Annotated in this window: 810 protein-coding genes, 8 tRNA genes, 3 rRNA genes, 1 other RNA gene, 18 pseudogenes and 2 riboswitches; of the genes and pseudogenes, 451 read left to right on the top strand and 389 right to left on the bottom strand. The window is 64.3% G+C overall.

All coding sequences use genetic code 11. The features are described from left to right. Window positions 1-200 precede the first annotated feature (200 nt). Window positions 201-1487 carry an EAL domain-containing protein gene (locus QFZ91_RS14035; protein ID WP_429567575.1) on the top strand — a complete coding sequence of 429 codons (1287 nt, stop codon included), beginning with the start codon at window positions 201-203 and terminating at the stop codon, window positions 1485-1487. A gap of 35 nt (window positions 1488-1522) precedes the next feature. Next, window positions 1523-2218 carry a copper homeostasis protein CutC gene (locus tag QFZ91_RS14030; protein ID WP_429567574.1) on the top strand — a complete coding sequence of 232 codons (696 nt, stop codon included), beginning with the start codon at window positions 1523-1525 and terminating at the stop codon, window positions 2216-2218. A gap of 23 nt (window positions 2219-2241) precedes the next feature. On the opposite strand, the pseudogene QFZ91_RS14025 reads toward QFZ91_RS14030, so the two are convergent. Both QFZ91_RS14025 and QFZ91_RS14020 read right to left on the bottom strand, forming a co-directional pair. Then, window positions 2242-5833 (bottom strand): annotated as a pseudogene (locus tag QFZ91_RS14025) (indolepyruvate ferredoxin oxidoreductase family protein). Between the two features lie 241 nt (window positions 5834-6074). Continuing rightward, window positions 6075-7052, bottom strand: a complete 978-nt coding sequence (locus QFZ91_RS14020) for an ion channel (RefSeq protein WP_429567573.1) — start codon at window positions 7050-7052, stop codon at window positions 6075-6077. Window positions 7053-7436: 384 nt separating this feature from the next. On the opposite strand from QFZ91_RS14020, the gene QFZ91_RS14015 reads away from it, so the two are divergent. Continuing rightward, a complete protein-coding gene (locus QFZ91_RS14015) occupies window positions 7437-7898 on the top strand; it encodes a DUF3828 domain-containing protein (RefSeq protein WP_429567572.1) in 462 nt (153 codons plus the stop codon). Between the two features lie 91 nt (window positions 7899-7989). Here the strand turns inward: QFZ91_RS14015 and QFZ91_RS14010 are convergent, their stop codons facing one another. The 6 genes from QFZ91_RS14010 to QFZ91_RS13985 all read right to left on the bottom strand — a co-directional run bounded on the left by QFZ91_RS14010 (window position 7990) and on the right by QFZ91_RS13985 (window position 13283). Beyond that, the gene (locus tag QFZ91_RS14010; protein ID WP_368588395.1) at window positions 7990-8235 is read right to left on the bottom strand and encodes a hypothetical protein; all 246 of its coding nucleotides are present in this window, start codon (window positions 8233-8235) and stop codon (window positions 7990-7992) included. A gap of 77 nt (window positions 8236-8312) precedes the next feature. Beyond that, window positions 8313-8543 carry a hypothetical protein gene (locus tag QFZ91_RS14005; protein WP_176383813.1) on the bottom strand — a complete coding sequence of 77 codons (231 nt, stop codon included), beginning with the start codon at window positions 8541-8543 and terminating at the stop codon, window positions 8313-8315. A 153-nt stretch (window positions 8544-8696) separates the two neighbouring features. Next, on the bottom strand, window positions 8697-9605 hold the full coding sequence (locus QFZ91_RS14000; RefSeq protein WP_429567571.1) for a carbohydrate kinase family protein: 909 nt from the start codon (window positions 9603-9605) through the stop codon (window positions 8697-8699). Beyond that, window positions 9602-10903: an AGE family epimerase/isomerase gene (locus QFZ91_RS13995; protein WP_429567570.1), complete on the bottom strand. Its 1302-nt coding sequence runs from the start codon at window positions 10901-10903 to the stop codon at window positions 9602-9604. Before QFZ91_RS13995 ends, QFZ91_RS14000 begins: the two co-directional genes overlap by 4 nt. After that, window positions 10900-11886, bottom strand: coding sequence for a LacI family DNA-binding transcriptional regulator (locus tag QFZ91_RS13990; protein WP_429567569.1), 987 nt, complete (start codon window positions 11884-11886; stop codon window positions 10900-10902). Before QFZ91_RS13990 ends, QFZ91_RS13995 begins: the two co-directional genes overlap by 4 nt. Before the next feature lie 371 nt (window positions 11887-12257). Then, window positions 12258-13283 (bottom strand): bile acid:sodium symporter family protein, encoded by a 1026-nt coding sequence (locus QFZ91_RS13985; RefSeq protein WP_429567568.1) that lies wholly within the window; start codon window positions 13281-13283, stop codon window positions 12258-12260. A gap of 534 nt (window positions 13284-13817) precedes the next feature. Here QFZ91_RS13985 and QFZ91_RS13980 point away from each other — a divergent pair. The 4 genes from QFZ91_RS13980 (at window position 13818) to icmF (ending at window position 20589) form a co-directional block, all read left to right on the top strand. Continuing rightward, the gene (locus QFZ91_RS13980; protein ID WP_429568639.1) at window positions 13818-14354 is read left to right on the top strand and encodes a hypothetical protein; all 537 of its coding nucleotides are present in this window, start codon (window positions 13818-13820) and stop codon (window positions 14352-14354) included. Between the two features lie 555 nt (window positions 14355-14909). Then, entirely contained in the window at window positions 14910-15995 is a 1086-nt protein-coding gene (locus QFZ91_RS13975) for a porin (RefSeq protein ID WP_368718298.1), read from the top strand. 150 nt (window positions 15996-16145) lie between these two features. Then, window positions 16146-17078: a LysR family transcriptional regulator gene (locus QFZ91_RS13970; protein WP_176383805.1), complete on the top strand. Its 933-nt coding sequence runs from the start codon at window positions 16146-16148 to the stop codon at window positions 17076-17078. 118 nt (window positions 17079-17196) lie between these two features. Next, window positions 17197-20589, top strand: a complete 3393-nt coding sequence (gene icmF / locus QFZ91_RS13965) for a fused isobutyryl-CoA mutase/GTPase IcmF (RefSeq protein WP_429567567.1) — start codon at window positions 17197-17199, stop codon at window positions 20587-20589. Window positions 20590-20628: 39 nt separating this feature from the next. On the opposite strand, the gene QFZ91_RS13960 is transcribed toward icmF, so the two are convergent. Then, window positions 20629-21588, bottom strand: a complete 960-nt coding sequence (locus QFZ91_RS13960; RefSeq protein WP_429568638.1) for an NAD(P)H-dependent flavin oxidoreductase — start codon at window positions 21586-21588, stop codon at window positions 20629-20631. Between the two features lie 316 nt (window positions 21589-21904). Here QFZ91_RS13960 and QFZ91_RS13955 point away from each other — a divergent pair, with 316 nt between their 5' ends. Next, window positions 21905-22795, top strand: a complete 891-nt coding sequence (locus QFZ91_RS13955) for an alpha/beta fold hydrolase (protein ID WP_429567566.1) — start codon at window positions 21905-21907, stop codon at window positions 22793-22795. 38 nt (window positions 22796-22833) lie between these two features. Here QFZ91_RS13955 and QFZ91_RS13950 read toward each other — a convergent pair whose 3' ends face one another. Further along, window positions 22834-23304 (bottom strand): Lrp/AsnC family transcriptional regulator, encoded by a 471-nt coding sequence (locus QFZ91_RS13950; RefSeq protein ID WP_129960278.1) that lies wholly within the window; start codon window positions 23302-23304, stop codon window positions 22834-22836. A gap of 113 nt (window positions 23305-23417) precedes the next feature. Here QFZ91_RS13950 and QFZ91_RS13945 point away from each other — a divergent pair, with 113 nt between their 5' ends. Continuing rightward, on the top strand, window positions 23418-24356 hold the full coding sequence (locus tag QFZ91_RS13945) for a DMT family transporter (protein ID WP_429567565.1): 939 nt from the start codon (window positions 23418-23420) through the stop codon (window positions 24354-24356). Between the two features lie 282 nt (window positions 24357-24638). Here QFZ91_RS13945 and QFZ91_RS13940 read toward each other — a convergent pair whose 3' ends face one another. The 6 genes from QFZ91_RS13940 to QFZ91_RS13915 all read right to left on the bottom strand — a co-directional run bounded on the left by QFZ91_RS13940 (window position 24639) and on the right by QFZ91_RS13915 (window position 28815). Next, entirely contained in the window at window positions 24639-25556 is a 918-nt protein-coding gene (locus QFZ91_RS13940) for an MBL fold metallo-hydrolase (RefSeq protein ID WP_429567564.1), read from the bottom strand. After that, a complete protein-coding gene (locus tag QFZ91_RS13935; protein ID WP_429567563.1) occupies window positions 25553-26026 on the bottom strand; it encodes a MaoC family dehydratase in 474 nt (157 codons plus the stop codon). The genes QFZ91_RS13940 and QFZ91_RS13935 overlap by 4 nt, the downstream gene beginning before the upstream one ends. Then, window positions 26023-26268 carry a DUF1289 domain-containing protein gene (locus QFZ91_RS13930; RefSeq protein ID WP_368588406.1) on the bottom strand — a complete coding sequence of 82 codons (246 nt, stop codon included), beginning with the start codon at window positions 26266-26268 and terminating at the stop codon, window positions 26023-26025. The genes QFZ91_RS13935 and QFZ91_RS13930 overlap by 4 nt, the downstream gene beginning before the upstream one ends. 5 nt (window positions 26269-26273) lie before the next feature. After that, window positions 26274-26795, bottom strand: a complete 522-nt coding sequence (locus QFZ91_RS13925) for a YbaK/EbsC family protein (RefSeq protein WP_176122281.1) — start codon at window positions 26793-26795, stop codon at window positions 26274-26276. 35 nt (window positions 26796-26830) lie between these two features. Further along, complete coding sequence (locus QFZ91_RS13920; protein ID WP_368594851.1) at window positions 26831-27757, bottom strand: hydroxymethylglutaryl-CoA lyase; 927 nt, start codon at window positions 27755-27757, stop codon at window positions 26831-26833. A gap of 116 nt (window positions 27758-27873) precedes the next feature. Continuing rightward, window positions 27874-28815 (bottom strand): 2-hydroxyacid dehydrogenase, encoded by a 942-nt coding sequence (locus tag QFZ91_RS13915; protein WP_429567562.1) that lies wholly within the window; start codon window positions 28813-28815, stop codon window positions 27874-27876. Between the two features lie 316 nt (window positions 28816-29131). Between QFZ91_RS13915 and QFZ91_RS13910 the strand changes: the two genes are divergently transcribed. Beyond that, on the top strand, window positions 29132-29734 hold the full coding sequence (locus tag QFZ91_RS13910; protein WP_176368312.1) for an RBBP9/YdeN family alpha/beta hydrolase: 603 nt from the start codon (window positions 29132-29134) through the stop codon (window positions 29732-29734). Between the two features lie 102 nt (window positions 29735-29836). Next, window positions 29837-30874, top strand: a complete 1038-nt coding sequence (locus QFZ91_RS13905) for a sulfate ABC transporter substrate-binding protein (protein WP_176383793.1) — start codon at window positions 29837-29839, stop codon at window positions 30872-30874. 108 nt (window positions 30875-30982) lie between these two features. Here the strand turns inward: QFZ91_RS13905 and bioB are convergent, their stop codons facing one another. From bioB to QFZ91_RS13850, 11 genes are all read right to left on the bottom strand, one after another. Next, window positions 30983-32083, bottom strand: a complete 1101-nt coding sequence (bioB, locus tag QFZ91_RS13900; RefSeq protein WP_429567561.1) for a biotin synthase BioB — start codon at window positions 32081-32083, stop codon at window positions 30983-30985. 52 nt (window positions 32084-32135) lie between these two features. After that, the gene (gene bioD / locus QFZ91_RS13895) at window positions 32136-32876 is read right to left on the bottom strand and encodes a dethiobiotin synthase (RefSeq protein WP_429567560.1); all 741 of its coding nucleotides are present in this window, start codon (window positions 32874-32876) and stop codon (window positions 32136-32138) included. Next, a complete protein-coding gene (gene bioF, locus QFZ91_RS13890; protein ID WP_429525484.1) occupies window positions 32873-34057 on the bottom strand; it encodes an 8-amino-7-oxononanoate synthase in 1185 nt (394 codons plus the stop codon). The genes bioD and bioF overlap by 4 nt, the downstream gene beginning before the upstream one ends. Beyond that, window positions 34057-35418: an adenosylmethionine--8-amino-7-oxononanoate transaminase gene (gene bioA, locus QFZ91_RS13885; RefSeq protein WP_429567559.1), complete on the bottom strand. Its 1362-nt coding sequence runs from the start codon at window positions 35416-35418 to the stop codon at window positions 34057-34059. Before bioA ends, bioF begins: the two co-directional genes overlap by 1 nt. 449 nt (window positions 35419-35867) lie before the next feature. After that, entirely contained in the window at window positions 35868-37175 is a 1308-nt protein-coding gene (locus QFZ91_RS13880) for a dienelactone hydrolase family protein (protein WP_429567558.1), read from the bottom strand. 613 nt (window positions 37176-37788) lie between these two features. Further along, a complete protein-coding gene (locus tag QFZ91_RS13875) occupies window positions 37789-38244 on the bottom strand; it encodes a YchJ family protein (RefSeq protein WP_429567557.1) in 456 nt (151 codons plus the stop codon). A gap of 7 nt (window positions 38245-38251) precedes the next feature. Further along, window positions 38252-39382: an acyl-CoA dehydrogenase family protein gene (locus tag QFZ91_RS13870; protein WP_429567556.1), complete on the bottom strand. Its 1131-nt coding sequence runs from the start codon at window positions 39380-39382 to the stop codon at window positions 38252-38254. Between the two features lie 33 nt (window positions 39383-39415). Further along, on the bottom strand, window positions 39416-40093 hold the full coding sequence (locus QFZ91_RS13865) for an SDR family oxidoreductase (RefSeq protein ID WP_429567555.1): 678 nt from the start codon (window positions 40091-40093) through the stop codon (window positions 39416-39418). 27 nt (window positions 40094-40120) lie between these two features. Beyond that, window positions 40121-41329 carry an acetyl-CoA C-acetyltransferase gene (locus tag QFZ91_RS13860; protein WP_429567554.1) on the bottom strand — a complete coding sequence of 403 codons (1209 nt, stop codon included), beginning with the start codon at window positions 41327-41329 and terminating at the stop codon, window positions 40121-40123. A gap of 72 nt (window positions 41330-41401) precedes the next feature. Then, entirely contained in the window at window positions 41402-43219 is a 1818-nt protein-coding gene (gene aceK / locus QFZ91_RS13855) for a bifunctional isocitrate dehydrogenase kinase/phosphatase (RefSeq protein WP_429567553.1), read from the bottom strand. Window positions 43220-43258: 39 nt separating this feature from the next. Further along, the gene (locus tag QFZ91_RS13850; RefSeq protein WP_018436808.1) at window positions 43259-43663 is read right to left on the bottom strand and encodes a MerR family transcriptional regulator; all 405 of its coding nucleotides are present in this window, start codon (window positions 43661-43663) and stop codon (window positions 43259-43261) included. 158 nt (window positions 43664-43821) lie between these two features. On the opposite strand from QFZ91_RS13850, the gene QFZ91_RS13845 reads away from it, so the two are divergent. After that, entirely contained in the window at window positions 43822-44895 is a 1074-nt protein-coding gene (locus tag QFZ91_RS13845) for an MBL fold metallo-hydrolase (RefSeq protein WP_429567552.1), read from the top strand. Between the two features lie 100 nt (window positions 44896-44995). Here QFZ91_RS13845 and QFZ91_RS13840 read toward each other — a convergent pair whose 3' ends face one another. Together QFZ91_RS13840 and QFZ91_RS13835 are read right to left on the bottom strand one after the other, a co-directional pair. Next, window positions 44996-45439 (bottom strand): lysozyme inhibitor LprI family protein, encoded by a 444-nt coding sequence (locus tag QFZ91_RS13840; RefSeq protein ID WP_429567551.1) that lies wholly within the window; start codon window positions 45437-45439, stop codon window positions 44996-44998. Then, window positions 45427-46167, bottom strand: a complete 741-nt coding sequence (locus QFZ91_RS13835; protein WP_429567550.1) for a LysM peptidoglycan-binding domain-containing protein — start codon at window positions 46165-46167, stop codon at window positions 45427-45429. The genes QFZ91_RS13840 and QFZ91_RS13835 overlap by 13 nt, the downstream gene beginning before the upstream one ends. 169 nt (window positions 46168-46336) lie before the next feature. Between QFZ91_RS13835 and QFZ91_RS13830 the strand changes: the two genes are divergently transcribed. Beyond that, window positions 46337-46930 (top strand): hypothetical protein, encoded by a 594-nt coding sequence (locus QFZ91_RS13830; RefSeq protein ID WP_429567549.1) that lies wholly within the window; start codon window positions 46337-46339, stop codon window positions 46928-46930. Between the two features lie 95 nt (window positions 46931-47025). Here QFZ91_RS13830 and QFZ91_RS13825 read toward each other — a convergent pair whose 3' ends face one another. The 6 genes from QFZ91_RS13825 to argS all read right to left on the bottom strand — a co-directional run bounded on the left by QFZ91_RS13825 (window position 47026) and on the right by argS (window position 54010). Next, window positions 47026-48612, bottom strand: a complete 1587-nt coding sequence (locus QFZ91_RS13825) for an ABC transporter substrate-binding protein (protein WP_429567548.1) — start codon at window positions 48610-48612, stop codon at window positions 47026-47028. Window positions 48613-48892: 280 nt separating this feature from the next. Further along, a complete protein-coding gene (locus QFZ91_RS13820; RefSeq protein ID WP_429567547.1) occupies window positions 48893-49711 on the bottom strand; it encodes a helical backbone metal receptor in 819 nt (272 codons plus the stop codon). Window positions 49712-49714: 3 nt separating this feature from the next. Continuing rightward, entirely contained in the window at window positions 49715-50488 is a 774-nt protein-coding gene (locus QFZ91_RS13815; RefSeq protein WP_429567546.1) for an SDR family oxidoreductase, read from the bottom strand. Window positions 50489-50503: 15 nt separating this feature from the next. Continuing rightward, window positions 50504-51142, bottom strand: coding sequence for a thiol:disulfide interchange protein DsbA/DsbL (locus tag QFZ91_RS13810; protein WP_176383768.1), 639 nt, complete (start codon window positions 51140-51142; stop codon window positions 50504-50506). A 176-nt stretch (window positions 51143-51318) separates the two neighbouring features. Continuing rightward, window positions 51319-52140 carry an SPOR domain-containing protein gene (locus tag QFZ91_RS13805; protein WP_255215168.1) on the bottom strand — a complete coding sequence of 274 codons (822 nt, stop codon included), beginning with the start codon at window positions 52138-52140 and terminating at the stop codon, window positions 51319-51321. A gap of 79 nt (window positions 52141-52219) precedes the next feature. Then, entirely contained in the window at window positions 52220-54010 is a 1791-nt protein-coding gene (gene argS / locus QFZ91_RS13800; protein WP_429567545.1) for an arginine--tRNA ligase, read from the bottom strand. Between the two features lie 460 nt (window positions 54011-54470). Here argS and QFZ91_RS13795 point away from each other — a divergent pair, with 460 nt between their 5' ends. Then, a complete protein-coding gene (locus QFZ91_RS13795; protein WP_013088219.1) occupies window positions 54471-54797 on the top strand; it encodes a DUF1840 domain-containing protein in 327 nt (108 codons plus the stop codon). 132 nt (window positions 54798-54929) lie between these two features. Here the strand turns inward: QFZ91_RS13795 and QFZ91_RS13790 are convergent, their stop codons facing one another. The 7 genes and pseudogenes from QFZ91_RS13790 to QFZ91_RS13760 form a co-directional block, all read right to left on the bottom strand. Further along, window positions 54930-55127, bottom strand: a complete 198-nt coding sequence (locus QFZ91_RS13790; protein WP_176122261.1) for an acid-shock protein — start codon at window positions 55125-55127, stop codon at window positions 54930-54932. A 188-nt stretch (window positions 55128-55315) separates the two neighbouring features. Then, window positions 55316-58042 (bottom strand): annotated as a pseudogene (metH, locus tag QFZ91_RS13785) (methionine synthase); the annotation flags it as partial. A 71-nt stretch (window positions 58043-58113) separates the two neighbouring features. After that, entirely contained in the window at window positions 58114-59184 is a 1071-nt protein-coding gene (locus QFZ91_RS13780; protein WP_176122259.1) for a homocysteine S-methyltransferase family protein, read from the bottom strand. A 295-nt stretch (window positions 59185-59479) separates the two neighbouring features. Continuing rightward, the gene (locus QFZ91_RS13775) at window positions 59480-59737 is read right to left on the bottom strand and encodes a BTH_I0359 family protein (RefSeq protein WP_013088223.1); all 258 of its coding nucleotides are present in this window, start codon (window positions 59735-59737) and stop codon (window positions 59480-59482) included. Window positions 59738-59857: 120 nt separating this feature from the next. Continuing rightward, window positions 59858-60646: an alpha/beta fold hydrolase gene (locus tag QFZ91_RS13770; protein WP_429567544.1), complete on the bottom strand. Its 789-nt coding sequence runs from the start codon at window positions 60644-60646 to the stop codon at window positions 59858-59860. Window positions 60647-60797: 151 nt separating this feature from the next. After that, window positions 60798-62096: a DUF3108 domain-containing protein gene (locus QFZ91_RS13765; protein ID WP_429567543.1), complete on the bottom strand. Its 1299-nt coding sequence runs from the start codon at window positions 62094-62096 to the stop codon at window positions 60798-60800. A gap of 41 nt (window positions 62097-62137) precedes the next feature. After that, complete coding sequence (locus tag QFZ91_RS13760; RefSeq protein ID WP_429568637.1) at window positions 62138-63202, bottom strand: IclR family transcriptional regulator; 1065 nt, start codon at window positions 63200-63202, stop codon at window positions 62138-62140. Between the two features lie 21 nt (window positions 63203-63223). Between QFZ91_RS13760 and QFZ91_RS13755 the strand changes: the two genes are divergently transcribed. The 6 genes from QFZ91_RS13755 to rfaE2 all read left to right on the top strand — a co-directional run bounded on the left by QFZ91_RS13755 (window position 63224) and on the right by rfaE2 (window position 69618). Beyond that, window positions 63224-64207 (top strand): fumarylacetoacetate hydrolase family protein, encoded by a 984-nt coding sequence (locus QFZ91_RS13755; protein WP_429567542.1) that lies wholly within the window; start codon window positions 63224-63226, stop codon window positions 64205-64207. A gap of 196 nt (window positions 64208-64403) precedes the next feature. Next, a complete protein-coding gene (locus QFZ91_RS13750) occupies window positions 64404-65657 on the top strand; it encodes an ABC transporter substrate-binding protein (protein ID WP_429567541.1) in 1254 nt (417 codons plus the stop codon). 54 nt (window positions 65658-65711) lie between these two features. Beyond that, window positions 65712-66569, top strand: a complete 858-nt coding sequence (locus QFZ91_RS13745) for an enoyl-CoA hydratase/isomerase family protein (protein WP_176109693.1) — start codon at window positions 65712-65714, stop codon at window positions 66567-66569. A gap of 82 nt (window positions 66570-66651) precedes the next feature. Further along, a complete protein-coding gene (locus QFZ91_RS13740; protein WP_429567540.1) occupies window positions 66652-67482 on the top strand; it encodes a PhaM family polyhydroxyalkanoate granule multifunctional regulatory protein in 831 nt (276 codons plus the stop codon). Between the two features lie 621 nt (window positions 67483-68103). Then, window positions 68104-68982 carry a ferritin gene (locus QFZ91_RS13735; protein ID WP_013088232.1) on the top strand — a complete coding sequence of 293 codons (879 nt, stop codon included), beginning with the start codon at window positions 68104-68106 and terminating at the stop codon, window positions 68980-68982. Between the two features lie 153 nt (window positions 68983-69135). After that, window positions 69136-69618, top strand: coding sequence for a D-glycero-beta-D-manno-heptose 1-phosphate adenylyltransferase (gene rfaE2, locus QFZ91_RS13730; RefSeq protein WP_429567539.1), 483 nt, complete (start codon window positions 69136-69138; stop codon window positions 69616-69618). A 68-nt stretch (window positions 69619-69686) separates the two neighbouring features. Here rfaE2 and QFZ91_RS13725 read toward each other — a convergent pair whose 3' ends face one another. The 3 genes from QFZ91_RS13725 to QFZ91_RS13715 form a co-directional block, all read right to left on the bottom strand. Then, window positions 69687-69926, bottom strand: coding sequence for a hypothetical protein (locus QFZ91_RS13725; RefSeq protein WP_429567538.1), 240 nt, complete (start codon window positions 69924-69926; stop codon window positions 69687-69689). Between the two features lie 77 nt (window positions 69927-70003). Further along, window positions 70004-70831, bottom strand: coding sequence for a type III pantothenate kinase (locus QFZ91_RS13720; protein WP_429558662.1), 828 nt, complete (start codon window positions 70829-70831; stop codon window positions 70004-70006). After that, a complete protein-coding gene (locus tag QFZ91_RS13715) occupies window positions 70828-71766 on the bottom strand; it encodes a biotin--[acetyl-CoA-carboxylase] ligase (RefSeq protein ID WP_429567537.1) in 939 nt (312 codons plus the stop codon). The genes QFZ91_RS13720 and QFZ91_RS13715 overlap by 4 nt, the downstream gene beginning before the upstream one ends. Window positions 71767-71914: 148 nt before the next feature. Here QFZ91_RS13715 and QFZ91_RS13710 point away from each other — a divergent pair, with 148 nt between their 5' ends. The 10 genes from QFZ91_RS13710 (at window position 71915) to QFZ91_RS13665 (ending at window position 80705) form a co-directional block, all read left to right on the top strand. Then, complete coding sequence (locus tag QFZ91_RS13710) at window positions 71915-73048, top strand: MlaE family ABC transporter permease (protein ID WP_176109686.1); 1134 nt, start codon at window positions 71915-71917, stop codon at window positions 73046-73048. Then, window positions 73045-73923, top strand: coding sequence for an ABC transporter ATP-binding protein (locus tag QFZ91_RS13705; protein ID WP_176385431.1), 879 nt, complete (start codon window positions 73045-73047; stop codon window positions 73921-73923). The genes QFZ91_RS13710 and QFZ91_RS13705 overlap by 4 nt, the downstream gene beginning before the upstream one ends. A gap of 46 nt (window positions 73924-73969) precedes the next feature. Beyond that, complete coding sequence (locus QFZ91_RS13700; protein WP_429567536.1) at window positions 73970-74956, top strand: MlaD family protein; 987 nt, start codon at window positions 73970-73972, stop codon at window positions 74954-74956. 30 nt (window positions 74957-74986) lie between these two features. Further along, window positions 74987-75613 (top strand): ABC-type transport auxiliary lipoprotein family protein, encoded by a 627-nt coding sequence (locus QFZ91_RS13695; protein WP_429567535.1) that lies wholly within the window; start codon window positions 74987-74989, stop codon window positions 75611-75613. A gap of 31 nt (window positions 75614-75644) precedes the next feature. Then, window positions 75645-76802 carry a VanZ family protein gene (locus tag QFZ91_RS13690; RefSeq protein WP_429567534.1) on the top strand — a complete coding sequence of 386 codons (1158 nt, stop codon included), beginning with the start codon at window positions 75645-75647 and terminating at the stop codon, window positions 76800-76802. Between the two features lie 136 nt (window positions 76803-76938). Further along, window positions 76939-77262 carry a (2Fe-2S) ferredoxin domain-containing protein gene (locus QFZ91_RS13685; protein ID WP_176122244.1) on the top strand — a complete coding sequence of 108 codons (324 nt, stop codon included), beginning with the start codon at window positions 76939-76941 and terminating at the stop codon, window positions 77260-77262. 32 nt (window positions 77263-77294) lie between these two features. Beyond that, window positions 77295-77939, top strand: a complete 645-nt coding sequence (locus tag QFZ91_RS13680) for an alpha/beta hydrolase (RefSeq protein WP_368594817.1) — start codon at window positions 77295-77297, stop codon at window positions 77937-77939. Between the two features lie 322 nt (window positions 77940-78261). Beyond that, on the top strand, window positions 78262-79491 hold the full coding sequence (locus tag QFZ91_RS13675; RefSeq protein ID WP_176368339.1) for a D-alanyl-D-alanine carboxypeptidase family protein: 1230 nt from the start codon (window positions 78262-78264) through the stop codon (window positions 79489-79491). 13 nt (window positions 79492-79504) lie between these two features. Further along, complete coding sequence (locus QFZ91_RS13670) at window positions 79505-80464, top strand: D-amino acid aminotransferase (protein ID WP_429567533.1); 960 nt, start codon at window positions 79505-79507, stop codon at window positions 80462-80464. Beyond that, the gene (locus QFZ91_RS13665; RefSeq protein ID WP_176122240.1) at window positions 80436-80705 is read left to right on the top strand and encodes a DUF493 family protein; all 270 of its coding nucleotides are present in this window, start codon (window positions 80436-80438) and stop codon (window positions 80703-80705) included. Before QFZ91_RS13670 ends, QFZ91_RS13665 begins: the two co-directional genes overlap by 29 nt. A 21-nt stretch (window positions 80706-80726) precedes the next feature. Here the strand turns inward: QFZ91_RS13665 and QFZ91_RS13660 are convergent, their stop codons facing one another. After that, window positions 80727-81710, bottom strand: coding sequence for a transcriptional regulator GcvA (locus QFZ91_RS13660; protein ID WP_176122239.1), 984 nt, complete (start codon window positions 81708-81710; stop codon window positions 80727-80729). Between the two features lie 98 nt (window positions 81711-81808). Between QFZ91_RS13660 and QFZ91_RS13655 the strand changes: the two genes are divergently transcribed. From QFZ91_RS13655 to QFZ91_RS13625, 7 genes and pseudogenes are all read left to right on the top strand, one after another. Then, window positions 81809-82135, top strand: a complete 327-nt coding sequence (locus tag QFZ91_RS13655; RefSeq protein ID WP_176385419.1) for a DUF2917 domain-containing protein — start codon at window positions 81809-81811, stop codon at window positions 82133-82135. 118 nt (window positions 82136-82253) lie between these two features. Then, window positions 82254-82979 (top strand): lipoyl(octanoyl) transferase LipB, encoded by a 726-nt coding sequence (gene lipB, locus QFZ91_RS13650; RefSeq protein ID WP_429567532.1) that lies wholly within the window; start codon window positions 82254-82256, stop codon window positions 82977-82979. A gap of 13 nt (window positions 82980-82992) precedes the next feature. Then, window positions 82993-84000: a lipoyl synthase gene (gene lipA, locus QFZ91_RS13645; RefSeq protein WP_429525503.1), complete on the top strand. Its 1008-nt coding sequence runs from the start codon at window positions 82993-82995 to the stop codon at window positions 83998-84000. 124 nt (window positions 84001-84124) lie between these two features. Beyond that, on the top strand, window positions 84125-84877 hold the full coding sequence (ugpQ, locus tag QFZ91_RS13640) for a glycerophosphodiester phosphodiesterase (RefSeq protein ID WP_429567531.1): 753 nt from the start codon (window positions 84125-84127) through the stop codon (window positions 84875-84877). A gap of 374 nt (window positions 84878-85251) precedes the next feature. After that, window positions 85252-86536: pseudogene (locus QFZ91_RS13635) on the top strand (dicarboxylate/amino acid:cation symporter). 44 nt (window positions 86537-86580) lie between these two features. Further along, window positions 86581-88614 carry a sensor histidine kinase gene (locus QFZ91_RS13630; protein WP_429567530.1) on the top strand — a complete coding sequence of 678 codons (2034 nt, stop codon included), beginning with the start codon at window positions 86581-86583 and terminating at the stop codon, window positions 88612-88614. 31 nt (window positions 88615-88645) lie between these two features. Continuing rightward, window positions 88646-89995 carry a sigma-54-dependent transcriptional regulator gene (locus tag QFZ91_RS13625; RefSeq protein ID WP_429567529.1) on the top strand — a complete coding sequence of 450 codons (1350 nt, stop codon included), beginning with the start codon at window positions 88646-88648 and terminating at the stop codon, window positions 89993-89995. Between the two features lie 59 nt (window positions 89996-90054). Here QFZ91_RS13625 and QFZ91_RS13620 read toward each other — a convergent pair whose 3' ends face one another. Next, the gene (locus QFZ91_RS13620) at window positions 90055-90591 is read right to left on the bottom strand and encodes a TlpA disulfide reductase family protein (protein ID WP_176122234.1); all 537 of its coding nucleotides are present in this window, start codon (window positions 90589-90591) and stop codon (window positions 90055-90057) included. Window positions 90592-90796: 205 nt separating this feature from the next. Between QFZ91_RS13620 and QFZ91_RS13615 the strand changes: the two genes are divergently transcribed. Further along, window positions 90797-91480, top strand: a complete 684-nt coding sequence (locus tag QFZ91_RS13615; RefSeq protein WP_429567528.1) for a hypothetical protein — start codon at window positions 90797-90799, stop codon at window positions 91478-91480. A gap of 332 nt (window positions 91481-91812) precedes the next feature. On the opposite strand, the gene QFZ91_RS13610 is transcribed toward QFZ91_RS13615, so the two are convergent. Both QFZ91_RS13610 and QFZ91_RS13605 read right to left on the bottom strand, forming a co-directional pair. After that, window positions 91813-93420: a YifB family Mg chelatase-like AAA ATPase gene (locus QFZ91_RS13610; protein WP_429567527.1), complete on the bottom strand. Its 1608-nt coding sequence runs from the start codon at window positions 93418-93420 to the stop codon at window positions 91813-91815. A 121-nt stretch (window positions 93421-93541) separates the two neighbouring features. Then, a complete protein-coding gene (locus QFZ91_RS13605) occupies window positions 93542-93796 on the bottom strand; it encodes an accessory factor UbiK family protein (RefSeq protein WP_176109667.1) in 255 nt (84 codons plus the stop codon). A gap of 387 nt (window positions 93797-94183) precedes the next feature. Here QFZ91_RS13605 and QFZ91_RS13600 point away from each other — a divergent pair, with 387 nt between their 5' ends. The 7 genes from QFZ91_RS13600 (at window position 94184) to ptsP (QFZ91_RS13570) (ending at window position 101943) form a co-directional block, all read left to right on the top strand. Next, window positions 94184-94522: a P-II family nitrogen regulator gene (locus QFZ91_RS13600; protein WP_013088261.1), complete on the top strand. Its 339-nt coding sequence runs from the start codon at window positions 94184-94186 to the stop codon at window positions 94520-94522. A gap of 46 nt (window positions 94523-94568) precedes the next feature. After that, a complete protein-coding gene (locus tag QFZ91_RS13595; RefSeq protein WP_429567526.1) occupies window positions 94569-96080 on the top strand; it encodes an ammonium transporter in 1512 nt (503 codons plus the stop codon). Between the two features lie 248 nt (window positions 96081-96328). After that, window positions 96329-97618, top strand: coding sequence for a glutamate--cysteine ligase (gene gshA, locus QFZ91_RS13590; protein WP_018434736.1), 1290 nt, complete (start codon window positions 96329-96331; stop codon window positions 97616-97618). A 103-nt stretch (window positions 97619-97721) separates the two neighbouring features. Next, window positions 97722-98678, top strand: a complete 957-nt coding sequence (gene gshB / locus QFZ91_RS13585; protein WP_176109665.1) for a glutathione synthase — start codon at window positions 97722-97724, stop codon at window positions 98676-98678. Between the two features lie 227 nt (window positions 98679-98905). After that, window positions 98906-99424, top strand: coding sequence for a PTS sugar transporter subunit IIA (locus QFZ91_RS13580; protein ID WP_429567525.1), 519 nt, complete (start codon window positions 98906-98908; stop codon window positions 99422-99424). Window positions 99425-99548: 124 nt separating this feature from the next. Further along, window positions 99549-99818, top strand: a complete 270-nt coding sequence (locus tag QFZ91_RS13575) for an HPr family phosphocarrier protein (RefSeq protein WP_013088266.1) — start codon at window positions 99549-99551, stop codon at window positions 99816-99818. Between the two features lie 379 nt (window positions 99819-100197). Further along, window positions 100198-101943: a phosphoenolpyruvate--protein phosphotransferase gene (ptsP, locus tag QFZ91_RS13570; protein WP_176109663.1), complete on the top strand. Its 1746-nt coding sequence runs from the start codon at window positions 100198-100200 to the stop codon at window positions 101941-101943. 98 nt (window positions 101944-102041) lie between these two features. Here ptsP (QFZ91_RS13570) and QFZ91_RS13565 read toward each other — a convergent pair whose 3' ends face one another. The 3 genes from QFZ91_RS13565 to gpmA all read right to left on the bottom strand — a co-directional run bounded on the left by QFZ91_RS13565 (window position 102042) and on the right by gpmA (window position 105634). Continuing rightward, entirely contained in the window at window positions 102042-102800 is a 759-nt protein-coding gene (locus QFZ91_RS13565; protein WP_429567524.1) for a HesA/MoeB/ThiF family protein, read from the bottom strand. 246 nt (window positions 102801-103046) lie between these two features. Further along, window positions 103047-104624, bottom strand: coding sequence for a S41 family peptidase (locus tag QFZ91_RS13560; RefSeq protein ID WP_429567523.1), 1578 nt, complete (start codon window positions 104622-104624; stop codon window positions 103047-103049). A gap of 263 nt (window positions 104625-104887) precedes the next feature. After that, window positions 104888-105634, bottom strand: a complete 747-nt coding sequence (gene gpmA, locus QFZ91_RS13555; RefSeq protein ID WP_176109660.1) for a 2,3-diphosphoglycerate-dependent phosphoglycerate mutase — start codon at window positions 105632-105634, stop codon at window positions 104888-104890. A gap of 137 nt (window positions 105635-105771) precedes the next feature. Here gpmA and QFZ91_RS13550 point away from each other — a divergent pair, with 137 nt between their 5' ends. From QFZ91_RS13550 to QFZ91_RS13530, 5 genes are all read left to right on the top strand, one after another. Next, window positions 105772-106197 carry a rhodanese-like domain-containing protein gene (locus QFZ91_RS13550; protein WP_429567522.1) on the top strand — a complete coding sequence of 142 codons (426 nt, stop codon included), beginning with the start codon at window positions 105772-105774 and terminating at the stop codon, window positions 106195-106197. Continuing rightward, window positions 106194-106454 (top strand): glutaredoxin 3, encoded by a 261-nt coding sequence (gene grxC / locus QFZ91_RS13545; protein WP_062125843.1) that lies wholly within the window; start codon window positions 106194-106196, stop codon window positions 106452-106454. The genes QFZ91_RS13550 and grxC overlap by 4 nt, the downstream gene beginning before the upstream one ends. Before the next feature lie 149 nt (window positions 106455-106603). Further along, window positions 106604-107083 carry a protein-export chaperone SecB gene (secB, locus tag QFZ91_RS13540; RefSeq protein WP_176109659.1) on the top strand — a complete coding sequence of 160 codons (480 nt, stop codon included), beginning with the start codon at window positions 106604-106606 and terminating at the stop codon, window positions 107081-107083. Between the two features lie 22 nt (window positions 107084-107105). Continuing rightward, on the top strand, window positions 107106-108104 hold the full coding sequence (locus tag QFZ91_RS13535; protein ID WP_429567521.1) for an NAD(P)H-dependent glycerol-3-phosphate dehydrogenase: 999 nt from the start codon (window positions 107106-107108) through the stop codon (window positions 108102-108104). Window positions 108105-108201: 97 nt separating this feature from the next. Then, a complete protein-coding gene (locus QFZ91_RS13530; RefSeq protein ID WP_429567520.1) occupies window positions 108202-108762 on the top strand; it encodes an O-acetyl-ADP-ribose deacetylase in 561 nt (186 codons plus the stop codon). Here QFZ91_RS13530 and trmL read toward each other — a convergent pair. Beyond that, window positions 108735-109205, bottom strand: a complete 471-nt coding sequence (trmL, locus tag QFZ91_RS13525) for a tRNA (uridine(34)/cytosine(34)/5-carboxymethylaminomethyluridine(34)-2'-O)-methyltransferase TrmL (RefSeq protein ID WP_176382409.1) — start codon at window positions 109203-109205, stop codon at window positions 108735-108737. The two genes, QFZ91_RS13530 and trmL, sit on opposite strands and share 28 nt — an antisense overlap. Window positions 109206-109223: 18 nt before the next feature. Continuing rightward, on the bottom strand, window positions 109224-110009 hold the full coding sequence (locus QFZ91_RS13520) for a phosphoribosyltransferase family protein (RefSeq protein WP_429567519.1): 786 nt from the start codon (window positions 110007-110009) through the stop codon (window positions 109224-109226). 82 nt (window positions 110010-110091) lie between these two features. Here QFZ91_RS13520 and QFZ91_RS13515 point away from each other — a divergent pair, with 82 nt between their 5' ends. The 8 genes from QFZ91_RS13515 to QFZ91_RS13480 all read left to right on the top strand — a co-directional run bounded on the left by QFZ91_RS13515 (window position 110092) and on the right by QFZ91_RS13480 (window position 117462). After that, window positions 110092-111057 carry a methyltransferase domain-containing protein gene (locus tag QFZ91_RS13515; RefSeq protein ID WP_429567518.1) on the top strand — a complete coding sequence of 322 codons (966 nt, stop codon included), beginning with the start codon at window positions 110092-110094 and terminating at the stop codon, window positions 111055-111057. Window positions 111058-111452: 395 nt separating this feature from the next. Then, a complete protein-coding gene (locus tag QFZ91_RS13510; protein WP_176125092.1) occupies window positions 111453-111929 on the top strand; it encodes a DUF2244 domain-containing protein in 477 nt (158 codons plus the stop codon). A gap of 64 nt (window positions 111930-111993) precedes the next feature. Then, complete coding sequence (gene coxB / locus QFZ91_RS13505; RefSeq protein ID WP_429567517.1) at window positions 111994-113631, top strand: cytochrome c oxidase subunit II; 1638 nt, start codon at window positions 111994-111996, stop codon at window positions 113629-113631. Between the two features lie 44 nt (window positions 113632-113675). Then, entirely contained in the window at window positions 113676-115289 is a 1614-nt protein-coding gene (gene ctaD, locus QFZ91_RS13500) for a cytochrome c oxidase subunit I (RefSeq protein ID WP_176382420.1), read from the top strand. Window positions 115290-115414: 125 nt separating this feature from the next. Beyond that, complete coding sequence (locus QFZ91_RS13495) at window positions 115415-115549, top strand: cytochrome oxidase small assembly protein (protein WP_217709958.1); 135 nt, start codon at window positions 115415-115417, stop codon at window positions 115547-115549. 42 nt (window positions 115550-115591) lie between these two features. Further along, window positions 115592-116218 (top strand): cytochrome c oxidase assembly protein, encoded by a 627-nt coding sequence (locus QFZ91_RS13490; RefSeq protein WP_368715245.1) that lies wholly within the window; start codon window positions 115592-115594, stop codon window positions 116216-116218. A 51-nt stretch (window positions 116219-116269) separates the two neighbouring features. After that, on the top strand, window positions 116270-116479 hold the full coding sequence (locus QFZ91_RS13485; RefSeq protein WP_368594793.1) for a DUF2970 domain-containing protein: 210 nt from the start codon (window positions 116270-116272) through the stop codon (window positions 116477-116479). A gap of 125 nt (window positions 116480-116604) precedes the next feature. Continuing rightward, complete coding sequence (locus QFZ91_RS13480; RefSeq protein ID WP_176109649.1) at window positions 116605-117462, top strand: cytochrome c oxidase subunit 3; 858 nt, start codon at window positions 116605-116607, stop codon at window positions 117460-117462. A 191-nt stretch (window positions 117463-117653) separates the two neighbouring features. Here QFZ91_RS13480 and QFZ91_RS13475 read toward each other — a convergent pair whose 3' ends face one another. Beyond that, entirely contained in the window at window positions 117654-117863 is a 210-nt protein-coding gene (locus QFZ91_RS13475; RefSeq protein WP_008921867.1) for a twin transmembrane helix small protein, read from the bottom strand. Between QFZ91_RS13475 and QFZ91_RS13470 the strand changes: the two genes are divergently transcribed. Genes QFZ91_RS13470 through QFZ91_RS13445 form a run of 6 tightly spaced genes read left to right on the top strand, consistent with a single transcriptional unit; the run spans window position 117796 to window position 122106 of the window. Continuing rightward, window positions 117796-117978: a hypothetical protein gene (locus QFZ91_RS13470; RefSeq protein WP_429568687.1), complete on the top strand. Its 183-nt coding sequence runs from the start codon at window positions 117796-117798 to the stop codon at window positions 117976-117978. The two genes, QFZ91_RS13475 and QFZ91_RS13470, sit on opposite strands and share 68 nt — an antisense overlap. Next, entirely contained in the window at window positions 117975-118691 is a 717-nt protein-coding gene (locus tag QFZ91_RS13465) for an SURF1 family protein (RefSeq protein WP_429567516.1), read from the top strand. The genes QFZ91_RS13470 and QFZ91_RS13465 overlap by 4 nt, the downstream gene beginning before the upstream one ends. Window positions 118692-118742: 51 nt before the next feature. After that, window positions 118743-119429, top strand: coding sequence for an SCO family protein (locus QFZ91_RS13460; RefSeq protein ID WP_429567515.1), 687 nt, complete (start codon window positions 118743-118745; stop codon window positions 119427-119429). A 22-nt stretch (window positions 119430-119451) separates the two neighbouring features. Further along, entirely contained in the window at window positions 119452-120561 is a 1110-nt protein-coding gene (locus QFZ91_RS13455) for a COX15/CtaA family protein (protein ID WP_429567514.1), read from the top strand. A gap of 5 nt (window positions 120562-120566) precedes the next feature. Further along, window positions 120567-121472, top strand: coding sequence for a heme o synthase (gene cyoE / locus QFZ91_RS13450; protein ID WP_429567513.1), 906 nt, complete (start codon window positions 120567-120569; stop codon window positions 121470-121472). Window positions 121473-121476: 4 nt separating this feature from the next. Next, complete coding sequence (locus QFZ91_RS13445) at window positions 121477-122106, top strand: SCO family protein (protein ID WP_013088289.1); 630 nt, start codon at window positions 121477-121479, stop codon at window positions 122104-122106. A gap of 75 nt (window positions 122107-122181) precedes the next feature. Here QFZ91_RS13445 and QFZ91_RS13440 read toward each other — a convergent pair whose 3' ends face one another. Then, a complete protein-coding gene (locus QFZ91_RS13440; RefSeq protein ID WP_176109643.1) occupies window positions 122182-122472 on the bottom strand; it encodes a YciI family protein in 291 nt (96 codons plus the stop codon). 271 nt (window positions 122473-122743) lie between these two features. Here QFZ91_RS13440 and QFZ91_RS13435 point away from each other — a divergent pair, with 271 nt between their 5' ends. Further along, window positions 122744-123556, top strand: coding sequence for a MetQ/NlpA family ABC transporter substrate-binding protein (locus tag QFZ91_RS13435; RefSeq protein WP_429567512.1), 813 nt, complete (start codon window positions 122744-122746; stop codon window positions 123554-123556). Between the two features lie 78 nt (window positions 123557-123634). Here the strand turns inward: QFZ91_RS13435 and QFZ91_RS13430 are convergent, their stop codons facing one another. Then, entirely contained in the window at window positions 123635-124561 is a 927-nt protein-coding gene (locus QFZ91_RS13430) for a bifunctional helix-turn-helix transcriptional regulator/GNAT family N-acetyltransferase (protein WP_429567511.1), read from the bottom strand. 369 nt (window positions 124562-124930) lie between these two features. Between QFZ91_RS13430 and QFZ91_RS13425 the strand changes: the two genes are divergently transcribed. From QFZ91_RS13425 to nagE, 5 genes are all read left to right on the top strand, one after another. Next, a complete protein-coding gene (locus tag QFZ91_RS13425; protein ID WP_429567510.1) occupies window positions 124931-125665 on the top strand; it encodes a GntR family transcriptional regulator in 735 nt (244 codons plus the stop codon). A 75-nt stretch (window positions 125666-125740) separates the two neighbouring features. Continuing rightward, window positions 125741-126844, top strand: a complete 1104-nt coding sequence (gene nagA / locus QFZ91_RS13420; protein ID WP_429567509.1) for an N-acetylglucosamine-6-phosphate deacetylase — start codon at window positions 125741-125743, stop codon at window positions 126842-126844. Beyond that, window positions 126828-127844, top strand: a complete 1017-nt coding sequence (locus QFZ91_RS13415) for an SIS domain-containing protein (protein WP_429567508.1) — start codon at window positions 126828-126830, stop codon at window positions 127842-127844. Before nagA ends, QFZ91_RS13415 begins: the two co-directional genes overlap by 17 nt. 38 nt (window positions 127845-127882) lie before the next feature. After that, complete coding sequence (gene ptsP / locus QFZ91_RS13410) at window positions 127883-130450, top strand: phosphoenolpyruvate--protein phosphotransferase (protein WP_429568636.1); 2568 nt, start codon at window positions 127883-127885, stop codon at window positions 130448-130450. Window positions 130451-130581: 131 nt separating this feature from the next. After that, on the top strand, window positions 130582-132381 hold the full coding sequence (gene nagE, locus QFZ91_RS13405; RefSeq protein ID WP_429567507.1) for an N-acetylglucosamine-specific PTS transporter subunit IIBC: 1800 nt from the start codon (window positions 130582-130584) through the stop codon (window positions 132379-132381). A gap of 124 nt (window positions 132382-132505) precedes the next feature. Here the strand turns inward: nagE and cydB are convergent, their stop codons facing one another. The 4 genes from cydB to rpoH all read right to left on the bottom strand — a co-directional run bounded on the left by cydB (window position 132506) and on the right by rpoH (window position 136864). Then, window positions 132506-133642: a cytochrome d ubiquinol oxidase subunit II gene (cydB, locus tag QFZ91_RS13400; RefSeq protein ID WP_176382447.1), complete on the bottom strand. Its 1137-nt coding sequence runs from the start codon at window positions 133640-133642 to the stop codon at window positions 132506-132508. A 34-nt stretch (window positions 133643-133676) separates the two neighbouring features. Further along, on the bottom strand, window positions 133677-135269 hold the full coding sequence (locus QFZ91_RS13395) for a cytochrome ubiquinol oxidase subunit I (RefSeq protein WP_368594780.1): 1593 nt from the start codon (window positions 135267-135269) through the stop codon (window positions 133677-133679). Next, a complete protein-coding gene (cydP, locus tag QFZ91_RS13390) occupies window positions 135259-135519 on the bottom strand; it encodes a cytochrome oxidase putative small subunit CydP (RefSeq protein ID WP_429567506.1) in 261 nt (86 codons plus the stop codon). The genes QFZ91_RS13395 and cydP overlap by 11 nt, the downstream gene beginning before the upstream one ends. Window positions 135520-135928: 409 nt before the next feature. Continuing rightward, the gene (gene rpoH, locus QFZ91_RS13385; protein WP_176125074.1) at window positions 135929-136864 is read right to left on the bottom strand and encodes an RNA polymerase sigma factor RpoH; all 936 of its coding nucleotides are present in this window, start codon (window positions 136862-136864) and stop codon (window positions 135929-135931) included. Window positions 136865-137217: 353 nt separating this feature from the next. On the opposite strand from rpoH, the gene QFZ91_RS13380 reads away from it, so the two are divergent. After that, a complete protein-coding gene (locus QFZ91_RS13380) occupies window positions 137218-137781 on the top strand; it encodes an acyloxyacyl hydrolase (protein ID WP_429567505.1) in 564 nt (187 codons plus the stop codon). Between the two features lie 42 nt (window positions 137782-137823). Continuing rightward, entirely contained in the window at window positions 137824-138207 is a 384-nt protein-coding gene (locus QFZ91_RS13375) for a nuclear transport factor 2 family protein (protein WP_008921685.1), read from the top strand. A 191-nt stretch (window positions 138208-138398) separates the two neighbouring features. On the opposite strand, the pseudogene QFZ91_RS13370 reads toward QFZ91_RS13375, so the two are convergent. Then, window positions 138399-139385 (bottom strand): annotated as a pseudogene (locus QFZ91_RS13370) (2-isopropylmalate synthase); the annotation flags it as partial. Window positions 139386-139762: 377 nt separating this feature from the next. Beyond that, a complete protein-coding gene (ybiB, locus tag QFZ91_RS13365; RefSeq protein ID WP_176382458.1) occupies window positions 139763-140734 on the bottom strand; it encodes a DNA-binding protein YbiB in 972 nt (323 codons plus the stop codon). A gap of 221 nt (window positions 140735-140955) precedes the next feature. On the opposite strand from ybiB, the gene QFZ91_RS13360 reads away from it, so the two are divergent. Together QFZ91_RS13360 and maiA are read left to right on the top strand one after the other, a co-directional pair. Continuing rightward, complete coding sequence (locus QFZ91_RS13360) at window positions 140956-141654, top strand: fumarylacetoacetate hydrolase family protein (protein ID WP_429567504.1); 699 nt, start codon at window positions 140956-140958, stop codon at window positions 141652-141654. Between the two features lie 34 nt (window positions 141655-141688). Beyond that, the gene (gene maiA, locus QFZ91_RS13355; RefSeq protein ID WP_429567503.1) at window positions 141689-142333 is read left to right on the top strand and encodes a maleylacetoacetate isomerase; all 645 of its coding nucleotides are present in this window, start codon (window positions 141689-141691) and stop codon (window positions 142331-142333) included. A gap of 121 nt (window positions 142334-142454) precedes the next feature. On the opposite strand, the gene ftsY is transcribed toward maiA, so the two are convergent. Next, window positions 142455-143609, bottom strand: coding sequence for a signal recognition particle-docking protein FtsY (ftsY, locus tag QFZ91_RS13350; protein WP_429567502.1), 1155 nt, complete (start codon window positions 143607-143609; stop codon window positions 142455-142457). A 250-nt stretch (window positions 143610-143859) separates the two neighbouring features. On the opposite strand from ftsY, the gene rsmD reads away from it, so the two are divergent. Continuing rightward, on the top strand, window positions 143860-144474 hold the full coding sequence (gene rsmD, locus QFZ91_RS13345; RefSeq protein ID WP_429568635.1) for a 16S rRNA (guanine(966)-N(2))-methyltransferase RsmD: 615 nt from the start codon (window positions 143860-143862) through the stop codon (window positions 144472-144474). A 100-nt stretch (window positions 144475-144574) separates the two neighbouring features. Continuing rightward, on the top strand, window positions 144575-145084 hold the full coding sequence (coaD, locus tag QFZ91_RS13340) for a pantetheine-phosphate adenylyltransferase (RefSeq protein WP_176109624.1): 510 nt from the start codon (window positions 144575-144577) through the stop codon (window positions 145082-145084). A 57-nt stretch (window positions 145085-145141) separates the two neighbouring features. Here coaD and QFZ91_RS13335 read toward each other — a convergent pair whose 3' ends face one another. Then, a complete protein-coding gene (locus tag QFZ91_RS13335; RefSeq protein WP_429567501.1) occupies window positions 145142-145453 on the bottom strand; it encodes a winged helix-turn-helix domain-containing protein in 312 nt (103 codons plus the stop codon). A 60-nt stretch (window positions 145454-145513) separates the two neighbouring features. Between QFZ91_RS13335 and QFZ91_RS13330 the strand changes: the two genes are divergently transcribed. Beyond that, entirely contained in the window at window positions 145514-145771 is a 258-nt protein-coding gene (locus QFZ91_RS13330) for a YfhL family 4Fe-4S dicluster ferredoxin (RefSeq protein WP_176109623.1), read from the top strand. 74 nt (window positions 145772-145845) lie between these two features. On the opposite strand, the gene hisC is transcribed toward QFZ91_RS13330, so the two are convergent. The 8 genes from hisC to QFZ91_RS13290 form a co-directional block, all read right to left on the bottom strand. Beyond that, a complete protein-coding gene (hisC, locus tag QFZ91_RS13325; RefSeq protein WP_176125066.1) occupies window positions 145846-146925 on the bottom strand; it encodes a histidinol-phosphate transaminase in 1080 nt (359 codons plus the stop codon). A gap of 50 nt (window positions 146926-146975) precedes the next feature. After that, a complete protein-coding gene (gene pth, locus QFZ91_RS13320; protein WP_429567500.1) occupies window positions 146976-147581 on the bottom strand; it encodes an aminoacyl-tRNA hydrolase in 606 nt (201 codons plus the stop codon). 149 nt (window positions 147582-147730) lie between these two features. After that, window positions 147731-148348: a 50S ribosomal protein L25/general stress protein Ctc gene (locus tag QFZ91_RS13315; RefSeq protein ID WP_013088318.1), complete on the bottom strand. Its 618-nt coding sequence runs from the start codon at window positions 148346-148348 to the stop codon at window positions 147731-147733. A gap of 163 nt (window positions 148349-148511) precedes the next feature. Next, a complete protein-coding gene (locus tag QFZ91_RS13310; RefSeq protein ID WP_008921698.1) occupies window positions 148512-149468 on the bottom strand; it encodes a ribose-phosphate pyrophosphokinase in 957 nt (318 codons plus the stop codon). A 73-nt stretch (window positions 149469-149541) separates the two neighbouring features. Further along, window positions 149542-149618, bottom strand: a tRNA-Gln gene (locus QFZ91_RS13305). A gap of 52 nt (window positions 149619-149670) precedes the next feature. Further along, a complete protein-coding gene (gene ispE, locus QFZ91_RS13300) occupies window positions 149671-150552 on the bottom strand; it encodes a 4-(cytidine 5'-diphospho)-2-C-methyl-D-erythritol kinase (RefSeq protein ID WP_176382472.1) in 882 nt (293 codons plus the stop codon). Between the two features lie 87 nt (window positions 150553-150639). Then, window positions 150640-151272 (bottom strand): lipoprotein insertase outer membrane protein LolB, encoded by a 633-nt coding sequence (gene lolB, locus QFZ91_RS13295; protein ID WP_176382474.1) that lies wholly within the window; start codon window positions 151270-151272, stop codon window positions 150640-150642. Beyond that, complete coding sequence (locus tag QFZ91_RS13290; RefSeq protein ID WP_176382476.1) at window positions 151272-153113, bottom strand: tetratricopeptide repeat protein; 1842 nt, start codon at window positions 153111-153113, stop codon at window positions 151272-151274. The genes lolB and QFZ91_RS13290 overlap by 1 nt, the downstream gene beginning before the upstream one ends. An 87-nt stretch (window positions 153114-153200) precedes the next feature. On the opposite strand from QFZ91_RS13290, the gene mutM reads away from it, so the two are divergent. Then, the gene (gene mutM / locus QFZ91_RS13285) at window positions 153201-154031 is read left to right on the top strand and encodes a bifunctional DNA-formamidopyrimidine glycosylase/DNA-(apurinic or apyrimidinic site) lyase (RefSeq protein WP_176109617.1); all 831 of its coding nucleotides are present in this window, start codon (window positions 153201-153203) and stop codon (window positions 154029-154031) included. Between the two features lie 7 nt (window positions 154032-154038). Further along, window positions 154039-155172 carry an A/G-specific adenine glycosylase gene (mutY, locus tag QFZ91_RS13280; protein WP_429567499.1) on the top strand — a complete coding sequence of 378 codons (1134 nt, stop codon included), beginning with the start codon at window positions 154039-154041 and terminating at the stop codon, window positions 155170-155172. 21 nt (window positions 155173-155193) lie between these two features. Here the strand turns inward: mutY and QFZ91_RS13275 are convergent, their stop codons facing one another. The 11 genes from QFZ91_RS13275 to kdsD form a co-directional block, all read right to left on the bottom strand. Beyond that, the gene (locus QFZ91_RS13275) at window positions 155194-155829 is read right to left on the bottom strand and encodes an LON peptidase substrate-binding domain-containing protein (protein WP_013088324.1); all 636 of its coding nucleotides are present in this window, start codon (window positions 155827-155829) and stop codon (window positions 155194-155196) included. Window positions 155830-155868: 39 nt separating this feature from the next. Beyond that, window positions 155869-156762 (bottom strand): RNase adapter RapZ, encoded by an 894-nt coding sequence (gene rapZ, locus QFZ91_RS13270; protein WP_041734268.1) that lies wholly within the window; start codon window positions 156760-156762, stop codon window positions 155869-155871. Window positions 156763-156860: 98 nt separating this feature from the next. Next, entirely contained in the window at window positions 156861-157829 is a 969-nt protein-coding gene (gene hprK, locus QFZ91_RS13265; protein WP_008921706.1) for an HPr(Ser) kinase/phosphatase, read from the bottom strand. An 80-nt stretch (window positions 157830-157909) separates the two neighbouring features. Continuing rightward, the gene (locus QFZ91_RS13260) at window positions 157910-158425 is read right to left on the bottom strand and encodes a PTS sugar transporter subunit IIA (RefSeq protein WP_083421008.1); all 516 of its coding nucleotides are present in this window, start codon (window positions 158423-158425) and stop codon (window positions 157910-157912) included. Window positions 158426-158767: 342 nt separating this feature from the next. Further along, window positions 158768-159124, bottom strand: coding sequence for a ribosome hibernation-promoting factor, HPF/YfiA family (gene hpf / locus QFZ91_RS13255; protein ID WP_008921708.1), 357 nt, complete (start codon window positions 159122-159124; stop codon window positions 158768-158770). Between the two features lie 170 nt (window positions 159125-159294). Further along, entirely contained in the window at window positions 159295-160812 is a 1518-nt protein-coding gene (locus tag QFZ91_RS13250) for an RNA polymerase factor sigma-54 (RefSeq protein WP_176110653.1), read from the bottom strand. Between the two features lie 192 nt (window positions 160813-161004). Continuing rightward, on the bottom strand, window positions 161005-161781 hold the full coding sequence (lptB, locus tag QFZ91_RS13245; protein WP_176382530.1) for an LPS export ABC transporter ATP-binding protein: 777 nt from the start codon (window positions 161779-161781) through the stop codon (window positions 161005-161007). Window positions 161782-161798: 17 nt separating this feature from the next. Then, window positions 161799-162470, bottom strand: a complete 672-nt coding sequence (gene lptA / locus QFZ91_RS13240; protein WP_429567498.1) for a lipopolysaccharide transport periplasmic protein LptA — start codon at window positions 162468-162470, stop codon at window positions 161799-161801. Between the two features lie 39 nt (window positions 162471-162509). After that, window positions 162510-163097, bottom strand: a complete 588-nt coding sequence (lptC, locus tag QFZ91_RS13235; protein ID WP_368594766.1) for an LPS export ABC transporter periplasmic protein LptC — start codon at window positions 163095-163097, stop codon at window positions 162510-162512. Further along, window positions 163094-163654 carry a KdsC family phosphatase gene (locus QFZ91_RS13230; RefSeq protein ID WP_429567497.1) on the bottom strand — a complete coding sequence of 187 codons (561 nt, stop codon included), beginning with the start codon at window positions 163652-163654 and terminating at the stop codon, window positions 163094-163096. The genes lptC and QFZ91_RS13230 overlap by 4 nt, the downstream gene beginning before the upstream one ends. Then, window positions 163654-164637, bottom strand: coding sequence for an arabinose 5-phosphate isomerase KdsD (gene kdsD, locus QFZ91_RS13225; RefSeq protein WP_429567496.1), 984 nt, complete (start codon window positions 164635-164637; stop codon window positions 163654-163656). The genes QFZ91_RS13230 and kdsD overlap by 1 nt, the downstream gene beginning before the upstream one ends. Window positions 164638-164842: 205 nt before the next feature. Here kdsD and QFZ91_RS13220 point away from each other — a divergent pair, with 205 nt between their 5' ends. The 5 genes from QFZ91_RS13220 to purU all read left to right on the top strand — a co-directional run bounded on the left by QFZ91_RS13220 (window position 164843) and on the right by purU (window position 170148). Further along, window positions 164843-166840: a cation:proton antiporter gene (locus QFZ91_RS13220; protein WP_429568634.1), complete on the top strand. Its 1998-nt coding sequence runs from the start codon at window positions 164843-164845 to the stop codon at window positions 166838-166840. Window positions 166841-166921: 81 nt separating this feature from the next. Then, window positions 166922-167488, top strand: a complete 567-nt coding sequence (locus QFZ91_RS13215; protein WP_368715266.1) for an adenine phosphoribosyltransferase — start codon at window positions 166922-166924, stop codon at window positions 167486-167488. A gap of 159 nt (window positions 167489-167647) precedes the next feature. Next, window positions 167648-168262, top strand: coding sequence for a LysE family translocator (locus QFZ91_RS13210; protein WP_176109611.1), 615 nt, complete (start codon window positions 167648-167650; stop codon window positions 168260-168262). Window positions 168263-168333: 71 nt separating this feature from the next. Further along, window positions 168334-169197: an NUDIX hydrolase gene (locus QFZ91_RS13205; protein WP_429567495.1), complete on the top strand. Its 864-nt coding sequence runs from the start codon at window positions 168334-168336 to the stop codon at window positions 169195-169197. A gap of 81 nt (window positions 169198-169278) precedes the next feature. Next, complete coding sequence (purU, locus tag QFZ91_RS13200; RefSeq protein WP_176125056.1) at window positions 169279-170148, top strand: formyltetrahydrofolate deformylase; 870 nt, start codon at window positions 169279-169281, stop codon at window positions 170146-170148. A 58-nt stretch (window positions 170149-170206) separates the two neighbouring features. On the opposite strand, the pseudogene QFZ91_RS13195 reads toward purU, so the two are convergent. The 3 genes and pseudogenes from QFZ91_RS13195 to uvrA all read right to left on the bottom strand — a co-directional run bounded on the left by QFZ91_RS13195 (window position 170207) and on the right by uvrA (window position 175679). After that, a pseudogene (locus QFZ91_RS13195) lies at window positions 170207-171419 on the bottom strand (PepSY-associated TM helix domain-containing protein). Between the two features lie 265 nt (window positions 171420-171684). Then, window positions 171685-172770 carry an AI-2E family transporter gene (locus QFZ91_RS13190; protein ID WP_429567494.1) on the bottom strand — a complete coding sequence of 362 codons (1086 nt, stop codon included), beginning with the start codon at window positions 172768-172770 and terminating at the stop codon, window positions 171685-171687. A gap of 35 nt (window positions 172771-172805) precedes the next feature. After that, on the bottom strand, window positions 172806-175679 hold the full coding sequence (gene uvrA / locus QFZ91_RS13185; protein WP_176109606.1) for an excinuclease ABC subunit UvrA: 2874 nt from the start codon (window positions 175677-175679) through the stop codon (window positions 172806-172808). A gap of 309 nt (window positions 175680-175988) precedes the next feature. On the opposite strand from uvrA, the gene QFZ91_RS13180 reads away from it, so the two are divergent. Next, a complete protein-coding gene (locus QFZ91_RS13180; protein ID WP_429567493.1) occupies window positions 175989-177176 on the top strand; it encodes an MFS transporter in 1188 nt (395 codons plus the stop codon). 146 nt (window positions 177177-177322) lie between these two features. After that, on the top strand, window positions 177323-177853 hold the full coding sequence (locus QFZ91_RS13175) for a single-stranded DNA-binding protein (RefSeq protein ID WP_176382497.1): 531 nt from the start codon (window positions 177323-177325) through the stop codon (window positions 177851-177853). A 145-nt stretch (window positions 177854-177998) separates the two neighbouring features. Here the strand turns inward: QFZ91_RS13175 and QFZ91_RS13170 are convergent, their stop codons facing one another. Continuing rightward, window positions 177999-178799 (bottom strand): hypothetical protein, encoded by an 801-nt coding sequence (locus QFZ91_RS13170; RefSeq protein WP_429567492.1) that lies wholly within the window; start codon window positions 178797-178799, stop codon window positions 177999-178001. Between the two features lie 227 nt (window positions 178800-179026). Here QFZ91_RS13170 and QFZ91_RS13165 point away from each other — a divergent pair, with 227 nt between their 5' ends. Next, window positions 179027-180673: a methyl-accepting chemotaxis protein gene (locus QFZ91_RS13165; RefSeq protein WP_429567491.1), complete on the top strand. Its 1647-nt coding sequence runs from the start codon at window positions 179027-179029 to the stop codon at window positions 180671-180673. 37 nt (window positions 180674-180710) lie between these two features. Here the strand turns inward: QFZ91_RS13165 and QFZ91_RS13160 are convergent, their stop codons facing one another. From QFZ91_RS13160 to QFZ91_RS13130, 7 genes are all read right to left on the bottom strand, one after another. Next, a complete protein-coding gene (locus QFZ91_RS13160) occupies window positions 180711-181517 on the bottom strand; it encodes a c-type cytochrome (RefSeq protein ID WP_429567490.1) in 807 nt (268 codons plus the stop codon). Next, complete coding sequence (locus QFZ91_RS13155) at window positions 181514-183139, bottom strand: b(o/a)3-type cytochrome-c oxidase subunit 1 (protein WP_429567489.1); 1626 nt, start codon at window positions 183137-183139, stop codon at window positions 181514-181516. Before QFZ91_RS13155 ends, QFZ91_RS13160 begins: the two co-directional genes overlap by 4 nt. Next, window positions 183126-183698: a cytochrome C oxidase subunit II gene (locus QFZ91_RS13150; RefSeq protein ID WP_176382502.1), complete on the bottom strand. Its 573-nt coding sequence runs from the start codon at window positions 183696-183698 to the stop codon at window positions 183126-183128. The genes QFZ91_RS13155 and QFZ91_RS13150 overlap by 14 nt, the downstream gene beginning before the upstream one ends. A 2-nt stretch (window positions 183699-183700) precedes the next feature. Next, entirely contained in the window at window positions 183701-183877 is a 177-nt protein-coding gene (locus QFZ91_RS13145) for a hypothetical protein (RefSeq protein ID WP_176382503.1), read from the bottom strand. Between the two features lie 52 nt (window positions 183878-183929). Then, a complete protein-coding gene (locus QFZ91_RS13140) occupies window positions 183930-185270 on the bottom strand; it encodes a c-type cytochrome (RefSeq protein ID WP_429567488.1) in 1341 nt (446 codons plus the stop codon). After that, window positions 185267-185992 (bottom strand): c-type cytochrome, encoded by a 726-nt coding sequence (locus QFZ91_RS13135; protein ID WP_176109596.1) that lies wholly within the window; start codon window positions 185990-185992, stop codon window positions 185267-185269. Before QFZ91_RS13135 ends, QFZ91_RS13140 begins: the two co-directional genes overlap by 4 nt. Window positions 185993-186543: 551 nt before the next feature. Beyond that, the gene (locus QFZ91_RS13130) at window positions 186544-187425 is read right to left on the bottom strand and encodes a LysR family transcriptional regulator (protein WP_429567487.1); all 882 of its coding nucleotides are present in this window, start codon (window positions 187423-187425) and stop codon (window positions 186544-186546) included. Between the two features lie 94 nt (window positions 187426-187519). On the opposite strand from QFZ91_RS13130, the gene QFZ91_RS13125 reads away from it, so the two are divergent. The 5 genes from QFZ91_RS13125 (at window position 187520) to aqpZ (ending at window position 192357) form a co-directional block, all read left to right on the top strand. Next, window positions 187520-188851 carry an MFS transporter gene (locus QFZ91_RS13125; protein ID WP_429567486.1) on the top strand — a complete coding sequence of 444 codons (1332 nt, stop codon included), beginning with the start codon at window positions 187520-187522 and terminating at the stop codon, window positions 188849-188851. Window positions 188852-189116: 265 nt separating this feature from the next. Next, on the top strand, window positions 189117-189785 hold the full coding sequence (locus QFZ91_RS13120) for a response regulator (RefSeq protein ID WP_176382512.1): 669 nt from the start codon (window positions 189117-189119) through the stop codon (window positions 189783-189785). 136 nt (window positions 189786-189921) lie between these two features. After that, complete coding sequence (locus QFZ91_RS13115) at window positions 189922-190611, top strand: response regulator (RefSeq protein ID WP_429535295.1); 690 nt, start codon at window positions 189922-189924, stop codon at window positions 190609-190611. A 108-nt stretch (window positions 190612-190719) separates the two neighbouring features. Then, window positions 190720-191364: a response regulator transcription factor gene (locus tag QFZ91_RS13110; RefSeq protein WP_176109591.1), complete on the top strand. Its 645-nt coding sequence runs from the start codon at window positions 190720-190722 to the stop codon at window positions 191362-191364. 249 nt (window positions 191365-191613) lie between these two features. After that, window positions 191614-192357, top strand: a complete 744-nt coding sequence (gene aqpZ / locus QFZ91_RS13105; RefSeq protein ID WP_429567485.1) for an aquaporin Z — start codon at window positions 191614-191616, stop codon at window positions 192355-192357. Between the two features lie 40 nt (window positions 192358-192397). Here aqpZ and QFZ91_RS13100 read toward each other — a convergent pair whose 3' ends face one another. Continuing rightward, on the bottom strand, window positions 192398-192604 hold the full coding sequence (locus QFZ91_RS13100) for a hypothetical protein (protein ID WP_176382518.1): 207 nt from the start codon (window positions 192602-192604) through the stop codon (window positions 192398-192400). Here QFZ91_RS13100 and QFZ91_RS13095 point away from each other — a divergent pair. The 3 genes from QFZ91_RS13095 to QFZ91_RS13085 all read left to right on the top strand — a co-directional run bounded on the left by QFZ91_RS13095 (window position 192525) and on the right by QFZ91_RS13085 (window position 198809). Next, window positions 192525-196937 carry an ATP-binding protein gene (locus QFZ91_RS13095; protein WP_429567484.1) on the top strand — a complete coding sequence of 1471 codons (4413 nt, stop codon included), beginning with the start codon at window positions 192525-192527 and terminating at the stop codon, window positions 196935-196937. The genes QFZ91_RS13100 and QFZ91_RS13095 overlap by 80 nt on opposite strands. Before the next feature lie 337 nt (window positions 196938-197274). Beyond that, a complete protein-coding gene (locus QFZ91_RS13090; protein ID WP_429567483.1) occupies window positions 197275-197709 on the top strand; it encodes a CHRD domain-containing protein in 435 nt (144 codons plus the stop codon). Between the two features lie 131 nt (window positions 197710-197840). Next, window positions 197841-198809, top strand: a complete 969-nt coding sequence (locus QFZ91_RS13085; protein ID WP_429567482.1) for an alpha/beta hydrolase — start codon at window positions 197841-197843, stop codon at window positions 198807-198809. Here the strand turns inward: QFZ91_RS13085 and QFZ91_RS13080 are convergent. Next, a complete protein-coding gene (locus QFZ91_RS13080) occupies window positions 198776-199615 on the bottom strand; it encodes an EcsC family protein (RefSeq protein WP_429567481.1) in 840 nt (279 codons plus the stop codon). The two genes, QFZ91_RS13085 and QFZ91_RS13080, sit on opposite strands and share 34 nt — an antisense overlap. A gap of 137 nt (window positions 199616-199752) precedes the next feature. Here QFZ91_RS13080 and QFZ91_RS13075 point away from each other — a divergent pair, with 137 nt between their 5' ends. Further along, a complete protein-coding gene (locus tag QFZ91_RS13075) occupies window positions 199753-201348 on the top strand; it encodes an MDR family MFS transporter (protein ID WP_176382520.1) in 1596 nt (531 codons plus the stop codon). A gap of 30 nt (window positions 201349-201378) precedes the next feature. Next, window positions 201379-201882: a MarR family winged helix-turn-helix transcriptional regulator gene (locus tag QFZ91_RS13070; protein WP_429567480.1), complete on the top strand. Its 504-nt coding sequence runs from the start codon at window positions 201379-201381 to the stop codon at window positions 201880-201882. A 109-nt stretch (window positions 201883-201991) separates the two neighbouring features. On the opposite strand, the gene QFZ91_RS13065 is transcribed toward QFZ91_RS13070, so the two are convergent. Beyond that, window positions 201992-203269, bottom strand: coding sequence for an amino acid deaminase (locus tag QFZ91_RS13065; protein ID WP_429567479.1), 1278 nt, complete (start codon window positions 203267-203269; stop codon window positions 201992-201994). A gap of 155 nt (window positions 203270-203424) precedes the next feature. On the opposite strand from QFZ91_RS13065, the gene QFZ91_RS13060 reads away from it, so the two are divergent. The 3 genes from QFZ91_RS13060 (at window position 203425) to QFZ91_RS13050 (ending at window position 206259) form a co-directional block, all read left to right on the top strand. Beyond that, a complete protein-coding gene (locus tag QFZ91_RS13060; RefSeq protein ID WP_429567478.1) occupies window positions 203425-204315 on the top strand; it encodes a MurR/RpiR family transcriptional regulator in 891 nt (296 codons plus the stop codon). 3 nt (window positions 204316-204318) lie between these two features. Next, entirely contained in the window at window positions 204319-205800 is a 1482-nt protein-coding gene (locus tag QFZ91_RS13055) for an N-acyl-D-amino-acid deacylase family protein (RefSeq protein WP_429567477.1), read from the top strand. A gap of 72 nt (window positions 205801-205872) precedes the next feature. Next, window positions 205873-206259 (top strand): RidA family protein, encoded by a 387-nt coding sequence (locus tag QFZ91_RS13050; RefSeq protein ID WP_008923846.1) that lies wholly within the window; start codon window positions 205873-205875, stop codon window positions 206257-206259. 87 nt (window positions 206260-206346) lie between these two features. On the opposite strand, the gene queF is transcribed toward QFZ91_RS13050, so the two are convergent. Genes queF through ilvA form a run of 3 tightly spaced genes read right to left on the bottom strand, consistent with a single transcriptional unit; the run spans window position 206347 to window position 209638 of the window. Further along, window positions 206347-207171 carry an NADPH-dependent 7-cyano-7-deazaguanine reductase QueF gene (queF, locus tag QFZ91_RS13045; RefSeq protein ID WP_176382523.1) on the bottom strand — a complete coding sequence of 275 codons (825 nt, stop codon included), beginning with the start codon at window positions 207169-207171 and terminating at the stop codon, window positions 206347-206349. Further along, on the bottom strand, window positions 207168-208070 hold the full coding sequence (locus QFZ91_RS13040) for a 5'-nucleotidase (RefSeq protein WP_176125028.1): 903 nt from the start codon (window positions 208068-208070) through the stop codon (window positions 207168-207170). Before QFZ91_RS13040 ends, queF begins: the two co-directional genes overlap by 4 nt. A gap of 23 nt (window positions 208071-208093) precedes the next feature. Continuing rightward, window positions 208094-209638 (bottom strand): threonine ammonia-lyase, biosynthetic, encoded by a 1545-nt coding sequence (gene ilvA, locus QFZ91_RS13035; RefSeq protein WP_429558909.1) that lies wholly within the window; start codon window positions 209636-209638, stop codon window positions 208094-208096. Between the two features lie 523 nt (window positions 209639-210161). On the opposite strand from ilvA, the gene QFZ91_RS13030 reads away from it, so the two are divergent. From QFZ91_RS13030 to QFZ91_RS12945, 18 genes are all read left to right on the top strand, one after another. After that, window positions 210162-214268 (top strand): DUF3683 domain-containing protein, encoded by a 4107-nt coding sequence (locus QFZ91_RS13030; protein ID WP_429567476.1) that lies wholly within the window; start codon window positions 210162-210164, stop codon window positions 214266-214268. 33 nt (window positions 214269-214301) lie between these two features. Further along, a complete protein-coding gene (locus QFZ91_RS13025) occupies window positions 214302-214730 on the top strand; it encodes an HIT family protein (protein WP_013088371.1) in 429 nt (142 codons plus the stop codon). A gap of 98 nt (window positions 214731-214828) precedes the next feature. Next, window positions 214829-215242, top strand: coding sequence for a gamma-butyrobetaine hydroxylase-like domain-containing protein (locus QFZ91_RS13020; RefSeq protein ID WP_429567475.1), 414 nt, complete (start codon window positions 214829-214831; stop codon window positions 215240-215242). A 66-nt stretch (window positions 215243-215308) separates the two neighbouring features. Further along, window positions 215309-216040, top strand: a complete 732-nt coding sequence (gene ubiE, locus QFZ91_RS13015) for a bifunctional demethylmenaquinone methyltransferase/2-methoxy-6-polyprenyl-1,4-benzoquinol methylase UbiE (protein ID WP_429567474.1) — start codon at window positions 215309-215311, stop codon at window positions 216038-216040. Between the two features lie 37 nt (window positions 216041-216077). After that, a complete protein-coding gene (locus tag QFZ91_RS13010) occupies window positions 216078-217082 on the top strand; it encodes a TIM44-like domain-containing protein (RefSeq protein ID WP_429567473.1) in 1005 nt (334 codons plus the stop codon). 174 nt (window positions 217083-217256) lie between these two features. Continuing rightward, on the top strand, window positions 217257-217901 hold the full coding sequence (locus QFZ91_RS13005) for a ubiquinone biosynthesis accessory factor UbiJ (protein WP_429567472.1): 645 nt from the start codon (window positions 217257-217259) through the stop codon (window positions 217899-217901). Between the two features lie 15 nt (window positions 217902-217916). After that, a complete protein-coding gene (gene ubiB, locus QFZ91_RS13000; RefSeq protein WP_429567471.1) occupies window positions 217917-219494 on the top strand; it encodes a ubiquinone biosynthesis regulatory protein kinase UbiB in 1578 nt (525 codons plus the stop codon). Between the two features lie 96 nt (window positions 219495-219590). Next, window positions 219591-220214, top strand: a complete 624-nt coding sequence (locus QFZ91_RS12995) for a thiopurine S-methyltransferase (RefSeq protein WP_429567470.1) — start codon at window positions 219591-219593, stop codon at window positions 220212-220214. A gap of 171 nt (window positions 220215-220385) precedes the next feature. After that, window positions 220386-220718 carry an FmdB family zinc ribbon protein gene (locus QFZ91_RS12990; RefSeq protein WP_429567469.1) on the top strand — a complete coding sequence of 111 codons (333 nt, stop codon included), beginning with the start codon at window positions 220386-220388 and terminating at the stop codon, window positions 220716-220718. A gap of 75 nt (window positions 220719-220793) precedes the next feature. Next, the gene (locus tag QFZ91_RS12985; protein ID WP_176122430.1) at window positions 220794-221450 is read left to right on the top strand and encodes a DUF502 domain-containing protein; all 657 of its coding nucleotides are present in this window, start codon (window positions 220794-220796) and stop codon (window positions 221448-221450) included. 75 nt (window positions 221451-221525) lie between these two features. Next, window positions 221526-223325, top strand: coding sequence for an aspartate--tRNA ligase (gene aspS, locus QFZ91_RS12980; protein ID WP_368594731.1), 1800 nt, complete (start codon window positions 221526-221528; stop codon window positions 223323-223325). A 180-nt stretch (window positions 223326-223505) separates the two neighbouring features. Further along, window positions 223506-224021, top strand: a complete 516-nt coding sequence (nudB, locus tag QFZ91_RS12975; RefSeq protein ID WP_429567468.1) for a dihydroneopterin triphosphate diphosphatase — start codon at window positions 223506-223508, stop codon at window positions 224019-224021. After that, window positions 224018-225277 carry a cardiolipin synthase ClsB gene (gene clsB / locus QFZ91_RS12970; protein WP_429567467.1) on the top strand — a complete coding sequence of 420 codons (1260 nt, stop codon included), beginning with the start codon at window positions 224018-224020 and terminating at the stop codon, window positions 225275-225277. Before nudB ends, clsB begins: the two co-directional genes overlap by 4 nt. Before the next feature lie 213 nt (window positions 225278-225490). Next, complete coding sequence (locus QFZ91_RS12965; protein ID WP_429567466.1) at window positions 225491-226090, top strand: TetR/AcrR family transcriptional regulator; 600 nt, start codon at window positions 225491-225493, stop codon at window positions 226088-226090. A 98-nt stretch (window positions 226091-226188) separates the two neighbouring features. Next, window positions 226189-227976 carry an acyl-CoA dehydrogenase C-terminal domain-containing protein gene (locus QFZ91_RS12960; protein WP_429567465.1) on the top strand — a complete coding sequence of 596 codons (1788 nt, stop codon included), beginning with the start codon at window positions 226189-226191 and terminating at the stop codon, window positions 227974-227976. Between the two features lie 123 nt (window positions 227977-228099). Continuing rightward, a complete protein-coding gene (locus QFZ91_RS12955; protein WP_429567464.1) occupies window positions 228100-230535 on the top strand; it encodes a 3-hydroxyacyl-CoA dehydrogenase/enoyl-CoA hydratase family protein in 2436 nt (811 codons plus the stop codon). A gap of 25 nt (window positions 230536-230560) precedes the next feature. Then, window positions 230561-231760 (top strand): acetyl-CoA C-acyltransferase, encoded by a 1200-nt coding sequence (locus QFZ91_RS12950; RefSeq protein WP_368588529.1) that lies wholly within the window; start codon window positions 230561-230563, stop codon window positions 231758-231760. A gap of 117 nt (window positions 231761-231877) precedes the next feature. Beyond that, on the top strand, window positions 231878-232648 hold the full coding sequence (locus tag QFZ91_RS12945) for an enoyl-CoA hydratase (protein ID WP_429567463.1): 771 nt from the start codon (window positions 231878-231880) through the stop codon (window positions 232646-232648). Between the two features lie 68 nt (window positions 232649-232716). On the opposite strand, the gene fdhD is transcribed toward QFZ91_RS12945, so the two are convergent. Then, a complete protein-coding gene (gene fdhD / locus QFZ91_RS12940) occupies window positions 232717-233601 on the bottom strand; it encodes a formate dehydrogenase accessory sulfurtransferase FdhD (protein ID WP_429567462.1) in 885 nt (294 codons plus the stop codon). A gap of 158 nt (window positions 233602-233759) precedes the next feature. Here fdhD and QFZ91_RS12935 point away from each other — a divergent pair, with 158 nt between their 5' ends. Both QFZ91_RS12935 and QFZ91_RS12930 read left to right on the top strand, forming a co-directional pair. Then, a complete protein-coding gene (locus QFZ91_RS12935; RefSeq protein WP_013088389.1) occupies window positions 233760-234236 on the top strand; it encodes a nitrate reductase associated protein in 477 nt (158 codons plus the stop codon). A 220-nt stretch (window positions 234237-234456) separates the two neighbouring features. Beyond that, on the top strand, window positions 234457-237636 hold the full coding sequence (locus QFZ91_RS12930; RefSeq protein ID WP_429567461.1) for a sensor domain-containing protein: 3180 nt from the start codon (window positions 234457-234459) through the stop codon (window positions 237634-237636). Window positions 237637-237700: 64 nt separating this feature from the next. On the opposite strand, the gene QFZ91_RS12925 is transcribed toward QFZ91_RS12930, so the two are convergent. Both QFZ91_RS12925 and QFZ91_RS12920 read right to left on the bottom strand, forming a co-directional pair. After that, window positions 237701-238312, bottom strand: a complete 612-nt coding sequence (locus tag QFZ91_RS12925) for a glutathione S-transferase family protein (RefSeq protein WP_429567460.1) — start codon at window positions 238310-238312, stop codon at window positions 237701-237703. A 121-nt stretch (window positions 238313-238433) separates the two neighbouring features. Next, entirely contained in the window at window positions 238434-238829 is a 396-nt protein-coding gene (locus QFZ91_RS12920) for an acyl-CoA thioesterase (protein WP_176122442.1), read from the bottom strand. Between the two features lie 205 nt (window positions 238830-239034). Between QFZ91_RS12920 and QFZ91_RS12915 the strand changes: the two genes are divergently transcribed. Then, window positions 239035-240933 (top strand): ABC transporter ATP-binding protein/permease, encoded by a 1899-nt coding sequence (locus tag QFZ91_RS12915; protein WP_368594723.1) that lies wholly within the window; start codon window positions 239035-239037, stop codon window positions 240931-240933. A 3-nt stretch (window positions 240934-240936) separates the two neighbouring features. Here QFZ91_RS12915 and murU read toward each other — a convergent pair whose 3' ends face one another. Both murU and QFZ91_RS12905 read right to left on the bottom strand, forming a co-directional pair. Next, window positions 240937-241650 (bottom strand): N-acetylmuramate alpha-1-phosphate uridylyltransferase MurU, encoded by a 714-nt coding sequence (gene murU / locus QFZ91_RS12910; protein WP_429567459.1) that lies wholly within the window; start codon window positions 241648-241650, stop codon window positions 240937-240939. Window positions 241651-241653: 3 nt separating this feature from the next. Continuing rightward, complete coding sequence (locus QFZ91_RS12905) at window positions 241654-242721, bottom strand: aminoglycoside phosphotransferase family protein (protein ID WP_429567458.1); 1068 nt, start codon at window positions 242719-242721, stop codon at window positions 241654-241656. Window positions 242722-242944: 223 nt separating this feature from the next. On the opposite strand from QFZ91_RS12905, the gene QFZ91_RS12900 reads away from it, so the two are divergent. The 4 genes from QFZ91_RS12900 to rsmA all read left to right on the top strand — a co-directional run bounded on the left by QFZ91_RS12900 (window position 242945) and on the right by rsmA (window position 248722). Then, complete coding sequence (locus tag QFZ91_RS12900; RefSeq protein ID WP_429567457.1) at window positions 242945-245317, top strand: LPS-assembly protein LptD; 2373 nt, start codon at window positions 242945-242947, stop codon at window positions 245315-245317. Between the two features lie 65 nt (window positions 245318-245382). Further along, window positions 245383-246747, top strand: a complete 1365-nt coding sequence (locus QFZ91_RS12895; protein ID WP_429567456.1) for a peptidylprolyl isomerase — start codon at window positions 245383-245385, stop codon at window positions 246745-246747. A gap of 13 nt (window positions 246748-246760) precedes the next feature. After that, entirely contained in the window at window positions 246761-247771 is a 1011-nt protein-coding gene (gene pdxA, locus QFZ91_RS12890) for a 4-hydroxythreonine-4-phosphate dehydrogenase PdxA (RefSeq protein WP_368715298.1), read from the top strand. A 108-nt stretch (window positions 247772-247879) separates the two neighbouring features. Then, a complete protein-coding gene (gene rsmA, locus QFZ91_RS12885; protein ID WP_176367922.1) occupies window positions 247880-248722 on the top strand; it encodes a 16S rRNA (adenine(1518)-N(6)/adenine(1519)-N(6))-dimethyltransferase RsmA in 843 nt (280 codons plus the stop codon). 41 nt (window positions 248723-248763) lie between these two features. Here the strand turns inward: rsmA and QFZ91_RS12880 are convergent, their stop codons facing one another. Beyond that, a complete protein-coding gene (locus tag QFZ91_RS12880; protein WP_176378998.1) occupies window positions 248764-249711 on the bottom strand; it encodes a DMT family transporter in 948 nt (315 codons plus the stop codon). A gap of 186 nt (window positions 249712-249897) precedes the next feature. Next, window positions 249898-250293: a lactoylglutathione lyase gene (gene gloA / locus QFZ91_RS12875; RefSeq protein WP_176122451.1), complete on the bottom strand. Its 396-nt coding sequence runs from the start codon at window positions 250291-250293 to the stop codon at window positions 249898-249900. A 337-nt stretch (window positions 250294-250630) separates the two neighbouring features. Here gloA and QFZ91_RS12870 point away from each other — a divergent pair, with 337 nt between their 5' ends. The 5 genes from QFZ91_RS12870 to QFZ91_RS12850 are packed head-to-tail and all read left to right on the top strand — an operon-like array spanning window position 250631 to window position 254417. After that, window positions 250631-251467, top strand: coding sequence for a transporter substrate-binding domain-containing protein (locus QFZ91_RS12870; protein ID WP_176378999.1), 837 nt, complete (start codon window positions 250631-250633; stop codon window positions 251465-251467). A 37-nt stretch (window positions 251468-251504) separates the two neighbouring features. Further along, complete coding sequence (locus QFZ91_RS12865) at window positions 251505-252221, top strand: amino acid ABC transporter permease (protein ID WP_429567455.1); 717 nt, start codon at window positions 251505-251507, stop codon at window positions 252219-252221. A gap of 21 nt (window positions 252222-252242) precedes the next feature. After that, window positions 252243-252887: an amino acid ABC transporter permease gene (locus tag QFZ91_RS12860; protein WP_429567454.1), complete on the top strand. Its 645-nt coding sequence runs from the start codon at window positions 252243-252245 to the stop codon at window positions 252885-252887. After that, the gene (locus QFZ91_RS12855; RefSeq protein ID WP_309235086.1) at window positions 252884-253636 is read left to right on the top strand and encodes an amino acid ABC transporter ATP-binding protein; all 753 of its coding nucleotides are present in this window, start codon (window positions 252884-252886) and stop codon (window positions 253634-253636) included. Before QFZ91_RS12860 ends, QFZ91_RS12855 begins: the two co-directional genes overlap by 4 nt. 31 nt (window positions 253637-253667) lie before the next feature. Then, on the top strand, window positions 253668-254417 hold the full coding sequence (locus tag QFZ91_RS12850; protein ID WP_368715299.1) for an IclR family transcriptional regulator: 750 nt from the start codon (window positions 253668-253670) through the stop codon (window positions 254415-254417). Between the two features lie 9 nt (window positions 254418-254426). On the opposite strand, the gene QFZ91_RS12845 is transcribed toward QFZ91_RS12850, so the two are convergent. The 8 genes from QFZ91_RS12845 to QFZ91_RS12810 form a co-directional block, all read right to left on the bottom strand. Next, window positions 254427-255320 (bottom strand): M48 family metallopeptidase, encoded by an 894-nt coding sequence (locus QFZ91_RS12845; protein WP_176109544.1) that lies wholly within the window; start codon window positions 255318-255320, stop codon window positions 254427-254429. Between the two features lie 48 nt (window positions 255321-255368). Next, window positions 255369-256127, bottom strand: a complete 759-nt coding sequence (locus QFZ91_RS12840; protein ID WP_176109543.1) for a lysophospholipid acyltransferase family protein — start codon at window positions 256125-256127, stop codon at window positions 255369-255371. 39 nt (window positions 256128-256166) lie between these two features. After that, entirely contained in the window at window positions 256167-256721 is a 555-nt protein-coding gene (gene gmhB, locus QFZ91_RS12835; RefSeq protein ID WP_176122454.1) for a D-glycero-beta-D-manno-heptose 1,7-bisphosphate 7-phosphatase, read from the bottom strand. A gap of 10 nt (window positions 256722-256731) precedes the next feature. Further along, window positions 256732-258831, bottom strand: coding sequence for a glycine--tRNA ligase subunit beta (glyS, locus tag QFZ91_RS12830; RefSeq protein ID WP_429567453.1), 2100 nt, complete (start codon window positions 258829-258831; stop codon window positions 256732-256734). A 15-nt stretch (window positions 258832-258846) separates the two neighbouring features. Further along, on the bottom strand, window positions 258847-259854 hold the full coding sequence (gene glyQ / locus QFZ91_RS12825; protein ID WP_013088411.1) for a glycine--tRNA ligase subunit alpha: 1008 nt from the start codon (window positions 259852-259854) through the stop codon (window positions 258847-258849). A gap of 182 nt (window positions 259855-260036) precedes the next feature. Next, window positions 260037-261647, bottom strand: coding sequence for an FMN-binding glutamate synthase family protein (locus QFZ91_RS12820; protein WP_429567452.1), 1611 nt, complete (start codon window positions 261645-261647; stop codon window positions 260037-260039). 291 nt (window positions 261648-261938) lie between these two features. Continuing rightward, the gene (mnmA, locus tag QFZ91_RS12815) at window positions 261939-263201 is read right to left on the bottom strand and encodes a tRNA 2-thiouridine(34) synthase MnmA (RefSeq protein ID WP_429567451.1); all 1263 of its coding nucleotides are present in this window, start codon (window positions 263199-263201) and stop codon (window positions 261939-261941) included. 60 nt (window positions 263202-263261) lie between these two features. Then, a complete protein-coding gene (locus QFZ91_RS12810) occupies window positions 263262-263741 on the bottom strand; it encodes an NUDIX hydrolase (RefSeq protein ID WP_429567450.1) in 480 nt (159 codons plus the stop codon). A 282-nt stretch (window positions 263742-264023) separates the two neighbouring features. On the opposite strand from QFZ91_RS12810, the gene QFZ91_RS12805 reads away from it, so the two are divergent. From QFZ91_RS12805 to QFZ91_RS12795, 3 genes are read left to right on the top strand one after another with little or no spacing between them, the layout of a single operon-like run. Next, window positions 264024-265166: a Re/Si-specific NAD(P)(+) transhydrogenase subunit alpha gene (locus QFZ91_RS12805; RefSeq protein ID WP_176109537.1), complete on the top strand. Its 1143-nt coding sequence runs from the start codon at window positions 264024-264026 to the stop codon at window positions 265164-265166. A gap of 11 nt (window positions 265167-265177) precedes the next feature. Next, window positions 265178-265504, top strand: coding sequence for an NAD(P) transhydrogenase subunit alpha (locus QFZ91_RS12800; RefSeq protein WP_176379007.1), 327 nt, complete (start codon window positions 265178-265180; stop codon window positions 265502-265504). Beyond that, a complete protein-coding gene (locus QFZ91_RS12795) occupies window positions 265505-266956 on the top strand; it encodes an NAD(P)(+) transhydrogenase (Re/Si-specific) subunit beta (RefSeq protein ID WP_176122459.1) in 1452 nt (483 codons plus the stop codon). A 52-nt stretch (window positions 266957-267008) separates the two neighbouring features. On the opposite strand, the gene QFZ91_RS12790 is transcribed toward QFZ91_RS12795, so the two are convergent. The 7 genes from QFZ91_RS12790 to QFZ91_RS12760 form a co-directional block, all read right to left on the bottom strand. After that, a complete protein-coding gene (locus QFZ91_RS12790) occupies window positions 267009-267752 on the bottom strand; it encodes a helix-turn-helix transcriptional regulator (protein WP_368715305.1) in 744 nt (247 codons plus the stop codon). A gap of 38 nt (window positions 267753-267790) precedes the next feature. Then, the gene (locus tag QFZ91_RS12785; protein ID WP_018431914.1) at window positions 267791-268174 is read right to left on the bottom strand and encodes a VOC family protein; all 384 of its coding nucleotides are present in this window, start codon (window positions 268172-268174) and stop codon (window positions 267791-267793) included. Between the two features lie 222 nt (window positions 268175-268396). Further along, window positions 268397-269683, bottom strand: a complete 1287-nt coding sequence (locus QFZ91_RS12780; protein ID WP_429567449.1) for a THUMP domain-containing class I SAM-dependent RNA methyltransferase — start codon at window positions 269681-269683, stop codon at window positions 268397-268399. Window positions 269684-269871: 188 nt separating this feature from the next. Continuing rightward, window positions 269872-270624 carry a PqiC family protein gene (locus tag QFZ91_RS12775; protein ID WP_176379008.1) on the bottom strand — a complete coding sequence of 251 codons (753 nt, stop codon included), beginning with the start codon at window positions 270622-270624 and terminating at the stop codon, window positions 269872-269874. Continuing rightward, entirely contained in the window at window positions 270621-272282 is a 1662-nt protein-coding gene (locus QFZ91_RS12770; protein ID WP_429567448.1) for an intermembrane transport protein PqiB, read from the bottom strand. Before QFZ91_RS12770 ends, QFZ91_RS12775 begins: the two co-directional genes overlap by 4 nt. Beyond that, window positions 272275-272925 (bottom strand): paraquat-inducible protein A, encoded by a 651-nt coding sequence (locus QFZ91_RS12765; protein WP_176379010.1) that lies wholly within the window; start codon window positions 272923-272925, stop codon window positions 272275-272277. The genes QFZ91_RS12770 and QFZ91_RS12765 overlap by 8 nt, the downstream gene beginning before the upstream one ends. A 7-nt stretch (window positions 272926-272932) precedes the next feature. Beyond that, the gene (locus QFZ91_RS12760) at window positions 272933-273715 is read right to left on the bottom strand and encodes a paraquat-inducible protein A (protein ID WP_429567447.1); all 783 of its coding nucleotides are present in this window, start codon (window positions 273713-273715) and stop codon (window positions 272933-272935) included. A gap of 343 nt (window positions 273716-274058) precedes the next feature. Here QFZ91_RS12760 and QFZ91_RS12755 point away from each other — a divergent pair, with 343 nt between their 5' ends. From QFZ91_RS12755 to QFZ91_RS12740, 4 genes are all read left to right on the top strand, one after another. Beyond that, complete coding sequence (locus QFZ91_RS12755) at window positions 274059-274619, top strand: cytochrome b (protein ID WP_429567446.1); 561 nt, start codon at window positions 274059-274061, stop codon at window positions 274617-274619. 8 nt (window positions 274620-274627) lie between these two features. Then, window positions 274628-275191 (top strand): YceI family protein, encoded by a 564-nt coding sequence (locus tag QFZ91_RS12750; RefSeq protein WP_176379013.1) that lies wholly within the window; start codon window positions 274628-274630, stop codon window positions 275189-275191. A gap of 111 nt (window positions 275192-275302) precedes the next feature. Next, on the top strand, window positions 275303-275872 hold the full coding sequence (locus tag QFZ91_RS12745; RefSeq protein ID WP_176122469.1) for a YceI family protein: 570 nt from the start codon (window positions 275303-275305) through the stop codon (window positions 275870-275872). A 278-nt stretch (window positions 275873-276150) separates the two neighbouring features. Beyond that, a complete protein-coding gene (locus tag QFZ91_RS12740; protein ID WP_429567445.1) occupies window positions 276151-277428 on the top strand; it encodes an MFS transporter in 1278 nt (425 codons plus the stop codon). A gap of 297 nt (window positions 277429-277725) precedes the next feature. Here the strand turns inward: QFZ91_RS12740 and QFZ91_RS12735 are convergent, their stop codons facing one another. The 6 genes from QFZ91_RS12735 to queA form a co-directional block, all read right to left on the bottom strand. After that, window positions 277726-278751, bottom strand: coding sequence for an IS110 family transposase (locus tag QFZ91_RS12735; RefSeq protein WP_429567444.1), 1026 nt, complete (start codon window positions 278749-278751; stop codon window positions 277726-277728). A gap of 138 nt (window positions 278752-278889) precedes the next feature. Beyond that, entirely contained in the window at window positions 278890-279840 is a 951-nt protein-coding gene (secF, locus tag QFZ91_RS12730) for a protein translocase subunit SecF (RefSeq protein ID WP_429567443.1), read from the bottom strand. A gap of 18 nt (window positions 279841-279858) precedes the next feature. Continuing rightward, a complete protein-coding gene (gene secD / locus QFZ91_RS12725; protein ID WP_429567442.1) occupies window positions 279859-281949 on the bottom strand; it encodes a protein translocase subunit SecD in 2091 nt (696 codons plus the stop codon). A gap of 116 nt (window positions 281950-282065) precedes the next feature. Further along, on the bottom strand, window positions 282066-282395 hold the full coding sequence (yajC, locus tag QFZ91_RS12720; RefSeq protein ID WP_176109522.1) for a preprotein translocase subunit YajC: 330 nt from the start codon (window positions 282393-282395) through the stop codon (window positions 282066-282068). A 210-nt stretch (window positions 282396-282605) separates the two neighbouring features. Then, a complete protein-coding gene (gene tgt / locus QFZ91_RS12715) occupies window positions 282606-283796 on the bottom strand; it encodes a tRNA guanosine(34) transglycosylase Tgt (RefSeq protein ID WP_176379016.1) in 1191 nt (396 codons plus the stop codon). 114 nt (window positions 283797-283910) lie between these two features. Continuing rightward, the gene (queA, locus tag QFZ91_RS12710) at window positions 283911-284969 is read right to left on the bottom strand and encodes a tRNA preQ1(34) S-adenosylmethionine ribosyltransferase-isomerase QueA (protein WP_429567441.1); all 1059 of its coding nucleotides are present in this window, start codon (window positions 284967-284969) and stop codon (window positions 283911-283913) included. 189 nt (window positions 284970-285158) lie between these two features. Here queA and recG point away from each other — a divergent pair, with 189 nt between their 5' ends. From recG to ubiA, 6 genes are all read left to right on the top strand, one after another. Next, window positions 285159-287459, top strand: coding sequence for an ATP-dependent DNA helicase RecG (gene recG, locus QFZ91_RS12705; protein WP_429567440.1), 2301 nt, complete (start codon window positions 285159-285161; stop codon window positions 287457-287459). Window positions 287460-287563: 104 nt separating this feature from the next. Next, complete coding sequence (locus tag QFZ91_RS12700; RefSeq protein WP_368594694.1) at window positions 287564-288523, top strand: LysR substrate-binding domain-containing protein; 960 nt, start codon at window positions 287564-287566, stop codon at window positions 288521-288523. 410 nt (window positions 288524-288933) lie between these two features. Continuing rightward, window positions 288934-290388 (top strand): catalase, encoded by a 1455-nt coding sequence (locus tag QFZ91_RS12695; RefSeq protein WP_429567439.1) that lies wholly within the window; start codon window positions 288934-288936, stop codon window positions 290386-290388. 95 nt (window positions 290389-290483) lie between these two features. Continuing rightward, window positions 290484-290648: a hypothetical protein gene (locus tag QFZ91_RS12690; RefSeq protein WP_176109516.1), complete on the top strand. Its 165-nt coding sequence runs from the start codon at window positions 290484-290486 to the stop codon at window positions 290646-290648. A gap of 156 nt (window positions 290649-290804) precedes the next feature. Beyond that, window positions 290805-291302 (top strand): Dps family protein, encoded by a 498-nt coding sequence (locus tag QFZ91_RS12685; RefSeq protein ID WP_018431894.1) that lies wholly within the window; start codon window positions 290805-290807, stop codon window positions 291300-291302. 235 nt (window positions 291303-291537) lie between these two features. After that, on the top strand, window positions 291538-292401 hold the full coding sequence (gene ubiA / locus QFZ91_RS12680) for a 4-hydroxybenzoate octaprenyltransferase (protein WP_368715314.1): 864 nt from the start codon (window positions 291538-291540) through the stop codon (window positions 292399-292401). A gap of 132 nt (window positions 292402-292533) precedes the next feature. Here ubiA and proC read toward each other — a convergent pair whose 3' ends face one another. From proC to QFZ91_RS12650, 6 genes are all read right to left on the bottom strand, one after another. Continuing rightward, window positions 292534-293349: a pyrroline-5-carboxylate reductase gene (proC, locus tag QFZ91_RS12675; protein ID WP_429567438.1), complete on the bottom strand. Its 816-nt coding sequence runs from the start codon at window positions 293347-293349 to the stop codon at window positions 292534-292536. A 76-nt stretch (window positions 293350-293425) separates the two neighbouring features. Continuing rightward, window positions 293426-294148, bottom strand: coding sequence for a YggS family pyridoxal phosphate-dependent enzyme (locus QFZ91_RS12670; protein ID WP_176379021.1), 723 nt, complete (start codon window positions 294146-294148; stop codon window positions 293426-293428). Window positions 294149-294184: 36 nt separating this feature from the next. Next, window positions 294185-295411: a glycolate oxidase subunit GlcF gene (gene glcF, locus QFZ91_RS12665; RefSeq protein WP_429567437.1), complete on the bottom strand. Its 1227-nt coding sequence runs from the start codon at window positions 295409-295411 to the stop codon at window positions 294185-294187. A gap of 8 nt (window positions 295412-295419) precedes the next feature. Then, window positions 295420-296508 (bottom strand): glycolate oxidase subunit GlcE, encoded by a 1089-nt coding sequence (glcE, locus tag QFZ91_RS12660; RefSeq protein ID WP_368594688.1) that lies wholly within the window; start codon window positions 296506-296508, stop codon window positions 295420-295422. Between the two features lie 180 nt (window positions 296509-296688). After that, window positions 296689-298182 carry an FAD-linked oxidase C-terminal domain-containing protein gene (locus QFZ91_RS12655; protein WP_176122481.1) on the bottom strand — a complete coding sequence of 498 codons (1494 nt, stop codon included), beginning with the start codon at window positions 298180-298182 and terminating at the stop codon, window positions 296689-296691. 129 nt (window positions 298183-298311) lie between these two features. After that, window positions 298312-299730 carry an FAD-linked oxidase C-terminal domain-containing protein gene (locus QFZ91_RS12650; protein ID WP_429567436.1) on the bottom strand — a complete coding sequence of 473 codons (1419 nt, stop codon included), beginning with the start codon at window positions 299728-299730 and terminating at the stop codon, window positions 298312-298314. Between the two features lie 221 nt (window positions 299731-299951). Here QFZ91_RS12650 and QFZ91_RS12645 point away from each other — a divergent pair, with 221 nt between their 5' ends. Further along, the gene (locus tag QFZ91_RS12645; protein WP_176122483.1) at window positions 299952-300506 is read left to right on the top strand and encodes a cob(I)yrinic acid a,c-diamide adenosyltransferase; all 555 of its coding nucleotides are present in this window, start codon (window positions 299952-299954) and stop codon (window positions 300504-300506) included. Window positions 300507-300565: 59 nt separating this feature from the next. Here QFZ91_RS12645 and QFZ91_RS12640 read toward each other — a convergent pair whose 3' ends face one another. The 6 genes from QFZ91_RS12640 to QFZ91_RS12615 form a co-directional block, all read right to left on the bottom strand. Next, window positions 300566-300898, bottom strand: a complete 333-nt coding sequence (locus tag QFZ91_RS12640; protein WP_429567435.1) for a helix-turn-helix domain-containing protein — start codon at window positions 300896-300898, stop codon at window positions 300566-300568. Further along, complete coding sequence (locus QFZ91_RS12635) at window positions 300868-301239, bottom strand: type II toxin-antitoxin system RelE/ParE family toxin (RefSeq protein ID WP_429567434.1); 372 nt, start codon at window positions 301237-301239, stop codon at window positions 300868-300870. Before QFZ91_RS12635 ends, QFZ91_RS12640 begins: the two co-directional genes overlap by 31 nt. Before the next feature lie 201 nt (window positions 301240-301440). Next, a complete protein-coding gene (gene aroG / locus QFZ91_RS12630; RefSeq protein WP_176109507.1) occupies window positions 301441-302514 on the bottom strand; it encodes a 3-deoxy-7-phosphoheptulonate synthase AroG in 1074 nt (357 codons plus the stop codon). A gap of 340 nt (window positions 302515-302854) precedes the next feature. Next, window positions 302855-304321, bottom strand: a complete 1467-nt coding sequence (gene tldD, locus QFZ91_RS12625; RefSeq protein ID WP_184225997.1) for a metalloprotease TldD — start codon at window positions 304319-304321, stop codon at window positions 302855-302857. 87 nt (window positions 304322-304408) lie between these two features. After that, window positions 304409-305269, bottom strand: coding sequence for a carbon-nitrogen hydrolase family protein (locus tag QFZ91_RS12620; protein WP_176122486.1), 861 nt, complete (start codon window positions 305267-305269; stop codon window positions 304409-304411). Window positions 305270-305418: 149 nt separating this feature from the next. Further along, window positions 305419-309672: a YhdP family protein gene (locus QFZ91_RS12615; RefSeq protein WP_429567433.1), complete on the bottom strand. Its 4254-nt coding sequence runs from the start codon at window positions 309670-309672 to the stop codon at window positions 305419-305421. 261 nt (window positions 309673-309933) lie between these two features. Between QFZ91_RS12615 and glnE the strand changes: the two genes are divergently transcribed. Further along, entirely contained in the window at window positions 309934-312732 is a 2799-nt protein-coding gene (glnE, locus tag QFZ91_RS12610) for a bifunctional [glutamate--ammonia ligase]-adenylyl-L-tyrosine phosphorylase/[glutamate--ammonia-ligase] adenylyltransferase (RefSeq protein WP_429567432.1), read from the top strand. A 112-nt stretch (window positions 312733-312844) separates the two neighbouring features. On the opposite strand, the gene recN is transcribed toward glnE, so the two are convergent. Together recN and QFZ91_RS12600 are read right to left on the bottom strand one after the other, a co-directional pair. After that, on the bottom strand, window positions 312845-314512 hold the full coding sequence (gene recN / locus QFZ91_RS12605) for a DNA repair protein RecN (RefSeq protein WP_176109502.1): 1668 nt from the start codon (window positions 314510-314512) through the stop codon (window positions 312845-312847). 63 nt (window positions 314513-314575) lie between these two features. Beyond that, window positions 314576-315478 carry an NAD kinase gene (locus QFZ91_RS12600; protein WP_176122489.1) on the bottom strand — a complete coding sequence of 301 codons (903 nt, stop codon included), beginning with the start codon at window positions 315476-315478 and terminating at the stop codon, window positions 314576-314578. Between the two features lie 211 nt (window positions 315479-315689). Here QFZ91_RS12600 and hrcA point away from each other — a divergent pair, with 211 nt between their 5' ends. The 3 genes from hrcA (at window position 315690) to QFZ91_RS12585 (ending at window position 318374) form a co-directional block, all read left to right on the top strand. Then, on the top strand, window positions 315690-316709 hold the full coding sequence (hrcA, locus tag QFZ91_RS12595; RefSeq protein WP_026227992.1) for a heat-inducible transcriptional repressor HrcA: 1020 nt from the start codon (window positions 315690-315692) through the stop codon (window positions 316707-316709). 178 nt (window positions 316710-316887) lie between these two features. Continuing rightward, window positions 316888-317958, top strand: a complete 1071-nt coding sequence (hemH, locus tag QFZ91_RS12590) for a ferrochelatase (RefSeq protein ID WP_429567431.1) — start codon at window positions 316888-316890, stop codon at window positions 317956-317958. A gap of 8 nt (window positions 317959-317966) precedes the next feature. Next, window positions 317967-318374, top strand: a complete 408-nt coding sequence (locus tag QFZ91_RS12585) for an RNA-binding S4 domain-containing protein (protein ID WP_176109499.1) — start codon at window positions 317967-317969, stop codon at window positions 318372-318374. Here QFZ91_RS12585 and QFZ91_RS12580 read toward each other — a convergent pair. Continuing rightward, entirely contained in the window at window positions 318346-318507 is a 162-nt protein-coding gene (locus QFZ91_RS12580) for a hypothetical protein (protein ID WP_176109498.1), read from the bottom strand. The genes QFZ91_RS12585 and QFZ91_RS12580 overlap by 29 nt on opposite strands. Window positions 318508-318870: 363 nt before the next feature. Between QFZ91_RS12580 and grpE the strand changes: the two genes are divergently transcribed. The 4 genes from grpE (at window position 318871) to pabB (ending at window position 325059) form a co-directional block, all read left to right on the top strand. Continuing rightward, complete coding sequence (gene grpE / locus QFZ91_RS12575) at window positions 318871-319458, top strand: nucleotide exchange factor GrpE (RefSeq protein WP_176122491.1); 588 nt, start codon at window positions 318871-318873, stop codon at window positions 319456-319458. Between the two features lie 332 nt (window positions 319459-319790). After that, window positions 319791-321746, top strand: coding sequence for a molecular chaperone DnaK (gene dnaK, locus QFZ91_RS12570; protein WP_176379033.1), 1956 nt, complete (start codon window positions 319791-319793; stop codon window positions 321744-321746). Window positions 321747-322014: 268 nt separating this feature from the next. After that, window positions 322015-323154 (top strand): molecular chaperone DnaJ, encoded by a 1140-nt coding sequence (dnaJ, locus tag QFZ91_RS12565; RefSeq protein ID WP_368594679.1) that lies wholly within the window; start codon window positions 322015-322017, stop codon window positions 323152-323154. Window positions 323155-323172: 18 nt separating this feature from the next. Continuing rightward, window positions 323173-325059: an aminodeoxychorismate synthase component I gene (gene pabB / locus QFZ91_RS12560; RefSeq protein WP_429567430.1), complete on the top strand. Its 1887-nt coding sequence runs from the start codon at window positions 323173-323175 to the stop codon at window positions 325057-325059. Between the two features lie 48 nt (window positions 325060-325107). Here pabB and panB read toward each other — a convergent pair whose 3' ends face one another. The 6 genes from panB to hda are packed head-to-tail and all read right to left on the bottom strand — an operon-like array spanning window position 325108 to window position 330270. Further along, window positions 325108-325923, bottom strand: coding sequence for a 3-methyl-2-oxobutanoate hydroxymethyltransferase (gene panB, locus QFZ91_RS12555; RefSeq protein ID WP_429567429.1), 816 nt, complete (start codon window positions 325921-325923; stop codon window positions 325108-325110). A 37-nt stretch (window positions 325924-325960) separates the two neighbouring features. Then, on the bottom strand, window positions 325961-326641 hold the full coding sequence (locus QFZ91_RS12550) for a deoxynucleoside kinase (protein ID WP_429567428.1): 681 nt from the start codon (window positions 326639-326641) through the stop codon (window positions 325961-325963). Continuing rightward, window positions 326638-327180, bottom strand: coding sequence for a 2-amino-4-hydroxy-6-hydroxymethyldihydropteridine diphosphokinase (gene folK, locus QFZ91_RS12545; RefSeq protein ID WP_176379036.1), 543 nt, complete (start codon window positions 327178-327180; stop codon window positions 326638-326640). The genes QFZ91_RS12550 and folK overlap by 4 nt, the downstream gene beginning before the upstream one ends. 51 nt (window positions 327181-327231) lie before the next feature. Next, window positions 327232-328842, bottom strand: a complete 1611-nt coding sequence (pcnB, locus tag QFZ91_RS12540; protein ID WP_368715329.1) for a polynucleotide adenylyltransferase PcnB — start codon at window positions 328840-328842, stop codon at window positions 327232-327234. Next, the gene (locus QFZ91_RS12535) at window positions 328839-329525 is read right to left on the bottom strand and encodes an HAD family hydrolase (protein WP_429567427.1); all 687 of its coding nucleotides are present in this window, start codon (window positions 329523-329525) and stop codon (window positions 328839-328841) included. The genes pcnB and QFZ91_RS12535 overlap by 4 nt, the downstream gene beginning before the upstream one ends. After that, window positions 329518-330270 carry a DnaA regulatory inactivator Hda gene (hda, locus tag QFZ91_RS12530; protein ID WP_176122499.1) on the bottom strand — a complete coding sequence of 251 codons (753 nt, stop codon included), beginning with the start codon at window positions 330268-330270 and terminating at the stop codon, window positions 329518-329520. Before hda ends, QFZ91_RS12535 begins: the two co-directional genes overlap by 8 nt. Before the next feature lie 277 nt (window positions 330271-330547). Between hda and purM the strand changes: the two genes are divergently transcribed. Then, a complete protein-coding gene (gene purM, locus QFZ91_RS12525) occupies window positions 330548-331615 on the top strand; it encodes a phosphoribosylformylglycinamidine cyclo-ligase (protein WP_429436807.1) in 1068 nt (355 codons plus the stop codon). Between the two features lie 130 nt (window positions 331616-331745). On the opposite strand, the gene miaA is transcribed toward purM, so the two are convergent. Further along, window positions 331746-332729: a tRNA (adenosine(37)-N6)-dimethylallyltransferase MiaA gene (miaA, locus tag QFZ91_RS12520; RefSeq protein WP_429567426.1), complete on the bottom strand. Its 984-nt coding sequence runs from the start codon at window positions 332727-332729 to the stop codon at window positions 331746-331748. 46 nt (window positions 332730-332775) lie between these two features. After that, the gene (gene mutL / locus QFZ91_RS12515) at window positions 332776-334887 is read right to left on the bottom strand and encodes a DNA mismatch repair endonuclease MutL (RefSeq protein WP_429567425.1); all 2112 of its coding nucleotides are present in this window, start codon (window positions 334885-334887) and stop codon (window positions 332776-332778) included. Window positions 334888-335081: 194 nt separating this feature from the next. Here mutL and QFZ91_RS12510 point away from each other — a divergent pair, with 194 nt between their 5' ends. Continuing rightward, window positions 335082-335753, top strand: a complete 672-nt coding sequence (locus QFZ91_RS12510) for a VTT domain-containing protein (RefSeq protein ID WP_176122503.1) — start codon at window positions 335082-335084, stop codon at window positions 335751-335753. Window positions 335754-335875: 122 nt separating this feature from the next. Here QFZ91_RS12510 and QFZ91_RS12505 read toward each other — a convergent pair whose 3' ends face one another. Continuing rightward, window positions 335876-336694, bottom strand: a complete 819-nt coding sequence (locus QFZ91_RS12505) for a mechanosensitive ion channel family protein (RefSeq protein WP_176379042.1) — start codon at window positions 336692-336694, stop codon at window positions 335876-335878. Window positions 336695-336886: 192 nt separating this feature from the next. Next, a complete protein-coding gene (locus QFZ91_RS12500; RefSeq protein ID WP_429567424.1) occupies window positions 336887-337261 on the bottom strand; it encodes a hypothetical protein in 375 nt (124 codons plus the stop codon). 523 nt (window positions 337262-337784) lie between these two features. Here QFZ91_RS12500 and QFZ91_RS12495 point away from each other — a divergent pair. Further along, on the top strand, window positions 337785-338108 hold the full coding sequence (locus tag QFZ91_RS12495; protein WP_176109481.1) for a hypothetical protein: 324 nt from the start codon (window positions 337785-337787) through the stop codon (window positions 338106-338108). A gap of 250 nt (window positions 338109-338358) precedes the next feature. Here the strand turns inward: QFZ91_RS12495 and QFZ91_RS12490 are convergent, their stop codons facing one another. Next, on the bottom strand, window positions 338359-338931 hold the full coding sequence (locus tag QFZ91_RS12490) for a TonB-dependent receptor domain-containing protein (RefSeq protein ID WP_429568633.1): 573 nt from the start codon (window positions 338929-338931) through the stop codon (window positions 338359-338361). Between the two features lie 15 nt (window positions 338932-338946). Here QFZ91_RS12490 and QFZ91_RS12485 point away from each other — a divergent pair, with 15 nt between their 5' ends. The 3 genes from QFZ91_RS12485 (at window position 338947) to QFZ91_RS12475 (ending at window position 342902) form a co-directional block, all read left to right on the top strand. Further along, on the top strand, window positions 338947-341181 hold the full coding sequence (locus QFZ91_RS12485; RefSeq protein WP_429567423.1) for a LamG-like jellyroll fold domain-containing protein: 2235 nt from the start codon (window positions 338947-338949) through the stop codon (window positions 341179-341181). Window positions 341182-341222: 41 nt separating this feature from the next. Continuing rightward, the gene (locus QFZ91_RS12480; protein ID WP_429567422.1) at window positions 341223-342065 is read left to right on the top strand and encodes a hypothetical protein; all 843 of its coding nucleotides are present in this window, start codon (window positions 341223-341225) and stop codon (window positions 342063-342065) included. A gap of 75 nt (window positions 342066-342140) precedes the next feature. Further along, window positions 342141-342902, top strand: coding sequence for a hypothetical protein (locus QFZ91_RS12475; RefSeq protein WP_429567421.1), 762 nt, complete (start codon window positions 342141-342143; stop codon window positions 342900-342902). A 194-nt stretch (window positions 342903-343096) separates the two neighbouring features. Here the strand turns inward: QFZ91_RS12475 and QFZ91_RS12470 are convergent. The 9 genes and pseudogenes from QFZ91_RS12470 to ydfG all read right to left on the bottom strand — a co-directional run bounded on the left by QFZ91_RS12470 (window position 343097) and on the right by ydfG (window position 349882). Next, window positions 343097-343172 (bottom strand) — tRNA-Lys (locus QFZ91_RS12470). 187 nt (window positions 343173-343359) lie between these two features. After that, window positions 343360-344109 carry a tol-pal system protein YbgF gene (gene ybgF / locus QFZ91_RS12465; RefSeq protein ID WP_176122511.1) on the bottom strand — a complete coding sequence of 250 codons (750 nt, stop codon included), beginning with the start codon at window positions 344107-344109 and terminating at the stop codon, window positions 343360-343362. Window positions 344110-344129: 20 nt separating this feature from the next. Continuing rightward, window positions 344130-344636: a peptidoglycan-associated lipoprotein Pal gene (gene pal / locus QFZ91_RS12460; protein ID WP_176379049.1), complete on the bottom strand. Its 507-nt coding sequence runs from the start codon at window positions 344634-344636 to the stop codon at window positions 344130-344132. 32 nt (window positions 344637-344668) lie between these two features. Then, window positions 344669-345961 (bottom strand): Tol-Pal system beta propeller repeat protein TolB, encoded by a 1293-nt coding sequence (gene tolB, locus QFZ91_RS12455; RefSeq protein WP_176109472.1) that lies wholly within the window; start codon window positions 345959-345961, stop codon window positions 344669-344671. Between the two features lie 137 nt (window positions 345962-346098). Next, window positions 346099-347151, bottom strand: a complete 1053-nt coding sequence (gene tolA / locus QFZ91_RS12450) for a cell envelope integrity protein TolA (RefSeq protein WP_429567420.1) — start codon at window positions 347149-347151, stop codon at window positions 346099-346101. Then, window positions 347148-347594 carry a protein TolR gene (tolR, locus tag QFZ91_RS12445; protein ID WP_013088523.1) on the bottom strand — a complete coding sequence of 149 codons (447 nt, stop codon included), beginning with the start codon at window positions 347592-347594 and terminating at the stop codon, window positions 347148-347150. The genes tolA and tolR overlap by 4 nt, the downstream gene beginning before the upstream one ends. 10 nt (window positions 347595-347604) lie before the next feature. After that, entirely contained in the window at window positions 347605-348282 is a 678-nt protein-coding gene (gene tolQ / locus QFZ91_RS12440; RefSeq protein WP_176109470.1) for a protein TolQ, read from the bottom strand. A gap of 186 nt (window positions 348283-348468) precedes the next feature. Continuing rightward, window positions 348469-348933 carry a tol-pal system-associated acyl-CoA thioesterase gene (ybgC, locus tag QFZ91_RS12435; protein ID WP_429568632.1) on the bottom strand — a complete coding sequence of 155 codons (465 nt, stop codon included), beginning with the start codon at window positions 348931-348933 and terminating at the stop codon, window positions 348469-348471. A 201-nt stretch (window positions 348934-349134) separates the two neighbouring features. Further along, window positions 349135-349882, bottom strand: a pseudogene (gene ydfG, locus QFZ91_RS12430) (bifunctional NADP-dependent 3-hydroxy acid dehydrogenase/3-hydroxypropionate dehydrogenase YdfG). A gap of 247 nt (window positions 349883-350129) precedes the next feature. Further along, a riboswitch (ZMP/ZTP riboswitch) is annotated at window positions 350130-350256 on the top strand. Window positions 350257-350434: 178 nt separating this feature from the next. On the opposite strand from ydfG, the gene glyA (QFZ91_RS12425) reads away from it, so the two are divergent. The 7 genes from glyA (QFZ91_RS12425) (at window position 350435) to QFZ91_RS12395 (ending at window position 355253) form a co-directional block, all read left to right on the top strand. Next, on the top strand, window positions 350435-351682 hold the full coding sequence (gene glyA / locus QFZ91_RS12425; RefSeq protein ID WP_429567419.1) for a serine hydroxymethyltransferase: 1248 nt from the start codon (window positions 350435-350437) through the stop codon (window positions 351680-351682). A gap of 6 nt (window positions 351683-351688) precedes the next feature. Beyond that, the gene (gene nrdR / locus QFZ91_RS12420; RefSeq protein WP_008919734.1) at window positions 351689-352171 is read left to right on the top strand and encodes a transcriptional regulator NrdR; all 483 of its coding nucleotides are present in this window, start codon (window positions 351689-351691) and stop codon (window positions 352169-352171) included. A 213-nt stretch (window positions 352172-352384) separates the two neighbouring features. Next, window positions 352385-352951 (top strand): GspH/FimT family pseudopilin, encoded by a 567-nt coding sequence (locus QFZ91_RS12415; protein WP_176122517.1) that lies wholly within the window; start codon window positions 352385-352387, stop codon window positions 352949-352951. Continuing rightward, window positions 352948-353397: a type IV pilus modification PilV family protein gene (locus tag QFZ91_RS12410; RefSeq protein WP_429567418.1), complete on the top strand. Its 450-nt coding sequence runs from the start codon at window positions 352948-352950 to the stop codon at window positions 353395-353397. Before QFZ91_RS12415 ends, QFZ91_RS12410 begins: the two co-directional genes overlap by 4 nt. Continuing rightward, window positions 353394-354200, top strand: coding sequence for a PilW family protein (locus QFZ91_RS12405; protein ID WP_429567417.1), 807 nt, complete (start codon window positions 353394-353396; stop codon window positions 354198-354200). Before QFZ91_RS12410 ends, QFZ91_RS12405 begins: the two co-directional genes overlap by 4 nt. A 158-nt stretch (window positions 354201-354358) precedes the next feature. Continuing rightward, on the top strand, window positions 354359-354799 hold the full coding sequence (locus tag QFZ91_RS12400; protein WP_429568631.1) for a pilus assembly PilX family protein: 441 nt from the start codon (window positions 354359-354361) through the stop codon (window positions 354797-354799). 22 nt (window positions 354800-354821) lie between these two features. Beyond that, window positions 354822-355253, top strand: coding sequence for a type IV pilin protein (locus QFZ91_RS12395; RefSeq protein ID WP_429567416.1), 432 nt, complete (start codon window positions 354822-354824; stop codon window positions 355251-355253). Window positions 355254-355340: 87 nt separating this feature from the next. On the opposite strand, the gene QFZ91_RS12390 is transcribed toward QFZ91_RS12395, so the two are convergent. From QFZ91_RS12390 to QFZ91_RS12380, 3 genes are all read right to left on the bottom strand, one after another. Further along, window positions 355341-355856 carry a DUF3318 domain-containing protein gene (locus QFZ91_RS12390; RefSeq protein WP_176379057.1) on the bottom strand — a complete coding sequence of 172 codons (516 nt, stop codon included), beginning with the start codon at window positions 355854-355856 and terminating at the stop codon, window positions 355341-355343. 57 nt (window positions 355857-355913) lie between these two features. After that, the gene (locus QFZ91_RS12385) at window positions 355914-356303 is read right to left on the bottom strand and encodes a phage holin family protein (RefSeq protein ID WP_176122523.1); all 390 of its coding nucleotides are present in this window, start codon (window positions 356301-356303) and stop codon (window positions 355914-355916) included. Between the two features lie 133 nt (window positions 356304-356436). Continuing rightward, entirely contained in the window at window positions 356437-356739 is a 303-nt protein-coding gene (locus tag QFZ91_RS12380; protein WP_026227987.1) for a DUF883 family protein, read from the bottom strand. 344 nt (window positions 356740-357083) lie between these two features. Here QFZ91_RS12380 and QFZ91_RS12375 point away from each other — a divergent pair, with 344 nt between their 5' ends. Then, window positions 357084-357722, top strand: a complete 639-nt coding sequence (locus QFZ91_RS12375) for a peroxiredoxin (protein WP_429567415.1) — start codon at window positions 357084-357086, stop codon at window positions 357720-357722. 76 nt (window positions 357723-357798) lie between these two features. Here the strand turns inward: QFZ91_RS12375 and QFZ91_RS12370 are convergent, their stop codons facing one another. Continuing rightward, window positions 357799-358989 (bottom strand): acyl-CoA dehydrogenase, encoded by a 1191-nt coding sequence (locus QFZ91_RS12370; RefSeq protein WP_429567414.1) that lies wholly within the window; start codon window positions 358987-358989, stop codon window positions 357799-357801. A gap of 95 nt (window positions 358990-359084) precedes the next feature. Between QFZ91_RS12370 and QFZ91_RS12365 the strand changes: the two genes are divergently transcribed. After that, on the top strand, window positions 359085-359870 hold the full coding sequence (locus tag QFZ91_RS12365; protein WP_176109458.1) for an IclR family transcriptional regulator: 786 nt from the start codon (window positions 359085-359087) through the stop codon (window positions 359868-359870). Between the two features lie 50 nt (window positions 359871-359920). Here the strand turns inward: QFZ91_RS12365 and QFZ91_RS12360 are convergent, their stop codons facing one another. After that, window positions 359921-360754: an EAL domain-containing protein gene (locus QFZ91_RS12360; RefSeq protein WP_176109457.1), complete on the bottom strand. Its 834-nt coding sequence runs from the start codon at window positions 360752-360754 to the stop codon at window positions 359921-359923. A gap of 265 nt (window positions 360755-361019) precedes the next feature. On the opposite strand from QFZ91_RS12360, the gene QFZ91_RS12355 reads away from it, so the two are divergent. The 3 genes from QFZ91_RS12355 to fahA all read left to right on the top strand — a co-directional run bounded on the left by QFZ91_RS12355 (window position 361020) and on the right by fahA (window position 365079). Beyond that, window positions 361020-362375 carry an MFS transporter gene (locus QFZ91_RS12355; protein WP_429567413.1) on the top strand — a complete coding sequence of 452 codons (1356 nt, stop codon included), beginning with the start codon at window positions 361020-361022 and terminating at the stop codon, window positions 362373-362375. Between the two features lie 62 nt (window positions 362376-362437). Continuing rightward, on the top strand, window positions 362438-363784 hold the full coding sequence (gene hmgA / locus QFZ91_RS12350; protein WP_429567412.1) for a homogentisate 1,2-dioxygenase: 1347 nt from the start codon (window positions 362438-362440) through the stop codon (window positions 363782-363784). Next, a complete protein-coding gene (gene fahA / locus QFZ91_RS12345) occupies window positions 363781-365079 on the top strand; it encodes a fumarylacetoacetase (RefSeq protein ID WP_429567411.1) in 1299 nt (432 codons plus the stop codon). Before hmgA ends, fahA begins: the two co-directional genes overlap by 4 nt. A gap of 106 nt (window positions 365080-365185) precedes the next feature. On the opposite strand, the pseudogene QFZ91_RS12340 reads toward fahA, so the two are convergent. Continuing rightward, window positions 365186-366719: pseudogene (locus tag QFZ91_RS12340) on the bottom strand (PQQ-binding-like beta-propeller repeat protein). On the opposite strand from QFZ91_RS12340, the gene QFZ91_RS12335 reads away from it, so the two are divergent. Beyond that, entirely contained in the window at window positions 366679-367041 is a 363-nt protein-coding gene (locus QFZ91_RS12335; protein ID WP_429568686.1) for a hypothetical protein, read from the top strand. The pseudogene QFZ91_RS12340 and the gene QFZ91_RS12335 overlap by 41 nt on opposite strands. Window positions 367042-367093: 52 nt before the next feature. Here QFZ91_RS12335 and QFZ91_RS12330 read toward each other — a convergent pair whose 3' ends face one another. From QFZ91_RS12330 to QFZ91_RS12315, 4 genes are all read right to left on the bottom strand, one after another. After that, window positions 367094-368254, bottom strand: a complete 1161-nt coding sequence (locus tag QFZ91_RS12330; protein ID WP_429567410.1) for an MFS transporter — start codon at window positions 368252-368254, stop codon at window positions 367094-367096. Window positions 368255-368312: 58 nt separating this feature from the next. Next, the gene (locus QFZ91_RS12325; RefSeq protein WP_429567409.1) at window positions 368313-369470 is read right to left on the bottom strand and encodes an MFS transporter; all 1158 of its coding nucleotides are present in this window, start codon (window positions 369468-369470) and stop codon (window positions 368313-368315) included. Window positions 369471-369641: 171 nt separating this feature from the next. Further along, entirely contained in the window at window positions 369642-370034 is a 393-nt protein-coding gene (locus QFZ91_RS12320) for an SRPBCC family protein (RefSeq protein ID WP_429567408.1), read from the bottom strand. 34 nt (window positions 370035-370068) lie between these two features. After that, window positions 370069-370902: a crotonase/enoyl-CoA hydratase family protein gene (locus QFZ91_RS12315; RefSeq protein ID WP_429567407.1), complete on the bottom strand. Its 834-nt coding sequence runs from the start codon at window positions 370900-370902 to the stop codon at window positions 370069-370071. Between the two features lie 142 nt (window positions 370903-371044). Between QFZ91_RS12315 and QFZ91_RS12310 the strand changes: the two genes are divergently transcribed. Further along, on the top strand, window positions 371045-371623 hold the full coding sequence (locus QFZ91_RS12310; RefSeq protein WP_368594991.1) for a plasmid fertility inhibition factor family protein: 579 nt from the start codon (window positions 371045-371047) through the stop codon (window positions 371621-371623). Between the two features lie 44 nt (window positions 371624-371667). On the opposite strand, the gene QFZ91_RS12305 is transcribed toward QFZ91_RS12310, so the two are convergent. Beyond that, entirely contained in the window at window positions 371668-372663 is a 996-nt protein-coding gene (locus QFZ91_RS12305; protein ID WP_429567406.1) for a 2-hydroxyacid dehydrogenase, read from the bottom strand. A 462-nt stretch (window positions 372664-373125) separates the two neighbouring features. Here QFZ91_RS12305 and aspT (QFZ91_RS12300) point away from each other — a divergent pair, with 462 nt between their 5' ends. The 8 genes from aspT (QFZ91_RS12300) (at window position 373126) to QFZ91_RS12265 (ending at window position 385071) form a co-directional block, all read left to right on the top strand. Then, window positions 373126-374808 (top strand): aspartate-alanine antiporter, encoded by a 1683-nt coding sequence (gene aspT / locus QFZ91_RS12300; RefSeq protein WP_429567405.1) that lies wholly within the window; start codon window positions 373126-373128, stop codon window positions 374806-374808. A gap of 134 nt (window positions 374809-374942) precedes the next feature. After that, window positions 374943-376625, top strand: a complete 1683-nt coding sequence (gene aspT / locus QFZ91_RS12295; RefSeq protein WP_429567404.1) for an aspartate-alanine antiporter — start codon at window positions 374943-374945, stop codon at window positions 376623-376625. 121 nt (window positions 376626-376746) lie between these two features. Further along, complete coding sequence (locus QFZ91_RS12290) at window positions 376747-378411, top strand: bifunctional aspartate transaminase/aspartate 4-decarboxylase (protein WP_176367651.1); 1665 nt, start codon at window positions 376747-376749, stop codon at window positions 378409-378411. Window positions 378412-378568: 157 nt separating this feature from the next. Beyond that, window positions 378569-379792: a pyridoxal-phosphate-dependent aminotransferase family protein gene (locus QFZ91_RS12285; RefSeq protein ID WP_429567403.1), complete on the top strand. Its 1224-nt coding sequence runs from the start codon at window positions 378569-378571 to the stop codon at window positions 379790-379792. Window positions 379793-380508: 716 nt separating this feature from the next. Further along, a complete protein-coding gene (locus QFZ91_RS12280) occupies window positions 380509-381498 on the top strand; it encodes a carboxylate--amine ligase (RefSeq protein ID WP_429567402.1) in 990 nt (329 codons plus the stop codon). Between the two features lie 36 nt (window positions 381499-381534). Continuing rightward, a complete protein-coding gene (locus tag QFZ91_RS12275; protein ID WP_429567401.1) occupies window positions 381535-382788 on the top strand; it encodes an FAD-dependent oxidoreductase in 1254 nt (417 codons plus the stop codon). Window positions 382789-382849: 61 nt separating this feature from the next. Next, window positions 382850-383734: a polysaccharide deacetylase family protein gene (locus tag QFZ91_RS12270; RefSeq protein WP_176379075.1), complete on the top strand. Its 885-nt coding sequence runs from the start codon at window positions 382850-382852 to the stop codon at window positions 383732-383734. A gap of 92 nt (window positions 383735-383826) precedes the next feature. Beyond that, a complete protein-coding gene (locus QFZ91_RS12265) occupies window positions 383827-385071 on the top strand; it encodes a glycosyltransferase (RefSeq protein WP_429567400.1) in 1245 nt (414 codons plus the stop codon). A gap of 397 nt (window positions 385072-385468) precedes the next feature. Here the strand turns inward: QFZ91_RS12265 and QFZ91_RS12260 are convergent, their stop codons facing one another. Then, window positions 385469-385852, bottom strand: coding sequence for a hypothetical protein (locus QFZ91_RS12260; RefSeq protein ID WP_176122541.1), 384 nt, complete (start codon window positions 385850-385852; stop codon window positions 385469-385471). Window positions 385853-386073: 221 nt separating this feature from the next. On the opposite strand from QFZ91_RS12260, the gene QFZ91_RS12255 reads away from it, so the two are divergent. The 6 genes from QFZ91_RS12255 to QFZ91_RS12230 all read left to right on the top strand — a co-directional run bounded on the left by QFZ91_RS12255 (window position 386074) and on the right by QFZ91_RS12230 (window position 394929). Next, a complete protein-coding gene (locus QFZ91_RS12255; RefSeq protein WP_429567399.1) occupies window positions 386074-388293 on the top strand; it encodes a GNVR domain-containing protein in 2220 nt (739 codons plus the stop codon). 142 nt (window positions 388294-388435) lie between these two features. After that, window positions 388436-389536, top strand: a complete 1101-nt coding sequence (locus tag QFZ91_RS12250; RefSeq protein WP_429567398.1) for a glycosyltransferase — start codon at window positions 388436-388438, stop codon at window positions 389534-389536. A 4-nt stretch (window positions 389537-389540) separates the two neighbouring features. Next, window positions 389541-390746, top strand: coding sequence for a hypothetical protein (locus QFZ91_RS12245; protein ID WP_429567397.1), 1206 nt, complete (start codon window positions 389541-389543; stop codon window positions 390744-390746). 157 nt (window positions 390747-390903) lie between these two features. Beyond that, window positions 390904-391821 (top strand): glycosyltransferase family 2 protein, encoded by a 918-nt coding sequence (locus QFZ91_RS12240; RefSeq protein WP_429567396.1) that lies wholly within the window; start codon window positions 390904-390906, stop codon window positions 391819-391821. A 57-nt stretch (window positions 391822-391878) separates the two neighbouring features. Continuing rightward, the gene (locus QFZ91_RS12235) at window positions 391879-393615 is read left to right on the top strand and encodes a hypothetical protein (protein ID WP_429567395.1); all 1737 of its coding nucleotides are present in this window, start codon (window positions 391879-391881) and stop codon (window positions 393613-393615) included. Window positions 393616-393639: 24 nt separating this feature from the next. Beyond that, window positions 393640-394929, top strand: a complete 1290-nt coding sequence (locus QFZ91_RS12230; RefSeq protein WP_429567394.1) for an oligosaccharide flippase family protein — start codon at window positions 393640-393642, stop codon at window positions 394927-394929. Window positions 394930-394948: 19 nt separating this feature from the next. On the opposite strand, the gene QFZ91_RS12225 is transcribed toward QFZ91_RS12230, so the two are convergent. After that, window positions 394949-396160 carry an MFS transporter gene (locus QFZ91_RS12225; protein WP_429567393.1) on the bottom strand — a complete coding sequence of 404 codons (1212 nt, stop codon included), beginning with the start codon at window positions 396158-396160 and terminating at the stop codon, window positions 394949-394951. A 388-nt stretch (window positions 396161-396548) separates the two neighbouring features. Here QFZ91_RS12225 and xdhA point away from each other — a divergent pair, with 388 nt between their 5' ends. Genes xdhA through xdhC form a run of 3 tightly spaced genes read left to right on the top strand, consistent with a single transcriptional unit; the run spans window position 396549 to window position 401112 of the window. Beyond that, window positions 396549-398066 carry a xanthine dehydrogenase small subunit gene (gene xdhA, locus QFZ91_RS12220; protein ID WP_429567392.1) on the top strand — a complete coding sequence of 506 codons (1518 nt, stop codon included), beginning with the start codon at window positions 396549-396551 and terminating at the stop codon, window positions 398064-398066. Between the two features lie 34 nt (window positions 398067-398100). Further along, complete coding sequence (gene xdhB, locus QFZ91_RS12215; protein ID WP_429567391.1) at window positions 398101-400470, top strand: xanthine dehydrogenase molybdopterin binding subunit; 2370 nt, start codon at window positions 398101-398103, stop codon at window positions 400468-400470. Window positions 400471-400500: 30 nt separating this feature from the next. Beyond that, complete coding sequence (gene xdhC / locus QFZ91_RS12210) at window positions 400501-401112, top strand: xanthine dehydrogenase accessory protein XdhC (protein ID WP_429567390.1); 612 nt, start codon at window positions 400501-400503, stop codon at window positions 401110-401112. Between the two features lie 66 nt (window positions 401113-401178). Here xdhC and QFZ91_RS12205 read toward each other — a convergent pair whose 3' ends face one another. The 3 genes and pseudogenes from QFZ91_RS12205 to QFZ91_RS12195 all read right to left on the bottom strand — a co-directional run bounded on the left by QFZ91_RS12205 (window position 401179) and on the right by QFZ91_RS12195 (window position 404590). After that, entirely contained in the window at window positions 401179-402162 is a 984-nt protein-coding gene (locus tag QFZ91_RS12205) for a LysR substrate-binding domain-containing protein (RefSeq protein WP_429567389.1), read from the bottom strand. Between the two features lie 202 nt (window positions 402163-402364). After that, the gene (locus tag QFZ91_RS12200; RefSeq protein WP_176379091.1) at window positions 402365-403024 is read right to left on the bottom strand and encodes a 2-hydroxychromene-2-carboxylate isomerase; all 660 of its coding nucleotides are present in this window, start codon (window positions 403022-403024) and stop codon (window positions 402365-402367) included. 161 nt (window positions 403025-403185) lie between these two features. Continuing rightward, a pseudogene (locus QFZ91_RS12195) lies at window positions 403186-404590 on the bottom strand (TAXI family TRAP transporter solute-binding subunit). Between the two features lie 555 nt (window positions 404591-405145). Here QFZ91_RS12195 and QFZ91_RS12190 point away from each other — a divergent pair. Continuing rightward, window positions 405146-405484: a BON domain-containing protein gene (locus QFZ91_RS12190; protein WP_176122554.1), complete on the top strand. Its 339-nt coding sequence runs from the start codon at window positions 405146-405148 to the stop codon at window positions 405482-405484. A gap of 257 nt (window positions 405485-405741) precedes the next feature. After that, window positions 405742-405990, top strand: a complete 249-nt coding sequence (locus tag QFZ91_RS12185) for a hypothetical protein (RefSeq protein ID WP_176109425.1) — start codon at window positions 405742-405744, stop codon at window positions 405988-405990. A 45-nt stretch (window positions 405991-406035) separates the two neighbouring features. Here QFZ91_RS12185 and QFZ91_RS12180 read toward each other — a convergent pair whose 3' ends face one another. Both QFZ91_RS12180 and QFZ91_RS12175 read right to left on the bottom strand, forming a co-directional pair. Continuing rightward, window positions 406036-406824, bottom strand: a complete 789-nt coding sequence (locus QFZ91_RS12180; protein WP_429567388.1) for a sulfite exporter TauE/SafE family protein — start codon at window positions 406822-406824, stop codon at window positions 406036-406038. Window positions 406825-407079: 255 nt separating this feature from the next. Further along, entirely contained in the window at window positions 407080-407727 is a 648-nt protein-coding gene (locus tag QFZ91_RS12175) for a LysE family translocator (RefSeq protein WP_429567387.1), read from the bottom strand. 213 nt (window positions 407728-407940) lie between these two features. Here QFZ91_RS12175 and QFZ91_RS12170 point away from each other — a divergent pair, with 213 nt between their 5' ends. The 4 genes from QFZ91_RS12170 (at window position 407941) to QFZ91_RS12155 (ending at window position 412964) form a co-directional block, all read left to right on the top strand. Continuing rightward, entirely contained in the window at window positions 407941-408834 is an 894-nt protein-coding gene (locus QFZ91_RS12170; protein WP_429567386.1) for a LysR family transcriptional regulator, read from the top strand. Window positions 408835-409112: 278 nt separating this feature from the next. Then, window positions 409113-410129 (top strand): hydroxymethylglutaryl-CoA lyase, encoded by a 1017-nt coding sequence (locus QFZ91_RS12165; RefSeq protein ID WP_429567385.1) that lies wholly within the window; start codon window positions 409113-409115, stop codon window positions 410127-410129. Continuing rightward, window positions 410126-411373: a CaiB/BaiF CoA transferase family protein gene (locus QFZ91_RS12160; RefSeq protein ID WP_429567384.1), complete on the top strand. Its 1248-nt coding sequence runs from the start codon at window positions 410126-410128 to the stop codon at window positions 411371-411373. The genes QFZ91_RS12165 and QFZ91_RS12160 overlap by 4 nt, the downstream gene beginning before the upstream one ends. 85 nt (window positions 411374-411458) lie before the next feature. Beyond that, window positions 411459-412964 carry an MFS transporter gene (locus QFZ91_RS12155; RefSeq protein ID WP_429567383.1) on the top strand — a complete coding sequence of 502 codons (1506 nt, stop codon included), beginning with the start codon at window positions 411459-411461 and terminating at the stop codon, window positions 412962-412964. Here the strand turns inward: QFZ91_RS12155 and QFZ91_RS12150 are convergent, their stop codons facing one another. Then, complete coding sequence (locus QFZ91_RS12150) at window positions 412965-413114, bottom strand: hypothetical protein (RefSeq protein ID WP_176122562.1); 150 nt, start codon at window positions 413112-413114, stop codon at window positions 412965-412967. It lies immediately after the preceding gene. 880 nt (window positions 413115-413994) lie between these two features. Here QFZ91_RS12150 and QFZ91_RS12145 point away from each other — a divergent pair. The 5 genes from QFZ91_RS12145 (at window position 413995) to QFZ91_RS12125 (ending at window position 421596) form a co-directional block, all read left to right on the top strand. Beyond that, window positions 413995-414990: a GlxA family transcriptional regulator gene (locus QFZ91_RS12145; RefSeq protein WP_176379276.1), complete on the top strand. Its 996-nt coding sequence runs from the start codon at window positions 413995-413997 to the stop codon at window positions 414988-414990. Window positions 414991-415080: 90 nt separating this feature from the next. Then, window positions 415081-416682 (top strand): sugar phosphate nucleotidyltransferase, encoded by a 1602-nt coding sequence (locus QFZ91_RS12140; RefSeq protein WP_429567382.1) that lies wholly within the window; start codon window positions 415081-415083, stop codon window positions 416680-416682. 53 nt (window positions 416683-416735) lie between these two features. Continuing rightward, window positions 416736-418121, top strand: coding sequence for an undecaprenyl-phosphate glucose phosphotransferase (locus QFZ91_RS12135; RefSeq protein WP_429567381.1), 1386 nt, complete (start codon window positions 416736-416738; stop codon window positions 418119-418121). Between the two features lie 39 nt (window positions 418122-418160). After that, on the top strand, window positions 418161-419303 hold the full coding sequence (locus QFZ91_RS12130) for a polysaccharide biosynthesis/export family protein (protein WP_176379101.1): 1143 nt from the start codon (window positions 418161-418163) through the stop codon (window positions 419301-419303). A 49-nt stretch (window positions 419304-419352) separates the two neighbouring features. Continuing rightward, entirely contained in the window at window positions 419353-421596 is a 2244-nt protein-coding gene (locus tag QFZ91_RS12125; RefSeq protein ID WP_429567380.1) for a polysaccharide biosynthesis tyrosine autokinase, read from the top strand. A 103-nt stretch (window positions 421597-421699) separates the two neighbouring features. Here QFZ91_RS12125 and QFZ91_RS12120 read toward each other — a convergent pair whose 3' ends face one another. After that, window positions 421700-422128 (bottom strand): hypothetical protein, encoded by a 429-nt coding sequence (locus tag QFZ91_RS12120; protein ID WP_429567379.1) that lies wholly within the window; start codon window positions 422126-422128, stop codon window positions 421700-421702. Window position 422129: 1 nt separating this feature from the next. Between QFZ91_RS12120 and QFZ91_RS12115 the strand changes: the two genes are divergently transcribed. Next, the gene (locus QFZ91_RS12115; protein WP_429567378.1) at window positions 422130-423080 is read left to right on the top strand and encodes a hypothetical protein; all 951 of its coding nucleotides are present in this window, start codon (window positions 422130-422132) and stop codon (window positions 423078-423080) included. 346 nt (window positions 423081-423426) lie between these two features. Here QFZ91_RS12115 and QFZ91_RS12110 read toward each other — a convergent pair whose 3' ends face one another. Next, a complete protein-coding gene (locus QFZ91_RS12110) occupies window positions 423427-424044 on the bottom strand; it encodes a hypothetical protein (protein WP_429567377.1) in 618 nt (205 codons plus the stop codon). A gap of 320 nt (window positions 424045-424364) precedes the next feature. On the opposite strand from QFZ91_RS12110, the gene QFZ91_RS12105 reads away from it, so the two are divergent. The 4 genes from QFZ91_RS12105 (at window position 424365) to groL (ending at window position 427107) form a co-directional block, all read left to right on the top strand. Further along, window positions 424365-424571, top strand: a complete 207-nt coding sequence (locus QFZ91_RS12105) for a hypothetical protein (protein ID WP_429567376.1) — start codon at window positions 424365-424367, stop codon at window positions 424569-424571. Next, the gene (locus tag QFZ91_RS12100) at window positions 424565-424753 is read left to right on the top strand and encodes a hypothetical protein (RefSeq protein WP_429567375.1); all 189 of its coding nucleotides are present in this window, start codon (window positions 424565-424567) and stop codon (window positions 424751-424753) included. The genes QFZ91_RS12105 and QFZ91_RS12100 overlap by 7 nt, the downstream gene beginning before the upstream one ends. A 371-nt stretch (window positions 424754-425124) precedes the next feature. Beyond that, on the top strand, window positions 425125-425415 hold the full coding sequence (gene groES / locus QFZ91_RS12095; RefSeq protein WP_008923887.1) for a co-chaperone GroES: 291 nt from the start codon (window positions 425125-425127) through the stop codon (window positions 425413-425415). Window positions 425416-425466: 51 nt separating this feature from the next. Further along, a complete protein-coding gene (gene groL, locus QFZ91_RS12090; RefSeq protein ID WP_013088588.1) occupies window positions 425467-427107 on the top strand; it encodes a chaperonin GroEL in 1641 nt (546 codons plus the stop codon). Between the two features lie 202 nt (window positions 427108-427309). On the opposite strand, the gene cysC is transcribed toward groL, so the two are convergent. The 3 genes from cysC to QFZ91_RS12075 form a co-directional block, all read right to left on the bottom strand. After that, a complete protein-coding gene (gene cysC / locus QFZ91_RS12085; RefSeq protein WP_429567374.1) occupies window positions 427310-427948 on the bottom strand; it encodes an adenylyl-sulfate kinase in 639 nt (212 codons plus the stop codon). 26 nt (window positions 427949-427974) lie between these two features. Further along, window positions 427975-429186, bottom strand: a complete 1212-nt coding sequence (locus tag QFZ91_RS12080) for a chondroitin 4-O-sulfotransferase (RefSeq protein WP_429568630.1) — start codon at window positions 429184-429186, stop codon at window positions 427975-427977. A 171-nt stretch (window positions 429187-429357) separates the two neighbouring features. Then, window positions 429358-430221, bottom strand: coding sequence for a hydroxymethylpyrimidine/phosphomethylpyrimidine kinase (locus QFZ91_RS12075; RefSeq protein WP_176122572.1), 864 nt, complete (start codon window positions 430219-430221; stop codon window positions 429358-429360). Between the two features lie 298 nt (window positions 430222-430519). Here QFZ91_RS12075 and QFZ91_RS12070 point away from each other — a divergent pair, with 298 nt between their 5' ends. From QFZ91_RS12070 to QFZ91_RS12035, 8 genes are all read left to right on the top strand, one after another. Then, window positions 430520-430690 carry a rubredoxin gene (locus QFZ91_RS12070; RefSeq protein WP_006047743.1) on the top strand — a complete coding sequence of 57 codons (171 nt, stop codon included), beginning with the start codon at window positions 430520-430522 and terminating at the stop codon, window positions 430688-430690. Between the two features lie 295 nt (window positions 430691-430985). Next, on the top strand, window positions 430986-432392 hold the full coding sequence (locus QFZ91_RS12065; protein ID WP_429567373.1) for a hypothetical protein: 1407 nt from the start codon (window positions 430986-430988) through the stop codon (window positions 432390-432392). Window positions 432393-432700: 308 nt separating this feature from the next. Continuing rightward, window positions 432701-433279: a YqgE/AlgH family protein gene (locus tag QFZ91_RS12060; RefSeq protein ID WP_013088593.1), complete on the top strand. Its 579-nt coding sequence runs from the start codon at window positions 432701-432703 to the stop codon at window positions 433277-433279. A gap of 10 nt (window positions 433280-433289) precedes the next feature. Then, window positions 433290-433730: a Holliday junction resolvase RuvX gene (gene ruvX, locus QFZ91_RS12055; protein WP_429567372.1), complete on the top strand. Its 441-nt coding sequence runs from the start codon at window positions 433290-433292 to the stop codon at window positions 433728-433730. Further along, complete coding sequence (gene pyrR, locus QFZ91_RS12050; protein ID WP_429567371.1) at window positions 433717-434256, top strand: bifunctional pyr operon transcriptional regulator/uracil phosphoribosyltransferase PyrR; 540 nt, start codon at window positions 433717-433719, stop codon at window positions 434254-434256. Before ruvX ends, pyrR begins: the two co-directional genes overlap by 14 nt. Window positions 434257-434321: 65 nt before the next feature. Then, window positions 434322-435347, top strand: coding sequence for an aspartate carbamoyltransferase catalytic subunit (locus QFZ91_RS12045; protein WP_008920711.1), 1026 nt, complete (start codon window positions 434322-434324; stop codon window positions 435345-435347). A 60-nt stretch (window positions 435348-435407) separates the two neighbouring features. Beyond that, the gene (locus tag QFZ91_RS12040) at window positions 435408-436688 is read left to right on the top strand and encodes a dihydroorotase (protein WP_429567370.1); all 1281 of its coding nucleotides are present in this window, start codon (window positions 435408-435410) and stop codon (window positions 436686-436688) included. A gap of 38 nt (window positions 436689-436726) precedes the next feature. Next, on the top strand, window positions 436727-437584 hold the full coding sequence (locus QFZ91_RS12035; protein ID WP_176379113.1) for a lysophospholipid acyltransferase family protein: 858 nt from the start codon (window positions 436727-436729) through the stop codon (window positions 437582-437584). Window positions 437585-437620: 36 nt separating this feature from the next. Here QFZ91_RS12035 and QFZ91_RS12030 read toward each other — a convergent pair whose 3' ends face one another. After that, window positions 437621-438493: a symmetrical bis(5'-nucleosyl)-tetraphosphatase gene (locus QFZ91_RS12030; protein ID WP_429567369.1), complete on the bottom strand. Its 873-nt coding sequence runs from the start codon at window positions 438491-438493 to the stop codon at window positions 437621-437623. Window positions 438494-438664: 171 nt separating this feature from the next. Between QFZ91_RS12030 and QFZ91_RS12025 the strand changes: the two genes are divergently transcribed. The 19 genes from QFZ91_RS12025 to QFZ91_RS11935 all read left to right on the top strand — a co-directional run bounded on the left by QFZ91_RS12025 (window position 438665) and on the right by QFZ91_RS11935 (window position 460460). Beyond that, on the top strand, window positions 438665-439576 hold the full coding sequence (locus tag QFZ91_RS12025) for a GDP-mannose 4,6-dehydratase (RefSeq protein WP_429567368.1): 912 nt from the start codon (window positions 438665-438667) through the stop codon (window positions 439574-439576). A 385-nt stretch (window positions 439577-439961) separates the two neighbouring features. After that, window positions 439962-441023 carry a dTDP-glucose 4,6-dehydratase gene (gene rfbB / locus QFZ91_RS12020; protein ID WP_429567367.1) on the top strand — a complete coding sequence of 354 codons (1062 nt, stop codon included), beginning with the start codon at window positions 439962-439964 and terminating at the stop codon, window positions 441021-441023. A gap of 10 nt (window positions 441024-441033) precedes the next feature. Then, a complete protein-coding gene (gene rfbA / locus QFZ91_RS12015) occupies window positions 441034-441927 on the top strand; it encodes a glucose-1-phosphate thymidylyltransferase RfbA (protein WP_013088602.1) in 894 nt (297 codons plus the stop codon). Next, entirely contained in the window at window positions 441912-442463 is a 552-nt protein-coding gene (gene rfbC / locus QFZ91_RS12010) for a dTDP-4-dehydrorhamnose 3,5-epimerase (protein WP_429567366.1), read from the top strand. The genes rfbA and rfbC overlap by 16 nt, the downstream gene beginning before the upstream one ends. 9 nt (window positions 442464-442472) lie before the next feature. Beyond that, a complete protein-coding gene (gene rfbD / locus QFZ91_RS12005; RefSeq protein WP_429567365.1) occupies window positions 442473-443399 on the top strand; it encodes a dTDP-4-dehydrorhamnose reductase in 927 nt (308 codons plus the stop codon). Between the two features lie 267 nt (window positions 443400-443666). After that, window positions 443667-445082, top strand: coding sequence for a mannose-1-phosphate guanylyltransferase/mannose-6-phosphate isomerase (locus tag QFZ91_RS12000; protein WP_176122583.1), 1416 nt, complete (start codon window positions 443667-443669; stop codon window positions 445080-445082). Window position 445083: 1 nt separating this feature from the next. Beyond that, entirely contained in the window at window positions 445084-445902 is an 819-nt protein-coding gene (locus QFZ91_RS11995) for an ABC transporter permease (protein ID WP_176109395.1), read from the top strand. 4 nt (window positions 445903-445906) lie between these two features. After that, window positions 445907-446686, top strand: coding sequence for an ABC transporter ATP-binding protein (locus QFZ91_RS11990; RefSeq protein WP_429567364.1), 780 nt, complete (start codon window positions 445907-445909; stop codon window positions 446684-446686). 198 nt (window positions 446687-446884) lie between these two features. Continuing rightward, the gene (locus QFZ91_RS11985) at window positions 446885-448267 is read left to right on the top strand and encodes a phenylacetate--CoA ligase family protein (RefSeq protein WP_429567363.1); all 1383 of its coding nucleotides are present in this window, start codon (window positions 446885-446887) and stop codon (window positions 448265-448267) included. After that, entirely contained in the window at window positions 448264-449841 is a 1578-nt protein-coding gene (locus QFZ91_RS11980; protein WP_429567362.1) for a polysaccharide deacetylase, read from the top strand. Before QFZ91_RS11985 ends, QFZ91_RS11980 begins: the two co-directional genes overlap by 4 nt. Then, entirely contained in the window at window positions 449838-450959 is a 1122-nt protein-coding gene (gene wecB, locus QFZ91_RS11975; RefSeq protein WP_429567361.1) for a non-hydrolyzing UDP-N-acetylglucosamine 2-epimerase, read from the top strand. Before QFZ91_RS11980 ends, wecB begins: the two co-directional genes overlap by 4 nt. Further along, window positions 450952-452205, top strand: a complete 1254-nt coding sequence (locus QFZ91_RS11970) for a glycosyltransferase (protein ID WP_429567360.1) — start codon at window positions 450952-450954, stop codon at window positions 452203-452205. Before wecB ends, QFZ91_RS11970 begins: the two co-directional genes overlap by 8 nt. After that, window positions 452202-453335: a glycosyltransferase gene (locus QFZ91_RS11965; RefSeq protein WP_429567359.1), complete on the top strand. Its 1134-nt coding sequence runs from the start codon at window positions 452202-452204 to the stop codon at window positions 453333-453335. Before QFZ91_RS11970 ends, QFZ91_RS11965 begins: the two co-directional genes overlap by 4 nt. Before the next feature lie 339 nt (window positions 453336-453674). Then, entirely contained in the window at window positions 453675-455099 is a 1425-nt protein-coding gene (locus QFZ91_RS11960; protein WP_368623577.1) for a UbiA family prenyltransferase, read from the top strand. 2 nt (window positions 455100-455101) lie between these two features. Continuing rightward, window positions 455102-456418 (top strand): FAD-binding oxidoreductase, encoded by a 1317-nt coding sequence (locus QFZ91_RS11955; protein ID WP_176367689.1) that lies wholly within the window; start codon window positions 455102-455104, stop codon window positions 456416-456418. Then, window positions 456415-457155, top strand: coding sequence for an SDR family oxidoreductase (locus tag QFZ91_RS11950; protein ID WP_429567358.1), 741 nt, complete (start codon window positions 456415-456417; stop codon window positions 457153-457155). Before QFZ91_RS11955 ends, QFZ91_RS11950 begins: the two co-directional genes overlap by 4 nt. A gap of 79 nt (window positions 457156-457234) precedes the next feature. After that, entirely contained in the window at window positions 457235-457633 is a 399-nt protein-coding gene (locus QFZ91_RS11945; protein WP_429567357.1) for a GtrA family protein, read from the top strand. A 75-nt stretch (window positions 457634-457708) separates the two neighbouring features. Then, window positions 457709-459175, top strand: a complete 1467-nt coding sequence (locus QFZ91_RS11940; protein ID WP_429567356.1) for a hypothetical protein — start codon at window positions 457709-457711, stop codon at window positions 459173-459175. A gap of 97 nt (window positions 459176-459272) precedes the next feature. After that, on the top strand, window positions 459273-460460 hold the full coding sequence (locus QFZ91_RS11935) for a hypothetical protein (protein ID WP_429567355.1): 1188 nt from the start codon (window positions 459273-459275) through the stop codon (window positions 460458-460460). A 29-nt stretch (window positions 460461-460489) separates the two neighbouring features. Here the strand turns inward: QFZ91_RS11935 and QFZ91_RS11930 are convergent, their stop codons facing one another. The 3 genes from QFZ91_RS11930 to QFZ91_RS11920 form a co-directional block, all read right to left on the bottom strand. Further along, the gene (locus QFZ91_RS11930; protein ID WP_429567354.1) at window positions 460490-461653 is read right to left on the bottom strand and encodes a methyltransferase domain-containing protein; all 1164 of its coding nucleotides are present in this window, start codon (window positions 461651-461653) and stop codon (window positions 460490-460492) included. 77 nt (window positions 461654-461730) lie between these two features. Then, the gene (locus tag QFZ91_RS11925; protein WP_429567353.1) at window positions 461731-462804 is read right to left on the bottom strand and encodes a zinc-dependent alcohol dehydrogenase; all 1074 of its coding nucleotides are present in this window, start codon (window positions 462802-462804) and stop codon (window positions 461731-461733) included. 42 nt (window positions 462805-462846) lie between these two features. Continuing rightward, entirely contained in the window at window positions 462847-463803 is a 957-nt protein-coding gene (locus QFZ91_RS11920; protein WP_429567352.1) for a class I SAM-dependent methyltransferase, read from the bottom strand. Window positions 463804-464293: 490 nt separating this feature from the next. On the opposite strand from QFZ91_RS11920, the gene QFZ91_RS11915 reads away from it, so the two are divergent. The 4 genes from QFZ91_RS11915 to QFZ91_RS11900 are packed head-to-tail and all read left to right on the top strand — an operon-like array spanning window position 464294 to window position 467841. Then, window positions 464294-465283: a glycosyl transferase family 1 gene (locus QFZ91_RS11915; RefSeq protein WP_429567351.1), complete on the top strand. Its 990-nt coding sequence runs from the start codon at window positions 464294-464296 to the stop codon at window positions 465281-465283. A gap of 49 nt (window positions 465284-465332) precedes the next feature. Continuing rightward, entirely contained in the window at window positions 465333-466343 is a 1011-nt protein-coding gene (locus tag QFZ91_RS11910; RefSeq protein WP_429567350.1) for a glycosyltransferase, read from the top strand. Between the two features lie 5 nt (window positions 466344-466348). Beyond that, the gene (locus tag QFZ91_RS11905) at window positions 466349-466939 is read left to right on the top strand and encodes a histidine phosphatase family protein (protein ID WP_176379133.1); all 591 of its coding nucleotides are present in this window, start codon (window positions 466349-466351) and stop codon (window positions 466937-466939) included. Continuing rightward, entirely contained in the window at window positions 466936-467841 is a 906-nt protein-coding gene (locus QFZ91_RS11900) for a hypothetical protein (RefSeq protein ID WP_429567349.1), read from the top strand. The genes QFZ91_RS11905 and QFZ91_RS11900 overlap by 4 nt, the downstream gene beginning before the upstream one ends. Before the next feature lie 58 nt (window positions 467842-467899). Here QFZ91_RS11900 and QFZ91_RS11895 read toward each other — a convergent pair whose 3' ends face one another. From QFZ91_RS11895 to QFZ91_RS11880, 4 genes are read right to left on the bottom strand one after another with little or no spacing between them, the layout of a single operon-like run. Continuing rightward, the gene (locus QFZ91_RS11895; RefSeq protein ID WP_429567348.1) at window positions 467900-469015 is read right to left on the bottom strand and encodes a glycosyltransferase; all 1116 of its coding nucleotides are present in this window, start codon (window positions 469013-469015) and stop codon (window positions 467900-467902) included. Further along, window positions 469012-472248, bottom strand: coding sequence for a glycosyltransferase family 4 protein (locus tag QFZ91_RS11890; protein ID WP_429567347.1), 3237 nt, complete (start codon window positions 472246-472248; stop codon window positions 469012-469014). The genes QFZ91_RS11895 and QFZ91_RS11890 overlap by 4 nt, the downstream gene beginning before the upstream one ends. Next, a complete protein-coding gene (locus QFZ91_RS11885; protein WP_429567346.1) occupies window positions 472241-474436 on the bottom strand; it encodes a glycosyltransferase family 2 protein in 2196 nt (731 codons plus the stop codon). The genes QFZ91_RS11890 and QFZ91_RS11885 overlap by 8 nt, the downstream gene beginning before the upstream one ends. Next, entirely contained in the window at window positions 474433-475404 is a 972-nt protein-coding gene (locus QFZ91_RS11880; protein ID WP_429567345.1) for a glycosyltransferase, read from the bottom strand. Before QFZ91_RS11880 ends, QFZ91_RS11885 begins: the two co-directional genes overlap by 4 nt. A 635-nt stretch (window positions 475405-476039) precedes the next feature. On the opposite strand from QFZ91_RS11880, the gene QFZ91_RS11875 reads away from it, so the two are divergent. The 7 genes from QFZ91_RS11875 (at window position 476040) to QFZ91_RS11845 (ending at window position 482929) form a co-directional block, all read left to right on the top strand. Next, a complete protein-coding gene (locus QFZ91_RS11875) occupies window positions 476040-476999 on the top strand; it encodes an NAD-dependent epimerase/dehydratase family protein (RefSeq protein ID WP_429567344.1) in 960 nt (319 codons plus the stop codon). Window positions 477000-477051: 52 nt separating this feature from the next. Continuing rightward, window positions 477052-478074 carry an MraY family glycosyltransferase gene (locus QFZ91_RS11870; protein WP_429567343.1) on the top strand — a complete coding sequence of 341 codons (1023 nt, stop codon included), beginning with the start codon at window positions 477052-477054 and terminating at the stop codon, window positions 478072-478074. Window positions 478075-478085: 11 nt separating this feature from the next. Beyond that, window positions 478086-479966: a polysaccharide biosynthesis protein gene (locus QFZ91_RS11865; RefSeq protein WP_176367702.1), complete on the top strand. Its 1881-nt coding sequence runs from the start codon at window positions 478086-478088 to the stop codon at window positions 479964-479966. Between the two features lie 470 nt (window positions 479967-480436). Next, complete coding sequence (locus QFZ91_RS11860; RefSeq protein WP_429567342.1) at window positions 480437-480955, top strand: DUF2778 domain-containing protein; 519 nt, start codon at window positions 480437-480439, stop codon at window positions 480953-480955. After that, on the top strand, window positions 480936-481190 hold the full coding sequence (locus tag QFZ91_RS11855) for a hypothetical protein (RefSeq protein WP_176121100.1): 255 nt from the start codon (window positions 480936-480938) through the stop codon (window positions 481188-481190). Before QFZ91_RS11860 ends, QFZ91_RS11855 begins: the two co-directional genes overlap by 20 nt. Before the next feature lie 448 nt (window positions 481191-481638). Further along, a complete protein-coding gene (locus QFZ91_RS11850; RefSeq protein WP_429567341.1) occupies window positions 481639-481896 on the top strand; it encodes a hypothetical protein in 258 nt (85 codons plus the stop codon). Between the two features lie 583 nt (window positions 481897-482479). Continuing rightward, window positions 482480-482929: a DUF3828 domain-containing protein gene (locus QFZ91_RS11845; RefSeq protein ID WP_176379143.1), complete on the top strand. Its 450-nt coding sequence runs from the start codon at window positions 482480-482482 to the stop codon at window positions 482927-482929. An 80-nt stretch (window positions 482930-483009) separates the two neighbouring features. Here QFZ91_RS11845 and QFZ91_RS11840 read toward each other — a convergent pair whose 3' ends face one another. Further along, window positions 483010-484110, bottom strand: coding sequence for a glycosyltransferase (locus QFZ91_RS11840; RefSeq protein WP_368611310.1), 1101 nt, complete (start codon window positions 484108-484110; stop codon window positions 483010-483012). Between the two features lie 249 nt (window positions 484111-484359). Between QFZ91_RS11840 and QFZ91_RS11835 the strand changes: the two genes are divergently transcribed. Further along, window positions 484360-485925 (top strand): methyl-accepting chemotaxis protein, encoded by a 1566-nt coding sequence (locus tag QFZ91_RS11835; protein WP_429567340.1) that lies wholly within the window; start codon window positions 484360-484362, stop codon window positions 485923-485925. A gap of 104 nt (window positions 485926-486029) precedes the next feature. Next, complete coding sequence (locus QFZ91_RS11830; RefSeq protein WP_429567339.1) at window positions 486030-487583, top strand: hypothetical protein; 1554 nt, start codon at window positions 486030-486032, stop codon at window positions 487581-487583. A gap of 79 nt (window positions 487584-487662) precedes the next feature. On the opposite strand, the gene galE is transcribed toward QFZ91_RS11830, so the two are convergent. From galE to QFZ91_RS11810, 4 genes are all read right to left on the bottom strand, one after another. Beyond that, complete coding sequence (gene galE / locus QFZ91_RS11825; RefSeq protein WP_176379146.1) at window positions 487663-488685, bottom strand: UDP-glucose 4-epimerase GalE; 1023 nt, start codon at window positions 488683-488685, stop codon at window positions 487663-487665. A 13-nt stretch (window positions 488686-488698) separates the two neighbouring features. Beyond that, window positions 488699-489847, bottom strand: coding sequence for a glycosyltransferase family 4 protein (locus QFZ91_RS11820; RefSeq protein ID WP_429567338.1), 1149 nt, complete (start codon window positions 489845-489847; stop codon window positions 488699-488701). Window positions 489848-489966: 119 nt separating this feature from the next. After that, window positions 489967-490797, bottom strand: a complete 831-nt coding sequence (locus QFZ91_RS11815) for a glycosyltransferase (RefSeq protein WP_429567337.1) — start codon at window positions 490795-490797, stop codon at window positions 489967-489969. Further along, window positions 490794-492056 (bottom strand): oligosaccharide flippase family protein, encoded by a 1263-nt coding sequence (locus QFZ91_RS11810; RefSeq protein WP_429567336.1) that lies wholly within the window; start codon window positions 492054-492056, stop codon window positions 490794-490796. Before QFZ91_RS11810 ends, QFZ91_RS11815 begins: the two co-directional genes overlap by 4 nt. A 328-nt stretch (window positions 492057-492384) precedes the next feature. Here QFZ91_RS11810 and QFZ91_RS11805 point away from each other — a divergent pair, with 328 nt between their 5' ends. The 4 genes from QFZ91_RS11805 (at window position 492385) to waaA (ending at window position 497331) form a co-directional block, all read left to right on the top strand. Next, a complete protein-coding gene (locus tag QFZ91_RS11805; protein ID WP_176109359.1) occupies window positions 492385-493779 on the top strand; it encodes a phosphomannomutase/phosphoglucomutase in 1395 nt (464 codons plus the stop codon). Window positions 493780-494013: 234 nt separating this feature from the next. Next, window positions 494014-494955, top strand: a complete 942-nt coding sequence (gene waaC / locus QFZ91_RS11800; RefSeq protein WP_255208741.1) for a lipopolysaccharide heptosyltransferase I — start codon at window positions 494014-494016, stop codon at window positions 494953-494955. Between the two features lie 80 nt (window positions 494956-495035). Next, window positions 495036-495920, top strand: coding sequence for a Kdo hydroxylase family protein (locus QFZ91_RS11795; protein WP_429567335.1), 885 nt, complete (start codon window positions 495036-495038; stop codon window positions 495918-495920). 97 nt (window positions 495921-496017) lie between these two features. Next, window positions 496018-497331 carry a lipid IV(A) 3-deoxy-D-manno-octulosonic acid transferase gene (gene waaA / locus QFZ91_RS11790; protein WP_429567334.1) on the top strand — a complete coding sequence of 438 codons (1314 nt, stop codon included), beginning with the start codon at window positions 496018-496020 and terminating at the stop codon, window positions 497329-497331. A 55-nt stretch (window positions 497332-497386) separates the two neighbouring features. Here the strand turns inward: waaA and ureG are convergent, their stop codons facing one another. The 21 genes from ureG to QFZ91_RS11685 all read right to left on the bottom strand — a co-directional run bounded on the left by ureG (window position 497387) and on the right by QFZ91_RS11685 (window position 514978). Beyond that, the gene (gene ureG / locus QFZ91_RS11785) at window positions 497387-498049 is read right to left on the bottom strand and encodes an urease accessory protein UreG (protein WP_429567333.1); all 663 of its coding nucleotides are present in this window, start codon (window positions 498047-498049) and stop codon (window positions 497387-497389) included. A gap of 20 nt (window positions 498050-498069) precedes the next feature. Then, window positions 498070-498750: an urease accessory protein UreF gene (locus tag QFZ91_RS11780; RefSeq protein ID WP_429568629.1), complete on the bottom strand. Its 681-nt coding sequence runs from the start codon at window positions 498748-498750 to the stop codon at window positions 498070-498072. Further along, on the bottom strand, window positions 498737-499345 hold the full coding sequence (gene ureE, locus QFZ91_RS11775) for an urease accessory protein UreE (RefSeq protein ID WP_429567332.1): 609 nt from the start codon (window positions 499343-499345) through the stop codon (window positions 498737-498739). Before ureE ends, QFZ91_RS11780 begins: the two co-directional genes overlap by 14 nt. A gap of 2 nt (window positions 499346-499347) precedes the next feature. Further along, a complete protein-coding gene (gene ureC / locus QFZ91_RS11770) occupies window positions 499348-501054 on the bottom strand; it encodes an urease subunit alpha (RefSeq protein WP_429567331.1) in 1707 nt (568 codons plus the stop codon). 88 nt (window positions 501055-501142) lie between these two features. Beyond that, window positions 501143-501448 (bottom strand): urease subunit beta, encoded by a 306-nt coding sequence (locus tag QFZ91_RS11765; RefSeq protein ID WP_176366975.1) that lies wholly within the window; start codon window positions 501446-501448, stop codon window positions 501143-501145. Between the two features lie 25 nt (window positions 501449-501473). Then, window positions 501474-501776, bottom strand: a complete 303-nt coding sequence (ureA, locus tag QFZ91_RS11760) for an urease subunit gamma (protein WP_429567330.1) — start codon at window positions 501774-501776, stop codon at window positions 501474-501476. Between the two features lie 109 nt (window positions 501777-501885). Then, window positions 501886-502698 (bottom strand): transporter substrate-binding domain-containing protein, encoded by an 813-nt coding sequence (locus tag QFZ91_RS11755; protein WP_176121116.1) that lies wholly within the window; start codon window positions 502696-502698, stop codon window positions 501886-501888. A 215-nt stretch (window positions 502699-502913) separates the two neighbouring features. After that, window positions 502914-503783, bottom strand: coding sequence for an urease accessory protein UreD (locus tag QFZ91_RS11750; protein WP_429567329.1), 870 nt, complete (start codon window positions 503781-503783; stop codon window positions 502914-502916). Window positions 503784-503854: 71 nt separating this feature from the next. Further along, window positions 503855-504052, bottom strand: a complete 198-nt coding sequence (locus QFZ91_RS11745) for a hypothetical protein (protein ID WP_176109348.1) — start codon at window positions 504050-504052, stop codon at window positions 503855-503857. Between the two features lie 59 nt (window positions 504053-504111). Continuing rightward, a complete protein-coding gene (locus QFZ91_RS11740; RefSeq protein ID WP_429567328.1) occupies window positions 504112-504471 on the bottom strand; it encodes a hypothetical protein in 360 nt (119 codons plus the stop codon). Between the two features lie 151 nt (window positions 504472-504622). Next, window positions 504623-505315, bottom strand: coding sequence for an urea ABC transporter ATP-binding subunit UrtE (urtE, locus tag QFZ91_RS11735; RefSeq protein WP_176366978.1), 693 nt, complete (start codon window positions 505313-505315; stop codon window positions 504623-504625). 50 nt (window positions 505316-505365) lie between these two features. After that, window positions 505366-506229, bottom strand: coding sequence for an urea ABC transporter ATP-binding protein UrtD (gene urtD / locus QFZ91_RS11730; RefSeq protein ID WP_368623641.1), 864 nt, complete (start codon window positions 506227-506229; stop codon window positions 505366-505368). 10 nt (window positions 506230-506239) lie between these two features. Next, a complete protein-coding gene (gene urtC / locus QFZ91_RS11725; RefSeq protein WP_184227814.1) occupies window positions 506240-507430 on the bottom strand; it encodes an urea ABC transporter permease subunit UrtC in 1191 nt (396 codons plus the stop codon). Window position 507431: 1 nt separating this feature from the next. Beyond that, entirely contained in the window at window positions 507432-509066 is a 1635-nt protein-coding gene (gene urtB, locus QFZ91_RS11720) for an urea ABC transporter permease subunit UrtB (protein ID WP_429567327.1), read from the bottom strand. Between the two features lie 188 nt (window positions 509067-509254). Then, a complete protein-coding gene (gene urtA, locus QFZ91_RS11715) occupies window positions 509255-510553 on the bottom strand; it encodes an urea ABC transporter substrate-binding protein (RefSeq protein WP_176109344.1) in 1299 nt (432 codons plus the stop codon). A gap of 598 nt (window positions 510554-511151) precedes the next feature. Beyond that, window positions 511152-511553, bottom strand: a complete 402-nt coding sequence (locus QFZ91_RS11710) for a hypothetical protein (protein ID WP_429567326.1) — start codon at window positions 511551-511553, stop codon at window positions 511152-511154. 11 nt (window positions 511554-511564) lie between these two features. Continuing rightward, window positions 511565-512302 carry a LysM peptidoglycan-binding domain-containing protein gene (locus QFZ91_RS11705; protein ID WP_429567325.1) on the bottom strand — a complete coding sequence of 246 codons (738 nt, stop codon included), beginning with the start codon at window positions 512300-512302 and terminating at the stop codon, window positions 511565-511567. 554 nt (window positions 512303-512856) lie between these two features. Further along, entirely contained in the window at window positions 512857-513285 is a 429-nt protein-coding gene (locus QFZ91_RS11700) for an STY0301 family protein (RefSeq protein ID WP_429567324.1), read from the bottom strand. Further along, the gene (locus QFZ91_RS11695) at window positions 513279-513674 is read right to left on the bottom strand and encodes a BPSL0067 family protein (protein WP_429567323.1); all 396 of its coding nucleotides are present in this window, start codon (window positions 513672-513674) and stop codon (window positions 513279-513281) included. The genes QFZ91_RS11700 and QFZ91_RS11695 overlap by 7 nt, the downstream gene beginning before the upstream one ends. Before the next feature lie 238 nt (window positions 513675-513912). Next, window positions 513913-514236 (bottom strand): rhodanese-like domain-containing protein, encoded by a 324-nt coding sequence (locus tag QFZ91_RS11690; protein WP_018431735.1) that lies wholly within the window; start codon window positions 514234-514236, stop codon window positions 513913-513915. 88 nt (window positions 514237-514324) lie between these two features. After that, a complete protein-coding gene (locus QFZ91_RS11685; RefSeq protein ID WP_429567322.1) occupies window positions 514325-514978 on the bottom strand; it encodes a protein-L-isoaspartate O-methyltransferase family protein in 654 nt (217 codons plus the stop codon). 287 nt (window positions 514979-515265) lie between these two features. Here QFZ91_RS11685 and QFZ91_RS11680 point away from each other — a divergent pair, with 287 nt between their 5' ends. The 6 genes from QFZ91_RS11680 (at window position 515266) to QFZ91_RS11655 (ending at window position 522188) form a co-directional block, all read left to right on the top strand. Continuing rightward, the gene (locus tag QFZ91_RS11680) at window positions 515266-516354 is read left to right on the top strand and encodes a LacI family DNA-binding transcriptional regulator (RefSeq protein ID WP_429567321.1); all 1089 of its coding nucleotides are present in this window, start codon (window positions 515266-515268) and stop codon (window positions 516352-516354) included. A 3-nt stretch (window positions 516355-516357) separates the two neighbouring features. Then, the gene (locus QFZ91_RS11675; RefSeq protein ID WP_429567320.1) at window positions 516358-517845 is read left to right on the top strand and encodes a sugar ABC transporter ATP-binding protein; all 1488 of its coding nucleotides are present in this window, start codon (window positions 516358-516360) and stop codon (window positions 517843-517845) included. Beyond that, window positions 517826-518839, top strand: coding sequence for an ABC transporter permease (locus tag QFZ91_RS11670; protein ID WP_013088671.1), 1014 nt, complete (start codon window positions 517826-517828; stop codon window positions 518837-518839). Before QFZ91_RS11675 ends, QFZ91_RS11670 begins: the two co-directional genes overlap by 20 nt. A gap of 100 nt (window positions 518840-518939) precedes the next feature. Beyond that, window positions 518940-519902: a substrate-binding domain-containing protein gene (locus tag QFZ91_RS11665; RefSeq protein WP_429567319.1), complete on the top strand. Its 963-nt coding sequence runs from the start codon at window positions 518940-518942 to the stop codon at window positions 519900-519902. 68 nt (window positions 519903-519970) lie between these two features. Next, window positions 519971-521020: a sugar phosphate isomerase/epimerase family protein gene (locus QFZ91_RS11660; protein ID WP_429567318.1), complete on the top strand. Its 1050-nt coding sequence runs from the start codon at window positions 519971-519973 to the stop codon at window positions 521018-521020. A gap of 16 nt (window positions 521021-521036) precedes the next feature. Beyond that, window positions 521037-522188, top strand: a complete 1152-nt coding sequence (locus tag QFZ91_RS11655) for a Gfo/Idh/MocA family protein (protein ID WP_429567317.1) — start codon at window positions 521037-521039, stop codon at window positions 522186-522188. A gap of 39 nt (window positions 522189-522227) precedes the next feature. Here the strand turns inward: QFZ91_RS11655 and QFZ91_RS11650 are convergent, their stop codons facing one another. Beyond that, on the bottom strand, window positions 522228-522488 hold the full coding sequence (locus tag QFZ91_RS11650) for a hypothetical protein (RefSeq protein WP_176109336.1): 261 nt from the start codon (window positions 522486-522488) through the stop codon (window positions 522228-522230). A gap of 157 nt (window positions 522489-522645) precedes the next feature. Between QFZ91_RS11650 and QFZ91_RS11645 the strand changes: the two genes are divergently transcribed. Next, window positions 522646-523410 carry a hypothetical protein gene (locus QFZ91_RS11645; protein ID WP_429567316.1) on the top strand — a complete coding sequence of 255 codons (765 nt, stop codon included), beginning with the start codon at window positions 522646-522648 and terminating at the stop codon, window positions 523408-523410. Window positions 523411-523422: 12 nt separating this feature from the next. Here the strand turns inward: QFZ91_RS11645 and QFZ91_RS11640 are convergent, their stop codons facing one another. From QFZ91_RS11640 to QFZ91_RS11625, 4 genes are all read right to left on the bottom strand, one after another. Beyond that, a complete protein-coding gene (locus tag QFZ91_RS11640; protein WP_176109334.1) occupies window positions 523423-524187 on the bottom strand; it encodes a ParA family protein in 765 nt (254 codons plus the stop codon). A 97-nt stretch (window positions 524188-524284) separates the two neighbouring features. Continuing rightward, on the bottom strand, window positions 524285-524695 hold the full coding sequence (locus QFZ91_RS11635) for a DUF302 domain-containing protein (protein WP_429567315.1): 411 nt from the start codon (window positions 524693-524695) through the stop codon (window positions 524285-524287). Window positions 524696-524751: 56 nt separating this feature from the next. After that, on the bottom strand, window positions 524752-525921 hold the full coding sequence (locus tag QFZ91_RS11630) for an ABC transporter substrate-binding protein (protein WP_429567314.1): 1170 nt from the start codon (window positions 525919-525921) through the stop codon (window positions 524752-524754). Window positions 525922-525972: 51 nt separating this feature from the next. Next, window positions 525973-526914: a CysB family HTH-type transcriptional regulator gene (locus QFZ91_RS11625; protein WP_368594545.1), complete on the bottom strand. Its 942-nt coding sequence runs from the start codon at window positions 526912-526914 to the stop codon at window positions 525973-525975. A gap of 228 nt (window positions 526915-527142) precedes the next feature. Between QFZ91_RS11625 and QFZ91_RS11620 the strand changes: the two genes are divergently transcribed. The 6 genes from QFZ91_RS11620 to cobA all read left to right on the top strand — a co-directional run bounded on the left by QFZ91_RS11620 (window position 527143) and on the right by cobA (window position 533380). Further along, a complete protein-coding gene (locus tag QFZ91_RS11620; protein WP_429567313.1) occupies window positions 527143-528822 on the top strand; it encodes a nitrite/sulfite reductase in 1680 nt (559 codons plus the stop codon). Between the two features lie 22 nt (window positions 528823-528844). Further along, window positions 528845-529390 carry a DUF934 domain-containing protein gene (locus QFZ91_RS11615; protein ID WP_429567312.1) on the top strand — a complete coding sequence of 182 codons (546 nt, stop codon included), beginning with the start codon at window positions 528845-528847 and terminating at the stop codon, window positions 529388-529390. Then, complete coding sequence (locus tag QFZ91_RS11610; protein ID WP_429567311.1) at window positions 529387-530133, top strand: phosphoadenylyl-sulfate reductase; 747 nt, start codon at window positions 529387-529389, stop codon at window positions 530131-530133. Before QFZ91_RS11615 ends, QFZ91_RS11610 begins: the two co-directional genes overlap by 4 nt. Before the next feature lie 99 nt (window positions 530134-530232). Further along, on the top strand, window positions 530233-531195 hold the full coding sequence (cysD, locus tag QFZ91_RS11605) for a sulfate adenylyltransferase subunit CysD (protein WP_176366993.1): 963 nt from the start codon (window positions 530233-530235) through the stop codon (window positions 531193-531195). 24 nt (window positions 531196-531219) lie between these two features. Continuing rightward, on the top strand, window positions 531220-532536 hold the full coding sequence (locus QFZ91_RS11600; RefSeq protein WP_429567310.1) for a sulfate adenylyltransferase subunit 1: 1317 nt from the start codon (window positions 531220-531222) through the stop codon (window positions 532534-532536). Between the two features lie 88 nt (window positions 532537-532624). Beyond that, complete coding sequence (gene cobA / locus QFZ91_RS11595) at window positions 532625-533380, top strand: uroporphyrinogen-III C-methyltransferase (protein ID WP_429567309.1); 756 nt, start codon at window positions 532625-532627, stop codon at window positions 533378-533380. A gap of 59 nt (window positions 533381-533439) precedes the next feature. Here cobA and QFZ91_RS11590 read toward each other — a convergent pair whose 3' ends face one another. From QFZ91_RS11590 to lptF, 3 genes and pseudogenes are all read right to left on the bottom strand, one after another. Continuing rightward, window positions 533440-533820 (bottom strand): sirohydrochlorin chelatase, encoded by a 381-nt coding sequence (locus QFZ91_RS11590; RefSeq protein ID WP_429567308.1) that lies wholly within the window; start codon window positions 533818-533820, stop codon window positions 533440-533442. A 47-nt stretch (window positions 533821-533867) separates the two neighbouring features. Further along, a pseudogene (gene lptG / locus QFZ91_RS11585) lies at window positions 533868-535017 on the bottom strand (LPS export ABC transporter permease LptG). A 3-nt stretch (window positions 535018-535020) separates the two neighbouring features. Beyond that, window positions 535021-536118: an LPS export ABC transporter permease LptF gene (lptF, locus tag QFZ91_RS11580; protein WP_429567307.1), complete on the bottom strand. Its 1098-nt coding sequence runs from the start codon at window positions 536116-536118 to the stop codon at window positions 535021-535023. Window positions 536119-536255: 137 nt separating this feature from the next. Here lptF and QFZ91_RS11575 point away from each other — a divergent pair, with 137 nt between their 5' ends. From QFZ91_RS11575 to QFZ91_RS11565, 3 genes are all read left to right on the top strand, one after another. Further along, the gene (locus tag QFZ91_RS11575) at window positions 536256-537767 is read left to right on the top strand and encodes a leucyl aminopeptidase (RefSeq protein ID WP_429567306.1); all 1512 of its coding nucleotides are present in this window, start codon (window positions 536256-536258) and stop codon (window positions 537765-537767) included. Between the two features lie 52 nt (window positions 537768-537819). Next, window positions 537820-538236 carry a DNA polymerase III subunit chi gene (locus QFZ91_RS11570; protein WP_429567305.1) on the top strand — a complete coding sequence of 139 codons (417 nt, stop codon included), beginning with the start codon at window positions 537820-537822 and terminating at the stop codon, window positions 538234-538236. Window positions 538237-538321: 85 nt separating this feature from the next. Continuing rightward, window positions 538322-539152, top strand: a complete 831-nt coding sequence (locus tag QFZ91_RS11565) for a DUF2486 family protein (RefSeq protein ID WP_429567304.1) — start codon at window positions 538322-538324, stop codon at window positions 539150-539152. Window positions 539153-539176: 24 nt separating this feature from the next. Here QFZ91_RS11565 and QFZ91_RS11560 read toward each other — a convergent pair. Both QFZ91_RS11560 and ilvD read right to left on the bottom strand, forming a co-directional pair. Further along, window positions 539177-539516 (bottom strand): annotated as a pseudogene (locus QFZ91_RS11560) (c-type cytochrome). A gap of 147 nt (window positions 539517-539663) precedes the next feature. After that, window positions 539664-541337 carry a dihydroxy-acid dehydratase gene (gene ilvD / locus QFZ91_RS11555; protein ID WP_429567303.1) on the bottom strand — a complete coding sequence of 558 codons (1674 nt, stop codon included), beginning with the start codon at window positions 541335-541337 and terminating at the stop codon, window positions 539664-539666. Between the two features lie 157 nt (window positions 541338-541494). Between ilvD and QFZ91_RS11550 the strand changes: the two are divergent. Beyond that, window positions 541495-542482: pseudogene (locus QFZ91_RS11550) on the top strand (LysR family transcriptional regulator). 58 nt (window positions 542483-542540) lie between these two features. Further along, complete coding sequence (gene lgt / locus QFZ91_RS11545) at window positions 542541-543446, top strand: prolipoprotein diacylglyceryl transferase (protein ID WP_176109317.1); 906 nt, start codon at window positions 542541-542543, stop codon at window positions 543444-543446. A gap of 102 nt (window positions 543447-543548) precedes the next feature. Here lgt and QFZ91_RS11540 read toward each other — a convergent pair whose 3' ends face one another. The 5 genes from QFZ91_RS11540 to QFZ91_RS11520 all read right to left on the bottom strand — a co-directional run bounded on the left by QFZ91_RS11540 (window position 543549) and on the right by QFZ91_RS11520 (window position 546057). After that, on the bottom strand, window positions 543549-544274 hold the full coding sequence (locus QFZ91_RS11540; protein ID WP_429567302.1) for an SIMPL domain-containing protein: 726 nt from the start codon (window positions 544272-544274) through the stop codon (window positions 543549-543551). A 256-nt stretch (window positions 544275-544530) separates the two neighbouring features. Next, on the bottom strand, window positions 544531-544989 hold the full coding sequence (locus QFZ91_RS11535; protein WP_429567301.1) for an EVE domain-containing protein: 459 nt from the start codon (window positions 544987-544989) through the stop codon (window positions 544531-544533). 138 nt (window positions 544990-545127) lie between these two features. Beyond that, window positions 545128-545309: non-coding RNA, 6S RNA (gene ssrS, locus QFZ91_RS11530), on the bottom strand. Between the two features lie 77 nt (window positions 545310-545386). Next, window positions 545387-545701, bottom strand: a complete 315-nt coding sequence (locus QFZ91_RS11525) for a cell division protein ZapA (protein ID WP_013088698.1) — start codon at window positions 545699-545701, stop codon at window positions 545387-545389. Beyond that, a complete protein-coding gene (locus QFZ91_RS11520; protein WP_429567300.1) occupies window positions 545698-546057 on the bottom strand; it encodes an ATPase in 360 nt (119 codons plus the stop codon). Before QFZ91_RS11520 ends, QFZ91_RS11525 begins: the two co-directional genes overlap by 4 nt. 220 nt (window positions 546058-546277) lie before the next feature. Further along, window positions 546278-546541, top strand: a riboswitch (cobalamin riboswitch). A gap of 92 nt (window positions 546542-546633) precedes the next feature. Here QFZ91_RS11520 and QFZ91_RS11515 point away from each other — a divergent pair. The 6 genes from QFZ91_RS11515 to cobC all read left to right on the top strand — a co-directional run bounded on the left by QFZ91_RS11515 (window position 546634) and on the right by cobC (window position 553042). Beyond that, window positions 546634-548565 (top strand): TonB-dependent receptor domain-containing protein, encoded by a 1932-nt coding sequence (locus QFZ91_RS11515; RefSeq protein WP_429567299.1) that lies wholly within the window; start codon window positions 546634-546636, stop codon window positions 548563-548565. Window positions 548566-548604: 39 nt separating this feature from the next. After that, the gene (locus QFZ91_RS11510; protein WP_429567298.1) at window positions 548605-549669 is read left to right on the top strand and encodes a FecCD family ABC transporter permease; all 1065 of its coding nucleotides are present in this window, start codon (window positions 548605-548607) and stop codon (window positions 549667-549669) included. Continuing rightward, window positions 549666-550520 carry an ABC transporter ATP-binding protein gene (locus QFZ91_RS11505; protein WP_429568628.1) on the top strand — a complete coding sequence of 285 codons (855 nt, stop codon included), beginning with the start codon at window positions 549666-549668 and terminating at the stop codon, window positions 550518-550520. The genes QFZ91_RS11510 and QFZ91_RS11505 overlap by 4 nt, the downstream gene beginning before the upstream one ends. Window positions 550521-550555: 35 nt before the next feature. Continuing rightward, the gene (gene cobT / locus QFZ91_RS11500; RefSeq protein WP_429567297.1) at window positions 550556-551617 is read left to right on the top strand and encodes a nicotinate-nucleotide--dimethylbenzimidazole phosphoribosyltransferase; all 1062 of its coding nucleotides are present in this window, start codon (window positions 550556-550558) and stop codon (window positions 551615-551617) included. A gap of 73 nt (window positions 551618-551690) precedes the next feature. Beyond that, entirely contained in the window at window positions 551691-552467 is a 777-nt protein-coding gene (locus tag QFZ91_RS11495) for an adenosylcobinamide-GDP ribazoletransferase (protein ID WP_429567296.1), read from the top strand. Next, complete coding sequence (gene cobC / locus QFZ91_RS11490; protein ID WP_429567295.1) at window positions 552452-553042, top strand: alpha-ribazole phosphatase; 591 nt, start codon at window positions 552452-552454, stop codon at window positions 553040-553042. The genes QFZ91_RS11495 and cobC overlap by 16 nt, the downstream gene beginning before the upstream one ends. A gap of 52 nt (window positions 553043-553094) precedes the next feature. Here the strand turns inward: cobC and QFZ91_RS11485 are convergent, their stop codons facing one another. From QFZ91_RS11485 to cobU, 4 genes are read right to left on the bottom strand one after another with little or no spacing between them, the layout of a single operon-like run. Beyond that, on the bottom strand, window positions 553095-554045 hold the full coding sequence (locus QFZ91_RS11485) for a cobalamin-binding protein (RefSeq protein ID WP_429567294.1): 951 nt from the start codon (window positions 554043-554045) through the stop codon (window positions 553095-553097). Between the two features lie 54 nt (window positions 554046-554099). Then, the gene (cobD, locus tag QFZ91_RS11480; protein ID WP_429567293.1) at window positions 554100-555176 is read right to left on the bottom strand and encodes a threonine-phosphate decarboxylase CobD; all 1077 of its coding nucleotides are present in this window, start codon (window positions 555174-555176) and stop codon (window positions 554100-554102) included. A 33-nt stretch (window positions 555177-555209) separates the two neighbouring features. Beyond that, window positions 555210-556151: an adenosylcobinamide-phosphate synthase CbiB gene (cbiB, locus tag QFZ91_RS11475; protein WP_176379920.1), complete on the bottom strand. Its 942-nt coding sequence runs from the start codon at window positions 556149-556151 to the stop codon at window positions 555210-555212. Beyond that, window positions 556151-556705: a bifunctional adenosylcobinamide kinase/adenosylcobinamide-phosphate guanylyltransferase gene (gene cobU, locus QFZ91_RS11470; protein ID WP_429567292.1), complete on the bottom strand. Its 555-nt coding sequence runs from the start codon at window positions 556703-556705 to the stop codon at window positions 556151-556153. Before cobU ends, cbiB begins: the two co-directional genes overlap by 1 nt. 89 nt (window positions 556706-556794) lie before the next feature. Here cobU and QFZ91_RS11465 point away from each other — a divergent pair, with 89 nt between their 5' ends. Beyond that, window positions 556795-558321, top strand: a complete 1527-nt coding sequence (locus tag QFZ91_RS11465; RefSeq protein ID WP_429567291.1) for a cobyric acid synthase — start codon at window positions 556795-556797, stop codon at window positions 558319-558321. A gap of 57 nt (window positions 558322-558378) precedes the next feature. Here QFZ91_RS11465 and QFZ91_RS11460 read toward each other — a convergent pair whose 3' ends face one another. Beyond that, the gene (locus QFZ91_RS11460; protein ID WP_176121155.1) at window positions 558379-558798 is read right to left on the bottom strand and encodes a PaaI family thioesterase; all 420 of its coding nucleotides are present in this window, start codon (window positions 558796-558798) and stop codon (window positions 558379-558381) included. A gap of 245 nt (window positions 558799-559043) precedes the next feature. On the opposite strand from QFZ91_RS11460, the gene QFZ91_RS11455 reads away from it, so the two are divergent. Next, on the top strand, window positions 559044-559682 hold the full coding sequence (locus QFZ91_RS11455; protein ID WP_176367012.1) for a ParA family protein: 639 nt from the start codon (window positions 559044-559046) through the stop codon (window positions 559680-559682). Window positions 559683-559728: 46 nt separating this feature from the next. Here QFZ91_RS11455 and panD read toward each other — a convergent pair whose 3' ends face one another. The 4 genes from panD to QFZ91_RS11435 form a co-directional block, all read right to left on the bottom strand. Then, window positions 559729-560115: an aspartate 1-decarboxylase gene (gene panD / locus QFZ91_RS11450; RefSeq protein ID WP_018431692.1), complete on the bottom strand. Its 387-nt coding sequence runs from the start codon at window positions 560113-560115 to the stop codon at window positions 559729-559731. Window positions 560116-560175: 60 nt separating this feature from the next. Next, window positions 560176-561009 (bottom strand): pantoate--beta-alanine ligase, encoded by an 834-nt coding sequence (panC, locus tag QFZ91_RS11445; RefSeq protein WP_176367052.1) that lies wholly within the window; start codon window positions 561007-561009, stop codon window positions 560176-560178. Window positions 561010-561291: 282 nt separating this feature from the next. Further along, window positions 561292-562215, bottom strand: a complete 924-nt coding sequence (locus QFZ91_RS11440; protein WP_429484246.1) for a segregation and condensation protein A — start codon at window positions 562213-562215, stop codon at window positions 561292-561294. Window positions 562216-562235: 20 nt separating this feature from the next. Further along, window positions 562236-562421, bottom strand: a complete 186-nt coding sequence (locus QFZ91_RS11435; protein ID WP_013088716.1) for a DUF3460 family protein — start codon at window positions 562419-562421, stop codon at window positions 562236-562238. A gap of 267 nt (window positions 562422-562688) precedes the next feature. Here QFZ91_RS11435 and QFZ91_RS11430 point away from each other — a divergent pair, with 267 nt between their 5' ends. Both QFZ91_RS11430 and QFZ91_RS11425 read left to right on the top strand, forming a co-directional pair. Beyond that, window positions 562689-564536, top strand: a complete 1848-nt coding sequence (locus QFZ91_RS11430) for an autotransporter assembly complex protein TamA (protein ID WP_429567290.1) — start codon at window positions 562689-562691, stop codon at window positions 564534-564536. A gap of 44 nt (window positions 564537-564580) precedes the next feature. Next, window positions 564581-568921: a translocation/assembly module TamB domain-containing protein gene (locus QFZ91_RS11425; RefSeq protein WP_429567289.1), complete on the top strand. Its 4341-nt coding sequence runs from the start codon at window positions 564581-564583 to the stop codon at window positions 568919-568921. A gap of 97 nt (window positions 568922-569018) precedes the next feature. On the opposite strand, the gene metG is transcribed toward QFZ91_RS11425, so the two are convergent. Together metG and QFZ91_RS11415 are read right to left on the bottom strand one after the other, a co-directional pair. Next, entirely contained in the window at window positions 569019-571154 is a 2136-nt protein-coding gene (metG, locus tag QFZ91_RS11420; protein WP_429567288.1) for a methionine--tRNA ligase, read from the bottom strand. 401 nt (window positions 571155-571555) lie between these two features. After that, entirely contained in the window at window positions 571556-572209 is a 654-nt protein-coding gene (locus QFZ91_RS11415; protein ID WP_176121160.1) for an OmpA family protein, read from the bottom strand. 337 nt (window positions 572210-572546) lie between these two features. Between QFZ91_RS11415 and apbC the strand changes: the two genes are divergently transcribed. The 5 genes and pseudogenes from apbC to QFZ91_RS11390 all read left to right on the top strand — a co-directional run bounded on the left by apbC (window position 572547) and on the right by QFZ91_RS11390 (window position 578178). Further along, a complete protein-coding gene (gene apbC, locus QFZ91_RS11410) occupies window positions 572547-573635 on the top strand; it encodes an iron-sulfur cluster carrier protein ApbC (RefSeq protein WP_368718593.1) in 1089 nt (362 codons plus the stop codon). A gap of 130 nt (window positions 573636-573765) precedes the next feature. Then, the gene (locus QFZ91_RS11405; protein ID WP_176109298.1) at window positions 573766-574302 is read left to right on the top strand and encodes a superoxide dismutase family protein; all 537 of its coding nucleotides are present in this window, start codon (window positions 573766-573768) and stop codon (window positions 574300-574302) included. A 180-nt stretch (window positions 574303-574482) separates the two neighbouring features. Next, a pseudogene (dcd, locus tag QFZ91_RS11400) lies at window positions 574483-575053 on the top strand (dCTP deaminase). A 90-nt stretch (window positions 575054-575143) separates the two neighbouring features. Further along, entirely contained in the window at window positions 575144-577429 is a 2286-nt protein-coding gene (locus QFZ91_RS11395) for an arginine/lysine/ornithine decarboxylase (protein WP_176379911.1), read from the top strand. Window positions 577430-577431: 2 nt separating this feature from the next. Then, on the top strand, window positions 577432-578178 hold the full coding sequence (locus tag QFZ91_RS11390) for a lysozyme inhibitor LprI family protein (protein WP_429567287.1): 747 nt from the start codon (window positions 577432-577434) through the stop codon (window positions 578176-578178). 31 nt (window positions 578179-578209) lie between these two features. Here the strand turns inward: QFZ91_RS11390 and QFZ91_RS11385 are convergent, their stop codons facing one another. From QFZ91_RS11385 to zwf, 4 genes are all read right to left on the bottom strand, one after another. Further along, on the bottom strand, window positions 578210-579136 hold the full coding sequence (locus QFZ91_RS11385; protein ID WP_429567286.1) for a bestrophin family protein: 927 nt from the start codon (window positions 579134-579136) through the stop codon (window positions 578210-578212). A 152-nt stretch (window positions 579137-579288) separates the two neighbouring features. After that, window positions 579289-581205: a bifunctional transcriptional regulator/glucokinase gene (locus QFZ91_RS11380; protein ID WP_176121163.1), complete on the bottom strand. Its 1917-nt coding sequence runs from the start codon at window positions 581203-581205 to the stop codon at window positions 579289-579291. Further along, window positions 581183-581899 (bottom strand): 6-phosphogluconolactonase, encoded by a 717-nt coding sequence (gene pgl, locus QFZ91_RS11375; RefSeq protein ID WP_368614038.1) that lies wholly within the window; start codon window positions 581897-581899, stop codon window positions 581183-581185. Before pgl ends, QFZ91_RS11380 begins: the two co-directional genes overlap by 23 nt. 194 nt (window positions 581900-582093) lie before the next feature. Further along, window positions 582094-583557: a glucose-6-phosphate dehydrogenase gene (gene zwf, locus QFZ91_RS11370; RefSeq protein WP_368594514.1), complete on the bottom strand. Its 1464-nt coding sequence runs from the start codon at window positions 583555-583557 to the stop codon at window positions 582094-582096. Window positions 583558-584153: 596 nt separating this feature from the next. On the opposite strand from zwf, the gene QFZ91_RS11365 reads away from it, so the two are divergent. From QFZ91_RS11365 to QFZ91_RS11350, 4 genes are all read left to right on the top strand, one after another. Continuing rightward, window positions 584154-585401, top strand: coding sequence for an ABC transporter substrate-binding protein (locus QFZ91_RS11365; RefSeq protein ID WP_429567285.1), 1248 nt, complete (start codon window positions 584154-584156; stop codon window positions 585399-585401). 146 nt (window positions 585402-585547) lie between these two features. Then, window positions 585548-586486: a carbohydrate ABC transporter permease gene (locus tag QFZ91_RS11360; protein WP_429567284.1), complete on the top strand. Its 939-nt coding sequence runs from the start codon at window positions 585548-585550 to the stop codon at window positions 586484-586486. Continuing rightward, window positions 586476-587333, top strand: a complete 858-nt coding sequence (locus QFZ91_RS11355; protein ID WP_176379906.1) for a carbohydrate ABC transporter permease — start codon at window positions 586476-586478, stop codon at window positions 587331-587333. The genes QFZ91_RS11360 and QFZ91_RS11355 overlap by 11 nt, the downstream gene beginning before the upstream one ends. A 93-nt stretch (window positions 587334-587426) precedes the next feature. Further along, window positions 587427-588542 carry an ABC transporter ATP-binding protein gene (locus QFZ91_RS11350; protein WP_013088733.1) on the top strand — a complete coding sequence of 372 codons (1116 nt, stop codon included), beginning with the start codon at window positions 587427-587429 and terminating at the stop codon, window positions 588540-588542. Window positions 588543-588627: 85 nt separating this feature from the next. On the opposite strand, the gene QFZ91_RS11345 is transcribed toward QFZ91_RS11350, so the two are convergent. The 4 genes from QFZ91_RS11345 to trxB form a co-directional block, all read right to left on the bottom strand. Beyond that, on the bottom strand, window positions 588628-589548 hold the full coding sequence (locus QFZ91_RS11345; protein ID WP_429567283.1) for a LysR family transcriptional regulator: 921 nt from the start codon (window positions 589546-589548) through the stop codon (window positions 588628-588630). A gap of 130 nt (window positions 589549-589678) precedes the next feature. Beyond that, window positions 589679-590338, bottom strand: coding sequence for a glutathione S-transferase family protein (locus QFZ91_RS11340; protein ID WP_176121168.1), 660 nt, complete (start codon window positions 590336-590338; stop codon window positions 589679-589681). A 114-nt stretch (window positions 590339-590452) separates the two neighbouring features. Then, window positions 590453-591220: a Smr/MutS family protein gene (locus QFZ91_RS11335; RefSeq protein ID WP_429567282.1), complete on the bottom strand. Its 768-nt coding sequence runs from the start codon at window positions 591218-591220 to the stop codon at window positions 590453-590455. A gap of 187 nt (window positions 591221-591407) precedes the next feature. Next, complete coding sequence (gene trxB / locus QFZ91_RS11330; RefSeq protein WP_176109287.1) at window positions 591408-592409, bottom strand: thioredoxin-disulfide reductase; 1002 nt, start codon at window positions 592407-592409, stop codon at window positions 591408-591410. Between the two features lie 391 nt (window positions 592410-592800). On the opposite strand from trxB, the gene QFZ91_RS11325 reads away from it, so the two are divergent. From QFZ91_RS11325 to QFZ91_RS11310, 4 genes are all read left to right on the top strand, one after another. Next, on the top strand, window positions 592801-595110 hold the full coding sequence (locus QFZ91_RS11325; RefSeq protein WP_429567281.1) for a DNA translocase FtsK: 2310 nt from the start codon (window positions 592801-592803) through the stop codon (window positions 595108-595110). A 150-nt stretch (window positions 595111-595260) separates the two neighbouring features. After that, entirely contained in the window at window positions 595261-596004 is a 744-nt protein-coding gene (gene lolA, locus QFZ91_RS11320) for an outer membrane lipoprotein chaperone LolA (protein ID WP_429567280.1), read from the top strand. A gap of 316 nt (window positions 596005-596320) precedes the next feature. Next, the gene (locus QFZ91_RS11315; protein WP_368718586.1) at window positions 596321-596551 is read left to right on the top strand and encodes a hypothetical protein; all 231 of its coding nucleotides are present in this window, start codon (window positions 596321-596323) and stop codon (window positions 596549-596551) included. Window positions 596552-596754: 203 nt separating this feature from the next. Continuing rightward, entirely contained in the window at window positions 596755-596943 is a 189-nt protein-coding gene (locus QFZ91_RS11310) for a hypothetical protein (RefSeq protein WP_309240633.1), read from the top strand. Between the two features lie 118 nt (window positions 596944-597061). On the opposite strand, the gene cytX is transcribed toward QFZ91_RS11310, so the two are convergent. After that, window positions 597062-598378 (bottom strand): putative hydroxymethylpyrimidine transporter CytX, encoded by a 1317-nt coding sequence (gene cytX / locus QFZ91_RS11305; protein ID WP_429567279.1) that lies wholly within the window; start codon window positions 598376-598378, stop codon window positions 597062-597064. A 224-nt stretch (window positions 598379-598602) separates the two neighbouring features. Here cytX and QFZ91_RS11300 point away from each other — a divergent pair, with 224 nt between their 5' ends. From QFZ91_RS11300 to QFZ91_RS11255, 10 genes are all read left to right on the top strand, one after another. Next, window positions 598603-599916 (top strand): replication-associated recombination protein A, encoded by a 1314-nt coding sequence (locus QFZ91_RS11300; protein WP_176121176.1) that lies wholly within the window; start codon window positions 598603-598605, stop codon window positions 599914-599916. A gap of 64 nt (window positions 599917-599980) precedes the next feature. Beyond that, window positions 599981-601276, top strand: a complete 1296-nt coding sequence (gene serS / locus QFZ91_RS11295) for a serine--tRNA ligase (RefSeq protein ID WP_429567278.1) — start codon at window positions 599981-599983, stop codon at window positions 601274-601276. A 196-nt stretch (window positions 601277-601472) separates the two neighbouring features. Beyond that, window positions 601473-601563, top strand: a tRNA-Ser gene (locus tag QFZ91_RS11290). A 745-nt stretch (window positions 601564-602308) separates the two neighbouring features. Next, entirely contained in the window at window positions 602309-603904 is a 1596-nt protein-coding gene (locus tag QFZ91_RS11285; RefSeq protein ID WP_176379853.1) for a hypothetical protein, read from the top strand. A gap of 487 nt (window positions 603905-604391) precedes the next feature. Then, window positions 604392-605177, top strand: a complete 786-nt coding sequence (gene map, locus QFZ91_RS11280) for a type I methionyl aminopeptidase (RefSeq protein ID WP_176109278.1) — start codon at window positions 604392-604394, stop codon at window positions 605175-605177. A gap of 92 nt (window positions 605178-605269) precedes the next feature. Beyond that, the gene (locus QFZ91_RS11275; protein ID WP_026227959.1) at window positions 605270-605803 is read left to right on the top strand and encodes a GNAT family N-acetyltransferase; all 534 of its coding nucleotides are present in this window, start codon (window positions 605270-605272) and stop codon (window positions 605801-605803) included. 212 nt (window positions 605804-606015) lie between these two features. Beyond that, window positions 606016-606849 (top strand): septum site-determining protein MinC, encoded by an 834-nt coding sequence (minC, locus tag QFZ91_RS11270; protein WP_176121180.1) that lies wholly within the window; start codon window positions 606016-606018, stop codon window positions 606847-606849. Window positions 606850-606954: 105 nt separating this feature from the next. After that, window positions 606955-607770, top strand: a complete 816-nt coding sequence (minD, locus tag QFZ91_RS11265) for a septum site-determining protein MinD (protein ID WP_013088749.1) — start codon at window positions 606955-606957, stop codon at window positions 607768-607770. A 14-nt stretch (window positions 607771-607784) separates the two neighbouring features. Continuing rightward, entirely contained in the window at window positions 607785-608039 is a 255-nt protein-coding gene (minE, locus tag QFZ91_RS11260; RefSeq protein ID WP_008922443.1) for a cell division topological specificity factor MinE, read from the top strand. A gap of 270 nt (window positions 608040-608309) precedes the next feature. Beyond that, window positions 608310-608621 carry a YXWGXW repeat-containing protein gene (locus QFZ91_RS11255; protein WP_429567277.1) on the top strand — a complete coding sequence of 104 codons (312 nt, stop codon included), beginning with the start codon at window positions 608310-608312 and terminating at the stop codon, window positions 608619-608621. A gap of 42 nt (window positions 608622-608663) precedes the next feature. Here QFZ91_RS11255 and QFZ91_RS11250 read toward each other — a convergent pair whose 3' ends face one another. Next, the gene (locus QFZ91_RS11250; protein ID WP_429567276.1) at window positions 608664-610064 is read right to left on the bottom strand and encodes a chloride channel protein; all 1401 of its coding nucleotides are present in this window, start codon (window positions 610062-610064) and stop codon (window positions 608664-608666) included. Window positions 610065-610335: 271 nt separating this feature from the next. Here QFZ91_RS11250 and waaC (QFZ91_RS11245) point away from each other — a divergent pair, with 271 nt between their 5' ends. Continuing rightward, window positions 610336-611340 (top strand): lipopolysaccharide heptosyltransferase I, encoded by a 1005-nt coding sequence (waaC, locus tag QFZ91_RS11245; protein WP_368718580.1) that lies wholly within the window; start codon window positions 610336-610338, stop codon window positions 611338-611340. 510 nt (window positions 611341-611850) lie between these two features. Continuing rightward, window positions 611851-611982 carry a hypothetical protein gene (locus QFZ91_RS11240; RefSeq protein WP_255208797.1) on the top strand — a complete coding sequence of 44 codons (132 nt, stop codon included), beginning with the start codon at window positions 611851-611853 and terminating at the stop codon, window positions 611980-611982. Window positions 611983-612012: 30 nt separating this feature from the next. Here the strand turns inward: QFZ91_RS11240 and QFZ91_RS11235 are convergent, their stop codons facing one another. The 6 genes from QFZ91_RS11235 to ppc all read right to left on the bottom strand — a co-directional run bounded on the left by QFZ91_RS11235 (window position 612013) and on the right by ppc (window position 620715). Further along, window positions 612013-612192, bottom strand: coding sequence for a hypothetical protein (locus QFZ91_RS11235; RefSeq protein ID WP_013088754.1), 180 nt, complete (start codon window positions 612190-612192; stop codon window positions 612013-612015). Between the two features lie 219 nt (window positions 612193-612411). Continuing rightward, window positions 612412-613719 carry an MFS transporter gene (locus tag QFZ91_RS11230; RefSeq protein WP_176379847.1) on the bottom strand — a complete coding sequence of 436 codons (1308 nt, stop codon included), beginning with the start codon at window positions 613717-613719 and terminating at the stop codon, window positions 612412-612414. 368 nt (window positions 613720-614087) lie between these two features. Further along, window positions 614088-614618, bottom strand: a complete 531-nt coding sequence (locus tag QFZ91_RS11225) for an energy transducer TonB (RefSeq protein WP_176379846.1) — start codon at window positions 614616-614618, stop codon at window positions 614088-614090. A 362-nt stretch (window positions 614619-614980) separates the two neighbouring features. Then, on the bottom strand, window positions 614981-616387 hold the full coding sequence (gene argH, locus QFZ91_RS11220) for an argininosuccinate lyase (RefSeq protein ID WP_176367034.1): 1407 nt from the start codon (window positions 616385-616387) through the stop codon (window positions 614981-614983). 164 nt (window positions 616388-616551) lie between these two features. After that, entirely contained in the window at window positions 616552-617364 is an 813-nt protein-coding gene (locus QFZ91_RS11215; RefSeq protein WP_429567275.1) for a helix-turn-helix transcriptional regulator, read from the bottom strand. A 192-nt stretch (window positions 617365-617556) separates the two neighbouring features. Beyond that, window positions 617557-620715, bottom strand: coding sequence for a phosphoenolpyruvate carboxylase (gene ppc / locus QFZ91_RS11210; protein ID WP_429567274.1), 3159 nt, complete (start codon window positions 620713-620715; stop codon window positions 617557-617559). A gap of 493 nt (window positions 620716-621208) precedes the next feature. Here ppc and hemC point away from each other — a divergent pair, with 493 nt between their 5' ends. The 5 genes from hemC (at window position 621209) to QFZ91_RS11185 (ending at window position 628437) form a co-directional block, all read left to right on the top strand. Further along, window positions 621209-622207, top strand: coding sequence for a hydroxymethylbilane synthase (hemC, locus tag QFZ91_RS11205; protein ID WP_429567273.1), 999 nt, complete (start codon window positions 621209-621211; stop codon window positions 622205-622207). Then, window positions 622207-624198 carry a fused uroporphyrinogen-III synthase HemD/membrane protein HemX gene (hemDX, locus tag QFZ91_RS11200; protein ID WP_429567272.1) on the top strand — a complete coding sequence of 664 codons (1992 nt, stop codon included), beginning with the start codon at window positions 622207-622209 and terminating at the stop codon, window positions 624196-624198. The genes hemC and hemDX overlap by 1 nt, the downstream gene beginning before the upstream one ends. Window positions 624199-624200: 2 nt before the next feature. Beyond that, complete coding sequence (locus QFZ91_RS11195) at window positions 624201-625391, top strand: heme biosynthesis protein HemY (protein ID WP_429567271.1); 1191 nt, start codon at window positions 624201-624203, stop codon at window positions 625389-625391. Window positions 625392-625549: 158 nt separating this feature from the next. Further along, window positions 625550-626584, top strand: a complete 1035-nt coding sequence (locus QFZ91_RS11190) for an SDR family oxidoreductase (protein WP_429568627.1) — start codon at window positions 625550-625552, stop codon at window positions 626582-626584. Between the two features lie 113 nt (window positions 626585-626697). Then, window positions 626698-628437, top strand: a complete 1740-nt coding sequence (locus tag QFZ91_RS11185) for a SulP family inorganic anion transporter (RefSeq protein ID WP_429567270.1) — start codon at window positions 626698-626700, stop codon at window positions 628435-628437. Between the two features lie 15 nt (window positions 628438-628452). Here QFZ91_RS11185 and QFZ91_RS11180 read toward each other — a convergent pair whose 3' ends face one another. The 6 genes from QFZ91_RS11180 to QFZ91_RS11155 form a co-directional block, all read right to left on the bottom strand. Next, the gene (locus tag QFZ91_RS11180) at window positions 628453-629181 is read right to left on the bottom strand and encodes a hypothetical protein (RefSeq protein WP_429567269.1); all 729 of its coding nucleotides are present in this window, start codon (window positions 629179-629181) and stop codon (window positions 628453-628455) included. A 223-nt stretch (window positions 629182-629404) separates the two neighbouring features. Continuing rightward, window positions 629405-630019: a hypothetical protein gene (locus QFZ91_RS11175; RefSeq protein ID WP_429567268.1), complete on the bottom strand. Its 615-nt coding sequence runs from the start codon at window positions 630017-630019 to the stop codon at window positions 629405-629407. A 223-nt stretch (window positions 630020-630242) separates the two neighbouring features. Beyond that, window positions 630243-630845: a hypothetical protein gene (locus tag QFZ91_RS11170; RefSeq protein ID WP_429567267.1), complete on the bottom strand. Its 603-nt coding sequence runs from the start codon at window positions 630843-630845 to the stop codon at window positions 630243-630245. 1 nt (window position 630846) lies between these two features. After that, a complete protein-coding gene (locus QFZ91_RS11165; protein WP_429567266.1) occupies window positions 630847-631062 on the bottom strand; it encodes a hypothetical protein in 216 nt (71 codons plus the stop codon). Then, the gene (locus tag QFZ91_RS11160; RefSeq protein WP_429567265.1) at window positions 631059-631673 is read right to left on the bottom strand and encodes a hypothetical protein; all 615 of its coding nucleotides are present in this window, start codon (window positions 631671-631673) and stop codon (window positions 631059-631061) included. Before QFZ91_RS11160 ends, QFZ91_RS11165 begins: the two co-directional genes overlap by 4 nt. Before the next feature lies 1 nt (window position 631674). Next, window positions 631675-635445, bottom strand: a complete 3771-nt coding sequence (locus QFZ91_RS11155; RefSeq protein WP_429568626.1) for a type VI secretion system Vgr family protein — start codon at window positions 635443-635445, stop codon at window positions 631675-631677. Between the two features lie 349 nt (window positions 635446-635794). On the opposite strand from QFZ91_RS11155, the pseudogene QFZ91_RS11150 reads away from it, so the two are divergent. Next, window positions 635795-636181, top strand: a pseudogene (locus QFZ91_RS11150) (NADP-specific glutamate dehydrogenase); the annotation flags it as partial. Between the two features lie 107 nt (window positions 636182-636288). Here QFZ91_RS11150 and QFZ91_RS11145 read toward each other — a convergent pair. Next, a complete protein-coding gene (locus QFZ91_RS11145) occupies window positions 636289-637815 on the bottom strand; it encodes an aldehyde dehydrogenase family protein (RefSeq protein ID WP_429567264.1) in 1527 nt (508 codons plus the stop codon). A 310-nt stretch (window positions 637816-638125) separates the two neighbouring features. Between QFZ91_RS11145 and QFZ91_RS11140 the strand changes: the two genes are divergently transcribed. The 3 genes from QFZ91_RS11140 (at window position 638126) to QFZ91_RS11130 (ending at window position 641483) form a co-directional block, all read left to right on the top strand. Beyond that, window positions 638126-640168, top strand: coding sequence for a sigma-54-dependent Fis family transcriptional regulator (locus tag QFZ91_RS11140; RefSeq protein WP_429567263.1), 2043 nt, complete (start codon window positions 638126-638128; stop codon window positions 640166-640168). 182 nt (window positions 640169-640350) lie between these two features. After that, entirely contained in the window at window positions 640351-641046 is a 696-nt protein-coding gene (locus QFZ91_RS11135) for a glycine zipper 2TM domain-containing protein (protein ID WP_429567262.1), read from the top strand. A 143-nt stretch (window positions 641047-641189) separates the two neighbouring features. Continuing rightward, the gene (locus QFZ91_RS11130) at window positions 641190-641483 is read left to right on the top strand and encodes a hypothetical protein (protein ID WP_176109260.1); all 294 of its coding nucleotides are present in this window, start codon (window positions 641190-641192) and stop codon (window positions 641481-641483) included. 98 nt (window positions 641484-641581) lie between these two features. Here the strand turns inward: QFZ91_RS11130 and QFZ91_RS11125 are convergent, their stop codons facing one another. From QFZ91_RS11125 to QFZ91_RS11115, 3 genes are all read right to left on the bottom strand, one after another. Next, window positions 641582-642901: an MFS transporter gene (locus QFZ91_RS11125; protein WP_368613690.1), complete on the bottom strand. Its 1320-nt coding sequence runs from the start codon at window positions 642899-642901 to the stop codon at window positions 641582-641584. Between the two features lie 139 nt (window positions 642902-643040). Further along, complete coding sequence (locus QFZ91_RS11120; protein ID WP_176121200.1) at window positions 643041-643799, bottom strand: SDR family oxidoreductase; 759 nt, start codon at window positions 643797-643799, stop codon at window positions 643041-643043. An 82-nt stretch (window positions 643800-643881) separates the two neighbouring features. After that, window positions 643882-645321, bottom strand: a complete 1440-nt coding sequence (locus QFZ91_RS11115) for an aldehyde dehydrogenase family protein (RefSeq protein WP_429567261.1) — start codon at window positions 645319-645321, stop codon at window positions 643882-643884. 296 nt (window positions 645322-645617) lie between these two features. Between QFZ91_RS11115 and ppa the strand changes: the two genes are divergently transcribed. Together ppa and QFZ91_RS11105 are read left to right on the top strand one after the other, a co-directional pair. Beyond that, on the top strand, window positions 645618-646145 hold the full coding sequence (gene ppa, locus QFZ91_RS11110) for an inorganic diphosphatase (RefSeq protein WP_013088778.1): 528 nt from the start codon (window positions 645618-645620) through the stop codon (window positions 646143-646145). A gap of 231 nt (window positions 646146-646376) precedes the next feature. Then, window positions 646377-648473, top strand: a complete 2097-nt coding sequence (locus QFZ91_RS11105; protein WP_429567260.1) for an FUSC family protein — start codon at window positions 646377-646379, stop codon at window positions 648471-648473. A gap of 6 nt (window positions 648474-648479) precedes the next feature. Here the strand turns inward: QFZ91_RS11105 and QFZ91_RS11100 are convergent, their stop codons facing one another. Further along, window positions 648480-648797 carry a GIY-YIG nuclease family protein gene (locus QFZ91_RS11100; RefSeq protein ID WP_368718810.1) on the bottom strand — a complete coding sequence of 106 codons (318 nt, stop codon included), beginning with the start codon at window positions 648795-648797 and terminating at the stop codon, window positions 648480-648482. A 10-nt stretch (window positions 648798-648807) separates the two neighbouring features. After that, the gene (locus tag QFZ91_RS11095; RefSeq protein ID WP_176109254.1) at window positions 648808-649977 is read right to left on the bottom strand and encodes a GNAT family N-acetyltransferase; all 1170 of its coding nucleotides are present in this window, start codon (window positions 649975-649977) and stop codon (window positions 648808-648810) included. A 150-nt stretch (window positions 649978-650127) separates the two neighbouring features. On the opposite strand from QFZ91_RS11095, the gene QFZ91_RS11090 reads away from it, so the two are divergent. Together QFZ91_RS11090 and glnK are read left to right on the top strand one after the other, a co-directional pair. Beyond that, the gene (locus QFZ91_RS11090) at window positions 650128-651852 is read left to right on the top strand and encodes an NAD+ synthase (protein WP_429567259.1); all 1725 of its coding nucleotides are present in this window, start codon (window positions 650128-650130) and stop codon (window positions 651850-651852) included. Window positions 651853-651952: 100 nt separating this feature from the next. Beyond that, on the top strand, window positions 651953-652291 hold the full coding sequence (gene glnK / locus QFZ91_RS11085) for a P-II family nitrogen regulator (RefSeq protein ID WP_013088783.1): 339 nt from the start codon (window positions 651953-651955) through the stop codon (window positions 652289-652291). Window positions 652292-652475: 184 nt separating this feature from the next. On the opposite strand, the gene QFZ91_RS11080 is transcribed toward glnK, so the two are convergent. From QFZ91_RS11080 to QFZ91_RS11060, 5 genes are all read right to left on the bottom strand, one after another. Next, the gene (locus QFZ91_RS11080; RefSeq protein WP_429567258.1) at window positions 652476-653633 is read right to left on the bottom strand and encodes a porin; all 1158 of its coding nucleotides are present in this window, start codon (window positions 653631-653633) and stop codon (window positions 652476-652478) included. Between the two features lie 618 nt (window positions 653634-654251). Continuing rightward, window positions 654252-655031: an ABC transporter ATP-binding protein gene (locus tag QFZ91_RS11075; RefSeq protein WP_429567257.1), complete on the bottom strand. Its 780-nt coding sequence runs from the start codon at window positions 655029-655031 to the stop codon at window positions 654252-654254. Window positions 655032-655070: 39 nt separating this feature from the next. After that, window positions 655071-655784: an ABC transporter permease gene (locus QFZ91_RS11070; protein ID WP_176121206.1), complete on the bottom strand. Its 714-nt coding sequence runs from the start codon at window positions 655782-655784 to the stop codon at window positions 655071-655073. Beyond that, window positions 655781-656470: an ABC transporter permease gene (locus QFZ91_RS11065; RefSeq protein WP_176109249.1), complete on the bottom strand. Its 690-nt coding sequence runs from the start codon at window positions 656468-656470 to the stop codon at window positions 655781-655783. The genes QFZ91_RS11070 and QFZ91_RS11065 overlap by 4 nt, the downstream gene beginning before the upstream one ends. A 294-nt stretch (window positions 656471-656764) precedes the next feature. Next, on the bottom strand, window positions 656765-657541 hold the full coding sequence (locus tag QFZ91_RS11060; protein WP_429567256.1) for an ABC transporter substrate-binding protein: 777 nt from the start codon (window positions 657539-657541) through the stop codon (window positions 656765-656767). Between the two features lie 589 nt (window positions 657542-658130). On the opposite strand from QFZ91_RS11060, the gene QFZ91_RS11055 reads away from it, so the two are divergent. Next, window positions 658131-658841, top strand: a complete 711-nt coding sequence (locus tag QFZ91_RS11055; RefSeq protein WP_429567255.1) for a pirin family protein — start codon at window positions 658131-658133, stop codon at window positions 658839-658841. A 147-nt stretch (window positions 658842-658988) separates the two neighbouring features. Here QFZ91_RS11055 and QFZ91_RS11050 read toward each other — a convergent pair whose 3' ends face one another. After that, on the bottom strand, window positions 658989-659534 hold the full coding sequence (locus QFZ91_RS11050; RefSeq protein WP_429567254.1) for a periplasmic heavy metal sensor: 546 nt from the start codon (window positions 659532-659534) through the stop codon (window positions 658989-658991). Between the two features lie 218 nt (window positions 659535-659752). On the opposite strand from QFZ91_RS11050, the gene QFZ91_RS11045 reads away from it, so the two are divergent. Both QFZ91_RS11045 and QFZ91_RS11040 read left to right on the top strand, forming a co-directional pair. After that, window positions 659753-660478 carry a response regulator gene (locus QFZ91_RS11045; RefSeq protein ID WP_018419780.1) on the top strand — a complete coding sequence of 242 codons (726 nt, stop codon included), beginning with the start codon at window positions 659753-659755 and terminating at the stop codon, window positions 660476-660478. Next, complete coding sequence (locus QFZ91_RS11040; RefSeq protein WP_429567253.1) at window positions 660462-661778, top strand: ATP-binding protein; 1317 nt, start codon at window positions 660462-660464, stop codon at window positions 661776-661778. Before QFZ91_RS11045 ends, QFZ91_RS11040 begins: the two co-directional genes overlap by 17 nt. Before the next feature lie 60 nt (window positions 661779-661838). On the opposite strand, the gene QFZ91_RS11035 is transcribed toward QFZ91_RS11040, so the two are convergent. Further along, a complete protein-coding gene (locus QFZ91_RS11035; protein ID WP_013088792.1) occupies window positions 661839-662105 on the bottom strand; it encodes a hypothetical protein in 267 nt (88 codons plus the stop codon). A 168-nt stretch (window positions 662106-662273) separates the two neighbouring features. Beyond that, window positions 662274-663965 carry a sensor domain-containing diguanylate cyclase gene (locus tag QFZ91_RS11030; RefSeq protein WP_176379827.1) on the bottom strand — a complete coding sequence of 564 codons (1692 nt, stop codon included), beginning with the start codon at window positions 663963-663965 and terminating at the stop codon, window positions 662274-662276. Between the two features lie 776 nt (window positions 663966-664741). Between QFZ91_RS11030 and QFZ91_RS11025 the strand changes: the two genes are divergently transcribed. Together QFZ91_RS11025 and QFZ91_RS11020 are read left to right on the top strand one after the other, a co-directional pair. Continuing rightward, window positions 664742-666493: an ABC transporter permease gene (locus QFZ91_RS11025; protein WP_429567252.1), complete on the top strand. Its 1752-nt coding sequence runs from the start codon at window positions 664742-664744 to the stop codon at window positions 666491-666493. 19 nt (window positions 666494-666512) lie between these two features. Continuing rightward, the gene (locus QFZ91_RS11020; protein ID WP_429567251.1) at window positions 666513-667859 is read left to right on the top strand and encodes an AAA-associated domain-containing protein; all 1347 of its coding nucleotides are present in this window, start codon (window positions 666513-666515) and stop codon (window positions 667857-667859) included. Between the two features lie 68 nt (window positions 667860-667927). On the opposite strand, the gene QFZ91_RS11015 is transcribed toward QFZ91_RS11020, so the two are convergent. The 3 genes from QFZ91_RS11015 to QFZ91_RS11005 all read right to left on the bottom strand — a co-directional run bounded on the left by QFZ91_RS11015 (window position 667928) and on the right by QFZ91_RS11005 (window position 670344). After that, window positions 667928-668464, bottom strand: a complete 537-nt coding sequence (locus QFZ91_RS11015; protein ID WP_429567250.1) for a hypothetical protein — start codon at window positions 668462-668464, stop codon at window positions 667928-667930. Beyond that, window positions 668461-669039 carry a hypothetical protein gene (locus QFZ91_RS11010; protein WP_429567249.1) on the bottom strand — a complete coding sequence of 193 codons (579 nt, stop codon included), beginning with the start codon at window positions 669037-669039 and terminating at the stop codon, window positions 668461-668463. The genes QFZ91_RS11015 and QFZ91_RS11010 overlap by 4 nt, the downstream gene beginning before the upstream one ends. Before the next feature lie 246 nt (window positions 669040-669285). Beyond that, the gene (locus QFZ91_RS11005) at window positions 669286-670344 is read right to left on the bottom strand and encodes a sigma-54 interaction domain-containing protein (RefSeq protein WP_429567248.1); all 1059 of its coding nucleotides are present in this window, start codon (window positions 670342-670344) and stop codon (window positions 669286-669288) included. A 360-nt stretch (window positions 670345-670704) separates the two neighbouring features. On the opposite strand from QFZ91_RS11005, the gene QFZ91_RS11000 reads away from it, so the two are divergent. The 6 genes from QFZ91_RS11000 to otsA all read left to right on the top strand — a co-directional run bounded on the left by QFZ91_RS11000 (window position 670705) and on the right by otsA (window position 675513). Continuing rightward, complete coding sequence (locus QFZ91_RS11000; protein ID WP_368716769.1) at window positions 670705-671022, top strand: YqjD family protein; 318 nt, start codon at window positions 670705-670707, stop codon at window positions 671020-671022. Window positions 671023-671121: 99 nt separating this feature from the next. Next, window positions 671122-671373, top strand: coding sequence for a hypothetical protein (locus QFZ91_RS10995; protein ID WP_429568625.1), 252 nt, complete (start codon window positions 671122-671124; stop codon window positions 671371-671373). A 287-nt stretch (window positions 671374-671660) separates the two neighbouring features. After that, on the top strand, window positions 671661-673061 hold the full coding sequence (locus QFZ91_RS10990; RefSeq protein WP_368716768.1) for a sigma-54-dependent transcriptional regulator: 1401 nt from the start codon (window positions 671661-671663) through the stop codon (window positions 673059-673061). Between the two features lie 142 nt (window positions 673062-673203). Beyond that, window positions 673204-673440, top strand: coding sequence for a hypothetical protein (locus tag QFZ91_RS10985; RefSeq protein WP_429568624.1), 237 nt, complete (start codon window positions 673204-673206; stop codon window positions 673438-673440). A 200-nt stretch (window positions 673441-673640) separates the two neighbouring features. Continuing rightward, complete coding sequence (locus QFZ91_RS10980; RefSeq protein ID WP_429567247.1) at window positions 673641-673853, top strand: hypothetical protein; 213 nt, start codon at window positions 673641-673643, stop codon at window positions 673851-673853. Between the two features lie 232 nt (window positions 673854-674085). Beyond that, window positions 674086-675513, top strand: a complete 1428-nt coding sequence (gene otsA / locus QFZ91_RS10975) for an alpha,alpha-trehalose-phosphate synthase (UDP-forming) (RefSeq protein WP_176109236.1) — start codon at window positions 674086-674088, stop codon at window positions 675511-675513. Between the two features lie 165 nt (window positions 675514-675678). Here otsA and QFZ91_RS10970 read toward each other — a convergent pair whose 3' ends face one another. The 5 genes from QFZ91_RS10970 to QFZ91_RS10950 all read right to left on the bottom strand — a co-directional run bounded on the left by QFZ91_RS10970 (window position 675679) and on the right by QFZ91_RS10950 (window position 680229). Beyond that, complete coding sequence (locus QFZ91_RS10970; protein ID WP_429567246.1) at window positions 675679-677097, bottom strand: MFS transporter; 1419 nt, start codon at window positions 677095-677097, stop codon at window positions 675679-675681. Between the two features lie 117 nt (window positions 677098-677214). Continuing rightward, the gene (locus QFZ91_RS10965) at window positions 677215-677718 is read right to left on the bottom strand and encodes a YbhB/YbcL family Raf kinase inhibitor-like protein (RefSeq protein ID WP_176380738.1); all 504 of its coding nucleotides are present in this window, start codon (window positions 677716-677718) and stop codon (window positions 677215-677217) included. A gap of 240 nt (window positions 677719-677958) precedes the next feature. After that, on the bottom strand, window positions 677959-678405 hold the full coding sequence (locus QFZ91_RS10960; RefSeq protein WP_176109234.1) for a very short patch repair endonuclease: 447 nt from the start codon (window positions 678403-678405) through the stop codon (window positions 677959-677961). A 30-nt stretch (window positions 678406-678435) separates the two neighbouring features. After that, the gene (dcm, locus tag QFZ91_RS10955; protein WP_429567245.1) at window positions 678436-679740 is read right to left on the bottom strand and encodes a DNA (cytosine-5-)-methyltransferase; all 1305 of its coding nucleotides are present in this window, start codon (window positions 679738-679740) and stop codon (window positions 678436-678438) included. A gap of 162 nt (window positions 679741-679902) precedes the next feature. After that, window positions 679903-680229: a hypothetical protein gene (locus QFZ91_RS10950; RefSeq protein WP_176109232.1), complete on the bottom strand. Its 327-nt coding sequence runs from the start codon at window positions 680227-680229 to the stop codon at window positions 679903-679905. Between the two features lie 198 nt (window positions 680230-680427). Here QFZ91_RS10950 and QFZ91_RS10945 point away from each other — a divergent pair, with 198 nt between their 5' ends. From QFZ91_RS10945 to QFZ91_RS10930, 4 genes are all read left to right on the top strand, one after another. Next, on the top strand, window positions 680428-680619 hold the full coding sequence (locus QFZ91_RS10945) for a CsbD family protein (RefSeq protein WP_429567244.1): 192 nt from the start codon (window positions 680428-680430) through the stop codon (window positions 680617-680619). A gap of 229 nt (window positions 680620-680848) precedes the next feature. Further along, window positions 680849-681070: a hypothetical protein gene (locus QFZ91_RS10940; protein ID WP_176109230.1), complete on the top strand. Its 222-nt coding sequence runs from the start codon at window positions 680849-680851 to the stop codon at window positions 681068-681070. A gap of 128 nt (window positions 681071-681198) precedes the next feature. After that, a complete protein-coding gene (locus QFZ91_RS10935) occupies window positions 681199-681906 on the top strand; it encodes a glutathione binding-like protein (protein WP_429567243.1) in 708 nt (235 codons plus the stop codon). Window positions 681907-682054: 148 nt separating this feature from the next. Next, window positions 682055-682894: a hypothetical protein gene (locus QFZ91_RS10930; RefSeq protein ID WP_429567242.1), complete on the top strand. Its 840-nt coding sequence runs from the start codon at window positions 682055-682057 to the stop codon at window positions 682892-682894. 24 nt (window positions 682895-682918) lie between these two features. Here the strand turns inward: QFZ91_RS10930 and QFZ91_RS10925 are convergent, their stop codons facing one another. The 3 genes from QFZ91_RS10925 to QFZ91_RS10915 all read right to left on the bottom strand — a co-directional run bounded on the left by QFZ91_RS10925 (window position 682919) and on the right by QFZ91_RS10915 (window position 684520). Then, a complete protein-coding gene (locus tag QFZ91_RS10925) occupies window positions 682919-683857 on the bottom strand; it encodes a class I SAM-dependent methyltransferase (RefSeq protein WP_368716764.1) in 939 nt (312 codons plus the stop codon). A gap of 162 nt (window positions 683858-684019) precedes the next feature. Beyond that, window positions 684020-684094, bottom strand: a tRNA-Arg gene (locus QFZ91_RS10920). Between the two features lie 234 nt (window positions 684095-684328). Beyond that, window positions 684329-684520, bottom strand: coding sequence for a rubredoxin (locus QFZ91_RS10915; protein WP_309235059.1), 192 nt, complete (start codon window positions 684518-684520; stop codon window positions 684329-684331). Between the two features lie 309 nt (window positions 684521-684829). Between QFZ91_RS10915 and QFZ91_RS10910 the strand changes: the two genes are divergently transcribed. The 5 genes from QFZ91_RS10910 (at window position 684830) to QFZ91_RS10890 (ending at window position 692945) form a co-directional block, all read left to right on the top strand. Next, on the top strand, window positions 684830-685231 hold the full coding sequence (locus QFZ91_RS10910; RefSeq protein WP_429567241.1) for a DUF4399 domain-containing protein: 402 nt from the start codon (window positions 684830-684832) through the stop codon (window positions 685229-685231). A 182-nt stretch (window positions 685232-685413) separates the two neighbouring features. Next, window positions 685414-687348, top strand: a complete 1935-nt coding sequence (locus QFZ91_RS10905) for an ATP-binding cassette domain-containing protein (protein ID WP_429568623.1) — start codon at window positions 685414-685416, stop codon at window positions 687346-687348. 483 nt (window positions 687349-687831) lie between these two features. Further along, window positions 687832-689817, top strand: coding sequence for a DNA topoisomerase IV subunit B (locus tag QFZ91_RS10900; protein ID WP_176380745.1), 1986 nt, complete (start codon window positions 687832-687834; stop codon window positions 689815-689817). A gap of 60 nt (window positions 689818-689877) precedes the next feature. After that, entirely contained in the window at window positions 689878-692199 is a 2322-nt protein-coding gene (gene parC, locus QFZ91_RS10895) for a DNA topoisomerase IV subunit A (protein WP_429567240.1), read from the top strand. A 287-nt stretch (window positions 692200-692486) separates the two neighbouring features. Next, window positions 692487-692945, top strand: a complete 459-nt coding sequence (locus tag QFZ91_RS10890) for a CopD family protein (protein WP_429567239.1) — start codon at window positions 692487-692489, stop codon at window positions 692943-692945. A gap of 48 nt (window positions 692946-692993) precedes the next feature. Here the strand turns inward: QFZ91_RS10890 and QFZ91_RS10885 are convergent, their stop codons facing one another. From QFZ91_RS10885 to QFZ91_RS10860, 6 genes are all read right to left on the bottom strand, one after another. Next, window positions 692994-694202 carry a chromate transporter gene (locus tag QFZ91_RS10885; RefSeq protein WP_429567238.1) on the bottom strand — a complete coding sequence of 403 codons (1209 nt, stop codon included), beginning with the start codon at window positions 694200-694202 and terminating at the stop codon, window positions 692994-692996. A 37-nt stretch (window positions 694203-694239) separates the two neighbouring features. Then, window positions 694240-696603, bottom strand: coding sequence for a bifunctional diguanylate cyclase/phosphodiesterase (locus tag QFZ91_RS10880; RefSeq protein WP_429567237.1), 2364 nt, complete (start codon window positions 696601-696603; stop codon window positions 694240-694242). 418 nt (window positions 696604-697021) lie between these two features. Next, complete coding sequence (locus tag QFZ91_RS10875) at window positions 697022-697921, bottom strand: PhzF family phenazine biosynthesis protein (protein ID WP_429567236.1); 900 nt, start codon at window positions 697919-697921, stop codon at window positions 697022-697024. 196 nt (window positions 697922-698117) lie between these two features. Further along, window positions 698118-698582 carry a RidA family protein gene (locus QFZ91_RS10870; RefSeq protein ID WP_013088824.1) on the bottom strand — a complete coding sequence of 155 codons (465 nt, stop codon included), beginning with the start codon at window positions 698580-698582 and terminating at the stop codon, window positions 698118-698120. 104 nt (window positions 698583-698686) lie between these two features. Continuing rightward, window positions 698687-699883, bottom strand: a complete 1197-nt coding sequence (locus tag QFZ91_RS10865) for a PLP-dependent aminotransferase family protein (protein WP_429567235.1) — start codon at window positions 699881-699883, stop codon at window positions 698687-698689. A 128-nt stretch (window positions 699884-700011) separates the two neighbouring features. Then, window positions 700012-700716, bottom strand: coding sequence for a VOC family protein (locus QFZ91_RS10860; RefSeq protein ID WP_429567234.1), 705 nt, complete (start codon window positions 700714-700716; stop codon window positions 700012-700014). A 223-nt stretch (window positions 700717-700939) separates the two neighbouring features. Between QFZ91_RS10860 and QFZ91_RS10855 the strand changes: the two genes are divergently transcribed. The 4 genes from QFZ91_RS10855 (at window position 700940) to QFZ91_RS10840 (ending at window position 705811) form a co-directional block, all read left to right on the top strand. Then, entirely contained in the window at window positions 700940-702397 is a 1458-nt protein-coding gene (locus tag QFZ91_RS10855; RefSeq protein WP_429567233.1) for a PLP-dependent aminotransferase family protein, read from the top strand. A gap of 121 nt (window positions 702398-702518) precedes the next feature. Continuing rightward, window positions 702519-704417 carry a molecular chaperone HtpG gene (htpG, locus tag QFZ91_RS10850; protein WP_429567232.1) on the top strand — a complete coding sequence of 633 codons (1899 nt, stop codon included), beginning with the start codon at window positions 702519-702521 and terminating at the stop codon, window positions 704415-704417. Between the two features lie 201 nt (window positions 704418-704618). After that, window positions 704619-705335, top strand: coding sequence for a chorismate--pyruvate lyase family protein (locus QFZ91_RS10845; protein WP_429567231.1), 717 nt, complete (start codon window positions 704619-704621; stop codon window positions 705333-705335). Then, window positions 705335-705811, top strand: a complete 477-nt coding sequence (locus QFZ91_RS10840; RefSeq protein ID WP_429567230.1) for a DNA-deoxyinosine glycosylase — start codon at window positions 705335-705337, stop codon at window positions 705809-705811. Before QFZ91_RS10845 ends, QFZ91_RS10840 begins: the two co-directional genes overlap by 1 nt. 21 nt (window positions 705812-705832) lie before the next feature. Here QFZ91_RS10840 and QFZ91_RS10835 read toward each other — a convergent pair whose 3' ends face one another. The 4 genes from QFZ91_RS10835 to QFZ91_RS10820 form a co-directional block, all read right to left on the bottom strand. Beyond that, on the bottom strand, window positions 705833-706948 hold the full coding sequence (locus tag QFZ91_RS10835) for a succinylglutamate desuccinylase/aspartoacylase family protein (protein WP_429567229.1): 1116 nt from the start codon (window positions 706946-706948) through the stop codon (window positions 705833-705835). Between the two features lie 317 nt (window positions 706949-707265). Further along, window positions 707266-707742 (bottom strand): GNAT family N-acetyltransferase, encoded by a 477-nt coding sequence (locus QFZ91_RS10830; RefSeq protein WP_429568622.1) that lies wholly within the window; start codon window positions 707740-707742, stop codon window positions 707266-707268. Between the two features lie 8 nt (window positions 707743-707750). Then, window positions 707751-708152, bottom strand: a complete 402-nt coding sequence (locus tag QFZ91_RS10825) for a cupin domain-containing protein (RefSeq protein WP_429567228.1) — start codon at window positions 708150-708152, stop codon at window positions 707751-707753. Window positions 708153-708233: 81 nt separating this feature from the next. Further along, entirely contained in the window at window positions 708234-709061 is an 828-nt protein-coding gene (locus tag QFZ91_RS10820) for an AraC family transcriptional regulator (protein ID WP_429567227.1), read from the bottom strand. 361 nt (window positions 709062-709422) lie between these two features. Here QFZ91_RS10820 and QFZ91_RS10815 point away from each other — a divergent pair, with 361 nt between their 5' ends. Further along, on the top strand, window positions 709423-711663 hold the full coding sequence (locus QFZ91_RS10815; protein WP_429567226.1) for an NADP-dependent isocitrate dehydrogenase: 2241 nt from the start codon (window positions 709423-709425) through the stop codon (window positions 711661-711663). 97 nt (window positions 711664-711760) lie between these two features. Here the strand turns inward: QFZ91_RS10815 and QFZ91_RS10810 are convergent. The 3 genes and pseudogenes from QFZ91_RS10810 to QFZ91_RS10800 form a co-directional block, all read right to left on the bottom strand. Beyond that, window positions 711761-712448 (bottom strand): annotated as a pseudogene (locus QFZ91_RS10810) (OmpA/MotB family protein). Between the two features lie 58 nt (window positions 712449-712506). Further along, window positions 712507-713271 (bottom strand): flagellar motor protein, encoded by a 765-nt coding sequence (locus tag QFZ91_RS10805; protein ID WP_429567225.1) that lies wholly within the window; start codon window positions 713269-713271, stop codon window positions 712507-712509. A gap of 61 nt (window positions 713272-713332) precedes the next feature. Beyond that, window positions 713333-714583: a cyclic nucleotide-binding domain-containing protein gene (locus tag QFZ91_RS10800; RefSeq protein ID WP_429567224.1), complete on the bottom strand. Its 1251-nt coding sequence runs from the start codon at window positions 714581-714583 to the stop codon at window positions 713333-713335. A 389-nt stretch (window positions 714584-714972) separates the two neighbouring features. Here QFZ91_RS10800 and QFZ91_RS10795 point away from each other — a divergent pair, with 389 nt between their 5' ends. The 4 genes from QFZ91_RS10795 (at window position 714973) to QFZ91_RS10780 (ending at window position 719277) form a co-directional block, all read left to right on the top strand. Continuing rightward, complete coding sequence (locus QFZ91_RS10795; RefSeq protein ID WP_429567223.1) at window positions 714973-715908, top strand: spermidine synthase; 936 nt, start codon at window positions 714973-714975, stop codon at window positions 715906-715908. Window positions 715909-716203: 295 nt separating this feature from the next. Further along, window positions 716204-716446: a DUF3311 domain-containing protein gene (locus QFZ91_RS10790; protein WP_176109210.1), complete on the top strand. Its 243-nt coding sequence runs from the start codon at window positions 716204-716206 to the stop codon at window positions 716444-716446. Further along, on the top strand, window positions 716443-717993 hold the full coding sequence (gene mctP, locus QFZ91_RS10785; RefSeq protein ID WP_176121243.1) for a monocarboxylate uptake permease MctP: 1551 nt from the start codon (window positions 716443-716445) through the stop codon (window positions 717991-717993). Before QFZ91_RS10790 ends, mctP begins: the two co-directional genes overlap by 4 nt. Before the next feature lie 129 nt (window positions 717994-718122). Further along, the gene (locus QFZ91_RS10780; RefSeq protein WP_429567222.1) at window positions 718123-719277 is read left to right on the top strand and encodes an FUSC family protein; all 1155 of its coding nucleotides are present in this window, start codon (window positions 718123-718125) and stop codon (window positions 719275-719277) included. Window positions 719278-719280: 3 nt separating this feature from the next. Here the strand turns inward: QFZ91_RS10780 and QFZ91_RS10775 are convergent, their stop codons facing one another. The 5 genes from QFZ91_RS10775 to QFZ91_RS10755 form a co-directional block, all read right to left on the bottom strand. Further along, complete coding sequence (locus tag QFZ91_RS10775; RefSeq protein ID WP_429567221.1) at window positions 719281-719700, bottom strand: VOC family protein; 420 nt, start codon at window positions 719698-719700, stop codon at window positions 719281-719283. Between the two features lie 223 nt (window positions 719701-719923). Further along, window positions 719924-720877 carry a transaldolase gene (gene tal, locus QFZ91_RS10770; protein ID WP_429567220.1) on the bottom strand — a complete coding sequence of 318 codons (954 nt, stop codon included), beginning with the start codon at window positions 720875-720877 and terminating at the stop codon, window positions 719924-719926. A gap of 224 nt (window positions 720878-721101) precedes the next feature. After that, window positions 721102-722322 carry a benzoate/H(+) symporter BenE family transporter gene (locus tag QFZ91_RS10765; protein ID WP_429567219.1) on the bottom strand — a complete coding sequence of 407 codons (1221 nt, stop codon included), beginning with the start codon at window positions 722320-722322 and terminating at the stop codon, window positions 721102-721104. Between the two features lie 61 nt (window positions 722323-722383). Then, window positions 722384-723559 (bottom strand): vWA domain-containing protein, encoded by a 1176-nt coding sequence (locus QFZ91_RS10760; RefSeq protein ID WP_176121247.1) that lies wholly within the window; start codon window positions 723557-723559, stop codon window positions 722384-722386. A 28-nt stretch (window positions 723560-723587) separates the two neighbouring features. Next, on the bottom strand, window positions 723588-724430 hold the full coding sequence (locus QFZ91_RS10755) for an AAA family ATPase (protein WP_429567218.1): 843 nt from the start codon (window positions 724428-724430) through the stop codon (window positions 723588-723590). 316 nt (window positions 724431-724746) lie between these two features. Between QFZ91_RS10755 and QFZ91_RS10750 the strand changes: the two genes are divergently transcribed. Both QFZ91_RS10750 and QFZ91_RS10745 read left to right on the top strand, forming a co-directional pair. Then, on the top strand, window positions 724747-725115 hold the full coding sequence (locus QFZ91_RS10750) for a c-type cytochrome (protein ID WP_429567217.1): 369 nt from the start codon (window positions 724747-724749) through the stop codon (window positions 725113-725115). A gap of 46 nt (window positions 725116-725161) precedes the next feature. Then, the gene (locus QFZ91_RS10745) at window positions 725162-725542 is read left to right on the top strand and encodes a c-type cytochrome (RefSeq protein ID WP_176109202.1); all 381 of its coding nucleotides are present in this window, start codon (window positions 725162-725164) and stop codon (window positions 725540-725542) included. A 100-nt stretch (window positions 725543-725642) separates the two neighbouring features. Here QFZ91_RS10745 and QFZ91_RS10740 read toward each other — a convergent pair whose 3' ends face one another. The 3 genes from QFZ91_RS10740 to rsxB all read right to left on the bottom strand — a co-directional run bounded on the left by QFZ91_RS10740 (window position 725643) and on the right by rsxB (window position 727815). Continuing rightward, window positions 725643-726077 (bottom strand): DUF1841 family protein, encoded by a 435-nt coding sequence (locus QFZ91_RS10740; protein ID WP_176109201.1) that lies wholly within the window; start codon window positions 726075-726077, stop codon window positions 725643-725645. Window positions 726078-726224: 147 nt separating this feature from the next. Further along, complete coding sequence (gene nth, locus QFZ91_RS10735) at window positions 726225-726869, bottom strand: endonuclease III (protein WP_429567216.1); 645 nt, start codon at window positions 726867-726869, stop codon at window positions 726225-726227. A gap of 43 nt (window positions 726870-726912) precedes the next feature. Then, window positions 726913-727815 carry an electron transport complex subunit RsxB gene (gene rsxB / locus QFZ91_RS10730; RefSeq protein WP_429567215.1) on the bottom strand — a complete coding sequence of 301 codons (903 nt, stop codon included), beginning with the start codon at window positions 727813-727815 and terminating at the stop codon, window positions 726913-726915. A gap of 242 nt (window positions 727816-728057) precedes the next feature. Here rsxB and QFZ91_RS10725 point away from each other — a divergent pair, with 242 nt between their 5' ends. Beyond that, window positions 728058-728690, top strand: coding sequence for a TetR family transcriptional regulator (locus tag QFZ91_RS10725; protein WP_176109198.1), 633 nt, complete (start codon window positions 728058-728060; stop codon window positions 728688-728690). A gap of 123 nt (window positions 728691-728813) precedes the next feature. Here QFZ91_RS10725 and QFZ91_RS10720 read toward each other — a convergent pair whose 3' ends face one another. From QFZ91_RS10720 to QFZ91_RS10710, 3 genes are all read right to left on the bottom strand, one after another. Further along, the gene (locus tag QFZ91_RS10720) at window positions 728814-730091 is read right to left on the bottom strand and encodes a polyhydroxyalkanoate depolymerase (protein ID WP_176109197.1); all 1278 of its coding nucleotides are present in this window, start codon (window positions 730089-730091) and stop codon (window positions 728814-728816) included. 179 nt (window positions 730092-730270) lie between these two features. Next, window positions 730271-732160 (bottom strand): glycoside hydrolase family 15 protein, encoded by a 1890-nt coding sequence (locus QFZ91_RS10715; RefSeq protein ID WP_429567214.1) that lies wholly within the window; start codon window positions 732158-732160, stop codon window positions 730271-730273. A gap of 69 nt (window positions 732161-732229) precedes the next feature. Continuing rightward, on the bottom strand, window positions 732230-732370 hold the full coding sequence (locus tag QFZ91_RS10710; RefSeq protein WP_368716741.1) for a hypothetical protein: 141 nt from the start codon (window positions 732368-732370) through the stop codon (window positions 732230-732232). 35 nt (window positions 732371-732405) lie between these two features. Here QFZ91_RS10710 and QFZ91_RS10705 point away from each other — a divergent pair, with 35 nt between their 5' ends. Further along, on the top strand, window positions 732406-732651 hold the full coding sequence (locus QFZ91_RS10705) for a hypothetical protein (protein WP_176121351.1): 246 nt from the start codon (window positions 732406-732408) through the stop codon (window positions 732649-732651). 236 nt (window positions 732652-732887) lie between these two features. Here the strand turns inward: QFZ91_RS10705 and QFZ91_RS10700 are convergent, their stop codons facing one another. Then, complete coding sequence (locus QFZ91_RS10700) at window positions 732888-733040, bottom strand: DUF3096 domain-containing protein (RefSeq protein ID WP_013088853.1); 153 nt, start codon at window positions 733038-733040, stop codon at window positions 732888-732890. Between the two features lie 267 nt (window positions 733041-733307). On the opposite strand from QFZ91_RS10700, the gene QFZ91_RS10695 reads away from it, so the two are divergent. Next, window positions 733308-734627 (top strand): lactonase family protein, encoded by a 1320-nt coding sequence (locus tag QFZ91_RS10695; RefSeq protein WP_429567213.1) that lies wholly within the window; start codon window positions 733308-733310, stop codon window positions 734625-734627. Window positions 734628-734708: 81 nt separating this feature from the next. On the opposite strand, the gene QFZ91_RS10690 is transcribed toward QFZ91_RS10695, so the two are convergent. After that, window positions 734709-738725: a DNA translocase FtsK gene (locus tag QFZ91_RS10690; protein WP_429567212.1), complete on the bottom strand. Its 4017-nt coding sequence runs from the start codon at window positions 738723-738725 to the stop codon at window positions 734709-734711. Window positions 738726-738838: 113 nt separating this feature from the next. Then, complete coding sequence (locus QFZ91_RS10685) at window positions 738839-739375, bottom strand: META domain-containing protein (protein ID WP_176380773.1); 537 nt, start codon at window positions 739373-739375, stop codon at window positions 738839-738841. Between the two features lie 259 nt (window positions 739376-739634). Between QFZ91_RS10685 and purT the strand changes: the two genes are divergently transcribed. The 6 genes and pseudogenes from purT (at window position 739635) to QFZ91_RS10655 (ending at window position 746836) form a co-directional block, all read left to right on the top strand. Beyond that, window positions 739635-740849, top strand: coding sequence for a formate-dependent phosphoribosylglycinamide formyltransferase (purT, locus tag QFZ91_RS10680; RefSeq protein WP_429567211.1), 1215 nt, complete (start codon window positions 739635-739637; stop codon window positions 740847-740849). Between the two features lie 95 nt (window positions 740850-740944). Then, window positions 740945-741157 (top strand): DUF6726 family protein, encoded by a 213-nt coding sequence (locus QFZ91_RS10675; RefSeq protein WP_176380775.1) that lies wholly within the window; start codon window positions 740945-740947, stop codon window positions 741155-741157. Window positions 741158-741293: 136 nt separating this feature from the next. Continuing rightward, a complete protein-coding gene (locus QFZ91_RS10670) occupies window positions 741294-741674 on the top strand; it encodes an MliC family protein (protein ID WP_176380776.1) in 381 nt (126 codons plus the stop codon). Window positions 741675-741902: 228 nt separating this feature from the next. After that, window positions 741903-743556: pseudogene (locus tag QFZ91_RS10665) on the top strand (acetolactate synthase large subunit). Between the two features lie 45 nt (window positions 743557-743601). Then, window positions 743602-745038 (top strand): aldehyde dehydrogenase family protein, encoded by a 1437-nt coding sequence (locus tag QFZ91_RS10660; RefSeq protein ID WP_368598227.1) that lies wholly within the window; start codon window positions 743602-743604, stop codon window positions 745036-745038. Between the two features lie 343 nt (window positions 745039-745381). Beyond that, on the top strand, window positions 745382-746836 hold the full coding sequence (locus QFZ91_RS10655; RefSeq protein ID WP_176121260.1) for a DEAD/DEAH box helicase: 1455 nt from the start codon (window positions 745382-745384) through the stop codon (window positions 746834-746836). A 107-nt stretch (window positions 746837-746943) separates the two neighbouring features. On the opposite strand, the gene gluQRS is transcribed toward QFZ91_RS10655, so the two are convergent. Then, a complete protein-coding gene (gluQRS, locus tag QFZ91_RS10650; RefSeq protein WP_429567210.1) occupies window positions 746944-747834 on the bottom strand; it encodes a tRNA glutamyl-Q(34) synthetase GluQRS in 891 nt (296 codons plus the stop codon). A gap of 52 nt (window positions 747835-747886) precedes the next feature. After that, a complete protein-coding gene (locus QFZ91_RS10645) occupies window positions 747887-748750 on the bottom strand; it encodes a sulfurtransferase (RefSeq protein WP_176380780.1) in 864 nt (287 codons plus the stop codon). Between the two features lie 316 nt (window positions 748751-749066). On the opposite strand from QFZ91_RS10645, the gene dnaE reads away from it, so the two are divergent. Beyond that, the gene (gene dnaE, locus QFZ91_RS10640) at window positions 749067-752645 is read left to right on the top strand and encodes a DNA polymerase III subunit alpha (RefSeq protein WP_429567209.1); all 3579 of its coding nucleotides are present in this window, start codon (window positions 749067-749069) and stop codon (window positions 752643-752645) included. Between the two features lie 58 nt (window positions 752646-752703). Here dnaE and QFZ91_RS10635 read toward each other — a convergent pair whose 3' ends face one another. After that, window positions 752704-753465, bottom strand: coding sequence for a glycosyltransferase family 2 protein (locus tag QFZ91_RS10635; RefSeq protein ID WP_429567208.1), 762 nt, complete (start codon window positions 753463-753465; stop codon window positions 752704-752706). A gap of 245 nt (window positions 753466-753710) precedes the next feature. On the opposite strand from QFZ91_RS10635, the gene msbA reads away from it, so the two are divergent. Both msbA and QFZ91_RS10625 read left to right on the top strand, forming a co-directional pair. Continuing rightward, window positions 753711-755504 carry a lipid A export permease/ATP-binding protein MsbA gene (gene msbA / locus QFZ91_RS10630; protein ID WP_429567207.1) on the top strand — a complete coding sequence of 598 codons (1794 nt, stop codon included), beginning with the start codon at window positions 753711-753713 and terminating at the stop codon, window positions 755502-755504. A gap of 150 nt (window positions 755505-755654) precedes the next feature. Next, window positions 755655-756707: a glycosyltransferase family 2 protein gene (locus QFZ91_RS10625; protein WP_429567206.1), complete on the top strand. Its 1053-nt coding sequence runs from the start codon at window positions 755655-755657 to the stop codon at window positions 756705-756707. Between the two features lie 49 nt (window positions 756708-756756). Here QFZ91_RS10625 and QFZ91_RS10620 read toward each other — a convergent pair whose 3' ends face one another. After that, window positions 756757-757782: a glycosyltransferase family 2 protein gene (locus tag QFZ91_RS10620; protein ID WP_429567205.1), complete on the bottom strand. Its 1026-nt coding sequence runs from the start codon at window positions 757780-757782 to the stop codon at window positions 756757-756759. 181 nt (window positions 757783-757963) lie between these two features. Between QFZ91_RS10620 and QFZ91_RS10615 the strand changes: the two genes are divergently transcribed. Continuing rightward, window positions 757964-759058 carry a glycosyltransferase family 4 protein gene (locus QFZ91_RS10615; protein WP_429567204.1) on the top strand — a complete coding sequence of 365 codons (1095 nt, stop codon included), beginning with the start codon at window positions 757964-757966 and terminating at the stop codon, window positions 759056-759058. Window positions 759059-759103: 45 nt separating this feature from the next. On the opposite strand, the gene QFZ91_RS10610 is transcribed toward QFZ91_RS10615, so the two are convergent. Further along, entirely contained in the window at window positions 759104-760405 is a 1302-nt protein-coding gene (locus QFZ91_RS10610; RefSeq protein ID WP_429567203.1) for an O-antigen ligase family protein, read from the bottom strand. 291 nt (window positions 760406-760696) lie between these two features. Here QFZ91_RS10610 and QFZ91_RS10605 point away from each other — a divergent pair, with 291 nt between their 5' ends. After that, entirely contained in the window at window positions 760697-761542 is an 846-nt protein-coding gene (locus tag QFZ91_RS10605; RefSeq protein WP_176109175.1) for a glycosyltransferase family 2 protein, read from the top strand. A gap of 66 nt (window positions 761543-761608) precedes the next feature. Here QFZ91_RS10605 and QFZ91_RS10600 read toward each other — a convergent pair whose 3' ends face one another. Further along, window positions 761609-761938 (bottom strand): hypothetical protein, encoded by a 330-nt coding sequence (locus QFZ91_RS10600; protein WP_176380789.1) that lies wholly within the window; start codon window positions 761936-761938, stop codon window positions 761609-761611. A 198-nt stretch (window positions 761939-762136) separates the two neighbouring features. On the opposite strand from QFZ91_RS10600, the gene QFZ91_RS10595 reads away from it, so the two are divergent. After that, on the top strand, window positions 762137-763069 hold the full coding sequence (locus QFZ91_RS10595; RefSeq protein ID WP_176366918.1) for a recombination-associated protein RdgC: 933 nt from the start codon (window positions 762137-762139) through the stop codon (window positions 763067-763069). A gap of 3 nt (window positions 763070-763072) precedes the next feature. Here QFZ91_RS10595 and QFZ91_RS10590 read toward each other — a convergent pair whose 3' ends face one another. The 5 genes from QFZ91_RS10590 to QFZ91_RS10570 form a co-directional block, all read right to left on the bottom strand. Next, entirely contained in the window at window positions 763073-763930 is an 858-nt protein-coding gene (locus QFZ91_RS10590; RefSeq protein WP_429567202.1) for a FecR family protein, read from the bottom strand. 593 nt (window positions 763931-764523) lie between these two features. Further along, window positions 764524-765744, bottom strand: a complete 1221-nt coding sequence (locus QFZ91_RS10585) for an MFS transporter (protein ID WP_429567201.1) — start codon at window positions 765742-765744, stop codon at window positions 764524-764526. Between the two features lie 87 nt (window positions 765745-765831). Next, on the bottom strand, window positions 765832-766305 hold the full coding sequence (locus QFZ91_RS10580; protein WP_176109171.1) for a VOC family protein: 474 nt from the start codon (window positions 766303-766305) through the stop codon (window positions 765832-765834). Window positions 766306-766372: 67 nt separating this feature from the next. After that, on the bottom strand, window positions 766373-766858 hold the full coding sequence (locus QFZ91_RS10575) for a VOC family protein (protein WP_429567200.1): 486 nt from the start codon (window positions 766856-766858) through the stop codon (window positions 766373-766375). 149 nt (window positions 766859-767007) lie between these two features. Next, a complete protein-coding gene (locus QFZ91_RS10570) occupies window positions 767008-768570 on the bottom strand; it encodes an SH3 domain-containing protein (protein WP_429567199.1) in 1563 nt (520 codons plus the stop codon). A 158-nt stretch (window positions 768571-768728) separates the two neighbouring features. Between QFZ91_RS10570 and QFZ91_RS10565 the strand changes: the two genes are divergently transcribed. After that, window positions 768729-769154, top strand: a complete 426-nt coding sequence (locus QFZ91_RS10565; protein ID WP_368598241.1) for a TOBE domain-containing protein — start codon at window positions 768729-768731, stop codon at window positions 769152-769154. A gap of 36 nt (window positions 769155-769190) precedes the next feature. On the opposite strand, the gene QFZ91_RS10560 is transcribed toward QFZ91_RS10565, so the two are convergent. Both QFZ91_RS10560 and QFZ91_RS10555 read right to left on the bottom strand, forming a co-directional pair. Then, a complete protein-coding gene (locus QFZ91_RS10560; protein ID WP_429567198.1) occupies window positions 769191-769628 on the bottom strand; it encodes a hypothetical protein in 438 nt (145 codons plus the stop codon). Beyond that, window positions 769625-770134 (bottom strand): lysozyme, encoded by a 510-nt coding sequence (locus QFZ91_RS10555; protein WP_429567197.1) that lies wholly within the window; start codon window positions 770132-770134, stop codon window positions 769625-769627. Before QFZ91_RS10555 ends, QFZ91_RS10560 begins: the two co-directional genes overlap by 4 nt. Window positions 770135-770393: 259 nt before the next feature. Here QFZ91_RS10555 and QFZ91_RS10550 point away from each other — a divergent pair, with 259 nt between their 5' ends. Both QFZ91_RS10550 and QFZ91_RS10545 read left to right on the top strand, forming a co-directional pair. Then, on the top strand, window positions 770394-770894 hold the full coding sequence (locus QFZ91_RS10550; RefSeq protein ID WP_429567196.1) for a GAF domain-containing protein: 501 nt from the start codon (window positions 770394-770396) through the stop codon (window positions 770892-770894). A 202-nt stretch (window positions 770895-771096) separates the two neighbouring features. After that, window positions 771097-771906, top strand: coding sequence for a mechanosensitive ion channel family protein (locus QFZ91_RS10545; protein ID WP_429567195.1), 810 nt, complete (start codon window positions 771097-771099; stop codon window positions 771904-771906). An 18-nt stretch (window positions 771907-771924) separates the two neighbouring features. Here the strand turns inward: QFZ91_RS10545 and QFZ91_RS10540 are convergent, their stop codons facing one another. Then, window positions 771925-772323, bottom strand: a complete 399-nt coding sequence (locus QFZ91_RS10540) for a VOC family protein (protein ID WP_429567194.1) — start codon at window positions 772321-772323, stop codon at window positions 771925-771927. Window positions 772324-772811: 488 nt separating this feature from the next. Between QFZ91_RS10540 and QFZ91_RS10535 the strand changes: the two genes are divergently transcribed. Both QFZ91_RS10535 and QFZ91_RS10530 read left to right on the top strand, forming a co-directional pair. After that, the gene (locus tag QFZ91_RS10535; RefSeq protein WP_429567193.1) at window positions 772812-773327 is read left to right on the top strand and encodes a hypothetical protein; all 516 of its coding nucleotides are present in this window, start codon (window positions 772812-772814) and stop codon (window positions 773325-773327) included. Between the two features lie 17 nt (window positions 773328-773344). After that, window positions 773345-773782: a hypothetical protein gene (locus QFZ91_RS10530; RefSeq protein ID WP_429567192.1), complete on the top strand. Its 438-nt coding sequence runs from the start codon at window positions 773345-773347 to the stop codon at window positions 773780-773782. An 86-nt stretch (window positions 773783-773868) separates the two neighbouring features. On the opposite strand, the gene rng is transcribed toward QFZ91_RS10530, so the two are convergent. The 9 genes from rng to upp form a co-directional block, all read right to left on the bottom strand. Further along, window positions 773869-775338 (bottom strand): ribonuclease G, encoded by a 1470-nt coding sequence (gene rng, locus QFZ91_RS10525; RefSeq protein ID WP_429567191.1) that lies wholly within the window; start codon window positions 775336-775338, stop codon window positions 773869-773871. 9 nt (window positions 775339-775347) lie between these two features. Next, on the bottom strand, window positions 775348-775977 hold the full coding sequence (locus tag QFZ91_RS10520; RefSeq protein WP_429567190.1) for a Maf family protein: 630 nt from the start codon (window positions 775975-775977) through the stop codon (window positions 775348-775350). A gap of 255 nt (window positions 775978-776232) precedes the next feature. Further along, window positions 776233-776703, bottom strand: a complete 471-nt coding sequence (gene rlmH / locus QFZ91_RS10515) for a 23S rRNA (pseudouridine(1915)-N(3))-methyltransferase RlmH (protein ID WP_008919684.1) — start codon at window positions 776701-776703, stop codon at window positions 776233-776235. Window positions 776704-776739: 36 nt separating this feature from the next. Further along, complete coding sequence (gene rsfS, locus QFZ91_RS10510; RefSeq protein ID WP_429567189.1) at window positions 776740-777189, bottom strand: ribosome silencing factor; 450 nt, start codon at window positions 777187-777189, stop codon at window positions 776740-776742. A 4-nt stretch (window positions 777190-777193) separates the two neighbouring features. Then, window positions 777194-777949: a nicotinate-nucleotide adenylyltransferase gene (locus QFZ91_RS10505; RefSeq protein ID WP_429567188.1), complete on the bottom strand. Its 756-nt coding sequence runs from the start codon at window positions 777947-777949 to the stop codon at window positions 777194-777196. A 10-nt stretch (window positions 777950-777959) separates the two neighbouring features. Further along, window positions 777960-778883: an oxygen-dependent coproporphyrinogen oxidase gene (gene hemF / locus QFZ91_RS10500; RefSeq protein ID WP_429567187.1), complete on the bottom strand. Its 924-nt coding sequence runs from the start codon at window positions 778881-778883 to the stop codon at window positions 777960-777962. A gap of 256 nt (window positions 778884-779139) precedes the next feature. Further along, on the bottom strand, window positions 779140-780423 hold the full coding sequence (purD, locus tag QFZ91_RS10495; RefSeq protein ID WP_176121282.1) for a phosphoribosylamine--glycine ligase: 1284 nt from the start codon (window positions 780421-780423) through the stop codon (window positions 779140-779142). A 104-nt stretch (window positions 780424-780527) separates the two neighbouring features. After that, on the bottom strand, window positions 780528-781256 hold the full coding sequence (locus QFZ91_RS10490) for a YebC/PmpR family DNA-binding transcriptional regulator (RefSeq protein ID WP_176121283.1): 729 nt from the start codon (window positions 781254-781256) through the stop codon (window positions 780528-780530). 621 nt (window positions 781257-781877) lie between these two features. Then, window positions 781878-782528, bottom strand: coding sequence for a uracil phosphoribosyltransferase (gene upp, locus QFZ91_RS10485; RefSeq protein ID WP_013088896.1), 651 nt, complete (start codon window positions 782526-782528; stop codon window positions 781878-781880). A gap of 216 nt (window positions 782529-782744) precedes the next feature. On the opposite strand from upp, the gene QFZ91_RS10480 reads away from it, so the two are divergent. The 15 genes from QFZ91_RS10480 (at window position 782745) to QFZ91_RS10410 (ending at window position 798658) form a co-directional block, all read left to right on the top strand. Further along, window positions 782745-783524 (top strand): SDR family oxidoreductase, encoded by a 780-nt coding sequence (locus QFZ91_RS10480; protein WP_429567186.1) that lies wholly within the window; start codon window positions 782745-782747, stop codon window positions 783522-783524. 86 nt (window positions 783525-783610) lie between these two features. Then, window positions 783611-784000, top strand: a complete 390-nt coding sequence (locus tag QFZ91_RS10475) for a methylglyoxal synthase (RefSeq protein ID WP_013088898.1) — start codon at window positions 783611-783613, stop codon at window positions 783998-784000. Between the two features lie 46 nt (window positions 784001-784046). Beyond that, on the top strand, window positions 784047-785021 hold the full coding sequence (locus tag QFZ91_RS10470; RefSeq protein WP_429567185.1) for a quinone oxidoreductase family protein: 975 nt from the start codon (window positions 784047-784049) through the stop codon (window positions 785019-785021). Window positions 785022-785202: 181 nt separating this feature from the next. Next, window positions 785203-785313: a potassium ABC transporter ATPase gene (locus QFZ91_RS10465; RefSeq protein WP_129959723.1), complete on the top strand. Its 111-nt coding sequence runs from the start codon at window positions 785203-785205 to the stop codon at window positions 785311-785313. Beyond that, on the top strand, window positions 785313-785405 hold the full coding sequence (gene kdpF / locus QFZ91_RS10460; protein WP_013088901.1) for a K(+)-transporting ATPase subunit F: 93 nt from the start codon (window positions 785313-785315) through the stop codon (window positions 785403-785405). Before QFZ91_RS10465 ends, kdpF begins: the two co-directional genes overlap by 1 nt. Beyond that, window positions 785402-787207 (top strand): potassium-transporting ATPase subunit KdpA, encoded by a 1806-nt coding sequence (gene kdpA, locus QFZ91_RS10455; RefSeq protein ID WP_429567184.1) that lies wholly within the window; start codon window positions 785402-785404, stop codon window positions 787205-787207. The genes kdpF and kdpA overlap by 4 nt, the downstream gene beginning before the upstream one ends. A gap of 87 nt (window positions 787208-787294) precedes the next feature. Next, complete coding sequence (gene kdpB, locus QFZ91_RS10450; protein WP_176380806.1) at window positions 787295-789379, top strand: potassium-transporting ATPase subunit KdpB; 2085 nt, start codon at window positions 787295-787297, stop codon at window positions 789377-789379. 58 nt (window positions 789380-789437) lie between these two features. Then, a complete protein-coding gene (gene kdpC / locus QFZ91_RS10445) occupies window positions 789438-790016 on the top strand; it encodes a potassium-transporting ATPase subunit KdpC (RefSeq protein ID WP_429567183.1) in 579 nt (192 codons plus the stop codon). A gap of 151 nt (window positions 790017-790167) precedes the next feature. After that, window positions 790168-793020, top strand: a complete 2853-nt coding sequence (locus tag QFZ91_RS10440; protein ID WP_429567182.1) for a DUF4118 domain-containing protein — start codon at window positions 790168-790170, stop codon at window positions 793018-793020. Then, the gene (gene kdpE / locus QFZ91_RS10435) at window positions 793013-793711 is read left to right on the top strand and encodes a two-component system response regulator KdpE (protein ID WP_176109149.1); all 699 of its coding nucleotides are present in this window, start codon (window positions 793013-793015) and stop codon (window positions 793709-793711) included. Before QFZ91_RS10440 ends, kdpE begins: the two co-directional genes overlap by 8 nt. 102 nt (window positions 793712-793813) lie before the next feature. Next, the gene (gene sugE, locus QFZ91_RS10430; RefSeq protein WP_176135238.1) at window positions 793814-794134 is read left to right on the top strand and encodes a quaternary ammonium compound efflux SMR transporter SugE; all 321 of its coding nucleotides are present in this window, start codon (window positions 793814-793816) and stop codon (window positions 794132-794134) included. Window positions 794135-794364: 230 nt separating this feature from the next. Further along, on the top strand, window positions 794365-794976 hold the full coding sequence (locus QFZ91_RS10425) for a DUF4126 domain-containing protein (RefSeq protein ID WP_176380809.1): 612 nt from the start codon (window positions 794365-794367) through the stop codon (window positions 794974-794976). Between the two features lie 101 nt (window positions 794977-795077). Then, complete coding sequence (locus QFZ91_RS10420) at window positions 795078-797567, top strand: ABC transporter permease (RefSeq protein WP_429568621.1); 2490 nt, start codon at window positions 795078-795080, stop codon at window positions 797565-797567. Window positions 797568-797604: 37 nt separating this feature from the next. Next, window positions 797605-798018, top strand: coding sequence for a group II truncated hemoglobin (locus QFZ91_RS10415; RefSeq protein ID WP_429567181.1), 414 nt, complete (start codon window positions 797605-797607; stop codon window positions 798016-798018). Then, window positions 798011-798658, top strand: coding sequence for a DUF924 family protein (locus QFZ91_RS10410; RefSeq protein ID WP_429567180.1), 648 nt, complete (start codon window positions 798011-798013; stop codon window positions 798656-798658). The genes QFZ91_RS10415 and QFZ91_RS10410 overlap by 8 nt, the downstream gene beginning before the upstream one ends. Window positions 798659-798710: 52 nt before the next feature. Here QFZ91_RS10410 and QFZ91_RS10405 read toward each other — a convergent pair whose 3' ends face one another. The 11 genes from QFZ91_RS10405 to QFZ91_RS10355 all read right to left on the bottom strand — a co-directional run bounded on the left by QFZ91_RS10405 (window position 798711) and on the right by QFZ91_RS10355 (window position 809237). Beyond that, window positions 798711-800762, bottom strand: coding sequence for an ArnT family glycosyltransferase (locus QFZ91_RS10405; RefSeq protein ID WP_429567179.1), 2052 nt, complete (start codon window positions 800760-800762; stop codon window positions 798711-798713). Window positions 800763-801022: 260 nt separating this feature from the next. Continuing rightward, the gene (locus QFZ91_RS10400; protein WP_429567178.1) at window positions 801023-801769 is read right to left on the bottom strand and encodes an SDR family oxidoreductase; all 747 of its coding nucleotides are present in this window, start codon (window positions 801767-801769) and stop codon (window positions 801023-801025) included. A gap of 70 nt (window positions 801770-801839) precedes the next feature. Next, a complete protein-coding gene (locus QFZ91_RS10395) occupies window positions 801840-802427 on the bottom strand; it encodes a TIGR00730 family Rossman fold protein (RefSeq protein WP_429567177.1) in 588 nt (195 codons plus the stop codon). A 2-nt stretch (window positions 802428-802429) separates the two neighbouring features. Next, window positions 802430-803155, bottom strand: coding sequence for a TetR/AcrR family transcriptional regulator (locus QFZ91_RS10390; RefSeq protein ID WP_013088915.1), 726 nt, complete (start codon window positions 803153-803155; stop codon window positions 802430-802432). Between the two features lie 282 nt (window positions 803156-803437). Continuing rightward, window positions 803438-804121, bottom strand: coding sequence for a diacylglycerol kinase (locus QFZ91_RS10385; protein ID WP_429567176.1), 684 nt, complete (start codon window positions 804119-804121; stop codon window positions 803438-803440). Between the two features lie 20 nt (window positions 804122-804141). Then, complete coding sequence (locus QFZ91_RS10380) at window positions 804142-805173, bottom strand: glycosyltransferase family 4 protein (protein WP_176380857.1); 1032 nt, start codon at window positions 805171-805173, stop codon at window positions 804142-804144. 47 nt (window positions 805174-805220) lie between these two features. Further along, window positions 805221-806162 carry a UDP-2,3-diacylglucosamine diphosphatase gene (locus QFZ91_RS10375; protein ID WP_429567175.1) on the bottom strand — a complete coding sequence of 314 codons (942 nt, stop codon included), beginning with the start codon at window positions 806160-806162 and terminating at the stop codon, window positions 805221-805223. Between the two features lie 756 nt (window positions 806163-806918). Continuing rightward, the gene (locus QFZ91_RS10370) at window positions 806919-807443 is read right to left on the bottom strand and encodes an RDD family protein (protein WP_176380816.1); all 525 of its coding nucleotides are present in this window, start codon (window positions 807441-807443) and stop codon (window positions 806919-806921) included. A gap of 21 nt (window positions 807444-807464) precedes the next feature. Next, window positions 807465-808238 carry a DUF3106 domain-containing protein gene (locus QFZ91_RS10365; protein WP_429567174.1) on the bottom strand — a complete coding sequence of 258 codons (774 nt, stop codon included), beginning with the start codon at window positions 808236-808238 and terminating at the stop codon, window positions 807465-807467. 16 nt (window positions 808239-808254) lie between these two features. After that, window positions 808255-808677, bottom strand: coding sequence for a DUF3619 family protein (locus tag QFZ91_RS10360; RefSeq protein WP_429567173.1), 423 nt, complete (start codon window positions 808675-808677; stop codon window positions 808255-808257). After that, window positions 808674-809237, bottom strand: a complete 564-nt coding sequence (locus QFZ91_RS10355; RefSeq protein ID WP_008920621.1) for an RNA polymerase sigma factor — start codon at window positions 809235-809237, stop codon at window positions 808674-808676. Before QFZ91_RS10355 ends, QFZ91_RS10360 begins: the two co-directional genes overlap by 4 nt. A 356-nt stretch (window positions 809238-809593) precedes the next feature. On the opposite strand from QFZ91_RS10355, the gene QFZ91_RS10350 reads away from it, so the two are divergent. The 6 genes and pseudogenes from QFZ91_RS10350 to QFZ91_RS10325 all read left to right on the top strand — a co-directional run bounded on the left by QFZ91_RS10350 (window position 809594) and on the right by QFZ91_RS10325 (window position 816677). Then, on the top strand, window positions 809594-811357 hold the full coding sequence (locus QFZ91_RS10350) for an acetolactate synthase 3 catalytic subunit (protein WP_429567172.1): 1764 nt from the start codon (window positions 809594-809596) through the stop codon (window positions 811355-811357). 124 nt (window positions 811358-811481) lie between these two features. Beyond that, window positions 811482-811973 carry an acetolactate synthase small subunit gene (gene ilvN, locus QFZ91_RS10345; RefSeq protein WP_008920618.1) on the top strand — a complete coding sequence of 164 codons (492 nt, stop codon included), beginning with the start codon at window positions 811482-811484 and terminating at the stop codon, window positions 811971-811973. 104 nt (window positions 811974-812077) lie between these two features. Then, window positions 812078-813095, top strand: a pseudogene (ilvC, locus tag QFZ91_RS10340) (ketol-acid reductoisomerase). Window positions 813096-813228: 133 nt separating this feature from the next. Then, window positions 813229-813867, top strand: coding sequence for a phosphatidylserine decarboxylase (locus QFZ91_RS10335; RefSeq protein ID WP_115102455.1), 639 nt, complete (start codon window positions 813229-813231; stop codon window positions 813865-813867). A gap of 24 nt (window positions 813868-813891) precedes the next feature. Further along, window positions 813892-814761 carry a CDP-diacylglycerol--serine O-phosphatidyltransferase gene (pssA, locus tag QFZ91_RS10330; protein ID WP_176109134.1) on the top strand — a complete coding sequence of 290 codons (870 nt, stop codon included), beginning with the start codon at window positions 813892-813894 and terminating at the stop codon, window positions 814759-814761. A 368-nt stretch (window positions 814762-815129) separates the two neighbouring features. Further along, window positions 815130-816677 (top strand): 2-isopropylmalate synthase, encoded by a 1548-nt coding sequence (locus QFZ91_RS10325; RefSeq protein ID WP_429567171.1) that lies wholly within the window; start codon window positions 815130-815132, stop codon window positions 816675-816677. Between the two features lie 126 nt (window positions 816678-816803). Here the strand turns inward: QFZ91_RS10325 and QFZ91_RS10320 are convergent, their stop codons facing one another. The 3 genes from QFZ91_RS10320 to QFZ91_RS10310 all read right to left on the bottom strand — a co-directional run bounded on the left by QFZ91_RS10320 (window position 816804) and on the right by QFZ91_RS10310 (window position 819892). Further along, a complete protein-coding gene (locus tag QFZ91_RS10320; protein ID WP_429567170.1) occupies window positions 816804-818366 on the bottom strand; it encodes a SulP family inorganic anion transporter in 1563 nt (520 codons plus the stop codon). 109 nt (window positions 818367-818475) lie between these two features. Then, window positions 818476-819111, bottom strand: coding sequence for a carbonic anhydrase (locus QFZ91_RS10315; RefSeq protein WP_429567169.1), 636 nt, complete (start codon window positions 819109-819111; stop codon window positions 818476-818478). A 229-nt stretch (window positions 819112-819340) separates the two neighbouring features. Then, on the bottom strand, window positions 819341-819892 hold the full coding sequence (locus QFZ91_RS10310; protein ID WP_176380822.1) for a hypothetical protein: 552 nt from the start codon (window positions 819890-819892) through the stop codon (window positions 819341-819343). A gap of 188 nt (window positions 819893-820080) precedes the next feature. On the opposite strand from QFZ91_RS10310, the gene QFZ91_RS10305 reads away from it, so the two are divergent. From QFZ91_RS10305 to QFZ91_RS10160, 30 genes are all read left to right on the top strand, one after another. Further along, window positions 820081-821388, top strand: coding sequence for a branched-chain amino acid ABC transporter substrate-binding protein (locus QFZ91_RS10305; protein ID WP_429568620.1), 1308 nt, complete (start codon window positions 820081-820083; stop codon window positions 821386-821388). 194 nt (window positions 821389-821582) lie between these two features. Beyond that, window positions 821583-821855 (top strand): 30S ribosomal protein S15, encoded by a 273-nt coding sequence (rpsO, locus tag QFZ91_RS10300; RefSeq protein WP_008920609.1) that lies wholly within the window; start codon window positions 821583-821585, stop codon window positions 821853-821855. 347 nt (window positions 821856-822202) lie between these two features. After that, window positions 822203-824338, top strand: coding sequence for a polyribonucleotide nucleotidyltransferase (gene pnp / locus QFZ91_RS10295; RefSeq protein ID WP_176109129.1), 2136 nt, complete (start codon window positions 822203-822205; stop codon window positions 824336-824338). Between the two features lie 145 nt (window positions 824339-824483). After that, a complete protein-coding gene (locus QFZ91_RS10290; protein ID WP_429567168.1) occupies window positions 824484-825500 on the top strand; it encodes an NAD(P)H-quinone oxidoreductase in 1017 nt (338 codons plus the stop codon). A gap of 97 nt (window positions 825501-825597) precedes the next feature. Continuing rightward, entirely contained in the window at window positions 825598-826374 is a 777-nt protein-coding gene (gene tpiA / locus QFZ91_RS10285; RefSeq protein WP_176109127.1) for a triose-phosphate isomerase, read from the top strand. A gap of 82 nt (window positions 826375-826456) precedes the next feature. Continuing rightward, window positions 826457-826852: a preprotein translocase subunit SecG gene (secG, locus tag QFZ91_RS10280; RefSeq protein WP_429567167.1), complete on the top strand. Its 396-nt coding sequence runs from the start codon at window positions 826457-826459 to the stop codon at window positions 826850-826852. Between the two features lie 112 nt (window positions 826853-826964). Beyond that, a tRNA-Leu gene (locus QFZ91_RS10275) sits at window positions 826965-827049 on the top strand. A gap of 158 nt (window positions 827050-827207) precedes the next feature. Continuing rightward, a complete protein-coding gene (locus QFZ91_RS10270) occupies window positions 827208-827567 on the top strand; it encodes an NADH-quinone oxidoreductase subunit A (RefSeq protein WP_018420012.1) in 360 nt (119 codons plus the stop codon). Between the two features lie 62 nt (window positions 827568-827629). Further along, a complete protein-coding gene (locus QFZ91_RS10265; RefSeq protein ID WP_006052903.1) occupies window positions 827630-828109 on the top strand; it encodes a NuoB/complex I 20 kDa subunit family protein in 480 nt (159 codons plus the stop codon). A 20-nt stretch (window positions 828110-828129) separates the two neighbouring features. Further along, complete coding sequence (locus QFZ91_RS10260) at window positions 828130-828732, top strand: NADH-quinone oxidoreductase subunit C (protein WP_176109125.1); 603 nt, start codon at window positions 828130-828132, stop codon at window positions 828730-828732. A gap of 9 nt (window positions 828733-828741) precedes the next feature. Then, complete coding sequence (locus QFZ91_RS10255) at window positions 828742-829995, top strand: NADH-quinone oxidoreductase subunit D (RefSeq protein WP_176121309.1); 1254 nt, start codon at window positions 828742-828744, stop codon at window positions 829993-829995. Window positions 829996-830128: 133 nt separating this feature from the next. Beyond that, complete coding sequence (gene nuoE, locus QFZ91_RS10250; protein ID WP_013088938.1) at window positions 830129-830614, top strand: NADH-quinone oxidoreductase subunit NuoE; 486 nt, start codon at window positions 830129-830131, stop codon at window positions 830612-830614. Then, window positions 830611-831939 (top strand): NADH-quinone oxidoreductase subunit NuoF, encoded by a 1329-nt coding sequence (gene nuoF, locus QFZ91_RS10245; protein WP_184227625.1) that lies wholly within the window; start codon window positions 830611-830613, stop codon window positions 831937-831939. The genes nuoE and nuoF overlap by 4 nt, the downstream gene beginning before the upstream one ends. Before the next feature lie 128 nt (window positions 831940-832067). Beyond that, window positions 832068-834401 carry an NADH-quinone oxidoreductase subunit NuoG gene (nuoG, locus tag QFZ91_RS10240; protein ID WP_429567166.1) on the top strand — a complete coding sequence of 778 codons (2334 nt, stop codon included), beginning with the start codon at window positions 832068-832070 and terminating at the stop codon, window positions 834399-834401. Further along, window positions 834402-835466: an NADH-quinone oxidoreductase subunit NuoH gene (nuoH, locus tag QFZ91_RS10235; RefSeq protein WP_176121312.1), complete on the top strand. Its 1065-nt coding sequence runs from the start codon at window positions 834402-834404 to the stop codon at window positions 835464-835466. Window positions 835467-835481: 15 nt separating this feature from the next. Next, entirely contained in the window at window positions 835482-835970 is a 489-nt protein-coding gene (gene nuoI / locus QFZ91_RS10230) for an NADH-quinone oxidoreductase subunit NuoI (RefSeq protein WP_013088942.1), read from the top strand. Between the two features lie 192 nt (window positions 835971-836162). Further along, a complete protein-coding gene (locus QFZ91_RS10225; protein ID WP_176109120.1) occupies window positions 836163-836855 on the top strand; it encodes an NADH-quinone oxidoreductase subunit J in 693 nt (230 codons plus the stop codon). Window positions 836856-836875: 20 nt separating this feature from the next. Next, window positions 836876-837181, top strand: coding sequence for an NADH-quinone oxidoreductase subunit NuoK (gene nuoK, locus QFZ91_RS10220; protein ID WP_176109119.1), 306 nt, complete (start codon window positions 836876-836878; stop codon window positions 837179-837181). A gap of 17 nt (window positions 837182-837198) precedes the next feature. Continuing rightward, on the top strand, window positions 837199-839265 hold the full coding sequence (nuoL, locus tag QFZ91_RS10215) for an NADH-quinone oxidoreductase subunit L (protein WP_429567165.1): 2067 nt from the start codon (window positions 837199-837201) through the stop codon (window positions 839263-839265). Between the two features lie 14 nt (window positions 839266-839279). Continuing rightward, a complete protein-coding gene (locus tag QFZ91_RS10210; protein ID WP_176366885.1) occupies window positions 839280-840770 on the top strand; it encodes an NADH-quinone oxidoreductase subunit M in 1491 nt (496 codons plus the stop codon). Between the two features lie 24 nt (window positions 840771-840794). Further along, window positions 840795-842267: an NADH-quinone oxidoreductase subunit NuoN gene (nuoN, locus tag QFZ91_RS10205; protein WP_429567164.1), complete on the top strand. Its 1473-nt coding sequence runs from the start codon at window positions 840795-840797 to the stop codon at window positions 842265-842267. Then, complete coding sequence (locus tag QFZ91_RS10200) at window positions 842267-842563, top strand: DUF2818 family protein (RefSeq protein ID WP_018420024.1); 297 nt, start codon at window positions 842267-842269, stop codon at window positions 842561-842563. Before nuoN ends, QFZ91_RS10200 begins: the two co-directional genes overlap by 1 nt. A gap of 45 nt (window positions 842564-842608) precedes the next feature. Next, window positions 842609-843199, top strand: coding sequence for an NUDIX domain-containing protein (locus QFZ91_RS10195; protein WP_013088948.1), 591 nt, complete (start codon window positions 842609-842611; stop codon window positions 843197-843199). 293 nt (window positions 843200-843492) lie between these two features. Then, the gene (locus tag QFZ91_RS10190; protein WP_246392068.1) at window positions 843493-843738 is read left to right on the top strand and encodes a hypothetical protein; all 246 of its coding nucleotides are present in this window, start codon (window positions 843493-843495) and stop codon (window positions 843736-843738) included. A gap of 63 nt (window positions 843739-843801) precedes the next feature. Next, window positions 843802-844326, top strand: a complete 525-nt coding sequence (locus QFZ91_RS10185; protein ID WP_429567163.1) for a helix-turn-helix transcriptional regulator — start codon at window positions 843802-843804, stop codon at window positions 844324-844326. Between the two features lie 216 nt (window positions 844327-844542). Further along, window positions 844543-844968, top strand: coding sequence for a DUF1178 family protein (locus tag QFZ91_RS10180; RefSeq protein ID WP_429567162.1), 426 nt, complete (start codon window positions 844543-844545; stop codon window positions 844966-844968). 48 nt (window positions 844969-845016) lie between these two features. Beyond that, on the top strand, window positions 845017-846213 hold the full coding sequence (locus QFZ91_RS10175) for an acyl-CoA dehydrogenase family protein (protein ID WP_368590378.1): 1197 nt from the start codon (window positions 845017-845019) through the stop codon (window positions 846211-846213). 10 nt (window positions 846214-846223) lie between these two features. Then, window positions 846224-847351 carry an acyl-CoA dehydrogenase family protein gene (locus tag QFZ91_RS10170; RefSeq protein WP_429567161.1) on the top strand — a complete coding sequence of 376 codons (1128 nt, stop codon included), beginning with the start codon at window positions 846224-846226 and terminating at the stop codon, window positions 847349-847351. Between the two features lie 34 nt (window positions 847352-847385). Continuing rightward, on the top strand, window positions 847386-847844 hold the full coding sequence (locus QFZ91_RS10165; RefSeq protein ID WP_176380831.1) for a MaoC family dehydratase: 459 nt from the start codon (window positions 847386-847388) through the stop codon (window positions 847842-847844). Continuing rightward, window positions 847841-848314, top strand: a complete 474-nt coding sequence (locus QFZ91_RS10160; protein ID WP_429567160.1) for a MaoC family dehydratase — start codon at window positions 847841-847843, stop codon at window positions 848312-848314. The genes QFZ91_RS10165 and QFZ91_RS10160 overlap by 4 nt, the downstream gene beginning before the upstream one ends. A 99-nt stretch (window positions 848315-848413) precedes the next feature. Here QFZ91_RS10160 and QFZ91_RS10155 read toward each other — a convergent pair whose 3' ends face one another. The 6 genes from QFZ91_RS10155 to QFZ91_RS10130 form a co-directional block, all read right to left on the bottom strand. Continuing rightward, window positions 848414-849115, bottom strand: coding sequence for a glutathione binding-like protein (locus QFZ91_RS10155; RefSeq protein WP_176121323.1), 702 nt, complete (start codon window positions 849113-849115; stop codon window positions 848414-848416). 126 nt (window positions 849116-849241) lie between these two features. Beyond that, the gene (locus QFZ91_RS10150) at window positions 849242-850501 is read right to left on the bottom strand and encodes an acyl-CoA dehydrogenase family protein (RefSeq protein WP_429567159.1); all 1260 of its coding nucleotides are present in this window, start codon (window positions 850499-850501) and stop codon (window positions 849242-849244) included. Window positions 850502-850558: 57 nt separating this feature from the next. Continuing rightward, a complete protein-coding gene (locus QFZ91_RS10145) occupies window positions 850559-851665 on the bottom strand; it encodes a phosphotransferase (protein ID WP_368716705.1) in 1107 nt (368 codons plus the stop codon). Between the two features lie 20 nt (window positions 851666-851685). Further along, window positions 851686-852402: a histidine phosphatase family protein gene (locus QFZ91_RS10140; protein ID WP_176380836.1), complete on the bottom strand. Its 717-nt coding sequence runs from the start codon at window positions 852400-852402 to the stop codon at window positions 851686-851688. A gap of 21 nt (window positions 852403-852423) precedes the next feature. Next, a complete protein-coding gene (locus tag QFZ91_RS10135) occupies window positions 852424-853212 on the bottom strand; it encodes an oxepin-CoA hydrolase, alternative type (RefSeq protein ID WP_176366877.1) in 789 nt (262 codons plus the stop codon). Beyond that, window positions 853209-854765, bottom strand: a complete 1557-nt coding sequence (locus tag QFZ91_RS10130) for a 3-hydroxyacyl-CoA dehydrogenase (protein WP_429567158.1) — start codon at window positions 854763-854765, stop codon at window positions 853209-853211. Before QFZ91_RS10130 ends, QFZ91_RS10135 begins: the two co-directional genes overlap by 4 nt. Window positions 854766-854892: 127 nt before the next feature. Here QFZ91_RS10130 and QFZ91_RS10125 point away from each other — a divergent pair, with 127 nt between their 5' ends. Then, window positions 854893-855540, top strand: a complete 648-nt coding sequence (locus QFZ91_RS10125) for a glutathione S-transferase family protein (protein WP_429567157.1) — start codon at window positions 854893-854895, stop codon at window positions 855538-855540. 109 nt (window positions 855541-855649) lie between these two features. Here QFZ91_RS10125 and QFZ91_RS10120 read toward each other — a convergent pair whose 3' ends face one another. Together QFZ91_RS10120 and QFZ91_RS10115 are read right to left on the bottom strand one after the other, a co-directional pair. After that, the gene (locus QFZ91_RS10120) at window positions 855650-856822 is read right to left on the bottom strand and encodes a pyridoxal phosphate-dependent aminotransferase (protein ID WP_368716702.1); all 1173 of its coding nucleotides are present in this window, start codon (window positions 856820-856822) and stop codon (window positions 855650-855652) included. 137 nt (window positions 856823-856959) lie between these two features. Then, window positions 856960-857475 carry a putative toxin-antitoxin system toxin component, PIN family gene (locus QFZ91_RS10115; RefSeq protein WP_176380840.1) on the bottom strand — a complete coding sequence of 172 codons (516 nt, stop codon included), beginning with the start codon at window positions 857473-857475 and terminating at the stop codon, window positions 856960-856962. A 57-nt stretch (window positions 857476-857532) separates the two neighbouring features. Between QFZ91_RS10115 and yaaA the strand changes: the two genes are divergently transcribed. Both yaaA and QFZ91_RS10105 read left to right on the top strand, forming a co-directional pair. After that, the gene (yaaA, locus tag QFZ91_RS10110; protein ID WP_429567156.1) at window positions 857533-858315 is read left to right on the top strand and encodes a peroxide stress protein YaaA; all 783 of its coding nucleotides are present in this window, start codon (window positions 857533-857535) and stop codon (window positions 858313-858315) included. 51 nt (window positions 858316-858366) lie between these two features. After that, complete coding sequence (locus QFZ91_RS10105) at window positions 858367-859533, top strand: M14 family metallopeptidase (RefSeq protein WP_429567155.1); 1167 nt, start codon at window positions 858367-858369, stop codon at window positions 859531-859533. A gap of 113 nt (window positions 859534-859646) precedes the next feature. On the opposite strand, the gene QFZ91_RS10100 is transcribed toward QFZ91_RS10105, so the two are convergent. The 4 genes from QFZ91_RS10100 to QFZ91_RS10085 all read right to left on the bottom strand — a co-directional run bounded on the left by QFZ91_RS10100 (window position 859647) and on the right by QFZ91_RS10085 (window position 863545). Beyond that, window positions 859647-860261 (bottom strand): BspC domain-containing protein, encoded by a 615-nt coding sequence (locus tag QFZ91_RS10100; RefSeq protein ID WP_368613750.1) that lies wholly within the window; start codon window positions 860259-860261, stop codon window positions 859647-859649. Between the two features lie 174 nt (window positions 860262-860435). After that, window positions 860436-861110, bottom strand: coding sequence for an energy-coupling factor ABC transporter permease (locus tag QFZ91_RS10095; protein WP_176380858.1), 675 nt, complete (start codon window positions 861108-861110; stop codon window positions 860436-860438). 126 nt (window positions 861111-861236) lie between these two features. After that, entirely contained in the window at window positions 861237-862118 is an 882-nt protein-coding gene (locus QFZ91_RS10090; protein WP_429567154.1) for a LuxR C-terminal-related transcriptional regulator, read from the bottom strand. 212 nt (window positions 862119-862330) lie between these two features. Continuing rightward, window positions 862331-863545, bottom strand: a complete 1215-nt coding sequence (locus tag QFZ91_RS10085; RefSeq protein WP_429567153.1) for a DUF2863 family protein — start codon at window positions 863543-863545, stop codon at window positions 862331-862333. Between the two features lie 271 nt (window positions 863546-863816). Here QFZ91_RS10085 and QFZ91_RS10080 point away from each other — a divergent pair, with 271 nt between their 5' ends. From QFZ91_RS10080 to rrf, 6 genes are all read left to right on the top strand, one after another. Then, window positions 863817-864932: an AI-2E family transporter gene (locus QFZ91_RS10080; RefSeq protein WP_429558898.1), complete on the top strand. Its 1116-nt coding sequence runs from the start codon at window positions 863817-863819 to the stop codon at window positions 864930-864932. 479 nt (window positions 864933-865411) lie between these two features. Then, window positions 865412-866944: ribosomal RNA gene (locus QFZ91_RS10075) — 16S ribosomal RNA — on the top strand. Window positions 866945-867022: 78 nt separating this feature from the next. After that, window positions 867023-867099, top strand: a tRNA-Ile gene (locus QFZ91_RS10070). Between the two features lie 48 nt (window positions 867100-867147). Next, window positions 867148-867223: transfer RNA gene (locus tag QFZ91_RS10065), tRNA-Ala, on the top strand. Window positions 867224-867530: 307 nt separating this feature from the next. After that, window positions 867531-870412, top strand: a 23S ribosomal RNA gene (locus tag QFZ91_RS10060). Window positions 870413-870613: 201 nt separating this feature from the next. Beyond that, window positions 870614-870727, top strand: a 5S ribosomal RNA gene (gene rrf / locus QFZ91_RS10055). The 16S, 23S and 5S rRNA genes sit together here with 2 tRNA genes alongside, the layout of an rRNA operon. A 144-nt stretch (window positions 870728-870871) precedes the next feature. Here rrf and QFZ91_RS10050 read toward each other — a convergent pair. Together QFZ91_RS10050 and QFZ91_RS10045 are read right to left on the bottom strand one after the other, a co-directional pair. Then, window positions 870872-871795, bottom strand: coding sequence for a dTDP-4-dehydrorhamnose reductase family protein (locus QFZ91_RS10050; RefSeq protein WP_429567152.1), 924 nt, complete (start codon window positions 871793-871795; stop codon window positions 870872-870874). An 11-nt stretch (window positions 871796-871806) separates the two neighbouring features. Beyond that, window positions 871807-872010: a heavy-metal-associated domain-containing protein gene (locus QFZ91_RS10045; protein WP_429567151.1), complete on the bottom strand. Its 204-nt coding sequence runs from the start codon at window positions 872008-872010 to the stop codon at window positions 871807-871809. 133 nt (window positions 872011-872143) lie between these two features. On the opposite strand from QFZ91_RS10045, the gene cueR reads away from it, so the two are divergent. The 4 genes from cueR (at window position 872144) to QFZ91_RS10025 (ending at window position 874875) form a co-directional block, all read left to right on the top strand. Next, window positions 872144-872566: a Cu(I)-responsive transcriptional regulator gene (gene cueR, locus QFZ91_RS10040; protein WP_176109093.1), complete on the top strand. Its 423-nt coding sequence runs from the start codon at window positions 872144-872146 to the stop codon at window positions 872564-872566. Between the two features lie 303 nt (window positions 872567-872869). After that, on the top strand, window positions 872870-873016 hold the full coding sequence (locus tag QFZ91_RS10035; protein ID WP_013088978.1) for a DUF3563 family protein: 147 nt from the start codon (window positions 872870-872872) through the stop codon (window positions 873014-873016). Between the two features lie 246 nt (window positions 873017-873262). Continuing rightward, entirely contained in the window at window positions 873263-873613 is a 351-nt protein-coding gene (locus QFZ91_RS10030) for a hypothetical protein (RefSeq protein ID WP_429567150.1), read from the top strand. Between the two features lie 221 nt (window positions 873614-873834). After that, window positions 873835-874875: an ABC transporter substrate-binding protein gene (locus tag QFZ91_RS10025; protein WP_368593201.1), complete on the top strand. Its 1041-nt coding sequence runs from the start codon at window positions 873835-873837 to the stop codon at window positions 874873-874875. 78 nt (window positions 874876-874953) lie between these two features. Here QFZ91_RS10025 and QFZ91_RS10020 read toward each other — a convergent pair whose 3' ends face one another. Together QFZ91_RS10020 and QFZ91_RS10015 are read right to left on the bottom strand one after the other, a co-directional pair. Next, window positions 874954-875799, bottom strand: coding sequence for a 23S rRNA (adenine(2030)-N(6))-methyltransferase RlmJ (locus QFZ91_RS10020; protein WP_429567149.1), 846 nt, complete (start codon window positions 875797-875799; stop codon window positions 874954-874956). Between the two features lie 119 nt (window positions 875800-875918). Then, on the bottom strand, window positions 875919-876890 hold the full coding sequence (locus QFZ91_RS10015) for a potassium channel beta subunit family protein (RefSeq protein WP_429567148.1): 972 nt from the start codon (window positions 876888-876890) through the stop codon (window positions 875919-875921). Between the two features lie 235 nt (window positions 876891-877125). On the opposite strand from QFZ91_RS10015, the gene QFZ91_RS10010 reads away from it, so the two are divergent. Then, window positions 877126-877923 carry a 3-hydroxybutyrate dehydrogenase gene (locus QFZ91_RS10010; protein ID WP_429567147.1) on the top strand — a complete coding sequence of 266 codons (798 nt, stop codon included), beginning with the start codon at window positions 877126-877128 and terminating at the stop codon, window positions 877921-877923. Window positions 877924-877933: 10 nt separating this feature from the next. Then, window positions 877934-879166 (top strand): DUF3734 domain-containing protein, encoded by a 1233-nt coding sequence (locus QFZ91_RS10005; RefSeq protein ID WP_429567146.1) that lies wholly within the window; start codon window positions 877934-877936, stop codon window positions 879164-879166. A 162-nt stretch (window positions 879167-879328) separates the two neighbouring features. Here QFZ91_RS10005 and QFZ91_RS10000 read toward each other — a convergent pair whose 3' ends face one another. Beyond that, window positions 879329-880528 carry an amino acid aminotransferase gene (locus QFZ91_RS10000; RefSeq protein WP_429567145.1) on the bottom strand — a complete coding sequence of 400 codons (1200 nt, stop codon included), beginning with the start codon at window positions 880526-880528 and terminating at the stop codon, window positions 879329-879331. 445 nt (window positions 880529-880973) lie between these two features. Between QFZ91_RS10000 and uvrB the strand changes: the two genes are divergently transcribed. The 5 genes from uvrB (at window position 880974) to QFZ91_RS09975 (ending at window position 886753) form a co-directional block, all read left to right on the top strand. Then, window positions 880974-883067 carry an excinuclease ABC subunit UvrB gene (gene uvrB / locus QFZ91_RS09995; RefSeq protein WP_429567144.1) on the top strand — a complete coding sequence of 698 codons (2094 nt, stop codon included), beginning with the start codon at window positions 880974-880976 and terminating at the stop codon, window positions 883065-883067. A 340-nt stretch (window positions 883068-883407) separates the two neighbouring features. Next, window positions 883408-883956 (top strand): iron transporter, encoded by a 549-nt coding sequence (locus QFZ91_RS09990; RefSeq protein ID WP_429567143.1) that lies wholly within the window; start codon window positions 883408-883410, stop codon window positions 883954-883956. A 112-nt stretch (window positions 883957-884068) separates the two neighbouring features. Continuing rightward, a complete protein-coding gene (locus QFZ91_RS09985; RefSeq protein ID WP_013088988.1) occupies window positions 884069-884401 on the top strand; it encodes a cupredoxin domain-containing protein in 333 nt (110 codons plus the stop codon). A 100-nt stretch (window positions 884402-884501) separates the two neighbouring features. Then, window positions 884502-885347 (top strand): FTR1 family iron permease, encoded by an 846-nt coding sequence (locus tag QFZ91_RS09980; protein ID WP_176382350.1) that lies wholly within the window; start codon window positions 884502-884504, stop codon window positions 885345-885347. Then, a complete protein-coding gene (locus QFZ91_RS09975) occupies window positions 885344-886753 on the top strand; it encodes a 4Fe-4S binding protein (RefSeq protein ID WP_429567142.1) in 1410 nt (469 codons plus the stop codon). The genes QFZ91_RS09980 and QFZ91_RS09975 overlap by 4 nt, the downstream gene beginning before the upstream one ends. 286 nt (window positions 886754-887039) lie before the next feature. Here QFZ91_RS09975 and hemP read toward each other — a convergent pair whose 3' ends face one another. The 4 genes from hemP to QFZ91_RS09955 form a co-directional block, all read right to left on the bottom strand. Then, complete coding sequence (hemP, locus tag QFZ91_RS09970) at window positions 887040-887300, bottom strand: hemin uptake protein HemP (protein WP_429567141.1); 261 nt, start codon at window positions 887298-887300, stop codon at window positions 887040-887042. Window positions 887301-887485: 185 nt separating this feature from the next. Then, a complete protein-coding gene (locus QFZ91_RS09965; RefSeq protein WP_176109081.1) occupies window positions 887486-887971 on the bottom strand; it encodes an SRPBCC family protein in 486 nt (161 codons plus the stop codon). A gap of 86 nt (window positions 887972-888057) precedes the next feature. Continuing rightward, window positions 888058-888456, bottom strand: coding sequence for an OsmC family protein (locus tag QFZ91_RS09960; RefSeq protein ID WP_429567140.1), 399 nt, complete (start codon window positions 888454-888456; stop codon window positions 888058-888060). 147 nt (window positions 888457-888603) lie between these two features. Continuing rightward, window positions 888604-889482 carry a pirin family protein gene (locus QFZ91_RS09955; protein WP_176123512.1) on the bottom strand — a complete coding sequence of 293 codons (879 nt, stop codon included), beginning with the start codon at window positions 889480-889482 and terminating at the stop codon, window positions 888604-888606. Window positions 889483-889604: 122 nt separating this feature from the next. Here QFZ91_RS09955 and QFZ91_RS09950 point away from each other — a divergent pair, with 122 nt between their 5' ends. Beyond that, window positions 889605-890612, top strand: a complete 1008-nt coding sequence (locus QFZ91_RS09950; RefSeq protein ID WP_176123511.1) for a LysR family transcriptional regulator — start codon at window positions 889605-889607, stop codon at window positions 890610-890612. 426 nt (window positions 890613-891038) lie between these two features. On the opposite strand, the gene QFZ91_RS09945 is transcribed toward QFZ91_RS09950, so the two are convergent. The 9 genes from QFZ91_RS09945 to QFZ91_RS09905 form a co-directional block, all read right to left on the bottom strand. Next, entirely contained in the window at window positions 891039-891458 is a 420-nt protein-coding gene (locus QFZ91_RS09945) for an ExbD/TolR family protein (RefSeq protein ID WP_429567139.1), read from the bottom strand. Window positions 891459-891474: 16 nt separating this feature from the next. Next, window positions 891475-892206, bottom strand: a complete 732-nt coding sequence (locus tag QFZ91_RS09940) for a MotA/TolQ/ExbB proton channel family protein (RefSeq protein ID WP_429567138.1) — start codon at window positions 892204-892206, stop codon at window positions 891475-891477. A gap of 28 nt (window positions 892207-892234) precedes the next feature. Then, on the bottom strand, window positions 892235-892978 hold the full coding sequence (locus QFZ91_RS09935; RefSeq protein ID WP_429567137.1) for an energy transducer TonB: 744 nt from the start codon (window positions 892976-892978) through the stop codon (window positions 892235-892237). A 326-nt stretch (window positions 892979-893304) separates the two neighbouring features. Continuing rightward, window positions 893305-893562, bottom strand: a complete 258-nt coding sequence (locus QFZ91_RS09930; protein WP_429567136.1) for a (2Fe-2S)-binding protein — start codon at window positions 893560-893562, stop codon at window positions 893305-893307. A 146-nt stretch (window positions 893563-893708) separates the two neighbouring features. Next, window positions 893709-894596: a glutamate racemase gene (gene murI, locus QFZ91_RS09925; protein WP_429567135.1), complete on the bottom strand. Its 888-nt coding sequence runs from the start codon at window positions 894594-894596 to the stop codon at window positions 893709-893711. Window positions 894597-894721: 125 nt separating this feature from the next. Next, on the bottom strand, window positions 894722-895201 hold the full coding sequence (gene bfr, locus QFZ91_RS09920; protein WP_176109072.1) for a bacterioferritin: 480 nt from the start codon (window positions 895199-895201) through the stop codon (window positions 894722-894724). A 202-nt stretch (window positions 895202-895403) separates the two neighbouring features. Continuing rightward, the gene (locus QFZ91_RS09915; protein ID WP_368716611.1) at window positions 895404-896927 is read right to left on the bottom strand and encodes a fumarate hydratase; all 1524 of its coding nucleotides are present in this window, start codon (window positions 896925-896927) and stop codon (window positions 895404-895406) included. A 48-nt stretch (window positions 896928-896975) separates the two neighbouring features. Next, window positions 896976-897545, bottom strand: a complete 570-nt coding sequence (locus tag QFZ91_RS09910; protein ID WP_217709947.1) for a TIGR00645 family protein — start codon at window positions 897543-897545, stop codon at window positions 896976-896978. Window positions 897546-897752: 207 nt separating this feature from the next. Beyond that, window positions 897753-898655 (bottom strand): DMT family transporter, encoded by a 903-nt coding sequence (locus QFZ91_RS09905; protein ID WP_429567134.1) that lies wholly within the window; start codon window positions 898653-898655, stop codon window positions 897753-897755. Window positions 898656-899126: 471 nt separating this feature from the next. Between QFZ91_RS09905 and acs the strand changes: the two genes are divergently transcribed. The 13 genes and pseudogenes from acs to QFZ91_RS09840 all read left to right on the top strand — a co-directional run bounded on the left by acs (window position 899127) and on the right by QFZ91_RS09840 (window position 914503). Further along, complete coding sequence (gene acs, locus QFZ91_RS09900) at window positions 899127-901109, top strand: acetate--CoA ligase (RefSeq protein WP_429567133.1); 1983 nt, start codon at window positions 899127-899129, stop codon at window positions 901107-901109. A 157-nt stretch (window positions 901110-901266) separates the two neighbouring features. Further along, a pseudogene (locus QFZ91_RS09895) lies at window positions 901267-901697 on the top strand (DUF4212 domain-containing protein). Window positions 901698-901701: 4 nt separating this feature from the next. Then, window positions 901702-903720 (top strand): sodium:solute symporter family protein, encoded by a 2019-nt coding sequence (locus QFZ91_RS09890; RefSeq protein WP_429567132.1) that lies wholly within the window; start codon window positions 901702-901704, stop codon window positions 903718-903720. 70 nt (window positions 903721-903790) lie between these two features. After that, a tRNA-Ser gene (locus QFZ91_RS09885) sits at window positions 903791-903881 on the top strand. A gap of 561 nt (window positions 903882-904442) precedes the next feature. Further along, complete coding sequence (locus tag QFZ91_RS09880) at window positions 904443-904670, top strand: hypothetical protein (protein ID WP_176377679.1); 228 nt, start codon at window positions 904443-904445, stop codon at window positions 904668-904670. 188 nt (window positions 904671-904858) lie between these two features. Beyond that, window positions 904859-905176 (top strand): hypothetical protein, encoded by a 318-nt coding sequence (locus QFZ91_RS09875; protein WP_429567131.1) that lies wholly within the window; start codon window positions 904859-904861, stop codon window positions 905174-905176. A gap of 909 nt (window positions 905177-906085) precedes the next feature. After that, complete coding sequence (locus tag QFZ91_RS09870; RefSeq protein WP_429567130.1) at window positions 906086-907375, top strand: quaternary amine ABC transporter ATP-binding protein; 1290 nt, start codon at window positions 906086-906088, stop codon at window positions 907373-907375. Continuing rightward, entirely contained in the window at window positions 907372-908253 is an 882-nt protein-coding gene (locus QFZ91_RS09865; protein ID WP_429567129.1) for an ABC transporter permease, read from the top strand. Before QFZ91_RS09870 ends, QFZ91_RS09865 begins: the two co-directional genes overlap by 4 nt. A 139-nt stretch (window positions 908254-908392) precedes the next feature. Further along, the gene (locus QFZ91_RS09860; RefSeq protein WP_429567128.1) at window positions 908393-909274 is read left to right on the top strand and encodes a glycine betaine ABC transporter substrate-binding protein; all 882 of its coding nucleotides are present in this window, start codon (window positions 908393-908395) and stop codon (window positions 909272-909274) included. Between the two features lie 122 nt (window positions 909275-909396). Next, complete coding sequence (gene glyA, locus QFZ91_RS09855; RefSeq protein WP_429568619.1) at window positions 909397-910692, top strand: serine hydroxymethyltransferase; 1296 nt, start codon at window positions 909397-909399, stop codon at window positions 910690-910692. Window positions 910693-910766: 74 nt separating this feature from the next. After that, window positions 910767-911654: a dihydrodipicolinate synthase family protein gene (locus QFZ91_RS09850; RefSeq protein WP_429567127.1), complete on the top strand. Its 888-nt coding sequence runs from the start codon at window positions 910767-910769 to the stop codon at window positions 911652-911654. A gap of 5 nt (window positions 911655-911659) precedes the next feature. Next, a pseudogene (locus QFZ91_RS09845) lies at window positions 911660-912992 on the top strand (NAD(P)/FAD-dependent oxidoreductase). A gap of 17 nt (window positions 912993-913009) precedes the next feature. Beyond that, complete coding sequence (locus QFZ91_RS09840) at window positions 913010-914503, top strand: aldehyde dehydrogenase (protein WP_429567126.1); 1494 nt, start codon at window positions 913010-913012, stop codon at window positions 914501-914503. The last annotated feature ends 45 nt before the right edge of the window (window positions 914504-914548 follow it).

The raw sequence follows: 914548 nt of genomic DNA, 5'->3' as shown, positions 1-914548 counted from the left end.
CGCAACGGTGCGCGCCACGCCCTTGAGCGGCGCACGAACGCTGTCGCCGGTGCAATCTTTCGGGCGAATTACAGCACAATGTGCGCCAGCGTGCGCATGGAGCTTGCTTAACCGGTAACGATGACGCACATTTTGAGAGACGGTGTCGGTCTCGTTGCCGTTCGCGTTCTGACCGACCGGTTCTCGCATGAGAGGATTGCATGACGATTGCGCAACAGGACAGGGCGGCGGGCGTGCCGCACGGCTTCGAGGTCGAGGTGACCTCGGGCCTTCGACGCTATTCGGTGCAGCACGGCGAACTGACGCTGACTAGCGTGTTCCAGCCGATTTTCAGTCTGTCGCACCTGCGCGCGGTCGGCTACGAGGGCTTGCTGCGCGCACACGACGCGCTCGATCGCGCGGTGTCGCCGCTCGACGTATTCGGCGAGGCCGCGCGCCTCGGCGACGCGCTGCAGATCGACCGGCTCGCGCAGACGCTGCATCTGGAGAACTTCAAGGTGCTCGGCGCGGAGCGCGAATGGTTGTTCCTGAACGTGCATCCGGGCGTGCTGACCGACCCGTATCTCGCGGCCGCTTTGCTCGCGAATCTGCGGCGGCTCGATCTGTCGCCGCGACGTGTCGTGCTCGAAGTGCTCGAGCAGCGCGCCGAAGATCTCGATCGACTCGCCGACGCGGTGCGCGAATTCCGCGAGCGCGGCTTCCTGATCGCACTCGACGACTTCGGCGCCGGCCATTCGAACATCGAGCGGATCTGGCAGCTGAATCCCGACATCGTGAAGCTCGACCGCATCATGCTGTCGCACGCCGCGCATCGCGCCGACATGGCGACGATCCTGCCGGGGCTCGTGTCGCTGCTGCATGAAGCAGGCAAGCTCGTGCTGATCGAGGGCATCGAAACCGAGCACGAAGCGCAGATGGCGCTCGCCTGCAATGCGGACTTCGTGCAGGGGTTTTTCTTCGGCCGGCCGAGTCCGGGTATTGCCGATGCGATCCACACGGCGATTTGCATCGGCGAAGTCACCGAGCGTTATCGCGAGCAGGCCGAGGCACGCGAGCGGCGCAGCGCGATCCGGCTCGCGCCGTATCTGCGCGCGTTCGAGCGCGCCGCGGAGCGTCTCGCCGCTGGTGAGCCGCTCGATGAGGTGTGCTGGAATTTCCTCGCGCTCGATCACGCAGCGCGCTGTTTTCTGCTCGATGCGAAGGGCCGCCAGGCGGGCCGCAACGTCGTGCTGCGCGCCGATCGCGCGGCGCAGGAGACGCGCTTCCTGCCGCTCGCCGACGCGCAGGGCGCGAACTGGCTGCGTCGCCCGTACTTCAGCGTCGCGATCAATGCGCCGGAGCGCGTGCACGTGACGCGGCCGTATCTGTCGATCAACGAGGCGTTGCCGTGCGTGACCCTGTCGGTGGCGACGCGTGTCGGCAGCGAGACCTGCGTACTGTGCGGCGATATCGACTGGGTCGAGGAAGAACGCGACGCGCGCATCTGACATGATGTCGTTTTAATCGAAATCAGCTTGCGCTCATGTCCGTGCTGCTCGAAGTGATTGCCACGACCGTCGCCGATGCGCGTGCGGCCGCGCAAGCCGGTGCCGACCGTCTCGAACTCGTGACCGCGATGGGCGAGGGCGGTTTGACGCCGAGTGTGGGCTTGATCGAGGCAGTGGTAGCCGCGGTTGGCATACCCGTGAACGTGATCGTGCGGCCGCATAGCCGCTCGTTCGTCTACGACGCCGACGACTACGCGGTGATGCTTTGCGACATCCGTGCGGTGAAGGCGGCCGGCGCGAACGGCATCGTGATCGGCATGCTCGATGCCGAGCGTACGATCGACCGCGAAGGTCTCGCGCGCGCGTGCGAAGCTGCCGATGGACTCGCGATCACGTTCCATCGCGCGTTCGACGAGGCGCGCGATCTACGCGAAGCGCTCGACGTACTGCTCGGCTTCGAGGCGGTGACGAATGTGTTGACGTCGGGCGGAAAGCCGTCGGTGCTGCAGGCGCAAGCCGTGGTCAGCGAACTGGTGCGGCAGGTTGACCGCTCGCCTTGCACCGTGCTCGCCGGTGCCGGCTTGACGGTCGATGCGGTCGCGGACTTCGTCAGCAACACGCACGTCGAGGCCGTCCATTTCGGCTCCGGCGTGCGCGTGAACGGCAACGGACTCGCGCCCGTCGATCCGGCGAAGGTGATGCAGGTGAGGGCGCTGCTCGACGCGACTTGAGCCGAACAGCGCAACGAACCTACTTACTTCGCGACCACCACCGGAATGCCGCGCAACTGCCCGGCGCCTTTCATTTCCTCGAGCGACTTCTTCACCGCGACACCGGTCGCCGCATCGATGCCGAGGCGTGCGGCGAGGTCGCGCTCGCCACGCTTGACGCCCGCCAGATTGGCCAGCTTCACGTGCCCATAACCGCGCACGCGCGCGTGCAGTTCTGCGAGTTTCGCGACGTCGTCGAGATGGCTCGCGTCGAGTTTCGCCAGCGCGCGTTGCAGCGTGGTTTCGTAATCGCTCGCGAGCTCGCGCTCCATTTTGCGCTCTAGCGTGCGGCCGAACGGATCGAGCGCCGTGCCGCGCAGACCGCGCCATTTCGCGAGCAGGCCGAGCACGGGCCACATCCACTGACCATAGGTCTTCTTCGTGGGCACGGCACCGGGATGCGCGCGCGTAAGCGTCGGCGGCGCGAGGTTGAAGCGGATCGTGAAGTCCTTGCCGGCGACACCCTCGAACTGCGCTTCGAGCGCATCGCGGAACGCGGCATCCGTATGCAGACGCGCGACCTCGTACTCATCCTTCACCGCGAGCAGCCGATAGAACGTCGTCGCGACCGCGCGCGTCACACTCTCGCTCGCCGCATCGACGGCGGTTTCCGCGCGCCGTGCCGCATCGACGAGCGCGCGATAGCGCTTCACATAAGCCGCGCCACCATACGCGAGCAGACGTGCTTCGCGATGCGCGATCAGCTCGTCGAGCGTATCGACTCGCACGCTCGGCTTCGGCGCATGTCGCGACTGCCACAGCGATTCGAGCGCGGCGGGATCGGCCGCGGCCATGCGCCCGATCGAGAACGCGAGTTGATTCATCTGCACCGCGACGTTGTTCAGTTCGATCGCGCGCATCATCGCGGCGAACGACACCGGCACCAGACCGAGTTGCCATGCGAAGCCGAGCATCAGAATGTTCGCGCCGATCGTATCGCCGAGAAAACGCGTCGCGAGCGCTTGCGCGTCGCACGTCGACATGCGCTCTGCACCCGCCGCGTGACGCATCTTGTCGATCAGCGCATCGGCATGCAGCGTCGCGTCCGGGTTCTGCACGAAGCTCGCGTTCGGAATCGCATGCGTGTTGACGACGATCCGCGTGCGGCCATGCCGCACCGTCTGCAGTGCATCGGCACTCGCGCCGACCACCATGTCGCAGGCGAGCAGCACGTCGGCCTGCTGCGTGTCGATGCGCACCTGGTTCAGCCATTCGTCGCGCGCGGCAAAGCGCACGAACGACAGCACCGAGCCGCCCTTTTGCGCGAAGCCCATGAAGTCGAGCACCGACGCGCTCTTGCCTTCGAGATGCGCGGCCATGCTGATCAATGCGCCGACCGTCACGACGCCGGTACCGCCCACTCCGGTGACGAGGATGTCGTACGGCGCGGCATCGAGTGGCGTCGCGGGAATCGGCAACGCGTTGACGTGGGCAGCGAGCGCCTGCGGATCGAACGCGACGCCCGCGGCCTTTTGCAATGTGCCGCCTTCGACGGTGACGAAGCTCGGGCAAAAGCCGTTCACGCACGAGTAGTCCTTGTTGCACGACGACTGATCGATGCGGCGCTTGCGACCGAGCGCGGTTTCCACCGGTTCCACCGACAAACAGTTCGACTGCACGCCGCAATCGCCGCAGCCTTCGCAGACTTCTTCGTTGATGAAGAGCCGCTTGTTCGGATCGGGGAATTCGCCTTTCTTGCCGCCGGCGGCGTTTTTCGGCCGCGCAGGTCTGGTCGTAGATCAGCACGGTCACGCCGTCGGTGTCGCGCAACTCGCGCTGCACGGTGTCCATTTCGCTGCGATGGTGAAACGTCGTGCCCTGCGGAAACTGGCCGTGATGACCGTCGTATTTCTCGGGCTCGTCGCTGACCACGACGAAGCGCGACACGCCTTCGGCTTCGACCTGTCGCGCGATCTGCGGCACCGAGATGCTGCCGTCGACGGGTTGACCGCCCGTCATCGCGACCGCGTCGTTATAGAGGATCTTGTAGGTGATCGTCGCTTTCGCGGCGACCGCCTGGCGAATCGCGAGAATGCCCGAGTGAAAGTAGGTGCCGTCGCCGAGATTCTGGAATACGTGGCGGGTCTTCGTGAACATCGAATGCGCCGCCCAGTCGACGCCTTCGCCGCCCATCTGAATCAGTCCGGTCGTGTCGCGCTCCATCCACGACGCCATGAAATGACAGCCGATGCCGGCCTGCTGCGCGATCGAACCGTCCGGCACTTTCGTCGACGTGTTGTGCGGACAGCCGGAGCAGAAGTACGGCGTGCGCTTCACGCTGTCGGCCGCGTTCGACAGGATCTGCGGCGCGACCAGATCGACGACGCGTTCGCGGCGATCGAGCGCCGGCTTGTGCTTCGCGAGCCAGTTCGCGAACACCGGCAGAATGCGCGACGGCCGCAATTCGCCGAGCGACGACAGCAGCAACGTGCCATCTTCGGCGTGCTTGCCGATCACGACCGGCCGCGTGCCTTGCATGCGGTTGTACAGATAGTCCTTGATCTGCTGCTCGATGACGGGGCCCTTCTCTTCGATCACGAGTACTTCGGACAGGCCCGACACGAACGCGTCGAGGCGTGTCGTCTCCAGCGGAAACGACAGCCCGACCTTGTAGATGCGCACGCCGGCCGCGTCGAGATCGGCGACGGTCAGATCGAGCCGGCGCAGCGCTTCCATCAGATCGAGATGCGCCTTGCCGCACGTGACGATGCCGACGTTCGCGTGCGGGCTCGGTGCGATCCATTTGTCGATGCTGTTGATGCGCGCAAACTGGCGCACCGCGTCGAGCTTCGCGTGCAGACGCGCTTCGATCGTCAGGCTCGGCAGATCGGGCCAGCGGTTGTGCAAACCGCCGGCTGGTGCTTCGAATTCCTGCGGTGGTGTCCATTCGGTTTGCAGCGCGTCGAGATCGACGGTCGAGCCCGATTCGACGGTCTCCGAAATCGCCTTGTAGCCGACCCACGCGCCCGAGAAGCGCGACAACGCCCAGCCGTACAGGCCGAACTCGAGCATGTCCGCGATGTTCGACGGATTCACCACCGGCATATGCCACGCCATCATCGCGAAGTCGCTCTGATGGGGCATCGACGACGACACGCAGCCGTGATCGTCGCCGGCGACCACCAGCACGCCGCCGTGCGGCGACGAGCCGTACGCGTTGCCATGCTTCAGCGCATCGCCCGCGCGGTCGACGCCCGGGCCCTTGCCGTACCACATCGCGAATACGCCATCGACGGTACGCTCGGGATCGGCTTCGACGCGCTGCGTGCCGAGCACGGCGGTGCCGCCGAGTTCTTCGTTGATCGCGGGCAGAAAGCGGACATCGCTCGCGGTGAGCAGTTTTTTCGCCTTCCACAACTGCTGATCGACCATGCCGAGCGGCGAGCCGCGATAGCCGCTGATGAAGCCGGCGGTGTTCAGGCCGCGGGTTTTGTCGAGCGCGCGCTGCATCAGAGGGAGGCGCACGAGCGCCTGGGTGCCGGTCAGAAAGATCCGGCCGCGCGTCGCGGTGAGATTGTCGGAAAGCTTGTAGTCGGCGAGAGCGGGCGTGCCGTCGATGGGCAGGCGAGCGGTCATGGGGGAGTCTCCAATGTTCTGGCTCGGCGCGCGGGTGGTGGGGTCACCGATACCGCGCAGCGAAAGAGACTCTATTTTTTAGCGCTCGCGGGAGTGAATTATTGCTTCTTTAATCGGGCGTGCGCGAATGGGCGCGATGACTCGCGCGTTTCGGCCCGCTTTTGAGCCGGATTTGCCAGGCGGCGGCGCGCTTCGGGTATGCCCTGGGTATCGTGGGCGTCGAATGGGACTGTGGCTATTGCTACTGCGCGGTGTGCGCCGCGATGTCCGGTTGGAGCGGCGCCGCATCGAGCGGCACGATCTCGTCGAAGTGCGAGTAGTCGATGTGGCTCACGCCGTCTTGCTCGCTCATGATGTCGACGAACCGGTGCTGCCAGACGATCTGGTCGCAGGTCCACATGTGGCGCGCCTGCATGGTTTGCGACGTCGATTCGTCGATGCCTTCGAGCGTGAGCAGCAGCGACACGTCGCGGCCCTTCAATGATTCGGCGTTTTCGCCGAACAGCGGACTCGCTTCGTCGATGACGTGCATGAGCGTCCAGCCGAGCTTGAACACCGGGTGCTGGTCGCGTACCAGCGTGAGGTCGTAGAGCTTGCGCAGCGTAAAGCCTTCGATCGACGTCTCCAGACGCATGATGCGCAGCCGCGCGCGTGCCTCGGCGATCACGTTTTGACGCGCGTTGGCCGAGCGCACCATCAACGTCATGCGGCCGTCGATCGGCCGGATCACCGCATAGCGCGCGAACATGATCTTCGCGTGCGGCCGCGAAAAGCGCGCGAAGATCAGCCCGGTCGCCAACGCGATGCTGGACATGCCGATGAAGATTTCGAGCGTCGCGATCCAGTGCGCGTAGACGGTTTGCGGATGCATGTCGCCGTAGCCGACCGTCGCGAGCGTTTCGACGCTAAAGAAGAACGCGCCGCCGAAGCCCTTCGGAAACTGATTCGCAATCGGCGCGTCGCCGAGCATGTAGAGTATGGCGAACACGGTGTTGAGCAGCAGAAACAGCAGCGCGAGCGACACGAAGAACACCGGCCAGCGCACGCCGAGCGCGCGGTGATACAGGTCTTGCCACAACGGCGTCGGCATCCCGTGCGCGATCACCACGCGATCGTCGAGACGCATTTCGCGGCTGCCGCGCGCGTGGCGCCTCGGCGCGCTGCTGTCGGTGTCGGGGTCGCCGAGCGTGGAAAAACGGTCTGACGGTTCGCTTGCCATCACGCGCTCGTGGGGATTGATACAGGCACAGCGTAGCATGGCGCGAGACTCATGCAATTGACTAGAACGTGCCGATCAGCTTGATTTCGCTCGTAACTAGCACGGTATTGACGAAGGCTATATTTTTATTCAAAAAAGCTATCTCTATTTAAAATGTTTTCGAGATAATAAAATATCTTGGTTTGTTTTGGATTTGCTGTATGATTTCTAAATCAAAATATGATCGATATAATCTAATGTGTCGTGGAATAAAAATGCTGCTGTCGACTATTTGCAATTGAATGATTTCCGATTTCAAGCAGTGGCGTGGCTTCTATCCCGGTCCCGATTACCGGTCCGCACGACCGGATTACAAGATCTATCGCCACGATTGAGGTTGCATCCATGAGAAAATATCTGGCGATTTTTGTTGCCGGGCTGTTGCTGATTTTTAACGGCACCTCATATGCAGGAAACCCGACCCACGCCGAACAAGCAACCCCCGAGACCCGCGTAAGAGATTTCTACGCATGGTTCATTCCGCGCCTGGCCGCAGACCGCGACTATCCGATCATGGAAAAGGAGATATACAGGCACGTTGCAAAACCAACCGTCGATTTATTGCGAAAGCAATATCAGGCCAACAAATTGTCCGAAGATGCGGAGTACTTCACGAAAGTACAAGACTTCGACGAGAAAGATTGGGCCGGGCATATAGCGGTGCATCCAGTCTTCATGCTCGACAGCGTGGCGCTCGTGGCTGTTACGTTCGGCTCGAAAGACAAACAGAACAATATCGTGTTTTTGCGCCAGGAAAACGGAATCTGGAAGATCACCAAGGTCGTAGACACGCGCGACTATCGCTGACGGCTCAGCGTTACCTTGCGTGGCGACGCGCAGCGCTCAAGGCTGCCACGGCGAATTTCGACGCGGCCTCAAAAAGCGCGTCGACAACCGCTTACGGAAACACGTGCGGCTTCGGAATCCCCGCGCCATGCTCGATATCGTCGACGGCCTGCCGATGCGCGCTTTCCACCGCTTCGGCCTGCTCGGCAAAGCCCGCGTCGCCGCCAACCGTGGTCCACGGCTTGACGGCCTTCTCGCGATGACGGATTTCGTACTCCGCGTCCCAGCGCGCGCCGCTCAGCTCGAGCGGACGAACGTGAATCGAATACACGCCGTATTGGAACAGCTGTTCAGCCATGATCGCCTCCAGCCGGTCGACCCCGCAGCGGCGCGCCGATGCGCGAGCACGCGCGACGCGCTGCCCCCTGGTTCGGCCTACAGTTCGATTTCCCCGAGGATACGATGTGCGAGCGCTTTGGCTTCTTCGAGCGCTTCTCCCGGCGTCGACGACGTCGAGTCTACTTCGTAGAGCGTGGTCTCCTGATCTTCGCTGGGTTCGCCCTCGTCGCGCGCGAGGGTGACGACACCTTGAAAGGCGTCCTGTGCGACTTCCCTTATCGACGCAGTGGCCGTGTAGATCCCTTTGGTGTAGGTGACGTCCTCCATGGCCTCGCTCCTTTTCGCAAAGGTTTCGATATTTTCATCCTAGCACGGCGTGGCGGGATCGGTTCCCGCCCAGGCCGGCTTCGCGCCGCGCGACGCGCTCGACATCCGTCACGCTACGCGCGTCCCAAGGCAGCAGAATTACAGAGCCGCGATTTACAGCAGCGCGACCACCTCGTCGAGCGTCGGCGCGTGCGCGCCGGCGTGGCCGCAAGCCGCCGCGCCGGCCGCGAGCGCGAATGCGAGATGCTCGGGCCATCTGCGTTGCGGCGCGCTCATCAGGCTGAACAGCAGACCGCCGATCGACGCATCGCCCGCGCCGACCGTATCGACCACTTCGACGCGCGGCGGCTTCGCCTCGATCACCGCGGCGCCGTCGAGCAGCATCGCCGCGTCGGGGCCGCGCGTGACGAGCACGGTGGCGGCCGGATTCATCGCGCGCAATTGCGCGAGCGCGGCGGCTTCGTCGCTGGTCCTGAAGAACATGCGCAAGTCTTCGTCCGAAACCTTGATCAGATCCGCGAGCGCGGCCATCTGCCGCAATGTCGGCTCGTAACCGTGCTCCATCAGATTGCGATAGTTCGGATCGAAGCTGATCTTCACGCCGTGCGAACGCAACTCGGCGGCGAGCGCCGCGAGCGTATCGCCGAGCGGCCGACGCGCGAGGCTGATGCCGCCGAAATGCGCCCACTTCACTGCGTTCATCCAGCCGGCCGGTAGCCTGGCTGGATCGAACGCGAGATCGGCGCTGTTCTCGCCCATGAAGAAGTAGGCCGGCGGGTGCGTCTGATGCACGATCGCGAGCAGCGGCGGGTGCTCGACGCGTTGCAGGAAGCGCATGTCGAGCCCGGCGGCGACGCTCGCGTCCCACAGTTCGTCGGAGAAGTTATCGACGCCCAGCGAGCCCGCGCACGCGGTCGGCAGGCCGAGCCGCGCGACGCAGCGCGCGACGTTCCAACCCGCGCCGCCCGGACGCGACAGCCAGTGCGATGCGCCGGTGCGCACGAGATCGGTGAGGATGTCACCGGTGGACACGAAAACGGGGAGTTCGGTGGTCGCGCTCATTGTGCTTTCTCCGCTGAAACCGCTGCGGCGGGCGCGGTCGATCCAGCCGACGCGTCTTCGCCGAGCGCATGGGCGAGCACTTCGTAGCACGCGCCCATCGTGTGATAGTCGGTCTTGCCGGCCGGGCTCTTTTCGTCGCTGTACTTGCGGTTGTCGCAAGTCAGGATGCGATACCACGCGCCGTACTTGTGGTCGACGAAGTGCGTCCAGCTATAGCGCCAGATCTCGTCGTACCAGTCCCAGAAGCGCTCGTTGCCGGTGCGCTTGCCGAGCAGCGCGGCGGCCGCGAAAGTTTCGGCCTGCACCCAGAAATACTTGTCGTGATCGCACACGGTGCCGTCGGGGCCAAAGCCGTAGTAGAGGCCGCCGTGGTCTTCATCCCATGCGTGCGTCATCGCGGCGTCGAACAGTTCGATCGCGCGCGGCAGCAGCCACGGCAGCGGACGGAAGCGTTCGAGAATCAGCAGCAGCTTCGCCCATTCGGTCTGATGGCCGGGCTGAAAGCCCCATGGACGGAAGATGTCCGAGCTGTCTTCCTCGTTGTAATGCCAGTCGACCGACCAGTCCGCGTGAAAATGCTCCCACACGAGCCCTTGCGACAGCTTCGCCTGGCGCAGCGTGATGTTCGACGCGACGCGCTCGGCGCGATCGAGATACACCAGATGACCGGTCGCCTCGTGCGCGGCGAGCAGCGCCTCGGTGGTATGCATGTTCGCGTTCTGCCCGCGATACGTGCTGACGCGCCAGTCGGCCGATGCGTCGTCGGCATAGAGGCCGGCGGCGGCGTCCCAGAAGCGGTGCTCCATCAGTTCGAAGGTCGCGCCGATCATCGGTTTCGCTTCTTCGATGCCGGCCATCGCCGCGTGCGAGTACGCGAGCAGCACGAACGCGAGGCCGTAGCAGTGGCGCGTCGCGTCGAGCGTGCGCCTTCTGCCGTCGCGCCATTCGATTTCCCAGTCGTAGCCCTCGTGCTGCGAGTCCCAGTGCGCGTCGCGCAGAAAGCGCAGGCCGTGGCGCGCGTATTCGAGGTGCTTCGGGTCGCCGAATTGCCGGTACGCCATCGCGTAGTTGAACACGTAGCGGCAACTGCTGACCAGGTGGCGCGTGGTGCGGTTGTAGATCGAACCGTCGTCGCGGAAGAAGTGGTAGAAGCCGCCGCTCGGATCGAGCACGTTCGGCGCATAGAAGCGCAGCGTGTCCTCGATGTGCGCGAGCAGAAACTCGCGCTTGCGGAAGCTGGCGACCGGCGGCGCCTTCGCGACGTCGGTGGAAGGGTGATGCGGATCGGTTTTCGTCATGGCGTTTTCACCAAAGTACTGGCACGGGCAACGAGTTGAACGGGCAAGCGGACTTCGAGTTCGGCGGGCGAGTCTTCGAGCAGCAGTTCGACGCCGCGTCGGCCGAGCGCCTCCTTGTCGACTGCGATCGTCGATAGCGGCGGGGTGGCGTGGGCGGCGGCAGGAATGTCGTCGAAACCGATGATCGCGATGTCGTCGGGCACGCTGAGGCCGCGCGCGAGGCACACGCGCAGCGCGGCGAGCGCGGCGGCATCGTTGAATGCGAATACGGCGTCGGGGCGCGGGTCCGGCGCATCGAGCAGGCGCTGCATCGCGCGCGCGGCGCCGGTGTCGGGATCGAGCCCGGCGTCGATGTTCACTTCGAGCGACGGGTCGAACAGCAGCCCAGCTTCGAAGAACGCGCGCCGGTAGCCGAGCGCGCGCTCGGCGATGCTGAAGTGCGCGAGCGAGCCGCCGATGAACGCGACGCGCTTGCGCTGCTGCTCGAACAGATGGCGCATCGCAAGGGTGGCGCCGCCGGCGTTGTCGAGATTGACCGAGCGCAGGCCCGGCGACCATAGATCGATCAGCACCAGCGGGCGTTGCATCGCGACCAGCGTGGCGAGCGTTTCGGGCTCGACGAAGCCGGCGATCGCGACGGCGTCGGGCGCGTGCAGGCGCATCTGGTGAATCACGTCCTCGGTCGGCCCGGCGGTCAGCACCGACGGCACGATGCCGCGCTCGCGGCAAGCGTCTTCGACGCCGTGCAGCACGTGGGAGAAAAACGGGCTCGCGGCGAAGTTGTTGTGCTGACGATGCAGCAGGAACGTCAGGCGGCGGATGCGCGGACGCAGCTGCGCCGAATCGTAGCCGAGTTGGCGCGCCGCTTCGACGACGCGTTCGCGCGTGGCCTCGGAAAGGCCCGGCTGATTTTTGAGCGCGCGCGACACGGTGCCGATCGAAACGCTGGCCGCGCGGGCGACGTCGCGGATGGTTGTGGCCATCGAATGAAGCTGCCGCGCGTGGCGAGGCAGCACGGGTTCAGGTCGGGCGATTGTATAGTAAAACGCTGCTAAAACAGCCCGAAAAACGCCCGCGCAACACCGGTAAATACCCGTATTTAATGGAGTTGTCTGAAGTTAGATTGTTTAGTAAAAAAGACTAAACAATAGGCGAGCCGCTGTTTTCGACGCACATCCAGAATCGTCCTATGCCATCTGGCCGAGGCGACAACAAGAGCATTTGCGCGTGAAATAACGACAACGGCCAATGAAGCGCCAAAAGAAAAAGCCGCCCGAAGGCGGCTTGCTTCGCACGATCAAAACGACGCTCAGGGAGGGCGCTTATGAATGTCCGGTTCGCATTGCGAGTGTGTTCAACGGCGCGCGACGGCGGCGGCGGGTCGCCGTGCCGCCGCCTCGCTCTCGCCGCTGAGGTCGCGGGCGCCCCAGCGCTGCGCGAGCGCGGCGCAGACCATCAGCTGGATCTGGTGGAACAGCATCAGCGGCAGCACCACGGCGCCGACAGCGTGCGACGCGAAGATCACCTTGGCCATCGGCACGCCGGCGGCGAGGCTCTTCTTCGAGCCGCAGAAGATGATCGTGATCTGGTCCGCGCGGTTGAAGCCGAGCCGCTTGCTCGCGAAGACCGTCATGCCCAGCGCGAGCGCGAGAAGCACGCAGCTCACCACGACGAGGCCGCCGAGCGCAGAGAGCGGAATCGTGTGCCACAGCCCTTCGGTGACGGCCTCGCTGAACGCGCCGTACACGACGAGCAGGATCGAGCCTTGGTCGACGAACTTCAGCACGCCGCGATTTTTCTCGATCCACTTGCCGATCAGCGGGCGCAGCAGTTGGCCGGCCACGAACGGCACGAGCAGTTGCAGCACGATGTTGCCGATCGTATGCCACGGCGAAGTGCCGCCGCTCGCAGCCTGATTCGTCACGATGAGGCTGACGAGTGCTGGGGTAACGAAGATGCCGAGCAGGCTCGAGGCGGACGCGCTGCATACCGCGGCCGGCACGTTGCCCTTGGCAATGGACGTGAACGCGATCGACGACTGGACCGTCGATGGCAGCGTGCAGAGGAAGAGGACGCCGGCGTAGAGCGACGGCGTGACCAGCGGCGAAAGGACCGGTTTAAGCGCGAGGCCGAGCAGCGGAAACAGCGCGAACGTGCTCAGCAGCACCACCAGGTGAAGGCGCCAGTGCGTCGCGCCCGCAATGATCGCCTCGCGTGACAGCTTCGCGCCGTGCAGGAAGAACAGCAGGCCGACCGCGATGTTCGTCACCCAGTTGAACCCCACCGCGGCCTGCCCGTGAACGGGCAGCAGGCTGGCGAGGATCACGGTGCCGACGAGGCACAGGGTGAAGTTATCGGGAAGGAATTTCGGACGGGCCATGTCGCAATCTCAATTCAATGACGCGGTGTGAGCACGGGACGGGCCTGTCAGGGCGCGGTGCGTGCCAATGGGAAACGGCTATTGTTGTCGAAAGTCGATTGAAAACGCAAATTCATTTGCCGAATCGATTGATGAAGTTTGCGCATTGACCCGTGCGGCGCACTCGATTTCAGTATTGGCGACGTGCTCATGCGCCACAAACCGTTTAACCATCGACCTTGCAAGCGGCGTTTATTTGCAACAAACGGGGTTCGCGCGGAGTAGGCGAAAACGCCTCGAAGCAAGCCGCAAAGACGCACCCGCACAAGGCCTCCAGCGCAGAAAAACGCCGCAGTAACAGGGTGTTACATCCACCGACGAGACCTAACACTTTTTGGCTCGACACCCTCTGTCCACGCCCATAAATTACTCAGTCAAAGGCCGCAGGGATGCCTGCGCCGCGGCAGGCACGCGGCGCTTTTCTCCTCCCGCAACAGGTCCATCGCAGCTCGAACGGTGGATTTCAGGCAAGTCTTCGGGCGTGAGAGTCACAAGGTGGACGGGTTGTCGAGAACGAGGCACTGGGCGTGGGGCGCGGTCATCGCCGTGCTGTGCTCGTTCGCCTATGCGAAGGGGCAAGGTGTGCCACATGGCGGCGGTGGCGCCGTGGGCGGCGCTTATTCGCACCACCTTGGCGGGCACGCGCCGCGCATGCAGGTCCGCGGCGACGGTCATTACGCCGTCGCGGGTGGCGCGCTTGCTCCGCGCGGCTCGCGCAATGCGACGGCTTGGCGTGACGCACGCGCACAGCGCGGCAATCCGAACATCGCGGACGCCAATTTTGGTTTTGGCTTCGGCAGCTACAAGTCCGGCATGCGCCGTGTCGGCGATCCGTCCAGCTATGCCGGCGCGATCACGCCGGTCAGTGCGGAATCGCGTCCGGTACCGCATCCACCGTCCAACATGCCGATGCGCAACGGCTCGATCCGCGCCGACGTCGCCCGCTACAACGAAGAGCGCGGCGCCGCGCGTCCAATGCAACGCCCGTCCGACGATCCGCGGCAACCGGGCGGTTCACCCTATCGCAATTAGCTGAGCGCGATTCTGGTCGATTCGCGTCAAGTGGACCACGTTCGCCGCTACCTGAACGGGTGAGGCTGCCGGTTTTACACGCAACGCGACCGCATATCACCTGTCGCAAAACCCGTCCTCCAGATCCCTTCCCGCGATCCTCCGCGCGCCTTCCTCTGCGCCCGAGCTCCGAATCTGACGTTTCGACGCCACACTTTTTTGAAAACGCTCGGCATCGAAGTATCGGTCAGCGTCAAATCTTGGCATTCTGCCGCGTCGCGTCATCGGCCCTTCATTTAAGGCGTTCCCGCCGCCCTGGCGCGCGGTTCGCCGCATGCCGCATTGCATCCGGGGCGCCGGCCGCGGTCCAGCTGAAAGTCTCATATCAAGCCGATAACCGACCAAACTAATCAGACCGATATACCCGCAATAAGCAGCGATATTTTTGTTTATAAAAATGGTCCGCAAAGATGGACCCGCCCAGATTGACTCGACGATCGAACGGATAACAACAACGTTTCGCGCGAGCGCCCCCTTTCGCACAGCCACACCTTTTTGACAAAGATTGGAGAACCAATGAACACAAGCCTCAGCACCGCGCTGAAGACTACTCTCAAGGCCACTGCATGCGTCGCCGCGCTGGCGAGCGCATCGTCGGCATTCGCGCAATCGAGCGTGCAGCTCTACGGCCAGGTCGACGAATGGGTCGGTGCGCAGAAGTTTCCGGGTGGCAAGACCGCGGTAGTCGTGTCGGGCGGTGGCATGTCGACGTCCTACTGGGGCTTCAAGGGGACCGAGGATCTGGGCAACGGCTACAAGGCGATCTTCACGATCGAAGGCTTCTTCCGCGCGCAGACTGGCGAGTTCGGCCGCTTCACCGGCGACACGACGTTCTCGCGTAACGCGTACGTCGGCATCGAGTCGCCGTACGGCACGGTGACGGCCGGCCGTCTGACGACGCCGCTGTTCGTGTCGACGATCCTGTTCAACCCGTTCATCGATTCGTACGTGTTCTCGCCGATGGTCACCCACGTGTACCTCGGCCTCGGCACCTTCCCGACCTACACGACCGATCAGGGCGTGACCGGCGACTCGGGCTGGAACAACGCGGTCTCGTATGCGACGCCGAACTTCAACGGCCTGTCGGCGACGGCGATGTATGCGCTCGGCAACACGACCCAGAACGGCGCGAAGAAGTGGAGCGGCCAGGTACTGTACTTCCACGGCCCGTTCGCGGCGACCGCGGTGTACCAGTACGTGAACTTCAATAACGTGCCGGGCGACCTCGGCAGCTTCGAAACCTCGGGCGTGCCGGGTCTGCGCAGCCAGAGCGTCGCGCAGGCGGGCGTGTCGTACGACCTGAAGTTCGTCAAGCTGTACGGCCAGTACATGTACACGTACAACAACCAGCAAGTGACGAGCTGGCACGTGAACACCGGACAGGGCGGTGTCACGGTGCCGTTCGGGCCGGGCTCGGTGATGGCGTCGTACGCGTATTCGCGTAACGGCGGCGGTTCGAATCAGACGCGCCAGACGGCGGCGGTCGGCTACGACTATCCGCTGTCCAAGCGCACCGACGTCTATGCCGCGTACATGTATGACCACATCACCGGTCAGTCGAGCGGCAACACCTACGGCGCGGGGTTGCGCGCGAAGTTCTGATCCCGGCCTACGGTTTCACCGCAAAGCCCGCGTTCCGCCTGGAACGCGGGCTTTGTCGTTTTCAGCGCAGTCGAATACGGGTGTTTGCTGCCGTTGCTTTGATAAAGCCGGCAAAATGGCGTGGATTGATTCCTGAAGCGAGCGACTGAGATGGACACCCTCGTCAGCATGAAAGTGTTTCGCCACGTGGTCGAAGCAGGGAGCTTCGTCGGTGCGGCGGACAAGATGGAGATGTCCGCCGCGATGGCGAGCAAGCACGTGATGCATCTGGAGCAGCAGCTCGGCGCGCGGCTGCTGAACCGCACTACGCGCCGCGTCGCGCCGACCGAGGCGGGCCGCGAGTACTACGAGCGGCTCAGCCAGGCGCTCACCGAGCTCGACGAGGCAGGCCAGGCGGTCGGCGCGGCGAGCGTCGTGCCGCACGGGCGGCTGCGGGTGTCGTCGCTATCGGCGTTCGGCCTGAATCACGTGATGGCCGCGGTCGCGGACTATGCCGAGCAGTATCCGCAGGTCACCGTCGATATGACGCTGTCTGACCGCGTCGTCGAGCTGATCGACGAGGGTTTCGACGTCGCGATTCGCGCGTCGCCGGGCGGGCTCAAGTCGTCGTCGCTGATCGCGCGGCAGATCGCGACCGCGCATCTGGTGCTGTGCGCGTCGCCCGCCTATCTGCGCAAACATGGCACGCCGAAGCGCGTCGCCGATCTCGCGCGCCACAACTATCTGCAGTACGCGGGCGTGTCGGCACTCGAAGTCGCGACCGGCGACGCGAGCTCGCGCGTGCGCCTGTCGGGCAACCTGATCGTCAACCAGCTCGAGGCGCAGCGCGTGGTCGTGCTGCACGGCGCGGGCATCGCGATGCTGGGCACCGAGGTGATCGGCAGCGATCTCGCCGAAGGGCGGCTCGTGCCGCTGCTCGTCGACGAAGTGCCGCCGCGCGAACTGCCGATTCACGTCGTCTACACGAGCCGGCGGCATCTCTCGGCCAAGGTGCGCTCGTTCGTCGATTTTCTGGCGGCGCGGTTCGCGAACGAATCGCTGTGGCCGTCGCTTGATGAGATCAAGGCGTTGGCGGTGCGGTAGCGTTTCACGAAGCACCTAACAGACGCCGCCAATCGGCCGCCCGCCGCCCCGGCGCCGTCTTACCCCGTTTCTATATACTGATTGTCAACACCCATCAGTTAAGAGAATTGGGGGAGACATGACCGACCTGTCCACGCCGCAGCGTGCCGGCAGCCACGAGCTGCCCGCGGGCCGGCGCCTGCGCTTCGTCACCGCGGCCGCACTGTTCGACGGCCACGACGCGTCGATCAACATCATGCGGCGCATCCTGCAGGCGAGCGGCGTGGAGGTGATCCACCTGGGCCACAACCGCTCCGTCGCCGAAGTCGCGACCGCCGCGCTCAACGAGGACGCCGACGGCGTCGCCGTGTCGAGCTACCAGGGTGGTCACAACGAATATTTCCGCTATCTCGTCGAGTTGCTGCGTGCGCGCGGCGGCGAGCGCATCAAGGTGTTCGGCGGCGGCGGAGGCGTGATCGTCCCCGAGGAGATCGCCGCGCTGGAACGCGACGGCGTCGAAAAAATCTACTCGCCGCACGACGGTCAGCGGCTCGGCCTGCAAGGCATGATCGACGACATGATCGCGCGCTGCGTCGAAGGCGCGCGCGCGGCCGAGGCGGCGCGGCCGACGCCGGTGCGCGAATGGCTCGCCGAGCTGGCCGCGCGTCCATTGCCGCTTTGCGTCGAGGCGGATGCTCCACACGGCCGCACTGCCCCCGGCTCGTACCCTGACGATCCCGCCGCGCCGATCTTCCGCCGCCTCGCGCAACTGATCAGCGCGTTCGAAACGAACACTGTGGACGCCGCCGCACGCGACCAGCTATCGACGCTCGCGCAGACCACGCGGGTTCCCGTGCTCGGCATCACCGGGACCGGCGGCGCGGGCAAGTCGTCGCTGACCGACGAGCTGATCCGCCGCTTCCGGCTCGACTACGACGACACGCTGAACATCGCCGTGCTCGCGATCGATCCGTCGCGCCGCAAATCCGGCGGCGCGCTGCTCGGCGACCGCATCCGCATGAACGCGATCGGCGACTGGGGCGGCGGCGCACGGGGCGACGCCCGTGTGTACATGCGCTCGATGGCGACGCGCGAAGCGTCGACCGAACTCTCCGACTCTCTGCCCGCCGCGCTGATGCTGTGCAAGGTCGCGGGTTTCGATCTGATCGTCGTCGAGACCTCGGGGATCGGTCAGGGCGATGCGGCGATCGTGCCGTTCGTCGACGAATCGCTGTACGTGATGACGCCGGAGTTCGGCGCCGCGAGCCAGCTCGAGAAGATCGACATGCTCGACTTCGCGAGCTTCGTCGCGATCAACAAGTTCGATCGCAAGGGCGCGCAGGATGCGCTGCGCGATGTCGCCAAGCAGGTGCAGCGCAACCGCGCGGACTTCGCGACCTCGCCCGATGCGATGCCGGTGTTCGGCACGATCGCGTCGCGCTTCAATGACGACGGCGTGACCGCGCTGTACCTGCGCATCGCCGCTGCGCTGCGCAGCCACGGCCTGCGCGACGGCGGCGCGCGCCTGAGCGCTCCCGAAGGCCTGCGCTTCTCGAGCAACCTGCACGCGATCGTGCCACCCGCGCGCGTGCGCTATCTGGCCGATATCGCGCAGACGGTGCGCGGCTATCGCGAGCGGGCCAACGCGCAGGCGCAGATCGCGCGCGAGCGTTGGCAGCTCGTCGAGACGCGCCGCATGCTCGGCGAAGCGGGCAACGACGCCTCATCGCTCGACGCGCTGATCGAGCAACGCAACACCGCGCTCGGCGAGCGCGAACGCAAGCTGCTCGATGCGTGGCCGCAAACGATGGCCGCCTATACCGGCGACGAACACGTGGTGCGCATCCGCGAACGCGAAATCCGCACCGCGCTGACCGTGACGACGCTGTCCGGCTCCGAAATCCGCAAAGTGTCGCTGCCGAAATTCGTCGATCACGGCGAGATCCTGCGCTGGCTGATGCTCGACAATCTGCCCGGCCATTTCCCGTTCACCGCTGGCGTGTTTCCGTTTCGCCGCGAGAACGAGGACCCGACGCGCATGTTCGCGGGCGAGGGCGATCCGCAGCGCACCAATCGCCGCTTCAAGCTGCTGTCGGAAGGCATGCCGGCCAAGCGGTTATCCACCGCATTCGACTCGGTAACGCTGTACGGCGAGGAGCCGCACGAGCGCCCGGACATCTACGGCAAGATCGGCAATTCGGGCGTGTCGGTCGCGACCCTCGACGACATGAAGACGCTCTACGACGGCTTCGACCTGTGCTCGCCGGAAACATCGGTGTCGATGACGATCAACGGCCCCGCGCCGACGATCCTCGCGATGTTCTTCAACGTCGCGATCGACCAGCAGATTGCTTTGAAAGAGCAACAGCAAGGCCGCCCGTTGACCGAAGCCGAACTCGCCGCCACGCGCCGTGCGGCGCTCGAAAACGTGCGTGGCACCGTGCAAGCCGACATCCTGAAGGAAGACCAGGGGCAGAACACCTGCATCTTCTCGACCGAATTCAGCCTGAAGGTGATGGGCGACATCCAGGCGTATTTCGTCGAACACCGGGTGCGCAATTTCTACTCGGTGTCGATCTCCGGCTATCACATCGCCGAGGCCGGCGCGAACCCGATCTCGCAACTCGCCTACACGCTCGCGAACGGATTCACGTACGTTGAGGCATATCTCGCGCGCGGCATGTCGATCGATGACTTTGCGCCGAATCTGTCGTTCTTCTTCTCGAACGGCATGGACCCGGAGTACACGGTGCTCGGCCGCGTCGCGCGACGCATCTGGGCGATCGCGATGCGCGAGCGCTATGGCGCCAACGAGCGCAGCCAGAAGCTGAAGTATCACGTGCAGACGTCGGGCCGCAGCCTGCACGCGCAGGAGATCGATTTCAACGACATCCGCACGACGCTGCAGGCGCTGATCGCGATCTACGACAACTGCAACTCGCTGCACACCAATGCGTTCGACGAAGCGATCACGACGCCGACCGAGGAATCGGTGCGCCGCGCGGTCGCGATCCAGCTGATCATCAATCGCGAATGGGGGTTGGCGAAGAACCAGAATCCGAATCAGGGCAGCTTCGTGATCGACGAGCTGACCGATCTGGTCGAGCAAGCGGTGTTCGCCGAGTTCGAGCGGCTCACCGAGCGCGGCGGCGTGCTCGGCGCGATGGAAACCGGTTATCAGCGCGGACGGATTCAGGACGAGTCGATGCTGTACGAGCATCGCAAGCATGACGGCTCGTATCCGATCGTCGGCGTGAACACGTTCCTGAGCGCGCATCCGCATGAAGCGCCGCGTCCGCTGGTGCTGGCGCGTTCCACCGACGCGGAAAAGCAGAGTCAGCTGCGGCGGTTGCGCGATTTCCAGACGCGCCACCGCGACGCCGCGCCGGAGGCGCTCGAACGCCTGAAGCGCACGGTGATCGACGACGGCAACGTGTTCGCGGTGTTGATGGACGTGGTGCGCGTGTGTTCGCTTGGGCAGATCACGCACACGCTGTTCGAGGTGGGCGGGCAGTATCGGCGGAATATGTAGGCCGCGAGGGGCGGCCCGGCCCGCCCCCGTTCAACACCTTCAGCGCGCGATGCCGAGCCGCGCCTTCGCGTCGTCGTATTCCTTCTTCAGACGCTGCACGAGTTCGGCGACGTCCGGCACGTCGTCCATCAGGCCGACGCCCTGGCCCGCGCCCCAGATGTCCTTCCACGCCTTCGCCTTTTCGCTGCCGAAGTTCATCTTGGTCTTGTCCGATTCGGGCAGCGCGTCCGGGTCGAGCCCCGCGTTCTGGATGCTCTCGCGGATGTAGTTGCCATGCACGCCGGTGAACAGGTTCGTGTAGATGATGTCCGACGCCTTCGCGTTGATGATCGCCTGCTTGTAACTGTCAACGGCATGCGCTTCTTTGGTCGCGATGAAGCGCGTGCCCATGTACGCGAGGTCCGCGCCCATCGCCTGCGCGGCGAGAATCGAGCCGCCGTTCGCGATCGAGCCCGACAGCACGATCGGGCCGTCGAAAATGCGCCGCACCTCGCCGACCAGCGCGAACGGCGAGGTGGTGCCCGCATGACCACCCGCGCCCGACGCGACCAGAATCAGCCCGTCGACGCCAGCGTCCAGCGCCTTCTGCGCATGACGCAGATTGATCACGTCGTGCAGCACGATGCCGCCATAGCTATGCACCGCATCGACGATCTCGCGTGCCGGCGCGCGCAGGCTGGTGATGAAGATCGGCACCTTGTGCTCGACGCACACGCGCACGTCGTGTTCGAGCCGCGCATTCGACTGATGAACGATCTGATTGACCGCGATCGGGCCGATCACCGCATCCGGGTTCGCGGCCTTGTGCTCGGCGAGTTGCGCCTGGATCTGCGTGAGCCACTCGTCGAGCAACTCGGCCGGACGCGCGTTGAGGGCTGGGAACGAGCCGACGATACCGGCCTTGCACTGTGCCAACACGAGTTCGGGATAGCTGACGATGAACATCGGTGAAGCGACGACGGGCAGCGCGAGGTTTTGCAGAACGGCGGGCAGTGCCATGGTGCGAATCTCCAGATTGGGCCAACCGGTGCGGCGCGCGCCCGGCAGATAGATGAGTTTAGCGGCGGCACGCGGCTTGCGGCGTGTCGGGCGGCGAATGCGTGTGGCAATCGCACGAAACCCGCATGCCGTAGTCGCGACAAACATTTAAGAACGATCGTTCGATTATAGGCGAAGTGGACGCCCACCGCGCGTTAGGGACATCCGAAGCGGTTCGAAGGAGTATTCAGGTTCCACGTCTGCGTGGGTTATCCCACCTCGCACGGACTTGTCGGCCTTCTACAATGCACGGACCTCAAACGATCAACGAGACGTCATGGCCTTCGAAAATTTCACGCCTTTTCGTGTCGCCGTGGGCGATGTCGATATTTTCGGGGTGAAGGGCGGCGCCGGCCCGCCTCTGTTGCTGCTGCACGGCCATCCGCAATCGCATTTGATCTGGGAACGCTGCGCCGCGCCGCTCGCGCAGCACTTCACGGTGATCGCAACCGATCTGCGCGGCTATGGCGCGTCAGGCAAACCGGCGAGCGATGCGACGCACACGCCGTATTCGAAACGCGTGATGGCCGCCGACCAGGTCGCGGTGATGCGCCACTTCGGCTTCGAGCGCTTCCTCGTCTGCGCGCACGATCGCGGCGCGCGCGTCGCGCACCGGATGGCGCTCGATCACGCCGATGCGGTCGAGCGTTTGATGCTGCTCGACATCGCGCCGACGCTCGCGATGTACCGAGCCACCGACCGCACGTTCGCGACGCACTACTTCCACTGGTTCTTCCTGATCCAGCCCGAGCCGCTGCCCGAAACGTTGATCGGCGCGAATCCGGCCGCATATGTCGACGCGGTGATGGGCGGACCTCACGCTGGCCTCGCGCCGTTCGACCCCGCCGCGCTCGACGCCTATCGGGCAGCGCTCGCGCAACCGGGCGCGGTGCACGCGATGTGCGAGGACTATCGCGCGTCGGCGAGCATCGACCTCGAACATGATCGCGCGGATATCGAGCGCGGCAACAAGATCGGCTGTCCGCTGCGCGTGCTATGGGGCGACAAGGGCGTGGTCGAAAAATGCTTCGATGCGCTCGACGAATGGCGGCATGTCGCGCGCGACGTGAGCGGCCGCGCGCTATCGTGCGGACACTATCTGCCCGAGGAAGCGCCGGACGAACTGATCGCCGAGATGCTGTCGTTTTTCGAGGCCGTCGAAAAATAAGCGCCGGGCCGCTTCGCGCGGCCTTGGTGCGACTTTTGTCAGCCGAGCGGCGGCAGCCGCCGCGCGACCGGCGTCGACTTGACGATCGCGGTGCTGGTTTCCGCGCGCTCGGTCACTTTGGACAAGATCTCGTCGAGCTGCTCGATCGAATGCAGGTACAGTCGGCAGATGAAACAGTCGTCGCCGGTTACCTTGTCGCATTCGACGAACTCCGGAATGCGCCGGATCACTTCTTCGACCAGATGTAACTGGCCGGGCAGCGGCTTCACGCGCACGATCGCCTGCAGCGTGAAGCCGAGCGCGCGCGGATCGATCTGCACGGTGAAGCGCTCGATCACGCCCTGCGCTTCGAGCCGCCGCACGCGCTCGGCCGTGCTGGGCGCCGATAAGCCGACGACGCGCGCGAGTTCGCTGACCGGCTGGCGCGCGTCCTGCGCGAGCGCGGCGAGCAGTGCGCGGTCGGTGTCGTCGAGTGCGACCGGTGCGATCGATGCAAGGCGTTTGCTCATAATGGCCTTCGTTTATGAGGTGAAAAAGCGGTAACGCTTAAGTTTAGCCATGTATTCGCGCAGGTGGATTAATTACACTGCCAGTTATGCAGTCATCAATCCGGGATCGAATCATGGCTTCAAACAAGGCTTCAGCGACGAGCTCGAGCAGTTCGTCGAGCGACATCCGCCGCGGCGCGGCCGAGATGAGCATTGCGATGCTGATGTCGGGCACGATCGGCTGGCTCGTCGTGTCGTCGCAGCAAAGCCCCTTTAACGTGGTGTTTTTCCGCTGCATCTTCGGCGGCGCGACGCTCGCGCTCGTGTGCGCGGTGCTCGGCCTGTTTCGCCGCGAGCTGTTTTCGTGGAAGATGCTCGGCCTCGCGTTACTCGGCGGCGCGGCGATCGTCGTAAACTGGGTGCTGCTGTTCGCCGCGTATTCACGCGCGTCGATTTCAATGGCGACGGCCGTCTACAACACGCAGCCGTTCATGCTGGTCGGGCTCGGTGCGCTGGTGTTTCGCGAGCGTATCAGCGCGTCGACGATCGCGTGGCTCGTGGTCGCATTCGTCGGGCTCGTGTTCGTCGTGAAGGTCGAGCCGGCCGTGCTCGCGGTGCCGGGGCAATATCTGGTCGGCGTCGCCTATGCGGTCGGCGCGGCGGCGATGTACGCGGTGTCGTCGATCATCACGAAGCGGCTGAAGGGCACGCCGCCGCATCTGCTCGCGCTGATCCAGGTGTCGCTCGGCGTGCTGTTGCTAGCACCGTTCGTGCGTTTCGACGCATTGCCGGCAAGCGGTGTGCAGTGGCTCGAACTGGTCGTGCTCGGCGTCGTCCATACCGGTCTCATGTACGTGCTGCTGTACGGCGCGATTCAGAAGCTGCCGACGTCGATGACGGGCGCGTTGTCGTTCATCTATCCGGTGGTCGCGATCATCGTCGACCGGATCGCGTTCGGACAGACGCTCGCATGGATTCAGGTGCTCGGCGCCACGCTGATTCTGCTGGCAGCGGCGGGCGTGAATCTCGGCTGGCGGATCGTGCCGCAGAAAAAGCGCCTGTCGTCCACGTGATATGGATATTGCCAGGGATTCCGGAATAAAGCGCGCGCATTCGAACGCCTAACGCGGCGTGATGACAGAATATGTATGCATTTGTAAAACGCGGTGTCAATTTTCTGTAGGGAAATCACCGATGCGTTGCGAATATTCGCACGCGTATCATTGGTGGCGACGCTGATCACGTCCACACAGATGTTCCGCCGCTCGCCTTGTCGAGCGGCTTTCTTTTTGTAGGTACGGTTTTGGTTCCGGGGCCCTTTTCGACCGCACCCGCTGAACGGGCCAATCCCACGTTCAACGCCGCGCGAGAATGCGCGTGCCGTCCACTTCGAGCGGTCCACCATTTGCCGCGAGCTCCCCGATCATTCCCGTTAGCAACGCTGGCCATTCGCTGCGTGGCTTCAGCATCGACGCGGCGGCGCGCATCGTGGACGCGTCGTCGAGCATGCGCAAAAGCGTGTCCACGCTCATCTCGCGAACTTCGAGCAGCTTGAATACGATCAGCACCTTCAGCGCGTTCCTCGCGTTGCGCGCGGGATCGGCACGCAACCAGGCTACGCGCGACATCGCGCGGTCGAGCGCCGGTTCGACATGCGTGAACGGCGCGCCGTGGCCTGGGATGACCACGCGCACGTCGAGTGTCGCGATCATGTCGAGCACGGCTTGCTGCTCGGCAAAGCCGCTTTCGCCTTCGAGTTCGGGAAAGATCACTCCGAAGCCGTTTTCCCATAGCGCGTCGGCACTGATCAGCAAGCGTTCGTGCGCGCAATAAAGCATCAGCGAATGCGGATCGTGGCCCGGCGCGCCGAGCACCTGCCAGTCGAGCGCGCCGAGCCACAAGCGTGCGCCGGGTGCGAGCGTGCCGGTAAAGCCGAAGCGCTCGCAGGTTTGACCGGTCGCGCGAAAGCTGAGGCGTGTTTCGTCCCAGTCGCGTACCGCATCGGCTTCGGATGACGGGATCAGCGTGCGACACGGCCATGTGGCCTGCAACAGCGTGTTGCCGCCGCAGTGATCCGAATGCAGATGCGTGTTGACGATCAGATCGAGCGGCCGCGTGTGCAACGCATTGCGCACCAGCGCGACCGTCTGCGAAGCGTGCGTCGCATAGCCGGTATCGACGAGCGCCGCGCAGGCTTCATCGACGAGCAGCACATTGTTCGACGACAGCCAGCCGCGCTCGAACACCTGGATCGATGCGGGTAGCGCGATCATGGTGCGGCCGTTTTCAATTGCGCGTGCTCGAGCGCGTCGGGCTTCGGCATCACGAGGATCGTCGAGGTGCCCGTCAGCAGCAGTTCGCCGCGCTGATTGACCACGGTGCCTTCGAGGTAGGTCAGGTCGCCGCTCAGGCTCGGCTTCCAGTGAGCGTCGCGCACACGCCATGTGATCGTCAGCGTGTCGTGCGCCTGCACCGCCTTCTTCAGCTTGATATCGAATTCGAGGCCGAGTGGTTGCGCGTAAGTAGAAAAATGCGTGGCGAGCAGCGCCATGAAATACGCGGTGGGTTGCGTGCCCGACGCGATCAGCCCGCCAAAGCGGCTTTGCGCGGCATACGCTTCATCGTGATGCAGCGGGTTCAGATCGACGACGAGCGTTGCGAACGATCTGATCGACTCCACCGACAACGCGAGCGTCGAACTGAACGTCTCACCGAGCGTGACGACGCGCGGCGCGGCTTTCATTGCTTCTCCTTCGCCGTCGATGCCGTGCGGCCAGCAATGAACTCCGCGTGGCGCGCTTCGATCGCGTCCCATACCGCGCGCTTATCGTCGTCGTCGAACGTCGACCAGCCGGCGATTTCGTCGATCGTGCGCAGGCATCCTTCGCACCAGCCGGTCGACGCATCCATCCTGCACACATTGATGCACGGCGACGGCACGCAGACGTCGCCGGCTTTTTGTTCGTAAGGCTTACTGCTCGCCATCGTGTTCAGGCCGGCTCGCGCAACGCGACATCGACGACCGGCGCGCCCGTCAGCGCGATCAGCTCCTGCGCGGTCAGATTGAACACTGCGTGCGGATGACCAGCGGCCGCCCACAGGCTCTCCAACTCGAGCAGATCGGCATCGATCAGCGTGACCGGCTCGGTCGCATGGCCGACCGGGCACACGCCACCAATCGCATAGCCGGTTTTTTCACGCACGAACTTCGCGTCCGCGCGGCCGATCTCGCCGACCTGCGCGGCCACCTTCTTTTCGTCGACGCGATTCGCGCCGCTCGCGATCACGAGCACCGGGGCGTCGTCTTCGCGGCGCCGGAACAGGATCGACTTCGCGATCTGCGCGACCGCGCAGCCAAGTCCAGCGGCCGCTTCGGCGGAAGTCTTGCCGGTTTCCGGCAGCATCACGATTCGCCCCGCGTGACCGCGCTCGCGCAGCAGCAGCGCGACGCGGCGTGCCGAGTCGGGCAGCGCGGCGAGATCGTCGGAGTCGAAGGACGCGAGGTCGTTCATCGTTGGAAATCCTGATTCAAAAATGGATGGAGCGTTTATACGCAGGTATTCGCTTCGCTGCGCGCTTTCGCGAGCAGCGCTTTGCCGGCGCGCGACACGTTGGCCCGGCCGATCGCGTTCGAAATGAAGTCGCCAATCTCGACCACCTGGGCGAGGTCGATGCCGGTCTGGATGCCGAGGCCGTTCATCAGGTACAACACGTCTTCGGTCGCGACGTTGCCGGTCGCGCCCTTCGCGTACGGGCAACCGCCGAGCCCCGCGACCGATGCATGAAAAATCTCGATGCCTTCGAGCAGCGCAGCGTAAATGTTCGCAAGCGCCTGGCCGTAGGTGTCGTGGAAGTGTCCCGACAGATGCCCGCGCGGAAACACTTCGGTCACCGCCTCGAACACTTCCCGGGTGCGCTTCGGCGTGCCGACGCCGATCGTGTCGGCGATATCGATCTCGTCGCAGCCGAGCGCCGCGAAGCGCTTGACGACGTCGACGACCGACGCGACCGGCACCTCACCCTGATACGGACAGCCGAGCGCGCACGACACGCTGCCGCGAATCCGCAGGCCATGTTGTTTCGCCGCTGCGGCAACCGGCGCGAAGCGCTCGATGCTCTCGGCGATGCTGCAGTTGATGTTCTTCTGCGAGAACGCCTCGCTCGCCGCGCCGAAGATCACGATCTCGTCGGCGCGCGCGGCGAGCGCGCCTTCGAAGCCGCGCAGGTTCGGCGTCAGCACCGAGTAGATGGTGCCGGCGCGGCGCTCGATGCCAGCCATCACATCAGCGCCGTCGGCCATCTGCGGCACCCATTTCGGCGACACGAACGACGCCGCTTCGACGTTGCGAAAACCCGCTGCCGACAGCCGGTTGATCAGTTCGATCTTGGTCGCTGTCGGCACGAATTCCTTCTCGTTCTGCAGCCCGTCGCGCGGACCCACTTCGACGATTTTCACTTGTTGCGGTAAGGCCATGATGTGTCTCCGATCCGATGCGGTTTTACCGCAGTCCCATCCAGGATGGGTGCTGCCGCATTGCTGTAATTCAGTTCAGCCCGCGCGTCTGCGACGCGCGCGGGCGTGGGAATCACCTAGTAGCCGCGCTCCACCTGCACTGTTCCGCTCACCTGCTCACCGCGCATCATCGCGCCGATCTTGTCCGCGACCTGCGCGACGCTGTCCTCGCGCAATGTCAGCGCCGACGTATGCGGCGTGATCGTGATGCGCGGCTCGCGCCAGAACGGATGATCGGCGGGCAGCGGTTCCTCGCGGAACACGTCGAGCGTCGCGGCGGCGAGCTGGCCGCTCGCGAGCGCGGCGAGCAGATCCGTTTCGAGCAGATGCGCGCCGCGCGCGACGTTGATCAGATATGCGCCGCGCGCGAGCTTCGCGAAGACTCGCGCATTCAGCACGCTTTCCGTGTCGGGTGTATGCGGCAGCAGATTGACGAGTACCTTCGCGCCGTCGAGGAAGCTATCGAACTGCACGTCGCCGGCGAACGTCGCGATGCCGTCGATCTGCTTCGCGCTGCGGCTATAGCCGCGCACCGGCAGGCCGAACGAAGCGAGCGTTTGCGCGACCTGCGTGCCGAGCACGCCGAGACCGAGCACGCCCACCGTGAACGTTGCGCGCGGATGCGGCTCGAGCACTTTCCAGCGGCGCTCGCCCTGCAGCATCTGGTATTCGTCGAAGCGGCGCAGATAGCGCAGCACCGCATGCGTGACATACTCGGCCATCTGCGCGCCCATGCCGGTATCTTCGAGGCGAATCAGCGGCACCTCGGGCGGCAACGTGCCGGGGTGCGCGCGTTCGAGCGCGAGAATCGCATCGACGCCCGCGCCGAGATTGAAGATCGCGCGCAGCGTCGTGCGGCCGGCCAGCATCTCGCGCGGCGGACGCCAGACCACCGCGAAATCGGCTGGCGCGTTGTCGCCGGGCTGCCATTCGCGCAGCTCGGCCGCGGGCAAAGCGCGCGCGAAGTCGTGCAGCCAGGCGGCGGCTTCGGTGTGCGGGGCGTAGAAGAGTATTTTCATGCGGTACGGATTGCGGCTGCGTCGATCTGCGCATCAGCGGGGCGGACTGGCAGCGCGCCTCGGCGATGGGGCGACGCGAGCGGCATCGGGTCTCCTCCCGTTATGAAGTAGGCTTCATTCTACTTTTTCGACGCAAATCGCGCGCGTCTGCGCACGGGCGTGCGCTTCGGGATGCGTGTAGTCGCGGGCGTCGAGCCCGCGCGTACCGGCGCATTTCTTCGTTTGCCCCATAACCAAAGCACAAAATCTTGGTTCATCGACGCGCGACCGAGCGGGACAATGCTTGCCCGGATTCCCTGCGCAGCGAGGCACGCACATGCTTTCATGCACCCGATCGAGCTGGCCGCCACGGCTCGTCACCGTTCCCGGCCTGCACGGCAGCGAAGGCGCGCATTGGCAAACCTGGCTGGAGCGGCAGTTCGCGCGCTCGTTGCGCGTCGAGCAGGCCAACTGGGACGCGCCCGATCTCGCGCTATGGGCAAAGTCGTTGCGCGATCTGCTCGCGCGCGAACGCGGTCCGTTCGTGCTGGCCGCGCACAGCTTCGGCTGCCTTGCGACTGCGCATGCGTTGCAGCAGGGCGCACTCGCCAGCGACGTGGTCGGCGTGCTGTTCGTCGCGCCCGCGAGTCCGCGCAAGTTCGAATTCGCGGGACCGTTCGACGCGCGACGTCTGGGCGTGCCGTCGATCCTGATCGGCAGCGAAACCGATCCGTGGATGACGCTTGCCGACGCGCGCAATCTCGCGCAGCGTTTCGGCAGCGCGTTCGTCAATCTCGGCGATGCGGGGCATATCAACACGGCGGCGGGCTTCGGTCCTTGGCCGCGTGCGAAGTACTTCGTCGATACGCTCGTGCACTGCGCCGCGCCGCTGCGCTTTCGCGAGGAGGCGATCGATACGGTGCAGCATGCGCTCGTGTGAGCACCCCGCTGCGGCGCGCGCCAGGTAAGCAATCCGTTAGAATCCCGCGTCATGCCGCGTATGCGCGGCTACAGGTTTCGATCATCGACAGACGGGGAAACAATGAAGGGCAACACGGGGACATCACGCCGGCTCACAGCGATCGTGACGGCAGGCATCACACTAGTTGCACTCGCGTTTGGCGGCGTCACGACAGCGCGCGCGGATACGTCGCTGCTGAACGTGTCGTACGACGTGACGCGCGAGCTGTACAAGGACATCAACGCGGGCTTCATCGCGGACTACAAGCAGAAGAGCGGTGAGACGGTGTCGGTGCGGCAGTCGCACGGCGCGTCGAGCGCGCAGGCACTGTCGGTGCTGCAGGGGTTGCAGGCCGACGTGGTGACGATGAATCAACCGAACGACATCGACCTGCTCGCCGAAAAGGGCCACCTGGTCCCCGCCAACTGGCGCGCGCGTCTGCCGGACGATAGCGCACCCTACACGACGACGATGGTGTTCCTCGTGCGCAAGGGCAACCCGAAGCACATCAAGGACTGGGACGATCTCGCGAAGCCCGGCGTCCAGGCGGTGATCGCGAATCCGAAGACCTCGGGCAACGGACGTTATACGTATCTCGCCGCGTGGGGTTATCGCAAGCAGCAGGGCGGCACCGACGCGCAGGCGCTCGACTTCGTGAAGGCGATCTTCCGCAACGTGCCGGTGCTCGATACCGGCGGCCGAGGAGCGACGACGACGTTCACGCAGCGCGGTATCGGCGATGTGCTCGTCACGTTCGAGAACGAAGTATCGCTCATCGATACGGGTGTCGGTGCGGGCAGCTATGAAGCGGTGTATCCGTCGCTGAGTTTGCTCGCGGCGCCGCCGGTGTCGATCGTCGATAAGGTCGTCGACAAGCGTGGCACGCGCAAGCAAGCGCAGGCATACCTCGACTATCTGTGGTCGCCGGCCGCGCAGGAGATCATCGCGCAGCATCATCTGCGTCCGCGCGACAAGAACGTCTTCGCGAAGCATGCGGCCGAGTTCAAGCCGATCAAGACGTTCACGGTCGAGCAGATGTTCGGCAGTTGGCAGAAGGCGCAGGACACGCACTTCTCCGACGGGGGGACGTTCGATCAGATTATTGTTGATCGGAAGTGAGCTTCGGGTTTAGCGTAAAAAGTAAAAGGCTGCCTCGCAAAACGAGGCAGCCTTTTTCATTCCCGCACGCTGGGCGCATGCGAGTTACCGATGCAGCGACTCCGCGACTCAATTCGCCGCGCCGTGATCCCCATGCCCATGCGCACACCCACGCTCGCACTCACTCTGCTCGACCGGCATTTGCTGCGCAGCCTCAGCGCGAATTCCCAGACGCGCGAGGAGCTTACGGTCCGCTTCCGCCTGCGGGTTGCTCGTGGTCAGCAACTGATCGCCGTAAAAGATCGAATTTGCGCCCGCGAGGAAGCACATCGCCTGCAACGCCTCGTCCATCTGTTCGCGGCCGGCCGATAGACGCACCATCGCGCGCGGCATCGTGATGCGCGCAACCGCGATCGTGCGCACGAATTCGAACGGGTCGATCGGTTCGGTGCCGGTCAGCGGCGTGCCTTGCACCTGCACCAGATTGTTGATCGGCACCGATTCCGGATACGGCTCCATGTTCGCGAGTTGCGCGATCAGCCCCGCGCGTTCGCGGCGCGATTCACCCATGCCGACGATGCCGCCACAGCACACGTTGATGCCCGCGTCGCGCACACGCTCGAGCGTGTCGAGGCGATCCTGATAGGTGCGCGTCGAAATAATCTGGCCGTAGAACTCCGGCGACGTATCGAGGTTGTGATTGTAGTAGTCGAGGCCCGCATCACGCAGCGCTTGTGCCTGATGCGTTTCGAGCATGCCGAGCGTCACGCAGGTTTCGAGGCCCATCGCCTTCACGCCGCGGATCATGTCCTTGATCGGCTCGAGGTGGCGGTCCTTCGGATTGCGCCACGCGGCGCCCATGCAGAAGCGCGTCGCGCCGTTGTCCTTTGCGAGTTTCGCCGCGGCGAGCACTTCGTCGACCGGCATCAGCTTGTCGGCCGCGAGACCGGTGTCGTGATGCACCGACTGCGGACAGTACGCGCAATCCTCTTCGCAGCCGCCAGTCTTGATCGACAGCAGCGTCGACAGTTGCACCGCATTCGCGTCGAAATGCTCGCGATGCGTTTGCTGCGCGCGAAACAGCAGGTCGTTGAACGGCAGTTCGTACAACGCGACGATATCCGCGACGCGCCAGCGCGCGAGCGGCTTCCCTTCAGTGGCGGCGGCAGTCGGATTGCCGTTGGCGGCGCTCGTGTCGGCGCTGCCCGATGCGATGTTCAGTTGTGTCATGTGATCGATCCTCGTGTACGGATGAAATGGGGTTCGGCGCTGCTGGATAGCGCTATGTCGCGCGCAATTGGCGCAGCGTTTGCAGAAGCCGTCGAATATCGAGCTGTTCGGCCGCAAGTTCCGGCGACAGCGGGCTGATATGCGGCACGATACCGAGCAGCGGCGCGTCGTACGCTTGCGCGAGATGCGTGCGAATCGACGCGATGTTTTCGTCGGCGAAGGTCATATCCGGGTCGATGCGATTCGCGACCCAGCCCGCGAGCGTGAGACCGCGCGCGGCGATTGCTTCGGCGCTCAGCAGCGCATGGCTGATGCAGCCGAGCCGCATGCCGACCACCAGCACCACCGGCAGCTTCAGCGCGACGGCGAGATCGGCGGTGTCCTGCGTCGCGGTCAACGGCACGCGAAAGCCGCCGACACCTTCGACCACGACGACCTCGGCGAGCTTCAGCGCCTCGCGATGGCACGCGACGATGTGATCGACATCGAACGAGACGTTTTCCAGCGCCGCAGCGATGTGCGGCGCAGCCGGTTCCTTCAGCAGATACGGCGTGCGCATCGCGGGCGGCAGCAGCACGCTCGACGCGGCATCGAGTTGGTCCGCGTCTTCGTTGTGCAGCACACCGTTCACTTCGAACGCGCCCGCCGCGATCGGCTTCATCGCGGCCGCTTGCAGACCTTCGCGCACGAAGCCGCGCAATAGCGCCGACGACACGAAGGTCTTGCCGATCTCCGTGTCAGTGCCGGTGACGAACAGCGACAGTGCGCCGCCATCGTTATTCGGGTTGCTCATGCGGCGCGCGCTCCGACTTGTTGCAGCGCGGCCTCGAGCCGGTCGAGATCCGCATGCGAGTGAGCGGCCGACAGCGAGATGCGCAGGCGCGACGTGCCGGTCGGCACGGTCGGCGGACGGATCGCGGGCACCCACAGCCCTGCGCGATCGAGCGACGCGGCGATCTCGAGCGTCGCATCGTTCGCGCCGATGATCAGCGGTTGAACGGCCGTATGCGAATCGACGGGCAGCCACGGCGTCGCCTTCAGCATCGCGCGCGTGCGTTCGATCAGTTGCTGCAGATGCGCGCGGCGGGCATCGCCTTCATCGCCGCCGATGATGCGCAGGCTCGCCGACACCGCATGCGCGGCCGCCGGCACCGACGCGGTCGTGAAGATATACGGACGCGCGCGCTGCACGAGCCATTCGATCACGGTCGCGTGCGCGACCACGAAGGCGCCGGAAACGCCCGCCGCCTTGCCCAACGTGCCGATCGAGATCAGATGCGGCGAGCGCAGCGCGGCTTGCGCGATCGCGCCGCGGCCTTGCGGACCGAGCACGCCGAAGCCGTGCGCGTCGTCGACGATCAGCCACGCGCCATGCCGCTCCGCGAGTTCGAGCAAACGCGGCAGCGGCGCGATGTCGCCGTCCATGCTGAACACCGTGTCGGAGACGATCACCTTGACGTCCGCCTCCGACGCTTCGAGCATCGCGCTCAACGCATCCATGTCGCAGTGCGGATAGATCTGCACATCGGCGCGCGACAGCCGAGCACCGTCGATCAGCGATGCATGATTGAGCGCATCGGAGAATAGCGTCGTGCCGCGGCCCGCGAGCGCGGTCAGCGTCGCGAGATTCGCCATATAGCCGGTGCTGAAATACAACGCGCGGGCATCGTCGACGAAGCCGCCCGCGAATGCCGCGAGATCGTCTTCCAACTGCGCATGCGCGCGCGAATGACCGCCGAGCAGATGCGAGCCGCCGCTGCCCGCGCCATACAGCCGCGCGCCTTCGGCGATCGCCTCGATCAACTGCGGATGCGCGGCGAGGCCCAGGTAGTCGTTGCTCGCAAAGCCGATCATTTCGCGGCCGTCGACCGTCATGTGCGCGGCGCAGGGTGTGTCCGCGGTGCGGCGGCGGCGGCGCAGGCCACGTGCGTCGATTTCCTTCAGGCCTTCGGCGAGTGTGTCGAGCAGATGCATCAGCGGGCCTCCGCGAGCGTGGCGTCGAAGGTGTCGCGTGTGCGCGCGGCGAGCAGCGCGAGTTCTTCGTCGTCGAGAATGTACGGCGGCATCAGGTACACGGTGGTGCCGATCGGGCGCAACAGTAGCTCGCGTTGCAGCGCGTTTTCGAAGAAGCGGCGCGAGAACGTTTTGGCTCGCTGCGAATCGTCGAGCACCGCATCGAACGCGAAGATCGTGCCGCGCTGACGCAGATTGCGCACCTGCACGTGCTCGGCGAGCGGCGCGAGCGCGGCCTCGAGCGTCGCCGATTTGCGTGCGTTGATGGCGAGCACGTCGTCGCTCGCGAACAGATCGAGCGTTGCGAGCGCGGCGCGGCACGCGAGCGGATTGCCGGTGTACGAGTGCGAATGCAGGAAGCCGCGTGCGGTGTCGTCGTGATAGAAGGCTGCGAAGATCTCGTCGCGTGACAGCACGATCGACAGCGGCAGATAGCCGCCGCTGATGCCTTTCGACAGACACAGGAAGTCGGGCCACACGCCTGCCTGCTCGCATGCGAAGAACGTGCCGGTGCGGCCGCAGCCGACCGCGATTTCGTCGGCGATCAGATGCACGCCGTACTGGTCGCACAGCGCGCGCAATCCGGCGACGTACGACGCGTCGTGCATCGCCATGCCGGCCGCGCACTGCACGAGCGGCTCGACGATCAGCGCGGCGATGCGGTTCGCGCGCGCCTCGAACAGCGCGCGCACGTTGTGGAGCGCGCGGCGCGCGACGTCGGCGGCGGTCTCGCCCGCTTGGGCGAGCCGTGCATCGGGCGACGCGACGACGTGCGCGTGACGAATCAGCGGATCGTACGCGTCCTTGAACAGCGCGACGTCGGTCACGCCGAGCGCGCCGATCGTCTCGCCGTGGTAGCTATTGGCAAGGCAGACGAATTCCTGCTTGTCCGCGTAGCCCCGGTTGCGCCAGCTATGAAAGCTCATCTTCAGCGCGATCTCGACCGCCGACGCGCCATCCGACGCGAAGAACGCGTGGCCGAGCGTGTTGCCGGTCAACGTGTGCAGACGTTCGGCGAGATCGACGGCGGGTTCATGCGTGCAGCCGGCGAGCATTGCGTGTTCGAGCGTATCGAGCTGCTCTTTCAGCGCCGCGTTGATGCGCGGGTTCGCGTGACCGAACAGATTGACCCACCACGAACTGATCGCGTCGAGATAGCGATGACCCGCGCGATCGTATAGCCATGCGCCTTGACCGCGCGCGACGGGGATCAGCGGCAGACGTTCGTGATGCTTCATCTGCGTGCACGGATGCCATACCGCGCGAAGGCTGCGGGCGACCCAGTCTTCAGGGGCGACCCGGGGGGCTGCTGAATTTTCCAAAGAGGTACTCCGAGGTGCTTTTATGCCACGCACGCGCGAGGTCGGTCTCACGCCTTTTTTGAAAGGCGTTTCCGTTTTTTCCGCAGACCTATTCCGGTCGCGAGGAACGAGCCTTGGCGAGCGCGCGGGGTCGAGATTAGCGGTTTATTTCGCCGCGCGCATCAGCTGCGAAACGCGCGTTTTTCGCCGTGGCGTCGAGGTTTGCCGCTGTTCGACGCAGCTCGTTCGACTTCGGGCTCAAAGCTCGCCAATCGACGGAGATAGCGACGTCAAAGTAATGAGCTATTACTGGCGAGAATTTGTGGTGAAGACGTGCTTTTGCACATGCGCGCCGCACGAACGGTCTAACTGTCATGGCGCAACGGCGGCCCGAATGCAAAAAGGCCTGCTGAATCAGCAGGCCTTCGACACGTCGGAACCGAAACTCGAATCCAGATGCTATGCGTACTTCACTCCCGGCTCGCAATCGCTTTCCGGCCATTCGCATCGGCATCACCCGCATCCGCCGTCTGCGAGCTCTGATTGCCCCACACGACCGAGTTATCGACTGCATACAGCCGGCACGGATCGGAGCTCTGCTTCTGGCAATTCGCCACCGCCACCGACATCGGATCGTCGCCGCCCTCGGCCCACGACCACGCGCCCGAATCCGACACCGCGAATGCGCGGCTCGGATACTGATGCAGGAAGTTGCGATAGCCATTGCGGCCCTCGTTGTCGAGGAACGGCACCGCGTCGACGGCGTCGAGCGCGGCGAAGCCGGTTGCCTGCGGCGCGGCCGGATCGGCGACGTGATACTGCACGGCCGTCGGCATGCCGGCGCGCGCGAGGAACGCTTCGACGGCCGGCCACCATACGCGCACGCCGTCGCGGTCACCGACCAGCCGATGCGCGTCGTTCTTGTACTTGCCGAAGTCGACCATCTTCACGCTCGCGCCATGCGCGCCATACGCGGCGTACATGCCGGCGACGAGCGGCGCGTTCCACACCGAATCGTTATCGCCATAGAGCCACAGCGACGGCACCGTGGTCTTCTCGCCGTATGCGCCGAATGCGCGCGTCAGATTGCCTTGCCAGTCCTCGCAGGAGTCCTGGCGCAGGCCGCCCGAGAAATTGATCAGCGCGCGCACGCCGGGCGCCGCTTCGGTGCCGTACGCAATCGTCGCGAGACCGCCATGCGACGTGCCGGCCACCACGATGTGCGTCGCGTCGACATAAGGCTGCTTCGACATGTAATCGATCGTCGCGGCGACGTCGCCGGCCTGGCCGAGGCCATTGCGTTGGACGTCGCAGCCGTCCTGCTCGTACACGCCGTCAGAGTGGCCGAAGCCCTGGCGGTTCGGCGCGACGACCACGTAGCCCCGGCGCACGAATTCGCGCGCGAACGGCAGCGGGTCGCTGCGTTCCTGGGTGCGCGGATCGCCCGGAATCTTGCCGTGGTTGAACACGATCATCGGAAACGGGCCGGGGCCGTCCGGCTTGTAGACCGTGGTTTCGAGCGTGACAGTGCCGGCGGCGTCGACCGGCACGCGGATGATCTTTTCGTTCAGGTGAGCGGTGGGCAGATAGACGTCGTCGTCGAGCGCGAGGCGCGGCACGCGGGCGCGCGACAGCGGTCCCTGGGTGTCGCTGGTCGGTGTCGCGTTGTGTGCCGAAGGCGAAGAGTAAGCGAGCGGATCGGCGTGCGCGATCGTGGCAGCACACGTGGCCGCGGCGCAGATCGCCGCACACTTCGTCAGAACCTTGCTCAACACCATTGACGCACCTGCTTGAAAGACCTGTCCTGAACTCCGTGCTGTCCGGTGGCCAAAAACGCTGCTGACGTTCAGCTTTCATTCGCGTTTTCGACACAAACAGACTCACTCGCGTGCGTAGTGCGCAAAGCGCACGCACGCAAATCGAGATCGCACGGGATGAACCCAACGGCCGACGCGACCCCACGCGCCGAGGATGAGCGTCACTCGATGCTGCCGGAGCCCGCGCGGCGCGCTTACTATCAGCGGCCGGTCAGGCTTCCTTTGCATGTTGCGGAACTGGTGTGACCCGCTCTCGCAATGTGACGTCATGAAACTACGGACTCATCCTGGCACGACAATTTTGTTTTGTGCAATCAAGGAGAACCCGCGACGAAAAAATTGCTGCGTCTGCGAATAAGGCCTCAAAGCCTTGCCAGGCAAGGGCCGGGGACATGTGGCGGGAAGCGGCGACTAAAGGTCGTGTAAGTGCTGTGGCGCGAGGCCAACGAAGGAGCCTGCGCGCGTGGAACGAAAAAAAGCCCGAACCGAGGGTTTTTATGAATTTTGTCGAGAGCGAGAGGCAGGCATTAGAAAGCCTCGACGCGTAATGCAGCGATCACTTAATCAGCGCCTGCTACTCATTGACGTCTCCGTCTACATAACGCCAGCGACCATCATCGCCACGCAGGAAGCGGCTCAATTCATGCAGCCGATGCGCACGTCCCCCCACTTTGTAGCGGGCAATGAATTCGACGGTCGCGTGATCGGCATCGTTTTCGGCGAACGCTTTGATCTGCAGTCCGAGCCAACGAGGCGCGTCGGGTGCGGTGGGATCGACGTCGAAATCGGCGGGGCAGGTGCGGGGGTCCCACGTCGCGCGCAGGTAGTCAATTGCACCGAGCACGTACGCGCTATAACGCGAGCGCATCAGTTCGAGCGGGCGCGGCGCCGCTTCGCCGCCGTCGATATAGCGGCCGCAGCATTGTGCGAAACGCGGGGCCTTGGTCGTGGTGCCTGGGCGTGCGGCGGGCGCGGCGCCGCCGCATGGACAGTCGACAGGTCTTTGCGGTGACAACAATGGCTTATTCATTGAAATTTCAGTTGAGCGCGCGAGCGATCAGGATCTTCTGGATATCGCTCGTGCCTTCGTAAATCTGGCACACGCGCACGTCACGGTAAATCCGCTCGACCGGGAAGTCGCTCAGATAACCGTAGCCGCCGTGAACCTGCAACGCGGCCGAGCAGATGCGCTCGGCCGCTTCGGAAGCGAACAGTTTTGCCATCGCGGCTTCGGTTAGGCACGGTCGGCCCGCGTCCTTCAGCGACGCAGCGTGCCAGATCAATTGACGCGCGGCTTCGAGTTGCGTGGCCATGTCGGCCAGACGGAACTGCACCGCCTGGTGCGAGAACAGCGGCGCGCCGAAGCTCTCGCGTTCTTTTGCGTAAGTCAGCGCCGCTTCGAACGCGGCGCGCGCCATGCCGACGCTTTGCGCAGCGATGCCGATGCGCCCGCCTTCGAGCCCTGACAACGCGATCCGGTAGCCTTCGCCTTCCGCGCCAATCAGGTTCGCTGCCGGCACACGGCAGTCCTCGAACACGATCTGCGCGGTGTCTGACGAATGCTGGCCGAGCTTGTCTTCGACACGCGCGACTACGTAGCCCGGCGTGCTGGTGGGCACAATGAACGCGCTGATGCCGCGTTTGCCGGCGGTCTTGTCGGTGACGGCCATCACGATCGCGACGTCGCCGTTCTTGCCGCTCGTAATGAACTGCTTGACGCCGTTCAGCACGTACGCGTCGCCATCGCGCGTCGCGGTAGTGCGCAGCGCCGACGCATCCGAGCCCGCTTGCGGCTCGGTCAGGCAGAACGCGCCGAGCATCTCGCCGCGCGCGAGCGGCGTGAGCCAGTCGCGCTTCTGCGCGTCGTTGCCATAGGTGAGCAGAATGCTGCACACGGGGCAATTGTTCACCGAGATCGCGGTCGACGTGCCGCCATCGCCGGCCGCGATTTCTTCGAGGATCAGCGCGAGCGCGAACGCGTCCATGCCGGCGCCGCCATACGCGTCGGGCACCAGCACGCCATAGGCGCCGAGCTCGGCGAGCTGCCGGTGCACGTCGCGCGGAAAGGTGCGCTCGCGATCCCATTGCGCCGCGTACGGCGTGATCGCTTCGCGCACGAAGGTGCGCAGTGCGTCGCGCACCATCAGGTGATCCTGGTCAAGCACCATGAGTGTGTCTCCGATCCGATGCAACCCGGTTGTCTACCAGTCGAGCTGCGTACCGTCGTGCTGAACGAAGCGGCCGTGGAACGCGTCGCGCGATGCCGCCGCCTGCGCCAGCACCTCGCGCATGCCCGCGACGCTGCGCGCCGGATCGAGCGCGGCCTGCGCGCCACCCATGTCGGTGCGCACCCAGCCGGGATGCAGCGACACGCAGGTCGCGCGTTGCGCGTCGAGCGACGCGAGCTTCAGCACGGCGTTCAGTGCCGCCTTGCTGGTGCGATACAGCCAGCCCGTCGTGCCGCTCGCATCGGCGATGCTGCCCATGCTGCTCGAAATCACCGCGAGCACGCCGTCCGTTTCCTCGACGAGCGGCAGCAGGATCGGCAGCAGCTGCATCGGGCCGCGCACGTTCGTATGCATCACGTGATCGAAGTCCTCGGCGGTGATCGTCTCGATCCCTTCGGTGCGCGGACCGTACACGCCCGACACCACGATCGCGACGTCGAGCCGTTCGCCGTCGAGCTTCCAGCCGAGCGCCGCGATTTCTTCGGGCGCGGTGACGTCGAGCATGAAGGTTTCGGCGCCGAGCTCGTTGAGCGCGTCGAGCGCGGCGCCGTCGCGCGCGGTCGCGAGCACGCGCCAGCCGCTCTTTCTGTACTGCCGCACGAATTCCTGGCCGATGCCACGCGACGCACCGACGATCAACACTGTTTTCATCGTATTCCTCGAAGTTTGGTCAACGCTTCAGATCAGTTCGATACCCATCGCGGTCGCCTCGCCGCCGCCGATACACAGCGACGCGACGCCGCGCTTCAGACCGCGATTCTTCAGCGCGCCGATGAGCGTAACCAGAATGCGCGCGCCCGAGGCGCCGATCGGATGGCCTAGCGCGCATGCTCCGCCGTTCACGTTGACCTTGTCGTGCGGCAGATCGTGCTCTTTCATCGCGGCCATCGTGACGACCGCGAACGCTTCGTTGATCTCGTACAGATCGACGTCGCCGGCGCGCCAGCCGTTCTTCCCGAACAGCTTGCGGATCGCGCCGACCGGCGCGGTGGTGAACTTCGCGGGCTCCTGCGCGAACGTCGAATGACCGACGACGCGCGCGAGCGGTGTCACGCCGAGCCGCTTCGCGGTCGACTCGCGCATCATCACCAGCGCGGCCGCGCCGTCCGAGATCGATGACGAGTTCGCCGCCGTCACGGTGCCGGTCTTGCTGAACGCAGGCTTCAGCGTGGGGATCTTGTCGAGGTTGGCCTTGAACGGCTGCTCGTCGCGCGCGATCGTGACGTCGCCCTTGCGGGCCGCCACCGTAACGGGCGCGATTTCCCAGTCGAACGAGCCGTCCTCGTTCGCGCGTTTCGCGCGGTTCAGCGACTCGACCGCGAACGCGTCCTGCGCCTCGCGTGTGAAGTCGAACGACGCCGCGCATTCCTCGGCGAACGTGCCCATCAGACGGCCTTTGTCGTACGCATCTTCGAGGCCGTCGTAGAACATGTGGTCGATGACCTGGCCGTGGCCCATGCGCATGCCGCCGCGCGCTTTCGGCAACAGATACGGCGCGTTCGTCATGCTTTCCATGCCACCCGCGACGATCACGTCGAGCGAGCCCGCAGCCAGCATGTCGTGCGCGAACATCGCCGCGCGCATGCCGGAGCCGCACATCTTGTTGACCGTCGTGCAGCCTGTGGCGAGCGGCAGACCCGCGCCGAGCGCGGCCTGGCGCGCGGGCGCCTGGCCGAGGCCGGCGGGCAGCACGCAGCCCATCACCGCTTCGTCGATCTGCTCGGGCTTCAGACCCGCGCGCTCGACGGCCGCCTTGATCGCGACCGCGCCGAGTTGTGGCGCGGTCAGCGACGCGAAGTCGCCCTGAAAGCCGGCCATCGGCGTGCGCGCCGCGCTGACGATCACGATCGGATCGGCATGGATATCACTTTGAATTGCGTCACTCATGTTTGAGCTCCTTGGTCATAGCTTGGATGGCTACCGCCGCGCGCGGCCTGCTGCGAACCCTCGTGAGATTCATCAAGCCACGCGCACATTCGGCTCGTTCGCCTCTGCATCGGTTGTTTCGGCGAACCGCTCCGGATAACGCACGCAGAAGCGCACGCTCTGGTCGTATGGGAAAAAATCGGGCAACTCGCCCTTCAAGAGAAAATCCTTGTATCGCTGCCACAGTTCGGGCTCGAAGAGATCCGCGTGATGCCGCATGAACGAGCGGCGCACACGCGGATCGCCGAGCAGGAAGGTGCCGTACGTCTCCGGGAAAATATCGTGCGGACCGACCGGGTACCACGGCTCGTCCGACATTTCGTCTTCCTCGTTGCGCGGCGCCGGCACCGCGCGCACGTTGCAGTCGGTCAGGTACTCGATCTCGTCGTAGTCGTAGAACACGACACGGCCGTGGCGCGTCACGCCGAAGTTCTTGTACAGCATGTCGCCGGGGAAGATGTTCGCCTGGATCAGCTCCTTCACCGCGTTGCCGTATTCCTTGATGCCGTGCTCGATGTCGTCGTCGTTGCCGTTCTGCAGGAACAGATTGAGCGGGATCATGCGTCGCTCGATGTACATGTGGCGAATCACGAGGTTCTCGCCGTCGTATTCGATCAGCGACGGCACTTCCTTCTCGAGTTCGCGCAACAGCGTTTCGTCGAGCCGCGCTAGCGGCAGCGCGACGCTCGAATATTCGAGCGTGTCGGCCATGCGGCCGAGCCGGTCGTGACGTTTGACGAGCAGATACTTCTGCTGGATCTGCGCTCGCGTGGTTTCCTTCGGCGGCGGAAAGTTGTCCTTGATCAGCTTGAACACGTAGGGGAACGACGGCAACGTGAACACCAGCATCACGAGTCCCTTGATGCCGGGCGCGACGATGAAGCGGTCGCTCGAATGCTTGAGGTGATGCAGCAGATCGCGATAGAACAGATTCTTGCCCTGCTTCTGCAGGCCCACCGACGTATAGATCTCCGCCTTCGGCTTGGCCGGCATCACCGTGCGCAGAAACTCGACATAGGCGGACGGCACTTCCATGTCGACCAGAAAATACGAGTGCGAGAAGCTGAAGATGATCAGCAACTGCTCGCGCTTGAGCAGCACGGTGTCCAGTGCGAGCACGCCCGGTTTCACGTGACGCAGCGGCACCGCGAACGGCAGCAGCGCGTCGCCGTTGATGATGCGCCCGACGATGTACGCAGCCTTGTTGCGATAAAACAGCGACGACAGCACGTGAATCTGGAAATTCGGCGCTTCGTCGAACACGCCGAACGCTTCGCGAATCGACTGCACCACACAGGCGACGTCGCGCGTCAGATCCTCGAACGGCGGATCGAGCTGGAAGTTCGTGACGACCCGCTCCAGCGTCGGGGCGAGTCCGTCCGTACCGGGGTAATACGCGCGATAGGTCGGCTTCGCGGCCGGTTCGTCGTTCTCGATGTATTCGGTCGAAATCGCCGGGCGCACGAAAATGAAATCGTTGTTGAAGTACGAGCGGTGCAGGATCTTGCAGGAAACCGAATTAAAAAAGGTTTCCGCGCACTCGGGCTGACGGTGCGTGGTCAGAAGACCAATGTAGTGCAGCTTGATCTGCTGCCACACTTCGCTGTCGATGTTCTCCGCGTCGTACTCGTCTTCGAGCAGATGCACGCATTCCTGCACACGATCGTCGTACGACGCGATGCGGTCGCGCGCGAGCTTTTGCAGGCCGTGCCAGTCGCCGGCTTCGAACAGCGTCTTCGCATGGATCGCCGCGTCGCGAAAGATCCGGTAGTGACGGTCGAACCCTTCGAGCATCGTCTGCGCGACGTCGAAACCGATTTGCGACGATAACAGTTTGGGGAAGTGATTCATCACGCGCGCTCCGCAAACGCCGGTCAGAGTCAGGCAGCTTCAGGCAGGTTTCGCGTCGTGCCTCGTGCCATCGAGCAACGCGCGCGCCTGCGCTTCGTACTGCGCCAGATCTTCGAGCGTCGCGTCGAGATCTTCGCGCTGACGTTCGAGCACTTCGCGATGACGCGCGACCGTCGCGAGAAACGCGTGCAATTGCGGCACGGTGTCGGTCGGCGACTCGTAGACGTCGAGCAGGTCGCGAATCTCCGACAGCGTGAAGCCAAGGCGCTTGCCGCGCAGCGTGAGCTTCAGACGCGTGCGGTCGCGGCCGGAATAGACGCGCCGCAAGCCGCTCGAACCCTCGCGGCTCGGTGAGAGTAAACCCTGGTCTTCATAGAAACGAATTGCGCGTGGCGTGACGTCGAATTCGCGCGCGAGTTCGGTGATCGTGTATTGCGTATTCATCGGGACATCTCGTGGCCGCTTGGCCGGCACAAAACCGGATTGAACGATAGAATCGACGTTTACGTTATCGTCAACCTGAGCGGAACGCAACCACAACCAGGCCGACCGGCATCGCATACCTGGCCATGCCGGAGAGTCGTCGGAGGAAGACAGTCCCCATGAATGCACTCGAACACCAACTCCAATACCCGTTCAACGACACGATGCCCGACTCGGGCCGCACGATGGAAGTCGCGCCAGGCGTGCATTGGCTGCGCATGCCGTTACCGTTCGCGCTCGACCATATCAACCTGTGGCTGCTGCGCGATGAGATCGACGGTCAGCAAGGCTGGACCGTGGTCGACTGCGGCATCACGTCGGACACGATCAAGGCGAATTGGGAGAGCGTGTTCGATTCGGCGCTGGACGGGCTGCCGGTGCTGCGCGTGATCGTCACGCATTGCCATCCGGACCACATCGGCCTCGCGCACTGGGTGTGCAGCGGCGGCGAGAAAAAGCGTTGGGACGCGCGGCTGTGGATGACGCTCGGCGAATACATGCAGGCGCGCGTGATGGCGACGGGCGACGGTTCGAACGCGGGCGGCGAGGCAGCGGCGCGGCACTTCGCGCGGCATGGTTTGAACGACACCGAATCGGTCGACAAACTGCGCAATCGCACGAGCTATTACTCGAGCCTCGTACCGGCGATTCCGGGGCAATACCGGCGTTTGCGCGAAGCCGAGGACGTGAGGATCGGCGGCAGGACGTGGCGCGTGGTGACGGGTTTCGGCCACTCGCCGGAACACTGCGCGCTGCACTGTGCGGAAACCGGCACGCTGATTTCAGGCGACATGGTGCTGCCGCGCATTTCAACCAACGTGTCGGTGTTCGATATCGAGCCTGAGGGCTCGCCGCTCGAACTGTATCTGGAGTCGCTTGGCCGCTACGAGACGATGCCAGAAGATACGCTCGTGCTGCCGTCGCATGGCAAGCCGTTTCGCGGCGTGCGCACGCGCATTCAGCAACTGCGTGAGCATCACGACGCGCGGCTCGCCGAAGTGCGCGAAGCGTGCGCGGAAAGGCCGCGTAGCGCCGCCGATATCGTGCCGCTGATGTTCAAGCGCCAACTCGATATCCATCAGATCACGTTCGCGATGGGTGAGTCGCTCGCGCATTTGCATCTGCTGTGGCGGGCGGGGGAATTGAAGCGGACGCAGGATGCGGATGGGGTGATCCGGTTTGCGGCGGTGTGATCTCGGACCTTCGCCGCGGGCGGAGAAGCGCGGACGAATATGTCCGCGCTGGGCGAAGGCACTGAGCGGCGCAACGATGCTGGGTGTCCTCTCATGCGAATTACTTCAAGGGCATGTCAGATGCAGCGTTGCGTAGTTGCTCGGCCCGCCGGTTGTTGAGTTCGGAAACGCAAGCTAAACGGCTGATTTCATGCGCATTGCCGGCCGCACCACCAGTCAGCGAAGCTGCGAAGTCGCATTGAGACTCACGGTACCGAGCGAATTTTCTGTTTGATGCGGCGAGTCTTGCCCTGGCCTGGTTGACGTACTTCTCGTCTTCATCCCATCTGGCAAGGGTGCCAGCCATCTTCTCCTCGGCTCGTCTGAGGGTCTTCTTACTCGCCTCTGCTTTTTCTGCCAGACAGTCCCGCATCCCCGCTTGCGAGAACGCGCTGCATTCCTCGCGCAAGGCCCGCTCGCTTGCGACTGGGACCGCTGAGGCTGCAAGGACCATTGTTGGCAGGCAGACGGCCAGGGCAAAACAGATCAGCTTCATTGTGCACATAGGGCCGCCTTTCCTTTCCGCACCGATGACAACGCGTAATCGAGTTTTCTGGCGTAGTTTGGATCCCGACCTCCGTTATAGCGCAGTGCTATGAATGTCGTGACAATGGGGTGCCAGCCTGCAATTACTTTTTGAATTGAAGCTTTCCGGTACGTCAATACTTGTCCAGGGCGAAGAACAGCGGCCGTCGGGTTCAGCTTTCTCAACGTCTCGATCGTGGTACCTTGACCCTTCGCCATCTTGTCCAGACTATCGCCTGGCTTGACGGCGATTTCATAAACTTTCGGGTCAGCACCGGGTACGTTTCGGTACTCGAACTTTGCCATGCGCATAAGCAGATAGCCAATCCCGGCGCGGATGTTATGCGCCGCTATCGTTCTGACTGAGGACATTGTCAGCCGTCCTTTCCAGCCTGGTAGCAGAATCAGATCGCCGCCTTCTTTGCCTGATAGCAGCGATGCTAATCCGGGATCTCCAGAAACGCCGATTTGCATCGGCTTGGCGTTCCACTGAGGATCGTGTGCACCTGTTTCGACCCACAATATCGCCTTGATAATCTGCCAATCCAAGGCTACGTACCCCGAGGTGCCGCGAAGATGGAGGTTGTACTCGTTGACTACCATCTGGATTTCGCAATCCCAGGAATTCCATTTTGCATCGCTTACAGCCTTGCTAACACCATCCTGCCACCGTTCGAAACCTGTCCTCGTTGGAGCTTGCATAGCCATAACCATTTCCTCTGCAAAAGTGTGGGCGGGTACTTTGCGAGCAATTATTGGCTTCTTGCATGAGGAAATTGCATTAGGAGTCGGTATAACGGTCAAAGGCCCGAGATCACGTCGGCAAAAGGTTGCGGAGTGTCAGATGCACCCAGCGCGGACTACTATGGAAGATGGTATGACAAGACTTACCCGTTCACGTGATTGGACCAAGGCGCTTGCAGTACTTTGTCTGGCAGGGTGGTTTGGCGGATGCAGCCTCGCGGCCGGACACTACGGACAAGATTCACAGATGACTCAACCGGACACGACACTGTGGCAGACCATCGACTCCTTGGTGCAGCAAATCCCGTTCACTAAGGCAAAGGTCGAAAGCGTGCTGGCGACTCACCTTGTCGACAGAGATACCACCAAAGATCCAATTCAAAATGCCGAATTCAACTTTTACGTCGGCGGTCCGGGGAAGATGGCAGATGGTGTCGTGGTCGGCAATGTGGGTTTGCGCGTTCGCCACACTGGAGGGCGTCCTGGCTTTCTTGCACTTGGGCGGCTGAGCGGCGAATGCGTCACGCTCGCGATGGTCCGTGCGCATTACAGCAACCTCAAAGTTACCGACTCTCCGCGCGGGCATTCACTGAACGAAACCACGGCGTATTCAGCCTTTCTCCCGCGGGGAACCTTGTCCTTAGCTTTCGCTGAACGTAATCGTGATTGTCTCGAAGGCGTATCGTTCGATCCGATAATCGCCGCAGCAGACAGCGCGGTGAAGTAACGGGCGAACTGTATCGGCCGGAAACGCTGGACACAAAAAAAGCCGACCAGTGAAGGTCGGCTTTATCCTTTCCTGGTTTCAACCGCAGCGCAAAATCACTGCACCACCACCGCCCCAAAATTCTGCCGTCCAAACGGACTCACGTGATACCCGCTCACGTTCGTACGCGTGATCGCAGCAGCGGTCGGATAGCCGAGCGGAATCCACAGCGCTTCGTCATGGATGATCTGCTGCGCGGCTTCATACGCTTTCGTGCGCTTGGCGATATCGGACGTTGCTCTGCCGTCGGCGATCAGCTTGTCGAGATCCTGATCGCAGAAGCGCGCGAAGTTGATGCCCGACTTTACCGCGTTGCAACTGAAGAGCGGCGTCAGATAGTTGTCCGGATCGCCGTTGTCGCCCGCCCATCCCATGAACAGCGAGTCATGCTGGCCTTGCTTCGCCTGCTTGATCAGCTCGCCCCATTCGATCACCTTGACGTCCGCCTTCACGCCGATCTTCGCGAAGTCGGCCTGCAGCAGTTCGGCACCGGCCTTCGGATTCGGATTCAACACGCTGCCGTTCGGACGCACCCAGATGGTCGTTTGGAAGCCGTTCGGAAAACCCGCGTCGGTGAGCAATTGCTTCGCCTTCGCCGGGTCGTACGGCCAGCCCTTGATCGAGTGGTTGTAGCTCCACGTGTTCGGCGGAAACGGGTTCACGGCCGGCGTCGCGGTGTTGTCGAACACGGTCTTCAGATACGTCGTGCGGTCGAACGCCATGTTCAGCGCGGCGCGCACCTTCTGGTTGTCGAGCGGCTTCTGCTGCGTATTCAGCGCGACGAAGGCCGTCATGAACGCGGGCGTCTGCACGATCGCGAGCGACTTGTCCTTCTTCGCGTCGGCGAGATCCTGCGGCTTCGGCGACAACGCGATCTGGCATTCGCCAGCCTTCACCTTCTGCGCTCGCACGGTTGCGTCCGGCGTGATCGCGTAGATCAGACGCTCGATCTTCGGCTTCGGTCCCCAGTAGGTCGGGTTCGCGTCATAACGGATCACCGCGTCTTTCGTATAGCTCTTCAGCACGAACGGGCCGGTGCCGATCGGCTTCGCGTTCAGGTCGACCTGCTTGCCGGCCTTCAGCAACTGGTCCGCGTACTCGGCCGAATAGATCGACGCAAAGCCCATCGTCAGGATCGACACGAACGTCGCGTTCGGCTCGTTCAACTCGAACTTCACCGTGTTGTCGTCGACCTTGGTAATCGACTTGATCAGCTTCGGCAGCCCCATCGACTGCGCGTGCGGGAAGCCGCTCGCGCCCGCCACCTTGTGCCACGGATTGCTGTCGTTGAGCATGCGGTCGAAGGTGAAGATCACGTCGTCGGCATTCAGCGCGCGGGTGGGCTTGAAGTAGTCGGTGGTCTGGAACTGCACGTTCGGACGCAGGTGGAACGTGTAGGTCAGGCCGTCAGGGCTCACTTCCCATTTGTCGGCGAGCGCGGGCACGACCTTCTTCGCGGCTTCGTCGAACGACACCAGCGAGTTGAAGATCACGTCGGCCGATGCATTCGTCGTGACCAGCGAATTGAACTGCACGACGTCGAAGCCGTCGGGGCTTGACTCGGTACAGACGGTCAACGGTTTGGCGAGCGCGAGCGCGGGCGCCGTGAGCAGAATGGCGGCTGCGAGCAGATTGAAGCGCATAGGATCTCCGGTAACGAGCGCAGTCAGGCAGTGCGTCTGGTTGTGTTTATGGCGGCGATGCGTGAGCGGGCAGGAGAGCGCTCCCGGCGCGCGCGTCGCCACGATTGTGATACGTTCCCGGCGCCGCCGTAAGGTCGGGCGATCCCGGCCTGAGGCCGAGGGGCCTGCCTTCGAGGCATGGCCGGCGGCGCGCCTTCGCGAAAGCTTATCGAAGGGCCATTATGGCGACAACAATTTAATCGACATATCCATATGGGGGCGGCGTGGCTGTGTTGCCGCCTCAGGCCGCCGCGGCCTCGCGCAGCAGATAGCCGATGCCATCGATTGCGCGCACGCCGTACCACGACGTCATTTCGCCATCGATCAGTTCGATGCGCTTGCCGGTGAAACGCGGATCGCGCGCGAGCGCATCGCGATGCGCGGCCGTGAAGCGGTACGGCTCGCTCGACAGCAGCACGCGGTCGACTTGCGCGAGCCATGGCGCGGCGTCGAAGTCGAGCGTGGGGTAGCGCGTGGCGCCCGCGCTGCCGCCGTGCACGTCGGGCAACGTGTGCCAGTTCACGAGACGCAGCATTGCGGCGATGTAGGTGTCGCGCGCGACGCCCATCCACGGTTCGCGCCAGATCAGGTACAGCACGTTCTGCGCGGCGAAGGTATGAGCGGCGGCTTCGCGCAGACGCGCGACGAGCGCGCTGCTCAAGTGCCGCGCTTCTTCTTCACGTCCGAAAATTGCGCCGAGCAGCGCGTACAGCGCGAGGTTGTCGCGCGGCGTCTGCGGATGGGTGACGACGATGTGCGGCACGAACGCGCGCAGTTGCTCGACGGTGTCGCGTTCGTTTTCGTCGATATTGACGATCAGGTGGGTGGGGCGCAGCGCGCGGATCGCGTCGAGTTTGACGGCTTTCGTGCCGCCGACCTTCGGCACCGTGCGGACCTTGTCGCGCGGATGCACGCAAAAGCCGGTGCGCCCGACGATCTGCCGCTCGAGCCCGAGCGCGAACAGGGTTTCGGTGAGGCTCGGCACCAGCGACACGATGCGCGCATCGGCGCCCGCGGATTCGTGCGCGACGCCGGCTGCATCGACCGCACGGGGTTGCATGACTTACTCGGTGGCGGCGCGCGGCTTGCGCGGCGCGCGTTCGAACACGCGGTCGTAGAGCCAGCGCGGCAGCACGTGCAGCAACATCGCGGCCACGCGCATCTGCCACGGAAACACCGCGAACGACGTCTGCCGTTCGACCGCCCGTGCGACCTTCGCCGCGAAACGGTCGGCGTCCATCAGGAACGGCATGTTGTACGGATTGTGCTCGGTCATCGGCGTGCGGATATAGCCGGGCGCGATCGTGACGACACCGACGCCGAACGGCCGCATCTCGACGCGCAACGCTTCGAGATACTTTTGCGCCGCCGATTTCGACGCGCTGTACGCACCCGAGCCCGGCAAGCCGCGCACACCGGCGACGCTCGCAATGCCGACCAGAGTGCCGTGTTTCGTGTCGGCCATCGCAGCAGCGAACGGCTCGAACGTCGCGACCATGCCGAAGTAATTGATGTCCATCACCTCGCGGAAGGTGCGCAGATCGCCGTGACCGGTGAGCGCGCCGTGGCTGATGCCGGCGTTGGCGATCACGACGTCGGGCAGGCCGTGCTCGGCGATGAAGCGCGCGGCCGCATCGGCGAGCGCTTCCGCGTCGCGCACGTCGAGCGCATAGATCGAGACGGTGTTGTGGGGATGGGACTGCTGGAACGCGGCGAGCGCGTCGCCGCGGCGGGCGATGAGGCCGAGAATCGCGCCGCGCCGTGCATATTCGCCGGCGAGCGCGAGGCCGATGCCGCTCGAAGCGCCGGTAATGAAAACCTTCAGCGGAGAGGTCATACCGGCGCCTCGTGATTACATCTTTTTGGCGCGGACTTGCGAGACGAGGTAGTCGAGCACCTGGATCGTGCCCGGCAGGGTGCCGGTCGCGGCTGGGCCGGTCAAATACTTGCCCTGCACGGCGAGCGTCGGCACGCCGTCGATCTTGAACCCGTCGAGCAGTTTCTTGTCCTTCTGCAGCGCGCTTTGCGTCGAGAACGAGTTGTACGCTTCCATGTACTTCTTCGGATCGACGCCGAACTTCGCGAGGAATTTGGTCTGGTCTTCCGGCGTCAGCAGATAGTTCTTGTTGACGTGGATTTCGTTGAAGACCTTCGGCGTCAGTTCGTTCGCGAGGCCGAGCGCGTCGAGCGCGTGGAACATCTTCGAGTGCGGGATGAAGTCGTCGCGGAAGGCGACCGGCACGCGGCGGAACACGACGTCCGGGGCCTGCTTTTTGACCCATGCTTCGAGGAACGGGTTGAATTCATTGCAGTGCGGGCAGCCGTACCAGAAGAATTCGATGACTTCGATCTTGCCTGCCGGCACGTCGGTAGGTTGCGGCGAGGCCAGCACGGTGTAGTCCTTGCCGGCGACCGGCGCGGTCGGCGACGCATGCGCGCTCGCCGCGATCAGGCCCAGCGAGAGGAACAGGATGCTCAGCAGTTTTTTCATGTCGTGTAGACCCGGATAAGGCGGTGGCGCGGCGACGCCATGCGAAAGGCCCGTCACCGCTGGTGGGATTCGGTGTGGTGGCCCGCCACAATACAGGTCGAAGCGGCCATCGTGCTTGTGACTCGCGCGCCGCGCCGATAGTTCGACGCGCCGCGCGGGCCGGCATTACCGTTTATTTATTGTTTGGTGAAGCGGATTACCGCGGTATCGACACCTGCGTCCGACAGACGCTGACGGCTCGAATTCATGTCCTCGAACTTCGAGAACGGCCCGATGCGCACGCGGTAGTACGTGACGCCGCCGGCATCGCGCTGCGTGACCTTCGATTCGAAGCCCTGGAACGCGAGGCGCGCGCGCTGCTGCTCGGCATCGGCGGCGGTCTTGTACGCGCCGACCTGCAGGAAGTAGCCGGTATTCGCGTCGCCGGGTGCAGGTGCGGGTGCGGGCGCGGGCGCGGCAGCCGAGCCAGGCTTGACGTTGGCCAGGGTGGTCGCGCTCGAGCTCTTCGGCGCGGAGCCTGCCGCGGTGGCGGCCGGCGCGCTCGAGGTCTGCGGCTTCTTCGCCGGCGCAGGCGCGACGATGCCGCCGGTGCCGTTTTCCTGCGCGGGGCTCGGCGCGACCGCCGTGCCGTTGTTATTCGCGTTGCCGCCCGACGGCGGCACTTCGACGATCTGCGGTTCTTCCAGCATGCCCGACTGGGTCTGCGCGTTGGTCTGGCCCGGCGCGGTGTTCGGCGGCGCGGGTTGCGCGGCCTGCGGCACCGGCTGGCCCGGCGTCTTGCCTTGCAGCGGACGGTTCGGATCGTATTGCGCCTGGCTCGCGCCGTTGTCGGTCGGCGCCGGCGGCGCGACCTTCGACACGAACGGCGTAGGCGCACGGGTGATATACAGCGCCACCACCACCGCGATCGCCAGGCCGACGATCAGGCCCAGCACGATGCCGAGAAAAGTGCCCCCGGTTTGCTTCGATTGCTTTGTTGTGCGGCGTGGTTTTGCCATCGTACGAATCACCTGCAAAAAGAATCCAGGAACGGCCGCCGATTATAACGACGGCCGCGCGCATATTACGCTGGAGGAGTTACATCTTGACGGGAGCGGAGACGCCGATCGTCGCGAGACCGTTGGCCAGCACCTGGCGCGTGGCCGCGAGCAGCGCCACGCGAGCGTTGCGTTCGGCCGCATCGTCGACCAGCACGCGCTCGGCACGATCATTGTAGAACGAGTGAAATTCGCCGGCGAGTTCTCGCAAGTAGAACGCGACCGCGTGCGGCGCGAGTTCGTCGGCGGCGTGCTGCAGCATGTCCGGGAATTCGGCGAGTTTGTTGAGCAGCGCCATCGAGCGCGCGCTCGCGAGCGGCGCGAGATCGATGCTCGGCAGTGCGCTTTCGTCGAGGCCGTAGCGCGCGTTGCATTCGGCGATCACCGAGCAGATGCGCGCGTGCGCATACTGCACGTAGTGCACCGGATTCTCGTCGTTCTGCTTCAGCGCGAGGTCGATGTCGAACACGAACTCGGTGTCCGCCTTGCGCGAGATCAGGAAGAAGCGCACCGCGTCGCGGCCGCGGCGGATGGTTTCCTCGTCGATCAGATCGACGGCCGCTTCCGAGCCCGGCATCGCGCCGCCCGACCATTCGATCAGGTCGCGCACCGTCACGTAGCTGCCCGCGCGCTTCGAGATCTTCACCTCTTCGCCGTTGCGCATGACCGTGACCATCTTGTGCAGGATGTAGTCGGGGTAGCCCTTCGGAATGCCGATGCCGAGACCCTGCAGACCGGCGCGCACGCGCGCGATCGTGCCGTGGTGATCCGAGCCCTGCACGTTGATGACCTTCGTGAAGCCGCGCTCCCACTTCGCGACGTGATAGGCGACGTCCGGCACGAAGTACGTGTAGGTGCCGTCGGTCTTGCGCATCACGCGGTCCTTGTCGTCGCCGTCGTCGGTCGTGCGCAGCCACAGCGCGCCTTCCTGCTCGTAAGTCTTGCCCGCGGCAATCAGCGCGTCGACGGTTTTCTCCACGCGGCCTTCCGTGTACAGCGACGATTCCAGGTAGTACTGGTCGAACTTCACGCCGAACGCCTGCAAATCCATGTCCTGCTCACGACGCAGATACGTAACGGCGAAGCGGCGGATAGCCTCGAGGTCCTCGACGTCGCGCGCGCCGGTGACCGGCTCGCCGTCGCTCGCCTCGACCGTGATGCCGTTCAGATAGTCCTTGGCGATGTCGGCGATGTACTCGCCGTTGTAGGCCGACGCGGGCCAGCCTTCGTCGCCGGGGGCGAGGCCGCGTGCGCGTGCCTGGGTCGACAGCGCGAGCGTGTGGATCTGCACGCCGGCGTCGTTGTAGTAGAACTCGCGATGCACGTCCCAGCCTTGCGACTGGAGCACGTGCGCAAGCGCGTCGCCGAGCGCGGCCTGGCGGCCGTGGCCGACGTGCAGCGGGCCGGTGGGGTTGGCCGACACGAACTCGATCAGCACATGCTTGCCGGCGTCGCGACGCGAGTGGCCGTACGCGTCCTTCTCGGCGAACACGGCGGCGATCACGCCTTGCTTGGCGGCGGCCGTGAGGCGCAGGTTGATGAAGCCGGGGCCCGCCACTTCGGCAGTATCGATCAGGCCTTTGGCCTGCGGATTGACGAGCAGCGCGTCGACGATCTGTTGCGCGAGCTGGCGCGGATTGGCGCGCAGCGGCTTGGCAAGCTGCATCGCGACGTTGCACGCGACGTCGCCGTGCGCGGCGACTTTCGGGCGCTCCAGCGCGATGGCGGGCGGGACGAAAGCGGCTTCGGTCGCGCCTTGCGTGGCGGTTGCGACCTGCTTCACCGTGTCGGCGAGCAGTGTTTCGAGTGTGTGTTTATGTGCGGGCAGCATGCTTGTTGCAAGTCCAGTGAGGCAATCCGGTAAGGCGGAAGTGGCGCCGGCCGCGGCCGGGGTCGCAAGCGTGGAGCGCGGCCGCGCTTTGCGGCCGTGATGGCTGCGCCGCCGGCAGAGCGTCCCGAGGCGATGCGACGACCCGCAACGCAAGCCGCGCAACGCGGTGGACTCCGCACGGCGGCTTGCCGTTACGCAGGCTCGCGCGGTATGCGGATTGCGGCCGATGATTCGACGCCCCCGGTTGCCCGCGTGCGCGATGCTCGTCGAGCCGCGCCGTACGTGGCGCTGGGCGGCGCGCTTTTCCGTTCAGACGGATTTTAGCAGGTGCTAATATGTTCAATGAGCTGCCCGCGAGGGGTGTGGCCGCCGCGCCTTGCCGGCGCCGCGTCAGGCGCGCGCAGCTGCAGCCCTTGAGACGCTCGTGCGCTCACCCGACATAACGAAAAAGGGAACAGTCATGCTGATTACTTTCAAGTGCCACGCCTGCCCGGACGTGATGATGCTGGAGAATCTGGCGCAGTATCTGGTCGGCATTGTCGGCAAACGCCTTGGGCAGCGGGGCGTCATCACTCACGACGAACTGGGCCCGGCCATCGAAAAGCTCGAAGCGGCGATCACGTCCGATAAGCAGGAGCGCGCCGAGCACGAGGGCCATTTCCACGAGGGCGAGGACGGCCGCGATCGTCACGAGATTCCGCCCGGTCTCGCGCAGCGCGCGTATCCGTTCCTCGATATGCTGCGCGCGGCGCAGAAGGAAAACGCGGATATCGTCTGGGGGATTTGATTTCTGCTGGGTTCCGAGCGTCGCGGCCCGGACTCAGAAGGTCTTCGTAAGCGCTCTTTTGGCGCACGCAAAGAAAAGAGCCCGCTCGACGCGGGCTCTTTGCCATTAAGAAGGTTTTATCGGCCGTGCCGCTCATTGGCTCTCGGAGGCCGCCGACGCTGCCGCGCCTTTCTTCATCTTTTGCTTCTTCGCCTTTTTGACATGCGCCTCGGTGGGGGGCGAGTAGGAGCTGACCGAGCTCGATCCGCCCGGCGCGGCGGGCTGCGCGAGCGCCATGGAGGCACCCGCGGCCAGTGAAACAGCGGTCAATAACAGTGTCAGCTTCTTCATACGATTTTCTCCGTTGACGGTTGCAATCTCGGTGAGCCGGCGCGTTGTGCTCGCGCCTGACGGGATGAAAGCCGACTCAGTCTACAAAGCCGAAATTGCCGTGGCGCCAAATATTCAGTCTTTCGGACTCGATATAGTGGCGCATGCGCGGCCCGGGCCACACGGCCGGGCCACGCATCGCTTCACGCTCAAAGCAACGGCGCCAACGCGCGCTCGGCGTCCGCTTTCGAGAGCGACATCCGCTGAGCGTAGTCGTCGAGCTGATCCGTGCCGATCTTGCCGACCGAGAAATAGGTGCTGTCCGGATGCGCGAGGTAGAAGCCCGAGACGCTCGCCGCCGGCAGCATCGCCAGCGATTCGGTCACGCTCATGCCAATTTCATTCGCTTGCAGCACGTCGAACATGTCTCGCTTGACGAGATGGTCGGGGCAGGCCGGGTAGCCCGGCGCCGGGCGGATGCCGCGGTATTTTTCGGCGATCAGTTCGTCGTTGGAGAGGTTTTCGCTGCTCGCGTAGCCCCACAGGTCGCGCCGCACACGCGCGTGCATCGCTTCGGCGAACGCTTCGGCGAGCCGGTCCGCGAGCGCCTTCAGCATGATCGCGCTGTAGTCATCGAGATCCTTCTCGAACTGCTTCTCCTTCACGTCGACGCCAAGACCCGCCGTCACCGCGAACATGCCGATGTAGTCGGCGACGCCCGAGTCCTTCGGCGCGATGAAGTCGGCGAGCGACCGGTTCGGTCGCATCACCCCGTCGACCACCGGCCGCACACTCTGTTGTCGCAGATTGCGCCAGGTGAGCGCGACTTCGGTGCGCGATTCGTCCGTGTAGATTTCGATGTCGTCGTCGTTCACCGTGTTGGCCGGCAACAGCGTGATCACGCCGTTGGCCTGCAGCCAGCGGCCCTGAATCAGACGCGCGAGCATCGACTTGCCGTCGGAGAACACGCGTCGCGCCGATTCGCCGACGATCTCGTCGTTGAGGATCGCCGGATACGGGCCGGCGAGATCCCACGTCTGGAAGAACGGACCCCAGTCGATATAGTTCGCGAGCTCGTTCAGATCGAAGTTCTTGAACACGCGCCGGCCGATGAACTTCGGCTTGACCGGCTGATAGCCCGCCCAGTCGATCTTCGTCTTGTTGGCGCGCGCTTCGGCGAGCGTGACCATCGGCTGCGCTTTTCTGTTCGCGTGCTGATCGCGGATGCGGTTGTAATCGGCGTTCAGTTCGTCAATGTACTTCGCGGCGCCCTCGTCGGACAGCAGGCTCGAGGCGACCGACACCGAGCGCGATGCGTCCGGCACGTAGACCACCGGACCTTCGTATTGCGGGGCGATCTTCACCGCCGTGTGCACGCGCGAGGTGGTCGCGCCGCCGATCAGCAGCGGGATCTTCTTCACGCGGAAGTAGTCGTCGCGCTGCATTTCCGACGCGACGTAGGCCATCTCTTCGAGACTCGGCGTGATCAGGCCCGACAGCCCGACGATGTCCGCGCCCTCGACCTTCGCCTTCGCGAGGATCTCATTGCACGGGACCATCACGCCCATGTTGACCACTTCGAAGTTGTTGCACTGGAGCACGACCGACACGATGTTCTTACCGATGTCGTGCACGTCGCCCTTGACGGTCGCGATGATGATCTTGCCCTTCGCGCGCACATCGCCGCCGGCCGCCGCGAGCTGGCGCTTTTCTTCCTCGATGAAGGGGATCAGATGCGCGACCGCCTGCTTCATCACGCGCGCCGACTTCACGACCTGCGGCAGGAACATCTTGCCCTGACCGAACAGGTCGCCGACGATGTTCATGCCGTCCATCAGCGGGCCTTCGATCACATTGATCGGACGGCCGCCCTCGGCGGCGATCTTCGCGCGCACTTCCTCGGTGTCTTCGACGATGAAGGTCGTGATGCCGCTCACGAGCGCGTGCGCGAGACGCTTTTCGACCGGCTGGTTGCGCCACTCGAGGTTCTCTTCCTTCTTCGCGGCGCCGCTCTTGAACTTGTCGGCAATTTCGAGCAGACGGTCCGTACCGTCTTCACGGCGATTCAGCACGACGTCTTCGACGCGCTCGCGCAGTTCGGGATCGAGTTCGGCATAGACCCCGAGCTGACCGGCGTTGACGATGCCCATGTCCATCCCCGCCTGGATCGCGTGATAGAGGAACACGGTGTGAATTGCTTCGCGCACCGGGTCGTTGCCGCGAAACGAGAACGACACGTTCGACACGCCGCCGCTCACCTTCGCGTACGGCAGGTTTTGCTTGATCCAACGCGTCGCCTCGATGAAGTCGACCGCGTAGTTGTTGTGCTCCTCGATGCCGGTCGCGATCGCAAAGATGTTCGGATCGAAGATGATGTCTTCGGGCGGGAAGCCGACTTCGTTGACGAGTATCTCGTACGAGCGCCGGCAGATTTCCTTCTTGCGCGCGAAGGTATCGGCCTGGCCCTGTTCGTCGAAGGCCATCACAACGCTGGCCGCGCCGTAGCGGCGAATCAGCTTCGCGTGGTGAACGAATTGCTCCTTGCCTTCCTTCAGCGAGATCGAGTTGACGATCGCCTTGCCCTGCACGCATTTGAGGCCCGCCTCGATCACGTCCCACTTCGACGAGTCGATCATGATCGGCACGCGCGCGATGTCCGGCTCCGACGCGATCAGATTCATGAAGCGCACCATCGCCGCTTTCGAATCGAGCATCGCCTCGTCCATGTTGATGTCGATGACCTGCGCGCCGTTCTCGACCTGCTGGCGCGCGACGGCCAACGCCTCGTCGAACTGATTGTTCAGGATCATTCGCGCGAACGCTTTCGAGCCGGTCACGTTGGTGCGTTCGCCAACGTTGATGAAGAGCGTCCCGGACGTGACGTTGAACGGCTCGAGGCCGCTAAGGCGCATGGTGTGATCGGTCATGGCGTATGTGCGAGTCGGGTGCGTGCGTTAAGGGGCGTTCTGGGCGTGCCGGGCGTCGGGGTGAAGTGCGCGAGGCCGGCTCAGGCCGCGTCGCGATACTGGCTCGGCCACTTGCGCGGCTTCAGCTCGGCGAGCGCCTTCGCGATCGCCGCGATGTGCTCGGGCGTCGTGCCGCAGCAGCCGCCCGCGATGTTCACGAGTCCCGCTTCGGCGAATTCCTTCAGCAGGCCCGAGGTATCCGCGGGCAACTCGTCGAAGCCGGTGTCGCTCATCGGATTCGGCAGACCGGCGTTCGGATAGCACGACACGTAGGTGTCGCACAGCTTGGCGAGCTCGGCGATATAAGGGCGCATCAGCGCCGCGCCGAGCGCGCAGTTCAGGCCGAACGTGAGCGGCTTCGCGTGACGCAGCGAGTTCCAGAAGGCCTCGACGGTCTGGCCGGACAGAATGCGGCCCGAGGCATCGGTGACGGTGCCCGAGATCATGATCGGCAGACGCTCGCCGGTGTTTTCGAACAGTTCGTCGAGCGCGAACAGCGCGGCTTTCGCGTTCAGCGTGTCGAAGATCGTTTCGACGAGGAACAGGTCCGCGCCGCCGTCGAGCAGCGCTTTCGCCTGCTCGTAGTACGCGGTGCGCAGTTCGTCGAAGGTCACATTGCGCGCGCCGGGATCGTTGACGTCCGGCGAAATGCTGGCGGTTTTCGGCGTCGGGCCGATTGCGCCGGCGACGAAGCGCGGCTTGTCCGGCGTCGCGTATTTGTCGCACGCGGCGCGCGCGAGCTTCGCCGATTCGAGGTTCATCTCGACGGCGAGCGACTCCATGCCGTAGTCGGCCTGTGCGACCGTGGTCGCACCGAACGTGTTGGTCTCGATGATGTCCGCGCCCGCCGCCAGATACTGCTCGTGAATCTCGGAGATGATCTGCGGCTGGGTGATCGACAGCAGTTCGTTGTTGCCCTTGATGTCGCGCGCGTAGTCCTTGAAGCGCTCGCCGCGATAGCTGGCTTCGTCGAGCTTGTAGCGCTGGATCATCGTGCCCATCGCGCCGTCCAGGATCAGAATGCGCGAGTTCAGCAGCGCGGGCAGCGCTGCGCCGCGAGTATAGGCGGGCTCGGAACGGACTGGCGTGATGGATTGAGCAGGCTGGGTCATGGCGGACGAGGGCTTGCGCCGGCGTTGGCGGAAAGCCTGTCATTGTAGCCGCTGACGCGCGGATGCGCCCGGCGAGCGGGAGGTGGGCTTGAGGCGCGGCCGGCAAAATCGACCGATACGAATGCGCCGGGTCAGCAATTCAGAACGCGCTAACAGATGAAGCATTAAAAAATGGCCCGGCAAGCCAAAGCCTGCCGGGCCGTTTCGTTGCCGCCGACCGCAAGATGGAACCCGCTGGACAAGCCGCGCGGTACGGTCGATCGATGTCGCCTGAGCGCCAGCTAAACCCCTCCGCTCAATGCAGAACAACGGGTTGGTGCATCAAGCTGTCGAATTGACCGAGGAATTCGTCGACCTCGTCGAGCGTCGGCTCGCCTTCGATCAGCTTTTGCACATGCTCGCGAAAACGCGCCGCCATTGCACCGTCGATGTAGATTTCGCGCTGCATGTTCTTGTCAACAATCTCGTAGCCGCCCGACTTCATGGCCAGCTGACCTTCCTGCGGAGGAAACTCGACGACACAGTAGTTAGGGCTGTTATAGATCATTTGCATGGCGACACTCCTTATTTCCGTTGGGCTCCTGCCCTTTTCTGCAACATAGGTGGAGCATGGGGGATGGAATTCAAGGGGTGGGTCCGGACGACGCAAGTAAAAAAACTCCGGACCTGACGGTTAGACTCGCCGCTCCAGAAACGATTCAAGCAACGCGGCAAAACGGTGAGATTGCTCGACGGGCGTGAGATGCGCGGCATCCAGCAACTCGAAGCGGGCACCCTCGATCGCCTCCGCTATTGCCTGCGTAGCAGCAGGGGGCGTGCCCGTATCGTGACGTCCGGCCACCGTCAGCGTAGGCAGGCGGATCGCGCCGTGCTTGCCGCGCAGGTCGAAGTCGCGCAGCGCCTCACAGGCCATCGCGAAGCCTTCCGGCGGGGTGCGCGCAAATGCCTCACGGATCGGCTCGACCGCTTCGGGATGCGCGGCCTGAAAGTCGGGCGTGAGCCAACGCGCGATCGTCGACGGCAGCAGCGCCTCCATGCCGTCGCTGCGAGCGGTGTGGGCGCGCTGATTCCACAACTCGCGGTTTTCGGGCGGAGTGCCGCCGGTGCTGTCGGCGATCGTCAGCGTGTCGAGACGCGATGGATGGTCGAGCGCGAATTGCTGCGCGATCATGCCGCCGAGCGACAGGCCGACCAGGTGCGTCGTCGGCGCGCCGAGCGCATCGAGCAGTTTGGCGAGATCGTCGGCCAGCTCGCGCATGGTGAACGGCTCGCGCGCGACCGCGCTGTGGCCGTGGCCGCGCACGTCGTAGCGCAGCACTGTGTAATCGTCGCGGAAATAGCCGGCCATCTGATCCCAGATGGAAAGATCGCCGCCCAGCTGATGGATGAACGTGAGCCACGGGCCGCCGCCTTCGTTGCTCAGCACGTAGCGTGTTTCGATACCGTTGATGTTCACTTGCATGCAGACTCCTTTGAAGGAAACGCAGTGAAAAAGCGCGGTGGATCGCCCCGTTCGCGCAAACGGAGACTCCATTGACGTGCGAGTCAGTGTTGCAAAGTAAGTTTCGCCGATCTCGAGCAGTTCTGCTGGTGACACTGTGTCACGACAAGTGTCACGGTTTGATGATTGTTGGAGCGGTTGAATCGACCGCTGCGGCGGGGGCGGGCTCGGGCATTACTGCCGATGCGTCGGCCGACGCCGGCGCAGGGCTCGTGGCGGAGGGGGCGGAGGTGGCGGAGGGGGCGGAGGGCGAGGCATCCACAGCCGAGGCCCCATCGACATTTAGCTTGCCGCGCCACACCAGCTCGAACTGGGTACCGTTCGGCTCCGTCTGCAGAATGCGCGCGGGCAGCCAGCCGAGCGACGGTGCGAGCCACACGTCGATGCGGCGCTGGTCGCCATCGTGCCGCGGCAGACGTTTGAAATGACGCGTCTGCAGGTAGCCCTGCGCCGCGCGGATCGTTTCGTCGCCGATCGTCTCGATCGGCCAGTTCTCGCCGCTATCGGAATCGACGACGAAAAACTGTCGCGTGACGCCAGGCTTATAGGCGTCAGGATCGCCGCGCACGAGGCTCGCGAGCTGCATCACGACGCTGAAGCGGTCCTGCGCGCCGTCGGGCAACGGCAGCGAGGCGGGCGTGCGCGTGAAGCCAATCTTCCTGTCGCTGCGATTGAAGATCGCGATGTCTTCCGCGCGACGGCCACGCTTTTCGCTGTACTGCGCCGGCGCGAGGCCAAACGCGTCGATCCCTCCGTGGCTCGAAAACACGAACGGACCGACGAACGGCAGCGGCACCGAAACGACCATTTCGTAGCCTTGCCCATTGCTCGCCCAATGGATCGTGCCGGGTGCGTTGCGCACGCCGTTGTAGAACGTGTCGTAGTCGAGTTCGGCCGATGGCGGCACCGAAAACTTCAGGCCCTGCGACGCCTGCGGCGCGCTGGCCGCGCCAGCGGCACTCGCGGCGGCGCCGCTGGCATTGGCATTGACCGGCGCATTCGCGCTCGCGGCGGCGGGCGGCGCGCTTGCCGCGACCTCCGATGCCGGCGTAGCCGCCGGCTCGTTCGGCTTGGCCGGCTGCAATGCGCTCAACACATGCTGCTCGCGCGGCGGACGCGCCGCGGGCTTGCGTGTGGGCGCGGGTGGGTGCGGTGCCGGCGCGGCCGGCTTTGGCGCCGGTTGGCGCTCGACCCTCTCGGGCGTCAGCAGCGCGACCTGCACCGGCACATGCTCGTGATTCGCCGGATTCAGATCCACGCGATTGCGCTCGAACCATTGCGCCGCGATCCAGTGCAAGACCGCCACGACCACGAGCACCGCGATCCAGCGTCCCGCGCGCGCCCCGCGTCCTGGCCCGCTGCCCAAAGCGGGAAGGCGATCACCACGGCGGTTGGCGGAAGCAAAATCCATCGGCGCTTGAATTGGTGAGAGCTTGAAAGGACTGGCGCGTATCAACCGTTGTCGCTGCGCGGGATCGCGCTATAGCCGAGTTCGTACGACAGCTTGCGCGCGCATTCGCGCAGCGCGGTATCGATCTCGCCACCCCAGCGGATATCGAACCCGCCTTCATGGCCGAGCGCGACGAGAGCGAGTGCGAGTTCGCCGGTCGAATCGAACACCGGCATCGAAAACGCGTGGATCGTCGGCAGCAGCATGCCTTCGACTCGCGCGGCCTCGTGCTCGCGCACCTCGGCGAGCACCTTGTCGACGTCTTCGCGGGTGCGCGGCGCGCCGCTATGCGACGAACGCCGCGAGTCGGCCAGCTCGCGCTCGATCATCGCGTCGGTCTTGCCGGATGGCAGGTAGGCGGCGAACAGCAGGCCGGTCGCGGAACTCAGCAAGGGCATCACGTCGCCGAGTTTCAACGATGCCTTGGCCGGATAGCTCGACTCCATCCAGTGCACCATCGTCGGCCCCTGATTGCCCCACACGGCGATGCCGACCGTCAGATCGAGCCGGTCGCGCAACTCGGCGAGCGCGATGCGCGCGAGCTTCACACCGTCGACCCGCGCAAGCCGCGCGAGCCCCAGCTGCAAAGCGAAGCCGCCGAGTTCGTAGCGGCCGGACAGCGGGTCTTGCGCGACCACGCCGAGACGCAGAAAGCTGACCAGATAGCGATGCGCCTTCGCCGGACTCATGCCCGCGCGCTGCGCGAGATCGCGCAGCATCATTGCGCGCGGCTCGTGGGTCAGCACGTCGAGCAGCCTGAACCCGACCTCGATCGACTGGATGCCTGAGCGCAGTTTTTCTTCGCCGGGTTCACCAGCTTCGTCATCGACACCGGTTGCGTCGGTGGCATCGGCGGGGTCGGGCAGTTCGTCGGCGGACGCGGGGTCGGTGCGGGTGCGGATCGTGCCGGAGCGGGCGTTGGCGGACATGTGCAAAAGGCGCGGGCAGCGCGTTCGGTAATCGTAAAAGGCGCGTAATGGCGATTGTGGCAATGACAACGACGACGAACACGCACATCTTGGGCCGCGCCGATTCACCATCGTAGAATAGATTCCTTCCATCGTCACTAATACACGGTTCACAGCTCTATGAAACTTGCCTCGCTGAAGGACGGCACGCGCGACGGTCAACTGATCGTCGTGTCCCGCGACCTGCACACGGCGGCCATCGCCGACGCGATCGCGCCCACGCTGCAGCGCGTGCTCGACGACTGGGCCTTCTACGCGCCGCAACTGCACGACCTCTACGATGCGCTGAACCAGGGCCGCGCGCGCAACAGCTTTTCGTTCGACGCTAAAGAGTGCATGGCGCCGTTGCCGCGCGCGTTCCAGTGGGCCGACGGTTCATCGTACGTGAACCATGTCGAACTCGTGCGGCGCGCACGCGGCGCGGAAATGCCGCCCGAATTCTGGACCGACCCGCTGATGTACCAGGGCGGCAGCGACGACTTCATCGGCCCGCGCGACGACATCGTGTGCGCATCGGAACAGTACGGCATCGACTTCGAGGCCGAAGTCGCGGTCATCACCGGTGACGTGCCGATGGGCGCGACGCCCGAGCAGGCGCTGCGCGGCGTGCGGCTGGTTGCGCTCGTCAACGACGTGTCATTGCGCCACCTGATCCCCGCCGAGCTCGCGAAGGGCTTCGGCTTTTTCCAGAGCAAGCCGGCCACGTCGTTCGCGCCGGTCGCGGTGACGCCCGACGAGCTCGGCGAACACTGGCGCGAAGGCCGCGTGCATCGGCCGATGATCGTCCACTGGAACGGCAGGAAAGTCGGCCAGCCCGACGCGGGCACCGATATGGTGTTTCACTTCGGTCAGCTGATCGCCCATGCGGCGAAAACGCGCAATCTGCGGGCTGGTTCGATCGTCGGTTCGGGCACGGTGTCGAACAAGGACGCGAAGCGCGGCTACTGCTGTATCGCGGAGAAGCGCTGCCTCGAAACGATCGAGCACGGCGCGCCGCAAACGGAGTTCATGAAGTACGGCGACACCGTGAAGATCGAAATGTTCGACGACGCGGGCAAGTCGATTTTCGGTGCGATCGAGCAGAGCATCGCGCCGCTCGAATGAAGCGCGGCGCTCACGCGGCGATGCGTTGACGCGGCGAGATGTGCGAAAGGGTTTCGCCCGATGCCACCGCCCGCGCGCGCGGCTACACTGACTGGCGCGCCGGCTGGGACGGTGCGAATGTCATAAAGCGTGCAGCAACGCATCGGTAGCACATCGGCAATACATCACAACGAAAATCCCGACGTGAGGAGACAGCATGCCGCGATTGAACTTCCCCGCAGCTGGATATCGACGCGCTGATGCGTCACTCGTTCAAGCGCGCACGAGCGCGCGCGGCTCGTATCAACGCGGCCGGCGCTTCGCGCGGCGCGCCGCGACGCTGTGCGCCGCGCTCGTCTGCGCGTTGCCGCTGACATCGTTCGCGCAGGTGAAGATCGGTCTCGTGTTGTCGCTGACCGGACCGGCCGCATCGCTCGGCATTCCCGCGCGCGACACGGTCGCGCTGCTGCCGAAACAGATTGGCGGGCAAAACGTCGAGTACATCGTGCTCGACGATGCCTCGGACACGACCCAGGCCGTGCAGGACACCAAGAAGCTGATCAGCGAGAATCACGTCGACGCGATCATCGGCTCATCGATCACGCCGAATTCGCTCGCGATGATCGACGTGGTCGCCGAGGGCGAAACGCCGATGATCTCGCTCGCGTCGTCCGCGAAAATCATCGAACCGGTCGATGCGAAACGTCGCTGGGTCTTCAAGACGCCGCAGACCGACGCGATGATGGCCTCGGCGATCGCCGAGCATGCGAGCGGACACGGCGTGAAGACGATCGCGTTCATCGGCCAGGCCGACGCGCTCGGCGAGACCTTCTACGCCGAGGTCGCGAAGTTCGCGCAGCTGCATCACATCGACGTGGTCGCGAGCGAGCGCTTCAATCGCACCGATCCGAGCGTGACCGGCCAGGTGCTGAAGATTCTCGCGACTCACCCCGACGCGGTGGTGGTCGGCGCGGCCGGCACACCTGCCGCGCTGCCGCCGAAAACGCTGCGCGAGCGCGGCTACAAAGGCGTCATCTATCACAACCACGGCGTCGGCAATAACGACTTCCTGCGCGTGTGCGGAGCCGATTGCAACGGCACTTACCTGCCCGCGAGCCCGGTGCTGGTCGCCGCGCAATTGCCGGCCGATCATCCGGCCAGGCGCCTCGCGCTCGAATACATCGCGCGCTTCGAGGCGCAGCACGGCGCGGGCAGCGTGTCGGCGTTCGGTTCGTACACCTCGGACGCCGACGCATTGCTCGAGCACGCGATTCCGCTCGCGTTGAAGAGCGGTGCGCCAGGCACGCCGGCGTTTCGCCGCGCGCTGCGCGATGCGCTCGAAGGAACCCGCGGTCTCGCGGATACCAACGGCGTCGTCAACATGAGCGCGGCCGATCATCTCGGGCTCGATCAGCGCGCGCGCGTGATGGTCGAAATCACTAATGGCAAGTGGCTTTATCAGCCGCATTGAACGGGTCGCGAGGTTCCGCGCGCGACTGAACGAATCACCTACGGACTGCTCACCATGACTCAGTCATCGCAACCGAACGACGCGTACTACGCGCACTACCAGTCGCTGCGTTTGCAGCGTCATCCGCACGGCGTGCTCGAAGTCGTGATGAGCGGCGAGGGCGCGAATAAAAGCGGCCTCGCGACCGCGGACGCACGCATGCATTACGAGCTCGCGGAAATCTGGCGCGACATCGATCGCGATCCCGACACGCGCGTCGCGATCATTCGCGGCGAGGGCAAGGGCTTTTCGGCCGGCGGCGATCTGCAGCTCGTCGAGGACATGGCGAACGATTTCGAGGTGCGCACGCGGGTGTGGCGCGAAGCGCGCGACCTCGTCTACAACGTGATCAACTGCGGCAAGCCGATCGTGTCGGCGATGCACGGGCCCGCGGTCGGCGCGGGGCTCGTCGCGGGGCTGCTCGCCGATATCTCGATCGCGGCGAAGACGGCGCGCATCATCGACGGGCATACGCGTCTCGGCGTCGCCGCGGGCGATCATGCGGCGATCGTCTGGCCGCTCCTGTGCGGCATGGCGAAGGCGAAGTACTACCTGCTGCTGTGCGAGCCGGTGAGCGGTGAGGAGGCGGAGCGCATCGGGCTCGTATCGCTCGCGGTCGACGAAAGCGCGCTGCTGCCGAAAGCGTTCGAAGTCGCGCGCAAGCTCGCCGACGGGTCGCAGACCGCGATCCGCTGGACCAAGTACGCGCTGAACAACTGGCTGCGCACGGCGGGGCCGGCGTTCGATACGTCGCTCGCGCTGGAGTTCATGGGCTTCGCCGGGCCCGATGTGCGCGAGGGCTTGAGCTCGTTGCGCGAGCGGCGCGCGCCGGATTTTGGCGCAGGCCGTCCGCGTCACGACGAACCATCGTGATGTCATACCTCAAACGGTATGATCGAATCAACGCGCGCGGCATCGCGCGCTCTACCTGTCATCCAGCACCGAGGCGACAACCATGACCGACACCACTGGCTCCGCGCCGCCCTTTCCCGGCTTTCCCGGTTTTCCGCCCGCTGAAATGCTCGATCGGATGTGGAGCATGATTCGGCTGTCACCCTTCGGCGCCGCCATGACGGGCGCGCAGCCCGGTGGCGGCACGAGTCCGTCGCTGTCGATGATGTCCGACATGATGGCGCCGCTCACGAGCGTCGAGGAGCTCGACAAGCGCATCACCGACATGCGCGCGGTCGAGCAATGGCTGAAGCTCAATTTGAGCATGCTGCAGTCGGCGATCCAGGCGCTCGAAGTGCAGCGCGCGACGCTCGCGACGCTGCGCGCGTTCGGCGCGTTCGCACAGACCTCGATGTCGCAGGCGGCGGCTGCTGCAACGGGCGCGGCCGCGACTGACGCACCGAGCCCCGCGCCGGCGCCGAACTGGACGAAGCCCGCTGAGCCCGCGCCCGAAAGCGCCCCTCCAGCCGACAGAGACGACGAGGGAGCGCCCGCGGCACCCGGTTTCGATGCATCCGCGTGGTGGAATCTGCTGCAATCGCAGTTCAATCAGATCGCGCAGTTCGCGATGACGCAGCCGTCCGTCGCGGTCGCGGCGGCGGGCGGGGGCACGCAGGGCAAGCCGGAGTCGTCGAAAGCTGCGGATGCGTCGGGCGGCGATCCGTCGGGCGGCGATCCGTCGGACGGCGATCCGTCGGGCGGCGATCCGTCGGGCACCGGTGCGCAAAGCGCGAAGCCCGCCGCCAAACGGCCGGCCGCGAAGCGCGCCGCGACATCGGCCAAACGCGCGTCCGGCGAGGGCACGAGCGCAGCAACGCAGAAAAAGTCGACGTGAGCGGGCGGTGCGGGCGACACGCTCGCACCCCGTGCGACTGCGCAAGCAATCAAAAGCAGGGGCGGTCAGGTCCGCGCTTGCATCACCTCTCGCCCCCGCGAATCGGTGCCCGATGACGAGACAACCCATCGCCTACCTTTTTGCCGTATGCCAACGCCGGCGATTTCCTGCCGCGCGAATTGCCGACTTTATTGAGAGAAGTCAATGCCATAGCGCGCTCGCACCGCTTCTGTCACGGGTTTCGCCGGAGGCGCGTGCTATCATTGTGTAAGCTTGATCTGGCTTTGGGGCGTGCGCCGAAAACAACCAATCCCGCCGCTCTCTCGTCGTTCGCCGCCGGCGCTACCGGTGCAGGGCTGGACGGTGCGGTTGTCGACCCAGACTGGCTCGACCTCAGGCAAAGGGTATTCCTCACCCACGGTTGGCCGCGGCGCCTGATTCACGCTCCAGGCGCCAATACAACAGACCGGACTTCTTTGCTGCCCGATGCTTCTGGGCGGCCGGTTAACGCGTAAAATTGAATGCTTGGCCGATAAACGGCATGTCCGTTCGTCACAGGTGAAAACGGCTACACGTAGCAGCAACAGACACACACAGTATGTGCAGAACAGGGGTGGGACTATGAACACCATGCTTTATCCGGAACTTTATAAATCGCTCGAATCCGTTCGATGGGACATGGAGAAGGACATTCCCTGGGACAAATTCGATGCATCGCTGTTGACCGACGAGCAGGCCGCGACGATTAAGATGAACGCGATCACCGAATGGTCGGCGTTGCCTGCCACGGAAATGTTTCTGCGTGACAATCATCACGACAGCGATTTCTCCGCATTCATGAGCGTCTGGTTCTTCGAAGAGCAGAAACACTCGCTGGTGCTGATGGAATACCTGCGCCGCTTCAAGCCGGAACTGGTCCCGACCGAAGAGGAACTGCACGCGGTGCGCTTCGAGTTCGATCCCGCGCCGCCGCTCGAAACGCTGATGCTGCACTTCTGCGGCGAAATTCGCCTGAATCACTGGTATCGCCGCGCCGCCGAATGGCACACCGAGCCGGTCATCAAGCACATCTACGAAACCATCTCGCGCGACGAAGCGCGCCACGGCGGCGCGTATCTGCGCTACATGAAGAAGGCGATGGCGCAAACCGGCGACATCGCGCGTGCCGCGTTCGCCAAGATCGGCGTGCTGATGGCGTCGGCGCGTCGCACCGAAAAGCCGCTGCACCCCACCAACCTGCACGTGAACCAGGCGCTGTTTCCGCGCGACACGATCCAGTCGCGTCTGCCGGATCCGGAATGGCTCGAGCGCTGGCTCGACGAGCAGATCCGTTTCGACGACGGCTGGGAAAAGAAGGTCGTCGAGCGCATTCTGCACAACCTGTCGCTGCTGTTCGAACGCACGTTCACCACCGCGCAGGAACTGAACCGTTATCGCAAGGAAGTGGTCGCGCGTCTGCAAGCCGCTGAACAAAGCCCGGCGCAGCAGCAACCGGCGTAACGGCTCGGGCGGTGTCAGCACCGTTTCAAATGGCGGTCCGGCAGGCGTGAGCTTGCCGGACCGTTTTGCTTCGAGCCGCCCAGCATGTATCGTGGCGGCACCCGGCATTCCTCTTCCCGCAACTTCGCAACTCCCCAACTCTGTGACCGTGCGATGACCGCCATCTTTGAACGCAAGATTCTGACGCGCGATGCCCTGGTGAAGCTGCGTCCTGCGCTGCGCGCGCCCGTCGTGTTTACGAACGGCGTGTTCGATATTCTGCATCGCGGTCACGTCACCTATCTGGCCGACGCGAAGGCGTTGGGCGCGTGCCTGATCGTCGGTGTGAATAGCGACGCATCGGTGCGGATGCTCGGCAAAGGCGACGACCGGCCGATCAACAACGAGGCTGACCGCATGGCCTTGCTCGCGGCGCTGGAAAGCGTCGACTACGTGGTGGGCTTCGGCGAGAAAACGCCGGTCGAGCTGATTTCCGCGCTGCGCCCGGACGTGCTCGTGAAGGGCGGCGACTACGACATGGACGCGCTACCCGAATCGGCGCTCGTGCGCGGTTGGGGCGGCAAGGCGCTCGCGATCGCGTTCGAGCACGATCGCTCGACGACCGCGCTGTTGAAGAAGGTGCGCACGCAGGGTTGATGCTGCGCGTTGCCGCGCGAACGCGCGGCGCAATGCCGAGCGTCTAATCGACCGCGTCGCTCGGCCGATTACTGCGGCAACTCCGATGTCGAAATCGGTGCCTGCGGCGCGGGTCCGCCGACCACGGCCTGGTCGGCCGCATCGGCGGCGCTGACCGGGCGCACCTTCAGCCAGTTCGGATGAATCTGGCGATTCAGGTGATTCGGCTCGCGTCCGCTGGCGCTGGGCATCGGGCCGAAGACGCCACGCAGCGCGACGAAAGCCAGCACGTTGACAACAATCAGAATGGCGATCGGCCAGCGAAGCATCGTGGGTGTTTCCAATCCAGAAAGAAGTTGAGCGCGGGGTTTGAGAGGCAAACCGGCCGCACCCGCCCGGCAGGCATTCAGCCGCTTTGGCGCGCCGTATCCTCGGCGGCGATCAGCGCGAGCCCCGACAGTACCAGCGAATCGTGGCGCGTATGCGGCACTTTCAGCGCGCTCGCCACTTCGTCGGCGGCGCCTCCGCTGACCACGAGACGCACCGGCACCTGCCACTCATCCTGCAGATCCCGCCACATCCGCTCGATCAATCCGGCCTGCGCCAACGTGCAGCCCGCCGACAGCGAGCGCGGCGTATCCGTTGCGAAAAACGGACCGCGTCGTGCCGCGTCGGCTGTAGCCGCCCCGTCGAGCAGACCGCGCGCGTGCGTGGCGTCGAGCGTCGGCAGTTGTGCGGTGTGCTCACCGAGCGAGCGCATCATCAGCGTCCAGCCCGGCGCAATCAATCCGCCGATAAACGCGCCGTCCGCACGCAACGCCTCGAGCGTCGTCGCGGTGCCGAAGGTCGCGAGCAGCAGATGTTCGCCGGGAAAGGCCGCGTGCGCGCCGATCATGCCGCACCAGCGGTCGCTACCGAGCGAGTGCGGTGTCGTATAGCAATTGGTCACGCCGCATTGATGAGCGCTCGCGCGGATCGTCGCGAGCGGCAGTTGCGGCCAGTACGCTTCGACGAGCGCGGCGATGTGCGCCGCGATCTGCGTGCCCGCGACGTTGGAGAGCCACGCGCCGCAGGGCGCCGGCAAGTCGGCCCAACCAGATTGCGCGCGTGGCCCGGCAATGTCGTGATGCGCGAGCGCACCGCTCGCCAACTGCGTCCCGTCCGGCTGCACCAGCGCCCACTTGATCCGGCTATTGCCCGCGTCGATCAGCAGATAAGGCGCGCGCTGCGTCATGCGGCACCGTCGGCGAGGCGCAGCGACACGTCGCCGGTCGCGATGCTCTGGCGGCCTTCGGCCGTATCGAGCAGCAACTGGCCGCGTTCGTCGACGCCCGCCGCCACGCCGCGCGCGAGTTCTTGACCCTGCTCGAGCAGCACCACCTCGCGGCCCGCGTATGCATGCACGCCGTTCCAGCGAGCCTGGAACGATGCGAAGCCTTCGGCGCCGAAGCGCTGCAGCATCGGTTCGAGCGCGTTCAATTCGGCGGCCAGCGTATCGGTCAGATTCGCGTTCGGCAGCGCGCGCTGCAACGCGGTCGGCACGGTGCCGCGCGCCTGCGGCGATACCTCGGCGTTCAGCGCGCCGACCTTGGCCGCGAGTTCGTCGGCACCCTTCACGTTGGTGCCGATGCCGATCACGACCGCACTCGCGTCGTCGGTGCTCCACGCGGTTTCGATCAGGATGCCGGCGAGCTTGTCGCCTTCGAGCAGCACGTCGTTCGGCCACTTCAGCGCGATCTGTCCGGGACCCGCGACCGGCAGCGAGCGCAGCCCGTCGACGAGCGCGACGCCCACCGCGAGGCTCAAGCCCGCGAGCCCTTCGAGCGGGCGCGGCAATACGCACGCGACTGAAAACAGCAGCGCGTTGCCTGGCTCCGCGTACCACGGCCGGCCACGACGGCCACGCCCGGCGGTCTGCAGATACGCGACGCGCACGATCGGCCGCGGCAGCGCGTTCGCGTGTCGCTGTAGTGCTTTCATGTGGGCCATCAGATCGGCGTTGGTCGAACCGGTTTCTTCGACGATTTCGACCGGCCAGTCATGCGCATGCGCGCCGAACAGTTTGACCGCGCGCTCGCGGTCGATGCGCCAGTCGGCCGAAGCCGACGACGAGGCCGCGGCCGCGCTTGCCGCAGCGGGCGGAGAGGCGGGAGTCTTGGAGGCATTCATGCCTCGTATTGTAGCCACAGCAAACCCGCCTGGGACTCGAATGCGGACCGGCGAGGAGGCGACGCGGATCGATGCACATCCTGGCGGACCGGGCGGCCGAGCCTTCGTTACAATGGCCGCTAATCCGATAACCAGATTCACGCGATCCTTGAACTACGACACTCCGCCCGGCCTTGAAGTCGCGGCCGGCAGCCAAGGCAAGATCGTCCGTCTCTCGGGCCAGTGGACGGCGCTCGCGCTCGCGCGCGATCGCGACACCGGGCACGTGATTCCGCAACTGCGTTCGCTGACCGGCGCGCAGGGCATCGGCGGGTGGGACCTGTCGCGCGTCGACAGCATGGACCACGTCGGCGGCCAGGCGCTGTGGCGCGTATGGGGCCGCAAATTGCCGCCGGGCACCGCGCTCACGGATACGCAGCGCGACATCTTCGAGCGCATCGCGCTGCTCGACACGGTGCGCGAGAGCGCCGAGCCGGTCACGCGCTTCGATCCCTTCACGCGTCTCGGCCTTGGCATCTTCTCGTTCGTCGAGCACATGCAGGGCGGCGTCACGATGCTCGGGCGCTTCGTGCTCGATCTGCTCGCGATCCTGCGCAAACCGAAACTCACGCCGTGGACCGAAATCTCCGCGAACATCTACAACGCCGGCGCCCGCGCGCTGCCGATCACTGCGCTCGTCGCGTTCCTGATCGGCATCGTGTTGAGCTATCTGTCGGCACAGCAATTGCGCATCTTTGGCGCGAACCAGTTTATCGTCAATATTCTCGGCCTCGCGGTGATTCGGGAACTCGGCCCGGTCTTGTCGGCGATTCTGGTGGCGGGCCGCTCGGGCTCGGCGATCACCGCGCAGATCGGCGTGATGCGCGTGACCGAGGAGCTCGACGCGATGCGCGTGATGGGCATCCCGCACGGTCTGCGGCTGATCCTGCCGCGCGTGATCGCACTGTCCGTCGCGATGCCTCTTCTCGTGATGTGGACCAACGTGATCTCGTTGACAGGCGGTGCGCTCGCCGCGAAGCTCGTGCTCGGTATCGACATGAGCTTCTTCGCGCGGCAGCTGCCCGTCGTCGTGCCGATCGCGAACCTGTGGATCGGCCTTGGCAAGGGCGCGGTGTTCGGCATGCTGATCGCGCTCGCCGGCTGTCATTTCGGTTTCCGTATCAAGGCCAATTCGCAGAGTCTCGGCGAAGGCACGACGACCTCGGTGGTCACGTCGATCACCATCGTGATTCTCGCGGACGCGGTGTTCGCGATCCTCTTTCAGAACGTGGGGCTCGGATGATCGCGCCACTAACCGAAGCCGTACGCGGCCAGCCCGTACCGTCGATCGCCGAGCCTGTGATCGAGGTGATCGACATCACCAAGCGCTACGGCCGCAACATCGTGCATCAGCATCTGAGCCTCGACGTGCGGCGCGGCGAGATCGTGTCGATCGTCGGCGGCTCGGGCTCGGGCAAGACGACGCTGGTGCGGCAGATTCTCGGCCTCGAGCGGCCGTCGCGGGGCACGATCAAGCTGTTCGGCGAAGACCTCGCCACGATCTCGCCCGAGACCGCGCTGCTGATGCGCAGCCGCTCGGGCATGCTGTTCCAGCGCGGCGCGCTATTCTCGTCGCTGTCCGTGTTCGACAACGTCGCGCAACCGGTGCGCGAGCTCGGCAAGGTGCCCGAAGACCTGCTGCGCGACATCGTGATGCTGAAGCTCGAAATGGTCGGGCTGCCGTGCAAGCACGCGTCGAAGATGCCGTCGGCGCTGTCGGGCGGCATGATCAAGCGGGTTGGCATCGCGCGCGCGATCGCGCTCGAACCCGAACTGCTGTTCCTCGACGAACCGACCGCCGGCCTCGACCCGCAGGCATCCGACGAATTCGTCGAGCTTATCTCGGGGCTGCATCGCGCGCTGGGTCTGACAGTCGTGATGATCACGCACGATCTCGATACGATGGTCGCATTGTCGACGCGCGTGGCCGTGCTCGCCGATCGCAAGGTGCTCGTCAACGCGCCGGTCGAGGAGGCCGCGGGCGTCGACCATCCGTTCATCCGCGAATATTTCCTCGGCCTGCGCGGGCGCCGCGCGCTGCAGGCGCTGCCGCCGGAGCGCCGCGCGAAGCTGCCGCAGGCGGCGCTCGAGCCGGCGTCGTCCGAGTTGTCGCTGTGAGGCCGGCCGTCATCAAGCGGGCCGCTATGAATCAGGAAAACTGACCATGGAAAACAAAGCGCATGCTTTCTGGGCCGGGCTTTTCACGGTCGTGCTGACGGCGGCGATCGCGCTGGCCGCGTATCTGTTCAATGTCGACCGCACCGTGCGAGTGCCATACGACCTGATCGCGCGCACCAACGTGACCGGCCTCTTTGCGGACGCGGCGGTGCGCTTTCGCGGCCTCGACGTCGGCCGCGTACAGTCGATCAAGTTCGATCCGACCCATCCGGGGCAGATCCTGATCCGCATCATGGTCGACGAGCACGCACCGATCACGCATTCGACGTTCGGCAGCCTCGGCTTGCAGGGCGTCACCGGCATCGCGTTTATCCAGCTCGACGATACCGGGCGCGACCTGACGCCGCTGCACTCGTCGGCGCAGCAGGTCGCGCAATTGCCGATGCACCCCGGTCTGTTCGACCAGTTGCAGCAGCGCGGCGACGTGCTGCTGCGCAAGCTCGAAAAAGTCACCGACAGCGTGAACGACATGCTCTCGCCGGAAATGGTCGAACAGCTGCACGAGACGGCGGCGAGCATCGCGCAGGCGGCTTCGGGCGTCGCGACGCTGACTCGTGAGATGGCGCCGGTCGCCAGCAAGCTGCCCGGCACGATCGACCAGCTGAACCACACGCTCGCGTCGACCGACCAGATGATCACCGGCCTGAACCGTCCGGACGGACCCCTCGAGCGCAATCTGAACAAGGTCGGCACGGCCGCGCAGCAGGCGGGCGATGCGCTCACGCAGATGAACGCGTCGCTGCAGGACCTGTCCGCGCGGGTCGGCTTCGAGACGCTGCCGCGCGTCAATTCGCTGACCGAGGACGTGCGCTCGGCCGCGCAATCGATCGATCGCGCCGCCGACACCTTCAATACCAATCCGCGCAGCGTGCTGTTCGGCGCGCCGCGCGCGGCGCCGGGTCCGGGCGAGGCCGGCTTCGCGTGGCCCGCCGCCGCCACGCCCGCAGCCCCCGCAGCCCCCGCGGCCCATTAAATTCGCAGGCTAGAACAGAGGAAGATGCCCATGTCACGCTCGATTCACCGACTGTTGTCCTCGCGCGCCGCGCTCGCGGCGCTGCTCGCGTTCGGCATGCTGGCGACGGGCTGCGCGGGCACGTCCGCGGTCGTGTCGGACGTCCGCTACGACTTCGGACCGCCGCCGCAGGCCGCCGCCACGAGTCGGCTGGCGGCCGTCAAGGTGCTCGAGGTGAGCGCGCCGTCCGTGCTCGAATCGGACCGGCTGACGTATCGGCTGAGCTACGCCGATGCGCAGCAGACGGCCGCCTACGCCAACAGCCACTGGACGATGATGCCGTCGCAACTGCTGACGCAGCGCCTGCGCAACGCGCTGAGCGAGCGCGGCACCGTGCTGACGGGTGCGGACGGCGTGAGCGCGCCGGTGCTGCGGGTCGATCTGACCGAGTTCGAGCAGGTGTTCGCCAGCCCGACCGACAGCCACGGCGCGATCACCGCGCGCGCCACGCTGATGAAGGGCGGCAAGGTGCTCGCCCAGCACACCTTCGTCGCGCACGCGCCCGCCCATTCGGCGGATGCGGCCGGCGGCGCGCGGGCGCTCGCCGCGGCCAGCGACGATCTGGTCGCGCAGATCGCCGCGTGGCTCGGCTCGCAGGCGCTGGTCGCCGCGCAATGACGGGCAGGCAGCGCACGCAAAGGAGCGCCGCATGAGCGAACGCCCGTGGCTGCGCCGCCCGTCGACGCTGGCACGTCGGGCGCTGCTGCTGTACGCGGCGCTGATCGTGTACGGATCGTGGTATCCGTTCTCGGGGTGGCGCTCGCTCGGCATCGCGCCGTTCGCCTATCTGTTCGATCCGATGCCGCAGTACCTGACAGCATTCGACGTCGTCACCAACGTGCTCGGCTATATGCCGTTCGGCGCGCTGGTGGTGCTCGCGGTGTATCCGCGCTGGCGCGGCACGCCGGCCGTCGCGCTCGCGTTCGTGTTGGGCGGCCTGCTGTCGGGCACGATGGAAGCCGTGCAGACCTACCTGCCGACCCGCGTCGCCTCCAATCTCGATCTTGCGGCCAACACGCTCGGCGCGCTCGTCGGCGCGGCGATGATGTCGCCGTTGACCGGCGCGCTGCTCGATCGCGGCCGGCTCAGGCGTCTGCGGCTGCTGTGGTTCGAGCGCGGCCATGCGACGCTCGCGTGCATCGTCGCCGCGTGGCCGTTCGCGACGATGTTTCCGGCGCCGCGCCTGTTCGGCCTCGGCAACTGGCCGCGCGCGCTGTGGCTGAGCGTCGATCCGGCCACCCAGGACGCGCTGCTCGCGTGGACGCCGTCTGCATGGCAGGTCGGCACATGGCCGGCGGCGGCCGCCGCGTGGCTTGACGACGACACATGGGAAGCGTTGATCACGACGCTGAACCTGTTCGCGGCGCTTGCGCTCGCGTCGCTGCCGATGCGCCGTCATGCGCCGCGCGTGCGCCTGCTGGTCGTGTTCATCGTCGCGACCTTATGCGTGAAGGCCGGCGCGACGTTCCTGCAATCGCAATCGGGCCTCGCGTTCGACTGGGCGACGCCGGGCGCGTTGCTTGGACTCGTGTGCGGCACCGTCGCGGCGCTCGTCGCGCTGCCGCTGCGGCGGCGCGTGCGCGCGACGCTCGCCGGGGTCGCGCTGGTAATCGCACTCGTGTTCGTCAATCTGCTGCCGGTGAATCCGTATTTCGACGCGGTGCTCGCCGACTGGAGACAGGGACGCTACCTGCATTTCAACGGACTCGCGCGTTGGCTGGCGTGGATGTGGCCCTATGCGGCGCTGGTGTGGCTCGCGTTCGCGGTCGAGCGGGCGTGGCTGAAGCGGCGCGTGAAGCCGGCCTGACGTGCTTGCGCTGCGGCCGCCAGGCCCCGGCGCGTGCACAGCCCGGTCGCTATAATCGTCCGCACGACGGGCGCTTCGGCATACCGGATGCCGACTGCGCCATTGCACTTCCTTTCAGGCTCGCCTCCCGAACATCATGGATTCCTTTTATAAGCACCACGTTTTCTTCTGTCTGAATCAACGCGACCCCGGCGCCGAGCGTCCGAGCTGCGCGAACTGCAATGCGCAGGCGATGCAGGAGTACGCGAAAAAACGCGTGAAGCAACTCGGGCTCGCCGGTCCCGGGCAGGTGCGCATCAACAAGGCCGGCTGCCTCGATCGCTGCGAACTGGGCCCGGCGCTCGTCGTGTATCCCGAGGCGGTCTGGTACACCTACGTCGACGAGAGCGACATCGACGAGATCGTCGAATCGCATCTCGTGAACGGCAAGGTCGTCGAGCGTCTGAAGATCGATCAATAACGCGAACCACGAAACGATCCACAGGCATCCCGATGAACGTCAACACGAAGAAGTATCTGATCGACGGCCCGGTCGGCAAGATCGAGGTCGCGCTGGACCTGCCGGACGACGTGCGCGATAAAAGCGCCGCGCCGCGCGGCATTGCGCTCGTCGCGCATCCGCATCCGCTGTTTGGCGGCACGATGGACAACAAGGTCGCGCAGACACTCGCGCGCACGCTCGTGCAACTGAACTACGTCACGTACCGGTCGAATTTTCGCGGCGTCGGCCAGACTCAGGGCGAACACGACGCGGGCGTCGGCGAGCGTGACGATCTGTGCGCGGTGCTCGAGCACATGCGCGCCGATCCGGACTTTGGCGATCTGCCGCTCGTGCTCGCGGGCTTTTCGTTCGGCACCGTGGTGCTGTCGCACGTCGCGGCGAAGCTGCGCGACGAAGGCAAGGAAATCGAGCGCATCGTGTTCGTCGGTACCGCGGCGAGCCGCTGGGACGTCGCGCCGGTGCCCGAAGGCACGCTCGTGATTCACGGCGAAGTCGACGAGACCGTTCCGATCCAATCCGTGTTCGACTGGGCGCGGCCGCAGGAACTGCCGGTCGTCGTGATTCCGGGCGCCGAGCACTTTCTGCATCGTAAGCTTCACATCCTGAAGCGCATCATCGTCGACGCCTGGCGCTGAAACCGCGCGACACGCGTTTGCAAGGGGGACAGGTACGCGCAAACGTGTGCAAATCAACGACACACGCACGAAGTTGACCAGGTAGCGCGCGTATAATGAGCGCTCTTTTTTTGGGCACGGCGCCGCCCAGCCGGCAGAATCGCGCGCCGCGGAATCATTTCGCGGGAGGGCGCGGCCGGGTGCTTAGCGCTGTGCTCGCGAACCGATTGCGTCGCCATCAGTCCAACGGGCGCCCGCCGTTTTACGGCCAGATGCCCCGCCGACCGGCTCCCCCAACTCCGCGCGCTGTCGCGCAACGTATTTTTCTGCACCAATCGACCCTATGCGTTTCTCCTCCTCTGGCCGCACGTCTTTCCCGTCAGTCGCTTCTTTCATTCCCACTTCGCTCAACCGTGCCATCGCGGTCGGCCTCGTGCTGCCGGCCACGCTGGTCGCGAGCACCGCGTTCGCGCAGGTGCCCCCGCCGGGCGTCAACGCGCGCTCGTGGGTGCTCGTCGATGCGACCAGCAACCAGGTGCTCGCGTCCGCCAATGCCGACGAACGCGTCGAACCGGCGTCGCTGACCAAGCTGATGACCGCGTATCTGGTGTTCGAAGCGCTCGGCACCAAGAAGATCACGATGGATCAGAGCATCGAGCCGAGCGAAGCCGTGCGGCGCGTGCGCAACGACGAGTCGCGCATGTTCATCGAGGCGCTCAAGCCGGTGACCGTGCACGACCTCGTGTACGGCATGATCGTGCAGTCGGGCAACGACGCGGCGATCGCGCTCGCCGAACTGGTGGGCGGCAACGAGGCGCAGTTCGTCGACATGATGAACAAGGAAGCGCAGAAGCTCGGCATGAAGAACACGCATTTCGCCGACGTGAACGGCATGCCCGACCCGCAGCACTACACGACCGCGGGCGATCTCGCGATCCTGTCGGCGCGCCTGATCCGCGACTATCCGGACTACTACAACATCTTCTCGGTCAAGGAATTCACGTACAACAAGATCAAGCAGCCGAACCGCAACCGTCTGCTGTGGATCGACCCGAGCGTCGACGGTCTGAAGACTGGTCACACGCAAGCGGCCGGCTACTGCCTGATCGCGAGCGCGAAGCGTCCGCTGCCCGGCACGACCGACGCGTCGCGCCGTCTCGTCTCGGTGATGATGGGCGAGACCAAGGAACACGACCGCGTGCAGGACAGCCTGAAGATGCTGAACTACGGCTACACCGCCTACGACACGACGCGTCTGTACAAGGCGAACCAGGTCGTGGCCACGCCGCGCGTCTACAAGGGTTCGCAGGACAGCGTGCAGGTCGGCGTGAAGAGCGACCAGTACATCACTCTGCCGAAGGGCGCCGGCGACAAGGCGAAGCCGCAGATCGAACTGAACGATCCGCTGATCGCGCCGATCGCGAACGGCCAGCAGATCGGCACCGCCAAGCTGGTCGCCGACGGCAAGGTGCTCGCGCAGTTCCCGGTGCTCGCGCTGCAGCCGGTGCCGCAAGCCGGTGTGGTCGGCCGCGTGTGGGATTCGCTGATGCTGATGTTCAACAAGAAAAAGTAAGGGCTACGTCGCAATGACCGCTGTCTGCGAGGTTGCGCCGGACCCGATCGTTTATCTGAACGGCGAACTGGTGCCGTTGTCCGAAGCGCGCGTGCCGGTGCTCGACCGCGGCTTCATTTTCGGTGACGGCATTTACGAAGTGGCGCCGTTGTACGCGCACGCGAGCGGCCGCCGCACCGCGTTTCGTCTGAAGCAGCATCTGGCGCGGCTCGCGCGCTCGGTCGGCAAGATCGGCATCGCCAATCCGCTCGACGACGCCGGCTGGCGCGAGCTGATCGAGCGGGTGGTCGAGGCCAACGAAGCGGACGGCGGCTTGCGTGCCGATCAGGACGCGATCGCATACATTCAGGTGACGCGCGGCGTCGCGAAGCGCGCTCACGCGTTTCCGGCCGGCGTGAAGCCGACCGTGTTCATGATGGTTACCGCGCTGAGCCTGCCCGGCGCCGCGCAGCGCGCGAGCGGTGTCGCGTGCGTGAGCGCGGAGGATCGTCGCTGGCTCAATTGCGACATCAAGTCGGTGTCGCTGCTCGGCAACGTGCTGATGGCGCAATACGCGGCCGAAAACGACGCCTTCGAGACGCTGCAGTTCCGCGATGGTTTGCTGACCGAAGGGTCGTCGTCGAACGTGTGGGTCGTGAAGGATGGCGTGCTGGCCGCGCCGCCGCGCAGCAACAAGATTCTCGAAGGAATCCGCTACCGTCTCATCGAGGAGCTGACGGCCAAATGCGGCATACGCTTCGAGGCGCGCGACATCACCGAGGCCGAAGTGCGCGCGGCCGATGAAATCATCGTCAGTTCGGCGACCAAGGAAGTGCTGCCGGTCACGCGGCTCGACGGCGCGCCGGTCGGCGCGGGCCAGCCGGGCGCGGTGTTTGCGGCGCTGTATGCGGCGTATCAGCGAGCCAAGGCGGCCGAAGCCGTCGCGGCGCAAGAAGGAGTAGAGAATGAATCCCGAGAACGACTCACTGTTTGAATTTCCCTGCGATTTCCCGATCAAGATCATGGGCAAATCGCACCCCGAGTTTGCCGCGACGATCGTCGAAGTGGTGCGCGAGTTCGATACCGAGGTCGATGCGTCGCGCGTCGAGACGCGACCGTCGAGCAGCGGCACCTACACGGGGCTGACCGTCCACGTGCGCGCGACGAGCCGCGCGCATCTCGACGACATCTATCGCGCGCTGACCGGCCATCCGATGGTCAAGGTCGTGCTGTAACGCCGCACGCGGTTTTTCACCTCACGGCGCGGCGCGCAACGCGTCCGCCGTCGCCCCCTCCGCCGCAAGGCGCGCACTCGCCTCGGGCCCCGCCGCGCAGGCGAGATCGAACAGCTGCCTGAAGCGCGCCACCTCGTCGAACACCCAGTCGCGAAACGCCTTGACCCGCGCGGTCTCCAGCGTCTGCGGCAGGCAGACCAGATAGTATTGCCACGGGCTGGGCCCATCCACATCGAATAGCCGCACGAGCCTGCCTGCTGCGATTTCGTGCATCGCGAGCGAGCGGCGCGTGAGCGCAACCCCCTGGCCGTCGACGGCCGCCTGCAGCAGATTCGACGAATCCTGATACAGCACGCCGCGTTTCGGCTCCGGCCAGTCGGTGAGGCCGGCGGCGTCGAACCACGGGCGCCATAGCTCGTCGTCGGAGCGCAGCAGCGGGACCTTGGCGAGATCGGCCGGGGTTTGAGGCAGCTTGCCGCCGTTGAAGTTGGGCGAGCAGGCCGGGAAGAAAATCTCGTCGAGCAGCAGCTCGGCGTGCAGTCCCGGATATTTGCCGAAGCCGAAACGGATCGCCACGTCGACGTCGTCGCGCGCGAAGTCCGTCAGCGCGTTGGTGGTCAGCAGCTCGAGATCCCACTGCGGATTCGCCTCGATAAAGCTGCCGATGCGCGGCGTCACCCAGCGCGCCGCGAACGACGACAGCATCGATATCACGAGGCGCCGCTCGCGGTCACCGGCGCGTATCGCGCGGGTCGCATCGGCGAGTTCCATCAGCGCGGCGCGCACCTGGGTGGCGTAACGGCGGCCGGTTTCGGTGAGGCGCACGCGCTTGCCGTCACGCGCAAACAGCGACACGCCGAGCTCGGCCTCGAGCCCGCGGATCTGGTGGCTGACCGCGCCGTGCGTGACGAAGAGCTCGTCGGCGGCGCGCGAAAAGCTCTCGTGGCGGGCGGCGGCTTCGAACGCCTTGATCGCGTTCAGAGCGGGGAGTTGACGCAGGTCCATCGCAATATTTCTCACATAGAGGTGAAAATTGATCGTTTTGCCCAAGTCCTTGCTGCACCTAGGATTCTAGTCAGGAAACGATTTTTGGCGAGGGCCTCATGCGAGAAATTTCCTCTAGCATTGCATATGAAATCCGCACTGGCGACACGCTGCCGCTGAAGGTCGCGCGCAGCACGAAGCTGATCGTGCGCGGCGGCGCGGTGTGGGTTACGCGCAGCGACGACACCAAAGACTACTGGCTGCAGCCCGGCCAGACGCTGCATCTGCGCCGCGGCGAGCGGCTCTGGCTCAGCGCAGAGGGCGCCACGTTCGCAAAGGTCACGTTCTCGGTGCCGACCCGCTGCGACAAGCGTGCGCTGAACTGGTTCGCGCGCATCGGCGAGCGCTGGATGATGCGCGTGCGCGGCGGCTGGCGCACGGTTTGAGCGTGGGTGCGGCGGCTGCGCCGCGTCTTACGATGGGGCTGGCGGCGCGCCAGTCCCTCTGCGTTGCGTCCCGTCCCCTCGGGCGCGGTTTCCGAGATTTCGGTAAACTCGCGGGATCATGTGCGCCACCCCGGTTTCTCCGTCTCCTCTAGCTGCCATCGAGCCACCCAAGCTGCGCTGGCTCGGCCTCGAACCCTACCAGGTCAGTTTCGACGCGATGCGCGCGTTCACCGACGCCCGCACCGCCGACACCCCCGACGAAATCTGGCTCGTCGAACATCCGCCCGTCTTCACGCTCGGCCAGGCCGGCGATCCGGCTCACCTGCTCGCGGCCGACAGCAGCATTCCGCTCGTCAAGGTCGACCGCGGCGGGCAGATCACGTATCACGGGCCCGGCCAGGTGGTCGCGTATCTGCTGCTCGACCTGCGCCGGCGCAAGCTGATGGTGCGCGAGCTGGTCACACGGATCGAGCAGGCCGTGATCGACACCCTGGCGGCGTATAATCTCGCCGGAGAACGCAAGGCGGGCGCCCCCGGCATCTACGTGGCGCCCGGGCCCGAGGCCGGGTCGCATGCCGGCGCGAAGATCGCGGCGCTTGGCCTGAAAATCCGCAACGGTTGCAGCTATCACGGCGTGAGTCTGAACGTGAACATGGACCTGCTTCCGTTTCTCGCGATCAATCCATGCGGCTACGCGGGGCTCGAAACGGTCGACATGGCGACGCTCGGCGTCGCCGCCGGCTGGGACGACGTGGCCCGTAACCTCGCAGCAAGTCTCACCGCAAACCTCGACGGCAATCCCGCGGCCGTCGCCCAACCGCAGGCCGGTGCGCTCACCGCCTGACTGGATCGAACGAATGACTGACGTAACCGCGAATTCCGCAGCAGCCAACCCCGCGCCCGAAGGCGTGCCGGCCCCCGCCGCCTACGACGCTACCGCGAAGCAGAAAGCGCAAGCCAAGACCGCGCGCATCCCGATCAAGGTCGTCCCGATCGAAAAGCTGAAGAAGCCGGACTGGATTCGCGTGAAGGCGGCCACCGGCAACTCGCGCTTCTACGAGATCAAGCAGATCCTGCGCGAGCACAATCTTCACACGGTGTGTGAAGAGGCGAGCTGCCCGAACATCGGCGAATGCTTTGGCAAGGGAACCGCGACCTTCATGATCATGGGCGACAAGTGCACCCGCCGCTGCCCGTTCTGCGACGTCGGCCATGGCCGTCCCGATCCGCTCGACGCCGACGAACCGGCTAACCTCGCGCGCACCATCGCCGCGCTGAAGCTGAAGTACGTCGTGATTACCAGCGTCGACCGTGACGATCTGCGCGACGGCGGTGCGGCGCACTTCGTCGAATGTATCCGTCAGACGCGCGAGCTGTCGCCGGAAACGCGCATCGAGATCCTGACGCCAGACTTCCGCGGCCGCCTCGACCGCGCGCTCGGCATCCTCAACGCGGCGCCGCCCGACGTGATGAACCACAACCTCGAAACGGTGCCGCGTCTGTACAAGGAAGCGCGCCCGGGTTCGGACTACGCGCATTCGCTGAAGCTGCTGAAGGACTTCAAGGCGCTGCATCCGCACGTCGCGACCAAGTCCGGCCTGATGGTCGGTCTCGGCGAAACCGAAGAGGAAATCCTGCAGGTGATGCGCGATCTGCGCGATCACGACGTCGACATGCTGACGATCGGCCAGTATCTGCAGCCGTCGGAGCACCATCTGCCGGTGCGCGCTTACGTGCATCCGGACACCTTCAAGATGTACGAGGAAGAGGCGTACAAGATGGGCTTCACGCACGCCGCGGTGGGCGCGATGGTTCGTTCGAGCTATCACGCCGACGTGCAGGCGCATGGAGCCGGCGTAGTCTGACGCGCTGACGCCTCGCCGCTGTTGCCTCGCCGCTGTTGCGTCGCTTCACGCCCGCAAAAACGAAAAAGCCCGCCGATGTGCGGGCTTTTTTTGAACCGTTCATCTATCAGTAAGGAAACGACACGTGGCAACTGGGATCGACCGCGGGACCTCCGCGCAATGGCCTTATCCGCGGCTGATCGCGCACCGCTGCGGCGGCACGCTCGCGCCGGAAAACACGCTGGCCGGTTTCGACGCCTGCGTGCGCTACGGCTATCGCATGGTCGAATTCGACGCGAAGCTGTCCGCCGACAACGCGCCGTTCCTGCTGCACGACGACACGCTCGATCGCACGACCAACGGCCACGGGCCCGCGGCCATGCATACGTGGCAGCAACTCTCCGCTCTCGATGCCGGCGCGTGGCGCGGCGCCGAATTCGCCGGCATGCGGCTGCCGACGCTGGCCGACGCGGCCGGGCGTTGCGCGCGCGACGGCATCGCCGCGAACATCGAGATCAAGCCGTGTCCGGGCCGCGAAGTCATCACCGGCACGCTGGTCGCCGAAGGCGCGCTCGAGCTTTGGCGAGGGCGGACGCCGCCGCTCCTGTCGTCATTTTCGTTCGACGCGCTCGCCGCCGCGCGCGCTGCCGCGCCGTCGCTGCCGCGCGGCATGCTGTTCGAGCAGGTGCCGGCGGACTGGTTGAGCATCGTGCGTGAGCTCGACTGCGCATCGCTGCACGCGAGTCACCGTTATCTGAGCGAGCCGCTGGTCGCGCAGATCCGCGCGGCCGGGCTGCGCGTGCTCGCGTACACGGTGAACGATCCGGCGCGCGCGCGGGTGCTCGAAGAATGGGGCGTCGACATGATTTGCACGGATCGGATCGATCTGTTGAGCTGAAGTCGCGCTCGCGAGCTTCGCACCAACCCCTGCGGGTTTTCCCGCAACCGTGCGCGCACTGGATTCCGGATTCCCCGACGGCATTCGTCCGGATTTCCGGAATCCCGGACGGCGCGCGCCGCGCCTTGTCAAAAAACCCATAAGAATCAAGGCGCTTAGTCTGAAATTAAACTGGCATCGACTTTGCAATTTAAAACGCGTGGCCGCCACGGCCCGACATAAAAGCAAGGAGACAACGATGTCCGATTTCCCTTCCCGGTATTTCTGAATTCGTCGTCTTTGCAGCGGCCCGCAATCGGGCGCGCACGTGACGACGTTTCGTTCGCGTGTCGCGCGTCGCGGCGGGTCATTCGCTCATATCCCTCGCAGGAACCATCGTGAAGAAACCTATCCATAAAGTGCTGTACGTCCAGGTGATCGTGGCGATCATCATCGGCATCGTTCTCGGACATTTCTACCCGAATCTCGCCACCGACATGAAGCCGCTCGGCGACGGCTTCATCAAGCTGATCAAGATGGTGATCGGGCCGATCATTTTCTGCACGGTCGTGACGGGCATCGCCGGCATGGAAGACATGAAGAAGGTCGGACGCGTCGGCGGCAAGGCGCTGCTGTACTTCGAAATCGTCTCGACGTTCGCTCTGGTGCTCGGCCTCGCCGCCACGCACCTGCTGCGACCCGGCGCCGGCTTCAACGTCGACCCGGCCTCGCTCGATAGCCGCGCGGTCGCGTCGTACGCCGCGAAGGCGCACGGCCAGTCGACCGTCGACTTCTTCATGCACCTGATTCCGGACACGCTGTCGTCGGCGTTCGCGCAGGGTGAAATCCTGCAGATCCTGCTGATCGCGCTGCTGTTCGGCGCCGTGCTCGCGACGGCCGGTGAGAAGGGCAAGCCCGTCACGAACTTCATCGAAGGGCTCTCGCACATTCTGTTCGGCATGGTGCGCATCATCACGAAGCTCGCGCCGATCGGCGCGTTCGGCGCGATGGCCTTCACGATCGGCAAGTACGGCATCGGCTCCCTGCTGCCGATGCTCAAGCTGATCGGCACGTTCTATCTGACCTCGATCGTATTCGTGGTGGTCGTGCTCGGCGCAATCGCACGGATGGTGGGCTTCAACATCCTGCGTTTCGTCGCGTACATCAAGGAAGAGATGCTGATCGTGCTCGGCACGAGCTCGTCCGAAGCCGCGCTGCCGCAACTGATGCAGAAGCTCGAAAATCTCGGCTGCTCGCGCTCGGTGGTGGGCCTCGTGGTGCCGACCGGCTACTCGTTCAACCTCGACGGCACCAACATCTACATGACGATGGCGGTGCTGTTCATCGCCCAGGCGACCAACACCGACCTCTCGTGGGGCCAGCAGCTGACGCTGCTCGCGGTGACGATGCTGACCTCGAAGGGCGCGAGCGGCGTGACCGGCGCGGGCTTCATCACGCTCGCGGCGACGCTGGCCGTGGTGCCGACGATTCCACTGTCGGGCATGGTGCTGATCCTTGGCATCGACCGCTTCATGAGCGAGTGCCGCGCGCTGACGAACATCGTCGGCAACGGTGTCGCGACGGTCGTCGTATCGGCCTGGGAAAAAAGAGCTCGATCGCGCCAGGCTGAACAAGGTGCTGCGCGGCGAGGTGGCGGTCAAAGAGCCGGCCGGCGTTTGAGCCGCGCTCGCCAACCCAGTCGTGACCAGCGCGGACGCTTGAGCATGAAACCGGCGTCCGCACGTCTTTCCGAGGCGTCTGCTGTCGCTCCGGCGTCCCCGGCACCTTCGACGCCTACCTCTGGCGGCGAGCCCTTGCCGCCCTATGCCACAATGTCCGATGCTCATCTATCGGACCTTACCAACGTGACCCGCCGCCTGCTGATTCTCTTCGCGCTCGCAGCCGGGCTCCTGGCGGCATGCTGGCTCACCTACAGCCTTGCGTGGAAAAGCGGTGTCGACACGCTGCGGCGCAACGCCGCCGTGCGCGCCGAGCGCACCGCGAGCGCGCTCAGGAGCACGCTCGAGCGCTACGAATCGCTGCCTTATCTGCTCGCGGAGCATCCGATCGTGCAGGACGTGCTGATCGATCCGAACCCCGCCAACGTCCAGCGCGCGAATCTCTATCTCGAAGACCTGAACCGCCATGCGCGCGCGACGGTCACCTACATCATTTCGCTCGACGGCTACTGCGTCGCCGCCAGCAACTGGCGCGGCCCGGGCAGCTTCGTCGGCGCCGGCTATCAGTTCCGGCCGTATTTCGTCGATGCGATGAATGGCGGCGTCGGCCGCTTCTTCGGCATCGGCACGATTTCGCAGGCGCCCGGCTACTACATCTCGCAGCCGGTGCGGCGCGACGGCAAGATCGTCGGTGTGGCGGTCGTCAAGCTCGACCTCGAATGGTTTCAGGGCGTCGACGCGTCTGAGCCGCTCGTCGTCACCGACGATCATGGCGTGATCTTCCTGTCGTCGGTGCCGGCGTGGAAATACCACACGATCCGGCCGCTGCCCGGCCGAATCGCCGATTCGATCTATCAGGCGCGCCAGTACGCGCAGCAGCCGATCGAGCCGCTGCCGGTGACGGTCGAGCGCATGCTCGAAGGCAATGCGCAGATTCTGCGGATCGGCGGCGGGCGCCTCGCACCGCGCTACCTGGCGTCGCGGCACGCGATGGGCGAGCCGGACTGGCATCTGATCACGATGTCCCCAGTCGACCCCGTCGATGCCGACGCGCTCAAGGCGACCATCGTCACCGGCTTCGGCTACGTGTCGCTGGTACTGCTCGCGTTCTACTGGCGCATGCGGCGCGCGCGCGTGCGCGAAGTGATGCGCAGCCGCGCGCTGCTGCAGAAGGCGTATGCCGAACTGAATCAGCGCGTCGCCGAGCGCACCGCGGATCTGTCCGAGGCGAACCAGCAGCTACAAAAGGAAGTCGCCGAGCGCACCCGCGCCGAACAGGAGCTGCGCGCCGCGCACGACGAACTGATCCAGGCGAGTAAGCTCGCCGCGCTCGGCCAGATGGCGGCCGGCATCACGCACGAGCTGAACCAGCCGCTCGCGGCACTGCGCAGTTTCTCCGACAACACCCGCGTGCTGCTCGAACGCGGCGATCAGGCATCGGCGCGCGAGAATCTCGAAGCGATCGCGGCGCTCACCGAGCGCATGGGCAAGATCACCAATCAGCTGAAGCTGTTCGTCGGCCGCGCGCGGCCACGCAGCGCACGCGCGTCGATCGTGCGGGCGCTGCGCAACGTCGTCGCGCTGCTGCAGAAGCGTCTGCAGGGCGTCGAGCTCGAATTCGTGCTGATCGATGCCGAGGCTGACACCGTCGCGCGCTCGCCGCTGAATCTCGCCGACGATCATCCGGAGCTGATCGCGAATTGCGACGATCTGCGGCTCGAACAGGTGCTGATCAACCTGCTCGGCAACGCGCTCGACGCAACTGCCGGCATGAACCCGCCGCGTATCACGGTCGAGGTCGAGGCGGGCGCCACGAACCTGTCGATCGCGGTCGGCGACAACGGCCCCGGCATTCCCGACGACGTGTTGCCGCACCTGTTCGAACCGTTCTTCACGACGAAGGAAATGGGCCAGGGGCTCGGCCTTGGCCTCGCGATTTCGTCGTCGATCGCGCGTGATTGCGGCGGCTCGCTGGTCGCGCGCAACGCGCCGCAAGGCGGTGCATCATTCGTGTTGACACTGCGTCGCGCGCGCGTGCAGACCAGTCCTTCGCACGATCCGCTGACGGCGGGCTCCTGATTTCACACTGACGCATCACCCGGAACACGCAATGAACGACGGCCTGCAAGTGCTGTATATCGAAGACGACGAACTGGTGCGGCGCGCGAGCGTGCAGAGCCTGCAACTGGCCGGCTTCGACGTGATCGGCCATGCATCGGTCGAGGCGGCGGCGAAGCTGATCAGCGCGGACTTTTCCGGCGTGATCGTCAGCGATATCCGGCTGCCCGGCGCGAGCGGCCTCGATCTGCTCGCGCAGTGCCACGAGCGCGCGCCCGACGTGCCGGTGATTCTGGTCACCGGCCACGGCGATATCTCGATGGCCGTGCAGGCGATGCGCGATGGCGCCTACGACTTCATCGAAAAGCCGTTCGCATCCGAGCGGCTGATCGAAACCGTGCGGCGTGCAATGGAGCGCCGCAAGCTCGTGCTCGAAAACCTCGCGCTGCGCCGTGAGCTGGCCGGGCAGAACGCGGTGGCGCCGCGCATCATCGGCCGCAGTCCGGCGATCGAGCAGGTGCGGCGGCTGATCGCCAACGTCGCGCCAACCGACGCGTCCGTGCTGATCAACGGCGATACCGGCGCGGGCAAGGAGCTGATCGCACGCAGCCTGCACGAGCTGTCGCCGCGGCGCGACAAGCCGTTCATCGCGGTGAACTGCGGCGCGCTGCCCGAGCCGATGTTCGAATCGGAAATGTTCGGCTACGAGCCGGGCGCGTTCACCGGCGCGGCCAAGCGACGGATCGGCAAGCTCGAACATGCATCGGGCGGCACGCTGTTTCTCGACGAGATCGAGAGCATGCCGCTCGCGCTGCAGGTCAAGCTGCTGCGTGTGCTGCAGGATGGCGTGCTCGAGCGGCTCGGCTCGAATCAGCCGATTCGGGTCAATTGCCGCGTGGTCGCGGCGGCGAAGGGCGATATGGCCGAGCATGTCGCGGATGGCTCGTTCCGGCGCGATCTGCTGTACCGGCTCAACGTGGTGACGATCGCGCTGCCGCCATTGAGCGAGCGCCGCGAGGACATCGTGCCGCTGTTCGAGCATTTTCTGCTCGATGCGGCGGTCCGTTATCAGCGGCCGGCGCCGATCCTCACCGATCGCCAGCGTGCGAGCCTGATGCAGCGCGACTGGCCGGGCAACGTGCGCGAGCTGCGCAATGCCGCCGACCGCTTCGTACTCGGCATCGCCGACGAACCGGTGCTGTCGTTCGACGAAGACGACGGGGCCCCCCATCCGCTGAAGGAGCGTGTCGAGCAGTTCGAGCGCGCGATGATCGCCGAGGCGTTGGAACAGGCGGGCGGCGTGGTCGCGGTCGCGGCGGACCGGCTGCAGCTCGGCAAGGCGACGCTCTACGAGAAGATCAAGCGATATGGCCTTGCGGCCAAAGGGGATGGGGAGCGGTGAGGAGGAACGCGCCGGCGGCGGGAAATTGCGCCGGCGCGTTGAGGATTGCTTGACCGGGGTTAAGCCGCGCCAGCTTTCAGCGCTTTCGCGAGCAACTGGTCGAGTTCCGCGAATTGCGGCTCGCCGACGTAGCGCTTCAGGATCTTGCCGTCTTTATCGACGACGAAGGTGGTCGGCGTGAGCTGCACGTTGCCGAACTGCTTGGCGGCCGAGCCGTCGTCCATGGCGACCTTGAACGGCAGCTGACGCGTTTGCGTGTAGTTGGTCACGTACATCGGCGCGTCGTAGTTCATCGCCACCGCGACGAATTCGAGGCCCTGGCCCTTGAAGCGGTTATAGGTCTCGACCATCTGCGGCATTTCCTTCATGCAGGTGTCGCAGCTCGTTGCCCAGAAATTGACCAGATAAACCTTGCCTTTCAGGTCCGCGGTCGTGAGCTTCTGTCCCGATAGCAGCGTGAAGGTCGCATCTGGCACGCGCTGTTGACCGGCGAACGCCAGGTAACCGGCGACGGCGAGCGCAATGGCCACGGCCACCGCAATCAGATAGCGAAGCGGGTTCGTGCGCCGGGCGGCGGTCGGTGAATTGGAACTCATGGACGGAACCTCGTGAGTCGCGCGCGGCGCGGAACAATGGGTCGGTGCAATGGCGCTCGGGCCGGTGCTGAATGGCTTTTCCATTGTAGCTGCAATGGGGCGGCTGCGCCGAGGTGGCCGAAGCGTGCGGCTCGGCGCGACGGGCCGGAAGCCGATCAGCGGATAATGGCGTTTTACGCTCCGCAAGCCCGATCTCTTTCGCCCCATGCTCCAAATCGTTCTTCGCGTCTGCCGCTTGGTTGCCCGCGTTTCGTGCCGCTTTCCGTTGATCCGCCGAATTCCCGCCCGCCGTGCGGACGTCTTCCAGCCGGCGGGCCATTTCCTTCGCGCTTTCACGCGACCCGGTCATGCTCGTACCGTGCTCGGCGCGATGACGGCCGCGTTGGCGCTCGGCGTCGCGCTCAGCGCCTGCTCGCCGACCTTTGACTGGCGCACCGTGATGAATAACGACAAGGGCTATACGGTCGACTTCCCGGCCAAGCCGGGCAACGACCAGCGCGCGGTGAAGATCGACGGCACACTCATGCAGATGGCGATGCAGACTGCCGAAGCGGGCAATGCGGTCTTCGCGGTCGGCACCGTGATGCTGCCCGACGATAGGGATGCGACGCAGCGCGCCGCACTCGATTTCCTGCGCGCGGGACTGGCGCGCAACGTCGGCGCGACACCCGATGCTCACGCGGTGCAGATCCCGCTGGCCGCGGGCGGCAAGATTCCGGGGCAGGAAATGACGGTGAGCGGCGCCGCGGGCGCCAAACACGAAACGCGCACCGTGTATGCGCGGCTCGTCGCGCGCGGCCGGCACGTGTACCAGGCGGCGATCATCGCCGATCAACCGCTGCCGCAAGACCAGGTCGACCAGTTTTTTTCGTCGTTCCAACTCTACTGAACGCGGTATTTTTGGCCGAACGGACGCGCCTCAAAATGCCGAATGCAGTGAAAGTTCCTTCGCAGGTTTGCGCGCTAATTACCGGTTTACGTTGAACTTTTTGAGTTACGCGCACAACCTGTGGATAACTCTGTTGAGAAGTCGCCTTCAAAGGCCGCAAAAGCCCATCAGACGGGCCTTTCGTCAAAATCCATGAGCGCAGGGCGTTTTAAAAAAGTCAATTAAATCAACGGTTTAGAGAGATGCCTGTCTGCGCGCTTTCGACTTGTATCAAAATCTAACAGGATCGTGGCTGTGTGAATAAGTCAAGTCTTGACAGTAGTTTTTTCTCATCATAACGAGCCAAAAGCGCGGCGGTATTGGATTGCCTCGGCGATCTGCGCGGCGCTCGGCATCGCCTCGCCAGCCAGATCCGCGACGGTGCGCGCGACCTTCAACACCCGGTAGTACGCGCGCGCCGACCAGCCAAACCGCTCGCCGGCTTCGCGCAACAGTGCCTCGCCTGCTGCGTCCGGGCGGCACACATCGTCGACTTCGCGCCCGTCCAGTTCGCGGTTGGTCTTGCCTTGCCGGACCAGTTGCCGCTCGCGCGCAGCGCTCACGCGGTGTGCGATCGCCGCGCTTGCTTCGCCGGCGGTAACGGCGCGGGCCGCGAGTTCGGTGGCGGTCAGAGCTGGAATTTCCAGCTGGATGTCGATGCGGTCGAGCAGCGGTCCCGACAATTTACGCAGATAGCGCGCCGCAACTTCGGGCGTACAGCGGCAGCGCCCGCCCGGATCGCCGCGCCAGCCGCACGGGCACGGGTTCATTGCGGCGATCAGTTGGCAGGCAGCGGGGAAGTCCGCTTGCCAGGCGGCGCGCGAGATCGTGATCCGGCCGGCTTCGAGCGGCTCGCGCAGCGTTTCGAGCACCACGCGGTCGAATTCGGGAAGCTCGTCGAGAAACAGCACGCCCAGATGCGCGAGCGTGATCTCGCCAGGCTGCGGCGGATTGCGTCCGCCGACCAGCGCCGCCGCGCTCGACGAATGGTGCGGCGCGCGAAACGGCCGCTGCCGCCACTGCGACGGCTTGAAGCCGATGCGGCTCGCCGACAGCAGCGCGGCGGAAGCGAGCGCTTCGTCGTCGGTCATGGACGGCAGCAGGCCGGGCAGGCGCGCCGCGAGCATCGACTTGCCGGCGCCGGGCGGCCCGATCAGCAGCACATGATGGCCGCCGGCCGCCGCGACTTCGAGTGCGCGCCGCGCGGCGCGCTGGCCGATCACGTCAGCCATGTCCGGCGCCGGAGCGGCGGCGTGCTCGTAGAGCTCGGGTGCGGCGACTGGGCTAAGACGCGCGTCAGGCGCGCCTGCGAGGTGCGCGCATAGCGACGGCAGATCGGCGGCGCCGTACACATCGACACCGGGCACGAGCGCCGCTTCCGCCGCGCTAGCGGCCGGCAGGTAGAGCTGTGGGGTGTGGAACGCCTGCCCGGTTACCTGATCGAGGAGGGCTGGCAGCGCGGAACGCGTTTCAGATGATGCGTCGGCGTCTGCGCTCGTCAGAGCGCCCCGTGCGGTGCCGCATGCCATCGCGAACGCGCCGCGCATCGGCCGCAGCGCGCCGGTCAGCGACAGCTCGCCGGCGAACTCGCGATGGAGCAGCGATTCGGCCGGAATTTGCCCGCTCGCGGCGAGGATGCCGAGTGCGATAGGCAGATCGAAACGACCGGATTCTTTCGGCAGATCGGCGGGCGCGAGGTTGACGGTGATGCGGCGGACCGGGAAATCAAAACCGCAGTTCTGCAGCGCCGCGCGCACTCGCTCACGGCTCTCGCGCACTTCCAGGTCGGGCAGGCCGACGATCGAAAAGGACGGCAGTCCATTGGCGAGGTGAACCTCGACGGTCACTTCGGGCGCACGGCCAGCGGCCGGCGCGCGGCTGCGCACCACGGCAAGCGACATATTCCCTCCCGTCGGACAGCGCGCTCACTTCGCGCGCAAATCCCCCTAAAACGCTGATGACGTCACGGCCCGCTTGCCGGTGATGTGCGGCACGGCGCAGCGCGAAGGCTGCAACCAGTGCTTACGGCGTCTGCGTGAGCGGCAGCTTCTGTTCGAGCTCGGCGACGCGGCGCTCGAGTTCTTCCAGGCGCGCGCGCGTACGCACGAGCACTTGGGTCTGCGTATCGAATTCCTCACGCGTGACCAGATCGAGCTTCGAGAAGCCCTGCGTCAGCATTGCTTTGACGTTGCGTTCGACATCCTTGGCCGGCGAATTCTTGAACAGATCGCTGACGCGAGCCTGGAAGTCGTTAAAAACGTCGTTCGGTTGTTTCATCGTGTTCCCCTTGGTGCACAAAAAATGTGCATGTTTCATTGCGCCCGTGCCCCGTTGCGGCGAATGGGCGGTCCTGGTGCGCGCGGCTGCTTCGCTGCCGCGGCCTCGTGAGCGTGTTTGGTGCGCGCCTCGCGTTCAGAACGTTCGAACACTCTAGCAACGATCCCCCCGCCGCGCCACCGCCGGCCGCGCTGCTGGCCGTTCGGACAAGGCCGCCCGGGCGCGCTGCGCCACGCGCGCGACGCGCAGTCAGACACGATATGGCATAGGAGTTGCTGTTACTGCCGCGCGCGCACTGCCAGGACACTTTTACCGGGAGCGCAGGAGACCGCGGTCACGGGTACGCCACGGGGCAGCAACGGTTCAGCAACAACTAGCGAGGATTTTATGAAACTCATTACCGCAATCATCAAGCCGTTCAAGCTGGATGAAGCGCGCGAAGCCCTGTCGGCGATCGGCGTGTCGGGCATCACGGTGACCGAAGTCAAAGGCTTCGGACGGCAGAAGGGCCACACCGAGCTGTATCGGGGCGCTGAATACGTGGTCGATTTTCTGCCGAAGGTGAAGATCGAAGCGGCGGTATCGGACGACATCGTGGATCAGGCGATCGAGGCGCTCGAGCGCGCGGCGCGAACCGGCAAAATCGGCGACGGCAAGATCTTCGTCACGCCGATCGAGCAGGTGGTTCGGATCCGCACCGGCGAGACCGGCGCGGACGCACTGTAAAAAATCAGAGCATAGCGACACGGATCGCGACAAGAGGAAAACCAAGATGCGCAAACTCATGATGTCCCTGCTGATGGCCGGCTCGCTGCTGGCGGCCGGTGTCGGCACCGCCCTCGCGGACGACGCGTCCGCTCCCGCGGCCGCCTCCGCTCCCGATACGACGGCGAGCGCGCCCGCACCGGACGCCTCCGCCGCAGTCGCTGCCCCGGCTGCTTCGGCTCCCGCCGCCGAAGCGTCCGCCGCGCCGGCCGCAAGCGCACCGGCCGCCACCGACGCGTCGGCTGCCGCAGCCGCAGCCGCGCCGGCCGCGCCGACCGCACCGTTCTCGGTCGATTCGTCGAAGATCAACTCCGGCGACACCGCGTGGATGCTGACTTCCACCGCGCTGGTGCTGTTCATGACGATTCCGGGCCTCGCACTGTTCTACGGCGGCATGGTCCGCAAGAAGAACGTGCTCGCGACGCTGATGCAAAGCTTCGCGATCACCTGTCTGGTGACGATCGTCTGGACCGTGGTCGGCTACAGCCTCGCGTTCACGCCGGGCAACTCGTTCATCGGCGGCTTCTCGCGCGTGTTCATGACGGGCATGAACTACATCAAGGGCGACAAGGCCACGACGCTGACCGTCAGCCATCTCGCGCCGACGATCCCCGAGACGGTCTACTTCGTCTACCAGATGACTTTCGCGATCATCACGCCGGCGCTGATCACCGGTGCGTTCGCGGACCGCATGAAGTTCTCGGCGATGCTGGTGTTCATGACGCTGTGGTCGATCCTCGTCTACTCGCCGATCGCGCACATGGTGTGGGAACCGAGCGGCTGGCTGGCGACCGCGGGCATCCTCGACTTCGCGGGCGGCACGGTGGTGCACATCAACGCGGGTATCGCGGGTCTGGTCTGCTGTCTGGTGCTCGGCAAGCGCGTCGGCTACGGCAAGGAGTCGATGGCGCCGCACAACCTGACGCTGACGCTGATCGGTGGCGCGATGCTGTGGGTCGGCTGGTTCGGCTTCAACGCGGGTTCGGCGGTAGCGGCGGACGGCCGTGCCGGCTTCGCGATGTTCGCGACCCAGGTGGCGACCGCCGCGGCGGCGCTCGCATGGATGTTCGCCGAATGGGCGGCCAAGGGTAAGCCGTCGGTGCTCGGTATCGTGTCGGGCGCGGTCGCGGGTCTGGTGGCGGTGACGCCGGCATCGGGCTTCGTCGGCACGGTAGGCGCGCTGGTGATCGGCATCGTCGCGGGCGTGGTCTGCTTCTGGTCGGCCACGTGGCTCAAGCACAAGATGGGCTACGACGACTCGCTCGACGCGTTCGGCGTGCACTGTATCGGCGGGATCATCGGCGCGATCCTCACAGGCGTGTTCGCGGTCAAGGACATCAGCGGCTTCGACGGCAACGTGATCCTGCAGGCGAAGGGCGTGCTGACGACGCTGATCTACAGCGGCGTGGTGAGCTTCGTGCTGCTGAAGATCATCGACCTGGTGATCGGCATCCGCGTGACCGAAGAGCAGGAGCGTGAAGGCCTCGACGTGAGCCTGCACGGCGAGAAAGTCGAATAACGAAGAATCTGTTCCGCTGCGGGCCCGCGCTCCCGGGCCCGCCAGTCAGGAAAAAGCTGAGCGCAGCAAAATTCGCCCGCCTTCATGGCGGGCTTTTTTCTTGCTGATCGGGTTGCGAACGGCAATTTTCCGCGCCTATCATCGAGATAGGGAGAATGCATTCGGGTCTGCTTGCGAATGGAGAAACCGTCCCCAAATGGACAAAGCATTTGCTCTACAATCTTTTTTCTCCAGTCTGCGAGTGATCAATGGTTCCGCACCTAGTTACGGCGTTAAACGGCCCGCTGCTCGACCTCGAGCGGAAGATCCTCGACGCCACGCCCGCTATCGAACGCTGGTTCCGGCTTGAATGGCAGGAGCACACGCCGCCGTTCTATTGCTCCGTCGATCTGCGCAACGCGGGCTTCAAGCTCGCGCCGGTCGACACCAACCTGTTTCCCGGCGCATTCAACAATTTGCCGCAGGAAGTGCTGCCGCTCGCGGTGCAGGCCGCGATGGCGTCGATCGAAAAGATCTGCCCGGACGCGAAGAATCTCCTCGTGATTCCGGAGCGCCACACGCGCAACGCGTTCTACCTCGAAAACGTCGCCCGGCTTGCGTCGATCATGCGCCAGGCGGGCCTGAACGTACGCTTCGGCACGCTCGACGAAACCATCAACGGCCCGGTCACGATCGCGCTGTCCGACGGCCAGAAACTCGTGCTCGAACCGCTTGAGCGCTCGCAGCGGCGCTTGGGGCTGAAGAACTTCGACCCGTGCTCGATTCTGCTGAACAACGACCTGTCCGGCGGCATTCCGCCTGTGCTCGAAAATCTGCACGAGCAGTACCTGCTGCCGCCGCTGCATGCGGGCTGGGCAGTACGCCGCAAGTCGACGCATTTCTCGTGTTATGACGACGTCGCGAAGAAGTTCGCAAAGATGGTCGAGATCGATCCGTGGATGATCAATCCGTATTTCGCGCACGTCGAGGGCGTCGACTTCCAGCAGCGCACCGGCGAGGAAGCGCTGGCCGATGCGATCGACGGCGTGCTGAAGAAAATTGCGCGCAAGTATCGCGAGTACGGCATCTCCGAAAAACCGTATGTCGTGATCAAGTCGGATGCGGGCACTTACGGCATGGGCGTGATGACCGTGCACGACGCATCGGAAGTCGCCGCGCTGACGAAGCGCGAACGCACGCGCATGGCCGCGACCAAGGACGGCCTCGAAGTGCACGACGTGATCGTGCAGGAAGGCGTGTACACGTTCGAGCGCATCGGCGAGGAAGTCGCCGAGCCGGTCGTCTACATGATCGACCGCTATGTGGTGGGCGGCTTCTATCGCGTGCACGGCAGCCGCGAGCGCGACCAGAACCTGAACGCGCCGGGCATGCACTTCGTGCCGCTCGGCTTCGAGCATACGGCGCTGCCCGATGCGCACGCGAAGCCCGGCGCGGCGCCGCCGAACCGCTTCTATATGTATGGCGTCGTGGCGCGGCTTGGGTTGCTGGCCGCATCGGTCGAACTCGAAAAGACCGATCCCGAAGCGATTCAGGTCTAAGCCATCTCGCGCGGCAGGATGGCGGCATGCGTGCCGCCATCGCCGTCTTCAAAGACTATATTGACGAACAATGTCACGCCCGTCAGGGCGCACCGGGACTTTCATGGACATTCTTTTCATCGCCGATCCGCTCAGCCATTTCAAGATTTACAAAGACTCGACCTACGCGATGATGGCCGAAGCGGCGCGCCGCGGTCACACGGTGTACACCTGCGAGCCGAAGCATCTGGCGTGGACGGGCGGCGATGTCGAAGCGAACGTGCAGCGCATTGCGATCACCGGCGATACCGCCGATCTGCATCGTGACGTCTGGTTTGTCGCCGATGCCGCCGCGCCGCGCGCGCTTGCGAGCTTCGGCGCGGTTGTGATGCGCAAAGACCCGCCGTTCGACATGGAATACGTGACGTCGACGTGGCTGCTCGAACTGGCCGAGCGTGGCGGCGCGCGCGTCTTCAACAAGCCGCAGGCGATCCGCGATCATTCGGAGAAGCTCGCGATCGGCGAGTTCGCGCAGTTCGTGGCGCCGACGCTGGTCACGCGCGACCCGGCGCGTCTGCGCGCGTTCCACGAACAGCACGGCGACGTGATCCTGAAGCCGCTCGACGGCATGGGCGGCATGGGCGTGTTCCGCGTGAAGGCGGACGGTATGAACCTCGGCTCGATCGTCGAAATGCTGAGCCACGACGGCGCACGCTCGGTGATGGCGCAGAAATTCATCCCCGAGATCAAGGAGGGTGACAAGCGCATCCTGCTGATCGGCGGCGAAGCGGTGCCATACTCGCTCGCGCGCATTCCTCAGGGTAATGAGGTGCGCGGCAACCTGGCGGCCGGTGGACTGGGTGTCGCGCGCCCGCTCAGCGAGCAGGACCGCAAGATCGCCGATACGCTCGCGCCGGTGCTGGCGGCGCGCGGCTTGCTGCTGGTCGGACTCGATGCGATCGGCGACTGGCTCACCGAAGTCAACGTCACGAGCCCGACGTGTTTCCGCGAGATCATGGATCAGACTGGCTTCGACGTCGCCGCGATGTTCGTCGACGCGCTGGAGCGCGCGGTCGGCTGACGCGCCGACTCTAGCGGCCTTGATTGCCCGGCCGCACCCCCAATCTGTGTAGTAAATCGGCATCAGGCGCGCCGTCGGGATTGGCGCGAAAATGAGGCTGCTACAATGCCCGCTCGTCCGACGATGCATTTCCGCCCTCGCGACCCACGGCCGGTCCGGGGCGATGGCGAACCGGGCTCGAGTCCCGGTCCACGGTTTTGGGGCCGTTCTATCGCAGTAAGGCTGACATGGCAGGCATTCTGATCATTGCGCACGCTCCCTTCGCCACCGCGTTGCGCGATTGCATTTCCCACATCTATGGCGGTTTGCCGGCGCGTATCGGCGTGATCGATGTGTCGCCGGATTGCGATCCCGCGCAGGTCGTCGCGTTCGCGAATTCGGAAGTCGCGCGGTTGAAGGAAGAGAACGGCGCGCTCGTGCTGACCGATATGTTCGGCGCGACGCCGGCCAACATCGCGGGCCGGCTCGCCACGGAGCCGGATGTGCGCGTGCTGTGCGGCGTCAATCTGCCGATGCTGGTGCGTGCGGTCTGCTATCGCTCGACGCCGCTCGACACGCTCGTCGACAAGGCGCTCGCCGGCGCGACCAAGGGCGTGCACGCGATCGGACCGGCGACGCCGGAACCGGTCGCGGCGTCAGCCTGCCCGGCCGATTGCCTGCCGGCTGACGCGGCGCCCGCCGACTGTGTCCCCGCGTTGCCGGCCGATGCCGATCTGACGCAGAAGCCGGACGCGCCCGGCCTGTAAATCGGGCTGGTCCGCAGGCAAGCTTCGACGGATTCAAGCGGTTTCGCAACGGCGCCAAGCGCATTGCAGCCGCTTTGCAGTTTGACTTTTCACCATTTCATTCACCCGCGCTTCGGACCATCACATGCTGCAACAAGAAACGACAATTGTGAACAAGCTGGGGCTGCACGCGCGCGCGTCGGCCAAGTTGACGCAACTCGCGGGCAACTACCAGGCGGAAATCTGGATGAGCCGCAATGGCCGTCGTATCAACGCAAAGAGCATCATGGGCGTGATGATGCTGGCCGCGGGCATCGGCAGTACCGTGCTGATCGAAACGGAAGGTACCGACGAACAGGAAGCGATGGACGCGCTGTTAAAACTGATCGCCGATAAATTTGGCGAAGGTCAATAACGCCGCGCCCTTTGCGTTCGACAAACCCGAAAAAGCCGCGGCTCAGTCCGCGGTTTTTTTCGCCGCCGACATTTGAATATCAGAAGAGGCCCGCCGCTAATCGACATTAAGGCTTGTAGAAGCGGCGCGAAAGCCGCGGGGAAGAGTGCGTAAGGCGACATGCGCGTAGGGCGACACGCGTTTTCAATGTTTAAACCATATATTTTGCGCGACGCGTATAAAAGTGAAGCTTCGCGGTGTACGAGGACACCTGATTGCGATAACTCGTGCTGCGCTGCACACACCGCCGACATACTTCAAAAAGGCGCGGAATTTATAATGCCAGGTACAGTCTGAGAGCATTGCAGCGGTTTGCATCACACAACTAGAGGAGGTGCGCGTGTCATTCACGCTGCATGGAATTCCCGTCTCGCGCGGTATCGCCATCGGGCGGGCCTATCTGATCGCCCCGGCAGCACTCGACGTAGACCACTATCTGATCGAACCCGCCCAGATCGAAGGGGAGGTCGGGCGCTTTCGCGCGGCTCAGCAACGCGTGCATGAAGAACTCAACGTGCTGCGCGCCGATCTCGCCGCGGATGCCCCCAGTGAAATGGGCGCGTTCATCGACGTTCACACGATGATCCTGAACGACGTGATGCTGGTTCAGGAAACCATCGACCTGATCCGCACGCGCCGCTACAACGTCGAGTGGGCGCTGACCGAACAGCTCGAAAGACTCTCGCGCCATTTCGACGATATCGAAGACGAATACCTGCGCGAACGCAAAGCCGACATCGAACAGGTCGTCGAACGTGTGCTGAAGGCGCTCGCGGGTGCGCCGGGCATCGTCGACAACGTGCATGGCGCGTGCGATGAAATGATCGTCGTCGCGCACGACATCGCGCCGGCCGACATGATGCAGTTCAAGACGCAGACGTTCCAGGGCTTCGTCACCGATCTCGGCGGGCGCACGTCGCATACCGCGATCGTCGCGCGCAGCCTCGGCATTCCGGCCGCGGTCGGCGTGCAGCATGCGAGCGCGCTGATCCGCCAGGACGATCTGATCATCGTCGATGGCGACCACGGCATCGTGATCGTCGATCCCGCGCCCATCGTGCTCGAGGAATACTCGTATCGGCAAAGCGAGAAGGAGCTCGAGCAGCGCAAGCTGCAACGGCTCAAGTTCTCGCCGACGCAAACGCTGTGCGGCACGCGCATCGAACTGTGCGCGAACATCGAGTTGCCGGACGACGCGCGCGCGGCGATCGAATCGGGCGCGACCGGCGTGGGTCTGTTTCGCACCGAGTTCCTGTTCATGAATCACAAGGACCGGATGGCCGAAGAGGAGGAGCAGTTCAGCGCGTATCGTCGCGCGGTCGAACTGATGAACGGCTTGCCGGTCACGATCCGCACGATCGACGTCGGCGCCGACAAACCGCTCGATTCGATGGCCGGCGGCGACGGCTACGAGACCGCCGTGAATCCGGCGCTCGGCTTGCGCGCAATTCGCTGGAGCCTGTCCGAGCCGCAGATGTTTCTCACGCAGCTGCGCGCGATCCTGCGCGCGTCGGCGTTCGGCAAGGTGAAGATCCTGATCCCGATGCTCGCGCACGCGCAGGAAATCGACCAGACGCTCGATCTGATCCGCGAAGCCAAGCGCCAACTCGACGACGCGGGCATTGCTTATGATCCGAACGTGCAGGTCGGCGCGATGATCGAGATTCCGGCCGCCGCGATCGCGTTGCCGCTGTTTCTGAAGCGGCTCGATTTCCTGTCGATCGGCACCAACGATCTGATCCAGTACACGCTCGCGATCGATCGCGCGGACAACGCGGTCGCGCATCTGTACGACCCGCTGCATCCGGCGGTGCTCCATCTGATCGCGTTCACACTGCGCGAGGCGAAGCGTGCGGGCGTACCGGTGTCGGTGTGCGGTGAGATGGCGGGTGATCCGGCGTTGACGCGTCTGTTGCTCGGCATGGGCCTGACCGAGTTTTCGATGCATCCGAGCCAACTGCTCGAGGTCAAGCAGGAGGTGCTGCGCTCGCATCTGAAAACGCTCGAAAAGCCCGTGGCCGACGTGCTGGCTTCGTTCGAGCCGGAAGAGGTGCAGGCGGCGCTCAAGCGGGTCGCGCTGGTGTGAATCCGACGCGCTTCGTCTCGCCTCGTTGAACGAAAAAACGCCGCACATGCGGCGTTTTTCTGTTTCGACGTCGTTCGGACGCGCAGTGGGGAACCGCCTCAAGAGCCGTGCGCGTGGCCGCACACCGGGCAATCAGGCTGGCGTCCGATGCGCATCGTGTTCCATTCCATTCGCAGCGAATCGAGCATCGTCAGGCGGCCCACGAGCGGCGTGCCGATTGCGCCGATCACCTTCAGCGCTTCGGCAGCCTGCATCGAACCGATGATGCCGACCGTCGGCGCGAACACACCCATCGTCGAGCAGGCGACTTCCTCGAACGGCTGGTCTTCGGGAAACACGCACGCATAGCATGGCGACGCTTCGTCGCGGAAATCGAAGGTGCTGATCTGGCCGTCGAAGCGCAGCGCCGCGCCCGACACGAGCGGCACGCGATGCTTGACGCACGCGCGGTTGATCGCGTGACGCGTCGCGAAGTTGTCGGTGCAATCGAGCACGACACTCGCGTGCGGCACCTCGCGATCGAGCCATGCATCGTCGACGCGCTCGGCGACTGCCCTGACGACGACCTCGGGATTGATCTGCGCGAGCGTGTCGCGCCCGGACTCGACCTTGCTGCGTCCAACCGACGCGGTGACGTGCAGGATCTGGCGCTGCAGATTGGTCAGGTCGACGGTATCGGCATCGACGAGCGTCAGACGGCCGACGCCCGCCGCCGCGAGATACATTGCGGCCGGCGAACCGAGCCCGCCCGCGCCGACGACGATCGCGTGGGCGTCGATAAAACGCCGCTGCGCCTCGATGCCGATTTCGTCGACGAGGATATGGCGGGAGTAGCGAAGGAGTTGATCGTCATTCATGGCGGGGCGCGTGGGGTGTGTCGCTATGTCGCGGTGTCGCGCAAGGAGAGGCAGGCCGAAGGGCCGCGGCGCGCATTCGTGGCTGTTATTTTAATCGCGCGGGGAGGGTGGCTGCTGCGGCTTGCCGTTAGACGCCGCCGGTTGAGCGGCGGCCTGTGCTGAAACTGCTGCGGCGTGTCTTCGCAGACTATCGTGCTGCGAAGACACGCGCGGGTTCGCTGCTTATTGGCCAGCTTATTTGCCGGCTTACTTTCCAGCGGGAGCCGGTGCCGAAGCCGGCGCCGGTCCCGATGCGCCCGGCACCGGTTGCGTCGGCTTCACCGCGACCGGCGCGGAGGCCGACGTGCCCGGCTTGTTCTGCGCGAGACGGCGTTCCATCAGCGACTTGGATTCCTGAACCGGCTTGCCTTCGAGCTTGCCGACCGCCTGTTGCATCATGAAGTCGTCGCTCGAACCGAACTCGACCGGCTTGCGTTCGCGTTCCTTCTGGCGCTGCTCCGGCGTCTTCTTGTCGTTCTGCTCTTCGAGCTGACGCAACTGCTCCATGCGCTCCGACTCGCGCTGCTCGGCTTCCTTCTTCTCGTTGGGGTCCTGCGTGTTCGCAAGGTGATTCGAGTAGTCGACTTCGCGAGTGACGAGCGCGTCGTCCGGATCGCCGTCCGCGTATTGATCCACCGGAAGGTCGGGGCGGATGCCCTTGTTCTGGATCGAACGGCCGCTCGGCGTGTAGTAATACGCGGTGGTCAGGCGCAGCGCGGTGTCCGCCGTCATGGGGCGTACGGTTTGCACCGAACCCTTGCCGAACGTGGTCTTGCCGAGAATCAGCGCGCGGTGCTGATCCTGCAGTGCGCCGGCGACGATTTCCGAGGCCGACGCCGAGTAGGCGTTGGTCAGCACGATCATCGGCACGGTCTTGAAGATGGCCGGGACGTCTTTCAGCGGATCGCTGTCGAACGATTGCAGACGGTAGTTATCGTAGGTGTCGCGATAGATCTGCTTCGAATCCGGAATCTGGCCGTTGGTCGACACCACCACCGAATTCGGCGGCAGGAACGCGCCCGCGACGCCGACCGCGCTTTGCAGCAAGCCGCCGCCGTTGTTGCGCAGGTCGAGGATGAGGCCCTTCAGGTTCGGCTCCTGGCGCGCCAGATCCTGCAGCTTGGCCGCGAGGTCAGGCGTGGTGCGTTCCTGGAAGCTCGTGATGCGCACGTACGCGAAGCCCGGCGCAACGATCTTGCCCTTCACCGACTGCACCTTGATGATCGCGCGCGTGACGGTCAGCGGGAACGTGCGGTCGTCGGTCTTGCGGAAGATGGTCAGCGTGACCTTGGTGCCCGGCTCGCCGCGCATCTGCTTGACCGCCTGGTCGAGGGTCATGCCGCGCACGGGCTTGTCGTTGATGCGCGTGATCAGGTCGCCCGGACGGATGCCGGCGCGGAACGCGGGCGTGTCTTCGATAGGCGAAATCACCTTGATCAGGCCGTCTTCCGACGAAATTTCGATGCCGAGGCCCGCGAAGCGGCCCTTGGTCTGCTCCTGCAGCTCTTCGTAATCGGTCTTGTCGAGGTACGACGAGTGCGGGTCGAGGCTCGACACCATGCCCTTGATCGCGGAGGTGAGAAGCTTCTTGTCGTCGACCGGTTCGACGTATTCGTGCTTGATCTGCCCGAACACTTCGGCGAAGAGCCTGAGCTGGTCTAGCGGCAGTGGGGCGACTGCGGCGCTAGCGGGTTGCTGGGCCGAGGCGGAGAATTGCAGGGTGGCAAGGACACCGGTAGCAAGGCCCGCGGCAATCAGGCCGATATTTTTCAGGTTCTTTCGCATAGAGTCTATTGCGGTCGGAAGCGCGTGGCAGCGTCGATAAAGATTGGACGGACAAGTATAACTGCACACCCGCCTGCTCAGGGCGCGGTGCAGGCAATCGTGCTTCGACAGTACGGGAAGGTCCTGGTTCTTGCGAACCGGCCCGCGGCTGGCGGGCCGTGCGATACGCCGCGCGGCGCAATACAGTTTTTCCCGCCGGGCCGGTTGTCTCCGTGCGGCCCCGGGCCTTCCCGTGGCGAGGGGCCGCGGCCGGAAACGCGCGATCAGCCCGCCTTGCCTTGGCTCGCGACCGCGGCTTGCGCCTTTGCGATCGCGTCCTGGTCGCCGAGATAGTAGTGCTTGATCGGCTTCAGATCTTCGTCGAGTTCATAGACGAGCGGCACGCCGTTCGGGATGTTCAGGCCGACGATGTCGCTGTCCGAGATGTTGTCGAGGTACTTGACCAGCGCGCGGATCGAGTTGCCGTGCGCGGCGATCAGGATGCTGCGCCCAGACTTGATGGCCGGCGCAATCGACTCGTTCCACAGCGGCAGCACGCGCGCGACCGTGTCTTTCAGGCACTCGGTCAGCGGCAGTTGCTCGCGCGGCACCTTGGCGTAGCGCGGATCGGTGTACGGCGCGCGCTCGTCGGTCGGCTCGAGCGCGGGCGGCGGCGTGTCGTAGCTGCGGCGCCAGACCAGCACCTGCTCGTCGCCGAATTTGGCTGCCGTTTCGGCCTTGTTCAGACCCGACAGCGCGCCGTAGTGGCGTTCGTTCAGGCGCCATGAATGCACGACGGGCAGGTACATCAGATCCATCTTGTCCTGCACGTGCCACAGCGTGCGGATCGCGCGCTTGAGCACCGACGTATAGGCGATGTCGAACGTATAGCCCGACTCCTTGAGCAGCACGCCCGCCTGCTGCGCCTCGAGGCTGCCCTGCTCGGTGAGGTCGACGTCGATCCAGCCGGTGAAGCGGTTTTCCTTGTTCCACGTCGATTCGCCGTGGCGGATGAGAACGAGTTTGTACATAAGAGTTGCCGGTCGGTAGTGAGGAAGCGGTCTCGCGCTGTGCGGCGCCTTCGGCGGCGCATCGCCATCGCGTCAAACGGTTATTTTATAATGCTCGGGTTGACCTTTTCGATTTCTCTCTTTCCGGCGGATCTTCCGTGAAGTTTTTCACCGAATACACAAACCTTGTCCTGATCGCAATCGTCCTTATCTCTGGTGGGTTGCTGGTGTGGCCGACCATCAGTCGGCGTGGGCGTGGCGGCCTGTCGGCCGCCGAAGCCACCCAACTGATCAACCGGCGCAACGCGGCGGTCATCGATCTGCGGCCGTCCGCCGACTACGCCAAGGGGCACCTGCCCTCGGCACGGCATTTCGAATTCGCGGAGTTGCAGGCGAAAGTCGCGCAACTCGCGAAGAACAAGAGCAACCCGGTGCTGCTGGTATGCCAGACCGGCCAGCAGTCGAACAAGGCTGCGCGTATCGTGCAGGAAGCGGGATACGCGGAAGTCCATGTTCTCGAGGGCGGCGTCGACGCCTGGCAGAAAGCCGGTATGCCGGTTGTGAAACAAGGAGCAGCCAAGTGAACAAAGTGATCATGTACAGCACCCAGGTGTGCCCGTATTGCCAGATGGCCGAACGTCTTTTAAAGTCGCGCGGCGTCGAGCAGGTTGAAAAAGTACTGATCGATAAAGACCCGGCCCGTCGTGAGGAGATGATGACCCGGACCGGGCGTCGCACGGTGCCGCAGGTGTTCATCGGCGAGACGCATGTCGGCGGCTATGATGACCTTTCCGCGCTCGATCGCGCGGGCGGTCTGACGCCGCTGCTCGAAGCAGCCTGAGTTCGCGCGTTTCGCGCCGCGCGAGCGGGCGGACCACTCGATAAGCCGGCGCGTGCGCGCTCCTCGTGGAGCCGGCGTGCCGGCGCAATAATCTGGCGGCCCATGCATGCATCGGCCGCCGCCACGCATACCTATCAGGAATCACCATCATGTCCGACGAGAATAATCAGCCGTTCTTCAACATCCAGCGCATCTATCTGAAGGACATGTCGCTCGAGCAGCCGAATTCGCCGGCAATCTTCCTCGAGCAGGAAATGCCGTCGGTCGAAGTCGAAGTCGACGTGAAGGCCGAGCGCCTCGCAGAATCCGTGTTCGAAATCCTCGTGACGGGCACGGTCACGGCCAAGGTGTCGGACAAGGTCGCGTTCCTGATCGAAGCGAAACAGGCCGGCATTTTTGACATTCGCAACATTCCTGCCGAGCAGATCGATCCGCTCGTTGGCATCGCCTGCCCGACCATCCTGTTCCCGTACCTGCGGTCCAACATCGCCGACGCGATCACCCGCGCCGGCTTCCCGCCGATCCACCTCGCCGAGATCAACTTCCAGGCGCTGTACGAGCAGCGTCTCGCGCAAATGAGCGCGGCCCAGCAGGGCGACGGCGCGGCGCAAAGCGGCGTCACGCATTAAGGCGCCGCGGGCAGTGCCGGCTATGAAGGTCGCCGTTCTCGGCGCTGGCGCGTGGGGCACCGCCCTCGCCGGCCATCTGGCCGTCAGGCACGACACGGTGTTGTGGGCGCGCGAGTCCGCGCTCATCACCGAGCTTTCCACTTCGCACGAAAACGCCCGCTATCTGGCGGGCGTCGCGTTGCCGCCCGCGCTCCGCTACGAAGCGGATCTCGGCGCGGCGCTCGATCACGCGCTCGCCGACGATGCGCTGTGCGTGATCGCGACGCCGGTGGCTGGCCTACGCGGTCTGTTGCGCGCGATGCGCGATGCCGGCAAGGTGCCCGCGCATATCGTGTGGCTGTGCAAGGGTTTCGAGGCGGATTCGCAGTTGTTGCCGCATCAGGCGGTCGCGGCGGAATTGCCCGAGCATGCGAGCAACGGCGTGTTGTCCGGGCCGAGCTTCGCGCGCGAAGTCGGACAGGGACTGCCGGTTGCGTTGACGATCGCGAGTTCGTCGGCGGTGTGCCGCGAACGCACGGTCGCGGCGTTCCATCACGGTGCGATGCGCATCTATACCGGCGACGACGTCGTCGGCGTCGAAGTGGGCGGCGCGGTGAAAAACGTGCTCGCCATCGCGACGGGCATCGCCGATGGCCTCGGCCTCGGCCTCAATGCACGCGCGGCGCTGATCACCCGCGGGCTCGCCGAAATGTCGCGTCTTGGCGTCACGCTTGGTGGGCGCGCGGAAACCTTTACCGGGCTGACCGGCCTCGGCGATCTGATCCTGACCGCGACCGGCGATCTATCGCGCAACCGTACGGTGGGCTTGCAGCTCGCCACCGGCCGCACACTCGACGACATCCTCGGCGGCCTCGGTCACGTGGCCGAAGGCGTGCGCTGCGCGAAGGCGGTCCTTTCGATCGCACGCGCCCATGCAATCGAAATGCCGATCACACAAGCGGTCTGCGCGGTGCTGTTCGACGGCGTGGCGCCGCGCGATGCGGTCAGCGCGCTGCTGCGGCGCGATTCGAAGGCCGAATAAAGTCTTTTCTTTCAGCCGTTTAGCGCAAATTCGCGTTGAACGGCTGCCTCACCTGGCTGTCCACTTCTTGAGCGAGACTCAGGTCAGCGAGGTTTTCATGCCCACCTTCAATCTCAGTCACGGCACGTGCACGCTCGAAGCGCGCGTGGTCGATATCACGACGCTCGCCGTCGATGCGATCGTCAATGCCGCGAATACTTCGCTGCTCGGCGGCGGCGGTGTCGATGGTGCGATTCATCGCGCGGCCGGCAAGGAGTTGCTGCGCGAATGCGAAACGCTCGGCGGCTGCGCGACCGGCGACGCCAAGATCACCGCCGGTTATCGGCTGCCCGCGAAGCATGTGATCCATGCTGTCGGTCCAGTGTGGCGCGGCGGCGCGCACGGCGAAGCCGACCTGCTCGCATCGTGCTATCAGCGCTCGCTCGAAGTCGCGCGCGAGACTCATTGCACGAGCATTGCGTTTCCCGCGATCAGTTGCGGCATCTACCGTTTCCCCGCCGACTATGCGGTGGGCATCGCGGTCGGAACCGTGCTCGACATGTTGCCGCGCACACCCCACATGAAGCACGTGACGTTCGCGTGCTTCGACGACACGATGTTCGCACGCTACGAGGCCGAACTCGAACGCCGTCAGGCGCCGCCCTCGAAGCCGGCCTGACGCCACGCTTCGAACACCACGACCGCCACCGTGTTCGACAGATTCAGACTGCGATTGCCAGGACGCATCGGCAGACGCACGCGCTGTTCGTTCGCAAAGCGCTCGAGCACCGTATCGGGCAGACCGCGCGTTTCGGCGCCGAACACGAACCAGTCGCCCGGTCGAAAAGCGTGATCGTGAAAGCGCCCCGAGCCGCGTGTGGTGAACGCGAACATGCGCGACGGGTCGGGCGTTTCTTTCGCGATGAACGCGTCCCAATCGGCGTGCACGTTCATTTCCGCGTACTCGTGATAGTCGAGGCCGGCGCGCCGCATCTTGGTGTCGTCGAGAGGGAAGCCGAGCGGCTCGATCAGGTGCAGCCGGGCGCCGGTATTCGCGCACAGGCGAATCACGTTGCCGGTGTTGGGCGGAATTTCCGGTTCTACGAGAACGACGTTGAACATAAGGGGACCACGTAAAAGCTAGTTTTTCGGAGTGCGCAACGCGACGAAGTTCGTGACCCGTCGCGCGCCGGCCGCCTTCAGCGTATGCGCGAGCGCTTCGAGCGTCGCGCCGCTCGTCATTACGTCGTCGACGATGCCGACGTGCAGGCCGCGCACCGGGCGCGCGACGCGAAACGCGCGGCCGACGTTGTGCCGGCGCGCATCGAGATCGAGGCGCGATTGCGGCGCGGTGTTTTGCGTTCGTTCGAGCAGCGTCGCGTCGCTGCGCACGTCGAGCGCCCGGGCAAGCGGCCGCGCGATCTGCCAGGCCTGGTTGTAGCCGCGCTCGACCAGACGGCGACCGGCGAGCGGCACTGGCGCAATCACGTCGGGCCGCTCGGCCGCGTCGTGCCAGTCGTCCTGAGCAAGCCACGCGAGACGTTGCGCGAAATCGCGCGCAAGCATCAGCCGGGCGCGGAATTTCAGGCCGACCGCGAGGGTATCCAGCGGCGCGCGATAGTCGGCGAGCGCGAAGCTCGCGTCGAACGACGGCGGCTCGGCGACGCAATCGGCGCAGCGATATTGCGCCTGAGCGACCCAGCGTGACGTCGGCAACGGCGCAGCGCAAACGGTGCAGCGCAGGCGGCTCTCGTTCCAGTAGGCCGCGTCGCAACCGTCGCACAGCGTCTTATGCGACATATTGCCGCACAACGCGCACAGGTTCGGCAGCGCGACGTTCAAAGCCCGCGGCCATGCCGAATGCAGACCGCGCACAAAACGCGCGGCCTGATTTCGACACGACGAAGAAAATGACTGGAATCGCACGGGTGAGCGCCGCTGAATGCCGTTCACGCTGAATGGAGGGGAACGAACGAGTATACTTCGAGCTCACGCCAGCACGACACACATGTCTCCAACATCCGCTCAATCTCGCCGTCCGGCCTACGATTCACGGCGCCTCAGGCGTATTTTCGACCGTCGCGCCGCTACCTTCGACGAGGTTGCATTCCTGCCGCGCGAGATTGCGCAGCGCATGCGCGAGCGTCTCGATTACATCAAGGTGGCGCCCTCGAGCGTGCTCGACGCCGGATGCGGTGCGGGCGAAGACATCCCCGCATTGCGCGCGCGCTTTCCAGAGGCGCCGGTGTTCGGCGCCGATCTGTCGCATGGCATGCTGCGCCGCGCGCTGCGTCACGATGCCGACGACACCAGTTGGCGACGCTTTCTTCCCGCCTCGCTCGGCAAGGCGCTCGGCGCGCGGGGCCCGCGCTTCGCGCAAGCCGATTTCTCCGCGCTGCCATTCGCGGCCGGCGCATTCGAATTCATCTGGTCCAACCTTGCGCTGCACTGGCACTCGCGGCCCGATCTGGTCTTTCCCGAATGGCAGCGGGTGTTGAAGGTCAACGGCCTGCTGATGTTCAGTACGCTCGGCCCCGATACGCTAAAGGAATTGCGCGGTGCCTACGCCGAGACCGAGGCTGCGCACGGCGTCGCGTCGCGCAAGCATGTGATCGACTTCGTCGACATGCATGATCTCGGTGACATGCTCGTCGAGGCCGGCTTCGAGATCCCGGTGATGGACCAGGAGACGCTGACGATCACCTACAAGTCGCCCGAGTCGCTGCTCGCGGACGTGCGCCGCTGGGGCGCATACCCGTTCGAGCGCGATGCGCATGACGGCGCGCTTGCGCGTCGGTTGCACAAAGCCCTGCTCGCCGCGCTCGAAGCGCGCCGGCGCGCCGACGGCACGATCGCGCTGACCTTCGAGGTGATCTACGGACACGCATGGAAAGCCGTGCCGCGCACCACGGCCGAAGGACATGGCATCGTGCGGCTTGAGGACATCGGACGAGGTCCGGGCAAGCGTGGGTAGCAGATTGCGGTGCGGTCATCAACTGCTTGCCGACGGTGCGGTTGACGTGTTGCAAAAGCGGTAAAGAGGACATCCGTTATGCCTGGGATTTGCCCTCCGAAAGAGCCGCAAAATGCCGGGCAAAATGGCGCGAAGGCTTGTCGCGCCGGGCTTGTGGGCCGATCGGGGCTTGCTTGTCGATGCTATGGATCGCGCCTATAATGCGTCAGTTTGTCGCCCGACGTTCCCACATTTGGGGTGGCAAGCCTGAGGCGCAGGGCTGCAAAATGAAGTGATGCGGTAGGGGTTGGCGCGGTCGCGAGTGATGCTGTACACAGTGATACGAGCGGCGGCCGCGAGATGCATCCGGAAGTAAAAGAAGGCAGGCCGGACGCGACGATTCGCAGGAGGCAGCGATGGGCGCATCAGATCATCTGCTGGCGGATTCAGAACCGGTCCTCAGGGACTGGACGATGAAGCGCAACTGTTCGATATCGCCGCGGCAGTTCGTCTGTCTGTACGCGTCGCTTGCGTTGTTCTCGTTGGCAATTGCATTCATGCTGGTTCTGATCGGCGCCTGGCTGGTGTTGCCGTTCACCGGAATCGAATTGCTGGCGGTAGGTATCGCGTTTGCAATATATGCGCGTCATGCTGTCGATTACGAGCGCATCCGGTTGTTTCCGAACCGGCTCGTGATCGAGCAGGTCAGCGCCGAGCGGATTACGCAGTTCGAATTCAATCCGCGCTGGGTGCGGATAGAGCCGGGCGCAACGCCGCGCGATCAGATCAAGCTGGTCTCGCGCGGGCAGACGATCATGATCGGGCAACATCTCGCGCAAAATCGGCGCGCGCAGTTCGCAGGCGAGCTGCGTATGTGGCTGGCACGCTGTTAGATGGTGCCGGACGCGCGGCGTTCAAGGGGGCGCGACACGCTGCCAGCGGGGTCGAGGGGTTTGAATGGAAAATTTGGGTAAGGAAGCTATGAAAACAATCAAGCGAGCGCTCATGAGCGTGCTGGCGGCGAGCGGACTGCTTTTCGCCGGTGCCGCCCTGGCAGTGGGCGATGCTCCGGGCGGCCCTGCCGTCAACGCGATCAATCTCCAGCCGCCTGCATCGCGAATCGCTCAGGAGCTGTTCGACCTCCACATGTTCATGCTGCTCCTTTGCACCGTGATCTTCGTCGGTGTATTCGGTGTGATGTTCTATTCGATCTTCGCGCACCGCAAATCGAAGGGCCACCAGGCAGCCAATTTCCACGAGAGCACCACCGTCGAAATCATCTGGACGATCGTACCGTTCATCATCGTCGTGTTGATGGCGCTGCCCGCTACCAAGGCCGTCGTCGCGATGAAGGACACCTCGAACGCCGACCTCACGATCAAGGTCACCGGCTACCAGTGGAAGTGGGGCTACGACTACGTGAAGGGTCCGGGCGAGGGCATCGGCTTCCTGTCCACACTCGCCACGCCGCGCGCGCAAACCGAAGGCCGCGAGCCGATCTCCACGCTGTATCTGCAGGAGGTCGACAACCCGCTCGTGGTGCCGGTCAACAAGAAAATCCGCATCATCACCACCGCCAACGACGTGGTCCACTCCTGGTACGTGCCGGCCTTCGGCGTGAAGCAGGACGCGATCCCCGGCTTCGTGCGCGACACGTGGTTCAAGGCTAACCGCACCGGCACGTTCCGCGGCTTCTGTACCGAGCTGTGCGGCAAGGAACACGCGTTCATGCCGGTCGTCGTCGAAGTGCTGTCCGACGACGACTACGCCAGGTGGGTCGACACGGAGAAGAAGAAAATGGCCGCCGGCCAGGACGATCCGAACAAGACCTATACGATGGCCGAGCTGATGGAGCGCGGCGGCAAGGTCTACGCGGCGAACTGCGCGGTCTGTCACCAGCCGACCGGCAAGGGCGCGGGCGCATTCCCAGCGCTCGACGGCAGCAAGATCGCCAACGGTCCGATCGGTCAGCACGTGAGCCTCGTGCTGAAGGGCAAGAATGCGATGCCTTCGTGGGCGCCGACGCTGAACGACGTCGAAATCGCCTCGGTGGTTACGTACGAACGTAACTCGTGGGGCAACCACACGGGCGACATCCTGCAGCCGAAGCAGGTCACCGAAGCGCGCAACGGCAAGCTGCCGGAAGGCGGCGACCATCTGGCCGAAGCGGGTGCCGCGGCAAGCGGCGCCGCTGCGGCATCGGGTGCGGAAGCGGCTTCCGCACCGGCGGCTGCATCGGGCAATGACGCTGGCGCGGCTGCTGCGAATAGCGCAGAGGCCACGCTGCCGGCTAGCATCTACTTCGAGACCGGCAAGAGCACGCTGCCGGCCGACGCGAAAGCGGCGGTCGACGCGGCCGCGGCCTACGCGAAAGCGCATCCGGACGCGAAATTCACGCTGTCGGGCTTCACCGACGCAACCGGCTCCGCCGACGTCAACGCGAAGCTCGCGAAGAGTCGTGCCGAGGCCGTTCGCGACGCACTGAAAGCAGCCGGCATTGCCGAAGACCATATTATTTTGAAGAAGCCGGAAACGATCACCGGCGGCACCGACGCGAAGGAAGCCCGGCGCGTTCAGATCAGCCCCGCAGCCTGACGTGTTCATGGTCAGCACCGCAGAATTCGCTTTAGGAGATATTCATGTCTAGCATCGGACACGATGTAGTCGCGGGCCACGAGCACGTGCACGGCGACCATGCCCACGAAACGCCGCAAGGCTGGCGCCGTTGGCTGTTCGCCACCAACCACAAGGACATCGGTACGCTGTACCTGATCTTCTCGTTCACCATGTTCCTGTCCGGGGGCGTGATGGCGCTGATGATCCGTGCCGAACTGTTCGAGCCGGGCCTGCAGATCATGCGTCCGGAGTTCTTCAACCAGTTGACCACCATGCACGGGCTGATCATGGTGTTCGGCGCGATCATGCCGGCGTTCGTCGGCTTCGCGAACTGGATGGTGCCGTTGCAGATCGGTGCATCGGACATGGCTTTCGCGCGGATGAACAACTTCAGCTTCTGGCTGCTGCCAGTCGCGGCCGTTCTGCTGGTCGGCTCGTTCTTCTCACCGGGCGGCGCGACCGCCGCGGGCTGGACGCTGTACGCACCGCTGTCCACGCAGATGGGCCCGGGCATGGACTTCGCGATTTTCGCGGTCCACCTGATGGGTGCGTCGTCGATCATGGGCGGTATCAACATCGTCGTAACGATCCTGAACATGCGCGCACCCGGCCTCACGCTGATGAAGATGCCGATGTTCGTCTGGACGTGGCTGATCACCGCGTACCTGCTGATCGCCGTGATGCCGGTTCTCGCGGGCGCGATCACGATGGTGCTGTTCGACCGTCACTTCGGCACGTCGTTCTTCAATGCGGCAGGCGGCGGCGACCCGGTCATGTACCAGCACATCTTCTGGTTCTTCGGGCACCCCGAGGTGTACATCATGATCTTGCCGGCGTTCGGGATCGTCTCGCAGGTGATTCCGGCGTTCTCGCGCAAGCCGCTGTTCGGCTATAGCTCGATGGTGTACGCGACGGCGTCGATTGCGATTCTGTCGTTCATGGTCTGGGCGCACCACATGTTCGTGACCGGCATGCCGGTGACTGGCCAGCTGTTCTTCATGTACGCGACGATGCTGATCGCCGTGCCGACCGGCGTGAAGGTGTTCAACTGGGTCGCGACGATGTGGCGCGGCGCGCTGTCGTTCGAAACGCCGATGCTGTTCGCGGTGGGCTTCCTGATCGTGTTCACGTTCGGCGGCCTGTCGGGTCTGATGCTCGCGATGGCGCCGCTCGACATTCAGTATCACGGCACTTATTTCGTGGTCGCGCATTTCCACTACGTGCTGGTGGCGGGGTCACTGTTCGCGCTGTTCTCCGGGTGGTACTACTGGGCACCGAAGTGGACCGGCTGGATGTACAACGAAACCCGCGGCAAGATCCACTTCTGGGCGTCGATGTTCTTCTTCAACCTCGCGTTCCTGCCGATGCACTTCGTCGGTCTCGCGGGCATGCCGCGTCGCTATGCGGACTACCCGGCACAGTTCACCGACTGGAACCAGGTGATCTCGATCGGCGCATTCGGCTTCGGTCTGTCGCAGGTCTACTTCCTGTTCGCGGTGGCGCTGCCGGCGTACCGTGGTGGCGGTGAGCTCGTAGAGGCGGGCGACAAGCCGTGGGACGGCGCAACGGGCCTCGAGTGGACCGTGCCGAGCCCGGCTCCGTTCCACACGTTCGAGCATCCGCCTACCGTCGAGTAAGCCTGTCCCGGCGAAGTGCCGGGTTCCGGCGGCGCGATACATGCCGCTACCGGAATCGGGCGCTTCGCGAGGCGGCTGCAGTCGGGCGGTCTCACCAGTCAAGAACCGTATTCAGAAAGTCGAGCATGACGCGCAATCCACAGGAAAGACGTACACCGGAGCAGATTCGCGCGGGCAATAGGCGGATAGGGTTGGTGATGTTCGCGATCGCCGCGGTGTTTTTCGCGAGCGTCATCGTGAAGCAGTGCTGGTTCAGCTAACGCCGCAGTCGCAGTCCGTATGCAGGTTTGTTGAGGATTCAGATGTCGACGCAACCGCCGGCCGAGGCCGACCGCTCTTTCAACCGTTCGATGCTGATCAAGCTGTTCGTCGTCGCTTTGATGATGTTCGGTTTCGGTTTCGCGCTGGTGCCGATGTATCGCGCGATCTGCCAGATCACCGGCGTGAACAACCTCGTGCAGCGCGACGTTTCGGCGCGCGAGGCGAAGAATACGCAGGTCGACATGAGCCGCACGATTTCGATCGAATTCGATGCGAACGCGCGCGGCCTGTTGGGTTTCAAGCCGGAGCAGCGCAGTCTCGACGTGCATCCGGGCGAAGTGACGACCGTCATGTACGACGTCAGCAACGGGCAGTCGCGCACGATCCGTGCGCAGGCGATCCCGAGCTACGCGCCGAAGCAGGCGACCGAGTACTTCAGGAAGATCGAGTGTTTCTGTTTCACGCAGCAGACGTTGAACGCGAACGAGACGAAGCGGATGCCGGTGGTGTTCGTGGTCGATCCGAAGTTGCCGAAGGACGTGAAGACGATCACGCTGTCGTACACGTTTTTCGAGTTGAACACACCGGCGGCGGCAAGCGCGGATGACGCGACGCCGAAGGCAAATGCAGTGAACGACGCGACAGCCACTCCCGCGAAGCCGGCCTGAAAGCAGCTTTGACGGCGCGAGCCACGGACGAACGAAGGAAGACGAAGCGAGATGAACGATAACGGCGGCAGTCCGCGCAAGAGCAGTTTCGCTCAGTCGATGCGCGCGGTGTTCTGGTCGTTTTTCGGCGTGCGCAAGCGCCGTGATCTCGAGGCGGACGCGACGCAGCTGAACCCGCTGCATGTGATCGTGGCGGCGCTGATCGGCGCGGCGGTCCTGATCGGGGTGCTGATTCTGGTCGTGCGCCTCGTGGTCGGTTGAGGCAGTAGCAGGGCACAGCAGCACAGAAGAGCCCGCGAATTAGAGAGAAGCGGTGCGGTATCGACGCGCCGCCGAAGATACAGCCGGAGATTCCGGAACAACTGGACTGAAGTGGAGAATCAAGAATGAGCGGTCAAAACGAGAGCCCGTACTATTTCGTACCGCATCCGTCGCGGCATCCGATCAGCGCCGCTACCGGGTTGCTGGTCATGCTCGGATCGCTTGCGGCCTGGATCAATGACCACACGTGGGCGCCGCTCGGCGTGCTCATCGGTCTGCTGTGGCTGCTCTTTACGCTGTGGCACTGGTTCGGCGACGCGATCGCCGAATCGGAAGGCGGCATGTACGGCAAGAACGTCGACCGCTCGTACCGCTGGAGCATGAGCTGGTTCATCTTCTCCGAAGTGATGTTCTTCGGCGCATTCTTCGGCGCGCTGTTCTATGCTCGCGAAATCGCAATGCATCAGTTGGGCAGCCTCGACTACAAGCTGATCTGGCCGGACTTCACGGCGGTGTGGCCGAACAACGGCCCGGCCGAGCTCGTGGGCACCTACAAGTCGATGCAGCCGTGGCCGGTGCCGACCATCAACACGGCGCTGCTGCTGTCGTCGGGTGCGACGCTGACGGTGTCGCACCACGCGCTGCGCGACAACCATCGCAAGAAGGCGATCGCGTGGCTCGCGGCGACCCTCGTGCTGGGCGTGTGCTTCCTGTTCCTGCAGGGTTTCGAATACTTCCATGCATATCACGAGCTGAACCTGACGCTGGCTTCGGGCATCTACGGTTCGACGTTCTTCCTGCTGACCGGCTTCCACGGCTTTCACGTTTTCCTCGGCGGCACGATGCTCGCCGTCGTGCTGGCGCGCCTGATTCGTGGCCACTTCACGCCGGAACATCACTTCGCGTTCGAAGGCGCGGCCTGGTACTGGCACTTCGTCGACGTCGTGTGGCTCGGTCTGTACGTCGTCGTGTACTGGCTGTAATGCAGTCAGACCCGCGCGCGCCGCTCGTCGGCGCAGGCGCGGGACGTGCGCGCAACACCTGTCAGGCGGCGCGCACGAGCAGTATGCAAGGATGAATGCAGCGCCGCCCTCGACCTGTCAGGGCGGCGTTTTGTTTGGTGGCGTGAAAATTTTGCCGCCGACGCTTTGCGCCGGCGACCTATCCGCGATCGTCAGCGCCCGTACGGAATCCCGGTCGACTGAATCCAGCCCATCCAGTGTGCGAACAGGATGAACAGGAACAGCGAGATCGACAGGCCCACGCGCGTGGCGAGCGACCAGACCATCCGCTTGGTCTTGCCTTTGTCGTGCATCATGAAATACAGCGCCGACACCATGCTGGCGATGATCAGAGCAAAGGCGATGGGAACGATAATGTGCATGGAACCAACTGAAACCGGAAAGCGCAGTGGCAAGACGCTCATTATCGCACCGCGCGCGGGCGTCTGCCGCAGGTTCCCGGCGGCCCTGCACGCGATGACGGAGTACCTGCAATGAAGTTTCGCCTGATTCCCGTGCTGCTGATCCTGCTGGTCGTCGTCGTGACGGTGCGGCTCGGTTTCTGGCAGCGCGATCGTGCGCATCAGAAGGAAGCGCTCGAGGCGCGCATCACGCAGTTCGAAAACGCGCCTGCGCTGCCGGTCAGCGCGGCGCCGCTCGCCCTGAAAGACGTGGAGTTTCATCGGGTGAGAGCGCGCGGCAGTTTCGTCGCGGACAAGGTCGTGTACCTCGATAATCGTCCGTATAGCGATCAGCCCGGCTTTTACGTCGTGATGCCTTTTAAACTTGCCGACGGCGGCTACGTGCTCGTCAATCGCGGCTGGCTGCCGCGCAACCTGAGCAATCGCGAGAACATCGCGCCGTACACGACGCCGTCGGGCGAGGTCGAGATCGAAGGGATTGCGCGAGCCGACGCGTCACGCGCGTTCGAGCTCGGCGAGGGCGGATCGGCCGCGCATCACCTGATCCGGCAGAATCTCGATGTCGCCGCGTACGCGGCGGAGACCGGATTGCCGCTGCAATCGTTCGTGATCCAGCAGATCGGCGACGCGCACGACGGTCTGGTGCGCGACTGGCCCGCGCCGACCACCGGCGTCGAGCGCAACTACGGCTACATGCTGCAGTGGTGGGGCATGGCCGCCGCGGCGCTCGCGTTCGGTCTGTATGCGGCGCGCCGCGCGGGCAAAAAAGAACACGCGCCGGGCGCGTGAGGAACGCAAGGCACGGCTCGCCGTCGTCCAAACATTGAAAGAGGTTCCGTAGTGTCGACTCATACTCCCCGTTCGCCGGAAGTTGGCGAACCCGCTGGCAAAGCCGCCGGCAAACCCGCCGCGGCCAGGCCGATGCCCGGCCAACCGAACGGCCCGGGCTCGTGGCGGCGCGGCCGCTGGGTGCTGCTGCTGCTCGCGGTGATCTGTGCGGCGCCGATCGTGATCTCGTACTTCATGTACTACGTCATCAAGCCGACCGGCGGCAGCACGAACTACGGCGCACTGATCGACCCGCAACGGCCGATCCCCGACTCGCTCGTGGTCACCGGCGAGGACGGTAAGCCGCTGAAGCTCGCGTCGCTGCGCGGCCGCTGGCTGATGATCTCGGTCCACAATAGCGCGTGCGACAAAGCCTGCGTGACAAAGCTGTACTTCATGCGACAAATCCGCGCAGCGCAAGGCCCGGAACGCGAGCGCGTCATGGAGGTGTGGCTGCGCACCGATGCGGACAAGGTCGCCGATGTGATACAAAGCGCCTACCCCAACACCGACATGCTGATCGCCGATCCGGCGCAGGTTGCCGCGTGGCTGCCCGCCGACACCGGCACGCGGATCACCGACCACATCTACCTGGTCGATCCGAACGGCAATCTGATGATGCGTTTTCCGAAAGACGCGAACCCGAGCAAGATCAAAGGCGACCTGACCAAGCTGCTCAAGTGGTCGACCATCGGCTGATGCCGCAACCTGGGTAAAAGAGATGTTCGTATTGCAACTGGGCCTGATCGGCTTGTGTATCGCGTTGCTGCCGCTGAACTACGTATGGGTCAAGGCCGACGACAACAAATTCCGCAAGCTGGTCTGGCTCACCACCTTCCTGACGCTCGATCTCGTGATTTTCGGCGGCTTCACGCGCCTCACCGATTCGGGCCTCGGCTGCCCGGACTGGCCCGGCTGCTACGGCACGTCGTCGCCGTTCATCGCGCACGCGGCGATCTCCGCCGCCTATCAGGCGATGCCGAGCGGTCCCGTCAGCATGACGAAGGCGTGGATCGAAATGATCCACCGCTACTTCGCGATGGCGATCGGCGTGCTGATCATCGCGCAGACGATCATTGCGTGGACGGCGCGCATCAAGCGTCGTCCGCTGCACGTGTCACCGTGGTGGCCGACTTCGCTGCTGCTCCTGATCGTCGTGCAAGGCGCGTTCGGCGCGTGGACCGTGACGATGAAGCTGCAGCCGATCATCGTGACCACGCATCTGCTGCTCGGCCTCGCGCTGCTCGGCACCCTCGGCTGGCTCGCGGCGCGCTTGACGCCGCTGCCCGCCTACGAGCCGGAAGCCGCGCGCTGGCGCGCGGCGGCGCTCTCGGGTCTTGGACTGCTGGTACTGCAGATCGCGCTCGGCGGCTGGGTCAGCACGAACTACGCGGTGCTCGCGTGCACCGACTTCCCGACCTGCAACGGCCAATGGATTCCGCCGATGGACTTCGCGCACGGCTTTCACCTGTGGCGCGCTCTCGGCATGACCGGCGACGGCGACGTGATCACGCAGGATGCGCTGGTCGCGATTCACTGGACGCATCGCACGTTCGCATTCGCCGTGATCACCTATCTGGTGTGGTTCGCCGTGAAGATGCGCCGTTTCGAGTCGCTGCGGCGACCCGCCAACGGCGTGCTGCTGGTGGTGCTGATCCAGTTCATCACCGGCTTGTCGAACATCGTGCTGCAATGGCCGTTGCCGATCGCGGTCGCCCATAACGGCGGGGCCGCGATCCTGCTGCTACTGCTCGTTATGTTAAACTTTCGGATCGCTTATAGCCGTCCCGGCCGCGCCACGCTCCCTGCGCGCGAAGCCGCGCCAGCGTGACTCACATGGACAGCACAACACTCTCCCATTCGCCCGGCAGCCGGGTCTCCCAATATCTCGCACTGACCAAGCCGCGTGTTACGCAGCTCGCGGTGTTCTGCGCGGTCATCGGCATGTTCCTGTCGACGCCGGGCATGGTGCCGTGGACCGTCCTGATCGGCGGCACCGTCGGCATCTGGCTGTTGGCCGGTGCTGCGTTCGCGATCAATTGCCTCGTCGAGCAGCAGATCGACGCGAAAATGCGCCGCACGTCGTGGCGTCCGTCGGCGCGCGGCGAAATCACTACCCGGCAAATCCTGCTGTTCTCGGCCGTGCTCGGCGGCCTCGGCATGTGGACGCTGTACACGTTCGCCAATCCGCTGACCATGTGGCTCACGCTCGCCACGTTCGTCGGCTATGCGGTCATCTATACGCTGCTGCTGAAGCCGGCCACGCCGCAGAACATCGTGATCGGCGGCGCGTCGGGCGCGATGCCGCCGGCGCTCGGCTGGGCAGCGGTCACCGGTCACGTGCCCGGCGACGCATGGATCCTGGTGTTGATCATCTTCGTATGGACACCGCCGCATTTCTGGGCGCTCGCTCTGTATCGCCGCAAGGACTACGAAAACGCCGGCCTGCCGATGCTGCCGAACACCCACGGCGAAAAGTACACGCGCCTGCATATCCTGCTCTACACGGTCATTCTGTTCGCGGTCACCCTGATGCCGTTCATCTCCGGCATGAGCGGCGTCGTGTATCTCGCGGCGGCGGTGCTACTGGGCGCCGTGTTTCTCGCGTATGCGTGGAAGATCTACCGGGAGTATTCGGACGAGCTCGCGCGCAAAACCTTCCGTTATTCGATCGTCTATCTGTCGCTACTGTTTGCCGCGCTGCTGATCGACCACTATGCGCGCGTCGTAATCGGCGCGTAACACCATGCTCAACAACCGCTTTGCGCGCGTCGCGCGCGCCGCTGTGATCGCATGCGCGCTCGGCGCGGCGCTGGGCGGCACACTGCTGATGACCGGTTGCGGCAAGCAGCCGCCGGCTTTTACGAATCTCGACATCACCGGCAATACACAATTCGCCAGCGATTTCTCGTTGCCCGACACGTCCGGCAAGATTCGCACGCTTGCCGACTACAAAGGCAAGGTCGTCGTGCTGTTCTTCGGCTATACGCATTGCCCGGACGTCTGCCCGACGACGATGGCCGAGCTGTCACAGGCATTGCAGCAACTCGGCCCGGAAGACGCGAAGCGTGTGCAGGTGCTGTTCGTCACACTCGACCCCGAGCGCGACACCCCGCAGTTGCTCGCGCAATACGTGCCGGCGTTCAATCCGAGCTTCGTGGGCTTGCGTCCTGCCAGCGAAGAGCAACTCGCGAAGCTCGCGAAAGACTTCCGCGTCTACTACGCGAAGGTGCCGGGCAAAACGCCCGACAGCTACACGATGGACCACACGGCCGCGAGCTATGTGTTCGACACTGACGGCAAGCTGCGTCTGTTCGCGCGCGATGGTCAGGGTGCGACGCCGTGGGTGCACGACTTCAAGCTTTTGCTCGATTGACGCGTATCGCAGGCGGCTTTTTGTCGCGCCGCCGCTTACGCGTCCCCGCATCGATCTCTTCTTCGCAACTCGCGCTCAAACCGGGGTCGGCAGATTCAGCCCCGGCGCGATACGCGTTGTCTTGAACTCCGTCACCTCGTAGCGCGCGAGCTGTTGCTCGGCGAACGGATCGCTCGCGAGAATGCGATCCAGCCTGTCGCGCTCGATACGCACCGCGAGGATGATGCCGCCGTCGCGCGGCACTTTCGGCCCAGCCGCGACGAAGATGCCAGCGTCGAACTGCTTGGCGAGAAACGCGCGATGCGCGTCGAGCGCGTCGTCGATACGATCGAGCGGGGCGGTGTAGATCAGGTTGATCACATACATGGTCGTTCTCAGTGGCGGTTGAGTGGGCCGTGCCAGGCCACGGCTCCCAATTATCGGTTAGCTGCGGTTTTGCGTCGCGCTAGTCAGCACGCTCGCGCTCTGCATATCCATATGCGCTAAGGGTATTTTCCAACTTGCCGCCCGTATGAAACAATTTCGGGCTTGGCCGACGGCGCGCCAGCACGAACCGGAGCGCCGCCCATTTTCATCCGACTCCGGCATCCATCGGAGCCATCGACTCAAAAAGTCGAACCGCAACAGCGAGAAACACATGCAGCGCAGAAATATTCTCAAAGCCCTCACCGCAGTCGTCGCCGGTGCGGCGATCCTGACCAGCTTCGGCGCGCACGCCGACGACAAGGTCGTCAAGGTCGGCACGATCGGCGGCCCGGACGCGCAGATCTGGGAAATCGTCACCAAGGTTGCGAAGCGCGAAGGCTTGAACGTGAAGGTCGTCGAGTTCAACGACTACATCCAGCCGAACGCCGCTCTCGATGCCGGCGACCTCGACGCCAACAGCTTCCAGCACCAGCCGTACCTTGATAGCCAGACCAAGCAGCGCGGCTACAAGCTCGTCAACGCGGGCCTCACGTACATCTCGCCGCTAGGCGCGTACTCGAAGAAGCTGAAGTCGCTGAAGGATCTGCCGCAAGGCGCGAAGGTCGCGGTGCCGAACGATCCGTCGAACGAAAATCGCGCGCTGCTGTTGCTGCAGGCGCAAGGCCTGATCAAGCTGAAGGACGGCGCGGCCACGGGCGGCAACAATGCGACGCCGCTCGACGTCGTCGACAATCCGAAGAAGATCAAGTTCGTCGAGCTCGACGCTGCGCAACTGCCACGTTCGCTCGCCGACGTCGATGCTGCCGTCATCAACACGAACTTCGCGCTGGCCGCCGGCCTGCAGCCGACCAAGGACGCGATCGCGCTCGAAGACATCCACAGCCCGTACGCGAACCTGATTGCCGTGCGCACGAAGGACAAGGATCAGCCGTGGGTGAAGAAGCTGGTTGCCGCGTATCAGTCGGAAGACGTGCGCCAGTTCATCAAGACGCAGTTCAAGGGTTCGATGGTGCCGTCGTTCTAAGCGACGCGTTCAGCGCGATCCCACGCGCAGCCGCATGGCATCGCAAAAAGCACGCGCCGCACAGGCGCGTGCTTTTTTTTATAGCTCCAACTCCCATCTTTCGATCATCAGATCGTGGCCGAAGCGGCGCTGCGTCGCGCTGTCGGCCAGCTTGAATCCAGCGCGCTCACAAAGCCGCCGCGGCTCCGCCAATGCGCTCGCGGTGGTCAGCGTCAGCTTCGTGTAGCCCCCGCGCCGCGCGAAGCGCACACATTCGCTGATCAGCTGCGTGCCGATGCCGAGCCGCCGCACGTCCGGTTCGACCCACAGCAGGCGTATGCCCGCGACCGTCGTCGAGACCCCCACGAGGCAAACCGAGCCGACCACCAGACCTTCCTGTTCGGCGATCCAGCACTTCTCGCGCACTGGGTCGTTGCGCTGCGCGTACTCGGCGACGACGCGCGCGAGCAAGCCCTCGAACGTGTGATCCCAACCGTATTGCGCGGCGAACCACTGCGCCTGCCGATGCACGAGCCAGCCGCATTCGCCGGCGCGCGGCTGACGCAGCACCACGAGCTCATGCTTCGGCTTGTCGCCGAGCAGCCGCTCGATCAGCTTCATCGCGGCGATCAAATGCTCCTGCGATAGCGCGCTGAGTTTATCGAGCAGGCCGAGTGCTTCGTGGATGGCGGCGGCCTCGAGCGGTGCGTAGGTGGCGTGGCCGTGCTCGGTGAGCGCGATCAGCGACTGGCGCGCGTCGGTGTCGGACGGGCGGCGCGAGATCAGGTTGCGTCGCTCGAAACTGGTTAGCAAGCGGCTCAGATAGCCACTATCGAGGCCGAGCGCGCGCCCGAGCACCGATGCTGTCTGCGCACGGGCACGCGATAGCTCGTGCAGCACGCGCACTTCCGTCAGCGAGAACTCGCTTCGCGCCAGATGCTCGTGCAGGGCGCCGATGCACTGGGTATAGAAGCGATTGAAATGGCGGACGGCCTGAGCGCGCCGCAGCGCCTCGGAATCAGTCAAGGACGGCTCCCCCGAAACTTTTTTGTGGTCGGTACAGCGCACTATATCGGCACGACCCTCATTTACAAAGCCAGTCCCTCGCAGCCTGGCGCCAATTGGTATTAAACAGGTATTGATCATCGAGGGTGACTTGATACCACTAAAGCCCGGTCGCAGCTCGCTGGTATCGTCAAGTGGTCAGATTCGGGAAAGTCCTGGTCCGCGAATCCCTTTCGCAACAGCCCTTAAATTCGCATCTTAACCTTACCTGGTAAGGCTTTCCGGCCGTCCTGACCAACATGGAACCAGTCCGTTGACTGGTATTATGTTGGTTATATAATGGGCTCTCATTTTTCGAGGCCGTGCTGCTCGCGGCGTCCCTGGAGTCCCATGGAAACTCGCTGGTCCGCATTGATGCCTGACGTGCGCAACGTCACGCCGCTCTACCTGCAGCTCGCGCGCAACCTGGCGACGGCGATCCATTGCGGCGTCTGGTCGGCCGGCGAGGCTCTGCCCTCCGAGCGCACGCTGTCCGACGCGATCGGCGTATCGCGCATCACCGCGCGCAAGGCGATCGAGCTGCTGGTCGAGCAGGGACTGATCCGGCGCTCGCGCGGCGCCGGCAGCTTCATCACGCCGCGCGTCGAAGACCCGCTGTCGCGTCTCACCGGCTTCACGAAGAAGATGCAGCAGCGCGGTTTCCGCCCGGATTCGGTATGGCTCGAACGCGATGTGCGCGCTGCCAGCCGCGACGAGCTTCTGCACCTCGGCCTGTCGCCGGGGGCGGCCGTCGCGAGCCTGCGGCGGCTGCGGCGCGCGGACGGCATCGTGATGGCGGTCGAGCATTCGGCGCTGCCGGTCGCGATCGTGCCCGATCCGCTCGTGATCGGTAACTCGCTGTACAGCTATCTCGAGCAACGCGGCGCGGCTGTCGTACGCGCGTTGCAGCACTTCCGCGCGGTCAACGCGTCGAGCGAAATCGCCGCGCTGATGGACATCGAACCGCGCACCGCACTGCTGGTCATTACCCGTATCGGCTACAGCGCGGATCAGCGCGCGATCGAGCTGACCGACACCTATTGCCGCGACGACTACTACGACTTCGTCGCTGAATTGCGCACCTGAACTGCGCGGGCCGCATAGGCCGCAAGTCCGGCGAACGCACTTTTGCCGCATACGTATCACGCACCAGAGAGACCCATGCTGACCGGAAACATACTCACCACCGAAGGGTGGATCCACGGCACGCTCGAATACGAAAACGGCCGCATCACGGCGCTGTCAGGCGAGCGTGTCGATCCGTCGACGAACGACGCACCGTACATCCTGCCCGGCTTCATCGATCTGCACGTGCATGGCGGCGGCGGCGCCGACGTGATGGAAGCCGGCGACGCGATCGAAACGATCACCCGCACGCATGCGCGCTACGGCACCACGAGCCTGCTCGCAACGACGATGACCGCGCCGCGCGACGAACTGATGAACGTCGTCGCCGGGCTCGGCACCGTCACGCGGGTGCGCACGCCGGGCTGCGCGCGGGTGCTCGGCGTGCATCTGGAAGGGCCGTACATCAACCCCGGCAAGCTCGGCGCGCAGCCCGACGCGGCGGTGTCGGCGGTGATGGACGAGGTGCTCACGTATCTGTCGATCGCGCCGATCCGCGTCGTCACGCTGGCGCCCGAGATCGCCGGCCACATGGAGATCATCTCCGAGATGACGGCGCGTGGCGTGCGCGTGCAGCTCGGCCATTCGCTCGGCACCTACGACGACGCGGTCGCCGCGCTCAAGCACGGCGCGTGCGGCTTCACGCATCTGTTCAACGCGATGTCGCCGCTGCATCACCGCAACCCTGGCCTCGTCGGCGCGGCGCTCGCGCACGCCGAATACGCCGAAATCATTCCCGACCTGCTGCACGTGCATCCGGGTGCGATCCGCACCGCGCTGCGCGCGATTCCGCGCCTGTACGTGGTGACGGACAGCACGTCGGCCACCGGCATGCCCGACGGCGAGTACCGCCTCGGCAGCCAGCACGTGACCAAGTGTCTGGGTGGCGTACGGTTGGCCGACGGAACGCTCGCGGGCAGCACGCTGACGATGGATCAGGCGCTGCGCAATCTTGTCTCGATCGGCCTACCGATCGCCGATGTATCCCACCGTTTGTCGCGCTACGCCGCCGACTATCTCGGCATCGAGGACCGCGGCCGCATCGCGCGCGGTGCGTGGGCCGACGTGGTCGTCTTCGACCGCGAGCTGGCGCTTAGCGCAACCTACGTCGAAGGAGAAGAGATTGTCGAATATGCTTAAGGAAGCGCTCGCGTCCGCAGCAACGGTCGCCGAGCAGCTCAAGGACTCCTCGCGCGTCGCGACGCTCGCCGCGAAGCTCGCGCAACAGCCGCGCCACGTCGCGCTGACCGTCGCGCGCGGCAGCTCGGACCACGCCGCCAGTTACTTTGCCTCTCTGACGATGAGCCGCCTGGGCGTGCCGGTCGCGTCGCTGCCGATGTCGGTCGCGACGCTGCAGCAGGCGCCGCTGCAGGTGCGCGATCAGCTTGCGCTCGCGTTTTCGCAATCGGGCAAGAGCCCCGACCTCGTCGGCACGATGAACGCGTTGCGAGCAGCCGGCGCGCTGACGGTTGCCGCCGTCAACGCCCCCAGCTCACCGCTCGCCGACGCGTGCGAGTGGCATCTGCCGCTCGTCGCCGGTCCCGAGCTGAGCGTTGCCGCGACCAAGAGCTACATCGCGATGCTGTCGATCTCCGCGCAACTGGTTGCGCATTGGCAGAACGACGCCGAGTTGCTCGCTGGACTGAATACGCTGCCCGACGCGCTGGAACGCGCGGGCCGCCTCGACTGGTCGATGGCCGTCAACGAGTTGCGCGGCATCGAGCGGATGATCGTGATCGGCCGCGGCCTTGGCCTCGCGATCGCGCAGGAAGCCGCGCTCAAGCTGAAGGAAACTTCCGGCGTCCAGGCCGAAGCGTTTTCGAGCGCGGAAGTGCGTCATGGTCCGATGGAACTGATCGACCGCGACTATCCGCTGCTCGTGTTCGCACCGCGCGGGCCGGAGCAGGCGGGTCTGCTGCAACTCGCGCACGACATGCGCGCGCGCGGCGCGCGTGTGCTGCTCGCGGCACCCGATGACGTCGCGCAAGCTTCGCTGCCGCTCGTCGCCACCGCACACGCGGCGCTCGATCCGATCGCCGCCATCCTGTCCTTTTACGTGATGGCCGCGGATCTTGCCGCCGCGCGCGGGCGCAATCCCGACGCGCCACGCCATCTGAACAAAGTCACCGAAACTCACTGACGAGAACGACGATGCGACGTGTCGAGAAGTCCAACCTGATGAGCCATTCCGAAGATCACATTGTTTTGCTTGCACCGCTGACCGGTCCGGTGGTGCCGCTCGCGAAGGTGCCGGACCCGGTGTTTGCGGGCGGCATGTTCGGCGACGGCATCGGCGTCGATCCGCTCGAGGGGCGGCTCGTCGCGCCGTGCGACGGCGTCGTCACGCATCTCGCGCGCACCGGCCACGCGGTGACGCTCGAGAGCGCCGAAGGCGCGCAGATTCTGCTGCATATCGGTATCGACACGGTCGGACTGAACGGCAAGGGTTTTGCGCCGATGGTCGCGCAGGGCGCCAAGGTGCGCGCCGGTGACGTGCTGATCGAGTTCGATCAGGATCAGGTCGCGCTGAACGCGCCGAGCCTCGTGTCGGTGGTCGCGATCGCGAATTCGGATGCGTTCGAGATCATCGAGCGGGCGCCGGACGGTCACGTCAAGGCCGGCGCAACGCCGCTGCTGGTGCTGCGCGCGCGCGAAGGCGTCAGCCATGACGCGGCGCGCGAGGCGTGCGCCGCGCAGGTGATGGACGAAGCGCGCCGGCAGATCACGCTGACGCACGCGGGCGGTCTGCATGCGCGGCCCGCGGCGCGCGCGCGCGAAGCGGCGCGTGGCTTCGACGCGCGCGTCGAGGTGCGCTACGACGGACGCAAGGCGCCGATCGAAAGCGTGGTGGGTCTGCTGGGACTCGGTGCCGGCGAAGGCGCGAGCGTCGAGTTGCTCGGCGTCGGTCCGCACGCGCGGGCGGCGGTCGATGCGATCGCCGCTGAACTGACGCGCGAAGCGCACGGTGAGGTGGAACACAAGCCCGCGCGGCCGGCGACAGCACCGACGACCGTGGTTGCCACGCCCGCCGCGGGCGAGCCGCTCGCGCCGAATACGCTCGCGGGTGTATGCGCGGCGCCGGGCGTCGCGCTCGGCAAGCTGGTGCGCTGGGACGACGCGGACGTCGATCCGCCGGAGCAGGCGAGCGGCACGTCGGCGGCGGAGAGCCGTTTGCTCGACAAGGCGATCGCGACCGTCGACGCCGATCTCGACACGATCGTGCGCGATGCGTCGCAACGCGGGGCGGTCGGCGAGGCGGGAATCTTCGCGGTGCATCGCGTGCTGCTCGAAGATCCGACGCTGCTCGACGCCGCGCGCGATCTGATCAGCCTCGGCAAGAGCGCGGGTTTTGCGTGGCGCGAGGCGATCCGCGCGCAAATAGACATCGTGAGTAATGTGGAGGACGCACTGCTCGCCGAGCGGGCCGCCGATCTGCGCGACATCGAAAAGCGTGTGCAGCGCGCGCTCGGCTACACGAGCAGCGCCGCCCGCGCGCTGCCGGACGAGGCGGTGCTCGCGGCCGACGAATTCACGCCGTCGGATCTGTCGTCGCTCGATCGCACGCGTGTGACCGCGCTCGTGATGGCACGCGGCGGCGCGACCTCGCACGCGGCGATTCTCGCGCGTCAGGCGGGCATCCCGGCGCTGGTTGCGGTCGGCGACGCGTTGCATGCGATTCCCGATGGCACGCAGGTGGTGGTGAACGCGAGCACCGGCCGGCTCGAATTCGCGCCGACCGAACTCGACGTCGAACGCGCCCGGTGCGAACGCAGCCGCCTCGCCGACGTGCGCGATGCGAATCGCCGCACCTCGCAACAGGCAGCGGCGACCGCCGACGGCCGCGCGATCGAAGTGGCCGCCAACATCGCCACACTCGACGACGCGAACGCCGCGGTCGACAACGGCGCCGACTCGGTCGGCCTGTTGCGCACCGAGCTGCTGTTCATCCACCGCCCCGCCGCGCCGAGCGCGGACGAGCATCGCCACAGCTATCAGGCGATCGTCGATGCGTTGCGCGGCCGCAGCGCGATCATCCGCACGCTCGACGTCGGCGCGGACAAGGAAGTCGACTATCTGACGCTGCCGCCCGAGCCGAATCCCGCGCTCGGCCTGCGCGGCGTGCGCCTCGCGCAGGTGCGCCCCGATCTGCTCGACGACCAGCTGCGTGGCCTGCTCGCGGTGCGTCCGATCGGCGCCGTGCGCATCCTGCTGCCGATGGTCACCGATGCGGGCGAACTGATCCGCATCCGCAAGCGTATCGACGAACTCGCACGCGAAGCGGGCAGCACCGAGCCGGTCGAAGTGGGTGTGATGATCGAAGTGCCGTCGGCCGCATTGCTCGCCGATCAGCTCGCCCAGCACGCCGATTTTCTGTCGATCGGCACGAACGACCTGACCCAATACACGCTCGCGATGGACCGCTGTCAGCCCGATCTCGCGGCGCAGGCGGACGGCCTGCATCCGGCGGTGCTGCGGCTGATCGCGGCGACCGTCGAAGGTGCCGCGAAGCATGGCAAATGGGTCGGCGTGTGCGGCGCGCTCGCCGGCGACCCGCTCGCGATGCCGCTGCTGGTGGGCCTGGGTGTGACCGAGCTATCGGTCGATCCGGTCTCGGTGCCCGGCATCAAGGCACGCGTGCGCACGCTCGACTATCAGTTGTGCCGCCAGCGCGCTCGCGAGGCGCTCGCGCTCGACTCGGCGCAGGCGGTTCGAGCCGCAAGCCGCGCGGCGTGGCCGCTCGATTGAAAGATTAATCAAATGGAGAACTCGCACGCCGTGCGTCCGGCAGTACGGCTGCCTTCACGCGCGGCGCGATTCTCCGCATCGCTGCACTACTCACCGAAGACGTACCCCACGAGACAAAATTGGAGATACCGATGGATGCAAATCCGTTTCTGAAGATACAGCGCCTGGGACGCGCGCTGATGCTGCCGATCGCGGTGCTACCGGTCGCCGGCCTGCTGCTGCGGCTCGGCCAGCCCGACGTGTTCAACATCAAGATGATCGCCGATGCGGGCGGCGCGATCTTCGACAACCTGCCGTTGCTGTTCGCGATCGGCGTGGCGGTCGGCTTCGCCAAAGACAATAACGGCGTCGCGGGTCTGGCTGGCGCGATCGGCTATCTGGTGCAGACCGCGGTGATGAAGGACATCAACGACAAGCTCAACATGGGCGTGCTGTCGGGGATCATCGCGGGGATCGTCGCGGGGCTGCTGTACAACCGCTACAAGGACATCAAGCTGCCCGACTACCTGGCGTTCTTCGGCGGCAAACGCTTCGTGCCGATCGTGACAGGCGTGGTCTGCGTGGTGCTAGGCATCATATTCGGCCACGTGTGGGCGCCGGTGCAGAGCGCGATCGATCTGGCCGGCCACTGGCTCACGACGGCCGGCGCGCTCGGCGCCTTCGTGTTCGGTGTGCTGAACCGCTTGCTGCTCGTCACGGGCCTGCACCACATCCTGAACTCGCTGACATGGTTCGTGTTCGGCAGCTTCACGCCGGCCGGCGGCGCGGCGGTCACGGGCGACCTGCACCGCTTCTTCGCCGGCGACCCGACCGCGGGCACTTTCATGACCGGCTTCTTCCCGGTGATGATGTTCGGCCTGCCGGCCGCGTGTCTCGCGATGTTCCACGAGGTGCCGAAGGAGCGTCGCGCAGTGGCCGGCGGCCTGCTGTTCTCGATGGCGCTCACGTCGTTCCTGACCGGCGTGACCGAGCCGATCGAGTTCAGCTTCATGTTCCTTGCGCCGGTGCTGTATGCGATCCACGCGCTGCTGACGGGGCTGTCGCTTGCGATCTGCTCGGCGCTCGGCATTCACCTCGGCTTTACCTTCTCGGCGGGCTTCATCGACTATGTGCTGAACTTCGGTCTGTCGACGAAGGGCTGGTGGGCGATTCCGCTCGGTATCGTGTACTCGGTCGTGTACTACGGTCTGTTCCGCTTCTTCATCCGCAAGTTCAACATGGCGACGCCGGGCCGTGAGCCCGCCGCTGCGGAAGAGCAGGTCGAGTCGTTCGCGGCGGGTGGTTTCGTCGCGCCGGCGGCCGGTGCGGCCGTGCCGCGTGCGCAGCGTTATATCGCGGCGCTCGGCGGGGCAGCGAACCTGTCGGTCGTGGATGCATGCACGACGCGTCTGCGCCTGTCGGTCGTCGATGCGGACAAAGTCTCCGAAAGCGAACTGAAGTCGATCGGCGCGCGTGGCGTGCTCAAGCGCGGCGCGAACAACGTGCAGGTGATCATCGGACCGGAAGCGGACATCATCGCCGATGAGATGCGTACGGCGATCGCGCAGGGTCAGGGCGACGCAGTGAAGGTGGCGAGTGCTACCGTGTCGGCGCCGGCTACCGCTGCCGCGCCGGCCGCGCGAAACGCCGGGCGCGCCGACGACGCGCAAAGCGGCCCGCTCGACCCCGATCCGCTGCGCTGGCTCGCCGTGTTCGGCGGCGCGGGCAACGTGGTCTCGCTCGATGCGGTCGCGGCGACGCGTCTGCGCGTGGTCGTGCGCGATGCGGCGGCGATCGATCGTCAGCGCCTCGCGTCGCTCGATACCGCGTGGGTGTCGACCGACACGTTCCATATCGTCGTCGGCGAGGCCGCGCAGCGCTATGCGCAGAAGCTGGCCGAGCGGCTGTCGTTGCAAGGCGGTGGCGCGGGCGCGGCGCCGGTGCCCGCTTGATCGGCTGATGGCTGTCGGGCACTGTTGAGAGAAAAAGAGCGGCACCTTGTCCCATCCCAAGGTGCCGCTTTCGCGTCTACGACCAAAGCGTGCCGCCTGGCGAGTCACCCGCTTATGGTCCAGCTCAATACATCGAATGGTGGTTTTCCTTGATCGCAGCGGCGGTCACCTTGCCGCGCATCACGCGATAAACCCAGCCGGTATAGAGGAGGATGATCGGCAGGAACAGGATCACCGCGAACAGCATGATTTCGAGCGTCATCTGGCTCGACGTCGAATCCCACATGGTCAGGCTGCTGCGGCCGTCGAGTGACGAAGGCATGATGAACGGGAACATCGAGAAGCCCGCGGTCAGGATCACGCCGACGACCATCAGCGACGTCGACAGAAATGCCGTCGCCTCGAAGCGCGAGCGTGCGAGCAGCACCGCGAGCACTCCGCCGACCAAACCCGCGAGCGGCGCGATCGCAGTCCACGGATAGAGCGCGTAGTTGTTCAGCCACAAACCCGGCGCGCCGATCACGGTTTTCATCAAAGGATTGGAGACCGCGTCGAGCGGCGGCATGTCGACGATCTGATAGCCGCCGATCATCGTCGCGACGAGCGCGCCCGCGATGAGAAACAGCACCACCGCGCATAGCGCCGAGAGCCGCAGCGCCTTCGACGCGCGCTCGTGAACCTCGCCATCGGTCTTCCACTTGACGAACGCCGCGCCGTGCGCGGCCAGCATCGACACGCTGACGAGACCCGTCAGCAGCGCGAACGGATTGAGCAGGCCGAAGAAACTGCCGTGATAGGTGACGCGCAGATCGGTATCGAACGAGAACGGCACGCCTTGCAGCAGATTGCCGAACGCGATGCCGAACACCAGCGCAGGTACGAAGCCGCCGATGAAGAGACCCCAGTCCCACGCGTTGCGCCAGCGCGGATCCTCGCGCTTGCCGCGATAGTCGAAGCCGACCGGACGGAAGAACAGCGCAAACAGCACCAGCAGCATCGCGAAGTAGAAGCCCGAGAACGATGCCGCGTAGGCGAGCGGCCACGCCGCGAACATCGCGCCGCCCGCGGTCACGAACCAGACCTGGTTGCCTTCCCACGTCGCGCCGACCGTGTTCACGACGATGCGGCGCTCGGAGTCCGTCCTGGCGATGAACGGCAGCAGGATCGCCGCGCCCATGTCGAAGCCGTCGGTGAGCGCGAAGCCGATCAGCAGTACACCTATCAATACCCACCAGATCAGTCTGAGAGCTGCGTAGTCCATATGGCTTATTCCTCTGAAGCGGTGTGGCGGCGCGTCACGCGGCCGTGTTCGACAGCGGCTGAGTCACCTGCTGGTCGTTCTCGTGGTGATAGCGGCCGGTATGCAGCGACGAAGGGCCGAGCCGTGCGTACTTGAGCATCAGCATGATCTCGATGACGAACAGCCCCGTGTAGAACAGCACGAAGCCGCCGATGCTCAGATACAGATCGCGCGGCGTCAGTGTCGATGCGGCCAGGTTGGTCGGCAGAATGCCCGCGATGCTCCACGGCTGGCGGCCCATTTCGGCGACGATCCAGCCGAGCTCGGCGGCGAGCCACGGCAGCGGAATCGCGATGACCGCCCAGCGCAGGAACCAGCGACGCTTTTCGAGCAGCAGCGTGCGCTGCGCGCAGAACCAGAACGCGAGCACGAAGGTCGCGAGGAACAGCAGGCCGAGGCCGACCATCATGCGGAACGAGAAGAACAGCGGCAGCACTGGCGGAATCGTGCTTTTTGCCGCGGCCGCGATCTGGTCTGGCGTCGCATCGGTGACGTTAGGCGCGAACCGCTTGAGCAGCAGGCCGTAGCCGAGATCGTCCTTGTACTTGTCGAACGCGGCGTGCGCTTCGTCGCTCGAGTCGCCGCCTTTCAACTTTTGCAGCGCCGAGTAGGCGAGCATGCCGTTCTTGATGCGCCCCTCGTTTTCGACGATCAGGTCGCGCAGGCCGACCACGGGTTCGCTCAGCGAGCGGGTCGCGATGATGCCGAGCGCGTACGGCACGCGGATCGCGTAGTCGGTGCGCTGCTCCTTTTGATTGGGAATACCGAATACCGTGAACGGCGCCGGCGCGGGCGCGGTCTCCCATTCGGATTCGATTGCGGCGAGCTTGACCTGCTGGACTTCACCGGTGCGATAGCCGGATTCGTCGCCGAGCACGATTACGCACAGCGCCGACGCGAGGCCGAAACCGGCGGCGATCGCGAACGAGCGCAGCGCGAACTCGGTGTCGCGGCGCTTCAACAGATACCACGACGACACCCCGAGCACGAACATCGCCGCGGTCACGTAACCGGCCGACACCGTGTGCACGAACTTCACCTGTGCGACCGGGTTGAAGATCACCGAGCCGATGTTGTCGAGCTCCATGCGCATCGTCTGGTAGTTGAACGTCGCGCCGACCGGATTGTTCATCCAGCCGTTGGCGATCAGAATCCACAGCGCCGACAGGTTCGATCCGAGCGCGACACAGAACGTGACGATCAGATGCTGGACCTTTGACAATCTGTTCCAGCCGAAGAAGAACAGACCGACGAACGTCGATTCGAGGAAGAACGCCATCAGTCCTTCGACGGCGAGCGGCACGCCGAATATGTCGCCGACGTAATGGGAGTAATAGGCCCAGTTGGTGCCGAACTGAAACTCGAGCGTGAGGCCGGTCGCGACGCCCATTGCAAAGTTGATGCCGAACAGCTTGCCCCAGAACTGCGTCATGTCCTTGTAGATCTGCTTGCCGGTCATCACGTAGACCGACTCCATGATGACGAGCAACCAGGCGAGGCCGAGCGTGAGCGGCACGAACAGAAAGTGATAAAGCGCCGTGATGGCGAACTGGAACCGCGACAGTTCTACGACTTCGCTAACGGGCATGTTGATCACCTCCGGACGGATGCGGGGCGGGCACCGACAGTAGCGCCTGCGCGACCTGCTGAGGCGGCAGCATCATGTGCTCCGCCTGCGGATGATTGAAGAATGTGAACTTGAGCGCCATCAGTAGGGCGAACTTGATGGCGAGAATGATGGCGATATCGCGCGCCAGCGTTGGACCGCGCACCCACCTGCTGAACCCGGCGCGCAAGCGCGACCGGACAGTGCTGCTGCGATTGAGGGCTAGGGTCATGATCGGTCGAAAGACGACTTCACGCCGGAGAGTCCGGCCGGATCCAGACCGCCCTTGCCGTCAGGCAGTCTGGCGAATGCATGCCGATTGTAGGAGGGGAAACCTCGTGCTCTGAGGGTTAGCCATGCGGCATCACGTCGCGAAACTTGCCGCGTCTGTGCAGTATTGCTACCGGACTCGCGATACGTCAAGAAAGGCTTACCGGGCTCGACAGGCCGGCTTGGGGACAGGCCTACGCGAATGCGCTGCGGCCGGGAGACGCACGAATGGACGAAAGGAATGAAAAAGCCCCGCCGTCTTGCGAGGGCGGGGCTTGAGCGATGGTCGCTAAATAGTACGCGACCGGTTACCGTGTGTCGCTGTTACCGTCGTGGGCGGGACACAATTGACGCGCGCATGGCTTCGACGCTTACGCGTATTCGGTCAGTGCGCCGCGCATCTTCTTCATCGCGCTGGCTTCGATCTGGCGGATACGTTCGGCCGACACGCCGAACTCGTCGGCCAGCTCGTGCAACGTGGAGCCGCCCGAGCCGTCGTCGGCCACCTTCAGCCAGCGCGCTTCGATGATGCGGCGGCTGCGCGGATCGAGCGCGTCGAGCGCGCTTGCGATGCCGTCGCTTTGCAGCCGGTCGCGCTGACGCGAAGCCAGCACGGCGGTCGGCTCGCTATGCGAGTCGGCCAGATAGGCGATCGGCGCGTACGACTCTTCACCGTCTTCGACCTGACCTTCGAGCGCGATATCGCCGCCCGACAGACGCGTTTCCATCTCCGCGACCTCTTCGCGCTTCACGTTCAGTTCCTTCGCGAGACCTTCGATCTCGTCCGGCGTGAACGCGCCGAGGCCCTGCTTGTGGCTGCGCAGGTTGAAGAACAGCTTGCGCTGCGCCTTCGTGGTGGCGACCTTCACCATGCGCCAGTTGCGCAGGATGTATTCGTGGATCTCGGCCTTGATCCAGTGCATCGCGTACGACACGAGGCGCACGTTTTGCTCGGGATCGAAGCGCTTGACCGCTTTCATCAAGCCGATGTTGCCTTCCTGGATCAGGTCGGCGTGCGGCAACCCGTAACCGAGGTAGTTACGCGCGATCGACACGACGAGTCGCAGGTGCGACAGCACGAGGCGGCGCGCCGCCTCCAGATTGTCATGTTCGCGCAATTCAATGGCGAACTGGCGTTCTTCCGCCGGCGTCAGCATCGGAATCCGGTTGACCGCCTGAATATAGGCGTCGATGTTGCCCAGTTGACCGGACAGCAGCGAGGAATGCGAGAGCGCCAGTGCACCTGCCGGAGCGGCCTTAGCCGACGACGGGCTCAAAGTACTCGGAAGGGTCATTGCATGGCTCACGTGTGAAGCTCCTTTGGAATCAGACAATTGCGTACTCAGTAAACGACTCCAGCGATGGATGTTAGCACTCAGATCTGCCGAGTGCTAATACTTAGATGTCGCAGGGATATCCAAGTTCCGGAAAATCCTATTGAGCGTTGATTTCTGATAGTCATCATACGCTCTATTTGCATTGTGCGTTGAACCTGTACAAATTACCGTTCGAGGCGGCTGCAGCCTCATGATCGACTGACATCATTCTGTTCTAAAGTGAATAATTGCTGTTTGGGCGCATTATCTGGAAGATACTTGCCCCTAATTCGTGCTTGGAACAAAGGGGGCGCTCGCTTAATAGTCACCAGAATGGGGGCTGAATGAACAACAAGAATCTTGTGGTCCGTGCACTTACTCTAAAAAGTGCGTTGGCCGTTCTGCTGCTGGGTGCGGCGGGCGCGTCCCGGGCCGACCAGTTCGGCGTGCTGGTGGCCGCCGGCGTCGGTGATCGTCACGTCAAGAGGCTCGATCTCGGCGTGGTCTGGGACCCGAACCTCACCTGGTGGCAGATCGGCGACTGGCATTTCGCGCTGATCGGCGAGGCGCACGTCGCGTGGTGGCACACCAATGAAGGAAACGTTCACGACAACATCGGCGAGATCGGTGTGACGCCGGTGATCCGCTTCGCCAAGTCGTCGGGCTTGGTGCGGCCATTCATCGAGGTGGGTGCCGGTGTCGGGTTGCTGACCAGCCCGCGCATTTCTTCCGACTTCACGTTGGGCACCGCGTTCCAGTTCTCCGAGATGGCGGGCGTCGGGCTGCAGTTCGGCGCTCATCGGCAGTATGTCGCCGGCTACCGCTTCCAGCATGTTTCCAATGGCGGTATCAAAGAGCCGAATCCTGGTATAAATTTCAGCCAGCTATATTTGCAATATCACTTCTGACCGTGGCCCCTTTGCGGCTCGCGGTGTTCGAGGGGCTCTGCAATGGCGGCAAAGATGATCGAAGCGATTCGCGGGCTCGAGCGAGAGCGATTTCGCGCGATGGTCGACGGCGATGGGCAGTCGCTCGACACGCTGCTCGCTGACAACGTGAGCTACGTTCATACGAACGGCAAGCGCGAGACGAAGCGACAGTTCATCGACGGGATCACCGCAGGGCGCCGTCGTTATCGGCAAATCGAGGTGCAGTCGCAAGACGTCCTGCCGGCCGGGCGCGAGACCTACGTGGTCACGGGCCGCGCGCTGATCGAGATGGAAGCGAACAACGGCGCGCTGCTGTTCCCGATTGCCTACACCGCGATTCACACTCACGAAGACGGCCAGTGGCGGCTGATCGCATGGCAGGCGACGCGTTGCGCGCTGGAGTGAGATTTTCATCGCGCGGGCGCGCCTCGTGAGCGCGCCCGTCCCGGCAGCCGAATGCGGGGTGCGCACTCCGCCGCCGCAAGCTCAAGTCGGATTTACGCGGTTGCGCAATCCTCAGCTTTATCGCGGCTGTTTGCGCCGTATTCATCGCGCTCGGCATCCGCGTCGCGCGCCGCGCGTGAGCCGCGCATCGCCACTTCTCCCGCATACGGATGCCGCGCGGCCACTGGAAGCCGCGTGCAGCGCTCCGCCACGCGCCGGATCGTCGCGAGATCCGAGAAATCCAGACCGCTGTCGATACCCATCGCGTCGAGATTCATCGCGAGTGTGACGAGGTCGACGTTGCCGGTGCGCTCGCCATTGCCGAACAGACAGCCTTCGATGCGATCCGCGCCCGCCAGCAGCGCGAGCTGCGCCGCGGCCGTGGCGGTGCCGCGATCGTTGTGCGGATGCACCGACAGCACGATGCTGTCGCGGTAGCCGAGGTTGCGGTGCATCCATTCGATCTGGTCGGCGAATACGTTCGGCGTGGCCGCTTCAACGCTCGCCGGCAGGTTGACGATCATCTTGTGATTGCGCGTCGGCCGCCACGTTTGCGCGACCGCGTCGCATACCTCGCGCGCGAACGGCAGCTCGGTCGTGTTGAAGGTCTCGGGCGAGTACTGGAAGGTCCAGTGCGTTCCCGGCCGCGCCTGCGCATGTTCCTTGATGACGCGCGTGCCTTCGACTGCGAGCGCCTTGATCTCGTCCTTCGATTGCTGGAACACGATGCGCCGGAACGACGGGCAGATCGCGTTATACAGATGCACGATCGCGCGCGGCGCGCCTTCGAGCGCTTCGAACGTGCGTGCGATCAGCTCCGCGCGCGACGGTACGAAGACTTCGATCGTGACGTCGTCGGGAATGCGCCGCTCCTCGATCAGCTTGCGCACGAAGTCGAAATCGGTCTGCGAGGCCGACGGAAAGGCCACTTCGATTTCCCTGAAACCGATCGCGACCAGCATCTCGAAGTACTCGAGCTTTTGCGCGGCGTTCATCGGCTCGATCAGCGCCTGGTTGCCGTCGCGCAGGTCGGTGCTCATCCAGGCGGGCGCGGCGTCGATCGTGCGACTCGGCCATTTGCGGCCGGTCAGCCGCACGGCGGGAAAGGGGCGGTACTTTTCAGCGGGATTGCGCAACATGGTGAGGTGCCTCATTCGTGGTGTCGTCGGCGGAGGGTGGGACGTCGAGCGGTTGGCCGACTGTCACGCATGCACGATGCGGATGCCCGAGGCAACGTGCATTTGATCCTCTCGCTTCGCCCGCGCGGTAAACGGACGAATGCAAACGACGACAGGTTGTGGAGAACTACGACGGGGGTGAAGCGAGACTGCGGGAACGACCGGGAGGACCGCCGACGGCAACCGGAGCTGCCAGCGCGCGGCGCTACGCGTGACTTACGCCAGGCGTAGCGATAGGGGCCGCGCTAGGCGGCCGGAGATAATTCGGAGGGTGTTCGGGAGGGAACGCATGGGGCCAAATGTATGACGGCGTGCGCTGGCCTGTCAAGCCGCGACCGTCAGGCTGCCGTCTTCGCGATATCGACGATCAGCTCGACCTGCCGTTCGATCGCGCCCGGCACCGGTGCTTCGCCGCGCAGCACGGCGTCGATCCAGGCGGCCGTGGTCGCCGCGTCGCGCGCTTCGGGCAGCTCGACTTCGGGCGCATCGGGCGAAGAGCGCTCGTGCGGCAGCCGCGTCTCGCAGATGCCGTCATGCAGCCAGTCGACTTGCACCTGGCGGCGCGTATCGGCGACCGCCTCGCCTTCGGTGCCGCGCGCGAGCAGCGCACCGCCGACGGCCGCATCGGGATGCGTGATGAACAGCTGCGTGAGACTGTCGCGATACGGCGGATGCGTGTAATTCACGAGCCGCAGCCCCGCGGGCGCGAATGGCTGCAGCAGCTTCACGAGCGTATGCGTCGAGTTGCGCACGCCCATGCGCCGGCGCAGCGCGAGCAGGCGCGCGAGCTTGGGCGCGAGTACGTCGATCGACGCGAACGCGACGCGACGCTCGGCGAGACCCGCTTCGATCTGCGCGTGCGACTGCGCCTGGGCGATGCGCAGCTGCGTGAAAATTTCCGCGCTCGTCACGCGACCCGGATCTTCGGTGACGCCGTGCACGAGCACCGGCACGCCTTCGCGCGCGAGCAGCAGTGCGAGCAGCGGCACGAGGTTCGGCTGCTTGCGTGCGCCGTTGTACGACGGAATCGAAACGGGCCGAAACGCGCCGTGGGGCAGCCGCACCGGCTCGAACGACGTATGCGCGGCGGCCAGCATCGCGGCGAGTTCGTCGGCGGTTTCGCCTTTCACGCGATACGCGAGCAGCACCGCGCCGAGCTCGAGATCGTCGACGCGGCCGTCGAGCATCGCGGTGTAGAGCGCGCGGGTGTCGTCGGCGGTCAGCGCGCGGGCGCCGTTCGGACCGCGGCCGATTTCCTTGATGAAGCGGGCGCAGGGGAAGGGAGAAGTCGTATTGGTCGAGTCGGTCATCGTGCGCAAGAGGCGGTGGCGTGCCGCGCTTGGGCGTCGGCTACGGCATTCGGGAAGCTATTCGGTGTGAGTATCGCATCTATGGCGAACGGGCGAACAGCGGCGAAGCGGGCACGCGGTGACGCGCGACGGCCCGCCTGACATGCACCCGCGCCGTGCCGCGCGTTACACTCGATGTTTCTCGCCGCCTCGGCGGCGCCCATCGAAAAACGGAGAACGGGATGAGTTACGTGTTTGCACCCGCACCGCAGGTCGCGGTGCCGGTCGTGGGGTCGAGCGAGCAGTTCGCGGTGCGCCGCATCTACTGCGTGGGGCGCAACTACGAAGCGCATGCGCGCGAAATGGGCCACGACCCGGACCGCGAACCGCCGTTCTTCTTCTCGAAGCCGGCCGATGCGGTCGTCTACGTCGCGCCGGGCACCACCGGCGAATTCCCATATCCGTCGCAGACGAAGAACGTCCATTTCGAAATGGAAATGGTCGCGGCGATCGGCGAGGGCGGCAAAGACATCCCCGTCGAGCGCGCGCTCGACCACGTCTACGGCTACGCGCTCGGTCTCGACATGACCCGCCGCGACCTGCAAGCCGAAGCGAAGAAAATGGGTCGTCCGTGGGACACCGCCAAGGGCTTCGATCACTCGGCGCCGCTCGGCCCGATCCACCCGGCTTCGGCAGTTGGTCACATCGGCAAGGGCGCGATCTGGCTGTCGGTGAACGGCGAGGACAAGCAGCGCGCGAACGTGTCGCAGCTGATCTGGTCGGTGGCGGAGACGATCGCGTATCTGTCGACGCTGTTCGAACTGCAGCCCGGCGACCTGATTTTCACCGGCACGCCGGAAGGCGTCGGCGCGGTCGTGAAGGGTGACCTGATGAGGGGCGGCGTGGACGGACTCGGCGAATTCAGCGTACGCGTCGTTTGAGACGGCTTGCGGGCAGGTGGAGGAGGCAGAGAACATGAAGCTCTACAGCTATTTTCGTAGCTCGGCGTCGTATCGCGTGCGCATCGCGCTGAACGTGAAGAACCTGACGTACGACTACGTGCCCGTGCACCTGGTGCGCGAAGGCGGCGAGCAACTAAAGCCGGAGTATCGCAAGATCAACGCGGACTGCATCGTGCCGACGCTCGCCGACGGCAATCATTTGCTGCCGCAGTCGCTCGCGATCATCGAGTATCTCGAGGAGACGCATCCGGAGCCGCCGCTGCTGCCGAAGGCGCCGCTCGATCGCGGCTATGTGCGCTCGGTGGCGCTGCAGGTCGCGTGCGAGATTCATCCGCTGAACAATCTGCGCGTGCTGCGCTATCTAAAACACACGCTGCGAGTCGACGACGACGCGAAGGACGCGTGGTACCGGCACTGGATCGACGCGGGCTTCGCGACGCTGGAAGCGCGTCTTGCCGGCGATGCGCGCACCGGCAAACTGTGCTTCGGCGACACACCGACACTTGCCGACGCGTGCCTGATTCCGCAGGTTTTCAACGCACAGCGCTTCAAGGTCGACACCGCAAAGTTTCCGACGATCCAGCGCATCTACGACCACGCGATGGAACTCGATGCGTTCGCCCGCGCTGCGCCGGGCGCGCAGCCGGACGCGGAGTGATCGCGGGATCGCTTGAAGCGTTGACGGCGGCTCGAAACGAAGAAGGGCACCCCGCGGAGTGCCCTTTTCCTTTTTGCGCGCCGCGAGCGGCGAGCGCCGCGGCGGTCAAGCGATTGCGGGATCAGCCGCCCAGCAGCGCGTCCGAAAACTCCTCCGCGCTGAACGGCTGCAGATCCTCGACCCTTTCGCCGACGCCGATGAAGTACACCGGAATCGGCCGCTGCCGCGCGATCGCCGCGAGGATGCCGCCCTTCGCGGTGCCGTCGAGCTTGGTGACGATCAGGCCGGTGAGGCCGAGCGCGTCGTCGAACGCCTTGACCTGCGTGAGCGCGTTCTGGCCGGTGTTAGCGTCGATCACGAGCAGCACTTCGTGCGGCGCGCCGTCTTGCGCCTTGCCGATCACGCGCTTCACCTTGCGCAGTTCTTCCATCAAATGCAACTGCGTGGGCAGGCGGCCAGCCGTGTCGGCCATCATCACGTCGATCTTTCGCGCGCGCGCGGCGCCGACCGCGTCGAAGATCACTGCAGCCGGATCGCCGCTTTCCTGCGCGACCACGGTCACGTTGTTGCGCTGGCCCCAGACGGCAAGCTGTTCGCGCGCGGCGGCGCGGAACGTGTCGCCGGCAGCGAGCAGCACCGACTGGTGAAAGCTCTGCAGATGCTTCGCGAGCTTGCCGATGCTGGTGGTTTTGCCCGCGCCGTTGACGCCGGCGATCATCATTACGAGCGGCTGCGCGCGGCCGAGCATCAGCGATTTTTCGAGCGGCTTCAGCAACTCGACGAGCAGCGTGCGCAATGCGGTTTTGACCTGCTGCGGGTCCGTCAGGCGCTCGGTGCGCACTTTCTCGCGCAGCGATTCGAGTAGGAATTCGGTCGCCTCGACGCCGGCGTCCGACATCAGCAGCGCGGTTTCGAGTTCCTCGTACAGGTCCTCGTCGATCTTCGTGCCGACGAAGATGCCGGTCAGGTTCGAACTGGTTTTCGCGAGGCCGCTCTTCAGGCGCGTGAGCCACGAGCGTTTTTCGCCGGCGTCCTGCATGGGCGGCGGGACGATTTCCACGCTGTCGAGCGCGGCGTCTTGCGGCTCGGGCTGCGGCTCGATGATGGTCGTGACCACAGGCGGAACGGCGGCCGGCGTGGGCTCGACGGATTTGACGGGCGAAACCGGCTCGACGGCCTCGGCCTCGGGCGTCGCGCCGTCTTGCGCCGCCAGCGATTCGTCTGCGGCGGTATCGGACTCTTTCGAACCCTTGAATCGTTTGAAAAAGCTGAACATGATCTGACGTATGGGAGAGCGCGCCGATGCGCGCAGCCGGCACGGGACCGGCGAAGCGGTGGGCAGCGCCGGGATGCGAAAAGGCGGGGCGCTGGCAGCCGCACATTTTATCAGGCGTGCCGCGGTGCGTCGTATTGGCCGGCCGGGCAAGCTGGACGCGCGCCGCCCCTGTGGTAACGTGGGCGCTCCGGCCCGCGCGCACCGGCGTCGCGGGCGTATTCAACACCTAGCTGAAACTGCACGATACTGCATGCCTCGTTTAGCATCTTCACGCGCCGCTGGCGCTTCGTCCAAAGGCGGCAAGCCGCATGCCATTCGCATCATCGGCGGCGACTGGAAACGCACGCCGCTGCCCGTGCTCGATCTGGACGGCCTGCGCCCGACGCCCGACCGCGTCCGCGAAACGCTGTTCAACTGGCTCGGCCAGCGCCTGGACGGCCAGCACTGTCTCGATCTGTTCGCAGGTAGCGGCGCGCTCGGCTTCGAAGCTGCGTCGCGCGGCGCGGCGCGCGTGTTGATGGTGGAACGTCATGCGCGCGCCGCCGGCCAGTTGCGCGCGAACCAGCAGCGGCTCGATGCACGCATGATCGAAATCGCCGAGGCGGACGGCTTGCGTCTTGCGGCGAGCCTCGCCCCGGGCTCGTTCGACGTAGTGTTCCTCGATCCACCGTTCGATGCCGACTTGCTCGGCAAGGCGCTCGCGGTGGCCGTGCCGCTCGTGCGCCCCGACGGCTATCTTTATGTCGAGGCCGGCGAAGCGCTCGAACCGACCGCTCATCAGTCGCTTGCGGACTGGGAGGTCGTGCGGCAGGGCAAGGCGGGCGCAGTGCACTTTCATTTGCTGCAGCGCGAAAATAAGGAATAATGCGCGTTCCAAAAAAGGGCCGGGCGGTTTATCGTCATCCGCGCCGGTGCGAAATGCGTCGCTTGGACGTGCCCTTTTGTCTGAAAAGAGGAGAAGTCTCATGGTAGTCGCCGTGTACCCGGGCACGTTCGATCCGCTGACGCGCGGTCACGAAGACCTCGTTCGGCGCGCGTCGAGCATTTTCGACACGCTGGTGGTCGGTGTGGCCGACAGCCGTGCCAAGAAGCCGTTTTTCACTCTCCAGGAGCGCCTCGCGATTGCGCACGAGGTGCTCGGCCACTATCCGAACGTCCAGGTGATGAGCTTCAAGGGACTGCTGAAGGACTTCGTGCGGAGCAACAACGCGCGGGTGATCGTCAGGGGTCTGCGCGCGGTGTCGGACTTCGAGTACGAGTTCCAGATGGCGGGCATGAACCGCTATCTGCTTCCCGACGTCGAGACGATGTTCATGACGCCGTCCGATCAGTATCAGTTCATCTCGGGTACGATCGTGCGGGAGATCGCGCAGTTGGGCGGCGACGTCAGCAAGTTCGTGTTCCCGTCAGTCGAAAAATGGCTGAAGGAGAAGGTCGCGTCGCTGGATCCGCAGGGCGGTGCCCAAGGGACGTGAGCCTGAGTCGCGCGAATGGCCGGTTTTGACGGATCATTTAACCGACGCAGTGCAATGTCAGCTGCCCTGCGCGGCCTTGGCGAATGCCTCGGCAAGTTTGTCGAAGTGTCGGAGGGCGGCGGGCGTTAGCTCGACCTGTTTGCGGCGAGCATCTTCGGTGTTGTGGAGCAGGAGCCAGCCTTTTTCGCGCATTGACGTGATCCGGGCATGCAAGGTGGCCGGAGACCCGAGCGCACTTTGGGCCATCATGTCCCGAACCGACAGGCGTTCGTTTTTTTGCCTCATGCGAGCAACGAACTCCAGGATCTTTTCTTCGAGCGGATCGACTCTACATTCTTGTCGAGCCCGGCATAAAGCGCGGGATTGCACGACCGCGCGGGGGCGAAAAAGCTATAATGTATTGTTTTATCTAGCAAAGTTGGTGGCAGCATGGCCCTGATGATTACCGACGAGTGCATCAACTGCGACGTCTGCGAGCCTGAGTGCCCAAACGACGCGATTTCGATGGGCCCGGAAATCTATGTGATCGATCCGAAGAAGTGCACCGAGTGCGTCGGTCATTTCGACGAGCCACAGTGCATTCAGGTGTGCCCGGTCGAGTGCATTCCGCGTGACCCGAACCACGTCGAAACGCCTGAGGGTTTGATCGCGAAATATCACGCGTTGCAGGCCGCCAAAGGCACCTGACGTGCGCGGGTGAGCGCAAAAGAAAAAGGCGAAGGCCAGCGGGCCTTCGCCGTTTTTTTGCGGCGGCGTTTCCGTTATCCGACGTAAGCGCTGAAAATACCCCGCAACGCGTCGAGCAGGATGTCGCACTCGGCGTCGGTGCCGACCGAGATCCGTAGATGCTGGTCAATCCGCGGTGCATTGAAGTGCCGCACGAAAATTTCCTTTTCCCGCAGCCGCGACGCGAGCGTCGCCGCGTCGTACCCTGGATGCCGCGCGAACAGCAGATTCGCGGCCGACGGCACCACCTCGAAGCCGAGCGCGGTCAATTCCGCCGCGAGCCGTTCACGGCTCGCGATCACCTTCGCGCAGCATTCGCGAAACCACGCGTCGTCTTCGTACGCGGCGGTGGCAGCGGCTTGCGCTAGACGGTCGAGCGGGTACGAATTGAAGCTGTCCTTCACGCGATTGAGCGCATCGATCAGCGCCGCATCGCCGAACGCGAAGCCGACGCGCATGCCGGCGAGCGAACGTGACTTCGACACGGTCTGCACGACGAGCAGGTTCGGATAGCGGTCGATCAACGCAATCGCCGACTCGGCGCCGAAGTCGACATAGGCTTCGTCGATCACCACGACCGAATCGGGATGGCTGGCGACGAGGCGTTCGATTTCCGCCAGCGCCAGCGGCCGGCCGGTCGGCGCGTTCGGATTCGGAAACAGGATGGCGCCATTGGGCACCGCGTAGTCGTCGACGTTGATCGCGAAACCCCCGTCGAGCGGGACGGTGCGGTAGTCGACCTCGAACAGCTTCGCGTAGGTCGGATAGAAGCTGTACGTGATATCGGGAAACAGCAGCGGCTTGTCGTGCTTCAGCAAGGCCTGGAATGTCAGCGCGAGCACTTCGTCCGAGCCGTTGCCCGCGAATACCTGGTCGGCGCGGATGCCGTGATACGCGGCGACCGTTTCGCGCAGCTTGCGTGCGCTCGGATCGGGATAGCGGCGCAGTGCGTCGGCCGTGTCGCCGAGCTCGCGGCGGATCGCGTCGAGCACGCGCGGCGACGGCGGATACGGATTCTCATTGGTGTTCAGCTTCACCGGATGCGCCAGCGCGGGCTGCTCGCCCGGCACGTACGGCGTCAGACGGTGAACGATGTCGCTCCAGTAGCGGCTCAAGCGATTCTCCTCGCGGGGTCGATTGCGGGTTTCGAAGGATGTGGCGCGCGTCAGCTGTTATTGCGATGCAGTTGCATCATTGCGCGTTCGAGCTCGCCCTTGATGATCTGCGGCATCACCGCGAGCGCGCGCTCGATCGACGAGTCGATGACCTCTTGCTCTTCTCGCCGCGGCGGCTTCAGCACATAGTTCGCGACGTCCGGCTTCGCGCCGGCGCGCGCGCTTTCGGGGATCAGATCACGCGGATGACCGATGCCGATCCGCAGCCGCCAGTATTGCTGCGACGACAAATGCGCGCTGATGTCCTTCAGGCCATTATGCCCGCCGCTGCCGCCGCCGAGCTTCAGCTTGACGCTGCCGGGCGGCATGTCGAGCTCGTCGTGAGCGACGAGGATCTCGTCGGGAAGAATCCTGAAGAATTGCGCAAGCGCGACGACCGACTGACCAGAACGGTTCATGTAGGTCTGCGGCTCGAGCAGATGCACTTCCTCGCCATGCAACCGTGCCTTCGCGTAAAAGCCGTGAAAGCGCCGCTCGTCGCGCAGCGTCGTGCCAGCCTCGCGTGCGAGTTGATCGACCAGCCAGAAGCCGGCGTTGTGACGCGTCGCGGTGTATTCGGCGCCCGGATTGCCGAGCCCGACGATCAGCTTGATCATGATTGCGTGAGTCCACCAGGTCCGGAAGTGAAATGCACCGGACTAAAAAAAGCCGAAAAAAAACCCGCCAGGGCGAACCTCGGCGGGTCACATCGACCGTTTCATTGGAAACGGATCGAGAGGATTGCTTGCTTCGAACCGAAAGGCTCTTAAGCAGCCGGCGTTTCGCCGCCTTCAGCAGCAGCAGCGTCTTCAGCGATTGCGCCAGCCGGGATCGTTGCAGCAGCGACCACCGGGTTTTCCGCGTCGACGTGGGCGACGAGCGCCACACCTGCCGGCAGCGGGATGTCCTTCGCGTGAACCGATTGGCCAGCTTCGATCTTCGCGAGGTCGACTTCGATGAATTCCGGCAGTGCCGACGGCAGGCACTCGATTTCGATTTCGTTGATGACGTGCGAGATCACCGCGCTCGACAGCTTCACTGCCGGGTTGGTTTCCTGGTTCAGGAAGTGCAGCGGCACCTTGGTGTGCAGCTTCTTCGACGCGTCGACGCGCTGGAAGTCCACGTGCAGCACGAGCTGACGGAACGGGTGGTATTGCACGTCGCGCAGCAGAACCTGTTGCGACTTGCCTGCCACTTCCAGATCGAGGATCGACGAGTGGAAAACTTCTTTCTTCAGCGCGTGCCACAGGGCGTTGTGATCGAGTTCGATCAATTGCGTGTCAGCACCAGCGCCATAAACGATACCCGGGGTCTTGCCCGAGTTACGCAGGCGGCGGCTCGCACCCGTACCTTGCTGGGAACGCTCGAAAGCGACTACTTTCATGTTGAATCTCCAATGCACTGCCCGCGACCAGGCAGTAAAAACAGGGCCTCGAAGCCGTAATGGCTGAGGCCCGGGATCGCGGCAAGAACCTTCGTTCGTTCATGCCGATTGTGCAAAAACGCCGCGTGTCGCATCAAGCGGTACGCGGCGTCTTCGCAAATGCTTAACTTTCAGCGAACAGCGACATGACCGAATCGCCGCGGCGGATACGCGAGAACGTTTCGGCCAGCAAGCCGGCGCTCGTCAGCGAACGGATCTTCGCGCACGAACGGGCTTCTTCGCCGAGCGGGATCGTGTCCGTGACTACGAGTTCGTCGAGTGCGGAGGCGGCGATACGCTCGCCCGCGCCGCCCGACAGAACCGGGTGGGTGGCGTACGCGAATACCTGCTTCGCGCCGCGTTCCTTCAGAACTTGCGCGGCCTTGCACAGCGTGCCTGCGGTGTCGACCATGTCGTCCATGATCACGCAGGTGCGGCCTTCGACTTCACCGATGATGTTCATCACTTCGGCGACGTTCGCCTTCGGACGACGCTTGTCGATGATCGCGAGGTCGCAATTGAGTTGCTTCGCCAATGCACGGGCGCGGACCACACCGCCGACGTCCGGCGAAACAACCATCAGGTTGTCGTAGTTCTGCTTGCGCAGATCGCCGAGCAGCACGGGCGTTGCGTAGATGTTGTCGACCGGGATGTCGAAGAAGCCTTGAATCTGGTCGGCGTGCAGATCCATCGTGATGATCCGCTCGACGCCGGCGATTTCCAGCATGTTCGCCACGACCTTCGCCGAGATGGCGACACGCGCCGAACGCGGGCGACGATCCTGACGGGCATAACCGAAGTAAGGGATGGCTGCGGTGATCCGGCCAGCGGATGCGCGCTTGAGCGCATCGACCATGATCATCAGTTCCATCAGATTGTCGTTAGTCGGCGCGCACGTGGATTGCAGGACGAAGACATCCTTGCCGCGCACATTTTCCTGAATCTCGACCTGGATTTCACCGTCCGAGAAACGGCTAACCATTGCTTTGCCGAGGGGAATACCGAGGTTTTTGACGACTTCCTGTGCAAGCGCGGGATTTGCGTTGCCAGTAAAAACCATCAGGCCGTCATGGCTGCTCATCATGCACCTACTTCAGGCTGGGGCGGGAGAATGTGAATTACTGCGGCGAACTACAGCGAACTACGAGAATTTTTGGCAGGGGAGAAAGGATTCGAACCTTTGCATGCCGGAATCAAAATCCGGTGCCTTAACCAGCTTGGCGACTCCCCTACACTAACTTTGAGCTCCGCCGAACGTGGAGTTTCGTTCGACGATGCAAAACTTATGACGCGAAAGCAAAGAGTGGATGCTGATCCAAGCCCGCGGCTACTGCGCTGCTCCATTCGCCGGGCAGCTTGGCTTGCGCCGCTTCTGCTTCAGCTTTGCTACGGAACGCTGCAAAAACACTGGCACCCGATCCGGACATCCGCGCTGGTGCGATGCTCTCAAACCATCGCAACACTTGCGCTACTTCCGCGTACTTTCCTACTACAACCTGCTGCATGTCATTCCGGCCGAAGCTTTCTGGCCATTCAGTGTTGCAGCTATGTTCTGCAGGAAAGTCCGTAATTATGAGGGGCTTTGTATCTCTTGTCAACGCTTTTTCGGAAAAAATCGCTGCAGTTGGAACCTGGACCCTCGGCGTCACTACCAGAAAGTGACGCGGCGGCAATTGTACAACGTCTAATGATTCTCCGACACCCTCTGCAAACGCATTTTTTCCAAATACAAAGAAAGGCACGTCCGCGCCGAGCTTCAACGCAAGGTCCTGCAACTCCTGACGCGGCAGATCGAGCTTCCACAGGCGATTGAGCGCGAGCAGCGTCGTCGCGGCGTCGGAGCTGCCGCCGCCGAGGCCCGCGCCCATCGGCAGGCGCTTGTCGATTTCTATATCGACACCTTCGCGACAGCCCGTATGCGACTTCAGCAACGTCGCGGCCCGTACGGTCAGGTCATGCTCGGGCGGCACGTCGGCGATTTCCGTGCGGCGCGTGATGAGACCGTCATCGCGTCGCGTGAAGTGCAGCGTGTCGCCCCAGTCGAGCAACTGGAAGACCGTTTGCAGCGTGTGATAACCATCCGGCCGACGGCCGGTGATGTGCAGGAAGAGATTGAGTTTCGCTGGCGCGAGACAGTCGCGCAGCGAATCGGTTGTTTCGATCATGAGTGAAGACTACATGCGCCACGGTGGCGCCATACGGGTGGCAAGGTTACGTGAGCGGATGCCGGAACAAACAGCAGCAACGACGATTCACTGGTCGAGCACGAGCTTGATGTCGAGCGGCGGCTCCGAGCGACTCAGATTGACGCGCTTCACGCCGGTGGCCGGCGCATCGGCATAGGCGACATAGTCGATCGTCCAGCCATCCTGGGTGATCTGCTTCAGGCGCGACGGTTGCTCCGGATCCTTCTCTGTCTGCGCGCGCGAGGTCGGCGCCGGCGATGGCTGCAGCCAGTAGCGTAACCCTTCGACCGGCAGCGTGAAGCCGAGCGCGTTTTGCATCAGCGTCGACACATTATCAGCGGTGAGCGGCTGGCGGTTCGGCAACTCGAGCGTCGCCGAAGCCGGTGACGAGGTCACGATGGCCAGCGTCTGGCCTAGCGGATTGCGCAATTGCAGCGTGACAGTGTCGCCCGTTTCCTGCCACGAGAAATTGCCGTAGGCGTTGCGCTGCTGGCCGTTCTGATCGTTGTACTGGATCGCGAAGCGGCCCTGATACGAGCGGCTGGTTTGCGCGGTAACCTCGGTCGCGGCGTTCGACGTGGACGGCCCCTGCGGCTTCACCGATGCGCAGCCGGCCAACGCGACAACCGCTGCCGCCGCGCAACCAAGCGCGATGCCGCGCGGTGCCATGGAAAAAGAAATCAAACGGGAAAGACGCATCAAAGATCGTTTACCTGAAGACGTTGCAACGTTTTGACGAGAGTCTCGTTGTTGGGTTCGAGCTTGCGCGCCTCGCGGAACGCGGCGCGCGCCTGTTCCTGTTCGCCGGCCTTCCACAGCACCTCGCCGAGGTGCGCGCCGATCTCGGCGTTCGGCTGGAGGCTGTATGCCTTGCGCAGCAGCTTGATCGCATCGGCCGTGTTACCCATCCGGTACTTGACCCAGCCGACGCTGTCCATGATGAATGCATCGTTCGGTGCAAGGGCTGAGGCCTTCTCGACCAGCATGTCCGCTTCCGGCAGGCGCTGGTTGCGATCGGCGAGCGAATAGCCGAGCGCGTTATACGCCTGCGGATTGTCCGGCTGCGTCTGGATCAGCTTGCGCAACTGCGCTTCCATGACGTCGTAATGGCCGGTTTTCTCGGCGGCCATCGCGTAGTCGTAGGTGAGGTCGGGGTCGTCGGGAAAGTTCGCCGTGGCTTGCTGCAGACGCGCTTCGGCCTCCGGGTAGCGCTTCGCGTCGAACAGGACCGCTGCATCGGTGCGCGCGATCAGCGCCACGTCACGCGGATCCGAGGTCTGCAAGTTGGCGAGCAACTGGCGCGCCTCCTCGGTCTTGCCCTGCTTCGCGAGCAGTTGCGCGCGCGTGATCTGCGCGGCCAGGTATTGCTGACTCGCCGGCGAGATCTTGTTCAGCCAGTCGCTCGCGGCTGCCTCATTCTTCTGTTCGAGCGCTAGCTGCGCGAGATAGATGTAGGCCTGGCCCGCATCGGCGCCCGGCGTCTTCTCGGCCTGCTGCGCGTATTGAATCAGATAGGTCTGCGCTTCGGGGAGTTTCTTCTGCTGGATCTTGATCAGCGCGAGCGCCATCAACGGCGTCAGGTCGTTGGCGTTTGCCTTGCGCATGATCTCGAACTGCTTCTGCGCGTCGTCGAGACGGTCGCTCGCGAGATACATCTGCGCGAGCGCGAGCCGCGCGTCATGCGATTTCGGATTCTGCTGCACGTACTTTTCGAGCGACGCGATGCCTTCCTTGCGCTCCTCTGGGCCCATCTGCGACAGCACCAACGCCGCGGGCAGGTAGTCGGGCTTGATCGTGAGCGCCTGCTCGAGCGACTTGCGAGCACCCGGCGCGTCGTCGGCCAGCAACTGCTGGCGTGCGACGGCCAGTTGCGCTTCCGGCCGGTTCATGTCGTTCTTCAGAAGGTCCTGCAACACGTGCAGGCCACCGACGCGGTTCGGGCCGCGCGACAACAGCAATTGCAGCGCGAGGATTGCGCTGCCGCGATTTTCCTCAGGTACCTTCGCGAGTTCCTGCGACAGGATCGGCGACGCGTCGTCGGGCTTGCCGGACAGCACGAGCAGCGACGCGTCGAGTTGCGCGGCGCGTTCCGAACCGGGCGCGTACTGTTGCCACAATTGCGCGGCGGCGAGCGCGTCCGATGGGCTCTGCGCGGCCAGCGCGATCTCGGTGGCGCGTTGCGCCATGCGCGGGTCGTGCGTGTCGCGCGCGAGCGCGAGGTAGGTCTGATAGGCCGGTGCTGGCTGATCGCGCTGCAGCGCGATCTCGGCGGCCAGCACCTGGAAGACGATCTGGCTCGATAGAGGCACCCCGGGCAAAGACTTTTCGTCTTGAGGGGTTGACGGACCCAGCGGGTCCGGCATCGTGACCGACGTGTCGTCGGAATCTGGCGACGGGTCCTGCGCATGCGCGGGCACGGCGGCGAGCGCCCACAATGCGAGCGCACCCGCACCAAGCATCCGGCGAGCGGACACGGCGAGCGGCACGTTGGACACGCGCGCGCGGCGCTTTGAAAGCAGCTTCACGAAGGACACGTTCATGGAAATCCGTTCAATGTTTCAGTCGATTGTAACGCGCTCGCTACAATACGCGCACAACCACTCACGCAAGTAGCAGACCAATCAGCCATGCCAGAGTTGCCAGAAGTCGAGGTTACCCGACGAGGGATCGAACCGTATGTGTCCGGGCGCAAGGTTGAGCGCGTCGACGTGCGGACGGCCGCGCTGCGCTGGCCGATTCCGGCCGACCTTGCGAAAACCTTGCGTGGCCATGTGGTGCGCAAAGTCGAGCGACGCGGCAAGTATCTGCTGTTCGAAATCGACGCAGGGTGGTTCATCGTGCACCTCGGCATGACGGGCACGTTGCGCGTTTTGCGTCATGTGCCGCATCCGCCTGCCGCGGCGAAGCACGATCATGTCGACTGGATCTTCGACGACTTCATCCTGCGCTACCGTGATCCGCGCCGCTTCGGCGCGGTGCTGTGGCATCCGCGCGAGGAAGGCGACATCCTCGAGCATCCGCTGCTCGCGAGCCTTGGCGTCGAGCCTTTCTCGCCGGCGTTTTCGGGCGCGCTGATGCATCGGTTGACGCGCGGGCGCAAGGTGTCGGTGAAGCAGGCTTTGCTGGCAGGCGACATCGTGGTCGGCGTGGGCAACATCTACGCGTCGGAAAGTCTCTTTCGCGCGGGTATCCGGCCGACCACCGCGGCCGGCCGCGTGTCGCTCGTGCGTTATGAACTGCTGGCCGATGCCGTGCGCGTGACGCTCGCCGCCGCGATCGACAAGGGCGGCAGCACGCTGCGCGATTTCGTCGGCAGCAACGGCGAAAGCGGCTATTTCCAGCTCGACTACTTCGTCTATGATCGCGCGGGCCTGCCATGCCGTGTGTGTGCAACGCCAATCAAACAGATCGTGCAGGGACAACGCTCCACGTACTTCTGTCCCACTTGCCAGCGCTAGATTCTCGATGCCTTCCCGCCTGACTCCAACGATCGCCACGCGCTCCAGCGCGTCCGACACCACGCCCGCATTCACGCCGATACCCGATTTTTCCGCGCGCCTGATCGCATGGCAGCGCCAGCATGGCCGTCACGATCTGCCGTGGCAGAACACGCGTGACCCGTATCGGATCTGGCTGTCGGAAATCATGCTGCAGCAGACCCAGGTCTCGACGGTGATTCCGTACTACGCGAAATTCCTTGCGCGTTTCCCGGATGTCGCCGCGCTCGGCGCAGCGACATCCGATGACGTGATGGCACTGTGGGCCGGCCTCGGCTACTACACGCGCGCGCGCAATCTGCATCGCTGCGCGCAGGTCGTCGTCGAGCAGCATGGCGGCGCGTTTCCCGCGTCGGTTGATGAACTCGCCGAGTTGCCCGGCATTGGCCGCTCGACGGCCGCGGCGATCGCGTCGTTCGCGTTCGGTGCGCGCGCGACGATTCTCGATGGCAACGTAAAGCGCGTGCTCGCGCGCGTGTTCGGCGTCGAAGGTTTTCCGGGCGAGAAGAAAGTCGAGAACGCAATGTGGACGCTCGCGGAATCACTGTTGCCGTCGAATGCGTCGAAGGCGGATGTCAGCGCCTACACGCAGGGCTTGATGGATCTCGGCGCGACCTTGTGCGTGCGCGGCAAACCCGACTGCACGCGCTGTCCGTTCGCGCCGGACTGCGTCGCCAACGTCACCGGACGTCAGCGCGAATTGCCGACCGCGCGCCCGAAGAAAGCGGTGCCGACGCGCCGCACGTGGATGCTGGTGCTGCGCGACGGCAACGCGGTGATGCTCGAGCGGCGTCCGCCGTCGGGCATCTGGGGCGGTCTGTGGAGTCTGCCCGAAGCCGCCGACGAAGCGAAGCTCGCCGAGCGGGCACGCGCGTTCGGCAGCGACGGTGAGGTGTCGGCGCTTGCGTCGTTCTCCCACGTGTTCACGCATTTCAAGCTCGACATCGAACCGCGGCTTGCCGAACTCGATCGCGGTGTCGGTGCTCTGGCTGCGCTCAACGATGCGGACACCGCCTGGGTTGCGCTCAGCGATCTGGATTCGTTCGGCGTGCCGGCCCCGGTGCGCAAGCTGCTCGCCAGCCTGCATGGTTCGTTGATCTAGCGGAAGGACGACTTCAGGATTTCACAGCAACTGATGCTGCTGCATGTAGTGATGCACGACGTCGATGCGCGCGCCGGCATCGGTCAGTTCCATCAGCTTTTGCCGCGCGCGCAACGCGATTGGCAGCACCTCGGCGAGACGGTTGGACACCCACGACGGATCGTCGAGCCGGAAAGGCTCCGCGAACGGCAGGCTGTCCGGATCGCGTTCGCGGATCGTCGCGATGATCCGTTCGAGCACTTCCGCGCACGCGCCGAATTTGGCCAAGAGCTCGTTGCCTTCGAGCGGCAGGTCGTCGGCGAGCGGTTCGGCCATGCCGACCAGCAGGCCGCTCGCTTCGACGCGATGCGACAACAGACGAAAGCGCTTTGTGCCGCGTGCGCGAATCAGCAACATGCCGAATGCCTCGACGTCGCACTCGTCGATTTCGGCGAGACAGCCGATCGTTTCGGGCACCGAAGGTTCTTCCTCACGTGCGACTTCGGCGCCGCTTTTCAGCATGCACACGCCGAACGGTGTTTTTTCCCGCAGGCAGTCACGCGCCATGTCGAGGTAGCGCGCTTCGAAGATTTTCAGCGGCAGCAAGCCATCAGGAAATAGCACCGTATGCAGCGGAAACAGCGGCAAATCGGCGTACACAGTAGGCGTAGAGGACATGGCGCAACGCTTCGGGTTAAGGCCGCGCGATGCGGCCGGTTAAGCCACCAGCTTCGATGATTCGCCGACGTCGACCGGCGCATCACGGTGCCGCACGATCACATTCGCCGATGTCGCGAGACGCGCGGCAAGCGTCTCCGCGATGAATACCGAGCGGTGCTGGCCGCCCGTGCAACCGATTGCGACGGTCAGATAACTGCGATTGTCGTCGCGGAAATGCGGCAGCCACTTGGACAGATACTTCTCGATGTCGTCGATCATCTCGTGGACGACCGGCTGCGCATCGAGAAAATCCATCACCGGTTTATCAAGCCCGGTGAGCGGCCTCAATTCATGATCGTAGTATGGGTTCGGCAGCGTGCGTACGTCGAATACGAAATCCGCGTCGAGCGGTACGCCGCGCTTGAAACCGAACGACTCGAACATCAGCACGAGCCCCGCGTCCTCTTGCTCGATGAAGCGTTTGACCCATGCGCGCAGCACGTTCGCGCGCAGATTACTCGTGTCGATCTGATGGCCGAATTCGGCAAGTCCCGCGACCAGTTCGCGCTCGCGTTCGATCGCTTCGGCGAGCGACGTGAGCAGGCCAACGTCCGCGTCGTGCGCGGGCGAGCCGGACAACGGATGGCGGCGGCGCGTTTCGGAAAAGCGTTGAATCAGCGACTGCGTGCTCGCGCTCAGGAACAGCACGCGCACGTCGTGCGAGCGCTTGAGGTCGCGGATCATCGCGGGCATTTCGTCGAGCGACGAACCGGAGCGCGCGTCGATCGCGACCGCGAGACGGTCCTGGCCGTCGGCGGCGAGGTAGGTGGCGAGTTGCTGCAGAAAACGCGGCGGCAGATTGTCGACGCAGTAATAACCCGCGTCTTCGAGCGCGTTCAGGGCAACCGATTTGCCGGAGCCGGAGATACCGGTGATCAGGATTATGCGCATGGAGTCGTCGAAAGCGTAGATTTCATCATAGCATCTGGCCTCCATGCCGGTGCCCGCGTCCTGCCTTCTGTGGGCGCTTCATGGCGCTGTGATCGGCTTCAGATCAGCTTGCCGGGAAACTGGCTATCGGGATCCTGCATGGCGAGACGTTGCCGATCCATGAAATCGCGCAGCGTGTCGATACCGCGCAACTGCAGGATCGTATTGCGCACGGCCGCTTCGACCAGCACCGCGAGGTTGCGGCCCGCGGCCACCTGGATCGTCACCTTGCTGATCGGCAGGCCGAGCACGTCGACGGTCTGGCTTTCCAGCGGCAGTCGCTGGAATTCGCCATCGGGGCGGCGCACCAGTTGCACGATCAGCTTCAGTTTCATTTTCCGGCGCACCGCCGTTTCGCCGAAGATCGTCTTGATGTCGAGCAGACCGAGGCCGCGCACTTCCAGCAGGTTCTGCAGCAGCGGCGGGCAGCGTCCTTCGACGAAGTCGGGGCCGAGGCGCACGAAGTCGACCGCGTCGTCGGCGACGAGACCATGGCCGCGGCTGATCAGTTCGAGGCCGAGTTCGCTCTTGCCGAGACCCGAGTCGCCGGTCAGCAGCACACCCATGCCGAGGATGTCGAGAAAGACGCCGTGCAGCGTCGCGCGCGGCGCGAGAATCCGCGACATGTAAAGACGCAGACTATCGATCACCGCCGCCGCCGAGGTCGGCGTCGTGAACAGCGGCGTCGACGAGCGCGTGCAGCGCAGCACGAGCTCAGGCGGCGCCGCGACGCCGCCCGCGACGACGAGAAACGGTGGCTCGAGCGCGATCAGTTCGGCCATGTGGCGCGAGCGGTCTTCATCGGTCTGACGTTTGTAGTAGTCGATTTCCGCATCGCCGAGCACCTGGATCCGGTTCGGGTGGATCAGGTTCAGGTGGCCGACGAGGTCGGCGCTCGACGTGGCATTGGCGACCGATTCCGAAGAGAAGCCGCGCTCCCAGCCTTCATGCCCCGTGAGCCAGCTGAGCTTCAGCATGGCGGCGTTGTCGTCGAAAATGCTCTGGGCGTTGATGCTGGACGTATCCATGAGTCAGTGACTCCAGTGTTAGCCGCTTGCCGGGCCTTACCTGCGTGTGCGCGCGCGTATGTACTACCGCCGCCATTGCCTCAAGGTTGCCACTGAGTAAGCAGGCGATGCAACGATTCGCGGTCTTCTTCAGTGTGCAGCCGCTCGCGGGCGTCGCGATCGGACAGCAATTGCGCGATCTCGGAAAGAATTTCGAGGTGCTGTTGAGTGGCCTGCTCGGGGACGAGCAGGAAGATCAGCAGCGAGACCGGCTGGCCGTCCGGCGCTTCGAAGGGGATGGGTTCCGCGAGTCTGACGAATGCGGCGAGCGGTTGCTTGAGGCCCTTGATCCGCCCATGCGGAATCGCGACGCCTTCGCCGAGCCCGGTCGAGCCGAGTCGTTCTCGCGCAAAAAGATTGTCTGTGACGGTACTGCGGGCGATGCCGTTCTGGTTCTCGAAGATCAGGCCCGCTTGCTCGAACACGCGTTTCTTGCTGGTGACCGATAGTCCGATGACGACGTTCTCGAGGGGAAGAAATTTGGCTAAACGATTCATGTTGACAGGCGAAAACGTGGCCTGAGTTCTCCCCACCGGGGCGGTTGAGTGACGTTCCATTCGTTCGATGCTGGCGAAGACGGACGGTGAGAGTCGATCGGGAAAGCGTGAGATTTCGACCGGCCGTACTTCATCAGAACTGGCTTGACCCCGATGGTAACCGGAACATTATAGAACAGGGTGACAGCCGATGGTGCGGCGCGCCATCTATGCATATCCGGTTTTTCACCGCTTGCGGCGCGGAATATGTCGCGCTGCGCAAACGTCTGCGCGAATGATTGAGCCTGGCCTCGGCGAGGGCGCACCGGCGCAGAGCGCGCGCCGGGCGCTGAAACGAAAAACCGCCCAGTTGCGGGCGGCTTGACGAGTCCCAGAGAAATCAGCAATTCCCTCGAGTTTGTCCTATTGCGGCGGCACGTCCAGTTGCGGCGCCGGCTGATACTTGATCGCTTCGTGCTGATGGCCTTGCAGACGATCCTTGTGGCGTATCACCTGTCTGTCGAGCTTGTCGATCATCAGATCGATCGCAGCGTACAAATCACTGTCACAACTCTCGACGAAAATATCCTTGCCCTTCAGGTGGAGGTTGATTTCCACCTTTTGACGCTTCTCCTTTTCCTTATGGTTGTCGACCGAGAGGACCACACTGCCGTCGATGACCTGATCGAAATGTCTTAGCACCCTGTCCAGTTTGGTGATCACGTATTCGCGCAACGCAGGCGTTACTTCGAGGTGGTGTCCACTGATCTTGAGATTCATAGTGCTTCTCCAAGCTAATGGCCGCTTGGTCCGCACAATGACAAAGGTCCGGTCGATCTGACGGCTTGCCTATGTCGCCCCCCGGTGACGGACATCTGGCAGGTCGCAGCGGCCGGCCTGTCCGCCAGGTGCGGAGCGGCCGGTAAATGCCCGCTGCAAAACGCGGCGAGCTACAGAGACTTGCGCAGGTTGACTGCCGGGATTTTGAGCGCCTCACGGTATTTCGCAACGGTACGACGTGCGACCACGAAGCCCTGTTCCGCCAGCAGTTCGGCTATGCGACTGTCTGAAAGTGGCGATTTCGGGTTTTCCGCTCCTATCAGTTGTTTGATCAGCGCGCGAATGGCCGTGGAGGAGGCCGCGCCGCCGGTGTCCGTCGAAACGTGCGAGCCGAAAAAGTACTTGAATTCCAGCGTCCCGAAAGGGGTAAGCATGTATTTACCGGTTGTCACACGCGAGACAGTCGACTCGTGTAGGCCCAGCGTATCAGCTATTTCCCGCAAAACCAAGGGGCGCATGGCGATTTCGCCGTGCACAAAAAAGCTCTTCTGACGCTCGACAATTGCCTGCGCGACACGCAGGATCGTCTCGAAACGCTGCTGGATATTTTTGATCAGCCAGCGTGCTTCCTGCAGTTGCTGGCGCAACGAACCACTGCCCGGATCGCCGCGGTTATTGCGCAGAATATTGGCGTACAGGTGGTTAATCCGCAGCTTCGGCACGACCTCGGGATTCAGCTCCGCCTGCCAGCCCTGTGCCGTTTTGCGCACCATGATGTCGGGCACAACGTAGTCCGCTTCGGCCTTGCCGTAGGCGGCGCCCGGAAATGGTTCGAGCGAGCGGATCAGCACATGCGCGTCGCGCAGATCGTCGTCGCTGGCCTTCAGGTGCTTGCGCAGCCGCGTGAAATCGCGCGCGGCGAGCAACTCCAGGTAATGGCCGACAATGTCTAGCGCAAGCGTGCGCGTTGGCGATGGCTCGAGCCGCAGCAACTGCAGCTTCAGACATTCGGACGCGGACCGCGCGCCGACGCCGGGAGGGTCGAAGCTATGCAGCAGCGCAAGCGCGGCGTTCAGTTCGTCGACATCGACTTCGAGTTCTTCGGGCAGGTCGGCCAGCACTTCTTCGAGCGTGGCGGCGAGATAGCCGTCGTCGTCGAGCGATTCGATCAGGAACGTGATGAGCGCGCGGTCGCGCTGGCTCGCCTGGGTGACACGTAGTTGCGCCATCAGGTGGTCGCGCAGCGATGTGCTCGATTCGTGGATTTGCAGCGGGGGCAGGTCGTCGTCGTCGGACGCGTTGCCGGAGCGGCCGTAGTCGTCGAGGTTCCACTGTGACGTGTCGCCGCCGCCGTCGCCCGAAAGGCCGTTGTATTCATCGACACCCTGCGGTTCGCCGCTTTCGGCTCGCTCGCCGCTGCCCTCGGACGATGCCGAACCGTTTCCGGCCATCGGGTCGGCCGGCGCCGAGGAGCCCGGTGTCTGGGCGATCACGGAACCGTCGGCCGCAACCCGCAACGGGCTCGCAATCCACTCGTCTTCGTTTTCGAGGAGTGGATTCTGCGAGATCGCCATGGCGACTTCCTGCTGCAATTCGAGCGTCGACAACTGCAGCAGCCGGATGGACTGTTGCAGTTGCGGCGTCAGCGCAAGATGCTGCGATAGGCGGAGTTGGAGGCTGGCTTTCATGGCAAGTTGAGATTCATTGTAGAGAGTTTGCCACGACCGCGATACCTTGCGGCACACGCAATTTTTGGGTACGCCGAAATGGCGCACCGCCCGGCGCCAGCCTGCGCCGTCTGACAACGAATGTGCGGGTGCCGCAAAATTGGCGCCGCGGCCGGCCGCGCGCGCTCGCGTGGCCGGGGACGCCGTGTGTGCTTACATGCGGAAGTGCTCGCCCAAATAGACGCGCCGCACGCTTTCGTTTTCGATGATGTCGCTAGGCGCGCCGGCGGCCAGCACGCTGCCGTCGCTGATGATGTACGCGTGATCGCAGATACCTAGCGTTTCGCGTACGTTGTGGTCGGTAATCAGGACGCCGATATTGCGCTGCTTCAAGAACTTGACGATTTTCTGGATTTCCAGCACCGCGATCGGGTCGACGCCGGCGAACGGTTCGTCGAGCAGGATGAAGCTCGGATTGGTTGCCAGCGCGCGCGCAATTTCAACCCGACGACGCTCGCCGCCCGACAGCGACAGCGCCGGATTTTCACGCAGATGCGCGATCTGAAGCTCGTCGAGCAGCGCTTCGGTGCGCGACGTGATCGCGTCTTTGCCGAGGCGCTTGCCGTTTTCGTCATGCTGCAGTTCCAGCACCGCGCGAATATTCTGCTCGACGGTCAACTTGCGGAACACCGACGCTTCCTGCGGCAGATACGACAGGCCGAGCGAAGCGCGCTTGTGAATGGGCAGAAGGCTGATCGACTTGCCATCCAGATCGATTTCGCCGGCGTCGAGCGGCACGAGGCCGACGATCATGTAGAACGACGTGGTCTTGCCGGCACCGTTGGGGCCGAGCAGGCCGACCACTTCGCCGCTTTTCACGTCGAGCGACACGTCCTTGACGACCGTGCGCGAGCCATAGCGCTTCTTCAAATTGCGCACGGCCAGCGAACTACTGGTGCCGGCCGGCTTGCGATGGGGGAGGGGCGCGATGGTGCTGCTGATGGTGCTCACTGGTTCGGCGCTCCCTGGATCGAGTTGGACGGCGTGAGCGTGGCCGACGCGCCGGTCAGCGGCGCGGCGCCCGCATTGCGCGGCGACAGCATTGCGCGCACGCGGCCGGTGGGATTGCCCGGACCGGCGACGTCCTTGCCCGCCTTGGCGGTGTAGAAGTCGTTCTGGCCGTCGTAGGTGATCACGCTGCCGTGCACCTGGTCGAGCAGCGTCGTCATGCTCTGCAGGCGGCGCACCGTCGCGTTGGTGGTCAGCGTGGTCAGATCCTGCTTGCCGTCGTAATCGATACGGATGGCCGTACCCTCGATGTATTCATCGAGCCCTTCGCGCTTCTGGCGGAAATACGACAGATTGTTGCCGCTCGAGGTGCCGGTCGCGAACTGGTAGCCCTGCGGATCTTGCGACACTTCGACGCGATCGGCCTTGATCAGGATCGTCCCTTTGGTCGCCACCACGTGGCCGGTAAAGATGCTGACCTGCCGCAGGTCGTCGTAAGTCATGTTGTCAGCTTCGATGTTCAGCGGCTTGTCCTTGTCGGCGCGGTCCGCGTGCGCGAGCGGCGCGAAGCCGACAAGCGGCAACGCGACGACGAGCGCAGCGAGTGCGGCGCGGCACGCGGACAGCGCGCGCGAACGGCCGGTATGAAAACGGGGGAGCGATTCGTTCATGCAGTCACGCCTGGAATGGATTACCCGGTATGCGTTGGCTTAGTGGCCGGAATCGGACGCGGCGATTGCGCCTCTTACATTGCCGAACAATTGCATAAACCGGGTGACATTGTTGTATTTCATGCCGCTGGCAGTCATCACCGACATGCCGCGCTGAAGTTTAACTGGCTTTTCAGTCTCGATCACATCGTCGTTGACGAGGACCCTGAAATGCTCGGAATCAGCCTGCATCTGCGGATCGCCGCCGCCGGGCGCGCGCAGAATGCGGGCGTTCTGGTACAGATTGACGATCGACGCATCCGCGTTGACCGTGCCGGTATCGCCGGTCGCGGTGACGATCGGTTTGCCGGGCTGGAACGCGCGCATCGCCGGTTTGACGAGGTCGCTCATTTCGTCGTCCTCGTAATGGATCAGCGACTGCGCGGTCAGCCGGTACTGCGTCGCGCCAGACTGGTCGAGCTCGGACACCGAGAAGTTGTCCGCGAAGTAGTCCGGCGTGTGCTCTTTCGGGCGCACCTCGTTGTCGGTCTTGCTCGGCAACGTGGCTTGCAGCAGCCACCACGTGATGCCGGCGAGCGCCGCCATCGCGATGAGCGGGATCAGCGAAGTCAGGCGAAACTGGTTCATCCAACGAGGCCCCGTTGCTCGCCGCTGCACGCCGCCGCAAGCAGTGCTTCATATTTGTGCTGCGCGCGCAGCAGCGTATCGACCACTTCGCGTGCCGCGCCGTGGCCGCCGCGCGCCTCGCTGACCCAGTGCGCACGCGCGATCACTTCGGGATGCGAATTGGCCGGCGCAGCCGCGAAGCCGACGCGCAGCATTACCGCGAGATCGACCCAGTCGTCGCCCATGTAGCCGCATTCCTCGGCGGTGAGGCCGGTTTGCCGCAGCAGGTCGGCGAACGCCTGCGGCTTGTCCTGCACGCCCTGGTAGACGTGCGTGATGTTCAATTCTTTCGCCCGCGCCGCCACGATGCCGGACTGGCGCCCGGTGATGATGGCCGTTTCGATGCCGGCCTGGCGCAGCAGCTTCATGCCGTGACCGTCCATCGAGTTGAAGCCTTTCATCGTGTCGCCTTCCGCCGTGAACAGCAGGCCGCCGTCGGTCAGTACGCCGTCGACGTCGAAAATCATCAGCTTCACGCGGCTTGCGCGTTCGGTAGCGGTAGGGGGACCAACTGCCATCAGATCACCTTCTTCGAAAACAGGTCGTGCATGTTGAGCGCGCCGATTAGCTTGCCCGATTCGTCGACGACCAGCATCTGATTGATGCGATAGCGCTCCATCAGTTCCACCGCTTCGACCGCGAGTTGATCCGGCCCGATCGTGCGCGGGCTCGCGGTCATCACCGAACCGATCGGCAACTGGCGAAAATCGCCGTCGCGTTCGAGCACGCGGCGCAGGTCGCCATCCGTGAAGATGCCCGTCACACGGCCTTCATGGTCGACAACCGAGGTCATGCCCATGCGTTTTGCGGTCAGTTGGAAGAGGGCATCGCTGACGGTTGCCTCGGGTTTGACCTGCGGCAACTGGTCGCCGGTGCGCATGACGTCGCGCACGTAGGTGAGCAAGCGTCGGCCGAGCGCGCCGCCCGGATGCGAGCGCGCAAAGTCGTCGCGGCCGAAGCCGCGCGCGTCGAGCACCGCGACAGCGAGCGCATCGCCGAGTGCGAGCGCGGCGGTGGTGCTGGCGGTGGGCGCGAGATTCATCGGACAGGCTTCCTTCGCGACGCCGGAATTCAGATGCACGTCCGCGAGTTGCGCGAGGCTGGAGCCGGGGCGGCCCGTCATCGCGATCAGCTTCGCGCCGATCCGCTTGATGAGCGGCAGGATCGCCATCAACTCTTCGGTTTCGCCAGAATTGGACAGCGCGAGGAAGACGTCGTCGGCGGTGACCATGCCGAGGTCGCCGTGACTGGCTTCGGCCGGATGCACGAAGAACGCGGGTGTGCCGGTGCTTGCCAGCGTGGCCGCCAGCTTGCGGGCTATGTGGCCTGATTTGCCGATGCCGGAGACGACCACGCGCCCACGGCAACCCAGGATGAAATCGACCGCGCCGACAAAACTGCCGTCGATCTGGTCGCGAAGCGCGCGCACGGCGTCCGCTTCGATGTCGAGTACGTCGCGAGCAAGCGTGAGTGCCCTGTCGCCATTGATTTTCGCTATCATGCGCGGAGTATAGCAAAGGCGCCTGTTCGCCGCGCCGGGCCTGCTGTGCCGGGCCGCTGTCTTCGTCGGCCTGTCGATAGTCTCATTTGCAGCTGCTTTGCCGCTCTTTAGCAGCTTTTTGCCGGCCCCATCCATCATGTCGCACGGCGTTCTCGTGCGCGGTTCCGCTGACGAACGAGGACGCTTCACCCATGCGTTTTTGCCGATGATTTCCCCGCTCGAGATGACGCTGTTTCTGCTGCTGGCATCGGTGGCGGGCGTGGTGATCTTTCGTTTCCTGAATCTGCCGCCGATGCTCGGCTATCTGACGGTCGGCATCGTCGTCGGGCCGCATGCGTTCGGGCTGATTCCCGATTCGGCGGGTGCGCAGAACCTCGCGGAATTCGGCGTCGTGTTCCTGATGTTCTCGATCGGGCTGGAGTTTTCGCTGGCCAAGTTGCGCACGATGCGCCGGCTCGTGTTCGGACTCGGCTTGCTGCAGGTGATCGGCACGGTCGCGGTGGCGGTGTCGCTCGGCTTCGTGCTCGAGCGCTGGGTGCATATCACGTGGCAGGCGTGCGTCGCGCTGGGCGGCGCGCTGGCGATGTCGTCGACCGCGATCGTCAGCAAGATGCTGGCGGAGCGGCTCGAGATCGAAACCGAGCACGGCCGCAATATCTTCGGCGTGCTGCTGTTCCAGGATCTCGCGGTGGTGCCGCTTTTGATCATCATTTCGGCGCTCGGCGGCCGCTCGGAGAATCTGGCCAGCGCGCTCGGCATCGCGGCGATCAAGATCATCGTGGCCCTCGCGCTGCTGCTGATCGTCGGCCAGCGCTTCATGACGCGCTGGTTCAACGTGGTCGCGCGGCGCCGCTCGCAGGAGCTGTTCATCCTCAATCTGCTGCTGGTGACGCTCGGCGCCGCGTTCATCACCGACAAATTCGGGCTGTCGCTCGCGCTCGGCGCATTCATTGCCGGCATGTTGATCGCCGAGACGCCGTACCGGCATCAGGTGGAAGAGGACATCAAGCCGTTTCGCGACGTGCTGCTCGGGCTCTTCTTCGTGACTACCGGCATGCTGCTCAATCCGCGCGTGATCTGGGAGCATCCGCTCGTCGTGCTGGCGTTTTTCATCGGCCCGGTGCTGCTGAAGATGGTCATGATTACCGGCCTTGCGCGGCTTTTCGGCGCGACGCCGGGCGTCGCGATGCGCACCGGTATCGGTCTCGCGCAGGCGGGCGAGTTCGGCTTCGTGCTGCTGAACCTGATCCTCGACCGGCATCTGGTGGACGCGACGCTGTTGCAGACGATTCTCGCCGCGATGCTGCTGTCGATGCTCGCCGCGCCGTTCATGATCCAGAACGCGGACCGCGTCGTGCTGCGGCTGTCTTCGACCGAATGGATGATGCAGTCGTTGCAGATGACACGCATCGCGACCCAGAGCCTGAAGCAGAGCGGCCACGTGATCATCTGCGGCTATGGGCGCGCCGGGCAGAACCTCGCGCGCATGCTCGAGCATGAAGGGCTCTCGTATGTCGCGCTCGACCTCGATCCCGACCGTGTCGCGGCGGCCGCGGCGGCCGGTGAATCGGTCGTGTTCGGCGACGCGGGGCGGCGCGAGTCGCTGCTGGCCGCGGGCCTGCATCGCGCGGCCGCGATCGCGATCACCTACGCGAACACGCCGTCGGCACTGCGCGTGCTGCACAACATTCACGAGATGGAGCCGACGCTGCCGGTCATCGTGCGTACCGTCGACGACGCCGATCTGGAGAAACTGCTCGCCGCCGGGGCGACCGAGGTGATTCCGGAGATCGTCGAGGGCAGCCTGATGCTCGCGTCGCACACGCTCGTCGTGATGGGCGTGCCGATGCGGCGCGTGGTGCGGCGCGTCGAGGAGATGCGCGACGAACGCTACTCGCTGTTGCGCGGCTATTTCCACGGCGCCGACGACATCGACGACGACGACGGTCACGAGCAGGTGCGGCTACAATCGGTGCCGGTCGACGAGAGCTCCGACGCGGTGGGCCGTACGCTCGCCGAGGTGGGCCTGTACGAACTCGGTGTCGAAGTGACCGCGATCCGCCGGCACGGCATCCGCGGCGTCGAACCGGACCCGTCGACGAAACTGCGCGCGAGCGACATCGTGGTGCTGCGCGGTCTGCCCGAGCAACTGGCGCAGGCCGAGGAGCGGCTGTCGAAGCACCGCCGCGCCGCCGCGGCCTGAACCCGTGAACCTGGCCCGTTCTGGCCGGCGGCCCTGATTCAAGCATTTCACCGGACCTGTCGAGGTCCATCCGGAGACATCATGTCCAACGCGCTCGCGAGCGCGCCGCTCGATGCGGCCGAGTACCTCAGAAGTCACATTCGCACGGTGCCCGACTGGCCGCAGCCGGGCGTGCAGTTCCGCGACATCACGCCGCTCCTGCGCGAGCCGAAGTCGCTGCGCGTGCTGATCGACCTGTTCGTGCAGCGCTATATCGATGCGAAGCTCGATTACATCGCCGGGCTCGATGCGCGCGGCTTCATCATCGGGCCGATCGTCGCGCACGAGCTGAGCATTGGCTTCATCCCGATTCGCAAGGCGGGCAAGCTGCCGTACAAGCGGATCTCGCAATCGTACGAACTGGAATACGGCACCGCGACTGTCGAGATTCACGAGGATGCGTGCGAGCCGGGCGATCGCGTCGTGATCATCGACGACCTGATCGCGACCGGCGGCACGATGATGGCCGGCAAGCTGCTGCTCGAGCGGCTCGGCGCGGTCGTCGTGGAAGGTGCGGCGATCGTCGATTTGCCGGACCTGGGCGGTTCGAAGCTGCTGTGCGAGGGCGGTCTTGCGCTCTATACAGTGACGAGTTTCGGCGGTCACTGAACCCGGAGGCCGTTACCGCGTGCGCCGTGACGGTCGGGTTTCTCGCCGTACCAGCAGTTAAAGTCGCACAGGCTCCATTGGCCGCACAAGGCCAACCGGGTTCAACGACATGGCTCACCGCCAGGGCTCAGCAGCCGCCCAACCCAGAAGGCCACCACGATGCCCAATTTCCTGCTGTTTCTCGCCACTTCGATTGCGATCACCGTGGCGCCCGGCCCGGACAATCTGCAGGTGCTCGCGCGCGGCATCTCGCAGGGCCGCGCGGCCGGCCTCGTCGCCGCGCTCGGCTTTGCCGCCGGCATCACGTTTCATACGACGCTCGCGGCGCTCGGCGTCGCCGCGCTGCTGCGTTCGTCGCCGCTCGCGTTCGAAGCGATCAAGCTCGCCGGCGCCGCGTATCTGGTGTGGATCGGTATCAAGGCGCTGCGCAGCCAGGGGCTCGCGACCGCGCACGAGCGTGCGCCGCAGCCGCTTTCGGCTGTCTTTCGCCAGAGCGTGCTCGGCAATCTGATGAATCCGAAGGTCACGCTGTTCTTCGTCGTGTTTCTGCCGCAGTTCGTGCAGCCCGGCGGCGCGCAGAGCGTGACCGTGCAGATGCTCGAGCTCGGCGCGCTGTTCATGCTGCAGACCGTCGTGGTGTTTTCGCTGTTCGGCGTGTGCGCGGGGATCATCGGCAGCTGGCTCAGACGGCGGCCGCGTGTCGGCCTGTGGCTCGATCGCGTGGCCGGCGCGACGTTCATCGCGATCGGGATTCGCGTCGCACTGCGCGACTGACGCGCGTCACGCAACCCGGCCGCTTCCGCTTTGCCAGGTTCGCCACGACGGCGGACGTTTTGGAGTTTTCGATGACTTTGCCTTGCATCACCGCCGCGCGCCGCTTCGACGCGAACGCGCATCGGCCGTTTCTGATCGGCGCCGAACAGGTCGGCTGGATTCGCGAGCGCGACGTGCCGCTGCTCGCGCGCTGGCCCGACGTGTTCGAGATCGCGAACGACGGCGTGACGCTCTCCGCCACCTTTGATAGCGTCCATCTGCGCAGCGCGGCGCTCGCTTCCGTGATCGGCGCGCTCGCCGCCGATGGCCGCATCCCCGGCTGGCGCAACGAGACCTACGCGATCCGCAATGCGTTCGACGCGCCGCCGCTCGCGTATATCGAGCGCGCGGCATCGCGCTTCTTCGGCACGATGACGTACGCGGTGCATCTGAACGGCGTCGTAGAATATGCGGATGGCGGCGCGCCCCGTGGCGCGCCGCAATTGTGGATCGCGCGCCGCAGCGACACGAAGGCCACCGACCCCGGCATGCTCGACAATGTCGTCGCGGGCGGGATCGGCTGGGGCTTCGGTATCGCCGAAACGATCGTCAAGGAGTGCTGGGAAGAAGCGGGCATTCCAGCGGAGATCGCGGCGAGCGCGGTCGCGGGCCGCACCGCGCACGTGCTGCAATCGCTGCCGGAAGGCACGCAGGCCGAGCAGATCTTCATCTACGACCTCGCGCTGCCCGCCGACTTCGCCCCGCGCAACCAGGACGGCGAAGTGGGCGAACACCGGCTCGCGCGCGTCGACGAAGTCGCACGCTGGATCGAGGAAGGCGCGCTAACCGTCGACGCCAGCCTCGCGACGCTCGATTGCCTGCTGCGCCGCCGCTGGATCGACGAGGACGCGTGCGAGGGCATCGACGCGCTGTTCGCGCCGCCGCCGCTGGGCTAACCGAGGCTCATCGGTCGGGCCCGCCCCGCAGCCAGTACCACTGAAACAAACCACGCATTGAAGAAGGGAGTCACCGAGGTCATGTCGACCGATCACAGCTTTATCCTCAAACTGTCGTGCGCCGACCGGCCCGGCATCGTTCACGCCGTGTCGGGCTTTTTGTTCGAGCGCGGCAGCAATATTCTCGACTCCGCGCAGTTCGGCGACAGCCGCACCGGCGAGTTCTTCATGCGCGTGCATTTTCAACAGGTGGGCGGCGATCCGGGGCTCGACGCGCTGCGCGCGTCGTTCGTGGCACTCGCCGAGCAGTTCGGCATGAGCTGGGAGCTGCACGACGCGAACGTGAAGCCGCGCGTCGTGATCATGGTGTCGAAGATCGGCCACTGCCTGAACGATCTGCTGTTTCGCTACCGCACCGGTCAGCTGAATATCGACATTCCGGCGATCATCTCGAACCACAAGGAGTTCTACCAGCTCGCCGCGAGTTACGACATCCCGTTCCATCACTTCCCGCTGCTCGGCGGCACGCCCGAAGCGAAAAACGCGCAGGAAGCGCGCGTGCTCGAAGTGATCAGCGAGCATCAGGCTGACCTCGTGGTGCTCGCGCGCTACATGCAGATTCTGTCGCCGAACCTGTGCGAGGCGCTCGCCGGCCGCGCGATCAACATCCATCACTCGTTCCTGCCGAGCTTCAAGGGCGCGAAGCCGTACTACCAGGCGTTCGACCGCGGCGTGAAGCTGATCGGCGCGACGGCTCACTATGTGACGACCGATCTCGACGAAGGTCCGATCATCGAGCAGGAAGTCGAGCGTGTGGACCACAGCATGACGCCGGAACAACTGACGGCGATCGGTCGCGACGTCGAGTGCGTGACGCTCGCGCGTGCGGTGAAGTGGCACGTCGAGCATCGTGTCGTGCTGAACGGCAGCAAGACGGTGGTGTTCCGCTAAAAATTGCACCGCTAACACCGCGCCGGTCGAGGCCGGCGCGGTCCTTTCCCCGCTTGCGTTATGAACGCGCTGCCGCGCCGCCCGTGCTTTTCCCGAGATTCGCGTTTTGCGCGGAACGGCGGCGCGCGCTCAGCTTCTTCAGCCAGATCAGCAGGCCCGTGACGCTCAGCACGGCCACCGCTACGCCCACCGCGCTGATCAGAATCCGCCCGCCGAGTCCGAGAATGCGCCCCGAGTGCAGCGGATACTGCATCTGCAGGAAGATATCGCCGGCCGTGCCCTGACCGGGAATCCGCGTGGCGAGCCGCTGGCCGGTGGTGGCGTCCCAATACATCCACGGGTTGCCGAGGCCGGCGGCGCCGTGGTCGTTGCCGGCCGTGTAGAAGCCGACGCCATACGCATGCATGAATTCGACGTAGTAGAGCCCGCCCGGTGGCGCCGCGACATGCATTTCCTTGCCGGCTTGCCCGGCGAGTTCGACGATGCGCTCGCGGCTCAGCACCTGATCGCCCGGTTGCGGTGCGCGCAGGATTTCGGGTTGCTGAACGGATCGGGCGTCAATGTCGACAGTCGTGACACGATCGTCCGCACGACCTGCGACGACAGATTCATCGAAATCGACGTCAGCGCGACGATTGCCAGCAGGCCCCAGATCCATACGCCTCCGGAGCGGTGCAGATCGAACGTCAGCGCATAGCCGCCGCGTTTCAGGCGGAACGCGAACGACTTGCGCCAGGCCTTCAGGCTCGGAAACGACAGGCACAGTGCAATCACGCTATCGAACAGCCACACGATGCCGACGATCCGCCGATGTCAACGCCACCGGTGAACGGCAGTTGCAGCGTGTAGTGCAGCTTGTAGATGAACGGAATCAGGTTGAGCCGCGCGAGCGACACGGCGCCCCATTCGCGGCGTCCCTGGATCTCGCCGGTGACGGGATCAACGGCGATCTGGTTGAAGTCGAGCGGATAGGGCTGCTTCGTTGCCGGGTCGGTGCGCGGCAGCACCATCATTTGCAGCGCGTGACCTGGTTCGACCTCGAGCGGCAGATAGGTCACCCGAAGACGCGGATCGGCGGCTTCGACGCGATTCGCCAGTTCGAGGCCGGGCAGCGTCGGCCCAGCCGTGCGAGCCGGGTAGAACGACGGATTCAGCGCGGCATCCTGCGCGTGGTCCCACGCGATGATCGCACCGGTAAGTCCCGCGACGAACAGAAACAGTGCAGTCGCGACGCCGAACCAGCGGTGCAGGCGGACAAGCTGGCGTCTCATGCGCGAGCCGGGCGGAATCGTGGGCGGCGAATCGGCTGAAACGTCACGATGCGGACTGGGCGTAAATAGGAATTGCTCGCATCTTTGGGGTTGGCGCGTTCGGCCGCAAGTTTCCTGTCAGCAGCCGACGACGGTGCCGCGTCGCGGGAAGCAAAAAAAGCGGCGCCGAACTGCCGCTTTCGCTTCCGTCGCCTGCGTGGACTGCCGGGCGTGCAGGCCGATGAGCGCTAGTGAGCGCTGACTTTGAAGCCCAACCCAGCCCCGCTCACACCAACCGCAAATAAATCAGCTCACGCTTGATGTACGCATAAAAAATCGGCGCCGCAATGACCCCGGCGATACCGAACGCTGCTTCCATCACCAGCATCGCGATCAGCAGTTCCCACGCGCGCGCCTCGATTTGACCGCCGACGATCCGCGCATTCAGGAAGTACTCGAGTTTGTGAATCAGGATCAGGAACACGAGCGACATGATCGCCGCCGGAAAACTGACCGACAGCGCGACCGCGACGATGATCGTGTTCGAGATCAGATTGCCGATCACCGGCAGCAGACCCACGATGAAGGTGACGAGCACAAGCGTCTTCGACAGCGGCAGCCGGTCGTGGAAGGTCGGCAGGATCACGAGCAGGAAGATCGCCGTGAATACCGCGTTGAGCGCGGAAATCTTCACCTGCGCGAACACGATGCGGCGAAACGCTTCGGCAAGACGCGTGACGCGCGTGACAAACGCCGTGGACAGCGGCAGCCGCTGCATATGCTTCTGCGCGCCGACCGCGATGATCGCGCCGATGATCATGCCGATCAGCACGTGAGTGAACGCGCGCGCGGCGGTCGTGCCGCCTTGCTGCAGCATGTTCGCGTGCGTGTGCATCAGTTCCGCGGCCTTAGTCTTCATCTGTTCGGTGTCGACCGGCAGATAGTTCGCGACGAACTGCGGAATCCTGCCGCGCGCCTGGTCGATCAGTTGCATGGCCTGATCGAGCAGCGTCTGCACGCTGGGCACGTCGTTCTCGAAATGCGAGATGATGCCGAGCGTGAGCCCCGTCAGCGCGCCGACGATCACCGTCGACAGGAGCACCACTGCGAGCCAGCGTGCCCGCCTGCTCGACATGTGGCGCTCGATGCGCGGCGCGATCATTTGCACGAGCTGAAACACCAGCAGCCCGGCGAGCAGCGCGCCGAGCAGCTTCAGTTCGATGACCGCCCACATGCCGAACAGCATCACGACGTAGCTGCCGATCTCGACCGCCGACAGCTTCGGCAGACTCATGTCGCTGGTCAGCCTGACCGGGCGCGGGCGCAGGTCCTGCACCCGATCTTCTTCGCGCGCCTGATTACGCTTGGTCATGGCTTATCCCGTCTCCAAACCTCGATAGTGCAGCGTTATTTTGTGCTGGCGGCGCGCTTGAGCAGCGGCGCCAGATATTGTCCGGTAAAACTGGCCTTCGACTTCGCGATCTGCTCAGGCGTGCCTTGGGCGATGATCTGCCCGCCGCCGGCGCCGCCTTCGGGGCCAAGATCGATGACCCAGTCCGCGGTTTTGATTACATCGAGATTATGTTCGATGATCACGACGGTATTACCCTGGTCACGTAACCGGTGTATGACTTCCAGCAACAGCGCGATATCGTGAAAGTGCAGGCCGGTGGTCGGTTCGTCAAGAATGTATAGCGTGCGACCGGTATCGCGCTTGCTCAGTTCCAGCGATAGTTTCACACGCTGCGCCTCGCCGCCCGATAGCGTGGTCGCCGACTGCCCCAGGCGGATATAGCCTAGACCCACGTCCAGCAAGGTTTTCAGCTTGCGCGCGACGACCGGCACGGCCTTGAAGAACTCATACGCGTGCTCGACCGTCATGTCGAGCACTTCGCTGATGTTGCTGCCTTTGTACTGGATGTCGAGTGTTTCGCGGTTGTAGCGCTTGCCGTGGCACACGTCGCACGGCACGTACACATCGGGCAGGAAGTGCATTTCGACCTTCAGCACACCGTCGCCCTGGCACGATTCGCAGCGCCCGCCCTTGACGTTGAACGAGAAGCGGCCCGGATCGTAGCCGCGCTCCTTGGCGGCCGGTACACCCGCGAACAACTCGCGGATCGGCGTGAAAAGGCCTGTGTAGGTCGCCGGGTTCGAGCGCGGCGTGCGGCCGATCGGCGACTGATCGACGTTGATCACCTTGTCGAAATGTTCGAGGCCCTCGATCGACTCGTACGGCGCCGGCTCCGTGGCCGAGCCGTACAGATGATGCGCGACCGCCTGGTACAGCGTGTCGTTGATCAGCGTCGACTTGCCCGAGCCGGACACGCCGGTCACGCAAGTCAGCAATCCTACCGGCAGATCGAGTGTCACGTTGTGCAGATTGTTGCCGTGCGCCTCGACGATGCGCAGATGCCGCTCGTCGGGTTCCTTGCGCTCGTCCGGGTATTCGATCGTGCGCGCGCCCGACATGTACTGGCCCGTCAGCGACGCCGCGTTCTTCTGTATCTCTTTGGGCGTGCCCTCTGCGATCACCATGCCGCCGTGTTCGCCGGCGCCCGGGCCCATGTCGACCACGTAGTCGGCCATGCGGATCATGTCCTCGTCGTGCTCGACGACGATCACCGAGTTGCCGAGATCGCGCAGATGCTTGAGCGTCGAGATCAGGCGGTCGTTGTCGCGCTGATGCAGGCCGATCGACGGTTCATCGAGCACGTACATCACGCCGGTCAGCCCCGAGCCGATTTGCGAGGCGAGGCGAATACGCTGCGCTTCGCCGCCCGACAGCGTTTCCGCGCTGCGTTCGAGCGACAGATAATCGAGCCCGACGTTGTTCAGGAACATCAGACGCGCGACGATTTCCTTCACGACCTTGTCGGCGATCTCGCGCTTCGAGCCCTCGAGGCGCAGCGTCTGGAAGTAGCCGAGCGCATCGCGCAGCGGCCAGCCGCTGATCTCGAAGATGCCGCGCGCGTCGCTGTCGGCGCCGATGCGCACGAAGCGCGCCTCGCGGCGCAACCGCGTGCCCGCGCACGCCGGGCACGGCTGGTTGTTCTGATACTTGGCGAGCTCTTCGCGTACCGCGGACGAATCGGTTTCGCGGTAGCGCCGCTCCAGATTCGGGATGATCCCTTCGAACACGTGCTCGCGCACCGACGTGCGGCCGCGCTCGTTGATGTACGAGAACGGAATCTCCTGCTTGCCCGAACCGTACAGCAGGATCTTGCGGACTTTCTCCGGCAGGTCCTCGAACGCGGTGTCGATGTCGAAGTCGTAGAACGCCGCGAGGCTCTGCAGCATCTGGAAGTAGAACTGGTTGCGGCGGTCCCAGCCCTTCACCGCGCCCGCCGCGAGGGACAGCGACGGATGCGCGACCACCCGTTTCGGGTCGAAGAACGTGATCTGGCCGAGGCCGTCGCATTCGGGGCACGCACCCATCGGGTTGTTGAACGAGAACAGGCGCGGCTCGAGTTCCTGCAACGAATACGAGCAGATCGGGCAGGCGAACTTCGAGCTGAACAGGTGCTCCTTGTCCGTATCCATTTCGAGCGCGATCGCGCGGCCGTCGGCGAGACGCAGCGCCGTTTCGAACGATTCGGCGAGACGCTGCTTCATGTCGGGACGCACGCGCAGACGGTCGATCACGACGTCGATTGTGTGCTTGTCGTTTTTCTTCAGCTTCGGCAGCGAGTCGACTTCGTAGATTTTCGCGGTGCCTTCGTTGGCGGTGCCGCCTCCCGAGCGCACGCGAAAGCGCACGAAGCCTTGCGCCTGCATGTCCTCGAACAGATCCGTGTGCTCGCCCTTGCGATCGCTGACGACTGGCGCGAGGATCATTACGCGCGTTTCTTCAGGCAGCGCGAGCGCCGCGTCGACCATCTGAGACACGCTTTGCGCTTCGAGCGGAATCTCGTGATCGGGGCAGTAGGGCGTGCCGACGCGGGCGAACAGCAGACGCAGATAATCGTGGATTTCGGTGACGGTGCCGACCGTCGAACGCGGATTGTGGGAGGTCGCCTTCTGTTCGATCGAGATAGCCGGCGACAACCCTTCGATCAGGTCGACGTCGGGCTTTTCCATCAGTTGCAGGAACTGCCGTGCATAGGCGGACAGACTTTCGACGTAGCGCCGCTGTCCTTCCGCATACAGCGTATCGAACGCCAGCGACGATTTGCCGGAGCCCGAAAGCCCCGTGATAACGACGAGCTTGTGACGCGGTAGGTCGAGATTGACGTTCTTCAGGTTGTGGGTGCGAGCCCCACGAATACGGATTTGTTCCACGGATTTATTCCATGAACTGCGGAAAGGGAAAGAGGCCAAACCTGCTACTATAACGACTTTTCCAGACCGCCGTTACGGCGTGCTGACAGCGGGAAAGAGGCGTAGCTGGGGCCGTTTTCCGTGAGTACAAGATGCCGCGAGCGTCGGCGGGGACGGTAGGGCACGGGCTTTGCGCATTGCGATGTCTCTTCGGCGCGGACCTGCCGATATGCTAGGGCTAGCCGCCCGCCTGTTCGTCCTGCTCCACTGTGCCGGCGCTCAAGGCTGTCCCCACGGGCTCGCCGCCCGGTTCATTCAAACAACGCTTCGATGTCCAATCCGTCCGCCATCTCCACACGCATGAGCGCGCCCGAATTGCGCGCGACCGTGTCGCTTGCCGCCATCTTCGCGCTGCGCATGCTGGGTCTCTTCATGATCATGCCGGTGTTCTCGATCTACGCGAAGACCATCCCCGGTGGCGAGAACGTGCTGCTCGTCGGCATCGCGCTCGGCGCGTACGGCGTCACGCAGTCGATGCTCTACATCTTCTACGGCTGGATCTCCGACAAGGTCGGCCGCAAGCCGGTGATCGCGACGGGTCTGCTGATCTTCGCGATCGGCAGCTTCGTCGCGGCGGCCGCGCACGACATGACGTGGATCATCGTCGGCCGGGTGATTCAGGGGATGGGGGCGGTGTCGTCGGCGGTGATCGCGTTCATCGCCGATCTGACCGCGGAGGAGCATCGCACCAAGGCGATGGCGATGGTCGGCGGCAGCATCGGCGTGTCGTTCGCGGTCGCGATCGTGGGCGCGCCGATCGTGTTCCACTGGCTCGGCATGAGCGGGCTCTTCACGCTGGTCGGCGTGTTCGCGATTCTCGCGATCGGTGTGGTGGTGTGGGTCGTGCCCGATGCGCCGAAGCCGGTGCACGTGCGCGCGCCGTTCGCCGAAGTGCTGCACAACGTCGAGCTGCTGCGCTTGAATTTCGGCGTGCTCGTGCTGCACGCGACGCAAACCGCGCTGTTCCTCGTCGTGCCGCGCATTCTCGAAGCGGGCGGGCTGCCGGTCGCGTCACACTGGAAGGTGTATCTGCCGGTAATGGGGCTGTCGTTCGTGATGATGGTGCCGGCGATCATCGCCGCCGAGAAGCGCGGCAAGATGAAGATCGTACTGTTGTCGGCGATCGCCCTTATCCTGATCGGCCAGTTGTTATTGGGCGTTGCTCCGCATACGATTCTGAGTGTGGCGGCGATCCTGTTCGTGTACTTTCTCGGCTTCAATATTCTCGAAGCGTCGCAGCCTTCGCTGGTGTCGAAGCTAGCGCCCGGTACCCGCAAGGGAGCCGCGGCCGGCGTGTACAACACCACGCAGTCGATCGGTCTTGCGCTGGGCGGGATGGTCGGCGGCTGGCTGCTGAAGATGAACGGCCAGAGCGCGGTTTTCTTCGCCTGCTCCGGGCTGGTATTTTGCTGGCTTATAATCGCCGCAAAGATGAAACAGCCGCCGCGCAAGGCATAACGCAGCGTACTCGGGTCACTTCCCGAATCATCCAGAACTCACCCGGTGGCGGGCAGAGGCGCTCTTCTGGTCTCGGGCCGGCCGGCCATGAGACGTGAACCGCGTAGTGCCGCGCCGCCTGCAACAGGAATCAACAGGAGAAATTCATGGCATCCGTGAACAAGGTCATTCTGGTCGGCAACCTCGGCGCCGATCCGGAGGTCCGCTATCTTCCGAGCGGCGACGCAGTGGCGAACATCCGCCTTGCGACGACGGACCGCTACAAGGACAAAGCGTCGGGCGAGATGAAGGAAGCCACCGAGTGGCACCGCGTCGCGTTCTTCGGCCGCCTGGCGGAAATCGTGGCGGAATATCTGAAGAAGGGCTCGTCGGTGTACCTTGAAGGACGCATCCGCACGCGCAAGTGGCAAGCTCAGGACGGCACCGATCGTTACTCGACCGAGATCGTCGCGGAACAAATGCAAATGCTCGGCGGCCGAGGCGGCGCTTCGATGGGTGGCGGCGACGAAGGCGGTTATAGCCGTGGCGAGTCGTCGGAGCGTAGCGGCGGCGGTGGTGGTCGCGGCATGTCGTCGGGCGGCGGCTCGCGTGGCGGCAGTGGCGGTGGCGGCGCGAGCCGTCCGAGCGCGCCGGCTGGCGGCGGCTTCGACGAGATGGACGACGATATCCCGTTCTGATCGTTCCGGCTCAATGCCGACCCGACCAGCGTCCCGCTGATCGACACAACGAGAAAGGCCCGCTTTCTGTGAAGAAAGCGGGCCTTCTGTTTGCCGGCATTTTTTACGTTACACGCGCGCACGGAGCCTGCCTGCCCGCCGAAAGTCACCTGCTCAAATGCTCCAACGTGTGCCGCAACGGCAGACTCGAAATCACGATCGGCCCGGTGAACGGCGTATCCAGATCGACGATCACATAAACCGCCGAAGCAATCGACACCGCTCCCAGCGTGATCGTCACCAGCGCCAACGCATTGCGCGGCGCGATCAACCCGAAGCTCAGAAAAATCACGCCTAGCCAGAACGTCAGCGTCCAGAAGAACGGCTGCGAAATCGAGCTGTGCGCTTCCTCGATGATCTTCCAGCGCGCGTCGATGACGCGCCGGTACTGAATCAACGCGTCATCGAGCGCGCGTTGCTGCAACGCATCCTGCGTGCGCAGTTGTCGCAACTGCCTCCCCACCGTGGTCAGCATGTCGCCCAGACGGACGTTTTCGAGTTGCTGCGAATTGTCGGGCGAACCAAGATCGCGCGGGTAGTCGCCGCTCGGCGCGGGCTCGCGCGGCCACGTCGACGCGATCGCCGCCGCTGTGTACTGGCGCAACAGGCGCCGCGACTCGTCGGCCACGCTGCCGAGCTCGCGCAGCGTCGTGTCGAATTCGATCAGCTCGGCCGCATAGGTGCGCATATCGTTCGACGCCGTATCGAAGCTCGATTTCGCCGATGCCGTCATCAAACCCAGCACCAGCGCGGCGAACGTCACCAGCATGCCGATCACGAGCTGCACGAGCTGTACGGTCTCGTGCGCCTTGTGCTCCTCCGGCAGTAGCGGCCGCACCCCGACGCCGAGGCCGGTGGCGACCAGCAACAGCGCGAACACGAGTACGGCCGAACCGATTTCCGACATGGGCGCGCTCCGGGCGGGCTTCGAGACTTCATTGATGTAACGCAAGCGGGGCGAGCGATCAACCATAAAGTTTTCGACCGATACGCCGTTGTCCTCAATGTGCTGTTTGCTTAATTTTCAGACAAGTTGCGGACCGGGCCGAACGGCGTGGGCGCAGCCTGCGTGGCCATGCAGCTATCGTCAACGATACGGAACCATCGGCCGGGCAGCCCAAGGAGACCAGTCCGATGTTGAAAAAGCTGTCGATTCGCACCAGCCTCACTCTGATGATCGTGTTCTTCGGCATCGTGCTGCTGCTCGGCGCGGCTGCGGGATTGTTGTCGCTGCGCTCGTCGAACGCGTCGCTGCAGCAGATGTACACGGTCGACACGCCCGCCGTCGCCGACCTCGAAGGCAGCTCCGGCCAGCTGCTGCGCCTGCGTCTGGCGCTTGCGACCTACGCGTCGCTCGTCGCGCTCAACGACCAGGACGGCGCGAGCGCGGTGCTCAAGCGCTTCGATCAGTACCGCAAAGCCTCCGACGAGCGGCTTGCCCACTATTTGAGCCATGCGGGCACGGATGCCGATGAGCAGCATCTGATCGCCGACATGCAGCAAAAGCGCGACGCGTTTCTGCGCGATGGCGTCGATCCGACGCTCGCCGCGCTGAAGTCGGCCGACACCAACGCCTTCCAGCAATTGCAGGCGCATAAGCTGCCGTCGCTGTACAGCGCGTACGAGAAGGCCATGCTCGCGCTCGAGCAGTTGCAGCTCGATCATGGCGCACAGCGCTATAAGGATGCGCAGGAGCTGTTCTACGCGATCTGCACCGCGGTGACGATCGGCATTGCGCTGTCGCTGGTCGGCGGCTTGCTCGCCCGCTTCGTGCTCGTGCGCGCGATCGTCGCGCCGGTCGATGCGACGATCGCGCAGTTCCAGCGCATCGCCAACGGCGACCTGAGCGGCCGCGTCGAAGTGCTCGGCGGCAACGAAATGGGTCGTCTCGCGGCCGCGCTGCGCAAGATGCAGGAGTCGCTGATCGCGACCGTCAACGCGGTTCGTCAAGGCACCGAATCGATCGATACCGGCGTCAGCGAGATCGCAGCGGGCAACGCCGATCTGTCGCAACGTACCGAGGAGCAGGCCGCGGCGCTCGAGGAAACGGCCGCCAGCATCGAAGAGCTGACCTCGACGGTCAAGCAGACGGCCGACAACGCGAAGCAGGCGAGCACGCTCGCGCAGGGCGCCTCGACGCTGGCCGCGCAGGGCGGCGAGTTGACCGAGCAGGTGGTCGGCACGATGCACGGCATCGTCGACGATTCGCGGCGGATTGCCGATATCGTCGGTGTGATCGAGGGGATCGCGTTCCAGACCAACATCCTCGCGCTGAACGCCGCGGTCGAGGCGGCGCGCGCCGGCGAGCAGGGACGCGGCTTCGCGGTCGTCGCGAGCGAAGTGCGCTCGCTCGCCCAGCGCAGCGCGGCGGCGGCCAAGGAGATCAAGGGCTTGATCGATGCGTCGACCGCGCGTGTGGAGCAGGGCTCGCAGCTCGTCGAACGCTCGGGCACGACGATGAACGACATCGTCGGCGCGATCGCGCGCGTCAGTTCGATCATGAACGAGATCGCGGCGGCAGCGCTCGAACAGAGCACCGGCATCGATCAGGTCAATCGCGCGGTCGGTCAGATGGACGAGGTCACCCAGCAGAACGCGGCACTCGTCGAGCAGGCGGCCGCGGCGGCGAGTTCGCTGGAAGATCAGGCACGGCGCCTGTCGGCGGCAGTGGCGGTGTTCCGGACCGGCAGCGAGTCGCGCGGCGGTGTTGCGGCGCCGGGCACGAAGCGCGCGGGCGGTGTCGGCGCGCGGAGCCTGGATAGCGAGTTTGTGGCGGCGTGACGCGAGCCGTTGCGCTGCGTCACCGCGCACCTTCCCACTACTGCATGGCCGCGTAATACCTCGACACGGCGTCCATTTCCTCGGGCGTCATCTGCCGCGCGACATGGCGCATCTGCTCGTTGATGTCGTTGTGCCGAGCGCCCGAAGCGAACGCTTGCAACTGCGCGGTCAGATAGGCCGCCGACAGTCCGCCGAGCCACGGTGCCGCGCCTTTGCGGTCTAGCTGTCCATGACACGCCGCGCACGGCGCGATATTTCGTTGCGGATCGCCCTGCATCACGAGCCTGACAGCAATCGGATCGGGTCCTTCGCCGGCCCGGGTTTTCTCGGCCGCCGGAGCGAGCGGGAGCGACGCGTAGTAGGCGGCCAGATCGTGCAGATCCTGGTCGCTGCGTCCCGCGATGATCTCCTGCATCACCGCGCTTGGCCGCTGGCCGTTCTGAAAGTCGCGCAGTTCCTTGTAGATCGCGTCGGCGTACTGTCCGGCTAGCGGCGGCGCGGTGACCTGCACGGTAGCGAGCACGCCGTGGCACATCGAGCAGTGCTGATTAGCAAGCGTCGCGCCGCGGCCGATCGAATCCGCCAACGGGTGGTTCGCGCCCGAAGGCGGCAATACGACGACGTCGCTCGGCACCTGGCTCTTCTCGTTGCCGCTGTACCAGCTCGACGGCACGCCGGCGGCGCCGCAAATCCTCGCCCACAGGCTGAGGTCGCCGAATGCGCTGCTAGCCGACGGCAGCCATACGAAGCCGATCAGGATCGCGACGATCGCGATCGCAACCGTGCCGCCGACGCTCCACACGAACCACGGATTGCGCAGGGTGAACAGGCGTTCTTCATTCATCGCGGCGCTCCGACGACGACTGCCGGCACCGAAGTCTGCGGCAGTCTGAGCAACTGGACGATCGGGAAGCTGTAGTTGACGACCGTGAGCCCGATCATCAGCGCGACCCACAGGCCGAAGCCGTTGAGCGCGACCGGCACGCGCTCGACCGGGTGCGCCGCGACCGCGAAGCGGAACGCCGGCGGTTCTTCCACGGGGCCGAACTGCGATTTCGCGAGGATATAGACGAACTGCAGGCCGGACACCAGCAGGATCAGGCCGCCCACCGCCGACATGACGACCCACACGCCCTGTCCCTGCACGCCGGGCATCGCGTAGTCGTAATAGGCCATGCGGCGCGGCGCGCCGAGCAGGCCGACCCAATGCCACGGTATCGTGACCACCATCATGCCGATGAACCACAGCCACAATTGCGTACGCATCAGTTTCACCGACACGATCGCGCGGCCGGTCAGTTGCGGCCACAGTTCGTACGCGATCACGAAGTACATGATGACGATCGCGCCGCCGAAAATCAGGTGGAAGTGGCCGGTCACCCACTGCGTGTTGTGCACGGTCGAGTTCAGCTGATAGCTCATGTTGATGAGGCCGCCCGCGCCGCCGAAGCCGAGCATCACGAACGAGAACGCGACCGCCAGCATGATCGGGTTGCTCCACGGCAACGCGGTCAGCCAGCCGAGCGCGCCCTTGCCGCCGCGCAGCCGGCCGGCGATTTCCACCGACGCGCAGATCGTGAACACGGTCAGCAGCGTCGGCACCGACACCATGCCGGTGAACACCGCATGCACGAACTTGAAGCCAGCGCCGACTTGCGGATCGACGAACAGGTGATGGATGCCGATCGGCATCGCGAACACGAGGAACAGGATGAACGACACCCGCGCCATCGAGTCGCTGTAGAGCCGTCCGCCGATCGAGCGTGGCACCAGCGTGTAGAACGCGATGTAAGCCGGAAACAGCCAGAAGTAGACGATCGCGTGCAGCGTCCACGAGAACAGCACGCGGGCGAGGCCGGCGTCGATCGTATGGGCGAAGCCTAGCGCGACCGGCAGGATCTGGAACAGGATCTCGAGCGCCGCGCCGACCGCGGTCCAGGCCCACAGGTACGCGCCCGCGACGTTCGCGAACATCGCGAGCGGCACGGGCTTGCCCGGGTTCGCACGCTTCCAGATGCGCAGGTTCACGTGCATCAGCGCGACCCAGATCCACGAGCCGACCACTACGAGCACGACGCCGAGGTAGTAGAACGGACTGCCGACCATCGGCGGATAGAACGTGTAGAGCACCGAGGCGCGGCCGAGCGCGACCGGCACCATCGCCATCACCGCGCCGACGAGCAGCATGATGAGCGCGGCCCACGCCCATTTGAGGCCGACGAGGCGCTGCCCGAGCGAGAGTTCGACGATCGCGTAGCCGAAGGCCATCGCGACCAGCGTCGGCATCACGTAGGCCATCACGGTGCCGTGCGCGGTGACCGAACGGTAGTACAGCTCAGGATCACCGACCCACGGCAACAGGGGACTGCGCACCAGCATCTGCCATGCGCCGAGGCATAGCGCGATCGCGAACGTGATGAAGGCGAGCCAGAAATGCGCGAGTACGAGTCGCTTAGCGTGGAACACAGCTCAGTCTCCGTGATTGTCGTGCCTGCTCCAAGAAGGCGGCTTTGTCGATCACCTTCACGTGCGCCCACATGGTCTGATGGCCGAAGCCGCAGAACTCGTGGCACGGCATCGCGTGATCGGCGGGATGGTCGAACTGCGTGTTCAGCGTCGCGACGTAGCCGGGCACGACCATCGTGTTGATGTTGGTGTCGGTGACGAGCAGGCCGTGCACGACGTCGGCGCTGGTGGTGCGGATCGTGATCGGCGTATCGGCGGGCACCAGCAGACATTGCGGCGTGAACGAGTACTGCTGCGCGACGAAGCGCACGATCACCGAGCCGTCCGGCTGCACCGCGCTGCCGAGGTTGTCTTCGGCGAATTCGCCGGATAGCTGCAGGCGCGACGGATCGATCGTCTCGACGCGCGACGGCGGCATCATCGACCAATGCACGCCCACGAACACGATCACGGCGAGCATCAGCACGATCAGCGCGACCGCGAAGATCGCCCAGCGCCGCTCGGCGCGCAATGCGACCGCATGGCCGCTACCGGGTTGATGAGAGGAGTCGGTCGACATGGTCAGTGGATGATGCCGCGCGGCAGAAACGCGAAAAAGTAGAAGGCGAACCAGATCAGCATCACGATGACGGCGGCGACGCCGGCCAGCGCGATCGCGCCGCGCGGACCGGACGCGACGACGTGTTCGACTTCGTCGTCGGTCGGGGGAGCGGCGCTGGGGGGAGCGTTCGCTTTCATGTCGATGGTTCTCCTATGCGGCGCTTCGGTGTGGCCCTTTCGGGACGGCAACTCAATGCAGCGGTGCCTTGCGCAGCTCGTTGACCTCGCGGGCCGTCACCGGCAGCCCGTGATTGCCCCACGCGGTGCGGATGAACGTGACGACGGCGGCCGCTTCGGCGTCGTTCAGCTCCTGGCCGAACGGCGGCATGCCGAATGGCTGCGGATTGCGTTTGGTGCCCGGCGGGAAGCCGCCGTTCAGCACGATGCGGATCGGATTGACCGCCGAGTCCATTTCGATCGACTGGTTGCCCGCGAGCGGCGGGTAGTGCGGCAGCTGTCCTTCGCCGTTGTCGCCGTGGCAGATCGCGCACTTGTCCGCATAGATCTGCTTGCCGAGCGCGAACACCTTCGGGTTCGGCGTCGCGCTCGGACCGGTCTTGCGGCCGCCCTGGTCGGGCAGCGACTTCAGATAGACGGCCATCGCGCGGATGTCTTCCTCGCTCAGATGCTGCAGGCTGTGATAGGTGACCTCGGCCATCGGGCCGTAGACTGCGCCGCGATTGGAGATGCCCGCCTGCAGCAGATCGACGATGTCCTGGATGCTCCAGTCGCCGAGGCCGCCGTCCTTGTCCGAAGTGAGCGACGGCGCGTACCAGTTCTGCACCGGAATCAGCCCGCCCGCGAACTGCTCGCGCGGCGACGAACCGCCCAGCATGTTGATGCGCGTGTGGCACATCGTGCAGTGCCCGAGCCCCTCGACCAGATACGCGCCACGATTCCATTCGACCGATTTGGTCGGGTCGGTCTTGAACTCACCCTCGTGGAAATACAGCGTGCGCCAGCCGTACAGCAGATCGCGCTGATTGAACGGGAAGCGCAGCGTGTGCGGGTGATTCGGCTGACGCACCGGCTCGACGGTCTTCAGGAACGCGAAGATCGCGTTCGAGTCCTCGCGCGTGACCTTCGTGTACTGGGCGACCGGCATTGCCGGATAGATCGGCGCGCCGTCCGGCTTGCGGCCGGTGCGCATCATCTTGAAGAACGCTTCCTCGCTCCACGTGCCGATGCCGTACTGCGGGTCCGGCGTGATGTTCGGCGAGTACAGCGTGCCGAACGGCGTTTCCATCGCGAGCCCGCCGGCGAACAGCCGGCCCCGCGGCGCGGTGTGGCACGCAATGCAGTCGCCCGCGCGCGCAAGGTATTCGCCGCGTCTGACGATCTCAGGGCGAGTGTCGTAACTGGTTCCAGCCGTGGCAGTTGCTTCCGCGCCTTGGGGCGCGGCGGTCGCGGCATGCGCCGGCGTCGCGAGTGGTCCATGGACCATTAACGCGAGCGCGAAGCTGCCGGTTGCAAGGACGCTAGCCATGCTTGCCGGGCGCAGCCAACCGGACGGGCGGAGTGTCGGCTTCATTGCGGTTGGCTCCCGCAAGCGAGGGGCAGCCGCTCGGCGGATGCCGGTGCGGGCCGGGGATCGGCGGGACGCGGCTGGCGCGCGAGCCAGTTCGATACCGCGGCGATGTCGTTGTCGTTCAGCTTGAGCGCGATCGTGCGCATGCAGTCCGGCGCGAGCGCGTGGCGGGTGCCCGAGCGCCATGTGCCCATCTGTCCGGCGATATAGCTCGCGTGCAAGCCGAGCAGGCCCGGAATGCCCGGCTGCGTGCCGGTCATGCGGGCGCCGTGACAGGCGATGCACGCCGGGATGCCGCGCGCCGGGTCGCCATGCGTCACGAGCTTTTCACCGGCGGCAAGCAGCTTCGGCGACAGGGCGGCGCGCTCGGATTCGGGATAGGGCGGCTGCAGGGCCGCGAAGTACTCGCTGATCTGACGCAGGTAGTCGTCGGGCAGGAACGCGAGCAGATAACCCATCGGCGGATAGGTGCGGCCGCCGTCGCGGAACGCGATCAGCTGGTTGAACAGGTACTCGGCCGGCTTGCCGGCGATGCGCGGGAAGTAGTCGTTTTTGCGTCCCTGGCCCTGCTCGCCGTGACACGACGTGCAAGCGCGTATGCGCTGGTCCATCGATGGCGGCATCGCGCCGGACGCGTCGGTGGCCGCTAACGCCGCGCCGCTCCACAGCGCTTGAAGCGCGCACAGCACGAACAGGACCGCAGAGCCGATAGTTTTGCGATACACACCGGGCCTCGTTTTGGAACGTTCTTATCGCTCGATTTATATACCCGGCGCTGGTGTGCGGATTGACTCATGAATCCGGAAACGGCGCATCTCGGGACTAGCTGCTTTTAATCGACTTGCTATTAACTGCTATTCGGAACGGGCTTGTTCGGGAACGCGAACTACAGAAGCGCAATGATGATGCAATTGTCCGGCAAAAACTTTGATCTGCGACAATGATCTGCGCTGGATGCGCCTAGGACGGCGGCTTTCGGGCTCCAACGAGCGACGCATGAGGCGCTGAAAAGCGTGTTATATCCAGTAGCAGCGTGCAACAATTTGTTGGATGCGTCAATAGAGAATACAAAGGTAAACAGGCGTTCCGATAATGCGGACCGGCTTGGATGTACGGCTTGGCGCGGTGAATTTTGTTGCGCCTCGGCTTATCGATGTCAATGCATCAGGTTAATGTGATTAGCTGATGTCGATCCATAAATTTTGCTGTGAATTTTATTTGTGCCGGGGTCGAGTCTATTTGTGTGGTTTCACGTTTTGCGCAAACGGCCGTGGCTTCATGCGAAGAGTCGCACGAGCGCATCACGTGCATTGCCGACCAGTTCGCTTTCGCCCGGACGCCGCGGCAACAGATGAAACTCGATGGCGGGCAGCGGCGGCAAGCCGATGTTCGCGGCGCACGCGACCACGCCGCCGCCGAGCGACGACTCGTTCAGACAGGAAATCCCCAACCCCGCCTTCAAAGCGAGCTGCAGCCCCGCGACGCCCGACGCCGAATGCGACACCACGTACGCTACCTTGTGTTCGTCGAGCAGCTTGACGACGAAGCGCTGCAGCTGACAGGTTGTCGGCAGCAGCACTAGTTGATACGGTGTGGCGGGGCGGGTGGGGGCATCGGCGCAACTGGCCCATAGCAGCTTTTCGCGCCGCACGACGATGCTCGCGGCACCGGCACCGCGTGCGCGCGACCGGCCGATGACGAGCCGCGCCGACAAACCGATGTCGAACGACGCGTGATCGTCCGCGCCGCTGTCGATCACCGCGCTCGGCAGCACCGTCACGTGCAGCTTCAGCCGCGGATGCTGTTCCGAAAACGTCTTGAGGATGCGCGCGATGTCGTGCGGGCGGTAGTAATCGGTGATTGCGATGCGCAGCTCGCCGTCAAGCGAGCGGCCTTGCAGGTCGTCGAAGGCCGCTTCGCTCATCGCGATGATGCGGCGCGCATGCTCGAGCAGACGCCCGCCAGCGGGCGTCGGATTCACACCCTGGCGGCCGCGCACGAGGAGCGGCTGGCCGGCGCGCTCCTCGAGCTTTTTCAGCTGCTCGCTTACCGACGACTGTGACAGGAACACGCGCTCGGCGCCCGCCGACACTCCGCCCGATTCGGCGACGGCGACGAAGGTCCGCAACTGCGCAAGGTCGAAACCACGCTGGCTCATGATTCGGCTCTTCCGATAGCGATGATCTGAATTTCCGGCTTTTCCGATGGAATGCCCAGCCGTAGCATACCCCCGAATACATGCGGAGGGTGTGATGGAAAACGGATCTATGACAGCGTCGCGCGGCACCGGCGAGCGCGGCGCGCGGCATCGCTGGAAGGTGCTGGGCGTGGGCTTTGCCGCGAATGCGAGCTTTTCGGCGGCATTTTCGGGAATTCCGACGACGGCAGTGTTCCTGCGCTCGGACTACCACCTCGGCAACCACGGGCTCGGACTCGTGCTCGGCATGCTCGGGCTCGGCATTGCGGTCAGCGAATTGCCGTGGGGACTGCTGACCGACCGTTGGGGCGATCGTCGCGTGCTGCTGCTCGGCTTGCTGTCGACCGCGGCCGCGCTCGCCGCTCTCGCGCTGTTCGTGGCGCCGGGCGACGCGCAGGTGCCCGGCATCGTTCCGCTCGCGCTCGGGCTGCTGCTGGTCGGATTGCTGGGCGGCAGCGTCAACGGATCGAGCGGCCGAGCGGTGATGGCGTGGTTTCGCGAAGGCGAGCGCGGTCTCGCGATGAGCATCCGGCAAACCGCCGTGCCGGCGGGCGGTGGACTCGGTGCGTTGGTGCTGCCGGTGCTCGCCTCGCACTTCGGTTTTGCGAGCGCTTATGCGGTGCTGGCGTTGGCATGCGCGATCACCGCGTGGTTCGCGTGGCGCTGGCTTCACGAGCCCGCGCAGGTGACTGCGACGGCCGGCGCAGCGGCTGCCAGCGGGCGCGGCGTAGACCCTTCGAACGTCGGCGCGCCGCTGGCGATGCGTTCGCCACTGCGCGACATCGCAATCTGGCGCGTCGCGCTCGGCGCGGGCGCGCTGTGCGTGCCGCAGATTGCCGTGATCACGTTCGGCACGGTGTTCCTGCACGACTTCGGGCGTGCCGGCGTGTTCGCGATCAGCGTGACGATGGCCGCGGTGCAGACCGGCGCCGCGGTCGCGCGGGTCTGGAGCGGCGCGTGGACCGACCGGCGCGGCAACCGTCGCGCGTATATGCGGGCCTGCAGTCTGCTGACCGCCGTGCTGTTCGTGCTGCTCGCGCTCGCGACCGGGCTCGTCGGCATGCATCGCGCCGGGACGGTCGCGCTGTTCGCGCTGATGATCGTGTTCGGCGGAGTTAGCGCGTCGGCGTGGCACGGCGTCGCGTTCACCGAACTCGCGTCGCTCGCCGGTACGCGCCGAGCGGGCACCGCGCTCGCGATGGGCAACACCTGCGTGTTCCTCACGCTGTTCGTGACGCCGCTCGCGATTCCGGCGCTGCTGTCCATCGGAGCATGGCCGCTGGTATGGAGCGTGGCGAGCGCGTGCGCGTTGCTCGCGTTGCCGGTGTTTCCGCGCGCCGCGCCGACGCGTGCGATGCGCGCGACGCGTGCCTGTGATGCGGCGTGAGACACATGTGAACAGCGCGGGCTTTGCGTTTCCGAATTGGATTTGATTCGATTCGAATAACGGTGCGCATTTTGCTCGGTGGAGCTATAAATTATCCCGATCATTTAACCGGATTAGGAACGCTCCGATTGTCGTGAATTTGCGAGGGTGATGAGATGGCTTTTCCGGCACGTCGCTTGATTGACGCGGCGAAGGTCGACGCCTGACGCCTGCACAGCCACCCCCACACGCATTCCGACCAATCCGATAACGAGCGAGACTAATCGTGACAAATCTTCGAATCATTCTGGCGGACGATCATCCGTTCGTCCTGCTTGGCCTGAAATCGACGCTGGAGGCGCACGAAGGTCTGACTGTCGTCGGTCAGGCGCAGACGCCCACCGCGTTGATCGCGTTGCTGCAACACACACCGTGCGACGTGCTCGTCGTCGATCTTTCCATGCCGGAGCCCGCCGGCGAGATTGGCGACGGACTCGGCCTGATCCAGCGCATTCGTGGCGAGTGGCCGTCATTGCGCGTCGTCGTCGTGACCGGGCAGACGAATGCCGCGATGTTGCGCGTCGTCGCCGCCGATGCCGCAGTCAGCGTGGTCGGCAAAGCCGATTCGCTCGAGGAACTGCCGCGAGCCGTCTGCGACAGTGTGCGCGGCGCGCGCTGCCTGGGCCGCTCGGTGGTCGAAACGCTCGAGCGTTCGCAGCCGGACAACGGTCGGTTCGTGTCGGCCCTGCTGTTGTCGAAGCGGCAGACCGACATCGTGCGCAGGCTCGTGAGCGGCGAGTCCATCGTGCAGATCGCGGCGGCGCTCGGCTGCCATCGCCGCACGGTGAGTCGGCAAAAGCGTGAAGCGATGGCGCGATTGGGCGTGACCGACGACCCCGCGCTCTTTTCCTGTGTGCGCGCCTGCGGCTCGCTCCTCCTCGAACCGGAAAACTAGGCATCGGGCGCGCCGTCGTTCGGTTCATTTCAGAGCGCTCTGATGTTTGTCGCAAAAGAAATGCTCGACCATTGCGTGAGCGCCGGTCACACATAACAAGGTGTCGAGAAATGAAAGTATCGAGGAGCGCCAGAAGATGAACCTCATGGCTGCATCAGGCACGCCTGTTCGAACGATCATTGCGGACGATCATCCGCTGGTTCTACTGGCTATAGAAAATCTGATTGGCAACTATCCCAACCTGAAGGTGGTTGGCCGTGCGGCGGATGTCGCCGAACTGTTGATCGAAGTCGATCGCTGTCCTTGCGATCTCGTGCTGATGGATCTTTACATGCCAGGAGGGAACAACGAAAACCGGTTCGACATCGTCAGGCAGTTGAAGGCGCGCTATCCCAACGTGGCGCTCGTCATTCTGACAATGGAAACGGAAGCGGCGACGCTGCGCAAGGTGATATCGCTGGGCGTGGATGGGCTGCTGAGCAAGCGTGATCGCATCGATCTGATCCATGTGGCGCTGGTCATGGCGCTGGCGCGCGAATGTTATGTCGGTCCGGCGGTGCGCGCCATGCTGGCCGACGTAACCCTGACGCAACGTCTCGACTTCGTGCGCGCCACCCTGTCTCGCCGCGAGTTCGAGGTATTTACGCAGTACGCGTCAGGGCTCTGCGTTACTGAAATCGCCCTGCGGTTGGGACGTAGTGTGAAGACGATCAGCGCGCAGAAGTGCATGGCCATGCGCAAGCTGTCGCTGAATAGCGACGCCGAACTGTTTCGCTTCGCAGTCGAGTACGGAGTAGTGCCAGACCGGCTTGGTCAGGTCCGCTAACCGGGCGGCAACCTGCCGCGCATGGGCGCGGCGAATAGATCGGCATAACCGGGGAGACACATTTCGTGCGGTATGCCGATCGACACCATAAAAAAATCACGGAACAGAATGACAAACAAGATTCACGTCGTCGTGGCGGACGATCACGACTCCATTCGCGCGGGCGTCCGATCGCTGCTGCGCGACAAGCCGAATATCGAGATTGTCGGCGAAGCTGCCGACACCCGTGGTCTCGCGAAGCTGCTCGAAGCCTGCGCGTGCGACGTCGTCGTGTCGGACATCGGCATGCCGGGACTCGACGGAGATACCAGCGCGGTGCCGCTATTGCGTCGGCTGCTTCGGCGCACGCCGCATCCTCATGTGGTCGTGCTGACCATGATTGGGCGCGCGCATGTGTTGGCCGGGTTGCGCAATATCGGTGTGACGGGAATCGTCGACAAGCGCGACGCCGTGGACGCATTGATCGACGCGATCGAAGCCGTTGCCGCCGGAGGCACCCATCTATCGGAACAGGTTCGTGCCGCACTCGCGGCCGCGGAACCTACTTCACCCCGGCGCGGCGGTGCGATGAGCGCACGCGAGTGGGAGGTGTTTCAACTTTATGTGCGAGGCCTCGCGGTGCACGAGATCGCCACACGTCTGCGACGTAGCGACAAAACCATCAGCACGCAAAAACGCAGCGCGATGCGCAAGCTCGGACTGGAAACAGAAGCTGACCTGATCAACTACGCCACTCAGATTGGGCTGATATGAGGCGGCGCGATGGTCACATTTTCTTGCTTGCGACGGCTTTGATGTAGTCCTTATCAGACTTATCTGATTGGCATGGCTTGCGGGAGCCCCTAATAATCCTGGCCGCCGCCGGTCATTGCGCGCCTTGCGCCGCAACTGCCGCTATGGCTAGTTCGTGATCCGATTAGCAATGGATCAAGGAAATCCGGTGCAGACATCTTCGCGCGATCGTTCGGAGTCTGTGCCTCGTACTTGACGGATGGGGTAGAGATGGTTGCGCTAGGCAAGCGATTGTGGAGCGAGGGAGTGGGTACGGCATGGCTCGTGTTCGTCGGCTGCGGCAGTACGGTGTTGGACACCACGGGCATATCGCAGGCTAGTGGCGCGCTGCAGATGTCGTTGGCGTTCGGGCTTGCACTCGCTACTGGCAGCTATGCTTTCGGCAAGATCTCCGGCGCGCATTTCAATCCTGCCGTCACCATCGGTCTGACCGTCGCGCAGCGCTTTCCGGTGCGTGACCTGTTGCCCTATATCGCGGCGCAAATCGGCGGCGCGATAGTCGCCGCGGCGCTTCTCGCCTACCTCGCCAGTGGCCGGCCAGGTTTCGAACTCGCCGCGAGTGAATTCGCGGCGAACGGCTTCGGCGCTCATTCGCCCGCTGACTATCCATTGCATTCGGCGCTCGTCGTGGAAGTCGTGCTGTCGTTCGTGTTTGTCGGGACCTGCCTGGTGGTCGTCGTTCGAAAAGAGTTGGCAACGGTTGCGCCGTTGATCACCGGCTCATGTCTGATGCTCGTCTACCTGGTGTCCATTCCGGTCACCAATGGAGCGGTCAATCCCGCCCGTTCGACAGCGCAGGCAGTGTTCGTCGGCAACTGGGCGCTGGACCAGTTGTGGCTGTTCTGGGCCGCGCCGTTGGCCGGCGCAATCGCGGCTGGCGTGCTGTTTTCGTTTCTGGACGGTCGAGTTGATTCGTCCGCGGTGTCATTGGACGGACAGAGTGACGTTTCGTGAGCGGGGGACGCTACTCACCACTTCCGATCGATGCGAGTTCTCAAGGCGAGGTGACGCTGACGTTGGGGCTGCGGCGTTTGTTGCGGTGTCTGTGGCAGCGCTCGCCGCGCCACTCAATGATGCGTTGGCTGGCGTTATGTCTGTTGGCGGCTTCGCATGCGGTCTGCATGGCCGCGCCTGCCGGCGCTGCGTCAGAGTCACCCGTCATCTCCACAGTACGAGCCGATGCTTCCGCTTCGTCACCCATTGCATTTCCTTCCAAACTGACCGTGGGCATACTCGAAGGTGGCTGGCCGCCGTTCGACATCCCGCGGGGTGGTCAGCTCGCTGGCGTCAGCGGCGACCTGTTGCGCGCGCTCGTGGGGCCGAACGTCGTCATCGAGACGAAGAGCTTTCCCGACATGGCCAAACTGGTCGCCGCGGCTTGCGCCGGCGAGGTCGACCTGCTGACGAGCATAGCGCGCACGCCGCAGCGCGAGCGCTGCCTCGGCTTTACGGCTCCCTACTTCCACTCGTTCGCGTCGGCTGTCGTGCGTCGCGACGATGCCCGGCATATGAAACCCACCGACCTCGCCGGCGCGCGTATTGCGATCGAGCGCGGTTTTGCGCGTGAGCGTTTGTTGCGCGCCGGTTTTCCTCGCGCGAAGATCGTCTCGTTCTCGAGCACGCACGAAGCACTGAACGCGGTACTGCATGGCGATGCCGACGCCTATTTCGGCTTCACGCCGGTCGTGCAATACGAACTGGCGACCGACGCGTATCGCAATCTGCGCGTAGCGTTCGAGCAAGGCGGCAAAGCGCTCGACCTGCGCTTTGCGGTATCGCCCCGCCAGCTTGCCTTGCGCGATCAACTGAACCGCGCGCTCGTGTCGATGAATCCCGCCGAGGCTGCCGCGATACGCGCGCTCTGGCTGTCCGGCAACTTCAACGCGGCGCCCGCGACGGGTGCAGCACGCTTCGCGCTAACGCCGGAAGAAGAGAACTGGCTGCGTTCGCTGCCGCCGCTGCAGATCGGCTTCGACGACGACTGGGCCCCGTTCAGCTATGTTGACGCCGCCGGTCGCCCCGTCGGTCTGACCGCCGATTACCTCGAGTACCTGAGCGGCACGCTCGGTGTCGTGTTCAACCGCGCGCGCACGGCCGACTGGGCCGCCACCATCGACGCGTTCCAGCGCGGCGAGCTCGCGATGCTGTCCTCTACATCGAGTCGCGGGGCCCTTCTCGTGGGCGCCGACCATAGCCGCGTATACGAGAGCGATCCGCTCGTGATCGTCGGACGCAGCGGCGTGCCCACTCCATGCTGGTTCGACGACATCACGTCGTGCCGCGTCGTAATGTCGCCGCACGTAGCCGGTTCGGTGCCGCTCGCGTTGGGGGCGGTGCCGGTCGATCACATCGTCGTCGCGGCGAGCTTGGGCGAGGCGATGCGCATGGTCGCGAGCGGCGAGGCCGACGTACTGGTCGGCAACGCTGCCGCGATCAACGTGCAAATCCGGCAGCATTACACAGGCGCACTCAGGGTGCTCGACTCGCTCGGTGAATCCGACTCGTTATATTTTGCTGTACGCGAGGATCTGAGCCCGCTCGTCAAGCTGATCGATCGCGCGTTGCAGGCCATGCCGGCAGCCGAAAAGCAACGCATCCGGCGCAAGTGGGTGAGCCCCGCCGCGCCGGACAGCGCGATATGGAGTGTGACTGCGGTGCGGTTGCTGCCGGTGCTGATCGGCATCGGCGTCGTGCTGCTGGTCACGTTGCGCGCGTATGTGCTGCTGCAACGCGAAGTCCGGCTGCGCAAGCAGACCGAGCGCGAACTCGCACTGCAATTGAACTTCCAGGAAACGATGATGAAGACGGTGCCGTATCCGCTCATCGCGAAAGGCCTGGACGGACGGTACATCGCGATCAACGAGGCTTATGAGAAAGCGTGTGGGCTGGAGCGGAAGGACGTGCTCGGGCGTACGACGGCCGAGGTCGGCACATGGGGCGACGCAAACAGCCGCGTGCTCGACGACATGACGCGCGAGGTCCTGCGCGGCGGCGGCATCGCTAAAGTCGAACTGGAGTTCGAGGACGGTGCTGGCGAGGCGCGGCATGGGATTTTCTGGACGAGCGTCTGTGAAGGCGACGATGGGCAGCCGGCGTACGTGCTCGGCACGATGGTCGATATCACGGACATCCGGCGCGCCGAAATGCGCGCGCGCGAAACCGAACGGCGCCTGTTCGACGTCACGCGCTCGTTGCCGGCCGTCGTGTTCCAGATGCGGCGCTCGCCGGCCGGTGCCTATTCCTTCCCGTACATCGGCGGCGACGCGCGACATCTGCTCGGCGACAGCGATTCGCAGGGCGGGGCGCGAGTCGACTTCCAGCGCATATCGGAGCTGGATCGGCCGCTCGTTCTCGCCGAGCTCGAGCGTTCTGCGATCTGTACCGCTCCGGTGCATATGGAGTTCCGCGTCGAAAGCGCCGGTCAACTCAAGTGGGTGCGGGCCGAGCTGGTGCCGCGGCGCGATGCCGATGGCGGTGTCCTGTGGAGCGGCTATTGGGTCGACGCGAGCGTCGAGCGCGCGCGTTCGGAGGAACTCGCGCGAGCTCGCGATCTGGCCGAGGCGGCCTCGCGCGCGAAGGACAACTTCTTCGCGATGATGAGCCACGAAATCCGCACCCCGATGAACGGCGTGCTCGGTCTCGTCGAAGTGCTCGAACGCACGCCGCTCAGTATCGACCAGAGCGAAATGCTCGGCATGATCCACGAGTCGGCGGGCGCGCTGCTGCAGATTCTCGATGATTTGCTCGACTATTCGAAGATCGAGGCGGGTCGGCTCACGCTCGAAGCCGAGCCGATCGATCTCCGCGAGCTCGTCGATAACGCGGTGGGCCTGCTCGCCGGGCGCGCTCACGAAAAAGGGCTGAAAGTGCGCGTCGACATCGCGAGCGACGCCGCTGCGACGCTCCGTGGCGACAGCGTGCGTCTGCGCCAGATCCTGTTCAACCTGCTCGGCAATGCAATCAAGTTCACGCCGAAGGGCGAGGTGGGTGTCAGCGTAGCGGTCGTCGAAGATTACGCGGATTCGCAGACGTTGGAGCTGACCGTTCGGGACACCGGCATCGGTATCGCATCCGATGTGCAGGCGGGGCTATTCGAGCCGTTCGTGCAGGCTGAGTCGTCCACCACGCGGCGCTTCGGCGGCACGGGGCTGGGGCTGACGATCTGCCGCAAGCTGATCGACCTGATGAACGGCACGCTCACGCTGCACAGCGAACCCGGCCACGGCACGAGCATGATCGTGCGGCTGACGATGCCGATCGTCGAACAGTGCTATCCGATCAACGGTCTGCGCGGCAAACTCGGCGTAGTGGTCACGCGAGATCGACGCATCGGCCGGGCCCTCGCACACTTCGGCAAGGCGCTCGGGCTCGAACTGCGCAGCCTCTCGGCCGATGCGGCGACGCTGGGCAAAAGCGACGTGCTGAGCCGCGCGGATCTGCTGTTCGTCGCCGAGGACGTCACGTTGCCGGCACATATCGGCACGAATGCGCGCATCGTCACGCTGACCGAAAAACCGAAGCCGAGCGGTTACCGCATCCTCGACGACAAGGTGCACGTCAGCATCAATCCGATTTCGTGGCGCGGCCTCGGCGCCGCATGTGCGGCCGCGACGACGGGGCTGCCGTCGATGGCCCCGATGCCGTCGCGCGTGGTGGGCGCGCCGTTCACGACCGATGGCATCGCGCCGCCGCCTGATCGCGAACGCGCGCTCGCGAATGGGCGGCTGATTCTTGTCGCGGAAGATCATCCAGTCAATCAGGAGTTGATCCGTTATCAGCTCACCCTGCTGGGGTTCGCGTGCGACGTCACCAACGACGGCGCCGAAGCGCTCGCCGCGCTGGAATGCACGAGCTATGGCTGCCTGATCACGGACTGCCACATGCCAAACCTGTCCGGCTATGAACTGACCCGTCGCATCCGCGAAGCGGAGGCACTGCACGGCGGCGCGCAGCATCTGCCGATACTCGGCATCACGGCCAATACCGCGCCCGATGACCTGAGTCTGTGCCGCGAAGCCGGCATGGACGACAGTCTGATCAAGCCGACCCGGCTCGCCACGCTGCGCGACCACCTGAGCCGCTGGTTTGGCACTCACGCCGAGTGGCCCCCCGCGCCGGCGGAAACTTCCGATCGCGTCTCGACTGCGTCGGCCGGCGAGCGGCAGGCCACACAACCTGTCGGTGCTGAACCGTTCGTGCCCGTCGACCTCGCACGCATGACGCAGTTATGGGGAAGCGAGTCGACGGTCAGGGCGTTGCTAGATTCATTCGTCTCGTCGATGCGCGACGACATCAACGCGCTGGCGACGTTACTCGAACGCGCGGACATGGAGCGGGTGCACGAGTGGCAGCACCGGGTGATGGGGGCGGCGAGCGTGCTGCAGTATCCGCCGCTCGTACAGGCGCTCGAAGCCTATCGCCGCGTCATTGCCGCGAAGTCGCCGCAGCAGGTGCGTGACGAGGGGTATGCGCTAATTCGACAATGCGAGGCGATGCTCGATGGGATCGAACGGCAGGCCGGATTGCTCGTGTAGCGAGCGGCGCGCCGTAACCTCGCGCAAATGCACGGGCGATTCAATCGGCGGCAACCCAAATCCGGACGAAAAAAACGCGGCCGAAGCCGCGTTAAAGGTTTGGAGACGTCCTTCGATGAAGGAGTCACTTCTCGCGAGTCGAAGCATACCAGGATTGACATCGTTTATTTATTACAAAACGCGCAATTATATTTTCGATTAAATCGACTAAAGACATTTCGCACTATGTCTTTGCAGGCCATCATTCCAGTCGACTCCATATGATTTGCACTAGTATGTGGAAACTCCGCACGGCCGACACGGCGCCGCGGCGGCGCGTCAATGTCCGGAGAAGACCATGATTTCGCTGCGAAAATTTAATCTGGCCGTAGTGTTGTGGGCGCTTGCATCGAGCGCTGCATTTGCGGATACGGTTGCGCTGACGGCGAATCTCCAGCCGTCGAGCGAAGTGCCGCCGCGCGTGAGTCACGGGCACGGCATGCTGAATGCGACCTTCGACACGTCCACCCAATCGCTGCAGTGGACTGTTACTTACGAGGGCTTGAGCGGTCCGGTCACCGCCGCGCATTTCCACGGTCCCGCGCCGGTCGGCCAGAATGCGAAGGTCCAGGTGCCGATCGAGAAGAATGGGCTCGCGAGTCCGATCAAAGGCACGGCGAAGCTGACCGAGCAGCAGGTCACGGATCTGATGGCGGGGCAGTGGTACTTCAACGTTCATACTGCGCAGAATCCGACGGGCGAAATTCGCGGGCAGGTGTTGCCGGCGAACTAGGCGTGGGACTCGCGGCGGCTGGGCGCGCGTGCCGCGGCCACGATTACCGTCACGCGCCTGGAACCCGCCAAACCACGGTCCCCTGCCAACCCACGTACCCTGACGGGACTTCAACGAAGGAGCATGTCCCGATGAGCTGGCAAAGCGCGCTCGCTTGCTGGTATTTGCGCAGGCAGTTCCGGCCCGAAACTCTCAAACCGTTTATCAACGTCGAACGGGCGCGCGCGCTGACCTCGAAGCGCGTATGGTCGCCGCGCGTGCCGCGCGGCTGGCATCTGCGCGAAACGTATCGCGCAGGCGACGCGCCGCTCGTCGGCGAATGGCTGGAGCGCGTGGACGGCGGCACGGCCGGCGGCGCGGAGCCTACGGTGCTGTATTGCCACGGCGGCGGCTACTACTTCTGCTCGCCGCGCACGCACCGGTCGCTAACGTTCGCTCTCGCGACCCGCGCGGATGCGCGGCTCTTCTCCCTCGACTACCGTCTCGCGCCTGAGCATCGCTTTCCGGCCGCGCTCGACGACGCCACCGCCGCCTATCGCCAGTTGCTCGCGATGGGCATCGCACCCAGCTCGATCGTGATCGCCGGCGACTCGGCCGGCGGCGGTCTCGCGCTCGCCACGCTGGTCGCGCTGCGCGACGCGGGCGCGCCGATGCCCGCGGGCGGTCTGCTGTTCTCGCCGTGGACCGATCTGGCGACCACCGGCGCTAGCCTGCGCACCAACGACAGCGTCGATCCGATGTTCTGCGGCGCCTCGATCGAGCGCGCGGCCAAGGTCTATCTGGGCGACGCGTCGCCCACCCATCCGTACGCGTCGCCGGTCTATGCGGACCTGCACGGTCTGCCGCCGCTATTCCTGCAGGCGGGCAGCACCGAGGTGTTGCTCGACGACACGCGCCGCGTCGCCGACAACGCGCACGCGGCAGGCGTCGATTGCGAATGCGAGGTGTGGAAAAACCTGCCGCACGTGTGGCCGATGTTCGCGCCGTTCATGCCGGAGGCGAACCGAGCGCTCGATCGCGCGGCCGCCTTCGTGCGACGCGCGACGAGCCGCGCCGCGAACAGGTCTCAGGCTTCGAGCGTGACGTCGAGCGTCCGGTAGACGGCTTCGATCGTTTGCTGGCCGTATTGCCGCTCGAGCCGCCGCACGGTGAAGTGTCCGTGCGCGACCTGCTGGAAATGATCGATAAACACGGTATTGACCATCGCGCCGAGCACCGCGCCGATCGCCGGAATCGATTTGGCCGCGATCTGCTCGCTGACCTGCACCGAAAAGCGCGCGGCGATCGCGTTGATGAGCCGCAACAGAGCCGCCGAGCCGTGGGCCGTGAAGCCCTTGCTGGCCACCTCGGACGACGCCTTCGACACCGCCTGCGCGAGCGCGCCGCGCATGAAGAAGTAGCCGAGGTCGGCGTCGTCGTCCTCGCTCGAGGTGCCGCCCATGCCGAGCACGGTCAGGCATTGCAGCTGCGTGTCGACCGAGGTCAGGTCCTCGCCCTCGCTGCGCGCGATGTCGCAGATGGAGCGAAACATCAGCGTGGTCGTGACGGGCAGCTCGACCGGCAGCGCGAGCAATCCAAACGCGCCGCCGGCCGCACCGGTCGTCGCGACCGCGAACTTGTGCAGCAGGTTGTTCGGCTTGTCGGGTGCGAGCAGCCTGGCGTCGTCGCGCCGGCCGAGCGTGCGCAGCGCGATCGACAGACATTTGCGCAACGCGGCCTGCGTCGCATCGGACACTTTTTCGTTGGCGAACGCCGGAATGCGCGACAGCAGCTTTTCGATCGGCGCGCCGACGACGCTTGCGAGTTTCATTGCGAGCGCGGGGCTTTCGAGCTGATGTTTGGCGCGCCGCAGCGCGGCGAGGTCCTGCTCCGATAAGGATGGTGCTGCGAGCGAACTCGGCTGCATGAGCCTCCCTGGCATGTCATGGCGTGGATACTGCAAGTGAGTCTACCGCGTTGCAAGACGTATTCCGTCCCGCGTGGAGCGTTGCAGCATGATATGATTTCCAATCTTTTGACACGTCAACTTTTGCTGCATCAAAAATGGCTGTCCACACCGCCGCCCACCATTCGAGTGGGCAAGTTTTACCATTCCGCGAATCCCTGCTCGCCATGCTCGGCATCTCCTTCGTCACGATGCTGGTCGCGCTCGACCAGACCGTGGTCGGCACCGCGCTGCCCACCATCGTGTCCGAGCTCCGGGGCTTCGAGCTGTACGCGTGGGTCGCCACCTCGTATCTGCTGAGCTCGGTGATCACCGTGCCGATCTTCGGCCGGCTCGGCGATTACTACGGGCGCAAGCCGTTCGTGATCGCATCGATCGTCGTGTTTACCGGCGCCTCGGTGCTGTGCGGCGCGGCCAACGACATGCTGTTTCTCGTGCTCGCGCGCGGCTTGCAGGGCATTGGCGGCGGCATGCTGGTCGGCACCGCGTTCGCGTGCATTCCCGATCTGTTCCCCGATTCCGTCGTGCGGTTGCGCTGGCAGGTGCTGATGAGCTCGGCGTTCGGCATTGCCAATGCAGTCGGGCCGTCGCTCGGCGGTTTTCTGACGCAGTACTACGGCTGGCGTTCGGTGTTCTACGTGAATCTGCCGGTAGGCCTCCTGTCGCTGTTTTTCGTCTGGCGTTTCCTGCCGCATCTGCGGCACGTCGAACATGAAGGCAAGATGCGGCTCGACTGGCCCGGCGCGCTGTTGATCGCGATCGCGCTCGGCTCCCTGCAACTGTTCGTCGAGTTGCTGCCCAAGCACGGCATCACGCTGAGCGCGTTCGCACTGCTCGGGCTGAGCGTCGTGTCGGCCATCACGCTGTGGAAATGGGAAAAGCGTTGCCCCACCGCGATTCTGCCCGTCGACATGTTCCGCAACCGTAGTCTTGCCGCGCTGTTCACGCTGGCCGTGCTCGGCGGCTTCACGATGTTCTCGCTGCTGTTTTACGCACCGCTGCTGTTCCAGGGCGGCTTCGGCATGTCGCCGAAAGAGGCGGGCCTCGTGATCACGCCGCTCGTCGTGTTCATCACGATCGGCAGCATCACGAACGGGCGCGTCGTGTCGCGGATCCGGAATCCGAACCTGATGCTGTACATCGGCTTTGCGATGGTCGCGCTGTCATGCCTTGGCATCGTCGTCGCGACCCGATCGATGCAGCAATGGGTGCTGATGTCGTTCATGGTCGTCGGCGGCCTCGGGCTCGGTTTCGTGATGCCGAACCTGACGATCTTCGCGCAGCAGACCGCGGGCCGCGAACACCTCGGCATCGCGACCGCGCTGCTGCAGTCGCTGCGGATGATCGGCGGCATGATCGGCACCGCGCTGACCGGCACGCTCGTGACCCATATGTACAAGAGCGGCGTGCGCAGCGCGCTCGAAGGCGCGGGCGCGTCGCACTGGTTCGGCGATTTGGGCGATCCCCAGATCCTGATCAACCGCGATGCGCAGACTACGCTCGTCTACCAGCTGACGCACGCGGGCCACAACGGCGCGATGCTGCTCGAAAGCGCGCGCGAGTCGCTGGTCGGCGCGATTCATCTGGGTCTCGCGATGGCCGCGCTGATCGCCGTCGTGTCGGTGTGGCAAAGCCGCCGCGTGCCGCCGGTCAAGCTGCAGCGCAAGCTCGAGCCGGTGATTCACGCAGACTGATTTTTTGACTTGGTGTTGGACAGGCAGATTATGGAAGAACAGGACCGCGTCGCCGTCATGCAGCAATTTGGTCGCACGTATCGGGCATTCATGTCGGCATTCGAGACCCAGGTGGGTCATCCGCTGCCACGCTGGCGCATTCTGCTCGCGCTGCACGAGCAGGCCGGCGAGTCGTCGCAGAAGCGGCTCGTCGAGCGGCTGCGCGTCGATCCGGGCGCGCTGACGCGGCAGTTGAAGGCGCTCGAAAGCCTGGGCTGGATCGCCCGCAGCATGGATGCGCGCGATAACCGTGTGACCAACGTGCGCCTGACTGAAGCAGGTCGCGACGCGACCGAAGCGAGCCTGCCGCGTCGCCAGGCGTTCTTGCACGACACGATGGCAGGATTGCCGGATGAGGCGCTCGCGGCGTTGTCGAGCGCGCTGAAAATGCTGGAGACGCGCATCGGCGAAGTGGCGGCCAATGCGGGCGCAGCGGTCGGCGCCGCTGGAGCAGCCCAGGAAACCGCCGGCGACGAGGCGGCCCAACGCGTGTGATCTTTTCTCCGCTTGCGACGACAAAAAGGCTGTGCGCCCTTGGGCTCACAGCCTTTTTTCTATCGTCGGAAAGCCGCGCTTCAGCACGGCGCAATCCACTCCAATCCAATCAGAAAAACGTCTCGATCACTTCCTTCACGCGATACTGCGGATCGAGGACCAGCACCTGCTTCCACTTGTCGAACGTCAGGCACGGATGCGAGATGTCGAACGCGATCATGTCACCCACTTTCAGATCGGCGCCGGCGGGAATGCGCAGATACGCGTGCTGATCCATCAGACCGAAGATTTCCCAGCCTTCGCTCGCGGCGATGTCGCGCGGCGCCTCGTTGCCCGGACGATAGTGGCGCGCCGGCTCCGGCATGCCCGCGTCGAACGCGGAGTCGCGTTTGCCGAGGCCGATGATCGCGCGATCCGGCTCGGGAATCGACTGCACGTACGCCCACAATTGCAGCGCCGGCAGCAAGCCTTCGCCCATTTTCTTCGCGACCGGATTGCGCTTGAAGATGTCGGTCTGCGCCTTGCGATAGATGCCGACGTCATGCGTCAGGTAGCAGCCGGGCCGCAGCACGACCTCGACCTTGCCGGTTTGTGTCGCCTGCGCGAATTCTTCGGCGACCACGTCGTACCACGCCGATCCTGCGCCGGATAACACCGCCGGCGAACGCGCGAAACGTCCTTGCTCGACGAGCTCGCGCGTGACGGCAACCGCGCCTTGCAGGAACGCGCGCACCTCGGCTTCTTCCTTCAGCACGCCTTCGTACAGTTCGACGCCCGCGAGCTTCAGCACCTCCGGATAGCGCGCGATCGCGTCCAGCACCGCATTGCGCTGCGCTTCATCGCGCACGCCGGTGCGCCCACCCGGCACGCCGAGTTCGAGCAGCACCTGCAGCGGCTTCTTCACCGAGGTGAAGAATTCGCCGAGTTGCTCGACACCTTCGGCCGAATCGACGAGGCAGAAGAATTCGAAATCTGGATCGGTGAGCAACTCGGCGATCATCATCATGTTGTGGCGGCCGACCAGCTGATTCGCCATCAGGACGCGCGACACGCCGCCGTGATACGCCGCGCGCACCTGATGGGCGGTGGCTAGCGTGATGCCCCACGCGCCGGTTTCGAGCTGACGGCGAAACAGTTGCGGCGCCATCGTGGTCTTACCGTGTGGCGCCAGCTTGACGCCGTATTCGGCGACGAACGCCTGCATCCACTTCAGGTTGTGCTCGACGCGGTCCTCGTACAGCACGGCGGCCGGCAGGCTCACGTCCTCGGCAAGCAGGTTCCACTCGAGGCGCGCGGCGTCCTTCAGCTGGACGCTCGTGCCCGGAACCATGCCCAAGCCCTTGCTATAAGGATCAATCGTCGCGCCCTGATAGTTTGTAACTTTCATGTCTCCGTGCTCCATCGTCCGGTTAAATTGGATCAGATTTGACTTTACCATGTTACCGAAAGTACGATGTCCGGAAAAATGTTATTTAGTACCACGGGTTTCGAAGGCCGCCGGAAAGGGTCGCGAAAGCCGTGCCGCGAACCCCGCCGCCCGCCATGAACAGTAGCGCCGAACCGCTCGCTTTCGACATCGTCGCGCGCATCGCCGAATGCGCGCCGGAATTGCGCTCGGCCGAACGCAAGGTCGCCGCGCTGATCCTCGACGATCTGACCGGCGCGTCGCGCGCGAGCATCGGCGCGCTCGCGCAGCAGGCCGAGGTCAGCATCGCGACCGTCACGCGCTTCGCGAAGGCGGTTGGCTGCCGCGACGTGCGCGAGCTGAAGCTGCGGCTCGCGCAGGCGGCTGCGGTCGGTCAGCGTTTTCTCGAGCGCGACGCAACAAGTGACGCACCCGAGCCGATCGCCACGCGCGTGTTCGACGAACTGCAAACCGCGCTCGCGCACAATCATCAACTGCTGCGTCAGGCGCCGCTCGCCGAAGCGGCGGCCGCGCTGCGCAATGCGCGCATGATCTACGTGTTCGGCATGGGCGGCGGCTCGACCGCGCTCGCCGACGAAATGCGTTTCAGGATCGTGCGCCTCGGCCGCCCGGTCGCGACCTATCAGGACGGACTGTTGCAGCGCATGGTGGCGAGCACGGTGTCGCGCGACTGCGTGGTGATCGCGCTGTCCACCACGGGTCGCGTGCCCGAGATGGTCGAGAACTGCAAGATCGCGCGCAGCTACGGCGCGACCGTGGTCGCGGTGACCGCGCCCACGTCGCCACTGGCGAAGCTCGCCGACTGGCTGATCCCGATCGTCGCGTTCGAAACCGATTTCATTTACAAGCCGTCGTCTTCCCGTTACGCGATGATGATGGCGCTCGATGTGCTCGTCACCGAACTTGCCGTCAGCCAGGGCGACGAGAGCCGCGAATTGCTGCGCCGCATGAAGCACGCGCTCGACGCGCACCGCGGCGGCGGCGATCGACAACCGTTAGGAGATTGATCCATGCATTCGCATCCTGAAGCCGCCGACACGCTGATCGTCGGCGCGCAACTGTACGACGGCACGGGCACCCCACCCGTAGAGCGCGATGTGGCGATCCGCGACGGGCGCATCGCCGCGATCGGCAATCTGTCGAACTGGCTTGCTGAAGAGGTGATCGAGGCCGAGGGGCGCGCGCTCGCGCCGGGTTTCATCGATGTGCACACCCACGACGACACGCACGTGATCCGCTCGCCGCAGATGCTGCCGAAGATCACCCAGGGCGTGACGACGGTGATCGTCGGCAATTGCGGCATCAGCGCGTCGCCGGTGTCGCTGAAGGGCGATCCGCCCGATCCGATGAACCTGCTCGGCGAGCGCGATGCGTTCCAGTACCCGAGCTTCGCCGACTACGTGAGCGCGGTGAACGCCGCGCGGCCGGCGGTGAACGTCGGCGCGCTGATCGGCCACACGGCGTTGCGCAATAACCAGATGGACCGGCTCGATCGCGCGGCGACTGCCGAGGAAATCGAGCGCATGTGCGCGCAGCTCGAGGAAGCGCTCGCGCACGGCGCACTGGGCTTGAGCACGGGGCTCGCATACGGCTCGGCGTTCGCCGCGCCGACCGAGGAAGTGATGGCGCTCGCCGAGCCGCTCGCCGCGGCGGGCGCGCTCTATACGACCCACATGCGCACCGAGTTCGACGCGATTCTCGACGCGATGGACGAGGCTTACCGCGTCGGCCGGCATGCGCGCGTGCCGGTCGTGATCTCGCATCTGAAGTGCGCGGGGCCGTCGAACTGGGGACGCAGCGTCGAAGTGCTGAACTCGCTCGAAGGCGCGCGCGGCGGGCAGCCGGTCGGTTGCGACTGCTATCCGTACAACCGCAGCTCGTCGACGCTCGATCTGAAGCAGGTGACGGGCGACATCGACATCACGATCACGTGGTCCGAGCCGCATCCGGAGATGGCCGGCAAGCTGATCAGCGAAGTCGCGGCGGAGTGGGGCGTCTCGCAGCAGGAAGCGGGCAAGCGCCTGCAGCCGGCGGGCGCGGTCTATCACAACATGTCCGAAGACGACGTGCGGCGCATCCTGTCGCATCCGGCGACGATGGTCGGCTCGGACGGCCTGCCGAACGATCCGCTGCCGCATCCGCGGCTGTGGGGCGCGTTTCCGCGCGTGCTCGGCCACTATGCGCGTGATGCCGCGCTGCTGCCGCTCGAAGAGGCGGTGCGCAAAATGACGAGCCTGTCCGCGCGCCGCTTCGGTCTCGCGCAGCGCGGCGAAGTGCACATCGGCTATCACGCCGACCTGGTGCTGTTCGATCCGTCGAAAGTGCTCGACCTGGCGACTTTCGACAAGCCGCAGCAGCCCGCTGCCGGCATCGACGCGGTGTGGGTCAACGGCGTGCTGTCGTATCGCGACGGCGCGGTGACGGGCGAGAGGGCTGGCCGGTTCGTCACGCGCGGCGCACCGTCGAAGGGCGATGCGCAGGGCGCGTTCTGATTTTTATCGATTGATGGCGGCACGCGCGGCGAGGGCGCCGCGCAAGTGCCCGACTTTTTAAGGAGTGTGACGATGAAGCGATATGGCGTGGAAGGCGGAAAGGGAACGGGCGGTCAGGTGATGCCGTTTGCGCGTGCGGTCGAGGCGGACGGCTGGCTGTTCGTGTCGGGCCAGACGCCGATGGAAAACGGCGAAGTGATCAACGGCGGCATCGTCGAGCAATCGCACAAGGCGATCCAGAATGTGTTCGCGATCCTGAAGGAAGCGGGCTACGGCGCCGAGCACGTCGTGCGTTGCGGCGTGTGGCTCGACGATCCGCGCGACTTCGCGTCGTTCAACAAGGTGTTTCGCGAGTATTTTGGCGAGAATCCGCCGGCGCGCGCATGCGTGGTGTCGTCGATGGTGATCGACTGCAAGGTCGAGGTGGATTGCGTTGCTTATAAGAAGCCGGCGGCCTGAGCGCTTTGACGACTTTCATGTGACGAGGGCGCCGCAGGCTGTGATGGCCTGCGGCGCCCTCGTCGTGTTTGCCGCCGTGCTTTACCGTTACTGCCGCGCGAGCCGCATGTTGTCCGGCATCGGCAGGTTGTAGTTGGTGCGGAACGGGTTGATGTCGAGCCCGCCGCGGCGCGTGTAGCGCGCATAGACCGCGAGCTTCAGCGGTTTGCACATCTTCATGATGTCGACGAAGATCCGCTCGACGCATTGCTCGTGAAAGCCGGTGTGATTGCGGTACGAGATGATGTAGCGCAACAGGCCCGCGTGATCGATCTGCGGCCCGGCATAGTGGATCTGCACGCTGCCCCAGTCCGGCTGGCCGGTCACCGGGCAGTTCGACTTCAGCAGGTTCGAGAACAGCGTTTCCTCGACCGGCGCTTCGTCGTGCGCCGCGCTCAGGAGCGATGCGTCCGGCTGATACACGCTCGCCTCCAGTTCGAGCCGGTCGAGCGACAAGCCGTCGAATTCTTCCATTTTCAGCTTGCCGAATTCGTGCGGCGTGTGCAGATGCACCGACACCGTCGCGCCGCACGACGCGGACACGTCGCGCTTGATCGTGTCGCGCACGCTCTCGGCCGATTCGAAGGCGGTCTGCGCGAACGAGCCGAGATACAGCTTGAACGACTTAGATTCGACGATGTTCGGCGAATCGGCCGGCACGAAGAACGTCGCGACCGCGATCTGCGGTTTGCCGCGTGTATTCAGCCACGACAGCTCGTAGGCGTTCCAGATATCGGTGCCGAAAAACGGCAGTCGCGCGGTAATGCCGATCGCCTCGCGCGCATGGCTGCGCGCAATCGGAAACAGTAGCGTCGGATCGTATTGTTCGGTGTAAGTCGAGGACTTGCCGAGCGGGGATTGTTCGGGTGTCATGATGCGTTCACGATGCCACTCAGCACGTGCCCGGTCGCCGTTACGACGCGGGCCGATTCGCAGTGGCCGATCTGGTCGTCGAAGAAAAAGTCGGGCTCGAACTCGCGCAAAAATGCGCTCTTGTCGAGGCCGCCGAGGAACATCGCTTCGTCGATTTCGATGTTCCACGCCATCAGGGTGCGGATCGCACGCTCATGCGCGGGGGCCGAGCGTGCTGTTACCAGCGCCGTGCGGATGCGCATCGGCGCTGCCTCGTCCGCCAGTTTTTGCAGCCGGTGCAGCGCTTCGAGCAGCGGCTTGAGCGGACCGTCCGCTAGCGGCAGATGCTTGTTGTCGATCTCGTGACCGACGAACGCGCGCAGGCCGTCTTTCTGGAAGATGCGTTCCGCTTCGTCGGAAAACAAGACCGCGTCGCCGTCGAACGCAATGCGGATTTCGTCCGGGTACTTGCTCGCCATTTTCGCCGATTCCGGCAACACGCGTGCGGCAGGGAAGCCAGCGGCGAGCGCATCGCGCACGTCCTGCTGATTCGCCGACAGAAACAGCGACGCGTTCAGCGGCTTCAGATAACCGAACGGCGCGCGGCCGCGCGTAAACACCCCGCGCTCGATCGCGAGTCCGTGTTCGCGGCACGAATGAAACGCGCGCAGGCCGCTGATCGGATCGCTGCGCGACAGGATCACCACTTCGACGCGATGACCGACGGCGTTCAGCGCAAGCAATTTGCGGATCAGCGGAAACGCGACGCCCGGTTTCGCGGGCACGTTCAGGCGCTCGCGCTGCAACGCCTCGTAAGCCTTCAGGTCGCCGGCCTCGTAGACGCGGTTCTCTTCCTCGAAGTCGAACAGCGCGCGCGACGAAATTGCGACCACCAGTTTGTCGACAAGCGAAAGCGCCATCGGTGAGTTCCGGTCCGAAGAGATCAGGCGAGGAAGAGGCGGTAAACCGGGTTTTTCGTTTCTTCCCAGCACGGATAGCCGAGCGTTTCGATGAAGCGCTCGAACGCCGCGTGGTCGCTTTCAGGCACCTGAATGCCGACCAGAATCGAACTGTAGTCCGCGCCCTGGTTGCGATAGTGGAACAGGCTGATGTTCCAGTTCGGCGCCATCGACGACAGGAATTTCATCAGCGCGCCCGGACGCTCGGGAAACTCGAAGCGGAACAGACGTTCGTCGCGCGCGAGCGGCGAGCGGCCACCGACCATGTAGCGGATGTGCTGCTTCGACAGTTCGTCGAAGGTCAGATCGACGGTCGCGAAGCCGTGCGCCTCGAAGGCGCCGGCGATCTGCGCCGGTTCGCTGCGGTTGCGGATCTGCACGCCGACGAAGATATGCGCCGAGTTCGCGTCGGCGATCCGGTAGTTGAATTCGGTAACGCTGCGCGTGCCGACCAGTTCGCAGAAGCGCTTGAAGCTGCCGCGCTCTTCGGGGATCGTCACCGCGAAGACCGCCTCGCGGGCTTCGCCCACTTCGGCGCGTTCGGCGACGAAGCGCATGCGGTCAAAGTTCATGTTCGCGCCCGACGTGATCGCGATCAGCGTCTGGTTCTCGATGCCTTCCCGTTCGGCGTACTGCTTGGCGCCCGCCACCGCGAGCGAGCCCGCCGGTTCGAGCACGCTGCGCGTGTCCTGGAACACGTCCTTGATCGCCGCGCACAAAGCATCCGTGTTCACGAGCAGCACTTCGTCGAGATATTCGCTGCACAGGCGGAAGGTTTCCTCGCCGACGAGCTTCACCGCGGTGCCGTCCGAGAACAGGCCCACCTCGTTCAGCGTCACGCGCTCGCCCGCCTTCAGCGACGCGGCCATCGCGCACGAATCATCGGTCTGCACGCCGATCACCTTGATCTCCGGGCGCACCGATTTCACGTATGCGGCGACACCGGCGGCGAGACCGCCGCCGCCGATCGGCACGAAGATCGCGTGAATCGGCCCCTGGTGCTGGCTGAGGATTTCCATCGCCACCGTGCCCTGGCCGGCGATCACGTACGGATCATCGAACGGATGCACGAAGGTCAGGCCGCGCTCCTCCTGCAGCTTGACCGCGTGACCGTAGGCATCGCTATACGATTCGCCGAACTGCACGACCTCGACGGTCGGCCCGCCATGCGTGCGGATCGCGTCGACCTTGACCTGCGGGGTCGTCACCGGCACGACGATGATCGCCTTCACGCCCATGCGTGCGGCCGACAACGCGACGCCCTGCGCATGATTGCCGGCCGACGCGGTGATCACGCCGCGACTGAGCGCTTCGGCCGGAATATGCGCCATCTTGTTGTACGCGCCGCGCAGCTTGAACGAGAACACCGGCTGGTTGTCCTCGCGCTTCAGATAGACCGGATTGCGCAGCCGCGCCGACAGGTTCGGCGCGCGTTCGAGTTCGGTCTCGCGCGCCACGTCGTAGACGCGCGCGGTCAGGGTCTTTTTCAGGTAGTCGTGGGAAGCCATGCGGGTCGCGCGGTGCGCTATGTGAGACGGGAAAACGTCAATGATAGCGCCAACGGTGCCTGCTCTGGCCGTTCCGCGCGCGGCGGAGAAGGGTGGCACGCCGCTGGCCGGGCCGTTTCGGCACCGTGGAGCGAAGTTTGCCAAACCGTCCGGCCGGTCAATGGGGGCGCACGCGAAACGCCGCTGGATTTGCCGCCAAATCCCCCGAAGCGCCGTCACCGCCCAGGTTCCTGCCGTCAACGCGTGGCGGGATGATGCGGTAGAATTCCATTTTGGAATAAGGATCGGAAGATGCACTGGCAGCCTCGGATCGCCCATTTGATGCCTGTTCCGCGCGAATCCTGCCCCGCGGCGGAGCGGCATGCCCGCCACGCGCGATCGTGTAGCTGTCACTGAGTGCCGCGAAGCGACCGCCGTGAGTTGGCCGCCGGTCGCGTTCGCTCCCCTGGAAGCCCTAGAAGATTTCAAGCATTGCGCCCCACGCGCATTGTCGGCCGACGCCTCGTGACGAGCGCGCCAGGCCGACCTACCGAGTCGTCCAAACATGAACGCACCTCAAGTTTTCGATCCGCACGGCGCCGCCGCTGCGGTGGCCGCCGATCCCGAAGCGCGTCTGCGCGAAATTCCCTACAACTACACGTCGTTCTCCGACCGCGAAATCGTCATCCGCCTGCTCGGCAACGACGCCTGGGACGCGCTCGCCGAACTTCGCGCCGAACGCCGCACCGGCCGCTCGGCGCGCATGCTGTATGAAGTGCTCGGCGATATCTGGGTCGTGCGGCGCAATCCGTATCTGCAAGATGACCTGCTCGACAATCCGAAGCGCCGCGCGCTGCTGATCGAGGCGCTCAATCACCGCCTGGCCGAAATCGAGAAGCGCCGCCGCGCCGATCTGAGCCAACACGGCGACGAAGCCGGCGTCGATCGCGCCGCGCGCGTCGAAAAGCTGGTGCAGGCCGCGCGCCGCGCGATCGACCAATTCGCCAGCGAATTCCAGCAGACCTACGACCTGCGCCGCCGCGCCACGCGCGTGCTCGGCAAGGTCACGCAGAAGGACAACATCAAGTTCGACGGCCTGTCGCGCGTCTCGCACGTGACCGACGCGACCGACTGGCGCGTCGAATACCCATTCGTCGTGCTGACGCCGGACTCGGAAGCCGAAATCGCCGGCATGATCAAGGCCTGCTTCGAACTCGGCCTGACCGTGATTCCGCGCGGCGGCGGCACCGGCTACACGGGCGGCGCGGTGCCGCTCACGCCGTTCTCGGCCGTCATCAACACAGAAAAGCTCGAACAGCTCGGCCCGGTCGAAATGACCCAACTGCCGGGCGTCGATCGCAAGGTCGCGACGATCTTCTCGGGTGCGGGCGTCGTCACGCGCCGCGTGACCGAAGCGGCCGAGCAGGCCGGCTTCGTGTTCGCGGTCGACCCGACCTCGCTCGACGCGTCCTGCGTCGGCGGCAACGTCGCGATGAACGCGGGCGGCAAGAAGGCGGTGCTATGGGGCACGGCGCTCGACAACCTCGCGTGGTGGCGCATGGTCGACCCGGAAGGGAACTGGCTAGAAGTCACGCGTCTCGAGCACAACATGGGCAAGATCCACGACATCGAAGTCGCGCGTTTCGAGCTCAAGTGGTTCGACGGCAACTACGCGCCGGGCGAGAAACTGCTGCGCACTGAGGCGCTCGATATCAAGGGCCGCGTGTTCCGCAAGGAAGGCCTCGGCAAGGACGTCACCGATAAATTCCTCGCCGGACTGCCGGGCGTGCAGAAGGAAGGCTGCGACGGCCTCATCACGTCCGCGCGCTGGGTGCTTCACAAGATGCCCGCGCATACGCGCACCGTCTGTCTCGAGTTCTTCGGCCAGGCGCGCGAGGCGATTCCGAGCATCGTCGAAATCAAGGACTACCTGTTCGAGACGTCGCGCCAGGGCGGCGCGATTCTCGCGGGCCTCGAGCATCTCGACGAGCGCTATCTGCGCGCGGTCGGGTATGCCACCAAGAGCAAGCGCAACGCGTTTCCGAAGATGGTGCTGATCGGCGATATCGTCGGCAACGATGCGGACGCGGTCGCGCAGGCCACCTCGGAAGTCGTGCGAATGGCCAACGGCAAGAGCGGCGAAGGTTTCGTCGCGGTCAGCGCCGAGGCCCGCAAGCGCTTCTGGCTCGACCGCAGCCGCACCGCCGCGATCGCGAAGCACACCAACGCGTTCAAGATCAACGAAGACGTCGTGATTCCGCTCGACCGCATGGGCGAGTACACGGACGGCATCGAGCGTATCAACATCGAGCTGTCGCTGAAGAACAAGCTGCAACTGGTCAACGCGCTCGAAGCGTTCTTCAAGGGCGGCAAGCTGCCGCTCGGCAAGAGCGACGACGCGAACGAAATCCCGAGCGCCGAGCTGCTCGAAGACCGCGTGCAGCAGGCGCTCGATCTGCTCGCGCGGGTGCGTACGCGCTGGGAGTTCCTGCGCGACAAGCTCGATCTGTCGCTGCGCGAGGCGCAGCACTATCTGGTCGGCCTCGGCTATGAATCGCTCGCGGAGAAGTTTGCCGATCGCGTCGACGCGCAAGCGGAAGCAACCGTATTCCACCTCGCCCAAGACCGCACGATCCGCGTGTCGTGGAAGCAGGAAATCCGTGCCGAATTGCGGCAGATTTTCAATGGCGGCGAGTTCAAGCCGATCCTCGACGAAGCCCAGGCGATCCACAAGCAGGTGCTGCGCGGCCGCGTGTTCGTCGCGCTGCACATGCACGCGGGCGACGGCAACGTGCATACCAACATCCCGGTCAACTCCGACAACTACGAGATGCTGCAGGACGCGCATACGGCGGTCGCGCGCATCATGAAGCTCGCGCGTTCGCTCGACGGCGTGATCTCCGGCGAGCACGGCATCGGCATCACGAAGCTCGAGTTCCTGACCGACGATGAGATCGGCGAATTCCGCAAGTACAAGCAGCGCGTCGATCCGCATGGCCGCTTCAACGCCGGCAAGCTGCTCGAAGGCGCGGACTTGCGCAACGCGTACACGCCGAGCTTCGGTCTGATGGGCTACGAATCGCTGATCATGCAGCAGTCCGATATCGGCGCGATTTCCGAGTCGATCAAGGACTGTCTGCGCTGCGGCAAGTGCAAGCCGGTCTGCGCGACGCACGTGCCGCGCGCGAACCTGCTGTACAGCCCGCGCAACAAGATTCTCGCCACCTCCCTGCTGGTCGAGGCATTCCTGTACGAAGAGCAGACGCGCCGCGGCGTATCGATCAAGCACTGGGATGAGTTCAACGACGTCGCCGATCACTGCACCGTCTGCCATAAGTGCGTGACGCCGTGCCCGGTGAAGATCGACTTCGGCGACGTGTCGATGAACATGCGCAACCTGTTGCGCAAGATGGGCAAGAAGAAGTTCAACCCGGGCAACGCGGCGGGCATGTTCTTCCTGAACGCGACGAATCCGCAGACCATCAACCTCGCGCGCACCGCGATGATGGGCGTCGGCTACAAGGCGCAACGCCTCGGCAACGAGGTGCTGAAGAAGTTCACGAAGAAGCAGACCGCCCATCCGCCCGCCACGGTCGGCAAGCCGGTGATCACCCAGCAGGTGATCCACTTCATGAACAAGAAGATGCCGGGCAACCTGCCGAAGAAGACCGCGCGTGCTTTGCTCGATATCGAGGACAACAAGATCGTCCCGATCATCCGCAATCCGAAGACGACCACCGCCGACACCGAAGCGGTGTTCTACTTCCCGGGCTGCGGCTCCGAGCGGCTGTTCTCGCAGGTGGGCCTCGCGACCCAGGCAATGCTGTGGGAGGCGGGCGTGCAGACCGTGCTGCCGCCAGGCTACCTGTGCTGCGGCTATCCGCAGCGCGGCTCGGGCCAGTACGACAAGGCCGAGCAGATCGTCACCGACAACCGCGTGCTGTTCCACCGCGTCGCCAATACGCTGAACTACCTCGACATCAAGACGGTGGTGGTGTCTTGCGGCACGTGTTACGACCAGCTCGCCGGCTACGAATTCGAAAAGATCTTCCCGGGTTGCCGGATCATCGACATCCATGAGTACCTGCTGGAAAAAGGCATCAAGCTCGATGGCGTGAACGGCGTGCGCTACATGTACCACGACCCGTGCCATTCGCCGATCAAGACGATGGACCCGGTCAAGCTCGTCAACCAGCTGATGGGTTCGGAGCAGGACGGCTACAAGATCGAGAAGAACGACCGCTGCTGCGGCGAATCGGGCACGCTCGCGGTCACGCGTCCCGACATCTCGACCCAGGTGCGCTTCCGCAAGGAAGAAGAAATTCGCAAGGGTGCGGCGAAGTTGCGCGGGATACCGCTCGTCGCCGAAGCGGGCGCGAACGCGATCAATCCGGCCAATGCATCGGCCGGATCCGCCGGTGCGCCGAACGGTTCCGTGCTGAAGGCCGGCGACGGTCCGCAGCCGGGTAACGGCAACGCGGGTTCGACCGACGTCAAGATCCTCACGAGCTGCCCGTCGTGCCTGCAAGGGCTGTCGCGCTACAACGAAGACGCGGGTACCGAGGCGGATTACATCGTGGTCGAGATGGCACGTCACGTGCTCGGCGAAAACTGGATGGCGGACTACGTACAGCGGGCGAACAATGGCGGAATCGAGCGCGTGCTGGTTTAATGGCACGACCGACGAAATTTGCCGAGGACGACGATGGACTGCGTTTTTTGCCGTGAAGACGGCGGCGATGTGCTATGGCAGGACGACGCGTTGCGAGTCGTCCTCGCCGACGAACACGACTACCCGGGCTTTTGCCGGGTCATCTGGAACGCTCACGTAGCCGAGTTTTCGGATCTTTCCGCCGACGAGCGCGATCACGTGATGAAGGCCGTCTACGCGGTCGAGCGAGCGCAGCGGCGCGTGATGCAGCCCGCGAAGGTCAATCTCGCGAGCCTCGGCAACCAGGTGCCGCACGTGCACTGGCACGTGATTCCGCGTTTCTCGAACGACGCGCATTTTCCGCTGCCGATCTGGGCGCCGCGCCAGCGCACGGTGTCCGAAGCGATGCTGTCGTCGCGTCGCGCGCACGCCACGTTGCTGCGCGAAGCCGTGCGGCAGGAAATCGAACAGGCGCTGGGCTGAGCATCGCTGAGTCCGCCGCCGCGCACCGCCGGGCTCCGGTCGGTGCGCGGGGCGGCCGAGCCGTCGTTATCACCCCGCCGTTATCTGATGAGGCCAACATGAGCGGATTGACTCCCGAGACGCCGGTGCCGACCGGCGTGGTCGTGCATTCCAAGTCGCGCGTGCTCGAACTGCAGTACGAGAACGGCGAAACGTACCGGCTGCCGTTCGAACTGCTGCGCGTGTATTCACCGTCGGCGGAAGTGCAGGGCCACGGGCCCGGCCAGGAAACGCTGCAGACGGGCAAGCGCGACGTGACGATCACGATGATCGAAGGCGTCGGCAATTACGCGCTGCAGCCGACTTTCTCCGATGGCCACTCCACCGGTATCTATTCGTGGGACCTGCTGTACGACATGGCCGTACGTCAGGATGAACTCTGGCGCGCGTATCTCGCCAAACTGGCAGCGGCCGGCATCGATCGCGACACGCCGATGGTGCCCGCCGCTGCTGCGCACGGGCACTGTCACTGATACGATTCGCCCCCGAACGCCGCTCGAGCGGCGCAACATTCAAGAACACGCGAAAGGACGAGCGCGATGAGCAAAACCCACTTCGGCTTTCAATCGGTCGACGAACAGGACAAGGCGCAGAAAGTGGCGGGGGTGTTCCACTCGGTGGCCGCCAACTACGACCTGATGAACGACCTGATGTCGGGCGGATTGCACCGGGCGTGGAAGGTGTTCACGATCGCCCAGGCGAACGTGCGGCCGGGCTACAAGGTGCTCGACATCGCGGGTGGCACTGGCGACCTGTCGAAGGCGTTCGCCAAACAGGCGGGCGAGACGGGCGAGGTCTGGCATACCGACATCAATGAATCGATGCTGCGCGTCGGCCGCGACCGGCTGCTCGACAAGGGCATCATTACGCCGACGCTGCTTTGCGATGCCGAGAAAATCCCGTTTCCGGATAACTATTTCGACATCGTGACGGTCGCGTTCGGCTTACGCAACATGACGCATAAAGACATCGCGCTCGCCGAGATGCGCCGTGTGCTGAAACCGGCCGGGCGGCTGCTCGTGCTCGAGTTCTCGAAGGTATGGGACCCCCTGAAGAAGGTCTACGATCTGTATTCGTTCAAGGTGTTGCCGTGGCTCGGCGAGCACTTCGCCAAGGACGCGGAAAGCTACCAGTACCTGGCGGAATCGATCCGCATGCATCCTGACCAGGAAACTTTAAAAACTATGATGGAACAAGCCGGTCTCGACAATGTCAAATATTACAATTTGTCAGCTGGCGTGGTAGCGTTGCATGTGGGGACCAAATACTAGGGTCCCTAACCCATCGATTTTTAAAGGAAAGTGCGAAATGTCCGATTCGAATTTGTTATCTGCTCGTAAGGTTAAGGGGTCGCTGGCGAGAAGAATCGGACTGATCGCGATGGTCGGTCTGCTGACGGCCGGCACCCTTGCCTCTCTCGACGCCGAAGCACGCCGCATGGGCGGCGGCCGTAGCTTCGGCCGTCAATCGAACAGTCTGCAGCAGCAGCGTCAGACGCCGCCGCCGTCCCAGCCGGCGCAGAACAATCAGGCCACGCAGCAGAGCGCGCAACCGGCGGCTCCTGCAACCAAGCCCACGCCGCCCGCCGCGCCGAACCGCAATCGCTGGCTCGGGCCGATCGCCGGTCTCGCGGCCGGTCTGGGCATCGCCGCGTTGCTGTCGCATTTCGGGCTCGGCGAGGCGTTCGCCGGCATGTTCGCCAACGTGATCGTGATTGCGCTGATCGCGATGGTCGTGATCTGGCTCATCCGCCGCTTTACCGGCCGCAAGCGCGATGCGGCGCAACCGGCTTATGCGGGCACGGCGCCGTCGCTGAACACCAAAAGCACCGACTATATTCAGGAGCCGCGTTACACCGCGCCGCCGACCGGCTCGTATCTCGAACCGCAAGGCAACCCGTTGACGACGCCATCGCTCGGCGCGACGCCGTCGGTGCCGGCCGGGTTCGATTCGGAAGCGTTTCTGCGTAACGCGAAGGTGTACTTCGTGCGCCTGCAGGCCGCGTGGGACGTCGGCAACGTCGATGACATCCGCGAATTCACGACGCCGGAAATGTTCGCCGAAGTGCGCGTCGATCTCACCGCGCGCGGCACGCAGCCGAACCAGACCGACGTCGTGCAGTTGAACGCCGAGCTGCTCGGCGTCGAGGAGCGCGCGACCGAATACTTCGCGAGCGTGCGCTTCTCCGGTTTGATCCGCGAGGCGCCGGGCGCGGCGGCCGAGCCGTTCGTCGAAGTCTGGAATCTGACGAAGGCGAACCGCCCTGGCGAAGGATGGCTGCTTGCCGGCATCCAGCAGGTCGAGCAACACTGAGATGCCGAAGCATCGAGTCGCGTTTGCTTCGAAAAAGGCCGGCCACGGCACAGCAATTCCTTGCCTCGCGCATCGCTTAGGCCGTTCGGCATAGAAGGCCGCAAAGCGAACGGACGTTACAATGGGAGCCCGCGCAAGCACCTCGCTCGCGCGGGTTTTTTCTTGCCACCTTCGATGACCCTCGCCGCCAAGCCCTTCGCTGCTGCTGTCAATCATCTGCTCGCCCGCGAATCGTGGGCCCGTGAGCGCTTCGCCCCGTACGCGGGCAAGACCGCACGCCTGTCATGTCCACCGGTTGTGCTTGCACTGCTCGTGCAGCCCGACGGCTATCTCGGCACGCTCGACGAAGCCGAAGCGCATCAGTTCGACGTAACCATCTCGGTGCCGTCCGACGCACTGCCGGCCTTCCTGCAAGGTGGCCAGGCCGCAGTGATGAAGCACGTGAAGATCGAGGGCGACGCCGAGTTCGCGACCGTGATCGCGAAGCTCGCCGAGCATCTGCGCTGGGAGCCGGAGGAAGATCTCGCGAAGCTGATCGGTGATGGGCCCGCGTGGCGCATCACGTCGCTCGTGCGTTCGGTCGGCGAGCATGTGCAACGCACCGGCCGCAACCTGCTCGACACGGCAGCCGAGTATCTGCTCGACGAGAATCCGCAACTGGTGCGCCGTACCGCGCTCGCGGACTTCAACGTCGAGCTGGCGCGCGCGCGTGATTCGCTCGCGCGCGTCGAAAAGCGCATCGAGCGTCTCGAACAGAAGGTCGAAGCCCGCGGCGCGCAAGCGTCGGGCGGCGCCGCCACGTCGCGCGGCACGCGCTAGTCAACGGGCCCAGTCATGCGTTTTCTGCGTTTTCTCAAGATATTTTTTACGGTCATCCGCTTCGGCCTCGACGAAATGATGTTGAGCCGCATCAACGATCGGCGCGTGCGTCTGCTGCTACGTATCACGACGCTCGGCCGCAACTTCGATGCGCCTCCAGGTGTGCGTCTGCGGCTCGCACTCGAAAGCCTAGGGCCTATCTTCGTCAAGTTCGGCCAGGTGCTGTCGACCCGTCGCGATCTGCTGCCGGTCGATATCGCCAACGAACTCGCGAAGCTGCAGGACCAGGTGCCCCCGTTCGATTCCGCGGTCGCGATCGCGCTCGTCGAGAAGTCGCTCGGCGCGCCGGTCGACGTGCTGTTCGACGATTTCGAGCGGGTTCCGGTCGCGAGCGCGTCGATCGCGCAGGTCCACTTCGCGACGGTGAAGGCCGGCCAGCACGCGGGCAAGGCGGTCGCGGTGAAGGTGCTGCGGCCCAACATGCTGCCGGTGATCGATTCCGACCTCGCGCTGTTGCGCGACATCGCCGTGTGGGCCGAGCGTCTGTGGGCCGACGGCAAACGCCTGAAGCCGCGCGAGGTGGTCGCCGAGTTCGACAAGTATCTGCACGACGAACTCGACCTGATGCGCGAGGCTGCCAACGGTAGCCAATTGCGGCGCAACTTCCAGGGGCTCGACCTGCTGCTCGTGCCCGAGATGTACTGGGAATTCTGCACGCCCACGGTGCTCGTGATGGAGCGCATGGTCGGTGTGCCGATCAGCCAGGTCGACACATTGCGCGCGGCGGGCGTCGATATCCCGAAGCTCGCGCGCGAGGGCGTCGAGATTTTCTTCACGCAGGTGTTCCGCGACGGCTTTTTCCACGCCGACATGCACCCCGGCAACATCCAGGTGAGCCTCGATCCCGCGCACTTCGGCCGCTATATCGCGCTCGACTTCGGCATCATCGGCGCGCTGTCGGACTTCGATAAAAACTACCTCGCGCAAAACTTCCTCGCGTTCTTCAAGCGCGACTATCATCGGGTCGCGACGCTGCATCTGGAGTCGGGCTGGGTGCCGCCGACCACGCGTGTCGAGGAGCTCGAAAGCGCGATCCGCGCGGTCTGCGAACCGTACTTCGATCGCGCGCTGAAGGACATTTCGCTCGGCCAGGTGCTGATGCGCCTGTTCTCGACGTCGCGGCGCTTTAACGTCGAGATCCAGCCGCAGCTCGTGTTGCTGCAAAAGACGATGCTGAACGTGGAAGGACTCGGCCGTTCGCTCGACCCCGAACTGGATCTCTGGAAGACCGCGAAGCCTTACCTCGAACGCTGGATGAACGAGCAGATCGGCTTGCGCGGCTGGTACGAGCGTCTGAAGATCGAGGCGCCGCAGTGGAGCAAGACCTTGCCGCAGTTGCCGCGCCTCGTCCACAACGTGCTGGCCGAGCGCCATCATCCGGTGGGCGGCGCGAACGACGACGTGATCCGCCAGATCCTGCTCGAGCAGAAGCGCACCAACCGTCTGCTGCAGGGCCTGCTGCTATTCGGCGTGGCGGTCGGCGTCGGCGCGATGCTGGCGCGGGCGTTCCTGGCGCTCGCATATGGCGGTTGAGTGCGGCTGACGGCCCATTGGCCGCGCTGTGTTTCAGCGGCGGTGTAAGCCGCGGCTCGCGGTGACGGCCGCGCGCAAACCTGAACGAGGCATCCGATGAGCGATCCGACCGAACCCCCCATGCCCGATTTCGCGAACCGCGATCCCAACTCACCCGAGTTCTGGGACGAACGTTTCGAGCGCCGTTACACGCCGTGGGACCAGGCGGGCGTGCCGTCCGCGTTTCGCGCGTTCGCCGAACGGCACCGCGACGCCGCCGTGCTGATTCCAGGCTGCGGCAGTGCCCACGAAGCGGTATGGCTCGCACGTCAGGGCAACCCGGTGCGCGCGATCGACTTCTCGGCCGCCGCCGTCGCGGCGGCATGCGAGCAACTCGGCGCGCAGCACTCATCGCTGGTCGAACAGGCGGACTTTTTCAGCTATGCGCCGCCGTTCACGCCGGCATGGATCTATGAGCGCGCGTTCTTCTGCGCGCTGCCGCCGACGCGCCGCGCCGACTATGCGCAACGCATGGTCGAACTGCTGCCGTCCGGCGGGTTGCTCGCGGGGTACTTTTTTATCGGCGCGACGCCGAAGGGGCCGCCGTTCGGCATCGAACGCGATGAGCTCGACGCGCTGTTCACGCCACACTTCGAGCTTATCGAAGACGAAGCGGTCGACGACTCGATTGCCGTTTTTGCCGGACAGGAGCGCTGGCTCACCTGGCGGCGTCGCGGCTAGCGCCACGCGCCGCTCTTGAGAGGTCCGCGGGACGCCCCCATCTGGCGCGGTGGCGGGCGCGTCACGCGTCCGCTTCCCGAAATCCGGGGAACGGACATCGTTTGCGGCTATAATTCAAGGCTTTGCAAGCGTTTACAAGATTTCAGTAGGGATTTGGAGTAGGAAAGGATCATGCCGATCTACGCTTATCGTTGCGGGTCATGCGGCTTTGGGAAGGACGTGCTCCAGAAGATGAGCGACCCCCAGTTGACGCAGTGCCCCGAGTGCGGAAAAGACACCTTTAGCAAGCAACTCACCGCCGCCCGCTTCCAGTTGAAGGGCTCCGGATGGTACGTGACCGATTTTCGCGGTGGCAGCGGCGGCACGAGCGCGCCGGCCGCCTCGGAAGCGAAGTCCGAGCCGTCCGCGGCCGCTGCCCCGGCTGAACAGGCTGCCCCGGCCGCGCCCGCGGCCCCCGCCGCAGCGCCCGCCGCCGCGAGCGCGAGCGGTTCCGGCAGCGCCTAGTGGGACCGCCGCCCCGCGCGGGCGGCGTATCTACCGCGCATGGGCTTCGGCCTGCGCAGCTTTCTGGCGGTACACATGACGACGAAGAAATTCACGCTCAAATCGGTGTTTCTGACCGGCCTGCTGGTGCTGGTGCCTCTGGCTATCACACTGTGGGTGCTCGGTCTGATCATCGGCACGATGGACCAGACGCTGTTGCTGCTGCCTACCTCGTGGCAGCCGGAACGCGCGATCGGCTATCGCTTGCCGGGCCTCGGCGCGGTGCTCACGCTCGCGTTCATCTTCGTCGTCGGGCTGTTGACGCAGAACTTCATTGGGCAGAAGCTCGTGCAGTGGTGGGAACTGCTGGTTGCGCACATTCCGGTGGTCGGCCCGCTCTACACCAGCGTCAAGCAGGTGTCCGACACGCTGCTGTCGAGCAGCGGCAATGCATTCCGCAAGGCGCTGCTGATCGAGTACCCGCGCCGCGGTTCCTACACGATCGCGTTTCTGACCGGCATCCCGGGCGGCGACGTGGCCAACCATCTGAAGGAAGATTACGTCAGCGTGTACGTGCCGACCACGCCGAACCCGACGTCCGGCTTCTTCCTGATGGTGCCGAAAAGCGAAGTGATCGAGCTCGACATGACGGTCGACGCTGCGCTCAAGTACATCGTCTCGATGGGCGTCGTGGCGCCGTCCGCGCCACCGCCGGCGCCGGTGCGCCGCACCACCGTCGAGCCTCCGCTGTAATGCCGGCGCGCAACGCTTCATGCAGGATCGTCTGCGGCGCGCCGTTCAACCAATGCAAAACGAAAGACAAACATCATGTCGATGAGATCTGAATACTGCGGTCTGGTGACCGAAGAACTGCTGGGCCAATCCGTCTCGCTGTGCGGCTGGGTAAGCCGCCGCCGCGACCATGGCGGCGTCATCTTCATCGACCTGCGCGATCGCGAAGGGCTCGTTCAGGTCGTCTGCGATCCGGATCGCGCGGACATGTTCAAGATTGCCGAAGGCGTGCGCAACGAGTTCTGCGTGCAGATCAAGGGCGTCGTGCGCGGTCGTCCGGAAGGCACGACCAACGCGTCGCTGAAGAGCGGCAAGATCGAAGTGCTGTGCCACGAGCTGATCGTGCTGAACGCGTCGGTCACGCCGCCGTTCCAGCTCGACGACGACAACCTGTCGGAAACCACGCGTCTCACGCATCGCGTGCTCGACCTGCGCCGTCCGCAGATGCAGCACAACCTGCGTCTGCGCTATCGCGTCGCGATCGAAGTGCGCAAGTACCTCGACGAGCAAGGCTTCATCGACATCGAAACGCCGATGCTGACGAAGAGCACGCCGGAAGGCGCGCGCGACTACCTCGTGCCGTCGCGTACGAACCCGGGCCAGTTCTTCGCGCTGCCGCAGTCGCCGCAGCTGTTCAAGCAGTTGCTGATGGTCGCGAACTTCGACCGTTACTACCAGATCACCAAGTGCTTCCGCGACGAAGATCTGCGCGCCGACCGTCAGCCGGAATTCACGCAGATCGACTGCGAAACCTCGTTCCTGTCGGAGCAGGAAATTCGCGATCTGTTCGAGGCGATGATCCGTCACGTGTTCAAGACGACGATCGGCGTTGCGCTCGACGAGAAATTCCCGGTCATGGAATACGCGGAAGCGATGCGCCGCTTCGGTTCGGACAAGCCGGACCTGCGCGTGAAGCTCGAGTTCACCGAGCTGACCGACGCGATGCGCGACGTCGACTTCAAGGTGTTCAGCACGCCGGCCAACACGAAGGACGGCCGCGTTGCGGCGCTGCGCGTGCCGAAGGGCGGCGAGCTGTCGCGTGGCGACATCGACAGCTACACGGAATTCGTGCGCATCTACGGCGCGAAGGGCCTCGCGTGGATCAAGGTCAACGAAGCGGCGAAGGGCCGTGACGGTCTGCAAAGCCCGATCGTCAAGAACCTGCACGACGAAGCGCTGAAGGCGATCATCGAGCGCACCGGCGCGCAAGACGGCGACATCATTTTCTTCGCGGCGGATCGCGCGAAGGTCGTCAACGACAGCCTCGGCGCGTTGCGTCTGAAGATCGGTCATTCGGAGTTCGGCAAGGCCAACGGTCTCGTCGAGTCCGGCTGGAAGCCGCTGTGGGTCGTCGACTTCCCGATGTTCGAATACGACGAGGAAGACAACCGCTACGTCGCCGCGCATCATCCGTTCACGAGCCCGAAGGACGAGCACCTCGAGTACCTCGAAACGGACCCGGCGCGCTGCCTCGCGAAGGCCTACGACATGGTGCTGAACGGCTGGGAAATCGGCGGCGGCTCGGTGCGTATCTATCGTGAAGAAGTGCAGAGCAAGGTGTTCCGCGCGCTGAAGATCAACGCGGAAGAAGCGCAGGCCAAGTTCGGCTTCCTGCTCGACGCGCTGCAATACGGCGCGCCGCCGCACGGCGGTATCGCGTTCGGTCTGGACCGCATCGTCACGATGATGGCCGGCGCCGACTCGATCCGCGACGTGATCGCGTTCCCGAAGACGCAACGCGCGCAGGATCTGCTCACGCAGGCACCGAGCGAAGTCGACGAGCGCCAGCTGCGTGAGCTGCACATCCGTCTGCGTTCGCCGGAACCGAAGGCGTAAAACCGTGGCCGCTTCGCGCGGCCGCGAAAAAGCCACACGAGCGAAACGAAAAGGCGCTGAGGTGTTCTCCACCTCAGCGCCTTTTTCATTTTTTGCGTTACAGTGAAGCCACCGCTTTCCCGACCCTTTCGACCGTCATCCGACATGTACCGCGCGTCGCGTCGCGCCCAGTTTTGAGCCATGCCGAAACCGCCGAAAATTCCGCAGTCCGTCCTCGTCATCATTCATACGCCCGCGCTCGACGTGCTGCTGCTCGAACGCGCCGACCATGCCGCGTTCTGGCAGTCGGTAACGGGTTCGAAAGACCGGCTCGACGAACCGCTCGCCGACACGGCGGTGCGTGAAGTCGGCGAGGAAACCGGCATCATGATCGGCGGCGCGCTGGTGCCGCGCAGCGCGTTGTTCGACTGGCAGTACTCGATCGACTACGAGATCTACCCGGAATTTCGTTACCGCTACGAAGCGGGCGTGCTCTACAACACCGAGCACTGGTTCAGCCTGCAGGTACCCGAACGTATCGACGTGTCGCTCGCGCCGCGTGAACACACCGCCTATATGTGGCTGCCGTATCAAGAGGCCGCATCGCGCTGCTTTTCATCGTCGAATGCCGATGCGATCCTGCAGTTGCCGCGCCGCCTCGCCGCGCGCCCGATTGACCCCCAATCCGGCCAGCTGGCCGGGGAGCGTGGCCAGTGAGCGCAGGCGGTTCGGGCCGTCTCGCGCGTCTGCGGCATACGTTGCTCGGCCGTCGTTACTTTCAGCGCTACCGCTTCACCGGCAACAACCAGGTCGAGCTCCTGCGCTCCGGCGACGACTTCTTCGACGCGCTGATCGAGCGCATCGATGCTGCAGAGCACAGCGTCGCGCTCGAAACCTATATCTTCTGCGACGACGAAGCCGGCCACGCGGTCAGCGAGGCGTTGCTGCGCGCGGCCGCGCGCGGCGTCAGGGTGCGCGTCATCACCGACGGCATCGGCACCGCGCGCCTGAAAATGTTCGAGCAATGGCCGGCGGGCGGCATCGAGCATCGCATCTACAACCCGCATCTGTTCGGCCGCTTCGGCTTTTCGCGCACGCACCGCAAACTGGCGGTGATCGACGATCGGATCGCGTATTGCGGCGGCATCAATATCGTCGATGACTACGAGAACAACGGCGAGAAGCTGCCCTACCACCGCTGGGACTTCGCGGTCGAACTGCGCGGGCCGGTGGTCGCTGACGTGCGCGACGCGATCGAGGTGCAGTGGCGGCGGATTCGCCTCGGCCATCGGCCGCTCGATTCGATCAGGCCAGACGTTTCGTCGCAGGACGCCAACTCGCTCGGCAGTCTGCGCCGGCGCCGGCGGCGCCGCAACGAGGAGCTGTGGGCCGGCGGCGAGCCGTGCGTCGCGTTCGTCGCGCGCGATAACCTGATCAACCGCCGTGCGATCGAAAAGGCCTATCTGGCCGCGATCGGCCAGGCACGCCATGAAGTTCTGCTGGCGAATCCGTACTTCATGCCGGGGCGCAAGCTGCGCCGCGCGCTGGTGTTCGCGGCGCGGCGCGGCGTGGTCGTGAAGCTGATCATCGGGCGCAAGGAGTTCAAGGCGCTCGATTACGCGGTGCCGTTCCTGTACCACGCACTGCTGCGCGCGGGCGTGCAGATCGCCGAATACGAGAAGACGCTGCTGCACGGCAAGGTCGCGGTGGTCGATTCGAACTGGGGCACGGTCGGTTCGTCGAATCTCGATGCGCTCAGCCTGATGCTCAACAATGAAGCGAACGTCGTGCTCGTCAACGATCCGTCGATCGCGAAACTTCGCGATGCGATTCTCGATGCGTTCACGGACGCGCGCCGAATTGATGAAGCGCACTACGAATCGCGACCGGCGCGCTTGCGCGCGCTGAGCTGGATCGCGTACACGAGCTACCGGGTCGCGATGAAACTGCTGACGGTGGGCGGCTACGATTGACACTAATAGAACACGCGCGCACTCGTCGGCAACCGTCAATACAAGGCAAACGCCTCTAAAAAATCTGATTGATCTGATGGTCGAAAGCCGCAAAATTAGAGGCCGGTTAGAAACCGGTTTCTAATAAAGTCCTTGTTTCGGGGACGGCAAGCACTCAATAATAGTACGGCCGTTCGATTTTAGATTCGGTCACATTAGAACGGTAGAACAGCTATGCGAAAAGGCGAACAAACCCGAGCCGCGATTCTCGACGCAGCACTCGATCTGGCAGGCCGAGACGGACTGGAAGGTCTGACGATTGGCCTGCTCGCCGAGCGCATGCAGATGAGCAAGAGCGGCGTGTTCGCGCATTTTGGGTCGCGCGAGGATCTGCAGGTCGAGGTCGTGCGCGAGTATCACCGCCGTTTCGAAGACGAGGTGTTTTTCCCGAGCCTGCGCGAGCCGCGTGGTCTGCCGCGCTTGCGCGCGATGATTTCCCGCTGGTTCGAGAAGCGCATTCAGGAAGTCACGACCGGATGCATCTACATCAGTGGCGCCGTCGAATACGACGATCGCGCGGACAGCCAGGTGCGCGAGCAACTGGTGGCGAGCGTGTCGACGTGGCGTGCGGCGCTCACGCGCGCGATTTCGCAAGCGATGGAAGAAGGGCATCTGCGCGCCGATACCGACCCGCAGCTGATGCTGTTCGAACTGTATAGCGTCACGCTCGGCCTGCATCACGACGCGCGCTTCCTGCATTTGCCGGATGCGGTGCGCCTTACGTGGGCCGCGCTGGAAAAACTGATTAATTCGTATCAGAGCGAAAGCCGTTAGCTGCGTCGCCGGAACTTACCGGAAACGCGCGGCGCACAAGGTCCCTACACGGACCCGGCCAACGGCCTGGCTTTTTGTCAATCCAGGGAGAGGAAGTCATGGGACAGTACGCCGCGCCGCTGCGCGACATGCAATTCGTGTTGCACGAACTGCTCAACGTCGAAGCCGAACTTCGGCACATGCCGAAGCACGCCGATCTCGATGCCGACACGATCAACGCGGTGCTCGAGGAAGCCGGCAAGTTCTGCTCCGAAGTGCTGTTCCCGCTCAACCACAGCGGCGATCAGGAAGGCTGCACGTATGCCGGCGACGGCGTCGTGACCACGCCGAGGGGCTTCAAGGAAGCCTATCAGCAATACGTCGAAGCCGGCTGGCCGGCGCTTGGCTGCGACCCGGAATACGGCGGTCAGGGGTTGCCCGCGTTCGTCAACAACGCGCTCTATGAAATGCTGAACTCGGCGAATCAGGCGTGGACGATGTATCCGGGCCTGTCGCACGGCGCGTACGAATGCCTGCACGCGCATGGCACGCCGGAACTGCAGCAGCGCTATCTGCCGAAGCTCGTCGCAGGCGTCTGGACCGGCACGATGTGTCTGACCGAGCCGCATTGCGGCACCGACCTCGGCATTCTGCGCACCAAGGCCGAGCCGAATGGCGACGGCTCGTACTCGATCAGCGGCACGAAGATCTTCATCTCGAGCGGTGAACACGATCTGGCGGAGAACATCGTTCACCTCGTGCTCGCGCGTCTGCCGGATGCGCCGAAGGGCACCAAGGGCATATCGCTCTTCATCGTGCCGAAGTTCGTGCCGAACGAAGCGGGCGAGCCCGGCGAGCGCAATGACGTCAAGTGCGGCTCGATCGAGCACAAGATGGGCATTCACGGCAACGCGACCTGCGTGATCAATCTCGACAACGCGAAGGGCTGGATGGTCGGCGAGCCGAACAAGGGCTTGAATGCGATGTTCGTGATGATGAATGCCGCGCGTCTCGGCGTCGGCATGCAGAGCCTCGGCCTCACCGAAGTCGCCTATCAGAACTCGCTCACGTATGCGAAAGAGCGTCTGCAAATGCGTTCGCTGACCGGTCCGAAGGCGCCGGAGAAGGCCGCCGATCCGATCATCGTGCATCCGGACGTGCGCCGCATGCTGCTCACGCAAAAGGCCTACGCCGAAGCCGGCCGCGCGTTCTCGTACTGGTCGGCGCTGCAGATCGACAAGGAGCTGTCGCACGCCGACGAAGCCGAGCGCAAGGAAGCCGCCGACCTCGTCGCATTGCTCACGCCGATCCTGAAGGCGTTCTTGTCGGACAACGCGTTCGAAGGCACCAATCACGCGATGCAGATCTACGGCGGCCACGGCTTCATCGCCGAATGGGGCATGGAGCAGTACGTGCGCGACGCGCGCATCAATATGATCTACGAAGGCACCAACGGCATCCAGTCGCTAGATCTGCTCGGCCGCAAGGTACTCGGCGACATGGGCGCGAAGCTGAAGAAGTTCGGCAAGCTCGTCGCCGAGTTCGTCGAAGCCGAAGGCATCAAGCCGGAAATGCAGGAGTTCGTGAACCCGCTAGCCGACATCGGTGAAAAGGTGCAGAAGCTGACGATGGAAATCGGCATGAAGGCGATGCAGAACCCGGACGAAGTCGGCGCCGCGGCCGTGCCGTATCTGCGCACGGTCGGTCATCTGGTGTTCTCGTACTTCTGGGCGCGCATGGCACGTATCGCGCTGGACAAAGAGGCATCGGGCGATCCGTTCTACAAGGCGAAGCTCGCGACCGCGCGGTTCTACTTCGCGAAGCTCCTGCCCGAAACGGCGATGACGATCCGCCAGGCGCGGGCCGGTTCCAAGCCGATGATGGACATCGAAGAAGCGTTGTTCTAACGCTCACAGATAGAGCGAGGCGCCCGCGCGCAGCGAACCCGCGCTGCCTCGCTCCAGACCACACACCTCGCGCGAAGCATGGCTGACGCTTCGCGCCACCGCACAACTCTCCGGAGAAACGACGTGAGCAATCTGATCATTCGCAAGGTAGCCGTGCTCGGCGCCGGCGTGATGGGCGCGCAGATCGCCGCGCACCTGATCAACGCCAAGGTGCCCGTGCTGCTGTTCGATCTGCCCGCCAAGGAAGGCCCGAAAAACGGCATCGCGCTGAAGGCGATCGAGAATCTGAAGAAGCTGTCGCCGGCGCCGTTCGGCGTGAAGGACGACGCGCAATACATCCAGCCCGCGAACTACGACGACGACATCGAAAAGCTCGCCGAGTGCGACATCGTGATCGAAGCGATCGCCGAACGCATGGACTGGAAGCACGACCTGTACAAGAAGGTCGCGCCGCACATCGGTCCGAACGCGATCTTCGCGACCAATACGTCGGGGCTGTCGATTACCGCATTGTCCGAAGGTTTCTCGGACGAACTGAAGGCGCGCTTCTGCGGGGTGCACTTCTTCAATCCGCCGCGCTACATGCATCTGGCCGAACTGATCCCGACCGCGACGACGCGTCCGGAAATTCTCGATCAGCTCGAAACCTTCCTGACCAGCGTGGTCGGCAAAGGTGTCGTGCGCGCGAAGGACACGCCGAACTTCATCGCGAATCGCGTCGGCGTTTTCTCGATCCTCGCGGTTATCGCCGAAGCCGAGAAGTTCGGCCTGCGTTTCGACGAGGTGGACGACCTGACCGGCGCGCGCCTCGGCCGCGCGAAGTCGGCGACGTTCCGCACCGCCGACGTGGTCGGTCTCGACACGATGGCGCATGTGATCAAGACGATGCAGGACACACTGCCGGACGATCCGTTCTTGCCGGTCTACGAAACGCCGGCCGTGCTAGCTGAACTGGTGAAGAAAGGCGCGCTCGGCCAGAAGAGCGGTGCCGGCTTCTACCGCAAGGAAGGCAAGGCGATCAAGGTGCTCGATCCGAAGACCGGCAACTACGTCGACGGCGGCGGCAAGGCGGACGAAATCGTCGGCCGCATCCTGAAGCGTCCGGCTGCCGAACGCCTGAAGCTGTTGCGCGAAACGCAGCATCCGCAGGCGCAGTTCCTGTGGTCGATCTTCCGCGATGTCTATCACTACATCGCCGTGCATCTGGAGTCGATCGCCGACAACGCGCGCGACGTCGATCTCGCGATCCGCTGGGGCTTCGGCTGGAACGAAGGCCCGTTCGAAGGCTGGCAGACGGCCGGCTGGAAGCAGGTCGCCGAGTGGGTGCAGCAAGACATCGCGGCGGGCAAGGCGCTCGCCGACGTGCCGCTGCCGTCGTGGGTGCTCGAAGGCGCGGTCGCCGACAAGGGCGGCGTGCACACGGCCGAAGGTTCCTGGTCGCCGGCTACGCAGAGCTTCGTGCCGCGCTCGTCGCTCGACGTGTACAAGAAGCAGGTGTTCCGCGCGCCGCTCGTCGGCGAAACCGGCGCCGATCCGAAGACCTACGGCAAGACGCTGTTCGAGACCGATGCGGTGCGCGCATGGGTCGACGATCGCGCGGGCGAGGACGACGTGCTGATCGTGTCGTTCAAGAGCAAGATGAACACGATCGGACCGGCGGTGATCGAGGGTCTGACGCAGGCGATCGAACTGGCCGAGAAGGACTACAAGGGCCTCGTCGTGTGGCAGCCCACGTCGCTGAAGCTCGGCACGCCGGGCGGTCCGTTCTCGGCGGGCGCGAACCTCGAAGAAGCGATGCCCGCGTTCATGATGGGCGGCGCGAAGGGCATCGAGCCGTTCGTGAAGAGTTTCCAGCAGGGCATGCTGCGCGTGAAGTACGCGAACGTGCCGGTGATTGCGGCGATCTCGGGCATCGCGCTCGGCGGCGGCTGCGAGCTCGCGCTGCATAGCGCGAAGCGCGTCGCGCACATCGAGAGCTATCTGGGTCTCGTCGAAGTCGGCGTGGGTCTGGTGCCGGCGGGCGGCGGCCTGAAGGAAGCGGCGCTGCGCGCGGCCGAAGCGGCAAGCCAGGTCGGCGCGACCAACGATCTGCTGAAGTTCCTGCAGAAGTCGTTCGAGAACGCGGCGATGGCGAAGGTGTCGTCCTCCGCGCTCGATGCTCGCGCGATGGGCTACCTGAAGCCGTCCGACACGATCGTCTTCAACGTGTTCGAACTGCTCGACGTCGCGAAGAAGGAAGCGCGCGCGCTTGCTGCTGCGGGCTATCGTGCGCCGCTGCGCGCGACGCAAGTGCCGGTCGCGGGCCGCTCGGCGATCTCGACGATCAAGGCGTCGCTCGTCAACATGCGCGACGGCCGCTTCATCAGCGATCACGATTTCCTCATCGCGAGCCGCATCGCGGAAGCGGTGTGCGGCGGCGACCTCGAAGCGGGCAGCCTCGTCGACGAAGAATGGCTGCTGCAACTCGAGCGTCGTGCGTTCGTCGAGCTGCTCGGCACGCAGAAGACGCAGGAACGGATCATGGGCATGCTGCAGACCGGTAAGCCGGTGCGCAACTAAGCGGGCGACTGAAGGGGAACTCGAAATGGCCAAGCAATTGCAAGACGCATATATCGTCGCCGCGAGCCGCACGCCGATCGGCAAGGCGCCGCGCGGCATGTTCAGGAACACGCGCCCGGATGAACTGCTGGTACACGCGATCAAGTCGGCCGTCGCTCAGGTGCCCGGCCTCGACACCGGCGTGATCGAAGACGCGATCGTCGGCTGCGCGATTCCGGAAGCGGAGCAGGGCCTGAACGTCGCGCGGATCGGCGCGCTGCTCGCCGGTCTGCCGAACACGGTCGGCGGCGTCACGGTGAACCGCTTCTGCGCGTCGGGACTGACCGCGCTCGCGATGGCCGCGGACCGCATCCGCGTCGGCGAGGCGGACGCGATGATCGCGGGCGGCTGCGAATCGATGAGCATGGTGCCGATGATGGGCAACAAGCCGTCGCTGTCGCCGCATATCTTCGATCGCAACGAAGACGTTGGCATCGCGTACGGCATGGGTCTGACCGCGGAGAAGGTCGCCGAGCGCTGGAAGATCAGCCGCGAAGCGCAGGACGCGTTCTCGGTCGAATCGCACCGCCGCGCGATCGCCGCGCAGCAAGCCGGCGAATTCAACGACGAAATCGCCGCGTACACGATCACCGACCGCGTGCCCGATCTCGCGACCGGCGAGATCAACGTGAAAACGCGCGAGGTGAAGCTCGACGAAGGCCCCCGCGCGGACACGTCGATGGAGGGCCTGGCGAAGCTGCGCGCGGTGTTCGCGAACAAGGGCTCGGTCACGGCGGGCAACAGTTCGCAGACCTCGGACGGCGCGGGCGCGTTGATCGTCGTGTCGGAAAAGATCCTCAAGCAGTTCAACCTGACGCCGCTCGCGCGTTTCGTCAGCTTCGCGGTGCGCGGCGTGCCGCCGGAAATCATGGGCATCGGCCCGAAGGAAGCGATTCCGGCCGCGCTGAAGGCTGCCGGCCTGAAGCAGGACGACCTCGACTGGATCGAGTTGAACGAGGCGTTTGCCGCGCAGTCGCTCGCGGTGATCCAGGACCTCGGCCTCGATGCATCGAAGATCAACCCGCTCGGCGGCGCGATCGCACTGGGCCATCCGCTCGGCGCGACGGGCGCGATTCGTGCGGCGACCGTGGTGCACGGCCTGCGCCGCCGCAACTACAAGTACGGCATGGTGACGATGTGCGTCGGTACCGGCATGGGCGCGGCGGGCATCATCGAGCGTCTGTGAGCCGCTGATCTCACCGGGGATCCTTCGGTGATCCAGCGAGGACCGCGCAACGGTTCGCAGGCCACCCGGCTTGCGAACCGTTTTTACATTCAGCAGGAGCACAAGGAGATGAGCGGGATGACGACGGATATTCTGATCGAGCGCGCCGATGCGGTGCTGACCATCAGCTTCAACCGGCCCGGCAGGAAAAATGCAATCACGGCCGCGATGTATCAGACGATGGCCGACACGCTCGTAGAAGCGCAGGGCGACGCGTCGGTGCGCGCGATCCTGATTCGCGGCAGCGCGGGCATTTTCAGCGCGGGCAACGACCTCGAAGACTTCATGAAGACGCCGCAGGTCAGCGGCAACCCCCCGGTGATCCAGTTCCTGCGCGCGATCAGCGCGGCGGAGAAGCCGCTCGTGGCGGCGGTCGCGGGGCCGGCGGTGGGCGTCGGCACGACGCTGCTGCTGCATTGCGATCTGGTCTACGCGGCCGACACCGCGAGCTTTTCGCTGCCGTTCACGCAACTCGGGCTGTGCCCGGAGGCGGCGTCGAGCTTGCTGCTGCAACGCGTAGCCGGCTATCAGGCGGCGGCGGAAAAACTGCTGCTCGGCGAGGCGTTCGACGTGGCGGAAGCGCTCCGGATGGGCCTGGTGAATCGCGTGCTGCCGGCGGGCGAAGTCGACGCGTTCGCGGCGTCGCAGGCTGCGAAGCTGGCGGCGCTGCCGGCGTCGTCGCTGCGCGTGACGAAGAGCCTGATGAAACGCGCGAGCCAACAGGAAGTGCAGACGCAGATGACCGAGGAGTTCGTGCACTTCGGCAAGATGCTGCTCGCGCCCGAGGCGCGGGAGGCTTTCAAGGCGTTCTTCGAGAAGCGCAAGCCGGATTTCCGGCAGTTCGACTGACGGACGTACGGCGCAGCCGTGCTTCGGGGCGGGTTAGCCGTGAGTCGCCGCTGCGGCGCTTCAATCGCTCAAACCCGCGGCTGCCACGTGTCGTAATCGACGTAGCTGCCTTCGCGGCAGAAGCTCACGAGCCGCACGCCCGCCTCGCGCGCAATCGCAATCGCGAGCGACGACGGCGCCGAGATCGTCGCGACCATCGGCACGTCGACGCGCGCAGCCTTGCGCACCAGTTCGTAGCTCGCGCGGCTCGACAGAAACACGAAACCGTCGCGCGTATCAGTGCGATCGAGCACGAGCTGGCCGATCAGCTTGTCGAGCGCGTTGTGGCGGCCGACGTCCTCGAACGCATAACGGATCGCGCCTTGCGCATCACACCACGCGGCCGCGTGCAGGCCGCCCGTCAAACGCGTGAGCGCCTGGTGCTCGGGCAGCGCGCGCGCGGCGCGCGCTATCGCATCGGGCGCGAGCCGCTGCAAAAAGCCGGTGTCGGGTACACGCTGCGGTTTCAGATCGAGCAGATCGATGCTTTCGATGCCGCACACGCCGCAGCCGGTGCGCCCGGCGAGCGCGCGGCGCTTTTCCTTCAAACCGGCGAACGCCTGCTGCACGACCTGCAATTGCACCTCGGCATGCGGCAGTTCGCCGTGCCCGTGCAGTTCGACCTCGATGTCCTGAATATCGCTGCCGCGCTCGACGATCCCCTCGGAAATCGCGAAGCCGACCGCGAACGCTTCGAGATCGCGCGGCGTGCACATCATCACCGCGTGCGAGATGCCGTTGAACACCAGCGCGACCGGCCACTCCTGGCCGACGTGATCGGTGGCGGTTTCGGTCGACGTGCCCCGATGGCGGCGCACCTCGAGTTGCACCGCGCCGGGTTGTTCGTCGCTGTCGAGGTCGTGGGGCTGGCCGTTTGCCGCCTCGGTTGCACGTCCGTTTTCCTGTCCGTTCAAGCTGCTTCACTCCTGTGGCATGCCGCGCATCCAAGTGCCCGCCCGGCTCGCCGTATGCTTAGCGGCCGCCGCCGCGCGGGCCGCCGTCGCGCGAATAAGGTTCTAAAATACCTCAAGCGACGCCCGTACGCTGTCCGCCACCGACAAGGAGCACTGACATGGGACTCAACGAAGCACCGCTTCTGTTCGACTTCGAAGTCGCGTCTTCGGAGAATTTCACTTATATCCCGATGTCGGTGCGCTTCAATCTCGACCGGTTCGGGCTGCGCATCACGCTCGCGCAGTGGCAGCAACTGCCGCTCGAAGACCGCAAGCTGCTCGCGCGTTTCCCGGTCGAAGAAGACACGCAGATCGAACCGAATTTCGATCACGCGCTGTTCGAGATGCTGCGCACGCACGCGAACATCGAACCGGAGTGGTTCACGCCGGAGGAGTCGCCGGCCTGGCGACAAACCGACAGCGTGCCCGACGGCGTCGCGCATCAGGCGGGGCTCGCCGGACTCGCCGCGCCGAGCGTCGCGCGCTGGGCGGAGCTCGATCCATTCAAACGTTACGTGCTCGCGAAGCTGTCGCGCAAGCCCGAGGCGAACCACGATTTCGTCCCGGCGATGAAGGAATTTGGCGCGGCCGGCTAGGCGCGGCCGGCTAGGCGCGGCCGGCTAGGCGCGGCCGGCTAGGCGCGGCCGGCTCCGCAACTTCCCCAATCCTCAGATTTTTTTCACGCCGACCCTCAACCCGCTTCCGATCACTGCCGATATCCAAAGGTTGGCGCGTAAAAGATTTGCATCGATGCGGCCCGACGCACCGGTAGCGAGCGCGCTTTCCCGCCCTCGGAACGATTGACGTTCGGAACCCATGAATCCTTTTTTGTCGAAGCGACTGCTGATCAATATTGCGGTCGTGGTCGTCGCGGTCGGTGCAAACGCGTTCGTCGCGTACACGCAGATTCGCGGGCAGCGAGACGCCGATGCGCGCCTCGCGCGCTCGACCAGCGTGCGCCAGAACCTCGATGCCTATCACGCCGCGCTCGGTAAAGCGCTCGCCGCGGTGCACCGCCTGAGGGAGTCGGGCGATCCGGTCCCGCCGGACGCGGCCGCTTCGATGACGAACACACTCGCGAGCCGCGAGGATGCACTGCGCGACGAACTCGCGAGCGAACCGTCCATGTCGGCGGCGCTCGCCAGCCTGAGCGCGGCGCGGCACGCGCTGCAGCACGATCTCGAGGACACGCTGCGCAACCACGCGAGCGACTTACCCGGCGCGGCCAGCGCGACGTCGGGCGCGGCATCGACCGAAGCACCGATCTCGGCCCACGACGACGCGCGATTCGACGCATCCGTCGACTCCGCGCCGTCCGACCCGCAGCTTGCCCCCTCGCTAGAGCGTGTCGAAGCCGCGCTCGCCTCGTTGCGCAGCGACGAAAACCGTTCGTTGCAGATCGCGCTCGCGGCATCGGCGAGCGACAGCCAGCGCGCGATGTTCGTACTGCTCGTGACGATGCTCTGCGGCAGCGTGCTGCTGATGCTCACGTTCGGCGTGCGCGAGAACAGCGCGCGTGAAAAGCTGCGCAGCGCCCGCGCGCTGGCGCGCAACGACGAGCGTTTTCGCAGCCTGTTCGACGACCACAGAGTGCCGATGTACATCTTCGATCGCGATACGCTGCGCTTTCTCGCCGTCAACGCTGCCGCGATCGAGCAATACGGCTACACGGAAAGCAAGTTTCTGGGCATGACGATCCGCGCGATTCACCCTGATTCCGAAGTTGCGCGCCTCGAGAAGCATCTGGCGCGCAGCGCGGACTTGCGCCAGAGCCACACGATGGCGGGCATCTGGCGGCATCGGCGCAACGACGGCTCGATCATCAGCGTCAACGTGTCGTATCACGCGCTCAGCTTCATGGGCCGCGACGCGTCGTTCGTGCTGGCGGACGACGTGACCGATCAGATCAACGCCGAAGCCGAAGCGCTGCGCTCGAATCAGATGCTCGAAGCGGTGATCGACAACATTCCGCAGCGGATTTTCTGGAAGGATCTGAACTCGCGCTATCTGGGCTGCAACATGGCGTTCGCGCGCGACGCGGGGCTCGCGTATCCCGAGCAGGTGATCGGCAAGAGCGACACCGATTTGCCGTGGCGCGCGTTCGCCGACCTGCTGAACGAGCACGATCGCGAAGTCGCGAGCACCGGCGTGCCGAAGATGAACTTCGAGGTCGACTTCGTGATCGACGGCGTGCATCGCACGAGGGTCACGAGCAAGCTGCCGTTCACCGACGGCGACGGCCAGGTGATCGGCGTGCTCGGCTCGTACACCGACATCACCGAGCAAAAGCGCGCCGATCTCGCGCTGCGTCTGCAAAGCCGTGCGCTAGACGCGAGTGTCAACGCGATCCTGATCACCGCGCCGTCGCCGTCGGGCAATCTGATCGAATACGTGAATCCGGCGTTCATGCGTATCACCGGCTACGATCTCGATGAGGTGATCGGTCACGACTGCCGCGTGCTGCAACGCGACGACCGCGACCAGGAGGGCGTCGCATTGATTCGCGAGGCGCTCGCGGCGAATCGGGAGGTCAGCGCCGTGGTGCGCAACTATCGCAAGGACGGTGCGCTGTTCTGGAATCAGCTGTTCATCGCGCCGGTGCCGAACGCGGAAGGCGTGATCACCCATCATATCGGCGTCATCAACGACGTGACCGAGCTGATCCGCTACCAGGAGCAGCTCGAATACCAGGCCAACTACGACGGCCTCACGCGGCTGCCGAACCGCAACCTGCTGCGCGACAGGCTCGAACATGCGCTCGTCGTCGCGCAGCGGCATCACACGGGCGTGGCAGTCGTGTTCCTCGATCTCGACGGCTTCAAGAACGTCAACGACAGCCTCGGCCACAGCGTCGGTGACCGGCTGCTCAGCGTGGTCGCCGAACGGCTCGCGCGCTGCTCGCGCACCAGCGACACGGTTGCGCGCCACGGCGGCGACGAGTTCGTGATCGTGATGACCGACACCGTCGACGAGCAATCGCTGATCACGTGGATGGAGCGCGTGCGCGCGTCGATCGCCGAGCCGGTGTGGCTCGACGGCACCGAGCTGTACGTCGGCTGCAGCATGGGCGCGAGCCTGTTCCCGCAGGACGGCGAGGACGCCGAAACGCTGATGAAGAAGGCCGACGTCGCGATGTACCGCGCGAAGGACATGGGCCGCAACACGTTCCAGTTCTATCAGCCGGAGATGAACGCGAGCGCGGGCGCGCGCCTGAATCTCGAACGACGCCTGCGCCGCGCGCTGCGCGACAACGAGTTCCTGCTGCACTATCAGCCGCAGGTCGATATCGTCAGCGGCCAGATCGTCGGCATCGAGGCGCTGGTGCGCTGGCGCGATCCGGAGGCCGGCCTCGTGCCGCCGTCGTCGTTCATTCCGCTTGCCGAGGAAAGCGGGCTGATCGGGCCGCTGTCGGAGTGGGTGCTGCGCGAGGCGTGCCGCCAGAACAAGGCGTGGCAGGATCAGGGCTTGCCGCCGGCGCGCGTGTCGGTGAATCTGTCGGCGCGGGTGTTCCAGCAGCGCGACATCGCGAAGCTCGTGATGCAGGTGCTCGCCGAGACCGGGCTCGAACCGAAGTATCTCGAACTCGAGCTGACCGAAAGCACGATCATGCGCAATGCGGAAGAAGCGGTGTTGATGCTCAACGAACTGCACGCGCTCGGCATCGGTCTCGCGATCGACGACTTCGGCACCGGCTATTCGAGCCTCAGCTATCTGAAGCGCTTTCCGGTGGACCGCCTGAAGATCGACCGCTCGTTCGTGTCGGATATCGGCGTGTCGGGCGACGACGAGACGATCACGTCGGCGATCATCGCGCTCGCGCATTCGCTGAAGCTGCAGGTGATCGCCGAGGGCGTGGAAACGTCCGCGCAACTCGACTTCCTGAGGGAACGCGCGTGCGACGAGATGCAGGGCTTCTATTTCGCGAAGCCGCTATCGACGGAAGGGATCTCCGAACTGCTGCACGGCGGGTTGGTGCCGGAGCTGGAGCCGGCGTGAAGGGAGCGTGACGCGCGGCGCCCAGGGGGCGCCGCGTGTCACCGCGTGTCGCGTCAAACGCCGGTCACTCCGCTGGCGTGTTCTTGAATACCGGCAGGCTTTCCGCGAACGTGGAAAATTTCTCGAGCCGCGGATGATCTGCCTTGCTGACGGCCTCCGGCAGCATCATGTGCGTGAACTGCCACGCGACGGCGACGGCCACGTCCGCCGCGCTGAACTGCTGCTGCGTGTCCGGCAGCGGCCCTTCGCCCAACTCGCGTTCGAGTTCGGCATAGGCGGCGAGCAGTTGCGCTCGCACGCGCTCCACCCACGCTTCATGCTGCTTCTCCTGCGGTCGCAGATTGCGCTCGTAGACGATCTGCACGCTCTTTTCGCACGCGGCGAGCGCGAGACCCGTCAGACGCGCGGCGCGCAACGCCGCGTCGGCTTGCGTCGGGAACAGCGGGGTGGGGCCGGCGAGCGTCGCCAGATACTGCAGGATCACCGTCGAATCCATCACGACCGCGCCGTTGTCGGCGACGAGCGTCGGCGCCTTGACGACCGGGTTGATCTTCGCGAACTGCTCGTAGGTGCGGAATACGGAAATCGACTCGTGTTCGAAGTCGAGCGCGAGCAGCTTCATGCAGATGGCGACGCGCCGCACGTACGGCGAGTCGAGCATTCCGATCAGTTTCATCACGTATCCATTAGAAGAGCGACAATCGGGCGCCCGGCCTCGTGCGCTGATCGGCTGAAACGGCTAGCGGGTGGCGCGGCGCGTGACGCATGGAACCGCTAGCTTAAGCATCCTTGCTGGCTCAGTCCAGCGCGGGCAGCGCGCGCGGACGGCGGTCGCTGTCGGTGGCGACGTAGGTGAGGATCGCTTCCGTGACCTTGACGACTTCCTGCGACAGGCGCATCCGCTGCGCGTAGACCTCGACCGACACCGTCACCGACGTATTGCCGGTCTTCACGATATCCGCGTAAAAGCTCAGCAGGTCGCCGACGAACACCGGCTGCTTGAACAGGAACGAATTGACCGCGATCGTCGCGACCCGTCCATTCGCGCGACGGCTTGCCGGAATCGAGCCGGCGATGTCGACCTGCGCCATGATCCAGCCGCCGAACACGTCGCCGTGAATGTTCGCGTCCGACGGCTGCGGCATCACGCGCAGCGCGCAAGGCTTGGAAGGAAGTTGAAGAAGATCGGTCATCGGGACATCCTTGGGAAACGTGTTCGAGTGTATTGACGCGCACGGCCCGAACGGCTGGGCCAGCCCGGCCACAGGCCGCGGAAAGCGCCGCCAGCTGGCTTCTGCGACAATACGGGGGATCAGGAATTGTACGGGAAAGCGCCCAGCCAGGCGCGCGAGCCGCGCCGCTGCGAACTCCGGCAGTTCCACACTCTCCCCACGATTTATGCGCCGCGCTCCTTCGTCAGAACCCTCGCCGATTTCCACCGGACCCCGCAACGACTGGCAAACCATCCTGTCGCTGCTGCCATACCTTGCAACCTACAAATGGCGAGTCGGCATCGCGCTCGGCTGCCTGATCGGCGCGAAGGTCGCGAACCTCGGCGTGCCGATCGTGATGAAGCATATCGTCGACAGTCTCGCGTCGATCCGCCATCTGACCGCGCTCGGCCGCGCGCAGGACGCGCCCGGCATCGTGCTGCTCGGCGGCGTCGGCTTGCTGGTGGTCGCGTATGCAGTGGTGCGGCTGTCCACGTCGTTCTTCACCGAGCTGCGCGAAATACTGTTTTCGAAAGTGACGGAAAGCGCGGTGCGCCAGCTTGCGCTGAAAGTGTTTCGTCATCTGCACGGGCTGTCGCTGCGCTTTCATCTGGAGCGGCAGACGGGCGGCATGTCGCGCGATATCGAACGCGGCACGCGCGGCATCACGCAGCTGATTTCCTATTCGCTGTACAGCATCCTGCCGACGCTCGTCGAAGTCGGTCTCGTGCTCGGCTTTTTCGTCGTCAAATACGAGGCCTATTACGCGATCGTCACGTTCATCGCGCTCGCGGCGTACATCGCGTTCACGGTGAAGGTCACCGAGTGGCGCACGCACTTTCGCCGTACGATGAACGAGCTCGATTCGAAGGCGAATTCGCGCGCGATCGACTCGCTGCTCAACTACGAGACCGTCAAGTACTTCGGCAACGAGGAGTGGGAAGCGAGCCGTTACGACGAGAACCTGAAGCGCTATCGCGCGGCGGCGATCAAGTCGCAGCGTTCGCTGTCGGCGCTGAACTTCGGGCAACAGGCGATCATCGGCACGGGGCTCGTGTTCATCCTGTGGCGCGCGACCCAGGGCGTGATGGCCGGGCGCCTGACGCTCGGCGACCTGGTGCTGATCAACACGTTCATGCTGCAGCTGTATATCCCGCTGAATTTTCTCGGCGTGGTCTATCGTGAGCTGAAGCAAAGCCTGACCGACATGGACCGCATGTTCACGCTGCTCGGCGCGCCGCAGGAGGTGCCCGATGCGCCCAATGCGGTGGCCTTGCGGGTGAGCGGTGCGCAGGTTCGTTTCGATAACGTGAGCTTCGCGTACGAGTCTTCGCGACCGATTCTGCACGACGTGAGCTTCACGATCGCGGCCGGCACGACGACCGCGGTGGTCGGCCACAGCGGCTCGGGCAAGTCGACGCTCGCGCGGCTCCTGTTCCGCTTCTACGATCTCGACCGTGCGACGGGCGGCGCGATCCGGATCGACGGGCAGGATATTCGCGATGTCACGCAGGATTCGCTGCGCGCGTCGATCGGCATCGTGCCGCAGGACACGGTGCTGTTCAACGACTCGATCTACTACAACATCGCGTACGGGAGGCCGTCGGCGACGCGCGATGAAGTGATCGCGGCGGCGCGCGCCGCGCATATCCACGAGTTCATCGAGAGTCTGCCGAAGGGCTATGACACGCCGGTCGGCGAGCGCGGGCTCAAGCTGTCCGGCGGCGAAAAGCAGCGCGTGGCGATCGCGCGGACCATCCTGAAGAATCCGCCGATCCTGCTATTCGACGAAGCGACGTCCGCGCTCGATTCACGCTCCGAGCGCGCGATCCAGCATGAGCTCGACCTGATCGCGCGCGAACGCACGACGCTGATCATCGCGCACCGGCTTTCGACGGTCGTGCACGCGCAGCAGATCATCGTGATGGACAAGGGGCGCATCGTCGAGCGAGGCACGCACGCCGAGCTATTGCGCGCGAACGGCCTGTTCGCGCAGATGTGGGCGCTCCAGCAGCGCGCCGCGCAGACCACCGACGCGGTGGAAAGGGCGGAAGCGGTCGGGGCCGGCGAGAGCACGGCGAAGTAAAGCTCAGCGCGCGCGCAGCAGCCGATCGAGCGCTTCCAGCTGCGCCTGCGTGCCGACGTTCTCCCACACGCCTTCGTACAGCTCGCCGCTCGCGAGCCGACGCGCGATCGTCGCGCGGTAATACGGGCTCAGCGCGCGCCGTGTGCCGCGCGGCAGATCGCGGAACATGCGCGTGTCGTACAGCCCGAAACTGCCGAACGTGAGGCGCGGCTGCGTGTCGAGCGACAGCACGCCGTCGACGAGGCCAAAGTCGCCGTTCGGGTGAAACGGCGGATTCGGCACCATCACCAGATGCATGCCGGGCTCGGGCAACGCCTGCAGCGCGCAGGCGTGCGCATGCAGCGCGGCGTAGTCGTACTCGGTGTACACGTCGCCGGCCACCGCGACGAACACGTGATCTGTGCCGTCGTCGGTCAGTAGCGGCAGCGCCTGCGCGATGCCGCCCGCGGTCTCCAGCGCCTCTTGCTCGGGCGAATAGCGCAGTTCGACCTGCCAGCGCGAACCGTCGCCGAGCGCGGCTTCGAGCTGCGTGCCGAGCCACGCATGATTGATCACGATGCTACGGATGCCGGCCCGCGCGAGCCGTTCGATCTGCCACACGATCAACGGCTTGCCGCCCACTTCGAGCAAGGGCTTCGGGCACGCGTCGGTCAACGGACGCATGCGCTCGCCGCGGCCCGCGGCAAAAATCATCGCTTTCTTCACGGACATCGTCATCGGTCAGAAGGTATAGCCGATTTCTTGCGCGCGGCCTTCGAGGTCGTCGAGCAGCTTCGCGAACCCGCGCAGCGGCGCGTAACGCTCGGCCACCTTGTGCGCATAGCCGATGAAGCGCGGCAGGTCTTTCATGTAATGCGCCTTGCCGTCGCGGTAGTTGATGCGGCAGAAGAGGCCCAGCACCTTGATGTGCCGCTGCAGCCCCATCCATTCGAGCTGGCGGTAGAACTCGCCGAAATCGGCATCGACCGGCAGGCCGGCCTTTTTCGCGCGCTCCCAGTAGTACACGAAGCAGTCGAGCTCGAACTCCTCCTCCCAGCTGAGGAACGCATCGCGCAGCAGCGACACGACGTCGTACGTGATCGGCCCGTACACCGCGTCCTGGAAGTCGAGTACGCCGGGGTTCGGCTCGGCGATCATCAGATTGCGCGGCATGAAATCGCGCAGCATGAAGCTTTGCGGCTGAGCGCGCGCGCTCGCGATCAGCAGCGCGAACGTGCGATCGAGCTGCGCGCGCGTTGCGGCATCGACCTCGCGGCCAAGGTGCCGGCCTATGAACCACTCGGGCATCAGCTCCATTTCGCGATGCAGGAACGCTTCGTCGAACGGCGGCAGCACGTCTTGGCGCGAGCCGAGCTGCCAGCGGATTAGCGCGTCGAGCGCGTCGCGCATCAGCGTGCGGGCCGCGCGGGTGTCCCCCGCGGCCTGCGCGTCGGTCAGCGCGCCGAGGTAGGACGCGGTGCCGAGATCGGTGACGAGCATGAAGCCCGAGTCGAAGTCGACCTCGAGCACGCGCGGCACGTGCACGCCGGCGGCGTCGAGCAATTGCGCGATCTGCGCGAATTCGCGGCATTTTTCGGGCGGCGGCGCGTCGACGGCGATCAGCGTGGCCGCGCCGTTGCCTTGCGGCGCCTTACCGGCGAGCCGGAAATAACGGCGGAAACTGGCGTCGGACGAGGCCGGAACGATCGTGTCGAGCTCCAGCGCATGACGCGCCGCGTGGCCTTGCAGCCAGGCCTTGAGCAGGGAGAGGCGGGTGTCGGTGAAGTCTTGGGTGGAAGGCAGCGTCATGAAAAGCGGCGGCAAATTCTTGGGGACAACGTCTTGCCATATAATACCCCACGACTTTTTTGACGCGACTCACACGCCAGCTTTCGCGTGCTCCGTTTTACCGCCCGCCTTATCACTCGGCAATTGGGAATCCAGACGTGCAGCCGACTCTCACGGTCGCGGTGTGCAGGCGGTGGATCGTGACGGCGGAAGCTTGCACACGGGTCGACTCGCCAAACGATACATGCCGCCCAGACAGCTTTCCGATACCACTCCTTCCTGTGCAGTAGTGCCGCGCAAAAGGCGGCTCGTCGCGGCGCTCGTCGCCGTTCCGGGCCTGATGCCCGCGCTTGCGCACGCCCAGCTGGTGGGGGAAGCTGCGCAACCCCAAGCGGTCTACCCGCCGTGGGGCATGCAGCTCGCGCCGCAGCTCGAGGAGCATCCGCTGCAAACGGGCCAGCGGCCGGCCACCTTCGTGCTCGGCGACCACGCGAGCGGCACGATCGACCAGGACCTGGCCGCCAAGGGCTCGGCCGAAGTGCGCCACAACGCGTCCGTGATCAAGGCCGACGGCCTGCACTACGACCAGGACACGGACATGGCCGATGCGTACGGCAATGTCCACGTGATCAATACCGGCAATACCTTCATCGGGCCCGAAGCGCATCTGCGCGTCGATTCGACCGAAGGCTTCATGACCGCGCCGAAGTATCACTTCACGTTGACGGGCGGCTCGGGCAGCGCGCAGCGCGTCGACCTGCTCGACGCCGAGCGCTCGGTGTTCACGAAGGCGACTTACACGGCGTGCCAGTGCACGGACAATCCGGCCTGGTACATCAAGGGTAGCGAGTTCGATTTCGACACCGGCGCGGACGAAGGCGTCGCCTACAACAGCGTGCTGTTCTTCCAGGGCGTGCCGGTGTTCGCGTCGCCGTGGCTGTCGTTCCCGCTGTCGGGCGACCGTCGCAGCGGTCTGTTGCCGCCGACGTTCTCGCTGAGCTCGACGAACGGCTTCGAGCTGTCGGTGCCGTATTACTTCAACATCGCGCCGAACCGCGATCTGACCGTGACGCCGCGTCTGATCTCGAAGCGCGGTGTGCAATTGCAGAGCACGTTCCGCTATCTGTCGCCGACGTATTCCGGTTCGATCACCGGTGAATTCCTGCCCGACGATCGCCTGACGAAGACCAACCGCTACGCGCTGTACATCCAGCACAACCAGAATTTCGGTAACGGCTTCGGCGGCTACATCTACTACAACAAGGTCTCGGATAACACCTATCCGCAAGACCTGTCGTCGTCGGTCAACCAGTTCATGAACGGCCTCCAGCTCCTGTATCAGCAGGAAGCCGGGGTGACCTACAACAACGGGCCGTGGTCCGTGCTCGCGCGCGAGCAGCACTGGCAGACGCTGGAGGGGTCGACCGCGCCGTACGGCCGCCAGCCGCAGTTGAACGTGAAGTACGCGAAGTACAACATCGGCGGCTTCGACTTCGGCGCCGAAGCCGACTACACGAACTTCCGCATCACCACCGCGGACCTGACCGAAGGCCAGCGGGTGCTGTTCAACCCGTACGTGTCCTATTCGGTGGTGGGGCCGGGCTACTTCGTCACGCCGAAAGTGCAGTGGCACTTCGCGTCGTACAACCTGAACAACATCGGCACCGACCTTAGCGGCGTGCCGAACGCGCAGAAGAATTTCACCGAGTCGATCCCGACCTTCACGTTCGACACGGGGTTGACGTTCGAGCGCTCGGTGCGCCTGTTCGGCCAGGATTTCATCCAGACGCTGGAGCCGAGGCTGTACTACGTGTACACGCCGTACCGTAACCAGAACAACGCGCCGCTCTTCGACACCGCCGAGTCCGACTTCGGTCTCGCGGAAATCTTCACGCCGAACACGTTCGTCGGTAACGACCGGATCGCCGACGCGAACCGCCTGACCGCGGGTCTCACCACGCGCTTCATCAACCCGGCCACCGGCGACGAACGCGCGCGCTTCGTGATCGCGCAGCAGTACTATTTCCGGGATCAGCGTGTCACGCTGCAGCCCTCCCAGACGAGCACGCAGGCCACGCACTCGGACCTGATCGCGGGTGCGTCGATCAAGCTGGGCGCCGGTTTCGCTTCCGAAACGGCGTTCCAATATAATGCGGACAACAACCAGCTCACGAAGACGAGCGTCGGCTTCGGGTTCAGTCCGGAGACCGGCAAGGTCCTCAACGTGGCGTACCGCTACACCCGCGCCAACACCACGCTCGACAACCAGCCGATCAACCAGGTGCTGATTTCGGGCCAATGGCCGCTGTCGCATCGGATGTACGGTGTCGGCCGGTTCAACTACGACCTCGATGGCCACCGTATCGTCGACGGCCTCGTCGGCCTGCAATACGACGCGGATTGCTGGACGCTCGGCGCCGGCATCCAGCGCTACGCGAACGGCCTGAACTCGTCGGGACAGAATCAGTCGAGCACGCGGTTTCTGGCGCAGTTGACGTTCAAAGGCTTGTCGAGCGTCGACAATGGGCTGATGACCGCGTTCCGCACCAGTGTGGCCGGCTACACGCCGTTGCCGCCGCCGCCACCGCCGGAGTCGCGGTTCACCAACTACGAATGACGGTCGCCCGGTCATTCACGGCTTGCGAAAAGACGGGCGAAGCGCCCGACATCATTGGAGTATCTGTGGCAATCATGAAACAGCTTCGCTTGGCAATACTCGCGGCGGGTCTCGTCGCCGCGGCGTCCTTCGTTCCAGTCGCGTCGGTACAGGCGCAGGCATTGGGCGGCAATAGCGGCCAGACGGTCGACACCATCGCCGCGGTGGTCAACAACGGTGTCATCACGCAGCGCGAGCTCGACGAGCGGGTCGGTCTGATTGCGCACCGGCTGAACCAGCAGAACGCTCCGGTGCCGCCGACGGACCAGTTGCGCCAGCAGGTGCTCACGCAGATGGTGCTCGAGCGCATCCAACTGCAAAAGGCCAGGGAAGACGGCATCAACATCGACGACGCAGCCGTGCAGCGCACGCTCGAGCGTCTCGCGCAGGCGAACAACATGCCGCTCGCAATGTACCGCGCGCGCATCGAGGCGCAAGGCGTGCCCTGGGCCACCTTCTCGAACGACGCGCGCACCGAGCTGACGCTGTCGCGTCTGCGCGAGAAGGAAGTGGACAGCAAGATCACCGTGACGGACGCCGAGGTCGCGAACTACATCGCCAGCCAGCGCGGCCCGGGCGCCGGCCAGACGAGCGACCTGCACATGCAGCACATTTTCGTGAGTGCGCCGCTGAACGCGCCGGAGACCGATATCGAGGCGGCGCAGAAGAAGGCCCAGGGGCTGCTCGCCGAAGCGAAGGGCGGGGCGGATTTCGGCAAGCTCGCGAAGGCCAATTCGCAAGCGCCCGACGCGTCGCAGAACAGCGGCGATCTCGGCTTCCTCGCACCGTCGAAGCTGCCGCCCGAGTTCGTAAAGGCCGCATCGGCACTGCGTCCGGGCGAGATTAATCCGGATCTGATCCGCACCAACGACGGCTTCGAAATCGTGCGTCTGGTTGAGCGCCGTGCCGGCCAAGGCAGCAGCGCGGATGCGCCGAAGCTCGTGCAGACGCACGTGCGCCACATTCTGCTGCGCGTCGGCGACGGCCAGTCCGAACCGCAGGCACGCCAGAAGCTGATCGACATCCGCAATCAGATCGCCGCGGGCGGCGACTTCGCGAAGTTCGCGCACACCTACTCGCAGGACGGCTCGTCGTCGCAAGGCGGCGACCTCGGCTGGATCAGCCCGGGCGAGACGGTGCCCGAGTTCGAGCGCGCGATGAACGCGCTGCAGGACGGCCAGATCAGCGAGCCGGTGCGCAGCGAATACGGCTACCACCTGATTCAGGTGCTCGGCCGCCGCGATGCGGAAGGCTCGATTGCGCAGCAGATGGATCTCGCGCGTCAGGCCATCGGCCAGCGCAAGGCGGAACAGGCGTACGCCGACTGGCTGCGCGAGTTGCGCGATACTGCGTACGTCGAAGTGAAGCCGACCACGGCGAACGTGCAGTAACGGAGCCCATGCCATGACGAGCGCTGCTCAGCCCACCCACCGCCCGCTGCAGATCGCGATCACGACCGGCGAGCCCGCCGGCGTCGGTCCCGAGCTGACCGCGCAGGCGCTGGCGGGTGCGGCGGCGCACTGGCCTCACGCGCAGTTCACCGTGCTCGGCGATGCGCAATTGCTCGCTGAGCGGGCGCGCGCGGTCGGTGTCGATTGGGCCGCGCTGCTCGCGCAGGGCCCGCGCGTGCGGCTCGAACCTCACCCGCTCGGCGCGCCCGCGCAGGCAGGCAAGCTCGACGCCGCGAACGGCCGCTACGTGCTCGATCTGCTCGATGCGGCGATCGACGGTGCGGTGGCGGGCAGGTTCGACGCGATCGTCACCGCGCCGCTGCAAAAAAGCACGGTCAACGACGCCGGTGTGCCGTTCACCGGCCACACCGAATATCTGGCCGAGCGCACCCATACGCCGCGCGTCGTGATGATGCTCGCGGGCACCGGCAAGCGGCCGCTGCGCGTCGCGCTCGCGACCACGCATCTGCCGTTGAAGGACGTGTCGGCGGCCTTGACGATCGAAAGCCTCGTCGCGACGCTGCGCATCATCGATCACGACCTGCGTCATCACTTCGGTTTGCCCGCGCCGCGCATTCTCGTGACGGGGCTCAATCCGCACGCGGGCGAAAACGGCTACCTGGGCCGCGAGGAAATCGACGTGATCACGCCGGCGTTGCAGCAGGTGAACGGCGAGGGCATCGACGCGCGCGGTCCGTATCCGGCCGACACGCTGTTCCAGCCGCGTTATCTCGACGAAGCCGACTGCGTGCTCGCGATGTTCCACGACCAGGGCCTGCCGGTGCTGAAATTCGCGACGTTCGGCGAAGGGATCAACGTGACGCTCGGCCTGCCGATCATCCGCACCTCGGTCGATCACGGCACCGCGCTCGATCTGGCCGGCACCGGACGCGCCGACGCGGGCAGCCTGATGGCCGCAATCGACACGGCTGTTTCGATGGCACAGCATCGTCGCGCGGGCTGACGCACAGGTGACCTGAGCGGTTGCGGTGCGCGTGACGCGCCGCGTGGCGTCGTATTTCCACCGTGACGTCTTTCATTCTCAAGCAGTTTTCTTTCTAGCGTTTCTCCGATGTCCACCAGCAGACAGCAAGGCCGGCACCAGGGCCATCTCGCGCGCAAGCGTTTCGGTCAGAACTTTCTGGTCGACATGGGCGTGATCGATTCGATCGTCGACGTGATCCGGCCGCAGCGCGGCGAGCGCATGGTCGAGATCGGTCCGGGCCTCGGCGCGCTGACCGAACCGCTGATCGAGCGGCTCGCGACGCCCGAGTCGCCGCTGCACGCGGTCGAACTCGACCGCGATCTGATCGGCCGTCTGAAGACGAAGTTCGGCGATCTGCTCGAACTCCATTCGGGCGACGCGCTCGAGTTCGACTTCGGCTCGCTCGCGGCACCGGGCGACAAGGCGTCGCTGCGCATCGTCGGTAATCTGCCGTACAACATTTCGAGCCCGCTGCTGTTTCATCTGGCAACCTTCGCGGACCGCGTGATCGATCAGCACTTCATGCTGCAGAACGAGGTGGTCGAGCGGATGGTCGCGGAACCGGGTACGAAGGCGTTCAGTCGCCTGTCGGTGATGCTGCAATACCGCTACGTGATCGACAAGCAGCTCGACGTGCCGCCCGAGTCATTCCAGCCGCCGCCGAAGGTCGATTCGGCGATCGTGCGGATGATCCCGTACGAGCGGCACGAAATGCCGGTAGTCGATGAAAACGTGCTGGGCGAGGTGGTGACGGCGGCGTTCTCGCAGCGTCGCAAGATGCTGCGCAACACGCTTGCCGCGCTGCGCGATACCGTCGATTTCGACGCGCTCGGCTTCGATCTGCAACGCCGCGCGGAGGACGTGCCGGTCGCCGAATACGTGAGCGTGGCGCAGGCGGTGGCGGCGCGCTCGGCCGCGGCGCCGGAGTAGTCTCAACGTTTGACGACGGCGGTGCGCCGCCGTCGAGCTGCTTATCGTTTCGCCGGCGCGTTGACGAGCGCGATGCCGGTCAGCACCAGCAGCGCGGCGATCAGAAAGCGCGCGCTGAACGACTCGCCGAGCAGCAGCACGCCGAAGGTCACGCCGAACATCGGCGTCAGAAACGAAAACACCGACAGCCGCGATGCGATGTAACGCGTCAACAGCCAGAACCACAACAGATAGCTGACGAACGCGACGATCACGGCCTGATACGCGAGACTCGCGAACGCGAGCGGCGTCACGCTTTCCACGCGCACTTCACCGAGCGTGAGCGCCAGCGCGAGCAGCACCGCCGCCGACACCGTCAACTGATAGAACAGCGTCTTGCTTGCGCTCGTCTGCGCGAGCCGCGAGCCGCGCACGACCACCGTGGTCGCGGCCCATGCGATGCCGGCGAGCACGCCGAGCGCATCGCCGGCCGCGCCCACGAGCGTCGAGCCGTGGGCTACGCTTGCAGCCGCGCCGGCGTTCGGGTGCAGGAAGCCATCGGCGAACGCGAGCGCTATACCCGCGAACGCGACGCCGATGCCTAGCCACTGGATGCGCCGCATGCGTTCGCCATCGACGAACCAGTGCAGGCCGAGTGCCGTGAAACACGGCGCCGTGTACAGAAAGACCGCCATGCGCGACGCACTCGTCAGCGTCAGGCCGAAAAAGATGCAAACGAACTCGGCCGCGAACAGCACCCCTGCGAGCAGACCCGCACCGAGCGTGCCGTCGTCACGAAAGAGCGGCGTGCCGCGCGAGCGCGCCCATGCCCACACGAGCAGTGCCGCGATCGTCGAGCGCAGCCCCGCTTGAAAGACCGGCGGCACAGCCGCATTGGTGGTCTTGATCGCGACTTGCTGTAGCCCCCAGATTGCGCATAGGCCGATCATCAACAGGATCGCGAAGCTATCCGGGGCGCGGCGCGCGGGCAAGGCGGTGGTCGTGCTCATCGTGAATAGTCGGCTTTTTTTTGATAGTGCCGGCGAGAGACAGGATTGCCGGGCGAATACGCCCGGCAGCACATCCCCGGGTACAACGTGAAGCCGGGCTTTATGGTCAATCTGGCGCCTCGCCCGAATCTGGGCAGCGGGCGCATGCGTTTCGGGAAGTGTCCAGCGCGAACGGTTGAACTCGAGTCAGTCGACTCGTCCCTTCTTCTGTATCAGCTCGATTTTGTAGCCGTCCGGATCGGCGACGAAGGCGATGACCGTCGTGCCGTGTTTCATGGGTCCCGCTTCGCGCGTCACGACGCCGCCGCGTTTCTTCACCTGTTCGCACGCCGCATAGGCGTCGTCGACTTCGAGGGCGATGTGACCGTAGCCGGTTCCGAGGTCGTACTTGCTCGTGTCCCAGTTGTAGGTCAGTTCGATTGCTGCGCCTTCCGATTCGTCTTCGTAACCGACGAATGCGAGGGTGAACTTCCCGTCCGGGTAGTCGTTCTTTCGAAGCAGGCGCATGCCGAGAACTTCGGTGTAGAAACGGATCGAGGCGTCCAGATCACCGACTCGAAGCATGGTATGCAGGATTCGCATGAGTCCTCCTTTGACAGTTTGTCGATCAATGCATTGACCTGCGGGAATTGTAAATGATTGCCTGGTAGGGCGAAGCGGCGCGGGCCAGCCCGAACTGGATGCGCCTCATGGAATCCGCTCGGACCTATTCCAACAAAAAGGTATGGGCAATCAGGGTTTGTGTCCGGTTGCGCGTTCGATATTAGTGCCCAACACTCAGTATCAATCCGATTCCTCAGATAGCAGTCTGATATATCGGACAATCGATGCGTGAGCCGGCGAATATTCATGCATGCCGAAAGGCGCCGAAGCCGGTACGTCTGCCCCGGAACCCTCCTCTCCGCATAGGACCCTGCCCATGAAGCTTGCCAATCGAGGCGCCAGAGCCGCCTTTCTGTTCGCTGTTGCTGGATTGCTCGCCATCACTGGCTGCACCAAGGTGGCCACGCCGGAGCAGGGCGCGGCGGCAGCTCCGTCGACGCTTCAGGGCGTGTTGCAGCGGGGCACGCTGCGCGTCGGGGACTGCCTGACGTTCGCGCCATTCGGGTTCTACAACAAAGACGGCCAACCGGACGGCTATGACGTGGACCTCGCGAAGGAACTCGCGAAGCAGATGGGCGTGAAGCTCGAGGTCGTGAATACGACGAGCGCGAACCGGATTCCGAATCTGCAGACCAGCAAGGTGGACGTCGTGTTCTGCAACTTCACGCGCAATCTGGAGCGCGCAAAAGTGATCGAATTCACGGCCCCTTACGTGGTTGCCAGCGAAGCGCTGCTGGTCAGAAAAAACAGCGGTATTCAGTCGATCAAGGACATGGGCGGTCGCACGATCGCGACGGTCAAGGGCTCGACCAATGGCGATGAAGTGCGCTCGCTGAATATCCCGGTGAAGATCCAGGAATACGACAGCTCGCAGGCCGCGATACTTGCCGTCAAGCAGGGGCAGGCCGACGCGATGATCGAGGACAACAACTTCCTCGCGTATCAGGCCAAGCTCGATCCTGAACTTGCCGTCACGAACGAAGCGCTGGTCCCGCTCGAATACAACGCTTTCGGCGTCAAGGCCGGTGATCAGGAATGGCTCAACTATCTGAATCTGTTCCTCTTCAACGTCAATGCGTCGAAGCTCAACGCGCAGCTCTACAACAAGTGGTTCGGCACCGATCCGCGCTATCCGCTCAATCCGCAGTTTTGAAGCGCGGCAGTGAAACCCGCACGATGGGGAGCATGAGATGAGTTACGAGTGGCTGACTTTGTGGGGCTACGTGCCCGAGTTTTTGAGCGCGAGCTGGCTGACGTTGCAGGTGACCGTGCTGGCCTTCCTACTGGCGCTAGTCCTGGGGTTGTTGACCGCGCTGGCCGGCGCTTCTCCGCTCGCGCTGCTTCGGTGGATCGCCCGTGGCTACGTTGAAGTCATCCGCAATACGCCTGTCCTCCTGCAGATTTTCATCGTGTTCTTCGGTCTGCCGTCGGCGGGTATTTCGCTCGACGCATACTGGGCGGGCGTCATTGCGCTCGGCCTCAACGTCGGTGCTTACCTGTCGGAAGTGTTCCGCGCCGGCATACAGTCGGTGCCGCGCGGCCAACTCGAGGCTGCCGGCATTCTCGGCCTCGAACGCGCGCAGATCTTCGTCGAGGTCGTCTTGCCGCAGGCGACGCGCGCGGTCTATCCGGCCATCGTCAACTACCTGATCCAGTTGCTGCTCGGCACGTCGCTGCTGTCCGCCATTGCATTGCCGGAGTTGACCGGGACGGCGACCGTGATCAACTCGCGAACGCTTCTCTACCTTCAGACGTTCAGCGTGACGCTCGTCGCGTATCTCGTGCTCAGTAACGTACTGTCCTGGCTTGCGGGCCAGCTCGGCGCGCGGATCTTTCATCCTCCCCTCGCCATGCCGGCGCGCAGCGGTTTCAGGACAGGCTTTATGCGCCGGACGAAGCGGGCCTGATTCCCGGATTGGAGTTGGATCATGTCAGTCGAATTGCTGAAAACCAGTCTATCGATCCTGCTGCAGGGTCTGGTGACGACGCTGTTGCTCTCCATCGCGTCCATTGTGGGCAGCACGTTGATCGGCCTGTTCGCCGCGGTCTTGCGATGGTTCGGCCCGTGGGGCACCGACCGCATCGCCAGACTCTATACGGAGCTGTTTCGCGGCACGCCGGTGCTCATCACGCTGATGTTGATCTATTTCGGCGTGTCGTACTTCGGTTATGCGATCGACGTGTTCGCCGCCGGCGTCATTGGCTTGAGCGTCTATCAGGGCGCCTATATCGCCGAAATTTTCCGCTCAGGGATCGAAGCAGTACCCAAAGGTCAATGGGAGGTATCGCAGATCCTCGGCCTCACGCGGGCTCAGGCGTTCTCGTTCGTCGTGCTGCCTCAGACCGGAAAGATCGTGTTGCCGCCTCTCGTCGGTCAGTATCTGTCGCTCATCAAGGACACGTCGATCGTCAGCATGATCGGCATGTCCGAGTTGATGCACGGTGGCCAGGCGATCGTCGACCGGATCGGCAAGCCGGTGGAGATCTATGGACTCGTCGCACTCATTTACTTCGCCGTGTGCTTCCCGCTTTCGCAATGGGTGCGCCACCATGACCGCAGGAGATTGTCGTGAGTAACCAAAGCCAAACCAGGCCGATCATTTCACTGACGGGCGTCAGCAAAGCATTCGGTTCGACGAGAGTGTTGAACGAAATCAATCTCGAGGTCCGCTCGGGTGAAGTGCTGGTGCTGATCGGCGCGTCCGGCTCGGGCAAGAGCACGGTCCTGCGAATCATGGCGGGATTGGAGACCACCGATTCCGGCGAGGTCTGGGTCAACGAGGTGCCCTTGCATGATCCACGTCGAGCACGGGAGATTCGTGGCCACGTCGGCATGGTCTTCCAGCAGTTCAATCTGTTTCCTCACAAGACCGCGCTCGGCAATGTCACGCTCGCGCTGATCAAGGCGCGCCGCATGAGTCCGGCCGACGCGCGCAAGCGCGCGATGGAGACACTCGATCGCGTCGGGCTCGCGGACCGCGCGGAACACTATCCCAGCCAGCTTTCGGGCGGTCAGCAGCAACGCGTGGCGATTGCGCGCGCGCTCGCGGTCGAGCCCGGCATCATGTTTTTCGACGAGGCGACGTCCGCGCTCGACCCGGAGCTGGTCGGCGAGGTCACCGAGGTGATGCGCGGGCTCGCGCGCGACGGCATGACGATGGTCGTCGTCACGCATGAAATGGGCTTCGCTCGCAAGACCGCTGACCGCGTCGTCTTCATGGACAAGGGCGTCATCGCCGAGCAGGGCGATCCGGAGCAGATCTTCGTCAATCCCTCGAACGAACGCACCCGGCAGTTCCTGCATCGAGTTCTCGACCATTGACGGTCGGATCAACGCATTACGGAGTGAACGCATGGCTGTTACAGAGTCGTCTCGGGCGAGAGGCGTGGACCGCGTGATCGCGATCTTCCGGCAATTGCATATCGCCCAACGCCCGCTGACGATGCGCGAACTGATCGATGCAACCGGTGCGCCGCGTTCGAGCATTTACGAGCTGGTCGCGATTCTCACGGAAGTGGGCTGGCTCGAGACGGCCGCGGATGGCAGCGTGTTCTTTGGGCGCGAGATGCACTACTACGGGTCCGACTATGCCACGCACAACGATCTGATCAGCCGTGCGCATCAATCCATCCTGGGACTGGTGAGGAAGTACGACGAGACCACGCAGCTGTGCATGCTGGAAGGCAACAAGTACACGGTCGTGTTGTCCGAGCACAGTGCGCGGCCCTTCAACATCAGTTCGGACATCGGCGTGAGAGTGCCGATACCTTGGACCGCTACGGGACGTCTGCTGCTGGGTCACCTGAGCGCCGACGAGATTCGCGCGCTGATTCCGGCGGAAGATTTCATCCTCGACAATGGGGCGAGCATCGATTTCGACGCATTCCTGAAGGACGTGCAGGCCGCAAAAGAACGAGGCTACTGCTGCACCGAAGGACTTTCGAACGCGTTCAGGCTGTGTATGGCAGCGCCGATTCGCGATCGTGCGGGACTGCCTATTGCAGCGCTGTGTTTCATGACTGGCCGCGACACGAGCCCGGACAGGCGCGGCGTGATGCTCGACGATCTGTTGCAGTCCGCGAAAGCGCTGTCGCAGAGATAGCGCCCGGCCTCAGAGCGTCGGCAACAACTCCGGGGGATGCGACTTCAGTGTCTGCCGCGCCTCGCGGAATTCCGGAAAAATCGATTCGACCGTCTGCCAGAAGCGCGGACTGTGATTCATCTCGCGCAGATGCGCCAACTCATGGGCGACGACGTAATCGATGATGGACAGCGGAAAGTGGATGAGCCGCCAGTTCAGGCGGATCTTGCCGTCGCTCGAACAACTGCCCCAGCGCGTCGCCGCCGAAGACAGCGCATACGAGCGATAGTTGACGCCGAGCATCTGCGCGTAGATCTCGAGACGTTCGCCGAACAGCCGCTTCGCTTCGCCTTGCAGCCAGCCCTGCACGCGATCCTTGATCTGCTGCGGATCGGCTTGCAACGGCAGCGGCAATTGCAGCGCGCCGTGCTCGGCGCTGAACGCGAGCATGCCTTGCGGCGCGCCGAGCGTCACCCGCACCGGCTGACCGAGGTAGGGCACTTCGGCGCCATCTTTCCAATCGATCTTCGGCAGCGCACGCTGTTCGACGCGCGTTTGCCATTCGATCAGCTTCGTAAAAATCCAGCGCTGCTTTTCGGTGATCGCGGTTTCGATATCGGCGAGCGTGACCCAACGCGGCGCGGTGATCGTGAGGCCGGTGCTGTCGATCGCAAAGCCGATCGAGCGGCGCGCGGAACGCTTGAGCGCGTAATGCAGCGTGCGTGAACCGATGGTGAGGCTGCGCAGCTTGCTGCCATCCGGCGCGAGCGGCGCGACGGGTGGCCTGGCCGGCGCTGTGCCGGATGAACCCGGCGTGGAAGGTGAAGGGGTCGACGACGTCGACCCCGGCTCGGCGAAGAGCGGGAGATCGAGCTGCCGGTTTTCGAGCGCCGCGGCGGGCTGCGGCGTGGGAGACTTCTGCATCGGCTTCGCTTCGCGCAATACGCCCTCGGGCTTCGAGGGCGTGGCGCGTCAGATGGGAGCGGCGGCGGAGTCGTTAGCCGCCGCGCTGTAGGCAGTCGGATCGATGCGGCGCATTTCTGCTTCGATCCACTGTTCGACGCGCGTGTTCACTTCGTCGGGCGTGAGCCCCGTCGTTTCGATCGGCTTGCCAATCGACACCGTGACTATACCCGGATATTTCGTAAACGAGTTGCGCGGCCACACGCGACCCGCATTGTGCGCGATCGGTACGACCGGCGCGCCGGTCGCGATTGCGAAGCGCGCGCCGCCGGTCTTGTACTTGCCCTGCTTGCCGGTCGGCGTGCGCGTGCCTTCCGGAAACATGATGACCCATGCGCCTTCGGCCATGCGCGCCTTGCCCTGGTTCGTGACCGATTCGAACGCGTACTTGCCTTCCTTGCGGTTGATGTGAACCATCTTCAGCATGCCGAGCGCCCAGCCGAAGAACGGCACATACAACAGCTCGCGCTTGAACACGTAGCACAGCGGTCGCGGCATGATCGCCGGAAACGCGATTGTTTCCCACGCCGACTGATGCTTGGACAGCAGCACGGCCGGGCCGTTGGGCAGGTTCTCGAAGCCTTCGATGCGGTAGCGAATGCCGTTCAGGTAGCGCACCGCCCACAGCGTCAGGCGACACCAGCCGGCCGCCATCCAGTAGCGGTTTTCCGCGCGCAGGAACGGAAACGCGATGATGCACGCGGTCGCGTACGGCACCGTGACCACAACGAAATAAATCAGCAGCAGCAGGGAACGGATAAAGCGCATCGGCGTGGTCGGTGAGGGTTGGGAGCGCGCGGTGCGCGTTTATTCCTGCGCGTCGGCGAGAAAGTCGAGCGCGAACGCGCGCAGGTCGTCGTGCACGATCGTGCCTTCGGGCAGGCCGCCCGCGGCGAGGGTCTTGCGGCCCTTGCCGGTCAGCACGAGGTGGATCGGGTGACCGAGCGCCGCGCCCGCTTGCAGATCGCGCAGCGAATCGCCGACGGTCGGCGTATGCGCCGGATCGACCTCGAAACGCTCGGCGATCATCTTCAGCATGCCGGGCTTCGGCTTGCGGCATTCGCAGTGATCTTCCGCCGTATGCGGGCAGAAGAACACCGCTTCGATGCGGGCGCCGACCGCTGCCGCCATCCGGTGCATCTTCAGATGCATCGCGTTCAACGCGTCCATGTCGAACAGACCGCGGCCGATGCCCGACTGGTTCGTCGCGATCGCGACGCGATAGCCCGCCTGGTTCAGACGTGCGATCGCTTCCAGCGCGCCGGGCAGCGCAACCCATTCGTCCGGCGACTTGATGAACGCGTCGGAGTCGACGTTGATCACGCCGTCGCGGTCGAGGATCACCACTTTCTTGATCGGCATGGCGCGGTGCTCAGGCGGCGAGTCGGGAAATATCGGCGACGCAGTTCATCTGCTGATGCAGCGCGCCGAGCAGAGCCAGACGGTTCGCGCGCAACGCCGGGTCTTCCGCGTTGACCATCACGTCGTTGAAGAACGTGTCGACCGGCTCGCGCAGCGCGGCCAGTGCCGTCAGCGCACCGGTGTAGTCGCGCACGGCCAGTTGCGATTGCACGCGCGGCGTCACCTGTTCGAGCTGCTCGTTGAGCGCCTTCTCCGCTGCTTCGGTGAGCAAGCCGGCCTGCACGCCGCCGTTCGTCACGCCTTCCGACTTCTTCAGGATGTTCGAGATCCGCTTGTTGGCCGCCGCCAGCGACGCCGCTTCGGCCAGCGACGCGAATTCGCGCACCGCGTCGAGGCGCGCGACGATGTCGTCGAGCCGCGTCGGGTTCAGCGCGAGCACCGCGTCGATTTCACCGGCCGCGTAGCCGCGTTCGCGCAGCAGCCCGCGCAGGCGGTCCATGCTGAACTCATAGATCGCTTCGGTGGAATCGGCGACGTTCGGCATGCCGGCGAATTGCGCATAAGCGATACGCAGCAGATCGACGAAGTCGACGTTCAACTGCTTCTCGATCAGGATGCGCAGCACGCCGAGCGCATGACGGCGCAGCGCGAACGGGTCTTTCTCGCCGGTGGGCTGCAGGCCGATGCCCCAGATGCCGACCAGCGTTTCGAGCTTGTCGGCGAGCGCGACGACGGTGCCGGTCGCGGTGGTTGGCAACGCGTCGCCCGAGAAGCGCGGCTGGTAGTGTTCCGAGCATGCGAGCGCGACTTCTTCCGCCTCGCCATCGTGGCGCGCGTAGTACGTGCCCATCGTGCCTTGCAGCTCGGGGAATTCACCGACCATGTCGGTGATCAGGTCGGCCTTCGCGAGGCGCGCGGCGCGGGTCGCGCGCGCGACGTCGGCGCCGGTCATTGCGGCGATCGCGCCGGCCAGCCCTTCGAGCCGCTCCACGCGTTGCAGCGCCGAGCCGAGCTTGTTGTGATAAACGACGTTCGCGAGCAGCGGCACGCGATCCACGAGCGGCTTCTTCATGTCCTGCGTGAAGAAGAACTTCGCGTCGGCGAGACGCGGACGCACCACGCGCTCATTGCCTTCGACGATCTCGACCGGCGTCGCCGTCTCGATGTTCGACACGATCAGGAAGCGCGAGCGCAGCTTGCCGTTCGCATCGGTCAGCGCGAAGTATTTCTGGTTGGTCTGCATCGTCAGGATCAGGCATTCCTGCGGTACCTGCAGGAATTCGTCCTCGAAGCGGCACTCATAGACGACCGGCCATTCGACCAGCGACGTCACTTCGTCGAGCAGCGCCTCGGGCATCACGACCTTGTCTTCGCCGGCATGCGCGAGCAGTTGCGAGCGGATCGCTTCCTTGCGCCTGGCGAAGCTCGCGATTACGCGGCCCCGGTGTTCGAGCGTTTCGGCATAGGCCTGCGCGTGCTGGATCTGCACGAAGCCTTCGGACAGGAAGCGGTGGCCGAGGGTGGTGTCGTCGGCGTCGATGCCGAGCGCGCTGATCGGCACGATTTCTTCGCCATGCAGCGTGGTTAGACGATGCACCGGGCGCACGAACTGCACGCTCGACCCGTCCGGGCGCTGATACGTCATCACCTTCGGAATCGGCAGCTTGCCGAGCGTTTCGTCGAGCGCGGCTTGCAGGCCGTCGGCGAGCGTCGCGCCCGGCGCGGCGTAGCGCAGGAAGAACGCTTCGGCTTTGCCGTCCTGTGCGCGTTCGAGGTCGTTCACCGTGAAGTCGGGGAAGCCGAGCGCGGCGAGCTTCTTCGCGAGCGGCGCGGTGGGCTGGCCGTCTTTATCGAGCGCGACGGAAACCGGCAGCACTTTTTCGCGCACGTGTTTTTCCGGCGCGACCGCGCGCACGTTGTGAATCGTCACCGCGAGACGGCGCGGCGTGGCAAAGCGTTCGAACGACGGTTCGCCTTCGATCAGGTCGCGCGCCGCGAGGCGCTGCGCAATGCCTTCGGCGAAGGCGTCGCCGAGACGCGCGAGCGCCTTCGGCGGCAGTTCTTCGGTAAGCAGCTCGACGAGCAGGGTAGCGTGTTGAGATTGAGTCATTGGTTGAAGTTCTCGTCAGTCCTGGTCGATCTTGCGTTCGACTTTCAGCGGCGGCGCCCACGCGGGCATCGCGGCGTCCTGCTCGTCGGTGGTGAGGCCGGGCACGCCATGCACCGGATTGCCGAGCATCGGGAAGCCCAGCTTTTCGCGCGAGTCGTAGTAGGCCTGCGCGACCAGACGCGACAGCGCGCGAATCCTGCCGATGTAAGCCGCGCGCTCCGTGACCGAAATCGCGCCGCGCGCGTCGAGCAGGTTGAACGTGTGGCCGGCCTTCAGCACGAGTTCATAGGCGGGCAGCGCGATCTGCGCATCGATCATGCGCTTCGCTTCCGCTTCGTAGCTGTTGAAGAACGTGAACAGCAGATCGACGTTCGCGTGCTCGAAGTTGTAGGTGGACTGCTCGACCTCGTTCTGGTGATACACGTCGCCATAGGTCAGGCGGCGCAGTTCGGGGCCGTTCGGGCCTTGCTCTTCCCACTCGGTCCAGACGAGGTCGTAGACGTTCTCGACCTTCTGCAGATACATCGCGAGGCGTTCGAGACCGTAGGTGATTTCGCCGAGCACCGGCTTGCAGTCGAGACCGCCGACCTGCTGGAAGTACGTGAACTGCGTCACTTCCATGCCGTTCAGCCACACTTCCCAGCCGAGACCCCACGCGCCGAGCGTCGGATTTTCCCAGTCGTCCTCGACGAAACGCACGTCGTTCTGCTTCAGGTCGAAGCCGAGCGCTTCGAGCGAGCCGAGGTACAGGTCGAGAATGTTTTCCGGCGCGGGCTTGAGCACCACCTGGTACTGGTAGTAGTGCTGCAGACGGTTCGGGTTCTCGCCGTAGCGGCCGTCTTTCGGGCGGCGCGACGGTTGCACGTAGGCGGCGCGCCACGGCTCGGGGCCGATCGCGCGCAGAAACGTATGGACGTGGGACGTGCCCGCGCCGACTTCCATGTCGATCGGCTGGAGCAACGCGCAGCCCTGCTTGTCCCAATAGGACTGCAAGGTCAGGATGATTTGCTGAAACGTGAGCATGAAGTGCCTTTCGGGCATGGTGGGCCGTGTCGCGTGCGCCTAAGCGCGCGAGCGGGCCGTGGAGCGAAGTGCTAAACCCGAGATTTTAACGGAAAGGAAGGGGGGCGGCCCGTTTTACGAGGGCGGACGGGCCGCGATGCGGCTTTTGGGCGACAGGCGGCGTGGCGAGGGTCCGCGCGCACTCAGCAAGCCGCCAACTCCGCCTTCGGCGAGAACGAATCGCTTTGCGCGATCGGCCAGTACTTCTCGAACAGCGTATAGCGAAAGTTGCCGTTCAGCAGGTCATTCGGTTCGAGGTACTTGAGGAGCTCCGACATCAACCGCACCTCATGCGACGACACGCGCCGCACGATGTGATGCGCGCGCAGCTCCGCCGGATGCCGCAGCCCGGCGGCCTGGATGATTTCCTGCAACGCATGTAGCGTGTTGTGGTGGAAGTTGAACACGCGATCGGCCTTGTCCGGCACCACCAACGCGCGCTGGCGCACCGGGTCCTGGGTCGCGACGCCGGTCGGGCAGCGGCCGGTATGGCAGGTCTGCGCCTGGATGCAGCCGACCGCGAACATGAAGCCGCGCGCCGCGTTGACCCAGTCGGCGCCGATCGCGAGCGTCTTCGCGATATCGAACGCGGTGATCATCTTGCCGCTCGCGCCGATGCGGATGCGCTGCCGCAGGCCGATGCCGACCAGCGTGTTGTGCACGAGCAGCAGCCCTTCCTGCAACGGCACGCCGACGTGATCGGTGAATTCGAGCGGCGCCGCGCCGGTGCCGCCTTCCGCGCCATCGACGACGATGAAGTCCGGCAGGATGCCCGTTTCCAGCATCGCCTTCGCGATCCCGAAGAATTCCCACGGATGCCCGATGCACAGCTTGAAGCCGGTCGGCTTGCCGCCCGACAGCGTGCGCAGGCGCTCGACGAATTCGAGCAGTTCGCGCGGCGTCGAGAACTCGGAGTGCGTCGCCGGCGAGATGCAGTCGCGGCCCATCGGCACGCCGCGCGTCTCGGCGATTTCGGGCGTGATCTTCGCGGCCGGCAGCACGCCGCCGTGACCCGGCTTCGCGCCTTGCGACAGCTTCACTTCGATCATCTTCACCTGCGGCTCGGCGGCCTGCTTCGCGAATTTTTCGGCGTTGAAGGTGCCGTCGTCGTTACGACACCCAAAATAACCGGATGCGATTTCCCAGATGATGTCGCCGCCATGTTCGCGGTGATATTTCGACATCGAGCCTTCGCCGGTGTCGTGCGCGAAGTTGCCTTTCTTCGCGCCGAGGTTCAGCGCCATGATCGCGTTGGCCGACAGTGAGCCGAAGCTCATCGCCGATACGTTGAAGATCGACATCGAATACGGCTGCGCGCGATCGGGGCCGACGACGATGCGAAAGTCGTGACCCTGGAGCCTGGTCGGCGCGAGCGAGTGGCTGATCCATTCGTGCGCGACCGCCTTCACGTCGAGCTCGGTGCCGTACGGACGGCTATCCACATCGTTCTTCGCGCGCTGGTAGACGATGCTGCGTTGCGCGCGCGAGAACGGCTTTTCGTCGGTATCGTCTTCGACGAAATACTGGCGGATCTCCGGCCGGATGAATTCGAAAATGAAGCGCAGGTGGCCCCACAGCGGGTAGTTGCGGAGGATCGCGTGGCGCTGTTGCGTCAGGTCGAACACGCCGAGCGCGACGAGTGCGGCCGGCACGATGATCCAGAACCACGACAGGCGATGCGTCGCGGCGAGCGTGGCACATACCGCGGCGAGCGCGATTGCGCACCACATGGCCAGATAGCGTCGAGAAAACATGGGGACTCCAGTGCAGTGAAGATCATTGCGGCGGGATCGTCCGCGCGAGGGGCGCGGGCGGTACCCGCCGCGAAGGAAAACTGGCGGCTGCGGGTCACGGCGCGGCGTGGACGGTCGAAGCCCGAAGATGAGGCCTGCGAATGGAAGCCAGGCGTCGCACGCGAAGGTGAAGCGAGTGTGACCGCGCCATGCGGGGGGAACAAGATGAACGGCGAGGATGAACGGCGAAGATGAACGGCGCGAGTGTGTCGGAGTGGTGTGACCCACTGCGCGCGCGCCGTTATGCATCGCTCAACGCGCGCCGAGCAACGCCGCTTTTTGCCGCGGGGTCTGCGGCTCGTCCTGCGATGCGCGTTGCGGCTGCTTCGGCTTATGCGCCTGCTTGCGACGCTGCGCGCGAGTTTGCTTCGGCGTCTGATCCGGCGGCAGCTCGGCCGGTTGCCCGGTCATCGCGCGTTCGATGATGCCGCCGCCGAGGCACACGTCGCCGTCGTACAGCACCGCCGATTGTCCCGGCGTGACGGCCCATTGCGCGGCGTCGAAGGTCAGCTCGAACAGGCCTTCGCTCGAACCGCCTGCCGCCGCGGCGTTGAACGTGCATGCCGCATCGGCCTGCCGGTAGCGCGTCTTCGCGCCGCACGCGAAGCCGTCGGCCGGCGGCTCGCCCGCGACCCAGCTCGTGTTGCCCGCCGATAGCGTATGGCACAGCAGCCACGGATGATCGTGCCCCTGCGCGACGTACAGCGTATTGCTCGGAATATCCTTGCCCGCGGCGAACCACGGCTCGCCGCTGCCGTCCTTGCTGCCGCCGAGACCGATGCCCTTGCGCTGGCCGAACGTGTAGAACGCGAGGCCGATGTGCTCGCCGACGGTCTTGCCGTCGGTAGTCTTCATCGGCCCCGGCCTGGTCGGCAGATAGCGGTTCAGGAAGTCGCGGAACGGCCGCTCGCCGATGAAGCAGATGCCGGTCGAATCCTTCTTCTTCGCGTTCGGCAAGCCGATCTGTGCAGCGATCTCGCGCACTTTGGTCTTGGGAATTTCGCCGAGCGGGAACAGCGTCTTCGACAACTGCGCCTGGTTCAGCCGATGCAGGAAGTACGACTGGTCCTTCGTATGATCGAGCGCCTTCAGCAGCTCGAAGCGGCCGTCGCGCTCGTGGTTCTGGCGCACGCGCGCATAGTGGCCGGTCGCGATGGTTTCCGCGCCGAGCGACATCGCGTGATCGAGAAAGGCCTTGAACTTGATTTCGGCGTTGCACAGCACGTCCGGGTTCGGCGTGCGGCCGGCCGAATATTCGCGCAGGAACTCGGCGAACACACGGTCTTTATATTCGGCCGCGAAGTTGACCGCCTCGACGTCGATGCCGATCAGGTCCGCCACCGACACCACGTCGATCCAATCCTGGCGCGTCGAGCAGTATTCGCTGTCGTCGTCGTCTTCCCAGTTCTTCATGAACAGGCCGACCACGTCGTAGCCCTGTTCCTTCAGCAGCCACGCGGTAACCGACGAATCGACGCCGCCCGACATGCCTACTACGACTTTCCGCTTGCTCATAAGGTACTCACTGGGTGCTGCATGACTGCATGGATCTTTTGGGGGCCGCTCGTGACGGCCTTATCGCTTCGGCCCGACCGAATGGGTATGGACGAAGTCGAGCGGGAAACGCCGGCCGGCCAGGTAATCGTCGATGCACCGCATCACGAGCGGGGTGCGATGCCGCTCGGGGCATTCGCGCAACTCATCGGCGCTCATCCACAGCGTGCGGACGATGTCGGGATCGAGCGAACTCGCCGGGTCCGGCTCGCCGCCCGCGCCGCAATAGGTCAAACGCAGGTACGTGGTGCCCGCCCGGTCCGGCCGCTCGAAGTGGGTCATGTACATGCCGACGAGCGCCTCGGGTGCAAACGGATGGGCGGTTTCCTCGAACGTTTCGCGGACCACCGCTTCCAGCAGCGTTTCGCCCGCCTCGAGATGGCCGGCGGGCTGGTTCAGGCGCAGGCCGGCGGCGGTGTGTTCCTCGACCAGCAGGAAGCGCCCGTCACGCTCGACGATCGCCGCGACGGTCACGTGCGGCAGCCAGGTTTCCGGTTTCATGGGTGCGCATTTTACCGGTTATGCGCGCCGGCTGCCGGGCGCCGCACCGACCCCTGCCGGGCAACGGCCGGCGTAAGCTGACGGCCGGTTCGCGGCGGGTTCGCAGCACGTTCGCGACCGATTCGCAACAGTTTGGCGGTCTGCCGCGCATTCGCATCGACCCCGATTTTGGCGGCGTGACGGTTTCGGTTAAAGTGGGGCCTGCGTTAGCCGTTGCATGTGCAAGCCGGCGAGCCTCGTCGGCAGATCTGTCGTCAAACAGGAAGTCGAGGAGGAACAACGATGCACATCGGAGTGCCAGCCGAAACGCGCGCGCATGAAACCCGCGTTGCCGCGACGCCCGAAACGGTCAAGAAATACGTGGCGCAAGGCCACCGGGTCACGCTTCAAAGCGGCGCCGGTGCCGGCGCGAGCTTTCCCGATGACGCCTATACGGCAGTGGGCGCGGAAATCGTCGATGCCGCCACCGCGTTCGGCGCTGATCTCGTCCTCAAAGTCCAATCCCCCACCGATTCCGAACTACCGCTGCTCAAGCGCGGCGCGACGCTCGTCGGCATGCTCGACCCGTTCAACGCCGAGAACGCGGGCAAACTCGCCGCGGCCGGCGTCACCGCGTTCGCGCTCGAAGCCGCGCCGCGCACCACGCGCGCGCAGAGCCTCGACGTGCTGTCGTCGCAGGCGAATATCGCCGGTTACAAGGCGGTACTGCTCGCGGCGACGCTGTATCCGCGCTTCATGCCGATGCTGATGACCGCGGCCGGCACCGTGAAGGCGGCGCGCGTGCTGATTCTCGGCGCGGGCGTGGCCGGCCTGCAGGCGATCGCGACCGCGAAGCGCCTTGGCGCGGTGATCGAAGCTTCCGACGTGCGCCCGGCCGTCAAGGAGCAGATCGAATCGCTCGGCGCGAAATTTCTCGACGTGCCCTACGAAACCGACGAGGAGCGCGAGGCCGCTCAAGGCGTCGGCGGCTATGCGAGGCCGATGCCGCCGTCGTGGCTCGCGCGCCAGTCGGCTTTGGTCCACGAGCGCGCGAAGCAGGCCGACGTGGTGATCTCCACCGCGCTGATTCCGGGCCGCCCCGCGCCGACGCTGCTGTCGGTCGAAACCGTGCAGGCGATGAAACCAGGCTCGGTGCTCGTCGACCTCGCGGCCGGCCGCGGCCCCGAAATCGACGGCCGGCGCGGCGGCAATTGTCCGCTGACCGAAACGGACCAGGTGGTGGTGCGCTATGGCGTGCAGATCGTCGGCTATACGAATCTCGCCGCGATGGTGCCCGCCGACGCATCGTCGCTATACGCGCGCAACCTGCTCGACTTCCTGAAGCTGATCGTCACGAAGGAAGGCCTGCTAAACATCGATCTCGCGGACGATATCGTCGCGGCCACGCTGCTGGCCCGCGATGGCCAGGTCACACGCAAAGCATAGGGAGACCGAAGATGGAAGTCCTCAATCACACGGTGATCAACCTGATCATCTTCGTGCTGGCGATCTACGTCGGCTACCACGTGGTCTGGAACGTCACGCCCGCGCTGCATACGCCTCTGATGGCGGTGACCAACGCGATCTCGGCGATCGTGATCGTCGGCGCGATGCTCGCGGCGGGTCTCACGGTGGGCAGTGCGGGCAAGTTCTTCGGCACGATCGCGGTGGCGCTCGCGGCCGTCAACGTGTTCGGCGGCTTTCTCGTCACGCGGCGAATGCTGGAGATGTTCAAGAAAAAAGAGCCTAAGAAGCTTCCGGCTGGCGGCAAGGAGGGTGCGTAAATGAGCCTGAACGTCGTCACATTGCTGTATCTGGTCGCGTCGGTCTGCTTCATCCAGGCGCTCAAGGGGCTGTCGAATCCGAAGAGCGCGCGCGCTGGCAATACCTTCGGCATGGTCGGTATGGCGATCGCGATTCTGACCACCATCGCGCTGATCTCGCGGCAGGCCGAAGTACTCGGCTCCAATCTCGGTCTCGGGCTCGGCCTGCTGCTGTTCGGGCTCGTGATCGGCGGCGCGATCGGCGCGTTCGTCGCCGCGCGCGTCGAGATGACCAAGATGCCCGAACTGGTCGCGGCGATGCACTCGCTGATCGGTCTCGCGGCCGTGTGCATCGCGTACGGGGTCGTGTCGGAGCCGGCCGCTTTCGGGCTCGTCGATCCCGAGGTGCCGATCGAGGGCTTCCTGCCGTACGGCAACCGCATCGAGCTGTTCATCGGCACCTTCGTCGGCGCGATTACGTTTAGCGGCTCGGTGATCGCCTTCGGCAAGCTGTCGGGCAAGTACAAATTCCGGCTGTTTCAGGGTGCGCCGGTCGTCTACGGCGGCCAGCATCTGATCAACCTGATGCTCGCGCTCGCGATGCTCGGCTTCGGCGTGCTGTTCTTCCTCACGCAGTCGTGGCTGCCGTTCATCATCATGACGATCATCGCGTTCGTGCTCGGCGTGCTGATCATCATTCCGATCGGCGGCGCGGACATGCCGGTGGTGGTGTCGATGCTGAACTCGTACTCGGGCTGGGCGGCGGCGGGCATCGGCTTTTCGCTGAACAATCCGATGCTGATCATCGCCGGCTCGCTGGTCGGCTCGTCGGGTGCGATCCTGTCGTACATCATGTGCCGCGCGATGAACCGCTCGTTCTTCAACGTGATCCTCGGCGGCTTCGGCAACGAGCCGGGCGCGGCCGCGGGCGGCGCGGCGGAGCAGCGTCCGGTGAAATCGGGTTCGGCCGATGACGCGTCGTTCATGATGGGCAATGCCGAGACCGTCGTGATCGTGCCGGGCTACGGGCTCGCCGTGGCGCGCGCACAGCATGCGCTGAAGGAGCTGACCGACAAGCTGGTCGAGAAGGGCATCGAGGTGAAGTATGCGATTCACCCGGTGGCCGGCCGCATGCCGGGTCACATGAACGTGCTGCTCGCCGAAGCTGAAGTGCCGTACGACATGGTCTACGAGATGGACGATATCAACGGCGAGTTCGGCCAGGTCGACGTGGTGCTCGTGCTCGGCGCGAACGACGTGGTGAATCCGGCCGCGAAGAACGATCCGAAGTCGCCGATCGCGGGCATGCCGATCATCGAGGCGTACAAGGCGCGCACCGTGATCGTGAACAAGCGCTCGATGGCGGCGGGCTACGCCGGGCTCGACAACGACCTGTTCTACATGGACAAGACGATGATGGTGTTCGGCGACGCGAAGAAGGTGATCGAGGATATGGTGAAGGCGGTCGACTAGATCGTCTGTGGTGAGCAGCCGTCAGGATCGCGGTGCATCGCCGCGATCCTTTTCATCTGTTCGGCCTCGCGTTCACATGCCGCAGCAAATCCGCGAGCCGCCTGCCTTCCTGATCCGGATACGTCTCGAGCACGGTGAGATCGCGCATCTTCTCCAGCCCGAAGTTGCGGAAATCGCTGCGCAGCTCGCACCATGCGCCGAGCGTCCAGCGCGCGCCCCAGTACGCGAGCGCGAGCGGCCACACGCGACGCTCGGTGTCGGCGCCGTTCGCGTCGGTGTACGCGAAGCGCACCACCTGGCGCGTGTCGATCGCGCGATGCAGCGTGTCGAGCTGTGTCGAAAAGTCCCCCTTGATGTGAAACGACGGCGCGAAGATCGCGAGCCGTTCGAGCGCTGCGCGCTTGTCGGCGGGCATCGCCGATGCGATCTTGGCTAGCGCGCCGCGCGCGCCGCTCGCGAAGCCCGCGCCGCCCCACGATTCGAGCATGCGCGCGCCGGCGGCTAACGCGGCGAGTTCGTCGGCGGTGAAGGTGAGCGGCGGCAGACTCGCCGAGCGCGACAGCCGATAACCGATGCCTGCTTCGCCTTCGATCGGCACCCCCGACAATTGCAGATCGCGCACGTCGCGATAGACGGTGCGCAGCGAGATGTTCAGCCAGTCGGCCAGTTGCTGCGCGGTGGTCAGGCGCCGGCCGCGCAGCAGTTCGGCGATCTGGAACAGGCGGTCGGCGCGGCGCGTCATCGTGGGCGTCGGGTAGAGGAGGAAGGGGACGGTCCCGCGATGATAGCGCCGCATGGCGGCCTTCGGTTGGGGCGCGGTGGCTGCGGATGCGCTTAGCCGTTGGTGCGCGAATGCAGCCCGAGGCGGTTGCCTTCGGTATCGGTGAAGAACGCGATATAGCCGATGTCCTGCGGCAACTTGATTACCGGGCCGTCGGTCTTGCCGCCCGCCCGTTCGATGCGCTCGAGCGCGGCGTCGACGGTGGGCTGCGCGTTCAGGTAGACGGTGACGCCGTCGGCGGCCGGCGTCATCGACGGACTATGGACGATCGCGCCGCCGGTCGCGGGCTCCTCGTAGCTGAACACGGCAATCGGCTGGCCGCCGATCTCCTGACGGTTCAGCGGGGCGTCGAGCGCGGCTTCGTAAAAGCGCACCGCGCGATCGAAATCGACGGACGGGATTTCGAACCAGGCAACCACTTTGGGCAATGCGGACATGACACTCTCCTTCGATTGGCAGTAGGCCGTTCAAGCGCCGGATGGCGTGAGAAGGAGTGTGCGGGGGTGCTGCTGACAGCGTGGTGGCAGTAGGGTGGGGAACGGGTAGCCTGCTCTTCGGGCGCGCGCTTGCGGAGGAAGGGAAGCAGCGTGACGTGGCGCAAAAAAAACCGCGGCACGAGGTCCGCGGTTTCGATGTCGACTTGCCCGACCGACGCAGTCTCAACCCGCCTGCGTATCGCCCTGCGGGCGCTGCCGCACGCTGCCGGCGATCAGGTCGAAGCGGAACAGCCGGCATTCGAGTGCGCCATTGAAGAGCGGCGTCTTCGTCGATTCGCGCAGCCGCAGTTGCCCCGGCAGCTTGCGATCCGACGTCAGGATGAACGCGTGCCATCCGGCAAAGCGCTGCTTCAACGCATTGCCGAGCAACTGGAAAAACTCGCTGTCCGGCGCTTCTTCCTGAATGCGGCGGAAGCCGTCGTCGTCGCGATTGCCGCGGCCTTCGCGAAGCTCGCCGCGCGCATTGCGGCCGCGCACTTCGATCCGCTCGCCATACGGTGGATTCGCGACGAGGATGCCCGGCGCCGAGGCAGGCGGCGTCATGTCGCGCGCGTCGAGCTGCTTGAGCGCAATGGCCGGCAAGCCGGCGCGCTCGAAGTTCGCGCGCGCTTTTTCGAGCATGTCGCCGGAGATGTCGCTGCCGAAGATCTGCAGATCCGCGCCGCGCGAGCCGCGCGCCGCGTTCTTCGCTTCGAGCGCGGCGCCCCGCAGCGTTTGCCAGGTCCGCGTATCGAACTGGATGAGCTTTTCGAAGCCGAAGCGCCGCTGCACGCCCGGCGCGATGTCCAGCGCGACCTGCGCCGCTTCCGCGAGGAACGTGCCGCTGCCGCACATCGGATCGTAGAGCGGCGTGCCGGCCTGCCAGCCGGTCAGACGCAGAATGCCCGCCGCAAGGTTCTCGCGCAGCGGCGCCGCGCCCTTGTCGAGACGCCAGCCGCGCTTGAACAGCGGATCGCCGGACGTGTCGAGGTACAGCGTGCAGTCGGTCGCGGTCAGGAATGCGAACACGCGCACGTCGGGCATCGCGGTATCGATGCTCGGTCGCGCGCCGCTTTTTTCGCGCAGACGATCGCAGATCGCGTCCTTCACGCGCAGCGTGGTGAACTCGAGACTGCGCAGCGGCGACTTGATCGCCGTGACGTCGACGCGCAGCGTCTCGTGCGCGGAGAACCACTGCTCCCAGCGCTGCTCGAGCGCGAGCGCGTAGATATCCTGCTCGCTGCGATAGGGCCGCTGCGCGATTTTCAGCAGCACGCGGCTCGCCAGACGCGAGTGCAGATTGGCAGCCATGCCGGCGGCCCAGCCGCCGCGAAAATGCACGCCGCCCGGCACCTGGGCGCCGGCCGTGAACGGGGCGCCGTTCAGATGTTTGGCGGCAATTTCGGCGAGTTCGGCCGCGAGCGGAGCTTCGAGCCCGCGCGGGCAAGGAAGGAAGAAATCGAAGGACATTGAGGTTGCCGCAAGGCGTTGGATAAGGCGCTATTGTACGCGGTCGGGCTCGGCGGGCCGGCGCGATTGGCGCGCCGGGCCGTCGTTTGCGTCGCTTGTCGTTGCGTGATCTCGCCTCGCGGACCGCCCGACCCGGCGATGCCCACAGGCATGCGGACGCCGTTGAGCTGGTTGCGCCGCCGGGCCTGTCAGGCGCCGGCTTCCGCGGCCGTTCCCGCCGAAGGGCAGGGCGGCACGACCGGCGCCGCGGCCGCCCTGGACGAAGACGAAGTCCGGCCCGTCGTGCTCGTGGTAGTGGCGGCCGCTGCCGCCATCGCGCGCACGCCCGTCGCGATCTGCGTCGACACTTGCGCGAGCGCGCGCCGATGTCCGTCGACGAGCGCGTCGTACCCGCCTCCGACCGTCTCGCTGACCACGCTGCGACACGTCATCACCGCATTGCTGCGCACGGCCCGCACGCTCCACACCGCATCGATCAACGCATGCGAGCCGGGCCACGACTCGAAGCGCTGCACGTTCATCGCGATCCGGTAGACGGCCGCGTCATCGGGGTGCGCGGTGCCGAACGTATCGATGGTGCCGAGCTGCTGCGTCAGATTCGTCGACAGCGCGCGGCGGATCTCATCGCCGGGCAGCGAGGCCCAGCGTTCCTGTTCGAGCAGCTGCACCTGAGTCGGCCCGGTCTGCACGACCAGCTGGTTTCTCGCCACCTGCGGCGGCACGTTGACCGGCGCGACTTCGATCAGCCACGCGGGCGCGGCGCCCGTGCGCGCGGCGGCGCCCGCGCTATCCGCGCCGCCCAGCGTATAGAAACGGCTCGACGGCGACGAGCACGCCGCGATCGCGAGCGCCGCGGCCAGTGCGGCGCCATACACGACGACGCCGCGTACGGCACCGCGCACGAGCGCGCGCCGCGGACGGGGGAGCCGGGCAAACATCATGGTTTATCTCCTGATTTACCGCGCAACAACGATTCGGGATGACGCTCGAGGTAATCCGACAGCGCATTCAGCGACTGCAACGTGCGCGTCAGTTCCTGCAACGCCTGATGAACGTCGGACTGCATCGGCGAATCCTGCTGCAAGGTTGCCTGGGCCGAATTGAAAGTCTGCTTCGCGGCGCTCAGCGTATCGCGCGCCTGCGGCACGACTTCCTTGTCGAGACGCGAGAACAGCTGATCGGCGTTCTTCAGCGCGGTGTTCAGGTTCGCGCCGATCTGGTCGAACGGCACCTTGTCGAGCTTCTTCGCGATGTCGGCGACCTGCAGCTGCAATTCGTCGAGCGTGTTCGGAATGGTCGGCAGCTCGAGCGGATCCTTCGTCACGTCGACCTTGGCCGGCGCCGCTTTCGGGAAGATATCGAGCGCCACATATAGCTGGCTCGTGATCAGGTTGCCGGTGCGCAGCTGGCCGCGCAGGCCGTGCCCGACGAGCTCCTGCAGCATGTTCTCGCCAGCGAGCGTGCCCGGCTGCGGCGCGCTCTCGCGGAAGCGCTTGCCGAGTCGGTCCGGGTACAGGTTCATCGTGACCGGCATCGTGAAGCTCTGCGTTTTCGGATCGTAGTCGATGCCGATATTGGTCACCTGGCCGAGCACGATGCCGCGGAAGTCGACCGGCGCGCCGATCGACAGCCCGCGCAGCGACTGGTTGAAGTTCATCACGACGCGCAGCGGGACGCCGTCCGGTTCCCGCATCGCGTCCGCTTCGTCCGAAGCGAGGCGGAACGTCTGGTTGTTCGGCGCCTGCGGGCCCATGTTCTGGCCGGGCGGCGACTGGAACGACAGACCGCCGACGATCACCGTCGCGAGCGACTGCGTGTTCAGCTTGAAACCGCTCGAATCGAGCCGCAGATCGACGCCGCTCGCATGCCACCAGCGGGTGTTGGTGCCAACGTACTGGTCGAACGGCGCCGACACGAATACCTGCATCGTCACGCCGGTGCCGCTCTTGTCGAGCGAGAAGCCCACCACCTGGCCGACCTGCACGCGCCGGTAGAAGATCGGCGAGCCGATGTCGATCGAGCCGAGCGACTCCCCGTGCAGCGTGTACTGATGGCCTTTCTGGTCGCCGGTGATGGGCGGCGGCGTTTCGAGGCCGACGAAGTCGCTCTCGCTGTCGCTCGAGCGGCCCGCGTCGGCGCCGATATACGCGCCCGACAGCAGCGTGGTCAGACCCGACACGCCGCTCGCGCCGACGCGCGGACGCACCACCCAGAAACGCGAGTCCTTGACCGCGAACTTGCCGCCTTCCTTAGTGAGCTGCACCTGCACGAGCACGTGCGACAGATCGGGCGCCAGCGTGATGGTCTTCACTGAACCGATGGCGACGTCCTTGTACTTGACCTGGGTCTTGCCCGGCTCGAGCCCTTCCGCGCTGATGAAGCTGATCGTGATCACGGGCCCGCGCTCGGTCACCGACCTGACCACGAGCGCGATGCCGATCAGCGCGGCGATCAGCGGAATCACCCAGACGAGCGATGGCAGCCAGCGGCTGCGTGGTTCGATGTCGGGGTCGGGCAGTTGGGGTGGCAGTCCTGGTCCGTTCGAATCGTTGCGCGGCGCGTCACCTGAAGCGGGCGTCGGTTCTTGCGGGCTAGTCATGGTCGAGATCCTGAGGTGTTGGGGTACTGCTTTCCACGGGGTCCCAGATGAGGCGTGGATCGAATTGCATGGAGGCCAGCATCGTCAGGATCACGACCGAGCCGAACGCAATCGCGCCAGGCCCGGCCGTGATCACGGCCAGCGATTTGAAACGCACGAGCGCCACGGTCAGCGTGACGACGAACACGTCGAGCATCGACCAGCGGCCGATGCGCTCGACCATCCGGTACAGCGTCGCGCGTTGTTGCGGACGCCAGCGCGAGCGGCGCTGCGCGGTGATGGTCAGCAGCACGAGCACCGAGAGCTTCAGCATCGGCACCATGATGCTGGCGATGAACACGATCACCGCGAGCGGCCAGTCGCCCGAAGTCCAGAAATAGACGACGCCGCTCATGATGGTGTCGTCCTCGGAGCCGAGCAGCGATGACGTGTGCATCACCGGCAGCAGATTCGCCGGAATATACAGCAGCGCCGCGGCGATCAGCAGCGCCCACGTGCGCATCAGGCTGTCGGGGTTGCGCGAATGCAGATGCGCGCCGCAGCGGCTGCAGTGCTGCGGCGTGATCGAACGGATGCGCGGTTCGACGCGCCCGCACGCGTGACAGGACACGAGGCCCGCGCGTTTCGCGGTGACGTATTTCATCGCGGGCTTATCCTTCGCGCGGCGCCGGCGGCAAGCCGGGCGGAGGGGCGCTGCCGGCGGCACCGTCAGCGCTGCCACGGGTCGAGCCCGCGACGTGCGCGGACGGCGCCGGGGGACCGGCGAGCGAGCCGAGCGCGAGCGCCGCGCTGTCGGCCGACGTGCGCGGCAACGGCCGATCGCCGCTCGCATCGATCTCGTCGGCGACATCCCACAGCACCCGCGGATCGAACGTGACGACGACCGCGAACATCAGCGTCAGCGCGCCGAACGCGAACAGCGCCGCCTCGGGGATCACGCGCGCGAGACTGACCATCTTCACGATCGTGATCAGCACGCCGAGCATGAAAACTTCGATCATGCCCCACGGCCGCACGAACTGGATCGCGCGCAGCACGCGATTGAAATGCGGGGGCACGTAGCCGGAGCGCAGCGGCACCAGCACGTACAGCAGCGCGACGAGTTCGGTGAGCGGAAAGAGGATCGTCGAGCAGAACACCATCACGGCGACGATCTCCATGTCCTCGCCCCACAGCGCGACGAGCGCGCCGAACAGCGTAGTCTGAGAGGTGATGCCGTTGGTTTCGAGTTCGACGATCGGAAAGCCCTGCGCGATCACGAACGTGATCAGCGCGGCGAGCGTCAGTGCGCAGATCGCGTCGAGCTTGCGCGATACGCCGCGAAAAAGCGTCGCGCGGCAGCGCGGACAACGCGCGGCCACGCGCCCGACAAGCAGTGGCTTGCGGAACAGCGTATCGCATTCGTGGCACGCGATCAGATTGTCATGTTCCATGCGGTAGATGGGCTAACGACGTAGTGGCGGCGTGCAAGGCCTGCTCTTTACGAGGGAAGGGGCGGCAGTGAGCAGCAATAGTACCAAACGCGGCCTTGCGACCGACGCGAAGCGCGCGCGGCGGCTCCGGCGTGCTGCATTGCAAAATTCGGGCCCGTTCAGCCGACGGTTGCAGCCAGCTTTGCGCGCTTGGGGTAGCATGGCGCCCGTGGCATCCCCAGCGGCCTTCTCCGCGATGATGCCGGCCGCATCGGCGGCGCGCGCCGTGCCGGTGCGCGGCAGGGATCGCGGAATAGCCGGCCGCGGCGCGCCGTTAACTTCTAACAGCCTGCGTTGATCTGTCATGACACTCAATCCATCGTTCGGTAACCGGGAGTCGTACACGCGGACCGCCATCGCGTTTCACTGGCTGATCGCATTGCTGATCGTCTGCGGCTTTGCGCTCGGCTGGGTGATGACCGACATCCCGGGCTTCACGCCCACCAAGCTGCGCTATTTCTCGTGGCACAAATGGATCGGCGTGACCGTGTTCGCGCTCGCGATCGTGCGCATCCTGTGGCGCGCGACCCATGCCGGACCGCCGATGCCGCGCCGCATGCCGACCTGGCAGCGCGCCGCCGCGCATCTGACGCATCTGCTGCTGTACGCGCTGATGATCGTGATCCCGCTGTCCGGCTATCTGTATAGCTCGGCGGCGAACGTGCCGGTCGTCTACCTCGGGCTGATTCCGCTGCCGCGAATCATCGCGCCCGACCCGCACCTGAAAGAACTGCTGAAGAACCTGCATATCGCATTGAATTACACGTTGCTCGTGCTGGTCGCGCTGCACGTCGCGGCGGCGCTCAAGCATCAATGGCTCGATCGCGACGGCCTGCTGTCGCGCATGATCCCCTTCCTCAAATAAGGATAACCATGAAGGTTTCGTTTTATCGCTACATGCTGGCCGCATTCGCGGCGGCGTCGCTGAGCGCCGCGGGCGCGGCGCTCGCGCAGGTCGACGTCGCGAAGAGCTCGGTGACGGCCACCTCGAAGCAGATGAACGTGCCGGTCGAAGGCAAGTTCAACAAGTTCACCGCGCAGGTCAGCTTCGATCCGGCGAAGCCGACGGCCGGCAGCGCGCAGATCGACATCGACGTCGCCAGCTTCGATCTCGGCGACGAGAGCTACAACGAGCAGGTGCGGGGCAAGGAATGGTTCGATGCGAAGACTTTTCCGCGCGCGACGTTCGTGTCGAGCGAGATCGCGCCGGCCGGCGGCAATCAGTTCAAGGTGACCGGCAAGCTGACCATCAAGGGCAAGTCGCAGACGGTCGTAGTGCCGGCCACGGTGAGCCAGCAGGGCGCGACGCAGACCTTCGACGGCGCGCTGCCGATCAAGCGCTCGCAGTTCGACGTCGGCACCGGCGAATGGAAGGATACGTCGGTCGTCGCCGACGAGGTCGTGATCAAGTTTCATATCGTCGCCGCGCACAAGTAATGCGCGCGGCGTTCGCGATGTGCGCCGCGCCACGTGGGGCGCGGCCCTTTTCCCACCGCAGGTTGCACCGCGATTTTCAACGCAAAACAGGAGCACGAATTGAAAACGTCCATGTTGATCGCTGTTGGCGCGCTGGCTTCGTCGCTGTCGCTCGGCGCCTTCGCCGCCGATACCTATATGCTTGATCCGATGCATACGTTTCCGAGCTTCGAGGCCGACCACTTCGGCGGTCTGTCGATCTGGCGCGGCAAATTCACGAAGACCACGGGCACGGTCACGCTCGATCGCGCGGCGAAGACCGGCACTCTCGACGTGAGCGTCGATCCCGCTTCGGTGCAGACCGGCAACCCGAAACTCGACGATCACCTGAAATCCGACGAGTTCTTCGACGTCGCGAAGTATCCGACCGTGACCTACAAGGGCACCGAGATCAAGTTCGACGGCGATAAGCCGGTCGAGGTGATCGGCAATCTGACGATTCGCGGCATTACGAAGCCGGTGAATCTGAAGGTCGATTCATTCAAGTGCATGCAGCATCCGGTGCTCAAGCGCGAAGTGTGCGGCGTCGAGGCGAGCACCGAATTCAATCGCGCCGATTACGGCATGGATTTCGGCGCGAAGTACGGCTTCAGCATGCAGACGCGCCTGCATATCCAGTCGGAAGGCATCAAGCAGCAGTAAGCGCGACGGCATCTTCGCGCTGCACCGCAACACGAAAACCGCTTCGGTCGTTCTCCGACGAAGCGGTTTTTTATCGCCCGCAGCCGAACGACGCGGCCCTGCGTGGCGCGTATCGGCCCGCATCCACCCGCATCGGGCATTTGTCGCTCGCTTCACCTTTATTTTTTCAGTTAAATAGAGCGCACGCAGTCATGCCGGTGGTGCGCGTTGCCGGGATGGCCAGCGCGGACGTCACGCGTTGCTTCGAATAAATATTTCGCGCAGCACAGGAGATCTGGATGAATGCAACGACAGCAGCAAGCGTCGCGGGAAGCCGGCAGAATTCGTGGCGCGCGGTGGCGGCCGCCTCGGTCGGCAACGCGCTCGAATGGTTCGACCTCGTGGTCTACGGCTTTTTCGCCGTGACCATCTCCAAACTGTTTTTTCCAGCCGGCAACGACACCGTGTCGCTGCTGCTGACGCTCGGCACGTTCGGCGTGTCGTTTTTCATGCGGCCGCTCGGCGCGATCGTGATCGGCGCGTACTCGGACCGCGCCGGGCGCAAGGCCGCGCTCACGGTTTCCATCCTGCTGATGATGAGCGGCACGCTGATCATCGCGATTTTGCCGACCTATCAGAGCATCGGTCTCGCCGCGCCGCTGATCCTAGTGCTCGCGCGGCTGATGCAAGGTTTCTCGGCCGGCGGCGAGTTCGGCAGCGCAACCGCGTTTCTCGCCGAGCACGTGCCGGGGCGGCGCGGCTTCTACGCGAGCTGGCAGATGGCGAGCCAGGGCCTGACGACGCTGCTTGCGGCCGGCTTCGGCGCGTTGCTGACGGGCGGGTTGTCGCCGGAGCAGTTGACGTCGTGGGGCTGGCGCGTGCCGTTCTTCTTCGGTCTGCTGATCGGGCCGGTCGCGTTCTACATCCGCGCGAGGCTCGACGAGACGCCCGAATTCCTCGCCGCCGAAACGACACGGACGCCGCTGCGCGACACGTTCGCGACGCAGAAGCTGCGGCTCGTGATCGCGATGGGCGTGGTGATCCTCGGGACGGTGTCCTCCTATCTGATGCTGTTCATGCCGACTTATGGCGTGCGGCAACTGGGGCTCGCGCCGTCGGTCGCGTTCGCGGCGATCGCGGTGACGGGTCTGATCCAGATGGTGTTCTCGCCGGTGGCCGGGCATTGGTCGGATCTGCACGGACGCACGCGCATCATGCTCGGCGCGGCCGTGCTGCTGTTCGTGCTCGTCTATCCGGCGTTCGCGTTCCTGATCGCGCATCCGAGTTTCGGCACGCTGATCGTGTGGCAGATCGTGTTCGGCTTTCTCGTCAGCGGCTACTTCGGTGCGACGCCGGGCCTATTGTCGGAGATCTTCCCGGTGCAGACGCGCACGACCGGCATGTCGCTCGCGTATAACATCGCGGTGACGATTTTCGGCGGCTTCGGGCCGTTCATCATCGCGTGGCTGATCAGCGTGACCGGATCGAAGGCGGCGCCGAGCTACTACATGATGTTTGCCGCGCTGCTGAGCATCGCGGCGCTGATTGGCGCGCGGCGCAAGCTGGGGTTTCGCTAAGTTCGAGGCGGTAGCGACCGCGCACGGCGTAAACGCAATCTATGGTCAGCCTGATTTTTGCAAGCGAGGCGGTGTTGGCATAAATTGGACGTGCGCAAATCTATCCGGGGTCATGATGGGAACAGGTTCCCGCCCCATGATGAGAGCCGCGCCGGGCAAACCTACAAAAGGCCTCAGCGTCTGGCGCTGTTGTTTTTACCAGGTTGCTTGCCCGGCCGTTGAGTCGTTTGTGCCTTCACGTATCTCGCGTCGCAAAACCAGGAAGGGGTTGAGTACAACGTGATAAGCGACGCCGCGTCAGGCTGCTGTCACAGCCTGTTCGCCCTGGTAGTGCGTGCCTCTGGCGAGGACAGCCCAGGCGATCCTCGCCAATTTATTGGCCAATGCACAGGCCACCACGTTGGAATGCCGTCGGGTCAGCAGGCTGCGAACCCAGCAGCCGAGCCGGTCGGGGCGTTGCTCGATCTGCTGCATGACGGCGCGCGCGCCTTGCACCAGAAGCCGCCTCAGATTCTTGTCGCCACGCTTGCTGATCCCCAGCAGTGTCGGCTTGCCGCCGGTGCTGTATTGGCGGGGGACCAGTCCGATCGACGCCGCGAACTGGCGCGCCGAAGCGAACTGCCCGGCATCACCCAGTTCGGTCGCCAGCACGCTGGCCGTCACGGGGCCGATGCCCGGAATCTCCAGCAGACGCTGACTACGTTCGTCCTCGCGAAGTTGCTGCATCAATTCGCGCTCGACCGCGCTGACCTGCTCATCCAGATACTTGAAGTGCGCCTGCAGGCGTTCGAGCAAGGCGATCAACCGCGGCGGTAAATCATGCGCGGCCAGGATGGCGGGCAACCGCCGGATGACCGCGCTCCCCTTGGGCAGGCTTATGCCAAATTCCAGTAGGAAAGCGTGGATCTGGTTGATCGTGCCGGTGCGATCGCGTATCAGGCTCTCGCGCACACGGTGCATTGCCGAGAGGGTCTGTTGAGTCTCGTTGCGCGGACTGACGAACCGCATGCCGGGACGCGACGCCGCCTCGCAGATCGCCTGCGCATCGGCGAAATCGTTCTTGTTGCCTAGCAGGAACGGTTTGACGAACTGCGGGGAAATCAGTTTGGCCTGGTGCCCCAGTACCTCCACACGTCTTGCAACCCAGTGCGCGCCGGCGCACGCTTCCATGACTACCGTACAGCGCGGAAGATTGCCCAGCAGCGTCAGCATCTGGCTGCGCGTGAGCTTCTTGCGGAACACCATACGGCCCGATGCGGACTGTGCGTGCAGGTGGAAGCAATGCTTACCCAGATCGATTCCGATCAACGAGATGGTGTCCATGACGATCTCCCAAAAAGGAAACAGCCCGATCAGCGTAAGTCGATCGGGCTGTTTCGGGTCAGGCTGACCATCTCATTAAGGCCGATTCGACAGAACCGGCCTTTTTTATTCGCGCAATCCTCAGCGACTACGTGTGCATCAAACCTGCGCGCCAGCGTTCGGATCGTCCGGATTGTGGCTTTCTTTCTTTTCCTTGATCAGGTCTTCGCGCTTGACGCCGAGCCACATCGCGAGCGCCGCGGCGACGAATACCGACGAGTAGATACCGAACAGAATACCGACCGTCAGCGCGAGCGCGAAGTAGTGCAGCGTCGGGCCGCCGAACAGGAACATCGACAGCACCATCATCTGCGTGCAGCCGTGCGTGATGATGGTACGCGACATCGTGCTGGTGATTGCGTGGTTGATCACTTCGATCACGCTCATCTTGCGTTCGCGGCGGAAGGTTTCGCGAATCCGGTCGAAGATAACCACCGACTCGTTGACCGAATAGCCGAGCACCGCGAGCACCGCGGCCAGCACCGACAGCGAGAACTCCCACTGGAAGAACGCGAAGAAGCCGAGAATGATCACGACGTCGTGCAAGTTCGCGATCACGCCGGCGACCGCGTACTTCCATTCGAAGCGGAACGATAGATAGATGACGATACCGACCACCACGCACGCGAGCGCGAGCAGACCGTCGGTAGCGAGTTCTTTGCCGACCTGCGGACCGACGAATTCGACGCGCTGCAACTGCACCTCGGGCGTATCGGCCTTCAGCGCGCTCATCACCTGCTCGCTCTGCTGCGCGGACGTGAGGCCCGGCTTCAGCGGCAGACGGATCAGCACGTCGCGCGCGGTGCCGAAGTTCTGCACCTGCGCGTCGGCATAGCCCAGCTTGCCGAGTGTGGCACGCACCGGGTCGAGCGGCACCGCGCCCGGATACTGAACCTCGATCACCGTACCGCCGGTGAATTCCACCGACAGATGCAGCCCGCGATGCGCGAGGAAGAACACGGCGGCGAGAAAAGTGATCAGCGAGATCGCGTTGAAGATCAACGCGCGCTGCATGAACGGGATGTCTTTGCGGAAACGGAAAAATTCCATGGTCTTGTTCTCCGGGACTCAGCGGGATGAACCCGGTTTCTGCGGCGTCGAGCCATTCGACGTCGGCGTGCCCGGCGCATTGCGGCGGCGAACGGTCGGCTTCGTGCGACCCTGCGCGCCGGCTGCGGCCGGTGCCTTCGAGCTTGCCTTCGCGCTCGCCTTCGCCGTGGCGATGGCCTGCGCGGTGTCGGTCGCGGCGTCGCTGCTGCCGAGGCCGCCGGCGTAAGCAGCCGAGCCGGCGGCTGCCGCTTGCGGACGCCACACCTGGCCGATCGACAGCGACTTCAGCTTCTTCTTGCCGCCGTACCAGAAGTTGACGAGGCCGCGCGAGAAGAACACCGCCGAGAACATCGACGTCAGAATGCCGATACAGTGGACGATCGCGAAACCGCGCACCGGACCCGAGCCGAACGCGAGCAGCGCGAGGCCGGCGATCAGCGTGGTCACGTTCGAGTCGAGAATCGTCGCCCATGCGTGCGCGTAGCCGTTCTGGATGGCCAGTTGCGGCGGCGCGCCGTGGCGCAGTTCTTCACGCACGCGCTCGTTGATCAGCACGTTCGCGTCGATCGCCATACCGAGCGCGAGCGCGATAGCGGCGATACCCGGCAGCGTGAGCGTGGCCTGCAGCATCGACAGCACCGCCACCAGCAACAGCAGGTTCACGGACAGGCCGATCATCGAGATCACGCCGAACAGCATGTAGTACGCGATCATGAACACGGCGATCGCCGCGAAGCCCCACACGACCGAGTGGAAGCCCTTCTTGATGTTGTCGGCGCCGAGGCTCGGGCCGATCGTGCGTTCCTCGATGATTTCCATCGGCGCGGCGAGCGAACCGGCGCGCAGCAGCAGCGCGAGGTCGGCGGCCGCTTGCGGGGTCGGCTGGCCGGTGATCTGGAAGCGGTCGCCCAGTTCCGACTGGATGGTCGCGACCGTCAGCACTTCGCCCTTGCCGCGCTCGAACAGCACCATCGCCATCGGCTTGCCGATGTTGTCGCGCGACACCGCGCGCACCGCGCGGCCGCCGGCCGAGTCGAGACGGATGTTGACCGACGGGCGCTGATGCTCGTCGAAGCCCGCCGATGCGTCGATGATGCGGTCGCCGGTGAAGATCACCTGCTTGCGCAGCAGCACCGGTGCCTGGTTGCCTTGCGTGAAGAGTTCGTCGCCCGGCGGCACCGGGTCGTTCGGGTTCGGATGCGTGTTGACCGGGTCGGCGAGGCGCGCTTCGAGCGTCGCCGTGCGGCCGATGATGTCCTTCGCCTTCGCGGTGTCCTGCACGCCCGGCAGCTCGACCACGATGCGGTCCGCGCCCTGCTGCTGGATCACCGGCTCGGCCACGCCGAGTTCGTTCACGCGGTTATGCAGCGTCGTGATGTTCTGCTTGAGCGCAGCGTCCTGCACCGCGCGCTGCACGGCCGGCGTGAAGGTACCGACCAGCTGCACGCCGCCGTCCGCGCCGGCGTTCGGCTGCGAGGTCCACTGGAGTTCGCTGACGCCGCGGCCGAGCAGCTTGAGTGCCGCGTCCGCCGTGGCCTGATCGGCCAGATTCACCACCACCGACTGGTTCACGCGATTCACGCCCCCGTCGCGGACGTTGTTGTCGCGCAGCAGCGTGCGCACGTCCGAGGCGTCAGAATCGAGCTTCTTGTTCAGTGCGCCGGCCATGTCGACCTGCAGCAGGAAGTGCACGCCGCCGCGCAGGTCCAGACCGAGATACATCGGCAGTGCGCGCAGCGCGGTCATCCAGGTCGGCGATGCGCTTTGCAGGTTCAGTGCGACGATGTATTGCGGATCGTTCGGATCGCTATTGAGCGACTTCTGCAGCAGGTCTTTCACGCGCAGCTGCGTGTCCGTGTCCGTCAGGCGCACGCGGATGTTGGCGTTGGTCTGCGAGTTGTCGAACGTGACCGCGGTCGGCTTGATCTGATTGCCCGCGAGCGCGGCTTCGACCGACGCCAGCGTGGTGGCGTCGAGCCTGACCGTGGCCTTGCCGCTCGACACCTGCACCGCCGGCGCTTCGCCGTACAGATTGGGCAGCGTGTACACGAGGCCGATGACCAGAGCCACCAGCATCACGGCGTATTTCCAGAGGGGGTAGCGATTCATGAGTGGTCCAACGGGAAGGTTGGCTTGGATGCGATGCGTCCGGCGATGAGCGCGGGCCGTTCAGCGAAGTGCCTGAACCGCCGGCGAGGCCGCGCCGGACGCGAGGAGTGCAGGCCTTACAGCGACTTGATCGTGCCCTTCGGGAGAATTGTCGTGACCGACGCCTTCTGCACGGTGATTTCCGTGCCTTCCGAGATTTCGATGCCGACGTAGGCTTCGCCCACCTTCGTCACCTTGCCGACGATACCGCCGTTCGTCACGACTTCATCGCCCTTGGCCATCGCTGCGAGCATGTTGCGATGTTCCTTCTGACGCTTCATTTGCGGGCGAATCATGATGAAGTACAGCACGCCGAACATCAGGATCAGCGGCAGGAAGCTCATCAGGTTCGATTCGACACCACCTGCTGCAGCGCCTTGGGCGAAGGCATTGGAAATGAACGACACGTTGGTCTCTCCGTTATTGGTCAAACAAACGAACAAAAAATCAGCCGATTATTCTACCACCGGCCACACGCACGCCGGCACGGCGAATCGGCTTTGCGATCAACCGTTTAAAGGTCCGATGCGGGGCAAATTCAGCGGTCGGCGAAAGAAAATTGTAAGTTGTCCGCGTGCGGCATGGGCAGTCTTCAGTGGCATTCGCCTACCGGGCCGTCAGGATGACGGTTCGACGCCGCGCGCGCGGTCTTCGTGGAAGCGCTTGCGGAACGCGTCGAACAGCTTCGCCTCGATCGCATCGCGCATTTCCTGCATCAGTTCGAGGTAGTAGTGCAGGTTGTGGATCGTGTTCAGCTGCGCGCCGAGGATTTCGCCGACGCGATGCAGGTGGTGCAGATAGCCGCGCGTGAAGTTGCGGCAGGTGTAGCAGCCGCATTGCTCGTCGAGCGGGCGCAGCGAGTTCCGGTGCGTCGCGTTGCGGATCTTGATGTCGCCGAAGCGCGTGAACAGCCAGCCGTTGCGCGCGTTGCGCGTCGGCATCACGCAGTCGAACATATCGACGCCGGCCGCGACGCCGGCCACCAGGTCTTCCGGCGTGCCGACGCCCATCAGGTAGTGCGGCTTGTTGGCCGGCAGCTTCGGGCCGATATGGTTCAGGATCCGCATCATGTCTTCCTTCGGCTCGCCGACCGACAGACCGCCGATCGCGAGGCCGTGGAAGTTCTTCTCGGCGAGACCGGCGAGCGACTCGTCGCGCAAGTCCTCGAACATGCCGCCCTGCACGATGCCGAATAGCGCATTCGGATTGCCGAGGCGCTGGAATTCGTCGATCGAGCGCTGGGCCCAGCGCATCGACATGCGCATCGATTCGGCCGCTTCCTTGTGCGAGGTCGGGATGTTGTTGGTCGCATAGGGCGTGCACTCGTCGAACTGCATCACGATGTCCGAGTTCAGCACCTTCTGGATCTGCATCGACACTTCCGGCGACAGGAACAGCCGGTCGCCGTTGATCGGCGACGCGAACGTGACGCCGTCCTCGGTGATCTTGCGCAGATCGCCGAGCGAGAACACCTGGAAGCCGCCTGAGTCGGTCAGGATCGGCTTCTTCCACCCCATGAAGCCGTGCAGGCCGCCGTGCGCCTCGATGGTTTCGAGGCCGGGGCGCAGCCACAGATGAAACGTATTGCCGAGGATGATCTGCGCGTGCATTTCGTCGAGTTCGCGCGGCTGGACTGCCTTCACCGTGCCGTAGGTGCCTACCGGCATGAAGATCGGCGTCTCGACCACGCCGTGGTTGAGCGTGACGCGGCCGCGGCGCGCGAGGCCGTCAGTGCCGAGCAGTTCGAATTTGAGGCCATTCTCCGGACGCTCGTGGGCAGGATGCTGCGAGGGATGACCAAGGGTCATGGGGATCACTCCTGGGCTACCGGAAAACAGTCCGGCGCAATCAATGAAAACCGCCACGAAGGATCGCGGCGGCTAGGAAAACTGCCAATACGCTGAAGCAGTGCTGGAGCCGGCTCAGGCATCGCGCCGCGTCAGCAGCATCGCGTCACCGTAGCTGAAAAAGCGATAACGCTCGTCGATCGCATGACGATACGCGGCGCGAATCGTCTCGATACCGGCGAACGCCGACACCAGCATCAGCAGCGTCGACTTCGGCAAATGGAAGTTCGTGACCAGCCGGTCGACCACGCGGAAGCGGTAGCCCGGCGTGATGAAGATGTCGGTTTCCGCGCTCGCCGCGGCGAGCGGATGGCCGGCCGCTTCGGCGTCGCGCGCGGCGGCTTCGAGCGCGCGCATCGACGTGGTGCCGACCGCGATCACGCGGTTGCCGCGCGCTTTGGTCGCAGCGATCCTGTCCGCGAGCGCTTGCGGCAGGTGATACCACTCGCTGTGCATCTTGTGCTCGGCGATGTTTTCGACCCGCACCGGCTGGAATGTGCCAGCGCCGACGTGCAGCGTCAGCGTCGCGCGTTCGATGCCGAAGGCGTCGAGCCTCGCGAGCAGCGCGTCGTCGAAGTGCAGGCCGGCGGTCGGCGCGGCGACCGCGCCCGGGTTCTGCGCGAATACGGTCTGATAGCGGGTTTCGTCGGTCGCGTCGGGATCGTGCTCGATGTACGGCGGCAGCGGTAGACGGCCGTATTGTTCGATCAGCGTCAGGCAGTCGTCGGGGAAATGCAGCGTGTAGAACTGATCGACGCGCTCGCCGACGGTGACGTCGAACGCATCGGCGAGACGGATCGTCGTGCCCGCCTGCGGGCTCTTGCTCGCGCGGATCTGCGCAAGCGCGCTGCGCTCGCCGGTCAGGCGCTCGACCAGCACTTCGATCTTGCCGCCGCTCGCCTTCTGGCCGAAGAAGCGCGCCTTCAGCACTTTGGTATCGTTGAAGACCAGCAGATCGCCCGGCGCGAGGCACTCGGGCAATTCGGTAAAGCGGCGATCGATCAGGCGCGCGGCGCCGTCGGCGGCGCCCGCGGCGTCCACGTCTAGCAGACGGCTTGCGCTGCGCTCGGGCAGCGCGACTTGCGCGATCAGCTCGGGCGGCAGATCGAAATCGAAATCGGAAAGCGTAAACATGCGAACGACTGGAAGCGGATTGGTACTGATTTGGGACTGAATTGAGCCGAAGCCGGAGCCGGGCGGCTATGATGGCGGGACGCCGAAGCGGCCCGCGTGCGCGTTGAGCCGCAGCTTGCCCACGCTGGATGCGCGCAAAGCGGCACGTTTTTTTCGACAGCAGCCGATATTGTACTTGCGAAGCAGCCCATGCCTTTGTCCGACCGCCGATCGTCCGTTGCCACCCTCGAAGCGGGCGCCGAGCCGCGGCGCCGCGGTGCGCGAGCGGAGGCGAGCGAACGGGACGCGGCAGAAGCTGGCGCGCAAGGCGGCATGATCGCCGCGGGCCAGGATGCCGGGCGCGACGGCGACCCCGCGAACGGTGACAAGCCCGCCGCCAAAACCAAAGCCACGGCGAAGTCCGCCGCCAAACCCGCAGCCAAAGCCCCTGTCAAAACCGCCGACAAGCTCGCCAAACTCGGCCTCACACGCGACATCGACCTCGTGCTGCATCTGCCGATGCGCTACGAAGACGAAACCTCGCTGACGCCGATCGGTCACCTGCTGCCCGGCGGCGTCGCGCAGACCGAAGGCGTGGTGTTCGACAACGAGATCGCCTATCGCCCGCGCCGGCAACTGCTCGTGAAGCTGCGCGACGCCGATGGCGACGAGCTGGTGCTGCGCTTTCTGAATTTCTACGGCTCGCAGGTCAAGCAGATGGCGCCCGGCGCGCGCCTGCGCGTGCGTGGCGACGTGCGCGGCGGCTTCTTCGGCATGGAGATGGTGCATCCGACCGTGCGCGTCGTCGATGAAGACACGCCGCTGCCGCAGGCGCTGACGCCGGTCTATCCGAGCACCGCGGGCGTGTCGCAGGCGTATCTGCGCAAGGCGATCGACAACGCGCTCGCGCGCACGTCGCTGCCGGAGCTGCTGCCCGCGCCGGTCGCACGCGCGTTTCTCGAACCGCTCGGCGTGCCGGCGCTGATGGATGCGGTGCGCACGCTGCATCATCCGGGCGCGCAGTCGGACGAAACGGCGTTGATCGACGGCACGCATCCAGCGTGGGTGCGCATCAAGTTCGAGGAGCTGCTCGCGCAGCAGATGTCGCTCAAGCGCGCGCACGACGAGCGGCGCAACCGCGCCGCGCCGGCGATGCCGCGCCGCAAGCTCGGTGACGAATCCGCGCTGGTCGCGCGTCTGTTGAAGGCGCTGCCGTTTTCGCTGACGGCCGCGCAGCAGCGCGTCGGCGGCGAGATCGCGCTCGACCTGACGCAGCCGCATCCGATGCAGCGCCTGTTGCAGGGCGACGTCGGCAGTGGCAAGACGATCGTCGCGGCGCTCGCCGCCGCGCAGGCGATCGACGCCGGCTACCAGGCCGCGCTGATGGCGCCGACCGAAATCCTCGCCGAGCAGCACGCGCGCAAGTTGCGCGGCTGGCTCGAGCCTCTCGGCGTGAACGTCGCGTGGCTCGCGGGCAGTCTGAAGACGAAGGAGAAGCGCGCCGCGATCGAAGCGGCCGCGCTCGGCACCGCGCAGCTGGTGATCGGCACGCACGCGATCATCCAGGACGCGGTCGACTTCGCGCGCCTCGGGCTCGTGATCGTCGACGAGCAGCATCGCTTCGGCGTCGCGCAACGGCTCGCGCTGCGCGCGAAGGCGCGGGGCGCCGCCGATGGCGCGTCCGACTTCCAGCCGCATCAATTGATGATGTCCGCGACGCCGATTCCGCGCACGCTCGCGATGACCTACTACGCGGACCTCGACGTCTCCACGATCGACGAACTGCCGCCGGGCCGCACCCCGATCCTCACAAAGCTCGTGTCCGACGCGCGCCGCGAAGAGGTGATCGGCCGCGTGCGCGAGGCGGCGCTGACGGGGCGCCAGGTGTACTGGGTGTGTCCGCTGATCGAGGAAAGCGAGACGCTGCAGCTGCAAACCGCGGTCGAGACCTACGAGACGCTCGTGGCCGCGCTGCCCGAGCTGAGGGTCGGCCTCGTGCACGGGCGCCTCGCGCCCGCCGAAAAGGCCACGGTGATGGACGCGTTCTCGCGCAACGAGATCCAGCTGCTGGTCGCGACCACGGTGATCGAGGTGGGCGTCGACGTGCCGAACGCGTCGTTGATGGTGATCGAGCACGCGGAGCGCTTCGGTCTCGCGCAGCTGCATCAGCTGCGCGGACGGGTTGGGCGCGGCAGCGCCGCGTCGGTCTGCGTGCTGCTGTACACCGGACCGCTGTCGATGACCGCCCGCGCGCGCCTGCAAACGATGCGCGAAACCACCGACGGCTTCGAGATCGCCCGCCGCGACCTCGAAATCCGCGGACCCGGCGAGTTCCTCGGCGCGCGGCAGTCGGGCGCGGCGATGCTGCGTTTCGCCGACCTGCAAAACGATCAGCACCTGATCGAGCCCGCGCGCGAAGCCGCCGCGACACTGCTGGACCAGTATCCGGACGTGGTCATCCAGCATCTGGCGCGTTGGCTCGGCGCGCGCGAGCAATATCTGAAAGCCTGAGTCCGAGCCCTTCGCCACGAACGGAACGGCTAAAAGGTTGGCGAACCGACCCTATAGGTGTATAACTAGAACCTATCGAATCTATCGCACTGATTGATCCCCGAATGACGCTCACCGAATTGAAATACATCGTGGCGGTGGCCCGCGAGCGGCACTTCGGCCGGGCCGCCGAAGCGTGTTTCGTCAGCCAGCCCACGCTGTCCGTCGCCATCAAGAAGCTCGAAGACGAGCTGAACGTGCAGATTTTCGAGCGCGGCACCAGCGAGGTCAGCGTCACGCCGATCGGCGAACAGATCGTCACGCAGGCGCAACGCGTGCTCGAGCAGACGCTCGCGATCAAGGAAATCGCCAAGCAGGGCAAGGACCCGCTGGTCGGTCCTTTGCGCCTCGGCGTGATCTACACGATCGGGCCGTACCTGCTGCCCACCCTCGTCAAGCAGATGATCCAGCGCGTGCCGCAGATGCCGCTGATGCTGCAGGAAAATTACACGCTGAAGCTGATCGAACTGCTCAAGCAGGGCGAAATCGACGTCGCGATCATGGCGCTGCCATTTCCCGAAACCGGTTTGATGCTGCGTCCGCTGTACGACGAGCCATTCGTCGTCGCGCTGCCGTCCGGTCACGCGTGGGAAGGCCGCTCGAAGATCGACCCTGACGATCTGAAGCAGGAAACCATGCTGCTGCTCGGCAGCGGCCACTGCTTCCGCGATCATGTGCTCGGCGTATGCCCCGAGTTGATGCGCTTTTCGCAGAATGCGGACGGAATCCAGAAGACCTTCGAGGGTTCGTCGCTCGAAACGATTCGTCATATGGTCGCGAGTGGCGTCGGCATTACCGTGCTGCCGCGCATGTCTGTGCACGAGGTCAAGCCGCATGCGGGCGGTATCGACGCGGGCCTGCTCAGCTACGTCGCGTTCGACGAGCCGGTGCCCGATCGCCGCGTCGTGCTGGCGTGGCGCAAGAGCTTCACGCGCATGCCCGCGATCGATGCGATCTGCGAGGCAATCGCCGCCTGCGATCTGCCGGGCGTCAAGAAACTCGATCTGCCGGCTGCCGTCAACTGACGCGCCATCACCCCCAGCCGCGCCGGATCACGGCGCGGCCTGCCGCCAAAAAGGGCGCGAGCCCTATCAAATAGATTAAATTAATCAAATACGAACATTCGATAGCAATTGCTATAGTTTCCTCCATGGATCGCCCGATCCTCTTATTCGACAAGGCTCAGCCTCAGACTCCCCATTCGGGGCGTCAGACACGCCAGGAGGAAAACATCATGCAAGCAGTTTCACAGCCCATCCACGCTTTTCCCGCCCAACCGACCATGACGGCCGCCGCGCCGAGTATCCGCGCGGTCGCGATGTCGTTGCTGGTCGACCGGGTGCTGGCCGCCTGACGCGCCTACCCATGACGGCGTCCGTCCCGCACGGATGCCGCGCGATTTCCTCTGATCCAACAAAACCACGCAGGAGTGCTCATGTCCGAACGTAGGCTCACCAATGCCGCCGGCGCGCCCGTCGCCGACAACCAGAACTCGATGACCGCCGGCCCGCGCGGCCCGGTGGTGCTGCAGGATGTCTGGCTGCTCGAAAAGCTCGCGCACTTCGATCGCGAAGTGATTCCCGAGCGTCGCGTTCACGCGAAGGGTTCGGGTGCGTTCGGCACGCTGACGGTCACGCACGACATCTCGCGCTACACGAAGGCGAAGGTGTTCGCGCAGGTCGGCAAGGAAACACCGCTTTTCATGCGCTTTTCGACGGTGGCCGGCGAGCGTGGCGCGGCCGATGCCGAGCGAGACGTGCGCGGCTTCTCGATCAAGTTCTACACCGAAGAAGGCAACTGGGACGTGGTCGGCAACAACACACCGGTGTTCTTCATCCGCGATCCGCTGAAGTTTCCGGACTTCATTCATACGCAGAAGCGTGATCCGTACACGAACCTGCGTAACAACGTCGCGGCGTGGGATTTCTGGTCGCGTCATCCGGAGTCGCTGCATCAGGTGACGATTCTGATGAGCGATCGAGGGATTCCGAAGAACTACCGGCAGATGCACGGCTTCGGCTCGCACACGTACTCGTTCATCAACGCGAACGACGAGCGTTTCTGGGTCAAGTTCCACTTCAAGTCGCAGCAGGGCATCGAGAACTTCACCGACGCCGAAGCCGCGCAGGTGGTCGCCAATGACCGCGAAAGCGCGCAGCGCGATCTGGTGAACAGCATCGACGCGGGCAACTTCCCGAAGTGGCGCTTCGCGATTCAGGTGATGCCCGAAGCGGATGCGGCGAACTACCGCTTCAACCCGTTCGACATCACGAAGGTGTGGTCGCAGAAGGACTATCGGTTGATCGACGTCGGCACGATCGAGCTGAACCGCAACGCGGCGAACTATTTCGCGGACGTCGAGCAGGCGGCGTTCACGCCGGCCAACGTGATTCCGGGCATCGGCTTTTCGCCGGACCGTCTGTTGCAGGGGCGTCTGTTCTCGTACGGCGATACGCAGCGTTACCGGCTCGGCATCAATCATCACCAGATTCCGGTGAATGCGCCGCGCGTGCCGAACCCGCATTCGTTCCATCGCGACGGCGCGATGCGCACCGACGGCAATCTCGGCGGCAACGTGAATTACGAGCCGAATCGCTTCAGCGACTTCGCGCAGGACGCGAACGCATCGGAGCGACCGCTCGCAGCGGGCGCGGTCGCGCGTTACGAGCATCGCGAGGACGACGACTACTACACGCAGCCGCGCATGCTGTTCGCGCTGTTCGACGACGCGCAGCGTCAGCGTCTGTTCGGCAATATCGCGCGACATATCGACGGTGTGCCGCAGGACATCGTCGCGCGTCAGATCGAGCATTTCCGCCGCGCCGATCCGGCTTACGCGGAAGGTGTGATCGCGGCGCTCGCCGCGTTGCAGGAAGGCAGAAACCGCTAGGCGTCCAGTACGCGGCACATGGCAACGCAGTAGCACAGTAATCGACGGCGCAGCGCGTTGCTGCGGCCGTCACGAGACGAACCGGGAGTACGATCATGATTCAGATGATGATGGCAAGCATCGGCGGTTCGACCGCCATGCCGAGCATGCAGGTGCAACGGCAGGTGTTGATGCTGCGCAAGGCGATGGGCGTTGCGATCGTCGCGAGCGGCTTTGCGGTAATCGCCGCGCAGGCGTTGCAGCACGCGCTGGGCGGCTAAGCGCAGTAGCGCCGGGATGGCGGCGTAGCAAGGCCTGCGGAGCACGTCTTGAGCGAAGCTTGCGGCATTTCACGCTACACTGTCGAACAGTTTTATTCGTGTTTCCGCAGACCGTCATCTGCCGACCGGTTCGTATCACTCTTCGAAGGAGTCATCATGGCCAAGAAAGAAGCCGCAGCAGCCGTACAGCACGTCAACATCGGGATCAGCGACAAGGATCGCAAGAAGATCGCCGAAGGGTTGTCGCGTTTGCTCGCCGACACCTACACGCTGTACCTGAAGACCCACAACTTCCACTGGAACGTCACGGGTCCGATGTTCAACACGCTGCACCTGATGTTCGAAACGCAGTACAACGAACTGGCGCTCGCGGTCGACTCGATCGCCGAACGCATCCGCGCATTGGGCGTGCATGCGCCGGGCACCTACAAGGATTTCGCGAAGCTGTCGTCGATCCCCGAAGCGGACGGCGTGCCGGCCGCGGAAGACATGATCCGCCAACTGGTCGAAGGCCAGGAAGCGGTGGTGCGCACCGCGCGCGCGATCTTCCCGGCGACGGAAGCCGCCAACGACGAGCCGACCGCCGACCTGCTCACGCAACGCATGCAGACGCACGAAAAGACCGCGTGGATGCTGCGCTCGCTGCTCGCGTGATTCGACGCGGCTAAGCCGGCCGAGTCACGTTCGAATGCAGGTGCGGGCAACACCCGCGCCGTGCCAGAAACGCACAAGCCTCCCTGCAAGGGAGGCTTTGTTTTTTTGCGCCGCCGCCGCGTGATGCAGGGGCGCGAGCGCGAGGCACTTCGATACGCGGCCAGATGAATTCAGAGCCGCCGTGCGCTTCCCGTAAAATAGGCGCACCGTGTTCGCACTTCACCGAATTCGTCCCATGTTCGCCCGACTTCCCCTGTATCTGCGCCTCGTGCGCATGGACAAGCCGATCGGCAGCCTGCTGCTGCTGTGGCCGACGCTCAACGCACTGTGGATCGCTTCCGGCGGTCATCCGTCGTGGCAATTGCTGGTGATCTTCACGCTCGGCACGGTGCTGATGCGCTCAGCCGGCTGCGCGATCAACGACTACGCGGACCGCGATTTCGACCGCCACGTGAAGCGCACCGAGAACCGGCCGATCACGTCCGGCAAGATCAATGCGTGGGAGGCGGTCGTGCTGGCCACCGTGCTGTCGCTGATCGCTTTTCTGCTGATCCAGCCGCTCAATGCGTTGACCAAGGAGTTGTCGGTGGTCGCGCTGTTCGTCGCCGGCACGTATCCGTTCATGAAGCGCTTCTTCGCGATTCCGCAGGCGTATCTGGGCATCGCGTTCGGCTTCGGCATTCCGATGGCGTTCGCCGCAGTGCTGGATCACGTGCCGCTGCTCGCATGGGTGATGCTGGTCGCGAACATCTTCTGGGCCGTTGCGTACGACACCGAATACGCGATGGTGGATCGCGACGACGACATCAAGATCGGCATCCGAACGTCGGCGCTGACTTTTGGTCGCTTCGACGTGGCTGCGGTCATGATGTGTTACGCGGTGACGCTGGGGATTTACGTCGGCATCGGCCTGACGCTCGGGTTTGGTCTGCTGTACTGGCTCGGCTGGGCGGTCGCGGTGGGTTGCGCGATCTATCACTACACGCTGATCCGCAATCGCGAGCGCATGCCGTGCTTTGCCGCGTTCCGTCACAACAACTGGCTCGGCGGCGCGTTGTTCGCGGGGATTGCCGCGCATTACGCGGTGACCTCGTTTTAATTCGCGTCCGCGCTTTTCTGGCTTCAAAACGCTGGTGTTTCTACACGCCGTAGCGCGCGTGCCCTTAATTAGAAAAGGCAGGCGTGCTACGGCGTGTTAGTTTCCGCTGATTCTTTTCGACGCCGGTTCGCGTCACTGCTTGCCGAACTCGTCGCCCATCTCGCGCGCCCGTGCATCGGCGGCCAGTGCGCCCCGCACGATCGCGTCCTTGATGCCGCTCGCGTCGAACGAGGCGAGCGCTGCCGCGGTCGTGCCGCCCTTCGAGGTCACGCGCTCGCGCAGCACGCTCGGCGGTTCGTCGGAATTGGCCGCGAGTTGCGCGGCGCCTGTGAACGTCGCGACCGCGAGCGCGCGGCCCTGCGCTTCGTCCATACCGAGCTGGCGCGCTGCTTCCTGCAGCGCTTCGATGAAATAGAACACGTAGGCCGGCCCGCTGCCCGAGATCGCGGTGACCGCGTCGATCTTCGCTTCGTCGTCGAACCAGACGGTTTCGCCGACCGCGCCGAGCACCTGCGACGCGAGCACGCGGCCTGCTTCGTCGACGCTGCCGCTCGCGACGAGACCCGTCACGCCCATGCCGATCAGCGCCGGCGTATTCGGCATCACGCGCACGATGCGGCTATGGCCATTCAGCCAGCGCGACATGTCGCCGATGCGAATGCCCGCGACGATGCTGACGATCAGTTGCGACGCGCGCAGATGCGCCGCCAGCGTCTCGGCGACGCTCTTCAGGATCTGCGGCTTCACCGCGAGCACGACCGCGTCGTAGTCGGCGAGCGTGCCGTCGGCGACCGCGCCGGTGCGGATGCCGAATTGCTCCTCGTTGCGCTTGCGCGCGTCTTCGTTCGGATCGATCGCATATAGGTCAGCGGGGGCGGCGCCCCGCTTGATGAGGCCGCCGATCAACGCCGCGGCCATGTTGCCGCCGCCGATAAACGCAATTTTCATGATGGTCCGGATAGCTTCAGATGAGATGCGGTGAGGGCTTCGCGCAGCCAGGTTCGCGCAAGGCCCGTGGAAAAGCTCAGTGCGAGTAATCGCGCGCGCCGAAGATCGCGGTGCCGACGCGCACGATCGTTGCGCCTTCGAGCACGGCTGCTTCGAGATCGGCCGACATGCCCATCGACAACGTATCGAGTTCGAGCCCGTCGTTAGACAAGCGCTCGAACAGCTCGCGCAATTTGCGATGCGGCGCCCGCTGTTCTTCGAGATCGCCGCCCGGTTCCGGAATCGACATCAGTCCGCGCAGCTTCAGCTTTGGCAGTGCGGCGATCTGGTGCGCGATGGCGGCCGCCTCGTCGGGCGCAACGCCGCTCTTCGACGCCTCGCCGCTGACGTTGACCTGCAGGCAGACGTTGAGCGGCGGCAGGTTGTCGGGGCGCTGCTCCGACAGCCGCTGTGCGATCTTCAGCCGATCGACCGAATGCACCCAGTCGAAATGCTCGGCAACGGGGCGCGTCTTGTTCGATTGCAGCGGCCCGATGAAATGCCATTCGAGCGATGCGCGCAGATCGGCGAGCGTCTGGATCTTGTCGAGCGCTTCCTGCACGTAGTTCTCGCCGAATGCGCACTGACCGGCCACATGAGCGGCGCGCACGGCATCGGCGGGAAACGTCTTGGAGACTGCGAGCAGCATCACGGACTGCGCATCTCGGCCGGCCGCTTGCGCGGCGCGGGCGATGCGCTCGTGTACGTCGGCGAGACTCTGAGCGAAGTAGTCGGCGAAACGGTGAGGCAGATCGGACATGGAACGAACCGGTGTTCAGCGAAGACGATGCCCCGATTATACGGACAGCATGTGCTCGACCAATTCGATCCAGTGCGCGACCGGCGTCGACGTGCCGCTTTGCAGATGCGCGATGCAACCGACGTTCGCCGACACGATCACCTGCGGCTCCTGCGCCTGCAAACGCTCGAGCTTCTGGTCGCGCAGCGCGTACGACAGGCGCGGCTGCAGCAGCGAGTAGGTGCCGGCCGAGCCGCAGCACAGATGGCTGTCGGTGGGGAGGCGCACTTCGAGGCCGAGCGCGCTGAGCAGTTGCTCGACTTTGCCGTGGATCTGCTGGCCATGCTGCAGCGTGCAGGGCGGATGAAACGCGACCGTGTGCACCGAGCGGCGGCGCGTGATCGCGACGAGCCGTTCTTCGAACTCGGGCAGGATTTCGGAGACGTCGCGCGTCAACTCGACGATGCGGCGCGCCTTCTCCGCATACTCGGGATCGAGGCGCAGCAGGTGCGCGTATTCCTTGACCGTCGCACCGCAGCCCGACGCGTTCATTACGATCGCTTCAACGCCCTGTTCGACGTAGGGCCACCATGCGTCGATGTTCGCGCGCACGTCGTCGAGTGCTTCTTCGTTGTAGCCGAGGTGCAGGCGGATCGCGCCGCAGCAGCCGGCTTCGGGCGCGAGCAGCGTTTCGATACCGAGCGCGTCGAGCACGCGCGCGGTCGCGATGTTGACGTTCGGCATCATCGACGGTTGCACGCAGCCCGCGAGCATCAGCACCTTGCGTTCGTGTGTCGCGCTCGGCCATTCGAGCGGGCGTTGACGCGCAGGGACCTTGTCGCGCAGCTTCTTCGGCAGCAGGCCGCGCACGTGCTGGCCCAGCCGCATCGCGGGCGTGAAGATCGCGCTGTTCGGCAGCACGCTCGCGAGCAGCCGCCGCATCAGCCGCTGACTGAGCGGACGCGTGACCTTTTCTTCGGTGAGCTTGCGGCCGATTTCGACGAGCCGCCCGTATTGCACGCCGGACGGGCACGTCGTTTCGCAGTTGCGGCAGGTCAGGCAGCGGTCCAGGTGTACCTGGGTGCTGCGCGTGACCGGCGCGCCTTCGACCATCTGCTTGATCAGATAGATGCGCCCGCGCGGCCCGTCGAGCTCGTCGCCGAGCAGTTGATAGGTTGGGCAGGTGGCCGTACAGAAACCGCAATGCACGCATTTGCGCAGGATGGCGTCCGCTTCGTTGCCATCGGGGGTATTGCGAATGAAGTCCGCGAGGTTGGTTTGCATCGCGTCGCTCAGAAGTCGGGGTAGAGACGGCCGCGGTTGAAGATGCGGGCCGGGTCGAATGCATGTTTGAGGCCGCGATGGATTTTCATCAACGGCGCGGGCAGCGGTGTGAATACGCCGGCGCTGCGGTCGTAGCCGTGGCCGCTGCGGAAAATGGTTGCGTGGCCGCCGGCCTGCTTCGCGCTGATGCGCACGGTTTGCGCGTCGGTGTCGGTGATCCACCAACGCTGGCCGCCGCCCCATTCCATCAGTTGCGCGCCGGGCAGTTGCAGCGGCTCGGTGATCGACGGCAACGCGAGACGCCACAGCGCGGCCTTCGGCGGAATGCTTGCAAAGAACGAGTCGGTCTGTTCGCGCAGGCCGCCCCAGAAGCGCTCGGCTTCGACGGCATCGACGACTTCGCCGCCGAGCCCGGTGCGCGCGGCCTTGACCGCGGCCTCCGCGCCGCCCAGGCGCACCGCGAGCGTGCCGTTGCGCCATGCGCTCGCGGTGATGGGCAGCGGCCGGCCGCCCCATTCGTTGAGCTTGCGTACCGCGTCGGTGCCATTCATATCGAATTTCAGCGTGGCTTCGGCCTGCGGGCGCGGCAGCACTTTGACCGACAGCTCGAGGATCAGCCCGAGCGTGCCGAGCGAGCCCGCGAGCAGCCGCGACACGTCGTAACCCGCGACGTTCTTGACGACCTGGCCGCCGAAGTGCAGCACCTGGCCCTGGCCGTTCATCACGACGGCGCCGAGCACGAAGTCGCGCGCGGCGCCGACGGCCGGCCGGCGCGGCCCGGAAATGCCCGCGGCGATGCAGCCGCCGAAGGTGGCCTGCGGGCCGAAGTGCGGCGGCTCGAACGCCAGCATCTGGTCGTGCTCGGCGAGCGCGGTTTCGATTTCCAGCAGCGGTGTTCCCGCGCGCGCGGTGATCACAAGCTCGGCCGGATCGTACGCGATGATGCCGCGATAAGCGCGCGTGTCGAGGATCTCACCTTCCAGCGTCTGGCCATACCAGTCCTTGGTGCCGCCGCCCCGGATGCGCACCGCGCGTCCCTCGGCGCTGGCCGAGCGCACCCGTTCGGACCATACGGCGACGATGTCGTCCTCTTCCATGGTGTCCTGCTCGTTGTGTTTCGTTTGATTGTACCGGGCGGCGGCTCGCTGGCAAGCCGGAGCGCACCCGCATGACGGGCGCGGCATCGGTCTGAAGGGGCGGCGCAAATCGCCGTGCAGGCCGCGCCCGCATCGGCGCGGGCGCGGCACACGGTGGCTGTGCGATGCAGACGCCAGCCGCTAGAAGCGCGGCAGCTCGGGATGTGGCAGCAGTCCGCCGCGCACGTGCATCTTGCCGTATTCGGCACAGCGCGCCCTCGTCGGAATGCCCTTGTCGGGATTCAACAGACCGGGCGCGTCGAATGCTCGCTTGACCGCGTGAAACGTGTCGCGCTCCTCGGGCGAGAACTGCACGCACATCGAATTGATCTTCTCGATGCCGACGCCATGCTCGCCCGTCACCGTGCCGCCCAGCTCGACGCAAGCTTCGAGGATGTCGGAACCGAACAACTCGGCGCGATGCCACTCGTCCTGGTCGTTGCCGTTGAACAGGATCAGCGGATGCATATTGCCGTCGCCGGCATGGAACACGTTGATGCAGCGCAGCTGGTAGGTTTTCTCCATCTCCTCGATGCGCGCGAGCAGCGGCCCGATACTTCGGCGCGGCACGGTGCCGTCCATGCAGTAGTAGTCCGGCGAGATGCGGCCGGCGGCCGGAAACGCGTTCTTGCGCCCGGACCAGAAGCGCAGGCGCTCGGCCTCCGTGCGCGAAATCTGGATACGGGTCGCGCCGTGCTCGCGCAGCACCGCGGTCATGCGCACGATCTCGGCCGCGACTTCCTCGGGCGTGCCGTCCGATTCGCACAGCAGGATCGCCGCCGCGTCGAGGTCGTAGCCCGCGTTGACGAACTCCTCGACCGCGCGCGTGGCGGGCTTGTCCATCATCTCGAGGCCGGCCGGGATGATGCCCGCCGCAATGATGCCGGCAACGGCGTCGCCGCCTTTGACGACATCGTCGAAGCTGGCCATGATGACCTGCGCCGTTTGCGGCTTCGGGATAAGCTTGACGGTGACCTCGGTGACGATCGCGAACATGCCCTCGCTGCCGATCAGCACCGCGAGCAGATCGAGCCCCGGCGCGTCAGGCGCGAGCGAGCCGAATTCGACGATCTCGCCGTCCATCGTCACCGCGCGCACGCGCAGCACGTTGTGCACGGTGAGGCCGTACTTCAGGCAATGCACGCCGCCCGAATTCTCGGACACGTTGCCGCCAATCGTGCAGGCAATTTGCGACGACGGATCCGGCGCGTAGTAGAGGCCATACGGTGCCGCGGCTTCGGAGATCGCAAGGTTGCGCACGCCCGGCTGCACGGTCGCGATGCGCGCATACGGGTCGACCTCGACGATCTTGCGAAAGCGCGCGAGCGACACCACGACGCCGTGCCGAATCGGCATTGCGCCGCCGGACAGCCCTGTACCCGCGCCGCGCGGCACGATGGGCACATCGAGGCGATGGCAGATCTGCACGATGCGCTGCACCTGCGATTCGGTTTCCGGCAACGCGACCGCGAGCGGCAGACGCCGGTACGCGGCGAGGCCGTCGCAGTCGTACGCGACGGTATCTTCCTCGCGATACAGCAGACAGTGGGTCGGCAACACGGCCATCAGCGCCTGCACGACTTCGCGCTGACGCTGCGCGAGAACTTCGGCCGACAGTTCAGCGGGTGCGTTCATGTGAGTTGTCTCCTCGTGGCTTGCGCCGGTCCGGCTTCCAGGTTCGAGCCGGCTGTTTCGTGCAGCCTGCTTCGCGTCACTTGCGTGTTCGGGCCGGCGGCTTGTCGCGGCCGGCCTTTGCAATGTAGATCAGGCCGCCGCCCAAGCGAAAATCTTGCCCGGGTTCATCAGATTGCGCGGGTCGAGCGCGTGCTTGATGGAGCGCATCGTGTCGACCGCGACGTCGCCGTGCTCCTCGAGCAGAAAACCCATTTTGTGCAGACCGACGCCATGCTCGCCGGTGCAGGTGCCGTCCATGCGCAGCGCGCGCTGCACGATGCGATGGTTCAGGCGTTCGGCTTCTTCGAGCTCTTCGGGCTTGTCCGGATTGATCAGGATTGCGACGTGGAAATTGCCGTCGCCGACATGGCCGACGATCGGGCAGGGCAGCGGCGACGCCAACAGATCCTGCTCCGTTTCGACCACACACTCCGCCAGACGCGAGATCGGTACGCAGACGTCGGTAGTCACCGCGCGCGAGCCGGGCTTCAGTTGCAGCATCGCGAAATAGGCGTTGTGACGCGCGTTCCACAGGCGGCTGCGGTCTTCGGGCCGCGTCGCCCATTCGAAGCCTTCGCCGGCATTTTGCGCGGCGATTTCCTGCACGAGTTCGGCCTGTTCCTTGACGCCGGCCGCGGTGCCGTGAAATTCGAAGAACAAGGTGGGCGCTTCGCGCAGCGTCAGATTCGAATGGCGATTGATCGAGCGGATCGCCAGCGAATCGACGAACTCGACACGCGCGATCGGCACGCCGATCTGGATCGTCTCGATGACCGCGCGCACCGCATCGCCCATCGACGGGAACGTGCACACCGCGGCCGACACCGCCTCCGGCTGCGGATAGAGGCGCAGCGTGATTTCGGTAATCACGCCGAGCGTGCCTTCCGAGCCGACGAACAGTCGCGTGAGGTCGTACCCCGCCGACGATTTGCGCGCGCGCGAGCCGGTCTTGATCACGCGGCCATCGGCGAGCACGACCGTCAGGCCGAGCACGTTCTCGCGCATCGTGCCGTAGCGCACGGCGTTGGTACCGGACGCGCGGGTCGCCGACATGCCGCCGATGCTCGCGTCCGCGCCCGGGTCGATCGGGAAGAACAGGCCGGTGTCGCGCAGCGCTTCGTTCAGCTGCTTGCGCGAGATGCCGGGCTCGACGGTGACGGTCAGGTCTTCGGCGTTGATCGACAACACACGGTTCATCTCCGACAGATCGATCGACACGCCGCCTTGCACGGCAAGCAGATGTCCTTCGAGCGACGAACCATTGCCGTACGGAATGATCGGCACGTCGAACTGGCCGCACAGCTTGACGGCGGTTTGCACGTCTTCGCTCGTGCGCGCGAAGACGACGGCGTCAGGCAATTGCGGATCGAACGGCGATTCGTCGCGGCCGTGGTGCGCACGTACGGCTTCGGCAACGGAGACCCGATCGCCGAAGGCGGCTTTGAGCTGGTTCAGCAATTCGGCCGGAAACGGCCGGCGAAGCGGCGCCGGCGGTACGGGATGGTTCACGCATGTCTCCTGTCGAGCGGAGTTGGCGCTTCAACGCTTACTCCGGTCCGATGAAAGTTTCTTTAGATAACAGCCTGTTTGCAGCAGCCGTTTCATTTTACGCCGTTCGCCCGCCGGGCGGCGCTGCGCCGGCTTCCGCTCATATAATGGCGGCGATTTCGCGATGCGTGCAATATGGACAAACGTGGTGGCCGCATCGTCACTGAATACAGGGGAGCATCATGGGCAATCGGCTCAGCAAGATCGCCACTCGCACCGGCGACGACGGCACCACCGGTCTCGGCGACGGCCGCCGTGTGCGCAAGGACAGCGCGCGAATCGCCGCGATCGGTGATGTCGACGAACTCAATTCGAACCTCGGCGTGCTGTTGTGCGAGAACCTGCCCGAGAACGTACGCGCGGCGCTGGTCGCAATCCAGCACGATCTGTTCGATCTGGGCGGCGAGCTGTGCATTCCCGGTCACACGATGATCACCGAGCGGCATCTCGCGCAGCTCGACGGCTGGCTCGCCGACTACAACGCCACGCTGCCGCCACTGAAGGAATTCATTCTGCCGGGAGGTTCGCGCGCGGCTGCGCTTGCGCATGTGTGCCGTACCGTTTGCCGCCGAGCGGAGCGCGCGATCGTCGCGCTTGGCGAACATGAGACGCTGAACGCGGCGCCGCGTCAGTACGTGAACCGGCTGTCCGATCTGCTGTTCGTGCTGGCGCGCGTGCTCAATCGCGCGGACGGCGGCACCGACGTGCTGTGGCAGCACGATCGCGGCACGCCTTGAGCGGCGACGCCCATGCGCAAGATAGGTACTGAGCTTCGCACGAGCCGACGCTCAACCGCTCAACCGACGGCGAGCGTAACCGGCTTGCCGATGCGGCTCAGCATTTCAACGAGCGTGTCGATCGTGAACTTGGTGGTTTTCTTGTTGACGACGTCTGACACGCGCGGACGCGACACCATCAGAATTTCGGCCGCCTCGGCCTGCTTCAGATGATGCTGTTCGATCCACGTGGACAGCTCCGTCATCAATTGTTCCTTGAGCAGCCGCGTATCGTTGATCTGCTTTTGCGACGCCGCGTGAAGGCGCTTCGCTTCCTCGGCGGAAAAACCGAGTTCGAGGAACACGTTCGCGCCGGCTCGCGTTACGTGACGAATGTTGGTGTCGATCGACATGGCTGGGTGGTCCTGTAATGAGTGATGGCGCGATAGCGCGTTTCGGCAATTTTTCTGTCGCGCGGTCCGAGCTTCTGCGTTTTCTTCTGAAAGCAATGCAGCACGTACAGCGCTTCGGCATATTTGGTCACGTACATCACGCGAAAAATACCGTCCTCGTCTCTGATGCGAATTTCGCGAGTTCCCGCGCCGATAGACTCGAACGGTTTCCAGTCGTCAGGGTCGAGTCCTGACTGAATCTTGTGAAGCTGAAACCCGGCGAGACGACGCGCTTCGTTGGGAAAAGCAAGCAAATCACGGTAGCTGGAGCCTAACCAGCGAATTTCTTTTTCCTGCTCCATCGCCACCTCATGTACAAAATCTTATACGCACTCTCCAGCCCAGTCAAGTCGTGCAAGCAACCAGGCAACGAGCTATGACGATAGCGAGGCGGCCGGCTCAGTACCATTCGTCCGAATGGCCAATAAAAAACCCGGTTCGAAATCGAACCGGGTTTTCTACGGACTACCGACCAGCCCCCGCGATGGCGGCGGGGCAGGCGTTCAGTTGCCGCTGCCGCGCGCGACGCGGCGTTGCTTGACCGCTTCGGCAAGGCCTTCGAGCACGGCGACGCTTTCGTCCCAGCCGATGCATGCATCGGTAATGCTCTGGCCGTACGTGAGCTGGCAGCCTTCCTTCAGATCCTGGCGACCCGCGACGAGATGCGACTCCACCATCACGCCAACGATGCGCTCGTCACCCGCGGCGATCTGACGGCCGACGTCCGCGCACACCGGAATCTGGTTTTCGTGCTTTTTCGAGCTGTTCGCATGGCTCGCATCGATCATCAGACGCGCGGCGAGACCCGCCTTGCCGATGTCCGCGCAGGCCGCATTGACGCTGTCGGCGTCGTAGTTCGGCGTTTTGCCGCCGCGCAGAATGACGTGGCAGTCCTCATTGCCCGCGGTCGATACGATCGCCGAGTGGCCGCCCTTGGTGACCGACAGGAAGTGGTGCGGCTGCGAGGCGGCCTTGATTGCGTCGACGGCGATCTTCACGTTGCCGTCCGTGCCGTTCTTGAAGCCGACCGGGCACGACAGTCCCGAAGCCAGCTCGCGATGCACCTGCGATTCGGTCGTTCGCGCGCCGATTGCCCCCCACGAGATCAGATCCGCGATGTACTGCGGGCTGATCATGTCGAGGTACTCGGTGCCGGCGGGCAGACCGAGTTCGTTGATCCGCAACAGCAGCTCGCGCGCGGTGCGCAGACCTTCGTTGATCTTGAAGCTGTTGTCCATGTGCGGGTCGTTGATGAGACCCTTCCAGCCCACCGTCGTGCGCGGCTTTTCGAAGTACACGCGCATCACGACTTCGAGCTCGCCGGCAAAGCGCTTGCGCTGCTCGATCAGACGTCCCGCGTATTCGATGGCGGCCTTCGGATCGTGAATCGAGCACGGGCCGATCACGACGATCAGACGGTCGTCCATGCCGTGCAGAATGCGATGCATCGCGGTGCGCGATTCGTAGATCACGTTGGACACCGTCTCGTCGCAAGCAAACTCGCGGATCAGGTGAGCGGGCGGCGTGAGTTCCTTCAATTCGCGGATGCGGACATCGTCGGTATTGTGCGGGGGCATGTGGTTCTCCTGAATCGGTTCGTAGCGTGTTCGCGTAGGTCAAATAGGTATCGAAAAGCGTGAGGCGAAAAAAAACCGCCAGGCTAGCTGGCGGTTTTTCGGGAATTCTCGGTGTCCTGCGTGTACTAACACCCCTCTCGATCCGCCAGCGGTCTGAGATACCAAAAAAAATAAAAATAAAACTTGGCGGACATGGCGAAGTGAATGCGTCGCTGATCAAAAAAGGGTGAGTGACTTTATAACCCGGTACAGGCTCGGCTGACAAGCCGGGACGTCGAAAAATGCGGAAAACCCGCACGCTTCGCGTTTTGCGTGCGCGAAGCGTGCATCCACCGAGTAATCAGGCCGTACCGCCGACCGTCATCTTCTCGATGCGCAGCGTCGGCTGACCGACGCCCACCGGCACGCTCTGGCCTTCCTTGCCGCATACGCCGACGCCCGAATCGAGCTTCATGTCGTTGCCGATCATCGTGATGTACTTCAGCGATTCCGGGCCGCTGCCGATCAGCGTCGCGCCCTTGACCGGATACGTGATCTTGCCGTTCTCGATCATGTACGCCTCGGAGGCCGAGAACACGAACTTGCCGTTCGTGATGTCCACCTGACCGCCGCCGAAGTTCACCGCATACAGGCCGTTCTTCACGGACGCGAGGATTTCCTGCGGGTCCTTGTCGCCGTTGAGCATGTACGTGTTGGTCATGCGCGGCATTGGCAGCGCCGCGTACGATTCGCGCCGCGCGTTGCCGGTGACCGGCATCTTCATCAGGCGCGCGTTCAGCGTGTCCTGGATGTAACCCTTCAGGATGCCGTCCTCGATCAGCGTCGTGCACTGGGTCGGATTGCCTTCGTCGTCGATATTCAGCGAGCCGCGGCGGTTCGGCAGCGTACCGTCGTCGACCACGGTGACGCCCTTCGCGGCGACCTGCTCGCCGATGCGTCCCGCGAACGCCGACGAGCCCTTGCGGTTGAAGTCGCCCTCGAGCCCGTGACCGATCGCTTCGTGCAGCAGCACGCCGGGCCAGCCCGGGCCGAGCACGACGGTCATTGCGCCGGCCGGCGCCGGACGCGCGTCGAGATTGACGAGGGCCGCGTGCACCGCATCGTCGACATAGCGCGACAGCACTTCATCGGTGAAATAGCCGTAGTCGAAACGTCCGCCGCCACCGCCGCTGCCGATTTCGCGGCGGCCGTTCTGCTCGGCGATCACGGTGACCGACACGCGCACGAGCGGCCGGATGTCGGCCGCGAAGCCGCCGTCGCTGCGTGCGACCAGCACCACGTCGTATTCGCCGGCCAAGCCCGCCATCACCTGCTGGATGCGCGGATCGCGGCCGCGCGCCATCTGTTCGATGCGCTCGAGCAGCTTGACCTTCGCGGTGGCGTCGAGCGAATGCAGCGGGTCGGACGGCAGGTACAGATCGCGTCCGGCGATGCCGGTCAGCGACGACGCCACCTTGATCTTCTGCTTGCCGCCGCCCGCCTTGGCGATTGCGCGCGTGGCGATGGCCGCCTGGCGGATCGCTTCGGGCGACAGGTCGTCCGAGTAGGCGAACGCGGTACGGTCGCCCGACACGGCGCGCACGCCGACGCCCTGGTCGATGCTGAAGCTGCCCGATTTCACGATGCCTTCCTCGAGACTCCACGCTTCGCTGCGGGTGGTCTGGAAGTACAGGTCCGCGTAGTCGACGCGGTGCGTGAAGATTTCGGCGAGCGTGCGCGTGAGCAGCGACTCGTCGAGGCCATAGGGCGTGAGAAGGATGTCCTTGGCGGCGGCGAGATTACGGATACCGGGTTCGATGATGTTCATGCGAAGTATGTTCTGCTCGATACGAAGGGGTCGGGGAGCGCCTGCGTCGGTATATGCGTGGCAGGCGCGGCAGTTTCAATGTCGGTTTCAGGTCAGCACGCGATGACGCCATGCCGGCAGGCTCTGCCGCACTTCGTCGATGCGCGCGCGTTCGAGGTTGCCCGCGACCACGCCGGCGCCCTCGTCGCGCACCGCGACGATCTCGCCCCACGGGTCGATCAGCATGCTGTGGCCCCAGGTGCGGCGGCCGTTTTCATGTTTGCCGCCCTGCGCCGCGGCGAGCACGTAGCACTGGTTTTCGATCGCGCGGGTGCGCAGCAGCAGCTCCCAATGCGCGCGGCCGGTCGTGTAGGTAAACGCGGACGGCACCACGATCAGCGCGCAGTCGCCCAGGCGCCGGTACAGCTCGGGAAAGCGCAGATCGTAGCAGACCGACAGGCCGACCCGGCCGAATGGCGCCTCGAAGCTTTGCACCGAGGTGCCGGGCCGGATCGTGCGAGCTTCGTCGAACGATTCATCGCCTTTTTCGAAGTTGAACAGATGGATCTTGTCGTAGCGCGCGGCTTCGTTGCCGAGCGGGTCGAACACCAGCGTCGTGTTCAGCACGCGCGACGCCTCCGGCGCGTTCAGCGGCAAGGTGCCGCCGATCACCCAGAGCCGGTGCCGGCGCGCGGCGTCGGCCAGAAAGCGCTGGATCGGGCCATCCCGATGCGGCTCGCGCACGGCGAGCTTGTCGGTGTCCTTGAAGCCCATGAAACAGAAATACTCGGGGAGCAGCACGAGCTGCGCGCCGTCGGCGGCGGCTTCGGCGATCAGGCGCTCTGCGTCGGCGAGATTGCGATCGCGATCCGGCGTGCTGACCATCTGCAGCGCGGCGACCCGAAAGGGGCTGGCGACAGAGCCGGACGTTGCGGCGGATGCGGATGATGTGACGTGTGTTTCGCTCATGAGCGTGTCGAAAGACTCCCGGCGGGCGGCGGTATGAAGCGCGGGCACCGCATGGTTCTGGGCTGGCTCGGCCCCGTTGGCGCATCGAGTCGGCAGAGCGACAGGAGCGGCCGCGTGGAACGAGACAGCGGCGCCAGGGAAACCGAAGCTCAGTGCGCTTCCACGGTCGAAGCCGGAGCGTCAATCTTACCCCGTTCGCCCGTCACCCGCTGAACCTGCGGTTTGGACCACGAACCGGTGATCGCGTAGTCGCGCGCGAACACGTGCGACACCCCATGTGTGAAGGCGATATCGGCGACCAGCGCGCCGAGACCGATCAGCGGATTGATGATCGTCGCGGCGATCACCGCGGAGCCGGCGCTGACGGTCGGTATCACGTGCAGGTGCAGGTTCTGGGTTCTCTGTGCGATGTCGACCGAGCCCACCATTTCGGCGCGGGCCGGCGCGGTCACCATCCTGAAGTTGTCGGTGCGGGCGATGCCGTCATGAATCTGCGCGGTACCGGTCACGCTCGAGAACGGCAGGCCCTCGCCGAGCACGTCGCGGAAATCGAGCGTGGCGATGCGCGCGAGGCTTTGCAGGCTCAGCACGCCGAGCAGCGTTGCGACGCCTGGATCGACCTTCAGGATCTGGCCGTGGCGCAGATCGAGCGCGAGGTTGCCGTTCAGCGTCGAATAGTCGATCGTGGTCGGGCCGCCCTGCCACACGGCCTTGCCCTGGATAGCGCCGATGCCGCCCTTGAGCGTTCTCGGCAGACCGAAGCGCTCGAGCATCGCGCCAGCGTCCTTGATGTCGAGCTTGAAATCGAACACGGTGCGGCGCGGCGTGGCTTCGTCGGCCGAGATGGGCAGTTCGGTCGAGGTGCGCCAGTTCGCGGTCGCGGTGAGCGTCGCGGTAGGGTTCGTCACGTCGAGCTTGTCGAGCTGCCACACCGGCACGCCGTTCTCGTCGTAGTTGTGCGCGTCGACCTCGAGCCGGCCGACGTTGCGGTCGTGCACGATCAGCTCGTTCACGACCAGATCGATCGACGGCATGTTCAGCGCGGGCGCCGACATCGCCGGGCCGAGCAGGTCCTTGTCCGCGACCGATGGAATCACGACGCGTGCGAAGCGCGCCTGCAGTTCTCCCGGCGATTCGCGGGTCACGCCCGGCAGCCACGACACGTGGCCGGACACCTGATTCGACGCGATGTTCGCCTGCCACGTGCGGTCCATGTGCGACGCGCCGACGATCACGTTGTCCCAGTGACGCTTGAGAAGCGTCAGCGTGTCGATGTGCAGCGCGAAGCGGTTCGGCAGGAACTGCGTGAGCATCGGATTCGGCGCGGCGGCGGGGGTGGTCGCGCTGCTTGCGTTGGTTGCGCTATTGCCGCCGTTCGCGCCGCCGTTCGCGCCATTCGCGCCGGCCGCGCCCGCGCGCAACTGCGCGGCGAGCGCGCGCCAGGCATCCGCATTGAACTCCTTGATGTCCACCGCGGCGACCACGCCCTCGGACGGCAACTCGACCGCCCGGTTCACGCCGATCGCGCCGCGCACGACGGTCGGTGGCGTACGCGGCTGCGCGCTCGGCCGATAGCGCAGCAGATACGCGGCGGCGACCGGCCCCAACGTCAGGTCGGCGCGTTCGAGGCCGGCTTCGCCCGGCACCGTCGACGGATTGACCGCGAAATGCAGCGGCATCGGTGTGCCGGCCTGCTTCGCGAACGGCGCTGGAAAATCGAGCGCGAGGCCGCTCAGATCCGAGTTGGCGCTGACCTGCGGCAGGCGGCCCCTCGCGCCGGCGACGCGCAACGCATAAGGCGCGCTGCCGCTCATATGCGTTAGTACCTGCGCGGCCGCGCCAGGCGGATGCAGCTCGCGCGCGGCATCGACGGCGATGTGGCCGTTGAGCGCGAGCGCGTATGTGCCGTCTTGCCGCAGGCCGCCGTTCGCATGCACGTCGCCGCCAAGGAACTGTCCGGAGAGCCGCTCGACCTCGGCCGTTCGTTCGGTGAAGCGCACCCGGCCGTTCAGCCGCGACAGCGGCGGCGCATTGCTCACGCTCAGGCGATTGTTCAGGAAGCCTAGCGCGCCTTCGACGCCGACATGCGGCTTCGGCGTACGGGGGATCGTCAGCTTCAGCGCGAGGGACGCGGGCCCTTCCGCGCGAATCTTTTCGGTCTGATGCCGCGCCATGATGCCGAGTGAGCTGCGGTTCACATAGTCGAGCATGTCGGCGAGCGGGCCCCGGCCATTGCCCTGGATGGTGAGGTTCGAGCCTTTGGTGCCGAGATCGTCGATGCGGCCGTTCACGCCGGTCAGCGCGACGCGCTTGTAACGGCCGCGGTCGATGTCGAAGCGCAGCACGTTCTGCTTGAGCTCGAACACGCCGTCGATGCCGTCGAGCGGCGGCCAAACGTTTGGCGTGCCGTTGCGCATGTTGCGCGGCGGGAACGGCGTCGGATCGAACTTGCCGCCGGTGAACGGCGCGACGATGTGGAAGAGGCCGGCGTCGGGGTCGCGTGCGTAGGGGAACTTGGTCAGGTCGCCGTGCACTTCGATCGTGCCGCCGCGCGACACGCCAGCCTGCAGGCCGTGGTCCAGGTAAATACGCAGCTTTTCGCTGACCGCGGTCGGCAGATAGCGGGCGATACGGGTCACCTGCGCGCGCTGGAAGTCGGCTTTGAGGTCGAGCGAGCCGCGGCCGTGGCCGGGATTGCTGTAGCTCGCGGTCGCGCTTGCCTCGACGTCGGGGTTCGATACGCTGAAATCGTTGAGCTTGACCGCGAACGCGGGACGCGTGTCGCCCGGTGCCTTCTTGCCCATCGTCCACTCGGCGCGGCCGCGCAGACGCGCGAGCGTCAGACGCGGATCGTCGAACACGCCCGGCAGCGTGATCGCCACGTTGGACGTATCGAGGTTTGCGCGGCCGCCTTTTTCGTCGGCGTCGACGGTGCCCCACAGGTTCTCGATGCCGGGAATGCCGGCGCGCGGATGGCCGCGCGGCGTCAGGCCCGGCCCCGGCTCCTGGGCGGCGAAGCTGATGCCCTGCAGATCGCCCTTGAAGCGATAACGCTCGATCGGCTCCGCACCCGTCGGCCGATGGTCGCTGCCCACTTCTCCGGATTCCGGTTTGTCGCGCTCGACCTCGATCACGTAGTTCGCGACCAGCCCGCGCGGATTGATGCGCACGAGTTCGTTCAGAAAGTGCCGCGGCAACGGCAACGCGCGGCTGAATTCGGCGAGGATGCCGAGATCGACGCGATCGCCGCTGATGCTCAAAAGCTGCCCGTGCTGCTGCGATGCGGTCCGGTAGCGGCTGTCGAGGGTCCGGAAGCGCAGGATGCGCGTGAGCGGCGTGCCGTCTTCGAGCGGCGGCTGGCCGAGCTCGGCACGCAGGTCCGACAACTGCAGCCGGTACTCGCCGTCGTCTGCCTCGACGCGCCACAGAAAGTGGGCGATCGGCACGAGCAGCTTTGGCTGGGTCGGGCGCACCCGCATCGCGACGTCGTTGCCGTTCAGCTGGCCGGTCGCCTGGTTCATGCGGCCTTCGCTGAAGTCGATCCAGATTGCATTGTCGATGCGGCCGGCGAACGTCTCGATCGGGAATTCGACGTAGCGCGCGAGGGTCGGCAGATCGACCGGGCCCGTCGACATATACACCTGGCCGCTCCAGTTGATCGGCTTGCCGATCGCGGAGAGCGGCGCGTGGCGAAAGTGCGTGCGGAAGTCGAGCGGGCCTTTCAGCACGCTGCCGTCGGGCGGTGCCTGCAGCGCCATGCGGTGGTCGCGGCCGTCATTGAGGATCGCGATGCGGATATCGCGCAGCGCCAGTTCGGGCTCGTGGCGGGTCGCGTCGCGCCAGCGCAGCACGCCGCCGCGCACGACGATCGCCTGCTGACGCAACAACCAGGTGGACAGCGCGTCGTTGCCGCTGTGGCGCGTCGGTACCGGCACGCCCGCGACCGACAGCACGCCGTCGTCGCTGCGCGACACCAGCACGTCCGGCTGATCGACGATCAGGCTCGACAGCGCCGGATGAAACTCCCATAGCGAGCGCCAGGATACCGTCGCGGTGGCGTGCGGAATCGTCAGCGCGGGTTGGCCGTCGTGATCGCGGATGACGAGGTTGGTGACGTCGAGCCCAGGCTGGAAGCCGCTCCAGTGCGGCGCGAGCCGGCCGATCGTGAATTGGGTGTGCAGCTTGTCGGAGACTGCGGCTTCGATGCGCGGCCGGAACGTGTCGACTCGCGGCAGCACCACGTAGCGCAAACCCAGAAACACTCCGCCCGCGATGAAATAGAGGACGAGTGCGAGCGTGGCCAGCACGCGCAACGTCCGACGCAACACGATGTGGTCGCTTCCGCTCACATGCCGGACCTGCGATGGGGCTTGCGGGTCGGCGGATTCGTTTCGCTCGGACATGCTGCGGCGGCTGGGCGTATGGTAGTTTTGCGTGTTAACGACGAAATGTAACACACGGGAAAGCGTCGGCGGACTTCCTGCAAACCCTGTCCGAAAGCCCGTGACGGGGATTCGCGAGGCCGTTCGGCACGGGCTTCGGCATGCTTGCCGCCGCGTGCCGGTTGCACAATAGAACGATATGACAGCGACCCCGAAACGACACCCCTACATCGTCAGAATACCGCCGGACAAATTCGATCAAGCAACGAGCGAGCCAGATTTTTGATGACTGACGCAACCCTCCTGAGTTCCAGCTATTCGCACTATGCCGCGCGCGCCGCCGCGGCCCGCCCGCAACTGGTCGCGCATGTCAGCGCGCTGGCCGACGAGCCGCTGACGCGCGAGCGCATCGACGCGCGTCTCGACGCACTGTGCGCCGAGGCGGCTGGCCCCGCCGGTGCGCCGGTCAACGAAGATGCGCTGAAACGCGCGCTGCGCCAGTTGCGCACCGAAGTATTCTGCGCGGTGATGGAGCGCGACCTGGCCGGCGAAGCCGATATCGCCGAAGTCACCGGCGCGATGACCGATCTCGCGGAAACGTCGATCCAGCGCGCGCTGACGGTGCTGAGCGCCGAACTGGAAGCGCTGTATGGCGAGCCGCGCGACCAGCAGGGCGAGCGGCTCACGCTCGGCGTGGTCGGCATGGGCAAGCTCGGCGGGCGCGAGCTGAACGTGTCGTCGGATATCGATCTGATCTTCGTCTACGAGGACGATGGCGAGACGACCGGCGGCCAGCGCTCGCCGCTCGCGACCCAGGAGTTCTTCACGCGGCTCGGCAAGCGGCTGATCGGCGCGCTCGCGGAAGTCACCGCCGACGGCTACGTGTTTCGTGTCGATATGCGTCTGCGGCCGAACGGCGATTCGGGCCCGCTCGTGTGCAGCCTCGGCATGCTCGAAGAGTATTTCTACGTGCAGGGCCGCGAGTGGGAGCGCTACGCGTGGATCAAGGGCCGGCTCGTGTCCGAGGGCGCAAGCGCCGCGGCGCAGCGGCTGCAGAAGCAGCTCGATGCGATCGTCACACCGTTCGTCTATCGACGCTATCTGGATTTCGGCGTGATCAGCGCGATCCGCGCGCTGCATCTGCAGATCCGCCAGGAGGCGCAACGCCGCGCGTCGATGCGCCCCGACAAGGCCGACGACATCAAGCTCGGCCGAGGCGGCATCCGTGAAATCGAGTTTAGCGCGCAGGTGTTCCAGCTGATCCGCGGCGGCCAGGACGCCGGCTTTCGCGTGCGGCCGACGCTCGCCGTGCTGCGCCATGCGGCCACGCATGGGTTGATGGACCCGTCGGTTTGCCTGAAGCTGTCGCAGGCGTATCGCTTTCTGCGCGAGCTCGAACATCGCTTGCAATATCGCAACGACGCGCAGACTCACGCGATGCCCGTCGATGCCGAAGACCGCGCGGCGCTCGCGCGCGCGATGGGCTGCGACGACTACCCGGAATTGATGACTAAGCTCGACGCGCATCGCGAGTTCGTCGAACAGCAGTTCGACCAGATTTTCGCCGACAAGGTGGGCGGCCGCGACGGCTGCGGCGCGCCCGAGGACGGCGCGGCCGCGTGGGTGTGGAGCAGTGCGCTCGCCGACGATAGCGCCGACGACGCGCTGCGCGCGCGCCTCATCGAACTCGGTGTGGCCGAACCCGGCGAGTTGCTCGCGCGGCTGCAGGCGGTGTGGCGCTCGTCGCGCTACACGGGCCTGAACGAGCGCAGCCGGCAGCGCTTCGACATCGTCGCGCAGCGCGCGCTCGAAGCCGCGCGCACGCTGGAGCCGGCCGGCCGGCGCGGCGATACGGTCGCGCGCCTGTTCGATCTGCTCGAAGCGGTGAGCCGGCGCGGCGCGTATCTGGCGCTCTTGACCGAGTATCCGCAGGCGCTGCACCAGGTGCTGTCGGTGCTGGGCGGCTCGCGCTGGGCGGCCGGCTATCTGATCCGCCACCCGCAGCTGCTCGACGAACTGCTCGACGGCGAGGCCATCAACAGCCCGTTCGACTGGCCCGAATTCGAACGAACATTGCGTTTGCGGCTCGCCGCCGCCGACGGCGTCGAGCAGCAGATGGATCTGCTGCGCCACGCGCATCAGGCCGAGGTGTTTCGCATTCTGCTGATCGATCTCGCCGGCAAGCTGTCCGTCGAGCACGTCAGCGATCGGCTGTCCGAGCTCGCCGACGCGGTGCTCGACGTGACGATCGAAGCCGTGTGGAATCAGTTGCCCAAACGTCACCGCGACGCGCCGCGCTTCGCGGTGATCGCCTATGGCAAGCTCGGCGGCAAGGAGCTCGGCTACGCGTCGGACCTCGACCTGATCTTCCTGTATGACGATCCCGACGATGCGGCGGCCGACGTCTACGCCACCTTCACGCGGCGCCTGATCACGTGGCTGACCACCGCGACCGGCGCCGGCACCTTGTTCGACATCGATCTGCGGCTGCGGCCCAATGGCGAGTCAGGCCTGCTCGTCACCGATCTCGACGCGTTCCGCCGCTATCAGCTGCGCGAGGGCGACGCGGCGAACACCGCCTGGGTGTGGGAGCATCAAGCGCTGACGCGGGCACGCTACTGTGCGGGCGATCCGGAGATCGGCGCGAAGTTCGAGGCGATCCGCGAACAGGTGCTGACGACACCGCGCGAAGCGCCGCTGCTCGCGAAAGAGATCGTCGAGATGCGCGCGCGCGTCGAAGCGGGTCACCCGAACCAGACGCCGACTCTATTCGACCTGAAGCACGACCGCGGCGGCATGGTCGATATCGAGTTCACCGTGCAGTACTGGGTGCTGCTGCATGCGGCGCGCGATCCAGAACTGATCCGGAATACCGGCAATATCGCGCTGCTGCGTGAAGTGTCGCGTTTCGGGCTGATGAGCGAAGCGGAAGCCGAGACGGTCGGCGCTGCCTATCGGCGCTATCGCAAGCTGCAGCACACGCTGCGGCTCGACGGGATGGAGAAGGCGCGGGTCGATCCGGCGCTGGTCGCGGCCGAGCGCGAGGCGGTGCTGGCGTTGTGGAAGAGGGTGTTTGGGTAAAGGCGCTTGCGCATTTCGCGTAGCGCCAGCGCATCATGCGCGGCCGGGATCGGTGTGAGGTCCCGGCCAACCCGACTCAGGCCGTGTGCGGTGAGCTGCGCACGGCGCAATCTCAGGCGGCCAGCATTTCCTTCGCGTGCTTGCGCGTGGTCGCCGTGATTTCGAGGCCGCCGAGCATGCGCGCGACTTCCTCGATGCGGCTCGCCTTGTCGAGCGAGGTCACGCTGCTGAGCGTGCCGCCGGTGCCGTTGCTCATCTTTGCGACCTGGAAATGATGATCGCCGCGCGCCGCGACCTGCGGCAGATGGGTCACGCACAACACCTGGCGCGCCTCGCCGAGTTGATGCAATAGCCGCCCGACCACTTCGGCCACGCCGCCGCCGATGCCCGTATCCACTTCGTCGAAGATCAGCGTCGGCGTCGGGCTGGCCGCGCTCGCGATCACTGCGAGCGCGAGACTGATACGCGCGAGTTCGCCGCCCGACGCGACTTTCGCGAGCGGCCGCAGCGGCACGCCGGCGTGACCGGCCACGCGGAACTCGATCTGCTCGAGCCCATGCGCACCGCCTTCGGGCAACGGCACCAGCGCGACTTCGAAGCTGCCGCCTTTCATCGACAGTTCCTGCATGCCGGTCGTGACCGCCTCGCCGAGCGCCTTGCCTGCTTTGGCGCGTGCCTTCGACAGTTTTTTAGCCTCGGCGACGAACGCGTCCTTCGCTTGCGCCTCGGCGGCGCGCAGGCCGTCGAGGTCGGCGGCGGCGTCGAGCGCGGCCAATTGCTTGCGGCGCGCTTCGTGTTCTTCCGGCAGCGTCTCGGGCTGCAGACGGAATTTTCGCGCGGCCGAGTGCAGCGCGTCGAGGCGCTTTTCGACCTGCGCGAGCCGCTCCGGATCGAGCTCGAGCTTCTGCGCGTAGTGGCTCAGCGAATACGCGGCTTCCTGCAACTGGATCTCGGCGGGTTCGAGCGCGGCGAGCACGTCGTTCAGCGCCGGGTCGATCTCCGCGAGGTCGCGCACCTTCGACACGATCGAGCCGAGATGCGTGATCATCGCGTCGTCCGATTCGGACAGCGCGCCGAGCGCACCCTGCACGCCGTCGATCAGATTCGCGGAATGCGACAGCCGCCGATGCTCGGTGTTGACCTCTTCCCATTCGCCGGGCTGCGGCGCGAGCTTATCGAGTTCGGTGAGTTGCCACGCGAGTCGCTCGCGTTCGAGTTGCAGCTCGCGATCGCGCGTTTGCGCGTGCTCGACCGCCTGCGCCTTGTCGCGCCACGTGCGCCACGCGCGTGTCACGGCGGCGGCCAGGTCCGACAGGCCCGCGTGCGTGTCGAACAGCTCGCGCTGCGCGTCCGGGCGCATCAGCAACTGGTGCGCATGCTGGCCGTGAATATCGACGAGCATTTCGCCGACCTCGCGCAGCTGCGCGAGCGTCGCGGCCGTGCCATTGATGAACGCGCGTGAGCGACCGTTCGCGTCGACCACCCGCCGCAGCATCACGGTGCCGCCGTGCTGGCCGTCATCGGCCGCGCCGAGCGCCTGCGCGTCGAGCCATTGATCGACCTGCGCGTGCGTTTCGAACTCCGCGGTGATATCGGCGCGGCTCTCGCCGGTGCGCACGACGCTCGCCTCGGCGCGCGCGCCTAGCGCGAGCGCGAGCGCGTCAATCAAGATCGATTTGCCGGCGCCGGTTTCGCCCGAGAAAACGGTAAAGCCGCTGTCGAATTCGAGGTCGAGCGCGGCGACGATGACGAAGTCGCGTATCGAGAGGTGGCGAAGCATGGAGGTCGTCGGGTAGCTTGGATTCGGGTGGCGGCCGCGGCGGCGTGGGCTTGAAAGCGCCGCTTACGGCCTCGGGTCTTCTTCGTGCGACGGGTACTCGTGCCAGTGCAGCTTCTTGCGCAGCGTCGCGTAATAGCTGTAGCCGACCGGATGCAGCATTGGCACCGTGTGACGCGAACGGCGCACCTCGATCGTGTCGCCGAGCTCCAGCGACGTGAACGACTGCATGTCGAAATTGACGTTCACTTCGCGCCCGGAAACGATCTGGATGCTGACCTTCGAGTCGTCCGGCAGCACGATTGGCCGGTTCGACAGCGCGTGCGGCGCGATCGGCACGAGCACGAAGCCCTGCAATTGGGGATGCAGGATCGGCCCCTGCGACGACAGCGCGTACGCGGTCGAGCCGGTCGGCGTCGCGACGATCAGGCCGTCCGAGCGCTGGTTGTACATGAAGCGGCCGTCGACCGACACGCGCAGCTCCGCCATGCCCGAAAAACCGCTACGGTTGACCACCACGTCGTTGAACGCGAGCGCGTGATAGATCGACGTGCCGTCGCGCACGATGCGCGCTTCGAGCAGCACGCGCTCCTCGCGCTCGAAATTGCCGGACAGCATTTGCGGCACGATCTCGCGCATGTCGGAGATTGGAATGTCGGTGATGAAGCCGAGCCGTCCGTGGTTGATGCCGATCAAGGGCGTGCGATATGGCGCGAGCTGGCGACCGATGCCGAGCATCGTGCCGTCGCCGCCGAGCACCACGGCGACGTCGGCGCGCGCGCCGATCTCGGCGGGACGCAGCGCCGGATAGTCGGTTACGCCGATTTCGGCGGCGGTGTCGGCTTCGAACACGACTTCGAGGCCGAGCTTCGCGATGCACGCGGCGAGCGCGGTCAGCGGCTCGCCGATGCCTGGCGTATTGCTGCGCCCGACGAGCGCGACGGTCTTGAACTGGCTGGTCACTTGCATGCCGGCATTACACCATAGGTAGGGCCTGAAAAGAACCGCAGGCCAACCCGGTAGCGGGCCGGCGCACGCGGGGGCGTCTGCGCATGTCGCGATTATCGTTAGAATGGTGAAGACCCGATGACATGCGCGCCCGCTGACGGCGCCGCATTGGCCGGGAGCGGGCGCCGCGGGCGCTCGCGGCTGCGATGCCATTGAGCTAAAATTTTTCGTCATGCTAGATCCTCGCGCACAAACCCTCCTCAAAACGTTGATCGAGCGCTACATCGCCGAAGGTCAGCCGGTCGGCTCGCGCACGCTGTCACGTTACTCGGGCCTCGAGCTGAGCCCGGCCACGATCCGCAACGTGATGTCGGACCTCGAGGATCTGGGGCTCGTGATCAGTCCGCACACGTCGGCGGGGCGCATTCCAACGCCACGCGGCTACCGTCTGTTCGTCGACACAATGTTGACGGTCGAGTCCGCCGCCGACGAAGAAGCGGTGATGCGCGCGGTCAAAACCACGCTGCAGGTGGGCGAGCCGCAGAAGATCGTCGCCGCGGCGGCGAGCGTGCTGTCCAACCTGTCGCAGTTCGCCGGCGTGGTGCTCACACCGCGCCGCAGCCACGTATTCAAGCAGATCGAATTCATGCGCCTGTCCGACAAGCGCATTCTGCTGATCATCGTGACGCCCGAAGGCGACGTGCAGAACCGCATCCTCGCCACCCAGCGCGACTTTTCGCCTTCGCAGCTGGTGGAAGCCTCCAATTACATCAACGCGCACTTCGCGGGCCTCTCGTTCGACGAAGTGCGCCGCCGCCTGCGCGAGGAAATCGACGAGCTGCGCGGCGACATGACCTCGTTGATGCACGCGGCCGTCACCGCGAGCACCGACGAATCCGATACCGGCGAGACTGTGCTTATCTCCGGCGAGCGCAATCTGCTCGAAGTCGCCGATCTTTCGTCGGACATGGCGCGCCTGCGCAAGCTGTTCGATGTGTTCGACCAGAAGACCAGCCTCCTTCAGTTGCTCGACGTGTCGAGTCACGCGGCGGGTGTGCAAATTTTCATTGGCGGCGAATCGACACTGGTGCCGATCGAGGAAATGAGCGTCGTCACCGCGCCGTACGAGGTCAACGGCAAGATCGTCGGCACGCTCGGTGTGATCGGACCGACCCGCATGGCCTACAACCGCGTGATTCCGATCGTGGACATCACCGCGCGGCTGTTGTCCATGACGCTCAGCCAGCAGTAGTCATCGCGCTCCGCGGCGCCGCCGTCATCGCAGCCCGTGCCGGCCATGATGCGCGAACGGGCGGCCTCTGCCAATCGTCCGAATGGCCAGGGTCCGGCGACGCCCGGCCGAACCCGCGCCGCTATAATGAATCTCCATTGAATCGACTCGCCGCGTGAAGCGGTGACTTCTGCTGCCTATGCGCTTCGACCTCGAGCGGCCATCACAGAACGCCACATCGCATCGCGTCGCCGTATTGCTGATCAACCTCGGCACGCCCGACGCGCCGACACCGCGCGCGGTGCGCAGCTATCTCGCGCAGTTCCTGTCCGATCCTCGCGTGGTCGAAATTCCCGCGTTGCTGTGGCAGCTGATTCTGCGTCTGCTGATCCTGCCGCTTCGCGGCCGCCGTTCCGCCAGGAAGTACGCGGCGGTATGGATGCCCGAGGGCTCGCCGCTGCGCGTGCACACCGAAAAGCAGGTCGAGGGTTTGCGCCATCTGCTGCAAGTCAACGACTACACGGTGCTGGTCGACTACGCGATGCGCTACGGCACGCCCGGCATTCCGGCAATGCTGAACCAGCTGAAGCTCGCCGGCGCCGAGCGCGTGCTGCTGATGCCGATGTATCCGCAGTATTCGGCGTCGACCACCGCGACCGCGTTCGACGAAGCCTTTTCCGCGCTCAAGCGCATGCGCAACCAGCCGGAAATCCGCACGGTTCGCCAGTACGCCGATCACCCGGCGTATATCGCGGCGCTCGCCGCGCAGGTGCGTCATCACTGGCATCTGCACGGCCGCCCTGATTTCGCGGCGGGCGACAAGCTCGTGCTGAGTTTCCACGGCGTGCCCAAGCGCACGCTCGACCTCGGCGACCCGTATCACGAGCAATGCCAGCAGACCGGCGCGCTGCTGATGCAGGCGCTGGAGTTGACGCCGGTCGAATGCCGCATCACGTTCCAGTCGCGCTTTGGCAAGGCCGAATGGCTGCAGCCCTACACGGCGCCGACGTTGAAGGAACTCGGTGCGGCAGGCGTGCGGCGTGCTGACGTGTTTTGTCCGGGTTTCACCGCCGACTGCCTCGAAACGATCGAGGAAATCGGCATGGAAGTGCGCGACGAATTTCTGCAGGCGGGTGGCAAGGAGTTTCACCGGATCCCCTGTCTGAATGCGTCTCAGCCGTGGGTTGCCGCGCTCGGCGAAATCGTCGCGCAGCACCTGCAGGGCTGGCCGGTGCAGGCGGTGCCGGTGCCGCATACGACAGGACCTTGAATACGCAGATGAACTACCGCATTTCAACCGAACCGGGCGCGAAACTGCGCATCGACAAATGGCTGTGGGCCGCGCGCTTCTTCAAGACGCGTTCGCTGGCCGCGGATGCGGTCGACAAGGGGCGGGTGCGCATCGGCGGCGCGGCCGTGAAGCCGGCCAAGGACGTGCGTGTCGGCGATCTGGTCGAAATCGAGATCGAGCGCTACGTGTGGCAGGTCGAGGTGCTGGGCGTGTGCGACGTGCGCGGCCCGGCGAGCGTGGCGCAGACGCTTTACGTTGAAACCGCGCAGAGCAAGGAGAAGCGGCAGGTCGAGCAGGAACGGCGCAAGGTGTATCACGAGCCGGCCGCCGCGCTGCACGGGCGACCGACGAAACGCGACCGGCGCACTATCGACAGATTTTCGGGTGGGAACTAAAAAACTGCTCGACCGTGGCGTGTGCGCCACCGTACTCGGTGGTGTGGTCGTTAACCGCGCCGGACATGCAGATGGTCGTGGTGCCCGCGATCAGTACCAGTGCGACCACCCCGATTGCAACGGTCAGTTTCACGGTACTCCCCTCGATGGGCTGAAACGGGCTATCGGAACGACTGTCAGGTGTCGGTAAGGCTTACGTCAAATTAGGGTTAACGTGCGTTGCCGCTCCATGACTGGAGAATAGGTCAGTTGCGGGCTGCACTCAATCCCTATCTGATTGCGCCAAGTGAATGCCTGTTACGGCGCATTTCGCCTGCACGACGGTGGTGCGAAAAAACCTCGGAGCCGCTTGAAACGGCTATTTCAGGCCCCATCTGGGGTCCGGTCTGGCGGATCGGCGCGAAGACACCTGTCGCGATTTTGCAAAGCACGAATCGTACTGTGTCGGAACGGCTTTTTCCGTCTTTGCTTTTACTTTTTAACGACTTTCAGCGACATGGAAAACACGCAAGAGAACCCGACGAGCCAGAATCCCACGCCCGCCGACGAAGCCGCGCGCCAGGCCGCCGAGGCGGCTGAGGCCGCCACTCAACAGCAGGACACCGGCGCCACCACTGAATCCGCCCAGGCTGCCGCCGAGCAGGCGCTGGCCGACGCTCAGGCGAAGATCGCCGAGTTGCAGGAAGACTTCCTGCGCGCGAAGGCCGAAACCGAAAACGTGCGCCGTCGCGCTCAGGAAGACGTCGCCAAGGCGCACAAGTTTGCGATCGAGAACTTCGCCGAGCATCTGCTGCCGGTCGTCGACAGCCTCGAGGCGGCCGTCGCCCATTCGTCCGACGACCTGCAGAAGGTCCGCGAAGGCGTCGAGCTCACGCTGCGCCAGTTGAGCGGCGCGCTCGAGAAGGGCCGAGTCGTGGCCATCAACCCGGTCGGCGAGAAGTTCGACCCGCATCGCCATCAGGCCATTTCGATGGTGCCGGCCGACCAGGAACCGAACACCGTCGTCGCGGTGCTGCAAAAGGGCTTCGTGATCGCGGACCGCGTGCTGCGTCCCGCGCTCGTGACCGTCGCCGCGCCGAAGTAAGCACGTCGAAGCGCAGCCCGTGCGTCCGCGCCGGCGGCGTCTGCCTCGTCGCTTCGCATCGCCGCGCGCCGCAAAACATCCAGTCGATTCAGGCACTTCCGGCGAACCCCGCCGGGGGCGCCGTGCAAGCTGGCGGAGCGGGCTCGCAGCAAGGATTCACGAGGCCGCCCCGTGATTGAAAAAAATTAAAGACCGCATCGCGATAGAGGTCTTGAAAACGATGTGGCCGCACTTATTTTGAGTGCAGGTAGGAATTGAGAGCGGATCGTCCCGCCGCCAGATGGGCCAACCGGGCGCTTTCCGCAGCGATCAAAGTCAGGAGATTTGTAAAAATGGGCAAAATCATCGGCATCGACCTCGGCACGACCAACTCGTGCGTGGCGATCATGGAAGGCAACTCGGTCAAGGTCATCGAGAACTCGGAAGGCGCGCGCACCACGCCGTCGATCATCGCTTACATGGAAGACAGCGAGATCCTGGTCGGCGCGCCGGCCAAGCGTCAGTCGGTCACGAACCCGAAGAACACGCTGTTCGCGGTCAAGCGCCTGATCGGTCGCCGCTTCGAAGAGAAGGAAGTGCAGAAGGACATCGGCCTGATGCCCTACAAGATCATCAAGGCCGACAACGGTGACGCATGGATCGAAGTGCGCGACCAGAAGCTCGCGCCGCCGCAAATCTCGGCCGAAGTGCTGCGCAAGATGAAGAAGACCGCTGAGGACTACCTCGGCGAGACCGTCACGGAAGCCGTGATCACGGTGCCGGCGTACTTCAACGACAGCCAGCGTCAGGCGACCAAAGATGCAGGCCGCATCGCCGGTCTGGAAGTGAAGCGGATCATCAACGAACCGACCGCAGCAGCATTGGCATTCGGTCTGGACAAGGCTGAAAAGGGCGACCGCAAGATCGCCGTGTTCGACCTCGGCGGCGGCACGTTCGACATCTCGATCATCGAAATCGCAGACGTCGACGGTGAAATGCAGTTCGAAGTGCTGTCCACGAACGGCGATACGTTCCTCGGCGGTGAAGACTTCGACCAGCGCATCATCGACTACATCATCGGCGAGTTCAAGAAGGAACAGGGCGTCGATCTGTCGAAAGACGTGCTCGCGCTGCAGCGCCTGAAGGAATCGGCTGAAAAGGCCAAGATCGAGCTGTCGTCGAGCCAGCAGACCGAAATCAACCTGCCGTACATCACGGCCGACGCGTCGGGTCCGAAGCACTTGAACCTGAAAATTACGCGTGCGAAGTTGGAAGCGCTGGTTGAAGAACTGATCGAGCGCACCATCGAGCCGTGCCGCGTGGCCATCAAGGACGCAGGCGTGAAAGTCGGCGAAATCGACGACGTGATCCTGGTCGGCGGTATGACCCGTATGCCGAAGGTGCAGGAAAAGGTGAAAGAGTTCTTCGGCAAGGACCCGCGCCGTGACGTGAACCCGGACGAAGCCGTGGCCGTTGGTGCCGCGATCCAGGGCCAGGTGCTGTCGGGCGACCGCAAGGACGTGCTGCTGCTCGACGTGACCCCGCTGTCGCTCGGCATCGAAACGCTCGGCGGCGTGATGACGAAGATGATCAACAAGAACACCACGATCCCGACCAAGCACGCACAGGTCTACTCGACGGCTGACGACAATCAAAGCGCCGTGACGATCAAGGTGTTCCAGGGTGAACGCGAAATGGCAGCGGGCAACAAGCTGCTCGGCGAGTTCAACCTCGAAGGCATTCCGCCCGCACCGCGCGGCGTGCCGCAGATCGAAGTGAGCTTCGACATCGACGCGAACGGCATCCTGCACGTCGGCGCGAAAGATAAGGCGACCGGCAAGGAAAACCGCATCACGATCAAGGCGAACTCGGGTCTGTCCGAAGCCGAAATCGAGAAGATGGTGAAGGATGCGGAAGCGAACGCTGAAGAAGATCACAAGCTGCGTGAGTTGGCCGACGCCCGCAACCAGGGTGACGCACTCGTCCATAGCACGAAGAAGGCGCTGACCGAGTACGGCGACAAGCTCGAAGCGGGTGAGAAGGACAAGATCGAAGCCGCGTTGAAGGAACTCGAAGACACGCTGAAGAGCAGCTCGAGCGACAAGGCCGCGATCGAAGCGAAGATCGAAGCGGTGGCCACGGCCTCGCAGAAGATGGGCGAGAAGATGTACGCCGACATGCAGGCTGCGCAAGGTGCCGAAGCGGCAGCGGGCGCGGCGGGCGGTGCGGGTGCCGGTGCATCGGCGGGCGCGAGCCAGCAGGCCGACGACGTGGTCGACGCTGAGTTCAAGGAAGTGAAGAAGGACTAAAGCCAGGTCGGCATCCGACCGTAAAGCCGTGCACAGCGATGTGCGCGGCCCGGCTGCACGAGATCGGCGCCCTTTGGGCGCCTTGAGTGCAAGAGCGGTTTTTCGCGCCTGGCGAGCCTTTTGGGCTCTCCGGGCACGTTCGTTTTATGGAGGGCGTTGTTTTGAACCGTGTCGAGACGCGGCGCAGACAGCGGCCGGACGAGTCGTAAGACTCCACAGCATTCACAAGGAGCTACCGCGTCGCTTTGCGCGGCGGCGTTGAACCGATATGGCGAAACGGGATTACTACGAGGTTCTGGGCCTCGCAAAGAACGCGAGCGACGACGAAATCAAGAAGGCTTATCGCAAGCTCGCGATGAAGCACCACCCCGACCGCAATCCGGGCAACAAGGATGCGGAAGAGCATTTCAAGGAGGTGAAGGAAGCCTATGAAATGCTGTCGGATTCGCAAAAGCGCGCCGCGTACGATCAGTACGGTCACGCGGGCGTCGATCCGAACATGGGTGGCGCTGGTGCGCAAGGTTTCGGCGGCTTTGCCGATGCATTCGGCGACATCTTCGGCGACATCTTCGGCCAGGCGGCCGGCGCCGGCGCACGCGGAGGCGGCCGCGCGGGCCCGCAGGTGTATCGCGGCGCGGATCTGCGCTACAGCATGGAAATCACGCTCGAGCAGGCCGCACACGGCTACGACACGCAGATCCGCGTGCCGAGCTGGGTTTCGTGCGAAGTCTGTCATGGCTCGGGCGCGAAGCCGGGCACCAAGCCGGAAACCTGCCCGACCTGTAGCGGCTCGGGTTCGGTGCGCATGTCGCAGGGCTTCTTCAGCATCCAGCAGACTTGCCCGAAGTGCCACGGCAGCGGCACCTACATCCCCGACCCGTGCAATCACTGCCACGGCGCGGGCAAGGTGAAGGAAACCAAGACACTCGAAGTGAAGATCCCGGCCGGTATCGACGACGGCATGCGCATCCGCTCGGCCGGCAATGGCGAGCCGGGCATCAACGGCGGACCGTCGGGCGATCTCTACGTCGAGATTCATATCAAGCAGCACTCGGTGTTCGAGCGCGACGGCGACGATCTGCATTGCCAGATGCCGATCCCGTTCACCACCGCGGCGCTTGGCGGCGATATCGAAGTGCCGACGCTGGCCGGTCGCGCAACTTTCACCGTGCCGGAAGGCACGCAGTCGGGCAAGACGTTCCGTTTGCGCGGCAAGGGCATCAAGGGGCTGCGTTCGAGCATCGCCGGTGATCTCTACGTGCATGTGCAGGTCGAAACGCCGGTCAAGCTCACCGAAGCGCAGCGCGACCTGCTCAAGCAGTTCGAAAAGGCGCTCGTGGAAGGCGGTGCGCGGCATAGTCCGCAGAGCAAGAGCTGGTTCGATCGGGTGAAGAGCTTTTTCGATTGATCTGATTTGGCGGTCAGGATGACGGTGGACAGGCGCGGCGCGGTGTTCGCGCTGCTTGACGATTGCGGTGCAACGGCGGCGCGTCCGTCGAGCCGCTTGTACACGGGTTTCGTGCGCGAGCGGGTCTGCACCGAGGCGGCGCAGCTCGAAGCGGTGTGCGACAGCGTCGCGGCCGATACCCGCAACGGCCTGCACGCCGTCGTGCTGGCCGACTATGAATTTGGTCGTGGGCTCGTCGGTATCGACAAGCTTCGGTCCACTGAAACGCAGCGTGGCAATGCCACGCTGCGTTTTTTATTGTTCGAACGCTGTGCGAAGCTTGCGCGCGACGAGGTCGACGCGTGGCTGATGACGCGGGACAACGGTGCTCCGGAGCCGTCGGTCGCGGGTACGGCGAACGTGCGCGAGAGCGTCGATCGCGCCGAATTCGATGCGTCGATCGACGCGATTCACGCTGCGCTGCGCGCGGGCGATTCCTATCAGGTCAACTACACGTACCGCCTCGGCTTCGACGTGTTCGGTTCGCCGCTTGCGTTCTATCGGCGTTTGCGCGCGCGCCAGCCGGTGTCGTTCGGCGCGCTGATCGCGTTGCCCGACGATGCGTGGGTGCTGTCGTGTTCGCCCGAATTGTTCGTCGAGAAGCACGGCCCGACGTTGCGCGCGCGGCCGATGAAGGGCACGGCGCCGCGCTCGCAAGATCCCGCCATCGACCGCGGCAACGCCGAGTTCCTCGCCACCGATCTGAAGAACCGCGCCGAGAACGTGATGATCGTCGATCTACTGCGCAACGATCTGTCGCGGGTTGCGCGGATCGGTTCGGTCAATGTGCCGGCGCTGTTTTCGGTCGAGCCGTACGCGTCGGTGTGGCAGATGACGTCGACAGTGGAGGCGACGTTGCTCGACGGCACCTCGTTCGCGACGATCCTGCGCGCGCTCTTTCCCTGCGGTTCGATTACCGGTGCGCCGAAGCATCGCACGATGCAGCTGATCGACGAACTGGAAAGCACGCCGCGCGGACTTTATACCGGCGCGATCGGCTGGCTCGATGCGCCGGACGATGATGAGGATTGCGGCGACTTCTGCATGTCGGTCGCGATCCGCACGCTGACATTGACCGCGTCGACGGCGCAAGCGGGCGGCACGGACGGTCTGCGCGGCAGCATGGGCATCGGCGCGGGCATCGTGCTCGACAGCGTGGCCGCCGACGAGCACGAGGAGTGTCGATTGAAAGCACGTTTTGTGACCGGCGCCGAGCCCGGCTTCGAACTGTTCGAAACGATGTACGCAACGCGGGAAGACGGCGTGCGGCATGTCGAGCGGCATTTGCGTCGCTTGTCGTCGAGCGCCGCGACCCTTGGCTTCGGGTTCGACGAAGCGCGCATTCGCGAGGAGATTTCAGCGCGGTGCGCCACGCTGCCGGCGCAGACGCCGCATCGTATGCGGCTTGCGTTGAGCAAAAGCGGTGTGACGCAGATCACCGCCGCGATACTTACGCCGTTGGCCGATGCGGTCGTGGGGGTTCTGCTCGGCCCCGAAGCGCAGTTCGCGCCGACCCAGGCCGCCGATCCGCTGCTGCGCCACAAGACCACGCGCCGCGCCGACTACGACCGCGGCTGGCGCGAAGCCGAGGCGAAGGGCGCCTTCGATACGCTGTTCTTCAACGAACGGGGCGAACTGACCGAGGGCGGCAGATCGAACGTGTTCGTGAAGCTAGGGGGACGATGGTGGACTCCGCCGCTCGCGTCGGGCGTGCTGCCTGGCGTGATGCGAAGCGTATTGCTCGCCGGGGCCTCGGACCTGCAGGCGGGTGAAAAAGTGCTGACGCAGCAGGACGTGCTGAACGCTGAAGCGCTGCTCGTGTGCAACGCGCTGCGCGGCGCGATACCCGCACGGGTTGTCAGTTAGAGCACTGAAACAAACGGGAATGCCGCGCGCCCGCGCGGCAAACATACATCAGAACGTGTGCTCGGCGCCTGGGAACGTGCCGTCCTTCACCGCCCGCACATACGCCTCGACGGCCGCCTGAATGTTCGGCTGTCCCTGCATGAAATCTTTCACGAAGCGCGGCCGCTTGCCGGGGAAAATCCCGAGCATGTCGTGCAGCACGAGCACCTGACCCGAGCAGTCGAGACCCGCGCCGATGCCGATCGTCGGAACGCGCAGTTGCCTCGTGACCTCGCCCGCGAGTTGACCCGGGATCGCTTCCATCAACAGTGATTGCGCGCCGGCGGTCTGCATCGCGAGTGAATCGCGCAGTAGCTGGCTCGCGCCCGCTTCGGTCTTGCCCTGCACCTTGAAGCCGCCGAATGCATGCACCGACTGCGGCGTCAGACCCACGTGCGCGCACACCGGAATCGAGCGCTCGACCAGAAACCGCACCGTATCCGCGAGCCATTCTCCGCCTTCGAGCTTGACCATCTGCGCGCCCGCGCGCATCAGTTCGACCGAACTCCTGAACGCGTCTTCGCGCGTGCCGTACGTGCCGAACGGCAGGTCCGCCATGATCAGCGCCGACGGCCGCGCGCGCGAGACGCTCGCCGTGTGATACGCGATGTCCGCCAGCGTCACGGGCAGCGTGGTCGCCTGGCCTTGCAGCACATTGCCGAGCGAGTCGCCGATCAGCAGCACGTCGACGCCCGCGCGATCGAGCAGCGCGGCGAAGCTCGCGTCGTAGCAGGTGAGCATCGCGATCCTTTCGCCGGCGTCGCGCATTGCCTGCAGTTTCGGCACGGTGATCGCGCTCCGGCTCGCTTCCTGCAAATAAGTCATGGTCAATCCAGTGAGAAAAATGAACTAGCCGCGCCGCTCACAGCGACGTGGCTTTGACAAAGAATTCCTTGCGGCCGCGCATCGTCTCGATGCGTTCGGCGAGCAGCGCAAGGTCCGCGTCGGAGTCGAGCGGATTCAGGTGTTCGGCGTTGACCGTCAGCACGGGCGTGCGGTCGTAGTGGTAGAAGAATTCGTTGTACGCGTCGCATAGCGCGCGCAGATACGCATCGGAAATCTGCAGCTCCATCGGCACCGCGCGCTTCTGGATGCGCGCGAACAGCACCTCGGGACTCGCCTGCAGATAAACGACGAAGTCCGGCTCCGGCGCGCTGACGTGGAGCCGCGCGGCAAGCGCGCGGTACAGCTGCCACTCGTCTTCCTGCAAGGTCAGACGCGCGAAGATGTCGTTTCGCTGCGTGATGAAGTCGGCGATCAGCGGTGTTCCGCTCGCCCGCGCGGCGCCCACTTCCTGCGCCTGCTGCGCGCGTTGCAGCGCGAAGTGCAACTGCACAGGCAGCGCATAGCGCGCGGTGTCGCGATAGAAGCGTTCAAGAAACGGATTGTCCTGCGGGCGCTCGAACAGTTCGTGCATCGACCAGCGTTGCGCGAGGCGCCGCGCGAGTGAGGTCTTGCCGACGCCGATCGGCCCCTCGATCGCGATATAGCCGAACGGCGGGCGCAGCTGCGGCGCGGTGACCGTGAGCGGCGGCGAACTCATTCGCAGCGGCCCTTCTCGGCGGAATTACCGGTGAGTGCATTGAGCATCGGACACTGGCAGGGGCCCTTCACCTTCTCGATGCGCTGATCGCTGACGCTATCGAGCAGCGCGGCGGCCCGGCCATGTTGCGGAATCACGATCGCCGCGTCGATCTCGACCAGCGGCACCAGCGCAAACGCGCGCTCGACGAGGCGTGGATGCGGCACGATCAGATCGGCTTCGTCGATCGATTGATCGCCGTACAGCAGGATGTCGAGATCGAGCGTGCGCGGCGCATTGCGGAACGGCCGCTCACGGCCGAAATGATGCTCGATCTTGTGACACAGCGCGAGCAGATGCCGCACGGGGAGCGTCGTCTCCAGCTTCACGACGCAATTGAAATAGTCGTCGCCGCCCGCGTCGATCGGGGCGGTGCGATATAGGCTCGATTTGGCGAGCACGGTGATGGTGTGCTGTTGTGCGAGGCACACCACCGCGTCTTTCAGGGTCTGGCGCGCGTCCCCGAGATTCGCGCCGAGGCCAAGATAAGCAACCGTCATGGCATAACTTCCTGCAGCTATCGTTTCGACGGCTCTTCCGCGAACGCCGCGTCAGTCTTCGTGCGAGCCTTCGCGGCTCGCGTCGTTGTCCGTGCGTTCGGCGGACGAGCCGTCCTCCACCCCGTCACCTGATTTGCGGTTTCTGGCGCCACCGCGCCGCCGTCGTTTTCTGGGGCTCCGGTCCTTCCCGCCTTGCGTGAGCAATGCCTCGCGCGCGGCGGCGTCTCCTTCGATGAACTCCGTCCACCACGTACCGACCGACTCGTCGAGTTCGCCCGATGCGCAGCGCAACAGGAGGAAATCATACCCCGCTCTAAATCTTTGGTGTTCCAGCAGCTTCAGCGCGCTGCGGCCCGAGCGCTTTTCGAGGCGCAGCTGCAGACCCCAGATCTCGCGCATGTCGGCCGAGAAGCGCTTGTGGATCGCGAGCTTTTCGGTCTGCATGTCGAGCACTTCGTCCATCGCGCGATGCAGCGCGGGCACCGGATACTCGCCTTCGGCCTCGAACTTCTGCCAGCGCTGCTGCACGTCGTGCCACAACAGCGTCGCGAACAGGAAGCCCGGCGACACCGGTTTGCCGGCGAGCACGCGTGCATCTGTATTAGAGAGTGCCAGAGAAATGAATTTCTCGCCGGTCGGCTGCTCGAGCACCACGTCGAGCAGCGGCAGTAGCCCGTGATGCAGGCCTTCCTGGCGCAGCCGCTTCAGGCACGCGAGCGCGTGACCCGACAGCATCAGCTTCAGCATTTCGTCGAACAGACGCGCGGCGGGCACGTTGTTGATCAGATCGGCCATCTTCTCGATCGGCGCGCGCGTGGCGTCGTCGATGTCGAAGTCGAGCTTGGCAGCGAAGCGGACGACGCGCAGCATGCGCACCGGGTCCTCGCGATAGCGCGTGGCCGGGTCGCCGATCATGCGCAGCAGGCGCGTGCGCATGTCGGCCATGCCGTTATGGTAATCCAGCACGGTTTGCGTGGCCGGATCGTAGTACATCGCGTTGATCGTGAAGTCGCGGCGCGTGGCGTCCTCGTGCTGCTCGCCCCACACGTTGTCGCGCAGCACGCGGCCGCTCGCGTCGACCGCGTGGGTGCGGCGGTCGAGCTCGTCGCGCTTCAGACGCTTCGGCGGCGGCGCGTCGGCCGCGGGCGGATCGACCAGCGCGCGGAACGTCGAGGTCTCGATGATTTCCTGGCCGAACTGGACGTGCACGATCTGGAAGCGCCGGCCGATGATGCGCGCGCGGCGGAACAGCTTCTGCACCTGTTCGGGCGTCGCGTCGGTCGCGACGTCGAAGTCTTTCGGCTTCACGCCGAGCAGCAGGTCGCGCACCGCGCCGCCGACGATGAACGCGCGAAAGCCCGCCTGTTGCAGGCCCTCGGTCACGCGGATCGCGTTGCGCGAGATCAGCGTGGGGTCGATGCCATGCACGTCGTGCGGAATGATGACGGGGACGTCCGGTTCGCGCGGCGCTTGTGCGGCGGCAGCGGCGGTGGATTTGCGACGCGGCCGCGCGGCCGCGCCGGATACGGTCGTGCCGGAAGCGGACTTGCCGCGCGCCGGCGGCTTGTCATTGGCGTTGCCGTCGACGCTGGCGGCGGAGAGCGTGTCGTCAGCGCTCGCCGCGTCCTGGCCGAATAGCTTGCGGATGAGTTTCTTGATCACGAGGGTTGGAAGAGTTCGAGGATGCGCCAGCCTTTGGCCTGCGCATGGGCGCGCAACGTGTCGTCCGGATTGGTCGCGATGGGATCGGTGACTTTTTCGAGCAGCGGGATGTCGTTGTGCGAATCGCTATAGAAATAGCTGTGCTCGAAGTCGCTCCACGTCTTGCCGAGCGACGCGAGCCACATTTCGGTGCGCACGATCTTGCCTTCCTTGTAGCTCGGCGTGCCGGTCGGACGGCCGGTGTAGGCGCCGTGCGGATGGCCGCCGACGGTCTCCGCCTCGCACGCGATCAGCGTGTCGACGCCGAACGCCTGGGCGATGGGACGCGTGATGAATTCGTTGGTCGCAGTGACGACGCAGCACAGGTCGCCCGCTTCGCGATGCTGCTTCACGAGCTCGATCGCCACCGGCTGGATGGCCGGCGTGATGACCTCGTGCATGTACTGCGCGTGAAAGTCCGCAAGCTGCGCGCGCGTGTACTTCGCGAGCGGCGTCAGCATTGCGATCAGATAAGCGTGAATGTCGAGCTTGCCGGCCTTGTAGTCGGCGTAGAAGCGGTCGTTTTCACGGGCGAAATTTTCGGCGTCGACCATGCCTTTTTTCACCATGAAGCGGCCCCATTCGTGGTCGCTGTCGGTGGGAATGAGCGTGTGATCGAGATCGAAGAGTGCAAGGTTAGCCATGGGGGCCCATTTTACTTGAAGCCGGAAGAACGGCGTGTGAACCCGGCGCGGTGGCGGGATCGGGCGACGCCAGCATCGTGCGCAACAGCGGCAGCGTGACCGCGCGTTTCTGTTCGAGCGAGAAGCGGTCGAGCGCATCGAGCAGCGCCATCAGGCTCGGCATGTCGCGGCGAAAGTGCGTGAGCAGATAGGCCGGCACGTCGTCGGCGAGCATGATGCCGCGCTCGCGCGCCGCGCGTTTCAACACCGCGGCCTTCGCGTCGTCGGGCAGCGGCGCGAGGTGAAACACGAGACCCCAGCCGAGCCGCGTGCGCAAATCCTCGCGCACCGTCATGCCGATCGGCGCCGCGTTGCCCGCGGCGACGAGCGCGCTGGTCGGATGCGCCCGCACTTCGTTGAACAGATTGAACACGGCGATCTGCTGCGCGGCCGACAGTGCGTCGCAGTCGTCGATCGCATAGAGCGCGACGCGCGGATCGAAGCCGAAGGCGGCGAGGCTGCTTTGCGGACCGGCGAAGCGCGCGTGTCCGGGCGGCGCTTCGTGCACGAGCGCCTGCAGCAGATGCGTGCGGCCGCTGCCGGCTTCGCCCCAGATGTAGAAGGTGCGATCGGCGACCGGTCCGGAGGCGAGCGCGTCGTCGAGCTCACGCAGGCGCGTGACCAGCTCGGCGTTCGCGCCGGCGAAGAAATTGTCGAATGTCGATGGCGGCGGGGTGCCGAGATCGAGCGTCAGTTGACGAAGCACAGTAGGTTAATGCCGAAAATGAGGCTCGGGCCGCGAGTGGCCCGGACCGCGGGGCCTGGAACGTTGCCAGGCGCTCAGTTGTCGTGAAGCGTGCTCGCCGGGTCGTGAGGCCGCGGGTCGCGAAGCGCGACGGACGGAAATGCGCGGGGCGGCGGCGCCGGAACCGGGGTATCGTGTTGCAAAGGTTGTTTCCAGGATCTCGTCGGAACGCGCGAATTCCAGCCACGCGGCCAGCATCGGGTAAAATCGCATTTTACCGACCTTCTTGCTCTTCCCCATGAATCAACCGAAATCCGCCCAGCCTTCACCCGATTCGGCCCAAGGTTTGTCGTATCGCGACGCCGGCGTGGACATCGATGCGGGCGATGCCCTCGTCGACGCGATCAAGCCCTTTGCCAAGAAGACCCTGCGCGACGGCGTGCTGGGCGGCATCGGTGGATTCGGCGCGCTGTTCGAAGTGCCGAAGAAGTACAAGGAACCGGTGCTCGTGTCCGGCACCGACGGCGTCGGCACCAAGCTGCGTCTCGCGTTCCAGCTGAACAAGCACGACACGGTCGGCCAGGATCTGGTCGCGATGAGCGTCAACGACATCCTCGTGCAGGGCGCCGAGCCGCTGTTCTTCCTCGACTATTTCGCCTGCGGCAAGCTCGACGTCGGCACGGCGGCGACCGTCGTGAAGGGCATCGCGCAGGGCTGCGAGCTGTCGGGCTGCGCACTGATCGGCGGCGAAACCGCGGAAATGCCGGGCATGTATCCGGACGGCGAATACGATCTGGCCGGTTTCGCGGTCGGCGCGGTGGAAAAGAGCAAGATCATCGACGGCAGCAAGATCGCTCCGGGCGACGTGGTGCTCGGGCTCGCGTCGAGCGGCATCCATTCGAACGGCTTTTCGCTGGTGCGCAAGATCATCGAGCGCGCCAATCCCGATCTGAACGCGGACTTCGACGGCCGCCCGCTCGCCGACGCGCTGATGGCGCCGACGCGCATCTACGTGAAGCCGCTGCTCGCGTTAATGCAGCAGCTCGAGGTGAAGGGCATGGCGCACATCACCGGCGGCGGATTGGTCGAGAACATTCCGCGCGTGCTGCGCGAGGGTCTCACGGCCGAGCTAGATCATCGCGCGTGGCCGCTGCCGCCGCTGTTCTCGTGGCTGCAGAAGCACGGCGGCGTCGCCGATGCGGAAATGCACCGCGTGTTCAACTGCGGTATCGGTATGGCGGTGATCGTGTCGGCCGCGGATGCTCAGGCGGCGATCGGTCTGCTGTCCGCGGCGGGCGAGCAGGTCTGGAAGATCGGCACGGTCCGTGAAAGCGCGGCGGGTGAAGCGCAGACGGTCGTGGTCTAACGATTGACGAGGGTTCGCGTGGCGTGCCGCAACGGCGCGCCGCGCGGGCTTCAAATCCATTGCTTCACATTTCCCGCTTTGAATCCCCGCTTCAAATCCCCGCTTCAAATCCCCGCTTTAGGTCCCCGCTTTAGGTCCCTCTAATTCCCTCACTTCGATCGGCGTCTCCAACCAGCGTCTCGATCAACTCCACCACCCGCGCCGTCGCGTGCGGATCGCAGCAATCCACCACCTGTCTTTCCGGCATGCTGCGCAGCCACGTGAGCTGCCGCTTGCAGAGTTGCCGCGTCGCGAAGATGCCCTTGTCGCGCATGGTCCGATAATCGACCGCGCCATCGAGGTATTCCCACACCTGCCGATAGCCGACGCAGCGCATCGACGACATCTCTGGCAGCAGGTCGCCGCGCGCGCGCAGCTTGACCACTTCATCGACGAAACCGTGCGCGAGCATCGCATCGAAGCGCTGCTCGATGCGCACGTGCAGCAAGCCACGCTCGGACGGCTCCAGCGCGACCGGCACGAAGCGCCATGCCGACGCGGCGTCGTCCGTGCGCGCGGGCGCGGCGAGCAGCGCCGACATCGGCTGGCCGGTCAGCATGAACACTTCCAGTGCGCGCTGGATGCGCTGCGAATCGTTCGGCGCGAGACGCGCGGCAGTGGCCGGATCGAGCGCGGCGAGCCGTGCGTGAAGCGCCGGCCAACCGTCGCGGGCGGCATCGGCGTCGAGCGTCGCGCGTAGTTCGGCATCGGCGCCGGGCAGGTCGTTGAGCCCCTGCGTGAGCGCCTTGTAGTACAGCATCGTGCCGCCGACCAGCAGCGGCAGCCGACCGCGCGCATGAATTTCACCGACGAGCCGCAGCGTGTCGGCGCGAAACTGCGCAGCCGAGTACGAGTCGGCCGGATCGACGATATCGATCAGATGATGCGGCGCGACCGCGCGTTCTTCCGCAGTCGGCTTCGCGGTGCCGATGTCCATCTCGCGATAGACGAGCGCCGAGTCGACGCTGATGATTTCGACCGGCCGCCGCGCGGCGAGCGCGAGCGCCGCGGCGGTCTTGCCGGACGCGGTCGGGCCGAGCAGGCACGGGATCAGGGTAGGGCGTGACGTCGTCATGGGCAAGCGGGCGCGCGGCGCGGGCGGTGTGATCGAACGCGGCGCGTTACTGGCCACGCATGAACAGCCGATCGAGATCGGCCAGCGTCAGCTGATACCAGGTCGGACGCCCGTGGTTGCACTGGTCGGCGCGCTCGGTCGCTTCCATCTGGCGCAACAGCGCGTTCATTTCGTCGAGCGTCAGACGCCGGTTCGCGCGCACCGCGTGATGGCACGCGAGCGTGCCGAGCAGTTCGTGCTGACGCTCGGTCAGCACGCGCGAGCCGCCGAACGCGTGCAGGTCGGACAGCACCGCGCGCGCGAGCGCTTGCAGATCCGCGTCCTTTAGCAACGCGGGGACCGCACGGATCGCGAGCGTGGTCGGCGACAGCACCGCGAGGTCGAAGCCGAGCGCATCGAGCGTATCGCGTTCTTCCTCGACCGTGCCGATTTCGACCGGATCGGCCTGCATCGTCTGCGGAATCAGCAGCGGCTGCACGGCGATCGCTCGGTCGGCGAGCGCGTTCTTGAACTGCTCGTACAGGATGCGCTCGTGCGCGGCATGCATGTCGACGATCACGAGCCCGTGGCGGTTCTGCGCAAGCACGTAGATGCCGTGGATCTGGCCGAGCGCGAAGCCGAGCGGCTGATCGTCGGTGGCGTCGAATGCGGGGGCAGCCGGGCGCGACGCGAACGGTGCCGCGTCGTATGGCGACGTCGTTTCGCTCGCCGAGTCGCGCGCTTCGAACAGCGACGCGCCTTCGACCCGGCCCGCGAGCGGGTCCTTGCGGCCGAACAGCGCGTCGTAACCGGCGAGCGGTTGCGCGACCGGCAGCGTGCCTTGCGTCATGCGCGCCTGGCGCATCCACGTGTTGCCGGGCTGCGAGGCCCCGAAGCTGCCGAAGCCGCCGCCGCCAAAGCTGCCACGGCTTCCGGCGGCGAAGCCCGCGCCGCTCGAAACACCGGCGCCCGCGCCGATGCCGTCGCCTGCGCCGCTTGCGCCGCTTGCGCCGCTTGCGCCGCCCAGCGGCGTTGAACCAAACGAAGCCGGTTCACCGGCCGACGGTTCCAGGTGCGCCGCATGCCCGCCAGCCGTCGTTTCCGGCGACGCGCCCGCGTGCCGCGCGAGCGCGCGCTGCACCGCATGGAACACGAACTGGTGAATCGAGCGCGAATCGCGGAAACGCACCTCGATTTTCGACGGATGCACGTTCACGTCGACGCCCTCGGGCGGCAGATCGAGGAACAGTACGTACGACGGATAACGCTCACCGTGCAGCACGTCTTCATACGCGGCGCGCACTGCGTGCGTGAGCAGCTTGTCCCGCACGAAGCGGCCGTTGACGAAGAAATACTGTTGATCGGCGCGGCCGCGGCTTGCGGTCGGCAGACCGGCGCAGCCGTAGATTGCGAGCGGACCGGCGGATTCGTCGAGTGGCAGATGGGCGGTCGCGAACGTGTCGCCGAGAATCTTCGCGACGCGCGCGGGCGGCTCGCTCGCGTTCCAGTGTTCGATGGCCTTGCCGTTGTGCAGCACCGAGATCGCCACGTCCGGCCGCGCGAGAGCGGCGCGGCGGATCTGTTCGAGACAGTGGCCGAGTTCGGTCTGTTCGCTCTTCAGGAATTTGCGGCGCGCGGGCGTGTTGAAGTACAGCTCGCGGACTTCGATCGTCGTGCCTTGCGTGCCGGCGGCGGGACTCAGCACGCCGGTTTCCGCATCGATGCGCACCGCGTGCGGCACGTCGGCGGTGCGGCTCGTGATGCTCATCTGCGCGACCGACGCAATCGACGCCAGCGCTTCGCCGCGGAACCCGAGCGTCGCGACCGCCTCGAGCTCGGCAAGCGAGCGGATCTTGCTGGTCGCATGGCGCGTCAGTGCGAGCACGAGTTCGTTCTCGGGGATGCCGCAGCCATCGTCGGTGATCGAGATGCGTTTGACGCCGCCTTCGTCGAGCAGGATGCGCAGCGTCTGCGCGCCCGCGTCGAGCGCATTCTCGATCAGCTCCTTGACCACCGACGCCGGCCGCTCGACCACTTCGCCGGCGGCGATCTGGCTGATCAGTTGATCGGGGAGCGGCTGGATCGCGCGCAGCGGACGCGGCGCGGGCGCCGCGCGGGAGCCGTCGGAGGGTGCGGCCGCGGCCGCGGTGCCCGCAGGCGTTTCGGAGAATTCGGACATGGCGAAATTATAGCGACTCCGCGTACGTCGCCCGTGCCGCTGCCCGACCCGCGGTTTTTTAATCGACCCGAGGCACTTTCTGTATCATGTCGCGGTCAATTCGCAGCGGTCGGCCCGCCGCTTGCTGCCCCTGTTATCGGGTCGCGCGACGGCCGTTTTTCCTCTACGCAATCATCGGTTTATAAGGACATTTCTTGGATACGTTGCTCCATTTCGCCAACCTTGTCCTACATATCGACAAGTTCCTCGGGGACTTCATCCAGGTGTATGGCACCTGGGTCTACGCGGTGCTATTCGCAATCGTGTTCGCAGAAACCGGACTCGTGGTTGTGCCGTTTCTGCCGGGCGACTCGCTGCTGTTCATCGGCGGCGCGTTCTGCGCGGCCGGGCAGATGCATCTCGGCCTCCTGATCCTGCTGCTGCTGGTGGCGGCGATCGGCGGCAATACGACCAACTATCTGATCGGCCGTGCGATTGGACCGCGCGTGTTCAATACGCATATTCCGGTGCTCGAGCGCTTTCTCGATCGCGCCGCGCTGCAGAAGACTCACGATTTCTATGAGAAACACGGCGGCAAGACGATCGTGCTCGCGCGTTTCATCCCGGTCGTGCGGACCTTTGCGCCGTTCGTCGCCGGTGCGTCGTCGATGACCTGGAGCCGCTTCCAGATGTTCAACGTCGTCGGCGCGCTGTCGTGGGTGCTCCTGCTCGTGCTGCTCGGCTATTTCTTCGGCAACATTCCGTTCATCCGTCAGTATCTGAACGTGATCGTGCTGGTCGGTATCGGCGCGGCAATTGTGCCGGTCGTGCTCGCCGCGTTGTGGAAGATGCTGCGCAAGAATGGCGCGAACGCGAGTACGCGTTGACGAGCTGTAGCCGGCTGTAGTTCGGACCTTGATGATCAGAAGGCGTCGCGAATCTCGCGACGCCTTTTTTCATGCCCCGGTGCCGGCGACCCGTGCCGGCTTCGCGCGCACGTTAGGTCACATCAATCGCGCGTGATCGCGCGCGGCGCGAGCGGCGTTTCCGGCGTCGGATAGCCGGCTTCCTTGAAGGTCTGCACGATCGCGCGATTGGTGTCGAAGTAGACCTGCCAGTAGTTCTGGTTCGACGAATAAGGACGCACGCACAGCAGCGGTCCTTCCGGCGTGAAGCTCAAGACCTCGATGTCCGGCGCGGGGTTTTCGGACACGTTCGGAATCTTTGCGACGGCGGCTTTCAGACGCGCGATCGCATCGGTTGGATCGACGCCGTTGGCGATCTTCGCGGTCAGCTCGACGCGCCGGAACGGCAACACGCTGTAGTTCGAGATCGTGTCGGAAAAGATCTTGTTGTTGCCGACGATGGTCATCACGTTGTCCGGCGTGACGATCGTCGTGCCGAACAGGCCCAACTCGGTGACGGTGCCGGTGACGCCCGCGGCCGTAACGAAATCGCCGACCTTGAACGGTCGCAGCACCTGCATGAACACGCCGGCCGCGAAGTGCGCGAGCAGGCCGCCCCACGCAGTACCGATCGCGAGGCCAAGACCGGCGAGCAATGCGGCGAACGACGTTGTCTGCACACCGAAGATTTGCAGGATTGCGAGGATGAGCAGCAGGTTCAGCAACGCGCCGAGAATCGACGCGAGGTAGTGTGCGAGCGTCGGATCGACCTTGCCGTTGCGAGCGAGCACCTTGCGCAACAGGTTGGAGATCAGCCCGATGACCCAGCGGCCGACGATCCACAGCACGATGGCGCCGAGCACCTTGGTGCCGATGTCGATGCCCCGGGTCATGATGAATGCACGTGCGGTTTCGATATCCAAGATGTTCCTCGTTATAAGTTGCCATCAACGGATTGAACGACGGTGGTGCCATGACCCACAACGCGCGGTCTTCGGGAGTTATAGCCGACGGCGCCCGCATGCGCAAGGACCGTTCCTGGCCTGCTCGCGGGCGGCAATTGAGAAACGAAAAATGGCGGGGCGTATGTGAGAAGCCGCTCGAGCGCGCCGCCCCTACATGCGCAATCGCGATTCGGAATACGGTGACGTGCAGATGACAACCGCGTTGTCCTGGTCGCTTTTCACGGCTCGCCTGCGCTTCGACACGCGATGCCATGAGAACGCGATCACGATTGCGAGCGCATATGCGCCGGCACGCCGAAGAAATAGAGTCGGCCGGACGAATTGTCCATGGCGACTCTGCGCGTCGGCGAACACGACAAAAGTCAACAAGCCGTCGAGCACGCACGCGAGCAGCGCGAGCACGATGAAAATCGCCGGGCCGCTCAACGCGGCACCCGACCCGAACCGGTTATACAGTCGGCAGGCCATCGATACGATGGCGAGCAAGGCGAGGTTCGATAGCAGATCGAACAGAAAGTCGGTCATTATCGGTTCAATGAAAAAGCAATGCGCCTTGGGGTTGCGGGGTTGCCGGAACGGATGCTCACGCAAGGTTCAGACATGCTCCGCTGATTCGGCGGCGATCATTGCATATCTCTTCATCTCGATAAATAACCAGAAAAAGCGATAGCCGTCTCGCGCTTTCTTTCGAGCGTTTTTATGCGCAATCGGAACGTGAAAAGTTCTTTGCAAATTTATAGTACTGCGACGGACTCCGATTGCTGCGCGTCAGAAGCGACAAGAAATGCCGAGTTGCAGCGTCGGATACCATCGAAAAGGCGAGACTTCAAGCCATAGCCGATGCCGAGGCAGGTCATTGCGCTCGCCGGGAAAGGCCGGCGACGGTGCGTCGTCAATGAATGACGCGTTGCGTCGCAACAGTCCGCCACTGTGGTGAAAATGCCAAATCGAACTTGTTTGTATTTTGAAACGTCGCGCCGTGCGTTTATACGTGCGAGGATCAGATCATCGTATTCCTGATACGAAGATCCAGACTCACGGGGGCTCCATGAGTAGCATTCCGCTTATCTGGGCAGCGGTGCCGCATAACAGCGACGGTGTTGTCTTTCAGATCCAGCTTGGCCGCGGGCTTCAGCGTTTTCACGTGTCGCGGCGGGTGCTCGAAGACGTATTCGGGCTCGAACGAAAAGCGTCCGACGCGCGCCAACTCGAATTGTTCTATGTGCACGAGCAGCGCATCCTCGCGCGTGCCAGCGCCAAGCGTTCGCTGGCCAGTTCGGCCACTGTTTCACTGCAGGCCACCGATTTCGGTGTGTCGAACGACCGGGAGCGTTGGGAGAGGCCGAGCGGCATCGCGCACGGCCTCATGTAGGCGGGCCGGTGTTTCACACGCAGCGGCGAGGCTGCCCTCATCGAGCGCCATCGTTTTTGCGCCTTCCTGCGTTGCCATATTCTGCGCAACCGTGTAGTGGTCCGCATCGTCTTCATGCACGATCGTTAGCGTGCGGTCCGCGCCGTTCGAACTGGGCGCGAGCTTCAAGGACGGATCGGAAGCCGCAGCATCACGGCGGCCCCTATCAACACCTCGGCCACGCGACGGCCCGACGTCGCATCGACGATCATCATGCGGTGATTGGCGCAAACCGAAAACAGACGCTCGCTGGCCGGATCGATGGCAGGCTCGGCGCGAGAAAGCCCTGCGCGTACTGCGCATACGCGCTCCATTGCGGCGTGATCTGCTGATGCAGAATCAATGACGGCAGAACCTTGTCCCACGTGTGGCGGAAATCGAGCGGCTCACCGGTCTTCTGGTTCATCGGCGTATCGATGCTGCGGTGGAACGACACGTACTTGAGTCCCGGTGTAATCGTCGAACCGTTCTGCAGTTGCCAGGTGCATTGCAGATACGGCTTTAATGTCAGCATCGTGTCGTTCATCGTGAAGTTCTGCGAAATGAACGCGAAGTTCAGCGACGCATCGGCATTGGAGTTGTCGCGGGCGTTCCTGCTCGGTCCATAGGATTTTCCCGCGCCAGGTTTCAGGCAATCCCTACACGATTCCACGGTCAGCAAACAGCAGTTTGTGTCGATAACACGGAAGGATGTGTCTCTGCTGCACCAGTTCGCCGTCCACCGACGCAAACGTTTGCTAGCAGGGCACCCCCATCGGATCAGTTTTTCCAGCCACGGCCTCATAAACGGAATCGCGATATGGATCGAACCAAAACAAACAGTTTCACCTTGGCAGTGTCGCGCCGCTCCTTTTTGCACAGCCTCGGCGCGTTGGCGCTGAGCGGATGCGGCGGGGGCGGCAGCGTCGGCGAAGCGGCCGTGAGCCGCTCGGCCGTTGCGAGGGCGGCGAGCATCAACACGGCCAGCCTGGTGCTCGCACGAGCGGCAACCGGCGAGGCCGCCGTTGCGACGAGCGGCGCGTTCGTGCACCCGGGGCTCCTGCACACGCAGACCGACTTCGACCGCATGGCGCAGAAGGTCGCCGCGCAGGCGCAGCCCTGGTACGCCGGCTTTCAGGTGCTGACCGCCAACGGCCACACGCGACTGTCCTGGTCGCCCCGGCCGGCCGCGCAGATCAATCGTGGCGGCACCGGACCGCAGAACTATCCGCAGCTCTATGGCGACATCGCCGCCGCCTACGCTTGCGCGCTGTACTGGAAAGTCACTGGCGACACGGCATACGCCGACAAGGCGGTGCAGATCATGAACGCGTGGTCCTCGACGCTGCAGAGTCTCGGCGGCGACAGCAACGTCGATCTCGCCGCCGGCATCTATGGCTACGAGTTCGCGATCGTCGGCGAGATCATGCGCAGCTACCCTGGCCTCGCCGCAGCGGACCTCATGGCGTTCCAGTCGATGATGTCCAACATCTTCTATCCGATCAACATCGACTTCCTGAACCGCCACAACAACACCGACTACACGCACTACTGGGCCAACTGGGACCTGTGCAGCATGGCGTCGATCATGGCGATCGGCGTGCTCTGTGACGACCGCGCGATGTTCGACGAAGCGGTCAACTACTACCTGAGCGGGCTTGGCAACGGTGCGATCGCGCAGGCGGTCTACTACCTGCACCCGGGCTACCTCGGACAGTGGCAGGAGAGCGGGCGCGACCAGGGGCACAACAACCTCGGCATCGGGCTGTGCGGCGCCATCTGCGAGATGGCCTGGAACCAGGGCATCGATCTCTACGGCTATGACAACAACCGCTTCCTCGCCGGCGCGGAGTACGTGGCGAAGGCGAATCTCATTCAAGCCGACGGAACCTACCTCACGGTGCCGTACGAGAGCTATGCGAATGTCGACGTAGTGCAGCCCGGGTTTTCGACGGCCTCGCAAGGCAATATCCGTCCAATCTGGGCGCTCGTCTACAACCACTATGTCAATCGCAAGGGGCTGGCCGCGCCGTGGTCCGAGAAGTTCGCGCTCGCGATCCAGCCGGAAGGCGGCGGCGGCAACTACGGTACGACCAGCGGCGGCTACGACCAGCTCGGCTACGGCACGCTCGCCTACACGCGCGATCCGGTGACGCCGGCCGCCGCGCCGAGCGGCGTGACCGCCTGGCCGGCGGCCGGGCAGGTGGTGCTGTCGTGGTGGGGCGTGGCGAATGGCACGAGCTACAACGTGAAGCGCGCCGCGAATTCGGGCGGCCCGTACACGACCGTCGCGAGCGGCATCACCGACGTGCTGACCTATACCGACAGCCCGCAGGCCGGCGTGTGGTACTACGTCGTCAGCGCGACGACGGCAGCGGGCGAGAGCGCGAACTCGAACGAGGTCGCCGCGGTGACGGCCGTGCAGTTACATACCTGGCTGAGCTTCGACGAGTCGAGCGGCACAACCGCCGCCGACGCGACCGGCAACGGCCATACGGGCACGCTAGTCGGCGGCGCGTCGCGCACCGCTGGCAAGTCCGGCAACGCGGTGCTGCTCGACGGCTCGAGCGGCTACGTCAGCCTGCCCAACGACATCGTCGGGGACGTCTCGGATTTCACGATCGCGACGTGGGTGTTCCGCAATTCAAACAGCACGAAGCAATGGGAGCGCGTGTTCGATTTCGGCACGGGCACCGGCCGTTACATGATGCTCACCCCCGACAGCAGTGGTGGCACGGTGCGCTTTTCGATCACGCTCAACGGGTCTCACACCGAGCGTCAGGTCAATGGCAACGCGCCGCTGCCGAGCGGCCAATGGACCCATGTGGCCGTGACGCTCTCGGGCACGACGCTCACGCTGTACGTCAACGGCAGCCAGAGCGGCCAGACGACGGGCGTGGCGTTCGCGCCGTGGCGTCTCGGCCCGACCGCGCAGAACTGGATCGGACGCTCGCAGTTCGCTGCGGACCCGTACTTCAACGGAGCGATCGACGAGTTCCGCATCTATCGCGGCGCGTTACCGTCGGATCAGATCGCGACGCTCGCGCAGGGTTGATCGTCTGCGTGAACTTTTTCGTTAAAAGGATGACCGTTTCAATGAAAATAAAACACAAAGCCAGCCTATCCATCGCCGCTATCTTCCTGAGCGCGGGGTCCGCCGGCGCGCAATCGCTGGCGACCGGCGATAGCCGGTCGGTCGGCGAACCGACCTATCCAGGCGTCTGCCAGACGCTGTATGCGAATTTCTCCAGCTCGCAACGCTCGTCGCCTCCGACTACCGACGACACGAGCCGCCTTCAGGATGGACTGAATCAGTGTGCGGGAACCGGCCAAAGCGTGGTGCTGGCGCCATCGGGCTCCAACGATGCGTTCTACACGGGCAGCCTGACGATCAATGGCGCGGGCCTCTCGATCAGCGCGGGCGCGACGCTCATCGGCAACAGCTACGCGAGCAATGCCAACCTGCTGCAATTCTCGGGCACCAATGCCTCGCTGATGGGACCGGAAACGGTCGACGGGCGCGGCGACCTCATCTCCGGAACGCCGAGGCTGGTGCAGGCCAGCAAGATTTCGAACTTCATCGTCTACAACGTGACGCTGGCGCAGGCCGCGCATGCGAATCTCTATGTGGAAGGCGGCAACGGCTTCACCGGGTCGGGCGTGTCCACGCCAGGCGGCAGCCCGTCGCTGTCGAACATCGTCGTGAACGGCGCGTATGCGACCCAATCGCTGTCGGGCGCCTACACGAAGATCGACGGGCGCAATTCGAGCTATCTTGTCAACGCCTGGCTGGCCAACGTCAGCCTGGATGCGACCGCGCAAAACGGCGACCAGTATGCGAATGTCGGCTTGTATAACTCGAACGTCACGCCGTCCGGAACCGGCGTGACCACATCGAGCTTCACGACGACGGGAAGCGTGCCGAACTGCGCTTTCTGAAACCGCCAATCCGCTGCGCGCCCCATCCGACGGAACCCGTCAGCGGTCCGTGCGCATGGGGGAAACGGGATATCCATGCAGATTGATAGCCACATCGAACAACGCCGTTACATGCGGCACCTGTGCATCATTGCAGTCGCGGTGGTCTGCGTGACGGCGGGCGTGCTGCGGATTCTGCATGCCGATCTGGAACCTGCCGTCGCGAGTCCGACGAGCGAGGCGCGCCCGGCCGGCTCGTCTAGCTCGTCCGGCTCCGAGCCGAGCGTCGGGCGTGACGATCCCGGTCTCATCGTCGCGGAAAACCACGAGCTGATCGTGAATGCCGCGCTGCTCGACCTGATCAATTCTTTCCTGCTGCGGAAGACGGACGACGATCGGGCCGATCAGTTGCGGATCTATCTGAAAAGCGAACTGCCGTCGCCGGCGTACGGCGAAGCGGAGCGGATCGTCGAACGTTACCAGGTGTACATGAGAGCGCACGACGAGTTGCTCGCCGCTCAACATCTCGCCGGCGCGACGGATGCATCGGCGGTTGACATAGAACGCGTTGCGGTCTGGTGTCAGCAGCGCGACCGCTTGCGGCGAAGCATACTGGGCGATACCGTCGTGCAGGCGTGGTACCAGAACGATGACGCGCAACTCGATCAGGTACTTCAGGAATGGAGGCAGCGCGCCGAGGATGATCAGGCGCCGGAATTGTCCGCACAGCAGCCGAGATATCCGGTTCCTCACTGGCGCAACAAGAGCGACGAAGAGCGCCATCGCCAGTACATGCTGCGTGTACTCGATCACGCTATGACGAGCTTCGAGGAGTTGAGTCGCGACTCGAGATTTTGACGCGCGGTGCGGGTAAGCGAGTGACGCTTCCCGGCGGACGCACTTTTATGCTGCCGTGCGGGTGACAGGACTTTGCCAGCGTTTTGCAGATAGGCACGAGGATCGAAATGGATTCAACTTGCTCCGAAATGCCTACCCGGTTCAGCAAAAAGAAAAGGGCTTACATACGAATGTATGTAAGCCCTCGAATCTTTTGGTAGGCCGTACGGGATTCGAACCTGTGACCAACGGATTAAAAGTCCGCTGCTCTACCAGCTGAGCTAACGACCCAAAAGAGAAGCGAAATTATATCGGCGAACCGATGACCTGTCAACACTACGAGGCCATCAGGCCAATGTGAAAAGCCCGGGCATCACTACCCGGGCTTTCCAGCGAGAGGCGCGCGTGGCTATCACTTCGGACACTGCGCGATACTGCCGACAACTACTTCAAAACGTGATCAATCCGCCACCACGAACTACTTGATCTGCGACAGCTTGCTCTGCGCCGACTGCGCGACGTCCGAGCCGGCGTATTGCGCGACGATCTGCTCGAGCGTCTTTTTCGCCGCGGCCTTCTGGCCTTGTTCGAGCTGATTGTTCGCGATCGCGAGCAGCGCTTCCGGCGCGCGCGGATGCTGCGGGTACTTGGCCACGATACCTTGCCAGACCGCCGTCGAACCCTTGTAGTCGCGCAGTGCATACAGCGCGTTGCCGAGCCAGTATTGCGCGGTCGGCTGATAGGGGCTGGTCGGATATTTGGAGATGAAGCTGCGGAACGATGCTGCGGCGGTCTTGAAGTCTCCGCTGCGGAACTGCTGTGAAGCCGTGTTGAACGCATCGGTTTCACCCGGCTGGACCTCGCCCTGGACACCATCAACCGTCTGCTGCTGCGGCTCGAATTTCTTCAGGCGCGTGTCGAGATCGGTGTAGTAGTCCTTCTGCTGCTTTTGCAGCGTCGTGAGCTGGTTCGCCATGTCCTCGTTCTGTCCGCGCAGAGTCGCGACCTGCTGGTTCAGCTGGTCGAGACGGTTGGACTGATCGAGGATCGTGCGCTGCGCCGCCGACAGCTGGCTCGAGAGACTATCGGTCTTCGAGCGCAGATCGAGAATGGCCTGGCGGGCCTGATCGTCGTCGAACATGCCCGCATGGGCGGGCACGGCCGCGAGGGCCGTGCCTGCGACGCAGGCCGCTGCGGCAACCCGCAGCCAGGAGAAACGATGCGTCATTCGGCTTATCACCCGTTGACTTACTGTTGATACACGAGGTCGGCGCGGCGGTTCTGTGCCCACGACGCTTCGTCATGACCCGTTGCCAGCGGCTTTTCCTTGCCGAGGCTCACGGCTTCCATTTGCGAATCCGACACCCCCATCAGCGACAGCGAACGACGCACGGCTTCAGCACGCTTCTGGCCGAGCGCGAGGTTGTATTCGCTCGTACCGCGCTCGTCGGTGTTGCCCTGGATCAGCACGTGACGCTGCGGGTGACCCTTCAGATATTGCGCGTGTTGTTGCAGCAGCGCTTGATAGTCGTCCTTCACCGAGTAGCTGTCGAAGTCGAAGTAGATGCTGCGCTTTGCGAGCGGGCTGTTCGGATCGTTCAGCGGGTCGACGTTGACCGTCGCGACGTCGTTCGGATTCGGTTGAGCCGAGCCTGCGCCCTTGCCGGCGTTTTCGTCGAGCTTGACGCCAGAGTGACATGCGGCCAATGCACCGACCATCACGACGGCGAATGCGAAACGAAGTTTGGACATCATTTGATTACTCTCCTTGTGTTATTGCATCAACGTTATTGCATAAACGGGCCCCAGGATGGCTCGCGTACGCTGCCCCCCTGAACGGACAGGACCTGCCGAGTGCGACCATCGGTCGATACTGCGGCCAACACGCCACGGCCGTTCACCTGAGTGGCGTAAAGAATGTACTGACCATTCGCCGCGAAGCTCGGCGATTCGTCATGTGAGGTGTCCGTCAGGCCCGTGGCAGTTCCGCCTTGCAGGTCCTGGATGTACAGCTTGAATGCACCGCCGACGCGCGAGATGTAGGCAAGCTCCTTGCCGTCAGGACTCACACGCGGGCTGGTGTTGTAGCTGCCCGTAAACGTGACGCGTTGCGCGTTGCCCGCGCTTTCACCTTGCGCCGGCATCTTGTAGATCTGCGGAGCGCCGCCGCGGTCGCTCGTGAAATAGATCCACTGACCGTCAGGAGAGTAGGTCGGCTCGGTGTCGATCGAGCTGCCCTGCGTCAGACGACGCAGACCGCTGCCGTCCGCGTTGACCGCGAAAATCTGTGTATTGCCGGTACGCGACAGCGCGACGGCGAGCGTGCGGCCATCCGGCGACCACGCCGGCGCGCTGTTGTTGCCCTTCTGGTCCGATACGACGATGCGCCGGCCGGTGGGCAGGTCGTGGATGTAGACGATCGGCTTTTTCTTCTCGAACGACACGTACGCGACCTTGGTGCCGTCCGGCGACCAGGCCGGCGAAATGATCGGCTCGGGGCTCGACAGCGCGATATGCGCGTCCTGGCCGTCCGAATCCGAGATCTGCAGCTGGTAGCGGTTGCCCGACTTGATCACATACGACAGGCGCGTCGCGAACACGCCGCGGTTGCCCATCAGCTTGGCGTAAATGTAGTCCGCGACCTTGTGCGCGCTCATGCGCAGACCGCTCTCCGGGCTCACCAGCACGAGGCCGCCAAGGCTTTCGCCCTTGACCGTGTCGTAGAGCTTGAAGCGCACTTCGTACTGGCCGTTCGGCAGGCGGTTCACGCTGCCCGCGACGAACGCGTTGGCGCCCTTCGCCTTCCATGCGCCGAGGTCGACGGAATCGGTCTCTGACACCGGCGTCGAGCCTGCGTCGATATTCGTGAATTTGCCGCTGCGTTGCAGGTCCTGACGCACGATCGTGCTGACCTGCTGCGGGGAGTTCGCTTCATTGGCGAAATTCGCCGTTGCGATCGGAAACTGGGTGGATCCGACGCCCGTCACGAGGACGTTGAGTTGTGCGTTGGCGGCGCCGCCGACGGCGATCAGGCACGTTGCCACGAGTGTTCGCAGGCCTAGCTTGGTCATCAAACTCATGCTGTATGGGTTCCTCAAAACGGTTTTACTTAATACTCGAAGACAGCAGACAGACCGGTAAACGGCTATTTCGTTCCCGCGCAACGCCGGCCTGGTGGGGCGCGGCGTTGGATGTCAGTCGGCTGTCAGCCTGCACATCAAGCCGCCGGCCGCAGCGTGATAGTGAAGTAGTCCGGCGTCTTGCCATTCACGTCCCGCGGCATCGGATCGGAGGCTTTCACCGCCCGCAACGCGGCGGCGTCCCACGCGGCGTTGCCGCTGCTGTGGGTAATGTTTGCGCTCAGCTGATTGCCGTCTGGCGAACAGCGCACGGCGATCACGGTCTCCAGGCCTTCCGTTTCGCCACCCCAGTTCACATGCTGAAGCACCAGCCGGCGCACCTTGTCCGCGTAACCCGGCGATGCCGCCGTGCCCCCGGAGCCGCTACCCGTTCCGCTCTTGCCCAGTCCGTTGCTGCTCGAACTGCTGCCGCCGACGCCGCCAGCCAGACCCTGCATTTGCGCCAGCCGCGCGCGACGGTCCGCATCGAGCTGCTTCTTCGCTTGTGCTGCCGCTTCGGCTTGCGCCTTCGCCTTCGCCGCCTTCTCGGCCTCAGCCTTCTTTTGCGCTTCCGCCTGAGCCTGCTTTTGCTGCTGCTCCTGCTGTTCCTTCAGTTGCTGCTGCTTCTGCTGCTCGGCGAGCTGCTGCTGCTTGAGCTTCTCGGCCTGCTGCTGTTGCTGTTGTTGCTGTTGTTGCTGTTGCGCCTGCTGCTGCTTGAGCTTGGCGGCTTTCTGCGCCGCGAGTTGGGCCGCCTGTTCGGCCGCCAGTTGTTGCTGACGCTTCGCTTCCGCTTCCTGCTGCTCTTTCAGCTTCAACTGGCGCTGCTGTTCGGCCAATTGCGCGGCGCGAGCCGCTTCCTGCTGCTGACGCTTCTTTTCCTGCAACGCGATGTCAGCCTGCTCGTCGCGCACGGGCGGGGCAGGGGCGACAGGCGCGGGCGGCGGCGTGACGACGGGATGCGGGATCGCGGAATCCGGCACCTCGGTCCACAGTTCCGCCTGCTCGCCCTCGGGCGTGCTGTTTTGCCACTGGATGCCGTGATAAAGAAAGAATCCGAGCAGCGCATGCATCACCAGCGCGAACAGAAAAGCTCGCCCGGTGCCGCGTTCACGCGGTGGCTGAAGCGGATATTCGGTGTTCTTGCGGATCATTGCGATTTGACAAGCAATCCAACGCGCTTGACGCCCTGAGCCTTCAACTCGGACATCACATTCATCACGACTTCGTACTTCACTGTTTTGTCGGCGGCGATCACGACGGGCTGATCCGGGTGCGATTGTGCCCGATCGGCGATGAAACCTTTGAGGCCAGCTTTCGTCATGTCTTCCTGCTGCTGCGTGCCGGAGTCGTCCTTGTACTTGACGCTCATGTTGCCGTCCGCGCGGATGTTGACGATCACGGGCGGCGTCTGCTGCTGCGGCGCGGCGCCGCCGACGGTCGGCAGATTGACGATCGACGGTGCGACGAGCGGCGCCGTGACCATGAAGATCACGAGCAGCACGAGCATCACGTCGATGTACGGCACGACGTTGATGTCGGCCATCGCGCGACGCGAGCGCGAGCCGCGCATGCTGGAGGAGCGGGAGCCTGCCATCGGGGCCTCCTTAGTGTGCCTGACGCTGCAGGATGTTCGAGAACTCTTCGATGAAGGTTTCGAAACGGATCGCCAGACGGTCGATGTCGTGCGCGTAGCGGTTGTAGGCGACCACTGCCGGAATCGCCGCGAACAGGCCGATCGCGGTGGCGGTCAGCGCCTCGGCGATGCCCGGCGCGACGTTCGCGAGCGTGGCCTGCTGCACGTTGGCGAGGCCGCGGAACGCATTCATGATCCCCCACACCGTGCCGAACAGACCGATATACGGGCTGACCGAACCGACCGACGCGAGGAACGCGAGGTTCGCTTCGAGCACGTCCATTTCGCGCTGGAACGATGCGCGCATCGCGCGCCGGGCGCCGTCGAGGATCGCGCCGGCATCGTTCAGGCGTTTCTCTTTGCCTTTCAGGAATTCGCGCATGCCGGACTCGAAAATCCGCTCGAGCGCGCCGATCCTGTGGCGGTTGTTCGCGGCACTCTGATACAGCGCCTGCAGGTCGCCGCCCGACCAGAAATCACGCTCGAAGCGTTCAGTTTGCGCGCGCGCCCGGCGAATCGCAAACCACTTGCGGAAGATGAAAGTCCAGGAGAGTAGCGACAGCAACAGCAGCAGAGCCATGACGGCCTGGGCCAGCAGGCTCGCGTTGAGTACGAGTGAAACGATCGACAGATCTTGTGTAGTGTTCATAAAGGTTCGTTTTAACGTCCCGGGAAGGGGGCGTCCGGCTGCAAAGCCGCTCCAAGCTTGCCGTGGCAAAACGGAAGCTTCGGCGATATCGAAGCCGAACCATGCTTTGTGCAACCTGACCGGTATGAGTTCACTGGCCCCGTAACAACGAGGCTCAGGTATCGTCCGTTGACATGCCGCCGTGGTTCAGTCCGCGCTCTCGCCGACGCCCGGTCCGTGCCGCAGCGCGGCAAGAACCGGAGGCGGGATCGCGGATGGCCGCAGCGTCGCGCGGTCCACACAGCCAACCCGGACCGACCCGCTGGCAAGCAACGTGCCTTCGCGCCAGGCTTCCTGCACGAAGTCTACCGAAGCTCGGCCAAGACGCTCGATCCGGCTGATAATTTTCACGAGATCGTCGAGCCGGGCCGGAGCCCGGTAATCGACCGCGGTACTGCGCACGATGAAAATCGCGTCGTTTTCTTCCGCAAGCCGATGCTGGTCGACGCCGCACGCGCGCAGCCATTCGGTGCGAGCCCGTTCGAAAAATTTCAGGTAATTGGCGTAAAACACGATGCCGCCGGCGTCGGTATCTTCGTAATACACGCGGATGGACCACGTATAGCCGATTTCCGTGCCTGGCTGGCTGGTCGACATATTCATGCGGCGCATTCTACCGGAACGCAAACTCCGGGGTCTGTTTCGAAGTGTGAGTTGCGCGTGGCGGGTGTCGGCGGCGATGGTGGCCGGCTTTGCCGGCCGCGCCGGGACTGGGGGAGCGGGATATCGGCGCGCCGCGAGAAAAAGCCAGCACGGTGACGGGCGGCGGCGCGACCAATGAAAGGGGCGGCTGTCGCCGCCCGCCTTCAAACCTCAGCCGCGATGCACGGACAGACCCGCGAACGACTGTGCGACCGGCATCAGCTCGATCGTGTTGATGTTGACGTGAGCCGGGCGCGTGGCGATCCAGTAGATTGAATCGGCGATGTCTTCGGCCGTCAGCGGCTGCACGTTTTCGTAGACCTTGGCGGCCTTGTCGTCGTCGCCGCGATAGCGCACGTTCGAGAATTCGGTGCCGCCGCACAGACCCGGCTCGATGTCGGTCACGCGCAGCGCGGTGCCGGCGAGGTCGGCGCGCAGGTTCAGGCTGAACTGGCGCACGAACGCCTTGGTCGCGCCATAGACGTTGCCGTCCTGCGTACGGCCAGCGGCCCGCCACCGAACCAAGATTGAAGATATGTCCGCGATTGCGCTCGACCATGCCGGGCAGCAGCGCATGCGTGACCTGCACGAGGCCCGTGCAATTGGTCTCGATCATGGTGTTCCATTCGTCGAGGCTCGCCTTGTGCGCCGGCTCGGTGCCGAGGGCGAGGCCGGCGTTGTTGACGAGCACGTCGATTGCGGCGAAGTCGGCCGGCAACGAGGCCGGCACGGCTTCGACGGCGGCGCGGTCGCGCACGTCGAGCTCGTACGGCAGCAGCGCGTCGCCGAGTTCGTCGGCGAGTGCCTGGAGACGGTCCTTGCGGCGAGCAGTGGCGACGACACGATGGCCGCCCTTGACGAACGAGCGGGCGATGGCAGCGCCGAAGCCGGCCGACGCTCCTGTGACAAACACGATCATTGCAGTTCCCTGGTCGGTAAGAGACAAAGGCCCCAAGCCTACTTCCAATGCCGCGCTGCGGCAAGGATGCACGAGCCGGATCGGCGGCTGCCGCGGCGGCGCGCAGCGGGTGCGCGGCGCGGTCGGGGTGCTTTCGTCAGATGGTTGCGCAGCGGGGTCGCCAGACCGTCCGCAGGGCCCGCCAGCAGCCGCCGGAGCGCCCGCAAGTCGGTTGCCTATTCGGGCCTCTTCCAATACACTAACGCGCTCGACCCTGCGTGACTGGCGATAGAACCGAGTCGTCCGACTCAGCCGATTCAACCAATCGGGTTCAAGGTGGAACAACCCACCGTGAAGCGCAGGGTGCCGTTTTGCCGTTCGCCTGGGCAGCCGTGAACCGCGCGCATTAATCTGCGCTGTCGGTGGCTGGCCTGCCTCGCGTATGCGGCGACTCTCCACTCGCCAAGTCAGGGCAAGCCTCGCCGCCCACAGCGCTGCGTACCCCGCTGTGTACCCTCTACGCAGGATTCGGCGCACGATCCGGTCAACCTGAAAACACTCAACGGAACCCGTATGTTTGACAGAGCCCAAAGCACCATCGCCAACGTCGATCCTGAACTCTGGAAAGTCATCGAGCAGGAAAACCGCCGTCAGGAAGAGCACATCGAACTGATCGCGTCGGAAAACTACACGAGCCCGGCCGTGATGGCCGCGCAAGGCTCGCAACTCACGAACAAGTACGCCGAAGGCTATCCCGGCAAGCGCTACTACGGCGGCTGCGAGTACGTCGACGTCGCCGAGCAGCTGGCGATCGACCGCGTGAAGCAGCTGTTCGGCGCCGAAGCCGCGAACGTGCAGCCGAACTCGGGCTCGCAGGCCAACCAGGGCGTGTTCTTCGCAATGCTCAAGCCGGGCGACACGATCATGGGCATGAGCCTCGCGCACGGCGGCCACCTCACGCACGGCTCGCCGGTCAACATGTCGGGCAAGTGGTTCAACGTGGTCAGCTACGGTCTGAATGAAGCCGAAGACATCGACTACGACGCTGCTGAAAAGCTCGCCCAGGAACACAAGCCGAAGCTGATCGTGGCGGGCGCATCCGCGTTTGCGCTGCGCATCGATTTCGAACGCATGTCGAAGATCGCGAAGTCGGTCGGCGCCTACTTCATGGTCGACATGGCGCACTACGCCGGTCTCGTCGCCGCGGGCGTTTATCCGAACCCGGTGCCGCACGCCGACTTCGTTACCACCACCACGCACAAGAGCCTGCGCGGCCCGCGCGGCGGCGTGATCCTGATGAAGGCCGAGTTCGAGAAGCCGATCAACTCGGCGATTTTCCCGGGCATCCAGGGCGGTCCGCTGATGCACGTGATCGCCGCGAAGGCCGTCGCGTTCAAGGAAGCGCTGTCGCCGGAATTCAAGGCTTATCAGCAGCAGGTCGTCGAGAACGCGCGCGTGCTCGCTGAAACGCTGGTCAAGCGCGGTCTGCGCATCGTGTCGGGCCGCACGGAGAGCCACGTGATGCTGGTCGACCTGCGTGCGAAGAAGATCACCGGCAAGGCTGCGGAAGCAGCACTCGGCGCGGCGCACATCACGGTCAACAAGAACGCGATCCCGAACGATCCGGAAAAGCCGTTCGTGACCTCGGGCATCCGCCTCGGTTCGCCGGCCATGACCACGCGCGGCTTCGGCGTGAAGGAAGCCGAGCAGGTCGGCAACCTGATCGCCGACGTGCTGGACAATCCGGAAGACGCAGCGACGATCGAGCGCGTGCGCACTCAGGTCGCCGAGCTGACCCGGCGCTTCCCGGTTTACGGCTAAGCCGTCATGCATTGCCCCTTCTGCCGCCACGCCGATACGCAGGTCGTCGACTCGCGCGTATCCGAAGACGGCGCGACGATTCGCCGGCGCCGCCGCTGCCCGGCCTGCGACAAGCGTTTCACGACGTATGAGCGGGTCGAGCTGGCGTTGCCGTCGGTCGTCAAGAAGGACGGCACGCGCACGGAATTCGATCGCCGCAAGATCGTCGCGAGCATGCAACTGGCGCTGCGCAAGCGCCCGGTTGCGGTGGACGCGATCGAAGCAGCGGTCGCCCGCATCGAGTATCAGCTGCTCGGCAGCGGCGAGCGCGAGGTGCGTAGCGAGCGCCTCGGCGAACTCGTGATGAACGAGTTGCGCGCGCTCGACACGATCGCTTACGTCCGCTTCGCCTCCGTATACCGGCGCTTCGAAGACGTCTCCGAATTCGAGGACGTGATCGAGGAATTTCGCCGCGCCTCTTCCCCGCCCAAGCCTTCCCGCAAGCGCTGAGCGCGCGCGTGCCGCAGCTGAGTTGCGGTCATTCGCATCCATCGCCTCGCGCATTTCGCGCTTTTCTTCACGCATCGCTTCTCCCGCCTTCGTGATCGATCGTCACGTGCATTGTTGCGTGCGCTGACGTCTGAATGCCACCTGGCCATTCGGACGATGGTCGGCGCGCTCGCAAATCGCTAGATTGGCTGCATCCGTTCGAAACGCTCAGGGATGCAGATGAAAATCAAGGGAACTCGCCGGCCATCGCGCGCCGGTTTCACGCTCGTCGAGACGCTGGCGGTGATAGCGCTGGTGATGCTGATGGCGGTGATGGCGATGCCGTCGTTCGCCGCATGGCATATGCGAGATCAGGTCGACGCGCGCTCGAAGGCGCTGCTGTCCACCTTCGCCTACGCGCGCAGCGAGGCGCTGCGGCGCGGCGCGCGCATCACGGTGTGTCGCGTCGATGCCGCGCGCGTCTGTCTTGCGTCGGGCCAACCCTGCGCCGACGGCGTCGCCGACTGGGCCTGTGGTTGGGCCGTATTCGCCGAACGCGGCGGCAAGCCGGCGTTGTTGCGCGCGCAGCCGGCGCTCGCGGCGGTGAGCATCGCCGGCGTGCAGACGGATATGACGTTCACGCCGCCTGCAGGGCAACTGATCGGCGCGTTTCGAAGTTTCGATATCGCGCCGCGCAGCCCATCGAAGTCGATGCAGGGAAACCCGTGGCGGCGCTGCATCAGTGTCGCGGCAGGAGGTCGCGCGCGGATCTCAGAAGGCGCTTGCGGAGCGACGTCATGAGACGGCCCACATTCCACATCCGTTTGCGTGCGCAAGCGTCGGCATGTGGCGGCAGTTCGTTGATCGAGGTGATGCTGGCGGTCGCGTTGGTCGCGGTGAGCGCGCTGGGGTTGATCGCGGCTCAGGTGTGGACCGCACGTGAAGCGCACGCAATGTCGCTGCGCGAGAGCGCCACGTGGATAGCCGACTCGATCGCCGAAGCGACGCGCACGCCTTCCGTGGGCAATGCCGCACTCGATCAATCGAGCCGGTGGGCGAGTGTTCTGCTGCCGCAAGGCGACGCATCGATCGGCGAGAGCGGCGTGGTCGCGTCGGCGCGCGTGACCTGGGCGTCCGTGCGAGACCGGCCCATTACGGGCGATGGGATCGGGCCGGCGGCGGAGCCATGCGGCGACGTCGATGCACCGGCCGGATCGTCGTGTGTCGCGTTGGCGTTCGCGAAATGAAGCGGCCGCATTGCCCACGCGGTCACACGCTGGTCGAATTCCTGATCGCGATGGCGCTCGGGCTGATCGTGACCGCGGGCGCCGTGTCTCTTTACACGGCGCAGCGCAACGCGTTCGTGCAGGCGAGCAACGCGACCCGGATTCGCGAAGCCGGCTTGACCGCGCTGATGCTGATCGGCCAGCAATTGCAGATGGCCGGCTTCGTCCCTGCCGACGTCGTTGGCTATAACGCGGCGCCTGCGCTGTTCGGCTGCTCGGGCGGTCGCCCGACCGGCGCCGACGACAACCTCGCTTGCACCACGTTGAGTACCGGCTCCGATGGCGTCGCGATCCGTTACGTCGCAGACGTCGTATCGACGTGGCCATCGTCGAGCGGGCAGGTCACCGACTGTGTCGGCCAGGCCGTCAAGAGCAGTGATGCAGTCCTTGGCGATCAGGGCGCGCCGGTGGTCAATCGATACTTCGCCAACCTCAGCGGCTCGACCGGCGAGCCGGAGCTTTACTGCGTCGGCAGCGGCAATGCGGGGTCCGCGCAGCCGCTCGTCGAAGGCGTCGAGCGCGTGCGGTTGCGTTACTGGCTGGGCGGGGCGGCCAATGCTGTGAATGCGTCGGCCGTCGCGGCGGATCAATGGACGAACGTCGTCGCGGTGGATGTCTGCGTGCTGGTGCGCGGTGCGCCGCAAGGACGGCGCTCGAAGTACGTCGACTGCGATGGCGTGAGTACGCTCGGCAGCGACTTGCGGCCTCGACAGGCGTTTTCGCGCAGGGTGGCGCTGCGCAATCGCGCGGAGGTGTCGTCGTGACAAACCGTGACTCAGCAACGCAACGCTGTCGCGCCTACGACATATGCGGCGGGGCAAGTGAAAAAGGGAAACGCTTAGGTAGGCGAAGTTGTCGGGACGGTGTCCAACGCGCACATCAACGCGGTGTCGTGCTAGCTATCGTGCTGTTGATCTCGGCCATGATGCTCGCCACATCCGCGATCTGGTTCGAATCATCGCTCGCGGCCGCTCGCGCGGCGACCAATACGCGCGACTATCTGCAGGCTTTCCACGCGGCCGATTCGGCGCTGAGCTTGTGCGCGCGCAACGTGCAATCGGCACCTGGCGACGCGCCCAATGGGCCGCTCTCATCCGGCGAGCCGGCTCAATGGAGGCTTGAAGCCGCGTTCGACGCAGGCGCCATCACGCCTGTGCCGCAATGGCCGGGATCATCGCGTGCGCCGCAATGCCTGATCGAGCCTTGGCGTCTCTCGACTCGACCGAACGCGAGCGCTTATCTGCTCACCGCGCGCGGCTTCGGGCAGAGCGGCGAGTCACAGGTCTGGTTGCAGATGGAGCTGGTGACCGAGGATGGCGCGATCGAGCGTCATTGGCGGCGCGTTGCCGCGAGACCATTCTGAGGAACGCACCCACTGGACACGTATGAAAAGGCCCAACACATCCGCATTCACGCTGCTCGAACTAGTGATCGCGCTCGCGATTGCCGCCACGCTCGCCGCGTTTGCGATCCCTTCGTATCGAAGCCACATCGCGCGCACCCATCGCATCGACGCGGCGTCGGCGTTATATCGGGCGGCGCAATTCGTCGAGGCCGCGGCGAGCGATGGCGTGCCGGCCTTGCCACCGGGCATCGATCAGGCGCCGCAGTTCGGCGCGCCGGTGTATCGCGTGCGCGTGCTGCACGCCGACGATACGAACGGCGGCTATTCGATCGAAGCGGGTCCAGCGGAAGCGGGCCCGATGCGCGATGACCCGTGCGGCACGTTCACGCTGGACGCGACAGGTCAGCGAGGCAATAGAAACGACACGAGCGGCGCGACGCCCACGACCAGCGAATGCTGGAATACGGGTTAGCGGGTGAATTGAAAACCGACGCGCGCAGCCTTGCGAGCGAGACATCCGATAGTTCGCAGATCGCAGCCACTCGCCGCGGCCAGGACCTCAATAGCCGCTTCTCGTCGAATCGGCCTGCTCTGCCGCCGACTGCGCCGTAGCGGAAGCCGCCGCGGCAGCCCGCGCCGCCGCCGACTCGTTCTTCATCTGTTGCCAGATCCGGAACGCTTCCCACGCGCCGAGCGCAAGGCTGCCCCACTTGAGCGCGGGCCTCGCGCTCCTGACGACCGTCGCGCGCAGCGGTTTGGCGAGCAACAGCGAAACGACCGAACTGATGAACGGGTACTGCTTGAGCAATGCGCCGATCGTCCCCGCATTGAGCACGCTTGCCTTGGCCCCTTTGCCGACACGCACGCCGCCGAAGCCGGGGATCACGAACCTGAGCCAGCTGAAATGCGTGACGGCCTGGCGCAGTTCGAAGGTGGCCTGCGCGAGCTCGACGCGTTCGACATCCGCGCGCACGAGCAGCAATTCCTTGCGCAGCGCCCGCAGATGCGGGGCGCTCAGATCCTTCGACGGATGGCGCTTGTTACGAAAGGCTGTATCGGGACGGGATGGGCTCATGGCGTGTCGGCGGGAGTGGAGATGAGGCGATGGATCGGATGCAGACAAACTTGCCCATCAGTTGCGGCTGCGAAACGCTTCGCGATCCTTTTCGAACTCAGCGAGGGTCGCTTCGAATACCAGCGGCGCATTGCGCAAACCGCTGCGCGCCTTCAGCGCACAGGCGAGCCCAGCAATCGCGTAGACCGCGGTGATGCCGGCAAGCGCCTGCCATCGGTAGGTGTCCCAGAAGGCAATGGCGACGAGTGCGGTCAACGCGATCAACGCCATCGTGGCGAGCATCATCGCGGCAAGGCCGAGAAACAGCACGCCGAGCAGGCGGTCTTTTTCCTCGGCGAGTTCGATGCCCACCAGTTCGAGCCGCGTCTGCAGAATCGCAAACACGGAACTGAGAATACGGCGCAACGGGCTGTGTTCTGCGCGCTGCGAGTGTGTTTCGGTCGTCATGGCTGTGGGCGTTGCGCGTGAGGGCCTGGCCAGCGCGCACGCGCGCCAGCAGAAGGGGACCGGCGAGGCTCGCGCCGGTCCGCCCGTATCGCCGGTGCGCCGGACATGCCTGCTCCGGCGGACTCACCGGCCTTTACTTGCGATTGATCAGCAGACCGACCACCATGCCGATGCCGGCGGCGATACCGATGGACGCCCACGGATGTTCGTGCACGTAGTCGTCGGTAGCGCGGGCAGCCTTCTTCCCTTTTTCGACGACCACGACCTGAACGTCGGCTGCTTTTTCTTTCGCCTGCTTCAGGCGCGTCAGCGCGGTCTCGCGCAGTTCGGATGCGCGTTCGCCGGTAGCGCTCGCGGCCTGTTTCAGCAGGTCTTCAGCGTCCGCGAGGACGGTTTTGATATCCGACATCAATCTCTCCTTGTTGACTTCCGACATTGACAGCTCCCTTTGTTTCACGCTACGCGTAAATCGTAACCAAAGAAACGGTCGCTGGCGAGCCTAGTGCCGGTTCCAGGCCGCCGACGCACGATCCGTTCCCGGCAGCGCGTGGCGACACCAGGTTGAGGGGACTTTGCTCCAGACCGGTATCTGGGATTGAGTTGATCTGTCCCGCAAAGTTTCCATCAAACGGGAGAAAATTACAAAAACGCATAAAGTACTGACGCGATCTTGGTTCGCCATGTACCACCACGGCCTTATGCTTTATCGTGACGGGCCGTCGCGGGCACACGCCCGCGACCTTATCTGGATACGTTCCGAATACCTACAGGAGATGCACTATGAGTCTACGTCTTGGCGACATTGCGCCGGATTTCGAACAGGAGTCGAGCATTGGCCGTATCAGTTTTCACGACTGGCTCGGCAATAGCTGGGGGGTGCTGTTCTCGCATCCTGCCGACTTCACGCCGGTCTGCACGACCGAGCTGGGCCTGACCGCGAAGCTTGCAAGCGAGTTCGAAAAGCGCAACGTGAAGACGATCGCGTTGTCGGTAGACAGCGCGGAGTCGCACAAGGAGTGGATCAAGGACATCAACGAGACGCAGGCCGCCAACGTCGGTTTTCCGATTCTCGCGGACGGCGATCGCAAGGTCTCCCAGCTTTACGACATGATTCATCCGAACGCGAACGAAACGTTCACCGTGCGTTCGCTGTTCGTCACCGATCCGAATAAGAAGGTGCGTTTGATCATCACGTATCCGGCGAGTACCGGCCGCAATTTCGACGAAGTGCTGCGCGTGATCGATTCGCTGCAACTGACCGACAGCCACTCGGTCGCGACGCCGGGCAACTGGAAGCAGGGCGATGACGTCGTGATCGTGCCGTCGCTGAAGGACGAAGAAGTGATCAAGCAGAAATTCCCGAAGGGCTACAAGGCACTGCGTCCATACCTGCGCATGACGCCGCAGCCGAACCAGTAAGCTGCGCGGCATCAAACAGAAAAGCCGGTTCGAATGAACCGGCTTTTTTTTCACCATCGGAACGCCAGCATCGGCATCAGAAGAACGCCTGAATACCCGTCTGCGCACGGCCGAGGATCAGCGCATGAACGTCGTGGGTGCCTTCGTAGGTGTTGACGACCTCGAGGTTCACCAGATGGCGGGCGACGCCGAACTCGTCCGAAATACCGTTGCCACCGAGCATGTCGCGCGCGAGGCGGGCGATGTCGAGCGCTTTGCCGCACGAATTGCGCTTCATGATCGACGTGATCTCGGTGGCGGCCGTGCCTTCGTCCTTCATGCGGCCGAGGCGCAGCACGCCTTGCAGCCCGAGCGTGATTTCGGTCTGCATATCGGCGAGCTTCTTCTGGATCAACTGGTTCGCGGCAAGCGGCCGGCCGAACTGCTTGCGATCGAGCACGTACTGCCGCGCGATGTGCCAGCATGCTTCCGCCGCGCCGAGCGCGCCCCAGGCGATGCCGTAGCGCGCCGAGTTCAGACACGTGAACGGACCGCGCAGGCCGCTGACGCCCGGCATGATGTTCTCTTCCGGCACGAACACATCGTCGAGCACGATTTCACCGGTGATCGACGCGCGCAGCCCGATCTTGCCGTGGATCGCCGGCGCCGACAGACCCTTCCAGCCCTTCTCGAGAATAAAGCCGCGGATGTGGTCCTTGCCGTTTTCCTCGAGCTTCGCCCACACGACGAACACGTCGGCGATCGGCGAATTGGTGATCCACATCTTCGAGCCCGACAGCGAATAGCCGCCATTGACCTTCTTCGCGCGCGTGACCATGCTGCCCGGATCGGAGCCGTGGTTCGGCTCGGTCAGGCCGAAGCAGCCGATCCACTCGCCGCGCGCGAGCTTCGGCAGATATTTTTCCTTCTGCGCGTCCGAGCCGAACTCGTAAATCGGCACCATCACCAGTGACGACTGCACCGACATCATCGAGCGATAGCCGGAGTCGACACGTTCGACTTCACGCGCGATCAGCCCATACGCGACATAGTTCAGACCGGGGCCGCCGTACTGTTCGGGAATCGTCGGGCCGAGCAGGCCGAGTTCGCCCATTTCGCGAAAGATCCCGACATCGGTCTTTTCATGGCGGAACGCTTCGAGCACGCGCGGCAGCAGCTTGTCCTGCGAGTAGGCCGCGGCGGCGCCGCGCACCATGCGTTCGTCTTCGGTCAACTGCTGATCCAGCAGCAACGGATCTTCCCAGTGAAACTGCGCGGCTACGGCCATGACGTATCTCCTGATTTCACGCTCAGAACAAGCTTGACTTGAGTTCCGCCTTGCGAAACAATGTTTTGCAAAACGACGCCCGAGTGTAGCACCCTATGACGCTGCCATCCACTTTCTCCGCTCCGCTCGACGAACGCAAATTCGTCGTCGCCCTTGCCCGCGGGCTGGACCTGTTGCGCGCGTTCCGACCGGGCGACACGATGCTCGGCAATCGCGATTTCGTCGAACGCACGGGCTTGCCGAAGGCAACCGTGAACCGGCTCGCCTACACGCTGACCGTGCTCGGCTATCTGCGGCTCGACGAAAGACACGGCAAATATGCGCTCGACGCGGGCGTGCTGTCGCTCGGCTTCGCGCTGCTATCGGGCAGCGACATGCTCGAACTCGCGCGCCCGCACCTGCGCAGTCTCGCGCGCGAGGTCGGCGCGGCGGTTTCGCTCGGGTGCCGGGATGGGCTCGACATGGTGTATCTGGAGACGATTCGCAGCGAGACCGCGTTGACGCTCGGCCTCGCATCCGGCTCGAAACTGTCGATGCTGACGAGTTCGATGGGCCGTGCGTATCTCGCCGTGCAGCCGCTCGACGCGCGTACCGCGTTACTCGCGGAACTGAAAAAAGCGGCAGGCAGGGCAGGGGCGATGCTGGTCGCCGAAGCCGAACAGGAGATCGCCGCGTTCGCGACGGAGCGCTGCTGCTACTCGTTTCGCGCGTGGCATGACGACGTGAACGCGGTCGCGGTGCCGTTTCGCGAGCCGCGCGAAAACCGCTGGCTCGTGCTCAGCTGCAGCGGGCCGGCATCATCGATGGGGGAGGAGGTGTTTCGCGAGAACGTCGCGCCGCGCCTGAAGGCGCTCGCGGCGCGGCTAGGGGAGCCGGGCTGAGGGAAGGCCGGGGCGCCCGGGTCAACCGGCCCACGCCGTGTCACGCCGTGTCACGCCGCCCGGTCGTGATAATGCGCGTTGAACAATGGCCCTTGCACGAACCGCACGTCGTACTGTTGTAGCGCGGAGAACTGCGTCTCGTCCATCACGCGATTGAAAATCAGCGGTACCCGCAGCCGGCCTGCGTAGCCGACGAGCGGCTTCACGGTCGCGTCGCGCAATGCGGCCGCCGCATCCATCTTGATGAAATCGAGCCGCGCGGTTTCCGATACCGACAGGATCTGCCCCGCGTTCGACAGATTGCCCGCCACCTTGAAGCCGTAGTGCTGATAGCTGCGCGTCAGATAGCCCAGAAACGTCTTGTGCGCGACCGCCGCCGCCGGCAGCTCGATGACGATGCGCGTCGGACTCAAATTGAACGACGTCAGCACGCTCGAAAAATGCCGGCCGTGGTCGTACTTCACGCTCTTCAACAGCCTCTCGTGCACGCGTAGAAACAGCAGCCCATGCCGCTGCGGCCCGAAGAAGTTGATTGCGTGCAGCGCGCGCGACATGCGATCCAGCGCGACCAGCTGCTGATCGTCGGCGATGTTGTCGAACGGATCGAACACGTCGAACGGCGGTGCGCCGAGCCGGTGCGTGACCGCCTGGAAGCCGAGCTCGTCACCGAAGCGGTCGACCCCTTCCGCGCCGCATGACAGCGACTGCGCGAGCCCATGCACGCTGATGTCGAAGATCGGCTCGTAGGCGCTCGTGAGCTCGATGCCGTCGAAATGCGCGAGCGCGATGCCGGCGTGCGCGCCTTGTCCCATGGCCAGATGCTCGCCGAGAAACGGGTGATGAGCGGCGCGGGCGATCAGATCGGGGATGGTCGGCGAAATCATGAAGGCGAATGAAAGGCGACGATGAACGCGCACCGGGCGCGTGGCTGCGCGACGCGATGGCCGCATCTATTGATGGTAGCAGTACGCGACCTGCGCAGATTAACAAAATGCTCATAACGTTATTGGCCTAACGCTTATTGGCCGGGGCTCAGCGCGCAATCGCGAGGTTGGCACCCACGCTTCTACGGGTATACGTTATTTTCACTATTCGTAATTAGTTTTACCATTCGTAAAACATGATTCCGCCCAATTCGAGGGATGCCCAATGAGTGACCAACCCGCCGCCAATGTGATCGAAGTCGAGCGCGTGCTTGCCGAAACGCATCGCCCGATTTTTCAGGCGATGCTGCTCGCGCTGTGCGGGCTGTGTCTGCTAATCGACGGCTTCGACGCGCAGGCGATGGGCTATGTCGCGCCCAGCGTGATCGCCGAATGGCACGTCGCGAAAACCGCGCTCGGCCCCGTCTTTAGCGCGAGCCTGTTCGGCATGCTGCTGGGCGCGCTCGGCCTGTCGGTACTGGCCGACCACATCGGCCGCCGGCCGGTGCTGATCGGCGCGACGTTCTTCTTCTCGCTGTCGATGCTCGCCACGCCGTTCGTCGCGACGATTCCCGCGCTGATCACGCTGCGCTTCATCACCGGTCTCGGGCTCGGCTGCATCATGCCGAACGCGATGGCGCTGGTCGGCGAATTCTCGACGCCCGCGCATCGGGTCAAGCGCATGATGTTGGTGTCGTGCGGCTTCACGCTCGGCGCGGCGCTCGGCGGCTTCGTCAGCGCCGCGCTGATTCCGGCCTACGGCTGGCGCGCGGTGTTCTGGGTCGGCGGCGCGGTGCCGTTGCTGCTCGGGTTCGCGATGCTGACGAGGCTGCCGGAGTCGCTGCAGTTTCTGGTGCTGAAAGGGCGCAGTGCGCGCGCAGCGAGCTGGCTGGCGAAGTTCGACCCGGCCTTGCCGATCAACGCGAACACGCGCCTCGTCGTCAGCGAAAAGCGCAACGACGGCGCGCCGGTCGCGGAGCTGTTCCGCGCGGGACGCGGTCCGGTCACGCTGATCCTGTGGGCGATCAGCTTCATGAACCTGATCGTGCTGTACTTCCTGTCCAACTGGCTGCCCACCGTGATGCGCGAAGCCGGCTACACGCCGGGCACGGCGGTGATCGTCGGCACGGTGCTGCAGACGGGTGGCGTGATCGGCACGCTGCTGCTCGGCTGGTTCATCGAGCGCATGGGTTTCGTGCGCGTGCTGTTCGCGTGCTTCGCGGTTGCCACGGTCGCGGTCGGCACGATCGGCGCGGTCGCGCATCTGCTGCCGTGGCTGCTCGTCGTCGTGTTCGCGGGCGGCTTTTGCGTGGTCGGCGGACAGCCGGCGGTCAATGCGCTCGCCGGGCATTTCTATCCGACCGCGCTGCGCTCGACCGGCATCGGCTGGAGTCTCGGCATCGGCCGGATCGGTTCGGTGATCGGGCCGCTCGTCGGCGGACAGCTGATCGCGCTGAACTGGTCGAATGCCGCGCTGTTTCATGCGGCGGCGGTGCCGGTGCTGTGCTCGGCGCTGCTGGTGGTCGTGCTCGCGGGCGCAACGCGGCAACCCAGGCGCGCGTCCGAAGCGGAGCTCGCCTGAGCCTGACTGCAAAGATCACGTAGCACCCGGGAAAGAATCGAGCAACTCGCGGAGAACCTTGTATGGATACCTCGACACGTACGCCGGCCGACCAACGCCTGCGACCTGAAATCGAGCCCGGCTATCAGACCGGTTTCGCCAACGAATTCGCGACCGAGGCGTTGCCGGGCGCGCTGCCGACCGGCCGCAACTCGCCGCAGCGCGCGGCCTATGGTTTGTATGCCGAGCAGATGTCGGGCACGGCGTTTACGGCGCCACGCGGTCACAACCGTCGCTCGTGGCTGTACCGGATTCGCCCGGCGGCGATGCACAAGCCGTTCACGATGATGCCGTCGGAGCGGCTCGTCGCGAACTTCGCCGAGGTGCCGCCGACGCCGCCGAACCAGCTGCGCTGGGACCCGTTGCCGATGCCGGGCGAGCCGACCGATTTCATCGACGGCTGGGTGACGATGGCGGGCAACGGCTCGGCCGAAGCGATGAACGGTTGCGCGATCCATCTATACGCAGCCAACCGTTCGATGCACGACCGTTTCTTCTACGACGCCGACGGCGAACTGCTGATCGTGCCGCAACAAGGCCGCCTGCATATCGCGACCGAAATGGGCCGCGTCGATGTCGAACCGTTCGAGATCGCGGTGATTCCGCGCGGCGTGCGCTTCGCGGTCAGCCTGCCGGACGGCAGCGCGCGCGGCTATATCTGCGAGAACTTCGGTGCGCTGCTGCGTCTGCCGGAACTGGGGCCGATCGGCTCCAACGGTCTCGCGAATCCGCGCGATTTCCTGACGCCGCACGCCGCATACGAAGACCGCGAAGGCGCGTTCGAACTCGTCGCGAAGATGAACGGCAATCTGTGGCGCGCGGACATCGGCCATTCGCCTCTCGACGTGGTCGCGTGGCACGGCAACTACGCGCCGTACAAATACGACCTGCGCCGCTTCAACACGATCGGCTCGATCAGCTTCGATCATCCGGACCCGTCGATCTTCCTCGTGCTGCAATCGCAAAGCGACACGCCGGGCGTCGATACGATCGACTTCGTGATCTTCCCGCCGCGCTGGCTCACCGCCGAAGATACGTTCCGCCCGCCCTGGTTCCATCGCAACGTCGCGAGCGAGTTCATGGGGCTCGTGCATGGCGTCTACGACGCGAAGGCCGAGGGCTTCGTGCCCGGCGGCGCGAGCCTGCACAACTGCATGACGGGCCACGGTCCGGACGCGGACACGTTCGAGAAGGCGTCGCATATCGATACCTCGGTGCCGAAGAAGGTCGACGACACGATGGCCTTCATGTTCGAAACGCGCACGCTGATCAAGCCGACGCGCTTCGCGCTCGAAACCGCGCAACTGCAGGCGCATTACTACGAGTGCTGGCAAGGCCTCGAGAAACACTTCAATCCGGAGCAACGATGAACGCGGTGAACGATCTCCAGGCGACGCTCGATGCGTCGCGCAAGAGCTGGATCGAGTCGGCCAACGTGCCGGCGAGCGACTTCCCGATCCAGAACCTGCCGTTCGGCATTTTCAGCGAGCGTGGCAACGACGCGCGCCGCGTGGGCGTCGCGATCGGCGATCAGATCGTCGATCTCGGCGCGTTGCAGGCAGCGGGTCTGCTGAGCGTGCCGGCGCAGAACGTGTTCGCGCGCGATGCGCTGAACGATTTCATCGCGCTCGGCCGCGACGCATGGCGCAGCGTTCGACTCCAGCTGAGCCAACTGCTCGCGCGCGACACCGCGACGCTGCGCGACGATGCCGCGTTGCGCGCGAAGGTGCTGGTGAGTCAGGCCGATGCCCGTCTGCATCTGCCGGTGCAGATTCCGGGCTACACGGATTTCTATTCGTCGAAGGAACACGCGACCAATGTCGGCTCGATGTTCCGCGATCCGAAGAATGCGCTGCTGCCGAACTGGTCGGAGATGCCGATCGGCTACAACGGACGGGCGTCGTCGGTGGTCGTGAGCGGCACGCCGGTGCGTCGTCCGAATGGTCAGCTGAAGCTGCCGGATCAGGAGCGGCCGGTGTTCGGCGCGTGCCGCAAGCTCGATATCGAACTGGAGACGGGTTTCATTATCGGCGGCGGCAATGCGCTGGGCGAGCCGATCGCGTGCGAGGACGCGGAAGCGCACATCTTCGGCATGGTGCTGCTCAACGACTGGAGCGCGCGCGACATCCAGCAATGGGAATACGTGCCGCTCGGTCCGTTCAACGCGAAGACCTTCGCGACGACGATTTCGCCGTGGGTCGTCACGCTCGATGCGCTCGAACCGTTTCGCGTCGCGCAGCCGGTGCAGGAGCCCGAGCCGCTCGCGTATCTGCGGCATCGAGGAAAGCATGCGTTCGACATTCACCTCGAAGTGAGCTTGCGCGCGCCACGCGCGCGGCAAGCGAGCACGATCGCGCGGACCAACTTCAAATTCATGTACTGGACGATGGCGCAGCAACTCGCGCATCACACGGTGGCAGGCTGCAATACGCGGGTGGGCGATCTGATGGGCTCGGGGACGATCAGCGGGCCGACCGAGGATTCGTACGGCAGCCTGCTCGAACTGACGTGGAACGGCAAGAAGCCGCTGGAGTTGCAGGAGGGCGGTACGCGCACGTTCATCGAGGACGGCGATGAGTTGACGCTGGTCGGCTGGTGCCAGGGCGACGGGTATCGCGTCGGATTCGGCGCGTGTGCCGGAGAGATTCTGCCGGCGCGAGAGTGAGCGCGCGGCAGTCACGAAGAACGAGGGCCGGCAACGAATGCCGGCCCTCGTCGTTGTGCGAGACCGCGGGCGCGCCGTGTCGCAATGACCCGGCGCGTCGTCCGCTTCACCCACCCAGCAGGCCGAACACGGCCACGCCGTTCGTCGTGCCGACATACACCTTGCCGTTCGCGATCATCGGTGTGATGAACTTGTTGCCGGTGCCGAATTGATCGCGCGTGCCCATCTGGTTGCTGTTATAAAGCTCGTTGAGCGTGACCGGGTCGAACGCATGCAGTGCCGCGACGTTGCCGTTTTCGGCGGCCCATACGATGCCATTCGTCGTGCCATTCGCCGAGATGCTCGGCGTCGTGCCGGGATAGGCGAACGTCATCGCGCTTTGCGCGGTTGGGGTGATCGACAGCTTCGCATTGGTCACGGTGAATGCCTTCAGATGATCGCCGACCGAGCCGAAATACACGCGCCCGTTGAAATAGGCGGGCATGCCGAACTCGCCTCCGGCCAGCTGCGCGGGAATCTCCTGATAGATGTTGTCGGTCGTCGGGTTGAACTTGCCCATCGAATCGCGATTCAGCACGTAGATGGTGCTGTCCTTGCCCGCGCCGAGCGTCAGATGCTGCACGACGCCGTTCGCGTCGGTCAGGTCCGGCAGCACCAGTGCGCCGCCGGAGCCGAGGTCGATGTCGTCGTTGGACTCCTGCACGAGGTTCGTCATCGCGAAGTAGTCCGCGACCGACAGGCCGCCCGACGTGCCGAGCTTCAGGAACGTATTGCCGAAGTCGTTGTTGGCCGGAAAGCCGCTCGAGGTCATCGTCGTTTCGAAGGTGCCGTTCGCATCGAGCAGATAGATCGACGAGCCGTCCGACGCCGGTCCCCGCGCCACTCATCCAGATCGCGCCGCCGATGCCGTTAGGCGTCACGTTGAGCACGGTGGTCTGCTGCAACGTGTCGGCGCCGTAGCCCATGATCCAGCCGGTATAGCCGCCGTGGTCGCAGTGCGAGGTCCATGATGTGTAAAGCGTGCTGCCGAGCAATAGCAGCCCCGCGCGCTCCGCGTATAACGACGTGGTGAACGGCAGGACGCCGTTCGTATTGCCCGCGCCAGTGCCCGGGTAAGAGGCGACGGCGACTTCGGTGGGACCGTTCAGCAGTTCGGCGCCGGTCGCGAGGTCGAGCGCGTGAATGCGATGATGGTAGCCGCCGGCCGCGTCCTTCGACATCGCGACGACATAGATCGTGCCGTGCGTGCCGCGCGAACGGTCGATGACCGGTGTCGAGGTGATGCCGATCGTGTTCACGATCTGGCCGCAGCCGAGATCGTCGCTCGGAGTTTCGCCGCTGCCGAGTGTGCGCACCTGCCACAGGGTCGCGCCGGTGTCGGCATCGAATGCGTACACGGTGTCGTTCTCGGTCGCGACGTACAGCACGTTGTGCGTGCCGCCTGCGATCGCCAGCGAAGCGACGAATAGCGGCTGCGCGTCGACCTTGCCGTCGACACTAAAGAAGCCGACCTTGCCGAACTTCGCGGCCGTCACGTTGGCGGGTGTCAGCGTGGTTTCGCCGAGGTTCTGGCCGGTGCGCGCAATGTCGTTGTGATATGTGAGCACGTCCTGCACGGCTGCCGTCGATGTACCGCCCATCGACGTGCCCGAGCCGCTGCCCGAGGTGCCGGTGCCCCCGCTCGTGGTGCCACCGGTGGTGGTGCTGCTGCCGCCGCTTGCCGCGGCTGGGGTCGATGCGCCGGATGAGGCGCTGCCGCCGGCGCTCGTGCCCGTCGGGGCACTGCTGTTTCCGCCTCCGCCGCCTCCACAGTTTGTGGCGACGATCGCGGCTACCGCGATCGCCGTGCCCAACAGGCTGGCACGGAGCAACAAGCGCATCGAGACCATGGCGGACTCCCCGTTGCTTGCGGTGGCACCACAAAATATGGGCCGTGTCGAGTGCCCGCGCAACGTGGGTTGAAGATTATCACCCGGCGTTTAGATCGTAAAAGCCAGCAACTAGCGTCTAATCGTCAACTCGCCGCCCGCAGCGTGATCCGCCGACGCTCCCACCACGCCGTCACCAGAAACGCGAGCGCCGCGCACAACAGCACGCCGATCACCGCATCGTGGCCGACCGTTTTCATCAACGCGCCGGCGACGAGCGGGCCGCCGAAGCTCGCCGCGCTCCACGACGCGCCGACCAGCGAACTCGCCGACACAAGTGCGACACCGCGAAAGCGCTCGCCGCAGGCCACCAGCGACAGCGTGTAGATCGCGCCCGCGGCCGCGCCGAGCACGTACAACAGCGGCCAGCGCAGCCACGGCGAGCCGACTGCCCACGGCAGCAGCGGCAACAACGCGACGACCACGATGCCGCAGCCTATATGCACCCGTTCGCGACCGAGCCGGTCGGCGAGCCAGCCGATCGGAAACTGCATCGTCGTGTCCCCGAGCAGCAGCGCGGACGCGAACAGCACGGCCACTTCGCTCGAAATGCCATGCGACATCGCGAACAGTGGCAGCAGCGATAGCGCGATCGTGTCGAACAGAGCGAAGAAGCCGGTGCCGATCACGAGCGCGGGCATGCGCGGCAGTACGCGACGCCAGCCGCCATGCTCGGCGTGTTCTTCGCTCGATGCATGCGGTGTGGCGCGGATCGCCGCGAGCAGCGGCAGCGCGAGCAGGAAGATCGCGCCGCACAGCAGAAAGCGTCCCTGCGTGAAGCCCGCGATCTGGCTCACCAGCACCGGCCCCGACATCTGGAACAGCGTGAAGTTGGTCGCGTAGATCGCGATCACGCGGCCGCGCGACGCATCGTCGGCGAGCTGGTTGACCCATGCTTCGCCGATCGTGAACAGCAGCATCAGCGCCGCACCGCACAGCACGCGCAGCAGCGCCCATAGCCACAGGTTCGCGGTTAGCTGCATCAACGCGGTCGCGCAGGCCACCACCAGCACCGCGCCGACGATCACCTGACGGCCGCCGAAGCGCGCCGCGATCCAGCCGGCGAGCGGCACCACGGCGAGACCGCCGCCCGCCTGCGCGGCGGTCAACAGGCCGACCACGTCGGTGCCGTAACCGGCTTGAGCGAGCGCGAGGGCGGTGAGGGGAAGGGTGGCGCCGCTGCCGAGTCCGACGACGGCGACGCTCAGGATCAGCGCGAGGAAATCGCGGGTGAGGATGACTTTCATCGGCGGGGATGCTACTACGGGCGGGAACGTTGGGCACCTCGCGGCGCCTGAACCGGCATTACCCCGCCACCACAACCCGCCGCTCGATCGACACCGACCACAACGTCAGCAACAGCGCACCCAGCGCGGTCGCGACGCCGACCCACGGCAGCGTCGTCAGCGGCGCGCCAGCGCCGATCGCCATGCCGCCGAGCCACGCGCCGGTCGCGTTGCCGAGGTTGAACGCGCCCTGATTCAGCGTCGACGCAAGATTCGGCGCATGACTCGCGCGATCGACGATCAGCATCTGCAGCGGCGGCACGATAGCGAATGCGAGCACACCCCACACGAACACGGTCAGCATCGCCGGAATGCGCGCGTGCATCGTGCCCGCGAACACACACAGAATCACGACGATCGCCATCAGGAACGCGACCAGCGACGGCATCAACCGCCAGTCCGCGAGCTTGCCGCCGAGCGTGCTGCCGACCGTCAGACCGAGGCCGAACAGCAGCAGCACCAGCGTGACCGCGTGCGGCGTGAAGCCGGTCACGTCCTCGAGAATCGGCGTGATGTAGGTAAAGGTCGAAAACAGGCTCGCCGACGCAAGCACGCTGATGCCGAGCACCATCAGCACCTGCGGGTTCTTCAGCACGCTGAACTCGCGCATGAGGCTCGCCTTGTGCATCTCGATCTTCGCGGGCAGGCACACCGCGAGCGCGGCCGCCGCCAGCACGCCGATGCCGGTCACGGCCCAGAATGTGGCGCGCCAGCCGACCGCCTGGCCGAGCGCGGTGCCGAGCGGCACGCCGAGCACATTGGCGAGCGTGAGGCCGGTGAACATCAACGCGATCGCCTGCGCGCGGCGATTCGGCGCGACGAGGCCTGCCGCGACCACCGAGCCGATGCCGAAAAACGCGCCGTGACAGAACGCGGTGACGATGCGCGCGGCCATCAGCACCGCGTAACCCGGCGCGATCGCGCACAGCAGATTGCCGACGATGAACACCCCGATCAGGCTCATCAGCGCCTTCTTGCGCGGCATGTTGGCGACCGCGATCGCGACGATCGGCGCGCCGATCGTCACGCCGAGCGCATACGCGGACACCAGCATGCCTGCCGCCGGAATCGACACGGACAGATCGCGCGCGACGTCGGGCAACAGCCCCATGATGACGAATTCGGTGGTACCGATTCCAAACGCGGCAACGGCAAGTGCAAGCAGAGGCAAAGGCATGGCGATGATGGGGGGTGGCGCGTGAAGCGGCGCGAAAAACAGGCGCCGGGCGGGCGTTTCCGGAGGCGGAGACGCTGTCGCCGGATAGGGGAAAACAGTAGGGGATTCTACCTAAGTCAAATCTGCCTTGCAGGCCGTCAGGGCGGCTGTTGTTTTTATGGAAAGCGGCGCTCAGTGTCGCGCCAGGTTGCGCTGCAGCGCCGCGCAGCCCGCATCCACCAGCATTTCGACCACGGTTGCGCGCTCGTCGGGCTTGAAGTCACTGATCCAGATCACGCGGCAACGCGTGGGCGTCTCGGCGACGACCTGCAACGTCGAGTGATGATGCTCGAAGCGTCCGCCGCCCACCGAGTAGGCGAGCCGCAGGTGCGCATCGTCGACGGCGATCACGCGTTCCTCGACCACGGTGCCGTCGGCGAACGTGACCCAGCGCAGCTCGCCTTCCATGCGCGCCTCGGTCAGCACGCCCGCGAACGCGCGGGCAACGTCGGCGGGATCGCGCAGCGCGGTCCATGCATCGGGCGCGGCGGTTTCCACGGCGATTTCCCGGTAGATCGTAGCCATCGCAGTTCCTCTCTTCGTTTCAGGTAAGCATGTCTCAACGATTGGGCGGCGTCGGCTGATCCGCGTCGAACCTGTCGCCATGACGGCCCGCGCCCGACGCAAAGCGCGCCGCGCCCGCCACGCCCTCGGCGAAGACCGCCGCGTAGCCGCCCGCGCCTTCGCGCCGCAACGCCTCGGTGAGATCTTCAAGCGTGCTGTTCTCGAGCACGGAGCGGCGATCGGCGAGCAGCGCCGCCTGCGGAAACGCCGCGAGCTCCGCGGCCAGTTGCTCGGCGGCCGCGCGCGCTTGGCCCTTCGGCACCACGCGGTTGGCGAGCCCGAACGCGAGGGCCTCGCGCGCATCGACCGCACGGCCGGTCAGGATCAGATCGAGCGCGCGCGACAAACCGATCAGCCGCGGCAGCCGGATCGTGCCACCGTCGATCAGCGGAATGCCGACGCGCCGGCAGAACACGCCAAGCACCGCGTCTTCCTCGACGACGCGCAGATCGCACATCGCGGCAAGCTCGAGTCCACCCGCGACCGCATAGCCGGCGATCGCGGCGATCACCGGCTTGCTGAAGCGTGTGCGTGTCGGTCCCATCGGACCCGGGCCGCTGCCGTCGGCGTGCAGTTCGTTGCGGCGCGTGTCGTCGGTGAGTGCGCTCAGGTCGGCGCCCGCGCAAAACGTGCCGCCCGCCCCGAACAGCACGGCCGCGCGCCATGCGGGCTCGGCCTCGAAGCGGCTGAACGCGGCGCTCAATGCGTCGGCCACCTGCCGGTCGACCGCGTTGCGCCGCGCGGGCCTGTCCAGCACGATCGTCGCGACGCCGTTGACGTCATGCGATTCGATTCGCACGTGGCTATTGAAATGTTCGGTGGCTATCATCGTTATGTATACCTGAAGGGTATCTGAAGCGCCGTATTCGCCTGCTGATCAGGCGGTGTCGCCAACCGCTCATGCAGCGCAATTAATCCGGTAGGCCGTCATGTTTTCGTCACATCCGGCTCGTAGCGTGAGCGCTCTATTAATGCGCTGGCGTCCTGCCGCCAGCTTGCCGAGTGTGCCTTTGTCCCTGCCTTTGCCCAATTCATCCCCGGCCTCCGCACCGACCAGCGCCGAAACGGTCTGGATCGTGCCGTTGCGCGAGCATTCGTGGTACGACCATGTGCGTCTGAAGCGCGTCTTCGTGACCGACGGCACGCGTCACCAGGTGGTGCTCGTCGATCTGCGCAAGCTGCTCGTGTGCGCGAATCGCGACAACACCGATTACGTGCTGAAGCCGGTCGCCGAATGGCACGCGGGCAAGGTCCGCGGCATTCGCGAGTTTCTCGATCCCGACAGCGCGCGCATTCCGCAGATGCCCTACGTGACGATCTCCACGCGACGCGCGCCGGGACTGCTCGGCTGGATCGGCATCGAGCGCGAGGGGGTGGTGGCGTTTCGCAACGGCCAGCATCGCGCGCGCTATCTGGCCGAGGCGGGCGCGCGCTGGTGTCCGGTCGAAGTGCACGAGCGCGAGGCGGCATTGCTGCGTGAGCTGTGCGGCGCGGCCGATGATGCCCGCACCGAGATTCGCGCGACCCAACTGGGCGACAGCGACGTCTGACTTTCGCGGTCCCCGGCACCTCGCATAGGCCCCGGTTATCACCGCTACCCCGCCTGCACGACGTTGCGCGGCGTGCCCGCCTGCCACGCCGCGATGTTCGCGAGCGTGGTCTGCGCGATCTCGGTCATCGCCTCGCGCGTGAAGAACGCCTGGTGCGCGGTGACGATCACGTTCGGGAACATCAACAGACGCGCGAGCACGTCATCCTGCAGCGGCAGATTCGAATGATCCTCGAAGAAGATGCCGCCTTCTTCCTCGTACACATCGAGTCCGAGATGGCCTAGCTGGCCGTCCTTCAACGCGCCGATCAGGGCGTTCGCCTCGACGAGCCCGCCGCGCCCAGTGTTGATCAGCATCGCGCCGCGCTTCATCTTCGCGAGCGCGGCGCGGTTGATCAGATGATAGGTGTCGGGCAGCAGCGGGCAATGCAGACTGACGATGTCCGATTCGGCGAGCAAGGTATCGAGCGGCACGTAGCGCGCGCCGAGCGCGATCAGTTCGTCGGCGTGCGGCCCCGGGTCGTAGGCGAGCACCTGCATGCCGAAACCCGCCATGATGCGCCCGAATACCCGGCCGATGATGCCGGTGCCGATCACGCCGACCGTCTTGCCGTGCAGGTCGAAGCCGAGCAGCCCATGCAGCGAGAAGTCGCCTTCGCGCGTGCGCGCGACAGCGCGTGGCAGGCGCCGGTTCAGCGCGAGAATCAGCCCGACCGCGTGCTCAGCGACCGCATACGGCGAATAGGCCGGCACGCGGGCGACCGGCAGGCCGAGCCGCTCGGCCGCGGGGAGGTCGACGTGATTGAAGCCCGCCGAGCGCAGCGCGATCATGCGCGTGCCGCCCGCTTGAAGCCGTTCGAGCGTGGCGGCGTCGACGTTGTCGTTGACGAACGGGCAGACCACGTCGTAGCCATGCGCGAGGATCGCGGTCTCGCTGTCGAGTGGGGACTCCTGGAAATGCAGTTCATAGCCATGCGCGGCATTGGCCTCGGTGAAAGTATCGACGTCGTATTGACGACTGCTGAACAGGATCGTGCGCATATGAGGCTCCGAAGAAGCGTGCTTTAGACGTAATTTGCGAAGTCGGTTTTTCGTAAAAAATAACGTTGACAGGGCTGGCGAACTGCAATATCAAATAACCAGCATTCCGAACAAAGCATGTACAAACATGCGGCAAGAAACTGGCCAAACAGCAGATTAGCTTTTTCACGATGTTAGGCGACTTCGCGATGAAAGAGTAACTGTCGGGCGTTCGGGAAATCGTTTCACCGCCGGCATTGCCAGGCGGTGCGTTCGTCCATGCGCGCCGGTGCCCGCTGTGCGGCGCTTCCGGCATCCATTGCGTGGTTCTCCTGTCATCGCAGCGTTCTTTGAGGTGTCGTGCATCGCGCCCGTTGCCCGCGCGACGTCACCATCGCGTCACCTTTGTCAGACGGTTTGATTCGGTTTTCAAACGGTTGGTGTTCCGTTTTTCGTTAATCAACTGTAAATCGGCGAGCCAACATGATCGGTGAATTGCTGAGATCGCAACCCGAAATCGCACTATTCGCATGTCTCGCCATTGGCTATTTCATTGGCTCGTTTCATATCGGACCGATTCAGCTCGGCGGCGTGTGCGGCACGCTGATCGTCGCGCTCGTGCTCGGGCAGAGCGGTGCGCGCATCGCGCCCGACCTGAAGAACATCGCGTTCGCGCTGTTCATCTTCGCGCTCGGCTTCACCGGCGGCCCGCAGTTCTTCGCGAACATCGGGCGCGGCTGGCGCTATGGGCTGCTGTCGCTGATCGAAATCGTCTCGGTGCTGGTGCTGATCATGATCGCGGTCAGCGTGCTGCGGCTCGACGTCGGCACCGCGTCTGGACTGCTCGCGGGCGCGGCGACCGAGTCGGCGGTGATCGGCACCGCGTCCGAGGCGATCGCGAAGCTCGGTCTCGGCGACGCGGCAACCCAGCGTCTGCAGGCCAATATCGTGACCGCCTACAGCGTCAGCTACCTGTTCGGCCTGGTCACGATCGTGCTGTTTACGAGCCAGTTCGCGCCGCTGCTGTTGCGCGTCGATCTGCGCGAAGAAGCCGAGCGCGTGTGGCGCAAGCTCGGCGGCGAGGGCGCGTTCAGCGAAGGACAGAGCGCGGCCGCGCCGGCGCTCGTCGGCCGCGCGTTTCGAATCGGCACGGCCGCCGGCATCACGGTGCGCGCGCTCGAGGAGCAATACGGCTACAACCTGACCGTCGAGCAGATCGAGCGCCACGGCGCGGATCTGCCGGTCGCCATGGAGACGCGGCTCGCGGCCGGCGATGTCGTGCTCGTTGCCGGACGGCGCGCGGCGGTCGTCGCGGCGTCGGCTGGCCTCGGTGAAGAGGTGCTGGGCGCCGATTTCGGCCAGGTGTTCGCGCAACGGCTCAACGTGGTGCTGACGCGGCCCGATGTCGACGGGATGACGGTCGCGCAACTGCGCGCGCAGGCCAAGCCGGAAAACGCGCGCGGCGTTTATATCGCCGCGATCACGCGGCTCGAATCGACGATTCCCGCGCTGCCCGGCACCGATCTGCATCGCGGCGACGTGCTGACGCTGGTCGGCGCGAAGGCCGACGTCGCACGTGGCGCGAAGCGGCTCGGCTATGTATTGCCGCCGACCGAAAAGACCGACTTCGTCTATCTCGGCCTCGGTGTGCTGGTCGGTATGGCGATCGGGCGGCTCGGCGGCACGATCGGCGGCGTGACGCTCGCGCTCGGCACAGGCGGCGGCTGTCTGCTGTCGGGGCTGCTGTTCGGCTGGGTCCGCTCGCGCCATCCGCTGGTCGGCTCGCTGCCGTCGGCGGCCGCGCAGATCCTCAAGGACTTCGGACTCGCGACGTTCATCGCCGCGGTCGGGCTGTCGGCCGGTCCCGACGCGATCAAGCTCGTGCGCGAGTACGGGCTCGCGCTGCCGCTCGCCGGCGTCCTGATGGTGCTGGTGCCGGGCCTGCTGTCGCTATGGGTCGGCCATGCGCTGTTGAAGCTCGAAGCGCCGATGCTGCTCGGCGCGATCGCGGGCCAGCAGTGCAGTACGCCGGCCATCAGCGCGCTCGTCGGCGCGGCCGGCAATTCGACGCCGGTGATCGGCTACACGATCACCTATGCGCTCTCCAACATCCTGTTGCCTTTGATGGGGCCCGTGGTGGTGGGCATCGCCGGCAAGCTCGGCTAGCCGGACTTGCCGAAGCCGCATGCCGCGCGGCGTTTCGCACTTCGCGGCAAATCAGGCGCTCGCGCCGCACAGGTGCGCGCCGTACCCGTGCCGGGTATCGCCAACGAACCCGACAACTACTCAGCGAGGGCGCGATGGACTGGCTACACAACATCTTTCACAAGTCACCGGAGATGGCGCTGTTCCTGTCGCTCGCGGTCGGCTATTTCATCGGGCAGATCAACTTCGGCAAGTTCCAGCTCGGCGGCGTGGGCGGCTCGCTGCTCGCGGCGGTCGTGATCAGCCAGGCGGGCGTGACGGTCGACAACGGCGTGAAGGCGGTGATGTTCGCGGTGTTCATCTACGCGGTCGGCTACGACTCCGGGCCCGGCTTCTTCAACTCGCTGAACCGCAAGACGCTGCGCGAGATCGCGATGGCCGTGTTTCTCGCGGTGACCGCGCTGATCACGGTGGTCGTGTGCGCGAAGCTGTTCCATCTGAACAAGGGGCTCGCGGCCGGACTCGCGGGCGGCGCGCTCACGCAGTCGGCGATCATCGGCACCGCGGGCGACGCGATCGCGCGGCTCGGCCTGCCCGCCGATCAGGTCAGATCGCTGCAATCGGACGTCGCGATCGCGTACGCGGTCACCTACGTGTTCGGTTCGCTCGGCGCGATCATCGTGTGCGTGAACATCCTGCCGAAGTTCATGGGCCAGGGCTTGCGCGAAGCGTCGATCGAGGCGGAGCGCGAACTGTCGTCGGGCGCGCCGACGCGCGGACCGGGGCAGGTGGCGGCGCTGCCCGAACTGGTCGGGCGCGCATACCGGATCGACTTCAGCGCCGGCAAGAGCGTGCAGGCGGTCGAGTCGCTGCACGGCGAAGATCTGACGATCGAGCGCGTCAAGCGCGGTAACCAGCAGATCGAGCCGAAGCCCGACTTCGTGCTGCAACCCGACGACATCGTGCTCGTCGTGGGCCGCCGCGAGGCGGTCGTCGCGTTCGGTGCGAAAGGCAACGAGGTCGGCGACGCCGAGGACATCGGCGTCGTGATGCAGACGCGCGAAGGCGTGTTCACGCGCAAGGGCATGAATCACACGACGATCGCGGCCGCGCGCCAGATGATCGATCGCGACATGCGGCACGGCGTCTACGTGCAGAGCATCACGCGCGTCGGGCAGCCGCTGCCGGTGTTGCCCGAAACCGAGCTGCAGCACGGCGACGTGATCACCTTCTACGGTTCGCCGAAAGATACCAAGCGCGCGGTCGAAGCTGCCGGCTACGAGCTGCCGTACAGCAACAAGACCGATTTCATCTACATGGGCGTCGGCCTCGTGATCGGTCTGCTGATCGGGCTGGTCGTCGTCAACGTGGGCGGCGTGCCGCTCACGCTCGGCTCGGGCGGCGGTTGTCTGCTGGCGGGCCTGCTGTTCGGCTGGATGCGCGGCAAGCATCCGATGTACGGCGTGATGCCATCGGCCGCCTCGCAATTGCTGAAGGACTTCGGGCTCGCCGCGTTCGTCGCGGTGGTCGGTCTGAACTCGGGCCTGCAGGCGGTCGTCACGGTCAAGCAAAGCGGCGTGACCATCTTCCTGCTCGGCGTGTTCGTCACGCTGTTTCCGCTGCTGCTGACGATGCTGTTCGGCCGTTACGTGCTGCGCTACAACAACGCGGCGATTCTGGCCGGCGCGCTGTCCGGTTCGCGCAGCGCCAACCCGGCGTTCGGCGGCGTCCTCGATAAGGCCGAAAGCGCGGTGCCGACCGTGCCGTTCGCGATCACCTATGCGATCGCGAACGTCGCGCTGACACTGCTCGGGCCGCTGGTGGTCGGGCTCGTGTAGCGCTCACCCGTCGTTGATCGCACGGTTATCGAAAGCCGTTGCGCATCGATCCCTGTAGCCGGCCGCAACCGGGACGCCTCGCCACGCCGGCGTGTTTCACCTCTTCACTGGAGAACGCATCATGGCTAAAGAGAAGGGCGATAAGAAACGCTCGGGCGTGGACGCGGGCCTTGCCGCGCTGAGCCCGTTCGAACTGAAGGACGAACTGATCAAGGCCGCCGGCGGCGGCGCGGTCGAGCGGGCCGCCAACATCGCGATGCTCAACGCCGGCCGTGGCAATCCGAACTTTCTCGCGACGATCCCTCGCCACGGCTTCTGGCAGCTCGGCCTGTTCGCGATGCGCGAGTCCGAGCGCTCGTTCGCGTACATGCCCGAAGGCGTCGGCGGTTTTCCGCGCCGCGACGGACTCGCGGAGCGCTTCGACCTGTTCATACGCGAGAACCGCGGCGTGCCCGGCATCGACTTTCTGCGCGGCGCGGTGTCGTACGTGCGCGATCAGCTCGGGCTGTCCGGGACCGACTTTCTGTATGAGATGTGCGAGGGCATTCTCGCGTCGAACTACCCGGTGCCCGACCGCATGCTGAAGCTGTCGGAAATCATCGTCGGCCAGTATCTGCGCCGCGAGATGATCGGCAAGCATCCGTTCATCGGCGAGTTCGACATCTTCGCCGTAGAAGGCGGTACCGCGGCGATGACCTACATCTTCAACACGATGCGCGAGAACCATCTGATCAAGGCGGGCGACTCGATCGCGCTCGGCATGCCGATCTTTACGCCCTACATCGAGATCCCGGCGCTGAACGACTATCAGCTGAAAGTCGTGCATATCAATGCCGACGTCGCGCACGGCTGGCAGTACTCGAAGCAGGAGCTCGACAAGCTGCGCGATCCGAAAGTGAAGGCGTTCTTCCTCGTCAATCCGAGCAATCCGCCGTCGGTGAAGATCGACGACGCGAGCCTCGAGCACGTCGCGGACATCGTCAAGGATCGGCCCGACCTGATCCTGCTGACCGACGACGTGTACGGCACGTTCGCCGACAACTTCGTGTCGCTGTTCGCGCTCGCGCCGAAGAACACGATCCTCGTCTACTCGTACTCGAAGTATTTCGGCGCGACCGGCTGGCGTCTCGGCGCGGTGGCCACGCATCGCGACAACGTGCTCGACAAGCTGATCGGCAAACTGCCGGCCGACGTGAAGAAGGAGCTGCATCGTCGCTACGAGTCGATCACGACCGAGCCCGACAAGCTGAAGTTCATCGACCGGCTCGTGGCCGACAGCCGCACCGTCGCGCTCAATCACACGGCCGGGTTGTCGACGCCGCAGCAGGTGCAGATGGTGCTGTTCTCGCTGTTCTCCTTGATGGACACGCCCGACGCGTACAAGAACGCGCTGAAGCGCCTGATCCGCAAGCGCAAGCAGGCGCTGTACGAGGAAGTGGGCATCGCGTTCGAGGACGACGATCCGAACCAGGTCGACTACTACACGATCGTCGACATCGAATTCCTCGGTGAAAGAGCCTACGGGCGCGAGTTCGTCGACTGGCTGCTGAAGAACACCGAGCCGTCCGAGCTGCTATTCCGGCTCGCGCGCGAGGCGCGCGTGGTGCTGCTGCCGGGCCGCGGCTTCGGCACCCAGCACCCGTCGGGGCGCGTGTCGCTCGCCAATCTGAACGAGTCCGACTATCGCAAGATCGGTCGGGCGATGCGCAGGCTGATCGAGGAGTATGTCGAGCGCTACAACGCGGCGACCGGCAGCAAGCTCGACAAGAGCAAGGTGATGAAGTGACTGGCGAGGGTGTATCGGTCGCGCTTAGTGGTCCGCTACCCCAGCCAAAAAACTTGCGCAATCGCGCGGTTCGGTGAATGATCGGACGAACGGCCTCGAGCGGCGTATCTGCGGCGAGGCCGTTCGTTCCTTTGCGCTTCACATTCACACACCGATCATGCCGACTTCAACCTCTACTACCGTTGCTTCGTCCGTCCCCTGTCCGGTTGTCGAATCGCTCGACGCCATCCTTCCCGAAGAACCGCTGCTGATGATGGGCGCCGGTCCCGTGCCGATTCCCGCCGCGGTCGCGAAGGCCAATGCGATCGTGATCAACCATCTGGGCGGCACGATGGCGAAGGTGGTGAACCAGGTGAAGACGATGGCGCGCTACGTGTTCCAGACGCAGTCGAAGTGGGTGCTCGGCGTGGCAGGACCGGGATCGGGCGCGATGGAGATGGCGATCTGCAATCTCGCGTGGGAAGGCACGCGCATGCTGTGCATCAAGAACGGCTTCTTCAGCGACCGCATGAGCGAAATGGGCCGGCGCGTCGGCGCGAAGGTGACCACGCTCGAAGTCGCGGACCGCACGGTCGCGAGTCTCGATCAGGTCGCCGATGCGCTGCGCCGCGAGCGTCCCGAGGTCGTCACGGTGGTGCAGGGCGAGACTTCGAACACCGTGTGGAACTATCATCTGAAAGACATCGTCGCGCTCGCGAAGGAAGCCGGCGCCCTCGTGATCGTCGACGCCGTCTGCACGCTGAGCACGATGCCGCTCGAAATGGACAACTGGGGCATCGACGCGGTGATTACCGGCGGCCAGAAGGGCTTGTCGTCGATTCCGGGTGTGTCGCTGATCGCGTTCTCAGACGCGGCGTGGGCGCGCGTCAAAGGCCGCACGGTGCCCAACACGCACTGGTGCCTCGATGCGTCGCTGGCGGAAAACTTCTGGCACAACGCCGGCTATCACTACACAGCACCGGTGTCGGGCGTACTCGCTTTGCATGAGGCGCTGCGGCTCGTCTGCGCGGAAACGCTGGAGAAGCGCTTCGCGCGCCATCTGAAATGCTCGCTCGCGTTGCAGCAGGGCGTCACCGAGATGGGCCTGCAACTGTATGCGCCGGAGAATTGCCGGCTCAACTCGGTGATCGGCATCGAGGTGCCTGACGGCCTGAGTCCCGCCGACGTCTGCGCGCATATCTCGCGACAGCATCAGGTGGAAATCGCTGGCTCGTTCGGTTTGCCGATCGTGCGGATCGGCCAGATGGGCGAGCAGTGCCGCGAGCACAACCTGTTTCGCACCGTGCACGCGCTCGGCCGCACGATGGTCGATCTCGGCGTCAAGGTCGATCTGCCGGCGGGTGTCGCGGCGCTCGAGCGCGGATTGAGCGAAGGTAAATAAGGCATTTTGCGTCGCGCTACGAATAGCATTCGTAGCGCGTATTTTTTGTGCGATCCAGCACTTTATAGTCCCATTAGAAAGTTTTTTTCCGCCATTATCGCGTTGCAATAAATTATGCTTCGCAACATTTTTACATAACAAATGCATAATTGGCGAAACCCTTATGCAATAAGGCTGAGCGCCTTTCGAAAGGGTTTTTTTCTGTTCTTACTTTCTTTTGCTCTTTGTGCGCCGGCGCACGTATCGAGATCAGGCGGAAACGTAAAGTAGGTCACGGCGAGCGCAGCGCAATGCGCTCGCTGCGGTAAATCGCAAGACCATGATTCGACACACGGCGCGTGCCAGGACGCGCCTGCCGCGCTCATGCATGCTTTCCGCCGAAACACAGCTTTAACGCCGAAGCGCCCCCGCGAGGCGATAAAAAGGATTTCTATCCGATTCGATAGTTCGATCGCGTGGAGTCTCGAAGCATGTCTTCGAGGCCCATGCACGTACGAAGCAAGGAAATCGACACTATGGCGAGCGCATACGACTCAGGTCAATCGGCAGGGGTTATTGTTGGAGCAGAGTTGAACGGACTGGGGGTGGCGCGATCGCTCGCGCAGGCCCGCGTTCCGGTTGTCGCAGTCGATACGAGGAGCCGCGCGGCGACGTGGTGCCGACACGTTCATGCGCATCAGATAAAAAGTTTTGTTGGGAAAATATTCGTCGACGAAATGATCGAACTCGGCAAGCGGTTCGATCGTCTGCCGGTTCTGATTCTGACCGACGAAGACGCGGTGCATGCGGTGTCGGAAAATCGGCTGGCTTTGTCGCACTGGTATCGATTCCGGTTGCCCGCCGACGACACCGTCAAGATGTTGTCGAGCAAGGCGCGCTTTCACGAATTTGCACAGAGCCACGGCTTTCCGGTGCCGCGCTCGGTCGTGCTCGAAAAGCTTGCCGACATCGAACGGCTGGCCGAATTGCGCTACCCGTGCGTGCTGAAACCAGACGACAAGCGCAACGTGCTGCGTGGCGAGAAAGAACGCGCGGTGCGCGTCGACACGCTGCAGCATGCACGCGATCGCGCGATCGCGATGCTGGCGACGCCAGGCGGAATCATCGCGCAGGAGTGGATCGAAGGTCCCGACAGCAACATCCACTTCACGCTGTTCTATCGCGGCGCGGACGGCAACATGGTCAGCATGTTCACCGGCCGCAAGGTGTTGAGCTCGCCGCCGGGCATCGGCAACACCGCGATCTGCGTGGCCGCGCCCGAAGCGCGCGGGACGCTCGAACCGCTGACGCGGCGCTTCGCCGAGGCGGCCGGTTTCGACGGCATGGGCAGCATCGAGTACAAGTGGGACGACAACTACAACGAGTTCGTGATGGTCGAGCCGACGGTCGGCCGCACGGACTGGCAGGAGGAGATCGCGACGCTGTGCGGCGTCAACATTCCGCTTGCCGCGTACCGCCATGAACTCGGCCTGCCGTTGCCGGTCGAGCGCCTGAGCCGGCTACCGGTTGCGTGGCGCGCGACGTTTTCCGACCGGCCGCCGCCCGAACTGCTGAGCGAACGCACCAAAATTTTCGATGGCTATTTCCGCTGGAACGATCCGTTTCCAGCGTTGCAGCACTATGTCGTGATGAATCCGCTCCGACGCATGAAGCGCAGCTGGAAAAAAGCGATCAGGGCGCCCGAGTCGCGTCAGGCGAAAGCCTGACGCTGGCGACGAAAGCCCGTCCCCTGGAGACCAGCAATGTCTTTGACCGATACCATTATCATTGGCGCGGGGCCCTACGGGTCATCTCTTGCCGCGCATCTGAAGGCCGCCGGCGTGGATCACCAGATCCTCGGGGAACCGATGGGAGCGTGGCGAAACTACATGCCGCCCGGCATGCTGCTGCGCTCCGAAGCTTTCGCGTCGAGCATGCATGCGCCGCGCAGCGGCTTTACCGTCGAAGATTTCTGCCGCCTGAAAGGGCTGCCGTACCGGCCGCTCGGCATGGCGCTGCCGCTCGAAACCTTCGTCGAGTACGGGCTGTGGTTCCAGTCGAATCTGGTCGGCGAAATCCAGCCGGTCGACGTGCTCGCATTGCGCCGCGTCGGCGATCAGTTCCAGCTGTCGCTTAGCGACGGCCGCTCGCTCGCCGCGCGCCGGGTCGTGATCGCGCTCGGCCTGAAGGGCTTCGCGCAAACTCCGCCGGCGCTGCAGGGCTTGCCGCCGCAGTATGCGTCGCATTCGGAGCTGTACGGCAACCTCGAGTGGGCGCGCGGCAAGGACATTGCGATCGTCGGCGGCGGGCAGTCGGCGCTCGGGCTGTCCGCGCTGCTCAACGAGCTCGGCGCCCGCGCGCACGTGCTGATGCGCGAGAGCAGCGTGGTGTGGCACGAGCGGCCGCACGGCGGGCGCAACATCCTGTCGCGCATCAAGGGGCCCGACGCGGGGCTCGGGCGCGGCTGGCGGTCGCTGTTCCTGTCCGAGTTTCCCGGCGTGTTCCACATGCTCGACCCGGGACGCCGCAAGCTGATCATGGAGCACACGTATGGCGCGTCTGGCGCGTGGTGGCTGCACGATCGCGTGGTCGGCAAGGTACAGATCTCGCATCGCACCGTGGTGCGCTCCGCGGCGGTCGAAAACGACCGCGTCGTTCTGAACGTGCTGACCGACGGCAAGGAAGCACGCGTGAGCGCCGATCACGTAATCGCCGCGACCGGCTTCAAAACCGACATGCGCCAGCACGCGTTCCTGTCGAAAGATCTGGCCGACGCGATTTCGAATCAAGGCGGCATGCCCGACCTGAACTCGCACTACGAAACGCGCGTGCGCGGCCTCTATGTGATCGGACCCGCGTCCGCGCATAGCTTCGGGCCCGTGATGCGCTTCGTCTATGGAACCAAGCACGCGTCGCCGACCGTGGCGCGGCACCTTATCGGCTCGTTGAAAGCGGGCTCGCGGCAACGCGCGTGGCCCGTCGCCCATGCACCCATGCCGGAGCGCTCAGGTGAATAAGACCCAAACAACGGGCGCGTCTGTGCGCTCGCGCCTGTCCGATCGCTACCGCGGGCCCCGCATGAAGCGCTACAAGGCGCTCGTGAAGGAGATGCTCGCGGGCTTCGTGTTGATGTCAGGGCTCGCGTGGTGCACGCGCAAGCTGCTGTGGCGCGATCGCGTAGCCGTGCTGCTTTATCACGATCCCGATCCGGACACGCTCGACCGTCATCTGACTTATCTGAGCAAGCTGTGCGAGTTCGTGCCATTGACCGACGTCAGCGCGCCCGGCCGCGGCCGGCCGCGCGTGGCGATCACGCTCGACGACGGCCACGTGGGCAACGCGAAGCTATTGCCGGTGTTCATCAAGCACAAGGTGCGCCCGACGATCTTTCTGTGCAGCCGCATCGTCGGACGGCCGCGCAGTCACTGGTGGCTGCATCCGGGTTCGCTGCGCGTCGGCCATGAACGTCTGAAGCGCATGACGAACGAAGAGCGCCTCGCCGCGCTGGCGGCTCAAGGCTACCAGCAGGACGGCGACGACCGACCGACCGGCCTGTCGATCGAACAGATGCAGGCGATGCGCGAGCACGTCGACTTCCAGGCGCATACGCGCTTCCATCCGATCCTCACGCATTGCAGCGACGCTGAAAGCGAGGCCGAAATAAGCGACAGCCGCCGTGAAATCGCGGCGCTGCTGCAACAGCCGTGCGAGCACTTCGCGTATCCGAACGGCAATTACGGCGAGCGCGAAGTGGAGTTCGTGCGCGCGGCGGGCTTCAAAACGGCGCGGACTTGTGACATCGGCTGGAACGATCAGCACACCGATCCGTACCGGTTGCGCACGATCATCATCGACGATGCGGCGTCGACGCTGCGTTTCGCGGCGCAATTGAGTGGCATTGCGCTGTTTCTGCGCTATCTGCGCGAGGGGGGCGGCTGGCGCGGCAAGTTTCCGCAGTTTTGAACAGGGGGAGCGCCCGGACCAGGCGATTGGTCCGGGCAAGCCGTCCGGGTTCTTCGCGAGACGGCACGAGAGGTAGACAACAGGAGGGGAACATGCAGCGCTGCAGGGTACTGGTGATCAATGATTACGCGCACATGGGCGGCGCGGAAGTGGTCTATCAACAATCGGCCGAGCTATTGGGTACGCTGCGCGGCGTCGAGGTCGAGCGTTTCGACGATAGCCAGTTTTCCGGCCGCTCGACGATGCTGACGCGCTCCTGGAACACGACCGCCGCGCGCGCGCTCGAAAAGACGCTGCACCGTTTCCGGCCGCATCGGCTGATGGTGCACAACTACCACAACGTGCTGTCGCCTTCGATTCTCAGCGTGATCGCGCACAACCAGCGTCAGTTCGGTTACCGCGCGTATCACACCTGCCACGACTATCACCTCGTCTACTACAATCCGTCGCTGCAGTACTTCGACAAGGACAAGCGGCCGATCATTCTGCCGCTCGACGTGCTGCGCACCCGCGCGGTCCTCACGTTGCGGCCGACGCCGAAGGGCCTCGTGCACGATCTGATGACGAAGGCATGGTGGCATGCGGTACGCGCGGCCTATCAGCCCGCGCGCGTGTTCGACAGGATCTTGTGCCCGAGCCTGTTCATGCAGCAGGCGCTGCATCGCGTGGGCATCGAGAACACGGTGATCGTGCACAATCCGTCGGCGGTGCCGAGCGCGATGCCGATCGTCACGGTGCGTGGCAAGGAACGCTTCAACATCGCGTTCGTCGGACGGATCTCGCCCGAGAAAGGCCTGATGCAATTTCTGACGCTCTGCGAGGCGGCGGGCTTCGAACGCATCAATAGCATCGGCGTGTATGGCGACGGGCCGGATCGCGCGGCGATCGAAGAACGCTACGCGTCGCTGATCGCCGAGCGCAAGCTGATCCTGTTCGGCACGATGCCGCAGCAGCAGTTGTTTCCCGCGATGCGCGAGTTCGCCGATGCGGTGGTCGTGCCGTCGGTGGGCGCGGAGAACGCGCCCCTCGTCGTAGTCGAGGCGGCGATGCTCGGCCTGCCGGTGCTGATTCGCGATGGCGGCAGCATGGCGGTGACCGCGGAATCGGTCGGCAACAAGATCAAGTTCAAGTTCGATCCGGGCAGTCTGAAACAGGCGCTCGGCGAGTTGGCCGTTCATCTGGCCGATGAGCGCAGAAAGTACGACGTCGGAGAATATCTGCCCGAGCATTACGCGCGGCGTCTGGCCGAAATCATGCACATCGGCGAAAGCTCGGCGCCCAACGCGCCGTCGCGCCGGCGCGCGCGTTATGCAGATAATCCGCGTCCGGCGCCCTGAAAATAGTCGGCGCTGATTGTGGCGAACGGCGTGTATATCCACACGGTTATCGTCGCTTTAAACATGCGTTCTTTATTGCGTGATTTGTCTGAAGCAATCCTGTAGCGATCGGCTTTTGTGTGCGCTGCCGAACGTTGTAAGGACAGGCTCTCTGAATATTATGATTGCCAAGAAAGGCTTTTTATCGAGCGTTGTAGCGCGCCGACGAAACGGCCGACTCATCAAAACAAGAGCATGTGCATGTCGTGAGCGTTTGCGTGGAAAGACGGCGGACGAGACGCGGCTAATCGGGGATACATCTCTACCGGGCCCGGCAGTCAGCTCAACCCAAACAGGAATGTGGCCGCAAGCGGCCACATCGGCGATACGGGGGATCCAGACGGTGATGCGCTACAGCTCAGCGCACGCTGTAGGGATCGGAGGTCTCGGGAGACGCGTAGGTCTGGTCTGAATTCCACAAATCGCTGCCGTAGGGGTCCGCTGAGTTCTTGCCGCGGACAGGCTGTGCAACGCTTGTACGTTTCTGCTTCGGAAGGCTGTTTTTAGTTTGGGTGTACACGTTGGGCGCGACATAGCGGTTCTTTTTTGCGTACGCGAGATCCGACGGAGAGCCGTAGAGAGTCGGTGAACTGGCCGCATGAGGCGTCATCGCGTCGAGTTGCGAGTGCTTGGCGACATAACGCGGGGCATAAGCGGAAGAGGAGGCGGACACGATGCTCTGGGCGTAGCCCACCTGGGCAGTCAGTAATACCGGTAATACGGCGGCAAGAAGTTTTTTCATTTCGGTCTCCGTAAGAACGCGAGTGGTGCGATGTTAGGGAAAAGAGCCGAGCTCGCATAGGTGCTGTTACACACAAAGGTAGCCGATGTGGCGTAAATCGGCTACCCCCGTCCGATCGAGGCGGTCGGCTCGATCGGACACCGGCGTGACTGGATGCGGCGACGTGCCGGTTCGGGCGCCGGGAAGAAGTGGGAAACCGTCGGGACTTTGGGAGAACTCGCATGAACCAAAGCAGTGCACCATTCGATAGCCGGAACAACAACAGCGAACATCCGCCGGCAGGCTTTGCGAACTATCTGGATGCGCTGTATGACAACCGCAAGCTGATTGCCATCACGACGGCCATCGCGGTCGCGCTCGGCATCGGTTATTCGGTGTTCTCCGAACCCGTCTATCGTGCGGACATCCTGGTGCAGGTCGAAGAGAACGCAGGTACCTCGTCCAAGAGCGTGATCGGCGACGTGTCCGCGATGTTCGACGTGAAGACCGCGACGTCCGGCGAGGCGCAGGTGATCGGCTCGCGCATGGTGGTGGGCCGCGCGGTCGACAAGCTCAATCTCGACATCGAAGCGGCACCGCGTTACTTCCCGCTGTTCGGCCGCTGGCTCGCCCGTCATTCCGATCATCTGTCGACGCCGGGACCGCACGGCTACGTGTACGGCAACGAGCGCATCAAAGTGTCGAAATTCGATGTGCCGGAAGAGCTGTTCGATCGTCCGTTCGTGCTGAGGATGGGCGAGGGATCGAGCTACGAACTGCAATACGGCAAGCTGAAGCTCGAAGGCATGGTCGGCCAGGCGCTGAACGCGACGACCAACTACGGGCCGCTCACGCTCGTCGTCGACCGGATCGACGCGAAACCCGGTGCGACCTTCGAAGTGCGGCGCCAGTCCGCGCTGACGACGACCGAAAAGCTGCGCAAGGAATTGACGATCTCCGAAAAAGGCAAGGAGTCCGACATCCTCGGCGTGTCGCTCGAAGGCAGCGATCCGAACAAGATCAGCGCGATTCTCGGGACCATCGCGGGCGAATACGTGAGCCAGAACCTGAAGCGCAAATCCGAGGAAGCGGAGCGTTCGATCCGTTTCCTCGAAATGCAGCTCCCGGAAATGCGCCAGCAGCTTTCCGATTCGGAAACGCGCTTCAACGACTTCCGCGCGAAGCATGGCACCGTCGATCTCGGCGAGGAAGCGACCAACCTGCTGCAGCTGTCGGTTCAGGCGCAGACGCGGCTCGCGGAACTCCAGCAGAAGCGCAATGAACTGCTGTCGCGCTTCACCGACCAGCATCCGGCCGTGCAGTCGGTCAACGCGCAGTTGCGCGCGGCGCAACAGGAAGCGAAAGATCTCGCGAGCCGGACGCAGTCGCTGCCGCCGCTCGAACAGAACGTGCTGCGCCTGCAGCGCGACGTGCAGGTCGGCACCGAACTCGACACGTCGCTGCGCAATACGCTCGAACAGCTGAAGCTGATCAAGGCGGGCAAGGCCGGCAACGTGCGCATCGTCGACGGCGCCGTCGCACCCGATACACCGGTCCGGCCCAAGCCGCTGCTGATCATCATCGGCGCGATGATGATCGGCGTGTTCGTCGGCTCGGTGATCGCGCTGGTGCGTCAGCGTCTGTTCGATGCGATCGACGATCCGTACGAAGTCGAGCTGCGCACTGGGCTGCCGGTCTACGCGAGCGTGCCGTTCAGCCGTCAGGAAGAGCGCTTCGCGCATAGCCGTCGCCGTCCGGAATCGAAGGCGCTCGTGCTCGCGGGTGAAGCGGTGATCGATCCGGCGATCGAAAGTCTGCGTGGCTTTCGCACCGCGCTCGAATTCACGATGACCAAGGCGCGCAACCATATCGTGCTGATCACCGGCCCGACGCCGGGCATCGGCAAGTCGTTCGTGTCGCTGAATCTCGCCGCGGTGATCGGTGCGACCGGCAAGCGCGTGCTGCTGGTCGACGGTGACCTGCGCCGCGGCTTTCTGCATCGGCATCTCGGCGGCGATCGCGGTCCCGGCCTGTCCGATCTGATCCAGGGCGCGTACCGCCCCGAAGAGCTGATTCGCGCGACCCGTTTCCAGGGTGTCGATTTCATCGCGAGCGGCCGCCAGGTGGCGAGCCCGAGCGACGTGCTGTCGAACGCGCGGCTCGAGTCGGTGCTGCGCCAGGTCGCGACCGGCTACGACGTCGTGCTGCTCGATGGACCGCCGGTGCTGCTCGCCGCGGATGCGGTGCGGCTCGCGTGCGTGGCAGGTACGACGTTCTTCGTCGCGCGTCAGGGTGTGACGGGCATCGGCGAGCTGCGTGAGTCGGTCCGCCAGATGCAGAAGGTCGGCCTGCCGGTGCGCGGCGTGATCATGAACGGACTGAAGATGCGGCCGGGACGCTACAGCTACGGCTACGGACGCTATCGCTACGCGGCCTACATCTACAAACCGTACGACCGATAAACCCGGGCGCGTAGTTCGCGACGCTCCCGCGGTGCGGGGCGTAGCGCCCGAATGGACCGATCAGAAAACCAACACAGCAATGCGAAGGGATCTTACGGCCGCGCTTGTCGAGCGCACACCGTACAGGCAAGGGACTACTCGGATGAAACAGCTATTTGTCACGCCTTTTCTGCCTCAGAAAAACGCGCCGCAAGCTGGCCACCGGTTGTCCTACGACTACCTGATCAAACTGAGCGCGGAATCGGAGCTCGACGTGCTGATCGTGTCGCGCGTGCCGGTCGACGAAAAAGACATCGAGTTCCGCGCGAACGTGCGCAACGTCTACATCCAGTACGTGAGCCGGTTCGACCTGGTTCCGTCGTTCCTCGCGAGTCCGCTGACGTTTTCACCGCGCCTGTACTCGCGCTATAAGCCCGCGATCGGCAAGTTCCTCTGCGAGCTCGTCGACAGGCACCGTTACGACACGGTGCGGCTCGAATTCTCGCAATGCTTCACGTATGCGCAGAGTCTGCGCGAGCGTTTCCACGACGGCGTGAAGATCGTGATGTGCGCGCATGACGTGCAGATCCAGGTCATGCTGCGCATCAAGTCCATCGAAGGATGGCTGTTTACACGACAGACCTTCATGCTCGAACAGCGTCTGCTGAAGCTGGCCGACAAGGTGCTCGTGCTGTCGAGCAAGGACGCGCAGCTGATCAACGGCCTGTACCCCGGGGTCGGCACGGTGCAGGTCGTGCCGATCTCGCTGCCGGCGTTTCTGAAGGAAGTGCGGCGCTCCAAAGACACGGTCGAGAAAGGCAACATCCTGTTCTGGGGGGCGATGCAACGCCGCGAAAACGAAGAGGCGCTGCTCAATTTCATCGACACGATTTTTCTGCCGCTGCGCCGGCGCGGTCTGCAACTCAAGCTGTTCGTGGTCGGTTCCGATCCGAGCGAGCGCGTGAAGCGCCTCAATAGCGACGATATCTGCGTGACCGGCTTCGTCGAAAATCCGGGCAAGTACTTCGAGGCCGCCGCTATCGGCGTGGTGCCGCTGCTCTCGGGCGCCGGCGTCAAGCTGAAGACGCTCGAAATGCTCGCGGCGAAACTGCCGGTCGTGTCCACGCCGCTCGGCGCGGAAGGCGTCGAGCACGACGGCACCTTGCTCAACGTCTGCGAGATCGATGAGTTCCAGCACGTGATCGAGCGCATCTACCGCGGGGAACCGGTCAACGTCAACGCCTCCGTGGCGTATCAGGCGTGACGCCATGATCGCCACCATCGCCTATCTGCTGGCCGTCGTGCTGTGCGCATCGCGCGGCGTGCTCGAGTATCTGATCGGCAAGGACGCCGCCTATCTGATCCAGGTCGGCGGCATCGTCGGACTGCTCGTGTGGTACATCTCGCCGACGGCGATCGCCGCTTACTTCCGCGACCAGGGACGCCTGCCGTTCGGCTTGCTCGTGGGCATGCTGTTCTCGATCGGGCTGTCGATCGTCGCGACCCTCGCGCTCACCGATCAGCTCGGGCTGTCCTATCTGTTCGTCTTCATCTTCACGCTGTTCATCTATTTCTACGCGATCTCGAACTATCAACGGCGCTTCGTGCGTCCCCGCGTCGCCTATGTCGGGCTCGTGCTGATCGCGCTGATCGAGGCGGGCGTCGCGCTCGCGCAGCAGCAGAACGTGTTCCCTATCGATCTGCCCGGCGCGACTTACGGTTTCGACAATCTGCGCGCGCCGTCGCTGACCGGCAGCTATCTGCATTACCCGCTGTTCGTCGCGATTGCCGCGTCGCTGTGCGGCGTCGACTATCTGGTGCGCAAGAACGTGCTGTCGGGCCTCGCATGCGTGGTGCTAAGTTTCGCGATTTTCTCTGCACTGTCGCGCAGCGGCATGCTGATCGTTCTCGGCACATTCGGGCTCGCGTTCGTGCAGGGACCGATCGAGTTCATCACGAGAAACGCGAAGCTGATCGTCGCCACCGTGTTTGCGACGATGGCGATCCTGATCTTCGGCGTCGCGGTGAGCAGTCAGAACGATAGTGTCGTCAACGTCGGCACCGAACGGATGATCGGCGCGACCGACCTGCAATCGGATGGCAACGACGGCCGCACCGAAGCATGGGAAAAGGCCAAGTCGCTCGGATCGCCGGTCAACGCGATCGCCGGCACGTACTTCGGGCTCGTCACGAACTCGGCGCCAGAACCGGTGAAACAGGAGTTCGGCGTCGTCGAATCGAGCGTGCTGCAGCAGATTCTGAATATCGGCCTGATGGGCGCGATCTTCTATTACGGCGTGCTGATATCGGTGACGAAACTCGTGAGCAGCGCAAGCCGGATTGCGTTGTGTATATGGGCCGCTTTATTTCAAACGCTCTTCTATCAATCGATCGAAGTGATTCCGTTTGTCTTCATCCTGATGACATTGCCGGTGTTCGATTACGTGGACGGACCGCGTCGAAACAGCGCGTAGCGAACCGCAAGGCAGTGCATGCCAGATCGTCCGCATCGCGCGGACGAGCAGTGGGTAGTCGATAGTGCGCGCGACGAGCGCGAAGCATGGTGAACGAACTGGAAAGCCGTGTTTGGGGGTAATTCCACGAACACCTGATGCAAAGCAGGAGGTGGGGATGAACCTGAAGGGAATGATCAGTGTGGTGATCGTCAATTACAACACGCCGAAACTGGTCGGAAATTGCGTGCGCTCCGTCCTGGAACTTTCGATTGCGGATAAGGAGGACATCGTCGTAGTGGACAACGCTTCACCTGACAATTCGTTTTCCTATCTGAGGGAGACGCTTCCGACAGGAGTGAGACTCGTCAAAACGTCGATCAATCGCGGCTTCGGAGCCGGCGTCAATTTCGGCATGGTCGGTTGTCTGCGCGAACTCGTGCTCGTGCTGAACCCGGACACCTATTTCGTCGATACATCGCTCGAAAACGCGGTGCAGTTGTTCGAGACGGAGAAGGATGTCGGCCTCGTCGGTCTCGATCTGGTCTACCCGGATGGCGAGCGGCAGTTTTCCGCGCGGCGCTTCTATTCGGTGCTCGACATACTCGGCCGGCGCTCGCCGCTCGGGCGGCTCGGCGTGTTCAAGCGCCGCATCGACATCCACATGATGCGCGAAGCGTGGGCCGCGGGCACGCCGTTCGAAGCCGAGTGGGTGCTGGGCACGGGCTTTATCGTGCGGCGCGCATTGTTCGGCGAACTCGGCGGCATGGACGAGCACTTCTTCCTCTATATGGAGGATGTCGATTTTTGCGCGCGCATCTGGCAGGCGGGCTACCGCGTGCTGTGCGTGCCGGGCGCGCGGCTCACGCACGAGCATCAGCGCGCGTCCGCAGCGGGCTTCCTCAGCAAGGCGGGACGCCGGCATATGAACAGCTTGTGGCGCTTCAGCCGCAAGTATCGTGTGCCGCTGTTCAGGCCGCCAGGCGTGCAGGGCCTGATGCGCGGCGCGAAGGCGCGTGCGCTGCCGGTCCCGATGGCCGCCGTGAGCGCGCGTGCGGCGGCCGCCGAGCAGGCGCAAAGAATCACGGTCGAGTGACGCCTCGCGCCGTATCGACGTGAAAAAAGCAGGAGTAACGCAATGGGGGAGGGGTAGATGAAAACCCGGCGACAGGCGCTCAAGACGTTCCTGCTCGGCGGTCTGGCCGGGGCCAGTGCAAGCGCAGCCGATCTGGGCATCGCGCGCGCGACCGGGCACGCGCCGCGCGCGCCCGACGCGTTCGCGACCGTGGGTAACGGCGCGGCCGACGGCGCAGGCGGCATCCTGCGCGTCGCCGCGTCCGTGCCCGAGCGTGCCGCATTGGAACCGGTCGCGCCGAGCTACCTGAAGACGCTCAGCGACATCGTCGCGGGACTCGAGGTCAGCGTCGCGCGCTTCGTCGATCCGCGCAGGCTGGCGGCGATCCAGCGCGGCGCGTCCGGCTACGATGTCGGCGCCGAACTCCGGGAGGCGTTCGCAAGCGGCGCGCGCGGGCTGTATCTGCCGCGCGGCATCTGGCGTTACACGGGCGACTTGACCACCGCGAACGGTTCGAGACTGCGCGGCGACGGCGGCGGCGAATACGTGGTGATCACCGACATCGCGATGGGGGCGACCGTGCTGGAGAGACAGGACGCGGGCGGCCCGACGTCGGCGGCGCTGAAGCTCGGCGACTCGGCGTTCGTCGAGCATGTGCAGGTGCGGCCCGCGCATTACGACAAGGTCATCTACTACCTCGCCAACTATCCGGCGCACACCGGCAACACGGCGATCGGCATTCACTTCGGCACGTCGGCCGGAGCGAGTCGTTGCACGGCGATCGGTTTTTCACGGGCGGGCTACGAACTCGGCGTCACGTCGACGCTCGAGCGCTGCTATGCGTACATGTGCGAGCGCGGCTTCTACGCGACCGAGCACACCGACGGCTCGCTGATCAACTGCATCGGCATGTTCTGCCATACGGCCGGCGCGGATATCGTCGACAACTTCTGGCAGGTGATCGGCGGACGCTGGGAATGGAATGCGCGTCACGGCGTGATTCTCGGCGCGGAGTCGCTGATCGTCGGCGCGGTGTTCGATCGCAATGGCTTTGCCGGCGTCTATATGAAGAGCGGCAACTGGGGCAAAGTGGTGAACGGCAACTACTTCTCGCGCAACGGTTGCGGCGGCGACGGCAAGATCGGCCGCTGGAAGTTCTCGACGCGCGGCCATCCGTCGTACCTCGATGTGCCGCCCGGTCAGAGCTGCCACATCCAGATCGACTACCAGCAGGGCGCGACGATCGTCGGCAATCGCTACCGGCCCGGCCAGGACGATGAGAACGCCGGCTGCGACGGCCCGCAGTTCGTGTACGGCAGTTCGACCGCGCCTGGTAGCACGCCGCTCGACGGCATCACGATTCAGGGCAATTTCGGCGATCGCGCCGGCGATTCGATCGTCGGTTACGCGAAGGCGTATCCGGGCGGCGGTGCGATCGCGGGCGGCAAGGACGCGAGCCTCGTGCATGCGCTCAATCTCGGTGTCGGCTACGAACGCGGCGGCGTCGCGGCGGCACTGCACTGCGGAAACCAGACGGTGTCGCAGGAGACGACGAGCATCTCGATCAACGTGCTGCGCTCGACCTCGGGCCGCGTGGTGCTGCGTGCGGCCACACGCGGCCATGCTCTACTCGCCGAAATCCTGTTCGCAACCGACGCAAGCGACGCCAACTACAAGACCGTCGTGAGCAATCTGATCGGCAATGCGGTGAAGAGCGCGGTATTGAACGCAAATAGTGAAGACGATCGCTACAACAAGATCGATGTCGCACTAAGTGAACCTGCTTTCGTGTCGTATTCTGTTTTTTCGACTTGAGTTTCAACTGCAAACAGGACGATTGTGTCGACGAGAAACGTCATCATCGCGCTGTATTCGGTGTATGCGCTGAACTACGTGCTGCCGCTCGTTACGTTGCCGTATCTGTCGCACGTACTTGGGCCGGCCGGGTTGGGTGTGATCGGTTACGCGCAATCGATTTCGCAGATTCTTCTCGTCATCGTCGACTTCGGCTTCGGCCTGTCGAGCGCGCGCAAGGTGGCGGTGCACATTGGCAATCCTCAAGTCGTGAACCGCATCTACTGGTCGACTACGATCGGCCGCGCGATTCTCGCGTTGCTGTGCTCGCTGGTGCTGGTCGTCTGGGCGTTCGCCGCTCACATAACGCCGCAGGAGCGCGGTGCGACGCTGCTCGGCTCGCTCGTGATCTGGGGCGGCGTGCTGACGCCCGGCTGCTTCTACGAAGGCACGCAGCGCCTGCCGGTGCTCGCGGGCACGCTGCTCGCCACACGCGTGGGTCTGCTCATTCCGCTGTTCCTGTTCGTGAAGACTCGCGACGACGTGATGCTCGCGGCCGCGCTGCAATATGCGCCGACCTTCGTGTGCGGCTTGATCCTGATGGGCGCGCTGATCTGGAAGCGCGAGATCTTGCTGACCGTGCGGGTCGGTTGGGCCGACGTGATGGCCGAGGCGAAAGAGGCGTATCACATCTTTCTCGGCTCGGCGCTGACGTCCGTGTACATGTACGCGAACGTGATCATGCTGCGCATGATCAGCGGCCCTGGTGCGGTCGGCTATTACGTGGCGGCCGAGCGACTCACCAACGCGCTGCGCGCGTGCACGGCGCCGGCCATCCAGGCGTTCTTTCCGAAGATCTGCGTCGCGTACGAGCGCAACGACTTCGGCTATATCCACAAGGTCAACCGCGGCTTCATGCTCGCGTTCGCGGCGTCGGCGGTGCTGATCCTGGTCGGCTTTACGGTGCTCGGTGAATGGTTCGTCGGACGTTTTCTCGGCGAGGCGTTCGGCGAAACGTTCCGCATTTTGCGCGTCCTCGTGTTCGTGCCGGCAATCGTCGGCATGACGACGACCCAGGTCATGTTGACGGTGATCGCGTCGGGCAATCAGTCGTTGCTGAAGCGGATCTATCTCTACGGCGCGCTGTTCCATCTGGTGCAGGCGCCGATCAGCATCTACTTCTGGGGCGGCGTCGGCACCGCGTGCTCGGTGGCCGCGACCGAGCTGTTCATGCTGATCGGCGTGTACAACTTGTCGAGCCGGATCAATCACGGCCAGATCGCGGTGCGCTCGCAGACCGCGATCAAGCAGGAGATGGCCGCGGAGAGGGATTAGCCGCCGAGACGGACGGTGTTCACTGCGCGGTGGACAGGCCGGCGACCTTCGCGTTGCGCAGATACAGCACCGTCGACAGCACGACCGCCGCGGCGGCCGCGAGCGCGGCGAACAGGAACACCGAGCCGTAACCGAACTCGCCGGCGATATATCCCGCCAGCGGCCCGGTGATGCCGAGCGACAGATCGAGAAACACCGAGTACGCGGACAGTGCCGCGCCGCGGCTCGCCGGCGGCACCAGCCCGACCGCCTCGACGCCGAGCGCCGGAAATACCAGTGCGAAGCCGAAGCCAGTCAGCGCGGCGCCCGCGAGTGCGATATGCGGCTCGGGCGCGAGCCACAGCATCAACAGACCCGCGCATTCGAACGAGAACGATGCGATCGCGACGCGAAAGCCGCCGTAGGTCTTGATCGTGTTCGCGAACAGCAGGCGCGCGCCGATGAACAGCGTGCCGAACAGCGTCAGCGACAGCGCCGCGTTCGGCCAGTGCTTCGCCGCATAGAACAGCGTGATGAAGGTCGCGATCGAGCCGAAGCCGGCCGAGCCGAGCGCGAGACCCATGCCGTGCGGCAGCACGCGCGTCAACACGCTGCGATACGACATCCGCTCGCCGTGCACGACCGGCACCGGCGCGATCAGACGCGCGAGGTAATAGCCGAGCCCTGCCAGCGCGATCACCAGGATGCCGAGCGCGGTGAAGCCGATCGAGCGCGAGATCATCACGCCGAGCGGCGCACCGATTGCGAGCGCGCCGTAGGTTGCGATGCCGTTCCACGAAATGACCCGGGCGTTGTTCGACGTGCCGACCCGGCCGATCCCCCACAGGATCGCGCCGGTGCCACACAGACTCTCGCCGAAACCGAGCACGAGGCGGCTGCACACCAGCAGCGCGAGGCTCAGCACCGGCCAGGAACCGGCCAGCGCGGCGAGCAGCAGCAGCACGCCACTCGCGCCGCAGCCGAGCAGACCGATCGATACCGTGCGCTTCGGCCCGAGCGTATCGGCGGAGCGGCCCGCGAGCGGCCGAGAGGCGAGCGTCGCGAGGTACTGCACGCTGATCGCTGCGCCGGCCAGCACCGCGCTGTAGCCGAGGTCGCCGTGCACGTAGCCGGGCAGCACCGCGAGCGGAATTCCGATCGTGAGGTAGCAAAGAAAGGTGAAAAAGACGACTGGGATGATCTGCAAGGTCGTCGCAAATTCGCTGCGGGCGGGCGCGGAGTCGGTGGACATCGGGAAAACGAGACTTGAAATCGGCGAGGAGGCGTGATTGTCCCATGGAACCGATTCCTTTGCAGGGCTTGCCTAAAAAATGGGACGAACTGATGGCGGGTCGCGACTCGATAAAGGTCCGTTTTCGCGCCTTGGCCGCGTGATTTTCTGGCGAGACGGCTGGCTTGCCGCGCTAGGGTATGTCGTTTAATCCGCAAAAACAATAAAAATACGGAAAAACATCCATAGCAACATAAGCGTTGCCGCACGCAAATCCAGTTCTATATCGCGCCACGAATATGTCCCCCATGCGATTCAGGCTATGGGTTGTGTTTATTGACGGTGATAGCTTTCAAACCATCGACGCGGCGTGTCCGCGCGAACACCGAACAGACGAGAGCACCGAGACATGACCGAGCCGATTCGCTTCTATCACCGCAACGCGATCCGCGAAATCCAGGACGCGCCCGTCACCCGTACGGTGCTGCAGTATCTGCGCGAAGACGCGCATTGCACCGGCACCAAGGAAGGCTGCGCCGAAGGCGACTGCGGCGCCTGCACCGTCGTGATCGGCGAGCGCAACGCGGCGGGCGGCGTCGACTTCAAGGCGGTCAACGCCTGCATCCAGTTCGTGCCGACGCTCGACGGCCGCGCGCTCTTCACGGTCGAAGACCTGCGCCAGCCGGACGGGTCGCTCCATCCGGTGCAGCAGGCGATGGTCGATTGCCACGGCTCGCAGTGCGGCTTTTGCACGCCGGGCTTCATCATGTCGATGTGGGCGCTCTACGAGAAGCACGGCCACGAGGATGGCTGCGCGAACCGCACGGTGCCGTCGCGCGAGGCGATCGGCAATGCGCTGACCGGCAACCTATGCCGCTGCACCGGCTACCGGCCAATCGTCGATGCGGCCGAGCGCATGTTCGAGGCGCCCGCGCCGCAAGCGCCGCTCGACGTGAAGGCGCTCGCCGACACGCTCGCGACGCTCGAACGCGACGACACGTTCCACTACGAGCACGCGGGCCAGCGCTTCGCCGCGCCGCGCACGGTCGCGGCGCTCGCGCAGATCAAGGAGCGGGAACCGGCCGCGCGCATCCTCGCGGGCAGCACCGATATCGGCCTGTGGGTCACTAAGCAGATGCGCGAACTCGGCAACCTCGTCTACGTCGGGCAGATCGCCGAGCTGCAAAAGCTCGAAACCAATGACGACTGGATCGAAATCGGCGCCGGCGTCAGCGTCGAAAGAGCGTATGCCGAGATCGCGAAGCAGTACCCGGAGCTGACCGAAATGTGGCAGCGCTTCGCGTCGCTGCCGATCCGCAACGCCGGCACGCTCGGCGGCAACATCGCGAACGGCTCGCCGATCGGCGATTCGATGCCGGGGCTGATCGCGCTCGGCGCGCGCGTGATCGTGCGCGGCGGCGACATCGAACGCGAGATGCCGCTCGAAGACCTGTACCTCGCGTATCAGAAGAAGGACATGGCCGAGCACGAGTTCGTCGTCGGCCTGAAGGTGCCCGCGCGCGGCGGCGCGCGCAAGAACCTGCGCTTTCGCACCTACAAGCTGTCGAAGCGTTTCGACTCGGATATCTCGGCCGTCTGCGCGGCGTTCTCGTTCATCGCCGACGGCGACGTGATCCGCGAGCCGCGCATCGCGTTCGGCGGTATGGCCGCGACGCCGAAGCGCGCGCTCAATGCCGAAGCCGTGCTGCGCGACGCCGCTTGGCACGAGGCGACCGCACAAGCCGCAATGCTTGCGCTCGGCAACGACTATGCGCCGCTCACCGACATGCGCGCGACCAGCGACTACCGCCTCGAAGCGGCGAAGAACACGCTGTACCGCTTCTGGCTCGAAACGCGCGCGCGGGAGCCGCTGCCGAAGAGCGCGCTCGATGTGCGCGCGGTCGCGCCGGCCGGCGCGAGCGTTTGAGCGCCGCGCGTCCACGGATACGGAGAACCCAACGATGAACCAGCAAGCCGAACCGTTCCTGAAAGAGCTTCAGGATCTCGACGAGTTCACCCAGGTGCACGTGTCGCGTCCGCACGAGTCCGCGCATCTGCACGTGAGCGGCCGCGCGACCTACACCGACGACATCCCCGAAGTGGCCGGCACGCTGCACGCGGCGCTGGGGCTGTCGTCGAAGGCGCACGCGAAGATCGTGTCGATCGCATTCGACCGGGTGCGCGCGACGCCCGGCGTGGTCGCGGTCTTCACCGCCGACGACATCCCCGGCGCCAACGACGTCGGCCCGATCGTTCATGGCGACGATCCGATCCTCGCCGACGGCGTCGTGCAATACGTCGGCCAGCCGATGTTCATCGTGGTCGCCAGCTCGCACGAAGCGGCGCGGCTCGGCGCGCGACGCGCCGAGGTGGTCTACGAGGAACTGCCGGCGGTACTGACCGCGCAGCAGGCGCGCGCCGCGAACCAGTTCGTGCTGCCGCCGATGAAGCTCGCGCGCGGCGACGCCGGCACGAAGATCGCGCGCGCCGCGCATCGCGAGGCCGGCGAGATGCTGCTCGGCGGCCAGGAGCAGTTCTATCTGGAAGGGCAGATCTCGTACGCGGTGCCGAAAGATGACGATGGCATGCACGTCTACTGCTCGACCCAGCATCCGAGCGAAATGCAGCACCTCGTCGCGCACACGTTGGGCGTTGCATCACACAACGTGTTGATCGAATGCCGGCGCATGGGCGGCGGGTTCGGCGGCAAGGAATCGCAGTCGGCGCTGTTCGCCTGCTGCGCATCACTCGCCGCATGGAAGCTGCTGTGCCCGGTCAAGCTGCGCCCCGATCGCGACGACGACATGATGGTGACCGGCAAGCGCCACGATTTCCACTACACGTACGAAGTCGGTTACGACGAAGACGGCGTGATCGAAGGTGTCGCGGTCGACATGACCTCGCGCTGCGGCTTTTCCGCGGACCTGTCGGGCCCGGTGATGACGCGCGCGCTGTGTCACTTCGACAACGCGTACTGGCTGTCGGATGTATCGATCGACGGCTTCTGCGGCAAGACCAACACGCAGTCGAACACGGCGTTTCGCGGCTTCGGCGGTCCGCAAGGCGCATTCGCGATCGAGTACATCCTCGACAACGTCGCGCGCTCGTGCGGCATCGATGCGCTCGACGTGCGCCGCCGCAATATGTACGGCAAGACCGAGCGCAACGAGACGCCGTACGGCCAGGTGGTCGAAGACAACGTGATTCACGAGCTGATCGACGAACTGGAAGCGACCAGCGACTATCGCGCGCGCCGCGAGGAGATCGACGCATTCAACGCGAACAACGAGATCCTCAAGAAGGGCCTCGCGCTGACGCCGGTCAAGTTCGGCATCGCGTTCAACGTCACGCACTTCAACCAGGCCGGCGCGCTCGTCCATATCTACACCGACGGCTCGGTGCTCGTGAATCACGGCGGCACCGAAATGGGCCAGGGGCTGAACACGAAGGTCGCGCAGGTCGTCGCGCATGAACTCGGCGTCGGCTTCAAGCGCATTCGCGTGACCGCGACCGATACGAGCAAGGTCGCCAATACGTCGGCGACGGCTGCTTCGACCGGCTCCGATCTGAACGGCAAAGCCGCGCAGGACGCCGCGCGCCAGTTGCGCGAGCGGCTCGCCGCTTTCGCGGCCGAGCGCTACGGCGCGGGCAGCGTGACCGCGCGCGACGTGCGCTTCGCGCATGATCGCGTGGTGGTCGGCGAACTCGCCGTGCCGTTCGAGGAAGTGATCGCAAAGGCTTATCTCGCGCGTGTCCAGCTATGGTCCGACGGTTTCTACGCGACACCGAAGCTCTACTGGGATCAGTCGAAGCTGCAAGGCCGGCCGTTCTATTACTACTCGTACGGCGCGGCGGTGTCGGAAGTCGTGATCGACACGCTGACCGGCGAAATGCGCGTGCTGCGCGCCGATGCGCTGCACGACGTGGGCGCCTCGCTGAATCCGGCGCTCGACGTCGGCCAGGTGGAAGGCGCGTTCATTCAGGGCATGGGCTGGCTCACCACCGAGGAACTGTGGTGGAACGCGGGCGGCAAGCTGATGACGCACGCGCCGTCGACGTACAAGATCCCGACCGTCAACGACGTGCCGCCGGTCTTCAACGTGAAGCTGTTCAAGAACCGCAACGTGGAGGACAGCATCCATCGTTCGAAGGCGACCGGCGAGCCGCCGCTGCTGCTGCCGTTCTCGGTGTTCTTCGCGGTGCGCGACGCGGTGTCGGCGGTGGGCGGCCACCAGGTCAATCCGCCACTCAATGCGCCCGCGACCAGCGAGGAAATTCTCAAGGCGGTCGGAGCGGTGCGCGCCGCGACCGCGGCCGCGCGGCAGGCGTGATGGCGAATGGCGGACGAGCGGGAGCGCGATATGGAAACACGCCTGAACAATTATCTGAACGGCACCGGCGCCATCGACGATGCCGCACCGGTGCGGATCGGCCGGCGTAGCGTCGCGTCCGAACTGGCAGCGCGGCCCGCGCCGATGCATATCGTGCTGTTCGGCGCGGGGCATGTCGGCCATGCGCTCGTGCAACTGCTTGGCAGCCTGCCGTGCGTGGTCCAGTGGGTCGACGAACGCGACGAGCTGTTCCCCGACGAAACGCCGCCCAACGTGCAGGTCGAAGCGACCGACACACCCGATGCGATCGTCGACGCGGCGCCGCCCGGCGCGTGGTTTCTGGTGATGACGCACAACCATGCGCTAGATTTTTCACTGGCCGCGCGCATCATGCGACGGCGCGATTTCAGCTACTTCGGCATGATTGGCTCGAAGACGAAGCGCGTGAAGTTCGAGCGGCGTTTGCTCGAACGAGGCGTGGAGCTGGAGCGGCTCGCGGAGATGACTTGCCCGATCGGCGTCGAAGGCATCGTCGACAAGGCACCCGCGGCGATCGCGATTGCGGTGTGCGCGCAACTGCTGCGGGTGAGGACGCGGCAGGCCGCGAGCCAGATCCACGCAACCGAGCAGATCATGGCTTAGGCCACCCGGCGCAGCGGTTTGCGCGAGGGTTCGAAAGAGGACGGGCTCACGCGCCGTCCCCCTTCTTTATTTGCCGCTGGACGGTTGTTGTTGGCCCCGCTGTGGCGTCTTCACGCGCGGCGTCTTGCGCCCGACCAGCTCACTCGACACCTCGGACATCAACGTCCTCAGCCAGCCGATATCGCTCGGCCGCTCCGGCTGCGGATGCCACAACTGATAGCAGCGGATGCGCGGAAACGCGATCGGCACATCGACGACCGCGAGCGGCAGCATGCTCGCGTAGTGCATCGCGAAGCGCCGCGTGGTCGTGAAGATCAGATCGGATTGCAGAAGCGTCTGCGCGACGAGCCCGAAGTAGGGCAGCGTAGCGACGATGCGCCGGCTCGCCTTCGCGCGCGCGAAGCCGGTATCGATCGCGCCGCCGCGCGTGCCGCTGTACGGTGTCGGCGCCAGATGCGGCGCGGCCAGATAGGCGTCGCGCGTGAGCGGCTCGCGCGCGAGCGGATGGTCCGCGCGCATCATGCACACGACGGTATCGGCGAACAGGTCGCTGCGCTCGAAGCGCGGATCGGGCTTCGGCCAGTTGCCGATCACGAGATCGAGTTCGCCGGCGTCGAGCGCGGCCGAATGATCGAGCAGCGGCCCCAGCGATTCGATTTCGAGCCGCGCATGCGGCGCCGCTTCGCGAAATCGCGCGATCACGGTCGGCATGAAGAAGTCGTTCAGATAGTCGGGCGCGGCGACGCGAAAGGTGCGGCGTGAGCGGCCCGGGTCGAAATCGCCGTGCGGCGTCGCGACGAAATCGACATCGCGCAGCACGCGCTGCGCGGCCGCGAGCAGCGACTCGCCGTATTCGGTCGGCACCATGCCCGACTTGCCGCGCACCAGAATCGGATCACCGAGCGTTTCGCGCAGCTTGCGCAGTGCGGTGCTGATCGCGGGCTGGGTCTGGTTCAGCCGCATCGCGGTCTGCGTGACGCTGCGCTCGACGAGAAGCGTGCGCAGCACGCGCACGAGCCAGATATCGAGTGAGGCGGCGGTGTCGTCCATGGTCGAAGCGTGGTGACGCGGGCGCAGCCGATCGGCTCGCCGCGCGGCGAGCGCGTGGGGTGCGAAAGCTTATAACCTTAGGCCCGTTTGCGCGTCGGCGGCATAGCGGGCGCGGTATGGCCGGCATCAGCGCGGCGCGTGCCGGCGGCGCTTCGTTCGGGCGGAAGCCGCAGCCGCGGCGCGGCGCGCTGCCGCCGCCGTGTTATGGCGCCGGTGCCGGCTTGTCCGCGAGGCCCCACGGCAGCGAACTGATTCTCTTCACTTCGCGCGATTCGAGCCAGTTCGGCGTGCGCGCGCAGTACAGCACCATCGGCAACGCGTCCTCGCCCCAGAACAGCTGATCGTTCAGACGAAACGTCGGCACGCCATAGACGCCGAGGTCGATCGCATCGGCGGTATTGCGCTGCAGTTGCGCCTTCACCGCTTCGTCCTGGATCAGCTCGGGGCCGTCCGGCTTGCCGACGCGCTCGCACAGCTCGGCGAACGCTTCATCGCTCGACGGGTCGCGCCCGTCGCGCCAGATGAAGCGGAAAATCTCGCGCACGAATTGCACGTCACCGTTCGCGGCGGTCGCGAGCAGCAGCGGTTTCATCGAATCGAACGGATGGGCGGGCGGCATCTTGTACGGAATGCCGAGCTGCTCCGCGCGAAACAGCGCGTGCCGGTACATGAAGGTGCGCTTGGCGGGCACGCTGTACGCGGAGCGCTGGCCCCAGTGGCGATACAGATCGTTCAGCACGACCGGCGTGAATGCGAAGTCCATGCCGGGCCATTTGTCGTGTTGCTCGAGCAACAGGTAGGTGAACGGCGAGACGAAATCGTAAAACCACAGCGGCTGTTGGGCGTCGATGCCAACGGTCATAAAGGTCTCCCGGTTTGCCTGGGTCGGACGGAGCGGAGGGTGCGTCCGTTATCTCATCAAAATTGTAGCGATCTTACGCGGTGCGCTCCCGGCTTGCACCGGTCGATATCCCCTGGTGGAGGGCGGCGGGTGCGGGTTCAGGCGGTGTCGGCGGCGCGCGCTCAGCCTTTGACTTGATCGGCCGCCTGCTCGTCGGCTTCGTCCAGCCCGGCCGGCGTGTCGCGGCTTGCCATGAGCCGCCGTCGCACGAAGCCGATGTGCTCGCGCAGCACGTAGAACTGGTCCGCGTACGCGAGCGGCATCTTCATGCCGTTGACCGAGTCTTCGATCGTGTCGAGCCGCTCGATCAGCGACGCGCGTTCGGCCGACGAGTGTTCGCTGAGCGCGCTGCGCTCGATCGCGATCAGCGCGCCGTACCAGCGATAGATGCGCGACTTGACGCGCCATGCGTACAAGCCCGGCACGACTCGCAGCGCCGGCACCAGCAGCACGATCAGGGGCACGACGATCACCAGCAGGCGGTCCGCGAGGCTCGCGATCCAGAACGGCAGCGTCCGGTACAGGAAGCTCTTGCCCGACTTGTAGTAGCGCGCGGCGTCGTCGGACAGCGGGAAGTCGTGCGCGAGCGGCGCGGGAAATTCTCCGGCGCGCTGCATCGTCGTCGCGCCGCCGTGCACCTCGCGCGCGGCTTCGATCAGCAGATCCGACAGCGCCGGATGCAGCGAATCCCGCGCGATCAGCTCGGCGGTCGGCGCGACAATGCTGATCGAGTTCGCCGGCAGGTTCTTGCCGAGGTCGAACGCGCCCATCGGCACCTTCAGCTGCGTCAGGTACGGAAAGCGGCGGGTGTACGCGTCGGCCTGCGAGAAATCGTAGAAGCGCACGTTCTGCGTGCGGTAGAGCTTGCCCATCACGGCAGGCTGCGCCGAGTCGCCGGCGAGGAAGGTCGCGTCGATCGTGCCGTCGATCAGCGCGTCGGCGGCTGCGTCGCCCGTCAGCGGCAGCAGTTGGGTCGGGCCGCCCTGCACGATGCCGTTGGCCTTCAGCAGCGCGAGCGCGAGCTCGCGTGTGCCGCTGCCCTCGGGGCCGATCGCGAGGCGCTCGCCCTTGAAGCCGGACAGCCAGTCGACCGGCGCGCCGCGATAGAAGATCGCGAGCGGCACGTAAGCGACACTGCCGAGCGACATCAGGCTTTTGTCCTTGTCGACCGCGGCGGGCGCGATGCCGCTCTGCACGAAGCCGACATCTACGTTGGCGTTGGGGTCCAACAGTCGCTTCAGATTTTCCTGCGAGCCCTGCGAGGCCAGCACGTTCAGCGTGATGCGGTTGCGCGCGAGGATCGCCTTGTACTTCTGCGCGGCGATCCAGAATGTGCTGCCGACCGGGCCGGCGCTAATCGTCAGCGTATTCGGTGGGGCGGGCTGGATCAGCGCGCACGGCGGCCCAGATCGCGACGATCACGAGCAGCACGAGCGGGCCGAACGAGACCGCCAGGTCGCGCCACGAGATCGCGACAAAACGGGCGACAAGACGGGTAGGGCGGCTGCGGCCGGTGTCAGGCTTCATCGGATCTTCTGAAAACGGCGGTCGATCGGGCTCGAATGCGCACAGGCGGCTTGGGCGGCGCGCCAGCACGCGTCGCGCCGATGGTACCTGAGATTGGCACGGCCGCGAATCGCGTAGCCGCCCGTCGCGCCGACAAACGCGTAACAAATGGTGAGCGTCGCGGGCGCCCGCCAGCGCAACGCCCAGGCAATTTTTGCGCGACCACGGAGCGTGTCCGTATTTATCCGGCAAGCATGACGCAGCCGCTGTCGGTGCGCCACGCCGCGCGCTAAACCCTTTGCGCTTCTGTGCCGGCTAGATTAAATTGTGCATCGCTACCGCGATCCAACGTTTGCGGCGATATCCCGGCAAGACGGACAAGAACCGGGCACGTCGGCGGACTTCGCGGTTTGCCGGTTACCGATTACCGGTAATCAGCCTCTCTCGCCTCTTGCACATCGTGTCAGACGTTGATGGCCGTCGCGCACGCGCGCGTTCGCGCGATGACGGCCGCCCGTAGTCGTAACGAAGCCGCTTGTTGATGCGGTCCAATGTGAAACCAAGGAGAAGAGAGCTATGAAAACGGTCGGTTTTCTGAAAACACTGGGTGCGGTCGTGGCGATGGTGGCGGCGTGCAGCGTCTACGCCCAGAACGCTCCAGATACGGCGTCGGCGGCAGCCACCGTCAAGGCCGGCAAGGCAGCGAATCACGAACTTGGCCGTAAGGTGCGCCACGCGCTGACCAAGACCCAGGGTCTCGACGTGTCGCACATCGCCGTGCGCGCGCGTGGCGGTGCAGTGACGCTGACCGGCACGGTGCCGGACCAGGGCCAGGCCGATAAGGCCGGCGAAGCCGCCAAGGGCGTCGAGGGCGTGACGTCGGTGACCAACAAGCTGACGGCGAAGCAACAGTAAGCGGTGCGCGCGGCGCCGCAAGGCCCGCGTCGCGAGGTCTATCAATCGATTCGGAGGCTCCGGCATTTTCGCCGGAGTTTTTTTTCGCCGCCGGTTTTGGGCGCGAGACGGGCGAGGTTTGCGGGACCGCAGCAATGAGGCTTGCCGCACGCACAGGTGCTGATCGAGGCGCGGCTGTCCCTGCTTCGTGCGCTGCGGCACATTACCGATGCATCGCGCGGGGTACTGTGACGAAGAGGGAACGGGGAGCCAAGCTCATGCAAACCACGCAGTTTCGCTACATCGATCTGCCGATCGGCGATCGCGCGGCATTCGAACTGGTGTGCGCAAGACACGGTTTCGCGCCCGCGCATTTCGACATCAGCGCGAGCGCGGCACCCGGTGAGCCGGCGCACGAGCGGGTCGTCACCGTGCGGCGTGTCGACTGGTCACGGTCGTATCGCGACGGCCACGGTCAGTGGGTCCGGCAGTTCGAGGCGGATCTGACCAGCCGGTTTTTCAAATAGACAGCGGTCGCGGCGTGTGCGCTTGACGCGTCTTCAGCGGGCGGCTCACGACAACACCAGCCGCACGCCGACCAGCGTCAGCGTCGCCGCGAGCAGATTGCGCAGCAGTACTTCCGGCGCGCGCGACGCCAGATAGCTGCCGATTGCGATGCCGGGCAGCGATCCCACCAGCAGCGACAGCAGCATCGACCAGTCGATCGAGCCGAGCAGCCAATGTCCCGCGCCCGCAAGCAAGGTCAGCGGCACCGCGTGCGCGATGTCGGAGCCGACGATGCGTGTCGTCGGCAGCATCGGATACAGCAGCAGCAACACCGTCACGCCGATCGCGCCCGCGCCCACCGACGTCAGCGACACCAGCATACCGAGGATCGCGCCGGTCAGCATCGTCAGCGCGAGCGTGCGTCCCTGGCTCGGCGCGCGTAGCTTGCGCGCGCCGAGCGCCGCAAGCTGCGGACGGAACACCAGCGCGATCGCGGTAACCAGCAGCGCCGCGCCGAGCACGACCTGGATCAGCCGGCCCGCGCCCGGCGTGTCCATCCCGTAGCGATGCAGCAGGATCAGCGTGATGGTGGCCGCGGGCACGCTGCCGGCCGCGAGGCGCAGCGTGATCTGCCAGTCGACCGAGCCCTTCAGGCCGTGCACCAGCGTGCCGGTCGCCTTGGTGGCGGCCGCGTACAGCAGGTCGGTGCCGACCGCGGTGGCAGGGTGCACGTTGAATAGCAGGACGAGGATCGGCGTCATCAGCGAGCCGCCGCCGACGCCCGTCAGCCCGACCAGAAAGCCGACGAACAGGCCGGAGACGGAGTACAGCAGATCGATGTGGGGGAGTGCCATTGAACGGACAGCTGACGCAGCGCGGGTGAAGGATTGGGCGGCAAGGCCGGCGGACGCGCCGGGGCGGCTGGCGGCGGCGGTGTGCGGTGCGCTGCACGGCCGCGTCGGCCGGCGCCTGAGCGGCGAAACGCGCTATTGTCGCAAAACTGCCGCGCCCGCGTGCGGCAGCTACTCAGGGGGAGCGCGTCGCGGCTGGCAGCGGGCCGCACTCGGCGGGTACCGCGCGGGTGCGCCGCACCGCGTGGGAGGCGCCGCTCAGAGCGCGCGGCGGATTTCGACGACGCCGAACGCCGCGAGCATCAGGCCGACCACGCGATCGATCGCGTGGCGCAGCCTGCTGCCGATCGCATGACGCGCGAGCGACACCATCGTCACCAGACAGCACCACCACGCGATCGAGCCGGCGAACACGCCGCCGACCGTCGTCAGCGCGATGGCCGGCGAGAACGCGCCGCGCGGTGCGAGCGTCGTGAACAGCGCCGCGAACATGATGATGGTCTGCGGATTGGTCAGCGTCAGCAGCAGCGCGCTCGCGTACGCACGCAGCGCGCCGGCGCGGCCGATCTGCGCGAGCTTGCCATTGCCGTTGCCGTTGCCGTCGGCGCCTTCAGCGGGCGGCTTCTGCAGCAGCGCGCGCACGCCGAGATACAGCAGGAACAGGCCGGCGAGCAGATGCAGCGGGCGGTCGTACGCGAGCATGAACTGCGAAATGCCGACGAGGCCAAGCGCTGCGATCAGCCCGTAAGCCGCGTCGCCGCTCGCGATGCCGAAGCCGATCGCGAGTCCCGCGCGCGGGCCGCCGGTCAGCGTGCGGCGGATGCACAGCATGCCCATCGGGCCGACCGGCGCGGCGATCGCGAGGCCGACGCCGGCGGCGGTGACAAACAGACTGGTGGTGGACATGAGCAGGTTCTCGAGCGGTTGTTCTGGTTGGAGTGTGCGGTGCAGGCGCGGCCCGGTCGTCCGCGGGTAGCCGACACACCCGCCAGCATAGCCAGACCGCAAATCGCGGGCAAGCTCGGGCAAGGGCGAAACGCGTGGCTGGGTGACTGCTCGTCAGCGCCCGCCGTCGTCAGGGCATAATCCCCACTCCCAACTCCCAAATCCGCTTCGCCGATGTGGCAAATCGATCAGGTCACGCTGCGCTTGTTCATCGCCGTGTGCGAGGAAGGCACGATCGCGCGCGCGGCCGAGCGCGAGTTCATCGCACCGTCGGCGGTCAGCAAGCGGCTCGCCGATCTCGAAGCGCTCGTCGATGTTGCACTGCTGTCGCGCAGCCAGCGCGGCGTGCGCGCGACCGCCGCGGGCGAAGCGCTGTTGCGCCACGCGCGGCTCATCATGCGCGGCCACGAACGCTTGCAGGCCGAGCTCAGTGAATACGCGGCCGGCGCGCGCGGCCATGTGCGGGTGCTGGCGAACGTGTCGTCGATGGTGGAGTTCTTGCCCGAGGCGTTGTCCGCGTTTTTGCAGGCGAATCCGGCGATTCGGGTCGATGTCGAGGAGCGCGTCAGCGCGGACATCGTGCGCGGGCTCGAAGAGGGCGTCGCCGATCTGGGCATCTGTCGCGACACGGTGCCGCTCGGCAGTCTCGACACGCTGCCGTATCGCGCCGATCATCTGGCGCTGATCGTGCCGCGCGCGCATCCGCTCGCGGGCGAGACGCAGGTCGGCTTCGAACAGACGCTCGGATTCGATCATCTGGGGCTCGCCTCCAATGCGTCGGTCAACGCGCTGATGCAGCGCATCGCGCTGGAGAAAGGCAGCGAGTTGAACTACCGCACCTATGTCTCGACGTTCGATGCCGCCTACCGTTTCATCCAGGCGGGTCTCGCGCTCGCGATCCTGCCGCGCGAGGCATTGCCGCGCCATGCCGCCAACGAGTACGGCATCGTCGCCGTGCCATTGCGCGACGCGTGGGCCGAGCGGCGCTTCGTTATTTGCATGCGCGATCGCGCGGCGTTGACGCTGGCGGCCGCGCGCTTGCTCGAGCATCTGTTGGACGCCAGGTAAGACGGGAGGCGCACCTGGTCTCTCGCACCGGCAGTCCCTGGCAGCTCCCCCCGGCGACGCCCTTCGCCACCTCTCCAGACAAACCCCTAAGCATTTCACCCAGGCGAGCGCCAAAGCCCGCCCTATCGGCCTGAGCGGCCATCGCGAGCGGCGATGGCGGGCGTCGTCAATGCAGACTTTGCCGCGGGTCTGCGCGCGAGCACGCTGTGATCCAGTTAGCGCATCACTTCTATGCAACGGGCGTCCGAAGCCCGCGTCCACAATCAGGATTCAAACCAATGAATGACACCCGCGAGCGCGTCGTCGTGACTGAAGTCGGTCTGCGCGACGGTCTGCAAAGCATTGCCCGCATCATGTCCACCGACGACAAGCGCCGCTGGATCGACGCCGCGTATGCGGCCGGCGTGCGTCATATGGAAGTCGCGTCATTCGTGCCGGCGAAGCTGCTGCCGCAAATGGCCGACGCCGCCGCAGTAGTCGCCCACGCCCGTAGCTATGACGATCTGAGCGTCACGGCGCTCGTGCCGAACCTGAAGGGCGCGCAGCACGCGCTCGATGCCGGCGTAGAGCGCATCGTCGCGCCGATTTCGGTGAGCGTCGCGCATAGCGTCGCGAACGTGCGCAAGACGCCCGCCGAGACGATCGACGCATTCGCCGCGATGCGTGAACTGATCGATCGCGCGACTTCGGCGGGTGGGCGCCGCGTCGAGTTGATCGCCGGTTTGTCGACGGTGTTCGGCTGCACGCTGCAAGGCGCGGTGCCGTACGCGGATATCGCCGCGATCGCGCGCGCCGCGGTGCAGGCCGGCGCCGACGTGATCGCGCTCGGTGACACGACCGGCGAGGCGACGCCGCGCCAGGTCGGCAAGGTGATCGAGCTGGTGCGCGACGTCGCGGGCGACAGGCTCCGCTCGCTGCACTTCCACGACACGCGCGGCCTCGGTCTTGCCAACACGCTGGTCGCGCTGCAGCACGGGATTCGCGAATTCGATGCGTCGCTGGCCGGTCTCGGCGGCTGTCCGCACGCGCCGGGCGCGACCGGCAACGTCAATACCGAAGACCTCGTGTTCATGCTCGACAGCATGGGCTACGACACCGGCATCGACATCACGCGGCTGCTCGCCTCGCGCGCGGTGCTCGCGCAAGCGCTGCCGGGCGAGCCGCTGTATGGCTATCTCGCGCGAGCGGGATTGCCGAAGCAGTTCGCGCAGGCGCAATCGACCGCGCGCGAATCCGCTGAGCCCTCCGAATCTTTGCGTTATTCCCATTCTTTTGCTCCGCAGGTGCCGCAATGACTCCGCTTTCCTCCGCTACCTCAGCTCCGTCTTCGGCGTCTTCGCCGCAGCCCGGCACGTTGCCGCTCGCGGGCATCCGCGTGATCGAGTTGTCGCATATGGTGATGGGCCCGACCTGCGGCATGATCCTCGGCGACCTCGGCGCCGAAGTGATCAAGGTCGAGCCGCCGCGTGGCGACAGCACACGCCGGCTGCTCGGCACCGGCGCGGGATTTTTCCGCACCTTCAATCGCAACAAGAAGAGCGTCGCGCTCGATCTCGACAGCGAAGCCGGTCTCGCCGCGCTGAAGCAACTGGTCGATAGCGCCGACGTCTTCGTCGAAAACTTCAAACCCGGCCGCATGACGAGTCTCGGCCTCGATTACGCGACGCTGCGCGAGCGCAATCCGAAGCTGATCTACGTGTCGCACAAGGGCTTTCTCAGTGGTCCGTACGAACATCGTCTGGCGCTCGACGAAGTCGTGCAGATGATGGCGGGCCTCGCGTACATGACCGGGCCGGTGGGCCGTCCGCTGCGCGCGGGCAGCTCGGTCAACGACATCATGGGCGGCATGTTCGGCGCGATCGGCGTGCTGGCCGCGCTGCACGAGCGGCACGCGAGCGGCCGCGGCAAGGAGGTGCAGAGCGCGCTGTTCGAGAACTGCGTGCTGCTGAGTGCGCAGCACATGCAGCAGTTCGCGGCCACCGGCGTGGCCGCAGCGCCAATGCCCGAGCGCATCAGCGCCTGGGCCGTCTACGACGTGTTCACGCTCGCGCACGGCGAGCAGATGTTCATCGCCGCGACCGGCGACGCGCAGTGGCGCGCGCTGTGCGCGATTCTCGAGCGCGACGATCTGTTCGCCGATGCGCGCCTCGCGACCAACAACGACCGCGTGCTCGCGCGCGGCTGGCTGCTGCCGACGCTCGGCGAAAGCCTGAGCCGTTTCGACGGCGCGACGCTCGTGCCGCTGTTCGAGCGCAACCACATTCCGTTCGCGTCGATCACGAAGCCCGAAGAGCTGTTCGACGACCCGCACCTGAACGCGAGCGGCGGCCTCGTGCCGCTGACCCTCGACGACGGCAGCGAAACCGCGATGCCATTGCTGCCGATTTCGCTCGACGGTGCGCGTCTCGGGCCGCGCCAGCCGATCGCGAAGATTGGCGAGCACACCGTCGACGTGCTGCGCGAACTCGGCTTCGACGACGCGCGGATCGCGGAGCTGAGCGGTGGCGTGCAGTCGCGGAAGCCGCGCGCGGCTGCATGAGCGGCTGCACGAGCGGCTGCACGAGCACCGTGCCGCGCCGCACCCGTTGCAACGGGCAATAGACCAAAAACTCTGGAGGCTGACGATGAAATCGTCGAATCAGGCGATGTACGCCACTGCGCTCGGCGGAGCGGCCGGCGCGCTCGATGGCTCACCCACGGACGCGGGCGCCGGTGCGGCAGCGGCGGGCCGCGCCGGCGCGATCGCGCTCAATGGCGCGCGGATTTCCGCGCGGCTCGACCGGCTGCCCGCGACCCGCACGATCTGGCAGCTCGTGATGCTGCTGAGCTTCGGCATGTTCTTCGAACTGTACGACCTGATGTACTCCGGCTATATCGCGCCGGGGCTCGTGCACAGCGGCCTGCTCACCGCCACGACGCGTGGTCTGTTCGGCACGAGCGGCGTCGCGAGTTTCATCGCCGCGCTGTTCGCGGGCCTGTTCATCGGCACGGCGGCGTGCGGCTTTCTCGCCGACCGCTTCGGCCGCCGCGCAATCTTCACGTGGTCGCTGCTGTGGTATACGGCGGCCAACGTCGTGATGGCGTTCCAGCACACGGCGCTTGGCTTGAACTGCTGGCGCTTTATCGCGGGGATCGGCATCGGCGTCGAGATCGTCACGATCGGCACGTATATCTCCGAGCTCGTGCCGAAGCACATTCGCGGGCGCGCTTCGGCGTGTTCGCAGGCGGTCGGCTTCTGCGCGGTGCCGATCGTCGCGTTCCTGTCGTATCTGCTGGTGCCGCAACGGGTGTTCGGTCTCGATGGCTGGCGTGTGGTCGTGCTGATCGGCGCGATTGGCGCGATCGTCGTGTGGTGGATTCGCAGAGGTTTGCCGGAGAGCCCGCGCTGGCTCGCGCAAAAGGGCCGCCTCGAAGAAGCCGACGCGGTGATGACGCGTCTCGAAGCACGCGTCGCGCGCGAGTACCAGCGCCAATGCGGCCTGCCGTTGCCCGAGCCCGCGCTGCCCGAACCGGTGCGCGCGCGGGCGGCGTTTCGCGATCTGCTGGTGCCGCCATATCGCAAGCGCACGCTGATGCTGGTCATCTTTCACGTGTTCCAGACGATGGGCTACTACGGCTTCGCGAACTGGATTCCGACGCTGCTGATCAAGCAGGGCGTCACGGTGACGACGAGTCTGATGTACGCGAGCATCATCGCGATCGCGGCGCCGCTCGGTCCGTTGCTGGGATTGCTGATCGCCGATCGCTTCGAGCGCAAGAGCGTCATCATCTGCATGGCGGGGATCAACGTCGTGTGCGGACTCGCGTTCAGCCAGGCGCGCGAGACGGTGCTGCTCGTGAGTCTCGGCGTGTGCCTCGTGCTCGCGGGCAACATCATTTCGTACAGCTATCACGCGTATCAGGCCGAGCTGTTTCCGACCGGCATCCGGGCGCGCGCGGTCGGCTTCGTTTATTCGTGGAGCCGGATTTCGGCGATGTTCTCGGCGTTCGTGATCGCCGCCTGCCTCGGCCGCTTCGGCGTGAACGGCGTGTTCGTGTTCATCTCGGGAGCGATGGCGATCGTCATGGTCGCGATCGGTACGCTCGGGCCGAAGACGCGCGATGTCGCGCTCGAGGATATTTCGAAGTAGCTAGGAGTCCTGGCGAGTCTCGTCGTTGCTCGACAGCCGGTCCGACACGTTGCCGAGCAGCAGCGCGAGCAGCAGCACGCCGATCATGGCGAACAGGAACCCGCCGATCATCGTGGCAAGTATCAGCGTGATCCATGAAATGCCGTTCATGTGTGCGGTTCCAGCGCGTTTGTCGGGGGCATCGTAGCCCTTTCAACATCATTTCTATGTGCGCTTGCCCGCCGTAAGCCTGTCAGGCGACGCCGAACTATCGTCGCAGCGTGCCATTACGCGGCGCGTTCTGGATGGCTGTCACCTTCGTTGCGTACCGGGAAGCGGGCTTCGTTCGCTGTCCGCGACCATCCTTGCGAAGAACCTCATAGTGCCTTTCCGCAATCGGTTGGCGGAAAGGCACCCGGTCGCACCCGATGTATTCCGCCATTGGCCCGCCTATTGCAGTGACGCTAAAGCTGTCCGATATCCATGTTTCAAGTCTGAAACGTTAATCGCCATGTTTATATTCCGGCCGTCAATAAAAATGATTTAAATAATCTCTTCTGGCGCGTTGAGTGCTTGTATTGGACGGTGGAATCGGCGGTCGCGCGGCGCTTGCGCCGATGGTCAGCGGAGCTTGCCGATGAAGCCGGGCTCGCCAGGGAGCGGTGGGGTACGTTCCACTCATCGTCGCCGGATTCCAGCAAAAAATCGCTTTTAAAATACGCGCCAGTGGGTGAATAAGGCGGAGGTGCGTCGTTTTTCGAGTAGCCCGACAGTGTGCGCTGGCGTACGCATTCATTTTTCAAATTGCTTTAAGATTCACGAGTGCATATTCAACTATATGCGGATAGACGATTAATCCATTGAAAAGACGGTCGCTTCGGTATTGAGCCGAATTGCACTGGCCGATCATGTAGTCATAGCGCCAATATGTCCGCACTTTCGGACATGGCGGCAGAGCGCCGGAGGTCGTCGCTATGATGCACTGCGCGGAGTTCGCATTGCGCGTGATCGTCAAAGGTGTAGTTGATCGTTTTCTGTCGAGAGGATGACTATGACCTGCGCGAGTCTCGAGTCTGCAATGCTGCGCTGGGTGCATGCGCCGAACAAGGGCGTGCGTCGTGTCGCGATTCTGTTGTTCAACGACTGCTCGCTGCAAGGAGCAGGAGTTATCGCCGAGATGTTTCAGGCTGCCAACGAACTCTCCACTTCCGGTTCGGGCGCGTGGCTGTACGACGTATCGTTTTTGTCCGCCGACGGAGGCATGGTGAGTTCGTCGTCGGGGTTGCGCGTATGGACCGACGGACTCGATGCGCGCCATTACGTCGGCTTCGATGCGCTCTATGTGGCGGGCGGCAAGGGCGCGGCGTCCGCAGCGCGCGATGAGCGTGTGCTCGGATGGCTGCGGCGGGTGCGTCGCAACACCGCGATGATCCGCTCGATCGCCGAAGGGCGCGCGGTGCTCGACGCGGCGGCGCTGCCCGAGGACAAGGATGCGAGCGACCTGCGCCAGCCAACTATGGCCAGGAATGGTACGGGTTCGGCAGAGCAGGGTGCCGTCGAACTGAGCGACCGGCTGGAATCGATGCGCAGCGCGCTCGCGATGATCAAGCGCGATCTGGGCAACGCGACCGCACGCTCGGCGGCCGAACGGCTGCTGTCGGACTCGTGCACGAACCTCGCGCCGCTGCTCGGCGAGGACGGCGGCATGAGTCCCGGCGACAAGATTCGCGCGGCGGCGCGCTGGCTGCAGGAAAACTGCCAGCAGGCGATTTCGATTGCGGATGCCGCGCAATTCGCGGCAATGAGCGAGCGCAACTTTCTGCGCCGCTTCAAGATGGAAATGGGTATTACGCCGTCGAGTTTCCTGTTGCACGAGCGCCTCGCGGTGACGTGCAGCCTGTTGACCGAATCGGAATTGCCGGTCGACAAGATCGCCCGTCGAACCGGGATGGGCAACGGCGATCGGCTCGCGAAAGTGTTTCGCAAGCGGATGAGGATTTCGCCGACCGAGTTCAGGATTCAAAGCCGCCGCATGGCGGGCGAGTAGCACCGACGGAGCCAGCCCGGTCACCGCGCAGTGCAGGCGGGGACGGGTCCGTTGTTCGTTGTACCTTGCAGACCGATAAGGATTCCCGATATGTTGACGCAGGCAGGTGTGAGCGCCCGATCCGTCGAGCCGAACGGCGCAAGCGCCGGGGTCGCTGGCGCGCGCTGCGCGCACATCGTCCCGGTCATTCTCGCGGGTGGCTCGGGCACGCGGCTTTGGCCGGTGTCGCGCGAAAACTTTCCGAAGCAGCTGATCGACGTGGTCGGCTCCGACTCGCTGCTGCAGGCGACCGCGCGGCGGCTCGAGGGCTTCCCGGCGGGCTGGAGCGTCGACGCATCGCCGATCGTCGTGTGCGGCGAGGAGCATCGCTTCGTGATCGCCGAACAGTTGCATGAAAACGGCGTCGACGCGCGTCTGATCGTCGAGCCCGCGCGCCGCGACACGGCGCCGGCGCTGACACTCGCGGCATCGCTCGCGTGCGCCGCCGGCGACGACGCGATCCTGATCGTGATGCCGGCCGATCACGCGATCGCGGACGTGCCCGCGCTGCAGCGCGCGTTGGCGTGCGCGGCGCACCACGCGAGCGAGGGCGCGATCGCGACGCTCGGCGTGCCGCCGACGCGTCCCGACACCGGCTTCGGCTATATCCGCATCGGCGCGGCATTGGCCGCCGGCGGCCATGCGATCGACGGTTTCGTCGAGAAGCCCGCCGAGGAAATCGCGCGGCAATACCTGAGCGCGGGTACCTATTGGTGGAATAGCGGCATTTTTATCGTGCGTGCGCGCGTGTGGCTCGACACGCTCGCGTCGCTGCGGCCCGACATGCATGCGCCGTGCACGAGCGCGTTCGCGAGCGGCAAGCAGGACGGCGACGTGTTCCGGCCGTCGCACGACACGTTCCTCGATGTGCCCGCCGATTCGATCGACTACGCGGTGATGGAGCGTTTGACCGAACCACCGCCGGCAGAAGGCGACAGCGGGAGCAACGCCGACACGCAAGGCGCGGCGCAGAGCGAGACGCAAGCTCGAAACCCGGCCGCGGAGATGCCGCCCGGCGTCGTGATCCCGCTGGAAGCCGGCTGGTCCGACCTCGGCTCGTGGGACGCGGTATGGGCCGCGATGGAGAAGGACCCGAACGGCAACGCCGGGCGTGGGCGCGTGACGTTCGAAGGCGCGGTGTCCTGCTATGCGCATTCGGAAGGGCGGCTCGTCGCGTGCGTCGGCACCGCCAACGTCGTCGTGGTCGAGACCGCCGACGCGGTGCTCGTGGTGGACCGCTCGCATGTGCATGACGTCAAGGGGCTCGTGTCGCGCATCAAGGCGCAGCACGCGCCGGAGGCCGACGCGCATCGCAAGGTGCGGCGCCCGTGGGGCTTCTACGATTCGATCGATCGCGGCGAGCGCTTCCAGGTCAAGCGCATCGTCGTGACGCCCGGCGCGAAGCTGTCATTGCAACTGCATCATCATCGCGCCGAGCATTGGGTGGTCGTGCGCGGCACCGCGCTCGTCACGCGCGGCGAAGAGCAGTTCCTGCTCAGCGAAAACGAATCGACCTATATTCCGCTCGGCACGCGTCACCGGCTCGAAAACCCGGGCAGGGTGCCGCTTGAAATCATCGAAATCCAGTCGGGTACCTATCTCGGCGAAGACGACATCGTAAGGTTCGACGACAACTACGGCCGCTGCCCGTAGGCAGCCCATGCACCCCCTTTTTGCGTACAGGAAGGCGGAACGAGGTAAGGAAAATGCGCAAGTTTCAGGATCTGCTCGCGCAGATTTTCGATGTCGCTTTGGTATTGGCGGGCGCGACCGTGGCGTCACGGATTCGCTTCGACTATCTCGGCCAGTCGGGTTTCTACTGGGCGCTGGTGATGTTTTCGGCTGCGTTCGCGCTCGCGATCTTCCCCGCGTTCGGGGTATATGAATCATGGCGCGGCCGCTCGAAGCTCGGGCTCGCCGGGCAGGTGTCGCTCGCGTGGCTGATCGTGCAGGCCTGCGCGCTCGTGCTGATGTACTCACTGCATCGCATCGATATCGTGTCGCGGCTGTGGTTCTCGTACTGGACGGCGACGACGGGCGGCCTGCTGATCGCGAATCGGGTGATTACGCACGCGGTGCTCGCGCGGGCGCGCGGCGCGGGTATGAACCTGCATCAGGTCGCGATCGTCGGCAGCGGCTCGCAGTGCGATGCGATCCTGCGTCGCATCGAGTCGGCGCCGAGCGCGGGCTTTCGCGCGACCGCCGTCTACAACACGCGCCCGGACGACTCCGGCGTGACGAATCCGCGCGTGCCGGTGTTCGATCGCGTCGATCTGCTGGCCGACTACATCCGCAGCAACGACGTGCACGAGCTATGGCTGATGCTGTCGCTGTCCGAAGAGCCGCTGATCTGCGCGCTGATCGACGAGTTCCGCGACGACCTCGTGAATATCCGCTTCATGCCGGACGTGCGCAGCCATGCGCTGTTCGAAGGCAGCGGCGTGGTCGATCTGCTCGGCATGCCGGCGATCAATCTGGTCGCCTCGCCGCTGTCGGCCAACGCGATGCTGAAGAAGGAAATTTTCGACCGGCTGTTCGCGGCGACCGCGATCGTGGCCCTCGCGCCGCTGCTCGTTTGCATCGCGATCGCGGTGAAGCTCTCGTCGCGCGGACCGGTGCTGTTCAAACAGAAGCGCAAGGGCGCGGACGGCCGCGTGTTTACGATCTACAAGTTCCGCTCGATGCGCGTGCATACCGAAGCGAAGGGCACCTTGAGCCAGGCGACGCGCAACGACAAGCGCGTGACGAAAGTGGGCGCGTTTTTGCGCCGCACGAGCCTCGACGAGCTGCCGCAATTTTTCAACGTGTTGCGTGGCGACATGTCGGTCGTAGGACCGCGTCCCCATGCGCTCGAGCACGACGACCTCTATCAGAAGGTGGTCGCGGGCTATATCCATCGCTACCGGATCAAACCGGGAATCACGGGCTGGGCGCAGATCAACGGCTTCCGTGGCGAAACCGACCGCATCGAGAAGATGGAGCGTCGCGTCGAACATGACCTGTACTACCTGGGTCACTGGTCGTTCGCACTCGATATGCGGATCATCGGCGCGACGATTGTCGCCGGACTGGTGCATCGAAACGCTTATTAGAAAGTCATAACAACGCCTCGGGGCGAAGGAGTAAAGATCATGAGCTCACTTGGTTTTCGCACAGGAAGTCTTGTGGTTTTCGCTAGTGCAGCAGTATTGCTTTCCGGATGCCAGATCGTGCCGGGACAACGGATGATCACGCCGGCCGGGATTCAGGACACGGGTGGCGAATTCAGTACCGAAGCTTCGCAGCAGAAGCAGATTCCGATCACCGATATCAATCTGGAACTGCTGAGGAAGATTGGTGCCGATCAGAAGGCTTCCCAACTGCCGCCGGAGACGGCGGGGCTGTTCGGCAAGCCGGCGCCGTACAAGCTGGGCCCTGGCGACGTGCTGCAGATCGTCGTGTGGGATCACCCGGAACTCGCGGCCGCTCTTGGCCAGCCGCCGACCAATTCGCGCCCTAGCGATGCGATGCCGGGCTTCCTGATCGATGAAACCGGCGACATCCAGTTTCCGTATGCGGGCACACTGCACGTCGTGGGCAAGACCGTCTCGCAGATCCAGCGCGAATTGAATCAGCGTTTGAGCAAGGTGTACCAGAAGCCTGAGATAACGGTGCGCGTCGCGTCGTTCCGTAACGCGACGGTGTATGTCGATGGCGAAGTGCGCACGCCGGGCACGCAATCGATCAACGACGTCCCGATGTCGCTGACGAACGCGATCGGTCTGGGCGGCGGCTTCACCACGACCGCGGATCGCAGCCGCGTCGATCTGATCCGCAACGGCACGACCTATAGGCTGAACATCGACGACCTCGTCAAACGCGGCCGCAATCCGTCGGAAATCTATCTGCAGCCGGGCGATACCGTGCGCGTGAACGCGCGCGAAGACAGCGGCGTCTACGTGATGGGCGAAGTCAACAAGCCGGCCACGGTGCTGCCGCTGCGCAACGGCTCGCTGACGCTGTCACAGGCGATCTCGGACGGCGGCAGCTTCGACTCGAACACGGCCTCGGGGCAGCAACTGTTCGTGATCCGCAATTCGACCAGCGAGTCGCCGCAGATCTATCACCTCGACGCGACTTCGCCGGTGGCGATGCTGCTCGCGAACCAGTTCGAGCTGCAGCCGAAGGACATCGTGTACGTCGGCCAGGGCGGTCTCGTTCGCTTCAACCGCGTGCTGAACCTGCTGTTGCCGGCGATCAACGCGGCGGTGACGGGAGTCGTCGTGTCGAAGTAACGCAGGCGTGACGCGATATCTGAACCGGCAGGCCTTGTTGGGTGAAAACATGGCAATCAATTACGAAAATCGCTACGCCGGCGTGTATGAACCGGGGCAGTTGCATCTGTCGGACTACGTGCGCACGATCGTGCGCGGTTGGCGCACGATCCTCATCGTGACGCTGATCGCGCTCGCGCTCGGTAGCGCATACGCGTTCCTCACGCCGCCGGTCTATCGTTCGGACGTGCTGTTTCACGTTCAGGACAGGACGGCGAATGCGGCGAACGTCAATGCGAACGGCCGGGATGCGGCATCGCCGCTTCCCGGCGCGTACGATTCGAAGCCGTCGACCGCGGCGCAGATCGAGCTTTTGAAGTCGCGTCTCGTCACCGAGGAAGCGGTCCGCGCGCTGCACCTCGACATCACGGCGAAGCCGCGTTATCTGCCGGTGATCGGCAGCAGGATCGCGGGACTCGTGAACGGGCACTGGTGGTTCCGGCTGCCGTCGTTCATCAACCTGCGCGGATTCGCGTGGGGCAACGAGAGCATCGCGGTGTCGCGCTTCGACGTGTCGAAGGACCTGTATGGCGAGACCTTCACGCTGGTTGCGGGCGCCGGCAACACCTTCATGCTGCGCGATCCTCACGGCAGCGCGATTCTGTCGGGGCGCGTCGGCGAGACCGTGCAGACCGATACCGCGGTCGGGCCGATCACGCTGCACGTCGACACACTGGTCGGCGCGCCGGGCTCGCGTTTCGAACTGACGCGCGCTTCGACGCTCGGCACGGTGGAGCGTCTGGCGAAGACGATGGTCGTGCAGGAGACGGCCGAGGACTCTGGCGTGATCCGCGTGAGCCTCGAAGGCGCCGACCCGGCGCTGATCGCGGCGATCGTCAACAACGTGGCGCGCCAGTTCGTGCGCCAGGATCTGGCAAGCCGTTCGAGCGAGTCCGATCACACGCTCGCGTATCTCGAGCAGCAACTGCCCGCCGCGCGCAAGGCGCTCGACGATGCGGAAGAACGCTACGGCAAGTTCCGCAATACCCATGGCACCGTCGATCTCGGCGAAGAAAGCAAGCTGCTGCTGCAGCAGATCGTCGACAACAAGACGAAGCTGCTCGATCTGCAGCAGCAGCGCGCGGAGCTATTGCAGAAGTTCACGCCGAACCATCCGACGGTCGCCGCGCTCGATGCGCAGATCGCCGCATTGCAGGGCGCGCAGAGCACGATGAACCGCAGCGTCTCGACGATGCCCGACACCGAGCAGACCGCGTTGCGTCTGCAGCGCGACGTGCACGTGAACACCGATCTTTACACGAACCTGCTCAACAGCGTGCAGCGGCTGCGGGTGGCGCAGGCCGGGCAGGTGGGCGGCGTGCGCGTGGTGGACTTCGCCGAAACGCCCGACGATCCGGTGCGGCCGAAGCGCATGCTGGTGATTTTGATGTCGCTCGGCGGCGGCCTCGTGCTCGGCTTGCTGCTGGTGTTCCTGAAGCGCGCGATGCGCGGCGGCGTGGAGCGCCCGGACGAACTCGAGGGGATGCTCGGCGTGCCGGTATTCGCGGTGGTGCCGCGCAGCCAGACGCAATTGCGTCTGCAGGAAAAGGTGTCATTGCGCCAGCGCGGGCAGCATGTGCTCGCGCAGCAGGCGCCCGAGGATCTCGCGGTGGAGGGCGTGCGCAATCTGCGCACGTCGCTGCAGTTGTCGCTCGATCATGCGGCCAACAATGTCGTGATGATCACCGGGTCGCGGCCCGATGCGGGCAAGTCGTTTCTATCGGTGAATCTGGCGACGCTGGTCGCGTCGGCAAACAAGCGCGTGCTGATCATCGACGGTGACATGCGGCGCGGCGACGTGCATTCGCATTTCGGCGTCAGTCATCGGCCGGGACTGTCCGACGTGCTGTGCGGCGGCGATCTCAACGCGATGATCCAGCGCGACGTGCTGCCGGGCCTCGACGTGCTCGCGAAAGGCACGCTCCCCTCGCACCCGGCCGAACTGCTGATGAGCCGACGCTTCGAGGCTATGCTCGAGGTGCTGAAGCCGCAATACGACGTCGTGATCATCGATACGCCGCCGGTGCTCGCCGTGACCGATTCGACGCTGATCGGCAAATACGCGGCGACGTCGCTGCTGGTCGTGCGGCATGGGCGTCAGCCGCTGCACGAGATCATCGAAACCGCCAAACGCCTGCGTAACGGTGGTGTCGGCCTGCGCGGCGTGCTGCTCACCGATGTGCCGCAGGAAGCCGCGTTCCTCGGCTCGGGGTATCAGGGCGGCTATTACGGCTACGACAGCATCGTCGGTTGACACGGCCGCCCGCGCAGCGCGTCTTTTGGGGGGCGCCGCGCGGCAGGCGTGATTGGCGGCATGCTCGTGCCGCCATCTGGCGAGATCCCTCGCAATCCTTAGCTCAGTGGTGGCGCAGCAGATCGCGCAATGCGTGCGACTCTTCCGCCGGCGGCTCCACGGTCTGCCACGCCGACGGCGGGATGGTCTGCCACGCCGATTCGTGCGACGCGAGCGAGACGAGGCGCTGCGCGTCCTTGCTGCTCGAATCGATCCGCAACGCTTCGTTGGCGTTGTGCGACGCGCACTCCCAACGTCCGACGTTGCTACAGCCGCGCGCGAGACTCAGCAACGCGTCCCGTTGCTGCTCTAGCGTGCTGACCTGGGCGCGCATGCGGCGCGCGTCGCGATTGTCGGGCTGCGCGGTGATGGCCGCGGCGAGGCGCGCTTTGGTCGCCGACAGATTGCCTCGTTGCAGATAGCCGCGCGCGGCTTTCAGATTGCGCTCGGCGTCGGCGCGCTGTTTGTCGGCCAGCGTGAGCGGGGCGGCCAACGTGTCGGTGTTGCTGCTGTGGTTGGTGTTGATCGACGTGACCGCAGTACCGCGCGGCGTGGGCGCGGCGACGCCCGCGCCCGATTTCGTGGTTGGCGCTGCGGTGGGTGCGGTCGTGACGATGAGTGGAGACGATGGCACGACGGCCGGCGTGGTCGCAACGACTGACGGTGACGGTCGGGCCGGGACGGGTGCGGTCGCCACGGCTGGCGGTGACGAATGCGCTACGGCTGGCGGTGACGAATGCGCCACGGTTGGCGCGGACGCGACGACGGGCGGTGAGAATGGCGTGACGGTCGGCGCGGTCGCCACGACGGGCGGTGACGAGAGCGTCATGGTAGACGCGGACGCGACGACGGGCGGTGCTGCGCGAGCTACGGTCGGCGTGGTCGCCACGGCGGTCGGCGCCGAGCGCGTTACGGTTGGCGCGGTCGCCACGACGGGCGATGAGGATGGTGCGACGGTCGAGGTGGTGGCCACGACTGGCGGTGACGACCGCGCCAAGGTGGGCGCGGTCGCAACGACGGGCGACGAGGATGGCGCGACATTCGGCGTGGCCGCCACGGCCGGCGGTGACGAGCGCGCCACGGCAGGCGCGGTCGCCACGACCTGCGACGCCGATGACGCGACAGGCGCGCTCACATTCGCCGGTTGCTGCCGCGCGACGATCACGGGACGCGGCGCTTGCGCGACGATCGACGCGGGCGTCGGCGCCGCGGCAACCGACGGCGCCGCATTCCGCGCAACGCTCTGCGCGGGGACTTGCCCAGGCGTGTCCGGGTGCACTGTGCCGAAGACCGTCACTGGCGTGTCGACGCTCGCATCGTCGTCGAGAAGAACGAAGCCGATATACACGGCGCCGAGCGTCGCGAGCGCGGCCGCGGTTAGCGCAAGCGGGTGCCGCCGTCGACGTCCGCCCGGCTCGAACGTGGCCTCGTCGAGCAATTCGTAGGGACTCATCTTCGTTTGCGCGGAGCGCCGCGAGGCGCGGTCCGCGGGCAAGCTCGCGGCCGCTGGCAGCGGGTCGAGTTGCGCGCGCGATGTACTCAGCGCCCGGGATCGCGCGGTGCGCTCGCCGGGCTTGTCGTTCGTATCGAACGAATCGATCGGCAGCGCATGGCATGCGGGACACGGCGAAAAGCGGCCCGGCAGCGGCACGCCGCAGTATGCGCAGTGATGGAAAAATGGCTGGTCGGAAGTCGAGTCGCGCGGCATGGCCGTGTCGCTCCACTGGCGCCGAAGGTCGGCGCCATTAAAAAGAATGAATGCGACGACGCTCGCAGGCGGCGTCGGCCGAACTACTGGACGACGTAACCGCGCGCCTGCATGCACGCGCCGTAGGCGGCCCAATAGCGGGTCATCGGAGGCTCGGGCGCGGGCAGCGGCGGCAGCTTCACGTTCGACGCCGCGTTGGCCTGCGTCGAAGCGCCCGCTCCATCCGACGCGCCGGCTGCCGCGCTCGCGCCCGGTGTCGCCGCCGATGCGCTCGGCGGTGCGTTCGCCGTCGCGGTGGCCGGTGCCCCTGGCGCGCTAGCGCCGTTCGCGGCTTCGTTCACGGGCTTCGCCGACGCTGCGCCGCCAGGCGCCTGCGCGCCGGCGAGCGGCGCGCTCGCGGCTTCTGGCGCGCTCGCGTTCCACGGCAGCGGCGTGGCCGAGAAGGAACTGGGGGGAAGCGGGGGTTTCGACGGTACGCCGGTCGACGCACCTTTGGCCGCCGGCGGATGACGCGGCGGAATCTGCGACTCGTGGGCCATGTTGACCCCGGTCACGCGGTTCGCCTCGGCGTAGCACATCGCGTTATCGATGCTGCGCTCGTAAGGGCTCTGACTTCGGATCGGATAGGTGACTGGCCGCCACGCGAACGCGGCAGTGCTCGTCACCAATAGCGTCAGTACGGTATATGTTTTGAATGCCATCGCAGTCACTCCCGCAGCGATGTCTCGCCTTTTTGTGTTTGATTTCGTGTCGTGTTCGAGCTTGTTGTCGATGTCTGGCGCTCGTGCTTCTGTCGCGGCCTGCCGATAGGCCGTGGCGTTGCGGTGCTCGTGCCACGGCTCCCCGGAAGGGCACGTCGCAAATGCCGCTTTGACGAGCGTAGCACCGCGGCTTGGCCGCGCGATGCATCGAATAGCGCGCGAAAACGCCATCGTGCAGTGCAATCAAGACACAATCGGCGAGGCGGCGTTGAAGATCGGGACAATCCCTGGTCGCCACGAAGGATCGTCAGGAGTCGAAGATGAAGAATCCATCGTATCGCTATCGACCGCTTTGCGCTGCGCTTTGTTTGTCGATGCTGTCGCTGGCCGCGCCGCTCGCGAGCGGCGCGAGCGACGCCAACATGAGCGCAGAGACGGCGGGCGAGCGGGCGAGTTTCGCGCAGGCGTTTTGCGGCGTGTCGCCCGAGCGCATCGGCGCCTATAAGGAGCGGCTCCGAAAGTGCTGACCGGAGCGACCGATTTCGATCAGCACTGGGACGCGGGCTGGCATCGCGCCGACGACACCAATAGCCAGATGAACGCACCACGCGAGCGAGACCCGAAGGAATTCGCGGCGCGTATCAAGGTCAATTACGAACGGCTCAAGTGGATGGCTGGTAACGCGTTGCGCCCGCCTGCGCAGAAGTGAGTCGAACCATGCTCGATCGGACGGGGGTTTTCCCTGGAAATCGCAGATCCGACGGTATCGAGTACGGTGCGTGGCTGCTGTCTGTCTGCGATAGCGCCCCTTCGCCGTGCGGCGACAAGCCGTAAATCTCGTCGCAAGTATTTGTTTTTGCTCGGGTTCGCAGCTCAGACGCATGATTGCGCCGGCGCGCCGGCACCGCGACGGTCGTGCAAAACCTCGCCCGCAGCGCCGCTGCTCCCTACTTCTTGAATTTGTCACTACGCGTCCATATAATTAGCACTCGCTGCACGAGAGTGCTAACAACATCTCCGGTTGGCTCGTCCAGCCGGGTTTTCTCAGCGTTCTTCAGTCTCAATCAGAGAGGAGTATGTATGAACCTTCGTCCTTTGCATGATCGCGTGATCGTCAAGCGTCTGGATCAGGAAACCAAGACCGCGTCGGGCATCGTGATCCCCGAAGCCGCAGCGGAAAAGCCGGATCAAGGTGAAATCCTCGCAGTCGGCCCGGGCAAGCGCGACGACAAGGGCGCAGCGATCGCCCTCGACGTGAAGGTCGGCGACCGCGTCCTGTTCGGCAAGTACGCAGGCCAGACCGTCAAGGTCGACGGCAACGAACTGCTGGTGATGCGCGAAGAAGACATCATGGCCGTGGTGCAGAAGTAAGCGCAAAGTCGCTACTTCCGGTTATATCCAAAGTATTCAAGGAGTTAGAAGATGGCAGCTAAAGACGTCGTATTCGGTGATTCCGCCCGTGCCAAGATGGTCGAAGGCGTGAACATTCTCGCCAACGCCGTGAAGGTCACGCTGGGTCCGAAGGGCCGCAACGTGGTCCTCGAGCGCAGCTTCGGCGGCCCGACGGTCACCAAGGACGGTGTGTCGGTCGCAAAAGAGATCGAACTGAAAGACAAGCTCCAGAACATGGGCGCGCAAATGGTCAAGGAAGTCGCTTCCAAGACCAGCGACAACGCAGGCGACGGCACGACGACCGCTACGGTTCTCGCGCAATCGATCGTCCGCGAAGGCATGAAGTACGTCGCATCGGGCATGAACCCGATGGACCTGAAGCGCGGCATCGACAAGGCCGTTGCAGCCGCAATCGAAGAACTGCGCAAGATCAGCAAGCCGTGCACGACCAACAAGGAAATCGCCCAGGTTGGCGCGATCTCGGCGAACAGCGATTCGTCGATCGGCGAGCGCATCGCTGAAGCAATGGACAAGGTCGGCAAGGAAGGCGTGATTACCGTCGAAGACGGCAAGTCGCTGCAAGATGAGCTGGACGTCGTCGAAGGTATGCAATTCGACCGCGGCTACCTGTCGCCGTACTTCATCAACAACCCGGACAAGCAAGTTGCCGTGCTCGACAACCCGTTCGTGCTGCTGCACGACAAGAAGGTGTCGAACATCCGTGATCTGCTGCCGGTTCTTGAACAAGTCGCGAAGGCTGGCCGTCCGCTGCTGATCATCGCTGAAGACGTGGAAGGCGAAGCGCTCGCAACGCTGGTCGTCAACAACATCCGCGGCATCCTGAAGACCGTTGCTGTCAAGGCACCGGGCTTCGGCGATCGTCGTAAGGCGATGCTGGAAGACATCGCGATCCTGACCGGCGGCCAGGTCATCGCAGAAGAAACCGGCCTCACGCTCGAGAAGGCAACGCTGGCTGAACTGGGCCAGGCGAAGCGTATCGAAGTGGGCAAGGAAAACACCACGATCATCGACGGCGCTGGCGAAGCAGCGAACATCGAAGCTCGCGTCAAGCAAGTGCGCAAGCAGATCGAAGAAGCGACCTCGGACTATGACCGTGAAAAGCTGCAAGAACGCGTTGCCAAGCTGGCAGGCGGCGTTGCAGTGATCAAGGTCGGTGCTGCGACCGAAGTCGAAATGAAGGAAAAGAAGGCACGTGTCGAAGACGCACTGCACGCAACGCGCGCAGCTGTGGAAGAAGGCATCGTCGCTGGTGGCGGCGTCGCGCTGATCCGTGCGCGTACGGCGATCGCTGGCCTGAAGGGCGCAAACGCCGATCAGGACGCAGGTATCAAGATCGTTCTGCGTGCAATGGAAGAGCCGCTGCGCCAGATCGTCACCAACGGTGGCGAAGAAGCGAGCGTCGTCGTGGCAGCGGTTGCTGCTGGCAAGGGCAACTACGGCTACAACGCAGCGACCGGCGAGTACGTCGACCTGGTTGACGCAGGTGTCGTGGACCCGACGAAGGTGACGCGCACGGCGCTGCAAAACGCAGCTTCGGTTGCTGGCCTGCTGCTGACGACCGACGCAGCTGTCTGCGAACTGCCGAAGGAAGATGCTCCGATGCCTGGCGGCATGCCCGGCGGCATGGGCGGCATGGGCATGGACATGTAATTCCGCTCGGGCCTCGTGGTCCGGCCGCGTGGTTGAACTGCCGCGCGTCTGGATCACGGACGAGGCCCGCTTGGAAGATCATGTGGGGAGTGCGCCGCGAGGCGTTTCCTCAAACGAAAAAACCCGCTCAGGCGGGTTTTTTCGTTTGGAGCCGGCGCTGATGTGGCGGCCAGCAAGCGCTTCCGGACGCCCTTTGTCCGGATCAGGCGCCCGCGACGTGAGCCGTACGGTGAGCCGATCTTGCGAGACACTTTTCGTGCAGGTAGTGGAAAATCTGCGCGACGCTTTGCGCGGGGCTCAGCGTTCCGGTTTCGACGTGCAGGTCTGGATCGATCGGTGCTTCATAGGGCGCTGATACACCGGTGAACGAACTAATCTCGCCAGACCTCGCTTTCGCGTAAAGACCTTTGGGATCGCGGCTTGCGCACGTGGCGAGCGAGGCGGACACGTAGGTTTCGACGAACTTGTCGGCTCCGATGATCTCGCGCGCCATTGCGCGGTCTTCGCGTAGCGGTGAAATCAGCGCGGTAATCACGATCAAACCCGCATCGTTCATCAACTGGGCGACGTGCGCGACGCGGCGGATGTTTTCGCGCCGGTCGTCCCGCTCGAAGCCCAGGTCGCTCGCCAGACCGTGGCGGATGTTATCGCCGTCGAGCACATAGCAGGCATGACCGAGAGCGATTAGCCGCTCTTCGAGCGCGAACGCCAGTGTGGATTTACCGGCGCCGGACAGGCCGGTCAGCCATATCGTGGCGGGCGTCTGATCGAATATGCGCATGCGGTCCTGCGCCGCGATCTTGCCGGTGAAGCGTTGCACGAAGATGGGCGGCTCTTTCATGTATAAGTTCTCCTGTCTCCTTTGGCTCACTCGCAGTGCCAGCCTTGTCGCCACGTGCCAGCGTTGTGCAGGCGTTCCGTGGAATCCGCGATCGTAACGCAAAAGCCTTCTGGGATGCCGTCTGGCAGCGCAATCGAAAATCCGCTGTTCGAACTCGGATAGCCGGCGCTTGCCACATCGGGCCGCGGCTCGCCGCTGAGGCCAGTTGCGACGATCTGCGCGCCGATCCGCACTTCGAGCGGCACTTGCCGCTCTGGCCTGCTCAAGTTGACGGCCCAGCCGCGCACTACACCGTCCCCCACCGTGTCGACGAAGCCGTCGAACAGGTCGGCCGGCGGACGCCGCTGGCTTTGCGCGAACTCCAGATAAGTATCGATCGGCGTCAGATCGAAGCGGCGGATCACCTCATGCACGCGCGACAAGAATGAGCCGTCGATGCCCAGAACCGTTGCGCTATAAATGTGCGGATTCTCGAGCTGATCTATTTCTGCCTGGATCACGCGGACCAATTCGAGTGCATTCGAAAAGACGCTGCCCGATTTTTTCGCATAAGCTTCGACGATGCGATTGGCATCGCGAAACAGCTCGTAATCAAGACTATTGTCATCGATAAATTTCTGTCTTGCTGCTTCGCTCAGCAGTGCTGTGCTATTCGGTTTGCCATTAATGCGGTTCGCTTCGAAGCAGAACGGTAATTTCATTCCGGTCGAACCGCATAACCGCAGTAAGAATTCGCTCATGTCCTCGCAGAGGCCGACGGTACCGATATGTTCGCGCAAATGGATTTGCGCGACGGCGAGGGACGCTTCGTTGACCGCCGGTTCGCCGCTCAGCATCTGCACGAACAGGTTCCGGCCGCCGAGCGATTCGCTGACCCACTCGTCGAGCGATAGCACGCCTTGAAGCGCCATAGCCTCCGGCGTCGACACGCTGACCCCGCGCATGATTTGGCCGTTCTTGCCGTTCGCGGCATACCGGTAGTGAGAGATGTGGCGCGCGAGCGGATCGCGCAGGATCGTGCAGTAGTTGACTGGATGTTTCATCACCCGATGAATCCCAAACGGATGATGTCCACCGCCGACTTGCGTCTCGAGAAGCTTCGCGCGACAGTTTCGCCACCCATCCTGATCCCAAACAAAGCTAATGAATTGATCATTACCTTTGTTCAAATCAAAGCACGAAATAACGGTCGAACCGCCGCATTTCGGTGGATGGATAAAAAAGGTCGGAAAAGACATGTGGGGACATATGGCTGTCAGGGATGCGTAAAGTCTAGACAAACGTTGTCATTGACGTTGTAACGTTTAATTACGCAGGAACACGTCTGGTTACATTGGCGCGAAAGACGCACTGAATGAAAAAACCCGCCTGATAGCGGGTTTCTAGTCGATTACCGATGAATCACGAGGTCAGTGTCGCGCTTCCCCGGGCGCTGCGCCCTTGCCTTGGGCCGGCGGGGTTTCGTCGTCGTCGCTGCTGCGTGCCCAGAAGAAACGATCGGGCATGTACGCCCCCATGCCGGGCCGGAACGCATTGCGCACCGCCTGATACAGATACTCCTGGCTTTCGCGCACCGCTTCCGCGGGCTCCTGGCCGTTGGCGAGCAGCGCGGCGATCGCCGCGCCAAGCGTATCGGTCAGGCCCGTCAGCCGATGGGGCGCACGGTCCCACAAGTCCTGACGCAACTGGCCGTCCTCGCTGAAGAGCGTGTTGACGAGCCGGTGCGTGCCGGTTTCGGTCGACAGAATGTACTCGCAGCCCTGCGACAGCAGATGCGAGATCGCGGCGTCGAGGCTCGGCGCCTCCGCGTCACCGTCGGGCTGCGCAAGCGCGAGCAGCGTCGACGAGTCGGCGACCAGCAGCGTGGTTTGCGGGGCGAGCAGATCGGCGATCGCTTCGCGCAGTTCGTCGGCGGCGAGCACGTGTTCGTCGTCGAGAGTGAAGTCCGGGGCGAGGATCAGCGGGACATCGTCGTAGTCGGCAACCACTTCCGCGATCGCGCTGACCACCTCGGCGCGCGTGCACGCGCCGACCTTGAAGGCGGCGATCGGCATGTCCTCGAGCAGCATGCGCGCCTGCGTCGCGACGATGTCAGGGTCGAGGCCGGTGACTTCATCGCAGCTCGCCGAGTCGCGCACGGTATAGCCCGTGAGCACGGATACGCCGTGGCAGCCCATGCTGGCAAGTGTCATCAGGTCCGCCTGCAGGCCGGAGCCGCCGGTGGGATCGGAGAGGCCGAAGGTGAGGACGATCGGAGGCGTGTCGCTGGGCATGAAAATGGATAAGAAAAGCAGGATTTCGGCGCACAGTGCGCAATTGGCTCAATTATGCGGCCTAAACCGTTGACAGGGCGTTTTTTCGCGCGGCTTGCCCGAGGGCCCGCCCTACCGTGTCGCTGGCGCCCGCCCAACGCGTGGCAAGACGCCGCAAGCGGCGCTGGCACGGCGCGCGGGCGCCCCGCCGAAGGCCGGTCCACGTTACGGTTGCGCGTTTTCGATTGCTAGGCATGGGGGCGCCAACACGGTACCATCATGGCTCCCGTTTCCACGGACTCAACGACGCGACAAAAGAATGGAATATCAAAGCTGGATGTGCCTGATTTGCGGCTGGATTTACGACGAAGAGGCCGGCTTGCCCGACGAAGGCATTGCGCCGGGCACGCGCTGGGAAGACGTGCCCATCAACTGGACGTGTCCCGAGTGCGGAGCGCGCAAGGAAGACTTCGAAATGGTCCAAATCTGAAGCACGGCAAGCCCCGGAAGCTTCGGCCCCAAAACGGTGTCGCGAGGTTCGGTCCCGAACCTGAACCCTGAGCTTCAATCCCGAAAGTGAGCGGTGTCGCCACCGCACAATTGCTGCATTCGCTTGATGCGTCCGGCGCGCCCGGCGCCTGTCTGAGCGCGCTGGCGCGGAACATCGCCGGACGCGTCGTGTCGCAACGGTAGTCTGTCATTGTCCTGTCGCCGGTTCGCGCGGTGGCCGCTCACTCGGCACGCGGCGCGAAGCGACGGCGCCGTCAGCTTCGTGTCGCCTGCCCATGACTCTTCGATCCGCAGCACCCGTTTCCATCGATGCACTGCCGAACCCGCGCGGCGGCGCGGTCCGCCCGGCGGAACTGGCGCTCGCCGAGGCGTCGCTGGCGTTCGAGCAGCGCCACGAGAGCGGTGCCGCGCTGCTGCGTGCGTCGCATGCCTTGCGCACCGCGGGCTGGCTCAGCGCGCAGCGTTTCGCCGACGCGCTGGTGCGGCTCTCGCCGCTCGCGAGCGACGAGTCGGCCGAAGCGCAAAGCGCCCGGCCGGTGTTCGGTGCGGCGCTGCGCGACTTCCGCGCGGCGCTCGAACGTCACAATCTGCGCGAGCTCAGCTGCTCGCCGACGCTGTTCAACCATTACCGCGAGCTGTGCGCGCAACTCGTCGAACCCACGCCGGGCTCCGCCGTCGCGTTCGAAGAGCTCGCGCTGTGCGCGCGGCCGGTGCCCCCGGCGTCGCTGCACGCTCAATCGGCCGATCAGCTGGCACATCTGCGGGCGCGCTACGAGCGCGCTCTGCTGCCGGTGCTGCGCTCGCAGGCCGACACGGGTAGCGCGGTGGCGCTTGCGGTCACGAACGCCGCGCTCGACGAGCTCGACGCCGTGTTCACCGAACTCGCCGGCCCCGATCCCTACGACTTCTGGCGGCTCGCGCGCGCCTGCGCGAAGGCGCTGCGCGCGCGCGGCCACGCAATTCGCGATATCGAGGCACGGCGCTTTTACGCGCGCTGCAACCTGGCGCTCGCCGATCACGCGCGCGGCATCGAGCGCGCGCCCCGTTCGCTGGTGCGCGCGACGCTCGCGCTGCTGTGGCGCGACTACGCGCTGTTCGGCGCGGCCGCCCAGGACGCCGATCAGGTCGAGGTGCTGCACGATTACGGCTTGACCGTCGACTGGCACGTCGCCGGCACGCAGTCGTCGGAAGCGCTGTGGGAGGCGCGCGCGCTCGAGGCGCAGTCGCTGCCGCACACGCGCGATCTCGGCGTGCTGAGTGTCAACGCGAACGCGTACGAAGATTTCCTGCAGACCGCCGAAGCGTCGATCGAGGCGCTCGCCGCGCATGCCCGCGCGGCCGATCAGCCGGAGAAAGCCGACCCGAGCGAAGCACTGCAGGCGGGCGACGCCGCCTACCGGCTCGGCTCGGCCGCCTGCGCGCTCGGTCTCGGTCACGTGGCGCTGCTCGCCGATGCGCTCGGGCTCGCATGGCGGCGTCGTGCGCATGCGGCCGTCGCGACGCCGGCGGTGCGCGTACACGTGATCGTCGGCGCGCCGGCGGCCGACACGCTCGAGCAGGCCGCCGAGGCGTTGCGCGCGTCGCTGCACAAGGTCGCTGCGGGCGTTGGGCCGGCCGGCGGCAGCTTCACGCAGGCGGCGCTCACCGCGCTCACGCGCGCGATCGAGCAGGGCGGCGCGTGAAGCGCAAGCCAGGCCGAACCAAACGCGCGACGTGGCGCGCGAATTGCGTCCGCAACGCCTCGACCGACGCGCGCCGAATCCGCTGAAACCCATTTTGACGAGTCACAATCCCGCTACTTCGCGACACGCGCCGAACCTGCCGTTCTACGCGGTGTTTCGGCGCCTGATCGCGGCATGGCGCGAGTCGCGCGCGTGATAGAGTGGAACTTGATCCGGCGTCGATGACGCCGCACGTAGCGTGCAACCCAACGCGTTGCAATGCTCAAAGCAGCCCGCCATCGCGCATCGTCTTTGCTAAAATCCGAACTATGTCCAAGAGTACCGATCGCATCAATCTGACCAACCAGTTCCTGATCGCCATGCCGAACATGGCCGATCCGACGTTTTCAGGAACGGTGGTCTACCTTTGCGATCACAGTGAGCGCGGCGCGCTCGGCCTCGTGATCAACCGGCCGACCGATATCGACCTGGAAGCGCTCTTCAATCGCATCGATCTGAAGCTCGAGATCGAACCTCTTCTCCATGTTCCCGTGTATTTCGGCGGCCCGGTGCAAACCGAGCGCGGCTTCGTGCTGCACGATCCGAAAGGCGGCAGCGCGTACACGTCGTCGATGTCGGTGCCGGGCGGGCTCGAAATGACCACCTCGAAAGACGTGCTCGAGGCCGTCGCGAGCGGCAACGGTCCGGAGCGTTTCCTGCTGACGCTCGGCCACGCCGGCTGGGGCGCCGGTCAGCTCGAAGACGAAATCTCGAAGAACGGCTGGCTGACGGTCGAGGCCGATCCGAAGATCGTCTTCGACGTGCCGGCCGAAGATCGTCTCGAAGCGGCGCTCGCGCTGCTCGGCGTGTCGCTGTCGATGCTGTCGGGCGAGGCTGGGCACGCATGAGGGGCCGCGCATGAATCTGCTGGCCGGACGTGAGGCGACGCTGCTTGCGTTCGACTACGGCGTGAAACGCATCGGCGTGGCGGTCGGCAATTCGCTGACGCGCCGCGCGCGGCCGCTCGTCGTCGTGCAGAACCGTAGCAAGGAGTACCGTTTCGAAGCGCTCGGCAAGCTGATCGCCGAATGGAAGCCCGATGCACTGGTGATCGGCCTGCCGATCCACCCCGACGGCACACCGCACGAGCGCACGCAGCTCGCGAAGCGCTTCGGCAACCAGCTGAACGGCCGCTTCAATCTGCCGGTCACGTGGGTCGACGAGCGCTACTCGTCGGTCGAGGCCGAGGCGCAAATCCGCGCCGGCAACGCCCGCGCCGACATGCTCGATGCCGAAGCCGCGAGCATCATCCTCCAGCAATATCTTGACGGACTTTCCGACGATCATGAGTTCCATTGACGCCGAAGCGCTGTATCGCGCGTTGCTCGACCAGATTCGCGCGGCCTATGGCGACCAGCTCGCTGCAGCGCACGACGGCGCCCAGGCGGCGGTGCTCGCGGGTATCCATAGCGGCGGCGCATGGCTCGCCGAGCGGCTCGCGCGCGACCTGAACCTGCCGAGCTTCGGCGTGGTGAACGTCGCGCTGCATCGCGACGACTATGCGAAGAAAGGGCTGCACGCGCAGGCGAGCCCGACCTCGCTGCCGTTCGCGGTCGATGCCAGCCGCATCGTGCTGGTCGACGACGTGCTGTACACCGGCCGCACGATTCGCGCGGCGGTGAACGAGTTGTATGACTATGGCCGGCCGGCGTCGGTCGAACTCGCGGTGCTCGCCGATCGCGGCGGACGCGAGTTGCCGGTGGCGGCGCGCTTCGTCGGCGGCGTGGTCGACGTGCCGGCCGACGCGACGCTCGTGCTGGACCACGAAGACGACGGCGCGGGCGGCCAGCGGTTCTCTTTTCACACTGAAGCACGCGTCGATTGAAACTTGCGCGAGCAACGCGCCGCGTTCTCGATCACGTTGCAGTCCGTATTTGAAGCAGGTACATCATGAACACCGCCACCCAGGCTCCGCAGGATTCCTCCGCCAGCGCATCCGAGCGCTTCCGCTACGGCTTCCTGAAGGGCAACCCGCAGCTCACGAAAAACGGCGAGCTCAAACATTTGTTGTCGATCGAGGGGCTGCCGAAGGCCATCGTCAATCACATTCTCGAGACCGCCGACCAGTTCGTCAGCGTGACTGATCGCGAAGTGAAGAAGGTGCCGCTGTTGCGCGGCAAGTCGGTGTTCAACCTGTTCTTCGAGAACTCGACGCGCACCCGTACCACGTTCGAGATCGCGGCCACGCGGCTGTCGGCCGACGTGCTGAATCTGAACATCAACGCGTCGTCGACGAGCAAGGGCGAATCGCTGCTCGACACGATCAACAACCTGTCGGCGATGCACGCGGATCTGTTCGTCGTGCGTCATGCGTCGAGCGGCGCGCCGTTCCTGATCGCGCAGCATTGCGCGCCGCACGTGCACGTGATCAACGCCGGCGACGGCCGTCACGCGCACCCGACGCAGGGTCTGCTCGACATGTACACGATCCGCCACTACAAGAAAGACTTCACGAAGCTGCGCGTGGCGATCGTCGGCGACATCCTGCATTCGCGCGTCGCGCGCTCGGACATTCATGCGCTGACCACGCTCGGCGTGCCCGAAGTGCGCGCGATCGGTCCGCGCACGCTGCTGCCGGGCGGCCTCGAACAGATGGGCGTGCGCGTGTTCCACAACCTCGACGAAGGGCTGAAGGACGTCGACGTCATCATCATGCTGCGCCTGCAGAACGAACGCATGAGCGGCGCGTTGCTGCCGTCGTCGCAGGAGTACTTCAAGAGCTGGGGGCTGACGCCCGAGCGTCTCGCGCTCGCCGCCCCGGATGCGATCGTGATGCACCCCGGTCCGATGAACCGTGGCGTCGAGATCGACTCGCAGGTCGCGGACGGCCCGCAATCGGTGATCCTGAATCAGGTGACGTTCGGTATCGCGGTGCGCATGGCGGTGATGGGGATCGTCGCGGGCAATAACGATTAAGCGGCGACTCATCAGGAAGCCGAAGCACAGGCTGAACCACAGGTTTAACAAAGGCAGCGCATGAAGATTCATATTCAAGGCGGCACGCTGATCGATCCGGCAGCGGGCACCGAACAGCAGCAGGATATTTTTATCGAGGCGGGCAAGGTCGCCGCTCTCGGCCAGGCGCCGGCCGGCTTCCAGGCGGAGCGCACGCTCAACGCCCAGGGTCTGTCGATCGCGCCGGGTCTCGTCGACCTGTGCGCGCGTTTGCGCGAGCCGGGCTACGAGCACAAGGCGACGCTCGGCTCGGAAATGGCCGCGGCGCTCGCGGGCGGCGTGACGAGCCTCGTATGTCCGCCGGACACCGATCCGACGCTCGACGAACCGGGCCTCGTCGAAATGCTGAAGTTCCGCGCGCGCAATCTGAACAAGGCGCACGTGTATCCGCTCGGCGCGCTGACGGTCGGTCTGAAGGGGCAGGTCATCACCGAGATGGTCCAGCTGACCGAGGCGGGCTGCGTCGGCTTCTCGCAGGCCGATACGCCGATCGTCGATACCCAGGTGCTGATGCGCGCGCTGCAATACGCGAAGACCTATGGCTTCACCGTGTGGCTGCGTCCCGTCGATGCGTACCTCGGCAAGGGCGGCGTCGCCGCGAGCGGAGCGCTGGCGTCGCGGCTCGGTTTGTCGGGCGTGCCGGTGTCTGCCGAAACGATCGCGCTGCATACGATCTTCGAACTCGTGCGCGTGACCGGCGCGCGCGTGCATGTGTCGCATGTGTCGTCGGCGGCGGGCGTCGCGCTCGTGCGCGCGGCAAAAGCCGAAGGCCTGCCCGTGTCGTGCGACGTCACCGTGAACCACGTGCATCTGATCGACCTCGACATCGGCTATTTCGACGCGCAGTTCCGGCTCGATCCGCCGCTGCGTCAGCAGCGCGATCGCGAAGCGATCCGCGCAGGCCTCGTCGACGGCACGATCGACGCGATCTGCTCGGCGCACACGCCGGTCGACGACGACGAAAAGCTGCTGCCGTTCGCCGAAGCGACGCCCGGCGCAACCGGCCTCGAACTGTTCCTGTCGCTGACGGTCAAGTGGGCCGACGAAGCGGGCGTGCCGCTCGCGAGCGCGCTCAATCGCATCACCGCGGCGCCGGCGCAGGTGCTCGGCCTCGAAGCGGCTGGCCGCATCGCGGTCGGCGCGGTGGCCGACCTCTGCGTGTTCGACCGTCATGCTCACTGGCGCGTCGAGCCGCGCGCGCTGAAGAGCCAGGGGCACAACACGCCGTTCCTCGGCTACGAGCTGCCGGCGCAGGTGCGCGCGACCGTCGTGTCGGGTCAGCTCGCGTACGAGCAGCGCTGAGCGGCATCGACTCGGTCCAGTCAAGGAAGGCCCCGCCCATGAAGCTCGCGTTACGCAAGATCCGTCTCATCACGCATCTGCTGCACGGCATGTGGACCGTCGCGACGCGCTTTCCGAACGCGAGCGCCGAGCGGCGTCACGCGCTCAATCGCGCGTGGTCGCTGAAGATGCTGCGGCTGTGCGGCATGCGCCTTGTCGTGCATAACGATGCGGTGCGGCTCGATCGTGGCGCGCTCGTCGTCGCCAATCACATCTCGTGGATCGACATCTACGTGATCAACGCGTGGCGGCCGACGCCGTTCGTGTCGAAGGCGGAGATCCGGCAATGGCCGGTGGTCGGCTGGCTCGCGCAGCAGCTCGACACGGTGTTCATCCAGCGCGAGAAGCGCAGCGACGCGAAGCGGATCATGCACGAACTCGCCGATCGCCTCAGTGCGGGTGAACTGATGTGCGTGTTCCCCGAAGGCACCACGTCGAACGGGCTCGAGTTGCTGCCGTTTCACGCGAACATGTTTCAGGCGGCGGTGTCGGCCGGTGTGCCGGTGCAGCCGCTGTGCATCATGTACGAGGATGCGCAGGGCCGGCAGTCGACCGCACCCGCGTATATCGACGACGTGTCGTTGTCCGACTCGCTCGACATGCTGTTGCGTGGCGGTCCGCTAACCGCTCACGTCTATGTCGGCGCACCGCTCGCACCGAACGCTGACCGGCGGGTGCTCGCGGCGCAGGCTCAGAACGTGGTGGCGAACGCGTTGCGGGACATGCAGGCCGGCAACGCAGTGGCGGGGACGGTCGCGCAAGAAGGCGACGTGGTAGCTGCCGCGTCGTCGAGCGACGCCGCCGAGACGCCGCAAACGCTGATCGAGCCCGTCGATCAGCCGCGCCGCTCGGCCTGAGCGGCGGCGCTGCCGGGCAGCGTCGCCGGCTTCCGTTTAATTGCCCCCGCGCGGCACACCGCACGAATCGCAATCGACCTGCGTCAACGTACGCTCCGCAGGATTTCGCGCGAGCCGTACCGCCGACAGCTTCTGCCCCCACACGCAACCCGAGTCGAGGCCGATCAGGTTGTCACGCAGCATCAGGCCGAGCGCGGCCCAATGACCGAACACGACGGTCACGTCGGCGGTCTGGCGCGACGGCACGTCGAACCATGGCATGCAGCCGCTCGGCGTGGATGCGAGCGTGCCGCTGCTGCTGAAATCCATCACCCCATCGGCGCTGCAAAAGCGCATGCGCGTCAACGCGCTGCACGTCACGCGCAGACGCTCGATTCCCTTCAGGCCCGGCTTCCAGCGGTTCGGCTCGTTGCCGTACAGGCCGGCAAGCGTTTCTTTCCAGTTCGGCGCACGCAGCGCGCGCTGCAATTCGTCGGCGAGTTCCAGCGTCAGCGTCGTATCCCATTGCGGCAGCACGCCCGCGTGCACCATCAGCATGCCGTTGTCGAAATGCGCGAGAGGCCGGTGGCGGATCCAATCGAGCAGATCGGCGGCATCGGGCGCGGCGAGGATGTCTTCGATCGTGTCGCCTTTCTTCGACTTGCGAATCCCCGCGGACACCGACAGCAGATGCAGATCGTGATTGCCGAGCACCGGCACCGCGCGCTCGCCGAACGCGATGACGTCGCGCAATGTGTCGAGCGAGTCGGGGCCGCGGTTGATCAGATCGCCGGCGAACCACAGCGGCGTGCCGTCCGGCGGCGCGGCTTTCGCGAGCAGTTGCTGAAACGGCGCACGGCAGCCTTGCAGATCGCCGAAAGCAAGAGGAGCGAGAGGAGCGGACGTACTGGAAGCGTTGTGGGGTGTCATCGAGGAAATCGGATCGATTCGATACGCGCGGTGTTGCACGACGCGTGCCACGCTGGGCAGAGCAGCAAGCTAGCGTGACATAATAGCCCGTTTGCGGTTCGGATATCGCGCTATGGACCGCGCGCTATTCCAATACAACAACAGGATGACTCTCTCGTGAACGAAGCCAGCATGTCGTCTCCCGCCGCGAAGCAATCATTTCGCACGCTCGTCACCGGTGCGAACGGTTTTACCGGCCGCTATCTGGTCGAGAAGCTGATCGGGCGTGGGCACACCGTGATCGAAGCGGTGTCCGGCCGCGACGAGCCCGACACGCCGACACGCGTCAAGCTCGATATCACCTCACCGGAAGACTGCCGGCGCGTGCTCGACGCCGTGCGGCCCGATTACATCGTGCATCTGGCCGCGATCAGCTTCGTGGGACACAACGATCCGCTCGACTTTTATCGCGTCAACGTGATCGGCACGCTGAATCTGCTGGAAGCCTGCGCCGCGATCGGCCACGTGCCGCGCAAGCTGCTGATCGCAAGCAGCGCGAACGTGTACGGCAACGTCAGCAGCGCCGCGATCGACGAGAGCTTTGCGCTGACGCCGGTCAATCATTACGCGGCCAGCAAGGCCGCAATGGAAGCGCTGGTGCGCACATGGTTCGACCGTCTGCCGATCCTGATCGTGCGGCCGTTCAACTACACCGGCCGCGGCCAGGCGGTGAACTTCCTCGTGCCGAAGATCGTCAGCCACTTCGCACGTCGCGCGGCGTCGATCGAACTCGGCAATATCGAGATCGCGCGCGACTTCTCCGACGTGCGCTATGTGGCGAGTGCGTACGAGGCGCTGCTCGACTCCGATGTCGCCGCCGAGATCGTCAACGTCTGCACCGGCAAGCCGTATTCGTTGCGTGAGATCCTGACGACCGCGAGCGAACTCACCGGTCACGACATCGCAGTCCAGGTCAATCCCGCCTTTGTCCGGCAAACGGACGTCAAGATGCTTGCCGGATCGCCCGCCAAATTGCAGTCGCTGGTGCCGGCGGTCGAGTCGATCCCGTTCATCGATACGCTGCGCTGGATGCTCGCGGCCTGAGCGCGTTCGCGCGAGCAATCTTCTGATGGTCTGCATTCGCGGCCTTTCGCGGCGCTTTTGCCCGTTCTTCCTGTTCGTTTCCCAGTCTTTGCGTGCCGGACCGCATAGTATGTCGTGCAGATCATTACAAGCGTCAAAATGCGCGTAACCGCACCGAAAGGCTCCATTTTGCAGGCCAGCGGCAACGAATTCTGTCAAGCTGTTTCAAGTTGTTAGGGTTCTAGTTTTTGCACTGGGCAGCTTTATAATTGGGGCTTCATAAAATTGGCGTCTGAGTGTCCGCTCTCCGCGGGACGCGTCGGTCGGCCAGAGAAACAGACACCACACGGGGTGAACAGGTCGCAAGTTCTTCGCTGCCTGTCACTAACATCGACAAGGGAATTAAATGATCCTGGTAACGGGCGGTGCCGGCTTCATCGGCGCTAATTTCGTGCTCGACTGGCTGAATGCGTCGGACGAAGCGGTGCTCAACGTAGACAAACTGACCTACGCCGGCAACCTGGGCACGCTGAAGTCGCTACAGGGCAATTCCAAACACATTTTCGCGCGCGTCGACATCTGTGATCGCGCCGCGCTCGATGCGCTATTGGCGGAACACAAGCCGCGCGCCGTGCTGCATTTCGCGGCCGAGAGCCATGTGGATCGCTCGATTCACGGTCCGGCCGATTTCGTGCAGACCAACGTGGTCGGCACCTTCACGTTGCTCGAAGCGACGCGCAGCTACTGGAATACGCTGGATGAAGCGGAGCGCGCCGCGTTCCGCTTCCTGCACGTGTCGACCGACGAAGTGTTCGGCTCGCTGTCCGCAACCGATCCGCAGTTCTCCGAAACGACGCCTTATGCGCCGAATAGCCCCTATTCGGCGACCAAGGCCGGCTCGGATCACCTCGTGCGCGCCTACCATCACACGTATGGCCTGCCGGTGCTGACCACCAACTGCTCGAACAACTACGGTCCGTACCAGTTCCCCGAAAAACTCATTCCGCTGATGATCGCCAACGCGCTCGGGGGCAAGCCGCTGCCGGTGTATGGCGACGGGCAGAACGTGCGCGACTGGCTGTACGTCGGCGACCACTGCAGCGCAATCCGCGAAGTGCTCGCGCGGGGCACCCCGGGCGAGACGTACAACGTCGGCGGCTGGAACGAGAAGAAGAATCTCGAGGTCGTGCACACGCTGTGCGACCTGCTCGACCAGCAGCGTCCGAAGGCGGCGGGCTCGTATCGCGACCAGATCACCTATGTGACGGATCGTCCGGGCCACGACCGCCGTTACGCGATCGACGCCCGCAAGCTCGAGCGCGAACTCGGCTGGAAGCCGGCGGAAACGTTCGAGACGGGGCTCGCCAAAACGGTCCGGTGGTATCTCGACAACCAGCAATGGGTCGACGAAGTCGCTTCGGGCGAATACCGGAAGTGGGTCGAGACCAACTACGCGCAGCGCGCGTAAAGGCACGGCAATGGCGCGCAAAGGCATTATTCTCGCGGGCGGTTCGGGCACCCGCCTGTATCCGATCACGCATGTCGTCTCGAAGCAACTGCTGCCGGTGTACGACAAGCCGATGATCTACTACCCGCTGTCCACGCTGATGGTGGCGGGTATTCGCGACGTGCTGATCATCTCCACGCCGCAGGACACGCCGCGCTTCGAGGCGATGCTCGGCGACGGCAGCCAGTGGGGCATGAACATCCAGTACGCGGTGCAGCCGTCGCCGGATGGGCTCGCGCAGGCGTTCATCATCGGCCGCGAGTTCGTGAACAACGATCCGTCGGCGCTGATTCTCGGCGACAACATCTTCTACGGCCACGATCTCGCGAAGCAGCTCGAACGCGCGGACGATCAGACCGAAGGCGCCACCGTGTTCGCATATCACGTGCAGGACCCGGAGCGCTACGGCGTGGTCGAATTCGACAAGCAGTTCCGCGCGCTGTCGATCGAAGAAAAGCCCGCCAAGCCGCGTTCGAACTACGCGGTCACGGGTCTGTACTTCTACGACAAGCAGGTGTGCGACATCGCCGCGGACATCAAGCCGTCCGCGCGCGGCGAGCTCGAAATCACCGACGTGAACTCGCGCTACCTCGCGAACGCGGCGCTCAACGTCGAGATCATGGGCCGCGGTTATGCGTGGCTCGACACCGGCACGCACGATTCGCTGATCGAAGCCGCGACCTTCATCGCAACGCTGCAGAAGCGCCAGGGTCTGGTGGTCGCGTGTCCGGAAGAGATCGCCTACCGGCGTCAGTGGATTGACGGCGAGCAGCTGCTCGCGCTCGCCAAACCGCTCGCGAAGAATGCCTACGGGCAATACCTGCAAAACATTCTCACGGATCACGTCGCATGGCCATCCAGGTAAGCGCAACCTCACTGCCCGAAGTCAAGATCATCGAGCCGAAGGTGTTCGGCGATGCGCGCGGCTTCTTCTTCGAAAGCTTCAATGCGCTCGAATTCGCCGAGAAGGTCGAGCCGGGCGTCGAGTTCGTGCAGGACAATCACTCGCGCTCGGCGCGCGGCGTGCTGCGCGGTCTGCACTATCAGATCCAGCATGCGCAGGGCAAGCTCGTGCGCGTGGTCGAGGGCGAGGTATTCGACGTGGCCGTCGACATCCGTAAGAGTTCGCCGAACTTCGGCAAGTGGGTCGGCGTGACGCTGTCGGTCGAAAACCACCGGCAGCTGTGGGTGCCGCCCGGTTTCGCGCACGGCTTCGTCGTGCTGTCGGAGTCCGCGCAGTTCCTCTACAAGACCACGGACTACTGGTTTCCCGAGCACGAGCGCAGCATCGTATGGAACGATCCGTCGATCGGCATCGAATGGCCGATCGACTTCGAGCCGCTGCTCGCGACCAAGGATGCGGCGGGCAAGCGTCTCGCCGACGCCGAAGTCTACGCATAGGGGAAACGCATGAGCGCACACGACGCGACACGGACGATTCTCGTCACCGGCGTAAATGGCCAGGTCGGCTATGAGCTCGCGCGCACGCTGCAAGGGCTCGGCAACGTGGTCGCGGTCGACCGCTCGCGGCTCGATCTGTCGAACCTCGATCAGATTCGCGCGGTGGTGCGCGACGTGCGTCCCGCGCTGATCGTCAATCCGGCCGCTTATACCGCGGTGGACAAAGCCGAAGAAGAGCGCGATCTGGCGATGCGCATCAACGGCGAAGCACCGGGCGTACTCGCCGAGGAAGCGAAAAAGGCCGGCGCCGCGCTGATCCACTATTCGACCGACTATGTGTTCAACGGCACGAAAGAAGGCGCATACGTCGAAGACGATCCGACCGATCCGCAGAACGTCTACGGCCGCAGCAAGCTCGCGGGCGAGCAGGCGATCGCGGCGAGCGGCGTGAATCACCTGGTATTGCGCACGAGCTGGGTATACGGCACGCGCGGCAAGAACTTTCTGCTGACGATGCTGCGGCTCGGCGCCGATCGCCCCGAGCTGAAGGTGGTCGCCGACCAGATCGGCGCGCCCACCTGGTGCAACACGATCGCGACGCTGAGCGCGCATCTGTGCGCGCAAGCCTTCGCCGCCGAAGACAGCGCGAAGTGGTGGAGCGAGCGTTCGGGCATCTATCACCTGTGCGCGGGCGACGCGACGTCGTGGCACGGCTTCGCGTCGGCGATCTTCGAACTCGCGGATTTGCCGAACAAGCCGAACACGCTGCCGATTCCCGCCTCGGATTACCCGACGCCGGCCAAGCGCCCAGCCAATTCCAGAATGTCGAACGACAAGCTGGCGCGCGTGTTCGGGCTGGCCGCGCCGCATTGGCGCGACGCGCTGAAGCTGTGTTTGACGGACGGATTTCCGAAGTCGCCGGCGGCGCGGACCTAAGTCGCGGTTTCGACGCGGGGGCTTCCAAGCTCCGATGCGGCGAAGCTGCCGCGCATGCCGCTCGCGATGACGCCGTCGAGTTTCTATATCGCGATCGAAGCGATGGTTCCCTGACAATGGCGAAAGGGGGCGGCGGTAGAATGTCGCTCGACGTGAGCGCGTTCCAGGCGCGGATTTCGCGTTCTATGCGCAGTAGATTGCCAACGTGTTCCAACCGTACGCAAAACCAGTGTGGCCGCGTAAAAAATACGGTATTGAGAGGGATCTGTGAGTTTGTTACCGATCATTCTGTGCGGCGGAGCGGGATCGCGGCTTTGGCCGGTCTCGCGCGAATCGCACCCGAAGCCGTTCATCCGTCTCGCGGACGGCGAAAGCCTGCTGCAGAAAGCCTTCCTGCGGGCGGTCGCGTTGCCCGGCGTGAAGGAAGTGCTCACGGTAACCAACCGTGAGCTGTTCTTCAAGACCGAGGACGATTTCCGCGAGGTGAACCGCAAGAACATCGCGACCTCGTTCATTCTCGAACCGTTCGGCCGCAACACGGCCGCCGCGGTTGCCACGGCGGCCTTGCACACGGCGAAGGCGCATGGCGAAGACACGGTGATGCTGGTGCTCGCGGCCGATCACCTGATCGCGGATCAAACTGCGTTTGCCGCGGCGGTCGCGCGTGCGCAGACGCTTGCGCAGGCCGGCAACGTGGTGACCTTCGGCATGCATCCGGATGCGCCCGAAACCGGCTACGGCTATATCGAAGCCGATGGCGAGCGGGTCGTGCGCTTCGTCGAGAAGCCATCGCTGGAAAAGGCCCGCGAGTATCTGGCGTCGGGCAGATTCGTGTGGAACTCGGGCATGTTCTGCTTCACGGCGGGCACGATCCTGAAGGAAATGCGCGTGCATTGTCCGGACATTCTGGATGCCGCGGCCGAATGCATGGACAAGTCGCCGTCCGCCGAAGGCAAGAGCGGCGCGCAGGTGCGTCTCGAGCCGGGCTGCTTCGGCGCGGTGCCGGAGTTGTCGTTCGACTACGCGGTGATGGAGAAGTGCGAGCACGCGGCAGTCGTGTGCTGCGACCTCGGCTGGACCGACGTCGGTTCGTGGACCGCGCTGTCCGACCTGTCGCCGGCCGATGCGAGCGGCAACCGCGTCGAAGGCGAGGCGCTGCTCGTCGACGTGAAGAACTCGTATCTGCGCAGTGCCGGGCGTCTGATCGGCGCGGTCGGCGTCGACAGCCTGATCGTGATCGACACGCCGGATGCATTGCTCGTCGCGCACCGGGATCGCGCGCAGGACGTGAAACAGATTTTCGCGGAACTGAAGTCGCGCGGCCACGAGACGTACAAGGTACATCGCACCGTGCATCGGCCGTGGGGCACGTACTCGGTGCTCGAAGAGGGGCCGCGTTTCAAGATCAAGCGCATCGAGGTGAAGCCGGGCGCCAGCCTGAGCCTGCAGATGCATCATCACCGCAACGAGCATTGGGTCGTGGTAAGCGGCATGGCGAAGGTCGTCAACGGCGAGAAGGAATTCTTCGTGTCGACCAACGAGTCGACCTATATCCCGGCGGGTCACAAACATCGCCTCGAAAATCCGGGCGTCGTCGAGCTCGTGATGATCGAAGTGCAAAGCGGCGAATACCTGGGCGAAGACGATATCGTTCGCTTCGAAGACATTTACGGACGTACTTGAGATGGATATCAGTTTTACCAACGACTCCGAAGACCTGACACGTCACAACGAGCGCGACGACCTGCTGGTCGGCATGAAAGCGGTGCGGGTCTGGGGCACGCTCGGCTGGCACGACATCCGGCAGCGCTATCGCCGCTCGGTGCTCGGGCCGTTCTGGTTCACGCTCAGCACGATCATCATGGTGGTCGTGCTCGGCGCGTTGTATTCGACGCTGCTGAACCAGGAAATCTCGGACTACCTGCCGTATCTGGCGGTGGGTCTCGTCGTGTGGGCGTATCTGGCGTCGGTTGCCAACGAAGGCTGCATGGCCTTCATCGGCTCGGCCTATCTGATCAAGCAGATCAGGCTGCCGCTGACGGTCCACGTATGCCGCATCGCCTGGCGCAACTTCGTGATCCTGCTGCATAGCCTGCCGGTCGTCGTCGTGCTGCTGTTCGTGTTCGGCCACTGGCAGGGCTGGGAAATCCTGCTGGTGCCGTTTTCGCTCGTGATTCTGCTGCTGCACGGCGTGTGGCTCGGCGTCACGCTCGGCGTGCTGTGCGCGCGCTTTCGCGATATTCCGCCGATCGTCACGAACCTGATCCAGGTCGTGTTCTTCTTCACGCCGGTCATGTGGTCGCCCGAAATCCTGAAGGACCGCGCGTGGGTCGCCGAATACAACCCGCTGTATCACCTGATCGAAACGGTGCGCGCGCCGCTCACCGGCCGCCCGACCCACTGGGAGTCGTGGGCGTGGTCGATTGGTCTGTTGATCGTCGGATTCGCGTTCGCGCAGATCCTGATGAAGCGTTTCCGTAATCGCGTTCCTTACTGGCTTTGATATTGTGAGTTCCTCATCGATTGTCGCTCGTAACATCTCCGTCGAATTTCCGATTTACGAGAACTCGCATCGCTCGCTGAAAAAGGCGGTGCTCAATCTGACGACGGGTGGCCGGATCGGCCAGGACGCGGGTCGCCATGCGGTCGTGCGCGCGATCGACGACCTGAGCTTCACGTTCAGCGAAGGCGAGCGCATCGGCCTGATCGGCCACAACGGCTCGGGCAAGACGACGCTGCTGCGCACGCTGTCGGGCGTCTATGCGCCGGTGCGCGGCGAGTTGAAGGTGCAGGGCAAGATCGCGTCGCTGCTCGACGTGTCGATGGGCCTCGACCCCGACGCGACCGGCTTCGAAAACATCTATCTGCGCGGCATTCTCGACGGGCTGAAGCCCGCGCGCATCCGCAGCAAGATCGACGAGATCGCCGAGTTCAGCGAACTCGGCGACTACCTGAATCTGCCGGTGCGCACCTATTCGAGCGGGATGATGCTGCGCCTCGCGTTCGCGATCTCGACGAGCGTCGAAGCCGACATCCTGATCATGGACGAATGGCTCAGCGTCGGCGACGCCGAGTTCAGCGTGAAGGCGGCCGAGCGCCTGGAAGGCCTCGTTGGAAAGGCGGCGCTGCTGGTGGTGGCGTCGCACGATCCCTCGCTGGTCGCGCGCGTGTGCAACCGCAAGATCTCGATGGAGCACGGCAAAATGATCGCAGACGAACCCGTGCTGCCGCCGCCGGAACCGATCGACGAGCCGCTCATCAGCCACACCGTGCAGTTGCCGCACTGAGCACACGGGCGCGCGGCCGGCGCGGCGCGTTGCGCGCCGGCCCTATGCGCCCCATAGCGCGACGTGCGCCCTGCGAATGCGCCGGCGGCAGGCGAATCCGACGGCTTGGCGGCTTGCCGGCTCTTCGGCGCCAACCAGTCCCGCAGTTCAGCAACACCCTCGTGGCAGTCGCCCGAGGCGTAACAAGGTTCGAATTTGATGCGAGCTAATCACCCATTTCTGCGCTACTCCGAATCCCTGCTGGTGCGTCAGCCGTTTCGCACACTGAAGGGTTTCGCGGGCGGCTATATCGCGTATCCGATTGCGGAGAACGCCGAAAAGCGCAACGTGCGCCCGAAAATCCGCGAGCTGCGCGAGCACTATTCGCTGCCGATGCTGCATCGCCGGCGCATCGCGCTCGAACGACTCGTCGCCACGCTCGAATTCGCCGGCGCGAAGGTGCCTTACTATCGCGACCTGTTCCATGCGAAGCAGTTCGATCCCGCCAAGGTCAAAGGCGACCCGCGCTACCTGGAAGAACTGCCGTATCTGACCAAGGACATCATCCGCGAGCAGGGGACGCGTCTGTTGTCGGGGCCGCTCGAGGCGGGCAAGCACCACGCGTGCAAGACCGGCGGCTCGACCGGCCTGTCCACGACGATCTACTACGACCTGGAAGGCGCCGATTATTCGTCGGCGGTCACCAACTATTGCCGCGAGCGGATCGGCAAGCTGCGCCATCGTTCGGAGCTGCACTTCGCGTGCCGCTTCCCCGATCAGGCGGTGCCCGAGTGGCCATCGCGCGAAGACTTCAAATGCTTCGCGATGAATCGCAGCAACATCTTCTTCGACCGCATCGACGATCAAGGCCTCGAGGAAATGTGGCGCACGCTGAAGCGCCGCCGCCCGTATCTCGCGCACTCGCATCCATCGACGATGTACGCGCTCGCCTGCTACGTGCAACGCAAGTACGGCGGCGGCAACGCGTTCCAGGTGTTCGAGTCGAGCGGCGAGCTGCTCGAGCCGCATGCGCGCGAGATGATCGCGAAGGCGTTGCGCTGCCGCGTGATCGACCGTTACGGCCTCGCCGAGCTCGGTGTGATGGCCTACGAGCTCGACGGTCATGAGGGCGGCTTCCAGATCCTCGAATCGGAAGGCTGGCCGGAGAGCCGCGTTGCGCCCGACAACCCCGATGGCGCGCACGAACTCGTGTTCACCGGTTTCCGCAACCGGCTGATGCCGCTGATCCGCTACACGACCGGCGACCTCGCCCGCGTGCAGGAGACCGAGAAAGGTTTCTTCCTGACCGACGTGGTCGGCCGGATTCACGACGTCGTGCCGATCAACGGCGTCGCGCATCCCACGCACCACATCCAGGACATGCTCGATCACCGCGTCGGCGGCATCCAGGAATTCCAGATCGATCTGCGCACAACGCCGCCCACCTTGCGCATCGTGCTCGAACCGCACGCGAACGCGGAAGAGACGACCGCGAAGCTGCGCCACTTCTGGCAGGACGCATTCACGATCGCTTACGTCGGTCACGACGATTTCGTGCGGGTGGGCAGCCGCGCCAAATTCCGCCACGTGGTGAGCGCATGATCGGCGTCGCATTTCCGGATGCGCGCGCCGACGCTGGCCAATATGTGCTGGCGGCGCTGCGGCGCTCGGTCAGTGGGACCCAGGCGCAGGCGATCACCCGCAACATGCTGCACGAGATCGCGCCCGACGTCGTGGTCGCGGTCGACGCGCCCGACGCGTGGAGCGCCGACCTGATCGCCTACGTGAATGCGCGGCCGCGCAAGCTGATCGTATTCGGCCATATGCCGATCGCGCTCGCGGGCTACCTGCGCTATCGGCCCGCGGCCTTGTCAACCGAACTGGCACAAGCGAGCCGCAGTGCATCGGCGCCTTCGGGCGAGTCGCGCGAAAGCGCGGCGGCGGTGCGCTACGGCGCGCTCGCGCGGACACTCGGCGGCGCGGCCTGGCATCGCCCGTTCGAGCGCTTCGATTTCACCGACGAATGGAACAACCTCGGCTACGGCGCAATTCGCGCCGACGGTTCGATCTGGGCGCTCGCGGAAGCGCCTGAAGTCCCGGCCGAGGCAGAACTGGCCGCGGTCGTCGTGAACGGCGAGCGGCAGTTCGCGTATGCGGCGCTGTGGGATGCGGGCGCATCGGGCGTGCTGTGGTTCAACCGGCCGGTCGGCCCGTGCGATTCGTTCGAATGGCGCCTCGTCGAGCAGTTTCTGTCCGGCTACCGCTCGGATTCGCTGCCGTGTCAGCCGGTGCTGAGCGAACTGCCGTGGGGCTATGACGCGGCGATCACGTCGCGGCTCGATTGCGACGAGGACGTCGAATCGGCGCGCCCGTTGTGGCAGGCGTATCGGCGTCTCGGCGTGCCGTTCACGCTGGCCGTGCATACGCAGAACCTGCAACGCGGCGGCCAGCACGACATCCTGCGCGAACTGCTCGCCGATCGGCAACAGGGCGCGGTGCTGTCGCACACGGCGACGCATTCGCCGAACTGGGGCGGCAGCTACGACACCGCGATCGCGGAAGGTGCGCAATCGGCCGAACTGCTCGAACGCGCGACCGGTGTGCCGGTGCGCTACGCGGTGTCGCCGTTTCACCAGTCGCCGCCGTACGCGATGCGCGGCCTGATCGACGCGGGCTACGCGGGCTGCATCGGCGGCATCATCCGCAACGATCCCGAGTTCCTGACCGCGCGCGGCGGCGCCCTGGCCGGCTTGCCCGCGGGCTTCGTCGGTCATAGCCAGCAGTGCATGCTGCACGGCGATTGCATGCTGAAGGCCGGCGATCCGCTTGCGATCTTCAAGCAGGCTTTCGACACCGCATACGCGACCAACACGCTGTTCGGCTATCTCGATCATCCGTTCTCCGAGCGTTACGCGTACGGCTGGTCCGACGAGGCGGCGCGCATCGACGCGCACGAGCAGTTCATCGCCTACGTGCGCGGCAAGGCGCGACGGCCTCTGTTCCTGCACGAGGAAGCCGCGCTCGATTTCCTGCGCTTTCGCTCGCTCGCGCAGATCGTCGAACAAGACGGCGTATTCAGCGTCGTCACGCCATGCGCCGACACGACGCCGCTCGCGCTCGGCGTCGAGTTCCGGGGCGCTCATACCAAGGTCGAGGCGGGGAAAGCACTGCGATGAAAGTCATGGTGGTGATGGGCACGCGCCCCGAGGTCATCAAGCTTGCACCGCTCGTGAGAGCGCTGCGCAGCGAGTTCGACACGATCGTCTGCGCGAGCGGGCAGCACAGGGACATGGCCGCGCAGGCGCTCGAATTCTTCGGCATCGAACCCGACATCACGCTCGAAACGATGCACCCGGGGCAATCGCTGAACGCGCTCGCGTCGCGCCTGATCGCCGCGCTCGATCGCGCGCTCGACGAAGTGCGCCCCGACTGGGTGATCGTGCAGGGCGACACGACGACCGCGTTTTGCGCGGGCTTCGCGGCGTTCCACCGTGGCATCCGCGTCGGCCACGTCGAGGCGGGGCTGCGCACCGGCGATCTCACGAGTCCGTTTCCCGAGGAAGCGAATCGCAGCCTGCTCGGCCGCATCGCGACGCTGCACTTCGCGCCGACCTCGCGCGCGCGCGACAGCCTGCTTGCCGAAGGTGTCGCGGCCGCGAAGATCGTCGTGACCGGCAACACGGTCGTCGATGCGATCGGCGAAGTGCGCGCGAGCTGGAGCGTCACGCCGCCGACGAGTCCGCTGCCCGCATGGCATGGCGCGCAGCAGCAGCACGTGCTCGTGACATGCCATCGGCGCGAGAATTTCGGCGATGTGCTGCAGGACATCTGCCGCGTGCTGCGCGATCTGTGTCAGCGCTATAGCGAATACCGCTGGGTGTTCCCCGTGCATCTGAACCCGGCCGTGCGCGAGCCCGTGCATCGCGAGCTCGATGGCATTCCGAACCTCGCGCTGATCGAGCCGGTCGACTATCCGACGAGCCTTTACCTGATCAGCGGAAGCGCCGTCGTGGTCAGCGATTCGGGCGGCATCCAGGAGGAAGCGCCGACCTTCGGCGTGCCGGTCGTCGTGATGCGCAATCACACCGAGCGCCGCGAAGGCGTCGATGCCGGCTTCGCGACACTCGCGGGCCAGAGCGCGGCGAGCATCGAAATCGCGGTAATCGGCTGGCTCGAGGATCCGGCGCGGCGCGCTGCGCTGCGCGATCGCGCGAATCCGTACGGCGACGGGCTGGCGTCGCGGCGCATCGTCGACAGCCTGCGCGGCCGACCGGTCGAGGTGTTCGTTGGCTGACGGCGAGAACCCCGTGCTTCCCCCGCAAGACTGCGTGCTGTTTTCGACCGCCGACTGGGACGAGCCGTACTGGACCAACAAGCAGCACACCGCAAGTATCCTCGCCGCGCGCGGCTGGAGGATCCTGTATGTGGAAAGCGTCGGCTTCCGTTCGCCGAAAGTGGCCAGCGGCCGCGACTGGTCGCGACTGTGGCGGCGCCTGTGGCGCGGCGTGCAGTCGCTCGTGCTCGGTCCGCCGCGCCGCACCGACAACATCTGGGTGCTGTCGCCGCTGATGGTGCCGGCCGGGCATCATCTGCCGTTCGTGCGCTCGCTGAATCAGGCGATGCTGCGCTTTTCGGTGAACCGCTTCGCGAGGTCGCGTCGCTACGACAAGCCGGTCGTGTGGACCTACCACCCGTACATGCTCGATGCGATCGGGACGCTGCCGCGCGGGCCGTTGGTTTACCACTGTGTCGACGATATCGCGGCGATTCCGGGTGTCGACGTCGACGCGTTCCGCAATGCCCAACAGGATCTGCTCGGCCGCTGCGAGGCGGTGTTTACGACCGCGCAGTCGCTGAAGGACGCGTGTCTGCCGTTCAACCCGAATACGCATTTCTTCGGCAACGTCGTCGATGAAGCGCACTTCGGCACGGCGCGCGAAGACGGCCCGCTGCCCGCCGAGCTCGCCGCGATCGACGAGCCGCGGCTCGTGTATCACGGCGTACTGTCGGACTTCAAGGTCGACCTGCCGCTGTTGCTGCAGACCGCGCAAGCGCGGCCGCGGTGGCAATGGGTGATCATCGGCGAGGAGCGCGAAGGGCAGCGCAGCGACCTGCTCGCGCAGCTCAAGCGTCTGCCGAACGTGCATCTGCTCGGCTACCGGCCGTATCGCGCGCTGCCGCAGTATTTGCGCGGCATGCGGGTCGGTGTGCTGCCGACGCTGATCAACGAATACACGCACTCGATGTTTCCGATGAAGTTCTACGAATATCTGGCGGCCGGTTTGCCGGTTGTGTCGACGCCGCTCGATTTCGCGAAGGAACCGCGCGCGGGGCTCGAGGTGGGCGGCGATGCGGAAGCGTTCATCGCTGCGATCGACAAGCAGCTTGCACGCGGCAAGCTGAGCGCGGACGAAGCGCGCGCGGCGGTCGGCGAGAACACGTGGGAAGCGCGGCTGGACAAGATGCTGGCGATTACTTTCCGCTACCCGCAAGCGGGCGGCGGCAGCGCGCAGCCACACGGCGCGGAGGTGCGCACGTGAGGGTCGTTCATGTGTACCGCACCTACTTCCCGGACCCGCCCGGCGGCCTGCAGGAAGCGATCCGCCAGATTGCGCTGGCGACGCGCGAGCGCGGCGTCGAACCGCGCATCCTGACCCTGTCGCCGAGCCCGACGCCGACCGTGGTCGAGCGTCCCGAAGGGCAGGTGATCCGCGAGAAATCGTGGGCCGCGCCGGCATCGTGCGATCTCGGCGGGCCGTGCTCGGTGATCAGGTATCGCGAGATGGCCGACTGGGCCGACGTCGTGCATTTTCACTTCCCGTGGCCGTTCGCCGACGTCTTGCATCTGCTCGGACGCACGAAGAAGCCTACCGTGATGACGTACCACTCCGACATCGTGCGGCAGAAGCTGCTCGGCACTGTCTATGGGCCGCTGATGCGGCGCACGCTGCGCAGCATGTCCGCGGTGGTCGCGACGTCGCCAGCCTATGCGCAGACCAGCGAGACGCTCGCCGCGTGCGTGTCGAAGGAGCGTTTGAAGACGATTCCGCTCGGCATCATCGACTATCGCGACGAGCCGCAGCCGTTCGACGCGCAGCGCCAGCTCGAGAGCCGGCTCGGTCTGGTGCCGGGCGAGCCGTATTTTCTGGCGCTCGGCGTGTTGCGCTACTACAAGGGACTGCATACGCTCGTCGAGGCCGCCCGGCACGTGCAAGCGAAAATCGTTATTGCAGGCTCCGGGCCGGAGCGCGAGCGGCTCGCCGCGTTGGCGCGGCAGCATGGCGCGAGCAACGTCGTGTTTGCCGGCCAGGTCACGCATGAGGAAAAGGTCGCGCTGCTCAAGGGCTGTCGCGCGATGGTGCTGCCCTCGCATTTGCGCTCCGAGGCGTTCGGAATGGTGTTGGTCGAAGCAGCGATGTTCGGCAAGCCGATGGTGTGCTGCGAGGTCGGGTCCGGGACGTCGTTCGTCAACGAGGATGGCGTGACGGGCTTCGTCGTGCCGCCGGAGGCGCCGGAACCGCTGATCGCCGCGATCAACCGGCTGGCGCTGGATGAAGCACTGGCGCGCGGCATGGGGGCGGCGGCGCGGCAGCGATACGAGCGGCTATTTTCCGGGCCAGCGTTGGGAAACGCATATAAATCGCTGTACGAGCAAGTATTGTCTTCCTGAGTCGCTATTTTCTTTGCCGGTATTGCGCCGAAAAGCTTGCGAAGGTGTTTAATTCACGTTTGTTCGCGCTAATTCGGCCTATAAGCGAGATGTTGGTATTATCTGCGCCGTTGAGCCCGGCACACTGATTAATCTGCTTCGTCATAATCTCGCAGGCTCATGGTTGTTGAATCAGTCGGCAATAAATTGACAGGTAAATTTGCGGCGGGTTGTAGGGCAGGGCGCGAGATGGTAGCGTGATGCCGCTTTACGCGGTCAGGATATCGAACGCGCCAGAACCGATTTCTACGACATCACTTCGCCTTCCACACTCTTTTTTGCTTTGCGACGGTTTACTGAATGAGTAGCAAACCCCTCGTTGTCGATCTGGATGGAACTCTCATTCGCTCGGACGTCCTGATTGAATGCGGTTTTGCTTTTACCCGATCCGCTCCGCATCGGTTCTACGAGCCGCTTCTGTGGCTCCTGCGCGGGGGTAAGGCCGGGCTCAAAGCCCGCCTCGCCGAAGCGACCGATATCGACGTCACCGTCCTGCCTTACGACCCCACGGTCATCGAGTGGCTGAGGGAGGAACGGGCCGCCGGGCGCTCGCTCGTGCTGGCGACCGCTAGCCATGAACGCTACGCGAATGCGATTGCCGATCATCTTGGGCTATTCGACAAAACCTTCGCCACGCATAGCGACATCAATCTGTCCGCGCATCGCAAGCGCGACAGGCTCGTGGCCGAGTTCGGCGAGAAAGGCTTCGACTACGCGGGCAATTCGCACGACGATGTCGCAGTCTGGGCCGCGGCTGAGCGTGCCTATGTGATCAATCCGTCGAGTGGCGTGGAGCGCGCGGCCCGCAAGCAGGGCAACGTCGAGCGCGTGATCGACCAGCGCTCCGCATGGCCGGGAACGTGGGCGAAGTCGCTGCGACTGCATCAGTGGCTGAAAAATCTGCTGATTTTCGTTCCGCTGCTCGCGGCGCATCAACTGTCGGACGCCGCGCTGGTCGTGTCCGCGCTGCTCGCTTTTTTTGCCTTCGGTGTCTGTGCGTCGAGCGTCTACCTGTTGAACGATCTGCTCGATCTCGAGGACGACCGGCATCATCCGACCAAGCGCAAACGCCCGCTTGCCTCGGGCGCGTTGCCGCTGGTGTGGGGCGCGGCGCTTTTTCCCGTTCTGCTGGTGGTGGGGGGCGCGATCGCATGGTTCTGCCTGCCTCATAAATTCGCGCTGGTTTTGCTGGGATATTACGTACTCACGCTGGCCTATTCGTTGCATCTGAAGCGGCGAGTCATGATGGACGTGGTCGTGCTGGCCTTGCTTTATACGACGCGCATCATCGCCGGAAGCGCAGCGATCGATGCGCGGCTCTCGTTCTGGCTGCTCGCGTTTTCGATGTTCGTTTTTCTCAGCCTCGCGCTCGTCAAGCGGTATGCGGAACTGCACGCATTGAAGGAGCGCGGCCTCGTGAAGTCGCGCGGCCGCGGCTATGTCGCGAGCGATCTGCCGTTGATTTCGTCATTAGGCGCGGCCTCGGGCTATCTGTCCGTGCTGGTTCTCGCTCTTTATATTCAGGACGGCAATACGGCGGGCCTCTACCGGCACCCGCAGTACATCTGGGTGGCCTGTCCTCTGCTGCTTTACTGGGTGAGCCGCACGTGGATCATCGCGCATCGCGGCTCCATGCATGACGACCCGATCATATTCGCGGCAAAAGACCGCAGCAGTTGGCTCATCATGGCGCTATGCGGCGCGGTGTTCTGGATGGCGATCTAGCCATGTCCAAGGTTCAATCCTGGGGGCGCTATCCGTACGCGCCGCAAGATGCCCATCCGATCGCCTGGCGCGATACGGCCGCGGCCGTCTGGCGAAGTGTCGGCGGCGCGCAGCGCACGACCCTTGCGTTTGGCAATGGGCGCAGTTACGGCGACAGTTGCCTCGCGTCGTCAGGGCACGTGGTCCAGACGCTGCCGCTGGACCGGCTGATCCTGGCTGACTGGCAAAACGGCGTGTTGCGCGCTGAACCTGGCATGACGCTCGAGCAGATTCTCGACGTGGCGATTCCCCGTGGATGGATGTTGCCGGTGACACCGGGCACGAAGTACGCAACCTTGGGCGGCGCGATCGCCAACGACGTGCACGGCAAGAATCACCATGTGCGCGGCACGTTTGGCCGGCATGTGCGTCGCTTCTCCTTGCTGCGCAGCGACGGCGCGCAGTTCGAATGTACGCCGGACCTGCACCCTGAGTACTTCGCCGCAACGATCGGCGGCCTTGGCATGACGGGGTTGATCACGTGGGCCGAAATCCAGCTGATGCCGATCACGTCGAGCATGCTCGACGTCACCAGCATTCGCTTTGCCAACCTCGACGAGTTCTTCGCGCTGTCGGAACGGCTCGACGAACTGCATGAGTACAGCGTCGCGTGGGTGGACTGTCAGAGCCGCGATGCTGCGTTGGGCAGGGGCATTTTTATGGTCGGCGACCACGCTTGCGAAGGCGGACTCGACGTCGAACGCCGCAAGACGCGGACGGTGCCGTTCACGTCGCCGATCCCCGTTTTCAACCGCTTGACGCTGCGCGCCTTCAACGAGCTGTACTACCGGCGGCAGCGCGCGAACGCGGTTCGCTCGACCGTCAGTTACGACTCGTACTTCTATCCGCTCGACAGCCTGCTTGAATGGAATCGCATCTATGGCCGCTCGGGCTTCCAGCAGTATCAATGCGTGATGCCGGCGCCCGTTGCGCGGGACGCAACGCGGGCCATTCTCGACGCGATTGCCCGCAGCGGCACGGGGTCGATCCTTGCCGTGCTCAAGCGCTGCGGCGCCATCGAATCGCCGGGCTTGCTGTCTTTTCCGCTCGAAGGCACGTCGCTCGCGCTCGATTTTCCGCAGCGCGAGGAATCGAATCGCAAGCTCTTCGACCGGCTCGATGCGATCGTGCGCGAGAGCGGCGGCCGTCTGTATCCCGCCAAGGATGCGCATATGTCGGGCGAAGATTTTCGCGCTGCCTATCCACAGTGGGAACAGGTCGAAGCACTGCGTGATCCGGCCTTGCTGTCACGCTTTTGGGAACGAACCACTCGAGTATGAAAAACATCGTTATCGTAGGCGCCACCTCGGCGATCGCCATTGCCTGTGCACGGCAATGGGCTAAACAGGGCGCGCGCTTCTTTCTCGTCGCGCGCAACATGGAGCGCCTCCAGCAGGTTGCCGACGACCTGAAGGCGCGTGGTGCGCAAGAGGTGCTGTGCCAGCAGTTGGACATCGATCAGTTCGGTGAACATGCCGCCATGATTCAGCGCTGTTCGGCCGAGTTCGGCGCGCTCGACATCGTGCTGGTGGCGCCCGGTACGCTACCTGACCAGCAGGATTGCCAGAACGATGCCGACGTCGCGGTCCGTGAGTTCAATACCAATGCCGTGTCGATCATCGCGTTGCTGACCCGTTTCGCGACTGTGATCGAGCAGCAGCGGCGCGGCACGATCGCGGTGATTTCGTCGGTGGCCGGCGATCGCGGTCGCCAGTCGAATTATCTGTACGGCAGTGCCAAAGCCGCGCTCTCCGCGTTTTGCGAGGGTCTGCGGGCGCGCCTGTTCAAAGCGGGCGCGCATGTGGTGACGATCAAGCCTGGTTTTGTCGCTACGCCAATGACAGCGGGCCTTCCGTTGCCGGGACCGCTTGTTGCTACGGCGGACAAGGTTGCGGGCGATATCGTGCGCGCAGTGGAAAAGGGCAGGGATGTCATTTATACCCCGTGGTTCTGGTGGGGCATTATGCTGATCATTCGCTCCATTCCTGGCCGCGTGTTCAAGCGGCTGTCGTTGTGATGCATTGCGCGCGTCGCGGCGAAGCGTTGTTCGATCTTTCTGACCTGGTGTGCCTCTCGTGAACTCATCGGCAACTTCCATGAGCGCTTCGCGCCTCGTGATCTTTTACGCGATGTTCGCGGCGATTTCGATCGCCGCGAACATCGGTCTTCAGAAGCTCTCGCTGGTCACCTATTCGGGAGCGTTCAGCGTGCCGCTGTCCGTGGTCGTCGGAACGGGTGGCGGGCTGGTGGTGAAGTTCCTGCTCGATAAGCTGTGGATCTTTCGATACCAGCATCGCGATCTGTCGCACGGCATACAGAGTTTTCTGCTGTACACGGTGATGGGGCTCGCCACTACCGCGATTTTCTGGGGCTTCGAATTCGGCGCGGACGCGATCTATCACTCCGAGCCTGCCCGGTTTACGGGAGGCGTGATTGGCCTCGTGATTGGTTATGTCGTCAAATACCGGCTCGACAAGAAGTTCGTTTTTGCCTGATTGCGGCGATGTATTGATTTTTGTAGTTGCGCTACTGCCGCGCGCGCGTAATCAAAAAAATATTGACCAACGAATATGCAACGATTCAGACAGTACCTTTCGGAGAACGCGCTTCTACTGGTGGTTACCATTGCGGTGGGTGGTTATCTCTCATGGCAGACGCGCAATTATCAGCTCGATGATTCGCTGATCTATTTGCGATACTTGCGCAATCTGTTTGACGGACAAGGGCTCACCTACAACGCGGGCGATCGCTTCAACGGGCTGACCTCGCCGTTGTATTCCTACTTGCTGATCGTGGCCAACGTGGCGGCCGGAAATTTGCAGTACACGACGATCTTTTTGTCGTTCGTATTCCTGTGCGCGGCCGCGATCACCGGAGCGCATCTGCTGGCTAGCGGGAAATACGGACAGACGCTGTGTGCGCTGATCGTTGTTTCCTTCAATTACTTTTACAGCACCTTTGGGATGGAAACTTCGCTGTTTCTGTTCCTCTCCGCGCTCGCATTGATACTCTATCGCAGGGAGCAATTTTTTGGTCTGGGTGTGGTGCTGGGCCTGCTGTTCATCACGCGCAGCGAAGGTGTGTTCCTTGGCCTGGTCGTGGTCGTCGATTACCTGATCAAGAACAGAAAACTGCCGCATGTTAAGTATGTCGTTGCGCCGGTCATTTTGCTCGCGGCCAATTTCATCTTTAACTATTACTACTACGGCGCGTTTCTTCCGGCTACCGGTAATGCGAAGCTCGGACAGGGCAAGTCAGGGTACTGGGGCGAGGGACTGATTTTTCTCCACGTGCAGTACATGAAGGACGCTTTCTTCGGCGGCAATTTCCGACTGCTCGCGTTCATGCTGCCGGTCGGTCTCGTCGGCGTGCTGTCGAGTCTCGGCAAAAGGATTACGTGGCTGGTTGTTTTTTATGTCGTGCTGCTGGGTTCGTTTTATGTATTTCTGCATATTCCGAATTACCACTGGTACTACGCGCCATTCTTCTTCTTCGGCTTGCTGTTCGTTGGTGTCGGCGCATGGAAGGTGCTCAGCTTCACGTACGAGCGGTCCAGGGAGAGTACTGTTTTCCTCACGCTGTTCCTTGCGTTTTTTCTCGTCACCAGCGGATTCGTCTACCACAGCTTTGGTATCTCGAACGTGCAGCGTGGCCCGATGGACGCATACAAGAATATCGGTGAATGGATAAAAGCCAACACACCGGGTAATGCGGTCGTTGCAAGCGTCGAGATCGGAACCGTGGGCTGGTACTCCGACCGGTACATGATCGACATTCTCGGGCTGACCAATCGGTATAACGCAGACTACATTGCTCGCAAGGATCTTTACTCCTGGCTTTCGAAGTACTGCCCGGATTACATTCTCGTGCATGAGCCGCTGTGGTCCTTCGAGGCAAGCGCGAATTGCCTGCTCGCGAGCCACGCGTATGCGCCCGTGGACGCGTTCGATTTCGCTGGTTACCGCCTGCTACGGCGCAGTGACGACGCGCAGGCGCAGCAGCAGATTCAAACATGTGCAAAAGGGCCGCGGGCCTGATAAGCCGCAGTGGCACTCGTGAACGGCCGACTCGATGTTCGAGTCGGCTGTCGATTTCTGCTCATCTTTTCTTCTAAAGAAATAACGAATTGCTGTTATGCGGCGAGAGAAAACCTGCCTTTTCCCATTGCTGATGTTCTTATGCGCGTTGCTGCTCATGTGGTATCGGGCGCCACAGCGCATCGAACACGGCTTTCTATGGGCCGAAGACGCCACGATCTTTATCGCGCAAGCGCACGAACTGGGTATCCGGTCATTCGTGCAGGGCTATTCCGGCTATTGGCATTTCGTTCCGCGTCTCGTCGCGTGGCTGCAGATGAAAACGACGCCGATCGACGAGGCGCCGTACTTTTTCATGTGGGCATGTGCGTTGATTACGGCCGGTTCGAGCGCCTACATGGCTCACGCGTTTCGGATTTTCCCGCGTCCCATCGCCGGGCTGCTCGCACTCGCACCTTTGCTGGTCCCGCAGACGGGCGAGACGCTGCTGAACGTGACGAATATTCAATGGATACTCCTTCCGACGCTCATCGTTCTGCTGTGGGAAAACCTGTTCAATCCGCCGACATCCTGGTATAGCCCTCGGGCATTGGCGGCTGCCATCATTGCATTGACGGGCCCATTTGGCATCATCACGTTCGGCCCGGCCGTGCTGGCTTGTATCTATGCGTGGCGTCGAGGGAAATTTTCATCTCGTCAGACTGGATTTCTGCTCGCGTACACCGCGGGCGTAGCGGCGCAGGTTTACGCGATCGCGACCAATGCGTCGCCGCCGCTCGATTTCGGTCCGGCGCCGTATGTGTGGCGTTATGGCGCCCGGATGATCCGCGAGCTGTTTTGCGGTCTGCTGCCTTCGCCGGATAGCGCTCCGCTCATCGCTGGCTTGATCCTGGCGATAGTGTTGGTGTTCGTGGTGGCGAGCTCGCGAGCGGTTCTTGCCTGTCTGCTGCTCGCGCCGATGGCGGGCATGATCTGGTTGCTCGGCGCGGCGCGATCGACTCCGTACTCGCTACACATGGAGTGGTACGGCTTCGGCGCCCGGTACATCTATCCCGCCTTGCTGTTCTTTTTCTGGGCCGCGCTGCTGTCGATCGCAACCTCGAGCTCGAAGCTGTCAAGGGTACTGGCGGGTGGCTTTGCCGTGGTTATGCTGCTGGCCAGCGCCACGCAGTTTCGCGCGTCGGAATGGCCAATGTGGAGCATTACGGCGAACGACAACGGGCATTCGCTAAAGATCGCGCCTAACTGGGCGGTACAGATTCCTGATAGCTCGCCCAGCCATTAAGCCCTCGAGCGTTTCTCCCGTCTCGATCGTTACCTCGTTTCAACGGCGACCGCAACTGGCGTAGCCTGGGTTGCCGCGGGGGCCGGCCGCAAGGCCCGCCCTTCCCGCCACCCATGTTGCAGGTAATGCTGACCCGCGTTCACGCCCGCCGCCGCCACGTCCGTATTGACGGCGAGATATTCCTGTTCATTGAAGCTCGGGGGCAATTCCACCGCTACGTCCGGGTCCAGTTCGCTGGGCTGTCCGCTCACGCGCGGCGTGCTCTTGCCGGCGCCGGGTTCGGCGCATAGTTCCTTCAGTTTGCGGTGCGTGCGCCAGAACGGCACGGCCGGCGTTGCGTCGTTAGCCATGCGCTCCATTCGGCGCCAGCTGTCGGCGATATATCCGCGATCGCGCGAGCGCCTCATCACGACAGAAAATTCGATATCGTTGTGCAGCGTGTCGTTGAAATCTTCACAAGCGAAATCGATCAGCTCCATTTCGCAAAGCTCGGCGAACAGCTTTGCAAACGAGCGCGGCGTGAAAACCCAGCAGTGAACGTCGTGATAGGTGCCGTTCTCGAAGGCGTCGCGTGCGATATGCAGCGCGCCCTGCCATGTATGGAGCCGCTTGACCGAACGCGGGTCGATCTGTTTTTGCCATGCTTCCAGCGTCGGGATATCGGCGGCGGACAGGCAGTGATCCAGCAGCGAGTAGGGCTGCGGTATCCGGGCACGGGAGATATAGCTCGCCAGCACTTCGGGCAGCCGGCTTTCGCGGCGGAAGTAATCGAAAGTGTAGCGCCGGTCGGGCACGGCGAGCCGAACTTCTCCGGTTCGCTTGAGCACCGTGGCCAGTTCTCTTAGCCACGTCACGAGATCAGGAACATGTTCGACAACGTGAGAGGCCACCACGTAGTCGACATAGCGGCCTTTGATCGCTTCGTGCAATGTATTGCGCCCCCACACCGCGTCCACATCGACGATCTCATTGACGTTGAGATGAGGATCGTCCTTGTACTTCTCCCGCAGGTGCGGCGTGTCCGTATGGTCGACGTAGATGATTTCGCCGCCGTCGCTGCGGCGCACGAGAGGCCAGCAAAGCGGGCCTATTTCCACGCCGACGCTGTCCTTGACGTTCAGTCCTTTCAGCAAACGGCAGCGCCGCCTATCTCGAAATTCGTCGATGCTTGGAGCATTGTCTTCCTTCGCCATGTTGCCTCCTCGTATTGGACGGCACAGCTTCCAGTGATGACCGATGTTCACCGCATTGTGCGAGACCGCTTACGCCATCAGGTATGCATCTGCACCTTGATGGAGTCCGAACTCTTGTCGCTGGCCAGACGGAAGGCCTCGTCGACGTCGTCGAGGCTCAGGTCGTGCGTGATCATGGCTCGCAACGTATCGCCCTTGCGCGCCAGCAGATCGATCGCGAGCGCGAAGTCGTGCTGACCGTCCACATAGCCGTAGCAGTTCGGCAGATGAATCGTCAGTTCCTTGATGTGCGGCTTGATGATCTCGATGTTCCTGAAGCCGTGATCGAAGGCGCCGAGCACGCACACGTGGCCGAGCGGGCGCACGAACTGACAGGCGAAGTCGAAGGTGTCGGCCGTTCCGCCGACCGCTTCGATCGCATAGTGCGCACCCAATCCGCCGGTTGCCTGCTCGACCACGGCGAGCGCCTCGGCGCGATCGGCCGGCAGGATCGCGGCGGCGCCCATTGCCAGCGCCGCGCGCGCCTGAGCCGCGTGCCTCGCGACCACGTAGACTTTTTCGCTGCCGGCGTCCAGCGCCGCGGCGAGTGCCGCGAGGCCTATCGTGCCCGCGCCGATCACCACGCCGACCGAGCCGCGCGCAATCGGCATCTTGCGGCACCCGTGGATGCCAACCGCCACCGGCTCGACGATGGCGCCGAGCTGATCGTCGACGGCATCGGGCAGCGGGAACACGCCCGCTTCTTTGGTGCGCACGTATTCGGCAAAGCCGCCGCCGAACGGAAACTCGCGCGCGCGGCAGTGAATCGGCGTGCCGACTTTGCAGTACTCGCATTTGCCGCACGCGGTGCCCAACACCATGTCGGTCGTCACACGCTGGCCGACGCGCACGTTCGTCACACCGTCACCGATCTCGACTACGGTACCGCTCAGTTCGTGGCCGTTCGGAAAGCTTTGATGCACGTCGACGTTCCGGTAGGCGTGCAGATCGCTGCCGCAGATGCCGACGCTCGCCACCTTGACGATCACGGTGCCGGGTAGCAGATCGGGTACCGGGATGCGGCCGATCTTCATCGCGCGCACGCCGTCTTGCAAGCCGGCTCGCATGGACGCGCCTGCGGCGCGATGCTCGAGCGCGTTCGTCGAAGTCATCTATGAATCTCCGCAAAATGTGAAACGTTTGCGCTGCGGCGCCTAACGAGTCTTTCGAATCCAGAAGCTCGCGCCCGGATTGCGCATGAAGAGCGGCATCCGTGCGTTCATCAGATCCGCGTGGAAGTGTCCCATGAAGGTATTCATCAGGACAACTTCGAACGCGCTGTTGTACTGGAGGAAGGCGCGCAGCAGATAGGCTTCGTTCCACGCGCGGCCTTCGTAGATCCACTGTGGCGGGTATTCGAGCGGCAGGAACACATCGTGGAAGTGCACGTGCACGCCGGGCGCGAGGATCGGCAGTATCTCGAAGACGATGCGGTTCACATCGCTGCCGATCTTGCTCACGTGCGACGAGTCGACGAACAGGATGTCGTTCGCTTCGAGTTCCGCGAATACCGACAGGTCGACGTCCTGCGCGAGCGACTTGACGATCTTCGAGGTGACCTTGTCCTTCTCGGTCAGCAACGACAGCAAGCGTTCGTTGTTCGGTTCGACGAAGGTGCACTGGATCTGCCCGTCGAAGAACAGGTCGTTGGTATCGAGCGAAACGGCGGACGAGAATCCCGAGCCGATCTCGACGATGCGGCGCGGCCGCAGGTGGCGAATCATGCAGTACAGCGACGTCGCGTCGCCATACGAGAACATCACGTTCTCGAAGTAGAAGCGCAAGCCGTCTTTCTTGTGCGGCTCGAACGGCATCTGGCCATAGTACTTGTCGGCAAATGCCTCGACGAGCCGCACCTGCGCGTCTTCGTTGAACTCGATGCCGGGCAGCGTACGCGAGACGTTGCCGAACAGCCTTGCTTCGTCCTGCTTGATGTCGGGGATCGACGGGATCGGCGAATAGTAGTGGCCCGGAGGCACGTCGCCGAGATTCGAAAAGTGCGGGATGTTGACCTGAAGCGCGTCGCGATACTTGTTCCGTTCAGCGATCAGTTCAGCAATCTCGGGATGCTGCGCGGCAAGTGAATCGAGAAGTTCAGCCGATGCCGACATCTTGTTTCTCCACTTGAATGAATTTGCAAAAAGCCGTGACAGAAGCGCACATCGATAGCGCTATGCGGATTGGCTTGCGGCCAGGCATTTCAGGCTGGCCCAGTCTATCGTACCGCCAGTATTCTGCACGCCCAATACTTCCCAATGTTCCGACATAAACCAGCATTTACGGTTACTTACAAATTATTCGTCGGAGTAGTCGACAGGTGTGCACGCCTGCCGGATAGCGCGTTCAGGCTGCAATTGAGCGGGAAAAAGGTCGGGGCGGCCGCTGTTTTCGGTAAGCGATGTAATGTTACAAATGCCTGGCACAAGGGGCTTGCTGCGTCGCCGGGGCGGTCGTTTGCGCTCCGATTTGGCGTAAAATCAAGCCCCTGCCGATAACGTCCGCGCCTCGTTCGCAAGCGGCGCGAGCGCGTGAATTCCGCACCGTCCGGCGGACGGCAGCAGCGCCCAACAAACGGGACGATTCGGGACGGAGCCCCGCAATATGCATTTCAAAATTCTCCTGACTACTCACAGTACTGCGTTCATGACGAGCGGTGGTGGTGAGTCGGAACTCGTGCAGGTCGCCGAACTTCTGAATGATTCGGACGTACAGGCCGACATTTACGGCATTCGCAGCCGGCCGCTACGCTTTTATGACGCGGTGATGCATTTCTCCGTCCATGCGGACGGCGAAGCGATCGTTCGCGAAACGGTGAATCAAGGCAAGAAGCTGTTCCTGTGGCCGAACGTCTGGTGGTTGAACGCGCCCGACCCGGCGGAAATCAGCCGCATCGAGGCGTTCGTGCAGCGTGCAGAGCGGCTGCTGTTCAAGTCCGCCACTGAGCTCGCGCACTTCAATACATACATCACGGTCGATCCGGGCAAATCCGTGGTGGTGGGCTCCGGCATATCCGACCGGTTCCTGCTGCCCGCCGACAAGGACTTGCTCCCGACGGTCTGCGACGTCTCAGACTACGTGCTGTGCCTAGGCTTGATCGAGCCGATCAAGAATCAGCTCGAACTGATCCGCGCGCTGAACGAGCTCGAGATCAACGGCTTGATGGTCGGCGGCTTCAGGGACGAGGAGTACTACCGGCAGTGCGTTCGCGAAGCGCATCGCGGCATTCATTTCCTGCCGTTCATCCAGCCGTGCAGCGCGCTGTTGCGCTCCGCGATCGCGAGCGCGCTGGTGGTGGCGGAGCCGAGCTTCGATCCACCCGGGCGCTCGTGTCTCGAAGGCGCGTTCGTGAAGAAGCCGCTCGTCATGGTTGATGGGGATTGGCAGCGCGAGCACTTCGACGACAATGTCTGGTATGCGGCGTCCCCCCGCGCGCCGGACATCGTTCCCGCCCTTCAGGCTGCCCTGGCCGACCCGGCCAGGGACGAAAAGATCGAACGTAACTACCAACGCGTCTATGCACGGCACTCGTCGAGCACGGTAGCAGCAGACCTAATCAGACACCTGATCGATGCCGGCCTCACAAATTACTAAAATTCCCCGACTGCTGGTCGTACAGCGGCGCTCCATGACCGATGGGCGAATGAATTCACGCACCATCGGCGCACGCTTCGCACCTTTGCTTTCGTATATGCAGCGCCATCAACTGATCGAGTGGGAGCAAATCTCGGAAGCGGACGTTGGCGTCAGCCACCTGCATCGCTTCGACGTCGTGCTGTTCAACAAGCACGTGTCGAACCTGTCGCTGAAGATCATGCGGATGGCGAACGAACTCGGTCTTCATACGATTTACGATCTCGACGACTGGCTGCTCGATCTGCCGTCGTGGAGCGTGCTCGAAATGAACGAGGACGTGCTCTACAACGTGCTCGCGATGATTCGCGAAGCGAGCGCGGCCACGGCGTCGAACGCGCTGTTGCAGGAGCGCATGCGCAAAGTGCGGCGCTCCGACGACGTGCTGATCATCCCGAACGGGTTCGACGATCAGGCGTTCGACCTGTCGCCGGAACTGTGGACCGAAGCGCAGCCGCCCAAGATCATCTTCTCCAATCTCGACGGCATCAAGCTCGTGAGCTTTCGCAAGGAGTTTTTCGGCACCTTGCGCAGTTTTCTCGCGCGTCACGAAAACGTGACGATCGACTTTTGGGGCGATCCGTTTCCGGAGCTCAATACGATTCCTCGTATGACCCATCGCGGCAGCCGCGGCAACCTCGAATACAAGAAGGCCATTCGCGACGAAGGCTACACGTTCGCGATCGTGCCGCTCGGCGCCGAAGAGGATCCGGAGACGCTGTTTTTCAACTCGTGCAAGTCGCCGATCAAATACGCGGACTACGGCAGCCTCGGCATCCCGAGCATCTATTCCGATTGCCCGACCTACCGCGAGAACGTCAAGCATCGTGAGACCGGATACGTTGCGTCGAACACGGCCGAGAGCTGGGCACGAGCGCTGGAGGACATGCTGGGCGACGCGCAGCTTCGCCAGTCGATCCGCCGCAACGCCTACGCCGACGTATTCGACCGTTTCAGCGTGCGACGCATTTCGTCGATGTTCTTGAAGGCCTTGCCCGGCCCCAAGTCCCAAAGCAGCTAACACCTATGGATCTTCTTCTGATTCGCCACGGCCAGTCGCATGCGAACGTGGCCGGCCTGTTGAACTCGACTGAACAGGACGAGTTGACCGAACATGGCCTGCAGCAGGCCGCGAAGCTGCGCACGCTGATGGAAAGCCACGGCTTCGTGCCCGACCGGGTTTTTTCGAGCCCGTGGCGGCGTGCGTTGCAGACCACTGAAGTGCTGTTCAAGGACAGCAGCGACTGGACCGTCGACGCCCGTCTCGGCGAAACCAACGCAGGGCGCTTCGCGACCTGGAAGGCCGAGGATTTTCGTCTGGCGTTTCCCGACTGGGGCAAACATCTGTCGGACCGATACGAGGGCGGCGAGTCGCATCTCGAACTGGCTACGCGTTCGGTGAACTGGCTCGAGGAGGAGGTGCTGCGGCATGCGGAGCAGCCCGGCCTGATCGCCGCGGTGTGCCACGCGGGACCGATCTCGGTGATCTCGCAATACCTGCTGAACGTGCCGTTGTCCCGATTTCCCAACGTGCTGGTACCGAACGCATCGCTCACGCTGTTCCGGCGCAACGTGCATACCGGAAACTTTTATCTGCAGATTGCAGGGCTGTCATGAGTGCATCGATCAAGATCTTCGAGCCACTTTACGCGCCGGGGCAGGTCCTGTCCGAACCGGCTTTTCATCCGCTCGAGATGCGCGACAACGCGCACGCAGCGTGGCGCGAGTTCTATATCCTCGTCGACATGTACCGCAAGGGCATGCATCGGCAGCAGCAGATCACCGGCCTGTTTTCGCCGAAGTTCGCACTGAAGGCGCGCATCGACGGCAGCCGGTTTCTGGAGTTCGTGAAGGCCAATGCCGACGCCGACGTCTGGATGATCAATCCGTTTCCGCAGCTTGCATATTTCTCGTACTCCGCGTGGATGCAGGGCGAGCACGCGCATCCGGGACTCGTCGAACGCAGCCAGCAACTGCTCGACGCCTGCGGCATTGCGTGGAATCTGCGCGAGGCGCCCCGTCAGTCGCCGCGCACGCTGTGCTACTGCAATTTCTGGGTCGGTTCCCAGTCGTTCTGGGAAAACTACGTCGGCAAGGTGCTCGAGCCGATTGCCACGTTCCTCGAAACGCAGAGCGGCACCGAAGCCGCGCGCGGTGTGCTGGAGCCCACGATCCACTCGGACGACGCCCCGTTCCTTCCATTCGTTGCCGAGCGCCTGTTCAGCACCTATCTGTCGCTGCATCCCGAGTTGAAGGTGGCGGCCTATCCGATCGAAGGCGATCAGGTGCTGGACTATTGCGTCAGCGATTTCGAAAAAGACATCGTGCGCTACATGCAAAAGCCGATCGACGCGGCAGATCGCGCGCCGGTCTTTCCGCCCGAACAGATTGCGTTGATGGATTTGCTGTGCACGCTAGCGCAGAAGTACGTGCGCGCGCATTTCTCGTTCACGCCGCATCCGCATACGGGGCAACCGATCGACTTCGACAGGGTCGGCAAGCCATCTGTGGACGAGTGACGCGGCGCGATCGGTTCGATCGCGCCGATATGCGTTGGTCAGCGGCGGCGCTGACTCTCTATCTCTTCTCAGCGGAAACGGTCGCCGTACCCGCGCGCGCATGCGTTGACGCGGCCGCGATGCCGACACCGGCGCTGATGAAAACGTTGCGCCATACCTCGTCGCTGGCACGTTGCAGGACGCCGTCGGCGTGCTTGACGAAGGCCGTGTCGATCGGACTGCGGCCGTTGGTCTGGCCGAGGCGCTGCGTGATCACCGGTATCCAGGCGGCGAGTTCGGCATTCGCGTCGAACACGCAGTCGGGCGGGCAAATCTCCTGAGCGGCCGTACCGCCGCGCACGAATACGGGCTTGCCGTAATGCATCGCTTCGAGCACCGGCACACAGAAGCCTTCGTGGCGGCTCATCGCAAGCAGCGCGTGGGCGGATTCGTAGCACTCGAACAGATCGGCGTCGTCGAGCATGCCCTTGAAGTCGACCTGCTCGAGCACGCCGAGACGCCGCGCGTGATTGATCAGAAATTTCAGGTAATCGTAGTTCGGCGTGCTGCCGACGATGCTCAGCGTCGCGCCGAAACCACGCTGCTTCAGCAGCGACAGAATCTCGATGCCGTCCTCGATGCGTTTATGCGGCACCACACGGCCCACCATCAGCAGGTTGGGCTCAGGGCGCTTGCGGCCCTTGCGCGGCCGTTCGCGCCGGAATACGTACATGTCGGGAAAGATCGGCGGCACGACCTTGATGGCGTGCGCCGCGACGATGCCGGCCAGGCTCGCCGCCGTGCTGCGCGAATTCGCGACGACGGTGTCGGCGTGCGCGAGCTGCGGCAATTGCGCGAGTGCCTTCTCGCACAACTGCGCGGTGCGCGGTTCCAGCGCGCGCAGCAACTGCGGGTCCGTCACGCCGTGGACGTAGCAGATCTTACTGCAGTCGAGCGCGAGTATCCGTTCGAGGTACGGATCGTAGATCGAGTAACTCAGCAGGACCACATCGTCGCGAGTGACCTCTTCGAACAATGCGTCGAGCGGGCGCACTCCATTTGTTCCCTCCTCGAAACCGCTCGCATACAGCTCGGCCCTCATGCCGAGACGCTCAGCCATGCGTACGAAACCGATGCAGTGGTTACCCACCGCATCGCCTGAGAAAATGTCCGGAGCACATACCCTCAGCGTCATGTCGTCTTCGCCTCCGCAATGTCGTTCAACCGCCGCGCATACGCGCGTGCGACTGCCTCAACTGAGTAATCGCGCTCGACGCGCGCCTTCCCCGACAGTGCGATGCGCTCACGGAGTGGCGCATCGTCGATCATGCGTTTGAGCTGTTCCGCCGCGATCGATACATCCGGATCGCACCAGTACTGACCTTCGGCGAACAGGTAGTCGCCCGGGCGCAGCGGCACGAGTTCGCCGTCTACGAGAAATGCGGTGTCGGGTTCGCAGAAGTCGACATTGCCCGAGAAGTTCGTGACTACGACCGGCTGCCCCAACGCCATCGCCTCGGCAATCACGCGGCCGAAACCTTCGCTCCGGTGCAGCGAAATGTACGCGTCGCAGCAGGCCATGAAGTCGGTCGAGTCCTGGCGGCTCAGACGCTCGGACACGATGTGAATGCGGCTATCGCCCGCGGCCAGGTCGAGCACGGCGCGCCACACCGGGTCGTCGTCGCGCACGTTCATCGCCTTGATGACGAGCCCGACGCCCGGTGAGCTGTTGCCGAACGCCTGCTTGAACGCCTGCACGCCGGCGAGCGGATTCTTGCGGCTCAGCCACGAGTTGCCGTCGAACATCAGGTAGAACAGGAACTCGTTGGTCGGCAGGCCGAAGCGTTCGCGCTTCGGCTCGAGCGGCGCGGGCACTTCGACCGCCATCGGCATCTGGTAGACCGGCGTGTTGCCGAGCCGGCTGTAGACGCTCTGCACGAAGCGGCTCTGCGCCCAGATTTCGTCGACCATCTGATGCACGTTGCCGAACGCGTTCGGCCAGTGGGGCAGTTCCCACGGCCACGCGCCGATCTTGTGCGTGGGCGCGTCGATCAGCTTGCGGCCGCCTTCCAGCGCGAGCCGCACCATTTCGGGCGCCGGCAGGCAGATCAGGCTGATGTTGTACTTGAGCTCATCGCTGATCAGATGATCGACCGAGTGTTCGAGACGCGCGGGTCCCGCCATCGGCGCATTGAGCAGCGTGACCGGCGTCGACGACAGTTGCAGCACGCGCGCGGCCATGCGCGCGTCTTCGCCGAGGCCGAGCACGCCCTGCGGGAAGCCGATGATGTTGACGCCGAATTCATAGCCGACGCCTTCGACGCGCGCGTGATAACGGGCGGGCTCGGGCGCGTCGTCATCGGCTTCGTCGTCGGCGCTGTCGGCCCACCGCACCTTCAGCGAGCCGACCAGCGGATATTCGCTCGGCGCCCATTCGTTCCACCAGCGCACGAGCTGGTCGCGGCCTTCCGTGGTGTTCAGGTCGTACACGGCGCGCAGGTCCGGGCGGTCGTTCGCGATCATCGTCAGGAAGCGCGGCAGCGACGTGTTGTCGGCCGGCAGCTCGTCGTCGATTCTCGCGAGTTCTTCGGCGAGATGAGCCGGCGTCCATTTGATCGCGTAGTACTCGTCGTGGCCGTGCTGGTCCCACCACGCGATGAAGCCGAGCCGCTCGCTGAAACTGTTCAGGTTGAAGGACGCCTGCAGGTCGGGGCGCTCGTTCCAGATCAGCAGCAGAAAGCGCGGCAGCAGCGGCAGCGCGCCTTGCTCGCCGGCTTCCCCGGCGAACAGGGTGTCGGGCAACGGCGGGATCACCCAGTGAAGCGCCGGATACTGTTGCTGCCCATGTTCGATCCACCACGACAGGCACTTCAGACGCCCGGTGAAGGTGTCGAGCGAGCAGAGTTCCTGCAGATCCTGGCGCTCGTCATGCAAGAGCCGCAAAAAGCGCGGCACCGGCAGCCAGTCGGCGTGCGTGCCCCATTCGGGCTCGAACATCAGCGCGGGCGTGGCGGGCTGCACCCATTCGCCCTCGCGTGCTTCGGCGAGATCAGGCGGCGACCATTCGATCGCGTTGTACTCGCTGTGCCCGTGCTTTTCCCACCACGCAATGAAGGCGAGCCGCTCGCGGAAGCTGCTCAGGTTGAACGACGCCTGCAGGTCGGGCCGCTCGTTCCAGATCAGCGGCAGAAAGCGCGGCAGCAGCGGCAGCGCGCCTTGCTCGCCGGCTTCCATTTTGAACAGGCTCTCGGGCAACGGCGGGACGCCCCAGTTAATCGCCGGATACTGTTGCTGCCCGTGCTCGATCCACCACGACAGGCACTTCAGGCGCCCGGTGAAGCTGTCGAGCGAGCAGAGCTCCTGCAGGTCCCGGCGCTCGCTGTGCAGAAGCCGCAGGAAGCGCGGCACCGGCAGCCAGTCGGCATGCGAGCCGAATTCCGGCTCGAACATCGCGGCGGACGGCGTGGGCGGCACCCATTTGATCGCGTGGTACTGATGCTGGCCGTGTTCGATCCACCATGACAGGCAGCTGAGCCGCCCGCGGAAGGACTGCAGCGTGAAGGTCGCCTGCAGGTCCGGCCGGTCCTTGTAGATCTCGCACAGGAAGCGCGGCACGTAAGGGCCGCCGTCCGCGGGAGGCGCTTCGGGCTCGAGCATGAAGCCGCCGATCGGCGGCTGCGACCACTTGATGCGCGGATACTCGCGCTGGCCGTGGTCTTCCCACCAGCTGAGCGCGTTGAGCCGCGACGTGAAGCTGTTCAGATTGAAGGCGCTGCGCAGATCGGGCCGCTCGGTCGTGATGAGCGCGAGGAAGCGCGGAAACGGCATCGCGCTGGAGTCGGGTGCGTCGATCGGCTCCAGCAGCCCCGGCCACGCGATCGGCGGACGCCACGACACGCGCGGACAGGTGACCTGACCGTACTGCTCCCACCAGTCGAGGACGTTCAGATAGCCGGTCAGCGTGTTCAGGTTGAACGCCTGGGACAGATCGCCGCGATTGCGCACGATCGTCGTCATCAGCTTCGGCAATTGCAGGCCGGCTTCTTCGAGCACGGTGACGGGTTCGTGCAGCGTTTCGCTCAGATGCTTCGCATCGAGCACGCTCGGTTTGGTCGAACCCAGCCAGTACGTGACGGCGTCCGGATGCCGCTCGATCAGCGTGTCGTTGTCGAGCCGGCGCAGATATTCGAGGTCTTCCTGTCGCAGTACCCAGTCGAAGTCCGGATAGGTTTCGCGCGCCGACATTTCCCACCAGAAGTACAGCGTGACGCGGTCATCGAGCACTTTGGAATTGAAGCGCGCGAGATCGGCTCTGAACTTCATCAGAAAGTAGATCGCGCTCGGCAGGCAGAACAGTTCCCCCGGCGATGGATGGCGGTACTCCGCCAGCCATCCGGTCTTATTTTCTTTGGGTCCCAGATTAATCAAGATTTGCAATCCTTGAAGGCCAAGCAAAAGAAAAATCGTCGGCAGTCAGTGTCAGATTCGGTGAATAGCAGGGGTCGTTCATCAACAGATGTCCCCAGCGCTGTCTGACCAACTCGGATTCCTGATTGAAGCGGCTGATTTTTTCCGGTGTGTCTTCGGCGCCACGGGTTGCCGATTCGTGATGATAAAGCTCCGCGTAGGGCGTCCACACATTGCGGTAGCCCGCTTGCCGCACGCGCAAGCAAAAATCGATGTCGTTGTAGGCGACGTGTAACTGTTCGTCGAGGCCGCCCACTTCCTTGTAGATCGATTGGCGGATCAGCAGGCACGCGGCGGTCACCGCGCACATCGCGTTGCGCAGGCGCGCGCGCGCGAAGTAGCCGGGGTGCGTATTGGGGAAATGCTTGTGCGCATGGCTCGCGATCCCGCCGACGCCGAGCACCACGCCGCCATGCTGGATCGTGTCGTCCGGATACAGCAGCTTCGCGCCGACCGCGCCGACATTCGCCTGCAACGCGACCGACACCATTTCCTCGAGCCAGTCGGCGTTGATCACTTCGATGTCGTTGTTCATCAGACACACGAAGTCCGCGGTGCTCGCGAGCGCGACGCGGTTGTTCAGCGCCGAGTAGTTGAACGGCGAATCATCGCGTACGACCTTGATGCGCTCGTCCTGTTGCAGGCGGGCGAACAGGTCGTGCGTTTCCTGCCTGACCGAGCCGTTGTCGATGATCGTGATGCGGAAGTTCGGATAGCTCGACTTCTGCCGCACCGATTCCACGCATTGCTCGACGAGCCCGGCGGAATCGCGCGTCGGAATGATGATCTCCACCGACGGCAGCACCTCGGGCAGGTCGTACACGACCTTGTTGAACGCGTCCGTGCCAGGCGCGTGCTCGGTGTGCGCGTTGATGCCGTTGCGCGCGAGATGTTCGTCGAGCGCGCGCATCGCAGCAATGTGCGCATACGGCTTGGCTTCGTGGCCGGCCGCCGTGCTTTCGGGAATCATGCGCCAGTGGTACAGCGCGCGCGGCACGTGATACACCGTGTGATGGCCAGCGCGGTCGATCACGCGCAGCGCGAGGTCATAGTCCTGCGAGCCTTCGAAGCCGGCTCTGAAGCCGCCGACCTCCTTCATCACCGAAGTCTTGTACACGCCGAAATGCGAGATCATGTTCTGGCTCAGGAACAGATCGTAATTGAAGTCGCATTTGAAGTACGGGTCCGAGCGGACGCCGTCGATCGAGATCTTGTCTTCGTCGCTGTAGATCACCGTCGCGTCCGGATGCGCGTTGATCAGTTCGGCGACGCAGTAGAGCGCGAGTGGATGCAATTCGTCGTCGTGGTCGAGCAGGCCGACGAAGTCGCCGACGGCGAGTTCGAGCGCCGTGTTGCTCGAGTTGCTGATGTGGCCGTTGGTCGTGCGATACGCGATCTTGATGCGCGGATCTTTCGCCGCGTAGCTGTCGAGCACCTGCTTGACCTCGGGGTTCGTCGAGCAGTCGTCGGCGATACAGAATTCCCAGTTTTCGTAGACCTGGTTGACGACCGAATCGATCGCCATGCGCAGCCATTTTGTCGGCGTGTTGTAGGTCGGCATCACGATGCTGATGAGCGGCTGCAGCGCCCAGGTTTTCGAGCGCGCGCGCAGTACCGGGTAATGCGACCCGGGCGGCTCGTGCCGCTCGATCCATTCCTGATACGTGTGACCGACGGTGGGTGCCGGCGCGGGCTGCGCGCCGCCGCCCCACGACGCCATTCGGCGTGCGCGTTCGAGCAGCTCCGTCGGGCAGTCGGCGTCGGCCACCAGTTCGACCTTGAAGCCGTTGATGGAAAACAGTCCCGAGCGCGCGATCGGATCGAGGCGCAGCGGACCGACCAGCGGCGGAAACGCGACCACCTGATCCACCTTGCCGTTAGCGTCGACCACGAGGCCGATAGTCGCGTGCTCCGACATGCCCGCGCCCGCATCGAAGTAGATCATGCACGGCGAGGCCGGCATGTCTTCTTTCGCAAGCTCGAACGAAATGCGCGCGGCGCGACCCGACAGCTCCTCCCATCCCGTCAGCTCGAACTGTGGATCGCTGTTCGTCGCTTTCCACGCGAACCTGGAATCCGAGGCGGCGTCGACGTGATTCAGGGGACGAAGTTCGAAGTTCTTCATGATGTTCGTCACGGGTTTTGTCATTTCGTCAGCAAGGAATCGTAGAGGTCTTTCAGGGGCGACAGGACGGCCTGCCAGGTCAGATCTCGCGTCGGGGCCGCGGCAGCGCCGCGCGGTTGCGCGAGCGCCGCGCGGATCGAACCGGCAATGCTGTCGACGTCGAACGGATCCAGGTAGGCGACATGCTGCGCGAAATATTCTTCGGTAGAGCCAACTTTCGTCACCGCGATGCGCGCGCCCGCCGCATGCGCTTCGAGCGCGGCGAGCCCCGGCGTTTCGAGCGTGCTCGGCAGCACGAACGCTTCGCAAGCCGCGTAGGCCGAGCGCAGCAGCGGCGAATCGTGAGGCAGCGTGCCGGCGTAGACGACTTGCTCGCCACCCTCGTCGAAGCACGTCTTCGCATATTCGGGATCGCGCTGATGGCCGATCAGCACGAGCTTCAGTTCGGGGAACGATTTCATCGCGCGGATCAGCGCGAGCTGGTTCTTGCGCGGCTCGATGTTGCCGACGTTCAGGATGAAGCGTTCTTCGATGCCGTATTCACGGCGGAACGGCTCCGGCGCGACTGGCTCGTAAAAGCTCGGTTCGACGCCGTTCAGCACACTCGCAAATTTTTCGCGCGGCAGATCGAAGATGCGCGCGAGCGTATCGCACTCGATCTCGGAGTTCGCGACCACACGGTCCGCGAGAGAAAACTGATGTTGGATCTCGCCGATCGGATAAAGGTGCCTGGTTTCTTCGGTCACCCACAGGCTCGACGACACGACGAGCGGCAAGCCGAGTTGCTTGACGAAGTTGCACAGGTGCACCGAGCCACCGACGCACGAGAAGAAATGCACCACGTCGTGTTCGAGAAAACGCGGCTTCCACGGATCGAACAGCGTGACGTCGACGCCATGCGCGGGCAGATGCTTGTGATACGCAAGCAACTGGATTTCTCCGCCGCCGGGGGTGTGGAAAGCCATCGGGTAGGTGGCGAACAGCACTTTCATAGATCGGACTCTAGTCGCTCAAACAGTTCTTTTCTTCAGACCAGCACGTCGTGCCACGCCGCTGCGCGTAGCGCGCGGGATCGGCGGTGAGACCGGCAGGTTTCGGGGCATTCACGTGGATGCGCGCCGCGCGCTTGCGCGGCCTTCAGGCGTTGACTTGCCGGTGCGCGGGCCGGGGCCTGTTCGCACGGCCAGCGAGCAGGCCTGAGTGTGCTGTTGTCGAGCACGTCGGATCGATACCACGAATTCCACATGCGCGAATATGTTTGAGTTGTTACGAAGTGTACGAACGACGCGCCAGCGGGCGCAGGTCCGTTTTATTATCACGGCCCGACGCTCGTGCCGCGTGTTGGGGCTGCCGGCGTGGTCGCGGCGGCGCAGACATTCTAGCGCCCAGGTGACGCGCTGCCATCCCTGACGACTCGCAGGCCGCGACGGGTGTCGCCCGAATACAATACGTTCCCAGCCAGACTTCCTGAGAAAGCACCGCCGATGCCAGATTGTATCGTGTCTGATCCGCCTTTCCCGCCGTTTGCGGCCGTGTCGAGTCCTGACGGCGACCGTCTGTTTGCGAGGGGCGCGCGGCATGGCGTCGGCGAAGTCGAGCGCCGCGAAGTGCGTGACGGAGCGTTGCGATGAGTCTGCACATCCTCGTCACCGGAGCCAACGGTTTCGTCGGCCAGGCGGTGTCGCGCGCGCTGCTGCGGCGGGGCGATCGGGTGACCGGCGCGGTGCGCCGGCCGCAGACCGCCGCCGAGGGCGTGCGCGAATGGCTGCTCGATACCGAAGACTTCGCGGGCATCGACCAGCGCTGGCCGGTCGCGCTCACCTGCGATGCGGTGATCCATCTGGCATCGCGCGTGCACGTGATGCAGGAAACGCTGACCGAGCCGCTCGCCGCCTATCGTGCGACCAACGTCGAGGGCAGCTTGCGGGTCGCGGCCGCGGCACGGCGCGCGGGCGTGCGGCGCTTCGTGTTCGTCAGCAGCATCAAGGCGGTGGGCGAGGCGAGCAGCGGCCGGCCGATCGCCGAAACGGATCAGCCCGCGCCGTCCGATGCATATGGCATCTCGAAACTGGAAGCCGAGCGCGCGCTGTTCGACTACGGCCGCTCGGCGGGACTCGAAATCGTCGTGGTCCGCCCGCCGCTGGTCTACGGACCGGGCGTGCGCGCGAACTTCCTGCAGCTGATGAACGCGGTCGCGAAGGGCATTCCGCTGCCGCTCGGCGCGGTCAGCGCGCTGCGCAGCCTCGTGTTCGTCGATAACCTCGCGGACGCGCTCGTGCATTGCGCGACCGATCCGCGCGCGGCCGGTGAAACCTTTCACGTGACCGACGGCCGCGATCTCACCGTGCCGGAACTCGCGCGGCTGTTGGCCACCCAGCTTCACGTGCCCGCGCGGCTCGTGCCGGTGCCGGCCAGCTTGCTGCGTGTCGTGGGCCGCCTGACCGGCCGCTCGGCGCAGATCGACCGGCTGATCGGCGAGCTGCGCGTCGACAGTTCGCATATCCGCGAATGTCTTAACTGGTCTGCGCCGCATACGGTCGAGCATGGGCTGCTCGAAACCGTCGCGTGGTATCGCTCGACGCATTGACCACGTACCGAACCCGCCTCGACTCCGACCTGATCCGCTAACGCTATCGACGATGCCGCTCGCCGCACATTCCGCCTCTTCCGTCGTCTCTCTACTGCCGTGGGGCGTCGCCGCGCTGGCCGCCTGCGCGGCGATCCTGTGGACGCTGCTGCGCACCGGCCTCGCGTGGCGGCTCGCCACCGACATCCCCAACGACCGCTCGCTGCACACGCGTCCGACGCCGCGCGTCGGCGGCTGGGGCATCGTGCCGGTCGTAGTGTTGCTGATCGCGCTCGCGGCTCCGTCGCTGTGGCTGCCCGCGCTTGCCGCGGCGTTGCTCGCGGCGCTTTCGCAGATCGACGATCGCCGCGGCCTGCCCGCACGGGTGCGCTTCGGCGGCCATGCGGCGGCGGTGGCGGCGCTGATCGCCGTCTATCCAGCCGACGTGCCGTGGTGGGCGCTCGCGTGCATGGCGGTCCTACTCGTGTGGCTCGTCAATCTCTACAACTTCATGGACGGCTCGGACGGCCTCGCGGGCGGCATGGCGCTGTTCGGCTTTGGCGGCTACGCGGTGGCCGCCTCGCTGTCGGCGCATGCGGACCCGGCGCTCGCGACGGCGAGCCTGATCGTCGCGGGCGCGGCCGCGGGCTTTCTGCTGTTCAACTTTCACCCAGCGCGCATCTTTCTCGGCGACGCCGGCTCGATCCCGCTCGGCTTTCTGGCCGGCGCGCTCGGCTATTGGGGGTGGCGCGAGGGCGTGTGGCCGGTATGGTTTCCGGCGCTGTGCTTTGCGCCATTTATTGGCGATGCGTCGGTCACGCTGCTCAAGCGCCTGCTGCGCGGTGAAAAATTTTGGCAGGCGCATCGTGAACACTACTATCAAAGACTGGTGCAGTCGGGTTTGGGGCACGCATCGACCGCGTGGATTTGGTACTTGTTCATGGTGGCGGGCATAATGCTTGCTCTCTGGGCGCTACAATTCGCTCCTATGTATCAATGGCTGGTTGTCGTCGCATGGGCTGCCGTGCTGGTCATAGCAGGGCTGTGTATTGATCGCCGCTGGCGGCGCCATGTGTCCCGTTCCGGGCCAATCTGAGGTTCTGCGCAATGAAAAGCTTCAAAGCCAGATGGCTTTCGTTCAGTGCGTTTGCGTTCGACCTGTGCGCGGTGGCCATGGCCTGGATGCTGGCCTATGTGATCCGGTTCAACGGACCGGTGCCCGCGCCGTTCTGGTCGAGCGGGCTGCATGCACTCGTGTGGGTGCTGCTGATCTACGCGGTGATGTTTCGCAGCTACGGCCTCTATCGCGGCATGTGGGTGTTCGCGAGCCTGCCCGATCTCGTGCGGATCGCGAAAGCGATCGGCGTCGGCGCGCTCGTCGTCGTGATCGGCTCGGCGCTGTTGCAGCCCGCGCCGGTCGTGCCGCGCTCGGTGCTGATCGTGTCGCCGATGCTGCTGTTCCTGACCATGGGCGGCTCACGCGCGCTGTATCGCGCGGCCAAGGAGTTCTATCGCTACGGCGGGCTGGTCGGCCAGGGCAAGCCGGTGCTCGTGCTTGGCGCGGGCAATGCCGGCGCGAACCTCGTGCGCGAGCTGAAGCGCTCGGGCCAATGGCGCCTCGTCGGTCTGCTCGACGACGATCCGATCAAGCAGGGCCGTGAAATCTATGGCTATCGCGTGGTTGGCGCGATCAGCGATCTGCAGAAAATCTGCACGGAGCTGAAGGTCGAGCACGTGATCATCGCGGTGCCGTCGGCGTCGGTGGAAGCGCATCGGCGCATCGCCACGCTGTGCGTGCGCGCCGGCGTACGCGCGATGACGCTGCCCGCGCTCACGCCGCTCACGCAAGGCCAGGCATTCCTGTCGCGGGTGCGGCAGATCGATCTCGAAGACCTGCTCGGCCGCGACCCGGTGACGATCGACACCGAGCACGTCGCCGCGCTGCTGAAGAACCGCGTCGTGATGGTGACGGGCGCGGGCGGCTCGATCGGCTCGGAGCTGTGCCGGCAGATTCTGCGCTTCGGTCCGGTGCAACTGGTCGCGTTCGACATCTCCGAGTTCTCGATCTATCGCCTGAACGAAGAGCTGCGCGACAAGTATCCGGAAGTGTCGGTGGTGCCGCTCGTCGGCGACGTGAAGGATTCGCTGCTGCTCGATCAGGTGATGGCGCGCTACTGTCCGCACATCGTTTTTCATGCGGCGGCCTACAAGCACGTGCCGTTGATGGAAGAGGTCAACACGTGGCAGGCGGTGCGCAACAACGTGCTCGGCACGTACCGCGTCGCGCGCGCGGCGATCCGCCACGACGTCGCGCATTTCGTGCTGATCTCGACCGACAAGGCCGTCAACCCGACCAACGTGATGGGCGCGAGCAAGCGGCTCGCGGAGATGGCGTGCTCGGCTCTGCAGCAGCAGGGCGCGCGGCGCACGCAGTTCGAGACCGTTCGCTTCGGCAACGTGCTCGGCAGCGCGGGCAGCGTGATTCCCAAGTTCCAGGAGCAGATCGCGCGCGGCGGCCCGGTGACGGTCACGCATCCGGAAATCACGCGGTTCTTCATGACGATTCCGGAGGCGTCGCAGCTCGTGTTGCAGGCGTCGAGCATGGGGCGCGGCGGCGAGATTTTCATTCTCGACATGGGCAAGCCGGTGCGTATCGCCGATCTCGCGCACGATCTGATCCGTCTGTACGGCTTCACCGAAGAGCAGATTCGCGTCGTGTTCACGGGTTTGCGCCCCGGCGAGAAGCTTTACGAGGAACTGCTCGCCGACGACGAAACCACCACGCGCACGCCGCACCCGAAGCTGCGCATCGCGCAGGCGCGCGAGGTGCCGGACAGCCTGATCGACAACCTGCTGCCGTGGCTGATGCAGCACCGCGTGCCGGCCGACGATGAAGTGCGGCGCGATCTGCGGCGCTGGGTGCCGGAGTATCTGCCGGCGACGGCGACGACGCTGCGTAGTGTGGCGCCGGCGACGCGGGTGTCGTAGGCGGTTCGCTGTCGCGAGTCGTCGGCGTAGTCGAAGCATTGAATCTGTAACCGCGAATGCGGGTCGTTCGACCCGTTGAAATTGGCCGTTGGATGTTTATCGATAAGAGCCCCTGCAGACCTGCTGGGGCTTTTTTATTTTTTGCCCATCAGAGTAGACGACCATCGCGCACGACCGCGCTTTTCGGAGTTGTCTGAAGCGTGCGCCCGGCACATACACCTAGCATTGAACCGTCGCCGCCCAGTATGTCAGCCCACTGAGGTGGCGGCTCTGTTGGCTCTTTTATCTGTGATGCAAATGTTTTGCGCGCCCTCGAGGCGCGCTTTTTTGTCCAGGCAAAAGAGGCGGCAAATCCGGAATCGACTTGTAGGGCGCCAGTCGCACGCGTGCTTGCGGTCAAGGCTCACCAACGGGAGGAACCTATGCAGGACGCAATGACCTACGGCCAGCGCAATCAGGAGGCGTGACACATGGCCTACACCGGCAAATTTCTCGTGAATAACGAGCCACTATCACCGCTCATCATTTCTGGCATTGGAACGTTCAACGCTTATTCGGGTGACCGGCAATACCGCAATCGGGGCGGCTGCACGGCGGTGCCCAACAAGGGGCCGATTCCCGCCGGCAAATACTGGATCGTTGACCGTCCGACTGGCGGCATACGTTCCAAGGCTCGGGCGTGGTTGGCAGATGAATGGAATGCCTCCCGGGGAAAGCCGACATATCACGCTGAATGGTTCGCCCTGTATCGGGATGACGGGAGCATTGATGACTTTACATGGGTCAATGGTGTCAAGCGCGGGCATTTCCGGCTACATCCGGCAGGCGGTGACGGCGTATCACTTGGTTGTATTACACTGCCGAGCCGTACGGATTTCCTGAAAATCCGTAACTCACTGCTGCACACCATGACGACTCCTGCCGGCAATTCGGGGCTTCGCGCCTATGGAACAATCGAGGTCATCACGCATGGCAACACTTGTCCGTAGGCTGTTCAAGATTGGGCTATTCATTTCGTTGTTCCTGCTGTCGATTCGCTATGTCCCGCCAAATAATGTGTGGACAGAAAGCGAGTCGAACGCATATTGGGCGGCTTCTGATTGGCTCGGTGTTCAGGACCCTAGGGACTTCTATTTCGTGTTCTGGGTGACTATCGAACTGATCGTGGCGGCGCTGGCGTATGTGGCGATCATGAAGCTATGGCGGTGCTATCGTATGAAGTAGACGAAAGCCTTGGGCGCGGGGCTCTTTTTTGGCCCTCAGAGTTGACGACCAACGCGCGCGCGCCGGCTTTTCGGAGTTGGCTGAAGCCTTCGCCCGGCACATATATGTAGCATTGAACCGCCGCCGCCCAGTATGTCATTCCCGCTGAGGTGGCGGCTCTGTTGGCTCTTTTATCTGTGATGCAAATGTTTTGCGCGCCCCTGAGGCGCGCTTTTTTTGTCCAGGTGAAAGAGGCGGCAAAACCGGAATCGAGCTGTAGCGCGCCAGCGGCACGCGTGCTTACGGTCAAGGCTCACCAACGGGAGGAACCTATGCAGGACCCAATGACTTACGGTCAGCGCAATCAGGAGGCGTGACACATGGCCTACACCGGCAAATTTCTCGTGAATAACGATTCCCGCGCGCACTTCGGGGCTTCGCGCCTACGGAACAATTGAGGTCATCACATATGGCAATACTTGCCCGTGGGGTGTTCAAGGTCGCGCTGTTCATTGGCCTGTTCTATCTCTCCCTTCTCTATGTCCGTCCATACCCCTATGAATGGACAGAAAGCGAGTCACGCGCACGGTTTGCTGCTTCGAGCCGGCTTGGTGTCCGCGACCCCGAAGATTTGTATTACCTGGTGTGGATAACGATTGAACTGATCGCGGCGGCACTGGCGTATATGGCGATCATGAAGCTATGGCGGTGGTATCGCACGAAGTAGACGAAAGCCCGGCGACGGGCTCTCTTTTGCCCATCAGAGTTGACGACCATCACGCACGACCCGGCTTTTCGGAGATGGCTGAAGCCTGCGCTCGGCACATACACCTAGCATTGAACCATCGCCGCCCGGTATGTCCCCACGACATCGAAGATCAGTGTTGCAAAAACGGGGGTGTCCTAGCGGCATTCTTCACTCTTTAAGGGAACCGATATGACGTATAACGGGAGCTTGGCTGCAAATTTCGCGTATAGCAACGCTAAGGGACACAGCACGCAGAATTGCGCGAAATTTGTTCGGCAGGCGATTCAATGGGGCGGCGTCACCGTTGCGCCAACCAACAGCGCAAAGGACTATGGCTCACACCTTGTTCAAGCGGGGCTTTACGAGGTTTCCGGGCCTGCGCGTAAAGGTGATGTCATCGTGATACAAGCCATCAGTAGGCATCCACATGGACACATGGCGATCTTCGATGGGTCGATCTGGATATCCGACTTCAGGCAGCGGTCCCGTCCAGATGGATTTTATCCCGGTCCAGACTACCGAACCACAAGGCCCTCATACAAGATCTATCGCCACGACTGACATGCACATCAAGCGCTTTCTTTCAGTTCTCGCGCTGTTGGCCTTCGTCTTTTGGCAATCGGCGTTTTCCGCTACCACGCAAACGACGCCGGAAGGGCAAGCAAAGGCGTTTTATTCGTGGTACATCAAGTTAGGTGCAAACCTGACGTTTCCATTGCTTGACGAAGGAATCTTTGAGTACGTGGCGAAAGATACAGTCAGCAAGCTACGAGACGACTATGAACACGACAGGTTGCCCGGCGATAGTGACTACTTTCTTAAGGTGCAAGATGAAGATGAGAATGATTGGCTCGCCCACATTACAGTTCATCCTGCAGTGATGTTAGGCCATGTCGCGGTCGTGCCTGTTACGTTCGGTTCGAAGGACAAATTGAGCGTGATTGTGTTCATGCGCAATTTTGGTGGCATCTGGAAAATAACGAAGGTTGACGACATATCCGACCTTCCCTAGTCGGAGGTGAGCGACTAGTTAGAACAGCCGTGTGAGGTCGCACGGTTTTTTTATCGCGTGCATTAATGAATTTCGAGGAATTACCGCTTCCCCTTCCTCACCACCATCCACCTCGGCGACTTGAACCGCACGATGCTCACGTAAAGCCACACATAAGTCGCCGCAAATACGACAACGAAGCAGAACAGATGCAGCGTGTGCCGCCAGAACAGCGTCGCCGGCACGACCGCGATCAGGCACAGCAGCCACAGGTACGGCGACGTCAGCGAGTTGCGGCGCGTCAGCTCGCGCGCGGTGCGCGCGCCGACCGCCCAGCGCATCAGCCGCTTGTAGACCAGCATATGCAGATGCACGCCGTCCGGAATGCCCGGCGACATGCCGCGAATGAACTTCTTGCGGTAGATCGAGAAGCAGGTCTCGAAGATCGGGTACATGAAGAGCAGCACCGGATACCACGCGGATACGTCGCGATTGCGCATCACGAGCAGGATCGACAGCTCGGCGAGCATGAAGCCGATGAAGTACGCGCCGCCGTCGCCGAGAAAAATCAGCCCTGCCGGGAAGTTCCAGATGAAGAAGCCGAGCACCGCGCCCATCATCATGAACGACGCCGACAGCACGACCGGGTCGTGCACCTGGAACGCCACATACGCGAGCGACGCGAACATCATGAACGCGACCATCGACGCGAGGCCGTTGAAGCCGTCGATGATATTGATCGCGTTGGCGAGCGCCGCGACCGCGAGCACCGTGACCACGAACGAGATCGCCGCATATGACAGCAGAAAGTCGAGCGGCGGCACGCTGATGCGCGTGACCGCGATGTCGAGAAAGAACCAGGCGAGGGCGGCGGCCGCCATCGTGCAGACGAGGCGTACGAGCGGCGACACGCGCTTGGTCAGATCCTCGACGAGCCCCGAGCCGAACGCCGGCATGCCGCACGCGATCAACCCGAGAATGCTGCCCGACACGGCCGGATACGCACGATGCAATTGCACCGCGGCGGCGAGCAGCCCGAGCAGAATCCCGGTCCCGCCGATGCGCGGCACCGGACGCACATGGAATTTCTGCACGCCGGCCAGATCGGTATCGGTCGAAAATTTTTCATGCAGATGCGCATAGCGCACGATCAACAGCGTGATCAGCAGAGAGACGAGAAAGCCGAGCGCAAAACTAAGCATGAAAATGGGCCTGAGCGAAGACGCGGAATTATACAAACGAAACGCACGGCGGCCGGCGCGCGGCAGGGACGCAAAGCTTTCAGAAGGGCCAGCAGGAATATCCCAGATAGCGAGATCGAGGCGGTCCTCAGAGGCCCGTCAGCACTCGCTCCTCATGGATTCCCCCTATGCGCCGCACGCGCGCCGCAACCGTAAACCTGGATGCGACGAAGTGTCAGTCGCGCGCAACAAAGGCGTTCCGGAGACCCAATGCTAAACAACATCACAATTCGCGGCGGACTGACGCTCGTGATCAGCGTATTCGTCGCCTTCCTGCTGACAGTCATCGCTGTCGGATACGGTGCGCTGAAGCTCGCCAACGACAGCCTCGACGACACGCAGCGCAGCGAGGTCGCGCTGTCGCATCTGAAGGCGAGTTCCGAGAAGCTTCTCCAGGTGCAACTCGCGCTGGGCACCTATCAGACGTTGTTCAGTATCGGCAAGCAGACCGACGATCTGCTGCCGGCCGCGCACAAGGTGCTGGTCGAATCGAACGACGACTTCCACAACTACATGGCCGGCCCGTTCGCGAGCGACGCCGAGCGCAAGCTCGCGCACAGCGTCGGCGAAGCGCGCGCGGCGCTCGTCGACAAGGCGCTCGAACCGGAATTCAAGGCACTGACCGACTTCGACTTCAACACCTTCCGTACCATCCAGGGGGATACCGCGAACAGCCTGTACGCGTCTTACTCGAAGGCGATCGACGCGCTCGAAAAAGCGCAGATGGACAATCAGCATCAGCAGGCCGCGACCGGCGCGCGCCGCTTCCAGCTGGCGACAGTGCTGTTCGGCGCGATCGCGGTGATCGCGCTCGTGATTGCCGTGGGCGCGCGCGTCGCGTTGTCGTCGGCGCTGATCAAGCCGGTCAACGCGACGGTCAAGCACTTCGAGCGCATCGCGGCCGGTGACCTGAGCGTCGCGATCAAGGTGAAATCGCGCAACGAGATGGGTCAGCTGCTCGGCGCGCTGACGCGGATGCGCGACGGCCTCGTCGAAACGGTCAGCAAGGTGCGCGGCAGCACGAGCGCGATCACGCAGGGCGCGAACGAGATCGCGTCGGGCAATGCCGATCTGTCGGCGCGCACCGAGCAGCAGGCGGCCGCGCTGCAGGAGACCGCGGCGAGCATGGAGCAGCTGTCGGCGACCGTGAAGCAGAACGCCGACAACGCGAAGCAGGCGAACCGCCTCGCGCACGGCGCGCTCGATACGGTCACGCGCGGCGGCAAGGTGGTGTCGCGCGTGACGGAGACGATGGACGGCATCAGCGATTCATCGCGCAAGGTCACCGAGATCATCGGCATGATCGAGGGGATCGCGTTCCAGACCAACATCCTCGCACTGAACGCGGCCGTCGAAGCGGCTCGCGCGGGTGAGCAGGGCCGCGGCTTCGCGGTGGTCGCCTCGGAAGTGCGCAGCCTCGCGCAGCGCTCCGGCGCGGCGGCCAAGGAGATCAAGGAGCTGATCGGCGAGTCGGCGGCGAAGGTCGAGGAAGGTGCGTCGCTGGTGTCGGATGCGCAGAAGACGATTCAGGAAGCGATGAAGGCCGTCGAGCGTGTGACCGGCGTGATGAGCGAGATCGAGGCGTCGGCACTCGAACAGAGCGACGGCATCGAGCAGGTCAACAAGGCGGTGTCGCAGATCGACGAGGTCACCCAGCACAACGCGGCGCTCGTCGAGCAGGCGGCGGCCGCGGCGAAGTCGCTGGAGGAGCAGGCCGTCATTCTGAAGGATGCCATTGCCGTGTTCCGGCTCGAAGAGTCGGGGGCGGCAGCTTAGTTTCCGGCCGGAAGAAATGCGTGGCTGTCGATGACATAGCGCGCCGACAGCTACCTTAGAATCCTGTTTTCCATCTGGTTGGACAAAACGAAAACAGGCGTTCGATGCTCAAAGGGTTGGCAGCGTTCGTTATTTCGGCGCTCTGTGTCTGGCTGTTCATCATCGTGTTCGGTCAAACCTTTCCGTCGGCGCAATTGCACGAGGTCGGAGACTTTGCGGCGAACTCGTTGCTGATCGACGACGCAAAGCATCTGAAGCTGCTCGTCGGACATTACTCGCGCGTGGGGTTCAATCATCCTGGTCCTGCGCTTCTTTACGCGCTTGCCGCGGGCGAGATCGTATTTTTCGACCTGACGCACGCGGTCGCGGCGCCGTTTTCCGGTCAGATCCTTGCCGTTGCGCTGCTTTCCGCTTTCTGGATCGCGGCAATCGGGACGCTTTTGATCAGGATGCAGCAGGCGACGAGGGGCGCCACCGCGGCAGCCGTCGTCACCACGGCCCTATTCGTTGGTGTCACCGCTTACATCAACTACCAGGCCTTCGCGGGTCCCTGGTTCCCGCATCTCTACTACTTTGCTTTTGCGGCGTTCACGGTGTCCGTAGCCGCATTGATCATGGGACGCGCAGACGGGCTGATGCTCCTTGCCGTAAGCCTTGGATTTTTGCTGAACGGTCATGCTTCTTTTCTGGGTATGACGGCCGTCATGCTGGGGTGCGCGCTGATAGCCAATACCTGGATTTCCGTCAGATCGGGTTCCAGTGAAACCTGGGTCTTGAGCCGGCAATTCCTCGCAGGCAATGGTCGAACGATTGCCGTTGCACTGGCCATTGTGGTGCTTTTCCTCATTCCTCTCGCGATCCAGACGATCCTTCATTTTCCCGGACCGCTCGCTGAATATGCCGCTTTTAGCCATGTCCACCGAGCGAATCGTTTAGTGGACGCCGCGCGCTTCGCCGGAGTTTTCTGGAGTAACGGACTCTTCGGCATTTTGCTGGGCGCCGCGGCTTGTGCTGTGCTCGTGACGAACGACCCTGCGCGCGACAATGAAAGCCGCGTCGCGCCTGAGCGTGCATTGTCGCTGGCGCTAGCGAGCGCGACAGTCGCCTTCGTCTTTTATGCCGCTTTCGGCGTCGACGATCTTTCGCTGACCTATGTCGGAATTTTCTACTACGTCGTTCCTGCTCTGGCGCTGACGTTGCTGGTCAAGCGCTTCCTCGACAATGTCACAGCGGCGACCGTGCCCGTTGCCGTGATCGTTTGTGTGATCGTGGCGGCTTTCACGGCGATCCGGATTCATCAGCCGCCGGAAAACGTTTCCCAGTACGACGATCCGCGAATTCCGGCTGCTTACTCGACTATCCGCAATCTCGATGTGGGGAGCGGAATCGCGGTCTTCGACCTCGATGGATCCGCGGATTGGGAACGGCTGTGGCCAATTCTGGTGGGCATCGAAGCGTACGCGAAGCGTCAGGGCAGTGTGCCGTTTTGCATCGCGCAAAACTGGCAGCTCGTGTTCACTCGAGCGGCGCGCTGCACGCCTGACGAAATGCGAGGCGCCCACAGGCGTTTTCTGGTGTCGGCGGTGCCGAAGGAAGGATTGACCGGTGCGTTGAGCGTTGCCGGCTTGTATTTTTATCCGCGCGAATCCGCGCAGTAGGCGAGCAAACGGCGACGGGATCCGCGTTATGCGAATGCCGCCGTCGTTTTTTATCCCAACGCGATGGCGCCGAAGCGCTTCAAGCAAACCCCTGCGGATTCGTCGACTGCCAGCGCCAGTGGTCCGCGCACATGCGATCGATACCGAACTGCGCGCGCCAGCCGATGATCTTCTCGGCCGCGCTCGGGTCCGCGAAACACTGCGCGACGTCGCCCGGGCGGCGCGCGACGATCTCGTACGGCACCGGTCGGCCCGACGCCTTCTCGAACGAGCGCACCACGTCGAGCACGCTGTAGCCCTGGCCCGTGCCCAGATTGACGACGAAGCTCGCATCGCGCTCGACGAGCGCATCGAGCGCGGCGAGATGCCCGCGCGCGAGATCGACCACGTGGATGTAATCGCGCACGCCGGTGCCGTCGGGCGTCTCGTAGTCGCCGCCGAACACGCGCAGCTTTTCGAGCTTGCCGACCGCGACCTGCGCGACGTACGGCATCAGGTTGTTCGGAATGCCGGCCGGATCTTCGCCGATCAGGCCGCTCTCATGCGCGCCGACCGGATTGAAGTAGCGCAGCGTCGCGATGCGCCACGACGGGTCCGACACTTCCAGATCGCGCAAGATCTGCTCGGCGATCAGCTTTGACTGACCATACGGATTGGTTGCCGACAGCGGGAACGATTCGTCGATCGGCGAGCTTTTCGGCACGCCGTACACCGTGGCCGACGAACTGAACACGAACTGCTTGACGTTGCGATCGCGCATCACGCCGAGCAGCGTCAGCAGGCTGCCGACGTTGTTCGCGTAATACTCGATCGGCTTCGCGACCGATTCGCCGACCGCTTTCAGCGCCGCGAAATGGATCGCGCCGGTGATCGGATGCGCATCGAAAATGCGCTGCAGCGCGGCTGCGTCGCGCGCGTCGTTGTCATAGAAGCTCACCGCACGGCCGGTTATTTGCTCGACGCGCCGCAACGATTCGCGCTTGCTATTCACGAGGTTGTCGATCACCACGACGTCGTAGCCGCCGTTCAGCAGTTCGACGCAGGTGTGCGAGCCGATGAAACCCGCGCCGCCGGTTACCAGAATCGTGCCCTTCGTGGTCATGCTGTTGCTCCCATTAAAGTAAAACACCCGTGATTTTCTGGACCAGGTCTTTATACGTTTCGACGACCATGCGTTCGTCGAATTCGGTCGCGACTTTCTGCCGGCCGCGTTCCGCCATCGCACGCCGCTCCGCGTCGCTCATATCGAGCATGCGCGCGAGACTCGCGGCGAGGCTCTGCGCATTGCGCGCTTCGCACAACAAGCCGTTGACACCGTCGGCCACTACCTCGCGGCAGCCGGGCACGTCGGTCGCGACGATCGGCCGGCCCATCGCCGACGCTTCCATCAGCGTGCGCGGCACGCCTTCGCGATATGACGGCAGCACCACGCAATCGGCATCGGCGATGAACGGCCGCACGTCGTGCGCTTCGCCCAGATATTCGATCACGCGCTCCTGTTCCCACGCGGCGACTTCGTCGCGCGTGATCGCGCTCGGATTGTCGACGCCTACCGGCCCGAGCAACTGGAAGCGCGCTTGGGGATAGCGCGCGCGCAATTGCCGCGCGGCCTCGACGTATTCGCCGACGCCCTTGTCCCACAGCAGCCGCCCGATCAGCACGAAGCGAAACTCCGCCCGAGCGCGCAGCGGCGTGAACGCGAACTGTTCGAGATCGACGCCCTCGCCGTGCAACAGCCGCGCGCGCTCGGGATGCGCGAGCAGCTTGCCGTCGATGAACGCGGCCTGATCGTCGCGATTCAGGAACCACACTTCACGCGGAAAGCGGAATGCGAAACGATACAGCCTTTTAGCAATCTGCGCGGCGCGGCTGTGCTGTATGAACACATAGCCGAGCCCGGTGGTGACCGCCACCGACTGCACGCCAGCCAGCTTCGCCGCGATCGAGCCGTAGATGTTCGGCTTGATCGTGTAGTGAAACACCACATGCGGACGGATCGTCCTGTACTGCCGATAGAGCGCGAAGAGCGTGCGCAGATCTTCGCCCGGACTCGTGCCCTTGGACGCCATCGGCAGCTCGATGCAACGGCAGCCCATCGCGGCGAGCAGCTCGAACGTGCGGTCGCGCGGCGCAAGCACCGTCACATCGACCCCGCGCCCGATCAGTGTGCGGATCAGCCCTTGCCGATACGTATAGATTGCCCAGGCCGTGTTGCAGACGAGTGTAATGCGCAGCGCGGGCGTCGACTTGAAAGAGGGCTTCATGCGAAAAAGGGCACGGCGTTGAATGAAGTGTGGACCAGTGATACGAAAACAGCGCCGTATGCAGCGGCGCGAAGCTCAGCGAACCAGGCGGCAGCGACAGCGCTCACACGCGGCGCGCCTCAACGGCTCGCGCGCGGCGTGAGCAGCGCGCGCTTGACCCGCTGCAACGTGCGATAAGGCAGCAGCAGATGCGACAGATTCTTCGCGAGGCCCAGCCAGTCGTATGGATTGGCCACGTTGAAATAGCGCAACTGCAAACGCAGCGTCGAAGCGATCTGCCGGCGCCGCTTCGTCGCGCTGATGCCGCCTTCGTTCAGCTCATAGAAAAGGCCGAGCTCCGGCAGATTCGCGCAGTCGTAGCGTTCCATCAGACGTAAGAACAGATCGAGGTCCTCGGCCGAAGGATACGCGGCGCGGTAGTTGCCGACTGTGCGGACGGCATCGATACGCAGCATCATCGACGGATGCGCGAGGCACGAGCGGAAAAAGCGCTGGCGCCGAATTACATAGGGCTCGGCCGGCGGCGTCAGCATGAAAAGCGGCTCGCCCGCACGCGTGACGACCTGGGTCCACATGCCGAGGCCCGCCACGTTCGGATGCGCTCCCATGAACGCGCGCTGCTTCGCGAGCCGCTGGGGCACCGCGCGATCGCCCGCGTCGATGCGCGCCGCAAAACGAAAGCCCCGCTGCGCGAGCGCATCGATGCCGGTTTGCAGCGCGCGCTCGATGCCGCTGTTGCGCGCCATGCGCAGCACTTCGATCTTCAGGTTCGGCAGCGTAGGCGCGACGATCGGCGGTGTGCTGCCGTCATCGACGATCAAAACGTGCACCAGCGCACTTTCTTCAAACGACGCGAGCGTAGAATCGACGTCCGCCTGGCCGTTGTAGGCGGGCATCAGCACCGCGACGTCGTCGAGCGTGGTTTGCGCGGTGGCGGATGAATTCGTCATGGGCGCAATTTGAAACGGATGTAATAAAGATTAACCGAGGCGGCCGCCAGATAGCCGGCCGCGAGGCCGACGAGCGCGCCATACGCGCCGAGTCGCGGGATCGCCAATAGATTGACGGCGAACGCGACGGCGAGCGCGAGCAGCCACTTCGCCAGCAACACGAACTTGGCCTGATACTTGAGCACGATCAGATTGCCGATCGCCTCGATACCGGCGGGCACCGACAGCCACACGGCCCAGCGGAAGATCTCGATCGCGCCTTCGAAATCCGGCCCGAACACACGTCGGATGATGAAGCCCGCGAGCAGATCGAGCACGAACGCGCCGCCCACCATCAGCACGGCGGTCAGCGCGGTGAGCCGCCACATGTTGCGGCGCAGTTGCGCGATGCCTTGCACGCGGTAGACGAAGGCGGGCGCAATGGTTTGCGCGAGCATCAGCGCGAGCGTGATCCAGTTTTCATTCAACTGCTGGGCGGCCGAGTAGCGTCCGAGGTCGGCGAACGAAATCGCGCGCTCGAGCATCAGCCGGTCGAGCTTCAGGAACAGATACATACAGATGAGCCCGAGCCAGAATACCGTGCCCGCGCTCGCGAAGTGCTTGAAGAGCGAACGTTCGACATGCCAGCCCAGCCTGCCGCCATGCCGGCGCATGAAATAGAGCAACAGCACCGCGCCGATCGCCGCCGATTCGAGCGCCCACAGCCAGCCGAAACGCGCGGGCGCGGCCGTCGCGCGCACCAGCAGATAGACGAGACCGGCCTTGATCACAGCGGTGCTCATGCTGGTCAGCAACTGCGGCTTGCTGTAGGTCATGCTTTGCAGCCACGCGTTGATCACGCCGACGAACGGCTCGCGAAACAGCATCGTGAGCGCGAGGCCGGCGAGCATCGCGCCGACGAGCGGCTCGAAGAAATGCAGCGCAATGCCGAGCCACGTGAGCAGCAGCGCGACGGCCGAGACGGAGAAACGCAACGCGAACGCGCTGCCGAGTACGGTACCGAGTTGTTCGGGCGGCCGGTTGACGATGGTCGGTACGAGGATTTCCGCGCCGCACACCCATGTGATCGGCGACAGCACCAGCAGCAGCGTGTTCGCGTACTGCCATTTGCCGAACGTATCGGGTCCGAAGTAACGCGCGAGGATGCCGCTGATCACGATTGCCACGCCGATCTGCGTGAGCCGTTCGAGACCCAGCCAGACGATGTTCGTAAACGCGCGCGTGACGTCGGGATTGGCGAAGCGCTTGAGTGTCAGCATCCGTTGGCCGCTCGCCACTGCGCGTCGGTCAAGCCACCTCGTGCGGCCATGCATGCGGCGCTATGCGCGTTCGCCCGCCCGGCCGGCAGCCACGGCAACTTTACAAAGGGAGGGCGTCTAAGCATTAGAATGGCGTTATTCAGGCTGGTCAGAAGAACGCAATTATAAGTTGGAACCGGACCGCTTCCGGCAAGGGCGCAACGAGGCGTGATAACGCGGTTTTTTAACGCGCGTATTACGGTGGTTTTTAATGCGATTTTTTCCGCGTTTTTACCGGTTATCGTCTGTGCGCAGGTCAAAATTTTCCATTGCACGCAAGTGAGCCAACATGATCTCCAAATCGATTTTCAAGGCGTATGACATTCGTGGCGTGATTGGCAAGACGCTCGACGCGGACGCCGCGCGTTCCATCGGTCGCGCCTTCGGCAGCGAAGTGCGCGCGCAGGGCGGCGACGCGGTCGTGGTCGCGCGCGACGGGCGCCTGTCGGGCCCCGAACTGATCGGCGCGCTGTCCGACGGCCTACGTGCGGCCGGCGTCGACGTAGTGAACGTGGGTATGGTGCCCACGCCGGTCGGCTACTTCGCGGCGAGCGTACCGTTGAAGCTCGCGGGCGGCGAGCGCCGGGTCGACTCGTGCATCGTCGTGACCGGTAGCCATAATCCGCCGGACTACAACGGCTTCAAGATGGTGCTGCGCGGCGCGGCCATTTACGGCGAGCAGATCCTCGCGCTGCATCAGCGCATCGTCGACGAGAACTTCGCCGATGGTAACGGCAGCTACACCGAATACGACATCGCCGACGCGTATCTCGAGCGCATCGCGAGCGACGTGAAGCTCGCGCGTCCGATCAAGATCGTCGTCGATACCGGCAACGGCGTGGCCGGTGCGCTCGCACCGAAGCTGTTCAAAAAGCTCGGTTGCGAACTGGTCGAGCTGTTCACCGAAGTCGACGGCAACTTCCCGAATCACCACCCGGACCCGGCGCACCCGGAGAACCTCGAAGACGTGATTCGCGCGCTGAAGGAAACCGATGCGGAAATCGGCTTCGCGTTCGACGGCGACGGCGACCGCCTGGGCGTCGTCACCAAGGATGGCCAGATCATCTACCCGGACCGTCAGCTGATGCTGTTCGCCGAAGAAGTGCTATCGCGCAACAAGGGCGCGCAGATCATCTACGACGTAAAGTGCACGCGCAATCTCGCGAAGTGGGTCAAGGACAAGGGCGGCGAGCCGCTGATGTGGAAGACCGGCCACTCGCTCGTGAAGGCGAAGCTGCGCGAAACCGGCGCGCCGCTGGCCGGTGAAATGAGCGGACACGTGTTCTTCAAGGACCGCTGGTATGGTTTCGACGACGGCCTGTACACCGGCGCGCGTCTGCTCGAGATCCTCACGCGCGTCGCCGACCCGAGCAAGCTGCTGAACTCGCTGCCGAACTCGCACTCCACGCCCGAGCTGCAACTGAAGCTCGAGGAAGGCGAAAACTTCGAGCTGATCGCGCGTTTGCAGCAGAACGCCAAGTTCACCGGCGCGGACAACGTCGTGAAGATCGACGGTCTGCGCGTCGAGTATCCCGACGGATTCGGCCTCGCGCGTTCGTCGAATACGACGCCGGTCGTCGTGATGCGTTTCGAAGCCGACAACGACGCGGCGCTCAAGCGCATCCAGGACGACTTCCGCCGCGTGATTCTCGCGGAGAAGGCCGATGCGAAACTGCCGTTCTGACGGCTGATGCGGCGGCGCGCTTCGAAATTCGTCAAGACGGATCGAAGCTCGCCGCTACCGAACGCGGCGCGGGTTGCCTTACCGCGCCGCGTTTTTCATGTCTTTGATATCCGACGCGCTAGAATTGCGGTCCTTTCAACGCATCTTCGAGCCGGATAGCCGGTTTTCCCACTCTTGAGCGCGCAAAAGATACTCATCGTGAGGGTGTCGTCACTGGGCGACGTCGTTCACAACATGCCCGTAATCGCCGACATCCGGCGCCGCCATCCCGACGCGCAGATCGACTGGCTCGTCGAGGAGAGCTTCGTCGGGCTCGTGGAGCTCGTGAGCGGCGTGCGGCGCGCGATTCCAGTGTCGCTGCGGCGCTGGCGCAAGCGCATCCTGTCCGTCGACAACTGGCGCGAGATCGGCGCGTTTCGTCGCGCGCTCGCCGCCGAGCACTACGATCTGGTGATCGACTGCCAGGGGCTCATCAAGACCGCGTGGGTCGCTAGCATGGCGCGCGGACCTCTCGTTGGCCTCGGCAATCGCACCGACGGCGCCGGCTACGAATGGCCGGTGCGCTTCTTCTACGGGCGGCGCGTGCCGATCGCGCCACGCACGCACGTGGTCGAACGCACGCGGCAACTGGTGGCCGCGGCGCTGAACGATCCGCCGCCGCAACCCACCGACGACATCGACTTCGGTCTCGATACGGGCCGTGCCGCGCTCGCGCTGTCTCAAGCCAATCTGAATCTGCCGGTGCCGTACGTGGTGTTCGTGCACGCGACTTCGCGCGCCGACAAGCAGTGGCCCGACGCCGCGTGGATCGAACTCGGGCAAACGCTGGTGCGGCGCGGCGCGTCGATCGTGCTGCCGTGGGGCGGCGACGCCGAGCGCGCGACCAGCGAGCGGCTCGCGAAGGAATTCGGCGCGGCCGCGATCGTGCCGCCGAAGCTGTCGCTGCCGGCGGTGGTCGGGCTGATCGATGGCGCGGCCGCGACGGTCGGGGTCGACACAGGTCTGGTCCACATCGCGGCGGCGCTGAAGCGGCCTACGGTCGAGTTGTACAATTTCTCGACCGCGTGGCGCACCGGCGGCTACTGGTCGCCGAACGTCGTCAATCTCGGCGCGGCCGGTCAGCCGCCCACGCTGCAGCAGGTCAAGTCGGCGCTGGCCGCGTTTGGTTTGCTGTAACCCGGGCCGGCAGTCATCAGCACGGGCTGTCACCCGCCGGTGCGCTTCGCCTTGCGCACCCTCCGTTCCCAAGGGCGATCATGAACGAAACCCAGATCATCGAAGTAGCGAACGCCGACTGGCACGGCTGCAACCTGTCCGTGCCGCGCGAGACGCTGCTCGCCGGCGTCGAGCGCGGCAAGGTGCTGTACTTCCCGAACCTGCGCTTCGCGATCGACGGTGGCGAGCAGGCGTTGCTCGATCCCGCGATCGCCGATCCGAACCGCAAGAACATCAGCCTCGAACCGAACGGCGGCGCGTTGCATGGCGTGGCCGGCGATGCGGTCACTCAATCGGCGGTGCGCGCGTTGATCGCGCGTTATCAGGCGAATGCGCGCACGCTCGTCGACGGGCTCTTTCCCGAGTACAACGGCAAATTGCGCGTCGCGCCGACGAGCCTGCGGCTGCATCAGGTCGAGACGCGCGAAACCTCGTGGCGCAAGGACGACAGCCGTCTGCACGTCGACGCGTTTCCGTCGCGGCCTAACTACGGCGAGCGCATCCTGCGCGTGTTCACCAACGTGAACCCGCATGGCGTGCCGCGCGTGTGGCGCGTCGGCGAGCCGTTCGAGGACATGGCGCAGCGCTTCCTGCCGCGCATCAAGCCGCAGATGCCGGGCTCCGCGTGGCTGCTGAACCTGCTGCATGTGACGAAGTCGCCGCGCAGCGAATACGACCATCTGATGCTCAATCTGCACGACAGCATGAAGGCCGACCTCGACTATCAGAAGACGAGTCCGCAAGAGACCATGCCGTTTCCGCCGGGCAGCGTGTGGGTGTGCTTCTCCGACCAGACCTCGCACGCGGTGATGTCCGGCCAGTTCATGCTGGAGCAAACTTTCTTCCTGCCGGTGAAGGCGATGGCGCAGCCGGAATGCGCGCCGCTCGGCATTCTCGAGCGCCTGAAGGGCAGGGCGCTGGTTTGAGCGCGGCGGTCGATTCGAGGGCCGGGCAGGTGCCGGCCCGCATCGCGCGTATCAGCGCCGTGGACTTTGCGACGAAGACGAACCACGCGGAGCGCCGATGCTAAGAGCGATCTATCGCGCGCTCTGGTGGCTGATCGCGCCGCTTGCCGTGCTGCGCCTGTTGATCCGTTCGCGCAAGGAGCGCGGTTATCGCGAGCATATCGGCGAGCGCTTCGGTTATTCGCGTGGACGCTTGCCCGAAGACAACGCGCCGTTGATCTGGGTGCATGCGGTGTCGGTTGGCGAGACGCGCGCCGCCCAGCCGCTGATCGATGCGCTGATGAAGGCGCGCCCCGACGCTCGCATTCTGCTCACGCACATGACGCCGAGCGGCCGCGCGACCGGCGGCGAAATTTTCGGCGACCGCGTGTTGCGCAGCTATCTACCGTACGACATGCCGCATGCGGTACGGCGCTTCCTGCGCGCGTGGCGGCCGTCGCTCGGTCTCGTGATGGAAACCGAGGTATGGCCGACCTTGATCGACGAATGCCGGCGCGCCGACGTGCCGCTCGTGCTGACCAATGCGCGGATGTCGGCGCGTTCGTTCAAGCGCGCGGCGAAGTTCGGCGGCGCGACGAAGGACGTGTTCGGCGGCTTCGCGCGCGTGCTCGCGCAGAGCCCGTCCGATGCCGAGCGGCTGACCTCGCTCGGCGCGCGCAACGTCGCGGTGCTCGGCAACCTCAAGTTCGACATGAGCACGCCGCCCGAACTCGCGGCGCGCGGCCACGCGTGGCGCGCGGCGATCGGCACGCGGCCCGTGTGGGTCGCGGCGAGCACGCGCGAGGGCGAAGAGGCGCTGGTGCTCGACGCGTTCGCGGCGCTCGGCGTCGACGATGCGCTGCTGATTCTGGTGCCGCGTCACCCGCAACGCTTCAATGAAGTCGCGGCGCTCGTCGAGAAGGCGGGGTTGCGGCTCGAACGCCGATCGAACTGGGCACCAGATGCGAAGGTCGCGTCGGCCGCGCGCATCGCTGACGATGGCGTGCCACCGCTGCCACGCGACGTGAACGTGCTGCTCGGCGATTCGATGGGCGAGTTGGGCGCTTACTACGCGGCGTCGGATCTTGCGTTCATCGGCGGCAGTCTGCTGCCGCTCGGCGGACAGAACCTGATCGAAGCGTGCGCGGTCGGCGTGCCGGTGCTGATCGGGCCACACGTTTTCAACTTCACGCAGGCCACCGCCGATGCGGTCGCGGCCGGTGCCGCCGTGCAGGTGCAGGACCCGGCCGATCTGGCGCGCGCGCTGCGCGAGCTGTTCGGCGACAAGTCGCGGCGGCTCGCGATGGGCGGTGCGGCTGCCGCGTTTGCGGCGAGGCATCGCGGGGCGACGGCGAGGACGGTCGATGTGTTGGCGGCGTTGTTGCCGGAGTAGGGATTAGCGGCGTGGCGTGCAAAGACGACACCACGAGCATTCCCAATCCCTCCCTTCACACCTTCAACAACCCCTTCTTTTCAATAAATTTCACCACTTCGTCGAGCCCTTCGAGCGCCTTCAGATTGCACATCACGAAGGGCCGCTCGCCGCGCATCTTCTTCGCATCCGACGCCATCACATCGAGGTTTGCGCCCACCAGCGGCGCGAGATCGGTCTTGTTGATCACGAGCAGATCCGACTTCGTGATGCCGGGGCCGCCCTTGCGCGGAATCTTCTCGCCGCCCGCAACATCGATCACGTAGATCGTCAGGTCCGACAGCTCCGGGCTGAAGGTTGCCGCGAGATTGTCGCCACCCGATTCGATGAACACGATGTCCGCGTCCGGAAAACGCGTGAGCATGCGCTCGACCGCTTCGAGGTTGATCGACGCGTCCTCGCGGATCGCCGTGTGCGGGCAGCCGCCCGTCTCGACACCCATGATGCGCTCGGCCGGCAGCGCGCCCGCGACGGTCAGCAGACGCTGATCCTCTTTCGTATAGATGTCGTTCGTGATCGCGACGAGGTCGTACTGGTCGCGCATCGCCTTGCACAGCATTTCGAGCAGCGTGGTCTTGCCCGAGCCGACCGGGCCGCCGACGCCCACGCGCAGCGGCGGCAGTTTCTTCGTGCGGGTCTGGTTCGCGGTATGAGAGGCCGGATGATGATGTGCGTTCATGATGGATCGTGGAAATCGTGTTACGAGCGGAAGAGCCGCGAATACTGCGACTCGTGGCGCGCCGACAGAATGCCGAGCTGCGGTGCGAATGTGTTGAGGCCGTCACGCGAAATGGCGAGCGCACGCGCGACGGCTGCGTCGATTGGTTCGCGCAGCGCGACGATGATGCGCTGTCCCGCGAGCTGGCCGAGCGGCACCGCCTTCAACGCGGCGGCGGCCTGGTTCTCGACCCAGCTGAACGCGTAGGAGGCGAGCGCGGCATCGGTGGACGCATCGTGCGCGTAGGCGGCGAATGCGAACGCGCTCGGCAGCGCGAGCGGCGCGAGCGACGCGAGCGTTTCGCGCCTCGCCGCATCGCCCCATTCGAGCGACACGCACAACTGCCGCAGCGACCAACCCATCTGCTCGGGTTCGCGGCGCAGTTCGGCGGACTCGCGGCTCGCGAGGAATTCGGCGTTGGCGTCGGCGAGTTCCACGGCGTCGTGCGTGCGCCAGCGTTCGATCTGCTGCGCGAGGAACGGCAACTCGCCGCGCGCGAGCACGTCAGTCAGCCCGCACTCGATCCACGTGCGCGCGGAGTCGGCGTCGGTGATGAGTTGCGCTTCGATCGCCGCCTCGAGACCCTGCGAATAGCTGAACGCGCCGATCGGCAGCGCCGGCGACGCGAGATGCAGCAGCGCGGTGAGCTCAGCGATGCGCATGGTCATGCGAGTGGTGCCCATGTCCGCACGATTCGTCGTGCACGTGGTCATGGTCGTGGTCGTGCGAGTGCTCATGCCCATGATGGTCACCGAACACCTGCTGCGCGATCGCATAGTCCTCGGCGAACGTCTCGTCGTGCCCATGCTTGTGCCCGCCGCCATATGCACCGGCCTCAGGGTGGAACGGCAGCGACACCTGCTCGAGCGTCGCGCCGATGCGCTCGAGCATGTCGGCGAGCACCGGATCGTCTTCGAGCTTCAGATAATCGGCGCCCACTTCGACCGGCGTATGACGATTGCCGAGGTGATACGCGGCGCGCGTCAACGTCAACGCGTCCGAAGCGCGTACCACAAGCACGGCTTCGTCAGCAGCGACGACACGCACGAGCCCGCCATCATCGGCGACGAGCACGTCGCCATCGCGCAGCACGGTGCCGCGCGGCAACAGCAAGGCGATTTCCTCGCCGTTATCGAGCGTCGCGGCAAGACGGCTCTTGCGACGTTCATCGAACGCGAGCGTCAATGTCGGCGCTCGCTTGACGAGTACGGGCGCAATCTTCAGATGCGGCGCGAGAAGTTTGTTCAGTGTACGCATGGTCAGAACAGGAAATAGCGTTGCGCCATCGGCAGCACGGTGGCCGGATCGCAGGTCAGCAGCTGGCCGTCGGCGATCACCTGATAGGTTTCCGGATCGACGCTGATGTTCGGGCGCCACGCGTTGTGAATCATGTCGGCCTTCGTCACGCTGCGGCAGTTCTTCACCGCGACGATGCGCTTTTCCAAACCATAGCGTGCGGCGACGTTCGCATCGGCGGCGAGTTGCGACACGAAGGTCAGCGACGTGCGACCCAGCGCGCCACCGCGCGTCGCGAACATCTCGCGATAATGCACGGGCTGCGGCGTCGGAATCGATGCATTCGGATCCCCCATCTGCGCCATCGCGATCATGCCGCCCTTCAGGATCAGCGACGGCTTGATGCCGAAAAAAGCCGGCTCCCAGAACACCAGATCGGCCCACTTGCCAGGCTCGATCGAGCCGACCTCATGCGCGATGCCGTGCGTGATCGCCGGATTGATCGTGTACTTCGCGACGTAGCGCTTCGCGCGGAAATTGTCGCGACGCGCGTTGTCCTCGGGCAGCGCGCCGCGTTGCACCTTCATCTTGTGCGCGGTCTGCCACGTGCGGATGATCACTTCGCCGACGCGGCCCATCGCCTGCGAATCCGAAGATAGCATCGAAAGCGCGCCGAGATCGTGCAGGATGTCCTCGGCCGCGATCGTCTCGCGGCGAATCCGCGATTCGGCGAACGCGATGTCTTCCGCAATCGACGGATCGAGGTGATGGCACACCATCAGCATGTCGAGATGCTCGTCGAGCGTGTTGACCGTGTACGGCCGTGTCGGATTCGTCGACGACGGCAGCACGTTCGCTTCGCCGCACACCTTGATGATGTCCGGCGCGTGGCCGCCGCCCGCGCCTTCGGTGTGATAGGTGTGGATCGTGCGGCCCTTGAACGCTGCAACGGTCGTTTCGACGAAGCCCGCTTCGTTCAGCGTATCGGTGTGGATCGCGACCTGCGTGTCGGTATCGTCGGCGACGGAAAGACAGTTGTCGATCGCCGCGGGTGTCGTGCCCCAGTCCTCGTGCAGCTTCAGGCCGATCGCGCCAGCGGCGATCTGTTCGGTCAGCGGTGCCGGCTGGCTCACGTTGCCCTTGCCGAGAAAGCCGAGATTCATCGGATAACCATCGGCCGCTTGCAGCATGCGTTCGAGATGCCACGGCCCCGGCGTGCAGGTCGTCGCATTCGTGCCGGTCGCGGGGCCGGTGCCACCGCCGAGCATCGTCGTCACGCCGCTCGCGAGCGCTTCCTCGATCTGCTGCGGGCTGATGAAGTGGATGTGCGTATCGATGCCGCCCGCGGTCACGATCAGCCCTTCGCCCGCGATCACTTCGGTGGCCGCGCCAATCGCGATCGTCACGTTGGGCTGAATGTCGGGATTGCCGGCCTTGCCGATCGCCGCGATGCGGCCGTCCTTGATGCCGATGTCGGCCTTCACGATGCCCCAGTGATCGAGGATCACCGCATTCGTCACGACGGTATCCACGACCTCGGCATGCACGCGCTGCGACTGGCCCATGCCGTCGCGAATCACCTTGCCGCCGCCGAACTTGACCTCTTCGCCGTAGGTCGTGAAGTCGCGCTCGATCTCGATCAGCAGTTCGGTGTCGGCGAGGCGCACGCGGTCGCCGGTGCTGGGGCCGAACATCTCCGCGTACGCGCGGCGGCCAATGCGTAGTGTCATGGTGTGGGTCCGGAGTGAGCTACAGGCGGGCTACAAGCAACGCATGGCGGAGCAGGGCGGTCGAAACGCCAGGGGCGCGGGCAGCGCATCACAGCTTGCCCATCACCTTGCCGTTGAAGCCGTACACGACGCGCTCGCCCGCCAGCGCGACGAGCTCGACTGTGCGCTCCTGGCCGGGCTCGAAGCGCACCGCGGTACCCGCCGCGATGTTCAGCCGAAAGCCGCGCGCCGCTTCGCGATCGAATGACAGCGCGTCGTTCACTTCGTAGAAGTGGTAATGCGAGCCGATCTGCACGGGACGGTCGCCGGTATTCGACACGACCAGCGTGAGCGTCGCGCGGCCCGCGTTCAGTTCGTGCTCGCCGTCGTCGATGAGGAGTTCGCCGGGAATCATGGGGCCTGCCTTGACGAAGAGGACTTCAGGGAATCGGATGATGGACGGTGACGAGCTTGGTGCCGTCGGGGAACGTCGCTTCGACCTGGATGTCGGAGATCATTTCGGGGACCCCCTCCATCACGTCGGCGCGCGTGAGCAGCGTGGTGCCGTAGTGCATCACTTCGGCGACGCTCTTGCCGTCGCGCGCGGCTTCCATCAGCGCGGCGGTGATGAAGGCGACCGCTTCCGGATAGTTCAGCTTGAGGCCGCGCGCACGGCGCCGTTCGGCGAGCAGCGCGGCGGTGAAGATCAGCAGCTTGTCCTTCTCGCGAGGTGTCAGCTTCATCGGGTGTGGGTCTCGGCGTTGAGGTGTCGTGGCGGCGTGGTCGTCGCGCCATCAGCCGGTCAAGGTATCAAGCCCGGCTAACGGCGCGCTTACAACTGCGCTTGCAAGATTACAGGTCGGCGGGCAGCGGTGCGCCGAACCACTTCTTCGACATCGCACCGAGCGTGCCGTCCTGCTTTGCCTGCGCGATCGCGGCATCGACCTTCTGTTGCAGACGCGGCTCGTTTTTATTCATGCCGACGAAGCAGGGCGAGTTCTTGATCACGAACTTCGGCTCCGGACGGCGCGGCGGGTTCTTCGCGAGGATCGCGGCCGCGACGATGTTGCCGGCCGCGATCAGCTGCACCTGGCCGGACAGGAACGCGGCGATCGTCGCGTTGTTGTCCTCGAAGCGTTTGATCGTCGCGTTCGGCGCCATCTGCGTGAGACCGATTTCCTCGAGCGCGCCGCGCGTCGCGCCGACGGTCTTGCCTGTCAGATCGGCAGGACCGCTGACCTTGATATCGGCGGGACCGAACACGCCCTGGTAGTACGGCGCGTACGCGCTCGAGAAGTCGATCACTTTCTCGCGCTCAGGCGTTTTGCCGAGCGACGAGATCACGAGATCGACCTTGCCCGTTTGCAGATACGGAATGCGGTTCGCGCTGTTGACCGGCACCAGTTCGAGCTTCACGTTCATCGCTTTGGCGAGCAGCGCGGCCGTGTCGATGTCGTAGCCCTGCGGCTTCATGTCGGGACCGACCGAGCCGAACGGCGGATAGTCTTCGGGCACGGCGACCTTCAGCACGCCGGCCTTGGCGATGTTGTCGAGCGTGTCGGCGTGCGCGGCGCCCGCATGAAACGCGAGGTCGGCGACGATGGGCAGGGCGAGCAATGCGGCCAGCAAGGTGCGGCGCGCGGAGCGGGAGAGGGTGCGGGTCATCGGCGTGAGCGGTGGTGGTGTCGTTGGAGTCGGGTCGTCGCTGGCTTCTTCGTGTCCGGCCGCGAAGTGGCGAATCCAACGCAAACTGTGTGCCATCGCGCTGGGCTGTGGCTGGGCGGCACGCTACGCCGGTTCGCGCACATGGTTGGGGCGTGCGCGTGCGCCGCCTTGGTGCGCGAATAGGGTGATCAAGACGAAAGCGGGAAGCCGTGCGCTCAGGTCGACCAGATCCGCAACGGCACCGCCGCGACACCGTGCACGACCGGCCGCAATTGCAGCCAGCAGCGCGTGAGCGCGTGCTGCAGCGTTTCCATCGAGCGTGACACCGCGCGCACGAGCAGTACGCCGTTGGTCACGCACGAGGCTGCCGCTCGCAACGTGTCGTCGAACGGCAGTTGCGCGGTGAGCGACTCGGCGAGCGCGTCGTCGCAAGCGGCGCCTACTGCCCACAGCGTGCCGTAGGCCGGAAAGCCGGCGAGACCCTGCGGCGCGTCGCGCAGCGGATCGTCGGCGCTGAGAGTCGCGCGTTCGAACCACAGCAGCTCGCCATTCGCGCCGACGATGCGCGACACTGCGCGCAAGCTACCCGCCGACCAGCGTTCGCCGGCCGCCTGGCGTCCGAGCTGCGTCGCGTCCCAGCCGATCGCGCTCGCGCCGGCGCCGAGCGTCAGCGAAAAATCGAGTTGCGCGTTCGCGTGATCGAACACGATGTTGTTCTGCGGCAGCCAGTCGAGCTTCGCCTGTTCGCCGACCCTGAGCGCGATGCACTGCCGCGCCGCGCGGCCATTCGACTTGTACCACTTGGTTGCGCCCGGCGTCGTCAGCACCGCATGTGTGTGCGCGGCGAGCGTGATGTCGATGTCGAGCTGATCGCCACCCGCGACGCCGCCGGGCGGATGCACGATCACCGCGTGACAGATCGCCGGGCCTTCCGGATAGAGCGGCCGTTGCACGCGCAGCGGCCCATCGTGAAGCCGGTGGGCGAGCGTCGTGCGAGCGTCGCCGCCGACGAAGCCGAGCTCGAGTCGCGCGCGCCACGAGGAGTGCGTGGCGGCGAGCGAGGCGAGATTTTCGTGGAGCGACATGCGGATGAAAGGGGAACCGGCGTGCGGCGAGGATAGCACGCGGTCGCCGCGCGAGAGCCGCGCGCTAGCGACTACGACGCAGTGCCTTCAGGCGAGGCCTCGGTCACCGACAGCACCTTGATGCCCTCCCACTGCGGATGCAGCAGCCGCAGCAACGCGACGATCGCGCGCGGGGTGTTTTCCTGGACGGTCAACGAGTCGCTGCCTGTCTCGATTGCTTTCTTGCCATGTCGGCAGTACTGATACTCGACGTGAACCGTCACGGACATACTTTTCTCCCTTCTCTAACGATGTTGTGTTGCTAACCCAGGTTTTACCGCGGCAGTGTCTAGCGCACGCGGGTCGGCGCGGTGTGATCGTCCACGCCGCGTTCCGCGCGATTGATGAACCCGCAGTCGAGCAAGAGCTGACAGAAGGCTTCCGGCGAACACGACGGACCGGTCGTCTCAGCCATTCTCGCGAGGACGTCCTGGAACGACGCGAGCACGTGCCAGCTGTCGTAGTACGCGTGCAGCTGGGGCGCGAGTTCGTTGCCGAGCTTCTCCCAGCGCACCGACAGCATGCCGACCGTACCGCCGCTGTGTACCTCGAATAAACCAAAGGTGACTGCCGACACGACGTTCATCACCCTGCAATAGGAGGCTGGGTTTCTGTAAAACTCGCGTCTGACCTGCTTGTTGTCGTCCATGGTGTCCACCTCGTCGAACCGTTGCGGCGCTGCCTAGCCTGTGTAACGGTTGCGCGGCGGATAACTTGAGTGGTGAGCTTCAGTCGCGTCAGATGGGGCCGACGGCGCGGGCCGCAAGCTTTCTAATGGCTGTTGCAGATTGAAGAAACGCTTACACGGCAATCAAGCCCCGCACTCCATCGGCATCCATGTTCGCCCCTTCACCGCCCGCGATGATTTCGCCGCGACTCATCACCCAGTAACGATCGGCGATCGCTTTGGCGAAATCGTAGTACTGCTCGACGAGCAGCACCGTCATGCCCATGTCCTCGACGAGCTGCCGCAGCGTGCGGCCGATGTCCTGAATGATCGACGGCTGGATGCCCTCGGTCGGCTCGTCGAGGATCAGCAGTTGCGGCTCGCTCATCAGCGCGCGGCCGATCGCGAGCTGTTGCTGCTGACCGCCGGACAGATCGCCGCCGCGCCGGTTGCGCATGTCCTCCAGCACCGGGAACAGCTCGTAGATGCGATCGGGGATTTTCTTCGGCGACCTTCTGCTGGCGGCGCCCACCAGCAGGTTTTCCTCTACGGTCAAGCGCGGAAAAATATCGCGGCCCTGCGGCACGTAGGCGAGCCCCTGGGCGACGCGCGCATGCGTGGGTAGTTTCATCAGCGGTTCGCCGCGCCACGCGATCGCACCGCTTTTCGCGGGCACGACGCCCATCAGGCAGCGCAGCAGCGTGGTCTTGCCGACGCCGTTGCGCCCTAGCAGCACCGTCAGCTTGCGGTCGGGCACCGTGAGCTTCACATCGCGCAGAATATGGCTGCCGCCGTAGTACTGGTTCAGTCGGTCTACTTCGAGCATGGTTCAGTCATCCTGTCGGGTTGACGATGCGGTACCGCCTCGAGCTGCAATCAGCGGCCGAGATAAGACTCGATCACGGTCTCATCGCGCTTCACTTCGTCGAGCGTGCCGTGCGCGAGCACGCGGCCTTCGGCCATCACCGTCACCTTGCCCGTATCGCCCGCGAGCGCCGCGACGAACTCCATGTCGTGCTCGACGACCATCATCGAGCAGGTGCCGCGCAGGTGGTTGAGCAATTCGGCGAGCTGCATCGTTTCGTCGTCGGTCATACCGGCCGCGGGTTCGTCGAGCAGCAGCAATGCTGGGCGTTGCATGAGCAGCATGCCGATTTCGAGGCGCTGCTTCTGGCCGTGCGATAGCTCGCCGGCGAGCCTGCGGGCTTCGCTTTCCAGCCCGATCAATGCGAGCGTTTGCTCGATGCGCGCCTGAGCGTCTCGATCGAGCCGCGCGCGCAGCGACGCCCACCAGCCCTTGTCGGTTTTCATCGCGAGTTCGAGGTTTTCCCACACCGGATGCTGCTCGAACACGGTCGGCTTCTGGAACTTGCGGCCGATGCCGGCGCGCGCGATCGCCGGTTCGTTCATCCGCGTCAGATCGATCGACTGGCCGAGAAACACCTTGCCGTGATCGGGTGCGGTCTTGCCCGTGATCACGTCCATCATCGTCGTCTTGCCCGCGCCATTCGGGCCGATGATGCAGCGCAGTTCGCCCGCGTCGATCGCGAGCGATAACGCGTTGAGTGCGCGAAAGCCGTCGAAGCTGACGGTCACGTCTTCGAGGTACAGGATCGTGCCGTGCGATACGTCGATCTCGCCGGGCACGACCGTGTGCCCCATGCTCGCGACGCCGCTCAGCGAGCGTTCCGGCGGTGCTTCGGGCAAATCCAGATCGGGAACCATCGGGTTTTCGTTCATCAGCGGTTCCTCAGCGGTTTCTTTTGCGCGTCAGCAGATCGGCGAGACCCATGATGCCGTTCGGCAGCAGCAGCGGCACCAGCACGAAGATCAGGCCGAGAAAGAACAGCCAGTATTCGGGGAAGTTCGCTGTAAAGAAGCTCTTCGCGCCGTTCACCGCGAACGCGCCGATGATCGGTCCGATCAGTGTGCCGCGTCCGCCGACCGCCACCCAGATCGCCATTTCGATCGAGTTGCCCGGCGACATCTCGCCCGGATTGATGATGCCGACCTGCGGCACGTACAACGCGCCCGCGATGCCGCACAGCACCGCCGACACGGTCCACACGAACAGCTTGTACGCGAGCGGGCTGTAGCCGAGAAACATCAGCCGCGTTTCGCCGTCGCGCACCGCGGTCACGACACGGCCGAGCTTCGAGGTGACGATCGCGCGCGCGCCGATGAACGCGGCGATCAGCACCGCAAAGGTGATCAGCAGCAACACGGCGCGGGTGCCCTGATGCGTGATCGGAAAACCGCCGATGCGCTTGAAGTCGGTAAAGCCGTTATTGCCGCCAAAGCCCGTTTCGTTGCGATAGAACAGCAGCATCGCGGCGAAGGTCATCGCCTGCGTGATGATCGACAGATACACGCCCTTCACGCGCGAACGGAACGTGAAGAAGCCGAACACCCACGCGACCACGGCCGGCACCAGCACGACGAGCAGCAGCGCGTAGCTGAGATGCTGCGTGCCTTGCCAGTACCACGGCAACTGGTGCCAGTCGAGAAACACCATGAAGTCGGGCAGATCGCTGCCGTACTTGCCGTCGTGACCGATCGCGCGCATCAGGTACATACCGATCGCATAGCCGCCGAGCGCGAAGAACAACGCGTGACCCAGACTCAGGATGCCGCAGTAGCCCCACACCAGATCGAGCGCCAGCGCGGCGATCGCATAGCACATGAACTTGCCGGTCAGCGTCATCGCGTACGCGGACAGATGCAAGGCGCTCGTCTGCGGAATCACCAGCGCGGCGAACGGCACGCCGAGGCCGACCACGATGATCAACGCGATCAGCGCGAGCCACGCGCGACGCGACAGCAACGCGGGTCGCGGTGGCAGGCCGAGCGCAAAGCCGGTGTTGAACTCGCGCGCGGCGCCGGCACCCGCGCGCGACGACGCCGCGGAAGAGGGGTTCGCCGATGAAGTAGCCGATGCCATCTCATGTCTCCGCGCTGCGGCCCTTCAAGGCGAACATGCCCTGCGGACGCTTCTGGATGAACAGCACGATCAGCACGAGTACCGCGATCTTCGCGAGCACCGCGCCCCAGAACGGTTCGATCGCCTTGCTGACGAGCCCGAGGCCGAAGCCGCCGAGCACGGTGCCCGCAAGCTGGCCGACACCGCCTAGCACGACCGCCATGAAGGAGTCGATGATGTAGCTCTGGCCGAGGTCGGGCCCGACATTGCCGATCTGCGACAGCGCGCAGCCGCCGAGCCCCGCGATGCCCGCGCCGAATGCGAACGCATACGAATCGACGCGCGCGGTTTTTACGCCGACGCACGCGGCCATCCGGCGGTTCTGCGTGACCGCGCGCACGAACAGACCCAACCGAGTGCGCGTGAGCACGGCCCACGCGATCGCGACGACGATCAGCGAGAACGCGAGAATCGCGAGCCGGTTGTACGGCAGGATCAGGTTCGGCAGGACGGTGACGCCGCCGCTCATCCACGACGGATTGACGACCTGGACGTTCTGCGCGCCGAACAGCATGCGGGTCGCCTGAATCAGGATCAGGCTCACGCCGAAGGTGGTCAGCAGCGTTTCGAGCGGGCGGCCGTACAGATGCTTCAGTACGAGCCGCTCGAGCACGATGCCGACCAGCGCGGCCGCGACGAAGGAGGCCGGTATCGCGAAGAGCGGATACCAGTCGAACGCGTTGGGCGCGAAGCGCTGAACGAGGTTCTGCACGACGTAGGTCGCGTAGGCGCCGATCATCAGGAATTCGCCGTGGGCCATGTTGATCACGCCGATCAGGCCATACGTGATCGCCAGGCCGAGCGCGGCGAGCAGCAGCACGCTGCCGAGCGACAGCCCGGCGAACAGCGTGCCCGCGATCTGGCTGCGGCGCTGGATCGCGTCGAGCTCGTCGATGCCGCTTTGCGCGGCCGCGCGCACGCGTTCGTCGGTTTCGACAAACGTGCCGTCGGCTTTCTTCGCGACTAGCGGGCGCAGCAACTCGTTCATTTCGAGGTCGTGGCGCGCGGCGACCAGTTGCACGGCTTCGAGACGCTTCGAAGGGTCCGGGTCGTGCAATGCGCTCATCGCCCACAGCGTGTCGAGACGCTTCTTCAGCGCGGGATCGGTTTCTTTGGCGCGCGCGGCGTCCACCAGCGGTTTGATCGATGGATCGGGGTTTTTCAGCAGCGCATCGATGGCGGCTGCGCGTGTCGCCTGGTCGGGCGACGCGAGTTGCAGACCCGACAGCGCGCCCGCTACTTTCGAGCGCAGCAGGTTGTTCAGCGTGATGGGTTGCCCGTCGTTCGCGGCGACCGGTTGGCCGGTGACGGCATCGCGGGTGGCGTCGCCGTCCTGCAGCAGTACCTCGCCTGAGTCGGTGGCGAGCGCGCTGTCGTCGGCGAGGGCCTTCAGCACCGCGAGCGACGCGGTATCGTGCGTGGCGATTAGTTTGTCGATCGCGGCGGACTTCGCCTCGAAGTCGTCGCCGGCGAGCGGCGCGACGTCGGCCTGGGTCAGCGCGAATGCGGCGCCCGGCGCGGCGGCGAGAAGGACCGCGAGCGGCAGCAGGAGCGCCGCGCCGCGTCGTCGTACGGAAGTCGGAAATGAAAACGCCATGATGGCCTTTTGCACTGGTTGAATCGATGAGCCGCTCGGGCGCGCGAGGGTGCCGCCGCGGCTTCAGCGGGGCGTCGCCGCGCGTGCGCTGCGCGTGCCGGTACGCAGGCCGCACGGCGCGGCACGCGGCTGCTGCGGCGAGACACGCGCGGTTCGCCGCGCGCCGCGGTGCGACTCGCGCCGACACGTCACGCGACGCGCGAGCGCCGCAGGAACGCCGGAATCGAGCTGACCACATCTGGCTTGCCCGCATTGCCGGCGATGAACGGGCTCCACGGTTGCGCGCGGATCGGCCCCTTGGTACGCCACACGACGTTGAACTGGCCATCCGCGCGTACCTCGCCGATCATCACCGGCTTGTGCAGATGGTGGTTGCCGTCCATCTCCAGCGTGAAGCCCGACGGTGCCGCGAAGGTCTGCCCGACCATCGCGACGCGCACCTTGTCGACGTCGGTGCTCTTTGCTTTCTCGACCGCCTGCTTCCACATATGGATGCCGACGAAGGTCGCCTCCATCGGATCGTTGGTCACGCGCTTCGTGCCACCCGGCAGGTTGTTGTCCTTGACCCACGTGGCCCATTGCTTCTTGAACTTCTCATTGGACGGGTTGCGCACCGACATGAAGTAGTTCCAGGCCGCAAGATTGCCGACGAGCGGCTTCGTATCGATGCCGCGCAGTTCCTCTTCGCCGACCGAGAACGCGACGACCGGCACATCCGATGCCTTTAGCCCCTGGTTGCCGAGTTCCTTGTAGAACGGCACGTTCGAATCGCCGTTCACGGTCGAGATCACCGCGGTCTTGCCGCCTTGCGAGAACGTCTTGATGTTGGCGACGATGGTCTGATAGTCGCTGTGACCGAAAGGCGTATAGACCTCCTGAATGTCGGCTTCCTGCACGCCCTTCGATTTGAGGAATGCGCGCAGGATCTTGTTGGTCGTGCGCGGATACACATAGTCGGTGCCGAGCAGGAAGAAGCGCTTCGCGCCGCCGCCTTCGGCGCTCATCAGGTATTCGGTCGCGGGAATCGCCTGCTGGTTAGGAGCTGCGCCCGTATAGAACACGTTGCGCGACATTTCCTCGCCTTCGTACTGCACCGGATAGAACAGCAGGCCGTTCAGTTCCTCGAACACCGGCAGCACCGACTTGCGCGACACCGAGGTCCAGCAGCCGAATACGACCGCGCATTTGTCCTGCGTGAGAAGCTGGCGCGCCTTCTCGGCGAACAGCGGCCAGTTCGACGCCGGGTCGACGACCACCGGCTGGATCTGACGGCCCATCACACCGCCGTTCTTGTTGATGTCGGCGATCGTCATCAATGCGGTGTCTTTCAGCGACGTCTCGGAGATCGCCATCGTGCCGGACAGCGAATGCAGGATGCCCACCTTGATCGGACCGCTATCGGACTGCGCGTGCGCGAACGGCACGCGGCCCGCGAGCGCGAGCGCGCCGGACATGGAGCCGTACTTCAACAGACTGCGACGTTTCATGTGCTTTCCCCTTGTCATTGATGGTCACTGTTTATGAGCGCCGATTTCAGCCAGCCTGGCTGAGCTCGCACGGCTTGCCGCTCGTCTACTGCAAGGCACATGCCATGTGATGCTTTCGACGCAATGCGCGTGCGATGCCTGTGGTGGCGCGGTTATGGGCGCGGGGGTGGCGACTCGGTCCATCGATGGCACGGCGCGAAACTGGTGCAGTCGCGCGCGGCGCGCCTCGTTCGGGTGCGCGTCGCGCCGCGACGAAGCGTGCTTTGACGCCAGCGAAGCGTCGCTGGCGCGGGCGGAGCGTCGGCGGTGCATAGGCGCCTTGGGGACGCCGCGCTTTTGTGCATGGCGTAGGCGCTGCCTCACACCGGAGCACCAGTGATACTGAATGCTGGTCAGGGAGACCGGACATGATCGAACGCGCCGCCGTCAGCCGACCCGATAAGTCCGCTTTCTGAATGCCCTTCACCGCGAACCGTCAGTTGGAGAGCACGCCGCGGCTGCTCGCGAGCGCGAAAGGGATGTACTACACCACGCGCGACGACCGCGCTGGACTATTCAGTTCAAAAATTTGTAGAAAGGGGGGTGTCACGCAATGAGCTTAATCTGGTCCTACCATTAAACACGACAAAACTTGCCGTTCGGGTAACGGGGAATTATTCCAGTCTGGCAAATCCCTTTTTCGAAATCCTTCCAAGGACTGGTAACCACTCACATTCCAGTTGTGCCCACTTGCGTGCTCAAGTTCCACAATCTTGAATCGACACTGGCGACCTCGATTTTTCAAGTGAAAGACAATGCGTCTTTGATCATCGCTGAAATTCTTTTCCAGGATTTCGTAGCGTGTCGGCTTGCAGACGCTATACGTTGAATTCCATTGAATTGTGTTGGCTCGCACGTAGAGCGCACCGGAACACGCACGACCTGTTCCCTCAAAATCCCCTTTAAAACCGACTTCGGCGCCAATCGCTATGCTTGACATGCTGTAGAGAATGATGTACATCGCCGTCATTTTCACTGAGCACATAATGCAGCCTCCCCCTTGTGGATCAGGCTCAGCGCATAATCCAGCTTCTGGGGATATAGGGAATCGCCGGAGTTGTAGTTTTTCGCGATGCTTGATGTCGTAATAATTTTCCAGCTAACAATGACTTTCTTCAGCGAAGCCTTCTGATATTTCAGTACTTGACCGGGTCTCAATAGATGGAAGGAAGGATTGAGTTTCTGTATCACTTCAATAGTGCTTCCATTTGTCTTGGCGATCTTGGCGATGCTGTCCCCTGACAGTACCCTGGCTTCGTAAATTGTGGCGTCTGCGTCCGGGACGTTTTTGATCGCATAATTTGCCGTCCGCATCAGTAAGTAGCCAATACCAGCAGCGATATTATGATAGGGATTCGTTATTGCACTACCAAAGGTGAGGCGATTCATCCACGTTGGGGGAATAATCAAATCTCCTCCTTCATTGCCAGCTAATAGCACTCGCAATCCTGGATCGCCGGGATTACCTATTTGAATCGGATTCGATTCCCATTTCTTGCTTTCCGCACCGGTCTCCACCCAAATCATCGCCTTGATGAGCCGCCAATCCAACGGCCTGTACCTGGCAGTTCCCGACAGGTGCCGGTTGTACTGGTTCACGGTCATCTGGATTGCGCAATCGTAGAAGTTCCATTTAGCATTGCCCACAGCGCTATTGATACCCTCTTGCCATTTCTCATAGCCAGTCTTCTGTGGTGCTTGAACAGCCATATGACTCCTCCCTGGGGTTGAACTCGACATAGCGCCGGGAATCCGAAGCAATAGTGTCTAATAGACGACTCAGATACAGACAGCGACATACGTGTGTCGAACATCTATCCAAAGTCGCTGCCCGGATCGGCAGTGATCAGATAATCGCCGTGCAACAGGTTGTCCGTATATGGGCGACGGCCCAAATTTCCCTTCCTTAGTGATGGCGTGCAACAGCCGTCGCTCGGCGGGGTAGCCCCACAAGAACTGCCGGACCTTGCTCAGTGATGGGTTGAATGACGGGCCCAAAAAACAGCAAAGACCCCGCAAGGCAAAGATCTTGCGGAGTCTTTGCCAGCATTTCCGGCGCAGCACAAAAGAAAAACGGCGCAAGGACCATCAGCCCTTGCGCCGTTTCAACGCGCTGCCTTGGCAGTGAATCTCAGAAGGTCGGAACCGACGGACCGACCTGACGCGATCACACGTCGATCCCACCTTGCAGATTGAACACGTGGGCATGTCCGCGCGATTCGAGGAACATCGCGCCCTGCACGATGCGCTGCTCGTGAGCCTGACTAGTCGCAGCTAATCTTCTTGACGACTCCACCCGGGCCATAAACAAGCTGGCATTCTTTATAGGAAGCGGGTAGTTGCCTTGTAAGGACGATGCCAGTTCCCTCATATCGACACCCGAGCCAGACCGGGATACTGCTTGGTCGAAAGCGCCACCGGGCTATTCGGTCGTGGCCCGTCAAGGCTGTGTCGCTAGTAGGGACGATGCTTGCGTTCTTTCTAGGATCGTCATCGAAGAATGTTATCCCCTGCAAAAAGCGAGGTGACGTATCTAGCTGGGGAGTCCATTCTTGGGATATCTGTTGACTCAATGACTCATTGACTGAAATTGATGGCAAGCACGTCAATTCTGTTGCTGCGCAAGCCTGATTCGCGAGAGCGGCGCCAAGTGACGCGATTACCGCTACCGCAAAGAGATTAGATTTCACCATTCGATCACCGAGAAAGCATTCGCATCGTTGCTCAAGCCACCGGAATGCGGGTGCCAATATATAGTTCGCCGGCGTACCTGGTTCTGACTGTTCCACTGATCCATCACCTGAATACCACTAGCGTCCTGTCCGAGATAGATAGCAGCGTGCTTGCCCGTCCTTCCATGTTGCGGATACCGGCCTCCCACAAACGTTGCAATAGCGGTTCCGGGCGGGACCGGATCTGTTTGACCAGGCGCCACCCTCACGATTTTCATGCCCTCGCGCCACACCGCTGTATGGGGTGCGTTCAAGGTTTGCCGGATGAACTCAACGCACTCGGTATGACCTTTTGCATTGGGAAAGCGCTTTCTGCTGTAGGTCGTCGCGTTAGCCAATATGTGAAGCATATCGATTGTCTCGTCGTGCCTATAGAGCCTCGAAGGCTACGCGCGAAACTTCACCGTACATATGGGCATATTCCGAAAAGATATGGCTGAATAACGCGTCAGCAAAAACAAAGACCCCGCAAGCCAAAACCTTGGCTTGCGGGGTCTTTGCCAGCATTTCCGACGCAGCACAAAAGAAAAACGGCGCAAGGACCATCAGCCCTTGCGCCGTTTCAACGCGCTATCTTCGCGCCGAACCTCAATAAGTCGGAACCGACGGATCGACCTGACGCGACCACGCATCGATGCCACCCTGCAGATTGAACACATTGGTGTGTCCGCGCGATTCGAGGAACATCGCGACCTGCGCACTGCGCGCGCCGTGATGGCAAATGCAGACGATCTGCGCGTCGTCATCGAGTTCTTCGCTGCGCGCGGGAATCTCGCGCATCGGAATCGACACGACGCCGGCCATGGACGCGGTTTGCAGTTCCCACGGCTCGCGCACGTCGAGCAGCACGGGTGCGGGACGCGAGGTATCGGCGAGCCATTCGGCGAGTGCAGGAGCGGTCAGATTTTGCATCAGCGAGATATCCAGTTCGTGGGACGGTGGCTTACTCGCCGCCCGTCCAGATCAACAATACAACTCGAAGAGCAGCGAAAACCGCCGCTTAGAACCTGAACCGCGCCGGCTGCACTGCATTGGCGAGCGGCTCGACATAGGTTTCGAACACGTCGGAGATGCGGTATTGCTTCTCGTCGATGCGCGTGATGATTTGCGCCTTCATCACCGGCGCGCTGCCGACGAACGCCGCGAGACGGCCGCCGACCTTCAGCTGTTCGAGGATTTCCTGCGGCAGCACCGGCAGACCGCCCGACACGCAGATCACGTCATACGGCGCCGCGCCGCTCCAGCCGCGCGAAGCGTCGCCGGTCACGACTTCGACGTTCAGCACGCCGTTGGCGATCAGGTTGCTCTTTGCAAGCTCGGCCAGTTCCGGTTCGATGTCGACGCTCAGCACGTGTTGCGCGCGATGCGCGAGCAGCGCCGCCATATAACCCGAACCCGCGCCGATTTCGAGCACGCTTTCGTGCTTCTTCACCGCCAGCTCCTGCAGCACGCGCGCCTCGACGCGCGGCGCCAGCATGTGCTGGCCGGCCGGCAGCGGCACTTCGAAGTCGGCGAAAGCGAGGTCGCGGTAAGCGGCGGGGACGAAATTCTCACGTTTGACGATCGACAGCAGATTCAGCACGTCCTGGTCGAGCACTTCCCAGGGGCGGATCTGCTGTTCGATCATGTTGAAACGCGCTTGCTCGATGTTCATGGTGGATTCGGCGGTTTTGGTTTGGCGAGCGGGCGACGATTGCCGCTGACTTTTGTCCTGACCCGGCCACGGCGGATTGCCGACGGCCGCGGCCTCCGAAAGGCGTTCGCTTTGCAAGCCGCGTCAGGAGAACTGCGGGATTGTACCAAATGGCGGACTTGCGCCGGACGCTCGCGGGCAAGTGCCAGGCCGGCCCGCCCCCGTGTTAATCCCTAGCGATCCGGGCTTGCGATTCGCATCGCCATCGCCACAAAATGTAATCGATTACATTTTCGCTGCGAGGTCGTGTGTCCCGAACGCCGTCCCGATCGTCGCCGGCCGCGTCGTCCGGCGCGGGCAGTCAACCGCTACGTCAGACGCCGAGGCGCTCGCCGCGCACGGCCGATGAGCCGTCGATCGCCGGCGTGGCCGAGCAGGCGGGCGTGTCGGTCGCGACGGTGTCGCGCGTGCTGAACGGCCACGACAATGTGCGGCCCGCCACGCGCGACAAGGTACTCGCCGCGATCGACGCGAGCGGCTACCGCGTCAACGAACTCGCGCGCAATCTGCGCACCGCCGAAAGCCGCCTGCTGCTGACGATGGTGCCGGACTTCGGCAATCCGTTTTACGCCGAGATCGTGCGCGGCATCGACAGCGTCGCGCGTCAGCACGGCTACTTCATGCTGCTATGTGACACCGGCGCGGACCCGGGCCGCGAGCGCAGCTACTTCGACATGCTGCGGCGTCGCCGCGCGGACGGCGCGATCTGCCTCGATCCGGCGACGATCCAGCAGGCGCTCGGCGAGGCGTCGCAGGCGCTGCCGTGGGTCGCGTGCTGCGAGTTCGATCCGGAGATGGGCGTGCCGTACGTCGGCATCGACAACTATCGCGCGGCCGGCGACGCGGTGCGCCATCTGCTCGCGCGCGGTCACCGGCGCATCGGCCTGATCAATTCCGACGTCGACTATCTGTATGCGCGCCAGCGTCAGCAAGGCTACCTCGACGCGTTGAGCGACGCGGGCATCGCGCCCGATCCGCGCTGTCGCATGAATCTGAACAGCCTCGATTACGAGGCGGGCGCGTCGGCCGCAGCCGGGTTGATGCAGCAGTCCGATGCGCCGAGCGCGATCTTCGCGGTGTCGGACACGCTCGCGATCGGCGTGATCCACGGCTTGCGCAGCGTCGGCAAGCGCGTGCCCGACGACGTCGCGGTGGCCGGCTTCGACGACATCTCGCTCGCCGCGCAGATCGATCCGCCGCTCACGACGATCGCGCAGCCGATGCGCGAGCTCGGCGAGACCGCCGCGCGTTTGCTGCTGCAGCGTCTCGCGAATCCGCAGGCCAACGTGCCGGGCGTGCTGCTGCCGCATCGTCTGGTGATTCGTGGGAGCGCGTGAACCATGAGCCTCGCGATCCGCTTCGACGACATCCGCAAGGACTTCGGCCCGGTGCGCGTGCTGCACGGCGTGAGCTTCGAGCTGGCGCCCGGCCGCATCTACGGTCTGCTCGGCGAGAACGGCGCGGGCAAATCGACGCTGATGAAAATCCTCGCCGGTTATGAAGCGGCAACCTCGGGCAGCGTGCTGGTCGATGGTCACGCGCAGCGCTTCGCCGGTTCGCGCGACGCCGAGGCGCAGGGCATCGTGCTGATCCACCAGGAGTTCAATCTCGCCGAGCATCTGACGATCGCGCAGAACATGTACCTCGGCCACGAGAAGCGCCGCGGCTGGTTCCTCGACGATGCCGCGATGCGCAGCGACGCCGCGCGCTATCTCGCGCAGGTCGGGCTCGAGCGCGCGCCGGACACGAAAGTGCGCGAGCTGATCGTCGCGGAAAAGCAGATGGTCGAGATCGCGAAGGCGCTGTCGCGCCGCGCGCGTCTGTTGATCATGGACGAGCCGACCGCGACGTTGACGCCCGCCGAAACCGAGCGGCTCTTTGCGCTGATGCTGAAGCTGAAGGCCGATGGCGTGACGATCGTCTACATCTCGCACAAGCTCGATGAAGTGGAGCGCATCACCGACGAGGTGATCGTGATGCGCGACGGCCGCTTCGTCGCGCGCGGTCAAACCTCGGGGCTCGCGCGTCAGCAGATGGCGAACCTGATGGTCGGACGCGACGTGTCCGACATGTTCCCCGACAAGCAGACGGTGCCCGCCGACACGCCGGTCGCATTGCGTGTGAGCGGCCTGACGGTGCCCGACTGGGTCGAGGATCTGAGCTTCGACGTGCGTGCGGGCGAAGTGCTCGGCTTCGCGGGCCTCGTCGGCGCGGGCCGCACCGAGGCGTTTGAGGCAATCATCGGCTTGCGCAAACGCACCGGCGGCACGATCGAAATCGCCGGCCGGGCAGTCGATCTGAAGAACCCGCGCGATGCAATGCGCCACGGTCTCACGTATCTGAGCGAGGACCGCAAGGGCAAAGGCCTTCATGTCAACATGAGCCTGCAGGACAACGTCACGCTGATGACGCTCGAACGCTACGCGCATCCGCTGCTCGATCTGAAAGCGGGGCGCGCGGCGTTGCAGAAGGCCGTTGGCGAATTCGGCATACGCACCGGCGACCTGTCGAGCCGCGCGCGCATGCTGTCGGGCGGCAACCAGCAGAAGCTCGCGCTCGCGAAGTTCCTGCAGCCCGACCCGAACGTGATCGTGCTCGACGAACCGACGCGCGGCGTCGACGTCGGCGCGAAACGCGACATCTACTTCCTGATTCATCGTCTCGCCGCGCAGGGCCGCGCGGTGATCGTCATTTCATCCGAACTGATCGAGCTGATCGGCTTGTGCCATCGCGTCGCCGTGATGCGCGCGGGACACCTGCAAGCGACGCTGACGCTCGAGCATCTGACCGAAGAGGAGTTGATCGCTCATGCGACCGGCACCCACTGAAGCCGTGCAATCACGGCGCGCGCTGCGCGTCGCGCAGCGGCTCTACACGCTCGGGCCGCTCGCCGGGCTGATCGTGCTGTGCATCGTCGGCACGCTGCTCAACCGCGACTTCGCGACGCTCGACAACCTGATGAACGTGCTCACGCGCACGTCGTTCATCGGCATCATCGCGGTCGGCATGACCTTCGTGATCATCTCGGGCGGCATCGATTTGTCGGTCGGCTCGATGGCCGCGTTGATCGCCGGCATCATGATCTGGCTGATGAACGGGCTCGCGGCCGGTGCTACCGGTCATGCGTTGCCGCCGTTGCTGATCGTGACGATCGGCATCGTCGCGGCGTTCGTGCTCGGCGCGCTGTTCGGCTGCGCGCATGGGCTGCTGATCACCAAAGGGCGCATCGAGCCGTTCATCGTCACACTCGGCACGCTGGGGATTTTCCGCGCGGTGCTGACATGGCTCGCCGATGGCGGCGCGCTGACGCTCAACGATTCTCTCTCCAATCTGTATGGTCCCGTCTATTACGCGAGCCTGTTCGGTGTACCGGTCCCGATCTGGGTGTTCCTCGTAGTCGCGGCGGGCGGCGCGCTGATCCTCAATCGCACCGCGTTCGGCCGGCACGTGCAGGCGATCGGTTCGAACGAGCAGGTCGCGCGTTACGCGGCAATTCGCGTCGATACGGTCAAGATCGTCACGTACGTGCTGCTCGGGATCTGCGTAGGCGTGGCTACCGTGCTCTACGTGCCGCGCCTCGGCTCCGCCACGCCGACCACCGGCCTGTTGTGGGAGCTCGAAGCGATCGCGTCGGTGGTGGTCGGCGGCACCGCGCTCAAGGGCGGCGAGGGACGCGTGATCGGCACCGTGATCGGCGCGATCCTGCTGTCGGTGATCGCGAACATCCTGAACCTGACCAGCATCATCAGCGTGTATCTGAACGCGGCGGTGCAGGGCGTGGTGATTATTTTCGTCGCGTTCGTGCAGCGCGGGCGGCGGTAGACGTGCGTTTCAAGCAGGTGTAGCAAGGCAGGCGCGGTAAACCAACGGCAGGTCCGAAAAATCGGGGCGAGCGAACGCCTCTTGATTGGAGACACACACCATGAAGCAAGTCATTCGAGCGATCGGCGCCGGCGTGCTGGCGTTGGGGATACTGGGCACGGCGGGCGCGGCGCGCGCCGACGACAAGGTCACGCTGGGCGTCGCGATTCCGACGGCCGATCACGGCTTTACCGGCGGCATCGTCTGGTGGGCGAACAAGGCGAAGGAGGATCTCGAGAAGGCGCATCCCGACCTGAAAGTGATCGTGAAAACGGCGGCCAACGCGCCCGAGCAGGCGAACCAGTTGCAGGATCTGGTGACGGTCAACAAGATCAATGCGCTCGTGATCTTCCCGTATGAATCGGCGACGCTGACGCAACCGGTCGAGCAGGTGAAGCGCAAAGGCGTGTACGTGACGGTGGTCGATCGCGGTCTGACGAACACCAGTGCGCAGGATGCCTACGTGGCCGGCGATAACACCGCGTTCGGCAAGATTCCGGCCGAGTATCTGGCGAAGGCGCTCGACGGCAAGGGCAACGTCGTCGCGCTGCGCGGCATTCCGACCACGCTCGACAACGAACGCTGGACCGCCTTCACCGGCGTGCTGAAGAACTATCCGGACATCAAGATTCTCGACGCGAAGTACGCGAACTGGAATCGCGACGACGCGTTCAAGGTGATGCAGGACTACCTGACGCGCTTCAAGCACATCGACGCCGTGTGGGCCGCCGACGACGACATGGCGGTCGGCGTGCTGAAGGCGATCGATCAGGCCAAGCGCAACGACATCAAGATCGTGTTCGGCGGCGCGGGCTCGAAGGGCATGGTGAAGAACGTGATGGACGGCGCGCCGATGATCAAGGCCGACGTGTCGTACTCGCCGAAATTCATCTACGACGCGATCAAGCTGACGGCCGAAGCTCGGCTGAAGGGCGACAAGCTGCCGCCCACGACGATCATTCCGTCGGTGCTGATCACGAAGGAAAACGCCCAGCAGTTCTATTTCCCCGACTCGCCGTTCTGAGCGGCGCTCCGAGCATCGTCCAACGCGCGCGGGTGCGGCCCGCGCGCAACGTTCGAGGAACCGTAAAGATGAAAACCATCAAAGGGCCGGCGATTTTTCTCGCGCAGTTCATGGGCGACGACGTGCCGTTCGACAACCTCGCGCATCTCGCCGATTGGGCCGCGGGTCTCGGCTTCAAGGGCATCCAGGTGCCGTGCGACCCGCGCCTGATCGATCTCGAGAAAGCGGCCGCGAGCGACGCGTACTGCGACGAACTGCGCGAGACCGTCGACAACGCGGGCGTCGCGATCACCGAACTATCGACGCATCTGCAGGGCCAACTGGTCGCCGTGCATCCGGCATACGACACGCTGTTCGACGGCTTCGCCGCGCCGCACGTGCGCGGCAAGCCGGCGGCGCGCACCGAGTGGGCGATCGCGCAGATGAAGCTCGCGGCGCAGGCGTCGCGTCGCTTGGGCCTGAGCACGCATGTGTCGTTTTCGGGGGCGCTCGCGTGGCCGTATATCTACCCTTGGCCGCAGCGGCCGGCCGGTCTCGTCGAAACTGCGTTCGACGAACTCGCGCGCCGCTGGACGCCGATTCTCGATGCGTTCGACGCGGCCGGCGTCGACGTCTGCTACGAACTGCATCCGGGCGAAGACCTGCACGACGGCGTGACGTTCGAGCGCTTTCTCGCGGCGGTCAAACAGCATGCGCGCGCGAACATCCTGTACGACCCGAGCCATTTCGTGCTGCAGCAGCTCGACTATCTCGCGTTCATCGATATCTATCACGAGCGCATCAAGGCGTTTCATGTGAAGGACGCGGAGTTCCGTCCCACCGGCAAGCAGGGCGTGTACGGCGGCTATAGCGGCTGGGTCGAACGCGCGGGGCGCTTTCGTTCGCTCGGCGATGGGCAGATCGACTTCGGCGCGATCTTCTCGAAGATGGCGCAGTTCGATTTTCCGGGCTGGGCCGTGCTCGAATGGGAATGCGCGTTGAAGCATCCGCACGACGGCGCGCGCGAAGGCGCGGAGTTCATTCGTCGGCACATCATCCGCGTGGCCGAGCGTGCGTTCGATGACTTCGCGGGCAGCGGTGTCGATACCGCGCAGTTGAAGAGCGTGCTGGGCATCTGACATGGGAGCGCAAACGATGCAGCGAAGAAGGCTCAGGCTGGGCATGGTCGGCGGCGGGCAGGGCGCGTTCATCGGCGCGGTGCACCGGATCGCCGCGCGGCTCGACGATCGCTTCGAACTGGTGGCGGGCGCTTTGTCGTCCGATCCTGAGCGCGCGCGGGCGAGCGCCGTCGAAGCGGGCATCGCGCGAAGCTACGCGGACTGGCGCGAGATGGCGCGCGCCGAGGCCGCGCGCGACGACGGCATCGACGCGGTCGCGATCGTCACGCCCAATCATCTGCACGCGCCGGTCGCGACGGCATTTCTCGAAGCGGGCATCCACGTGATCTGCGACAAGCCGCTCGCGGTCTCGCTCGCCGAAGGCGAAGCGCTCGCGAAGCTCGCGCAGTCATCAAAGCGGCTGTTTGCGGTGACGCATACCTATTCGGGCTACCCGCTGGTGCGGCATGCGCGCGAACTGGTCGAACGGGGCGAGCTGGGTGAGATACGCGTCGTGCAGGTCGAGTATGCGCAGGACTGGCTCGCCGAGCCGCTCGAAACGGGCGGCGCCAACAAGCAGGCGGGCTGGCGTACCGATCCGGCCTTGGCGGGGCCGGCCGGGTGCCTCGGCGATATCGGCACGCACGCGTATCAGCTGGCCGCTTTCGTGACGGGGATGATGCCGCGCGCGCTGTCGGCCGAGCTGCACACGCTCGTGCCGGGGCGTCGTATCGACGATCACGTGCAGGCGATGCTGCGCTATGCGAACGGCGCGCGCGGCATGTTGTGGGCGAGCCAGGTGGCGAGCGGCGCGGAGAACGCGCTGCGCTTGCGCGTGTATGGCACGAAGGCGGGGCTCGCGTTCGATCAGGAGGAGCCGAACGCGTTGTGGTTCACGCCGCTAGGCGGCGCTGCCGAGCGATTGACACGCGCGCGTGTGAAAAGTGCGGTTGCCGCGCATGCGACGCGCGTGCCGGTCGGGCATCCGGAAGGCTATCTGGAAGCGTTCGCGCAGTTGTACAAAGATGCGGCGTTGCAGATCGATGCACTGAACGAAGGCCGCGCACCGCCGGCGGAAAGCCTGTTGTTGACGACGGTCGAGGATGGCGTCGACGGATTGCGGTTTATCGAGGCGGTGCTGAAAAGCAGTGCGGCGGACGGGCGGTGGGTGGAGATCGAAGGGGGGTAATGCATCGCAACGAAGCGCCAGGTCGGCGAAGCTGGAGCGTCAACCGCCCTTGCTTTTCTTGATCTGCGCTTCGAACGCGATATCGAGCTTGCTGGCCTTGCGCGGTTTCTGCGGGCCGTAGGCGTCGACGAACTTGACGAAGTCGTCGAGCGTCAGCGGGTCGGATACCTTCTGGTCGACTCCGGTCGATTTGTCCACGAGATAGAACAGGCCGCCGGACAGGCTGATCGCGGCGAAGCGCGGGTTGCCGGTGCGCGTTTTCAGGCGCTCGACGGCGTGGATGGCTCGGGTGGTGCGCATGATGGGGACTGCGGCTGCTGATTGACGAGAGCGTTACTTTAACAAGTTTGCTGACGGTGTGCGGATGGCGCCAACGGACGAAAACACGCGATGAACCTCGACCCGCTCAGCCCCGAGCTACCGCGTCTCACGCAGATGTCCGCAACGGAGGCATTGCATGCAAGCATTCGTCGATCATCCTGGCACGCTGTTCGTGGTACTGCTGGTCGCGTTCGTCGGCGCGATCACTTTTGGCGCATTGGCGCTGCGACGCGTTTTCGCATTGAAGAGCGAGGAGCGCGAAGATTTCACGATCGTGGAGACGTCGACGTTGACGTTGCTCGCGCTGCTGATCGGCTTCAATCTGTCGATGGCGGTCAATCGCTACGACCAGCGCAAGAACCTGGAGGAAAACGAAGCGAACGCGATCGGAACCGAGTACGCCCGGGCCGATGTGGTCGCGCCGCCCGTCAGCGCGCAGATCAAGGCTGAATTGACGCATTACGCGCAATTGAGACTCGCGCATTTTCAAACCCGGGACGCGCAGGAAATCGTTCGCATCGAGGCAGACACAGCGAAGTCTCAGGCCGCACTTTGGCGCCTCGCGGCACAGGTCGCGAGGGACCAGCCGACGCCTATCGGCGCCGTCGTGATGACCGGCATGAACGACGTCCTCAACTCGCAGGACTATTCCGAGGCGGCGCTGTTGAACCGGATTCCGCTGGGCGCGTGGACGCTGATGATCGTGATCGGACTATTTGCGTGCGTCGTGCAGGGTTATGGAGCGAGAGGCAGCGTGCGACGAGGCATCCTGATCATCGTGCTGCCGGTCACGGTTGCGCTCTCGCTGACGCTGATCGCGGACATCGACAGTCCGCGAGGCGGGATCATTCATATCGAGCCGCAAAACCTCGCGCGGCTGCTGAGATCGCTCGGGCAATGACGTCGCTCGGGCTTACTCGCTCAATTCGCGATGCAACGCCCGATACTCCTGCGCGAGCTTATGCCCCGGGTCGAGATGAATGACGGGCGTTGCCAACTGATGCGACTCACGGATCTTCACCGACGATGACAAGCGCGACCCCAGCACCGGCAAGCCTTCGCCGATCAGTTCGTCGACGAGCTTCTGCGGCAGGCTCGCGCGCGGCTGGAACTGGTTGATGACGATGCCTTCCACCTGCAGCGCGTCGTTGTGATCCTGCTGGATCTCCTTGACGTTTTCGAGCAGCGTGTAGAGCGCGCGACGCGAAAAGTCGTCGCAGTCGAACGGAATCAGACAACGCTCGACGGCGATCAGCGCCGAGCGCGTGTAGAAGTTCAGCGCGGGCGGCGTGTCGATGTAAATCGCGTCGTACATCGCGAGTTCGTTCAGCGCGTCGCGCAGCTTGTAGATCTTGTAGCGCGATTCGAGCTTGCCATGCAGCGTGTCGAGATCGGGATGGGCGGGCATCACGTCCAGATTCTCGAAGCGCGTCGGATGGATGTACGAGGTCGCTTCCACGGGCTTGAAGCTGAAGCCGAGCGCGGTTTCGAAGAAGCCTGCGACAGTGGGGTGGACTTCGCTCGCCTGCGGACCGAGCAGATACTGGGTCGAATTCGCCTGTGCATCGAGGTCGATCACCAGCGTGCGCAGCCCTTCGCTCGCGCTGATGGCGGCCAGGTTGCATACGATGGTCGATTTGCCCACGCCACCTTTCTGATTGAATACAACGCGCCGCATGATCTCCCCTTGAACGGAAGCGGTTACAAAGGGCCCAGCATACCTGAGTCGCGTGACGGCGAAGATTTCGATGGGTTGTTCGTGACCGTTCGACGCTTTACCGCGCGGCCGCATCCACGAGGGCGGCCACACCGCTCACCGGCTTCATCAAGTCGTCCGGCAGACCATGACGCTCGCGAAGATAGGCCGTCGAGTTGAACGACAGCCACGCACGGCCATCCGCGTCCTCCCACACGAGCACCTTCAGGGGAAGATCGAGCGCGGCGGTCGGCGCGAGTTGCATCAACGGTGTGCCGGCTTTGGGATTGCCGAAGATCAGGAGCCGGCTGAACCGCATCGTCAGTCCCGCGCGCTCAGCGTCGCCGCTGAAATCGATGCACGCGAAAACGGTCAGCCCGCGCTGCAGAATGATGGTTTGCAGACGCTCGGCCGTCGCGCTGCCCGCGTGGGCGCTTGGAACGGTGACGATGCCAGTGCTGGCGTTCTCTGCGATCGAAGCGGTGGCCATCTTGCCTCCCGTAGTTCTACCGAAAGGCGGAGCGTCATCGACGCCCCGCTGCCGGATTACTGACTCAGATAAACGAACTTGCCATTCTTGATGGTACCCATCACGCTGGCGCGCTGATCGAGACCGACGTGATCCTTCGGGCTCGTATTGACGACCCCGTTCGGCACCACCCGCTCATGCGCATGCTCGAGCTCATCGCGCAGCGCGACGCGAAACGCCGGCGTGCCCGGCTGCGCGGTCTTCAACGCGCGCGCGACGGCATCCTGCAGGCGCGGGTACACGCCGGCCGCGTCGCCCGCGAACTGCGTGACGCTGCCGGGGCCGTACTTCGCTTCGTACGCGTCGACGAACGCGAGCGCCGCCTTCTTCGACGGATGATCGGCCGGCAGCGTGCGCGCAACGACGACCGGCTGCGTCGGGAACAGCGTGCCTTCCACGTCTTTACCGCCGAGCTTGATGAACTCCGGCGTCGCGATGCCATGCGTCTGATAAATCGGCCCCTTGTAGCCGCGCTCGATCAGCGTGCGCTGCGGCAGCACCGTCGGCGTGCCCGCGCCGGCGATCAGGATCGCATCGGGCTTCGCGGCCATCAGCTTCAGGATCTGGCCGGTCACGCTCGCGTCGGTGCGGTTGTAGCGCTCGGTCGCGACCAACTGGATATGCCGCAGCGCCGCGAACTTGCTGAACTCGTTGAGCCAGCTTTCACCGTAGCCGTCCGCGAAACCGATGAAGCCGACCGTTTTCACGTTGTGATTCGACATGTAGCGCGTCATCACGTCGGCCATCGCGCTGTCGGTCTGCGCCATCTTATACGCCCAAACCTTCTTGCCTTCCTGCGGTTCGACGACGCTCGCCGAGCCGATCAGCGTGATCATCGGCGTCTGGCTGTCGGCGACCGGATCGAGCGCGGCCATCGCGGCCGGCGTGATGTTCGGGCCGACGACTACATCGACGTGGTCCTCGTTGATCAGCTTGCGAATGTTGCGCACCGCGTTGCCGGGGTCGGATGCGTCGTCGAGGAAGATGTAGTCGGCTTTCTGGCCAGCGATCGTCTGCGGCCACATCAGCATCGCGTTCTTGCTGGTGATGCCGATCACGGCGGCCGGCCCGGTGTTCGACAGATCGATGCCGACTTTCAGGTCGGCGTGCGCCGCGCCGGCGACGAGCAGCGCCGCGGCCGCGAGGCCGCGCAGGATGTTGCGTACTTTATTGTTGTGCAACTTCATCAGAAGTGTCTCCGTAGCGAGAGAGCGGTATGGAAGCGGTATGAAAGCGGTTCAAAGCTCATAGGTTTCGTGTTCGCCCTTCAGCGCCTGCTCGATCAGCTTGCGGTTCAGGCTCGGCGACAGCAGCTCGACGAGCGTGTACACGTAGCTGCGCAGATACGCGCCCTGTTTCAGCGCGACGCGCGTCACGTTGCTGCCGAACAGATGGCCGACCGGCATCGCGCGCAAATGGCGGTCGCGCTCGCCGTTGAACGCGATGTCGGCCATGATGCCGACGCCGAGGCCCAGCTCGACGTAGGTCTTGATCACGTCGGCGTCGATCGCCTCGAGCACGATGTCCGGATGCAGCCCGCGCAGGCGGAACGCCTCGTTGATCTTGGTGCGGCCGGCGAACGCGTTGTCGTACGTAATCAACGGGTACTGGGTCAGGTCGTCGAGCGACAGCAGCTTGCGCTCGAGCAGCGGATGGTCGGGCTGCACCACCGCGACGTGGTGCCACTGGAAGCAGGGCAGCGACACCAGATCCTTGTAGTTCGAGATTGCCTCGGTCGCGATCGCGAGGTCGGCCTGGTCGTGCAGCACCATTTCGGCGACCTGCGTCGGGCTGCCTTGCAGAATCGAAAGGTGGACCTTCGGGAAGCGCTTCTTGAACTCGGCGATCGCCGCCGGCAGCGAGTAGCGCGCCTGCGTGTGGGTCGCGGCGATCGTCAGGTTGCCCTGATCCTGCGCCGCGTAATCCTTGCCGACCCGCTTCAGGCTTTCCACTTCCTGCAGGATTTTTTCGATCGATTGCAATATGATGCGGCCCGGCTCGGTCAGCGAACGCACGCGCTTGCCGTGGCGGGTGAAGATTTCGACGCCGAGTTCGTCTTCCAGCTCGATGATCGCCTTCGAAACGCCTGGCTGGCTCGTAAACAGCGATTTGGCAGCTTCGGTGAGGTTGAAATTCTGGCGCACAGCCTCGCGGACGAAGCGGAATTGGTGCAGGTTCATATATAACCTCGCCGCATATAAAAAGAATTTTTTAGTCGTTTGAAATATAAGGCGAGTTTATTACGATCTGTCCATCTTTTTCAATATGGATATCTGTTTTTGTTATAAGCAAATGAGCGATGAGTCTAAACGCTTGCTTGCGACGGCTGACAAACACGGATATTCGAGCCGCGGCGGAAACCGGACCGCTGCGAGTCACGCGAAGTTTCGAATAATTGGGGCCCCCGAATGTACCAATACGATCAGTACGACCAGACCATCGTCGACGAACGGGTCGCGCAGTACGCCGATCAGGTTCGCCGCCGCTTGTCGGGCGAATTGAGCGAAGAGGAATTCCGTCCGCTGCGTCTGCAGAACGGCCTGTACTACCAGCGTCACGCGTACATGCACCGCATCGCGATCCCGTACGGCAATCTGCGCAGCGACCAGATGCGCGTGCTCGCGCAGATCGCGCGTGAACACGACCGCGGCTACGGCCATTTCTCCACGCGCTCGAACATCCAGTACAACTGGATCAAGCTCGAAGAAACGCCGGAAATCCTGCGCAAGCTCGCCGCCGTGCAGATGCACGGCATCCAGACCTCGGGCAACTGCATTCGTAACATCACCGCCGATCAATTCGCCGGCGTCGCACCCGACGAAGTCGTCGATCCGCGTCCGTGGGCCGAAATCCTGCGTCAATGGTCGACGTTCCACCCCGAATTCGCGTGGCTGCCGCGTAAGTTCAAGATTGCCGTGTCGGGTTCGAAGGAAGACCGCGCGGCTGTTCAGATCCACGACATGGGCGTGTATCTGAAGAAAAACGCGCAAGGCGAACTGGTGGTCGACATTCTGGCGGGCGGCGGCCTCGGCCGTACGCCGATTGTTGGCGCGATCATCCGCCGCGATCTGCCGTGGCAGCATCTGCTGACCTACAGCGAAGCCGTGCTGCGTGTGTACAACCGCTACGGCCGCCGCGACAACATGTACAAGGCGCGGATCAAGATCCTGGTGAAGGCGCTGTCGCCGGAGAAGTTCTCCGCGCAGGTCGAGGAAGAGTGGCAGCACCTGAAGGACGGTCCGTCGACGCTCACGCAGGCCGAAGTGGATCGCGTGTCGCAGTACTTCGCGCCGCCCGCTTACGACAAGCTGCCGGACACCGATACGTCGTTCGAAAAGCATCTGCTGGAAAACCGCGCGTTCGCGCGCTGGGTCGAGCGCAACGTGCGTCCGCACAAGGTCGCGGGCTATGCGTCGGTCACGCTGTCGCTGAAGCCGACCACGGTCGCGCCGGGCGACGCGACGGACGCGCAGATGGAAGCGGTCGCCGACTGGGCCGACGAGTACTCGTTCGGCCAGATCCGCGTGTCGCACGAGCAGAACCTGATCCTCGCCGACGTGAAGAAGCGCGACCTGTTCGCAGTGTGGGAAAAGGCCAAGGCGCAGGGTTTCGCGACGCCGAACATCGGCTTGTTGACCGACATCATCTCGTGCCCGGGCGGCGACTTCTGCTCGCTAGCGAATGCGAAGTCGATTCCGATCGCGCTCGCGATCCAGGAACGCTTCAACGATCTCGACTACGTGTACGACCTCGGCGACGTGTCGCTGAACATCTCGGGCTGCATCAACGCTTGCGGTCACCATCACGTCGGCAACATCGGCATTCTGGGCGTCGACAAGGACGGCTCCGAGTGGTACCAGGTGACGCTCGGCGGCGAGCAGGGCACGGGCGCGACCGGTGCTCACCTTGGCCGCGTGATCGGCCCGTCGTTCTCGGCCGAGGAAATGCCCGACGTGATCACGAAGGTGATCGATACGTTCGTGGACAACCGCCAGGAAGGCGAGCGTTTCATCGATACGTATACCCGCATCGGCATCACGCCGTTCAAGGAGCGCGTGTACGCCGCGCGTCAACCGGCTCACGCGTAACCGCGCAAAGGATACTGAACAGATGGCTTCTATCATCAAGAACCGCGACATCGTCAACGACGACTGGAGCGTCGTGCGTGCCGCGGAAGACGGCGCTTTGCCGGCGGTGAGCGAACTGCCGGCCGGCAAGGTCATCGTGCCGCTGGCGCTGTGGCAGGCCGAGCGTGAAGCGCTGCTCGCCGCGCGCGGCGCCGCCGAAATCGGCGTGTGGCTCGCGCCGGATAGCGAACCGGCGGACATCGCCGGCGACTTCGACAAACTCGCTGTGATCGCCGTGGACTTCCCGGTGTTCCGCGACGGCCGCGGCTACAGCATCGGCCGTCTGCTGCGCGAGCGCTACGGCTACAAGGGCGAACTGCGCGCGATTGGCGACGTGCTGCGCGACCAGGTCAGGCTGATGTTCCGCTGCGGCTTCGACGCGTTCGCGGTGCGCGCGGACAAGGACATCAACGACGCGCTGAAGGCGTTCGACGACTTCACCGTGCAGTACCAGGGCGCCGTCGATGACCCGTCGCCGCTGTTCCGCCGCCGTGCCGCACAGGCTGGCGTCGACAAGGTGCCGGCATGAACACCGCCCAATCGTTGAGCCCGGAGCTGGCAGCGAAGGTCGAGCGACTCGACGCGCTGCTCGACTCGATCGCCGCGCGTCACGCGAACGTGAAGCTCGCGAGCAGCCTCGCCGCCGAAGACATGCTGCTCACGCACGCAATCCTGTCGCGCGGCGTGAAGATCGGCATCTTCTCGCTGAACACGGGCCGTCTGCATGCGGAAACGCTCGGCATGCTGGACCGCGTGAAAGAGCGCTACGGTTACGACATCGAGCAGTTTCATCCGCAGGCGGCGGCGGTCGAGCAGTACGTGGGCGAACACGGCCTGAACGCGTTTTACGAAAGCGTCGAGCTGCGCAAGCGCTGCTGCGAGATCCGCAAGGTCGAGCCGCTCAATCGCGCGCTCGCCGACGTCAGCGCCTGGGTGACCGGGCAGCGTCGCGAGCAGTCGGTCACGCGTTCCGAGCTGCACGAGGAAGAGCACGACGGCGCGCGCAACATCGCCAAGTTCAACCCGCTCGCGGACTGGACCGAAGCCGAAGTCTGGGATTATCTAAAGGCGTTCGATGTGCCGGTCAATCCGCTGCATGCGCGCGGTTATCCGAGCATCGGCTGCGAGCCGTGTACGCGTGCGATCCGCCCCGGCGAAGACAGCCGGGCGGGGCGCTGGTGGTGGGAGTCGCGCGATACGAAGGAATGCGGCTTGCATATCACGGCGATTACCCCGATTGCGGTCGAGCGCAACGAAAGCGCGCCGGCTTGAATGCCGCGCACGAGCTTGCGGCCGACCGCCGCCGAAACCGATCTGAATACTTCCGCCCGCACGCATGCGCTTGCCGGGCGAATCAACGAAGGACCCGCTATGAGCACCACGCTCGATTCCACTGTCAACGCTCCGCTTGCCAACACGGTCAACCGGATGGATCACCTCGATTGGCTCGAAGCCGAGTCGATTCATATCCTGCGCGAACTGGTCGCCGAATGCAGCAAGCCGGCGCTGCTGTTTTCGGGCGGCAAGGATTCCGTCGTGGTGCTCGCGCTTGCACTGAAGGCGTTCGGCCTCGGCGCGAACCGCAAGACGCAGCTGCCGTTCCCGCTCGTGCATATCGACACCGGTCACAACTACGACGAAGTGATCGACTTCCGCGATCGTCGCGCGCAAGAAATCGGCGCGGAACTGGTGGTCGGTCATGTCGAAGATTCGATCAAGCGCGGCACCGTGCGTTTGCGTCGCGAAACGGATTCGCGCAATGCCGCGCAAGCGGTCACGCTGCTCGAAACGATCGAGCAATACGGCTATACCGCGATGATCGGCGGCGCGCGCCGCGACGAAGAAAAGGCCCGCGCGAAGGAGCGCATCTTCTCGTTCCGCGACGAATTCGGCCAGTGGGACCCGAAGGCGCAGCGCCCGGAACTGTGGAGCCTGTACAACGCGCGTCTGCACAACGGCGAACATATGCGCGTGTTCCCGATCTCGAACTGGACCGAGCTCGACGTGTGGCAGTACATCGCGCGTGAGCAGCTCGAACTGCCGTCGATCTACTACGCGCATCAGCGCGAAATCGTGCGCCGCAACGGCCTGCTGGTGCCGGTCACGCCGCTCACGCCGATGCGCGAAGGCGAGACGAGCGAACAGGCACTGGTGCGTTTCCGCACGGTGGGCGACATCAGCTGCACGTGCCCGGTCGAAAGCGACGCGGACGACATCGAGAAGATCATCGCCGAGACCGCCGTTACCGAGATCACGGAACGCGGGGCAACGCGGATGGACGATCAGGTCTCTGAAGCTGCGATGGAACAACGCAAGAAGCAAGGCTATTTCTAAGCACACGACGAGGGCAATGCAATCATGAGCAGTATTCATCAACCAGAAGACCTCGGCGTGCTGCGTTTCATCACCGCGGGCAGCGTCGACGATGGCAAGAGCACGCTGATCGGTCGTCTGCTGTACGACAGCAAGGCGGTATTGAGCGACCAATTGTCGGCACTGTCGCGCGCGAAGAACAAGCGCACCGTCGGCGACGAAATCGATCTGTCGCTGTTGACCGACGGCCTCGAAGCCGAGCGCGAGCAGGGCATCACGATCGACGTCGCGTATCGCTACTTCGCGACCGCCAAGCGCAAGTTCATCATCGCCGATACGCCGGGCCACGAGCAGTACACGCGCAACATGGTGACGGGCGCGTCGACCGCGCATGCGGCGATTGTCCTCGTCGACGCGACGCGCGTGACGTTCGAAAACGGCGTCGCGCAACTGCTGCCGCAAACCAAGCGTCATAGCGCGATCGTCAAGCTGCTCGGTTTGCAGCACGTGATCGTCGCGATCAACAAGATGGACCTCGTCGACTACAGCGAAGCGCGCTTCAACGAGATCCGCGACGCGTATGTCGAGCTCGCGCGCCACCTCGGTCTGCAGGACGTGCGCTTCGTGCCGGTGTCGGCGCTCAAGGGCGACAACATCGTCACCGCGAGCGAGCGCATGCCGTGGTATGCGGGCCAGCCGCTGCTCGACGTGCTCGAAGCGCTGCCGGTCGAAACCGCGAGCGGTGAGGCGCTGCGCTTCCCGGTGCAGTGGGTCGCGCGTCAGGACGGCAGCCAGGCCGACGATTTCCGTGGCTACATGGGCCGCGTCGAATCGGGCGAAGTGAAGCTCGGCGACCCGATCGTCGTGCTGCCGGCCAATCGCGAAGCGACGGTGGCCGAGATCATCGCGCCGGTGGTCGGCGGTACCGCGCAGGTGGACCGCGCGTTCGCCGGTCAGACGGTGACGATCCGTCTCGCCGAAGACGTCGACGTGTCGCGCGGCGACACCTTCGTGCTGCGCGCAGCGGCGCCGGAACCGGCGAAGAAGCTCGAAGCGGACCTGTGCTGGTTCGACGACACGCCGCTGTCGACGCAGCGCAAGTATCTGCTGAAGCAGACCACCAACACGGTATTCGCGAAGATCGGTGCGATCAAGGAAGTGCTCGACGTGCATACGCTGTCGCAGGCGACCGATCGCAAGGAACTGGCGATGAACGACATCGGTCGTGTCGCGCTGACCTTGCAGAAGCCGCTCGTATGCGATGCGTACGACGCGCATCAGGGCACGGGCGCGTTCGTGCTGATCGACGAGGCGACGAACCACACCGTCGCGGCCGGCATGATCCGGGCGTTTTCCGCCTGAGCTCAGCATAGGCCGGTAGGCGACGGAAGGGCGACGCAGGCGGCGCAACGCGCCGCCTGCGTGCGCTCCAACGAACAGGTTGAGGTCAATGGGTAAGGTTTATCTGATCGGTGCGGGACCCGGTGCCGCGGACCTGATTACGGTACGCGGCGCGCGGCTGCTCGGCGCCGCCGACGTGGTGCTGCACGACGCGCTGGTCGAGCCGGCGATGCTCGACTACGCGCCCGCGCGCGCGAAGCGCATTGCGGTCGGCAAGCGCTGCGGGCAGCTATCGACGGCCCAGCAGTTCATCAACAAGCAGATCGTCGATGCGGCTTTGGAGCACGACGTGGTCGTGCGTCTGAAGGGCGGCGATCCGATGCTGTTCGGCCGCGCCGACGAAGAGATGCGCGCGCTCGAAGCCGCGCGCATCGAGTATGAAGTGGTGCCGGGCATCACCGCCGCACTGGCGAGCGCGGCCACGCTGAAGCGTTCGCTGACGTTGCGCGGCGTGTCGCGCAGCGTCGCGCTCGCAACCTTCAGCCGCGCACCCGGTTCCGACGAGATCCGCGAGCAGGTCAACGCCGATTCGCTGGTGTTCTACATGGGCCGCGACAGCGGCGTCGAGATCGCACAGCAACTGATTGACGCCGGCAAGCCCGCGACGACGCCCGTGGCGATCGTCGAGGCGTGCAGCACGCCGCGCGAACGCATGCTGACGCTGACACTCGAAGATCTGGCGGCGGGCGAAGCGCAGCGCTGGGTCGATGCGTCGCAGCCGAGTCTGTTGATGATCGGCGAGGCGTTCGCGGCGCGGCAGACCGAGGCGAGGCGCTCGTCGAACGGGATGCTGGTCGCGGCCTGAATGTCCCCGGCAGGACCGGCCTGAAAGAGCGGCGAATCTGAACAACTAGAACGAAAAAATCAGAGCTGCCGCAAGCAATACTGCGCGAGCGCATCGAGCACCGAATCATCCTCACCGACCGCCACCGCGCAGCGAATCTCGACACCGGGATGCGCGGCGCGGCATTGCTCGACGAGCGCGGGCAAATCCGTGCGGACATGTCCGCCTTGGCCGAAGAACACCGGCACCACGGTGATCGCAGCGCAGCCTTGCGTGACGAGGTGCGCGACGGCCGCGGGCAGGTCGGGTTCCATCAGCTCCAGAAAGGCGAGCGTAACCGCCTGCGCTTCGCCCGTTGCCGCGCGCGCGGCGCGCAGCTTGTCGGCGAGTCGCTCGAACGGCTCGCGCCAGCGCGCATCGCGCGCGCCGTGGCCAAACAGAATCAGTCCGTGCATAGCCATCGCATCAGCTCCTGACGATGCCCGTCAACGCCCTCTGGCGTTGTGAGTTAGTGCCGGTCGACCCACTTCAATCCGACGAGCCCGAGCACCAGGTAGATGAGCCCCGGCGTCGCCGCAGTCAATGGCGCGGGCCACGTATTGAGCGTGCCGATGTGCGAGAACAGCGTGTTGAACAACTGGAAGCTCATGCCGAGCATGATGCCGCCGAACACCTTCATGCCGACCACGCCCGCGCGCGTATGCAGATACGCGAACGGCAGCGACAGCACCAGCATCACGAACACCGCGAACGGATACAGTACCTTTTTCCACAGCGCGATTTCATAGCGCTGCGTGTCCTGATGGTTTTCGGTCAGATGCTGGATATAGCGGAACAGATTGAACATCGACATCCGGTCCGGCGACACCAGCAGCACCGACAGAATCTGCGGGGTCAGCTCCGAGCGCAGCGAATACTCGGGCAGCGTGACCTGGTTCGCGCGATACACCGGATTGAGCGCATCGTCCGGCGTGCCGGGAACTCGGGCCACGTCGAGCAGTTGCGTGTCGGTCACGCCGGTCAGCAGCCAGTGGCCCGGCGGTTGATAACGGCCGCTCTGCGCGATGCGGATGTTCGACAGACGGAACTTCGAAATCGAACTCGTAGATGCGCACGTTGCTGATCGTCGCGTCGGGTCTCAGTTCGCCGACGTTGACGAAGCGCGTGACCTGCTCGCCGTCGGCGCGCTCGGTCAGCGTGTCCTTGACCCACACGCCCGACTGGAAGTTGCTCGACACCGACGAGCCGAGCGCCTCGAGCCGCACGCGCTCGGACAGCTGATCCGTGTAGGGGCCGACCACTTCGCCGATCAGATAGGTGACGATCACGAGCGGAATGCCGATTTTCAGCAGCGAGCGCAGCGCCCGGTTGGTGGCGAGACCGGACACGCGGAAGATCGTGTACTCGGAGTTGGCCGCCATCTGCGCGAATACGTAGATCGCGCTGATCAGCGCCGCGACCGGAATGATTTCGTAGAAGCGCGACGGCGTTTGCAGTGCGACGCGCAGCACCGCGTACTGAAACTTGTAGTTGCCGTGGCCGACCGAGTTCAGTTCGTTGATCAGGTCGAAGAAGAAGAACAGACCTGAAAATGCAAACAGGATGAAGACGAACGTGAGATAGATCTGACGCGCGAAATACCTTTCATAAATGCGCATCGGTCAGGCTCCCTGCGAACGGCTGAACATGGCGCGTGTGAACAGCGGCCGGTTGCGCACCCGCATCCAGAAGATGAACGCGACGATGCCGAGCACGATCACGTGCAGGATCACGAGCCCGATGCCGAACGACATCTTGCCCTGCTCGATCCACGCCTGCACGACGTTCAGCAGATTCGAATAGGTGAGGTAGATCAACACGGCCATCACGAGGTTGAGCGTGCGGCTGCGCCGCGGGTTCTGGTGCGCGAGCGGAATCGCGAGCAGCATCAGGTTGATCGCGATCAACGGCAGACCCGCGCGCCACGCGAATTCGGCGAGGTTCTCGTTGGTCGGATTGCGCAGCAGCGTCATTGTCGGCAAGCCGGTGGTGGTCGGTGTATTGACGACCGGCTGGCTCTGGATCTTCACGCCGTAGCGCTCGAACTCCATGATGCGGAAATCGGGGTGGCCCGGCTCGCCGTCGTAGCGGCGGCCGTTTTCCAGCACGACGAAGCGGTCGCCGTTCTTGTGCGTCTCGACGTGGCCGTTCTTCGACACCACGACGTTGACCTTGCCGCCCTCGGTGCTCGTCACGAACACGTTTTCCACGTGCCCCTGGTCGGGCGACATCTTCTCGATGAAGAACACGCGGTGCGTGGTCGGCGATTCGCGGAACTGCCCGGGAGCCAGCAGCGAGACTTCGTCGCGCTGCTGGAAGCGCGCGCGGATCAGCTTGCTCTGCTGGTTCGACCACGGCCAGCCGACGAACACGAAGAACATGATCAGGATGATGATCGGTGTGGCGAAGATACCGATCGGCTTGATGAATTGCGTGAGACTGACGCCCGAAGACAGCCACACGACCATCTCGGAGTCCTTGTACCAGCGCGTGAGCACGAACAGGATCGACACGAACAGCGTCGCGACGAGCATGATGGCCAGATAGCCGATCACGGTGAGGCCGATCAGGACCAGCACGTCGCGCGGATCGATCTCACCCGAGGCCGCGAAACCGACGATGCGGATCATCATCGTCGTCAGCACGAGCGTGAGGAGAACCATGAACACGGCGCCAGCCGTGTACGCGAGCTCGCGCTGGAGGGAGCGTTCAAAGATCATTATTGATGACGAGAGGGGGCGCTCACGGCGACGCGGGGGTTCGTTCCCGTCACGCCTCCGGTGCAGCCGCCGCGGGAAAAATAGCGGATAATTGCGGCTTTCATCCTAAGCCCAGATTTTATCCGAGGACAAGCGCGATGGACTTTAGCATAAAAGCCTGTGATTGGACCAAAGGCTCGACGAACGGTTTCCTGACCGGGAAATCCGATTGCATCGTGATCGGCGTGTTCGAGTCGCAAACGCTGTCGGGCGCCGCGCTGGAGATCGACGCGGCCACCAAGGGCCTGCTCACGCGCATCATCAAGGCGGGCGACATGGACGGCAAGGCGGGTACCACGCTGTTCCTGCACGAAGTGTCGGGCATCGGCGCGTCGCGCGTGCTGCTCGTCGGCCTCGGCAAACAGGATGCTTTCAGTCAGAAAGCCTACGGCGAGGCGGTCCGCGCTGCCTGGCGCGCGCTGCTCGGCACGAAGATCGTGCAGGTCACGTTCACGCTCGCACAACTGCCGGTGCTCGAGCGCACGGCCGACTGGTGCGTGCGCGCCGCGATCCTTGCGCTGCGCGAGCTGACCTACCGCTTCACGGAGATGAAGAGCAAGCCGGACAACACGCCGCGCGCGTTGAAGCGCGTCGTGTTCAGCGTCAACACGGGCGACGACAAGGCCGCCAAGCTCGCCGCCAAGCAGGCCGCCGCGCTTGCGAACGGCATGGACCTGACGCGCGACCTCGGCAATCTGCCGAGCAACGTCTGCACGCCGACCTACATTGCGAACACCGCGAAGAAGCTCGCGAAAGACTGGAAGCTGAAGGTCGAGGTGCTCGGCGAGAAGCAGTGTGAAGCGCTGAAGATGGGTTCGTTCCTGTCGGTCACCGCGGGCGCGGTCGAGCCGGCGCAGTTCATCGTGCTGCAGTACCAGGGCGGCGCCGCGAAGGCCGCGCCGGTCGTGCTGGTCGGCAAGGGCGTCACGTTCGACACGGGCGGCATCTCGCTGAAGCCGGGCGAGGGCATGGACGAGATGAAGTACGACATGTGCGGCGCGGGCTCGGTGCTCGGCACGCTGCGCGCGGTCGCCGAAATGGGTCTGAAGATCAACGTGGTCGGCATCATTCCGGCCGTCGAGAACATGCCGTCGGGCACGGCGACCAAGCCGGGCGACATCGTTACCAGCATGAAGGGCATCACGATCGAGGTGCTGAACACCGACGCCGAGGGCCGCCTGATTCTGTGCGACGCGCTCACCTACGCGGAGCGCTTCAAGCCGGCCGCGGTGATCGACATCGCGACGCTGACGGGCGCCTGCATCATCGCGCTCGGCCATCACAACAGCGGCCTGTTCTCGAAGGACGATGCGCTCGCGGGCGAACTGCTCGACGCGTCGCGCGAAGCGGCCGACCCGGCCTGGCGCCTGCCGCTCGACGACGAGTACCAGGATCAGCTGAAGTCGAATTTCGCCGACGTCGCGAACATCGGCGGGCGTCCGGCCGGCAGCGTGACGGCCGCTTGCTTCCTGTCGCGCTTTACGGATTCGTACCCGTGGGCGCATCTCGACATCGCCGGCACCGCGTGGAAGAGCGGCGCGGCGAAGGGTGCGACGGGTCGTCCGGTGCCGCTGCTCGCGCAGTTCCTGATCGACCGCGCCGGCCAATGACGCAGTGCGGTAAGCACGCGTACGGCGCACGGCAAGCGGGGCGGAGCGGCCGATGACGAGAATCGACTTTCACTCGAACGTCGGCGATTCGCTGCTGTACGCGTGCCGCCTCGTGCGCAAGGCGTATCAGGCGGGCCAGCCGCTCGTCGTGCTGGCCGAGCCCGTGCGCCTGCGCGCGTTCGACGAAATGCTGTGGACCTTCTCACCGCTCGACTTCGTGCCGCACTGCATGGCGGGCACGCCGCTTGCCGCCGATACGCCCGTCGTGCTGGCCACGAATCTCGACGACGTGCCGCATCATCAGGTGCTGCTGAATCTGGGCGCAACGGTGCCGGCGCAGTTCGCGCGCTTCGAAAGATTGCTCGAAGTGGTCGGTAACGCACACGAGGAACTCGCTGCAGGCCGCGAGCGCTATCGCTTCTATCGCGATCGCGGCTATGCTTTGAACAACTACAAGCAGGGCGGCTAGTTCGTTCCGCTCTCGCGTCATGGCCGCGAGGAGCGCGGCATGCGGACCGCCTGCCCTGGCTTCGACTCAAACACGGAGAGCGCACGTGTCCGATCCCAACGACAATTCGATTCCGATCCTGAACGAGGTCATCGTGCCGGGCCGCGCGCGTGAGACGCGCGAGGCGTCGGCCGATGCCGCCGCACCCGCGCCCCAGGGCGCCAAGCCCGCAGCCCCAGCCGCCGCGCAACCGGCGGCGCGCGAGCCGGGATTGCGAACCGAGCCCGCGTTCGCGCCGCCGGCCGCGAGTCCGGCCGCGAGTCCGGCCGCGCATCCGGCCGCGCATCCTGCCGCGCATCCGGCCGAACCGACGCTGGCGCCCGAGCCCGTGCTCGCGCCGCAGCCCGTGCCCACACCCGAGCAACTGAGTTCGCCCGAGCTGGTTCTCGCGCCGCAGCCGGCGCAGACCGAACTTCATCAGCCGCACGTGGCCGATCACACGCACGCGAGAAAGCAGGTCCGGCCGCATCACGGCATTCATGCGCGACATGGGCATGAGGAGCTGCATGAAGGCCTGCATGAGGACGTGGCCGAGGTGTCGCCCGGTGTGTTCGATCGTACCGAGCCCTTCATACCGCTCGAAGCCGGCGCGACCGTGCCGCCGGATCTCGACCATGAAGGCGCGCACGAAGCCGCTCCCGCTCAGCTCCCACTCGACGCCGACGCGCTCGCCGAACGTTTGCACGGACGCTTCCAGCGTTTTCTGACGGGCGACGGGCGCGGCATCATCGAGGCGCGCTGCCGCGATGCAGTGCAGCAGCACACGAGTCTGCTCGTCAGTCAGATCACGCGCGAAGTCGCGCAGACGCTCGAAGCCGAGATGACCGATTGGGTACGTGAAGCGGTGGAAGAAGAAATCGCGCGGGGCTCGCGTTGACGCCGCGGCGACGCGAGAGGTCCGTTATTTGAGTGTCAGCACCCAGGCCGCCAGCGTGGCCGCCTGATCGGGCGTCAGTTGCGTGTTCGCGGGCATCGGCATGGTTCCCCATGCGCCGGTGCTGCCATCGAGGATCTTGTGCTTCAGATAGGTCGCGGCGTCGTCGCGACCCGCATACCGGATAGCGACGTCGTGCAGCGCCGGCCCCATGAACGGGCGGTTGACCGAATGGCAACTCATGCAGTTCTTCTGCTGGGCGAGCGCGAGGCCGGCTGCTTCGCCACGGGCTGCGGGACTGGTGGGCGCTCAATGCGGCGGCGAGCGCAACAGAAGCTGCTACGGCTGCGTACGACATCGATTTCATTATGGTCTCCGCCAGTGCAGATGCCCGGCTCGTGGTGCACGCATTATAAGAGCAAAGGGGCGCACGGATTTTCGTGCGCCCCTGGCGTTTTTGCGTAGCGTGGCGGCGGGTTCGTCCAGCGGAGCGGGGCGCGCCGACCCGTAGAAATTAACCCGTCACCGCCCCCCGATTCGCCGGCAGTGCCAGCGCGAAATACTTCGCCAACACGCCGCGTGTATAACGCGGCTTCGGCGCCTGCCATGCGGCGCGGCGGCGCTGCAGTTCGGCGTCGTCGATGTTCAGTTGCAGCAGCAGCCGGTGCGCGTCGATCGTGATCGAATCGCCTTCCTGCACGAGCGCGATCGTGCCGCCGACGAACGCCTCCGGCGCGACGTGCCCGACCACCATGCCCCACGTGCCGCCCGAGAAGCGGCCGTCGGTGATGAGCCCAACCGATTCGCCGAGCCCCTTGCCGATGATCGCCGAGGTCGGCGCAAGCATTTCCGGCATGCCGGGGCCGCCCTTCGGGCCCAGATAGCGCAGCACGACGACATCGCCTGCAACTATCTTGTCGGCGAGGATCGCTTCGAGCGCGCTCTGCTCGTCGTCGAATACGCGCGCCGGACCCGTGATGACCGGGTTCTTCAGCCCGGTGATCTTGGCGACCGCGCCGTCTTCGGCGAGATTGCCCTTCAGGATCGCGAGATGGCCTTCGGCGTACAGCGCGTGGTCGATGGGGAAGATCACCTGCTGATCGCTGCGCGGTTTGCTGGGTACGTCCTTCAGCTCCTCGGCGAGCGTTCTGCCGGTGATCGTCATGCAATCGCCGTGCAGAAGCCCGGCGTCGAGCAGGATCTTCAGCACCTGCGGTATGCCGCCCGCCTTGTGCAGATCGGTGGCGACATACTGGCCCGACGGTTTCAGGTTGCAGATCACCGGCACTTTCTTGCGCATGCGCTCGAAGTCCTCGATCGTCCATTCGACCTCGGCCGCGTGCGCGATCGCCAGATAGTGCAGCACCGCGTTGGTCGAGCCGCCGGTCGCCATGATCAGGGCAACCGCGTTTTCGATCGACTGCTTCGTGATGATGTCGCGCGGCTTCAGATCCTTTTTCACCGCTTCGACGAGCACGCGCGCCGATTCGGCGGCCGAGTCGACCTTCTCCTGGTCGGGATTCGCCATCGTCGACGAATACAGCAGCGACATGCCGAGCGCCTCGAACGACGAGCTCATCGTATTGGCCGTGTACATGCCGCCGCACGAACCGGTCGACGGACACGCGTTCTTCTCGATGCCCTCGAAATCCTCCTGCGACATGCGGCCCGCCGTGAATTCGCCGACCGCCTCGAACGACGACACGATCGTCAGATCGGTGCCTTTCCAGTTGCCCGGCCGGATCGTGCCGCCATACACGTAGATGCCCGGCACGTTCATGCGCGCGAGGCCGATCATGCCGCCAGGCATGTTCTTGTCGCAGCCGCCGATCACGACGACGCCGTCCATCCATTGGCCCTGCACGCAGGTCTCGATGCAGTCGGCGATCACCTCGCGTGACACCAGCGAGTACTTCATGCCTTCGGTGCCCATCGACATGCCGTCCGAGATCGTCGGCGTGCCGAAGGTCTGCGGATTCGCGTCGGCGCGCTTGATCGCGGTGACGGCCGCGTCGGCGAGACGCTGCAGGCCGGCGTTGCACGGCGTGATCGTCGAGTGGCCGTTGGCGACGCCGATCATCGGTTTGTCGAAATCCTCCTTCTGGTACCCGAGCGCGTAGTACATCGAGCGATTCGGGGAACGCGCGATGCCTTGCGTGATGTTCTTCGAACGACGGTTGTAGGCCATGGGGAGCTCCAAGTCTGGCTGTTCTGATGGATGCGCGGCCGCGTCTGCGCACGCATCCGTTCAGTGTAGTTCCGCCAGACCGCGCAAACAGGCGGTTTTGCGTGGCCGGCGTCGCATGTATTATTCGCGGCTGTTCAGGTCGTAAAATATATTAATCATGCTGCCGACGATTCCTGATCTGCGCCAGTTGCGCTATTTCGTCACCGTCGCCGAGGAAAAGCACTTCGGGCGCGCAGCCGCGCGTTTGTCGATGACGCAGCCGCCGCTGTCGCAGGCGATCCGCGCGCTCGAAGAGACGCTCGGCGTCGAGCTGTTCGCGCGCACCAAGCGCTCGGTGGAGCTGACCGCGGTCGGCGCCGATCTGCTGCCGGAGGTGCAGCGGCTGCTCGCGGCGGCGGAAGGTTTGAAGCCGCTCGCGCAGAGCCTCGCGCGCGGCGAAGCGGGCGTGCTGTCGCTCGCGTTCGTGTCGACCGCAGATTACGGCCTGCTGCCGCTGCTGCTGCGCGATTTCGGCGCGCGGCATCCGCGCGTGCGGCTCGAGCTGACCGAAGCGACCAGCGACGTGCAGGTCGAGGAACTGGTGGCCGGGCGTATCGACGCGGGTCTGGTGATCGCGCCCGCTGCCGTCGCGGCATGCATCGCAGCTGTCGTGGCTGCCGATCGCGCGCGAGCCGCTCGTGATCGCGATGTCGACGGAGATGGCGCGAGGCTTGCAAGGCAGCGTGAACAAAACCGGCAAGGGCAAGCCAAATGAAGACCCCGCCGCCGAATGGCTCGACACGCCCGTCAGCCTGCGCGATCTCGGCGACGCGCCGCTCGTGATCTTCCCGAGACGTCTCGCGCCAGGCTTTTATGACATCATTATGGATTGCTACGGCGTCGCGGGCCTCGCGCCGCGAATCGGCCAGGAGGCGATCCAGATGCAGACCATCGTGAGTCTCGTGTCGGCCGGCATGGGCGTCGCACTGGTGCCGCAATCGTTGCATAACCTGCGGCGCACGGGCGTCGTGTACCGGCCGTTGTCCGAGTCGGTGCCCGCTATCGAAACGGGGCTCGTCTGGCGTACCGACGAGGTCAGCCCGGTGCTGGCGGGCTTCATCGACATCGTGCGCGCGCATGCGGCGAGCGTGGCCTCGCGCGTCTAGATCCCGCTTCTGATCCCTGTAAAACTGCTTTCGAACCTGAACTGCCCATAACTACACGATGCTCATTCACCCGAATTTCGACCCTGTCGCCATCCATCTGGGGCCGCTCGCCGTGCGCTGGTATGGCTTGATGTACCTCGTCGCGTTCGTCGCGGCGATCGTGGTCGCCCGGCTGCGGCTGCGGCTGCCGTACGTCGCCGCGCAAGGCTGGACCGCGAAGGACATCGACGACATGCTGTTCTTCGGCGTGCTTGGCACGATCCTCGGCGGCCGGCTCGGCTATGTGCTGTTCTACAAGGCCAGCTTCTACTTCGCGCATCCGCTCGACATCTTCAAGGTGTGGGAAGGCGGTATGTCGTTTCACGGCGGCTTTCTCGGCGTCACCATTGCGATGATGCTGTTCGCGTATCAGCGCAAGCGCTCGTGGCTGCAGGTCACCGACTTCGTCGCGCCGATGGTGCCCACGGGCCTCGCGGCGGGGCGGCTCGGCAACTTCATCAACGGCGAGCTGTGGGGGCGCGTGACCGATCCGGCCGCGCCGTGGGCGATGCTGTTCCCCGGCGCCGCGCCCGACGACGCGAGCTGGCTCGCCGCGCATCCGCAATTGGCCGCGCAATGGCATCTGAACGAAGTGTTTGCGCAATATCACATGCTGCCGCGGCATCCGTCGGAGCTGTACGAGATTGCGCTCGAAGGCGTGGCGCTGTTTTTCGTGCTGATCTTCTTCTCGCGCAAGCCGAAGCCGCTCGGCGCGATTTCCGCGATGTTCCTGATCGGCTACGGCCTCGCGCGCTTCACGGTCGAATTCGCGCGCGAGCCGGACGATTTCCTCGGCCTGCTCGCGATGGGGCTGTCAATGGGTCAATGGCTGTCGCTGCCGATGATCCTCGCGGGCATCGGCCTGATGGTGTGGGCGTATCGCCGGGGGCGGCGCGAGCCGGCGCAGGCGGTTGGCGCGAACTGAGCTGCGCCCGGCCGGCGTAGCGAACGCTGCATGAAAAAACGCCACGGCTTCGATGGATGCCGTGGCGTTTCTCTTCGATGCGCCGGCGTTCGCGCTTGTGCGTCACTTCATCTGCACCGACCCCGACACGTTGACCGTCACCGTCGAGGTGCCACCTTCGAGCGGCATCGGCGCGCTCTTCGCGTCGGCGCCCATCGCGCGTGCGCTCATCATCATCATCGGACGCGGCATCACGCCGCTGTGATTCACGTTGACCTCGCGGATCGAATAGCCGCTAAAGCCGAACGCCTGCGACGATGCCGCGGCCTGCTCGCGAAACGATTTGATCGCCTCGCCGCTGAGCCGCTGTTCGGCGGCGCGCTGCGCTTCCGGCGACAGCGAGAAACGCACGTTGCCCACCTGCATGATCGATGCCATCTGTCCGGCGAGCTTCGAAGCCGCGGCGAAGTCGCGCGATTCGAGCACGACTTCCGTGCGGCCGCGCCACGCCGAGATGCGTCCGTCACGGTCCGTCGACGGGAAGATCGAGAACGCACCCGAGCGCGCGGTTACGCCGGCGACGCCGCGCGCCTTCTGCAATGCCGCGTCGGCACGTTGGTTCAGCGTCGCCGTCAACGCCGACGGCTCGCTCGCTTCCTGCTCGTAAAACAGCGTGATTTCGACTTCGTCCTGCGGGACTTCCGCGCTCGCCTGCGCGTTCAGCGACAGCACGCCCGAGGGCTGCGGCATCATGGTTTGTGCGCGAGCGGGCGCTGGGTTCAGCGCGAGCGCCACAGGCGCGCCAAAGGCGAGCGCGAGTGCGAGAGCCCGTGCGGTTTTTGTCGTCATGGCTGGAATCCTTGTTTGACTAGGTTGTGCACGTTCGACGCGTGCGCCGCGTGATGACGCGATGGTGGCGCGCGGTTTGACGGATGCGCTGGCGAATGGATCGGGATGCCGTCGAACGGTTGGTTCGAACTCGCGCTTTCGTCGAGCGATTAGGCGCGTCTTACTGGCGCTTGGTTCCCCAATTAGTACTTCGCCGCCGCATCGGAAATGATGGCCCGGACGCGATCACGACACGCGCCGCGTCGCGCATTTGCCCTTAAACCAGCTGTTTAGTGATGAAGCGCCATTCGGCGTCGGTCACCGGTGTGATCGACAGACGGTTGCCTTTGGCGAGCACGCGCATGTCCTGCAATTCGGCATGCTCGCGCAGCGAGGCCAGCGGAATCAGCGGGATTTTCTTCTTGAACACGACGTCGACGAGCATCCAGCGCGGCGTTTCCGGCGACGATTTCGCGTCGTAGTACGGACTCTTTTTATCGAACTGCGTCGGGTCCGGATACGCGGTCGACGAGACTTCCGCGATGCCCGCGATGCCGGGCTCCGGACAGCTCGAATGATAGAAGAGCACGCCGTCGCCGACCTGCATCACGTCGCGCATGAAGTTGCGCGCCTGATAGTTGCGCACGCCGGTCCATGGCAAGGTGCGATGCGGTGCGTTGGCGAGGTCGTCGATGCTTGCTTCGTCCGGTTCGGACTTCATCAGCCAGTAGCGCATGAATCGGAGTAAGCGTGTGAGATTGAACGAGGCGCCAACAACAGGCGCGTGCGGAAAGCCCCTGAAACAGGCACTCAAACGAAAGAACGACGACCAAAGAAAAACGGCATCGAACCGAAGTCCGATGCCGTTCCAGATAAGGTCCCCGCCTTAGCCGCTAGGCCGGCATCCTGAACCGAGGGTTCAGAATTGGTCGCAGTTAGCAACACTTCGGGTACATCAGACAGAGTGACGCGCACACCCGTGCTACAAATTTCCGCAACCGTGCACATGGCATTGGTTCAAGGAATATATGACCTTGGCGAACCAGGCAGGGAAGCTAAACGATGAAGCTACAACACAAACTGTTGAACAAGTGACCGGTTCGAAACCGGCCCGCTATTGAGTCAACTACTGCTTACTGCATGCTGTACTGCTCAATCACAGTACCTAGCTGTTCGTTCATTTGCTGCATTGTACGCCGGATTTCTTCAGCAGGAAATGCTTCTCCGTGTCGCACACTGCTTTGCAGCTTAAGCAGTTCCGATGCCAGCGACAGCGCCGCCATCACCGCGATGCGATCGGTGCCGCGCACATTGCTGCCGCTGCGGATTTTCTTCATCTCGGCGTCGACGCGCGCGACCGCCTCGAGCAGCGCGCCTTCCGTTTCAGGCGAACAGGCGAGACGGTAGGGTACTTCGAGAATCGATACTTCGATCTGCTTGGTGGTCATGCGCTTTCTCCGTGTCGGCTCACGTCGCCTTCCGCTTCCTCGTGTTCGGGCTGGGCGGTCTCGAGCAGATCGAGCTGGTTATCCGGTTCGCTGCTTGCGCGTGCGCGCGGCAATTTTTCGAGAATCGCATTCAGGCGCACCTGAGCGTCGTCGATCTTGGCGGACAGCGCGTCGCGTTCCGCTTGCAGTGCATCTCGCTCGGCACGCAATTGCGCGAGTTCGGTGTGCGTGGCTTGTACTTCGGCACGCGTTTGCGCGAGCTGCTCTTCGAGCGCGATCCGCGCTTCGTTGTGGCGCTTGCTGATCGCAATCAGCTTGCCGATGTTCTGGGAGAGTGATTCGAGTTCGGTGAGCATGTGCTGCGTCCTCTAAAGACATCGCATTTTAGCGCGGAATATTACAGGTTCCGACAATTGTCTCGTTTCGAGACGTAACAGCATCGCTTCATGCAGGTTCGTTGCGAGTCGTGTCGTCGACCATAAGATCAAAGACCGGCAATCCATCGGACAATAACCTGCATTCGACAGAACGGATCGCGCTCCGGTCGGCCTTTCTTGACGCCCCGCGAAGCCGCTCCTACACTTCCCGCACTCTGGTGCCCGCGCGCGCTTTTCGGCGCGCGCAGTTAAACGGGAAGCAGGGCGCGCGCGGTGCCAAACCGGATGCGCGAACCTGCGCTGCCCCCGCAACGGTAAACGACCGCATGTGATGCGCTCATGCAGGTCGGTCCTTGTCGCACGGTTGGAAGTTCAATCTGCGAGTGTGCCACTGCGCGTCACGCGTGGGAAGGCGGGATCGATGTGTCGTAGCCCGGATACCGGCCAGAAAAGAGGGACGTCCCCCCCGAAAACGTTAAACATGGGGGGACGCCTCGTGACGCGTCGGCCTGCGGGGAAGCAGGCCGCGCATGCCATCCACAGGAATGTCATCCCATGTTGTCCCCCATCGCCCGCGCGACGCTGCTCGCGTTCGCGAGCCTGCCGCTCGTCGCGCATGCGCAAAGCGCCGAGCCTGTGCCTTCATCGTCCGCTGCGGATGCAAGCACCGCGAACGCCCCAAACCTTGCCGATGCGGCCAATCCCGCTTCCGCCGATGCATCGGGCAACGTGCTGTCGCCGATCGTCGTGACCGCACAACGCGGAGCGCAAGCGTTGCGCGACGCGATCCCGCAGACCACGCAGTTCGATCAGCAGGACATCGCCGACACGACCGCGACCGATCTGCCCGGCCTGCTGCGACTCGCGCCCGGCGCGCAAATCTCGCGCACGGGTGGCCCCGGTTCGACCACGAGCCTCTTTCTGCGCGGCGCGTCGTCGACGCAATCGCTGCTGCTGATCGACGGCGTGCGCGTCGATTCGGTGAGTCTCGGCTCCGCTCAGCTCGCACAGATTCCGCTCGACCAGGTCGATCACGTCGAAGTCGTGAACGGCAACGTGTCGGCGTTGTACGGCTCGGGCGCGATCGGCGGTGTCGTGCAGGTGTTCACGAAAGACGGCGGCGATCATCCACCGCGCTTCAATTTTTCGGTCGGCTACGGCAGCTATCACACGCAGACGCAAACGGCCGGAGTGAACGGCGCGCTCGATCAGGACGGCCGCACGACCTTCAACATCTCGCTCGCGCGCACGAAGAGCGACGGCTTTTCGTCGCTCGATCCGCTCGAGGCGCCGGGCGCGAATCCGAACGCGAACGGCAATCTGAACGAGAGCATCAGCGCGTCGCTGCGCCACAAGTTCACCGACAAGTGGGATGCGGGCATCAGCTACTTCCAGTCGAACAACAACAACAGCTACGACAATGCGTACGGCGTGCCAACCGATCTGAACAACCTCTATAGCAAGGTGCGTCAGGTATCGGTGTTTGCGAACGGCAAGCTGACCGACTGGTGGACCACCCACTTCACGCTCGCCGAGGGCGACGACCGCAGCGTATCCAACACCAATGGCATCTACAACGGCCGCTTCGATACCGACAATCGCCAGTACACGTGGCAGAACGATTTCGCGCTCGCCGCGAACCAGAAGCTGCAATTCGGCTACGAGCATCTCGACCAGACTCTCGACTCCGACACGTTCGCCGCGCCCGACCGTCACGTCGATTCGGTCTTCGCCGGCTACAGCGCACGCTTTGGCCGCAACCAGATTCAGGCCAACGTACGCCGCGACCAGTACTCCGATTTCGGCGGAGCGAACAGTTACTATCTCGGCTACGGTTTCGACATCACGTCGCTCTGGAAGGTAACCGCAAGCTATTCCGATGCATTCCGCGCGCCGAGCTTCGACGATCTGTACTATCCGATCAGCGGCAACCCGTCGATCCAACCCGAGCGCAGTCACTCGATCGAAGCCGGTTTGCAGTACGCGACCGACGCGCTCGGCGTGATGCGTCTGAACGCATTCCAGACGCGCTATACGAATCTGATCGACTATGTGCAGACGATCCCCGGCATCTATCTCGCGGAGAACGTCGGCCATGCGAAGGTGCAGGGACTCGAAGGATCGTGGAGCGGTCATGTCGGCAAGACCGACGTACGCGCGACATTGACGCTGCAAAACCCGGTCGATCTCGACAGCGGTACCGACCTCGTGCGACGCGCGCGACGCTTCGGGTCGTTCGCGGCGAATCGCAGCATCGGTGGATGGCGGGTCGGGGGCGAGTGGATCGTCAGCGGTCCGCGTCCAGACAGCACCGGCAAGCTCGGCGGTTATGGCATCGTGAATCTATCGGCGCGCTACAACATCACGAAGGCGTGGTACGTCAGCGCGCAAATCGACAATCTGTTCAACAAGGACTATGAGACGGCCTACTCGTATAACTCTCCGCGACGCGGTGCGTATGTCACGCTCGGCTGGCAGCAGCAGTGACGCGCGCGCCGGGTTGGCCGCATGCGTGAGCGCACGCGGATGAGTCGCGCGTCCGGTTCGCTGTCCGCCGCGATGGCAACGCCGCGCCCGATGAACGCGAAACGCGCGGCCGCGATCTGGCTCGGACTCGCGCTCGCCGCCGTCGCGCTGCTCGGCGCGTCGCTGGTGCTCGGCAGCGTGCCGCTCGCGCCGTCGCGCGTGCTTGCGGCGCTCGTGCCAACGCACACGTTCGGCGCCGCGGGCAGCGACGATCTCGCCGGCGAAATCGTGCGCACGTTGCGATTGCCGCGCGCGCTCGCGGGCTTCGCCTGCGGCGCGTTGCTCGCGCTCGCCGGCGCGCTGCTGCAGGTGCTGCTGCGCAATCCGCTGGCCGAGCCGTACGTGCTCGGCGTGTCGGGCGGCGCGGCCAGCTTCGCGCTGGTCGCGATGATCGCGGGCGGCGCATGGTGGATCGTCGATGCGAGCGCGTTCGCGGGTGCGTTCGTGTCGATCCTGCTGGTGCTCGGACTCGCGCGTCGCGAACTGTGGCGCGGCGAGCCGCAGGACACGTCGCCGCGTTTGCTGCTGACCGGCGCGGTGATCGCGGCCGGGTGGGGCGCGATGATTACGCTGCTGCTCAATCTCGCGCCCGATAGCCGTCTGCGCGGCATGCTGTTCTGGCTGACCGGCGACCTCAATGGCGGCGCGCTGCCGTGGACCGCGCTGATCGCGCTCGCGCTCGTGTTGCTTGCGATCGTGCCAGCCGCGCCGCGTCTGAACGTGCTGCTGCGCGGCGACGCAGCCGCGCTAGCGCTCGGCGTCGCGGTAATGCCACTGCGTTTGCGCGTGTACCTGGTCGCGTCGCTGGCGGCGGCCGCCGCGGTGACGACCGCGGGCACGATCGGCTTCGTCGGTCTCGTCGTGCCGCATATGCTGCGGCTCGCGTTCGGCAACGACCAGCGCATGCTGCTGCCGGCGGCTGCACTCGGCGGCGGTGTCGCGGTGATGGGCGCGGATCTGCTCGCGCGGACCGTGATTGCGCCCGCGCAATTGCCGGTCGGCGTGATCACGTCGCTGGTCGGCGTGCCGGTGTTCCTGTGGATGCTGCTCAAACGCCGCCGATGATGCAAGCCGAACCCAGCCCCACCTCTTCGATGCTGAGCACGCAGCGCCTGACACTGCGCGCCGGCGCGCGCACCTTGCTCGACGCGTTCACGCACACCTTCAATGCGGGCGAAGTCTGGTGTATCGCCGGGCCGAACGGCGCGGGCAAGACCACCTTGCTGTCGACGCTGGCGGGCCTGTTGCATCCGGCGGCGGGCCATGTCGAACTCGATGGCGTGCGCGTGGCCGACTGGCAGCCGCTGCCGCTCGCACGGCGCCGCGCGCTGATGCCGCAAAGCGCGGCCGATGCGTTCAATGCCAGCGTGCTCGACATCGTGCTGCTGAATCGCTTCCCGCATCTGGGCGGCTGGGGCTGGGAGCGCGATGAAGATCGCGCGGCTGCACAGGCGGCGCTCGAATCGCTCGGCCTTGCGGGCTTTGCGGCGCGCGACGTGCTGTCGCTATCGGGCGGCGAGCGTCAGCGCGTCGCGCTCGCGGCAGTGCTGTGCCAGGACGCGCCGCTGTTGCTGCTCGACGAACCGTTGTCGCATCTCGACCTGCATCACCAGATCGACTGCCTCGAAGCGCTCGTTGCATGGACGGGCAAGCCGGGACGCAGCATGCCGCGCAGTGTGCTGTTCTCCTGCCACGACCTGAACCTCGCGCGCCGCTTCGCGACGCACGCGTTGCTGCTCGACGGCGCGGGCGGCGCGTATGCGGGCCCGGTGCGCGACGTGCTGACGCCCGCGTTGACGAGCCGCGCGTTCGGCTATCCGCTGATTCTGATTCGCGATGGCGAGCACGAGGCGTTGATTCCCGCGCCGCGCGCGCGTCATGAATCGCCTGCCGGTCATGACGAACAGTCAGGCTGACTATTAATCCCCTATACCTTGTTTCGATCACACCTATGACTCGCATCCCACTCCCGGCCGGTTTGCCCGAAGTCGCGCCGCTCGATCAGACGCTGCGCGCCGAGCTGCAACGGATCATCGATACGCGCACCAAACCGCCCGGCAGCCTCGGCCGGCTCGAAACGCTCGCGCGCCAGATGGGCCTGATCCAGCGCAGTACGCGTCCCAGCGTGCAGCGTCCCGCGATGATCGTGTTCGCGGGCGATCACGGTATCGCCGCCGAAGGCGTGAGCCCGTATCCGCAAGCGGTGACCGCGCAGATGGTCGCGAACTTCATCGCGGGCGGCGCGGCGATCAATGCGCTCAGCCGCGTCGCCGGTCTCGAACTCGAAGTGGTCAACGCGGGCATCGCGACGCCGCTGCCGTCCACCGACGGAGTCGTCGACATTCCGGTCGGGCCCGGCACGCGCAACTTCGCGCACGAAGCCGCGATGACGCAGGCCGAAACGCTCGCCGCGATGCAGGCAGGCGCCGCGCGCGTGCGTCATCACGCGGCGCTCGGCTCGAACGTGATCGGCTTCGGCGAGATGGGCATCGCGAACACGTCGGCGGCCGCGTGTCTGATGAGCCGCCTGTGCGGCGTGCCGATCGACGACTGCGTCGGCCGTGGCACCGGTCTCGACAATGCCGGGCTCGCGAAGAAGCGCAACGTGCTCGCGGCGGCGCTCGCGCGTCATCCCGACGCTTGCGCGCCGCTCGACGTGCTCGCGACCTTCGGCGGCTTCGAAATCGCGATGATGACGGGCGCATTTATGGCGGCCGCCGAGGCGCGCATGACGATCCTCGTGGATGGCTTCATTGCGACGTCGGCGCTGCTGGTCGCCGATGCGCTGGCGCCCGCCGTGCGCGAGTACTGCGTGTTCGCGCATGCGTCGAACGAGGCCGGCCATCGGCGCATGCTCGATCATTTCGGCGCGCAGCCGCTGCTGTCGCTCGACATGCGGCTCGGCGAGGGCACGGGCGCGGCGCTCGCGGTGCCGCTGCTGCGCGCGGCGGCGGCTTTCTTCAACGAGATGGCCAGCTTCGATTCCGCGGGCGTCGCGGATCGCGAACCGTGACGCGCTCGAACCCACGCGTCGCGGCAACGCGAAGCTCGGCCCGCATCGCAGCGAACAGGCGCTCGACACGTCCATGAACCCGCTCGCGGAACTGCGCTATTTCTTCACGGCGCTCGGTTACTTCACGCGCGTGCCGGTGCCGCGCTGGGTCGGCTACGAGCCGCATTATCTGAATGCGGCGGCGCGCTATTTTCCGCTCGTCGGCGTGCTGGTCGGCGGCTTCAGCGCGCTCGTCTATCTTGCCGCGCTGCGCGCGTTTCCGGCGGGCGTCGCGGTGCTGCTGTCGATGGCCGCGTCGCTGCTCGTGACGGGCGCGTTCCACGAGGACGGTCTAGCCGATTGCGTCGATGCGTTCGGTGGCGCCTATATGCGCGACGATGCATTGCGCATCATGCACGACTCGCGCATCGGTGCTTTCGGTGCCATCGCGCTCGTGATCGCGTTGGCGATCAAGTGGCAAACGCTGGCCGCGTTGCCGCCGCTTTCCGCCGCAAGTCTGATGGTTGCGGCGCATGGCGCGAGCCGCGCGTGCGCGATCAGTTATCTGGCCACGCTCGACTATGTGCGCGCCGCGGGCAAAGCGAAGCCGGTCGCGCAGCGTCTGAGCGGGCTGGCACTGCTGTGCGCCGCGCTGTTCGGGCTGCCGTGGCTGCTGTGGCCGAACGGCCCCGGCGCGCCCGACTTTCGTTTCGCCGCGCTCACGTGTGTCGTGCTGTTGGCGCTGCGCTTCACGATGGGCCGTTATTTCGTCAGACGCATCGGCGGCTATACCGGTGACTGTCTCGGCTTCGCGCAGCAAATCTTCGAATTGAGCATCTATCTGGTGGGGCTTGCATGGATATCGTCCTGATTCGACATCCCGCTGTCGCGCTCGAGGCGGGGGTTTGTTACGGCCATAGTGATGTCGCGTTGGCGGAAAGCGCCGAGGTCACGTCCAATGCGTTGGCGGTCAAGCTCGCGAGCTTGCAGGTGCCGGCGCCGCGCGTGCTGATCACGAGTCCGCTCACGCGCTGCGCCGCGCTCGCGAATGAGATCGCCAACGACTTCGGCTGCGTGGTCAGCCACGATGAGCGTCTGAAGGAGATGGACTTCGGCGAATGGGAAGCGCAGCGCTGGGATACGATCGATCGCGCCCAGCTCGACGACTGGGCCGCCAATTTCGAGCATGCTCGCGCGCATGGCGGCGAGAGCGTCGCGCAATTCGTCGCGCGTGTGCGAGCGTGGTTCGATGCGTTCGCGCTGACGCGCGAGCTCTCGCCCGCGTACGTGGTCACGCACGCGGGGGTGATGCGCGCGATCGCGTCGTGGGTGCTGGAGGTGCCGCTCGCGCGTTGCCTGCAGTGGTCGCTCGATATGACCGGGATCGTCTGGTTGCGGCGTAACGACGAGACCCTGCAGTGGTCGCTGGTGCGATGGAATGCGTGACCCGCGTGGTCATGCGGAGAACTGAGCGTTTTTTGGCGCGACCCGCAGCGCGTCATGGCGCGGGTTTGTTTGCGCGCGAGCGCGCCAGTTCGAGGTCCTCGCACAGTTGCCGCGCGCCTTGCGCGATGCGTGGCGCGGGGCGATTGATCAGATCGCCGTCGATCGCGAACAGGTTGTCGTTCGCGACGGCCGCGAGACGCGGCCACGCGCGCCATGCGTCGAGTTGCGGCAGCGTCGTGTCGGGCTGCGTCGCGCCGGGCGCCGCCGTGACGATCGCCTGCGGATTCGCCGCGAGCACCGCTTCGGTCGATACGGTCGGCACGAGCGGCTGCAAGTCCGCGAACACGTTGCGGCCGCCGCATAGCGTGATCACGTCGCTGATCATGTGCTCGCCGTTGAGCGTCATCAGCGGCCGGTCCCATACCTGATAAAACACGCTGACTACGGGGCGATTCGCATACCGCGCGCGCAGGCGGCCGATGTCGTCGCGATAGGCGGCCGCCGCCGCGTCCGCGCTCGCGGAGGTGCCTAGCAGCCGGCCGAGCTTCGTCAGCGACACGGCGATATCGTCGAGACGGCGCGGCTCGCTGAAAAAGAGCGGCACGTGCAGCTCGCGCAAGCGCTCGAGCTGACGCTGCGCATTGCCATGCCGCCACACGACGATCAGATCCGGTTTCAGCGCGACGATGCGTTCGAGGTCGAGCGCCTTGTTGTCGCCGACGCGTGGCAGTTGTTTCGCTTCGGGCGGATAGTCGCTGTACGACACCGCGCCGACCATCTTCGGGCCGCCGCCCGCGGCGTACAGCAACTCGGTCACGTGCGGGGCGAGGCTGATCACGCGCTGCGCGGGCGCGGCGAGCGTGACGGTCGCGCCGCTGTCGTCGGTGACGGTGATCGCGGCGTGCGCGCTCAGCGCAGTTAGAGCGAGCGCTGCGGCGCTGAACCAAGGGATGAAGTGGCGCGGGGGCGCGGCAAAGCGAGCGGAGCGAGTGAAGCGGGTCATCGGGCGAGGGCGGATCACGAAGCGTTGAACGGCTGGAGTGCGAAGGACGGTGCGCTAACCCGAGCGCGCGGTATCGATCGAATCAACCGCCTGTTGAAGCAGTTGTTCGAAGCGGGTCCATTCGGCTTCATCGCCCGGCAGCCCGAAGCGCACGCTGGCCGATGGCACCTGGGGCGATGGCGGAAAAAGACGCGTCCACACGCCGCGCCGCGCGAGCGCTTCATGCAATGCGGCGGCGCGCGCATCGTCGGTCCATGCGAAAAGCGGCGTGCCGCGAGTCGCGAAACCGTGCGCGTGCAACAGCCCGGCAAGCCGTGCGCTTTCGCCGATCAGCCGCTCACGCATCCGCGTTTGCCACGCGGCATCGGCGAACGCGGCGCTCACCGCATGACGCGCGGGACCGCTGACCGTCCACGCGCCCAATCTGTCGCGCAACGCGGCGAGCAAGGCGGGCGCGCCCAGTACGAAGCCGGCGCGCACACCCGCGAGCCCGAAGAACTTGCCGGGCGAGCGCAACACGACGAGCCCGTCCCGCTGCGTATGCGCCGCCAGCGACGCGACGCGCGCGGCCGGCAGCGTATCGGCGAACGCCTCGTCGACCAGCAGCGTGCCGCCGCGTTCGCGCAGCTGCGCATGCCAGTGCAGCAGCCTGGCGGCATCGAGATGCGTGGCCGTCGGATTGTTGGGATTGACGATCACGACATGCGTGAGCGCGGCGGGCAGCGTGTCGCGATACACGTCGAGCGGCGCGACCTCGTGTCCGGCGCGCGCGAACGCGGGCCCGTACTCGCCGTAGGTCAGCGGCGCGATGCCGAGCGTCGCGCGCGGCAGCAGCGCGGGCAGCGCGCGAATCGCCGCCTGGCTGCCGGCCACCGGCAGCACATGCGCGGCATCGGGTGCGCCGTAGTAGCGCGCGGCCCGCTCGGCGAAGCCGTCGCCTTCGTCGGGCAAACGACGCCAGGCGTCGGCGGGCAACGGCGGCACCGGATAGCCGTGCGGATTGATGCCGGTGGACAGATCGAGCCACTGTGCGTACGGAATGCCGTAGCGCGCCGCCGCTTCGTGCAGGTTGCCGCCGTGTGCGATCGGATCGCCTGCGGCGTGCTCGCGCGCTTGTGTCCGGTCGGTCATGCGCTCATCCCATCGCTACGCGTGTCGTTTCGCTCAGCCATGAAACGGCACACTCAACAAGGCCAGCACGATCAGTACGGCCAGCCACAGAATCACCGTGCGTTCGACCAGCATCAACGCGGCGCCCACATGACGCGCCTCGGCGCGATGCCCGAAGCCCAGCGTCGGCCGATGCTCGAGCGTGCCGTGATACACGGCCGGCCCGCCGATCAGCACGTTCAGGCTGCCGGCGCCGGACGCCATCACCGGTCCCGCGTTCGGGCTGTCCCAGCGTGGCGCCTGCTCGCGCCAGCAGCGCCATGCGGTCAGCGTGTCGCCGAGCAGCGCGTAGCTGGTGGCGGTCAGCCGCGCGGGAATCCAGTTCAGCACGTCGTCGATGCGCGCGGCGGCCCAGCCGAAGCGCAGAAAGCGCGGCGTGCGATAACCCCACATCGCGTCGAGCGTATTGGCGAGGCGAAAGCCGAGCGCGCCAGGCCCGCCCGCGAGCGCGAACCAGAACAGCGCGCCGAAGATCGCGTCGTTGCCGTTTTCGAGCGCCGATTCGACCGCGGCGCGCGCGAGCGCGGCCTCGTCGGACTGACTGGTGTCGCGCGACACGATCCGCGCGGTCAGCTCCCGTGCGGTGGCGAGATCGTGCTGGCCGAGCGCCCGCGAGATCGGCGCGATGTGATCGCGCAGGCTGCGCGCGCCGAGCGCGAACCACAGCAGCGCGACATGCAGCGCGCAGGCCGCGAACAACGGCAGCACGGCGACCAGCCACCACGCGATCAGCACCGGCGGCAGCACCGCGAGCGCCCACGCGAGCAGCCCCTTGAGCCGCAGACGCCGGTCGTGATTGAAGCGCGCCTCGATGCGCGCGGCCCAGTTGCCGAAGCCGACCAGCGGATGCCGGCGGCTCGGCTCGCCGAACCAGCGATCGACGGCGACGCCCGCGACCGCGAGCGTCGCGACCAGCGGCATCGTCAGCGGCGGCATTACGAGCGGCTCGCGCTTTTCAGCGCGAGCGGCAGTCCCGCGACCATCAGCGTGGCTGCGCTGCTCAGTGCGGCGATGCGCTGATTGAGGCGGCCGAGTTCGTAGACGTAAAGGCGGGTGGCTTCGCCAAGCGGCACCACGCCGAGCCCGATCTCGTTGCTGACGACGATGATCTTGCCGCGCGCGCCGGCGAGCGCCGCCTCGAACGCGGAGGCCTGCTCGTAGTAGTGCGACAGCGGCGGCGCGGCGCCGTCGGCGGGACACAGCAGGTTGGCGAGCCACAGCGTCAGGCAATCGATCAGCAGACACTGGCCCGGCGCGTCGTGTTGCGCGAGCGCGCCCGCGAGATCGTCGTCCGCTTCGACGAGCCCCCAATGCGCGGGCCGCCGCGCGCGATGATGCGCGATGCGCGCGTTGAATTCGGCGTCGTCGGTGACGCGGGCGGTGGCGATGTAGGTGACGGGGAGGGCGCTGTCGCTGGCGAGCCGCTCGGCATGCGCGCTCTTGCCCGAGCGGGCGCCGCCGAGGACGAAGGTGAGGTCGCGGGGAGTCATGCCCTGATTGTACCGGCGCGATGGGATAATGCCGCTCGATTCCATTGCAACGCCACTATCCACCTTCCACCTGCACCGCCGTGATCCGAATGCCCATTTCCCCCGACTCCCTGCCCGTGCCTCGCGGCACGCTGATGATCCAGGGCACCACGTCCGACGCGGGCAAGAGCACGCTGGTCGCGGGACTGTGCCGCCTCGCGCGGCGCGCGGGCGCGCGGGTCGCGCCGTTCAAGCCGCAGAACATGGCGCTGAACAGCGCGGTCACCGTCGACGGCGGCGAGATCGGCCGCGCACAGGCATTGCAGGCGCTCGCCGCGGGCATCGACGCGCACACCGATCTGAACCCGGTGCTGCTGAAGCCGACCAGCGATCGCGGCGCGCAGGTGATCATTCACGGCAAGGCGCGCATCAATCTCGACGCGCGCGCGTATCACGACTACAAGCCGGTCGCGTTCGAGGCGGTGCTGGAGTCGTATGCGCGGCTGCGCGCGGCGTACGACACGATTTTCGTCGAAGGCGCGGGCAGTCCGGCCGAGATCAATCTGCGCGAGCGCGACATCGCGAACATGGGTTTCGCGGAGGCGGTCGATTGCCCGGTCGTGCTGGTCGCCGACATCGACCGCGGCGGCGTATTCGCGCACCTGACCGGCACGCTCGCCTGTCTGTCCGACAGCGAGCAAGCGCGGGTGCGCGGTTTCATCATCAACCGCTTTCGCGGCGACATCGGTTTGCTGAAGCCCGGGCTCGACTGGCTGGAAGCGAAGACCGGCAAGCCGGTGCTCGGGGTCGTGCCGTATCTGCACGGCCTGACGCTCGACGCCGAGGACATGCTGCCGCCCGAGCTGCGCGCGGCGGCGAGCGGGGACTCGCGCCGTCTGCTGCGCGTGGTCGTGCCGGTGCTGCCGCACATCAGCAATCACACCGATTTCGACGCGTTGCGCGCGCATCCGCAGGTCGATTTTCACTATGTGCGCGCGGGTACGCCGCCGCCGGCCGCCGATCTGATCATCCTGCCGGGCTCGAAGAACGTGCCGGACGACCTCGCGTTTCTGCGCGCGCAGGGCTGGGGCGACGTGCTCGCGCGGCATCTGCGCTATGGCGGCCGGGTGATCGGCATTTGCGGCGGCATGCAGATGCTGGGACGAGAGATCGCCGATCCGCACGGCGTCGAAAGCGCGCCCGGCACCTTTGCGGGCTTCGGCTGGCTCGACTATGCGACGGTGCTCACGCGCGACAAGACGCTGAAGAACGTGAGCGGGCGCCTCGCGCTGCCCGGCGCACCAGACGTCGCCGGCTACGAGATTCATATGGGCGAGACGCGCGGGCCGGCATTGGATACGCCGGCGCTGCGGCTCGACCCTGCTGGTCCGCGCGAGGGCGGCGCGGACTTCGGGCGTCCCGATGGCGCGTTGTCCGCCGACGGCCAGATTCTCGCGACCTATGTGCATGGCCTGTTCGACACGCCGGCCGCGTGCGCGGCGCTGCTCGCGTGGGCGGGCTTGAGCGACGCCGAAGCGGTGGACTATCCGGCGTTGCGCGAGGCGTCGCTGGAGCGGCTGGCCGATACGCTCGCCGAGCACGTCGATATGCGCGGGCTGTTCGCGGCGCTGGGGTGACGCTTTGCACCGACCTTTTCGATCGGATCGAAAGCCATTGCTGCGCGGGCGGGTCGCTTAGTACAACACCATCTGCGTGCAACGAAACAGTGCGATGGTCTTACCATCGGGACCAGTGACCGTCGCGTCCCAGACCTGCGTGCTGCGCCCAAGGTGCACACCCTTCGCGACCGCGCGGATCGTGCCCTGCGTGGCGGTGCCGAGGAAGTTGCTCTTCAGCTCGACCGTCGTGAAATTGCGCGAATTTTCGGGCAGATGCGCGATGCACGCGTAGCCGCAGGCGGTGTCGGCGAGGCCGATCACGGTGGCCGCGTGCAGGAAGCCGTTCGGCGCGAGCAGTTCCTCGCGCACGGTAAGTTCGGCGATCAGCGTGCCTTGGTCCACGGTCAGCACGCGCAGGCCCAGCAGGTCCGGCAGCGTGCCCTTCTGGCGCTCCTGCAGGCGTTCGACGGTGTATTCCGGGCGCAGTTTGCTCATGAGATTTCAGGTCCTTGTCGATAAAAACGGCGGTTTGCGGCGGCCGATTCGCGATGCGGGGGTTTCGGCCGCGCGGGATTTGTCGATATTATCAACGGCTGAACCGGTGGGCGTACCTGGAAGCCGAACTTCGAACGGCAGCGTTCATGGAGCCCGCCGGCGCCGGTCACAGCGGATCGGCGGGTACGGAGCAATAGCGCGGCAAACCGGCTGGCAGCGGTCCAGCCTTCTTTCCGGGAGATTTCATGTCGGTGATCGTGGTGGCGAATCCGAAGGGCGGCGTGGGCAAGAGCACGCTATCGACCAATCTGGCCGGCTATTTCGCCGCGGAGGGCGAATGGGTCGCGCTGGCCGACCTCGACAAGCAGCACTCCGCGCATGCGTGGCTCGAATTGCGGCCCTCCACGCTGCCGACCATCGAAACCTGGGAGGTCAATCCCGACACGCCGGCCAAGCCGCCGAAAGGCCTCGAGCACGCGGTCGTCGACACGCCGGCCGGCCTGCATGGCAATCGCATGAACATTGCGCTCGATCTCGCCGACAAGGTGATCGTGCCGCTCCAGCCGTCGCTGTTCGATATTCTCGCGACCCAGGAATTTCTCGAGCGGCTCGCGAAGGAAAAGGCGGTCAGGAAGGGCGCGATCGAGATCGGCGTGGTCGGCATGCGCGTCGATGCACGCACGCGCTCGGCCGAGCAGCTGCATCGCTTCGTCGAGGGATTGAAGCTGCCGGTGCTCGGCTTTCTGCGCGACACGCAGAACTACGTGCAGCTCGCGGCGCACGGCCTGACGCTGTGGGATGTCGCGAAAAGTCGCGTGGAGAAGGATCTCGAGCAGTGGCAGCCGATCGTCGAGTGGACGAACGGCGCGGGAAAGAAGGGCTGAGGCAGGGGGCTGCCCGCCATCAGTGAAGATCGAGCTGATGCCTCGCTCAGCTCCAGGCCTGCGTGGGCACGTGGTCGCGGCTGCCCTTGATCTTGTTGTTTTCATCGACGAACACGAGGTCCGGCTTCCAGCCCGCCTTCAGCTCGGCCTCGTCGACCACCGCGAACGCCGCGATGATGACCAGATCGCCGAGCTGCGCGCGGCGCGCGGCCGAGCCGTTCAGCGAAATCATGCCGCTGCCGCGCTCACCCTTGATTGCGTAGGTCGAGAAGCGCTCGCCGTTGTTGATGTTCCAGATGTCGATGCGCTCGTTTTCGACGATGTTCGCCGCTTCCAGCAGGTCTTCGTCGATCGCGCACGAGCCCTCGTAGTGGAGCTCGCAGTGCGTGACCGCGACGCGGTGAATCTTCGACTTCAGCATATTGCGTTGCATGATCAATCCAATCCTGTGTGACTGCGCAGTGTAACTGTGTTTGCGCGGGCGGGTGCGGCGTCAGATTTCGAGGTTGTCGATGAGCCGGGTCGCGCCGAGCTTCGCGGCGGCCAGCACGACGAGCGGTGCGTTGGCGTCTTGCGCGCCGGGCGCGATCAGGTTCGAGCGCTTGCGGATCGCGATGTAATCGGGATTCCAGCCGCGCGCCGCGAGCGTCGCTTTGGCCGACTCCTCGAGCTTCGCGAAGTCGCGCTCGCCCGCGAGCACCGCGTTGCGCACCCGATTGAGTTCGGCGGCCAGCATCGGCGCCTCGGCGCGCTCGGCGGCCGAAAGGTAGCGGTTGCGCGAGCTGAGCGCGAGGCCGTCGGTGTCGCGCACGGTTTCGGCGGCGACGATGTCGGTCGGCAGCGCGAATTGGTGGCACATCTGGCGCACGATCATCAGCTGCTGATAATCCTTCTTGCCGAACACCGCGACGCGCGGCTGTACGCACGACATCAGCTTCATCACCACGGTACAGACGCCGTGGAAGAAGCCGGGGCGGAATTCACCCTCGAGGATGTCGCCGAGATCGTGCGGCGGATGGACGCGATACTCCTGCGGCTCCGGATACATGTCCTTTTCGGTCGGCGCGAACAGCACGTAGACGCCTTCCTTCTGCAGCTTTTCGATGTCGGCTTCGAGCGTGCGCGGATATTTATCGAAATCCTCGTTCGGGCCGAATTGCAGGCGATTGACGAAAATGCTCGCCACGACCGGGTCGCCGTGCTGGCGCGCGAGGCGCATCAGCGACAAATGGCCCTCGTGGAGGTTGCCCATCGTCGGCACAAAGGCCGTGCGATTCTGGCCGCGCAACTGGTCGCGCAATTCATGGATCGAGCTGATGACTTTCATGATCGGACAGGGATAGGCTCGCGCGGCGCGCGATCCGGTTGGCGCGACACCTGGCGGAATCGCGGGGGTCATCGCCTCGCCGGCAAATGACGGGTTCGGAGCGCGGATTGTAGTGGATTTGGGCAGCGGGCGCACCGAATCGCGGCGGCACTTTCGAGGGGCGCGCCGCGCGCTTGCCGCGCAGTTCCCGCTGAGGCCCGCCAGGCTTCGCTGCGACGGTTCCTAACAATTTTCCCGCGGTTGCGGCCGCGATCCGGCCGCTAAGCGGCTGTCTTTCCGCACTCAGGCCGGCAGATACGCCAGTCGCACGTAAATCGGCGCGAACGGCTCCGCCTGAGTGATTTCGACGAGTGATTCACGGCACAGCTCGAGCACGGCGATGAAGTTCACCACGACCACCGGCACACCGCGGCTCGTGTCGAACAGATCGGAAAACTCGATGAAGCGCGCGTTCTGCAACTGCCGCAGGATCAGGCTCATGTGCTCGCGCACCGACAGTTCCTCGCGCGAAATCTTGTGATGCTGGACCAGCTTCGCACGCTTGATCACGTCGGCCCACGCGGCGCGCAGGTCGTCGCTGTTCACGTCTGGAAAACGCGGCGTGACGCTCTGCTCGATATAGACCTCGGCGCGCAGGAAATCGCGCCCGAGCTGCGGCAATTGGTCGATGCGTTGCGCGGCGAGCTTGATCTGCTCGTATTCGAGCAGGCGGCGCACCAGTTCGGCGCGTGGGTCTTCGGCTTCCTCGCCGGTGTCGGCCTTCTTGACCGGCAGCAGCATGCGCGACTTGATTTCGATCAGCATCGCGGCCATCAGCAGATACTCGGACGCGAGTTCGAGATTGGTCTTGCGCAGTTGCTCGACGTAGCCGAGATATTGCTCGGTGACATCCGCCATCGGGATGTCGAGCACGTTGAAGTTCTGCTTGCGGATCAGGTACAGCAGCAGGTCGAGCGGCCCCTCGAAGGTCTCGAGGAACACCTCGAGCGCGTCCGGCGGGATGTACAGGTCGTTCGGCAGCTTGAACAGCGGCTCGCCGTACAGACGCGCGAAAGCGACGCCGTCGACCGTGTCGGGCGTCGAATCGGTAGCGGGCGTGGCAAGCGCGGTGTCGGACGGTGCCGGCGCTGGGCCGCGAACCGGGCCGTGTATCGGGCCGTGAACTGGGCCGTGAAGCGGACCATGCACCTCGTCAGCGTGACTCATCGTCGGCGTGACTGGAGCGCTTAGAAGTTCTGGTAGTACGAGTAGGGCGTCTGCTGCACGCGCGAAGCTTTCTGCTCGGCGCGCTCTTCCAGATCGATCGGCTGTTTGTCCCACAGCAGTGCGCGGCCTTTGCGTTGCTCGGCCTCCAGATTGGGCTTCTGTTGCTTGAGCTGGTTCAGGAACTGGGTGATGTCCGATTGATACATGGCTCGACGTCCGTGGTGGGTAAGGTGGCGGCTCTCGGGCTGGCCGCTGCGCGGTGCCGCGAGGGGGCGCCGTCGTCAGCGATTTTACCGCATGCGCCGCGCGCGGTCGAAAATCGCCGCAAGCCGTCTATTTTCGAGATGAAGCGCGGGGCGCCGCCTGGGGCACGATAGGGGCCGATTGGGGTCGCATTGTGGTCAAATAGCATGCCTCGATCGCGCAGCGCGGCCGGGACACGAGAATTCACTCATTGAGGCCGGAGGTCCTGTTTGGCGGGAGGTACGATCGACAAGCCGCGTGTGGGGCGCGGCGCAACCGGTCAGACGCGAGGGCGCGCGCGTGAGCGCGAGGCGCTCGCGCGGTGCTGGCTGCGCGTGTCGCTCACCTTCGGCCTCCTGATGATGCTGCTCGCCGGGGGCGAGGCCTACGCAGCGAGCAAGGCGCCGAGCTACAAGGTCGAGGTGGTCGCCGAGCCGCGCGCGCTGCGCCGGCTGCTCGAACAGAACCTCGATATCTCGCGTTTCGCGAAGCGCCCCGACGTCACCGACGACCAGTTCTCGTTCCTCATCACCGCGACGCCGCAGCAGGTGCGCGATCTCGCCGCGACGCAGGGCTATTTCTCCCCGCTCGTCAGCACCGACGTGCGCACAGTCGACAACATGCGTCAGGTCACCGTGCGCGTCGAGCCGGGGCCACAGACCAAAGTCACGTCGGTCGATCTGTCGTTTCGCGGCGCGGTGCTGACCGAAGACCCGTCGCGCGAAAACGCGACGCGCTTCGCGTTCTCGCTGCACGAGGGCCAACCGTTCTCGCAGGGCGACTGGGACGACGCGAAGAACGCGTCGCTGCGCGAGCTGCAATCGCGCCGCTACCTCGCCGCGAAGATCTACCACTCCGAGGCGCTGATCGATCCGCGCACGCACACCGCGAAGCTGTCGGTGATCTACGACAGCGGGCCGACCTTCACGATGGGCCAGCTCGACGTGCAGGGCACCAGGCGCTATCCGGTACGCATCGTCCATAACGTCAATCCGATCTCGCCGGGCGACATCTACGACACGCGCACCGTCGCCGAGCTGCAGCGGCAACTGCAGAACACCCCGTACTTCGCGAGCGTGGCGATCGACCTCGACAACGACCCCAGCAAGCCGCTCGACACGCCGGTGCACGTGAAGGTGTCGGAGTTTCCGTATCACAGCTTCCGCGGCGGCGTAGGCTATTCGACCGACAACGGTCCGCTCGTGCAGGGCGGCTACACGTATCTGAACACGTTCGGCGCGGCGTGGCCGTTCACCGTCGAGGGCCGCGCCGATCAGACGCAGCAGTACGGCCAGGTCCAGCTATCGATGCCGCCGGGCCTGCACGGCTGGACCAATAGCGTGCTCGCGTCGTACACGACCACCGACGTCTCCGACACGCGCATCTACAGCATCCGCGGCGGCGTGCAGCGCTCGCGCACGTCGCAGTTCCTCGACTACAGCTATTCGCTGCTGTTCTACGACGATAAGCTCGACCAGAACGCCGCGCCGCCGACCCGCGCGCACGCGCTGGTGCCGGGGTGGTCGTGGACGCGGCGCGACACCGATGACCCGCTGTTCCCGCGCCGTGGCAACCTGATCCACGTCGAGGCGGGCTTCGCGGTCAAGGGAGTGCTCGCCGACCAGTCGTTCATCCGCGGCTACGCGCGCGGCCAGCAGTATTTCCCGATTGGCGACAACGACATCGTGCTGATCCGCGCCGAACTCGGCGGCGTCTTCACGAGCGGCAGCTCGAGCGGCATTCCGGCGTCGCTGCTGTTCCGCGCGGGCGGTTCGAACTCGGTGCGCGGCTACGGCTTCCAGAGCATCGGTAACAACGTCGCCGGCTCGGTCCTGCCGACCAAATACCTGGTGACGAGCGCGGCCGAATACCAGCACTGGTTCTCGCGCAACTGGGGCGCGGCCGTGTTCTTCGACATCGGCACCGCCACCGACACCTGGGGCGAGAAAATTTTCTATCCGGGCGCCGGCGTCGGCGCGCGCTGGCGCAGCCCGGTCGGCCCGGTCAATCTCGATGTCGCTTACGGAATCCGCGACAACCGGGTGCGGCCGTATATCACGCTCGGCATCGCGTTCTGACGTTTGACGACAACCCGCCACCTTATTTGCCATCGTATTCACGCATGACCACCGACGTCACCGACCCGCCCAACGCGCAGCCGCCCGGCGCCACGCCGCCAGGACCGCCGGACGGGCAGCAGCCGCCCGACACGCCGCCGCCGAGGCGGCGCTGGGGCCGGCTGTTGCTGAAGACGATCGCGGGCACGGTGATCATGCTGGTGCTGCTCGCCGTGCTCGCGGTCGGCCTGTTGTACGGCGCGCTGACGACCGAACGCGGCACCGCGTATGCGTGGCACGCGGCCGTGAAGCTGCTGGGCGGCCGGCTCGCCGGCACGCTCGACGGCGGCACGCTCGCGCAGGGCGTGCAACTGCGCGACGTGCGCTGGCGCAGCCTCGACGGCAACGGCACTGACATCCAGATCGACCGCGTCGCGGGCAGCTGGGCGCTCGCGCGCGAGCCGTGGCGGTTCACGATCGATTACCTGCGCGTCGGCACGATCGAGGCGCGCGTGGGCCCGTCGTCGCCGAGCAGCAACGAGCCGATGAAACTGCCGCAAGATCTGCAATTGCCGATGCAGCTGGAGATCCGCGACGTGCGGGTCGAGCGGCTGCTGCTGCACCAGGGCGCGTCGACGACGGAGCTGTCGAGCTTCGCGTTTCATGGGCGCAGCGACGGGCGTCATCACGAGGCCGCGATCGACCGGCTCGAGACGCCGTTCGGGGCGCTGACGGCAGCGGCGAAACTCGATGGCGTGCAGCCGTTTCCGCTCAGCGGCGAAGTCGGTTATGCGGGCAAGGTCAACGATGAAGCGGTGCAGGTCGCAGGTCACCTGAGCGGCACGCTCGAGCAACTGGTCGCCGAGCTCGATGCGAGCGGCATGAAGCTCGCCGGCCACGCGCGGGTCGAAGCGGCGCCGTTTGCCGTGGTGCCGTTGCAGCGCGCGACGCTGAGCTTCGATCATGTGAATCCGCAGACCTTCGCGCCCGGTGCGCCGTTGGCCGATCTGGCGGTGCGCGCGGAGTTGCAGCCGGTGGAGTCCGGCGCGGCCAGCACAGCCCACGCAGCGAGCGCGGCCAGCGCGGCCGAACCGTCCGCCGCCAGCCATCCGCACCACGTGTTCGGCGGCCATCACGCGCCGGTCGAACCGGCGGCGGGTTTCGCCGTCGCCGGCCATATCTCGATCGTCAACGCGAAACCCGGCGCAATCGACCAGAAACTGCTGCCGCTGATCGACGCGAACGCCGACGTGCGGCTCGACGCCCACACACAGAGCATCGCCAACCTGAACGTGCGGCTCGTGCGCAACGCGACGCTCACCGGTGGCGGCACGCTGAGCGGCCGGCACGGCCAGCTCGACCTGAACGTCGCGCGGCTAGACCTGAACGCGCTGCAGGCGACCGTGCGGCCGACGCAACTGTCCGGCCCGATCGGCATCCGCCTGAACGACGACATCCAGAGCCTGACGCTCGATCTCGCCGACCCCGCCGCCGCGCTGCGCGCGCAGGGCAAGATCACGTTCGACCCCGCACGCATCAGCTTCAACGACGTGCGCGTCACGTCGGGCCGCGGCCGCATCGATCTATCGGGCGCGCTGAAGCACGATGCGAACTCGACCTACAACCTGAAGGCGCAACTGACCGATTTCGATCCGCTGTCGCTGACTTCGCAGATGCCGGCGCGCACGCCCGTCACGAGTTCCGGCGCGCCCGCCGCGAGCGGCGCGCGGAGCGAGCGGCAAGCGCAGGCCGCGGCGCTCGCGGGCAGCACCGTTGGCGCGAAGAGCGCGGCGCCCGGCGATCAGGCCGCGGCCATCGCGAAGAACACCGCGCAGGCGGCGGTGCAGACCGAAGTGCTCGAGCGCAGGACGCCCGCGCCCGCGCATCGCGCAGCCGGGCGCGCGGCCCCGCGCCCGGCCACACCCGCGCGCAGGATCGAGGCGCGCGTAACCGCCACGATCACCGCGGCCGGTGTGCTCGCGCCGGTCTTCACGACGCGCGCCGAATTCACGCTCGGCCCGAGCGTCTACAACGATCTGCCGCTGACGGGGGGCGGCATGATCCAGTTGGCCGGCTCGCGAATCCTGCCGAGCCGCGCGAATCTTTCCGTAGCGGGCAATCAGGTCAATCTGCAAGGCAGCTTCGGCGCGGCCGGCGACCGGCTGCGCTTCGCCATCGACGCGCCGCAGCTCGATCGGCTCGGCTTCGGCCTCGCGGGCGCGGTCGCCGCTGACGGCGACGTGACCGGCTCGTTCGCGCATCCGAACGTGACGCTGAATTACAAGGCCGACAGCGTCGTATTCGCGAGCAACCGCGTCGGCCACGCACAAGGCCATGCCGAGTTGCGCGACGGCGCGAACGGCGCGCTCGCGTTCACGACCGACGCGCGCAATGTGAGCGCGGGCGGCGTGGACCTCGCCACGCTGACCGCTCGCCTGTCCGGCACACGCGCGAATCACACGCTCGAAGCCGCCGCGACCGGCAAGCTGCAGGACCGTCCGCTTGACCTGACGCTCGCCGCCAACGGCAAGCTGACCGACACGCGCGACGGCTCGCGCTGGGACGGCACCGTCACGCGTCTGCAGAATCGCGGTACGCCGGCGCTCAATCTCGAATCACCGCTCGCGGTCAGTGCCGGGCCGGGCCACCTGACGCTCGGCGCGACGCGCCTGACGATTGAAGGCTCGGTGCTGGCCCTGAAGTCGTTCGCGTTCGATCACGGCCGCATCCAGTCGACTGGCAGCCTGACCGATGTGTCGCTCGCGCACTTGCAGGAGCTGCGTCGCCAGATCACCGGCGAGCCGCCCGCCGTGCGCACCGACCTCGTGTTCGACGGCGACTGGGACTTCTCGCTCGGCGCGACGGCCAGCGGCCACATCGAGCTGCTCCGGCGCAGCGGCGACGTGACGGTCGAAATCGGCCGCGGGCTCGCGTCGATGGGCATTGGCGCGATTCGCGCGCGCGCCGAATTCACCGGCGGCAACCGGCTCAACGCGACGGTGCATGCGCAGGCGAGCCGCATCGGCGTGATCGATGCCGACGCGCACACGTCGCTCGTGCTGCGCGACGGCATGTTGACCGTCGATCCGCAGAGCGCGCTGTCGGGCAATGTCAACGCGAACGTGCCGTCGCTGCGCACGACGGGCGGCCTGCTCGGCCCGAGCTACCTGCTCGACGGCCGTCTCGCGCTGCAACTCGCGCTCGGCGGCACGGTCGCGAAGCCGAACGTGACCGGCTCGCTGACCGGCGACGGTCTGTCCGCGACGGTCGTGAGCCAGGGCGTGCAACTGAAGGACGGCGTCGTGCGCATCGCGCTGTCGCAGAACACGGTGGACTTCGAGCAGGTCGAGTTCCACGGCGCGAGCGGCACGCTGCGCGCGACCGGCCGCGTGCGCCTAGACAGCGCGGAGCCCGACATGACCGCGAGCATCGTCGCGGACAAGCTCGATGTGTTCGCGTCGCCGGACCGCCATCTGTCGCTGTCGGGCAGCGCGAACATCTCGAACGGCGGCGTGGAGCGCGGCCCTGTGATCGACGGCAAGTTCGTGGTCGACCGCGCGCTGTTCGATTTGCCCGAGCAGGCCGCGCCGAGCCTCGGCGACGACGTCGTAATCATCCGCCCGGACGGCACGCGCGCGGGCGGCCGGCCGCGTCCGACCGAAGGCGGTCAGCCGCCGGCGAGCCCGTTCGCGCCACGCGCGAACATCGAGATCGGCCTCGGCAACGACTTCCGCTTCCGCGGCAAGGGCGCCGATCTCGGCCTCGCCGGTACGATCACCGCGACGAGCGCGCCGAATACGCCGCTGCGCGCGGTCGGCAACGTGCGCGTCACGCCGGGTTCGACCTACACCGCATTCGGCCGCAAGCTCACGATCGAGAACGGCTTCTTCACGTTCAACGGTCCGGTCACGAATCCGGGCATCAACATCCTCGCGATGCGCCGCAACCAGCAGGTCGAGGCCGGCGTGCAGGTTACCGGCACGCTGCAGGCGCCGGTCGCGCGGCTCGTGTCGGAACCGAGCGTGCCGGACAACGAAAAGCTGTCATGGCTGCTGTTCGGCCACGGCACCGACCAGGGCAACAACCTCGGCCAGCAGAGCACGATGACGACCGCGCTCGCGCTGCTCGGCAGTGCGACGGGCGCGCGGATCGCGCAGACCGTCGGGCTCGACGAGTTTTCGATCGGCCGCAGCGATGTCGGTCTGACCGATCCGCAAGTCGTGATGGTGTCGAAGGCGATCAACGAGTGGCTCGTGATCGGCTACGAGCAGGGGCTGCAGTCGGCCAGCAATGCGATCAAGGCGACGATCAATCTGACGCGGTACTGGTCGCTGGTCGTCTACGGCGGCACGTTCTATGGCGCCGACGTGCTCTACACGCGGCGCTTCGATCGGATCGCATGGTGATGAGGGCAGCATAAAAAAACGGCACGCCTGGAAGCGTGCCGTTCTCGTCATATCTGCGTGCTGCGAGGTGGGTCGGGGCGCCCGAAAGCGCCGCGCGTTACTTCACGCGCATGCCGGGCTTCGCGCCGCTATGCGGCTCGAGCACGTAGAGGCCCGGTTCGGCCTTCTCGTCCGCGGCCGAGGCCGCCAGCACCATGCCTTCGGACATGCCGAACTTCATCTTGCGCGGCGCGAGGTTCGCGACCATCACGGTCAGCTTGCCGATCAGCTGCTCGGGCTGATACGCGGACTTGATGCCCGAGAACACGTTGCGGGTCTTCTCTTCGCCGACGTCGAGCGTCAGTTGCAACAGCTTGTCCGAGCCTTCCACCGCCTTGCAGTCGACGATCTTCGCGATACGCAGATCGACTTTCGCGAAGTCGTCGATCGAGATGATGCCGGACTCTTCTTCCTTCGCGGCGGCGGCGGCCTTGGCGTGGGCCTTCGCCTTCGCCTTCGCGTCGGCCGCCGCCGCTTCCGGCGTGGCCTGCAGCGACTCGCGATTGGCCGCGAGCAGCGCCTCGATCTGCTTCGGATCGACTCGCGTCATCAGATGCTTGTACGCGTTGATCGGGCGCGCCGAGCTGAGCGGCACGGTGGCGTCGGCCCACACGAGCGGCTCGATGCCGAGGAACGCCTCGACCGCTTCGGCGAGCTTCGGCAGCACCGGCTTCAGCGCGAGCGACAGCAGGCGGAACGCCTCGATGCTGACGCTGCAGGTCTCGTGCAGTGCGACCGCGTTGGCCGGGTCTTTCGCCTGATCCCACGGCTTCGCGGTATCCACGTACGCGTTGACCGCGTCGGCGAGCTCCATGGTTTGACGCAGCGCGCGGCTGTACTCGCGTGCCTCGTAGTGCGCGGCGATCTGCGGCAGCGCCGCGCGCAGCGTGCCGAGCAGCGGATGGTGCATCGCGCTGTCCTGCACGCGGCCGTCGAAACGCTTGATCAGGAAGCCGGCCGCGCGGCTCGCGATGTTCACGTACTTGCCGACCAGATCGCTGTTCACGCGCGCCTGGAAGTCGTCCAGATTCAGGTCGAGGTCTTCCATCGTGCTGTTCAGCTTGGCCGCGAAATAGTAGCGCAGCCATTCCGGATTCAGGCCGGTGTCGATCACGCTCTGCGCGGTGATGAAGGTGCCGCGCGACTTGGACATCTTCGCGCCGTCCACGGTCAGAAAGCCGTGCGCGAACACGTTGGTCGGCGTGCGATGGCCCGAGAATTCGAGCATCGCGGGCCAGAACAGCGTGTGGAAATAGAGGATGTCCTTGCCGATGAAGTGGTACTGCTCGGCGGTCGACCCTTGGCGGACCCACGCGTCGAAATCGAGGCCGCGCTTTTCGGCGAGGTTCTTGAAGCTCGCGTAGTAACCGACCGGTGCGTCCAGCCACACGTAGAAATATTTGCCGGGTGCGCCCGGAATCTCGAAGCCGAAGTACGGCGCGTCGCGCGAGATGTCCCAGTCGGCGAGCTTGGCTTCGCCGGCGTCGCCGAGCCATTCACGCATCTTGTTGGTGGCTTCCGGCTGCGCAAGGCCGCCGACCCACGCGCGCAGGAAGTTCTCGCAGCGCGGATCGGACAGGCGGAATAAGTAGTGCGTCGAGGTCTTGCGGATCGGCGTCGCGCCCGAGACGACCGAGTACGGATTGACGAGCTCGGTGGGCTGGTAGGTCGAGCCGCAGACTTCGCAGCTGTCGCCGTATTGGTCTTTGGCGCCGCATTTCGGGCACTCGCCCTTGATGAAGCGGTCCGGCAGGAACATTTCCTTGACCGGGTCGTACGCCTGTTCGATCTCGCGCGCGTCGATCAGCCCCGCTTCCTTCAGCGCGAGGTAGACGTTTTCGCTGAGCACGCGGTTTTCGTCGGAATCGGTCGAGTAATAGTTGTCGAACGAAATGCCGAAGCTGTCAAAGTCGCGCTTGTGCTCCAGCCACACGCGATCGATCAGCTGTTTCGGCGTCAGTCCTTCTTTTTCCGCGCGCAGCATGACCGGCGTGCCGTGCGTGTCGTCGGCGCCGACGTAGTAGACCTCGTGGCCGTGCATTCGCAGCGCCCGGACCCAGATGTCCGTCTGGATATATTCGACCAGATGGCCGATATGAATCTGCCCGTTCGCATACGGAAGGGCCGACGTGACGAGAATCTGACGGCGGCGGGACGGCGTGCCTGCTGGGAGGTCGGTGGCGGGTGCTGACATAAGGATCGGGGGTGCCTGCGGTGGGACGAAACGATGATTTTAGCAGGGCGCACGCCGCACGCGGGCCGGGACGCGGCGGGCTGGACGAGCGGAGCGGAAGGGGATCGGCGCCGCGGTGAGGGACAACCGGGGCGACGCCCGCGAGCGAGATGCAAAACCGCGCGGGCAAAAAAAACCGGGGTCGATAAACCCCGGAGCAACAACGACAAGAGGAGAATGGTGACGTGACGGCTTCGCCAGTCACGTACCGTAAAGAGAGACCGCGGATTTTCCGTAGAGTTCGAAATTTTTTTCGATTTGCGGACAAACCGGTCCGGCGGCTCGTTCCGACCGCCAGCCGGGCTCGTGTGGCCGCAACACCCGGCCGGCCCGGCGGCGCTTTCTCTCCTTTTGACCTGCCCTTATTGCGTCGCGTGCTGGGCGGTGGCCCGCAGGTAGATCTCGACGCGACGGTTCGCCGCACGACCGGCTTCGGTGTTGTTGTCGGCGATCGGCTGGTTCGGGCCCATGCCGGTGGCCGACAGGCGCTGCGGCGCGATCCCGCGTTGCGTCAGATAGCCGGTCACGCTCTGCGCGCGGTTGACCGACAGCGTCTGGTTGTATTGCAGCGAGCCGGTGTTATCCGTATGGCCGACGACCGATGCGACGACTTCCGGATTCTGCTGCAGCGTCTGCGCGAGCTGGTCGAGCACCGGCGCGAACGTCGGCTTGATCGCGTAGCTGCTGGTGTCGAAGGTGACCGAACTCGGGATGTTCAGCTTGAGCGAGCCGTCCGGCTGCTCGGTGATCTGCGTGCCGGTGCCCTTGGTCGCGCCCGACATGCGGTTGCGGATGTTGTCCCAGTTGTAGCCGGTGATGCCGCCCACCGCGGCGCCGGTGGCCGCGCCGATCGCCGCGCCCTTGCCGCCGCCGAAAATCGCGCCGAGCGCGGCGCCGGCACCGGCGCCCACGCCCGTGCCGACTGCTGTGTTGGTGCCCTGTTGGGTCGCGCAGCCTGCCACAAGTGAGCCTGCCACGGCGAATACGGCCACGCGAGTCATGATTCTTGCATTCATCTTGGTTTCCTTTCGGGTGCGAATAAACCAGCGGGTAGCGGTCAGTCTATGCAGCGAACATTCCGGCAACGCAGCGACCACTCAGAATGTTGAGGAACGATTTCTGCGCCTTGCTTCGCGCGGTCCGACAGCGAAGCAGGGTCTTCGGGCACCGCCTGCCGTCAGACACTACAATATGCCTGAACAAGCAGCGATGCGACCCTACGCGTCCCGCGTGCCCCGAAGGGTGCCCGGCACGTGAGATTTTCGCAATGCCGCATAACAATTTCTTGCAAATTCCGCCGCGTGCGCGATTCGTCCATCTCGCCACGCCGCACCTCTTCCCCACGGAGTATCAATGAGTATCGATCGGGCTTTGGTCGACGCCGCTGTCGCGGCCGTCACTGACCCCAACACGGGCGCGCCGTACGTGGCCGCGAAGAGCATCCGCAGCGTGGTTGTGGAGGGCGACGCGGTCAGCCTTCAGGTGACGCTCGGCTATCCGGCGAAAAGCCAGTTCGACGCGATCCGCCAGCAGTTCGCCGACGCGCTGCGCGCGGTGCCCGGCGTCGCGAACGTGCGCGTCGAGGTTTCGCAGCAGATCGCTGCGCACACGGTGCAGCGCGGCGTGAAGCTGCTGCCCGGTGTGAAGAACATCGTCGCGGTTGCGTCGGGCAAGGGCGGCGTCGGCAAGAGCACGACCGCCGTGAATCTCGCGCTCGCGCTGGCGAGCGAGGGCGCGTCGGTCGGCATTCTCGACGCCGACATCTACGGCCCGTCGCTGCCCACCATGCTCGGCATCGAGGGCCGCCCCGAATCGCCCGACGACAAATCGATGAACCCGATGACGGGCCACGGCGTGCAGGCCAACTCGATAGGCTTCCTGATCGAGGCGGACAACCCGATGGTATGGCGCGGCCCGATGGCGACCTCGGCGCTCGAACAGCTGCTGCGCCAGACCAACTGGCACGAACTCGACTACCTGATCGTCGACATGCCGCCCGGCACCGGCGACATCCAGCTGACGCTCGCGCAGCGCGTGCCGGTCACGGGCGCCGTAATCGTCACGACGCCGCAGGACATCGCGCTGCTCGACGCGAAGAAGGGCCTCAAGATGTTCGAAAAGGTCGGCATCCCGATCCTCGGCATCGTCGAGAACATGGGTCTGCACATCTGCTCGAACTGCGGCCACGAGGAGCACATCTTCGGCGCCGGTGGCGCCGAGCGCATGAGCAAGGAGTATGGCGTCGACGTGCTCGGCAGCCTGCCGCTCGACATCACGATCCGCGAGCAGGCCGACTCGGGCCATCCGACGGTCGCCGCGGACCCGAACGGGCGCATCGCGGAGATCTATCGCTCGATCGCGCGCAAGGTCGCGGTGCATATCGCCGAACGCGCGCGAGACATGAGCTCGAAGTTTCCGAACATCGTCGTGCAGAACACCTGAGCGGCCGTTCGGGCAAGGGATTAGGGGCGATCTCGATCCCTATTTTCACGAGCTCTCGCGGTATCATGTCGACTTCACGAGTTCGGCTCGGCGGCCGCAGGGGCGGCCGCCAGGCCGACAAGAGGATCGCATGGGAAAACGAATCGACGGGCACGCGGTACATGCGTTCATCGTTCTGACTGCCGGCTGTGTGCTGTTGAGCGGCTGTGGCGTCTTCCTGAGACCACAGGAAAAGCGCGCCGACGCGCAATTGTTGCCCACCGTGGGCAATCAGGCCCACGGCCTCGTGACCTTCATCGAGCGCTCGGACGGCGTCCAGGTCACCTACAATCTCACCGGCTTGCCGCCCAATAGCGACCACGCGCTGCAGGTGCACGAGCGCGGCGACTGCAACGCCGCCGACGGCTCCAGCGCCGGTCCGGTGTTTTCGCCGGCGGCCGAGCGGCTCAAGGCAGGCGCGCGCGTCGAGGGCGATCTCGGCAATATCCATGCGGACGCGAACGGCGTGGCCACCGGCTTCATCGTCGCGCCGGACGTGTCGCTCGACGGCATCCGCTCGGTGCTGCAGCGCGCGGTGCTGCTGCACCGCGACGCGACCGATCCCTACGCATACCCTCAGCATGGCGCTGGCACGGCCATCGCCTGCGGCGTGATTCGCCAGCAGTGAACGGCGAGCGCGCTTTCGCCGCCAGGCCACCGCTCGGTGGCGCACATGACGCCATCGGCGGCAGCGATTCCGTGATCGCGTAAAATAAGCGGCCTTCGCCGGCTGAGCGCCGCAGCGCCGCCGGCAGTTTTCATCTATCTTTTCGTCACACCTGACATTCACGTCGAGCAGCGTTCACCTATGACCATCAAATCTGACAAGTGGATCCGGCGCATGGCCGAGTCGCACAAGATGATCGAGCCGTTTGCGCCTGATCAGGTTCGCGTCTCACAAGACGGCCGGAAGATTGTCAGCTACGGCACCTCGAGCTACGGCTACGACATCCGCTGCGCCGACGAATTCAAGATCTTCACCAACATCAACTCGACGATCGTCGATCCGAAGAACTTCGACGAGAAATCTTTCGTCGATTTCAAGGGCGACGTCTGCATCATTCCGCCGAACTCGTTCGCGCTCGCGCGCACGGTCGAGTACTTCCGCATTCCGCGCAGCGTGCTGACCGTGTGCCTCGGCAAATCGACGTATGCGCGCTGCGGGATCATTGTCAACGTGACGCCGTTCGAGCCGGAATGGGAAGGGCACGTCACGCTCGAGTTCTCGAATACGACACCTTTGCCTGCGAAAATCTACGCGAACGAAGGCGTCGCCCAGGTTGCTGTTTTTCGAAAGCGACGAGATTTGTGAAACGTCGTATGCGGATCGCGGCGGCAAGTATCAAGGTCAGCACGGCGTCACGTTGCCGAAGACCTGACGTCGGCAGCGTCTGAACCCACCAGTTATTCGGGTGACCGCTGCGCTTTCTACGTAACGCAGCGGTCGTTTTCTTTTTGGAGAATCGCCCATGAAGTTCCGTTTCCCCGTCGTCATCATCGACGAAGATTTCCGCTCCGAGAACATCTCGGGTTCCGGCATCCGGGCTTTGGCCGAAGCCATCGAGAAAGAAGGCGCGGAAGTGCTCGGGTTGACGAGCTACGGCGATCTGACCTCGTTCGCGCAGCAGTCGAGCCGCGCGTCGTGCTTCATCCTCTCGATCGACGACGACGAACTGCTGCCGTACGTCGACAACGTAGTCGTCGAAGGCGAGACACCCGAGCTCGCGGCCGCGATCGTCGCGCTGCGCGCGTTCGTGACCGAAGTGCGCCGTCGCAATGCCGATATCCCGATCTTCCTGTACGGCGAGACGCGCACCTCGCGCCATCTGCCGAACGACATCCTGCGCGAACTGCACGGCTTCATCCACATGTTCGAGGACACGCCGGAGTTCGTCGCACGCCATATCATCCGCGAGGCGAAGGTGTACCTGGATTCGCTCGCGCCGCCGTTCTTCAAGGAACTGGTGCAGTACGCGGAAGAGGGTTCGTACTCGTGGCACTGCCCGGGCCACTCGGGCGGCGTCGCGTTCCTGAAGAGCCCGCTCGGCCAGATGTTCCACCAGTTCTTCGGCGAGAACATGCTGCGCGCCGACGTCTGCAACGCGGTCGACGAACTCGGCCAGCTGCTCGACCACACCGGTCCGGTCGCGGCCTCGGAGCGCAACGCCGCGCGCATCTTCAGCGCGGACCACGTGTTCTTCGTGACCAACGGCACGTCGACGTCGAACAAGATCGTCTGGCACGGCACGGTTGCGCCGGGCGACATCGTGCTGGTCGACCGCAACTGTCACAAGTCGATCCTGCACGCGATCACGATGACCGGCGCGATTCCGGTGTTCCTGACGCCGACCCGCAACAACTTCGGCATCATCGGCCCGATCCCGCGCAGTGAGTTCGAACCGGAGAACATCCGCAAGAAGATCGAGGCGAATCCGTTCGCGCGCGAAGCGCTCGCGAAGAACCCGAACCTGAAGCCGCGCATCCTGACGATCACGCAAAGCACGTACGACGGCGTGGTCTACAACGTCGAGATGATCAAGGAGATGTTGGGCGAATGGCTCGACACGCTGCACTTCGACGAAGCGTGGCTGCCGCACGCGGAATTCCACGAGTTCTATCAGGACATGCACGCGATCGGCGCGGGCCGTCCGCGCATCGGCGCGATGGTGTACGCGACGCACTCCACGCACAAGCTGCTCGCCGGCATCTCGCAGGCGTCGCAGATCGTCGTGCAGGATTCGAAGAACAGCCGCTTCGACAAGCATCGCTTCAACGAGGCGTATCTGATGCATACGTCGACGAGCCCGCAGTACGCGATCATCGCTTCGTGCGACGTCGCCGCGGCGATGATGGAAGCGCCGGGCGGCACCGCGCTCGTGGAAGAATCGATCGCCGAAGCGCTCGACTTCCGCCGCGCGATGACCAAGGTCGACACCGAATACGGCGACGACTGGTTCTTCAAGGTGTGGGGCCCGGACCAGTTCGCCGAGGAAGGCATCGGCTCACGCGAAGACTGGATGCTGCGTCCGGACGACGCGTGGCACGGCTTCGGCCCGCTCGCCGAAGGCTTCAACATGCTCGACCCGATCAAGGCGACGATCGTCACGCCGGGTCTCAACATGGACGGCGGCTTCGACGACAACGGCATTCCGGCGGCGATCGTCACGAAGTACCTGGCCGAGCACGGCATCATCGTCGAGAAGACGGGCCTGTACTCGTTTTTCATCATGTTCACGATCGGCATCACGAAGGGCCGCTGGAACTCGATGGTGACCGAGCTGCAGCAGTTCAAGGACGACTACGACACCAACCAGCCGCTGTGGCGCGTGCTGCCCGAGTTCGTCGCGCATCATCCGATGTACGAGCGTGTCGGCCTGCGCGATCTGTGCCAGCAGATCCACAGCGTGTATCGCGCGAACGACATCGCCCGTCTGACGACCGAGATGTACCTGTCGAGCATGGAGCCGGCGATGAAGCCGTCCGACGCATTCGCGAAGCTCGCGCACCGCGAGATCGACCGGGTACCGATCGACGAACTCGAAGGCCGCGTCACGTCGATCCTGTTGACGCCGTATCCGCCGGGCATCCCGCTGCTGATTCCGGGCGAGCGCTTCAACAAGACCATCGTCAACTATCTGCGTTTCGCGCGCGAGTTCAACGAGCGCTTCCCGGGCTTCCATACGGATATCCACGGGCTCGTCGGCGAAATGGTCAACGGGCGCATCGAATATTTCGTCGATTGCGTGCGCATGTGACGATGGCGTGGGTGAAGTTGCTGACGGGCCTGCCCGCTGTCGGGCCTTGGCGGCGCGGGGCCGGCGTGCTGAGCTTCGCGCTCACGGCCGGTACGCTGGTGCTCGTCGCCATCGCTAGTCCGGCGGCGCATGCCGAGGTGGCCGCCGCCGATCCGATCGATGCCGCGATGCGCACGTGTCTCGCGCGCGCCGACATGTCGACGACGATCGGGCAGGTGCAGTGCATGGACAACGCGCGCATCGGCTGGATGGCCGCGGTCGATAGCGCGTACCAGCAGTTGCTCGCGAAGGTGCCGCCCGCGCGGCGCAGGCTATGGGAAAAGAGCCAGTCGAGCTGGCTCGCGTCGCGCGATGCCGAGAAGCAGCTGCTCGCCGCGGTGTTCGCAACGACCCAGGGCTCGATGTACGTGCTTTCCGAAGCCGACATGCAACTGCAGCCGGTGCGCGACCGCGCGCTCGTGCTGCGCAGCGCGCTCGCCGATGCGAGCGGTCCGGCGCCGCGCCGACCGCGCGCGTGCAACGCCGATGCGCGTTGCGAACACGCGATGTTCGATCTGAACCGCTACTACCGTGTGCTCGAAGCGAAGATGCCGGCGAAGTCGCGGCCGACGCTGGTGCACGCGCAACGCGCGTGGAATGCGTATCTGACGGCATCGACGCCACTCGTCGACGAGCGCGGACGTATCGACATCATCGGCGCGCGCGTCGCGACGATCAAACGGCTCTCCGAAACGTCCGGCAACCACTGACGGCCGCGGAGCGGCGCGACCCGCCGCAGATTCAATCCCATTGAACACCGTCTGCGCGCGGCTGCGGCGCCGCGAGCGCCGGCTCGCCGCGCAGATCGCGCATCGCATCCTCGATGATCGCGGACATCGTGTTGAGCGCGAGGTCGTTGTCGTCGGTGCCGAACGGTTCTTCGAGCTGCGACGCGATCGCTTCGTGCGCCATGAACGTGTACGCGACGAACACCGCGAACACCGGCGTAAAAATACCGATGCTGTTGACGAGCCCGAACGGCAGCGACGCGCAGAAGAAGTACACGGTGCGGTGGATCATCACCGAATACGCGAACGGCAACGGCGTCGAAGCGATGCGCTCGCAGCCGCCGATCACGTCCGATAGTCCGTTCAGATTGCGGTCGAACGCGAGCGCCGTGATCGGATCGAGAGTGCCCGCGCGCGCCGCGCGCTGCACCCATTCGCCGAGGCACAGCATCAGCGTGGCCGGCTTGTAGCGTGATCCCATCACACGTTCGAGCAGTGCGCCGGGCAGCCGCGCGGCAAGGTCGTCGCGCGGTTCGGTCTTGCGCAACTGGTGACGCAGCGCATGCGGGAGCGCGCTAAGAATCGCCAGGAACTCGGCGGCTTCTTCTTTGGGCAACTCGCGCGACCGCAACGTCAGCGCCTGGCGCGTCAGCGAGCGCGACTCGTTGAGCAATTGTCCCCACAGCTTGCGCGCTTCCCACCAGCGGTCGTAGCTCGCGTTGTTGCGAAAGGCGAGAAACACCGCGAGCGCGATGCCGACCAGCGAGAACGGCGCGATCGAATTCAGGTTCAGGCTGACGGGCAGCAGATGATCGTGCGCGGCGAGCGCAATGATCGAGATGATAAAGATCAGGAATAGCCGCGGCAGCAACTGCGGCAGCACCGAGCCGCGCCACGCGAGCAGCATGCGGAACCAGTGGAGATGCGGGCGAATGATCATGGACGCGCGGTTCGTCTGAAGCGATAGAGCGCTTATTATCGATCGCTTTTCGTGTCCCCCGAACAGAAAAACCCGCGGCGGGCGCATCGGAGACGATGCACACGCCGCGGGTTTGTCCACCGCAAGCGAAGCGGGACAGCGCTAAGTCAGCCTCAGTCGCGCGCCGACGAAGCCGCGCCGTGACTCAGCCAGTCGAGTACGGCCGTCGCGTCGTCGTCGGCGCCTTCGCGCGCTTTCTCGACGGTCTCGGCCACTTCATCGCTCGGCACCGCGCGGCGAATCGCTACGCCGACCGCCAGAATGTCGATCATCACGAGGTGCAGGATGCGCGAGATCATCGACAGCTGTGACTCGCGAATCTCGATGTGATCGGTTTCCAGCGCGACGGTCGCGCGCTTCGCGAGCGGCGTGTTGCTCGAGGTGATCGCGATCACCTGCGCGCCGGCCTGCATTGCGACGTCGAGCACGCGCAGCAGCTCGGGCGCGCGCCCCGACTTCGACACCGCGACGATCACGTCGCCCTTGCCGAGCAGCGCGGCCGAGGCCGCCTGCATGTACAGATCCCCATACGCGATGGTCGGAATACCGAAGCGGAAGAACTTGTAGTGCGCATCCTGCGCGACGATGTTCGAGTTGCCGAGCCCGTAGAACTCGATGCGCCGCGCGCCGTTCAGCAGGTCGATCGCGCGTTCCACGTGCTCGAAGTTCAGATGCTCGCGCAACTGCAGGATCGCCGACACGGTATTGTCGAGCACCTTCGCGCCGAAGTCGGTCGCGGTGTCGCCGAGATGCACCTGGCTGTGGCTGACCGGAATCGTGCCGGTCAAACCGGTCGCGAGCTTCAGCTTGAAATCGGACAGCCCCTGGCAGCCGAGCGAGCGGCAGAAGCGGATCACGGTCGGCTGACTGACGTCGGCCTTGCGCGCGATGTCGACGATCGGATCGTTGATGATCGAACGCGGATGGTTCAGCGCGAGGTCGGCGACGCGGCGCTCGGCCGGCGTCAGCGCGTCGCGCATCTGGCGAATCCGCTCGAACACCGCCGACGAGCTGCCGCCCGCGCGGTTCGACAACTGCTCCGCGAGAATCGCCGATACGCCGAGGAACGCCGGGTATTCGGCGGTGATCACGTAGGTCGGCACGTTCTGCAGATACGCCTCGAAGCGGCCCTTCGCCTCGAAGCGCTGGCGGAACGACGAACGCGCGAACAGCTCGCCGAGACGCGGCACGACACCGCCGCCGATATAGATGCCGCCGAGCGCGCCGAGCGTCACCGCGATATTGCCGGCGAAGGTGCCGAGGATGCCGCAGAACACGTCGACCGATTCGGCCGCGAGCGGCTCGCCTTCGTGCGCGCGCTTGACCACATCGGCCGGATTGACGCTGGCCGGCACGCGTTTCTTGTCGCGGCCCGCGAGCGCGCGATAGATCACCTCGAGGCCCGGACCCGCGGCCACCCGTTCGAACGACACGTGCGACCACTTCTTGCGCGCGTAGTGCAGCACGATCTCTTCGCGTTCGTCGGCGGGCGCGAAGGTGGCGTGGCCGCCTTCGCTGCCGAGCGCGATCCAGCGGTCGTCGGCAGGAATCAGGCCCGACACGCCCATGCCGGTGCCGGGGCCGAGCAGGCCGATCACGCTGTTGGGCCGGCGCTGGCCGCCGCCCACCTGCACGCGCTGGGTGTCGGTGAGGCCGGGCAGCGCCATCGCGAGCGCGGTGAAGTCGTTGACGACGAGCAGCGTGTCGAAGCCGAGCGTGCGGCGCGTCGCTTCGATCGAAAAGGTCCAGTCGTGATTGGTCATGCTGACCTGGTCGCCGTCGACCGGGTTCGCAATCGCGATCGCCGCGTGATTGACGCGGCCGATCTTCGTGTCCTTCAGATACGTCTTGATGACGTCGGCGACGCTCGGATACTCGGCGCAAGGATAGACCTGCACCGAACCGATTTCGCCGGGGCCCGTCTCGAGCGCGAAACGCGCATTGGTACCGCCGATGTCGGCCAGCAGCCTCGGTCCATCGGCGTGCTGGGCCGCGCCCGGCACAGCTTTAGTTTGCACACCAGTAGACATCGAGTCTCACTCCCTTGTCGTTTGCCAGTTGCGAGATGGCATTTTTTTGTAGCGCAGCGGATGCGGCGTTGAGCACGTCCATCTTGCGCGGTCCTGCAATCAGCAGAAACAGATGCTTGACGTCCTTCAGCGCGGACAGCGACCAGCTCACGCGCGCGTGCGGCGCCGCCCCCGGATGCACCGCGACGAAACGCTCGGTCGTGGTGATCGCGTGATCCCATTCGGGCGCATCGGCGAAGATCGACGCGGTGTGACCGTCTTCGCCCATGCCAAGCACCGCGACGTCGGGTGCCGTGGCGAAGCGCGCGTCCGCGTTCAGCGCGGCAACGTGCGAGTGCAGATCCTGGCTGGTGTCGACGAGCGGCCAGAAGGTCGCGTGTTGCGCGGCGTTCTGCAGCAACGTGGCGCGCACGAGTTGCGCATTGCTCGCGCTATCGGTCTCCGGCACCCAGCGGTCGTCGACCAGCGTGATCGCGATGCGGGGCCAGTCGAACGTCTGCGTCGACAACGTTTGCAGAAACGGACGCGGGCTGCTGCCGCCGGACACGGCCAGCATGGCCGGGCGCGCGAGCGGGGTTGACGTCCCGGTGCCGGCCGCCTGTGCGGCAAGCGACGCATGTAACGCGTCGCCCACCGCTTTCGCCAGCGCGTCGGATTGGGCGCGCTGGTCGTCGAAAGCGTGAAGCTCGATCACTTCTCCTCCGTGCTGCATTCTTGTTGGATCTGCGGAATCAGCCTGACTGCTGTCGCGCGATGCCTGCATGGCGGGGTGGCCGGCAGACGCCTGACGCGATACCGGCGCGACTCCGTTCAGTTCGTCGGTGGTGTTGCCGGCGCCGCGCGCCGAAATGTTCATCGCGCGCGGCGCCGTCCGTCAATTCATCAAACTCAATTCTCTTCTTCGAGCCAGCAGGTGCCGTGCTGGGCGAGCATCGCGCTCGCCGCGGCCGGTCCCCACGTGCCCGCCGCGTACGGCTTGGGCGGCTTGGTCGAGGCTTTCCATTCGTTCAGGATCGGCTCGACCCAGCGCCATGCGGCTTCCTGTTCGTCGCGCCGCACGAACAGCGCGAGGCGCCCGTGAATCACGTCGAGCAGCAGCCGCTGATACGCCTCCATCTGGCCTTCGCGGAAGAACCGGTCGAACGCGAGATCGAGGTACACGCTCGCGAGGTTCATACCCTCGCCGGGCTGCTTCGCGAGACAGTACAGACGAATCGTCTCGTTCGGCTGCAGACGGATCACGAGGCGATTCGCGCCCGCGCGCAGCGCCGACGCGCCAAGCGCCGAATGCGGCACCGCGCGGAAATTCACGACGATCTCGGCGACGCGATCGGCGAGCCGCTTGCCGGTACGCAGGAAAAACGGCACGCCGGCCCAGCGCCAGTTCTCGATCTCGACCTTCAGCGCGACGAAGGTCTCGGTGGAGCTGTCCGGCTTCACGCCGTGCTCGGTCGCGTAGGCCGGCACCGTGTTGCCGCGGATCACGCCCGAATGATACTGGCCGCGCACCGCGACCTTGCCGATTTCCTGCGAATCGACCGGTTTTAGCGCGCGCAGCACGCGCAGCTTCTCGTCGCGAACCGAGTCGGAATCCATCGAGTGGGGCGGCTCCATCGCGACGATCGACAGCAGCTGCAGCAGGTGGTTCTGCACCATGTCGCGCAGCGCGCCGGTATTGTCGTAGAAATCGCCACGCGCTTCGACGCCGAGTTCCTCGGCGATCGTGATCTGGATGCTCTCGACCCACTCGCGGCGCCACAGCGGCTCGAACAGCGCATTGCCGAAGCGCAGCGCGAGCAGGTTCTGCACCGGCTCCTTGCCGAGGTAATGATCGATCCGGTAGATCTGCTCTTCCGCGAAGATTTCGCCGACCGCGTCGTTGATTGCGTTCGACGACTTCAGGTCGTAGCCGAGCGGCTTCTCGAGCACGATGCGCGCGTTGTGGTTCAGACCCACCGCGGCGAGCGCATGGCAGATCGGCACGAACAGCGACGGACCGGTTGCCAGATAGAACACGCGGATTCCGGGCATATCCTGGATCGCGTCGCGCAGTTGCGCGAAGTCATCCGGATTGCCGAGATCGATCTTCACGAACTCGATGCGCGCGAGGAAGCTCGTCCACGCGGCTTCGTCGAGGCCGTTTTTCGACACGTGCGGCTTGACGTGCCCGTCGACCCACTGCAGGTACTCGCCGCGATCCGCGATGTGCCGCGCGACCGCGACGATCTTGCCGTTGTCGGCGAGCATGCCCCCCGCGCGGTGCGCCTCGAACAGCGCGGGCAGGATCTTGCGCATCGACAGGTCGCCGGTGCCGCCGAAGAGAACGAAGGTGAAGCTTGAGTCGGTATGCATGAGTCTCCGTCGATGTCCTGAAAGGCCGCCGCGCTGATCGGACACCGCACGTGCAGCGACCTGGAAGAGCGACCGTAGTCCGATAAAATATTTTTTGACACTGAATTGTAGTTTAACTACAATCCAAATCAAGAGGTAGCGTTAATTCGAAGAAAAAAGCGTGCGCTGTGCAGACGAATTGCACGCTTTTTGCGAATCGGCGGGCGTCCCCGGCATGCTAACGGACAATGGGGCAACGCTTTCCGGTACGCGCCAGCAGGGTGCCGGCGGACCTTACGGAAAGCCGGGGAGTCGACGGGCGTGCGGGTCGTTTCCGTGGCCGACGTCAGGCTGGCGTCGGATTGTGTATCAGGTACCTCGAGTCTGCCGCGCGATGCGGGCAGGCAAAAATCAAAAGAGGAGACAGTCAGTTGCATCCCGAACCACTCACCTCTTGAGCGTCTAGCGGCCGGACATCGGTCCGCCGGCACATGCCTTGGCGCATGCGCCCGACCATGCTCGATCGCCCAGTTTTTGCCTGTTTGAACCAACCACAGCACCCTGGCGACATCAGGGGCCATTCGTTTTTTTGTTCAGGTGTCTGGAGGAGATAAGCAATGAAATTTCGCGCGATCATGGGCGCTCTGTGCGCTGCGGGTCTGATGTGTGGCGTGTCGGCCGTGCAGGCCGCCGAGTCGATCGAAGTGCTGCACTGGTGGACTTCGGGCGGCGAATCCAGGGCCGTCGGCGTCCTCAAGGACGACATGACGAAGCAGGGCTACACATGGAAGGACTTCGCGGTCGCAGGCGGCGCTGGCGCGGCTGCGATGACGGCACTGAAGACGCAGGTGATCTCGGGCAACGCGCCGAGCGCCGCGCAGATCAAGGGTCCGCTGATCCAGGACTGGGCTTCGCAGGGCGTGCTGGTGCCGATCGACTCCGTCGCGGGCGACTGGAAGAAGAACCTGCCGCCGCAAGTCGACAAGATCATGCAAGCGGACGGCCACTATGTCGGCGCGCCGTTCTCGGTGCATCGCGTGAACTGGCTGTACATCAACAAGGCAGCACTGGACAAGGCAGGCGGCAAGGTGCCGACCACGTGGCCTGAGTTCTTCGCGGTGGCCGACAAAATGAAGGCCGCGGGCATCCAGCCGATCGCGATGGGCGGCCAGCCGTGGCAAGACCTGACGCTGTGGGAAGACGTCGTGCTGTCGGAAGGCGCGGACTTCTACAAGAAGGCGCTCGTCGACCTCGACGAGAAGACCCTGACCTCGGAAAAGATGGTTCAGGTGTTCGACACGGTCCGCAAGATCCAGGGCTACTTCGACGCGGGCCGCACGGGCCGTGACTGGAACCTCGCCACGGCGATGGTCATCAACGGCAAGGCCGGCATGCAGTTCATGGGCGACTGGGCGAAGGGCGAGTTCACCAACGCCGGCAAGAAGTCGGGCACGGACTACATCTGCGCGGTGGTGCCGCAAACGGACAAGGCCTACACGTTCAACGTCGACTCGTTCGTGTTCTTCCAGCAGAAGGGCCAGAAGGCGGCGACGCCGGGCCAGCTCTCCCTCGCGAAGACGATCATGTCGCCGGACTTCCAGGAGCAGTTCAGCCTGTACAAGGGTTCGATCCCGGTGCGTCTCGGCGTGCCGATGGACAAGTTCGACGACTGCGCGAAGAAGTCGTATGCGGATGAGCAGATCGCGATCAAGGCCGGCGGTTATGTGCCGTCGCTCGCTCACGGCATGGCTCAGCCGGATGCCGCGGCAGGCGCGATCTCCGACGTCGTCACGAAGTTCATGAACTCGCAGCAAGACTCGAAGACCGCGGTTCAGGCTCTCGCGAAGGCAGCGAAGACCAAGTAAGCGCAAGTACGAAGCGTTGCGTCCGGCCGCTTGCATCCGAAGCGCCGGGCGCGCCCGGGTTTCATGGAGTCACACCCAGGCCGTCGCGGTCCGGCGCCATTCGCGCACGGGCAGCCCGGCGGTACAGTTTCAGCAGGAGTCGAGTAGTGACTGCTTCCATCAGCGGGAACGGGAAAACGGCCACCGTCGCCCGCCGCACGTCGCCCATGGCGGCCCTTGCCGATCGCTATATTCCGAAGCTGGTGCTCGCACCCAGCGTCGTGATTAGCCTCATCTTCGTGTATGGCTTTATCGCAATTACCGGCTATCTGTCGCTGTCTACTTCGCGACTGATGCCTCGTTGGGAGTTCGCGGGTCTCGACCGCTATCGCGAGCTGTTCCAGAACGACGTGTTCTGGACTTCGGCCGAGAACCTCGGCTGGTTCGGCATTCCGTTCATCAGTATCTGCATCGGTCTGGGTCTGTTGCTCGCGATCCTGCTCGATCAGCAGATCCGCAACGAAGGCGCGCTGCGCGCCGTGTTCCTGTATCCGATGGCGCTGTCGTTCATCGTGACCGGCACCGCGTGGCAATGGATTCTGTCGCCGGGCATCGGCATCGAGAAGGTGTTTCACGACTGGGGCTGGACGAGCTTCGAGTTCAACTGGCTCGGCGACCCGGACCGGGCGATCTTCTGTATCGTGATCGCGGCGGTCTGGCAATCCACCGGCTTCGTGATGGCGCTGTTCCTCGCCGGTTTGCGCGGCGTCGACAGTGAAATCTTCAAGGCCGCGCAGATGGACGGCGCGGGCCTGCCGACCATCTACCGCAAGATCGTGATTCCGAGCATGCGGCCGGTGTTCTTCTCCGTGCTGCTGATTCTTTGCCACATCACCATCAAGACGTTCGACCTGGTCGTCGCGCTGACCGCCGGCGGTCCGGGCACGTCGTCGTCGCTGCCGGCCATCTTCATGTACACGTTTTCGTTCAATCGCGGGCAGCTCGGCGTCGGCGCGGCCTCGTCGATCATGATGCTCGCCACCGTGGTGGCCGTGCTCGTGCCGCTGATGTATCTGGAATCGAGGAGCACCCGCAATGCAACCTAAGATGACGATGAGCCGTGCCGTCATTTACGCGGCCCTGCTTCTGTTCGCGCTGTACTTCCTGTTTCCGCTGTACGTGATGCTGTCGACGTCGTTCAAGGACATCGATCAGCTGCGCACCGGCAACCTGCTGACGCCGCCGACGAGCTGGACCTTCGCGCCGTGGCTCAAGGCGTGGAGCGGCGCATGCACGGGCGTGCGTTGCGACGGCATGCAGCCGTTCTTCATGAACTCCGTGCGCATGGTGATTCCGGCGGTGCTGATCTCGTCGATCATCGGCGCGTTCAACGGCTACGTGCTCACGCACTGGCGCTTCCGCGGCGCCGATCCGATCTTCACGATGCTGCTGGTCGGCTGCTTCATCCCGTTCCAGGCGATCCTGCTGCCGATGGCGCGCCTCGAAGGCATCCTCGGCCTGTCGAACACGGTGAGCGGTCTGGTGCTCGTGCACGTGATCTACGGTATCGCGTTCACCACAATGTTCTTCCGCAACTTCTACGTGAGCGTGCCGGCTGAACTCGTGAAGGCCGCGCGTATCGACGGTGCGGGTTTCTTCACGATCTTCACGAAGATTCTGCTGCCGGTGTCGCTGCCGATCTTCATGGTGTGCCTGATCTGGCAATTCACGCAGATCTGGAACGACTTCCTGTTCGGTATCGTGTTCTCCGGCGTCGATTCGATGCCGATCACCGTGGCGCTGAACAATCTCGTGAATACCTCGACCGGCGTGAAGGAATACAACGTGGACATGGCCGGCGCGATCATCGCGGCGCTGCCCACGCTGCTCGTCTACATCATCGCCGGACGTTACTTCGTGCGCGGCCTGACCGCGGGCGCGGTGAAGGGCTAAATCATCGTAGAGCGACGGCGTTGCACCGAACACGTGCCGCCGTCACCTGACAAGACGTTTTCAAGCAGTACCAGAGACAAGAGGATTCACAGCATGGCAAGCCTTTCCATCCGTGACGTGTACAAGACCTACCCGAACGGGGTGCCGGTTCTGAAGGGTGTCAACATCGACATCGAAGACGGCCAGTTCCTGATTCTGGTCGGCGGCTCGGGCTGCGGTAAGTCGACGCTGCTCAACATGATTGCCGGTCTCGAAACCGTGACCAAGGGCGAGATCCAGATCGACGGCAAGACCGTCAACAACCTGTCGCCGAAAGATCGCGACATCGCGATGGTGTTCCAGTCGTACGCGCTGTATCCGTCGATGACGGTGCGCGACAACATCTCGTTCGGCCTGAACATCCGCAAGGTGCCGAAGCAGGAACAGACGCAGATCGTCGAACGCGTGTCGAACACGCTGCAGATCAAGCATCTGCTCGACCGCAAGCCGGGCCAGCTGTCGGGCGGCCAGCGTCAGCGTGTCGCAATGGGCCGCGCACTTGCGCGCGATCCGGTGATGTTCCTGTTCGACGAGCCGCTGTCGAACCTCGACGCGAAGCTGCGTATCGAAATGCGCTCGGAAATCAAGCTGCTGCATCAGCGCCTTGGCACGACGATCGTCTACGTGACGCACGACCAGATCGAAGCGATGACGCTCGGTGACCGCATCGCGGTGATGAAGGACGGCATCGTGCAGCAGTTCGGCGCGCCGCAGGAAATCTACGACTCGCCGTCGAACCTGTTCGTCGCGGGCTTCATCGGCGCGCCGCCGATGAACTTCATCGAAGGCAAGCTGGTCGAGCAGGGCTCGGGCGTCGGCATCGAACTCGATACGGGCATCGCGCGCAAGGTGCTGGTGCTGCCGTTCGATTCGGCGAAGGTGCGCTCGCACGTCGGCAACAACGTGATTCTCGGTCTGCGTCCGGAGCGCATCACCGATGCGCGCAGCGCGCACGGCGACGACTCGAAGCTGCAGCCGGTCGAAGTGAAGGTCGACGTGATCGAGCCGACCGGTCCGGACACGCTGGTGTTCGCGCAGGTCAACGGCAAGCGCATCGTGAGCCGCGTGCACCCGGCGTCGAACCCGCAACCGGAGAAGAACGCGACGCTGCTGTTCGATACGTCGAAGGCGGTGTTGTTCGATCCCGCGAATGAAGAGCGGATTGCGTAAGCGGTCGCATACGCGCTAGAGACGTCGCTTCAGAAGAGCCCCATGCGTTCAGTTGCGCGTGGGGCTTTTGCTTTTTTTGCAGCCGTCATGCCGACTCTGGCAAACGCAAATCCGGATTGCTGCGCGCGAGCTCGCCGACCCAATCGATGAACGCGCGCAGCCGCGAACTCAGATTGCGGCGGTGCGCATACAGGATCGACAGCGGCGTGCCGGGGCTCGTGTAGTTGCCGAGAATCTCCGTGAGCGCGCCTTGCTCGATCAGCTCGGCGACCATGAAGCGCGACGGCTGGATGATGCCGTGGCCCAGCACGCCCGCGGTGATGTAGACGGAGCCGTCGTTGACGGCGAGCGTGCTGTCCATCGCGACGCGCTCGATTTCGCCGTCGACTTCGAATTCGAACGGGAAGGTCCGGCCGCTGCGCGCGGACACGTAGTTGACCGCGCGATGCTCGCCGAGCTCGGCCAGCGTGGTCGGCGTGCCGAACTTCTGCAGATACGCGGGCGACGCGCATGTGACGATGCGCGCAAGCCCGATGCGCTTCGCGACGAGGCTCGACTCTTCGGGCGTGCCCATGCGGATCACGCAATCGACGCCGTCCTGGATCAGATCGATGTTGCGATCCGCGAGACCGAGACGCACGTCGATCGCGGGGTATTGTTCGTAGAAGTCGTCGAGCGCGGGCAGCAGCAGCGAGCGCGCGAGCGTGCCGGACGTGTCGACGCGGATCGTGCCGGCCGGATTCTCACGCTTGTTCGATAGCGACGACTCGGCATCGGCGACGTCGGCGAGAATGCGCACGCAGCGCTCGTAGAACGACGCGCCGTCTTCGGTCACGCTGACCTGACGCGTCGAGCGGTTCAGGAGCCGCACGCCGACGTGTTCCTCGAGCGCCTGGATCGTGCGGCTGACCTTCGCGCGTGGCAGATCGAGCGATTCCGAGACCTTGGTGAAGCTGTTCGCTTCGACCACGCGCGTGAAGATCTCCATCGCTTCGAGACGGTCCATGGTGTGCCTTGTGGGTGGTGAGCCAAAAGAAGGGCGGGGCAGGCTTGCGATACGACAGAAAGTCTACAGCCACGAAATCAGGTTGTCTGCCGTGCCCCGTTCGCGCGAATCTGCCACCGCCGCTCGCGGCTCAATCCCGGTCTGGCGCACCCAGCGGAAATAGCGGCCGATACGGCCGCGCCTCGTCGACCGCGCGGGCGAACGACGGCCGCGCGAGCAGCCGCTGCCGGTACGCGCGCACGTGCGCGAACGCGGGGTCGATCGGATGCGTCCAGTCGGCGTAGAACAGAGACGGGGCGGCGCCGCAGTCGGCGAGGCTGAAGCTGTCGCCGGCGGCCCATTCGCGCTCGGCCATGTGGCGGTTGAGCCAGGCATAAGCGGTGTCGAGCATCGCGCGTGCATCGGCGACGCCACGCGCGTCGCGCTCGGCTTCGGGACGCAGGCTATCGAATACGACCTTTTGCTGCGGCGTCGAAATGTAGTTGTCGAAGAAGCGGTCCAACATGCGCACCTCGAGCGCGGCGCGCGGGTCGGCCGGCAACAACGCGACAGGCCCCGGATACTGCAGGCCAAGATATTCGATGATGATGGTCGCCTCGACCACCGTGCGCCCGCCGTCGACGAGCACCGGGAAGCGCTTGATCGGCCATAGCGCGGCGAATTCGGCCATGATCTGCGGATCGTCGTACGCGAGCACGCGCATCTCGAACGGCGTGCCGTTTTCGTACAACGCGGTCAAGGCCTTCTGGCAGTACGACGAGAACGGATGGGCATAGAGCTTCAGGGGCATCGCGATCACCTTTGAAGGTTGCACAGCACGAATCCACGGTGGCGACGAGAGCCACCGCGCGACGGCCAGGGTGGCCGTTTACCCCACGACGAACGACGGCCGAAAAAATCGACCTCAGACCTTCAGGTTTGTCCCATGCGGCGGCAACGACCCCGGCTGCAACAGCACGACCACCGCGCCGGCGCCGCCGTCATGCGGGCGCGCCTGACAGAACGCGATCACTTCGGCTTTCTGCACGAGCCAGGCGCGCACCTTGCCCTTAAGCACCGGCTCCTTGCCGATCGACCCCAAACCCTTGCCGTGAATCACGCGCAGGCAGCGCAGGCCGCGCTTGACCGATTCGCGGATGAATTCCGCGAGCGCCTCGCGTGCTTCCTCGCGCCGCATGCCGTGCAGGTCGATCTGCGCCTGCACGATCCAGTCGCCACGCCGCAGCTTGCGCACGACGTCGCGGCTCACGCCGGGGCGGCAATACGACAGCGTTTCGTCGGTTTCGAGGAGCACTTCGGGGTCGAACTCATCGGAAATCGCTTCGTGCAGCACCGCTTCCTGATCGAGCAGCGTCTGCACCGGCAGCGGCGGCGGGGGATTGCGCGTGAGCGTCGCACGTGGCGGAATCGCGAGCGGCGCGACTTCGCCGATCTCGCGGCGGAACAGATCGGCGTCGGCGGCTGCTTCGCGCTGCGCCGCTCGCGCCGCCGCCTGTTCGCGCTCGCGTCGCTCGGCGTCACCCTTCAACGCTTCACGCAACGCACCGAGTCCGGCGAGCCCGGACGCGCGATCGAGCTTCGGCGCAACGGCGGGCGCAGCTGTTTCAGGTGCGGGGCGCGGGGCGGCTTGCGGGCGTTTCGGCTCGTTCGGATGGGGCTGATTCTTCGGCATGTCGGCAATACAGGCGGAGAGGTCGGTGGGTGGTGCGAAGCTGAGGCGGCAAAAACGACAAAGGCCGCCGGCATTGCAGCCGCGGCCTTCGTGAGCCAATGACGGCTGCGCTGCGCGCTACCGTCATTTTACTGTCGCGACCCTTGTCGCGACATCGCGTCGCCGTATGGCGCCGCGGATCAGCGGATTACCGGTCCGCTTCCGCGCTCATCGCGTGCTCGCCGGCCATCTCGTTGATGGTCTCGAGATAGCGCTGTGCATCGAGCGCGGCCATACAGCCGGTGCCCGCGCTCGTGATCGCCTGGCGATAGATATGGTCCTGCACGTCTCCGGCGGCGAACACACCCGGCACGCTCGTCGCGGTCGCGAAACCGTTCAGGCCACCCTTGGTGATGATGTAGCCGTTCTTCATCTCGAGCTGACCTTCGAAGATGTCCGTGTTCGGCTTGTGGCCGATCGCGACGAACAGGCCCTGCAGCGCGATGTCGGTGGTCTCGCCAGTCTGCGTGTGCTTGATGCGCAGGCCGGTGACGCCGGAGGCGTCGCCGGTTACTTCTTCGAGCACATGGTTCCACTTGATCTCGACGACGCCTTCCTTCTCTTTCGCGAGCAGACGGTCGATCAGGATCGGCTCGGCGCGGAACTTGTCGCGGCGATGGATCACGGTGACCTTCTTCGCGATGCCGGCGAGATACAGCGCCTCTTCGACGGCCGTATTGCCGCCGCCGATCACGGCGACGTGCTGCTGCTTATAGAAGAAGCCGTCGCAGGTGGCGCAGGCCGACACGCCCTTGCCCATGAACGCCTCTTCCGACGGCAGGCCGAGATATTGCGCCGATGCACCCGTCGAGATGATCAGCGAGTCGCACGTGTATTCGCCCGAATCGCCGATCAGGCGAATCGGCTTCTCATCGAGCTTCGCCGTGTGAATGTGGTCGAAGATGATCTCGGTGTTGAAGCGCTCGGCGTGCTCGAGGAAGCGCGCCATCAGTTCCGGGCCTTGCACGCCGTTGGCGTCGGCGGGCCAGTTTTCGACGTCGGTCGTGGTCATCAGCTGGCCGCCTTGCGCGAGGCCGGTGACGAGTACCGGCGCGAGGTTGGCGCGCGCCGCGTAAACCGCCGCCGTGTAGCCGGCGGGGCCGGAACCGAGAATCAGAACCTTGGCGTGTTTCGTTGCAGTTGCGGGCATGATCGAATCCTTGTACGGCGCGCGGCTCGCCATTGCGTAGCCGTGCGTTTTTGAACTGAAACTGTAGATGGGTATCAGACCGGCATTATAAAGGGCGGGGCCTACGGCTGCGCCATCAAGCTTTCTGATCGCCGCGATAGCGTGGCGGCGTGGGCGCTCGGTGCGAGCACGCGGCGCGATACGACGAATTCAGCGCGCGTCGCTCATCCATTTGTGGTCAAACCGCCAAGTTACCGTCATTTACAGCATCGCGCGGGACACAGCGTTTACAATAGCCCGGATCGAAGTTTCCGGTAGCCGGGATCGGGCCCGAAGCCGCGCGCGGCGCGGCTCGGGCCGCGTTCCCGGTGGCAGTTTCAGCCTGAACCGGCTACCCCAGGCAACAGGATCAATGGCAAAAGCTCCCTATACCGCGAGCGCGCAGGCATTGCCGCACCGCATGTCGCGCCTCTTCACCGAAATCCGCTGGATTCTGCAGGTGGCCCTCGGCGTGTTCCTGCTGATGTCCCTCGTCAGCTACAGCAGGCACGACCCGAGCTGGACCCATGCCGCGCAGGTCGACCATATTTCGAACTGGGCGGGCCGCGTCGGCGCGTGGACCTCGGACATTCTGCTGCTGCTGTTCGGCCTGTCCGCCTACTGGTGGATCGTGCTGCTCGGCCGCCACATCTCCGCGAACTACAGGCGCATCACCCGCAACGAAGAGCCGCAGGACGACGCCGCGCCGCGCGGCGTCAGCTGGCTCGCGGACGCGTTCGCGTTCATGCTCGTGCTGCTGTCGTGCAACGGCCTCGAGGCGCTGCGCATGTGGTCGCTGAGAGTGCAGTTGCCGCGCGCGCCGGGCGGCGTGATCGGCGAGGCCGTCGCGCGCGGCATCTCGCATGCGCTCGGCTTCACCGGCGGCACGCTCGCGCTGCTGCTCGGTCTGGGGATCGGGTTGTCGCTGTACTTCCGGTTTTCGTGGCTGTCGGTCGCGGAGAAGGTCGGCGAATCCATCATTTCCGCGGTGACGTTCGCGAAGCTGCGCCGCGAGGCCGGGCTCGATCGCAAGCTCGGCGAAGCGGCCGCCGTGAAGCGCGAAGGCAAGGTCGAGAAGGGCCGCGTGCGCATCGAGGAGCACGAGCCCGTGGTGATCGTGCCGCCGCTCGCTACGCCGGCGAAGTCGGAGCGTGTCGAGAAGGAGCGCCAGGTGCCGCTCTTCACCGATCTGCCCGGCGACTCCACGCTGCCGCCCATCTCGTTGCTCGACCCCGCGCCCGCCGCGCAGGAAACCATTTCCGCGGACACGCTCGAATTTACGTCGCGCCTGATCGAGAAGAAGCTGAAGGACTTCGGCGTCGAAGTGAGCGTGGTCGCCGCGTATCCGGGCCCGGTCGTCACGCGCTATGAAATCGAGCCGGCCACCGGTGTGAAGGGCAGTCAGATCGTCAACCTCGCGAAGGACCTCGCGCGTTCGCTGTCGCTCGTGTCGATCCGGGTCGTCGAAACGATTCCGGGCAAGAACTACATGGCGTTGGAGCTGCCGAACCAGCGCCGTCAGACCGTGAGCCTGTCCGAAATTCTCGGCTCGACCGTGTATGCGGATGCCGCGTCGCCGCTCACGATGGGTCTCGGCAAGGACATCGGCGGCAAGCCGGTGTGCGCGGACCTCGCGAAGATGCCGCATTTGCTCGTCGCCGGCACGACCGGTTCGGGCAAGTCGGTCGGTATCAACGCGATGATCCTGTCGCTGTTGTACAAGGCGAGCGCCGAGCAGGTGCGCATGATCCTGATCGATCCGAAGATGCTCGAAATGAGCGTCTACGAAGGCATTCCCCATCTGCTGTGTCCGGTCGTCACCGACATGCGTCAGGCGGGCCACGCGCTGAACTGGGCGGTCGCCGAGATGGAGCGCCGCTACAAGCTGATGAGCAAGGTTGGCGTGCGTAACCTCGCCGGCTACAACAACAAGATCGACGAAGCCGCCAAACGCGAAGAGAAGCTGCCGAATCCGTTCAGCCTGACGCCGGACGATCCGGAACCGCTGACGCGTTTGCCGAACATCGTGATCGTCATCGACGAACTGGCCGACCTGATGATGGTCGTCGGCAAGAAGGTCGAAGAGCTGATCGCGCGAATCGCGCAGAAGGCGCGCGCGGCCGGCATCCATCTGATACTCGCGACGCAGCGTCCGTCGGTCGACGTGATCACCGGCTTGATCAAGGCCAACGTGCCGACCCGGATGGCATTCCAGGTGTCGTCGAAAATCGATTCGCGCACGATTCTCGACCAGCAGGGCGCCGAGTCGCTGCTCGGCATGGGCGACATGCTGTATCTGCCGCCGGGCACTGGTTTGCCGGTGCGTGTGCACGGCGCGTTCGTATCGGATGACGAAGTGCATCGCGTCGTCGACAAGCTCAAGGAGCAGGGCGAGCCGAACTATATCGAGGGCATTCTCGAAGGCGGCGTGAGCGGCGAGGGCGACGAAGGCTCGGCGGGAACCGCGTCCACCGAAGGCGAGTCGGACCCGTTATACGACCAGGCGGTCGACGTCGTGCTGAAGAACCGCCGCGCGTCGATTTCACTGGTGCAGCGGCACCTGCGCATCGGCTACAACCGGGCGGCGCGTCTGCTCGAACAGATGGAGAATTCGGGCGTGGTGTCGGCGATGTCGTCGAACGGCAATCGCGAGATTCTGGCGCCGGCGCGCGAAGCGGAATAGCCGCAACAAGTCATTGCGGCTATTGCGAGCGCCGCTGCGTATACCGCCCTGTGCGCTATTGCGGCTCGACGCCGGGCCAGTCCCTTTGTGTCAGCGAGGGCGGCGACCCGGCACAGCCCATCACCGAATTCATTCAACGGAGAAATACCTATGCAAGCAATCGCGCGGCAGGATGCCCGACAGCGTCGAGCGGGCCGCCTCGGCGAGCGCGTGTGCCGCGGCATGCGCAAGATCGCGCGCGCCGCCGGCAGTGTCGCGATCGGTGCGTCGCTGCTCGTCGCGTCGCACGCGTTCGCGAGCGGCACCGAGCAACTGAAGGCCTTCGTCTCGCAGGTCCATTCGGCGCGCGGCACCTTCGTGCAACAGGAAGTGCGCGCGCCGAGCAAGGCGCAGGGCGCGAGCGGCGCGCTGTCCACCGCGAACCCGGGCAAGCCGACCACCTCGAGCGGCACGTTCATGTTCGCGCGCCCCGGCAAGTTCATCTGGCAATACGAGAAGCCCTACTCGCAATTGTTGCAGGCGGACGGCGACAAGCTCTTCGTCTATGACAAGGATTTGAACCAGGTGACGGTGCGCGCGCTCGGCAACGCGCTCGGCGCGAGCCCGGCGGCGATCCTGTTCGGCAGCAACGACCTGGAGAAGAATTTCACGCTGCGCGACGCGGGCATGAAAGCCGGCATCGACTGGCTCGAACTGACGCCGAAGGCGAAGGACACGCAGTTCGAGCGCGTCGGCATCGGCTTCAAGGACGGCAATCTGGAAGCGATGGAATTGCACGACGTGTTCGGTAACGTCACGCTGCTGACGTTCTCGAACATCCAGAAAAATCCGCCACTGCCGTCCGATGCATTCAAGTTTACGGTGCCGAAGGGCGCGGATGTGATCAACGGGTGAATCGCGCGGTGCGCGCCGGCGAAGCCGCGCTTGTCGAGCGCGGCTTTTTTTATTGTGCGCGGCACGTGGCGCGTGGATTGCTCAAGATGCGCGCTCTGTGCCGCGATGAAAAATCAAATCGTCGTGCCGGCAGACGTAATGATTTAGTGCGAGACTGCAAAGACCGGCATCGCTGATCGGCTGGGTTAGCGCGTACGATCATTTCCAAGATTGGGCGCGCAGTCCCTAACAATTTTTTGCTGCAACGCAACAAAATAACGCCTAAACTGATTGAAGCAGGTTGTCGCTTCGAATGTCTGGAAAGGTGAGGCATGTCATGAGATTGTCTTCTTCACACGAGTTACGCTTGTCCCCGTCCCTCCATGTATTCGAGCAGGAGGGCGGATGGCATTGGGGAATCACGGTTCCACGGTCGGCCGGAAGTGGTTTCAAGGTCGTGGCATACAGCGAAAAAACCTTTAGCGATGAGGCCGAAGCCCATCGGGAAGGCAATCGCGCGCTTGAACGTTTTGCCGACGAGCCATCGGTTTCCCTCGAACGGCAATAACGCCCTAGATTTTTATGCATATAACGTGCACATTATTTCGATCGCCGGTGAAAACCGCAATGGTTACCTGTCGGTAGTACTTTCATATGCAACGAATTGCATATCTTTTTTGATTTCCGAAAAATCGTAGCGATAATGTCTCATTTTGAGATATCGCTCTTACTTTGACTTTCGCGGAATATGAAACCACCCACGTGCTCAGCGTGGAACTGGACGGCGTGAACTATGCCGGAACCTATCGCGTCATGACGGGCACCGTCGTTGTCCACTTCGCGAACGAGAGCAAATTCGCGTCGTACGCACCGAACCGGCCCGAGACCGTCGCCCGTTGGCTGCTCACGGACCTGTGTCGAAAGGTCGAATCGCGTCGGCGCAAAGCCGCGAAAAAATAGCCGGCGGCGCGAACAGCGGCTGGTAGTTTCAGGTCATAAAAAAGACCTGCAATTGCACTGCAGGTCTTTGTTACTTTCTGGCAGCCGCGTCTAACGCAACGCGCTCAGATCAATGCGCTCATGCATACGCAGTCTTGCGCGCCGATACGAAGACGTAGTAGCACGCCGCACCGATCGCGAGCGACGGCAGCGTCGCGCCAAGATTCGGCAGCCATTGATTGATCACCTGGTACGAGGCGATGCCGATCGCCCATGCGACGAACGCGCTCAGGTGCCAGCCGCCCGAGAAGCCGTAGCGGCCGCGCACATCGGCGAGCACCGCGGCATCGATGCGACGCTTGCGCACGATGAAGTGATCCATCAGCACGACGCCGAACAGAGGCGCGAATACCGAGCCGATCAACAGCAGGAAATTCTGGTACTTCGCCATCGGCACGAGCAGCGCGATCAGCGTGCACAGCGCGCCGAACGCGGCCGACAGCAACGGCACGCTCACGCGTGTCCAGAACGTGCCGGTCGACACCGCGGCCGAGTGGATATCGGCGAACGCATTGTCGATTTCGTCGATCAGGATCAGCAGCAGCGCAAACCCGCCGCCTGCTTGCGCGAGCGCGCCGGTCAGCAATGCATCGCCGCCGCCGGCCGCGAGGCCATAGACCGCGCCGAGCGCATAGAACCAGATGTTCGCGATGCCGTAGCCGTACAGCGTGCCGCGGAACGTCTCGCCGGCACGGCGGCCGAAGCGCGTGTAGTCGGCGATCAGCGGCAGCCACGACAGCGGCATCGCGACTACGAGGTCGACCGCGCCGCCGAACGACATCTCGCCGGTGCCGGGACGCTGCATCAGATCGGCGAGATTGTGGCGCGCGAGCAGGTTCCACGTGAGCCACGCGGCGCCCGCGAGCAGCAGCCAGATCCCCCACTTGCGCAGAAAGCGCCGCACGAAAGACAGCGGGCCGCTGATTGCGAGCAAGGTTGCGAGCAGGCCGAAGATCACGGTCCACACGAGCGGCATCGACAGGCCGAAAGCCTGCTTCGCGAGCGCATCGGCGGAATCGCGCATCACGATCACCTCGAACGAGCCCCAGCCGACCAGTTGCACCATGTTCAGCACGGCCGGCACCGACGCGCCGCGCACGCCGAGCGTCGGACGCAGCGACGACATCGCCGCGAGCCCGGTGTCCGTGCCGATCACGCCCGCGAGCGCGAGCAGCACGACGCCGATCACGCTGCCGAGCAGGATCGCGACGAGCGCATGCGGCAGCGACAGCCCAGGCACCAGCAGCGCGCCCGCCTGGGCGACGAGCAGGCCGATGCCGAGCGAGAACCACAGCGCGAACGCGTCGCCGGTACGGAACGCGCGGCGCGCGTCGGGCACCGGCGAGAGCGGCGCGTAGGTGGAGCCGGCTTGGCCGGCGACAGAATCTTGAGCCATCTGATGTGTGTTCCTCCTGGTGGTGCGGTGAAGCTCTGCTGTGAATTTATGCGCTGTCGGCGCGCCGGGTCGGCCATCGCGCGGTCGCCGTCACTGTCATAATGCAGGACGTTGCCCGCGTTGTTGCCTCTGCTTGCGGCCGTGCGCGGGCTTTGCGCTTGTCCTGCGCGGCGCCGCTCGAACGCGGCGCGTACCCGGAAAGCCGAGATTATCCCCAAAACGTCATGTTTGAAGAAACCCGTGCCAATGTTCCGCTCGCCGAACGCCTGCGGCCACGCAATATCGACGAAGTGATCGGCCAGTCGCATCTGCTCGGTCCGAACAAGCCGCTCAGGGTCGCGTTCGAATCGGGCGAGGCCCATTCGATGATCCTCTGGGGCCCGCCCGGCGTCGGCAAGACCACGCTCGCGCGGCTGATGGCCGATGCGTTCGACGCGCAGTTCATCGCGTTGTCCGCGGTGCTGTCGGGCGTGAAGGATATCCGCGAGGCGGTCGAGACCGCGCAGATCCATCGCGCGAACGGCCATCAGACGCTGGTGTTCGTCGACGAGGTGCATCGCTTCAACAAGAGCCAGCAAGACGCGTTCTTGCCGCACGTCGAGTCGGGCCTGTTCGTGTTCGTCGGTGCGACGACCGAGAATCCATCGTTCGAGGTCAACAGCGCGCTGCTGTCGCGCGCCGCGGTCTACGTGCTGAAGAGCCTGACAGACGACGAACAGCGCGAGTTGCTCGAGCGCGCGCAAAAAGAACTCGGCGGCCTCGCGTTCACCGACGAAGCGCGCGCCGCGCTGATCGGCTCCGCCGACGGCGACGGCCGCAAGCTGTTGAACAACCTCGAGATCGTCGCGCGCGCGGCCGCGCAGCAGAAGACCACCGAAATCGACGGCGCGTTATTGGGCAGCGCGCTCGCGGAAAATCTACGCCGCTTCGACAAGGGCGGCGACGCATTCTACGATCAGATCAGCGCGCTGCATAAATCGGTGCGCGGCAGCAACCCGGACGGCGCGCTGTACTGGTTCTGCCGCATGCTCGACGGCGGCGCCGACCCGCGCTATCTGGCGCGTCGCATCGTGCGTATGGCGTGGGAAGACATCGGCCTCGCGGACCCACGCGCCGCGCGCATCACGCTCGACGCCGCCGAAACCTACGAGCGTCTCGGCTCGCCCGAAGGCGAACTCGCGCTCGCGCAGGCGATCATCTATCTGGCGGTCGCGCCGAAATCGAATGCGGGATACAACGCGTACAACGAGGCGCGGCGTTTCGTCGGCAAGGACCAGTCGCGCGCGGTACCGGTGCATCTGCGCAACGCGCCGACGAAGCTGATGAAGGAACTCGGCTACGGCCACGACTATCGCTATGCGCACGACGAACCCGATGCGTACGCGGCCGGCGAGACCTATCTTCCGGACGGCATGCGCGAGCCGCATTGGTACGAGCCGACGCCGCGTGGCCTCGAAGGCAAGATCGGCGAAAAGCTCGCGCGGCTTGGCGAGCTCGATGCGCGGTGGCGCGCCGAGAACAAGCCGAAGAAGGCTTGAGGCGTTTCGCCTTGGCCGGTGCGTTAAAATCGCGGTTTCATACAACGAACATCCGTCCCATCCCATGCTCGACATCCAGTTGCTGCGCAAAGACCTCGACGGCGTCGCCAAACGCCTCGCCGACCGCGGCTATACCCTCGACGTCGCGGCCTTCACCGCGCTCGAAGCGGAACGCCGCGATACCCAGACCCGTACCGAAGAACTGCAGGCGCGCCGCAACAGCCTGTCGAAGCAGATCGGCGCGATGAAAGGGCGTGGCGAAGATACGTCGGCGGTAATGGCCGAAGTGAGCGGCATCGGCGACGAGATGAAGGCGTCGGCGGTCAAGCTCGAAGACATCCAGAAGCGTCTGTCCGATCTGCTGCTCGGCGTGCCGAATCTCGCGCACGAAAGCGTGCCGGTCGGCAACGACGAAGCCCATAACGTCGAAGTGCGCCGCTGGGGCACGCCGCGACAGTTCGACTTCGAAGTCAAGGATCACGTGGACGTCGGCACGCCGCTTGGCCTCGACTTCGAGACAGGCGCGAAGCTGTCGGGCGCGCGCTTCACGATGCTGCGCGGCCAGATTGCGCGGCTGCATCGCGCGCTCGCACAGTTCATGATCGACACGCACACGCAGCAACACGGCTATACCGAGATATACACGCCGTACATCGTGAATCCGGACATCCTGTACGGCACTGGCCAGCTGCCGAAGTTCGCGGACGATATGTTCCGCGTCGAGAAGGGCGGCGGTGAAAGCACGGTCACCCAGTATCTGATCTCGACCTCGGAAATTTCGCTGACCAACACGGTGCGTGAGAGCATCGTCGAAGCGGACGCACTGCCGATCAAGTTGACTGCGCACTCGCCGTGCTTCCGCTCGGAGGCGGGCTCGTACGGCCGCGACACGCGCGGCATGATCCGCCAGCATCAGTTCGACAAGGTCGAGATGGTGCAGGTCGTCGCTCCTGACGCATCGTACGACGCGCTCGAGCAGATGGTCGGCCATGCCGAGGCGATTCTGCAGAAGCTCGAACTGCCGTATCGCGTGATCACGCTGTGCACCGGCGACATGGGTTTCTCCGCAGCGAAAACCTATGACCTCGAAGTATGGCTGCCCGCGCAGAACACCTATCGTGAGATTTCGAGCTGCTCGAATACCGAGTCGTTCCAGGCGCGACGCATGCAGGCGCGTTTCCGAAACGCGCAGGGCAAGCCGGAGCTCGTGCATACGCTGAACGGCTCGGGTCTCGCGGTTGGCCGCACGCTCGTCGCGGTGCTAGAGAACTTCCAGAACGCCGATGGCTCGGTGACGGTGCCGGCGACACTGCGGCCTTACCTCGGCGGCGTGGAGCGGCTGGACGTGCCGGCGGCCTGAGCGTCACCGGCATGTGCGCAGGCGCGGTATCGTCGCGTGTCTGACGGTGCCGCTGCCGGCACCCCGGCCTCTCGAAAAAATTTGGAAGTTTTTTCGTCGAGGGGCTTGGAAAACTGATTCAAGCTGTTTTATAATCTTTTTCTCCCAAGCAACGGCCCGCTTGGATCCGACGAAGCAGCAGCGAGTTGGAATACCCGGAAAGGTGGCAGAGTGGTCGAATGTACCTGACTCGAAATCAGGCGTACGGTTTCCCCGTACCGTGGGTTCGAATCCCACCCTTTCCGCCAAATTCTGAAACCCCTTGATTTCACCGAGATCAAGGGGTTTTTTGTTTTGGCTTTTCGAATTGTTTTGCCAAGGCAATCCGATGTTGTTCAAGCATCATCATTTCTATTGGCGAAATCCATTGTTTCAATTTTTTGTACATGAGCTATTCGTTGCTCGTGGGTCTTTTTCATCCGATTTCCATACAAATACCTTAAGCGATACCTGCTGCGCTGTCTTCTCATTCATTTGCGGGGACATATTCGGGATATGGCCGTCGCGCGCTATAAGGGGTCGAAGTAAGAAAATTTGCGGGCGACCCGCCCCCCGATCGACTTCTTAAAGTGCGAATCTTCGCGGACCCAACACATCTCCGCAAGATCTGCCTTTTTTTACAAATAAATACGATTTTTGGCTGGGCTCGGTCATTCGTTCAGGGTACGATTTACGCCGTCAGCAGCTTTTACGGGAAGAATTTTCCTGTAAGACAAGAGTTGCGGCAGTAATCGGTAAAAGGTTCGCAAGGCAAACGTTTGCGGACTGACGCGCACCAGCATTGTCAATCTGGACCACCGCGAGGAGCCTCTTCGCGAGCATCGGTTCAATCGGACATCACAGACGTGCGTTCCACGGCACTTCAGGACAAATGTTTTTAAGGAATGCAAATTCATTTGCATCGAATCCTTATGCATTGTCCGTCCGAATCACAGCGAATTCACCTTTGGTCTTTTTATCGGGAATTTTCCCGACATTTGGAATTACTCTGCGATGATAAAACGACGTCAATTCATTGGGGGTCTCACGGCCCTGAGCGCAAGTTATCTTTTGGCCGCATGTGGTGGCGGTGGATCCGGCACCGCGGACGACAAGACTGCCGCTGCTGCCGCAGCAACCGGCGCTTCCGGTACCGCGGCTTCCAAAACGGCCGTCGCAAAGACGAGCGATCCGAACAGTGTCTCGATTCCGCCCGCCTCGTCCATCACGGACAACTCCGGCAACGTCTGGACGCTGTCCGGAGGTGTCGGTGGCTCGGTCTACTGCAACGGTTCGCCGGCAAGCAACACCTACAACGTGCAGATGGTCCTGTTTTACGCCGGCGTGATCTATCACGAGGGCACGGGTGGTCAGTTCTACCAATGGACGGGCTCGGGCTGGAAAGGTTGCATCGACCCGCGCCTCGGTGGCACCTCGGCTGATGGCACCACGATCCCCGGTTCGTCGTACATCATCGACAAATCCAACAACATCTGGACGGTGAACAACGGTGTCATTCTCTGCAATGGGGCGCCCGTAGGCAACACGTACAACGTCTCGCTGCTGTTGTGGTACGGCGGCAAGATCTGGCATTGCGGCACGGGTGGCCAGTTCTACGTGAACAACGAGACCGCCGGTCATTGGCTGCCATGTAGCGATCCGCGCACCGCGATCGCACCGGCCGCGGGCATGTTCTACGGCATGAACGGCCACTTCGACTACACCTACACGCCTCAACAGGTCGTGTCGATCCTGAAGGGCATGGGCTGCACCAGCTATCGCGTGGGCTGCACCAACACTTCGAACCAGCTGAACGCACTGATCGGGCTTGCGCAGGCTTTCCAGTCGGCGGGCATGACGTTGATCGTGCTGATCAATCAGGGCGTCTACGACTCCAATGGCAACGTGTTCGCCAACGAGAGTGCCGCTTACAACCAGGGTTACTCGGTCGCCCAAGGCATCGCGAACGCACTGAAGCCGTATGGCGTGACCATATACGAATGCGGCAACGAGTTGACGCGCACGAACGCCACCGTATTGGACTTCACCAGTGCGGGCACGAAGGCGTCGGACTTCAACAACGCGAACTGGCCGGCGATGCGCGGCGTGATGCGCGGCATGATCGACGGCGTGAAGTCGGTTCAGTCCAACGCGAAATGCGGCATCAACTTCTGCGTGAACGATGTCGGCGCAGCGGACGCGCTGTGGGAAGGTATGCAGCCCGATGGTAGCGGCGGCCACCCGACCGTGCGCTGGGATATCACCACGTGGCACAACTATGAGGTGTATGGCGACGTGTTCTCCCTCGGTGCGGACGGCGCTCAACCTGGCTTCGATCTGCCGACCTATTGCAAGGCCCGTTACGGCGTGCCGTTCCTCATCACCGAGTGGAACACCGGACCGGAACGAGACGAGACCTATCGCGGGAACTACATCACGACCAAGCTCGGCGAGTTCTATCAGAATCGCAAGACGCACAATATCCAGGGCGTCATGTATTACGTGCTCGATAGCGGCGACGAGACGTTCGGCATCATGAAAAACGGCACACCGTTGAATCCGGCGTACAGTGCGTTCCAAAGCTTCACGGCGGCGAATCCCGACAACTAAGCCGCAGATATCGACGCAAGCAAGCCTGAGCGTCGGTAAGAATCGCGCCCGACCCCTTGCCTCAGCGTATCGAGGCGAAGGGGTGGGCGCCTCATCCGACTCGAAACCCTCCATCACCTTCCTCAACGCGCCCGGCGACGACCGCGAAGCCGAGCGGACCCACCATTTAGTTCGGGAAACCGAACGATGGGCGTTGCATGGCTCGACGAAGATTCGAGCCTTTTCGCCGCAAGTCCATGTGAACCCGCAGGCCGGGCAAGCCCCACCACGCACGAACGGGGTCACTCTGATTCGGGCGCGAGCCCGAAATCGCCCCGCTAGCGCCGCCGCCTTCCGAGCATCTTTTCAGCCGGTTTGCTCGGGGTCCCTCCGCGATCCTCTGTACAATTGCCCGAAATCGCCCATCGAGCGGCGGTTGCGGGCCGCCGGGCTTTCGGGCGCGGCGGGTCATCTCGCGTTTGACCCGCGACTCACATCGACTGAATTCATGGCCATTACCTACAAGACTCCCGACGATATCGCGAAGCTGCGCATTGCAGGCCGCCTCGCGGCCGATGTGCTGGCAATGATCGGCGAGCACGTCAAGGCAGGCGTCTCGACCGACGACCTCGACGCGCTGTGCAACGACTACATCGTCCATACGCAGAAGGCGATTCCGGCCAACGTCGGCTATCTGGGCTTTCCGAAGACCGTCTGCACGTCGGTGAACCATGTCGTGTGCCACGGCATTCCGAATCGCGGCGAGATCCTGAAGGACGGCGACATCATCAACATCGATGTCGCGATCATCAAGGACGGTTATTTCGGCGACACCAGCCGCATGTACTGCGTCGGCCAGCCGAGCACGGTCGCGCGTGCGCTGATCGACACGACCTACGAGGCGATGGTGGCCGGCATCCGCGAGGTGAAACCGGGCGCGACGCTCGGCGACGTCGGCCACGCGATCCAGAAGGTTGCTCAGCGCGAGGGCTTCTCGATCGTGCGCGACTACTGCGGGCACGGCATCGGCAAGATCTATCACGAGGACCCGCAGGTGCTGCACTACGGCCAGCCGGGGCAGGGCGTTCGCCTGAAGCCGGGCATGGTCTTCACGATCGAGCCGATGATCAACGCGGGCCGCGCCGGCACGTCGGTGCAGCGCGACGGCTGGACCGTGATCACGAAGGACCGCTCGCTGTCGGCGCAATGGGAACACATGGTCGCCGTGACCGACGACGGCTATGAACTGCTGACGCCGTGGCCGGACGGCACCGGCGACTACGACGCACCGTGAGCGGCATCGCATATTCTGGTCAATAATAAATTTGACTCGCCGGCCAGTTCGGTTAAAGCTACGCGTTAGGGTTTCCAGGGGTTTTCGTCTGCATGAGTCCGTCATTGACCGTTCGCCGCATCACTGCTGATCAGGGCGCCGTTTTTCGCGAACTCCGCACCGCCTCGCTGCGGGAGGCGCCATATGCGTTCGGCGCGACGCTCGAGGATGCGTTGTCGGCCGATGCCGCCAGTTTCGACGCGACCGCGGCGAATCACGCGGTTTCGCAGTCCGTCGGCACCTTCCTGCTCTACACCGAGGGCCATCCGGCCGGCCTCGTCGAGGCGCATTTCGACGACACCGCGGCGCGCCGCGCGTTCGTCTGCGAATTGTGGGTGGCGCCGGCCGTGCGTCATCTGCGCGGCGGCGAACTGCTGGTCGACACCGCGAGCAGCTGGCTCGCGAATGCGGGCGCCACGGAAATCTACGCGTGGGTCGCCGACACTAACCGCAACGCGATGCGCTTCTACGAGGCGCTCGGCTTTGGCCCGACCGGCGAGCACCGGCGCGTCGAGCGCGCGCCCGAGCAGGTCGAAAGTCTGCTGGTGCGGCACGTGCCGACTACCTCGCAGGTGCTTCAACAGTGATCACCCGAGCGGCGCGTTGCGCGTGCCGCTCGTCTTCGCCGTCCGTTCATCACGGTCTTTTTCCCGCCAGCATTTTTCTTGCGCACCGTCGCGCGTCGATAGCATCGACGACACGCGTCGCGCCCACGCGCGCGAGCACCGATTCTCCCGGGAAAAATAGTGGCCGCGCGCACGTACGCCTGTAAAATACGCAAAATTTTTTGCCGAACGCTATGTCGCCCAAGAAATCGCCCTTTTTCGAACTGCGCAGCGGCTCTGTCGACACGCTGATGTTCGTGGTCAAAACGACCGACCTCGATGCGATGCGTGCCGAGCTGACGCGACGCTTCGAGGCGACCCCCGAATTCTTCGCTAACGACGTCGTCGCGATCGACGTACGGCGTCTCGCCGACAGCGAACGCGTGCCGCTCGCCGATATCGCGCAACTGCTCGACAGCGTGCGCATGCGTCCGGTCGGTGTGGTCGCGAATGCGGAGCAACAGTGGGCGACGGAGTCGGGATTGCCGCTGCTCGAAGCGCGCGACCGACGCGGCGCGCCGGCCAGACAGGCCGATGAGGACAGCACGGCGAGCGCGGCAAGCGCGGCGGCAGGCACCGAGGCAAGCGCCGGGACGAGCGCGGCCACCAGCACCGCATCCGCAACCGCCAGCACGGCTTCCGCCGCCGTCGAACCCACCTCCGCCGCCGAGCCGGTGCGCCTCGCCACGTCGCCGCAAACGATGGTGGTCGACAAGCCGCTGCGCTCCGGCCAGCGCATCTACGCGAAAGGCGATCTGGTGGTGCTCGGTCTCGTCAGCTATGGCGCCGAGGTGATTGCGGAAGGCAACATCCATATTTACGCGCCGCTGCGCGGCCGGGCATTGGCCGGCGTGCAGGGCAATCACGACGCGCGCATCTTCTGTACGTGTCTCGAACCGGAACTGATCTCGATCGCGGGCATCTATCGAACGACCGAGAACCCGCTGCCGGCCGACGTGCTCGGCAAGCCGGTGCAGATCTGGCTCGAAGACGAAAAACTGATGATCGAACCGCTGCGGCTCACGTAAAGCGCCGAGAAACGCGCGCTGCCCGAGCGATTTCGGCATGCGGCGTTTCAGGGCGACGCGCGCCGCGCATCAATTGACGCATTTGACGAACACAAGGTAAGGGTAATGGCAAAAATCATTGTGGTGACTTCGGGCAAGGGTGGCGTGGGCAAGACGACCACGAGCGCGAGCTTTGCGTCGGCCCTCGCGTTGCGCGGCAGCAAGACCGCCGTGATCGACTTCGACGTCGGCCTGCGCAACCTCGACCTCATCATGGGCTGCGAGCGCCGCGTCGTGTACGACCTGATCAACGTGATCCAGGGCGAAGCGAATCTGAACCAGGCGCTGATCAAAGACAAGAAGTGCGAGAACCTGTTCATCCTGCCGGCTTCGCAGACGCGCGATAAGGACGCGCTGACGATGGAAGGCGTCGAGAAGGTCATCAACGATCTGATCGCGATGGACTTCGAATACATCGTCTGCGATTCGCCGGCCGGTATCGAGTCGGGCGCGCTGCTTGCGATGCACTTCGCCGATGAAGCGCTGATCGTGACGAACCCGGAAGTGTCGTCGGTGCGCGACTCCGATCGCATTCTCGGCATCCTGTCGTCGAAGACCAAGCGTGCGATCGAAGGCAAGGAGCCGATCAAGGAGCATCTGCTGATCACCCGCTACAACCCGAAGCGCGTCAGCGAAGGCGAAATGCTGTCGCTGACCGACATCCAGGAAATTCTGCGCATCGATCTGATCGGCGTGATTCCGGAGTCGGAAGCGGTGCTGCACGCGTCGAACCAGGGTCTGCCGGCCGTGCATCTGGACGGCACCGATGTGGCCGAAGCCTATAAGGACGTCGTGTCGCGTTTCCTCGGCGAGCAGAAATCGCTTCGCTTTGTCGATTACCAGAAGCCCGGGCTGCTGCAGCGCCTCTTCGGCACCAAGTAAGGGGAGCGCACGTAATGTCGATTCTTTCGTTTTTGCTGGGCGAGAAAAAGAAGTCCGCGTCGGTAGCGAAGGAACGCCTGCAGTTGATCATCGCGCACGAGCGCGCCGGCGGCCATGCGCCCGCCGATTATCTGCCTGCGTTGCAACGCGAACTGGTGGCCGTGATCTCGAAGTACGTGAAGATTTCCGATGACGACATACGCGTGAGTCTCGAGCGTCAGGACGATCTCGAAGTGCTCGAAGTCAAGATCGAAATACCGCAGGCCTGAGCTTCCGATGGACCGCGGTCCATCTCGCATCATGTGCAGGACGTCGCATTGCATGGTGTTGGATCGACGCGATGGCGTGCGGCGTTCGGCTGTTCCTCTGGCTTCTGTCTGAAGCCGTCTCTTCGCGCCTGCACGGCGCTCCTCATTTCCCGGTCGAAATAAACCGTTGCACTTCAGCGGGTGCCGTTACAGGCGCATCGTCAGCCTCGCGTCGCCCTCGCGCATTAAACCGGTAACGCCGCATCCGGTGTTCAACCTAAGAGGGAAATCATGAACAGAAGCTTTCGCCTGCTGCTTGCCAACACCGTTCTGATCGCCGCGGGTGCCGCCGCAATGGCCTCGGCTTCGGCCGCGGAAGTCGTCATCGTCGCGCCGTCCGCGCCGCCCGTCGAACGCTTCGAAGCGGTGCCCGCGGCGCGCGCCGGCTATGTGTGGGATCACGGTCACTGGCGCTGGGATCACGGCCGCTACGTGTGGGTCGCCGGGCACTGGCAGGCCGAGCGCGTCGGCTATCACTGGATGCCCGGCCACTGGATCGAGCATGGTCCGAACTATCGCTGGGTACCGGGACACTGGGCTTGATGCGGCCGTCGATCGTGCTTGCGACGCGCCGCGCGTGGTCGTCTACTGACGCGGCGAGCCGGAAGCATCCGTCGTGATGTCGTCTGCGGCATCACCGGCGGGCGGCTCGCCGTCGACGCTTCCCGCTTCGGGCACCTCGACCTCGGGCACTTCCGGCACCGGCGCGGGCGCCGGTTGCGGCAGCGGCGCCATGTAGCGCTCGGCGAGCGACTCATAAAGCGGCGGTGCGAACAGGCGCGACACGCGGCTCGCGATCAACGCGGTGGCCATCAGCGAAATCACGAGCGCGTGACCGTCGATCATCTCCATCACGATCACGAACGACGTGATCGGCGACTGCGTGACCGCGGCCAGATAGCCGACCATCGCGAGCGCGATCAGCATCGGCAACTGCATCGAATCGAACACCATGTGCAGCAGATTGCCGAAGCCCGCGCCGATCGACAGCGACGGCGCGAAGATGCCACCCGGAATGCCGGGCAGGTACGAGCCGACCATCGCGATCATCTTCAGGAACGGATAGAACACCGACAACTGCCCGTGTCCCTCCAGCAGGCCACGCGCTTCGGTATAGCCGCTGCCGAACGTCGTGCCGCCCGCGATCACGCCGACCACGGCGATTGCGAAGCCGCACAGCGCGGCGAACACGACCGGCCGCTCGCCGTGCAACTGACGCAGCGGCGCCGGAATCCAGCGCGCGGTGTTGAGCAGCAGCCAGCCGAAAATGCCGCCCGCGATGCCCGTGACGATTGCGGTGAGCACTACCGCGACGGCGAGCAGATCGGGGAAATGCGCGCCGATTCTGATCGTGCCGAAATACGTGTAGTTGCCGTTCAGGCCCAGCGCGACTACACCCGCAACGACGATCGCGGTGATCAGCACACCGCTCGTGCGGGCCTCGAAGCTGCGCGTCAATTCCTCGATCGCGAACACAACGCCCGCGAGCGGTGTATTGAACGCCGCCGATAAACCCGCTGCCGCGCCCGCAAGCGCGAGCTGCCGTTCGATTTGCGCATTCGAGCGCGGGTAGAAGCGGCGCAGATTGAACATCAGCGCGGCGCCGACCTGCACGGTCGGTCCTTCACGGCCGATCGTCAGGCCGCCGAGAATCGCGATAAACGATACCCCGATCTTGCCGAGCAGAATTCGCAGCGAGAGCAGCCTCGCGCCGTACCCGCGCTGCTTCGTGTGCAGCGTCGCGATGACCTGCGGGATGCCGCTGCCCTCGGAGCCGCGAAAGAACTTGCGCGTGAGCCAGACCGCGAGCGCCGCGACCACGGGTGTGACCACGAGCGGTGCCCACGGATATCGCTGCCGGACATCGAGAAACGCGTCATAACCCCAGTCGATCAGACGCGCATAGAGCACCGCGACCAGACCGACGGCGATGGCACCGAGCCAGAAGATGCCGTATTGCCGCCACAGGCGTTTCGTGCGACGCATGACAGCGTGCGAACGGGAAGGGAAGGGCCGGGACATGAATTCGATTCGTGCAAAGGGCCCAGTATAAAACGTGCGGGACAGGCCAGAATGCGTGAAAGACTTTTGAAAAATGAACTACGATGGATTGTCAGGCGTATATCTTTTGTTGCGTATATCTTTTGTTGTAATTCGCCGTATTGAAAACCGGACCGGGCACAATGCCCATTTGGCAGGGGGGCGGTAATAACGTCGGCTAGAATAGTTTCCACTTCGGAAAACGAAGAGACCCTCAATGAAGCGAATCCTAATCGTCAAGGTCACTTCACTAGGCGATATCGTGCAGGCGCTGCCAGTCGTCGCCGATATCAAACGCGCATTTCCTGGTGTTCAGGTGGATTGGGCGGCGGACGAAGCATTTGCACCAGTCGTGCAGTGGAGCCAGGGCGTCGATCGCGTGCTATGCGCGCCGCTGCGCCGCTTCAAGAAGTCGCGTCGCTGGAGCGATCTGAAGGCGATCTGGGCATCGATCGGCGAACTGCGCGCGTATCACTACGACTACATCATCGATATCCACGGCGTCTACAAGAGCGCGATCATCGCCTTCCTCGCGCGCTCGTCGCGGCGCTTCGGCTATCAGTCTCAGGATCTGGGCGAGCGGGGCGCCTCGTTCGCCTATACCGGGCGTTTCGGTCCACGCCCGCAAGGCAGCGCGTGGCACGGCATGCGCATCAGCGCTAGCGAGGCGCTCGGCTACGAAGTGGAAGGCCCGCCCATCTACGACCTGCGGCTTCCTGCAGTCGTGCCGCAGCCGTTCGCGACGCAGGACGCGCCTGTCGCGGCGCTCTTTCATGCCACCTCGAAAGCCGAGAAGAAATGGCCGCTCACCCATTGGGTGGCTGTCGGGCGCGAGTTGAGCGAGCGCGGGTTTCGTGTGGTTCTGCCGTGGGGTTCGGACGGTGAGCTTGCTGAAGCCTTGCAGATTTCCGCACAGGTGCCGGGCGCGACCGTGCTGCCGCAAATGAGCGTGACCGAAGTCGCGCAGATGATCGACGCGTGCGCGCTCGTGGTCGGTACCGATACGGGCTTCGTGCACCTCGCGCATGCGCTGCAGAAGCGCACCGTGATGATCTTCGTCGCGACGTCGCCATCGCATTGCGGCGTCGAGACGCCGTATCGCTCGACCTCGATCGGTGACGGTCGCTCGGTACCGCCCATTAGCGCGGCGCTCGAAGCGATCGACTATGTACACGCGGCGGAGCCGGTCCTCGCTATGCAGCACGGATCGGCCGCCGCCTGAGTTCACGCAATCGTTTGCGCAAAAGAAAAAGAGGGGCGACACGTAGTCCACCCCTGCGGGCGGGGACTGCATCGTCGCGCCTCGAAGAACGCCCGTGTCGGGGAACAGCGGGCGGAGAGGAATCGATTACACGTCTGTTAAAACTGTCGCTTTTCGTTGGACGCCGCAGCGTCCGATGCGCGCACGACAAGGCGGCCAGCTGGTAGGTCGCGGTGCATCGAGGCTCGCGCGGCGCGCGTTGAACCGCTCGATTGCGGCGACGCTGGCGCGGCCAGCAAGGCTTCTATCGCGACAGTGCGCTCAACGGAGTATAGGCGGTGTTTTTCGCCAGGGCGGCGTGATCAGGTGATAGCGGGGCAGGCCGTTCGAACACGCCGGTCCAACGCGCCGATCCTGTAACAGCCCGGTGATCTTCCCTTACAAATCGCAACGTTCGCCGGGGCGCGCGTCGTGTCCAATCGGGTCATTCGGGGTTTGCGCTCGAATCAATCCGACTCGATGGAGAACAACATGAAACGCTTGATCCTGACTCTCGTGGCCGGCGCACTGCTGGCATCGGCGCTCGGCGGCTGCGTCATTGCGCCGGCGCCGGGCTACTACTACGGCGGCGGTGGCTACTACCATCACGGCTACTACCACTAAGCCGCGCTCGAGCTCCTCGAGCCACTGGTCTCAGGCGACCAGCATTTCGAATGCGACCACCGCGGCAATAGCCGCGGCGTTCGCGGCCAGCGCCTCGACGACGATGGATTTCCATGACGCCGGACGGAAGCGCAGCGCGAGCAGCAGCGAGCCGAGCAAGGCCAGCGCGATGATCATCACGATATCGGCATTGTGAAGATGGACGTTCATGCGAGTCTCCCTGTTTTTTATAGGGTTATGTCAGGGAGTATAGGGAAGTCAAAAAGACGCGCAAGGCGGGGGATTACCCGGGCCGCCGAGCGGAAACGTCGAAGCAATAATGCCCGTTGCATACTGGCGCAGACGCGTAAAAACTGCGCGTGAGCGGCATCGGTCGAACTTCGGCAAACGCGAATCGACGCAAGCGTGGTTGCGTCGATTCGCATTGCATCACTTCATCAGACTCGCGTCACGCGTCTCGCGCATGCAAAGGACGCCGACGAGACTCACGGCCGCCGCGACCGACACGTACGCGCCGACCCACGGCAAGCCGCCATGCGCGGCCAGCACCTGCGCGATATACGGCGCGACCGACGCACCGAGAATCCCGCCGAGGTTGTATGCGACGCCGGCACCCGTGTAGCGCACATTGGTCGGAAATAGCTCTGGCAGCAGCGCGCCCATCGGCGCGAACGTCACGCCCATCAGGAACAGCTGGATTACGAGGAACAGCAGCACCAGCAACGGCTCACCGCTGCCGAGCAGCGGCGCCATCGTGAAGCCCGACAGGATCGCCGCGATGATGCCGACGATCAGCACCGGCTTGCGCCCGAAGCGGTCGCTCGCGCGGGCCGACAGCGGCGTCGCGATCGCCATGAACACGACCGCGATGCACAGCAGGCCGAGGAACGTCTGCCGCGGAATATGCAGCGAGCCGACGCCGTACGACAGCGAGAACGTCGTCGCGTTGTAGAACAGCGTGTAGCAGACCACCATCGCGAGCGCGCCGAGCACGGTCGGCACCCAGTGCTGCGAGAACAGCGTCGCGATCGGCACGCGCACGCGTTCCTTGCGCTCGATCGCTGCTTGGAACGCGGGCGTCTCGGCGATCTTCAGCCGCACGTACAGGCCGAGCGCGACCAGCACCGAGCTGACGAGGAACGGCACGCGCCAGCCCCAGCTACGGAACTGCTCGTCGGAGAGCGACATGGCGAGCGCGAAGAACAGGCCGTTGGACGCGAGAAAGCCGATCGACGGTCCAAGCTGCGGAAACATGCCGAACCAGCCGCGTTTGCCGGCCGGCGCGTTTTCGGTGGCGAGCAGCGCGGCGCCGCCCCATTCGCCGCCGAGGCCGATACCTTGGCCGAAACGCAGCACGCACAGCAGGATCGGTGCAAGGCTGCCGATCGCGTCGTAGCCCGGCACGAAGCCGATCAGCGTGGTCGACAGGCCCATCACGAGCAGCGACGCAACCAGAGTCGACTTGCGGCCGATGCGATCGCCGAAGTGGCCGAACAGGAACGAGCCGATCGGTCGCGCGACGAACGCGATGCCGAACGTGACGAACGCGGACAGCGCTTGCGCGGTGGCCGAGCCATGCGGGAAGAACACCGGTCCGATTACGAGCGCCGCGGCGGTCGCGTAGACATAGAAATCGTAGAACTCGATCGCGGTGCCGATGAAGCTCGCGAAGATGATCCGCGCGCTACTATTTTGCCCGCTTGCGGGCTGAGCCGCGGAAATCGGCGAAGTGGACATGCAGGGGTCTCCAATTGTCGTGAGGCCGCGGCGCGCCGAGCCTTGCTTAGCAAGGCGGCGCGCGAGGTCGGCATCCTCGTTGAGGTATAGGTTTGGGCGCCGCACGCGGGTGGCGCCGCGGCACTGCAGTCGGCTCATGCGCCGCGCCGACGGGTGTGCGGGCGGCGTGAGCCATGCCGGAAGGCTCCGGCGCGGGGAATCGGAAAATTATAGCGAGCGCGCTCGTCGCGCAGCAATGGCGGCGTAAGCTTGCGCGGCAACGAGGGGTGCGTTGAGAGCTATGCGCAATGACTCGAGCAGGTCACCTGTGGCCTGCCCGATGCGGTGATGCGCGAGATGGCGCGTGTCAGCGCACCCGCCAGGCACGCTCATTCGTACGTTTCCGCTTGCGGCGAGGCGAGTTCGCGCAACTGGAACTTGCCGTTGTCGTTGAACAGCCAGTCTTCGAACAGCTCGAGCTGACCGCGGCCGTTCAGCAGCTTGCCGGGCGGTAGCGGCAGCGGCGCCGAGCGGCGCAGCGACGCGAGCGCGGTGCTTTCGGCTTCGTCGTCGCCGTTGGTGCGATACACCGACGACTGGACGATGCGTCCATCACGATCGACCGTGAACGACACCACCACCAGCGAGCGCAGCATCGGCTGAGGCCTGCCCTGGAGCACATACGACGGATTGCGCTCGACGATTCGTCGTGCGACCGCGTCGCGATATTGATCGAGCGTCGCGCTGTTGATCGCGGCGACCGGTGTGCTGACGGTTTCGTGCGGCGCGAGCGGAGTGATCGTGCAACCGGCCACAGCGACGAGACCAAGCGCGGCGAGCAACAGCCGATGCCTGGGTGCTGCGGTGAAGAAGTGGGGGGCCACACGGGGAACAGAACGGGGAGAAGTGCGTGAGAGCATCGTCGACCAACCGCGAGGAGAACCTGATTGAATGGTAGTCAAAAACCGGCGGGATTCAATTGGCGTTCGCCCGCCGAATGTCATTGCGCATGCGCCGCTGACGCGCTTCGCTTTCGGATGTAATGGTCGGAAATATGCGCGCGTTGGTCGGCGGGCGAAACCCGCCTACACTCTGATGGCCTCATGCTGAGGCATCGGTGGAAGTCTTTTCAGCCCGCTTCTCGCGGGCTTTCTTTTACCTGCGATTCGCCAATTACACGCGGCAACAAAAAAGGCGAACTCGCCAAACGGGTCCGCCTTTTCGCTCTCGGTTCAACCAGCCACGCCGCAAGCCCAGGCTCACGGCGCTGCCCAATCATCGATTACTTCAACGCCGCACGCGCTGCCTTCACCGCGGCCAGCACCTGCTCAGGCGCGGTGCCGCCCGGATGATTGCGGCTCGCCACCGAGCCCTCGAGCGTCAGATACGAGAACACGTCGTCGCCGATAAGATGCGCGACGTTCGGCAGTTCGCTGCGCATTTCGTCGAGCGTCAGGTCCGCGAGGTCGCAGCCGCGGTCGGCGCATACGCGCACCGCGAGCGCGACGGCTTCGTGCGCGTCGCGGAACGGCAGGCCGCGCTTGACCAGATAGTCGGCGAGGTCCGTCGCGGTCGAGAAGCCTTGCAGCGCGGCGTCGCGCATCGCCTGCGGCTTGACCGTGATGCCGGCGACCATTTCAGCGAAGATGCGCAGCGTGTCTGCGACCGTATCGACGGTGTCGAACAGCGGCTCCTTGTCTTCCTGGTTGTCCTTGTTGTACGCGAGCGGCTGGCCCTTCATCAGCGTGAGCAGCGCCATCAGATGACCGTTCACGCGGCCGGTCTTGCCGCGCGCGAGCTCGGGCACGTCCGGGTTCTTCTTCTGCGGCATGATCGACGAGCCGGTGCAGAAACGGTCGGCCAGATCGATGAAGCCGACGCGCGGGCTCATCCACAGCACCAGCTCTTCGGAGAAGCGCGACACGTGTGTCATCACGAGCGCGGATGCGGCCGTGAATTCGATCGCGAAGTCGCGGTCGGAAACCGCATCCAGCGAATTCGCGCAGATGCCGTCGAAGCCGAGCGTCTTCGCCACGGCGTGACGATCGATCGGATAGCTGGTGCCGGCGAGCGCAGCCGCGCCGAGCGGCAGACGGTTCACGCGCTTGCGGCAGTCGACCATGCGCTCGGCATCGCGCGAGAACATCTCGACGTAGGCGAGCAGGTGATGGCCGAACGTGACCGGCTGCGCGACCTGCAGGTGCGTGAAGCCCGGCATGATGGTCGCGGCGTTCTGCTCAGCGATGTCGAGCAACGCTATGCGAAGTTCGGTGAGCAGCCCGCCGATGCGGTCGATCTCGCCGCGCAGCCACAGGCGAATGTCGGTCGCGACCTGGTCGTTGCGCGAGCGGCCGGTATGCAGGCGCTTGCCGGCGTCGCCGATCAGCGCGGTCAGGCGCGCTTCGATGTTCAGGTGCACGTCTTCGAGATCGAGCTGCCATTCGAACTCGCCGCGCTCGATTTCACCCTTGATCTGCGCCATGCCGCGCTCGATCGCGGCGAGGTCGTCGGCGGAAATGATCTTCTGCGCGGCGAGCATCGACGCGTGCGCGAGCGACCCTTCGATGTCGACGAACGCCAGACGCTTGTCGAAGAAGACCGACGACGTATAGCGTTTGACGAGCTCCGACATCGGCTCCGAGAAGCGAGCCGACCAGGCTTCGCCTTTTTTGTGCAGTTGGGACGTCATGGTGTTGAGCGGTAAAAACGAGCGGTGAAGAGGCTGGCGACGCGAGTGCGCGAGTCGTGCAGAAGCGCCGCCGCAGCGAAGAAAGACGGAGATTTTAACACCGGGCGAGGGCGGCCAAGGCGCTGCCGCCCATCGCGGACCCATTCGCGGGCCTATTCGCGTGCCTATTCGCGCACCAGCACCACCAGCTTCAGATCTTCGCGATGCGCGGGCTTGAACGTGATCTGGTCATAAACGATGCGCCCGTCGCGCGGATGGTCGAACTCGCGCCTGCCGCCCTCGCGCCCGCCGACGTCCTGCGAGGCCCAGTAGCGCGCGAACTCGTCGCTCGCGGCTGAAAGCGAATCGATCAGCCCACGCGTGGGCGCATCGTTCAGATGGCGGATCGAGTCGGCGCGGAACTCGGCGGCGAGCCGCCGCGCGCGCGTTTCCCAATCGACGATCAACGCGCGCGCGGCAGGCTCGGTGAACGTGAAGCGCAGCAGGTTGCGGTCGTGCGCGCCGTCGAGCCAGCCGACGAACAGATCGGCCGCGCGCTCGTTCCACCCGAGCGCATTCCACTGCCGGTCGAGCACGTAGGCCGGCGTGTCGATGAGCTGCACGGTTTGCAGCAGCGTGGCGGGTGCATCGGCGGCGGCGGGATCGGGCTCGGCCGGATCGCGCTGCGCGGCTAGCTCGAACAGATATGCGCGCTCGGCGCGCGACAGCTGCAACGCGACCGCGATGCGCGCGAGCGCATCGGCGGAAGCGGACACCGGCCGGCCCTGCTCGATCCACGTGTACCAGGTCGGGCTCACGCCGCATAACTGCGCGACTTCCTCGCGCCGCAGACCGGGCGTGCGGCGGCGCGGCCCTGGCGGCAGACCGACCGCCTGCGGCGACAGCCGCTCGCGATGGGCGCGGATGAAGTCGCCGAGTGCGCGGGCCGGCGTGGCGTCGAGCGGCGGCGGATGATCGGCGGAGGACGGCGTCGTCATGCTATCGGCTGAGCGTGGAGGGGAGTAATAGAGATACCAGAATAATTGCCGAACTTGTACTGGTACATGGCGGGCTCTATTGTAGCGGCTGGATTCGCGCAACGCGTTGTTCACCATGTCGACGCGCAATGAAAAAAGCCGGGTGTGGCCTGCGTCGGCCACACCCGGCTTTTGCTTGCTTCAGCGTCGAGCTCAACCGGTATTGCGCAACCCCGCCGCGATCCCGTTGATGCACAAATGAATGCCGCGCCGCACGCGCGCATTGGTGTCGCCCGCGCGATAGCGTTTGAGCAGTTCGACCTGCAGGTGATTGAGCGGGTCGAGGTACGGGAAGCGGTTCTTGATCGAGCGCGCGAGCAGCGGATTCTCGGCGAGCCGCTCGCTCTTGCCGGTGATCTCCGACAACACCTTCGACGTGCGTTCCCACTCGGCAACGATGCGCTCGAACACGTGCTTGCGCAGCTTCTTGTCGGTCACGAGCGCCGCATAACGCGACGCGACCGCGAGGTCGGTCTTCGCGATGACCATGTCCATGTTCGACATCAGGTTCGCAAAGAACGGCCAGCTCTTGTGCATCTTCTTCAGCAGCGCGAGGCGGCGCGCGCGTTCCGCGTCCGACGGCGCGCTGTCCAGATGCTCGGTGACCGCGCTGCCGAAGCCGTACCAGCCGGTCAGCAGCAGCCGGCATTGGCCCCACGAGAAGCCCCAAGGGATCGCGCGCAGATCCTCGATCTTGCGCTGCTTGGGGTCCTGCAGCTTGCGCGACGCGGGGCGGCTGCCGATGTTCAGCTCGGCGATCTCCGCGATCGGCGTCGACTCGAAGAAATACTCCTTGAAGCCCGGGGTTTCGTAGACGAGCGCGCGATACGTGGCCATCGCCGTATCGGACAACTGCTGCATCGTTTCCTCGTACACCGGCAACTCGGCCAACGTGTGGTCGTGCGGCAGCAACGACGCTTCGAGCGTCGCGGCCACGACGGTTTCCAGATTGCGCCGGCCGATTTCCGGATTCGCGAACTTGCTCGCGATCACTTCGCCCTGCTCGGTCAATCGGATCTGACCGTCGACGGTGCCCGGCGGCTGCGACAGGATCGCCTGATAGGTCGGGCCGCCGCCGCGGCCGACGGTGCCGCCGCGTCCATGGAACAGACGCAGCGTCACGCCGCGTTCGTTGAACAGCGACAAGAGCGCCAGCTCCGCGCGATACAGCTCCCAGTTCGACGTCAGGAAGCCGCCGTCCTTGTTGCTGTCCGAGTAGCCGAGCATCACTTCCTGCTCGTTGCCCTGATGTTCGATCAGCGTGCCGATGCCCGGCAGCGCGAACAGATCGCGCATGATGTGCGGCGCATTGCGCAGATCGGGGATCGTCTCGAACAGCGGGATCACCATCAGGCCCGCGCGCGCTGGGTCGTGCTCGTCGCCTAGACGCCCACGCAACAGGCCGGTTTCCTTCTGCAGCAGCATCACCTCGACCAGATCGCTGACGGTTTCCGTATGCGAAATGATGTAGTTGCGCACCGCGCGCGCGCCGAATTTCTCGCGCGTGACGCGCGCTTCCTCGAGCACCGCGAGCTCGCTCTTCACGAGGTCGGAGTACTCGGCATAGGGCACGCGCAGCGCGCGCGGCTGCGCGAGTTCGGCGAGCAGCACGTTCAGCTTGTCCGTTTCCGACAACCCCGCGTAGTCGTCCTCGACACCGGCGCGCTTCAGCAGCTCGGCGATCACCGCTTCGTGGATGTCGGAGCTTTGCCGCAGATCGATGCTCGCGAGATGGAAGCCGAACACTTCGGCCGCGCGAGCGAGCGGTGCGAGACGCGGCGCGGCGAGCGGCGCGCCGTGATGCTCGGCGAGCGAATCGATCAGCACGTGCAAGTCGCGCACGAAGTCGGCGGCGTCGTCGTAAGGGGTCGCGCGAATCGGCGCGACGCCGCGGCCGGCGCTGCGCAGCGGCACGCTGCCTTCGCCGAGACGCACGCGCGCGCTCGCCGCGAGCCGCGTGTAGATGCCGATCAACGCGCGACGATACGGCTCGTCGGTGCGATGCGGCGAGTGGTCGGGCGAGATGGCCGCGAGCTCATTGAGCGCATCGCTCACGCCGACGAGCACATTCGACATCGACAGCTCCTCGCCGAGCTTGTGCACCTGCACCAGGTAGTGCTCGAAGATCACCGCGGCCTGACGGGTGATCGCGTTTTCGAGCGTATCGGCGGTGACGTTCGGATTGCCGTCGCGATCGCCGCCTATCCAGCTGCCCATCTGGAAGAACGGCGGCAGGCGCGCTTCGAGGCCATGCTCCTTCAGCGCCTCCTCGATGTCGGCGTACAGCGCCGGCACTTCTTCGAGGAAGGTGCTGCGGTAGTACGACAGCGCGTTCTCGATTTCGTCGGCGACCGTCAGACGCGCGTCGCGCAGCATCCGCGTTTGCCACAGCGACGTGACGCGCGCTCGCAGCATCGCTTCGTTGTGCGCGCGCTCGCGATTCGTCAGCGGCTGGTCGCGCTCGGCGAGCAGCCGCGCGATGTCGTGCTGCGCGTCGAGAATGCTCTTGCGCTGCACCTCGGTCGGGTGCGCGGTCAGCACCGGCATGATCAGCGCGTCGTCGAAAAACCGCTGCAGCACCGGCGTCGCGGCGGCACCGGCCGCGACGAGCCGCTCGAGCGCATGCGCGATCGTGCCCGGCTGCGAGGCCGAGCCCGCGAGCGCGTGAATGCGGTGACGACGGTTGCGGTGGCGGTCCTCGGCGATGTTCGCGAGATGCGAAAAATAGCTGAACGCGCGCACGACGCTGACGGTCTGCTCCGGCGTCAGCGAGCGCAGCTTCTTGTCGAGCGTCTGCGCGGCGGCGCTATCGTCCTCGCGACGGAAGCGCACCGCGTTCTGCCGGATCGTTTCGACGACGTCGAATACGGCGTCGCCTTCCTGCTCGCGCAGCACGTCGCCGAGCAGCCGGCCGAGATAGCGGATGTCCTGGAACAGCGGGTGGTCCTTATCCTCGCGCGTGCGGCCGCCGTTCTTCACGGTGGGCGCGGCGGGGGGCTCAGCTTGCGACACGGCCTCGAGCTTTTCCGTTTTAGCGGCGCGCGGGGGTGTCGCGTCTCCTTCGATCTTGATCTTGACCTTGGCCGGCTTGCTGGCGGTGGCCGAAGTCGCGGCTTTTTCGGCCTTGCCGGATTTCGTTGCTTTGGGCGCCTTGTCCTGCTTGACGGGCACAGAGGTTTGCGAGGCCTTCGAGGCCTTGGCGGCTTGCGCGGCAGCGTTGGACAGGACGTCGGGCGCCGCGGCGTCGGCCGGGCGAGCGGTGGGCGAGGCAGTGTTGCGGCGGGCGGGGCGCGCCGATCCGGAAGACGTCACGATGAGTTTCCTCGGGGAAGCCAGGGTCTGTTGATTGATGAACTGCGACTGCGAACTGCAACCAGCAAGTACAACGTGAACTGCGTACAACAGGGACTGCGCAACGGACTACAAGACAGACTGCTAATGCGACTGCAACAAAGACTTGAGACGGCGGACTGCAAACGGCGACTGCCGACCCGCTACGAAGCGAGCCGCGCGTGCCGCACCGCGTGCGACGAACCGCGCAAGCGCTGCCGATCGCGCGACGCCGACGAGGGAGAAGGGAGCCACGGGCTGCCAGCCCGCCGAGAGACTGAACGCGCGGCACGCATTGCCGCAGCGTGTTCGCCGCATTGCATCATCCCGCATGCCGCCGCGCGGCGCGAAGCCCGTCTCCTCCATCGATAGCGCTTGCGCACGGCGCCCCGCGGTGCCTTGGAACCCAAGGGCACAAATAAGGGCGCGTGCTAACATTGATTGTTATCCCATCCCGACATCAAGCAGCAAGCTAATGAACACCGAGACGTTTTCCACGCCACCCCACACGCTTGTGATTGCGTCGCGAGAGAGCCGCCTTGCCATGTGGCAAGCCGAGCACGTGCGATGTGCGCTGCACAAATTATATCCATCTTGTGACGTAAAAATCCTCGGAATGACGACACGTGGCGATCAGATTCTCGATCGCACGCTGTCGAAGGTTGGTGGTAAGGGGCTCTTCGTGAAAGAGCTGGAAGCCGCGCTCGCCGATGGCCGCGCCGATCTCGCGGTGCATTCGCTGAAAGACGTGCCGATGGAGTTGCCCGCCGGTTTCGCGCTATCCACCATCATGGAGCGCGAGGACCCGCGCGATGCGCTCGTATCCAATCAGTACGACTCGCTCGCCGCGCTGCCGGCCGGTGCCGTGGTCGGCACCTCGAGCCTGCGCCGTGAAGCGATGCTGCGCATGCGCTATCCGCATCTCGACGTGCGGCCGTTGCGCGGCAATCTCGATACCCGACTCGCCAAGCTCGATCGCGGCGACTACGCGGCGATCATTCTGGCCGCGGCAGGGCTGAAGCGTCTCGGTCTCGCCGAGCGCATCCGCGCGGTGCTCGATCCCGAGGATAGTCTGCCCGCGGCGGGCCAAGGCGCGCTCGGCATCGAGATTCGCGCCGATCGCGCGGACCTCGCCGCATGGCTCGCGCCGCTGCATCATCAGCACACGGCGGCGGCCGTCGAAGCGGAGCGGATGGTGTCGCGCGCGCTCGGCGGCAGCTGCGAGGTGCCGCTCGCCTCCTACGCAACCTGGGGCGACGGCGCGCTGCATCTGCGCGGCATCGTCGCGACGCCGGACGGCAAGCGCGTACTGAGCGCGCAGGCGTCGGCGCCGGCGCCCACCATCGAACGCGCGCTCGCGCTCGGCGAGGAAGTGGCGCAGTCGCTCGCGCAGCAAGGCGCACTCGAGATCGTCCGCGCGCTCAGCACCGCGAGCGGTCCCGCGGCTGCGCCCGGCGCGGCGGCCAGCGAGTGATGGCCGCCGGCACGCCCGGGAAGGCGCCGTTCACGGTCGTGATCACGCGGCCGGCCGGCCAGTCGAGCGAACTCGTCGAACGGCTCGAAGCAGCCGGACTCGCGTCGCTCGACTTCCCGCTGATCGATATCGCGCCCGTCATCGACGACGCGCCGTTGTGCGCCGCGCTCGCGTCGCTCGAACGCTACGCGCTGGTCGTGTTCGTGTCGCCGAACGCGGTCGATCACGCGTTCGCGCGCCATCACGATATCTGGCCGCACGCGCTGCCGGTCGGCGTGGTCGGTCCGGGCAGCGTGCATGCGCTCGCGCGCCACGGCGTCAGCGCGCCAGAGCATCGCGTGATCAGCCCCGCGGCGGGTGCCGACGACGAATCGACGAGCTTCGACTCCGAGGGCCTGTTTGCGGCGATCGAGGCGCAACTCGGCGCCGCGGGCCTCGAAGGCAAACGCGTGCTGATCGTGCGCGGCGACGGCGGCCGCGAATGGCTCAGCGAGCGCCTGCGTGAAGCTGGCGCCGAAGTCGACACGGTCGCCGCGTACCGGCGCATCGTGCCGGAGCCGTCGATCGGCGCCTGGGCGCGCGTGCACGAACTGCTCGCGGGCGCGCCGCACGCATGGCTTCTGACCAGCTCCGAAGGCGTGCGCAATCTGCAGGAACTCGCGCACGAGCATCTGACCGCCGGCGAGATCGAGCAGCTCAAACACGCGCCGCTCGTCACCCCGCATCCCCGCATCGCACAGACCGCGCGGGCATTGGGTTTTGATAGGATTACGGTGTCCGGCGCGGGCGACGAGCGCATAGTCCGCGCCCTCGTGGCCGCGGCCGCCGTGCCTCCCGTCGTCCAACCGGTACCCTCCAACCCGGCTCAACCACGCATGACTGAAACGAACGCATCCACGAACGCCTCACCTCAGCCGCCGGCAAGCACCGCCTTGCCGCCGAATCAACCCTTCACGCCGTACGAAGCGCAAAAGCGCCGCAGCACGAGCGGACCGCTGCTGTGGTTTGTCATCGTGGTGATCGCATGCGCGGTGGGCGTGGGCGGCTTCGCGATGAACCGCAAGCTGGTGCGCACCGAGCAGGAGCTCGCGCAGCGTCAGCAGGCCAACGACACACAGACCAACGAGCTGCGCATCAAGATCGACCAGGCGCTCGCCACCGCGCATCAATCGGACGCGCAGGTCGCGCAGCTCGAAGGCAAGCTCGCCGATGCGCAGGCCGCGCAGCAGGCGCTGCAACAGCAGTACGCGGATCTCGCGCGCAATCGCGACGACTGGACGCTCGCCGAAGTCGGGCAGATGCTGTCGGCGGCCAGCCAGCAGTTGCAGCTGACCGGCAATACCCAGCTCGCGCTGTTCGCATTGCAAAGCGCCGATACGCGCCTCGCGGCGTCCGATAGCCCGCAGGCGCTCGCCGTGCGCAAGGCGATCGCGCAAGACATCGACAAGCTGAAGGCCGCACCGTCCACCGATCTGACCGGCCTCGCGATCAAACTCGACAACGCGATCGATCACGTGAGCGGCCTGCCGCTCTCGGGTGAAGCACCGATTCCGCGTGCCACGCCGCACGCGGCCACGTGGGCCGACACCGCGAAGGTGGCGGCGGCCACCGGCAAGCCGCGCTGGGAAGTGTGGATCGACGAGGTCACGCACGGCATCGGCGAACAGCTGTCGAGCCTCGTGCAGGTGCGCCGTATCGATAACGCCGACGCGATGCTGGTCACGCCGGATCAAGGCTACTTCGTGCGCCAGAACCTGAAGCTGCGTCTGCTATCGGCGCGTCTCGCGCTGCTGTCGCGCAACCAGACCACGCTGAAGTCCGACCTGGAGGCGGCGCAGTCCGCGTTGACGCGCTACTTCGACACTTCGTCGAAAGACACGCAGATGGTCATCGATCTCGTCAAGCAGGTGGACGCCGGTTCGGCCGCGGTCGAGCTGCCGAACCTCGATACGAGCCTGCAGGCCGTCAATCAATACCGGAACCGGGGTTAATCATGGCGATCCGGGGACTTCTCTGGCTCGCGGCGCTGTTCGCCGTCGCGGTCTTGCTCGCGGTGGGCGGGCGCTTCGACGCGGGGCAGGTGCTGCTGATCTATCCGCCGTACCGCGTCGACATGTCGCTGAATCTGTTCATCGTCGGGCTGGTGGTGCTGTTCATCCTGCTCTACGCGCTGTTGCGCATCATCCGCAATATCTGGCGCATGCCGCAGCGCGTCGCCGCGTACCGGGCGCGCGCGCGTGTCGCGAAGGCGCACGCGGCGTTGCGCGACGCGATCGGCAACCTGTACGCGGGACGTTTCTCGCGCGCGGAAAAGGCTGCCAAGGACGCGCTCACGAATGGCGACAACAAGGGCGCGGCCGGTTTGATCGCGGCGACCGCCGCGCATCGCATGCATGAGTACGGGCGGCGCGACGAATGGCTCGCGCAGATCGACGAAGCCGAGTGGCAGGACGCGCGCCTGATGGCCACCGCCGACATGCGCGCCGACGGCCGCGACGCCGACGGCGCGCTCCATGCGCTGACCGAGATGCAATCGCAAGGGGCGCGGCGCATCCACGCGCAGCAGATCATGCTGCGCGCGCAGCAGCAATTGAAGAACTGGGGCGAAGTGCTGAAGCTCGTCAAGACGCTGGAGAAGCGCGAGGCGATCCATCCGGCGGTCGCGGTGCGGCTGCGTCAGCTGGCGGCGGAAAATTTGCTGCGCGATCGTCGTCACAACGCTGAGGCGCTGCTCGAATTGTGGCATTCGCTGTCGGCGACCGAGCGTCATTCGCCGCGCCTCGCCGATACCGCCGCCGAACTGCTGGTCGCGCTGAATCGTCCGCAGGAGGCGCGCAAGATCGTCGAGGAAGCGCTTGCGCAGAACTGGGATGCGCGCCTGTTGCGGCGCTATCCGGACACGGCCGGCGGCGATGCGTTGCCGCTGATCCAGAAGGCCGAGGCGTGGCAGAAGGATCGGCCGGAAGACGCGGACCTGATGTTCGCGCTGGGGCGTCTGTGCCTGCATCAGCAGTTGTGGGGCAAGGCGCAGTCGTTCCTCGAACGCGCGCTGAAGCTCGCCGACAACGAGACGCTGAAGATCCGTTCGCATCGCGCGCTCGCGCGTCTGCACGAGCAGCTTGGAGATACCGACAAGGCGAGCGAGCACTATCGCGAGAGTGCGTTGGCGATGAACGTGACGTGAGTTAAGCCTCTTTAGCCGCTACCGGATGGCCGCAGCCTCGTGCTGCGGCCATTTGTTTTTCCGGCGCCGCTGTCCGGCTCGAATCGGCGGGACTGCGCTTTGCTTCACACCTCACCGGATGCGCAACCTGGGAGGTGTTCAAAGTGGCCAGCGACGCTATGACGGTGCAAACCGACACCCGCAGCGGCGACGTCGAGCGCAAGGGCGTCGTCGTCATTACAGGGGCAAGTGCCGGCGTGGGGCGCGCCACCGCGTCCGAGTTCGCGCGGCAGGGCTATGACGTTGGGCTGATCGCGCGCGAGCCGCGACGGCTCGCGCGTGCCGCCGAGGAGATCGCCGCGACCTATGGCGTGCGCGCACTCGCGTTGCCCGCCGACGTCGCCGATGCAGATGCGATCGAGCGCGCCGCGCAGCGCGTGAATCGTGAGCTGGGCGGCATCGACGTGTGGGTCAACGTCGCGATGGCGACCGCGTTTGCGCCGGTGTCCGCGCTCAGTGCGCGCGATGTCGAACGCGGCACGCAGGTGACCTATCTGGGGCAGGTCAACGGCATGATGGCGGCGCTCCCCGTGATGCGCGCGCGCGGGCACGGGACGATCGTCAATGTCGGCTCGGCGCTCGGGTACCGGTCGGTGCCGTTGCAGTCGATCTATTGCGGCGCGAAGTTCGCTGTGCGCGGCTTTACCGATTCATTGCGTTCCGAGTTGCTGCACGACGGGGTCGATATCCATCTGACGATGGTCGATCTGCCTGCGGTCAATACCCCGCAATTCGACTGGGCGCTCAATCGCACGGGGCGTAGGGCGCGGCCGGTGGCGCCGGTATTTCAGCCGGAAGTGGCGGCGCGGGCGATCTACTTTGCGGCCACTCATCGGCGGCGGCAGGTGTGGGTCGGGTGGTCGACGGTCAAGGCGATCCTCGCGAACCGGATCGCGCCGACGCTGCTCGACCACTATCTCGCGCGTGCGGGTTACGACGGGCAACTGACCGATGAACCGTTGCCCGCCGATGCGCCCGCGAATCTCTACGAGCCGGTGCCCGGCCACTACACCGCGCATGGCCGCTTTGACGATGAAGCGCGCGCGTACTGCTGGGAGCTGTTTACCGATCGGCATCGCAACGCGGTGTATGGCGCGGCGGTGCTGGCGCTGGCAGGGGGCGTCGGGTGGCTGCTGAGGCGCAAGCGGCCTTGATACGCAATCGATGTGCCTCCTCCCTGTCGCCGATGAAAGGTCTGGACTATCCTACGAATGACAGGGCGCCCACAATCCGTGGCGCGGCGTCCTCGACTGCGAACATTCCAAAAATGGAAGCGGACAGGCCCGTTCCTCACAAAGAGCAGACCATTGCAAGCAGCGCGCACCGCTGGATGCGCTGGCTGCCGGGACTGACAGTGCTCAAGGCGTACCGCTTGAGCTGGCTGCCGAGCGATCTGACGGCCGGACTGGTACTGACCACGATGCTGGTGCCAGTCGGGATCGCTTACGCGGAGGCATCGGGGGTCCCCGGCGTGTTCGGCCTCTACGCGACGATCGTCCCGTTGCTGGCGTACGCGCTGTTCGGCCCGAGCCGGATTCTCGTGCTCGGCCCCGACTCCGCGCTTGCGGCTCCGATTCTGGCGGTCGTCGTGCAAGTGGCGGCGGGCGACCCGTCGCGCGCGATTGCGGCGGCCAGCATGATGGCGATCGTGTCCGGGGTGTTCTGTATCGTGATGGGCTTGCTGCGGCTGGGATTCATCACAGAATTGCTGTCTAAGCCGATTCGATACGGCTATATGAACGGCATCGCGCTCGCCGTGCTGATCAGTCAGTTACCCAAATTGTTTGCCATTTCGATCGAAGAGCGCGGGCCATTGCGGGACATCGTGAGCCTCGTGCAGGCCATCGCCGATGGCAAATCCAACTGGTACAGCTTCGCGGTGGGCGCGGGAAGCCTCGTGCTGATCCTGTTTCTCAAGCGCTTCGAGAAGTTGCCGGGCATTCTTATCGCCGTGATCGTCGCGACGTTGTGCGTGACCGCATTGCACCTCGATAGCGTCGGCGTGAGAGTGCTCGGCAAGATCCCTCAAGGCCTGCCGACCTTTGCGCTACCGTGGCTCACCGATGCCGATCTGGTGAAGATACTGCTCGGCGGCTGCGCGGTCGCGCTGATTTCGTTCGCGGATACCAGCGTACTGTCGCGGACTTTCGCGGCACGTTTTCGCAGCCGCGTCGACCCCAATCAGGAGATGGTCGGGCTCGGCGTGGCCAATCTCGCGGCGGGCCTGTTCCACGGTTTCCCGATCAGCAGCAGTTCGTCGCGCACGCCGGTCGCCGAGGCGGCGGGCGCGAAGACGCAACTGACGGGCGTCGTCGGCGCGCTGGCGGTCGCGGCGCTGCTGCTGGTCGCGCCCAACCTGATGCACTACCTGCCCAACAGCGCGCTCGCCGCGGTTGTCATCGCGGCGGCGATCGGCCTGTTCGAGATCACGGACCTGAAGCGGATTTTCCGCATCCAGCAATGGGAGTTCTGGCTGTCGATGGCCTGCTTTGCCGGCGTCGCGGTGTTCGGCGCGATTCCAGGCATCGGCTTCGCGGTGGTGATCGCGATCATCGAGTTTCTGTGGGACGGCTGGCGACCACACTACGCGGTGCTCGGTCGCGTCGAGGGTTTGCGCGGCTATCACGACCTGGAGCGTTATCCGCACGCGGAGCGAATCCCCGGACTCGTGCTGTTTCGCTGGGATGCACCGCTGTTCTTTGCGAATGCCGAGCAGTTTCAGGAGCGCCTGCTCGAAGCCGTCGCCGACTCGCCGGCACCCGTCAAGCGCGTGGTGGTGGCGGCCGAACCGGTGACGAGCGTGGACGTCACCTCGGCCGACATGCTGCGGGAGCTGACGCGCTCGCTCGACGAGCGCGGGATTGCACTGCACTTTGCGGAGATGAAAGATCCGGTTCGCGACAAGCTCAGGCGCTTCGAGTTGACCGATCTGATCGGCGATGCGCGCTTTCATCCTACGGTCAGTAGTGCGGTTGATAACTATGTCGAGACGGTTGGGGAGGGATAGTTTTCGGAGCTGAGGCTAGATCCACAGGAGAACGGGTTTGCGCCTGGCGTTTGCTTTTGAAATGGCTGTGAAAACGGTTTGGGACCGCGCCAGTTCACTCCTGTTCTTGGTCATCCCGCGACGCCCTTTGCCACCATCTGTTCGCGACGGATTCTGTTCACGGTGGCGCGGTCGCAGCGCGGAATAGTCACGATCAAGATGAACGTCCATCAGGACCGGCGTTTTGGATTCGTCGGGCGCCGGGTCCTTTGGGTCGGGGTCCCCGAAAGCAAACTCGACGTCCACCGGAAATCGGCTGGTTGGCAGGTCTGAGGCACGATAGCGATAGTGATGCAGACGAACCTGCGGCGGTACTGTTCCCATATCGTTGCCGGGCCGCCGCTCGCCATTGCCGTCGATCCAGTAACCGATATCGACCTGGAGGAGATCTTCCAGTGTCGAGCGGTTAACGTCGGTCAATAGTGGACTGAAGCGGATCGTGAAGTGCATCGCGACTTGCTTCCCTTTTGCGCGGTCGGCGGAGGGGTCGAGCGGATCGGGTATCGCAACTACGATGATTTGCGTATCCGGCAAGACCCGATTCAAGAAGGAATACTCCGTAACACCCACCACACCGCGCTCAGGCCGCGCCGCGAGAATGCGGCCGAATATCGTATGTGCGGGATCGAAGGGCTGGTCGTCCCGCAGGATCGCCATTGCCGTGGTCAATATTCTGAAGGCCATGTTGCGCTGCTCGTCGGTCACAGTGTCCCTCGTCTCAGTTTCTGGCGCTGACGGTCCTGTGGGCGTCGACGTACTGGGCTGTGCAGGTACTGAGTTTGCGAACGTGAGGATCATCAGGATTCTGCCAATCGGTCTTGACCACCTCCGCGCAAGCGTCGGCATCTTCTTCATGAAGTTGGCTCCTATAGTTAGCTTCGAATTGCGCCATCTTTTGTGCTGTTTCCGCAGACGTTCAACAGGCCACTCAAGACGGGTTCTGTCCATGGCGTCGCGGTTTCAGCGCGGAATAGTCACGATTCAGGAGAACGTCCATCAGGACCGGTGTTTTCGGTTCGTCAGGCGCCGGATTGTTTGGGTCTGGGTCGCCGAAAGCTAATTCGACATTCACCGGATACCGGCTCGTCGGCAGATTCGAAGCACGATAGCGATAGCTATGCAGCCGAATCTGTGGCGGAGCCGTGCCCATATCATTGCCGGGCCGCGGCTCGCCATTGCCGTCGACCCAGTAACCGATATCGACCTGCAGGAGATCTTCCAGTGTCGAGCGGTTAATGTCGGTCAATAGTGGACTGAAGCGGATCGTGAAGTGCGCCGCGACTTTCTTCACTTTTGTGCGGTCGGCGAAGGGGTCGAGCGGATCGGGTACCGCTAAGACAATGATTTGCGTCCGCGGGAAGGCCGGATTCACGAAGGAATACTCTGTACCGCCTCCTTTGCCGCGCAGAGGGTCAGCCGCAAGAAGTCGGCCGAATATCGTATGTGCGGGATCGAAGGGCTGGTCGTCCCGCAGGATCGCCATTGCAGTGGTCAATATCCTGAAGGCCACGTCGCGCTGGGCGTCAGTCACAGTCTGTCTCATCTCAGCTCCTGCCCCCGACAGTGCTGAGGGCGTCGGCGTACTGAGCTGGGCAGGTACCGGGATTGCGAGCGAGAGGATCACGAGGATTCTGCCAGTACGCCTGGACCACCTCCGCGCAAGCGTCGGCACCTTCTTCATGAAGTTGGCTCCTATAGCCGGTTTCGAATTGCGCCATTTTTTGTGTGGGAGCAGAAACGTTTAGCAGGTCACACCAAGACGGCCTCTAATCATGATGTCGCGGGCGCAGCGCGGAATAGTCACGATCAAGGTGCACGTCCATCAGGACCGGCGTTTTGGATTCGTCAGGCGTCGGATCGTTTGGATCTGGGTCGCCGAAAGTAAATTCGACGTCCACTGGGAACCGGCTCGTTGGCAGAGTCGAAGCGCGATAGCGATAGTGATGCAGACGAACCTGCGGCGGCACCGTGCCCATATCATTGCCCGGGCGCCGCTCGCCGTTGCCGTCGATCCAGTAGCCGATATCGACCTGGAGGAGATCTTCCAGCGTCGAGCGGCTAATGTCTCTCAATAGCGGACTGAAGCGGACTGTGAAGTGGGTCACGACTTGCGTGACTTTCGTTCGATCGGCAGAGGGGGAGGCAGGATCCGGCGCCACAAATAGAATAATTTGCGTCCGCGGGAAAGCCGGATTCACGAAGGAATACTCCGTAGCACCTACTTGACCACGCAGAGAATCAGCCGCAAGAATCTGGCCGAATATCGTGTGCGCGGGATCGAAGGGCTGGTCGTCCCGCAGGATCGCCATTGCGGTGGTCAATATCCTGAAGGCCATGTCGCGCTGGGCGTCGGTCACAGTCGGTCTCATCTCAGCTCCTGGCCCCGACGATCCTGAGGGCGTCGGCGTACTGAGCTGTGCATGTACCGGGATTGCGAACGAGAGGATCATCAGGATTGCGCCAGTAGGCCTGAACCACTTCCGCGCAGGCGTAGGCATCTTCTTCACGAAGTTGGCTCCTGTAGCCGGTTTCGAATTGCGCCATTTTTTGAGCTGTTTCAGCAGAGACATTCATCAGGTCACTCAAGAAGGGCTCTGTCCATGGTGTCGCGGTTTCAGCGCGGAATAGTCACGATTCAGGAGAACGTCCATTAGGACCGGCGTTTTGGGTTCATCAGGCGCCGGATTGTTTGGGTCTGGGTCTCCGAAAGCCAGATCTACATCCACCGGGAACCGGCTCGTCGGCAGATTCGAAGCACGATAGCGATAGCCATGCAGACGGACCTGCGGCGGCAACACTCCCATATCATTGCCGGACCGCCGGATGCCGTCCCCATCGATCCAGTAGCCGATATCGAGAGGAAAGAGGTCTTCCAGCGTCGAGCGGCTAATGTCTGTCAATAGCGGACTGAAACGGATCGTGAAGTCGGTGACGACTTGCTTGACTTTCGTGCGGTCGGCGGAGGGGTCGAGCGGATCGGGTATCGCAACTACGATGATTTGCGTCTCCGGCAAAACCGGATTCACGAAGGAATACTCCGTAACACCTACTACACCGCGCTCAGGCCGCGCCGCAAGAATTTGGCCGAATATCGTGTGCGCGGGATCGAAGGGCTGGTCGTCCCGCAGGATCGCCATTGCGGTGGTCAATATCCTGAAGGCCATGTCGCGCTGGGCGTCGGTCACAGTCGGTCTCATCTCAGCTCCTGGCCCCGACGATCCTGAGGGCGTCGGCGTACTGAGCTGTGCATGTACCGGGATTGCGAACGAGAGGATCATCAGGATTGCGCCAGTAGGCCTGAACCACTTCCGCGCAGGCGTAGGCATCTTCTTCATGAAGTTGGCTCCTGTAGCCGGTTTCGAATTGCGCCATTTTTTGTGCTGTTTCAGCAGAGACATAAAGCAGCTCACATACTTTCCTGACGGCAAGCGGGAGATCTCGTCTGACGTACTCCCAGCCCGGCTTGTCCTGCAGGTAGGAAATCAGCCAGAAGTAGTGGAAGACAAGCATCCTGTGCAGACCGATGTGAACGCGATGGTCGTCAGGTAAGGGCGTGTTGCCGGCGGATGTAAATGCGCTCTTGCGTATTGCCGATGAATACACCTTCTGAATATTCGGCAGGTCCCTATAGTCGTCTGGATAGTGCTGTAGTAGTGAAAGCATCCAGAAGTACTGCTGGCAGTGGCGAGACTCGTGATACAGCGTATCGGCAAATGCCCTGAGACGGTTATCCAGGGAGGCCGGCCGGTTCTTGTATTCGAGGATGCGCGCGATCTCATTCTCGTTGACAGCGATATGCCAGTATTTTCCGATGAACGCGGCGCTGACATCCTGTCGCAGGCCGTATTGCGTTTCCCGCTGTGGATCGACAATTACAAGCTTTGGCATGGCACCGCCATTTTCCGGGTTGACGACATCGCGTCGTGGCAATCCAAAGGGTCCAGCGCCAAGCGCCTCTTCCAATATCGGCATGACCGTGTCTTGAATCATGTCTTTCGAATCGGCAGTCAACGGCCAAGCCACCCCGCCCCAATCGATCCCCTGCAACGCAGCCTTAATCGCAGCCGCATAAGCCTTGGTCACCGGGTACTCGACACCCTTGCGCATCGACATACCGGCGGGCGTGTCACCCTCGGTCGCACCGTTGACGAAGTGATAAGACCGCAGCCCGAAGTTCATCGGATCGCACGAGACGAATTCGGGTCGTTTATCTTCCGTCGTCGCGCTCTCGTTCGGAGAGGCCACGGCCTTTCCTGCGACCGTGGCACTGCGTTTCTCGGCATTGGGTACAGCGCCAGTGAATGACTCATTCGCCGCTCTGATCACTGCGCCTCTGCTAAGCGCAATCACTTTGTCCGGCTCGCTCGCGGCAAGCAGTTCGACCGTCGCGAACGCAAGCATATTGCTGGTGACGAGGCTCGTTTCGCCAAGCGCGTTGGTCACACCCTGAATCAGCCGACCATCGTCGAGCGTGATCCGGTACGGCTGGTTCGGCAGCGCAAAGCCGGAATCGTGTTCGATCAGCACATGATGCGCCGCCAGCCTGCCGGGACTCTCTGGCGTGACAGGCAGACTGACAGGCCGTGCCGCTGGCCCCTCGGTCCGATGACCGCTCGCATGGACCCGATGCTCCCCACCCGTATAGACCTTGTACCCATCCGAATTGATGACCACCTTCGTGTTACCCGCATGCAAGACGATTTCCTTGCTGGCCATCAGATTGATCGAATCGGTTCTACTGATGATACTGACGACACGTTGCGCGATGACCTCGACGTCGTCGCTTTGCGCGTCGATCTGCACCTTGCCCGATGCGGCCTTGAGCCGGATGCCGAGATGTTGCGCAAACACCCGCACGCCGTTGAGCGCCGACGCCAGCAGCGATTTCACAGCCGCGACGCTGACGTGTCCGCCCGCGCTGAGCGCGATATGTTCGGCACTCGCCACGTGCGTGCTTTGCGCTGCCGTGAGACCGAGACCCGCCGCGCTGGCCAGCACCAGCTCGGGCTGGGTCAGTTGCGGAAAGGGAAGCTCCGCGCTTGCCCTGCCGCCGCGAATCGCGTCGTTCTGCGCCTTGATGGCCTGCGCGACTTCGCTTTGACTGGTCTGCTGTTCCTGTGCCTCGTACCGCCGCGCGAGACTCGCGAGGTTCTCGTGGCTGTCGCGCGCCTGAGTTAGGCGCGCCACGGTCTCACCGGCATCCTTTGCCGGGGTACTAGCGCCGTGACGTGCCTCGGTGGTGATCAGCATGCCTCGGTTGGCTCGCGCGACACCCCATGCGTTCGTCGCCAGTTCCCAGCCTTCACCGCGTGCCTGTTGCCGGCCTGCGTCGCGCACGACATGCGTGTTGTAGCCCAGCACGAGGCGCGACTGGGCGTGGTCGCTGGCGATCTGTGCCTGCAGTTGGCCCGGCGTGTCATCCAGTACGACGTGATTGGTCTGGCTCGCACAGCCGGGCTTGAGCTCGCTGCTAAGGATGCCCGAGAGCGCCTGGTTGTCGGGTAGCCTCCAGGGCGGCTGATTCTGGCCGTTGACCATCCGGTCCGACACGTAAGGCTTGTCCGGGTCGCCTTCGTGATAACTGACCGTGACCTCCTGACCGATGCGCGGAGGATAGATCGCACCGAAGCCATTGCCTTGCCACGGCGACGACACCCGCACCCAGCAACTGGCGCTGTCGTTCTTCGGGGCAAGCCGCTCCCACGCAAAGCGCACCTTCACGCGTGCATATCCATCGACCCATATCGGCTGATCCTCGGGGCCGACCACGATTGCCGTTTCCGCCGCGCAACGCGGCTTTTTCTTCGGACGGTTTTTGAAGAACGTATTGGCGGGTTGGAGCACGAAGTCGGTCGCGCACTGGCGCAGCGCATCGTTCGTGTCCGCGCCGGGTGACTGCGTGTTCTGCGGTGCATTACGGATATCGAGGGTCGTCGATACGACCAGGTACTCGGCGTTGACTTCCCGCAGCGGATGGTTGTCGAGCCAGAATGTTTTCCCGGTTGTCAGGCCGCGCAGATTCCCTTGACCCTTGAGCCGCAGACGATGGCCGCGCATTGCATCGACACGCACGCTCGCGAGGTGCCCGGCTTCATCGCGGAAGTCGCTCCGCTCACCTGACAGTCCCGTCGCACCCGCAAGCGGCTGCGAGTAGTCGCCCCAACCGTATTGCTCGATGTTGTCGTGGGCCTGCTCACTGTGGCTCTCGTACTCGCCCTCGAAGCGCGCGCCGGGGCGCGTGTAGTCGTAATCGATCAGGCTGACCTTGCCTGGCGTGATCTGATGCGATACCTCGAGCTTGTGAACGTGCTCCTCGTCGACGTGCCTGCTGTCGGGCGCATGGTAGCGCAGCGTGTCGTATGCGTTGTCGTGTCGCTTGTGCGAGCCGGGCGAATCGCACAGTACCAGCGTCATTCCGTCGAACAGGTAGTAGATTCCCCATTCTCTCCAGATCCGCGTGAGGAAATCGAAGTCGGATTCCCACATCTGCCGGATATAGTCCCGCTTCGGGTAGCCGTTGCGCAGGCCGGGCGCGCCGAGTTCCATCACGACCGGAAAGTGATATCGCTCCTTGAGTACCCGGTCAGTGATGTCCACCACGCTGGCGTCCTGGAAGATCCTGCTGTCGCAGTTCTTCGTGGCCAGCCACAGCCAGGGACGGACGACGAGGCGGTAATAGGCGCGCCGTTCATCGGTACCCATCTGTTTGATGCCTGTGATGAGGCCCGACATCGTGCGGCGGCCGGCGCTCGCGTGTGCCACGTCGCCGCGTACCAACCCATGACGACCGAACAATCCGTTGCCGTCGAAAGCGATCGAAATGTCGATGACCTTGCCGATCAGGCGATCAGGCACGACGAGTTCCTGTGCTTGCCACACTCCGAGCGTCGGACTTTCGATCGTCGCGACATCGAGCGTGTATCGATAAAGCTTGCCCAGGGTTTCGGCGCCGCGCAGACGGAGCGGCACCAGCAAAGGCGCATTGCCCCATGTGGGTAGTGCGTCAGAGGAAAGGCCCAGGATGTGTTCACGCGGGTGAGCAAGTTCTCGCAATTGGCACGCTCACGATGCAGTCAGAATCGCGCCGCAGCCCGTGCTATTGCCTGCGAGCCGGATCATTGGCTGGCCGTTGCCGTTCGTCATCGTCGTTCCTTGTCATGTGCGAACGACAAGTATCGGGACGGAGATGACCCGCGGCGATCGGAATTGGATGAATTTTTAGCGTGATTAGGCAATAAATTTGATTCGTCGGGCGAAGGACTCTTCATGACGATCGACATCGCAGGACAAGCGACGCGATTCCTACAATTGAATTCATTGCGCCACGCAAAACGAACTGAATGCCGAGGACGCCGCAACGCTGATCAAATACGGCGTGCTTTGCGTCGCCGAAGGCGCCAACATGCCGTCGACCAACGACGCGGCCAGGTGCTTCGAAAGCAACGACGTTCTGTACGTCCCTGGCAAGGCCAGCAACGCCGGCGGTGTCGCCACGTCGGGTCTGGAAATGAGTCAGAACGCTATGCGCATCTTCTGGCCGCGCGAAGAAGTCGATGCACGTCTGCACGACATCATGCGCAGCATTCACGAAGTCTGCCTGCGACATGGCCGTCGCGACGACGGTTCGGTCAGCTTTGTGAACGGAGCGAATATCGCCGGCTTTGTGAGGGTCGCCGACGCAATGCTGGCACAAGGCGTGATCTGAGCGACGGGTGGGATGCCAGCGCAATTGCTTGCCCCCGCGCCTACCCAACGTGTTGGGGCACGCGGGGGTAGAGCGCGCGTCGTCAGCGAACGAAGCGCGCCCTTCGCTCAGAAGAATCCAAGCGCCTCCGCCTGATAGCTGACGAGCAGACACTTCGTCTGCTGATAATTCGACAACGCCATCTTGTGCGTTTCGCGCCCGATCCCCGACTGCTTATAGCCACCGAATGCCGCGTGCGCCGGATACAGGTGATAGCAGTTGGTCCACACGCGTCCCGCCTCGATCTCGCGTCCCATCTTGTAAGCGCGCGTCCCATCGCGCGTCCATACGCCCGCGCCCAGGCCATAGTACGTGTCGTTCGCGAGTTCGATCGCTTGCTGTTCGTCCTTGAACGTCATCACCGAAGCGACCGGCCCGAAGATTTCCTCCTGGAACACGCGCATATCGTTGTTGCCGAACAGCATCGTCGGCTTCACGTAGAAGCCCTCGCCGAGACCGGCGCCGGGCGTCGCGCGCTCGCCACCGACGAGGCACCGCGCCCCTTCGTCCCGGCCGATGTCGATATACGACAGGATCTTGTCGAGCTGCTGCTGTGATGCCTGCGCGCCGATCATCGTTTCGACGTTCAGCGGATGGCCGGCCTTGATGCGTTCCACACGGGCGATCGCCTTCTCGATGAAGCGCTCGTAAATCGACTCCTGAACCAGCACGCGCGATGGGCACGTGCAAACCTCGCCCTGATTCAACGCGAACATCGCGAGACCTTCGAGCGCCTTGTCGAGGAATGCGTCGTCGCGATCGAGCACGTCGGCGAAGAAGATGTTCGGGCTCTTGCCGCCGAGTTCGACCGTCGACGGAATCAGGTTGTCCGCGGCTGCGTGCAGAATGCGCCTGCCGACCGGCGTCGAGCCGGTGAACGCGATCTTCGCGATGCGCTTGCTGGTGGCGAGCGCTTCGCCCGCTTCCCTGCCGAAGCCGTTGACGATGTTGATGACCCCGGCAGGCAATAGATCGCCGATCAGTTCGATCAGCACGAGTACCGAAGCCGGCGTCTGCTCGGCGGGTTTCATCACGATGCAGCAGCCGGCCGCGAGGGCGGGCGCGAGCTTCCATGCGGCCATCAGCAGCGGGAAATTCCACGGGATGATCTGGCCCACCACGCCAGCCGGCTCGTGAAAGTGATAAGCGACCGTGTTGTCGTCGATCTCGGAGATGCCGCCTTCCTGCGCGCGGACGCAGCCCGCGAAATAGCGGAAATGATCGACGGCGAGCGGAAGGTCCGCGGCCATGGTTTCGCGCAGCGGCTTGCCGTTATCGATTGTCTCCGCGACCGCGAGCCGCTTCAGGTTCTTTTCCATGCGCTCGGCCACCGCGAGCAGCAGGTTCGCGCGCTCCGTCACCGACGTCTTCGCCCATTTGCGGCGCGCCGCGTGCGCGGCGTCGATCGCGAGGTCGATGTCCGCGGCGCTCGAGCGAGGCACGCGGCAAAACGGCTGCCCGTTGATCGGCGACACGTTGTCGAAATAGTCGCCGCCGACCGGTGGCACCCAGTTGCCGCCGATGTAGTTTTCATAACGCTGGCGATAGGGATACTCGATGTCGATGCCAAGAGCTTTCAGGTCAAATGGATTCATCACTTGTCTCCGTTTTGTGATGGTGATCGGGTGACTGCGCGGGACCACATCAGGCAGGAACCATACCAATGCATCGACATGCGAAATTTCAGGGATTGGGCTGGGCTATAAAGCGGAAGTGTTCCGTTTCGGAACAGATGCGCGGGCAGCGGTTGTTCAGAAACGCCGCAGATTCGGCCGACGCTGATGCAGATCAACGATGCGGGCCCGCGCGGGGTCACGGCGGGCGTTGGGCGGACTGGCAAACGGAGTATTCTGTCGACACGCATCAAAGCGTCCGGCACGAGCCGGGCGCATTCAGGAGGAGACAATGCGCGAAGACGTTCATCCGGTCAGCCCGGCGGCGGCTAACCGCTCCAAAGCTTGGCCTGCCCCGGCGATCCAGAAAGCGCACGAACGCTCCGAGACGTTCGGCCTGCGCGCATCGTTCCGGCCGGATTACGACATCCTGTCCGACACGGGACTCGCGCTGAAGCGCGAGCAAAACCAGGTGCTGTGCGCGCATGCGATGCCGGTCATGGAGACGCTGCGCGAGCAGATCGTCAATACGCAAAGCATGATCGTGTTGACCAACGCCGAAGGGTTGATCCTGCATTCGATCGGCGACGACGACTTTTTGCATCGCGCGGAAAAAGTGGCGCTGCGGCCCGGCGCGAACTGGGCCGAGGATCGTCAGGGGACCAACGCGATCGGTACCTCGCTCGCCGAGGGGTGTGCGATGGTCGTTCATGGCGATCAGCACTATCTGGCGGCGAACCGCTTCCTGACCTGTTCGAGTGTGCCGATTCTCGATCCGTATGGCGATCTGATCGGCGTGCTCGACGTGACCGGCGACCACCGCAGCTATCACCAGCACACGATGGCGCTCGCGAAGATGTCGGTGCAGATGATCGAAAACCATCTGTTCTCGACTGCGTTTCGCGACGTACTGCAAGTGTCTTTTCACGGACGTCCCGAGTTTCTCGGCACGCTGATGGAAGGGATCATCGCGTTTACCGACGATGGTCGCTTTCTGTCCGCGAATCGGAGTGCGCAATTTCAGTTGGGCTTGTCGCTAGCTGCGTTGCGCGCGCATACGCTGTCGTCGCTGTTTCAGATCTCGTATTCGCAACTGATCGACCGTTTGACGCATGGCGTTGCGCCGCATCTGATGCTGAATCTGCACAACGGTGCGGTGGTTTGCGCACGTGGGCAGTTCAGGCGGGCGTCGTTTGGGCTGGAGCGCGGGGCCGTTGACGTGCAGGGTGCAGCCGCACCGCGACCGGTGTGTGCGAATGCGCGTCAACCGGCTGCGGGACTATCGCGGCTCAGCGATCTCGATACAGGTGATGCTCGTGTGTCCGCACTGATTGCGAAGGTTCGCAAGGTGCTCGGCAAGGATATTCCGATTCTGATCACCGGCGAGACCGGTACCGGCAAGGAGTTGCTCGCGCAGGCGATTCACAACGATTCGCCGCGACGTGATGGGCCGTTTATTGCGGTCAACTGCGCTTCGATTCCAGAGTCGCTGATCGAATCCGAGCTGTTCGGGTATGAAGAGGGGGCGTTTACCGGCGCGCGGCGTAAAGGGGCGATCGGCAGGCTGATGCAAGCGAATGGAGGTACGCTGTTTCTCGATGAGATTGGGGATATGCCGTATTCGTTGCAGGTGCGGTTGCTGCGTGTTTTGCAGGAGCGGATGGTGACGCCGCTTGGGGCGACGCGGTCGGTTCCTGTCGATGTCTCCGTTATTTGCGCGACACACCGCAACTTGCGCGAGATGATTGCGCAGAATCAGTTTCGTGAGGATCTCTACTATCGGATCAACGGGCTTGCGGTTCGGTTGCCGGCGTTGCGTGAGCGGAGCGATCTGGCGGTCGTCGTTCAAAAGATGCTGCAGTGGGAATCAGTGGAAAGCCGCGGGCGACAGGCGCTTAGTGTTGCGGCTGATGTGATGGCGGCGTTCGGGCGGCATGCGTGGCCGGGTAACTGCCGGCAACTGGCTAATCTGCTGCGGACTGCGGCGGCGATGGTGGAAGAGGATGGGGTGATCCGGTGGGAGCATTTGCCGGATGATTTTTTGGAGGATGTTCGTGGTGCGGGTTGTGGCGACGACGACGCAGGTCAAGGTGACTCTGCCGTATCGGCCGTCGCCGACGTTGCGAATGCGGACGCGCTTGCCACAGGCGAAGCGTCCGTACGCGACGGCGCGCGGCTGCAGGATGTCGCCGCATCAGTCGTCGCGATGACGCTGGCGCGGTATGGCGGCAACGTTTCGGCGGCGGCGCGTGCGCTTGGCGTGTCGCGGAACACCATTTACCGGAGGATGCCAGCGGCGCAGTCGCAGTCGGGACGGAGCGCGGAAAAGGATTGACGCGGAAGTTTTCGCGGGCCCAATCGATCATGGCCGGGAGACCGGCCATTGTTTTTTCTATAAGTCGATCTGGATGCCAGCGTGTCCCCGGCGAACTACAACTGCTTACATATCTCACAATCGCCGGGTCCACCGACTCGATGGCATCGGCGTTCTTGCAGGCACATACCACGGAGCCAGCAATGACTACCAACCTGCCTTCCGATTCATCCGCGCGCAGCCGCATTCATCCTCTGGTCGCCGGAGCTGCCGTTGCTGTGATTCTCGCCAGCGGCACCGGCATTGCCGCCATGACCGGTCTGCTTCCGACATCCCGAGCGCTAACACCGCCGCCGTCGCAAACTGCATCGGTTGCGGTGAAGCCGGCCAGCACGCCGCTCGACTCGGCTAAACCGTATGCGGAGCAACAAGGCACGCGGACCAACACGGTGAGCGAATCCCATGTTCATCCCCACCACAGCGGTGCGTCGTCGCCCGCGCCCAGATACGCGCATGACGATAGTTACCGTGATGTCACGCAGCCGCCATCTCGACCCGTTGCCGTCGACCCTGATGCAGGTGAAGTCGTCGCGGTCAACGCGGTCCAAACGCAGGAGCCGACCACCGGACTCGGTGCGGTAGGCGGTGCGGTGGCGGGCGGGCTGCTGGGCAATCAGGTTGGTCAAGGTCGCGGCCGTGTTCTGGCGACGATAGCGGGTGCGGTGGGCGGCGGCCTTGCCGGTAACGGCATCGAACATGCGGTACGCAAAGCTGCCACCTACCAGGTGCAAGTCAGGATGCAGGATGGCAGTTATCGAAACTTCAACTACGACAATCAGCCTGCCGTTCAGGTTGGTGAGCGGGTGCATGTCTATGGCGATTCTCTGAGTGCTTCGTAAGCACGCAGAGAACTGGAGGGCACGAGGCCTTACAAACGGTTACCAGACTGACACTTCACGTTTATTTGCCAACCAGAGCTACACATACAATCGATATCGCTAAATCGCATCAACAACCGATGCCAGCGAACAGGGAGAGAAACATGAAGCGCAGCTTCATTTTGTGGATTGCAGGCGTTTGCGCTGCGTGCGCTTCCAGCGCTGCGCTGGCTCATGTCGACCTTGGTGTTTATCTTGGCGCGCCGGGGCCGGTTTATGTCGCGCCGCCTCCGGTGGTCTACGAGGCGCCACCCGTGACGTACGTGCCTGCTCCGGCCTATGGCTACGGTTACGGCTATGGGTACCAGTACAACGACGACCGTGACAGGCACTGGCGCCATGACCATGGCTGGCACAGGGGCTGGGAGCACCGTCATCACGGGGACGATGACGACTGATCTGGCAGGCCGTTCGATGGTTGGAAGCTCGCGCCCATGGCAACAAAAAGCCCTGGCGCAGAAAGACCGCCAGGGCTTTGCTCATCTGCGAGTCTGTTTCATCTATTAACCATCCTCGCCGGCACACTAATAGCAAGCAAACCGCCGAGCACCATGAACGCCGCGAGCATATACATCCCTGAGTCATTAGCCGCGGTAACCTCTTTCAACCATCCCACAGCATAAGGACTAAGGAACCCCGCCAGGTTCCCAATGGAATTAATCATCGCGATCCCCGCGGCCGCCCCAGTCCCAGCAAGAATCGCCGTAGGCAAACTCCAGAACAACGGCAGGGTAGTGAGGATGCCCATCGTAGCCAGCGTCAATCCGGTCATAGCAAGCACGGTGTTATGCGTCCAAACGACGGAAAGCACGAGCCCCACGGCACCAAGAAACGCCGGCACCGCAATATGCCACCGCCGTTCCCTCGATCGGTCCGCACTCCGCGCAACGAACACCATCGCCACGACAGCCGCCGCAAACGGCACCGCCGACAGCAAGCCGATCAAAAACGCATCGGTAACGCCGGTCGATTTGATGATCGTCGGCAACCAGAAACTCACCCCATAAAGCCCCATCACAAACGAGAAGTAGGTGAGGCTGAACATCAACACCCGTCCGTTAGTGAGTACCTGCCGAATCGGCATATCGTGCTTGGTCGCTTCCTCGGCCGACACCTGACTCTCGAGCAACTGTTGCTCTTCCCGGGTAAGCCACCTGGCGCTCGAAATCCGATCGTCGAGCACCACGAACACGATGATCCCAACCAGCACCGAAGGTATCCCTTCGAGCAGAAACAGCCACTGCCACCCGTGCCACCCGTTCACGCCATTAAAGTTCTTCAGGATGTACCCAGACACCGGCCCGCCGATCACCCCAGACAGCGCAATCGCCGTCATAAACCAGGTCGTCATCCGCCCACGCCGATGCGCCGGATACCAGTAGGTGAGGTACAAAATAATCCCGGGAAAGAACCCCGCCTCGGCAAGCCCGAGCAAAAAGCGCATCACGTAAAACATCGTCGGCGTGGTGACGAACATCGTCAGCATCGATATCACGCCCCACGAAACCATGATCCGCGCGATCCAGACACGCGCGCCGACCTTATGCAGAATCACGTTGCTCGGCACTTCGAAGATGAAATAGCCGATAAAGAAAATCCCCGCGCCGAAGCCGTACACCGCATCGCTCAAGCCAAGATCCGTGCTCATCCCCAGCTTCGCGAAACCGACGTTCACACGGTCCAGATACGCAACGATGTAGCACAGCATCAACAGCGGCGCGAGCCGCCAGGTAACCTTGCGATAAGTCGCCTCTTCGAACGTCGAAGGCGGCGCGCCAGCGCCGGGATGGTGGAGCGGATCTGCAGGACTAGCCATGACTGTGTCTCCTCTTGTTATGGAATTGAAATGCCACCGCCGGTCGATTCTATCCGCGCCAGGCCATTTGCACGACGAATCGATATTGGGGGAAAACACTGACTGCGCACGCAGCGCGTGCGCAGCGTCAGACCCACCACTACACGCAGCGCCCGCCATCCACTTCGAGGCACACGCCGGTAATGAACTCCGCCTCATCCGAAGCCAGATACAGCGCCGCATTCGCAATATCCTGCGGCGTCGAAAACCGCCCGAGCGGTATCCCCGCGAGGAACTTCTGCCGATTCTGCGGCGTATCCTCGACCCCCATGAACTCGGACAGCAGCGCGGTCTCGCCGATTACCGGATTCACGCAGTTCACGCGAATCCGCTGCGGCCCGAGTTCGACGGCGAGCGACTTGCTGGCGACGATCACCGCGCCCTTGCTGCCGTTGTACCAGACGAGCCCCGGCCGCGGCCGCACGCCCGCCGTCGACGCGATATTGATGAAGCTGCCGCCGCCTTGCTCGCGGAAATATGGCACGAACTCCTGCACGCTCCAGTAGATGCTCTTTACGTTCACCGCATAGACGCGGTCGAACTCGGCCTCGGTCACTTCGAGCACCGGCTTGTTGCGATGCGTGGTGCCTGCGTTATTGACGACGATCTGCACGCTGCCGAAGTCTTCGAGCGCGGCTTCACGCAGCGTGCGCCAGTCGTCGCGATGCGCGACGTTGCCGGGCACCGCGATCGCTTTTCCGCCCGTAATCGCGATCTCACTCGCGACGCGTTCGGCGGCCGGCCCGTTGAGGTCGTTGACCACGACGTTCGCGCCTTCGCGCGCAAAGGTCTTCGCGATGCCTTCGCCGAAACCCGAACCGCCGCCCGTGACGATGGCCGTTTTACCTGTCAACCGCATGATGTCTCCGTTGTTTGTGATGGATAGAGCGATGCGTTGCTGCATTTAACGCGCTGGTCGCGAGCGAGCCCTGCCGGATTCGCTAGCCGTGGCGGATCGCGATCGTCTTCAGCACCGTAAAGCCATACAGCGCCTCGAAGCCTTTCTCTCGGCCATGCCCCGAATGCCTGACGCCGCCGAACGGCAACTCGACGCCGCCGCCCGCACCATAGTTGTTGATGAATACCTGGCCCGAGCGCACGCGTCGCGCGAGCCGCATCTGGCGCGCGCCATCGCGTGTCCAGATACCGGCGACGAGTCCGAACTGCGTGCCGTTCGCGAGCGCGAGCGCTTCGGCTTCGTCGCGGAACGACATCGCGGCGAGCACCGGGCCGAACACTTCGTCGCGCGCGAGGCGGTGGCTCGCGGGGACGTCGCGCAGCAAGGTCGGGGCTTGGTAGAAGCCGCTTTCAGGCGCTTCGGGAATCACTTCGCCGTGCGCGGCCATTGCGATGCCGTCGTGTTGCGCGTCCGACAGGAAATCCCATACGCGCTGCTGCTGTTTCGCGCTGATCAGCGGCCCGCAGTCGAGGTCGGCTTTCGACGGCCCGACGCGCAGTGCCTGAAAGGCGCTGCTGAGCCGATCGAGCAGCGGCTCGTAAATGGCCTGCTCGATCAGCACGCGACTGCCCGCCGAGCAGGTTTGCCCGGCGTTCTGCACGATCGCGGAAATCAGCACCGGCAGCGCGGCGTCGAGATCGGCGTCGGCAAAGACGATTTGCGGCGACTTGCCGCCGAGTTCGAGCGTGACGGGGACGTGGTTTTCGGCGGCCATCTGCGTGACGAGCTTGCCGGTTTCGGGCGAGCCCGTGAACGAGATGTGATCGATGCCCGGATGACGCGCGAGCGCGGCGCCCGCTTCGTGTCCGTAACCGGTGACGATGTTCAGCGCACCGGCCGGCAGGCCGGCTTCGGCGGCGAGCTCTGCGACACGCAGTACGGAAAGGCACGCGTCCTCGGCCGGTTTGACCACGCACGCATTGCCGGTCGCCAGTGCCGCGCCGACGCTTCGCCCGAAGATCTGCATCGGGTAATTCCACGGCACGATGTGGCCGGTCACGCCGTGCGGCTCGCGAATCGTCAGCACCGTGTAGCCGGATTGGTAGGGCAGGGTCTCGCCGTGCAGCTTGTCGGCCGCGCCGGCGTAGAACTCGAAGTAGCGGGTGAGGGCAGCGGCGTCGGCGCGCGCCTGCTTGAGCGGCTTGCCGGTGTCGCGCGCTTCGAGCTGTGCGAGGTCTTCCTGGCGCGCGGCCACCAGCAGCGACAGCCGGTACAGCACGCGGCCGCGCTCGGCGGCGGCGAGCGCGCCCCAGGCTCCGTCGAACGCGCGGCGCGCCGCGTGCACCGCGGTGTCGATATCGGCCTCGGTGCCGCGCGCGATGCGCGTGAACGGCTGGCCGTCCGATGGATCGAGTACGGCGATCGATTCGCCGCCGGAAGCGGCGCACCACTCGCCGCCGATGAAATGCCGTGCTTCTTCCATGCATGCTCCTTGATGACGTGCGGCCGGGGTGCGGCGGCGCGGGTTCGAAGGGGAGACACAAAACGGTAGAGACGCGAAGCGAGACTCGCCAGACGATTATCGCGCCGATCCGACCGCGGATGCCACCTGCCGATTGGCTATAATGGCGCATTCCGTACGGTCCGGTGCGCGGCCCCGTCGTTCGGGGCGAGAGGGCTTCAGGGCCTGGCGTTCGCGGTTCGCACGCAGTTCGCACCGCATCCGCAGCCCGCGCGCCGTTTCCGCCTTCCGGTTTCCATTCCCTTCAGAGAGCGCTCATGAGCTTCAATCACGTTCCCGCAGGCAAAGACCTTCCGCACGATTTCAACGTCATCATCGAAATCCCGGCGCAAAGCGACCCGGTGAAGTACGAAGCCGACAAGGAGCTGGGCCTGCTCGTCGTCGACCGTTTCATCGGCACCGGCATGCGCTATCCGGCCAACTACGGCTTCATTCCGCAGACGCTGTCGGGCGACGGCGATCCGGTCGATGTGCTGGTGATCACGCCGTTCCCGCTGCTGGCAGGCTCGGTCGTGCGTGCCCGCGCGCTCGGCATGCTGCAGATGACCGATGAATCGGGCGTCGACGCGAAGCTGATCGCCGTGCCGCACGACAAGATCTGCCCGATGACGGCGAACCTGAAGTCGGTCGACGATGTGCCTGCTTACCTGAAGGACCAGATCAAGCACTTCTTCGAGCAATACAAGGCGCTCGAGAAGGGCAAGTGGGTCAAGGTCGAAGGCTGGGCCGACGTCGATGCCGCCCACAAGGAAATCAGCGAAGGCGTGGCGAACTACAAGAAGTAAGCGCACCACGGTTCATCCGCTCGCTGCATGCAGTACGAAAACCGCGCCAGTCCGCAAGGACCGCGCGGTTTTTTTATGCGCTTTGCGGCGCGCATAACCTGAACGCATCGCTTCGATGAACGGAACGCATTTTTATATTTAGGTGTAAACCCTTATCATTCGCCGCACGAGCTCGCGCGCGAACTCACGGCATCCACGCGCGTTTCCATCACTTCAACGAGCACTATCCGGATGATGAACCGCAGCAAGTCCCACTCGACATCGCCGCGCTGGTCGACCCGGCTGAATTCGGTCGTCAGCGCGATCTATCGCAAGCGGCCGGTCTGGATGGTGTCGTTCGCGGCGAGCGAGGCGAATCTGTCGGAGGGCTTGAGGGCCGCGTGCGCATCGACGGCGATGCTCGCGCTCGGCAACGTGCTGCACGATCCGGTGTTCGCGTGGGCCGCAATTGGCGCGTTCTGGACCTGCCTCGCCGATGCGGCCGGCTCGAACCGCGCGCGCTTCATGTCGATGATGGGCTTCGCGCTGCTGTCGACGTTGTGCGGCGGCATCGCCGCGTTCGCCTCCGCGTCGGGCACCGCGTGGGCCGCGCTCGCGGTGCTCGCGTTCACGACGCTCGGCGCGTTCGGCCGCATCTGGGGCGCGGCCACGTCGCAGGTGACGATCCTCGCGGCGACCGCTTGCGTCGTGATGGTCGATCGGCCGATGCATGACGCGCGAGCCGGTGTCGAGTTTCTCGGCGTCTATCTGCTCGGCTGTCTGTTCGCGATCGTGCTGAGCCTGACCGTGTGGCGCATCCATCCGTTCGGCGCGAGCCGCGCGTCGCTGCGCACGGTGTATCTGCGCCTCGCCGATATCGCGTTCGATAGCGTGCGGCTCGTCGGCGGACGAGCCGCGCCGCGCGAATGGGCCACGCATGCCGCGCGCTTTCGCGCCGATGCGCGCGCGTCGCTCGAACGCTCGCGCGATGCGCTCGCGAACGTGCCTGCATCGAAAGCGGGCGGCGCGGCCGTCTATGACACGCTGCTCGGCTTGCTGACCGATGGCGAAGCGTTGTTCGCTTATCTGATCGCGGTGTCGGGCGCGGGCGAGAAAGTGCCCGACGATCCGCGCCGCACGCAACGCGCGGTGCGCCTGCTCAATGCGATCGGCGAAGTGCTGAGCGACATCGGCAGCGCGACCGGCGACGCGCGCTGGGAACGTCTGGCGGAGCCGCAGGCGCGTCTGCGGCGTTTCGCGCATCGGCTCGAAAGCGCGCTGCTCGAACCGGTGAAGCTGCAATCCGGTTTCGAGCTCGTCGATTTCGCGCCGCGTGAGGTGCATGCCGAGCCGTGGAGCGCATGCGTCGCGCGTTATACGGCGCGCGCATGGTCGACGCTGAAGGCGAACCTGTCGTGGCAGTCGGTCGGCTTGCGCCACGCTGCGCGTGTCGGCGTGACGACGACCGCGGGCTTCGTCGTGATTCGGGCGCTCGGTCTGCCGTTCGGCTATTGGGCGACGATGGCCACTCTTCTGATCCTGCAGCCGTCGATCGCCGCGACCTGGCCCCGCAGCATCGAACGCGCGGCGGGCAGTATCGTCGGCGGCGTGCTCGCGGCGGCGATCGGCTACGCGATTCATTCGCCGCTCGGCATCTCGCTTGTGGTGTTCCCGCTCGTGATGGCGACGATGGCGCTGCGCCCCGTCAGCTACAGCCTGTTCGTGCTGTTCCTGACGCCGACCTTCGTGCTCGTCGCCGACTTCGCGACGCCGGGCGCCAACGAACTGTCGTTCGCGCTGACGCGGCTCGGCAACAACGTGCTCGGCTGCGTGCTCGCGCTGCTCGCGACCTTCCTTCTGTGGCCGACGCGCGAGAAGCTCGACCTGCGCGTCTATCTCGGCGACGCGGTGCGCGCGAATCTCGCGTATCTGCGCGCGTCGCTCGAAGCGCCGCGGCACAGCGGCAAGGAGATCGAGCAATTGCGCCGCGCCGCGGGCCTCACCAGCAACAACGCGGAAGAAGCGATCGGCCGCGTGCGGCTAGAAAAGCTCGAGGACTCGATGGCCGATACGGTGACGCTGACCGTGCTGAGTCTGCTGCGGCGGATGGCCGGCACCGCGACGCAGTTGCGCCTTACCGCGAACCGTCGCGACATGCATAGCGAACTCGACGAATGGGTCGTGGCGATGAGCGCGGCGATCGAGGCCGCGTTGAACCGCACGTTACGGCCGGTGCGGCTCGAGTTGCCCGCGCGCGAGCGGTTGACGTCGCTGGAAGCGGATGTGGTGGGAGAACTCGCGCGCGTGCATCGGCTGCTGACGGAGAGGATGCGCGAGGCGAGGGGGTAGCGCGACTCAGCCGTCGGAGCTCGCGCCGTCGTCAGCGGCGTCGTTCACTGCCACCGCCGGCAACACCGACTGCAGCGTGAACACCCCGGCCGCCAGCGCCCGCTTATCGGCGGCCGTGAGCCGCTTGACCCAATACTCGGCGCTCGACGCGCTCGAGCGGTCCGCCAGCTCGAACGACGCCAGCACCCGCACCGGCTTGCGCGAGCGCGTATAACGCGCGCCCGTGCCGCTCGCGTGTTTGTCGAAGCGGGCGGCGACATCGGTCGCGATGCCGGTATAGACGCTGCCGTCCGAGCATTCGAGCAGATAGAGAAACCACGCCATAACCGCGCTTCTAGCCTTTGAACGGATTGTGTTCGCGCAGCTCGTCCACGTATGCGTGAATGCTGTTCTTTTCGTTGTCGAGGAAATGGCCGACCGCATCGGCGAACGCCGGATGCGCGAGCCAATGCGTGGAGCGCGTGACCGTCGGCAGAAAGCCGCGCGCCATCTTGTGCTCGCCCTGCGCGCCGCCCTCGAATGCGCCGAGCTTTTCTTCGATGCAGAATTCGAGCGGCTGATAGTACGCGGTTTCGAAGTGCAAGCACGGCACGTGTTCGAGCGCGCCCCAGTAGCGGCCATACAACGTGCCGCCGGTTTTGTCGTCGCGCTGATAGACGACGAGCGAGCTCGCGATCGGCTTGCCTTCATATTCGGCGATCACCAGCAGCAGATTCTCCGGCATCGACGCGCCGATCATCCGAAAGAAATCGAGGTTCAGATACGGACTCGAAAAATGCTCGCGATAGGTTTGCCGATAGCACTTGCTGAAGAAGCGCCAGTCGGCATCCTTGATGTCTTCGCCGCGGATGCGCCGCATCGTGATGCCGGCCTCGTGCACCTTGCGACGTTCGGCGCGAATGTTCTTGCGCTTCTTCTGTTCGAGCGTCGACAGGAAGTCGTCGAAGTCGCGGTAGCCGTCGTTGAGCCAGTGAAACTGCACGCCTTCGCGTTGCATCATGCCGATATCGGTGAGCGCGTCGGCTTCGCTCTGCGTCGGAAACAGCACATGCAGCGACGACACCTCGGCCTGCTCGGCGAACGCCATCAACGTGGCCGCGAGGTGGCGCAACGCGTGCTCGTTCGCCGATAGCAGGCGGTTGCCCTGCACCGGCGTGAACGGCACCGCGCATAGCAGCTTCGGGTAGTAGGGCAGGCCGTTGCGCTTGTACGCGTCGGCCCAGGCCCAGTCGAACACGTACTCGCCGTACGAGTGACCCTTCAGATAGACGGGGGCCGCCGCCGCGAGCTTGCCCGTGCGTGCGTCGGTCAGTGTGACGAATTGCGGCGCCCAACCCGTGTCGGGAACCGCGCATTGCGTCGCGTTCAGCGCGCTCAGAAACTCGTGCCGCAAAAACGGCGTGGGCTGCGGCTGCGCGGCAAGGAGGGCGTTCCACTCGGCGGCGTCCACCTCAGAGGGCGATGCCAGAATGCCCGTGCGATAATCGATACGTTGCTGGTTCAATCTGAGTGACTGTTTGCAATGACCGGCGCGGCGCGATGAAGCTGAAGCTGCCACGTCGTTCGTTGAGTTCGTTTATCCGGTTTGTTCAATTCCGTCGAGCCATCGAGCCGCGGTACCGCGAGCCGTGAAGGCTTGCCTGTCGATCCTGCCATGAAGACCCGAATCGCTCTTGCTCAAATCAATATCACCGTCGGCGACTTCGCCGGCAACGTCGCGAAGATCGTCGCCGCCGCGCGCGCCGCGCACAGGGATGGTGCGAAGCTGCTGGTCGCGCCTGAACTCGCGTTGTCGGGTTATCCGCCCGAAGACCTGCTGCTGCGCCCCGCGTTCTATACCGCGAGCGCGGCCGCGTTGGCCGATCTCGCCGCGCAGTTGAAGCCGTTCACCGGTCTGCATGTGATCGTCGGTCATCCGCTGCGCGACGGGTCGGACAACCTCGCGCACAAGCTCGTGCACAACGCGGCGAACGGCCATGTTAATGCAAACGCGCCGATCGAGCGCGGCGTGCCGCCGGTCGATACCTTCAACGCGGCGTCGCTGATCGTCGACGGCGAAGTGAAGGGCACCTATCGCAAGCAGGATCTGCCGAACACCGAGGTGTTCGACGAGAAGCGCTACTTCGCCGCGGACCCGCAGCCGTTCGTGTTCGAACTCGATGGGATCAAGTACGGCGTCGTGATCTGCGAGGACGCATGGCATGCGTCGGCCGCGCAGATGGCGAAGGCCGCGGGCGCGCAGGTGCTGCTGATTCCGAACGGCTCGCCGTATCACCTGAACAAGGAAGCGGTGCGCTTCGACATCTTGCGCGCGCGCATTCGCGAGACCGGCATTCCGATGGTCTACGTGAATATGGTCGGCGGGCAGGACGAACTCGTGTTCGACGGTGGTTCGTTCGTGCTCGACGCGCAGGGCGCACTCGTCGCGAAGCTGGCGCAGTTCGAGGAAGCCACGGCGATCGTCGAGTTCGAGGACGGCAAGCCGCTGCCGGCCGCGATCGCGCCGGAGCAGTCGATCGAAGCGCAAGTGTACGCGGCGCTCGTGATGGGCGTGCGCGACTACATCGGCAAGAACGGTTTTCCGGGCGCGCTGATCGGTTTGTCGGGCGGCGTCGATTCGGCGCTCGTGCTGGCCGTTGCGTGCGACGCGCTCGGCGCCGACAAGGTGCGCGCGGTGATGATGCCGTCGCGCTACACGGCCGACATTTCCACGACCGACGCCGCCGAGATGGCGCGCCGCGTCGGCGTGCGTTACGACGAGATCGCGATCGCGCCGATGTTCGATGCGTTTCGCGTGTCGCTCGCCGAAGAGTTCGCGGGCCGCGCCGAAGACGCGACCGAAGAGAACATTCAGGCGCGCATTCGCGGCACGCTGCTGATGGCGCTGTCGAACAAATTCGGCTCGATCGTGCTGACCACCGGCAACAAGAGCGAGATGGCGGTCGGCTACTGCACCCTGTACGGCGACATGGCCGGCGGCTTCGCGGTGATCAAGGACATCGCGAAGACGCTCGTGTACCGGCTGTGCCGCTATCGCAACGCGGCCACGACGTTTGCAAAGCGCGACGTGATTCCCGAGCGGATCCTGACGCGTGCGCCGTCCGCCGAGCTGCGCGAGAACCAGACCGACCAGGACAGCCTGCCCGAATATGAAGTACTCGACGCGATCATGCGCATGTACATGGAGGAGGACCGTTCGCTCGCGGAAATCATCGCGGCGGGCTATCGGGTCGACGATGTGAAACGGGTCACGCGCCTGATCAAGATCAACGAGTACAAGCGCCGTCAGGCGCCGATCGGCATCCGCGTCACGCATCGCGCGTTCGGCCGCGACTGGCGCTATCCGATCACGTCGCGCTACACCGAACCGGTGGAGTGAAAGACGGCACCGCGCGCGGATGCCGCAATGCATCCGGCGCGGCGTAGAATAAAAATCATCTTTTCCCTTTTCACTCTTCCCATCAAGAGACGAGGTCGCCATGAAGCGCATCACCGCAGTCATCAAACCGTTCAAACTCGACGAAGTGCGCGAGGCGCTCGCGGAAGTCGGCCTCACCGGCCTGACCGTTACCGAGGTCAAGGGGTTCGGCCGCCAGAAAGGGCATACCGAGCTGTACCGTGGTGCGGAGTACGTGGTCGACTTTCTGCCGAAAGTGAAGATCGAAGTCGTGGTCGCGGACAGCCAGTGCGATCAGGTCATCGACGCGATCATCGGCGCGGCGCGCACCGGCAAGATCGGCGACGGCAAGATCTTCGTCGCGGATGTCGAGCGCGTGATCCGCATCCGTACCGGCGAAGAGAACGAAGCGGCCGTCTAAAGCCGCGCAAGCACGCACCGGCCCGGTGCGCGCAAGAACTCAAATTCGGCCGCCGAAGAAAAAACGGTGCAATACCCTTGCGGATATTGCACCGATACGCGCCTCTCGCAGCAGCGTGAAAAAGATTCTCTTGAAGAAACCTGTGTTACACCCCGAGGTGTGACCCTCGGGGCGCACCGTTCGATTAGAACGAGTGCTGGATGCCTGCGTACACGCCGCTTTGCTGGCGGCCTTGCAGCGGGTTGTCCGTTGCAGCGGCGAAGCCCGCATTGTTCGCGTTCAGACCGAAGTTAGCATTGCGGCTGTTGCGCACCGTTGCTGCCTGCAGGTCGAGCAGCGTGCGCTTCGACAAGTTGTACGAACCGCCGACCGTGTAAATCGTCGCATTGCCCGCGCCGTTGTTGCCGTTCACGTGATAGACCGCCGCGATCAGCGCTGCAGCCGGCGTTGCCTGCCACGTCACACCGCCCCATTCGTGATCCAGGGTCGTCGGCTGACCAGGAGCAACGTTCGTGGCACCTGCCGAGCGGACTGCCTGGTAAGCGGCCTGAATCTTGAACTGGCCGAGGAACACGTTCACCAGAGCTGAGTACTCGCGCGATGCCGCGAATACGCCGTTGCTCGTGTTAGCCGTATTGATGCCGTTGTTGGCGACCGGGCCACCCCACAAACCGCCGGTCGTCGGGTTGCGAATTTCGTCGTACAGACCGCGGATCTGGAACAGCGAGGTCGTGTAGGTGACCTGCGCGCCAGCTTCGCGACCTTGCGGCGTCGTGCCGTTACCGTTCCAGCTCGTCGCGTTCGACAGCGCGTATTGACCGTAGAAGTCAAAGCCCGCGATCTTCGGCGACTGGTACGCGAAGTTGTTGCTCGACTGCGGCCAGTTGCGGCCACGCACGAGCGATGCCGACGACCAGTTGGACTGACCGAACGGGTCGAAGTCCCACACGCCGTTCGAGATGAAGAGCATGCGGCCCATCGTGAACGTACCGAACTGGTCGTTCGAAATGCCGACCGTTGCCCAGCGATTGAAGAGACCACCGCCGCCAGGACCCGCGCCCGTCATCGTGTTGAACGAGCCTTCCAACTGGAACAGAATCTTGTTGCCAGCGCCGATGTCCTCGACACCCTTCATGCCCCACAGGCTGGTGCCCCAGTCGCCGCTTTCCGCCTTGAAGCGGTTCGAGCTGGTGTTGGCCGCGCCGTTGGCGTTAGCGCCGGTCGGGACGCCCGACATGTACTCGAGACCTGCATCCAAACGGCCATACAGCGTGACGCTGCTCTGAGCGTGTGCAACAACGCCGGCCGACATCAGCGCAGCGACGAGCAAAGCTTTCTTCATCTTCTCCTCCATACCCTGTCAAAAAAAGAAACCCAGTACTGCGAGTGGTGTTCGGACGCGATCAGCGCCGAACAGAAAGCGGTACCAGGGGAGAGTGGCGGGTGGATAGGGGTGCTCCTGCCATGACATGTAGCGTCGAGCTATCTTTGCGTCATGCCGATCCCACGCCGACCGGTTCTCCTCTGTGTTTTGAAGTGAAACTACTTTTAATCAACTTTGTTTTGCTACTTTGGTTACCAATTTATCAAAAATAACTTTAACTGGGAGAAGAAATTAGTACCGTCCACAGGCGGTGTCGCCAAATTGCAATACGAATGTGCGGGCGGAACCCGGAGGCACCCCTCGGAAAATGGCGCAGAGCCTTGTCCGGCAAGGGAAGCGCAGCTCGGAAGGGGACGCATTAAGGATTGTCACTATTGACGAGTCAAAAGTGGCAGGTTAGCGCGAAAACCAGGCCGGAATAGCCCGTTTTGTGGGATTTTCGGCGTCTTTTCGTCGTTCGAATGGCCGGGGGAGGGACGCAGTAAAAATGAAAAAAGGCGCTCGTAAGCGCCTTGTAAAACTACATTGACTACATTTTCGATTGTTATTCGCATCGTAAGTCGCGGGCAATTTTTATTACTTGAGACTGCCCGACAGGAATTGCTTCAGACGCTCGCTTTTCGTGTTTTTGAACACTTCGTCTGGATGGCCTTCTTCCTCGACGCGGCCCTGGTGCAGGAACATCACATGGTTCGACACGTTGCGCGCGAAGCCCATTTCGTGTGTGACGACGATCATCGTGCGGCCTTCCTCGGCGAGCTTCTGCATCACCTTCAGCACTTCGCCGACGAGCTCCGGGTCGAGCGCCGAGGTCGGTTCGTCGAACAGCATCACATCCGGTTGCATCGCCAGCGCCCGCGCAATCGCCACGCGCTGCTGCTGGCCGCCCGACAGATGCGACGGATACTGCTTCTCGAGACGCGGCGCGAGGCCGACCTTCTCCAGATATTCGCGCGCGCGGTCCTCGGCTTCCTTGCGCTTCAGACCGAGCACATGCACCGGCGCCTCGATGATGTTCTCGAGTACGTTCATGTGGGACCACAGGTTGAAGTGCTGGAACACCATCGAAAGCTTGGTGCGCACGCGCTGCAACTGTTTCGGGTCCGACACGCGCAGCGCGCCGTCTTTGGCGGTCTGCGTGCGCACTTCCTCGCCGTCGACGAAAATGCGCCCCGCGTTCGGCTGTTCGAGAAAGTTGATGCAGCGAAGCATCGTGCTCTTGCCGGAGCCGGACGAACCGATCACGCTGATCACGTCGCCGGCATTGGCTTTCAGCGACACGCCCTTGAGGACTTCGTTGTCGCCGTACTTTTTGTGAAGCTCGTCGACGAAGAGCTTCTGCTTCTTGGAGTTCATCAGGATCCTTAACGAGCTTGCTTGTCCAGGGACGCGCAGTTACTTGCCTTGCGGCCGCAGGTAAGCGAGCCAGCGACGCTCGGCGCGGCGGAACAGCCACACGAGCGCGAAAGAAATACACAGATACAGCAGCGCGGCGATGCCGAACGCGTTGAACGACTGATACGTTGCGGAGTTCACGTCGCGCGCGATCTTCAGGATGTCCGGCACCGTGGCCGTGAACGCGACCGTGGTCGCGTGCAACATCAGGATCACTTCGTTGCTGTAGTAGGGCAGTGCGCGGCGCAGCGCCGACGGCAGAATCACGCGCCGGTACAGCGTGAACGACGACATGCCGTACGCGCGCGCCGCTTCGATCTCGCCGTAAGGCGTCGCCTTGATCGCGCCCGCGAAGATTTCGGTCGTATACGCGCAGGTGTTCAGCGTGAACGCGAGCAGCGTGCAGTGCATGCCGTCGCGGAAGAACGCGTTGGTCAGCGCGTTGTTGCGGATGATCTCGAGGCTGTAGAGACCCGTGTAGCACAGCAGCAGTTGCACATAGAGCGGCGTGCCGCGGAAGATATAGGTATAGAGCCACACGAGGCCCGCGAGCCATTTCTTCTTCGACACGCGCGCGACCGCGAGCGGCACCGACAGGCAGAAGCCGAGGCCGATCGACACGACCAGCAGCCACAACGTGATTGCGACACCGGTGAAGCGATAGCCATCGGTGAAAAGATAGTTGCGCCAATATTGCTGAATGATCTCGATCATAGATCCGCCTTTCGCACGCCGGTCGAGTAACGCTTTTCGAGGTACATCAGCACGAAGTTCGACACTGTGGTGATGACGAGATAGATCGCCCCCGCGAGCAGGGTGAAGAAGAAGAACCGCAGGGTGCCCTTGCCGGCGTCCTGCGAGGCCTTGACGACGTCGGCGAGACCGATGATCGACACCAGCGCGGTCGCCTTGACCATCACCTGCCAGTTATTGCCGATGCCCGGCAGCGCGAAGCGCATCATCTGCGGGAACATCACGCGCGAGAACACCTGCCAGCTCGTCATGCCGTAGGCCGCGCCCGCTTCGAGCTGGCCGCGCGGCACCGCGAGAAACGCGCCGCGGAACGTCTCGGTGAAGTACGCGCCGTAGATGAAGCCGAGCACCGCGACGCCGGCCACGAACGGGTCGATGTCGATCTGGTCCCAGCCCATCGCGTCGGTCAGGTTGTTAAGCCAGATCTGGATGCTATAGAACAGCAGCAGCATCAGCACGAGATCGGGCACGCCGCGCACGAGCGTCGTGTAGACGGTGCCGATGCCGTTCGACAGGCGGTTCTTCGACAATTTCGCCGCCGCGCCGAGCAGGCCGAGCACGAACGCGAGCGCGAGCGAGAACACCGCCAGCTTGACGGTTTGCCAGGTGCCGCTGAGGAGTAGCGGGCCGTAGCCTTGAAGGAACATAGGAAGTCCTCGACGATGCGTTTCTCGCGCACCGCGAAAGACGCGGCCCGCGATGCGCCGCGTCGGGGTCGAGCGCCTGGCTCGCCGTGATCCGCGGCGCACAGCGTGCCGCTGTGCAAATCATGCCGCAGAAACGTTGGGGGCTCCTGCAGCGCGCTTTTGGGACTTTCGTCTCGGATTGTTTTGAATCTACTGCCTGGTATTGCCACCTTCGGTTGTCACCTTCGGTGCCACTTGCACTGCCATCGCCACCGGCCCGAGCCGGCTTATCACTCAGTATCCTGCCTGTTTTGCTCAACGGCCAGGATAAATGTCGAAGTCGAAGTACTGCTTCTCGAGCTTTTTGAACGTGCCGTCCCGATGAACCTCGGCGAGCGCCTGATTGAACTTCGCCTTTAGCTCGGCATCGCCCTTGCGAAGACCGATCGCGGTGCCTTCGCCGATCGTCTTCGGGTCCTTCACTTCCGGACCGGCCCAACCGAAGCCGTTGCCGCGCGGTGTCTTCAGAAAGCCGGCGTCGGCCTGCACTTCGTCCTGCAGCGCGGCGTCGAGACGGCCCGATGCGAGATCCGCGTACACCTGGTCCTGATTCTGATACGGCACGACGACCACGCCCTTCGGTTCCCACCAGACCTTCGCGTACTGTTCCTGCGTCGAGCCCTGCTCGACGCCGACGCGCTTGCCTTTCAGCGATTCAGGGGTGGGCAGAAGCGGAGAACCGGTCTTCGCGATCATGCGGGCGGGCGCGTCGAACATCTTGTCGGAGAAGTCGATCTGCTCGCGGCGCTTGTCGGTGACGCTGAGCGAGGAGACGATCGCGTCGAACTTGCGAGCTTTCAGCGCCGGAATGAGGCCGTCCAGATCCTGCGCGACCCATACGCACTGCACGTTCATCTTCGCGCACAGCGCGCGGGCCAGGTCGGCATCGAACCCGACGATGTCGCCATTAGGCGCCTTCGATTCGAATGGCGGATAACTGGCGTCGACCCCGATGCGCACCGTTTTCCATTCTTTCGCCATCGCGCCGGTGGCCATGACTGCCAGAGCCACGCACAGTGCGAACTTCTTCATGTTTCTCCTGAACCAAACTGATCGTCGCGATGACTCGACCCGACGAGCGCCGGCCGAGGGCCGACGGTCGCTATTCTAGGCGGTCAAAATTGCCGTGCCGCAGGGATTGTCGCCGCGCGCTCGTCGTTCTTGCGCGGGCGGTTCGCCCGACGTGGTGCGCTGTTCCGGCGCGTTCGGTGCTTGCCGGACGTGCCTCGCGCGGGTGTGGCGCCGAGTCGGAGCCCGTCGCACACCGGTTGCGGCCGGCCCGGCGACGCTTACCGGCGCGGCCTGCACGTCCCGCTGGACGTCCACGCGGCTTGAAAAGCGCGGTATTTTACCCGAAGAGCGGCAAGCTGCCAGCGCGGGACGGCAGCGAGCGGCAAGACGCCACGCAGCGCGTTGTGCGGGCGCGACGCCGGCGCGGTTTTGCGGGCGCCGGGCAGCCGGACGCCCGCCTTTCCGCGCGGTCAGCTCGCCGACCGCGCCGTGCGTGTGATTGCATGCAGCGATGGAACGCTGCGGTGCGGTCGCGCACGATTGTTTAGTGGGCACGCAGCCCCTACATTCCTCGCATCGCTCTGATTGAGTACTTACCGGGAGACTTTCCATGATCGAGATTCGCCGCTCCGCAGAACGCGGTCACGCCAACCACGGCTGGCTCGACTCGTATCACAGCTTCTCGTTTGCCGATTACCGCGACCCCGAGCATGTGCACTTCGGACCGCTGCGCGTGATCAACGAAGACCGCATCGCCGGCGGCCAGGGTTTCGGCGCGCATGGGCATCGTGACATGGAGATCGTCACGTATGTGCTCGAGGGCGCGCTCGCGCATCGCGACAGCATGGGCAACGGCTCGACGATCCGTCCGGGCGACGTGCAGCGCATGAGTGCGGGCACCGGCGTGCAGCACAGCGAGTTCAACGCGTCGCGCGACGAACCCGCGCATCTGCTGCAGATCTGGATCATTCCGCGCCGCGCGGGCGATCAGCCCGGCTACGAGGAAAAGCGCTTCGACGCCGACAGCAAGCGCGGCCGCCTGCGCGTGATCGCGTCGCCCGACGGCCGCGACGGCTCGGTGACGATCCATGCGGACGCGTCGATCTACGCGGGACTGTTCGACGGCGCCGAACACGCAACGTTCGCGCTGCCGGCGGGGCGTCTCGCCTATCTGCACGTCGCGCGTGGCACGCTGAGCGTGAACGGCACGGTGCTCGAAGCGGGCGATGCCGCGAAGCTCAGTGATGTCGACACGGTGACGCTCGAAAAGGGCGCCGACGCGGAAGTGCTGCTGTTCGATCTCGGCCAGTTGAACGGCTGATCCGAACGGTTGATTCGCGCGGCCCGCGGACCGCGGACCGAGCCGCGAGCAGCGCCAAACGACAACGCCACGGAAAACCTCTTCCGTGGCGTTTTTTCTATTTGCGAGGCGCCCTCCCTGGCACGCCCCGCGGATGCAACGTGCCGCTTACTGATTGGCGGCCGGCGCCGACGCCGCGTCTTTGTGATGCTCCCAACGCTCGCGCATCTTCTCGTGGCGCTGTTCCATCCGCGCGAAGCGCTGCTTGATTGCCGTGCTCACCGTGGTCTTCTGCTGGTCGTTCAGGCCGTTATAGAACTTGAGCCATGCGTCGGTGGTTTGCTGACGCAGTTGCGCGTCCTTCTGCTCGATCTGCTGATGCGTCGCGGCCATCGCGTTCAGATCGAGGATCGGCTGCTGCTGCGCGGCCTTGAACTGGTCGTGAGCCTGCTCGTGGTTCGCGCGCATCGCTTCATGGTTCTGCTTCATCGTATCGAGCGCGCTTTGCCACAGCTTTTCCTGATCCGCGTTCAGCTTCAGCTGATCGTGGAGTTGGGTCAGTTCCTTCATGAAGTGGCCGTGCCAGCCGCCAGGGCCGCCGTGCGCGTGCTCGGCGGGTTGAGCGGCGGGTTGAGCAGCATAAGCGGCGCCCACGCCGATGGCGAGAGCGGTGGCAGCAACGGCGAGAACGCGCGACATCTTTTTGGTGGACATATGAGGCTCCTTGTAATGGAATAGCCGACGATGCAACCGGTCTTTGGACTGCCTGCACTCGGTAAGCCACAGCGTAGAGAACCGCGTGCGCCGCTGTGTTACGCGCCAGGACGCCGCCATTACCAGCAATTACGCGCGGCTTTCACCGTAACACCCGGTAACCCTTCAGACCGTTTGGAAAACGAAATCCCTTTCTGCCGCGCGTTAAACTTCATTTCATGGCTACTCAAATCCTGGTCGTCGACGACGACGTCGAACTGCGCGATCTGCTGCGCGACTATCTGGCCCGTCAGGGCATCGAAGTTTCGGTGCTGCACGACGCGGGCTCACTCGAACGGCGCCTCGAGCGCGAGCGTCCCGACCTCATCGTGCTGGACCTGATGATGCCCGGCGTCGACGGCCTCACCGCGCTGCGCAAGCTGCGCGCATCGGGCGACGATATCCCTGTCATCATGCTGACCGCGCGCGCCGACGACGTCGACCGTATCGTCGGCCTCGAACTCGGCGCGGACGACTACCTCGGCAAGCCGTTCAATCCGCGCGAACTGCTCGCGCGCGTGCAGGCGGTGCTGCGGCGGCGCCGCACGCTGCCGTCGGCGGCCGCGCCCGAACAGCGCGAGCCGTTCAGCTTCGGCCGCTTCACGCTGGATTTCCAGTCACGCACGCTGCATCTCGAAGACAAGCCGCTCACGCTGTCGGGCAGCGAGTTCGCTCTGCTGAAGATCTTCGTCAATCACCCCATGCGCACGCTCACGCGCGAGCGCCTGCTGGAACTGCTGCACGGTCCCGAGTACGACGGTACCGACCGCGGCATCGACGTGCAGGTGTGGCGCCTGCGTCGCATTCTCGAAACCGATCCATCCACACCGCGCTTCATCCAGACTGTGCGCGGCCGCGGTTACGTGTTCGTGCCGGACGGCGAGCAGCATGCGTCGGCCCATTGATTCGCTGTTCGGGCGGCTCGCACTGCTCGTCGTCGCGGTGCTGATGTTGTCGCATTTCGCGTGGTACGCGCTGATGCGGCTCGAACGTTCGCAACTGCAAACGCGCTACGCGGTCGAGGAAGCGACCTTCCTCGTCGACGCGGTGCGTCAGCACGTCGCCCGAACACCGGATCAACCGTTGCCGTCGCGCGTGAAGCTGGTCGACCCGGCCAGCCCGGATGTGCCGGCAGCCAGCGCGAACATGCCGCCGCCGCTCGAGCGTTTCGTCGAGGACGTGCGCGACCGCATGCCGGCCGACACCCAGGTGCGCATCAGTCCGCCCGGCGGACCGCCCACGCTATGGGTGCGCGCCGCGAATGATCGAAACTGGATCGTCGTGCCGGTTCAACCGCTGCGCATGCCGCGCTCGCTCGACCGCACGGTGTCGTGGCTCGTCATTATTTTCTCGTTCGCGGTGATGGCGGCGCTGTTCGCCGCCTGGGCTCTCCAGCGGCCACTGCGCTTGCTCGCGCAGGCGGTCGCGCGCTTCGGCCGCGGGCTGCCGGTGCCGCCGGTGCCGGAGCGCGGGCCGCGCGAGTTGCGGCAACTCACGCATGGCTTCAATCAGATGGTGCAGGAAGTCGCGCGCACCGAGAACGATCGCGCGGTGATGCTGGCCGGTGTCGCGCATGACCTGAAGACGCCGCTCGCGCGTCTGCGGCTGCGCGCCGAAATGATGGACGACGCGAAGACGCGCGACGGGGTCGTGCGCGACGTCGATTCGATGACGCATATCGTCGAGCAGTTCCTGCTGTTCGCGCACGACGGAGCGGACCGCAGCGAACCCGTGGAAGTCGATGCACAGTGCGAGCGTGTCGTGCGCAGTTATCGGGCGGTGGCCAGCGGCGCGCCGATCGTACACACGGAGCTGAACGCCGGGCCGTCGTTTCAGCTGCCTGCCGCCACGCTCGACCGGATCCTGTCGAACCTGATCGACAACGCGCATGCGTATGGCGCGCCGCCGGTGGTCGTCGCGACTGCGCGCACACCGCAGGGCTTTACGCTATCCGTTAGCGACAACGGCAAGGGCATCGCCGCCCAGGATCTGATCAGCGCGAGCCGGCCGTTCGTGCGGCTCGATCCGGCGCGCGGCGGCAACGGCCACAGCGGGCTGGGCCTTGCGATCGTCGAGCGGCTGGTGCGGCGCGCGGGCGGTGAGTGGGAAATCGGCAATCACGACGGCCGCGGTTTGCGGGTGTTGATGAGCTTTCCGTTCGAAGTGCTGCCGCGGGTCGCGACGGCCTCGGAAAATGCGTGGTAGGAGCGGGGTATTGGAGTCGCGATGCGCGCGCGGGGCGTCGGCATCGCGAGCGGCGAGAGGTCAGTCCGAAAACAGCGTATTCAACGCATTCGCCGTTTCGCTATCGACGGTATTCCACGTCACCGATTCCGCCTCGAAAATATAGTGCGTCGTATATTTGCCGAGCCGCGCGAGTATTTCCTCCTGAATCAATTCCGGCGCGACCTCCAGTTTCAGATACCACGCGGTCGACGACAGACGCGTCTGGAACGCGCCGTATTCGGCGAGCAGATGGTCGAATGCCTCAGCGTCCTGATCGCGACAGACGATCACCAGATTTCCCTTCATGCGAATCTCCCGTTAGTGCGGTAGTGACACTCCGATATCAGGATTGATGATACCTGCTTCGTTGCGGGAAGCTCGGCGTCGTTTTAGCGCGGGCAGGGTGTTGGCGTGGGTCGGCTAAGCGGAGAGGGCGATACCGTCGCGCTGAGTACTCCGGCTAGCGTCGGGCATTCACCATGCGTTCACCGCCGTGCGCGCAGGCGGTGCGGTATCGTCGGGCGGCAGCGCTTCGGTGCGGTCGCGCCCGCCGGTTTTCGCCGCGTACAGCGCGGTATCGGCTCGGCTCATCAGGCGCTCGGGCAGATCGTCGGGCGACAGCTCGGTGATGCCGATGCTCACGCTCAGCCCCGCCGCGGCCGGCAGCTTCGGCGAGGGTATCGCTTTCAGCCGCAGCCGCAGACGCTCGACCACCTCGCGCCCGCCTGCCAGATCGGTGGCCGGCAGCAGCAGGCCGAACTCTTCGCCGCCGAGCCGGCCGATCGCGTCGGAGCTGCGCAGCTCGGCGCGACACGTATCGACGAAATGTTCGAGCGCTCGGTCGCCGGCGGCGTGGCCGAAGCGGTCGTTGATCTGCTTGAAGTGGTCGAGATCGGCGATCGCCATGCACAGCGGCTCGCGGCCCGCGTGCGCGCGATCGATCTCGTGGCGCAGCAGGTCGAGGAAATAGCGCCGCGACAGCGCGCCGGTCAACGCATCGTGCCGCGCCTCGGCCGACAGCAGCGTATTGGCCGACTGCAACTGCTCGGCGAGATCGCGGGTCGCGCGATGGTGGCGCCGCTCGCGCACGTAGGACACGGTGATCACCCACGCGAGCGCTACGGTGCCGGACAGCGTCAGGAACACCAGCAGATGGTCGCGCTTGTGGTTGCGCAGCAGTTCCGGCCACGCGGCGAGCGGATCGACCAGATGCGCGGAGAGTCCGGAGTTCAGACCACCGCGGTTCTGATAGAGCGCCGGGGCCGGCTGCTCGATCATGCCGAACAGCTGCGCGGCGACCGACGCCGGCACCCACGGCGCCTGCTCACGCACTTGCGTGTCTTCGCGGATCAGCATGTCGGGGAAGGTCTCGCGGCGGTAGATGATGCGCCGCTCGGCTGGGCTCATCTGCGTGACGCGCGAGTTCGGCAATGCGTGGCCTTCGAGCGCGCTGTTGTGCGCCATGATGATGACGCCGTTCTCGTCGGAGACGAAGGTGCCCGCGTGCGCGACCCAGTGGCGCAATCGCGCGATGCCGACCTTGGCGACCACCGCGCCGACCAGCAGCCCCTTCGAGTACACCGGCGCGGCGATGAAGATGCCCGGCTCGCCGCTCGCGCGACCGACGCCGTAGGCTTCGGCGAACGCGCCGAGCAGTGCGCTCGTCAGATAGCCGCGCGCGCGCATATCCATGCCGACGAACGATTGCTGCGCGCCCTCGGGGTTCGACATCGTGCTGCTGGAGGCGACGCAGATGCCGTTCGCGTTGACGATCCAGACCTGGTCGAGCCCGGAGAAGCCTTGCGCTTCATGCAGGAACCTGCTGACCGCGGCCATCTGCGGGTCCTTCAGCAACGCGGCCCGCAAGGCGGGTTCCGCCGCCTCGCCGTTCACGGCATAATTCTGCGATTGCACGAGGGCACGCTGGACCACGTCCATTTCGGCCATGGTTGCGGGGATGGCGCGGGACATCGCGAGGTCGCTGGCAATCACTTCAGCCATGTTGTCGACGATCGAGGTGGACATTTGCCGCTGCGTGTGCAACGCCGCGTCCAGCTCTTGCTGTACCATCCGGTCCGCGACCATGCCAGCCACGAACCAGCAGACGAGGACGATCAGCACGAAGCTGACCGGCCCGGCTACCTGGCGCAAGGTTGTCCTGTTCATCGACCCTCTGATCCGTCTGGCTGTGACATGCAACTTGCTTGTTGGTGGGCAGCGCGCTCTCAACGCTGTGTCGTTATCTGCGTCAGCTGCGGTTTCGCTCCGTCACGAGCGACGCGCGCTGCGCCGTCGCCATGCCCGGAATGAATCGCTGATAAACAGGTACTTCGTTTCCCGATTTTAACCGTCGCGAAGCACGTTGCCACCGTTATTGCTGGGATGCTGTCTGCATATGCCGCGCCGATCAGATTCTTAACGGCAGCCGCGCGGCATTCTTGATAGCTGTGCGGGCAGATGGAGCGAATGAGCGGCGGCGGCCGCGGCGACGCGCCGATGTGGCTTGCGCGCCACGCCGCGAGACAGCCTCGCGACGTGTCACGCCGAAGTACGCGCGAGCAGAGTACAGTGCGGCGCGGCGACGCGCGCCGGGGCTTGCTGAAGCCTTACGCCGCGCGTGCGACGCCGTCTCGCGATTTGCGGCGAAAGGTTGTGCCTGAAACATAGGATGGTGTAGTGTCGTGCCGTCCAAAACGAGGAAAGCCCGCCAGCCCTCGGGCGGCGCACGCGGCGACAGGAGTTCGGCGTGATGGTTGTGGTCGTGGGCGACGCGTCCACGTAACTGCCCTTTGCCGGCCCATGTGTCTCCAACGCTAACGATTTACCACGCACGCGCGTTTTGCCATGCCTGATTTCCGCTTTCCGGACCGACCCATAGACCGCCGCGGAGCCGCGGCCTCCTTCGAGCGTTCGAATGCCTGTTTCAAGAGGGAGGGCATCTGATGGATTTCAGCTTCAACCTGAAGCGCACCGCCAATGCGTCGGCATGGCGGGTGTTGCCCAACCGCTGGGACTTCGTCGCGTTTCCGCTGATCATCTGCCTGATCGCGATGGCGTCGATCGGCTTTCACGAGACGCTCGCGCCGATGTCGACGCTAAAGACCCAGGCGATCTCGCTCGATCCGGCCAACCTGCCCGAGTACGCGATGCGCACCACGCTGCGCATGCTCGCGGCGATGGTCGCCTCGCTGATCTTCACGCTGGTCTACGGCACGCTGGCTGCCAAGAGCCGCCGCGCCGGCCTCGTGTTGGTGCCGATTCTCGACATCCTGCAGTCGGTGCCGGTGCTCGGCTACATCTCGTTTACGGTCACCTTCTTCCTCGCGATGTTCCCGGGCCGCGTGCTCGGCGCCGAGCTCGCCGCGATCTTCGCGATCTTCACGAGCCAGGCGTGGAACATGACGTTCAGCTTCTACCAGTCGCTGCGCACGGTGCCGCGCGACCTCGATGAGGTGTCGCGCGGCTTTCACCTGACGTCGTGGCAGCGCTTCTGGAAGCTCGAAGTGCCGTTCTCGATGCCGGGCCTGATCTGGAACATGATGATGTCGATGTCGGGCGGCTGGTTCTTCGTCGTGGCTTCCGAAGCGATCACGGTCGGCAACAACACGATTACGCTGCCGGGCATCGGCGCCTACCTCGCGCAGGCGATCAGCGACAAGAATCTGCACGCGATCGGCTGGGTCATCCTCGCGATGACGGTCGTGATCCTCGCCTATGACCAGCTGCTGTTCCGTCCGCTCGTCGCGTGGGCCGACAAGTTCCGCATGGAGTTCACCAGTTCGGGCGATGCGCCGGAATCGTGGCTGCTCGACCTGATCCGCCGCACGCGTCTGATTCACCGGCTGCTGGTGCCGCTCGGCTGGATGTTCGCGCGCGCGGCGCGCGTGCGCTTCCAGTTGCCCGCGTTCAGCGCGCCGCGCTTTCACATCCCGCAGCGCGAGAAGAACTCGAAGCTCGGCGACATCATCTGGGCGGCGATCGTGCTGCTCGCCACGGTCTACGTGGTGTACCGCGTGTTTCTGTATGTGCGCACCGGCGTGACGCTCGACGAGATCGGCCACGTGTTCGTGCTCGGCCTGATCACGCTGCTGCGCGTGGTGGTGCTGATCGCGATCGCCTCCGTGATCTGGGTGCCGATCGGCGTGCTGATCGGCCTGCGCCCGGCGATCGCGGAAAAGGTGCAGCCGCTCGCGCAGTTCCTCGCGGCGTTCCCGGCGAACCTGCTGTTCCCGGTGTTCGTGATCGTCATCGTGCGCTTTCACCTGAATCCGGACATCTGGCTGTCGCCGCTGATCGTGCTCGGCACGCAGTGGTATATCCTGTTCAACGTGATTGCCGGTGCAAGCTCGTATCCGAACGACTACCGCGAGGCGGCCAAGAATTTTCACATTCGCGGCTGGCAGTGGTGGCGTCAGGCGATGCTGCCGGGCATTTTTCCGTACTACGTGACGGGCGCGATCACCGCGTCGGGCGGTGCGTGGAACGCGAGCATCGTCGCCGAGTTCGTGCAGTGGGGCGATACCAAGGTCGCCGCGCATGGCCTCGGCGCCTATATCGCGCAGACCACCGCGGCGGGCGACTATCCGAAGATCATCGTGGGCATCGCCGTGATGTCCCTGTTCGTGACCCTGTTCAACCGTCTGCTGTGGCGTCCGATGTACGCCTACGCCGAAGGCAAGCTCCGTCTAGATTGAGAAATGAAGGCTTAACGCGATGCAAAATCCTAAAGCTGCTATGACCGCCGCGCCGATCCAGACGCCGCCGAAGCCCCCGCGCCTCGGCGAGGAAATCCTGCGCGTCAAGGACGTGTGCCGCGGCTTCAACAAGACTCAGGGTGAACTGCTCGTCCTCGACGACGCGAATCTGTCGCTGCGCGAGGGCGAGATCGTCGGTCTGCTCGGCCGTTCCGGCTCGGGCAAGTCGACGCTGTTGCGTATCATCGCCGGCCTGATCGAGCCGACCGGCGGCGAAGTCACGTACATGGGCAAGCCGCTCGAAGGCCCGGCGAAGGGCGTGGCGATGGTGTTCCAGACCTTCGCGCTGTTTCCGTGGCTGACCGTGCTGCAGAACGTGGAAGCGGGTCTCGAGGCACAAGGCGTCGGCGCGTCGGAGCGGCGCACACGCGCGCTCGCGGCGATCGACCTGATCGGTCTCGACGGCTTCGAAAACGCGTATCCGCGCGAGCTGTCGGGCGGCATGCGTCAGCGCGTCGGCTTCGCGCGTGCGCTCGTCGTCGATCCAACACTGCTGCTGATGGACGAGCCGTTTTCCGCACTCGACGTGCTGACCGCCGAAACGCTGCGTACTGACCTGCTCGATCTGTGGACGCAGGGCCGCATGCCGATCAAGGCGGTGCTGATCGTCACGCACAACATCGAGGAAGCGGTGTTCATGTGCGACCGCATTCTGGTGCTGTCGTCGAACCCGGGCCGCGTGATCGCCGAGATCAAGGTGCCGTTCAAGCATCCGCGCAATCGTCTGGACCCGGCGTTCCGTCGTCTCGTCGACGAGATCTACGCGAAGATGACCGCGCGCCAGACCGACGAGAAGACCAAGAAGGGGCTCGAGCTCGGTAGCTGGCTGCCGCACGTGTCGACCAACCTGATGGCCGGTCTGATCGAGACGCTCGCCGCCGCGCCGTATCACGGCCGCGCGGACATGCCGGAAATCGCGCGCTCGCTGCATCTGGAGGTCGACGATCTGTTTCCGATCGCCGAAGTGCTGCAGCACCTCGGTTTCGCCGACGTGCGCGAAGGCGACATTTTCCTGACGCCGCCAGCGCGCGTGTTCTCCGAGTTCGGTACCCAGGAACGGAAGATGATGTTCGCCGAGCATCTGCTGCGGCACGTGCCGCTCGCGGCGCGGATCAAGAAGGTGTTGAACGAGCGGCCGGGGCATCGCGCGCCGCGCGTGCGCTTCGAGCAGGAGCTGGAAGACTTCCTGTCGGACAGCGCGGCGGAAGAGACGCTCGACGCGGTCATCAACTGGGGCCGTTACGGCGAGATCTTTTCGTATAACGATCAGACGGAAATCTTCAGTCTGGAAGACGTGGAGTCTTGAGCCCGGATTGCCGCGGAAACGACCGCGGTTCAGACAAAAAGGCGGCGAGGAAAACTTCGCCGCTTTTTTTATTGCAGGTTGCCCCAGCGTGCGACCGCCGGCTCGGCCGTCGCCCACTTCCAGCCCTTGTCCTGCTGGCAAGCGCTCGCCGTGAACCACCTCTCGGGCGCGTTCGGGCCGTCGCCGTCCTGCACCGAGAACACGAAGTCTTTGCACAGCGCGAGCGCCGAATTGACCGCGCGCGTCACGCGCACCTGGCCGTGACCGTTTTCGATCGGCAACGTGTGCTTGACCGCCCACGGTTTCGTTTCGCCGACCGCCATCGTCCCGACCAGCGCCGCCATCAGATCCTGCTGATCCTTGTGCATGCTGCGCATGTAGCGCGCGACCGCTTCGTCGGTGGCGGCCTGCACCGCCACGCCGACGCCGAGCGCGACGGCCGGATTGCTGGTCACGATGCCCGAAGCGACACCCGCCGCCGCGCCGCTCGCGGCGCCGATCGACGCGCAGCCGCTCGCCAGCAGGCTCGCGCCGACGCATAGCGCGCCGGCCGCGATGAGCCGCAGCCGATCACCCATCGGAACGCCAGGCGAACGCAATATCATTGCAGCGCACCCCAGCGCTCGGTGGCGGGTTCGGCCGATGCCCAACGCCAGTCCTTACCGTCACGGCAAACCGACGCGATGTAAAACGCGCTGCTCGCGGGCTTGTCGCGCGTTGCGTTCTGATCGACGGAAAAGACGATTTCCTTGCAGTCGAGCGCGCCTGTGCTGATCAGGCGGCTGACGGTCACGCGGCCGTGCTCGTCGTCTTCGATCGGGAAAGAGTGGGTGATGCTCCAGGGAGCGACCGCGCCGACCTCGAGCGGACCAGCCGCCTGCGCGATGCTGTTCTGCGTATTCGTGTGGACCACGCGCTCCGAGTACTGCACGCCGGCGCGCGCGGCGGCGACCGCACCGAGACCGATACCGGTCGCGACCGCCGCATTGCTCGTGACCTTGCCCGCGACCGCGGCACCCGCGATACCGGCGCCCGCAACCGCGCCTTCCGAGTACAACGAGCTACAGCCGCTCAATGCGGACGACACCGCCAGCGCCAGCGCGAGCAGCGCTGTTACGTGGGGGCGTTGGGCTGCGACAACGGACTTCGCGTTGTCGGCCCACACCATGTTCTTTTGCATTTCTCCCGTCCCTGCCCGTACAGGTGCCTGCGTTCACGCGTCGCGCGTGTAAACGAAGGACACGTCGTTTATTACGCTGCCGCATTGTGCAGGATGCGTTTTGTAATTGGCAGCGAAAAAATGCAAGAAATTGCAAAACATCGTGCGCCGGGATGTTTTCTGCTGCATGGGCGGAATGGCTTGCCTGGCTCTGCCAGGTATTTGGGAGGCCGCCGCCAGCGGCGAACGGCCTACGTTGCAGCGTGCCTACGAGTCGGCTTCGTCTTCGCCGCCTTCGTCGCCGTATGCGCTCAGCCGGTTGTACAGCGTTTTGAGGCTCACGCCGAGCGCTTTGGCCGCGCGCCGCTTGTCGCCGCCGCAGTACTTGAGGGTGCCGAGAATGATCTGCTTCTGCGCGTCGGCGAGCGGCGTGCCGATCCACACGCTCATCGCGTCGCCTTGCGTGACCGCCTTCTTGACTCGCGACGCAAGATGCGGATGCGGTAATTCGACGGTCTTCTCCGCGAGAATGAACGCGCGATACACGGCGTTCTTCAACTCGCGCACGTTGCCCGGCCAGGACCACGAACGCAGCGTTTCGATCGAGCGTTTGCTGAAGCTCTTGTTGGTGGATTCCTGCTGATTCAACTGCGCGAGGAAGTACTGCGCAAGCAGCTCGCGATCGTTTTCCCGCTCGCGCAGCGGCGGCGCGCGCAGCGGAAACACCGCGAGCCGGTACATCAGATCCTCGCGCAAGCCGTTTTCCTTGACGGCCACCGCCGGGTCGCGATTGGTCGCGGCGATCACGCGCACGTTGCCGCTGATCAGCTCGTTGCCGCCGACCCGATAGAACGTGCCGGTTTCGAGCGCGCGCAGCAGCTTGACCTGGCGCACCGGCGCCATCTCGGTGATTTCGTCGAGAAACAGCGTGCCGCCGTTCGCATGTTCGAAGTAGCCGATGCGGCCCTGGACCGCGCCGGTGAAGCTGCCTTTTTCGTGGCCGAACAGCTCTGCTTCGATCAGCTCATCGGGAATCGCGCCGCAGTTCACGGCGACGAAAGCGCCGTCCTTGCGGCCGCTGCGCTCGTGGATGGTGCGGGCGATCAGCTCCTTGCCGGTGCCCGATTCGCCGATGATCAGCGCGGTCGCGTCGGTATCGGCGACGCGTTCGATCTGTTCGTACAGATCGAGCATCACCGGCGACGAGCCGTACAGCAGCCCGTACGATTTCAGTCCCGCGACGGCGTCCCCGACGCGCTGCTTCGCTGGTGGCGAAGCATTGCCGCCGGCGGACACGGTGGGCGAGTCCAGATCGATTGACGCCATAAAAGGGGGAGTCCTGTACAAATGAAGTTCGTGATGCGGCGCGCAGGCCTTGAATGCGGGAGACCGTACAGCCACTATCTCATAAAAGACGATTTAACCACTTCGACACGGATTCCGGCAATCGAACCGGCAGCCGCTGCGGCGGTCGTGCGCGCAATCGGTCGAAAGTGCTCGAAATTGGCCTTTTTCAGCGCGCTGAAGCGGTAAATATACCGGGCACATGCATTGCCTCATTGACCGTTTGACCGAGTCGTGCGAGCTTTTGACGGCTACGCCGCGGCGGCGCCGGTGAGCGTAGGGCGGCAACCCGGCAACCCGCACCGCGCGGCCACGAACGCCGAATCAGACGAGGAGTGAACGATGACCGACACCACGCAACAACTTGCACTCGGCGGACAGAAGATCGTCGAGGATCTTCGGGTGCTGCTGAGGGACTCGGAGGAAATGCTGCGGCTCGCCGCCAACGTGCCGGGCGAAGGCGTCGATGCGTTGCGCGACCGGCTCGGCACGCATGTGGAAACGCTGCAATCGGCGCTCGGCGATGCGCAACGCAACGTGCATCGCCGCTATCGCGAGGCGGCGGTCAGCACCGAGCACTATGTGCGCCATAACCCGTGGCGCTCGCTCGCGCTCGCTGCGGGCGCCGGATTTCTGCTCGGCGTGCTGATCGCACGATAGAGGGGCGCGGCGAGCGACGCTCGCCTCGGCTCGCTGGAAGGCGCGGGGCTCGTCTGGCACGTCCGCCACTCATCCGCATCACGACCCAAGGAGTTCATGATGACACGACCCACGATTGGTTTTTTTGGCGCATTGATGGCACTCGGCGGCTATCTGGCGGTTCGCTACGTGCAACACAAACGCACCGGCCAGATTTCCCCGACCCGCGAGCTGAGCCGCTGGGAAAACGAGGGTGGTGCGGTCGCGGCGCCGGCAACCTCGTCGACCGAGCTCGCGCCCGCGTCCCAGAGCACCAACGGTTCAGGGCAGGCTGACGGCGAACACCGCGCATGGCCATTTCCGCGTGGCTGAAGCACGGCGTTCGAATCCCAGGGTGCGCGGGGGTGCAGCCAGATCGGCGGTCGGCGCCTGGAGGGGATTGTTAAATGGATTCTATAAACCCGTATAATAGGTAAACAGGCAACAATGGTGCAGTAATCGGCGGGAGTTATGCCGTTATTGTTGCAATTTTTCAGCAAATGGTCGGCGGCGCGGGACACACGTCGAATCCGCGTCATGCAGCCAACCCAATCCAGCGGCATGCCCACGGGGATGATCCGCATATTTTCTGACCCACGCTTGCAGGCTTTCGAAACGCGATGCCACATGTACTGATTGTCGATGACGACGCAGGTACCCGCGAGGCGCTTTCCGCCATCATTGGGGAAGACGGGCTGACCACCGCCACCGCGGGCGATCTGCGCGAAGCGCGTATTCAACTGATCCGGCAGATGCCGGACGTCGTATTCACCGACCTGAAGCTGCCCGACGGCAGCGGGGTCGATCTGTTCGAAGATCTCGATCCGCGCTCCGGCGTCGAAGTGATCGTGATCACGGGTCACGCAACGGTCGAGTCGGCGGTCAGCGCGCTGAAAATGGGCGCGGCCGACTACCTCGTGAAACCGATCAACATGCAGCGGGTGAAGGCGATCCTGTCGCGCCTGCCGCGCCCCGGCGACCTGAAGGCCGAGATCGGCACGCTGCGCGGCGAGTTGCGCCGCATGGGCCGCTTCGGTTTGATGCTCGGCAATTCGCCGGCGATGCAGGAGGTCTACGACCAGATCAGCCGCGTCGCGCCGACGGCGGCCTCGGTGATGCTGGTCGGCGAATCCGGCACCGGCAAGGAAGTCGCCGCGCAGACGCTGCACGAGCTGAGCCTGCGCCGCAAGCACGCGTTCCTCGCGGTCAATTGCGGCGCGATTTCGCCGAATCTGATCGAGTCGGAAATGTTCGGCCACGAGCGCGGTTCGTTCACCGGTGCGGATCGGCAGCACAAGGGCTATTTCGAGCGCGCGAACGGCGGCACGCTGTTCCTCGACGAAATCACCGAGATGCCGATCGAGCTGCAGGTGAAGCTGCTGCGCGTGCTCGAGACCGGCATGTTCATGCGTGTCGGCACGACCAAGGAAATCGAAACCGATGTGCGTCTGATCGCGGCCACCAATCGCGATCCCGAGCAGGCGGTGCTCGAAGGCAAGCTGCGGCTGGACCTTTACCACCGGCTGAACGTGTTTCCGATCAGCCTGCCGCCGCTGCGCGATCGCGGCAAGGACGTGGAGCTGCTCGCGCAATCGTTCCTCGATGAGCTCAACGAGCGTCACGGCACGAAAAAGCATTTCCCGGTCGCGGTGAAGGAAATGCTGCTGTCGTATCCGTGGCCAGGCAATGTGCGCGAACTGAAGAACTACGTGCAGCGCGCGCACATCATGTCGAGCGCGGATTCGGATGCCACGGCGACCGTGCCGTTGCAGATCACGCTATCGAAGCCCGCGACTGGCACCGCGATCACGATCCCGTTCGGCACCTCGCTCGCGGAAGCCGACCGTCAGCTGATCCTCGCGACGCTCGAGCAATGCGGCGGCGTGAAGACGCGCGCCGCGGAAATTCTCGGCATCAGCCTGAAGACGCTGTACAACCGGCTCGTCGAGTACGGCAACGATGCGCGCGACGACGGCGATCCCACCGACGAATCACGCGCGCTCGGCGGCGCGGACGCCTGATCCGCGCTCGTTCGCGCGTCGTCTGCATCATCAGCGATCGCCCGCCCCCGCTAGCGGGCGGGCGATCCGAACGGCACAGGCCTTGCTGCGCTCCAGTGGAACGCAAAACGAGGTCACCGACATGCCGCACCTGCCGCCGCACCTGCCGCATTACGCTGCGGTTTCCCCGCCGTCCGGGCCGTTGCACGCTCACCGGCCCGAACCGGTCGAGCCTCCCGCCACGCCGCCGGACCCGGCCGAACCCGACACGACCCCCGGCCCGACCCCCGATCCGATCGAACCCGTGGAACCGGTCACGCCGCCGATCGGCGATCCGCCGCCGCAGCCAACGCAGACGCCTCAGGCCGCCGATCGTCAGTCGCGAGCGCTGCAATGCTGATGCGACCCTCGATGCCGTCATACAGCTGCGCACTCGATGCAAACATCTCCGCACTGCAGCGGACCGTGGCCCCGGTCCGGTGCAGTGCATTGCTGTACTTGTTACAAAGCCGGCGCATGTTTTACCGGCAGTTTACGGTTTCGCCCCCTAGACTGTAGGGATGCCGCAACAAGCGGCGGGCTTCCCCCGGAGGCACGATCATGAGACACCCCGCATTGCGACGTTCCGCGCGGCATTCCAAGCGCGGGCCACGGCCGGCCGATGTCAAGACTGAGCCGGCGGAGTCGCCGGACCCGGCCGCGCAGAACCGGATCGCCCCGGATACGCCGCCGGACGGCGAGCACAACCAGGGCGGGGTGCGTCAGGAAGGCCTCGAATACCAGCGCGATCTGGGCTCGGAACAGGACGCCTGACGCAGCGCAGTAACCGGGCGGGGCATACCGGCGACCAGGAGGCCGGTAAGAAAGACCTCCGCTTTGGTCAGATTTAACAGAAAAACTTTCTTCGCAATTAGTGATGATTGCGGGGATTAGCTCGTTTGTCACATCTTCATACAACTTTATTTCCGATATCTCAAATATCGGCACATTGCTTGCATGCACCGTTTTGGCGCAATTCCGCATACAACGAAACAATGGAGCACTAATGAGCAGATTGATCGTGGTATCGAATCGTGTCGCACCGATTCAGGAAGCGCGTCCGGCAGCGGGCGGGCTCGCAATCGGCGTGCTGGACGCACTGAAGGAAACTGGCGGCGTCTGGTTCGGCTGGAGCGGCGAAACGGTCAGTGAGCCATCGGCGCCCGTGATCGAGAAACAGGGCAACGTCACCTACGCGACGGTGGGCCTCACCAAGCGCGATTACGACGAGTACTACCGCGGGTTTTCGAACACCACGTTGTGGCCGACCTTCCACTATCGCAACGACCTGTCCCGCTACGACCGCGAGGACTACGCGGGCTACCAGCGGGTCAACGCGACGCTCGCCAAGCAGTTGAAAGAACTGCTCAAGCCCAGCGACATCATCTGGGTGCACGACTACCATCTGCTGCCGTTCGCGCGTTGCCTGCGCGATCTCGGCGTGAAGAACCCGATCGGCTTCTTCCTGCACATTCCGTTTCCGGTGCCCGAGGTACTGCGCACGATTCCGCCGCACGAGGAGATCGTCAAGGCGATGTGCAGCTACGACGTGATCGGTTTTCAAACCGAAGCGGATCGCCAGTCGTTCGTCGACTATATCGAGCGCGGTCACCACGGCACGTCGAGCGAAGACGGCATGGTGCACGCGTACAACCGCTTCCTGAAGGTCGGCGCGTACCCGATCGGCATCTATCCCGATGCGATCGCCAAAGCCGCCGAGCAGTTCACCGACCGCAAGGCGGTGCGCAGCCTGCGCGACGGCATGCGCGGGCGCAAGCTGATCATGAGCGTCGACCGGCTCGATTATTCGAAGGGGCTGGTCGAGCGCTTCCAGGCATTCGAGCGGCTGTTGCAGAACGCGCCCGGCTGGCACGGCCGCGTGTCGCTCGTGCAGATCGCGCCGCCGACCCGCGCCGACGTGCAGACCTATCAGCGCATCCGGCAGACGCTCGAAGGCGAAGCGGGCCGCATCAACGGCCGGTTCGCGCAGCTCGACTGGACGCCGATCCAGTATCTGAACCGCAAGTACGAGCGCAATCTGCTGATGGCGCTATTCCGCCAGTCGCAGGTCGGCTATGTGACGCCGCTGCGCGACGGGATGAACCTGGTGGCCAAGGAGTACGTCGCGTCGCAGGACCCGGCCGATCCGGGCGTGCTCGTGCTATCGCAATTCGCGGGCGCGGCCGAGCAGCTGCCGGGCGCGCTCGTCGTCAATCCGTTCGATCTGTCGCAGATGGCCGAAGCGCTCGAACGCGCGCTCTCGATGCCGCTCGCCGAGCGTCAGGCGCGTCATGCGGACATGATGGAGCCGATGCGCGAGAACAATCTGTCGGTTTGGCGCGATACCTTCCTCGACGATCTGCGCCACGTCGCGACCGCCTCTTCGGTGACGGCCAAAGCGGTAAAGCTCGCTGACGTGACGGCATCGTCCTGAGCGGACAGTCGCGGCCCGCGCGGGCGGGCGACGCGTGGGCCGGTCACGTCGTGAATGAAGTGACAACGAAGATCGAAGCAAAAAGGGCGTGCATCGCGTCGTGCGATGCGCGCCCTTTTTCGTGGATGCGTTGCACGTGTAACGGCCACAACGCGGCCACAACCCTCAAGCCGGCTGCGTCGCCTTCTGCACGACCCGCATCGTGCTGACGACCGCCGCGACCGCCGAAAACCCCGCGGCCACATACAGCGCGATGACCGTCCCGCTTTGCGGGGCGACGCCGAAGATCAGCGCGACCAGCGCCGCGCCGAGCGTTTGCCCGGTCAGGCGCGCGGTGCCGAGCATGCCGCTCGCGCCGCCGCTGCGTTCGCGCGGAGCGGACGACAGCATCGTGCGATTGTTCGGCGACTGGAAGATACCGAAGCCCGCGCCGCACAGCGCCATGCGCCACGAAATCTGCAGTGCGTCGGGGTGAGGCCCGAGCGTCGCGAGCAGCAGCAAGCCGACCGTCATCGCGGCGAGCCCGACGCCGCCGAGCCAGCCGGACGATATCCTGTCCGACAGGACCCCTGCGATCGGCGCCGCGATGATGATGATCGCGGGCCACGGCGTCATCAGAAGACCGGTTTCGACCTGCGACATACCGAGCGTTTCCTGCAGCAGGAACGGTAGCGACACGAACGCGAGCATCTGCGCGCAGAACGAGCAGACCGAGGTGCCGACCGACAGCGCGAACACCGGAATACGCAGCAGGTCGATCGGCAGCAGCGGGGCGGGCCGCGTCAGTTGCCGGCGCACGAAGAAGTAGCCGACCACCAGAGCGCCGAGTGCTTCGAGCGTCACGTAGCCGAAGCGCTGGCCGTGGCCGAGGCCATCGACAGCAAAAATCAGCAGGCCGAATACGATCGCGTTCATCACCGCGCTCAGATAGTCATACGGCGATTCGTGGCCGGGGTTCATCGGCAGCGCCTTGAAGCCGCCGACGATCGCCGCGATCCCGATCGGCACGTTGATCGCGAACAGCCACGGCCACGTCGCGATCGCGAGCACGCCCGACGCGACCGTCGGCCCGACCGCCGACGACACCGCCACCACCATCGCATTGATCGAGACGCCGCGCCCGAGCTGCGCCGGGGGATAGATCATGCGCACGATCGCGGTGTTCACGCTCATGATGCCGGCCGCGCCGAAGCCCTGGACCACGCGCGCAAGCGCGAGCGTCGCAAGCGAGTTCGACAGCGCGCAGCCGAGCGACGCGACCGTGAACAGGAGCAGACCCGACAAATAAATGCGCCTATAGCCAATGCGGTCGCCGAGCGACGCCATTGGCAGCAGCGAGATCGTGATCGCGAGCTGATACGCGTTGACGACCCAGATCGACGCGGCGGCGCTCGCATTGAGGTTGCGCGCGATCGTCGGCAGCGCGACGTTGGCGATCGCGCTGTCGAGCACCGCGAGCGTCAGCGACAGCGCGATGACGAGCATCGCCCAATAGCGTTGCGGAACCGGCAGGCCCAGTTCCTTGCCTTCGAAGCGGGGAGTGGAGGGCGTCGGGCCATCCGTGCGCGGGGAGGGTGCGTGCATCGATTGTTCGATTTGTCGGAGATGTTGCCGCGCCTGTGCGCGGCTCACGCGCAGGCCGCTGCGGGCGCATCGGTCGGCGCGGCGCCACCGTTGCCAGGACGCCGCGCCGCGCTCGCGTCATTTGAGTTCGTAGAGGCCCGTGTGGGTCGTCGAGTCGATTTCGTTCAGATGCGTCATGAAGCGCGCGACCGCATTGGTGGTTTCCGCGCTGACCGGCAGATGCGGCACCTTTAGCGCATGCAGCCGGAAAATATAGCGATGCGTGCGATCGCCGCGCGGCGGCGCGGCGCCGCCGAAGCCGACCGTCCCGTAGTCGTTGCGCAGTTGGATCGCGCCCTGCGGCAGCAGCGTGCCGTCGGCCTTGCCGGCGTTGCGCGGCAGCGAGCGCGCGTCGGCAGGGATGTTGACGACGACCCAATGCCAGAAGCCGCTGCCGGTCGGCGCATCGGGATCGTGAACGGTGAGCGCGAAGCTTTGCGTGTCCGCGGGCGGCGCTTCCCATTGCAGTGACGGCGAGATGTTTTCGCCGTCGCCGCCGAACGCCTTGTCGTTGTACTCGTGGTCTTTCGGCATGAAGCCGTTGGTGGGAAAGTCGTCGGACCAGAGACGGAAGTCAGCCATGATGTGCCTCCCTTGTTGATTGCTTCTGGGATCGTCGGAGTGCGCGATGTCCCGGCGGCGAGGCGCATCTCCCGGCATGCCGGAGCGCGTGAGGAAGTGCCGTGAAAGCGCCGGGAACGCACCCGGAAAACGCCGCCGAAGCGTGCCTCGAAGGCATCTCGAAAGCACGCCGGGTGAGCCTTTCGAGTGTAGCACCAGCGGCCGCGAGACTCGCGCGAGCAGGGCAGCCCGCGCGTGGTTTCAGCCGCGTTCCTCGAACTCCGGCGCGTCGCTTCTGATCCACGCGACGAGCCGCTCGATCACGCCCGCGATATCGCGATTCGCACCGCGCAAAGCGCATTCCCACACGACCGCGACGCGCCAGCCGCTCGCGAGCAGCGCGGCGCGCACCTTGTCGTCGTTGCTGCGATTGCGGCCGATCTTGTCGCGCCAGAAGTCGGGCCGCGTCTGCGGCCATTTGAACAGATGACAGTCGTGGCCATGCCAGAAGCAGCCATGCACGAGCACCACCGCGCGATAGCGCGGCAGCACGATGTCGGGGCGGCCGGGCAGATCGCGCGCGTCGAGCCTGAAGCGCAGGCCCTGCCGATGCAGCAGGCTGCGGATCAGAACCTCCGGCCTGGTGTTGCGGCCGCGAATGCCGGACATCATCCGGCTGCGCGTCGCGCTATCGACGATATCGACCATCGTCAGTGGGCCAACGGGTCGCGCGGCCGCTCACGCGTAGAGCGGCAGGGAGTGTTTCGACGCATCGCGGGTCGGGTGGGCGAGCAGGGTTTGCACATGCGGCAGCATGATACGCGCCACTTCGCGCATCACCGGCATCACGACGCTGTTGCCGAACTGCCGGTAGGCCTGCGTATCGCTGACCGGAATCCTGAAGGTGTCGGGAAAGCCCATCAGCCGCGCGCATTCGCGTGGCGTCAGACGACGCGGGCGCAGCGCCTCGCCTTGATAGACGAGTATTTCGGAGCCGTCCTTGTGATAGCGCGCGGACAGCGTGCGCGTCACGCTGTCCGGATAGGCCATGCCGAAACCGAAGCCGTTGCCCGCCGCGCGATGCTTGGCCGCGTAGTTCTGCAGATATGCCCACAGCTTCGGGGTGAGCGTGTACTTCGGCTGCACGCGGCGCGCGGCGTGATCGAAGAAACGGTCGTGGTCCCACGGCAGCACGGGTTCCGTACCGTCCGTGCGATGCAGGATCGCGCCGAGCCGCGGACCCTCGTCGGGCAGCCGCAGATCGTCCCACGTGAACGCGGTCTTGCCGCGAAAGCCGACGATGATGATGCGCTCGCGATGCTGCGGCGTGAAATGCTGGCCATCGATCACGCGGTAGTGCACCTCGTAGCCGAGCTCGTCGCGCAGCGTTTGCAGGATCACGTCGAAGGTGCGGCCCTTGTCGTGCGACAGCAGGTTTTTCACGTTTTCCAGCAGGAACGCGGCGGGGCGCTTCGCGGCGATGATCCGCGCGACGTCGAAAAACAGCGTGCCCTGGGTCGTACATTCGAAACCGTGCGGCCGCCCTAGCGCGTTTTTCTTGCTGACGCCGGCGATAGAAAACGGCTGGCACGGAAAGCCGCCGAGCAGCACGTCGTGGCTCGGCACGTCCTCGGCGGGAAACGTGACGATGTCGCCGATCAACGCGTGCGCGCCGCCGCTCGCGGCGTTGCCGCCGTAGTTCTGACCGTAGTTCTCGCGATAAGTCCGCGTCGAGAATTCGTTCCACTCGCTGGTGAACACGCATTCGCCGCCGTGCGCCTCGAAGCCCATGCGAATGCCGCCGATGCCCGCGAACAGATCGATGAAACTAAAACGCGCCGCGTCGCCCGCGTGTTGCGCCTCACGCGCACCTTGCCGAAGCAGATCGCGCAACGCGGGTTCGAGCATCGCGGGACAAGGCGTTTCACCTTTTTCCCAGCGACGCACCGTCTTGATGTCCTTGCCGACATGGGCTGCGATTTCGCGTTGGGTGAAACGGGCGCGCGCCTGCTTGAGCAGGTCGAATGGGGCGACGAGGGTCACGTGGCGTCCTGGCTGGGAATTTTTGCGGACATTATGACCTAAGGTCGTCCCATTTCCCTATTTTTAGCGCCGATTGATCAGGATTTTTTCGCGATATGTCGCGCTGCTGCGTTTGTCTGCGGCGGGTGCGGAAGCGGTGAGGCGGCGTGCGGCTTGGCGAGATCAGGCCGACTTCGCTTTCTTCGCCCGTTCAGCCGGTTCGAATCGCGAGGTCGGCGCGGGCGCGAAGCGTTCCCATTCGGGCAGCGGCGTCGACGCGAGCCGATCGAGTTGCAGCAGCAGGCTGTCGACTTTGTCCAATTGGGCGGGAGAAAGCTGGCCGCTGTCGACCAGCGCGGTCAGCCGTTTGCGCCAATAGGTGGCTGGCAGGATCGGACCGCCGAAATCGCCACGCAGCGATACGTGCATCACGCGCGCGATGTGCGCGATGTCGTGGTCGATCAACGCGGCTTGCGATGATCCCGAAACCGTAGTGTCCGTATGGTCCATGACTCCTCCCTGAACGCATTTACGGCGGTGCGCGGCGAGACTTTAGGCCTTATTTGATAAAAAGTTTGCAGATCGCGCATCGGCGTTCGTCGATGGCGCCGCGCGCGGAACGGCCCCGGGAACAGCCGTTGCTAATTCCCACATACCGGCGGAATACCGCGCCGGCATCTCTGTCGACTACGCATATGGGAGCCGAACATGAACAAGGATCAAGTGAAGGGCGTTGGCGAGCAGGTCAAGGGCAAGGTCAACGAGGCCGTCGGCAAGGCCACGAACAACCCCGCGAAGGAACTCAAGGGCGATGTGCAGCAGGGCGCCGGCAAGGTGCAGAAGGCCTATGGCGATGCGAAGGAAGACGCCAAGGACGATGCAAAGCGCGGTCACCGCTGAACCCGTTCGCTGTAGGTTGCCGTAACGGCGAGGCGTCGCGACTGTCGCGGCGCCTTTGTTTTTTGTGCGGCGCAGAGCGGGGCTCGCCAGTCCGGTTTCACTGTCTGGGTCGCGGCTGACGCTCGCGCACCGGCCGGCCTGGGAGTAACCCGTGATCGCGATGATCGGCATTCCCCACGCGCCGCCAGCCCTTTAGACTTGGCGCAAATCCCACGTGGAGGTCGCGCCAATGACACCCGAAAAGATACTTTCGATGTTCGAACGGCAGTACCTGGAAGGCAAGGCGCCGCCCGATCTCGAAGCGACCTGTGCGAGCTTCGCGACGTGGCTTGCGGGCGCGTGGGAACTGCTCGACGGCACCGAGAAGACGCTGCTGCTGACGGTCGGAGCGACGCTGTGGCGAGAGGGCTTCAACCTGCGCGCGGGCACGGCGACGAAGGACTTGTGGTGATCCGCCGATTGCGTACGGCGCTGTTGCCACGGCGTTTGTAAGGTCTTCGAGCGGCCTCGCACGCGTTCTGGCGAGTCGGTTTATATTGGGCGGTCCTGCAATTTCTGTCCCTATGGCGACCCGAACCCATGACCGATTTATCCGCTTTCGCGATCACGAAAAAATGGCCGGCCGAGCATCCGGACCGGATTCAGCTCTATTCGCTGCCGACGCCCAATGGCGTAAAAATCTCGATCATGCTCGAGGAAACCGGCTTGCCGTACGAGCCGCATCTGGTGCGCTTCGATACCAACGATCAGATGACGCCGGCGTTTCTGTCGCTGAACCCGAACAACAAGATTCCCGCGATCCTCGATCCGCACGGCCCCGACGGCAAACCGCTGCCGCTCTTCGAATCGGGCGCGATCCTGATCTATCTGGCCGACAAAAGCGGCCAGCTGATCCCAAAGGACGCCGGGGGGCGCTACGAGACGATCCAGTGGGTGATGTTCCAGATGGGCGGCATCGGTCCGATGTTCGGCCAGGTCGGCTTCTTCCACAAATTCGCCGGCAAGGAGTACGAGGACAAGCGTCCGCGCGATCGCTACATCGCCGAATCGAAGCGGCTGCTCGGCGTGCTGGAGCAGCGCCTCGAAGGACGTGCCTGGGTGATGGGCGATCGGTATTCGATCGCCGATATCGCGATCTTCCCGTGGGTGCGCAATCTGGTCGGCTTTTATGAGGCCGGAGAGCTGGTCGGCATTCAGGACTTCCCGAACGTGCGGCGCGTGCTGGCTGCGTTCGTCGAGCGTCCGGCGGTGGCGCGCGGCCTGAATATTCCGCAGCGGCCGGCCTGATCGCCTGAGTTGCCATGACGGATTTTCGTGTTCTTGAAAATATTGCCGCTGACCGCGTATAACCTTTTTAGGTGAGTAAAGTCCTTACCGGCTTTTCGGGCACTTTCGCGCGGCAGCGCGGTGATGCGACCGGACAAAAGGTGAAGCAATGAGCGCCGTTACATTGTTCGCATGGTCCGTTCCGGCGTATTTCCAGGGTTCCGTGGTCGATCACACCTGGGTCACGACTTACGACAGCCGCGTGAAGATATACCCGGCGGTGGCGGACGTCCTGCTCGCTGGCGAGCACTATTGGTACAGCTGGGGCGGCTTCCACGCCCGAGGTGGGACGCCGGTCAGTGCGGATGGTTTCCTGGCTTCCGGCGCGGCAAATCTGCTTTATGCTAGTTGCTTATGTAAGCCCGATGTGGACCCGAACATCGATCCGGCCGCTCGTGGAACGATCTTCAGCTATGGTCGCGATGGTGTATGCCATCAGCTGTCGAACCAGATTCTTTGGGCGACCGGCGGCGCTGGAGCGACTCCGGCTACGGTTCGCACGTCCAGGGGCTACTGGTTGAGCAACGCGGTCTTCGGAACGTACGGCAAGCAGCATGCTGCATGGGCGAGCAAAAAGATTCAGTGCTCGACACCAAGCGGGAGTAACGCCATGAAGCCAGGACATCAGGAATCCGATGTCGACGATTTTCAGGAGCATCTTCAGGCGACCTTGAAGGGTCCCGACGCGCAAGCGAAGATCAAGTCGTTGATGAATCATCGCCGCGCATTTATGGTGCGAGTCGAGCGTTTGCAATACGCCCCGCAGGGCAGCGATGCTCCGTCGGCCGCGGAGCTCAATCAGGCCTATTCCTCTTTTCTCCACGACGCTGCCGACATTCTGGGCGCCGAGGACTTCGAGCGAGTATTCGGTGAGCGCCCACAGGATCAGATGAACGTCGTCGATCCTTCGATATACGAGCAAAGTCTGCGTCGGCCGATGCAAAAATAACGGAGCCGTTGGACTGGCGTCGCCTCAGACGCGTTTCGCGATCACCGTCGTCGAACTCGCAATGTCGAGATTCTTTTTTGCGCTGAGCTGTTTCACGAACGATCGATCCAGCAGCGTCGGCGGTCCCTGCAGAATTTCTTCGACCGTGAGCGCCTGGAATTCTTTCAGGGCATCTTCGTCGAGACCTTCGGCCCACTCGCTCATGATCCAGTAGATCGACCAGATGGCCGTTGTCGATTCCGGCACGTATACGCGTTCGGCTTTGATCCCGGAGCCGAAGAGATTGAGAATCCCCTCGGCGGTCATGTTGTAGTAGTGATGCGGGTAGCCGTGAGTGGGTTGGGTGAGCGGAACCACTACGACCAGATCGCCTCCCGGCTTCAACACGCGAAGAATTTCTTTGGCGGCGGTGAATGGGTCCTTCACATGTTCGAGCACATTCAACGACAGCAGGCCATCGAACGATGCATCTTTGAATGGCAGAACTTCGCCGACACCTCGCACATCGGTGGAGGGATAGTTGGTGATGTCAAAATTGATCACGTTTTCGTAGATCGCGGGGCGGCTGCCGGCCCCACAATCCAGAATGATCCCCGACGGATGGCGCTCGATCATATTCAGTGCATCCTGATCGTACAGATTGCTTCCAGCCAGTTCCGAGTCATAGATGTCGAACTGGGAGCGCAGCTCGGGCGACAAGAAATCGAAAAACTTCCCGTCGTCGCTATAGGGCATATCGGTGCGAAGGACCGACTCGATTCTTTTTCTGCGTGCCTGCCTGGATTGAGCTGCGACCTGCGCATCTTGCCTGCGATGACTTTCGGAGACTCCGAATACTTCGAAATGCGATCTTCCCGATCGTAATGCGCCGAGCCTGACAGCCTCAGCGACGTCCGGATTTGCGGCGAGATAGGCCTGCTCGCAAAAATTCAACGCGGTGACGCATTCGAGCGTTTGATCCATGTCGGTCCTCGGAAACGTTTCGAAGTCGGCTCGCAGATTATAGCGATCTGGGGGTCGGAATCGCTCGGATTCCGCGTTGAAGGCAGACGAACGACAAAAAGCCCCGCAGCGCAACGCATACGGGGCTCTTATGAGCGAATCTGGAAGCCGGTTAGGCTCTTTTGGTCCCCCTGACAGGAATCGAACCTGTATCTAGCGCTTAGGAGGCACTTGTTCTATCCATTGAACTACAGGGAGAGGACCGGGCCGGACAGATCGGCGAGGACTCGGTGAGTCCAGACTGACCGGCGAGCGCAGAGTATATCAAACCGGCGCGGGCAAAAGGAGAGCCAAGCCAGCAACCGCCCGCGCGCGCCGAAAACCCCGGAAAAACAAACGGCCACGCAGACATCGCCTGCGAGGCCGTGCAGACCACCTGACCATCCGGCGAAGCGCACGCAACCGCGCCCATCGCCCGAGGTCATTCCAACATTAAAACTCGACTACCGCGAACTCCGCCTTGCCCACGTCGCACAGCGGGCAGCGCCAGTCTTCAGGGATGTCGGCGAAGCGCGTGCCCGCCGCGATGCCTTCTTCGGGCAGGCCGTCTTCCTCGTTGTAGATCCAGCCGCAAATCAGGCAGACCCAGCTCTTGTATTCAGTCACTTCGATTACTTCGCTCACGACACACTCTCTCGTTCAATGCAATGGCCGGCTTGCTCTGCCCCTTTATGGGGCGGCGCGGCGACCCGCAATATTACCGGAATTAGTCAATCCAGCCGCAGACGACCGGTGCGGCACCGTCGCAACGCATCCACGACGTGCCCGGGCTCGCGGCCAGCAGCCTCGTCATACAAAGCGTGTACGCTTGGCTCTGCAAGCTATCTGATTCGACAGACGTGGCGCCCGCCTGGCATGGATTGCGACCATCGGTCTCAGACCAGGCCGCTGGCGGTATCGCGTCGACGAGTTTCGCTTCCAAAGGAGAAAACGATGTTTAAAAACAGACGGTTGGTCGGCATCGTGGCGGCAGGACTGCTCGCCGTGTCGGGCGTGGCGCAGGCGCAGAGCGTGACCTTCGTGCAACCGGCGGACGGCGCAACCGTCACCAATCCGGTCCACGTCGTGTTCGGCCTCGACGGCATGAAGATCGCCCCCGCGGGCACGATGACGGAGGGCACCGGGCATCATCATCTGCTGGTCGACGGCAAGCCGCTGCCGAAGGGCGAGGTTATCGCCGCGACCGACAAGTCGCTGCACTTCGGCAAAGGCCAGACCGAAACAGATCTGACGCTGCCGCCGGGCGACCATACGCTGACGCTGCAATTCGGCGACGGCGCGCATCGCTCGTATGGGCCGCAGATGAGCAAGACGATCACGGTGCACGTCAAGTAAGCGTTGTTCGAAGGCCGGACCGGCGCGCGCGTGTCGCCGGCCCGCACCGATTGCGTTGCACGCCGCCTTGCACGCCGCCTTGCACGCCGCCTTGCACGCATCTCCCGCCCGTCATCCCTGCGACCGGCCCCGCGCCCGGTACAATGAGCAGTTCCGACTCATCGCTGTCTTCTCCCATTCCCATGTCGCTTTACACCATTACCGGAGCCCAGCTCGCGTTCGGTCACGTCGCGCTGCTCGACCATGCGGATTTCTCGCTCGAAGCGGGCGAGCGCGTCGGGCTGATCGGGCGCAACGGCGCGGGCAAGTCGTCGCTGTTGAAGATCGTCGCCGATCTGGCCAAACCGGACGACGGCCTCGTCTCGCGTCAACAGCATCTGAGCACGGTCTACGTGCCGCAGGAGCCCGAGTTCGACGCCGACGACACCGTGTTCGACGCGGTCGCCGCCGGTCTCACCGAGGCGCGTGCGCTGCTCGACGAATACGACGCGGTCGCGCACCAGCTCGCCGACACGCCCGAAGGCGCCGAACACGACGCGCTGCTCGCGCGCATGAACACGCTGCAATCGTCGCTGGACGCCGCGGACGCCTGGAACTGGAGCACCCGCGTCGCGACGACGCTGCAGCAGATCGGCCTGAACGACGAGGCGCGCGTCGGCTCGCTGTCGGGCGGCATGCAGAAGCGCGCGGCGCTCGCGCGCGCGCTCGTCGTGCAGCCCGACGTGCTGCTGCTCGACGAGCCGACCAACCATCTCGACTTCGACGGCATTCGCTGGCTCGAAGATCTGCTGGTGTCGCTGCGTGCGGGGCTGCTGTTCATCACGCACGATCGCGCGTTTCTCGACCGCGTCGCGACACGCATCGTCGAACTCGATCGCGGGCGGCTGCTGTCGTATCCGGGCAATTTCTCCGCATACCAGACGCGCAAGGCGCAGCAGCTCGAAGTCGAGCGTATCGAAAACGAGAAGTTCGACAAGCTGCTCGCGCAGGAAGAAGTGTGGATTCGCAAGGGTGTCGAGGCCCGCCGCACGCGCAGCGTCGGCCGCATCGCGCGTCTCGTGCAGATGCGCAACGAGCGCGCCGAACGCCGCAACGTGCAAGGCAACGTGAAGCTCGACGTCGGTCAGGGCGAGAAGTCCGGCAAGATCGTCGCGGAACTGACGGACGTGACGAAGCGCTACGGCGAGCGCACGGTGGTGGACCGCTTCACGGCCACGGTAATGCGCGGCGACAAGATCGGCTTCGTCGGTCCGAACGGCGCGGGCAAGACCACGCTGCTGAAGCTGATCCTCGGCGAACTCGCGCCGGATGAAGGCAATGTGCGCGTCGGCACCAATCTGCAGGTCGCCTATTTCGATCAGATGCGCGCGGCGCTCGATCTGGAAAAGAGTCTAGCGGACACGATCAGCCCCGGCAGCGAGTGGGTCGAAATCAACGGCCAGAAGAAGCACGTGATGAGCTACCTCGGCGACTTCCTGTTCGCGCCGGAGCGCGCGCGTTCGCCGGTCAAGTCGCTGTCGGGCGGCGAGCGCAACCGGCTGTTGCTTGCGCGTCTGTTCGCGCGTCCGGCCAACGTGCTGGTGCTCGATGAACCGACCAACGACCTCGACATTCCGACGCTCGAACTGCTCGAAGAACTGCTGATCGATTACGACGGCACGGTGCTGCTCGTCAGCCACGACCGCGCGTTTCTCGATAACGTGGTGACGTCGGTGATCGCATCGGAAGGCGGCGGCAAGTGGCGCGAATACGTCGGCGGCTTCACGGACTGGCAGACGCAGCGCGATCGCTCGGAGCAACTCGCGCTCGAAGCACAGAAGGAATCGGACAAGGAAGCCCCGAAAGAAGCGGCGCCGAAGGAAAGCGCCACGGGCCGCAATGCGCAGCGCAGCGCGAAGTTGTCGTTCAAGGAGCAGCGCGAACTGGAGGCGCTGCCGAAAATGATTGCCGACCTCGAAGCCGAACAGAAGGCGATCGGCGCGCAGCTCGAAGACGGCTCGGTGTTCGCGAAGGATGCACGCGAAGGCGCGCGTCTGACCGAGCGCTATGCCGAGATCGACGAAGAGCTGATGCTCGCGCTCGAGCGTTGGGACGAGCTGGAAAACCGCGTCAAGTGATGCAACGTGGTTCGCGCGCCGCATGGCGCGCTTCCTCACGCTTGAGCTGATGCCGCATGCGCGGGCGGCACGAAAACAACAGCGAACGCCGCCGCGCATGCATTGAAGGTTATGCGGGCGCACGCCCGTGCAGGTCCGCCGATACCCATTGCGCCGTCGTCCCGCGAGACGTCCATCCTCCGGCGCGTGTCCCCCAGCGCCCGCCGCGCCTTATCCGGTCGGCCAATTCAGCGCGACGTCAATTGCCGCCGTGATCGAAATCAGTACAATACCCCGCGAACAGGCTTCCCCGGCGGGCTGAGCGTCGTTGCCGGGCCTTCGAGCGCACCAGCGGAAGCCGCGCAACAAAACAGCTTGCCCGCACTGCGGGCACCCCGCCTAACCCTGTTGTTTCGTTTCGCTTTTTTTGAAAACTCAACGCATTGTCCACGGCCCTGTCCACAGGACCTGTGGACAACGATGAACCGACGCACCGAGTCAATCATGTCTACGAAAAAGCCAAACGCCGCGTATAGCGAAGCGTCGATCAAGGTGTTGAAGGGTCTGGAGCCGGTCAAGCAACGACCCGGCATGTACACCCGCACCGAGAATCCGCTGCACATCATCCAGGAAGTCATCGACAACGCATCGGACGAAGCCCTCGGCGGCTACGGCCGGCAAATCACGGTCACGCTGCACGCGGACCATTCGGTCTCGGTCGACGACGACGGCCGCGGCATTCCGTTCGGCCTGCACCCCGACGAGGGCGTACCGGTGGTCGAAATCGTTTTCACGCGCCTGCATGCGGGCGGCAAATTCGACAAGGCCGCAGGCGGCGCTTATACGTTCTCGGGCGGTTTGCACGGCGTCGGCGTGTCGGTCACGAACGCGCTGTCCACGCGGCTCGACGTCACCGTGTGGCGCGACGGCAAGGTGGCCGAACTGAGCTTCGCGCACGGCGACGTCGCGAAGCCGCTCCAGGTGCGCGCCGCCACCAAGGCCGACAAGAAATCCGGCACGCGCGTGACCGCGTGGGCCGATCCGAAGTACTTCGATTCGCCGAACCTGCCGCTCGGCGAGTTGCAGCGTCTGTTGCGCTCGAAGGCGGTGCTGCTGCCGGGCGTCGAAGTCACGCTCGTCAACGAAAAGACCGGCGAGCAGCAAAGCTGGAAATACGAAGACGGCCTGCGCGGCTATCTGCTCGAAGGCATGAACGGCAGCGATCTGCTGATCCCGCTGTTCGAGGGCGAGCGCTACGCGGAAAGCTCGCGTTCGAGCGAAGAGACGTTCGCCGAGGGCGAGGGCGCGGCGTGGGTCGTCGCGTGGAGCGAGGAAGGGCCGCTCACGCGGGAGTCGTACGTGAACCTGATCCCGACACCCGCGGGCGGCACGCATGAGTCGGGACTGCGCGACGGTCTCTATCAGGCGGTCAAGAGCTTCGTCGAGCTGCACAACCTGCAACCGAAGGGCGTGAAGCTGCTCGCCGAAGACGTGTTCGCGCGGGTGTCGTTCGTGCTGTCGGCGAAGGTGCTCGATCCGCAGTTTCAAGGGCAGATCAAGGAGCGCCTGAATAGCCGCGACGCGGTCAAGCTGGTGTCGTCGTTCGCGCGGCCGGCGCTCGAACTGTGGTTGAACCAGCACGTCGAGCACGGCAAGAAACTCGCGGACCTCGTGATCAAGCAGGCCCAGGCGCGCACGCGCGCGGGCCAGAAGGTCGAGAAGCGCAAAAGCTCGGGGGTCGCGGTGCTGCCCGGCAAGCTGACCGATTGCGAATCGACGGAAATCGGACGCAACGAGCTGTTCCTCGTCGAGGGTGACTCGGCAGGCGGCTCCGCGAAGATGGGCCGCGACAAGGAGTATCAGGCCATTCTGCCGCTGCGCGGCAAGGTGCTGAATACGTGGGAAACCGAGCGCGATCGCCTGTTCGCGAACAACGAGGTGCACGACATTTCGGTGGCGATCGGCGTCGATCCGCATAATCCGGACGACAAGGTCGATCTGTCGAATCTGCGCTACGGCAAGATCTGCATTCTGTCGGATGCCGACGTCGACGGCTCGCACATCCAGGTGCTGCTGCTCACGCTGTTCTTCAAGCATTTCCCGCAGCTGATCGAGCGCGGCCATGTGTGCGTCGCGCGGCCGCCGCTGTTTCGCGTCGATGCACCCGCGCGCGGCAAGAAGCCCGCACAGAAGCTCTATGCGCTCGACGAAGGCGAACTCGAGGCGATTCTCGACAAGCTGCGCAAGGACGGTGTGCGTGACAACCAGTGGTCGATCAGCCGCTTCAAGGGGCTCGGCGAGATGAGTGCCGAGCAGCTGTGGGACACGACGATGAATCCCGACACGCGCCGCCTGCAACCGGTTGCGCTCGGTGCACTCGACTACGACGCGACCGTCGCGCGCATGACGATGCTGATGGGCAAGGGCGAAGCGGCGTCGCGCCGCAGCTGGCTCGAAGAGAAGGGCAACGAAGTGGAAGCGGACATCTGAGCGCATCGCGCCTCGATGCGGCATACGACACTTCAAGCCAAACACGGACACGGAATCTAGATGGACGACGATAACACTCTCGACCTTTTCAACGAGCCGCCGTCGGACGGCGACGTGCTGACGCTCGGCAACTACGCGGAGCGCGCGTATCTCGAGTATGCGGTCAGCGTGGTCAAGGGCCGCGCGCTGCCGGACGTTTGCGACGGCCAGAAGCCTGTGCAGCGCCGCATCCTGTTCGCGATGAACGAGATGGGCCTCGGCGACAACGCGAAGCCGGTCAAATCGGCGCGCGTGGTCGGCGACGTGCTCGGTAAGTATCACCCGCACGGCGACCAGTCCGCGTACGACGCGCTCGTGCGTCTCGCGCAGGACTTCTCGATGCGCTATCCGCTGATCGACGGCCAGGGCAACTTCGGCTCGCGCGATGGCGATGGCGCGGCGGCGATGCGATACACGGAAGCGCGTCTGACGCCGATCGCGAAGCTGCTGCTCAGTGAGATCGACCAGGGCACGGTCGACTTCATGCCGAACTACGACGGCTCGTTCGACGAGCCGAAGGTGCTGCCGGCGCGTCTGCCGTTCGTGCTGCTCAACGGCGCATCGGGCATCGCGGTGGGTCTCGCGACGGAAATTCCGTCGCACAACCTGCGCGAACTCGCAAGCGCCGCGGTCGCGCTGATCCGCCATCCGAAGCTCTCTCACGCGGAGCTGATGCAGCATGTACCGGGTCCGGACTTCCCGGGCGGCGGCCAGATCATTTCGAGCGAGGCGGAAATCGCCGCCGCGTACGAAACCGGCCGCGGCAGCCTGAAGGTGCGCGCGCGCTGGAAGATCGAAGACCTCGCACGCGGCCAGTGGCAGCTCGTGATCACCGAACTGCCGCCGAACACGGCCGCGCAGAAGGTGCTCGAGGAAATCGAAGAACAGACCAACCCGAAGATCAAGCTCGGCAAAAAGGCGCTGACGCCCGAGCAGTTGCAGACCAAACAGACGCTGCTCGCGCTCGTCGACGCGGTGCGCGACGAATCGGGCAAGGACGCGCCGGTGCGTCTCGTGTTCGAGCCGAAGTCGAGCCGCATCGATCAGACCGAGTTCGTCAACACGCTGCTCGCGCATACGAGCCTCGAATCGAACGCGCCGCTGAACATGGTGATGGTGGGTGGCGACGGCCGGCCGCGTCAGAAGGGCTTGAGCGAAATCCTGCACGAGTGGATCGCGTTCCGTTTCGCGACGGTCACGCGCCGCACGCGGCATCGTCTGTCGAAGGTCGACGACCGCATCCATATTCTCGAAGGCCGGATGATCGTCTTCCTGAATATCGACGAAGTCATCCGCATCATTCGCGAATCGGATGAGCCGAAGGTCGCGCTGATGGCCGCGTTCGGCCTCACGGACCGCCAGGCCGAGGACATCCTCGAAATCCGGCTGCGTCAGTTGGCCCGTCTCGAGAAGATCAAGATCGAGAAGGAACTGGCCGAACTGCGCGAAGAGAAGGCCAAGCTCGAGGAGCTGCTCGGCAGCGAACCGGCGATGAAGCGCCAGCTGATCAAGGAAATCGAAGCCGACGCGAAGCAGTACGGCGACGAGCGCCGCACGCTGATCCAGCAGGAAAAGCGCGCGACGTTCGAAGCGCGCGTGGTCGACGAACCGGTCACGGTGGTGGTGTCGCAGAAGGGCTGGGTGCGCGCGTTGAAGGGCCACGGGCTCGACGTCGCGGGCTTCAGCTTCAAGGCTGGCGACGGCCTCTACGCGGCGTTCCAGTGCCGCACGCCCGACATGCTGATCGCGTGGGGCAGCAACGGGCGCGTTTATTCGGTCGCGGTGGCGCAACTGCCGGGCGGGCGTGGTGACGGCGTGCCGGTCACGTCGCTGATCGAACTCGAATCGGGCAGCCATCTGATGCACTACTACGCGGCGTCGGCGGACCAGGCGCTGCTGCTCGCGTCGAGCAACGGCTTCGGCTTTATCGCGAAGGTCGGCGACATGGTGAGCCGCGTGAAGGCAGGCAAGTCGTTCATGACGATCGACGCCGGCGCCGCGCCGCTCGCGCCGATGCCGATGCTGCCGGATGCGGTGCAGGTCGCGTGTCTGTCGTCGGGCGGGCGTCTGCTCGTGTTCGGCCTCGACGAGATGAAGACGCTGTCGGGCGGCGGCCGTGGCGTCACGCTGATGGCGCTCGACGACAACGAGACGCTCGTGCAGGCGCTCGCAATCGACAAGGCGGGTGTGATGCTGAGCGGCACACGCCGCGGCGGTCGCGTTGACGAGGAGAAGCTGGCGGGTGCCGAGCTTGCGGCGCATGTCGGCAAACGCGCGCGCAAGGGTCGCGCGCCTGACAGCAAGCTGAAGCTCAACGGCATGCGTCCGGTGCTGCCGGCTTAGTAGAGTCGATTTAACCAAGCTTGACGCTGGAAAGCCACGGGCGCCTGCTAGCATGCGGGGCGCTCGCGGTCAGTCACAACAAGTCCGTCGCGCAAAGGGTGTGGAAGCAAACGGGGTGCGGCGGCGTCGCGGCCAGATGAAGGTGCCGCGATTACAACGACAAATACGATGCAATCGACGTCGACACCCGGAACTGCCTGTATCACGTATGGTCGAACGCGCTCAGTTGCTGCTGAGCGGGATTAAGTGTCCAAAACGGTGTGGCGTCGTCGGGAGAGGAAAACTACATGAACAAGGCTATCGAGGTCGCGCTTTTTCTGCATCTGCTCGGGGTGGCGGTGTGGGTCGGCGGTATGGTGTTCGCGCATTTCTGCCTGCGCCCGGCGCTCGGCGATCTGTCGCCGCAACTGCGCCTGCCGCTGTGGGAGTCGGTGTTCGGCCGCTTCTTCAACTGGGTCGGGGTGTCAGTGCTCGTGATCCTGATCAGCGGCGGCTTCCTGCTGATGCAGTTCGGTGGCGGTCATGCCACCTGGCCATTGCATGCGATGGCCGGCCTCGGCATCGTGATGATGCTGATCTTCGGGCATGTCCGCTTCGCCGTGTATCCGCGCATTCGCCGCGCGGTGCAGGCGCAGAAGTGGCCCGACGGCGCGCGGGCGGTCGGTACGGTCCGCCGTCTCGTGCTGATCAATCTCGTGCTGGGCGTCGTGACGATCGGCGTCGCGGTGCTGTCGCGCGGATTCTGATCCGCCGATCGCCAACGGCGCAACAGGCTTCGTGCGGACCGCGACGCGTCACGTCGTGACGCCGTACGCGAGCCACAAACCACACGCCACCGCCACCGTTCCGTACACGGCGTACACCGGCACCTTCAGCTTCGCGAAGCACATTGCGGAGAACGTCGCGGTCAACAGATAGATCGGTTCCAGCGGTACATGCGCGGCAATCCGCAGTACCGCGACCGCGAGAAACGCGGTCGTGACCGCGCGCAGAATCCTCATGCCGTGCTCGAAGCGCGGGTTCACCTTCAACAGATGCAGATGCCGCTGCGCGAGCACGACGAGGCAGCCGGACGGCACGAACAGCGCGAGCGTCGCGATCAGCGCGCCGAGCCAGCCATCGACGAGATAGCCGAAGAACGGCACCACGTTCAGCAAGGGTCCCGGAGACAACGGCGACAGCGTAAACGCGAGCGTGAAGTCGTTATCGGACACGCCGACCGCCGGCGTGACGAACAGCGTCTTCAGCACCGGCAACGCCGAGAAGCCGCCGCCGAACAGCGTCATGCCGGCGCCGGCGAGACGCGGCCACAGCAGCGCGAGGTCATAGCGATGCGGCAACGGCAGCGCAAACAGCACGAGCAGGACGCCGAGCGCGGCCAGCAGCCGATAGTCGCCGCGCCGAAGCGACACGGCCAGCCGCGAGTCGCGCTCCGGGCTCGCGAACCAGCCGATGCCGAAGGCTGCTCCCAGCATCACCACATACGCCGCGGCGCTATGCGCATAGAGCAGCGCGATGCTGCCGAGCAGCGCCGCCGTCCATTCGAGCTTGCCGCGCACCAGCGCGCGCGTCTGCTTGTACCAGGTGAGCGCGATCAGTGTTGCAAGCACGACGCTGAAGTGATGTAGCAGCGTCGGCGACGCGATCGTATGCACGACGGGCGTGCGATAGAAGATCGCGAACAGCGTCATCAGTGTGAAGAAGGGCAGCACGCTCGCCACACCGGCGACCCATGCGCCCGCGCGTCCGCGCAGCGCGTGTCCGAGCTGCACGGCGACGTTGCAGCCGACGGGTCCCGGCACCATCCACGCGAGCGCGATCAGATCCGAGAACGCCACGCGCGAGAGTCGCCCCTCGCGTTCCACGTAGTGATGCTCGAGCTGCGCCATCAACGCGAGGCCGCCCCACGACAGCGCCGACAAGCCGCACACGACCCGGAACAGTGTCCATAGCGGTTCCCGTCGCCCGCGGCGGGCAGCCTCCTCACTCGTGATGGTCGGCATCGGCGCTGCGGGGGCCCGCGGTGCGGGCGCCCGTCCTTTAATTGCTGGTGCTGGATACGCTGCTTGCGCTGTCGGCCAGGTGCGCGACGCGGCGGCCGCTGGTGTTGTTCATGCCGCATACCCCGAAGCGCTCGAGCAGCGCCGGAATCGCCTCTGCCGGCACCGGACGCGAGAACAGGAAGCCCTGCGCCTCGATATGGCCGAGCGCGGCCAGCCACGCAATCTGCTCTTCGGTCTCCGTGCCTTCGACGACCACCGTGAGCCCGAGCGAGCGCGCGAGGTTGACGATCGCGGTGACCATCACGCAGACGCTGCGGTCGCCCGGAATCGCCTGGACGAAGGAGCGGTCCACCTTCAGCGTATCGACGGCGAAGCGGTTCAGATAGGACAGCGATGAATAGCCGGTGCCGAAATCGTCGAGCGCGATGCGTACGCCGAGACGCTTCAGCGCGAAGATTTTTTCGGAGACGACTTCCGGAAATTCCATCATCGTCGTTTCAGTGATTTCGAGTTCGAGGCGGCGCGCGGAGATGCCGGTTTCCTCGATCGCGCGCGAAATCGTTTCGAACAGGTCGCCGCGCCAGAACTGCACCGCCGAAATGTTCACAGCGAGCGACAGCGTGTCGTAGCCCTGCTGCTGCCACTGCGCGAGCTGACGGCATGCGGTCTCGATCACGAAGTCGCCGATCGGCACGATCAGCCCAGTGGACTCTGCCACGGGAATGAACTCGTTGGCCGGGATCAGCCCGTGCTGCGGGTGGTTCCAGCGCACGAGCGCTTCGAAGCCGGTGATGCAGCGACGCGCCAGATCGATCTTCGGCTGATAGGCGAGGAACAGTTGCCCTTCGGCCAGCGCGACGCGCAGCTGCTGTTCCCACTTCATCAAATGATCCGCGCGATGCGACAGATGCGGCGAATAGAACTGGTAGCAGTTCTTGCCGGCGTCCTTCGCGCTGTACATCGCGAGGTCGGCTTTCTTCAGCAGGTCGATCTCGCTTTCGTTGGCGACCGAGTACAGCGCGATGCCGATGCTCGCATGCAGCACGAACGAACTGCCGCGCACCTCGAACGGCTTCGAGAACGCTTCCCCGGCGGCTTCGGCGAGCGCGACCGCGCGCTTCTCGACATCGTCGCCCTTGATCACGACGACGAACTCGTCGCCGCCGATGCGGGAGAGCGTGCCTTCGTCGCCGACCGCGGTCGCGAGGCGCGAGGCCGTCATCTGCAGCACGATGTCGCCGGCGTTGTGACCGAGCGTGTCGTTGACGGTCTTGAAGTTGTCGAGGTCGATGAAAAGAATCGCGAGGCGGCCGAGATTGAACAGCTGCGCGACGTCGTGGCGCAGCGCCTGCAGCGTCGCGTAGCGATTGCGCAGGCCCGTCAACAGGTCGTATTCGACGAGATGCGTCATCTCGCGCTCGCGGCCGAGCAGTTTGCCGATCAGGCCGGTCGCGACGCCGAAGAAGCTGAGCATCGCGAGCGAGATGAAGCCTGCCATCAACAGATAGACGTTGCGCGTGTGGTTGTAGTCGGCGAATTCTTCGCCCTGCGAAAGACCGACGAGCACGCCGAGCGGATAGCCGTCGATGTGCCGGTACGACACGATACGCGTGACATTGTCGATCGAATCGACGTAGGTGCCCGACACGTGCTCCGAAGTCGGATACGTGCCGCTCGCGGTGAACGTGCTGCTGGCCTTGTTGGCGTTGCCGGTGCGGCGCGCGAGCACGGTGCCGTTGTCGGAGATCACCGCGATCACGCCTTCGCGGCCGATCGCCGCGTTGTTGTAGAAGTCCGACGTGAAGTAGCTCGGGTCTTCGGACACCACGACGACGCCCGCGAACGAGCCGTCAGGATGATTCAGGCGCCGCGTCATCTGCAGCGTCCAGTGACCCGAAATGCGGCCGAGCACCGGTTTGCTGATGTATAGCTGGTCGTCGTTCTCGTGCTCGTGGACCTTGAAGTGCTCGCGGTCGGACAGGTCGATGTGAGCGGGATTCAGTTCGGCCGTGTTGGCGATCAGTCTGCCGTGCTCGTCGATCAGCGACACCTGCACGAGCGTTTCGCTTTGCACGACGCCTTTTTCGACCGTGCTCGCGAGATCGAAATGATTCGGCGTCTTTTCGAACTCGTACTTGACGAAGCGCGTGATCTGATCGACCTGGTGAATCGCCTTGATAGTGTGCTGCTCGAGCGCCGAGGAAAGAATGGCGGAAGACGCCATCGCTTCGCGGTACGTCGCGTCTTTCTCGACCGATAGCCGCGCGAAGATCACGGTCCATAGCAGGATCAATACGAGTACGCCGAGTGCTGGAATAACGAGCAACGCGCGCCGGCGCGTGATCATCGGATCGCGTCGCGGCCTGGCTTCGCGCGGGTCGGAGAAGCGGGACTGAGTCATCGCGCGGCCCTTGGCTGGGGGTGGGTCGCGTGCAAACGCACGGGCATCGACTGCGCGAAATGAATGGATGGCTGCATGGTGACCAAGGTGCCAAAGCTGCTGCGCAGGAGGAGAGGGCGTGGCGCCGCGCCTGACCGTCCACAGGTCATCGGATTCGACCGCTATATACCGTTCGATATTACTGAATGCGACTCGATTAAGGAAGGGTCCGCGCATGGGGTATACGCGGGCGCGGCGAGCACCTCGGTCCGGCCGCTCATGAGCCCTGCATGGCCGGTTTCTGGCAAGGGTTTTGCCGTCCAGTCGCGATGAATTCGGACAACCAGGTATGGCGACGTCATAGTGATGCGGCTTTTTGTGGTGTGAAGCGGCGAGATGCGGCGTGTCGCGGTGCCTCGCGCGCGAGGCCGCGGTCCGCTCACGCGAGCCGGCACGTGCCGTCGATGATCGTTACCGCAGGGCCGCCGATCCAGATCTTGCCGCGTGCATCGTCATAGTGGACCGACACGTCGCCCGCGCGCCCGAGCACGGTGCCTTGGCGCGCCGTGTAGCGCGTGCCGGGACGACGTTGCTGCAGGCTCAGCAGACCCGCGAGCGCGGCGTTGGCGCTGCCCGTCACCGGGTCTTCGCCGGTGCCGAAGCCGCCGCCCGCCATCAGGCAACGGACTTCGAACGTTGCCGGGCCGTCGGCGTCGTGCGGACCGTATACGGCGACGCCGTGCGTGTCGACCGAATGCACGAGCTCGGCTAGCGCCGCCGCATCGGGTTCGAGCGCGAGGCAGTCGCGGGCCGAATCGACCCGCACGACGAGCCACGGCGCGCCGTTATCCACCGCGCATGGCGGCGCGGTAAAGTCGATCGCCTGACTACGTAAAGCCGTAGACAGCGCCTCGTAACGATGCTCGGCGAGCGGCGTCACGCGCGCGGGCGGCGCGGCGAACGCCCATGCGCCGTGTGTAGCGTCGGCGCCATCGAGCGCTTCGAGTTCGACGAGACCCACGCCGCATTGCTGGATCAGCTTGCCAGCTTGCTTCGGCTGGTAGCCGCTTTCGCGCAAAGCATGCGCGGTGCCAAGCGTCGGATGACCAGCGAACGGCAACTCGCCGCCCGGCGTGAAGATGCGCACGCGATAGTCGGCGGCGGCATCGGTCGGCTTCAGCAGAAAGGTGGTTTCGGACAGATTGGTCCAGCGCGCGATGGCCTGCATCTGCGCGGTATCGAGCGCGTCGGCATCGAACACGACGGCAAGCGGATTGCCCTTGAACGGTGTCGACGTGAACACGTCGACCTGTTTGAAACGAACGGTGTGAGCGGACATCGACAGGCCCCGGCGCAATGGACGTTGAGGGATTTCGCGGATTCTATCCGGCTGCGCGGCGGCGATCCACCGTCGCCATAAAACAAAAACGCGCCGCCGGTGCGTGACACCAGACAGCGCGTTCGCATCGCGATGCCGCGTGAATTATTTGCGAATCTCACGCGGCATCGCCTGCATCGTCATATCGCTTCGATGCTTATTCGACCTCGGCGATCAGTTCGATCTCGACGCACGCGCCGAGCGGAATCTGCGCGACGCCGAATGCCGAGCGCGCGTGCTTGCCGCGCTCGCCGAACACGTCGGCGATCAGCTCGGACGCGCCGTTGGTGACCACATGCTGCTCGGTGAACTCGAGCGTCGAGTTCACGAGGCTCATCAGCTTGACGATGCGCGTGACGCGGTTCAGGTCACCGACGTGCGCATGCAAGGTGGCGAGCAGATCGATTGCGATCGAGCGCGCGGCGGCCTTGCCTTCGTCGGTGCCGAGCGTCGCGCCGAGCTTGCCGACCCAGACCTTGCCGTCCTTCTTCGCGATGTGACCCGACAGGTACACCGTGTTGCCGCTTTGCGCGCTCATCACATAGGCCGCTGCCGGCGCACCCGCTGCCGGCAGTTCGATGCCGAGTTCCTTGAGCTTGTCGTACACATTCGATTGAGCCATGTCGTGTCCTCGTTACGGTGAGATTGCATGAATGCAGGCGGGGCGAAGTCCGCACGCAACGCGCGTGCAAACTTCGCCCCGGTGGCAGTGCGGCTAACGCCGTTTTAAATTTTCGCGCGCACGAGTGCGCCGAGACGCGCCACGCCTTCGTCGATTTTAGCGGGCGGCACGGTGACGAACGACAGGCGCAGCGTATTGTGCTGCGCCTCGCTCGCGAAAAACGGAGCGCCCGGCACGAATGCGACGTTTTGCGCGACCGCTTCTTCGAGCAGCTTCATCGTGTCGATGCCCGCCGGCAGCTTGACCCAGATGAACATGCCGCCTTCCGGACGGTTCCAGCTGACGCCTTCGGGCATATAGCGTTCCAGCGCGGTGAGCATGGCGTCGCACTGGTTGCGATACAGCTCGCGGATCGTCGGCACGTGCGTGTCGAGGAAGCCGTCCTTGACCACTTCGTGCACGATGCGCTGCGTGAAGCTCGGCGTGTGCAGGTCGGTGGCCTGCTTGGCCTGCACGAGTTTGAAGATCAGTTCCTCGGGCGCGATGATGAAGCCGACGCGCAGACCCGGCGCGAGCACCTTCGAGAACGAGCCCAGATAGACGATGTGATCGGGCGCCATCGACAGCATCGTCGGCAGTGGTTCGCCCGCGTAGTCGAGCGCGCCGTAGGGGTCGTCCTCGATCACCGGGAACGGCGAGCCTTTCGCGAACTCGGCGAGCGCGCGGCGGCGTTCGACCGGCAGACGACGGCCGGTCGGATTCTGGAAATTCGGCTGTGTGTACAAGAGACGCGCGCCTTTGATCAGTTCCGGCGTCAGGCCTTCCGGGATCAGGCCCTGTTCGTCGGTCGGAACCTGCACGTAGTGCGGCTCGTACATCGAGAACGATTGCAGCGCGCCAAGGTAGGTCGGCGTTTCGACCAGCACCGGGCTATCCACGCAAACCAGCACCTTGCCGAGCAGGTCGAGCGCCTGTTGCGAGCCGGTCGTGATCAGCACCTGCGACGGGCGGATCTGCGCGCCGTTGATCGAGTAGCGTTGCGCGACCCATTCGCGCAGCGGCAGATAGCCTTCGGTCGCGCTGTACTGCAGCGCAGCGGCGGGCGAGTCGCGCAGGATGCGGTCGGATGCCTCGCGCATGCGCTCGGCCGGGAAGGTGGCCGGCGAGGGCAGGCCGCCGGCGAAGGAGATGACTTCGGGCCGTTCCGTGACCTTCAGGATTTCGCGAATCGCGGAGCTGGTGAGCTTGCGCGCGCGTTCGGACAATTGCCACGTGGGGGCTTTCAGGTCGCTTTGGTCCATGATCTCCTCTGCTGGTATTTCTGGAACCGGTCAAAACTTCAATTATCGCGCGACTCGGCAAGCATTGCCCCCGGGGGCGCCCCGGGGTTGCCCCGGGGTTGGCCCGCGGTTGCCCAATCGCGCGCTGCTTATCCGAGGGTTCGTGGACCCTCGGGTGTTTCAAATTCGGCGACGAGCGCCGCGGCGCCGTCGGTCGGCTGGACGTCGAGCAGGTGCGCGGCGCCGAGCCAGCGCAGTTGCTCGCCAATCAGCTCCGGCCGCGGATGCACGGCTTTCAGCGCTTTCAGCGCGAGGTTCGTCGGTGCCAGCGACTGTGACGGATGCCGCGTCGATTCCCACTGGATCAGCGACGGCAGCACGCCGTCGCCGGCGCCTTGCCAGGCGGGGAACGAGCCGTCGTCGGGCACCGTCAGGCCCCACGTGAAATCGCCGCGCGTCATCGGCACGACCGGCGCGATGCGCTGCGGGTACTGCGTCTGCCACGTCGCGAGACGCTTCGGCCGCTCGACGCGCGCGACCCAGTGCGACAGATACGGGCCGTTTTCGAGTCGCGCCTGCATCGCCGGATCGTCGAGCGCGAACAGGCGCGGGCGCGGCGCGGTGCCACCGGGTGTGTCGGCCGCGGCGCGCGGATCGATCGCGATCACTTCCAGGTAGACGCCGCCCCACAGGCCGAGCAGGCGATTGTGGGTCCGCATCAGCGGATGCGCGCCGCCGCCGGCCGGGGCGACGCCGAGGGTATCGGCGACGTACTGGACGCCTTCATCCAGCGTGCGCGCGGAGACGACGAGGTGATCGAGACTGATGAGCGATTGGGCTGTCAGGGCTGTCATGGCGGATGGACGGAAAACGCTGTTCTGCGCAAGGGCCCGTTGCGCGCCACGCTTGTAGGCTGCGCTGCCGGGGCCGTAAGCATAACCGTTTGCCGGATCGGCGGGCCATGCGGATGGTTTCGTATGCCGTGACCACCCTTCGCTGGATTCAAATGTAACGGCCCCGACCTGCACAGTAACGGTACAATCGACGCGATACTGTTCGGTACAGTCGGAGCCCCTCATGTCCGTCCCGCTTGCCCAGATTCCCGCCCCGCACGATACCGCGTCGTTGACTCTCGTCGAACAGCTCGTCCAGTGGGCGCGGCGCCGCATCGAGGAGCGCGTGTTCCGCCCCGGCATGCGCATGCCGTCCATCCGCAAGCTCGCGCTCGACAAGGGCGTATCGCGCTTCACGGTGGTCGAAGCGTACGAGCGGCTCGTCGCGCAGGGTTTCCTGGAGTCGCGGCGCGGCTCCGGCTTTTATGTGCGCGAGCGCCAGAGCGGCGCGGCGAGTGTCACCGAACTGCACCCGCGCGCCGAGGCGCTGCCCGCGCCGGCCAATATCGACGTCGTCTGGTTGCTGCGCAACATGCTGCATACGGGCGCGCGGCCCGAGCGCAGTCCGGGGCTCGGCTATCTGCCGGCCCGCTGGCTCGACGGCGACCTGATCACCAACGCGCTGCGCACGCTCGGCCGGCAAAGCGGCATGCAGATGCTCGGCATCGGCACCGCGCAAGGCTTCCTGCCGCTGCGCCAGCAGTTGCAGACGCGGCTCGAGGAGCTGGAGATCGGCGCGTCGCCCGAGCAGATCGTGATGGTGTCCGGCATCACGCAGGCGATCGACCTGATTTCGCGCATCTACGTGAAGCCGGGCGACGCGGTGATCGTCGGCGATCCGGCGTGGTTTCAGATGTTCGGCTGCTTCGCGTCGCAGGGCGCCCGATTGGTCGGCATGCCGTACACCCCGGACGGTCCCGATCTCGACGCGCTCGAAGCGCTGGTTCAGGAATGGCGCCCCAAAATGCTGGTGATCAACTCGGTGCTGCAAAACCCGACTGGCACCTCGCTGACCGCCGCGCAGGCGTTCCGCATCCTGCGGCTTGCCGAGGCGTACGACTTCATCGTCGTCGAGGACGATATCTACGGCGACCTGTGCCCGCCCGGCTACCCGGGCACGCGGCTCGCGAGCCTCGATCAGTTGAAGCGTGTGATTTACCTCGGCAGCTTTTCGAAGACGCTCGCGCCGAATCTGCGAGTGGGGTTCATCGCGTGCGCGCCGGAAGTCGCAATGGTGGTCAGCAATCAGAAGATGCTGGTCGGCATGACGAGCCCCGAACTCAACGAGCGCGTGATCTACAAGATCCTGACCGAGGGCCACTACCGGCGGCACGTCGAGCGCATCCGCGCGCGGCTCGACGGTGTGCGCGAGAAGGCCGTGCGGATGATCGAGAAGACCGGTATGAAGCTGTTCCTGACGCCGACGGCCGGCATGTTCCTCTGGGCCGACACCGGCGTCGACGCGGGCGCGCTCGCCGCGGCCGGGCACGAAGCTGGCTTCCTGCTCACGCCGGGCGGCCTGTTTTCGCCGCAGCAGTCGCCGAGCACGTGGATGCGCTTCAACATCGCCAATTGCGGCGATCCCGAACTGCCGGCGTTTCTGAGCCGTTATCTCGACGGCGTCGCGCGCCGCGCCTCTTGAAACCGCGCCGGATCGTCCCCAATTGCGCCGACGATCCCGCGGTCCGGCGATCCGGCCCGGCGGGCCCTGACAGGTTTCGCCGCCGCCCATCCCCCATTCGCAACAGAGAGGAAGTCCGACCATGGCACAAGAAACCATGAGCTTTCAGGCAGAAGTGAAACAACTTCTGCAACTGATGATCCATTCGCTGTACAGCAACAAGGAAATCTTTCTGCGCGAGCTGATCTCGAACGCGTCCGACGCGGCCGACAAGCTGCGCTTCGAGGCGATCGAAAACAGCGCGCTGTACGAAAACGATCCGAACCTGCGGATTCGCGTGTCGTACGACAAGGCCGCGCGCACCGTCACGGTCGACGACAACGGCATCGGCATGAGCCGCGACGAAACGATTGCCCACCTCGGCACGATCGCGCGTTCGGGCACCAAGGAATTCTTCGGCAAGCTGTCGGGCGACCAGCAGAAGGACGCGGCGCTGATCGGCCAGTTTGGCGTGGGCTTCTACTCGGGCTTCATCGTCGCCGACAAGATCACCGTCGAGACGCGCCGCGCCGGCTTGCCGGCCTCGGAAGGCGTGCGCTGGGTCAGCGCGGGCGAGGGCGATTTCGCGGTCGAGACGATCGAGCGCGCCGCGCGCGGCACGACCATCACGCTGCATCTGCGAGCCGATGAGGATGAGCTGCTGTCGTCGTATCGGCTGAAGTCGATCATCCAGAAGTACTCGGACCACGTCGCGCTGCCGATCCTGATGAAGAAGGAAGAGTGGGACGCGGAAAAGAGCGAGATGGTCACGAAGGACGAGGACGAGACCGTCAACCAGGCGAGCGCGCTGTGGACCCGTTCGAAAAACGACATCACCGAAGATCAGTACAAGCAGTTCTACCAGCACATCTCGCACGATCATCAGGATCCGCTGACGTGGACGCATAACCGCGTCGAAGGCCGCAGCGAGTACACGCAACTGCTGTACGTGCCGGCACACGCGCCGTTCGATCTGTGGAACCGCGAGCAACGCGGCGGCCTGAAGCTGTATGTGAAGCGCGTGTTCATCATGGACGACGCCGAGCAACTGCTGCCCACCTACCTGCGTTTCGTGAAGGGTGTGGTCGATTCGGCCGATCTGCCGCTCAACGTGTCGCGCGAAATCCTGCAGGAAAGCCGCGACGTGAAGGCGATCCGCGAAGGCGTGACGAAGCGCGCGCTGTCGATGCTCGAAGAACTGGCGAATTCGGATGAAGCCGCCGACAAGGAAAAGTACGCCAGCTTCTGGAAGGAATTCGGCCAGGTGCTGAAGGAAGGCATCGGCGAGGACTTCGCCAATCGCGAGCGCATCGCCAAGCTCCTGCGCTTTGCGACGACGCATACGGGCACGGCCGAGCAGACCGTGTCGCTGGCCGACTACGTCGCTCGCATGAAGCCCGAGCAGACCAAGATTTACTACGTGACCGCCGACACCTGGCAAGCCGCGTCGAACAGCCCGCATCTCGAAGTGTTCCGCAAGAAGGGCGTCGAAGTGCTGCTGCTGACCGATCGCGTCGATGAATGGATGCTGTCGTTCCTCAACGAATTCGACGGCAAGCCGCTGCAAAGCGTCGCGCGCGGCGATCTCGATCTCGGCGCACTGAACGACGAGGAAAAGCAGGCGCAGGAGAAAATCGGCGAAGAGTTCAAGCCGCTCGTCGAGAAGATGAAGGAAGCGCTGAAGGACAAGGCGAAGGACGTGCGTCTGACGTTCCGCCTGACCGACTCGCCGTCGTGCCTCGTTGCCGACGACGGCGAAATGAGCGGCTACCTGCAGCGCATGCTGAAGGCCGCGGGCCAGCAGGCGCCGGAGTTCCATCCGATTCTCGAAGTGAATCCGGAGCACGCGCTCGTCAAGGGTCTGCATGCCGATAGCGCGAATTTCGACGACTGGTGCCATCTGCTGTTCGATCAGGCACTGCTCGCCGAAGGCGGCGCGCTGGAAGATCCGGCGAGCTTCGTGAAGCGGACCAATGCGTTGCTGCTGTCGCGCGCGGGTTGAGTTTCAGTGAAGGCGAACTGGGAGCGTCGATGACGTTGTTATTGGATTGACGCTGTGTGGTGGTTCGGCAATGCGCTGCTTCGGCAGCGCATTTTTTTTTCCCGTCGGTTCGCGCCGGCTTCTTGCTTGGGGCGGCGCGCGATCAGCGCAAGCGTCGCCGCGAAAAAATGCCGTCGGAGCGCGCCGCTATAATCCGACACCATGCCTATCCGTTTCGATCCCGCCGACACCCACTGGCGCGTCGCGCCTTTGCCCACTTTCAGCGCTGCCCAGAAAGACTGGCTGACCCGCGGCGGTTCGCTGACTGCGCATCTGCGCGCGCTCGGCGCGGTCGCGGTGCGGGTGACGCGCGAAGCGATCGCGCAGCCGTGGCCGGACGAAGCCGCCGCGCTCGGACTCACGCCGCGCGCGCTCGTGTGGGTGCGCGAAGTGGTGCTGTCTGTCGATGGTGTGCCGTTCGTCGCCGCGCATAGCGTGACGCCACGCGCCGCGAGCGTCGGCATCTGGCAGGCGACGCGGCGGCTGCGCACGCGGCCGCTCGCCGAGTTGCTGTACAGCGATAGCGGCGTCGCGCGTTCGTCGCTGGTGAGCCGCAGGGTGGGGAAGCGGCATCCGTTGTATCGGCTGGCCGCGCGTGAGATCGGCGGTGGCGTCGTGGATGAGCCGCATGCGCTGGTCGCACGGCGCTCGGTGTTCGAGCGCCACGGCGCGCCTTTGATGGTGACCGAATGCATGCTGCCGGCATTGTGGGAGCATCTGGCCTGGTTGGAGCAGGCGGGGCGCCCGGGCGCCGCGACCGAGCGCGTTCCAGCCGCGCATGTCGCGCACGAACGGATACGCGACCACGGCCGTCCGCTCGATCACACCGCGTCGCGCGCGCATGCCGCGCCGCGCACGTCGGACGATCGGAGCCGCTGATGTTGCGCGGCTTTCCGCCGGTCGTCGCGGCCGACACGCACACGCTGATACTCGGCAGTTTTCCCGGCGAAGCGTCACTGGCCGCGGCGCAGTATTACGCACATCCGCGCAACCAGTTCTGGCGCCTGCTCGGCACGGTACTCGGCGAACCCGCGCTGCACGGGTTGCCGTATGAAGAGCGCCTCGCACGCGTGCTCGCGCATCGGGTCGGCATCTGGGATGTGCTCGATGCATGCCATCGTCAAGGCAGTCTCGACTCGGCGATCCGCCATGCGCAGCCGAACGACTTCGAGTCGTTGCGCGAGCATGCGCCGTTGCTTAACAAGGTTTGCTTCAACGGGAAGACGGCGGGGCGGTTCGCGCCGGTCATCGGTGCGGCAGGCTATCGAACGCTGGTGTTGCCGTCGTCGAGCCCGGCGAATGCGACGCTGTCGTTCGAACAGAAGCTCTCGTGTTGGCGGCAGATTCTCTCTTGACGAAATTCGGAGGAAGGGTACTTAGTTCGGCAGCAGCGAGCCGCTACGAACAGGCTCGGCTCCAGCGACACACGCGACCTCCAGCCCCGCGGTGGCGAAGCGCGCGCGTTGCCGCGCATATAGCACGCCGGCGACGGAATTCGTGATCGTGACGACGCGGCCGGTCAGCGGATCGACGATGTCGGCGATCGCCTCGCCGGGCTCGACCCAGACACCGAGCGGCGCGCAGAACACGAGCACGCCGGAGATCGGTGCGACGAGCGGCTCGCTGCCGGAGAAAGGCGTGGCCTGGAACGCGAGCTCCGGCAACGGCGCGGGTGTGCCGTCGATGACACCGCGAAACGTCAGGTATTCGACGATCGCGTTGGCGTCGCGCTCGGCGAACGCGTAGCTCACGTCCGCCTGGCCGCGCAGCTCGATCGTTACCGAGATCGAGCCATGCGGAATCGGATAGCGCTCGCCGTAGCGGGCACGCAGCTCGGACCAGCTGAAGCTGTGAATCTCGTCGAACGGATTGCCGATCGAATTGAGCGCGAGCAGCGAAGTCTTCGCGTCGAGATAGCGCGCGAGTGGCTCGACGTCGGGCCACGTGTCGGGATTCGTGAACAGATGCATCGCCGCTTCGAAGTCGCAGTGCAGGTCGAGCACGACGTCGGCATCGTATGACAGGCGCTGCAGTGCGAGGCGCTGCGATTCGAGCTCGGTGGTCGGCGTCTGCTCGGCGAGCGCCTCGCACATTGCGGCGCGCACGGCGCGCAGGTTCCGTTGCGCGTCGCCGGTCAGGTGAGGCTCGATGCGCGGCATCACGAGCTCGGCCAGATTGTGGAAGTTGCGATTGAAGTTCGCCGCGGTGCCGCTTTCGAAGCGGCCAACCATGTGCCCGAGCACCCGCTGGTTGAGGCCGATCGGATTGGGTACCGGCACGATGACGATTTCGCCGCGCAACCTGCCCGCCGTCTCGAGGGCGGCGACGCGTTGGCGCAGTTCCCATGCGACCAGCATCCCCGGCAGCTCGTCGGCATGCAGCGACGACTGGATGTAGATCTTCTGTCCGCCCGTCGGGCCGTAGTGGAAGCTCGTCAGGTACCGCTCGGTGCCGAGCGACGGGGAAATCAACGGATGGGTTTGTGTTTGCATGATGGTGTGAATGTTGCCGGCCGCCGTACGAGCGCGGGATTCCCGCGCCATTGCCTGTCAGCTGACGCATACGTCGTCGAAGTTGAAGTGCCTGGCTTCGAGCTTCAGCTCAGTTGTATAGACAAGATAGAGAATTGAAGATGATGGCGGAAGTAGGGTTTTCGCTGACGACGGGCGGCGCGCCTTCATATAGGGGGGATTTTCGCGCGAAACGAAAATTCGAAGGAAGAATCGAGGCGTGCGCTGTAGCAATAGATGTATATGCAACCTGCGCGCTATGGCGAAGGTTCGAAGACGAGCGACGCCGCGCCGCGCCGTCAAAGCTCGAGTGCAAGAAACCTCGTGCCCTCGACCGGATTTGCGTAGTAAGGCGCGATTTCCACGAACCCTAATCGCTCGTAGATGCGCTGCGCGAAAGCGGTTTTCGGCACCGAGTCGAGGACCAGCTTCGAGAAGCCCAACGATTTTGCTTTCCCGATCACCGACGTCACCAGCGTTTCGCCGAGACGCATCCCTCTGAATGCGTCGCGAACGAACAGGCGCTTGATTTCGGCGGTCCCCGCACTATGGCGCAGCAGCCCCGCGCAACCGGCGAGTTCGCCGCCGGCATCGGCGACGAAGAACATGCCGGATGGCAACGTGTAAATCGCTTCGAACGCGTCCATTTCGGCATCGAATCCACGGTACGACAGGTCCAGATCCAGCCACTGGACATACTCTCGGATCACCGCGACGAGCTTGCGCGTATCGGCGGGGAAAACGGCTTCGCGAACGATCGGCAGCGGCGTTTGCATGGCGGTTCTCAGATCCATACGTCGTTTTCGGCCGTTCTTTCGTTGGTCGTATCGCCGGTGTTGACGACGCCGCGCGGTTCGATCAGCAGCAGCTTCACTTCGGAGCCGGCATACGGCTTGTGCTCGACTCCCTTTGGAATCACCGCCATTTCTCCGGCGAGCAGTTCGATCGAGCGATCGCGGAAGTCGATGCGCAAGCGCCCTTCGAGAACGATGAAAGTCTCGTCGGTGTCGGCATGCCGGTGCCAGACGAAATCGCCCTCTATCTTTACGACCTTGAACTGATAGTCGTTCATTTCGGCAACCACGCGCGGCTGCCAGTGATCGTCGATCTGACGGATCTTGTCGAGCAGATTGATCGTCTTGTATTGGCCGCGTTGCTCGGGGGTCGGCTGGGAATCGCTGTGCATGGTGGCTCCATTCGGGTGATAGCTGGAACAGAGCTTAGGCCGGCGGCCGGCGGGTGTCTTGAACGATCGTGCAAGCCTGCGCTAGCCGGCGCGCCGATCGCTCGTCATCGCGAGCCAACGTGCGGGCGGGATTCCGTATGCGTGGCGAAAATGCCGGGTCATGTGGCTCTGGTCGGCGAAGCCGGCCGCTGCCGCCGTGTCCACGAGGGAAACGCCGCGCAGCATCATCGCGCGCGCCGCTTCGAGCCGGCGCATGACCAGGTAGTGATAGGGGCTGGTGCCGTAAAAGGTTCGGAAATCGCGCGACAGGCTCCAGCGGTCCTGTCCGCTGACGGCGGCAAGTTCATCCAGCGTGACGACGCGGCTGCTCGATGCGTGCAGATATTCCCGTGCCCGCTGCGCTGCCGCGAAATCCGCGGACCTGCGCGCAGCTCGGGCACCCGATACGCTGTCCAGCGCGAGCGCGAGGCCGGCGAGCGCGTCGTCGCGCTCGAGCGGTTCGGCGTCGCCGCGCATCTGGCGCAGCGCTGTCTTCGTCGCTTCGAACAGCCGTGGATCGGTCGTGACCCCGCCTTCGACGAATGGCAGCGGCCGGCCTCCGAGGACCTCCTGGATGGCGGCCGGGTGCACGTAAATCATCTGATAACGGAATCCCTCCTGCGTGCCGGCCTGACCGTCGTGCGCTTCGTCGGGATGCAGCACCATCGTCTGTCCGGGCAGGCTGGTGCGCAAGCCGCGCCGGTAGTGAAAGCACTGAACGCCGGCGAGCGTCAGGCCGATTGCGTAGGTGTCGTGCCGATGCAGGGAGTACGCATTGCCGTGGAAAAAGGCTTCGATGCGTTCGACTCCGTCGGTGGGCTCCGAACGGGAAATCCAGTCGGATTGGGCTTTGCTGGTATCGCCGTCCATGACGCTCTCCGGCTTCGATTGGCAGATCTGCGGGAATCCCCGTACATCGGCTCATTGTATCGATGTGGCCGTGCGACGCACGGGATGCCAGCCTGGCAGGCAAGTCGCACGTTCCTGCGCGCCGGTTCGGCCGCTCTTGCGTCAGCCCAAAAATGAGGCAGAATCCAGACGTGCGACCCGCTGCGCGACGCAGTCCGCCGTGTTCGCTTAATCGTTCCGCTTTGGCGTTCCAGGGCCCCGCATCGCCATCCGCCGCGCACAGCGTTTGTATCCTCGTGTTGTCGTTTTCCTGATCGACGCTTGCGCATCCTGCCGGTTTCCCGCGCGAGATGCCTCTCAACCGCCCGCCCAGAGCCTAGCAATGACGACCCAGCAACCGACCATCATCTACACCCTCACCGACGAGGCCCCGCTGCTCGCGACCGCCGCGTTCCTGCCGATTATCCGGACCTTCACGAGGCCGGCCGGCATCGAGGTCGAGACCAGCGACATCTCGGTCGCGGGCCGCATCCTCGGGGAGTTCCCCGAATTTCTGACCGAAGCGCAGCGGGTGCCCGACAACCTCGCTGAACTCGGTCGCCTGACCTCGTTGCCCGACACCAACATCATCAAGCTGCCCAACATCAGCGCATCGGTGCCGCAACTGACGAGCGCGATCAAGGAACTGCAGGCGAAGGGCTACAAGGTGCCCGACTATCCGGAAGATCCGAAGACCGACGCGGAGAAGGCGATCCGTCAGCGCTACTCGAAGTGTCTCGGCAGCGCGGTCAACCCGGTGCTGCGCGAGGGCAACTCGGACCGTCGCGCGCCTGCCGCGGTGAAGAACTACGCGCGCAAGCATCCGCACAGCATGACCGAATGGAGCATGGCGTCGCGCACGCACGTCGCCACCATGCGGCACGGCGACTTCTATCACGGCGAAAAATCGATGACGCTCGATCGCGCGCGCGACGTGAAGATGGAACTCGTCACGAAGAACGGCAAGACGATCGTGCTGAAACCGAAGGTCGCGCTAGAGGCCGGCGAGATCATCGACAGCATGTTCATGAGCAAAAAGGCGCTTCTCGCGTTCTATGAAGACCAGATGGAAGACGCGCGCAAGACCGGCATGATGCTGTCGCTGCACGTGAAGGCGACGATGATGAAGATCTCGCATCCGATCGTCTTCGGCCACGCGGTGAAGGTGTTCTACAAGGACGCGTTCGCGAAGCACGGCAAGCTGTTCGACGAGCTCGGCGTGAACGTCAACAACGGCCTCGTCAATCTGTACGAGAAGATCGAGGCGTTGCCGGAATCGCAGCGCGAGGAAGTGATCCGCGACCTGCACGCGTGCCACGAGCATCGTCCGGAACTGGCGATGGTCGATTCGGCGAAGGGCATCTCGAACCTGCACGCGCCGAACGACGTGATCGTCGATGCGTCGATGCCGGCGATGATTCGCGCCGGCGGCAAGATGTGGGGCGCCGACGGTCGTCCAAAAGACACCAAGGCGGTGATCCCGGAGAGCACGTTCGCGCGCATCTACCAGGAGATCATCAACTTCTGCAAGACCAACGGCGCGTTCGATCCGGTCACGATGGGCACCGTGCCGAACGTCGGCCTGATGGCGCAGAAGGCGGAAGAATACGGCTCGCACGACAAGACCTTCGAAGTGCCGGAAGACGGCGAGGCGCGCATCGTCGATCTCGCGAGCGGCGAGGTGCTGCTCACGCAGAACGTCGAGCAGGGCGACATCTGGCGCATGTGCGAGGTGAAAGATGCGGCGATCCGCGACTGGGTCAAGCTCGCGGTCACGCGCGTGCGCAATTCCCGCACACCCGCGGTGTTCTGGCTCGACCCGTATCGCCCGCACGAGGCGGAACTGATCAAGAAGGTCGAGGCCTACCTGAAGGATTACGACACCACCGGCCTCGACATCCAGATCATGTCGCAGGTGCGCGCGATGCGTTACACGCTGGAGCGCGTCGTGCGCGGGCTCGATACGATCTCGGTCACCGGCAACATCCTGCGCGATTATCTGACCGACCTGTTCCCGATCATGGAGCTGGGCACGAGCGCGAAGATGCTGTCGATCGTGCCGTTGATGGCGGGCGGCGGCATGTACGAGACCGGCGCGGGCGGTTCGGCGCCGAAGCACGTGAAGCAGCTCGTCGAAGAGAACCATCTGCGCTGGGACTCGCTCGGCGAATTCCTCGCGCTCGCGGTATCGCTCGAAGAGCTGGGCATCAAGACCGGCAACAACCGGGCGAAGATCCTCGCGAAGACGCTCGACACCGCAACCGGCAAGCTGCTCGACAACAACCGCAGCCCGAGCCCGAAGACGGGCGAGCTCGACAATCGCGGCAGCCAGTTCTATCTCGCGATGTACTGGGCGCAGGAGCTGGCCGCGCAAACGGACGATGCCGCGCTGGCCGCGCAGTTCGCGCCGCTCGCGACGCAGCTGACCGCCAACGAGCAGGTGATCGTCGCGGAGCTCGCGTCGGTGCAGGGCGCGCCGGCGGACATCGGCGGCTATTACAAGCCGGACTTCAACAAGCTCGAAGAGGTGATGCGGCCCAGCCGCACATTCAACGAGGCGCTCAAGGCGGTGCGCGTCGAGTGAGGTAACGGCAAGTGACGATGGGCGGCCCGTTGCGCGCGGGCGGCTCGTCGTAGGAAGGGCGGCCAATGCTGCCTGCAAACGCTGCCCGCGAACGCGTTCAGTACTGCACGACGATCGTGACCCGGCGGTTCGCAGCTCTTGCCGCCGCGTCAGCGCCGGCAACCAGCGGGAAATTGTCCGCCCGCCCGATCGCGGCCAGTCGATGCGGCTCGATCCCGCGCTCGACCAGATACCTGACCACCGCCCCGGCACGAGCTGACGACAGCTCCCAGTTAGACGCATATTTCGCGGGTCGCAATCGGCACGCTGTCGGTATGTCCTTCGACGAGCACGTTTCCCGTCGAATCCTTTTGCAGCACCTGCGCGATCTGAGTCAGCACCTCGAACGAATCGGGTAGCAGCCGCGCATCGCCGGCGTTGAACAGGATCTTCGCGTTGATGCCGATTTCGACGCCGTGCGGCACGTCCGTCACCGTGATCAGCCCTTTCTCGCGCAGTGCATCGAGCAAGGCGCTCAGTTGCTTGCGCGCATCCTGTTGCGTGCCGCCTGCTGGCGGGGGCGCGCTCTGCTGCGCCGTTTTAGTCTCGAGCGTCTGATACCTGAGTTCGAGTTGCTTCGATTTCGCCAACTGCAACGCGTACAACGCGAGGAACAGCACCATCATCGTCGTGATGAGGTCCGCGTACGAGATCAGCCAGCGGCCGCCCTCGGTGCCTTCGCCGCTGTGCTCGTCGCGATCGTCCGTGCTGCTGGCGAGGCTCTTGCCGCCAGACGTCGTTTGCATAGTGATTGATCCGTTTCGAATGTCGGCGCGTCTCGCTCAGCGGCGCGCTCCAAAAGGCTCAGGCCAGGGACTCCGCTGCGCGCCCGCGCACCTCGCCGCTCAGACGCGTTTCGATCGTATGCGGCGACTCCTTGCGCGAAATCGCGAGCAGTCCGTCGAGATAAAGCCGGCGAAACCGCACCTCGCTGTCGAGCTGCGCCTGCAGCTTGCCGTACAGCGGCAGAAACACCAGATTCGCGAGTGCGAGACCGTACAGCGTCGCGACGAAAGCCGTCGCGATGCCCGAGCCGAGTTGTGCCGGGTCGAGAATGTGATTGGTGACCTGGATCAACCCGAGCACCGAGCCGAGAATGCCGAACGTCGGCGCATAGCCGCCCGCCTGCTGCCATACGCGCGCCGCCGCCATGTGGTTGCGCGCATAGGCATCGAGCTCGCGCTGCAATGCGTCTTCGAGCACGGCGGTCGACACGCCGTTCGCGAGCAGTTCGAGCCCGCGTTTGGCGAACGGATGAATGCCGCTCGCGTCCATCGATTCGAACGCGAGCAGGCCGTTGAGCTTAGCCTGATCGCCCCATTCGAGCAGATCCGACAGGCTCTTCTGCTCGACCCGCCGCGCGCGCCTGAACGCGAGGCCGAGCAGCTTCACCGCATCGAAGAAGCGTGCCCACGTGTTCTGGATCATCACCGCGCCGAGCGTGCCGCCGAGTACGATGACGAATGCCTCGTACTGGAACAGCGTCAGAAAATGCCCGCCTTCGAGCGCGAAGCCCAAAACGATTGCCGCTCCACCGAACAGCACACCAAATAACGTCAACAGGTCCATGCCTTTCCCCGAACGGCGCCGCGCTCACGCGCGCATGAGCGGCGGCGCGCCGTCAAACCGCTTAGCGCGCGGCCTCGTGTAGCGCCGCGCGCGGCGCGGACGGTGCCTTCAGCGTTTTCACCGCATCGAGCAGACGTTGCTCGATGTCGCCGACTTCGATCGCATCGATCTTGAGATCGCGCCGCATCACCCACGACACTTCGTTACGACGCACTTCGGTCATCACCGACAACAGGCGCTCGGCTACCGGCTGCCCGTCGATACTGGCGAGCAGCTTCGCGAGATCGTACGTGTCGAAGGCGCTGACGGCTTCGAACAGCGTGCGCTGGTCGACGAATGCGAGATCGTCGAGCGAATTCAGTGCGCCGCTCTGGCGCGTATTGCGTCGCGAGAAATACGCGACGCCTTGCTGCTCGACGTAGGTCAGCACCTTCGACTTGCGGAATGCGAACACTTCGTCGGCGATTTCGCCGTGCGACAGCTTGTTCAGAATCAACGTCTTGTCGACGCCGATCAACGCCTCCAGATCGGTCAGCTCGATCAGCTCGAGCTCGCTGCTCACCGCGATATCGAGGTCGCCGTCCGCGACCTGCTGCGCGCGATCGACGATGCGCGCGGCGTCGAACGTGACGACCTGGCGCGCGGCCGCGCCGTCGTACGCCGAGTATTCGGTCGATACGTTATTCAGTTGTCCGGACTGCGCGGCCTCGATCGTCACGAGATTGAGCTTCTCCATCCGCTTGAGCATCGCCATCACGTGCGGACGCGAATGGCCGGCAATCGCGCGGCATTTTTTAATCACTTCGACGAGCGGTACCGAGGTTTCCTCGGCCTGCGAGTGCAGCGGCCGGCGTCCCCAGCTATCGCTCGCATCGCGCCGTTCGCCGTTGGACATCAGCGTCAGCACGTGCGCATACGACAGCACACCAGGCAGAAAGTCGGCGTGCGTGTAGATCGCGAGCAGATCGTCCTTGCGCTTCACGCGACGAATCAGCGTGCGCGTGATATGACGCAGCAACGGCGACACGCGTTCGATCTCTTCGTCGAGCATGCTGGCCGGCACGACGGTCAGTTGACAGAAGGTCAGCGCTTTCGCGGTGTTGCTGCGCGGCTCGGCCGCAAGCAACGCGGCTTCGCCGAAAAATTCGCCTCGGCCCAGCGTCGCGACGACGACCTTTTTGTCGTCGCAGCGAGTGGAAAGTTCGACCTTGCCTTCCGTGATCAGAAAGACGACGGGCTCACCCGAGTAGCCCTCGGAATAGATGACCTCACCGGGCGCCGCTGTGCGCGTCCACGACTGTTGCCGATTCAAAGTAATTCCCCTGCAGCGCGATTTATCCTTGCGGCTGCACGACGCGATGCATTGCATTGCATTGCATGGGTCGGCAGCCCTGTATGCCGTTTACGACATTGGCGGGGCTCTCTTTAACCGGCAGCGGAGGGGCGGACCGCGAGGAAATACGCTGTGAGCCGCGTTCAGACGAGAAGAACGGCGATAAAGCGACATGTCAATCGTTTGCGCGTGCGTATTGGTGCATGTATGCGCTGAAGTAGTGGCCGCCAAATTTTTTATCGACGCGGTTCCGTGCGAGAGTCCGTTGAAAGCGGATTGCAAAAGAGCGCATTCGAATGAGCGGGCCGCAGCGAATGCTATGCTCTCGGTCGACCAAAAATCATGCGCCCGCGGCGCGACATCCACACATGACGAAACTGATCAAGCGCGCTTCGGCCGAAGCACGCGCTTTCCGTAACCGGGACGCCGAAGCCATCGGCGGTAAGCGGAAAATCGCGCACAGACAGGCGCCAAAAACCCCACGCAACGCGAACCGCGCCTTCGACCACGAGCTTCACGACGCGCCGCAAATCGAAGCGCCGCGCAAGCCGCGCTTCGCGCCGGTGACGTTCTCCGAAGAGGGCGGCGTGCGCTACCTGCATTTCGGCACGGAATGGGTGCAAGGCGCGATGCGTCTGCGCAAGCCCGATCACATCGAACTCGAATACGCGCAGCAGATGATGGCCTGGCTGCTGTTTCTCGAAACGCCCAAGCGCATCGTGCAGCTCGGGCTCGGCGCGGCGGCGCTGACCAAGTTCGCGCACCGCTTCCTGAAGAGCGCGCAGGTCGAGGCCGTCGAACTGAATCCGGCGGTCGTGGTGGCCGCGCGCACGATGTTCGAACTGCCGCCCGACGATGCGCGCCTGACGGTGCACGAAACCGACGCATGGGACTTCGTCAACGAGAGCGCGAATCACGGCACCATCGGCGCGCTGCAGATCGACGTCTACGACGCGACCGCGCGCGGCCCGGTGCTCGACAGCGTCGGTTTTTACCGCGCGGCGCGCGCATGTCTGACCGACGCGGGCATCGTCACGGTGAATCTGTTCGGCGATCATCCGAGCTTCGTGCGCAACATGAAGCGCCTGAACGAAGCCTTCGACGGTCGCGTCGTCGCGCTGCCCGAAGTGCACGACGGCAACCGCATCGCGATCGCGTTCTCGGGCCCGGCGCTCGACGTGCCGTTCGCCGCGCTCGACGCGCGCGCGAAGCTGATCGAAGCCGAGCTCGGTTTGCCGGCGCGCAAGTGGATCAAGGGCCTGCGCGAATCGACGGGGCAGACGGGCGCATCGTTTGCCATCTGAGCGCTGAATTCCGATCAGCGCGCGAAGAATGAGGCGGCCGTGCCGGCGTATCAGTCGGCACGGCCGTTTTGCTTCCGGTATTTTTTTCACGTCGATGCTGCAGCGTGATCCAATCTGCAGCGTTGGACGCCAACGTGCCTCGGGGTCGCCCCGGCTTGACCGGGCGTTCGCCACTCCTATACTCTTGCGAGGCTTTCGGGGAGCCCGTGGCGGACCGCGGGACGACCACCCGCTGAGTTCCTCCTCCCGGCGACCACGGGCAGATAAATTCAAAATAGGAAAAACAGGAGACGTCATGGCTCACGACGCCGACGTGAACAAAGCCAGCAAGCACTGGCTCTGGCTATTGCTGCTACCGTGGATCGCGATGATCTGGGTGCCGTCCTACAACCGGATCGAGCCGCAGCTGTTCGATTTCCCGTTCTTCTACTGGTATCAGCTGCTGTGGGTGCTGATCAGCGCGGTCATCACCGCGTTCGTCTATGTGAAGACCAAGTCCCGCTATACGGGTCGCCCGAACGGGGGCGCACAACGATGAACCCCATTGCAACCTTTGTCTTCGTTCTGTTTTTCATCGGCGTCACGATTCTCGGCTTCGTCGCGGCACACTGGCGGCGCGGCGATCTCGCGCACCTCGAAGAGTGGGGTCTGGGCGGGCGGCGCTTCGGCACGATCGTCACGTGGTTCCTGCTCGGCGGCGACCTGTACACCGCCTACACCTTCATCGCGGTGCCGGCGCTCGTGTTCGGCGCGGGCGCAACCGGCTTCTTCGCGCTGCCGTACACGATCCTGATCTATCCGTTCGCCTTCGTCGTGTTCCCGAAGCTGTGGAGCATCGCGAAGCGCCACGGCTACGTGACCTCGGCGGACTTCGTGTCGGCCCGCTACGGCAGCCGCATGCTCGCGCTCGCTGTCGCCGTGACCGGCATCGTCGCGACGATGCCGTACATCGCGCTGCAGCTGGTCGGTATCGAAGTGGTGATCGGCGCGCTCGGCTTCGACACCACCGGCTTCGTCGGCGATCTGCCGCTGATCATCGCGTTCGCGATCCTCGCGGCCTACACGTACACGTCGGGCCTGCGCGCGCCGGCGATGATCGCGGTGGTCAAGGACATCCTGATCTACGTGACGATCTTCGCCGCGATCATCGTGATTCCGCCGCAGCTGGGCGGCTTCGGCCATATCTTCGGCGCGGTCCCGCCGGCCAAGCTGCTGCTGAAGTCGCCGGACGTGTCGAGCCTGAACGGCTATAGCGCGTACGCGACGCTCGCCGTGGGTTCGGCGCTCGCGCTGTTCCTGTATCCGCACTCGATCACCGCGGTGCTGTCTTCGAAGTCGGGCAACACGATCCGCCGCAACATGGCCTTGCTGCCGGCGTATTCGCTGGTGCTCGGCCTGCTCGCGCTGCTCGGCTTCATGGCGCTCGCGGCCGGCGTGAAGGACATGCCCGAGTTCGCGCCGTACTTCAAGGCCTTCGGCCCGAACTTCGCGGTGCCGGCGCTGTTCCTGCACTTCTTCCCGTCGTGGTTCGTCGGCGTCGCGTTCGCGGCGATCGGTATCGGCGCGCTGGTGCCGGCGGCGATCATGTCGATCGCGGCCGCGAACCTGTACACGCGCAACGTGCACAAGGAGTTCATCAACCGCAACATGACGCACGACCAGGAGACCAACGTCGCGAAGCTGGTGTCGCTGATCGTCAAGGTCGGCGCGGTCGCGTTCATTCTCGGTCTGCCGCTGACCTACGCGATCCAGCTGCAGCTGCTCGGCGGGATCTGGATCATCCAGACGCTGCCGGCCATCGTGCTCGGTCTCTACACGCGTGTGCTCGACTATCGGGGTCTGCTGCTCGGCTGGGCGGCGGGTATCGCGACCGGCACGTGGATGGCGATTTCGTTGAACCTCGCGAGCTCGATCTTCACGATTCATCTGTTCGGCATCGCGATTCCGGGCTATGCGGCGGTGTGGTCGCTGATCGTGAACCTCGTGGTGTCGGTGGTCGTGAGCCTGATCGTGCGCGCGGTGGGCATGCAGCGCGCCGAGGATCGCACCCGTCCGGAAGACTACCTGGACATCGTCGAAGGCTGATTCCGGCTGCAACTTCACGCTCCCAAACCCGCAACGCCCGCCGACGCAAGTTGACGGGCGTTTGTGTTTGCGGGGCACTCCAGGGCAGGATAGCGGAACCGTCCTTTCACGCGTTCGCCGCGCGCCGCCATGGCTGCTGCCAATACTCCCACCGTGATCCCCCGCCGCGCGGCGCTGAGTCGGATGGTGCGCGCGGTCACGTCGCCGTATTACCGCTACCGCCACGCGAAGGTGCTGCATAGCCTGCGCGTCGGCCTCGCGATGCTGGTGTCGATTCTGGCGACGACCGGCATCGATATCCCGCACGGCATCTGGTCGTCGGTGACGCTGCTGGTCGTGATCGGCGGCTTGCAGCATCACGGCAATATCCGCAAGAAAGCGGCCGAACGGGCGGCCGGCACGCTGCTCGGCGCGTCGATCGGCCTGTTGCTGATCGTGCAGCAGAACTTCATCGGCTCGCTGCCGCTCACCTATGTGCTGGAGGCGATCATCGCGTCGATCTGCGCGTGGTTCGCGATCGGCTCGTCCGGCTATATCGGGCTTCTGACCGCGATTACGATGTGCATCGTCGCGGGCCACGGCGACAACCTGATCGACGTCGGCCTGTGGCGCACGTTGAACGTGCTGATCGGCATCGTGATCGCGCTGGCGTTTTCGTTCGCCTTTCCACTGCACGCGACGTATTCGTGGCGCTACGGGCTCGCCGCCAATCTGCGCGAATGCGCGGGCATCTACGCGCGGCTGCTCGACGGCGAGACGATCACCGAGGAGGAGCAGGTCCAGCGCTTCCTGCGGATCAACAAGCGGCTCGTGCAACTTCGTTCGCTGATGCCGTCGGTCGCGAAGGAAATCGACGTGCCGCAGACGCGACTCGAGGAGATCCAGCGGCTGCATCGCTCGGTGCTCAGTTCGCTCGAACTGCTGGCCACCGGGCCGCTGATGAACGCCGCCGCCGCCGCGCGCGCAGCGCCTATGCAGCGCATTGCGGCGCCGAGGTGCGCGCTGTGCGCGCGATCCTGTTGTCCACCGCGCGCGGGCTGCGTTTCGGCCGTCCGTCGCGCTTCGGCATTCCGGCCGCGGCGCCGCTCGCGAAGGGGCATGGCGACGTGGCCACCGCGTTGCCGCCCGACTGGCAAGGACCGTACTGGCTCGGTCAGCGGCTCGCGGAGCAGGTGGACCGGCTGCGCGCGCTATTGCTGGAGACCGAGCCGAACTGGAACATCGAGCGGCACGAGCGGGCGACGCGTGGTGGGTAGTAGCCGAACCGAAAGGCTCGGCCGCTAAGCCTCAAACCTGCGGCGGCAGCGTGACCATCCACGTCATGCCGAAGCGATCCACCACCATTCCGAAGCCCTTGCTCCAGAACGTTGGCTGGAACGGCATCACGACGTGGCCGCCATCGGCGAGCGCGTTGAAGCATTTTTCCGCCGCCGCGCCGTCTTCGACGGTCAGCGACAGGCTGAAGCCATTGAACGGGCCGGCCGCCGGATCGCAGTTGCCGTCGGAAGCCATCCACGTGCTCGAGCCCAGCTGCACGTTCGCGTGCATGATCTTGTCGGCGAGTTCGGGGCGTGGCGGGTTTTGCGCGTCGGGTGGCGCGTCCTTGAATAGCATCTTGAAGGTTACCTGGGCGCCGAGTTTGTCGGTGTAGTAGTCGAGCGCTTCCTGGCAACGGCCGTTGAAGAACACGTAGGGCTGAACATACATGATCGTCTCCCTGGTCAGGCGTTGGGCGGGCGCCCTCGTTCCTCGCCAGCTCAGGCGGGGATGGGCGTGCAATCGATTGTAGTCGCGGCGTAAACGAGGAGCGGCGCCGAACCGTCAGATTCGGCGCCGCTTGTCATGGATCGCTTTCGGGCGGAGCGGGCGCGGCGCGGCGAGCGTGAACGTGAGCGTCACACAGCCAGCCACGTCCGCTGCCCGCGGCACCTCAGCGCAGCGTGTCGATCAGTTTTTCCAGCTTGATTGCGTCCGCGGCGAACGTACGGATGCCTTCGGCGAGCTTCTCGGTCGCCATCGCGTCGTCGTTGACGAGGAAGCGGAACGACTTTTCGTCGACCGGCACGCGCTCGATGTCCGCGTCCTGCGACGCCTCCGGCGACAGCTTGCGCTCGATCTTGTCGGTGCTCTCGTGCAGCTTTTGCAGCAGGTCGGGGCTGATCGTCAGCAGATCGCAGCCGGCCAGTTCCAGGATCTGCGAGGTCGTGCGGAAGCTCGCGCCCATCACTTCGGTTTTGTAGCCGAACTTTTTGTAGTACCCATAGATGCGGCGCACCGACTTGACGCCCGGGTCGTTGGCGCCGCCGTCTTTCGCTTCGTCCCACGCGCTGCCGGCGCTCTTCTTGTACCAGTCGTAGATGCGGCCGACGAACGGCGAGATCAGCTGCGCACCAGCTTCTGCACAGGCCGCCGCCTGCGGGAGCGAGAACAGCAGCGTCATGTTGCAGCTGATGCCTTCCTTCTGCAGCACCTCGGCCGCGCGCACGCCTTCCCACGTCGACGCGAGCTTGATCAGCACGCGGTCGCGTTCGACGCCGTGCTCCTTGTACAGCGCGATCAGCTCATGGGCTTTCTTGATCGAGCCTTCGATGTCGAACGACAGGCGCGCGTCGACTTCGGTCGACACCCGCCCGGGGATGATCTTCAGGATTTCGGTGCCGAACGCGATCAGCAACTGGTCGATGATCGCACCGACCGGTTTCGACGCATGCGCCTTCACGGTCTTTTCGAGCAGCGGTCGGTAGTCGTCTTTCTGCACGGCCTTCAGAATCAGCGACGGATTGGTGGTCGCATCTCGCGGCTTGTACTGCGCGAGCTGCTGGAAGTCGCCAGTGTCGGCCACCACGGTGGTGTATTGCTTGAGTTGGTCGAGTGCGGTTGTCATGTTCGGGCCTTCAGGGCGCGTGTGCGCCGTGGTTCAGGAGAAATGAGGACGCCGCCGCGCCGGCTGGACGAAACACAGCGATCAGCCGGCGCCGGCGGCCGCGGGTCAAGCCGCAGCGCGTCCCGCGATGGCGCCGGGAAACGCTGCCGGATACATCTATTCTATGGCGGATCGCCGACGACGGCATGAACACCGGGTACGGACAGCCGGGCGTGGCGATTCGTTCACACGCGGCGCGCGTTCAGCACGACTTGCGTGATCACGCCGGCGACGAGCCCCCAGAAGGCCGAGCCGATCGACAGCAGCGTGAGCCCCGAGGCGGTCACCATGAACGTAACGAGCGCCGCCTCGCGCTGCCGCGTATCCTGCATCGCATTGGCGAGGCCGCTCATGATCGAGCCGAATAGCGCGAGCGCCGCGACGGAGACGATCAGTTCCTTCGGAAACGCCGCGAACAGCGCGGCGATCGTCGCGCCGAACACCCCCGCGAGCAGATAGAAAATGCCGCCCCATACGGCCGCCGTGTAGCGCCTCGCGGGGTTTTCGTGCGCTTCGGGGCCGGTGCAGATCGCCGCCGTGATCGCTGCAAGATTGATGCCGTGCGAGCCGAACGGCGCGAGCAGCAGCGACGCGACGCCGGTCGTCGCGATCAGCGGCGCGGACGGGGTCGTATAGCCGTCGGCGCGCAGCACCGCGATGCCCGGCACGTTCTGCGAGGCCATCGCGACCACGAACAGCGGAATGCCGATGCTCACGCACGCCGCCACCGAAAACGACGGCATCGTCAGCACCGGATGCGCGAGCGCGACGTGAAAGTGGCTGAAGTCGAGCAGCCCGAGGCCGCCGGCCGCGGCCGTGCCGACCACCAGCGTGGTCGGAATCGCGTAACGCGGCACGAACCGTTTGACGATCAGGTAGGTGAAGAACATCGTCAGCACGAGCGCGGTCTGGTACTGCGCGGCGCGGAAAATCTCGATGCCGATCTCGAACAGGATGCCCGCGAGGAGCGCCGCCGCGAGGCCGGACGGAATCCGCTTCATCAGCGCGTCGAACCAACCGGTGATGCCGACCAGCGTCAGCAGCGCCGCGCAGAAGATGAACGCGCCGATGGCCTGCGCATACTCGACATGCGGCAGCGACGACACCAGCAGCGCCGCGCCCGGCGTCGACCACGCAATCACGATCGGCGCGCGAAAGCGCAGCGACAGGCCGATCGTGCAGAGGCCCATGCCGATCGACAGCGCCCAGATCCAAGACGAAATCTGCGCGTCGCTCAGATGCGCGGCCTGGCCCGCCTGGAACATCAGCACGAGCGAGCTCGTGTAGCCGGTCATCGCCGCGACGAAGCCCGCGACGATCGTCGACAGCGACGTATCGGCGAGCGGATTGAAGCGCCTCTGCGGCGCGGCGGCGGGGGACAGCTGGGGCGACGGGGACGAACTCATGCGAAGGCTTTGTTGTTGTGGAAGTTGAAGCGTCGGGACGCGGGTTCCGGAATGACGGGCGTTACTTGCTCAGCACCCGCATGGCCGTCTCCAAGCCCGCGAGCGTCAGCGGATACATGCGGTGGCCCAGCACTTCGCGGATCGCGCTGACCGACTGCCGGTACGGCCACAGCGCTTCCGGTTCCGGGTTCAGCCACGCGAAGTGCGGGAAATGATCGGCGAGCCGGCGCAGCCACACCGCGCCGGCCTCGGCGTTGTTGTACTCGACCGAGCCGCCCGGCTGCAACACTTCGTACGGGCTCATCGTCGCGTCGCCGACGAAGATCAGCTTGTAGTCCGGCGTGAACTTGTGCAGCACGTCCCACGTCGGCGTGCGCTCGGCGTGGCGGCGGCGGTTGTTCTTCCACAGGAAGTCGTACACGCAGTTGTGGAAGTAATAGAACTCGAGGTGCTTGAACTCGGCCTTCGCGGCCGAGAACAGCTCCTCGGTGCGCTTCACGTGATCGTCCATTGAGCCGCCGACATCGAGCAGCATCAGCACCTTCACGTTGTTGTGCCGCTCGGGCACCATCTTCAGATCGAGCCAGCCGGCGTTCGCGGCGGTGCTGCGGATGGTGTCGGGCAGGTCGAGCTCTTCCGCGGCGCCCTCGCGGGCGAAGCGGCGCAAGCGCCGCAGCGCGACCTTGATGTTGCGCGTGCCGATCTCGACCTGGTCGTCGTAGTCGCGGTACGCGCGCGCTTCCCAGACCTTGACGGCGGTGCGATTGCCGGCCGCGTCGCCGCCGATGCGCACACCCTCGGGGTTGTAGCCGCCGTTGCCGAACGGCGAGGTGCCGCCCGTGCCGATCCATTTGTTGCCGCCCTCGTGGCGCTCCTTCTGCTCGTCGAACAGTTCCTTCAGGCGCTCCATCAGCTTGTCGATGCCGCCCATCGCCTCGATCTGCGCCTTTTCCTCGGGCGACAGATCGCGTTGCAGCTTCTTCTTCAGCCAGTCGAGCGGAATCTCGAACGCGAGCTCCGAGCTTGCAGCGACCCCGTTGAAAAAGGCGCCGAACGCCTGGTCGAACTTGTCGAAGTACTGCTCGTCCTTCACGAGCGTGATGCGCGACAGGTAGTAGAACTCGTCGAGCGACGGCGCGATCACGTTGGCCTTCAGCGCTTCGAGCAGCGTCAGGTATTCCTTCACCGAGACCGGCAGTTTGGCGGCGCGCAGCGAGTAGAAGAAGTCGATCAGCATGCTGGAGGTCCTGCGGCGCGGTGCGCGCTCAACGGTTGTTGCGGTTCATGAACAGCAGCCGCTCGAACAGGCCCACGTCCTGTTCGTTCTTCAGCAGCGCGCCGTGCAGCGGCGGCACGATCTGCTTGGGGTCGGCCGAGCGCAGCGCTTCGGGCGGAATGTCTTCGGCGAGCAGCAGCTTGAGCCAGTCGAGCAATTCGGAGGTGGACGGCTTCTTCTTCAGCCCGGCGACGTTGCGCAGCTCGAAGAAGCTCTGCAGCGCGGCGGCGAGCAGGTCCTTCTTGATGCCGGGGTAGTGCACGTCGACGATCTGCTGCATCGTCGTCGCGTCCGGAAACTTGATGTAGTGGAAGAAGCAGCGGCGCAGGAACGCGTCGGGCAATTCCTTCTCGTTGTTCGACGTGATGATCACGAGCGGCCGATGCTTCGCGCGCACCAGCTCGCGCGTCTCGTACACGTAGAACTCCATGCGGTCGAGTTCGCGCAGCAGGTCGTTCGGGAATTCGATGTCGGCCTTGTCGATCTCGTCGATCAGCAGCACGCTCTGCTCGTCCGATTCGAACGCCTGCCACAGCACACCCTTGACGATGTAGTTGCGGATGTCCTTCACGCGTTCGTCGCCGAGCTGCGAATCGCGCAGTCGCGACACCGCGTCGTATTCGTACAAGCCCTGCTGGGCCTTGGTGGTCGACTTGATGTGCCATTGCAAGAGCGGCATGCCGAGCGCGGCGGCGACTTCCTCGGCGAGCATGGTCTTGCCGGTGCCGGGTTCGCCCTTGATCAGGAGCGGACGCTTGAGCGTCATCGCGGCGTTGACCGCGAGCTTGAGGTCGTCGGTGGCGACGTACTGCGATGAGCCTTCGAAACGCATGGCGAGATGCTCTTGTTCGGGAAAAAACCCAGTATAAGTCAGAAGGCCTGTTGGCCCGAAACCGGCTCACGTATGTTGTCAGCCGTGCCGGGGTAGACGCGCCGGCGCCGCTGTGGCGTCATCGCGAAGCCGCCGCGAGCATGGCGCGCGGCCCGTCCAGACGGGCGTTGCGCGGCTCCCGCGTGTTGTGGACGTTCGGCGCGGCGTCGCGGTACAATGGGCCCGATTTTTTTGGCCTGCGTGGCCACCTCATAAGAAGAACGGCCGGACCGCTGCCTTTGTGGGCACCCGTTTCCCCTCAAGCCAGGTTACATCTATGAATAAATTCGTCGGCAAACACGTCGTGATCGCAGCGCTGTCGGTGCTCGCGGGGTGCGCGGTCAGTGCGCAGGCAGCGGATGTCGTAGGCAACGCCAAGGCGGGCCAGGACAAGGTCGCGATGTGTATCGGCTGCCACGGCATCCCTGAATATCGTACGGCTTATCCAGAGGTTTTCCGCGTGCCGAAGCTCGGCGGGCAAAATCAGGCCTACCTCGAGATCGCGCTGCGCGCCTACAAGAAGGGCGACCGCCATTTCGACACGATGCATGCAATCGCAACGTCGCTGTCGGATCAGGACATTGCCGACATCGCCGCCTACTACGCAGCGCAAACTGCCGCTTCGAAAAACAATCCCGACAAGTGATCGGCGTCGGTCACCAGTACATCCAATTCGCGGGATAGGAGATTTCATGATCAAGCCCCAACAGGCACTCCACACGGTATTCAAGGCGGTCGGCGCGGCGGCGGTAATCGGTCTGGCCGTGGCGAACGTCGCTCACGCGGCTGACGCGGGCAACGGCAAGGTGCTCGCCGACAGTCACAACTGCGCGGCCTGCCACGGTCCCGGCCTGAACAAGCCGGTGAGCCCGGAGTATCCGAAGCTGGCCGGTCAGCACTCTGACTATGTGTACTGGGCGCTGCGTCAGTACCAGATGGGCACCGGCAATCCGCACCTCGGCCGCAACAACGCGATCATGCAGGCACAGGTGCAGAGCCTGTCGCTAGGCGACATGAAGGACATCGCCGCTTACGTCGAATCGCTGGAAGGCGACCTCGTGCAGAAGAAGTGAGCGTAGGGCGCGGGTCTCGCGCCGCGGCTTCAAAAGCAGAACACCCCGCCTTGGCGGGGTGTTTTGCTTTGAGGGCATCGAGTCGGGGTATGCGGTCGCTTCAGTCGCGCGTCGCGCGCCGTTCGATGCGCTGCAAATACGCGTCCGTGTCCGGCGGCGTGCCGGTGCGCTGCGCTTCCCAGATGGTTTCGCCGAGGCAGTCCATGATCGCGTGCTGCGCCTCGTGCGTCGAGCCGAGGCGTGCGGCGAGCCGCTCGTGCGCGGCGCGAATGCCGGGCGGCTGATCGATCGACAACTGTTCGGAGATCGCCAGATGCATCGACAGGTGCAGGAACGGATTGGTCTGGCCGCGCTCCGGCGAATAGTCCTGCGCCTGCGCAGCGGGGGCGTCGGTGAGGTCGGCGTGATATTCCGGATGCTCGACGATCCAGTCGGCGGCGATCGCCTCGAGCGGCGTCAGAATCTCGCCTTGGCGCTGTTTGCGCCAGGTGTCGGTGAAAAAGAGGCGAACTTCGTCGCGGCTGGGATTGAACATCGTGGAACCGGTGGGTGGGAGTGGGGCGTGCGCGGGGCGCGACGGCGTGTGTACCCACGGCGCACTGCGTGTAAAGCATCATTTTACGCGGCGGCCGTTCGGGCTGCAGGCGCGCCGCGCGGTCCGGGGTTTCGAGCTGGGCTGCCCTTAAAGATCGGGCGGCGGGGTCTTCGGCCGGAACTCGCACAGCGGCTCGATCACGCAATGCCAGCATTCGGGGCGGCGCGCCTTGCACACGTAGCGTCCATGCAGGATCAGCCAGTGGTGCGCGTCCTTCCTGAATTCGGCGGGCGTGAATTTTTCGAGCGCTGCTTCGACCGCGCGCACGTCCTTGCCGGGCGCGAGGCCGGTGCGGTTGGCGACGCGGAAAATGTGCGTGTCGACCGCGATGGTCGGATGGCCGAACGCGGTGTTCAGAATCACGTTGGCCGTTTTGCGGCCGACACCCGGCAGCCCTTCGAGCGCCTCGCGATCCTCGGGCACCTCGCCGCCGTACTGGTCGAGGAGAATGCGACAGGTCGCGATCACGTTCTTCGCCTTCGTGCGATACAGGCCGATCGTCTTGATATAGCTCGCGACACCTTCCTCGCCCAGGTCGAACACCTTCTGCGGTGTGTTCGCTACGGGGAACATCCTGCGCATCGCCTTGTTGACCGACACGTCGGTCGCTTGCGCCGACAGCAGCACCGCGATCAGCAGTTCGAACGGCGTCGTGTACTCGAGTTCGGTGGTCGGGTGCGGATTCAGGCTCTGAAGCGTTTCGAAGATCGCGCGGCGTTTGTTCGCGTTCATGCGGAGCGGGTCCGTGTGAGTGAGGAGGGTTGCGCGGGCGAGGTCAGCGCGCGGTCGGCGGCGAGCTGGACGGCGGCTTTGACTCGTCGGACTCGTTGGACGACGGCTCCGAGCCGTGCGTACCCTCGCCGCTGGCAAGACCGAGACGGCGGCGGCGCGCTTCGGCTGCATCGATCTGTGCCTGCACGTCGGCGCTGACGTTCTCGGTGTTCAGGGGTCCCTGGCCTTTCGCGGCCAACTCCTCTTTCTTCTTGCGCGCGCGTTCGAGCGCCGCCTGGATGATCGCGCGTTTCTTCGCTTCGGCGTCGTCCGCACTCGGGGTGGTCGGGGCCTCGGACGGCGTTGTCGCGCCGCTCGCGGGAACCGCGCCCGACGCAGCCGCCGGCGCGCTCGCACTCGCGGCTCGCCGCGCCGCAGCACGCGCTTCGGCGGCGTCGCGCTCGCGCGCGAGACGGCCCTCCTGGCGGTTATGACGCGCCCGCGCCGCATCTGCCTGGCTCTGGCTCCATGCATCCCAGCCGGTGGCCTCGCCGGTCACGGGCAGCATCGCGATGCAGTCGACCGGGCAGGGCGGCACGCACAGGTCGCAGCCGGTGCAGAGCTCGGCGATCACGGTGTGCATCTGTTTCGGTGCGCCAACTATCGCGTCGACCGGACACGCCTGCATGCACAGCGTGCAGCCGATGCACACCTGTTCGTCGATAACCGCCAAGGGGCGCGGACGTTCGACGCCATTGGCGGAATTGAGCGGAATCACCGGTTTGCCGAGCAGCGCGGCGAGGCGCGCGATGCCCTCGGCACCGCCGGGCGGGCACTGGTTATAGTTCGCCTCGCCGCTGGCGACGGCTTCGGCATACGGACGGCATGCGGGATAACCGCACTTCGTGCATTGCGTTTGGGGCAGCAGATCTTCGATGCGATCCGCGAGTGTTTTGACGTCTGTCACGGTTACGGCGCGGGGGTTTGCCGTGCGATCGCACGACCTGAACTAAATAGCACATTATCGCCGATTTCCCGGATTGCCATTCGCAATCCATGTGCCATAATCGAAGCGCTTCATTCGAAAGACCGCAGAAAAGGGTGTGTTTCCCCAACCACGACGCGCCCGCTAAACGCCGCCAACAAAAAGGCTCGAGGAGAGGCCGGCGGCGCGATCCGGATAACGCGGCTCACGAAGACGATGCCACCATGAATCAGCCGAAAATCAAAAGAGATCCTGAAGGCACGAGGCGCCGCATCTTGCTTGCGGCGGCGGAAGAGTTTGCAAATGGAGGACTGTTCGGCGCACGAGTCGATCAGATCGCTCGCCGCGCCGAAACCAATGAACGCATGCTCTATTACTACTTCGGTAGCAAGGAGCAGCTATTCACCGCGGTACTCGAGCACGCGTTCAGCGCACTCAACGAAGCGGAACGCACGCTCGAACTCAACGGAGTCGCGCCCGTCGAGGCGGTTACACGTCTCGCCCATTTCGTGTGGGACTACTACCGCGATCATCCCGAGTTATTGCGACTCATCAACAACGAGAATCTGCATGAAGCACGCTATATGCAGAAGTCGACGCGCATACGCGAGATGATCTCGCCGATCGTCGCCACGCTCGGCGGCATCCTTGAACGCGGGCAACGCGCGGGACTGTTTCGCACCAACATCGACCCACTGCGTTTTTACGTGACGCTTTCGGGCATGGGCTACTACATCGTCTCGAACCGCTTCACGCTCGAAGCGACGCTCGGGCGCGATTTCAGCAGCGCCGCCGAACGCAGCGAGGTGATTCAGATGAATACCGAACTGCTGCTCGCGTATCTGTTGAGAAAGTAACGGCCCGTGCCGTGGTGATCGCCGCCGCGGCAGAACATCAGTATCACGAATGAAGCGCGATAAAAAAGCCAACGGCCTCGAAGGAGACCGTTGGCTTTTTATATGCTATTGCAAGTTTAATGCTCAGGCTTCGACTTTTTCTTTTGCCGTTTTTGCAGTCTTGTTGTGCTCGAGAATGAAGTCGCGCAATTGCGGGTAAATGATCGTGCGCCAGCGGCGGCCCGAGAAAATGCCGTAGTGGCCGCATTTTTCCGCGGTGAAGTGACGCTTGTTCTTCGCCGCAATGCCGCTGCACAGGTCGTGCGCCGCGTAGGTCTGGCCGTCGCCGGAAATATCGTCGAGCTCGCCTTCGATCGTAAATAGCGCGGTCGTCGTAATGTCCTGCGGCCGCACCGGTTCGCCGTTGACGACCCACGTGCCCTCGGCAAGACGGAATTCCTGGAACACGACGCGGATCGTGTCGAGGTAATAGTCGGCATCCATGTCGAGCACCGCGTTGTACTCGTCGTAGAAGCGGCGGTGCGCTTCGGCGTCGTCCTCGTCGCCGCGCAGCAGGCTCTGGTAGAAATCCCAGTGCGATGCCGCGTGACGCTCCGGATTCATCGCGACGAAGCCCGTGTGCTGCAGGAAGCCCGGATAGACTTTACGGCCCGTGCCCGGATAGTTCGGCGGTACCGTGAAGATCACGTTGTTCTCGAACCACTCGTATGAGTGCTGCGTGGCGAGCGAATTGACCGAGGTCGGGCTCTTTCGCGCGTCGATTGGGCCGCCCATCATCGTCATCGTGCGCGGCGTGTCCTCGCCGCGGCTCGCCATCAGCGAAATGGCGGCGAGCACCGGCACGGTCGGCTGGCACACCGAGATCACGTGCAGATTCTTCGCGCCGATATGGCGAATGAATTCCTGGATATACGCGATGTAGTCGTTCAGACCGAACCAGCCGGCCTCGAGCGGTACCATGCGCGCGTCGATCCAGTCGGTGATGTAGACCTTGTGGTCTTGCAGCAACGTGCGCACGGTGTCGCGCAGCAGCGTGGCGTGGTGTCCTGACAACGGTGCGCAGACCAGCACGACCGGCTCGTCTTTCAGTTGGCTGACAGCTTCGCTGTCGTCCGCGAAGCGCTTGAAGCGCATCAGCCGGCAGAACGGCTTTTCGATGATCGTCTGCTCGACGATCGGGATGTTATGTCCGTCTTTAACGATCTGATGAATGTTGAACTCGGGCTTTTCGTAATCCTTGCCGAGCCGGTAAAGCAGTTCGTAGCCGGCGGACAGGCGTGTGGCGCCCGGCACATAGGCTAACGGACTGGCCGGATTCGCAAATGATTTCGATGCGGCCTGGGCCCAGGCGGTGAGGGGGCTCAACATCGCCCGGCTGAATTCGTGCAGTTGATAGAGCATGTTTGCTCCGTTTTAAGCGGTTCGCATTGGGCTTCGCAAACACGCGTGAAGCGTTGCGGCGGGCCATTGTGGTTGTGGGCACATTGTTGTTGGCCGACAGTCGGATCGATAATATCGAACAAAGCAATCTTGTGCAATGCAACAATTTTCGCATTCAGTGTACGCAAACTGTCACGGCGTCATGCTAGTGGCGATGCTGCCCCGCCGCTATAAGGGCTTGCCTGAACCTCAAGCTCTGTGGAGCGCATGCCGTTATGCGCCGGATGGCCGGTCGCCTGCGCCATTTCCTGCTCATGCTTCATCAGGTTCAGTCCGGTGTGCACGAGCGCCACGTGCGAGAACGCCTGTGGAAAATTGCCGACCAGACGTTTTTCGACAGGATCGTACTCCTCGGACAGCAGCCCGACGTCGTTGCACAGCGCGAGCAGCCGCTCGTACATCTCGATCGCTTCCTGCACGCGCCCCTGCAGCGCGAGGTTATCCACCATCCAGAACGAACACGCAAGAAAGGTGCCTTCCCCGGGCGGCAGACCGTCGTCGTATTCGGTCGTGCGGTAGCGCATCACGAAGCCGCCGCGCATCAGGTCCCGCTCGATTGCCTCGACGGTGCCCTTGATGCGCGGGTCCTGCGGCGGCAGGAAGGCGACCAGCGGCATCAGCAGCACGCTCGCGTCGAGTTGGTCGCTGCCGTAGTACTGCGAGAACGCGTTCAGCTTCGGATTCCACGCCTTCTCGCAGACCTCGGCGTGGATCGTGTCGCGCGTCGCGCGCCATTCGTCGAGCGGGCCGTCGAGTTTGAACATTTCGGCCGAGCGGATCGCGCGGTCGAACGCGACCCACGCCATCACCTTCGAGAACGTGAAATGCTGGCGGCCGCCGCGCGTCTCCCAGATGCCTTCGTCGGGTTCGCGCCAGATCGTGGTCAGATGCGCGAGCATCGCGCGCTGCACGCTCCACGCGGTGACGTCCGCCTGCAGGCCGCCCACGCGCGCGAGATGCAGCGCATTCATCACTTCGCCGTAGACGTCGAGCTGAAGCTGCCCGACCGCGTTGTTGCCGATGCGCACCGGTTTTGCGCCCTCGTAGCCGGGCAGCCAGTCGATTTCGAATTCGGGCAGGCGTCGCTCGCCGCCGATGCCGTACATGATCTGCAACTGGTCCGGCGCGCCCGCCATCACGCGGCCGAGCCAGCTGCGCCAGGCGCGCGCTTCGTCGTAGTAGCCGCCGCGCATCATCGCGAGCAGCGTGATGGTCGCGTCGCGCAGCCAGCAGTATCGATAGTCCCAGTTGCGCGTGCCGCCGAGCTTCTCCGGCAGCGACGTGGTAGGCGCCGCGACGATGCCGCCGGTCGGCTCGTAGGCGAGCGCGCGCAGTGTGATCAGCGAACGGCGGATCGGCTCGGCCCAGCGTCCTTCGACAGTCCCGCGCGCCGCCCATTCGAGCCAATGGTTCTCGGTGCGCGCGAGTGACGTGTGCGGGTCGCGCGCGGGCGGAATGCGCAGATGCGACGCCGCATACGCGAGCGAGAACGGCACGCGCTCGCCCGCGGTCACCGTGAATTCCGCGACGGTCTTCATCTCTTCGCCGTGCAGTTCGACCGGCGTGCGCAACACCGCGGTGTCGGGGCCGACGATCGCCTTGATGCCGCTGTCGTGTTTGAGCTTGTCGACCCATGGGATCGAGAAGCCGTAGTCGAAGCGCAGCACGAGTTCCATCTTCATGCGCACGGTGCCGCGCTTGCCGACGACGATGCGGATCAGCTCCGACCAGCCGTTGCCTGGCGGCATGAAATCGATCAGCGTGACGGCGCCGTCGGGCGTTTCGAAGTCGGTTTCGAGGATCAGCGTTTCACCGCGATAGCGCCGCGTGATGGTCGGCGCGCCGTGCTCGCCCTGGGTGGCGGGGGCGATCTGCCAGCGACCGTTGTCGGGCGTGCCGAGCAGCGCGGCGAAGCAGGCGCCCGAGTCGAAGCGCGGCCAGCAGAGCCAGTCGACGGAACCCTCGCGGGAGATGAGCGCGGCGGTATGGCCGTCGCCGATGAGTGCGTAGTCTTCGAGGTGTGCAGGCATGGAAAGCGTGTCGAAAAACGAGTCGTTATTACGGATCGCGACAGCAGCCGCGCTTCGAGCGGGTGTTAATTACCGGACCACGATCGGCAGTGTTTGGTTCACCGCATAGTGCGGCAAAACGCGGGTTGGAAAATTGTCAATTCCATGCATAAAATCAGATTTCATGCCGATGTCCGGTGACCCGCCGGACTGCGAATCGGCCTTGCTCATGGCGCATGCAGACGCCGTTTCCGAGGACGAAAGCCATGCTGAACCCTTCGAAATCCGATTGCATCACGATTCTCTCGGCCGCCAGCCAGCTTGCCGGCGACTCCATGCTGCCACTCGATCATGGCCGGCTCGGATTGAGCCGCAACGGCATGCTGGCTGCCGCGTCCTTCCTGGTCGAGCGGGACTGCTTCCGGCGCTATCAGCAGAATGCCGATCATTATGCGGTCGGGGCGCTGTCGTTGCAGGGGCGCTTGCGCCTCGAACAACTGGCAAACGGTTGAGCGGCCGCACCGAGCGTTCGTAGCGCGGGCTGCTGCTCGCGTATCCGCATCTTCGCGCCACGTCACGTCGATTGTTCGCGTGGCGCGATGCCCGCTTTCCGCCTATGTCACTGCGTGACGCAGGCCGCGCTTTCATGCGTGCGAGTGCCGCTGGCACCGCGAGAACCCTCTTTTCTCGCAAATTTGACCCCGACACCGGGCGCAAATACCGCGCCCGGTATCGCGTCGCCTGTCGTTTACAGATGCGACGAGCCCACGCCGAAGATTCCGATGATGCCGATGATGATCAGGTAAAGCGCGACGATGTAGTTCAACAGGCGCGGCATGATCAGGATCAGGATGCCGGCGATCAGCGAAACGAGCGGGCCCAGGCTGAGAGTGACGTTCATGGAGACTCCGTGGTTGACACGCGTGGTGCGCGATTGAGAAAACTCTTGAAAAACCGGCCCGGCTTGCGGGAGCAAACCCGCTGGCGCAGGCCGCGCGTCAGCGGTGGATTCACTGCATGATCCGACCTAACGCTCTTATACTGACTTCGACAACAACAACGCGGAACGACGCTCGATTCGCGGCGCGGCAGACCAGACACCGTTATAACCGCTCGTACCCCGGCTCATACGCGAGCCCGTACAGACAACCGATGTCGAGGAGGTCTCATGCTTCACCGTCGCCGTGCCGCAGGGTGCGTTGCCGCGCGCCCAGTTCCGGCTTCCGCTTTTACTTCTGTTCTTGCCAGTGTTGCCGTACAGGGTTCCGGTCCGCGTGGCGTGGACCGCGTCGCCCGTTCGATGATAAAAGGTTTCCTGCTCATGGTTTCGATGCTTGCTTCGCACGCGTATGCGCAAGATGCTGGCCCGGTCCCCGCGGACGGCGTCTATACGATGCTGGTCGGCACTTACACCAGCGGCAAGAGCGAAGGCATCTACGTGTTTCGCTTCGACACGAAGACCGGCGCGGCGACCCAGGTGTCGGTCGCGCAGACGGTCAATCCGTCGTTTCTGGTCGTTAGCCGTGACCGCCGCTTCGTCTATTCGGTCAACGAACTGCCCGGCGACAACGGCCCGGCCACGCAGCGCGGCGGCATCAGCGCATTTGGCTTCGATGCCGCGCGCGGCCAACTGACGTTTCTGAACAAGGTGTCGTCCGATGGCAATGACCCGTGCTATCTGAGCATCTCGCCGGACGGCAAGTATCTGCTGACCGCGAACTATTCCGTCGCGCCCGACCCGGGCGGCAGCTTCGCGGTGTTTCCGCTGCAGGCGAACGGCCAGGTGGGCGCCTCGGTGCAGACCGTGCATCACGAGGGCGGCGGGCCGGTGAAAGGCCGGCAGGACAACTCGCACGTGCATTCGACCGTGTTCTCGCCGGACGGCCACTATCTGTTCGCGCAGGATCTCGGCGCCGACAAGCTGTACTCGTACCGCTACGCGCCGCTGAGCAGCGCCGGCGCGGGCCCGTTCGTCGTGACGGACTGGGGCTACGCGCAGCAGCAAGCCGGCACGGGTCCACGCCATCTGATCTTCAGCGCCAACGGCAGGCACGCCTATCTGACGAGCGAACTCGCGGCGACCGTCAGCACGTTCGACTACCAGGACGGCAGACTGAAGCTCGTCCAGACGTTGCCATTGAGCGAGCCCGGCTTCAAGGGGCAGGTGGCCGCGGCGGCGATCCACATGTCGCCGGACGGACGCTTCGTGTATGCGTCCAATCGCGGCGACGCGAACGAGATCGTGATTTTCTCGGTCGATCCCGCCAATGGGCATCTGAAGCAGATCGGCCGGCAATCGAGCCTCGGCAAATCGCCGCGCGAGTTCACCATCGATCCGACCGGCAACTGGCTGATCGTCGGCAATCAGTTGAGCGACACGGTCTACGTGTTCAAGCGCGATCAGCAGACGGGGCTGCTCGATCCGAATCCGAAGCAGCATTTCGAGCTCGGCGCGCCGGTGGATTTCAAGCTGGTATCACCGTCGTAACACACGGCACGCGCGGGCAAAGAAAAACGGACAGATCACATCGTGAGGCTGTCCGTTTTTTCATTGCGGTTCACCGCGCGCTCATTCCGCCGGCCCCGGCGCCAGCACTTCGCGGCTGCCGTTGATGCTCATCGCCGACACGAGCCCGGCCGTCTCCATCTGTTCGACGAGCCGCGCCGCGCGGTTATAGCCGATGCGCAATTGCCGCTGCACCGACGAAATCGACGCGCGCCGCGTGCGCACGACGAATGCGACCGCTTCGTCGTACAGCGGATCGGCTTCCGCATCCGGCGCTTCGCCGAACAGGTCCTGGGCCGCGCCGCCATCGGTGGGCGGGCCGTCGAGAATGCCTTCTTCGTATTGCGGCTCGCCGAACTGCTTCAGATACTCGACGATCGCATGCACTTCCTCGTCGGCGACGAACGCGCCGTGCACGCGCTGCGGGTAGCCGGTGCCCGGCGGCAGGAACAGCATGTCACCCTGGCCGAGCAGCGACTCGGCGCCCATCTGGTCGAGAATCGTGCGCGAGTCGATCTTCGACGATACCTGGAACGCGACGCGGGTCGGAATGTTCGCCTTGATGAGACCGGTGATCACGTCGACGGACGGCCGCTGCGTCGCGAGGATCAGGTGGATGCCGGCCGCGCGCGCCTTCTGCGCGAGCCGCGCGATCAGTTCCTCGATCTTCTTGCCGGCGACCATCATCAGGTCGGCGAGCTCGTCGATGACGACGACGATCAGCGGCAGCGGCGCGAGCGGCTCGGGTGCATCGGGCGTGAGCGAGAACGGGTTGCCGAGCTTCTTGCCCTTCGCCTCGGTGTCGCGGATCTTCTGGTTGAAGCCCGCGAGATTGCGCACGCCGACCGCCGACATCAGCCGGTAGCGCTTCTCCATTTCGCCGACGCACCAGTTCAGCGCATTGGCCGCGAGCTTCATGTCGGTGACGACCGGCGCGAGCAGATGCGGAATCCCTTCGTAGACCGAAAGCTCGAGCATCTTCGGGTCGATCATGATCAGACGTACTTCCTCGGGCGTCGCCTTGAACAGCAGCGAGCAGATCATCGCGTTGATCGCGACCGACTTCCCTGAACCGGTCGTGCCGGCCACCAGCATGTGCGGCGCCTTCGCGAGATCGGCGACGACCGGATGGCCGGTGATGTCCTTGCCCATCGCGAGCGTCAGTTGCGAGTGCGAGTTCTGGTAGACGCTCGCTTCGAGGATTTCGGAGAGCCGGATCGTCTGCCGCTTCGCGTTCGGCAGTTCGAGGCCCATGCAGGTCTTGCCTGGAATCGTTTCGACCACGCGGATCGACGTGAGACCGAGACCGCGCGACAGGTCCTTCATCAGACCGACGATCTGGCTGCCGCGCACGCCGAGCGCCGGTTCGACTTCGAAGCGCGTGATGACCGGACCCGCCGATGCGCCGACTACCGTCACCGGCACCTTGAATTCCTGCAGGCGCTGCTCGATCAGCTGGCCGGTTTCGCGGAGCTTTTCGTCCGAGATCGGTTCGACGTCGGCGTCGGCGGGGGCGAGCAGATCGAGCGTCGGCAGTTCGACCATCGATGCGGCCGGCGCATGGAACTCGAAGCCGTTGACCGGCGCGAGGCCGCGCAGCGGCGCGCGGGCGGCGGTCTCGGTGGCGGGTTGGGTCAGCGGTTGCGGTGTGGGCGCGGAAGCAGGCGACGGAGGGGGTGACGGTTCGGCTGCCGGTGTGTTCGTGACAGAGGTCGCGTTTGCGTCGACCGAAGGCTCGATGCTGGTCGCCGGCGCGGCAACGCCAGGGAAACGGACCACGTTCGAGACGACGGCTGGGGCGGTTGCCGGTGTAGCCAGGTTCGCCGCGCTCGTTGAAGTCGACGACGGCGAGGCGTTCGTGGAGTCGATCGCGGGCTCGGTCGCAGCGGGCAGGGCAGGGGCGAGCGATGTCGCATGCGTCGGCGGCGTTGCTGGCTCACCTGGCCGCGCGCCTTCGCTCGCGGCCCGGCCGAGCTTGCTCTCCCAAGGCACGAGCGTTTTGTCGATGACGATTTCGGCGACAGGGGCCGGCTCTTGCTTCGGTGTCGCGGTGTCGGCGGTCGCAGGTTCGACGGTTCGCGCGGATTCTTCCCCCTGCGATGGCGGGGGGCTGGTGTTTGTCGTCGTCTGGTCTTCGATCGCCGGTACGTCTTCGTGCGTGGCGTCGTCCTGCAAGCTGGCTGCAAAGCGCTGGAACGGCGTCGCCGTCGCCGCCTCGTGTTGCGGCGCGCTTGCAGCAGGTTCCGCGGCGGCAGGCTCAGCCGCAGCGGATGCCGACGGCTCGGCAACTGCGGGCGTGCCGCTCACAGCGTCCGCGCACACGGGGTCGGCCGGCGTCTCTGCGACAGACACGGGCTCTGCAATCGCGGATTCGACAGCCTCAGCCGCCACGCCGGCCACCGGCTCGATCGCAGCCGTCGTCAGCGGCGCGGCCGTGAGCGGCGGATGAATGACCGGCGGTTCGGTCGGCCATTGCGCAACCGCTTCGTTGGTGCTCTCGACCGACGTGTCGGATCCGCCCACCTCATGCTCAGCCGGCAACTCCACAGGTGACGCTTCTTGCTGCGACTGCGACTGCGACTGCGACTGCGACTGCGACTGCGACTGCGACTGCGACTGCGACACCGTCTCGCCGTTTTCGACAGGCAGCACGTCCGGCAGCGCTGGCGGCACGTCGAACGTGGTCAACATACGTTCCACGTCGCCAATCTTTGCGCCATCGCCGCCACGGCTGCGCGCGAGGCTCACGCCGGCCATGTCGGTCCAGCGCGCGGTGTTTTCCGCGATGCTGCGCAGCGTTTCCTCGACGCTCGCCGGCGGCGCGACCGTCGACGCGTTCGCCATCGTTCGCGTGAAGTCCGGTGTAGGGCGGCGCACGGTCGACGGCAATGTGACACCGTTGGCGCGCTGAGCCGCCGGGAACGGCTGACGCGGACTCGCGCCGCGATTGAGCGGCGCGCTGCCGTCTGCTGGACGTGGCAGCGGCGACGGACGGCTGCCGCGGCCCGCGGCATTCATCGATCCCGCCGTCATGCCGATCCCGGCGCCCGACGTGGCGGACCGGGCCGCCATGGCCTGTGCCGCTCGCGCCGACACGCCGGACGCATTGGCGGCCGTCGCCGCCAATGCGGCGCTGGAGCCGAACGGCGCGGCCACGCGCTGTTCGCCGACCGAGCGCCGACCGGCCTGCGCAGCGCTATCATGAACCGACATGCCCGATGAAGCCGATGCACCCGGCGATCCCGCCGCCGTCGCCGCGCGCGGCTCCGTCGTGCGCAGCCAACCCGCCGGCGCGACCGGCTCGGTCGGCACGAATGGTGCCGTGGACCTGACCGGAGCTTTGTCCACTGGCGGCGCCTGCGTTGCCATCGACGCTGCCGGACGCAGCGGCGCGCTCGACCCCGTGCGCAATACCGGCTCGATCTGCCTGGCCGGCCCACGCGCCGCGCCAGCGGCCGCATCGGCGCGCCAGTTTGCGCCGGCGCCACGGGCGGCAGCCTCCTTGCTACCCGCGACGCCAACCGCGGCACCGCCCGCAGCGGCGGCGCCCACGCCGCGCCCGCTCGCGGGCGGACGCCACACCGTCGGCCGCGCGTAGCGACCCTTGCTGTTGCGCGGCGCCATCGTGTTGGTGGCAGGCGAAACGTGCGACGGCGCGCCGTCGTCGACGGTGCGGTGGCGGCGCGCATCCTCGTCTCGCTTCGCGAGTCCGCGCGACAACCCGAGGCCGAACGCGCCGTCGGCCCAGGCGGCGACCTCGCTCCAGCGGAACTCGATGAGCCAGGGCAGGCTGATCAGGAGCAGCGCGAGCGCCGCGAGCGGCGTGCCGATATGGCCGAGCAGATGCCCAAGCCCAGCGGCCAGCGCATGACCGAAACCATTGACGCCGGCAATGCCGATCAGCGAGCCCTCGAGCGTGCAACTCGCGATCAGCACGCAGACGAAGCCGAGCCACAGCCGGATCGTGCCGGGGCCGCGCAGACCCGCGCCGCCGGGCAGCATCGATTTCACGAGGCGCCACAAAAGAGGAATGAACCAGACGGCCGACCCGCCGAACCAGCCGAAAACTACCGTGTGCATACCAGACATCTACGAATGACGGAGCGCGCGAGAAGCGCAATCCGTCGAGTTTAAACGGCGCAGCGCGCGGCTTCGAAGGCCAGCGCGAGTCCCGAACGCGGCGCAAACTCGCATCACTTGTCGCTGCGATCGAACATCAGCGTGTCGCCGTTGTCGAGGATCAGCTGCATCTGCTGTGGCGCGCGCATCTGCACGCCGGTGCGAGCGATGCGTTCGAGCGCTTCGAGGAACGGCTTTTCGATGTCGCCGCCCGGCGACACGCACGCCTTGCGCGTGCCGGCGAGGGTGCCGAAGCTGAGCTTGCCGTCCTTCAGCATGTACGAACCCATGAAACGGTTGCAGCCGGAAAAGCCGCTCGCATGGCGTCGGCCGCCTTCGGTCGACAATGTGAGCGTGAGCGGCTCCTGATCCTTCGACGGCACCGCGCGCGCCGTGCCGTCGGCGTTCTTCCACGAGCTCAGCACCCAGCTGCTGTCGTCGAGCAGTTGCACGGCGGCGGGATTGAATGGATCGGGCGGCGGCGCCGACGAATCCGGATGCTTCGGGATCGCGCAGGCACCGAGCAGCGCGGCGATGCTCAACGCGGCGACGGCCGTGCGCAGGCACGGAGTGATGCGCGCAAGACGTCGCGGGCGGGAGCGGATGAGCATGGCGTCGTTCCTGTTCAAACTGGCGAAGGCGTAAGGGTAACGTACTAAGCTTGTCGTGCGCGAGCGATGCGCGCGGTGGCGCGGTCGCGGCTGCGAACGTCGACGCGGCGGCACGCTTGCGCCCGACCGCCACGGCCTCGCGAGCGCGCTCAGAGCGCACCCCGAACGCACCCTGAGCGCCGCGCGGCGAGGGGGCCGCATGTTAACATCGCGGTCTATTCAATCCCACCCTCATCCCGACTTTTTATCTGGAGTTCCCATGCAGATCGGCCAACGGATCGGCACCCCCCTTTCTGAATCCGCGACGCGCGTGATGCTGCTCGGCGCCGGCGAGCTCGGCAAGGAAGTGATCATCGCGCTGCAACGGCTGGGCGTCGAAGTGATCGCCGTCGACCGTTACCCGAACGCGCCGGGCCATCAGGTGGCGCATCGCGCGCACGTGATCGACATGAGCGACCGCGCCGCGCTGCGCGCGCTGGTCGAGCAGGAGCGCCCGCATCTGATCGTCCCCGAAATCGAGGCGATCGCGACCGACGAGCTCGCCGCGATTGAAACCGAGGCGCTCGCCGAGGTGATCCCGACCGCCCGCGCCACCCAGCTGACGATGAATCGCGAAGGCATCCGCCGCCTCGCCGCCGAGGAGCTCGGCCTCGCGACCTCGCCGTACGCATTCGCCGATTCGCTCGACGAGCTGCGCGCGGGCATCGCGAAGGTTGGCTATCCGTGCGTCGTGAAGCCGGTGATGTCGTCGTCGGGCAAGGGGCAGTCCGTATTGCGCCGCGACGCGGACGTCGAACCCGCATGGCAGTACGCGATGGCGGGCGGCCGCGTGAATTTCGGGCGCGTGATCGTCGAGGGTTTCATCGACTTCGAATATGAAATCACGCAGCTCACCGTGCGCGCGATCGACCCGGCGAGCGGCGCGGTCAGCACGTATTTCTGCGACCCGATCGGCCACGTGCAGGTCGCGGGCGACTATGTCGAATCGTGGCAGCCGCAGCCGATGAGCCCGCTCGCGCTCGAGCGTTCGCGCGAGATCGCGCACAAGGTCACGGCGGCGCTCGGCGGCCGCGGCCTCTTTGGCGTGGAACTTTTCGTGCGCGGCGACGACGTATGGTTTTCGGAAGTCAGCCCGCGTCCGCACGACACGGGGCTCGTCACGCTGTGCTCGCAGCGCTTCTCGGAGTTCGAACTGCATGCGCGCGCGATCCTCGGCTTGCCGGTCGACACGTCGCTGCGTGCGCCGGGTGCGTCGGCGGTGATCTACGGTGGACGCGACGAGGCCGGCATCGCGTTCGAAGGCGTCGCGGCGGCACTCGCGGTGCCCAACTCGGACCTGCGCCTGTTCGGCAAGCCGGAGAGCTTCGTCAAACGCCGCATGGGCGTCGCGCTCGCGACCGGCGAGAACATCGACGAAGCGCGCTCGCGTGCGAAGCAGGCCGCGGCGGCGGTTCGACCGGTGTCGGCGAAGTAACGAGCAGGGGCAGGGCGACGCGCGGCGTGGGCCGCAATCGTTGCTGGCTAATCGTTGCTGGTTATCGCAGCAAAGAGATCGGAGTAGGGGATCGTATGGCGCTTGAATCGCGCAGCAATCGGTGGCGTGGCGCGCTTCGCCGGGTCGGCGCACTCGGCGTGGCGTTCGCGCTGTGTGCCGGCATCAGCGGCTGCGGGCTCGCGGCGGCGCCGTGCCGGGTCGCTTCGGCGGGACTGAAGATCGTGCCGGTCGTCGGGCACGTCGCCGCCGCGCCGACCGATGCGTGTGCCGAGGTAATCGATCCTTGAAACCTCGTCGAACTGTCCGTGAATTGCTCATGAGCTTCCTGTAACCCGCCTGTGACCCGTCTGTGACCCGTCTGTGACCGGCGTGGCGGCCGGTATGCCTTCCCTGCCTGACCCCCCGCAACAATCGAGGTGTTCGATGAAGACATGGCGTGTTGCATTCCTCACGGCAGCATCGATGGTGGCCTCGCTGGCGGCATCTTCCGGCGGCGCCTCGGCCGCGCCGTTGCAGTTCAAGCACATCGAAGGCAAGAACCACCAGACGCGCAAATACACGTGCGCGACCGGCAAGATCCTGCAGGTTACCTACTGGAACGCGCAGAACGGCCAGAGCTTCGCCGTGCTGCCGGTGAAAGGCACCTCGATGCTGTTCGTCAACACGGTCTCGGCGTCCGGCGTGAAGTACCAGGCCGGCAGCTATACGTGGTGGACCAAGGGACCGCGCGCCAATCTTTATGACCTGACGAGCGGCGAGAACGCGCCGCCGATTCTCTCCGACTGCGTAACGGTGATTCGCTGATTCATTGATCGGCGCACACCTGCACGTCATGCGGCGGCTTCAACCTCTGCCGCCGCCTGCTTCCTCTCGCGCCCGGCTTCCTGCCGCTCGCGCGCATCGTTTCCATTCGAGTAGTAAGCTGTCCAGCATGGTGTTCGCCATGCCGCGCGCGCGATGCGGTGTTTCGCGCGCAGCCGTCGTTGTCGTCTTCGATTGTCCGTCCCCCCGAGTCATCAAGCGAGACCCTCAATGAAAGCATCGGACCTGTTCGTCAAATCGCTGGAAGCCGAAGGTGTCGAGTACGTGTTCGGCATCCCCGGTGAAGAAAATCTCGATCTGCTCGAGTCGCTGCGCCGCTCGAAAATCCGTCTGATCCTCACGCGCCACGAGCAGGCGGCCGGCTTCATGGCTGCCACCTACGGGCGGCTCACCGGCCGCACGGGAGTATGTCTGGCGACGCTCGGCCCCGGCGCGACCAACTTCGTGACTGCGGCCGCCTACGCGCAACTGGGCGGCATGCCGATGCTGATGGTCACCGGCCAGAAGCCGATCAAGTCGAGCAAGCAGGGGCACTTCCAGATCGTCGACGTGGTGCGGATGATGGAGCCGCTCACCAAGTACACGCGGCAGATCGTGTCGATCGGCAATATTCCGGCGGCGGTGCGCGAGGCGGTGCGCCGCGCCGAGGAGGAGCGCCCGGGCGCCGCGCACCTCGAATTGCCCGAGGACGTCGCGCACGAGGAGGGCGACGGCAAGCCGATTCCGAAGAGCTACAGCCGCCGTCCGGTCGCCGAGGAGAAGGCGGGTCGCGCGCGCGGTCGAGGCGATCACCGCCGCGAAGCATCCGCTCCTGATGATCGGCGCGGGCGGCAACCGCAAGACCACGACGAAGATGCTGCGCGAGTTCGTCGACCAGATCGGCATACCGTTCTTCACGACGCAGATGGGCAAGGGCGTGATCGACGAATCGCATCCGATGTGGCTCGGCAACGCGACGCTCTCCGACGGCGACTTCGTGCATCGCGCGATCGAGCACGCGGATTGCATCATCAACGTCGGTCACGACGTGATCGAAAAGCCGCCGTTTTTCATGCGCAGCGGCGAGGCGGGCGAGAAGACCGTGATCCACGTGAACTTCCTCGGCGCCGAAGTCGATCCGGTGTATTTCCCGCAGATCGAAGTGGTCGGCGACATCGCGAATGCGGTGTGGCAGCTGAAGGAGAGCCTGAAGACGCGTCAGGAGCATTGGGACTTCACGCGCTTCAAGGAGATCAAGGAGCACTTCGAGGCGCATCTGGTGAAGGGCCAGCACGACGACCGCTTCCCGATGTACCCGGTGCGGATCGTCAACGACGTGTACGAGACCACGCCGGTCGACGGCATCGTGTGTCTGGATAACGGCATGTACAAGATCTGGTTCGCGCGCTACTACCGCGCGCACGAGCCGAATTCGCTGCTGCTCGACAACGCGCTGGCGTCGATGGGCGCGGGGCTGCCGTCGGCGATCGCGAGCAAGATCGTGCATCCGGAGCGCAAAGTGATCGCCGTGTGCGGCGATGGCGGCTTCATGATGAACTCGCAGGAGCTCGAAACGGCGGTGCGCCTGAAGCTCGACCTGGTGATCCTGATCCTGCGCGACGACGCGTTCGGCATGATCCGCTGGAAGCAGGAGAACATGAACTTCCCGGACTACGGCATGACGCTTGCGAACCCGGATTTCGTCGCCTATGCGCAGAGCTATGGTGCTCAGGGGCATCGGGTCGAGGCCGCAGAACAGTTCGCGCCGCTGTTGCGCCAGTGCTTCGTGACACCCGGCGTGCACGTGATCGACGTGCCGATCGACTATTCGGACAACGAGCGCGTGCTCAATCGCGAGATCAAGCGGCTGTCCGCGCGGCTTTGAGCCTCTGTGCATCGACGCTTTGATTCGATTCAAGGAGAACGCGACATGTTGCAGAAAACCTATCCGTACTACCTCGCGAATGAGCCGGTGGCCGCCAACACCGATCTCGAAGTCACCGACAAATTCAGTGGCGAAGTCGCCACCCGCGTCGCGATGGCCGACGCGGCCGCGATCGACAAGGCGATCGGCCTCGCGGTCGAGGCGATGCCCGCAATGCGCGCCTACCCGCCGTTCAAGCGCCAGGCGGTACTCGAACACTGCGTGAAGCGCTTTCGCGAGCGCTACGACGAGCTCGCGCTCGCGCTGTGCATCGAGGCGGGCAAGCCGATCAACGATTCGAAGGGCGAGGTCACGCGCCTGATCGATACGTTCAAAGTCGCCGCCGAGGAGAGCGTGCGAATCGACGGCGAGATCATCAATCTGCAGATTTCGCCGCGCGCGAACGGTTACCACGCGTACGTGAAGCGGGTGCCGATCGGGCCGTGCTCGTTCATCTCGCCGTTCAATTTTCCGTTGAACCTGACCGCGCACAAGGTCGCGCCGGCGATCGCGGCGGGCGTGCCGTTCGTGCTGAAGCCGGCGAGCCGCACGCCGGTCGGCGCGCTGATCATGGGCGAAATTCTTGCGGAAACCGATCTGCCGAAGGGCGCGTTTTCGATTTTGCCCGCGCACCGCGACGGCGCCGACCTGTTTACGACCGACGAGCGCTTCAAGCTGCTGTCGTTCACCGGGTCGCCGGCGGTCGGCTGGGAGCTGAAACGCAAAGCGGGCAAGAAGAAAGTGATTCTGGAACTGGGGGGCAACGCGGCGGCGATCGTCGACGGCGATCAGGGCGGCAAGCTCGATTACGTGGTCGAGCGGCTCGCGTTCGGCGCGTTCTATCAGTCGGGGCAGAGCTGCATCGGCGTGCAGCGGATTCTCGCGCACGCGAGCGTCTACGACGCGCTGCGCGAGAAGCTGATCGCGAAGACGAAGTCGCTGGTGATGGGCGATCCGAAGAACGAGAAAACCTTCGTCGGGCCGATGATCTCGGAATCGGAGGCGAAGCGGCTCGCCGGCTGGATGGAGGGGGCGGTGCAGGCGGGCGCGCAGATCGTCGCGGGGGGCAAGGTCGACGGCGCGATGTTCGAGGCGACGCTGCTCGAAGGCGTGAAGCGCGACACCGATCTGTATCGCAAGGAGGCGTTCGGGCCGGTCGCGATCCTCGAGCGCTTCAACGATTTCGAGGCGGCGCTCGCGCAGGTCAACGACAGCGACTTCGGCCTGCAGGCCGGCGTGTTCACCGATTCGCTCGCGCATGCGCATCGCGCCTGGGATGCGCTCGAAGTGGGCGGCGTCGTGATCAACGACGTGCCGTCGTTTCGCGTCGACAACATGCCGTATGGCGGCGTCAAGGATTCGGGGCTGGGGCGCGAGGGCGTGCGCTACGCGATCGAGGATATGACCGAGCTGCGGCTGATGGTGATGCGCGAGACGTGGTGAGTGGGCGCTCTGACGCGGGCAGGGCGCGCGCGGGACGGCTGACGAACGCCGCGCCGCCCGCCCAGGCGCCCGACTGTCATGCCACTGTCGTCAGTGCGCACTACGCTGCGACCGAAGCAACGGCCGCGAGCGGCCGGCCAGCCGGCCGTCGCGAGCGTTTTTGCTGAAGTGCTACAATGCTGGGCTTTCGGCGGGTGTTTCCGCCAACCGGAGCCGGCCGCATTAACCGAACTCACACGGGTCTCGCGCGGAACGACGTGGCTCCGCCTTCATCCTGATGCCCTCCGCGGCCCCGACCGCTGCCGCGCGCATCGCGCCACGCGCCTTTTTAGCGAAAGCCACCATGTCCGACACAGCCGTCACGCCCAGCACCGAGACTTTTGATCAATTCGGCCTCGCGCCCGACATCCTGAAGGCCATCAAGGAATCGGGCTACACGTCTCCCACGCCGATCCAGGCGAAGGCGATCCCGGTCGTGCTGGCGGGCCGTGACGTGATGGGCGCCGCGCAGACCGGCACCGGCAAGACCGCGAGCTTCTCGCTGCCGATCATCCAGCGTCTGCTGCCGCAAGCCAATACGAGCGCGTCGCCGGCACGCCATCCGGTGCGCGCGCTGATCCTCACGCCGACCCGCGAACTCGCCGACCAGGTGGCCGCGAACGTGCAGGCCTACGCGAAGCACACGGCGCTGCGCAGCGCGGTCGTGTTCGGCGGCGTCGATATGAATCCGCAGTCCGACCAACTGCGCCGCGGCGTCGAAATCCTGATCGCGACGCCGGGCCGTCTGCTCGATCACGTGCAGCAGAAAACCGCCAACCTGGGCCAGGTGCAGATGCTCGTGCTCGACGAAGCCGACCGCATGCTCGACATGGGCTTTCTGCCCGACCTGCAGCGCATCCTGAACCTGCTGCCGAAAGAGCGCCAAACGCTGCTCTTCTCCGCGACGTTCTCGGGCGAAATCAAGAAGCTCGCCGCAACCTATCTGCGCAACCCGCAGACCATCGAAGTCGCGCGCAGCAATTCGACGGCTACCAATGTCACGCAGGTCGTCTACGAGGTCGCCGAGGGCGACAAGACCGGCGCGGTCGTGCAACTGATCCGCGAGCGCGGCCTGAAGCAGGTGATCGTGTTCTGCAACAGCAAGATCGGCGCGAGCCGGCTCGCGCGCAGCCTCGAACGCGACGGCGTGGTCGCGACCGCGATTCACGGCGACCGCTCGCAAAGCGAGCGCATGCAGGCGCTCGACGCGTTCAAGCGCGGCGAGGTCGAGGCGCTGGTCGCGACCGATGTCGCCGCGCGCGGTCTCGATATCGCCGAACTGCCGGCGGTGATCAACTTCGACCTGCCGTTCAACGCCGAAGACTACGTGCACCGGATCGGCCGGACGGGCCGCGCGGGCGCATCGGGCGACGCGCTGTCGCTGTGCAGCCCGAACGAGCGCAAGCAACTGGCCGACATCGAGAAGCTGATCAAGCGTCCGCTCGACTTGCAGCGCCTGACCGTCGAGGCGCCGGTGCGCCATCATCACGATGATCGTTCGCTGCGCCGTGAGCGCAGTGAATCGCGCGACGAGCGCAGCCGCCGTCGCACGGGCGGGGCATCGGGTTCGTATGACCGGCCGCATCATCATCGCGCGCAACCGATCGACGATTTCTTCCTGAAGCCGTACGAGCCGTCGCCGGCATCGGTGCACAAGGTCGAGGAGACGGCCGCGCCGCAAAAGGCAGCGCCGAAGCGGCAACTGGCCGCGTTGCTCGGTGGCTTCGGAATGCCGAGGAAGACGCCTTCGTCGTCGTAAGACGGGCTGTCGGGCTCGGAGCTCGGGGTGCAACGCCCCGAGGGTAAAGGCCGTGGGGCCGCGCGATTCGATGTTCCGGAAAGCGCAGCAAGCTCCCCGCATGCGCATCATCTGGATGCGCGAATGTTCATCCGTTTTGCCCAGGCCGTGGTCGCGGCGCTGTAGAACTGCTCGAGCGTCGCAGGCGGCTCGCTTCCCAGCTCCAGTCCCAGATGCCGTGCCGCCGCGCCTAGTGTTTCGAGCGGCTTGTCGCTATCGAGCGCGGTCGCGCCGTTCTGTTTGCTCAGCTTCTCGCCGTGCTCGTTCGTGACGACCGGCACATGCAGATATTCGGGCGTCGCCACGCCCAGACAACGCTGCAGATAAATCTGCCGCGCCGTCGAATCCATCAGATCCGCGCCGCGCACGATGTGCGTGATGCCCGCGTCCGCATCGTCCACCACGACCGCCAGCTGATACGCCCATTGATCGTCCGCGCGGCGCAGCACGAAATCGCCGACCTCGGTCGCGAGGTTTTGCGTCTGCGGACCCTGCCAGCGGTCGTCGAATGTGATCACGGCCGGGTCGCCGTCGGGCACACGCAGGCGCCACGCGCGCGCGGGCTTGCCGTGCAGACCGGTGCGGCAGGTGCCGGGGTAGGCGAGCGTCGTGTTGCGCGCGTGCGCGTGCAATAGCGAATCGGCGATTTCCTTGCGCGTGCAGCCGCACGGATAGACGAGACCGGTCGATTTCAACCTCTCCAGCGCCTGCTGATAGTGCGCGATGCGCTGGCTTTGCCAGACCGGCGTTTCGTCAGCACGCATGCCGAAACGTTCGAGAGTCGCGAGGATGTCCTCGGCGGCACCGGGCACGGTGCGCGGTCCGTCGATATCTTCGACGCGCACGAGCCACGCGCCGCGCTGCGCGCGCGCGTCGAGCCAGCTCGCGAGCGCGCTGACCAGCGAGCCGAAATGCAGCGGGCCGGTTGGCGACGGTGCGAAGCGTCCGCGATAGGTCATGGTGTGGGGAGGTCAGGCGAGGCGCCCGCGCCGCGAGGCACCCCGGCTGTCATTACGCGGCGCACGCAGCCTTACTGTCCGGATGGCACGCCGGGCAGGTCTTGCCCGCGACGTACATCGGCGATTGCTGTTGCTCGGGCGTGACCACCGCGCGGCAGCCGAAGCATTGCGCGGTGGCGGTCGGTTCGAGTTGCGGATTCAGCGCGGTCCGATAGTCGAACACGAAGCAGTCGCCGTGATAATGTGCGCCGCCCACTTCCTCGAAGTATTTGAGGATGCCGCCTTCGAGCTGGTACACGTTCTCGATGCCGACGTCTTTCATATGGATCGCGGCCTTCTCGCAGCGGATGCCGCCCGTGCAGAACGACACCACCGTCTTGCCTTCGAGATCGGCGCGGTTGTTCTCGATCACCTCGGGGAATTCGCTGAACTTCGTGATGCGATAGTCGAGCGCGTTGTCGAACGTCCCGACGTCGACTTCGAACGCGTTGCGCGTGTCCAGCATCACGACCGGACGGCCTTCGTCGTCGTGACCGCGGTCGAGCCAGGTCTTCAGCGTGGGCGCGTCGACGAACGGTGCGCGGCCGAGCTCGGGGCGGATCGCCGGCTTTTTCATCGTGATGATTTCGCGCTTGAGCTTGACCAGCATGCGAGTGAACGGCTGCTTGTCCGACAGGCTTTCCTTGAACTGCAGATTCGCGAACTTGCCTTCGAACAGCGCGTCGTGGCGGATGTAGTCGATGAACGCGTCGGTGTTCTCGCGCGTGCCGGCGATGAACAGGTTGATGCCTTCCGGCGCGAGCAGGATAGTGCCGCGCAGGCCGAGCGCATGGCAGCGTTCGGTGACGAATGGGCGCCAGGCGGCGGTGTTTTCGATGGTCGCGAATTGATACGCGGCGAGATTGACGATACTCATGTGTGTTCTGCGGTAAAGATGGCCGGCGTGGCGAAGGGCGGCGGGCCGTGCCGCCGCTGTTGCGCCCCCGTATAAGACCCGGGGTTTGGCGCGCGGTTTCGCGCGCGTTTGCCGCGCATTTGCCGCGCATTTGCCAGTTCAATGCGCCAGGCCGAAACAGGCGAAACCTCTATTATCCCTCAACCGGGGATTTTCCCCGGCCTGGCCGAATGGCTAACGGGTTGCGCTAGCGCAAGCAACCCGCTCGCCGACCTCGTCCTGGCCGGATGGCCAACGCGCCGTTCAGACCTGAAATCTGCGGAAGGGTGGGGTTACAATGTCGCCCATGTCAGATCCCCGCTTCGTCCATCTCCGCGTTCACTCCGAATTCTCGATTGCCGACGGCATCGTGCGTCTCGACGACATCGTCGCGGCGGCGGCCAAAGACGGTCAGGGCGCGCTTGCGCTCACCGACCTCGGCAACGCGTTCGGCCTCGTCCGTTTCTACAAGGAAGCGCGTGGCAAAGGGGTCAAACCCATTGCCGGCTGCGACGTCTGGATCACCAATCCAGACGACCGCGACAAGCCTTCCCGCCTGCTGCTGCTGGTCAAGGACCGCCGCGGTTACCTCAACCTTTGCGAATTGCTCAGCAAGGCCTCGCTGACGAACCAGTATCGCGGCCGCGCGGAAATCGAAGCCGGCTGGCTCGAAACCGGTTTGGGCGAAGGGCTGCTCGCGCTGTCGGGCGCGCAGCAGGGCGACATCGGTCTCGCACTCGCGGCGGGCAATGAAGAGGCGGCGCAGCGCAATGCACGGCATTGGGCGAAGGTATTTCCGGGCGGCTTTTATATCGAGCTGCAGCGCTATGGTCAGCCTGGCGGCGAGCAGTACGTGCAGCAGGCGGTCGCGCTCGCGGCATCGCTGAAACTGCCGGTCGTCGCGACGCACCCGATGCAGTTCATGACGCCGGACGACTTCACCGCGCACGAAGCGCGCGTGTGTATTTCCGAAGGCGATATTCTCGCGAATCCGCGCCGCCAGAAGCGCTTCACGTCCGAGCAGTATTTCCGCACGCAACAGGAAATGGCCACGCTGTTCGCGGACATTCCTTCGGCACTCGCGAACACGGTGCAGATCGCCAAGCGCTGTAATCTGAAGCTCGAACTCGGCAAGCCGAAGCTGCCGCTCTTTCCGACGCCCGACGGCATGTCGCTCGACGACTACCTGGTGCAGCTGTCGAAAGAGGGCCTCGAAAAGCGGCTCGAACAGCTGTATCCGGACGAGGCCGAGCGCGACGCGCAACGCCCGACCTACCACCAGCGCCTCGAATTCGAGTGCGGCACGATCATCAAGATGGGCTTTCCGGGCTACTTCCTGATCGTTGCGGACTTCATCAACTGGGCGAAGAACAACGGCGTGCCGGTCGGTCCTGGCCGCGGTTCGGGCGCCGGTTCGCTGGTCGCCTATGCGCTCGGCGTGACCGATCTCGATCCGCTGCGCTACAACCTGCTGTTCGAACGTTTCCTGAATCCGGAGCGGGTGTCGATGCCCGACTTCGATATCGACTTCTGCCAGCACGGCCGCGATCGCGTGATCCAGTACGTGAAGGAAAAGTACGGCGCGAACGCGGTGTCGCAGATCGCGACGTTCGGCACGATGGCGGCAAAGGCGGCCGTGCGCGACATCGGCCGCGTGCTCGATCTCGGCTACATGTTCACGGACGGCGTCGCGAAGCTGATCCCGTTCAAGCCGGGCAAGCACGTGACCATCGCCGACGCGATGAAGGAAGAGCCGCTATTGCAGGAGCGCTTCGACAACGAAGACGAAGTGCACCAGCTGCTCGAACTCGCGCAGCGCGTAGAGGGCTTGACGCGTAACGTCGGTATGCACGCGGGCGGCGTGCTGATCGCGCCCGGCAAACTGACCGATTTCTGCCCGCTCTATACGCAGGGCGACGACAGCGGCGTCGTCAGCCAGTACGACAAGGACGACGTCGAGGCGGTCGGCCTCGTGAAGTTCGACTTTCTGGGCCTGACCACGCTGACCATTCTGGATTGGGCCGAGCGCTACATCCGCCGCCTCGATCCGTCGAAGCAGGACTGGTCGCTAGGCCAGGTGCCGCTCGACGACCCCGCGTCGTTCTCGATCCTGAAGAAAGCGAACACGGTCGCCGTTTTCCAGCTGGAAAGCCGCGGCATGCAGGGCATGCTGAAGGACGCGCAGCCCGATCGCTTCGAGGACATCATCGCGCTCGTCGCGTTGTACCGCCCGGGTCCGATGGACCTGATCCCGAGCTTCTGCGCGCGTAAGCACGGCCGCGAGGTGGTGGAATATCCGGACCCGCGCGTCGAACCTGTTCTGAAAGAGACCTACGGCATCATGGTCTACCAGGAGCAGGTGATGCAGATGGCGCAGATCATCGGCGGCTACTCGCTGGGCGGCGCCGACCTGCTGCGTCGCGCGATGGGTAAGAAAAAGCCCGAGGAGATGGCCCAGCACCGCGAGATTTTCGCGGAAGGCGCGGCCAGGAACGGCCTCACGCGCGAGAAGTCCGACGAAATCTTCGACCTGATGGAGAAGTTCGCGGGCTACGGCTTCAACAAGTCGCACGCGGCTGCGTATGCGCTGCTCGCCTACTACACCGCGTGGCTGAAGGCGCACTATCCGGCCGAATTCATGGCGGCCAACATGTCGCTCGCGATGGACGACACGGACAAGGTCAAGATCCTGTTCGAAGACTGCCTCGCGAACAAGATGGTCGTGTTGCCGCCGGACGTGAACCTGTCGGCGTATCGCTTCGAGCCGGTCGCCGAAGCCGACGGCAAGCGCTCGCGCACGATCCGTTATGGTCTCGGCGCAATCAAGGGCAGCGGCCAGAACGCGATCGAAGAAATCCTGCGCGCGCGCGAGGACGGCCGCTTCATCGACATCTTCGATTTCTGCAATCGCGTCGACCGGCGCATCGTCAATCGACGCACGATCGAAGCGCTGATTCGCGCAGGCGCGTTCGACACGCTGCATGCGAACCGCGCGCAGCTGATCGCATCGGTGTCGCTCGCGATGGAAGCGGCCGAGCAGGCGGCGGCCAATGCGCTGCAGGCGGGTCTGTTCGACATGGGCGACGCGCCGTCGCAAGGCCACGAACTCGTCGACGAACCGGAGTGGCCGGAAAAGCGCAAGCTGCAGGAAGAAAAGGCCGCGCTCGGTTTCTACCTGTCGGGCCATCTGTTCGATGCATACAAGGACGAAGTGCGCCGGTTCGTGCGCCAGAAGATCGGCGAGCTGAAGGAAGGGCGCGACAAGCTGGTTGCGGGCGTGATCGTGTCGCTGCGCACGCAGATGACCCAGCGCGGCAAGATGCTGATCGCGCTGCTCGACGACGGCACCGGTCAGTGCGAAGTGACGGTCTTCAACGAGGTCTTCGAAGAACACAAGCAGCTGTTCAAGGAAGACGAGCTGCTGATCGTGCAGGGCCAGGCGCGTAACGACGCGTTCACGGGCGGCATCCGCTTCACCGTCGAAACGGTGATGGATCTCGGCCGCGCGCGCTGCCGCTACGCGGACTCGCTGAAGGTGCAGATGAACGGCAACGCTAACGCGCAGGCATTGCGCCGGGTGCTCGAAGCGCACACCGCCGGCAAGGAAGAGCCGGCCGGGGCAGCCGCGTCGGCGGCCGCCACTCGTGGCAACGGCGGTGGCAACGGCGGCGGGCGTGGCGGCTTCGGCGGCGATGGCGGTCGTCAGCGTCAGGCGGTGCAGATTCCGAATGGACTCGCGGTGCAGGTGGTTTATCGCAGCGAGCATGCGCAAGGCGAAATGCGTCTGGGCGACGCTTGGCGCGTGAAGCCGACCGACGAACTGCTCGCCGCGCTGCGCGGCGAGTTTGCGGGAAGCTCGATCGAGATCGTGTATTGAGCGAGGTCGGCGGTGTGGATCGGCCGGTGCCGCGTGTATCGGCTAATCTGAGCTCAGCTTATCGCCCGCCCGTTTTTTCCAGCCGCGCCAGCTTCAGAAACCGGTAGTACACCGTCTCCGCATTGAACAGCGCGATCATCAGCCCGGCGCGGCCGTCCAGAAAGCCGCGCCGCAGCAGATAAGTCCGCACGAACGCCCACAGGCCGCGCCCGAGCGCGAGGCGAATGCTGCCCTTCTGCCCGGCCTCGTAGCGCTGCCGCGCGCCGGCCGTCGAATACGCGTTGAGCTTGCGCAGCACGCCCTCGTAGTCCTCGTACGAGTAGTGCATCAGCTTGCCGGTCAGGCGTTGCGCGGGCGTGTCGAACACGAGGCGCTCGTGCACGAGATCGTCGGAGAAACGCGCGGTGCCGCGTTTGAAAAGGCGCGGAATCCAGTCCGGGTACCAGCCGCTGTGATGGACCCATTGGCCGCAGAAGCTCGACAGACGGTCGACCGCGTAGACGTCGGCGGCGGGCGCGGCGAGCGCCGCGCGAATCGATGCGGCAAGTTCCGGCGTGACGATTTCGTCGGCGTCGAGCGACAGTACCCAGCTTGTGGTCAGTGCATCGACCGCACGGTTCTTTTGCGGGCCGAAGCCCGGCCAGTCCGTTTGCTCGATGACACGCGCGCCGTGCGCGCGGGCGATGTCGGCGGTGCCGTCGGTGCTGCCGCCGTCGATCACGACGATCTGGTCGGCGAAGGCCACGGCCTGCAGGCATTCGGCGAGCCGCGCCGCCGCGTTCCGGGTGATGATGGCAACGCCAAGAGTGGTTTCTTGCATACCTGAGTTGCGTGGAGGACGAAGTGACGGAGCGGGGCCCCGCGACCCGGCAATCGAGCAGCGAGTATACACATCCCATCCGGCCCTGCACCACAGCGTGTATCGGCCAAGGTGTTGCGCGCATGCCGTCGCGCGCCGAGCGCCGGCCGTCATCTGCAACCGATTACAATGCTCTTTTTTGATATTCCACGCGGCCACCCAACCCTGCGTCGCGTGCTCGCCGTTCCGCATTTCCAGAGGATTCCTTGAGCGCGAAGCCAACGTTAAGCAAATCCATGGGTTCAGGCGATGCGTCGTCGCCGGCCGTCGTCCTGCGGCGCCTGTGGCCATTCATCAAGCCGCTGCTGTGGGTCGTGCTCGGCGCGATTGTCGCGATGGCAGTGAGCGCCGGCACCGACGCCGCCATTCCCGCGCTGCTCAAGCCACTGCTCGACAAGGGCTTCGGCTCGCACGCGGTCGACAAGACCAAGTGGCTCGTGCCGATCGCGGTGATCGGCCTCGCGCTGATTCGCGGCGTGTCGCAGTATGCGTCCGGCTATCTGCTCGCGTACGTGTCGAACAAGATCCTGCTCGAGCTGCGTCTGAAGATGTTCGACCGCATGATCCACACGAGCGTCGCGTTCTTCCAGCGCGAAACCGCGAGCACGGTCATCAACGCGATCGTCTTCGAGGTCAACCAGATTCTGAACGTGCTGCTGAGCGTGATGGTCACGCTCGTGCGCGACTCGCTGACGGTGATCTTCCTGCTTGGCTATCTGTTCTATCTGAACTGGCGCCTGACGTTGATCGTCGCGGTGCTGCTGCCGGGCATCGGCTGGCTGGTCGGCAAGATCAATCGCCGGCTGCGGCGCCTGAACCGCGAGCATCAGCTGCTCACCAACGAGCTGTCGTACATCGTCGAGGAGACGGTGGGCGGCTACAAGGTCGTCAAGGTGCATAACGGCGAGCAGTACGAGATGGACCGCTTCAACTCGATGAGCCGGCGCCTGCGCGGCTACGCGATGCGCATGACGGTATCCGGCGGCCTCGCGCAGCCGTTGACGCAGTTCCTCGCGTCGATCGCGCTCGCGGTCGTGATCACGATCGCGGTGGTGCAGTCGTCATCGGATCAAACGACGGTCGGCGGCTTCGTCGCGTTCGTCACGTCGATGCTGCTGATCATCTCGCCGCTCAAGCATCTGATGGACGTGAACCAGCCGTTGCAGCGAGGTATGACCGCGGCCGAGCTGATCTTCGGTCTGATCGACGAGCCGGCCGAGCCGAAGGGCGGCGGCAAACCGCTCGCCCGCGCGCGCGGCGAGGTCGAGTTCCGCGACGTGTCGTTCACCTACGGCGCCAGCTCCACGCACAACCGTCACACGCTCGACCAGGTGTCGTTCAAGGTCGCCCCGGGCGAGATGGTCGCGCTTGCGGGTCCGTCGGGCAGCGGCAAGACCACACTCGTGAACCTGCTGCCGCGCTTCTTCGATCCGACCGGCGGCGCGATCCTGGTCGACGGCGTCGCGCTGCCCGAGTACGACCTGCACGCGCTGCGCAGCCAGATCGCGATGGTGAGCCAGGACGTCGTGCTGTTCAACGACACCATCGCGCACAACGTCGCGTACGGTCAGGAGGTCGATGCGGAGAAGGTCAAGGCGGCGTTGCGTGCGGCGAACCTGTGGGACACCGTGCAGGCGATGCCGCAGGGCATCGAGACGCTCGTCGGCGACAACGGCATGATGCTGTCGGGCGGCCAGCGCCAGCGTCTCGCGATCGCGCGCGCGATCTACAAGGACGCGCCGATCCTGATTCTTGACGAAGCGACGTCGGCGCTCGATTCCGAGTCCGAGCGCCACGTGCAGGCGGCGCTCGAAACGCTGATGAAGGGCCGCACGACGCTCGTGATCGCGCACCGGCTGTCGACCATCGAGCGCGCCGACCGCATCCTCGTGATGGAAGCGGGGCGGATCGTCGAGCGTGGCAGCCATCGCGAGCTGCTCGAGCACGACGGCTTGTACGCGCATCTGCATCGCATCCAGTTCCAGCAAAGCCCGGTTTGATCCGGCACATTGCGGCCCCAGCCGCTGATTCTCCTACCCGGCCCATTGTCTGGGCCGGTGTTGTGTTTAAGTCTCAATTTATTGCGCTTTTTCGGCGCTCATCGCATGCTGGCGGGCAATCACGGTCCGCCTGGCGGAAATCGACTGCCTATGTTTGACGACGATCCGAGCAAGCCGCTCGTCTCCATCGCGCTCGCGACGTACAACGGCCGCACTTATCTGCCCGAGCTGCTGGCTTCGCTCGAAGCGCAGAGCTGGCCGCATCTCGAAGTCGTGGTATCCGACGACGCATCCTGCGACGGCACCCGCGAACTGCTCGCGTCGTATACGGGACGCGTGCCGGTGCGGCTCGTCGGTGATGGCACGCGGGCGGGCATCGTCGGCAATTTCGAGCGCGCGCTCGCCGGCTGCCGCGGCGACTACATCGCGCTTGCCGACCAGGACGACGTCTGGGCGCCCGAGAAAGTCGCCGATCTGATGCGGGAAGTGCGGCGCGCGGAAAGCGCGGGCGACGGCGCCGCCACGCCCGCGCTCGCGTTCTGCGACATCGAGCTCGTCGACTCGACGCTGTGCCGTCTGTCGCGCTCGCTGTTCGATATCACCGCGAAGTCGCGCTGCGCGACGCGCTTGCGCGATTTTCTGCTGAGCAACCATGTGCCCGGCTGCGCGATGCTCGTCAACCGCGCGGCGCTCGATCGCGCACTGCCGTTCCCGCCCGGCATCGTGATGCACGACTGGTGGCTCGCGATGGTGGTTGCGTCGTTCGGCGAGATTCGCCACGTCGCGGCGCCGCATCTGAAGTATCGGCAGCATGACGGCAACGCGGTCGGCGCGAGCGCGACCAACGAGCGCGGCGCGGCGCGCGAAGAATGCGGTGCCGAGGCGGCACGGCGGCGCGGCGCGAGCCGGCGGCGGCAGATCGAAGCCATCGCGGATCAGGTGCGGGTGTTCACGCGGCGCTTCGGCGCCGAGCTGCCCGTCGATGCGCGTCACGACATCAACGCGTTTTCGCGTGGTGTCGCGAGCTGGCGCGGCGCGTTCGAGTTCGTGATGATCAGTCACACCGGCGAGACCTTCGTGCGCTCGGTGAAGATGCTGCGGCGCTTGCGCGCGAGTGTGCTGAGCTTCGGCGTCGAAGTGCGAAGGCCGAGTCTCGCGCGACGCTTGCGGCAGCGGCGGGGCGCGTCGCGCGGAGTTTCGTGAGCCGCGGTCGCGTCGAGTCGCAAAGCGCGGTCAGACCTTACCGTCGTCTTCAGGCCTTTCCGCCCCGCACGAGCCGCTTGAGCCAGATGCCCGGTGCATAGACCACCGGGCAACTCGCATACAGAAACATCCGAATCCGCAGCCCGAGCTTCACGCCGGCGCTGCGCGTCACGAGACCAATGCGTTCGCCAAGACTGCCCGCTTCGAACATCGCGTGGATGAACTGCTCGCGCGCGAGCTTCGGCGCCATCGCCGCGCGCATGCGTTCGCCGACGCCGGCGATCTGAGCGTCGCGCTGCAGCTGCGCAAGTTCCGCGAGTCCGTAGCGATTGCTCTGCCGCATCCGCGCGATCAGCTCGTCGACCGACTGGTAGCGACGCTTGCGTGAGAGTCCGCCGCGCCGGTAGCGCACCAGCGGCTCGCGCAGACTGATCGCGCCGCCCGACAGGATCGCGCGCAGCACCATGATCTGATCCTCGGCCGCGGCGCCCGGCAGCATCGGCCCGAAGCGCTCGATCAGGCGTCGCGACCACGTATGCGCGGCGCCGATCAGCCACGGACGCTCGACGAGCCAGTCGTCGAAGCTGCGATAGCGGTCGAGCTCGGTCGGGCTCACGCGCTCGTGCACGTGACCCGTTTCGTCCATGTCGGCGAGATCGGTCGCGATCAGGTCGGGGCGGCGCCCATGCGCGAGCCAGCAGTCGACGACGCGCTCGCAGCGCTCGGGCGCCGACATGTCGTCGCCGGCTGCGACGAACAGCAACTCGCCCTGCGCCAACTGCGCGAGTTGCGACAGGTGCGCGCTGATGCCCTGGTTCACCATATTGCGCCGCGCGATCACGCGATGCGGCCCGCTGTAGCCGGCGAGCGCCGCTTCGATCGCGGCGTAGGTCGCGTCACGGGACGCGTCGTCGGAGACGATGATTTCGAGCGGCTCGTAGGTTTGCGCGAGCGCGCTGCGCACGGCGTCGCCGATCTGCTCTGCCTGGTTGTAGGCGATCACGAGCATCGAGACGAGGGGGCGGGCGGTGTCGGCGGTTGCAGGGGGTGCGAGGTGCGCCAGGCTATCGGTCATGGAGTCGGGGAGAAAGCGATTGGCCTAGATTCTAGCCGCTGACGGCCGCGCCGCGCGACGCGCACGGCAAACCCGAGCACCGCGAGCTGAACCCGGCGAAATCCATCCTTTACAATTGCCGCTGCCCCGAAACTGCGCACCCAAGGACTCGTCCGCGCGTGCGCCTCACCGAGACCGATCCTTGTCAGAGCCGACCCTCGACCCGAACCAGCGGCCCCTCACCGACATCGCGCTGACCGCCCAGGCGCTGAAGAACAGCGGCGGCGCCGAGCGCTACACGCGCGACGTGATCGCCGGCCTGCATCGGCTCGGTCTGCGCCCGACGCTGTTCGCGCGCGAGATCGACGAGGCGCTTGCCGAGGCCGCGTGGATCGATGCCCAGCCGCTCAACGTGCGCTGGGCGCCGCGCAAGCTGCGCAACCTCGCGTTCGACTGGCGTCTGAAGCAGCGTTTGAAGCGGCATCGTCCGGCGTGCGTGTTCTCGATCAATCACTCGACGCATGCCGACGTCGCATTGTGCGGCGGAACGCATCCGGGTTCGCTCGAAGCCGCGGGCCGCACCGCGCGCCGCAGCGACGAATGGCAAATCGAGCTCGAGCGGCGCGTCTACACGCGGGCGCGCGCGATCGTCGCGCATTCGCAATTGATGAGCCGCGAGTTGCAGCGTTTCTATCACGTGCCGGCAGCGCGCATCGACGTGCTCTATCCGCCCGTAGACACCGCCCGCTTCAAGCCGCTCGACGCCGCCGCGCGCGCGGCCGTGCGCCGCCAGCTCGGCGTGCCCGACGATCGCGTGATGTTCGTGTTCTCGTCGACGAGTCACGAGCGCAAGGGCTATCCGTTGCTCGAAGCGTTTTTCTCGGGCACGACGCTGCCGGTCTGTCTCGTCGTCGCGGGCCGGCCGGTGCCCAAAACTGGCGACACAATTCGTTACGCGGGTTACAGCAAAGAGATCGAAAAGCTGTTCGCGGCCGCCGATTTCACGGTCGTCGCGTCGGCGTACGAGCCGTTCGGGCTCGTCGGTGTCGAGTCGGTGATGTGCGGCACGCCGCTCCTGATCGCCGACAACGTCGGCTCGGCGGAGACCGTGACCGGCGCCGCGAAGATCGAGTTTTCGCGGCAGTCCGAGGGCAGTTTCGAGCGCGCGATCGGGCAGGCGGTCGAACGCGTGAAGAGCGGCGCAGCGCGCATCGCGGCACCGCGCGACAGCCTCGTGTACGACCCGAGCGTCGACGCGCACGTCGCGGCGCTTTACGAGGTGTTCACGCGAGGATGAGGGCGGCGCTCCGCGCTCGGGCAGCCGCTTCTCGTCGAATCGGAATCAATCGCGCGGCTGCGTCTCGCGCACGAGCGCGGCTGGCGTCGGCGCGGCCGGCGCTACGCTGCGCAGCTCGCGCTTGCGGGCATCGATCATCGCCAGCAGTGTCGCTATCAGCAGCGCGAGCAGTACCGTCACCATGACCGGCACCAGCACGTCGATCGTGAGCCCGAAGATCACCGTGCTCGACGCGACCGCCAGACCGGAATACGACGCGGCGCGAATCGCCGGGTCGCTCGCATGCCGGTGTCGCCAGAAATACACCGTCATGCCGTAGTAGAACAGCAGCAGGCAGATCACGCCGACCGCGCCCATCTCGGCCAGTGTCGAGAAGAAGTCGCTATGCGCGCGTTCGTTGACGATCTCGGCCTTCACCTCGCCGCGCTTGGCCATCGCGCCGAGTTCGTTGACCAGATGGCCCTTGCCGACGCCCCACAGCGGATGCCGTTCGACGATCATCCGCGATGCGTCCCACAGTTGCAGGCGCAGACCGGTGGCCGTGAAGTCTTCACCCTTGTGCATCATCGATACATCGTTCGGCACTTCGGCGAAGCGCTTCTGGACCCGTTCGGTCGACAACAGCCCCCCCGCGCCGATAACGATCACGAGCGTCGCGACCAGCAGGCGCTTTTTCCGCGTGAACCAGTGGTACTGCATGCCGAGCAGCACGACGAACACCGGCACCGCGAGCCAGCCGCCGCGCGAGCCCGAGAGAAACGACGCATAGCCGCCCGACACCAGCGCGAGCACGCGCGGCACGAGCACGCGCCAGTCGCGCGGATTGTCCCAGCCGAGCGTGAATACCGACAGGAACGCGAGCAGCAGCGCGGTATCGCCGAACGGTATCGCGTTCGTGTACGAGTTGTTCAGACGGTTCGCATCGGTCCAGCCGCCGGGCGGCTGATTGATGATCGCCCATGCGCCGACCGCAAGCGCGCCGGCCGCACAGCCCCAGCCGATCATGCGCAGATTGCGCGACGGCAATTGGCGCAGCAGCAGGAACACCAGTAGCGCGAACACGAAGCGCGCGACCGAGTCGAGTTCGCGTGGCAGCCAGTAGCCGAGCGCCAGCTGCTGCGCGCCGATCCCGACGACGAACGCGAGCATGCCGATCGTGAACCAGCGATAGGTGCGCAACGCGGAGAAATAGCCCGGCATGCGCCGGTTGACGATGGCCGCGCCGAGCGCGAGCGCGACGAGTACGAAAAAGCAGTAGCCGGTGCCGCCGCGCCACATCAGATTGACCGCGGGCGCGAGAAACAGCAGGGCCGACGTGAGCCAGACCAGACTGGAAGCAAAAATCATAGGTCTACGTTATCGATGAGCACACTACCGTTCCGGTGGTGAAATTGCAGGGGATCGCCGGACCATTTGAGGTTTTCAAGACGGCAGAGCGATCCGGATTATAACCATGCGCTACCTTGCGGAATGCTTGCTGCCGCACCCGGCAAGGTACCGTCGGCCCGCGGTATTCGGCGCGGCGGCGGCAGGCGGCGCCTGTCGTGCGAGAAGGCGGGGGGCGGTACAATCGCGCGACATTCATGGCCGGCGCGCGGCGCATGCCGCGCCCCGCGCCCAGCTCAACGGACCGACTCGATGTTCTCAATCATCATCCCGACCTGGAACAACCTGCCATATCTGCGCCTCGTGATCAAAAGCCTGCGCCGTCATTCGACGTATCCGCACCAGATCATCGTGCACGTCAACGACGGTTCGGACGGCACGCTCGCGTGGGTGCGCGACGAGGGCATCGAGCATACGGCGTCGCCCGGCAATATCGGTATCTGCCACGCGGTCAATATCGCGGCGGCGCGCGCGACGCAGGACTACATCGTCTACATGAACGACGACATGTACTGCTGCCCGGGGTGGGATGAAGCGCTCGTCAAGCGTCTCGCGCAGATGCCGGCCGACAGGCTGTTCATGTTGTCGGGCACGATGATCGAGCCGGTCGATTCGGGCAATCCGTGCGTGGTCGTGCGCGACTTCGGCCGCGATGCCCAGGTGTTTCGCGCCGACGAGCTGGTCGCTGCCGCGCCCAGTCTCGTGCGTGCCGACTGGCGCGGTGCGACGTGGCCGCCGACGCTCGTGCACCGCGACTGGTGGTTCAAGGTGGGCGGCTACAGCAGCGAGCTGAGCCCCGGCATGAGCAGCGACAACGATTTCTCGATGAAGCTGTGGGACGCGGGCTGCCGCGTGTTCGTCGGCGTCGGCGACAGTCTCGTCTATCACTTCCAGCAGAAGAGCACCGGCAAGATCGTGAAGAACGACGGCCGTCGCCAGTTTCTCAACAAGTGGGGGATGACGCAGGCGACGTTCGACCGCTATTATCTGCGCCGCGGCACCGCCATCGACGGTGCGCTCGCGGTCAGCGAGCCGGAGCGCACCGGCCGGCTGCGTCGGGCGCTGCTGAAGTCGCGCATCAAGCGCGCGTTGGGCTGACGGGCGCCGAACCGAAAACGGCGGCTCGACGCGCTGCGGGTGTCGCTGCGGGCGTCGCTGCGGGTGTCAAACGCCGCCCGTCACGAGCGGCAGCACCGTCAGGTCCGGATGCGTGCCGTCGACGATGCTGCGTCCCACGTGCACCGCTTCGTAGAGCGCGTCGTCGACACTCGCGAAGCTCTCCTCGCCATCCGCGTGAAACGGCACCGCATGGCCGGGAAGCTGGGGATTGGCGCCCGGATGACAGACGTAGCCTAGATACGTGTAGCGACTCTTTTGCGTGGCCGCCGCGTCGGCGGCATGCGCCGGGTCCGGCGGGTCTTTCGGAACAGGTGACACGTGTATCTCGAAGCCCTCGTATTGCACCGTTTGCCAACTTGCGGTTTGGTCGGCCATGACCGCCTCCGTCTAGTCTGTCCTGTCCAAAAGTCTAGGTGATTTGCCGCCAAAACGCGCGGATGCGCGGGCCTGTAGTCGGAAGATTTTTTGCTTTATTTCTGAAAATCGGCAGTATTCACGATCGCGTCGGCCAGAACGCCCCGTCTGGTTTTGGTCGGATAAAATGCTGCGCTTTGCCTAAATCCGACTTCGCTCATGTGGTTCAAAAACCTTCAGCTGCACCGTCTGCCCGCTCCGTGGTCCGTCACCCCTGAACAGATGCAGAAGTGGCTCGCGCCGTACGCGTTCGCGCCCGGCCAGAGCGTCGAGATGCAGGCCCAGGGGTGGGCGCCGCCGCGCGACGGCGACTCGCTCGTCTACGCCATGAACGGTCAGATGCTGCTGACCTTCCGTGCCGAGAAGAAGCTGCTGCCCGCGTCGGTGGTCACCCAGATCACGCGCGAGCGCGCGGCCGAGCTCGAGGAGCAGCAGGGCTTCAAGCCGGGCCGCAAGCAGATGCGCGACCTGAAGGAGCAGGTCACCGACGAGTTGCGCCCGCGCGCATTCAGCATCCGCCGCGATACGCGGGTGTGGATCGATTGCACGAATGGCTGGCTCGTGATCGACGCGGCGTCGCAGGCGCTCGCCGACGATGTGCGCGGTCTGCTCGTCAAGTCGATCGACCAGTTGCCGCTGATGACGGTGCGCGTCGCGCAGTCGCCGGTCGCGGCGATGACCGGCTGGCTGCTCGACGGCGACGCGCCGGCGGGTTTCACGCTCGATCAGGACACCGAGCTGCGTTCGCCCGCCGAGGGCAACGCGACGGTCCGCTATGTCGGACATGCGCTGGACGCCGAAGACATGCGCCGCCACATCGAGGCAGGTAAGCAATGCATGCGGCTGGCGATGACGTGGAACGATCGCGTGTCGTTCGTGCTGACGCCGTCGCTGACGATCAAGCGCATCGCGCCGCTCGACGTGCTCAAGGAAGCGAGCGATCCGACCGCGCAGAACGACGACGAACGCTTCGATTCCGACGTCGCGCTGATGACGGCCGAACTCGACCGCATGCTGCGCGATCTGATCGATGCACTCGGCGGCGAGCAGGGCGAGCAAGGGTTCGCGTTGCCGCAGGCCGTGGCGGCTTGAGCGTCAGATTCTCGTGCTGTCGAGCGCTTCGACGAGGGTCCAGTAAGGCGTGATCGAGCGCAGACGGATCGGGTAGATCCGCTGCAGCAGCGCGAGCGTCGCGTCGCTATCGGTGAGCTGATAGATGCCCGACACGCGCAGATCGGCGACGTCGGCGGCACAGCGCAACACGCCGGCGTGATAGCGCGCGAGTTCATCGACGAGCTCCGCGATACGCATGTCGTTCGCGTAGAGCAGGCCACGCGTCCACATCGCCTCGCGTGGGTCGAGCGTGAGCGGCGCCGCGATGCCGTCGCGCGTGAACCTGCACCATTGGTCCTGCGTCAGCATCAGCGCCGCGGTGGCTGCCGGCGTCGCCAACGCGTCGCCGCGAAACGCAGCCACGCGCGTGAAACCATCCCGTTGCTGCACACTGAACTGCGCGCCACGCGCTTCGACGACGCCTTCGGCCGTTTGCACGAGTAAAGGCGCATGAGTCGTTCGGGTGCCAGCGGTGCCGCGGACATCGCTCACGGGCCGCACCATGATTTCCCCTTCAAGCAGATGAACGCGGCGAACGTTCGCTTCGAACGCGACGTCGATCGCGCTCGCGCTGCCCAGCGTGATCTGGGAGCCATCCGCGAGCAGTATGTCGTGCAGTTCGCCGGTCGCGGTGCGGAAGTCGGCGGTCCATGTGCGCCACGGCGGGCGGCTCGCGAGCCAGCCCGCGGGCGCGGCGATGGCGAGCCACGTCAGTGCCTTCAGCGCGCGTCGCCGTCCCGCCGACACGCCGACAACCTCCGCGTCTTCGCGTAGCGCGGTGCCGGCTTCGCGCCGCAATTCATGATTGGCCGAGCTTTCAGTATTCGACTCGCGAAGCATTTTGATTAAATGTGCTGCATTCTGAACGCAATTGACAGATGTGATTTATCAATTGAATTTTGCAAATCACATTTAACAATTCATGCCTATTGAATTGACTATTTCACGTTGACTGTGAACCTGAGTTCTCATCGGGTTACGCACGCACACCCGGTAATTTCAGATCAGGCAGACACATTGTGACCGATACAAAAAAACTGCGCTATGCATGTGGCTTTACTTTTTCATGAATGTTTAGCCGTGAAACGCGGCCAATTGCGCCGCAAGCGAACGTAGCCTTTTCGTCATGAATTACAGTGTGCCGGGTTTGGCTGACGGGTGTGTGAAGCCGGCTGAAACTATCCGCTGGGCCACGCGGATCATCGCCGTCCTGCGCGCGGGCGAGTTCCCGGTTGCGTTGCAACCTGTCATGCATCATGACTTCCGTTCGAGCATCAACCCCGGTAAAACTCCGTGCGCTGCCGCACCTTCGATGCAGACGAAAAAACGACAGCCGTATCAAAGGCTTGCGGCTTTTCCCGGGAAGTTATGCACAGATTTGCCAACAAAAACTGTGGGTAACTTTGCGCGTGTCGTCGTGCGTCGAAGCGCGGTCAGTCTTCGAGCGCCCACGCGCGCTTGCGGCGCAGCAGCGCCGAGCCGATCGATACCGCGGCGCCGATGCCGCCCATCGTCAGCGATAGCGCGACGATCAGTGGGCCCGTTTGCGTTCGAGCGGAGAACACGCCGACCAGCAGGCCGGCGAGCGGCTGCGTCAGATTGTTCAGCAAAATCGCGACGCCGATCGTCTTGCCGTAGTCCTCGGGCGGAATGATCTGCAAACGCGCGCTGCGGATGTACACGTTGAACATCTTGTCGAAGCCGACGATCAGCAGAAAGCCTAGCGCATAGCCCCACGGCGACGCGCTCGCGCCCGCGATCACGCCGCCCGCGCAGATCGTCACGAACGCGACGAGACCGAGCACGCGCGCGGACCAGCCGGCGCGCGCCACCGTCAGCAGCACCAGCACCGTCGCGACGGCGCCGGCCGTTTGCAAAGCTGCGTAGTAGCGATTGGATTGCGCATGCAAGCCCGTCACCATCGCCGCCGATGTCGCGAGCGTGACACCGATGACGAGGTTCTCCGCGGCCGCGAGCATGATGACCTTTTTCAGGCCTGGCAGCGTCCACACGTGCTTGAGCGCGATACGCAGCGGCGTGCTCCAGCGAGCGGCGCGCGCGAGCGATTGAGCGGACCCGGGCGGGCGCGCGCGAAAACCGCTCAGTCGCTGCCAGACCAACAGCGCCGCGTCGGCGCACAGAAACAGCACGCCGGTCGCGGCGACCACCCATTCCCAACGCCACACACCAAGCAGCAGCGCGGCGAGCATCGGCCCGAGCACGAAGCCGAGCTGGTCGGCCAGTTGCGAATAAGCGAGCACTTTCTGGATCTGCTGCGTGCTGAAGATTTGCGGCAGCATCACCTCGCGCGCGACGAGCCCCTGGCTCGTCAGCACGCCGCACGCGGCCGACAGCGCGATCAGCCAGCCGATGCCGCCGAACAGCGCATACGCGGCGATACCACCGAAGCACGCGAGGGCGCGCACTGCCTGGCTCAGCCGCATCAGACGCAGCGGGGGGAAGCGGTCGCAGAGTGCGCCGAAGAACGGGAACACGAGGTAGCGCGGCAGCGTCTCGATGAAGAACGCGAGGCCCGACCATGAAACCTGGCGCGTCGTTTGATAGACGACGAGCGGCACCAGAAAGAGCAGGATCTGATCGGCGAGACGCGCGATGAACAACGAGCAGAAGAAAGCCTGATGGTTGACGCGCACCGTGGTTGTCTCGCCGTGTTGGGGTCGAGTCCGATCCTATCAAAAGATCGCGCAAGCGAGGGAAGGCGGGGCGCTCGCTGCCCGGTCCTACTCGCCGCGATACGCCTGTTCCAGCGGCGCGATATCGAGCTTGACCATCTTCATCATCTGCGCCATCACGCGACTTGCCTTCGCGCGATCCGGATCGCGCAACATCTGCAGCAGCACGTTCGGCGTGATCTGCCACGATACGCCGAAGCGGTCCCGCAGCCACCCGCAGGCCACCGGCTCGCCGCCGTCGAGCAGCTTCGACCAGTAGCGGTCGACTTCTTCCTGCGAGTCGCAGTGAACCATCAGCGAGATGGCCGGCGTGAATTTATATTGCGGGCCACCGTTCAGCACCATGAACTCCTGGCCTTCGATTTCGAAGGTGACGGCGACGACCTCGCCCGCCGGTCCGGGGCCGGCGTCCGTGGAGTGCAGCGTAGTGGCGATGCGCGAAGCCGGAAACACCGACGTGTAGAACTCCGCGGCTTCTTCCGCATTGCCGTCGAACCACAGGCACGGCGCGATTTTCTGCATGGCGTTGCTCCTTCGGGACGTGTGTCGGTGGGGCCGGGCGTGCGTTCGCCCGACGCCCACCTTCAGCTCACTTCTTCTCTTGGGACGAACAATCCATCGCGGCCATCGCCTTCTGGATTTCCTCGGCGCTAAGGTCGCGCTTGTGCGTCGCGAGCGACCAGCTGTGGCCGAACGGGTCTTTGACCTGGCCATAGCGGTCGCCCCAGAACATATCGGTGACGGGCATCGTGACGGTCGCACCTGCGTCGACCGCCTGTTTGAAACTTGCGTCGACGTCCGGTACGTAGTGGTGAATCGTGACCGGCGTGCCCTTCAGCGTGTTCGGGCCGAAGGATTGATGCTCGGGCCATTCGTCGGTCAGCATCAGCATCGAGTCGCCGATCTTCAGGGTCGCGTGCATCACCTTGCCGTCGGGGCCCGGCAGACGGACCTGTTCGACGGCGTTGAAGGCTTTCGTGTAGAACGCGATCGCTTCGGCGGCGTTCTTGCAGATCAGGTACGGCGTGAGTGAGTGCATCCCTTCCGGGATCGGTTTGACTGCGGCGCTGGACATGACGGTGACTCCTTGAAGTAACGGTTCCTCAGTGGAAAGACCGGCTGCGTGAGCTGGGTCTTCAACGTTACGACGAGTTGGTGACCGTTGGATCGACACTCCGGGAAAAATATTTTCCGGCCCGGGCGAGGGTGAGTCGCCGTTGTCATTCACCCCGCCGGATTGTCCTCGTCCGCAGGCGGCGCGGACGACGGCGCCACGCTGCCGGCCGGTGCGCCGAGGATGCTGATCTGGAACGTCCGCGTCGCGGCGAGCGACTGCAGCGTCGCGTCCTCGGCGATGCGCTCGTCGAGCGGCAGGATTACCGAGCCACCAATCACCGCGCGCCGGCTGTTGTCTGCCGGACGCAGGCCCCACACGTCCTGATAGACGACCGGGACCGTGGCGCCGTTGCGCGTCGTGTTGCCGAGGTACAGCATCACGTGGCCGCCGATGTAGATGAGCGTGCGCAGCGGCACGCCATGCCGCGCCAGATAGTCGAGCCGCTCGGCGGGCGTCGAGTCCGACAGATCGATCATGCGGCCGGCGCTCATCTGCGTCGATGAATGGCGTGGCAGCCACACGCCGAACGCCGCGAAGATGCTTTGCAGTTCCGACGAACAATCGTTGTAGAGGCCGCTGTTCCCCCAGCCGTACGGGCGGCCGATCAGCGCCTTCAACAGCATCGCGAGATGGCGCGGTGTCGCGGTGAGCGGCATCGGCGTGATCTGCGTGGTGTCGAGCGACGCGGTGCGGATCAGCGCGCGGCCGTCGACGTCGCGCGCGGGAACGAGTAGCTGGAGCGACCCTGCGTTGGTGCTGGTCGCGGCTGGCGATGCCGAGCCACCCGTTAGCAGCGGCAGCATCGTCCCGGCCGGCGCGTTGAAGCGGAATACGTCGCGGCTGTCGTTGACCGCCGCCGACGCGGCGATCACCGCGCCCAGCGACTTGCCGGCCGCCGTGCGCCATTGATCGATGAAACGATCGTCGGCGAACGCCACGCCGTCGCTGCGCACCCAGCCCTGAACGTCGGGCGTCTGCACGTAGTGCCATGCACCGTCGACGCTGCCGCCGAGCACATAGAGCGGCGTACCCGGCCGCACCGCCGAAATCTGCAGGTTGTCGAACGGGTAGCCTTCGCCGGCCAGGTGACGGTCGTAGAACGACGGATCGGTGGTTGGCAGTTCGCGCACCATCAGGTTGCCGGTCGCGATCGCGCGCCGCTCGGGCTGATACACCGGCGCTTGCGTGAACTGAGCGACGTTGATGTTGCGGGAGATCGCGTCGATCCACGCCTTGTCGTGCGGCCGGAAGTTTTCGCCGTAACCGATGACGCTGCGATGCTTGCCGCTGTTGTCGAACTTGTCGATGCGGCGCTGTTGCAGTGCGGCAATGTCCTCGCCCTGTTCGCGAAACACGCGTGCGCTCACCCAGGCGGGATTCCATGGCGACGGCGCGTTCTCGCCCGTGCCGAAGTAGCGCGCGAACAGCGCGTCGAAATGTGCGCGCTGCTCGGCGGCGCTGAGAAACGGCCTATCGTAGTCGGGGCTGTTCGGATCGAGCCAGTGATCGACGTTCTGGTCGTAATGGGCGAGCGGAAACAGCGTGACGTTGTCGACGAAAGCGTGCGTGCCATGCGGCGGCGTTGGCGTGCCGCACGCGACGAGCATCGTGACGGCGGCGCATAGCATGGCGGTGCGGCAGGCACGGCCGGAGAGAACGGCGACAGGCATAAAGATTCGGCGTATGAGGTGCAAGGCCACGATGATACGGTGCCGGCGATACCCGCGGCGCATTGGATGTTTGGTGGCGGCGCGCGCGGCATCCGCTACACTCGCTTTGTCCGTCCACCCGCGCGTTGCCACGCGCTTCAATCGACAGGGAGCACGCTATGAAAACCAGCGCCCGCAATCAGTTCAGCGGCGAAATCACTGACGTCACGCACGGTGCCGTCAACGACGAAGTCACGCTGCGCACGTCGGACGGTCTCGAGATCGTCGCGATCATCACGCACGGCAGCGCGAAATCGCTCGGGCTCGCGGCTGGCAAGCAGGCGTTTGCGCTCGTGAAGGCATCGTCGGTGATCGTGATGGTCGATGTCGCGAAGCACCAGGTGTCGGCGCGCAACTGCGTCGAAGGGACCGTCGCGGCCGTCACGAAGGGCGCGGTCAATTCGGAAGTGACGATCAGTGCAGGTGGCGCACAGATCGCGGCGATCATCACGAACGACAGCGTGGAGCGTCTTGGCCTCGCGAGCGGCAAGACGGCGACGGCGATTTTCAAGGCGTCGAGCGTGATTATTGGGGTCGATCAGTAGCAGGCCTAGGCCTCTGGGACGGTACTCAGCGAGCTCTCACTGATCCCGTAGCGCGCGAACGATGATGCCGTCCCATCCAAACACAATCCTGTGAGCGTCCATCCGGAAAACCGCAAAACAATTGTCGCTATCTACGACAACAGTTGTAGCGGGCAATCCGGTTTCATTCACGCGAAGCCCGAACTGATTCTTCAACGCCGAAAGCGTGTCGATTCGTTTGACGGTAAAACCTGTGTTCGGCTGGCAGGTTTCACTGTTGAAGCTCATGGATTGCGGCGTAATTGTCATTCTCATGCCGAGAATCCTTTTTGCTTCGGGGATGCCACCAGAAATATCGGCGTAGTCAACTACATCGGTCACGACCCAATTGCCGACGAAATCATTAATCGTCGCGTGCGGTGTTTGTGCCGCGCACACGCTCGCCGAGGCGGCCAGTGTGAGAGCCACATATGCAAAAATCTTGTGGCCTGTCATTGTGCGGACTGCCGGAAGGGCGCGGATTCTCGTTGGCGGCGGCTCGTTAATCCCCGGCTTCTCTTCGCAGGACCGATCTTTCGGCCATTGCGATCGCGCGGGGTAATCATCACATTGAGCCTCATTTTTTCTGCGACGGCTGTCATGTTTCCGGTATTTGCGGGATTTAACGCGTCGCGTGTGTTCTGGCGTGACGAGTTATAAGCAAAAGACACGGCAGCATCGAACTGTGCCTGAGTCAATTCGTACTGCGTGACCACGGTTTTAACTGCTGCCTCTGCCTCACCAACCCGATTTCGCAGAATAGTGTTTGCCTCTTCGGGAACAACCGTTCGCGCTAGTTCCTCCGCCGTACACGGACCGAAGTGGGCTAATGTGCCGATGCCCCAAGTGCAATTGCCATTCTTTGGTGCATCGTTGTAGTAGCGCATAACGACGCCGTCATTTATACGAAGGGCGGTATAGCCTGCTTCACTCATGGATTTATCTGAATTTGCGTTTGGCATCGAGTATCTTAAAAAAGCAGATCGAATGGAGTGAGTAATATAACAAAAATAGAACTCGCAAAAATCATTTTGAGTTAAAATAATGCGAAATGAGTTATTTATAATATTGAGATAGAAACTAAAAAGGGCAAATTGAGAACTGGAAGGGACGCGAGCATAGACGCGCGGCGTGTGTCACCCCGTTCGACTTCCGCGCGCGGGAATTTCGCTTGCTTTAAACTTCACCGTTTACCCTCCCGCTCTGCTCACGGACACCGTCATGTTCCAAGTTTCCTCCACCTCGCATCTGCCGAAAGCCGCGCAATATGAAGAACTGGTTGCGCAGGCGCGCGCGCTGCTGGCCGGCGAAACGGACTGGATCGCCAACGCCGCGAACTTCTCGTCGTTCGTCTTTCATTCGTTGAGCGATCTGAACTGGGCCGGCTTTTACTTTCACGACGGCCGCGAACTGGTGGTCGGCCCGTTCCAGGGCAAGCCCGCGTGCGTGCGCATTGCAGTCGGCAAGGGCGTCTGCGGTACGGCCGCGCAAACCCGTCAGACCCAGGTCGTGCGCGACGTGCACGAGTTCCCCGGTCACATCGCGTGTGATTCGGCGTCGCAATCGGAAATCGTCGTGCCGCTCGTCGCGCCCGACGGTACGCTGATCGGCGTGTGGGATGTCGATAGCCCAATCGTCGCGCGCTTCGACGAGGAGGACGCGAAGGGCATGCAAGCGTTGTGCGCGGTGTTCATCGAGGCAGCGCTGCCGCGCGGCGTGTAACGTCGCGAATCGCGCCGAGCACGGCGCTCAGCATTGAAGCGCAGATCGTCCATCTCAATCTTTGAGACGCTCGAGCGCATCTTCTTGATGCCGTCGAGATCGACGGCCAGTTAGCAAGTCACGTACCGCATCTTGCGACGGATGGACAGGAACGCGTCGTGCTTGCTCTGCATCGGTATCGATCAAGCGGACCAAGCCGACGATGAACGACTCCCTCTACCGTTTCTTTCATCTTCAGCCGTCACTGCTCGTCACGCTGACACACGACGTCGTTCATATCGCGATTGCCGTGCTGATCGTCGTGGTCGGCTGGTGGTTGTCGAACCGCGTCGGCGCGATGTTCGCGAAGGCGCTCGCGCGCACGCCCGCGGACCCGACCCTGGCGCCGATGCTGGCCGCGATGGGCACGTGGGCCGTGCGCGTGCTCGCCTTCATCGCGGCGCTCGGTGAAGTCGGCATCGCGACCGCGAGCGTATTGGCCGTGCTCGGCGCGGCTGGCCTCGCGATCGGCCTCGCGTTGCAAGGCACGTTGCAGAACATCGCGGCCGGCATGATGCTGCTGTTGCTGCGACCGTTTCGCGTCGGCGACGTGATCGAAGGCAGCGGGGCCGCGGCTGGCATCGTCCGCGAGGTGGGGCTCTTCACGACGCGGATCGAACGCGGCGGCGGCAACATCGTGTTCGTGCCGAATAGCCAGATCTGGAGCAATCCGGTGATCAACTACAGTTGTGGCGGCACGCAGCGCATCGAGGTCGACGTGGAACTCGCGCAGCGCAAGGACGTGGATGCGGCGATCGGGCAACTGCAGAAGCTCGTGGCCGACGAGCCGCGTGTGCTGAGCGGTTCGACGCTTGCACCGGTGGTGTCGGTTGCGGATTATCCGGTGCATGGCGGCGCGACATTAAGGATCGCCGCGTGGGTCAGGTCGTCGGATGCGTCGTTGGCTGGCGGCGATCTGCATGACCGGGCGCAGGCCGTATTGGAGCAGGCGGGGTGTGAGGTGGCGGCTTAGGCCTGGAGAGGTTTGGGTTTAGGGTTTCGCGGCATGGCACACGGCCTCGATGCGATTGCCGGCCGGGTCGATCAGAAATGCGGCGTAGTAGCCGGGGTGATAGTGGGGCCTCAAGCCGGGCTGGCCGTCGGATTTGCCGCCGGTCGAGAGTCCCGCTTTGAAGAATGCATCGACATGCTCGCGGGACGGCGCTTTGAAGCACCAGTGACGTTTGTTTTCTGTTATTTCATTTGGATCGAGATACACGGCCAGATAGGTCGATGAGCTGTCGTCGATCGTGCAACGCTCGCCGTAGCCCAAGGCGGTGGGACGGTCGAAGACTTTGCTCGCGCCGAGAGCTGACATGATGGCGTCGTAGAAAGGGCGGGCTGCCTCGATGTCGGGAACGACGATCGATACGTGATCAAGAAGTTGCATTAGATGTCTCCCTCTGGAAGTTGCGCTGAGTTTATACGTTCGACTCGTTGCAACAGGCATTTCCAAACTCAATCGCCGGGGTCTTGTTCCATTGGGGTGGGGCCGGCTCATGCCACAATCTGTCTGGACTCCAGCGCGCTTCGACGCGCGCATGGCGATGCTTTATTGGTTCCGCGTGGTCGACCAGCAAACTAAAGAGTGTCATCGATTGTTTCGATTCTATCGCGCTGTCTCCACCCTTATGCTACGTATACCCGTTTCAAATCGATCTGGCGGGGTGACGCATGTTGATGGGGTTGCAGACCGATGGCGATTGACTTCAAAGCTGGGGCCAACCGAAACTGCAAGCTTTACACGCGCCACGAATATCGTGGCAACACGAGGAGCGACGAGGCGCGCGCCGGCCGTCAGATCATTCTTTCGGCACGCTCGGTCCCGCGCCGGAGCAGTTGATCCGTGCGCTACAGTCCGCCGTCGAAAGCGGCGATGTGATCGCAGTCGTGTCAAAGCGGCAAGCTTCGGGCGCGAACGGCGCTCCTGGCGAACAGGAAATCCGGCCGTACTATGCGACCGTCACGCCGTCGCAGCTATTCCGGCGCGCGGTGCCCGTTGAGAGTGTCGGGCGCTCGCTACAGCGGCCGAAATTGCCGAGACTGGCGGCTGACGATGGCCTCGCGATCTGGTTCGCCCGCCCGGGCGACATGTTGCCCGATGGAACGATTGCTACGCCGGTATCAACGCCGCTTGGCGATGCGCAGGCGTTCGACTATCAGCCGGATATGCCGGCGGGCGTTTCCTTCGAGATCGCCAAGACTCCAAACCATGGCGAGCCGGGCACGTGGTACACGAATGCGGGCAGCGGGCAGATGCGTCTGTACGGGGACGATGGGAAGGCGGTTGTCGATTTTGATTTTGACCATGACCATGGTCAAGGCATCCCTCACGCGCACAATTGGGATCGCGGAGTACGAGGCCCAGGCCTACCTTTTTCCCTGTTGCCGTGAGTTTTATGGGAGCTTATATGGACACGGGTACATACACCGATATTCGGAACGTTACGGACTTTCCAAGCTTTCACGACGCGGAGCTAGTTGGGATTGACCATGATCCCCTCGCACGTGCCTTGGAACTTCGCTTTCGCCGGGTTGGCGGTGAAGTCGAAGAGCTAAGATTTTCTGGCGTGATCGGGCAACGCATGATTGATTTCGCCGGGCAGAATGTCGTGTCCAGGCTTTTGATCTCGCCGCGGTACGCGTTTTCGCTCGCGGAGGTCCGGATGTGGATCCAGTGGATCGATAGTCGCGACGACTCGAAGGGGGCCACGCTCAGCGAGCAGAAGGGTGATGAGTACGTCCAGAAACTGAGGGCTGGAGCTCGCCTGTTATTTGTTCTCGAGCCGTCGTGTGGTGCTGAAATGGCCGTGCTTTGCGAATCACTTTTGCTAAAGGCGAGAATCTGAATCGGGTGCTGACAAGAACATCGAAAAGCTGATGCGGGCACTGCGCCCGGACGGTATGAACGATCCGGCCTCATCCGGGGCAATACCTACATCAGCACAATATCGTACTGCTCCTGACTCAAATTCGACTCCACCTGCAACGACACCGGCTTGCCGATGAAATCGATCAGCATCGCCAGATGCTGCGACTCTTCCTCGAGAAACAGATCGATCACCTGCTGCGAAGCGACCACACGAAACTCGCGCGGATTGAACTGCCGTGACTCGCGCAGAATCTCGCGCAACACGTCATAGCACACCGTGCGCGCGGTCTTCACCTGCCCCTTGCCCTGGCAAACCGGGCACGGTTCGCACAGCACATGCGCGAGCGACTCACGCGTACGCTTGCGTGTCATCTCGACGAGCCCGAGCTGCGAGAAGCCGTTCACGGTCACCCGCGTGCGATCGCGCGACAACGCCTTCTTCAATTCTCCTAGCACCTGGTCGCGATGCTCGGCGTTTTCCATATCGATGAAATCGATGATGATCACGCCGCCCAGGTTGCGCAGCCGCAATTGCCGCGCGATCGTATGCGCGGCCTCGAGGTTGGTCTTGAAGATCGTGTCGTCGAAGTTGCGCGCGCCGACGTAACCGCCGGTGTTCACATCGATTGTCGTCATCGCCTCGGTCTGGTCGATCACGAGGTAGCCGCCCGACTTCAGCTCCACGCGACGCGACAGCGCGCGCTGAATCTCGGCCTCGATGTTGTACAGATCGAATAGCGGCCGCTCGCCGGTGTAGTGGTGCAGCTTCGACGATACCGCCGGCGTGAACTCGGTCGCGAAATCGGCGAGCATCTGATGCGTCTCGCGTGAATCGACCTGGATGCGCGACGTTTCATCGTTGACGAAATCGCGCAGCACGCGCTGCGCGAGATTCAGATCTTGGTAGAGCAGGCTGGTGGGCGGCATGCGCTGCGCCTGCGACAGAATCGTCGCCCACGTCTTGCGCAGATACGCGACATCGGCGGCGAGCTCTTCGCTCGTCGCATCCTCGGCGATCGTACGCACGATGTAGCCACCTTTCTCGTCGGCGGGCAACACGGCGGTCAGTCGCGCGCGCACGGCCTCGCGCTCGGCCTCGCTCTCGATCTTCTGCGAGATGCCGATGTGCGGTTCCTGCGGCAGATAAACGAGCGTGCGCCCGGCGATGCTCACTTGCGTGGACAGCCGCGCGCCCTTCGTGCCGATCGGGTCCTTGACGACCTGCACCATCAGCGTCTGACCTTCGAAGACGATTTTTTCGATCGGCTGATGCGGCGCTTGATGTTGCGCTTCGCCGGCAATGCGCGGATGCCAGATGTCGGCGACGTGAAGGAACGCAGCGCGTTCGAGGCCGATGTCGATGAACGCCGATTGCATGCCAGGCAGCACGCGCACGACCTTGCCGAGATAGACATTGCCGACGCGGCCGCGCGACAGCGTTCGTTCGACATGAAGTTCCTGGACGGCGCCCTGTTGAACGAGCGCGACGCGCGTTTCCTGCGGCGTGACATTGATCAGGATTTCTTCATTCATGGTGTTGTTCTAGAAGTCGATGCGCGCTGCACGCAGGAGGGCAGCGGTTTCAAAAAGCGGCAAACCCATGATACCCGAATAGGACCCGTCTATATGCTCGATAAACTCCGCCGCGCGTCCCTGCACGCCATAGGCGCCCGCCTTGCCGAGCGGCTCTCCGCTCGCCGCATAGCGACGCAACGCGTCTGCGTGCACTGCAGCAAAACGCACTTTCGACACCGACAACGCCGCCGGCAGCAGCGCGCCGTCGGCATCGATCACGGCGAGCGCGGTCAGCACTTCGTGCGTGCGGCCCGCGAGGCGCGTGAGCATCGCGACCGCATCGTCGGCATCGATGGGCTTGCCGAGAATCGCGTCGTCGATCGTGACGGTGGTATCGGCGACGAGGATCGGCCGCACCGCGTGACCAGCGGCCACGAGACGCGCGCGCGCCGCATGCGCTTTCGCAATGCATACGCGCTGCACGTAGTCGCGCGCGTGTTCGCCGGGCCGTTCGGCTTCGAGCGCTTCGGCGTCTTCATCGGGGCGCGGCAGCAGCAATTCGAAACGCACGCCGAGCTGTTGCAGCAGCTCCTGGCGGCGCGGGCTTTGCGAGGCGAGGTAGACGAACGGATGCAGCGAAGCGGTGGGCGTGGGCATGAACGAGTCTCGGTGGAGCGGGGAACGGATGGCGTGGCGGCGGTGAACGCGGATGGGCGTGGAAGAGCGGGCGGGGCGAGCTTGATTCGGCGACGCGATCGATGCGCCGAATCCATTCATGGCATCGATGCGCGGCGCGTCGGGCGCATCATCGCATGAAGTGGCGGCAATGCGTTCAAGAAGCGTATCGACCAGAGCACCCGCGACGTGCCATCAACGAACGGTTGCCAGGCGTCGCCGCGCTGGCTCCGGCACTCACGCGCGATGATACGGGTGATTTTGCGTGATGGTCCACGCACGGTAAAGCTGTTCGGCCAGCAGCACGCGCACCATTGCGTGCGGCAGCGTGAGGCTCGACACGCGCAGCATCATATCGGCGCGTGCTTTCAGCTCGGGATCGAGACCGTCCGCGCCGCCGATCAGAAAGGCCACGTCGCGGCCGTCCTGCTGCCAGCCCGGCAACGCGCCCGCGAGCTGCATCGTGGTCCAGTCCTTGCCGCGTTCGTCGAGCGCGACGATGCGCGCGTTCTTCGGCAACGCGGCTTCGATCTTCTGCCGCTCGGCGGCCATCACGCTTTCGGCCGAACGGCCCGACGAGCGCTGCTCCGGTTTGATCTCGCGCAGCTCGATGCGCAGCTCGGGTGGCATGCGCTTCGCGTATTCGTCGAAGCCGGTCGCGATCCAGTCCGGCATCTTGTGGCCGACGGCGAGGATATGCAGTTTCATTGCGACGAAAGTAGCGGTGTGGCCGACACGGCCCGCTTACTTGCGGCGCGCGCTAGTCTTGCGCGCGGGCTTCGCGGCAGGCAAATCCTCTTCTTCCTCGTCGTCGGGCTCGCTTGCACGCGCGCCGCCGAACGGACTCGGCGTAGACAGCTTGATGCGCACCGGCTTGTCGCCCCAGATTTCCTCGAGGTTGTAGTACTGGCGCAGCGCCGGCTGCAGGATGTGGACAATCGCGTCGCCGCAATCGACCAGCACCCATTCGCCGATGTCCTCGCCCTCGGTGCTGACGATCGCGCCGCCGGCTTCCTTCACGCCTTCGCGCACGCTCGACGCGAGCGCCTTGGTTTGCCGGTTCGACGTGCCACTCGCGACGATCACGCGATCGAACAGCGAGGTCAGGTGGCTGGTGTTGAACACTTTGATGTCTTGCGCCTTGACGTCTTCGAGAGCGTCGACGATTACGCGCTGCAGTTTGCGAATATCCATGGAGTTACCGGTGGTACAGATGATGTTGAAGAATATAGTCCCACACCGCGGCGGGGACGTGACTCGTGGCCTGATCCTGGGCGGTGTCGCTCGCACCCGCGTGAACCAGCCGCTGGTTGACCTGCTCGCGCAGATGCGCGCGAATGTCGGTGGCCGAAACGTTGAACGCGAGCGTCGTGTCGATCAGCAGATGGCCGCAGGGCGTGGCCTGCAGCACCTCGGCTTTCGCGCGGCGCGCGGCGATTTCCCTCGCCACCGCGGGGGCGACCGACGCGAGGTCGAAGCCGGGCCGCGTGGCCGCGCCGATATGCGCGAGCTCGAACAGGCGCCGCCAGTCGCGCCACGTATCGAGATGAACCAGTTGATCCGCGCCGATCAGCAGTGTGATCGATGCGTCGTCGCCTTCGCGCTCGCGCCAGCGTTGCAGCGTATCGACCGTGTAGGTCGCGCCCTCGTGCTCGATTTCGTCGGTTGCGACGCGCACCGTCACGCCGGGGATCGCGAGCGACGCGGCCGCCGCGCGCGTCATTGCGAGTCGATGTTCGGCGGGCGATACGTCGGCTTTCTGCCACGGCTGGCCGGCCGGCAGCAGCACCAGTTCGGTCAGCCGCAGCACGTCGGCGAACCGCCGCGCGAGCGCGAGGTGACCGTCGTGGATCGGATCGAAAGTGCCGCCCAGAAGACCGATCCGGCGGGGCAGCGCGACAGGGTGAGCGTTCGGCTTCAGGTGAGGATCCTTTGTCGTGACCGTAAGCGACACGGGTGGCGCGTCACACCCACTCGCGCGGCACGAGGAAATCGCTGTACAAGCGAGCTTCCGGCGTGCCCGGCTCGGGGTGCCAGTTGTAGCGCCAGTTCACCACGGGCGGCATCGACATCAGGATCGATTCGGTGCGTCCGCCGCTCTGCAGCCCAAATAGTGTGCCACGGTCGAAGACCAGATTGAACTCGACGTAGCGCCCGCGCCGGTAGGCCTGGAACGCGCGTTCGGCTTCGCCGTAGGGCGTATTGCGGCGCCGCTCGATGATCGGCAGGTACGCCTTGAGAAAACCTTCGCCGACGCTTTTGAGCATCGCGAACGATTGCTCGAAGCCGGGCGCCGAGAAATCGTCGAAGAAAATCCCGCCGATGCCGCGCGCCTCGTTGCGGTGCTTCAGGAAGAAATACTCGTCGCACCAGCGCTTGAAGCTCGGGTACAGGTCCGGGCCATATGGCGCGAGCGCGTCGCGGCACACCTGATGGAAATGCCGCGCGTCCTCTTCGTAGCCGTAGTAGGGCGTCAGATCCATGCCGCCGCCGAACCAGAACACCGGCTCTTCGCCTTCCCTGGTCGCAATGAGCAGGCGCACGTTCATGTGCACGGTCGGGCAGTGCGGATTGTGCGGGTGCAGCACGAGCGACACGCCCATCGCCTCGAAACCGCGCCCGGCCAGTTGCGGCCGCGCGGCGCTCGCCGAGCCCGGCAGCGCGTCGCCGGCGACGTCCGAGAAGCCGATGCCGGCGCGCTCGAAGAACTGGCCGCCTTCGAGAATCCGCGTGACGCCGCCGCCGCGCAGCTTCTCGCCGGGTCCGCGCTGCCATGCGTCGGTCGCGAATGCGGTGCCGTCGAAGGCGCCCAACGTGTCGGCGATATGCGATTGCAGGCCTTGCAGCCAGTTGCGCACGGCTTGTGCGTCGTAGCTCGAATTGCTCATGAATGCAGGTTCTTCGAAAGAGGGCGACGGCCGCGTTCGCGCCGGGTTGGCTGCCGGGACGCTCGGACCGCGCATTCGGATGGCACGGACGCAGTAGACGGATGGAGAAAGCGGCTTGCCGCTTCGGTCGATCCGCGGGCTCCGTGCCCGTCTGTCGCGACGAGCGCGAAAAATGCAGTGTAGCGCGCGTCGTGCCGCGCGCCCGCGGCGCGCTGTCGCGCGTGGGCGCCGCTCGCACGGCGCCCGGCGGTACCGCTTATTTGCCGTCGTGCTTGCGATTGAGCGCGCGATAGCCGATGTCGCGGCGGTACTGCATGCCGTCGAAGGCGATCTGGTTGATCGTGTGATAGGCGGCCGCCTGCGCGGTGCGCACCGAATCCGCCAGACCGACGACGCACAGCACGCGCCCGCCCGAGGTGGTCAGCTTGCCGTCCGTCAGCGTGGTGCCGGCGTGGAACGTGACCGAATCCGCGGTTTCGGCGGGAATGCCGTTGATGCGGTCGCCCTTCCTCGGCGTGTCCGGATAGTTGTGCGCGGCGAGCACGACGCCGAGCGCGGTACGGCGGTCCCATTCGAGCTCGACGGTGTCGAGCGTGCCGGCGATCGCGTGTTCGACCACTTTCGAGTAGTCGCCCTTCAGACGCGCCATGATCGGCTGCGTTTCGGGGTCGCCCATCCGGCAGTTGAATTCGAGCGTCTTCGGGTTGCCTTGCGCGTCGATCATCAGGCCCGCGTACAGGAAGCCGGTGTAGCGGATGCCTTCCTTCTCCATGCCGCGCACCGTCGGCAGGATGATTTCGCGCATCACGCGCGCATGCAGCTGCGGCGTGACGATCGGCGCGGGCGAGTAGGCGCCCATGCCGCCCGTGTTCGGGCCCTGGTCGCCGTCGAGCAGACGCTTGTGATCCTGGCTCGAAGCGAGCGCGAGCACGTGCTTGCCGTCGACCATCACGATGAAGCTCGCTTCCTCGCCGGCGAGGAACTCCTCGATCACGACGCGCGCACCGGCGTCGCCGAGCTTGTTGTCCGACAGCATCATGTCGACCGCGGCGTGCGCTTCTTCCAGCGTTTGCGCGACCACGACGCCCTTGCCGGCGGCGAGGCCGTCGGCCTTGATCACGATCGGCGCGCCCTTGGCGTCCAGGTATGCGTGCGCGGCGGCGACGTCGGCGAAGGTTTCGTATTCGGCGGTCGGGATGCCGTGGCGCTTCATGAACGCCTTGGCGAAATCTTTCGAGCTTTCGAGCTGAGCGGCTTCTTTGGTCGGCCCGAAGATCTTCAGACCGCGCGAGCGGAACAGGTTGACGATGCCTGCGGCGAGCGGCGCTTCCGGCCCGACCAGCGTGAACGCGATCTGTTCTTTTTCGACGAAATCGGCGAGCGCGGCCGGATCGGTGATGTCGACGTTGAGCAGACGCTCATCCTGAGCGGTGCCGCCGTTGCCGGGCGCGACGTAGACGAGCTGAACCCGCGGCGATTGCGCGAGCTTCCATGCCAGCGCATGTTCGCGACCGCCGGAACCGACGACGAGTAACTTCATGTGAATCCCCGGGACTTAAAAACCATAAACGGCCGAGCGCTGTGCTCGGCCGTGCAATAAACCATCGACAGCAAGGGCAAACGATGCGAAAGCCCGGCGGGCCATTACTCGCCGGCGATCGACGCGTTTGTATAGACTTCCTGCACGTCGTCCAGATTTTCCAGCGCGTCGAGCAGCTTCTGCATTTTCACGGCGTCGTCGCCGGTGAATTCGACTTCGGTCTGCGGCTTCATCGTGACTTCGGCCAGTTCGGCCTTGAAGCCCGCCGTTTCGAGCGCTGTCTTTACCTTCGAAAAATCGTTCGGCGGGCACAGCACTTCGATACTGCCGTCCTCGTTCGTCACGACGTCGTCGGCGCCCGCCTCTAGCGCGGCTTCCATCAGCGAGTCTTCGGCGGTACCGGGCGCGAACAGGAACTGGCCGACGTGATCGAACATGAACGACACCGAGCCGTCCGTGCCCATGTTGCCGCCGTTCTTCGAGAACGCGTGACGCACTTCCGCGACCGTGCGGGTGCGGTTGTCGGTCATCGTGTCGACGATCACCGCCGCGCCGCCGATGCCGTAGCCTTCGTAGCGGATTTCCTCGTAGTTCGCGCCTTCCGCGCCGCCGACACCGCGCTGGATCGCGCGGTTGATGTTGTCCTTCGGCATGTTGGCGTCGTACGCCTTATCGACCGCGAGCCGCAGACGCGGGTTCGAGTCGATTTCGCCGCCGCCCATACGCGCCGCGACCTGGATTTCCTTGATGAGCCGCGTCCAGACCTTGCCGCGCTTGGCATCGGCCGCTGCTTTCTTATGCTTGATGTTGGCCCATTTCGAATGACCCGCCATACTTTTCTCCGTCGCGCGCGCCAGCGGGGCGCACGCATAGTGCAATTGTCGTTGCGATGTCGGGCGCCTCGCGGGTTGCGCCTCGCGTGTCGTGTCCCGATCCCAAACCGTCAGGTGAAAGGCTGCCGGCCGCTCGTGCTCGTTGCTCGCGCTTGTTGCTCGGCTTAGCCCGTCGGCGCGGCCTCTCCTGCCGCCGATCTCAGCCTGGCCGTTCACGCGCGTCGTTCCACGCATGCCCGCCGGCAGGCGTTCGAGCCGGTTCATGCATGGGCCGCGGCCCAAGCGGGGCCGCAGGGCGGCAGCGCGATGGAAGCGGGGCAGCTTGCGCGGCCAGGCGCCGCATGACCTGAGGCGAAGGCGCGGGGCGACGGTCGAAATTGCAGACGGTGGTGCGAGTGATCGTGCGAGTCGAGCCGCTCATCGAGCGGATTCGAATTTTATCACGCCGCGAGGGTGCGGCAGAGGGGGCCGCGGCGCGAAACCGGCCGTAAATGCAATGAAATCGAAGTGAAAATGAATGGAGGCGGCGCAGATGTGTCACCGGGACGGCCGGGTGCCGTCGAAAGCGGGGGCGGCTTTAGGGCAGGGACACTGCCGAGCCACCCCGCCGGCTCCTGCGCATCAGTTCTTCGTACCGAACAACCGGTCGCCCGCGTCGCCCAGGCCCGGCACGATGTACGCATGCTCGTTCAGATGCGAATCGAGCGACGCGACGAACAGCTTGACGTCCGGGTGCGCGTCCTGGAACACCTGCACGCCTTCGGGCGCGGCGACGAGCGCGAGGAACAGGATGTTCTCCGCGGCCACGTTGCGGCGCTTGAGCACATCGACCGCGTGCACGGCCGAGTAGCCGGTCGCGACCATCGGATCGCAGAGGATGAACACGCGGTCTTCAAGGTCCGGCAGCCGCACGAGGTATTCGACCGGCCGATGATCCTCCGCGCGATATACGCCAATGTGGCCGACCCGCGCCGACGGTACCAGCTCGAGCAGGCCGTCCGACATGCCGACGCCCGCGCGCAGCACCGGCACGATCGCGAGCTTCTTGCCGGCAATCACCGGCGCGTCGATCTCGACGAGCGGCGTGGTGATGCGGCGCGTCGTCATCGGCAGGTTGCGCGTGATTTCGTAGCCCATCAGCAGCGTGATTTCGCGCAGCAATTCGCGGAACGTGCGCGTCGACGTGTCCCGGTCGCGCATGTGCGACAGCTTGTGCTGGATCAGCGGGTGATCGAGGATGAAAAGATTGGGGAAACGGCTGTCCTGGGTCATGGCGGGCTCGCGCGTGGCGGCAAGGTGGATCGGTTCGGCGCGCCCATCCGTTGGTTTCGCCAGCGCCCGAAGCTCGGACGAACGGAGGAAATGCACGCCACCGCGCAAGTTTACCGAAAGAGTACCGCCCGGCGATACCTGAGATTGAAGCGACGCGGCACAGTCCGGCACCGATTCTTCTAAAATCTGGGGAAACTTCGCTATGAGGGCATCCACATGGACTTGGGAATCGCAGGACGTACCGCGCTGGTTTGCGCGGCGAGCAAAGGTCTGGGACGCGGCTGCGCGGAAGCGCTCGCCGCCGAGGGCGTCAACCTGACGATCGTCGCGCGCACCGCCGAAACGCTCGAAGCGACCGCCGAGGCGATCCGCAAGCAAAGCGGCGTCGAGGTGAAGGCGGTCGCATGCGACATCACCACGCCCGAAGGGCGCACCGCCGCGCTCGCCGCCTGCCCGCAGCCGGACATTCTCGTCAACAACGCGGGCGGCCCGCCGCCGGGCGATTTCCGCGACTTCACGCACGACGACTGGATCCGCGCGCTCGAAGCCAACATGCTGACCCCGATCGAGCTGATCCGTCAGACCATCGACACGATGAGCGCGCGCGGCTTCGGGCGCATCGTCAACATCACGAGCTCGGCGGTGAAGGCGCCGATCGACGTGCTCGGCCTGTCGAATGGCGCGCGCTCGGGGCTGACCGGCTTTGTCGCGGGTCTTGCGCGCAAGGTCGCGCCGACCGGCGTGACTATCAACAACCTGCTGCCGGGTCTGTTCGATACCGACCGCATCGCGGTCACGATCGAGGCGCAGGCGAAGACGCACAACATTTCCATCGACGAAGCGCGCAAGCAGCGCATGAAGACGATCCCCGCCGGGCGCTTCGGCAATCGCGAAGAATTCGGCCGGGCCTGCGCGTTCCTGTGCAGCACGCATGCCGGCTACATCACTGGGCAGAACTGGCTGATCGACGGCGGCGCTTATCCAGGTACGTACTGAGCACGCCCGTACCGAGCCGCCGCACACGAACGACAGCCATCACATCACAACAACGATATTCACAACGGTTTGAGGAGTCTTAAGTCATGAGCACCCGCATTGCGCTGATCGCACACGATCACAAAAAGGACGACATCGTCAAACTGGCCGGCGAATACGTCGACACGCTCGCGCGCTGCGAGATCGTGGCGACCGGCACGACCGGCGGACGCATCAGCGACGCGCACGGCCTCACGGTCGAGCGCATGTTGTCGGGCCCGCACGGCGGCGATCTGCAGATCGGCGCGCAGCTCGCGGAAGGGCGCGTCGACATGGTGATTTTCCTGCGCGACCCGATGACGCCGCAGCCGCACGAGCCGGACATCAACGCGCTGGTGCGCGCGTGCGACGTGCACAACATTCCGTGCGCGACGAATATTTCGACCGCGCGCATGGTGCTCGACGTGCTGACGCTGCGCCTGTCCGGCGAGGCGTGAGCGCGCGCGTGGCCGCACCCACATTCGTACAAATCAAGGAGACATGATGGCCAAGGCAATCCGATTCGACAAAACCGGCGGCCCTGAAGTAATGAAATGGGTCGACGTCGAGGTGGGCGAGCCCGGTGCGGGCGAGATTCGCATTCGCCAGACGGCGGTCGGCCTCAATTACATCGACGTGTATTTCCGCACCGGCCTGTATCCGCTGCCGCTGCCGGGCGGGCTCGGCATGGAGGCGGCGGGCGAGGTCAGCGCGCTCGGCTCGGGCGTGAGCGGTCTGAAGGTCGGCGATCGCGTCGCGTATGTCGCGCGGCCGCCCGGCGCGTACGCGCAGGAGCGCGTGCTGCCGGCCGCGCAGGTCGTCAAGCTGCCTGATGCGGTCAGCGACGAGCAGGCCGCGTCGGTGATGCTGCAAGGCTTGACCGCACAGTATCTGCTGCGCCGCACGTATCGGGTGAAGGCCGGCGACACGATCCTGATTCAGGCCGCGGCGGGCGGCGTCGGCCTGCTCGTGTGCCAGTGGGCGAAGGCGCTCGGCGCGACGGTGATCGGCACGGTCGGTTCCGACGAAAAAGCCGAGATCGCGAAAGCGCACGGCTGCGATCACGCGATCGTCTATACGCGCGAAAACTTCACGAAGCGCGTACGCGAGATCACCAACGGCGCGGGCGTGCCGGTCGTCTACGATTCGATCGGCAAGGACACCTTCGAAAAGTCGCTCGACTGTCTCGCGCCGCTCGGCCTGTTCGTGAGCTTCGGCAACGCGTCGGGTCCGCTGCCGCTGATCGATTCGTCGGAATTCGCGGGACGCGGTTCGCTGTTCTTTACGCGCCCGACGCTTTTCACCTATATCGCGAAACGCGCCGATTACGAGGCGATGTCGGCCGAGCTGTTCGACGTGCTGAGATCGGGCAAGGTGAAGACGAGCATCAATCAGCGCTATGCGCTGCCGGACGTCGGCCAGGCGCACGCGGAGCTCGAAGGGCGCCGCACGACGGGCTCGACGATCCTGCTGCCGTAAAACACCAACTGCGCGGCCTGCGGCTGCGCTACCTGTCATCCATCAAGGCCGTTTCATCGCGTGATGAAACGGCCTTGTCCGTTTACGCGATTTTTACGCGCACCCCGTGATCTTTGACCAGCCCTTTAGGCGGATCGGCATACCGTTGCATCTATCCAAAATCCGTAAATGGGGAAACAAAATGGATGTGCTGTATGTCGGGGGCCTGGCGCTGTTTGCCGTGCTGACCTTTGGGCTGATTGGCGGCTGCGAGAAGCTGATGCAGTTCCGTCGCGGACAGGGAGCGCGCTGATGACCTGGATGCTTTGGCTGGCCGGCGCGTCCACCGCGCTGCTGTTCGTTTATCTCGTGTATGCGCTGCTGCGCGCGGAGGACATTGAATGAACACGAACGATGTCCTGCAGGCGAGTCTTTTTATCGTCGTGCTACTGGCCGCCGCGGTGCCGGTGGCGAGCTATCTGGGCGCCGTGATGGACGGCAGCTCAAGCGTGGTGCGCTTTGGCGCGCCGCTCGAACGGCTGCTTTACCGTATCGCGGGCGTCGATCCAGCGCAGGAAATGGGCTGGAAGCACTACGCGATCGCCACGGTCGCGTTCAACGTGCTCGGCGTGGCATTCCTGTATGTGCTGCTGCGTGTGCAAGGATGGCTGCCGGGCAATCCGCAGCAGTTCGGCGCGATGTCGGTCGACAGCGCGTTCAACACCGCGGTCAGCTTCGTGTCGAACACCAACTGGCAGGACTACACGCCCGAGCAAACGGTCAGCTATCTGACGCAGATGCTCGGTCTGACCGTGCAGAACTTCCTGTCGGCAGCGACCGGCATCGTCGTCGTGATGGCGCTGATTCGCGGCTTCGCGCGTCATACCGCGCAGACCATCGGCAACTTCTGGGTCGATATCACACGCGTGACGATGTACGTGCTCATTCCGATGGCCGCGATCATCGCGGCACTGCTGATGAGCCAGGGTGTGATCCAGAACTTCAAGGCCTATCAGGACGTGCCGACGCTGCAGACCACCACGTACGCCGCGCCGAAGCTCGACGCGCAAGGTAATCCGGTGAAGGACGCAAAGGGCAATCCGGTGACGGTCGATACGCCCGTGAAGACGCAGACCATCGCGATGGGTCCGGTCGCGTCGCAGGAAGCGATCAAGATGCTCGGCACCAACGGCGGCGGCTTCTTCAACGGCAACTCCGCGCATCCGTACGAAAACCCGACGCCGTTCTCGAACTTCGTGCAGATCTTCTCGATGCTTATCATTCCGGCGGCGCTCGCGCTCGTGTTCGGCCGCGTGATCGGCGACCGCCGGCAGGGCGTGGCCGTGCTCGCGGCGATGACGATCGCGTTCGGCGTCTGCGTGTTCGGCGAGATCAGCGCCGAGCAAAGCGGCAATCCCGCGTTCACGGCGCTCAAGGTCGATCAGTCGGCGAACGCGCTGCAGGCGGGCGGCAATGCCGAAGGCAAGGAAACGCGCTTTGGTATCGCGCAGTCGGGCATCTTCACGGTCGCGACCACGGCGGCTTCGTGCGGCGCGGTCGCCAATACGCACGATTCGTTGACGCCGATCGGCGGCCTGTACCCGATGCTGTTGATGCAGCTAGGTGAAGTGATCTTCGGCGGTGTCGGTTCCGGCATGTACGGGATGCTCGTGTTCGCGCTGCTCGCGGTGTTCGTCGCGGGCCTGATGATCGGTCGTACTCCTGAGTATGTCGGCAAGAAGATCGAGGCCTACGAGATGAAGATGGTATCGATTGTCGTGCTGCTCACGCCGCTGCTCGTGCTGGTGGGCACCTCGATCGCGGTGCTCACCGATGCGGGCAAGGCCGGCATCGCGAACCCAGGCGCGCATGGCTTCTCCGAAATCCTCTACGCGTTCAGCTCGGCCGCAAACAACAACGGCAGCGCATTCGCGGGTCTGACGGTGAGTACGCCGTTCTACAACTGGCTCACCGCGATCGCGATGTGGTTCGGCCGCTTCGGCACGATCGTGCCCGTGCTCGCGATCGCCGGCTCGCTCGCCGCGAAGAAGCGCATCGGCGTCACCGGCGGCACGCTGCCGACGCACGGACCGCTGTTCGTCGTGCTGCTGCTCGGCACGGTGCTGCTGGTCGGCGCGCTGACCTACGTCCCGGCGCTCGCGCTCGGTCCTGGCGTCGAGCATCTGATGATGATGGGCGTGCAGTGACGCGGGCCTCGATCAACGACGCCCAACGACCGAACAGGCGCTTGCACGCGGCAAGCCCGCAAGCGCACAAGGATATTCGAGGATTCAATGACTGAACATAACGCTACGCGGTCCATGTTCGACCCGGCGCTGCTGCGTCCGGCGATCGTGGACTCCTTCAAAAAGCTCACGCCGCGCACGCAGTTTCGCAACCCGGTGATGTTCTGCGTGTACGTCGGCAGCATTCTGACGACCATTCTGTGGATCGCCGCGCTCGGCGGTCAGGCGGAGGCGCCCGCGGGCTTCATTCTCGCGGTCACGCTGTGGCTGTGGTTCACGGTGCTGTTCGCGAACTTCGCGGAGGCGCTCGCCGAAGGGCGCTCGAAAGCGCAGGCCGCGTCGCTGCGCAGCGCGAAGAAAGACGTGATGGCCAAGAAGCTCAACGAGCCGCATCCGAAGTCGCCGATCCGCATCATGACCGCGTCGGATCTGCGCAAAGGCGACGTCGTGCTGGTCGAAACCGGCGACGTGATTCCGGCCGACGGCGAAGTGATCGATGGCGTCGCGTCGGTCGACGAATCGGCGATCACGGGCGAATCGGCGCCGGTGATCCGCGAGTCGGGCGGCGACTTTTCGTCGGTGACGGGCGGCACGCGCGTGCTGTCGGACTGGATCGTCGTGCGCGTCACGGCGAACCCGGGCGAGGCGTTCCTCGACCGCATGATCGCGATGGTCGAAGGCGCGAAGCGTCAGAAGACGCCGAACGAAATCGCGCTGACGATTCTGCTCGTCGCGCTGACGATCGTGATGCTGCTCGCCACCGCGACGCTGCTGCCGTTCTCGATGTTTTCCGTCGAGGCCGCCAAGGCGGGCCATGTGGTGACGATCACCGCGCTCGTCGCGCTGCTCGTGTGTCTGATCCCGACGACGATCGGCGGCCTGCTGTCGGCGATCGGCGTGGCCGGCATGAGCCGCATGATGCAGGCGAACGTGATCGCGACCTCGGGCCGCGCGGTCGAAGCGGCCGGCGACGTCGACGTGCTGCTGCTCGACAAGACCGGCACGATTACGCTCGGCAACCGCCAGGCGTCGCAGTTTCTGCCCGCGCCGGGTTTGAGCGAAGAGGCGCTGGCCGATGCCGCGCAGTTGTCGTCGCTGGCCGACGAAACGCCGGAAGGCCGCAGCATCGTCGTGCTGGCGAAGCAGCGCTTCAATATTCGTCAGCGCGATATGGCCCCGCTGCACGCGGTGTTTCTCGCGTTCACCGCGCAGACGCGCATGAGCGGCGTCGATTTGCCTGGCCGCGAAATCCGCAAGGGCGCGGCCGATGCGGTCAAGCAGTACGTCGAAACGCACGGCGGCCGTTTCCCGAACGAAGTCAGCAATGCGGTCGCCGAGGTCGCGCGACGCGGCAGCACACCGCTCGTGGTCGCCGAGAAGGGCGAGCAGGGCGCGCGCGTGCTCGGCGTGATCGAGCTGAAGGACGTCGTGAAGGGCGGCATCAAGGAGCGCTTCGCCGAGCTGCGCAAGATGGGCATCAAGACCGTGATGGTGACGGGCGACAACCGTCTGACCGCCGCCGCGATCGCGGCCGAAGCAGGCGTCGACGACTTCCTCGCCGAAGCGACACCGGAGACGAAGCTCGCGACGATCCGCGCGCACCAGGCCGAAGGGCGTCTGGTCGCGATGACCGGCGACGGCACCAACGACGCGCCCGCGCTTGCGCAGGCCGACGTCGCGGTCGCGATGAACACCGGCACCCAGGCAGCCAAGGAAGCCGGCAACATGGTCGACCTCGATTCGAATCCGACCAAGCTGATCGAGATCGTCGAGATCGGCAAACAGATGCTGATGACGCGCGGTTCGCTAACCACGTTCTCGATCGCCAACGACGTCGCCAAGTACTTCGCGATCATCCCGGCCGCGTTCGCATCGACGTATCCGGCGCTGAATGCGCTGAACGTGATGCATCTCGCGACACCGACCTCGGCGATCATGTCGGCGGTGATCTTCAACGCGCTGATCATCGTGCTGCTGATTCCTCTTGCGCTTAAGGGCGTGCGCTACCGCGCGCTAGGAGCCGCGATCCTGCTGCGCCGCAATCTGCTGATCTACGGACTCGGCGGGATCATCGTGCCGTTCATCGGCATCAAGCTGATCGATATGGTCCTCGCTGTGTTCGGCTGGGTTTGAGCGCGCAGCGCGTCGCTGCGCAGAAACCAGCATTGATGAAAAGGGAAAGAGACTCATCATGAAAAATCTGTTCCGTCCGCTGATCGTGATCTTCGCGGTGCTGACCGCGGTCACCGGACTCGCTTATCCCGCGGTGATGACCGCGTTCGGCCAGGCGGCGTTCCACGACAAGGCCAACGGCAGCCTGATCGAGCAGAACGGCAAGGTGGTCGGCTCGCAGCTGATCGGCCAGCAGTTCGACGCGCCGCAGTATTTCTGGGGCCGGCTGTCGGCGACGAGCCCGATGCCGTACAACCCGCAGAACTCCGGCGGCTCGAACCTCGGGCCGAACAACCCGGCGCTGCTCGACGAGATCAAGGGCCGTCTCGACGCGCTGAAGGCCGCGGGCACCGACATGTCGAAGCCGGTGCCGGTCGATCTGGTCACGTCGTCGGGCAGCGGGCTCGATCCGGAGATCAGTCCGGCCGCGGCCGCGTACCAGCTCGAGCGGGTCGCGCAGGCGCGCCACCTCGCGCCGAGCGACGTGCAGGCGCTCGTCGAGCGCTACACGACGGGGCGCCAGTTCGGCGTGCTCGGCGAGCCGCGCGTGAACGTGCTGAAGCTCAATCTCGCGCTCGATGAAATGAAGCGCGGTTGACGCGAAACGCAACGGCAACGCATCAGCCGCGATTGCGGTTCATCGACCAAACAGCGGCGTTCGCGTCGCGCCGCTGCGCCATTTGCGGGCCGGCGCGGGCCGTGCCAACATGCAGGCACCGCCGCTCGCACGACTATGACAATCACTGAGCATGAACCGCCCCGATCCTGACGAACTGCTCGACAAGCTGCAGCGCGACGAAGAAAAGCGCCTGCGCGGCAGGCTGAAAATTTTCTTTGGCGCGTCGGCAGGAGTCGGCAAAACCTACGCGATGCTGCAGGCCGCGCGCCGCCGCAAGGAAGAGGGTGTCGACGTGCTGGTCGGCATCGCCGAAACGCACGGGCGCGGCGAAACCGCCGCGTTGCTCGCGGGGCTCGACGTGCTGCCGCTCGCGCATATCGAGTATCGCGGCCGCAAGCTCGGCGAGTTCGATCTCGACGCCGCGCTCGCGCGCAAGCCGCAACTGATCCTCGTCGACGAACTCGCGCATTCGAACGTGCAGGGCGCGCGCCATCTGAAGCGCTGGCAGGACGTCTACGAACTGCTCGACGCCGGCATCGACGTCTATACGACCGTCAACGTGCAGCACCTGGAGAGCCTGAACGACGTGGTCGGCCAGATCACCGGCATCCGCGTGTGGGAGACCGTGCCCGATCGCGTGTTCGATCATGCCGACGAAGTCACGCTCGTCGATCTGCCGGCCGAGGAACTGCTCGACCGCATGCGCGACGGCAAGGTCTACATGGCGCAGCAGGCCGAGCGCGCGGTGCGCAACTTCTTTCGCAAGGGCAACCTGATCGCGCTGCGCGAACTGGCACTGCGCCGCACCGCCGATCGCGTCGATGCGCAGATGCGCGAGTACCGCGCCGATCGTTCGATCCAGCGCATCTGGCAGGCGCGCGAGCGGCTGCTGGTGTGCGTGGGTCCCGGTCCCGAAGCGCCGGCGCTGGTGCGCTCGGCGGCGCGCCTCGCCGCGAGCCTGAAGGCCGACTGGCTCGCGGTCTATGTCGAAACGCCCGCGTTGCAGCGTCTGCCCGACGCGCGCCGCGCACGCACGCTGAACGCGCTGAAGCTCGCCGCCGAACTCGGCGCCGAAACCGCGACGCTCGCCGCCACCGATGCGCTCGACGCGTTGATCGGTTACGCGCAGGCGCGCAACGTATCGAAGCTGGTGGCGGGCGCATCGTCGCGCACGGGCGTGAGCCGCTGGCTGCGCCGGCCGCTCGGCGAGCGCATCGCCGAGAAGAGCGGCGATCTCGATCTCACGCTGATTCGCGTGTCGTCGGAGCGCGACGGCGGCGAACAGCGCCATCTGTTGAACACGACCGCGAACGCGTGGCGCGAGGCATTGAGCGCGGCGCGCGAGCGTCGCTCGCCGCCGCGCGCGTATGCGTTCGCGCTCGCGATCGGCGCGGCGATCACGCTGCTGTCGAGCCAGCTGATCGACCGCATCGATCTGACCAACCTGGTAATGCTGTATCTGCTCGGCGTGATCTTCACAGCGGTGAAGCTCGGGCGCGGGCCGGGTGTCGTGCTGTCGTTCGCGAGCGTCGCCGCGTTCGATTTCTTCTTCGTGCCGCCGCGCATGTCCCTGTCGGTGTCCGATACGCAGTACCTGCTGACGTTCTTCGGCATGCTGCTGACATCGCTCGTGATCAGCCATCTGACTTCGAGCCTGCGCCGCGAGGCGAGCGTCGCGCGACGCCGCGAGCAGCGCACCGGCGCGATGTACGAGATGGCGCGCGAGCTCGCCGCGGCGCTTGCGACCGAGCAGATCGTCGGCATCGGCACGCGGCACGTGAGCGAGGTGTTCGGCGCGCGTGTCGCGATCCTGCTGCCCGACAGCGCCGATCAGGTCAAACAGAAAATCGAGGACCCCGACCCGGCGATCACGCTCGAAGGCGACGCGCTCGACCTCGACGTCGGCCAGTGGGTCTACGATCAGCAGAAGCCGGCCGGCCACGGCACCGACACGCTGCCGGCCGCCGCGGCGCTGTATCTGCCGCTAAAGGCGCCGATGCGCACGCGCGGTGTGCTCGCGGTCGTCGTGCGTGACGAGCGCGAGCTGACCGTGCCGGAACAGCGGCGCATGCTCGATGCGTTCGCCGCGCAGATCGCGCTCGCGCTCGAACGCGTGCATTACGTCGATATCGCGCGCGATGCGCTCGTCAACATGGAGTCGGAACGGCTTCGCAATTCGCTGCTGTCGGCGATATCGCACGATCTGCGCACGCCGCTGACGACGATCGTCGGGTTTTCGTCGATGCTCGCTCAGGGGCAGCGAGGGCAGGGGCCGACCGACCCGCAATCCGCAGCGCGTCGTAACGACGAACTCGTCGATGCAATCCATGAAGAGGCGCTGCGCATGACCGACATTGTCACGAATCTGCTCGACATGGCGCGCCTGCAGGCCGGCAGCTTGCAGCTGAACCAGCAATGGACGCTGCTCGAGGAGACCGTCGGCGCCGCGCTGCGCGCGTGCAAGCGCGTGCTCGCCGATCATCCGGTGCAGGTCACGCTGCCCGCCGATCTGCCGCTGCTGCATCTCGACGCGGTGCTGATGGAGCGGCTGTTCTCGAACCTGTTCGAGAACGCGGCCAAATACACGGCGTCCGGCACGCCGCTCATGATCGGCGCGCAGCAGATCGACGCGGATGGCGCGCCGTTCGTGCGCGTGACGATCGACGACAACGGTCCCGGCCTGCCCGCCGGCATGGAAGCGCGCGTGTTCGAGAAGTTCACGCGCGGCGAGAAGGAATCGGCGAAACCGGGCATCGGCCTTGGCCTCGCGATCTGCCGCGCGATCGTCGAGGCGCACGGCGGTACAATCGGCGCGCTCAACCGGACGGCCGCGGATGGCCACATCGAGGGCGCGCGCTTCTGGTTCACGCTGCCGGTCAAGACGCCGCCCGACGCGCCCGAGACGTTCGATACGCTCGAAGACGAAGGCGCCCCCGCCGCCGCCGCCGAGCTCAACCCGCTCACCCGACCCGCCCATGAGTGACCTGAGCATCACCGTCGTTCTGATCGAAGACGAAAAGCAGATACGCCGCTTCGTGCGGACGGCGCTCGAAGGCGAGGGCATCGCCGTGTACGACGCAGAGACGGGCAAACAGGGTCTCGTCGAAGCGGCGACGCGCAAGCCCGATCTCGTGATCGTCGATCTGGGTCTGCCCGACACCGATGGCCTCGACGTGATCCGGGAGCTGCGTGGCTGGAGCGAGCTGCCGGTAATTGTGCTATCGGCGCGCACCCAGGAAAGCGAAAAGGTCGCCGCGCTCGACGCCGGCGCCGACGACTACCTGACCAAGCCGTTCGGCGTGTCCGAGTTGCTCGCGCGCATCCGCGCGCATCTGCGGCGGCGCAATCACGGCGGCGCGAACGAATCGCCGCAGGTGCGCTTCGGCGCGGTCACCGTCGATCTCGCGCTGCGCCAGGTCACGCGCGACGGCGCCGCGGTCCATCTGACGCCGATCGAATACCGGCTGCTCGCGACGCTCGTGCGCCACGCCGGCCGCGTGCTCACGCACCGGCAGTTGCTGCGCGATGTGTGGGGGCCGTCGCATGTCGAGAGTCACCACTATTTGCGCATCTACATGGCGCACCTGCGCGGCAAGCTCGAGCGCGATCCCGCGCAGCCGGAGCATATCGTCACGGAGACGGGCGTCGGGTATCGGCTGGTGGGCGCGGTGTGAGTTCGTTCGCGAAGCCGCTCCGTTATAATCTCCCGACGTAAGGACGACCTTACGCTTCTATCAATCATCGGGGACGGCCCCATTTTTCATGGAGCTGTTTCGATGTCCTGGTTTCTTCTGTTGATCGCCGGGTTGCTCGAAGTCGCGTGGGCGGCCGGTCTCAAAACTTCCGAAAGTTTCACCCGTTTCTGGCCGTCCGTCTTCACGGTCGTGACCGCGCTCGGCAGCTTCGCGCTGCTCGCGCTGGCGATGCGGCAACTGCCGCTCGGCACGGCCTATGCGGTGTGGACAGGAATTGGCGCGGTCGGCGCGTTCATTTTCGGCGTCGTGATGATGGGCGAGGCGCTGACGGTCGCGCGCGTCGCTAGTGCGTCGCTGATCGTGATCGGCCTCGTCGGGCTGAAGCTGTCGTCGGGGCACTGACCCTCGGCTACGTCCGCCCGGCGCGCGGCCGCCATTGCCTGTAAGCCACAGCGCGGCCTCGCCGCTCTACGTTCTGCGAATCATCGTAGCTATAATGAGACAGCAACGACGTTGAGATTGCCCGCGGCCTGGCTGGCGCGGCCGGCTTGGCAAGCCTGACGGCTTCGGCGCGGAACCCCCGCTGGTTCCCGTCGCGGCGTCCGGCAAGCACAAAGCGCGTGGAGGCGGCCATGCTTGAATCACTTTCGCTTGCAGCGGGCCTTTCATGGGGCAGCGGTCTACGCCTCTATCTAACGGTCCTTTTGGCCGGCGTATTAGAACGTCTTGGCCTGATTCACTTGCCGAACACATTGTCCGCGCTGTCATCGCCATGGGTGATCGGCGCGGCGGCCGTGCTGACGCTGGCCGAATTCCTCGCCGACAAGATCCCCGCATTCGACTCGCTGTGGGACGCGATCCACACTTTCATCCGCATTCCGGCCGGCGCCGTGCTGGCCGCCGGCGCGCTCGGCCACGCCGATCCGACGCTGCTGACCGTTGCCGCGCTCGCGGGCGGCACGCTCGCCGGCACTGCGCATCTTGCGAAGGCGGGCACCCGCGCGCTGATCAATCTGTCGCCCGAACCGCTGTCGAACGTCGTCACGTCGACCGCCGAGGACGGCCTCGCGGTCGGCGGGATACTGCTTGCGCTATTCGTGCCGCTCGCGTTTCTGGTCTTGATGGTAGGCTTTCTGCTACTCGCGGCGTGGGCATTGCCGCGATTGTGGCGTGGGGTGCAGGGCGGTTTTCGCGGCATGGCCACGCACATGGTGTCGCGATTGGCGAGGAGCAGGCACGATTGAGCGAAGCACTACCAGGATCTAAGGCGGGTTCAAGAACGCGCGCCGATACGAGACCGGCGCGCCGGCTCGGCGGCATCGATCTGTTGCGCCAGGCCATGCGGATGACGGCGCGTGACTGGCGCGCGGGCGAACTGACGATGTTGCTGCTCGCGCTCGTGCTGGCGGTCGCGGCGTTGTCGAGCGTCGGGTTTCTGGGCGACCGGCTGCATCAGGGGCTCGAGCGCGATGCGCGGCGCATGATCGCCGCCGACTTCATCGTGCGCGCCGATCATCCTGTCGATCCGCAATTCGCGGCCGAGGCGCACGCCCTGGGCCTGCGCACCGCCACCACGGCGATCTTTCCCAGCATGATCAACTCGACCGGCGCGCAGCCGGCGTCGCGGCTCGCCGCCGTCAAGGCGGTGTCGCCGGGCTATCCGTTGCGCGGCGCGCTGCGCATCGCGGCGGCGCCGGGTGCGGCCGATCATCCGGCGACGTCGATTCCGGCGCCGGGCACCGTGTGGGTCGACCAGGAATTGCTCGACGCACTGAAGCTGAAGGTCGGCGATGCGGTGAAGGTCGGCAATCGCAGCTTCACGGTCGGCGCGCTCATCACGCGCGAGCTCGATCGCGGCTTCTCGTTCGTCAACTTTTCGCCGCGCCTGATGCTGCGCGCCGACGAAGTGCAATCGACCGGCCTGATCACGCACGGCAGCCGGGTCACGTACCGGTTGCTGGTCGCCGGGTCCGACGACGCGGTCGCGCGCTTCGCGCAGTTTGCGCATGAGCACGTCGACGCCGGCAAGATGCGCGGCGTCGCGCTCGAGTCGCTGCAGGACGGGCAGCCGCAGGTGCGTCAGACGCTCGATCGCGCGGGCCATTTCCTGACGCTCGTGTCGCTGTTGACCGCGCTGCTCGCGGCGGTCGCGATCGCGATGGCCGCGCACCGCTTCATGCGCCGGCATCTCGACGGCTGCGCGGCGATGCGCTGTCTGGGCGTGAGCCACTCCGCGCTACGGGCGTTGTTCACGCTCGAATTCGTCGGGCTCGGCGTGATCGGCGGGGCGCTCGGCGTGGCGCTCGGCTATCTGGGGCATCTCGCGCTGCTGACGTGGCTCGGCGGCCTGATCGACGTGGTGCTGCCGCAGCCGACGCTGTGGCCCGCGCTCGAAGGCGTCGCGGCCGGCCTCGTGCTGCTGCTCGGCTTCGCGCTGCCGCCGCTGGTGCCGCTCACGCGGGTGCCGCCGGTGCGCGTGCTGCGGCGTGAATGGGGCGAGGAGGGCCGCACCGCGTGGGCCGCCTACGCGTTCGGCATCGTGCTGTTCGCGGGGCTGCTGATCCTCGCCGCCGGCGAATTGAAGCTCGGCGGCATCGTCGCGGGTGGATTCGCGGGCGGGTTGCTGGTGTTCGCCGGCATCGCACGGCTCGCGTTGTGGGGCGCCGCGCGCGTGGTGCGTAGCGAGCGCGTCAATGCGGGCATCGGCTGGCGCTATGCGCTCGCGTCGCTCGAGCGGCGCAGCAGCACGAGCGCGCTGCAGATCACCGCGCTCGGCATCGGCCTGATGTGCCTGTTGCTGATCGCGATGACGCGCAACGACCTCGTGCAGGGGTGGCGTAAATCGACGCCGCCCGATGCATCCAACGAGTTCATCATCGACATCCAGCCGGATCAGCGCGACGCGGTCACGCAGTATCTGGACGCGCACGGCATCGCTGGTGTGGACTTGTCGCCGATGGTGCGTGGGCGGCTCGTCGCGATCAACGGCAAGGCAGTCAACCCGGACTCGTTCAAGGGCGCGGACGCGCGGCGTCTGGTGGACCGCGAGTTCAACCTGTCGTACACGACGCAACTGCCCGACGACAACCGGATCGCCGCGGGCAACTGGTTCGGCGATACGACGAAGCCGCAGATTTCGATCGAGCAGGGTCTCGCGAAGCTGATCAACGTGAAGCCCGGCGATGTGCTGCGCTTCGACGTGACGGGGCTGACCGTCGAGGCGCCGGTGACGAGCGTGCGCAAGCTCGACTGGGGGTCGTTCAAGGTCAACTTCTTCGTGCTGATGCCGCCCGTCTCGTTGCAGGACTTCCCGGCGACGTTCATCACGAGCTTCCATCTGCCCGCGGATAAGCAGTCGACGATCGACGGCCTGATCGCCGCGTATCCCAATCTGACCGCGATCGACACCGGCCCGATCCTCGCGCAGGTGCAGCGCGTATTGCAGCAGGTGATCGGCGCGGTGCAGTTCCTGTTCGCGTTCACGCTCGCGGCCGGCGTGCTGGTGCTGTACGCGGCGCTTGCCGGCACGCGCGACGAGCGTATGCGAGAATCCGCGCTGCTGCACGCGCTGGGCGCATCGCATCGTCAGGTGCGGGCGGTGCAGGTGGCCGAGTTCGTCGCGGTCGGTGCGCTGGCCGGCCTGATGGCGGCGGCCGGCGCGCAGATCATCGGCTCGCTGCTGGCCACGCACGTGTTCGAGTTTTATCTGGAATTCGATCCGTGGCTGCTGCCGGCGGGCATTGGTGCCGGTATCGCGTGTGCGGGCGTCGGCGGGTGGCTGAGTCTGCGGCATGTGTTGGCGCGGCCGGCGCTGCAATCGCTGCGCGACGCGTGAGTTTTCTTTGTGATGTTTATTTGCTGTTGAGCAGGGTATGAGCGATTTGAACGACGAAGTGTCCTCGGACAAGCCGACGGCCTTCGAACTGGTGGGCGGCGAGGCGCGTGTGCGCGAACTGGTCGACCGGTTTTACGACCTGATGGATCTCGAGGCGGATTTCGCCGGGATTCGCGCGCTGCATCCGGCATCGCTCGAGGGTTCGCGCGACAAGCTGTTCTGGTTTTTGTGCGGCTGGCTCGGCGGTCCCGATCATTACATCAGCCGCTTTGGCCATCCCCGTTTGCGCGCGCGGCATCTGCCATTTGCGATCGCGTCCGGCGAGCGCGACCAGTGGTTGAGGTGCATGGCGTGGGCGATGGAGGACATCGGCTTGCCGGAGCCGCTGCGCGAGCGCCTGCTCGGTTCGTTCTTCGAAACCGCCGACTGGATGCGCAACCGCAATGGCTGACACGCCGCCGCCGCACGCCGCCTCGGCACCGTACTCGGTCGAAGCCGACTATGCGGCGCTCGAGCCGCGTGCGCGCGAGATTCTCGACTGCTGGTTCGGCGCGCCGGGCACGCCGGAGCACGGCACGGAGCGCAAGCTCTGGTTCAAGCGCAATGACGCCGTGGATGCGATGCTGCGCGAACGTTTCGGTAACCTGATCGATGCGGCCAACGCGGGTGAGCTCGACGCATGGCAGGCCACGCCGTTGGGCGCGTTGGCGCTCGTGATCGTGCTGGACCAGTTTCCCCGCAACTGCCATCGTGGGACGCCGCGCGCTTTCGCGACCGACAGCAAGGCGCTGCAAACCGCGCAACGAATGATCGCGAGCGGCGCGGATCGGCTGTTGCCAGGCGTGCAGCATCGCGCGTTCGCGTATCTGCCGTTCGAGCACGATGAATCGCTCGCTAGCCAGCAGGAGTCGCTGCGGCTCTTCAAACAGCTTGCGCAGGAGCCGGGCGGTGAAGGCTACTATCAATACGCGCTGCGCCACGCGAAAGTGATCGAGCGGTTTGGCCGCTTTCCGCATCGCAACGCGTTGCTCGGACGTGAATCGAGCGACGAGGAGATCGCGTTTCTGCGCGAGCCAGGTTCGTCGTTTTGAATCAACGCGGACGCGCGCGAGGCACTCGGCCGGCGCGACGCGTTGCGCGGCTTTACTCGTCGCCGTGTAGCTTGCCCGCCACCGGCGTACGCACGAACACGCGCAATAGCTCATCCGAATCACCCGGCCGCGCGCCGGACCAGAACAGCCGCCATTCGCCGGCCGGCGGCCGCGCGTTGTCCCGGCGGCTTTGCTCGATCAGCCACGTGCAGGCGGTCGTGCGCGGATCTTCGCTCGGCTGATGCACGATGCCCGTGTAGTAGAAGAGCATCGGCGCTTCGGATTCGCCGAGTCCGGAGCTCGCCATGCAGTCGCCGTCGTTCCATTCGATATCCATCTTCGCGCCGAGGTCGCGGAACACCGAGCGGTAGCTTTTCGCGTAATCGAGCCACGGGAGCAGCAGCGTGCTGACGAGCCCCCAGACGAGCATCGCGCCCGCGCACCAGCTGAGCGCGCCGCGCCATTTGCCCGCGTACTTGAACGACGGCAGCAGCCACAGCCAGCCGATCGTCAGTGCCAGCGCGCCGATGATCAGCGCGGGCGAAATCGGCAGCACCCAGTCGAGCGGTAGCCAGCGGCCGAGCAGATGCAGCGACGCATGGTTGCTCGCCGGATTCGTCATGGTGGACCAGACCATCCACACGAGTGCGGCCGCGCTGCCGAACAGCACGCGGCTCGTCATATCCCAGGCGGTATGCAGGCGCGCCGGCAAGCGTTCGACGCCCTGCATCGCGACCAGCGCGAGCGGCGCGATGAAGGGCAGGATGTAGAGCTCGCGCACCGTCGCCGAAGTTTGCAGCACCGCGAAACCGGTGCCCGCGAACAGCATCGGCAACGCCACGCGCGGATCGCGCCAGCGCCGCCATGCGCCACCGGCGAGCGCGGCCAGCGCGAGCGGCACGACCGGAAAACCGACGCTCAGCACGGTGCGCAGCACGAACAGGTGGCTCTCGTTTTCGGAGCCGAGCTCGGCGACCGAAAAACCGAAGAAGCGCCCGACGTTGTTATCCCACAGCCATACCTTGAAGAGCGCCTCGGAGCGCAGGTAGAAGCAGATCGGCCAGATCAGCGCGAACGGCGCGCAGACGAGCGCGGCGAGGCACAGCGCGCCCGCGAAGCCGCGGCTGCGGCATGCCGGATAGAGCAGCAGCGCCGCGCAGGTGGTGGCGCCGAACACGAGCGGCACGAACAACCCCTTGGCAAGCAGCGACACGCCGACACCCGCGCCGAACATCGCCGCGCCGCTGAGGATCGCGTGACGCCGCGTGCGGGCATCGAGCGGTCTGATCTGCCGGGCGGCCTGAACATGCATCGGGAAATACGAGGCCGCGCCCGGGTCGTCACGCAGATGCACGAGCACGAGTTCGAACAATCCGCAAAAGCCGAGCGCGGCGCCGGCCATCAGTGCGACGTCGGTCATCATGTCGTGCACGTGCTTGACGACGACGAGCGTGCCGCCGAACAGCGCGAGCGTGCCGATCACGCGCAGGTCGAACCAGCTCGGCGCAGCGACCGCGCGACGCGCGACGCGCGCGGTGTAGTACACCGTGAGGCCCGCGAACAGCGCGCTCGCGAGCCGTGCCGCATCGTGCAGCGGCAGATAGCGGCCGAACAGCCACGCGAAGCCGGTGGCGACCCAGTCGTAGATGGGCGGCTTTTCGACGAAGGGCTGGCCGGCATTAGTCGGCACGACCAAATCGCCGGTATCGAGCATGTGCTGGACGATGCCGAATGTGTAGGTTTCGTCCTGCTTCCATGGCTCGTGGCCGAGAATGCCGGGGACGAGCCACGCGCAGAGGATCGCCAGCGCGACGAACCACAGCAGCGGACGGATCGCCGCGAGCGCGCGCCAACGCTGCAAGCCACGCGTGGCGCGGTCGGCGGAAACCGCTGAGCCCGACGCGTGCGCGGTGTCGACGCTATGGATCGCGAGCCCAGAAACTGCGGTGTCTCCGATGGCGGGCTGGACCTGCGCGCCGGCAAACGGGTGCGCGGTGCTGGCGGTAAGCGCGGCCTCTTGCGCACGGCCCGCTGGAGCGGCCGAGGTCGCGGCCGTCGCGCTGGCATTGTGCGCGCGCCAGCGCGTGGACTGCTTGTCTTGCATGGATGTCTCTGGTCAGCGTACGCGTCGGCGTTGGCCTCGTACCTATGTTTTGCTTACGTCGCCTGCAAATGCATTCGATCCGGACGATTGTAGCGCTGCATTATTACGGAAGATTACAGCTGCGGGGAAGCGCTCGCATTCGATGAGCGGTTGTGTCGGTTTCACGACAAATCGACGGGGATACGTGGAACGAGAGGAGGTGTGGAGCGGACCGCGCCCTGCGTTCAAGGCTTGCGTGTCCACTTGCACGCGACGTTCGCTCACCGGCCGCCGGCAACGTCGAACAACGCGCCCGTCACGTACGACGACGCATCGCTGAGCAGCCATACGATGGCCTCGGCGACTTCGTCGGCGCGGCCGGGGCGGCCGAGCGGCGTGGTCGCGCCCAGTTGTGCGGCGCGTTCCGGCTTGCCGCCGCTCGCATGGATCTCGGTGTCGATCAGCCCCGGACGCACCGCGTTCACGCGCACGCCCTGCGGGCCGAGTTCTTTTGCGAGGCCGATGGTCATCGTGTCGATGGCGCCTTTCGATCCCGCGTAGTCGACGTATTCGTTCGGCGAACCCAGCCGCGCCGCCGCCGACGAAACATTGACGATTGCGCCACCCGCGCCGCCCCGCTGGGTCGACATGCGCCGCGCCGCTTCGCGGGCGCACAGATAGGCGCCGAGCACGTTGACGTCGAACACGCGTTTCAGACGCGCGAAGTCCATATCGGCGAGCTGGCTCGACGGCGCGACGATGCCGGCGTTGTTGACGAGCGCATCGATGCGGCCGAAGGATTGCTGCAGCGTATCGAACATGCCGGTCACGTCGGTTTCGTTCGCGACATCGCCGGCGATTGGCAGCGCGCGGCCGCCCGCGTGTTCGACCTCGGCGACCGTCTGCTGCGCGGCGGCGAGGTCACGCACGTAGTTCACGCCGATGCACCAGCCGCGCGCGCCAAGCAGACGCGCGGTGGCGCGGCCAATGCCGCGGCTGCCGCCGGTGATCAGAACAGCTTTCGTCATCGCAACCTCGTCGTTGTGGTGATGCGTGCGCGGCGCTCCGCCCTCGAGTTCGAGTTCGGCGGAACGGGATTCAGATCGCGTCGCTTTGCACTGCTGCCCATTTGTCGCGTGCGGGCGGCGCGTAACGTTGCAGCTTGCCAATCAACGAGAGCGGATCGGCGTCGATTTGCAGCATGTGGAGATAGGTCTTGCGCAGGAAGCCTTCGTCGACCGTGTGCTGAAGCAGGCGGATCAGCGGCTCGTAGAAGCCGCCGGTGTTCAGCAGCGCGACCGGCTTGCCGTGATAGCCGAGCTGCGCCCACGTGAAGACCTCGAACAGCTCCTCGAGCGTGCCCGCGCCGCCCGGCATCGCGACGAACGCATCGGATAGTTCGGCCATCATCTTCTTGCGATGATGCATGTCGGGCACCACGTGCAGCTCAGTCAGGCCGTTATGACCCACTTCCTTGCTGACGAGCAGCTCGGGGATCACGCCGATCGCGCGGCCGCCTTCGGACATCACGGTGTCGGCGATCACGCCCATTAGTCCGACCTTGCCGCCCCCAAACACGAGCGCGAGATCGGCCTCGACGAGGGCGCGGCCGAACGCGCGCGCCGCCTGCGCATACAACGGTTTGGCTCCCATAGAAGAGCCGCAATAGACACACACCGACTTCATGCTCAACTTTCCTTCGATTCGTTGCGAGGCGCGGCGCCTTCACGCGGCGGCAAGTAGTCGTAGAACTCGCGCTTGGGCAGTGTGCCCGATACGAGGTCGTCGAACAGCTGCCGCGAGCGGCCGCGCAGATAGGGCGCCATCAGCGAGACGATCTGCACGCTGACCTGATGCAGCTCCTCGCGGATCGCTTCCTGCTCGTTGTATTTGCGCGGATTCATCACGAACTGATATGACAGCCAGTACGTGCCGATCACGCCGACGTTGGTCGCGATCACTTGCATTTCCTGCGGCGTCGCGACCATTTCGCCGTCGGCGACGAGTTGCTCGCAGAACTGGCTCGCGAAGCGCACCTTGTGGCTGATGATCTGCTTGAAATGCGTCTCGAGCGTGCGGTTGCGCGCGAGCAGGTCGTTGAGGTCGCGGTACAGGAAGCGGTAGCGCCAAGTGAAATCGACCATGTACTGCAGATACGACCACATTTCGTCGATGGTCGCACGATGGTCGTCGGGGAAACGCAGACGCTTCTCGATCTCCTGCTCGAACTGGCTAAAGATGCTGTTGATGATGTCGTCTTTGTTGCGGAAGTGGTAGTACAGGTTGCCTGGGCTGATTTCCATTTCCTCGGCGATCGTCGTCGTCGTGACGTTCGGCTCGCCGATTTCGTTGAACAGCTTCAACGACAGTTCGAGAATCCGTTCGCGCGTGCGGCGGGGAGGTTTGGCTTCCATGTCGTCCGGCCCTGGTTATGCCGGGCTGGGGCGCATGGCGGCGTGCCGCTGCTGCGTGTTCCACCCGGATGCGGTTGGTATATTGAGCTCTCCCGAACCCGCCGACACCCGGCAGGCCCCCCGAAAGGGCAGGATGAGGCGATGCGCGGATACGTTTGCGCGAGCGCTTTCCTGTGAGACCGTCAAACGATTATAAACCGAGCGTTCTAATACCCAACCGCCTGCGCGGATATTCAACCTGTTGGACGTGGCCCAAGCGTGCGCTTCAACCCGCGTCGAGACTCAAAGCCACGCGCGAACCCAGCCGACCGCCAGTGGCCCGACGATCACCCCCCACGTCATCACACACATGCCGAGCGCGACCATCACGGCCGCGCTGCCGAGATCCTTCGCGCGGCGGGAGAGCTCGTGACGTTCGAGGGAGATCCGGTCGATGGCCGCTTCGACGCTCGAATTGAGCAGCTCGACGATCAGCACGAGCAGCACCGAGCCGAGCAGCAGCACGCGCGACACGGGATCGACGGGCACCACGAGGCCGCACGGAATCAGGATCGCGGCCAGCGTGAGTTCCTGACGAAACGCGCTTTCCTCGCGAATTGCGACGCGAAAACCGGCCAGCGAGTTTTTCATCGCGTGCCATGCGCGCGTGAGGCCGCGGTTGCCTTTGTAGGGGTTGAAGGGCAGCGGGGCGAGCGGGTCGTCGGGGCTGAGCGGTTCGTTGGGGGCGTCGTGGCTCGAGTCGCGGGTCGTGTCGTGGCTGGCGTCGCGTTGCACGCCGCCCGAGACGCTGGGGCCGCCGTTCCTGGACCTCTCGCCGTTCACCCGATGCACGGTATCCGCATGCCCGCTCACACCCGGCTCGCGGACATCGTCGAACGGTTCGATGCTCGTGGTGTCGCGGCTGGACTCGACGGCGCGCAGCGCGCCGTTCGACGCGCCTTCGGCGCTGGATCTACTGCTTCGCATGGATAGCTCCGCGCGCCGCATCACGCAGCGGCGCTTTCCTCACGATACGCCGTGGCGCGCAGTGGCTTCAAATGCGCGGCGAATTGTGCGGACGCCGCTGCCCACGAAAAGCGCTCGGCCCATGCGCGCGCATGCGATCGCTCGATCTTCAGCGCTTCGAGACAGGCCTCGCGCAGATCCTCATGCATCGCACCGGCGCCGCCGTCGCCGAGCACGTCGATCGGGCCGGTGACCGGATACGCGGCCACCGGCGTGCCGCATGCGAGCGCTTCGAGCAGCACGAGCCCGAACGTGTCGGTGCGGCTCGGAAACACGAAGACGTCGGCGGCCGCGTAGACCTTCGCGAGTTCGGCCTGCGACAGCACGCCCAGATAGTTGACCTGCGGGTAGCGCGACTTCAGTTCGGCGAGCGCCGGACCTTCGCCCGCGACCCACTTCGAGCCGGGCAGATCGAGCTGCAAGAAAGCCTCGACGTTCTTCTCGACCGCCACGCGTCCCACGTACAGGAAGATCGGCCGCGCGGTGTTGAGCACCTTCGAGTCCATCGGACGGAAGATCTCGAGATCGACGCCGCGCGTCCACAGCACGACATTGGTGAAGCCGAACTTTTCGAGGTCCTGCTTGACGACGGGCGTGGGCGCCATCACCGCGAGCGATGGCTTGTGGAACCAGTGCAGAAACTTGTAGGTCGCCGCGAGCGGGATGCGAAAGCGCGCCTGCACGTACTCGGGAAAGCGCGTGTGATACGCGGTCGTAAACGGCAGCTTGTGCTCGATTGCATATGCGCGCGCGGCCATGCCGAGCGGACCTTCGGTCGCAATGTGCAACGCATCGGGCGCGAAACGGTCGATGCGCTCGCGCAGCCGGCGGCGCGGCAGCAGCGACAGGCGTATCTCCGGATAAGTCGGGCACGGGATGGTGCGGAATTCGAGCGGTGTCAGCAGATCGACCTGATGGCCGAGCGCGGTAAGTTCGCGCCGGGTGTTCTTCAGCGTGCGCACGACGCCGTTGACCTGCGGCTCCCATGCGTCGGTGACGATCATGATCTTCATCGCGTTGTTCATCGCTGCGGGCCCTGTGGAATTGGAGTTGGAACTGCTCAGGCAGTGGCGCGGGCTTTTTGCGTGTCCTTCTGGGGCGCGCGCAGCGCGGTCCAGAAGATCACCTTGAGTTCGCCTTCATAGGTCTCGACGAGAGCCGACAGACTCTCGACCCAATCGCCATCGTTGCAATAGAGCACACCGTCGATCTCGCGCATTTCGGCCTTGTGGATGTGCCCACAGACGACGCCGTCACAGCCGCGGCGACGCGCTTCGTCGGTCATCACGGTTTCGAACGACGAGATGAAGTTGACCGCGTTCTTGACCTGATGCTTCAGGTATTGCGACAGCGACCAGTACGGGAAGCCGAGCTTGCTGCGAATCCGGTTGAACCAGCGGTTCAGCACGAGGATCATCGTGTACAGCGTGTCGCCGAGATAGGCGAGCCATTTTGCATGCTGGATCACGCCGTCGAACAAATCGCCGTGCACGATCCACAGCCGCTTGCCGGCGAGCGTCGTGTGGAACGCTTCGCCGCGCACGTGGATGTCGCCGAACGCGAGGTCGCAGAACTGGCGCGCGGCTTCGTCGTGATTCCCGGGCACGTAGATGACCTGGGTGCCTTTGCGCGCTTTGCGCAGCACTTTCTGCACGACGTCGTTGTGGGCCTGCGGCCAGTACCAGCCTTTCTTCAACTGCCAGCCGTCGATGATGTCGCCGACCAGGTACAGGTACTCCGATTCGTTGTGGCGCAGGAAGTCGAGCAGATAACCGGCCTGGCAGCCGCTCGAGCCGAGATGGATATCCGAGAGCCAGATCGTGCGATAGCGATGTGGATCGTCGTGGCCGTCGTCGGAATGATCGGCGTGGGCGTCGAGTGATGGCGTCGCCGGCAGCGGCAGGCCGTGATGAGTAGAACCCGGGGCGGGCCGGAACGCGACGGGGTCGACGCTCGGACCGGTTTGACGAAACAGGGAAGTCGCGGACGTATTGGGGTCCATGGCTCACGCGTCGAGTGGCGGTGCCCGTATTGGGCCAGGCGCGAGTGACTCTGCCGTGACAGTCACGAGAAGTTCTTATTACGGAGCAGCCTTGGCGGGGCCTGTTTTTTCGTTGTTCTGGCTTTTTTGGCCTTTCCTTGCTGGCTTGTCGGTCTATTAGCGTTGCCCCTGTGCGGGGCGGCACCTACTTTCTTTGCTGGTGCAAAGAAAGTAGGCAAAGAAGACAGCTCAAACCGCCAGCTCATAAGCGGGTCCCCTGGCTTGGCAGGGTAGTGGTGCATCCGGAATCCGTGCCCCCGCACATTCGACGGCAGTGACAAAGCCGTCATTCATCCCACTCCGCACTGCGTGCGTCGCGGACGGGTCAGCCGGGAAAACCGGCGGGTTTGCCCGCGCAGCGGGGAGCCCTCGGCTGCGCCTCGGCGAGGCGCCGAAACAACGAGTGGTTTTGGAGCGGGGATTCGGCGCGCGCAGCGCCGCCGGAAGAATGACTGCCGTGTCAGGAACGCGGAATGGGCGGGAGCACGGATTCCAGATGCACCACTACCTCACGCGGACCGAGGGACCCGCTTAAGAGTTAGCGGTTCGAGCTGTCTTCTTTGCCTACTTTCTTTGCAGCAGCAAAGAAAGTAGGTGCCGCCCCGCACAGGGGCAACGCCAATAGACCGACAAGTCAGCAAGGAAAGGCCAACACCGCAAGAACAAAGACAAAAAGCCCTAACCCCGCCAAAGGCGGCAACGCATTCAGCACGCGCGCTAGCGCACAACCTGGACCACCCGCGTCCCCGCGAGCCGATCATGCAAAAACTGCCGCTGCGGATCAAACCGCCCACTCGCGGCCCAGACCACGAACCAGACGCCCGCAAAAACAAGCGTCTGCGGCACCCGCAAGCCAAGAAGCGGATGCACCGCCAACGGCGGCAAAAACCACAACCAGGCGAGCACATACCGCGCAATCGCCCGTCCAACGGAAACCGGCCCGCCATCAGCGCCAACAACCCGTAACCGCCAGGTTTTCATCGGCAGCGTCTGGCCGCCATGCGTCCAGAACCAGACGAAATACACGCCAACCACGAAGCCAATCCAGCCGGCGAGCAGGTTGTGATGCGCGAGCCCGTTACGCTGCTGCGTCAGCGTGCTGAACAGATAGCCGGCGAGAAACACCACGCCGAACAGAATGACCGCTTCGTAGAGCAGCGCCGCCAGCCGTCGCCGGACGGTGGGCGCCGTGCCGCCGGGCGCGGCGGCGGGCAGGCTGGGAGTGACGAGCGACTGGGACACGTAATGGGCTCGGGATCGGAATCAGGAGCCGTGGAAGATCGCCGGCGCTTCGGCCGGCGACACGGGCACCGGCGTCGCCGGCACGAAGCTGCCCGCCGCCGGAATCGCGGGGGTGGCCGGCAGCGAGGCCGCGGCCGGTGCCGAGGCGCCCGGCGCGGCGCTCGCCGCCGTGGCAGCGCTGGCGCCCGCGCCGTGCTCCCGCGCGTTCACGAACCGGTCGATGCCCTTGATCTCATTGCGAGCCGACGGCGGCGCGCTGACGACGCTGGGGCGACGCTTGCGCTCACTGGCTGCGAGCCGCTCCTTCGTTTCTTCGGGCAGTTGTTGGTACGCCTTCCACGCGTTCTGGCGCGCTTCGCGCGGCAATTCCTTCGAAACCTGGTAGTTCTCTCGCGCGACGCGGCGCTGATCGGGCGTCATGCGCACCCATTCGCTCATGTGCTCATGCAGACGCTTTTGCGCATCCGGCGACATCTTTGCGTATCGCGACGCGATCTTGATCCACTTTCGCTTGCGTTCGTCGCTGAACGAATCCCACTGCGATGCGAATGGTGCGAGAGCGACATGCTCAGCGGCGCTTAGACGCGACCACGCGAGCGGGCTGTTGCTGCCGGGCAGGCCGGGCAAGTCGACGGAAAGTGCAGGGGCGGGCGCGGGCGCGGCGACGTTGACGCCGGGCGACGGATGGCCCGCCGGGGACGGGCTCGGATGAAAGCGCGGATAGGTCGCGACGAACGACACCAGTGCCGCGATCGTGCATCCGAAAACAACGGCCAGGCCGCGCTTGTAACTCACCCGAGGAATCTCCCGCTCAGTGGGCGCGTGAAAGATACGCGTTGAAGCCGTGGTCGAGATAGGCATTGAGCGGCAGGTCGTCGCTAAGCATGGCAGCATCGATATCGGCGAGTTCGGCGGTGCGCTGCTGGTCTTCCCAGTACGCGATGCCGATCAGGCTCACCACCAGCGCGGCGAGCGGCCACGCGAGCGCGAAGCGGCGCAGCGACCAGCGGCGGCGCGGCTCGAAGCCTCTCTGCGGCAGCCCGGCGGCCATGCCAGCGAACGCAGGCACGAACACCGGCGCGCTGACGGCTTCGGGCTTCTTGCGCGCCAACGCGGCGCGACGCGCGGCGGCGAGCCGGTCGACGGTGGCGGGAGGGAGGCTGGCGGTGTTTTCGTCGAGCGCGCGGCGCAGTCGACGCGCAAACTCGAGTTCTGTGTTTTCGAGGGAGCTCATAGCGTGATTCCTTTCGCCTTGAGCGCTTGTGCCAGCGTGTGGGTGGCCCGGGAGCAGTGCGTTTTCACACTGCCTTCGGAGCAGCCCATTGCGGCGGCAGTCTCGGCGACATCCATATCCTCCCAATAACGCATGAGAAACGCCTCCCGTTGACGTGCCGGTAATTTCTGGATCTCGTCGTCGATCAACTGCAGGACCTGCTCGCGCTCGAGCTTCTGCTCATTGCTCTCGGCGCCAGCCGAACCCGCCTCGGCCTCGAAGGTTTCCAGCGGATCGAATTCGTCGTCGTCGGCGTTGCCGAGCGACGAGAACAGACTAACCCAGGTGTTGCGTACTTTGGCACGACGGAAGTAGTCGTGTGTCGCATTCTGCAGAATACGCTGAAACAGGAGGGGCAGTTCGGCCGCCGGGCGGTCGCCGTATTTCTCGGCGAGCTTGATCATCGCGTCCTGCACGATGTCGAGGGACGCATCGTCGTCCCGCACGGCGTAGACCGTCTGCTTGAACGCGCGCCTTTCGACGCCCGCCAGAAAATCGGCGAGTTCCTTGTCTGATGCCATCCGTGTGGGGGTCGGCGCAGCAAGCGTGCGCGTAATCGGTCGAAAAATGTCGTAAAACTCGCGGATGCTAACAAATTTTTGCTCGGATTGGGGTGAAACCTGCTGAACCTTGCAATTGCATGACAATCACATTCTGTCCGATCGCGCGCTCCTGCGCGGGTCCTAATGGCAATATTTTCTTGACCGCGAGCGCGCCAACAGCTATCGTCGCTGGTTCGCAACATAAGTGAGTTGTCTCAATTGAGGTGTGGCCCAAGAAGCCCGCCTGTCAACTGGACGCGCCGCTTGAACCCGAGCCACAAGCCCGGCAGAGAGCACCCGATCAATTTTTTGCCGAAAATTCGAAAGGTGAATCAATGAATATGCCCAGCGCGGAATTCTCCACGTCGGATACGACCCCCCCTCACGAAGCAGACTCTATCGGCGCCACCGTGCTCATGAAGGCACTGGCCGACGAAGACGTCGAATTCATCTGGGGCTATCCCGGCGGCTCGGTACTCTACATTTACGACGAGCTGTACAAGCAGGACAAGTTCCAGCACGTGCTGGTGCGCCACGAGCAGGCCGCCGTGCATGCTGCCGACGCCTATGCCCGCTCCACCGGCAAGGTCGGCGTTTGTCTCGTGACCTCCGGCCCCGGTGTCACCAATGCCGTGACCGGCATCGCCACCGCCTATATGGATTCGATCCCGATGGTCGTGATCAGCGGCCAGGTGCCGACTGCCGCGATCGGTCAGGACGCGTTCCAGGAATGCGACACGGTCGGCATCACGCGTCCCTGCGTGAAGCACAACTTCCTCGTGAAGGACGTGCGCGATCTCGCCGCCACCGTCAAGAAAGCTTTCTACATCGCCCGTACCGGCCGTCCCGGCCCTGTGCTGATCGACATTCCGAAGGACGTGTCGAAGGCGCCGTGCCAGTACGAGCCGATCAAGAGCGTGTCGCTGCGCTCGTACAACCCGGTCACGAAGGGCCACTCCGGTCAGATCCGCAAGGCGGTTTCGCTGCTGCTGTCGGCGAAGCGCCCGTATATATATACCGGCGGCGGCATCGTGCTCGCGGACGCGTCGCGTGAGCTGAACCAGTTTGCCGATCTGCTCGGCTATCCGGTCACCAATACGCTGATGGGCCTGGGCGGCTACCGCTCGAGCGACAAGAAATTCCTCGGCATGCTCGGCATGCACGGTACGTACGAAGCCAACATGGCGATGCAGCACTGCGACGTGCTGATCGCCATCGGCGCGCGTTTCGACGACCGCGTGATCGGCGATCCGAATCACTTCGCGTCGCGGCCGCGCAAGATCATCCATATCGACATCGATCCTTCTTCCATTTCCAAGCGCGTCAAGGTCGACATTCCGATCGTCGGCGACGTGAAGGAAGTGCTGAAGGAACTGATCGAGCAGTTGCAGACGGCCGAGCATGGCCCCGACACTGTGGCGCTCGCCGAGTGGTGGAAGGACATCGAAGGCTGGCGCGCGAAAGACTGCCTGAAGTTCGACCGCAAGAGCGACATCATTAAGCCGCAGTACGTGGTCGAAAAGGCGTGGGAGCTGACCGACGGCAACGCGTTCGTGTGCTCCGACGTCGGCCAGCACCAGATGTGGGCCGCGCAGTTCTACAAGTTCAACAAGCCGCGTCGCTGGATCAACTCCGGTGGCCTCGGCACGATGGGCTTCGGCTTGCCCGCCGCGATGGGCGTGAAGATGGCCCATCCGGACGACGACGTACTGTGTATCACGGGCGAAGGCTCGATCCAGATGTGCATCCAGGAGCTGTCGACCTGCAAGCAGTACGACCTGCCGATCAAGATTATTTCGCTGAATAACCGCTATCTGGGCATGGTGCGCCAGTGGCAGCAGATCGAATACAGCAAGCGCTATTCGCATTCGTACATGGATGCGCTGCCGGACTTCGTGAAGCTCGCCGAAGCGTACGGTCACGTGGGCATGCGCATCGAGCGCACGGCCGACGTCGAACCGGCGCTGAAGGAAGCGCTGCGCCTGAAGGATCGCACGGTGTTTCTCGACTTCCAGACCGATCCGACCGAAAACGTCTGGCCGATGGTTCAGGCCGGCAAGGGCATCACCGAGATGCTCCTGGGTTCGGAAGATCTTTAACGACGGGGCGCACGGGTAACTCCAGCGCCGGCTTCGTGATGCGCGCCTTCACAAAAGGCGAAAGCAGACGAAGCGGCGCCGCTCCGCTCGCAGACATCGACACTACATCTGGAAGAAGCGAAACATGAGACACATCATTTCCGTCCTGCTGGAAAACGAACCGGGCGCATTGTCGCGCGTGGTGGGTCTGTTCTCGGCACGCGGCTACAACATTGAAACCTTGACGGTGGCTCCGACCGAAGATCGTTCGCTGTCGCGCATGACCATCGTCTCCGTTGGCTCCGACGACGTGATCGAACAGATCACGAAGCATCTGAACCGCCTGATCGAGGTGGTGAAAGTGGTCGACCTTACCGAGGGCGCTCACATCGAACGCGAGCTGATGCTGATCAAGGTGAGGGCGGTCGGCAAGGAACGTGAGGAGATGAAGCGGATGTCGGACATTTTCCGCGGCCGCATCATCGACGTCACCGAAAAGACCTACACGATCGAACTGACGGGGGCGAGCGACAAGCTCGACGCCTTCATCGAGGGGCTCGACTCCACGGCGATTCTCGAGACGGTCCGCACGGGCAGCTCGGGCATCGGTCGCGGCGAGCGCATTCTGAAGGTCTGACGTCGCGTTTCGCAAGGGCGGGCAGCGCCGCATCACCCGGCTGTAATAACAACATTCGCAGTACCTGAATTTTCTGAATCATTGAATCTAGCCAAGGAACCGACATGAAAGTTTTCTACGACAAGGACGCCGATCTCTCTCTCATCAAGGGCAAGCAGGTCACCATCATCGGCTATGGCTCGCAAGGCCATGCGCACGCGCTGAACCTGAAGGAAAGCGGCGTGAACATCACGGTCGGTCTGCGTAAGGGCGGCGCATCGTGGAGCAAGGCTGAAAACGCCGGCCTGCAAGTCAAGGAAGTCGCGGAAGCGGTGAAGGGCGCGGACGTCGTGATGATGCTGCTGCCGGACGAGCAGATCGCCGACGTGTACGCGAAGGAAGTCCACGCGAACATCAAGCAGGGCGCAGCGCTCGCGTTCGCGCACGGCTTCAACGTGCACTACGGCCAGGTGATCCCCCGTGCCGACCTCGACGTGATCATGATCGCGCCGAAGGCGCCGGGCCACACGGTTCGCGGCACCTATTCGCAAGGTGGCGGCGTGCCGCACCTGATCGCGGTTGCGCAAGACAAATCGGGCGCGGCGCGCGACATCGCTTTGTCGTACGCAGCGGCTAACGGCGGCGGCCGTGCCGGCATCATCGAAACGAACTTCCGCGAAGAAACCGAAACCGACTTGTTCGGCGAGCAGGCTGTGCTGTGCGGCGGTACCGTCGACCTGATCAAGGCTGGCTTCGAAACGCTGGTCGAAGCGGGCTACGCGCCGGAAATGGCGTACTTCGAGTGCCTGCACGAACTGAAGCTGATCGTCGACCTGATCTACGAAGGCGGCATCGCGAACATGAACTACTCGATCTCGAACAACGCCGAGTACGGCGAGTACGTGACGGGTCCGCGCATCGTGACCGCTGAAACGAAGAAGGCGATGAAGGCCGTGCTGACCGACATCCAGACCGGCGAATACGCGAAGAGCTTCATCATCGAAAACCAAGGCTGGCGCACCGACGCTGCAATCGCGTCGCCGTCTGACGGCCGAGCACCAGATCGAGCAGGTTGGCTCGAAGCTGCGCGCAATGATGCCGTGGATCGCGAAGAACAAGCTCGTCGACCAGTCGAAGAACTAAGCGTCTCGACGTCACGAGGTCCGGCGCGGCGCCTTCAGCGCGGCGGCCGGACCAGTCAAAAAGCCGTCCAAGGGTGCTGAACCCTGGGCGGCTTTTGCTATCCTACGGTTTTACAAAAACACAGAAGCCATCCATGAATTACCCTCATCCGATCATCGCGCGAGAAGGCTGGCCGTTCATCGCCATCGCGGCCGTCGTTGCACTACTGGTTCACGCCTTCGCGGGGTTCGGCTTTGCGTGGCTCTTCTGGCTGATCCTGATCTTCGTCGTGCAGTTCTTCCGCGACCCGGCGCGTCCGATTCCGACGCAGGCCAACGCGGTGCTGTGTCCCGCCGACGGTCGCATCGTCGCGGTAGAAACCGCCCATGACCCCTATGCGAATCGTGAAGCGCTGAAGATCAGCGTCTTCATGAACGTGTTCAACGTGCACTCGCAGCGCTCCCCGGTCGACGGCGCGATCTCGAAGGTCGAATACTTTCCCGGCGCTTATCTGAACGCCGCGGTCGATAAAGCCTCGCTCGAAAACGAACGCAACGCGGTCGTGATCGAGATGGCCGGCGGCCAGACGGTCACGTCGGTGCAGATCGCCGGGTTGATCGCACGGCGCATTCTTTGCTACGTCCGTGCCGGCGAGCCGCTGACCCGCGGGCAGCGCTACGGATTCATCCGCTTCGGTTCGCGCGTCGACGTGTATCTGCCGGTGGGCAGCCGCCCGCGCGTATCGATCGGCGAGAAGGTGTCGGCGTCGTCCACGATCCTCGCCGAGCTGTAAAGCGGCATACAGGAGGTTGTCCGAATGGCCGCATTCAAACCGCGTCGACCTCGCAGCAGCGGACCGCTGCCGCGTCCGTTTCGTCGCAACAAGCCGGTGGTCACGGAGTCGCCGGCCGTCGACAGCCGGCGCGCGCAGCGTCAGCAATTCCTCAGAAAGCGCGGCATCTACCTGCTGCCGAACGCGTTCACCACGGCCGCGCTGTTCTGCGGTTTCTTCGCCGTCGTGCAGGCGATGAACGTGCGCTTCGAGATCGCGGCGATCGCGATCTTCGTCGCTATGGTGCTCGATGGCATGGACGGCCGCGTCGCGCGCATGACGCATACGCAAAGCGCGTTCGGCGAGCAGTTCGACAGCCTGTCGGACATGGTGTCGTTCGGGGTTGCGCCCGCGCTCGTGATGTACGAGTGGATACTGAAAGACCTCGGCCGGTGGGGCTGGCTCGCAGCGTTCGTCTATTGCTCCGGCGCGGCGCTGCGGCTCGCGCGTTTCAATACGAACATCGGCGTGGTCGACAAGCGGTTTTTCCAGGGCATGCCGAGCCCGGCCGCGGCTGCGCTGATCGCCGGTTTCGTGTGGCTCGCCACCGACAACCGCGTGCCGCTGAAGCTCGTTTGGCTGCCGTGGGTCGCGTTCGTGCTGACCATCTATGCGGGCGTGACGATGGTGTCGAACGCACCGTTCTACAGCGGCAAGGCGCTCGACGTGCGGCATCGCGTGCCGTTCGGCGTGATCCTGCTGGTGGTGGTCGCGTTCGTGCTGGTGTCGTCCGACCCGCCGCTGATGCTGTTCGGTCTGTTCGTGCTGTACGGTCTGTCCGGCTACGTGTTCTGGGCGTATCAGGCGATGCGCGGCCGGGCCAATCCGGCGCGTTCGATGTCGCACGACCGGTGACGATTCGAACTTCGCTGCATCGCAGCGACATACGAAAAACGGCAGCCTAGGTGCTGCCGTTTTTCGTTGGCTGATGCTGTTACGAGCCCGCTTCGGAGCGCGCCGCGGGCCGCCCAGGCGTGCATTGCGTGGTGGCTGGAATGCCGCTATAGTCGTCGGATCAGTGCGTTGGCGTGGCCGATTTTGCCGGGTCGGCGAGACCGTTCGCTGCGCCGCGCCATCATGCTTGGTTCTCGCCCTTATGCGTTTTTGCGTTCCGTCCGCGCCGGCCGCGATCATCGCGATCGCCCTACCTTGCCAGCGGTGGCGCCCATCGTCCTATCCCAAAACCAAGTCCCACATCTGAACGACTCCCGAGGAGGCCCGACATGTCCGACAAACTGATCATTTTCGACACCACGCTGCGTGACGGCGAGCAATCGCCCGGCGCATCGATGACGAAGGAAGAGAAGATCCGCATCGCCAAGCAACTCGAACGGATGAAAGTCGACGTGATCGAAGCGGGTTTCGCGGCCAGCTCGAACGGCGACTTCGACGCGATCCATACGATCGCCGGTCTGGTGAAGGACAGCACGATCTGCTCGCTTGCGCGCGCGAACGACAAGGACATTCAGAAGGCCGCCGACGCACTGAAACCGGCCGATCATTTCCGCATCCACACGTTCATCGCGACGTCGCCGCTTCACATGGAAAAGAAGCTGCGCATGACGCCCGAGCACGTGTTCGAGCAGGCCAGGCTCGCGGTGCGTTTCGCGCGCAAGTTCACCGACGACGTCGAATTCTCGCCGGAAGACGGCAGCCGCTCGGATATGGACTTCCTGTGCCGTGTGCTGGAAGCGGTGATCGCCGAAGGCGCGACCACGATCAACATCGCGGACACGGTCGGCTACGGCGTGCCGGAGCTCTATGGCCAGCTCGTGAAGACGCTGCGCGAGCGCATTCCGAACTCGCACAAGGCGGTGTTCTCCGTGCATTGCCACAACGACCTCGGCATGGCGGTCGCGAATTCGCTCGCCGGCGTGCGGATCGGCGGCGCGCGACAGGTCGAATGCACGATCAACGGTCTGGGCGAGCGCGCGGGCAATACGTCGCTCGAAGAAATCGTGATGGCGGTGAAGACCCGCAAGGATTACTTCAGACTCGACGTCGGTCTCGATACGACTCAAATCGTGCCGGCCTCGAAGCTGGTGTCGCAGATCACTGGTTTCGTCGTGCAGCCGAACAAGGCCGTGGTCGGCGCGAACGCATTCGCGCACGCGTCGGGCATCCATCAGGACGGCGTGCTGAAGGCGCGCGACACCTACGAAATCATGCGTGCGGAAGACGTGGGCTGGACCGCGAACAAGATCGTGCTCGGCAAGCTGTCGGGCCGCAATGCGTTCAAACAGCGTCTGCAGGAGCTCGGCATCGCGCTCGACAGTGAAGCCGAACTGAATACCGCGTTCGCGCGTTTCAAGGAACTTGCGGATCGCAAGGCCGAGATTTTCGACGAAGACATCATCGCGATCGTCAACGAGGAATCGGCCGAAGCGCACGAGAAGGAGCACTACAAATTCCTGTCGATGTCGCAGCATTCGGAAACCGGCGAGCAGCCGCATGCGAAGGTCGTGTTCTCGGTAGAGGGAAAAGAGATCACCGGTGAAGCACGCGGCAATGGCCCGGTCGACGCCACGCTCAACGCGATCGAAACGGAAGTGGGCAGCGGCTCCGAGCTGCTGCTGTACTCGGTCAACGCGATCACGACCGGCACTCAGGCACAAGGCGAAGTGACCGTGCGGTTGTCGAAGAGCGGACGCATCGTCAACGGTACCGGCACCGATCCGGATATCGTCGCGGCGTCCGCGAAGGCGTATTTCTCGGCGCTCAACAAACTCTATTCGAATGCGGACAAGTTGAATCCGCAGCGCTCGGAGTAACGCGAACATGGCGCGCCGGTAGCGCGCAATCTCGACGGTGAATCGAAGGAGAAGCCCCGCGATGCCTGGCCCGCGGGGCTTTTTTTCGCGGTCATCGCGCGGGCGCGATGATCCGATACGCGGGGACTACTCCGCTGTCGTGCGCCGCAGCGACCAGCCGCTCGTTGCGCGCGCCTGCTCGCGGACCTGATATCTGAGGTCGACGGTGATTCCGCGGCGGGGCGCATCCGCGACGAACGCATCCAGCAGTTCGCGCACGTCGTGATCGACGAAATCGGCGCGTGTCGCGTCGACGATGACGGTGGCGCCATGCGGAATCTGCTGCAGATAGTGCTTGAGCGGCACCTTGCCGAGAAACGATACGTCCTTGCGAAACGACAGCAGGTAGTGATCGCCATGCTGCGCGAGCACGATCGGGCCGCGCAGGTTTGCGTACAGCGCGAACAGCATGCTGCACAGTATGCCGAGCACGATACCGATCAGCAGATCGGTGACGAGCACACCGACGACCGTGACGATAAACGGTGCGAACGGCGCGAATCCCTGTCGCGCAAGCCCGGCGAACAACGACGGCTTGGCGAGTTTGAACCCGGTGAAGATCAGGATCGCGGCAAGGCAGGCGAGCGGGATCAGGTTGATCACGCTGGTGAGCGCGAACACGCTCACGAGAAGCAACACGCCATGAACGATCGCTGAGAGCCGGCTTTTTGCGCCGGCATGCACGTTCGCGGAGCTACGCACGATCACCGCAGTGATCGGCAGGCCACCGATCGCACCCGCGATCAGATTGCCCACGCCCTGCGCCTTCAGTTCGCGATCGGGCGGTGCGCGGCGGCGTTCCGGATCGAGCTGTTCGACCGCTTCGAGGCTCAGTAGCGTTTCGAGACTTGCGAGGATGGCGATCGTAATCGCAACGCGCCATATGTCTGGATTGATGAGCTGGGCGAACCGTGGTCCGAAGTCGGCCGACGCGAGCACGGCTTGCAGTGCCGCGAACGATTCGAGCGACGGCAACGCGACCCGCCGTTCGGCGGGCGGGGCCAGCGATGGCGCGACGATATCAAGAGCGAGCGTCGCGCCGATGCCGAGCAGCACCACCGCGAGCGGCGCCGGCATGATGCGCACGACAGCGAAGCGGCGCAGCGTGCGGGTTTCCCAGCCGGCGAGGATCGCAAGCGACAGCAGCGTGATCAGCACGGCGGTCAGCGAGATTGGGCCGAGCGGCGTTGCGAGCGCCGCCGCCGGGTGGGCGGAATGAGCGGTGCCGGACAGGCCCAGTGCTACGGGACACTGCTTGAGGATCAACAGCACGCCGATGGCCGCGAGCATCCCCTTGATCACCGGCGACGGCACGTAGGCGGCGAACCGGCCAGCCCTGAGCATGCCGAAGCTGAACTGGATGACGCCCGACAGGAGCACAGCCAGCAGGAAAGCGGAAAAGCCGCCAAGCCGCGCGATGCCGTCGACGACGATCACGACGAGGCCCGCGGCCGGGCCGCTCACGCTCAGGCGCGAGCCGCTCAGCGCGGCAACCACGAGCCCGCCAATGATGCCCGACACCAGTCCGGCAAATGGGTCGACGCCCGATGCGTGAGCAATGCCGAGGCAAAGCGGCAGCGCCACCAGAAAAACGGCCGTTCCGGCGAGCACGTCGCGCTGGAGCGCGGAGAAGGGGGTTTGAGTATCCATGGAGTCCAGAAGCGAGAGGTGGGGCGGCGGGCGATGAACAGGGGTGGCTCGAAGAGGATTCCGCTGTCGGCTCCGTCCGCGGTTCGAATGGCGGGTGCGACGCGCTTCGCTAGGCCGCGCTGTGCGCGGCGGTCGGGCAGCTCATCGCGTCGTCGGCGCTGTAGCCGGAGGTGAGAACCTTGAGGCGCCCGTCGTCGAGCGCAAAGATCCAGCCGTGCACGAGCGGCGCCGGATCAGCCTCGTGCACGATCGGGCTCGCCCGTAGCTGCCTCACCTGTTCAAGCACGTTCAGCTCGGCGAGGCGATTGACGCGATCCGATTCGGTCGCCGCGCCCTCCAGTTCCGGGCGATGCGTTTTCGCGAGCGTGCAGAGCGGCGCGATACGCCGGTTTACATGGGGCAGCGCGGGGTCGGGCGGCAGCAGCGCGGCGCGCACGCCGCCGCAGCCATAGTGGCCGCAGACGATCACATGGCCGACCTTGAGCACTCGCACCGCGTATTCGAGGACGCTCGCGACGTTGTCGTCGCCGGGATCAAACAGGTTGGCGATGTTGCGATGGACGAACAGATCGCCGGGCTCGCAATGCGTGATCGTTTCGGCGGGCACTCGGCTGTCCGCACAGCCTATCCACAGAATGTGTGGATTCTGTCCGCGCATGAGATCGCGAAAGAATGCCGGATTGCGCGTCGCGGTTTCATGGGCCCACGCGACGTTGGCGACCAGCAGGTGTTTGGGGCGGTTCATCGTAGCAGCTCCGTAACAGAGGCAATTGACCTTGCACCGGACCGGAACCGCAGTTGCGCGGTCGATCGTCAGCCGGTGCACGAACGGTGTTTACAATAACCTTTCTTTTGCGAAGTTGTCGACGTGAACAGGATAAAATTCTTCTTGATGCTTGGAGAATAAAAAAGCTGCCTACGGAAGGCAGCTTTTTTTGAGATAGCGTTCTTCGTTCGAAGATCGCGCTCGGGACTCAGAACAGGCTGCGGCGGTCGGGCTCGTGCAGCGGGTCGGGGGTCTTCTGCGTGAGGCGCAAGATACCCTGGTCATCGAAGTAGAAGCTGTACAGCATGTACCAGACGTTGTCTTCGAGATAGCGATAGGTCCAGACTTCGCGCCTCATCATCGGGAAGTACGACGTTTCGACCGGACGGCCGAAATTCACCAGTACGTCGCTGCGCGTCCATTTGCCGATCTCGGCGCGGTAGAACTCGTTGGGTTGCAACACCTGGCGCATGTTGACGATCTTGCCGGCCGCGTCGATGTCGGCGGCGGTGGTGGTTTCGCCCATCGGTTGGGTCGGCCACATCAGGCGCTTGCCGCCGTCGGGCAGGTCGTAGGTTTCGCGCGGCGGTCCGAGCCGCGCGATCACCGTCGATGCATCCGCTCCCTGTTGATACTGCTGCCACGGCTGGGCGCAGCCGGCGAGCGCGAGCACGCTCAGGCAAACGAACGCGGCGCGCCGCAGACTCGCGCCGGCCGGGGTTGTGATAGAGGCCGCCGTGCGGTGATGGCGGTTCGACATGTATTTCCTCCGATGGCGTTTGAATAGCGGTTCTTATCATCGAGACCCACCATTTTGACACGCGCCGTGGCGAAAGAATGGCGCTGCCCGAACGTGGATCGCCTCCAAAGGAGAACGGATGCGCCGGCTTGCCTATTCCGTGCGCGTGGTTCTATGATCCGCGCTTCGAAGATTCAGGCAGGACGACCATGACGGCGGTGTGGCAACGGGCGGCGGCGATTGCGCTGACGGCGATTTCAATGGCGGCGGTGGGCGTTGGCGTGGCTCAGGCGACGAGTTCGGGGGTGAATCCGACCGGCAAACCCACGGGCGCCCCGATCCGGCTCGCGCTGATCGAGGGCATGTCCGGCCCGTTCGCGAACGCGGGCGCGGCGGTCGAGCGCAATCTGCGCTTCGGCGTCGAGCAGGTCAACGCGCGCGGCGGCGTGAAGCTCGCGGACGGCGCGCATCCGTTCGAACTCGTCGTGCTCGACAGCAAGGGCAGCGCGGAAGAAGCGCTCACGCAAATGCGCGCAGCCGCGGATCGCCATATCGGCTACATCCTGCAGGGCAATAGCTCGGCGGTCGCCGCGGCGCTCATCGGCGCGATCGACAAGCAAAACAGCCGCGAGCCGGACAACCGCGAACTGTTCCTGAACTACTCGGCCGACGACCCCGCGCTCACCAACGCGAACTGCAGCTTCTGGCACTTCCGCTTCGACGCGCACGCGGGCATGCGGATGGCCGCGCTCGCCGAGGTGATCGAGCGCGACAAGACGGTGAAAAAGGTCTACCTGCTGAACCAGGACTACAGCTTCGGCCACGACGTGAGCAGCCTCGCGCGCTCGACGCTCACGGCGAAGCGCCCCGACATCGCGGTGGTCGGCGACGAATTTCACCCGATCGGTCGAGTGAAGGACTTTGCGCCGTACATCGCGAAGATCCGCGCGAGCGGCGCGGACGCCGTGATCACCGGCAACTGGGGCAACGACCTGACGTTGCTCGTGAAGGCGGCGCGCGAGCAGGGCCTCGACACGAAGTTCTACACGTTTTACGGCAACAGCCTCGGCGCGCCGGCCGCCCTCGGCGACGCGGGCGTGGGTCACGTGATCGCCGTGGCCGAGTGGCATCCGAACGTCGGCGGCGCGGCCTCCGATGCATGGTACGCGGCGTTCCGCGCGCGCTATCCGGCCGCGCAGGACGACTATCCGGTGCTGCGTATGCCACTGCTGCTCGACACACTCGCCGCCGCGATGAACCGCGCCGGCAGCGCCGATCCGACGGCGGTCGCGAAAGCGCTCGAGGCAATCCGCATCGACAACGGTTTTCACGCATCCTGGATGCGCGCCGACGACCATCAGCTGATCCAGCCCCTTTACGTGATGCAGATGGACAAAGCCAGCACACCCGGCGTGCATTTCGATAACGAAGGTTCCGGCTACGGCTTTCGCACGGTGCTGGCGCTATCAGCCGAGCGTACGGTATTGCCGACGGTCTGTCGGATGCGGCGCCCCTGAGCGATGCGCGATTCGCCTTGCTAGCGCGGGCTTCGCGGCAGATGTCGGCTGTGCTACAATACGCGTCCCGTTGTTCGGCTGAGTTCTCATTCAGCTAATTCAGCCACGAACGGGGCTCAGTAAATTGTGAAACGGGTATCCCACGGCACGGCCTTTCTTCCGTGACCGCCTGTCCAGTTATCAAGGAAATTGACATGTCCGCAGTTGAAGCAAGCAAGAAGTCCGAAGTCGTCGCGCAATTCGCACGCGCAGCTAACGACACCGGCTCCCCCGAAGTTCAGGTCGCGCTGCTCACGACCCGTATCAACGAACTGACCTCCCACTTCAAGGAGCACACGAAGGATCACCACAGCCGCCGCGGTCTGCTGCGCATGGTGAGCCGCCGTCGCAAGCTGCTCGACTACCTGAAGGGTAAGGACGCGGATCGGTACCGCAGCCTGATCGAGAAGCTGGGTCTGCGTAAGTAATCGGCCAGTCGTTCAGCAAGATGCCTGTGTCAGTTTCGCTGATACAGGCATTTTGTTTTTGCACGGCGCGCTTCGTGTAACGCGCACCGCCTGTGATCCGCGGCGGTATGCCGGTTCGCGCGGCGTCCACGGGCAAGCGTAGCAGCAGTAGCAGAGCAGCAGTAGAAAAGCAGTAACAGGAAACAAGGCCGGGCTTCAGGGCAGAGTTTTGTGTCATTCCAGCGGTTCGCGCGCGCGTGCAGCACGTGACTCTCTGGAATGGCATAGCACGACTCTTCCCATGCGGCGCCGGCCCCGGCGTTGCCGCGCCGCTTCCGGTCCGCGCGGCATTACGATGAGGAAAAGCAATGACTATGTTCAATAAGATCGTCAAAGAGTTTAAGTGGGGGCAGCACAACGTTCGCCTCGAAACCGGTGAAATCGCTCGCCAGGCGAGCGGCGCGGTGATCGTCGACGTCGAAGACACCGTGGTGCTCGCCACCGTGGTCGGCGCGAAGACCGCGAAGCCCGGCCAGGACTTCTTCCCCCTCACCGTCGATTACATCGAAAAGACCTACGCCGCCGGCAAGATCCCGGGTGGCTTCTTCCGTCGCGAAGGCCGGCCGTCGGAGGGCGAGACGCTGATCTCGCGACTGATCGACCGTCCGCTGCGCCCGCTGTTTCCGGAAGGCTTCTACAACGAAGTGCAGGTCGTGATTCACGTGCTGTCGCTGAATCCGGAAATCCCCGCCGACATCCCGGCGCTGATCGGCGCATCGGCGGCGCTCGCGGTGTCTGGCCTGCCGTTCAACGGCCCGGTCGGCGCGGCACGCGTGGCCTACATCAACAACGAATACGTGCTGAATCCGACGCGTCCGCAGATGAAGGAATCGGCGCTCGACCTCGTCGTCGCCGGTACGGAACGCGCGGTGCTGATGGTCGAATCGGAAGCGCAGCAGCTGAGCGAAGAGGTGATGCTCGGCGCCGTCGTGTTCGGTCATGAGCAGATGCAGACCGCGATCGACGCGATCCACGAACTGGTCCGCGAAGGCGGCAAGCCCGAGTGGGACTGGCAGCCGGCCGCGAAGAACGAAGCGCTGATCGCGCGCGTCACGGAACTCGCGCAAGCCGATCTGCTCGCCGCTTACCAGATCCGCGACAAGCAGGCTCGCTCGACCAAGCTGAAGGAAGTCTACGCGGCGACCTCGGCGAAGCTCGAAGAAGAAGCGGCGGCAGCCGGTACCGTGGCGGCCGACAAAGCGTCGGTCGGCAACGTGCTGTTCGACATCGAAGCGAAGATCGTCCGTACCCAGATCCTGAACGGCGAGCCGCGTATCGATGGCCGCGACACGCGCACCGTGCGCCCGATCGAAATCCGTACCGGCGTGCTGCCGCGTACCCACGGCTCGGCGCTGTTCACGCGCGGCGAGACGCAGGCGCTGGTGGTTGCGACGCTCGGCACGAAGGGCGACGAGCAGAGCATCGACGCGCTGGAAGGCGAGTACCGCGAACGCTTCATGCTCCACTACAACATGCCTCCGTTCGCGACCGGCGAAACGGGCCGCGTCGGTTCGCCGAAGCGCCGTGAAATCGGTCACGGCCGTCTCGCCAAGCGCGCGCTCGTCGCGTGCCTGCCGAGCGCCGACGAATTCGGCTACTCGATCCGTGTCGTCTCGGAAATCACCGAGTCGAACGGTTCGTCGTCGATGGCTTCGGTGTGCGGCGGCTGCCTCGCGCTGATGGACGCCGGCGTGCCGATGAAGGCTCACGTCGCCGGTATCGCGATGGGACTGATTCTCGAAGGCAACCGCTTCGCGGTGCTGACCGACATTCTCGGCGACGAAGATCACCTCGGCGACATGGACTTCAAGGTCGCGGGTACGGAACAAGGCGTGACCGCGCTGCAGATGGACATCAAGATCCAGGGCATCACGAAGGAAATCATGCAGGTCGCGCTCGCGCAGGCTAAGGAAGGCCGCATGCACATTCTCGGCAAGATGACCTCGGCCGTGGCAGGCGCGAACACGCAGCTGTCGGAGTTTGCACCGCGCATGATCACGATCAAGATCAACCCGGAAAAGATCCGCGACGTGATCGGCAAGGGCGGCTCGGTGATCCGTGCGCTGACCGAAGAAACCGGCACGACGATCGACATTTCAGACGACGGCGTCGTCACGATCGCGAGCACGAACAGCGAAGGCATGGCCGAAGCGAAGCGTCGTATCGAAGCGATCACGATGGAAGTCGAAGTGGGCCAGGTGTACGAAGGCACCGTGCTCAAGCTGCTCGACTTCGGCGCGATCGTGAACATCCTGCCGGGTAAAGACGGTCTGCTGCATATTTCCGAGATCGCGAACGAGCGCATCAAGGACATCAACGACTATCTGAAGGATGGCCAGCAGGTGAAGGTCAAGGTCATCCAGACGGACGAGAAGGGTCGTGTGCGTCTGTCGGCGAAGGCACTGCTGAACGACGCGCCGCAAGGCGAACCGACGCCGCAGTAAGGCGGTAACGGACAAACGGCCGGCCGTGTCATGCACGCCGGCCGTTTTTCATGCAGGATGGATTGCGTTGCGTATTCGAATCGCAGCGCTACGGCGGACGGCAGCAACGGGTAGGCAACGCAATCCAATCTTGGAGTTGACGCAGATGAAAGCGATCGAAATCACTGAATTCGGTGCCCCGGAAGTCCTCAAGCTGGCAGAGCGTCCGACGCCGCAGCTCAAGGCTGGCGAGGTGCTGATCAAGGTGGCGGCATCCGGCATCAATCGTCCGGACGTGTTTCAGCGCAAGGGCGGCTATGCGCCGCCGCCGGGAGCGTCGGATCTGCCGGGGCTGGAGGTGGCGGGCGAGATCGTCGGCGGCACGATCGAAGCGAAGAACAATCCGTTCGGTCTGAAGATTGGCGACCGCGTTTGCGCGCTGCTCGCGGGCGGCGGCTATGCCGAGTATGCGGCGGCGCCGCTTCTGCAATGCCTGCCCGTGCCGGCCGGATTGTCGGACGTCGAAGCGGCTTCTTTGCCCGAGACTTTCTTCACGGTGTGGAGCAACGTGTTCAATCGCGCGCAGCTCGGCCAGGGTGAGGGCGGCGCGAACGAAACGCTGCTCGTGCAGGGCGGATCGAGCGGCATCGGCGTGACGGCGATCCAGATTGCGCACGCGCTCGGCTTCCGTGTGTTCGCCACCGCAGGCTCGGACGACAAGTGCCGCGCGTGCGAAGCGCTCGGCGCCGAACGGGCGATCAACTACAGGACTGAAGATTTCGTCGAAGTCATCAAGTCGCTGACCAACGATCGTGGCGTCGACGTGATCCTCGACATGGTCGCGGGCAGCTACGTGCCGCGCGAACTGTCGGCGCTCGCCGACGGTGGGCGCATCGTGCTGATTGCGCTGCTCGGCGGCGCGAAGGCGGAGCTGAACCTGAACGAAGTGCTGCGTCGCCGTCTGACCGTTACCGGTTCGACACTGCGGCCACGGCCGATCGAGTTCAAGGCACAGATCGCCGCGCAATTGAAAGAGCACGTATGGCCGCATCTCGAAGCCGGGCGCATCAAGCCGGTGGTGCATCGCGTGTTTCCGGCCACCCAGGCTGCCGACGCGCATACGCTGATGGAAAGCAGCACCCACGTCGGCAAGATCGTGTTGACGTGGGGTCAGGAGGCTTGACACCATCGGTTTGACCCGATCCACCCCACGCAGTAAAATTGCGCGTTTTGCGCGCGCCGGAGCAGGTCGGACTGGCGAGACAGGACAATACGAGACGATGTCTAATCAACAACGAGCCAAACTGGTAGTCGGTAACTGGAAGATGCATGGGCGGCTCGCCGCGAACGCCGCGTTGTTGCGGGCAGTGGTGCAGGGCGCCAATGAATTGCCGGCCGACGTGCGCGTCGGTGTCTGCGTGCCGAGCCTCTATGTCGCGCAGGCGCAGTCGCTGCTCGAAGGCAGCCCGGTCGTGTGGGGCGTGCAGGACGTTTCCGCGTTCACGCATGGCGCCTACACCGGCGAAGTGGCTGCGCCGATGGTGACGGACTTCGGTGCCACGTTTGCGATCGTCGGGCATTCGGAGCGTCGCGCGTATCACCGCGAAAGCGCCGAGCTGGTCGCGGTGAAAGCGCAGCGTGTGCTCGAGGCGGGTTTGACGCCGATCGTGTGCGTGGGCGAAACGCTCGAAGAACGCGAGGCTGGTTCGACCGAGCAGGTCGTCGGCGGTCAGCTCGACGAAGTGCTCGCGAAGCTGTCGTCTCAGGACGCGGCTCGCCTCGTCGTCGCGTATGAGCCGGTGTGGGCAATTGGCACCGGCAAGAGCGCATCGGCGGCACAGGCGCAGGCCGTGCATGCGTTCCTGCGTGCTCGTCTCGCGGCAAAGGGTGCGGCGGACGTACCGTTGCTGTACGGCGGCAGCGTGAAGCCGGACAACGCGGAAGAACTGTTCCGTCAGAACGATATCGACGGCGGCCTGATCGGCGGCGCGTCGTTGAAAGATCAGGATTTCCTGGCGATCTGCAAGGCGGCCGCTGCGACCAGCGTGGCGGGTTAAGCAGGGCGTCTCGACGAGGATGACTCCTTTTCGCGCAACACACCGTGTGCGGCGCGGTTAAATAAAGACTCAGGTGAGTGTGATGCTGTATTTGAAAACATTGATTATCGTCGTTCAGTTGTTGTCGGCGCTCGGGGTCATCGGCCTCGTGTTGCTGCAGCACGGCAAAGGTGCCGACATGGGCGCAGCTTTCGGCAGCGGCGCATCGGGTAGCCTGTTTGGTGCGACGGGTTCGGCGAACTTCCTGTCGCGTACCACGGCGGTGCTCGCGGCGCTGTTCTTTGCCACGACCTTGGCGCTCACTTACCTTGGTGCGTATCACGTGAAGCCGTCGGCAGGCGTGCTGGGCGCGGCGGCTACTGCACCGATCGCGGCTTCGCCTGCTTCCGCACCGGCTGCAGGCTCGGCTCCGGTGGCGGCATCGCCCGCAGTGCCTGCTTCGACCGCGTCGGTTCCGGCAACGGGTGTGCCGAAATAAATTTTCTGTAGGCGTGCTCTTGTGCGTTGAACAATCTGTTTAAACAAGTTACAATTCAAGTCTTGAAGCGATTCGCGGGTTTTACAAGTTGTTTTCCCGGATTGCATATAGTGCCGACGTGGTGAAATTGGTAGACACGCTATCTTGAGGGGGTAGTGGCGAAAGCTGTGCGAGTTCGAGTCTCGCCGTCGGCACCAAATGTTATCTAAATGCCAGCCGCTTGCTTCGCTTCGGCTGGCATTTTCACTTCTGGCGTATGGCTGTAGGGCTTACGTCATGCGTGTTGAGGAAGTGATTTCGCGTCAGGGGTGCTATGCTCCTGACGGCACTCAGAACCAACCGATTGAGGATTGTCTTGAACCTCGCAGCCTATTTCCCCGTTTTGTTGTTCCTTATTGTGGGCACCGGTTTAGGCGTAGCACTGGTCAGTATCGGCAAGCTCCTCGGTCCCAACAAACCCGACACCGAAAAAAACGCACCGTACGAGTGCGGCTTCGAAGCATTCGAAGATGCGCGCATGAAGTTCGATGTGCGTTACTACCTCGTCGCCATTCTCTTCATCATTTTCGATCTTGAAACCGCGTTCCTGTTCCCGTGGGGCGTGGCATTGCGCGACATCGGCTGGGCCGGGTTCACGGCAATGATGATTTTCCTGCTCGAGTTCCTGCTTGGTTTTGCCTACATCTGGAAGAAGGGCGGCCTCGACTGGGAATGATGGATTAATCGCCGGTTTGCGTGGGTGGCCAGGCTTGCCGCCCCGTCTGGAGTGGAAAGCAAATGAGTATCGAAGGGGTCTTGAAAGAAGGGTTTGTCACCACTACGGCAGACAAACTGATCAACTGGACGCGCACCGGCTCGCTGTGGCCGATGACGTTCGGTCTCGCATGCTGCGCGGTCGAGATGATGCATGCGGGCGCCGCCCGTTATGACCTCGACCGTTTCGGTGTCGTGTTCCGTCCGAGTCCGCGTCAGTCGGACGTGATGATCGTCGCCGGTACGCTGTGCAACAAGATGGCGCCCGCTCTGCGCAAGGTCTACGACCAGATGGCGGAGCCGCGCTGGGTAATCTCGATGGGCTCGTGCGCGAACGGTGGCGGCTATTACCACTACTCGTACTCGGTGGTGCGCGGCTGCGACCGGATTGTCCCGGTCGACGTGTACGTGCCGGGTTGTCCGCCCACCGCGGAAGCGCTGGTGTACGGCGTGATCCAGTTGCAAGCCAAGATTCGCCGCACCAACACTATCGCCCGTCAATAAGGCCAAAGCCTCCCCACAATATGGCAAGCAAACTCGAGACCCTGAAAGCGAACCTCGAGGCGGCCTTTGGCGGCCTCCTAACGAGCGTGACCGAGTCGGTCGGTGAATTGACGATCGTCGTCAAGGCTGGCGACTACCTCAACGTGGCAAAGCGCCTGCGCGACGACCGCTCGCTCGGTTTCGAGCAGTGTGTCGACCTGTGCGGCGTCGATTACCAGACCTATGCTGAAGGCGCTTACGACGGCCCGCGTTTTGCAGCAGTGCTGCATTTGCTGTCGGTGCAGAACAACTGGCGTCTGCGTCTGCGCGTATTCGCGCCGGACGACGACATGCCGATCCTGCCGTCCGTCGTCGATATCTGGAATTCGGTCAACTGGTACGAGCGCGAAGCGTTCGACCTGTACGGCATCGTCTTCGAAGGTCACCCGGACCTGCGCCGCATTTTGACCGACTACGGTTTTATCGGACATCCGTTCCGCAAGGATTTCCCTGTCTCCGGCTACGTCGAGATGCGTTACGACCCGGAAGAGAAGCGCGTCGTTTATCAGCCGGTGACGATCGAGCCGCGGGAAATCACGCCGCGCGTGATCCGTGAGGATCGCTATGGCGGTCTGAAACACTAAGAGAACGTCATGGCAGAGATCAAGAACTACACGCTCAACTTCGGTCCGCAGCACCCGGCAGCGCACGGTGTGTTGCGCCTCGTGCTCGAACTCGACGGCGAAGTGATTCAGCGCGCCGATCCGCACATCGGTCTACTGCATCGCGCGACTGAAAAGCTCGCCGAAAGCAAGACGTTTATCCAGTCGGTGCCGTACATGGACCGTCTCGACTACGTGTCGATGATGGCCAACGAGCACGGCTACGTGCTTGCCATCGAGAAGTTGCTCGGCATCGACGTGCCACTGCGCGCGCAATACATTCGCGTACTGTTCGACGAAATCACGCGCGTGTTGAATCACCTGATGTGGATCGGCGCGCACGCGCTCGACGTCGGTGCGATGGCGGTGTTCCTGTATGCGTTCCGCGAGCGCGAAGACCTGATGGACGTGTACGAAGCGGTGTCCGGCGCACGGATGCACGCGGCCTATTACCGTCCGGGTGGCGTCTACCGCGATCTGCCTGACGCAATGCCGCAATACAAGGCGTCGAAGATTCGCAATGCGAAGGCGTTGTCGAAGATGAACGAGAACCGTCAGGGTTCGCTGCTGGACTTCATCGACGACTTCTTCACCCGTTTCCCGAAGTGCGTGGACGAATACGAAACGCTGCTCACCGACAACCGGATCTGGAAGCAGCGTCTGGTCGGCATCGGTGTGGTCAGCCCGGAGCGGGCGCTGCAACTCGGCATGACCGGCGCGATGCTGCGTGGCTCGGGCGTCGAGTGGGACCTGCGCAAGAAGCAACCGTATGAAGTTTATGACAAGCTCGACTTCGACATTCCGGTCGGCGTGAATGGCGATTGCTACGACCGCTATCTGGTACGCGTCGAAGAAATGCGTCAATCGTGCCGGATCGCGAAACAGTGCATTGAGTGGCTGCGTAAAAATCCCGGCCCTGTGATGACGGACAATCACAAGGTGGCGCCGCCGTCGCGCGTCGGCATGAAGTCGAACATGGAAGATCTGATCCATCACTTCAAGCTGTTCACCGAAGGCTTCCACGTGCCCGAAGGCGAGGCGTATGCCGCAGTCGAACATCCGAAGGGCGAGTTCGGCATCTATCTGATCTCGGACGGCGCCAACAAGCCATACCGTCTGAAGATCCGCGCGCCGGGCTATGCACACCTGTCCTCGCTTGACGAAATGGCCCGCGGCCACATGATCGCCGATGCCGTGACGATCATCGGCACGCAGGACATCGTGTTCGGCGAAGTGGATCGCTAGGACGTATTCATCGACGCGCGTCCGCGGTCGTTGCACCGCCACGCGCGTCAAGCAAAGGAACGCCGGGTCTGTCGCAGTATCACGTGAGCGACAGGTTTTCGTTCGGTAGGAATTGAAAGAGTCGTGTCTGAAAATGATCTCAGCTGAAGGCCTGAAAGAAATCGATCGTGCGGTCGCAAAGTACCCCGCCGATCAGAAACAGTCCGCCGTGATGTCGGCGTTGGCCACTGCTCAAACCGAGCATGGCTGGCTGTCGCCCGAACTCATGCAGTTCGTCGCGGATTATCTCGGCATGCCGGCAATCGCCGTGCAGGAGGTAGCGACCTTCTACACGATGTATGAGACCTCGCCGGTCGGTAAGTTCAAGATCACGCTCTGCACGAACCTGCCGTGCCAGCTCGGCCCTGACGGCGGTTCCGAAAGCGCCGCAGAATACCTGAAGCAGAAGCTCGGCATCGACTTCGGCGAAACCACGCCCGATGGCAAATTCACGCTGAAAGAAGGTGAGTGCATGGGTTCGTGCGGCGACGCGCCGGTGATGCTGGTGAACAACCAACGCATGTGCAGCTTCATGAGCCGCGAGAAGATCGACCAGCTGCTCGAGGAACTTTCGAAATGACGGCTTTACACGATCGTCACATCAAACCGCTGATTCTCGCCGGACTGAACGGCGACAACTGGCATCTCGAAGACTACGTGGCGCGCGGCGGTTATGCCCAGCTGCGTCGCATCCTGGAAGAAAAGATCGCGCCCGAGCAGGTGATCGCCGACGTCAAGGCGTCGGGTCTGCGCGGCCGCGGCGGCGCGGGCTTCCCGACCGGTCTGAAGTGGAGCTTCATGCCGCGCCAGTTCCCGGGCCAGAAGTACCTCGTCTGTAATTCGGACGAGGGCGAGCCGGGTACGTTCAAGGACCGCGACATTCTGCGCTTCAATCCGCATTCGTTGATCGAAGGTATGGCGATCGGCGCGTACGCGATGGGCATCACGGTCGGCTACAACTATATTCACGGCGAGATCTGGGAAGTCTATAAGCGCTTCGAAGAAGCGTTGGAAGAAGCTCGCCGCGCCGGGTTCCTCGGCGACAACATCATGGGCTCGGGCTTCTCGTTCCAGCTGCATGCGCACCATGGTTACGGCGCGTATATCTGCGGCGAGGAAACCGCGCTGCTCGAATCGATCGAGGGCAAGAAGGGTCAGCCGCGCTTCAAACCGCCGTTCCCCGCGAGCTTTGGCGTGTACGGCAAGCCCACCACCATCAACAACACCGAAACGTTCGCGGCGGTGCCGTTCCTGCTCGCCATCGGACCGCAGAATTACCTTGAAATCGGCAAGCCGAACAACGGCGGCACGAAGATTTTCTCGGTGTCGGGCGACGTCGAGCGTCCGGGCAATTACGAAATTCCGCTCGGCACGCCGTTCGCGACTCTGATGGAACTCGCCGGCGGCATGCGCGGCGGCAAGAAGATCAAGGCCGTGATTCCTGGCGGTTCGTCGGCGCCGGTGATTCCGGGCGACATCATGATGCAGACCGACATGGATTACGACTCGATCGCGAAGGCTGGCTCGATGCTCGGCTCGGGCGCGGTGATCGTGATGGACGAGACGCGCTGCATGGTGCGCTCGTTGCTGCGCCTGTCGTACTTCTACTACGAAGAGTCGTGCGGTCAATGCACGCCTTGCCGTGAAGGCACAGGTTGGCTGTATCGCGTCGTACATCGTATCGAGCATGGTCTCGGCCGCCAGGAAGATCTGGATCTGCTGAACTCTGTCGCGGAAAACATCATGGGCCGCACGATCTGCGCGCTCGGCGACGCGGCAGCCATGCCGGTTCGGGGCATGCTCAAGCACTACTGGGACGAATTCGAATATCACGTCGCCCACAAGCATTGCCTCGTCGGCGGCCATGCCGGCACGGCGGCGGCGCCCGAAACAGTGGCAGCCTGAGTCGCGCCGACAGATTTGGCTGACGAATAACTACCAGACGAACACCTCAACCGCAGGATTCATCGCCCGAAGCGGGCGATGAACTGGCGAACGATTGAGCGGTAACAGGTTAAGGAAGATTGACCATCATGGTTGAACTGGAAATAGACGGCAAGAAAGTCGAGGTGCCTGAAGGCAGCATGGTGATCCAGGCTGCGCATAAGGTCGACACCTACATTCCTCACTTCTGCTATCACAAGAAGCTGTCGATTGCGGCCAACTGCCGGATGTGTCTGGTCGATGTCGAGAAGATGCCGAAGGCCGTGCCCGCGTGCGCGACCCCGGTGTCGGCCGGCATGATCGTGCGCACCAAGTCGGACAAGGCGGTGAAGGGCCAGCAAGCTGTGATGGAATTCCTGCTGATCAACCATCCGCTCGACTGCCCGATCTGCGACCAGGGCGGCGAGTGCCAGTTGCAGGATCTGGCCGTCGGTTACGGCAAGTCGTCGTCGCGCTATAGCGAAGAAAAGCGCGTGGTGTTCCACAAGAACGTGGGCCCGCTGATCTCGATGGAAGAGATGTCGCGCTGCATTCACTGCACGCGTTGCGTCCGCTTCGGCCAGGAAATCGCCGGCGTGATGGAACTCGGCATGCTTGGCCGCGGCGAGCATTCGGAAATCACGTCGTTCGTCGGCAAGACGGTCGACTCGGAACTGTCGGGCAACATGATCGACCTGTGCCCGGTCGGCGCGCTGACCAGCAAGCCGTTCCGCTACAGCGCCCGTACCTGGGAGCTGTCGCGCCGCAAGTCGGTGAGCCCGCACGATTCCGTTGGCGCGAACCTCATCGTGCAGGTGAAGAACAATCGCGTGATGCGCGTTCTGCCGTTCGAAAACGAAGCGATCAACGAGTGCTGGATTTCGGACAAGGATCGCTTCTCGTACGAAGGTCTCAACAGCCCCGAGCGTCTGACCAAGCCGCTGCTCAAGCAAGGCGGCCAGTGGGTCGAAACCGACTGGCAAACCGCGCTCGATTATGTGGTCAAGGGCCTGAAGGGCATCGCGGGCGACCACGGCGCGAACGCGCTTGCGGCGCTGTCGAGCGCGCACAGCACAGTCGAAGAACTGTTCCTGTTGAAGCAGATCGCGCAAGCGGTCGGCACGCCGAACGTCGACTTCCGTCTGCGTCAGTCGGACTTCTCGGCTCCCGTTACCGGCGCGCCGTGGCTCGGCGGCACGATCGCCGATCTGTCGAACGTCGATGCGGCGCTCGTGATCGGCTCGGATCTGCGTCGTGATCATCCGCTGTTCGCCGCGCGTCTGCGCCAGGTCGCACGCGGCGGCTCGGCGCTCACGTTGATCCAGGCCACCAACGACGACGCGATGATCCCGCAGGCGCACCGTGTGGTCGCCGCGCCGTCGGCATGGCTCGAGGCGTTGGCAGGGATCGCCGGCGCGGTGGGCGAAGCGAAGGGCGTCGCACTGCCGGAAGCATTCGCCGGCACGCAGCCGACGGACGCGCACAAGCAGATCGCGAAATCGCTGACCAACGGCGCACTGCGCGTCGTGCTGCTCGGCAACGACGCGGTTCGTCATACGGACTTCGCGGCGATCCACGCCGCGGCGCAATGGATTGCCGAAGCGACCGGCGCCACGCTCGGTTTCCTGACCGAAGCGGCCAACACGGTCGGCGCGCACCTCGTGAACGCGCTGCCGGGCGAAAGCGGTCTGAATGCACGCGAAGTGTTCGAGCAACCGCGCAAAGGCTATCTGCTTTTGAATCTCGAGCCGGAATTCGACACGGCCAATCCGGCTCAAGCGCTTGCCGCGCTGAAGCAGGCCGAGATGGTCGTCGTGATGTCGCCGTTCCAGACCGGCGCCGACTATGCCGACGTGCTGTTGCCGATTGCACCGTTCACAGAAACGGGCGGCTCGTTCGTCAACGCGGAAGGCACGGTGCAGGCTTTCAACGGCGTCGTGCGTCCGCTCGGCGACACGCGTCCGGCGTGGAAGGTGTTGCGCGTGCTGGGCAGCCTGCTCGGCGCGCCGGGCTTCGAATACGACACGGTCGAAGAGGTGCGCACAGCGGCGCTCGGCGACGGTGACGTCAGTTCGAGGCTGTCGAACCGTACCGGCGTCGCGGTGACGCGCGGCCGGGCCGTGAAGGCGGCGGAAGGCAAGTTCGAGCGTCTCGCGAACGTGCCGATCTATCACGCCGACGCGCTGGTGCGTCGCGCGGAGTCGCTGCATCTGACCGCGGCGGCCCGTACGGCGAATTCGGTCGGCCTGCCGGCTGCGCTGTTCGACAAACTGGGTTTGAAAGAGGGCGACGCGGTGCGCGTTCGTCAGGGCGAGCAAGCGGTGCAGTTGCCGGCCGTGCGCGACGCGAATCTTGCGGAGACGGTCGTCCGCGTATCGGCGGCTACGCCTGCCGGTGCAGCGCTGGGCAGCCTGTTCGGTGAACTGGTGGTGGAGAAGGCGTAAATGAGCTTGTTCGATACGATCAACTCGGGCGGCGCCCAGCTTCTCGGTGTGGCATGGCCTACGGTGTGGGCGCTCGTGCGCATCCTGGTGGTGGCCGTCGTGATCCTGCTGTGCGTCGCTTACCTGATCCTGTGGGAGCGGAAGCTGATCGGCTGGATGCACGTGCGTCTCGGTCCGAACCGCGTCGGCCCCGGCGGCCTGTTGCAGCCGATCGCCGACGTGCTGAAGCTTCTACTCAAGGAAGTGATCCAGCCTGCCCAGGCGAGCCGCTGGATCTACGTTATCGCGCCGATCATGGTGGTGGTGCCGGCGTTCGCGGTGTGGGCGGTGATTCCGTTCCAGGCGGGCGCGGTGCTCGGCGACATCAACGCGGGTCTGCTGTACGCGATGGCGATCTCGTCGATCGGCGTGTATGGCGTGATTCTGGCCGGCTGGGCATCGAACTCGAAATATGCGTTCCTCGGCGCGATGCGCGCCGCCGCGCAGATGGTCTCGTACGAAATCTCGATGGGCTTCGCGCTGGTGGTCGTGCTGATGACGGCCGGTACGCTGAATCTGTCGGGCATCGTCGGCTCGCAGGAGCAGGGCTTCTTCGCCTCGCACGGCTTGAATTTCCTGTCGTGGAACTGGCTACCGCTGCTGCCGATGTTCGTCGTGTACTTCATCTCGGGCATCGCCGAAACGAACCGTCACCCGTTCGACGTGGTGGAAGGCGAATCGGAAATCGTCGCGGGTCACATGATCGATTACTCGGGCATGGCGTTCGCGCTGTTCTTCCTCGCCGAGTACATCAACATGATCGTGATCTCGGCATTGGCTGCAACACTGTTCCTTGGGGGCTGGAGCGCTCCGTTCGGGTTCCTGTCGTTCATCCCGGGCATCTTCTGGCTCGTCCTCAAGGTTTTCCTGCTGTTGTCGGTGTTCATCTGGGCGCGTGCCACGTTCCCGCGCTACCGCTATGACCAGATCATGCGTCTCGGCTGGAAGGTCTTCATTCCGGTCTGCGTGGTGTGGCTCGTGGTGGTCGGCTTCTGGATCATGTCGCCGTTGAACATCTGGAAATAAAGGGCGGACGAACCCATGACCGCAATCCAAAACTTCTTCAAGACTTTCTTCCTCACGGAACTGCTGAAAGGCCTCGCGCTGACCGGACGCTACACGTTCCAGCGCAAGGTCACCGTGCAGTTCCCGGAAGAAAAGACCCCGATCTCGCCGCGTTTCCGCGGTCTGCATGCGCTGCGCCGGTATGAAAACGGCGAGGAGCGCTGCATCGCGTGCAAGCTGTGCGAAGCGGTGTGCCCGGCGCTCGCGATCACGATCGAATCGGAAACGCGCGCGGACAACACGCGCCGCACGACGCGCTACGACATCGACCTGACCAAGTGCATCTTCTGCGGTTTCTGCGAAGAGAGCTGCCCGGTCGACTCGATCGTCGAGACGCACATTCTCGAGTATCACGGCGAGAAGCGCGGCGACCTGTACTTCACGAAGGAAATGCTGCTGGCCGTTGGCGACCGCTACGAAGCACAAATCGCCGCCAACAAGGCAGCCGACGCACCGTATCGTTGAAGCGCTTTCCCGCTGATGCAGTAAATGCGGCAGTAAAAGCATTAACACGGCCTGCTGTCGGGCCGACCGCCGCGGCCTGAACGCCGCGGCACGGCGCACCTGTGTGGCGGTACTGGCGGTTTGCTCCGCTTTTGCCAACCACGCGTGCCAAAGAACAATGCCTGACGATGGCCTAACGATGAACCGGTAATCATGGAATTCACGACCGTACTGTTCTACATCTTCGCGCTGCTCCTCGTGGTTTCAGGGCTGAAGGTGATCACCTCCCGCAATCCAGTGGCGTGCGCACTGTATCTGGTGCTGGCGTTCTTCAACGCAGCCGCGATCTGGATGCTGCTCGAGGCGGAGTTCCTCGCGATCCTGCTGGTGCTGGTCTACGTCGGCGCGGTGATGGTGCTGTTCCTGTTCGTCGTGATGATGCTGGACATCAATCTCGACGTGCTGCGCAAGGACTTCAAACGCTTCGTGCCGATGGCATCGGCAGTGGGCGCGATCATCGTGATCGAAACCGCACTGATCCTGTGGCACGGCTACGGCGCGACGGCTACCGCACTGCACGACACGGCCTCGGCCGCCGCCGGTATGGGCGACTGGTCGAACACGCGCCTGATCGGCAAGGTCATCTACACCAACTACATCTTCGCGTTCGAAATCGCGGGCCTGATTCTGCTGGTCGCCATCATCGCGGCGATCGCGCTGACCACGAGCCACAAGAAGGACAGCAAGCGTCAGAACGTCAGCGCGCAGGTCAAGGTGCGTGCCCAGGACCGCGTGCGCGTCGTGAAGATGCCGTCGGAGAAAACCGCGGCGACCATCGCGGCGGAACAAGCGGCTGCCGCGGCAGCCGCAGCAGCAGCCGACTCGGCAGCAGCCAAGAACAGCTGAGCGGACAGGAGATAGAAATCATGTTGACCCTTGCCCATTACCTCGTCCTCGGCGCGATCCTGTTTGCGATCAGCGTCGTCGGCATTTTCCTGAACCGCCGCAACGTCATCATCATCCTGATGGCGATCGAACTGATGCTGCTCGCGGTGAACACCAATTTCGTCGCGTTTTCGCACTATCTGGGCGACGTGCACGGCCAGGTTTTCGTCTTCTTCGTGCTGACGGTTGCTGCAGCCGAATCGGCGATCGGTCTCGCAATTCTGGTGACCCTGTTCCGTAGTCTCGACACGATCAATGTCGAGGATCTCGATCAGCTCAAAGGTTAATTTCAGGAAAAGCGGTTATGTCCACGATACTCAATGAAAACCTGCTGTTGGCAATTCCGCTGGCACCGCTCGCCGGTTCCCTGGTTGCAGGGCTGTTCGGCAAGGCGATAGGGCGGGCGGGTGCGCATTCGGTCACGATCCTCGGCGTCGCGGTTTCGTTCATCCTGTCGGTGATGGTCTTCTTCCAGGTGATGGACGGTGCGAGCTTCAACGCGACCGTTTATCAATGGATGTCGATCGGCAAGACGCAGCTCGAAGTCGGCTTCCTGGTCGACTCGCTGACCGCGATGATGATCGTCGTGGTCAACTTCGTGTCGCTGATGGTGCACATCTACACGATCGGCTACATGGCCGACGACGACGGCTACCAGCGCTTCTTCTCGTACATCTCGCTGTTCACGTTCTCGATGCTGATGCTCGTGATGAGCAACAACTTCCTGCAGCTGTTCTTCGGCTGGGAAGCGGTGGGTCTCGTTTCGTACCTGCTGATCGGCTTCTACTTCAAGCGTGAGAGCGCGATCTACGCGAACATGAAGGCGTTCATCGTGAACCGCGTCGGCGACTTCGGTTTCCTGCTCGGCATCGGTCTGCTGTTCGCGTTCGCCGGTTCGATGAACTACGGCGAAGTCTTCGCAAAGCGTACCGAACTCGCGGCGCTGAGCTTCCCGGGTACCGACTGGGGCTTGCTGACGGTGGCCTGCATTTGCCTGTTCATCGGCGCGATGGGTAAGTCGGCGCAGTTCCCTCTGCACGTGTGGCTGCCGGACTCGATGGAAGGTCCGACGCCGATCTCCGCGCTGATTCACGCTGCGACCATGGTGACGGCCGGTATCTTCATGGTTACGCGCATGTCGCCGCTGTTCGAACTGTCCGATACGGCGCTGTCGTTCGTCATGGTCATCGGTGCGATTACCGCGCTGTTCATGGGCTTTCTCGGCATCGTCCAGAACGACATCAAGCGTGTGGTCGCTTATTCCACGCTGTCGCAGCTCGGTTACATGACGGTCGCGCTCGGCGCATCGGCTTACTCGGTCGCCGTGTTCCACCTGATGACGCACGCGTTCTTCAAGGCGCTGCTGTTCCTCGGCGCGGGTTCGGTGATCATCGGCATGCATCACGATCAGGACATGCGCAACATGGGCGGCCTGCGCAAGTACATGCCGATTACGTGGATCACGTCGCTGATCGGTTCGCTCGCGCTGATCGGCACGCCGTTCTTCTCGGGCTTCTACTCGAAAGACTCGATCATCGACGCGGTGAAGCTGTCGCATCTGCCGGGCTCGGGTTTCGCGTACTTCGCGGTGGTCGCAAGCGTGTTCGTGACCGCGTTGTATTCGTTCCGCATGTATTTCATGGTGTTCCACGGCGAGGAGCGCTTCCGCAATCCGAAGCACCCGGAATCGCCGATGGGCGCGGAAGCCGCGTCGCATGCAAATGGCGCGCACGGCCACGATGACCATGGCCATGGTCACGGCGACCACGCTCACGAGCCGCACGAAACGCCGTGGGTCGTGTGGGTGCCGCTCGTGCTGCTGGCGATTCCGTCGATCGTGATCGGCGCGATCGGCGTCGGTCCGATGCTGTTCGGCGACTTCTTCCAGCACGGCGTCGCGTTCGACAAGGTGATCTACATCAGCGAGAACCATCCGGCGCTGCATGAGATGGCCGAAGAATTCCAAGGCTGGGCGTCGATGGGTCTGCACTCGGTGTCGGGCCTGCCGGTATGGCTCGCGCTCGCAGGCGTGGTGGTCGCATGGTTCCTGTATCTGGTCCGTCCGGATCTGCCCGCTGTCATCAAGCGCGCATTCGGCCCGATCTACACGTTGCTCGATAACAAGTACTACATGGACAAGATCAACGAAGTCGTGTTTGCGCGGGGCGCTGTGGCCATTGGCCGTGGTTTGTGGAAGGAAGGCGACGTGGTCGTGATCGACGGCATCGTGAACGGCAGCGCACGCTTTATCGGCTGGTTCGCGAGCGTGATCCGCTTCCTCCAATCCGGTTACATCTACCACTACGCGTTCGCCATGATCATCGGCATGCTGGGGCTTCTGACCCTGTTTGTAACGCTCGGCGGCAAATAAGGCGAGAGACACTCATGCACGCTTATCCGATTCTCAGCATCGCGATCTGGTTGCCGATCTTCTTCGGTCTGCTGGTCCTCGCGATCGGCAACGACGAGAACCCCGCTCCCGCGCGCTGGATCTCGCTGATCGGCTCGGTCCTGAGCTTCCTCGTCACGCTGCCGCTGATCACCAGCTTCGATTCGAGCACCGCCGACCTGCAGTTCGTCGAGCAGGCGAACTGGATCCAGCGCTTCCACATCATGTATCACCTCGGCGTGGACGGCATTTCGATGTGGTTCGTCTCGTTGACCGCGTTGATCACGGTGATCGTCGTGATCGCAGCGTGGGAAGTGATCACGAAGAACGTCGGCCAGTACCTCGCGGCCTTTCTGATCCTGTCGGGCATCATGGTCGGCGTGTTCAGCGCGGCCGACGGCATGCTGTTCTACGTGTTCTTCGAAGCGACGCTGATCCCGATGTACATCATCATCGGCGTGTGGGGCGGGGCGAACCGTGTGTACGCGGCGTTCAAGTTCTTCCTGTACACGCTGGCGGGCTCGCTGCTGATGCTGGTTGCGCTGATCTATCTGTACAACGAGACCGGCTCGTTCGACATTGCCACGTGGCAGCACGCGCAGATCGCGATGACGCCGCAGGTGCTACTGTTTATCGCGTTCTTCCTGGCCTTCGCGGTGAAGGTGCCGATGTGGCCGGTGCACACGTGGTTGCCGGACGCGCACGTGGAAGCGCCGACCGGCGGCTCGGTGGTGCTGGCCGCGATCATGCTGAAGCTCGGTGCGTACGGTTTCCTGCGCTTCTCGCTGCCGATCACGCCTGATGCAAGCCATTTCCTCGCACCGGTCATCATCACGCTGTCGCTGATCGCCGTCATCTACATCGGTCTCGTTGCGATGGTGCAGGCCGACATGAAGAAGCTGGTCGCGTATTCGTCGATTGCGCACATGGGCTTTGTCACGCTCGGCTTCTTTATCTTCAATCAGCTCGGCGCGGAAGGCGCGATCGTGCAGATGATCTCGCATGGCTTCGTGTCGGGCGCAATGTTCCTGTGCATCGGCGTGCTGTACGACCGCATGCACTCGCGTCAGATCGCCGATTACGGCGGCGTCGTCAACGTGATGCCGAAGTTCGCGGCGTTCGTGATGCTGTTCGCGATGGCGAATTGCGGCTTGCCGGGCACTTCCGGTTTCGTCGGCGAATTCATGGTGATTCTGGCCTCCGTCCAGTACAACTTCTGGATCGCGAGTGGCGCGGCAGTCACGCTGATTCTCGGCGCGGCCTACACGCTGTGGATGTACAAGCGCGTGTACTTCGGCGCAGTCGCGAACGACCACGTGAAGAACCTGCTCGACATCGACCGTCGCGAATTTTTCATGCTGGCAGTGCTCGCCGCACTGACGCTGTTCATGGGCCTGTATCCGAAGCCCTTTACCGATGTGATGCACGTATCCGTGGAAAACCTCCTCTCCCACGTTGCGCAATCGAAGCTGCCGTTGCCTCAGTAACGACGAGCGGAGGAATTTAAGACCATGCAAAACGCCCCTATGACTGCTCTGTTGCCTGACGCACTGGTGATGTTCGCCATTGTCATCGCGTGGCTCAACGACACGTTCGTCGGCCCGGAGGGTCGCCGTACCACGTATTTCATCGCGTTCTTCTCGACGCTCGTCGCCGGGATCTGGTTCGCGGTGAATGCGTTCGACCCGCAAGTGCATTACTTCTTCGATCACATGTACGTGGTCGATCCGTTCGCCAACGTGATGAAGGCGGTGGTGTCGCTCGGCTACGCGGTGACGATCGTTTATTCGCGTCGCTACCTCGAAGACCGTAGCCTGTTCCGCGGCGACTTCTTCCTGCTCGGCATGTTCTCGCTGCTCGGCCAGATCGTGATGATCTCGGGCAACAACTTCCTGACGCTGTATCTCGGTCTGGAACTGATGTCGCTGTCGCTGTACGCGGTGATCGCGCTGCGTCGCGAAGTGGCGTCGTCGAACGAAGCGGCGATGAAGTACTACGTGCTCGGCGCGCTGGCTTCCGGTTTCCTGCTGTACGGTGTTTCGATGCTGTATGGCGCGACCGGCTCGCTGGACCTGAACGAAGTGTTCAAGGCGATTAACACGAGCCACTACGATCCGACCGTGCTGCTGTTCGGCGTGATCTTCATCGTGGCGGGCGTGGCGTTCAAGATGGGCGCGGTGCCGTTCCATATGTGGGTGCCCGACGTGTACCAGGGCGCACCGACGGCGATGACGCTCATCGTCGGTGGCGGTCCGAAGGTCGCCGCGTTCGCGTGGGGTCTGCGTTTCCTCGTGATGGGCCTGCTGCCGCTGGCGGTCGAATGGCAACAGATGCTGGTGATTCTGGCGGCGCTGTCGCTGATCGTCGGCAACATCACCGGCATCGTGCAGCGCAACGTCAAGCGGATGCTCGCGTATTCGGCGATCTCGAACATGGGCTTCGTGCTGCTCGGCCTGCTCGCCGGCGTGGTCGACCAGAAAACCACGGGCGCCGCGAGCGCGTACGGCTCGGCGATGTTCTACAGCATCGTCTACCTGATCACGACGCTCGGTACCTTTGGCGTCATCATGCTGCTCGCGCGCCGCGACTTCGAAGCGGACACGCTGGAAGACTTCAAGGGCCTCAATCAGCGCAGCGCGGTCTTCGCGTTCGTGATGATGATCATGATGTTCTCGCTCGCGGGTATTCCGCCGGCAGTCGGCTTCTACGCGAAGCTCGCCGTGCTGCAAGCGACGATGAACGCCGGCCTGACCTGGCTTACCGTGCTCGCGGTGATCACGTCGCTGTTCGGCGCGTTCTACTACCTGCGTATCGTCAAGCTGATGTACTTCGACGAGCCGCAAGACAAGTCGGCGATCGTGGCGGACACGAGCACGCGCGCGTTGCTCGCGTTGAACGGCGTCGCCGTGCTGGTGCTCGGTATCGTGCCGGATCCGCTGTTGCGCGCCTGCCTGCAGGCGGTCCAGCACACGCTGTTGCTCTGATGTCCGCTGCGGGCTGGTTTATCGTGCTGTTGGCGCTAGTCGGCGCCAACCTGCCGTTCCTGAATCAGCGCCTCTTCGCCGCGGTGCCGTTGAAAGCGGCGAAGAAAAGCGCCTGGCTCCGGATTGCCGAATTGATCGTGCTGTATTTCGTGGTCGGCGCGCTGGGCTTTTTGCTCGAAGCGCGCGCGGGAAATCGCTTCGAGCAGGGCTGGCAGTTTTATGCGATCACGTTCGCTCTGTTCGTCGTGTTCGCTTTTCCCGGTTTTACCTTCCAATATCTCGTCAAACGCCGCTGACGGCGTCTCGCCGTCGCGCGCGCCTGGCTGTTCCGAGGTCCGCACATGGCAGAACTTCCCAATCACGACGCCGCGCTAACCGAGACTTGTATCGACAGCAAGACGGTCCATCAGGGGCCGTTCATGACGGTCAAGTACGATACGGTCCGACTCCCGGACGGCAAACATGCGACGCGCGAATACGTTCAGCATCCGGGCGCCGTCATGGTGATCCCCTTGTTCGATGACGGTCGCGTGCTGCTCGAAAGTCAGTATCGCTATCCGATGGGCAAGGTGATGGTCGAATATCCGGCCGGCAAGCTCGACCCGAACGAGGGCGCGCTGGCGTGCGCGGTGCGGGAACTGCGCGAGGAGACCGGCTATACCGCGCGCGAGTACGTGTACCTGACACGGATCCACCCGATCATTTCTTACTCGACCGAATTCATTGATATCTATCTGGCGCGGGGCTTGACCGCGGGCGAGCGCAAGCTCGACGAAGGTGAGTTTCTCGAACTGTTCACCGCGACCGTGGAGCAAGTGTCCGAGTGGGTGCGCACGGGCAAGATCACCGATGTGAAGACGATCATCGGTACTTTCTGGCTCGAGAAAGTGCTGTCGGGCACGTGGCCGACTGAGGCGCCCGAGACGGTGTAAGTTCGCATCAGCCCGGTAGCTGATTTAACCAAGCCCCTGTTGGTCGATGATCGGCAGGGGCTTTGTCATTGGCTCCGCCGTTTCTTTCGGGCTAAACAGAATGCCGTTTCCTATGCCATCTGGCTGGCTCGTCGTGGCGCTGCCGGCCGGCTAGTATGAACTCTCCGATCACCGAGGCCATCGTCGATTTTGTGTGGAATAACCGGCGCTACTCATCGGAGTGATCTGATTCCGGTTCAATCATGGGTTGTCAATTGACAACTGGAAATTGAGCCGCTACATTGGAGGTGTCGATGGTTCGAGGAAGGCACAAGAAGAAAGAGATCGAGGCCGCATTGGCGTACGCGGAACAGCACGGCTGGCGCGTTCAGGACGGCGGAAGAGGTCATGCGTGGGGAAAAATCTATTGCCCGTACCAAGACGCCGAATGTCGGTGCGGAGAGTTCTGTATATCGAGCGTCTGGAGTACGCCGAAGAATCCCGGCAATCACGCCAGACACTTGCGGCGCATTGTCGGCAACTGCGCGGCACGGCGCTAGTGGGTTCGTAGGCAGCAAACAGGAATCGCAATAACCTGGGCTCAACAAAGACAGGAGTAACGTATGGAATATGTGTTCACGTTGAAGTACCGCCTCGCCGCGGAAGACTGCGATGCAGACGCAATCGTCGAGCGGTTGGGCGAAGCGGGGTGCGACGACGCCACGATTGGCGTCGGGCAACCAGGCCGCCTCGCGCTGCTTTTCAGCCGTGAAGCCACGAGCGCATTCGAGGCTGTCACCAGCGCGCTCAAGGACGTGAAACGCGCTGTGCCGTCCGCGCAACTGGTCGAGGCAGGACCTGACTTCGTGGGGCTGACCGACGTGGCCGAAATGGCGGGAGTGTCGCGGCAAAACATGCGCAAGCTGATGCTGAACAACGCCATCGACTTTCCGCCGCCGGTCCACGAAGGCAGTGCGTCCGTGTGGCATCTGACGGACGTCCTCGAATGGCTGACCGCGCGCGGCGGGTACGAGATTGACATTGGTGTCGCGGATGTCGCAAAACTGGCGAAGCAGATCAATCTGACGAAGGAGGCCCGTCAGATTGAACCACGCGTGAGTCGTCAACTCGGCAATCTCGTGGTGTAGCGGTGCGCCGCAAGCGGGCTGAAGAACCGAGCAAATGTGGCATCGGTTACCGCTCGGGCCGCCTTCGGCAGCACATGCCGTAAAGCGTTAAAATCGCGCACCCACGCGATATTCCGTTGCGACAGCTGGCGGCTGTGCGTCGGCCCAAAGGTTTTACGAACGATCGTTCACAAATTTCCATTTTGCGCTAAACTGGCACGCAAGCCCTGATTCCACATGAAGGTCCTCGATTTACAGTGTCCGCATGGCCATCGGTTCGAAGGCTGGTTCGCTTCGGCTGATGACTTCGAGTCGCAGCAGTCCCGCAAGCTCGTCGAATGTCCGATCTGCGGTGCGCACGAGGTGAGCCGTTTGCCGTCGGCACCGCGTCTGAATCTGTCGGGCGCGACCGACTCAAAAGCGCCGGCGGGCGTGGAGCAAGTGCAGGCGCACATGATTCGCGCGCTGCGCGAGGTACTGGAGAAGACCGAGAACGTGGGCGACCGCTTCGCCGAGGAAGCGCGGCGCATTCACTACAACGAAGCGCCCGCGCGCAGTATTCGTGGTGTCACCACACCCGAGGATGCGCGTGCCTTGGTCGAGGAAGGCATCGAAGTGATGCCGCTGCCGGTCCCGGCTGCGCTGAAGGAACCACTGCAGTAGCGCGGTGGCTCCAGGCGGCTGGGTGGTGGCGGCCAGGAGACACTACGCATGAATCTGGACTATTCCCCCGCTGAAGACGCGTTCCGCGCCGACATCCGCGCCTGGCTCGAAGCGAATCTGCCTCGCGAGCTGAGCGACAAGGTTCTCAATCACAAACGTCTTTCCCGCGAAGACTTCGCAAGCTGGCACAGGCTGCTCGGCACGCGAGGCTGGTCGGCGGTCGCGTGGCCGCGCGAATACGGCGGCCCCGGCTGGGACGCGACCCAACGACATATCTGGGAAGAAGAGTGCGCGCGTGTTGGCGCACCTACCGTGCTACCTTTCGGCGTGTCGATGGTCGCGCCGGTGCTGATGAAGTACGGCAACGAGGCGCAGAAACGCCACTATCTGCCGCGCATTCTCGACGGCACGGACTGGTGGTGTCAGGGCTATTCGGAGCCCGGGTCGGGTTCCGACCTTGCGTCGCTGCGCACCCGCGCCGAGCGTGTCGGTGATCATTACGTGGTCAACGGTCAGAAAACCTGGACCACGCTCGGCCAGCACGCCGACATGATGTTCTGCCTCGTGCGCACCGACAGCGGCGCCAAAAAGCAGGAGGGCATCTCGTTCCTGCTGATCGACATGAAAACGCCGGGCATCACGGTGCGGCCAATCATCACGCTCGACGAAGATCACGAGGTCAATGAAGTGTTCTTCGAGGACGTCAAAGTGCCGCTCGACAATCTGGTCGGCGAAGAAAATCGCGGCTGGACCTATGCGAAATATCTGCTCGGTCACGAGCGTACCGGCATCGCGCGAGTCGGTGCGTCGAAGCGTGAACTGGTGTTTCTCAAACGTGTCGCGCTAAATCAGAAAAAGAACGGCAAGCCGCTGCTGCACGATCCGGTGTTTGCGGCAAAGGTCGCGAGTCTCGAAATCGAGTTGATGGCGCTCGAAGTCACCGTGCAACGCGTGGTGGCGAACGAGGCGGGCGGTCGCGGCCCGGGCCCGGAAGCGTCGATGCTGAAGATCAAGGGCACGGAAGTGCAACAGGGACTCACCGAACTGATGTTCGAAGCGATCGGTCCGCTGGCCGCGCCGTTCGACGTGCCGTTCCTCGAAGGCGAACGCGAGCACAGTCTTGCCGGCGACGACGATGCCGCGCCGCTGGCCGCGTACTACTTCAACTTCCGCAAGACGTCGATTTACGGCGGCTCGAACGAAATTCAAAAGAACATCATCGCGCAGATGATTCTCGGACTTTGAGGAGCGGCGCATGGACTTCACTTTCAACGACGAACAGCAGCAATTTGCCGATGCCCTGCGCCGCTATCTCGAGAAGAGCTACGGCTTCGAAGCGCGCCAGGCAATCGTGCGCTCGGAGGCGGGCATATCGGCCGATCATTGGGCAGCGTTCACCGAGTTGGGGCTGACCGCATTGCCGGTGCCGGAAGCGCAGGGCGGCTTCAACGGCGGCCCGATCGACATGCTCGTGGTCATGCAGGAACTCGGCCGCGCGCTCATCGTCGAGCCGTATTGGGCGACCGCGGTCGGCGTCGAAGCACTGCGGCTCGCCGGAACCGGCGACGGCGAAGATGCCGCGCTGCTCGAACGGGCGGCCCAGGGCGAAGCCAAACTGGCCGTGGCGTTTCATGAGCCGCATGCCCGCTACGATCTGTTCGACCTCGCGACGACCGCGAGCGGGCAGGGCGCGCAGCATACGCTGAGCGGCAGCAAATCTGTCGTGCTGCACGGCGCGCAGGCGGACCACTGGATCGTACCGGCGCGCCTCGATGGCGAGATCGCGCTCTTCGTCGTCGCGCGCGACGCGACCGGCGTCACGCTTACCGAGTACCGCACCATCGACGGTCAACGCGCCGCAACTCTCGAATTCAACGGCACGCCCGCGCGCCGGCTCTCCGGCGAACATGCGGGGGCGGCAACGCTCGAGCAGATCGCCGACTACGGCACGCTGCTGCTGTGCGCGGAGGCGATCGGCGCGCTCGACGCGCTCAATCACGCCACCGTCGAATATACGAAAACGCGCCAGCAGTTCGGTCAGCCGATCGCGCGTTTTCAGGCACTGCAGCACCGCATGGTCGAGATGCTGATCCACGCGGAGCAGGCGCGCTCGATCACGTATCTCGCAGCGATGCGCTACGCGAGTGAAGACACGAACGAGCGCCGTCGCGCGATCTCCGCGGCCAAGGTTCGGCTCGGCCAGGCCGCGCGTTTCGTCGGTCAACAGGCGGTGCAGTTGCACGGCGGCATGGGTGTCACGAACGAAGTGGCGGCCGCGCACCTGTTCAAGCGCCTCGCGATCATCGAGACCACGCTCGGCGACGTCGATCATCATCTCGCGCGGTTTGCCACGCTGCCCGGATTTGCGGTCGCCGAAGTCTGATCGGGCCGTTCCACCGAACCAAGGAGGTGCACTGATGAAAATCAGTTTCGAAGACATGGAAGTGGGCACGAGCCACGAAATCGGCAAGCACACGTTCACGCGCGAGGAGATCGTCGAGTTCGCGCAGAAGTTCGATCCGCAGCCGTTTCATCTCGACGAAGCCGCCGCGGCCGAATCGCCGTTCGGCGGCCTCGTAGCGAGTGGCTGGCACACGTGCTCGGTGATGATGGGCATGCTCGTGCGCAAGGTGCTGGCGGATTCGACGTCGATGGGTTCGCCCGGCATCGACGAGATTCGCTGGTTAAAACCGGTGCGAGTCGGCGACACGATCACGATGATGAACGTCATCGTCGCTAAGCGCGTGTCGCAGAGCAAGCCCGATCGCGGCATCGTGTCGACGCGCTGGGAGGGGATCAATCAGCACGGCGACACGGTGATCACGGTGCGCTCGAACGGCATGTTCGGCCTGCGCAATCCGGGAGCGGCGGCATGACGGCGAGCGCGGCGACCGCCGCCTTCGACAGTGCGGACGCTCTGCGCGCGCTCGTCGGCGCGCAGCCGCTCGTCAGCGAATGGCTGAGCGTCGATCAGGACAGGGTCAACCGTTTCGCCGAGGCGACCGGCGATCATCAGTGGATTCACATCGATCCCGAGCGGGCCAAACGCGAATCGCCGTTTGGCGGGCCGATCGCGCATGGGTTTCTGACGCTGTCGCTGATTCCGGCTTTGCTCGGCAAGACGCTGAGAATCGAGCAGCGCATGGGCGTGAACTACGGCTTGAACCGCGTGCGTTTCATGTCGCCGGTACTCGTGGGGTCGTCGCTGCGTGGGAAGTTCGCCGTCGAATCGGTGACCGACGTAGACAACAACGGTGTGCAAGTCGCGTGGAACGTGACGCTGGAGCGTCAGGGCGGTGAACGACCGGTGTGCGTCGCGGAGTTCATCACCCGGCATTACTTCTAGCGCTCGCCCTTCGCAGATGAACTGAAAAAGCGCGAGCCGGCAGGCATGCCACTCGCGCTTTCTGTTTGTGTCCAGTCGCGTCAGCGAGACGGCGCGCAACTAGTGTTTCGCGTACTGCGTCGCGCCGAACAGAATCTCTTTCGCCTTGTCGTCCATCAGCGGCACGCGCGCGGAGGCGAGCACGTCGACGCCGCGCACTACCGCCGGCCGCGCGGCGATCTCTTCATGCCAGCGCTTCACGTTCGGCAACGAATCGAGATCGACGCCCTGATTGTTCCACGAACGGGTCCACGGAAACGCGGCGATGTCCGCGATCGTATAGTCGTTGCCCGCGAGGTAACGCGTCTTGCCGAGTTGCGTGTCCATCACGCCGTACAGGCGTCGCGCTTCGTTGGTGTAGCGATTGACCGCGTATTCGATCTGCTCGGGTGCATACACGCGGAAGTGATGCGTTTGGCCGAGCATCGGACCAAGCCCGCCCATCTGGAACATCAGCCATTGCAGTGCCGCGTAGCGCCCGGCCGGGTCGGTCGGTAGAAACTTGCCGGTCTTCTCGGCCAGATAAATCAGGATCGCACCCGATTCGAATAGCGCGAACGGCCGTCCGTCGGCGGCTTTCGGACCTTCGGAATCGACCAGCGCGGGAATCTTGTTGTTGGGACTGATAGCGAGAAATTCGGGCTTGAACTGGTCACCGGCACCGATATTCACGGCATGCACGTTATAGGGTAGGCCCGTCTCCTCGAGCATGATATGAACCTTGTGGCCATTCGGGGTCGCCCAGCTATAGACATCGATCATCCTGGCTCCTTGTTCGTCAAAGCGGCGCCGCAAAGAGGGCGCCGCCGTTGTCGAAAATTAGAGCATAGATCGCGCGATGCTGCTTGCAGTGACCTCGACGGCCGCACTCGCTTTGGGCCGAAGCACTCAAACCCGCGTGACCGGCATTTCCACGGGAGCCGCCGCACCCGCATCCATATGACGCGCGAGTTCGAGCTTGGCGATCGCGTTGCGGTGCACTTCATCGGGGCCGTCGGCGAAACGCAGCGTGCGCGCCGACGCATACGCATACGCGAGCGGGAAATCGTCGCTGACACCGCCGCCGCCGTGCGCCTGAATCGCCCAGTCGATCACCTGACACGCCATGTTCGGCGCGACCACCTTGATCATCGCGATCTCGCCGCGCGCGCCCTTGTTGCCGACGGTGTCCATCATATACGCGGTCTTCAACGTGAGCAGACGCGCCTGCTCGATCATGCAGCGCGCTTCGGCGAGACGCTCCTGCGTGACGCCTTGCGACGCAACCGGCTTGCCGAACGCGACACGTTGCAGCGAGCGCTTAGCCATCAGTTCGAGCGCGCGTTCGGCGAGACCGATCAGGCGCATGCAGTGATGGATGCGCCCAGGGCCGAGACGGCCTTGCGCGATTTCGAAGCCGCGGCCTTCGCCGAGCAGCAGGTTGGTGGCGGGCACGCGCACGTTGTCGAGCGTGATCTCCATGTGGCCGTGCGGCGCGTCGTCGTAACCGAACACCGTGAGCGGACGATGCACGGTGATACCGGTGGCGTCGGCGGGCACGAGGATCATCGACTGCTGCTGATGGCGCGGCGCGTCGGGATCGGTCTTGCCCATCACGATATAGATCGCGCAGCGCGGGTCGCCCGCACCCGACGACCACCACTTGTGGCCGTTGATCACGTAGTGGTCGCCATCGCGCACTATGCTGGTCTGGATATTCGTCGCATCCGACGACGCGACCTCCGGCTCCGTCATCAGAAACGCCGAACGGATCTGCCCTTGCAGCAACGGTTCGAGCCACTCGCGCTTGTTGTCTTCGCTGCCGTAGCGCTCGATCGTCTCCATGTTGCCGGTGTCCGGCGCGTTGCAGTTGAACACTTCGGGCGCCCAGGGCACGCGGCCCATGATCTCGCACAGCGGCGCGTATTCGAGATTCGTCAGGCCGGCGCCGCGCTCCGATTGCGGTAGGAACAGATTCCACAGGCCGGCATCGCGCGCCTTCTGCTTCAGTTGTTCGATCAGTTCGGTGGGTACCCATGCGTTGCCGTTCTGGCGATTGCGCGCGATCTCCGCATAGAACGCCTGCTCGTTCGGGTAAATGTGCTCGTCGAAAAAGGCGAGCAGTTTTTCGCGCAACGCCTGGACCTTCGGGGTGTAATCGAAATTCATCTGGGACCTCGCGGGTAACGGACTGCGAATATTCGGAAGCAGGGCGAGCCCTCGTGCCTAGAGAACCTTCTGCGCGTAATGCCAGGCCAGTTCGGCCATTGGCTTCGCGCGCCGGCCGGCGTCGAGCGCCTGCGCGCTCGACGCTGTACCGTCGACTGCGCGCTTCATGATCCCTTGCAGGATCGCGGCGATGCGGAACATGTTGTAGGCCAGATAGAAATTCCAGTCGCCACGAATCTCGAGGCCAGTGCGTTGGCAATAACGCTCGACGTACCGCGCTTCATCGGGAATGCCGAGCGCGGCCCAATCGAGTCCCGCGATGCCGCGGAACTGCGCCGGGTCGACATGCCACGCCATGCAGTGATACGCGAAGTCGGCGAGCGGATCGCCGAGCGTCGACAGTTCCCAGTCGAGCACCGCGAGCACGCGCGGCTCGTTGCGATCGAAGATCAGGTTGTCGAGCCGGTAGTCACCGTGCACGACGGACACGCGCTCGTTCGTTTCGGCCGGCATATGCTGCGGCAGCCAGTCGATCAGCCGATGCATCGCGTCGATCGGTTCGGTCTCGGATGCCAGATATTGCTTGCTCCAGCGGCCGATCTGGCGCGCGAAGTAATTGCCTGGCTTGCCGTAGTCGGCGAGGCCGGCCGCGGCGACGTCGACGCTGTGCAACGCCGCGATCACGCGATTCATTTCGTCATAGATTGCGGCGCGCTCGGTGGCCGTCATGCCGGGCAGCGATTGGTCCCACAGCACGCGGCCTTCGACGAACTCCATCACGTAGAACGCGCGGCCGATCGCGCTTTCGTCCTCGCATAGTGCGAGCATCCGCGCGACCGGCACGTCGGTGCCGGCGAGCGCGTGCATCACGCGATATTCGCGTTCGATCGCATGCGCGGACGGCAGCAGCTTCGCGGCGGGTCCGGGCTTCGCGCGCATCACGTACGAGCGCTTTGGCGTGATCAGCTTGAACGTGGGATTGGATTGTCCGCCCGCGAATTGCTCGAGCGTGAGCGGTCCCGCGAAGCCGTCGACATGTGAGGCCAGCCACGCGGCGAGCGCGTCGTGGTCGAAACGTTGCCGCTCGTTGACCGGGCGGGTGCCCTCGAAAGCCGAGTAGTCCTGTTTGCCTGCGGGTTCGCCGGTCTGCGTGGCTTGCGCCATGTGTCTCCTCCAGTTCGGTGTCAGCTACGCTGGAATCGGATGAATTGTGCGTAGAGGATTTCCATCGTGGTGTTGCGAACGTCGCGATGCAACGGCGACGGCGGTGAATAGTTGAGCATGCGCAGCACCCAGTCGCGCGGCGCGGCGCCGACGTCGAGCGCATTGATGCAGCCGGTCGCCTGCGACAGATGACCGAAGAAGGTGCGGCCGCCCGCCGTCAGCGCGTGCGACAGGATCGCCCGATTGACGCCGCCGTGCAGCACCAGCAGCACGGTATCCCACGACGTGTCCTCGCGCAGCGCCGCGACGGCCGGCAGCACGCGATCGAACAGCTCGCCGATCGTTTCGCCGTCGAGAAAGCGCATGCTCTCCGGCACGATGCCGTCGAACACGCCGAGAAACGCCGCCTCGATATCGCTCGGCGGAATGCTGCCGAGCCGCCCGCCGCGAATCTCCTGCAATGCGGGCTCGATCTCGGGTTCGATCTGCTGACCCGTTTCGACGAGCACGCGCCGCGCGGTTTCGATCGTGCGCGGCAAGCCGCTGACGATCACGCGGTCGAAGCGCACCTGCTGCTCGGCGAACACGCGGCCCGCCGCGCTCGCCTGCTCGCGGCCGTTCGCGTTCAGCGGCACGGTTTCGGGATCGATCGCGCGGCCGGAGTCGTCGAAGTAGGTGACGTCGCCGTGACGCATCAGGAAGATGCGGCGCCGTTTCGGCAGTTGATAGTCGGGCATGTCGGGCGGCTCTCTCGTCGCTTATCTGTAAATCGGCGCGCGCTTTTCGAGGAACGCGCTGATGCCTTCGAGACCGTCGCGATGATGCAGCGACGCGACGAAGTTGTCGCGCTCGGCGACCAGCTGATCCGCGAGCGGCTGCGTGCCGGCCGCGGCGATCAGCCCTTTGATGCGGGAGACCGAATTGGGCGAAATCGCGCCGAGCTCGTCGGCCCACGCGAGCGCGTTATCGAGCGCGGCGCCGGCTTTGGTGAGCCGGTTGACGACGCCGAGTTCGTGCAGACGCGCGGCGCCGATCGGTTTGGCTTCGATCAGTACCTCGGTGGCCAGTTGGCGCGGCAGCGACTGCGCGAGGAACCACGAGCCCCCGCCGTCGGGCGTCAAGCCGACGCGCGCGTACGACATCGCGAACTTGGCGTTGTCCGCGGCGACGATCAGATCGCAGGCGAGCGCGAGCGAAAATCCCGCGCCGGCCGCCGCGCCTTCCACCGCGGCAATGACCGGCTTCGACGACAGGCGCAGCGCCGAGATCCATTGAGCGAGCATGTCGATGCTATCGGCCTGCACGGACGGATCTTTCGCGCGATTTTCGAGCAGCCGGTTCAGGTTGCCGCCCGCGCAGAAAAAGTTGTCGGCGCCGGTGATCACGACGGCACGGATCGACGGATCGCGCTCGACGGTATCGAACGCTTCGATGCCGGCCGCGTACATATCCGGATGCAGCGCGTTGCGCGCACCGGGGTTCGACAGCGTGAGGACCAGCGTGGATTCGCTGCTGGCGGGGCGTGAAGCGAGCAGGGCGGCGCTCATGATGGTGTCTCCGTTTGAATGTCGGCGGCGTCTCGCTGCGTGAGCGAGAGGCCGAGTTGCGCGCGTCTTGCGAGCCACGGCGACGGCCGATAGCGCGGTTCGCCGAGCACGCTGTGCATGTTGCGTAGGATCGTCAGAATGGTGGCGGCGCCGAGCGCATCACCGAGCGCGAGCGGTCCGCGCGGATAGCCGAGACCGAGCATCACGGCGAGGTCGATGTCCTCTGGCGTTGCGATCTGCTTTTGCGCAATGTCGCAGCCGATATTGACGATTGTCGCGACCACCCGCTGCGCGACGAAGCCGGTCGAATCGCGGATCACGGTGACGGGGATGCCGTCGGCCGCGAACAGCGCATGCGCGCTGTCGCGCGCGGCGCGTGTCGTGGCCGGCGTGGTCATCAGCGTGCGGCGTTGCGCGCCGACGAGCGGGAAGAGTGCGTCGACGGCGACGACGCGGCTCGCGTCGAGCGCTTCGTCGACCGCTGCGGTGGTCGCGTCGTGGCCGAACGGCGCGACGACGATCAGCGAACTGGCGGCGGGCGTTGCGCCTTCGTCGAGCTTCACACCCGCTTTGCCGACCAGTTGCACGACGGCCTCATACGCGTCGCGATAGCGCCGGCTGACCCACACGCTTTGCGGCAGCGTGGCCGGCGCGGGTGCTTCGGCGGGAACCTGTTGTTTGCCGTCCACGTAGCGATAAAAACCTTCGCCGCTCTTGCGGCCGAGCAGTCCGCCCGACAGCCGCGTGCCCGTAATCGGCGACGGCGTGTAACGCGGTTCTTCGTAGAACTGGTGATAGATCGACTCCATCACCGGATGGGACACGTCGAGCGCGGTCAAGTCCAGCAGTTCGAATGGGCCGAGGCGAAAGCCGGCCTGCTCGCGCATGATGCGGTCGATGTCCGCAAAGCTCGCGATACCTTCGCTCGCCACGCGCAAGCCCTCGGTATTCATGCCGCGGCCCGCGTGATTGACGATGAAGCCGGGCATGTCCTTCGCGCGCACCGGCGTGTGGCCCATACGGCGGGCGAGATCCATCAGCGCGTCGCCGGCCTCGGGGTTGCTGCGCAGGCCGTCGATCACTTCGACGACCTTCATGAGCGGCACCGGATTGAAGAAGTGATAGCCGACCACGCGTGACGGATCGGTGCAGCCCGCGGCAATCGCGGTGATCGACAGCGACGACGTATTCGACGCGAGGATGCAGCGGCCGCTGACCACGGTTTCGAGCTCGCGAAATAGCGCCTGCTTCACCTCGAGCTTTTCGACGATTGCCTCGACGATCAGATCGCAGCCGACCAGTTCGCTCACCGCTTGCACGCCGCTGACGTTGGCGAGCGCGGCGAGCGAGCGCGACTGCTCGAGCTTGCCTTTGGCCGTCAATTTGGTAAAAGTCTCCGCGAGATAGTCGCGCGCGGCGCCGACGGCGGCCGCGTTGGTGTCGTAGAGCCGCACACGCAGGCCAGCGAGCGCCGCGATCTGCGCGATCCCGCGGCCCATCGCGCCAGTGCCGACGATGCCGATGGTCTCGATGCTGAAATTGCGAGAGTTCATTGAGATGCCCGACTCCATGGTTATTTTAGAATAGCACGATCGTGCAGTTTCTTGGATGATTCGATGGTAAGCCGCTGCTTCGACCTCGACGCGCGGTCTCACACACCATGAGACAAGGAGACACCCGATGATCAAGCTGTGCGGTTTTGCACTTTCCAACTACTACAACAAGGTCAAGTTCGTGCTGCTCGAGCATGGCATCGAGTTCGAGGAGCACCTCGTGAAGCCGAGCCAGGACGAAGCGCTGCTCGAGCATTCGCCGCTCGGCAAGGTGCCATATCTGCAGACCGAGCACGGCGATCTGTGCGAGTCGCAGTGCATCGTCGAGTACCTGGCCGCGCGTTTTCCCGACAAGCGGATCTTCTCCGCCGATCCGTGGCAGGCCGCCAAGGAGCGCGAAATGATCTTCTTCGTCGACGTGCATCTCGAGTTGACGGTGCGCAATCTGTACAAGGAAGCGTTTTTCGGCGGCACGGTCAGCGACGCGACGAAAGGGCGCGTCGAGAAGCTGCTCACGCATCACATTGCCGGCATCAAGCGGATCGCGAAGTTCGCACCGTATCTGTGCGGCGAGCAATTCAGCGTCGCCGATACCGCCGGCTACGTGAGCCTGCCGCTCGTCGGCATGGCGACGCAGACCATTTACGGCCGCGATTTTCTGCTCGAAGCGGGGATCGACTGGAAGAGCTACGTGAAGACGATCAACGCGCGGCCGGCTGCGCGGCGCGTGAGCGAGGATCGCAAGGCCTGTGTCGCGGCGTCGCGTGCGTCCTGAGGGGATGACTGCGATGTCGTGAAGCGCGCATGGGTGCGAAGGACACACCCATGCTGCAAGGCGCGATGGCAAGGAACGCAGGTTCGTTCGTGGCATCGCGCAACGCATCCTAGAGCCGCGTGAGCCGTTCGAGCGCGGTAGCGAGCGTGCCTTCCTGCTTGGCGAAGCAGAAGCGCACGACGCCCGACTCGTGAGCCTCGTGGTAGAACGCCGAGACCGGAATCGCCGCGACGCCGATTTCGCCGGTCAGCCATTGCGCGAATTCGGCTTCGGGCAGGTCGCTGATCGCAGAATAGTCGACGCACTGAAAGTACGTGCCCGTGCACGGCAGCAACCGGAAGCGCGAATTCGCGAGGCCCGCGCGGAAGAAGTCGCGCTTGCGCTGATAGAACGCCGGTAGCTCCACATACGGCGCCGGGTCCAACATGTAATCCGCGAGGCCGATCTGCATCGGCGTGTTGACGGTGAACACGTTGAACTGGTGCACCTTGCGGAACTCGGCGGTCAGCGCGGCGGGCGCGGCCACATAGCCGACTTTCCAGCCGGTCACGTGGTAGGTCTTGCCGAAGCTCGACACGACGAAGCTGCGCTGCGCGAGTTCCGGGTAACGCGCGACGCTTTCATGCGGCGCGCCGTCGTAGACCATGTGCTCGTACACCTCGTCGGACAGGATCAGCACGTTGGTGCCGCGTACGATCTCCTCGAGCTTGCGCATATCCTGTTCGCGCCATACCGTGCCGGTCGGATTGTGCGGCGTGTTGATCATGATGAGCCGCGTCTTCGGCGTGATCGCGGCGGCGAGCTTGTCGAACGGGATTGCGTAGTCGGGTGCGTCGAGCGTGACGAAGACCGGCTTGCCGCCCGCCAGTTCGATCGACGGCAGATAGCTGTCGTAGGTCGGTTCGATCACGATCACTTCGTCGCCCGCATGGACCGTGCAAAGAATCGCGGTCAGCAACGCCTGCGTGGCGCCCGCGGTCACGGTGATTTCGCTGTTCGCGTCGTAGCGGCGGCCGTACAGATTCGCGATCTTGTCCGAAATCGCCTGACGCAGCGGCAGCACGCCGGCCATCGGCGGATATTGGTTGTGGCCCTCGCGCATCGCGTTCGCGACCGCGTCGACGATGCGCGGATCGCAGGCGAAGTCGGGAAAGCCCTGACCCAGGTTGACCGCGCCTTTTTCCGCGGCGAGCGCGCTCATCACGGTGAAAATCGTCGTGCCGACGTTCGGCAGGCGAGACGGAAACGTGGGGCTCGTGGGCGTGTCGTGCGGTGCGTTCATGGCTTCGTGGGTAGCGGGGCGATAAGGTTGGCCTGGTTTGTCCGGATTCTCGAACTGTGTTGCGATGGGCGAAGCCTGATTGTAGGGAATCGCGACACGCTGTGCGCGCCGTGGGCGTTACCTACGGGCGGCCGGCTTCACGCGCTGACGGCCTCGCCCCCAGCATTCTGCACGATGCCGACTTCTGCGGCGAACGGTGCCGGCGGGGCGATCCTGAAGCCGAAATCGCGCGCGATGCGTTTCGCGAGCTTCAACACCGCACGGTCTTTCGACACGAGCCAGTCGGCCCGTGCCGCATGCGCGAGCTCGAGAAACTTCTGGTCGTCGCGATCCTTGCATTGGGGCAGTGGCCGGGCGTGATCGGAGGACTCGGTCGGCTCGGGCGGCCCCGGCGGCTCGAACAGTTGGGCCAGCCGCGCGACCACCGCGAGCGCAGCCGCTTTGTCGACGTTGCGATGCGCGAACTGTGGATAGTCGAGCACGTAGGCGAGCTCGGCGAGGCAACGCGCGTCGATTAGCGCAGTAAGCGCGCCACTTTCGAGCGCGGCGGCGATCGGCCGCGTGTGCGGGTCGTCGAATACGAGAATATCGATCCACACATTGGAATCGAGTACGACGCGCAACGCGCCGCTTGAGGCGAGGGAACCGGGCATTCGTTACAATCGGGCTTTCGTCTTTGACCGCCAGGCACGGCGTGCCTGCAAGCCTCTATGATAATCGTTCTGTCGCCGGCGAAATCGCTCGACTACGACACCCCGCCGCACGTCAAAAAGCACACGATCCCCGATTTCGTCGATGACGCCGCTGAACTGATCAGCGGCCTGCGCCGTTTGTCGCCGCAACAGATCGCTTCGCTGATGAGTATTTCCGATCAGCTCGCGCACCTCAATTTTCAGCGTTACGCGGACTGGTCGCCGCAATTCGGCACGCACAACGCCAAGCAGGCGGTGCTCGCTTTCAACGGCGACGTGTACGAAGGTTTCGATGCGAAGTCGTTGTCGTCGGCCGATCTCGACTATGCGCAAAATCATGTGCGCGTGCTGTCGGGCCTCTATGGCCTGCTGCGTCCGCTCGATCTGCTGCAGCCGTACCGGCTCGAAATGGGCACGCGCTTCGTCAATCCGCGCGGCAAGGATCTCTACGCGTTCTGGGGCGAGCGGATCACGCACGCGTTGAATGCGCAGTTGAAGAAGAATGCGGCCACCTCGCGCGTGCTGGTCAATTGCGCGTCGGGCGAATACTTCAAATCGGTCAAGCCGAAGCTGCTCGACGCGCCGGTGGTCACGCCGGTGTTCGAAGACTGGAAGGGCGGCCGCTACAAGATCATCAGCTTCCATGCAAAACGCGCGCGCGGCTTGATGGCGCGCTTCGCGATGGAAAACCGCCTCGATCGTCCCGAGCAGCTGAAGGACTTCGACACCGAAGGCTACGCGTTCAGCGCCGAAGCTTCGAACGACTCCACTTTCGTATTTCGCCGCCGCGTCGCGGAATGAGCATGTCGCTGCGCTAAAGAAGCAGCGTGCAATCAGGCAGGGAAGACTCTGATGACCTTATCGATTACGAGCAATTTCGACGCAGGCGCAATCGATGTGCTGTCCTGCGAGGACGCCGGCAATATTCGCCTGCGCGTGCGGCCCGACAGCCACGCCGAGTTCGCGCAGTGGTTCTATTTCCGCCTGTCGGGCGCGGCGGGCGAGCGCTGCGTGATGACCTTCGAGAACGCCGTCGCGTGCGCGTTCGCGGAGGGCTGGCGCGACTATCGGGCAGTCGCGAGCTATGACCGCGTGAACTGGTTTCGCGTGCCGACCTCGTACGACGGCCGCGTGCTGACGATCGACCATACGCCCGATTTCGACAGCATTTATTACGCGTACTTCGAACCGTACAGCGAGGAGCGACATGCCGAGTTTCTCGGCGCCGTGCAGCAGATGCCGCACGCGTCGCTGACCGAGCTCGGCAAGACGGTCGAAGGGCGGCCGATTTCGCTGCTCACGCTCGGCACGCCGCCCGCGGACGATGCCGCCAACGCCGCGCCCAAAAAGAACATCTGGCTGATCGCGCGCCAGCATCCGGGCGAGACGATGGCCGAGTGGTTTATCGAAGGTTTGGTGAAGCGCCTCGTGGGCTGGGGTGACTGGGCGGGCGACCCGGTCGCGCGCAAGCTGTACGATCACGCGGTGTTTCACATCGTGCCGAACATGAATCCGGACGGCAGCGTGCGCGGCAATCTGCGCACCAACGCGGCCGGCGCAAACCTGAACCGCGAATGGATGGAGCCGGACGCCGCGCGCAGTCCCGAGGTGCTGGCGGTGCGCGACGCGATCCACGCGACAGGCTGCGACCTGTTCTTCGATATTCACGGCGACGAGGCTTTGCCGTATGTGTTCGTCGCGGGCTCCGAAATGCTGCCGGGCTTCACCGAGCGGCAGGGGCGCGAGCAGAAGGCGTTCATCGACGCGTTCAAGCACGCGAGTCCGGATTTTCAGGACAAGTATGGCTATGCGGCGAGCAAGTATCGCGAGGATGCGTTGAAGCTTGCGTCGAAGTACATTGGCAATGAATTCGGCTGTCTGTCCTTGACGTTGGAAATGCCGTTCAAGGACAACGCGAATCTGCCCGACGAACGCGTGGGCTGGAACGGTGAGCGCAGCGCGTCGCTTGGCGCCGCAATGTTGCAGGCGATTTTGCGTCACGTGGAGACGTTCGCCTGAATGAGCGGACGGCTGGACACAAAAAAAGAGGCCCGCACGGAAAAAGTGCGTGCCTCTTTTTTATTGGGGCGACTGATCGGACGGTGGCGCGGCTCGATCAGCGCCAGATGCGGTTAGCTCTTCTTCTTCGAGCTCTTGTTTGCCGATTTGCTCGACGTCGTGCGCGACGATTGGCCCGAGCCTGATTTCGACGACTTCTTTGGCGTCTTGCCGCCGACCGCGTGCTTGCCTTTGCCGCTTTTGTGCTTGCCCGATCCCTCGCTGCGCGCGCGGTTCGGCGGTACCGGGTCGTTCCAGCTGAACGCGAGCATTTGCGATCCCACGTAGCCGCAGCGGAATTTCAGATCGGCGGGCTCGCCCGAGTTGTTCTGGCGCACACCGACGCCTTCGACGGTGACGATGCTGTCCACCTTGACGCGCTGCTTGCCTTCGTCGAACGAGTCGTTCCACGGCGTGACGGACGAGTGCGCGCTGTCGAACGAACTGGACGGAAATTCGACGTGATCGAACGCGGTCGACGTGCTCGCGACGAAGTCGCCATGCGCGGCGCAGTCCGCGACGAGCGGATCCGCGTGCATTTCGGTGATAAATCGTTTGACGAGGTCGTTGTGCTGTTCGAGCTGATCAGCGAATGCGGGAGCCGCGCAGATGAGCGAGAGACTCGCTGCGCAGGCTGCCAACCGGCCGATCGCCCGCAGCAACCGGCTCGGTACATTGGTGCGATCCATCTAGTTCTTTAGACGCAAATGGGAGATAAGGCAAATAAGATGCCCCGCGCAAGGGTTGAGTTCAATGTTGCTGCAAATATTCTGTCTTGTCCTGATGGGCGTGCCCGGAAAGTCTCGAGCGACGCGGCGCTGATTATCACAGATCCGCCGCACGCGATGCCAAAGCGCGCATTCTCAGGTGCGCGGGCCGCCCAGGCGATAGCGCCGCACGTCGTAGGTGGTAACCCACGCCGGACGATAGACCGCGATCAGCGCGGTCGCCATGCCGGTGAACCATGCTTCGCCGGTGGCGAGCAGCAGCACGCTGAGCGCGTAGCCGACCGGCACCACGGTCATCGAACCGCCGGACACCGCGATATGGAGGCAGAGTGCAGCCGCGGCGGTGAGGGACACGGCGATGGCGGGCGAAACGAAGCCCTGGCCGAAGATGAACATGAAAAGGTTGCGCGGCAGCCACGCGGTGCAGATGCGCTGGAGCAAGGTCGACACGGCGACGGGCAGGGCGCCGTACACGAGGAACGTCAGCGCAATGCCTTGCCACGGCGCATCGAAGACAACGGCGGCGAGGCCCGTGACCAGCGCCATCGCGATCAGGGCGAGTCCCCAGTCGAATAGCGTGACGACGAGCGTGGCGCCGAGAAGGTGCATGACGGTGCCGTCGTCGAGCCAGGCGTTGCTCGCCCACAGCACCGACACCGCGACGATTATTGCGAGCCAGACATGCTGGAGCGTGCCGTCCTGAAGTCTTTTGAAAGGATTTTTCCACAGCGCGAGCGCGATCACCATCGCGGTGGCAATCCAGCCACCGACAGCGACCCAGAACGGAAGCGGTGTGTAGAGGAAACCCATGAGTCTCATATTACTCGTTGGAGGACAAAAGGTGTGAGCGGATTCCATGCCAGCCCACCCTCGACGCTGCGCGCATGCCGCTGCGGACATGCGGATGTTCAAACCGTACGCGCGGCGCGACCCGCGTCATGCGGAGTCCGGCCTGACCGACTTCCGCGCGGGCTTGCCGTGTGGGGTTTCACCGTACGAAGTGGCGGGCTCCGCGGCCATCGGCAGCGCGCTGCTGGTGTCGCTGCCGGGCAACGGATACTGGAAGCGCGCGCGTTGGCGTCGCCGGAGCGGAACCGGGCCAGGCTGCCCGCGTATGACCGGCCGCGCGCCGTGCTCGCCGTTGTTGCGCAGCACTTGCAAATGATTCGTGAGCCAGCCGTTGTAAAGCGCGACCGCGGCGGCGCGATTGGGTGCGCCGAGTTGCTGGAATATGCTCGTCAGGTGGATCTTGACCGTGCCTTCGCTAATGCCGAGCGTGCGGGCGATCATCTTGTTCGTGCTGCCCATGTGCACGCAGCGCATGATCTGCTCTTGCCGCGGCGACAGCCCGCTCGAGAGTTTGTTGCGGCGGGGCGGCGGACTTTCTTCATCGAACGTGCGGATCGTCGTGTCGGTCGGTAGCGGCGGATCGATCGCCAGCGCGCCGGGCGGCACGTAGTGACCGCCGAGCAGCACCATTTCCAATGCGCGCACGATCAGGCAGGGATCGGTGTCGCGTGGAACGACGCCGAGCACACCCTCGTCCATCAGCGCACGTACGAGCGCGGGCAAGGTCCCGTCGGTGAGCACGCTGATGCGCAGGTCGGGAAAGTGGCTGAGCAGCGCGCGAACTTGTGCAACCGACATCCAGTCCTCCCAGTCGATCACGACGAGATCCGGCCGATAACGCTTGAAAGGACGCTCGAGCAGACGCCATTCGTCGGCCTCGGTGAAGCGCGCCAGCCGGTCGATCTGCCGCAGCAAGGCTTTGAGTCCATCACGTCGTTCTGCATTTGAATTGAGAATCGCGAAGCGCATGCATGTCTCCAGATGTGTCGGGCGAAATGGCGCGACGCATCTGTGGGACTCGTGAAGCTGACTCTCACGGCGATGCGTCACCGTGCCTATGATGACAAATTCCCTCCGTTTTGACGGCTGTCCAAAAGGCATAAGAAAAGCGGACATTCAACAAAAAAAGCCCCGTCTTTACGGGGCTTTTTCGGGATAAGGCGTGGATGTCGACGTCGAGATCAGTGGAAATGCGGTTGCGCGGGCTGGGCGTCCTCGGGCATTTCCGCGTGGACGATTTCGCCGAGCGGGTCCGCATACAGCGGCACGCCGCAGTCGTCGCAATATTCCGGCTCGAAGCGGCCCGCGTGGCGGCGCACATCTGTGATGCCGGTTTCCTTCAGCAGCGCGACGATTTCCTCTAGCGGCTCGTCCGAGCCGGTCACTTGTTCCGGCTCCTCGTCGATGCCCGCCTCGCCGTTTTCGCGGCCGTAGAGCGGCCACACGACACCGTAGATCACATCGTTGCTGCCCTTGCGCGTGAAGCCGACGCGGTACTCGTCGATGCGCCGTTCACCGAAGCCGGCGACCACCGCGCGCAGATCCTGCGGCGCCGCGCCAATGGTGTCGAAAAGATAACGCACGGCGGTCCGCACAGTGTGCGGACGCACGCTTTCGTCGGCGTCGCGGCAGGCCGAGTAGTAAGCATCCGGCAGCAGACATTCGAATTCACAGCCCGGCAGCACGACCGACAGGTTCGCGCCGCCTTGCGTGGCCCATTGCTCGAGACATTGGCCGCGCTCGATCCGCGTGCCATGCTCTTCTTCCTGCCACCGAAACGTCGCTTCGCCGACGGGCGCGGCGACTACGGCAAGCAGAAAGCGCGGGTCGGCCAGAATCGGCGAAGTCTCCGGCAGATCGCCGAAATTGAGCTTCGCGTTGCCGCCGCTGACCGCGGCTTGCGCAAGTTGTTGGGCGATGCGCCAGGTTTCGACGTGATGGCGCGGCAACTGGTCGATGCTGTACAGGAACGGAGCCATTGCCACTCGCGTGTTCGCGGCGAGCACGTGCGCTTGCAGGTGTGCGCGCAGGGCGTCGGCGGCGTCGGACTTGAGCGGGCCGGACGGGATCACGTAGCGGGTCCAGGCGAGCACGGGAGCTGCGATCAGCAGCGCTTCGTAAGACACGCCTTCGTGTTCGATGACGAACGATTCGCTATGCGTTTCCGCCATGTCGGCCAGCGCGCCGTAGGCATCCGGATGGTTTTGCTGCAGATGGTCGAGCGCGGCGTCCAGCGTAGTCTGGTTGGCGTTGCGCACGACTTTGGCCAGCAGCGCGTCGAGCTTCGCTTCCCAGAAGCGATCTTCGGTACGGCTGCCCGACGCGAAAAGCGCGAGCGAGAGACCGACGAGCTTGTCGGCGTCGGGAGGGAGACGTTTGGCGATTCGCGAGCGCATAAATCCAGAAAAATTGGGGGCACGGAACCTTATATTGTAGTCTTTTCCAGGCAGCTATACGGCTTGGTCGGCAATCTTCGGGCAGATTCGAACTCTTTCATCTCAAAAAATGCGTTCGCCGCTGGCACGTCGCACGCGACTCGTAACGCCCTGGCCGGATGGGATACGACACCCCGGACGCCCGACTCGCTTCTATACTTACGGCGTTTAGCGGGCGCCTGACGGGCGTGTGTCACTTCATCGCCACGTCTGGCGCAACAGGAGTTCCATCGTGAAATCGGACCAATTAATCGAGCGACTAGCCGCCGTATTCGCATTGATTGTGCTCGTGGGTGGGTCGCTGCTAGTGCTGGCGCCATTTACGACCGCGCTGCTGTGGGGCGCGATCCTCAGCTACAGCTCCTGGGGACTCTACCGGCGACTCACTGGCGTGGTTGGTGGCCGGCGCAAGCTGGCCGCGACCTTGATCGTGCTGATCATTCTAGTCGTGGTGCTCGGGCCGTTCGTCTATGCGGGTTTCGCGTTCGGCACGCATGTTCACGAGATCGTCGCGCTGGTGCAAAGACTGTTCGAGTCGGGGTTGCCCGATCTACCGCCTTGGGTGCAGCGGATTCCGCTGGTCGGTTCGAGCATCGAAGCTTTTTGGGAGCGCTTGACCAGCAGCAATTCTGAGCTGATTGCGCAGTTGCGCACGCTTGCCGCGCCGGCTGGCAAGTGGATTCTGGCGGCGGCGCTGGCGGTGACGCATGGGCTGGGGCTGCTCGCGCTGAGCATCGTGCTTGCGTTTTTCTTTTATACCGGGGGCGAGGGGGCGGCTGCATGGCTGAATGCTGGCATGCGTCGAGTCGCCGGTGAGCGCGCCGAGTATCTGCTGGCGCTGGCGGGCAGCACCGTGAAGGGTGTGGTCTACGGGATTCTTGGTACGGCCCTGGTGCAGGGGGTTCTCGCGGGATTCGGTTTCTGGATGGCAGGCGTACCGGCGCCGGCGTTGCTCGGGCTCGTGACGTTTTTTCTGTCGGTGATACCGGGCGGTCCGGTCGTTGTCTGGTTGCCGGCAGCGATCTGGCTCTACCAGGTTGGGTCGACTGGATGGGCGATTTTTCTGGTTGTATGGGGTCTGCTTGTAGTCGGCATGGCGGACAACGTCATCAAGCCGATCCTGATTGGCAAGAACAGTGACATGCCCCTGATTCTGGTCATGCTTGGCATCCTCGGCGGCGCGTTTGCGTTTGGGTTTCTTGGTGTTTTCATCGGCCCAACGTTGTTGGCGGTCGCTCATACCGTGCTGCATGATTGGACGATCGGCGCATCCGGGGCGCAGACGGTGGCGCCAGAAGTCAAAACGCCAGCGATAGACGATCCGGGCCGAGTGGGAAAGGCCCCCTAAGGAAAACCCCGGGATATCACTTGCAAGTTCTGGCCGCGGCGACTAGAATTCCGCTCTTTCGTGCTCCGGACGCCGGGGCGCGGGGAAGCGGGAAGCCTTTGTGGCGAGGGCTTCAGCGGCGTGGGCAGGTTAAGCAAGTGATAAAAACCTGTTGACGATCCGGTGAAAGTTCTCCATAATCTCGTTTCTCTGCTGCAGACGCAGCGACGCAAACGAAGCAGTGCCGGGTGGTGGTAGTTCCGGCGTTGCGGGTTGGGCGGATCGATCTTTAAAAACTAACAGCCGATAAGTGTGGGCGCTTGATGCGGAATGCGGCGGCGGGTTCGTATGAATCTGCTGCAAGGCAAAAGTATCAGAAGCCTCACACAGTATTAGAGGAAGGTTTATCTGTCGAAAGACGGATGGATCATCGTCAGTACGTTGAGTGAGCGACCGGTTCGTCAGCAGGAAACTGCGGAACCGAAAACAGTAACAGGTTTGAACTGAAGAGTTTGATCCTGGCTCAGATTGAACGCTGGCGGCATGCCTTACACATGCAAGTCGAACGGCAGCACGGACTTCGGTCTGGTGGCGAGTGGCGAACGGGTGAGTAATACATCGGAACGTGTCCTGGAGTGGGGGATAGCCCGGCGAAAGCCGGATTAATACCGCATACGCTCTGTGGAGGAAAGCGGGGGATCTTTCGGGACCTCGCGCTCAAGGGGCGGCCGATGGCAGATTAGGTAGTTGGTGGGGTAAAGGCCTACCAAGCCGACGATCTGTAGCTGGTCTGAGAGGACGACCAGCCACACTGGGACTGAGACACGGCCCAGACTCCTACGGGAGGCAGCAGTGGGGAATTTTGGACAATGGGCGCAAGCCTGATCCAGCAATGCCGCGTGTGTGAAGAAGGCCTTCGGGTTGTAAAGCACTTTTGTCCGGAAAGAAAACCTCGTGGCTAATATCCGTGAGGGATGACGGTACCGGAAGAATAAGCACCGGCTAACTACGTGCCAGCAGCCGCGGTAATACGTAGGGTGCGAGCGTTAATCGGAATTACTGGGCGTAAAGCGTGCGCAGGCGGTGCTGTAAGACCGATGTGAAATCCCCGGGCTTAACCTGGGAACTGCATTGGTGACTGCAGCGCTGGAGTATGGCAGAGGGGGGTGGAATTCCACGTGTAGCAGTGAAATGCGTAGAGATGTGGAGGAACACCGATGGCGAAGGCAGCCCCCTGGGCCAATACTGACGCTCATGCACGAAAGCGTGGGGAGCAAACAGGATTAGATACCCTGGTAGTCCACGCCCTAAACGATGTCAACTGGTTGTCGGGCCTTCATTGGCTTGGTAACGTAGCTAACGCGTGAAGTTGACCGCCTGGGGAGTACGGTCGCAAGATTAAAACTCAAAGGAATTGACGGGGACCCGCACAAGCGGTGGATGATGTGGATTAATTCGATGCAACGCGAAAAACCTTACCTACCCTTGACATGGATGGAATCCTGGTGAGAGCCGGGAGTGCCCGAAAGGGAGCCATCACACAGGTGCTGCATGGCTGTCGTCAGCTCGTGTCGTGAGATGTTGGGTTAAGTCCCGCAACGAGCGCAACCCTTGTCCCTAGTTGCTACGCAAGAGCACTCCAGGGAGACTGCCGGTGACAAACCGGAGGAAGGTGGGGATGACGTCAAGTCCTCATGGCCCTTATGGGTAGGGCTTCACACGTCATACAATGGTCGGAACAGAGGGTTGCCAAGCCGCGAGGTGGAGCCAATCCCAGAAAACCGATCGTAGTCCGGATCGCACTCTGCAACTCGAGTGCGTGAAGCTGGAATCGCTAGTAATCGCGGATCAGCATGCCGCGGTGAATACGTTCCCGGGTCTTGTACACACCGCCCGTCACACCATGGGAGTGGGTTTTACCAGAAGTGGCTAGTCTAACCGCAAGGAGGACGGTCACCACGGTAGGATTCATGACTGGGGTGAAGTCGTAACAAGGTAGCCGTATCGGAAGGTGCGGCTGGATCACCTCCTTTCCAGAGCTATGCATTCAGTGCATTCAAGTGCTCACGCTTATCGGCTGTGGTTTAGAGAAGCAACGCAGACAGACTCAGGGGTCTGTAGCTCAGTCGGTTAGAGCACCGTCTTGATAAGGCGGGGGTCGATGGTTCGAATCCATCCAGACCCACCATCTTTGTCTGCTGGTGCTGACTGGGACACCCTTGAGTCGGGTATGACCGGGGGATTAGCTCAGCTGGGAGAGCACCTGCTTTGCAAGCAGGGGGTCGTCGGTTCGATCCCGTCATCCTCCACCAATCCTCAATGCGCAGGGTTCTGCCTGAAGGCAGAGCGTTGCGCATTGGCGATTGAGCCAGTCAGAGCGGTACACGATTCAATCGTGATATCGGCTGTCGTTCTTTAACAATCAGGAAGAAGTAGTAAAGAGATTCACGAAAGCGTACCTGGAGATGGGTATGCGAGTAGGTGAATCAGGGTTGTGATTGTATCGATGTATTTTAAGGGAATCGAGAGATTGCCTTTGGAATACGGCGCAACACGAATACTCAACCTGTAGCGGCATGTGATCTGCGGTGAGCAATCATTGAGACACACCCGTTATAGGGTCAAGCGAACAAGTGCATGTGGTGGATGCCTTGGCGATCACAGGCGATGAAGGACGCGGTAGCCTGCGAAAAGCTCCGGGGAGCTGGCAAACGAGCTTTGATCCGGAGATGTCCGAATGGGGAAACCCACTCCTAATGGAGTATCCGTAGCTGAATCCATAGGCTACGTGAAGCGAACGCGGTGAACTGAAACATCTAAGTAACCGCAGGAAAAGAAATCAACCGAGATTCCCAAAGTAGTGGCGAGCGAAATGGGATGAGCCTGTACTCTTTATTCTCATTGTTAGTCGAACGCTCTGGAAAGTGCGGCCATAGCAGGTGATAGCCCTGTAGACGAAAACAGCGGGAAAGAACTAGGTGTACGAGAAGTAGGGCGGGACACGTGAAATCCTGTCTGAAGATGGGGGGACCATCCTCCAAGGCTAAATACTCGTGATCGACCGATAGTGAACCAGTACCGTGAGGGAAAGGCGAAAAGAACCCCGGGAGGGGAGTGAAACAGATCCTGAAACCGCATGCATACAAACAGTCGGAGCCTCTGCGAAGGGGTGACGGCGTACCTTTTGTATAATGGGTCAGCGACTTACATTCAGTGGCGAGCTTAACCGATTAGGGCAGGCGTAGCGAAAGCGAGTCCGAACAGGGCGTCCAGTCGCTGGGTGTAGACCCGAAACCAGGTGATCTATCCATGGCCAGGTTGAAGGCACGGTAACACGTGCTGGAGGACCGAACCCACTAACGTTGAAAAGTTAGGGGATGAGCTGTGGATAGGGGTGAAAGGCTAAACAAACCTGGAAATAGCTGGTTCTCTCCGAAAACTATTTAGGTAGTGCCTCGTGTATCACCTTCGGGGGTAGAGCACTGTCATGGTTGTGGGGTCCATTGCGGATTACTACGCCATAGCAAACTCCGAATACCGAAGAGTGCAATCACGGGAGACAGACATCGGGTGCTAACGTCCGGTGTCAAGAGGGAAACAACCCAGACCGCCAGCTAAGGTCCCCAAATATGGCTAAGTGGGAAACGAAGTGGGAAGGCTAAAACAGTCAGGAGGTTGGCTTAGAAGCAGCCACCCTTTAAAGAAAGCGTAATAGCTCACTGATCGAGTCGTCCTGCGCGGAAGATGTAACGGGGCTAAGCCATATACCGAAGCTGCGGATGCACATTTATGTGCATGGTAGGAGAGCGTTCCGTAAGCCTGCGAAGGTGCACTGGAAAGTGTGCTGGAGGTATCGGAAGTGCGAATGCTGACATGAGTAGCGATAAAGGGGGTGAAAGGCCCCCTCGCCGTAAGCCCAAGGTTTCCTACGCAACGTTCATCGGCGTAGGGTGAGTCGGCCCCTAAGGCGAGGCAGAAATGCGTAGCTGATGGGAAGCAGATTAATATTTCTGCACCATTGTGAAATGCGATGGGGGGACGGATCGCGGAAGGTTGTCCGGGTGTTGGAAGTCCCGGTCGCTGCATTGGAGAGGGTGCCCTGGCAAATCCGGGCACAGGACTCAAGGGTGTGGCGCGAGCTTCTTCGGAAGCGAAGCAACTGGAAGGGGTTCCAGGAAAAGCCTCTAAGCTTCAGTTTCACAGTGACCGTACCGCAAACCGACACAGGTGGGCGAGATGAGTATTCTAAGGCGCTTGAGAGAACTCGGGAGAAGGAACTCGGCAAATTGGTACCGTAACTTCGGGATAAGGTACGCCCTGGTAGCTTGACTGGCCTGCGCCAGGAGGGTGAAGGGGTTGCAATAAACTGGTGGCTGCGACTGTTTAATAAAAACACAGCACTCTGCAAACACGAAAGTGGACGTATAGGGTGTGACGCCTGCCCGGTGCCGGAAGATTAAATGATGGGGTGCAAGCTCCTGATTGAAGTCCCGGTAAACGGCGGCCGTAACTATAACGGTCCTAAGGTAGCGAAATTCCTTGTCGGGTAAGTTCCGACCTGCACGAATGGCGTAACGATGGCCACACTGTCTCCTCCCGAGACTCAGCGAAGTTGAAGTGTTTGTGATGATGCAATCTCCCCGCGGCTAGACGGAAAGACCCCATGAACCTTTACTGTAGCTTTGCATTGGACTTTGAACCGGTCTGTGTAGGATAGGTGGGAGGCTGTGAAGCGTGAACGCCAGTTTGCGTGGAGCCGTCCTTGAAATACCACCCTGATCTGTTTGAGGTTCTAACCTTGGTCCGTGATCCGGATCGGGGACAGTGCATGGTAGGCAGTTTGACTGGGGCGGTCTCCTCCCAAAGTGTAACGGAGGAGTACGAAGGTACGCTAGGTACGGTCGGAAATCGTGCTGATAGTGCAATGGCATAAGCGTGCTTGACTGTGAGACTGACAAGTCGAACAGGTGCGAAAGCAGGTCATAGTGATCCGGTGGTTCTGTATGGAAGGGCCATCGCTCAACGGATAAAAGGTACTCTGGGGATAACAGGCTGATACCGCCCAAGAGTTCATATCGACGGCGGTGTTTGGCACCTCGATGTCGGCTCATCTCATCCTGGGGCTGTAGCCGGTCCCAAGGGTATGGCTGTTCGCCATTTAAAGAGGTACGTGAGCTGGGTTTAAAACGTCGTGAGACAGTTTGGTCCCTATCTGCCGTGGGCGCTGGATATTTGAAGGGGGCTGCTCCTAGTACGAGAGGACCGGAGTGGACGAACCTCTGGTGTACCGGTTGTCACGCCAGTGGCATCGCCGGGTAGCTATGTTCGGAAGAGATAACCGCTGAAAGCATCTAAGCGGGAAACTCGCCTTAAGATGAGATATCCCCGGGGCTTCGAGCCCCTTGAAGGGTCGTTCAAGACCAGGACGTTGATAGGTCAGGTGTGCACGTACAGTAATGTACTGAGCTAACTGATACTAATTGCCCGTAAGGCTTGATCCTATAACAGGTGTGTCTCGACAACCGTTAGCGCTTCAGCGCTTACGGGTGTCCGATCCCCGAAGGGGATGAAGACATGCAGTTTGAGATCGGTGTTGTGCCAGAAACAACACAACCCCAAAACACGAATCCTTTACGCTTCTTCCCGATTGGCTGTGGCGCCGGGTTGACCCCAACCCGACTGCGACGCAGCAACCCGTCATGCCTGATGACCATAGCGAGTCGGTCCCACCCCTTCCCATCCCGAACAGGACCGTGAAACGACTCCACGCCGATGATAGTGCGGATTGCCCGTGTGAAAGTAGGTAATCGTCAGGCTCCCCCAAAAGCCAGAAACCCCACCGCCCAGCGGTGGGGTTTTTGCGTTTACGCGGTCAATTCCGCGCGCTTCACTACTTTCCGATCCGCAGCACATCCTCAAGCTCCTCCGTTGCTATTAGCGTCCGCACGCAAGCCGCAAGATCAAGCGGAAGTCGCCGTTCCCCGCCATGCAAACGCGGCTAGCACCTGCCGGATCGCCGTATCGAACGGTGTGCGTTGGCCGACTCCAAGTGCCTCCAGACGGCTCGTTGCCAAATGGCAGTTGTGAGGGCGCGGCGTCGCATCGGTGGGTGTGTGCTGCGCCGTCAAATGCGCGCGGAGTTGCAATGCTTCTGCCAGGCGCACGGCGATCCCGTACTTGTTCATCGGTTCGTCGCCGGACCATTGCACGATGCCGGAGATCGTTTCGCCGCGCGCGTGTCGCTCGAGCATCTGTCGGATCACGACCGCGACATCGGGCGTGAACGTAGGATAGCGGATCGCCCAAGCGTCCATCTTGGCAGCCTGGCTGCCCGGCGCTGCCGACGCCGCGATCGCCGGCACAAGGCTAGTCACGGCTGACTCCGACCAACTCACAATCGGCCCATACAGCAGCGGCAGGCGCAGCACGCATCCGAGCTCGGCCGTTTCGATTAGCGCTCGCTCTCCCTCGAGCTTGCTCTGTCCATACGCGTTCAGTGGCGCGGGCGTGCTGTCGTGACGATAGGGCGGGTGCTTGCCGTCGAACACGTAGTCGGTCGAGATCGACAGCGTCCACGCGCCGCGTCGATTCGCCGCCCCGGCGATTATTCGCACGGCATCAACATTCAACGCACGAGCACGTGCCGGATCGCGCTCGCATACATCGGGTCGGCGCTCCGCCGCGGCAATCACGACGGCATCCGGTGCCACGTGGTCGATGAAACGCTCGACCGCAAGGCTATCGCGAATATCCAACGCGACCATCTGTGGAGACGGCCGGCTAAATGCTGTGGAGACGATGTGCCAATCGACCTGGCGCGCGAGTTCGTCGTTGAGCGCGCGCCCGAGCAGCCCGGAACCACCGATTACTGCAACCTTGAACATGCCCCGCACCCTTAGCGCAGAGACGTGGCCGTGTATCCGGCTTGGTCAATCGCGGCCTTCAGCGCCTCGATCGCTTGTGTCGACTCCACGAGCACACGGCCGCTCGTGAGATCTACCTGAACCTGCGCGGCGGCGTCGTGCTCGCGAATCGCGTTCGTGACGGCAGCAACACAGTGCTGGCAGCTCATGCCTTCTACATGGAGTTCGATTGTCATTGCAAAGACCTCAGCGGAATCAGATCGCGGATAGCCGAATTATGCCTGCCGTTTCGTGTTTGAGTAGCTGACCTTCCCACGATGGGAAGGTGTAGGATCGCTTCGAGTTCATCCGCAGCCTTGGGAAACAGTCATGAACATCGGCGAAGCGGCCCGCGCGTCGGGCGTTACAGCAAAAATGATCCGCTACTACGAAAGCGTCGGCCTTTTGTCCGCGAAGGCGCGCACGAGCGCTGGTTATCGCGTGTATGGCCCGCAGGAAGTGCACTCTCTTCGCTTCATCCGGCAGGCGCGCCGGCTCGGATTTCTGGTCGAGGATATCCGGCGACTCCTTGCTCTCTGGCACGACCGCTCGCGTGCAAGCGCCGAAGTAAAGCGGATCGCGCTCGAGCATGTCGCCGAACTCGATCGCCGCATCGCCGAGTTGACGGACATGCGCGACACCCTCGCGCATCTGGCCGATCATTGCAACGGCGATGACCGGCCAGATTGTCCGATTATTGAGCGACTAGCGGATACAGACCTTGTTTCGGGACAGGGTTGCCATCCGCTTTAGCCGGTGGGTCGAGGAGAGTCGCAACCTGGTCTGCCGATTCGCTTTGGGTCAACCAGATTGGCGCACCGGAAGTGTGCGTTGAAAATCAGAGCAAGGACGTCCGCGCCGAGCGTGCGGCTGAATCTCAATAAAATCAGCACCGCCAGCGCACCAATTAAGTGCATCATTCCAAATTGGAATGCACATCATGCGGGCATTTCACTGGTCAGGTTGCACCTGAGGGCTATAATGCGGGTTAACCCTTTTACGGGAAATCCCTGATGTCAAATCACCGGGGATTCGATCTGATCCTTGGAGAACGTCATGTTTGCATTCATTCTTGAGAAGCTGAGCACCTGGTTCGAAACCGCGGAACGTAGCCGTCGTGAGGCATACCTCGCATCGTCGTCGGATATCGTCCAGCTCGAACAGCGCATCCGTTCGCTCGAAACCAATGGCTATTCGCGCTAAGTTTCCGCTTTGAGTTTGACCTGGCGGCGCCTGCTTTTGCGCGGCCATTGCAGTACCAATGTCGAGCCCCGTCAAAGCGGGGCTTTGTCGTATCTGCACATCGAAAACCGCGTGCCTTCGGCGTTTTTCGAGTGATCGCCGCAAGAAGGCTGCTCATGGCGAATATCGACTAGCTTCGTAACGCGGGCCGCGGTAATGTAGGACGTTTTTCGCGCAAGACGGCATTCATAACCAATCGGGCTGCCTATGTCCTCCGTCCGTTCGCTGCAAACTTTCCGATCCATGATGGCCGCGGCCGCCACGGCAACCTTCGCCACCCTTTGTGCCGCGTCGGACGCGTATGCGGTGTCCGATTACGAGCGTCCTGCCGTGATTCTCGATACGCTTGGCGGCATCAATAATGGCCAGAGCGGTACCGTACTGCTAAGCGCGCCGCCTGCGCCGGAGCCGATCGTCGCCGCGCCGCCGATCGCGGCACCGGTCGAGCTGCCTGCAGAATCGCCGCCGCCGTTCGTGGTCGCGCCTTATATCCAGTTGCCTGCGGGAGGTGGCGTGCGGCCGCAGGCGATGCCCCGACCGGTGCCGTTTCCGCAATAGGTAGCGACGGCGCGAAAGATCGTCGGCGACGCTTCTAACCCGTCTCGCTTCTCCCGAATACGCCGGCTTCGCTCGCCCCCGACAATCCCATTCGGGTTTGGGCGCATGGCGTCCGTGAAACCGCCCGACGACAATCGTTGCGCGCCTTGTCGCCGTGAGCTTCGATCCCGGCTGCGCGCCTGCGTCACCGCTTCGAACGGAAAATACAAGGAGACGTCATCATGCCCAATCACTGGATGCAGCGTGCGACGCGCGCCTGCCTGATCCTCCTCGCACTGGCTACGCTGCCCGGCGCCGGGTTCGCGAAGGACGCGCCGGAAATGCCGACACTGACGATGGCCGTCGGCGGCTTACCCGGCCTTTACTATTTGCCAGTCCTCGCCGCACAGCAGCTCGGCTACTTCAAGGACGAAGGCCTGAACGTCACGCTCGAAGATTTCGCGGGCGGCTCGAAGGCGCTCGAAGCGGTGGTGGGCGGCAGCGCCGAAGTCGGCGCGGGCGCGTTCGAGCACACGCTGTTCATGCAGGCGAAGGGGCAGCACTATCGCGCGTTCGTGTTGATGGGCCGCGCACCGCAGATCGTGATCGGCGTGGTGAAGTCGAAGGCCGATCAGATCAAGTCGCTCGCGGACTTCAAAGGCGCGAAGGTCGGCGTGAGCGCGCCGGGTTCGTCGACGGATCTCGTGCTCACCGTCGCGTTGCGCAAGGCCGGCGTGCAGCGCAGCGACATTTCGGCGATCGGCGTCGGAAGCGGCGCCACAGTGCTGGCCGCGGTGGGCAGTGGGCAGATCGACGCGCTATCCAATGTCGATCCAATGATGACCAAGCTCACGCGTAGCGGCGCGATCAAGGTGCTGGTGGATACGCGCACGGTCAAAGGCACGCAGGAGGTGTTCGGCGGTACGATGCCCGCTGCAACGCTTTATGCGCCCGAAAGCTTCATCCAGAAAAATCCGAAGACGACGCAGGCGCTGACCAACGCGATCGTGCGCGCAAATCATTGGCTGCAGACCGCGAGCGATGCGGATCTGCTGAAGATGGTGCCGCAAGCCTATCTGTTGGGCGACCCGACGCTTTATCTCGATGCCTTTCACAACGTGCGCGACGCGTACTCGCCGGATGGACTGATGCCCGCAGATGGGCCGGCGACGGCGCTGCGCGCGTTGTCGTCGTTCGACAGCCGGCTCGATCCGAAGAAGATCGATTTGAGTGCGACCTATACGAACCAGTTCGCGAGCAAGGCGGCCGCGCAGTTGAAGTGAGTCCGAGCGCAGATCGGCTTGCGCGGGCAGGCAACTGCAGACCGCACGCGCAATCCGCTCACGCCCCGCACATCGCGTTCAATTGCCGCGATATTCGACCTTGAACGTCGCAGCCTTGTCCTCGCCGAGCATCTTGACGAGCCATGGCATCTGGTCCTTCAGCATCTTGGCGAGCGTATACGGCGGGTTCAGGATGAACATGCCGCTACCGAACAGCCCATAGCCGTCTTCCGGCGGATTGCTGACGGTCAGGCTGACGTGCAGCCAGTTGTCCTTCTGCAATTGTTTCAGCTGATCGGGAAAACGCTGCGACTCGGGGCGCTTGACCTGTGGATACCAGACCGCATACGTGCCGGTCGGAAATCGCTTCAGACTTTCCTCGACACAGCGCAGCGTGCGCCCGTAGTCGCGCTTGTCTTCATACGACGGGTCGAGCAGGATCAGCGCGCGACGCGGCGCCGGCGGCAACAGCCCGAGAATGCCGTCGAAGCCGTCGCCCGCGTACAGCATCGCGCGGCGACCCGCGTCGCGAAAATTGTGGCGCAGCACATCGATTTCGGTGCTGTGCAATTCGAATAGCCGCATACGATCCTGCGCGCGCAACTGTCGCCACGCGAGATACGGCGAGCCCGGATAGAAATGCAGCTGGCCATCGGCATTGAGCGCGCTGACTTCGTCGACGTAGTCGGCGAACAGCGGCGGCAGATCGTTGCGTCCCCACAGTTTTGCGATACCCGTCTCGAACTCGCCGGTTTTCGTCGCGTAGCCTTCCTTCAGCGAGTAGACGCCGGCGCCCGCGTGCGTGTCGATATACCAGTAGGCCTTGTCCTTCTGGCCAAGGTAGCGCAGGAGCTGCAACACGACGGCGTGTTTCAGAACGTCGGCGTGATTGCCGGCATGAAAGGCGTGGCGGTAGCTGAGCATGATGAGAGGACGCTGAGAGAGCGCAGGCCGGCCCGAAGGAGCCGGCGACGCGCGGTCGCGTATTGTACGCGACCGCGCGTGCCCGGTTAGCCACTCAGTGCGTGGCGCTGCGCGCGCGATTACTCGTGCGCGTCGCCGATGATCTCCTCGATCCGCTGCTTGATCTCCGGCGTGATGCGCGTCGCCACCTCGGCGGACTGCATGTTTTCGCCGATCTGTTCGACGCGCGAGGCACCCGTGATCACCGTGCTGACATTCGGATTCTTCAGAATCCACGCGATCGCGAGCTGACCGACCGTGCAGTCGAGTTCGTCGGCGACCGCGCCGAGCTGGCCGACCACGTTGTTCCGCGTCGGGTCGGTGAGCTGCTGACGCAGCCAGTCATAGCCCTGCAACTGCGCGCGACTGTCGGCGGGCACGCCGTCACGGTATTTGCCGGTGAGCAGGCCCGATGCCAGCGGACTCCACGTGGTCAGGCCGAGGCCGATGTCCTCGTAAAGCCGCTTGTATTCCTGCTCGACGCGTTTGCGGTGAAACAGGTTGTATTGCGGCTGCTCCATGACCGGCTTGTGCAGATGGTGCCGCTCGGCGATTTCATATGCGGCGCGAATCTCGTCGGCGCTCCATTCCGAGGTGCCCCAGTACAGCGCCTTGCCGCGCGCGATCATGTCGCTCATTACCCAGACCGTTTCCTCGACTGGCGTGTTCGGATCGGGACGATGACAGAATACGAGATCGACGTAATCGAGTTGCAGGCGCTTCAACGACCCGTCGATCGCGTTCATCAGGTACTTGCGGTTGAGCGTGTGGTACTGGTTCGGCGCTTCGTTGAGTCCCCAGAAAAATTTCGTCGACACGACGTAGCTCACGCGCGGCCACGCGAGTTCCTTCAACGCATGGCCCATGATTTCCTCGGATTTGCCGCCCGCATAGACTTCGGCGTTGTCGAAGAAATTGACGCCCGCGTGGCGCGCCGCGGCAAGCGATTCGCGCGCGGCGCGGTGATCCACCTGGTTGCCGTACGTGACCCATGAGCCGATCGACAACTCGCTCACTTGCAGGCCGGAGCGGCCCAGACGTCGATAATTCATGCATGTCTCCTGGTTGGTGATGCCACGGGAATGGAGCCCGGATTCAGTCCGGAAGCGTTCAGTTTAAATAGATCCGGTTCGGCGTGCGTTTTACCTATGTCGTTCACAGGGTTCATGCACAATAGCAAAGTCAGCCGCCGCGCTGCATCCGCCGAACGGTCTATACCGTTTGGCCGACTTCTCCCAGCGCGCGGCTTCGTGGTCTCATTGCTCATCAACTGCATGGAGGTTCTGGATGTCGTCTCTGAACTCGAATCTGAACGGCAAGGTCGCCGTCGTCACTGGCGCCGCGAGCGGCATCGGCAAACAGATCGCGTTGACTCTGTCGGCCGCAGGTGCGGCGGTCGCGATCGCCGACCTGAACCAGGAGGGCGCGAACGCCGTTGCTGAAGAAATCAGAAAGGGCGGCGGTAAGGCCATCGGCGTGGCAATGGACGTGACGAGCGAAGACGCCGTCAACCAGGGTATCGACAAGGTCGCCGAGGAATTCGGCTCGATCGACATTCTCGTTTCCAACGCCGGCATCCAGATCGTCAATCCGATCGAAAACTATTCGTTCTCGGACTGGAAAAAGATGCAGGCCATTCACGTGGACGGCGCGTTCCTGACCACCAAGGCAGCGCTCAAGCATATGTACAAGGACAATCGCGGCGGAGTCGTGATCTACATGGGCTCGGTCCACTCGCATCTCGCCTCGCCGCTGAAGTCGGCGTACGTGACCGCGAAGCACGCTCTGCTGGGTCTGTCGCGCGTGCTCGCCAAGGAGGGCGCTGCGCATAACGTGCGTTCGCACGTCGTGTGTCCGGGCTTCGTGCGCACGCCGCTCGTCGACAAGCAGATTCCCGAGCAGGCGAAGGAATTCGGTATCAGCGAAGAGGAAGTCATCAAGCGCGTGATGCTGGGCGGTACCGTCGACGGTATCTTTACGACGGTCGAAGACGTCGCGCAGACCGTGCTGTTCCTGTCGACCTTCCCGACTGCGGCGCTGACCGGCCAGTCGTTCATCGTGAGCCACGGCTGGTACATGCACTAAGGGGCGGCCTGTGGCGCAACGCAATCTGAAGCGGGCGCGCGTGGGCGTGTCCGGCGACGGGGAAGGTGCGGGTGCGGCGATTGCCGCCCGCTCGCGCCGGCATCTCCGATTGCCCAACTACGAAACCATCGCGCTGATGCTGCAAGGCGGCGGCGCGCTCGGCGCCTACCAGGCCGGCGTCTTTCAGGGGCTTTACGAAACCGGCATCGAACCGAACTGGATCGCGGGAATTTCGATCGGCGCGCTGAATACGGCGATTATTGCGGGCAATGCGCCGGAACGACGCGTCGAGCGTCTGCTGCAATTCTGGGAGACGATCTGCCAGCCGGCGTTCGGACCGCCGTTGCCGGCTCCGGTCGAACACGTGCTATTCAATTCGAGCGAAGCGGTGCGCAAGGCATTTACGGCAGCGCAGGCGATGAGCGCAATCGTCGAAGGGCAAAAGGGCTTTTTCGTGCCGCGTTTCCCGCCGCCGTTGCCGACAGTGTCCGGCTCGCCGCAATTGGCGAGCTACTACGACACCACGCCGCTGAAGGCCACGCTCGAGTCGCTGTGCGATTTCGATCGGATCAATTCCGGGGAAATACGCGTGTCGGTGGGCGCGGTGAATTGCGGCACGGGCAACTTCGCGTACTTCGACAATACGCACACCACGCTCAGGCCCGAGCATTTCATAGCGTCGGGCGCGTTGCCGCCGGGCTTCGCGGCCGTCGAGATAGACGGTCAGTTCTACTGGGACGGCGGCCTGATGTCGAATACGCCGCTCTACGAGGTGCTCCAGACCACACCGCGTCGCGATACGCTCGCGTTTCAGGTCGATTTATGGAGCGCGATCGGGCCGGTGCCGGACAACATCACGGACGTGCAGGGGCGCATGAAAGACATCCAGTATTCGAGCCGTACGCGTCTCGTGACCGACATGCTGCAGCGTTCGCAGCGTTTCCGTCACGTACTGCGCGAGGTGCTGGACCGTGTGCCCGAAGAGCAACGCGACGATCCATGGTGCAAGCTGGCCGAAGATCTGTCGTGCTCGAAGCGCTACAACGTGATTCACTTGATCTACCGGCACAAGGAATACGAAGGACACTACAAGGACTTTCAATTCGGTCTGTCGACGATGCGCGAGCATTGGCGAAGCGGTCTCGAAGATATTGTCCGTTCACTCGAACAGCCCGACTGGCTCGATATGCCGCAGAACGATGCCGCGTTCGTCACGCACGATATTCATCGGGACTCGCGCTGATTCTTCGCGGAGAAACCCGACGCCGCGCCGGCAAGGCCCGAACGAACAGTCCGGCAGGCATAAAAAACGGCGCCCTTTTCTGAAAAAGGCGCCGTTTCTACAGACAGTTGCAGCGGCGAAGCTGCTGCACTGGCGCGGCAAACCTCCGCGCCGCGAATTGCCTTACTTGAGCACGTGAGCGATCGCGTTGGCGACGACGTCGAGGTTGCGCATATTGAGCGCAGCCACGCAGATACGGCCGGTGCTGACCGCATAGATGCCGAACTCTTCGCGCAGACGATCCACTTGCGCAGCCGTCAGACCCGAGTACGAGAACATGCCGCGCTGTGCGTTCACGAAGCTGAAGTCACGATCGACGCCGCTTGCCTTCAGGCGCTCGACGAGACCATTGCGCATTGCGCGGATACGGTCGCGCATTTCGCCCAGTTCGCCTTCCCACGTCGCGCGCAGTTCCGGCGACGCGAGCACGGCCGCGACCACCGAGCCGCCGTGCGTCGGCGGGTTCGAGTAGTTGGTGCGGATCACGCGCTTCAGTTGCGACAGCACGCGCGCCGCTTCTTCCTTGCTCGAGGTGATGATCGACAGTGCGCCGACACGCTCGCCGTAGAGCGAGAACGACTTCGAGAACGACGACGACACGAACACGTTCAGTTCCTGCGCCGCGAACAGACGCACGGCTGCCGCATCCGCTTCGATGTTGTCGCCGAAGCCCTGGTAGGCGATATCGAGGAACGGCACGAGATTGCGCGCCTTGACGACCTCGACGACCTGCTTCCACTGTTCGACGCTCAGGTCGACGCCGGTGGGGTTATGGCAGCACGCGTGCAGCACGACGATCGTGCCCGCCGCATAGCTGTTCAGCGCACTGAGCATGCCGTCGAAGTTCACGCCGTGCGTCTGCGCGTCATAGTACGGATACGATTCGACGACGAAGCCCGCGCCTTCGAACAGCGCGCGATGGTTTTCCCAGCTCGGGTCGCTGATCGCGACCTTGCTGTTGGGATTCACGCGCTTCAGGAAGTCCGCGCCGATCTTCAGCGCCCCCGTGCCGCCCAGCGCCTGCGCTGTGACGACGCGGCCGGCCGCGATCAGCGGCGAGTCGTTGCCGAGCAGCAGCTTTTGCACGGCGGCATCGTAAGCGGCGATACCTTCGATCGGCAGATAGCCACGCGGCAGCGCGGCATCGACGCGGGCCTTTTCCGCCTCGCGCACGGCGCGCAGCAGCGGAATCTTGCCTTCTTCATTGAAGTACACACCAACGCCGAGGTTGACCTTGGTGGCGCGCGTATCGGCGTTGAAAGCTTCGTTCAGGCCCAGAATCGGGTCGCGGGGAGCTAGTTCGACGGCGGAGAACAGAGACATGATGGGTGGGCAGCAGTAGTGAAAAGAGGGCGGCTTCGCGCGCGGGCGGCCTCATCTGGAGCGTCGGCGGCGTTTCGCGTGTGCGGCGTGAGTTCGACGAAACGCGAAAATCGGGGACGGCCTATGGACAGCGGCGAGCGAGCGCAACTTCGCATTGTAACGAATCCGGGCGCTTTTTTCGGACAACCAGATGGCCCAAGGGCAATTATTTGCTTGAAAAACAGGCACTGGGAGCCATGTGGCAGAAAGGAATTCGAGCGGACGGGGCGGTTTCGACCGCGCGACCCGGCCAAGGTGCGCTGTCCTTCGCCTCGCGCACAAGTCCGCAAAGGGCCATGACACGCCGCCGCCCGCGCGGCCAGCGCCCCCTACGTAACCCCGCTCGATCTTCGCTTTCCGCAACCCGTTAGAATGATTCTTTGCCCAAGGCCCGGTGCCGCCCCTCATGTCCGAACACCATCTGACTGAAGCCGACGATACGCTCGACGAATCCAAATTCATCACGTTCGACGGTTCGCCGTTCAAGCTCTACCAGCCGTATCCGCCCGCCGGCGACCAGCCCACGGCCATCGAGACGCTCGTCGAAGGCGTCGGCGATGGTCTCGCGTTCCAGACGCTGCTCGGCGTGACCGGCTCCGGCAAGACCTTCACGATGGCCAACACGATCGCGCGGCTCGGCCGCCCGGCGATCGTGTTCGCGCCGAACAAGACGCTCGCCGCGCAGCTGTACTCCGAGTTCCGCGAGTTCTTTCCGCGCAACGCGGTCGAATACTTCGTCTCGTACTACGACTACTACCAGCCGGAAGCGTACGTGCCGCAGCGCGATCTGTTCATCGAGAAAGACTCGTCGATCAACGAGCATATCGAGCAGATGCGGCTGTCGGCGACCAAGAGCCTGATGGAGCGGCGCGACGTGGTGATCGTCGCGACGGTGTCGGCGATTTACGGTATCGGCAATCCGTCCGAATACCACCAGATGATCCTGACGCTGCGCACCGGCGACCGGCTCGGCCAGCGCGATGTCATCGCGCGGCTGATCGCGATGCAGTACAGCCGCAACGAAGCCGACTTCCAGCGCGGCTCGTTCCGCGTGCGCGGCGATACGATCGATATCTTCCCGGCCGAGCACGCCGAGATGGCGGTGCGCGTCGAGCTGTTCGACGACGAAGTCGAAACGCTGCAGCTGTTCGATCCGCTCACCGGTCGCGTGCGGCAGAAGATTCCGCGCTTTACCGTGTATCCGTCGTCGCACTACGTGACGCCGCGCGACACCGTGCTGCGCGCGGTCGAAACGATCAAGGCCGAACTGCGCGAGCGGCTCGAGTTCTTCTATAGCGAAGGCAAGCTCGTCGAGGCGCAGCGGCTCGAGCAGCGCACCCGCTTCGACCTTGGAATGCTGCAGGAGCTCGGATTCTGCAAGGGCATCGAGAACTATTCGCGGCATTTCTCGGGCGCGGCGCCGGGCGAGCCGCCGCCGACGCTCGTCGATTACCTGCCGCCCGACGCGATCATGATGCTCGACGAATCGCACGTGCTGATCGGCCAGCTGAACGGCATGTACAACGGCGACCGCGCGCGCAAGGAAAACCTCGTCGACTACGGTTTCCGGCTACCGTCGGCGCTCGACAACCGGCCGCTCAAGTTCAACGAGTTCGAGCGCAAGATGCGCCAAGTCGTGTTCGTGTCGGCGACGCCCGCCGATTACGAGAAGAAGACGTCGGGGCAGGTCGCCGAACAGCTGGTGCGCCCGACCGGCCTCGTCGATCCCGAAATCGAGGTGCGGCCGGCGCGCAGCCAGGTCGACGACGTGCTCGGCGAGATCAACGAGCGCATCAAGGCCGGCGATCGGGTGCTCGTCACGACACTGACCAAGCGGATGGCCGAGCAGCTCACCGAGTTTCTGGCCGACCACGGCATCAAGGTGCGCTATCTGCACAGCGACATCGACACGGTCGAGCGTGTCGAAATCATCCGCGATCTGCGTCTCGGCGCGTTCGACGTGCTGGTCGGCATCAACCTGCTGCGCGAGGGGCTCGATATTCCCGAGGTGTCGCTGGTCGCGATTCTGGACGCGGACAAGGAAGGCTTCCTGCGCGCGGAGCGTTCGCTGATCCAGACCATCGGCCGGGCGGCGCGTAACGTGAACGGCAAGGCGATCCTCTACGCGGACAACATCACCGACTCGATGCGTCGCGCGATCGACGAAACCGAGCGGCGCCGGGCCAAGCAGATCGCGTTCAACGCCGCGCACGGCATTACGCCGCGTGGGGTCGTGAAACGGATTCGCGACATCATCGACGGCGTGTACAACGTCGACGAAGCGCGCGCCGAGTTGAAGGAGCAGCAGACCCGCGCGAAGTTCGAGGACATGTCCGAGAAGCAACTCGCCAAGGAAATCAAGCGCCTCGAAAAGCAGATGATGGAGTACGCGAAGAATCTCGAATTCGAGAAAGCCGCGCAGACCCGCGACCAGCTGGCGCTGCTGCGTCAGCGCGTGTTCGGCGCGAATGTCGGCGATCACGTGTCGGGCGTCGACTAATTGACGTTTCCCTCCACCGCTTTTATTCACCATGAAAGGGCGCGGCCGCTCGCCACGCCCTTTCTCATTGGCCAGTACCTGAGCTCCCGCGGGAGCCGTCCGGAGCGGTCACCTGGGCCGCGACGAATTCCGTCCCACCTTCCTCGACACAAAGATTTTCTTAAGCGAACCTTAAAACCATGCTGGCATGAGGCCGAGCGCACTAACAGGTTTGTTCTCATCAGCGATCGATGATAAACTCAACCAATATTGAGAATGGTTCGCATTTAAATTTACATCTGTCTTGCGGCCCCATGTTTCAATGAAATCGATTCCAGTCTGATAAAAACAAGGAGCATCAATGCGGATTTCTTCCTTTGTGCGGGGTGGCGCGGCAACGGTAGCCGCAGTCGCGGCGCTGTCGTCCTCGGCCGCCGAATATCCGATCGGCAAGCAGCGGATCCAGGGTGGCATGGAAATCGGCGTGGTCTACCTGCAGCCGATCACGATGGAGCCCGAAGGCATGATGCGCAAGGCGTCGGATTCGGACATCCATCTCGAGTCCGACATTCACGCGGTCAAGAACAATCCGACCGGTTTCGCCGAAGGCGACTGGATGCCTTATCTGCAGGTGCGCTACGAACTGACGAAGGCCGGCTCGAACCAGCCGTTGAAGGGCGACCTGATGGCGATGGTCGCGAACGACGGTCCGCACTACGGCGACAACGTCAAGCTGCAAGGCCCCGGCAAGTATCACCTGAAGCTGATCGTCGAACCGCCGATGCAGATGGGCCACATGGCGTTCGGCCGCCACGTCGACAAGGAAACCGGCGTGGGTCCGTGGTTCAAGCCCATCACGCTCGAATATGACTTCACCTTCGCTGGCATCGGCAAGAAGGGCGGGTACTGATCGGCGCGCGATGCAAACGCGGTCGCTCGACGTATCAGTGAATGCAGCAGACGGCGCGCGGACAGTCGGTGTGATATCCGGCGTCGGCGTGTCGCGTTTTCCGGAAAGGGCAATGGGAATCAACCGAAAGATCACGATGCTTGCCGCCACGTTTTGCCTGGCGGCCACGGCTCACGCAGCCGACCTGCCGACCTTCAAGCTCGAAATGAACGACGGCAAGCTGAACCCGGCCCGCATCGAAGTGCCTGCGGGGCAGCGTATCAAGATCGAAGTGCGTAACACCGGCAAGGGCGCGGCGGAATTCGAAAGCGTGCAATTGCGTAAAGAGAAGGTGCTGGCGCCGGGCGCCGATTCGTTCGTCGTGATCGCCCCGCTGGAGCCGGGCGAATACAAGTTTTTCGACGACTTTCATCAGCAGGCGCAGGGCGTGATCGTCGCGAAGTAAGCAGTGGTCTCGATCGGCGGCGAGCGCCGTGGGAAGCGGGCGCAGTCGTTCGAGCGAGACAACGGAAGCGGGCAGTAGAAGGATCGAAGGGAGAGCTTGAATGGGTCAGATTCTGTTCATCGTGTGGCGGGAAAGTGTCGAAGCGCTGCTGGTTGTCGGCATCCTGTACGCGTGGTTGAAAAATGGCGACGACGACGCGCGCCGCGGCCTGCCGTACCTGTGGGGCGGCCTGGCGGCCGGCGTGATCGCGGCGGTCGCGCTCGGCGCGGCGCTGGTCGGCTTCACCGAGGTGCTCTCCGGTGACGCGCAGGATTACTTCCAGACCGCGATGGTGCTCATCGCCTGCGTGCTGATCGTGCAGATGGTGCTGTGGATGAAGCAGCACGGCCGCACGCTGAAGCGCGACATGGAACAGTCGCTGCAAAAGAGCAAGCGCGATTCGAACTGGTGGGGTGTCGCGCTGCTGGTCGCGCTGGCGATCGCGCGCGAAGGCAGCGAAACGGTGATCTTCCTGTACGGCCTCGGCTTCGGCCAGTCGGGTCATGTCGACGGCAGCCAGATGCTCGCTGTCGCGATCGGTCTCGCGCTCGCATTCCTGACCTTCTACGTGTTACAGCTCGGCGGCAAGATCATCTCGTGGCGGGTCTTTTTCCGCGTCACCGAAATCATGCTGCTGTTCCTCGGCGCGGGGCTGTTCCAGACCGGCATCGACAAGCTGATCGACAAGGAAATCCTGCCGACGCTCGTCGACCAGCTGTGGAATTCGTCGGCGATCCTCGATGATTCGAGCACCTTCGGTTCGCTCGTCGCGACGCTGACCGGCTACCGTGCGCATCCGGCACTGATGAATCTGCTTGCCTATGCCGTCTACTGGGCAGTCGTTTATCTGCTGTTGCGCCGCGCCACTCGCAAGCCCGCGCAGCAAACAGCAGGGCGCGCGGCATGAGCGCCGTGATGGCTTCGCGGCCGGGGCGCCTCGCGGCGGTCGGCCAGTGGATGCAGCGCCATGGCGCGGTGATTCGTGGCATCCAATGGGTCGTGGTCGCGGTGTACGCGTTGCTGATCATCGCGCCCGCGCTGATGCCGCTGCCGGACGATACCGCGCATCTGTGGAGCAGCCTGACGCTCGCCGCGCAGTTCGTGTTCTGGGGCATCTGGTGGCCGTTCGTGTTGCTGTCGATGGTGATGCTCGGCCGCGTCTGGTGCGGCGTGCTGTGCCCGGAGGGCGCGCTCGCCGAGTTCGCGAGCAAGTACGGCCGCGGCCGCGCGATTCCGCACTGGATGCGCTGGGGCGGCTGGCCCTTCGTTGCGTTCGGCATCACGACGATCTACGGCCAGATGGTGAGCGTCTACCAGTATCCGAAGGCGGTGCTGCTGGTGCTCGGCGGCTCGACTTTCGCGGCCATCGTGATCGGTCTGCTGTACGGACGCGAGAAGCGCGTCTGGTGCAAATACCTGTGCCCCGTCAACGGGGTTTTTTCGCTTCTGGCGCGCCTCGCGCCGTTTCACTACAAGGTCGACGAAGACGCGTGGCGCCGTTCGTACACCAACGGCGAGCATGGGCACCGGGTGATTCCGATCAACTGCGCGCCGCTCGTGCCGTTGCGCAACATGAAGGGCGCGGCCGACTGCCATATGTGCGGCCGCTGCAGCGGACACCGTGATGCGATCGAGCTGACGTGGCGCAAGCCGTCGACGGAAGTCGTGCAGTTGGGCGACAAAAAGGCGAATCCGTGGGACACCGCGCTGATCCTGTACGGCCTGCTCGGTATCGCGATCGGTGCGTTCCACTGGACCGCGTCGCGCTGGTTCATCGACCTGAAGATGTTCGCGGCGACCTGGCTCGTCGATCACGACATCACGTGGCCGCTCGACACCAATGCCCCGTGGTTCCTGTTCACGCATTACCCCGACCAGAACGACGTGTTCTCGTGGCTCGACGGCTCGCTGCTGATCGGCTACATCCTCGCGACGGCGCTCGTCTATGGCACCGCGCTGCTGCTGTTGCTGACGGGCGCCACGCGCATGCTCGGGCGCTTCAACGCAACGCGGTTGCATCACTTGACGCAGGGGCTGATTCCGATTGCGGGCGCGGGTGTGTTCCTCGGTTTGTCGGCGACGACGCTGTCGCTGCTGCGCGCCGAGCACGTGTCACTGTGGTGGGCGGCGGATCTGCGCATCGCGATTCTCGTGATTGCCAGCGCGTGGAGCGCATGGCTCGCGTGGCTCGTCACGCGTCGCTATAGCGAGCGCTTCGTGCAGCGCGCACTGGCGATGCTGTGGTTCGTCGCGGCGCTGACGGTCGTCAATAGCGCGTGGTGGCTGATGTTCTGGGGCTGGGCGTCGAAGTAAGTGTTTGGCCTGTGTTCGGTGCGAACGCTGGCGCAAGCGCAAAGAAAAAGCCGTGGAATGGCAACGTCCCACGGCTTTTTCATTTTCATCTTCAGCGATGTGCGTCGTTGCGCGGCCGCTTTCGAGTGGGAACCAAAAAAAACGGCCTGGCTTGCTGCGACGGCTGGCTTGGGGTCTGCACGAAGGGGTCTAGTTCTCGCGTGCAAGCCGTCGTGGCTGGCTAATGCCTAACACCTCTCGGGGAGGTGGTCCCCACAATACCCGGTACTTACTTCGTGTTGCGTTGCTACTTCGTCAGGATCAGCTTGCCGAGGCGCGTCGCACGTAACCGGTACGTCTCGCCGTTGTGCACGATGCTGATGTGACTATGGCCTTGCAGCAACGCGTCGCTGCGCACGACCCGTTCCGCCGTCTCGCCTTGGCCGGCGGTGCGTTCCGCGGTGGGCTTCGCCGCTTGCGCGGTCGTCGTCGACGGCTTCGCGCGGCTGGTCAGCGCGGCCGCCGAGCGGCGCACGCTGAGCGTGGTGGAGCGAGTCATATCGGTCATTCGTTCTAGCTTGTTCGTCGATTCGATGGGATGATTCTAAATGATAACTATTCCTATTCACAAGGGCGAGAAATTCATCGGATTCGATTTCTGATAGCTGAATGGAATGTGCGGCTAGACGACGACCTTGGGGCCATCCTGGACATGGCCCCGCAGCGGCGCGGGCGAGACGCCCGCGCGGTTTCTCAGTGCAACGGTCCCGGTTCCTGTTTGGTCGCGACGTACTGGCGGATCAGTCTCACCGTGTCGATATCGTTCTCGCGATATGCGGACTTGACGATCTCCTGGGTCCGCACGGCGTCCTGATCGGTCGTCGAGACGGGCAGCGTGGTCGCGTACTCGAAGCGCAGGAACAACTGCAGTTCGTCGGGTTGCTCGATCGTCATCGTCAGTGAGCCGCCAACGTGTTCGGCGGTCGGCAGGATGTCGTAGCGCACGCTGTCGCTTTCCTGCAGCGTGACGCGATCGCGCACGGTGGCCTGGCCGTAGTGCAACTCACGCTCGAGCACATTGCCGTCGCGCGACAGGATCGTGCAACTGTCGAGACCCATCACGAACAGTTGCGGCTGCTCGGCGCGCAACACGAGACCTTCCCACAGTTGCTCGCGGGTCATCGATTCGACGAGGGGATTCAACGGATCGTTGATCTGAATGAGGTGTTCGAAATTCAAGTCGACTGCGTCCTATGAAAATATTGCAATGCCCGTGGCCCGAACGGGCGACGTCCGACCGTCCTATGCATCGTCTGGTGCGCCTGTTAAGCGACGGCGAGCGCGGAGCGGATCGAGATCGTGTGCGTGAGGATCTTGTGCACCGGGCATGCATTGGCAATCTGCAAAAGCCGTTCCCGCTGCGCGTCGGACAGTTCGCCGTCGAGCATGATCTGACGGTCGATCGTCGAGCCCGCGTCGCCGGTTTCCATCGACAGTTTGACCCGTACGCTCGCGAGCGGCCAGCCTTTGCGCTGCGCGTACATCTTTAGCGTGATCGACGTGCACGCGCCGAGGCTCGACAGCAGCAGCGAGACCGGTGTCGGGCCGCGGTCGCCGCCGCCTAGCGATTCCGGTTCGTCGGCAATCCATGTGTGCTTGCCGTCGTCGAACACGACCTGGAAATTCGTCGAACCGATGTGGGCGGTGACGGTGGGCTCTGCCATGCGCGCTCCTGTGATAGCGATCATATTGGGTCGCGCGCCTCGGACTGTTGCAATCAACGCGGCTCGCGCGACATGAGCCGATATTGTGACCGAATTTACCGGTGTTCGCGCCCCGAGAGGGGCGATCTGGCGGCGCGCGTTAGCCGGTCAATGCGTGATCGCGCCCATCCGCCCGGCCTGATAGTCGACCACCGCCTGACGGATCTCGTCCTCGGTATTCATCACGAACGGGCCATAGCGCACCACCGGCTCCTTCAGCGGCACGCCGCCGAGCAGCAGCACTTCGAGCGGTTCGTCGCCGGCCGTGATGGTTACCGTGTCGCCGTCGTTGGCGAACACGACCATCGTGCGCGCGTCGAGGTCGGCGCGCGCGTCGCCTTCGCCATACACGCCCTTGCCGGACAGCCCATACGCGAACACGCGATAGTCGGCCGGCACCGGCTGGCGGATCGTCGCGCCCGGCTGCAGAGAGAAATGCTGATACAGGATCGGCGTACGCGTTTCGATAGCGGCCTTGATGCCGAGCGCTTCGCCCGCGATGACCTTGACGCGCACCCGGCCGTCTTCGGACGTCGCGACTGGGATGCGTGCCGACGGGATCTCCTGGTAGCGCGGCGCGATCATCTTGTCGCGACGCGGCAGGTTCACCCATAACTGCAGGCCGTGCACGCGCCCGCCGGTGCGCGTGAATTCCGGGTCGGGCATTTCGCTATGCACGACGCCCGCGCCCGCGGTCATCCACTGGACGTCGCCGGCGTGCAGCGTGCCCGAATGACCCGCCGAGTCCTTGTGGCCGAACTGGCCCTCGAGCACGTAGGTGACCGTCTCGAAGCCGCGATGCGGATGATCGGGCGCGCCGATGGCCTCGCCCGGCGCATAGTCGACCGGCCCCATTTCGTCGAGCAGCAGGAACGGATCGAAGTCCATCAGGAGACGCGTCGGAAACGGTCGATGAACGACGAATCCGCCGCCTTCCACCGTGCGAACCGACGGAAACGTGCGTTCGATCGTACGTGACGTAGTCATCAATATCACCTCGAAAAATGGGGAATAGCGTTATTTCTGAAACATGGAGCTATTATAGGGACCGTTTTTCGCGGTGCCAGCCGCCCCTCAGCAATGGATTGTTCTGTTTATGGAACGATGAGATGAAGATCGATTCACACAACCTGAACGACCTGATGTACTTTTCGCAGGTCGTCGAACATGGCGGATTTTCGGCCGCCGAGCGGGTGTTGGGCATCTCGAAGTCGCGCCTGTCGCGCCGGCTCACGGAGCTGGAGGCGTCGCTCGGCGTGCGGCTGTTGCAGCGTTCCACTCGCAAGCTCGCGCTGACGGAAGCGGGGCAGCTGTTCTACCAGCACTGTCAGGCGATGCTCAGCGAAGCGCAGGCGGCGGTCAATGTCGTGCAGCAGCTGCGCTCGTCGCCGCGTGGCACGGTGCGCGTCAGCGTGCCGGTCACGATCTCGCAGACGATTCTGTCGACGATCCTGCCGGAATTCATGCACCGCTATCCGGAAGTGCGCGTCGTGATGCGCGTGACCAATCGCGTGGTCGATCTGTTCGAGGATTCGATCGACGTCGCGCTGCGCGTGCGTTCCGATCCGCCGGAAAACGCGAACATCGTCGTGCGGCCGCTGTGGCGCACCGAGCAGATGCTGGTCGGCGCGCCGAGCCTGCTGCAGCAGAATGCGCCGCCGTTGACGCCGGCCGACCTGAACCGCTTCGAAACACTCGACGTGCCGACGAGCGACGGCCGCCACGTGTACAACCTGATCTCGCCCGACGGTACGCGCCATGCTCACGAGCACGAGCCGCGTCTCGTGACCGCCGATCTGATGACGATTCGCGAGGCGGTGCTAGCCGGTGTCGGCATCGCCGCATTGCCCGAGATGATGTATGGCGCCGCGTTGAGGGCGGGACTGTTGTCACCCGTGATGCCCGGCTGGAGTTTTCCGACGCCGCAGTTGTACGCGGTGTTCGTATCGCGTCAGGGCATGGTGCCGGCCGTGCGCGCGTTCGTCGATTATCTGGTCGAGATGCTCGATCCCGACGAAGGTAAGCACATCATGGGCGAGTGTCCTGCGCACGGCAACAAAACGGTGGCGCAGGCATCGGTTGCGGCGGCGGCTCCGGTTGCGTCGACTGTGGCTTAATCAGGCGCTTGAGGAAACTCAAGAGTCGCACGGTACGCTGCGGCCGCTATCGCGCTTCGCAAATCGCTTTTAGCATTTAAGCGTGGCCTGTTATGGTTACTTTCAATGGCCGTTTGCTTGAATGCGCGCGCGCACAGGAATATAGTGAAATCCCTTTCGCTAAGGAGTCTCCTATGCGAAAACTCATGGCCGCTATCATAGCGGGCCTGATAGGGCTGACCGCGTTGTCCGTGTCGACCACGGCCCTCGCATGCGGTGATAAGAGCTATCAGTCTTCGGCCGATGGCAAATGATCCCGCCGCCCGAAGGCGCCGAGCGCGCACAAAAAAGGCCTTCATCCGACGATGAAGGCCTTTTACTTTCTGGCCGTGTTTCAACGGGTTTTTCGCGTGGACGAGCGTTCTGCTTCGCGTGCCACGCGACCCGTTACTTCGCTTTGGGCTGCGTGACGAAGCCGATCTTCGTCAATCCGCCAGCCTGCGCGGCGGACATCAACTGAGCGACCTTCTCGTACGGCACCTTGCGGTCCGCATCGAGATGTAGTTCCGGCTGCGGGCTCGCCTGCGCGGCCGCGGCGATCTTCGCGGCGAGCGCTGCGTCGTCGACCTTGGTGCTGTCCCACAGCACGTTGCCGTTCGCGTCGATCGACACCGTCACGTGCGCGGGCTTCGTGTCTTCCTTCTGACTGCTCGCATGCGGCAGATCGATCTTGGCCGCGTGACGGATCACCGGAATCGTCACCATGAAGACGATCAGCAGAACCAGCATCACGTCGACGAGCGGCGTCATGTTGATCTCGTTCATCAGGCCGTCGTCATCGTCTCCGGCGAAAGGGCTCATTGCCATTGGAGTGCCTCGTCGATCAGTTGGCGCGGGTCGCGAGACGCAGGCCGTCGCCGCGCTTGGTCGACGACAGACGGGCACCCGTTACGAAGAACGCATGCAGGCCGTGCGCGAAGCGGCTCAGCTTCGCGACAATCGCCTTGTTGGCGCGCGTCAGCGCGTTGTAGCCGAGCACCGCCGGAATCGCGACGAACAGACCGAACGCGGTCATGATCAGCGCTTCGCCGACCGGGCCGGCAACCTGGTCGATCGACGACTGGCCGCTCGCGCCGATCGCGAGCAGCGCGTGATAGATGCCCCACACGGTGCCGAACAGGCCGACGAACGGCGCGGTGCTGCCGATCGACGCGAGAATCGCGAGACCGCTCTGCATGCGCGCGACGCTTTCGTCCATCGTGTCTTTCAGGCAGCGCGTGATCCAGTCCGACACGTCCATGCGGTCATGCAGATGCGGCTGCGTCTGGTGATGATGGTCGGCCGCTTCCCGGCCCGACAGCGCGAGCGCGAGGAACGGATTGTCATGCGGCGTCGAGGCGCCGCCGCCGAGCTTCTTCACGCCGTCGGGGAGGTCGTCCGAATGCCAGAACGCCTGCTCGGCGTTCTTCGTCAGGCGCTTCAGGCGCACCACATTCCACCCCTTGACGACGATCACGCTCCACGACATCACCGACATGATCAACAGTGCGAGCGCGATACCGCGCGTCACGAAATCCCCTTGCGCCCACACGTGCGCCAATCCGTAGTTTTGCATCTCAATTCCTTGTTTTTGAAAGCTTGCTTCAGTCGGTCAGATTGAAGTTGAAAGGCTGGGTGTACGCGGCTCTGATGGGCTCGCCGTTCTCGAGATACGGTTTGCAGGCGCTCGCGCGCACGGCGGCGACGGCCGCGTCGTCGAGACGGCTAAAGCCGCTGCTCTTCTTCAACTCGATGCTTTCGAGCTTGCCGGTCAGGCCGACCACGAAGTGGACGTACGCCGTGCCGGCCTCGCCGCGGCGCCGCGACAGCGCAGGGTAGTCCGGATGTGCGATGTTGCAATCGAGATGCGACACGTTCTTTGGCGCACTGATGTCCATCGTCTGTTTGCCGATCGCGGGCGCTGCCGCGGCGGGCGGCGTCGCCGGTGCGGCAGGCGCGGGTGGTGTCGGATCGGGCGCCGCGACGGGCGTCGGCGACGGCGCAGCGGCCTCGGGCAACGGAGTCGGAGTGGGAGTCGGCTTTGGCGTGGGCGCTGGCTTCGGCTGGACTTTCGGCTTCGTATGGACGGGCGGCGTCGGCTGAGTCGGCGGCGGTGCGATCGATTGCAGCGCGACCGGCGCGGCGATCGGTGCGGGCGGCAGCAGCTCGGCGGTCATCACGTGCGATTCGAGCGCGACCTGCACGGGCTCGTGACGCAGCGTCATGATCACGGCAAGCAGCGCGACGTGTACCGCGGCGACCACGGCGGTGGTCGTCAGCACGCGGGAATTCGGGCGGGTGGACGACGCCAGCGGGGCGCCTGCGGTAACGGGGTGCGGGGCCTGCATGGTCAGTGTGGCAGCGCACCGTTCGGGCGGCGCGGCAGACAGGACATCGTCATGTTCGGAAAATCAGCAGCGAAATGAACAAAGTAGTCACGAAACCAATCAGCAATTCCATCTCGAACTCCTTTCGAAGGGGAGAGCGGGTAGCTGGCTGGTACGAACACTGGCTTGCTGACGGCAGTGGGATAACGCGGTACGGCGGACTGTACTGCGGTTGTGTTGCAGATCTGCGGCACTTTCAATGTCGCATTAGGCGTTGCATGAAATGCGCATGAAGTATAGGGGCTTTGGGACACTGACACGGCTTGCACCGCGCCCCGCTAGCTAATTCAGGCTGCCTTGCGCTCGTAGAACGAGACCTGCACGACCTCGGCGATGCTCTGCACTTGCTGATGACGCTCGACCACACCGCAACGACTCGCGCACACGCCGCTCTGCAGCATCACGTCGCGCACGGATTCCTCGCATTTGCCGCAGCACGAGGCGACGCCAAGTTCAAACTGCAACTCGTCGAACGAGTCGATGCCGTCCGCGATCGAGGAGCGGATGGTGCGGTCGGAAACGGATTTGCAAACACAGACGATCATGGCAGGCGTCAGCTAACGTTAATGCGAATTATTATCATTTTGTTTGGTTCGTTTGACAAGCGTCGTCTGCGATTTTTTGTAACAAAACCAGCCTCTTAGAATGGATTTCGTCCGAAGAGCGGGCAGCGGATGAGCGAGATCCGGCTCTAGGCGGCGCGGGAATCCGATGCGGCTGTGCGGCGGGAGGGTATCAAGACGTGCTCGACCGTAGCCTCGATCCGCAGCAGTGTGGCGGCCAGTTGCTGCTGATGGATGCCGTCGTCGGTGGAGTAGAAGCGTGGTAGCGGCGTGCTTGCGGCCGGCGTGGCGGCGCGCAGGCCGTGCTGCTCAAGCACGCGTTCCAGTTGGCGAGCGATAGCCACGCTCGTGTCGATCAGCGCGAGCCGCTCGCCGACGATGTCGCGGATCGCAGCGTCGAGAAACGGGTAATGGGTGCAACCGAGCACCAGCGTGTCGGCGCCGGCGTCGAGCATCGGTTGCAGGTAGCTGCGCAGCAGTGCGCGCAGCTCGGCCGAGCCGACGTCGCAGCGCTCGACCGCCTGCACGAGCCCGTGCCCGGGCTGGCAGAGAAAGCGGCAATCGGCGGCGTAGCGTTCGAGCAGTCCCTGGAAGCGGGCGCTGCGCAGCGTCGCCTGGGTTGCCAGCACGCCGGCGACGCGGCTCCTGGATTGCAGTGCGGCGGGCTTGACGCCCGGTTCGACGCCGACTAGCGGAATCGGCAGCTTTTCGCGCACCAGCGCGATCGACTGCGCGGTCGCCGTATTGCACGCGACCACGAGCGCCTTCGCGCCTCGTGCGGCGAGCCATTCGCCGATCGCTAGCGTGCGGTCGGTGATGAAGTCGTCGTCACGCTCGCCATAGGGCGCGTACAGCGAATCGGCGACATACAGCAGCGCCTCGTCAGGCAATTGCGCGCGCACCGCGCGCAGCACCGACAGTCCGCCGAGCCCCGAATCGAAAATACCGATCGGTGCCTGCGACGCGGCGCCAGCGGCAATACTGCGGACAGTCGGGGACGGCGCGGGGACGGGCATAGTGAAGAAAACGAGCGTGACGTGGCGGTAGAAGAAATAGGCGGAGCCAGGGGCAAAGCGCGAGCAAGCGCGCAAGTATATCGCCCACGCGCCGCTACCTCGCGGGATGCTTCAAGGTGCCTCGCTCAGGACTCGACCGAGCCCATCGCGCTTTGCTGGTAGTTCTGGATACCGACCTTGTCGATCAGATCGAGCTGGGTTTCGAGCCAGTCGATGTGCTCTTCGGTGTCGTCGAGAATCTTCGTGAAGATTTCGCGCGAGATGAAATCGCGCACCGATTCGCAGTAGGCAATCGCCTCCTTGCAGGTGCTTTGCGAAATCTGTTCGAGCTTCAGATCGCATTCGAGGATCTCTTTGGTTTCCTCACCGATCAGCAGCTTGTGCAGGTCCTGCAGATTCGGCAGACCGTCGAGCATGAAGATCCGTTCGATCAGCATGTCGGCATGCTTCATTTCGCCGATCGACTCGTCGTACTCGTGCTTGCCGAGCTTATCGAGGCCCCAGTGACCGTACATCCGCGCATGCAGGAAGTACTGGTTGATCGCGGTCAGCTCGTTCTTCAGCTGCGCGTTCAGATATTCGATGACCTTCTTGTCGCCTTGCATGTTATTTCCTTTTTCGGGGACCTTGAATTTCCAACAACAATAAACGCCATGCCCCAAAAAGCCAAGAATCCGACACAAGTTTTGGCGGCGTTTGCGGCCTCGTGCGTGCGGCGCCTTGCGCATGCGTGATGCGGGGCAAAAAAAAAGCCGGGACCGCAGCCCCGGCTTTTCGACCGATCCGAGTGGCGCTAATTGCGACTGATCAAGCCGTGGCGACCGGAATCTTGCCGATCTTGGCCTGCCATTCCTTCGGGCCGGTCTGGTGCACGGAGGTGCCGTTCGAATCGACGGCGACCGTGACCGGCATGTCTTGCACGTCGAACTCGTAGATCGCTTCCATGCCGAGGTCTTCGAACGCGAGCACCTTCGCACTGCGGATCGCCTTCGACACGAGGTACGCGGCGCCGCCGACGGCCATCAGATACGCGGCCTTGTGCTTCTTGATCGCCTCGATCGCGACCGGGCCGCGCTCGGCCTTGCCGATCATCGAAATGAGGCCCGTTTGCGCGAGCATCGTCTCGGTGAACTTGTCCATCCGCGTCGCGGTGGTCGGGCCTGCCGGGCCGACCGCTTCGTCACGTACCGGATCGACCGGGCCGACGTAGTAGATCACGCGGTTGGTGAAATCGACCGGCAGCTTCTCGCCCTTCGCGAGCATGTCGGCGATGCGCTTGTGCGCGGCGTCGCGGCCCGTCAACATCTTGCCCGACAGCAGCAGCGTCTGGCCCGGCTTCCAGCCGGCCACTTCTTCCGGCGTCAGCGTGTTCAGATCGACGCGTTTGCTGGTTTCCGTGTTCGGTTCCCAGTGCACCTTCGGCCATGCGTCGAGCGACGGCGCTTCGAGCCTGGCGACGCCCGAACCGTCGAGCGTGAAGTGCGCGTGGCGGGTCGCCGCGCAGTTCGGGATGATCGCGATCGGCTTGGACGCGGCGTGCGTCGGCGCGGCCATGATCTTCACGTCGAGCACCGTGGACAGGCCACCGAGACCCTGCGCGCCAATACCGAGCGCGTTGACCTTCTCGTGCAGCTCGACGCGCAGCTCTTCGATCCAGTCCTTCGGGCCGCGTGCGATCACGTCCTGGATGTCGATCGGGTCCATCAGCGATTCCTTGGCCATCAGCATCGCTTTCTCAGCGGTGCCGCCGATGCCGATGCCGAGCATGCCCGGCGGGCACCAGCCGGCGCCCATCGTCGGCACGGTCTTCAGAATCCAGTCGACGATCGAGTCCGACGGGTTCAGCATCGCGAACTTCGACTTGTTCTCCGAGCCGCCGCCCTTGGCCGCGACCTGCACGTCGACGGTGTTACCCGGCACGATCTCGTAGTGGATCACGGCCGGCGTGTTGTCCTTGGTGTTCTTGCGCGCGCCTTCGGGCGGGCTCACGATCGATGCGCGCAGCACGTTGTCCGGGTTCAGATAACCGCGGCGCACGCCTTCGTTGATCATGTCGGTGACGCTCATCGTGGCGCCGTCCCAGCGCACGTCCATGCCGACCTTCACGAACACCGTGACGATGCCGGTGTCCTGGCAGATCGGGCGCTTGCCTTCGGCGCACATGCGGCTGTTGGTCAGGATCTGCGCGATCGCGTCCTTCGCTGCCGGGCTCTGTTCGAGCTCGTATGCGCGGCCGAGCGCTTCGATGTAGTCGAGCGGATGGTAGTAGCTGATGTACTGCAGCGAATCAGCGATGCTCTGGATCAGATCTTCCTGTTTGATGACGGTCATGGCTAGCTCAGTGGGGAGGCGCTTGTTTTCGGATCGCAGCGCGTGCGGTCAGTCTTGCGCCTTCAGGGGAGTGGAAACCTTGATGCCGCCCACGGCGTGCAATGCCGCGGGCTCTTCGAAATGCTTGGGATGCGTGTGCGTGGTGAGGCGGTCGACGAGCGCCATCACGAGCGCGGATACGAGGAACGTGACGTGGATGATCACCTGCCACATGATCGTGTGCGTCGTGTTCTGGTCGGGGCTGATGAAGGTCTTCAGCAGATGGATCGACGAGATGCTGATCAGCGCCATCGACAGCTTCACTTTCAGCACGCCGGCGTTCACATGATCGAGCCATTCCGGTTCGTCCGGATGGCCGTCGAGGCCGAGGCGCGACACGAACGTTTCATACCCGCCGATGATCACCATGATCAGCAGGTTCGAGATCATCACCACGTCGATCAGGCCCAGCACGACGAGCATGATGCTGGTTTCGTCGAGCTTCATCGCGTCGGACACCAGATGCCAGACTTCCTTCAGGAACAGCACGACGTAGACTGCCTGCGCGACGATCAGCCCGAGATACAGCGGCACCTGCAGCCAACGGCTCATGAATACGAGGTGGGGCAGCGCGCGCATAGGGCGGCGCGGACGGGCGGAGGCGGGTCGCGAAGCGGACATAGGCAACGGTCAGATGAAGCGGGGGTGACGGAACACGGGCCAGGCGCCGACGGCGGTGCGGGGCGCGGCCATCGGAGGATCGCGAGACTCGCGTCGGGCGCCGTATTGTACAGCGTCGGTCGAATCTGCTGCTCTACGGCGGGCCGCGCGCCCGCCGCACCCGAACTACGATGCGATCGGCGGCACGCTGCGCGCCTTCAGGCTCGCGAGACCGATACCGGCGACCACGCAGGCGAACGCGATGCCGTGCGCGAGCGTGGGCCGCTCGCCGAGGAACACGATGCCGTAGAGCGCCGCGGCGACCGGCAGCACCGCGCTGAACACGCCGGCGAGACTGCCGGACACGTGGCGGATGCCTTTCATCCACAGCCAGAACGAGAAGATGCTGGCCGACAGCCCGTACCACAGCACCAGCATCCAGACGTTCGATGGCACCGCCCGATAGTCGAAATGCGCGAGCGCGCCGGCGCCGAGCGGCAGCATCAGCAACAGGCCGAACAGATGCGTGTACGCGCAGATGTCGATCGGCGCGAGCGTCTGCGTGAGGCGGCGCGACAGGATGATGTACAGCGATTCGCAGCACACCGCGCCGAGCACCATGAAGTTGCCCGCGAGCGAGCCGGTGCCGGCCGTCGCGTCCGCGCCCGCCTCGCCGTGCGCGACATTGATGACGACGACGCCGACGATCGCCAGCGCGATCGACGCGAGCGCGCGGCCATCCGGCCGCTCCTTCAGGAGCAGCCACGACAGCAGCGCGACGACCGCCGGAATCGTGCTCGTGATCACGCCGGCCGCGACCGCGCTGGTACGCGCGACGCCGTTGAGCATCAGCAGCGTGAAGCCGAAGGTGCCGAATAGCGCTTGTAAAAACAGGTTGATCCATTCATCGCGTTTGACGCGGCGCAGTTTGGTCGGGCGCAGGAGCGGCCATAGCACGGCCATCCCGATGACGAAACGCAGCAGCGCGAACAGCGGGACGGGAACGAAGGCGACGATCGATTTACCGATTCCGACATTGCTGCCCACCAGCAGCATCGAGGTAATGAGAAGCAGGGCGTAGCGATTCAAGCTGGAATCCGGACGGCTAGTTCAGTTAGCATTGTAAGAGGCCGTGCGACCGGGCGTAAGGGTGCGAAGACGGGCGACCGGACGGTGCAACGGGTTCGCATCAGCGGCATGCGATGTGCTGCGGGTGAACATGGAACGCTCCGTAGAACGGGCGATCTTTTCCGCGCGCATCTCGTCTGATCAACGCTCAAGCACGTCGGTGACTCGCCCGATCTAAGGGTTTTCGCTTGCAGATCAACACGATGTGCGTAAGTGGCCGGTAAGTTGCGGCGCTTATGGTTGAGCCTTGACGCGGGTCGATCGAGCAGGGTGCCCGCAAGCACGGATGTTGCGATGCCGCACGCGCGCGCGTTCGACGGCATTGCGAGGTGGGAGACAGCGCCGCTCGTGGCGGCTCGAACAGGATAAGACCCGCGCGCGATGCGCGCCGGTACAGGTTTTCCGTTTTTCATCTTCACCAAGGGGTTGTCGATGTCTGCGATTGAATCGGTTCTTCAGGAACGCCGCGTTTTTCCGCCCTCCGCCGACACGGCGAAGGGTGCCACGATCTCCGGCATGGACGCGTACCGGGCGCTTGCCGCCGAAGCGGAGCGCGACTACGAAGGCTTTTGGGGGCGTCTTGCGAAGGAGACGCTAAGTTGGCACAAGCCATTTACGAAGGTGCTGGACGAATCGAAGGCGCCGTTCTATACGTGGTTCGAAGACGGCCAGTTGAACGCGTCGTATAACAGCATCGACCGTCACGTCGAGGCCGGCAACGGCGGGCGCGTCGCGATCGTGTTCGAAGCAGACGACGGCACCGTCACCAACGTCACCTATCGGGATCTGCTGCAACGCGTATCGCGCTTCGCGAATGCGCTGAAAAAACGCGGCGTGAAGAAGGGCGACCCGGTTGTCATCTATATGCCGATGTCGATCGAGGCCGTCGTCGCGATGCAGGCATGCGCGCGTATCGGCGCGACGCACTCGGTCGTGTTCGGCGGCTTCTCGTCGAAGTCGCTCAACGAGCGGCTCGTCGACGTCGGCGCGGTCGCGCTGATCACGTCCGACGAACAGATGCGCGGCGGCAAGGCCTTGCCGCTGAAGAGCATCGCCGACGAAGCGCTCGCGCTCGGCGGCTGCGAGAAGGTCAAGAGCGTGATCGTGTACCAGCGCACCGGCGGCAAGGTCGCGTGGGACGGGGCACGCGACCTGTGGATGCACGAACTCACGCAGGGTGAGTCGGACCAATGCGCGCCCGAATGGGTCGACGCCGAGCATCCGCTCTTCATCCTCTATACGTCGGGCTCGACCGGCAAGCCGAAGGGCGTGCAGCACAGCACCGGCGGCTATCTGCTGTGGGCCGCGCAAACGCTGAAGTGGACCTTCGACTGGCGCCCCTCCGACGTGTTCTGGTGTACCGCCGACATCGGCTGGATCACCGGCCATAGCTACATCACGTACGGACCGCTGACGCTCGGCGGCACTCAAGTCATGTTCGAAGGCGTACCGACCTATCCGGACGCCGGGCGCTTCTGGCAGATGATCGCCAAACACAAGGTCACGCTGTTCTATACGGCGCCGACGGCGATCCGCTCGCTGATCAAGGCCTCCGAGGCCGACGCGAAAGTGCATCCGAAGAGCTACGACCTGTCGACGTTGCGCATCATCGGCACGGTCGGCGAGCCGATCAATCCGGAAGCGTGGGTGTGGTACTACGAGAACGTCGGCGGCGGCCGCTGCCCGATCGTCGATACGTGGTGGCAGACCGAGACGGGCGGCCACATGATCGCGCCGATGCCGGGCGCGACGCCGCTCGTGCCGGGTTCGTGCACGCTGCCCGTGCCGGGCATCATGGCCGCGGTCGTCGACGAAACGGGCCAGGACGTGCCGAACGGGCAGGGCGGCATTCTGGTGGTCAAGCGTCCGTGGCCGGCGATGCTGCGCAACGTGTGGGGCGATCCGGACCGCTACAAGAAGAGCTACTTTCCCGAGGAGCTCGGCGGCAAGCTCTATCTCGCCGGCGACGGCGCGGTGCGCGACAAGGAAACCGGCTACTTCACGATCATGGGCCGCATCGACGACGTGCTGAACGTGTCGGGCCATCGTCTCGGCACGATGGAGATCGAGTCGGCGCTGGTCGCCAATCCGCTCGTCGCGGAAGCAGCCGTGGTGGGCCGCCCCGACGCGACGACCGGTGAGGCGGTATGCGCGTTCGTCGTGCTTAAGCGTGCGCGTCCGCAAGGCGAAGAGGCCGTCAAGCTCGCGAACGAACTGCGCAACTGGGTCGGCAAGGAGATCGGTCCGATCGCGAAACCGAAGGACATCCGCTTCGGCGAGAACCTGCCGAAGACGCGTTCGGGCAAGATCATGCGTCGTCTGTTGCGCTCGCTCGCGAAGGGCGAGGAGATCACGCAGGACGTGTCGACGCTGGAAAACCCGGCGATTCTCGACCAGCTCGGCGAGTCGATTTAAAGCGTTGTAAGCGGGTCTGCGCGGACGGCGACGGTGTGTCGATCGACACACTTGCCGGTGTATCGAGCAGATCCGTGAATCGAGCGGACGGCTTGCATCACGGCATTGCGCGGACAATCCCAATTGCCTCGCCGTTGCCTTTTTGATACATAGGCGCATGGCCGCGCCGCACCTATCCTCCCATGCCACGTTGAACCCCCCGCCCGAACCGCCACCGGTCTCGGCGGCGATGGCGCTCGCGCATCGCAAGTACTGGCGCTTCAACCTCGCGCTGATCGCGGTGCTGATGACGCTCGGCTTCTTCGTCTCCTTCGTCGTGCCGTTGCTGGCGCCCGCGCTCGCGCAGGTGCGCGCGTTGGCGGCTTCAGCCTGCCGTTCTACTTTGGCGCGCAGGGCGCGATCCTGATCTACCTTGCGTTGATCGTCGTCTATATCGTGCTGATGCAGCGCGCCGATCGTCGGTTGCAGCGCGCGTTCGAAGCGGATTCGCAGCGCGATGCCGCAAGCGCTCCCGCCGCGGACTCCACCCGCGACGCGAACGATGAAGTCAACGCCGGCACGGACGCGCCGGCCGCGCGCGGACGCTGAGCCGATGAAGCTCACGCATCGGCTGATCCGCTCGTACGCGCTCTATACGCTCGGCTTTCTGCTGTTCGTCTATGTGATGTGGCGCATCGAGCGCAACACCGGTCCCGGTGTGTGGATCGGCTATGTGTTCCTGTTCGTGCCGATCGCGGTGTATGCGGTGATCGGCGTGCTGTCGCGCACGTCCGATCTGGTCGAATACTACGTGGCGGGACGGCGCGTGCCGTCGGCGTTCAATGGCATGGCGACCGCGGCCGACTGGCTGTCGGCCGCGTCGTTCATCGGCCTGGCGGGCTCGATCTACGCGACCGGCTACGATGGCCTCGCGTACCTGATGGGTTGGACCGGCGGCTATTGTCTCGTTGCGTTCCTGCTCGCGCCGTATGTGCGCAAGCTGGCGCGCTACACGATTCCCGACTTTCTCGGCACGCGCTATTCAAGCAACGCGGTGCGCGGCCTCGCGGCGCTCGCCGCGATCCTGTGCTCGTTCGTTTATCTGGTCGCGCAGATCCAGGGTGTCGGGCTGATCGCCACGCGCTTTATCGGCGTCGATTTCGCGGTCGGCATTTTCTGCGGGCTCGCGGGCATCCTGGTGTGCTCGTTTCTGGGCGGCATGCGCGCCGTTACGTGGACTCAGGTTGCGCAGTACATCATCCTGATCCTCGCGATGCTGATACCGGTGTCGATGATCGCGCATAAGGACGGCCTCGGCTGGGTGCCGCAATTCAGCTATGGGCGCCTGATGGAGCGCATGGAAGCGCTCGAGAAGCAGGTGCGCGACGCGCCGCTCGAGGAGCGCGTGCGCGACGACTATCGACGCCGTGCCGCGCTGATGCAGATGCGGCTCGATACGCTGCCGCAATCGTTCATCGACGAGAAGCAGCGGCTCACGCAGGAGGTCGACGACCTGCGGCGCCATAACGGTCCGTTGCGCCAGATCAAGGAACGCGAGCGCGCGCTCGAACAGTTTCCGCGCGATGCCGCCGCCGCGCAGATCGTCTGGAGCCAGAAGCGCGACGACATGCTGATGCGTGCGACCGCCCCGGTGCCGATGCACGAACCGTTTCCTGCTGTCGGCGATGAAGACCGCGGCACGCATGCGCGCAACTTTTTGTCGCTGCTGCTGTGTCTGTCGCTTGGTACGGCGAGCCTGCCGCATATCCTGACGCGCTATAACACGACGACTTCGGTCGCGTCGGCACGCCGCTCGGTGGGGTGGACGCTCTTTTTCGTCGCGTTGTTCTACCTGACGGTGCCGGTGCTTGCGGTGCTGATCAAGTACGAGATCCTATCGAATCTGGTCGGCCATCAATTTGCCGATCTGCCGCAGTGGCTGATGCAATGGCGCAAGGTCGAACCGAGCCTGATCAGCCTCGCCGATACGAACGGCGACGGCATCGTGCGCTGGAGCGAGATCCAGATGCAGCCCGATATGGTCGTGCTCGCGGCGCCCGAGATCGCGGGGCTGCCGTATGTGATGTCGGGCTTGATCGCGGCGGGGGCGCTGGCGGCGGCGCTATCGACCGCGGATGGTCTGCTGCTGACGATCGCGAACGCGCTGTCGCACGACGTGTACTACCACATGGTCGATCCGAATGCGTCGAGCCAGCGGCGCGTGACGATCTCGAAGATTCTGCTGCTGGGTGTCGCGCTGTTCGCTTCGTATGTGGCGTCGCTGAATACGGGGAATATTCTGTTTCTGGTCGGGGCGGCGTTTTCGCTGGCGGCGTCGAGCCTGTTTCCGGCGCTCGTGCTGGGCGTGTTCTGGAAGCGCACGACGCGCCTCGGTGCGGTGACGGGGATGGTGGCGGGGCTCGTCGTGTGCATCTACTACATCGTGTCGACGTATCCGTTCTTCACCCAGATGACGGGTTTCACGGGTGCGCGCTGGTTCGGCATCGAGCCGATCAGCTCGGGCGTGTTCGGCGTGCCGGCGGGGTTTCTCGTGGCGATCGGGGTGAGTTTGATCGATCGCAAAGCGGACGCTTATACGATCGCGCTGGTCGACTATATCCGGCATCCGTAGGCTGTTTTCTTGCGGCGCTGGCGGGGGTGTGGCGCAAGGCGCGAAGTTTGCTATAATTCGGCTCCCCGCCGGAGAGATGGATGAGCGGTTTAAGTCGCACGCCTGGAAAGCGTGTATAGGTTAATAGCCTATCGGGGGTTCGAATCCCCCTCTCTCCGCCAGAATCAATAGCGCAAACCCCGTAATTCAATGAGTTACGGGGTTTTTGTTTTTTCGGCCCATCAATTAAGCCCATCATTGAGCAAAAACTTGCGCGCGGTGCGCGTTTCGCGGCGCTTCTGTTTCGTGTCTTGCTGCCGCGACACTCCGTTAGAATCCGGCTATGTCCGGTATGCGCGAGTTTGTCTATCGCGGCAAGGTCGTCGGTCCTACTGGGAGCCTTCGGGATGCACAGTGCGATCCGTATGCGTACAAGGACATTAATCCGCTGTGGAGTCTCGTTGATCCTGTCAGCGTCAAGGATGCCTCGGCGATCGCCGGATTTGAGTCGCACCCCATTGCTGAATCCCGCCAGTTCTTCAGGAACCCCGAAACCCGAAAGGCGGAGATTTTGGGCGGTCGCCCATGTACGGACTGCCTGTCGCACGCTAATTATCTGGATGCTGTCAACCCGGCAGTGACTTCAGATAGACCAACGACACACCTATGTCCCTGCGCGCGCAGCCAGAGCGGGCAATAGAGTCGCATCGACACTGCTTGGCGACGCGCAGCCGTTCGAGTATGTGCCTGATGCGTTGAGCGGCGATGTCGCTGAATTTGCCGCGAGCACGAACAATCCAAACTATGCGGCGAAAATGCTGGGATATGACCGCGACACGTTTGGCGACATGATTCATGCGATGAAATATGATCTCAAGCTGCGAGGCGATGACAATGTCATTTGGCACGATAGTGGAGACGTTGAATTTAGAAAAAACATCATCGGCAATATGCACGACTGTGCAAACTGATTTTAAGACGATGAACGCACATCAACTCGCACATGCATCATTTTCGATAGCCGGGGATGATTTAGATCCAGACCTTTGGACCAGATGCTTCGGCGTTTCGCCGGACACGGCGATTGTCAAAGGGAAGCGGTTTATGACTCCGTCGGGGCGGTTGAGCAGCGTGCCGGGGCGTACCGGCGTAAGGGGGGTTGAGAAGCAAGGCCGCCGTCCGTAGCGACTCGCTGGAACCGCATCTCCGCTATCTGATTAATCGCCTGAACTTGCCGCGAGATGACTTGCGCCAGCTACTTGCAGACAAGGGCGCACAGATGCGTTTCTTCTGTTATTGGGACAACGAGAGCGGCGACCGGGTGCCTGATGTGCCCGACGATATTCGCACAATGATGGAAGCCATGGGGGCACGGTTGAGGTTGATGAATATCGATAGAGCCTCCTCGAATGCACAAGCCGATCCTCGTGAGTCGGCTTTTTTGTGCGAGCTTGCAAGGCCAACCGCAAGTGTTTAGGGGCCGCACTTCTGAATTAATCCTCGATGCCGCAAACATGCACGGCCCACGCTTCCATCATCGGGCGGCCTCGACTGCATCAAGAATGGCGCGGGTGGCTTCATTTCCACACGTATAACGACGGCTCCTGCTGCTGCACTCAATGCAACACCTCGAGTCCAGTGTGTTCGCGCCCTGGCGGACAGTCGCGAGTCGCGCTGCAACCGTTCGACGGCATCGTCGCATCATCCGGCTTCGTCGATATCGATTGCCCATGACACTCCCGGTTCTAACGATCGTAGCGAGATTTAGGGAGTCTGGAATCCTCCCTTTCGGGGGGCTATCCGGATCAGCCTTCAGCGCGAGCTCAGCATCGATTCGCTCGTCGCACTTTTTCTGCTCGCGTTCCGTTCCATCAGTTTTTCGATAGGCAAGTTACGCAGGATTCCGATAGACCTAGGAGATTCCCTATACAGCGTCCCAAGCTTTGTAAGCTTCGAATGTTCGGATTGTTCCTTCTGCCGGCAATGGTCAGCCGCAAACCCGCGCCCGCTTTGACTTCAAACGAATTCCACGTGCAGTCGCGCTTTTCTGCGAAAACTACACAAAAGCGCCTCATTACCAAAGGTATGGAAAAGTACCCAGAAAATGTAGCTGGGTAGAGCAATTTGACGCGCTACTCTGCAATACATGCATTAGGCACCATTGAACGCGATGACGGCGCATGATTATTCTGCGTCCTACCCGAAAAATAGCGTTTCGTTCAATTGCATGGCGCTGCGATGTTTGCTTTCGGCTCTTGCATCCGCACTTCTGCGATGAAACTGGCTCGGAGGCGGCTAAAAGAAGCGAGACACGCAAGTGGCGGCCCTGCAAAGGTCGATACGTCACGCGCTTCAATTTTTTGAACCTGCCAGTTGAGATGACAGAATGGCCCAAAACCTGACGTTCGCACCAGGAGACGTAGTCCATCCCGGTGCAATCAACGCGGAAGACGCTTCCGCCGCAGCGAAACCAATCGCAGTCTCCGGGACCGATATTCTTTCGGTCAAGAATCTGTCGAAAATCTTCGGGCCGAAGCCAGAGCGTGCCGTTGACCTCGTGAAGCAAGGTCTCGGTCGGAACGAAATTTTCGAAAAGACCGGCAACATGGTTGCAGTCAATAACGTCAGTCTCACCGTCAAGGCGGGCGAGATCTTCGTGGTGATGGGCCTGTCGGGTTCCGGTAAATCGACGCTGGTTCGACTGCTCAACCGCCTGATTGAACCCACGTCCGGCCAGGTGGTTCTCGAAGGCCGTGACATCGCACCGATGTCCACCTCGGAACTGCGCGAAGTTCGCCGCAAGAAGATGGCGATGGTGTTCCAGTCGTTTGCGCTTCTGCCGAACCGCACGGTGCTCGACAACATCGCGTACGGACTCGAGGTCGCTGGTCTCAAGAGGGCCGAACGGTACGAAATCGCGCGTGCCGCGCTGACGCGAGTCGGTCTGGGCTCGTACGAAAAGCTGCTTCCCAGCGAATTGTCCGGCGGCATGCAGCAGCGCGTCGGCCTTGCACGTGCGCTGGCAGTGAACCCGTCGGTGCTTCTGATGGACGAGGCGTTTTCGGCACTCGACCCGCTGATACGATTCGAAATGCAGAACGAGCTTTTGCGGCTACAGAAGGAAGAACAGCGGACCATCGTCTTCATTTCGCACGACATCGAAGAAGCCATCAAGATTGGCGGCCGGATTGGCATCATGAAGGACGGCTGTCTGATTCAGGTCGGCACACCTGCCGAGCTTATCCAGTCGCCTGTAGACGCGTACGTGCGGGACTTCTTCCGCAATGTCGACGTCTCCCGCTTTCTCAGGGCTTCCACGCTGATGACCGGGGTAGACCGAAGGCTGCTGTCTTGCGACATCGGCACGTCCGCTGAGCGTTACCTCAATCATCTCATCGATAGCGGCATGGAATGCGGCTATGTATGCGACGGGGCAGGTCGATATCAGGGCTGTGTCACGCCAGCATCACTTCACAAGGCGGGTACGCGTCCGGTACGGGACGCGCTGCTCCGCGATGTGAATGCGGTTTCACTCGATGCGGACTTGCACGAGCTCGCGTCCATCGCATTGAGTCAGGAACACGACGTACCCGTCACTGATACGGCCGGAAAGCTCGCAGGCGTGGTGTCCTGCCGGATGATACTGAAGCAGGTTATGGAACGGAGGGCAGCATGAATTCGTCACTCATCGGCAAGTTTGCGGAAGACGCCGTCAATTTTCTCTTTCAGCATTTCCGGGGCGGCTTCGACGCATTCTCTGCGGCGCTAGGAGCAGTGGTCAAGCTGTTGGAGGACGGACTAGGCGCTATCCCATTCGTCGCCATGCTCGTCATCTTCGTGGCTTTCGCGCTATGGCGGCGCGGCATCGTGTTTGCGGTGTTCGTGGGCATTGCGCTGTCGGCGATCCATTACATGGGACTGTGGACTCAAACCGTCTCCACGCTCGCGCTCGTGATTGCCGCAACATTCTTCAGTCTGGTCGTTGGTGTGCCACTGGGCATCTGGGGGGCAAGGAACAAGAGGGTAGAAGTGGTCTTGCGCTCGCTGCTCGATTTCATGCAGACGATGCCTGCCTTTGTCTATCTGATTCCGGCCGTCATCCTGTTCGGATTGGGACGTGTTCCAGCCGTGATTGCCACTGTCGTTTTTGCCATGCCGCCCGTCGTGCGTCTCACCACGCTGGGTATCCGGCAGGTGCGGGAAGAGTTGCTGGAGGCAGGGCGCTCTTTTGGCAGCACGGACATGCAACTTCTCTGGAAAATCCAGTTGCCGAACGCGCTGCCGTCCATCATGGCCGGCGTGAACCAGACCATCATGATGGCGCTTTCGATGGTCGTCATCGCATCGATGATTGGCGCCGGTGGCTTGGGCGAGTATGTGTTGAGCGGCATTCAACGGCTCGACATCGGGATCGGCTTCGAAGGTGGCCTCGGAGTCGTATTGCTTGCCATCGTGCTCGACCGCCTGACCGAAAGCTTCGGCATGAAGGCGAAGAAAGCAAAACGCAACGGGCGAGCAGCAAAAGCCGGCACAGGCGCCGCGGCTCGCACCTGACGGAAACCACCTGTTGCCGCGGATTGCACGGCCGGTGCGGTGCAATCAGCAAATGCAGTATCGAGATTAAGTACCGGGCCCGTCGTTTAGCCGAGTCCATCGAATCTTCAATGATTTTCTCTTCAAGTAGGAGTGCGATATGAAAAGCCATCTGCTCAAGTCGCTTATTGCGAAAGTAGCGATATCGGCAGTCGTTGCCATGAGCGTCGGCGCTGGGTCTGCCGTCGGGGCCGAACCAATCAAGATGGCAGTAACAAACTGGGCAGACGTGCTGGCCGTTGCGAACGTGGCCAAATACGTGCTCGAAACAAAGCTGCAGCAGCCGGTCAAGTTTGTGCAGGCCGATATCGGCATTCAGTATCAGGGTGTCGCACGTGGCGACCTCGACATCATGGTGGGAGGATGGCTGCCGGTCACCCACGCGGCCTATTACGCGAGGTACAAGAACGATATGGATGATGTCGGCGTCATCTACACGGGAGGCAAGAACGGCTGGGCCGTGCCGGCGTACATTCCCGAGTCGGAACTGTCGTCCATTTCCGACCTCAACAAGCCGGACGTCAAGGCCAGGCTGAATGGGACGATCGACGGCATTGAGCCGGGCGGTGGCTTGATGCAGGCGTCAGAAAAGACCATCAAGGGCTACGACCTCAACGGCTACAACCTGCAGTCGTCGAGTGAGGCCGGCATGCTCGCTGGCGTTTCGCGAGCCTATCAGTCGAAGCAATGGGTGGTTGCCACGGTGTGGAGTCCCCACTGGCTTTTCCAGAAGTGGCAGATGCGTTATCTGAAGGACCCGAAAGGCACCTTGGGTGGCGAGGAGCAGGTTCACGCCTTCGCGTCCAAACAGTTCGCATCAAGGTATCCCCGTGCTGATGTCTTCTTCAAGCATTTCAAGCTGACGCTCGCTGACGTCGAATCGATCGAGTACGAAGGCAATACCACGAACGACTATGCGAGCGCAGCGAAGAAATTCGTCGACGCACATCCTGACAAGCTGAAGGACTGGTTGCAGCAGTAGGTAAAGGGCGATTTCGCCGGGAACGAGTGGAGTCCGTCTCGTTCGCGGCGAATCGACCATTGCCCGCGTCAACTGTCGTACTTGCAAGTCTTGCTTCAAACGATTTGATCCGGAGTGAACACGTGAACGAGAACTCACGCTTTTTTGCTGAAACCCTCCAGAGCCGCGACCCGGTTATCGCATCAGAAATTGCGTTGGAGTTGCGCCGACAGCAAACGCAGATCGAACTAATTGCGTCCGAAAACATCGTTTCGGCTGCGGTGATGGAAGCGCAGGGTACCGTGCTGACCAACAAGTACGCCGAGGGATACCCGTCGAAGCGCTATTACGGCGGCTGCGAGCACGTGGATAGGGTAGAAGCGCTCGCCATTGACCGCGTCAAAGCCCTCTTCGAAGCCGAATACGCGAACGTGCAGCCTCATTCGGGAGCGCAGGCGAACGGCGCTGTGATGTTGGCGCTCGTGAAGCCGGGTGACACCGTGATGGGCATGTCGCTCGATGCGGGCGGCCACCTGACGCACGGAGCCCGCCCGGCGCTTTCCGGCAAGTGGTTCAACGCCGTCCAGTACGGCGTAAGCCCGGATACGTACCGCATCGACTACGAGCAGGTTCGGCGGCTCGCGCAAGAGCACCGTCCTAAGCTGATTATCGCGGGCTATTCGGCTTATCCACGCGCTTTGGATTTCGCTGCATTCCGCGACATTGCCGATAGCGTTGGCGCGCTACTGATGGTCGATATGGCGCACATCGCGGGCATCGTTGCAGCCGGCCGGCACGAGAATCCGATTCGTTTCGCCGATGTGGTGACGTCGACTACCCACAAGACGCTTCGCGGTCCGCGAGGCGGGTTCATCCTGACGAACAACGGCGACATTGCGAAGAAAATCAATTCGGCCGTATTCCCAGGCCTGCAAGGTGGTCCGTTAATGCACGTCATCGCAGGCAAGGCGGTGGCATTCGGCGAGGCACTTCGTCCTGAATTCACCGCGTATATCGACCGGGTGCTGCGTAACGCGCATGCGCTAGGCAACGTTCTCAAGTCGGGTGGCCTGAACCTCGTGACGGGTGGAACGGACAACCACCTGCTGCTCGTGGATTTGCGCTCGAAGCGCCTGACCGGTACGCAGGCTGAAAAGGCACTCGAGCGTGCGGGCATCACCTGCAACAAGAACGGTATTCCATTCGACACGGAGAACCCGACCGTCACTTCGGGAATCCGGCTTGGCACACCTGCAGGTACCACTCGCGGTTTTGGGACCGAGCAGTTCGAGCAGCTTGGACACATGATTCTGGAGGTTTTGGCCGCACTCGAACAAGCGCCCGACGGCGACGAACGGGTCGAGCGTGCTGTGCGCGGCCGCGTGCGAGACCTCTGCAACCAGTTCCCGATTTACTCGCATGCGGACGCTCTCGTTTAACCCACAAGAGAGCGAAATGACTTCGACAAGTCGTCGGAAAACGTTGCCATTCCTTATTTGAAGAGAGAACCAACATGAGCTTCGAGGGAGTACATACACCGCTGGTTACGCCGTTCAAGGCGGACGGCGAAATCAATTACGAATTGCTCGGCAAGCATGCGGCCAAGCTGGCGGGGCGTGTCGCGGGTCTGGGAGTCGGCGGGACCACGGGCGAATACTACGCGCTCAGTTTCGACGAGCGTGTCCGGACGTTCAACACCGTAGCCGAAGCAGCAGGCGGCAAAACGTATCTGACGGCCGGCATCAACGCGACTACGACGAATGAAGTCATTCGCCTCGGGCAGGAAGCGAAGCGCGCAGGTCTGCCTGCATTGCTGCTTGCCGCGCCGTACTACGCCCAGCCTACACAGGAAGAACTGCTGACCCACATGCTGAAGGTGGACGACAGTCTCGACATGCCGATCATGCTTTATAACTTCCCGGCCCGCACGGGAACGGATATTGGCGATGCCGTGCTGGAACAGCTGCTCGAACGCCCGAACTTCGTCGCGATGAAGGAGAGCACCGGCGATATTTCGCATTTGCATCACCTTGCCACGCACTTCGGCGACCGGCTGGTGCTGAGCTGCGGCATGGACGACCAGGCGCTCGAGTTCTTCGTTTGGGGCGTAAAGAGCTGGGTCGGAGGCGCGTCCAATTTCCTGCCGGAAGCTCACACCGCGCTGTTCGACGCGTGCGTAAAGCGCAATGACTTCGAATCCGGCCGCAAGCTAATGGCCCGACTGCTGCCTGTGCTCGAACTGCTGGAGCGCAGCGGGAAGTTTATTCAATACGTTCGGTACGGATGTGAACTGGCAGGTACGCCTGTTGGTGTCGCCCGGGCGCCGCTCGGCACATTATCGGAAGACGAGCGCAGCGCGTTCTCCAGGCTGGTTCAACCCCTGTTGCGCGACGCGCAGTAACGTTCATGGCCTCGAACCTGGAATTCGCGCGCTTCCCGGCTCCGGATGGGGTGAACGGGTGGTGGGAAAGTCTGCCGCCGCCTCGCCCCGCCGATACCGTCTCGTCTGAACGGCGATTCGACTGGGTGATTATTGGCGGTGGAATCACGGGGCTATGCGCTGCCCGGCGGCTGGCTGAATTGGCGCCCGCCGCCTCGATAGCACTCGTCGAGGCCGACCGTATTGGGCGCACCACAGCCGGACGCAATTCCGGGTTCTTCGTCGATTTGCCGCATGACATCAGCAGCGAAAGCTATTCGCGAAGCGTGGAGGCGGACAAGGCGGATATTCGACTGCAACGCCACGGTATCGACTACGTACGGTCGGTGGTGAAGCAACACGGCATCGACTGCGACTGGCGAGATGACGGCAAATTCCATGCTTCGGTGAACAGGAAGGGTCACGCGGCGCTGACTCACTTCGCCGACGGACTCGCTCGCATCGAGGAAGACTTTGAATGGCTGGACGAAGCCGCCATCGCGAAGGTGACCGGCACCGGGTTTTACCACGGAGCGCTCTTCACGCCAGGATGCAGCACGGTCCAGCCCGCAGCCCTGATGCGTGGCCTTGCCGCGACTCTGCCGGCAAATGTGAAGGTTTTCGAGCTCAGCGCGGTGAAGGGAATCGAGGACCAGGGGACGAACAAAGTCTTGAGCTTTGCCGCAGGGAAAATCGTGGCGAAGCGCGTGATTCGTTGCACCAATGCCTACGCGGCGACATTCGGCGGGCATCCGAACGGTCTGTTGCCCGTATACACGTTTGCGTCGATGACCCGTGTGATGACGCCGGACGAAGTGCGGCAACTGGGCGGCACGCGCTCATGGGCACTGATTCCGGCCGACCCGATGGGTTCGACTGTACGGCGTCTGATTACCGACCGCATCTGCGTTCGCAATCATTTCGCGTTCCGGCCCGGCCTCGAGTTGTCGGAAGCTGATCTCGCGAAGGCGAAGAACCTGCATCAACGCTCGTTCGAGCGGCGCTTTCCGATGCTGAAGGACGTTGAACTCGAGTACACCTGGGGCGGCCCGCTGTGTCTGTCGGTCAACAACGGGGCACTTTTTGGGTGCCGTGCCGATGGTGTTTTCGAAGCCGTCGGGTGCAATGGTCTGGGTCTGAGCAGGGGCTCCGCGTCAGGGAAGCTGATCGCCGAATACGCACTCGGTCACGACAACGACCTCGTTTACCAGCTATTGAATCAACCGCATCCGCGCTCGCTGCCCGTTCGTCCCATTGCCGACGTCGCTGTCACCGCGGCTATCTGGATGAAAGGAATTTTCGGCGGGAGCCGAGCTTTAAATCTGTGAGGACAGGACATGACGACCTATCAGGAATGGAAGCAAAGGGCAGAGAACTTGTCGCTGGACGGACGAGCGTTTATCGGCGGGCAACGATGTCCGGCGGCATCGAACGAGACATTCCAGACCCTGAATCCGTCGTCGGGAAAAGTACTGGCCGGGATTGCGAAGTGCGAATCGAAAGATATCGACCGGGCAGTCGTGGCGGCGAGAGATGCGTTCGAGTCCGGAGTGTGGTCAAAGGCAGCACCCGCAGAGCGAAAAGCAGTGCTTCTGCGTCTCGCGCAACTGATTGAGGAAAACGCCGAAGAGCTGGCGCTTCTGGAGGCGCTCGAGGCCGGCAAGCCAATCAGCGAGTGCATGGGACTGGACATTCCGGAGTCGGCCGCATGCATCCGCTGGCACGCGGAAGTCACCGACAAGCGATACGACGCGCTGTCGCCGTCGGGCGCGAGCGTCGTGAGCATGATTACCCGTGAACCGATCGGTGTCGTGGGCGCAGTGTTGCCGTGGAATTTCCCGGCGCTGATGCTCGCGTGGAAAATTGGTCCGGCGCTTTCGGTCGGCAACAGCGTCATCGTGAAACCCGCGGAGCAGACGTCTCTATCTACGTTGCGCATCGCGGACCTGGCGTTGCAAGCCGGCGTGCCTGCGGGTGTGTTTAGCGTCGTTACCGGCTTCGGCGAAAGCGCAGGCGAGGCATTGGGCCGACATGCCGACGTCGACCTCATTGCGTTTACCGGCTCGACGGAAACGGGGAAGCGATTCCTTCACTATTCCGCCGACACGAACCTGAAGCGGGTCGTGCTGGAATGCGGTGGCAAGAACCCGCAAGTCGTGCTTCCCGACGTCGCGAATCTCGATGCTGTTGCTGAGCAGGCGGTGGCCGCCGCGTTCTGGAACATGGGCGAGAACTGCAGCGCGGGCTCGCGGATTCTCGTTCCGTCTGCCACCAAGGCGCAGTTGCTCGAAAAGGTACAGGCCGTTCTCGAAGGATGGAAGACGGGCGACCCGCTCGACCCCGAGGTGAAGCTCGGCTCTCTGATTGAAGAAAAGCACTATGAAAAAGTGCTCGCGCACATCGAGAAGGCGAAGTCGGAAGGGGCGCGCCTGGTTTGCGGCGGCAAGGCCACTCGCACTGGCACGGCCGGATGGTTCGTCGAGCCGACCATCTTCGATAACGTCACGCCGGAGATGAGCATCGCACGCGAAGAAGTCTTTGGTCCTGTCGTCTGCTTTATCGAATACGCTGATGTCGACGAAGCGGTGCGGATTGCCAACGATACGTGCTACGGACTGGCCGCATCGCTGTGGACCGACAACGTCAATCACGCGCACAAGATTGCCGCTCGTATCCGCGCGGGTACGGTGACGGTGAACTGCTTCGGCGAAGGCGACCTGTCGACGCCATTCGGCGGCTTCAAGCAATCCGGCTTCGGCGGTCGTGACAAGTCCGTTTATGCGCACGACCAGTATTGCGAGCTGAAGACCACCTGGCTGAAGCTGGATTGAATCCGTCCAGACGAAACAACCGTTCTCAGCGATGGTCGCGCAAAG

Source organism: Paraburkholderia sp. JPY419, from assembly GCF_050435705.1.
Classification (GTDB): domain Bacteria; phylum Pseudomonadota; class Gammaproteobacteria; order Burkholderiales; family Burkholderiaceae; genus Paraburkholderia; species Paraburkholderia youngii.
The sequence above is the reverse complement of the archived record's forward strand: the minus strand, read 5'-3'. Positions and strand labels throughout refer to the sequence as shown.

What these genes read in the sequence shown, in the direction of transcription:
- QFZ91_RS14035 (WP_429567575.1), top strand. Translation starts at nt 201, where the DNA reads ATGACGATTGCGCAACAGGACAGGGCGGCGGGCGTGCCGCACGGCTTC.
- QFZ91_RS14030 (WP_429567574.1), top strand. Translation starts at nt 1,523, where the DNA reads ATGTCCGTGCTGCTCGAAGTGATTGCCACGACCGTCGCCGATGCGCGT.
- QFZ91_RS14020 (WP_429567573.1), bottom strand. Translation starts at nt 7,052, where the DNA reads ATGGCAAGCGAACCGTCAGACCGTTTTTCCACGCTCGGCGACCCCGAC.
- QFZ91_RS14015 (WP_429567572.1), top strand. Translation starts at nt 7,437, where the DNA reads ATGAGAAAATATCTGGCGATTTTTGTTGCCGGGCTGTTGCTGATTTTT.
- QFZ91_RS14010 (WP_368588395.1), bottom strand. Translation starts at nt 8,235, where the DNA reads ATGGCTGAACAGCTGTTCCAATACGGCGTGTATTCGATTCACGTTCGT.
- QFZ91_RS14005 (WP_176383813.1), bottom strand. Translation starts at nt 8,543, where the DNA reads ATGGAGGACGTCACCTACACCAAAGGGATCTACACGGCCACTGCGTCG.
- QFZ91_RS14000 (WP_429567571.1), bottom strand. Translation starts at nt 9,605, where the DNA reads ATGAGCGCGACCACCGAACTCCCCGTTTTCGTGTCCACCGGTGACATC.
- QFZ91_RS13995 (WP_429567570.1), bottom strand. Translation starts at nt 10,903, where the DNA reads ATGACGAAAACCGATCCGCATCACCCTTCCACCGACGTCGCGAAGGCG.
- QFZ91_RS13990 (WP_429567569.1), bottom strand. Translation starts at nt 11,886, where the DNA reads ATGGCCACAACCATCCGCGACGTCGCCCGCGCGGCCAGCGTTTCGATC.
- QFZ91_RS13985 (WP_429567568.1), bottom strand. Translation starts at nt 13,283, where the DNA reads ATGGCCCGTCCGAAATTCCTTCCCGATAACTTCACCCTGTGCCTCGTC.
- QFZ91_RS13975 (WP_368718298.1), top strand. Translation starts at nt 14,910, where the DNA reads ATGAACACAAGCCTCAGCACCGCGCTGAAGACTACTCTCAAGGCCACT.
- QFZ91_RS13970 (WP_176383805.1), top strand. Translation starts at nt 16,146, where the DNA reads ATGGACACCCTCGTCAGCATGAAAGTGTTTCGCCACGTGGTCGAAGCA.
- icmF (WP_429567567.1), top strand. Translation starts at nt 17,197, where the DNA reads ATGACCGACCTGTCCACGCCGCAGCGTGCCGGCAGCCACGAGCTGCCC.
- QFZ91_RS13960 (WP_429568638.1), bottom strand. Translation starts at nt 21,588, where the DNA reads ATGGCACTGCCCGCCGTTCTGCAAAACCTCGCGCTGCCCGTCGTCGCT.
- QFZ91_RS13955 (WP_429567566.1), top strand. Translation starts at nt 21,905, where the DNA reads ATGGCCTTCGAAAATTTCACGCCTTTTCGTGTCGCCGTGGGCGATGTC.
- QFZ91_RS13950 (WP_129960278.1), bottom strand. Translation starts at nt 23,304, where the DNA reads ATGAGCAAACGCCTTGCATCGATCGCACCGGTCGCACTCGACGACACC.
- QFZ91_RS13945 (WP_429567565.1), top strand. Translation starts at nt 23,418, where the DNA reads ATGGCTTCAAACAAGGCTTCAGCGACGAGCTCGAGCAGTTCGTCGAGC.
- QFZ91_RS13940 (WP_429567564.1), bottom strand. Translation starts at nt 25,556, where the DNA reads ATGATCGCGCTACCCGCATCGATCCAGGTGTTCGAGCGCGGCTGGCTG.
- QFZ91_RS13935 (WP_429567563.1), bottom strand. Translation starts at nt 26,026, where the DNA reads ATGAAAGCCGCGCCGCGCGTCGTCACGCTCGGTGAGACGTTCAGTTCG.
- QFZ91_RS13930 (WP_368588406.1), bottom strand. Translation starts at nt 26,268, where the DNA reads ATGGCGAGCAGTAAGCCTTACGAACAAAAAGCCGGCGACGTCTGCGTG.
- QFZ91_RS13925 (WP_176122281.1), bottom strand. Translation starts at nt 26,795, where the DNA reads ATGAACGACCTCGCGTCCTTCGACTCCGACGATCTCGCCGCGCTGCCC.
- QFZ91_RS13920 (WP_368594851.1), bottom strand. Translation starts at nt 27,757, where the DNA reads ATGGCCTTACCGCAACAAGTGAAAATCGTCGAAGTGGGTCCGCGCGAC.
- QFZ91_RS13915 (WP_429567562.1), bottom strand. Translation starts at nt 28,815, where the DNA reads ATGAAAATACTCTTCTACGCCCCGCACACCGAAGCCGCCGCCTGGCTG.
- QFZ91_RS13910 (WP_176368312.1), top strand. Translation starts at nt 29,132, where the DNA reads ATGCTTTCATGCACCCGATCGAGCTGGCCGCCACGGCTCGTCACCGTT.
- QFZ91_RS13905 (WP_176383793.1), top strand. Translation starts at nt 29,837, where the DNA reads ATGAAGGGCAACACGGGGACATCACGCCGGCTCACAGCGATCGTGACG.
- bioB (WP_429567561.1), bottom strand. Translation starts at nt 32,083, where the DNA reads ATGACACAACTGAACATCGCATCGGGCAGCGCCGACACGAGCGCCGCC.
- bioD (WP_429567560.1), bottom strand. Translation starts at nt 32,876, where the DNA reads ATGAGCAACCCGAATAACGATGGCGGCGCACTGTCGCTGTTCGTCACC.
- bioF (WP_429525484.1), bottom strand. Translation starts at nt 34,057, where the DNA reads ATGCATCTGCTCGACACACTCGCCGAAGGCCTGAAGGAAATCGACGCA.
- QFZ91_RS13880 (WP_429567558.1), bottom strand. Translation starts at nt 37,175, where the DNA reads ATGGTGTTGAGCAAGGTTCTGACGAAGTGTGCGGCGATCTGCGCCGCG.
- QFZ91_RS13875 (WP_429567557.1), bottom strand. Translation starts at nt 38,244, where the DNA reads ATGAATAAGCCATTGTTGTCACCGCAAAGACCTGTCGACTGTCCATGC.
- QFZ91_RS13870 (WP_429567556.1), bottom strand. Translation starts at nt 39,382, where the DNA reads ATGGTGCTTGACCAGGATCACCTGATGGTGCGCGACGCACTGCGCACC.
- QFZ91_RS13865 (WP_429567555.1), bottom strand. Translation starts at nt 40,093, where the DNA reads ATGAAAACAGTGTTGATCGTCGGTGCGTCGCGTGGCATCGGCCAGGAA.
- QFZ91_RS13860 (WP_429567554.1), bottom strand. Translation starts at nt 41,329, where the DNA reads ATGAGTGACGCAATTCAAAGTGATATCCATGCCGATCCGATCGTGATC.
- aceK (WP_429567553.1), bottom strand. Translation starts at nt 43,219, where the DNA reads ATGAATCACTTCCCCAAACTGTTATCGTCGCAAATCGGTTTCGACGTC.
- QFZ91_RS13850 (WP_018436808.1), bottom strand. Translation starts at nt 43,663, where the DNA reads ATGAATACGCAATACACGATCACCGAACTCGCGCGCGAATTCGACGTC.
- QFZ91_RS13845 (WP_429567552.1), top strand. Translation starts at nt 43,822, where the DNA reads ATGAATGCACTCGAACACCAACTCCAATACCCGTTCAACGACACGATG.
- QFZ91_RS13840 (WP_429567551.1), bottom strand. Translation starts at nt 45,439, where the DNA reads ATGTGCACAATGAAGCTGATCTGTTTTGCCCTGGCCGTCTGCCTGCCA.
- QFZ91_RS13835 (WP_429567550.1), bottom strand. Translation starts at nt 46,167, where the DNA reads ATGGCTATGCAAGCTCCAACGAGGACAGGTTTCGAACGGTGGCAGGAT.
- QFZ91_RS13830 (WP_429567549.1), top strand. Translation starts at nt 46,337, where the DNA reads ATGACAAGACTTACCCGTTCACGTGATTGGACCAAGGCGCTTGCAGTA.
- QFZ91_RS13825 (WP_429567548.1), bottom strand. Translation starts at nt 48,612, where the DNA reads ATGCGCTTCAATCTGCTCGCAGCCGCCATTCTGCTCACGGCGCCCGCG.
- QFZ91_RS13820 (WP_429567547.1), bottom strand. Translation starts at nt 49,711, where the DNA reads ATGCAACCCCGTGCGGTCGATGCAGCCGGCGTCGCGCACGAATCCGCG.
- QFZ91_RS13815 (WP_429567546.1), bottom strand. Translation starts at nt 50,488, where the DNA reads ATGACCTCTCCGCTGAAGGTTTTCATTACCGGCGCTTCGAGCGGCATC.
- QFZ91_RS13810 (WP_176383768.1), bottom strand. Translation starts at nt 51,142, where the DNA reads ATGAAAAAACTGCTGAGCATCCTGTTCCTCTCGCTGGGCCTGATCGCG.
- QFZ91_RS13805 (WP_255215168.1), bottom strand. Translation starts at nt 52,140, where the DNA reads ATGGCAAAACCACGCCGCACAACAAAGCAATCGAAGCAAACCGGGGGC.
- argS (WP_429567545.1), bottom strand. Translation starts at nt 54,010, where the DNA reads ATGCTGCCCGCACATAAACACACACTCGAAACACTGCTCGCCGACACG.
- QFZ91_RS13795 (WP_013088219.1), top strand. Translation starts at nt 54,471, where the DNA reads ATGCTGATTACTTTCAAGTGCCACGCCTGCCCGGACGTGATGATGCTG.
- QFZ91_RS13790 (WP_176122261.1), bottom strand. Translation starts at nt 55,127, where the DNA reads ATGAAGAAGCTGACACTGTTATTGACCGCTGTTTCACTGGCCGCGGGT.
- QFZ91_RS13780 (WP_176122259.1), bottom strand. Translation starts at nt 59,184, where the DNA reads ATGACCCAGCCTGCTCAATCCATCACGCCAGTCCGTTCCGAGCCCGCC.
- QFZ91_RS13775 (WP_013088223.1), bottom strand. Translation starts at nt 59,737, where the DNA reads ATGCAAATGATCTATAACAGCCCTAACTACTGTGTCGTCGAGTTTCCT.
- QFZ91_RS13770 (WP_429567544.1), bottom strand. Translation starts at nt 60,646, where the DNA reads ATGCAAGTGAACATCAACGGTATCGAAACACGCTACGTGCTGAGCAAC.
- QFZ91_RS13765 (WP_429567543.1), bottom strand. Translation starts at nt 62,096, where the DNA reads ATGGATTTTGCTTCCGCCAACCGCCGTGGTGATCGCCTTCCCGCTTTG.
- QFZ91_RS13755 (WP_429567542.1), top strand. Translation starts at nt 63,224, where the DNA reads ATGAAACTTGCCTCGCTGAAGGACGGCACGCGCGACGGTCAACTGATC.
- QFZ91_RS13750 (WP_429567541.1), top strand. Translation starts at nt 64,404, where the DNA reads ATGCCGCGATTGAACTTCCCCGCAGCTGGATATCGACGCGCTGATGCG.
- QFZ91_RS13745 (WP_176109693.1), top strand. Translation starts at nt 65,712, where the DNA reads ATGACTCAGTCATCGCAACCGAACGACGCGTACTACGCGCACTACCAG.
- QFZ91_RS13740 (WP_429567540.1), top strand. Translation starts at nt 66,652, where the DNA reads ATGACCGACACCACTGGCTCCGCGCCGCCCTTTCCCGGCTTTCCCGGT.
- QFZ91_RS13735 (WP_013088232.1), top strand. Translation starts at nt 68,104, where the DNA reads ATGAACACCATGCTTTATCCGGAACTTTATAAATCGCTCGAATCCGTT.
- rfaE2 (WP_429567539.1), top strand. Translation starts at nt 69,136, where the DNA reads ATGACCGCCATCTTTGAACGCAAGATTCTGACGCGCGATGCCCTGGTG.
- QFZ91_RS13725 (WP_429567538.1), bottom strand. Translation starts at nt 69,926, where the DNA reads ATGCTTCGCTGGCCGATCGCCATTCTGATTGTTGTCAACGTGCTGGCT.
- QFZ91_RS13720 (WP_429558662.1), bottom strand. Translation starts at nt 70,831, where the DNA reads ATGACGCAGCGCGCGCCTTATCTGCTGATCGACGCGGGCAATAGCCGG.
- QFZ91_RS13715 (WP_429567537.1), bottom strand. Translation starts at nt 71,766, where the DNA reads ATGAATGCCTCCAAGACTCCCGCCTCTCCGCCCGCTGCGGCAAGCGCG.
- QFZ91_RS13705 (WP_176385431.1), top strand. Translation starts at nt 73,045, where the DNA reads ATGATCGCGCCACTAACCGAAGCCGTACGCGGCCAGCCCGTACCGTCG.
- QFZ91_RS13700 (WP_429567536.1), top strand. Translation starts at nt 73,970, where the DNA reads ATGGAAAACAAAGCGCATGCTTTCTGGGCCGGGCTTTTCACGGTCGTG.
- QFZ91_RS13695 (WP_429567535.1), top strand. Translation starts at nt 74,987, where the DNA reads ATGTCACGCTCGATTCACCGACTGTTGTCCTCGCGCGCCGCGCTCGCG.
- QFZ91_RS13690 (WP_429567534.1), top strand. Translation starts at nt 75,645, where the DNA reads ATGAGCGAACGCCCGTGGCTGCGCCGCCCGTCGACGCTGGCACGTCGG.
- QFZ91_RS13685 (WP_176122244.1), top strand. Translation starts at nt 76,939, where the DNA reads ATGGATTCCTTTTATAAGCACCACGTTTTCTTCTGTCTGAATCAACGC.
- QFZ91_RS13680 (WP_368594817.1), top strand. Translation starts at nt 77,295, where the DNA reads ATGAACGTCAACACGAAGAAGTATCTGATCGACGGCCCGGTCGGCAAG.
- QFZ91_RS13675 (WP_176368339.1), top strand. Translation starts at nt 78,262, where the DNA reads ATGCGTTTCTCCTCCTCTGGCCGCACGTCTTTCCCGTCAGTCGCTTCT.
- QFZ91_RS13670 (WP_429567533.1), top strand. Translation starts at nt 79,505, where the DNA reads ATGACCGCTGTCTGCGAGGTTGCGCCGGACCCGATCGTTTATCTGAAC.
- QFZ91_RS13665 (WP_176122240.1), top strand. Translation starts at nt 80,436, where the DNA reads ATGAATCCCGAGAACGACTCACTGTTTGAATTTCCCTGCGATTTCCCG.
- QFZ91_RS13660 (WP_176122239.1), bottom strand. Translation starts at nt 81,710, where the DNA reads ATGGACCTGCGTCAACTCCCCGCTCTGAACGCGATCAAGGCGTTCGAA.
- QFZ91_RS13655 (WP_176385419.1), top strand. Translation starts at nt 81,809, where the DNA reads ATGCGAGAAATTTCCTCTAGCATTGCATATGAAATCCGCACTGGCGAC.
- lipB (WP_429567532.1), top strand. Translation starts at nt 82,254, where the DNA reads ATGTGCGCCACCCCGGTTTCTCCGTCTCCTCTAGCTGCCATCGAGCCA.
- lipA (WP_429525503.1), top strand. Translation starts at nt 82,993, where the DNA reads ATGACTGACGTAACCGCGAATTCCGCAGCAGCCAACCCCGCGCCCGAA.
- QFZ91_RS13630 (WP_429567530.1), top strand. Translation starts at nt 86,581, where the DNA reads ATGAAACCGGCGTCCGCACGTCTTTCCGAGGCGTCTGCTGTCGCTCCG.
- QFZ91_RS13625 (WP_429567529.1), top strand. Translation starts at nt 88,646, where the DNA reads ATGAACGACGGCCTGCAAGTGCTGTATATCGAAGACGACGAACTGGTG.
- QFZ91_RS13620 (WP_176122234.1), bottom strand. Translation starts at nt 90,591, where the DNA reads ATGAGTTCCAATTCACCGACCGCCGCCCGGCGCACGAACCCGCTTCGC.
- QFZ91_RS13615 (WP_429567528.1), top strand. Translation starts at nt 90,797, where the DNA reads ATGCTCCAAATCGTTCTTCGCGTCTGCCGCTTGGTTGCCCGCGTTTCG.
- QFZ91_RS13610 (WP_429567527.1), bottom strand. Translation starts at nt 93,420, where the DNA reads ATGTCGCTTGCCGTGGTGCGCAGCCGCGCGCCGGCCGCTGGCCGTGCG.
- QFZ91_RS13605 (WP_176109667.1), bottom strand. Translation starts at nt 93,796, where the DNA reads ATGAAACAACCGAACGACGTTTTTAACGACTTCCAGGCTCGCGTCAGC.
- QFZ91_RS13600 (WP_013088261.1), top strand. Translation starts at nt 94,184, where the DNA reads ATGAAACTCATTACCGCAATCATCAAGCCGTTCAAGCTGGATGAAGCG.
- QFZ91_RS13595 (WP_429567526.1), top strand. Translation starts at nt 94,569, where the DNA reads ATGCGCAAACTCATGATGTCCCTGCTGATGGCCGGCTCGCTGCTGGCG.
- gshA (WP_018434736.1), top strand. Translation starts at nt 96,329, where the DNA reads ATGGTTCCGCACCTAGTTACGGCGTTAAACGGCCCGCTGCTCGACCTC.
- gshB (WP_176109665.1), top strand. Translation starts at nt 97,722, where the DNA reads ATGGACATTCTTTTCATCGCCGATCCGCTCAGCCATTTCAAGATTTAC.
- QFZ91_RS13580 (WP_429567525.1), top strand. Translation starts at nt 98,906, where the DNA reads ATGGCAGGCATTCTGATCATTGCGCACGCTCCCTTCGCCACCGCGTTG.
- QFZ91_RS13575 (WP_013088266.1), top strand. Translation starts at nt 99,549, where the DNA reads ATGCTGCAACAAGAAACGACAATTGTGAACAAGCTGGGGCTGCACGCG.
- QFZ91_RS13565 (WP_429567524.1), bottom strand. Translation starts at nt 102,800, where the DNA reads ATGAATGACGATCAACTCCTTCGCTACTCCCGCCATATCCTCGTCGAC.
- QFZ91_RS13560 (WP_429567523.1), bottom strand. Translation starts at nt 104,624, where the DNA reads ATGCGAAAGAACCTGAAAAATATCGGCCTGATTGCCGCGGGCCTTGCT.
- gpmA (WP_176109660.1), bottom strand. Translation starts at nt 105,634, where the DNA reads ATGTACAAACTCGTTCTCATCCGCCACGGCGAATCGACGTGGAACAAG.
- secB (WP_176109659.1), top strand. Translation starts at nt 106,604, where the DNA reads ATGTCCGACGAGAATAATCAGCCGTTCTTCAACATCCAGCGCATCTAT.
- QFZ91_RS13535 (WP_429567521.1), top strand. Translation starts at nt 107,106, where the DNA reads ATGAAGGTCGCCGTTCTCGGCGCTGGCGCGTGGGGCACCGCCCTCGCC.
- QFZ91_RS13530 (WP_429567520.1), top strand. Translation starts at nt 108,202, where the DNA reads ATGCCCACCTTCAATCTCAGTCACGGCACGTGCACGCTCGAAGCGCGC.
- trmL (WP_176382409.1), bottom strand. Translation starts at nt 109,205, where the DNA reads ATGTTCAACGTCGTTCTCGTAGAACCGGAAATTCCGCCCAACACCGGC.
- QFZ91_RS13515 (WP_429567518.1), top strand. Translation starts at nt 110,092, where the DNA reads ATGTCTCCAACATCCGCTCAATCTCGCCGTCCGGCCTACGATTCACGG.
- QFZ91_RS13510 (WP_176125092.1), top strand. Translation starts at nt 111,453, where the DNA reads ATGGGCGCATCAGATCATCTGCTGGCGGATTCAGAACCGGTCCTCAGG.
- coxB (WP_429567517.1), top strand. Translation starts at nt 111,994, where the DNA reads ATGGAAAATTTGGGTAAGGAAGCTATGAAAACAATCAAGCGAGCGCTC.
- ctaD (WP_176382420.1), top strand. Translation starts at nt 113,676, where the DNA reads ATGTCTAGCATCGGACACGATGTAGTCGCGGGCCACGAGCACGTGCAC.
- QFZ91_RS13495 (WP_217709958.1), top strand. Translation starts at nt 115,415, where the DNA reads ATGACGCGCAATCCACAGGAAAGACGTACACCGGAGCAGATTCGCGCG.
- QFZ91_RS13490 (WP_368715245.1), top strand. Translation starts at nt 115,592, where the DNA reads ATGTCGACGCAACCGCCGGCCGAGGCCGACCGCTCTTTCAACCGTTCG.
- QFZ91_RS13485 (WP_368594793.1), top strand. Translation starts at nt 116,270, where the DNA reads ATGAACGATAACGGCGGCAGTCCGCGCAAGAGCAGTTTCGCTCAGTCG.
- QFZ91_RS13480 (WP_176109649.1), top strand. Translation starts at nt 116,605, where the DNA reads ATGAGCGGTCAAAACGAGAGCCCGTACTATTTCGTACCGCATCCGTCG.
- QFZ91_RS13470 (WP_429568687.1), top strand. Translation starts at nt 117,796, where the DNA reads ATGAAATACAGCGCCGACACCATGCTGGCGATGATCAGAGCAAAGGCG.
- QFZ91_RS13475 (WP_008921867.1), bottom strand. Translation starts at nt 117,863, where the DNA reads ATGCACATTATCGTTCCCATCGCCTTTGCTCTGATCATCGCCAGCATG.
- QFZ91_RS13465 (WP_429567516.1), top strand. Translation starts at nt 117,975, where the DNA reads ATGAAGTTTCGCCTGATTCCCGTGCTGCTGATCCTGCTGGTCGTCGTC.
- QFZ91_RS13455 (WP_429567514.1), top strand. Translation starts at nt 119,452, where the DNA reads ATGTTCGTATTGCAACTGGGCCTGATCGGCTTGTGTATCGCGTTGCTG.
- cyoE (WP_429567513.1), top strand. Translation starts at nt 120,567, where the DNA reads ATGGACAGCACAACACTCTCCCATTCGCCCGGCAGCCGGGTCTCCCAA.
- QFZ91_RS13445 (WP_013088289.1), top strand. Translation starts at nt 121,477, where the DNA reads ATGCTCAACAACCGCTTTGCGCGCGTCGCGCGCGCCGCTGTGATCGCA.
- QFZ91_RS13440 (WP_176109643.1), bottom strand. Translation starts at nt 122,472, where the DNA reads ATGTATGTGATCAACCTGATCTACACCGCCCCGCTCGATCGTATCGAC.
- QFZ91_RS13435 (WP_429567512.1), top strand. Translation starts at nt 122,744, where the DNA reads ATGCAGCGCAGAAATATTCTCAAAGCCCTCACCGCAGTCGTCGCCGGT.
- QFZ91_RS13425 (WP_429567510.1), top strand. Translation starts at nt 124,931, where the DNA reads ATGGAAACTCGCTGGTCCGCATTGATGCCTGACGTGCGCAACGTCACG.
- nagA (WP_429567509.1), top strand. Translation starts at nt 125,741, where the DNA reads ATGCTGACCGGAAACATACTCACCACCGAAGGGTGGATCCACGGCACG.
- ptsP (WP_429568636.1), top strand. Translation starts at nt 127,883, where the DNA reads ATGAGCCATTCCGAAGATCACATTGTTTTGCTTGCACCGCTGACCGGT.
- nagE (WP_429567507.1), top strand. Translation starts at nt 130,582, where the DNA reads ATGGATGCAAATCCGTTTCTGAAGATACAGCGCCTGGGACGCGCGCTG.
- cydB (WP_176382447.1), bottom strand. Translation starts at nt 133,642, where the DNA reads ATGGACTACGCAGCTCTCAGACTGATCTGGTGGGTATTGATAGGTGTA.
- QFZ91_RS13395 (WP_368594780.1), bottom strand. Translation starts at nt 135,269, where the DNA reads ATGCCCGTTAGCGAAGTCGTAGAACTGTCGCGGTTCCAGTTCGCCATC.
- cydP (WP_429567506.1), bottom strand. Translation starts at nt 135,519, where the DNA reads ATGACCCTAGCCCTCAATCGCAGCAGCACTGTCCGGTCGCGCTTGCGC.
- QFZ91_RS13380 (WP_429567505.1), top strand. Translation starts at nt 137,218, where the DNA reads ATGAACAACAAGAATCTTGTGGTCCGTGCACTTACTCTAAAAAGTGCG.
- QFZ91_RS13375 (WP_008921685.1), top strand. Translation starts at nt 137,824, where the DNA reads ATGGCGGCAAAGATGATCGAAGCGATTCGCGGGCTCGAGCGAGAGCGA.
- ybiB (WP_176382458.1), bottom strand. Translation starts at nt 140,734, where the DNA reads ATGACCGACTCGACCAATACGACTTCTCCCTTCCCCTGCGCCCGCTTC.
- QFZ91_RS13360 (WP_429567504.1), top strand. Translation starts at nt 140,956, where the DNA reads ATGAGTTACGTGTTTGCACCCGCACCGCAGGTCGCGGTGCCGGTCGTG.
- maiA (WP_429567503.1), top strand. Translation starts at nt 141,689, where the DNA reads ATGAAGCTCTACAGCTATTTTCGTAGCTCGGCGTCGTATCGCGTGCGC.
- ftsY (WP_429567502.1), bottom strand. Translation starts at nt 143,609, where the DNA reads ATGTTCAGCTTTTTCAAACGATTCAAGGGTTCGAAAGAGTCCGATACC.
- rsmD (WP_429568635.1), top strand. Translation starts at nt 143,860, where the DNA reads ATGCCTCGTTTAGCATCTTCACGCGCCGCTGGCGCTTCGTCCAAAGGC.
- coaD (WP_176109624.1), top strand. Translation starts at nt 144,575, where the DNA reads ATGGTAGTCGCCGTGTACCCGGGCACGTTCGATCCGCTGACGCGCGGT.
- QFZ91_RS13330 (WP_176109623.1), top strand. Translation starts at nt 145,514, where the DNA reads ATGGCCCTGATGATTACCGACGAGTGCATCAACTGCGACGTCTGCGAG.
- pth (WP_429567500.1), bottom strand. Translation starts at nt 147,581, where the DNA reads ATGATCAAGCTGATCGTCGGGCTCGGCAATCCGGGCGCCGAATACACC.
- QFZ91_RS13315 (WP_013088318.1), bottom strand. Translation starts at nt 148,348, where the DNA reads ATGAAAGTAGTCGCTTTCGAGCGTTCCCAGCAAGGTACGGGTGCGAGC.
- QFZ91_RS13310 (WP_008921698.1), bottom strand. Translation starts at nt 149,468, where the DNA reads ATGAGCAGCCATGACGGCCTGATGGTTTTTACTGGCAACGCAAATCCC.
- ispE (WP_176382472.1), bottom strand. Translation starts at nt 150,552, where the DNA reads ATGATCGAAACAACCGATTCGCTGCGCGACTGTCTCGCGCCAGCGAAA.
- lolB (WP_176382474.1), bottom strand. Translation starts at nt 151,272, where the DNA reads ATGCGTCTTTCCCGTTTGATTTCTTTTTCCATGGCACCGCGCGGCATC.
- QFZ91_RS13290 (WP_176382476.1), bottom strand. Translation starts at nt 153,113, where the DNA reads ATGAACGTGTCCTTCGTGAAGCTGCTTTCAAAGCGCCGCGCGCGCGTG.
- mutM (WP_176109617.1), top strand. Translation starts at nt 153,201, where the DNA reads ATGCCAGAGTTGCCAGAAGTCGAGGTTACCCGACGAGGGATCGAACCG.
- mutY (WP_429567499.1), top strand. Translation starts at nt 154,039, where the DNA reads ATGCCTTCCCGCCTGACTCCAACGATCGCCACGCGCTCCAGCGCGTCC.
- QFZ91_RS13275 (WP_013088324.1), bottom strand. Translation starts at nt 155,829, where the DNA reads ATGTCCTCTACGCCTACTGTGTACGCCGATTTGCCGCTGTTTCCGCTG.
- rapZ (WP_041734268.1), bottom strand. Translation starts at nt 156,762, where the DNA reads ATGCGCATAATCCTGATCACCGGTATCTCCGGCTCCGGCAAATCGGTT.
- hprK (WP_008921706.1), bottom strand. Translation starts at nt 157,829, where the DNA reads ATGGATACGTCCAGCATCAACGCCCAGAGCATTTTCGACGACAACGCC.
- QFZ91_RS13260 (WP_083421008.1), bottom strand. Translation starts at nt 158,425, where the DNA reads ATGGAACGTCACTCAACCGCCCCGGTGGGGAGAACTCAGGCCACGTTT.
- hpf (WP_008921708.1), bottom strand. Translation starts at nt 159,124, where the DNA reads ATGAATCTCAAGATCAGTGGACACCACCTCGAAGTAACGCCTGCGTTG.
- QFZ91_RS13250 (WP_176110653.1), bottom strand. Translation starts at nt 160,812, where the DNA reads ATGAAAGCCAGCCTCCAACTCCGCCTATCGCAGCATCTTGCGCTGACG.
- lptA (WP_429567498.1), bottom strand. Translation starts at nt 162,470, where the DNA reads ATGAACGAATCGCTCCCCCGTTTTCATACCGGCCGTTCGCGCGCGCTG.
- lptC (WP_368594766.1), bottom strand. Translation starts at nt 163,097, where the DNA reads ATGAACCAGTTTCGCCTGACTTCGCTGATCCCGCTCATCGCGATGGCG.
- QFZ91_RS13230 (WP_429567497.1), bottom strand. Translation starts at nt 163,654, where the DNA reads ATGGCAGTTGGTCCCCCTACCGCTACCGAACGCGCAAGCCGCGTGAAG.
- kdsD (WP_429567496.1), bottom strand. Translation starts at nt 164,637, where the DNA reads ATGATAGCGAAAATCAATGGCGACAGGGCACTCACGCTTGCTCGCGAC.
- QFZ91_RS13220 (WP_429568634.1), top strand. Translation starts at nt 164,843, where the DNA reads ATGATTTCCCCGCTCGAGATGACGCTGTTTCTGCTGCTGGCATCGGTG.
- QFZ91_RS13215 (WP_368715266.1), top strand. Translation starts at nt 166,922, where the DNA reads ATGTCCAACGCGCTCGCGAGCGCGCCGCTCGATGCGGCCGAGTACCTC.
- QFZ91_RS13210 (WP_176109611.1), top strand. Translation starts at nt 167,648, where the DNA reads ATGCCCAATTTCCTGCTGTTTCTCGCCACTTCGATTGCGATCACCGTG.
- QFZ91_RS13205 (WP_429567495.1), top strand. Translation starts at nt 168,334, where the DNA reads ATGACTTTGCCTTGCATCACCGCCGCGCGCCGCTTCGACGCGAACGCG.
- purU (WP_176125056.1), top strand. Translation starts at nt 169,279, where the DNA reads ATGTCGACCGATCACAGCTTTATCCTCAAACTGTCGTGCGCCGACCGG.
- QFZ91_RS13190 (WP_429567494.1), bottom strand. Translation starts at nt 172,770, where the DNA reads ATGACCAAGCGTAATCAGGCGCGCGAAGAAGATCGGGTGCAGGACCTG.
- QFZ91_RS13180 (WP_429567493.1), top strand. Translation starts at nt 175,989, where the DNA reads ATGTCCAATCCGTCCGCCATCTCCACACGCATGAGCGCGCCCGAATTG.
- QFZ91_RS13175 (WP_176382497.1), top strand. Translation starts at nt 177,323, where the DNA reads ATGGCATCCGTGAACAAGGTCATTCTGGTCGGCAACCTCGGCGCCGAT.
- QFZ91_RS13170 (WP_429567492.1), bottom strand. Translation starts at nt 178,799, where the DNA reads ATGTCGGAAATCGGTTCGGCCGTACTCGTGTTCGCGCTGTTGCTGGTC.
- QFZ91_RS13165 (WP_429567491.1), top strand. Translation starts at nt 179,027, where the DNA reads ATGTTGAAAAAGCTGTCGATTCGCACCAGCCTCACTCTGATGATCGTG.
- QFZ91_RS13160 (WP_429567490.1), bottom strand. Translation starts at nt 181,517, where the DNA reads ATGAATGAAGAACGCCTGTTCACCCTGCGCAATCCGTGGTTCGTGTGG.
- QFZ91_RS13150 (WP_176382502.1), bottom strand. Translation starts at nt 183,698, where the DNA reads ATGTCGACCGACTCCTCTCATCAACCCGGTAGCGGCCATGCGGTCGCA.
- QFZ91_RS13145 (WP_176382503.1), bottom strand. Translation starts at nt 183,877, where the DNA reads ATGAAAGCGAACGCTCCCCCCAGCGCCGCTCCCCCGACCGACGACGAA.
- QFZ91_RS13140 (WP_429567488.1), bottom strand. Translation starts at nt 185,270, where the DNA reads ATGAAGCCGACACTCCGCCCGTCCGGTTGGCTGCGCCCGGCAAGCATG.
- QFZ91_RS13130 (WP_429567487.1), bottom strand. Translation starts at nt 187,425, where the DNA reads ATGAGCCAGCGTGGTTTCGACCTTGCGCAGTTGCGGACCTTCGTCGCC.
- QFZ91_RS13125 (WP_429567486.1), top strand. Translation starts at nt 187,520, where the DNA reads ATGGAAAACGGATCTATGACAGCGTCGCGCGGCACCGGCGAGCGCGGC.
- QFZ91_RS13115 (WP_429535295.1), top strand. Translation starts at nt 189,922, where the DNA reads ATGAACCTCATGGCTGCATCAGGCACGCCTGTTCGAACGATCATTGCG.
- QFZ91_RS13110 (WP_176109591.1), top strand. Translation starts at nt 190,720, where the DNA reads ATGACAAACAAGATTCACGTCGTCGTGGCGGACGATCACGACTCCATT.
- aqpZ (WP_429567485.1), top strand. Translation starts at nt 191,614, where the DNA reads ATGGTTGCGCTAGGCAAGCGATTGTGGAGCGAGGGAGTGGGTACGGCA.
- QFZ91_RS13095 (WP_429567484.1), top strand. Translation starts at nt 192,525, where the DNA reads ATGGCCGCGCCTGCCGGCGCTGCGTCAGAGTCACCCGTCATCTCCACA.
- QFZ91_RS13100 (WP_176382518.1), bottom strand. Translation starts at nt 192,604, where the DNA reads ATGGGTGACGAAGCGGAAGCATCGGCTCGTACTGTGGAGATGACGGGT.
- QFZ91_RS13090 (WP_429567483.1), top strand. Translation starts at nt 197,275, where the DNA reads ATGATTTCGCTGCGAAAATTTAATCTGGCCGTAGTGTTGTGGGCGCTT.
- QFZ91_RS13085 (WP_429567482.1), top strand. Translation starts at nt 197,841, where the DNA reads ATGAGCTGGCAAAGCGCGCTCGCTTGCTGGTATTTGCGCAGGCAGTTC.
- QFZ91_RS13080 (WP_429567481.1), bottom strand. Translation starts at nt 199,615, where the DNA reads ATGCAGCCGAGTTCGCTCGCAGCACCATCCTTATCGGAGCAGGACCTC.
- QFZ91_RS13075 (WP_176382520.1), top strand. Translation starts at nt 199,753, where the DNA reads ATGGCTGTCCACACCGCCGCCCACCATTCGAGTGGGCAAGTTTTACCA.
- QFZ91_RS13070 (WP_429567480.1), top strand. Translation starts at nt 201,379, where the DNA reads ATGGAAGAACAGGACCGCGTCGCCGTCATGCAGCAATTTGGTCGCACG.
- QFZ91_RS13065 (WP_429567479.1), bottom strand. Translation starts at nt 203,269, where the DNA reads ATGAAAGTTACAAACTATCAGGGCGCGACGATTGATCCTTATAGCAAG.
- QFZ91_RS13060 (WP_429567478.1), top strand. Translation starts at nt 203,425, where the DNA reads ATGAACAGTAGCGCCGAACCGCTCGCTTTCGACATCGTCGCGCGCATC.
- QFZ91_RS13055 (WP_429567477.1), top strand. Translation starts at nt 204,319, where the DNA reads ATGCATTCGCATCCTGAAGCCGCCGACACGCTGATCGTCGGCGCGCAA.
- QFZ91_RS13050 (WP_008923846.1), top strand. Translation starts at nt 205,873, where the DNA reads ATGAAGCGATATGGCGTGGAAGGCGGAAAGGGAACGGGCGGTCAGGTG.
- queF (WP_176382523.1), bottom strand. Translation starts at nt 207,171, where the DNA reads ATGACACCCGAACAATCCCCGCTCGGCAAGTCCTCGACTTACACCGAA.
- QFZ91_RS13040 (WP_176125028.1), bottom strand. Translation starts at nt 208,070, where the DNA reads ATGGCGCTTTCGCTTGTCGACAAACTGGTGGTCGCAATTTCGTCGCGC.
- QFZ91_RS13030 (WP_429567476.1), top strand. Translation starts at nt 210,162, where the DNA reads ATGAACGCACCTCAAGTTTTCGATCCGCACGGCGCCGCCGCTGCGGTG.
- QFZ91_RS13025 (WP_013088371.1), top strand. Translation starts at nt 214,302, where the DNA reads ATGGACTGCGTTTTTTGCCGTGAAGACGGCGGCGATGTGCTATGGCAG.
- QFZ91_RS13020 (WP_429567475.1), top strand. Translation starts at nt 214,829, where the DNA reads ATGAGCGGATTGACTCCCGAGACGCCGGTGCCGACCGGCGTGGTCGTG.
- ubiE (WP_429567474.1), top strand. Translation starts at nt 215,309, where the DNA reads ATGAGCAAAACCCACTTCGGCTTTCAATCGGTCGACGAACAGGACAAG.
- QFZ91_RS13010 (WP_429567473.1), top strand. Translation starts at nt 216,078, where the DNA reads ATGTCCGATTCGAATTTGTTATCTGCTCGTAAGGTTAAGGGGTCGCTG.
- QFZ91_RS13005 (WP_429567472.1), top strand. Translation starts at nt 217,257, where the DNA reads ATGACCCTCGCCGCCAAGCCCTTCGCTGCTGCTGTCAATCATCTGCTC.
- ubiB (WP_429567471.1), top strand. Translation starts at nt 217,917, where the DNA reads ATGCGTTTTCTGCGTTTTCTCAAGATATTTTTTACGGTCATCCGCTTC.
- QFZ91_RS12995 (WP_429567470.1), top strand. Translation starts at nt 219,591, where the DNA reads ATGAGCGATCCGACCGAACCCCCCATGCCCGATTTCGCGAACCGCGAT.
- QFZ91_RS12990 (WP_429567469.1), top strand. Translation starts at nt 220,386, where the DNA reads ATGCCGATCTACGCTTATCGTTGCGGGTCATGCGGCTTTGGGAAGGAC.
- QFZ91_RS12985 (WP_176122430.1), top strand. Translation starts at nt 220,794, where the DNA reads ATGACGACGAAGAAATTCACGCTCAAATCGGTGTTTCTGACCGGCCTG.
- aspS (WP_368594731.1), top strand. Translation starts at nt 221,526, where the DNA reads ATGTCGATGAGATCTGAATACTGCGGTCTGGTGACCGAAGAACTGCTG.
- nudB (WP_429567468.1), top strand. Translation starts at nt 223,506, where the DNA reads ATGCCGAAACCGCCGAAAATTCCGCAGTCCGTCCTCGTCATCATTCAT.
- QFZ91_RS12965 (WP_429567466.1), top strand. Translation starts at nt 225,491, where the DNA reads ATGCGAAAAGGCGAACAAACCCGAGCCGCGATTCTCGACGCAGCACTC.
- QFZ91_RS12960 (WP_429567465.1), top strand. Translation starts at nt 226,189, where the DNA reads ATGGGACAGTACGCCGCGCCGCTGCGCGACATGCAATTCGTGTTGCAC.
- QFZ91_RS12950 (WP_368588529.1), top strand. Translation starts at nt 230,561, where the DNA reads ATGGCCAAGCAATTGCAAGACGCATATATCGTCGCCGCGAGCCGCACG.
- QFZ91_RS12945 (WP_429567463.1), top strand. Translation starts at nt 231,878, where the DNA reads ATGACGACGGATATTCTGATCGAGCGCGCCGATGCGGTGCTGACCATC.
- QFZ91_RS12935 (WP_013088389.1), top strand. Translation starts at nt 233,760, where the DNA reads ATGGGACTCAACGAAGCACCGCTTCTGTTCGACTTCGAAGTCGCGTCT.
- QFZ91_RS12930 (WP_429567461.1), top strand. Translation starts at nt 234,457, where the DNA reads ATGAATCCTTTTTTGTCGAAGCGACTGCTGATCAATATTGCGGTCGTG.
- QFZ91_RS12925 (WP_429567460.1), bottom strand. Translation starts at nt 238,312, where the DNA reads ATGAAACTGATCGGAATGCTCGACTCGCCGTACGTGCGGCGCGTCGCC.
- QFZ91_RS12920 (WP_176122442.1), bottom strand. Translation starts at nt 238,829, where the DNA reads ATGACCGATCTTCTTCAACTTCCTTCCAAGCCTTGCGCGCTGCGCGTG.
- QFZ91_RS12915 (WP_368594723.1), top strand. Translation starts at nt 239,035, where the DNA reads ATGCGCCGCGCTCCTTCGTCAGAACCCTCGCCGATTTCCACCGGACCC.
- murU (WP_429567459.1), bottom strand. Translation starts at nt 241,650, where the DNA reads ATGACGATGTCCGTGAAGAAAGCGATGATTTTTGCCGCGGGCCGCGGC.
- QFZ91_RS12905 (WP_429567458.1), bottom strand. Translation starts at nt 242,721, where the DNA reads ATGACGCTGCCTTCCACCCAAGACTTCACCGACACCCGCCTCTCCCTG.
- QFZ91_RS12900 (WP_429567457.1), top strand. Translation starts at nt 242,945, where the DNA reads ATGCCGCCCAGACAGCTTTCCGATACCACTCCTTCCTGTGCAGTAGTG.
- pdxA (WP_368715298.1), top strand. Translation starts at nt 246,761, where the DNA reads ATGACGAGCGCTGCTCAGCCCACCCACCGCCCGCTGCAGATCGCGATC.
- rsmA (WP_176367922.1), top strand. Translation starts at nt 247,880, where the DNA reads ATGTCCACCAGCAGACAGCAAGGCCGGCACCAGGGCCATCTCGCGCGC.
- QFZ91_RS12880 (WP_176378998.1), bottom strand. Translation starts at nt 249,711, where the DNA reads ATGAGCACGACCACCGCCTTGCCCGCGCGCCGCGCCCCGGATAGCTTC.
- gloA (WP_176122451.1), bottom strand. Translation starts at nt 250,293, where the DNA reads ATGCGAATCCTGCATACCATGCTTCGAGTCGGTGATCTGGACGCCTCG.
- QFZ91_RS12870 (WP_176378999.1), top strand. Translation starts at nt 250,631, where the DNA reads ATGAAGCTTGCCAATCGAGGCGCCAGAGCCGCCTTTCTGTTCGCTGTT.
- QFZ91_RS12865 (WP_429567455.1), top strand. Translation starts at nt 251,505, where the DNA reads ATGAGTTACGAGTGGCTGACTTTGTGGGGCTACGTGCCCGAGTTTTTG.
- QFZ91_RS12860 (WP_429567454.1), top strand. Translation starts at nt 252,243, where the DNA reads ATGTCAGTCGAATTGCTGAAAACCAGTCTATCGATCCTGCTGCAGGGT.
- QFZ91_RS12850 (WP_368715299.1), top strand. Translation starts at nt 253,668, where the DNA reads ATGGCTGTTACAGAGTCGTCTCGGGCGAGAGGCGTGGACCGCGTGATC.
- QFZ91_RS12845 (WP_176109544.1), bottom strand. Translation starts at nt 255,320, where the DNA reads ATGCAGAAGTCTCCCACGCCGCAGCCCGCCGCGGCGCTCGAAAACCGG.
- QFZ91_RS12840 (WP_176109543.1), bottom strand. Translation starts at nt 256,127, where the DNA reads ATGCGCTTTATCCGTTCCCTGCTGCTGCTGATTTATTTCGTTGTGGTC.
- gmhB (WP_176122454.1), bottom strand. Translation starts at nt 256,721, where the DNA reads ATGCCGATCAAGAAAGTGGTGATCCTCGACCGCGACGGCGTGATCAAC.
- glyS (WP_429567453.1), bottom strand. Translation starts at nt 258,831, where the DNA reads ATGACTCAATCTCAACACGCTACCCTGCTCGTCGAGCTGCTTACCGAA.
- glyQ (WP_013088411.1), bottom strand. Translation starts at nt 259,854, where the DNA reads ATGCTCACGTTTCAGCAAATCATCCTGACCTTGCAGTCCTATTGGGAC.
- QFZ91_RS12820 (WP_429567452.1), bottom strand. Translation starts at nt 261,647, where the DNA reads ATGTTTTCTCGACGCTATCTGGCCATGTGGTGCGCAATCGCGCTCGCC.
- mnmA (WP_429567451.1), bottom strand. Translation starts at nt 263,201, where the DNA reads ATGAGCAAGCGGAAAGTCGTAGTAGGCATGTCGGGCGGCGTCGATTCG.
- QFZ91_RS12810 (WP_429567450.1), bottom strand. Translation starts at nt 263,741, where the DNA reads ATGAAACCGGAAACCTGGCTGCCGCACGTGACCGTCGCGGCGATCGTC.
- QFZ91_RS12805 (WP_176109537.1), top strand. Translation starts at nt 264,024, where the DNA reads ATGCACATCGGAGTGCCAGCCGAAACGCGCGCGCATGAAACCCGCGTT.
- QFZ91_RS12800 (WP_176379007.1), top strand. Translation starts at nt 265,178, where the DNA reads ATGGAAGTCCTCAATCACACGGTGATCAACCTGATCATCTTCGTGCTG.
- QFZ91_RS12795 (WP_176122459.1), top strand. Translation starts at nt 265,505, where the DNA reads ATGAGCCTGAACGTCGTCACATTGCTGTATCTGGTCGCGTCGGTCTGC.
- QFZ91_RS12790 (WP_368715305.1), bottom strand. Translation starts at nt 267,752, where the DNA reads ATGCGGCGCTATCATCGCGGGACCGTCCCCTTCCTCCTCTACCCGACG.
- QFZ91_RS12785 (WP_018431914.1), bottom strand. Translation starts at nt 268,174, where the DNA reads ATGTCCGCATTGCCCAAAGTGGTTGCCTGGTTCGAAATCCCGTCCGTC.
- QFZ91_RS12780 (WP_429567449.1), bottom strand. Translation starts at nt 269,683, where the DNA reads ATGTCCTTCGATTTCTTCCTTCCTTGCCCGCGCGGGCTCGAAGCTCCG.
- QFZ91_RS12775 (WP_176379008.1), bottom strand. Translation starts at nt 270,624, where the DNA reads ATGATGTTTGCCCGGCTCCCCCGTCCGCGGCGCGCGCTCGTGCGCGGT.
- QFZ91_RS12770 (WP_429567448.1), bottom strand. Translation starts at nt 272,282, where the DNA reads ATGACTAGCCCGCAAGAACCGACGCCCGCTTCAGGTGACGCGCCGCGC.
- QFZ91_RS12765 (WP_176379010.1), bottom strand. Translation starts at nt 272,925, where the DNA reads ATGAAATACGTCACCGCGAAACGCGCGGGCCTCGTGTCCTGTCACGCG.
- QFZ91_RS12760 (WP_429567447.1), bottom strand. Translation starts at nt 273,715, where the DNA reads ATGGAACATGACAATCTGATCGCGTGCCACGAATGCGATACGCTGTTC.
- QFZ91_RS12755 (WP_429567446.1), top strand. Translation starts at nt 274,059, where the DNA reads ATGACACTCAATCCATCGTTCGGTAACCGGGAGTCGTACACGCGGACC.
- QFZ91_RS12750 (WP_176379013.1), top strand. Translation starts at nt 274,628, where the DNA reads ATGAAGGTTTCGTTTTATCGCTACATGCTGGCCGCATTCGCGGCGGCG.
- QFZ91_RS12745 (WP_176122469.1), top strand. Translation starts at nt 275,303, where the DNA reads ATGTTGATCGCTGTTGGCGCGCTGGCTTCGTCGCTGTCGCTCGGCGCC.
- QFZ91_RS12740 (WP_429567445.1), top strand. Translation starts at nt 276,151, where the DNA reads ATGAATGCAACGACAGCAGCAAGCGTCGCGGGAAGCCGGCAGAATTCG.
- QFZ91_RS12735 (WP_429567444.1), bottom strand. Translation starts at nt 278,751, where the DNA reads ATGGACACCATCTCGTTGATCGGAATCGATCTGGGTAAGCATTGCTTC.
- secF (WP_429567443.1), bottom strand. Translation starts at nt 279,840, where the DNA reads ATGGAATTTTTCCGTTTCCGCAAAGACATCCCGTTCATGCAGCGCGCG.
- secD (WP_429567442.1), bottom strand. Translation starts at nt 281,949, where the DNA reads ATGAATCGCTACCCCCTCTGGAAATACGCCGTGATGCTGGTGGCTCTG.
- tgt (WP_176379016.1), bottom strand. Translation starts at nt 283,796, where the DNA reads ATGACCCTTGGTCATCCCTCGCAGCATCCTGCCCACGAGCGTCCGGAG.
- queA (WP_429567441.1), bottom strand. Translation starts at nt 284,969, where the DNA reads ATGTTTACGCTTTCCGATTTCGATTTCGATCTGCCGCCCGAGCTGATC.
- recG (WP_429567440.1), top strand. Translation starts at nt 285,159, where the DNA reads ATGCCTTTGTCCGACCGCCGATCGTCCGTTGCCACCCTCGAAGCGGGC.
- QFZ91_RS12700 (WP_368594694.1), top strand. Translation starts at nt 287,564, where the DNA reads ATGACGCTCACCGAATTGAAATACATCGTGGCGGTGGCCCGCGAGCGG.
- QFZ91_RS12695 (WP_429567439.1), top strand. Translation starts at nt 288,934, where the DNA reads ATGTCCGAACGTAGGCTCACCAATGCCGCCGGCGCGCCCGTCGCCGAC.
- QFZ91_RS12690 (WP_176109516.1), top strand. Translation starts at nt 290,484, where the DNA reads ATGATTCAGATGATGATGGCAAGCATCGGCGGTTCGACCGCCATGCCG.
- QFZ91_RS12685 (WP_018431894.1), top strand. Translation starts at nt 290,805, where the DNA reads ATGGCCAAGAAAGAAGCCGCAGCAGCCGTACAGCACGTCAACATCGGG.
- ubiA (WP_368715314.1), top strand. Translation starts at nt 291,538, where the DNA reads ATGTTCGCCCGACTTCCCCTGTATCTGCGCCTCGTGCGCATGGACAAG.
- proC (WP_429567438.1), bottom strand. Translation starts at nt 293,349, where the DNA reads ATGAAAATTGCGTTTATCGGCGGCGGCAACATGGCCGCGGCGTTGATC.
- QFZ91_RS12670 (WP_176379021.1), bottom strand. Translation starts at nt 294,148, where the DNA reads ATGTCCGATCTGCCTCACCGTTTCGCCGACTACTTCGCTCAGAGTCTC.
- glcF (WP_429567437.1), bottom strand. Translation starts at nt 295,411, where the DNA reads ATGCAAACCAACCTCGCGGACTTCATTCGCAATACCCCCGATGGCAAC.
- glcE (WP_368594688.1), bottom strand. Translation starts at nt 296,508, where the DNA reads ATGGAAGAGGACGACATCGTCGCCGTATGGTCCGAACGGGTGCGCTCG.
- QFZ91_RS12655 (WP_176122481.1), bottom strand. Translation starts at nt 298,182, where the DNA reads ATGAACGCACCCGCTGAACTGTCGGCCGAAGTTCTCGCGCAGCGTCAG.
- QFZ91_RS12645 (WP_176122483.1), top strand. Translation starts at nt 299,952, where the DNA reads ATGGGCAATCGGCTCAGCAAGATCGCCACTCGCACCGGCGACGACGGC.
- QFZ91_RS12640 (WP_429567435.1), bottom strand. Translation starts at nt 300,898, where the DNA reads ATGTCGATCGACACCAACATTCGTCACGTAACGCGAGCCGGCGCGAAC.
- QFZ91_RS12635 (WP_429567434.1), bottom strand. Translation starts at nt 301,239, where the DNA reads ATGGAGCAGGAAAAAGAAATTCGCTGGTTAGGCTCCAGCTACCGTGAT.
- aroG (WP_176109507.1), bottom strand. Translation starts at nt 302,514, where the DNA reads ATGCCCCCGCACAATACCGACGATGTCCGCATCCGCGAATTGAAGGAA.
- tldD (WP_184225997.1), bottom strand. Translation starts at nt 304,321, where the DNA reads ATGAACATCATCGAACCCGGTATCCGTAATCTCGCCGCCGCCAAGGAC.
- QFZ91_RS12620 (WP_176122486.1), bottom strand. Translation starts at nt 305,269, where the DNA reads ATGAGCGAAACACACGTCACATCATCCGCATCCGCCGCAACGTCCGGC.
- QFZ91_RS12615 (WP_429567433.1), bottom strand. Translation starts at nt 309,672, where the DNA reads ATGTCCGAGCGAAACGAATCCGCCGACCCGCAAGCCCCATCGCAGGTC.
- recN (WP_176109502.1), bottom strand. Translation starts at nt 314,512, where the DNA reads ATGCTTCGCCACCTCTCGATACGCGACTTCGTCATCGTCGCCGCGCTC.
- QFZ91_RS12600 (WP_176122489.1), bottom strand. Translation starts at nt 315,478, where the DNA reads ATGCAAGTGACCAGCCAGTTCAAGACCGTCGCGCTCGTCGGGCGCAGC.
- hrcA (WP_026227992.1), top strand. Translation starts at nt 315,690, where the DNA reads ATGCTAGATCCTCGCGCACAAACCCTCCTCAAAACGTTGATCGAGCGC.
- hemH (WP_429567431.1), top strand. Translation starts at nt 316,888, where the DNA reads ATGCGCTTCGACCTCGAGCGGCCATCACAGAACGCCACATCGCATCGC.
- QFZ91_RS12585 (WP_176109499.1), top strand. Translation starts at nt 317,967, where the DNA reads ATGAACTACCGCATTTCAACCGAACCGGGCGCGAAACTGCGCATCGAC.
- grpE (WP_176122491.1), top strand. Translation starts at nt 318,871, where the DNA reads ATGGAAAACACGCAAGAGAACCCGACGAGCCAGAATCCCACGCCCGCC.
- dnaK (WP_176379033.1), top strand. Translation starts at nt 319,791, where the DNA reads ATGGGCAAAATCATCGGCATCGACCTCGGCACGACCAACTCGTGCGTG.
- dnaJ (WP_368594679.1), top strand. Translation starts at nt 322,015, where the DNA reads ATGGCGAAACGGGATTACTACGAGGTTCTGGGCCTCGCAAAGAACGCG.
- pabB (WP_429567430.1), top strand. Translation starts at nt 323,173, where the DNA reads ATGACGGTGGACAGGCGCGGCGCGGTGTTCGCGCTGCTTGACGATTGC.
- panB (WP_429567429.1), bottom strand. Translation starts at nt 325,923, where the DNA reads ATGACTTATTTGCAGGAAGCGAGCCGGAGCGCGATCACCGTGCCGAAA.
- QFZ91_RS12550 (WP_429567428.1), bottom strand. Translation starts at nt 326,641, where the DNA reads ATGAGTTCGCCGCCGCTCACGGTCACCGCGCCGCAGCTGCGCCCGCCG.
- folK (WP_176379036.1), bottom strand. Translation starts at nt 327,180, where the DNA reads ATGACGGTTGCTTATCTTGGCCTCGGCGCGAATCTCGGGGACGCGCGC.
- QFZ91_RS12535 (WP_429567427.1), bottom strand. Translation starts at nt 329,525, where the DNA reads ATGGCTAACCTTGCACTCTTCGATCTCGATCACACGCTCATTCCCACC.
- purM (WP_429436807.1), top strand. Translation starts at nt 330,548, where the DNA reads ATGAATCAACCGAAATCCGCCCAGCCTTCACCCGATTCGGCCCAAGGT.
- miaA (WP_429567426.1), bottom strand. Translation starts at nt 332,729, where the DNA reads ATGACGACGTCACGCCCTACCCTGATCCCGTGCCTGCTCGGCCCGACC.
- mutL (WP_429567425.1), bottom strand. Translation starts at nt 334,887, where the DNA reads ATGTCCGAATTCTCCGAAACGCCTGCGGGCACCGCGGCCGCGGCCGCA.
- QFZ91_RS12500 (WP_429567424.1), bottom strand. Translation starts at nt 337,261, where the DNA reads ATGACCGACTTTCTGTTCGATCTGCTATCGAACCTCGCCTTGCTCGCC.
- QFZ91_RS12495 (WP_176109481.1), top strand. Translation starts at nt 337,785, where the DNA reads ATGAGTAGCATTCCGCTTATCTGGGCAGCGGTGCCGCATAACAGCGAC.
- QFZ91_RS12490 (WP_429568633.1), bottom strand. Translation starts at nt 338,931, where the DNA reads ATGAGGCCGTGGCTGGAAAAACTGATCCGATGGGGGTGCCCTGCTAGC.
- QFZ91_RS12485 (WP_429567423.1), top strand. Translation starts at nt 338,947, where the DNA reads ATGGATCGAACCAAAACAAACAGTTTCACCTTGGCAGTGTCGCGCCGC.
- QFZ91_RS12480 (WP_429567422.1), top strand. Translation starts at nt 341,223, where the DNA reads ATGAAAATAAAACACAAAGCCAGCCTATCCATCGCCGCTATCTTCCTG.
- QFZ91_RS12475 (WP_429567421.1), top strand. Translation starts at nt 342,141, where the DNA reads ATGCAGATTGATAGCCACATCGAACAACGCCGTTACATGCGGCACCTG.
- ybgF (WP_176122511.1), bottom strand. Translation starts at nt 344,109, where the DNA reads ATGACGCATCGTTTCTCCTGGCTGCGGGTTGCCGCAGCGGCCTGCGTC.
- pal (WP_176379049.1), bottom strand. Translation starts at nt 344,636, where the DNA reads ATGATGTCCAAACTTCGTTTCGCATTCGCCGTCGTGATGGTCGGTGCA.
- tolB (WP_176109472.1), bottom strand. Translation starts at nt 345,961, where the DNA reads ATGAGTTTGATGACCAAGCTAGGCCTGCGAACACTCGTGGCAACGTGC.
- tolA (WP_429567420.1), bottom strand. Translation starts at nt 347,151, where the DNA reads ATGATCCGCAAGAACACCGAATATCCGCTTCAGCCACCGCGTGAACGC.
- tolR (WP_013088523.1), bottom strand. Translation starts at nt 347,594, where the DNA reads ATGGCAGGCTCCCGCTCCTCCAGCATGCGCGGCTCGCGCTCGCGTCGC.
- tolQ (WP_176109470.1), bottom strand. Translation starts at nt 348,282, where the DNA reads ATGAACACTACACAAGATCTGTCGATCGTTTCACTCGTACTCAACGCG.
- ybgC (WP_429568632.1), bottom strand. Translation starts at nt 348,933, where the DNA reads ATGCGCCGCATGAATATGTCGACCAGCCAGCCAGGCACGGAAATCGGC.
- glyA (WP_429567419.1), top strand. Translation starts at nt 350,435, where the DNA reads ATGTTTGACAGAGCCCAAAGCACCATCGCCAACGTCGATCCTGAACTC.
- nrdR (WP_008919734.1), top strand. Translation starts at nt 351,689, where the DNA reads ATGCATTGCCCCTTCTGCCGCCACGCCGATACGCAGGTCGTCGACTCG.
- QFZ91_RS12415 (WP_176122517.1), top strand. Translation starts at nt 352,385, where the DNA reads ATGCAGATGAAAATCAAGGGAACTCGCCGGCCATCGCGCGCCGGTTTC.
- QFZ91_RS12410 (WP_429567418.1), top strand. Translation starts at nt 352,948, where the DNA reads ATGAGACGGCCCACATTCCACATCCGTTTGCGTGCGCAAGCGTCGGCA.
- QFZ91_RS12405 (WP_429567417.1), top strand. Translation starts at nt 353,394, where the DNA reads ATGAAGCGGCCGCATTGCCCACGCGGTCACACGCTGGTCGAATTCCTG.
- QFZ91_RS12400 (WP_429568631.1), top strand. Translation starts at nt 354,359, where the DNA reads ATGATGCTCGCCACATCCGCGATCTGGTTCGAATCATCGCTCGCGGCC.
- QFZ91_RS12395 (WP_429567416.1), top strand. Translation starts at nt 354,822, where the DNA reads ATGAAAAGGCCCAACACATCCGCATTCACGCTGCTCGAACTAGTGATC.
- QFZ91_RS12390 (WP_176379057.1), bottom strand. Translation starts at nt 355,856, where the DNA reads ATGAGCCCATCCCGTCCCGATACAGCCTTTCGTAACAAGCGCCATCCG.
- QFZ91_RS12385 (WP_176122523.1), bottom strand. Translation starts at nt 356,303, where the DNA reads ATGACGACCGAAACACACTCGCAGCGCGCAGAACACAGCCCGTTGCGC.
- QFZ91_RS12380 (WP_026227987.1), bottom strand. Translation starts at nt 356,739, where the DNA reads ATGTCGGAAGTCAACAAGGAGAGATTGATGTCGGATATCAAAACCGTC.
- QFZ91_RS12375 (WP_429567415.1), top strand. Translation starts at nt 357,084, where the DNA reads ATGAGTCTACGTCTTGGCGACATTGCGCCGGATTTCGAACAGGAGTCG.
- QFZ91_RS12370 (WP_429567414.1), bottom strand. Translation starts at nt 358,989, where the DNA reads ATGGCCGTAGCCGCGCAGTTTCACTGGGAAGATCCGTTGCTGCTGGAT.
- QFZ91_RS12365 (WP_176109458.1), top strand. Translation starts at nt 359,085, where the DNA reads ATGACGCTGCCATCCACTTTCTCCGCTCCGCTCGACGAACGCAAATTC.
- QFZ91_RS12360 (WP_176109457.1), bottom strand. Translation starts at nt 360,754, where the DNA reads ATGATTTCGCCGACCATCCCCGATCTGATCGCCCGCGCCGCTCATCAC.
- QFZ91_RS12355 (WP_429567413.1), top strand. Translation starts at nt 361,020, where the DNA reads ATGAGTGACCAACCCGCCGCCAATGTGATCGAAGTCGAGCGCGTGCTT.
- hmgA (WP_429567412.1), top strand. Translation starts at nt 362,438, where the DNA reads ATGGATACCTCGACACGTACGCCGGCCGACCAACGCCTGCGACCTGAA.
- fahA (WP_429567411.1), top strand. Translation starts at nt 363,781, where the DNA reads ATGAACGCGGTGAACGATCTCCAGGCGACGCTCGATGCGTCGCGCAAG.
- QFZ91_RS12330 (WP_429567410.1), bottom strand. Translation starts at nt 368,254, where the DNA reads ATGAAAGTCATCCTCACCCGCGATTTCCTCGCGCTGATCCTGAGCGTC.
- QFZ91_RS12325 (WP_429567409.1), bottom strand. Translation starts at nt 369,470, where the DNA reads ATGCCTTTGCCTCTGCTTGCACTTGCCGTTGCCGCGTTTGGAATCGGT.
- QFZ91_RS12320 (WP_429567408.1), bottom strand. Translation starts at nt 370,034, where the DNA reads ATGGCTACGATCTACCGGGAAATCGCCGTGGAAACCGCCGCGCCCGAT.
- QFZ91_RS12315 (WP_429567407.1), bottom strand. Translation starts at nt 370,902, where the DNA reads ATGATAGCCACCGAACATTTCAATAGCCACGTGCGAATCGAATCGCAT.
- QFZ91_RS12310 (WP_368594991.1), top strand. Translation starts at nt 371,045, where the DNA reads ATGCGCTGGCGTCCTGCCGCCAGCTTGCCGAGTGTGCCTTTGTCCCTG.
- QFZ91_RS12305 (WP_429567406.1), bottom strand. Translation starts at nt 372,663, where the DNA reads ATGCGCACGATCCTGTTCAGCAGTCGTCAATACGACGTCGATACTTTC.
- aspT (WP_429567405.1), top strand. Translation starts at nt 373,126, where the DNA reads ATGATCGGTGAATTGCTGAGATCGCAACCCGAAATCGCACTATTCGCA.
- aspT (WP_429567404.1), top strand. Translation starts at nt 374,943, where the DNA reads ATGGACTGGCTACACAACATCTTTCACAAGTCACCGGAGATGGCGCTG.
- QFZ91_RS12290 (WP_176367651.1), top strand. Translation starts at nt 376,747, where the DNA reads ATGGCTAAAGAGAAGGGCGATAAGAAACGCTCGGGCGTGGACGCGGGC.
- QFZ91_RS12285 (WP_429567403.1), top strand. Translation starts at nt 378,569, where the DNA reads ATGCCGACTTCAACCTCTACTACCGTTGCTTCGTCCGTCCCCTGTCCG.
- QFZ91_RS12280 (WP_429567402.1), top strand. Translation starts at nt 380,509, where the DNA reads ATGATCGAACTCGGCAAGCGGTTCGATCGTCTGCCGGTTCTGATTCTG.
- QFZ91_RS12275 (WP_429567401.1), top strand. Translation starts at nt 381,535, where the DNA reads ATGTCTTTGACCGATACCATTATCATTGGCGCGGGGCCCTACGGGTCA.
- QFZ91_RS12270 (WP_176379075.1), top strand. Translation starts at nt 382,850, where the DNA reads ATGAAGCGCTACAAGGCGCTCGTGAAGGAGATGCTCGCGGGCTTCGTG.
- QFZ91_RS12265 (WP_429567400.1), top strand. Translation starts at nt 383,827, where the DNA reads ATGCAGCGCTGCAGGGTACTGGTGATCAATGATTACGCGCACATGGGC.
- QFZ91_RS12260 (WP_176122541.1), bottom strand. Translation starts at nt 385,852, where the DNA reads ATGAAAAAACTTCTTGCCGCCGTATTACCGGTATTACTGACTGCCCAG.
- QFZ91_RS12255 (WP_429567399.1), top strand. Translation starts at nt 386,074, where the DNA reads ATGAACCAAAGCAGTGCACCATTCGATAGCCGGAACAACAACAGCGAA.
- QFZ91_RS12250 (WP_429567398.1), top strand. Translation starts at nt 388,436, where the DNA reads ATGAAACAGCTATTTGTCACGCCTTTTCTGCCTCAGAAAAACGCGCCG.
- QFZ91_RS12245 (WP_429567397.1), top strand. Translation starts at nt 389,541, where the DNA reads ATGATCGCCACCATCGCCTATCTGCTGGCCGTCGTGCTGTGCGCATCG.
- QFZ91_RS12240 (WP_429567396.1), top strand. Translation starts at nt 390,904, where the DNA reads ATGAACCTGAAGGGAATGATCAGTGTGGTGATCGTCAATTACAACACG.
- QFZ91_RS12235 (WP_429567395.1), top strand. Translation starts at nt 391,879, where the DNA reads ATGAAAACCCGGCGACAGGCGCTCAAGACGTTCCTGCTCGGCGGTCTG.
- QFZ91_RS12225 (WP_429567393.1), bottom strand. Translation starts at nt 396,160, where the DNA reads ATGTCCACCGACTCCGCGCCCGCCCGCAGCGAATTTGCGACGACCTTG.
- xdhA (WP_429567392.1), top strand. Translation starts at nt 396,549, where the DNA reads ATGACCGAGCCGATTCGCTTCTATCACCGCAACGCGATCCGCGAAATC.
- xdhB (WP_429567391.1), top strand. Translation starts at nt 398,101, where the DNA reads ATGAACCAGCAAGCCGAACCGTTCCTGAAAGAGCTTCAGGATCTCGAC.
- xdhC (WP_429567390.1), top strand. Translation starts at nt 400,501, where the DNA reads ATGGAAACACGCCTGAACAATTATCTGAACGGCACCGGCGCCATCGAC.
- QFZ91_RS12205 (WP_429567389.1), bottom strand. Translation starts at nt 402,162, where the DNA reads ATGGACGACACCGCCGCCTCACTCGATATCTGGCTCGTGCGCGTGCTG.
- QFZ91_RS12200 (WP_176379091.1), bottom strand. Translation starts at nt 403,024, where the DNA reads ATGACCGTTGGCATCGACGCCCAACAGCCGCTGTGGTTTTACGATTTC.
- QFZ91_RS12190 (WP_176122554.1), top strand. Translation starts at nt 405,146, where the DNA reads ATGAAAACGGTCGGTTTTCTGAAAACACTGGGTGCGGTCGTGGCGATG.
- QFZ91_RS12185 (WP_176109425.1), top strand. Translation starts at nt 405,742, where the DNA reads ATGCAAACCACGCAGTTTCGCTACATCGATCTGCCGATCGGCGATCGC.
- QFZ91_RS12180 (WP_429567388.1), bottom strand. Translation starts at nt 406,824, where the DNA reads ATGGCACTCCCCCACATCGATCTGCTGTACTCCGTCTCCGGCCTGTTC.
- QFZ91_RS12175 (WP_429567387.1), bottom strand. Translation starts at nt 407,727, where the DNA reads ATGTCCACCACCAGTCTGTTTGTCACCGCCGCCGGCGTCGGCCTCGCG.
- QFZ91_RS12170 (WP_429567386.1), top strand. Translation starts at nt 407,941, where the DNA reads ATGTGGCAAATCGATCAGGTCACGCTGCGCTTGTTCATCGCCGTGTGC.
- QFZ91_RS12165 (WP_429567385.1), top strand. Translation starts at nt 409,113, where the DNA reads ATGAATGACACCCGCGAGCGCGTCGTCGTGACTGAAGTCGGTCTGCGC.
- QFZ91_RS12160 (WP_429567384.1), top strand. Translation starts at nt 410,126, where the DNA reads ATGACTCCGCTTTCCTCCGCTACCTCAGCTCCGTCTTCGGCGTCTTCG.
- QFZ91_RS12155 (WP_429567383.1), top strand. Translation starts at nt 411,459, where the DNA reads ATGAAATCGTCGAATCAGGCGATGTACGCCACTGCGCTCGGCGGAGCG.
- QFZ91_RS12150 (WP_176122562.1), bottom strand. Translation starts at nt 413,114, where the DNA reads ATGAACGGCATTTCATGGATCACGCTGATACTTGCCACGATGATCGGC.
- QFZ91_RS12145 (WP_176379276.1), top strand. Translation starts at nt 413,995, where the DNA reads ATGACCTGCGCGAGTCTCGAGTCTGCAATGCTGCGCTGGGTGCATGCG.
- QFZ91_RS12140 (WP_429567382.1), top strand. Translation starts at nt 415,081, where the DNA reads ATGTTGACGCAGGCAGGTGTGAGCGCCCGATCCGTCGAGCCGAACGGC.
- QFZ91_RS12135 (WP_429567381.1), top strand. Translation starts at nt 416,736, where the DNA reads ATGCGCAAGTTTCAGGATCTGCTCGCGCAGATTTTCGATGTCGCTTTG.
- QFZ91_RS12130 (WP_176379101.1), top strand. Translation starts at nt 418,161, where the DNA reads ATGAGCTCACTTGGTTTTCGCACAGGAAGTCTTGTGGTTTTCGCTAGT.
- QFZ91_RS12125 (WP_429567380.1), top strand. Translation starts at nt 419,353, where the DNA reads ATGGCAATCAATTACGAAAATCGCTACGCCGGCGTGTATGAACCGGGG.
- QFZ91_RS12110 (WP_429567377.1), bottom strand. Translation starts at nt 424,044, where the DNA reads ATGGCATTCAAAACATATACCGTACTGACGCTATTGGTGACGAGCACT.
- QFZ91_RS12105 (WP_429567376.1), top strand. Translation starts at nt 424,365, where the DNA reads ATGAAGAATCCATCGTATCGCTATCGACCGCTTTGCGCTGCGCTTTGT.
- groES (WP_008923887.1), top strand. Translation starts at nt 425,125, where the DNA reads ATGAACCTTCGTCCTTTGCATGATCGCGTGATCGTCAAGCGTCTGGAT.
- groL (WP_013088588.1), top strand. Translation starts at nt 425,467, where the DNA reads ATGGCAGCTAAAGACGTCGTATTCGGTGATTCCGCCCGTGCCAAGATG.
- cysC (WP_429567374.1), bottom strand. Translation starts at nt 427,948, where the DNA reads ATGAAAGAGCCGCCCATCTTCGTGCAACGCTTCACCGGCAAGATCGCG.
- QFZ91_RS12080 (WP_429568630.1), bottom strand. Translation starts at nt 429,186, where the DNA reads ATGTCTTTTCCGACCTTTTTTATCCATCCACCGAAATGCGGCGGTTCG.
- QFZ91_RS12075 (WP_176122572.1), bottom strand. Translation starts at nt 430,221, where the DNA reads ATGCCCAGCGACACGCCTCCGATCGTCCTCACCTTCGGCCTCTCCGAT.
- QFZ91_RS12070 (WP_006047743.1), top strand. Translation starts at nt 430,520, where the DNA reads ATGGAATATCAAAGCTGGATGTGCCTGATTTGCGGCTGGATTTACGAC.
- QFZ91_RS12065 (WP_429567373.1), top strand. Translation starts at nt 430,986, where the DNA reads ATGACTCTTCGATCCGCAGCACCCGTTTCCATCGATGCACTGCCGAAC.
- QFZ91_RS12060 (WP_013088593.1), top strand. Translation starts at nt 432,701, where the DNA reads ATGTCCAAGAGTACCGATCGCATCAATCTGACCAACCAGTTCCTGATC.
- ruvX (WP_429567372.1), top strand. Translation starts at nt 433,290, where the DNA reads ATGAATCTGCTGGCCGGACGTGAGGCGACGCTGCTTGCGTTCGACTAC.
- pyrR (WP_429567371.1), top strand. Translation starts at nt 433,717, where the DNA reads ATGAGTTCCATTGACGCCGAAGCGCTGTATCGCGCGTTGCTCGACCAG.
- QFZ91_RS12045 (WP_008920711.1), top strand. Translation starts at nt 434,322, where the DNA reads ATGAACACCGCCACCCAGGCTCCGCAGGATTCCTCCGCCAGCGCATCC.
- QFZ91_RS12040 (WP_429567370.1), top strand. Translation starts at nt 435,408, where the DNA reads ATGAAGATTCATATTCAAGGCGGCACGCTGATCGATCCGGCAGCGGGC.
- QFZ91_RS12035 (WP_176379113.1), top strand. Translation starts at nt 436,727, where the DNA reads ATGAAGCTCGCGTTACGCAAGATCCGTCTCATCACGCATCTGCTGCAC.
- QFZ91_RS12030 (WP_429567369.1), bottom strand. Translation starts at nt 438,493, where the DNA reads ATGACACCCCACAACGCTTCCAGTACGTCCGCTCCTCTCGCTCCTCTT.
- QFZ91_RS12025 (WP_429567368.1), top strand. Translation starts at nt 438,665, where the DNA reads ATGTCGTCTCCCGCCGCGAAGCAATCATTTCGCACGCTCGTCACCGGT.
- rfbB (WP_429567367.1), top strand. Translation starts at nt 439,962, where the DNA reads ATGATCCTGGTAACGGGCGGTGCCGGCTTCATCGGCGCTAATTTCGTG.
- rfbA (WP_013088602.1), top strand. Translation starts at nt 441,034, where the DNA reads ATGGCGCGCAAAGGCATTATTCTCGCGGGCGGTTCGGGCACCCGCCTG.
- rfbC (WP_429567366.1), top strand. Translation starts at nt 441,912, where the DNA reads ATGGCCATCCAGGTAAGCGCAACCTCACTGCCCGAAGTCAAGATCATC.
- rfbD (WP_429567365.1), top strand. Translation starts at nt 442,473, where the DNA reads ATGAGCGCACACGACGCGACACGGACGATTCTCGTCACCGGCGTAAAT.
- QFZ91_RS11995 (WP_176109395.1), top strand. Translation starts at nt 445,084, where the DNA reads ATGGATATCAGTTTTACCAACGACTCCGAAGACCTGACACGTCACAAC.
- QFZ91_RS11985 (WP_429567363.1), top strand. Translation starts at nt 446,885, where the DNA reads ATGCGAGCTAATCACCCATTTCTGCGCTACTCCGAATCCCTGCTGGTG.
- QFZ91_RS11980 (WP_429567362.1), top strand. Translation starts at nt 448,264, where the DNA reads ATGATCGGCGTCGCATTTCCGGATGCGCGCGCCGACGCTGGCCAATAT.
- wecB (WP_429567361.1), top strand. Translation starts at nt 449,838, where the DNA reads ATGAAAGTCATGGTGGTGATGGGCACGCGCCCCGAGGTCATCAAGCTT.
- QFZ91_RS11960 (WP_368623577.1), top strand. Translation starts at nt 453,675, where the DNA reads ATGAGTAGCAAACCCCTCGTTGTCGATCTGGATGGAACTCTCATTCGC.
- QFZ91_RS11955 (WP_176367689.1), top strand. Translation starts at nt 455,102, where the DNA reads ATGTCCAAGGTTCAATCCTGGGGGCGCTATCCGTACGCGCCGCAAGAT.
- QFZ91_RS11950 (WP_429567358.1), top strand. Translation starts at nt 456,415, where the DNA reads ATGAAAAACATCGTTATCGTAGGCGCCACCTCGGCGATCGCCATTGCC.
- QFZ91_RS11945 (WP_429567357.1), top strand. Translation starts at nt 457,235, where the DNA reads ATGAGCGCTTCGCGCCTCGTGATCTTTTACGCGATGTTCGCGGCGATT.
- QFZ91_RS11940 (WP_429567356.1), top strand. Translation starts at nt 457,709, where the DNA reads ATGCAACGATTCAGACAGTACCTTTCGGAGAACGCGCTTCTACTGGTG.
- QFZ91_RS11935 (WP_429567355.1), top strand. Translation starts at nt 459,273, where the DNA reads ATGCGGCGAGAGAAAACCTGCCTTTTCCCATTGCTGATGTTCTTATGC.
- QFZ91_RS11930 (WP_429567354.1), bottom strand. Translation starts at nt 461,653, where the DNA reads ATGGCGAAGGAAGACAATGCTCCAAGCATCGACGAATTTCGAGATAGG.
- QFZ91_RS11925 (WP_429567353.1), bottom strand. Translation starts at nt 462,804, where the DNA reads ATGACTTCGACGAACGCGCTCGAGCATCGCGCCGCAGGCGCGTCCATG.
- QFZ91_RS11920 (WP_429567352.1), bottom strand. Translation starts at nt 463,803, where the DNA reads ATGTCGGCATCGGCTGAACTTCTCGATTCACTTGCCGCGCAGCATCCC.
- QFZ91_RS11915 (WP_429567351.1), top strand. Translation starts at nt 464,294, where the DNA reads ATGCATTTCAAAATTCTCCTGACTACTCACAGTACTGCGTTCATGACG.
- QFZ91_RS11910 (WP_429567350.1), top strand. Translation starts at nt 465,333, where the DNA reads ATGAATTCACGCACCATCGGCGCACGCTTCGCACCTTTGCTTTCGTAT.
- QFZ91_RS11905 (WP_176379133.1), top strand. Translation starts at nt 466,349, where the DNA reads ATGGATCTTCTTCTGATTCGCCACGGCCAGTCGCATGCGAACGTGGCC.
- QFZ91_RS11900 (WP_429567349.1), top strand. Translation starts at nt 466,936, where the DNA reads ATGAGTGCATCGATCAAGATCTTCGAGCCACTTTACGCGCCGGGGCAG.
- QFZ91_RS11895 (WP_429567348.1), bottom strand. Translation starts at nt 469,015, where the DNA reads ATGACGCTGAGGGTATGTGCTCCGGACATTTTCTCAGGCGATGCGGTG.
- QFZ91_RS11885 (WP_429567346.1), bottom strand. Translation starts at nt 474,436, where the DNA reads ATGACAAAACCCGTGACGAACATCATGAAGAACTTCGAACTTCGTCCC.
- QFZ91_RS11880 (WP_429567345.1), bottom strand. Translation starts at nt 475,404, where the DNA reads ATGAAAGTGCTGTTCGCCACCTACCCGATGGCTTTCCACACCCCCGGC.
- QFZ91_RS11875 (WP_429567344.1), top strand. Translation starts at nt 476,040, where the DNA reads ATGAGTCTGCACATCCTCGTCACCGGAGCCAACGGTTTCGTCGGCCAG.
- QFZ91_RS11870 (WP_429567343.1), top strand. Translation starts at nt 477,052, where the DNA reads ATGCCGCTCGCCGCACATTCCGCCTCTTCCGTCGTCTCTCTACTGCCG.
- QFZ91_RS11865 (WP_176367702.1), top strand. Translation starts at nt 478,086, where the DNA reads ATGAAAAGCTTCAAAGCCAGATGGCTTTCGTTCAGTGCGTTTGCGTTC.
- QFZ91_RS11860 (WP_429567342.1), top strand. Translation starts at nt 480,437, where the DNA reads ATGGCCTACACCGGCAAATTTCTCGTGAATAACGAGCCACTATCACCG.
- QFZ91_RS11855 (WP_176121100.1), top strand. Translation starts at nt 480,936, where the DNA reads ATGGCAACACTTGTCCGTAGGCTGTTCAAGATTGGGCTATTCATTTCG.
- QFZ91_RS11850 (WP_429567341.1), top strand. Translation starts at nt 481,639, where the DNA reads ATGGCAATACTTGCCCGTGGGGTGTTCAAGGTCGCGCTGTTCATTGGC.
- QFZ91_RS11845 (WP_176379143.1), top strand. Translation starts at nt 482,480, where the DNA reads ATGCACATCAAGCGCTTTCTTTCAGTTCTCGCGCTGTTGGCCTTCGTC.
- QFZ91_RS11840 (WP_368611310.1), bottom strand. Translation starts at nt 484,110, where the DNA reads ATGCTTAGTTTTGCGCTCGGCTTTCTCGTCTCTCTGCTGATCACGCTG.
- QFZ91_RS11835 (WP_429567340.1), top strand. Translation starts at nt 484,360, where the DNA reads ATGCTAAACAACATCACAATTCGCGGCGGACTGACGCTCGTGATCAGC.
- QFZ91_RS11830 (WP_429567339.1), top strand. Translation starts at nt 486,030, where the DNA reads ATGCTCAAAGGGTTGGCAGCGTTCGTTATTTCGGCGCTCTGTGTCTGG.
- galE (WP_176379146.1), bottom strand. Translation starts at nt 488,685, where the DNA reads ATGACCACGAAGGGCACGATTCTGGTAACCGGCGGCGCGGGTTTCATC.
- QFZ91_RS11820 (WP_429567338.1), bottom strand. Translation starts at nt 489,847, where the DNA reads ATGAAGCCCTCTTTCAAGTCGACGCCCGCGCTGCGCATTACACTCGTC.
- QFZ91_RS11815 (WP_429567337.1), bottom strand. Translation starts at nt 490,797, where the DNA reads ATGACGAATTCATCCGCCACCGCGCAAACCACGCTCGACGACGTCGCG.
- QFZ91_RS11810 (WP_429567336.1), bottom strand. Translation starts at nt 492,056, where the DNA reads ATGCTGACACTCAAGCGCTTCGCCAATCCCGACGTCACGCGCGCGTTT.
- QFZ91_RS11805 (WP_176109359.1), top strand. Translation starts at nt 492,385, where the DNA reads ATGATCTCCAAATCGATTTTCAAGGCGTATGACATTCGTGGCGTGATT.
- waaC (WP_255208741.1), top strand. Translation starts at nt 494,014, where the DNA reads ATGCCCGTAATCGCCGACATCCGGCGCCGCCATCCCGACGCGCAGATC.
- QFZ91_RS11795 (WP_429567335.1), top strand. Translation starts at nt 495,036, where the DNA reads ATGAACGAAACCCAGATCATCGAAGTAGCGAACGCCGACTGGCACGGC.
- waaA (WP_429567334.1), top strand. Translation starts at nt 496,018, where the DNA reads ATGCTAAGAGCGATCTATCGCGCGCTCTGGTGGCTGATCGCGCCGCTT.
- ureG (WP_429567333.1), bottom strand. Translation starts at nt 498,049, where the DNA reads ATGAACGCACATCATCATCCGGCCTCTCATACCGCGAACCAGACCCGC.
- QFZ91_RS11780 (WP_429568629.1), bottom strand. Translation starts at nt 498,750, where the DNA reads ATGCGCATCGCTGAGCTCACCGCGCTGCTGCATCTCGCGTCGCCGGCG.
- ureE (WP_429567332.1), bottom strand. Translation starts at nt 499,345, where the DNA reads ATGCGTACACTGAACAAACTTCTCGCGCCGCATCTGAAGATTGCGCCC.
- ureC (WP_429567331.1), bottom strand. Translation starts at nt 501,054, where the DNA reads ATGACACTACGCATTGGCCGCCGCGCGTACGCGGAGATGTTCGGCCCC.
- QFZ91_RS11765 (WP_176366975.1), bottom strand. Translation starts at nt 501,448, where the DNA reads ATGATTCCCGGCGAACTCCTCATCGACGACGGCGAGCACGAACTGAAC.
- ureA (WP_429567330.1), bottom strand. Translation starts at nt 501,776, where the DNA reads ATGAAGCTGACACCTCGCGAGAAGGACAAGCTGCTGATCTTCACCGCC.
- QFZ91_RS11755 (WP_176121116.1), bottom strand. Translation starts at nt 502,698, where the DNA reads ATGACCCGCACCCTCTCCCGCTCCGCGCGCCGCACCTTGCTGGCCGCA.
- QFZ91_RS11750 (WP_429567329.1), bottom strand. Translation starts at nt 503,783, where the DNA reads ATGTCGCTCCACGAAAATCTCGCCTCGCTCGCCGCCACGCACTCCTCG.
- QFZ91_RS11745 (WP_176109348.1), bottom strand. Translation starts at nt 504,052, where the DNA reads ATGTCCGTGACGGTTCACGTCGAGTATCAGTACTGCCGACATGGCAAG.
- QFZ91_RS11740 (WP_429567328.1), bottom strand. Translation starts at nt 504,471, where the DNA reads ATGGACGACAACAAGCAGGTCAGACGCGAGTTTTACAGAAACCCAGCC.
- urtE (WP_176366978.1), bottom strand. Translation starts at nt 505,315, where the DNA reads ATGCTCGAAGTAGACCGACTGAACCAGTACTACGGCGGCAGCCATATT.
- urtD (WP_368623641.1), bottom strand. Translation starts at nt 506,229, where the DNA reads ATGAACGAAAACCCGATGGTTCCCGATCTGGATTTGCCCGAAGCACCG.
- urtC (WP_184227814.1), bottom strand. Translation starts at nt 507,430, where the DNA reads ATGGCATCGGCTACTTCATCGGCGAACCCCTCTTCCGCGGCGTCGTCG.
- urtB (WP_429567327.1), bottom strand. Translation starts at nt 509,066, where the DNA reads ATGGCGTTTTCATTTCCGACTTCCGTACGACGACGCGGCGCGGCGCTC.
- urtA (WP_176109344.1), bottom strand. Translation starts at nt 510,553, where the DNA reads ATGAAACGTCGCAGTCTGTTGAAGTACGGCTCCATGTCCGGCGCGCTC.
- QFZ91_RS11710 (WP_429567326.1), bottom strand. Translation starts at nt 511,553, where the DNA reads ATGTACATCATTCTCTACAGCATGTCAAGCATAGCGATTGGCGCCGAA.
- QFZ91_RS11705 (WP_429567325.1), bottom strand. Translation starts at nt 512,302, where the DNA reads ATGGCTGTTCAAGCACCACAGAAGACTGGCTATGAGAAATGGCAAGAG.
- QFZ91_RS11700 (WP_429567324.1), bottom strand. Translation starts at nt 513,285, where the DNA reads ATGGTGAAATCTAATCTCTTTGCGGTAGCGGTAATCGCGTCACTTGGC.
- QFZ91_RS11695 (WP_429567323.1), bottom strand. Translation starts at nt 513,674, where the DNA reads ATGCTTCACATATTGGCTAACGCGACGACCTACAGCAGAAAGCGCTTT.
- QFZ91_RS11690 (WP_018431735.1), bottom strand. Translation starts at nt 514,236, where the DNA reads ATGCAAAATCTGACCGCTCCTGCACTCGCCGAATGGCTCGCCGATACC.
- QFZ91_RS11685 (WP_429567322.1), bottom strand. Translation starts at nt 514,978, where the DNA reads ATGAACATCGAGCAAGCGCGTTTCAACATGATCGAACAGCAGATCCGC.
- QFZ91_RS11675 (WP_429567320.1), top strand. Translation starts at nt 516,358, where the DNA reads ATGAGCCTCGCGATCCGCTTCGACGACATCCGCAAGGACTTCGGCCCG.
- QFZ91_RS11670 (WP_013088671.1), top strand. Translation starts at nt 517,826, where the DNA reads ATGCGACCGGCACCCACTGAAGCCGTGCAATCACGGCGCGCGCTGCGC.
- QFZ91_RS11665 (WP_429567319.1), top strand. Translation starts at nt 518,940, where the DNA reads ATGAAGCAAGTCATTCGAGCGATCGGCGCCGGCGTGCTGGCGTTGGGG.
- QFZ91_RS11660 (WP_429567318.1), top strand. Translation starts at nt 519,971, where the DNA reads ATGAAAACCATCAAAGGGCCGGCGATTTTTCTCGCGCAGTTCATGGGC.
- QFZ91_RS11655 (WP_429567317.1), top strand. Translation starts at nt 521,037, where the DNA reads ATGCAGCGAAGAAGGCTCAGGCTGGGCATGGTCGGCGGCGGGCAGGGC.
- QFZ91_RS11650 (WP_176109336.1), bottom strand. Translation starts at nt 522,488, where the DNA reads ATGCGCACCACCCGAGCCATCCACGCCGTCGAGCGCCTGAAAACGCGC.
- QFZ91_RS11645 (WP_429567316.1), top strand. Translation starts at nt 522,646, where the DNA reads ATGCAAGCATTCGTCGATCATCCTGGCACGCTGTTCGTGGTACTGCTG.
- QFZ91_RS11640 (WP_176109334.1), bottom strand. Translation starts at nt 524,187, where the DNA reads ATGCGGCGCGTTGTATTCAATCAGAAAGGTGGCGTGGGCAAATCGACC.
- QFZ91_RS11635 (WP_429567315.1), bottom strand. Translation starts at nt 524,695, where the DNA reads ATGGCCACCGCTTCGATCGCAGAGAACGCCAGCACTGGCATCGTCACC.
- QFZ91_RS11630 (WP_429567314.1), bottom strand. Translation starts at nt 525,921, where the DNA reads ATGAAGTTGCACAACAATAAAGTACGCAACATCCTGCGCGGCCTCGCG.
- QFZ91_RS11625 (WP_368594545.1), bottom strand. Translation starts at nt 526,914, where the DNA reads ATGAACCTGCACCAATTCCGCTTCGTCCGCGAGGCTGTGCGCCAGAAT.
- QFZ91_RS11620 (WP_429567313.1), top strand. Translation starts at nt 527,143, where the DNA reads ATGTACCAATACGATCAGTACGACCAGACCATCGTCGACGAACGGGTC.
- QFZ91_RS11615 (WP_429567312.1), top strand. Translation starts at nt 528,845, where the DNA reads ATGGCTTCTATCATCAAGAACCGCGACATCGTCAACGACGACTGGAGC.
- QFZ91_RS11610 (WP_429567311.1), top strand. Translation starts at nt 529,387, where the DNA reads ATGAACACCGCCCAATCGTTGAGCCCGGAGCTGGCAGCGAAGGTCGAG.
- cysD (WP_176366993.1), top strand. Translation starts at nt 530,233, where the DNA reads ATGAGCACCACGCTCGATTCCACTGTCAACGCTCCGCTTGCCAACACG.
- QFZ91_RS11600 (WP_429567310.1), top strand. Translation starts at nt 531,220, where the DNA reads ATGAGCAGTATTCATCAACCAGAAGACCTCGGCGTGCTGCGTTTCATC.
- cobA (WP_429567309.1), top strand. Translation starts at nt 532,625, where the DNA reads ATGGGTAAGGTTTATCTGATCGGTGCGGGACCCGGTGCCGCGGACCTG.
- QFZ91_RS11590 (WP_429567308.1), bottom strand. Translation starts at nt 533,820, where the DNA reads ATGGCTATGCACGGACTGATTCTGTTTGGCCACGGCGCGCGCGATGCG.
- lptF (WP_429567307.1), bottom strand. Translation starts at nt 536,118, where the DNA reads ATGATCTTTGAACGCTCCCTCCAGCGCGAGCTCGCGTACACGGCTGGC.
- QFZ91_RS11575 (WP_429567306.1), top strand. Translation starts at nt 536,256, where the DNA reads ATGGACTTTAGCATAAAAGCCTGTGATTGGACCAAAGGCTCGACGAAC.
- QFZ91_RS11570 (WP_429567305.1), top strand. Translation starts at nt 537,820, where the DNA reads ATGACGAGAATCGACTTTCACTCGAACGTCGGCGATTCGCTGCTGTAC.
- ilvD (WP_429567303.1), bottom strand. Translation starts at nt 541,337, where the DNA reads ATGGCCTACAACCGTCGTTCGAAGAACATCACGCAAGGCATCGCGCGT.
- lgt (WP_176109317.1), top strand. Translation starts at nt 542,541, where the DNA reads ATGCTCATTCACCCGAATTTCGACCCTGTCGCCATCCATCTGGGGCCG.
- QFZ91_RS11540 (WP_429567302.1), bottom strand. Translation starts at nt 544,274, where the DNA reads ATGACGACAAAAACCGCACGGGCTCTCGCACTCGCGCTCGCCTTTGGC.
- QFZ91_RS11535 (WP_429567301.1), bottom strand. Translation starts at nt 544,989, where the DNA reads ATGCGCTACTGGCTGATGAAGTCCGAACCGGACGAAGCAAGCATCGAC.
- QFZ91_RS11525 (WP_013088698.1), bottom strand. Translation starts at nt 545,701, where the DNA reads ATGACCACCAAGCAGATCGAAGTATCGATTCTCGAAGTACCCTACCGT.
- QFZ91_RS11520 (WP_429567300.1), bottom strand. Translation starts at nt 546,057, where the DNA reads ATGCTCACCGAACTCGAATCACTCTCCCAGAACATCGGCAAGCTGATT.
- QFZ91_RS11515 (WP_429567299.1), top strand. Translation starts at nt 546,634, where the DNA reads ATGTTGTCCCCCATCGCCCGCGCGACGCTGCTCGCGTTCGCGAGCCTG.
- QFZ91_RS11510 (WP_429567298.1), top strand. Translation starts at nt 548,605, where the DNA reads ATGAGTCGCGCGTCCGGTTCGCTGTCCGCCGCGATGGCAACGCCGCGC.
- QFZ91_RS11505 (WP_429568628.1), top strand. Translation starts at nt 549,666, where the DNA reads ATGATGCAAGCCGAACCCAGCCCCACCTCTTCGATGCTGAGCACGCAG.
- cobT (WP_429567297.1), top strand. Translation starts at nt 550,556, where the DNA reads ATGACTCGCATCCCACTCCCGGCCGGTTTGCCCGAAGTCGCGCCGCTC.
- QFZ91_RS11495 (WP_429567296.1), top strand. Translation starts at nt 551,691, where the DNA reads ATGAACCCGCTCGCGGAACTGCGCTATTTCTTCACGGCGCTCGGTTAC.
- cobC (WP_429567295.1), top strand. Translation starts at nt 552,452, where the DNA reads ATGGATATCGTCCTGATTCGACATCCCGCTGTCGCGCTCGAGGCGGGG.
- QFZ91_RS11485 (WP_429567294.1), bottom strand. Translation starts at nt 554,045, where the DNA reads ATGACCCGCTTCACTCGCTCCGCTCGCTTTGCCGCGCCCCCGCGCCAC.
- cobD (WP_429567293.1), bottom strand. Translation starts at nt 555,176, where the DNA reads ATGACCGACCGGACACAAGCGCGCGAGCACGCCGCAGGCGATCCGATC.
- cbiB (WP_176379920.1), bottom strand. Translation starts at nt 556,151, where the DNA reads ATGCCGCCGCTGACGATGCCGCTGGTCGCGACGCTCGCGGTCGCGGGC.
- cobU (WP_429567292.1), bottom strand. Translation starts at nt 556,705, where the DNA reads ATGACTCCCCGCGACCTCACCTTCGTCCTCGGCGGCGCCCGCTCGGGC.
- QFZ91_RS11465 (WP_429567291.1), top strand. Translation starts at nt 556,795, where the DNA reads ATGCCCATTTCCCCCGACTCCCTGCCCGTGCCTCGCGGCACGCTGATG.
- QFZ91_RS11460 (WP_176121155.1), bottom strand. Translation starts at nt 558,798, where the DNA reads ATGAGCAAACTGCGCCCGGAATACACCGTCGAACGCCTGCAGGAGCGC.
- QFZ91_RS11455 (WP_176367012.1), top strand. Translation starts at nt 559,044, where the DNA reads ATGTCGGTGATCGTGGTGGCGAATCCGAAGGGCGGCGTGGGCAAGAGC.
- panD (WP_018431692.1), bottom strand. Translation starts at nt 560,115, where the DNA reads ATGCAACGCAATATGCTGAAGTCGAAGATTCACCGCGTCGCGGTCACG.
- panC (WP_176367052.1), bottom strand. Translation starts at nt 561,009, where the DNA reads ATGAAAGTCATCAGCTCGATCCATGAATTGCGCGACCAGTTGCGCGGC.
- QFZ91_RS11440 (WP_429484246.1), bottom strand. Translation starts at nt 562,215, where the DNA reads ATGAGTCACGCTGACGAGGTGCATGGTCCGCTTCACGGCCCAGTTCAC.
- QFZ91_RS11435 (WP_013088716.1), bottom strand. Translation starts at nt 562,421, where the DNA reads ATGTATCAATCGGACATCACCCAGTTCCTGAACCAGCTCAAGCAACAG.
- QFZ91_RS11425 (WP_429567289.1), top strand. Translation starts at nt 564,581, where the DNA reads ATGACCACCGACGTCACCGACCCGCCCAACGCGCAGCCGCCCGGCGCC.
- metG (WP_429567288.1), bottom strand. Translation starts at nt 571,154, where the DNA reads ATGTCAGCACCCGCCACCGACCTCCCAGCAGGCACGCCGTCCCGCCGC.
- QFZ91_RS11415 (WP_176121160.1), bottom strand. Translation starts at nt 572,209, where the DNA reads ATGAATGCAAGAATCATGACTCGCGTGGCCGTATTCGCCGTGGCAGGC.
- apbC (WP_368718593.1), top strand. Translation starts at nt 572,547, where the DNA reads ATGAGTATCGATCGGGCTTTGGTCGACGCCGCTGTCGCGGCCGTCACT.
- QFZ91_RS11405 (WP_176109298.1), top strand. Translation starts at nt 573,766, where the DNA reads ATGGGAAAACGAATCGACGGGCACGCGGTACATGCGTTCATCGTTCTG.
- QFZ91_RS11395 (WP_176379911.1), top strand. Translation starts at nt 575,144, where the DNA reads ATGAAGTTCCGTTTCCCCGTCGTCATCATCGACGAAGATTTCCGCTCC.
- QFZ91_RS11390 (WP_429567287.1), top strand. Translation starts at nt 577,432, where the DNA reads ATGGCGTGGGTGAAGTTGCTGACGGGCCTGCCCGCTGTCGGGCCTTGG.
- QFZ91_RS11385 (WP_429567286.1), bottom strand. Translation starts at nt 579,136, where the DNA reads ATGATCATTCGCCCGCATCTCCACTGGTTCCGCATGCTGCTCGCGTGG.
- QFZ91_RS11380 (WP_176121163.1), bottom strand. Translation starts at nt 581,205, where the DNA reads ATGTCTACTGGTGTGCAAACTAAAGCTGTGCCGGGCGCGGCCCAGCAC.
- zwf (WP_368594514.1), bottom strand. Translation starts at nt 583,557, where the DNA reads ATGCATACCGACTCAAGCTTCACCTTCGTTCTCTTCGGCGGCACCGGC.
- QFZ91_RS11365 (WP_429567285.1), top strand. Translation starts at nt 584,154, where the DNA reads ATGAAATTTCGCGCGATCATGGGCGCTCTGTGCGCTGCGGGTCTGATG.
- QFZ91_RS11355 (WP_176379906.1), top strand. Translation starts at nt 586,476, where the DNA reads ATGCAACCTAAGATGACGATGAGCCGTGCCGTCATTTACGCGGCCCTG.
- QFZ91_RS11350 (WP_013088733.1), top strand. Translation starts at nt 587,427, where the DNA reads ATGGCAAGCCTTTCCATCCGTGACGTGTACAAGACCTACCCGAACGGG.
- QFZ91_RS11345 (WP_429567283.1), bottom strand. Translation starts at nt 589,548, where the DNA reads ATGGACCGTCTCGAAGCGATGGAGATCTTCACGCGCGTGGTCGAAGCG.
- QFZ91_RS11340 (WP_176121168.1), bottom strand. Translation starts at nt 590,338, where the DNA reads ATGCCCCTGAAGCTCTATGCCCATCCGTTCTCGTCGTACTGCCAGAAG.
- QFZ91_RS11335 (WP_429567282.1), bottom strand. Translation starts at nt 591,220, where the DNA reads ATGCCGAAGAATCAGCCCCATCCGAACGAGCCGAAACGCCCGCAAGCC.
- trxB (WP_176109287.1), bottom strand. Translation starts at nt 592,409, where the DNA reads ATGCCCGCAACTGCAACGAAACACGCCAAGGTTCTGATTCTCGGTTCC.
- QFZ91_RS11325 (WP_429567281.1), top strand. Translation starts at nt 592,801, where the DNA reads ATGGCAAAAGCTCCCTATACCGCGAGCGCGCAGGCATTGCCGCACCGC.
- lolA (WP_429567280.1), top strand. Translation starts at nt 595,261, where the DNA reads ATGCAAGCAATCGCGCGGCAGGATGCCCGACAGCGTCGAGCGGGCCGC.
- QFZ91_RS11315 (WP_368718586.1), top strand. Translation starts at nt 596,321, where the DNA reads ATGAGATTGTCTTCTTCACACGAGTTACGCTTGTCCCCGTCCCTCCAT.
- cytX (WP_429567279.1), bottom strand. Translation starts at nt 598,378, where the DNA reads ATGGCTCAAGATTCTGTCGCCGGCCAAGCCGGCTCCACCTACGCGCCG.
- QFZ91_RS11300 (WP_176121176.1), top strand. Translation starts at nt 598,603, where the DNA reads ATGTTTGAAGAAACCCGTGCCAATGTTCCGCTCGCCGAACGCCTGCGG.
- serS (WP_429567278.1), top strand. Translation starts at nt 599,981, where the DNA reads ATGCTCGACATCCAGTTGCTGCGCAAAGACCTCGACGGCGTCGCCAAA.
- QFZ91_RS11285 (WP_176379853.1), top strand. Translation starts at nt 602,309, where the DNA reads ATGATAAAACGACGTCAATTCATTGGGGGTCTCACGGCCCTGAGCGCA.
- map (WP_176109278.1), top strand. Translation starts at nt 604,392, where the DNA reads ATGGCCATTACCTACAAGACTCCCGACGATATCGCGAAGCTGCGCATT.
- QFZ91_RS11275 (WP_026227959.1), top strand. Translation starts at nt 605,270, where the DNA reads ATGAGTCCGTCATTGACCGTTCGCCGCATCACTGCTGATCAGGGCGCC.
- minC (WP_176121180.1), top strand. Translation starts at nt 606,016, where the DNA reads ATGTCGCCCAAGAAATCGCCCTTTTTCGAACTGCGCAGCGGCTCTGTC.
- minD (WP_013088749.1), top strand. Translation starts at nt 606,955, where the DNA reads ATGGCAAAAATCATTGTGGTGACTTCGGGCAAGGGTGGCGTGGGCAAG.
- minE (WP_008922443.1), top strand. Translation starts at nt 607,785, where the DNA reads ATGTCGATTCTTTCGTTTTTGCTGGGCGAGAAAAAGAAGTCCGCGTCG.
- QFZ91_RS11255 (WP_429567277.1), top strand. Translation starts at nt 608,310, where the DNA reads ATGAACAGAAGCTTTCGCCTGCTGCTTGCCAACACCGTTCTGATCGCC.
- QFZ91_RS11250 (WP_429567276.1), bottom strand. Translation starts at nt 610,064, where the DNA reads ATGCGTCGCACGAAACGCCTGTGGCGGCAATACGGCATCTTCTGGCTC.
- waaC (WP_368718580.1), top strand. Translation starts at nt 610,336, where the DNA reads ATGAAGCGAATCCTAATCGTCAAGGTCACTTCACTAGGCGATATCGTG.
- QFZ91_RS11240 (WP_255208797.1), top strand. Translation starts at nt 611,851, where the DNA reads ATGAAACGCTTGATCCTGACTCTCGTGGCCGGCGCACTGCTGGCATCG.
- QFZ91_RS11235 (WP_013088754.1), bottom strand. Translation starts at nt 612,192, where the DNA reads ATGAACGTCCATCTTCACAATGCCGATATCGTGATGATCATCGCGCTG.
- QFZ91_RS11230 (WP_176379847.1), bottom strand. Translation starts at nt 613,719, where the DNA reads ATGTCCACTTCGCCGATTTCCGCGGCTCAGCCCGCAAGCGGGCAAAAT.
- QFZ91_RS11225 (WP_176379846.1), bottom strand. Translation starts at nt 614,618, where the DNA reads ATGCTCTCACGCACTTCTCCCCGTTCTGTTCCCCGTGTGGCCCCCCAC.
- argH (WP_176367034.1), bottom strand. Translation starts at nt 616,387, where the DNA reads ATGACGTCCCAACTGCACAAAAAAGGCGAAGCCTGGTCGGCTCGCTTC.
- QFZ91_RS11215 (WP_429567275.1), bottom strand. Translation starts at nt 617,364, where the DNA reads ATGACGACGCCGTCCTCCGCCGATCATCCGCCGCCGCTCGACGCCACG.
- hemC (WP_429567273.1), top strand. Translation starts at nt 621,209, where the DNA reads ATGAACACCGAGACGTTTTCCACGCCACCCCACACGCTTGTGATTGCG.
- hemDX (WP_429567272.1), top strand. Translation starts at nt 622,207, where the DNA reads ATGGCCGCCGGCACGCCCGGGAAGGCGCCGTTCACGGTCGTGATCACG.
- QFZ91_RS11195 (WP_429567271.1), top strand. Translation starts at nt 624,201, where the DNA reads ATGGCGATCCGGGGACTTCTCTGGCTCGCGGCGCTGTTCGCCGTCGCG.
- QFZ91_RS11190 (WP_429568627.1), top strand. Translation starts at nt 625,550, where the DNA reads ATGACGGTGCAAACCGACACCCGCAGCGGCGACGTCGAGCGCAAGGGC.
- QFZ91_RS11185 (WP_429567270.1), top strand. Translation starts at nt 626,698, where the DNA reads ATGGAAGCGGACAGGCCCGTTCCTCACAAAGAGCAGACCATTGCAAGC.
- QFZ91_RS11175 (WP_429567268.1), bottom strand. Translation starts at nt 630,019, where the DNA reads ATGAGACAGACTGTGACTGACGCCCAGCGCGACGTGGCCTTCAGGATA.
- QFZ91_RS11170 (WP_429567267.1), bottom strand. Translation starts at nt 630,845, where the DNA reads ATGAGACCGACTGTGACCGACGCCCAGCGCGACATGGCCTTCAGGATA.
- QFZ91_RS11160 (WP_429567265.1), bottom strand. Translation starts at nt 631,673, where the DNA reads ATGAGACCGACTGTGACCGACGCCCAGCGCGACATGGCCTTCAGGATA.
- QFZ91_RS11145 (WP_429567264.1), bottom strand. Translation starts at nt 637,815, where the DNA reads ATGAATCCATTTGACCTGAAAGCTCTTGGCATCGACATCGAGTATCCC.
- QFZ91_RS11140 (WP_429567263.1), top strand. Translation starts at nt 638,126, where the DNA reads ATGCGCGAAGACGTTCATCCGGTCAGCCCGGCGGCGGCTAACCGCTCC.
- QFZ91_RS11135 (WP_429567262.1), top strand. Translation starts at nt 640,351, where the DNA reads ATGACTACCAACCTGCCTTCCGATTCATCCGCGCGCAGCCGCATTCAT.
- QFZ91_RS11130 (WP_176109260.1), top strand. Translation starts at nt 641,190, where the DNA reads ATGAAGCGCAGCTTCATTTTGTGGATTGCAGGCGTTTGCGCTGCGTGC.
- QFZ91_RS11125 (WP_368613690.1), bottom strand. Translation starts at nt 642,901, where the DNA reads ATGGCTAGTCCTGCAGATCCGCTCCACCATCCCGGCGCTGGCGCGCCG.
- QFZ91_RS11120 (WP_176121200.1), bottom strand. Translation starts at nt 643,799, where the DNA reads ATGCGGTTGACAGGTAAAACGGCCATCGTCACGGGCGGCGGTTCGGGT.
- QFZ91_RS11115 (WP_429567261.1), bottom strand. Translation starts at nt 645,321, where the DNA reads ATGGAAGAAGCACGGCATTTCATCGGCGGCGAGTGGTGCGCCGCTTCC.
- ppa (WP_013088778.1), top strand. Translation starts at nt 645,618, where the DNA reads ATGAGCTTCAATCACGTTCCCGCAGGCAAAGACCTTCCGCACGATTTC.
- QFZ91_RS11105 (WP_429567260.1), top strand. Translation starts at nt 646,377, where the DNA reads ATGATGAACCGCAGCAAGTCCCACTCGACATCGCCGCGCTGGTCGACC.
- QFZ91_RS11100 (WP_368718810.1), bottom strand. Translation starts at nt 648,797, where the DNA reads ATGGCGTGGTTTCTCTATCTGCTCGAATGCTCGGACGGCAGCGTCTAT.
- QFZ91_RS11090 (WP_429567259.1), top strand. Translation starts at nt 650,128, where the DNA reads ATGAAGACCCGAATCGCTCTTGCTCAAATCAATATCACCGTCGGCGAC.
- glnK (WP_013088783.1), top strand. Translation starts at nt 651,953, where the DNA reads ATGAAGCGCATCACCGCAGTCATCAAACCGTTCAAACTCGACGAAGTG.
- QFZ91_RS11080 (WP_429567258.1), bottom strand. Translation starts at nt 653,633, where the DNA reads ATGAAGAAAGCTTTGCTCGTCGCTGCGCTGATGTCGGCCGGCGTTGTT.
- QFZ91_RS11075 (WP_429567257.1), bottom strand. Translation starts at nt 655,031, where the DNA reads ATGAACTCCAAGAAGCAGAAGCTCTTCGTCGACGAGCTTCACAAAAAG.
- QFZ91_RS11070 (WP_176121206.1), bottom strand. Translation starts at nt 655,784, where the DNA reads ATGATCGAGATCATTCAGCAATATTGGCGCAACTATCTTTTCACCGAT.
- QFZ91_RS11065 (WP_176109249.1), bottom strand. Translation starts at nt 656,470, where the DNA reads ATGTTCCTTCAAGGCTACGGCCCGCTACTCCTCAGCGGCACCTGGCAA.
- QFZ91_RS11060 (WP_429567256.1), bottom strand. Translation starts at nt 657,541, where the DNA reads ATGAAGAAGTTCGCACTGTGCGTGGCTCTGGCAGTCATGGCCACCGGC.
- QFZ91_RS11055 (WP_429567255.1), top strand. Translation starts at nt 658,131, where the DNA reads ATGATCGAGATTCGCCGCTCCGCAGAACGCGGTCACGCCAACCACGGC.
- QFZ91_RS11050 (WP_429567254.1), bottom strand. Translation starts at nt 659,534, where the DNA reads ATGTCCACCAAAAAGATGTCGCGCGTTCTCGCCGTTGCTGCCACCGCT.
- QFZ91_RS11045 (WP_018419780.1), top strand. Translation starts at nt 659,753, where the DNA reads ATGGCTACTCAAATCCTGGTCGTCGACGACGACGTCGAACTGCGCGAT.
- QFZ91_RS11040 (WP_429567253.1), top strand. Translation starts at nt 660,462, where the DNA reads ATGCGTCGGCCCATTGATTCGCTGTTCGGGCGGCTCGCACTGCTCGTC.
- QFZ91_RS11035 (WP_013088792.1), bottom strand. Translation starts at nt 662,105, where the DNA reads ATGAAGGGAAATCTGGTGATCGTCTGTCGCGATCAGGACGCTGAGGCA.
- QFZ91_RS11030 (WP_176379827.1), bottom strand. Translation starts at nt 663,965, where the DNA reads ATGAACAGGACAACCTTGCGCCAGGTAGCCGGGCCGGTCAGCTTCGTG.
- QFZ91_RS11025 (WP_429567252.1), top strand. Translation starts at nt 664,742, where the DNA reads ATGGATTTCAGCTTCAACCTGAAGCGCACCGCCAATGCGTCGGCATGG.
- QFZ91_RS11020 (WP_429567251.1), top strand. Translation starts at nt 666,513, where the DNA reads ATGCAAAATCCTAAAGCTGCTATGACCGCCGCGCCGATCCAGACGCCG.
- QFZ91_RS11015 (WP_429567250.1), bottom strand. Translation starts at nt 668,464, where the DNA reads ATGATATTGCGTTCGCCTGGCGTTCCGATGGGTGATCGGCTGCGGCTC.
- QFZ91_RS11010 (WP_429567249.1), bottom strand. Translation starts at nt 669,039, where the DNA reads ATGCAAAAGAACATGGTGTGGGCCGACAACGCGAAGTCCGTTGTCGCA.
- QFZ91_RS11005 (WP_429567248.1), bottom strand. Translation starts at nt 670,344, where the DNA reads ATGGCGTCAATCGATCTGGACTCGCCCACCGTGTCCGCCGGCGGCAAT.
- QFZ91_RS11000 (WP_368716769.1), top strand. Translation starts at nt 670,705, where the DNA reads ATGACCGACACCACGCAACAACTTGCACTCGGCGGACAGAAGATCGTC.
- QFZ91_RS10995 (WP_429568625.1), top strand. Translation starts at nt 671,122, where the DNA reads ATGACACGACCCACGATTGGTTTTTTTGGCGCATTGATGGCACTCGGC.
- QFZ91_RS10990 (WP_368716768.1), top strand. Translation starts at nt 671,661, where the DNA reads ATGCCACATGTACTGATTGTCGATGACGACGCAGGTACCCGCGAGGCG.
- QFZ91_RS10980 (WP_429567247.1), top strand. Translation starts at nt 673,641, where the DNA reads ATGAGACACCCCGCATTGCGACGTTCCGCGCGGCATTCCAAGCGCGGG.
- otsA (WP_176109236.1), top strand. Translation starts at nt 674,086, where the DNA reads ATGAGCAGATTGATCGTGGTATCGAATCGTGTCGCACCGATTCAGGAA.
- QFZ91_RS10970 (WP_429567246.1), bottom strand. Translation starts at nt 677,097, where the DNA reads ATGCACGCACCCTCCCCGCGCACGGATGGCCCGACGCCCTCCACTCCC.
- QFZ91_RS10965 (WP_176380738.1), bottom strand. Translation starts at nt 677,718, where the DNA reads ATGGCTGACTTCCGTCTCTGGTCCGACGACTTTCCCACCAACGGCTTC.
- QFZ91_RS10960 (WP_176109234.1), bottom strand. Translation starts at nt 678,405, where the DNA reads ATGGTCGATATCGTCGATAGCGCGACGCGCAGCCGGATGATGTCCGGC.
- QFZ91_RS10950 (WP_176109232.1), bottom strand. Translation starts at nt 680,229, where the DNA reads ATGGACCATACGGACACTACGGTTTCGGGATCATCGCAAGCCGCGTTG.
- QFZ91_RS10945 (WP_429567244.1), top strand. Translation starts at nt 680,428, where the DNA reads ATGAACAAGGATCAAGTGAAGGGCGTTGGCGAGCAGGTCAAGGGCAAG.
- QFZ91_RS10940 (WP_176109230.1), top strand. Translation starts at nt 680,849, where the DNA reads ATGACACCCGAAAAGATACTTTCGATGTTCGAACGGCAGTACCTGGAA.
- QFZ91_RS10935 (WP_429567243.1), top strand. Translation starts at nt 681,199, where the DNA reads ATGACCGATTTATCCGCTTTCGCGATCACGAAAAAATGGCCGGCCGAG.
- QFZ91_RS10930 (WP_429567242.1), top strand. Translation starts at nt 682,055, where the DNA reads ATGAGCGCCGTTACATTGTTCGCATGGTCCGTTCCGGCGTATTTCCAG.
- QFZ91_RS10925 (WP_368716764.1), bottom strand. Translation starts at nt 683,857, where the DNA reads ATGGATCAAACGCTCGAATGCGTCACCGCGTTGAATTTTTGCGAGCAG.
- QFZ91_RS10910 (WP_429567241.1), top strand. Translation starts at nt 684,830, where the DNA reads ATGTTTAAAAACAGACGGTTGGTCGGCATCGTGGCGGCAGGACTGCTC.
- QFZ91_RS10905 (WP_429568623.1), top strand. Translation starts at nt 685,414, where the DNA reads ATGTCGCTTTACACCATTACCGGAGCCCAGCTCGCGTTCGGTCACGTC.
- QFZ91_RS10900 (WP_176380745.1), top strand. Translation starts at nt 687,832, where the DNA reads ATGTCTACGAAAAAGCCAAACGCCGCGTATAGCGAAGCGTCGATCAAG.
- parC (WP_429567240.1), top strand. Translation starts at nt 689,878, where the DNA reads ATGGACGACGATAACACTCTCGACCTTTTCAACGAGCCGCCGTCGGAC.
- QFZ91_RS10890 (WP_429567239.1), top strand. Translation starts at nt 692,487, where the DNA reads ATGAACAAGGCTATCGAGGTCGCGCTTTTTCTGCATCTGCTCGGGGTG.
- QFZ91_RS10885 (WP_429567238.1), bottom strand. Translation starts at nt 694,202, where the DNA reads ATGCCGACCATCACGAGTGAGGAGGCTGCCCGCCGCGGGCGACGGGAA.
- QFZ91_RS10880 (WP_429567237.1), bottom strand. Translation starts at nt 696,603, where the DNA reads ATGACTCAGTCCCGCTTCTCCGACCCGCGCGAAGCCAGGCCGCGACGC.
- QFZ91_RS10875 (WP_429567236.1), bottom strand. Translation starts at nt 697,921, where the DNA reads ATGTCCGCTCACACCGTTCGTTTCAAACAGGTCGACGTGTTCACGTCG.
- QFZ91_RS10870 (WP_013088824.1), bottom strand. Translation starts at nt 698,582, where the DNA reads ATGGCTCAATCGAATGTGTACGACAAGCTCAAGGAACTCGGCATCGAA.
- QFZ91_RS10865 (WP_429567235.1), bottom strand. Translation starts at nt 699,883, where the DNA reads ATGGACCAAAGCGACCTGAAAGCCCCCACGTGGCAATTGTCCGAACGC.
- QFZ91_RS10860 (WP_429567234.1), bottom strand. Translation starts at nt 700,716, where the DNA reads ATGACAGCCCTGACAGCCCAATCGCTCATCAGTCTCGATCACCTCGTC.
- QFZ91_RS10855 (WP_429567233.1), top strand. Translation starts at nt 700,940, where the DNA reads ATGTCCGTCCCGCTTGCCCAGATTCCCGCCCCGCACGATACCGCGTCG.
- htpG (WP_429567232.1), top strand. Translation starts at nt 702,519, where the DNA reads ATGGCACAAGAAACCATGAGCTTTCAGGCAGAAGTGAAACAACTTCTG.
- QFZ91_RS10845 (WP_429567231.1), top strand. Translation starts at nt 704,619, where the DNA reads ATGCCTATCCGTTTCGATCCCGCCGACACCCACTGGCGCGTCGCGCCT.
- QFZ91_RS10840 (WP_429567230.1), top strand. Translation starts at nt 705,335, where the DNA reads ATGTTGCGCGGCTTTCCGCCGGTCGTCGCGGCCGACACGCACACGCTG.
- QFZ91_RS10835 (WP_429567229.1), bottom strand. Translation starts at nt 706,948, where the DNA reads ATGCAAACACAAACCCATCCGTTGATTTCCCCGTCGCTCGGCACCGAG.
- QFZ91_RS10830 (WP_429568622.1), bottom strand. Translation starts at nt 707,742, where the DNA reads ATGCAAACGCCGCTGCCGATCGTTCGCGAAGCCGTTTTCCCCGCCGAT.
- QFZ91_RS10825 (WP_429567228.1), bottom strand. Translation starts at nt 708,152, where the DNA reads ATGCACAGCGATTCCCAGCCGACCCCCGAGCAACGCGGCCAATACAAG.
- QFZ91_RS10820 (WP_429567227.1), bottom strand. Translation starts at nt 709,061, where the DNA reads ATGGACGGCGATACCAGCAAAGCCCAATCCGACTGGATTTCCCGTTCG.
- QFZ91_RS10815 (WP_429567226.1), top strand. Translation starts at nt 709,423, where the DNA reads ATGACGACCCAGCAACCGACCATCATCTACACCCTCACCGACGAGGCC.
- QFZ91_RS10805 (WP_429567225.1), bottom strand. Translation starts at nt 713,271, where the DNA reads ATGGACCTGTTGACGTTATTTGGTGTGCTGTTCGGTGGAGCGGCAATC.
- QFZ91_RS10795 (WP_429567223.1), top strand. Translation starts at nt 714,973, where the DNA reads ATGACGAAACTGATCAAGCGCGCTTCGGCCGAAGCACGCGCTTTCCGT.
- QFZ91_RS10790 (WP_176109210.1), top strand. Translation starts at nt 716,204, where the DNA reads ATGGCTCACGACGCCGACGTGAACAAAGCCAGCAAGCACTGGCTCTGG.
- mctP (WP_176121243.1), top strand. Translation starts at nt 716,443, where the DNA reads ATGAACCCCATTGCAACCTTTGTCTTCGTTCTGTTTTTCATCGGCGTC.
- QFZ91_RS10780 (WP_429567222.1), top strand. Translation starts at nt 718,123, where the DNA reads ATGGCTGCTGCCAATACTCCCACCGTGATCCCCCGCCGCGCGGCGCTG.
- QFZ91_RS10775 (WP_429567221.1), bottom strand. Translation starts at nt 719,700, where the DNA reads ATGTATGTTCAGCCCTACGTGTTCTTCAACGGCCGTTGCCAGGAAGCG.
- tal (WP_429567220.1), bottom strand. Translation starts at nt 720,877, where the DNA reads ATGACAACCGCACTCGACCAACTCAAGCAATACACCACCGTGGTGGCC.
- QFZ91_RS10765 (WP_429567219.1), bottom strand. Translation starts at nt 722,322, where the DNA reads ATGAGTTCGTCCCCGTCGCCCCAGCTGTCCCCCGCCGCCGCGCCGCAG.
- QFZ91_RS10760 (WP_176121247.1), bottom strand. Translation starts at nt 723,559, where the DNA reads ATGCTGATCGACTTCTTCTACTCGCTGCGCGCCGCCAAACTGCCGGTC.
- QFZ91_RS10755 (WP_429567218.1), bottom strand. Translation starts at nt 724,430, where the DNA reads ATGCGTTTCGAAGGCTCATCGCAGTACGTCGCCACCGACGACCTCAAG.
- QFZ91_RS10750 (WP_429567217.1), top strand. Translation starts at nt 724,747, where the DNA reads ATGAATAAATTCGTCGGCAAACACGTCGTGATCGCAGCGCTGTCGGTG.
- QFZ91_RS10745 (WP_176109202.1), top strand. Translation starts at nt 725,162, where the DNA reads ATGATCAAGCCCCAACAGGCACTCCACACGGTATTCAAGGCGGTCGGC.
- QFZ91_RS10740 (WP_176109201.1), bottom strand. Translation starts at nt 726,077, where the DNA reads ATGTTCAATCCCAGCCGCGACGAAGTTCGCCTCTTTTTCACCGACACC.
- nth (WP_429567216.1), bottom strand. Translation starts at nt 726,869, where the DNA reads ATGAACGCGAACAAACGCCGCGCGATCTTCGAAACGCTTCAGAGCCTG.
- QFZ91_RS10725 (WP_176109198.1), top strand. Translation starts at nt 728,058, where the DNA reads ATGAATCAGCCGAAAATCAAAAGAGATCCTGAAGGCACGAGGCGCCGC.
- QFZ91_RS10720 (WP_176109197.1), bottom strand. Translation starts at nt 730,091, where the DNA reads ATGCTCTATCAACTGCACGAATTCAGCCGGGCGATGTTGAGCCCCCTC.
- QFZ91_RS10715 (WP_429567214.1), bottom strand. Translation starts at nt 732,160, where the DNA reads ATGCCTGCACACCTCGAAGACTACGCACTCATCGGCGACGGCCATACC.
- QFZ91_RS10710 (WP_368716741.1), bottom strand. Translation starts at nt 732,370, where the DNA reads ATGAGCAAGGCCGATTCGCAGTCCGGCGGGTCACCGGACATCGGCATG.
- QFZ91_RS10705 (WP_176121351.1), top strand. Translation starts at nt 732,406, where the DNA reads ATGCTGAACCCTTCGAAATCCGATTGCATCACGATTCTCTCGGCCGCC.
- QFZ91_RS10700 (WP_013088853.1), bottom strand. Translation starts at nt 733,040, where the DNA reads ATGAACGTCACTCTCAGCCTGGGCCCGCTCGTTTCGCTGATCGCCGGC.
- QFZ91_RS10695 (WP_429567213.1), top strand. Translation starts at nt 733,308, where the DNA reads ATGCTTCACCGTCGCCGTGCCGCAGGGTGCGTTGCCGCGCGCCCAGTT.
- QFZ91_RS10690 (WP_429567212.1), bottom strand. Translation starts at nt 738,725, where the DNA reads ATGCACACGGTAGTTTTCGGCTGGTTCGGCGGGTCGGCCGTCTGGTTC.
- QFZ91_RS10685 (WP_176380773.1), bottom strand. Translation starts at nt 739,375, where the DNA reads ATGCTCATCCGCTCCCGCCCGCGACGTCTTGCGCGCATCACTCCGTGC.
- purT (WP_429567211.1), top strand. Translation starts at nt 739,635, where the DNA reads ATGCAGATCGGCCAACGGATCGGCACCCCCCTTTCTGAATCCGCGACG.
- QFZ91_RS10675 (WP_176380775.1), top strand. Translation starts at nt 740,945, where the DNA reads ATGGCGCTTGAATCGCGCAGCAATCGGTGGCGTGGCGCGCTTCGCCGG.
- QFZ91_RS10670 (WP_176380776.1), top strand. Translation starts at nt 741,294, where the DNA reads ATGAAGACATGGCGTGTTGCATTCCTCACGGCAGCATCGATGGTGGCC.
- QFZ91_RS10660 (WP_368598227.1), top strand. Translation starts at nt 743,602, where the DNA reads ATGTTGCAGAAAACCTATCCGTACTACCTCGCGAATGAGCCGGTGGCC.
- QFZ91_RS10655 (WP_176121260.1), top strand. Translation starts at nt 745,382, where the DNA reads ATGTCCGACACAGCCGTCACGCCCAGCACCGAGACTTTTGATCAATTC.
- gluQRS (WP_429567210.1), bottom strand. Translation starts at nt 747,834, where the DNA reads ATGACCTATCGCGGACGCTTCGCACCGTCGCCAACCGGCCCGCTGCAT.
- QFZ91_RS10645 (WP_176380780.1), bottom strand. Translation starts at nt 748,750, where the DNA reads ATGAGTATCGTCAATCTCGCCGCGTATCAATTCGCGACCATCGAAAAC.
- dnaE (WP_429567209.1), top strand. Translation starts at nt 749,067, where the DNA reads ATGTCGCCCATGTCAGATCCCCGCTTCGTCCATCTCCGCGTTCACTCC.
- QFZ91_RS10635 (WP_429567208.1), bottom strand. Translation starts at nt 753,465, where the DNA reads ATGCAAGAAACCACTCTTGGCGTTGCCATCATCACCCGGAACGCGGCG.
- QFZ91_RS10625 (WP_429567206.1), top strand. Translation starts at nt 755,655, where the DNA reads ATGTTTGACGACGATCCGAGCAAGCCGCTCGTCTCCATCGCGCTCGCG.
- QFZ91_RS10620 (WP_429567205.1), bottom strand. Translation starts at nt 757,782, where the DNA reads ATGACCGATAGCCTGGCGCACCTCGCACCCCCTGCAACCGCCGACACC.
- QFZ91_RS10610 (WP_429567203.1), bottom strand. Translation starts at nt 760,405, where the DNA reads ATGATTTTTGCTTCCAGTCTGGTCTGGCTCACGTCGGCCCTGCTGTTT.
- QFZ91_RS10605 (WP_176109175.1), top strand. Translation starts at nt 760,697, where the DNA reads ATGTTCTCAATCATCATCCCGACCTGGAACAACCTGCCATATCTGCGC.
- QFZ91_RS10600 (WP_176380789.1), bottom strand. Translation starts at nt 761,938, where the DNA reads ATGGCCGACCAAACCGCAAGTTGGCAAACGGTGCAATACGAGGGCTTC.
- QFZ91_RS10595 (WP_176366918.1), top strand. Translation starts at nt 762,137, where the DNA reads ATGTGGTTCAAAAACCTTCAGCTGCACCGTCTGCCCGCTCCGTGGTCC.
- QFZ91_RS10590 (WP_429567202.1), bottom strand. Translation starts at nt 763,930, where the DNA reads ATGCTTCGCGAGTCGAATACTGAAAGCTCGGCCAATCATGAATTGCGG.
- QFZ91_RS10580 (WP_176109171.1), bottom strand. Translation starts at nt 766,305, where the DNA reads ATGCAGAAAATCGCGCCGTGCCTGTGGTTCGACGGCAATGCGGAAGAA.
- QFZ91_RS10575 (WP_429567200.1), bottom strand. Translation starts at nt 766,858, where the DNA reads ATGTCCAGCGCCGCAGTCAAACCGATCCCGGAAGGGATGCACTCACTC.
- QFZ91_RS10570 (WP_429567199.1), bottom strand. Translation starts at nt 768,570, where the DNA reads ATGCCTGTCGCCGTTCTCTCCGGCCGTGCCTGCCGCACCGCCATGCTA.
- QFZ91_RS10565 (WP_368598241.1), top strand. Translation starts at nt 768,729, where the DNA reads ATGAAAACCAGCGCCCGCAATCAGTTCAGCGGCGAAATCACTGACGTC.
- QFZ91_RS10560 (WP_429567198.1), bottom strand. Translation starts at nt 769,628, where the DNA reads ATGACAGGCCACAAGATTTTTGCATATGTGGCTCTCACACTGGCCGCC.
- QFZ91_RS10555 (WP_429567197.1), bottom strand. Translation starts at nt 770,134, where the DNA reads ATGCCAAACGCAAATTCAGATAAATCCATGAGTGAAGCAGGCTATACC.
- QFZ91_RS10550 (WP_429567196.1), top strand. Translation starts at nt 770,394, where the DNA reads ATGTTCCAAGTTTCCTCCACCTCGCATCTGCCGAAAGCCGCGCAATAT.
- QFZ91_RS10545 (WP_429567195.1), top strand. Translation starts at nt 771,097, where the DNA reads ATGAACGACTCCCTCTACCGTTTCTTTCATCTTCAGCCGTCACTGCTC.
- QFZ91_RS10540 (WP_429567194.1), bottom strand. Translation starts at nt 772,323, where the DNA reads ATGCAACTTCTTGATCACGTATCGATCGTCGTTCCCGACATCGAGGCA.
- QFZ91_RS10530 (WP_429567192.1), top strand. Translation starts at nt 773,345, where the DNA reads ATGGACACGGGTACATACACCGATATTCGGAACGTTACGGACTTTCCA.
- rng (WP_429567191.1), bottom strand. Translation starts at nt 775,338, where the DNA reads ATGAATGAAGAAATCCTGATCAATGTCACGCCGCAGGAAACGCGCGTC.
- QFZ91_RS10520 (WP_429567190.1), bottom strand. Translation starts at nt 775,977, where the DNA reads ATGCCCACGCCCACCGCTTCGCTGCATCCGTTCGTCTACCTCGCCTCG.
- rlmH (WP_008919684.1), bottom strand. Translation starts at nt 776,703, where the DNA reads ATGAAACTGCATATCCTCGCCGTCGGCCACAAGATGCCGGACTGGATC.
- rsfS (WP_429567189.1), bottom strand. Translation starts at nt 777,189, where the DNA reads ATGGATATTCGCAAACTGCAGCGCGTAATCGTCGACGCTCTCGAAGAC.
- hemF (WP_429567187.1), bottom strand. Translation starts at nt 778,883, where the DNA reads ATGAGCAATTCGAGCTACGACGCACAAGCCGTGCGCAACTGGCTGCAA.
- purD (WP_176121282.1), bottom strand. Translation starts at nt 780,423, where the DNA reads ATGAAGTTACTCGTCGTCGGTTCCGGCGGTCGCGAACATGCGCTGGCA.
- QFZ91_RS10490 (WP_176121283.1), bottom strand. Translation starts at nt 781,256, where the DNA reads ATGGCGGGTCATTCGAAATGGGCCAACATCAAGCATAAGAAAGCAGCG.
- upp (WP_013088896.1), bottom strand. Translation starts at nt 782,528, where the DNA reads ATGACCCAGGACAGCCGTTTCCCCAATCTTTTCATCCTCGATCACCCG.
- QFZ91_RS10480 (WP_429567186.1), top strand. Translation starts at nt 782,745, where the DNA reads ATGGACTTGGGAATCGCAGGACGTACCGCGCTGGTTTGCGCGGCGAGC.
- QFZ91_RS10475 (WP_013088898.1), top strand. Translation starts at nt 783,611, where the DNA reads ATGAGCACCCGCATTGCGCTGATCGCACACGATCACAAAAAGGACGAC.
- QFZ91_RS10470 (WP_429567185.1), top strand. Translation starts at nt 784,047, where the DNA reads ATGGCCAAGGCAATCCGATTCGACAAAACCGGCGGCCCTGAAGTAATG.
- QFZ91_RS10465 (WP_129959723.1), top strand. Translation starts at nt 785,203, where the DNA reads ATGGATGTGCTGTATGTCGGGGGCCTGGCGCTGTTTGCCGTGCTGACC.
- kdpF (WP_013088901.1), top strand. Translation starts at nt 785,313, where the DNA reads ATGACCTGGATGCTTTGGCTGGCCGGCGCGTCCACCGCGCTGCTGTTC.
- kdpA (WP_429567184.1), top strand. Translation starts at nt 785,402, where the DNA reads ATGAACACGAACGATGTCCTGCAGGCGAGTCTTTTTATCGTCGTGCTA.
- kdpB (WP_176380806.1), top strand. Translation starts at nt 787,295, where the DNA reads ATGACTGAACATAACGCTACGCGGTCCATGTTCGACCCGGCGCTGCTG.
- kdpC (WP_429567183.1), top strand. Translation starts at nt 789,438, where the DNA reads ATGAAAAATCTGTTCCGTCCGCTGATCGTGATCTTCGCGGTGCTGACC.
- QFZ91_RS10440 (WP_429567182.1), top strand. Translation starts at nt 790,168, where the DNA reads ATGAACCGCCCCGATCCTGACGAACTGCTCGACAAGCTGCAGCGCGAC.
- kdpE (WP_176109149.1), top strand. Translation starts at nt 793,013, where the DNA reads ATGAGTGACCTGAGCATCACCGTCGTTCTGATCGAAGACGAAAAGCAG.
- sugE (WP_176135238.1), top strand. Translation starts at nt 793,814, where the DNA reads ATGTCCTGGTTTCTTCTGTTGATCGCCGGGTTGCTCGAAGTCGCGTGG.
- QFZ91_RS10425 (WP_176380809.1), top strand. Translation starts at nt 794,365, where the DNA reads ATGCTTGAATCACTTTCGCTTGCAGCGGGCCTTTCATGGGGCAGCGGT.
- QFZ91_RS10420 (WP_429568621.1), top strand. Translation starts at nt 795,078, where the DNA reads ATGACGGCGCGTGACTGGCGCGCGGGCGAACTGACGATGTTGCTGCTC.
- QFZ91_RS10415 (WP_429567181.1), top strand. Translation starts at nt 797,605, where the DNA reads ATGAGCGATTTGAACGACGAAGTGTCCTCGGACAAGCCGACGGCCTTC.
- QFZ91_RS10410 (WP_429567180.1), top strand. Translation starts at nt 798,011, where the DNA reads ATGGCTGACACGCCGCCGCCGCACGCCGCCTCGGCACCGTACTCGGTC.
- QFZ91_RS10405 (WP_429567179.1), bottom strand. Translation starts at nt 800,762, where the DNA reads ATGCAAGACAAGCAGTCCACGCGCTGGCGCGCGCACAATGCCAGCGCG.
- QFZ91_RS10400 (WP_429567178.1), bottom strand. Translation starts at nt 801,769, where the DNA reads ATGACGAAAGCTGTTCTGATCACCGGCGGCAGCCGCGGCATTGGCCGC.
- QFZ91_RS10395 (WP_429567177.1), bottom strand. Translation starts at nt 802,427, where the DNA reads ATGAAGTCGGTGTGTGTCTATTGCGGCTCTTCTATGGGAGCCAAACCG.
- QFZ91_RS10390 (WP_013088915.1), bottom strand. Translation starts at nt 803,155, where the DNA reads ATGGAAGCCAAACCTCCCCGCCGCACGCGCGAACGGATTCTCGAACTG.
- QFZ91_RS10385 (WP_429567176.1), bottom strand. Translation starts at nt 804,121, where the DNA reads ATGCGAAGCAGTAGATCCAGCGCCGAAGGCGCGTCGAACGGCGCGCTG.
- QFZ91_RS10380 (WP_176380857.1), bottom strand. Translation starts at nt 805,173, where the DNA reads ATGAAGATCATGATCGTCACCGACGCATGGGAGCCGCAGGTCAACGGC.
- QFZ91_RS10375 (WP_429567175.1), bottom strand. Translation starts at nt 806,162, where the DNA reads ATGGACCCCAATACGTCCGCGACTTCCCTGTTTCGTCAAACCGGTCCG.
- QFZ91_RS10360 (WP_429567173.1), bottom strand. Translation starts at nt 808,677, where the DNA reads ATGAGCTCCCTCGAAAACACAGAACTCGAGTTTGCGCGTCGACTGCGC.
- QFZ91_RS10355 (WP_008920621.1), bottom strand. Translation starts at nt 809,237, where the DNA reads ATGGCATCAGACAAGGAACTCGCCGATTTTCTGGCGGGCGTCGAAAGG.
- QFZ91_RS10350 (WP_429567172.1), top strand. Translation starts at nt 809,594, where the DNA reads ATGAATATGCCCAGCGCGGAATTCTCCACGTCGGATACGACCCCCCCT.
- ilvN (WP_008920618.1), top strand. Translation starts at nt 811,482, where the DNA reads ATGAGACACATCATTTCCGTCCTGCTGGAAAACGAACCGGGCGCATTG.
- QFZ91_RS10335 (WP_115102455.1), top strand. Translation starts at nt 813,229, where the DNA reads ATGAATTACCCTCATCCGATCATCGCGCGAGAAGGCTGGCCGTTCATC.
- pssA (WP_176109134.1), top strand. Translation starts at nt 813,892, where the DNA reads ATGGCCGCATTCAAACCGCGTCGACCTCGCAGCAGCGGACCGCTGCCG.
- QFZ91_RS10325 (WP_429567171.1), top strand. Translation starts at nt 815,130, where the DNA reads ATGTCCGACAAACTGATCATTTTCGACACCACGCTGCGTGACGGCGAG.
- QFZ91_RS10320 (WP_429567170.1), bottom strand. Translation starts at nt 818,366, where the DNA reads ATGGATACTCAAACCCCCTTCTCCGCGCTCCAGCGCGACGTGCTCGCC.
- QFZ91_RS10315 (WP_429567169.1), bottom strand. Translation starts at nt 819,111, where the DNA reads ATGAACCGCCCCAAACACCTGCTGGTCGCCAACGTCGCGTGGGCCCAT.
- QFZ91_RS10310 (WP_176380822.1), bottom strand. Translation starts at nt 819,892, where the DNA reads ATGTCGAACCGCCATCACCGCACGGCGGCCTCTATCACAACCCCGGCC.
- QFZ91_RS10305 (WP_429568620.1), top strand. Translation starts at nt 820,081, where the DNA reads ATGACGGCGGTGTGGCAACGGGCGGCGGCGATTGCGCTGACGGCGATT.
- rpsO (WP_008920609.1), top strand. Translation starts at nt 821,583, where the DNA reads ATGTCCGCAGTTGAAGCAAGCAAGAAGTCCGAAGTCGTCGCGCAATTC.
- pnp (WP_176109129.1), top strand. Translation starts at nt 822,203, where the DNA reads ATGACTATGTTCAATAAGATCGTCAAAGAGTTTAAGTGGGGGCAGCAC.
- QFZ91_RS10290 (WP_429567168.1), top strand. Translation starts at nt 824,484, where the DNA reads ATGAAAGCGATCGAAATCACTGAATTCGGTGCCCCGGAAGTCCTCAAG.
- tpiA (WP_176109127.1), top strand. Translation starts at nt 825,598, where the DNA reads ATGTCTAATCAACAACGAGCCAAACTGGTAGTCGGTAACTGGAAGATG.
- secG (WP_429567167.1), top strand. Translation starts at nt 826,457, where the DNA reads ATGCTGTATTTGAAAACATTGATTATCGTCGTTCAGTTGTTGTCGGCG.
- QFZ91_RS10265 (WP_006052903.1), top strand. Translation starts at nt 827,630, where the DNA reads ATGAGTATCGAAGGGGTCTTGAAAGAAGGGTTTGTCACCACTACGGCA.
- QFZ91_RS10260 (WP_176109125.1), top strand. Translation starts at nt 828,130, where the DNA reads ATGGCAAGCAAACTCGAGACCCTGAAAGCGAACCTCGAGGCGGCCTTT.
- QFZ91_RS10255 (WP_176121309.1), top strand. Translation starts at nt 828,742, where the DNA reads ATGGCAGAGATCAAGAACTACACGCTCAACTTCGGTCCGCAGCACCCG.
- nuoE (WP_013088938.1), top strand. Translation starts at nt 830,129, where the DNA reads ATGATCTCAGCTGAAGGCCTGAAAGAAATCGATCGTGCGGTCGCAAAG.
- nuoF (WP_184227625.1), top strand. Translation starts at nt 830,611, where the DNA reads ATGACGGCTTTACACGATCGTCACATCAAACCGCTGATTCTCGCCGGA.
- nuoG (WP_429567166.1), top strand. Translation starts at nt 832,068, where the DNA reads ATGGTTGAACTGGAAATAGACGGCAAGAAAGTCGAGGTGCCTGAAGGC.
- nuoH (WP_176121312.1), top strand. Translation starts at nt 834,402, where the DNA reads ATGAGCTTGTTCGATACGATCAACTCGGGCGGCGCCCAGCTTCTCGGT.
- nuoI (WP_013088942.1), top strand. Translation starts at nt 835,482, where the DNA reads ATGACCGCAATCCAAAACTTCTTCAAGACTTTCTTCCTCACGGAACTG.
- QFZ91_RS10225 (WP_176109120.1), top strand. Translation starts at nt 836,163, where the DNA reads ATGGAATTCACGACCGTACTGTTCTACATCTTCGCGCTGCTCCTCGTG.
- nuoK (WP_176109119.1), top strand. Translation starts at nt 836,876, where the DNA reads ATGTTGACCCTTGCCCATTACCTCGTCCTCGGCGCGATCCTGTTTGCG.
- nuoL (WP_429567165.1), top strand. Translation starts at nt 837,199, where the DNA reads ATGTCCACGATACTCAATGAAAACCTGCTGTTGGCAATTCCGCTGGCA.
- QFZ91_RS10210 (WP_176366885.1), top strand. Translation starts at nt 839,280, where the DNA reads ATGCACGCTTATCCGATTCTCAGCATCGCGATCTGGTTGCCGATCTTC.
- nuoN (WP_429567164.1), top strand. Translation starts at nt 840,795, where the DNA reads ATGCAAAACGCCCCTATGACTGCTCTGTTGCCTGACGCACTGGTGATG.
- QFZ91_RS10200 (WP_018420024.1), top strand. Translation starts at nt 842,267, where the DNA reads ATGTCCGCTGCGGGCTGGTTTATCGTGCTGTTGGCGCTAGTCGGCGCC.
- QFZ91_RS10195 (WP_013088948.1), top strand. Translation starts at nt 842,609, where the DNA reads ATGGCAGAACTTCCCAATCACGACGCCGCGCTAACCGAGACTTGTATC.
- QFZ91_RS10190 (WP_246392068.1), top strand. Translation starts at nt 843,493, where the DNA reads ATGGTTCGAGGAAGGCACAAGAAGAAAGAGATCGAGGCCGCATTGGCG.
- QFZ91_RS10185 (WP_429567163.1), top strand. Translation starts at nt 843,802, where the DNA reads ATGGAATATGTGTTCACGTTGAAGTACCGCCTCGCCGCGGAAGACTGC.
- QFZ91_RS10180 (WP_429567162.1), top strand. Translation starts at nt 844,543, where the DNA reads ATGAAGGTCCTCGATTTACAGTGTCCGCATGGCCATCGGTTCGAAGGC.
- QFZ91_RS10175 (WP_368590378.1), top strand. Translation starts at nt 845,017, where the DNA reads ATGAATCTGGACTATTCCCCCGCTGAAGACGCGTTCCGCGCCGACATC.
- QFZ91_RS10170 (WP_429567161.1), top strand. Translation starts at nt 846,224, where the DNA reads ATGGACTTCACTTTCAACGACGAACAGCAGCAATTTGCCGATGCCCTG.
- QFZ91_RS10165 (WP_176380831.1), top strand. Translation starts at nt 847,386, where the DNA reads ATGAAAATCAGTTTCGAAGACATGGAAGTGGGCACGAGCCACGAAATC.
- QFZ91_RS10160 (WP_429567160.1), top strand. Translation starts at nt 847,841, where the DNA reads ATGACGGCGAGCGCGGCGACCGCCGCCTTCGACAGTGCGGACGCTCTG.
- QFZ91_RS10155 (WP_176121323.1), bottom strand. Translation starts at nt 849,115, where the DNA reads ATGATCGATGTCTATAGCTGGGCGACCCCGAATGGCCACAAGGTTCAT.
- QFZ91_RS10150 (WP_429567159.1), bottom strand. Translation starts at nt 850,501, where the DNA reads ATGAATTTCGATTACACCCCGAAGGTCCAGGCGTTGCGCGAAAAACTG.
- QFZ91_RS10145 (WP_368716705.1), bottom strand. Translation starts at nt 851,665, where the DNA reads ATGGCGCAAGCCACGCAGACCGGCGAACCCGCAGGCAAACAGGACTAC.
- QFZ91_RS10140 (WP_176380836.1), bottom strand. Translation starts at nt 852,402, where the DNA reads ATGCCCGACTATCAACTGCCGAAACGGCGCCGCATCTTCCTGATGCGT.
- QFZ91_RS10135 (WP_176366877.1), bottom strand. Translation starts at nt 853,212, where the DNA reads ATGAGCGCCGCCCTGCTCGCTTCACGCCCCGCCAGCAGCGAATCCACG.
- QFZ91_RS10130 (WP_429567158.1), bottom strand. Translation starts at nt 854,765, where the DNA reads ATGAACTCTCGCAATTTCAGCATCGAGACCATCGGCATCGTCGGCACT.
- QFZ91_RS10125 (WP_429567157.1), top strand. Translation starts at nt 854,893, where the DNA reads ATGATCAAGCTGTGCGGTTTTGCACTTTCCAACTACTACAACAAGGTC.
- QFZ91_RS10120 (WP_368716702.1), bottom strand. Translation starts at nt 856,822, where the DNA reads ATGAACGCACCGCACGACACGCCCACGAGCCCCACGTTTCCGTCTCGC.
- QFZ91_RS10115 (WP_176380840.1), bottom strand. Translation starts at nt 857,475, where the DNA reads ATGCCCGGTTCCCTCGCCTCAAGCGGCGCGTTGCGCGTCGTACTCGAT.
- yaaA (WP_429567156.1), top strand. Translation starts at nt 857,533, where the DNA reads ATGATAATCGTTCTGTCGCCGGCGAAATCGCTCGACTACGACACCCCG.
- QFZ91_RS10105 (WP_429567155.1), top strand. Translation starts at nt 858,367, where the DNA reads ATGACCTTATCGATTACGAGCAATTTCGACGCAGGCGCAATCGATGTG.
- QFZ91_RS10100 (WP_368613750.1), bottom strand. Translation starts at nt 860,261, where the DNA reads ATGGATCGCACCAATGTACCGAGCCGGTTGCTGCGGGCGATCGGCCGG.
- QFZ91_RS10095 (WP_176380858.1), bottom strand. Translation starts at nt 861,110, where the DNA reads ATGGGTTTCCTCTACACACCGCTTCCGTTCTGGGTCGCTGTCGGTGGC.
- QFZ91_RS10090 (WP_429567154.1), bottom strand. Translation starts at nt 862,118, where the DNA reads ATGCGCTTCGCGATTCTCAATTCAAATGCAGAACGACGTGATGGACTC.
- QFZ91_RS10085 (WP_429567153.1), bottom strand. Translation starts at nt 863,545, where the DNA reads ATGCGCTCGCGAATCGCCAAACGTCTCCCTCCCGACGCCGACAAGCTC.
- QFZ91_RS10050 (WP_429567152.1), bottom strand. Translation starts at nt 871,795, where the DNA reads ATGTTCAAGGTTGCAGTAATCGGTGGTTCCGGGCTGCTCGGGCGCGCG.
- QFZ91_RS10045 (WP_429567151.1), bottom strand. Translation starts at nt 872,010, where the DNA reads ATGACAATCGAACTCCATGTAGAAGGCATGAGCTGCCAGCACTGTGTT.
- cueR (WP_176109093.1), top strand. Translation starts at nt 872,144, where the DNA reads ATGAACATCGGCGAAGCGGCCCGCGCGTCGGGCGTTACAGCAAAAATG.
- QFZ91_RS10035 (WP_013088978.1), top strand. Translation starts at nt 872,870, where the DNA reads ATGTTTGCATTCATTCTTGAGAAGCTGAGCACCTGGTTCGAAACCGCG.
- QFZ91_RS10030 (WP_429567150.1), top strand. Translation starts at nt 873,263, where the DNA reads ATGTCCTCCGTCCGTTCGCTGCAAACTTTCCGATCCATGATGGCCGCG.
- QFZ91_RS10025 (WP_368593201.1), top strand. Translation starts at nt 873,835, where the DNA reads ATGCCCAATCACTGGATGCAGCGTGCGACGCGCGCCTGCCTGATCCTC.
- QFZ91_RS10020 (WP_429567149.1), bottom strand. Translation starts at nt 875,799, where the DNA reads ATGCTCAGCTACCGCCACGCCTTTCATGCCGGCAATCACGCCGACGTT.
- QFZ91_RS10015 (WP_429567148.1), bottom strand. Translation starts at nt 876,890, where the DNA reads ATGAATTATCGACGTCTGGGCCGCTCCGGCCTGCAAGTGAGCGAGTTG.
- QFZ91_RS10010 (WP_429567147.1), top strand. Translation starts at nt 877,126, where the DNA reads ATGTCGTCTCTGAACTCGAATCTGAACGGCAAGGTCGCCGTCGTCACT.
- QFZ91_RS10000 (WP_429567145.1), bottom strand. Translation starts at nt 880,528, where the DNA reads ATGTCTCTGTTCTCCGCCGTCGAACTAGCTCCCCGCGACCCGATTCTG.
- uvrB (WP_429567144.1), top strand. Translation starts at nt 880,974, where the DNA reads ATGTCCGAACACCATCTGACTGAAGCCGACGATACGCTCGACGAATCC.
- QFZ91_RS09990 (WP_429567143.1), top strand. Translation starts at nt 883,408, where the DNA reads ATGCGGATTTCTTCCTTTGTGCGGGGTGGCGCGGCAACGGTAGCCGCA.
- QFZ91_RS09985 (WP_013088988.1), top strand. Translation starts at nt 884,069, where the DNA reads ATGGGAATCAACCGAAAGATCACGATGCTTGCCGCCACGTTTTGCCTG.
- QFZ91_RS09980 (WP_176382350.1), top strand. Translation starts at nt 884,502, where the DNA reads ATGGGTCAGATTCTGTTCATCGTGTGGCGGGAAAGTGTCGAAGCGCTG.
- QFZ91_RS09975 (WP_429567142.1), top strand. Translation starts at nt 885,344, where the DNA reads ATGAGCGCCGTGATGGCTTCGCGGCCGGGGCGCCTCGCGGCGGTCGGC.
- hemP (WP_429567141.1), bottom strand. Translation starts at nt 887,300, where the DNA reads ATGACCGATATGACTCGCTCCACCACGCTCAGCGTGCGCCGCTCGGCG.
- QFZ91_RS09960 (WP_429567140.1), bottom strand. Translation starts at nt 888,456, where the DNA reads ATGGCAGAGCCCACCGTCACCGCCCACATCGGTTCGACGAATTTCCAG.
- QFZ91_RS09955 (WP_176123512.1), bottom strand. Translation starts at nt 889,482, where the DNA reads ATGACTACGTCACGTACGATCGAACGCACGTTTCCGTCGGTTCGCACG.
- QFZ91_RS09950 (WP_176123511.1), top strand. Translation starts at nt 889,605, where the DNA reads ATGAAGATCGATTCACACAACCTGAACGACCTGATGTACTTTTCGCAG.
- QFZ91_RS09945 (WP_429567139.1), bottom strand. Translation starts at nt 891,458, where the DNA reads ATGGCAATGAGCCCTTTCGCCGGAGACGATGACGACGGCCTGATGAAC.
- QFZ91_RS09940 (WP_429567138.1), bottom strand. Translation starts at nt 892,206, where the DNA reads ATGCAAAACTACGGATTGGCGCACGTGTGGGCGCAAGGGGATTTCGTG.
- QFZ91_RS09935 (WP_429567137.1), bottom strand. Translation starts at nt 892,978, where the DNA reads ATGCAGGCCCCGCACCCCGTTACCGCAGGCGCCCCGCTGGCGTCGTCC.
- QFZ91_RS09930 (WP_429567136.1), bottom strand. Translation starts at nt 893,562, where the DNA reads ATGATCGTCTGTGTTTGCAAATCCGTTTCCGACCGCACCATCCGCTCC.
- murI (WP_429567135.1), bottom strand. Translation starts at nt 894,596, where the DNA reads ATGCCCGTCCCCGCGCCGTCCCCGACTGTCCGCAGTATTGCCGCTGGC.
- bfr (WP_176109072.1), bottom strand. Translation starts at nt 895,201, where the DNA reads ATGCAAGGCGACAAGAAGGTCATCGAATATCTGAACGCGCAGCTGAAG.
- QFZ91_RS09915 (WP_368716611.1), bottom strand. Translation starts at nt 896,927, where the DNA reads ATGACCGTCATCAAACAGGAAGATCTGATCCAGAGCATCGCTGATTCG.
- QFZ91_RS09910 (WP_217709947.1), bottom strand. Translation starts at nt 897,545, where the DNA reads ATGCGCGCGCTGCCCCACCTCGTATTCATGAGCCGTTGGCTGCAGGTG.
- acs (WP_429567133.1), top strand. Translation starts at nt 899,127, where the DNA reads ATGTCTGCGATTGAATCGGTTCTTCAGGAACGCCGCGTTTTTCCGCCC.
- QFZ91_RS09890 (WP_429567132.1), top strand. Translation starts at nt 901,702, where the DNA reads ATGAAGCTCACGCATCGGCTGATCCGCTCGTACGCGCTCTATACGCTC.
- QFZ91_RS09870 (WP_429567130.1), top strand. Translation starts at nt 906,086, where the DNA reads ATGGCCCAAAACCTGACGTTCGCACCAGGAGACGTAGTCCATCCCGGT.
- QFZ91_RS09865 (WP_429567129.1), top strand. Translation starts at nt 907,372, where the DNA reads ATGAATTCGTCACTCATCGGCAAGTTTGCGGAAGACGCCGTCAATTTT.
- QFZ91_RS09860 (WP_429567128.1), top strand. Translation starts at nt 908,393, where the DNA reads ATGAAAAGCCATCTGCTCAAGTCGCTTATTGCGAAAGTAGCGATATCG.
- QFZ91_RS09850 (WP_429567127.1), top strand. Translation starts at nt 910,767, where the DNA reads ATGAGCTTCGAGGGAGTACATACACCGCTGGTTACGCCGTTCAAGGCG.
- QFZ91_RS09840 (WP_429567126.1), top strand. Translation starts at nt 913,010, where the DNA reads ATGACGACCTATCAGGAATGGAAGCAAAGGGCAGAGAACTTGTCGCTG.